Consider the following 922,746-nt stretch of genomic DNA (forward strand, 5'->3'; position numbering starts at 1 on the left):
TTAACCCGACGCACCAACGAAAGCACTGGCCCGAGCACGGAGTAAAACGCTTGATACAGCGGCGTCTTAGAGCGCACACCGTGCAGCGGCTGAATGATCCCCGGCCGAAACAGGTACACCGCCTTGAACGGCAATCGCAGCAACGCGTTCTCGGTCTTGCCTTTGACCCGCGCCCACATCGAATGGCCCGCCTCGGAGCTGTCGGTGCCAGCGCCGGACACGTAGATAAACGTCATCTGTGGATTGAGCCGCGCCAAGGTGCTGGCAGCTACGAGCGTCAGGTCATAGGTGAGGTGGGTGTACGTGGTTTCATTCATGCCGGCCGACGACACGCCGAGGCAGAAGAAGCAGGCATCAAAGCCTTGCAGCAGGTTTTCCAGGGGTTGGAAATCCAGCATGTCGCTGTGCAATACCTGATGCAGCTTGCCGTGTTCCTGGGTCAGGGGCGTGCGGCCAACGGCGACGATTTCCTGGACATCGGCAGCCAACAGGCATTCACGCAGAACGCCTTGGCCAACCATGCCGGTGGCTCCGAATAACAGAACTCTCATAAGGTGACCTCAGCGGCAAGCCGCAAGCTTCATGCTCAAGTTGAATGCATCCAACCTGTAGCTTAACGCTTGCAGCTTGAGGCTGCCCCACTCAAAACGCGCTGCGAAAGATCTCCTCGATCTGACGCTGATCCGCGCGCCGTGGGTTGGTCAGGCCGCACGCATCCTTCAACGCATTGGTCGCCAGCAGCGGAATATCCTGCAACTTGGCACCCAGCTCACGCAGGCCCGCCGGAATTTCAACGTCCTGGGCCAGGCTACGAATGGCGGCGATGGCAGCTTGGGCGCCCTCTTCATCGGTGATGCCCTTGATGTCTGCCCCCAGCGCTCGACCTACATCGCTCAAGCGTTTGGCGCTTACGCTGGCGTTGAAGCTTTGCACATGGGGCAGCAGCACCGCGTTGCACACGCCGTGGGGCAGGTCGTAGAACCCGCCCAGCTGGTGAGCCATGGCGTGCACAAAACCCAGGGACGCGTTGTTGAACGCCATGCCGGCGAGGAACTGCGCGTAAGCCATGTTTTCCCGCGCGACCTTGTCACTGCCATCACGGACGGCCAGGCGCAGGTTGGCGCTGATCAGTTCGATGGCCTTGATCGCGCAGGCGTCGGTGATCGGCGTGGCGGCGGTGGAGACATAGGCTTCGATGGCGTGAGTCAGGGCGTCCATGCCGGTGGCGGCGGTGAGCCCCTTAGGCATGCCAACCATCAGCGATGGGTCGTTGACCGACAGCAGTGGCGTGACGTTGCGGTCAACGATGGCCATTTTCACGTGACGGGTTTCGTCGGTGATGATGCAGAAGCGGGTCATCTCGCTGGCCGTGCCGGCAGTGGTGTTGATGGCTACCAGCGGCAGTTGCGGCTTGGCCGATTGGTCCACGCCTTCGTAGTCGCCGATATGCCCGCCGTTGGTGGCGCACAGGGCGATGCCCTTGGCGCAGTCATGGGGCGAGCCGCCGCCCAGCGACACCACAAAATCACACGCACTTTGCTGCAACAGCGCCAGGCCTTTCTCGACGTTTTCCACATTGGGGTTGGGTTTGGCACCGTCATAGATCACCGAGTCGATGTCTTGCATCGCCAGTTTCTCGGCAATCATGCTGGCGACGCCCGCCTTGGCCAGACCGGCGTCGGTGACAATCAGCGCCTTGCGAAAACCGTAGTTGCGGATGGCGTTCATGGCTTCGTCGAGGCAGTCGGTGCCCATGATGTTGACGGCTGGGATGAAGAAGGTGCTGCTCATGGCGAATCCTCGGATAACGTTTCTGCCTCTAGCATCGGCCTCAGTTGTCTGCGGCATCTTGATCAGGATCAACGTCAGCTCGTGATAAAGTCACCGCCCAGCCGATTTCGAGTAGCCCGCCGCAATGAAGGATTTCCAGGATATTGACGCCCACCTTGAAGACTGGAGTGCCCTGCGCAGCACCATCGACTTCACTGGGATTCTGATCGGCAACGGCGCGAGCCGTACGGTTTGGGAAGACTTTGCCTACGACTCGCTGTTCGAAAACGCCCGCACCGTCGAAGAAAAACCCCTCAGCCCATCCGAACTCAGTGTGTTCGACGCCCTGCAAACCCGCAGTTTCGAACAAGCCCTGGGCGCGCTGAAAACCACCAGCCGGGTCAACAAGGCCCTGGCGGTCAGCTCGGCGGCGCCGCGTAATCGCTACTACGCGATCAAGGAAGCATTGATCAACACCATCCACGCCGTGCATATCCCGTGGCGCTTGGTGAAGCCATCGACACTGGCGACGATCAACGCGGAACTGGCCGGTTACTCCACCGTATTCACCAGCAACTATGACCTGCTCAACTATTGGGCGATCCTTCACACGCCGGGCATCGACGATCTGTTCCGCAGCGCCGACGCCAGCTTCGACCTGCGCAACACCCGCACCGACGCCACACGCATCCTGTACCTGCACGGCGGCTTGCACCTGGTGCGGAACCTCGACGGCACCGCACGCAAATTACCCACGACTGACAGCACCTTGCTCAGCAGCTTTGCCATCAACAACACGATCAAGACCCTGGACGATGTGCCGCTGTTTGTCAGCGAAGGCACCGTGCAGGAGAAGCTCAAGACCATCCGCAGTTCGGACTACCTGTCGTTCTGCTATGAGCAGTTGCTGACCTATGAAGGCGCGCTGTGCATCTTTGGGCACGGCCTGGGGCCTCAGGATCAGCACTTGGTGGATGCCATTCGCCAAGCCAATTTGAGCACCCTGGCGATCTCGGTGTCGGGGCGCAGTGACGGGTTTATTTGCCAGCAGAAGCGGCGGTATTCGGAGTTATTTGACGGCAGCGGCGTGGAGCTGAAGTTTTTTGCGGCGCGCACGCATCCACTGGGTGATCCAGCACTCTCAGTACCTGTGGAACGCTGATCACGCCCGCCTTATCAAACTTAAATAAGCTACTGACTTTAAAGGCTTAAATACCAACCTTTAAGTCTAGAGTCCTGCATGAGTCATTTCAGTCGAGCGCCTTCTTGTCCCGCGTAGGGCTGCGCAGCAGCCCCAAAACCAGGCGCAGAGAAGCGGCGGATACACCGCATTCGTCTTCATCAGGGAGCGCTTCGCCCCTCAACGCGAGACAAGCCCGGCCCGTTGTCGGCCGATGCCTTTCGCGGGTTCTATGGCGGGGCTAGCGCGCCCGCCATGCAGACACCCCGGTGTGTCAGTGACCACGACATGATGCAATCGCAGGCAAGCCAGCGCCCACACAAGATCAACTGTACGGATAAATCCGTATCCAGCTGTAGGCCCGCGTTCGACGGGGGTTGTGGCTATATGGGCTTCCCTTGAAGCCCTCTAGATTTCGGTTGCCCCCATGAGCTCGCGCGAAAACACCGGCATGGCCCTCGGCCTGCTGGGCGTCATCATCTTCAGCCTGACCCTGCCCTTCACCCGTATCGTGGTGCAGGAAATCCACCCGTTGCTCAATGGCCTGGGCCGAGCGTTGTTCGCGGCGGTACCGGCGGCGGCGCTGTTGCTGTGGCGCCGTGAGCGCTGGCCGACCTGGCGCCAGGTGCGGGGTTTGTGCCTGGTGATCGCCGGGGTCATTCTCGGTTTCCCGGTGCTGTCGGCGTGGGCCATGCAAACCTTGCCGGCGTCCCATGGTGCGCTGGTCAACGGTCTGCAACCGCTTTGCGTGGCGCTGTATGCAGCATGGCTGTCCCATGAACGGCCGTCGAAAGCCTTCTGGGCCTGCGCCGCATTGGGCAGTGCGTTGGTATTGAGTTATGCGTTGATCACCGGCGCCGGAAGCATCCAGGCGGGGGATCTCTTGATGCTCGGCGCGATTGCCGTGGGCGGTTTGGGTTATGCCGAGGGCGGTCGATTGGCCAAGGAGATGGGCGGCTGGCAGGTGATCTGTTGGGCGCTGGTGCTGTCAACGCCGGTGCTGATCGGGCCGGTGTGGTACTTGGCGGCGCAGCATCAAGGTGCGATTTCCATGCGTACCTGGTGGGCGTTTGGGTATGTGTCGCTGTTCTCGCAGTTCCTGGGGTTCTTTGCCTGGTACGCCGGGTTGGCCATGGGCGGCATTGCGCGGGTCAGCCAGATCCAGCTGTTGCAGATCTTCTTCACCATCGCGTTTTCGGCGTTGTTCTTTGGGGAACATATCGAGCCAATTACATGGGTGTTTGCGTGCGGGGTGATTGTGACGGTAATGCTGGGGCGCAAGACGGCGGTGCAACCTGCGCCGGTTCCCAAGCCAAGTGCAGTCTAAATGTGGAAGGGGGCAAGCCCCCTTCCACATTTGAGCAGTGTTCAGGCCAGGTAGCCATCCGCGCGCAGCAGGGTTTCCAGGCAGTGTTCAGTGATGTGGTAGAACGCCTTGAGTTCCTGAATCTTCTCCAGCAACTGCGTATTGTCCACCGGCTCGTTACGCTTGACCGCGAGGATCATCTTGTTCTTGTTGGTGTGTTCCAACGAGATGAACTCGAACACTTTCGTCTCGTATCCACAGGCTTCGAGAAACAATGCTCGCAAACTGTCGGTAACCATTTCCGCTTGCTGGCCCAGGTGTAAACCGTATTGCAGCATCGGTTTGAGCAGCACCGGGCTCTGGATCTGCAAGCGGATCTGCTTATGGCAGCACGGCGAACACATGATGATCGACGCGCCGGAGCGGATACCGGTGTGGATCGCATAGTCGGTGGCGATATCGCAGGCATGCAGGGCGATCATCACGTCCAGCTCGCTCGGCGCTACGCTGCGTACGTCGCCGCATTTGAACACCAGACCCGGGTGTTCCAGGCGCGCAGCGGCGGTGTTGCACAGGGTCACCATGTCTTCGCGCAATTCAACGCCGGTAACTTCGCCTTCGGCCTTGAGGGTGTTGCGCAGGTAGTCGTGGATCGCAAACGTGAGGTAGCCCTTGCCCGAACCAAAGTCGGCGACACGCACCGGTTGATCCAGCTTCAGCGGTGACGAGGTCAGTGCATGGCTGAACACTTCGATGAACTTGTTGATCTGCTTCCACTTGCGCGACATCGACGGGATCAGCGCCTGCTTGGAATCGGTCACGCCCAGGTCGGCGAGGAACGGCCGGCTCAGATCGAGGAAGCGATTCTTCTCACGGTTATGCTCCGCCGAAGGTGCCTCGCGCAGTTGCTGTGGCTTGCTTTTAAACAGCGAGCTTTTGTTCTTCTTGCTGTATTCCAACTGGGCTTCGTCGGTCAGCGACAGCAAGTGCGCATTCTTGAACGACGCCGGCAGCAGCTCGGCAATCGCCGCCACGCCGTCGGCCAGCGGCAAGTTCTTGGTGATGTCACGGGTCTTGTAGCGGTAGACGAAGGACAGGCATGGCTGCTCCTTGACGGTCACCGCCTTGATGATCAGCCGCTGAAGCTCGGCTTCGTCACCGACGTACTTGGCAAGCACCAGCTTGATAAAGGCGTTCTGCGCAAGGCTTGTGCTCAACAGTTCGATGAACTGGGCGTGATGATCCGGCGCAGGGCGGACAGGTTGAGCGGTGACGGACATGAACAAAAACGCCTCGGGCTGGGAATGCCGGGCATTTTAGGGGGGATAGTCCACCAGGGCACGGAGTTATTTGACCAGTGGTCACCGCAGACTCAAATGTGGGAGGGGGCTTGCCCCCGATAGCCGTGGATCAGTTGGAACATCGTTGACTGACACTCTGCAATCGGGGGCAAGCCCCCTCCCACATTTTCAGCCAGTGGTGGCGGGACTATTCCAGTACGACCAGCCGGTTTGGCAGTTCATTGCGGGTCTGCGTTACCGGCACATGCACCTTCAGCAATTCACCGCATGCATCGATACACGCAATAAACCCAGCCAGCGTCTGCCCCTGTTTCACCTGCTGGGTAAACGCCCTGACGATCCCATCCCAATGACTGTCATCCAGGCGGCTGGAGATGCCATCGTCCACCAGGATTTCCACATAACGCTCCGCCTCGCTGACAAAAATCAGCACCCCGGTACTGCCCAGCGTGTGGTGCAGGTTCTGCTCCAGAAACTGCCGGCGCGCCAGGTTGGAAGCGCGCCAGTGCCGCACGGAGCGCGGGATCAAGCGGGTCGTGACCTTGGGCAAGCGGAACACCAGGCACAACACGATGAACGTCGCCCATTGCGCCAGCAGCAAGGTGTACATGGTCAGGTAGCCGGACAGGTAATGCACCACACCCGGCACCACCAAGGCGATCAAGCTGGCCCACAACAAGGGGATGTAGGCGTAATCGTCGGCACGCGCGGCCAGCACGGTAACCAACTCGGCGTCGGTCTGTTGCTCGACCCGGGCAATCGCCTCAGCGACTTGGCGTTGCTCGTGTTCAGTCAGTAATGCCATGGTTGTACATGCTCTTTTCTAGTTATTGTCATCACCAGCCACCTGAAGCACCGCCGCCGCCGAAGCCGCCACCGCCGCCGCGAAAACCACCGCCGCCACCGCCTCCCCCGCCGCCGCCGCGTCCACTGCTGCTGAGAATCGCCAGCAGGATCGCGCCCACCGGCAGGCCCATACGGTTGCAAAGCCACAACACGCCAATCAGCAGGATAACCAGGCCGATGGAAAACCCGGGATTATCCTTGGCAAAATTGGCATCGGCCACATGGGCCGGTACCGCCAATGGCTCACCGCCCACCACCTGGATCATCGCGGCCACCCCGTCGCTGATGCCCTGGCTGAAATTGCCGGTTTTGAATTTGGGGGTGATCACCTGGTTGATGATCACCCAGGACTGCGCATCGGTCAGCACGCCTTCCAGGCCGTAACCGACTTCGATGCGCAATTTGCGCTCATCGCGGGCGACGATCAACAGCGCGCCGTTGTCCTTGCCCTTCTGGCCAATGCCCCAGTGGCGCCCCAGTTGATAACCGAAGTCTTCAATAGGCACGCCTTGCAGGTCAGGCACGGTGACCACCACGATCTGGTCGCCGGCGGTTTGCTCCAGCGCCTGCAACTGCTGGGACAACTGCGCGCGCACCGCCGGGTCGATCATCTGGGCGTTGTCGACCACCCGTCCGGTCAACTCCGGGAAGGTCAGCGCTGCCTGGGCCACGCCCACGCAGGCCAGCAGCCACAGTGCCAGCCCTATCCGTAATAAGCGCATCGGCTTACTTGAACTTCACTTGCGGTGCTTTATCGGCATCGGCACTGGTGGCTTCAAACGTTTGGCGGATCGGCAAGTCGCTGTACATCACGCTGTGCCACAGACGACCTGGGAAGGTGCGGATCTCTGTGTTGTAGGCCTGCACGGCCTGGATGAAATCACGACGGGCCACGGCGATACGGTTTTCGGTGCCTTCAAGCTGGGATTGCAGGGCCAGGAAGTTCTGGTTGGCCTTAAGGTCCGGGTAGCGCTCGGACACCACCATCAAGCGGCTAAGCGCGCCGCTCAAACCGTCCTGGGCTTGCTGGAACTGTTTGAGTTTCTCGGGATTGTCGAGGGTGCTGGCGTCGACCTGGATCGAGGTGGCCTTGGCCCGCGCTTCGATCACGGCGGTGAGGGTGTCTTGTTCATGGGCAGCGTAGCCTTTGACCACTTCCACCAGGTTAGGGATCAGGTCGGCGCGGCGTTGGTATTGGTTCTGCACCTGGCCCCAGGCGGCTTTGGCCTGTTCGTCCAGGGTGGGGATAGTGTTGATGCCGCAACCGCTCAGCACCGTGCTGATCAATAGCAAAGCTGCGGCTTTGAAGCCCAAGCGGTAACTTTGTGCTGCTTGCATGGTGTCTCTCCTGAGCAATCTTGATGGAATTTGACGACTGACCCTATAAACCGCGCGCTTGGGGCATAATCCGCTCCCACTACTGGATTGCATCGAATCATTCAGCTAAAAAGATGCCCAGCGCAAATAAGAGTTCAGAAGTGTGGTGCATTTTCTGCAATAACACTCGAACAACAACATATGTTCCCCACATTTTGGCAGAACAGCGCATGTTTGCTGTGCAGTGAGCCGAAAAAGGATATTCATGAAGAAGCTGTGTTTGCTCGGCCTTGTTGCCACGCTGGCCACCCACCCCGTCTGGGCAGAAACAAAGCCTGCTGCGCTTAAAGACAAGGACGCCTTCGTCAGCGACCTGCTCAAGCAGATGACCCTCGATGAGAAGATCGGCCAATTGCGCCTGATCAGCATCGGCCCCGAAATGCCCCGCGAGCTGATCCGCAAGGAAATCGCCGCCGGCCGCATCGGTGGCACGTTCAACTCCATCACCCGCCCGGAAAACCGTCCGATGCAGGACGCGGCCATGCGCAGCCGCTTGAAGATCCCGATGTTCTTCGCCTATGACGTGATCCACGGTCACCGCACCATCTTCCCGATCAGCCTGGCCCTGGCCTCCAGCTGGGACATGGACGCCATCGGCCGCTCCGGGCGCATCGCTGCACAGGAAGCCGCCGCTGACAGCCTCGACATCACCTTCGCGCCGATGGTCGACATCTCCCGCGACCCACGCTGGGGCCGTACCTCCGAAGGTTTCGGCGAAGATACCTACCTGGTGTCGCGAATCGCCGAAGTCATGGTCCGGGCCTTCCAGGGCGCCAGCCCCGCAAATGCCGACAGCATCATGGCCAGCGTCAAGCACTTCGCCCTGTACGGCGCGGTGGAAGGCGGCCGCGACTACAACGTGGTCGATATGAGCCCGGTCAAGATGTACCAGGACTACCTCCCGCCGTACCACGCGGCGATCAAGGCCGGCTCCGGCGGCGTGATGGTGGCGCTCAACTCGATCAACGGCGTGCCTGCCACTGCCAACACCTGGCTGATGAACGACCTGCTGCGCAAGGACTGGGGCTTCAAAGGCTTGGCCGTCAGCGACCATGGCGCGATCTTCGAACTGATCAAGCACGGCGTGGCCAAGGACGGGCGTGAAGCCGCGAAGCTCGCGATCAAGGCCGGCATCGACATGAGCATGAACGACTCGCTGTACGGCAAGGAATTGCCTGGGCTGCTCAAGTCCGGTGAGATCGAACAGAGCGACATCGACAACGCCGTGCGCGAAGTGCTCGGCGCCAAGTACGACATGGGCCTGTTTAAGGACCCGTACCTGCGCATCGGCAAGGCCGAGGATGACCCGGCAGACACCTATGCCGACAGCCGCCTGCACCGCGCCGAGGCCCGCGATATCGCGCGCCGCAGCCTGGTATTGCTGAAAAACCAGAACAACACCCTGCCACTGAAAAAATCCGCGACCATCGCGCTCGTGGGCCCACTGGCCAAGGCGCCGATCGACATGATGGGCAGTTGGGCTGCAGCCGGTAAGCCGGAGCAATCGGTGACCCTGCTCGACGGTTTGAATGCGGTCATCGGCGAGAAAGGCAAGATCATCTACGCCCGTGGCGCCAACATCACCAACGACAAGGCCGTGGTGGACTACCTCAACTTCCTCAACTTCGATGCCCCGGAAGTGGTGGATGACAAGCGCGCACCGCAGGTGCTGATCGATGAGGCCGTCAAAGCGGCCAAGGATGCCGACGTGATCGTCGCGGCCGTGGGTGAGTCCCGTGGCATGTCCCACGAATCGTCGAGCCGCACCGACCTGAACATCCCGCAAAGCCAGCGCGACCTGATCAAGGCGCTTAAGGCCACCGGCAAGCCGCTGGTGCTGGTGCTGATGAACGGCCGCCCGCTGTCGATCCTGGAAGAGAACCAACAGGCCGACGCGATCCTGGAAACCTGGTTCGCCGGCACCGAAGGCGGCAACGCCATCGCCGACGTGCTGTTCGGTGACTACAACCCGTCGGGCAAGCTGCCGATTACGTTCCCCCGCTCCGTGGGCCAGATTCCGACCTACTACAACCACCTGACCATCGGCCGGCCGTTTACCCCAGGCAAACCGGGCAACTACACCTCGCAGTACTTCGATGACACCACCGGGCCGCTGTTCCCGTTTGGTTATGGCCTGAGCTACACCACGTTCAGCCTGTCGGATATGGCGCTGTCGTCCACCACCCTGAACAAGACTGGCAAGCTCGACGCCAGCGTCACGGTGCGGAACACCGGCAAGGTCGACGGCGAAACCGTGGTGCAGATGTATATCCAGGACGTCGCGGGTTCGATGATCCGTCCGATCAAAGAACTGAAGAACTTCCAGAAAATCATGCTCAAGGCTGGTGAAGAGCGCACCTTGCACTTCACCATCACCGAGGAAGACTTGAAGTTCTACAACACCCAGCTCAAGTACGCGGCGGAACCCGGCGAGTTCAATGTGCAGATCGGCCTGGACTCCCGGGATGTGCAGCAGCAGACGTTCGAACTGCTCTAACGCCTGACACGGTCAAACAATATGGGAGGGGGCTTGCCCCCGATTGCGGTGTACCAGCCAGCATATCTGGAGCTGAGTCATCGCTATCGGGGCAAGCCCCCTCCCACATTTGATCTCAGTGTTCTTGCTAGCCGCGTCGGTCCAGCACGTTCACCACCAACCGATCAATCCACCCCCACACCCGCTGCTTCACCCGCCGCCACAACGGTCGCGCCTTCCAAGCATCCAGGCTCACCGCCTGACTCTGGGCAAAATCCCGTTCGAAACTGCCTTCGACCGCCAGCGTCAATTCCGGGTCCAACGCTTCAAGGTTGGCTTCCAGATTGAAGCGCAGATTCCAGTGGTCGAAGTTGCACGAGCCGATGCTGACCCAATCGTCCACCAGCACCATTTTCAGGTGCAAAAAGCACGGCTGGTATTCAAAAATCTGCACGCCCGAGCGTAATAAGCGTGGGTAATAGCGATGCCCGGCGTAACGCACCGACGGGTGATCGGTACGCGGGCCGGTGAGCAGCAAACGCACATCCACCCCACGCACTGCCGCCCGGCGCAAGGCACGGCGCACGCCCCATGTGGGCAAGAAATACGGCGTGGCCAGCCAGATTCGTGTCTTGCTGCTGTTGAGCGCGCGGATCAGCGATTGCAGGATGTCGCGGTGCTGACGGGCGTCCGCATACGCGACACGGCCCAGTCCCGGGCCGGTCGCTGGTACTTTGGGCAGGCGCGGCAAGCCGAAATGGGTGGCCGGTTTCCACTCACGGCGCGCCACGTTGGCGTGCCATTGGCGATCGAACAGCGCCTGCCAATCCAGCACCAGCGGGCCGCTGATCTGCACCATCACTTCGTGCCATTCGGCGGTGTCTTCGCCCGGCGTCCAGAATTCATCGGTGACGCCTGTGCCGCCGACCACGGCGATATTCTGGTCGATAAGCAGCAGCTTGCGGTGGTCGCGGTACAGGTTGCGCATCCAACGGCGCCAGCTCAGGCGATTGTAGAAACGCAGCACCACACCGGCATCGGTCAAACGCTTACGCAGTCCCAGGGTGAACGCGAGACTGCCGTAGTCATCGAACAGGCAACGCACCAGCACGCCACGTTCGGCGGCGAGCACCAAAGCCTGCACCAGCGCTTCGGCGCACGCGCCCGCCTCCACCAAGTACAACTCAAGATCCACCTGGCGCTCAGCGCGGGCAATGCCCACGAGCATTTGTGGAAAGAAATTCGGTCCGTCGATCAACAACTCGAAACGGTTGGCGCTGCGCCACGGGAACACCGCGCCGCTCACGTCAGCGCGCCGTAAAAATCAGCACCGCACCCACCGGCACCGACAAGCTGATCGACTTGAGCCCCGCCGCTTCACGCAATGCCGCCACACCCGGTGCCAGGTCGAAGTCCTCGGCGTGCAACACCACAGGTTCCAGGGTCACCACCTGGAAACGCCGGTCATCCAGGCGCGTGGCCAGGAGTTCTGCGCTGTAGGTCTGGGTTTTGCCGTGCAAGGTGACGTTCAGTGGCAGGCGCAATTCCAGTTGCGCGCCGGGGGCCAGGTCATTGATCGGTTGCAGGTTGATCTGTGCACTGATCAGCGCATCAGGAAAAGTCTTGATCTCGAAAAGCTGATTGCGCATACGCTCGTCACGCAGCGGGATGCTGCTGTTGACCGACTCCAGCTCCACTTCCAATTGCGCCGCGCCCTTGCTGTCGACCCTACCGTGCAGCACCAGGAAGCGATGGACTTCAGCGATCTCGGTGTTTTTGGTGGTGACGAACGACAGGCGCGAGGACTCGTTGTCCAGGTACCAATCGGCGTGGGCGGGTACGGCGGCAGCGACCAGCAGGGCAAAGGCCAGGGGTTTGATAACAGACGCGTTGAACATTAAGGACTCGTGGGGAAAAAACCTGCACGAACCTTAAGCGCAATGTCACAAGCGGCGCAAATCCAATGTGGAAGCGAGACGGGTCAAGGACTCAGGCGACAGCCCTGGCGGTCGCCGAACCAGCGTGCACGGTGCGTACGCCCCAACCCGCTCGCCGTCACTTCACTGCGCTCCGGGTTATCACTGAACGCACTGGTGGGCACGTACTGCTTCACATATCCCCGGCAATAATCGGCTGGATTGTTCGCCACATACCGGCACGAGCAATACTCCTTGGCGGTATACGCCGCAATGATGTCGGGGAAGGCTTGCAGGTTAACGCGCTCGTGCCAGATCCAACCCAGCAGGCCCAGGACCAACAGTAAAAAGACACTGGTAAACGGCCGACGACGGATCATGGTTGCACCGCCGCGAGCACGCGTTTGAGCAGTTCGTTGTGGCGGTAGCTGCCGTCGCGATCGTCGCCGTAACGCACGATCACCAGGTGTTCGGTGGGCATCACGTACAGCGCCTGGCCCCAATGGCCGAGGGCGGCAAAGGTGTCGGCGGGGGCGTCGGGCCAGGGTCGCGGGGTGCCCTGGTTCAGCCACCAATGACCGCCAGGGACGGCTTCGTCCTGACCGGCCTTGTAGTTGGCGAAGGGCTGGCGGTTGAAAGCCACCCAGTCTTCAGGCAGCAATTGTTGCTCGCCCCAGCGACCGTCCCGCGCCATCAGCAAACCGACGCGGGCCAAATCGCGCGCGGTCAGGTAGGCATAGGACGAGGCGACGAAGGTTTCATCGGCATCGGTTTCCCACGTGGCGTTGCGAATGCCCAGCGGCTTGAACAGCGCATCCCACGGGTAACTCATATAAGCCTTGTGACCCAGCATGCCTTTGAGCGCGGCGGACAAAATATTGCTGTCGCCGCTGGAATAGCGGAAGACCTGGCCCGGTGCACTGAAGGATTCGGTATTGGCGGCGAACTCAGCCATATCGGCACGGCCACGGGTATAGAGCATCGCCACCACCGAGGATTTCAGCGGGGCGTATTCGTAGTCTTCCTGCCAGTCCAGGCCCGAGGCCCAGTGCAGCAGGTCGGCCATGGTCACCGTGGGATGTTGCTTCATCGGCGGGTAGAAGCGCGCCACCGGGTCAGTCAGTTTGAAGCGATTATTGCCATAGGCGACGCCCAGAACAGTGGCCATCAGGCTCTTGCTGATAGACCAGGTCAGGTGCGGCGTGTCGGCGGTGGTGGGCGCGGCGTAGCGTTCATAGATGATCTGGCCGTCGCGGATCACCAGCAGCGCATCGGTTCGAACGCCTTGGCGAGTGGCATCGTCACGCGGCGGGAACGCGTAGGCATCCAGTGCTTGGGTGGCGGGCCCGGCGAGCGGCGTGCCCTTGGCCCAGTCCTTGTCGGGCCAGGTGTCGGCGCGGGCGGTAACGGTGGCAAACAGCAGGGCAACGCACAGCAGGCCTCTGACCATGGACACAGACTCAAGGGGGCATTCAAGCCCGCGAGCCTAGCCGAGGGTGATGACAGATTTGCGACAAAGGGGCTGTCATCCAAGCGTCACCATAACTTCATGGAGATGACACCGAGCCTACATAGCCTGAGTTTGGACAAACAAGTCGACCGGCCGGAACGTGGCTGGCACTCGGAGATTCGCCATGACTCAGATCGCCCGCATCAGCGACACCGGCAATGAACGCCGTCTGCAAGCCGAACGCCTGGTTGGCGCACAAGCGTTGCAGGAAGCCCAGGCCCTGCGGTTCAACGTATTCAGCGGCGAGTTCAACGCCAAGCTGAAAGGCGCGGAACTGGGTCTGGACATGGATGACTATGATGTTCACTGCAGCCACATCGGCGTGCGGGATTTGAACAGCGGACGACTCGTCGCCACCACCCGTTTGCTCGACCACCAGGCTGCCAGCACCTTGGGCCGGTTCTACAGCGAAGAAGAATTCAGCCTGCACGGCTTGCTGCACCTGCAAGGCCCAATCCTGGAAATCGGCCGCACCTGCGTCGACCCGGCCTACCGTAACGGAGGCACCATCGCTGTGCTGTGGGGCGAGTTGGCTGAAGTCCTCAACCAAGGCGGCTATAGCTATTTGATGGGCTGCGCGAGCATCCCGATGCACGACGGCGGCATCCAGGCCCACGCAATCATGCAGCGCCTGCGCGAACGCTACCTGTGCAACGAACACCTGCGCGCCGAACCGAAAAAACCGCTGCCGGCGCTGGACCTACCGACCAACGTAATCGCGGAGATGCCTCCGCTGCTCAAGGCCTACATGCGGCTGGGCGCAAAGATCTGCGGCGAGCCGTGCTGGGATGAAGATTTCCAGGTGGCCGACGTGTTCATCCTGCTCAAGCGCGATGAGTTGTGCCCGCGTTATGCGCGCCACTTCAAGGCGGCCATGTGATGAGCCGCCTGCGCGTGTACGGGCGCATTGCCCGCGTGCTGGTGGTCGTGGCGCTGGGTTTAAGCATGGCCAGTGTGTTTGGTGTGTTCGAGCGCTTGGGCATCGCCAACTCCATGGTGCGGCGCCAGCGTTGGTCGCGATTCTTTATGGCGCGGCTGACCAACGCCCTGCCCTTTCGCGTGACCGTGCACGGTGAGTTGCCGACGCAGCCGATGCTGTGGGTGAGCAATCACGTGTCCTGGACCGATATTCCTTTACTGGGCGCGGTGGCGCCGATGTCGTTCCTGTCCAAGGCGGAAGTGCGCACTTGGCCAGTGGCGGGATGGTTGGCAGCCAAGGCCGGTAGCCTGTTTATCCGTCGTGGTTCGGGCGACAGCCAGTTGATCCGCAAGCAGATGACCCGTCACCTGGAACAACGGCATCCGTTGCTGATGTTCCCCGAAGGCACCACCACCGACGGGCGCAGCCTGCGTACCTTCCACGGACGCTTGCTGGCCAGTGCGATTGATGCGGACGTGGCGCTTCAACCGGTGGCGATTCGTTATCTGCGCGATGGGCAAGTGGACCCATTGGCACCGTTTATTGGCGATGATGATTTGCTGTCGCACCTAATGCGCTTGTTCGGCAATGATCAGGGCGATGTGGAGATCCATGTGCTCAAGCCGATTGCCTGCGCCGGGCAGGAACGCGCGGCGCTGGCGCATCAGGCGCAGCAGGCGGTGCAGAGGGCGTTGTTTGGGCCGGTGCCGGAGACTGAACAAGTAGCGACGCGACCAGCCTTTGCCGCGTGATATGAGCCAGACACTGTTCCAAATGTGGGAGGGGGCTTGCTCCCGATAGCAGTGGATCAGCCAGCATCAGTGGTGGCTGGCACACCGTAATCGGGAGCAAGCCTCTTCCCACATTTAGCTTTGTGTTGTCAGGTGGTTATGCGCGAAGGCTTGCAGTTCGGGGTAGAAGATCCGGAAGTCTTCACTCAACGGCTCATACAACTCACGCAATTCCTGCATCGCAAACCCTAATTCCTGGGGTTGTGTCAGCCGTCGCGAAATCCCCCGCAGCACCTGCTCCATCACCGCAAACTCGCGGTACGAACCCAACCAATCATCCGCCGCCATATACGGCGCAATCTGCGCCAAGCGCCCCGGCAACTGCGGTTCGGCCGCCAGCACGCGGTACACCTGCGAAGTGAAGTGCTCCAACGGTTGGTCGGCATACAGCGCCCAGTCCCGCGCCAGGCAGTGATCGAAAAACACGTCGAGGACGATTCCCGCATAACGCCTGCGGGTGAGGCTGAAACGCGACAACGCCTCTCCCACCCGCGGGTGACTGTCGGTGAAGCGGTCGATGGAGCGATGCAGCTGGATCGCCGTTTCGATGGGCGGGCTGAACTGGCCCTGCAGGCGACCTTTGACGAAATCGCCATAGAGGCTGCCCAGCAGTTGTGCAGGAAGTTGGCCGCCCAGGTGCAGATGTGCGAGATAATTCATGGCGCGCAGTCTAGCACTGCCGTCAACGTATCGTTATAACCCGATATACCGATTTGGGCTGAGTTAAGACCAAAATCATATTGGTATATCGAGATATAACGATTTAAGGTTCGCCTCATCGCGATATAACGCTTTACGACACTGAGCACCTGCCATGTCCATCGACCTCGACGAAATAATAAAAGCCCTGGCGCACCCAGTACGACGAGACATCCTCACCTGGCTCAAAGACCCGAAAGTGCAATTCCCCGAGCAACTGCATAACCACGAATACGGCATCTGTGCCGGTCAGATCGACCAACGCTGCGGCTTGTCCCAGTCGACCGTGTCGGCCCACCTGGCCACCTTGCAACGGGCGGGTTTGATCAGCAGCCAGAAGGCCGGGCAGTGGCACTTCTTCAAACGCAACGAGGAAACCATCCAGGCCTTCCTTGCGGCGCTCACCACAGAACTCAGCGCTGACGACAACGCAGCGCTGTAACAAGGAAACCCAAATGCCCCTCTCGCTACTCATACTGGCCCTGAGCGCCTTCGCCATCGGCACCACCGAGTTCGTCATCATGGGCCTGTTGCCCGATGTGGCGGCAGACCTCGGCGTGTCGATCCCCGGCGCCGGCTGGCTGGTCACCGGTTATGCCTTGGGCGTGGCCATTGGCGCGCCCTTCATGGCACTGGCCACCGCCAAGCTGCCGCGCAAGGCCGCACTGGTAGCGTTGATGGGCATCTTTATTGTCGGCAACCTGCTCTGCGCCCTGGCCAGCGACTACAACGTGCTGATGTTTGCCCGCGTGGTTACCGCGCTATGCCATGGCGCGTTCTTCGGGATCGGCTCGGTGGTGGCGGCCAACCTGGTGCCCGCCAACAAACGCGCTTCGGCCGTGGCATTGATGTTCACTGGTTTGACCCTCGCCAACGTACTCGGCGTGCCGCTGGGCACCGCGCTGGGCCAGGAAGCCGGCTGGCGCTCGACCTTCTGGGCGGTGACGGTGATTGGTGTGGTGGCGTTGATCGGCCTGATCCGCTTCCTGCCAGCCAAGCGTGACGAAGAAAAACTCGACATGCGCGCCGAACTGGCCGCCCTCAAAGGTGCCGGCATCTGGTTGTCGCTGAGCATGACTGCGCTGTTCGCAGCATCGATGTTCACCCTCTTCACCTATGTTGCGCCGCTGCTCGGCGATGTCACCGGCGTGACACCAAAAGGCGTGACCTGGACCCTGCTGTTGATCGGCCTGGGCCTCACCGTGGGCAACATCATCGGCGGCAAACTGGCCGACAAACGCCTGGCCGCAACCTTGATCGGCGTGTTTATCAGCATGGCGGTGGTATCCACCGCACTGACCTGGACCAGCGTCGCGGTGATCCCGACTGAAATCACGCTGTTCCTCTGGGCTACCGCGTCGTTTGCCGCTGTCCCTGCGTTGCAGATCAACGTGGTGACCTTCGGCAAGGCCGCACCGAACCTGGTGTCCACCCTGAACATCGGCGCCTTCAACATCGGCAACGCCCTCGGCGCCTGGGTCGGCGGCAGCGTGATCGCCCACGGCTTCGGCCTGACCAGCGTGCCTCTGGCGGCAGCGGCCCTGGCGATCCTGGCGCTGCTGGTGACCCTGATTACTTTCCGTCAGGGCGGCGATGCCGACCTGGCCCCTGCGACCAACTGATCAACTTCAAAGAGAAGGGTGTTTTCCCATGACGACTATTTTCGATCCGATCACACTGGGCGACCTGGAACTGTCGAACCGCATCATCATGGCGCCGCTGACCCGCTGCCGCGCTGATGAAGGCCGCGTACCCAACGCACTGATGGCTGAGTACTACGTGCAACGTGCGTCCGCCGGGCTGATCCTCAGTGAAGCCACCTCCGTGACCCCGCTGGGCGTGGGCTACCCGGACACCCCAGGCATCTGGTCCAACGACCAAGTGCGCGGCTGGGCCAACGTGACCAAGGCGATTCACGGCGCGGGCGGCAAGATCTTCCTGCAACTGTGGCATGTGGGTCGTATCTCCCATGAGTCGTACCTGAACGGCGAAACTCCGGTGGCGCCGAGTGCGATCCAGCCAAAAGGCCACGTCAGCCTGGTTCGCCCACTGGCCGACTACCCTACCCCGCGCGCCCTGGAAACAGCTGAAATCGCCGACATCATCGACGCCTACCGCACCGGTGCCGAAAACGCCAAGGCCGCTGGTTTTGACGGCGTGGAAATCCACGGCGCCAACGGCTACCTGCTCGACCAGTTCCTGCAAAGCAGCACCAACCAGCGCACCGATAACTACGGCGGCTCCCTGGAAAACCGTGCACGCCTGCTGCTGGAAGTGACCGACGCAGCCATCGAAGTCTGGGGCGCCGGGCGTGTGGGTGTGCATTTGGCACCGCGTGCCGACTCCCACGACATGGGCGACGATAACCTCGCGGAAACCTTCACCTACGTCGCCAGCGAACTGGGCAAACGTGGCATCGCCTTCATCTGCTCCCGTGAAAAAGAAGGCGCGGACAGCCTCGGCCCACAACTGAAAAAAGCGTTCGGCGGCGTATACATCGCCAACGAACGCTTTACCAAAGACAGCGCCAATGCCTGGCTGGCCGAGGGCAAAGCGGATGCGGTGGCTTGGGGCGTACCATTCATTGCCAACCCGGATCTGCCAGCACGTCTGAAGGCCGATGCGCCGCTCAACGAAGCACACCCGGAAACCTTCTACGGCAAGGGGCCGGTGGGTTACATCGACTACCCGACCCTGCCGCTTTAATCGGCCGAAACTAAAACCAAATGAGAAAGGGGGCTTGCCCCCGATGGCGGTGCGTCAGTCACTGTATGTGTTGACTGAACCACTGCCATCGGGGGCAAGCCCCCTTTCACGTTGTTGGCGACCTACAGGTTCTGGCTACATTGCTTCACAGAACCGCAACAAAATCCCTACAAAATACTTAGGCGGCTACCTATCAACCGCCCACCAGCCCGTATATAAAGTCATCCCACCAATCAGGCAGAAGGACGATTGACCGTCCTTAAGCTTTACTGTTGACACAACCTGATGCAATTACGCATTTTGTTTCAATTGCGCAGGCTCGGGCTCAGACGCAGCATGTCTAGCCCTGCATCTACCCAGCGCTCGGCTTCCTGATGCAATTGGAAGCTGTCGGGGACCAACAGCCACTGGCCAATCAGCCCGTTGATGTAGGCATGCATGCAAACGGCACCGCGGGTGGTATCGAGGTTTTCCGGAAGTTGCCCGCGATGGACCGCATTACGCAGAGTCAGGCCGATGCGCAGATTGCATTCCAGACTGTGGGTCTGGCGCTGGCGGCGCATGTCGCACATTTCATCGGTGAATTCGCACTTATGAAACAGAATCTCATTGATGCGGCGGGTTTTCGGGTCCAGGGCCACTTGATGAAACAGATGAATCAGCAGCTTGCGCATGCACCCCAGTGGATCGAGTTCGTCCTCGCTCTCACTGGCCCTGGCCAATTCGTCCAGCGGCTCATGCAAAGTGTCGAGCAGCGCCTGCAACAGGTCGGACTTATTGCTGAAGTGCCAGTAAATCGCGCCCCGCGTCACGCCGGCCAACGCGGCGATGTCCGCCAGCGTCGTACGCGCGACGCCGCGATCGTAAAAGGCTTGCTCGGCGGCTTGAAGAATTTGGCTGCGCGTTTCCTGAGCTTCCTCTTTAGTGCGACGAACCATGGCAGTAGAACCTCAATCAGGACACTTGAGACTATCGTTAACGCAACGTTAATAGACGCGAACGATCATCTGAATATTTGTGGGACGACACCGTCATGGGTGCCGAACGTAATGGAATCGAGGCTTCGGGTGTTGCTTTGTCAACATTGCGCGAAGCCTGTCAAGAGTTTACAAACAACCATGAACGTAAGTATATTGCGTAGCAAGCTACTTATCTACTCACAGCCTGTTTTTTACCCTTCCACCCTTCTTGTGCGCACCCTGCGCGCCTGACCCGAGGATCTTCATGCAACTTAAGCCAGCTGTTACCGCTCTGGTCACTGCCGTCGCCCTGGCATCGCTGCTCAGCGGATGTAAAAAGGAAGAAGCGGCTCCGCCCGCTCAAATCCCTCAGGTCGGCGTGGTCACCCTTCAACCGCAAGCCTTTACTCTGACATCCGAGCTACCAGGCCGCACCACCGCCTACCGCATCGCGGAAGTTCGCCCTCAGGTCAACGGCATTATCCTCAAGCGTCTGTACAAAGAAGGCGCCGACGTGAAGGAAGGCCAGCAGCTGTATCAGATCGATCCGTCGGTCTATGAGGCCACCCTGAAAAGCGCACAAGCCACGCTGACCCAGACCAAGTCCATCACCGATCGCTACAAGCAGTTGGTTGATGAACAAGCCGTCAGCCGTCAGGAATACGACACCGCCGTCGCGAACCGCATGACTGCCGAAGCAAACGTTCAAACCGCCCAGATCAATGTGCGCTACACCAAGGTGTACGCGCCGATTTCCGGGCGTATCGGCCGTTCTGCCGTCACCGAAGGCGCGCTGGTCAGCAATGGCCAGGCCGATGCGATGGCCGTGATTCAGCAACTGGACCCGATCTACGTCGACGTCACACAGTCGTCGGCTGAAATGCTGAAACTGCGCCGCGACTTGGAAAGCGGCCAGCTGGAAAAAGCCGGTGCGAATGCCGCCAAGGTCAAGTTGACCCTGGAAGACGGCAGCGATTACGGCCAGGACGGCAAGCTGGAGTTCTCCGAAGTCTCGGTCGACCAGACCACCGGCTCGGTCACCCTGCGCGCAGTGTTCCCTAACCCTGACCACACCCTGCTGCCGGGCATGTTCGTACACGCCCAATTGCAAGCCGGTGTGAACAGCAAGGCCATCCTGGCACCGCAGCAAGGCGTGACCCGTGATCTCAGGGGTATTCCAACAGCGCTGATCGTCAACGCCGACAACAAGGTCGAGCAGCGTGAACTGGTGGCCAACCGCACCGCCGGCGCCTACTGGCTGGTGGAAAAAGGCCTGAACGCCGGGGACCGCCTGATCACCGAAGGGCTGCAGTACGTCAAGCCGGGCGCTGAGGTCAAGGTCAAGGACGCTGACAACGCCAAGCCCGCAGGTTCCGCTGCTGCTCCTGCTGCCGCTGCTGGCAAAGGGGAGTAATCCATGTCGAAATTTTTTATCGACCGTCCCATTTTCGCCTGGGTAATTGCCCTGGTGATCATGCTGGTCGGGGCACTTTCGATCATGAAGTTGCCCATCAACCAGTATCCAGCCATTGCGCCGACCGCCATTGATATTCAGGTGACCTACCCAGGCGCGTCCGCACAAACCGTGCAGGACACCGTGGTACAGGTCATCGAGCAACAGCTCAACGGTATCGACAACCTGCGTTATGTTTCCTCGGACAGTAACTCCGACGGCAGCATGACGATTACCGTGACGTTCAACCAGGGCACTAACCCGGACATCGCCCAGGTTCAGGTGCAGAACAAGCTGAACCTGGCGACCCCACTGCTGCCGCAAGAAGTGCAGCAGCAGGGTATCCGCGTGACCAAGTCGGTGAAGAACTTCCTGATGGTAATCGGTCTGGTGTCGGAAGACGGCAGCATGACCAAGGACGACCTCTCCAACTACATCGTCTCGAACATCCAGGACCCGATTTCACGGACCGCTGGTGTGGGTGACTTCCAGGTGTTCGGTTCGCAGTACGCCATGCGTATATGGCTTGACCCGGCAAAGCTGAACAATTACCAGCTTACGCCGGTGGATGTCAGCACGGCGATTTCCGCACAGAACGTACAGGTGGCCACCGGCCAACTGGGCGGCCTGCCTGCCCTGCCCGGCACCCAGTTGAACGCCACGATCATCGGCAAGACCCGCCTGCAGACGGCCGAGCAGTTCGGCAATATCCTGATGAAGGTCAATACCGATGGTTCACAGGTACGCCTGAAGGATGTCGCCCGTATTGAGCTGGGTGGCCAGAACTACAGCATTGCTGCGCAGTTCAACGGCAAGCCCGCTTCGGGTATGGCGATCAAGCTGGCCTCGGGCGCCAACGCGCTGGACACCGGCAAAGCCATCCGCGCCACCGTGGCGTCGCTCGAACCGTTCTTCCCGCCTGGCATGAAGGCCGTGGTGCCCTATGACACCACGCCTGTAGTGACCGAATCGATCTCCGGTGTCGTCGACACCCTGGTCGAAGCGATCGTGCTGGTGTTCCTGGTGATGTTCCTGTTCCTGCAGAACTTCCGCGCCACCATCATCACCACCATGACGGTGCCGGTGGTATTGCTGGGTACCTTCGGGATCCTGGCCGCGTTTGGCTTCACCATCAACACCCTGACCATGTTCGGCATGATCCTGGCCATCGGCTTGCTGGTGGACGATGCCATCGTGGTGGTCGAAAACGTTGAGCGGGTAATGGCCGAGGAGCACTTATCGCCGAAAGACGCGACGATCAAATCCATGGGCCAGATCCAAGGCGCCCTGGTGGGTATTGCCCTCGTACTGTCGGCGGTACTGTTGCCGATGGCGTTCTTCGGTGGCTCCACCGGTGTGATCTACAAACAGTTCTCCATCACCATTGTCTCGGCGATGGCGCTGTCGGTACTGGTAGCCCTGATCTTCACCCCGGCCTTGTGCGCCACCATGCTCAAGCCGATCGACCCCGAGAAGCACGGCCAACCCAAGCGTGGTTTCTTCGGCTGGTTCAACCGCACCTTCGACCGTGGCGTACTGAGCTACGAGCGCGGCGTGGGCAACATGATCAAGCACAAGATCCCGGCGTTCCTGGTGTACGCGCTGATCATCGCCGGCATGATCTGGCTGTTCATGCGCATCCCTGCTGCGTTCCTGCCCGATGAAGACCAGGGCGTGATCTTTGCCCAGGTGCAGACGCCAGTCGGCTCTTCGGCTGAACGGACGCAAAAAGTCATCGACGATATGCGCGCGTTCCTTCTCAACGACAAGGAAGGCGAGCCGGGCGAAGGCAAAGGCGTGAAATCGGTGTTTACCGTGAACGGCTTCAACTTCGCCGGTCGTGGCCAGAGTTCGGGCCTGGCCTTCGTGATGCTCAAACCGTGGGGCGAGCGTGATGCTTCCACCTCGGTATTCGAGATCGCCAAGCGCGCCCAGGGCTACTTCATGCAGACCTTCAAGGACGCCATGGTATTCGCCATCGTTCCGCCGTCTGTACTGGAACTGGGTAACGCCACCGGCTTCGACGTGTTCCTGCAAGACCAAGGCGGTGTCGGCCATGACAAACTGATGGCGGCACGTAACCAGTTCCTGGGTATGGCAGCACAAAGCAAGATCCTGGCAGGTGTGCGCCCTAACGGCGTGAACGATGAGCCGCAGTACGAACTCACCGTTGACGACGAAAGGGCCAGTGCCCAAGGCATCACCCTGTCGAGCATCAACCAGACCCTGGCGATTGCCTTGGGTGGTAGCTACGTCAACGACTTCATCGACCGCGGTCGGGTGAAGAAGGTGTACGTGCAAGGTGAAGCCGCCAGCCGGATGTCCCCGGAAGACCTGAACAAATGGTTCGTGCGCAGCGACTCCGGGAAGATGGTGCCGTTGTCGTCCATCGCCTCGGGCAAGTGGATCTTCGGTTCGCCAAAACTCTCGCGTTACAACGGTGTGGCGGCGATGGAAATCCTCGGTACGCCGGCACCGGGTTACAGTACCGGTGACGCCATGGCCGAAGTCGAACGCATCGCTAAGCAATTGCCAGCGGGCGTGGGCTACGCCTGGACGGGCCTGTCGTATGAAGAACGCCTCTCCGGCTCCCAGGCGCCGGCGTTGTATGCGCTGTCGCTGCTGGTGGTGTTCCTGTGCCTCGCGGCACTGTACGAAAGCTGGTCGATCCCGATCGCAGTGATCCTGGTGGTTCCGCTCGGCGTGGTGGGTGCGTTGATCGCCACCAGCATGCGCGGCTTGTCCAACGACGTGTTCTTCCAGGTGGGCTTGCTAGTGACGGTGGGTCTGGCGGCGAAGAACGCCATCCTGATCGTGGAGTTCGCCAAAGAGCTCCACGAACAAGGCAAAGGCATTGTCGAGTCCGCCATCGAAGCATCGCGTATGCGCTTGCGTCCGATCATCATGACCTCCATGGCGTTCGTCCTCGGCGTACTGCCGCTGGCGATCTCCTCGGGCGCCGGTTCAGGCAGCCAGCACGCGATCGGTACCGGCGTAATTGGCGGTATGATCACGGCCACTGTCCTGGCGATCTTCTGGGTGCCACTGTTCTTTGCAACCGTGTCCGCCGCGGGCGAGCGTAAAAAGACTGAACCTAAGCAAACTCCTAAAGAGGCTGGCCAATGAGCAAGTCGCTACTTTCCCTAGCCGTCACCGCCTTCGTGCTCAGTGGCTGCTCGCTGATACCTGACTACCAGCGCCCCGAAGCGCCGGTGGCGGCACAGTTCCCGCAGGGGCCCGCGTATTCGCCGGCCCAGGCGCCGAACCAAGCCGCTGCCGAGCAGGGCTGGAGGCAGTTTTTCCATGACCCTGCCCTGCAACAGCTGATCAAGACTGCGCTGGAAAACAACCGTGACTTGCGCGTTGCTGCCCTGAACATCGATGCCTATGCCGCGCAGTACCAGATCCAGCGCGCCGATCTGTTCCCGGCCGTATCGGCCACGGGCAGCGGCAGCCGTTCGCGTACGCCGGCCAAGCTGTCGCAGACCGGTGAAGCGACCATTGCCAGCCAGTACTCGGCTGGCTTGGGGATCAGTTCCTACGAGCTGGACCTGTTCGGCCGTGTCCGCAGCCTGAGTGAAGAAGCGCTGCAGAAGTACTTCGCCACCGAAGAAGCGCGGCGCAGCACCCAGATCAGCCTGGTGGCCAGTGTGGCCAATGCCTACCTGACCTGGCAGGCCGACAAGGAACTGCTCAAGCTCACCCAGGACACCCTGGGCGCGTTCGAGCAGAGCTTCAAACTGACCTCGCGCAGCAACGAAGTCGGCGTGGCCTCGGCCCTCGATCTCAGCCAGGCCCGCACGTCGGTGGAAAACGCCCGCGTGCAACTGGCGCGTTATACCCGCCAGGTGGCCCAGGACGAAAACAACCTGACCCTGCTGCTGGGCACCGGCCTGCCGGCGAATATCGCCAGCAAGCCACTGTCGGATGACCTGCTCAGCGACGTGCCGGCCGGGTTGCCATCGGACCTGCTGCAACGTCGTCCCGATATCGTGCAGGCCGAGTACAACCTCAAGGCGGCCAACGCCAACATCGGCGCGGCCCGTGCAGCGTTCTTCCCGAGCATCACCCTGACGGCCAGTGCGGGCACCGCAAGCCCGACCCTGGGCGGTCTGTTCAAAGGCGGTTCGGGCACCTGGTCGTTTGCACCGCAGATCAACATCCCGATCTTCAACGCTGGTAGCCTGCGCGCAAGCCTGGACTACTCGAAGATCCAGAAAGAGATCAACGTGGCGAACTACGAGAAAGCCATCCAGACCGGCTTCCAGGAAGTCTCCGACGGCCTCGCCGCCCGTGAGACCTACAAGCAGCAACTGGATGCCCAGCGTGGCTTCGTCGGGGCCAACCAGGATTACTACCGCCTGGCTGAGCGTCGCTACCGCATTGGTGTCGACAGCAACCTGACCTTCCTCGACGCACAACGCCAACTGTTCAGTGCCCAGCAATCGCTGATCACCGACCGCCTGGCGCAGCTGACCAGCGAGGTCAACCTGTACAAGGCTCTCGGCGGCGGCTGGAACGAGCAGACGGCGAAGAATGAGCCGTTGAAAGAAGAAGCACCGGCGTTGAAGTTGTTCTGACAATGGCGCTGTGAAAAACCGCTTCCCTCATCGGAAGCGGTTTTTTTATGCCCGCCGTTATTGTGAACGGGCTCACCCCCCTCACCACAGAACATCCTCTCGCCTTGCTTTCCCGACAACCTTTCAGGCTAAAATTGGTCACAGATTCTTACAGACCACAGAGGGAGCTTGTCGTAATGATCGTAGGAATCGACCTGGGAACCACCAACAGCCTCGCGGCCGTCTGGCGTGGGGATGCCGCTGAACTGGTGCCCAATGCCCTTGGCCAGTTGTTGACCCCAAGCGTGGTCGGGCTGGATGATCAAGGCCGTGTCCTGGTAGGCCAGGCCGCCAAAGAGCGCCTGCACACCCACCCGCACCTGACGACTTCGCTGTTCAAGCGCTACATGGGCAGCGCCACTGAAGTGCGTCTGGGTGATCGCTCGTTCCGCCCCGAAGAACTCTCGGCGCTGGTACTCAAGAGCCTCAAGGAAGATATCGAACGTACCTACGGCCACCCCGTCACCGAAGCCGTCATCAGCGTGCCCGCCTACTTCAGCGATGGTCAGCGCAAAGCCACGCGCATCGCCGGTGAATTGGCGGGGCTCAATGTTGAAAAACTGATCAACGAACCCACCGCCGCCGCCCTCGCCTACGGCCTGCACCAGCGCGACAAAGAGACGTCATTCCTGGTCTTCGACCTAGGCGGCGGCACCTTTGACGTGTCGATCATCGAACTGTTCGACGGCGTAATGGAAGTACGTGCCAGTGCCGGCGACAACTTCCTCGGTGGCGAAGACTTCGACACCCTGCTGCTGGAACACTTCGTCGACAGCCAGCGGAATGCCGACGGTTTCCCGCCCACCAACAGCGTACTGCAGGCCCTGCGCCGCGAAGCCGAACGTGTGCGCAAAGCCCTGGGCCAGGACGACAGCGCCGAGTTCGCTCTGCGGGTCGATGGCCAACAGTGGGTGCAGACCATCACTCAACAGGAAATGGCCAAGCTCTACACACCGCTGCTGGAACGCCTGCGCGCACCGATTGAACGCGCCCTGCGCGATGCACGGATTCGCGTCAGCGACCTCGATGAAATCCTGCTGGTGGGCGGTACCACGCGCATGCCGCTGGTGCGCAAACTCGCCGCCGGATTGTTCGGGCGCTTCCCGTCGATCAGCCTCGACCCCGACCAAGTGGTCGCCCACGGCGCCGCGATCCAGGCCGCGCTCAAAGCCCGTTCCGCTGCGCTTGAAGAAGTCGTTCTGACCGACGTGTGCCCCTACACCCTGGGCATCGAAACCTCGAACCAGTACGGCGGCCATATCGAAAGCGGCCATTACCTGCCGTTGATCGAACGCAACAGCAGCGTACCGGTGAGCCGGGTCAAAAGCGTGGTGACGCTGCACGACAACCAGAGCCAGGTGCTGCTGAAGATCTACCAGGGCGAAAGCCGTCTGGTGAAAGACAACATCGAACTGGGCCAACTGGACATCGCGGTACCCAAGCGCAAGGCCGGTGAAGTCTCGCTGGACGTACGCTTCACCTACGACAACAACGGCCTGCTGGAAGCCCAGGTGAGCATCCCCCTGACCGGCGAGCAGCACTCGCTGGTGATCGAAAACAACCCCGGCGTACTCAGCCCACAGGAAATCCAGCAACGCCTGCAAGCCCTGGCGCAGCTGAAAGTTCACCCGCGCGACCAGCAGGTCAACACCGTGCTCACCGCGCGCCTCGAACGGCTCTACCAGGAAAACCTCGGCGAGCTGCGTGAGCAACTCGGCCACTGGGCCGCACAGTTCCAGCAGATACTCGACACCCAGGACGAACGCCGCATCCGCGAGGCCCGCAGCGAACTGACCCGGCAACTTGAGCAGCTCGACAACGGGTTCTGGCGCTGAGGGCACACTCATGGATTGCTGGAGCGTGCTGCAACTGCCGGAAGACGCCGACGAACGTGCCATCAAGCGCAGCTATGCGCGGATGCTGAAAAACTGTCGCCCGGATGACGATGCCAAAGGCTTCCAGCGCCTGCGCGAAGCCTATGAACAAGCGCTGAGTGAAGTACGCTGGCGGGCTGATAACGAAGAGGAAGAACACGTCCAGGCGCCCGTGGCCGAAGCGGTCTACGGAAACCTGAATGACCTGACCGAACTGATGGACCTCAGCCCCGTCAGCCCTGCGCCCTTCGAGCCACTCACAACAGCCCCAGCCCAGGCACTGCTCAATGGCCTCAACGCGCGTAACCTTGATGAACGCTGGGCCCAGGCTCAGCGACAGGGCTGCACCGATGCGTTCCAGGCCGGCCTGTTGCGCCATTGCTTCGAAGCACCGGGCGAACGCAGCGCCATCGCCGGTTGGGCCGCGCAACACCTGGAATGGCTGACCCCCTGGCAGCAGGTGGCAATGACGTCCTGGCAATACGAAGCGCTGACCGGCGAGCTGCTGCAAGACTACCGCCGCACCCTGCAGGAACTGCTGGAGCAAAAGGCCGAGCGCGAATTCATCACCCAGCTCACGCAGTACAACGACCAACCCTGGCTGCAGGTGTTCGACCTGCAACAGCAGTGGCAGCGCATCGTCCTGCACCTGTTGCATGACACCCAATGGAGCGTGCCGCTGTTCGAGCGCGTGTGCCAGGCATTCGGTTGGGACGACCAGAAAGGCGTCTACCCGGAACCGGCGTGGATGTGGCGCGAATTGGTGTCGCGTTGCGAACAGGAAAGCTTCTACGCCAACCTGCAAGACAAGGCCCGGGACACGACATGGAAATCCGCCGACGCCATGGCGGCGCGCCTGTTGCTCACGCCAATGTCGGCGACGCAACAAAAACAGATGACGCAGAGCTTCGACAGTAATGCCTGGAACGCCTGCCAGCATCTGGCCGAAGTTCTGGCCTGGCGCTACCCGCAGTTGGTTGAGCGGCTTCCCCAGGCCAATGTATTTTTTTGGCGAGAATTCCTCCCCAGGCCGGTCTCCCATCAAAGTTGGATACGGGTATGGGGTGGCCTGGCGCTGGCAGCCGCCTTGGCCGTTTCCCCACATACAAAAATGGATAGGCTCAGCGACGCCGTCATTGTGGTGATACTGACCTTTGCTCCGGCCATTATCGGCATCCGTGGCACTCAGTTGTGGGCTGTCTTGACATCACACCTGATCGTCCAGGACCTGTGGCTCAGCAAGCGCCTGCTGCCGTCACGGTTCAACCCTCATCAACACTGGCTGGTGCTGCGCCACGGCATTCCTCAAGTGGGCATGCTGCTGATGTTCGGCTTACTGCTGGGCGTGATGGGCATGCTGACGTACGTGGGAATGATCGGCATACATCTGTTTCACCGCAGGCGTATCGGCAAAGTGAATGAGTATGTCGAGCACTTTTACCCTTGGGTAAGCGGCTTGCATTGGGCGCACTGGAGTCCGCTGCAGGTGGCTTTCCTGGCCGTGATGGCAGCGATCACCCTACTCTGCCAGAGGTACTTGCCAGAGATCCCGTGGACGAGCCTGCTCTACTTCCTCTGAGCCATTGAACCGACGCCTCCCTGGCAAAGGGAGGCCCGGTAACTTGCGTTCGATCATCGCCCACAACCCGCCCGCCCCCGATTGAACCCCTCCCGCACCGCCCCGCACCATGGCCGCCACCTGCACAACCCCAATAACAACAGGTCCAACGCCATGAGCACGTTCCGTCCTCGCCAGCTTTTGCTGGCCACCGCTGTCGCCAGCCTTGCCCTTCCCGTCGTCGCCGAAGAACACGGTTTCCTGGAAGACGCCAGCGCCAACCTCAACCTGCGTAATTTCTTTATCAACCGCAATTTCACCAACCCAACCAAAACCCAGGGCGGCGCGCAGGAGTGGACGCAGAGTTTCATCCTCGACGCCAAGTCCGGCTTCACCCAAGGCACGGTGGGGTTCGGTGTGGATGTGCTGGGGCTGTACTCGTTGAAGCTTGATGGCGGGCGCGGTACTGGCGGTACGCAGTTGCTGCCGCTGGATCATGACGGCCGGCCGGCGGATGAATTCGGGCGTCTCGGCGTTGCGTTCAAAGCGCGTATTTCGAAGACAGAAGTAAAGGTCGGCGAATGGATGCCTGTGCTACCGATCCTGCGTTCGGATGACGGCCGCTCCCTACCGCAAACCCTGCGCGGCGGGCAGATAACGTCCAAGGAAATCGACGGCCTGACACTGTACGGCGGCCAGTTCCGCGCCAACAGCCCGCGCGACGACAGCAGCATGTCGGACATGTCGATGGTCGGCAAAACCGCTTTCACTTCGGACCGCTTCAACTTCCAGGGCGGCGAATACGCGTTCAACGACAAACGCACCCAGGTCGGCCTCTGGAATGCCCAGCTCAAGGACATCTATAGCCAACAATACGTCAACCTGACCCACAGCCAGCCACTCGGTGACTGGACCCTGGGCGCCAACCTTGGGTTCTTCTACGGCAAGGATGACGGCAGCGCCCGCGCAGGCGACTTGGACAACAAGACCTGGTCCGGCCTGTTCTCCGCCAAGTACGGCGGCAACACGTTCTATGTCGGCCTGCAAAAACTCACCGGCAACAACGCCTGGATGCGCGTCAACGGCACCAGCGGCGGCACCTTGGCCAACGATAGCTACAACTCCAGCTACGACAACGCTCAGGAAAAATCCTGGCAACTGCGCCACGACTACAACTTCGCCGCCGTCGGTGTGCCGGGGCTGACGCTGATGAACCGCTATATCAGCGGCAGCAACGTACACACAGGCACCATCACTGACGGTAAGGAATGGGGTCGCGAAAGTGAATTGGGCTACACCGTGCAAAGTGGCAGCCTGAAAAACCTGACGATGCGCTGGCGCAATTCGAGCATGCGCCGCGACTACAGCAACAACGAGTTTGACGAAAACCGGTTGATCGTCAGTTACCCGATAAGTCTGCTGTAATCCGGCGCGGCACTTACTGTATCGTGCGCGCCTGCCGCTGCTGATCCGCCCAGCAGCGGCCTCTTTTTCGAGCCCGCGCACACCATGAAATCCTTCGCCATCGCATCCGCCGTGCTGGCCCTGGCCGTGAGCCTCAGTGGCTGCATCGGCGCGCCTATCGCCCTGACGCCCCAGACCGAACAGCGCCTGCAAGCACAGGCGCCGATCCGTTTTCTGCTGACCTTCGATGACGGCCCCAGCGCCTCGGGTTACAACAACCCGAGCCGTTCGGTGGTGGCCGACCTGGCGCACAACCCGGTGTTGCCGGGAATCAAGGCCGTGTTTTTTTTACAGACCGAAGCGGCCCGTTCGGGCGGCAGTTCACGGGGTCGCAAGACCATGGAGCGTGAGTACGCGGGCGGTCATATTCTGGCGTTTCACACGGCCACGGCGTTCCATACCAACCACCGCTGGCTGAACAACGCCGAACTGGATAGCACCCTGGCCCAGGGTTCTGCCGATATCGCCTCGATCACCGGCGCACCACCGGTATTGGTCCGTCCGCCGTTCTGGAACTACGACCGCCGCACCTTCGCCGCTTACCAGCGCCATGGCATGCACGTTCTGCTGACCGACTTGAGCGCAAATGACGGCAAGATCTGGGGTTTCAACGGCAGCCCACGCCGCCGCGCCAACCTGTATCGACAACTGTCGGTCGTGCGCGAACGCATCGCGCTGGGGGAGTTACCGACAGTGGACGGCGTGATACCGGTGGTGGTGACCTTCCACGACATCAACCGCTACACCGCGCGGCATATGCAGGAATACCTGCAGATCCTGCTGGACAGTGCCCAGGTCACCGGCATGAAGACCGCCGCCGAGCCGTTCTACACCGACCGTGGCGCACTCGAACGGGCAGCGCTGTCACGCACCGTGAAGGCTGTCAGTGAGGAAGTGCATTTACCGGGCGTGTGGAATTGGGTGTGGGACGCCGACTCCCACTGACCTTAAGCCGTGTGAAAAGCAAAAATGTGGGAGGGGGCTTGCTCCCGATGGCGGTGGATCAGTCAGAGTTATTGAGACTGCACCACCGCTATCGGGAGCAAGCCCCCTCCCACATTTCGACCGCGTTTCAAATCTACTCTGGTTGCCGGGACTCAACACCCAATTCATCCCACACCGACTCTGCCAGGTGAAAGGTGGCATTCGCCGCCGGGATACCGCAGTAGATCGCGCTCTGCATCAGCACTTCCTTGATCTCGGCACGGGTCACGCCATTGCTGGCAGCCGCGCGCAGATGCAACTTGAGCTCTTCGGCGCGGTTCATGCCGATCAGCATCGCAATCGTGATCAGGCTACGAGTGTGCCGAGGCAGGCCAGGACGGGTCCAGATATCACCCCAGGCGTGGCGGGTGATCATTTCCTGAAACTCGCTGTTGAACTCGGTCAGGGCATTTAGGCTGCGGTCGACATGGGCATCGCCCAGCACTTCGCGGCGTACTTGCAGGCCCTCGGCATAACGTTGTTTCTCTTCCACAAACAGCTCCTCAACGGGCCAGCAAAAATTCAATCACGCGGTCGCTGAATGCAGCGCCGGCCTGAACGTTGGACAGGTGCGCCGCGTAGAACTCAGCGTACTCGGCCCCCTGCACATGATTCTGGATAAAGTGGCTACCGGCCGGCGGTGTGACGGCATCTTCGGTGCCCGCAATCACCAGCGTCGGCACTTTGATCGAGCGCAGTTGCTCACGGAAATCCGCATCACGCACGGCGCCGCAGCTGGCCGCGTAACCTTGGGGTGACGTGGACGCGAGCATGTCAGTGATCTGCTGGGCCTGATGGGGGTTCGCCGCTGCAAAGTCGGCGGTAAACCAGCGTGCAATGGAGGCATCGCGCAAGGCGACCATCGCCGCCGCGCCATCGCGCAACACCATCTCGATGCGTGGGTTCCAGATCTCCAGCGTGCCGATCTTGGCGGCGGTGTTGCACAGCACAAGGCGGTTCAGGCGGCCACCGGCGTGGATGCCGAGCCATTGGCCGATCAAGCCACCCATGGACAGCCCGCAAAAATGCGCACGTTGAATATCCAGTGCGTCCAACAGCGCCAGCACATCACGGCCGAGTTGCTCGATGCTGTAGGGCCCTTCGGTAACCAGGGATTTGCCGTGGCCACGGGTATCGAAACGCAACACGCGAAAATGCTCGGTGAAGGCCTGGATCTGGATGTCCCACATATGCAGGTCGGTGCCCAACGAGTTGGACAGCACCAGTACCGGCGCGTCCACCGGCCCATCCAGTTGGTAATGCAGGTCGCCCTCGGCGAGTTGTACAAATGGCATGGGGGCCTCCTCAGGCAGTCAGTTCAAAATGTTCGGTGACAGCACGCGTGACCCAGGTATGGGCCTGGCCCAGATAGTGGGCAGGGTCGAGCAGTCGATCCAGTTCGGCCGCAGATAACTCAGCAGTGATCTGCGGTTCGTCCGCCAATACCGCGCGCAGATGGCGCCCCTCGGCGACCGCACGCTTGCAGCACTGCTCCAGCAGATGGTGCGCGGTTTCGCGGCCAAGGCGTTGGGCAAGCACAATGCTGACGGCTTCGGCCAGTACCAGGCCTTGGGTCAGGTCGAGGTTCTGCTTCATGCGCTCGGGGTCGACTTCCAACCCTTCGCTCACCAGTAGCGCCTGTTGCAAGGCACCGGACACCAACCGGCAAATCTCCGGCAAGGTTTCCCATTCCGCATGCCATAGTCCCAGGCTGCGCTCGTGCTCCTGGGGCATGGCGCTGAACATCGTCGAGACCAACCCAGGCACGCGCGTAGCCGCACTGATCAGCACCGCAGCGCCTACCGGGTTGCGTTTATGGGGCATGGTGGACGAGCCGCCCTTGCCCGGCGCCGACGGTTCGAACACTTCCGCCGCTTCAGTCTGCATCAACAGGCTGATGTCCCGGCCCAGCTTGCCGAGACTGCCCGCGATCAAACCCAGCACGCTGGCGAACTCCACCAGACGATCTCGCTGAGTGTGCCAGGGCTGTTCGGGCAGGCTCAGTTGTAACTGGGCCGCCAAGGCCTCGGCCACGGGCATCGCCTGTTCACCCAACGCCGCGAGGGTTCCGGAGGCGCCGCCAAATTGCAGCACCAGCAAGCGCGGTTTCAACTCCGCCAAGCGCTGGCGGCTGCGCGTCACAGCGCCCAGCCAACCGGCGATTTTCATCCCCAGCGTGACCGGCGTGGCGTGCTGCAACCAAGTGCGCCCGGCCAACGGCGTCACCGCGTAACGCTGGGCTTGGGCGGCAAGCACATCGCCCAAGCGGGCCAGGTCGGTTTCGATCAACAGCAGTGCACGCCGCAGTTGCAGCACCAGGCCGGTGTCCATCACGTCCTGGCTCGTCGCCCCCAGATGCACGTAGCGCTCGGCACCGGCATCTTCACTGGCTATCAACTTGCCCAAGGCCTTCACCAATGGAATCGCCGAGTTCCCGGCCGAGGCAATCGCCACGCCGAGGGCGTCCATGTCATACAGCGACGCCAGGCACGCCTGGGCAATTGGTGCGATGGCCGACGGCGGGATCAACCCGACCTGAGCTTGCGCCCGGGCCAGGCCGGCTTCGAAATCCAGCATGCCCTGCAAGCGCCCCTCGTCGCAGAACACCTCGGCCATGCTGTCAGCGGTGAAGTAGGCGTCGAACAGTTGGTTGCTCGTGCGCAGTGTCATAACACGTCCCTTACAAATCGTGGTGCAAGTACTCCGCCTGTTTCGGCAGACGCAAGCTGAACAGGAAGGCCACGGCCATCATGCCGGTGACGTACCAATAAAAAGTGTTTTCCATGCCCATGGATTTGAGTCCCAAGGCCACGTATTCCGCCGAGCCACCGAAGATCGCGTTAGCCACTGCGTAAGCCAGGCCCACACCCAGGGCACGTACGTGCGGCGGGAACATTTCCGCTTTCACCAGGCCGCTGATCGAGGTGTAGAAACTCACGATAGCCAACGCCAGGGAAATCAGTACAAAGGCCAGGAACGGGCTTGTCACGGTTTTCAGGGTCAGCAGGATCGGCACCGTGCAGAGGGTACCGAGGGCGCCGAACCAGAGCATCGAGTTACGTCGGCCGATCTTGTCCGAGAGCATGCCGAACAGCGGCTGCATGCACATGTACACAAACAGCGCGCCGGTCATGATGTAGCTGGCGGTCTTGGCGTGCATCCCGGCGGTGTTCACCAGGTACTTCTGCATGTAGGTGGTGAAGGTGTAGAAAATCAGCGAGCCGCCCGCGGTGTAGCCGAGCACGGTGATGAAGGCCGCTTTGTGATTGCGAAACAGCGCGGCGACGCTGCCGGCGTCCTTGTCCTGGCGGGTTTCCTTGCTGGTGGTTTCCTTGAGGGTGCGCCGCAGCAACAGGGAGATCACCGCCGCAATCGCACCGATCACGAACGGAATCCGCCAGCCCCAGGCGCGCAGTTCTTCTTCAGTGAGGATCTGTTGCAGGATCACCACCACCAACACCGCCAGCAGTTGCCCGCCGATCAGGGTGACGTACTGGAACGAGGCGAAGAAGCCGCGCTGGCCTTTGAGTGCGACTTCACTCATGTAGGTCGCGGTGGTGCCGTACTCGCCACCCACCGACAAGCCCTGGAACAACCGCGCCACCAGCAGCAATGCCGGGGCCCAGGCGCCGATGTCTTTGTAAGTGGGCAGGAAGGCGATGACCAACGAACCGGCGCACATCATCAGCACCGAAATCATCATCGAATTTTTGCGCCCGTGCTTGTCAGCGACCCGGCCGAACAGCCAGCCGCCGATGGGGCGCATCAGGAACCCGGCGGCGAATACACCGGCGGTGTTGAGCAGTTGCACCGTGGGATCGTCCGACGGGAAAAATGCGGGGGCGAAGTAGATAGCGCAGAAGGCGTAGACGTAGAAGTCGAACCATTCGACCAGGTTGCCGGAGGAGGCACCGACAATCGCAAAGATCCGTTTGCTGCGCTCTTCTCCGGTGTAGTGACTGGTGGCTGTTGTCATGATTTTTTCACTCAGTGGGAACGGTTATAGCCTAGACATACTTTGCAATAACCATGTTCCGCAAGCAGACATTTGGATAGGGATCTCCTGAACTGGCCTCATCGGGGGCAAGCCCCCTCCCACATTTTGAGCGCGCCGCCTAACAAATGTGGGAAGGGGCTCGCCCCCCTATGGATCCCTGACAAGGGACTCAGTAGTCGAAGAACACCGTCTCCTTATCTGTCCCCTGCAAAATCACATTCCACTGATACACACCGTCAGCATCCTGCTTGGCAATCAAGGTGCCACGACGTTCGGCAGGCACGCACGCCAGCAACGCGTCATCCCCATTCAACGCCTCACCGTCAAAATAAATCCGCGTGAGCAAGTGCTTCACCAAGCCACGGGCAAACACCAGCACCACCAAATGCGGCGCCTGGGTCGTGCCCTTCAGGCCCGGCACGCTGCCCGGCTTGATGGTGGTAAAGCGAAAACGTCCTTCGGCGTCCACCGGCACCCGACCGAAACCCTCGAAGTTGGGATCGACGGCCTTGTCCTGGTCATCTTCCGGGTGGTCGTATTTGCCGGCGGCGTTGGCCTGCCAGACTTCGAGCATGGCGTCGTTGACCACATCACCGTTGCCATCCACCACTTGCCCGCTGATCGCCACGCGCTCACCAAGGGTGGCGGCGACGGTCAGGTCTTCGCGGTTCAGCCAGGTCAGGCCAATGTGGTAGTACGGCCCGACGGTGTGGGACGTGGTTGCGTAAAGGCTCATCTCATTTCTCCATCGGCGTGGCGTCGCGGCCGCGCAGGACGATGTCCCAGCGGTAGCCGAGGGCATAGGAAGGAATGGTTTTTTCCAGGTCGAAACTGGCGATCAGGCGCTGCTTGGCCGAAGTGTCCGGCACACAGTTGTATATCGGGTCGTATTCCAGCAGCGGGTCGCCAGGGAAATACATCTGCGTGACCAAGCGCGTCAGCACGCTGGGGCCGAACAGCGAAAAGTGGATATGCGCCGGGCGCCACGCGTTGTGGTGATTGCCCCATGGGTAAGCGCCGGGCTTGATGGTCTGGAACTGATACCAGCCATCCGCGTCGGTGACGGTACGGCCGGTGCCGGTGAAGTTCGGGTCCAGCGGCGCGTCGTGCAGGTCACGCTTGTGGTTGTAGCGGCCGGCGGCGTTGGCCTGCCAGATCTCCACCAGAATGCCTGGCACCGGCAAACCGTTTTCGTCCAGTACACGCCCATGGATGATGATGCGTTCGCCCTGGGGCTCGCCTTCATGCTGGGCCGTGAGGTCGTTGTCTTTCTCGTTGATCCGCTCGGCGCCGATGGTCGGGCCGGTGATTTCCGACAAGGAATGGGGCAGGAACACCAACGGCTGTGACGGCGAGCGCAAGTTCGTCGACTGGTAGGCCGGGTGCAGGTAATCAGGTTGGGTGCCCGCTTGCGGGCGCCGGTAACCGGGCTTGTCACTCATGGAGCAATCCTCTCTTATTAGATGCGTTCAATCGCCAGGGCCAACCCTTGGCCGACGCCGACACACATGGTCGCCAGGCCTTTACGGCCACCGGTTTTTTCCAACTGATGCAGGGCTGTCAGTACCAACCGCGCACCGCTCATGCCCAACGGATGACCGAGGGCGATGGCGCCGCCGTTCGGATTGACCTGGGGCGCGTCGTCGGCAATACCCAATTCGCGCAGTACCGCCAGGCCTTGGCTGGCGAAAGCTTCGTTGAGTTCGATCACGTCAAAGTCGGTGACCGCCAACCCCAGGCGTTCCACCAGCTTGCGCACCGCTGGCACCGGACCGATGCCCATCACACGCGGGGCGACACCGGCGCTGGCCATGCCCAACACGCGGGCACGCGCCGTCAGGCCGTGTTTCTTGACCGCTTCGGCGGACGCCAGAATCAGCGCCGCCGCACCATCGTTCACACCTGAAGCATTACCGGCGGTGACGGTCTTGTCAGGGCCGTTGACCGGCTTGAGTTTGGTCAGGGCTTCCAGGGTGGTGTCTCGTGGATGCTCATCGTGCTCAACCACGGTTTCGCCTTTTTTATGGGCAACCCTTACCGGCACGATTTCTTCGGCAAAAAAGCCCGCAGCCTGAGCGGCCGCCGTGCGTTGCTGACTGCGCAGGGCGAAGGCGTCCTGATCAGCACGTGAAACCTGATAATCATCGGCGACGTTATCGGCGGTCTGCGGCATCGCGTCCACGCCGTACTGGGCTTTCATCAATGGGTTGATAAAGCGCCAGCCGATGGTGGTGTCTTCCAGCTTCATGTTGCGCGAAAACGCCGCGTCAGCCTTGCCCATCACGAACGGCGCACGGGACATCGACTCAACGCCCCCGGCAATCGTCAGCTCCATTTCGCCGCTGGCGATGGCGCGAAAGGCGGTGCCAATGGCGTCCATGCCCGAGGCGCACAAACGGTTAAGGGTCACGCCCGGAATGCTTTCCGGCAGACCCGCCAGCAACAGCGCCATGCGGGCGACGTTGCGGTTGTCTTCACCGGCCTGGTTGGCGCAGCCGAGGAACACCTCATCCACCGCGCTCCAGTCCACCGACGGATTGCGCTCCATCAACGCCTTGATCGGCAATGCCGCTAGGTCATCGGCGCGTACGGTGGACAGGCCACCGCCAAAGCGGCCGATGGGGGTGCGAATGGCGTCACAGATAAATACGTCGCGCATCAGGCTTCTCCCGGTGCTTGGCCGTGGGCGGCAGCGGTGCGGGCTTCGAGGTCACGCAGGGCGGTCAACTCGACCTCGGTCGGCTCGGCGGTGGTGCTGACTTGGTCGGCAAAGCGAATCGCCCAACCGGTAGCGGCCACCACTTGCTCGCGCGTCACGCCAGGGTGCAGCGCGGTGACCACGAATTCATGGGTGCCCTCTTCCGGCTCCATGATGCACAGGTCGGTAATGATTCCGACAGGACCGGCACCCGGCAGGCCCAGGCGTTTACGTGAATCGCCGCCCTCGCCGTGGCCGACTGAGGTAATGAAGTCCAGCTTGTCCACAAACGAACGGGACGACTGCTTGAGGATAATCAGTACGCTCTTGGCGGAGCCAGCGATCTCCGGCGCGCCACCGGCACCCGGCAGGCGTACTTTGGGCTGGTGATAGTCACCGACCACGGTGGTGTTGATGTTGCCGAAACGGTCGACTTGAGCTGCACCGAGAAAGCCCACGTCGATACGTCCGCCTTGCAGCCAGTAGCGAAAAATCTCACCGGTTGGCACCACGGTGTCAGCGGTTTCCGCCAGTTCGCCATCACCAATGGACAGCGGCAGTACCGAGGGCTTGGCGCCAATCGGGCCGGACTCGTAGATCAACACCACATCGGGCGATGAGGTCAGGCGCGCCAGGTTGGCCGCTTTGGATGGCAGGCCGATGCCGACAAAGCACACCGAGCCGTTCTTGAGGCGGCGCGCGGCGGCGACGGTCATCATTTCATTGGTCGAGTAAGCCATTACTTGGCCTCCTGCGCGGTGGCCAACTTGGCCTGGTATTCACTGAAATCGGCAGTGCCGTGGATGTATTCGTCGATCCAGGCGGTAAACGTCCCACGGTCGCGGGCAATCGGATCCCACGCCTGGTAGAAGCGGTTGTCGCGCTCGTTGTAACCGTGGGCGTAGGACGGATGCGCGCCGCCGGGTACGTGGCACACAGCAGTCAGGGCCCAGGTGGGCAACACGCAGCTGTTCATCGGTGCATTCAGGTCGTCGACAATTTCTTCCACGGTGACGATGCAACGCTTGGACGCCAACGCCGCTTCTTTCTGCACACCGAGAATCCCCCAGAGCAGCACATTGCCCTTGCGGTCGGCCTTTTGCGCGTGGATCACCGTGATGTCCGGACGCACCGACGGCACCGCCGCCAGCACTTCGCCGGTGAACGGGCATGTCACGCTTTTGATCAATGGGTTGACTTTGGGCAGGTCGGAACCGGCGTAGGCACGCAGTACCGCGAACGGCAGGCCAGAGGCGCCGGCGACGTAGGCATTGGCCAGGTCGGCGTGGCTGTGTTCTTCGATTTCCAACGGTTGCGGCCATTGCTTCTCGACCGCGTCACGCAGGCGATGCAGGGAGCCCACGCCCGGGTTGCCGCCCCAGGAGAAAATCAGCTTGCGTGCGCAGCCGGCACCGATCAACTGGTCGTAGATCAGGTCAGGCGTCATACGCACCAGCGTCAGGTCTTTCTTGCCCTGACGAATGATTTCATGGCCTGCGGCGGTAGGGATCAGGTGGGTGAAGCCTTCGAGAGCGACGGTATCGCCGTCGTTCACGAAACGCTTGACCGCATCACGCAGGGTGAGAATTTCAGCCATGGGGTTGGGCTCCCGGTGTTGATCGAAAAAGGCGCTGAGGTGGCGCCGAAGTGCTTGAAGATTAAGCCGGGGAAATGGGCCAAACAATCCGATAATCGACTCAGCGTTCGATTATCGAACATATTGTTGTCTAGCTAATCTTCTGGTGTGAGAGGGGGCTTGCCCTCTCACAGCTTAGAAACCTGCCAAGCTCAGGTGGCATCCGCATGGCTGACCATGCCCTTGATCACCACCGCCGTCGTGGCCACAGCGGCCGGGATCACCAGGGCGGTGAGCACCTGCTCAAAGTTCCAGCCCAGGCCCAGCAAGGTGGCGCCCATCCAGGCGCCGAGGATCGCGCCGAAGCGGCCGATGCCGAGCATCCACGACACGCCGGTGGCGCGGCCTTGGGTCGGATAAAAGCGCGCCGCCAGGGACGGCATCGCCGATTGCGCGCCGTTGACGCACATTCCGGCGATCAGCACCAACGTCGCCAGCACGGTGATATTGCCCAGGCTCTGACCTACCGCGTAGGCAAACACCCCGGCCAGCAGGTAAAAGATGCCGATGACTTTGTGGGGATTGAACCTGTCCATCGCCCAGCCCACGCCGACGGCGCTTAACACCCCACCGAACTGGAACAACGCGCCAATAAACGCGGCCTGCTCCATGCTCGCGCCACTGTCACGCATCAGCGTCGGCAACCAACTGGTGAGCAAGTACACGATCACCAGGCCCATGAAGTAGGTGAGCCACAGCAGCAAGGTCCCGGCGCTATAAGTGCCGGAGAAGATCACCGCGAACACGTTGCGGGCCTTGACGGTTTTTTGTTCGGGCACACTGAAGGCGGTGGCCTGGGCGACGATGTTGGGCTCGATGGGTGACAAGGTTTTGCGCACCTTATCGGTGCCGCGGTTGCGCACCACCAAGTAACGCGCCGACTCCGGCAGCCAGAGCAGCAGCACCACCACCAGGATCAGCGGCAGGATGCCGCCGATCATCAACAACGCGTGCCAGCCGAACGCCGGGATCAGCTTGGCCGAGATAAACCCGCCACCGGCCATACCCAGATTGAAACCACAGAACATGCTGGTCACCAGCAGCGACTTGTGGCGCTCGGGGGTGTACTCGGACAGCAGCGTGGTGGCATTAGGCATGCCTGCTCCAAGGCCCAGCCCTGTGAGGAAACGCAGCACCAGCAACTGGTCGACGTTGCTGCTGTAGGCCGAAGCCAGGCTGAACGCGCCAAACACCAAAACCGCGCCGACCAGCACGACTTTACGACCGAAACGGTCGGCCAGCGGGCCCGAACCTAACGCGCCGAACACCATGCCGATCAACGCGGCGCTCATCACCGGACCAAGGCTGGCGCGGTCGATGCCCCAGTCCTGGGACAGCGCAGGCGCAATAAAGCCCATGGCGGCGGTGTCGAGGCCATCAAGGAAGACAATCAGGAAACACAGGATAACCACGCGCCACTGATAGCGTGACAGTGGCTGGGTATTGATGAAGGACTGCACGTCCAGCGTGGTACCGACAGAAGGCTGATTCATTATTTTTATTCCACACCGAGGGCGGGCCAACGACCTGGGGTCGTCATTATTATTGGGGCGCCCTTAAGAGCGCTGCCGCACAGTAATAAGCCGGAGGAAATAGCGTCAATTGATCAAGCCGGGATCTGTGCGGTCACCGAACACCTTAGGCAAACAACTGCGCACTCAGCTCACGGCTGGCGCTGAGCATGCTCGGCAGGAAGCGCTGTTCCAGCTCGCTGCGGCTGACGCGTCCGGCATGGGTACTGACGTTGAGCGCCGCCAATACTTGGCCAGACGCGTCATACACCGGCACGGCGATGGAGCGCAGGCCTTGCTCCAGTTCCTGGTCGACGATGCACCAACCCTGCTGACGCACTTGTTGCAGGCATTCGAACAAGGCTTCGGGGGTGGTGAGGGTGCGGCTGGTCTTGATTTGCAGGTCCGCGTGGTCGAGGTAATCCTGCAGCGAGGCGTCGTCCAGCGCCGCGAGCAGGATGCGGCCCATGGACGTGCAATAGGCCGGCAAACGCCCGCCCACCGACAGGTCCACGGAAATCAGGCGTTGGGTGGTGGCCGAACGGGCGATATAGAGGATGTCGTCGCCTTCGAGGGTCGCCATGTTGCAGGCTTCGTGCAGTTGTTCACTCATGCGGTCCAGATAAGGCTGGGCCGACACCGCCAATGGCGTGGACGACAGGTAGGCATGGCCGAGGGTCAGTACTTTGGGCAACAAGGAATAGGTACGCCCATCGGTGGTGGCGTAGCCAAGTTTGATCAGGGTATGCAGGCAACGACGCACAGCGGCGCGGGGAATTTCGGTGCGATGGCTGATTTGGGCAATCGTCAGATGACGTTTGCGCTCCTGGAATGCCTGCACCACGGCCAAGCCACGGGCCAGGGAGGTCATGAAATCCGGGTCACCGGTAAACGCCTGGATACGCTTGGCCGGCGAGGCAACGATCGGCGGCGCCACTGAGGCGAAAGAGTTGCGCAATTGATCGTTCATCTCAGGTTCCTTTCTCTTATTGTCAACCGCAGGGATTGGGCAGGTATTACAAGCCGCACCGACCGATCTGCACAAGACAGGGCCGGCAACATTGGGCGATTATCGGACGATCATGCGATTATCGCAATTTGGGGCGTACCTGAGCGACCGGTCTCGCGATGGCGCCTTGGCAAAGTAAAGTTACGGTGAAAGGCTTGAACCTTTAGTTGCTTGTTGAATTTATGGCGCCAGAATCTCAGCAACTACTCACGTGTGCGTGTAACAAAACGCTCACACAAAGTTGACGCTTTTCAACTTTATGCCGATAGTGTTATTCAAATGCGCCGCTATAATGCACCCTGTGCGGAGGTCAGCCCGGTTTCACTTTCGGGGCCAGAGCTCGCCAGGCCAGGCACATGCAGTGCATGGACAGTCGCAACTACCTGCTTTGAATGACAGCCATAACCAACGGTTTCCAGTATCCGTTGTTCAAACTTGAACGCATCAACTGCTCAACTTTGAACAATCCGAGGGCGACATTCAGGCATAACGCTGCAGCGTAATTACACTCAACTCAATTAGGTAACAATGTGACGAAAGATGAACTGCGCGCGGAACTTGAGCGCCAGGAGCAACGTTACAAGGATGTTTACGGCGGGGAAGTCACCACCTACGCCGCCCAGCCTGAACCTGAACGCAAACCATGGCGCAAGCGAGCCAGCCTGCTCGACCAGGCATTTGCCCAGGAAATCCAAAAGATTGAACAGGAACTCAAAGCCGAAGAGCCATAAGCGCTTCGGATTGAGCCTAGGGTTCGGCCCTGACTGATGGCAGCTAGCCATCGGTCGGGCACCCTGAGTCCCACTCCCACCAGTAAAATTTCATACAAATGTTTCAAGGATGACGATTCGGTGACAAAACCGTGTCTTTTCAGCCCTGCACTTTATAAATCAAAGACTTGCTAAAGCCCCGAAAACCCTGGGATCGTCCGGTTTCGCCCCAGGCGTTTCAATGAAGATTGTTACCGATGAGCAGCTAATGCATCGATTACTGAGGTTTTCTGGCATAATCGCGCCCCCTTACGACCGGGTCAGAAAACCTTCATGATCGATTTATTCAGCGGACTGGATGCTTGGGTTCTAGTGAGCCTGTTGCTCGCCCTCGCCTTTGTCCTCGCCTTCGAGTTCATCAATGGCTTTCATGACACCGCTAACGCGGTGGCCACAGTCATCTATACCAAAGCCATGCCGCCGCATCTGGCCGTGTTCTTCTCCGGGGTGTTCAACTTCCTCGGCGTGTTGCTCGGTGGTGTCGGTGTCGCCTACGCCATCGTGCATCTGCTGCCGGTGGAGTTGCTGATCAATGTGAACACCGGCCATGGTTTGGCGATGGTCTTCTCGTTGTTAGCCGCGGCGATCACCTGGAACCTGGGCACCTGGTACTTCGGTATCCCTGCTTCCAGCTCCCACACCTTGATCGGTTCGATCCTCGGTGTTGGCCTGGCCAATGCCCTGATCAACGATATCCCTCTGGCTGACGGTGTGAACTGGCAGAAAGCTGTTGATATCGGCGCATCCCTGGTGTTCTCGCCAATGGCTGGTTTCCTGGTCGCAGCCCTGGTGCTGATCGGTCTGAAATGGTGGCGTCCGCTGTCGAAGATGCACAAGACTCCGGACCAGCGCCGCAAGCTCGACGACAAGAAGCACCCGCCGTTCTGGAACCGCCTGGTCCTGGTGATCTCCGCCATGGCCGTGAGTTTCGTGCACGGCTCCAACGATGGCCAGAAAGGCATCGGCCTGATCATGCTGGTGCTGATCGGTATCGTGCCGGCGCAGTTCGTACTCGATCTGGGCAGTACCACCTATCAGATCGAACGCACTCGCGACGCCACCGTGCATTTGAGCCAGTTCTACCAGCGCAATAACGCCACCCTGGGCGAATTCCTGGCCCTGGGCAAAAGCGTGAAAGACGATCTGCCGGGCAAGTTCCAGTGCAACCCGCAGCAGACCGAACCTACTATCAATGCGCTCGTCAGTACGTTGAAAGGTGTCTCCGACTACCATTCGCTGACTTCGGATCAGCGTATCGAAGTGCGTCGCTACCTGCTCTGCCTGGACGACACTGCGAAGAAAGTCGGCAAGCTGCCGGGCCTGGATGCGCGTGAGAAGTCCGACCTCGACAAACTGCGCAAAGACCTGACCGCCACCACCGAGTACGCGCCGTTCTGGGTGATCCTCGCCGTCGCACTGGCCTTGGGCCTGGGCACCATGGTGGGTTGGAAGCGTGTGGTACTGACCATCGGTGAGAAGATCGGCAAACAGGGCATGACGTATGCCCAGGGCATGTCGGCACAGATCACCACCGCTACCATGATTGGTTTTGCCAATATCTTCGCCCTGCCGGTGTCCACGACCCACGTGCTGTCTTCGGGCGTGGCCGGCACCATGGTCGCGAACAAAAGCGGCCTGCAAGGTGGAACGGTCAAGACCATCCTGATGGCTTGGGTGTTGACGTTGCCTGCGACTGTTGGACTGTCGGCCGGGTTGTTCTGGTTGGCTTCCAAGGCGTTGGGTAGCTGATAGATTTGGGTTGGAAAAGAAGGCGTGATCCTGATGGGGGTTGCGCCTTTTTTTTGGTTTTTTTGGCGGGGGACCTATCCGTTGCTGCAGCGACGGATATACACACAAAAACAACTCAAAAAAAAAGGCGACCGAAGTCGCCCAAAATGCCTTGCGTGCTCATGTAACCCGGAAAGACCTAAGGTTTTTTACGCTTGTTTGCGTCTTTCCAGATGAAGAATCCAAACCCTACAAAAAACAACACCATGAGGCTTACAGTCAGCACTCCGGCGAATACCACATTATCGATAAACATGACCGGCCTCCTGCACTTGCCCTGTTGCGATAGGGCTAAGTTACTGGAGAAGGCGGATTGAAAAATTGACGGGGATCAATGTCGCCCGCAACGGGGCGTAAAGAAGGGGACTAACTGACCTGCATCAACAGATGCAGGCCGTGTTAACGCTTTTTCGGTTTGTTCTTTGATTTTTTCTTGCCTTTGCCTAAAGGCATCGCGTGTTCAAACGCCTGGCGCACTTCATTCAGGCGTTTGTCATTGAGGTCATGTACGCGCTTGGCGCGTTCGGCATTCAGGTCGATCAGCTTGTCGTCATCACTCATGGCTTGTCTTACGTCGTGGCGAGTAGGGTCCAATAATGCGGGCTGCTGCGCCCGACGGCAAATCAGCGCGCGACAAATGGCAGGCCGTCGCCCAAAATCGGCACTTTCCGCACGACCCAGGAGGCGCACTCAGGTGGCTCTGCACAAGGATCTTCCACCGTTGCTGGCACTACGAGCCTTTGAAGCCGTGGCCCGCCACTTGAGTTTTATCAAGGCGGCGAGTGAGTTATCGGTTACCCAAAGCGCCCTAAGCCATCAGGTGCAAAAGCTCGAACAGCATCTGGGTAAACCGCTGTTTATCCGACGCACCCGCGCGATCGATCTGACCGCCGACGGGCAGCGTTACTACGATGAAATCCGCCCCGCCCTTGACGCCATCGCTGCCGCCACCCGCGCCCAACGGCAGCTACCCAGCGCCACTGTGTTGCGCATCGGCCTGCTGGCGTCTTTCGCCACCTTGTGGCTGGCCCCGCGCCTGGCGGGGTTTCTCAACCGCTATCCGCACATCCAGGTGGAGTTGTTGCCAGCGATTCAACTGGCCAACGTCGCCGCCGCCGAGGTCGACCTGGCCATCCGTTACGGCAAAGGCGATTGGCCGGACGTGCGGGCCACGCGGCTGATGGCTGAAGTGATTTCACCGGTGTGCAGCCCGGCATTCAAGGCCAGTCAACTGCACAACGGCCCCTTGCTGATGGCAACCTCGCACCGGCCGTTCGAATGGACGGATTGGTCCCAGCATTATCAAATCGACCTCGAAGACCACCCGCGCGTCATGCTGCATGACTACAACATCGTGGTCGAAGCCGCCGTCGCCGGCCAGGGCATTGCCATGGGCCGTCACCGCCTGATCCAACGCCGGCTTCAGGACGGCAGCCTGGTGGAAGCCTTCGACCGGCCGCCCTACCACAGTGACATCGGCTATTGGCTGATCGCCCCCCAAGGTTCCACCGGTGAAGCGGCCGAGTGTTTCAGCCAATGGTTAAAGGAGGTCTGCGCTGACGCGTGAGTTATTTCGATACGTCGCGTGAGATCTATCCGTTTGTCGCAGCCTCCCCCGGACCAACATGCTCAAACCTCTTGAAATCAGAGGATTCAGCATGAGCAACTCCATCCGCCAACGCGTGCACGCCCTTGGCTTGACGCTGCCAGCCCCCAGCCAGCCGATTGCGAACTACATCAACCATGTCATCAGCCAGAACCAGCTGTTTATTTCCGGGCAGATCCCCCTGCTCGACGGCAAGCCTGCTTACCTCGGCAGACTGGGGGAATCCCTCAGCGAGGAAGACGGCACCCAGGCGGCAGAACTGGCTGCACTGAGCTTGCTCGCGCAATTGAGCGATGCCTTGGGCGATGACCTGTCGCGCTTGGTACGCACCCTGCGCCTGGGGGTGTTTATCGCCAGCAGCGCTGACTTCCAGCACCAGGGCGCGGTGGCGAACGGTGCGTCGAACCTGCTGGTGAATGCACTCGGCGAACAGGGCCGGCATGTGCGAACAGCGGTGGGTGTTGCCAGCCTGCCGGCCGGCGTGGCGGTGGAGGTTGACGCAATTTTCGAGTTGCAGCCGTGAGCCCGCTGGATATTCAACGATTAAGGGAGGCCACTCCCGGCTGCCAATCGGGCCTCGTGCACTTCAACCATGCCGGCGCGTCCCTGCCAAGCCAGGCGACACTGGACGCCATCATCGACCAACTACAGCGCGAAGCCCGCGACGGTCCAATGGAGGCCGGTGAGCATGGCGCCATGCTGATGGAAAAAGCCCGCCACGCCGCCGCGCAACTGCTCAATGCGCCCACCGCGTCCATAGCGTTTGCCAGCAGCGGCTCAACTGCCTGGAACATGGCGTTCCAAGCCTTGGGCGCGTGGCAACCCGGTGATCGCATTCTGGTGGGGCGCCACGAATGGGGCGGCAATCTGGCGAGCATGCAGCTGGCCGTGCAGGCGGGTGCACGGGTGGAAGTCATTCCCTGCGATGCAACTGGCGCGGTTTGCCCCGTGGCGCTGGAGTCAATGATCGATGCCCATGTAAAGCTGATCGACCTCACCTGGCTCCCGGCCAACGGCGGCCTGATCAACCCCGCCCAGGCCATCGGCGCAGTGGCCAAGCGTCATGGCATCCCCTACTTTGTCGACGCAGGCCAAGCCGTCGGCCAAGTGCCGGTGGATGTACAAGCGTTGCAGTGTGACGTACTCAAGTCGGCCGGTCGCAAACACCTGCGCGGGCCGCGAGGCACGGCGCTGCTGTATGTACGGCCGGACTTTCTCCAGCACCTGGACCCGGCCCAGCGTGACGTGCTTTCTGCCCCCTTGGCCACAAGCGGTTTCGACCTGCGCGACGACGCCAGGCGCTTTGAAACCAGCGAAGTGTCCTTCGCGCTGTTAGCGGGTTTGGGAAATGCGCTGCGCGAGATGAATCACCTGGGGATTGAGCGCGTATGGGAACGCGTCGCACGGACCAGCGCGCAAATTCGTGAAGCTCTACGTGAGATTCCGGGGATTTCCCTGCATGAACTGGGCACGCTTCAATCAGGGCTGATCGCTTTCAACCTCGCCGGCTGGGACGCCTTCGAACTCAAACGGCAATTGGGATTGAAGCGCATAAATATCGGCGCCAACGGCATGGGCTACACCCCGCTGGATATGCAGGCGCGTGGCCTGGCAAGCGTTGCAAGAATCTCCGTCAGCCCCCTGAACAACGATCACGACATCAAGTCGCTGATGGCAGCCCTGCGGCAACTGAGCGCTTAAACTTCGACGTCAACCCACAAGCCCTGGCGCGGCGCGTCTTCGATCAACGGCACGACCGGTACGGTGTTGTCGGCATTGAGCAGGTCGCCCGGGATCGCCAGGTGCTGATCCGGGTTTTCATCGGCTTCGCGCCGACGCTTCTGTTGTTCCTGCTGGCGGCGTTGTTCCTCGCGCAGCAAAAAGGTCGACTGCTCGGCATCGCCCTTTTTCAGGTCGATCGTGCTTTCGTTGGAGCCCGCTTGCACAGGGACCACGGGCGGAATATCCGGTTTCTGGCGGACCGGGTCGAGTTGCGACGTAACCGGTACAACGCTGACGGGCAGCATGGGTGGCAGCATGATAGTTGTTCTCCTGTCAGCAGGCTGTCGGCGGACCGGGCGACGACTTGAGCACGGACTCGCCAACCTGTGACCCAGTCGACACTCGCAAGTGCCCGCCACCCGTCGATTCAGCGCTCGCCCCTGCACTCAAACGGAGTAGTTTTCGTCAGAGTCCTTTGGCTGAGGGCCTTGTTCCGTTAAGATAGTCGGCTTTTTCACGGCGGGAGTCAGGCAGCATGGCGCAGCAGTATCAACCGGGGCAACGCTGGATTAGTGACAGCGAAGCAGAGCTGGGGTTAGGCACCGTTCTGGCACAGGACGGCCGCTTGTTGACCGTGCTCTATCCGGCCACTGGCGACACTCGCCAGTATGCGCTACGGAATGCGCCCCTCACCCGCGTGAGGTTCTCGCCGGGTGACTCCATCACCCATTTCGAAGGCTGGAAAATGACCGTTCAGGAAGTCGACGACGTCGACGGTCTGTTGGTTTACCACGGCCTCAATGGGCAGAACGAGCAGGTCACCCTGCCGGAAACCCAACTCTCCAACTTCATCCAGTTCCGACTGGCCAGCGACCGTCTGTTCGCCGGCCAAATCGACCCGTTGGCGTGGTTCTCGCTGCGCTACCACACCCTGGAACACACCAGCCGCCAATTGCAGTCCTCGCTGTGGGGCCTGGGTGGCGTGCGTGCGCAACCCATTGCTCACCAACTGCATATCGCCCGTGAAGTCGCTGACCGTATCGCGCCGCGGGTATTGCTGGCGGACGAAGTAGGCCTGGGCAAGACCATCGAAGCCGGCCTGGTGATCCATCGCCAATTGCTGTCGGGCCGCGCCAACCGTGTGCTGATCCTGGTCCCGGAAAACCTGCAGCACCAGTGGCTGGTGGAAATGCGCCGCCGCTTCAACCTGCAAGTTGCGCTGTTCGACGAAGAACGCTTCATCGAAAGCGATGCCGCGAACCCGTTCGAAGACACCCAGTTGGCCCTGGTTGCACTGGAATGGCTGGTGGACGACGAGAAGGCCCAGGACGCGCTGTTCGCCGCCGGCTGGGACTTGCTGGTAGTCGACGAAGCCCACCACCTGGTCTGGCATGAAGAAAAAGCCAGCCCGGAATACACGCTGGTGGAGCAACTCGCCGAAGTGATCCCCGGCGTACTGCTGCTCACCGCTACCCCGGAGCAACTGGGCCAGGACAGCCACTTCGCTCGCCTGCGCCTGTTGGACCCGAACCGATTCCACGACCTGCACGCCTTCCGCGCCGAGAGCGAGAACTATCGCCCGGTGGCCGAAGCCGTGCAGGAGCTGCTCGATAAGGGCCGCTTGTCACCGACCGCACACAAGACCATCCAAGGCTTCCTCGGCAACGAAGGCGAAGCGCTGCTCACCGCCGTCAACGATGGCGACGCCGAAGCCAGCGCGCGCTTGGTGCGTGAGCTGCTCGACCGCCACGGCACCGGCCGCGTGCTGTTCCGTAACACCCGTGCCGCCGTGCAGGGTTTCCCGGAGCGCAAGCTGCACGCCTACCCAATGCCGAACCCGGACGAATACCTGGAGTTGCCGCTGGGCGAACACGCCGAGCTGTACCCGGAAGTCAGCTTCCAGTCGCAACCGGACATCGATGAAGAAAACCGCTGGTGGCGCTTCGACCCGCGCGTCGAGTGGCTGATCGACCAGCTCAAAATGCTCAAGCGCACCAAAGTGCTGGTGATCTGCGCCCACGCCGAAACCGCCATGGACCTGGAAGACGCCCTGCGCGTGCGCTCCGGCATCCCGGCCACGGTGTTCCACGAGGGCATGAACATCCTCGAACGTGACCGCGCCGCCGCCTACTTTGCCGATGAAGAGTTTGGCGCACAGGTGCTGATCTGCTCGGAAATCGGCAGTGAAGGCCGCAACTTCCAGTTCTCCCACCACTTGGTGCTGTTCGACCTGCCGTCCCACCCCGACCTGCTGGAACAGCGGATCGGTCGTCTGGACCGGATCGGCCAGAAGCATGTAATCGAACTGCACGTGCCGTACCTGGAAACCAGCCCGCAAGAGCGCCTGTTCCAGTGGTACCACGAAGCGCTGAACGCGTTCCTCAACACCTGCCCGACCGGCAACGCCTTGCAGCATCAGTTCGGCCCGCGCCTACTGCCGCTACTGGAAAACGCCGACGACGGCGAGTGGCAAGCCCTGATCGACGAAGCCCGTGCCGAGCGCGAGCGCCTGGAGCAAGAGCTGCATACCGGTCGTGACCGTCTGCTGGAGCTCAACTCCGGCGGCGCTGGCGAAGGCGATGCGCTGGTTGAAGACATTCTTGAACAAGACGACCAGTTCGCCCTGCCGATCTATATGGAAACCCTGTTCGACGCATTCGGCATCGACAGCGAAGACCATTCGGAAAACGCACTGATCCTCAAGCCCAGCGAAAAAATGCTCGACGCCAGCTTCCCCCTGGGCGACGACGAAGGTGTAACCATCACCTACGACCGTAACCAGGCACTGTCGCGCGAAGACATGCAGTTCATCACCTGGGAACACCCGATGGTGCAGGGCGGCATGGACCTGGTGCTGTCCGGTTCCATGGGCAATACCGCCGTGGCGCTGATCAAGAACAAGGCGCTCAAGCCGGGCACCGTGCTGCTGGAGCTGCTCTACGTCAGCGAAGTCGTCGCACCACGCGCACTGCAACTGGGTCGCTACCTGCCGCCGGCGGCACTGCGCTGCTTGCTGGATACCAACGGCAACGACCTGTCCGGCCGCGTCTCGTTCGAAACCCTGAACGACCAGCTGGAAAGCGTGCCACGGGCCAGCGCCAACAAGTTCGTGCAAGCCCAGCGCGATCAACTCACCCCGCGCATCAACGCCGGTGAAGAGAAGATCACTCCGCGACACGCCGAACGTGTGGCCGAGGCCAAGCGTCGCCTGGCGGCAGACACCGACGAAGAACTGGCACGCCTGACCGCGTTGCAAGCGGTCAACCCGACCGTGCGTGACAGTGAGTTGGTTGCCCTGCGCAATCAACGCGAACAAGGCCTGGCCATGCTCGACAAAGCGGCGCTGCGACTGGAAGCGATTCGGGTGTTGGTGGCGGGTTGATTACCGCCCTGCCCTGCTGAACAAGAAGGCCCGCGCAATGCGGGCCTTTTTTATTCGCTGGAGAACAGCGTTGGCTTTGCGGGCTTCATCGGGGGCAAGCCCCCTCCCACATTGATCAGTGGTCGACATGACAACTCGGTCAACTGTGGGAGGAAGCTTTCCCCCGGTGGAATCACCGCGGTTTCAAGCAGTCGCTGCCGCAGCCGGCACCTCAACCGCCATCAAGCCTTCCTTCATACGCTTGGCATCACGCACAAAACTGCGTGACGCCTGGAACAGAAACAACATCGTCAAAAACAGCGCCACCGGAATCAGGTACATGGCGTCGTGCAAGCCCACGGCTTTATAAGCCTCGGTCATCTGCGCAGCCCCATCGGCATACATCGCCGAATGGGCAAAGTGGTCGGACAGCCCGCCCACCACAATCGGCCCCATCCCGCCGCCGAGCAAGTACAACCCGGCAAAGAACAACGCCATCGCCGTGGCCCGCAGGCGCGGCTCGACCACGTCCTGGATCGCGGTGTACACGCAGGTGTAGAAGTTATACGCAAACAACCAGCCCACACTGAACAGGGCCACAAACACGCCGATCTCGATGCGCCCGGCGTGCAATGCCCAGGCGGTGGTCACAGTGGAGATGATCAGGCTGAACGCCGCAAACAGCAGCCGGCCATTGGCAACACGTTGATGGATCTTGTCCGCAATCCAGCCCCCCAAGGTCAAGCCCACCAGGCCGGTCAACCCGACAATGACGCCAGTGGCGACCGCCGCGTCCTGCAGTGGCATAAGGAAATAGCGCTGCAGCATCGGCACCAGGAACGAGTTGCACGCGTAGGTGGCAAAGTTGAAGCACAGGCCAGCCAGCACCAGCCACAGGAAAGTCGGCACAGCCAGTACGCGGCGAATCGGGCGGTCGACGCGTTCCTGGGAGACTTGTACGGTTTCGGCGGCGCCGCGCTTGGGCTCCTTGATATAGAACATGAACACCGCAAGGATCATCCCCGGCACGGCGGCGATAAAGAACGGCGCGCGCCAGCTGTCGAAGGCCTTGACCATCCAGCCAATGGTAAAGAATGCCAGCAATAGGCCAAGCGGCAGGCCCAGCATGAAAATCCCCATGGCTCGAGCACGGCGGTGCGCCGGGAACAGATCGCCGATCAGCGAGTTGGCGGCAGGCGCATAACTGGCTTCACCGATACCGATACCCATGCGCACCAGCAAGAATGTCCAGAAACTGCCGACCAAGCCGTTGACCGCCGTCAGGCCGCTCCACGCGAACAGGCCCCAGCCCATGAGTTTGCTGCGCGAGCCGGTATCGGCCATGCGCCCCAGCGGCAGGCCGGCAATGGCGTAGACGATAGTGAAAGCGGTGCCGATGATGCCGAGCTGGAAGTCGCTCAGGTGCCATTCCATGCGGATTGGCTCGATGATGATCGCCGGAATCGTGCGGTCGAAGAAGTTGAACAGGTTGGCCAGAAACAGCAGGAACAGAATGCGCCAGGCATTCGCCGCTTGGGTCGAGTTCTGCATGGGTCCGTCTCTTTTATTGTTATGAGAGCTGCGATGCCCGATGCATCCTGCCCGGTACCTGCAACATAGTCAGGCGAGCTCTGGTTGTCTGTAATGATTCGTAAAGCTGATAGGGCATGATTTCACCCGGTGCTGCGGGACTTCACCTACAAAAATATAAGTGCGCCACCCTCTTCCCAACGGCCATGGCGCGGATAGAATGGCGAGCCTTCCCGCAGCACCCCCTTCTTACTTTTCTTATCGATGACGCCCATGTCCGAAGCCAGTCCGTGTCTGAGTTGCGGTGCCTGCTGTTCACACTTCCGTGTGTCTTTCTTCTGGGGTGAGTGTGCCTCATCGGGGGGCACGGTGCCGGATGACCTGGTGGTGCAGATCAACCCGACCCGCGTGGCGATGATCGGGACTGATCAAAAGCCCGCACGCTGCTGCAGCCTTGAAGGTGAAGTCGGCAAAGGCACCAGTTGCTCAATATATGAGCAGCGTTCAAGCCCCTGCCGAGAGTTCGATGCGTCGTGGAGTCAGGGCGAACAGAACGTCGACTGCGATGCAGCCCGCGCCGCATTTGGCTTGCCGCCGTTGCAAGCGCCGTTCGAATTGGAACTGCCCATCAGCGCTTAGCATTAATCGCTATGGGTGGCATGCCAAAATCATTCAGAGCAAAGTGCCATTATCCCTGGCAAATCCTTCGAGGCTTCTATACTCGACCCCATAGGTCATTGCCGCAGGCTGTGACGTGACGCTATGACGGGACATGCTATGGAATGGCTGGGTCTGCACTTCTTTACCGATCTTCCAGCGAACGGGCACTTATTACTCAATTGCAGTCATAACCCTTTCCTGGTGTTGCTGGCCTATCTGGTGGCCTGTGCGGCGGGGTTCGGCACCCTGGACATGGCTGAACGCGTTGGCCATGTCGAAGATCCCACCGCACGCCGCCACTGGCGCTGGCTGGGTGCCGGCTGCCTGGCGGGTGGCATCTGGTCTACCCACTTCATCAGCATGCTGGCCTTCCAGGCCCCCATTGCGATTCACTACGAACTGATTACAACGTTCGCCTCGCTGCTGATCGCCCTGATCGCCTCGTTGTTCGCCATGAAAACCCTCAGTCATGCCAACCTGCGGTTCCACCAATACGTGCTGGCGTCGGTCTGGATGGGGTTTGGCATCGCGTTGATGCACTACGTCGGCATGTCAGCCATGCGCTCCCAGGCTCAGATGTATTTCGAGTCGGGGCTGTTCCTCGCCTCTGTGGGCATCGCCATGGGCGCCAGCCTGGCCGCGTTATTGCTGTCGAGTTACCTGCGCACCGGCACCGGGGTATTTCATCAACTGCTCAAATACGCCGCTAGCCTGGTGCTGGGCGCGGGCATTCTCAGCATGCACTTTACCGGCATGGCCGCGACGCAATTGATCGTGCCCACGGGTGCCGACCTTTCATTGCCGCTGGACAACAACCCGATCCAATTGGGACTGTCGGTCGCCGTGATCACCCTGCTGGTAATCGGCAGCAGCATCAGCGCTGCTCTGGCGGACAAGAAACTGCAGCACAAGGAACGCGACCTGCGTCGGGTCAACGCACTGCTTAGCGAACTGGACCAGGCGCGCGCCTCTCTACAACAGGTAGCCCATTACGATGCCCTGACCAGCCTGCTCAATCGCCGGGGTTTCAATCAGATCTTTGCGGAGAAAATCGCCGAAAAAACCGCTTCAAACGGCATGATGGCCGTGATTTTCCTGGACATCGACCACTTCAAGCGCATCAACGACAGCCTCGGTCATGACGCCGGCGATCAATTGCTCACCGTACTCGCCAGCCATATCAAAGGCTCGGTGCGCAGCCATGCAGACGTGGTCGCCCGGTTTGGCGGCGATGAGTTCTGCATCCTGATCAGCGTCCACCACCGCGACGAAGCGCGGCACCTAGCCCAGCGCATCATGCAGAAAATGAAAGAGCCCATCGAACTGGCCGGCCGCCGCATGGTAATGACCACCAGCATCGGCATCAGCCTGTTTCCCGACGATGGCCTGACCTGCGAAGAGCTGCTCAAGACCGCCGACCTGGCGCTTTACCAGTCCAAGGATACGGGGCGTAACAGCCTGAACTTCTTCAGTTCCAACCTGAAGACCCGGGCCTTCCTCGAACTGCAATTGGAAGAAGAACTGCGCAGCGCCTTGCGCGCCCAGAACCAACTGGTGCTGTTCTACCAACCGATCTTTGACATGAAATTGGGCAAGGTCACGCGCCTGGAGGCCCTCGTGCGCTGGCAGCATCCGCAACATGGGCTGCTGGCCCCGGACCGATTTATCGGCATTGCCGAAAGCAACGGACTGATCGCCGACCTCGACCACTGGGTACTGCGCCAGGCCTGCCATGACTTGAGCCTGCTAACCGACCGAGGCTATACCGACCTGACCATGGCGGTGAACTGCTCGGCCCTGAACCTGGCCCGCGATGAGCTGGCAGATGAGATAGAAGACGCCCTGCGCTTCAGCGGGATCGGCGCTAATCGCCTGGAGCTGGAAGTGACTGAAAATGCGCTGATGGGCAACATCAGCAGCACCCTGGCGCTGTTGCGGCAAATACGTTCGCTGGGCGTGTCGCTGGCCATCGACGATTTCGGCACCGGCTACTCCTCCCTCGCTTACCTCAAGCGCCTACCGCTCAACACGTTGAAGATTGATCGTTCGTTCATCCAGGACATTCCCAAATCGACCGCCGATATCGAGATCGTCCAGGCGATTATCGGCATGGCCCATACCCTGCACCTGCAGGTGGTAACCGAAGGCGTGGAAACCCATGCCCAGTTCGAACTGCTGCTCCAACACGGCTGTGATTACGTCCAGGGTTACCTGCTGAGCCCAGCAGTGGCCGCCAGTGACATCATCAGCGTTATGCAGGGCATCGACATACGCAACCCGCTTTATTCGTTGAGCATGGCAGCCACCAAAGACACCATCGCGCCGAGAGAACCTGCCCCGGGCCGACCTGGGCCCACCTCTATCGTGAGGCCAATTCGCTGACGCCGATTCCTTGGCATTTCGCCATCATTCATCTAAAGATTCCCGACGAACGGCCGATTCATCAGAGTCCGGCCAGGTTTTCCCTGAGAACACGGGGTCAGCCCGATCGTCCCGGACAAGGACGCACTGCAAAGTCGCGAACTCCCATTCCGTGATGGCCCTTTGATTCTTTCCAGCCATCCGCCCAGGCACATGGCGCACAATGACTTCTAAAAATAACTCTGCCACCGTGGTATCCGACGTGTTGCTCGCAGCGCCTGCGCAGAAGCCCTCAGGTTCAACGTCATTGACCACTGCCCGCCCGCTGTCCACCCAGCAATACCTGTACTTCACCGAAACCAATACCGACCGTATCCTCGATAACCTCGATGGCCTGCGCGACATGGTGTTTCCACGCCCGCCTCATCTGGAAGTGGACGGCGAGCAGCGCAGCGAGCAAGAGTTTCCGTCGGTATGCCTGATCGGCCTGGGCCGCTGCGGTTCGAACATTGCGCTGGACGTGGCGGAGTTGGTGTACAACGCGCGCAAGTTCTACCTGAACGAGTTCAGCAACGAAGATAAGTCGTTGGACAAGGGTTACAGTCCGGCCCAGTGGATCCGCAATAACCTGCGCCTGGGCGGCGGCAAGGCCAGCAAGCCGGTGTTCCTGGTGGAGCCGTTGGTGATGCTCGGCGACCTGGACAAGGACATCGCCGGGCGTATTCGCTTCTCACGCAAGGGCGAAAAAAGCGGCTTCCTGCGCGACTACAGCAAGATGAAAATCATGGACCTCTCCGAAGTCCATGCCGGTGGCGCCGGTAACGCGCCGATCCTCGGCCAATACCTGGCGAAGATCATCCTCAACAAAGACACCCAGCGCTTTTCCAGCCCCGACTGGAAGATGATCCATTCGTACCTGATCGATTCCTGCGGCATCAAGGCCAATCAGTCGCGCCTGTACTTCTCGATCTTCAGCGCCGGTGGCGGTACCGGCTCAGGCATGGCCTCGGAATTCGGCCTGGCCCAGCAGCACTCGTACATGAACAAGACCTTCGACACCAAGCCCGCCGACGAGCACGACAGCAAAAGCGGCCATGCTTTCGTCTTCGAGCCGATCTTCACCAGCGGTATTTGTGTGCTGCCGAACATTTCCGATCACCGCAGTGAAATGTCCGAGGCGCTGCACATCAACGCCGGCCGGCTGCTGTGCAAATACCTTTCGGAAGAGTGGGACTTCTCGTACAACTTTGACAACGAAGACAGCAGCGAAGCCAGCGTGAAGGGGCGTATCCGCCCATGGAACGCGATGATGCTGATCTCCAACGACATCATGCGCTATGCCGAAGAAAGCGATGACGGCAACATCCAGAACATTGACGTCAATGCCATGGAAAAACACGCCAACCAGTACATCTCCCAGCAGATCTTCAACATCCTCACCGCCCAGGCCGTGACCACCGACTACGACCAGAACTACTTCCGTCGCGCCGGTATCGACATCGGCGAAACCATTCGCCTGGACGCCAATGACCTATTCATGAGCCTGGCCGGCCCGGTGGCGATTGCCTACGCTGAGTCCGTGGTTCCGGAAACACCGGTTCCTTCAAATGACAAGTTCAAAGTCTTCGAGAAGGAGCCCCAGCGCCTGAATATCGACGATCTGTTCTTCCGCTCCATCGACCTGCCGCACTTCAATAAGGTCACCCAGGCCATCGAAGGCATCAGCCTGTTGCCAATCGAGTCCAAGCGCTACAAAGCGTCCCTGGAGCAGTACAAGAATTCCGGCTATGACGCAGCGGCGCTGCACGACCTGCACTTCTTCAAGAACTGCTCGTCGGTGGTGTCCATCGTCTCGCTGCCCAAGGACTACAAACTGTCCTACATGGACCTGAACAGGCTCAAGACTCACCTCAACAGCCTGTTCCCCAATACCACGCTCAAGCGCTACGCCTTGGTCATCGGCGCGTCGGCCAACCTGTCGCTGACCACCCTGATTGCCAAGAGCCCCTGCCTGTCGGATGACTTCCTGACGCTGATCGTGGCGTTTATCAAGCGTTGCTTCGCGCGCAATCCGTACCGCTTCGATGACACGCTGGACAACTCGATCCTGGATTTCATCATCCACGAGGACTTCGACGAAGACCGTATCGACGAGCTGCTCAACGAGTTTGAAAACCCGGCCAAGATCCTCGACACCAACTGGTACGCGATCAAACCGATGTATGAGAAGAAGTACCGGGAGCTGATCAACGACAAAGACAAGTTCGTATCGATCAATGACATTCGCCTGTCACGGGACTGCGTGAAGAAAGCGATCAAGTACCTGCGTGAGATCTATCGTCACCGTATCGGCAAGACCAAGGTTATTTCGTTGAATAACCATACCGGCAAGACGGCCTGATACTGTGCGACGGCGCCGCGTGGCGCCGTCGCAACGTCATTGCGTCATGCGCTGGCGCAGGAACGCGAGGATGGTTTGTTCGTCAGCGCGCTTGGTAGGCCGGGGAATATGCTTCGGCCAGCCGGCGTCTTTCGCGCCGAAAAACCGCTGCTGCTCCGCCTCATCCCAGCCGCGAATCTCCCGGGAAGCCGATTCCCACCAGCCATGTCGGCACACGTCGTAGTACGGATGCTCGGGCGCCGAACTGCCGTAGAGCAGATCGCGGCCGACCTTTTTGACACGCTTGCACTGATTGCGCAGCTTCCATTTGATGCGCAGTCGCTGCCAGGGCGAGGGCACCGGCTTGACCCGCGGCACATCAAGGCAACGCGCTACCAGCTCAGGGCCGAATACCTCACCGTGCTGGGCGAAGAAGTGCGCCTGCATGGCATGGAAGAAGCGCTTGTCGGCATAGTAGTGATGCACGAACTTGCACGCCTCGCGCACCTTCTGTTCGCGCATCGCAAAGGAAATCGCGATTTGCTCGATGGTGTGGATATCGAACGAGTGCTGGGTCCACTCGTCGATCAGGCAGATGGACGCTTCGAGCAGCGGCGCATCACTGGCGCGGACACCGCACAGGCCACTGTTGTAGAGCTTGAAGCTGTTATCGGCAGAGATGCCATGGGCCTGTAGGTGCTCGCCCAACTTGAGGTAGTCAGGACGCTTGCACACGTAGCTCCAGTCGTATTCGAAGCCATCCATCACGTACTGGCCCGGCTCGATCAGCTCAAGCACGCGATGGGGGGATTTGAGAAACAGGGTGTCGGTGTCAACGAACAGGGTCTTGTCCGCAAGCGCAAGCCCGTGGGCAATCGCGCACGCCTTGCGGCGGTGGGCATAGCCGTTTTCACCCTGCCATTGGGTCAGGGTCTGCTCGTCCAAGGTGATGGTCTCAACCGGCCAGCCGAAGTAATTCTGGGGGCGATCGGTCATGACACGGATGCACAACGACTCGCCCGCTTTGAGCTGGGACAAGGCAGTGAGGATACTGAACTTGGCTTCGCGCCGATAAACGTCCTGATTACCGTAAATAAGGTAAAGCAGCTGGTGCGAGGACTTGGCTAAAGGGGGCAGCGCTGACGGCATGACGAGCTCCGGGTGACAAGCGGCGAACTTTACCGGAATTCACCCTTTCCCATGTCATGATCTGACGGCCGCTACGCTTTATTCACACTGAGAAACAATTCTCCCGCCTATTCGCTCGCAAGATAACTGTTCCCATGACGCGCACGTCACCCTGAGCTGTGACCTTTCTCCACGGCAAGATGCCATCACCGTATCTGCGGTTACTCGGCTACACACTTTTGCCACGGAAAAACACGCACCGTTTTAGTGCTCACCTCTATTGCACCGCCCTTTCCTGGATCAATATCCACGGCGAAACCACCACCGCCCACAAACTCGGGTCACGCTCCACCAGGTCCAATGCCCGCGTCGCAGACACTTCGCCCAGGCTACCCGAGGCCAGCCAGGCAGCGACTTTGTCACGGTTGTCCTCGGCCATTCCCTCGGCGGCTTCGATCAAATCCAAGCCGGTGTCGACCCACAATAGGGCACCCTTGGCAAAGAACGGTTCAAGCTCCTTCCAGGAAATTTCGGCGGTTTCACCGAGCAGCTTGGCATAGAGGGTGCTAGGTTCTTGCGTCATGGGAATTCACCTTGGGAAAAAATCGGCGCAATCATAACGTCGCGACCGAGGTAGAAAAACCCAGTTGCAAATGAGTCATCGATAGAAAGTGTCAGGAAAGCCAAGGATTGCCCGAAACTCTGGCATCACCCCGCCGCAATTCTGTCTTTTTCTTTCATTTAAGCGACACGCCAAGGTTTTGCCCCCAGCAGCCAGCTTTTCAAGCGATGAACCGGCGCTCTACACTGTACCGGTACAGTTGCCAGGGCACTGCCGGGGGATATCCGAGATATCTGATCCGGTTCTGCAGCTCACAAGGCCGCTAGAACTATAAAAAATACAACAGTAAGAGTGGAGCACTATGAATAAGGCTACTAAGCAGATTTCCAAACTGTTTGCCGCTATGGTCCTGGCTGGGGTTGCCGGCCATTCGTTCGCAGCTGACACCATCAAGATCGGCATCGCCGGTCCAAAGACTGGTCCTGTAACGCAATACGGCGACATGCAATTCATGGGTGCCAAGCAAGCTATCGCCGACATCAACGCCAAAGGCGGCGTCGACGGCAAAATGCTTGAAGCCAAGGAATACGACGACGCTTGCGACCCTAAACAAGCCGTGGCTGTCGCCAACAAAGTGGTTAACGACGGCGTTAAGTTCGTGGTCGGTCACCTCTGCTCCAGCTCCACTCAGCCAGCGTCCGACATCTATGAAGACGAAGGCGTGATCATGATTACCCCGGCGGCCACCAGCCCGGAAATCACCGCCCGTGGTTACAAGCTGATCTTCCGTACCATCGGCCTCGACAGCGCCCAAGGCCCAGCGGCCGGCAACTACATCGCCGACCACGTGAAGCCTAAAATCGTTGCCGTCCTGCACGACAAACAGCAATACGGCGAGGGCATCGCCACCGCCGTCAAAAAGACCCTGGAAGAAAAAGGCACCAAAGTTGCCGTCTTCGAAGGCCTGAACGCTGGTGACAAAGACTTCTCCTCGATCATCCAGAAACTCAAACAAGCCAACGTCGACTTCGTTTACTACGGCGGCTACCACCCTGAGCTGGGCCTGATCCTGCGCCAAGCCAAGGAAAAAGGCCTGAACGCCAAGTTCATGGGCCCTGAAGGCGTCGGCAACGACTCCATCTCGCAAATCGCCCAAGGCGCTTCCGAAGGCCTGCTGGTGACCCTGCCGAAATCCTTCGACACCGACCCGGCCAACAAAGCCATCGTTGAAGAGTTCACCAAGAACAAGCAGGACCCAACCGGTCCGTTCGTGTTCCCGGCCTACTCGGCCATTGAAGTCATCGCCGGCGGTATTACCGCTGCCAAGAGCGAAGACACCGCCAAAGTGGCTGCCGCCATCCACGCGGGCACCTTCAAGACCCCTACCGGCGAGCTGAGCTTCGACGCCAAGGGCGACCTGAAGGACTTCAAGTTCGTGGTCTACGAATGGCACTTCGGCAAACCAAAAACCGAAGTTTCCCCTCAGTAAGCCAGGCGTTACTGGTCCAACAAGCCCACTGTGAGAGCAGTGGGCTTTGTTTTACGAGGTTTATGGGCCTGTCACCCGCGATCCGGGCGCTGGCTCACCTGAAAATCTTAAAACCGTCACCAGCGGTTCGCTGGCAAACGCTTTGTGCAAATGTGCTCACAGAACACAGCACAGGGCCGGAACATGACTCCACCAGTGAAATGCGTATCGGGTTTTTAGGAGCGCTGTAATGCCTGAGATCTATCATTTTTTCCAACAGCTGGTTAATGGCCTGACCATTGGCAGCACCTATGCCTTGATAGCCATTGGCTACACAATGGTTTACGGCATCATTGGAATGATCAACTTCGCCCATGGCGAGGTGTACATGATTGGTTCCTACGTGGCCTTCATCGCCCTTGCCGGGCTGGCCATGATGGGTATCCACTCCCTGCCGCTGTTGATGACCGCCGCGTTCCTTGCGTCGATCGTCGTAACCAGTGCCTATGGCTACAGTATCGAGCGCGTTGCCTACCGTCCCTTGCGTGGCAGCAACCGTTTGATCCCGCTGATTTCCGCCATCGGCATGTCGATTTTCCTACAGAACACCGTATTGCTGTCTCAGGACTCCAAGGATAAATCCATCCCGAACCTGATTCCGGGGAGCTTCTCCTTTGGCCCAGGTGGTGCGGAAGAAGTGCTGATTTCCTACATGCAAATCCTGGTCTTCGTCGTCACGCTGGTGGCCATGCTGGGCCTGACCCTGTTCATCTCCCGCTCCCGTCTGGGGCGCGCCTGCCGGGCCTGTGCCGAAGACATCAAGATGGCCAACCTGTTGGGCATCAACACCAACAACATCATCGCCCTGACCTTCGTGATCGGTGCTGCGCTGGCAGCCGTCGCGGCGGTACTGCTGAGCATGCAGTACGGCGTAATCAACCCCAACGCCGGTTTCCTGGTAGGCCTCAAGGCTTTTACCGCAGCGGTATTGGGCGGCATCGGCAGTATCCCGGGCGCGATGCTCGGCGGGCTGGTGCTGGGTGTGGCCGAGGCGTTTGGTGCCGATATCTTCGGCGACCAGTACAAGGACGTCGTGGCGTTCGGCCTGTTGGTTCTGGTGCTGTTGTTCCGTCCGACCGGCATCCTGGGCCGTCCGGAGGTTGAGAAAGTATGAGCAGATATCTTAAATCGGCGTTTTTCAGCGCCTTGCTGGTGTGGGCCGTGGCCTTCCCGGTACTCGGCCTCAAGCTGAGCATTGTCGGCATCAACCTGGAAGTGCATGGCACCGGTCCCGTGACCCTGACCATCATCGCCCTGTGTTCGGTGCTGATGTTCCTGCGTGTGCTGTTCACCCAGCAGGTCGGCGCTCTGTTCAAGAGCAACCGTGGTCCGTTGGTATCGCCTAAGGTCAGCCAATTCCTGACCCTGCCGCGCACCCAGCGCTACATCATCATCGGCCTGATCGTGGCCGCGCTGATCTGGCCGTTCTTTGGCTCGCGCGGTGCCGTAGACATCGCCACCCTGATCCTGATCTACGTGTTGCTGGGCCTGGGCCTGAACATCGTGGTGGGCCTCGCCGGCCTGCTCGACCTGGGTTATGTGGGTTTCTACGCCGTGGGTGCCTACACCTACGCGCTGCTCTCGCACTATCTGGGCTGGAGCTTCTGGATCTGCCTGCCGCTGGCCGGCATGGCGGCGGCCACGTTCGGCTTTCTGCTGGGCTTCCCGGTACTGCGACTGCGCGGTGACTACCTCGCCATCGTGACCCTGGGTTTCGGCGAGATCATTCGTCTGTTCCTGCGTAACCTCACGGACATCACCGGCGGCCCCAACGGCATTAGCAGCATCCCCAAGCCAACGTTCTTCGGGCTGTCGTTCGACCGCACCGCTGCCGAAGGCATGCAGACCTTCCACGAGTACTTCGGGATTGCCTACAACCCGGTAAGCAAAGTGGTGTTCCTGTACCTGGTGGCGCTGTTGCTGGCGCTGGCGGCATTGTTCGTGATCAACCGCCTGCTGCGCATGCCAATCGGCCGTGCTTGGGAAGCGTTGCGCGAAGATGAAATCGCCTGCCGCGCCCTGGGTCTGAACCCGACCATCATCAAGCTCTCCGCCTTCACCCTGGGTGCTGCGTTCGCCGGTTTTGCCGGCAGCTTCTTCGCCGCGCGCCAAGGCCTGGTGACACCGGAGTCGTTCACCTTTATCGAGTCGGCGATCATCCTTGCCATCGTGGTATTGGGCGGCATGGGCTCGCAACTGGGCGTGATCCTGGCCGCGATCGTGATGATCCTGCTGCCAGAAATGATGCGTGAGTTCAGCGAATACCGCATGTTGATGTTCGGCGCCATGATGGTGCTGATGATGATCTGGCGTCCTCAAGGTCTGCTGCCCATGCAACGTCCACACATGGAGCTGCGCAAATGAGCCGCGAGATCCTGAAAGTCGAAAATCTGAGCATGCGCTTTGGCGGTTTGCTGGCGGTCAACGGCGTGGCCCTGACCGTGAAAGAGAAACAGGTGGTTGCATTGATAGGCCCCAACGGCGCCGGCAAGACCACGGTGTTCAACTGCCTCACCGGCTTCTACAAGCCAAGCGGTGGCAGCATCCTGCTGGACGGCCAGCCGATCCAGGGTTTGGCCGGTCACGAGATCGCCCGCAAGGGCGTGGTGCGTACCTTCCAGAACGTGCGGTTGTTCAAAGACATGACGGCGGTCGAAAACCTGTTGATCGCCCAACACCGTCACCTGAACACCAACTTCTTTGCAGGCCTGTTCAAGACCCCGGCGTTTCGCAAAAGCGAGCGCGAGGCCATGGAATACGCGGAGTACTGGCTGGACAAGGTCAACCTCACCGAGTTTGCCAACCGTCCCGCCGGCACCCTGGCCTACGGTCAGCAACGTCGCCTGGAAATCGCCCGCTGCATGATGACCCGCCCGCGGATCCTCATGCTCGACGAACCAGCCGCCGGCCTGAACCCAAAGGAAACTGAAGATCTCAAGGCGCTGATCGGTGTGCTGCGTGAAGAAAACAACGCCACGGTGCTGTTGATCGAACACGACATGAAACTGGTCATGAGCATTTCCGACCACATCGTGGTGATCAACCAGGGCACGCCCCTGGCCGACGGGACGCCGGAGCAGATCCGCGACAATCCTGAAGTGATCAAAGCCTATTTGGGGGAAGCGTAAAATGCTGCAATTCGAAAACGTTTCCACTTTCTACGGCAAGATCCAGGCCCTGCACAGCGTCAATGTGGAAGTACGCCAGGGTGAAATCGTGACCCTGATCGGCGCCAACGGCGCCGGCAAGTCCACCTTGTTGATGACCTTGTGCGGTTCGCCACAGGCCCACAGCGGGAGCATCCGCTACATGGGTGAAGAACTGGTGGGCCAGCAGTCTTCGCAGATCATGCGCAAGAGCATTGCGGTGGTGCCGGAAGGCCGCCGCGTGTTCTCGCGACTGACCGTCGAAGAAAACCTGGCCATGGGCGGGTTCTTCACCGACAAGGGCGACTACCAGGAGCAAATGGACAAGGTGCTGCACCTGTTCCCCCGGCTCAAGGAGCGCTTCAGTCAGCGCGGCGGCACCATGTCCGGCGGCGAGCAGCAAATGCTCGCCATCGGCCGGGCGCTGATGAGCAAGCCCAAGCTGTTGCTCCTGGACGAACCGTCCCTGGGCCTGGCACCGATCATCATCCAGCAGATTTTCGACATCATCGAACAGCTGCGCAAAGACGGTGTGACCGTGTTTCTGGTGGAACAGAACGCCAACCAGGCGCTGAAAATCGCCGACCGCGCCTATGTACTGGAAAACGGTCGTGTGGTGATGCAGGGCACTGGCGAGCAGTTGCTGACGGATCCGAAGGTGCGCGAGGCGTACTTGGGCGGCTAAGAGACGGTTGCTGAATACACCGTATCTAAATGTGGGAGGGAACTTGCTCCCGATGGCGGCATATCAGGCACAGAGCATGTGACTGATAGTCCGCGATCGGGAGCAAGCTCCCTCCCACATTTGTTTTGCACCGTTTGAAAGTTTTTCAACTGCCTTTGTAACGAACTCAATCCTCCCTTCTCTAGTGGTGCATGCAGGCAATCAAGCCTGCCCACTCAGCCACTGCTGGAGAAACACCATGACGACCAAACTGTCCGCCGCGTCCCTCGTCCTCGCCCTGAGTTCTGCCTTGAGCCTCTCCGCTCTGACCAGCACCGTCCACGCCGCCGACGACATGCAAAAATGCTTCGGCGTCGCTGAAGCCGGTAAGAACGATTGCGCCGCAGGCGCAGGCACCTCCTGTGCCGGCAGCTCGAAAACCAAGGATCAGGCCAACGCCTGGAAACTGGTCCCCGCCGGCACCTGCACCCAAACCCCCAGCTCCACCTCGCCGACCGGTTTCGGCCAGGAAGCTGCCTTCACCGCCAAGTCGTGAAACCCTGCACAGCCTGAGTACGGATCATGACGCTTTCACGCCAGCACACGGTCTCAAACGCTCAGGCGCCCGGCCTCCCCTGTCGGGCCGGGCTGGGGCTGAAGAGCGAGCACTTCACCGAAGTGCTCCAGACCCTTCCCGATGTCGGTTTTTTTGAAATACACGCCGAAAACTACATGGTGGCCGGCGGCCCGTTTCATCACTACCTAGGGTTGATTCGCCAACAGTACTCGCTGTCGCTGCACGGCGTGGGCCTGTCCATCGGCGGCGAAGGCCCGCTCAACCGTGAGCACCTGGCGCGCCTGGCAACGCTGATCGAACGCTACCACCCCCACTCCTTTTCCGAACACTTGGCCTGGTCCAGCCACGGCCCGGTGTTTCTCAATGACTTACTGCCCCTGGCCTACGACGCAGACACGCTGAACCGGGTATGCGAACACATCGACCAAGTGCAGAGCACACTCAAGCGGCCCATGCTGCTAGAGAATCCATCGACCTATTTGCAGTTCCAGCGCTCTACCCTGGACGAGACCGACTTCATCAGCGAGACCATCCGCCGCACTGGCTGTGGCTTGCTGCTGGATGTGAACAATGCCTACGTGTCGTGTATCAACCACCAGCGCGACCCGCTCACTTACATCGACGCCCTGCCGTTGCACGCGGTGGGCGAGATTCACCTGGCCGGCTTTGGCGAGGACACCGACAACCTGGGTGATCGCCTGCTGATCGATGACCATGGTGCCCCCATCAACAACGCCGTATGGCAACTGTACGAACAGGTGCTCACACGAACTGGCCCGGTCGCCACGCTCATTGAACGTGACAACCACGTGCCGGCCTTTAACGTTTTGCACGCTGAAGCCCAACAGGCCGAGCACTATTTATCGCAGGTCCGCCCATGAGCCGTCACGACGCCTTCACCAGCGCCTTGCTGGCACCCGACCTGCCCTGCCCGGACGGCCTGTTCAGCAGTAACGGTGCCGACCCGGCCAGTCGCTTTGCGGTATATCGCAACAATGTTCACAGCTCATTGATCAATGCACTGGCATCGGCCTATCCCGTGACAGTGCAATTGGTAGGCGATGAGTTTTTCCGCGCCATGGTCGGCGTTTACGTCCAGGCGCACCCGCCTACCAGCCCACTGATCAGTGACTACGGCAGCACATTCGCCGACTTCATCCAGGGTTTCGATCCGGCCTCCAGTGTGCCTTATCTGGCCGACGTGGCCCGCTTGGAACGCTTGCGGGTTCGTGCCTATCACGCGGCAGATACGCCGGCGGTGAGTCAGCAAGACGCCCTGCAACAGCTGCAGGCCCAAACGGAGCTGGGGGCATTGCGCCTACGGCTGCACCCATCCCTTGCCGCTTTGAACTCAGCCTACGCCGTGGTTGCGGTATGGGCGGCGCACCAGACCGAGGGCGCCTTGGCCACTCTTGATCCTTACAAAGCCCAAAGTGCATTGGTGCTGCGCCAGGGGTTGATCGTCAAGGTCTTCGCCGTCGACGGCGGCGCTGTCGCTTTTATCAATAGCCTGAACCACGGCGCCGCATTGGAAATGGCCGTGGCGGATGCGCTTAAAGCCTGCGCCGAGTTCGACCTGCACCAGTGTCTGTCACTGCTGATCAACCACGACGCCATCACTCACTTGCTCCCAGAACAAAAGGTATCGCCATGAACACTAGCCCTTCGTGCCGGATCAAACAGGCCATCGTTCTTTTCGAGAAAATCCCCTACAGCCTGATCGCGTTTATTGCGCGCTTTTCCATCGCGGCAGTGTTCTGGAAATCCGGGCAAACCAAAGTAGAAGGCTTCGCCATCGATCTGGTCAGCGGCACGTTCCAACTCGGTGAACCCTCACTCGCCGCCTCGACACTGCCGCTGTTTCGCAGTGAGTACCACGTGCCGTTGATATCGCCGGAAGTGGCCGCGCACATGGCGGCGTTTGCAGAGCACTTTTTCCCGGTGCTGATATTGGTGGGGTTCGCCACGCGCTTCTCAGCCCTGGCCTTGATTGGCATGACGTTGGTCATTCAATTGTTCGTGTACCCGGACGCCTACCCCACCCACGGCACTTGGCTTGCGCTGCTGTTGCTATTGGTTGCCAAGGGCCCTGGTTGCTTGTCCATCGACCACTTGATCGCCCGCCGCTACCGTTAGAGACGATCCAACGCCTCGCCGCTGCGCTTGAACCACTCCACCAAGTAGTCGGCCAGAACCTGGGTGCGCCTGGGCAGGCCACCTTGATAAGGGTGAACCAGGTACATCGGCAGGCTTCGAGTCTGATAGTCACGCAGCAACCAGCGCAATCGACCGTCGGCCAGTTCCGTCGGCAGCACGTAGGACGGCAACCGGGCAATACCAGCGCCTACCAGCGCTGCCTTCTTCAGCAAGTTGTAATGGTTGGAGGCAAAGGTGCCGCTTACCCTGACCCGCAACAACTCGTGCTGCTGGTGATACAGCCACTCCTCGCGGCCGCTGTAGTGGCTGTTGAGCAAGCAGGTGTGCGCCGCAAGATCCGCCGGGGTCAGCGGTTCGCCGTGCTGCTCCAGATAGGCGGGGCTGGCGCAAGTCATCTCATGCCAGGCCAGCAGAGGCTTGGCCACCAGGCGCTCGTTTTCAATCGCACCCGAACGCACCCCCAAGTCGAATCCATCACGCGCGAGGTCTCGATAGCTGTTGTTGAGTTCAATCTCGATCTGCACCTGAGGGTACTGCTTGGAAAATTCCAGCAACAAGCCATCGAAGAAAGTTTCGCCTAATGAAACGGGAACCGTCATACGCACCGGCCCGGCCAGATCGTCCTTGAGCCTCGCCAGTGCCTGACGCGCACGTTCCACCTGCACCACCAATGCCTGGGCCTGTGGCAACAACGCCGCGCCGGCAGCGGTCAGGCTGAGCTTGCGGGTGGTGCGGTGCAACAACACCACACAAAACTGCGCTTCCAGCTGGGAGATACGCTTGGATAACTGGCCCTTACTGCAGCCCAGTTGCTCGGCGGCCACCGTAAAACTGCCGGCTTCGATCAGTACGGCAAAGGCCGCCAGGTCATCCATCTCGCTCATGGATTGTTTCCATTTGAAAACCAAAGGTTGCCTATTACCACGTTTATCCAGCGAAAAAGCCACCCTAGACTGAGCCCTCACTTATCACTGGAGGAACAGCACCATGAAAATCCTATTGATTGGCGCGAGTGGCACCGTCGGCTCGGCAGTCAAGGCCGAACTGGCTCAGCGTCATGAAGTGATCAGCATCGGCCGCACCAGCGGCGACTTCCAAGTGGATATCAGCGACAGCGCGTCAATCCGCAGGTTGTTTGAGCAAACCGGTAAATTCGACGCCCTCATCTGCGCGGCCGGTAGCGTGAATTTCGTGGCGCTGGGTGATATGAGCGAAAACGACTTTGAACTTGGCCTGCGTGACAAGCTGATGGGCCAGGTAAACCTGCTGCTGATCGGCCGCGAGTACGCTAACGACGGCGCCTCGTTCACCTTCACCAGTGGCATTCTCAACCGTGATCCGATTCGGACTGGCGCTTCTGCGGCACTGGTCAATGGCGCACTCGATGCGTTTGTCAAAGCGGCAGCGATCGAATTGCCACGAGGCCTGCGCATCAACTCCGTGAGCCCCACAGTGCTGGAAGAGGCCATGGGCAGCTACGCACCTTACTTCCGAGGCTATAAGCCGGCTCCGGGCGCTGACGTGGCCTTGGCCTACGCTAAAAGCGTAGAAGGCCTACAGACCGGCCAGACATTTATGGTTGGCTGAATGTAAGGGTTGTAAGAATTACCTGAAGCGGGACAGCGGGGTTGTGATGCACCGCCAGCCTGCGTAACGTGGCGGCACTTGCCTGGAGACCCCGATAATGCGTGCCGCCCGTACCTTTGCTTTGTGTGCTTTGCTTCCCTTTCTAACCGCGTGTCAGGTCTTCGAGAGCGAGCCGGCCAAGCCGTCTACGGTTGGGCTGACCCGCATGCAGGGCCAACTCACAGCCGTAGGCGACAAACTGTTGTTCCAAGCGTGCCACGACCAACGTAACTACGTGGTCAAGGACACCGGCGGCACCAGCATCCTGCAGGAAGCCGCCTCCCTGGCCGGCCAGCAAGGTGCGCTGTTTGCCGACCTGCGCGGTAAGTTTTCGGGCGTCGCCACCGGCACTCAGGGCGAAGTGGAGTTGCAACAGCTCTACCGTGTCGAACGGTCGACCTCGGCCTGCGACGACCCCGATTTCAAACGCATGATCCTGCGCGCCAACGGCCACAAGCCGGCCTGGGCGATGAACGTCACCGCCAAGGGCATGGTGCTGGAACGTGAAGGCCAGCCTCCTTTGGCCGTACCTTATGTAGAAGAGCAGATCGGCGACGGCCGCTTTAACTTGATGACCGAAGCCAACAACCAGCACATCGAGCTGTGGGTGGCTCCGCAACGTTGTGTGGACAGCGTCAGCGGCAGCCTGCAACACATGACCGCCGAATTGCGGATCAACGGTCAAGTCCAGCGTGGCTGCGCGGCTTTCGGTGGTTCGCGGGACGATTGATAGTGTCCTGCGCTTTTTAGCATGACGGGACACCACCGTTGGGGCTTATAATCGCCGGTTTGCAAAACCGCCGGCCTTACCGAATGCCGCACACCGGATCCCGTCATGTTACGAATCACCGAACTCAAGCTGCCCATCGACCATCCCGAAGAAGACCTGCGGCCTGCCATCCTGGCGCGCCTGGGCATCGCCAGTGATGACCTGCTCGATTTCACCCTCTTCAAACGCAGCTACGACGCCCGTAAAAAATCGTCGGAGCTGTGCTTCATCTACACCATCGACTTGGATGTGAAGGGTGAAGCCGCCCTGCTGCTCAAGTTTGCCGATGACCGCAACGTCAACCCGGCGCCGGATGTCAGCTACAAAGTAGTCGGCCAAGCGCCCGAAGGCCTGGCTGAACGACCGATCGTAGTCGGTTTTGGCCCCTGCGGGATCTTCGCCGGGCTGCTGCTGGCACAGATGGGTTTCAAGCCGATCATCCTCGAACGCGGCAAGGAAGTGCGCCAGCGCACCAAGGACACCTGGGGCCTGTGGCGCAAAAGCGTACTGAACCCCGAGTCCAACGTGCAGTTTGGTGAAGGCGGCGCCGGCACCTTCTCCGACGGCAAGCTTTACAGCCAGATCAAAGACCCCAAATTCCACGGCCGTAAAGTACTCCACGAGTTCGTCAAAGCCGGCGCGCCGGAAGAAATCCTCTACGTCAGTAAGCCGCACATCGGTACCTTCCGCCTGACCGGCGTGGTGGAACACATGCGCGAGCAGATCATCGCCCTGGGCGGTGAGGTGCGTTTCGAGCAACGCGTGACTGACGTGCTGATTGAAGACGGCCAACTGAACGGCGTGGTGGTGGATGGCGGCGAGCAGATCCTGTCCAGGCACGTGATCCTGGCACTGGGCCACAGCGCCCGAGATACCTTCCGCATGCTTCACGGTCGTGGCGTATACATGGAGGCCAAGCCGTTTTCGGTGGGCTTCCGCATTGAACACCCTCAATCGCTGATCGATGCCGCGCGCCTGGGTAAATACGCCGGGCATCCGAAGCTGGGCGCCGCCGACTACAAACTGGTGCACCACGCGAAGAATGGTCGCTCGGTCTACAGCTTCTGCATGTGCCCTGGCGGCACCGTGGTGGCGGCCACCTCCGAGCCGAACCGCGTTGTGACCAACGGCATGAGCCAGTACTCACGTAACGAGCGCAATGCCAACTCCGGCATCGTGGTCGGCATCACGCCGGAAGTGGACTACCCCGGTGGCCCGCTGGCGGGTATCGAGTTGCAGGAACGCCTGGAGTCCCACGCCTACATTCTCGGTGGCAGCAACTACGAAGCCCCGGCACAACTGGTGGGTGATTTCATCGCCGGCAAGCCGTCCACTGCCCTCGGCAGTGTGGAACCGTCCTACAAGCCTGGCGTGGCTCTGGGCGACCTGGCGTTGGCGCTGCCGGACTTCGCCATCGAAGCCATCCGCGAAGCGCTGCCGGCGTTCGAGAAGCAAATCAAAGGCTACTCGCTGCACGATGCGGTACTGACCGGTATCGAAACGCGCACTTCGTCGCCGCTGCGGATAACCCGTGACGAATCGATGCAGAGCCTGAACGTGAAAGGGCTGTTTCCGGCCGGTGAAGGCGCGGGTTATGCCGGTGGGATTTTGTCGGCGGGTGTTGATGGGATTCGAATTGCCGAGGCGTTGGCGCGGGATATGTTGGGCATCGAGGCCTGAGCACATCCGTGTTCACAAGTGGGAGGGGGCTTGCTCCCGATAGCAGTGGATCAGTCAGGACACATGTGACTGGTCCACCTTCATTGGGAGCAAGCTCCCTCCCACACGGTTTTTGCGTGATTTCAGATGTTAGCGCGCAGGATGCAATCCGGTAGCGGCTCGCCCCGCTCCACACTGGCCGCAACGGCCGCGATCAGCCCTTGCAACTCGTACCCCTGCCCCGCCAACCACACCGGGTTGTAATAGGTTGTGGCGTATCGCTCGCCACCATCGCACAAGATCGCCACGATAGAACCCGACTCCCCCGCAGCCTTCATCTGCTGCGCTGCCACCAACGCGCCAACCAGGTTGGTCCCGCTGGAACCGCCCACTCGCCGCCCCAATCGCTCTGCCAAGTAATGCATGGCTGCCAGTGACAGCGCATCCGGGACCTTGACCATTGCGTCGATCACCTTCGGCAAAAACGACGCCTCGACCCGTGGCCGGCCAATGCCTTCGATACGCGAACCGCAGTCCAGGCGCAGGCTGGCGTCACCCGTCTGGTAATAGTCAAAAAACACTGATCGCTCAGCATCGGCACATAGCACGCGGGTGGCGTGCTGGCGATACCGCACGTAGCGACCCAATGTCGCCGTGGTGCCGCCAGTGCCGGGGCTGGAAATCAGCCAGCTCGGCTCGGGATGCTGCTCGAAACGCATCTGTTGGAAGATCGACTCGGCGATGTTGTTGTTCGCGCGCCAGTCGGTAGCGCGCTCGGCGTAGGTGAACTGGTCCATGAAGTGACCGCCACTTTCCCGCGCCAAGCGCTCGGATTCTGCATAGATCTGTGTGGGATCTTTTACCAGATGGCTCTTACCGCCATAGAAGGCAATCTGCGCGATTTTTTCCTGGGAGGTGGTGGCCGGCATCACCGCGATAAACGGCAGGCCGAACAGCCGAGCAAAGTAGGCTTCGGAGATCGCCGTGGAGCCGCTGGAGGCTTCAATCACCGGTGCTCCGGGCTTGAGCCAACCATTGCACAGCGCATACAGAAACAGCGAGCGGGCCAGCCGGTGTTTGAGGCTGCCGGTGGGATGGCTCGACTCGTCCTTGAAGTACAACTCGATACCCGGCAAACCTGGCAGCGGCAAGGGGATCAGGTGGGTGTCAGCGCTGCGCTGGAAGTCTGCTTCGATGATACGAATGGCTTCGCGAGCCCAGGGACGATGGTCACTCATGGTCGGTTTCTCTAAGAATTTCCAGGTCAATATTAGGATCTTTCCTACACTCGACACAGATACAGTAACGTCTCAATTGGACACACAATTTCAAGCCCCTGACGCAACGCTGAACCTGCCCATTGCTTATAACAAATAAGAATATAACTTTTGTTTTAACAACTAACGGTACGGGTTAGGGTACCCGCCTATTGAATCCGGATTGGAGAGCACCCCTTGGCTCTGCGTAGCACTTTCACTCGTTTCTTCCAGCTGGAAGCCGCCAGCGGTCTGTTGTTGATCGCCGCTGCGGCCCTGGCATTGATCATCAATAACTCACCGTTGTCCCACCTGTACGGCGCGTTTCTCGACGTGCCGGTGGTGGCGCAGATTGGCGCGTTGAAAATCGACAAGCCAGCCTTGTTGTGGATCAACGATGGCCTGATGGCTCTGTTCTTCCTGTTGATCGGCCTGGAGGTCAAGCGCGAGTTGCTTGACGGCCATCTGTCCAAACCGTCGCAAGTGGTCCTGCCCGGTGCAGCCGCCATCGGCGGTATGGTGGTGCCGGCGCTGATCTACTGGGCGATCAACAAGGACTACCCCGCCGCCCTCTCCGGTTGGGCAATCCCCATGGCCACCGACATTGCCTTCGCCCTGGGCGTGTTGGCGCTGCTGGGCAAGCGCGTCCCGACGTCCTTGAAACTGTTCCTGATGACCCTGGCGATCATCGATGACCTGGGCGCGATCATCGTGATCGCAGTGTTTTATTCCGCCGATTTGTCCGGTGCAGCCTTGGCTGGCGCGGGCGCCTGTCTGGTGGCCTTGATCGCGATGAACCGCCTCGGAGTGATCAAGCTCTGGGCCTATCTGATCATCGGCCTGATCTTGTGGGTATGCGTGCTCAAGAGTGGCGTGCACGCCACACTGGCCGGCGTGACGCTGGCGTTCTGCATCCCGATGCGCACTAAGAACGCCGAGCCCTCGCCGCTGCTGACCCTCGAACACGCTCTGCACCCGTGGGTGGCGTACGGCATCCTGCCGCTGTTCGCCTTCGCTAACGCTGGCGTTTCCCTCACCGGCGTCAGCCTGGAGAGCTTCACCCACCACGTGCCCATGGGCATTGCCGCCGGCCTGCTGATCGGCAAGACCATCGGTGTGTTCGGCCTCACTTGGCTGGCCATCAAGACGGGTCTCGCCACACTGCCTAACGGCGCCAACTGGGGCCAAGTCTTCGGCGTGGCGATCCTGTGCGGTATCGGCTTCACCATGAGCCTGTTCGTCGGCTCCCTGGCATTCGTGCCGGGCGCCAGCGAATTTGCCGGCGAGGATCGAATGGGGATTCTGACCGGGTCGATATTGGCAGCATGTATTGGATATCTGGTGACGGCGATGGCGAGTCGTAAAAAAGCCTGATCCCCCAGAAACAGCGCCCACAAAAAAACCCCAACCGGTCACCCGGTTGGGGTTTTTCTTTACCTGCTGCTTACCGATTAACGGGTAACGCGACTGGTACCATCGACCGTCATGATGCGCACGCGGTCGCCAATGCGGAAGATTTCGTTCTCCTGCACAGCCTGGACGTAAGCGCGCATGCTGCCATCGTCTTCGCGAACGGTGATTTCCACGCCTTGAGTGCGGGTCAGGCCTTCTTCAGTGGCCGAGCCCAGCAGGCCGCCAGCGACTGCGCCGATCACAGCAGTGACGATGCTGCCACGGCCGCCGCCGATGGCGCTGCCGCCAACGCCGCCGATGACTGCGCCGGCAGCGCCGCCGATTGGGGTCTTGGTGCCTTCGATTTTCACCGGACGCAGGGATTCGATGGTACCCATGCGCACGGTCTGTACACGACGCGCTTCATCACGGGAATACGAATCGCCGGTCAAACTTGAGGCGCAGCCACCCAGCAGCAGCGACAGGGTGGTAAAGCAGGCAACCAGTAAAACGGACTTACGCATAGCATCAACTCCAAAGGACAGGTGTTCATTAGACGCTGCGGCTTGGCGCCTGTCACGGCAAGCACCGCAGAAAACTGCTTTCATTCAGCCTGAGTACAGACTGCGTACACCGGAAAACTCGACAAACGGTAGCTCAGTTCGTGTACCAAGAGATGTCACAACGGTTTCATCATTGTAGCCGCGCAGCCGCATGCGACCGAAGTCTCTCCCATAGAGACGTCGGTGCTGCGAACAACATTCAGATGAAGTGACGAAAGGTGACGCTCAGGGCGCCAGGCGCTCGCGGGTCCACTCGCCCCCTTGCAGGCGGTAATTCAAGCGGTCATGCAGGCGGCTGGCGCGACCTTGCCAGAACTCAATACGCTCCGGCAGCAGACGATAGCCACCCCAATGCTCGGGGCAGTCGGGCTGGGTATCGCTGAAGCGCTGCTCAGTGGCCGTGAGCAGGTCTTGCAGTTCTTCACGGTCACGAATGACCTGGCTTTGCGGGGAAGCCCAAGCGCCGAGACGGCTGCCCAGAGGACGGACCTGGTAATAAGCATCCGACTCCTGAGGCGTGACCTTGACCACCCGCCCTTCGATGCGCACCTGGCGCTCCAGGGTCGGCCAGAAAAACGTCATGGCTGCAAACGGCCGCGCCGCGAGTTGTTCACCCTTCGCGCTCTGATAGTTGGTGAAGAAGGTAAAGCCCTGCGTATCCAAGCCCTTGAGCAGCAGGATGCGGCAGTGCGGGCGACCTTCCTGGTCGACCGTAGCCAGGGTCATGGCATTGGCTTCCACCGGGGGCTGCTCGGTTTTCACCGCATCGGCAAACCACTGGTGGAACAACGCAAACGGCTCGCCCGGGGCCTGGGCCTCGCTCAAACCGTCCCGTGTGTAGTCACGGCGCATATCGGCCAGTGCCTGGGTCATGCGGCTTTATCCTTCTGGTTCAGCAGATCAGTTTTTTGCCTGGTCGTTCGCCGGTGCAGCAGCCTTGGCTTTGGCCGGGGCAGTTTTCTTGGCAGCTGGCTTGGCCGGCGCCTTTTTAGCGGCTGGCTTGGCGGCAGCTTTCTTCGCGGCCGGAGCTTTTTTCGCCGCAGCTTTGGCTGCCGGAGCCGGTGCTGGTACGTTCTGCACGGCAACCATTTCAGCCACAGGCGGCGTCTTGCCCGAGTTGTACTTGCTCAGCAGCGCCAACATAGTTGTACGCTGAGTGAACATAATTTCCATGCGACGGTTCAGCGCACGGCCCTGGGTGCTGTCGTTGGCGGCACGTGGCATCAGGTCACCCATGCCACGCAGCATCAGGCGATCCTGCTTCAAACCGCTGAGGCTGAAAATCGAAGCGATAGACTGTGCGCGCTCCCTGCTCAGCGCCTGGCTCGCCGGGGCGGTGCCGGTGGCGTCAACGTGACCCAAGACCAGTACGGCGGTCTTGGGATCTGCTTCAACAGCCTTGGCAACACGCGTGAACGGGCCAAGGGTAACCGGCAACAGCATGGCTGGACGTTTTGGGTTGTAGGAGCCATCGACCGGCGCAATCACGACGAGCACGTTGTCGCGACGTTCCAGTTGCAGGTTGCTGTCCTTGATGGCGGCGCGCAGGCGCGGCTCATAGTCGTCCAACCAGGCCTGGGTGATTTTCGGGTCCGGCATCGGCACGTTGGTCACGTCGACCTTGGACAATGGCTTGGGTTTGCTTTCGAACGGCCACCACCAGTGAGTTTCGCTGTCGGTCTTGGCGACGACTGGTGCAGCGGCAGCGGCCGGAGTAGCGGCCTTGAGGTCGGCTTTCAGGTCTGCGGCCTTGGCATCGGCAGCCTTTTCGTCGGTGCTTTTGGAGGAGAACGGCCACCAGCTGGAGCCGGTGTCAGCCTTGGCTGCCGGAGCAGGCGCAGCGGCTACAGGTGCGGCAGGCTTGGCGCCAGCTGCGGGTTTGGCATCCGGCTTGGCCTCGGTCTGGGTCACGACGTCCTTGGTAGCGGCCTTATCAGATCCAAATGACCACCAATGCCCACCCTCGGCATCATTCTGTGGAGTTTGTGCGCAGCCGGTAATGGTGAGGCAAAGCGCCAGTGCCAAGGACTTGTTCGATAACATGAGATATCCACAAAATGAGAAAAGAAACGGGGGTCTGGATGACCCGTTAAACAGACGCTTACAGAACATTAAAGTTACATCATTTCGTTCAGCGTCTTCTTATAGTTGCCTTTGTAACAAAAAAATGTGAAACAGCAAGGGGTTTACAGACAACCGGCCAATATTCCGACCAACTTCTGTGCACGAGGGTCCATAAGTACATAAGGCCCCAATGTATTAGTCACGAAACCAAACGCTACATCGTGTTCGGGGTCGGCAAACCCTACCGATCCGCCTGCACCAGGATGCCCAAAAGCACGCGGGCCAAGGCCGAATGTGGCATTAGGCAACTGCGGTTGATCCAACATGCAGCCCAAGCCAAAGCGAGTTTGTGTCAATAATGTTTTATCCAGCCCGATACTGTGTTCACGGGTCAACTCTTCGAGCATGTCGGCTTCCAACAAACTACCGTCCAACAAACCACTATAAAAACCCGCCAGGCTACGCGCATTACCGTGACCATTAGCCGCGGGCTGCTGCATGCGTCGCCATTCAGGTTTATTAGTACTGGTCAAAATAGACGGTGGATTGGCAAATGCCCGTGTGGTCATGGCGGTGGGTTCACGCATCATTACTTGCAGTAAACGTTGCGCAGCCTCATCGCCCATATTGCCTTTGCTGCGCGCTATATGGGCAACACGATAAAACTCTTCATCCGCCAGGCCCACATGAAAGTCCAGGTCCAACGGCCGTGCAACGCGCGCCACAATGGATTCACCAGGCCCACGCCCATCGGCGCGGCGCAGCAGTTCGCCGACCAGCCAGCCGTAGGTGATCGCCTCGTAGCCATGGCCTTGGCCCGGCGTCCACCAGGGTGCTTCGGCCGCGAGGGTGTCGACCATCAGTTGCCAGTCATACAGGGCCTCGGTGGGCAGCATCTCGCGGATCGCCGGCAAACCCGCCTGATGGCAGAGCAACTGGCGCAGCGTGATGCTTTCCTTACCGGCAGCGGCAAATTCCGGCCAGTACTTGGCAACTGGAGCGTCCAACTGCAACTTACCCTCAGCCACCAATTGCAGGGCCGTGACGGCAGTAAATGTCTTGGTGCAGGAGAAAAGATTGACGATGGTGTCGCTGTGCCAGGCCTCGGCACCGTCCTTGTCAGCGGTGCCGGCCCACAGATCGACCACGGTTTCGCCGCCGATCTGAATGCAAAGCCCGGCGCCACGCTCCTGTGGGTCATCGAACAGCGCGGCAAACGCTTCACGTACCGCTTCGAACTGGAGTTCGTAATGACCCTGAATCTGCACGTAAGCCGCCTCGAAAAACACCATGGAAAGTGGCCGACATTGTTCCAGCCCTTGTAGGTTTTGTGAACCCGTCAGCGATCAATCAATGACCGTTGGCGGAGTGCCCACCGGCATGCCCGGCGCCCTGCCCTGCGCCTTTGCCGTCATGCCCAGACTTACCGCCTTCACCTTCACGGACAGCGCTTGCCGCTTTGGCCTTTTCCGCCTCCTTGCCCAGTTGGTCCACCGCCGCCAGGTTGCTTTTACGCACGCTGTCGACAAAGCCCTGATAAGGCACGTCGGTGATGCCCACCAAGCCGAAGTGGCCGTTTTCACCGTCCAGCAAACGGCCGGTCACGGGTTGGTCCAGGTACTGGAACCAGTGCACACCCACAATCGAAGGTTCGGCCATGGCTTGCTTGAGGAAGTTGGCGTACGCCGCGCCACGGTCCTCTTCCCTGGCCAACTGGGTCACGCCGCCCCAGAACGGGCCACGGTCGGCAGAGCCAAAGTTGAATTCAGTGATCAGCACGGGTTTATCCAACGCGCGCAGCGCAGCGAAGTCGTAACCGTCCTGAGGCTTGAGGGTGTACATGTTGAAGCTCAGCACATCGCAATACTGTGCGCACGAAGCCACAGCCTCGGGCGTGCTCACCGCATAGCGACCACCCAGCAACAACTGGTTCGGCGCGTGCCATTTCAGTGAATCGGAGATGGTCTTGAAATAAGCATCGGCAAAGGTTTTCTGGAAGTATTTAAAGTCGGCCTCGATTTCCGGGTGCTCAGGGTTGGGAATCGGTGGTTCAAAGCCTGGATCTTCCATCAGCTCCCAACCCGCCAATTCGATGCCCCAGGCTTTCGACAAGCCTTCTTCATTGCGGTACTTGTCCCGCAATTGCTTGAGGAAAGCGCGTTTGGCTGGAACGTCGGTGGTCATACGCAACGTGCCGTAGGCCAAGGCGTAGCGGGATTTCGGATCATCACCCGGCCCTGCCCAGGCCAGTTCGTTATCGGCAAAGAAGCCGATCAGCCACGGGTCGTCGCGATGGTCGCGGGCAGCAATCGCAACGGCACGCTCGGTCGCCATGGCGAAGCGTGGGTCAAACGGATCGGGCATGCCGCCCCACCAGTCGGTGCCGGTGCTGATGCTGGCGTAATCGCCGACGATCGACAGCGGCAAGGTATAGGGGACGCGGTCGGCACGGGCCAAAGCCTCGTCGCTCCAGTTGCCCACGGTGTTGAAACCCCAGGCCTGCAGGCGGTCCAGGGTGTGAGTCACCCAGCGTTTCTGGTCGAAGCCTTCGCCACCATAGGCGCGCTGCAGGTTGGCGCCATAGAAATCGTACCAACGCCCGGCGCCAAAACTGCGCCCCTCACCCGCACCGTTACCGGTGCGGTTATCGCCACTGCCGTAATACTTATCCAAGGGCTCACCAGCCTTGGGCAACGCCGCAAACATCCATTCACGACCGGCCACGTAGGTCTGGCTGTTATCCGGGGCCACGGTATTGACGCCCAGGGAGTAGAACGGATGGCCCTCAGGCGTTACCAGATACCAGCGGCCGTCACGCTTCTCCGTGTGGAAAAAGCCGCTGGCCTTGAATGCAGGGCCTTTGTTCCAGCCACCAAACCTGTCCAATGCGGACTTATCCCGCGCAGCCAACCAGCCTTGAAGCTGGGTTTGCTCTTTGGCCGCGGCGGCCTTGAGCTGCTCGTCGCTGCTGACCTTCTCTGGCCAACGCGCACGGGTGGATTGGCCATACGTATCCACTAACTCGCTGTAGGCGGCCTTCAATACCGGCTCACTGTCCTGCACACCAAAGCGCTCCAGCAGGATGCTTTGGGCCGCGTTGGGCTTGATCATCGACAACGTCACCGAGACCACCTGGCTGCGGTCGATTTCCCCAGCGCTGCCAGCCAGCAACACACGCTGGCCATCAACAGTAATCGGCATCGGTGGGCCGGCCTTCATGCCCTGACTCAGCGGCGAGTTGGCTTGCAGCGGGATCAGCAGGGTCTGTGCCGGGCCGGCCGGCAGGTCGATTCGACTGACCAACGTCTTGCCGTCACTGCTCTGCACCTTGACGTAAAGGGTCAGCGCCCAGTCCATGGCACTCTGAATACGCAGGCTCATGGCGCTGGACTGCGACCAGTCCCACACCCCCGTCTGCGGGCTAAGCACCAAGCTGGGTTCGGCGGCCGGGTTGAAGGTGATACGGCGCAACACCTCACCTTCGGGGGTTTGCTCGGCGTTGTATTGCGGCAGGCTGGCGTCCTGGGTCGCCACCTTGACCACATCGGCAGGCCGGACGAAGTTGAACAGGGTTTGTTGCCCGGCGGGCGCCGCCATCAAGGGCGCAGCGAACAGCAGGGCAAAAAGGGCGGGCAGCGTGCGAATCATACGAGCAAGGTTCTCCCAAACGGCCGGTGAATGGCCTGATGACATTGATGAGATAGACCACGAAGTGGGCGAATCCGCCCACAGTGGCTTAAGAAATTTCGCGCCGGAACGGCGGTAAAGCATTCAGGATAGCTTTGCCGTAGCGCTGGGTGACCAAACGACGGTCGAGCAAGGTGATGGTGCCGCGGTCTTCTTCCGTACGCAGCAACCGCCCGCAGGCCTGCACCAGCTTCAACGAAGCATCCGGCACCGAGATTTCCATGAACGGGTTACCGCCCCGCGCTTCGATCCATTCGGCCAACGCGGCCTCTACCGGATCATCCGGCACTGAGAACGGGATCTTGGCGATCACCACGTGCTCGCAGTACGCGCCCGGCAAGTCGACACCTTCGGCAAAGCTCGCCAGGCCGAACAATACGCTGGAGTCCCCGCCGTCGACGCGCGCCTTGTGCTTATTCAGGGTTTCCTGCTTGGACAGGTTGCCCTGGATAAACACCTGCTTGCGCCAGTCGCGGTCGAGGCCGTCGAACACGTCCTGCATCTGCTTGCGCGACGAGAACAGCACCAGCGTGCCCCGGGAGCCTTCGACCAAGCCCGGCAAGTCACGAATGATCGCCGCAGTGTGGGCCGGCGCGTCCCGAGGATCGGCCTTGAGGTCCGGCACCCGTAACACACCGGCGTCGGCGTGATGGAACGGGCTCGGCACCACGGCGGTGACGGCTTTTTTCGGCAGCCCGGCGCGCATGCGGAACCGGTCGAAAGTGCCCAGGGCCGTCAGCGTGGCGGAGGTGACCAGGCAGCCGTAGGCCACGTTCCACAGATTGCGCCGAAGCATTTCGGCGGCGAGGATCGGGCTGGCATTGACCTCAATATCAAACAGCGCGCCGCTTTCCGACAAGGTCAGCCAACGGGCCATGGGCGGGTTGTCTTCCGGGTCTTCGACGGTAAACGCGGTCCACAGCTCCCAGTTACCTTGGGAACGGGACAACAGGCTGCCGAACAGTGGGTACCACTCCTCGGCCTGGTTACTGGCGATGCCGATATTGACCTCGCCATCCATGCCTTCCTTGAGCAAATCCGTGAGACGGGTAAACAGGTCAGTCAGGCGTGAAAAGCCTTTCTTCAGTTCAATGCCCATTTCGCGCATATGCTCGGGGATCATCCCGCCGACAAAGCGGTGACGTGGGCGCTCACGGCCCTCCACATCTTCGCCGGGCTTGAAGTCGGCGACCTGCTCGCAGGCGCTGAACATGAACTGCTGCTGGGTCTTGATCTCCCGCGCCAGCTCCGGCACCTGCTCAATCAGCTTGCCCAAGTCGCCGGGCAGCGGGTGCTGGGCGAGCAATTTGGTGAGGTTCTTCGCGGTGGTTTCCAGCCAGTCGGCGGTGGAACGCAGGCGCGTGTAGTGGGCGAAGTGGCCGATGGCCTTGTCGGGCAGGTGATGGCCTTCGTCAAACACATAGAGCGTGTCGCGAGGGTCCGGCAGGACGGCGCCGCCGCCCAGGGCCAGGTCGGCCAGGACCATGTCGTGGTTGGTGACGATTACGTCGACTTTGCCCATGCCCTCGCGCGCTTTGTAGAAAGCGCACTGACCGAAGTTCGGGCAATGGCGGTTAGTGCATTGGCTATGGTCGGTGGTCAGGCGTGCCCAGTCGGCGTCTTCAAGGGCGGTGGGCCAGCTGTCGCGGTCGCCGTCCCATTTATTGCCGGCCAGTTTCTCGATCATGCTGGTAAACAGCTTCTGGCTGACTTCATCAACCTCAATCTTGAAGCCTTCTTCTTCGAACAGCGACGCCGTGGCGGTCTGCGCGTGGCCTTCCTGCAGCAGCACGTCGAGCTTGGACAGGCACATGTAGCGGCCACGGCCCTTAGCCAGGGCAAACGTGAAGTTCAGGCCACTGTTGCGCATCAGGTCGGGCAGGTCTTTGTAGACGATCTGCTCTTGCAGGGCGACGGTAGCGGTGGCGATCACCAGGCGTTTGCCTGCGGCCTTGGCGGTCGGGATCGCAGCGAGGCTGTAGGCAACGGTCTTGCCGGTACCGGTGCCGGCTTCGACGGCCACGACCGCTGGGTCACCTTCGCGGCGACCTTCGTCGTCGGTGTCGATATCCCCGAGGACCTTGGCCACTTCGGCGATCATCAGGCGTTGGCCGTAGCGCGGTTTCAAGCTCTTGGCTTCGAGAAAACGCGAGTAGGCGCCCTGGATCGTGGTTTTGAGTTCAGTGCTGATCATGGATAGTCGGGCGCAAAAAACGCTGGATAAATTTTCAGTGGTTCGGATCGGCCGCTATCATACCCCGCTAATTAATCCCGCGCAGAACGGAGTACCACAATGACCGCGTTTAGCCTCGCTTACACCCTGCATGTATTGGCCGCCCTGGTATGGGTGGGCGGTATGTTTTTCGCCTGGATGATCCTGCGACCCGCCGCCATGGCGGCACTTGAGGGCCCTGCCCGACTCAAGTTGTGGGCAAATGTGTTTCAACGTTTTTTCGTGTGGGTATGGGTGGCGGTGCTGGTTTTGCCGATCAGCGGTGTGGGCCTGCTGCAACTGCGTTTCAGCGGGTTTGAGACTGCACCGCGTTACGTGCAGGTGATGATGGGCTTGTATCTGGTGATGACCGCGTTGTTTATCCGCATCCAGGCGTTGAAATTTCCGGAGTTGAAGGCGGCGGTGGCGACTGAGGATTGGCCGGCGGGCGCGGCTGCGCTGGGGCAGATTCGCAAGTTGGTGGGGGTTAATCTGATTGTTGGGTTGGTGGTGGTCGCGATTGCTTCGGCTCGGCCGATGTTCTGAGACGACCTTTAGCCCGCTATCGGCAGCAAGCCCCCCCACACCCGGAATGCATTCCAAGGTGGGAGGGGCTTGAAGTATCAGAGACGCTGAATAGTCACAGTCCCCGCAGGCCCAACCGGCCCCGGTTGTCCTTCCAAACCAGGACGGCCCTTTTCGCCGCCATCGGCGCGATACACCAGGCAGCCTTTGGATTCCCCGCCTTTGCCCGGTTTGCCCGCTGTACCCGCCAGCCCGCCAGCGCCGCCGTCCACCCAGACCTTGATATGTTCAGCCGGGAAGTCCTTAGGCAACTCCACGCGTACCTGCGCACCCGCGCCCCCCGGCAGGCCATCACCGCCATTATCACCATTGAAACCGCGCCCGGCTGAGCCCCATGTGCAACCAGGGTCCACACCATTGGCACCATCAAGCCCGGCATAACCCTGAGCACCGGCGCCGCCACGGGCATCCACCGACAGCTCTTCAGCCGCCAGCGAATTGATGCGCAAGGTCAGGTCTCGACCGGCTTTCGCAGGTTTTTCATGGGTGCCTGGCGCGCCGCGCGAGGTGATCTGGCTGCCATGTTCCAGTTGCGCATGACCCACCTGCAATTGCAGTCCGACAGCGCCGGGGACAATGGCGATACGTGCATCGCGCCCCAAATGCAGCTCATCGACGGTGACCTGGCTGATGGTCGAGGGGATCAGCAAGGTGCCGTAGTCCGCCACTTCCAAGCGTTCCAGCTGCAACACACTGGTGCTGCTAGGCAGGCGCATCAACGAGTTGGTTTCGACACTGACGCTCTGGGCCAGGGCAACGGGGCTGGCCAACAGAGCCAACAGAAAAACCTTACGCATCATGGGGCTCCTGAGTGTTTTCAAATTTTTCTTTGATCGCACAGTAACGACTTCTACAGGCGATTTGCCAGTGAAGGTTCAAAAAACTTGAAAGGGCGGCGATTAAAGAGAGGATCTGCGCCGCGGTACCCCATCCCCGCATTCATTGAGGATGAACATCAAAGTAGGATTTTTCGCCATCACCTGCTCTAGGCCCACACGCTCAGCCGCGCTAGTCTCTACGGCCCTGATGTGAGGATCTCTGATGACCGCTGGTATTTCTGCCCGTACCCCCCAGCAAGCCCTGGCCGCATTGCTCGATCTGCACCAGCCCAAACGCCTGTTGCTGTTGGGTGCCAGCCAGTTCCCGGCGCTGGATGCCTTTAAGGCAGCGCATCCCGACACCCAAGTGTTTGTGGCAACGCCTGGGCCGTTGCCTGCAGAGCTGGCCGCGCTGCGCTTTGACCTGGCATTGGTGGTCGATTGCCTGGAGCACCTGTCAAAACCTCAAGGCCTGACCCTGCTCGGCGGGATTCGCAACCTCAACGCCAGCCGCATTGCGGTGCTGGTGGACCTGGGCGCCTGCGACTGGAAGGACACCGATTTCTTCTCTCTGGCCCTGCAGGCCGGCGAACGCTTCCAGCGCGATGAGCAGGTGCTGACGCTGTTTACCTACGATCTGCTTGACTATAAACAGGTGCCGGACTGGCTCAATGCCCGCTTCTGGGCCAACCCGGAAAATTTCGGTAAGTATTGGTGGTAACCCAATGAGTACATCCATTTGTCCCTGCGGCAGTGGCAACCTGCTGGATGCCTGCTGCGGCCATTATCACGCCGGTCACCCGGCGCCCTGCGCCAGCGCGTTGATGCGCTCGCGCTACAGCGCCTATGTGCTGGGCCTGGTGGACTATTTGGTGGCGACCACATTGCCCGCGCAACAGGCGGGTTTGGATCGCGAATCCATCAGCGCCTGGAGTGCACAGAGCACCTGGCTCGGCCTTGAGGTGGAAAGCTCGGAGGTGTTCGGCGGCCAGCCGGAACATGCCTTCGTGACCTTTACAGCGCGCTGGCACGACAGCACCGGCGAACATAGCCACCGCGAACAGTCTTCTTTCGTACAGAATGACGGGCGCTGGTACTTCATCGATCCGACGGTGGAGGTGAAGGCTGGGCGCAATGACGCGTGCCTGTGCGGCAGCGGGCAAAAATTCAAGAAGTGCTGCTCCAGCTACTTCTAACCACAATAGGACCAACGCCATGCTCCGGATCTACAGCTTGATGCTGGCGTTAATCTTCGGTCTAAGCGGCTGTGCGTCGTGGTTCGAGGACGACGCGCCGCCGCCCCACGTCTCTCTGGTTAAGGTCGAAGTGGTGCGGGCCAAGTTGCTGGAACAGAAATTCAAACTGTACTTTCGCGTAGACAACCGCGACGACGCCGACCTGACCGTGCGCGGCCTGATCTACAAGGTCACCCTGGATGATTTTGTGCTGACCGAAGGCGAGTCCAACGAATGGCTCACCGTGCCGCCCCGAAGCCATGCGTTTTTCAAAGTTTCCGTACGCACCAACCTCTGGCCGCAGATACGCAGTGTCGTGCAGTTGTTGAAAAAACCCGACCAACCCGTGCCCTATCGCTTGGAAGGCGAGCTCAAAACCGGATTATTCATCGGTTATGACGTGCAGGTGGCCCACAATGGCGTGATAATCCCCGGCGATTTTATTCCGGAGCGACATCAATGACTCAGCAACCCCATGTCCATGGTCCTGACTGCAACCACGATCACGATCACCATGATCACGGCCACGATCACGGCCATGTCCACGGCCCGAACTGCGGCCACGCTCATCAAGAGCCAGTGCGCAACGCGTTGAAGGACGTTGGCCGCAACGATCCTTGCCCATGCGGCAGCGAGAAAAAATTCAAGAAGTGCCACGGGGCGTAAGCCCGATACTGTAATAGGCGCCCGGCGACGGTTCGGGCATATGAATGGGCACGGAGAGCCAATCCGCCCAAGTCCTCTTGGGCCGTTCATGAAAATAAGGCTGAGCTCCTGCTTGCGTCGGTTCGCCGCGCTCACTAACGTAGCGCCTTTACTGACGCTACCCCCCGCAGGAGCTTTGCCATGGCCTCGCCAGCCCTCTCACATTTTCTCCCCCGGTTCGGCGTTGCCGCGGCAGTGGCCAGTGCATTAAGCCTGGCCGGTTGCCAGCTCCAGAGCACCCAGGACACCTTGCCGCCCGTTGCGGGCGTACAGCCGATCAAAGGCCTGGCACAAAACGTGTCGGTGCGCCGCAATGCCCAAGGCATGCCGCTGATCGAAAGCAACACATTCCACGACGCACTGTTCAGCCTTGGCTATGTGCACGCCAGTGACCGCATCACCCAGATGGTCACCCTGCGCCTGCTGGCCCAAGGCCGTCTGGCAGAAATGTCCGGCCCAGAGGTGTTGGATGTCGACCGCTTCATGCGTGCGGTCAACCTGAAAAAAAGCGCCGGCGAGCTGTACAACGCCTCATCGCCGCGCCTCAAGCGCTTCTTCGAAGTGTATGCCCGTGGCGTCAACGCCTACCTGTTCCGCTACCGCGACAAGCTGCCGCCGGACCTGGCCCAGACCGGCTACAAGCCCGAATACTGGAAGCCGGAAGATTCGGCGCTGTTGTTCTGCCTGCTGAATTTCAGCGAGTCGGCCAACCTGCAAGAAGAGCTCGCCTCTCTGGTGCTCGCGCAAAAAGTTGGCGTCGACAAACTCGCCTGGCTTACCCCAAGCGCACCGGATGAGCCAATCCCACTGGCCGAAGCCGAGAAGCTCAAGGGCGTGAACTTCAGCCAGATCACCGGCCTGGCGGGGCTGGACACCGTCAGCCAGCAACTGGGCAGCCTCAATGCCCTGGCCGTGACCACGTCGAGCAACTGGGCCATCGGCCCGCAGCGCAGCCGCAGTGGCAAGAGCCTGCTGGCCAACGACCTCGCCGCCCAACCGCAAGCACCGTCGCCATGGAGCTACGTGCAGATTCGCGCCCCGAAATACCAGGCCGTAGGCGCCTCGATTGCCGGCTTGCCAACGCTGCTGTCCGGGTTCAACGGCAAAGTCGCGTGGAGCATGAGCACGGTCAAGGGCGATACCCAGGACCTGTTCCTGGAAAAGGTCAAACGCCAAGGCAACGCGCTGTACTACGAGAACAACGGCAAATGGCTGCCGGCCGGCGTGCGGAATGAAACCTTCTTCGTCAAAGGCCAGCGCTCGACTCGCGAAGTTGTCTACGAAACCCGTCACGGCGCCCTGCTCAACAGCAGCCAGGCGCTCACCAGCGGTCTGGGCCTGGCGTTGCAAACAGCCGACTTTAAAGACGACAAGAGCCTGGATGCGTTCTTCGACCTGTCCCGCGCGCAAAACGTCGCCAAAGCCTCGGATGCGACCCGCGAGATTCGCGCCATTGCCTTAAACATGGTGTTCGCCGACGCCACCAATATCGGCTGGCAGGTCACCGGCCGTTTCCCCAACCGCCGCGAAGGCGAGGGTCTGCTGCCGTCGCCAGGCTGGGATACGCGTTTTGACTGGGACGGCTACGCCGACGCGATGCTGCATCCTTATGACCAGGACCCGGCCCAAGGCTGGATCGGCACCGCCAACCAGCGCACCGCGCCGCGTGGCTATGGCATGCAGTTGTCCAACTCCTGGGACGCCCCGGAGCGCAGCGAGCGCCTGGCGCAATTGGCCAATGCCGGCAAGCACGACAGTCGTAGCGTGATCGCCATGCAATACGACCAGACCACCACGTTCGCCGCCAAGCTCAAGACCATGTTCCAGGCTCCGGGCATGGCCCAGCCGCTGAAACAGGCGATTGATGGGTTGCCTGCGGCCGAACAGACCAAAGCGCGTGAAGCGCTGAATCGCCTGATGGCCTTCGACGGTCGCCTCGTCGCGACATCCGCCGACGCGGCTCTCTATGAGTTATTCCTGCAGGAAAGCACCAAGCAGATCTTCCTCGACGAACTCGGCCCGGAAAACAGCGCCAGTTGGAAGGCGTTTGTCAGCAACGCCAACCTCTCCTACGCCGCCCAGGCCGACCACTTGCTGAGCCGCGAAGACAGCCCGTTCTGGGACGACGTGCGCACACCGCAGAAAGAAGACAAACCGGCGATCCTGGCCCGCAGCCTCGCGGCCGCGATCACCGCGGGCGACAACCAGCTGGGCGCCGATCACAAGGCCTGGCAGTGGGGCAAGCTGCACAGCACCACCTGGAAGAACACTACTGGCCAAGTCATTCGCGGCCCGTTGGCGTCCGGCGGTGACCACAACACCTTGAACCCGGCGCCGTATAGCTGGGGCCAGGATTTCAACACCACCCAAGTCCCGGCACTGCGCATGATCGTCGACTTCGGCCAGGTGGAACCGATGATGGGCCAGGGCGGCATCGGCCAATCCGGCAATCCCGCCAGCCCGAGCTACGCCAATGGCATCGACCCGTCGCTCAAGGCGCAATACCTGAGCTTCCCGATGCAGCCGCAGAACTTTGAGAAGGTCTATGGGAAAGCTCGGTTGACCCTGACTCCAGGCAAATAAACCAGCTTTCTCCTGAAGAAACCGGGTCAAAATGTGGGAGGGTGCTTGCTCCCGATAGCAGTGGGTCAGCCAATACAAATTTGACTGATCCACCGCCATCGGGAGCAAGCACCCTCCCACATTTGGCTCTCTGCATTTAGATAGAACTTCTCCAGGTTCATTCTCCTCCTACTGATAAGCCCATCGCCCACGGCACACCCCATGGACCTTGTCATCGCCCGCCCTGAAGGTCTCTACTGCCCCGCCGGTGATTTCTACATCGACCCTTGGCGCCCGGTAGAACGCTCCGTCATCACCCACGCCCACGGCGACCACGCCCGCACCGGCAACCAGCATTACCTGGCCGCCGCGCCCGGCGAAGGCATCCTGCGCTCGCGCCTGGGGCAGGACATCAACCTGCAAACCCTGGCCTACGGCGAGAAACTGCAGCATCACGGCGTGACGTTGAGTTTCCATCCGGCCGGGCATGTGCTCGGCTCAGCCCAGGTGCGCCTGGAATACCAAGGTGAAGTCTGGGTGGCGTCTGGCGATTACAAAGTCGAGCCTGATGGCACCTGCGCGCCCTTCGAACCGGTGCGTTGCCACACCTTTATCACCGAATCCACCTTTGGCCTGCCGATCTACCGGTGGCAGCCCCAGGCGCAGATTTTTGCCGGGATCAACGACTGGTGGCAGGCCAATATCGCCGCCGGAAAGGCCAGCGTGTTGTACTGCTACTCCTTCGGCAAAGCCCAGCGCATCCTGCATGGCATCGACGCCAGCATCGGCCCGATCCTCAGCCACGGCGCAGTCGAACCGCTCAACCGGGTGTACCGCGAGGCCGGCGTCTACATTCCCGAGACGCTCTACGCCGGTGACTTCACCAAGACCGACCCGCTGCTGCGCCAAGCCCTGATCATTGCCCCGCCCTCCGCCGGCGGCAGCAGTTGGATCAAGCGTTTCGGCGACTACAGCGACGCGTTCGCCAGCGGCTGGATGCGCCTGCGCGGCACACGGCGGCGGCGCGGTGTGGACCGAGGTTTTGTGCTCTCGGACCACGCCGACTGGCCCGGTTTGTTGTGGGCCATCGAACAAACCGGCGCGGAACGGGTGATGGTGACCCACGGCTCAGTCGGCGTATTGGTGCGCCACTTGCGGGAAAAAGGCCTGGACGCCCAGGGTTTCACCACCGAGTACGGTGACGACGAAGAAGAGGTCAGCGCATGAAGGCCTTCGCTGAGCTGTACGCCAACCTCGACGCCACCACTTCCAGTAACGCCAAGCTCGCGGCCCTGCAAGCCTACTTCCTGAAGGCGCCGCCTGAGGATGCGGCATGGGCAGTGTATTTCCTGTCCGGCGGACGCCCTCGACAACTGGTGCCGACGCGCCTGCTGCGGGACATGGCCACCGAAGCGTCCGGCATCGAGCCTTGGCTGTTCGAAGAGAGCTATCAGTCGGTGGGAGACCTGGCCGAAACGATTTCCCTGCTGCTGCCGGAATCAACCTACACCTCAGAAGACGGCCTCGCCGTGTGGCTGGAAGAAAAACTCCTGCCCTTGCGCGGCCTCTCACCTCAGGACCTGGCAGAGCGCCTGCCAGCGTTATGGGCACAGCTGGATCAACCGAGCCTGATGGTGTGCATCAAATTGATCACCGGCAGCTTTCGTGTGGGCGTCTCCAAATTGCTGGTCACCCGCGCCCTTGCCGTCATGGCCGGGCTGGACAGCAAACGCGTGGCCCAGCGGCTGGTGGGCTACACCGATCTGTCCAACCGCCCGACACCCCAGGGCTACCTAAAACTGATCGCCGCAGAATCGTCCGACGAACATGCGCAACGCGGCGGTCAGCCGTATCCGTTTTTTCTTGCTCACGGGTTGTCGCAGCCGGTAGAGCAATTCGATGCATTGCTTGGCTCCCCAGCCGACTGGCAGGTGGAGTGGAAGTGGGACGGCATTCGAGCGCAACTGGTCAAGCGCGAGGGGCGCCTGTGGGTCTGGTCCAGGGGTGAAGAATTGGTGACTGATCGTTTTCCCGAACTTCACAGCCTGGTAAGTGGCCTGCCCGATGGCACGGTGATCGACGGCGAAATCGTGGTGTGGAAAGAATCAGTGCAACCCTTCGCTCTGTTGCAGCAGCGTATCGGTCGCAAGACCCTGAGCAAAAAAGTCCTTGAGGATGCGCCGGTAGCGGTGCTGGCCTACGACCTGCTGGAACATGCGGGCGACGACTGGCGCAACCACACCCAGGCCGAGCGCCGCGCACAGTTGGAACAGGTGATTGCTGTGTGCAACCAACCGGTATTGCAGCCCTCACCGCTGCTGACGGGTGCAACTTGGCAGGACCTTGCGCAGCAACGCGAAGCCTCCCGCAGCCTCGGCGTCGAAGGCATGATGCTCAAGAATCGCGAAGGTCTGTACGGCGTCGGTCGCACCAAGGACATGGGCCTGTGGTGGAAGTGGAAAGTCGACCCGTTCAGCGTCGACGCCGTGTTGATCTACGCCCAGCGCGGCCATGGCCGGCGCGCCAGCCTCTACAGCGACTACACCTTTGCCGTGTGGGACGGCCCGCCCGGCAGCGAGCGCAGCCTGGTGCCGTTTGCCAAGGCCTATTCCGGACTGACCGACGAGGAGATGCGCAAGGTCGACGCGATTGTGCGCAAGACTACGGTGGAGAAGTTCGGCCCGGTCAGCAGCGTCACGCCAAGTATGGTGTTCGAGCTGGGGTTTGAGGGGATCGCCCTGTCCAAGCGGCATAAAAGCGGGATTGCGGTGCGCTTTCCGCGGATGTTGCGGTGGCGCCAGGACAAGGCGGTAGAGGAAGCCGACAGCCTCGCCACTCTGCAAGATCTCCTGGCCTGACGTAACGCCCGCTCCCAGGTTTTAATTTCCGTATGACTCGTAATGGTGCACTCATTTTCCGATGCCCACTTTCGGGCATCTCCTACACTCAAGATTCCCTCTTCCCACCTTTTAAAACGATCATTCGGAACTATGGTGCAGAAATTGCTACTTGTGTTCCGTCTGACACCGTTCAGTAACAGTCCTAAACGCGCCACAAGCGCTTATCTTGGTTTCCAGGGATTACATAATGAAAAAAGCATTGCTGACCCTTTCTGCACTGGCTCTGTGCATGGCCGCCGGTACCGCGCTGGCCAAGGAATACAAGGAATTGCGTTTTGGTGTCGATCCGTCCTACGCGCCCTTCGAATCCAAAGCTGCTGACGGCAGCCTTGTGGGCTTCGATATCGATCTGGGCAATGCCATCTGTGCCGAGCTGAAGGTCAAGTGCAAGTGGGTCGAAAGCGACTTCGACGGCATGATCCCAGGCCTGAAGGCCAACAAGTTCGACGGCGTGATCTCGTCCATGACCGTGACCCCGGTGCGTGAAAAGGCCATCGACTTCTCCAACGAGCTGTTCTCCGGCCCAACCTCGCTGGTGTTCAAGAAAGGCGCTGGCTTCTCGACACCTGAGTCGCTCAAAGGCAAGTCCGTGGGCTACGAGCAAGGCACCATCCAGGAAGCCTATGCCAAGGCTGTGCTGGACAAGGCCGGTGTGACCACCAAGGCCTACGCCAACCAGGACCAGGTTTATGCTGACCTGACTTCCGGCCGTCTCGACGCTTCCGTACAGGACATGCTGCAAGCCGAACTCGGTTTCCTGAAGTCGCCAGCCGGTGCCGGCTACGAAGTCAGCGCAGCTATTGACGACCCATTGCTGCCGTCGAAAACCGCGATCGGTATCAAAAAAGGTAACACTGAACTCAAGGCGCTTTTGGATAAAGGTATCAAAGCGTTACACGATGATGGCACCTACGCCACTATCCAGAAGAAACACTTTGGCGATCTGAACCTGTACAGCGGCAAATAATGCCCGGGGCGCCCCTCCAGTGGAGGGGCGCTTTTTTATCGCCATAGGTCCTGATTTATGTTCGAAGATCTGTTGCAAACCCTCGGGCTGAGCGCGTTCAGCTTGAAGGGTTTCGGCCCGCTGTTGCTGCAAGGCACCTGGATGACCCTCAAGTTGTCGGTGTTGTCCCTGGCCGTCAGCGTGTTGCTGGGCCTGCTCGGCGCCAGCGCCAAACTCTCCAGCCTGCCCTTCCTGCGCATTCCCGCCCAGCTCTACACCACGTTGATCCGTGGCGTACCCGACTTGGTGCTGATGCTGCTGATTTTTTACAGCCTGCAAACCTGGCTGACCGGCCTGACCGACTTTATGGAATGGGAATACATCGAGATCGACCCATTCAGCGCCGGGGTGATCACCCTGGGCTTTATCTACGGTGCCTACTTCACCGAGACCTTTCGCGGCGCGATCCTCGCCGTGCCCCGTGGCCAGTTGGAAGCCGCCACTGCCTATGGGCTCAAGCGCGGGCAACGCTTTCGCTACGTGACCTTCCCGCAGATGATGCGCTTCGCCCTGCCGGGCATCGGCAATAACTGGATGGTGATGCTCAAGGCCACCGCACTGGTATCGATCATCGGCTTGGCGGACTTGGTCAAGGCGGCCCAGGACGCGGGTAAAAGCACTTATCAGTTGTTTTATTTCCTGGTGCTGGCCGCGCTGATCTACCTGGTGATCACCAGCGTCTCCAACTTTGTCTTGCGCCGTCTTGAACGTCGCTACTCCGCAGGCTCCCGGGAGGCGGTGCGATGATCGAACTCTTGCAGGAATACTGGCGCCCGTTCCTTTACAGCGACGGCCAACACATTACTGGCCTGGCCATGACCATGTGGTTGCTCAGCGCCGCACTGGTGATCGGCTTTCTGGTGTCGATCCCGCTGTCCATCGCCCGCGTGTCGCGCAACCCGCTGGTACGCTGGCCGGTGCAGTTCTACACCTACCTGTTTCGTGGCACACCGCTCTATATCCAGTTGCTGATCTGCTACACCGGCATCTACAGCATCGCCGCCGTGCGCGAACAACCGGTACTGGATGCGTTCTTTCGCGATGCAATGAACTGCACGATCTTGGCCTTCGCCCTTAACACCTGCGCCTACACCACGGAGATTTTCGCCGGGTCCATCCGCAGCATGGCCCACGGCGAAGTCGAGGCGGCCAAGGCCTACGGGCTCAGCGGCTGGAAGCTGTACGCCTATATGATCATGCCGTCCGCACTGCGCCGTTCGCTGCCGTACTACAGCAACGAAGTGATCCTGATGCTGCATTCGACCACCGTGGCGTTTACCGCGACGATTCCGGACATCCTCAAAGTGGCGCGAGATGCCAACTCGGCGACCTTCATGACCTTTCAATCGTTCGGCATTGCCGCGCTGATCTACCTCGCCGTGACCTTTGCCCTGGTCGGCCTGTTTCGGCTGGCGGAACGTCGCTGGCTGGCCTTTCTCGGGCCGAGCCATTAAGGAGCCTTCATGCGTCATCAGCTACATGAACTGATTGCGCCGGTGCCAGGCACGGCGCGGCAAATCCACAGTTTCCACTTCGGCCCGCAGCAGGCCGCAGGCAAGGTTTACATCCAGTCGTCGCTGCATGCCGATGAGCTGCCCGGCATGCTGGTGGCCTGGCACTTGAAGATGCGCCTCGCCGAATTGGCGGCGGCTGGGCGGCTGTTGAGCGAGATCGTATTGGTGCCCATCGCCAACCCGGTGGGCCTGGAACAGGTGTTGATGGACATCCCCCTGGGCCGCTACGAGTTGGAGAGCGGGCAGAACTTCAATCGCCTGTTTGTCGACCTCAGTGATGAGGTGGGCAACCAGGTCGAGGCGCTGCTCGGAGATGATCCGCAACACAATGTCGAACTGATTCGCGCCGCATTGAGCACCGCCTTGGCCGGGCAAACCGCCGCAACCCAGTTGCAGTCTCAACGACTGGTACTGCAGCGCCTGGCCTGCGACGCCGACATGGTGCTGGATCTGCATTGCGACTTCGAAGCCGTTGCGCACCTGTACACCACACCAGAGGCCTGGCCGCGGGTGGAGCCGTTGGCGCGCTATATAGGCTCGGAAGCCAACTTGCTGGCCACCGACTCCGGCGGGCAGTCTTTCGATGAGTGCTTCACCCTGGTCTGGTGGCAGTTGCAGCAACGTTTTGCCGGGCGCTTTCCGATTCCCATGGGCAGCTTTTCGGTGACCGTCGAACTGCGCGGGCAGGGCGACGTCAACCACGGCCTGGCCAGCCTCGATTGCCAGGCGATCATCGATTACCTGATTCACTTCGGCGCAATTGCCGGCGACCCGGCACCGCTGCCCGACCTGCCCTACCCCGCCACGCCCCTGGCAGGCGTCGAACCCGTGGCGACGCCGGTCGGCGGCCTGTTGGTGTTCAGCGCCCTGCCCGGTGAATACCTGGAAGCCGGGCAACTGATCGCTGAAATCATCGACCCCATTACCGACCGCGTAACGCCCGTGCACTGCCACAACGCAGGCCTGCTTTACGCCCGTTCGCTACGCCGCATGGCCACTGCGGGGATGGTCATCGGCCATGTCGCAGGCTCAGAGGCCTACCGCAGCGGCTATCTACTTTCGCCTTGAGGATGCACGCCCCATGTACAAATTGACCGTTGAAGGCCTGCATAAAAGCTATGGCGACAATGAGGTGCTCAGAGGTGTCTCGCTCAAGGCCAAGACCGGAGATGTGATCAGCCTGATCGGCGCCAGCGGCTCGGGCAAAAGCACCTTTTTGCGCTGCATCAATTTCCTGGAAACCCCCAACGACGGCGCCATGACCCTCGACGGCAAACAGATCCGCATGGTCAACGACCGCCACGGCATGCGCGTAGCCGACGACGCCGAATTGCAGCGCCTGCGAACGCGGCTGGCGATGGTCTTCCAGCACTTCAACCTGTGGAGCCATATGAGCGTGCTGGAAAACATCACCATGGCCCCGCGCCGGGTATTGGGTTGCAGCAAGAAAGACGCCGAAGACCGTGCTCGCCGCTATCTGGACAAGGTTGGCCTGCCGGCACGGGTGGCCGACCAGTACCCGGCGTTTCTCTCCGGTGGTCAGCAGCAACGCGTGGCGATCGCCCGCGCGTTGGCCATGGAGCCGGAAGTGATGCTGTTCGACGAACCCACCTCAGCCCTGGACCCGGAACTGGTGGGTGAAGTGTTGAAGGTGATCCAGGGGCTGGCTGAGGAAGGCCGCACCATGATCATGGTCACCCATGAGATGAGCTTTGCGCGCAAGGTGTCGAACCAAGTGCTGTTCCTGCACAAGGGCATGGTCGAAGAGCAAGGCGCGCCTGAGGATGTGTTGGGCAACCCGAAGAGCGAGCGCTTGCAGCAGTTCCTGAGTGGCAATCTGAAGTAAACCTTTGCGGTGCCGGGAGGGTCTGTGGGAATAGACCCTCCAGAGCGTCAGGCACCGCATGGCAAAACCCCACGACTTCGCCAAGACATGGTTCGCCGCCAAGGGCTGGAAGCCGTTCGACTTCCAGAAAGCAGTTTGGACGGCGGTCAAAGATGGCCAGTCCGGGCTGATGCACGCCAGCACCGGCGCCGGTAAAACCTATGCGCTGTGGTTTGCCGCCCTCAATCGCTTCGCCAACATCCGCCCGCCTGCTACGGGCAAACGCAAACCGCCTGCCGAGCCCCTCACCGTCCTGTGGATCACGCCGATGCGTGCGCTGGCCGCCGACACGGCTCGCGCCCTTGAAGCGCCGCTGGCGACCTTGCAGATTCCCTGGAGCGTCGGCCTGCGCACGGGCGATACCAGCAGCAGCGAGCGCGCCCGGCAAACCCGCCGCCAACCCACCGCACTGATCACCACGCCGGAAAGCCTGACGCTGATGCTCGCCCGCGCCGACAGCGAGTCGAGCCTGGCGCACCTGCGCATGGTGGTGGTGGATGAATGGCATGAGCTGATCGGTAATAAGCGCGGCGTGCAGTTGCAATTGGCGTTGGCGAGGCTGCGGCGCTGGCATCCGGATCTGATGGTGTGGGGCATTTCGGCGACCCTGGGTAATCAGGCCCACGCGCTTGAGGTTTTGGTCCCACAAGGCGGTGCAATCAATGTGCAGGGGCAAACGGCCAAATCCCTAAAAGTCGACACCTTGTTGCCGCTGGTTACCGAGCGTTTTCCCTGGGCCGGGCATATCGGTTTGAAGATGTTGCCGCAGGTGGTCGCCGAGGTGGAGGCCAGCAGCAGTTGCCTGGTGTTTACCAATACGCGGGCGCAGTCGGAAATCTGGTACCAGGCCTTACTGGAGGCGCGGCCCGATTGGGCTGGATTGATTGCCCTGCACCACGGCTCGCTGTCCCGGGAAACCCGCGATTGGGTAGAACGCGCTTTGAAAGACGGCCGGCTTAAAGCGGTGGTGTGCACTTCCAGCCTGGACCTTGGGGTGGATTTTTTACCGGTGGAGCGGGTACTGCAGATCGGTTCGGCCAAAGGTATCGCCCGCTTGATGCAACGCGCCGGGCGCTCCGGCCACGCGCCGGGGCGACCGTCGAGGGTGACGCTGGTGCCGACCCACAGCCTGGAGCTGGTTGAGGCTGCGGCAGCCCAGGATGCAATTGCAGCGCGGCGCATCGAAGCCCGCGAATCGCCCTACAAACCGTTGGATGTACTCGTACAACATTTGGTGAGCATGGCCCTGGGCGGTGGCTTTACACCGGATGCCTTGCTGGCGGAAGTGCGCGGCGCCTGGGCGTATCGCGACCTTACGGATGCGGACTGGGCCTGGGCGCTGGGATTTGTGCGCCATGGCGGCTTGTCGCTCACCGCTTATCCGGATTACCGCCGTGTGGAGCCCGACGAGCATGGCATCTGGCGCGTCCCCGACGCTCGGTTGGCGCGGCGCCATCGCATGAGCGTAGGCACCATTGTCAGCGACGCGAGTATCCAGCTGAAGTTCTGGAGCAAAGGCGGCGGCGGCAAGAATCTGGGCAGTGTGGAGGAAGGTTTTATCGCACGGCTCAAGCCCGGCGATGGTTTTCTGTTCGCCGGACGTCTGCTGGAGCTGGTGCGGGTAGAAAACATGACCGCTTACGTACGCCGCAGTACCGCAAAAAAGGCAGCCGTACCGCGCTGGAATGGCGGGCGCATGCCGCTTTCCAATGAACTGGCCCAGGCCGTGGTGGAGCGCTTTGACGCTGCGGCCCATGGGCGTTTCGAAGGCCCCGAGATGCGGGCGGTGCAACCGTTGTTGCAGACGCAGTTGCGCTGGTCCGGCCTGCCGACACGGGAACACTTGTTGGCCGAAGTGCTGAAGTCCCGGGAGGGGTGGCATCTGTTTTTATACCCGTTTGCCGGGCGTCAGGTGCATTTGGGGTTGGCGAGTTTGCTCGCCTGGCGGGTCAGCCAAGGGCAGGCGGTGACCTTCTCGATTGCCGTCAATGACTATGGTCTGGAGCTACTGAGCGCCACGCCGTTGGATTGGACAGTGTTGCTGAACGAGACCCTGCTTAGTCCGGTGAATTTGCTGACAGATGTAGCCGCCAGCCTGAATGCCGGGGAACTGGCGCTGCGGCGCTTTCGTGAAATCGCCCGTATCGCCGGGCTGGTGTTTGCCGGTTACCCCGGAGCGCCGAAAAGTACGCGGCAGGTGCAGGCGTCCAGTGGATTGTTCTTTGAAGTGTTCAAGCAATATGACCCGCAAAACCTGTTGCTGGCCCAGGCAGGGGAAGAAGTCCTGCGTGACGAGTTGGATATTCGCCGACTCGAAGAGACCTTGCTTCGGTTATCGGCGCTGAAAATGGATGTGTATGTGATCGAACGTCCAACGCCCCTGGCGTTCCCGCTGCTGGTGGAGCGGATGCGCGAAAGCATGAGTTCGGAAAAACTTTCAGAGCGCATTGCGCGGATGGTCAAGGACTTGGAAAAAGTTGCGGAGAAACGATGACGCATTGCTCGGTGACGCTTGGGGGCGAAGAGCTGTGGTTGCTGGCGGAGAAAGCGGTTTACTGGCCTGCGCGCCAGTGCCTTTTGATTGCCGATGCGCACTTTGGCAAGGCATCGGCCTATCGAAGCCTGGGGCAACCGGTGCCACAAGGCACGACCTCCGACAATCTGCAACGATTGGACCGCGTGTTAAACGCCCTGCCGTGCGCGCAGGTGATCTTTCTCGGCGACTTCCTGCATGGTCCAGGCTCCCACGCCAGCGGCACGCTGAGCGCACTGAGGAGCTGGCGAGCGCGCCACAGCGACCTGGCGATGACCTTAATCCGCGGCAATCACGATAAACGCGCGGGTGACCCGCCTGCCGACTTGAGGATCGAAGTGGTTCCTGAACCCCTGCTGATGGGCCCTTTCGCCCTGCAACACGAACCGGACGCCCATGCCACCCACCTTGTGTTGGCGGGGCATGTGCACCCGGTGTATCGCTTGCGCGGCAAGGGCCGGCAAAGCCTACGCCTACCGTGCTTCCTGCTGAGCTCGAGCGTCAGCCTGTTGCCGGCGTTTGGCGCGTTTACGGGCGGATATACCGTGGAGCAAGACAATGATCACCAAATCTTTGTGATTGGCGACCATCAGGTCTGGCCAGTTGGCTGAAACACCGACTGGCCTGGCTGGTATCAAGCGACAGGTGCGGGTGGCGGCTCGTCCGGAAGAGTCGGCTCGCCGGGTTCGGTGGGCTGCGGGTAATCCGGCTCGGGTTGGCCCGGGATGCCGCCCGCATAAGCGGGATCGGCCATCAGGGACCAGGCCAGAACACCAATCTGGTTGGGTTCAAGCCGGGCAAGTTCTGCGCTGATTCGCGGGTCGATCTTCATAAGGTACTCCTCAAGCGTGGCCCGACGCGTTTTGCACGCGCCGAGGCAGTACACCCAATAGAGTCACTTTCTTCGGACTAATTCCCTTTACGCGTAGGACCTTTCGATCAAGCGCGTGGCAAGGTGACGCCGCGCTGGCCTTGGTACTTGCCTGCGCGGTCTTTGTAGGACACTTCACAGGCCTCATCAGACTGAAGGAACAGCATCTGCGCTACGCCTTCGTTGGCGTAGATCTTGGCCGGCAGCGTGGTGGTGTTGGAGAACTCCAGGGTCACGTGACCTTCCCACTCAGGCTCAAGCGGCGTCACGTTGACGATAATGCCGCAACGCGCGTAGGTGCTTTTACCCAGGCAGATGGTCAGTACGTCACGCGGAATACGGAAGAACTCCACAGTGCGCGCCAGGGCGAAGGAGTTTGGCGGAATGATGCACACGTCGCTCTTGACGTCGACGAAACTCTTTTCGTCGAAGTTCTTCGGATCGACGATTGCCGAGTTGATGTTGGTGAACACCTTGAACTCATCGGCGCAACGTACATCGTAGCCGTAGCTGGAAACGCCGTACGAAATCACTCGGTCATCGCCTTCACCACGAATCTGGCGCTCGACGAACGGTTCGATCATGCCGTGCTCTTGCGCCATGCGGCGAATCCACTTGTCCGATTTGATGCTCATGGCGGGTGTCCTGAATAGCGAGGTGGAAAAATTCTGTGTGGCATCTTACCGGGGCCGGCGTTGGGGTTCAAAGGCCGTGGGGCTTTTCTTGATCAATACCCCGCCGCTTATAAGGCGCAACCAACGGGGCCGGGGCCGAACTGCCGGATCAGGGGTCTGTAAATACCACCGCCAGTCACGAAAATAGAGAAACCTTCGGAAATACCATTGGCACGTTCCGGAAAAAGGGTTAAGGTGGCGCCACTGTGCTGCTTGTGTCACTGAGAATCTCTACACGATATGTTGAATTTCGATCCAACCATCTCCAAGAATTTTTCCTGCTCTTTGCACTCAGTCTCGGCCAGGGCTTTTCCTGAGTCGCAGTTAACTTTGTCCAAGGAGATACACCATGTCTAATCGCCAAACTGGTACCGTTAAGTGGTTCAACGATGAAAAAGGCTTCGGCTTCATCACTCCACAATCCGGTGACGACCTGTTCGTTCACTTCAAAGCTATCCAATCCGACGGCTTCAAAAGCCTGAAAGAAGGCCAACAGGTTTCTTTCATCGCTACCCGCGGTCAGAAAGGCATGCAAGCTGAAGAAGTTCAAGTTATCTAACTTGTACTGACTTAGTCGAAAAGACCCCGCCCTTAAAAGCGGGGTTTTTTTATGCCTGGGATTTGGTATTCGCACCAACTTTATGCCCGGCACAAAAAATGTGGGAGGGGACTTGCCCCCGATGGCGGCGTAGCAGTCGATACTTGCATTGACTGACACACCGCTATCGGGGGCAAGCCCCCTCCCACATTCAAGCATTCAAGCCGTGTCGTTATTGAAACAACGACTCACTCGACAAGCCATTCTTCTCCAGGATCTCGCGCAAGCGCTTAAGCCCTTCCACCTGGATCTGCCGCACCCGCTCACGAGTCAGGCCGATCTCCAGGCCTACGTCCTCCAGGGTGCTGCTCTCATGGCCGCGCAGGCCGAAGCGGCGAATCACCACCTCACGCTGCTTGTCCGTGAGCTCCGACAACCACTGGTCAATACTTTGGGACAGATCATCGTCCTGCAACAGCTCGCAGGGATCTGTAGGCCGATCATCCGTCAGGGTGTCCAACAGGGTTTTATCCGAATCCGGACCCAGCGAGACATCGACCGAAGACACACGCTCGTTAAGGCCCAGCATGCGCTTGACCTCCCCTACCGGTTTTTCCAGCAGGTTGGCGATTTCTTCGGGCGAGGGTTCATGATCGAGTTTTTGAGTGAGCTCACGCGCTGCCCGCAGGTAGACGTTGAGCTCCTTAACCACATGGATCGGCAACCGGATCGTGCGGGTTTGATTCATGATCGCCCGTTCGATGGTCTGGCGGATCCACCAGGTAGCATAGGTTGAAAAGCGGAAGCCCCGCTCTGGGTCAAACTTCTCCACCGCGCGGATCAAGCCCAGATTGCCCTCCTCGATGAGGTCCAACAAGGACAACCCACGATTGACGTAGCGTCGGGCGATTTTCACCACCAGGCGCAGGTTGCTTTCAATCATGCGCTTGCGCCCAGCCGGATCCCCCTTTTGCGACAACCGCGCAAAATGGACTTCTTCTTCGGGGGTAAGCAGGGGGGAAAAGCCGATTTCATTGAGATACAGCTGGGTCGCGTCGAGCGCCCGTGTGTAATCAATGTATTTATGCTGCTTTAAAGCGGTAGAGTTCTTGGATTTGGTACGAACTGAAGGTGTTGCAGGTCCCTCATTCGACATCGATTCCATAGCGATACCGGTCTCCATAAGGAGAACCTCATCGTCGATGTCAAACTCCGGCGCTTCTTTACTGAGAGCCATTGTTATAGTCCTTTGGTGAGTTCGACCTCAAGCTCAAGCGACGCCTTTATCCTTGGCAACGCTGGAGCCTGTTCCTTCTACGTGAGGGAACAGGCTGGCAACACATCAACGACGGGGTAAGAATTGCAGCGGATCTACAGGCTTCCCTTGACGGCGAATCTCAAAGTGCAGTTTCACCCGGTCTGTACCCGTTGAACCCATTTCGGCAATTGTCTGTCCGACTTTGACCTGCTGCCCCTCCCGAACCAACAGCCTGCGGTTATGACCGTAAGCACTGACGTAGGTATCGCTGTGTTTGATGATGACCAGCTCGCCGTAGCCCCGTAAACCACTCCCGGCGTACACCACCGTCCCATCAGACGCAGCTAAAACAGGCTGTCCCAAATCACCGGCGATATCAATGCCTTTATTCAAACTACCGTTTGAAGAGAATTTTCCAATTAATACTCCGTTTGAGGGCCATCCCCAGCCCGTCGGAGCAGGCCCGGCAGGCGGCAACGGCGCAGCTGTTGGCTTGCCTGAGGCCGCCGGGACAGCAGTGCCGGCAGGGCGTGTAATGATGGTGGTTTTGCTAGAAGACGACGGCGAAGATCCTGTGTTTGTCACAACCGTCGTAGGCGTGGAACCGGTGCGACCGTCAAAGCGAATCGTCTGACCCGGATGTATGGTGTAAGGCACAGGAATATTGTTACGAGCTGCTAGTGCCTTGTAATCCCACCCGTAACGGAAGGCGATTGAGAACATCGTGTCGCCTTTGCGCACCACATATTGCCCGGTGGTTACCGTGGGCTTTTGCGGTGCCGCACTATTACGGTCAACGACCCGTGCGCCGCTGCTTGGCGAGCTGGAACAGCCGACCAACAAGGAACCGAAGACAAGGCCAAGCACCAGTCGTTGAAAACTTGTTTTACCCATACGCTGCGCAAGACCTGTGAGACTCACCCGCCGCTCCCTTTGTGGTGGCTGAACATGAATGCCTGTATCAGGCTTGAAATATGTCGCAAGTATAACTGGGCACTGAAGTTTTACCGGCACGCGACTGAAACGAATCATTCAGCGTGTTGAATCACCGCACCTATCATGTTGACTTGATAGACCCCGCCGTAAGACAAATCCCCGTCCGCAGAATTCAGTAGCGTCGAAAATTCGTCAGGCCAGCGGTCCGTTGAGCAACGGAACAAAACGCACGGCGCCCAATACATGCCGGGAAAAACCGTCGTCCTCACGGACAATAAGCATCAATTGTTGCACTTCGCCGGAACCGACCGGGATGACCAGGCGCCCGCCTGGCGCCAATTGGTCGAGCAACGCTTGCGGAACATCGGTGGCCACGGCGGTGACGATAATGCCGTTGTACGGCGCCAGCGCCGGCCAGCCTTCCCAGCCATCGCCCCAGCGAAATACCACGTTGCGCAAGTTCAGCTCCACCAAGCGCTCCTTGGCACGGTCTTGCAGCACCTTGATGCGCTCCACCGAGAACACGCGCTCCACCAACTGCGACAGCACGGCGGTCTGGTAGCCGGAACCGGTGCCGATCTCCAGCACCTTGTCCAGCGGGCCCGCCGCCAGCAGCAGCTCGCTCATGCGCGCCACCATGTAGGGCTGGGAGATGGTCTGGTTATGGCCAATCGGCAACGCCGTATCTTCATAAGCGCGATGGGCCAGGGCTTCATCGACAAACAAATGACGAGGGGTGCGGCGGATCACTTCCAACACCTGAGCGTTGGACAACCCCTCTTCATAAAGGCGCTGGATCAAACGCTCACGGGTGCGCTGGGAGGTCATACCGATGCCACGACGCAGCAGGTCGTCTTGTTCACGAGCCATCAGCGCAATCCCTCCAGCCAGACTTCAAGACCACTGAAGGCATCGCTGAAGGTGCGGTCGAATTGCAACGGAGTAATCGACACATAACCCTGCATCACCGCGTGAAAGTCCGTGCCCTCGCCACCGTCTTCGGCATCGCCAGCTGCCGCTATCCAATAGCCTTCCTTGCCACGCGGGTCGACCACCTTCAACGGGGCCGCCGCACGGGCACGGTGGCCAAGACGTGTCAGCTTGATGCCGCGAATGTGATCAAGGGGCAAATTGGGAATATTGACGTTGAGCACCGTGCGCGGCGGCAGGTCCAGGGAGGCATGAGCCTCCACCAACTTGCGTGCGAAATAGGCGGCGGTGGGCAAATTGTCCAGTTGCCGCGAGGCAAACGAAAAAGCGAACGAGGTACGACCCAGAAAGCGCCCTTCAAGCGCTGCCGCCACGGTGCCGGAATACAGCACATCATCGCCCAGGTTGGCGCCGAGGTTGATGCCTGAAACCACCAGGTCCGGCTCTTGATCCAACAGGCTGTTGATCGCCAGGTGCACGCAGTCGGTGGGCGTGCCGTTGACACTGATAAAGCCATTGGCCAGAACCTGCGGGTGCAGGGGACGGTCGAGCGTCAGCGAACTGCTGGCGCCGCTCTTGTCCTGGTCGGGGGCAACCACCACGCACTCGGCGTAATCTTCCAGCGCAGCATAGAGCGCAGCAAGACCGGGTGCGGTGGCACCGTCATCATTTGATATCAGAATACGCATGGGCTGTCCGTCTGCCCCACCGGCACCAGATCAACGAGCTCGCGCACCAAGACAGTGGCGAAGCATCCGGCCGGTAGGACGAATTCCAATTGCAGAATGTCAGGCCCGGGATAATGCCACGTCAACCCGCCAATGGGCAGTCGCAGAATGCGACGTTCCTGGCTCATGCCGGCATTCACCAGCCAATCACGTAGGTCGGCTTCACCGGCGGCAACCGCCTGCTCCAACTCAAACGTGGCGCCCGTCGCCGGAGAATCACCCTCGCCCCACTGCGGGCCGGTGGGGTGCAGATCCAGGATCGCCAGGCGCGGGTCGCTGCACTCAGCCTCTCCCGCCGGAAAAAAACTGCGGCTGTCAGTAAACGCCAGCAGATCACCCACTTGCGCACGCTGCCAGGAACCGTCGGCGACGCGCGCCGCCAGTACTTTGTTGAAGAGGAAACTACGCGCCGTAGACAACAACCGCGAACGCACATTGCGCTGCTCCGGCAGGGCCTTGCGCGCAGCCCATCCACGGGCGTCGACAACGTTGCCACCGTCGTGGCCGAAACGCTGGGTGCCGAAATAGTTGGGAATGCCGTGCTGGGCAATCAGTTGCAGGCGCGCGTCGATGGCGGCGGTATCACCCACCAGTTGGGTCAGGCGCAAGGTGAATCCATTGGCCGCGTGCGCGCCGCGCTGCAGCTTGCGCTTGTGACGGGCAGTCTTGAGGATCTTGAGCGTGTCGTTTTCAGCAGTGCTCATGTCCGGGTCGGCCTTGCCCGGCAGTTGCACGCTGAACCACTGGCGGGTCAGCGCCTGACGGTCCTTGAGCCCGGCATAGCTGACGGTGCGCAACGGCACGCCGGCGGCCTTGGCGATACGGCGCGCAGCTTCCTCGGTGTTGAGGCCACGTTTTTCCACCCACAGCCAAAGGTGCTCGCCCTCGCCGGTCAGCGGGATATCCAGCACTTCGTCCACCTGAAAATCTTCGGCAGTGGCCTTCAGGACGGCGCTGCCTAAGGCTTCGCCGTAGGCACGCGGGCCCAGCAGTTCCAGATCATTCATGCGCGCAGCAACAAGGCGACGGAGTGCACCGCAATGCCCTCTTCACGACCGGTAAACCCGAGCTTTTCGGTGGTGGTGGCTTTCACGTTCACTTGATCCAATTCAATTTGCAGGTCTGCGGCAATCAGTGCGCGCATTGATTCGATATGGGGCGCCATCTTCGGCGCCTGGGCCACGATAGTGTTGTCGACGTTACCGACCTTCCAGCCCTTGGCGTGGATCAGGCTGACCACGTGGCGAAGCAATACACGGCTGTCAGCGCCCTTGAAGGTGGGGTCGGTGTCCGGAAAATGCTTGCCGATATCACCCAACGCCGCCGCGCCGAGCAAGGCATCGCTCAAGGCATGCAAGACAACGTCGCCGTCGGAATGAGCCAGCAACCCATGGTGGTGTGCAATGCGCACGCCGCCCAGGGTGATGAAATCGCCTTCAGCGAAACGGTGCACATCGTAGCCGTGGCCAATACGCATAAAAAAACGCCCCGATTTAATTCAGGGCGTGATTCTACCTACTTTTGCCTCACATTAACCGAGCAAAGCGCGGCCATGGTGTCGCAAATGGTCTTCGATGAAGCTGGCGATGAAGAAGTAGCTGTGGTCATAGCCGGGTTGCAGGCGCAGTTCCAGCGGATGCTTGGCCGCCTTGGCCGCTTGCTGCAAGGCCTCAGGCTTGAGCTGCACCGCGAGGAAATCATCGCGATCGCCCTGATCAACCAGCAAGGGCAGCTTTTCCAAGGCTTCGCTGATCAATACGCAGGCATCCCATTCACGCCACTTAGAGCGCTCTTCACCCAAGTAACGGGAGAAGGCTTTCTGGCCCCACGGGCAATCCATCGGGTTATTGATAGGCGAAAACGCCGACACCGACAGATAACGCCCGGGGTTGCGCAACGCACACACCAGTGCGCCGTGTCCGCCCATGGAGTGGCCGCTGATACCACGCTTGTCCGAAGCGGGGAAATGCGCTTCAACCAAAGCCGGCAATTCCTGCACCACATAGTCATGCATCCGATAATGCTTGGCCCATGGTTCCTGGGTGGCATTCAGGTAAAAGCCAGCGCCCAGTCCAAAGTCCCAGGCGTTATCCGGATCACCCGGGACACCGGGACCGCGAGGGCTGGTATCCGGCGCCACGATGATCAGCCCCAGCTCGGCGGCCATGCGTTGCGCGCCAGCCTTCTGCATGAAGTTCTCATCGGTGCAGGTCAACCCGGAGAGCCAATACAACACCGGCAGCTTGCCGCCCTGCTCCGCTTGCGGCGGCAGGTAAACGGCGAAGGTCATGTCGCAATCGAGCACATCGGAATGATGCTTGTAGCGTTTATGCCAGCCGCCGAAGCTCTTCTGGCAGGACAGGTTTTCCAGACTCATAGGCGACCTCAGAAGTGGATGACGGTACGAATGCTCTTGCCTTCATGCATCAGGTCAAACGCTTTGTTGATGTCTTCCAGGCCCATGGTATGGGTAATGAACGTGTCCAGCGGGATTTCGCCGGTCTGGGCCATTTCCACGTAGCTTGGCAACTCGCTACGACCGCGTACGCCGCCGAATGCCGAACCGCGCCAGACGCGACCGGTCACCAACTGGAATGGGCGCGTAGCGATTTCCTGGCCCGCACCGGCCACACCGATGATCACCGACTCGCCCCAACCTTTGTGGCAGCACTCAAGGGCAGCACGCATCAGTTGCACGTTGCCGATGCACTCGAAGGAAAAATCCACACCGCCGTCAGTCAAATCTACAATCACGTCCTGGATCGGGCGATCGTATTCTTTCGGGTTGATGCAGTCGGTGGCGCCCAATTGCTTGGCGATTTCGAACTTGGCCGGGTTGATGTCGATGGCAATGATGCGACCGGCCTTGGCTTTCACCGCGCCAATAATGGCCGACAGACCAATTCCACCGAGACCGAAAATGGCCACGGTGTCGCCCGGCTTGACCTTGGCAGTGTTGATCACCGCGCCAATACCGGTGGTAACGCCACAGCCCAGCAAGCAGACTTTTTCCAGCGGCGCCTCTTTAGGAATCTTGGCCACGGAAATTTCCGGCAGCACGGTGTACTCGGAGAAGGTCGAGGTGCCCATGTAGTGGAAAATCGGCTGACCCTTGTAGGAAAAACGCGTGGTGCCATCTGGCATCAGGCCTTTGCCTTGGGTGGCTCGAATGGCTTGGCACAGGTTGGTCTTGCCCGACAGGCAGAATTTGCACTTGCCACATTCCGGGGTGTACAGCGGGATGACATGGTCGCCGACGGCAACTGAAGTCACACCCTCGCCAATCGCTTCAACCACCGCACCGCCCTCGTGGCCGAGAATCGATGGAAAGATGCCTTCCGGGTCAGCACCCGACAGGGTGTAAGCGTCGGTGTGGCATACGCCGGAGGCCACAACGCGCAGCAGGACTTCGCCAGCCTTGGGCATGGCGACATCCACTTCAACAATCTCAAGGGGTTTCTTGGCTTCGAAGGCGACGGCGGCGCGGGACTTAATCATCCGGTATTTCTCCAGGGCGTTAAAAATTGAGAGGGAGAGTGTAAAACATGGCTTACTGATTAATAATCCAGCCAAAAGCAAAACATTATTGCTGTACAGGGACAATCATGATGTCGGAGAACCGCTGGGAAGGCATCGACGAGTTCGTCGCCGTGGCTGAATGCAGTCAATTTACAGCTGCCGCCGAGCGCCTGGGGGTGTCGTCGTCCCATATCAGTCGCCAGGTCGCACGCTTGGAGGAACGGCTGCAGACACGGTTGCTTTATCGCAGTACACGCAAAGTGACCCTGACCGAAGCCGGACAAACCTTCCTCCAACATTGCCAACGCTTGCAGGACGGCCGCGAAGAAGCATTGCGAGCGGTGGGCGACTTGACCAGCGAGCCAAAAGGCATGTTGCGCATGACGTGCGCCGTGGCTTATGGCGAGCGATTTATCGTGCCTTTGGTGACGCGGTTCATGGGGCTTTACCCGCAGTTGCGGGTGGATATCGAACTGAGCAACCGCCAGCTCGATCTGGTACACGAAGGCCTGGACCTGGCAATTCGCTTGGGGCGCCTCTCAGACTCAAGAATGGTTGCCAGCCGTCTCGCGCCGCGGCGCATGTATTTGTGTGCATCGCCGTCCTATCTCGAACGCTATGGGCGCCCCCATAGCTTGTCGGAATTGAGTCGGCATAACTGCCTGATTGGCAGCTCGGATATCTGGCAACTGGCTCAGGACGGCCGGGAGTTTTCCCAGCGGGTGCAGGGAAACTGGCGTTGCAACAGTGGACAAGCGGTGCTGGATGCTGCATTGCAGGGCGTGGGATTGTGCCAACTGCCGGATTATTACGTGCTGGAACATTTGCGCAATGGTGCACTGGTGTCGCTGCTGGAAGCGCATCAGCCGCCGAATACAGCGGTGTGGGCGCTGTATCCGCAGCAACGGCATTTGTCGCCAAAGGTGCGCAGTTTGGTGGATTACCTAAAAGAAGGCCTATCAAACAGGACAGAATACAAAGCCTCTGACGTCCTGTTCTCCCACGACCTCATATGATGACCAGCGCTACTGTCAACTCTGACAGTAGTGAGCAAAGATGAATGGTGGTTCCCTACGGTTTCACTGCTGGCGCTGCATCATCAATTTTACGGCGCTGCCCAATGAGGCCTATCAAGATGACGCAGGGAAACTGCCATGAAAAATGTAAACACCGCAGATATCGAAAAGCAGCTTGAACAGAACATAGCTGCATATAAAAAGCACAACGTCGATTCAGAGGGTTCAGCCGACTTAAGGATCGAAAGTACTGAACGCTATGCGACCAAAGACGCACATTTTTATCAATTCGACAATCATGAAGTGATTCAGATAGGAGTGCCCGCAACAGACCCTGAAGCCCCCGGTCATCCGGTAATCATAGATATTTTTTCTTTTAGCCCACCCTTTGAATCGGGAAGTTTCGATCTCATCACCGGATTCCCCATCCGGCTAAACGTTCACCATCCTTTGCTACGCGACGCCAAAATGAAGCATGGCAACTTGGAACTGACAGTAGAAGATAGACAACTAAATGGCCGACTCAGCTGCGAGTTCACCCATGAACACCTTGAACTTAGAATGAACACGGCATTCGCGATCACAAAATCATAGGAAGACGACGTATCAATAATCGGTGCTACGCGCGACCGGTGCCCATGACAGCGGTATGGGCACTTTCAGGTCAAACATACCGAAGATGAAGACGCCGCCGAGAGCAGCGTTTGCCTGGCACAGCCTCTCAGCCAACAATCACTGCCGATTTGCCCAGCGTAACCGTAACCACTCCAGATCCTCGGGCCGGGTCACCTTGATATTGTCCGAACGCCCCTCAATTAACCGCGGCGCCTGACCGGACCATTCCATTGCCGAGGCCTCATCGGTGATGACCGCATCCGCTACCAGGCTATCAGCCAAGGCACGATGCAACGCACCGAGTCGGAACATCTGCGGCGTGTACGCTTGCCAGATCAGGCTGCGGTCGACAGTCTCATCGACACGACCGTGCTTGTCGGCGCGCTTAAGGGTATCGCGGGCCGGGACGGCCAGTAGGCCACCGACAGCATCATCGGCCAGTTCGCTTAACAGTTTGTCGAGATCATCGCGGCTTAAATTGGGCCTGGCGGCGTCGTGCACCAGCACCCAGTCGTCATCGCTCGCGCCCAGGGCATTGAGGTGCAACAGAGCGTTTAGCACCGAACCCGAGCGCTCCGAACCGCCGTCCGCACGCTGTATACGTGGATCAATGGCGCATGCCAGGTTGGGCCAATAAGGGTCATCCATGGCAAGGCTGACCACCAACCCCTTGAGATTGGGGTGGTCGAGAAAACAGTAGAGGCTGTGTTCAAGAATAGTGCGCCCGCCCAGTTGCAAATATTGCTTGGGACGGTCCGCAGCCATACGGGCACCGACGCCCGCGGCGGGAATTACGGCCCAGAAGGCCGGCAAACTGTTGCTCATTGGGCCAACTGGTAGAGGGTTTCGCCCTCCTTGACCATGCCCAGTTCGTGACGAGCCCGCTCTTCAACGGTCTCCGTGCCTTTTTTCAACTCAAGCACTTCAGCGTCCAGGACGCGGTTGCGCTCCAGCAGGATCTCATTTTCGGCGTGCTGTGCAGCAATTTGCTCAGTCAGGTCTTTTACCTGCGCGAAGCTGCCATTACCCACCCACAGGCGGTACTGCAGGCCAGCCAGCAACAAGAGCAAGACGAGGAACAACCAATTGGGACTGCGCATCGAATATCGGGTATCCAGTGAAAAAAGACAGCCATGCATAACTTTTGAAGCAACTGATAGCACGAAGCCTGGAAGAACCAGGCTTGTGCTTGATAGCCATCAGATTAGCGCCGAAATGTTCACTATCGTGAACTTTCCGACGCAATCCGCCGACTTTTTACCATTTACAGATTAGCCGCGAAACTCGCCGCGACCGTTGTACTTGGCTTTGCCAGCCAGTTGCTCTTCGATACGCAGCAATTGGTTGTACTTGGAAACGCGATCGGAACGGCACAGCGAACCGGTCTTGATCTGGCCCGCCGAAGTGCCCACAGCCAGGTCGGCGATGGTCGAATCTTCGGTTTCGCCGGAGCGGTGGGAGATCACGGCGGTGTAGCCCGCAGCCTTGGCCATCTGAATGGCTTCAAGGGTTTCGGTCAAGGTACCGATCTGGTTGAACTTGATCAGGATCGAGTTGGCGATCTTTTTATCGATGCCTTCTTTCAGGATCTTGGTGTTGGTCACGAACAGATCGTCGCCCACCAATTGGACTTTCTCGCCGATCTTGTCGGTGAGGATTTTCCAGCCGTCCCAATCGGACTCATCCAGGCCGTCTTCGATCGAGATGATCGGATAGCGCTGGGTCAGGCCCTTCAGGTACTCAGCAAAACCTTCGGAGTTGAACACTTGGCCTTCGCCGGACAAATTGTATTTGCCGTCTTCGTAGAACTCGCTGGCCGCGCAGTCCAGGGCCAGGGTCACGTCAGTGCCCAGCTTGTAGCCAGCGTTGGCCACGGCTTCGGAGATCACTTTCAGCGCATCTTCGTTGGATGCCAGGTTTGGAGCGAAGCCACCTTCGTCGCCTACAGCAGTGCTCAGGCCACGGGCCTTCAGAACAGCTTTCAGGTGATGGAAAATCTCGGTACCCATGCGCAAGCCTTCGGAGAAGGTCTTGGCGCCAACCGGCTGCACCATGAATTCCTGGATGTCGACGTTGTTATCAGCGTGCTCGCCACCGTTGATGATGTTCATCATCGGCACCGGCATTGAGTAAACACCCGGAGTGCCGTTCAGGTTGGCGATGTGAGCATACAGCGGCAAGTCCTGGTCCTGGGCAGCAGCCTTGGCAGCGGCCAGGGAGACGGCGAGGATAGCGTTAGCGCCCAGGCTACCTTTGTTTTCGGTGCCGTCGAGCTTGATCATCGCGTGGTCCAGAGCTTTCTGGTCCAGCGGGTCCTTACCCAGCAACAGGTCACGGATCGGGCCGTTAATGTTGGCTACAGCCTTGAGTACACCCTTGCCCAGGTAACGGCTCTTGTCGCCATCACGCAGTTCCAGCGCTTCGCGCGAACCGGTAGAAGCACCGGACGGCGCGCAGGCGCTGCCGATGATGCCGTTATCGAGAAGCACGTCGGCTTCGACGGTGGGGTTGCCACGGGAGTCGAGAACTTCACGACCTTTGATGTCGACGATTTTTGCCATTGTTGTAAACACTCCAAAGTTGACGAAAACGACGCAGCTGAAGGGAAACTTTTGACCGACCGCAAGGGTGGAACAACGGGGCAGGCTTGCAGGCGACAAGGCTCAGGCCCGAGGGCCTGAACAGAAAACGTGGGAAAGTCTACCGGAGAAACGACGCTTACGCGGTCTCTACTGTCGGAAAACTCTTGACCTGTTCGTCCAACTGCTTGAGCTGGGCCAGGAATGGCTCCAGCTTGTCCAGGCGCAGGGCGCATGGACCGTCGCATTTGGCATTATCCGGGTCCGGGTGGGCCTCCAGGAAAAGGCCAGCCAGGGACTGGCTGATGCCGGCCTTGGCCAGGTCCAGCACCTGGGCACGGCGCCCGCCTGCGGAATCGGCGCGACCACCGGGCATTTGCAGCGCGTGGGTCACGTCGAAGAACACGGGGTATTCGAACTGCTTCATGATGCCGAAACCGAGCATGTCCACCACGAGATTGTTGTAGCCGAAGCTCGAACCACGCTCGCAGAGGATCAACTGGTCGTTACCCGCTTCCACACACTTGTTCAGGATGTGCTTCATCTCCTGAGGTGCGAGGAACTGGGCTTTCTTGATATTGATCACTGCGCCGGTCTTAGCCATCGCGACGACCAGATCGGTCTGGCGCGACAGGAAGGCCGGCAACTGGATGATGTCGCACACCTCGGCGACCACGGCAGCCTGTTCAGGCTCGTGGACGTCGGTGATGATCGGCACGCCGAAGGCTTGTTTGATGTCCTGGAAGATCCGCATGCCTTCTTCAAGGCCTGGGCCGCGGTAGGACGTTACGGACGAGCGATTGGCCTTGTCGAAGCTGGCCTTGAACACGTAAGGGATACCCAATTTCTGGGTAACCTTGACGTACTCTTCACAGACCTGCATCGCCATGTCGCGGCTTTCCAGCACGTTCATGCCGCCGAACAGCACCATGGGCTTGTCGTTGGCAATCTCGATGTCGCCTACGCGAATGATCTTCTGGGCCATCAGGTTTACGCCTTCTTCTGATGTTGCGTCAGTGCAGCTTTGACAAAACCGCTGAACAGCGGGTGACCGTCGCGTGGAGTCGAGGTGAACTCTGGGTGGAACTGGCAAGCGACGAACCATGGATGATCCGGTGCTTCGACCACCTCAACCAGCGCGCCATCACCGGAGCGACCGGAGATTTTCAGGCCGGCTTCTTTGATTTGCGGCAGCAGGTTGTTGTTCACTTCGTAACGGTGACGGTGACGCTCGACGATCACGTCCTTGCCGTAGCAATCGTGAACCAGCGAGCCCGGCTCCAGCAGGCAATCCTGCGCGCCAAGGCGCATGGTGCCGCCCAGGTCGGAGCTTTCGGTACGGGTTTCAACAGCGCCGGTGGCGTCCTCCCACTCGGTAATCAGGCCCACGACCGGGTGACCGCTCTTGCTGTCAAACTCGGTGGAGTTGGCGTCTTTCCAGCCAAGCACGTTGCGGGCGAACTCGATAACCGCCACTTGCATGCCCAGGCAGATACCCAGGTACGGCACCTTGTTCTCACGAGCGTACTGTACGGCGGTGATCTTGCCTTCCACGCCACGCAGGCCGAAACCGCCTGGAACGAGGATTGCGTCAACACCTTCGAGCAGCGCGGTGCCCTGGTTCTCGATGTCTTCGGAGTCGATGTAGCGCAGATTGACCTTGGTACGGTTGCTGATACCCGCGTGGCTCATCGCTTCGATCAGCGACTTGTACGCGTCCAGCAGCTCCATGTACTTGCCGACCATGGCGATGGTGACTTCGTGCTCAGGGTTGAGCTTGGCGTCAACCACAGCTTCCCACTCGGACAGGTCCGCACCGTTGCATTGCAGGCCGAAACGCTCGACCACAAAATCGTCCAGGCCTTGCGAGTGCAGGATGCCCGGGATCTTGTAGATGGTGTCGGCGTCTTCCAGGGCGATCACCGCACGTTCTTCAACGTTGGTGAACTGCGCGATCTTGCGACGCGAGGAAATGTCGATCGGGTGATCGGAGCGGCACACCAGCACGTCCGGCTGCAGGCCGATGGAACGCAGTTCCTTGACCGAGTGCTGCGTAGGCTTGGTTTTGGTTTCGCCAGCGGTGGCGATGTACGGCACCAACGTGAGGTGCATCAGCATCGCGCGCTTGGCGCCGACTTCGAAACGCAACTGGCGGATAGCTTCGAGGAATGGCTGGGATTCGATGTCACCCACGGTGCCACCGATCTCGACCATCGCCACGTCGGCATCGCCTGCACCCTTGATGATGCGGCGCTTGATTTCATCGGTAATGTGCGGAATCACCTGGATGGTTGCACCCAGGTAGTCACCACGGCGCTCTTTGCGCAGAACGTGCTCGTAGACACGGCCGGTGGTGAAATTGTTGTTCTGGGTCATGGTCGTGCGGATGAACCGCTCGTAGTGGCCCAAGTCCAGGTCGGTCTCGGCGCCGTCGTGTGTGACGAACACTTCACCATGCTGGAACGGGCTCATGGTGCCCGGGTCGACGTTGATGTACGGGTCCAGCTTGAGCATGGTGACTTTAAGCCCCCGCGCCTCCAGGATGGCCGCCAATGAAGCGGAGGCAATGCCTTTCCCCAATGAAGAAACAACACCGCCCGTGACGAATATGTAGCGCGTCATGAAAAACCCTAGAAGTCTGCGTTAAAGCGGTCCGAGCCGCCGGGGAAAGCGAAGAGAGGCCGAAGCCCCCGATCACCAGCATTAATCACAGTGCACCTTTCAAAAAAACCGCCGCGTTGTGACAGACCAGCAGTGAAACACCGGTGCGTTGATCGCTACACATTTTTTGGAATCGCCCAGCAAAGACGGCTTGGTAATCGGCAACTGCTGCGATTCAGGCGAATCCACAGAAGTTGTATCAAGAAGGGAGCGTAGTCTACCGGAAAGGCTCTATCAGCTCAAACCTTGATCGCAGCTCTGTGGCATCCAATGTAATTTCCAGCCATCACTCGGTGAGGCCCAGAGTCCAGTGAGGTTGGGCACGCCGAGCAATTGCTCGCCCTGATACAGCAGCGGCAATCTGCCACGGATGAAGCCCGGCACTCCATGCTCATTGAGCAGGCGCTTCAGGTCACGCCGGCCTCGGCCTGGCACTTCAAGCATTTCACCGCCCTGGCGATAACGGACCTCCAGCGGGACTTCGGGCACCTTGCCGATAATTTCCAGCAGGCCATTGCCGGGTAACTCTAGTGGGTTTTGCGGGCGAGGCCAGCTCACCGACGCGCGGGAAAATTCCGACCAGGCGCGAGACAACCACCAGATGCGTTCGCCACAACGGTGCAATTCTCCATCGGCCAGGCGCCACAAGGGCTGTGCGTCGCCCTTGGCATCGCGTAGGGAATACCAGCCAGCCCAGTGGTCGGTGTCGGGCAACCGGGTCAGCGGCGCCAGCCAATGGCGTAGGACGTTGCGCTGACGGGCATCGGAAAGATCGCGCAGTGGGCCGAGGGCCAATGACGGCAAAGGCAGCCAAGGAAACCGTGAAGGTTGATCCGCGGCTTGTAGGTCCATGCTGGCTAACTCACCCAGCAATGCCTGGGCTTCACCGAAGTGTTCGGCAGTGCGGGCCAGGCTGGAGACGGCTTGGGGCCAACGCTCCGTCAGCGTCGGGATCACGCGGTGACGCAGGTAATTACGGGAGAACTGCATGTCGGCGTTGGAAGGGTCTTCGATCCACTTGAGTTGATGTTCATCGGCGTAGGCCACCAGCTCGGTGCGCGAGACATCCAACAACGGCCGCACCAAATGGCCGCCCGCCAATGGACGGTGCACAGGCATTGCCGCCGCCCCCCGCACGCCGGCCCCGCGCAACAGGCGAAACAGCAGGGTTTCAGCCTGATCGTCGCGATGCTGGCCCGTGAGCAACACCTCCCCTGCCCCGATCACCTCGGTAAACGCCCTGTAACGTGCATCACGCGCTGCACGCTCAAGGCTGGCGCCGGGCTGTACCTGCACACGCATTACGCGCAGGGGCACGCCCAGCCTGTCGCAAATGGACTGGCAATGGCTCGGCCAGGTGTCGGCGGCGGATTGCAGGCCATGGTGGACATGGACAGCGCTTAGAGGCGGAAGGGCTTCGGCGCTGGCCAGGAGATGCAGCAGGACAGTGGAATCAAGACCACCAGAGAAGGCGATATGCCAAGCCGGGGCTTTGCGCCAAGGGGCTAGGGCGTGCAGGAGTTTGGCGGATAAAGTCGGTTTCATCACAGGTTACCGCCGCAAATCTGGAATACCCAAGCCAAGCATACACAAAGCAAATGTGGAAGGGGGCTTGCCCCCGATAGCGGAGCATCAGCCAGTGAATACAGTGACTGACACTCAGCAATCGGGGGCAAGCCCCCTCCCACATTAGTACCGCTGCGGCCTTAGAGGCCGTAGCTCATCAGGCGTTCGTAACGACGGGCCAGCAGCGCTTCGTTGTCCAGTTTTTTGAGCATCGCAAGCTGCGAACCCAACTCGGCACGGATAGTCGCGGCGGCAGCAGCCGGGTCGCGGTGGGCGCCGCCCAATGGCTCGGCGATCACTTTGTCCACGATACCAAGGCCCTTGAGGCGATCAGCAGTGATGCCCATGGCTTCGGCAGCGTCCGGTGCCTTTTCTGCAGTCTTCCACAGGATCGAGGCGCAACCTTCTGGCGAGATCACCGCGTAGGTCGAATATTGCAGCATGTTCAGTTGGTCGCAGACGCCAATGGCCAATGCACCGCCGGAACCGCCTTCACCAATCACCGTGGCGATGATCGGGGTTTTCAGGCGAGACATGACGCGCAGGTTCCAGGCAATCGCTTCGCTCTGGTTGCGTTCTTCAGCGTCGATACCTGGGTATGCACCCGGCGTGTCGATGAAGGTCAGGATCGGCATCTTGAAGCGCTCAGCCATTTCCATCAAACGGCAAGCCTTACGATAGCCTTCCGGACGCGGCATGCCGAAGTTGCGGCGGACTTTCTCGCGCACTTCACGGCCTTTCTGGTGACCAATCACCATTACCGGCTGGTCGTCCAGGCGAGCGATACCGCCCACGATAGCCGCGTCGTCGGAGAAGTGGCGATCGCCATGCAACTCGTCGAACTCGGTGAAAATGTGCTGAATGTAGTCCAGGGTGTACGGGCGGCGCGGGTGGCGGGCCAGGCGCGCGATCTGCCAGCTGGTCAGCTTGCCGAAGATGTCTTCGGTGAGCGTGCTGCTCTTGTCTTGCAGGCGAGCGATCTCATCGCCGATATTCAGCGAATTGTCATTGCCGACCAGGCGCAGTTCTTCGATCTTGGCTTGCAGGTCAGCGATCGGCTGTTCGAAATCAAGAAAATTCGGGTTCATAAGCGTCCGTCTTGGGTCGACGGCCAGGGAGTGCTTGGCCAGCCGGTTGTCTGTTCGCGCCCTACCTTAAGGGAGAGGCGCGTTCAGGTCGAGATTAAATGTTCAGCCGAGGTCAGACGTTCTGACCGTCAGCGGTATTGGAGGAAGACGTTGTCTCGACCGAACTGGTCACGCAAAGCTTGAATCAAGCCATCAGCCGGATCAATTCGCCAGGTCTCGCCGAACTGCAACATCGCCTTGGCGTCGTCGCCGGTGTACTCCATGGTCACCGGGCATGCGCCACGGTGACGCTTGAGCAAGTCACCCAGCCAGCGTAGCTGATCGCCCTTGAGCGCCTCGGTCTTGACCTTCAAGCGCAGGCTTTCAGCCAGGTTGGTGCGCGCATCTTCCATGCTCATCACCCGCTTGATACGCAGGCGCAGGCCACCGGAGAAGTCATCGTTGCTGACCTCCCCTTCCACAACCACCATGGCATCGGTCTGCAGCAGCGACTGCGCCGAATGGAAGGCATCGGCAAACAGCGAAGCTTCGATACGGCCCGAGCGGTCATCGAGAGTGATGAAACCCATCTTGTCGCCCTTCTTATTTTTCATCACCCGCAGGGCGATAATCATGCCGGCGACGGTTTGGGTGTCCCGCGCCGGTTTCAGGTCGATGATGCGCTGACGGGCGAAACGGCGGATCTCGCCTTCGTATTCGTCAATCGGGTGACCGGTGAGGTACAGGCCCAAGGTGTCTTTTTCACCCTTGAGGCGCTCCTTGAGAGTCAACTCTTTGGCCTTGCGGTGATTGCCGTACACGTCCGCGTCTTCTTCGACGAACAACCCCCCAAACAGGTCGGCGTGGCCGCTGTCATGGGTACGGGCGGTCTGCTCGGCAGCTTTGATCGCTTCTTCCATGGCAGTGAGCAGCACCGCGCGGTTGCGGTCGATATTTGCCTGGTAGGCCTTCGGCTCATCGTGAAAGTAAGGGCCGAGACGGTCCAGCGCACCGCTGCGGATCAAGCCATCAAGGGTTCGCTTGTTGATGCGCTTGAGGTCAACCCGCGCGCAGAAGTCGAACAGATCCTTGAACGGCCCGTCCTGACGCGCTTCGGTAATCGCCTCCACCGGGCCTTCGCCCACGCCTTTGATCGCGCCCAGGCCATAGATGATGCGGCCTTCGTCATTCACCGTGAACTTGAACTCCGAGGCGTTCACGTCAGGCGCGTCGAGGCGCAGCTTCATGGTGCGCACTTCCTCGATCAAGGTCACAACCTTGTCGGTGTTGTGCATGTCCGCAGAAAGTACCGCAGCCATGAACGGCGCCGGGTAGTGGGCTTTCAGCCAGGCGGTCTGGTAAGACACCAGGCCGTAGGCGGCGGAGTGAGATTTGTTGAAACCATAACCGGCGAATTTTTCCACCAGGTCAAAAATGTTACCGGCCAGATCGGCGTCGATATTGTTGGTGGCGCAACCCTCAATGAAACCGCCGCGCTGCTTGGCCATTTCCTCGGGTTTCTTTTTACCCATGGCTCGACGCAGCATGTCCGCACCGCCGAGGGTGTAGCCCGCCATTACCTGAGCGATCTGCATCACCTGTTCCTGGTACAGGATGATGCCGTAGGTTGGCGCCAGCACAGGCTTGAGGCCTTCGTACTGGTAGTCGGAGTGCGGGTAGGCCAGTTCGGCGCGGCCGTGCTTACGGTTGATGAAGTCGTCAACCATGCCCGACTGCAGCGGACCAGGACGGAACAGGGCCACCAGTGCGATCAAGTCTTCCAGGCAGTCGGGTTTGAGCTTTTTGATCAGCTCTTTCATGCCCCGCGACTCAAGCTGGAACACAGCTGTTGTTTCAGCTTTTTGCAGCAATTGGTAAGTCGGCTTGTCATCCAACGGGATGAACGCAATATCCAGCGGCTCTTCGTCGACCTTGGCGCGCTCGCGGTTGATGGTCTTCAGCGCCCAGTCGATGATCGTCAGGGTCCGCAGGCCGAGGAAGTCGAACTTCACCAGGCCGGCCGCCTCAACGTCGTCCTTGTCGAACTGGGTAACCAGGCCGCCGCCTTCTTCATCGCAATAGATCGGCGAAAAGTCAGTGAGTTTGGTCGGCGCGATCACTACGCCACCGGCGTGTTTACCGACGTTACGCACGATACCTTCGAGCTTGCGCGCCATGTCCCAGATCTCGGCGGCTTCCTCATCGATCTTGATGAAGTCACGCAGGATTTCTTCCTGCTCGTAGGCCTTTTCCAGGGTCATGCCGACTTCGAACGGGATCATCTTCGACAGCCGGTCGGCCAGGCCGTAGGACTTGCCCTGCACCCGGGCCACGTCGCGGATTACCGCCTTGGCCGCCATGGAACCGAAAGTGATGATCTGGCTTACCGCGTTGCGGCCGTATTTCTCGGCCACGTATTCGATCACGCGGTCGCGACCGTCCATGCAGAAGTCGACGTCGAAGTCGGGCATGGAAACCCGTTCCGGGTTCAGGAACCGTTCGAACAGCAGGTCATATTCAAGAGGGTCGAGGTCGGTGATCTTCTGCACATAAGCCACTAGCGAGCCGGCACCCGACCCACGGCCAGGGCCTACGGGCACGCCGTTGCTTTTCGCCCACTGGATGAAGTCCATTACGATCAGGAAGTAACCGGGGAACCCCATCTGGATGATGATATCCAGCTCGAAATTCAGCCGGTCGACATACACCTGGCGCTTGGCTTCGTAATCTTCAGTGGTGTCCTTGGGCAACAGCACGGAAAGCCGTTCTTCCAGGCCATCGAACGACACCTTGCGGAAATATTCATCGATGGTCATGCCATCGGGAATCGGGAAGTTGGGCAGGAAGTGCGTACCCAGCTTCACTTCAATGTTGCAGCGCTTGGCGATCTCGACAGAGTTTTCCAGGGCCTCAGGCAAGTCGCTGAACAACTCGGCCATCTCTTCGGCGCTTTTGAGGTATTGCTCTTCGCTGTAATTTTTCGAGCGGCGCGGGTCATCCAGGGCCCGGCCTTCACCGATGCACACACGGGTTTCGTGGGCTTCGAAATCTTCTTTCTTGATAAAGCGCACGTCGTTGGTGGCGACCAGTGGCGCGCCCAGCTTTTCGGCCAGAGCAACGGCGGCGTGCAGATGTTCTTCATCATTGGGGCGATTGGTGCGCTGCACTTCAAGGTAGAAACGGTCGGGGAAGACCTGCATCCACTCCTTCGCCAGCACTTCGGCTTCCTGGGGATTACCCCCCAGCAGTGCGAGACCAATCTCCCCCTCTTTAGCGGCCGACAGCATGATCAGGCCTTCGCTGGCCTCGGCAACCCATTCACGCTCGATAATGATCGAACCGTTGCGTTGACCATCGATGAAGCCACGGGAGATCAGTTCAGTGAGGTTGCGATAACCCACGCCGTTCATCGCCAAAAGGCTGATGCGGCTCAGCGCGTTATCCGGATCTTTGTTGGACAGCCATAGGTCGGCACCGCAGATAGGCTTGATGCCGGCCCCCATGGCGTTCTTGTAGAACTTGACCAGGGAACACATGTTGTTCTGATCGGTAACCGCCACCGCGGGCATGTTCATGCCCACCAGGGTTTTGACCAGAGGCTTGATCCGTACCAGGCCGTCGACCAGGGAGTACTCAGTGTGCAGGCGTAGGTGAACGAATGAAGCCGGCATAGTGATCCTGTCTTATACGTGGAAACAACAAGGCCCGGATTGTACCGGGCCTTGGCAAAAACATCAGCCTCGCGACTACACCTCGCTGAGACTCTCCCGCGCTTCGTAAGCCAGGCGCACCGGGGCAAACGAGCGGCGGTGGATAGGCGTGGGGCCGAGGCGGGCCAAGGCTTCCAGATGAACGGGCGTCGGATAGCCTTTGTGACCACCGATGCCGTAGCCGGGATAGATCAACTCGAACGCGGCCATTTCCCGGTCACGACTGACCTTGGCCAGGATCGATGCCGCTGCGATGGCCGGAACCTTGCTGTCACCTTTGACCACTGCCTCGGCCGGCATCGCCAATTTAGGGCAACGGTTACCGTCGATCATCGCCAGTTTGGGTGTGATGTGCAGGCCTTCAACAGCACGCTGCATGGCAAGCATGGTGGCGTGGAGAATGTTCAGCTCGTCGATTTCTTCGACTTCGGCCCGGGCGATATGCCAGCTCAGAGCTTTTTCACAAATCTCGTCGTAGAGCTTTTCGCGACGAGCTTCGGTGAGCTTCTTCGAATCGTTGAGGCCAAGGATCGGACGGTTCGGATCAAGAATCACAGCTGCGGTGACCACCGCACCGCAGAGGGGACCGCGCCCTACTTCATCAACACCGGCCACCAGTTCATGGGCTTGTGCAACCAGGCTGAAATCCAGGCCCATCTGCGTACTCATAACGTTTCCTGTTTGTGGCCGATCAAACTCAACACGGCGTCTGCTGCCTGGTTCGACGCATCACGGCGCAGAGTGCGATGAATCTCATCAAACCCTCGGGTCTGCTCTTCGCCGCCATCGATCAGGGGCAGCAGTGTCTGCGCCAAGGCCTCCGGTGTCGCATTGTCCTGCAGCAACTCCGGCACCAACAAGCGCTGGGCCAGCAAATTGGGCAAAGAGATATAGGGGCTTTTGACCATGCGTTTCAGAATCCAGAACGTCAGCGGTGCCAGGCGATACGCCACAACCATCGGACGCTTGTACAACAAGGCTTCCAGGGTTGCCGTGCCTGAAGCAATCAGCACCGCATCGCAGGCCGCCAATGCCAGGTGCGATTGGCCATCAAGCAATGTCAACGGCAGGTTACGACCTTCCAGCAGCGTTTCGATCTGTGCGCGACGCTGTGGGCTTGCACAGGGCAGTACGAAACGCACACCTGGCTTCAAGGCTTGCAGGCGCTCGGCGGCATCGAAAAACACGCTGGCCAGCCGACCGACTTCTCCCCCCCTGCTGCCCGGCATCAACGCGACGAGCGGGCCATCGGGCAAGCCCAACTGCCCACGGGCCGCCACGCGATCGGCCTGCAAAGGGATGTCGTCGGCGAGCGTATGCCCAACGAACCGTACCGGCACGCCCTTTTCTTCGTAGAACCTGGCCTCGAACGGCAACAGGGTGAGCATCAGGTCACAGCCTTCACGGATCTTCAGCACACGCTTTTGTCGCCACGCCCACACAGAGGGGCTAACGTAGTGCACGGTTTTGATCCCGGCCTGACGCAGCTTGAGTTCGATATTGAGGGTGAAGTCCGGTGCATCGATTCCGATAAAGACGTCGGGTTTTTCTTCGATCAGGGTCTGAATCAGCAGCTTGCGGCGCGCCAACAGCTCACGCAGGCGACCCAGCACTTCCACCAACCCCATAACCGACAGGCGCTCCATGGGGAAATAGGAAGTGAGGCCTTCAGCCTGCATCAATGGGCCACCAACACCGATGAATTCAACCGCCGGATGCTGGGCCTTGAGGGCCCGCATAAGACCTGCGCCCAGGATATCGCCGGAAGCTTCTCCGGCCACCAGCGCAATTCGCAGATTAGCCATGATCAGCGAGTGATGCCGCGAGTCGACGCCTGGATCGAATCACGGAACACCGCGACTTCCGGGAACAACGCTGCCGGCTCGGTCAGTTGGGTCAACGCCTGATCTACTGTCAGCCCCTGGCGATAAACGACCTTATAGGCACGACGCAGTGCGTGAATGGCCTCTTCGCTGAAACCACGACGGCGCATGCCTTCGAAGTTCATGCTGCGAGCTTCAGCGGGGTTGCCGAACACCGTGACGAACGCCGGGACGTCCTTGCCGATCGCGGTGCCCATGCCGGAGAAGCTGTGGGCCCCAATGTGGCAGTACTGATGGACGAGCGTGAAGCCTGACAGGATTGCCCAATCGTCGACGTGCACGTGGCCAGCCAACGCCGTGTTGTTGACCAGGATGCAGTGGTTGCCGATCACGCTGTCATGCCCGATATGGGCATAGGCCATAACCAGATTGTGATCACCCAGTGTGGTCTCGGCACGATCCTGCACGGTGCCACGGTGAATGGTCACGCCTTCACGGATGATGTTGTGATCACCGATTACCAAGCGTGTTTCTTCACCCTTGTACTTCATGTCCGGGGTGTCTTCGCCTACCGAGGAAAACTGGTAGATGCGGTTGTGTTTGCCAATGCGGGTCGGACCTTTGAGGATCACGTGCGGCCCGATGACAGTCCCCTCGCCGATTTCCACACCTGCGCCGATGATCGACCAGGGGCCGACCTCAACGTCGGCGGCCAGTACGGCCGACGGATCGATGATTGCGCGAGGGTCAATCAAACTCATAGTTTGCGTTCCGCGCAGATGATCTCGGCAGAGCACACTGGCTTGCCGTCTACCGAGGCCTGGCATTCGAACTTCCAGATCTGGCGCTTGCAGCTGATGAATTTGGCTTCCAGGATCAACTGGTCACCCGGAGTAACCGGGTTGCGAAAGCGCAGCTTGTCGGAGCCCACGAAATAGTAAAGCGTGCCGTCGGCAGGCTTAAGGTCAAGCATTTTGAAACCAAGGATACCGGCAGCCTGGGCCATCGCTTCGATGATCAACACGCCCGGCATGATGGGATGCGCGGGAAAGTGACCGTTGAAGAACGGTTCGTTGATGCTGACATTCTTGTAGGCACGAATGCGCTTTTCCTCAACATTGAGGTCCACTACGCGGTCCACCAGCAGGAACGGGTAACGGTGAGGCAGGTATTCGCGAATCTCGTTGATGTCCATCATTTCGGGGGGAAGCCTGTAATAAAGATTGGGGGCGGGCGACTAAACGCACGCCCCGCTAGCAAATCAAGGAGGCAGTCTAGCGGCTGTGCACACTTGATATGGAAATGGTATCAGCCTTCAGATGAAGCATTACCGCCAGGGGTCACGTCCCCAACACGCTTTTCCAGCTGTTTGAGACGTCGAGCCATGTCGTCGAGCTGCCTCAAACGTGCTGCACTCTTGCGCCATTCAGCCGCTGGCTGCATGGCGGTACCGGATGAATAGGCCCCAGGCTCGGTAATCGAGTGAGTGACCATGGTCATTCCGGTGATAAAAACGTTGTCGCAAATATCAATATGCCCCACCAGACCGACGCCACCGGCGAGCATGCAATGCTTGCCGATTTTGGTGCTGCCGGAAATCCCCACGCATGCGGCCATGGCGGTGTGATCACCAATCTGTACGTTGTGAGCAATCTGGATCTGGTTGTCGAGCTTCACACCGTTGCCGATCACGGTATCGGCCAAGGCCCCGCGATCGACAGCTGTATTAACACCAATTTCCACGTCGTCGCCGATCAAAACGCCGCCGACCTGGGCAATCTTGTTCCAGATACCTTTGGAGTTGGCAAAGCCAAAGCCTTCCCCTCCGATCACCGCACCTGACTGGATAACCACCCGCTCACCGATACGCACATCGTGGTAAAGGGTCACGCGAGGCGCCAGCCAACCATTGGCACCGATTTCACAACGCGCACCAATAAAGCAATGCGCACCAACAGTTACACCGGCCGCAATGCGCGCACCACTCTCGATCACCGCAAAAGCGCCAATGCTCGCCGCAGGATCAACGCGGGCATCATCGGCGATCACCGCCGACGGGTGAATGCCGCTGGCTGCTTTGGGTTTTGGATCAAATAGGTGCGAAACCTGCGCATAGGCCAGATACGGGTCAGCTACCACCAGCGCATCCCCGGCAAACCCTTCGGCGTCAGCTGCCTTGAGCAATACGGCTGCGGCTTGGCTATCGACGAGGTATTTACGGTATTGAGGGTTTGCGAGGAAGCTCAACTGAGATGGGCCAGCCTCCTGCAAGGTGGCTAGCCCAGTAATTTCCTTCTCCTGGGAGCCACGCAAGGTGGCCCCCAGGAACTCGGCCAACTCGCCGAGCTTGATAGTCGCGGTCATGGCTTACTTCAGCTGGTTCATGCGCTCGATCACCTGGCGGGTGATGTCGTATTGAGGTTTGACGTCAATTACTGCGCCACGCTCGAACACCAAGTCAAAGGCACCTTTCTTGATGACTTCTTCCACAGCGCTGTCGAGTTTCGGCTTGAGCTGCTTGAGCATTTCACGGTCGGCAACAGCCTTGGCTTCGTTCAGCTCCTTGGATTGGAACTGATAGTCACGGGCCTTTTGCTTGAACTCAAGCTCCAGACGCTCGCGCTCGCCTTGCTGCATTTTGTCCCCACCCGCTACCAGACGATCCTGGATGCCCTTGGCGCTGCTTTCCAGCGTCTTAAGCTTGGTCAGTTGCGGACCGAATTTCTTCTCGGCATCCACGGCGTATTTTTTGGCCGCATCGGATTCCAGCAATGCCATCTGATAGTTCAGAACGGCGATTTTCATTTCGGCGAAGGCCGGGGTGGTCACCAGCACGGTGGCCAGCAGAACCAATTGAGTCAACTTACGCACGATGTACTCCTACAGAATCCGTTGTCGTTATCTTGGGTCAGACGCTTAGAACGTCTGGCCGAGGGAGAATTGGAAAATCTGGGTTTCAGCGTTATCCGGTTTCTTGATCGGCATGGCCAGAGCAAAGCTCAACGGACCAAGCGCAGTCACCCAGGTAACACCTACACCCACGGAGCTCGCCAGGTTGGTCAGGCTCACGTCGTTGCACTGAGTGTTGGATTTAACACCGCTCGGGTTTCTAATCTGCTCGCACTTGGAGTCGAACACGTTACCCACGTCCCAGAACACGGACGTACGCAGCGAACGCTGATCCTTGACGAATGGCAGCGGGAACAGAATCTCCGCGCCGCCCTGGATCAACACGTTACCACCGAACGGCAGTGGGTCGTTGTCGGAGTCAGCCACAGTGCCTTGGTTACCGGTTACGCCAGCACCTCGGCTCGGAGTACCACGAGGACCCAAGGTGCTGTCTTTGAAGCCACGTACGGAGTTGAAGCCACCCGCATAGTAGTTCTCATAGAACGGCAAACCATTGGTCGAACCATAACCGTCGCCATACCCCAGCTCAGTGTGCAGGCGCATGGTGTAGTTGTCGCTCAGCGGCTGGAACAACTGACCACGGTAGTCGAGCTTGAAGAACGACAGGTCGCTGCCCGGCGTAGTGGTTTCCAGAGTCAGGCTCTGGGAATGGCCCCGGGTTGCCAGTACACCTTTGTTCAGGGTCGACTCGGACCAGCCAGCAGACGCCTTGAAGTTCAGGAACTTGTCACCTTCACGACGAGTGAAGTCGAAGATTTCGTCCACGGTGTAGACACCGGTCTTGATCTCATCCTGCTGCGCGGTCAGGCCGAAGGTCAAACGCGAGGTTTCGCTGATCGGATAACCGACGTTGACACCCGCGCCAAGGCTGTCGATTGCATAGCTTGCAACGTCAACATCGAGGTCTTTGTAGTCGGTGGTGCGGTAGAAGGCGTTGTAGCCCAAGCTCACACCGTCAGCAGTCCAGTAGGGGTCGGTATAACCAAAGTTGTATCGGCTCTGGTATTCGCTTCGAGTCAGGCCGATAGACACACGGTTACCGGTACCGAGGAAGTTGTTCTGGGTGATGGAACCACCGAGGATCAGACCTGCGCTTTGTGCAAAGCCGACGCTGGCAGTGATAGAACCCGATGCTTGCTCTTCTACTGCGTAGTTAACGTCAACCTGGTCATCCACGCCCGGTACAGCCGGGGTTTCAACGTTGACTTCCTTGAAGAAACCCAGGCGCTCAAGACGGGTCTTGGATTGGTCGATCAAGTACGTCGACGCCCAGCCACCTTCCATCTGACGCATTTCACGGCGCAGCACTTCATCCGCAGACTTGGTGTTGCCACGGAAATTGATACGGTTCACGTAGGCACGCTTACCTGGGTCGACCACAAAGGTAATGTCCACTGTGTGATCATCATCGTGCGGGGTCGGTACGCCGTTGACGTTGGCGAAGGTATAGCCTTCGTTACCCAGACGACGGGTGATCAGTTCGGACGTGGTGGTCATCAGCTTACGCGAGAACACCTGGTCTTTCTGCACCAGCAGCAGGGACTTGACCTGGTCTTCAGGCACTTTCAAGTCGCCGCTCAGCTTGACGTCACGAACCTTGTACTTCTCGCCTTCGTTGACGTTAACGGTGATATAGACGTGCTTCTTGTCCGGGGTGATGGACACCTGGGTCGACGCGATATCCATATTGATATAGCCACGGTCCAGGTAGTACGAACGCAGACGCTCCAGGTCACCGGAGAGTTTTTCACGGGCGTACTTGTCGTCGTTCTTGAAGAACGACAGCCAGTTGGTGGTCTTGAGCTCGAAGAGGTCGATCAGGTCGTCATCAGCAAACTTGGTGTTACCCACCACGTTGATGTGCTGAATGGCCGCCACGGTGCCTTCGTTGATGTTGACCTTGAGGCCGACACGGTTACGAGGCTGCGGGACCACTTCCGTCTCCACGGTCGCCGAGTAGCGGCCCTGGGCAACGTACTGACGCTGCAGTTCGTTACGCACACCTTCAAGAGTGGCGCGCTGGAAGATCTCGCCCTCGGCCAGGCCGGACTGCTTGAGGCCCTTCATCAGGTCTTCAGTAGAGATCGCCTTGTTACCTTCGATCTCGATACTGGCGACAGAAGGTCGCTCGACGACGGTAATGACCAAGACGTTACCTTCGCGCCCCAGTTGGATGTCTTGAAAGAAACCGGTTTTGAACAGCGCACGAGTGGATTCCACCAGGCGACGATCATCAGCCTGTTCACCGACGTTCAACGGTAATGCACCAAAGACGCTACCCGCGGAAACCCGCTGGAGGCCGTTGACGCGAATATCGGAGATGGTGAAGGACTCGGCGTGAACTTCGGCGATCATCAATACGGTGAGAACCGCAGTTAGCAGCAGACGTTTCATGAAGTCCTTTCTTATTCCAACTGGCAATAAACAAACTGCCGCAAAATGCGGCAGATTCGCAATTCAGCGAAGCGTTACAGTCGACCCAGATCGTTGACCAAGGCTAATAACATCACCCCGACAACCAAACTGATACCGATCTGTATCCCCCAACCCTGCACTCGATCCGACAAGGGGCGACCACGCACCCACTCGACCAGATAAAACAACAGATGCCCCCCATCCAGTACAGGAATGGGCAGCAAATTCAGAACACCCAGGCTAATACTCAGATAAGCCAGGAAATTCAGGAAATCCGCGACACCCGACTGGGCAGAAGCGCCCGCCACTTTAGCAATGGTTATCGGTCCACTCAAGTTTTTTACCGAGAGCTCGCCGAACAACATTTTCTTGAGGGATTCCAGGGTCAGTACGCTCATGGTCCAGGTGCGTTTTGCACCCTCGCCAATCGCCGCCAACGGCCCGAAGCTGACCTCACGCACCATTGATGGCGGCCACTCCGGACTCTTGACGCCAGCACCCAGGTACCCCCCGGCAGCCTTGGCTTCGCCACGCACCGCCAGAGTAACGGGGACGTCGATTTGAGCACCGTCGCGCTCAATTTTCAGCACAATTTTGGTATCAGGGCGTACACGAACCAGATCGACCACTTGCTGCCATTCACCCAGCGCCTGACCATCGAGGGCCAACAGACGATCGCCGGTTTTCAGACCTGCAGCCTGGGCTGGCCCCTTCGGATCCAGCTCGGCAAGGACCGGCGGCAGTGCCGGACGCCACGGACGAATACCCAAGGACTTGATCGGGTCAGGCTCATCAGCGCCTTTGAGCCAATGATCCAAGGCCAACGACCGCGGGATTTCGGCGCTGGAGTCCTGCTCACGCACCACAACATTAACAGTGCCGCTTTCACCCAAGCGACGCACCAACTGCAAATTGACCGCCCCCCAACCCGTGGTCGGTTCGCCATCAATAGACACAATTTCCTGGCCAGCGACCAGGCCAGCCTTGGCAGCGATACTGTCCGCCTCAACGGCGCCGATAACTGGACGCACCTGCTGGCTGCCCAGCATGGCCAACACCCAGAAGAACAGCATCGCCAGCAGGAAGTTGGCGATCGGACCAGCGGCAACGATAGCGATACGCTGACGAACGGTCTTGCGATTAAAGGATTGGTCCAACTGATCAGCCGGCACTTCGCCTTCGCGCTCATCGAGCATCTTGACGTAGCCACCCAACGGGATGGCCGCAATCACAAACTCGGTGCCACGACGGTCGTGCCAGCGAACCAGCGGCATGCCGAAACCGACGGAAAAACGCAGTACCTTGACGCCACAACGACGCGCCACCCAGAAGTGGCCGAATTCGTGGAAGGTGACCAGCACACCCAGAGCAACCAGGGTGCCGACAATCATGTAAAGCGCACTCATCTAATTTCTCCGCAATCCAATCCAGTACCCGAAGGCTCAAGCGCGCCCACAGACTAACGCGTGTTGCGGCTCAACCATTGCTCGGCCAAGGTCCGCGCCTTGGTATCTGCCTCAAATACCGCCCCGAGGTCATTTACAGCCACCACAGGCTCAAGACTCAAAACGTCCTCGATAATACTCGCGATCTGCGGAAAGCGGATGCGCCGTTCGAGAAACGCCGCCACGGCCACCTCATTGGCCGCATTGAGCATCGCTGGCGCACTGTTACCCGCCTCCGCCGCCTGCCGCGCCAAGCGCAGACAAGGAAAGCGCTGTTCGTCCGGCGCTTCAAAATCCAGGCGAGCAACTGCAAACAGGTCGAGTGGCGCCACGCCGGAATCAATCCGCTCCGGCCACGCCAGGGCATTAGCGATCGGCGTACGCATATCGGGATTGCCCAATTGGGCCAAGACTGAACCATCCACGTAGTCGACCAAGGAATGAATCACGCTTTGCGGGTGAATAACCACCTCGACCTGATCCGGCCGCGCATCGAACAACCAGCAGGCCTCGATCAATTCCAGGCCCTTGTTCATCATGCTTGCCGAATCCACGGAGATTTTGCGGCCCATGGACCAGTTCGGATGGGCGCATGCTTGATCCGGAGACACATGCTCCAGCTCTACCAACGGAGTTTGCCGGAAAGGCCCACCGGAAGCGGTCAGCAGAATCCGACGAACGCCTACCTGACTCAAGCCACGAGCATAGTCTCCGGGCATGCACTGAAAGATTGCGTTGTGCTCACTGTCTAACGGCAACAGCACCGCACCGCTTTTACGCACCGCCTGCATAAAGAGCGCGCCAGACATCACCAGCGCTTCTTTATTGGCCAGCAGGATTTTTTTGCCCGCGTCGACGGCAGCCAAGGTTGGGCGTAAGCCGGCGGCACCGACAATAGCGGCGACTACAGTGTCCACCCCGGCATCGGCCGAGACCTGACACAATCCCGACTCGCCTACCAGCACCTGCGTGGCAAGTCCGGCAGCCCGCAGGTCATCCTGCAGGCCCTGCGCTGCCGCTGCTTCAGGCACCACAGCAAAGCGAGGCGCATGACGCACACACAGCGCCAGCAGCTCGCTCAGACGGGTGAATCCCGTCAGGGCAAACACTTGATAGCGATCAGGGTGACGAGCGATCACATCGAGGGTGCTCAACCCTACCGAGCCGGTTGCGCCCAACACGGTTACTTGCTGCAGACGGCTCACGAAGCAGTCATCCACAACAGCACGGCAAAGATCGGAATAGCAGCGGTAAGGCTATCAATACGGTCCAGCACCCCACCGTGCCCTGGCAGCAGATTACTGCTGTCCTTGACCCCGGCCTGGCGCTTAAACATGCTTTCAGTGAGGTCGCCCACGACCGAGATGAACACGACGATAGCCGTACCCAGAAGAGCCAGGAAGATGTCCGTTACTGACCAATCCCGCACCACACCGACCACCAAAGTGATCAGCAGGGTCAATGCCAGGCCGCCGTAAACCCCTTCCCAACTCTTGCCCGGACTGACTGCCGGTGCCAGCTTGCGCTTACCGAATGCCCGTCCCGAGAAGTAGGCGCCGATATCTGCGCCCCACACCAGCACCATCACCGCCATGATCAGCCAATTGCCCATCGGCGAGTTCTTGATCTCCACTAACCCTTGCCACGCTGGCAACAGAATCAATAAGCCAATCACCAACTTGCTGGCAACACTGGACCAATGACCACTGCTGCGCGGAAACGTCAACACCAGATAGGTCGCAAGCGCCCACCACAGCACCGCAGCACCCAGCACCCAAGGCACGATGATGCTCGACAGGGTGTGCATCAGAAACAGTAACACCGCTACGACAGCGGCATACACCAAGCGCGGCAATTGCGCGTTGAAACCTGCCAATCGTGCCCATTCCCAGGCGCCCAAGGTTACGACCAGCCCGATAAATAGGGCAAAACCGGACCCATCGAGCAGGAAAAACCCACATAAGGCGATCGGCAACAGGATGAGCGCTGTGATGATTCGTTGTTTAAGCATTTAAACCCGGGCTCCAGCTTCGACCTGCTCACTCGTTTTACCGAAGCGACGCTGGCGGGAAGCGAAATCGGCCAGCGCAGTACGCATGGCATCGTGTTTGAAGTCCGGCCAGAACAGGTCGGAGAAGTACAGCTCGGTGTAGGCCAACTGCCACAGCAGGAAATTGCTGATGCGATGTTCACCGCCGGTACGGATGCACAAGTCAGGCAATGGCAGATCACCGGTCACCAGGCAGGTTTGCAACAGTTCAGGCGTGATGTCGTCCGGTCGAAGATGACCGGCTTGCACTTCGCGAGCCAGCCGCTGTGCAGCCTGGGCGATATCCCACTGGCCGCCGTAATTGGCTGCGATCTGTAGCACAAAACGGTTGGCGCCAGCCGTGATGGCCTCCGCCTCGCGCATGGCCGCCTGCAGCTCCGGGTGGAATCGCGAGCGATCACCGATGATGCGCAGACTGATATTGTTGTCATTAAGGCGCTTCGCCTCACGACGCAACGCCTTGAAGAACAGATCCATCAAGGCGCTGACTTCTTCGGCGGGCCGCTGCCAGTTCTCACTGGAGAAGGCGAACAAGGTCAACACCTCGACCTTGGCCTCGGCACACACCTCAATCACAGCCCGCACCGCATCGACACCCGCTTTATGCCCGGCGACACCCGGCATAAAGCGTTTCTTCGCCCAGCGATTATTCCCATCCATGATGATCGCGACATGGCGCGGCACCAAAGAGGGTACAGTCTGCTTGGTCTTTTCCATGAAGGCGTCCTGACCCTTATACGGCCATCAGGTCCTTTTCTTTTTCTTCCGTGGCCTTGGTGATCTGGGCCTCGGCATCTTTGGTCAGCTTGTCGATATCAGCGACGGCACGACGCTCTTCGTCTTCGCTGATCTCCTTGTCCTTAACCAGTTTCTTCAGGTCACCCAGGGCATCACGACGGATGTTGCGCACAGCAACGCGTGCATCTTCAGCCGCGCTACGTGCCTGCTTGGTGAAGCCCTTGCGGGTTTCTTCGGTCAAGGCAGGCATGGAGATCAGCAGCAGTTCGCCCAGGTTGGTCGGATTGAGGTTCAAGCCGGCGCTCTGAATCGCCTTGTCGACCGCAGCGAGCATGTTGCGCTCGAAAGCCACGACTTGCAGGGTGCGCGAATCTTTAACGGTAACGTTTGCCACGCCGCTCAGCGGAGTGTCAGCGCCGTAGTAAGGCACCATCACGCTGCCCAGAATACTCGGGTGCGCCTTGCCAGTACGAATCTGGCCGAATGCATGGCTCAAAGATTCCAGGGATTTCTGCATACGCGCTTGGGCGTCTTTCTTGATTTCATTGATCATTGTTGGCCTTCCTCGATCAGAGTCCCTTCCGCGCCGCCGTGTACGATATTCAGCAGGGCGCCGGGCTTGTTCATATTAAATACGCGCAGCGGCATCTTGTGGTCGCGGCACAGGCAAATAGCCGTCAGGTCCATGACACCCAGCTTGCGATCCAGCACTTCATCGTAGGTCAGATGATCGAACTTCTCGGCATGCGGGTCTTTGAATGGGTCTGCGGTGTACACACCGTCTACCTTGGTTGCCTTCAAAACCACGTCAGCGTCGATTTCGATGGCACGCAGGCACGCCGCCGAATCAGTGGTAAAGAATGGGTTACCGGTACCAGCGGCGAAGATCACCACTTCTTTTGAGTTCAAATGGCGCATGGCTTTGCGACGATCATAGTGATCGGTCACACCCACCATGGAAATAGCCGACATCACGATAGCCGAGATATTGGCACGCTCCAGGGCATCACGCATCGCCAGGGCGTTCATCACAGTGGCCAGCATGCCCATGTGGTCGCCAGTGACCCGATCCATACCGGCCGCACTCAGCGCCGCGCCACGGAACAGGTTACCGCCGCCGATCACCAAGCCGACTTGCACGCCGATGCCAACCAGTTGGCCGACTTCCAGCGCCATGCGGTCGAGCACCTTGGGATCGATCCCGAACTCTTCCGAGCCCATCAGGGCCTCGCCGCTGAGCTTGAGTAGAATGCGTTTATAGCGAGCCTGATAACCACTGCCCTGCTGAGCCATTGCGAATCTCTCCTGCGGCGTATTTTTTAAAAATTCTTGGCGAGCCGTTTACGGCTTGCGTTCACTCTAGCTGGACGCTCTCACAGCGCCATCGGAACACGGCTTTGTAAGCCAGTTCCGAGGGTAAGCCAAATTAATTCGGCCTGCCCATTTGAAAAGAGGCTGCGCGCGTGAGCGGGCAGCCTCTTTCGGGCGACAGTTGAAAACTGTCTTATTGCTTGGCGGCAGCCAGCTGGGCAGCAACTTCTTCAGCGAAGTTGTCGACCGGCTTCTCGATACCGTCGCCTACTTTGAAGTAAGTGAAGGAAACGATTTCAGCACCGGCTTTCTTAGCCAGTTCGCCAACCTTGATTTCAGGGTTCTTAACGAACGCCTGCTCAACCAGGCTTGCTTCGGCCAGGAACTTGCTGATACGGCCTTTGACCATATTTTCAACAATGTTTTCTGGCTTGCCTTTGATTTTTTCTTCGTTCAGCTGCAGGAACACAGCTTTTTCGCGCTCGATTGCTTCGGCAGAAACTTCCGAAGGCAGCAGGAACTCTGGGTTGCTGGCCGCTACGTGCATAGCGATGTCTTTAGCCAGCTCAACGTTGCCGCCCTTCAGGACGACTGCAACACCGATCTTGTTGCCGTGCAGGTAACCACCAACAACGTCACCTTCAACGCGTACCAGGCGACGGATGTTGACGTTTTCGCCAACTTTGCCGACCAGTACCAGGCGTGCAGCTTCTTGCGCCTCGATCAGCGGAGCGACGTCAGTCAGTTTGTCGTCGAACGCTTTATCAACGCTGGCAGCAACAAATGCCTTGAAGTCGTCTTGCAGAGCCAGGAAGTCGGTCTGCGAGTTCACTTCCAGCAGAACAGCAGATTTGCCGTCTTCTTTCAGAGCGATAGCGCCTTCAGCAGCCACGTTGCCTGCTTTCTTGGCAGCCTTGATTGCGCCGGAAGCACGCATGTCATCAATTGCTTTTTCGATGTCGCCGTCAGCCTTTTCCAGGGCTTTCTTGCAATCCATCATGCCTTCGCCGGTACGCTCACGCAGTTCTTTAACCAACGCTGCAGTAATTGCTGCCATTTTCAAATTCCTCTTGGATAGGTTTTCAACCATTCCACCCGATCGAACGGGGGATCAATTCTTCCCGAACCACCCTTGTAGGCCGCTGCACGTTACAGATGATGTAGCTGCGCTGCGCACAAATGGTTTTCGAGGGGGCAAAAAGGGGGCCAAGCCCCCTTTTTGCTTACTGAGTCAACGCCAGGGCGTCAATTACTCAGCTGCGGCTACCGGAGCTTCTTCAACGAACTGCTCGGTACCACCAGCAACGTGGTTGCGACCACGGATTACAGCGTCAGCCATCGAACCCATGTACAGCTGGATAGCGCGGATTGCGTCATCGTTGCCTGGGATGATGTAGTCAACGCCTTCCGGGCTGCTGTTGGTATCGACTACGCCGATAACAGGGATGCCCAGCTTGTTGGCTTCGGTGATCGCGATGCGCTCGTGATCAACGTCGATAACGAACAGTGCGTCAGGCAGACCGCCCATGTCCTTGATACCACCCAGGGAACGATCGAGCTTTTCCAGGTCACGGGAGCGCATCAGCGCTTCTTTCTTGGTCAGCTTGGCGAAAGTACCGTCTTCGGCTTGCACTTCAAGGTCACGCAGACGCTTGATGGAAGCACGGATGGTTTTGAAGTTGGTCAGCATGCCGCCCAACCAGCGGTGATCGACGTACGGCGAACCGCAACGTGCTGCTTCTTCAGCAACGATCTTGCCAGCGGAACGCTTGGTGCCGACGAACAGAATCTTGTTTTTGCCCTGGGCCAGACGCTCTACGAAAGTCAGAGCTTCGTTGAACATTGGCAGGGTTTTTTCAAGGTTGATGATGTGGATCTTGTTACGCGCGCCGAAAATGTATTTACCCATTTTCGGGTTCCAGTAACGGGTCTGGTGACCGAAGTGCACACCGGCCTTCAGCATATCGCGCATATTGACTTGGGACATGATAGTTCCTTAATAAGTCGGGTTTGGCCTCCACGTATCCCAATGACCAACCAGCGGCATCAAGGCCTCCGGCACCCAGGTCATCGTGTCGACACGTGTGTGGATTTAAGCTCTTCGGGGCATCCCCGGAAAGCGGCGCATTTTATACCACACGAAGGGCGAAAACGAAACCCGCAATCACATTTGGCGTGCGCGGCTTATGCGCAACCCTTTGAATAGAGCGGATATAGCCCCACCTTATAGAGAGAAGCGATCGTCAGGGGCTCATGATTTGCCGCCCGCGTCTGTTAGAATCGCGTTTTTTGGGGCTTTTGCGAATTCTGTAACCTTTTGTCGCGCGCCCGTAAACCGTATTGATTTCAGCGCTTCGCGCTAGAGAGAGCCTGTATGACCGTTAGTTTGAAAACCGCCGAAGACATTGCCGGCATGCGCATTGCCGGCAAACTGGCTGCCGACGTGCTGGAAATGATTGCCGAGCACGTCAAGCCGGGCGTCACCACGGACACCCTCAACCAGATCTGCCATGACTATATCGTCAATGTGCAGGGTGCCATTCCTGCGCCGTTGAATTACAAAGGCTTCCCCAAGTCAATCTGCACGTCGATCAACCATGTGGTCTGCCACGGTATTCCGTGCGACAAACCCCTGAAGGACGGCGACACCCTGAACATCGACGTCACCGTGATCAAGGATCGCTACTTCGGCGATACCAGCCGCATGTTCCACGTCGGCACCGTGCCGGTCTGGGCCGAACGCCTGTCCCAAGTCACCCAGGAATGCATGTACAAGGCGATCGAAATCGTCAAACCCGGCTGCCGCCTAGGCGATATCGGTGAAGTGATCCAGAAGCACGCTGAAAAGAACGGCTTCTCGGTGGTACGTGATTTCTGCGGCCACGGCATCGGCACCGTGTTCCATGAAGAGCCACAGATCCTGCACTACGGCCGCGCCGGCACCGGCATGGAGCTCAAGGCAGGCATGACCTTTACCATCGAGCCGATGATCAACCAGGGCAAAGCCGACACCAAGGTGCTGGGCGACGGCTGGACCGCCATTACCAAGGACCGCAAGCTTTCGGCGCAGTGGGAACACACCCTACTGGTCACCGAAACCGGCTACGAGATCTTCACACTGCGCGCCGACGATACGATCCCACGCGTTTCAGCCTGAAGGTTGTCCAGGTTTTCCCAAAGCGTGTTGTGACTGACTGATAGATAGAAAGGAAAGCCGATCGATGCCCCAGGTGGATCCCGAACTCTTCGACCGTGGCCAGTTCCAGGCCGAACTGGCCCTGAAGGCAAGCCCCATCGCCGCCTTCAAGAAGGCGATCCGCCAGGCCCGCGAAGTGCTCGACGAGCGCTTTCGTAGCGGCCGCGACATCCGCCGGCTGATCGAGGACCGTGCCTGGTTCGTCGACAACATCCTTCAAAAGGCCTGGGAACAGTTCAACTGGAGCGAAGACGCCGACATCGCCCTAGTGGCCGTTGGCGGCTATGGCCGTGGCGAACTCCACCCCTACTCCGATATTGATCTGCTGATCCTGCTGGACAGTGCCGATCACGAGATCTTTCGCGATTCCATCGAGCGTTTTCTGACACTGCTGTGGGACATTGGCCTGGAAGTCGGCCAGAGCGTGCGCTCGGTGGACGAGTGCGCCCAAGAGGCCCGCGCCGACCTCACCGTCATTACCAACCTGATGGAAAGCCGAACCATCGCCGGCCCAGAGCGCTTGCGCCAGCGGATGCTGGAAGTCACCAGCACCGCGCATATGTGGCCGAGCAAGGACTTCTTCCTGGCCAAACGCGCCGAGCAGAAAGCCCGGCACCACAAGTACAACGACACCGAATACAACCTGGAGCCCAACGTCAAAGGCTCGCCCGGCGGGTTGCGCGACATTCAGACGATTTTGTGGGTCGCCCGTCGCCAGTACGGCACGCTTAACCTGCGCGCCCTGGCCGGCGAAGGTTTTTTGGTAGAGAGCGAAAACGCCCTGCTGGCCTCGTCCCAGGAATTCATCTGGAAAGTGCGCTACGCCCTGCACATGCTCGCCGGGCGCTCCGAAGACCGCCTGCTGTTCGATCACCAGCGCTCCATCGCCACGCTGCTGGGCTTTGAAGGCGAGGACGCGAAGACCAGCATCGAAAGCTTCATGCAGCAGTACTATCGGGTGGTGATGAGCATCGCCCAGCTCAGCGACCTGATCATCCAGCACTTCGAAGAAGTAATCCTGGCCCCCGAGGATGAGGCGCCGCCGCAGCCGATCAATGCGCGTTTCCAACTGCACGACGGCTATATTGAGGCGCGCAACGACAACGTGTTCCGCCGCACCCCATTCGCCATGCTGGAAATCTTCGTATTGATGGCCCAGCAGCCGGAAATCAAAGGCGTGCGCGCGGATACTATCCGCCTGCTGCGGGAAAACCGTCACTTGATCGACGATGATTTTCGCAACGACATCCGCAACACCAGCCTGTTTATCGAGCTGTTCAAGTGCAAGATTGGTATCCACCGCAACCTGCGCCGCATGAACCGCTACGGCATCCTGGGGCGCTACCTTCCGGAGTTCGGCTTTATCGTCGGGCAGATGCAGCACGACCTGTTCCATATTTATACGGTGGATGCGCACACCCTTAATCTGATCAAGCACCTGCGTAAGTTGCAGTACACCCAGGTGTCAGAGAAATTCCCGCTGGCCAGTAAGCTTATGGCCAAGCTGCCCAAGCCGGAGCTGATCTACCTGGCCGGCCTGTACCACGACATCGGCAAGGGCCGGCATGGCGACCATTCGGAAGTCGGCGCGGTCGACGCCGCAGCCTTCTGTCAGCGCCACCAGTTGCCGCAATGGGATAGCCGCCTGATCGTCTGGCTGGTACAGAACCACCTCGTGATGTCGACCACCGCACAGCGCAAGGACTTGTCCGACCCGCAGGTGATCCACGATTTCGCGCAAACTATCGGCGATGAAACCCGCCTCGACTACCTCTACGTGTTGACCGTTTCCGACATCAACGCCACCAACCCGACACTGTGGAACTCGTGGCGCGCCAGTCTGTTGCGCCAACTGTACACAGAGACCAAGCGCGCCCTGCGCCGTGGTCTGGAAAACCCGGTGGACCGCGAAGAGCAGATCCGCCGCACCCAAAGCGCGGCCCTGGATATCCTGGTGCGCGGCGGCAACGATCCGGATGACGTCGAGCAACTGTGGTCGCAACTGGGTGACGATTACTTCTTGCGACACACCGCCGGCGATGTGGCCTGGCACACTGACGCGATCCTGCAGCAGCCCGCCGATGGCGGCCCGCTGGTGCTGATCAAGGAAACCACCCAGCGCGAATTCGAAGGCGGCACGCAGATCTTCATCTACGCGCCCGACCAGCACGACTTCTTTGCCGTGACGGTAGCGGCCATGGACCAGCTCAATCTGAACATCCACGATGCCCGGGTGATCACTTCCAGCAGCCAGTTCACCCTCGACACCTACATCGTGCTCGATACCGAAGGCGAGTCCATCGGCGACAACCCGACGCGGGTGAAAAAGATCCGCGAAGGCCTCACCGAAGCCCTGCGTAACCCGGACGACTATCCAACGATCATCCAGCGCCGGGTGCCGCGCCAACTGAAGCACTTTGCCTTTGCGCCCCAGGTGACCATCTCCAACGATGCGCAGCGCCCAGTGACGGTGCTGGAACTCAGCGCACCGGATCGCCCAGGCCTGCTGGCGCGGATCGGCGGGATTTTCCTGGAGTTCGACCTGTCATTACAAAATGCCAAGATTGCGACCCTGGGCGAGCGCGTGGAAGACGTGTTCTTTATTACCGACGCCGACAACCAGCCGCTGTCCGACCCGGAACTGTGCCGCCGTTTGCAGGAGGCTATCGTCCAGCAGTTGAGCGTGACCCAAGAGCCCGGTGTCGAGCTGACGCGCCTGACGTTTTGAACGGGGCTTATATGGGAGAGGGCTTACCCCCAAAAGCAGCGGATCAGAAACCTATTAGCTGACTGACACACCTTAATCGGGAGCAAGCCCCCTCCCACAGTTGGACCTGCAGCGCCCGACAGACCGCATTACCAATGAATTGAACGAGAGTCTCATGAACAACGCCCTGAACCAGTTGCAGCCCTACCCGTTCGAGAAATTGCGCGCCCTGCTGGGCAGCGTCACACCCAACCCGGACAAGCGCCCGATTGCCCTGTCCATCGGTGAACCCAAGCACAAATCGCCCACGTTCGTGGCCGAGGCACTGAGCAGCAACCTTGATCAGATGGCGGTGTACCCCACCACTCTGGGCATCCCGGCACTGCGCGAGGCCATTGGCGCCTGGTGTGAACGTCGCTTCAACGTGCCCAAGGGATGGCTTGACCCAGCGCGCAATATCCTGCCGGTCAACGGCACCCGCGAAGCACTGTTCGCCTTCACTCAGACCGTAGTCAACCGTGGCGACGATGCACTGGTGGTCAGCCCGAACCCCTTCTACCAGATCTACGAAGGCGCCGCGTTCCTTGCCGGTGCCAAGCCGCACTACCTGCCATGCCTGGATGAGAACGGCTTCAACCCGGACTTCGACGCCGTGACACCAGACATCTGGAAACGCTGCCAGATCCTGTTCCTGTGCTCCCCCGGCAACCCGACCGGCGCACTGATCCCGGTTGAGACCCTGAAAAAACTGATCGCCCTGGCCGACGAACATGACTTCGTCATCGCCGCCGACGAGTGCTACAGCGAGCTGTACTTTGACGAACAAACCCCGCCGCCGGGCTTGTTGAGCGCCTGTGTTGAACTGGGTCGTCAGGATTTCAAGCGCTGCGTGGTATTCCACAGCTTGTCCAAACGCTCCAACTTGCCGGGCCTGCGCTCTGGTTTTGTGGCCGGTGATGCCGAGATCCTCAAGGCCTTCCTGCTGTACCGCACCTACCACGGCTGCGCGATGCCGGTGCAAACCCAACTGGCGAGCATTGCCGCCTGGCAGGACGAAGCGCACGTACTGGCCAACCGTGACCTGTATCGCGAGAAATTCGAAGCCGTGCTGACCATCCTCAAGCCGGTGCTGGATGTACAAAGTCCCGACGGTGGCTTCTACCTGTGGCCAAATGTGAATGGCGACGATGCCGCGTTCTGCCGCGACCTGTTCGTTGAAGAACACGTCACCGTGGTCCCAGGTTCGTACCTGTCGCGGGAAGTGGATGGCGTCAACCCTGGGGCTGGCCGCGTACGCCTGGCGCTGGTCGCACCGCTGGCCGAGTGCGTGGAAGCGGCTGAACGGATTCGGGATTTCATTCAGCGTCGTCGGTAAGCAATCGGGTCATTTCACCTGGCCCAGATTCGCCTCACTCATATCCAGCTCTCCCAACACCTCCCTCAAGACGTCATCACCAATCTGGTGATGACGGCTCAAGCTGTACAACTCCAAACGTTGCGCGCGCAGGGCCTTGAGCCGCAGTTTTCGCTCAAGCAGGTCCATGTGCCTCGCCAGCGCCTGGGCCTCGGCGGAGTCGTTGAACACCTCCAACTGATGACGATATTCCGACATCAGCCGCGCCTTGAGCTCCGTAGCCAGCGCCGCCTGTGCGGCGTCGGAGGTTTCCGACTCTACGGGTTCTTCCGCCTCCAGTGCATGAATCGCTGCCACGGCCGTCTTTTTCCACGCCTCCCGCACTTCCTTATGACGCTTCTCATCGGGGCTCTTTTCGATACCGCGCAGCAACAGTGGCAAGGCAATGCAGGCGGCGACCAGTGATAGCAGGATCACTCCGGCCGCGATAAAGATCAGCAAATCACGCTCAGGAAAATCTTTGCCTGGCGCCAACAGCAAAGGCACCGACATCACACCCGCCAGGGTCACCGCACCGCGCACACCGCCGACCGTCAAGAGCCAACAGGATCGGGCGGTTGGCACCAACGTCAGATCACTTTTCCCTCGCAGGCGCCGCAATAACCCCGACAGCCTCCAGATGCTCTGCACCCAGATAAAACGCAGCACCACCAGCACCAGGAAAATCGCAATCACATCCAGGCAGCGGTAAAACAGGGTCGGCCATAGCGTAGCTTCATGGCTCACCACGGCTTTGATGATGTCCGGCAGTTGCAATCCCAGCAGCAGGAAGATCAAGCCATTGAAGGCAAACTCCAGCAACGACCAGACGCTGCGGTTAAGCAGCCTTGTGCTGGTCTGGCGTGGCAGCAGGTCCAGCCAGCTTTGCATCATGCCCGCCGCCACTGCCGACAAAATCCCTGAGGCGCCCAACCGTTCAGCCAATACATAAGCGGCAAACGGCAACAGCAACATAAACACCACATGAGTCGCCGGATCGTCCCAGCCCCGCGCAATCATCCATGCACGCAGGCGGCCGACCAGCCAACTCAACGCCACACCGATCGCCAGGCCACCGACGGCCACCAACACGAAGGTCAAGCTCGCATCGGCCAGGGAGAACACGCCGGTCAGTGCCGCTGCCAAGGCAAACTTGAAGGTCACAAGGCCCGACGCATCATTCATCAAGGCTTCGCCCTGGAGCATATGCATCAATGGCGTGGGCAAACGATTCTGGGAAATGGCCGACACTGCCACCGCATCCGTCGGCGACAATACGGCCGCCAGGGCGAAGGCCACCGGTAACGGGATCGTAGGCAAAATCCAGTGAATGAAGTATCCGGCGCCGACTACCGTGAACAGCACAAGGCCCACGGCCAGCGTCAGAATCGGGCCCCGCAGACGCCACAATTCGCGTTTGGGCATGCGCCAACCGTCGGAAAACAACAAAGGTGGCAAGAACAGGAACAGGAACAGTTCAGGGTCCAGCGCCACATGCAGGCCCAGCGTTGGCCAAGCCAACAAGGCTCCGGCGGCGATCTGCACCAGCGGTAACGGCAGAGGAATGACACGTCCGACCAGACGCGAAACGCTGACCAGCATCAGCAGGATAAGAACGGTGTAGGCGGTTTGCATAACGCGGGTTTCCCGGACGATCGACTTGCAACGACACACATCAGGCAACAACTGGCAGTTGAAGTGCCATATTACCCAGCTATGTTACGCGGCTATGCCACGCACTGGCTTTTGCACATAAGTCGCACAAAGCCGTGGGTCCTGCTGACGAGCGGCACCCAAACCCGCTGGTCGTGGCATAATCCCGGACCTTTCGTTTTGAGCATCCTAAAAGGGGGCAATTCCTTGACCGCTTCAAGCAAAACGTTGCACCTTTTCGGCATCAAAGCCTGCGACACCATGAAAAAAGCGCGCACCTGGCTCGATGAGCATGCTGTGAGCTATGAGTTCCACGACTACAAAACGGTCGGTATCGACCGCGAACACTTGACCCAATGGTGCAACGAGCACGGTTGGCAGGTGGTTTTGAACCGTGCGGGCACCACCTTTCGCAAACTCGAAGACGAACGCAAAGCCGATCTCGATCAGTCGAAAGCCATTGAATTGATGCTCGCGCAACCTTCGATGATCAAGCGCCCGGTGCTTGATCTCGGTGACAGAACCCTGATTGGCTTCAAGCCAGAAAGTTATTCGGCGGCCCTCAAGTAGGCCAGCCCTTCCATTTTTGTAGAGGTAATAGCATGTCCCATTCCCTGTTCAGCCTGGGCTTCGGCGTCGGCACTCAGAACCGCCAAGGTGCTTGGCTGGAAGTTTTTTACGCACAACCGCTGCTCAACCCATCGGCTGAAATCGTCGCGGCCATCGCGCCGATCCTCGGTTACTCCGAGGGTAACCAGGCGATCACCTTCACCGTGACCCAGGCCCTGCAACTGGCCGACGCGCTCAAAGGCGTCGACGCCACACAAGCCGCCCTGCTGAGCCGCCTAGCAGAAAGCCACACGCCTCTGGTCGCCACCCTGCTGGCCGAAGACGCCGCGCTGACCTCCACGCCTGAGGCCTACCTCAAGCTGCACCTGCTGTCCCACCGCCTGGTCAAGCCTCACGGCCTGAGCCTGGCTGGCGTGTTCCCGCAACTGCCGAACGTGGCCTGGACCAGCCAGGGCGCGATCGACATCAGCGAACTGGCCGAACGCCAGCTGGAAGCACGCCTGCGTGGCGAGTTACTGGAAGTGTTCTCGGTAGACAAGTTCCCGAAAATGACCGACTACGTCGTCCCGGCCGGCGTGCGTATTGCTGACGCGGCACGTATCCGCCTGGGCGCCTACGTAGGCGAAGGCACAACGGTGATGCACGAAGGTTTCGTCAACTTCAACGCTGGCACTGAAGGCCCGGGCATGATCGAAGGTCGTGTATCGGCGGGCGTATTCGTTGGCAAGGGCTCGGACCTGGGCGGCGGCTGCTCCACCATGGGCACCCTGTCGGGCGGCGGCAACATCGTGATCAAGGTCGGCGAAGGCTGCCTGATCGGCGCCAATGCCGGTATCGGTATCCCGCTGGGCGACCGCAACACCGTGGAATCGGGTCTGTACGTCACCGCCGGGACCAAGGTTGCGCTGCTGGATGAGCAGAACCAACTGGTCAAAGTGGTCAAGGCGCGCGAGCTGGCCGGCCAACCGGACCTGCTGTTCCGCCGTAACTCCGAGACCGGTGCAGTGGAGTGCAAAACCCACAAATCGGCCATCGAACTGAACGAAGCGCTGCACGCTCACAACTAAGCAGCCACTCGATGCCACTAGCGGGCCCCGACCCTGGGGCTCGCTTATACGAGTTTTGAACACCATGCTAGTGCCCTCCCCCTGGCGCGCCGACTTTCCGGCCATCGCCGCCCTGCAACGGCAAGGCCAGACCTATCTGGACAACGCCGCCACTACACAAAAACCCCAAGCTCTGTTGGATGCCATCAGCCATTACTACGCCAATGGCGCAGCCAATGTGCACCGGGCCCAGCATTTGCCGGGGGCCCATGCGACACAGGCCTTCGAGGACAGTCGCAGCAAGGTGGCGCAGTGGTTGAATGCAGGTGACACCGGGCACATCGTGTTTACCCACGGCGCGACCTCTGCGCTGAACCTCCTGGCCTACGGCCTCGAACACTTATTCAATGCGGGCGATGAGCTTGTCATCAGCGCCCTGGAACACCACGCCAACCTGCTGCCCTGGCAGCAACTGGCCAAACGTCGCGCGCTCACACTGGTGGTATTGCCACTCGGTGATGACGGCGTGATCGACCTGCAAGCCGCCGCCGAGTTGATCGGTCCGCGCACGCGCCTGCTGGCGGTGAGCCAGCTGTCCAACGTGCTTGGTGCCTGGCAACCGCTGCAAGCCTTGCTGGATTTGGCCAAGCCACACGGTGCCCTGACCGTGGTCGACGGCGCCCAGGGCATCGTCCACGGTCGTCACGACGTGCAAGCGCTGGGATGCGACTTCTACGTTTTCTCCAGCCACAAGCTCTACGGCCCAGACGGTGTCGGCGTGCTCTTTGGCCGCAACGAGGCTCTGCATCACCTGCGCCACTGGCAGTTTGGCGGTGAGATGGTGCAACAGGCGGATTACCACAGCGCCAGCTTCCGTCCAGCACCGCTGGGGTTCGAGGCAGGTACTCCGCCGATAGCCAGCGTGATTGGCTTGGGGGCAAGCCTGGATTATCTGAGCTCGCTGGATCAGCAAGCGGTAACCGCCCACGAGGCGGCCCTGCATGACTACCTGTTACGCGGCCTGAAGGCGCGCAATGGCGTGCGTGTGCTGGGTTCGCCGCAGGTGGCGCTGGTCAGCTTTGTGGTCGAGGGCGTGCATAACGCCGACCTTGCGCACCTGCTGACCGAGCAGGGCATTGCTGTACGCGCAGGCCATCATTGCGCGATGCCGCTGCTCAAGGCGATGCAGCTGTCGGGGGCGATCCGCGTTTCCCTGGCGCTGTATAACGACTCCGACGATCTCGAGCGCTTTTTTGAAGCGCTGGACCAGGCGCTGGATATGTTGCGATGAGCTTGCCGATGGATGCGGTGGCTGCGCTGGAAGCCTTCCAAGCCGTAGGAAGTTGGGAGCAACGTGCTCGCTTGCTGATGCAGTGGGGTGAGCGTCTGCCGCCTTTAGCGGATGATGAAAAGGTCGACGCCAACCTGGTACAGGGCTGCGAAAGCCTGGTGTGGTTGGTGGGGCACTTAGACCAAGGTCATTGGCAATTTGCCGCGAGCAGCGATGCGCGGATGATCCGTGGTTTGGTGGCATTGCTGCTGGCGCGGGTCAATGGGTTGTCGGCGGACGAGTTGCAGGCAGTCGACTTGCCTGACTGGTTCAATCAACTCGGGCTTTCCCGCCAACTGTCGCCGTCGCGCAGCAATGGCTTGAATGCAGTCCTGCAGCGTATGCGAACGCTAAGCCATACACAGGACTAAATGTGGGAGGGGGCTTGCCCCCGATAGCGGTGGATCAGTCAGCTTATTCAGTGGCTGACACTCTGCAACCGGGGGGCAAGCCCTCTCCCACCTTTGAACTGTGTAAAGTTCTGAGATTCAGGCGGGTTTGACACGCTCGGAAGGCCTACGCACCCCAGCCACAATCTTGTCCACCGCCTTGGTCGCCGCCACCATGCCAAAGGTCGCCGTCACCATCATCACCGCGCCAAACCCGCCCGCGCAGTCCAGCTTCACTCCATCCCCCACAAAACTTTTTTGCAGACAAATGCTGCCGTCCGGCTTGGGATAACGCAGTTGCTCGGTGGAAAACACGCACGGCACGCTGTAATGACGGGTCACGGTGCGAGAGAAGCCGTAGTCACGACGCAAGGTGGAGCGCACCTTTGAGGCCAAGGGATCGTTGAAGGTGCGGTTCAGGTCGCACACCTGGATCAGCGTCGGATCAATCTGCCCACCGGCGCCGCCGGTGGTAATGATTTGGATCTTGCGGCGTTTGCACCACGCAATCAGCGCGGCCTTGGCGTTGACGGCGTCGATACAGTCGATCACGCAATCGATGTTCGGCGTTATGTATTCGGCCATGGTGTCGCGGGTCACGAAATCCGCCACCGCGTGCACAGTGCAATCCGGGTTGATACCGCGCAGGCGCTCGGCCATCACCTCGACCTTGGGCTTGCCCACAGTGCTGTCCAGGGCGTGCAACTGCCGGTTGCTGTTGCTGACGCAGACATCGTCCAGGTCAAACAGCGAAATCTCGCCGACCCCACAACGGGCCATGGCTTCCGCCGCCCAAGAGCCCACACCGCCGACGCCGACGATCGCCACATGGGCCGCCTTCAAGCGTTCCAGGCCTTCAATGCCATACAAGCGGGCGACGCCTGCAAACCGCGGATCTTCTGTACTCATGACCATTACCCCAAAAACCGGCGCGCATTATGGACTACCGAGCGACAAGTACGAAGCAACAAGCTACAAGTAAAGAACTTAGATGGCCTTTCGCTGACTAACGTCCGGCTTTTCTCTGTCTGCTGTACGCTCGGGGAAAGGCCGGTGTAGGATGCGCGCCGTTCGGTGCAGGCCGACACCTCTTTTCGTTCCACACCCTTTGGAACCCGACATAACCATGGCATCGCGTAAATTTGGACTCAACCTGGTGATCGTGCTGGCAATTGCAGCGCTATTCACCGGCTTCTGGGCGCTGGTCAACCGCCCGGTCACTGCTCCCAACTGGCCTGAGCAAATCTCCGGTTTCTCCTACTCGCCGTTCCAGCAAGGCCAGTTCCCGCAGAAAGACCAGTACCCCACTGACGAACAGATGCGTCAGGACCTTGCGATCATGAGCAAGCTGACAGACAACATCCGCACCTACTCGGTCGACGGCACACTGGGGGATATCCCCAAGCTGGCGGAAGAGTTCGGCTTGCGCGTCACCCTGGGGATCTGGATCAGCCCAGACCTGGAGCGCAACGAACGCGAGATCCAGCGCGCTATTGAGATCGCCAACAGCTCGCGCAGTGTCGTGCGCGTGGTGGTCGGCAACGAAGCCTTGTTCCGCGAAGAAATCACCCCCGAGGCACTGATCGTGCTGCTGGACCGGGTGCGCGCCGCGGTGAAAGTACCGGTGACCACCTCCGAGCAATGGCACATCTGGGAAAAGAACCCGCAACTGGCCAAGCACGTCGACCTGATCGCCGCGCACATTTTGCCGTTCTGGGAATACATTCCGATGGACAAGGCCGGCCAATACGTACTAGATCGCGCCAGGGACCTGAAGAAATTGTTCCCGAAAAAGCCACTGCTGCTATCGGAAGTTGGCTGGCCGAGCAACGGCCGCATGCGCGGTGGCAACGAAACGTCCCCGGCAGACCAGGCGGTGTACTTGCGCACCCTGGTGAACAAGCTCAATCGCCAGGGCTACAACTACTTTGTGATTGAGGCCTTCGACCAGCCGTGGAAAGTCAGCGATGAAGGCTCGGCCGGCGCCTACTGGGGCGTTTACAACGCCGCGCGCCAGCAAAAATTCAACTTTGAAGGTCCTATTGTCGCCATCCCGCAATGGCGCGTACTGGCCATCGGCTCGGTGGTGCTTGCCCTGCTGTCCCTGACCCTGCTGATGATCGACGGCTCGGCCCTGCGCCAGCGTGGCCGGACGTTCCTGACCTTTATCGCATTCCTTTGCGGCTCGGTACTGGTGTGGATCGGCTACGACTACAGCCAGCAATACAGCACTTGGTTCAGTGTCACCGTGGGTATCCTCCTGGCACTCGGCGCCCTCGGCGTATTTATTGTGTTGCTGACCGAGGCCCACGAACTGGCGGAAGCCGTCTGGACTCACAAGCGTCGCCGTGAATTCCTGCCGGTTGAAGGGGATTCGGACTACCGCCCGAAAGTGTCGATCCACGTGCCGTGCTACAACGAGCCGCCGGAGATGGTCAAACAGACCCTCGACGCCCTGGCCGCGCTCGATTACCCGGACTACGAAGTCCTGATTATCGACAACAACACCAAAGACCCGGCTGTTTGGGAACCGGTGCGCGACTACTGCGAAACCCTCGGCCCGCGCTTCAAGTTCTTCCACGTCGCGCCCCTGGCCGGTTTCAAGGGCGGCGCGCTGAACTACTTAATCCCGCACACCGCCAAGGATGCTGAAGTGATTGCGGTGATCGACTCGGACTACTGCGTGTCGCCGAACTGGCTCAAGCACATGGTGCCGCACTTCGCCGACCCGAAAATCGCCGTGGTGCAGTCGCCGCAGGACTACCGCGACCAGAACGAAAGTACCTTCAAGAAGCTCTGCTACGCAGAATACAAAGGCTTCTTCCACATCGGCATGGTTACCCGTAACGACCGCGACGCGATCATCCAGCACGGCACCATGACCATGACCCGTCGCTCGGTGCTCGAAGAACTCGGCTGGGCCGACTGGTGCATCTGCGAAGACGCTGAACTGGGCTTGCGGGTGTTCGAGAAAGGCCTGTCGGCGGCTTATTACCACGACAGCTACGGCAAGGGCCTGATGCCCGATACCTTTATCGACTTCAAGAAACAGCGTTTCCGCTGGGCCTATGGCGCGATCCAGATCATCAAGCGTCACACCGCCAGCCTGCTGCGCGGCAAGGACACGGAGCTGACCCGTGGCCAGCGCTACCACTTCCTCGCGGGCTGGTTGCCGTGGGTGGCGGACGGTATGAACATCTTCTTCACCGTCGGCGCGTTGTTGTGGTCGGCGGCGATGATCATCGTGCCGACGCGGGTCGATCCGCCGCTGCTGATTTTCGCGATCCCGCCGTTGGCGTTGTTCGTGTTCAAGGTGGGCAAGATCGTCTTCCTGTACCGCCGTGCCGTGGGCGTGAACCTCAAGGATGCGTTCTGCGCCGCGCTGGCTGGCCTGGCGCTGTCCCACACCATCGCCAAGGCGGTGCTGTATGGCTTCTTCACCACCAGTATTCCGTTCTTTCGTACGCCGAAAAACGCGGATAACCACGGCTTCTGGGTCGCGATTTCCGAAGCCCGCGAAGAAATGTTCATCATGCTGCTGCTGTGGGGCGCTGCGCTGGGGATCTACCTGGTGCAAGGCCTGCCAAGCAATGACATACGTTTCTGGGTGGTGATGCTGCTGGTGCAATCGCTGCCGTATGTGGCGGCGTTGATTATGGCGTTCCTGTCGTCGCTGCCCAAACCGGCAGCCGCACCTGAGCCAGAGCCGTCCGCGTAAAAACTTGCGCAATGCACTAAACGGCGGCCTCTGGTCGCCGTTTTGCTATAAGATAACGGCCGTTTTGTCCGCCCGCCCTGCTCTTCCAAACATGCTTTCCGGAGTTTTCCCATGACGGCCCATGCCGACCTTTCGCCGACCCTTCAACTTGCCATCGACCTGATCCGTCGCCCCTCGGTCACACCGATCGACGCCGATTGCCAGAAGCTGATGATGCAGCGCCTGGGCGACGCTGGTTTTGCGCTGGAGCCGATGCGCATCGAAGACGTGGACAACTTTTGGGCTACCCACGGTAAGCACGAAGGTCCGGTGCTGTGCTTCGCCGGTCACACTGACGTAGTGCCGACCGGCCCGGTACAGGCCTGGCAGAACGACCCGTTTGACGCGCTGATCGACGAAAACGGCATGCTCTGCGGGCGTGGCGCAGCCGACATGAAAGGCAGCCTCGCCGCGATGCTGGTGGCTTCGGAACGTTTTGTAGCCGACTACCCGGACCATAAGGGCTCGGTTGCCTTCCTGATTACCAGCGATGAAGAAGGCCCGGCGCACCACGGCACAAAAGCCGTGATCGAACGCCTGGCCGCGCGCAAAGAGCGCCTTGACTGGTGCATCGTCGGCGAACCGTCGAGCACCACCCTGGTAGGTGATGTGGTCAAGAACGGCCGTCGCGGCTCCCTCGGCGCTACGCTGACCGTACGCGGCGTGCAGGGCCATGTGGCCTACCCGCACCTGGCGAAGAACCCGATCCACCTGGCCGCACCGGCCTTGGCGGAATTGGCCGCCGAGCATTGGGACAACGGCAACACCTTTTTCCCGCCGACCAGCTTCCAGATCTCCAACCTCAATTCCGGCACTGGCGCCACCAACGTGATCCCCGGTGACCTGACGGCGGTGTTCAACTTCCGTTTCTCCACCGAATCCACCGTCGAAGGCCTGCAGCAACGCGTTGCAGCCATCCTCGACAAACATGGCCTGGACTGGCATGTGGAATGGGCGCTGTCGGGCCTGCCGTTCCTCACCGAACCGGGCGCTTTGCTCGACGCCGTGTCTGCCAGCATCAAGGCGATCACCGGTCGCGAGACCCAGGCGTCCACCAGCGGCGGTACGTCGGATGGCCGCTTCATCGCCACCCTCGGCACCCAAGTGGTCGAGCTGGGCCCGGTCAACGCGACGATCCATCAGGTCAACGAGCGCATCCTCGCCAGCGACCTCGATGTACTGACCGAAATTTATTACCAGACCCTGATCAAGTTGCTCGCCTGATGCTCGCTTGTCCCATTTGCAGCGCCCCGCTCAACGCGGTCGAAAACGGCGTAGCCTGCCCGGCGGGGCACCGGTTCGACCGGGCTCGCCAGGGTTACCTGAACCTGTTGCCGGTGCAGCACAAGAACAGCCGCGATCCGGGCGACAACCTGGCCATGGTCGAAGCACGCCGTGACTTCCTCAACGCCGGGCATTACGCCCCGGTGGCCAAGCGCCTCGCCGAACTGGCGGCTGAACGCGCACCGCAGCGCTGGGTCGACATCGGCTGTGGTGAGGGTTACTACACCGCGCAGATCGCCGATGCCTTGCCCCACGCCGACGGCTATGCCCTGGATATTTCCAAGGAAGCGGTCAAGCGTGCGTGCAAGCGCAACCCGAAGCTGACCTGGTTGATCGCCAGCATGGCACGCGTGCCGTTGGCCGATGCCAGCTGCCAGTTCCTCGCCAGCGTGTTCAGCCCGTTGGACTGGCTGGAAGCCAAACGCCTGCTCAGCCCCGGCGGCGGCCTGATGAAAGTCGGTCCTACGAGTGGCCACCTGATGGAGCTGCGCGAGCGTCTGTACGATGAAGTGCGCGAGTACACCGACGACAAACACCTGGCTCTGGTGCCAGACGGCATGAGCCTGGCGCACAGTGAAACCCTGGAGTTCACCCTGAGCCTGGCCGACCCCAAAGACCGCGCCAACCTGCTGGCCATGACACCCCACGGCTGGCGCGCCAGCGCCGAGCGCCGTGCCGAAGTGATCGAGGCTGCCGAGCCGTTGCTGGTCACCGTGTCGATGCGTTACGACTATTTCGTGCTTCAATAACCGACTTTAAGTATCCGCGAATGGATTTTCGAATCCCGCAACGAGGAATATCCATGCGCCAACCCGATATCGAGATTTACCTGAAGGACGCAGACGTCGACTACAAGGCCATCGCCGCCTGGCTGGGCGCCGCCCTGGGCCCGTGCACCGACTGGGTCCAGCGTGGCCAGACCTACAAGTGCAAGGCCGGTGACGTGCCGGTCACCTGGCTGCCCAAGGCTGTAGGCAAATGGAACAGCCTGTATCTGGAAAGTGACCAAACCCCGTGGGACGACGACATCGCCTGCGCCCGCGCCGCGTTTGCTGCACTGAACGTTGAAGTGCGCTGCGCGCCGGGGACGTGGGTCGAGGAAGAAGGTGAGGAAAGCGCCGATACCTGGATTCGCATCAGCGCAGACGGTGAAGAGCAGATCACCTGGAAAACTGCCTGAGCCTGAGCGGTAAACCACAATCAACATGTGGGAGGGGGCTTGCCCCCGATAGCGGTGTATCAGCCAATGTGTTCAGTGACTGACACTCTGCAATCGGGGGCAAGCCCCCTCCCACATGGGTTCTGCGGTGTAACAAAAACCCGTATTACAAACCGACCACATCCTCCGCCTGCAAGCCCTTCTCGCCGGTCACCACGGCGTATTCCACCTGCTGGCCCTCGGCCAGGGAACGGTGGCCATCACCGCGAATAGCGCGGTAGTGCACGAACACATCCTTGCCATCTTCACGCTGAATAAAGCCATAGCCCTTTGCATCGTTGAACCACTTCACATTGCCGGTTTCGCGCGTTGCCATCTGTCTTACTCCCACGTACGTTTTTTTATTGTTGAGTCAGTCGCGTTGAACTGCCGAGTATAAGACAGGCTCAAAAACGATCAACTCAAGTTTACATCGCTGCTTTTTTGCCGATTTTCGGCGAATACGGCACACTACGCGCCCGAGCGCCTGCTCGGTTTTTTCCACTTGAAGCAGCTCGCCTATGACCCGCTCCCCGTTCCGCCGTCTGGTGTTTGGCACCTTGCGCCGACTGTTGTACCTTTGGGTTCGCTCGGAAACGATCAACCAGTCGTCCCTTACCCTCAACCTGGACCGCAGCCGGCCGGTGTTCTACGTCCTGCAATCGCCCTCCCTCACCGAATTGGCGGTGGTCGATGCCGAGTGCACCAAGGCCGGCCTGCCGCGCCCGGTGCTGCCAGTATCGGTTGGCCCATTGATGGAGCCGGCGGCGTTCTTCTACCTCACGCCTGAACCGGACTGGCTCGGCCGTCAGGACAAGCGCGGCGCGCCGCCCACCCTGACTCGCCTGGTCAACACCCTGAGCGAACACGCCGAAGAGAATGCACAAATCATTCCGGTCAGTGTGTTCTGGGGCCAAACCCCGGCGAGCGAGTCCAGCCCGTGGAAACTGCTGTTTGCCGACAGTTGGGCCGTCACCGGCCGTCTACGCCGTCTGTTGAGCATCCTGATTCTTGGTCGCAAGACCCGTGTGCAATTCTCCGCGCCCATCAACCTGCGTGAATTGATCGAGCACAATAAAGGGCACGAACGCACTGTGCGCATGGCCCAGCGCATCCTGCGTGTGCACTTTCGTAACCTGAAGACAGCCGTAATCGGCCCCGACCTGTCTCACCGCCGCAACCTGGTCAAAGGCCTGGTGAATATGCCGCTGGTGCGTCAGGCGATCCTGGATGAAGCCGAACGGGAAAAAATCAGCCCCGAAAAAGCCAAGGCCCAGGCCCTGCGCTATGGCAACGAAATCGCCTCGGACTACACCTACACCGCGATCCGCTTCCTCGAAGTGGTGCTGAGTTGGTTCTGGAACAAAATCTACGACGGCATCAAGGTCAATAACATCGAGGGCGTGCAAAAGGTTGCTCAAGGCTACGAGGTGATTTACGTGCCTTGCCACCGCAGCCATATCGACTACCTGCTGCTGTCCTACCTGCTGTTCAAGAATGGCCTGACCCCGCCGCATATCGCCGCGGGTATCAACCTGAACATGCCGGTGATCGGCAGTTTGCTGCGCCGTGGCGGGGCGTTTTTCATGCGCCGCACCTTCAAGGGCAACCCGCTGTACACCTCGGTGTTCAACGAATACCTGCACACCCTGTTCACCAAGGGTTTCCCGGTTGAGTACTTCGTCGAAGGCGGACGCTCGCGTACCGGGCGCATGCTGCAACCGAAGACCGGGATGCTAGCCATTACGCTGCGCAGTTTCCTGCGCTCCTCGCGTATGCCGATTGTGTTTGTGCCGGTGTATATCGGCTATGAACGCGTGCTGGAAGGCAGGACCTACCTCGGAGAACTACGCGGCGCGAGCAAGAAGAAGGAGTCGATTTTCGACATTTTCAAAGTAGTCGGCGCGCTTAAGCAGCGCTTTGGCCAGGTCGCGGTCAACTTCGGCGAGCCGATCAAGCTGGCGGAATTCCTCGACAGCGAACAACCCGACTGGCGCACCCAGGAACTGGCTCCGAACTACAAGCCGGCGTGGCTCAACGAAACCACCAACCGCCTCGGCGAACGGGTGGCCCGCCACTTGAACGAAGCGGCGGCGGTGAACCCGGTGAACCTAGTGGCCCTGGCGCTGCTGTCCACCACACGCCTGGCCTTGGACGAACAGGCCATGGCCCGCCAGCTGGACCTGTACCTCGCGCTGCTGCGCCGCGTGCCTTACTCACCCCACACCACTCTGCCCGAGGGGGATGGCCTGGCGCTGATCAAGCACGTCAAGGACATGGACCTGCTGTCAGAACAGAGCGACGCCCTCGGCAAGATTGTCTACCTGGACGAGCAGCACGCCGTCCTGATGACCTACTACCGCAACAACGTGCTGCACATCTTTGCCCTGCCGGCGCTGCTGGCGAGTTTTTTCCAGAGCAGTTCGCGGATGAGCCGCGAACAAATTCTGCGCTACACCCACGCGCTGTACCCATACCTGCAATCGGAGCTGTTTATCCGCTGGTCGCTGGAGGAGTTGGACACTGTCGTCGACCAGTGGCTGGAAGCCTTTGTCGAACAAGGTCTGCTGCGCTTCGAAAACAACGTGTACTTGCGCCCGGCGCCAAGCTCGCGGCAATTCGTACTGCTGACGCTGCTGTCCAAAAGCATCGCCCAGACCCTGCAACGCTTCTACATGGCAATCTCGCTGCTGCTCAACAGCGGCCAGAACACCATCAGCGCCGAAGAGCTGGAGGACCTGTGCACGATCATGGCCCAGCGCCTGTCGATCCTGCATGGCCTCAATGCCCCGGAGTTCTTCGACAAGAGCCTTTTCCGACACTTCATCCAGACGCTGCTGGAACAAGATGTGCTGCGTCGCGATGAGGCCGGCAAACTGAGTTATCACGATCTGCTCGGCGAACTGGCAGAAGGCGCGGCCAAACGGGTGTTGCCGGCTGAGATTCGCCTGTCGATTCGCCAGGTGGCCCTGCATCGTGTTGATGGCGCAGCCGAACAACCGGATGAGCCTGAAGAAACCCGCTAGATTGAATAAGGCGCCAGCGGGATGCTGGCGTCGCTGACAAGGAGCCGCACCATGAAAAAGATCATCCTCCTGAGCCTGACCGCCCTGCTGGGAGCTTGCCAATCCATGACCCCTTCCCCCAAGGCCAGCCTCGATGGCGAAGTGTTTTACCTGCAACGCATCGCCCTGCCGCCAACAGCAACCTTGAGTGTCAGCCTGCAGGACGTGTCCCTTATGGACGCCCCGGCCGTGATCCTTGCGGAACAGAAAGGCCCGATCAAAGGCCAGGTACCGCTGCCGTTTCACCTGAATTACGACCCGGCACAGATTAAACCGGGCCACAGTTATTCGGTGAGTGCTCGCATCGAACAGGATGGCAAGCTACTGTTTATCACTACCGAACGTCACGCCGTGCAGCTCAACGGCCAGGATCCGCAGCCGCTGCGCCTGCGGGTTGATGCGGTCGCACACTGATATTTTCCAGATCATAAGGAAGCGCAAATGCTCCGTAATTCCCTTCGCCTCACTGCTCTGTGTGCCGGCCTGCTGCTCGGCGCCAACGCCATGGCCCTGGACCTGAGTAGCCTGTCCCAAGGCGACGCCAGCGGCGGCCTTAAGGATGCCCTGACCCAAGGCGCACAGATCGCAGTGAAACAACTGGGCAAACCCGGCGGTTTCAGCGACAACCCTGAAGTGAAGATCGGCCTGCCGGGCAAACTGGGCAAAGTCGCTGAGAAGTTGAAAATGTTCGGCATGGGCGACCAGGTTACGCAACTGGAAACCAGCATGAACAAAGCGGCTGAAACCGCTGTGACCCAGGCCCAGCCGATCCTGGTCAACGCCGTGAAAAACATGAGCGTGACCGACGCTAAAGGCATTCTCAGCGGCGGCCAGGATTCGGCCACCCAATACCTGAACAAAAGCTCGCGCGATGCAATCCGCGCCAAGTTCCTGCCGATCGTCAAGGCCGCTACGGATAAGGTCGGCGTGGCCCAGCAGTACAATGCCCTGGCGGGCAAAGCGGCAGCCTTTGGTGCGGTGGATGCCAAGAGCGCCAACGTCGAAAACTACGTGACCGAACAGGCGCTGGATGGTTTGTTCAAGATGATTGCGCAGCAGGAAGAGACGATTCGCAAGAACCCGGCCGCTGCAGCGACGAGTTTGGCGAAGAAGGTGTTTGGAGCACTATAAGCAGCGCGAGGATCGCTCCCTGCAACGGGGAGCGATTCTAGTGAAAAACTGAATCGGCCAGTCGGCCCATCATCAAGGTTGCGAAGCAGCCAATGGCAATCGACGTGATTCGATTGATCTTCAAGGGCGTGAGCCAACTCTTCTGCATCCCTTCGAAGCGACTCCCCAACAACACCCAAGCGGCGCCTACCGGCACAACCACCAACGCCAATAACCCCATGAACTCGGCATAACCTTGCGCGGCGGTGAACGTATTGGACGGAGCGATAAAGGAAACGATCAGCAAGCCCTTGGGATTCATGACCGTCAACAAAAAGAAGTACAACCCGGTGAAGCGATCTTTGCCAGGGCTGATCTCGCTGTTCTTGCGCTGCCACAATTTGCACGACACATACAGCAGGTAGCACGCCGCCACCAGTTGCGTCGCCTTCAACGCCCACGGTGAAAACGCCGCGAGATAGAGAAGCGCCACACCCCATGCCGACACTTGCAGCAAGTACGCCAGGCACTCGATTAGCACGAGCTTGCAGGATGCCCGAAACCCGAACAACACACCTGCGCGAAACAGCAGGGTGTTGGTAGGGCCAGGGGCAAGCAGTAGCAATATCAGGGCTGAAACAGTGGCCAACATGGTTACGCGACGTCCTTCCTCACTTTGAACCACGCAGCATACAGTGCCGGCAGGAACAATAGCGTCAACGCCGTCGCCACAATCAGCCCGCCCATGATCGCCACCGCCATCGGTCCGAAGAACACACTGCGAGACAGCGGGATCATCGCCAATACCGCCGCGAGTGCCGTCAGCACAATCGGGCGGAAGCGTCGGACGGTGGCTTCGATAATCGCCTGCCACGGCGCCAGGCCAGCCTTGATGTCTTGCTCGATCTGGTCCACCAAGATCACCGAGTTGCGCATGATCATGCCCGACAAGGCGATGGTCCCTAACATGGCTACGAAGCCAAAGGGCTGACGAAACACCAGCAGGAACAGCGTGACGCCGATCAAGCCCAGCGGCGCCGTGAGAAACACCATTGCCGTGCGTGAGAAGCTGCGCAGTTGCAGCATCAGCAAGGTCAGCACCACCACAATAAACAGCGGCACGCCGGCCTTCACCGAGTTCTGCCCGCGGGCGGAGTCCTCGACGGTACCGCCGACGTCCAGCAGGTAGCCATCCGGCAGTTCGGCCCGCACGCCTTCGAGGGTCGGCAGGATCTGCTGCACCAGCGTCGCCGGTTGTTCCTTGCCATAGATGTCGGCGCGCACGGTGACCGTCGGCAGGCGATTACGGTGCCAGATGATGCCTTCCTCGAATCCGTATTCGAGGGTGGCGATCTGCGACAGGGCCACGCTTTTACCGTTGTCGGTCGGCACCGCCAGGCTAGGCAGCAGCGACAGTTCGGTGCGTTCGTGGACCGTGCCGCGCAGGAGGATCTCGATCAATTCGTTGTCCTCCCGGTATTGGCTGACGCTTGAGCCGGTGAGTGAACTCTGCAGGAATTTCGACAGGTTGGCAGTGCTCACACCAAGGGCGCGGGCGCGGTCCTGGTCGATGTTCAGGTAGACAATTTTGCTCGGTTCTTCCCAGTCCAAGTGAACGTTGACCACGTGGGTATTTTCGCGAACCTTGGCGGCAACTTTCCGTGCAAGGGCGCGAACTTCCTCGATGTGTTCGCCGGTCACACGAAACTGCACGGGATAACCCACGGGCGGGCCGTTTTCCAGGCGGGTGACGCGCGAACGCAGGTCGGGAAATTGTTCGTTGAGGGTTGCGATCAGCCAGGTGCGCAGGCTTTCGCGCTCTTCGATGGTTTTGGCCAGCACCACAAATTGCGCAAAGCTCGCGGCGGGCAGTTGCTGGTCCAACGGCAAGTAGAAACGCGGCGAACCGGTGCCGACGTAAGCCACGTAGTTCTCGATGCCGGCATGGTCCTTGAGCAAGGCTTCCAGGCGTTTGACCTGATCGGCAGTGTTGCTCAGGGACGCGCCTTCGGCCAGTTTCAGGTCGACCATCAGTTCCTGGCGCCCCGAGGCCGGAAAGAACTGCTGCGGCACAAAGCGAAATAGCGCCACTGAGCCGATAAACAGCAGCAGTGTCAGTACGATCACGGTTTTACGTCGAGTGACACACCACTCCACCAAACGCCTTACGCGCTGGTAGAACGGCGTTCCGTAGGGATCCGGGCCCTCAGCGCCATGTTTGGCTGCGTGAATCTTCGCCAGGTCCGGCAGGAGCTTTTCCCCCAGGTATGGCACGAACACCACCGCGGCGACCCACGAGGCCAGCAACGCGATGGTCACCACCTGGAAAATCGAACGGGTGTATTCGCCGGTGCTCGATTGCGCAGTGGCAATCGGCAGAAAACCTGCCGCCGTAATCAGCGTGCCGGTGAGCATCGGGAAGGCGGTGCTGGTCCAGGCGAAACTGGCGGCCTTGAGCCGGTCGTAGCCCTGCTCCATTTTGATTGCCATCATTTCCACGGCGATGATCGCGTCATCCACCAGCAAACCGAGGGCGAGTACCAGTGCGCCGAGGGAAATCTTGTGCAGGCCAATGCCGAGGTAATACATGGTGGCGAAGGTCATCGCCAGCACCAACGGAATCGCCAGGGCCACCACCATGCCGGTGCGTACGCCGAGAGAGAAGAAGCTCACCAGCAATACGATCGCCAATGCCTCGGCCAATACCTGCACGAATTCCCCGACACTGGTTTTCACCGCTGCCGGTTGATCCGACACCTTGCGCAACTCCATGCCTGCCGGAAGGTTCTTCTGCAAACGTGCGAATTCGCCTTCTAGCGCCTTGCCCAATATCAGGATATCGCCGCCGTCGCGCATGGCCACGGCCAGGCCGATTGCATCGGCGCCCATGTAACGCATGCGCGGTGCCGGCGGATCGTTGAAGCCACGGTGAATGTCAGCTACATCGCTGATACGAAAGGTCCGGTCGCCCACTCGAATCGGAAAGTCGCGGATCTCCTCCACCGTCTTGAAGTTTCCCGACACACGCAGTTGCACGCGCTCGCTCGGGGTTTCAAAGAAGCCGGCCGTGGACACCGCGTTCTGTTCCTGCAACGCCTGCTGCACCGCTGCCAATGGCAGGCCGAGGGTGGCGAGCTTGAGGTTGGACAGCTCGATCCAGATTTTCTCATCCTGTAGGCCGAGCAACTCCACCTTGCCCACATCCGCTACCCGTTGCAGCTGAATCTGGATGCGGTCGGCGTAATCCTTGAGCACGGCATAGTCGAAACCGTTGCCGGTCAGCGCATAGATATTGCCGAAGGTGGTGCCGAATTCATCATTGAAAAACGGACCCTGGATATCCGGCGGCAAGGTCTGGCGGATGTCGCTGATCTTCTTGCGCACCTGGTACCACAGCTCAGGAATCTGCGCCGAGTGCATGGAGTCGCGGGCAATGAAGGTAACCGTGGACTCGCCAGGGCGCGAGAACGAGACAATGCGCTCGTACTCGCCGGTTTCCATCAGTTTTTTCTCGATGCGCTCGGTGACTTGACGCGAGACTTCCTGGGCCGTAGCACCGGGCCAGTTGGTCTTGATCACCATGGCTTTGAAGGTGAATGGCGGGTCTTCACTTTGTCCCAGCTTGGTGTAGGACAAGGTGCCAACCACGGCCAGCAGGATCATCAGGAACAGTACGATCTGGCGATTACGCAACGCCCATTCGGAAAGATTGAAACCCATCGGGGACTACTCCTTGGCCGCCAGATTCACGACACGGTTGGAGCGATCCACCGGGCGCACTTGCTGGCCCTCGTGGAGCACATGCACGCCCGCGGCGACCACCCAATCGGTGGGTTTCAAGCCCTCCAGCACCGGAACGGTTTTTTCGCCGAAGGCGCCAATGCGCACCGGTACGCGCTTGAGGGTATTGTCCGTTTCCACACGCCAGACGTAAGACGCGCCATTCTCCGCGCTGAGGGCAGACAGCGGCACCGACAGCGGAACGACACCCTCGGTCTGTATGAATACGCGAGCGCTTTGGCCCAATTCCGCCGGGACTTTACCGCCGGTAAACGCCACTCGGGCGGCAAAGGTGCGCGATTTTGGATCGGCTGCGGGAGACAGTTCACGGATGCGTCCGGTAAAACGCTGGTCCGGCTGGCTCCACAACTCCACGGCTACCGGCTGACCGATCTTGAAGCGACCAAAGCCTTGTTCGGGCAGGCTAATGAGCACTTCGCGCTCGCCATCGGTGGCCAGGGTGAACACGGTTTGGCCAGCCGACACCACTTGGCCGACCTCCACGGCGCGCTTAGCGACGACTCCATCCTGCGGGGCACGGAGCACGGCGTAACCGGCTTGGTTGCTGGCCACGTCGAATTCGGCCTTGATCTGCTTGAGGCGCGCTTCGCCGGATCGGTAGAGGTTTTCGGAATTGTCGTACTGAGAACGGCTGACCATCTGACGGTCCATCAGGGTCTTATAGCGATCGCGCTCGGCGCGGACCAGGCTCAGGTTAGCTTGGGCAGCGGCGACTTGGGCGCGGGTAGCCTCCAGTTGCAGGCGCACGTCCTGGGGGTCGAGTTCCGCCAACGGTTGGTTGGCCTTGACGCGCTCACCCTCTTCAACCAGGCGTTTGCTGACTTTGCCACCGATGCGAAAGGCCAGGTCCGGCTCATAGCGAGCCCGCACTTCTCCGGGGTAGCTGTCCATCGACTGTGCCGACGGTTGCGGTTGCACCACCATGGCAGGGCGGACGGTAATCTGGGCCGGTTCTTCATGGCCGCAGGCGGCCAACATTAAGACCAGGCTGACAGGCAACGCAAAGGGCAGGAAAGTGCTGCGCATGCTGAAGGACCTTTCGCAAATGAAGCTAGGAATAATTATACTGGCCAGTATGTTATTAATACCAAACTCACCAGTCCAGTATTAAAGGTGAAAATGTCCGACAATCGCGTTAACACCAATAGCCCCGGGCGTCCCAAGGACATGGCAAAACGCCAGGCAATTCTTCAGGCAGCGAAAACTCTGTTTTTGGGGAATGGTTATGCCAGCACCAGCATGGATGCCGTAGCCCTTGAGGCAGGCGTGTCGAAACTGACCGTCTACAGCCACTTCACCGACAAAGAGACCTTGTTCACCGCCGCCGTGGTGGCGACATGCGAAGAGCAGCTACCGGTGATGTACTTCGAGCTGCCGGAGGGCATGCCAGTCGAGACGGTGTTGCTGAATATCGCGCGCGGTTTTCATCGGCTGATCAACAGCGAGGAGTCGGTGAACCTGCATCGTTTGATGATGACCACCGGCAATCAGGACGTGAAACTCTCACAGATCTTTTTCGAAGCCGGGCCCATGCGCATGCTCCAGGGCATGGAGCGCCTGCTCAGCAAGATCGACCAGAGCGGTGCCCTGAGCATCGACAAACCTTTCACGGCGGCCGAGCACTTCTTCTGCCTGCTCAAGGGCACGGCAAATTTCTGCCTGCTGTATGGCTGCGGCGGGCATCTGAGTGAACACGCCGCCGAAGCCCATGTGCAGGAGGTAGTAGGGTTGTTTATGCGGGCGTACAGGCCTTGAACATCAGGCTTTGAGCGCTTTTTTGGGATAGATGTCATACCGGCTGGACTTGCCGTCCAGCGCATGGCTCGGCTTTGGTCCCTCGATGCACGGCGCCTTGCGGGGGCGCTTGACCACCACGCGATGGCTGGCCAGGGCCAGGGCGGCGGCCAACAAGGCTGGCGCATCCGGATCATCACCCACCAGCGGCCGAAACAGGCGCATTTCCTTCTTCACCAAGGCGGTTTTCTCACGGTGAGGGAACATTGGGTCGAGGTAGATCACCTGGGGCGGCTCGCCTTCCCAGTTCAGCATCACGTCGATGGAGTTGCCCTTGAGCAGCTTCATGCGCGCCACGATTGGCGCCACTTCAAAGTCATCTGCACCACGCGCCAGGCCGTCTTCGAGCAAAGCGCCGATCAAAGGCTGGCGCTCGATCAGGCTCATCTCACAGCCCAGGCTGGCCAGCACAAACGCGTCCTTGCCCAGGCCTGCCGTGGCATCCAGCACCCGAGGACGCACGCCTTGGGCGATGCCTACGGCTTTAGCGATCATCTGCCCGCTGCCGCCACCATAGAGTCGACGATGAGCTGCACCTCCCTCAACAAAGTCCACCCGCACCGGGCCCGGCGCGTCAGGACCTAGCTGTTGCAGCTGTAGGCCATGCTCGCCAACTTGCAGGGAAAAGTCCGCGTCCGCGAGCTGTAAAGGCAAGCCAAGCAGAGATGCCCACTGCTCGGCGCGGTCCTTAAAACCTTCGCCCAAAGCCTCGACCTGGATGCGGCTGGCCGCTGGTTGTTCGCTCATGAATCACTACGCTCAAAAATATTAAGGATCGGCAAACAGCGGCCGATAAAAATAACAGTCAGGTATTTTGCCAGAGCTGAGCGTCGACCGAGAAAAATGTCAGACATTCTCCCCCTAACCATCGGTGTACTGCCGACCCATAACCATTACGGCCTGCGCAATACTCAAGCGCTGGCCGGGGTGAGTCATGTGTGGCAAGACTTCTTCGCCCGAGCGCTGGCCGAGCAGCTCGGCGATACGTCGGGCGCGCTGGCCGCCCAGGCACCGGCGCCGGTGGACCCTGCGGTAGAACCCCACGAAGGCGCCGACCTGCTGTCGCAGATCCTCACGCAGCGTGAGTGCGACGTGAAGGACACTGAAATCGCTCCGCCTGAGCCACTTTTCCTGCCGATCGCCGAATTCGAAACCGAATTGCTGCCTCCGGCTGCAACTCCGTTCCCGGACGAAGAAATCGTCGCCCAGCAGCGCCAACAGAACTTCGAAAGCAGTTGGGTACGCCCTATCGTCCTCACCGCAGGCCAACCGCTGCCTGAGCCTAGCCCGGCGCCGCAACCTCGCCCTCTGCACCTGCCGATCGCGGAGTTCGAACTGGACTTGCTGCCGCCGCCCGCCACGCCGTACCCGATCGAAGAGCTGGTGGCCCAACAAAAGGCCTTGGACTTCGACTACCACTGGGCACGCCCACTGATCGCCAACAACCTGCGCCTGGCGGCCTGAGCCTTAGCGACACACCCACCAACGCCCCATGTCCAGATGGAAATGGTTGCGGTGCGCGGCGTTGTAATCCGGGCTCAACACCACGTTGAAATCATCACAGGCACCATCGCGCACCTGACGTAAAAACCGTGCGCTGGCGCCCTCCCCCGGCCAATCCTTGAGCACGCTGATACTGCGCCCATCCGCCAGCCGAAACCCGGCGATATCCAGGGCATTGGCCGAAGCATGCTGGCTGAGCCGCCCCTCGGCCCGACCATAGATATTGCGGCAGGCAAAGCTGCCCAGGTGATCGACCCGCGTGACCGCCTGGCCGAACACCGCCTGCGCCGCCGGTTGCAGGCTGTGGCGCTCAAACAGTGCGAACGCCACCGCCAACGGGCAACTGGCGAGAAAGCTGCTGCTTAATGCCACTTCTGCGCCCTGCACGCGCAAGGTATTGCGCAAAGGGCAGGCGGCGTCTGCGGGCGTGTCCGCCTGATGACTGACACGCAGACCGGACGTTTTCAGCACCTCGTCGCACAACGCCGGATCCTCCTGCAGGCGGCCCAGTTTGTAGCGGGTCAACAGGTTCGGACTGGCACGCACGTCCAGCGGCGCCCACGGGTTCCACTCAGCGGGCAGCGGCACCCAGCATCGCCATACGCCCACGGCAACTGCACCGCCGAGCAGCAGCAACACGCCCAATATTTTGAAAAAACGCACCGCTTAGCCCTTGAAGAACTGATTGGCCGTGCTGAAGGGCATCGAGCGTTCAGTAAAGCTGAACGTGCCCAGTTCATAGACTTCCTGGGCCGCCCGGTAGAACTCACCATAAGCCGCCAGCGCCATGGCCGATCCTACGCTGATGCGCTTGACTCCCATCGCGCTCAATTGCGCCACGCTGAGTTTCAGCCCACCAGACATCAACACATTCACAGGCTTTGGCGCCACGGCCTTGACCACCGCCAACACCTCATCGGCGCTGCGCAAGGCCGGCGCATACAGCACGTCGGCACCCGCTTCGGCGTAGGCCTGCAGACGGCGAATGGTGTCAGGTAAATCCAGGCGACCATGCAGGAGGTTTTCCGCACGGGCCGTCAGGGTGAAGGGGAATGGCAGACTGCGAGCGGCGGCGACGGCGGCTTCCACACGTTCCACTGAGAGGTCAAAGGGATAGATCGGGTCGGCGCTGATACCTGTGGCATCTTCGATGGAGCCGCCGACAATGCCGCTGGCAGCAGCGCGCAGGATGGTTTGGGCACAGCCTTCGGGGTTATCACTGAAGCCGTTTTCCAGGTCGGCTGCCACCGGCAGTGCGGTGGCCTTGGCGATCATGGCGGCATTGAGCAAGGTGTCTTCCAGGGACAACGCCCCTTCCGCATCCGGGCGCCCCAGGCTGAACGCGTAACCCGCACTGGTCGTGGCGAGAGCTTCAAAGCCGAGGCTGGCGAGCATTACTGCCGAGCCTGCGTCCCAAGGATTGGGCATCACGAAGGCGCGGTCGCGCTCATGCAAGGCCTTGAAGGTTTCGGCGCGTCGGGTTTGGGCATCCATGACTGAATCCTGGCGAAAAAAAGAGCCTTAGAGTAACCCCAGTTGCTCGACTTCGGGTTGCCGATCCAATGTCGGCAACGCGGGCAAGCCAGGCAGACGCGCCATCAGCTGGGCGTGGAAGCGCAGTGCCAGCTGCGCGGCGAGCCGGTTATCCGAGGTGTGCAGGAACACATAGGGCGTGCGGCCCTCTTCGATCCAGCCGGCAATTTTCTCCACCCATGGGATCAGGAACGGGTCGTTAGCCTCAAGCTCGGGATGGCCGATAAATCGCACTTGGGGAAACTGGGTCAGCGCGGCCGGGCGTGTGGGCACCTTGGGCTTTTTTGATTGGGCATGCAGCACCGCTGCCGATGTGGACGTGCAACTGAACAATGCGCGCGGGTCGAGGCAGATACGTTCGACGCCACGGTCGCGCAGCAGACGGTTGAGCATGCGCTCGGCATCGCCCTTGGCGAAGAACTCCGGGTGGCGCACTTCCACTGCCAGCGGGCGCTCCAGGCAATCAATAAAACCGGCCAGTTCCGCCAGGCGCTGCGGCGAGAAACTCGCCGACAGTTGCAGCCACAACGGCGAAACCCGCTCACCGAGCGGGCTCATCAAACTGACAAAGCTTTCTGCCGCTGGCAATTGCTCACGCAAGTCGCCGCCATGGCTGATATCACCTGGAAACTTGGCTGTGAAACGAAAATCGTCGGGCATGATGTCGGCCCAGCGCTGCACGGTGGCGGCCGAAGGGCGTGCGTAGAACGTGGTATTGCCTTCAACCGCATTAAAGACTTGGGAATAGAGGGCAAGGTAGTCGCTGGAGCGTGCATCGGCGGGATACAGGTACTCGCGCCAGGCGTTTTCGCTCCAGGACGGGCAACCGAGGTAGTAAGGCAGGCGCATCAGATGTGGATGTCGAGGCCCAACACTTCCATATCCCATTCGACAAAGCCGGCGGTGGTCAGGTAGCTGGCCAGGGCAGTGGCAACGCTTTTGCTCATCGAGCGCGGGAAAACCATGTCTTGTTGACGGGCGGGAAGACCGCTGATTCGTGCTTGGGCGTTGGACTGTGCATCGGGCTGGACTTCGATGAAGTCCGGTGAGTCTTCGACGGACTCGTCTACCGTGACGTTCGCCTTACGTGGCTTACGTTTGATTGGGTAGGACTGTGAGGAAAAGCCGTCTATACGCATCGATGCGAACTCGGTATCGGTGATGGCATTTTAGTGGCGCAATCCGTAGCGCGCAAATGCTCTGGTGATAACTAGAACACATAATTTGAAAAAGGTTTAAAACCCGTGGCAAATTCTGACGATTGGCGACTTTTGCCTCACATTGCCATCATTTTTGGCGTCAAATAATCCCGCGTTCGGCTTTGGTTTGAGCCACTTTATCGCGCAGATAAACCGGAGCAGCCTGATCCGCAGGAATCGCCTCGCCACGCTCAAACGCGAAGCGCGCCAGGGTCAGCAGATCTTCCGCGTGAGGCAACATGGCGGCGTCCTGGCCAACCCGTTGAACGCCGATACGCTCGCCGTAGCCCCAGCCAGTGCCAGCACCAAACCAGTCGCCGCTAGCATCGTCCGGCAATACGGACGATTCCGGTGACTGCACAGCTTCCACACCCACCAGACGCATCTCGCCAGCGGTTTCGCGGTAGCAACCCCAATAGACCTCATCCATCCGCGCATCAATGGCAGCTGCGACTTGCGAAGCGCCATGCTCACGCAATGCGCGCTGGGCCAGCACCGCAAGGTTGGAGACCGGTAATACCGGGCGCTCCAGGGCAAATGCCAGGCCCTGGACTACGCCAATGGCGATCCGCACACCGGTAAACGCCCCCGGACCACGGCCAAAAGCGATGGCATCGACAGCAGCCAGGGTGGTGCCCGCCTCTTCCAGCAGTTGCTTGATCATCGGCAACAGCTTCTGCGCGTGCAGGCGCGGGATCACCTCGTAGTGGCTCGTAACGATGCCATCGTGCAGCAAGGCAACGGAGCAAGCTTCAGTCGCGGTGTCCAGGGCCAGCAGGGTGCTCATCGGTGTGGGTGTCCAAGTCGAAAAAAAGTGCGCCAGTATAAACAACAACGGCCCGCAAGCGGGCCGTTGTTGAGCGAGCCGATCGTAGGATCAGCTCAGTGCTTGCAGCACCTTGGCAGTGATGGCTTCTACCGAGCCAACGCCAGGGATGTGGCTGTACTTCGGCTTGCCCTGGGCAGCGGACAGCTTCTGGTAGAAATCTACCAATGGCTTGGTCTGCGAGTGGTAGACCGACAGGCGATGACGCACGGTTTCTTCAGTGTCGTCTTTACGCTGCACCAGGTCTTCACCGGTGACATCGTCCTTGCCTTCAACCTTCGGCGGGTTGTAGACGACGTGGTACACGCGGCCCGAGCCCTCGTGAACGCGACGACCGGCAATACGCTGGACGATTTCTTCGTCTTCAACGGCGATTTCGACCACAGCATCCAGCTCAACGCCGGCCTTCACCAGGGCTTCAGCCTGGGGAATGGTGCGTGGGAAGCCGTCGAACAGGAAACCGTTCTTGCAGTCTTCCTGGCTGATGCGTTCCTTGACCAGGTTGATGATCAGGTCATCGGAGACCAGGCCGCCGCTGTCCATCACGCTCTTGGCGATCAGGCCCAGCTCGGTGCCAGCCTTGACGGCCGCACGCAGCATGTCGCCGGTGGAGATTTGTGGAATGCCGAATTTTTCAGTGATGAACTTTGCCTGAGTACCTTTACCGGCCCCGGGAGCTCCCAGCAGAATGACGCGCATCGATGTGCTCCTCAATTTTTTATATAGAGATGACGCTCGGATTCACCGCGTGGGGGCAAATCTCGTAGAAGTATGGCTCGTAAAAATAGGATTCCGGCCGCCCAAACGGCCAAAGGCTGATCAAGATACACAGCAGGCCTTAACCACACAAGCCGCCAAAAGTCGCAGGAACCGCGCCCGGCATGCGCCATAGGTAGGGTGTGCCTGAGTGCAACCCGACGCTCTAAACGCCGACCGCCCTTTTCCGGACGGTCGTCGTGGTTTATCTGCAAGCCCTTGAGAACACGCAAAAAACCTCAGCCGGTGTTGCGCAACCCGGCGGCAATACCGGCCACGGACACCAGCAGCGCCTGTTCCAGAGGGCTGTCCTGCGCCGCTTCCTGCTGGCGCGAACGTGCCAGCAACTCAGCCTGCAACAGGTGCAAGGGATCAAGGTAGGTGTTGCGCAGGCGAATGAACTCCAGGGTGTCAGGGCTGTGGGCCAGCAGTTGCGACTGGCCAGTCAGGCCAAGCACCACGTCACACGCCTGCGACAATAGGTCGCGTAAGTGCACACCCAATGGCAACAGATCCGGCTGCACCAGGCGCTCGTCATAGAGACGCGCGATATCGGCATCCGCCTTGGCCAGGACCATTTCCAGCATATCGATACGGGTACGGAAGAACGGCCACTGCTCACGCATCTGCCCCAGCAGTTCACCTTCGCCGCGCTCTAACGCCTTGCTCAACGCCGCTTCCCAGCCCAGCCAGGCAGGCAGCATCAGCCGAGTCTGTGTCCAGCCGAAGATCCACGGGATGGCGCGCAGACTTTCTATACCACCAGCACGGCGCTTGGCTGGACGACTGCCCAACGGCAAACGGCCGAGCTCCTGCTCGGGGGTGGACTGGCGAAAATATTCAACGAACTGCGGATTTTCCCGCACCACCGCACGGTAGGCGCTGACACCATCGGCGGCCAATTCGTCCATCAAGTGGCGCCAGGCTGGCTCGGGTGGGGGCGGTGGCAGCAGCGTCGCTTCCAAAACGGCGGCCAGGTAAAGATTGAGGTTCTGCTCGGCGATATCCGGCAGGCCGAACTTGAAGCGGATCATCTCGCCCTGCTCAGTGGTACGGAAACGCCCTGCCACCGAGTCCGGCGGCTGCGACAGGATCGCGGCGTGTGCCGGGCCGCCGCCTCGGCCGACGGTGCCACCGCGACCATGGAACAACAGCAGTTCCACCTGTTGCTCGCGGCAGATATCCACCAACCGTTCCTGCGCGCGGTATTGCGCCCACGCAGCAGCGGTGGTGCCGGCGTCCTTGGCTGAGTCGGAGTAGCCGATCATCACTTCCTGCGGGCCCTGCAAACGCGCACGGTAGCCCGGCAGCAGCAACAGCTGTTCGATCACGGGACCGGCGTTATCCAGGTCGGCCAGGGTTTCGAACAGCGGCACCACGCGCATCGGCCGTTGTACGCCCGACTCTTTAAGCAGCAATTGCACGGCGAGCACATCCGACGCGGCGCCGGCCATGGAGATGACATAAGAACCCAACGAGGCAGCCGGCGCGGCAGCCACTTCCTTACAGGTGTTGAGTACTTCGGCTGTGTCCGCCGACGGTTTGAAATAGCCCGGCAGCAGCGGTCGCCGGTTGGCCAATTCCTTCATCAGGAAGCTGATGCGTGCGTCTTCGTCCCACTCGTCGTAACGACCGAGGCCCAGGTAATCGGTGATTTCGGTCATGGCCGCCGAATGGCGACTGGAATCCTGGCGCACATCCAGCCGCACCAGAAACAGGCCAAAGGTCACAGCACGGCGCAAGCAATCAAGCAACGGACCGTCGGCGATCACACCCATACCGCACTCATGCAGCGACTGGTAGCACAGCTCCAGCGGTTCCAGCAGGTCGCGGTTGTTCTGCAACACCTCGGCCGGTGCCGGCGTGCTGCTGCTCAATGCGGTGTGCGCCCATTGGCGTGTGGCTCGCAGACGTTCGCGCAGTTGCTTGAGCACGGCGCGGTAGGGCTCGACGCTGTCGCCAACCTTGGCCTGCAACGCCGGGCTGGCCTTTTGCATCGACAGTTCGGACGCCAAGTGGTCGATATCGCGCAGGTATAAGTCAGCGGCCATCCACCGTGCGAGCAGCAACACTTCACGGGTGACCGGCGCGGTCACATTCGGGTTGCCGTCGCGATCGCCGCCCATCCACGACGCAAAACGAATCGGCGCGGCTTCCAAAGGCAGACGCAGGCCAGTGGCGGCATGCAGGGCCTGGTCAGCCTTGCGCAAATAATTGGGGATGGCGTGCCACAGCGAATGCTCAATCACCGCAAAGCCCCATTTGGCTTCGTCCACCGGAGTGGGTCGGGTGCGGCGGATTTCTTCGGTGTGCCAGGCTTCGGCGATCAACCGTTGCAGGCGTTGGCGGATCTGTTCACGCTCAGCCGTGGTGAGGTCGCGGTGATCTTGCAGCGCCAGTTGCGCGGCGATGGCATCGTATTTCTGGATCAGGGTGCGGCGCGCCACTTCGGTGGGGTGGGCGGTGAGGACCAACTCGATCTCCAGGCGCCCCAACTGGCGGGCCAGGGATTCATTGCTATGGCCTTCGCTTTGCAAACGCGCCAGCAATTCAGGCAACACACGGGATTCGAACGGTGCCGGCTGCGACTCGTCACGCCGGTGAATCAACTGGTACTGCTCGGCGATATTGGCGAGGTTCAGGAACTGGTTGAACGCCCGGGCCACGGGCAGCAGTTCGTCCTCCTGCAACTGGTTGAGGCTGGTGCTCAGCTCATCACCGGCACCCCGGCGGTCAGCCTTGGCGCCTTTGCGGATCTGCTCGATCTTGTCGAGAAAATCATCGCCATACTGCTCTCGAATGGTGTTGCCCAGCAGTTCACCCAGCAGGTGAACATCCTCACGCAAGCGTGCATCGATATCACTCATCAGCCAATCTCCAGCCAGAAATCCGGGACGCGCAGGCCTGCCAGAGTGCCGTCAGCATCGTTTTATGACAAGACTTTAAACCTTGCGGCTTGCAGCTAGTCTCAACTGTGAGCCGCCGCATTATCCACGCGAGCGACTGGTCACTCATCACCGCCTGCCATCGCGGGCTTTATTGAGGTTGCCATGAAAATTCGAGAACTGGCCCAGCATTGGGAAGAGAACGCTAAGGGTCGTTTGACCAAGACCGAGTACGCCATCCATCTTGATGTAGAGGCCGCCGCACGGTTGGCGGCCATCGCCGAGATGTACCCCAAGCGCAGTACCGAAGAGCTGCTCGGTGAGCTGATCGGCGCGGCCCTTGAAGAGCTGGAAGCCAGCTTCCCCTACATCAAAGGGCAACACGTCATCGCCACCGATGAAGAGGGCGATCCGCTTTATGAAGACGTCGGCCCTACGCCACGTTTTCTCACGTTGTCGCGGCGCTATCTGCATGACTTGTCGACCAGCGTCGACGAATCCAAGCACTAACCCCCGTCTATCTACCCCTTGTATTCCGGGCCTCCAAGAGGCCCGGCGTACTTCTGCGCGCAGCAAAAGTTCCATTTTTTTACGCTGACCGTTCAGTCAGTTATTTTTTTAGGCAAATCGCCATCTTCTCTGAACTATTCAAAAAAGCCTCCGGTCACAGCCAGTAAGCCATCACTTGGAACAGCCGTTTGAATAGGTGCCCCGCGCTTAACCGCCAGGCCCACAACCGCTGACCACCTGCGATGGATTTTGAAGTTTTTCAGGAGTTATCCAATGGAGTTGAAGACGATGAAGACCAGCACTGCCAAATCCTCGTTTAACCACCTGCGCGGGCTTAAATTGGCCGCGCTGGCAATCGGCACCAGCTTCGTTCTGGCGGGCTGCGCCGGCAACCCTCCGACTGAGCAATACGCAGTAACCCAGTCCGCGGTGAACAGCGCTGTCAGCGCCGGCGGCACCGAGTACGCGGCCGTAGAAATGAAGTCGGCCCAGGACAAGCTCAAGCAAGCCGAAATCGCCATGCATGACAAGAACTACGACGAAGCCCGTCGCCTGTCCGAGCAAGCCGAGTGGGACGCTCGCGTTGCAGAGCGTAAAGCCCAGGCCGCCAAAGCCGACCAGGCAGTGAAGGACTCCCAGAAAGCTGTTCAGGAGCTGCGTCAGGAAGGCATGCGCCCGGCTGCTATCCAGCAGAAATAAGCCGCTGCCCCTGATTGCATTGCACCCGATATCGAATTGAAAGGACGACATGACTATGCGTAAACAATTGATGATCCCTGCCCTGCTGGCGATGAGCGTTGCACTGGCGGCTTGCTCCACCCCGCCAAACGCGAACCTGGAAAATGCACGGACCAACTTCTCGGCCCTGCAGGCCAACCCGAACGCCACCAAAGTAGCGGCTCTGGAAACCAAGGACGCTCAGGACTGGCTGGACAAGGCTGACAAAGCCTATCGCGACAAGGAAGACCAGAAGAAAGTCGACCAACTGGCCTACCTGACCAATCAGCGCGTTGAAGTGGCTAAAGACACCATCGCGCTGCGCGAGTCCGAGGCCAAGCTGAAAAATGCTGGTGACGAACGCGCCCGCGCCCTGCTCGACGCTCGTGACGCTCAGATCAAGCAACTGCAAGACAGCCTGAACGCTAAGCAAACCGATCGCGGCACCCTGGTGACCTTTGGTGACGTGCTGTTTGCTACCAACAAGGCCGATCTGAAATCCAGCGGCCTGGTAAACATCAACAAGCTGGCGCAGTTCCTCCAGGAAAACCCGGATCGCCAAGTGATCATTGAGGGTTACACCGACAGCACCGGCGCTGACGCCTACAACCAGAGCCTCTCGGAGCGCCGTGCCGCTTCGGTTCAGGTTGCGCTGATCAAGATGGGCGTTGACCCACGCCGCATCGTGACCACCGGCTACGGCAAGGAATACCCGGTTGCCGATAATGGCAGCGTGTCGGGCCGTGCCATGAACCGTCGTGTTGAAGTGACCATCTCTAACGATAACCAACCAGTGAAGCCACGCTCTTCCGTCGCTAACTGATTGATTAACGCTGGATAAGAAAACCCACCTTACGGTGGGTTTTTTTTGGGCTCATCGAACTGGACCGTTCGATGCGTATCCTCAGCGGGCAGCTCTATCTTCGCGCCATAAGTATTGTGTGACAGCTTGTCCATCATTTGCTGGAGTTCATGGTCCTGAGCATCTAGCCGTTGCAACGACTCATGCCCCCTCGCCATGTCCAGCATGTTGCGTATTGCAGCAATAGTGATCGCCACGTTTTCGGCCCCGATCTGTGTAAGTCATACCGCATTCAGTGGTTGCTGGCGCGATACGGTTCCAGATATTTCAGTTCCGTACGGGGGCTGCAGCTGCACGACCTACGGGGGCGAGTCGTAAATCGTGAGGTTTTAAGAGGGCTTACTGCTGCAGTTGTGGCGTTTCCTGCCCCATACAACGTACTGCCTGTTTCTTGTTGTTTACCAGCACGCCACTGAGGCCTTTCTGCTCGGTGTCGAACATCACCAGCACGCCATCGACGCACTGCGCCACCTGGGCCGCCGGGGTTAGTGAAATTTTGTAGTCCTCGCCAGGCACGGTTTTGAGCATGGTGAAGTCACTGAGCAACAACGCATCTTCCGGCTTGGCGAAGTGCAGGTAGCCGTAGTACCACAGGCAGCCGACGGTGCCGATGATGGTGCCGATGCCGGTGAGAATCAGCGGGATCATGTTGCGTTCTTCGCTCATTGCGGGCTCTCTGATCAGTCAACTTTAGGAATGGGGTAGTTCGGAATTTCGCCCAGGCGGCGTAGGCCGTTGAAGTGCTGCGGGTCATCCAGGTAGCGCAGCATCACGGTTTGCCAGGTCTTGTCGGCAAAGGTCTGCACATGACCGCCTCGGGTCAATTGCAACACCCTGGGCGGTGGCGCCGCCTGGTACAGACGGATGCCATTGGAAAGCGGCACGATCGGGTCATCCAGGCTGTGGAACAGCAGTTTCGGCACGCCGGTCAGCCGAGGCATGGCGTTGATCGCACTGTCGGCGTCGGGGACCAGCCAGGACAAGGGCACTTGAAACGGCCATGTTAGCCAGGAGGTACTGAGGGCGAATTGTCCTACGTCACGATAACTGGCTGGCACACCATCCAGTACCAGCGCCTTAAGCCTGGCCTGACGCTCCGGATGCTCTGCCAGGTAATGCACGGCCAGCGCACCGCCCAGGCTCTGGCCGAGAACAATCAGCGGCGGGCCCTGGGTTTCGGGGGCTTTGTCGATCCAACTGAACGCTGCATCCACATCCTGATAGATCGCAGGCAAGGACGGTTTGCCTTCTGACAACCCGTATCCGCGATAGTCCACCAGCAGCACCTGATAGCCCTGCTCCGGCAACCACCAACTGCCCCCCAGGTGCCAGGCCAGATTGCCGCCGTTGCCGTGCAAGTGCAGCACCGTGCCTTTGACGGGCACGCCAGCCTTGGCCGGCAGCCACCACGCGTGCAGCTTCACGCCGTCGGCGGTGGTGAGGGTGACGTCGCGGTATTGCAAGTGCGCTTTTTCGGGCGTGAACGGCAGGCCGGGTTCGGGGTAGAACAGCAGGGAGCTGCAACCGTTCAATGTGAGTAGCAGGCATAGAATGCCGAGGATTCTCATCCGTTGAAGCCTCGTGATTAAGATGAAATTGACCGTCTGTTGAAGATTCAATGTGGGAGGTGGTTTGCGCCCTCCCACATTTAGACCCGGTTTCTTCAGAGGATATTGGAGTAATCCGCCTCGATCCGATCCAGGCTCAAGTGGTTGAGGAAGTTGGAGAAGCACATCCACGCCGCCAATGCGTTCATGTCGCGGAACTGTTCAGGCAGGTACTTGGGCGGCACCACCAGGCCTTCGTCCACCAGTTGGCGCAGGGTACGCATGTCTTCCAGAGTGGTCTTGCCGCAGAACAGCAACGGCACCTGTTCCAGCTTGCCTTTGCGCACGGCCAACTGGATGTAGTTGTAGACCATGATGAAGCCCTTGAGGTAGGACAAATCCTTGGTAAACGGCAGTCCATTGGGCACCGAGCCACGGAATACGCGACTGGCGTTGCCATAGCTTTCAGCGATTTCAAAGCCTTGCTCGCGGAAGAATTCGAACACCTGCAGGAAATCGGCGCCCTCCTCCACCATGTGGATAGCGCGCGTGCGGTTGGTGAGTTTGCGCAGGCGACTCGGGTAGGAGGCGAAGGTGATGATCTCCATCAGAATCGCCAAGCCTTCCTGGGTCACCGTGGAAGACGGCGGGCCTTTGGACAGGAAAGTGCAGATCGGCTGGTTCTGGCCGTTGAGGGTAGTGCCGACGTGCACCAGGCCTTCATGGACTTCCAGGGCGCGCACGTCGCGATTGTTGAACATCGCATCGGCGCGGATCTTGATGTAGTCGGCCCCCGCCGCTGCATCCGCAACGATGCCGTCGGACTCGAACACGCGAATGGTTTCTTCAGCCTCGCCGAACACCTTGTTCAGGCGGGTTTGCAGCAGGGCGACGGCGTCCTTGGCGGTGAGGGTCTTGGCTTCGTCCTTGAGGTCGCCACGGCCGTCGATGTTATTCAGGTAGTCGGAGAGCATCAGGCCCAGGTCGGCCAGGGTTGGGTCGCCGGCGTGGAACGCATCGGAGGCGGCGCCGTACAGCTCTTGGGAGATCAGGCCGAAGTCCTCGGTGCCGCGCGCTTCGAGCATCCGCACCACCATGCGGTACTCGCGGCACATGCGACGCATGATCTGCCCCACCGGGCTGAACTGGCCGAGGCGACGGGTGATGTCACGCTCGATATTCTGGAATTCCAGCTTCACCGCACTGGAATCAAACGACAGCGGCCGGTTCAGGTAATAGTCGCGGTCTACGGCAGGCATTGCCTTGCCCTTGGCCTTGAGGAATCCCTGGCGAATAGTGTCGTCCCATTTGACGGCGTCGAGGACGCGAATCGGTGTCTGTGCCAGCACAATGCGATCGGACAAGGTGCGTATCGTCTGCTGGTAATCGTCCACCGGGTGCTTCCTTCTTTAAACGTTATTTGCCCGCACGCTGATAGCGCGCGGCTTCAACGAACACATCGGCATTGGCCGGGTCATCCAGGTAGGTGAATACCCGGTCCATGGGGCTGTCCACCAACACCCCGTCGCCTTCGACGGTTTCTACGGTGCCTCCATCCAATGCCTGTTGGCCGATGGCTTGGCGGATCTGCTCCAGATCCAGGTTGTAGACCACCAATTCGTGCTTTTCGTCGAATTCGAAGCCGGCCAGGATAAAATTCCCACCGAACTTTGTAGGCAACGGCGCCGACAGGTACCACCGATTGCCATGGCGCGACACAGTAAACAGGTACTCATCGCGCTGGCCCGGCGCCGCTTTAGGGTAGCTCACGGCTTTGTAGCGGTGCTCACCGGCGCGAGTGATGTGTAAGCTGAGCGGCTCACCCCAGGCATTCTTGCTGGACCAGTGGCCCAGCAACTCATTCGGCGCCGCTTCACGGCTTGCCAGCGGCTCCTTGAAGGTCACCAAACAACCGCTGAGCAGCAGGAACGACAAGGCGATTAGCGCGATACGCCAGGTTTTCATCAGACACCCTCCGGTGTCAGACCGAGGCCAACACCAAATGCATGTAACGCTTGAGGATCTCAAGCATCTCTTCACCGGTCAGAGGCTCTGCGCCGCCCAACAGGCCCTGATATTCCATCCGACTGATAATCGCCGTCAACACCTTGGCGTCCTGCTGCGGCTCGCGGGAGCCCAACACTTGGAAAAACTGCCCGGTGCCCTGCAATAAAATCTGCTGATGGGAACGCACCAGTTCGGCCAGACGCGGGTTCAATAGCGCTTCCTGACGAAACGCCTGTTCGGCCATGAGGTGTTCGCGACGGTTGGTCAGTTGGCGCAGCACATAGTCGGCGGTCAGGCGCGCGATGTCATCGGCCAATTGCGAACGTGACTCCGGACTGCCATCGCCGTAGGCAACCATCTCGCGCAACAGGCCTTCGTTACGTACCCACAGCTTGCCCATGAAGGCAGCGCTGCGTTCGACGTACTGGGCGAAGGTGTCGGTCAGCAGGTCATCGATGTCTTTGAAGTAGTAGGTGGTCGCCGACAACGGCACGCCCGCTTCCGCCGCCACCGCCCGATGGCGCACGGCTCGTACGCCCTCACGCACCACAATACGCATGGCCGCATCGAGAATGTCTTGCCGCCGTTGCTCGCTGCCCCGACGACTGGCCTTACGGCCCTGGTACTGGACGCTTTCAGCCACGGCAGCGGCAATGCCGGCGGCGCCTTCTTGTGCGATTACGCGGTTCACGACACACATCCTTGAATAGATCAAAACCTGGCGCTGTTTGCTTGACGCTTAAAAACGCCCCATAAAAAAGCCGCCTTATAAAAGGCGGCTTCGGATTTCGTTAGGGTTACGCTTGCGGCCGCATGTGCGGGAACAAGATCACATCGCGGATCGACGGCGAGTTGGTCAACAACATCACCAGTCGGTCGATGCCGATACCTTCACCGGCGGTTGGCGGCATGCCGTATTCCAGGGCGCGTACGAAGTCAGCGTCGTAGTGCATGGCTTCGTCGTCACCGGCGTCCTTATCGGCCACCTGAGCCATGAAGCGCTCGGCCTGGTCTTCCGCGTCATTCAACTCGGAGTAGGCGTTGGCGATTTCGCGGCCACCAATGAACAGCTCGAAACGGTCAGTGACGTTCGGGTTGTCGTCGTTGCGACGGGCCAGCGGCGACACTTCGAACGGGTACTGGGTAATGAAGTGCGGCTGTTCCAGCTTGTGCTCGACCAGCTCTTCGAAAATCATCACCTGCAATTTGCCCAGGCCTTCGAAGCCCAGCACCTTGGCGCCGGCTTTCTTGGCGATGGCGCGGGCTTTGTCGATGTCGTTGAGGTCGTCAGCGGTCAGCTCGGGGTTGTACTTGAGGATCGAGTCGAACACCGACAGGCGCACGAACGGCTCGCCGAAGTGGAACACCTTGTCGCCGTACGGCACGTCGGTGCTGCCCAGGACCAGCTGTGCCAGTTCGCGGAACAGTTCTTCGGTCAGGTCCATGTTGTCTTCGTAGTCGGCGTAGGCCTGGTAGAACTCCAACATGGTGAATTCTGGGTTGTGACGGGTCGAGACACCTTCGTTACGGAAGTTGCGGTTGATCTCGAAGACCTTTTCAAAACCACCCACCACCAGACGCTTCAGGTACAGCTCCGGCGCGATACGCAGGAACATTTCCAGGTCCAGGGCGTTGTGGTGGGTTTCGAATGGCTTGGCTGCGGCACCACCGGGGATGGTTTGCAGCATCGGGGTTTCGACTTCGAGGAAGTCGCGCGCCATCAGGAAGCTGCGGATGTGGGCGATGACTTGCGAACGCACGCGGAAGGTCTGGCGCACGTCTTCGTTGACGATCAGGTCAACGTAGCGCTGGCGGTAGCGCTGCTCGGTGTCGGTCAGGCCGTGGTGCTTGTCCGGTAGCGGGCGCAGGGACTTGGTCAGCAGGCGCACGCTGGTCATCTCGACGTACAGGTCGCCCTTGCCGGAACGGGCCAGGGTGCCTTCGGCGGCAATGATGTCGCCCATGTCCCAGGTTTTCACCGAGGCCAGGGTTTCTTCAGGCAAGGTCTTGCGGTTGACGTAGACCTGGATGCGACCGGTCATGTCCTGGATCACCATGAACGAGCCACGGTTGAGCATGATGCGACCTGCCACTTTGACCGGGATCGCAGCCTCTGCCAGCTCTTCCTTGGTCTTGTCCGCGTACTGTTTCTGCAAGGCATCGCAGTAGTTTTCGCGGCGGAAGTCATTGGGGAAGGCATTGCCCTTCGCGCGCTCGGCAGCAAGCTTTTCCTTGCGCAGGGCGATCAGGGAGTTTTCTTCCTGTTGCAGGGCTTGCGGGTCGAGTTGTTGGTCGCTCATGTCTTTAAAATTTCCATCAGGTTCGTTGTCCCCGGCCTGCGGCCGGGGATCGCCGGCAAGCCGGCTCCTACAATCTTTATTACAAGCCGGACTTCAGGCTGGCTTCCAGGTATTCGTCGATATCGCCGTCGAGCACCTTGTCGCAGTCGCTGCGTTCGATGTTAGTGCGCAGATCCTTGATCCGCGACGCATCGAGCACATACGAACGGATCTGGTGACCCCAGCCGATATCCGACTTGGTGTCTTCCAGCGCCTGGGAAGCGGCGTTGCGCTTCTGCATTTCCTGCTCGTACAACTTGGCCCGCAGCATTTTCATGGCGGTGTCCTTGTTGGCGTGCTGGGAACGTTCATTCTGGCAGCTGACCACGGTGTTGGTCGGTACGTGAGTAATACGAACGGCCGAGTCGGTGGTGTTTACGTGCTGACCACCGGCACCGGAGGAACGGTAGGTGTCGATACGCAGGTCGGCCGGGTTGATCTCGATTTCCACCTTGTCGTCGATCTCTGGCGAGACGAACACCGCGGAGAACGAAGTGTGGCGACGGTTGCCGGAGTCGAACGGGCTCTTGCGCACCAGGCGGTGCACGCCGATTTCGGTACGCAGCCAGCCAAAGGCGTATTCACCCTTGATGTGCACGGTCGCGCCCTTGATGCCAGCCACTTCACCGGCCGACAGCTCCATGATGGTGGCGTCGAAGCCGCGTTTGTCGGCCCAGCGCAGGTACATGCGCAGCAGGATGTTGGCCCAGTCCTGGGCTTCGGTGCCGCCGGAACCGGCCTGGATGTCCAGGTAGGCGTTGTTCGGGTCCATTTCATGGCTGAACATGCGGCGGAATTCGAGCTTGGCGAGGTTTTCCTCTAGACGGGCCAGCTCGGCGATGACATCGCCCACTGCGCCTTCGTCGTTTTCTTCGACGGCCATGTCCAGCAGGTCACGGCAATCGGCCAGACCGGTGTTCAGTTCGTCGAGGGTGTCGACGATCTGCGCCAGCGCAGCGCGCTCGCGGCCCAACTCTTGGGCGTATTCAGGTTTGTTCCAGACACTCGGATCTTCAAGCTCACGATTGACTTCGGTCAGACGCTCATGCTTTTGATCGTAGTCAAAGATACCCCCGAATAGTTTCGGAGCGCTCGGACAGGTCCTTGATGGTGTTCAGGATCGGGTTGATTTCCATGGCGGGCAGCACTCGTTGGCGAACTTTTGAAAGCCGGCGAGTATAACGGCAAACGGGGGGGAGCGGCAGCCCGCCTGGCGAAAAGGCAGACTACGCTGGGTTAAATGTGAGAGGGGGCCTGCTCCCGATGGCGGTGCATCAGGTGACTGACCCTCCGCTATCGGGGGCAAGCCCCCTCCCACATGTTGATCGGTTGCGGCCTCGATTCACTCGATGCCGACCTGATTACGCCCATTGTGTTTGGCCGTATACAAGCCCTTGTCCGCCGCCAATATCAGCTGCCGACAATCCGTACCCTGCTGCGGCGTGGTGGTCGACAGGCCGATGCTGATCGTCAGGCTGGAGCCTTCTGCCGGGGCGATATGCGGGATTTTCAACGCCGCGACGGCCATGCGCAGCTTTTCGGCCACCAGTCGCGCGCCTCCCGGTGAGGTGTTCGGCAGCACCAACGCAAACTCTTCACCACCGTAGCGTGCCGGCAGGTCCGAAGGGCGACTGCTGGCATCGCGGATGGTGGCGGCAACTTTGCGCAGGGCTTCGTCGCCTTCGACGTGACCGAAGCTGTCGTTATAGGTCTTGAAGAAGTCCACGTCGATCATCAGCAGCGACAGTTGGGTCTGGTCGCGCATGGCGCGGCGCCACTCCAGTTCCAGGTATTCGTCGAAGTGACGGCGGTTGGACAGCCCGGTAAGGCCATCGGAGTTCATCAGGCGTTGCAGCACCAGGTTGGTGTCCAGCAACTGTTGCTGGCTGACCCGCAGCGCGCGGTAAGCAGCATCGCGCTGCAGCAGCGTCATGTAGGAACGCGAGTGATAGCGGATGCGTGCCACCAGTTCGATGTTGTCCGGCAGCTTGACCAGGTAGTCGTTGGCCCCCGCCGAGAACGCCGCGCTCTTGATCAGCGGGTCTTCCTTGGTGGATAGCACGATGATCGGGATGTTCTGCGTGGCCGGGTGATTGCGGTAATCGCGCACCAGAGTCAGGCCATCGAGGCCGGGCATCACCAAGTCCTGCAGGATCACCGTCGGCTTGATGCGGATAGCCTGGGCAATCGCCTGGTGCGGATCGGCGCAGAAGTGGAAATCGATGTTTTCTTCATGGGCCAGGCCGCGTCGGACCGCTTCGCCGATCATGGCCTGGTCGTCGACCAGCAACACCATGGCGGCATTTTCGTCGGTCTTGATGTCGTCGATCTGTAAATCATTCATCTGCAGTCACCTGAATTACTACCTGCAAGCCAGCATCGCGCAAGGTCATGTTCATTGTGCAAAGACCTCCAGTAATCGGGGCGCAATTCTGTCCAGAGGGCGAATTTCAACAGCGGCATCAATCGCCGCCGCCGCTTTGGGCATGCCATACACCGCCGAGCTCTGCTGATCCTGGGCGATGGTCAAATAACCTTGTTCACGCAATAACTTAAGGCCCTGGGCCCCGTCACGACCCATGCCGGTCAGCAGTACGCCGACGGCGTCACCATTCCAGTGGCTGGCCACGCTTTCGAAGAACACGTCGATCGAAGGCCGGTAAATCTCGTTCACCGGCTCTGCGGTATAGGCTAGCGTGCCGTTCTTCAATAGACGAATGTGGTGATTGGTACCGGCCAGCAAGACCACACCGCTTTGCGGCGGTTCGCCTTCGCGGGCCAGGCGCACCGGCAGCCCGGAAGCACTGCTGAGCCATTCGGCCATGCCGGCGGCAAAGACCTGGTCCACATGCTGCACCAGCACAATGGCAGCGGGAAAGTCACGGGGTAAACCCTTGAGCAGGATTTCCAGGGCAGCCGGGCCACCCGCTGAAGAGCCGATAGCCACCAAACTCTGGCGTTTGCCGGAGGTGCGCGCTGACGTGGTTTCGGTGCGCACGCGGCTGCCGCGCTGGCCGATCAGCCAGCCGATGTTGAGGATTTTGCGCAGCAGCGGTGCCGCCGCATCCTTTGGATTGCCTACGCCGAGTGCAGGCGTGTCCACCACATCCAGGGCGCCGTGGCCCATGGCTTCGAACACCCGGCTCATATTGGCCTGGCGGTCGACGGTCACCAACAGGATCGCGCACGGGGTCTCGGCCATGATCTGCCGCGTGGCCTCCACGCCGTCCATCACCGGCATGATCAGATCCATCAGGATCAGGTCAGGCGTCAACTCAGCGCAGCGCTGCACTGCCTCCAGACCATTGCCGGCCACCCACACCACCTCGTGCGAGGGCTCGAAATTCAAGGCGCGGCGCAAGGCCTCCACGGCCAGGGGCATGTCGTTGACGATCGCAACCCTCATGACCGCGCGCCCCCAATCAGCTCCACGACGGCGTCCAGCAACGCGTCGTCGTGGAAGCTGGCCTTGGCCAAGTAATAATCGGCGCCGGCATCCAACCCACGGCGACGGTCCTCTTCACGGTCTTTGTACGACACCACCATCACCGGCAACGATTGCAGGCGAGTATCACGGCGCAAGAGTGTGACCAATTCAATACCGTCCATGCGAGGCATATCAATGTCAGTGATCAGCAGGTCGAAGTCTTCGGAACGTAAGGCGTTCCAGCCGTCCATACCGTCGACCGCAACGGCCACTTCGTACCCGCGATTAAGCAGCAATTTACGTTGCAACTCACGCACGGTGAGCGAGTCATCCACCACCAGTACGCGTTTGCGCGGCGCCTCGGTGACCTGCTGGCTGCGCCGGGCAATGCGTTCCAGGCGCCCGGTGTTGAGTAGCTTGTCCACCGAACGCAGCATGTCTTCAACATCGACGATCAACACCACCGAGCCGTCATCCAGCAAGGCGCCGGCGGAAATATCCTGGACCTTGCCCAGGCGGTCATCCAGCGGCAACACCACCAGGGTACGCTCGCCGATGAAACGTTCCACGGCGATACCGTACACCGCATCGCGCTCGCGGATCACCACCACCTTCAAGGTCTCGTCATTGGTCTGCCCCGGCGGGCGCTGTAACAGCTGGCTGGCGGCGACCAGGCCAACATGCCGGCCCTCGTGCCAGAAATGCTGGCGGCCTTCGAGTTGCACAATGTCGTCGGGGGCCAGGTCGCACATACGTTCGATATGCGCCAGCGGGAACGCATAGGCTTCTTCGCCAACTTCCACCACCAGGCTGCGCACCACCGAAAGGGTCAGCGGCACCTCCAAGTGAAAACGACTGCCCTGCCCCGCCGTCTGCTCCAGCACCACCGCGCCGCGCAACTGGCGGACCATATGCTGCACCGCATCCAGTCCGACGCCGCGCCCGGACACCTCGGTAACCTTGTCGCGCAGGCTGAAACCCGGCAGGAACAGGAACGTCAGCAGTTCCTCTTCGCTCAGGTTCAACACAGTCTCCAGGGTCGACAGATGACGGTCGACAATGGTCCCGCGCAGGCGCTCCAGGTCAACGCCGTTGCCGTCGTCGCTCAGTTCCAGCACCAGTAGACCGGCCTGATGGGAGGCACGCAGGCGGATCAAGCCTTCGGCGGGTTTGCCGGCCAGCAGGCGCTGGTCGGGCATTTCGATGCCGTGGTCGACGGCATTGCGCAATAGATGGGTGAGTGGCGCTTCGAGCTTTTCCAGCACATCACGGTCGACCTGGGTCTTTTCGCCCTCGATCTCCAGGCGCACCTGCTTGCCGAGGCTGCGGCCGAGGTCGCGCACCATACGCACCTGCCCGGCCAGCACATCGGCAAACGGACGCATGCGACAGGCCAGCGCAGTGTCGTAGAGCACCTGAGCGCGCTGCCCGGCCTGCCAGCCGAACTCATCCAGCTCGGCAGTTTTTTCCGCCAGTAAGGCCTGCGCCTCGCTCAGCAGGCGACGGGTATCAGCCAGGGCTTCCTGGGCTTCGAGGTTCAGATCCAGAGTCTTGAGATGACCGTCCAGTGTGTCCAGGGCGCGCACGCTATTGCTTTGAATACGTTTGAGGCGCTGCATGCTGGCCAGATAGGGCTTGAGCCGCTGGGTTTCCACCAGGGATTTGCTCGACAGATCCAGCAGACTGTTCAAGCGCTCGGCGGTCACGCGCAACACGCGCTCGCCGCCTTCGGTCATGCGCTTGCCCTGACGCGGCGGATCGCTGGCAACAGGGGGAGCGGGCTCGGGCTCCGGCGGCAATTCTTCGATGACCGGCGCGGGTGCAGGCTGGGACACGACAGGCGGTGGCGCAGCTTTAGCGGTGGGCTGCGACGGATCCAACAGGCGCTCCATCAACGCCACATAAGCGTCGATGTCCGCTGGCCCCACGGTGTTTCCCGGGGTGGCGATGCGCATCAGCAGGTCGGTGCCTTGCAGCAAGGCGTCAATGTGTTCAGGTTGCAGGTACAGGCGACTTTCCTGGGCGCTGACCAGGCAATCCTCCATGACGTGGGACACGCTGACACCCGCATCCACCCCCACGATCCGCGCCGCGCCCTTGAGCGAATGGGCCGCGCGCATGCAGGCTTCAAGCTGGTCGGCCTGGGTCGGGTTACGCTCCAGGGCCAGCAGGCCCGCGCTCAGTACCTGGGTCTGTGCATCGGCTTCCAGGCTGAACAGTTCCAGCAGCGAGGCGTCGCGCATCTGGTCGGGGGTCATGTGAGGCTCCGGGTCACGGCGGACAACAATTGCGCCTCATCCAGCCAACGCAGGCTGCGGCCCCTCCATTGCAACACGCCCTGAGTGAAGCGTGCGCTGGCCTGGGAGCCAGGCGCCGACGCAGCGTTCAAGGTGCGCTCATCGATGGCATGGATGCCGTCCACTTCGTCCACCGGTACCACCACTGGGCCATCCTGCGCGGCGATGATCAACATACGCGGCATGATCCGCCCGCCACTGGCGCCGTGACCGGTGTTGTCCAGGCCGAGCAGCTCCACCAGAGACAGGCACGCCACCAGCGCCCCCCGCACGTTCGCCACGCCGAGCAAGGCGCGGGAACGCTGGTGCGGCAGCGAGTGAATCGGTTGCAACGGAGCCACCTCCACCAGGCAGCGGGTGGCGATGCCCAACCACTCTTCACCGAGACGGAACATCAGCAACGAGCGGGTGACGATTTCTTCGTCGACTTCAACTGCAGCGGCCGGACGATGGTCGTCCTGCTGCAGGGCGTAGCGATCCAGCAGGCGCGTGGCGGCCGCTGAGTACACCGCACAGTTGCGGCAGTGGATATGGTCCACCAGCAGCGGGCAGGACTTGTCGCCGTGGATACCGATCCGGTTCCAGCAGTCGTCGATGGCCTGGGTGTCGGCCATAGTCAGGTCCAGGCCGGCGGTGTCGAGCGCGTCGGGGCTACTCATCGTTTGGACTCACTGTCTGCTCGCTCGCTACGGGCGGCCCGCGCTTGCAAACGGCGCGCCCCCGCGCTGTCGCCCTGGGATTCGAGCAACGCGGCCAGGTGAATCAAGGCCTGCGGGTGCTGAGGTTCCAGGTACAAGGCTTTCCGATAAAACCCCTGAGCCTCCAGGGCGCTGCCGGCCACATCGCTGAGCAGCCCCAGCCAGTAGAACACCTGGGCGGCTGGCGGGTGGCTGTTCAAATACTGTTCGCAGGCGACACGGGCCTCGGCACTCTTGCCTTCGTTGGCCAAGGTGGCGATGCGGCTGAGCAAGGTACCCGCGTCGGAAGGCGGCGGTGGCTTGATCGGCACCACCTGGGCGCTCGCGGTACTGAACGGCCTTGGCTTGACAGGGATGGGCGCCGCGCTGCGCTGAGGGCTCGGTATCGGCACGAATACCGGCGCCGGCAGGTTAGGTTCGGCGTGCCGACTGAAGGCGAAAGACTGCGGCACCCCGATCGAACGCATGCCATGCCGGCCCAGCAGGCTGCCCTCGGCCGGGCCGATAAACAGTACGCCGTCTACGTGGGTCAGGCCCTTGAGCACATCGAACACTTGCTTCTGCGTCGGCTGGTCGAAATAGATCAAAAGGTTGCGGCAAAACACGAAATCGTAGCTCGCCTCGTTCGCCAGCAGCGTCGGGTCCAGTAAGTTGCCGACTTGCAGGCGCACTTGTTCGCGCACGCGGTCGGCGATGTGGAACCCGTCGCTGTGTTCAGTGAAGTGGCGATCGCGAAAGGCAATATCGCTACCGCGGAACGAGTTCTTGCCATACACCCCGCGCCGCGCACGCTCCACCGACAGCGGGCTGACGTCCAGGCCCAGCACCTTGAACTGATGCGGCGCCAGGCCGGCATCGAGCAGGGCCATGGCAATCGAATAGGGTTCTTCGCCGGTGGAGCACGGCAGGCTGAGGATGCGCAGTGCGCGCATCTGCTTGATCTCGGCCAGGCGTGCAATCGCCAACCGAGCCAGGGTCGCAAAGGATTCGGGGTAACGGAAAAACCACGTCTCGGGAACGATCACCGCTTCGATCAGTGCTTGCTGCTCGTCGTGGGAGCTTTGCAGGCGCTGCCAGTATTCGCCTGGCGTCTGCGCCTGCACGGCCTGGCTGCGCTGGCGCACGGCGCGCTCGATAATGGCCTCGCCGACCGACGCGACGTCCAGGCCGATACGTTCCTTGAGGAAGGCAAAGAAGCGCGGGTCGTTGCTCATACGCTCAGCTCGGCAGAAAACAACAGGGCGCGCACGTCATCGGTGAGCACGTCATTCACGCCGATCCATTGCATCAGGCCCAACGCATCCTCACGCACCGGCCCCAAATAGCGCGCCTGGGGGTTCTCCAGGCCATAGGGCTGAAATTCCGCGGGATCGCAACGCAGGGTATCGGTGGCCTGCTCGAGGATCAGCCCCAACCGGCGAGACTCGACCCAGGGTTGCGGCTGGTAATTGACCAACACCAACCGCGTGCTGGTACGCGCCTGGGCCGCCGTACCGAAGGTCAGCGCACTCAGGTCGATGACCGGCACCAACGCTCCGCGATGAGCAAAGATACCCGCCACCCAAGAGGGCGCATGGGCGATGGGTTTGAGCGGCAGGCGCGGCAGCACCTCGGCCACTTCGGTGGCCTTGAGGGCATAACGTTCACTGCCGATGTGAAACACCAGGAACAACGCCTTTTTCGCTGCCGGGACGGCGCCGCGTTTAGCCGCGAGGTCGCTCATCAGACTTTGAAACGCGACACGCCGCTGCGCAGACCCACCGCAACCTGGCTCAGTTCATCAATGGCAAAGCTGGCTTGGCGCAGGGATTCGACGGTCTGGCTGCTGGCATCACCCAGCTGCACCAGCGCGTGGTTGATCTGCTCGGCGCCGGTGGCCTGGGCCTGCATGCCCTCGTTGACCATCAACACCCGCGGCGCCAAGGCCTGTACCTGATGGATGATCTGCGACAGTTGCTCGCCCACTTGCTGCACTTCGAACATGCCGCGGCGCACTTCTTCGGAGAACTTGTCCATGCCCATCACACCAGCGGAAACCGCCGACTGAATCTCACGCACCATCTGCTCGATGTCGTAAGTGGCCACGGCGGTCTGATCGGCGAGACGACGCACTTCGGTGGCGACCACGGCAAACCCGCGGCCGTATTCACCGGCTTTTTCCGCTTCGATGGCGGCGTTCAGGGACAACAGGTTGGTCTGGTCGGCGACTTTGACGATGGTCACCACCACCTGGTTGATGTTGCCGGCCTTCTCATTGAGGATCGCCAGTTTGGCGTTCACCAGGTCGGCGGCCCCCATCACCGAATGCATGGTCTCTTCCATACGCGCCAGGCCCTGCTGGCCAGAACCGGCGGCCACCGAAGCCTGGTCGGCAGCGGTGGAGACTTCGGTCATGGTACGCACCAGATCCTTGGAAGTGGCGGCGATTTCCCGCGAAGTGGCGCCGATCTCGGTGGTGGTCGCGGCAGTTTCGGTAGCGGTGGCCTGCTGCTGCTTGGAGGTCGCCGCAATCTCCGTCACTGAGGTGGTGACCTGAACCGAAGAGCGTTGCGCCTGGGAAACCAGAGCGGTGAGCTCGGTCATCATGTCGTTAAAGCCGGTTTCTACCGCGTTGAATTCGTCCTTGCGCTCCAGGTTCAGGCGCTTGCTCAGGTCGCCAGTGCGCATGGTGTCAAGGATTTCGACGATGCGCTGCATCGGCGCCATGATCGCGCGCATCAGCAGCAGGCCGCACAGGCCGGCGGCGAGGATGGCGATGATCAGCGAAACACCCATGCTGATCTTGGCCGACAGAACGGCGTCGTCAATCGCCGCGGTGGCGCGATCAGAGACGTTTTTGTTCTCCGTAATAATGTCATTGAGCTTCATGCGACCTTCGATCCAGATCGGCGTCAGTTGCTCTTCAAGCAACTCGCGTGCAGCGGGCAGGTCGTTGTTCTGGACGCGGTCCAGCAACTGCTCAAGGACCTTGTTGTAATTGATGTGTGCGGCTTTGAAGTTATCGAACTCCATGCGATCAGCCTGGCTGCGCACGGTTTTTTCGTAATTAGCCATCTGTTGCTCAATACGCGCTTCGAAGGCCTTGTAGTCGGCCTTGTCGGTATTGGTGAAGGTTTTATCCTCACGCAGACCAATGATGTCGATGGTCTGAAGGTAACTGTCGACCCACGCGCTGCGGATCATAGAACTGAGATAAACCCCCGGTACCGCATCGTCCCGGACGGCTTCCTGACTGGTTTCGATCTTCAGCAACCGTGAGTAGGAGACCACAACCATTAACAGCATGATGGCGATAATGACCGCAAAACTTGCCAGGATGCGTTGGCGCAAGGTCCAGTTCTTCACAGTAATTCCTCGAAGGGCCATTCAAATGGAGGGGAGTATAGCTGAGCAGAAGGCCTCATTAATCAATGGGTTTTGATGCAGCGCTCATGGAATGCAAAAACACCCTGGGGCATTCAGCCAGCCAGGGTGCTTTATCTATACAGAGATGCTCAGAGGGTAGCTTGACGCACCTGCTTTTCCAGCTCCTGCTTCAAGCCAGGCTCCAGTTTCAGTTGGCGGGCCAATTCGTCCAGATAGGCCTTTTCCATGAAGTTTTCTTCGTCGACCAGCATCACGCTGGCGATATACATTTCGGCAGCCATTTCCGGGGTGCTTGCCGCGCGGGCGACATCGGCCGGGTCCAGAGGTTTGTTCAGCTCGGCGTGCAGCCAGCTTTGCAGCTCGCGGTCGTTATCCAGCTTGGTGAACTCGCCCTCGATCAGCTCTCGCTCGCGCTCATCCACATGGCCGTCGGCCTTGGCTGCGGCAACCAGCGCCTTGAGAATGCCTTGGCTGTGCTGCTCGACTTGGGCCGGTGGCAGGCGGTCGATGGTCTGCGGCTCGCCCTTGGGCGTATTGGCTTGATTGGCCTGCCAGTTGCCGTAGGCCTTGTAGGCAATGACGCCCAATGCGGCCAGCCCGCCGTAGGTCAGGGCTTTGCCGCCGAATTTGCGCGCCTTCTTGTTGCCCATCAACAAGCCCATGGCACCGGCTGCCAGGGCGCCGCCACCGGCACCGCCAAGCAGGCTGCCCAACCCTCCGCCGCCAAGCAGTCCGCCCAAGGCGCCTTTGTCGTCCTGCTTGCGTTGGCCGCCAGCCTTGTTTTGCAGCATGTCCTGGCCGGACTTGAGCAACTGATCGAGCAATCCACGGGTATTCATTCGTAGCCTCCAGACACTTGGGTTCATAGGACCAATAGGCCCTCAGCGTAAAACTAAGTGCCAAAAAGCCCCGATCTAGAGTGCTTCCAGATGTAACGCCACTGCCGTTCGCTAAAACCGATATACACTCGGACAAATCTATAAAAACACCCCACTGGTAATTCCAGCATGATGACCTTGCGTCAAATCCGGCACTTTATCGCCGTGGCCGAGACCGGCTCGATCTCCGCCGCCGCGCAGACCGCATTTATTTCCCAGTCGACCCTGACCCTGGCGATCCAGCAATTGGAGCAGGAAATCGGGGTAAACCTGTTCAACCGCCACGCCAAAGGCATGACCCTCACCCACCAGGGCCACCAGTTCCTGCGCCAGGCGCACTTGATCCTCGCCACCGTCGACAACGCCAAGCGCAGCCTGCAACAAAGCACCGACCAAGTGGCCGGGCAATTGATCATCGGCGTGACCAGCCTGGTGGCCGGCTACTACCTCGCCGACCTGCTCACCCGCTTCCAGCGCGCCTACCCCAATGTGGAAATCCGCGTGATGGAGGACGAACGCCCCTATATCGAGCATTTGCTGGTGAGCGGCGAAATCGACGTCGGCGTGCTGATCCTCTCCAACCTCGAAGACCGCCACGCCCTTCAGACAGAAGTCCTGACCCACTCGCCCCATCGCCTGTGGCTGCCGGCGCAGCACCCGCTGCTGGAGCACGACAGCATCAACCTGGCCGATGTCGCGCGCGAGCCGTTGATTCAACTGAATGTCGATGAAATGGGCCAAAACGCCCAGCGCCTTTGGACCAGCGCAGGCCTGCAACCCCGCGTCACGCTGCGTACAGCATCGACGGAGGCAGTGCGTAGCCTGGTGGCGGCAGGACTGGGCGTGTCGATTCAGCCAGACATGACCTACCGCCCATGGTCCCTGGAGGGCGACATCATCGAGGCACGGCCGATCGCCGACCTCAGCCAGACCCTCGATGTGGGCCTGGCGTGGCGCCGAGGCACCGCGCGTCCCGCGCTGGTAGACCCGTTCCTCACCGTGGCCCGGGAACAGCCGCACCCACGCAAGCCATCTATTTAATCGAATGCTGCATTCAGTATTTAGTATTTGTTGACCTCGCGCCTGACCTCTACTCTCAGTTCATCCATAAGAGAAGGTCCGGCGCCTTGTAAGAGAACGCCCATGACCACACAAGAAAAGAGATCGCGAAAAATGTCCGGCGCGCCCACCCCGCTGCTTACTGCGTTGCTGATCGACGGCGAACTGGTCCAGGGCCAGGGATTCGCCGAGCCGATCCTCAACCCGGCCACCGGTGAAGTGCTTACCCAAATTGCTGAAGCCAGCACCGAGCAGGTCGAATCAGCCATCCTCGCGGCCCACCGCGCATTTGCCAGCTGGTCGCGGACCACGCCGCAACAGCGTTCAAACATTCTTCTGGGCATCGCTGATGCCATCGAAAAACAAGCCGATTACCTGGCCCGCCTGGAATCCCTGAACTGCGGCAAGCCGTTGCACCTGGCACGTCAGGATGACTTGAGCGCCACCGTCGACGTGTTCCGCTTCTTCGCCGGGGCCGTGCGCTGCCAGACCGGGCAACTGAGCGGCGAATACCTGCCGGGCTACACCAGCATGGTGCGGCGCGATCCAATTGGCGTCGTCGCCTCCATCGCACCGTGGAACTACCCGTTGATGATGGCCGCCTGGAAGATCGCCCCGGCGCTGGCTGCCGGTAATACCTTGGTGTTCAAGCCGTCGGAACATACGCCGCTGTCGATCCTCGCACTCGCCCCTGTGCTGAAGGACTTGTTACCACGCGGGGTCATCAACATTCTCTGTGGCGGCGGTGAAGGTGTGGGCAGTCATCTGGTCAGCCACCCGAAAGTGCGCATGGTTTCCCTGACCGGCGATATCGTCACCGGGCAGAAAATCCTGCAAGCCGCGTCCAAGACGCTCAAACGCACGCACCTGGAACTGGGCGGCAAAGCGCCGGTAATCGTGTGTAACGATGCCGACCTGCAAGCCGTGGTTGAGGGTGTGCGCGCCTACGGTTACTACAACGCCGGCCAGGACTGCACCGCCGCATGCCGCATCTACGCCCAGTCGGGGATTCACGACAAACTGGTCGCCGACCTCGGTGCGGCGGTCAGCAGCCTGCGCTTTGCCGGCAAACGTGATGCCGACAACGAACTCGGCCCGCTGATCAGTACGCGCCAGCGCGACCGCGTGGCCAGTTTTGTCGAGCGTGCCCTCGGCCAGCCGCATATCGAGCGGGTCACGGGCGCCGCCGTGCATTCCGGCGCGGGCTTCTATTACCAGCCAACCTTGCTCGCCGGCTGTAAACAGAGCGATGAAATTGTGCAGCGCGAAGTGTTTGGTCCAGTGGTCACCGTGACCCGCTTCGATGAGCTGGAACAGGCGGTGGACTGGGCCAATGACTCCGAATACGGCCTGGCCTCCTCTGTGTGGACCCAGAATCTGGACAAGGCCATGCAGGTAGCCGCACGCCTGCAATACGGCTGCACTTGGATCAACAGCCATTTCATGCTGGTCAGCGAAATGCCCCACGGCGGCTTGAAGCGCTCGGGGTATGGGAAAGATCTGTCCAGTGATTCGCTACAGGACTACAGCGTGGTGCGCCACATCATGGCCCGCCACGGCCAACATCTTTAAAACAACAACTAAGCTTTTGCGTCACCGGTTGCACACAACTGCCCCGACCATAATTAAAGAAGAGGGAACCCCCATGTCCGCGCACAAGACCGCACTGCTCAGTGCCTTGACCACCGCGCTGCTGGCCAGCGTCAGCATTCAGGCCGCCGAACCGCTCAAGGCGATTGGCGCTGGCGAAGGCCAGCTGGATATCGTCGCCTGGCCCGGCTATATCGAACGTGGCGAAAGCGACAAGGCCTACGACTGGGTCACTGGTTTCGAGAAGGAAACCGGCTGCAAGGTCAATGTGAAAACCGCCGCCACCTCTGACGAAATGGTCAGCCTGATGGCCAAGGGCGGGTATGACCTGGTCACCGCGTCGGGCGATGCGTCGCTGCGGTTGATCGTCGGCAAGCGTGTGCAGCCGATCAACACCTCGCTGATCCCAAACTGGAAAAACATCGACCCACGCCTTAAAGACGCGCCGTGGTACGTGGTCGGCCAGCAGACCTACGGCACCCCGTACCAATGGGGCCCGAACGTGCTGATGTACAACACCAACGTGTTCAAGACCGCGCCCACCAGCTGGGATGTGCTGTTCAACGCCCAGAACCTGCCGGACGGCAAGCCGAACAAAGGCCGCGTGCAGGCCTATGACGGCCCGATCTACATCGCCGATGCAGCGCTGTACCTCAAATCGACCCAGCCGGAACTGGGCATCCAGAGCCCATACGAACTGACCGAAACCCAGTACAAAGCCGTGCTCGACCTGTTGCGCGCCCAGCAACCGTTGATCCACCGCTACTGGCACGACACCACCGTGCAAATGAGTGACTTCAAGAACGAAGGCGTGGTGGCCTCCAGCGCCTGGCCGTATCAGGTCAACGGGCTGGTCAATGAAAAGCAGCCAATTGCCTCGACCATTCCGAAAGAAGGCGCCACCGGCTGGGCCGACACCACCATGTTGCACAGCGAGGCCAAGCACCCGAACTGCGCCTACAAGTGGATGGACTGGTCGCTGCAGCCGAAGGTCCAGGGCGATGTCGCCGCCTGGTTCGGTTCGCTGCCGGCGGTGCCTGCGGCCTGTAAGGAAAGCGAACTGCTCGGCGCCGAGGGTTGCAAGACCAACGGGTTCGACCAGTTCGACAAGATCGCCTTCTGGAAAACCCCACAGGCTGAGGGCGGCAAGTTCGTACCGTACAGCCGCTGGACCCAGGATTACATCGCGATCATGGGCGGCAGGTAAGGCCTTCCAAACGACCTAGGTCCCCTGTGGGAGGGGGCTTGCTCACGATAGCGGTACATCAGACAAACCTGTGTTGCCTGACACACCCTCATCGGGAGCAAGCCTCCTCCCACATTGACCGCACTCATAGATGTTTTGTTTTTTCAGAAGTCCAGGCCGGGCCGCTGCGACGACCCGCGCCTTTTTGGAGCACCGCACCATGACGCTTGCAGTCCAATTCACCCACGTTTCCCGTCAGTTCGGCGAAGTGAAAGCCGTCGACCGGGTTTCCATCGATATCCAGGACGGCGAGTTCTTTTCCATGCTCGGCCCTTCCGGCTCGGGCAAGACCACTTGCCTGCGCCTGATCGCCGGGTTCGAGCAACCGAGCGCTGGCTCGATCCGCATTCATGGCGAGGAAGCCGCCGGCTTGCCGCCGTATCAGCGTGACGTAAACACTGTGTTCCAGGATTACGCACTGTTCCCCCATATGAATGTGCGCGACAACGTGGCCTACGGCCTCAAGGTCAAAGGCGTGGGCAAGGCCGAACGCCTGAGCCGCGCCGAAGAAGCCTTGGGCATGGTCGCCCTCGGTGGTTACGGCGACCGTAAGCCGGTGCAACTTTCAGGTGGTCAGCGCCAGCGTGTGGCACTGGCACGCGCACTGGTCAATCGCCCCCGCGTGTTGCTGCTCGATGAACCCTTGGGCGCCCTTGACCTCAAGCTGCGCGAACAGATGCAAAGCGAGCTGAAGAAGCTGCAACGCCAGTTGGGCATCACCTTTATTTTCGTGACCCACGATCAAACCGAAGCGTTGTCGATGTCCGACCGCGTGGCAGTGTTCAACAAAGGCCGCATCGAACAAGTCGACACCCCGCGCAACCTGTACATGAAACCGGCTACCTCATTCGTCGCCGAATTCGTCGGCACCTCCAACGTGATTCGCGGCGAACTGGCCCAGCGCCTCAGCGGCAGCGCGCAGCCATTTTCGATCCGCCCGGAACACGTGCGGTTTGCCGACGGCCCACTGGGTGCTGGCGAAGTGGAAGTCAGCGGTCTGCTGCATGACATCCAGTACCAGGGCAGCGCCACCCGCTATGAGCTGAAACTGGAAAACGGCCAGGCGTTGAACATCAGCCAAGCCAACAACCAGTGGCTGGATATCAGCAGCGGCCATCAGGTCGGCCAGTCCATTACCGCGCGCTGGGCGCGGGAAGCCATGACACCGCTGACCGACATTGCAGGCGAGGTGTGACATGAGCCTGGCCCTCTCCCAACCACCGATGCGCAGGTTTTCCAACCTGCTGTACCGCAAGCCCAACCTGTATCTGGCGATGCTGTTGATACCGCCGCTGATCTGGTTCGGCGCGATCTACCTCGGCTCGTTGCTGACCTTGCTGTGGCAAGGCTTCTACACCTTCGACGACTTCACCATGGCGGTCACGCCGGACCTGACCCTGGCCAACTTCGCCGCACTGTTCCAGCCGTCGAACTTCGACATCATCCTTCGCACCTTGAGCATGGCGATTGTGGTGTCGATTGCCAGCGCCATCGTGGCCTTCCCGATTGCCTACTACATGGCGCGCTACACCACGGGCAAGACCAAGGCATTCTTTTACATCGCAGTGATGATGCCGATGTGGGCCAGCTACATCGTCAAGGCCTACGCCTGGACCCTGCTGCTGGCCAAGGGCGGCGTGGCGCAGTGGTTCGTACAGCACCTGGGCCTGGAGCCGGTGTTGCAGTTCGTGCTGGGTATTCCCGGTGTGGGCGGCAGCACCTTGAGCACCTCACACCTGGGGCGGTTCATGGTGTTCGTCTATATCTGGCTGCCGTTCATGATCCTGCCGATCCAGGCATCGCTGGAGCGTTTGCCGCCGTCGTTGCTGCAAGCCTCGGCGGATCTGGGCGCCAAGCCGCGCCAGACTTTTATGCAAGTGATTCTGCCACTGTCGATTCCGGGGATTGCCGCCGGGTCGATCTTCACCTTCTCGCTGACCCTGGGCGATTTCATCGTGCCGCAACTGGTGGGCCCGCCGGGCTACTTCGTCGGTGGCATGGTCTACGCGCAGCAAGGCGCCATCGGCAACATGCCCATGGCAGCGGCGTTCACCCTGGTGCCCATCGTGCTGATTGCGGTTTACCTGTCCATCGTCAAACGCCTGGGGGCCTTCGATGCACTCTGAGAAATCTTCGCTGGGACTAAAGATCGCAGCCTGGGGCGGCCTGGTGTTTTTACACTTCCCGATCCTGATCATCTTTCTCTACGCCTTCAATACCGAAGAGGCAGCGTTCAGCTTTCCGCCACAGGGCTTCACGTTGAAGTGGTTCAGCGTGGCGTTCGCCCGGCCGGACGTGCTGGAGTCGATCAAGTTGTCGCTGCAGATCGCAGCCATCGCCACCCTGATCGCCATGGTGCTCGGCACATTGACCTCGGCGGCGCTGTATCGCCGTGAGTTCTTTGGCAAGCAAGGCGTGTCGCTGATGCTGATCCTGCCGATTGCGCTGCCGGGGATCATCACCGGTATCGCGTTGCTCGCGACGTTCAAGACGTTGGGCATCGAGCCTGGGATGTTCACCATCATCGTCGGCCACGCGACCTTCTGCGTGGTGATCGTCTACAACAACGTCATCGCCCGTTTGCGGCGCACGTCCCACAGCCTGATTGAAGCCTCAATGGACCTGGGCGCCGACGGCTGGCAGACCTTCCGCTACATCATCATGCCCAACCTGGGCTCGGCGCTGCTGGCCGGCGGCATGCTCGCCTTTGCGCTGTCGTTCGACGAAATCATCGTCACCACCTTCACCGCCGGCCACGAGCGCACCTTGCCGCTGTGGTTGCTCAACCAATTGAGTCGCCCGCGGGATGTGCCGGTGACCAACGTGGTGGCGATGCTGGTGATGCTGGTGACGATGTTCCCGATTCTCGGTGCCTATTACCTGACCCGCGGTGGTGAAAGCGTGGCCGGGAGTGGCGGTAAATAACTTTTTTATTGAAGGCACCGAGCTCAAATGTGGGAGGGGGCTTGCTCCCGATAGCGGTGGGTCAGTTGTAGATGATGTGACTGAAAGACTGTCATCGGGGGCAAGCCCCCTCCCACATTTAGAGTCGGTTGCTTCAAGGAAATAACAATAGTTTGTGGAGAGCTGAACCATGCAAACCAAATTACTGATCAACGGCCAACTGATCGAAGGCGAAGGCCCTGCCCAAGCCGTATTCAACCCAGCCCTCGGCCGCGTACTGGTAGAAATCAAGGAAGCCAGCGAAGCCCAGGTCGACGCCGCTGTGCGCGCAGCCGATGCGGCGTTCGAAAGTTGGTCGCAAACCGCACCGAAGGACCGCTCGCTGCTGCTGCTGAAACTGGCCGACGCGATCGAAGCCCACGGCGAAGAGCTGGCCAAGCTGGAATCGGACAACTGCGGCAAGCCCTACAGCGCCGCGCTGAACGACGAGATCCCGGCGATTGCCGATGTGTTCCGCTTCTTCGCCGGCGCCAGCCGTTGCATGAGCGGCTCGGCCGGCGGTGAATACCTGCCGGGCCACACCTCGATGATCCGCCGCGACCCGGTGGGCGTGATCGCCTCCATCGCGCCGTGGAACTACCCGCTGATGATGGTCGCCTGGAAAATCGCCCCGGCCCTGGCCGCCGGTAATACCGTGGTGCTCAAGCCGTCGGAGCAAACCCCGCTGACCGCGTTGCGCATGGTTGAACTGGCGTCGGAGGTTTTCCCGGCCGGCGTACTCAACCTGGTGTTCGGTCGTGGGCCGACCGTGGGCAGCCCACTGGTGAACCACCCGAAAGTGCGCATGGTGTCGCTGACCGGCTCCATCGCCACCGGCGCGAATATCATTTCCAGCACCGCTGACAGCGTGAAGCGCATGCACATGGAGTTGGGCGGCAAAGCGCCGGTGATCATCTTCAACGACGCGGACATCGATGCCGCCGTGGAAGGCATTCGCACCTTTGGCTTCTATAACGCCGGCCAGGACTGCACGGCCGCGTGCCGCATTTACGCCCAAGCGGATATCTACGACGCATTTGTCGAGAAGCTCGGCGCGGCGGTCGCCAGCATCAAATACGGCTTGCAGGATGACCCGGCCACCGAACTGGGCCCGCTGATCACCGCACAGCACCGCGACCGCGTCGCGGGGTTTGTCGAGCGTGCGGTGGCGCAGCCGCATATCCGCCTGGTCACCGGTGGCAAGGCGGTGGACGGCAATGGGTTCTTCTTTGAGCCGACGGTATTGGCCGATGCACAGCAGGACGATGAAATCGTGCGCCGCGAGGTGTTCGGGCCAGTGGTGTCGGTGACGAAGTTCACCGACGAAGCACAGGTTTTGGGCTGGGCCAATGATTCGGACTACGGCTTGGCGTCGTCCGTATGGACCGCCGATGTAGGCCGCGCCCACCGTTTGGCCGCGCGGTTGCAGTATGGCTGCACGTGGGTGAATACCCACTTCATGCTGGTCAGCGAAATGCCCCATGGCGGTCAGAAACTATCGGGTTATGGCAAGGACATGTCCATGTATGGGCTGGAGGACTACACCACCGTTCGCCATGTGATGTTCAAGCACTGATTAAGCGCCTCCCCGGCACCTGCCTTGGGTGCCGGGTCCTACAACAATAAAATCTCAGGTTCCCACCAATGGACATCACCCGCCGCGACTTCCTCAACGGCGTCGCCATTACCGTTGCCGCAGGCATGACCCCACTGCAACTGCTCCAGGCCGCACCCGATGGCCGCTACTACCCCCCTGCCCTTACCGGCCTGCGCGGCAGCCATGTCGGCTCGTTCGAAGTGGCTCACCAGATGGGCTGGGAAAAGAAAGTGTTCGACACCGAGAAATTGCCGATCACCGAGGATTACGACCTGGTGGTGGTCGGGGGTGGCTTGAGCGGTTTGTCGGCGGCATGGTTCTACCGGGAAAAGCACCCCAAGGCGAAGATCCTGATCCTGGAAAACCACGACGACTTCGGCGGCCACGCCAAGCGCAATGAATTCCAGGCCGGTGGCCGCATGATCATCGGTTACGGCGGCAGCGAGGCGTTGCAGTCGCCGAACCATCTGTACAGCCAGGAAGTGAACGGGCTGTTGAAGAAGCTCGGGGTTGATATCAAGCGCTTCGAAACCGCCTTCGACCGTCAGTTCTACCCCAACCTGGGCCTGTCGCGCGGTGTGTTTTTCGACAAGGAAAACTTCGGCGAAGACAAACTGGTGACCGGCGACCCGACGCCCATGGTGGCCGACGATATTGCGCCGGACCAACTGCATGCGCGGTCCATCAGCGACTTCATCAATGACTTCCCCCTGCCTGCAGAGGATCGCCAGGCGCTGATAGACCTGCACATGACGCCAAAGGACTACTTGCCAGGTAAGACTGCCGAAGAAAAGGCCGACCATCTGGCGGCGACCAGCTACCGCAATTTCCTGCTCAAGGACGTAGGGTTATCGGAAGGCGCGGTGAAGTACTTCCAAAGCCGTACCAATGACTTCATGGCGCTGAGCATTGATGCCGTGGCAGCGGCCGATGCCTATAGCGTAGGTTTCCCGGGGTTTGCGGGCATGAACCTGGCACCGATCAGCGAAGAAGCCGCAGCGGAAATGGAAGAGCCCTACATCTACCATTTCCCGGATGGCAACGCCTCGGTGGCGCGATTGCTGGTACGTAGTCTTATCCCAGGCGTAGCACCGGGGCACACCATGGACGACATCGTGCTGGCTACCTTTGACTACGCCAGGCTCGACCAACCCAAGGCGGCGGTACGGCTGCGCTTGAACAGCACCGCCGTCAGCGTGCGTAACGTAGATGGCGGTGTGCATATCGGCTACAGCCGCGGCGGCCAACTCGCACAGGTGCGCGGCAAGCGCTGCATCCTGGCGTGCTACAACATGATGATTCCGTACCTGCTCAAAGACCTGCCAGCGCCCCAGGCCCATGCCTTGAGCCAGAACGTGAAATACCCGCTGGTGTACACCAAGGTGGTAATCCGCAATTGGCAGTCCTTCCAAAAACTGGGGGTGCATGAGATTTACGCGGCGACCCAACCGTACAGTCGCATCAAGCTGGACTACCCGGTGAGCATGGGCGGCTACGATCACCCAAGGGACCCGACGCAGCCGATTGGCCTGCACATGGTCTACGTGCCCACCAGTCCCAACAGCGGTATGAACGCCCGCGACCAGGCACGCGCCGGGCGGGGCAAGCTGTATGGGCAGACGTTCGAGCAACTGGAGGCGCAACTGCGTGACCAACTGCAACGCATGCTCGGGCCGGGTGGGTTCAAGCACGAGACGGATATTCTGGCGATCACGGTCAATCGCTGGTCACACGGGTATGCGAGCTTCTCCAACAGCTTGTTTGATGACGCAGATGAGAGCGAAGCGTTGATGAATCTGGCGCGCAAACCTGTAGGGCATGTGAGCATCGCCAACTCGGATGCGGCATGGAGTGCGTACGCCCATGCGGCGATTGATGAGGCTTTTCGGGCGGTGAGAGAGGTGGGCTAAGTCGAAATAGTCTGGCTAAACGAAGTCTTGTGGTGAGCGGGCTTGCCCCGCGCTGGGCTGCAAAGCGGCCCTGAAGCCAAATGCCGCACGTTTTCAAACAGCCTGCGTGGTTTTCATGGGGGCCGCTTCGCGCCCCGGCGCGGGGCAAGCCCGCTCACTACAACAGCATGCAACTCACTGACGACACAACTTGCTTCATATGAAGCGTTGATGAATCTGGCGCGCAAATCTGTAGGGTCTGTGAGCATCGCGAACTCGGATGTGGCATGGAGTGCGTACGCCCATGCGGCGATTGATGAGGCTTTTCGGGCAGTGAGAGAGGTGGGCTAAGTCGAAATAGTGTGGCTAAAAGACATCTTGTGGTGAGCGGGCTTGCCCCGCGCTGGGCTGCAAAGCGGCCCTGAAGCCAAATGCCGCACGTTTTCAGACGGCCTGTGTGGTTTTCATGGGGGCCGCTTCGCGCCCCAGCGCGGGGCAAGCCCGCTCACTACAACAGCATGCAACTCACTTGACGACACAACTTGCTTCATATGAAGCGTTGATGAATCTGGCGTGCAAACCTGTAGGCCATGTGAGCATCGCCAACTCGGATGCGGCATGGAGTGCGTACGCCCATGCGGCGATTGATGAGGCTTTTCGGGCAGTGAGAGAGGTGGGCTAAGTCGAAATAGTGTGGCTAAACGAAGTCTTGTGGTGAGCGGGCTTGCCCCGCGCTGGGCTGCAAAGCGGCCCTGAAGCCAAATGCCGCACGTTTTCAAACAGCCTGCGTGGTTTTCATGGGGGCCGCTTCGCGCCCCGGCGCGGGGCAAGCCCGCTCACTACAACAGCGTGCAACTCACTGACGACACAACTTGCTTCATATGAAGCGTTGATGACTCTGGCGCGCAAATCTGTAGGGCCTGTGAGCATCGCCAACTCGGATGCGGCATGGAGTGCGTACGCCCATGCGGCGATTGATGAGGCTTTTCGAGCAGTGAGAGAGGTGGGCTAAGTCGAAATAGTGTGGCTAAAAGAAGTCTTATGGTGAGCGGGCTTGCCCCGCGCTGGGCTGCGAAGCGGCCCTGAAGCCAAATGCCGCACGTTTTCAGACCGCCTGCGTGGTTTTCATGGGGGCCGCTTCGCGCCCCAGCGCGGGGCAAGCCCGCTCACTACAACAGCGTGCAACTCACTGACGACGCAACTTGCTTCATATGAAGCGTTGATGAATCTGGCGCGCAAATCTGTAGGGCCTGTGAGCATCGCCAACTCGGATGCGGCGTGGAGTGCGTACGCCCATGCGGCGATTGATGAGGCTTTTCGGGCGGTGAGAGAGGTGGGATTAGTCGAAATAGTGTGGCTAAACGAAATCTTGTGGTGAGCGGGCTTGCCCCGCGCTGGGCTGCGAAGCGGCCCTGAAGCCAAATGCCGCACGTTTTCAGACGGCCTGTGTGTTTTTTATGGGGGCCGCTTCGCGCCCCAGCGCGGGGCAAGCCCGCTCACTACAACAGTACGCAACTCACCTGACGACACAACTTGTTTCATATGCAACGCCATCACACAGCCATCAATCATTTTTCCTACACCATCGAACCGCTTAAGCTATCCGGCGTCTGTTTAATGTCCGTTGCGTTTGGCCGAAGGCATGTCCGAACCGTTATTTCTGATCCAGCACGTGCCAGGAACGGCGCGGGATTTGCTCACGACAGGTTGTCTCTATGCACCGCAGGAATTTGCTCAAAGCGTCCATGGCCATTGCGGCTTACACCGGTTTGTCGGCCAGCGGCCTACTGGCCGCGCAGGCCTGGGCCGGGAACCGTGCCGCCGACGGCAAGGCCGTGGCGTTCGATTTCGACGCACTGAAAGCCCAGGCCAAGCAACTCGCCGGAACCGCGTATAAAGACACCAAACAGGTGCTGCCGCCGACCCTGGCGACCATGACCCCACAGAATTTCAACGCCATTGGCTACGACGGCAAGCATTCGCTGTGGAAAGAGTTGAACGGCCAGTTGGACGTGCAGTTTTTCCACGTCGGCATGGGTTTCAAGACACCGGTGCGCATGCACAGCGTTGATCCGAAAACCCGTGAAGCGCGTGAAGTGCACTTCCGCCCTTCGCTGTTCAACTATGAAAAAACCACCGTCGACACCAAACAGCTGACCGGCGACCTGGGTTTCTCCGGCTTCAAGCTGTTCAAGGCACCGGAGCTGGACCGCCATGACGTGCTGTCGTTTCTCGGCGCCAGCTACTTCCGCGCGGTGGATTCCACCGGCCAATACGGCCTGTCGGCCCGAGGCCTGGCCATCGACACCTACGCCAAAAAACGCGAAGAATTCCCTGATTTCACCCAGTTCTGGTTCGAAACTCCAGACAAGGACGCCACGCGTTTTGTGGTCTACGCCCTGCTTGACTCGCCAAGCGCCACCGGCGCCTACCGCTTCGATATCGACTGCCAGGCCAACCAGGTGGTGATGGCGATCGACGCCCATATCAATGCGCGTACTGCCATCGAACAACTGGGCATTGCCCCTATGACCAGCATGTTCAGCTGCGGCACCCACGAGCGCCGGATGTGCGACACCATCCACCCGCAAATCCACGACTCGGACCGCCTGGCGATGTGGCGCGGCAACGGCGAGTGGATCTGCCGCCCGCTGAACAACCCCGCCAAGTTGCAATTCAATGCATTCGCCGACAAAGACCCGAAAGGCTTTGGCCTGGTGCAGACCGACCATGAGTTCGCCAGCTATCAGGACACTGTGGACTGGTACAGCAAGCGCCCAAGCCTGTGGGTCGAACCGACCACCGCCTGGGGCGAAGGCTCCATCGACCTGTTGGAGATCCCCACCACCGGCGAGACCCTGGACAACATCGTGGCCTTCTGGACCCCGAAGAAGCCGGTGGCGGCGGGTGAATCGCTGAACTATGGCTACAAACTGTACTGGAGCGCCTTGCCACCGGTGAGCACACCATTGGCCCAGGTCGACGCGACCCGTTCCGGCATGGGCGGTTTTACCGAAGGTTGGGCGCCGGGTGAACATTACCCGGACGTGTGGGCGCGCCGTTTTGCCGTGGACTTCAAGGGCGGTGGCTTGGACCGTTTACCGCCAGGCACAGGGATTGAGCCCGTGGTGACTTGCTCCCATGGTGAAGTGAAAGACTTCAGCGTGCTGGTGCTCGATAACATCAAGGGCTACCGCATCCTGTTCGACTGGTACCCGACCAGCGACAGCGTGGAACCGGTGGAGCTGCGCCTGTTTATCCGAACCCAGGACCGCACCTTGAGTGAAACCTGGCTGTATCAGTACTTCCCGCCGGCACCGGACCAGCGCAAGTACACCTGATTCAACTGTGGGAGGGGGCTTGCTCCCTCCCACATGCGTTCCACGTCGACTCTAAAACCGCGACACGCTCTTCATCGCCCCAATCAGATAACGCATCGCCACCTGATCGCTCTCGTTCAGAGCGCGATACTGCGCCAGCAACTCGACCTCATCCAAACTCAACCGGCGGCTACGCAAGGACACCCTGCGGGTCAAAAAAGACGCCACCAAACCTGCTACTCCATAGGACTTGGCCATGGACTGTTTCTCCTGATATCAATCAAATACTCCCGGCGCCCATCAACCATCTCCCGTGAAGCGCAATGCCTCCGTGGACAAACAGACTGACTCCCTGGGCCAGAAATCGGTCTTACCCTAAGCGTAGAAACAATCTCGTTACGTGTGGGATTTTTTTAGAGTATTCACTTAAAAAATTACTTCGGTAACAAATACCTACAGCGCCATCCCACAGCAACAGGCAAAAAAAACCCACCGGCTCAGGGTGGGTTTAGATGGAGCCAACGAAGGATCAATCCCTCAAGTCAGACTCATGAATCGGTTGATCCCGATGGGTCGCGCGTTGGTACTGAGCCGGCCAGATTGCTTTGCGCCCGCCCAAGTCATCGTCGGCGTGCAACGGCCAGTACGGATCGCGCAGCAGTTCACGAGCCAGGAAGATGATATCGGCCTGGCAAGTGCGCAGGATGTGCTCGGCCTGAGCCGGTTCGGTGATCATGCCCACGGTCCCCGTGGCGATGCCCGACTCCTTGCGCACGCGCTCGGCGAAGCGCGTCTGGTAGCCCGGCCCGGTAGGGATCTCGGCATTGGCGGCGGTGCCACCGGAGGATACGTCGATCAGGTCCACACCCAGGTCTTTGAGGCGGCGTGCCAGTTCCACGGTTTCATCGGGGTTCCAACCGTCCTCCACCCAGTCGGTGGCCGACACCCTTACGAACAGCGGCAACTCCTGGGGCCAGACTTCACGCACGGCCTTGGTCACCTGAAGCACCAGCCGGATACGGTTTTCAAAGGAACCGCCGTATTGGTCCTGCCGCTGATTGCTGATGGGTGAGAGGAATTGGTGCAACAGATAACCGTGAGCCGCGTGAATTTCCACCACCTCGAAACCCGCGGTGAGCGCACGTTTGGCAGCGGCGACGAAGTCAGCGATCACTTGCTGGATCTGCGCTTCGTCCAGTTGCCGCGGTTGGGTGTGTTGAGGGTCAAAGGCAATCGGCGATGGGCCTACCGGTACCCAACCACCGTCCTCCGGCTTGACGCTGCCATGCTTGCCGATCCACGGCCGATGGGTGCTGGCCTTGCGCCCGGCGTGGGCCAGTTGGATGCCAGCCACCGCGCCCTGGGCGGCGATAAAACGGGTGATGCGTTGCAGCGGTTCGATCTGTTGGTCGTTCCACAAGCCCAAGTCCTGTGCCGTGATGCGGCCATCGGCAGTCACGGCGGTGGCCTCGGTGAAAATCAGCCCGGCGCCGCCGACGGCACGACTGCCGAGGTGCACCAGATGCCAGTCATTGGCCAGTCCATCGTCACTGGAGTATTGGCACATCGGCGAGACGGCAATGCGGTTCAGGAGGGTCAATTGGCGCAGGGTATAGGGTTCGAGCAGCTGACTCATGGCGCACCTCTTCTGGGTTCTATGGGCACTGTTCAACAGTGCTTAGAGCCTAGTCGACAACGATCGATTGCACAGGGTTCAGACGGAAAGCGGGAGCCGATTGCCGGCTCCCGTGCTGCAGATACTTACATCTCGACCTGGGTGCCCAGCTCGATCACCCGGTTTACCGGAAGTTTGAAGAAGCGCAGGTTGCCGTTGGCATTCTTCAACATGAATGCAAACAAGGCTTCGCGCCAGCGCGCCATGCCTTCGATTTTCGAGGCAATCACCGTCTCGCGGCTGAGGAAGTAGGTGGTGCGCATTGGGCTGAAATCCAGATCATCCAAGTGGCACAACTTCAGCGCTTCGGGCACATCCGGCTCGTCGGTGAAGCCGAAGTGCAGGATCACGCGGAAGAACCCTTCCCCGTAGGAATCCACCTCGAAACGCCGCGATGCCGGGACGCGCGGGATGTCTTCATAGACCACCGTCAGCAGCACCACTTGCTCGTGCAATACCTGGTTATGCAGCAGGTTGTGCAACAGCGCATGGGGCACGGCATCGGGCCGCGCGGTCAGGAACACCGCCGTGCCCTGAACCCGATGGGGCGGCTGCACGCGAATACTGCTGATAAAGATCGGCAGCGGCAGGCCGCCTTCGTCGAGACGTTCCACCAGTAATTGCTTGCCGCGCTTCCAGGTGGTCATCAACACGAACAGCACGATCCCCGCGATCACCGGGAAGGCGCCGCCCTGGATGATTTTCGGTACGTTGGCCGCAAAATACAGCCCATCCACCAACAGGCAGCAGAGCAGTACCGGCACGGCCAGCACTGGGGGCCATTTCCACAGCAGCAACATCACCGCCGAGACGAGGATGGTGGTCATCAACATGGTGCCCGTCACCGCCACACCGTAGGCCGAGGCCAGTGCGTTTGAGGACTCGAAGCCCAGCACCAGCAGAATCACGCCGACCATCAGCGACCAGTTCACCGCGCCGATATAGATCTGGCCCTGTTCGGCACTGGAGGTGTGTTGAATGTGCATGCGCGGGATGTAACCCAGTTGGATCGCCTGGCGAGTCAAGGAGAACGCGCCGGAAATCACCGCCTGGGAAGCAATCACCGTCGCCAGGGTCGACAGAACCACCAGCGGGATCAGCGCCCAGCTCGGCGCCAGCAGATAGAACGGGTTGCGCGCGGCTTCAGGATCGCCCAGCAGCATGGCGCCCTGGCCGAAATAGTTGAGCACCAGTGCCGGCAACACCAGGATGAACCAGGCGCGGGCAATGGGCTTGCGGCCGAAATGGCCCATGTCGGCGTACAGCGCTTCGGCGCCAGTCAATGCCAGCACCACGGCACCCAGGATGGCCACGCCAATGCCTGGATGAGCCTCGAAGAAACGCACGGCCCACATCGGGTTCAATGCCTTGAGCACTTCGGGATGCTGACTGATGCCATAGATACCCAGCCCGCCCAGCACCAGGAACCAGGTCACCATCACCGGCCCGAACAGCTTGCCGATGCGATCGGTACCGTGTTTCTGGATCAGAAACAGCGCCACCAGCACCACCAACGCAATCGGCACAACCCATTTTTCCAGGCCGTCGAACGCCAGCTCCAGGCCTTCTACTGCTGACAACACCGAAATCGCCGGGGTGATCATGCTGTCACCGTAGAACAGCGCCGCCCCGCACAGGCCACACACGACCAGGAAACTGCGCAGCTTTTTACGTTCCCCCGCTGCCCGACGTGCCAGTGCGGTCAGGGCCATGATGCCGCCTTCGCCCTGGTTGTCGGCGCGCAGCACGAACAGCATGTATTTGATCGAAACGACCCAGATCAGCGACCAGAAGATCAGCGCCAGGATCCCCAAGACACCGTCATGGTTGACCTGAACCCCATACCCCCCGGTGAACACCTCTTTGAGGGTGTAGAGCGGACTGGTCCCGATATCGCCGTAAACCACCCCGACCGCCGCCACCAGCATGCCGATCGGCTTGGTGTTTGAATGCTCGGCACTTGCTGCCTGACTACTCGCGTGACCCATCAACCACTCCTGCCCTTTGACCTGAGGTCTCTTATAAACAACGCGCCTAAGCTGACCCTAGCATGCGCTGTTTTACTTCTCGTAACAGACGTTTTATTGACCCAAGGTTTTTACCCGTGCGCAACGGCGCGAAGCATAGCGCAGCACTCGTCACATTTCCCTGCATAAAGCTGGTCAAGTGAATTGCCCGTGGCTAGCATCGCGCTCTTTTCGATCACAGAGGCATACAGCACTGGTTCGCTGCCTGGCCGTGCGCGACCGGCCACATACAGAGGTCGGACGTGCCCTGCCCGTCACCAACGCCAGGCCCTGAACTTGCCATCGATTCAGATCCAGCTGATACAACAAGGACGTCTATGAGAAGAGTATTTATTGCTTCGCTGGCAGTGTTATCGCTAGCTCAAACATCACTGTCCTTCGCGGATAACCTCAACGGAAAAAATATCTACCTACAGCGATGCGCCATGTGCCACGGAGCGGACATCAAAGGCACGGGACCCTTGGCCAGTAAGAGCAACCCTCCGACACCAAACCTCACCACACCCGCGTTCAAGAAACGACTTAAGGATTATCCGGGCGTAATTGTGTCGTCGATAATACTTCGACCCAATGGAGATCTGATTCCAAAAACCTTGCGAGAGAACGGTGTGAAGCTGCCCCCGTTCGCTTGGCGGATTAATGATCTGCGCGATTTGAATCAGTACATGACGGGTGTGATTTCAATGAGTCGGTGAGCTTGAGGTAAGCGTTGGGCACTTATAGAACACGCCGGCCAGCAAAAGAGCACTCGTCGCATTTCCCCGCATAAAGCTGGTCAAGTGCGCTGCCCATCGCTAGAATTGCGCACTTTTTGATCAGAGGCACACCAAGTGCCCGTCCACCGCCTTGTCGTGCCCGACTGGCGGCGTCATTCAATACCGAGGTTAGACATGTCCACCACCATCGCAAAAGCCAACCCTAAGGTTGGCTTTGTTTCCCTGGGTTGCCCGAAGGCTCTGGTCGACTCCGAGCGCATCCTCACGCAACTGCGTATGGAAGGCTATGACGTTGTGTCCACTTACCAGGACGCCGACGTGGTGGTGGTCAACACCTGCGGCTTTATCGACTCGGCCAAGGCAGAGTCCCTGGAAGTGATCGGCGAAGCCATCAAGGAAAACGGCAAGGTCATCGTGACCGGCTGCATGGGTGTGGAAGAAGGCAATATCCGCAACGTGCACCCGAGCGTGCTGGCCGTGACCGGTCCGCAGCAGTACGAGCAGGTGGTCAATGCCGTGCACCAAGTAGTGCCGCCGCGCCAGGATCACAACCCGCTGATCGACCTGGTGCCGCCGCAAGGCATCAAGTTGACCCCGCGCCACTATGCGTACCTGAAGATTTCCGAAGGCTGCAACCACAGCTGCAGCTTCTGCATCATCCCGTCGATGCGGGGCAAGCTGGTCAGCCGCCCGGTCGGTGACGTGCTCGACGAAGCCCAACGCCTGGTCAAATCCGGCGTGAAAGAGCTGTTGGTGATCTCTCAGGACACCAGCGCCTACGGCGTCGACGTGAAATACCGTACCGGTTTCTGGAACGGCGCGCCGGTGAAAACCCGTATGACCGAACTCTGCGAAGCCCTCAGCAGCCTGGGCGTGTGGGTGCGCCTGCATTACGTTTACCCCTACCCGCACGTAGACGAACTGATCCCGTTGATGGCTGCCGGCAAGATCCTGCCGTACCTGGACATCCCGTTCCAGCACGCCAGCCCGAAAGTCCTGAAGGCGATGAAACGCCCAGCCTTCGAAGACAAGACCCTGGCGCGCATCAAGAACTGGCGCGAGATCTGCCCGGAGCTGATCATCCGTTCCACCTTCATCGTCGGCTTCCCCGGCGAAACCGAAGAAGACTTCCAGTACCTGTTGGACTGGCTGACCGAAGCCCAACTGGATCGCGTCGGCTGCTTCCAGTACTCCCCGGTGGAAGGTGCTCCAGCCAACCTGCTGGACCTGGCCGTGGTGCCGGACGACGTCAAGCAAGACCGTTGGGAGCGTTTCATGGCGCACCAACAGGCGATCAGCTCGGCGCGCCTGCAATTGCGTATCGGCAAGGAAATCGAAGTGCTGATCGACGAAGTCGACGAGCAAGGCGCGGTTGGCCGCTGCTTCTTCGACGCGCCGGAAATCGACGGTAACGTGTTTATCGACGATGCCAGCGGTTTAAAGCCGGGCGACAAGGTCTGGTGCACCGTGACCGACGCCGACGAATACGACCTGTGGGCCGAAAAGCGCGACTAACGCTGTAAAAATTTAAAAAAGCCCTGCTTCTGGACAAGATGCGGGGCTTTTTTACGTCTATCGTTTTGCCCATCAGCACCGATCACAGCAAGGGGCAGCGGGCATGCGTCAGCATTCGATTATCCATACACCTAAAATCAGCGACTACGCGGAGTTGGCGCGGATCTGGGAGGATTCGGTGCGGGCCACTCATGACTTTTTACCCGAGAGTTACATCGTACTGCTCAAGGGGCTGGTGCTGACCCGCTACCTGGACTCGGTGATGCTGATCTGCACCAAAGACTCACGCCAGCGCATCACCGGGTTTGCCGGGGTTGCGGCGGGCAAGGTGGAGATGCTGTTTATCGACCCGCAGCACCGTGGTCAGGGTCTTGGCCGACAGCTGCTGTGGTATGCGATCGAGCACATGAATGCCCAAGCGCTGGACGTCAACGAACAGAACCCACAGGCCCTGGGGTTTTACTTGAAACTTGGGTTCGAGGTGATCGGACGCACGGAGCATGATGGCTTGGGCCAACCTTATCCGTTGCTCCATATGCGTTTGCACCAGCTACAACAGCAGGAGCGTCAGGGCTAAATGAAATGGGGCCGGGATTAACCGCGCCCACACAGGTACAATAGCCGCCCCCTTTTGTTACGGCCCTTGTCATGACTGACCCCATACGCCTCTCCAAACGCCTTATCGAACTGGTCGGTTGCTCCCGTCGGGAGGCTGAGCTGTTTATCGAAGGCGGCTGGGTCTCGGTGGACGGTGAAGTGATCGACGAGCCGCAGTTCAAGGTCACGACCCAGAAAGTCGAACTCGACCCGGACGCCAAGGCGACAGTGCCTGAACCGGTGACCATTCTGCTGCACGCCCCTGCTGGCGTGGATGCCGAGACAGCCATGGCCTCGATCAGCGCCGAAACGCTCTCCGAAGAACACCGTTTCAGCAAGCGCCCGCTCAAAGGTCACTTCCTGCGCCTGACCGCCAGCGCCGACCTGCAAGCCAAGGCCAGCGGCCTGTTGGTGTTTACCCAGGACTGGAAGATTCTGCGCAAGTTGACCGCCGATGCCACCAAGATCGAGCAGGAATACGTGGTAGAGGTCGAGGGCGACATGGTTGCTCACGGCCTCAACCGCCTCAATCACGGTCTTACCTACAAGGGCAAGGAGCTGCCAGCAGTTAAAGCCAGCTGGCAGAACGAAAACCGCCTGCGTTTCGCGATGAAAAACCCGCAGCCAGGCGTGATCGCGCTGTTCTGTGAAGCCGTTGGCCTGAAGGTCGTGGCGATCCGCCGCATCCGTATCGGCGGCGTGTCCATCGGCAAGGTGCCGGTCGGTCAATGGCGTTACTTGTCCGGCAAAGAGAAGTTCTAAGCCGCTCCCCTTTTCTCGACACCGCCTGATGGGCGGTGTCCTCAGTTGAATACCAGGACTGCCCACCATGATTCACAACGACGTACTGCGCAGCGTGCGCTACATGCTCGACATCAGCGACAACAAGATGGTCGAGATCATCAAGCTCGGCGGCATGGAAGTAACCAAGGAAGACCTGCTGACCTACCTCAAGAAAGATGAGGAAGAAGGCTTCGTGTTCTGCCCGGATGAGGTCATGGCGTACTTCCTCGATGGCCTGGTGATCTTCAAGCGTGGCAAGGACGAAAGCCGTCCGCCGCAGCCGATCGAAACCCCGGTGACCAACAACATCATCCTGAAAAAGCTGCGTGTAGCCTTCGAACTGAAGGAAGACGATATGCACGCCATCCTCAAGGCTGCCGAGTTTCCGGTGTCCAAGCCGGAGCTGAGCGCACTGTTCCGCAAGTTCGGCCACACCAACTACCGTACCTGTGGCGACCAGTTGCTGCGCAACTTCCTCAAAGGCCTGACCCTGCGGGTTCGTGCGTAAGTCATGAGCTATCAGGTCTCACCCGTCGGCTTCGTACGCTCCTGCTTTAAGGAGAAGTTCGCCATTCCGCGCCAACCACAACTGGCGCCAGCGGCCCGAGGCGTGCTGGAACTGGTGGCGCCGTTTGACCAGGGTGAGGCAGTGCAGGGCCTGGAGCAGGTCAGCCACGTGTGGCTGTTGTTCCTGTTTCACCAGGCCCTGGAAGACAAACCACGCCTCAAAGTGCGCCCGCCACGCCTGGGCGGCAACACGTCCATGGGCGTGTTTGCCACCCGTGCGACCCATCGGCCCAACGGCATCGGCCAGTCGGTGGTGAAGCTGGACAAAGTGGAACCGGGCCGACTGTGGATTTCCGGGATTGATTTGCTCGATGGCACGCCGGTGTTGGATATCAAGCCGTATGTGCCATATGCCGATAGTGTCGCGGACGCCACCAATGGCATCGCCAGTGATGCGCCGAACCTGATTGGCGTGCAATGGCTGAAGACCGCCCTGCTGCAAGCACAAGACCACGCTCAACGCCTGGGAGAGCCTCTGGTGGAGTTGATTGATCAGTGCTTGGCGCAGGATCCCCGGCCGGCGTACCAAAAGCCTGGGCCTGAGCGCGAATATGGCGCGCAGTTCTGGGACGTGGATGTGCGCTGGCACTATCCCGAGGCGGGGATGATTTGTGTGCTGGAAGTACTCCCAGCCAACTGAATAAACCGGAAGCAAAATGTGAGAGGGGGCTTGCCCCCGATAGCGGTGTGTCAGTCAGAGATGTATCAACTGACACTCGCTCATCGGGGGCAAGCCCCCTCCCACATTTGGATCTTCTTTGTTGCTTGGTCAGCACATGGGCTGACGGGATTACTTCTCGACGAACGCACGCTCGATCAAGTAATCACCCGGCTCACGCATGCGCGGCGAAACTTTCAGGCCGAAGCTGTTCAACACTTCGCTGGTTTCATCCAACATGCTCGGGCTGCCGCACAGCATGGCGCGGTCGTCCTCGGGGTTGATCGGCGGCAGACCGATGTCGCTGAACAGCTTGCCGCTGCGCATCAGATCGGTCAGGCGGCCTTCGTTTTCGAATGGCTCGCGGGTCACGGTAGGGTAGTAGATCAACTTGTCACGCAGGGCCTCGCCGAAGAATTCATTCTGCGGCAGGTGCTCGGTGATGAACTCGCGGTAGGCGACTTCGTTGACGTAACGCACGCCGTGGCACAGGATCACTTTTTCGAAACGCTCGTAGGTTTCCGGGTCCTGGATCACGCTCATGAACGGAGCAAGGCCAGTACCGGTGCTGAGCAGGTACAGGTGTTTGCCTGGCTTCAAATCGTCAAGCACCAAGGTACCTGTCGGTTTTTTGCTGATGATGATCTCGTCGCCTTCCTTCAAGTGCTGCAATTGGGAAGTCAGCGGGCCATCCGGCACCTTGATGCTGAAGAACTCCAGATGCTCTTCCCAGTTCGGGCTGGCGATGGAGTAAGCGCGCATGAGCGGGCGGCCGTTGGGCTGTTGCAGGCCGATCATCACGAACTGACCGTTCTCGAAGCGCAGGCCCGGATCGCGGGTGCACTTGAAGCTGAACAGAGTGTCGTTCCAGTGATGAACACTGAGGACACGCTCGTGGTTCATGTTGCTCATGTACGGGTAACTCCTGGAAATGGGTCTGCGCCAAATGTAGCTGCGCAATTGCACAGCATTCTAATGGCGGCGACAATATCTGTTAACTGGATTATTAAGATAAGGGTTATCGGTTATATAGATATGCGATTTACTCTCCGTCAACTGCAAGTCTTCGTCGCCGTCGCCCAGCAGGAAAGCGTCTCGCGCGCTGCTGGCCTTCTGGCCTTATCTCAATCGGCAGCCAGCACCTCGATTACGGAGCTGGAGCGTCAATCCAGCTGCCAATTATTCGACCGCGCCGGTAAACGCCTGAGCCTCAACGCCCTGGGTCATCAGCTTCTGCCCCAGGCAGTAGCGCTGCTGGACCAAGCCAAGGAGATCGAAGACCTGCTCAACGGCAAGTCCGGCTTCGGCTCTCTAGCCGTCGGCGCGACCCTGACCATCGGTAACTACCTGGCCACCCTGCTCATCGGCAGCTTCATGCAGCAGCACCCCGAGAGCCAGGTAAAGCTGCATGTGCAGAACACTGCCAATATCGTGCATCAGGTTGCGCACTACGAAATTGACCTGGGTCTAATCGAAGGCGACTGCAGCCACCCCGATATCGAGGTGCAAACCTGGGTGGAGGATGAGCTGGTGGTGTTTTGCGCGCCTCAGCATCACCTAGCCAAGCGCGGAGTGGCCACCATGGAGGAGCTGACCCACGAGGCGTGGATTCTGCGCGAACAGGGCTCAGGCACACGCCTGACCTTCGACCAGGCCATGCGTCATCACCGCAGCGCGCTGAACATCCGCTTGGAGCTTGAGCACACCGAGGCAATCAAGCGCGCCGTGGAGTCGGGATTGGGAATTGGCTGCATCTCGCGCTTGGCACTGCGCGACGCGTTCCGCCGTGGCAGCCTGGTGCCGGTTGAAACCCCTGACCTGGACCTTGCGCGGCAGTTTTACTTCATCTGGCATAAACAAAAATACCAGACCTCGGCGATGCGCGAGTTTCTGGAGCTGTGCCGCGCATTCACCGCTGGGGTTCAGCGCAGCGACGAGATCGTGCTGCCGAACATCGCTTGATCGTTAGATCAGGATCACGGCCCACACCAGGGTAATCATGGTCAGTGCCACAAATTGCGCGGCGCTGCCCATGTCCTTGGCGTTTTTCGACAGTGGATGGCGGTCCAGGGAAATGCGGTCGATGGCTGCTTCTACGGCCGAGTTGAGCAATTCGACGATCAAGGCCAGCAGGCACACTGCAATCAGCAGCGCCCGTTCGACACGACTGACGTTCAGGAAAAAGCTTAGCGGGACAAGGATGACATTCAGCAACACCAACTGCCGGAACGCGGCCTCGCCAGTGAACGCTGCGCGCAGGCCATCCAGGGAATATCCCCCAGCATTGAAGATACGTTTGATACCGGTTTGACCCTTGAAAGGCGACATAGACGTAGGCAACTGAACCAAAGAAGTGGGGAAACTAGATCACGCAAAGTCAAAAAAGCGTGAATCGATAACAGCTCAATGCTGCGAAATTGACTCAAGTTGTTGCAAGAGCAGCGCCGCCTGGGTCCGCGTGCGCACCCCTAGCTTCCGGAAGATCGCGGTCACATGGGCCTTGATGGTCGCTTCCGACACGCTCAGCTCATAGGCAATCTGCTTGTTCAACAGGCCTTCACAGACCATGGTCAACACCCGGAACTGCTGGGGCGTAAGACTCGCCAAGCCATCACGGGCGGCCTTAGCTTCGTCAGACACGTTAATTTCTTCAAACGCTTGCGGCGGCCAGGACACATCACCGTCCAGCACCTTACGTACGGCGCTCTGGATATCTTCCATGGCGCTGGACTTGGGGATAAAGCCACTGGCGCCAAACTCCTTGGAGCGAACCACCACGTCAGCGTCTTCCTGCGCCGAGACCATCACCACGGGAATTTGCGGGTATTGCCCACGCAGCAGCACCAGCCCCGAGAAACCGTAGGCGCCAGGCATGTTCAGGTCGAGCAGCACCAAGTCCCAGTCGGATTTTTCGGTGAGGCGGACTTCCAGTTCGGCAATGCTGGCCACTTCAACCAGACGCACATCCGGGCCAAGGCCCAGCGTTACGGCCTGATGCAGCGCACTGCGAAACAGCGGGTGGTCATCGGCTATCAGGATTTCGTATGTGGCCATTGATTAAATGATCCTGTTTTTTATGGCTGCCTTGATGGGTTCAAGGTTCGCCAGTACACAAGGCAACGGCCAGGCAGCCATCGCCACAGGGCACGTTCAACGTCAAAAGCACGTGATACGACGTCGAAAATTCACGGTTGCGCCCCAATCGGCGCCCAGCATGCCCAGCGTAGCCTAGGGGGTCAAGCACTACGCCCGAGGGCATTTTAGCGGGGTGCAGGCTTACAGTGCCATCATGCCAACGTCGCCTGGCTATACCGCGGGTATATAGGGCGCAAGACGGGCATGGACGGCATCGGTCGCATCCAGAGGCATCTGGAACTTGGCGGCCAGGTAATGGGTGCTGAACACATCGAGGTAGGCATCCAGCACTTCGCTGGCAACCCCATCGCCAGCCAACTCCAGGCAGAGCGCTGCGACTTCGGCGGTACAGAAATGATCATCACGTTTGGAGCGGCGCAGTTTGTAGCGTGAGAGCTGCTCGGGCGCCAGGCTCAGGACCGGTAAGTGCTCCAGATACGGGCTTTTGCGGAACATCTTGCGCGCCTCACTCCAGGTGCCATCGAGCAGGATGAACAATGGACGCTTGCCCTGCGTCACGATGACTTCGTTGACCACCCGTTCCGGCGCCACAAATTCACCGGGAAATACGATATACGGCTGCCATTGCGGGTCAGCGAGCAGGGTGAGCAAATCCGGCTCGACTTCGGTGCGAGCCCAAGCGAAGGCAGTGGTGTCGTCAATGACGTCGGCGATCAGCCAGCCGGTGTTGCTGGGTTTCATCGGTTCAACATCGTGCATCAGCAGGCACATCGCGGACCGGGCCTCGACTTTCGGGCGCCAGGCACAGAGACAGTACTCGGGAATCACCCGGCAGCCGGGGCAGCGTTCGGCACGGGAGCCTCGGTTGACGAAGGGCTTAATGGCGCGCGCCAGACGCTGGGTACGCAGACGGGAAACGGCATGGCTCATCGGATGCGCCGCAGGAACGGGTAAATCGACACGGATAGAACTCGTGAAAGGCTGAGATGGCCGCAGTTTACCAGCGATACGCCTGGCTGTAGTGGCAAGGGGTCACCTATAATTGCGCGCCACTGAACGCACAGCGCAGTGGCTGGTCTATGCACCAGTAACCGAATCAGGAGAGTTTCATGCTGCGTTCCATGCTGCGCCTTGTCGTCCCATCCATCGCACTTGCGCTGGTATTGCCTGTGGGCGCACATGCGGCCTCGCTGCTGGAGGCCCAGATGAACAGGAAACTGCAAAGCGTCGCGGCAGAAAGCAACAAGGATCTGCCCCGGGAAATCGATGAAAAAACCCTGGAAGTGGCCTACACCGTTGAAGGCATGCAGTTGATCGATCACCTGAGCGTCATGTCCGACCGTGCCGAGCAAATGCGCGCCAACCCCAAGGCTGTGTATTTCCAACTGGGGCAAAGCGTGTGCCTGAACAAAGGCTACCGCGAGCTGATGGCCAAAGGCGCCGTGATGCGCTATGAAATCACCGAGAACAAAACCAACCGCCCTGTGGCTTCGGTAAAGTTCGTGGAAACGGATTGCCCGGCTCCGGCGAAGAAGAAGAAGTAATTCAACCTGACCTTCGCGCGCTGCTATTCAGTGGCGCGCACTCCCCCGCTGCAACGCCCCTCAGACGGCTAGACTCACTCTTGAGCAACCAATAAGCGGTTGCCAGCCAAGGGTTTTTCGGCCCATGATCAAGCCATCCCGACCGCTCGCTCACAGCATTTCTGATGCTGTTCTGTAACATTTTCAGGGCAAAAGAAGGTTGCCCCCTGCGGCAAGCAGCGACACATGCAGTGTCGTAGCCTCCGGCGAACATCTCGTCGGTTACCCGGCCCTGCAAGAAGGAGAAGTTGAATGCCTTACGAACCGAATGACAGCCTGCTCCAGCATTTTGAAAAAAATGGGGCCGACCTCACGCAGCAGGTCGAAGCCCAACTCCAACTGATCGCCCCCGACAGCCCGAATATCCCTCTGTATCGCGACATGATCCTCACCGTGCTGCGCATGGCACAGGATGACCGCAATCGCTGGAATGCCAAGATCACCTTGCAAGCCATACGTGAACTGGACAACGCCTTCCGTGTGCTCGAACAGTTCAAGGGCCGACGCAAGGTCACCGTATTCGGCTCGGCACGTACCCCTGTGGAAAGCCCCCTGTATGCATTAGCCCGGGAAGTAGGCGCAGCACTGGCGCGCTCGGACTTGATGGTGATTACCGGTGGAGGTGGCGGCATCATGGCCGCGGCACACGAAGGCGCCGGCCTGGAGCACAGCCTGGGGTTCAATATCACCTTACCGTTCGAACAGCACGCCAACCCGACCATTGATGGGACCGAGAACCTGCTGTCCTTTCACTTCTTTTTTACCCGCAAACTGTTCTTCGTCAAGGAAGCCGATGGACTGGTGCTATGCCCAGGCGGCTTCGGCACCCTCGATGAAGCACTGGAAGTGCTGACACTGATCCAGACCGGCAAGAGCCCACTGGTACCGGTGGTGTTACTGGATGCACCCGGTGGAGGATTTTGGCAAGGCGCCCTGGATTTTATCCGCAGCCAGTTGGAAGCCAATCGCTATATCTTGCCTACCGATCTCAAGCTGGTGCGGCTGGTGTACAGCGCTGAAGAGGCAGTGGAGGAGATCAATCAGTTTTATGCCAATTTCCATTCCTCGCGCTGGTTAAAGCGCGAGTTTGTGGTGCGTATGAATCACCCGCTCAGTGATCGGGCGCTGGCCCACTTGCAAAGTGAGTTTGCCAGCCTGCGGTTAAGCGGCGAGTTTCAGCAACTCGCGTATACGGGTGAGGAGCATGATGAAGCGAGGTTCAGCCATTTGACGCGACTGGTGTTCAACTTTAATGGACGAGACCAAGGCAGACTGCGGGAGTTGGTGGATTACATCAATTTGCCGGAGAACTGGGCGCAGGCTCAGGGGAAGGCGCAGCAGCGAGTGGCGCCAGAGCCGGCTTGATTTTTTAGTGCAAAAAAAGGCCCACTATTTTCATAGTGAGCCTTTTTTGGTGGTGTTTCAGTGGAAATGGGAGGCGAGCGATTGCGGTGATTGGGGCTGATGCGCAGCCCAGCGCAGGGCAAGCCCGCTCACCACAACATGCTTGCTCTACACAAAAAACCTGCTCACCAATACAAACCCGCAAAAATGACAAGCACGCTCAACACAGTTTCAGTCGTCCATATCTCGGCCGCTGAACAAACGGTTGATCATTTCCATCGAAAACCCGCGGTAACTCAAGAAGCGGCCTTGCTTCGCACGCTCCCGGGCATCAATAGGCAGATGGCCGGAGAACTTGCGACGCCAAGTATCTTCCAACTGCGACTGCCAACTAATCCCGCACTCACGCAACGCAAGGTCGATATCGGCACGCTGCAGGCCACGCTGGCTCAGCTCTTCGCGAATACGCGCAGGGCCATAGCCGGAACGGGCTCGGTAGGAGACAAAACTTTCGAGGTAACGGGATTCCGACAGCAGCCCTTCTTCCGTCAAACGGTCAAGGGCCGTGTCGATCATCTCAGGGTTTGCGCCGCGCTGACGCAGTTTGCGCGTCAGCTCGACTCGACCATGCTCGCGTCGAGCGAGCAGGTCCATAGCAGTGCGCCGAACGGCGACGAGTGTATCCAGTACAACAGTCATCGTTTGCTTCAGACGTCAGTGTCGGCTTCTTCCACTTCTGCAACCGGCTCGCGGTTGGCAGCAGCTTTCACGTCGGGAGCTGCAGTCAGCAACTTGTCGCGGATCTGCTTCTCAAGTGTGGCGGCGATATCCGGGTTATCTGCCAGGAACTTGGCCGAGTTAGCCTTGCCTTGACCAATCTTGCTGCCGTTGTAGGCATACCATGCACCGGACTTCTCGACGAAACCGTGCAGCACGCCCAGGTCGATCATTTCGCCGTTCAGGTAAATACCCTTACCGTACAAAATCTGGAATTCAGCCTGACGGAAAGGCGGGGCCACTTTGTTCTTAACGACTTTAACGCGGGTTTCGCTACCGACAACCTCGTCGCCTTCCTTCACCGCACCAGTACGGCGGATGTCCAGACGGACCGAAGCGTAGAACTTCAACGCGTTACCACCGGTGGTGGTTTCCGGGCTACCGAACATCACGCCGATCTTCATACGGATCTGGTTGATGAAGATCACCAGGCAGTTGGCGTTCTTGATGTTACCGGTGATTTTACGCAGCGCCTGAGACATCAGACGGGCTTGCAGGCCCACGTGCATATCACCCATTTCGCCTTCGATTTCAGCCTTGGGTACCAAGGCAGCCACGGAGTCGACCACGATCACGTCGATGGCGTTGGAGCGCACCAGCATGTCGGTGATTTCCAGGGCTTGCTCACCGGTGTCCGGCTGGGATACCAGCAGGTCATCAACATTGACACCCAACTTGCCGGCGTATTCAGGGTCCAGGGCGTGCTCGGCGTCGACGAACGCGCAGGTGGCGCCCATTTTTTGCGCTTGAGCAATCACCGACAGGGTCAGGGTAGTTTTACCGGAAGATTCAGGACCGTAGATTTCTACGATACGGCCTTTTGGCAGGCCGCCAATGCCGAGTGCGATGTCCAAACCCAGAGAGCCAGTGGAGATAGCCGGGATCGCCTGACGGTCGTGATCGCCCATACGCATCACGGCACCCTTGCCGAATTGACGTTCGATCTGACCCAGGGCCGCAGCCAAGGCTTTCTTCTTGTTGTCGTCCATTAAAGTCCTCACGTAATCAATAAGGCCGGGGCGGCCAACACCTGTATAAGTAGACAGTATTGTTCCACAAAGATTGGAGATCGCCTACCCCTGATTTTCTATTTCTGCTGCAGCTCGTCGCAACAAGCCCTCAAGCGCGGCCTTTACCGTTTGTCGGCGGACCTCATCGCGGTTGCCCGGGAAGTGCGCGAGCTCGGCCGTGACCTCATCACCCACACCAAAGGCCAGCCAGACAGTGCCTACCGGTTTGTCCGGCGAACCGCCGTCAGGCCCCGCCACGCCGCTTACTGCAACAGCGAATCGCGACAGGCTTTTTTCCTGCGCACCGCGCACCATGGCCTCCACCACTTCCTGGCTGACGGCGCCCACTTTCGGAAACAATGTTTCCGGCACATTCAACTGCCGGGTCTTCTGACGATTAGAGTAAGTGACGTATCCGGCCTCGAACCAGGCCGAACTCCCCGGGATCCGCGTAATGGCCTCGGCGATACCGCCACCGGTACAGGATTCGGCCGTGGTGACGTGGGCATTGAGCACCTGCAGGCGGCGACCCAGTTCAGCAGCAAGTTGAGTGATTTCCTTCACGACGGTCTCCAGAAGTGGGCGGGGGTTTGCCTACCCTACAGGAGCAAATCGCTCATGCAAGCGACAGACTGGAACAAGAGATTAGCGGGTGACAGCGCGCACATAAGCCTGGCAAGCGCGCAAGGCGATCAGTCCTTGGTCGCCGGCATCGGTGATGCCGATAATTCGTTGAGCATGCGCCGGGTCAAGGCGGGCTCGCGCGGCTGCATGAACCACGCGGACGGCGGTGGCGGCGGTTGGCATTGCACAGCCACTGGCGGGCTCGGCTGCGTCGAGAAGGACTGACAACCGCACATCAGCAGTGGCGAGGCGGTCGCGCAGAGCAGCCTGGTTATGTTGCGCATCGCTTAACTCCCGAGCATGGTGTTGGTCGCTGGCACTGAGCTGTTGCTCCAGGGCCAGCCGTTTGTCCTGCTGTACCTGTTGCTGGCGCAGGGCCGCCTGGGTTTGTTGACTGAGCGCCTGGGCATGGACAGCCGCTTGCCGCTCCAACTGCGCCCCCAATCGCCAAGCCTGTACTTGCCAGGTCACCGCCACTAACAGGCAAACACCGATCAATCGCCAAGCCCCTAGGAAGCGCATAACACCGCTTTCGCCCGCGCCCACAATCGCAAGCGATCCTCGAGCCCATTCAAGCCGCCGTTGATCCGCCGTGTGATGGCGGTGAACTGGTCCTTGTCTGCCAGCTCATTCAGGCCATTGCTCTGCCAGAACCAGGCGGCCGACTCAGCCGCCCATTGTGGTTGCTCCAACAACGTGGGATCTCTCAACAGACGATCATCACCAAACAACGCCTGGCTGCAGACCAGGTAATTGTGACGACCGGTGATCTGGATCAGCCCCCTGCCCCGGTACAACTGACCATCGCCATCCGCTTCAGAGGTGTTGCCCAGGCGCGCGGCCAAGCCGCCGGTGTCGTATTTGCTCAGGTAGTGATCGCTGCCCAGTTCACGGACGTAACGCAGCTCGCCGGATTCGTGGCCGATCTGGGCGAGGAAGGCGGCGATGCGCTTCGCACGGTCAATCTCGAAGCGAACGAAAGCCGCATTTAAGGGCGTTAAAAAAAGGCCCGCTCTAAGGCGGGCATCCGGCATAACGCCGAGCAGTTGGGGAAGTGTTATCACCATTGGTTTTACTCTCGAAAAGTATCTATATCGACAACCCACCCGCCGTGATCGAACTGCGGTATCCCGTCGCCGGATCGCCGACATGAACCACCTGCCTTATCGACCATCGTCCCTGCATATAGGACGGCCAGCTCTCATCCAGCACTAACAGCCCTTCCGCGGCCAACAATGGATTGCCCGGGCAATCGATCAGCAACTTTAAATTTTCACGCCCCACACGGCGTAGTTCGCCTTCGGCAACGGCGCGGGCTTCGGCTTCGTTCTGGTAGCGTTGGCGCAACGTCTTGAACGGCGCATTCCCCACCTGGACTACGCGCTGCTTGCCGGCAGAGGCATCCCACCAACTGGCGCGGCAGCCTTCGTATTTCGAGCGGGTTTTTTCGTCGAGTTTGGCGGTGATGAAGCTCTGTTCACCGGGGCGGTTATCATCCGTCACGGACAGCTTCACTTCCGGCAGTAGCTGGCCGGAGAGCGACTTGACTCGGCCGGCTTCGGCCAACACATAGAGTTCGTTAAACGGTTTGGTCACCGCATTATAGAGTCGGGCAAGGCGCGAAATGAACGCCATGTCGCTTTCGTTGGACTGGTCGATGTGCGCGATCGCAATCCCCTCCAGCGCTGGCGCCACTCGCGGTGAATAGCCGTGACGACTGACCAGTCGGCGAAACAGCGCGCCCAGGGTGGTCCGACCGTAACTTGCGGATCGACGCTGGCGGTAACCCGTTGCATCGACCACGCTGAAGGGCGCTGCGGTGGCTACGATCATCAAGCGCATGGGAAACAGCACCGGGGTCCGTTGGGTGACGACAAACTCGCCCTTCTCCACCAACCCCGTTTCCAGGTAACCGACACGCAAGCCGATCTTGCCGTTCAGAGTGGGCAGGCCGTCAAGCCCCTCGATATTGAGGGTCAGCTCCAGCCGGTCAGTCTCAATGCCGGCAGCGTCAGTGTGGCTCCAGCGCATCAGGCGTTGATTGAGCAGCGCCGCGTTGGCGCCATAAAACTCCACGATAGGCGTAAATCCCTGTGCCATGCGGCCTCCTTAATCCCAGGCCAAAACGGGACGCACAGCACCTGACCGGGCTTGCATTTCAGGCACGATCACCCACACGCCGGCCGGTAGCACCGGGCCATATTCGGCAAGTTCGGGGTTCAAACGCCAGAGGGTTTCTTCCGCTGCGTCATCGCAACGGCCCAACTCCCGATAAAGCAACAGATTGACCGAATCACCGGCGATACTTCGCACTCTACGCATTGACGAATTCCTCCAACTCCAGCGTCCAGGCCATGACCATAGCGGTTCCGTCATCGATCACATTGCTCTGGGTTTCCACCACCGAATTAATCCGCCACAAGCCCCAGTTACGGCCGATGCCGTCAACCAAAGGCAACGGCGCACGCGTGTTTTGCAGCGCGCGCAACTCGTCCAAGCGCTGCATGCCGGTGGCGTACATCGCCGTACCGATGAACGTGAGCTTTTCCAGCTTCTGCCCGCTCTGTCGCGACTGGGGCTTACTGGCAATAATCACCAAGTCACTCCAGCCGCCGTCGTTGGTACGTACCAACGACGAATAGGCAAACCCTCGGGACAAGCCAAAGATAAAGTCGCCGAGCACCATTTGTTGTCGCATCAGTCACCTCCTGGAGAATCGGCCAGTGCCGCATTGCGTCGGATGCCCAGGGTGTCGGTGACCATCGGCATGCATTGGAACTGCAAGGCTTGGATTACCTGGTTGACGACCTGCTGGGCGTCGGCGGGGTTTACACCGGTGATCTGGATACTCGGGGCGAGAGTGACTTGCACGTTATCCGTGCGCGCCGCGTTGAGTTCCTTGCTCACCGCATTGGGTGCAGGCAGGCGATCACTTGAACTGAACAATTTGTCGCCCAGCCAGGCGCCCGCCTCACTGCCCAGCAAACCGCCAATTGCGCCACCGACAGCGGTGCCAACGCCGGGGAAAACCAGAGTGCCGATAGCGGCGCCTGCGGAGGCACCGGCCCAGGCACCGCCGGCGGTGCTGAGGCCTGAGCCGACGGCGTTTACGTCACCATTGCGTACGCCTTGAACCACATTGACTGCAGCGTCGACGTACCGCAGCGGACCGAGACGGCGGGCGCCGACCGACTCCAGCCGGTTCATCGTGTCAGCCAGGCGGGAGGTTGCCGGCATTGATACGCGGACAACATCCCCAATGGAATGACTCAAAGGGCTGGGCGATATAGGTTGGGGAGTATTCGCACCCACTTGGCCGGGCATCGGAACCAAGCCTCGTTCCAACGCGTCAATTAACCCAACGCCCTTGCCTGGCGCCAGATTGCGCACGGCACTGCTCCCCAGCCGAGTGTCCGGCGAACTTGGGGAGACACGCTGAGTTGTTGCGCCGCCATGAAAGCCTAATCGTGGGGCTTCCAATACCTTGCTCACCTTCTCGAACAGGTTGCGCACCGTCGCGTTAAACCCACTGGTCGCTTTACTGGAGGTAGAGGTGTTCCTCAACCTCGCCAACCTTGGTCTACCCGAATTTTTGCGCCCGCTCGTGTACTTTGGTCCGAAGCGCTCGCGCCCACGTAGCGCCTCGCTGACGCCTGGGCAGCAACCGTCGCTCCCCTTGCTGGCGCCCTTGAACAACGCGCCAACGCCGGGAATTTTACCAAGCGTCACCTCAAGTGTTTTGTCTGAAACCTTGGTCCTGGCCGACTCCGCCAGGCCTTCACCCGACCACTTGAGCAACTGTGTGATCGAGGATTCGTCGGCAGACGCTTTTTCTTTCGGCGTGTTTTTCGCTTCACTGCCGGTGGAGCCGCCAGCCGTGCCCGCCAGTGCTGCGCTCGTAATAAACAATGTGCTGTTGAGTGTTTCCAGTGTTTCACGCAGCCGCACTTGCTCCAGGGTCAAGGCGTTGATATCCACACTGACGGTGATCAGCGCCGAGCTGAGTTCCGACTGCGGCTGCAGCGCCGCCTCCAGACTCAGAGGAGTGGCAAGGCTTGCGGAAAACGGCGCGAGCACACTACCAAGCTCCACATCGCCGATCATCCAGCGCTTGTCTTCCTGGGCGAGCCTGGTCCGATATTGAGTCTCTTGCATCCCGCTTACTCCTGTTTAACGCCAAGGCGAGTGATCGCGATGTCGTAGCGGCGCAATGCTTTGCCGGCGTCCCAGTCAAGGATCTCAGCCTCATTGACCGAATAAATCAGCGGCACCACATCGAGGATTACTTCGATGTCGCGCTCCGAAAGAAGTCCGCCGGTTGATTTAAAAAATCGTCGATGCGCCCCTGCAGTTCGGTCCAGTCGGGCACGGTCAGGTTGGCGAGGTCGGGGATCATCAAGCCGGTGCAATGGGCGGTAATGAACTCGGCGCGCTCTTTGTTGGTGACGAGTTTTTTCATCACCTTGGTGGCACGCAGAGCGGGTATTTCCAAGGGCAGTTCAGTGAGCGTCCGACCGGCCGCGTCGAGAGGCAGCAACAATTGGACGGGCTGGTCGTGGGTTGCCGTCGCTTGCTCATCCAGAAAAAACGACGCAGGACGCGTCGACATCTCGTGTACGTATTGGGCGATGCTGACGTAGTCCGGGCGCTTGAGTTGGTCGAGCTCTTTTTCCGACAGGCCGGTGGCGAGTTTTGCCAGTTCGAAGAACTGGTCGTCCTCGTCGTCACCGGCCCGGGCCAGCGCGGCTTTTTGCGCGGCGTAGTACAGCGGCTTGAGTTGCACCTGCTGGATCGTCGCGCCGGTGTCGGCGGTGATCGGAGACAGCAGGAGGTGCAGCGGTGGCATCCAGGCCATGGGGCAATTCCTTGATGAAGTAAGGGGCGAGCACGCCCGCCCCCGGAGAGTTACGGCATCAGCACCGCACGGCGGGCATCGCCGAGGATGTCTACACCATTGAGCACGAACTTCTGGGTGCGCACGTCGATGTCGATGACCGGGATGCCGTTTTCCAGGCGGTTGTAAGTGCGGCAGGAAAGCTCAAGCGTGGTGAGAGCCTTGTCGCCCATCTTCAACTTGGCTTCGGCGAGGGATTTCAGTTTGCCGCCGACCGTGTGATAGGTGAAGTAGGTCTTGCCGTCCTGATCCTGGCCGGCTTCCCGCACGTTCAGCAGGATGTCATCACCCAGGCGCACGCCCAGGGCCAGCATGACTTCCGGGCCCGCACCCTGCAGCACCAGGGTGGCATTGAGCACCTTGCCGCTCTTGGCCATTTCCTCGGCGATAAAGCGCCCGCCGGACATGGATTCCATGTCGAATTCGATCTTCGGCGGAGTGAATTCCTCAACCGTCGCGGACAACGGCAGGCCTTGAAGGGTGGCCGCAATGGCCTGTCTGACTCGGTTGGTAAACATTAGAGAACGTCCTCCAGGAACTGCTCGATGATTTCATCACGGGCGTTGAGTTGATAAATCATGTGTTCGTTCGGCGCATAGCGGCCGTAGTCGATAACGATGAACCAGGTGCCGTTCTTGTACTTCTCGACACTGTTGAGTTCCGGGTGCAGGTACACGCTGCCGCCGGGGATGGTTTCGTCGGCGACCAGGGTTTGCAGCCAGTCGTTGATGCGCTTGACCTCCTGGTCCATGAAGGACTTGGTGAGGTTCTTGGCCATGGCCTTTTGACCCGCCTTGACCAGCTTGCGGCTGATGGCGTCTTCCAGGCCGACGTAGCTGATGAACTTGCCGGTGATGGAGCGGTTACCCAGCAGCGAAAAACCGCCGAGGATGGTGCGGGCGTAGTAGCTCACGCCGTAACGGTTGAGCAGGTCGCCTTCGGTGGAGGTGTCGAGGATGTTGTACTCGACCACGCGGGAAACGTCCTCGGCGAACGTCACCTGGTTGCCTGGGCTTTCCCACTGCTTGACCTTAGCCAGCGCAGCGATCGCCAGGGACGATGGCGCGAGGAACACGTTTTTCTTCGCCGCCTTGGAGTACACCGACGGCATGTTGTGCACCAGCAGGCAACGGTCGAAACCGAGGTCGGCACCGCCCAGTTCACCGCTGTAGGTCACCTGATCGGCCACCGCAGCGTCCTTGCCATCCAGCACCACACGGGCCTTGATACGCTTGCCAAAGGCAGCGAACTCACCGGCCACCGCCTTGGTACCGGTGAAGCCTGGGGCGCCGATGATGGTCAGGTCTTCCGGCACGCTGGCCAGTGCCGCCAGGCCCAGCTTGCGACCGGTGACCGGCTCGTTGCCGCCGATTACATTGTTGATAGTGTCTGCCGGGGTGGCGCCCTCCTCCACGATCACCACGTAGACAGGAACCTTGACCACTTTGAGGATCTGGTAGACCGCGTGGAACAGCGTGCCAGACTCCGCACCAGTAGGGTCCAGCAGCGCCTGGGTGGTGAAACTGTTGATTCGGAACGGCGCGTTTTTCGGGATCGACGCATGGGCATTCGGCGCGGTGCCGACCAGGCCGATCACGTTGTCGCCGAGGCCACCCATGGCCTCGGGGGATTCGGTGGCATTCACAGTGATGCCGTTGTGCTCGAAGTTCAGAACCTCAGCCATGGTTAGTCAGCCTTCTTGGTGGCGGCCTTTTTGGCCGGGGTGGCGTTGAGGACGCTGGTCAGTTCCAGGCGACCAGCGGTGCGCAGGGCGGATGCTTCGACGTCCAGCAGTTGCAGTTCCTCGCCGACGGTGGACCAGTGGCCACCTCCGGTGGGGAATGGGATGAGGACGGTGTAGGTTTGGCGGTGGGTCATAGGTGGGATCTCCAGGCACAAAAAAACCGCTCACGGCGGCGGGTCATTCAACTCGGGAAAGAAAACGCCCCGTCAGTGCAGGGCGTTACTTGGTTAGTTCGGCAATCCAGGGCGCAGCCATGGGGCGGTGTTCGCTATCCGGGAAGGCGGATGATTGCGGCCAGTCGCGCAGAGATTGCACGTACAGCAACAATTCAGAAAACTGCTCATCCTTCAGCGTTGTTTCAGCGCGGATTTCAAGCTGATCGAGATGACGCTCACGCAGCCATTTAACGCTTTCAATTTCAGCGTCTCGCCAGATGCGCTCAGCACCTTCGAGGTCGATCTCAATGACCGGAGCACTGATCAAGTAGGGCTGCCCTTTATTATCGTGTGTTCGGACTTTGCCTCGTTCTGGGTTTGCAATAACCCTTAGAAAAACTTCATCCGAGATTTCCACTGCATCGCCCGGAATACTCTCGCCATGCATCGCTGGCAAGTACGTGCAGCCTGTTGATGGACTGTAAAAACGCATAGATTCTCCTTATCTACCGAATGCAAACCAGCGCGCGACAACGGTTGCCACAGATGAAACTTGCTTATCGCACGTCAAGTACATGCCTTTTTTCGTCACCTGATGCACATAAGACCCGATCACGGAACTCAGAATGCCGCTCTCTACAGTCCAGTCGGCATAGAGCACAGAAATTGGGAACTCAACGGGAAATGAAACGGCCAGTAAGCTATCGCCATCTGTCTGATATTCAACGGCGCCCCATTGAATAACCAAGCCGCCTAACCAGCTTGGGAAAACGAAATAACCCGTTGGGGTAAAACTTGCGGCAAAACCCAGGCGCAGCTTTTTTGGTGTAATCATTACCAAATCATTTGCGCTATCAAGCATTTGCACGGCAGTGGCGACCTTTGCGGTGCCTTGGTTGAGTTCGGTCGCTTGGGCAGCCAATGCCGCGAGGGCTGCGATATCGATGGTTCCCTGGTTGATCGGCGCGTTCCAGGCCTTGATGCACCACATCACCGCTAAATTGCGGCCCCGAGTCTCAATCGAAGTCCGAACCGAACGCGAAGCATCGAAGCTCAGACTTGCTCCCATCTGAACATTCGTGGCGTCACCAATACCGGGAGCAGTTCTCAAAGTGACACCAAATGCGCCGGTTGCAGTCAAATTACCTTCACCGAGAAACTGGTAAGGCGCTGCGGGGTCCGCTGCAAGGTTGCCGACAATATTCTGTATTGTATCGATCTGATAGCTGCCGATTGAACGACCAGTATCGACTGCGCGCCCATGATCCCACCCGCGCAAAAACTCCCCACGTGACTCCGGCAATCGAAAGGTACCAGCCGCCTCGTCCCCTTTATTGAACGCACCAGCGAGTAACTTCGCCAAGTCGGGATAAGCCGCGACACTCTTAACGCTACCGTCAATCTCCAGAAAACCCGGCGGGATCTTGTCGACAGGGAACGCCACCATAGAACCCACTGGCAACGCCGAAGCCTTGGCAATCATCGCCTCAATCTCAGCCTTGGAATACGTCCCCTTCGCCAGGTAATCCATCACCCAAGCCCGAGTCGCCTTCACCACCGTGTCATCAATCAACAACGTCACGATCGACGCATTACTGGTCTCAAAGATCGAGCGAATATAAAACTCTTTCCCCGATCCGGACGTCGCCAGAATCGGCTTATACGACTCCGGATATTTAACGACGGCATACAAGATCCCGGTATCCGTCCACAGTCCGGCTTCCCGCACATACCACCCGCCAACATCCGACGGAATGGTGACTTCGGCCATCAGCCAGTTGGCGTTTTTATCATCTTGAAACAGTGCATTCAGGGGCCCACGCCAGACTTCACGCTTGAGCGCCTTGGCGTTGGCATCGGGGTTGTAGACGGCACCGTTACCGTCACCGACGGAAATCTGCGCCAGTTTGATCGGTACGCCGGCGGCCTTGCAGGCGGTTTCGTAGGCGATCCCCGCGTTGGTGAGCAGGGTGTAATAGTCAGCCATTTAGTGCTCCTGTGGATAAAGGGTGGTGGTTTCGACGGTGTAGAGACCGGCCGCCATAAAGGCGCGGCCCGAGGCCTCGACGCCAGCCAGCACGTTTGGGTAGATCGTGGTCATTTCGCCGCACAGCGTGGCAGCGCCAATACTGCGGCGGCCAAAGGCGCTCAAACCCACGGAGATCGACAGGATGTCGCGTTCGCTTTTGGCATCGGCCAGGCGGCGGTCGAGTCGGGCATCGACGGCTTCGCTGTAGGGCAATTCGGTCCAGGCCCGTACGGCAAAGCTGTAGGGCACGCCCGGCGGTTTCTGCTCGTACCACGCACGCACTTCTGGACTGAGTTGCAGACCCTTGGCGGCGTTTTCCAAGGCCTGACGGGTGCCGGCCTGGCGTGCGGTGGGCCAGGCGAGTTTGACGGTCAGGCGCTTCTCGGACTCAGGGGCTGTGGCGCTCCACTCGTTGACCGCACGGTCTGCCGCCAGGTAGGGCAAGAACGCCGCGGGTGTACGATCCGGGTCCATCAGTTCGGGAAACGGAGGGGTGACCCGCTCCAACAACATCCCAAACCCCAGATCCAACGCCTTTTCCAGCGGTGAGCTGTTGGCGGGCAATAAACTCGCTTTGGGTTCACTCATAGCGTGCGCACCTCCACCTCGACGCCCGTGCAATACGGGGCCTGGAATGCCGTGCTGATGATCGGCGCCAGCGGCTCGAGGATCTGCAGTTGCGCGGCGCCAGCGCTGTGGATCGCATAGTCGATCCAACTTGGGTCCACGCGGCCTTCCAGGCGATGGCAGGACTCTGCGTAGTTTTGCAGCAGTTTCTGCGCAGCGACTTGAGTGAGTCCGGAATCCGGACCGGCGTTGATTTTTGCGACCACGCGAATGTTGTAAGGCAGGATCTGCGCACCTTGGACGGTAACCAGATCGGTCTCAGGTCGTACATCGGGCCGTGCGAAATGTCGCCGTACGCCGTCAAGCAAATCGGCGGAAGCAGTACCATCCCCCTCCCTGGACAGTACGGTGACCCTCACTTCGCCAGGCGCCGTGCGCCGTCCGTTGCCATCCTTGACCTGGGCCGCGTAGCCGTCAGGATCGAAGGTGTAGCTGACGGTCACCACGCCCGGTGTGGCGCTCTGCACGTTGACCGACGGCCGCTCGCCGAGGGTAAAGACTTCGCGGCGATACTGCATACGCGAACCCGCGGCCGGTGCGTGGGGCGCCAAGTAATAGCGCAGGCGCGCATCGTCATCGCTTTCCAGGGTTGCGGGTACCGGTGGGAAAGCCGCCGGATCACCGGGGTCGAGCACTTGGCGCTCCAGGCCCATATCGGCCAGGCGTGCATCCAGGTTACTGCCGGTGGCCCACCACGCCAGCATCTGCTTGATGCGGGCGTTGTACTTGCGTTCGTGGGTTTGCAGGCGCACGCAAAAAGCTTCCAGGGCTAGTGTCAGCAGCTCGCTTTCGTTGTCGAGGCTGACCTTGAGTTTGGCCGCGCTTTGCGGCGCGCGGGTGGCGACGTAATCGACGACAAACGCCTTGAATTCCGCCAGCAGCGGTTCGAATTCATCGACCGCGATAATCGCCGGCTCCGCCAGTTGGTTCTGGCCTGGGATCAGCATGCTCATGTCACGACCTCGAAGGATTGTTGGCGGTTTTTCCAGGTGCCGGCAAAACGCAGCAATAAACCGGCGCCCTGGCGGGTGGCGACGATGACCTGGGGTTGAAAGTCGGCAATGCCGTTCTGGGTGTTATAGAAGGCTTGTGCGGCATGGCTTTGAGCAAGGATCAGCAGGTCGTCGCCGAGGTTCTGGCCGAGCAGTTGCGGGATCATCGAGCCGTACATCGGGCGCTTCTGACGAGTGCCTAAGGGGGTGGTTAGCGCTCGGGTGGCACGCTGTACGAATTGCAGCCAGTCATCGACGGCTGCCCCCGTGTTCCTATCGATTCCGATCATGGCAACTCCTTATGCGCGGCTGATCACGCGCCCCTGGTGATCCACCACCGGGCCGCTCAAATGCACGCCGGCGGCATCCAGCGAGAGGCCGGTGGCGCCGAGTTGCAGGGTGATGCTCTGGGCACTCATGGTCAGGCTGGCAGCGCCGACCTTGATGTCGAGCTGTTCGCGAGAACCGCTGAACGTGGTTGGGCCGTTAATCCAGTTGAAGGTGTGGCTGGCGTCGTCGTAGTCGCTTTGGGTGCCATCCTGATGGCGCCGCCGGGTCAGCGAGGCCACGCTGGACACCGGTGGAAACAGACTACTGTTCAGTCCGAACAGTGCCACAGACTGCGTGCCCCCTTCCCCACCGCCGTAGTTGAGCAGCAGGCATTGTTCGCCCACCGATGGAATACGGGTTTCGGTCTGCGCACCGGCACTGGGGTTGAAGAATCGAATCGCCGGGGTAAGCAACTCACCGTGGCTGACCTTGCAGGTATTGCTGGCAGCGTCGACCTCCTGGCACACGCCAATGCGGCAGAAACTTTCCGCGCGTCGATACAAGTCTTCGAGCTGGGCTTCCATTTCCGCCAGGCGCTCGACAATCGGCCCCAGTTGCATGCGTAACAATGCGTCGAACATGGACTACTCCTGCAGGGGCCGATATTGATCCGGATCGTCGATGTCCGAGACTTCCCAGGTGCGGGCAAACAGCGGCGTACCTGTGGGATCTTGGAGCAACGACGGGCCGAGATAGAGGGTTTGGGTGAAGGAAACGACCCAGGTGTCGTAGTCCGTTTCGGCACTGGAAAATCCGGAAGGCGCCGCAACGATCGACGTGGGCAAATCGCACTGACCCGACGGCAGGCCCCAGCGGTTATCCAGGGCCAGGTCCATCAGTTGGCTGGCCAGGTCGCACGCGTCAAAAGGTGCCGCACCGCTGGCGACCGTAGCCCTGAGTGAAACCGACAAAACATGTGCCTTGCGCCCTTCAGGGGAACGAACCCCGGGGCCGTTGCGTTCCACACTGATCAGCACACCGGTGTGATCCCCGGCGTCGGTAAAGTCCTGGTGGTTGCCTACCTGTAATTGTGGGAAGGCACGCTTCAGCGCGTCCCCAATTGCTACAGGTAGTTGGGAGGGGTTTTCGATAAGTGTCATCAGTTGCGTCCTTGCAGCAGTTACTGCTGATCCGGGCGGGACGTCGGCGCTTCGTTGACCCCGATGCGCTTGGCCGCCCAACGTTCATAAAGGCCGATGGCGACGTCTGCGCCGGCCATGGCCGTCAGGCAACCAATGGCGCCGGCGGTCCAGATCGACATGCCGGCGGCGTAGCACAGCATCAATGCCGAGACTCCGCAGACCATGCATGCCCCGGACCGCAGGGCCAGGCGCCGGACCAGCGACCAACCACGGGCGCCCTCCTTGTCGGCGCGCCACATTTCGCCGGATACGCCGCCGATCAGAGCCAGTGCGATCACCAGCCAGATAGGCATTTCCGCTAACACTTGCTGCTCGTTTGTCATGTCACGCCTCCTGGCTGCGCATTGCCGGCAAAGACCCGGCTTTTGGGTAAATCCATGTATAGGTAGGCATTCCAAAAAGCCCGGTTGCCCGGGCTTTTCAGTAATGCGGTCCAGCTTCGATCTTTCGGCGCTACTGGCGCGGTACGGATCTTTCCTCAATGTTTTTCCGACCACGATCCCTGTCTGCCGGATAACTGCTTCTGGTGCTTTACGCTGCACACCCGGGTCAGTTGCCAACCCTCTGAACCGTTAAGGCCGGTTCATCGCTGCCTGTTCTTGCAAAGCTGTGAAACTAAAGAGCGTCGGCATCCTTGCCGGTCTTGCCTGGCATCCCTGCCATCGCTCTGATGGCGTCCTTGCCGATGTTGCGTGCCTTCCTTGTCTTCCTTGGCAGCATCCTTGCCGCCTCCACCAGGCCTTGTTGGCTGGCTTGAGACGAAGAATATGCATGTATGCATATACAGTCAATGCATAAATGCATTTATTTTCAGCGCGATCATGCATGAATGCATTTACGACCTTATGGGTAAAGGGTTCGACGATTTTCTACAGACGAAAAAAAACCCGCTCGACGGCGGGCTTTCTCTTACACAAGAAGGTTAACGGGCGTACATCCCCCACCAGAACACATGGCCAAGGATGCTGATCTGCTCATCCTGAATATCCTGGAAGCTGTAGTCCTCATCCGGGTGTTCATCGCGATTGAAACTACGCAGGCGAATACCGGTAGGCAGGCGATACAGCTGTTTCACCCGCAACTGGCCATTGTGATTGATGGCATACAAGTCGCCATCGACGATGTCGCCGATGCCACTTTTACCAGCATTCACGCCGACCGTCGCACCGTCACGCAGCACCGGCAACATACTGTTGCCACGCACCGTTACGCATTTGGCCTGGTCGAACTGCACGCCGTTATGCCGCAAGCTGCGCTTTCCAAAACGCAGGCTGGCTTTCTCGCTTTCCTCGATGACGAATCTTCCTGATCCAGCAGCCAATTCAACCTCGCGCAGAAAGGGGATCGACACCTCGTCCTCATTAACGGGGGTGTCGTCGTCCCAAAGGCTAATGTCCTTGAGTTCCGAATGCATTGGATCTCGCTCGTCATCTCGCGAAACGCCCACCGCCACGCGCCCGCGCAACTGGTCGGTGCTGATGCGGAAGTATTCGGCAATACGGGAAATGTGCTTGTCCGACGGGTCAGCGATCTTCCCGCTGAGGATCCGGGACAACGTGGATTGAGGCACACCGGTGCGCCGGTGAAGCTCCGTGGGAGAGATCCGGTCGCGGTCCAGCAGCTCTCTTAAAACGATAGAAACATTGCGTTTTTGCATGACGCGGATAGTGACGGGAGACTTGGAGAATGGCAAATGCTTAATCGCATAAATGATGCATTTTTATGCATTTGACACCCTTTTTACCGCCTAAACGGACTCATCCCAGTGGCGAGACTCCCGTCATCATCGTTCCGCCCTCGAAAGCGGATTCCCTTAGGCTATTTCTAAACGTAAGATCCTTGATACCAAGTCGTGCATAACAGATACAAAAGGAAGAATCTGTCAATGGATACCTAATATGCACGCTAGGAAAATAAAAACTACTCAAGGAAATTTAACGTTGATCTCAAAATTAACATCAAGAATCATCAGAAAACTTCGAAAATACTCAAAGCTACCTATCAGCTATAAATACAGAAGCTTTTCAATAAACTTGCCGGCACACCACCTATTACCTGAATTTCAAAAACAACACCCAAAATATGATAGGTTCTTGCCACACCTAACACGCTACATCAATGACTCAGAAACCATCATAGATATAGGTGCCAATATCGGAGATTCATTAGCGGGCATGGCTGAACAGAATACCACTGCTAATTATATCTGCATTGAAGCTGATGATTCTTTTTACAGGCACTTAGAAGATAATGTCAAAAAAATAAAAACCTCAATAAACCACTTAAAAGTCACTACAATAAAAGCCCTGGTAGGAAAAAACATCTCCAACGTCTCACTTGACGGACAAAACGGGACAAAACACGCGATATTACAAAATGAGGGCGGCCTAAAATCGTCGCCACTCGATGAGCTGATCCCCAATGAATCCAGCATACGCATCTTGAAAAGTGACGTTGACGGGTTCGATTACGATGTACTTGATTCTTCCATGGTAGTTATAAAAAAACACAAACCAATTCTTTTCTTTGAATGCCAATACGATCACGAATACCAAAAAGCAGGCTATTTAAAAACGCTCAGCGCGCTTCAGCAGGCAGGCTATTGTGATTGGGTGATTTTTGACAACTTTGGCGAAATCGTCATTCGCACAGGCGAGATGAGCATTATCGTCCAGCTCATAAACTACATCTGGCAGCAAAACACTGGACGCTCTACACGAACAATTTACTACTACGACATTTTGGCAGTCCACAAAGAGGACTCTTCGCTCATAAACAAGGTTCTTGAAGAATACACTTCCCCTTTAACCTGACCATTTGTAGATATCCCCAAGCATGAGCGCCTACAATCCAACTCCGGCTGTCTGCGACCATAGATGCCAACCTTATAAATCTGCGATCACCTGCTTGGCGAACAGGCCTGCAGCCTTCAGCTCAGCGCGCAGTAGTAAAGCGAAGATTGGCTAGGCAATGTGCGAAATGGAATAACACGGATGACTTCATGGCGAGATCAGAGCTTCTGGAGCAAGGTGCAGACATGCACCCTACTGGCGCTCATTGGGATGTTCACAAGCTACACCGACGCGCACTGGATAGAAGGAGCCTCATCCAATAGTAAGCGGGTCTTCAGCCGAGGCTTCGTTGTGCTCTGCGCAATAGTGGCTGGGATTGAGCTGGCATTGCTCAACCACTTCTATGCTTCGCCCGGATGAGGTGACCGCGGGGAATGGCCGGCCCTGATATCGTCTCGCCCTTAAATCAAAATGGAAACATCGACGAATGGACTCATGGAAAACGCTGACAATCGCTGTCATGGTGCTGATGGGCAATCAGGCAGTGGCGGCAGAAAATGCCAACCCCTTCGATAAAGCGCTGATGTACTCCACGTTCGTGCCAACCATCTTGGTTGCAGGCACTACTTCTCTCACGACCGAAGCGCCAAAGCTTTTTACATCATCGAAAACCGACGCCCTTGCGTTTATCGGTTCGGACGGCGAAATCCGCGGGGCCGAGTTTGAACGGGCATCTCGGTACTATCATTCGACCTACCCCGCGCCGCTTATGTCCGACATGCAATTGGCCAAGGCTATCGCCGTTTCGTACTGAGAGAGGCGTCCATATTCAGCACAGGCCGAAAGGCAAAAGGGGCGGTGCATTTAAATAAATGCGCCGCCCCTTTTTTACGTTTTACCTGACCGTTTGCGACCTGCGAAGGGCCGACCTCGCGTGTTAACCTTGCGGCCATTGCAAAATCAGCAGGGCCGAGCGCCCCACCTTTGCCCCACTCCTTTCAACGAATTTGCTAACTATCTGATGAGTAAACACACTTCCGATCTGTCCTCCCATACGCCAATGATGCAGCAATACTGGCGCCTGAAAAACCAGCACCCTGATCAGTTGATGTTCTATCGCATGGGCGACTTCTACGAGATCTTCTATGAAGACGCGAAGAAGGCCGCCAAGTTGCTGGACATTACCTTGACCGCACGCGGGCAGTCGGCGGGACAGTCAATTCCAATGTGTGGGATTCCTTACCATTCGTTGGAAGGCTATCTGGTCAAGCTAGTGAAGCTGGGCGAGTCGGTGGTGATCTGTGAGCAGATCGGCGACCCGGCGACCAGCAAGGGGCCGGTAGAGCGTCAGGTGGTGCGCATCATTACACCGGGCACGGTGAGTGATGAGGCGCTGCTGGATGAGCGTCGCGATAACCTGATCGCTGCGGTGTTGGGCGATGAACGGCTGTTCGGCCTTTCCGTGCTGGACATCACCAGCGGCAATTTCAGCGTGCTGGAGATCAAGGGCTGGGAGAACTTGCTGGCGGAGTTGGAGCGCATCAATCCTGTTGAACTGCTGATCCCGGACGATTGGCCGAAGGACCTGCCGGCGGAAAAACGCCGTGGGACCAAGCGCCGTGCGCCGTGGGATTTCGAGCGTGATTCGGCGCTCAAAAGCCTGTGCCAGCAGTTCTCGGTACAAGACCTGAAAGGCTTCGGCTGCGAAACCCTGACCCTGGCCATCGGCGCCGCCGGTTGCCTGCTCAGCTACGCCAAGGAAACCCAGCGCACTGCCCTGCCGCATTTGCGCAGCCTGCGCCATGAGCGCCTGGACGATACCGTGGTGCTCGATGGTGCCAGCCGTCGCAATCTGGAACTGGACACCAACCTGTCCGGCGGGCGTGACAACACGCTGCAATCGGTGGTCGACCGCTGCCAGACTGCCATGGGCAGCCGCCTTCTGACACGCTGGCTGAATCGTCCGCTGCGGGATCTGAGCGTACTGCAAGCGCGTCAAACCTCTATTACCTGCCTGCTGGATGGCTATCGCTTTGAAAAGCTCCAGCCACAGCTGAAAGAAATCGGTGACATTGAGCGGATCCTGGCACGGATTGGACTGCGAAATGCGCGCCCTCGTGACTTGGCACGCCTGCGCGACGCCCTTGGCGCCCTGCCGCAGTTGCAAGTGGCGATGACCGAGTTGGACACGCCGCACCTGCAACAGCTCGCAATCACGGCGGGCACCTACCCGGAACTGGCCGCGTTGCTGGAAAAAGCCATCATCGATAACCCGCCGGCGATCATCCGTGACGGTGGTGTATTGAAGACCGGTTACGACACTGAGCTGGATGAACTACAAGCCCTGAGCGAAAACGCCGGGCAGTTCCTGATTGACCTGGAAGCCCGCGAAAAAGCCCGCACCGGCCTCGCCAACCTGAAGGTCGGCTACAACCGCGTGCACGGCTACTTTATTGAGTTACCAAGCAAGCAGGCCGAGTCGGCACCGATCGATTATCAACGTCGCCAGACCCTCAAAGGCGCCGAGCGCTTTATCACACCGGAACTCAAAGAGTTCGAAGACAAGGCGCTGTCAGCCAAGAGCCGTGCCCTGGCCCGCGAGAAAATGCTCTATGAGACCTTGCTCGAAGACTTGATCAGCCAACTGGCGCCGCTGCAGGACACTGCCGCCGCCCTGGCGGAGCTGGATGTATTGAGCAACCTTGCCGAACGTGCGTTGAACCTTGATCTCAACTGCCCACGCTTTGTCAGCGAACCGTGCATGCGCATCGTGCAGGGCCGCCATCCGGTGGTGGAACAGGTCTTGACCACGCCGTTCGTCGCCAACGACCTGTCCCTGGACGACGATACACGCATGCTGGTGATCACCGGTCCTAACATGGGTGGTAAATCGACCTACATGCGCCAGACCGCTTTAATCGTGTTGCTGGCGCATATCGGCAGCTTTGTGCCGGCGGCCAGTTGCGAACTGTCCCTGGTGGACCGGATTTTCACCCGGATCGGCTCCAGCGATGACCTGGCCGGTGGCCGCTCGACCTTTATGGTGGAAATGAGCGAAACCGCCAACATCCTGCACAACGCCACCGAGCGCAGCCTGGTGCTGATGGACGAAGTGGGTCGCGGCACCAGCACCTTCGACGGTTTGTCCCTGGCATGGGCAGCCGCCGAGCGATTGGCGCATCTGCGGGCTTACACACTGTTTGCCACCCACTACTTCGAACTGACGGTGCTGCCGGAAAGCGAGCCACTGGTGGCCAACGTGCACCTCAATGCCACTGAGCACAACGAACGCATCGTGTTCCTTCATCATGTGTTGCCTGGGCCCGCGAGCCAAAGTTACGGACTGGCGGTGGCGCAATTGGCCGGTGTGCCGAACGACGTGATCGTGCGTGCCCGTGAACACCTCAGTCGCCTGGAAACCACGGCTCTGCCCCATGAAACCGTGGTTACCAGCCCAGCCAAGACCGCCAACAAACCTGCCGCGCCTCACCAGAGCGATATGTTCGCCAGCCTGCCACACCCCGTGCTGGATGAGCTGGCCAAGCTTGACCTGGACGGCTTAACACCGCGTAAAGCGCTCGAAATGTTATATGCACTGCAAGTTCGGATATAACGCAGACGCTTGCAAGCTGGTAGACTCTCGCGCGGTTTGGGATGCTGCGGGCTCTTAGCCTGGCCTGCAGACTATCGCTCCCGAACCTCGCGAGCCCTGCCACACAGGGTTTCGCTGCCGCCGCCTGAGGAGAAAATTAGAAATGACCTTCGTCGTTACCGACAACTGCATCAAGTGCAAGTACACCGACTGCGTCGAAGTGTGTCCGGTGGACTGCTTCTACGAAGGCCCGAATTTCCTGGTCATCCACCCGGATGAGTGCATTGATTGCGCCCTGTGTGAACCAGAATGCCCGGCCGTCGCTATCTTCTCCGAGGATGAAGTCCCGGCGGATATGCAGGAATTTATTCAGTTGAACGTCGAGCTGGCGGAGATCTGGCCGAACATCACTGAGAAGAAAGACTCGCTGCCTGACGCAGAAGATTGGGATGGTAAAAAAGGTAAGATCAAACACCTGGAGCGCTAATAGCGCCGCCGCCCAACTGAAAAAGCCCCTTTCCGGGGCTTTTTTGCATTCTGGAGCAGGCATTTACTTTTTTGCAGGCAAAAAAAAGGGGCGGTATGACCCGCCCACATTTTTTCCCTAGTCCCTTTATTCCTTTTCATCATCCTGATGAATCGCATCCTGCGATGTTCCCTGAGCCATCGTTCCTTAATGGCTGTGTCAATCCGTGGACACAGGACTGATGTTAGAGAGTTCCAAGGGAAGTTCAATGGGATCCAAATCGCCGACCGACACGTGATCGCTCTCTGGCGAAGATAAATAATCTTTATATTTCATATAGATAGAAAATGCCTTCATCGATTTTAGCCGCACACGCCAGGTAAAAAACCCAAACACTTACGCAAAAGTAGGCGATTGCTTACACGCCTGATTGCGTAAATGCGCAACTAATATTCGTGGGCGGTTTTGCGAGCAAGAAAAAGCCCCGACAACGCGAGGCTTTTTTCGCTGCAACCTTTTCAGTCTTCGCTCACCGTAATCGTCGGCATTGCCGGTGCTGATGCTTCCTGCAGTACGATCCGCGCCCCCACGTGACGGGCCAGCTCCTGATAAACCATGGCGATCTGACCATCAGGCTCGGCAGCAACAGTAGGTTTACCGCCGTCGGCCTGTTCTCGAATCGCCATCGACAACGGCAACGAAGCCAGCAACTCAACCCCGTACTGGGTCGCCAGCTTTTCACCGCCGCCTTCACCAAACAGATGCTCAGCGTGGCCGCAGTTGGAGCAAATGTGCACGGCCATGTTCTCCACGACACCCAGCACCGGGATGTTGACCTTACGGAACATCTCCACACCTTTTTTGGCATCGAGCAGCGCCAAATCCTGGGGCGTGGTCACGATCACCGAGCCGGCCACAGGGACTTTCTGCGCGAGGGTCAGTTGGATATCGCCAGTGCCTGGCGGCATGTCGATGACCAGGTAATCCAAATCGCCCCAGGCGGTCTGCGTAACCAATTGCAGTAAGGCGCCGGAGACCATCGGGCCACGCCATACCATCGGCGTGTTGTCATCGGTCAGGAACGCCATGGACATGACTTCCACGCCAAGAGATTCGATAGGCACGAACCACTTCTGATCCTTGACCTTAGGCCGCGTGCCTTCTGCAATTCCGAACATCACGCCTTGGCTTGGGCCATAGATATCAGCGTCTAGAATGCCCACACGCGCGCCTTCACGGGCCAAGGCCAGGGCAAGGTTGGCAGCCGTGGTGGATTTCCCCACGCCGCCCTTGCCTGACGCCACGGCAATTACATTCTTGACGTTAGCCAGGCCCGGGATCTGCGCCTGAGCCTTGTGCGGCGCGATTACGCACTGGATGTCGACCTTGGCAGATGCCACACCATCCAGACCTTCAATGGCGATTTGCAGCATCTGCGCCCAGCCACTCTTGAACAGACCGGCGGCATAGCCCAGCTCCAGGTGGACCGACACCTGATCGCCCTGGACCTCAATGGCGCGCACACAACCGGCACTGACCGGGTCCTGATTCAAATAGGGGTCGGTGTACTGGCGAAGAACGGCTTCCACCGCTGCGCGATTCACGGCGCTCATGGGCTACTCCCGAAAAAAGACTGACTGAAACAGGCGGCTATCCTAACCGTTCCGGCCGCTTAACGGCATGCTTTCGAAGATGGGGAAGATGCTGAAACAGCGCCACGGGGTGAAATAAATTTCCTGGCGCTTTATAGTGGCCGACCTCCGTTTCATCAAGTAGCCGAGCCCCATGTCCGAGCCACGCAAGATCCTCGTCACCAGCGCCCTGCCCTATGCCAATGGTTCTATCCATCTTGGCCATATGCTTGAGTACATCCAGACCGATATGTGGGTGCGCTTCCAGAAGCATCGCGGCAACCAATGCATTTATGTCTGCGCGGACGACGCCCACGGTTCGGCCATCATGCTGCGCGCCGAAAAGGAAGGCATCACCCCGGAACAACTGATCGCCAATGTGCAGGCTGAACACAGCGCCGACTTTGCCGAGTTCCTGGTGGATTTCGATAACTTCCACTCGACTCACGCTGAAGAAAACCGCGAACTGTCGAACCAGATCTACCTGCGGCTGCGCGACGCCGGGCACATTGCCCAGCGTTCGATCACACAGTATTTCGACCCGGAAAAGAAAATGTTCCTGGCCGATCGCTTCATCAAGGGCACCTGCCCGAAATGCGGCACCGAAGACCAGTACGGCGACAACTGCGAAAAATGCGGTGCGACCTATGCGCCCACCGATCTGAAGGATCCGAAGTCGGCCATCTCCGGCGCCACACCGGTGCTCAAGGATTCCCAACACTTCTTCTTCAAGCTCCCGGATTTTCAGCAGATGCTGCAAACCTGGACCCGCAGCGGCACCCTTCAGGATGCCGTGGCCAACAAGATCGCCGAATGGCTGGATGCGGGCCTGCAACAGTGGGACATCTCGCGCGACGCGCCGTACTTCGGCTTCGAGATCCCAGACGAGCCAGGCAAGTACTTCTATGTCTGGCTGGACGCACCGATCGGCTACATGGCCAGTTTCAAGAACCTCTGCGACCGTACGCCGGAGCTGGACTTCGACGCGTTCTGGGGCAAGGACTCCACCGCCGAGCTGTACCACTTCATCGGCAAGGACATCGTCAATTTCCACGCACTGTTCTGGCCAGCGATGCTCGAAGGTTCGGGCTACCGCAAGCCTACTGGCATTGCAGTGCACGGCTACCTGACGGTCAACGGGCAGAAGATGTCCAAGTCCCGTGGCACATTCATCAAGGCGCGCACCTACCTGGACCACCTGTCCCCGGAATACCTGCGCTACTACTACGCATCCAAATTGGGCCGTGGCGTCGACGACCTCGACCTGAACCTGGAAGACTTCGTACAGAAGGTCAACTCGGACCTTGTGGGCAAAGTCGTGAACATCGCCAGCCGTTGCGCCGGATTTATCCACAAGGGCAACGCCGGCTTACTGGTGGCAGAAAATGCCGCACCGGAACTGACCGATGCGTTCCGGGCCGCCGCGCCAAGCATCGCCGACGCCTATGAAGCCCGCGACTTTGCCCGCGCGATGCGCGAGATCATGGGCCTGGCCGACCGCGCCAACGCCTGGATCGCCGATAAGGCCCCGTGGTCGTTGAACAAGCAGGAAGGCAAGCAGGCGGAAGTGCAGGCGATCTGCGCCACAGGTGTCAATCTGTTCCGCCAGTTGGTGATCTTCCTCAAACCGGTTCTGCCGTTGCTGGCAGCCGACGCGGAGGCGTTCCTCAATGTTGCGCCACTGACCTGGAACGACCACACCACCTTGCTCAGCAACCACCAGTTGAACGAGTTCAAGCCGCTGATGACCCGCATCGATCCCGTGAAAGTCCAAGCCATGACCGACGCTTCGAAAGAAGACCTCGTTGCTAGCCAGACCGATACCGGTTCGACTGCACCAACAGGAAATGGTGAATTGGCCAAAGACCCACTTTCTCCGGAAATCGAGTTTGACGCGTTTGCCGCCGTTGACCTCCGTGTTGCGCTGATCATCAAGGCGGAAGCCGTAGAAGGTGCCGACAAACTGCTGCGCCTGACGCTGGATATCGGTGACGAGCAACGCAATGTGTTTTCCGGGATCAAAAGCGCTTATCCGGATCCGTCCAAGCTCGATGGTCGCCTGACCATGATGATCGCCAACCTCAAGCCTCGAAAAATGAAGTTCGGTATCTCCGAAGGCATGGTGATGGCGGCCGGCCCTGGGGGTGAAGAGATCTACCTGCTGAGCCCTGATAGCGGCGCCAAGCCGGGTCAGCGCATCAAGTAACGCTGCAATACAGCCCTGTCGTCTCGGCGACAGGGCTATAGATAGCTTATGGCTGGATAACGCGGGCGTGTTGGGCCTGGTATTGCTGTGGACTCACACGCAAAGGTCCTACCTCACATGTTCGCGATGAGCCTGGACACCGGTCTCGGTTTTTGGCCGTTGCTGAGACTGTTCAGCGACTTACGCCAGCAGATCGCGGGCAATGACATTTTCCTACCTTTTCGCGGCCTACCGGTCGAGCTGATGGCGCTAGCATTCCGGGGCTTCAATGCAATGATCAAAACATGAGCCTGATTCAACGTATCGACGCACTGCTGCCGCAGACCCAATGCGGCAAGTGCGGACACCCAGGGTGCAAGCCTTACGCCGAGGGCATCGCCCAGGGCGAGGCCATCAATAAGTGCCCGCCGGGTGGGTATGAAACGATTGCGGGCCTGGCGCAGTTGCTGAGCCTGCCGCTGCTGGAACTGGACACCACCCGTGGCGAGGCGCCTGCGCAGGTTGCGTATATCCGCGAGGCCGAGTGCATAGGGTGCACCAAGTGCATCCAGGCCTGCCCGGTGGATGCCATCGTCGGCGCAGCCAAGTTTATGCACACAGTGATTATCGACGAGTGCACGGGCTGTGACCTCTGCGTCGCGCCCTGCCCGGTAGACTGCATCGAGATGCGTCCTCCGATCACCGTACTGCCTATCGTAGGTGGCTTGGCGGCCAACGACGAAGAGCGGCATGAACGTGATATCAAGCGCAATCGCGCACGTTGGCGCTTCGAGCAACGTAACGCGCGCCTGCAACGGGAAGAGGACCACAAGCTCGCAGAACGTCTGGCGCGGGCCAAACGTCCAGCGCAGGTGACGCCTGTGCCGCTGGATGGAGCACAGGCCGCACAGGACGCGGCGGTGAAAAAAGCCAAAGTCAATGTCGCGATGAGCCGCGCTCAGTTGCATAAATCATTGAAGGCCTTCGGGCATCCGCCGACGTTTGACCAGCAATCCCAGTTGATCGTCCTACAACAACAGTTTGAGGCAGCTGAGCAGGCACTGGCCAAACTTGAACCCGCCAACATTCCCGCAGCGCCTGTGAGCAACACCGCTGGCCTCAAGCGCGCCAAAATCCAACTGGCGATGCGCCGCGCCGAATTGAAGAAAGCCCAGGATCAACAGGCCGATGCACAACAATTGGCCGATGCGCAAAACAAGCTCGATGAAGCCCAGCGTCAGGTAGATGCCCATGGTGCTTGACGTGTGGCTGGGCACGCCGCCAAGTATGGTTGTACTCACGCTATCGATGGGCGCTCGGAATTCAGACTTCGCGGTGACTGGTAGCAGGGTTCCAAGCTTGGGCCCACTATTCGAAACCACGTTGCTCGCCAACAAGGAATCTTCTGCCTCATGAACGCCGCAAAACGCCTGGAAATTTTCCGCAGACTTCACGAAGACAATCCGGAACCCAAGACCGAACTGGCATACTCCTCGCCGTTCGAGTTGCTGATTGCGGTGATCCTGTCGGCCCAATCCACGGACGTTGGCGTCAACAAGGCCACGGCCAAGCTGTATCCCGTGGCAAACACGCCAGAGGCGATTTATGCGTTAGGCGTGGATGGGTTGTCGGAATACATCAAGACCATTGGCCTCTACAACAGTAAGGCCAAAAACGTCATTGAAACCTGCCGCCTGCTGGTAGAGCTGCATGGAAGCGAAGTGCCGCAAACCCGTGAAGCATTGGAAGCCTTGCCGGGTGTGGGCCGCAAAACCGCCAACGTTGTGCTCAACACTGCATTCCGGCAACTGACCATGGCCGTGGACACTCATATCTTCCGGGTCAGCAACCGAACGGGCATTGCACGTGGCAAGAACGTGGTTGAGGTAGAAAAGCAGTTGATGAAGTTCGTGCCAAAGCCCTACTTGCTCGACTCCCACCATTGGCTGATCCTGCACGGGCGCTACGTTTGCCAGGCACGCAAGCCACGCTGCGGCAGCTGCCGTATCGAAGACCTGTGCGAATACAAGGACAAAACGTCGGACGATTGAGGGGGCATTAGTTTTCTCGATCAGTCGATTGAAAAAATCTTTTTTACCCGTTCATGGATTATCGTTATAAGGAGCGCCAACGGCAGTCTTACTCCGGAGTTAACGTTATGAGCACTGACAAAGAACAGTTGGATGTGGAAGACGACCTCGTTGAGTCGGATGATGATGGTGCAGAGGCTCCCGTGATAGAGGTCGCCAAGACCAATCTGAGCAAACGCCGTACTATCGACAATCTTCTGGAAGAACGACGCTTGCAAAAACAACTGGCCGACTACGACTTCGATCTCTAAGCCAGCGGTCGAGGGCCGGAAGCCTCCCTTACGGAGGCTTTTTTCTGCGGACTATGCTGGGCTAGGTGCAGCCTGCAAGCCTTCTATACCAAGCCGTTGCGCTGGGCCAGTTCGATCAAATCCACCAGGGAACGAGCATTGAGCTTAAGCAACAAGCGAGTCTTGTAGGTGCTGACAGTCTTGTTGCTGAGGAACATACCGTCGGCGATTTCCTTGTTCGTACGGCCCCGAGCCAGTTGCTGCAACACCATCATTTCCCTGCCTGACAACCGCTCGACCATATCAGCCTCACTGGCGTTGCCCATGGTGGAGCGTACCGAGTTGAGTGCCTGGTTTGGAAAGTAGCTGTAACCCGACAAAACCGCTTTGATCGCACTCAGCAATTCAGTCAAGTCCTGCTGTTTGCACACATAACCCGCAGCGCCCGCCTGCATACAACGCATGGAAAAGTGACCTGGGGCCTGGGATGTGAGCACCAGCACCTTAAAGGGTATAGGTTGTTTGGCAGACGAGAACCTGCAAATAACTTCCAGGCCATCGAGTTTGGGAATCCCAATATCCAATATGACAATGTCCGGCATATGCTCCCGCGCAAGTTGCAACGCATCGACACCGTTATTGGTCTCGGCAACGACCTCATAACCATGACGCTCCATTAGCATACGCACAGCAAGACGAATGACGGGATGATCATCCACGATCAGCACTTTATTCATGAGAAAGTCCAATTTCGCTGTTCGAATTATTTAGAGCAAGCACAATAGCCTAGTCGTTTCATAGTTGGCATAGCGTCCCCCCCCGAGCAACAGCAAGCAGAGACCCAACCCACAGCGATAAAGGAAACGCCCTACAAAAAAACACCGATTCGAATGTTTCCGGTTTTATGGAGCCTTTCAGACCTTTCCGTCCCATCACACATTTTGAGTAAAATTTCCAGGTTACCAAGGGCAGAACGTGAACGAGCCCCACACAACTATCAGGAAATGCCCCTTGTCTTTCGACTACGGATACTGGAGCTGGTGGAGAAAAGTCGGTAGTTTCAGTTCCATTTAACATATTTTTTTACATCCCTATTTACTACAGAGTCTTAGGTCTCTCACATATTCTCCCGCACCAACATGAGTGAATTATCTGTAAGACTAGTTCCTATGCAGATGTAAAAAATTCATTCCTCCCTACAAAAAAATCGCAGACAGCACACAGCAATCGAGAAAAAAACACACTATCCGGATAAGTTTGAACACTGATTAAACAACGTTAAACAATACCGATCTATTTAGAATACTCAGGCAAAAAAAATGGCCCCTTGAACAAGGGGCCATTCTTCAAAACAAGCTAAACACTCAGAATAACGAGCGGCCTTTATTAGCGGCAATGCGCATGCGCAGTGCGTTCAACTTGATAAAGCCTGCTGCGTCAGCCTGGTTGTAAGCGCCGCCATCTTCTTCGAAGGTGGCGATGTTGGCGTCGAACAACGAATCATCAGACTTGCGACCGGTAACGATCACATTACCCTTGTACAGTTTCAGGCGCACAACGCCGTTCACGTGAGCCTGGGAGGCGTCGATCATCTGTTGCAGCATCAGACGCTCTGGGCTCCACCAGTAGCCGGTGTAGATCAGGCTGGCGTACTTGGGCATCAGCTCGTCTTTGAGGTGAGCCACTTCGCGGTCCAGGGTAATGGACTCGATGGCGCGGTGAGCGCGCAGCATGATGGTGCCGCCTGGGGTTTCGTAGCAGCCACGGGACTTCATGCCCACATAGCGGTTCTCTACGATGTCGAGACGGCCGATACCGTGTTCGCCACCGATACGGTTCAGGGTCGCCAGCACAGTGGCCGGGGTCATTTCGACACCGTCCAGTGCGACGATGTCGCCGTTGCGGTAGGTGAGCTCCAGGTACTGCGGCTTGTCTGGAGCGTTCTCCGGGGAGACGGTCCATTTCCACATGTCTTCTTCGTGCTCGGTCCAGGTGTCTTCCAGCACGCCGCCTTCATAGGAGATGTGCAGCAGGTTGGCGTCCATCGAGTACGGGGATTTCTTCTTGCCATGACGCTCGATCGGGATTGCATGCTTTTCAGCGTAATCCATCAGCTTTTCACGGGACAGCAGGTCCCATTCGCGCCAAGGGGCAATCACTTTCACGCCGGGCTTGAGCGCGTAGGCACCCAGCTCGAAACGTACCTGGTCGTTGCCCTTGCCGGTAGCGCCATGGGAAATGGCGTCAGCGCCGGTTTCGTTGGCGATTTCGATCAGGCGCTTGGCGATCAGCGGACGTGCGATGGAGGTACCCAGCAGGTACTCGCCTTCATAGACGGTGTTGGCGCGAAACATCGGGAAGACGAAATCGCGGACGAATTCTTCGCGCAGGTCGTCAATGTAGATCTCTTTCACGCCCATGGCTTGCGCCTTGGCACGTGCAGGTTCGACCTCTTCGCCCTGACCCAGGTCAGCGGTGAAGGTCACCACTTCACAGTTATAAGTATCCTGCAGCCACCTGAGGATCACCGAAGTGTCCAGGCCGCCGGAATACGCGAGAACGACCTTGTTTACGTCGGCCATGCCATCACTCCACGGGGTTGTACGGAAAGGCGTCGATTCTACCGATCAAAACCGTGGATTTACAGGGGCGCGACAGCAAATGAAGATAAAGCGACAGATTATGTCGAGCGAGCGACCGATGGTCGCACGTCAGGAGGTGTGTGCTGGGTTGCTCGGCCCCGCCGCCTGGGGCGCCGGTTTCTCGGGGACAGCCACACGTTCGAGCTGAATATTCACACGGCGGTTGCGGGCCCGGTTGGCGGCATTGGTATTGGGCGCCAAGGGGTAACTTTCGCCATGGAAACGCAGGGTAATCTGGGACTCCTGGATACCATTGGCCTTGAAGTAGTCCATCACCGCCAGCGCGCGGCGGCGTGAAACATCGCGATTGCTCAGGCGATTGCCACTGTTGTCCGAATGGCCATTCAATTCGACATGGTTGACGGTAGGATCCGCTTTCATGAATTCGAGAATCACTGCCAGCTTCTGCTTGGCCGCGGCGTCGAGCTCGATGCCCCCCCCAGGGAAGCCGACTTCAGTCTGCTTGACCTGATCGTAATTCATCGGCAACAACTTGGCCGTGCACAGCTGATAGTCGCTGTAGGCCTTGTTGAATTTCACCGGCAGCAGGCGAATTTCTGAATAGCCGCCCTCACGCCCATAGTGCCGCACGGTGGGCGAGCGGCCATCGAGCAAACCGTTGAACAGACGCCCAGCCTGGGCTTGAGAGCTGTTGAACAGCACATCACCGCTGCCAGCACGTACGGCACCGAGGTTGATGTCACCCCGACCGGGCTGCCAAGGGGCAGCGGCAGCCAACAAGGTGGCCGATCCTGCGCCCAGCGATCCGTTATAGGCTTTCAGACGGAACGTCGCCTGCTCACCCGCCCGGCGCACGAACTCACCCGAACCGAAATCAGTGATCGGTTGGGTCAGGCGGCACTCGAACTTGTCGCCCTCTACTTTCCACTCAATATTCTCCAGACGTGTCTGGAACGTGAGGGCCATCGCAGGCAGGCTGGCGAACACACTGAGCAGGGCTAGATAATGCTGGCGCACGGGAGGCTCCACTGGTTTCTACAACACTTCAAAGCGTCATACATCGATAAGGCATACGAAAGGCTATCGGATGCATCCTGCAAAACTTGATAGCGAGTGCCTGCAAGAGTCTTTTCCGGTAGCATTCCCACCAGATTGACCCGCCTGGAATCCCCAATGTCCGACCGCCTGACCCTGCTGCGTCCCGACGACTGGCATATTCATCTTCGCGATGGTGCTGCGTTGCCCCAAACCGTGGCCGATGTAGCGCGTACGTTTGGCCGCGCCATCATCATGCCTAACCTGGTACCACCGGTGCGTAACGCCGCTGAAGCCGATGCCTATCGCCAGCGTATCCTCGCTGCACGACCGGCCGGCAGCCGCTTCGAACCGTTGATGGTGCTCTACCTCACCGACCGCACCCAGCCCGAAGAAATTCGCGAGGCCAAAGCCAGCGGTTATGTGCACGCCGCCAAGCTGTACCCTGCTGGCGCGACCACCAACTCCGACTCCGGCGTGACCAGTATCGACAAGATCCTGCCCGCCATCCAAGCCATGGCCGAAGTGGGCATGCCGCTGCTGATCCACGGTGAAGTTACCCGTGGCGACGTGGACGTGTTCGATCGCGAGAAGATCTTCATCGACGAGCACATGCGCCGCGTGGTCGAGCTATTCCCGACCCTCAAGGTGGTGTTCGAGCACATCACCACGGCCGATGCCGTGCAGTTCGTCACCGAGGCCTCGGCCAACGTAGGCGCAACCATCACCGCCCATCACCTGCTGTACAACCGCAACCACATGCTGGTGGGCGGGATTCGGCCGCACTTCTATTGCCTGCCAATCCTCAAGCGCAATACCCACCAGGTGGCCTTGCTGGATGCCGCGACCAGCGGTAATCCGAAGTTTTTCCTCGGCACCGACTCCGCGCCTCACGCCCAGCACGCCAAGGAAGCCGCGTGCGGCTGTGCCGGTTGCTACACCGCTTATGCCGCCATCGAGCTGTACGCAGAAGCGTTCGAACAACGCAACGCCTTGGACAAACTCGAGGGTTTCGCCAGCCTCAACGGCCCACGTTTCTATGGCCTGCCGGCGAATACCGACCGCATTACCCTGGTCCGTGAAGACTGGACCGCCCCTGCCAGCCTGCCATTTGGCGAGCTGACCGTTATCCCGCTGCGCGCCGGTGAAACACTGCGCTGGCGCCTGCTGGAGGAAAGCAAGTGAGTGAAGACCATTACGATGACGACCAGGAACACGGCGGTGGTGGTTCGCGCCACCCAATGGCCGAACGTTTCCGTGGCTATCTGCCTGTCGTTATCGACGTAGAAACCGGCGGTTTCAATTGCGCCACCGACGCGCTGCTGGAAATTGCCGCGACGACCATCGGCATGGACGAACAGGGCTTTGTGTATCCAGAACACACCCACTTCTTCCGCGTCGAGCCGTTTGAAGGTGCCAACATTGAAGCGGCAGCCCTGGAGTTCACAGGGATCAAGCTTGATCACCCACTGCGCATGGCGGTGAGTGAAGAAGCAGCGCTGACCGATATCTTCCGTGGAGTGCGCAAGGCGTTGAAGGCCAATGGCTGCAAACGCGCGATCCTGGTCGGGCATAACAGCAGCTTCGACCTGGGTTTCCTGAACGCAGCCGTGGCGCGGTTGGACATGAAGCGCAACCCGTTTCACCCGTTCTCCAGCTTCGACACCGCAACCCTTGCCGGCCTCGCCTACGGTCAGACCGTATTGGCCAAAGCCTGCCAGGCCGCCGGTATCGATTTCGACGGTCGCGAAGCCCACTCGGCCCGATACGACACAGAAAAGACCGCTGATCTGTTCTGCGGCATCGTCAACCGCTGGAAGCAGATGGGCGGCTGGGAAGACTTCGGCGACTGAGTTCAAATCCCGCCTATAAAAAAACCGGCCTGTTACAGGCCGGTTTCTTTGTACCTCGATTCTGGCTTACAGCTTGCCAGCGTTCTCGGTCAGGTAAGCCGCAACGCCTTCTGGCGAAGCGTTCATGCCTTTGTCGCCCTTCTTCCAGTTGGCAGGGCACACTTCGCCGTGCTCTTCGTGGAATTGCAGAGCGTCGACCAGGCGAATCAGCTCTTCCATGTTACGGCCCAGCGGCAGGTCGTTGATGATCTGCGAGCGGACAACGCCTTTGTCATCGATCAGGAACGCGCCACGGAAAGCCACGCCGCCTTCGGACTCAACGTCGTAAGCCTTGGCAATGTCGTGCTTCATGTCGGCAGCCATGGTGTATTTGACTTTGCCGATGCCGCCATCGTTGATGGCAGTGTTGCGCCAGGCGTTGTGGGTGAAATGGGAGTCGATGGAAACGGCGACCACTTCAACGTTACGCGCCTTGAAATCGTCCATGCGGTGGTCCAGAGCGATCAGCTCCGAAGGGCAGACGAAAGTGAAGTCCAGCGGGTAGAAGAACACCAGGCCGTATTTGCCTTTAATGGCTTCAGACAGTTTGAAGCTGTCAACGATTTCGCCATTGCCGAGCACGGCAGGTACGTCGAAATCCGGGGCTTGTTTGCCGACGAGTACGCTCATTAGGTATCTCCTGATGTAAGGGTGACGATTGAAGTAAAAGGACCGGCCTTGAGTCTGCCGCATTCAAGCGACAGCCCTGAGACGCAGTCACGCTTCGTGAAGACCGACCATCATACACTGAAAAAACCGTTCGTCAGCGTGAGGGCGGTGCGGGCAAATACCCTACGAATCTACTTTGACAATCATTCTCGTTAACATTAAGATCCATCGCACTTAAGCCTTAACCCCGCGACGGTTCTCCCTATGTATGTGTGCCTCTGTACTGGCGTCACCGACGGACAAATCCGCGAAGCAATCTATGAAGGTTGCTGCAGCTATAAGGAAGTACGTGAAACCACTGGCGTTGCCAGCCAATGTGGCAAATGTGCCTGCCTCGCCAAGCAAGTGGTACGGGAAACCCTGACGCAGCTGCAGACAGCCCAGGCAGCACTCCCCTACTCAGCAGAATTTACACACGCTTAAATAGGCGTGTTTTAAAGAGCCGGACTTAGTGTCCGGTTTTTTTATGCCTGTAATTCAATTAGTTAGCCCCAAGACGCGGAACACAAACATTCTTATTCCGATTAATTTTCATTTATTATTCAATAACTTAGGTTTGACACTGAGGTTTTCGCCGCTCAAACTCCGCCCTATACACAGCTATTACAGGGCAGGACCCCAGTCATGAAAGGCGACATCTCAGTCATCCAGCAACTCAACAAAATCCTTGCCAATGAACTGGTCGCGATCAATCAGTACTTTCTGCATGCACGCATGTACGACGATTGGGGCCTGGAAAAGCTTGGCAAGCGCGAATACAAAGAATCCATCAAAGCCATGAAGGATGCAGACGCGCTGATCAAGCGCATTCTGTTCCTGGAAGGCCTACCGAACGTCCAGGACCTGGGCAAGCTGAACATCGGCGAGCACACCCAGGAAATGATCGGCAGCGACCTGGGCTTTGAACGCAAGAGCCACAGCGACCTCAAGGCGGCCATCGCTCACTGCGAAGCCCAAGGCGATTTCGGCAGCCGTGAATTGCTGGAAGATATCCTGGAAGATCAGGAAGAACACATCGACTGGCTGGAAACCCAATTGGGCCTGATCGACAAGGTCACCCTGGAAAATTACCTGCAATCGCAGATGGGCGAATAAGCCTTATCGGCTTGCCGGTAAAACCCCACAAAAAAGCCCCGCTCTCTCACGAGAAGCGGGGCTTTTTATTGCAGGCGAATCAAGCGTCAGTCTTGGCCGCCGCATTTGCCGCTGCGTCTTTGATCAGCGTCTGCAACGAACCATCAGCTGCCATTTCAGTGATGATATCGCTACCGCCAACCAGCTCACCGGCTACCCACAGCTGTGGGAAAGTCGGCCAGTTGGCGTACTTCGGCAGGTTGGCGCGGATTTCCGGGTTTTGCAGGATATCCACGTAAGCGAACTTCTCGCCACACTGCATAACAGCCTGGGAAGCCTTCGCGGAGAAACCGCACTGAGGAGCGTTAGGGGCGCCCTTCATGTAAAGCAGAATGGTGTTATTGGCAATCTGCTCTTTGATCGTTTCGATGATATCCATGGAACACCTCGGCTGGAACTTTGCGACTCACAGGTCGGCACGGTGGCGCATTGTAACGCAAAATTCCAGCCGGGTGCTCAGGCCGCTGCTACCTGGACCGGAACGCCATTGAGCGCAGCGTTCCCCGATAGCTCATCCAACTGCCGCTCGTCGGTCAAGTCATTCGCGCTCGCCCCCGGTTGCCCGCTGGCGATGGTCATCTGGACGCCCGGGCGAGCGTGACCCCAGCCATGGGGCAGGCTGACGACCCCGGGCATCATCTCCAGACTGGCCAGCACCTCTACCTCGATCATGCCAATGCGCGAACTCACGCGAACCCGCTGACCATCACTCAGTTGCCGACTGACAAGGTCATCGGGATGCATCAGCAATTGATGTCGGGGCTTGCCCTTCACCAAGCGATGATAATTATGCATCCAGGAATTATTGCTGCGCACATGCCGACGGCCGATCAGCAGCAGTTCGTCAGCCATGGGCAGCGGCTGCGCGGCGAAGCGCGCCAGGTCGGCAAGAATCACAGCGGGCGCGGCCTGAACCTTACCGTCAGCCGTTTTCAAACGCGCAGAAAGATTGGGCTGCAACGGCCCCAAATCCACGCCATGGGGGTGATCGGCCAGCATCGCAACCGACAGCTTATGACTCGACGCATCACCATACGCCCCGGCACGCAGTCCGAAGTCGATCATCTTGGCCGGCGGCATCGTCGGTTTAAGCACAACACCGGTCTGCGCCGCAAAGGCGGTGGCCAGACCGACGAAAATTTCCCAGTCATGCAAGGCCCCTTCGGGCTTGGGCAAGATCGCGCGGTTGAAACGGGTGACGTTACGCACCGCAAACATGTTGAAGGTGGTGTCGTAGTGATCGTTTTCCAGGGCCAGGGTGGACGGCAAAATCAGATCGGCGTACCGAGTGGTCTCGTTGATGTAAAGATCGATACTGACCATGAACTCCAACCCATCCAGCGCCTGCTCCAACTGGCGACCGTTAGGGGTCGACAGCACAGGATTGCCCGCTACCGTGACCAATGCGCGAATCTGCCCTTCGCCGTCAGTAAGCATTTCTTCAGCCAGGGCCGACACCGGCAACTCGCCGCCGTACTCCGGACGCCCGGAAACCCGGCTTTGCCAGCGGTTGAAATGCCCGCCACCGGTCGACGCTACCAGGTCCACCGCGGGGGTGGTGCACAAGGCGCCGCCAACCCGGTCCAGGTTGCCGGTGACCAGGTTGATCAACTGCACCAACCAATGGCAGAGCGTGCCAAACGCCTGGGTCGACACACCCATACGCCCATAACACACGGCCTTGTCCGCTGCGGCAAAGTCCCGCGCTAATTGGCGGATCTGTTCGGCAGGCACCGCACACTGGCGGCTCATGGCCTCGGCAGTAAAGCCTGCGATAGCACGGCGAACGTCCTCAAGACCGTCTACCGGTAAATGACTGGCGCGTGTCAGGTTTTCGGTAAACAAGGTGTTGAGCACACCGAACAACAGCGCCGCATCCCCACCGGGCCGCACGAATAGGTGTTGATCAGCAATCGCCGCCGTTTCACTGCGCCGAGGGTCTACCACCACCACTTTGCCGCCCCGGGACTGAATGGCTTTAAGGCGCTTCTCCACATCTGGTACGGTCATAATGCTGCCGTTGGAAGCCAGCGGGTTGCCCCCCAGGATCAGCATAAAGTCGGTGTGATCGATGTCCGGGATCGGCAGCAGCAGGCCATGGCCGTACATCAAGTGGCTGGTGAGGTGATGAGGCAACTGATCCACAGAGGTCGCGGAATACCGATTGCGCGTCTTGAGCAGGCCGAGGAAGTAGTTGCTGTGAGTCATCAGCCCATAGTTGTGCACGCTGGGGTTGCCCTGATACACCGCCACCGCATTCTGCCCGTGCCGGGCCTGGATACTCGACAGCCGCTCGGCGACCAAGGAAAACGCTTCGTCCCAAGGGATCGCTCGCCATTCGCTGCCCGTTCGCAACATCGGCTGGTGGAGGCGGTCCGGGTCATTCTGGATATCCTGCAACGCCACCGCCTTTGGGCAGATATGACCACGGCTGAAGGTGTCCAACGCGTCGCCCTTGATAGAGGTAATCGCCAGGCTGCCGTCTTCGGCTTGGGTAGTTTCCAGGGTCAAGCCACAGATGGCTTCACATAGATGGCACGCACGGTGATGGAGAGTCTTGGTCATGGCCAGTCTCTTTATAGGGGCTTTGGTCTGACTATGGGCCGCGACCATGACAGACGCCAGTATCGTTCGTCCTGTGAATCGGCAAGCATTAGGCCAGGCCATGACCAAGCATGAGCAAATGTTACAAAACGCTATATACAGCCCCGGAAACCGACGCGGCCTGATCCGAGCCCGCCCCCGCGCATTGCAAAAGGTTGCGACGCCAGTGTACAAATGGCCCGCTGCCGTCAGGAAATCGTCTTCAAAAGCGCTCTCGCGCCCTTCTTGAACACCCCTAAAAACGTAGCCCTATTGGTAAGACGCGACATTTAATGTCAATATCGCGCCTTCCCCTATTTCGTCGCCCCGTGCGGCTTTCGCCGCAGGTCTCGCCCGTTGTCACAATAAACAAGGCTTTGAGTATCTGCGGTCTGTTGCAAAAAGGTAGTTAATGATGAGCGCAAGGCACTTTCTCTCCCTGATGGATTGCACGCCCGAAGAGCTGGTCAGCGTGATCCGTCGAGGCATTGAGCTTAAAGACCTGCGTAACCGCGGCGTACTGTTCGAGCCTTTGAAAAACCGCGTCCTCGGCATGATTTTCGAGAAGTCGTCGACCCGCACCCGTGTGTCTTTTGAAGCCGGCATGATCCAACTAGGTGGCCAAGCCATCTTCCTGTCTTCGCGCGACACTCAACTGGGTCGTGGCGAGCCTGTCGCCGACAGCGCCCGCGTCATGTCGCGCATGCTGGATGCGGTGATGATCCGTACCTTTGCCCACAGCACCGTCACCGAATTTTCCGCCAACTCACGAGTTCCGGTGATCAACGGCCTGTCCGATGACCTGCACCCGTGCCAGTTGCTGGCTGACATGCAAACCTTCCTTGAGCACCGTGGCTCCATCCAAGGCAAGACCGTGGCCTGGATCGGTGACGGCAACAACATGTGCAACAGCTATATAGAAGCGGCGATCCAATTCGACTTCCAACTGCGCATTGCTTGCCCGCAAGGCTACGAGCCTGACGCGCGCTTCCTGGCACAGGCCGGCGATCGCGTCACCCTGGTGCGTGACCCACGTGACGCCGTGCTGGGCGCGCACCTCGTCAGCACCGACGTCTGGACCTCCATGGGCCAGGAAGACGAAACCGCCCAGCGCCTGGCCCTGTTCGCGCCGTACCAGGTAAATCGGGCCTTGCTCGACCTGGCTGCGCCGGATGTGCTGTTCATGCACTGCCTGCCCGCTCACCGCGGCGAAGAAATTAGCCTCGACCTGCTTGACGATGAGCGCTCGGTCGCCTGGGACCAGGCCGAAAACCGCCTGCACGCTCAGAAGGCTCTGCTCGAATTCCTCGTCCCGCCTTCGTACCACCACGCATGAGCCAGCCACTTCTGCTGAACCTGCGCAATCTGGCATGCGGCTATCAAGATCAACGGGTGGTACAGAACCTCAATCTGCACCTGAACGCGGGTGATATCGGTTGCCTGCTCGGCTCATCAGGCTGCGGTAAAACCACCACTCTGCGCGCGATTGCCGGTTTTGAGCCGGTGCATGAAGGCGAAATCAGCCTGGCAGGAGAAGTGATCTCCAGTGCCGGTTTCACCCTGGCACCGGAGAAGCGTCGCATCGGCATGGTGTTCCAGGACTATGCGCTGTTTCCCCACCTCAGCGTGGCCGACAACATCGCGTTCGGCATCCGCAAGCATCCACAAAAGGATCGCGTGGTTACCGAGTTGCTGGAACTGGTCAACCTGAAGAATCTGGGCAAGCGCTTCCCTCACGAACTGTCCGGCGGCCAGCAGCAACGTGTCGCCCTCGCCCGCGCCCTGGCGCCGGAGCCGCAACTGTTGCTGCTGGACGAACCCTTCTCCAACCTTGATGGCGAACTGCGGCGCAAGCTCAGCCATGAGGTGCGCGACATTCTCAAGGCGCGCGGCACCAGTGCGATCCTGGTCACCCATGACCAGGAAGAAGCGTTTGCCGTGAGTGATCAGGTCGGCGTCTTCAAGGAGGGCCGTCTGGAGCAGTGGGACACGCCCTACAACCTCTATCACGAACCTCAGACACCCTACGTCGCCAGCTTTATCGGCCAGGGTTATTTCATTCGTGGTCAATTGAGCTCGCCCGAGTCCGTCAGCACCGAACTGGGTGACCTGCGCGGCAATCGCGCCTACACCTGGCCGACCGGTGGTGCGGTGGATGTGTTGCTACGCCCGGATGACATCGTCTACGCGCCGGACAGTGCATTGAAAGCCCGGATCGTCGGTAAGACGTTCCTCGGTGCATCCACCTTGTACCGTCTGCAGTTGCCGACCGGCGCGCAATTGGAATCGATTTTCCCCAGTCATGCCGACCATCAGGTGGGGGCGGATGTGGGGATTCGTGTAGCCGCTGAGCATCTGGTGCTGTTTCAGGCTTCGGGCAGCACCGCGGCGCAGATCCCTCGATCCGAATCGGGCGTACGGCGCTACAACCCGGCACACTGAGTATTTGAAGAATACTGGTCATCATGTGGGAGGGAGCTTGCTCCCGATGGCAGTGGGTCAGCTGTAGATACACCGGCTGACCTACAGCGATAGTGAGCAAGCGCCCTCCCACATGGGTTCTCCAGGAGCCTGGGATTACGCCCGACCAATTTCTGCGAATATGGCCTGGGTGTGCTCCGCCAGCACCGCTGCCGACAACTCCACTTCCAAACCCCGTCTCCCCGCACTGACAAAAATCGTCGTGAACGGCTGCGCCGTCACATCGATAAACGTGCGCAAACGCTTCTTCTGCCCCAACGGACTGATGCCACCTAACAGATAACCGGTAGAACGCTGCGCCGCGGCGGGGTCGGCCATTTCTACTTTTTTCACCCCCGCCGCGTGCGCCAGGGCTTTCAAGTCCAGACTTCCGACGACCGGCACCACAGCCACCAACAATTCGCCTTTTTCGCTGCTGGCCAACAAGGTCTTGAACACCTGCGCCGGGTCGAGGCTCAACTTTTCTGCGGCCTCCAGGCCATATGAGGCGGCCTTGGGATCGTGTTCATAACTGTGGATGCGATGTTCGGCGCGAACTTTTTTCAACAAATCCAATGCGGGGGTCATGGCGTCTCCGGCGGTGGCAAACAGGTGGTCAATTCTAGGCCAAGCCCGCGTAAAACGCTCTAATGCGCACCTCTCTTCAAACGATACTCCGTAGGGCAACCATGATCATTCATCAAACCCATAGTTCGAAAGTGACTGACCGTTCACTTTCGACCTTTGACAGCGGTCATTCTTGTCTATATTTTTTCGCTTACGAACACTGTAGTAATACACCTACAGTATTCCAGCAGTAAGCCGTGCCTTGGATGGGGATCCTCGTCACGGTGAAAATCGCGCCACCGCCCGTTGAGGCAGTGCGCCAGACAAGAACAACAATTGAGGTTTTCCATGACAACTGCTCTTCAACAGCCTTCACTTTCGAGCCAATGCATGGCCGAGTTCCTAGGGACTGCGCTTCTGATCTTCTTCGGTACAGGATGTGTCGCTGCCCTCAAGGTCGCGGGTGCAAGCTTTGGGTTATGGGAAATCAGCATCATCTGGGGTATCGGCGTCAGCATGGCGATCTACCTGAGCGCCGGTATTTCCGGGGCTCACCTCAACCCAGCCGTCAGCATCGCCCTGTGCCTTTTCGCCGACTTCGAAAAGCGCAAACTGCCCTTCTACATCCTCGCCCAAGTGGCCGGCGCATTCTGCTCAGCGGCGCTGGTGTACACGCTCTATAGCAATCTGTTTTTCGATTACGAACAAACCCATCATCTGGTACGCGGCACTCAAGCCAGCCTGGAATTGGCGTCGGTGTTCTCCACCTACCCTCATGCCCTGCTGAGCACTGCACAGGCTTTCCTGGTGGAAATGGTCATTACCGCGATTCTGATGGGCGTGATCATGGCCCTGACCGATGACAATAACGGACTGCCACGCGGCCCGTTGGCGCCACTGCTGATCGGCCTGCTGATTGCGGTAATTGGCAGCGCCATGGGCCCGTTGACCGGCTTTGCGATGAACCCGGCGCGGGATTTCGGGCCCAAGCTGATGACCTTTTTCGCTGGTTGGGGTGAAATGGCCTTCACTGGCGGCCGCGATATTCCTTACTTCCTGGTGCCGATTTTCGCGCCGATTGTCGGCGCATGCCTGGGTGCTGCGGCCTATCGCGGGCTGATTGCCCGTCATCTGCCGAGCGCCGCACCTGCTGTCGCCGAAACCCAAGACACCGCCGTCACTGGCGAAACCCGTATCTCCTGATAATGCCGCCTGGTCCCTACTGCCCTTTTAGTGGCCCAGGCTGTTGATCCACTCCCTTATTTCTCGTCCAAGGCAATCGACATGACCGACATTCAGAATAAGAACTACATCATTGCCCTTGATCAGGGCACCACCAGTTCCCGGGCAATCATCTTCGATCGTGACGCCAACGTGGTCTGCACCGCCCAGCGTGAGTTCACTCAGCACTACCCACAGCCAGGGTGGGTTGAACATGACCCGATGGAAATCTTCGCTACCCAGAGCGCGGTGATGGTCGAAGCCCTGGCACAAGCCGGCCTGCACCACGACCAGGTCGCCGCCATCGGTATCACCAACCAGCGTGAAACCACCGTAGTGTGGGACAAAATCACCGGCCGCCCGATCTACAACGCCATCGTATGGCAGTGCCGCCGCAGCACCGAGATCTGCCAGCAGCTCAAGCGTGATGGCCACGAGCAATACATCAACGACACCACCGGCCTGGTCACCGACCCGTACTTTTCCGGTACCAAGCTCAAGTGGATCCTCGATAACGTCGAAGGCAGCCGTGAGCGCGCGCGCAACGGCGAACTGCTGTTCGGCACTGTGGACAGCTGGCTGATCTGGAAATTTACCGGCGGCAAAACCCACGTCACCGATTACACCAACGCCTCGCGCACCATGCTCTTCAACATCCACACCTTGGAGTGGGATGCGAAGATGCTGGAGATCCTCGACGTTCCTCGCGAAATGCTGCCGGAAGTGAAGTCCTCTTCGGAGATCTACGGCCGCACCAAGAGCGGCATCGCCATCGGCGGTATCGCCGGTGACCAGCAAGCGGCGCTGTTCGGCCAGATGTGCGTGGAAGCCGGCCAGGCCAAGAACACCTACGGCACCGGCTGCTTCCTGCTGATGAACACCGGCGACAAAGCGGTGAAATCCAAGCACGGCATGCTCACCACCATCGCCTGCGGCCCGCGTGGCGAAGTGGCCTACGCACTCGAAGGCGCGGTGTTCAACGGCGGCTCCACTGTGCAGTGGCTGCGTGACGAGTTGAAGATCATTGCCGACGCCACCGACACCGAATACTTCGCCGGCAAGGTCAAGGACAGCAATGGCGTGTACCTGGTCCCGGCCTTCACAGGCCTGGGTGCTCCGTACTGGGACCCCTACGCCCGTGGCGCACTGTTCGGCCTGACCCGTGGCGTACGCGTGGATCACATTATTCGTGCAGCACTGGAGTCGATTGCCTACCAAACCCGTGACGTTCTCGATGCCATGCAGCAGGACTCCGGCGAACGCCTCAAGGCCCTGCGTGTGGACGGCGGCGCGGTAGCCAACAACTTCCTGATGCAGTTCCAGGCCGATATCCTCGGCACCCAGGTCGAGCGCCCGCAAATGCGCGAGACCACGGCATTGGGCGCCGCCTATCTGGCCGGCCTGGCCTGTGGCTTCTGGGGCAGCCTGGACGAGTTGCGAGGCAAGGCAGTGATCGAGCGCGAATTCGAACCACAGCTCGATGAAGCAGCCAAAGAAAAACTCTACGCTGGATGGCAAAAAGCTGTCAGCCGCACCCGCGACTGGGAACCGCACGAAGGCGCCGAATAAGCCAAGCTCCGGTTGTAACTGGCCGGGAGCGGATTCCTGCGTCATCATGGGCCACTTTTGTATGGCAGCCCAAAGGACGCCCCATGAATCTGCCTCCCCGCCAACAACAAATCCTCGAACTGGTCCGCGAGCGCGGCTACGTCAGTATCGAGGAAATGGCGCAGCTATTTGTTGTCACCCCGCAGACCATCCGCCGCGATATCAATCAGCTGGCGGACGCCAATTTGCTGCGCCGCTACCACGGCGGCGCGGCCTATGACTCCAGTGTCGAAAACACCGCGTACGCCATGCGTGCCGACCAGATGCGCGACGAGAAACAGCGCATCGGCGAGGCCATTGCCGCGCAAATCCCCGACCACGCCTCGCTGTTCATCAATATAGGCACCACCACCGAGTCCATCGCCCGTGCGCTGCTGAATCACAACCACCTGAAAATCATCACCAACAACCTCAACGTCGCCACCATGCTCAGTGCCAAGGATGACTTTGACGTGCTGCTGACTGGCGGCAACGTGCGGCGTGACGGCGGTGTGGTGGGCCAGGCCAGCGTGGACTTCATCAACCAGTTCAAGGTCGACTTTGCCTTGGTGGGTATCAGCGGCATTGATGAAGACGGCAGCTTGTTGGATTTCGATTACCAGGAAGTCAGGGTTTCCCAGGCGATCATCGCCAATGCCCGCAAAGTGATCCTGGCGGCGGACTCGAGCAAATTTGGGCGCAATGCCATGATTCGTTTAGGGCCGATCAGCCTGGTGGACTGCCTGGTGACGGATCAGCAGCCGGTGCCGGCGCTGGTGCAGTTGCTGAATGACCATAAGGTTCGCCTGGAAGTCGTATAGCGTCTGCACTGACGTCATCGGGGGCAAGCCCCCTCCCACCCTTCGAGCTGTGAATACGCTCGAATGTGGGAAGGGGCTTACTCCCACAATGGCGCGCCATCACACACCCTTTTCCTCAAGCCTTTCCAAGGCTCATGTTCACAATTCTTCCTTTTCCCGCCCTTTGATGAGTTTTTTCAATCAAAGTCGAGTGGCTGTGCGCGCGTTTATCAGCTACCATTTTCGCAAATGAACATTAATGTTCGAATTCCAAGACGAAAAAATCGCGAGGCCAGCCGATGAACCCTTCCACCTTGCCTGCATCACCGCTTGCCGAAGTCTATGACGTTGCCGTAATCGGTGGCGGGATCAACGGCGTCGGCATTGCAGCAGACGCAGCCGGTCGCGGTTTTTCAGTATTCCTTTGCGAAAAGGACGACCTGGCCAGCCACACCTCCTCCGCCAGCAGCAAGCTGATCCACGGCGGCCTGCGCTACCTCGAACATTACGAGTTCCGCTTGGTGCGTGAAGCATTGGCCGAACGCGAAGTGCTGCTGGCCAAGGCCCCGCACATCGTCAAGCAGATGCGCTTTGTATTGCCGCACCGCCCGCACCTGCGCCCAGCGTGGATGATCCGCGCAGGTCTGTTCCTGTATGACCACTTGGGCAAACGCGAAAAGCTCGCCGGCTCCAAAAGCCTCAAGTTTGGCGCTGACAGCCCGCTGAAAAGCGAAATCACCAAGGGTTTCGAATACTCCGACTGCTGGGTCGATGACGCCCGCCTGGTGGTGCTCAACGCCATGGCCGCTCGCGAAAAAGGCGCGCACATTCACACCCAGACCCGCTGCATCAGCGCGCACCGCAGCAACGGTATGTGGGATATGAATATGGAACGCGCCGACGGCAGCCTGTTCTCGATCCGCGCCCGCGCTTTGGTGAATGCCGCCGGCCCGTGGGTCGCCAAGTTCATCAAGGAAGACCTGAAGCTGGATTCGCCCTACGGCATCCGCTTAATCCAGGGCAGCCACCTGATCGTGCCGAAACTGTACGAAGGCGCCCACGCGCACATCCTGCAGAATGAAGACCAGCGCATCGTCTTCACTATTCCGTACCTGAACCACCTGACCATCATCGGCACCACCGACCGCGAATACACCGGCGATCCGGCGAAAGTGGCGATCACCGAAGGTGAAACCGACTACATGCTCAACGTGGTAAACGCGCACTTCAAGAAACAACTGAGCCGCGATGACATCGTCCACACCTACTCCGGCGTACGACCGCTGTGCAACGACGAGTCGGATAACCCATCGGCGATCACCCGCGATTACACCCTGTCGGTGTCGGGCGGCGCAGGCGAGGCACCGATTCTGTCGGTGTTCGGCGGCAAGCTGACCACCTATCGCAAGCTCGCCGAGTCGGCGATGGCGCAATTGGCCCCGTATTTCACCCAAATGCGCCCAAGCTGGACCGCCAAGGCCAGCCTGCCGGGTGGCGAAGACATGACCTCACCAGAAGCCCTGGCCGAAGCCATTCGCCACAAATTCGACTGGGTGCCGAGCGAGATCGCACGCCGTTGGTCCACCACCTATGGCAGCCGCACATGGCGCCTGCTGGAAGGCGTGCAATCGCTGGCCGACCTGGGCGACCACTTGGGTGGTGGCCTGTATACCCGAGAAGTCGACTACCTGTGCGCCGAAGAATGGGTGACCCAACCTCAGGACGTGCTGTGGCGCCGTACCAAGCTTGGCCTGTTCACCACACCGGAAGAACAGGACAACCTGCAACGTTACCTGTCCCAAGTTGAGCAGAACCGCAGCAAGACTCAGGCGGCCTGACAGACTCTTCATACAAATGCCCCTGCGCCGCGAGGCCCAGGGGCTTTTTTATGCGCGCCAAGTCATTCGGTTTTCCGAACGCAACACTGCAAGCTATTCGGTTTGCCGGACCGTACAGTTACATATTTACCGTCACACAAAGTTAATCATCATATAAATCATACGGTTAGCCATTTAACCCTGGCCTGGCACGACTCATGCTCTACACTCTTGGACGATTGCCTGGGACGCCTCAGGAGCCGTCACGGGCATTCGCTGTACAAGAGAGCCGTCTAACTGGCTTCATAAAAAAAACAAATGTCGAGGAAGTATTGATGCGCATCGTTCCCCATATCCTGGGCGCAGCTATCGCTGCTGCTCTGATCAGCACTCCAGTTTTTGCCGCCGAACTCACCGGCACACTGAAGAAAATCAACGACTCCGGCACCATCACCCTCGCGCACCGCGACAGCTCCATTCCGTTTTCCTACATCGCGGATGGTTCGGGCAAACCGGTTGGCTACTCCCACGACATCCAAGTAGCTGTCGTCGAGCAACTGAAAAAAGACCTGAACAAGCCCGACCTGAAGACCAAGTACAACCTGGTCACCTCGCAAACTCGTATTCCGCTGATCCAGAACGGCACTGCGGACCTTGAGTGCGGCTCCACCACCAACAATGCCGAGCGCGCTCAGCAAGTCGACTTCACCGTCAACATCTTCGAAATCGGCACCCGCCTACTGGTCAAGAAAGACAAGGACGGCAAGCCGTCTTACGCCGACTTTGCCGACCTGAAAGGCAAGAACGTCGTGACCACCGCTGGCACCACGTCCGAGCGCATCATCAAAGCGATGAACGCTGACAAGCAGATGGGCATGAACGTCATCTCCGCCAAAGACCACGGCGAATCCTTCCAAATGCTCGAAAGCGGCCGCGCCGTTGCGTTCATGATGGATGACGCCCTGCTGGCCGGCGAAGAAGCCAAGGCGAAGAAGCCGGATGATTGGGTAATCACCGGTACTCCACAGTCCTTCGAAGCCTACGCCTGCATGGTTCGCAAAGGCGATCCAGACTTCAAGAAAGCCGTAGATGGCGCCATCACCGCCCTGTACAAATCCGGTGAAATCAACAAGATCTACAGCAAATGGTTCGAGAGCCCGATTCCACCTAAAGGCCTGAACCTGAACTTCCCAATGAGTGACAAGGTTAAAGAGCTGATCGCCAACCCAAGCGACAAGCCAGCGCCTGACGTAAAAATCTGACACTGATCTAACCTTATCTCCTGAGGGAGCAACCCTCCCTCAGGCGTCTGTAATTACCTGCTGGATTTAACTTGGAACACTCGACCTGGCGGTTTTCGAGCCGATCGTGTGTGCCTGGCGTTCATCGCCAGGAGGGAATGGATTTTCCCCAAGCGGGTGCTTGTACATCGATCGATCTCGAGGGGAGACCCTAATGAATTACAACTGGGACTGGGGCGTGTTCTTCAAGTCCACCGGCGTGGGCAGCGAGACTTATCTCGACTGGTACATCGCCGGCTTGGGCTGGACCATTGCCATCGCTGTCGTGGCATGGATTATCGCCTTGCTGCTGGGCTCCATTCTGGGGGTCATGCGCACTGTGCCAAACCGCCTCGTATCGGGCATCGCGACCTGCTACGTGGAACTGTTTCGTAACGTGCCGCTGCTGGTTCAGCTGTTCATCTGGTATTTCCTGATACCCGACCTGCTGCCGCAAAACCTGCAGGACTGGTACAAACAAGACCTGAACCCGACCACCTCGGCCTACCTGAGCGTCGTCGTGTGCCTTGGCCTGTTCACTGCCGCCCGCGTGTGTGAGCAAGTGCGCACCGGCATCCAGGCGTTACCACGTGGCCAGGAATCCGCTGCGCGCGCCATGGGCTTCAAGCTGCCGCAGATCTACTGGAACGTGCTGCTGCCGCAGGCCTACCGCATCATCATTCCGCCGCTTACCTCGGAATTCCTCAACGTATTCAAGAACTCCTCCGTGGCGTCCTTGATCGGCTTGATGGAACTGCTGGCACAAACCAAGCAGACCGCCGAGTTCTCGGCCAACCTGTTTGAAGCCTTCACCCTGGCCACGCTGATCTACTTCACCCTGAACATGAGCCTGATGCTGCTGATGCGCGTGGTCGAGAAGAAAGTCGCAGTGCCCGGCCTGATCTCCGTGGGGGGTAAATAATGGAACTCGATTTCAGCGGCATCATCCCCGCGATCCCAGGCCTGTGGAACGGCATGGTCATGACCTTGCAGTTGATGGTCATGGGCGTGATCGGCGGTATCGCCCTGGGCACGATCCTGGCGCTGATGCGCCTGTCGTCCAGCAAACTGCTGTCGCGCCTGGCCGGCGCCTATGTGAACTATTTCCGTTCGATCCCGTTGCTGTTGGTGATCACCTGGTTCTACTTGGCCGTACCGTTCGTACTGCGCTGGATCACCGGCGAAGACACACCCATCGGAGCGTTCACCTCCTGCGTCGTGGCCTTCATGATGTTCGAAGCCGCGTATTTCTGTGAGATCGTGCGGGCCGGCGTGCAGTCGATTCCCAAGGGCCAGATGGGCGCAGCGCAAGCGATGGGCATGACCTATGGCCAGACCATGCGTCTGATTATCCTGCCCCAGGCGTTCCGCAAGATGACCCCGTTGCTGCTGCAACAGAGCATCATCCTGTTCCAGGACACCTCGCTGGTCTACACCGTGGGCCTGGTGGACTTCCTCAACTCCGCCCGCTCCAACGGCGACATCATCGGCCGCTCCAATGAGTTCCTGATCTTTGCCGGTGTCGTCTACTTCATCATCAGCTTTTCCGCCTCGCTGCTGGTCAAGCGTCTGCAAAAAAGGTTTGCCGTATGATCTCTATCAAGAACATCAACAAGTGGTATGGCGACTTCCAGGTGCTGACCGATTGCAGCACCGAGGTCAAAAAAGGCGAAGTGATCGTGGTGTGCGGGCCTTCGGGCTCGGGTAAATCCACCCTGATCAAATGCGTCAACGCGCTGGAACCGTTCCAGAAAGGCGACATCGAGGTCGACGGCACCTCCATCGCCGACCCGAAGACCAACCTGCCGAAACTGCGCTCGCGCGTGGGCATGGTGTTCCAGCACTTCGAACTGTTCCCGCACCTGACCATCACCGAAAACCTGACCATCGCACAGATCAAAGTGCTCGGCCGCAGCAAGGAAGAGGCGACCAAGAAAGGCCTGCAACTGCTGGAGCGCGTCGGCCTGTCGGCGCACGCCCACAAGCACCCAGGCCAACTCTCTGGCGGCCAACAACAACGTGTGGCGATTGCCCGCGCCCTGGCCATGGACCCGATCGTCATGCTGTTCGACGAACCGACCTCGGCCCTGGACCCGGAAATGGTCAACGAAGTGCTGGACGTGATGGTGCAATTGGCCCAGGAAGGCATGACCATGATGTGCGTAACCCACGAAATGGGCTTTGCCCGTAAAGTGGCCGACCGCGTGATCTTCATGGACGCCGGCAAGATCATCGAAGACTGCCCGAAAGAAGAATTCTTCGGCGACATCAGCGCCCGCTCCGAGCGTGCGCAGCACTTCCTTGAGAAAATCCTGCAGCACTAAGCACTACATAGCTCCTGCTGTAGAAACCGGGCCAATGTGGGAGGGGGCTTGCCCCCGATAGTGGTGGATCAGCGATAGATATACCGACTGACACACTGCAATCGGGGGCAAGCCCCCTCCCATGCTGGACCGCACAGGCTGGCAGCTCTGGTTGACCCAAGGCATCTGTGATGAAATGCGACCCCAACCAATTTCGCGCCGCACCGCCATCACTTGCCGTGAAGCCTCGTCTGATTCGCCAACTGTTCCTGCCGCCGTTGATCGTCGCCCTGATGATCGGCTTGGGTTATATCGGCTTTTGGATCAGCGAGTACTACGGCATCCGCACCCTCAGCGACACAGGCGAACGCCAGTTGGAGCTGCATGCCCGCACCGTCGAAAGTGAACTCAGCAAATACACTTACCTGCCCAGCCTGCTGGAGCTGGAGACCAGCGTCTCGCAGCTGCTCGCCGACCCGAGCCAGGAAACCCGCAAAAACGTCAACGACTACCTCGAAGGCCTGAACCGACGCAGTCGCAGTCGGGCCATCTACGTGATGGACACCACCGGTCGGGTGCTGGCCACCAGCAACTGGCGCGATGCCGACAGTTACCAGGGTGAAGACCTCTCCTTCCGCGCGTATTTCCAGAACGCCGTGCGCGGCCAGCCCGGGCGTTTCTACGGCATCGGCAGCACCAATGGCGAACCCGGTTATTACCTGGCCCACGGGTTGGAAGAGCACGGCAAGATCATCGGCGTCGCAGTGGTCAAGGTACGCCTTGAAGCGCTGGAAGAACGTTGGCAACGTGCGCGCCTGGAAGCCTTCGTCAGCGACGAGAACGGCATCATCATCCTCTCCAGCGACCCGGCCCGCCGCCTCAAGGCCGTGCGTCCGTTGAGCAATGAAACCAAGGATCGCCTGGCCCACAGCCTGCAATATTACTGGGCCACGCTGAACGAGCTGGAACCGCTGGCCCGTGAGCGCTTGAACGAAGGCACCGAAAAACTGACCTTTCCGGCCAACAGCGAAGTGGTCAACGACGAGCACGAAGTTAGCTACCTGGCGCAAACCCGACCGCTCAACGACACACCGTGGAATTTCACCCTCCTCACTCCCCTCAATGACCTGCGCCGCGCAGCGATCAACCAAGGCATTCTGGTGGCTGTCGCATTTGGTCTGGTGGCATTCCTGCTGATTGCCTGGAATGAGCGACGCAAAGTCATCGCCACCCGCCTCGCCGCACGGGAAGCCTTGCAGGAAGCCAACAGCCAGTTGGAGCGTCGGATTGCCGAACGCACCGCGGACCTGCGCGCCAGCAACGAACGGCTCAAAGGCCAGATCCGCGAACGACGCCAGGCCGAAGAAACCCTGCGCCGTGCCCAGGATGAGCTGGTGCAGGCCGGGAAACTGGCGGCCATCGGCCAGATGTCCACCAGCATTGCCCACGAATTGAACCAGCCGTTGGCCGCGCTGCGCACCTTGTCCGGCAACACCGTGCGCTTCCTGGAGCGCGGCGCCCTGGACACCGCCAGCGCCAACCTCAAGACCATCAACGAACTGATCGACCGCATGGGCCGCATCACTGCCAGCCTGCGCTCCTTTGCCCGGCGCGGTGACGACCAGGGCGAAGCCAACCTCGCCAAGGCGGTGGACGCCGCGTTCCAGGTACTGGGCGCGCGCCTGGACAGCCTGCCGCTGACCGTGCATCGCGACTTCGTTGCGGCCCATTTGCAGATCGACCAGACACGCCTGGAGCAGATCCTGGTCAACCTGATCGGCAACGCCCTTGACGCCATGCAGGCACAACCCGCTCCCGAGTTGTGGCTGGAAGGCAGTGTCGCCGAAGGCAAATACCGCCTGCATGTACGCGACAACGGCCACGGCATCGACGCCGAGGCGCGCAAGCATTTGTTCGAACCGTTCTTCACCACCAAGCCCGGCGAGCAAGGTCTGGGCTTGGGCCTGACCCTGTCCGCCAGCCTCGCGGCGGCCACCGGCGGCACGCTCGCCGTTGAGCATCCGGCCAGTGGTGGTACCGCTTTTGTCCTGAGCCTGCCGCTGGTAGGCGCTCAACAAGCTGAGTCGACATGAATATTGATCCTCAAGACCTCACCGTGCTGATCGTCGAAGACGACCCCCATGTGCTGCTCGGCTGCCAGCAGGCCCTCGCGCTGGAAGATATTCCCAGCGAAGGCGTGGGCAGTGCCGAAGAGGCGTTGAAGCGCATCGGCGAGAACTTCGCGGGCATCGTGATCAGCGACATTCGCCTGCCGGGCATCGACGGCCTGGAGCTGCTCACCCGCCTCAAGGCCCTGGATAAAAGCCTGCCGGTGGTGCTGATCACCGGGCACGGCGATATCTCCATGGCCGTCGGCGCCATGCGCAATGGCGCTTACGATTTCATGGAGAAGCCCTTCTCTCCCGAACGCCTGGTGGATGTCGCTCGTCGTGCCCTTGAGCAACGCGCACTCGCGCGGGAAGTCTGGTCACTGCGCCGTCAGTTGGCCGAGCGTGACTCCCTGGAAGGCCGCATCATCGGCCGCTCCCCTGCCATGCAGAACCTGCGCGAGCTGATCGCCAACGTCGCCGATACCTCAGCCAACGTGCTGATCGAAGGCGAGACCGGCACGGGTAAAGAACTGGTCGCCCGCTGCCTGCATGATTTCAGCCGGCGCCACTCGCACCAGTTCGTCGCCCTCAACTGCGGCGGCCTGCCGGAGAACCTGTTCGAAAGCGAGATTTTCGGCCACGAAGCCAACGCATTTACCGGCGCCGGCAAGCGGCGCATCGGCAAGATCGAGCACGCCCACGAAGGCACGCTGTTTCTCGATGAAGTAGAAAGCATGCCGATCAACCTGCAGATCAAATTGCTGCGGGTGTTGCAGGAACGCACTCTGGAACGCCTGGGTTCGAACCAGAGCGTGGCCGTGGATTGCCGCGTGATCGCCGCCACCAAGTCCGACCTCGACGAACTGAGCCGCGCCAGCCAGTTCCGCAGTGACCTGTACTACCGCCTCAACGTGGTCACGTTGGAACTGCCCCCGTTGCGCGAGCGCCGCGAAGACATCCTGCAACTGTTCGAACACTTCCTGCAGCAGTCATCCCTACGCTTCGACCGCACCGCGCCGGAGTTGGACAACCAGACCCTGTCCAGCCTGATGAGCCATGACTGGCCCGGCAACGTGCGTGAGCTGCGCAACGTCGCCGAACGTTTCGCCCTCGGCCTGCCCGCCTTCAAAAAAAGCGGCGCCAGCAGTGGCAGCCACGGCCTGGCGTTTACCGAAGCGGTGGAAGCCTTTGAGCGCAACCTGCTCAGCGACGCCCTGCAACGCAGCGGCGGCAACCTGACCCAGGCCAGCCAGGAACTGGGGATGGCCAAGACCACCCTCTTCGACAAGGTCAAGAAATACGGGTTGAGTCACTGATGGATCTATTCTTGAAAGCCGCCCTCGGCGCGGCGGTGGTACTGATATTGGCCGCATTGGCCAAGACCAAAAACTATTACATCGCGGGGCTGGTACCGCTGTTTCCGACCTTTGCGCTGATCGCCCATTACATCGTCGGCAAGGGCCGTTCGGTAGACGATTTGAAGACCACGATCCTGTTTGGGATGTGGTCGATCATTCCGTACTTTGTGTATCTGGCGACGTTGTATGTGATGGTTGACCGCATGCGGCTGGAGGCCTCTTTAGCCGTAGCCGCGGTAGCGTGGCTGATCGCCGCGACGATCCTGGTGAGTATCTGGGTACGCCTCCATACCTGACCCGACTCGGTCAAAAAATGTGGGAGGGGGCTTGCCCCCGATAGCGGTGTGTCAGTCAGTTCATCTTTAACTGATCCACTGCAATCGGGGGCAAGCCCCCTCCCACATTTTTAATCGAGGTGTATCAGCGGACTATCTTGTCGACCTGGATGCCCAGCTTCTTAAGGCGATACCAGAAACTGCGCTCAGAGATCCCGATCTTCGCCGCCGCCGCAGCCTGCACGCCATTACTCTCCTGCAACGCCGCCAGTATGTAGGCCTTCTCCACCTCCGCCAGCGCCGCATCCAAGTCCTGAGGAATCCCTGGCCCGTCGCTGAGAATCGTCGTCACGCCCAGCTCGCTCGGCTTCGACGCAAACAGGTAACCCGGCAGGTCGATATCTTCGATGACCGGCGAGGCCGCTACAATCGTTGCGCGTTCCACACAATTTTGCAGCTCGCGGATATTGCCGGGCCAGTGATACGCGGCCATCGCCTGCAATGCTTCGGGGCTGAAGCCGGTGACGCGTTTGCCCGCAGTGGCGCTGAGGGTCTGGGCGAAGTGGCGGGCCAGGGGCGCGATGTCTTCGACGCGCTCGCGAAGGGCCGGCAAAGGGATCGGGAACACGTTGAGGCGGTAATACAGGTCTTCGCGAAACTCCTTCTTGGCCACCGCTTCCAACAGGTTCTTGTTGGTGGCCGCGATCACTCGCACATCCACCTTGCGCTCGCGGGGATCGCCCACCGGCTCGATGACCCGCTCCTGCAATGCACGTAGGATCTTGGCCTGCAACGCCAGAGGCATATCGCCGACTTCATCAAGGAAGAGCGTGCCTTTGTCGGCCTGCATAAAACGCCCTACCCGGTCCGCTACCGCGCCAGTGAATGCGCCTTTGCGGTGGCCGAACATCTCGCTTTCCAGCAGCCCTTCCGGGATTGCGGCGCAGTTGACCGCCACGAAGGGTTTGTCGGCACGGCTGCCGTGTTTGTGGATGGCACGGGCGACCATTTCCTTGCCGGTCCCGCTTTCGCCGGTCAGCAGGACAGTGGCGCTGCTGTCACGCACCGATTCCACCGCTTGCAACACCGTGCGAAACGCCGGGCTGTCACCCACCAGGCTGTCGAACTGGGCATGCTCATCCAGCTCGGCGCGCAGGCGTGCGTTGTCGCGCATGATGTCGCGAAACTGCAAGGCTTTGCTGACGGTGATGTCCAGTTCGTCGATATCGAACGGCTTGGCGATGTAGTCATAGGCGCCGTTGCGCATCGACTGCACGGCGTTTTTCACCGTGCTGTAGGCGGTCATCACGATCACCGGCACATGGGGGTAGCGCACCTTGATCTCCGCCAGCAGCGCCGGCCCGTCCATACCTGGCATGCGCCAGTCACTGATCACCAGGTCGATGTCTTCCTGCTCCAGCACCTTGAGCGCGTGCAGCCCGTTACCGGCGATAAATACCTGGATGCCGTTCTGACTCAGGGCCGACGCCAGCAGATCACAGAGCTTGGGTTCGTCGTCGACCACTAGAATGTTATGCGTCATGACTGTCCTCGTCGTCTTCGCCCATCGCCGGAATGTACAGGCTGAAGGTGGCGCCGGCATCTTTCTCGCTGGCGCATTCGATGCTGCCATCGTGACTTTCCATGATCGAATAGACCTTGGCCAGACCCAAGCCAGTACCCGAGGCCTTGGTGGTGACGAAGGGCGTAAAGATGCGCTCGACCATCTCTGCCGGAATGCCCTGGCCGGTGTCGGCAATGCTGATAACGGTGTTGTCGCCCACCGTGCGAATCCCCACGGTCAGGCGCCCGCCTTCGGGCATCGCGTCGATGGCGTTGAGAATCAGATTGAGGCACGCCTGTTTGAGCTGCTTGGCATCCGCGTAAATAGTCGCGCCCGGTGCCTGGTCGTCGATCTGCGCATCGATGTTGTGAGTAGCCAGTTCCGGGGCGCAGAAACCGAAGATTTCCTCCACCAGCGGACGTGCCGGCTGCACCACACGTAGCGGCGGATTGGGCTTGGCGAAATCGAGGAACTCGGTGATCAGGTCGTTGATGCGGCTGACTTCACTGATCACGTACTCCAGGTGGCGCTTATCGGTGTCCGCCAGGTCGGCGCGGCGGTGCAGCAACTGGGTAGCGGTCTTGATGATGCCCAGGGGGTTGCGGATCTCGTGGGCCAGGCCCATGGCGACTTCGCCCAGTGCATGCAGGCGATCGCGGCGGCGCAACTGGGCTTCGAGGTGATGCAACTCGCCCAGACGCTCGGTCATATGGTTGAAGGTGCTGCTCAATTGCGCCAGCTCATCGCCGCCGCTGACCGCTACGCGATGGGTGTAATTGCCGGAAATCACCGCACTCACGCCTTGGGACAAGTCTCGCAGCGGCCGGGTCAGGCGCCGTGACACCAACACCCCCGCCGCCAATGACAGCGCCGAGCTGACCAGGAATATCAAGACGAACAGATTGCTCTGGTTGACCAGCCCCACCAGGCTGCTATGGCGCAGCAGGCCGCTGAAAATCACGCCCTGCAAATCGCCTGCGTCGTTGAAGATCGGCCAGTACAAACCGCTGTAGTTATTGGTGAATTGCTCGCTGGGCTGTTTGGTGCTGCGCATAGCCGCTTCGACATTTTTGGGGATGCGCGACGGGTGATCCTCGAAGCGCTGGGTCGAGAAAATTTCCGAGAAACCCTCGGGGTTGGCCAGGTACAGGCGCAGGTCAAGGGAGTGCACATCGGCCACGCTGGTGAGGAAACTGCTGTCCAGGTAAGTGGCCACCAGCAACTGGTAGTCGACGCCGTCCCGGGAAGTGTCGAACGTAGAGACCACAATGCCCGTGCTCACGCCCGCCACCTGCACCGTCTGCAACACCGCGTTGCTGGTCAGGCTGATCTGCTTGACGATGTCGTCGGAGGCGGTGCTGAACACCGTTTTGTGGTCACTGACGCGAATCAACGCGACCACGTCAATGTCCGTGGCATCGGCGATGTCGGCCGTCAGGCGGTCGTGCCGGGCAGCTTGCCGGTTCTCCGGCGGGCTGGTGTAGCGCAGGAACAATTTGGCCATGCGCGCGTTGTCATGAAGGATGTCGCCGATCTCGTCCTTGACGATCTTGGTCGACTCCTGCAGCCAGATCCGCACGTTGCTGTCGAAAATCTGCGACAGCGTGGTGGCGGCCAACTCCGCCGCGATCATGGTGGGAATCACGCTGACCAACCAGAATGCCAGCACCAGCTTGCGCTGGACACTCCAGCGCGAAATGGCAAAGGGACGGGCTTTCTGGCGGGTCTTGGTGATCATCGGGTTTCGCTTATCGCAGCAGCCATGGCAGGGTCGGAACGGTCCGGTCGAATAAACAGTTTTACAAGCTTGAGCAGGCCATTGACCAGCCGGTTGCGGTGGCGGAAAAACACACTGTTGCCATGGAACTCACAGCCCAGGCGCAGCTTACTGGCATACCCGGCCTGCCCGCACTCGTACATCGCAATATTGTGCTCAATACAATAGTCGACGTTGGTCAGCCAGCTACGGAAATACAGGTTGTAGTCGCGGGTGAAGTTCACGTCATGCCCGAAGAACTTGTCCACCAGCCGATGCTCATCCACCAGCATCAGGTTGAACGCCACCAACTGCTCGTCCACCCAGTAAAGCGCACACACCGCGCGTGACTCAAGGCGTTCAAGCACACCGGTGAAGTAGCCCGCAGGCAGGCGTTCGAATTGCAGCTCGGCGCGGGTGAGTGTGGCTTCGTACAGGCGCATGACCTCAGGCAGTACATCGTCGATGTTGCGCCGCCACTCCACCCGTGGCCCCGGTGCGCGCAGTTTGCGACGCAGATCCTTGCGCGTGGATTTGCCCAGAGAGCCCAGGTAGGCGTCCACAGAACCGTAGGGCAACGGCAACACACCGGTGGGCAGGCTCGGCATGGTCTGGAAACCGGCGGCGCGACAACTGTCGGCCCAGTGCGGATCGTTGCTCGGCGCGTCCTTGACCGCCACCAGGCCGATACCGAAGTCATCGGCGTCGTGGCGTGCGGCGTCCAGCACATGCTTGAGCAACAACGGGCGGCGCGACTCGGGGACGTGGCGGGCAAATCCGGCATCACAGCGCTCGGCCACCGGCGAGCCGATGGCATAGAGGCCCAATGTCAAAACCCCCGGCCACCGTCGCTCAAGGCGTTCGGTGAAACGCTTGCCGACGCCTGAAACCGTGGTGTCGAGGCGGTAATGGGTGATGAACGCGGGTGCGACTGCCACCAGGGTTCCGTCTTCGTAGACCGCAAGGTAGCGCCACTGGAAATCATCGAGGGCCGCGTTTTCCACGGCGACGTAATAGTCCCAGTCTTCCAGGGCACCGGGGAAGCAATCGTTCCACGCACTGCGCTGGAGGGCCCGGATGGTGGGGAAGGCTTGGGTGGTAATCACATCGTTTCCATATTCAGGGCCTGGGGCCGGCGATTTTTTGAGGTGAATGGGGCTATCTGTGATGAAAGATTTTTTGTAGTGAATGGTACTTTTTGTGGTGAATGGCACCTTTTGTAGTGGGCGGTACTTTTTGTGGTGAATGGCACCTTTTGTGGTGAGCGGTACTTTTTGTGGTGAGCGGGCTTGCCCCGCGCTGGGCTGCGAAGCAGCCCCACTCCAGGCAACGAGTTTCTCCAGCTAGACCGCAATGGCAGGTTTTGGGGCGGCTTCGCCACCCAGCGCAGGGCAAGCCTGCTCACCACTAGAGCCCTGCACACCACAACACTCTGGAGGGTCCGGAGGGTGGGTAAGGCTTGGGTGGTGATCACATCGTTTCCATATTCAGGGCCTGGGGCCGGCGATTTTTTGAGGTGAATGGGCCTATCTGTGATGAACGGTTTTTTTGTAGTGAATGGTACTTTTTGTGGTGAATGGCACCTTTTGTAGTGGGCGGTACTTTTTGTGGTGAGCGGGCTTGCCCCGCGCTGGGCTGCGAAGCAGCCCCACTCCAGGCAACGAGTTTCTCCAGCTAGACCGCAATGGCAGGTTTTGGGGCGGCTTCGCCACCCAGCGCAGGGCAAGCCTGCTCACCACTGGAACCCTGCACATCACAACCCCTCTGCTCACCACTACAGCCCTGCACACCAAACCCCCTCTGCTCACCACTACAGCCCTGCACACCAAAACATCCCTGCTCATCACTACAGCCCTGCACACCAAAACCCCTCTGCTCACCACCACAGCCCTGCACACCAAACCCCCTCTGCTCACCACTACAGCCCTGCCCACCACAAAACCCCTGCTCAGCAAACACTGAGCCGCAGCCCGCTGCAGATGTATGCCGCTCGATGAACGCAGCACTCAACTCAATCACCCGCCGGTATTGCAGGTCGACGGTGATCATGTGGTAGCAGTTATCCAGCAGAATCTTGGTCACTGGGCCGCCAAGGTGGCGCTCTACATAGTCGGCGTTCCAGCGGCTGGTGATGTCGTCCTCGATGGAGTGCAGCACCAGCGCCGGCACGTTGATCCGGGGCATGCGTTTTTTGACCACTGCGTTCATCCAGTGCAACTCGCGCACGGTGACGCCTTCCATGGTCAACAACCCCGCTTCGCTGCTCTCGCCCTCTTTCATCTGGCGTTCAACAATCGCCCGCAGGCGCTCATTCTTGATGCCGTAGGGCGGTTTCTCAGTGAAGCGAAACAGACGCACACCAAAGGGAATCCGGATCAGCAACGGCGTGATGAACGCCATTTTGTTGATGCTCCAACCGTCGTACTTCAAGGTGGTCGAGTACATCAGCAGCCCGGCGACCTGCCCCGGGTGTTCCGAGGCCACGTACATCGACATCACCGCGCCCATGGACAAACCGCCAACGAACACCTGTGCGTGGCGCCGCTTAATCTGTACGAAGGTCTTGCGCACGCCTTCATACCAGTCGCGCCAGCCGGTGGCCTGCAGGTCGCTGTTATCGCCGCAGTGCCCCGCCAGCGTCGGCACGTACACCGTGCAATTGCCGGCCTTGGCCAGGCCTTTAGCGACCTGGCGCAATTCAGTCGGAGTGCCGGTCAGGCCGTGGATCAACAGGATCCCGACCGGACCATCACCGAGAACGAATCCGGCATCACCTTCACCGAGGTCGATCTCTGCACTGTTCACCGATTGGTCGCTCGCACCAGCAACTGCTCAAGCAGCTTCAGGCCCAGTTCGATTTCCGGGTAGCTGATTTCCAGGGACGGTGCCAGGGTGATCACGTTCTTGTAGTAACCGCCCACGTCGAGGATCAGGCCGAGTTTCTGGCCATCCACCACCATGTCGCCCTTCATGCCTTCTTCGACCATGTAGTCCAGGGTCGCCTTGTCCGGTGTGAAGCCATCCGGTCCGCAGATTTCGCAGCGCAGCGCCAGGCCCAGACCGTCGACGTCGCCGATGATCGGGAAACGTTTCTGCAGGTCCTGCAGGCCTTCGAGGAAGAACTTGCCCTTGGCCATGACCATCGCGCCGTAGTCGACTTCGTTGGTCATCTTGAACATCTCCAGGCCCACCGCCGTGCCCAACGGGTTGGAGGCGAAAGTGGAGTGGGTGGAACCCGGCGGGAAGATCTTCGGGTTGATCAACTCTTCACGGGCCCAGATGCCGCCCAGAGGGTTAAGGCCGTTGGTCAGCGCCTTGCCGAACACGATCACATCCGGCTGCACGTCGAAGTGTTCGATCGACCACAACTTGCCGGTGCGGTAGAAGCCCATCTGGATTTCGTCGGACACCATCAAGATGCCGTGCTGGTCCAGCACGTGTTTGAGTTCGCGGTAGAAGTTCATCGGCGGGATCACGTAGCCGCCGGTGCCCTGGATCGGCTCGACGTAAAACGCGGCGTATTCACTCTGGCCGACTTTCGGGTCCCACACGCCGTTGTATTCGGTCTCGAACAGGCGGGCAAATTGCTGCACGCAGTGGCTGCCGTACTCTTCCTTGGTCATCCCTTTGGGGCCCCGGAAGTGGTACGGGAACGGGATGAACTGCGCGCGTTCACCGAAGTGGCCGTAGCGGCGGCGGTAGCGATAGCTGGAGGTGATCGACGAGGCGCCGAGGGTACGCCCGTGGTAGCCGCCTTCGAAGGCGAACATCAAGCTTTTGCCGTTGGTGGCGTTACGCACCACTTTCAGGGAGTCTTCAATCGACTGCGAGCCGCCGACGTTGAAGTGCACGCGACCGTCGAGGCCGAATTTCTTCTTGGCGTCCACCGCGATCATTTCCGACAGCTCGATCTTGCCTTTGTGCAGGTACTGGCTGGCGATTTGCGGCAGGGTGTCGATCTGCTGTTTCAGCGCATTGTTCAAGCGCGGGTTGGCGTAACCGAAGTTGACCGCGGAGTACCACATTTGCAGGTCGAGGTAGGCCTGGTCTTCGGTGTCCCACACATAGGAGCCTTCGCAGCGGCTGAAAATACGCGGCGGTTCGATGTAGTGAACGGTGTCGCCGTAGGAGCAGTACTTGGCTTCTTTATCCAGGAGGACCTGGTCTTCGGCGGTAGCGATGCGGATATCAGACATGGTGGAAAATTTCCTGAGTGTCGGCAGTGAAGGAGGTAGCGTTGGCGGCGATGCCCTGAGGCAGTCGGGCCAGCAACGCAGGCACTTCGGCGAAGGTGTCGAAGCGCGCGTGAGGGATGTTGTTGGCCTCGCAGTACTGGGCGAGGCTGCCTTTGGCGAACACGAAGTCGGCGGTTGACGCCACGCACATGTCGGACTTGCCGTCGCCGATCACCAGCACGCGCTTGTTGCGCGGCGTGGATTTGCACTTGCAGTTGCCGGACGCGGCGCGGCAGGCATCGCTGGAATAGGGGAAATCGATGCGCCAACTGTTCTGGTCGACCTGGCGCAGGCGGTTAGCGAGGATCGGCAGCAAGGTCACGTAGTTGCGCGACAGGATCCGCGCAATGCCTTGCTCGATGCCGTCGCTGACCACTTCAATGGACGCGCCCAAGCCGATCACGTGATCGACGAAATCCGGGAAATCCGGGTCGATCTCAACGCTGTCGAAGTACGCCAGCAATTCGCTGGGGGTGGCCTTGATTAACGCCAGTTGGCGGCTCAGGCATTCGCGTGAACCGATATGCCCATCCAGCCATTGCTGCTCGATGGTTTCCCATTCGGGGCCGGCGAAGCGTTGGAGGACGTTGTCGATGACATCGGTGGGGGTGATGGTCCCGTCGAAGTCGCACACGATATGCCAATCAATCATTGTGGTTACCTTGATGGAGTGCGCTGTCTGCGCTTTCATCAGGGCTAGAGCAGGGAGTGTGCCAATTGGTTAAAACCCCGCAGGGCTGGGGGTTTAACGGGTGTAAGCGGGGAATTTGTGTCGTGAGAGCTACAATTTTTGTAGCTTGCTACAAACAAGATGAGTGCTTGCATGGGGGCGATGGTTTGCGCGTTCATGCGCGTGTATTCACTTAGGAACTGTGACCATGTTGAGGATCACATGCGCGGCGTTCGCCGGTTTACTGAGCCTCGCCGCCCAGGCCGAAGGCATCAGCGGTGACGTCGGCGCAGGCGTCAGCTACCAACCCCACGACCCGACCGGCAGCCGCTACGAAACCCGGCCCGTGCCCTATCTCGACCTCGACTGGGGCAACGTGAGCCTGAGCACCGACGACGGGCTGAGATGGAGCGCGCTGAACACACAGGGTTTAAGTGCCGGTCCGTATATCAATTACTTGCAGGGGCGCACCTCCAACGGTTCGCTGCAGGGGATGCGCAATGTGTCGGACATGGCCGAGGTCGGGGGTTTTATCCAGTATGCGCCGGCTGACTTCTGGCGGGTTTACGCCCAGTTGGGCCAGGCCGTCGGTGGCGGCCATTCCCAGAGCGGCGCGCTGGGCAAGGTCGGCGGTGAGCTCGGTTACCCGCTGGGCGGTGGAATCATCGGCAGCAGCGGCCTGGTGGCGCATTTCGCCGATGCACGCCAGACCCAGACGTTTTTCGGGGTGGATGATAACGAAGCGGCGGCCACAGGCTTCAAGGCCTACAACGCCAGTGGCGGCTTCCAGAACGTAACCCTGAGCCAGAGTTTCCAATTCCCCCTGGCGCCCAATTGGTCACTGCTGACCAGCGCAAGTTGGGTGCACCTGGTGGGCTCGGCGGCCAACAGCAGCATCGTCAAGCAGACCGGCGACGTGAACCAGGGCCAGGTACAGACTGCGATCAGCTACACGTTCGATTGATCACTTCGGCCCCATGTGAGAGGGACTTGCCCCTCCCACATGGGGCCGCATTTCAGTTTTCTTCGCCTTCGGCCAGCAGCGCTATCCCACCGATAATCACCGCCACGCCTACCCAGTGCAGCGGGCTGATATGTTCCCCCAGCCCCAGCCACGACCCCAGCAGCACCACCACAAACACCAGTGAACTGAGCGGAAACGCCAAGGACAAACTGCTGCGCCGCAGGATCAGCATCCACACGAAAAACGCGCCGATGTAACAGGCAATCGCTGCGAGGATCCCAGGGTTACGCGCCACGTCGGCTAGCCACTGCCAGTTGAAATCCATTTGCCCCAACTGGTCACCGGCGACTTTGGTAAATAACTGCCCGGCGCTCTCGGTGCAGATCAGTAAGGCCCATAGCACCACGGTGCCAAAACGCCCATGCAACCACGCGTGCGAATTCATGCCTGACTCCCTGCAATCGCCACCAACATCACCCCCAAGGTAATCACCAGCGTGCCCAGCCAACGGCGGCGGCTGACGGTTTCGCCCAGCACCACTTTGCCCGCCAGCACCACCCCGCAATACGCCAGCGCAGCGGCTGGAAACAACAGGCTCAACGGCGCGCGGGACAAGGCTTCCAGCCAGATAAAAAACTCAATGACGTAGGCCCCGATCCCCGCCCACAGCAACGGCGCATTAAACACCTGGCCCCAGAACGCGTTCAGGCGAAAGCCACCTTCCAGCTCCGGCAAACGGTCCAGGCCGAGCTTGAAACACAACTGGCCGATCACATCGAGCAGGATGGAAAACGCCACCAGCAACACCACGGTCAACGTCACGGGAACAGCTCCTCAAACAGGTCGATCAGGGCCTCATTGGTGGCGGCGTTGCGCTGCAAATCCTCGGGGCTCCAACGCTCCGCTGGAGGCTGGTCAGACTTGGCTTCCCAGCGCTTGAAAGCATTGCTGAAGGCCGGTGTAGCGAACTCGCCGCACACGTCGATACCGATGATGCGCTTGCGTGCCGCCAGCGCGCGCAAGGCTTGCAGCAAGTGGGTCAGGCGCATGCCGCCCTGGTCCCAGTTAGTCGCCGCGTCTTCGCTGGCGAGCACGTCTTTGTCGACGGTAATCCAGATCGCGTCAGTGGGCAGGCTGCTGATCATCTGCTCCAGGAATGCAGCCCAATCCAGCTCAGCAAGGTTGCGCCAGTGCAGGTGGTTTTCCTGCTGTTGGTGACCGGCGCCATCGCCGACCCTGCCCCACACTTTCGACGGCGGGTGTTGCCACGGGAACAGCTGCAAATGCCCGCGCTTGAGCGCACCAAGGTTGCCGCCGCGCAGCTGCGGGTTGTGCAAATCATCGCTGCACGGGCCGAGGGTGACGATGCGTTTGATCGCCGGCATCTTCAGCGCGCGATTGACCCACGAACCGCAGTGGCGCTTGGGCGCAAAGCGCACCCAATCGGGATGGTTGTCGAAGTGGATCAGGCTGATGGGTTCTTTGAGATCGGCAAGGAATGCTGGCGTGAGGTGGTGATAATCGCCGGAGCCGACAAACAGGATTTCCGGTCGCGCATCCGTGGGCCGTGGCCGCTGGGCCAGGCGTTCGGCAAAGCGCTTCCAGGTTTTTTCGGTGGACCACAGGCGCAACTTCGGGCCCAGGTCGAGCAGGTCGATGCGCGTGGCACGGCCACTGGCCAAACGCCGGGCAATCGGTGCCTGACCGGTGAGGCTGTGGTCGAGGTCAAGAATGTTCAAGGTAATGTTTCCCCTATGGCTTTAGGGGGTCAATGCAAGGGGCGGGCCAGCGAGATATTCAGATTCACACAGAACTCATGTGGGAGGGGGCTTGCTCCCGATAGCAGTGGTTCAGTCAATACAGGTGTTGACTGACACTCAGCTATCGGGAGCAAGCCTCCTCCCACATGGGAACACGGTCAGGCTCGGGCTTCGTTGATGATCTGGCGAATCGCGCCCACAAAGGCTTCCGCCGGCTGGCCACCGCTGACGGCGTACTGGTCGTTGAACACGATGGTCGGCACCGACGTCACGCCACGGGAGGTCCACAACTGCTCTTGTTCACGGACTTCGGCGGCGTACTCGTCGGAGGCGAGAATCTCGGCGGCGCGCTTGATATCCAGGCCGACGCTCTCAGCAATAATCGCCAGGGTGGCGTGGTCGGACGGGTCTTGGCCATCGGTGAAATAGGCCTTGAACAACGCTTCCTTGAGGTTGTACTGCAAACCTTCAAGGCCAGCCCAATGCAACAGGCGGTGGGCATCGAAGGTGTTGTAGATACGGCTCTGGCCATCTGTGCGGAAGGCAAAGCCCAACTCGGCGCCCATGTCGCGGATACGCGCACGGTTGGCCTGGGACTCTTCGGCGGTCGAGCCATATTTTTCAGTGATGTGCTCGACGATGTTCTGACCCATGGCGGGCATGTTCGGGTTCAGTTCGAACGGTTGGAAATGAATCTCGGCCTGCACCTCGGTGCCCAGTTGGTCGAGGGCCTCAGTCAGGCCGCGCAGGCCGATGATGCACCAGGGGCAGGACACGTCGCTGACGAAATCGATTTTCAGGGGAGTACTCATGGTAGGCAACCTCGTTGGCAGTCATACGCCGCAAAGGTTGCACGATACACCACCTCACAGCAGCTTCGCAGGCGCCGCCTGATCAATCTGCGCCCAATGGGCAGCGTCTTCACGATGAGCTTGCAGGTACGGCAACACGGCCGTCAGCAGCGGCGCCTTGAAGGCTTCCTGAAAACGATGGGCCATGCCGGGAATCAGCTTCAATTGGCTGCCCTGGATATGCGCCGCCAGGTGCACGCCGTGCATCACCGGCAATAACGGATCGGCGGTGCCGTGGACCACCAGGGTCGGCACGCGCAACTGGTTGAGCAACGGCACGCGACTCGGCTCAGCGAGAATCGCCATGATCTGGCGTTTCACGCCCTCCGGGTTGAAGGCGCGGTCGTAGGACAGCGCCGCCTGGTGCAGCAACGCTTGGCGATCATCCTTGATAGTCGGACTGCCCAGCGCGGCCAGCAAGTCAGCCTGTTGCTCCAACGCGACTTCACGATTGGGCGCGCCGCGCCGTGACAACAGTTGCACCAGCGCCGCACTCGGTGCCGGCAAGCCTTCAGCGCCAGAGCTGGTCATGATCAAGGTCAGGCTCTCCACCCGCTGCGGCGCCATGGCCGCCAAGTGCTGGGCGATCATGCCGCCCATGCTCGCGCCGAGGACGTGGAACTGTTGAATCTGCAACGCGCTCATCAGCCCGAGCGCATCATCGGCCATATCGGTCAGGGTGTAAGGCGCCGCCACCGGCAAGCCGAGCTTGTAGCGCAGCACTTCAAACGTGAGATTGGCGTTGGCCGGCGCCTCGCGCCAAGTGGACAGGCCGACATCCCGGTTGTCATAGCGGATCACCCGAAAGCCTTGTTGGCAGAGGGCAACCACCACTTCGTCCGGCCAGTGGATCAACTGCCCGCCCAGGCCCATCACCAGCAGCAAGGCCGGGTCGGACGCACGGCCGATACTCTGGTAGGCGATGCTCACCTTTTCCAGGTCGACCGTTTGGGTCGGGACATTGACATCACATCGAGACGCCGCAAAAGACGGCAGGCCGAACAATAAGGCGGCCAGTAAAAGCAACACGCGCATGAAAAACACCGAAACGCAGAACCCCAGTAGAGCGCGAGTCTGATGAAGTTTGTTCAAGCGCGCTGCCACACTTCCATGACAGTTTGATGAAGAGTGCCCAGTGGTCGTGGTCGACATGCCTTGCAACATGAGACAAACTCACGCTATTCAACTTCGTCACAAATTGTCTTCATGGAGAGCTCGTGCTCGAAATCCGTCACCTCAAGACCCTGCACGCCCTGCGCGAAGCCGACAGCCTGGTGGAAGCCGCTGAGCGCCTGCACCTGACGCAATCGGCGCTGTCCCACCAGTTCAAGGAGTTGGAGGAACGCCTGGGCATGCAACTGTTCGTGCGCAAGACCAAACCGCTGCGCTTCACCAGCGCCGGTCTGCGCCTGCTGCAACTGGCCGACGCCACCCTGCCCTTGCTGCGCGGCGCCGAGCGCGACATCGCACGTTTGGCCGGCGGCACCGCCGGGCGTCTGCACATGGCGATCGAGTGTCACAGTTGCTTCCAGTGGCTGATGCCAACCATCGACCAGTTCCGCGATGCCTGGCCCGAAGTCGAACTGGACCTGGCTTCAGGCTTCGCCTTCGCGCCGCTGCCGGCCCTCGCCCGTGGCGACCTCGACCTGGTGGTGACCTCCGACCCGCTGGAACTGCCGGGCATCACCTATGTGCCGCTGTTCACTTACGAAGCCATGCTCGCGGTGGCCAACCAGCACGCGCTGGCGAGCAAGTCGTTCATCGTGCCCGAAGACTTGCTTCCCGAAACCTTGATCACCTACCCGGTGGAGCGCGATCGTCTGGACATCTTCACCCGCTTCCTGGAGCCCGCCGACATCGAGCCGGCCCAGGTGCGAACCTCGGAACTGACGGTGATGATGATGCAACTGGTCGCCAGCGGCCGTGGCGTGTGCGGCATGCCCCATTGGGCGCTGCATGAATACAGCTCGCGTGGCTACGTAAAGGCCAAGCGTCTGGGTGAGAAAGGTTTGTTTGCGACGCTGTATGCGGGGATTCGTGCGGACATGCTGGATGCGCCGTATATGCGCGACTTTTTGCTGACAGCCAAGGACACGTCGTTTTCCACTTTGGACGGAGTCAGCGCGGTGCGTTGAAACCACACAGTTCCAACTGTGGGAGGGCTTGCCCCCGATGGCGATTGCACGTTCAACATCTCTGTTGGCTGACACTCTGCTATCGGGGGCGCAAGCCACCCTCATTGGCTCTCAGTCAACCTTGAGTTCGCGCCACATGTGGATTTTATCGAAGTAATCCACGCCCACCCGCACCGCCAGCGGCTCCAGGCCGTACTGGATAAACCCGCAACGTCGGTACAGCGCAAACGCTGCATCGTTGCCGGCGGTGACGGTCAGTTGGATGACTTTGAGGCGCGGATGTTGGCGCGCTTCATCCAGCGCCGCTTCCACCAACCGTCGGCCCAAGCCCTTCTGCTGATAAGCCTCGGTCACGTACATCCCAAACAAGGTCACTTTGTGCCGCGCCTTCTCCCGAAGCTCGAACGCCAGGCCGACGATGCCAGCCAGTTCATCCCCTGAATACGCGCCGAGCAAACGATCCTGGCGCCCGTCCAGACGCTTTTCCCACCAGCTCAACGGCATCGCTGCGCGCTCGGCCACACTGGAGGTGAATGCCTGGGGATAAGCGCCATACGCCTCCAGCATCAACGCTCGATAAGCCTCGGCGTCGTTGCCGCCCAGCGTACGGATGATCACGTTTGAGTCCTTTGCGCCTGAGCGTCAGGCAGTAATGGCCAGCGATGAGCGATAGAACGGCAGGATCTGGTCACGGGTCAAGGGCGCCAGCACCAGGCCGCCATCACCGGCAGGGTCGATCCAGCGAACCTCTTCGATTTCAGCAGCCGGACTGACCTGCGCATCGATCTGCACTTGGAACAATTGAGCTTGCACGGTAAATCCGGGCTCATTGACCGCAGGGGCCGAGAAGTTACCCAGGTAGACCGCGTCGCTGGGTTTGATGTGCAGGTTCAGCTCTTCGTACAACTCACGGGCCAGGGCCTCGGCAGGTTGTTCACCGGCGTCGATCTTGCCACCGGGTTGCATAAAGGCCTGGGTGCCGCGCTTGCGCACCAGCAGGGTTCGGCCGTCAGCGCCGATCAGGAGGGCGGCGGCGATACGGATAGTGGTAGGCATGAATTGAACACCTTGAATTCAAAAATAAACATTATTGGAGCACTGCTTCGGTGTCGTCCGGCTTCTTGATAAACACGCTGTACTTGGCGCCTTCCATCGCTTCGAACGCAATCAGCTTGTCCACCAACGGCAGGTTCAGCACCTTGCCGGCGTTGAGCAGCAACATCCCGTTGTCGGCATTGAGGTTACGCGCCAGGACCATGCCATCGGCCAGTTCCCGGGTGCTCAACACTTTGACGGTCGGGTCGCCCAGGGTCACATCACTGAGAAATGCCGCGCAGGCCTGGACGAAGTCCTCGATCAGCTCTGGATCGTAGAGGCGCCCGGCGTATTTGCGGATATATAACAGCGCTTCATCGCTGTTCAGATGCCGCTCAAGGATCAGGCCCTTCTGCAGTTCGATAAAGTCCACCGCCAGCTTCAGCAGGCGCGAACCGAACGGAATCGCATCGCCCTTGAGGTGGTCGGGAAAACCACTGCCGTCCCAGCGCTCCTGATGGTGACGAATCATCCGCGCCGCATCCTTCATCGGCTCCAGGGTCATCAACAGCGATTCGCTCTGGGTCGGATAACCGCGGTACCGTTCGCGATCGGTGCTGTGCAGCTTGTCGGCCGGTTCGATCAACATGCTGTCGCTCCAGCTCAGCTTGCCGATGTTGTACAACGCAGCTGCCATGGCCAAGTCACGGGCGCTGGCGTCGTCAATGGACTGGGCGGTGCAGTACACGCGCACCAGTTCGATCAGCGCGCGGTTGGTCTGTTTGTCCTTGGGTAGACGCAGGTTGGCCAACAACGAAAACACTTCGGTGCCGGTCACGTAGCTGCGCTTGAGCTCGTCATAGGCCAGATCGAGCATATCGGCGGTTTGCTGCAACTCGGACGTGCGCGCTGCCACCCGTTTTTCCAGCGTGTTGTTGAGCGCCTTGAGCTGCTCGTTCTGCTCCTGGGTCAAGCGCTCCAGGCGCTGATGCTCCAGAGCCTGCTGCAAGATCAGCTTTAGTTCGTCGTCGTTCCAGGGTTTGCCGATATAGCGGTGGATCTGGCCTTCGTTGATCGCCTTGATGATGGTCGGCAGGTCGGCGTAGCCGCTGAGCAGAATGCGACTGGTAGCGGGATAAAGGCGATGAACCTCGGCCAGCAATTGTGCGCCGTCCATGCCCGGCATGCGCGCATCGCTCATCACCAGGTCAATGGGTTGGGCGGCCATGATCTCCAGGGCCTGGGCGCCGCTGCCCGCGAGCACTACATCGAAGGGTTGGCCGCGCAACAGGCGGCGCAAGCTGTTGAGGATCGACTCTTCATCGTCGACCAGCAAAATAGTGGGTTTCGTCGCAAGTTGTTCATCCATGCCTACTGCGCCTTCACATTGAACTGAATGGAGCTGAATTGAACCCTGGTACTAAGCCGTGTTCCCTCGCCCAAGGCGCGGGCTTGATTTGACGCCAACTGGCCGCCGAATTCAAGGGAGCTCGACTAAGCTGTGACATCAGGTCGGTGCCCCGACGCGCCAAGTTGCCCAACAGCACGTTGCCGGGCAACCGGCCCTCCTCAAAACCCGGGAGAGCGAAGAGAGCCAGGGTTTTCTATTCAGCAAGGCCGCGTCGACAAAGGATTTTGCCCAACGGCTGCAGTTGGGCTGCGCCATGCCGATAACCTATCAATAGTCCACACGATGCAAGGAGTGCTCGCTTGAGCGACGTCTCAACTCACGGTTTCGGCCTGGTCCTTATGATGGGACTCAGTGTGTCACTGATGGCCGCGCCGCTGGATGAGGCACTCAAACCTTTGCCGACGGTTCCAGTACTGGACTCAGCCAAAGTCGAGCTGGGTCGGCAACTGTTCAATGAGCCGCGCCTGTCGGTGAATAACACCCTGTCTTGTGCCAGCTGTCACCGGCTGGCCTCCGGCGGCGCTGACGACAAGCCGTTCTCAATAGGTTTCGACGGCAAACCGGTGCAAATCAATACCCCCTCGGTCTTGAACGCCAGCCTGAACTTCAAGCAGTTCTGGAATGGCCGCGTAGACACGTTGCAAGCGCAGGTCGAACAAGTGGTTATCAGCCCCGTGGAGATGGGCAGCGACTGGAAAACCGTGGTGCAGAAACTGTCAGACGTGCCCGCCTACCAGAGCGCCTTCAAGCAGGCGTACCCCGACGGCGTCACCGTCGACAATGTGCAAAACGCCCTGGCCACCTATGAACGCACGCTGCTCACCCCTAACTCGCGGTTCGATCAGTACCTGCTGGGCAACACGGAGATTCTCACGATCGAGGAAAAATACGGCTACCAGCGTTTCAAGGATTACGGCTGCATCGCTTGTCACCAGGGCGTGAATATCGGCGGCAATATGTTCCAGAAGTTCGGCGTGATGGGTGATTACTTCAAGGCGCGCGGCAACCCGGTGGAGTCCGACCTGGGGCGCTACCTGCTGACCCTGGACGAAGAAGATCGCCACGTGTTCAAGGTGCCCAGCCTGCGCAACGTGGCCGTCACCGCGCCGTACTTCCACGATGCCTCGGCCAAGACCCTGGAAGCGGCGGTGGATGTGATGTTCAAGTACCAGTTGGGGCGCAACCCTTCCCAGGAAGACAAAGACCTGATTATCCAGTTTCTCAAGACCCTGACCGGCGAATGGGCAGGCAAGCCCCTATGAGCATACCGTCATGACCCCCTCCCGCCGTCGCACCAGCCAAGTGTTGCTTGGCCTGATCACCCTGTTGCTGGCCTCTACGCTGGTGTTTTTGTACCTCAAATCCTCACGCGACCAGACCGCCGGCTACACCCAATCGCGGGATCTGATCCGCCAGTTGCAGCAGCTCAACGCCCAATGGGACAGCGAAGTGCTTAAGGCGCGGATCGCGATCACTCACAACTACGATCCGCTGGTCACTCCACTCACGGAAATGACCCGGCTCTGGGCCGAACTCAATACCCGCGATACCTACCACGACCCGCAAGACCTGAGTCGCTGGCAAACCAGCCAGGAGGCTTATCAGGCGGCGATCCAGGAAAAAGCCAGGCTGGTCGACCAGTTCAAGTCCCACAACGCGGTGCTGCGCAATTCCCTGGCGTTTTTGCCAACAGCCGAGGACGACATCCAGGCCCAGTTCAATCGCATTGACAATGAAGGCCGCCTGCAACTGCAGGATGTGGCCACCGACATTTACGACCTGTTGCTCAGTAGCCTCGAATTCGCCCAGGTCACCAGCGACGATCGCGCCGCAGATATTCTGGTGGGGTTGGGCAAGCTGGCAATCAACAAGGAGAGCCTGCCCGCTGAGTTCCAGGGCCCGATAGACATCCTCAGCAACCACATTTCGCTGATTCTGCGTGAGCAGCCGGTGGTCAACAGCCTGCTCGAACACATTGCCTCCATACCCGTGGCCGAGCGCCTGGACGACTTGACCACCCACCTCGATCAGGACCAGCAAGCATCTGACCTGATCGACCATCAATATCACCGCTACCTGTTGGTTTTCTCGACGTTACTGGTGGTGCTGCTGCTCTACCTGGCCGTGCGCCTGTTGCGTAGTTTTGCCGAGATCAATCGAGTCAACCGAGCGTTGCAGGCCGCCAACGAAACCCTGGAACAACGGGTGGAACGCCGCACCCAGCAGCTCAAGGATGCGCAGAGCGAACTGCTGGACAGCGCCCGCCAGGCTGGCATGGCGGAGATCGCCACCAACGTGCTGCATAACGTTGGCAACGTGCTCAACAGCGTGAATATCTCCGCCGAGCTGGTCACCCGCAAACTGCGCAGCAGCAAGGCGTTGGGCCTGGGCAAGGCCATGCAACTGATCAACGAGCACCAGGCAGACCTCGGCGCCTTCCTGACCTTGGATGAAAAAGGCAAGCTGCTGCCGGGCTACCTGAACCAACTGGTGGACGCCATTGCCGTCGAACAACAGGCTATGACCGATGAGCTGGCGCAACTGAGCAAAAGCGTCGACCACATCAAGGACATCGTCTCCACCCAGCAATCCTATGCCGGCGTGTCCACGCTGATGGAACCGGTGCACATCAGCGATTTGATGGAGGACGCCTTGCGCATGAACGCCGGTTCGCTTAGCCGCCACAACGTCACGGTGGTCAAGGAATATGGGCGGGTACCGGAGATCATGGCGGACAAACACCGGTTGCTGTTGATCATGGTCAACCTGATCAGCAACGCCAAGCACGCCATGTCCAACCTCACCGACCGGCCACGACAGATGACCCTGGCGGTGCAACAACTGGAGGACAGCACCTTGCAGATAAGCGTGAAGGACGAGGGCGAAGGCATCCCCGCCGAAAACATGACCCGGATCTTCACCCACGGTTTCACCACCCGCAAGGAAGGCCACGGCTTCGGTCTGCACAGCTGCGCCCTGGCCGCAGTGGAAATGAACGGCCAGCTCAGCGCCCACAGCGACGGGCCGGGCCTGGGCGCGGTGTTCACCTTGAAAATCCCTCTCACCCTTGCCGGAAGCCCGCCATGAACCAGCCCCCTAACCGGCGTATTTTGCTGATCGACGATACCCCCTCGATTCACGACGACTTTCGCAAGATCCTGATGCCCGCTGTCGAGTCGAACGAGGCGCTGGATGAGATGGAGTCGGCGCTGTTTGGCGACACCAGCAAACCCACGGTGCAAACCTTCGAGCTGCACTCGGCCTACGGCGGCGAAGAAGGCCTGCAACTGCTCATCACCGCGATGACAGAGCAACGACCCTACGCGCTGGCCTTTGTGGACATGCGCATGCCCCAGGGGTGGGACGGGGCCAAAACCATCGAGGAATTGTGGAAAATCGACCCCGGCCTGCAGGTGGTGGTGTGCACCGCGTATTCGGATTATTCCTGGGATGACCTGCTGTATCGCCTGAACGGCCACGATCGTTTGCTGATCCTGAAAAAGCCTTTCGACAATATCGAAGTCCAGCAGATGGCCAACACCCTGGCTAACAAATGGGACATGGCCCGGCGCGCCTCGGTGAAAACCGTCCACTTGGAGCAATTGGTGGAGCAACGCACCCAGGCGCTGCAACTGGAAATCGACGAGCGCAAGCAGCTGGAAAGCCAACTGGTGCAGTCGGAAAAACTCGCGTCCCTGGGGCAACTGGCGGCGGGTGTGGCCCATGAGATCAACAACCCGGTGGGGTTTATCTCGTCCAACCTCAGCAGCCTCGACACCTACTTCAACCAGCTGCAACAGATGCTGGACGCTTACCGCCAGGCCGAGGAAAGCCTCGCACCGGGTGAACAACGCGATCAACTGAAGGCCTTGCGCAACGAGTTGGAGCTGGATTTTCTCAAGGAAGACATTCCACTCCTGATCCGCGAGTCCAAGGAGGGCATAGGTCGTGTGGCCCAGATCGTCAAAGACCTGAAGAACTTCTCGCGGGTGGACAACGATCAGACTTGGCAATTTGCCAATCTGCAACAAGGCATCGACTCGACGCTGAACATCGTCGCCAGTGAACTCAAGTACAAGGCCGATGTGGTGAAGCATTACGCGCCGCTGCCGGACATCGAATGCCTGGCTTCGCAGCTCAATCAGGTGGTGATGAACCTGGTGATCAACGCCGCACAAGCCATGGGGCCGGAGCGCGGCACCATAACCATCAGCAACGGCGTGGAGGGCGAAAACATCTGGCTGGAAGTGGCTGACAACGGCTGCGGAATTCCACCGCACGTGCTGCAAAAGATCTTCGATCCGTTCTTCACCACCAAGCCGGTGGGCGAAGGGACGGGCTTGGGATTGTCGCTCTCCTACGGCATCGTCAAGAAACACCGTGGTGATATTTCCGTCAGCAGCGAGCTGGGTAAGGGCACGACGTTTCGCGTGGTGTTGCCGATTCGGCAGACGGTGGCGCGGGACACGCCATCGTAATCAGCCTCACGTCTCGTTTTTTCCGGACTCGCCCCAAACGAGGAACTATTGAATAAGCGCTGATGACAAGCGCAGCGCGCCTGCCCCGCTCCTCAGCTGCCTCTGGGACCTGTTATTTCTGACAGTAGACAGCCACCTTCCCCCCCTCGAAACTCCTGGCAAGCAACACGGTTGCAGGCCGGCGGCGTGTTGATCGTGAAGACGGCTCCTCTTCGTCCAAGGAATGGTCACCATGTCCACACGTCGCGAGTTCCTGGCGTACGCTTCGCTGACCGCCCTGCTCACGCATCTGGGCAAGGGCGCCCTGGCTGCCGACAGTGCCGATCAGGCTGGCCCCTTTTCCTTCGACGGCTTGATCGAACAGGCACAAGTCGATGCCTTGAAACCCTACCGTTATCCCAACACGGACTCGGACGCGCTGTTGACTAAACTCGACTACGCCGCCCACGGCCAGATCCGCTTCAAACCCGAGTTAGCTCTGTTTGCCAAGGGGCCGGGGCAGTTTCCCGTGACCTTCTTCCATCTGGGATCATTTTTTCGCACACCAGTGAGGGTGTATGCGCTGGACAACGGCGTCGCCCGCGAGATCGTTTACGACCCGGCGAACTTCGACATGCCCGGCGACAGCCCGGCCCACGCCTTGCCCCGTAACAGTGGATTCGCCGGTTTTCGCATCCAGGAAAGCCGTCTGGGCAACCAGACCAAACTCCCGTGGCAACAGAACGACTGGGTGGCCTTTCTTGGCGCATCGTACTTCCGGGCTATCGGCGAGTTGTACCAGTACGGTCTGTCGGCACGGGCGATTGCCCTGGACGTGGCTGAGGCCGGCAAGGCCGAAGAATTTCCCGCCTTCACCCACATCTGGTTCGAACCGCCGAAGGACCTGCACGCCACGTCCATGACCCTCTATGCGCGGCTCGACGGGCCCAGTATCTGCGGCGCCTACCGTTTCGTGATCGACCGCACGCAGGGCGTGATCATGGACGTCGACTGTACGTTCTTCCTGCGCAAGAGCGTCCGCCGGCTGGGCATTGCACCGCTGACGTCGATGTTCTGGTTCAGTGAAACCGCCAAGCGAACCGCCGCCGATTGGCGCCCCGAAGTCCACGACAGCGACGGACTGGCGCTCTGGACCGGCAACGGCGAGCGCATCTGGCGCCCCCTGAACAACCCGCCGCGCACTGTGGTTTCGGCGTTCAGCGACCATCAACCGAAGGGTTTCGGCCTCTTACAACGTGACCGCAATTTTGACCACTACCTCGATGGCGTGAATTATCAGCGCCGCCCCAGCCTATGGGTCGAGCCGTTGGGCGACTGGGGCGAAGGCAGCGTACAACTGATGGAAAATGGCACTGACGATGAGATCCACGACAACATCGTCGCCATGTGGGTGCCCTCGGCCCCCGCCGAAGCGGGCAATCGCTATACGCTACGTTATCGCCTCCACTGGCTGGCCCAGGAGCCTTACGCTTCGCCATTGGCGGTGTGCTTGGCCACGCGTCTGGGCAAAGGCGGCCAACCCGGGCAGCCACGTCCCGCGGGAGTGCGTAAATTTGTCGTCGAATTTCAAAGCGCTCCGTTGGAAAAACTTGCACCGGGCGTCAAGCCAGAGGCCGTGATCAGTTGCTCCCGAGGCGAGCTTGGACTTGTCTTCACCGAGGCCGTGCCGGACGGCGTCGTCGGTCATTGGCGAGCACAGTTCGATTTAACCGTCGACGGCAAGGAACCGGTGGAGCTGCGCCTGTTCCTGCGCCTGGACGGTCAGCCGCTGTCAGAGACCTGGCTGTATCAGTACCACCCCTTCAACTCGGATTCGACGGCAATCGGTGTCGCTTCAATGGCTGACACCGGCAACCGGCAATGACGCGCTTTCGTCAACTGACGCTGCTCTACCTGACGCTCAGTGTCAGCACCGCGGCCCTGCCGGCCAATGAGCAGGAATGGGTGGAAGGCTTGCTGCAACAGATGACGCTCGAAGAAAAAATCGGCCAACTCAGCCAGCTCGGCATTCAGGACACACCGACCGGCCCTGTCATCGACCAAGGCACACAGTCGCATCTGCCCGAGAGCATGGTCGGCTCGATCCTTGGCGCGTACGGTTTCGAGCAGACTCTCGCGCTGCAGAAACACGTCGTCACCCACTCGCGCCTGCACATACCGCTGCTGTTTGCATTCGATGTGATTCACGGCTTTCGAACGGTATTTCCCGTGCCGTTGGCGGAAGCCTCGGCCTGGGACCCCGACCTGGCGCAGCGCACCGCTCGCGCGGCTGCCATTGAAGCGACGGCCAGCGGCGTGCACTGGACGTTCGCGCCCATGGTCGACATCGCCCGCGACCCGCGCTGGGGCCGTGTGGTGGAAAGTACCGGCGAAGATCCGTTTTTGGGCGCAGCGCTGGCCAGTGCCAAGGTAAAGGGGTTCCACGGTGCGGGGCCGCACGACAGCTCGTTCATGCTGACGACCGCGAAACACTTCGTCACCTACGGCGCGGCCGAGGGTGGGCGGGACTATAACGTCGCCGACGTGTCGGAACGCACCTTGCAGGAAGTGCACTTACCGCCTTTCCGGGCGGCCGTCGCGGCGGGCGTTGATGCAATCATGCCCTCGTTCAACGAAATAGCCGGGACACCCCTGCACAGCAACACCGCGTTATTGACCGGGGTGCTGCGCAATCAATGGCGATTCACCGGCCTGATTGTCAGTGACTTCAACGCGATCTGGGAGTTGAGTCAGCACGGCGTAGCGGATATTCCGGCCGACACGGCGCGGCTGGCACTCACCGCCGGCGTGGAAGTCGACATGGCCAGCCAGATGTACCGCCGATACCTGCCGACACTGGTGCGCACTGGCCAGATCCCCATGGCCGCCGTGGATGCTGCGGTGCGCCGCGTCCTCCAGACTAAACAACGCTTGGGCCTGTTCGATGACCCTTACCGCTACAGCAATGAGGCGCGGCAGCGAGCCAATACCCTGACACCGCAGCACCGTGCCCTGGCCCGGGAGGCTGCGCAGAAATCCATTGTGCTGCTGAAAAACAACGACGCACTGCTGCCCCTGTCCAAGCACCTGCGCAACGTACTGGTGGTCGGCAGCCTGGCCACGGATGCCGAAGCCACGATCGGCCCCTGGGCCTTGGCGGCTCATCCTGAAGATTCGATCACGGTCTTGCAGGGCATACGCCATGCCGTCGCCCCCGACACCGAGGTGGTTTACCTGGGCGGTGCATCGCCCATCAGCAACGCGGTTGATGACCTGGCAGAAGTCCTGCAGGCCGCCCGCGATGCCGAGGTGGTGATCGCGGTGCTCGGTGAGCGGGCCGATCAGAGCGGTGAAGCTCGCAGTCGCACGGACTTGGGCCTGCCGGGTGCCCAGGACACGTTGTTGCGTGCCCTGTTGGACACCGGCAAGCCCGTGGTCATCGTGCTGATGAATGGCCGCCCGCTCGTGTTCTCGAAGACCGTGCGCGAGGCGCCGGCGCTTTTGGAAACCTGGTTCCTGGGCAGTGAAATGGGCAACGCGGTGGCCGATGTTCTGTTCGGTGACATCAACCCCAGCGGCAAACTGCCGATCACCGTCCCCCGTAACGTGGGGCAGATCCCCCTCTACTACGCGCACAAAAACACCGGCCGCCCGCCCACCGGTGCCGGCGGTTATGAGTCCGGCTACATCGATGAACTCTGGACGCCGCTGTATCCCTTCGGTTTCGGCCTCAGCTATACCTCGTTCAGCTATGACACGCCTCGGATCAGCGCCGAGCGGCTAGCGTCCACCGAGTCCCTGACGGTGCACGTGAACGTCACCAATACCGGCCAGCGCGCCGGTGATGAAATCGTCCAGCTGTACCTGCGCGACGACGTCGCCAGCGTCACTCGCCCGGTCCGCCAACTGCGCGGCTTTCGCAAAATCCACCTGGCGCCCGGTGAGACGCGCAGCGTGAACTTCAATCTTGGCCCACAGGACTTCGCACTGCTCAATCAATATTTTTCGCCGGTAATAGAGGCCGGCACTTTTACCGTCTTCGTCGGCGGCGACTCGACCACCACCCATCAGGCTCGGTTCGAGGTCACGGACAGCCGTGAACTCTCTGCATCAGGCCCATCCGAGCCCCCTACACGCGCTCGCTGAATACCACTGTGGGTTGTCCGGGCTTTCCTTACTGGCGCAGAATGCCGGATCGACCTGAGAGTCCGAACCCAAGGAAACCGTATGAGCCTGTCCTTGCTAAGCCGTTACGCCTTCTTTGCCGTGTGCGTCATTTTCACCCTCGCCAGCCTTCCCTTTATCCAACACGAATGGCTGTGGCCCATCACCCTGGTCACCGGCGTGTTGAGCCTGATCGGTATCTTCGACCTGTTGCAAAGTCCCCACGCGGTGCGCCGCAACTACCCGATCCTGGGCAATATCCGTTACCTGGTAGAAGCCATCCGCCCGGAAATCCGCCAGTACCTGCTGGAGTCCGACAGCGACGCCCTGCCCTTCTCGCGTTCGCAACGCTCACTGGTTTACTCGCGGGCCAAGAACGAAACCGCCGACAAGCCCTTCGGCACCCTGATTGACGTGTATCAGGCGGGCTTCGAATTTATCGGCCACTCCATGCGCCCCGCGCCGTTGAGTGACCCCAGCGCCTTTCGCGTGATGGTCGGCGGTCCGCAGTGCACACAGCCGTACTCGGCGTCAGTGTTCAACATATCGGCGATGAGCTTTGGCTCATTGAGTGCCAACGCCATCCGCGCGCTCAACCAGGGCGCCAAGCTGGGCAACTTCGCCCATGACACTGGCGAAGGCAGCATCAGCCCCTATCACCGCGAAAACGGCGGTGACCTGACCTGGGAACTGGGCAGCGGTTACTTCGGCTGCCGCACCAGCGACGGCCGCTTCGACCCGGAGCGCTTTGCCGTGCAGGCGCAGAACCCACAGGTGCGCATGATCGAAATCAAGATGAGCCAGGGCGCAAAACCCGGCCATGGCGGGATCCTGCCCAAGCACAAGGTGACTAAAGAAATCGCCGAGACCCGTGGCATCCTGATGGGCGAAGACTGCATCTCGCCATCGCGCCACAGTGCGTTCTCCACGCCCATCGAACTGATGCAATTCATCGCCCAACTGCGCGAGCTGTCCGGCGGCAAGCCGGTAGGTTTCAAGTTCTGCCTGGGCCACCCGTGGGAATTCATGGGCATCGCCAAGGCCATGCTCGAAACCGGCATCCTCCCGGACTTTATCGTGGTAGACGGCAAGGAAGGCGGCACCGGCGCGGCGCCCGTGGAGTTCACCGACCATATCGGCGTGCCGCTGCGTGAAGGCCTGTTGTTTGTGCACAACACCCTGGTGGGACTGAACCTGCGCGACAAGATCAAGCTCGGCGCCAGCGGCAAGATCGTCAGCGCCTTCGACATCGCCAGCGTCCTGGCCATCGGCGCCGACTGGGCCAACTCGGCGCGCGGCTTCATGTTCGCCATCGGCTGCATCCAATCGCAAAGCTGTCACACCAACAAATGCCCCACCGGCGTCGCCACCCAAGACCCGCTGCGCCAGCGCGCCCTGGTGGTGCCGGACAAGGCCCAGCGCGTATTCAACTTCCACCGCAACACCCTCAAGGCCCTGGCCGAGATGCTCGCGGCGGCAGGCCTGGATCATCCGTCGCAACTGTCGGCCAAGCACCTGGTGCGGCGCATGTCGGCGACCGAGATCAAGTTGTTCTCGCAGTTGCATGTGTTCCTCAAGCCCGGCGAGTTGCTCACCGGCGAGGTGAACGGCGAATTCTATTCGCGGATGTGGCAGATGGCGCGTGCGGACAGTTTTGAGCCCCACGACGTAGCCGCGGCTTAAGGACGCTAACCATGCTGAAGGTCATCGCTGAAGATTTCATCAAGCCCGAACACCTCGACACGGTACGTCCCTGGTACGCCGAACTGGTGGAAAAAACCCGCCAGGAACCGCTGTGCATCGCCTACGACCTGTTTGTCGATCAGGACGACCCCGGGCACTTCATTTTCATTGAGCAATGGCCCGACCAGGCCGCGCTCGACAGGCATTGCCAGACCGAACACTTTACCCGGCTGGTGCCGCAGATAAACGAGCACCAGGCCAAGCCATGCAAAGTGCTGTTGATGGATGCGTTCTGACCCAGCCTTTCCGGACTGAACCGGACCACCGAGGGCATCGTTGTTAACAAAATCCCCGGAGAGACGGTTCAGTTGTACGTTGTTAAAGCAGCCTCCTCTCATGCCGTACTCCCCGATACCCAGGGCACGTCAGAGATCATTGACGTCTAGAGACATTCAGTAATATCCAGCCTTTGCAATTGCTTGGAAATACCGCCAACCTGCGCCCGCCCGACCTGCGGCGTACGACAATTCGCGCCTGCGCCTGTCATTACTAAACCTTTCGTCAAAGAGCCCGCTGCCATGCTGAACGGACGCGACCCGCGCATCGATTTTTTTCGGGGCCTGGCGTTGATCTTCATTTTTTGGGATCACGTTCCCCACAATCCCCTCGGCCAGATCACCCTACGCAATTTCGGTTTCAGCGATGCGGCCGAAGTCTTCGTGTTCCTCGCCGGCTACGCCGCAGTGCTGGCCTACGGCAAGATCCTGCAGCGTGACGGCTATTGGTTCGCCACGCTGAAGATCCTGCGCCGTACCTGGGTGTTGTACGTGGTGCACATCTTCTTGCTGGCGATGCTGATGGGCATCGTGTTCTTCGCCAACAGCCATGTGGAAACCCGCGACCTCGTCGAGGAGATGGGCCTGACGCACTTCGTCACCCACCCGCAGCAGGCGCTGACCGATGAACTTCTGCTGCGCTTCAAGCCCAACCTGATGGACCCGCTGCCGTTGTATATCGTGCTGCTCGGTGGTTTGCCGCTGGTGTTGCCGCTGTTGCTGCGCAAGACCTGGCTGGTGGTGGGCGCGTCGATGACGGTGTACCTGCTGGCGCCGTGGATGGGCTGGAACCTGCGGGCGATTGCCGACGGCGTGTGGTACTTCAACCCGGTGACCTGGCAGTTTCTGTTCATCCTCGGTGGCGCGGCGGCGATTCATGCCAGCCGCGAGCGCCCGGCCGAACTGCGGCCACTGCGCCGACAGCCGTTGTTCATGGCGGCGGCGATCTACACCCTGGCTGCAGCGGTGCTGACACTGTCGTGGCGCTGGCCCGAAGTGCACGATACGTGGATGCCATCGGCGGTCAGCGATCTGATCTACCCAATCAGCAAGACCGACCTGTCGCCGCTGCGCCTGCTGCACTTCCTCGCACTGGCGTATGTCACCGCCAAGCTGTTGCCCGGACGCGGCTGGACCGACAACTGGCTGGCGCAGCACACCTGCCGCATGGGCCGTTATTCACTGGAAGTGTTTTGCCTGGGCGTCGTGCTGGCGCCGTTGGCCGACATGGTCAATGCGATGGCTGGCGATGCGCTGCTGATGCAACTGCTGACAGCGCTGGTCGGCGCTTCATTGATGGTGATGCTGGGGTTGTGGCTGGAATTCAACAAGCGCCTGGATCAGTCGCACAAGCTGGTCACGCAGGCCAGCTGAAGGGTAAGGCCCGCCGCACGCAGCGGGCCTTGCCAGGCGTCAGGCGGAGTGCACTGGCGCCGCGTTGGCGGTGTTCGGTTGCAGCTTGAACACGTAGAACAACACGGTCAGCAGCACCAGGAACACCGGACCGACGTACAGCGCGATGCGGGTGTCCGGGAAGTACGCCATCAGGCCCACCACCAGCACCAGAAATGCCAGCGCCAGGTACGAACTGACCGGGTACAGCCACATGCGGTACTTCAGGGCTTTCTGCTCGGCCGGGCTCAGGCTCTTGCGAAACTTGAGCTGGGCCAACAGGATCATCACCCAGGTCCAGATTGCGCCGAAGGTGGCGATGGACGTGACCCAGACGAAAACTTTCTCCGGCACCAGGTAGTTGAGCAGCACGCCGAGCAGCAAGGCGAAGATCGACAGCAGCAAGGCTTTGCGCGGCACGCCGTTGCTCGACGTGGTGGCGAACGCGGCCGGCGCCTGGCCGTTCTGCGCCAGGCTGTAGAGCATGCGCCCGGTGCTGAAGATGCCGCCGTTGCACGACGACAGCGCCGCCGTGATCACCACGAAGTTGATGATGCCCGCTGCGGTCTTGATGCCCAGACGCTCGAAGGTCATCACGAACGGGCTGCCCTGGGTGCCGATTTCATTCCACGGGTAGATCGACAGGATCACGAACAACGCGCCCACGTAGAACAACAGGATGCGCCAGAACACCGACCCGATTGCGCTCGGAATAGTCTTCTGCGGGTTGCGCGCTTCACCGGCGGTGAGGCCGATCATCTCCACGCCGAGGTAGGCGAACATCACCATCTGCAGCGACATCAGCACACCCTGCACGCCATTGGGCATGAAGCCGCCGTGGGCCCACAGGTTCGAAATCCCCAGCGCCACGCCGTCGTTGCCAAAGCCGAAGGCGATGATGCCGACGCCGCCGATCACCATGGCAATGATGGTGACGATCTTGATCAGCGCGAACCAGAACTCGAACTCACCAAAGGCTTTTACCGCGATCAGGTTGATGGTGCCCATGCTGATCAGCGCCGCCAGGGCCCAGATCCAGCGCGGTGTGTCGGGGAACCACACGCCCATGTACACCGCCACGGCGGTGATCTCGGCCACACAGGTCACCAGCCACAGGAACCAATAATTCCAGCCGGTCAGAAAGCCCGCCAACGGGCCGAGATAATCCTGGGCATAACGACTGAACGAGCCGGCCACCGGGTTATGCACGGCCATTTCGCCGAGGGCGCGCATGATCACCAGGATGGCCAGGCCACCGATGATGTAGGAGAGCATGATGGCCGGGCCGGCCATTTCGATGGCCTTGGCCGAGCCGAGGAACAGGCCGACACCGATACAGGCGCCGAGCGCCATCAGGCGGATATGCCGCTCACCCAGTTCGCGTTTGAGCGGGCCGCCCGAAGCGGTCTCGCCATGGGGCAGGTGGTTGCCGACTGGCATAGGGATACAACCTCGTCTTGTTATTGGATATGAGCCTCCGAGTCCAGCACGTCGCGGCGGGTCTGCCGTGACATGCCATCGCCGGTTCACCTTGTGGGCAAACCGGTCCGGCGGGGCCAGATCGGGGGGATGCAGTATAAAAAGCTCAACCCAGTGATTTTCACTCTATAAAAGGCAATATTCAGCGGGAATTGCCGCCTTAATACGATTTAGCGGTGGGAGTATCGCACACCATTGGTGCGACCCTTCAAGCCACCTACGCTATCATCGGGCTTTGCCCATGCCCGGCCCGGTCGACAAATTCCTCACGCAAGCCAATCAGCGTCTACGCTTGAGACAAGTCCGATCAATCTGCCGGGATGGGATCAATCGACTATGGGCGCTTTATGGCAAACCGATTCAACCAAAGCTGCGGCGCCTGCCGACAGCGAGGATGAACAGCCATTGCCACGACGCCCCCGCAAGCGGTTGTACAGGTGGCGAATGGTGTGGCTGCTACTGGTGATCGCGCTGATCGCCGCAGCGTATGTCGCCCAGCGCGAAATGCGCAGCGCCGACTGGCAGTCCCGCGAACTGAGCCGTCTGGCCACGACCCTCAGCTACACAGTGGAGCCCGGCGCCAGCGACCGCATCGTTTACCCCGGTGAAGGGCCCTTCGACAAACGCCTGGGCTACAGCGCCATCGATGAATTCCTGCCACGCCTGCTCAAGCGCAATTTCCTGATCCAGAGCCAGGCGCAGTTTTCCGACGCCTTGATGGACTACACCGCCCACGGGCTGTTTGTGCCCTACGCCGAAAAAATCCAGGCCGGCCTGTCGATCAACGACTGCCGCGCCACGCCGCTGTACCAGTTCAGCTACCCCCAGCAGTTTTACCCGGACTTCACCGCGATCCCGCAGGTGGTGGTCAGCAGCCTGCTGTTCATCGAAAACCGTGACCTGCTGGACCCCGCACAGCCCCAGGCCAACCCGGCGGTGGATTGGCCGCGCTTCGCCAAGGCCGCGTGGTCGCAAGTCGCCCGCGTGCTGCACCTGCCCGGGCAAAGCGCCGGCGGCAGCACCCTCGCCACCCAACTGGAAAAATACCGCCACTCCCCCGACGGCCTGACCCTGTCCGGTAGCGAGAAGCTGCGCCAGATGTTTTCTGCCAGCGTGCGCGCCTACCAGGACGGCCCGCAGACCTTGCTCGCGCGCCAGAACATCGTGCGCGATTACCTCAACAGCGTGCCGCTGTCCGCCGTGCCTGGCCATGGTGAAGTGCACGGCATGGCCGAAGGTCTGCGGGTGTGGTACGGCGCCGACTTCAAGCGCACCAATGCGCTGCTGGCCGACGCCGGCACTGGCAGCCTCGAGCAAAAAGGTGTGGCCCTGCGCGAAGTATTGTCGCTGATGATTGCCCAGCGCCGGCCGTCCCATTACTTGTCCAAAGGCCGCCCGGAACTTGCGGACCTGACCGACAGCCACCTGCGTCTGCTCAAACAGAACGGCGTCATCGAACCGGCCCTGGCCGATGCCGCGCTGGCGAGTCAGGTGACGTACCGCGACTGGCAGCAGCAACCGACCTTGCAACCGATCGAGACCAACAAGGGCATCAGCGTTGCGCGCAGTCGCCTGGCCGCGCTGCTCAACCGATCGCTGTACGACCTCGACCGCCTCGATCTGGCCGCCACCAGCACCTTGCAGAACGACCTGCAAACCCAAGCCACCGCCTACCTCAAGCAGCTCGCTGACCCTGCCTTCGCCGCGCAACTGGGCCTGCTCGGGCCACGGCTGCTGACGCCGGCCAGCACCGCGCAAGTGCGCTACAGCTTCACCCTCTACGAGATGACCGCCGACGGCGCACGGGTGCGTGTGCAGACCGACAACACCGACCAACCCTTCGACATCAACGAGAGCAGCAAGCTGGAATTGGGCTCCACCGCCAAGCTACGGGTACTGACCACCTACTTGCAGATCATCAGCGAACTGCATGATCGCTATGGCGCACAGCCCGCCGCTGCACTGAAAAAAGTCAGCGTCGACGAGCAGGATCGCCTGTCGCGCTGGGCCGTGGACTACTTGGCGCAAAGCACCGACCGCAGCCTCGCGAAGATGCTCGACGCAGCCCTCGACCGGCAGTATTCCGCCAGCCCTGGCGAGAGCTTTTTCACCGGTGGCGGCCTGCACCGCTTCCACAATTTTCGCAACGAAGACAATGGTCGCAGCCCGAGCCTGCGCGATGCCCTGCGCGAGTCGATCAACCTGCCGTTCATTCGCCTGATGCGCGACCTAGTGCGTTACAGCACCTACCACGGCCCCAACAACAGCGCCGAGTTGCTCAAGGACGACAGCGACCCGCGCCGCCAGGAATACCTGGCCCAGTTCGCCGACCGTGAGGGCACCACCTTTCTGCTGCGTTTCTGGAAACGCTACCGCAACAAGGACACCCAGGCGCGGCTCGACACCTTCCTCGACAGCATGCACCCCACCGCCATACGCCTGGCCGCCGTGCACCGCTACCTGCTGCCCCAGGCCAGCCAGCAGAGTTTCAACGGGTTCGTGCGCGCTCACCTCAAGAGCAAGGAACCGGAAAAACTCAGCGACGAGCGCCTGACCAAGCTCTATCAGGCCTACGGCCCCGGCGCCTACGACCTGCCGGACCAAGGCTACATCGCCAAGGTCCATCCGCTGGAATTGTGGCTGCTCGGCTACTTGCTGGAACACCCCGACGCCACCTTCACCCAGGCCGTCGCCGCCAGTGAGCATGAGCGCCAGGAAGTCTATGGCTGGCTGTTCAAGAGCCGCCACAAGAGCGCCCGTGACAGTCGCATCCGCACCATGCTGGAAATCGAAGCGTTTCTGGATATTCACCAGCGCTGGCAGGCAGTCGGCTACCCCTTCGACCATCTGGTGCCATCGCTGGCCACGGCCATCGGCAGCTCCGGCGACCGCCCCGCTGCGCTGGCGGAATTGGTGGGGATCATCCTCAACGACGGCGTGCGCGAACCGACCCTGCGCATCGACAGCCTGCATTTTGCCGCCGACACCCCCTATGAAACCCGCCTGGTCAACAACCCCGATCGCGGCAAACGCGTGATGCCCAGCGAAGTCGCCACCGCCCTGCGTGGCGCGTTGTCGCAAGTGGTGGACGCCGGCACCGCCAAACGCGTGGCCGGCAGTTTCAAGCTGACTGACGGCACACCCTTGATCATGGGCGGCAAGACCGGTACCGGCGACAACCGCATCGAAGCCATCGGCGCCGGTGGGCGTGTGCTCAGTTCCAAGTCCATCAACCGCACCGCGACGTTCGTGTTCTATATCGGCGAGCACCACTTCGGCACCCTCACCGCATTCGTTCCGGGCAGTTCGGCGCAGCAATTCACGTTCACGTCGGCGCTGCCGGTGCAGGTGCTCAAGGGTATGGCACCGATCCTCACGCCTTACCTGCAACCTGACGCGCAGACCCTGTGCCAACCGCCGAAACAGGGTGTTAGTTATGCGCATCTTTCATTCGAATAACGGGTGCTCAACGCACCGAACCGCCCAGGATTTTGAGCTTTTGTTCTAGTCTTCAGTGGATACGCTAATGGCTTCGAATCCCTTAGCGAGCGCCATTGCATGCCCGAATCCCCCCCTCCTGCCAGTCCTCTGGCAACGCCCTACAAGGGGCCTCATTACGCGCTGATCCAGCAGAGAATTCCCGACTGGCTCACCACCGCCGTCCCCGCCCGAATCAGCCTGTTCAACAGCACCACGCTGTCCCGACCGGACTGGTACGCCAGCGCCTCACCCGATCAACACACCACGCTGCAGCTGGCGAATGCCGAGGGCTGGCGCGCACAAAACGCCGTGGACCAACACCTTCGCGACGTGCAGGACCTGTATGGTTTTTCCGAGCCGCTGTTGCAGGAGGCCATCCGCGAAAAACACGGCCTGGACCTGAACGTCAAAACCACCTATCTCAACCTGTATATCCCCACGCAACTGCCCTGGTATGCGTTGGATATTTCCAAGGGGGTGACCACCCGCAGGGTGTCGTTGCTGGATGCCGCGTTGCATAACTTCGCCGCCGGTGAAAGCTTTGAAAAAGACTCCTGCTACATCACCCAACCGGACGCCCGAGGCCACTTCGACATCCTGCCACTGGCCGAGCGAATGCCCCTTCTGCAGTTCAAGACGCTGTGCCGCGAACTGAACCTCGGCGCCCGCTATCAACAGCATCTGAACCAGCATCTGTTGCCGACCGACCTGGCCCTGCGTGCCACGCTCAAGACCCGCATCATTGCCAGCCAAAAGGCCGCGCTCAAGGCTGCCGCGCAATTGGCCGTGCTGAAAAAGGACCTGGGGCCCGCGGCGTGCGCAGTGCTGCTGCAAGCGCTGCGCGGTGAGCGTGGGGTGCTGCAGTTCTACCGTTTGAACATCCTGGATGCGCCACTGGCCGGCATACTGCTGATTGCGGCGGATCTGGACCGCGTGTCCAGCGTGTCGAAACTGATCGCCTACATCCCTCATGACCCCGAAAGTCCCGTCAAGGAATACGACTCCAGCGTGGCGTTCATGACGGATCTGACACGCAAGCTGCACGCCAACGCAGCGATCCCATCACGCGGCCAGCAAACCTATCAGCAGTTCTTCAGCGAGTTTGTCGGGCATAACCAACGCGGGCACTTCTTTGCCGGGCTGGGCCAACGGCTGCCATTTTCAGCCATCAGGATCGACGCAGACCTGTGGGAACACCGCTACCAGCAGGCGCTGAATAAAATCCTCAATGACGGGCGCAGCATGGCGGTGTCCACCTCCGATGCCGACAGCGCCGAGCGCTGGGCCTGGTGGGACAACGCCACGAAAATGATCACGGATATCTTCAACGCCGCCCTGATGGTGATCACGCCGTTCGTGCCGTTTCTCGGTGAGTTGATGCTGGCCTACACCGTTTATCAATTGAGCAGCGAGATCATTGAAGGGGTCGTCGACCTGGCCGAGGGCCAATATCGCGAAGCCGCCGAACATGTGGTGAGCGTGACCAGCGAGGTGGTGCAACTGGGCACGTTTGCCGCCGGCGCCGCCGTGGGCGGTGCGTTGCGGCGCTCACTGTTCGTCGATGATCTGCGGGTGGTCGAGGTCAGCGGGCAACCACGCCTGTGGAACCCGGATCTGGCGCCCTATGCCCGGCATGATCTGCAATTGCCGGCCGATGCACAGCCTGATGCGCTGGGTCTTCACGAGCATCAGGACCAACGCATCCTGCGCCTGAAGGACCGCCATTACGTGGTCGCGCACGAGGCCGCCAGTGACACCTACCGCATCCAGCACCCGACCCGCCCCGAGGCCTATTCCCCGCGACTCGAACACAATGACAACGGCGCCTGGCTGCATGAAGGAGAAGACCCGCGCACCTGGGACAGCGCGGCGCTGCACGAGCGCCTTGGTCCTCTTCTGGTGGAAGGCCTCACTCCCGCGCAACGGGCACAAGCCTGCGCCACCAGCGGAACTCACGACGGCGCCCTGCGCATGATGTATGCCGACCGCTCCCCTCCTCCGCCACTGCTGGCCGACAGCCTCAAGCGCCTGCAACTGCGTCGGCACGTCGAACAGACACCCCAGCGCATCCGCACCGGCGCCCCGGCCGAGCTGCCGACCAACTGGTCGGTGCAAACCACCACTGAGTTACCTGGCTGGCCGTCGCACAAAGCCATCGACGTGTTCATCGAACCGGACCTGAGCGGCTACGCCATGCGTTATGGCGCCGCCGATGCGTTGCCCGCCGACACCCTGAACATCAGCCATGCGCAGGTGCAGGCCGGCTCGTTGCCAGAGCAAGTCCTCGCGTTTCTCAGCGAAAAGGAACTCGACGCCCTGCTGCCCTCGCCCCTGCCCGAGACCCAAACCGCGCGGGTCGCGGCGCTGCGCAACCAATTGGCCGATCGGCTCACGCCACACACCGTTGCGATGTTCAATCACCTCTACAGCGCACGCGAAGTGCTCGACACCCCTCACGGTCAACTGATTCAACAGCAGTTCCCGCAGTTGCCCGCAGAGCTGGTGACGACGCTGCTACTGCGCACATCGCCCCAGGAACTGGACGTGATGAGCCGTGAACAGCGCATCCCTCTGCGCCTGAAAAACCTCGCCCGGCAACTGGCCAACGAAGTCCGCGCCAGTCACGCCAGTGAGGGTTTGCATGACGATGCCCTGCTGACGTCGGACACCGAGCGCATGGTCCTCAATCTCCTGCGTCTGAACACCGATGCTCTGGGGGACCTGAGTATCGCCATCCATGAGCAATCGCCGGAGGGCGCCTTGCGGTGTCGGGTAGGCCCGGCGGCGGCCGTCACACAGAAAGTCCTGATCTACCAGGGTCAGGGCCGCTACCGGATCCACGGGGTACCGGCGTCGACGCCGCCCGCGCACTACCGTTTTTTCGAAGCGCTATTGCGTGTGCTTCCTGACGGGGCTGTTGATTTGCGCCCTGGCCAGGGTGAAAACCTCAAGGCCTGGCTCAGGGCGCAACTTGAACCATTGGCCGTGCGCCGCACCCTGCTGGAACCGCCGACCGGGCGCCTGGCCGACGACCGCAGCACCCAACGCCTGCTGCAAAAACCTGGCTTCGAGGCCTTCCGCCGCCTGTTTCGCAGGCAAACCGCCCCGGCACCGACGCCCGCAGAGACCCTGACCAAGCTGTGCCCACGACTGAACGCAGAAGAGATCGCCAGCGTCTCGCCGTTCCTCGACACTGCGCAAGGTAAGGCGCTGCTGGGCACGCTGGAGGCCGACCACCGGTTGCTGGGCGAAGACCTGCGCAGCCTCCGCAAACAGCGTCCTCTCGGCGCGGTCGGCAGCGTGCTCGCGCAAAACGAGCTGCTCATGCGCGGGCTGATCATCAAAGAGCTGCAAAGCTGCTGGGAAGACGGCGCCTACCTGCGCATGTTGCCGCCACAACCACAGCCGCGCGGCACGCTCCTGGACTTGAGCAATCTGGTGCTGGGGCGCTACGTGCAACACATGGAGCCGCTGCGGGCGGACTTCAGCCATGTCACCCGCCTGAACCTGAGCGGCACGCGTCTGAAGGACGAGGAAATGGGCTTTCTCGACAATTTCCCCGCCACGCGCATCGTCGACCTGTCCGAGAATGAACTGACCGGCGTGCCGTCCCAACTGACCGACATGAAAGCACTGACCGCGCTGAACCTGCGCGACAACCCGATCCGATGGGGCCGCTACGACTACGAGGCACTCAAGCACCTGCCCTTGCTCCGCTCGCTGAACCTGGAGGGCAACGCATTGATGAGCGTGCCGCCGGACATCGGCCCGCTGCCCGAACTGCGGCGACTGACCTTGCGCAGGACCGGCATCAGCCAATGGCCGGCGGGCCTCGACAGTCCAAGGCTGGCCATCCCTGAGTTGGACCTGACCCACACCCGAATCACCAGCGTTCCACCGTTCGCCGAAGATTCGGTGGGCGCGCGCATCGTCGCCAGCAGTTGGCTCGACCGCAGCCGCCTGGAACCGGCAGACGAAGATCGCGTGGTCGCGTATCGGCGTGCCTTCGGTTTCGATCCCTACCGCACCACGCCGCGCAGCAAGCCGTCCGACCGTGAATACTGGCTGATTGGCTTGAGCGGCGACGCGCGCGACGAGGCCATCAAAGTCTGGGAGGACGTGGAACAGGAGCATGGCTCCCAGGGCTTGTTTGACCTGTTCAAACTGCTGCGTCCACCCGTGGAGTTCCAGACCGAGATCGACGCGCAACTGTTCCAGCAGGGGCGGGAAGATTTGGCCATCCGGGTGTGGCAGTTGCTGTTCACGGTGGACCAGAACCCGAGCTTTCGTGAACGCATCTTCAGCCTGGCCGCGACGCCGCCCAATTGCGCAGATGCCGGCGCGCATATCTTCAATCGCATGGGCGTCGAAACCCTGCTTGAGCAGATCCTCAAGGACGACGCCCCACTGGCTTTGCTCCAGCGCGAAAGCCGCCTGGTAAAACTGGCGCGGCAAGCCTGGCGCCTGGACCAAGTCAACCGTCTGGCCCGCGAAGAAGTGCGGCGCCGTACCCTGCCGATCAACGAAGGCGGCCTGGGACAAACACTGGGCATCGGTCAAGGCCAGGTGGATGACGTGCAGGTGTACCTCGCCTATCAAACTGGGCTGAAGGCACGCCTGGACCTGCCATGGCTGTCTGAACACATGGTTTATCGCAACACGGCCCAGGTCACTCAGGCCCATCTCGACCGAGCGGCGCACGCCATTCGCCAGTTGCAACAGGGCGATGGTCTGATCAATGGCCTGCTGGAGCAGCCGTTCTGGAGCGATTATCTGCACGAGGCCTATCTGGGCGCCTTCAACGCCCAGCGCAGGCTACGCACGGAGGCCGGCAGCCACCTGCAGGACCTGCTCGAACTGCACGAGCAATGGGTCGCTGCGCCGACGGACAGTGTGCGCGAGCAGTTGACCCGCCTGGCCGACGATCTGGTGATCCCGTACAGCGTGGTGCTTACTGAAGAGGCGTTTTCAGACAGCACGGTGCTGGGTTTCTACGACCATATCCAGCATGACTATAACGAGCTGGCGCGGCGTTTGACCCGTGAAGCCTTGCTCAAGGCCAGCACTGAGTAGGCAATCACGGCGCCAGGAAATCGAACACCAGGTGCACCGTGCCGTAGTACTCGCCGCCGCGATAGCCGCCTTCGGGCTCTACGGCGGCGATGTCCAGCTCGGCCCGGCGTCCCACTCGTGCTTCAGCGGCGCCGACCACTTCCACCGGGTCGAGGGTCAGCGCTACCTGGTTGAACTGCACCTGCAGGTCGATACGGTTACGCCCGTTAAACAAGTACGGCTCGGCCCCAAGGCGGGCCGCGACGCCGCCGTTGAGGTGCTTGACGTCGAAGTTCTTGCGCAGGCGGCTCAGTTGCGAGGTCACCAGGTTCCACGCCAGCAGTTGGTCCTGGCCCATCCAGTCAGGTTCGGACGGCAGCACATAGGCCTCGTTTACCGGGATGGTCACCGAGACATCGAACGAGTGACGTTCCTGGATCGCCGAGGTGGGTGCGCCCGCCAGCATGCAGGCCGCCAGTACACCGAATCTTGTCAGCTGCTTGAACATCATGATCACCCGTTAGTCTTCTCGACCTTCAGCGGTTTTTTATCCAGCCCTTCCACCAGCACGAAGCTGTAGCGCCGGCCCGGTTTTTTCTCGAACGTCAGTTGTCGCTCGGGCAGGATGTGGTGCTTGGTGGTCGGCACGCAGTCAGTGGGGTTGGTCACCGAACAGTCGTGGAACTCGTCGAGCACCACGGTGCTGTTGCCCGCGTTACGCAGTTGGTATTGGTCAGGCCTCTCGTTGATGCGGGTGTCGAACCGCGCATCCTTGGGCCGTACGAAAAACACCGTGCCGTAGCCGGCCATCACGTTGATTCCGGCCGCCAGGTGATCCTTGTAGTCGGCGCGCTCCTCGTCGCTGATACCGAAGTTGTCGTCTTTTTCCGGGACTACGGGGATAAAGCGCAGGCGGAAATAGCGTTCCTTGTCGCGCGGGCCCATGTACAACAGGCGCGTGCCCTGTCGGCCGTTTACCGGCACGATCAGTCGCGACGGACTGGCCATCAGGCCGTCGCGACTGGTCGTGACGCCCTTGTCATCGATGATCGAGGGCACCGGAATTTCGCGGGTGGTGCCATCTGCGTTGTAGACAATTTCCAACACGTTGACCTTGATGAACGCGGTGCTGGTGCCGCCATTGAACACGCGCTTGAGGTAGGAACTGCGATCACTTTCGAGGTAGTCGTAAACCACCCCGACGTTGATCAGCGGCCCGGCCTGGACGGTGAGCGACATCAGGCACAACCCGATCCATAACACTGCTTGTTTCATCGTTTACTTCGCCTCGTTGATTGACTGCGACGGGCCTGGCCCGCCGTTGGAGTGGGGCCGATCTAAATTTCCGAGTCCCAGATCACGGTCGCCACGCCCGAATAGGTACTGCCCGGCTGGTTGAGCATGTCGGCCATGTCGTCGCGCAACACCTCGAAGTGCAAGGTGCCCGGGCGGTCGTTCACGTAGAACAGCGGCTGGAACAGTTCGGTGCCTTCACCGTCCAGGCGCAACGGACGCTTGAGCACGGCCTGGTTACCGCGCCCATCGATGCCGCTGGGCAGCGTCACGGCGACCTGCAACGGCACCTCATCGCCATTGGCATTGCGCAGGCCGCAGGTGTTGCCCATGACGATCGAGCATTCCAGCTGCATCTTGAAACGCGAACTGGCGGCGATGCGGAAGGTCTGGTCGCGGTACAGCCGCGTGGGCGAGCGTCCACGGTTGAGCCAGGCTTGCCAGCCGCCGTCGGGGATCAGTTCGATGCGGTTGCCGCCGGGTGGGAGGTCGACTTTGAGGTCGTGCTCCACGCTAAGGGTGAAGTTGAACGTGATGGCGTTTTTATTCAGGACCAGGACGTCACCAAAATCGTAATCGCCACCCGGTCCCATGGTGTAGGTGATGCTGCCGTAGTATTGGCCACCGGACATGGTCAGGGGGTTGGGGGTCCTGAGTTCGTAGGCGTATTCCATCGTGGCCACGTTCATATAGCTCAGATCGTGGGAAGGCTTAAGACCGCAAGGGCCAGCCCCTTCAGGCGTCAGCCAAAAATAGGAGGCGTCCCTGACACCCGCGGCAAGGTGGCCGGTACGCCGACAGGGACTTGGTGGATTCAACCACTGACTTTGCCAACTGAATCCGGGTTTGGCCCAGGTCGATACGCCTGGCGGTCTGGGTATACGCCAATTTGCACCGATGCCGGCGATACGCAACTGGACAATTTCAGTTTCCCCTGTTGCGGCATGGGTCACTGACAGGTCACGCCAGTCCGACGGCACCTTGACCATGAAACCTTGGCGCTCATCCTCGTGTTCGGCCAGGATCGGCTGATTGGATTGCGCCCTGAGCTCGTTGTCCCTGAGGCTGAAAATCCCCAAAGCCTTGCATTGGGTCGGAATATGCGCCGCGCAGATCGAACTGATCGGCGTGGTGTTTTCAAAGTCATTCTTCATCGGATTGGCCGGGTCAGGCCGGAACCGCGCGGTGATGTTCTCGTCCGCCAGTGAGGCGCTGGCGCTGAACAACAGCGACGCGCCCATGGCCATGATCAAGGTGTTGAAGGGTTTCATCGTGAGTGTTCTCGTCATGGCACTCAACCTGCGGTCTGGGTGCTGGATATGTGTTCGGCGAGGGTGTCCGGCGTGCAGCGCAGGTCACCGATCATCAACACGTCCTGTTCATTGGCGGAGGTGGCCGGGTCCAGGCGGAACTGGCACAGCAATTGGTTGCGGTAGCGCACTTCGAGGGTTGGCGAGCTGGCGCTCATTTCCATGGAGAAGAACCCGTCGGCCTCGCTGACCCCACGGCTGGCGTGGTTGATCACGTGATGCCCCCTGAGCGGCTGGCCCTGGGCATCGAGCAGGCGCCCGAGTACCGACACGGTTTTCATGACGGTGATTTTCCGGTAGTCCACCCCACCCTTGTTCAGGTGGTAGGTGGTCCGCGCCGGCTGGATATTGGCCGCCGGTGGGTGGTTGCCGTCGAAGTCGAAGTTCACCGTGCTGCTCTTGTAGGCCGCCACCGGTACGAAGTTGCGCCCAGGACGCAGGATCGCGCCGCCGCCGCTGAAGTCGTCGGCACGCAGGGTGATCTCATCCAGATCGGTTTCGACGTCGACGATCATGCCCGCGCCATTGCTCTGGTACTGGCTGGTCATCAGCATCTGGTCGCCACCGGCAACGAAGGTGCTGTGCAGGTTCAGGCCGCCGCTGAGGTCGCCGTTGAACGAGCTGCGTTGGATGAAGCCGTCGCCGCTGACCACATCACTGTCGAAACTGGCCATGCCCGAGAACCCGACGCCATAGGTGTCGGTGATGGCGGTGGCCGAGACGCTTTGCAGCAGGTGGTCGGTGAGGTCCTGGCGAACGGTGACCGACGCATTGTTATCGCGACCGCCGTCCCGCGCGGTGCGGGTGCCGATGCTGCCGGAAATCTGCCGGCCATCTCCGCCCAGGGCCAGGCTCACAGAGAGGTCCACGCCGCGGTTGCGCTTGTCGTTGGTGCCGGACGTGCCCGGTCGGTCGAACACCGAGAAACGCCAGTTGGCGTCGCTGCCCCACAAGGTGTCGCGGCGGCTCCAGCCCAGGTCGAGCCCGGCACCTTCGGCATTGCCCTCGCTGTGGGACAGGCGCAGGTTCCAGGAATTGCGCGCGTCGACCCGGTGGTTCACCGAGAGTGCCGAGTTACTGGTCTGGCCAACAAAGGTGTTGCGCCGCAGGCGGGTGCCGTCGGGCAGGGTCTCGAAGGTGTCGCGGGTGTCGAGCCAACTGCGGTTATGGCTGAGCACCAGATTGGTGGCGCCAAACGTGTAGAGGCCCTGAACGTCCAGGCCGGTGCCGTGTTCGCGGGTCTGGTAGAGGTTGGTGTAGAGGCTGGTGTTGTTAGCCACCGTCCAGTCCACCGAACCGCCGTATTGCAGTTGCTCACGCACTTCCCGCGCCGACAGGCCGAGAATCACCCGTGGATGCACCAGGTAATTGACCGAGGCACCCGCGGTGATCGAGCCGGAAGACTGTTCATCCCAGTTGCTGAACAGCTTGGTTTCGCGTCCGGCAAACACGTTGTAGCGCCAGCGGTCATCGACGTTGCGCCAGTTGCTGGGTTTGTACACCAGCTCTTGGGAGGTGCTGACGGTGAGGCCGTCTTCCACCAGGCGCACTTCGACTTCGTAGATGCCGCCGGGCAACGGCCGCGTGTCCAGGGTCTGCAAACCGGCCGCGACCGCCTGGGTGTTGATCAGCAGACCGTTGCGGTAAATCTCCACGGCGGCCTGGCGATTGGCGGTGACGTAGATGGGGTAAACGCTGGCCTTGGCATTGTTGATCGCCAGGCTGTCGGAGCTGCCGTACATGACGCCTAACGCGGTATCCGGGCTGGCGCCAAAGCTGCGCAACTGCCGGGTCAGGCCGTCGGAATTGGGGGTGAAATGGCCCAGGCGCAAAAACTGGCCATCCAGTTCTCGCTGGGTATACAGCTCATGGATTGCATGGCGCAGTTGTTCTTCGTCGCCACTCTGGCGCGCCAGCTGCAAGTTGAACACCTGGGTCCAATTGCCCAGGCTGGCACTGGCTTGCAGACCATAACGTCCGCCCAGGTTTTCTTCCTGGCCGCCGTTGAGGTTGAGCTGGTTGTTGATGATCAAGCCACGGCTACCGCCCTCGGGCTGCGCGTGAAAACGCGGTGCGTCGCTGGTGTGTTCGACGTTCTGGGTAATGATCGACAGCAGCGAGCTTTCCAGGTTGTAGTGCACTGACACCAGTTGCTGCGGGCACGCCTGGGTGCATGCGCCAAGGCCGACGCCGCTCTCCAGCAAGGCTTGCCAGGTGTCGCGGGTGGTGGCGGGGACTTTGCTGTCGCCGGTATCGGTGAACTCCAGCAGCGTCACCCGTTCGTCCTGGGACAGCACAATCAAGGCTTCCCCCAGGGGTTGCTGATCCAGTTCGACCTGTACCGCCAGCGGTACGTCGAAAAAATGGTCGCCGAACCCGGCAGGCAAACCCTGAGCCTGGGTCAACAAACTGCCAGGCGTGACGGTGCCTGACGTGGGCGCGGCCAAGGCACTCGTACAAATCACTAGCGCAAGCGCAACCGCGATGGGCGTCATCGGGAACATGAAAGGAACTCTCTGAGGGCCAGGAGACTTGATAAAAAACAGGCCGACCAATGGGGGAAAATCGGCCGGCCCGAACGCAAATGCCCGCGGGCAAGAAAGCCCGGCGGGCACCTACACCATCAAGGTGCTGGCGTTGGCGGCACCGCATCGAACACCAGCGCCACAGCGGAGGTGTAGGCACCACGCTGGGTGGCCGTAGGCTTAGCTGCCACGATGCGCAGTTCAGCCCCCACGCCCGGGGTGGAGTCGGCTTCGTTCACCACTTCTTTTGGCGTGCCGGTCAGTTCAACGCCGTGCAGGGTGGTGGTCAGCGGGATGTTCTGCGCGACGTTGCCGTTGAACAGAACAGCCGGGCCGCCTTCGATGTAGGCGTGGACCGAACCACTGGTGTTCTTCAGGTCGTAGATAGCGCTCAACGGCGCCAGCTCACCGCTGACGATGTTGTAGGTCAGGGTTTCGTCGCGGCCGAAGTTCGGATCACGTGGCTGCGCGTGGAACACCGTGGTAGGGATATTCGCCTTGATGTTGACGGTGTGGTTGGCTTCGCCGGCAGCAAAGGCCGTCGAGGCGTTCAATGCCAGAAAGGCCAATGGAGCAGCAATTGCAAACTTTTTGAACATGATGAGTTCCTGTTTTGAGGACAAGTTAGTGCCCCATTGAAAGTTGAACAGTGAATTCAACACACAATGAGGTCCGCTGCAGCGAGACGTAAGTGAGTGCAACGCGAGAGGAATGATCCACTAACTTTAAAAACAGGTATGCAGGCTGCTTCCCATGCCTTCGTAGCCAATGTATACGGGCAAATACAGAAAAATATGGCACTTTGCCAAAACTTTAATTTTCTCCGTAAGACATGGACTACATGAGTTATTCAACAACGTTCGTTGTGAATATTCCGTAGGAAAAACACCACACATAAAAAAAACAGAAGTTATAAAAGCTTCTTTGAAAGTACGAGTTCCAACTCTAATCTTAGTTGGATCGCCGCACCACTAATAAGTCAATCCAAATGCTTGCAATGTGCGATAGGCCAGACTTGACCGTTGGTCGTCTGTGGCTATGCATCTCTTAAGATATATCTTACGTTATGTCTTATCCACACAAGGAGAGCATGACAATGAGAGACCATCATTCCCACCGTGAACCCGGTGACGGCTTCGAGAAACGTCCAGGCCGCGAACGTGCCGGCCGCGGCCCACGGGTATTCGCCCCGGGTGATTTGAAGTTGCTGCTGCCGGCATTGATTGCCGAACAGCCCTGCCACGGCTACGACCTGATCCGCAAGATCGAAGCCCTGTTCGACGGCGCCTACAGCCCGAGCCCCGGGGTGATCTACCCCACATTGACCTTCCTCGAAGAGAGCGAATTGATCAGCGGTGACGCCGACGCTGGAAAAAAACGCTACACAATCACCGACGCCGGTCGTCTCTTCTTAAGCGAACAGGCGGTGGCGCTCGACGGCATTCGCCAGCGCATGGAGGTGAGCAAGCGCTCGCTGCGCGGCCAGGATCGCCCGCCGGAAATCCACGAGGCGGTGCACAACCTGCGTCACGCCTTGCATTCGCACCACGGGCATTGGAGCCCGGAAGAAATCGTTCGTGTCGCGGCGCTGCTCAACGGCACCGCCCAAGCCATTGCCGATGGGAAAGCCTAATGAATACACAAGCCATCCACCGCGTGACCCACGAAATCAAACGCCGCCGCCTCGACGTACTGCGCGTGGTCGACATCACCCCGCGCATGCGCCGCATCACCCTGGGTGGGCCGGAACTGGCGGGCTTTGTCAGCCTGGGAAGCGACGATCACATCAAGCTGCTGTTCCCGCAGAATGCCGCCGAGCAAGCGGCGCTGGAAAGCCCGACGTTCAGCATCAAGGGAGATGGCCCGCAGCCGGCCATGCGCGACTACACGCCTCGGCGTTTTGACCTGGACATTGGCGAATTGGACATCGACTTCGTGCTGCACGGAGACGGCCGCGCCTCCACCTGGGCCGAGCAGGCCAAGGTGGGTCAGCACCTGTACATCGGCGGGCCACGGGGCTCGATGATCGTGCCGGATATGTTCGACAGCTACCTGCTGATCGGCGACGAAACCGCGCTGCCGGCCATCGGTCGTCGCCTGGAAGAACTGCCGGCCGGGCGAAAGGTGCTGGCGGTGATCGAGATCGCGAATACCGCAGAGAAACAGGTCCTGCACAGCCGGGCCGATGTCGAGGTGATCTGGGTCATTCGCGGCCAGGATGATCTGCTGGAAACCGTGCAGAACCTGACGCTGCCGAGCGGCTCGCTGTACAGCTTCGTCGCGACCGAAACCAAAGTGTCGCGCCAGGTACGCCGGGTGCTGCTGGATACGCACAAGGTCGATGAAACGTTCCTCAAGGCCGTCGGCTACTGGCGCGCCGAGGGCAGTGAAGAAGCGTGAATCAAGGTCGGGGCTTGATAACTTTATCCAGCCCCACCACTGCCAACGCGATCAGCACAAACCCCGCCAAAATCCCCCCGGCATTCACGAACACTTGTGGATAACCAAGGGTGGCCACGTCGATGAACGGGTACTGATACTGCCCGAGTAAATCTCCGCGCAGCAGCGCATAAGCGAAGTACACCAGCGGGTAAATCATCCACGCGCCGATGTGCTTGAGGCGAAGGCTGCCCTTGGGCACGCACCGCCACCAGTAAATCAAAAACAGCACCGGCATCACGTCATGCAGCAGTTCATCGGCGATCAACTGAAAGCCTTCGGGCTGCCATAAATGCCGCAGCAACAGGCTGTAGGCCAAGCCCACTACCAAGATGCTCACCGTGATACCGCTGCTGATCGCCGGCCTGAGAAAAAATCGCTTCGCCGCCGAGTCCCGTTGGACCAAGGCATAGCTCAACACCACCACCGCCAGGGTGTTGGTGAGCACAGTGAAGAAACTGAAAAAGTTGATCAGCCCGCCCAGCAAGCTTGCGCCGCTGGACCAGCGCGAATAGAAAATCAGGTATTGCTGAATCGCCAACCCCACCCAACCGGCCAGTGCTGTCGCCGCTATAAACCGCTTCATGGATTCAATCCAGCGGACGTTTGGTGCGCATCAGCTTTACGTACAACCCTTCGACTTTCTCCCGCGCCCACGGAGTCTTGCGCAGGAACGTCAGGCTCGACTTGATACTCGGGTCGCTCTTGAAACACCGCACATCAATGCGCTCGGCCAGGCCTTCCCATTCGTAGTGCTCCACCAAGGTGGTGAGGACGTGCTGCAGGGTTACACCGTGAAGGGGGTCGTTGCTTGTCGCGGTCATGCCAGGCCTATGAAAAAAGTAATCACGAAGGCGTACACCTTATCACCCCTCCGCTCAGGGATAAAAAGTTCCCGTGGCTCGCGAAAAAGAGATGTTATATTGTAACTATAACTTTCAAATCTTTTCGTCGTTTTGCCAAGGAATGTCCGATGTCCCTCTCTTCTCTGTGGCGCTTGACCCCGCTTGCCGCCGCCCTGCTGATCAGCTCCGAAGCCCACGCCCTGGAGTTGCAACCCCAAGTCATCACCGGCAACCCGCTGGGCAGCGAGCAACTCGCTTCACCGACCACCGTGCTGGAAGGCGATGACCTGACCCTGCAACAAAAAGGCAGCCTTGGCGAAACACTGAACAAGCAGCCGGGTGTGTCGTCTTCGTACTTTGGTCCAGGCGCCAGCCGGCCAATCATCCGTGGCCAGGACGGCGATCGTATTCGTATCTTGCGCAACGGCGTGGGCGCGCTGGACGCGTCGTCGCTGTCTTATGACCATGCGGTGCCGCTGGACCCGGTCAACGTCGAACGCATCGAGATCGTGCGCGGCCCCGCTGCATTGCTGTACGGCGGCAGCGCCATCGGTGGCGTGGTCAACACCTTCGACAACCGCATCCCCACCGAAGCCCTTGAAGGCATCCACGGCGCCGGTGAACTGCGTTATGGCGGCGCCGACACTACACGCAGCAGCGCGGGCAAACTCGAAGCCGGCAACGGCACGTTCGCCCTGCACCTGGACGCCAACGCACGGGAATTCAACGACCTGAAAATCCCCGGCCAGGCCCGCAGCCGCCATGCACCGGAAAGCGAAGACGGCCCCGGCAAAAACGGTCGCCTGGGCAACAGCGACGGACGTCAGGACGGTGGCGCGGTGGGCGGTTCCTACACGTGGGACGACGGTTACGCCGGGCTGTCCTACAGCAGCTACGACGCCAACTACGGCTCGCCAGCCGAACAGGACGTGCGCATCCGCATGAAGCAGGATCACTACGCCTTTGCGTCCGAGATCCGCAACCTGCAAGGCCCTTTTACCTCGGTGAAACTCGACGCGGGCTACACCGACTACGAGCACCGCGAAATCGAAGGCGGCGAAACCGGTACGATCTTCAAGAACAAAGGCTATGAAGCCCGCGTCGAAGCGCGTCACCAGCCCATCGGCCCGTTCGATGGCGTGGTCGGCGCCCAAGTGACCCGCAACGAGTTCTCGGCCCTGGGCGAAGAAGCCTTCGTACCGCAGACCGACACCAACGCCGGCGCGCTGTTTATCCTCGAAGAAATGCAGGCCACCGAGCGCCTCGCACTCAGCCTTGGCGGACGCCTGGAACACACCAGCGTCGAGCCGGATGCCAAGGGCAACGCGCGCTTTGCCGGCGCCGACAAAACCAACGATTTCACCGCCGGCAGCCTGTCCTCGGGTGCGGTGTATACGCTGACGCCGATCTGGTCCCTGGCGGCGACTCTGGGCTACACCGAACGTGCGCCGACCTTCTACGAGCTGTACGCCAATGGCGCCCACGTCGCCACCGGCACCTACGAACTGGGCGATGCCAACCTGAAGAAAGAAAAAGCCGTGTCCAGCGACCTGGCCCTGCGCTTTGACAATGGCACTCATAAGGGCAGCTTCGGTGTGTTCTACAGCCGCTTCTCCAACTACATCGGCTTGCTCGGCACGGGTCGTACGCTGAACGACGAAGGTGAAGAAGACGCGAATGGCATTCCTGAGTACGAATATTCCGGCGTGCGTGCACGTTTCGCCGGCTTTGAAGCTCAAGATCACATCAAGCTCGGCGAAGGCGCCTACGGCAAATTCGCCTTGGAGCTGTCGGGCGACTATACCCGCGCCACCAACCTCGACACCGGCGACGCCTTGCCGCGCATTGCGCCGCTGCGTTTGAACAGCGGATTACTGTGGGAACTCGACCGCTGGCAGGCACGCATCGACGTGGAACACGCTGCAGGCCAAGGCCGTGTGCCGGATAACGAAAGCGGCACCGACGGTTACACCACATTGGGCGCGAGCGCGGGGTATCACTTCAATGTCGGTGGCAGCCAGTGGTTGGCGTTTGTGAACGGTGACAACCTGACCAACCAGACTGTGCGTTATGCCAGCTCGATCCTGCGGGATATCGCACCGGCACCCGGTCGCAGTGTGCAGTTCGGCATCCGCACCACCTTCTGACGCACACCGCTAACCCCTTGTGAGAGGGGGCTTGCTCCCGATGGCAATCGGTCAGATAACCAACGGTGTCTGATCCACCGCCATCGGGAGCAAGCCTTCTCCCACACTTATTGTGCAGCGACGTTCTGTCACTGTTACCAAATCGGAAATGATGCATCTTGCGATTTGCGCTTTCTCTCGACGCGTCCGCGCTTTATCCTTGTCGGCAATAACCTGAAACGTTTCACTCCCCGGTCGACCCCATCTTGCTGAATATTCCCACACACCAAGACAGCGCTGTCTTACACCGACCTGCGCCTGGGTATAAATCGCGCGCCTGTGGATAACCCTCGCAATCCTCAGAAAAACCGAATTAACGCTGAACCAAGCCTGTGCCGAATCGTCATCTACAGTGAGTGAAGCACGGGGTTACACAATTATTCCAACGTCACGGAGAAACACACTATGAGCACTGATGGTGCTTCAAGCCCAAGCCGCCTGCTGCCCAGGTTGCTAGGCGTCTTGCTGCTGATCATGGGCCTGGCCCTGCTGGCCGGCGGTATTAAGCTGACGATGCTCGGCGGGTCGCTGTATTACCTGCTGGCCGGTATCGGCATCGCCCTCACCGGCGTCCTGCTGCTGGCTACCCGCCGCGCAGCGCTTGGCCTGTACGCGCTGGTGCTGTTCGCCAGTACCGTGTGGGCATTGTGGGAAGTCGGCCTGGACTGGTGGCAGTTGGTGCCACGTCTGGCACTGCTGTTCGCCCTCGGCATCGTCATGCTGCTCCCGTGGTTTCGCCGTCCGTTGCTGCGTGGCCAACCTGCCCCGCTGGGCACTGGCGCGCTGAGCGTGGCCGTGGTGTTGGCCGGTGCTGCCGCCCTTGCCAGCCAATTCACCAACCCCGGTGAGATCAAAGGCCAACTGGACCGCGACGCGGTGCCGGGCATGGCCAATGCTGCGCCGTCCCAGGCTGATGGCGATTGGAATTCCTACGGTCGTTCGGCCTTTGGTGATCGTTACTCGCCACTGGCGCAGATCACCCCGGAAAACGCCCACAAGCTGGTTCCGGCGTGGACGTACCGCACCGGCGACATCCCTGGCCCGAACGATCCAGGCGAGACCACCGCGGAAAACACCCCGCTGAAAGTCAACGGCATGCTCTACGTGTGCACGCCGCACAGCCAAGTGATTGCCCTAGACCCGGACACCGGCAAGGAAATCTGGCGCTTTGATCCGAAGATCAGCAGCCAAGGCGCTGAGAACTTCAAAGGTTGGGCGCACATGACCTGCCGTGGCGTGTCGTATCACGATGACGCCGTCTACGCTTCCGAGCAGAGCCCAACCGGCAGCGCCAGCCCGGCTGCTGCGCCGAATGCCTGCCCGAAACGCATCTTCGTGCCGACCGCCGACACCCGCCTGATCGCCCTGAACGCCGACACCGGCAAGATGTGCGAAGACTTCGGCGACAAAGGCCAGGTCGACCTGCGTGCCAACATCGGCAGCTTCGCCCCAGGTGGTTACTACTCCACTTCGCCACCGGCCGTGACCAAGAACCTGGTCGTGATCGGCGGTCACGTCACCGACAACGTTTCGGTCGACGAGCCAAGCGGCGTAATCCGCGCGTTCGACGTGCACACCGGCAAGCTGGTGTGGAACTGGGACAGCGGCAACCCGGACGACACCACCCCGTTGGCCGAGGGTAAGACTTACACCCGTAACTCGCCGAACATGTGGTCCATGTTCGCCGTGGATGAAAAACTCGGCATGCTTTACCTGCCGATGGGCAACCAGATGCCCGACCAATACGGCGGCGACCGTACCGACGATTCCGAAAAATACGCCGCTGGCCTGACCGCCCTGGACATCGACAGCGGCCATGTGAAGTGGACCTTCCAGTTCACTCACCATGACCTGTGGGACATGGACGTAGGCGGCCAGCCGTCGCTGATCGACATCAAGACCGAAGCCGGCGTGAAGCAGGCGGTCATGGCGTCGACCAAGCAAGGCAGCATCTACGTGCTGGATCGCGCAACCGGTCAGCCGGTCGTGCCGATCCATGAAGTGGCTGTTCCGCAGGGCGCAGTGGCGGGCGACCGTACCTCCCCTACCCAACCGAAGTCCGAACTGAACTTCATGCCGCCGCCGCTCAAAGAGCGCGACATGTGGGGCGTGACGCCGTTCGACCAACTGCTGTGCCGCATCGATTTCAAATCCATGCGCTACGACGGCCCGTTCACCCCGCCATCGCTGCAAGGCTCAATCGTTTACCCAGGTAACTTCGGTGTGTTCGACTGGGGTGGCATTTCCGTCGACCCAGTGCGCCAGATCGCCTTCGTGAACCCAAGCTACATGGCGTTCAAGTCCAAGCTGATCCCAGCTGCCGACATCGCCAAGCAAGGTCCACGCGTCAGCGAAACCGAAGGCGTGCAGCCGAACAAAGGCGCGCCGTACGGCGTGATCCTGGAAGCGATGCTGTCGCCAATGGGCCTGCCGTGCCAGGCACCGGCGTGGGGTTATGTGGCAGCGGTCGACCTGACCACCCACAAAACCATCTGGATGCACAAGAACGGCACCGTGCGCGACAGCTCGCCGGTTCCGATCCCACTGAGCATGGGCGTACCTAGCCTGGGCGGCACCTTCACCACCGCCGGTGGCGTGTCCTTCCTCAGCGGTACCCTCGACCAGTACCTGCGTGCGTATGACGTGAAAAACGGCAAGCAACTGTGGGAAGGCCGCTTGCCAGCGGGTGCGCAAACCACACCGATGACCTACACCGGCAAGGACGGCAAGCAATACGTGCTGGTCGTGGCGGGTGGTCATGGTTCCCTGGGTACCAAACAGGGTGACTACGTAATGGCGTTCAAACTGCCGGATTAAGCGTTACCGGCGGCAAAACAAAGGCGGCTACCCTCACAGGTAGCCGCCTTTTTCATAAACAACACAGATCAAAATGTGGGAGGGGGCTTGCCCCCGATGGCAGTGGATCAGCCAATGCTCATGTCACTAGCGCACTGCTATCGGGAGCAATCCCCCTCCCACGCTTGCCGCCGGCACTCATGAAACTAGTGCTCGATCACTTCACCGCGCATCACCGCCAACCGTGCAATCAACCGATTCTGCACCGGCACCGAGATCCCTTCGCTGTCCATCGCCTTGATCAAATCCTCCACCAACGCATTGAAGTCACTGCGGCTCACGTTCTGGCCCTTATGACTCTCGGCCATGCTGTCACCGGTGTAGGTGCACGGCCCGCCTGCTTCAACACAGAACTGTTCGATCAATTTGTTGCGCAGGCGCTGGATATCGACGCGCCGAAAGCGTTCGACGATGCGCTGATCCCGGGCAATGTTGAGCAGCATGCCTTCGACAATCCGCGTGATGCCGGGCATGGCGCCAAGGTCGCGGTACAGGCTGTCGTCCTTGGGCGGTTGCTGGGCGCAGGCGCTGAGCAGCAGCACCAGCGCAATCGGTAAAAGGCGCATTAGAAACTCCCCTGTACGGACAGGTAGGTGCCGTTCTGGTTATCCAACGTAGCGATTTCGCCGAGGCGCGCGTAGGCCAGCACAAACGACACATGCTTGTTGGGAAAGTAGCCGACAAACACGTCCGCCCAGTCGCTTTCACCAGCGAACGACAAGTTATCGGGCTTCTCGCGGTACTCCACGCCCACCGCCCAGCGCGGGTTGAACAGCAGGGCCACCGACCCTTCCTTGAGCAGGCTGCGACGGTCGCGGCGGTCGCCGCCGAAGCCAAGCAGGCCAGTTTCATTGGCGCGGCTGTAACGCAGGCTACCGTTGACCAGCACGTTGTAGCCAAACGCCGCGCCCATGAACAAACGGCTGGCGGCGAGGTAGCCCTCCACGTCGCTGTCACGCTTGGCGCCAACCAGGCTGGGGATGTCGAAGTTGGTCTGGTGTTTGTATTCCAGGCCCAGCGAAACCTGCGGCAAGCGGTCGTAAATCACGTCACCGAACAGGCGAAGCTTCACACCGAGCACATCCTGGCCAAGGTTGTCTTCCGGCAGATTCAGCTTGTGCACCAGGCTGCCGAGGTCAAAGCGCTGGCGGGCGAAAGAGACTTCGACGCGGTTGTCATAGGCCAACGCCAGCCCCGCCACATCCAGCCGATAGTCCGGCAGGTTGACGGTGGTGGCGAACGCCGTGGCGCCCCACTCGTGCTGTTCGCCATAGCCGGCCAGCACCGCCCACGGCGTGATGCCGCCGCCCGCCGTGCCCTCGATGCTGCTGGCACCGCCGGTGGCGATCAGGCGGCCGTTGTCGGCCAGGGTGGTTTGCACAGTCAGGGCGGCCAGGCAGCCGATCAGTAGAGAAAGACGCACGTCAGCCACTCAATGAACCAGGGAAGTTTGCGCACTAAGTGGCAACGCCACCCAGGCTTCGAAAGCGTCGGCGCTCAAAGGCCGACTGATCAGATAACCCTGGGCCGTGTCGCACTGCCAGCGCTCCAGCAGGCGCAGGCTATGGGCATATTCAACGCCCTCGGCAACCACTTTGAGGCCCAGGTTGTGGCTCATTTCGATGGTGGAACGCACGATCACCGCGTCCTCACTGGTTTCATCGAGGTTGCGCACAAAGGATTGGTCGATCTTCAACTCTTGCACCGGAAGACGCTTGAGGTGCGCGAGGGACGAATAGCCGGTGCCGAAGTCATCCACCGACAGACTGATGCCGCAATCACGCAGCAGGTGCAGGACTTTGAGGGCTTTTTCCGGCTCGCGCATCACTGCGCTTTCGGTGATTTCGAACACCAGTTGCTCAGCCGGCAAACCGTAGCGACGCAGCAACGCCGAGACGCGGTGGGCCAGTTCATCGCCGAGCAAATCGTCCGCCGAGATGTTCAACGACAACTGCAGGTACAGGCCACGGCGGTTCCACTCACACAGCTGACGAATGCCCTCTTCGATCACCCAGTGGGTCAGCAACTGAATACTGCCGGAGCGCTCGGCCAAGGGAATGAACTCCGCCGGCGAGACCATGCCGAACTGCGGATGCTGCCAGCGCAGCAAGGCTTCGGCCTGACGTACGTGGCCCTCACGAATGTCCAGCTTGGGCTGGTAATGCAGCAGCAATTGGCCTTGGTTGGGCGCGTGGCGCAGGTCGCGGATCAGCGTGATCTGGCGGCGGTGCGCGAGGTCACGGCCATGTTCATAGACCTGCAGGCGACCGGGCATTTGCGCGGCGTCTTTCATGGCGATGGCCGCGCGTTCAAGCAAGGTGTGCGGGCTTTCGCCATCGGCTGGGAATGCGGCGATGCCCAAACGGCAGTCCAGCGCCAGGTCATGGCCGTTGATGCGCTGGGGCCGCAGCAACAGTTGTTGGAGTTTGTCGGCCATGCCCACCGCCTCGTCGCTGCCTGCGCCTTCGAGCAATAGCAGGAACTCGTCGGCGATCAGATGCGCCAGGGTATCGCCGGGGCGCAGCACGGCTTCCAGGCGACGGCTGACGGCAAGCAGCAATTGGTCCACCGCATCCGTCCCGGCGGTTTCGCTGGCGACGCGCAAGTTGTCGATGCCCAGGTAGATCAACGCGACCGGCCGATTCAACGCAATGGCGCTGCCCAGACGCTCCATGGCCAGTGCCCGGTTCGGCAGGCCGGTGAGGCGATCATGCAAAGCATTGTGGGCCAGCTGCTGTTCGCGCTCGGCGATGCCGCTTTGCATGGAATTGACCGCATGGGCCAGTAACCCCAGTTCGTCACTGCGGGCCAGGGTCACGGGTGTTTGATAGTCGCCCTGGCCAATGCGCTCGGCCGCCAGGGCCAGCGCCTGCACTGGGCGCGACACGGTGCGCGCCAGCAGCAAGGCACCGATCAACGAAGCCAGCAACGCGACCAGTGCGATGGCGAGGATCTTCTCATCCAACGGCACAAAGGCTTGCATCGCCGCATCCAGCGGGCTTTGCAGCAACGCCAGGACTTTGCCGTTTTCATCGCTGGCCAATACCAACGACTGATTGAGGAAACGCTGCTCCAGGTGATCGGTGGTGGACACGCCACGGCGCGTGGAGTCGCCCTGCATCAATGCAAGGATGCTCCTGCGCAGCTCTTGGGGTTGGGTGGTGACTAACTCGCCAGGCTGGTCTTTTTCAATCGCCAGGAACGACACTTCCAGGTTGCTCAACGAGCGCAACTCATCGGCGAACGCACCGTCCATGCTGAAGCCCATCACCACCCGCGCAATCGGCAGCGGCGCCAGCACCGAGGCTTCCACCAACAGGTGCGGCTTGCCTTGCAGCGGCACAATCAACATGACCTGGCGATTGCGCCGGGCCTCGCGCAGTGACTGGTCATACTTGAAGGTCGAGCCTTCGGGCACTTCGCTGAGGGTACTGGCCAGGACTTTGCCGTCCATGCCCAGCAGGATCATGTCACTGGCGTTGATGCGCTTGCCGTGGTTGAGCAGCACCGAACGCATCGTCGCCGAGTCGCCACTGGCCACCGCATCACGAAAACCGAAGTCGGCCGCCAACAGTTGCACGCCGTCAGCGAGGCGCCGCCCGCGTACGTCCAGCAAGCGCTCGAAAACCCGCGCGCCCACATCCAACTGGGCCAGCGCCTGGCTGCGCACCGCTGAATTGGTGGCAGCCTTGACGCTGAAATACAGTGCGCCGATCACCACCAGCAACAGCAGGATCAGGACGCTGGCGACCCGCGCCTGGAAACTACTGCGCAGTTTCACGGGCGGCTCGATTGAAGGCATCGCCAAAGGCACTTGGCGTCGGCGGAAGATCCTCGGACGCCGGCTCCAGGGCCAGCACTACGTTGTGTCTCAGGCCAGCGGCAGGCACATGCAGGGTGCCGCCGTCCAAGGGCTGCATATCCGCCAACTGCGGGTGCCATAGGGTGGCGTGGTAATCACCGGGCGCCAGCTGCTCCAGGTGCACTTGGCCCTGGGCATCGCTGACAGCGAAGAGCGGGTCATCGGTGACGTAGATGTAACCGAGCATCCAATCATGGATATTGCAGCCCAGCACCACCACGCCGGGTTTGTCGAACAGCAGCGGCTCGGCGGGCGTGCCTTCGTACAGGCGCAGTTCGAAACGTTTGGCGGCGCTGAACGAATAGACCTGATGCCGGATGTTGTCGCTGTTGGGGAAGCGCACCTGAGTGCCGGTGTGTACCGCCAGCACATGGGGCGCAAAGCGCTGGCCGCGTTGGTCCATATTCGCCTTGAGCACGGCCGACGATGCGCCGGGCGGGCCTTGCAGGGTCACGACCGCATCCGCCACCGGGCTGCCATCGGCCCGCTTGAACACCAGGTCCAGCGTGGCCGCCGACGCAGAGCCGGCCAACATCAGCATCAGCGTCAGGGAGAGCAAGGGAGGAGTTCGGGCCATGGTCGATCCGCAAAAAATGGAAAATGAGCGGCCAGCCCTGGCACAGTGGGTTACGGTCATGATGCCGCAAACAAGGCACAATGCCATCATGCAATAGCGCTGGATACTTGACCGTTGGTCGGTAAATAACTGTGCAAACGGTCAAGCCTTGTAGAGCGTATCGGCCTGGGGCCTAAAAACTATAGACGCGGGCTTCAGACCGGCGCGCGCTCGCGGCGCATCCACATCTCGAACGCCATGGCATTGAGCGGCCGACTGATGAGGTAGCCCTGGGCCGTATCGCAGTTCCACTGTTTGAGGAGTTTGAGACTGGGCTCGAACTCCACCCCTTCGGCCACTACCTTGAGCCCCAGGTTGTGGCTCATTTCGATGGTGGAACGCACGATCACGCCGTCGCCCGTGGCGCTGTCGAGGTTGCGCACAAACGACTGGTCAATCTTCAATTCCTGCACCGGTAAGCGCTGCAATTGCGCCAGCGACGAATAGCCCGTGCCGAAGTCATCCACCGACAGGCTGATGCCACACCCACGCAATTGTTCCAGCACGCTGAGGGCCTGCTTCGGGTTGTGCATGATCGCGCTTTCGGTGATCTCAAAAATCAGTTGCTGGGCCTGCACGTCGTAGTGTTCCAGCAAGGTGGTCACACGAATCGCCAGGTCATCATCGGCCAGGTCGTCCACAGAAATATTCACCGACAACTGGATATGCAATCCGTGCTGCGCCCACTCGCCGATCTGACGAATAGCCTCTTCGATCACCCACTGGGTCAGGCCACCCATGCTGCCAGTGCGTTCAGCCAGGGGAATGAACTCGGCGGGCGATACCAGCCCCAGCGTCGGATGCTGCCAGCGCAGTAAGGCCTCGGCCTGGCGAACATGGCCATGCAGGAGGTCGAGCTTGGGCTGATAACACAGGTGCAACTCACCTTCGACGACCGCACGTCGCAGGTCGCGGATCAGGCTGATCTGGCGCTGGTGCGCAAGATCGCGGTCCTGCTGGTAGATCTGTAGATAACCGGGCAGCGTCGTTGCATCGTGACGCGCGATGGCCGCACGGCTGATCAACTCTTCCACATACTGGCCGTCGGCGGGGTACGCCGCGATGCCGATACTCACCTCGTGGCGCACTTCGTCATTGCCGAGGCGCTGGGGTTCGGTAAGCAGCGCGTAGAGGCGGTCGGCGCGGGCTACGGCGCGGTCAACCTCGGTATTTTCCAGCAACAACAGGAATTCGCTGCTGGTGATGCGCGCGGCGGTATCGCTGGCCAATAGGCTCATGGACAGACACCGGCTGGCCTCGCGCATCATTTCTTCGACGCCCTCGGGACCGAAGCCCTCGTTGATGACCCGGTAGTTTTCGATACCCAGGTACAGCAACACCACCGGCCGACGCGCACTGATCGCGCTGCCCAGGCGCTCCATCGCCAGCGCGCGGTTGGGCAACCCGGTGAGAGCGTCATGCAGGGCGTTATGGGCCAGTTGCCGTTCGCGCACGGCGATGCGGCTTTGCATGGCATTGAACGCACGGGCCAACAGGCCGAATTCATCGTGGCTGCGCACCCGCACCGGCGTGCGGTAATCCCCCGCGCCAATGCGCCCGGCCGCCTCCACCAACGCATTGAGCGGGCGCGACACCCGCCGCGCCAGGAACAACGCACCGGCCAACGAGACCACCAGCACGGCCAGGGCAATCCCGAGGAACTGCCGGTCCAGCGGCGCAAAAGATTCCAGCGCGTGATCCAACGGGCTTTGCAGCAATACGCGCACCTCGTTGCCGTCACCGGTGTTGGCCAGCGGCAACACTTGGCTGAGCACACGCTCACCGTAAAACGGATGGATCTGCGCCTCTGGGTTCAAAGGCGCATCGTGGAGCAGGCCGAGGGTGCCGGCCTGATAATCGACAGGCTGGGTACTGAACAACGGACCGGGCCTGCCGTCCTGCACGCTGAGAAACGACACCTCCAGGTTGCTCATGGAACGCAGTTCGTTGGCGAAGAGTTGGTCCATGGCAAAGCCCATGACGACGCGGGCGATAGGCAGGGGGTCGAGGACTTCATCCTGCACCAGCAAGTAAGGCCGCCCGTCCAAGGCGACAATCACCATTTGCAAGCCGTCACGCCGCGCATGGCGCAAGGCAGTGTCATAGGGAAAAAGCTGCCCGCGCGTGAGGATGGGCAACGTGCTGACCACGACCTTGCCATCCAGCCCCAGCACAAACACCTCGCTGGAACGGACGCCGGAGCCATGCCGACGCAGTGCAGCCAGAATCGACACCGTGTTGCCTTCGGCCACGGCTTGCTTGAACGGGCCGTCGACGGTGAGCCAATCGAGGCCGTATTGCAGGCGACGCCCGCGCAGGTCCAGCAGACGCTCGAACACCTGGGTTCCGGTTTTCAACTGGACTTGCGCCTGGTTCTCCACCGCGCGGGTGGTGGCGGCCTTGACGGCAAAATAGGTGGCGGCGACTACCACAAGCAGCAGCAGTGCCAGCACCCCGGCGATGCGAGTTTGGAACGTATGGCGCCACGTCATGGCGGTGCCCTCTGGCAGTGTTCGCCTCTCTCTGCCACTACGTCCTTTTGTCATGTGCATTCCTTGCGACAGCTGACCTGGCGTCAAAAAAATATCCATTTTCGTTGGATATTGGGTGTGAGGAGATTAGCTGGGAGTTGGGGGGTGTGCATTCAATAAACGTGGGGATTTAGGTGGCGGTTTATTGGCGACAGAGGGTTGGCTTGGGGGGCATATCCGTTATTTGGGTAACGGCGGGTATTGGTTCCGCCCTTACGGCGGGTCACTTTGGAAAAGCCCCAAAGTAACCAAAGGGCTCTTGCCCCAACACTCGGCACCTCGCCTAGGCTCGGTGTGCCCGCACTCCGGCTTGAATCCGTGGGCCGCCGCAATGGGCCATCCATGGCCCAGTGCGGCTAACCCGGCGTCCTGCCGGGTTACCCACGGATTCAAGCCTGCGTTCGGCCAGCGTGTTTGACGGGGCGCCTAAGATCACGATCAAAAGCGCAGATCAAAAGACCGCTGACTTCGTCAGCGAAAAGGATGTAAGAGCAAAGGCAAAAGCAAAAGCAAAAGCAGATCTAAAGCAGATCTAAAGCAGATCTAAAGCAGATCTAAAGCAGATCTAAAGCAGATCTAAAGCAGATCTAAAGCAGATCTAAAGCAGATCTAAAGCAGGCTGGGACTTATCTGATATGTGGAGATCAAAATGTGGGAGGGGGCTTGCTCCCGATGAGGGTGTGTCAGTTGATGCAGCTGTGACTGACCCACTGCCATCGGGAGCAAGCCCCCTCCCACAATTGGACGGAGTTCGGCTTAAGAACCCGGTCGGCTCTAAGGGCGCCGCGCTCTTGCTTTTGATCTGAAATCGCCCCGTCAACCACGCTGGGCCAGCATTCCGGCCTTTCCCAAAAGTGACCCGTTGTAAGAGCGAAACCATAGGCGGCCGTTACCGCAGCAACAGATATGCCCCCCCAACCCACGCACTCAATCAAACACCACGCGCCCGCATGAAATCCCCCCACCTGCGCACCAGGTAGTTGTGCTCATCCATCACCGAGTTCCACACCGCAATATGCCCCATCCGCTGCTCATACGAACCACCATCACGCACTTCGCCAATATCAATCAGCGGTAGCCCATCACTCCCCAACAATTCCTCCCGCGCAGGCTTGCCAGCGTACCAGTAATCCCACTCGGCGCTGCTCAGGTGATCGCGGCTGCGCGCCGGGTTGCCGATGTAGTAACCCTGGCGGGCCATGACCGCGCCGGGCCAGCCGGACAACCACCAATTGAGGTAGGCATAGGCCGCATCCAGCACCGGGCCTTGGGCATGGCGCGACAGTGACAAACCGCCAAACCAGGCGCGATAGCCTTCGCGGGGCACGGCCAGGCGGTATTTCACTCCGGCGCGGTGCAGGCGCATCAGCGTCGGCGACCACAGGCTCTGGATATCGATGCTGGGGCTGAGCATCAGTTGCGCAGCCTCTTCATCGTCGGACCAGAACGCAGCGAAATGCCCTTCTTTCTGTTTGCGCACCAGAATGTCAGCAAGCACGTCGATCTCTTCGATGCTCATATTGCCGATGTCGTTAAAGCGGGCCAGCCCCGCGCCCTGCACCGCCAGTGCGGCGTCCAGGGCGCCGATGGCGGCGTCACTTTGCAGCGCTGTGCGCGCGCGCCAGGCCGGGTCCAGCAGCCAGCCCCAGCTTTCGTTGCCGTGGCAAAAACCTTCGGGCAGGCGCTCGGGGCGGTAGGCGAAACTGTCGGCGTTGTGGGTCAGGGGCAGCATGCTGATGCGGTCGGTGACGGTGCTGCCGAGGCTGCCGTCGTGCTGCACAAATAAACGCTCACTGGGCACGCTGCCGCTGCCCAGGCGGTCGCTGGGCGACAATCGCCCGCGTTTGGGCAGGTCGTTGATCTCATGCCACAGCGCGATGCGCCGTGTGTCGATGGGCTGGATCGCCCGGGCCGGCCACACGAAGTCGACGTTATGAAACCACTGGTCGTACAGGTCGTAGCTGTCGGGCTGCATCACCGCAATGCGTTGGGCCTGTTCAACGTCGTGCACCTGGTACACCAGGCGAATGCCCAGCTCCTGTTCGGCACGTACGCGCAGGGTTTCAAGCAAGGTCACGGAGGTGCCGAGGACGCGTAAAGTGATCATCCGGCGAACCGCCGCGAGAACACATCAAAAGAACGCCGCAACAGCGCAGGGTCAAGGCCGCGCAGGATAAACACCAGGCGCGATTGCCGGTCTGTGCCCGGCCACGCAGGCAGATGGACCGGGGCATGCAGGCAGTGCTGCACGCCATGAATGACGATGGGGGCGTTGCTGGCGTTCACGTTGAGCAGTCCTTTGACGCGAAGGATTCGTTCGCCGTGGCATCTTAACAGCATCGACAACCACACCCCGAAGCCGACCCAGTCCAGCGGCTGGTCGAAGGTCAGGCTGCACACTTGCGCCGCACCGTGGGTGGCGGTGGTGGTTTGATGCAGTTGCCAACGGCTGACTTCCATCGCCGGCTCGGCGCTGCGCAAGCCTTCGCCCAGCAGCAATTGATCGCCGCTGTGAATGTCATGGGTATTGAGGATCGGCGTGCCGGTATTGAGTGCCCGCAGATGCGCGCGCAGGGGTTCGCACTCGCCCGCCAAGTCGGTCTTGCTCAGCAGCAAACGGTCCGCAGCCGCCACCTGGGCCAGCCATTCCGGGTGCAGGCGCTCTTGCAGGGCGGCGTGACTGGCATCGACCAGCGTGATCACCAGACCGATATGAAAACGTCCACGCAATTGCACATCGTTGTTCAGGGTGGCGAGGATCGGTGCCGGGTCGGCCAGGCCGGTGGTTTCCAGGATCACGCGTTTGAACGCGGGTATTTCGCCACGCTCGCGGCGCTGCAACAGGCCGAGCAACGCGTCCTTGAGTTCGCCACGGATCGAGCAGCAGATGCAGCCGCTGGGCAGCAGCACGGTGTCTGGCGCGACTTCTTCCACCAACAGATGATCAATGCCGACGTCGCCGAATTCGTTGATCAGCAACGCGGTATCGCCGAGGCTTTCGCCTTGCAGCAGGCGTTTGAGCAAGGTGGTCTTGCCGCTGCCGAGGAAGCCGGTAATGACATTCAGCGCGATGCTCATGGGGTTGACTCCAAGTGATCCAACAGCCGTGGATCGAGAGGATCCAGCGGGCGGCCGAGCATGGTTTCGGCCGCCTGCCAGAGTTGATCCAGGCCGCTCGCCAGTTCCTGTTTACCGGTGGCGCCCAACAGCAGATAGGAGGCGCCCTGGAAATCTTCGACCTTGAGCCGGAACACCGCCAACACCTGGTTGATCGCAGCGATACGGCGCAGGCGCTCGCGGCGCCGGGGCAATTCGTCACCCAGGGGATCACTCCAGTGCAGGTCTTCGCCGAGCAATCCGCAGAGTCCGCACATGGCTACACCTCACTCATGGCATGACATCGCCGGAGTTCGGGCCCAGGGTCTGGCCGACGAACAGATTGCCGCCCGGCTCGCTGGCGAGCAGCACGGCGGTAGGCGCGACTTCGTCCGCCAGGCCAAAGCGGCCCAAGGGCAGTTCGGCGGCCTTGGCGCGTTTCCAGTCGTCGCTGATGCCACCGACCAAAGGGGTTTCGATCGGGCCAGGGGCGATGGCGTTGACCAGCACGTTGTCCTTGGCCACTTCCAGCGCCAGGGACTTGGTAAACCCAATCACACCCGCTTTGGCCGCCGCGTAGTGAGTCAGTTCGGCGCCGCCCTTGATGCCCAGTTGCGAGGCCACATTAATGATCCGCCCCCAGCGCTGCGCGACCATGTGGGGCAAAGCGCGCTGGCTGGCGACGAACACGCTGGTGAGGTCGACGCGCAGCATGTCGTTCCACATCTCGATGGACAGGTCGACGCACCGCGCCTGGGTAAGCATGCCAGCGTTGTTGACCAGAATATCGATGCCGCCGAAGTGCTCGACGCAGCGGTCAACACTGGCTTGGGCGCCTTCGACGGTGCCCACATCGGCCACGCACTCGACCACTTCGGCGCCGAGGTTGCGGCAGGTGATTGCGGTTTCGGCGAGGCTGGCGGCGTGGCGGTCGGCCAATAGCAGACGCGCGCCTTCAACGGCGTAGGCGCGGGCGATGGCGGCACCGATGCCGCTGCCGGCGCCGGTGATCACGGCGCGGCGGTTGGTCAGTTGGTTCATGCAAAAACTCCTGAAAAATTCCACTTCCAATGTGGGAGGGGGCTTGCCCCCGATGGCAGTGGGTCAGTCACAGATGGGCTAACTGAAACACCGCCATCGGGGGCAAGTCGAATCGTCGCACCGCCCCTCCCACATTTGGATCAAGTACATCAGTCAGTCAGGCCAGCGCACGGTCAGGCCGCCGTCAATGACGATGCTCTGCCCGGTTAAATAACTCGACGCATCACTGGTCAAGAACTGCACCAGCGACGCCACTTCATCCGCGCGCCCTACCCGCCCCAGCGGAATCGCCCGCGCGGCTTTCGCCAAACCTTCCGGCCCCAGCGAATTCTTCGCATCCAAGGACTGCGGCGTCTCGATCAAGCCCGGGATCACCGCATTGCAGCGAATTCCCAAACCGGCCAATTCCACCGCCAGCGACCGGCACAAGCCCGGCACACCGGCCTTGGCGGCGGCATAGTGCGAGTGCTCCTGCCAGCCATACACGCCGCCGGCAATCGAGGAAATCGCCACCAGCGCGCCGCCTTCCTTCATGTGCCGCGTCGCCGCACGGAAGGTGCGCATCACCCCCGTCAGGTCGACGTTGAGCATCTCGTCCCAGAGTGCATCGGTCATTTCCAGCAGTGGCGCGCGACGCAGCAAGCCGGCGTTGGCTACCGCGTAATCCAATCGGCCGAAGTGCTGCACGGCCTGTGCGGCCAGGGCGTCGACCGAGGCGGTATCACCGACATCCAGCGGCAACATCAGGCATTCGCCACCGGCCTCTTCCACCAGGGAAACGGTGGTCTGTGGATCATGGGGATCGGCCGGGTAGTACCCGCCCACCACCGCCACGCCGTTGCGCGCATACGCCACGGCGAGGGCTTGGCCGATGCCACTGGCGGCACCGGTAATCAAGGCAACTTTACGACTCATCAATCACTCCTTACTGAACGGTTTCCGGACGCACATGGCGCGCGGCAAACATCAGGACACCGGACAAAAAGCACGGCAAGGCGCCGAACCACAGCGCGGCGGTCTGCCAGTCGCTGCCGGCGGACAACACCTGGGTTGCACCGAAACCGGCGACTACTGCGCCAATCGGCCCCATGGCGTGGATGATCGCGCCACCGGTGGCGCGGATGCTGGTGGGGAAACTTTCGCTGATGAAGAACAAAGCCGCCGAGTACGGCCCGATCAGGAAGAACAGGCCCAGGCTGTAAAGCCCGACCACCATGGCCATGTTGCTTGGGCCAAACAGCATACCGGCGAACGACAGGCCGCCCAGCATCCAGCCCAGGCCGATCACGTTGCGACGGCCGATCTTGTCACCCATCCAGCCGTGGCTGAGGTAACCGCAGTAACCCACCAGGTTCGACAGCACCAGGATGATCAGCGAGTTCTCGAACGAGATGTGGTGCACGCTGACGATCACGGAAGTGCCCAACACGCTGAACACCTGGATCGCCGCCCAGTTGAGCAACAACGCAGCGCCGATCACCAGGGTGGCGCGGCGGGCCGGGCCACGGAACGCAGCTTTCAGGCCGGCCTTGCTGTGTTCGTCGTAATCCACGCCGTAGGTTGCCGCCACGTTCTGTGCTTCTGTCACCGCGCCGTTTTTGCGCAGTTGGCTGATGCGTTCATGGATCTGGAACTGCGGGCTCTCCTTGAGCTTGCGCGCCATGATCGCAATCACCACCGCCGGGATCGCGGCGAAGATAAAGCAGCCTTGCCAGCCGATGATCGGCAGCAACAGTGCAGTCAAGCCAGCGGCGATCAATGCACCGACCGGCCAGCCGCCCTGCACCAGGCTGTAGATGAAACCGCGACGTTTGGTCAGTCGCGGGTCTTCCGAGGCGCCGTACAGCTCACTCAGGTACGTGGCGTTGACGGTTTCCTCGGCATAGCCCAGGCCGCCCAACGAACGGATCAGAATCAGCGGTGACTTACCCCACGCCCCACCAATCGCGGTCAGCGCCGAGCACAGCGCGGAACCGGCCACGGTGAAGATAATGCCCTTGCGACGGCCCAACTTATCGACCACAGGGCCGATGGCAAAGGCGACTACTGCCGTGCCCACCGCCACCCACGTCGCGATTTCAGCTTGCTCCACTTCACCCCAGCCAAAGTGCCGGCCGATCTCCGGCAGCAAGGTGCCGAACAGGATGAAGTCATACACCGCAAACACCCAGGCGAAAAACGCAATCCAGGTCGCAAACCGCACTTCCTTGGAGGTGAGTTGCCGGGGTTTCCAGCCAGTCAGGTCAAGCTTGTTGTAGATGGACATGAGTCGCGCCTCGGAGGTGGGGGGCTGTTTTTCTAAGGGTCAGGTACGGGGTTGGCGGCGGATAAAGTCATCGGCGATTTCGTCGAAGGTGACGAAGCGCACGCCGGCATGGCTCTGGATGTGTTCGATCAGGCGCTCAAGCATCAACAGCACTTGCGGGCGGCCGGACACGTCGGGGTGGATGGTCATGGTGAACACCGCGTGTTCGTGTTCGCGATAGACCCAGTCGAACTGGTCGCGCCACATTTCTTCGAGGTGACGCGGGTTGACGAAACCGTGGCTGTTGGGGGCTTTCTTGATGAACATCATCGGCGGCAGGTCGTCCAGGTACCAGTTGGCCGGGATCTCCACCAAGTCGGTTTCTTCGCCGCGCACCAAGGGTTTCATCCAGGTGTCGGGGTGCTGGCTGTAGTCGATCTTGGTCCAGGTGTCGCCCTTGCGGACGTAGTACGGATGGAAGTCGTTGTGCATCAGACTGTGGTCGTACTTGATGCCCTTTTTCAGCAGCAGTTCGTTGGTGACCTTGCTGAATTCCCACCAAGGCGCGACGTAGCCGGTGGGACGTTTGCCAGTCACCTGGGTGATCAACTCGATGGATTTATCGAGGACGATTTCTTCCTGCTCGGCGGTCATCGCAATCGGGTTTTCGTGGCTGTAGCCATGCACGCCGATTTCGTGACCGGCGTCGGCCACGGCCTTCATCTGCTCAGGGAAGGTTTCCATCGAGTGGCCAGGGATAAACCAGGTGGTGCGCAGGCCGTAACGTTCAAACAATTTGAGCAGGCGCGGCGCGCCGATTTCACCGGCGAACAGGCCACGGGAAATATCGTCGGGCGAGTCTTCGCCGCCGTAGGAACCGAGCCAGCCGGCGACGGCGTCCACGTCGACGCCAAATGCACAGAGGATGTCTTTAGCCATGGTGTGTCTCCTTAAACGTTAAGTACGGTTTCGACGGACAACGCTGCGCGCAGCAGGCGTGCGTCTTCGCCTGTCGGGGCGCTGAGCAGCAACCCGGTGGGCAGGCCCTGGGCATCGCGGCCGCTGGGCAAGGTCACGCCTGGCATGTCCAGCAAACTGCCGGGCATGGTCAGGCCCAGGGTGGCGAGGTTGGTGTTCACGAAGAGGTCGTCGTCGTTTTCCAGGGGCGCCAAAGCGGGCGCGACGTGGGCGACGGTGGGGGTGATCAGGATCGCGCCGTCAAGGTCGTCGAGCAGTTGCTGTTGCAGACGACGGCGCGCATCGGTCAGGTGGATAAGTTGGCTGGCCGGCAGCGCGCGGGCGGCTTCGAGGCGGCGGCGCACGCGGGGGTCGAGTTGCTCAGCATCGGCGCTGTCAAGCAGGGTTTGGTGCAGGGCGAACGCTTCGAAGGCACCGAGCCAGCCGTGGTGTTTGATCAGGTCCAGAGTGGCCTGGAAGGTCGGGCATTCACGTTCTTCGATCAGCGCGCCTTGGGCCTTGAGTTGCGCCACGGCGCTCAGCAGATTGTTGCGCACAGCGGGCTCGACGTCCTGCTGCGCCAGTACAAAGCGCTGGCCTTTGAGGCTGCGGGCGCTGTGGGTCTGTGTGCGGCCATGGAGCAGGTCATCGATGGCCAGCGCATCACGCACGCTGCGGGTCAGCGGGCCGAGGCTGTCGAGGGAACGAGCCAGGGGAAATACGCCGTCACGGCTGTAACGTCGGCTGCTGCTGCGGTAACCCACCACACCATTGAGCGCCGCCGGGATGCGAATGGAGCCAGCGGTGTCGGTGCCCATGGCAATCGGCACAATGCCGGCGGCCACGGCCACGGCCGAACCCGAGGACGAGCCGCCGGGAATGCGCGGTTGGTCAGTGCCATGGGGGTTGTGCGGCGTGCCGAAATGCGGGTTGAGGCCCAACCCGGAATAAGCGAGTTCGCTGAGGTTGGTTTTGCCGATGCTGACCATCCCGGCGCGGCAAAGCAGGCCCACGCTCGGTGCGTCGAGCAAGGCCGCAGGCGCGTTGCGCCGGTAAGCTGCGCCGGCTGTGGTGACGCTGCCAGCCACGTCGAACAGGTCTTTCCAGGCCACGGGCACACCATCGAACCCACTCAAGGGCTGGCCAGCTCGCCAACGGGCCGCGGACGCTTCGGCTTCACGGCGGGCGCGCTCGGCGGTCAGGGAAATGAAAACGCTGGCCGAGCGGCTCGCTTGATCGAGTGCCTGTTCGAGGGCTTTCACCGGGTCGCTGCGACCGCTGGCGAAATCCTCGGCCATTGATGTGGCGTCTGACATCAGGAGAACCTCATAAAACGTACATATTCATAAAATGTACATTTTACAAAGGCAGCTTTCGTGCCAGTCTCTACGTAGCGCTGTTTACGCGGTTACGGTTTTTCGCCCATAGCAGCGGGATAGATGGTTTTGATCGATGGAAAAATGTCTTGCATCACACCTGGGATCCACCTCCAATGAAATAATGTATCTTTTATTAATAAGTACATTTTGGTGCAGAAAAGTAACAGTCACACCTTTCAGGCCCCAAAAAAGTGCCACCGACGTAGCACAGAGTGACAGGCGCAACTTATGAGAGAATCCCCGGCCACCGTCCTACAAGCCCCAGAGAAAGTGATGAAAGCAGTGTCCGCCTCGGCCTCCCGTTACGCGATGATTCACCAGGTGTTGCGCGACGCGATCGTCAATGGCACCGCCCGTCATGGCTTGGTTTTACTGGAAGCGCCCTTGGCCGAACTGTTCGGCACCAGCCGCGTGCCGGTGCGCAAAGCACTGGACCTGCTGCATGCCGAAGGCTTGATCTGCCGCTTCAACGGCCGGGGTTATCTGATCAACCCCGAAGGCTTGGTCATGGAGCCGCTGCGCCTGCCCCTGAGCCATGCGCACCTGGGTCTCAACGGCGAGGCTGAGCTGGTGGACACCCGGCCGCTGGGCGAGCGGATCGTCGAGGAGATCGGCGCGGCACTGTCCACCTGCATTGCCTTCGGCCATTACCGCTTGGATGAACAAGCCGCCGCCGACCACTACGACGTCAGCCGAGCGGTGGTGCGTGAAGCGCTGATGCGCCTGCGTGACCGTGGCCTAGTGGAAAAAGAGCCCTACTCCCAATGGTTGGCCGGGCCGTTGACCGCGCGGGAAGTCACCGAGGATTACGAACTACGTGCCTGCCTGGAGCCCGAGGCGCTGCGCCAGAGCGCACCGAACCTGGACCGCGAGGTCCTTGAAGCCATGCTGCAGCGGGTACTGGATGCCCAGAACAGCGCCGAGTGCAGCCTGGAAGCCATCGAGCAGATCGAAGAAGACTTGCACCAGCGCTGCCTGGCCGGGATGCAGAACCGCAAGATTGCCGCGCTGATTCGCCAGGGCCAAAGCCCGATGATCATCAGCCGGATTTTTTACCGATTGCTGGGGATCGGCGCGGATCCAGCCATGCTCGCCGAACATCGCTTGATTCTGGAGTTGCTGCTGCATGGCGCGTTTGACGCGGCGGCGTTGAATCTGCGCGAGCATTTGCAACGGGCACGGCAGCGGATGTTGCAGCGTTTGAAAGTGCTATCGGTGCTGCCAGAACAGCCACTCCCCGCCTACCTCCACAAAATCAGCTGACGCAACACGGAGCCGATGTAGGCAGGGCGGTGCGACGATTGACTTGCCCTCTCCCACATTGACCAAGTCGCCGCAGGAATTTCATGCAATATGTTGCTATCTCACGCCCCCCATTGAAACCACTGCTGCCTCGCCCCATCTAACCTCCATACTTCCTTATGCAGGTGCCCCATGAGCGACCAGCAAGAATTCCCTGATTACGACCTCAACGACTACGCAGACCCCGAAAACGCTAAAACCTCCTCGTCCAATACCGGCCTGGCTCTTCCAGGGCAAAACCTGCCGGACAAGGTCTACATCATCCCGATCCACAACCGGCCTTTCTTCCCGGCGCAAGTGCTGCCGGTGATTGTCAACGAAGAACCGTGGGCTGAGACCCTTGAGCTGGTGAGCAAATCCGACCACCACTCACTCGCTCTGTTCTTCATGGACACGCCGCCGGAAGATCCACGCCACTTCGACACCTCCGCCCTGCCGCTGTACGGCACACTGGTGAAGGTGCATCACGCCAGCCGCGAGAACGGCAAGCTGCAATTCGTGGCCCAGGGCCTGACCCGCGTGCGCATCAAGACCTGGCTCAAGCACCATCGCCCACCGTATCTGGTGGAAGTCGAATACCCACACCAGCCCACCGAGCCGACCGACGAGGTCAAGGCGTACGGCATGGCGCTGATCAATGCGATCAAAGAACTGCTGCCGCTTAACCCGCTGTACAGCGAAGAGCTGAAGAACTACCTCAACCGCTTCAGCCCCAACGACCCGTCACCCCTCACCGACTTCGCCGCCGCGCTGACCTCGGCCACCGGTAACGAGCTGCAGGAAGTGCTGGACTGCGTCCCCATGCTCAAACGCATGGAAAAAGTCCTGCCGATGCTGCGCAAGGAAGTCGAAGTCGCGCGCCTGCAAAAGGAGCTCTCCGCCGAGGTGAACCGCAAGATCGGCGAACACCAGCGCGAGTTCTTCCTTAAAGAACAGCTCAAGGTGATCCAGCAGGAGCTGGGCCTGACCAAGGACGATCGCAGCGCGGACGTGGAGCAATTCGAGCAACGCCTGGAAGACAAAGTGCTGCCAGCCCAGGCGAAAAAACGCATCGATGAAGAACTGAACAAACTGTCAATCCTGGAAACCGGCTCGCCGGAATATGCGGTCACCCGCAACTATCTGGATTGGGCAACCTCGGTGCCGTGGGGCGTGTACGGCGAGGACAAGCTCGACCTGAAACACGCGCGCAAGGTGCTGGATAAGCACCATGCCGGACTGGACGACATCAAGAGCCGTATCCTCGAATTCCTGGCGGTGGGCGCTTACAAAGGCGAAGTCGCCGGCTCCATCGTGCTGCTCGTCGGCCCGCCGGGCGTGGGCAAGACCAGCGTGGGTAAATCCATCGCCGAGTCCCTGGGCCGGCCGTTCTACCGATTCAGCGTCGGCGGCATGCGCGACGAGGCCGAGATCAAGGGCCATCGCCGTACCTACATCGGCGCTATGCCGGGCAAGCTGGTGCAGGCGCTCAAAGATGTTGAAGTGATGAACCCGGTGATCATGCTCGACGAGATCGACAAGATGGGCCAAAGCTTCCAGGGCGACCCGGCCTCGGCCCTGCTCGAAACCCTCGACCCGGAACAGAACGTCGAATTCCTCGACCACTATCTCGACCTGCGCCTGGACCTGTCCAAAGTGCTGTTCGTGTGCACCGCCAACACCCTTGACTCAATTCCCGGCCCGCTGTTAGACCGGATGGAAGTGATTCGCCTGTCGGGCTATATCACCGAAGAAAAAGTCGCCATCGCCAAGCGCCACCTGTGGCCAAAACAGTTGGAAAAAGCCGGCGTATCGAAAAACACCCTGACCATCAGCGACGGCGCCCTGCGCGCATTGATCGACGGTTATGCCCGTGAGGCAGGGGTGCGCCAGTTGGAGAAACAACTGGGCAAACTGGTACGCAAAGCCGTGGTCAAGTTGCTGGATGCGCCGAACTCGGTGATCAAAATCGGCAACAAGGACCTGGAAAGCTCCCTGGGCATGCCGGTGTTCCGCAATGAGCAAGTGCTGTCCGGTACCGGTGTGATCACCGGACTGGCCTGGACCAGCATGGGCGGCGCGACCCTGCCAATCGAGGCGACGCGCATCCACACACTGAACCGCGGCTTCAAGCTCACCGGGCAATTAGGCGAGGTGATGAAAGAGTCTGCCGAAATTGCCTACAGCTACATCAGCTCCAACCTGAAGTCGTTTGGTGGCGATCCGAAGTTCTTCGACGAAGCCTTCGTGCACTTGCACGTGCCGGAAGGTGCCACGCCGAAGGACGGCCCGAGCGCTGGCGTGACCATGGCCAGTGCGTTGTTGTCCCTGGCCCGTAACCAAGCGCCGAAAAAAGGCGTTGCCATGACCGGCGAACTGACGCTGACCGGGCATGTATTGCCGATCGGCGGCGTGCGCGAGAAGGTGATTGCTGCGCGACGTCAGAAGATTCACGAGCTGATATTGCCGGAGCCCAATCGCGGCAGTTTTGAAGAGTTGCCGGAGTATCTTAAAGAGGGCATGACGGTGCACTTTGCCAAGCGGTTTGCGGATGTGGCTAAAGTGCTTTTCTAAGCGATAGAGAGCAACCGTGTACTCATAATGACCAGGTTCAAGCCTGGTCATTTTCATTTCAGATTTGCGGTAATCAATCCCTTCCTGAGTTATCGCCAACCCGTCTAAAAAACTGTCATTTCTCACAGGTCCCAGTTGTTCCGGCGCCCTCTACATTGAAGCGACTGCGCGTCCAATCATGCGCAGGTCCAATCAAGGAGAAACCAATGACAGCAACTCGCGAAGCACCCGCCGAGATCGAAAACATTACGGGTGAGTTCAAAGGATCCGTGTCCAAACGTGGGAATTTCCAAACCCAACAGCTGGAATATACAGCCGATGACAAATGGCTTGGCATAACCGCCATTGCTGAGCGATACAGCCGCCAAAGCGAGCGAAGAATCGAGCTGGTACTCCATCGTGATATTAAGCCCGGCACGTACCATTTTGAAGGCACCCCCTCACCACCCGTGGAGAGAGTGCGCTACTTTGAAATGTACCGCGTCCGCTTCGACCACTATCTGGGTGAGGCCACGACCCTAAAAGGAACGCTGGTTTTAGATATCTCGACAGACAATAAACACCATACGGCAAAGCTAGACTTGACCGTCAAGATCCGGAACGGAAACGAACTCAAGCTAAGCATCAAATATAACGTATGGCTGGCTACAACCTATATTTGAAACTTAGGCGGCACAGACGGTGCCGCCGTCACACCTTGTCTCATCTTCGGTTATGCTCGCCCTTCGTCGTGTATAAACGGAGTCTCCATGACTGCTGCCCGCCTGCTTCTCCCCCTGAGCCTTTGCCTGCTGACCGCGTGCGCCAGTGCGCCGAAGCAAAACGTCACCGTGGAAAACCAGAGCGCCTGCCCGCTCCAGCTTAAAACCGGGCAAAACCTGATCCTCACCCTGCCGAGCAACCCCACCACCGGCTACCGCTGGGCCATCCAGGATTCCGCCGGCGGCGTGCTGCGTGCGCTGAGCCCTGAGGTCTACAGCAGCACTGAGTCCGGCGTGATCGGGGGCGGTGGTCAATCCACCTGGCGCTTCCAGGCGTTTGCCGCCGGTCAGGGTCGTTTACGCCTGACGTCCCAGCAGCCGTGGGAGCCGGAAGCCGAACCCGTGGAGACCTTCGACTGCACCCTTACGGTGAACTGATATGCCATGGCTGATACTCGCGTTGATGGGCGCCGCCACTTTTATCTACGGTTTGAGCACTCACGCGATGTTGCTCTGCCTGCTGGTCAAACCGCTGCCGGTACTGGCGTTGTTGGGCTGGCTGCATGACGCACCGCCCACCGACTATCGACGCTGGATCAGCCTCGGGCTGATTTTCTCACTGGTGGGCGACGTGTTGCTCGCTTGGCCTGGCGACTTGTTTATCTTCGGCCTCGGCGCGTTTCTGATTGCGCACCTGGCATACCTCAAGGCCTATTTCAGCGATTGCCGACGTTTGGCGGTATTACCGTTGGTATTGGCCCTTGGCGTAGGCATCATCCTGCTGAGCATCCTGATTTCCCATGGCCTTGGCGACTTATTGATTCCCGTCGTGGTTTACGCCTTGGTGATCAGCGCAATGCTCTGGCGCGCGCTCGCGCGGCTGGGCAGTGACGTGCCAAAACGCTCGGCCTTATTGGCTGCGGCGGGCGCGGTGTCGTTTGTGTTTTCAGACGCCCTGATCGGCATCAATCGGTTCGTGGTGGCGTTCGACGCCGCGCCGTATTTGCTGATCACCACGTATTGGCTTGGCCAGTGGGGCATCACCGCCTCTGCTTTCCATCAGACAACCCGCGCACGCGAGGGCCAACTTGGCTAAAATGCCGGCCTTTCCCCCCCTCGTCGCCGGAACAACCGTGAGCAAAGAACCCGATCGCCTTTTCGCCCAGCCCCTGCCCCAGGTGCCGGACTTCGCCTTTAACGAGGACGTGGTGCGGGTATTCCCGGACATGATCAAGCGCTCGGTGCCAGGCTACCCGACTATCGTCGAAAACCTCGGTGTGCTCGCGGCGCAGTTTGCCCAACCCAACAGCGTGCTCTACGACCTGGGTTCATCCCTTGGCGCTGTCACTCAAGCCCTGCGCCGACACGTGCGTACCGACGGCTGCCGAGTGATCGCGGTGGATAACTCCGCCGCCATGGTCGAGCGCTGCCGCGAATACCTCAACGGCCAGGACTCGATGTTCCAGGAGTTGCTGCCGGTCGAGGTGATCGAGGGCGATATCCTCGCGCTGCAATTCCAGCCGGCCTCGGTGGTGGCGTTGAATTTCACCCTGCAATTCATCGCGCCCGACGAGCGCCTGAGCTTGCTGTCGCGTATTCGTCAAGCGCTGTTACCGGGCGGTGCGCTGATCCTTTCGGAAAAGCTGCGCTTCAATGACCTTGAAGAACACGCGCTGCTCACCGACCTGCATATCGCGTTCAAACGCGCCAACGGCTACAGCGAACTGGAAATTGCCCAGAAGCGCAGCGCCATCGAAAACGTCATGAAGCCCGACAGCCTCGAAGAACACCGCGAACGCCTGCTGGCGGCCGGGTTCTCGAAGGTAGTGCCGTGGTTCCAGTGTCTTAACTTTGCCTCGTTGATTGCCTTGCCATGATTGATTTGTCTCCCCTCGCCCGCCATCTGGTCGGCACTCCTCTGGCCGTATGGGCCCAAGGCCTGCAAGCGCAGCTCGACAGCAAAATGGAAAAAGGACATGGCGACCTGGGGCGCTGGCAGAGTGCATTGGATGCACTGCCGAAGATCATGCCCAGCGACGTCGACTTACTGAATGACCTGGTGCTGGACACCGACTGCGACGACGAAACCCGCGCACAGATGCGCACCGCATTGATGGGCCTGAGCCCATGGCGCAAGGGGCCGCTCCACCTGTTCGGCGTGCACGTCGACACCGAATGGCGCTCGGACTGGAAGTGGTCACGCGTCGCACCGCACCTGGACTTGAAAGGCAAGCGCATCCTCGATGTCGGCTGCGGCAACGGTTACTACATGTGGCGCATGCTCGGCGCCGGCGCCGACAGCGTGATAGGTGTCGACCCGAACTGGCTGTTCTTCTGTCAGTTCCAGGCGGTGCAGCGGTATCTGTCCGAACCGAAAGCCTGGCACCTGCCATTTCCGTTTGAAGACTTGCCGGCCAACCTCGAAGGCTTCGACACGGTGTTTTCCATGGGCGTGTTCTACCACCGTCGCTCGCCCATCGAGCATTTGCTGGCGCTGAAGGACACCTTGGTCAAGGGCGGCGAGCTGGTCCTAGAAACTCTAGTGGTGGAAGGCGACCAGCAACAGGTGCTGGTGCCGGAAGACCGTTATGCGCAGATGCGTAACGTGTGGTTCCTGCCGTCGGTACCGGCGCTGATGCTGTGGCTGCGCCGCGCAGGTTTCAGCGATGTGCGTTGCGTGGATGTGAGCGTGACCACGGTGGAGGAACAGCGCGGGACGGAATGGATGAAGTATCAGTCCCTGAGTGACTTCCTCGATCCCGAGGATCACAGCAAGACGATTGAAGGGCTGCCGGCACCGATGCGGGCGGTCATCATCGCTAAAAAGTAAGCGCCAATCTCCCTGGAAAAATGAAGATCAAAAATGTGGGAGGGGCAAGTCGAATCGTCGCACCGCCCCTCCCGCATTTGATATTCGGTGTTGGTTAGATCTGAGGCTTGGCCCGGCGAGCCTTGAAGAATTCGCTCAATACCGTGCCGCACTCCTCGGCCAGCACACCGCCTTCAAACATCACCCGATGATTCAGAAAGCCCTGGGTAAAAAACTGCCCCTGGCTTTGCACAATCCCCGCCTTCGGCTCCAACGCGCCATAAACCACCCGCGCGACTCGCGAATGCACGATCAACCCCGCGCACATGCTGCACGGCTCCAACGTCACATACAGCGTGCTGCCCACCAGCCGGTAGTTGCTGATGGCCTGGGCGGCGTCGCGTATGGCGACCATCTCGGCATGGGCGCTGGGATCGTTGCCGCTGATGGGACGGTTGAAACCGCGACCGATGATTTCACCGTCCTGCACCAACACCGCACCCACGGGCACTTCGCCCAGTGCGGCGCCTTGGGCGGCAAGTGCCAGGGCTTCACGCATGAAGTCTTGGTCGCGGCTGCGGTCGATGATTGCCGCGGGGCGAATCTGGCGCATCACGCCACCTCGATGGCGGCCATCAGGCCGGTTTCCATATGGTCGATGACGTGGCAGTGGAACATCCACACTCCAGGGTTATCCGCCACCAAGGCCACGCGGGCGCGCTCGTTCTTGCCCAACAAATAGGTGTCGGTAAAGTACGGGATCACCTTGTGGCGGTTCGAGGCGATCACCTTGAAGCTCATGCCGTGCAGGTGGATCGGATGCTGGTACTGGGTCATGTTCTTTAATTCGAAAATGTAGCTCTTGCCCTTTTCCAGCTTGGCAATCGGTCGGTCGGCGCAGGTCTTGTCGGTGATGTCCCAGGCCTGGCCGTTGATCTGCCACAGGCTCGGCGGCTTGCCATTGTCGACGTTGACCGAGACCGAGCCGACCCACTCGAAATTGAAGTTGAGTTTCTCGGCATTGGCTAGGTCCGGTTCGGCAATCGGGTTGGCGGGCAGCGCCGGGGGCCATTCGGTCGGTGCATCGGTGTTGGCGACTGAGCGGAAAGTGCCTAGGCGCACCGGGCCGTTGCGGATCGACAGTTCTTCACCGGCCGGCGGTGCCTTGATCGCCAGGCAGATGCGCATACCCGGCCCCAACCAGTACTCCTTGCCCAATGGACGCGGTTCGATGGGATTGCCGTCCAGCGCATAGATCTGCGCTTCGACGTCGGGGATGTTGATGCGATAGGTCAGGGTGTTATCGAGGTTGAGCAGGCGCACGCGGGTGATCTGCCCAGCGGGTAAGTCGATCACCGCCTGGGATACGCCATTGATCGTCGACAGCCGTCCGGCCGTACCGCCACGCGCCGCTTCACGGGGAACGCTGAAGGCAACGAACGCACCCTCTTCGTCCACATGCCAGCTCTTCAAGCTGAGGGTGCGTTCGTGTTTGAAACCGGTGGGTTCACGCTCTTCGATGATCAGCGGGCCGACCAGGCCTCGGCCGAGTTCTTCGCTACTGTTCACATGCGGGTGATACCAGTAGCTGCCGGCGTCGGGCACGCGGAATTTGTAGTCGAAGTATTCGCCCGGCAGCACCGGCAGTTGCGAGACATAGGGCACGCCGTCCATTTCCAGCGGCAGGCGGATGCCGTGCCAGTGGATGGTGGTCGCGACCGGCAGGTGGTTGATAAAGCGCACCCGCAACCATTCGCCCTGACGCACACGCAACTCGGTGCCGGGTGCCGAGGGGCCGAACGCCCAGGCTTGGGTCTTGTGCCCCGGCACCAGCTCCACGTCCAACGGTGCAGCGATCAGCTCGTAGTCGTGACCCGCTTCGGATTCGGCGACTTTCCCCAGCCAGTAACGGTAGGCGCCACCGGCACCGACGCCCACTACGGCCAGGCCTGCAAGACCACCCAGGATTTGTCGACGGGAAAAGGATCGGGACACAACAACCTCACGTATCTGCCGCAGGCCCAAGGCCTGCAAAGGGCAGATACGATACACCTGCATCGGCTAAACAGTAAGGCTTCTCATGTGGGAGGGTGCTTGCTCCCGATAGCAGTGTGTCAGCCACCACATTTATGGCTGATACACCGCTATCGGGAGCAAGCCCCCTCCCACCTTGGTTCTTCATTGTTTTTTAGGGCTTGGAGGCCGCCAGGATCAGGGCTTTCATCTCGGCCACAGCGCCTTTGAAACCGACGAACAGCGCGTGGGCTACCAACGCGTGGCCGATGTTCAGCTCGTTGATGCCTTTGATCGCAGCCACGGCTTCGACGTTGTGGTAATGCAGGCCATGGCCGGCGTTGACGATCAGGCCTTCATTGAGGCCGCAGTTCACACCGTCAATGATGCGCTGCAGTTCATCCGCCACTTCGGTCGGCGTGGTGGCATCGGCGTAACGACCAGTGTGCAGTTCGATGGCCGGCGCGCCGACACGACGCGACGCTTCGATCTGGCGCTCGTCGGCGTCGATGAACAGCGACACTTCGCTGCCGATTTTCGACAGGCGCTCCACCGCGGCCTTGATCCGCGCTTCCTGGCCGGCCACGTCAAGGCCGCCTTCGGTGGTCAGTTCCTGGCGGGTTTCCGGTACCAGGCAGATGTGCGCTGGGCGAATGCGCTCGGCGAAGAGCATCATTTCTTCGGTGACGCCCATTTCGAAATTCATGCGGGTTTGCAGCACGTCCTTGAGCAGCAACACATCGCGTTCCTGGATGTGGCGGCGGTCTTCTCGCAGGTGCACGGTGATGCCGTCGGCGCCTGCTTCTTCGGCGTCCAGCGCGGCCTTGACCGGGTCAGGGTAACGGGTGCCCCGGGCCTGGCGCAGGGTGGCGACGTGGTCGATGTTGACGCCAAGAAGAATGCGATTGCTGGTGGTCACGGAAGCGCTCCTGAAAAGGGAAAGAAACGGTGCACAGCATACACGGGGAGGTCAGGGCTTTCGAAACAACTCGCGGCTGACCAACGGCCGTCCGCCCAGATGCACGGCCAAGGCCTGACGCATCAAGCGCTTGGCGGCGGATAACGCACCGGGTGCGCTCCAGTCGGCCTCGCTCATGGCCAGCAGTTCGGTGCCCTGGAACAGGCCGGGTTGCAGCAGGTAGACGCGCTCAAGACCCGCGTCGACTTGCAGGCGGTACATGCCGTCGGCGGCGACGGGGTCGCCGTGCAGGTCGTTGCTCAGCTCGAAGCCGTAGCCCAGGTCATCGAGCAGACGCCATTCGAAGGCACGCAGCAGCGGCTCCAGAGGGCGACCTTCGGCCAGGGCCAGCAAAGTGGCAGCATAGTGATCGAAGACAGCCGGGTGCGGGTCTTCGGCGGGCAACAGACGGATCAGCAGCTCATTGAGGTAGAGCCCACTGAACAACGCATCGCCATTGAGCCAGGCGGAAGTGCCGACGCTTTCCAGGCGGCCGACGTTTTTCAGCTCGCCCTTGCCGCGAAACTCCACGTCCAACGCCACGAAGGGCCGCGCCAATGTCCCCGCCTTGCCCCGCGCGCTACGCAACACCGCGCGCAGGCGGCCTTGGGGCGTGAGGAAATCCACTAGCGCGCTGGTCTCGCGGTAGGCGCGGCTGTGCAGGACGTAGGCGAGTTGGCTGGGGGGTTGGGACATGGGTGCTCACTGCTGGAATGCATTTTTTGAAAACTACACAAACCTAATGTGGGAGGGGGCTTGCCCCCGATGGCAGTGTGTCAGTCACTTATTTATTAACTGACTCACCGCCATCGGGAGCAAGCCCCCTCCCACATTTTTTGCCCTGCGGTGTTCTTACAGGTCGCCGTAACCGAGGGAACGTAGAGCGCGCTCATCATCGGACCAGCCGCCTTTCACCTTCACCCACAGGTTGAGCATGATCTTGGAATCGAAGAGCAATTCCATGTCCTTGCGCGCCTCGGTGCCGATGCGCTTGATGCGCTCGCCCTTGTCGCCAATGATGATTTTCTTCTGGCCGTCACGCTCGACGAGGATCAGCGCATGGATATGCAGGGTCTTGCCCTGTTGCTTGAACTCTTCGATTTCGACGGTGATCTGGTACGGCAGCTCAGCACCCATCTGGCGCATGATTTTCTCGCGGACCAGTTCAGCGGCGAGGAAGCGGCTGCTGCGGTCGGTGATCTGGTCTTCCGGGAAGAAGTGCTCGTTCTCCGGCAGGTAGCCAGCGATCACGCGCTCCAGGGCTTCGAGGTTATGACCGTGCTGGGCCGAGATCGGCATGATCTGGGCGTTCGGCAGTTGCTCCTGCAACCAGGTCAGGTGCGGCATCAGTTCGGCTTTGTCTTCGATGCGGTCGGTCTTGTTCAGCGCGACGATCAATGGGCCTGTGACGTACTGCACACGCTCAAGGACCATCTGGTCTTCGTCAGTCCACTTGGTGCGGTCGACCACGAAGATCACCACGTCGACGTCTTTCAACGCCGCCGAAGCGGTCTTGTTCATGTAGCGGTTCAGGGCTTTCTCGCCACCTTTGTGCATACCCGGGGTGTCGACGTAGACCGCTTGCACGGTGCCTTCGGTCTTGATGCCCAGCATGTTGTGGCGAGTGGTCTGAGGCTTGCGCGAGGTGATCGCGAGCTTCTGACCGAGGATGTGGTTCAGCAGCGTGGACTTGCCCACGTTCGGGCGGCCAACGATGGCAACATAGCCACAGCGTGTTGCGGTTGAATCAGTCATGGCCATTCTCCACGCCCAGGGCAATCAGTGCTGCAGCGGCCGCTACCTGTTCGGCAATACGACGGCTCACACCCTGACCTCGGCTTTTTTCATTCAGTAAGGTGATTTCACATTCCACGAAGAACACGCGGCAATGGGGCTCACCCTGGATATCCACCACTTCGTAGCGTGGCAGTTCGCAACCACGGGACTGCAGGTATTCCTGCAGGCGGGTCTTGGGATCTTTGTTGGTGTCGACCAGCGTAAGGCTTTCAATCTCCGAAGCCAGCCAGGCGACCACGCGCTCCTTGGCCGTTTCCATACCTGCATCGAGGTAAATCGCGCCGATCAAGGCTTCGAGGGCATCGGCCAGGATCGACTCGCGACGGAAGCCACCGCTTTTCAATTCGCCCGACCCCAGGCGCAGGTACTCACCCAGGCCGAAACCACGGGCCAGTACGGCCAGGGTCTCACCCTTTACCAGACGTGCACGCAATCGCGACAGCTGGCCTTCGCGCGCTTGCGGGAAGCGTTCGAACAGCGCCTCACCGGCGGCGAAATTGAGAATGGCGTCACCGAGGAATTCCAGGCGCTCGTTATTACGCCCTGCAAAGCTGCGGTGTGTGAGGGCAAGGATCATCAATTCCTGATCCTTGAAGGTGTAGCCGAGCTGGCGCTCTAAACGACTTAGCGAAACGGTCACGGTTTATCCATACCTAGTTGCTGCATATCTAGTGGGTGGCACCGGCGGCCATCGACGATTGACGCAGTGTTCAAATTCAAATCCTGATGGTTACAGCCTGGAGCCGGAATTGTCCAAGCCCCAGAAAAGCAGTCGGCGCTGTGTTCACAGCGCCGCTTGTATTACTTGATCAGCCCGACCCGCGAGAAGTTCGGCAGGTGGCTGAGCTTGGGTTCCGGCCAGCTCATCCAGACCGCGAAGGCCTTGCCGACGATATTCTGGTCGGGAACCATGCCAAGCAGCTCCTTGGGAATGCTCGGGTCATCCCAGTAGCGGCTGTCGTTGGAGTTGTCACGGTTGTCGCCCATCATGAAATAGTGCCCGGCTGGCACTTTCCACTCTCCATCAGGCATGGCGCGGTAGCGGCTCATTTCCTTGCGGATTTCGTGCTCTACCGCACCGAGTTTTTCCTGGTACAGCTCGGCGCTGCCCAGGCTGTTCGGTTCGGAACCGAGCAGTTTCTCGGCCACCGACTCGCCATTGATCAACAGGCGCTTGTCGCTGGTGTAGCGAATCACGTCGCCCGGCAGCCCCACCACACGCTTGATGTAATTGACGTTCGGGTCGCTTGGATAGCGGAACACCATCACATCACCGCGCTGCGGATCACCGACTTCGATGACCTTCTTGTCGATCACCGGCAGGCGAATCCCGTAGGAAAACTTGTTCACCAGGATGAAGTCGCCCACGTCCAGGGTAGGTTTCATCGAACCCGAAGGGATCTGAAACGGCTCCACCAGAAACGAACGCAGCACCAGCACGATGAACAACACCGGGAAGAACGACTTGCCGTACTCAACCAGCAAAGGCTCTTTGTTCAGCTTCTCGATCACCACGACATCGGGCTGGCTGACGCTGCCCTGATAGGACGCGATAGCCGCCCGCCGACGCGGGGCGAAGAACACCAGATCGAGCAACGCCAGGAGACCACAAACGGCAACGGCGATGACCAGCAACAGCGGGAAATTTAGCGACATAGGACCTAACTATCCAACCTGAGCACCGCAAGGAAGGCTTCTTGTGGAATTTCCACGTTGCCCACTTGCTTCATGCGTTTTTTACCGGCCTTTTGCTTCTCAAGCAGCTTGCGCTTACGGCTTACGTCACCGCCGTAGCATTTGGCCAGTACGTTCTTTCTGAGAGCCTTGACGGAGGTCCGTGCAATGATCTGCCCGCCAATAGCGGCCTGGATCGCGACGTCGAACATCTGGCGCGGAATCAGTTCTTTCATCTTCTCGGTCAACTGGCGACCTTTGTAGTGCGCGTTGTCCTTGTGCACGATCAGTGCAAGGGCATCAACCTTGTCGCCGTTGATCAACACATCCAGTTTCACCAGATTAGCCGATTGGTAACGATCGAAATGGTAATCCAGCGAAGCATAGCCGCGACTGGTGGATTTGAGACGGTCAAAGAAGTCCAGGACCACTTCGTTCATCGGCAAATCGTAGGTCACTTGCACCTGGGTACCGAGGAACAGCATGTCGTGCTGCACGCCACGTTTTTCGATACACAGGGTAATGACGTTGCCCAGGTGTTCCTGCGGCACCAGGATATTGGCGCGCACGATCGGCTCACGCATGTCTTCGATAGAAGACAGGTCTGGGAGCTTGGACGGGTTATCTACATAAATCGTTTCACCGGTTTTCAGCGCCAGCTCAAAAATAACCGTTGGCGCGGTGGTGATCAGGTCCAGGTCGTATTCGCGCTCAAGGCGCTCCTGAATGATCTCCATGTGCAGCATGCCGAGGAAGCCGCAACGGAAACCGAAGCCCAGGGCGTCGGAGCTTTCCGGGGTGTACTGCAACGACGAGTCGTTGAGGGTCAGCTTCTGCAGCGCTTCGCGGAAGTCTTCGAAGTCATCGGAGCTGACCGGGAACAGACCGGCGTAAACCTGCGGCTGGATGCGTTTGAAGCCAGGCAGCACGTCGACGTCAGGGGTGGAGCTCAAGGTCAGGGTGTCACCCACCGGCGCACCGTGGATGTCCTTGATACCGGCGATGATGAAACCTACTTCACCGGCTTTCAGATCAGTGGTTGCAGTGTGTTTCGGGTTGAATACACCGACGCTGTCCACCAGGTGGATCTTGCCGGTGGACTTGACCAGGATCTTGTCGCCCTTCTTCACACGGCCGTGGCGTACACGTACCAGGGAGACAACCCCCAGGTAGTTGTCGAACCAGGAGTCGATGATCAACGCTTGCAGCGGATCTTCGTAGTTGCCGGTGGGGGCAGGAATGGTCTTGACCAGGCGTTCGAGCACTTCGTCAACGCCCAGGCCGGTCTTGGCGCTGCACTCGACGGCGTCGGTGGCGTCAATGCCGATGATTTTTTCGATTTCTTCTTTGACGCGGTCCGGATCGGCCTGTGGCAGGTCGATCTTGTTCAGCACCGGCATCACTTCCAGGCCTTGCTCGATGGCGGTGTAGCAGTTGGCCACGGACTGGGCTTCAACGCCCTGACCCGCGTCCACCACCAGCAGCGCACCTTCGCAGGCCGCCAGGGAACGGCTGACTTCATAGGTGAAGTCGACGTGGCCCGGGGTGTCAATGAAGTTCAGCTGGTACTTGATACCGTCTTTGGCGGTGTAGTACAGAGTAACGCTGTGGGCCTTGATGGTGATCCCGCGCTCGCGTTCGAGGTCCATGGAATCCAGTACCTGGGCTTCCATTTCACGCTCGGCAAGGCCGCCGCACATCTGGATGAATCGATCGGCCAGCGTCGACTTACCATGGTCAATGTGGGCGATGATGGAGAAATTGCGGATATGACTCAAATCACTCACGGATCAACACTCAAAAAGGCTGCAGGCAGATTGCCCGCTGAAAAATAGCCGGGAATTGTACCTGAAGCTTCGGCCAGACGTCATCTTTGCTGACCAGAACAAAAATGCCCCACTCATTCGAGCGGGGCATTTTTTGTGCATAAGCGCGGTATCAGCCAGCTCGGCGCAGCAGCCAGAACCCGGCCAGGGCGCAGATGGCGGTCGGCACCAGCACCGCAAACAGCGGGGAGAAACCGAATACCAGGCTCGACGGGCCTAGCAGGTCCTGGGCGATGCGGAATGTGAAGCCCACCAACACGCCAGTAAACACACGCTGACCCAGGGTCACGGAACGCAATGGGCCGAAGATGAACGAGATCGCCATCAACACCAGCGCGGCGGTTACCACTGGCTGCAACACCTTGACCCAAAACGCCAGCCAGTAACGACCGTTGTTCAGCCCTTGCTCCTTGAGGTAGTGGATGTAACTCCACAACCCGGAGATAGGCAGGCTTTCCGGGATCATCACCACGGTGTTGAGCAATTCCGGCTTGAGAGCGATGTTCCACTCTTCGCTTGGCTCATTGATCACTTCGGTGCTGGCCTTGGTGCCTTGGCCGACATTGCGGAAGTGAGTGGTAGTGATGTCCGTCAGTTGCCATTTTTCGCCACTGTACTGCGCACGTTTGGCGAAGCTGGACGACAGCATGTGACGTTCTTTATCAAAGGTGTAACGCGTCACACCGATCAACAGGCCGCCCGGTTGCACGGCGTTGATGTGGATGAACTCATCACCCTGGCGATGCCACAGGCCATGCTTGGCGCTTTGCGCATCGCCCGAACCCTGCGCCAGGGCGCGGTTGGCTTGGGCGGTGGTTTCTGCCGGCGGCGCGACGTATTCACCGATCAGCACACTGCACAGCATCAGCAGCAACATGGGCTTCATCACCGCCCAGACGATACGGCCGATGGACACCCCGGCGGCACGCATGATGGTCAGTTCGCTGTTGCTGGCCAGGCTGCCCAGGCCGATCAAGCAGCCGATCAGCGCAGCCATCGGCATCATGTCGTAGAGCCGACGCGGCGCGGTGAGTGCCACGTAGCTCAGTACATCCCACACGGTGTAGGTGTCGCTCACGTTGCCCACTTCATCGATAAAGGCGAACAACGAGGCAAGGCCCAGGATGATGCCCAGAACCGCCAGAATGGCGATCAGGACGCTGCTACCAATGTAGCGATCGAGCTTAGCCACGAGCCAACTCCTTCTGGCCGCGACGGCTCAACATTTTCAAACGGATAGGTTCCCAGTAGAGCAGGCCCAGGCCGATCACCAGGAAGATCCCGTGCACCCACCACAACCCCAGGGTCGGCGAAAGCTTGCCCTTCTCCAGGGAGCCGCGAGCGGAAATCAGAATGGTGAGGTAAGCCATGTACAGCAGGATCGCTGGCAACAGCTTGAGGAAGCGGCCCTGACGCGGGTTGACGCGCGACAACGGCACGGCCATCAAGGTCACGATAAACACCAGCAGTGGCAGGGAAATACGCCATTGCAGCTCGGCAATGGAGCGCAGTTCCTTGCTGCCGAACAAATCCTTCGTGGGAATGGCGTCGCGGTCAGTCACCTCGTCGCTGACATCCGGACGGGCGAGCAACACGCCGTAAGTGTCGTACTTGATGGCGCGGTAGTCGGCCTGGCCGGGACTGCCGTCATAGCGATAGCCGTTCTCCAGGATCAGGTAGCGACTGCCATCGGGACGCACGTCCTGGCGACCGGACTCGGCCACCAGCACGGAGATGCCACGGTCTTTCTTGTCCTGGCCCAGGCGCTTCTCGGAGATGAACACCCCGCCCAGGTTGGCACGATCTTCGGTCAGGGTTTCGGTATAGGTGACCCGCGTGCCGTCATTGAGTGCCTGGAAGCGGCCCGGTTCAAGGGTGTCGAACTCGGTCATCGCGTCCTGCTTGTTCAGCACCAGCTGGAACTGCATGGCGCCCTGGGGGGCCAGGCTCAGGCTCAGCCAGGCAACGATAAGCGCGATGCCGGCTGCCGGGATCATGGTCATGCCGAGCAGACGCTGCTGGCTCATGCCGGTGGCCGAGAGCACAGTCATTTCGCTTTCGAGGTACAAACGACCGTAGGCCAACAGGATCCCGAGGAACAGGCCCAGCGGCAGGATCAGTTGCAGAAACCCCGGCAGGCGAAAGCCCATGATCAGGAACAACGAGCCTGGATCCAGGGCGCCGGAAGCGGCTTGGGCCAGGTATTTGACGAAACGACCACTCATGATGATGACCAACAGGACCGCACTCACGGCACTCAGGGTCAACAGGACTTCGCGGGATAGATAACGGAAGACAATCAAACCAGACACTCCAGGGTTGTCAGGCTAAGGCGGCCAAACAAGCAAGCATACCGAGTCAGCCCCTTTACGCAGGGCCGATTAAAAAGATGGCGCATTATCCTGTGATTGACCGCGCCTGTCACTGCGCAACCTCATACGCGGGTACAAAGCGCGTACGAAGGGTTGTCAGGCTCCGCCGGCGAGGTTCAAACTGCGGCCTTTGTCGCTGGCGGTTTACACAGCTGCCACGCTTTAAAGCCTGGATACAAATACCAGGCTCTCAGACCTTTATAAGGGACCCGAAAATGGAATTGGTTGTAAAAAGCGTTAGCCCCGAAACGTTGAAAACCGCCACCCTCGTGGTCGCCATCGGCGAAGGCCGCAAGCTCGGCGTGGCCGCCAAGCAACTCGACGAACTCAGCGGCGGCGCCATCAGCGCCGTGCTCAAGCGCGGCGACCTGGCCGGCAAAGTCGGTCAGAGCCTTCTTTTGCAGAGCCTGCCTAACCTCAAGGCCGACCGCATTTTGCTGGTCGGCGTGGGCAAAGACGCTGAGCTGGGCGACCGCCCGTTCCGCAAGATCATCAGCGGCATCCTCAGCACCCTGAAGGGCCTGGGCGGTGGCGATGCGACACTGGCTCTCGACGAAATCGTGGTCAAAGGCCGCGACAGCTACGGCAAGACGCGCCTGCTGGCAGAGACCCTGGTGGACGGCGGCTATATCTTCGACCAGTTCAAGAGCCAGAAAGCCGAACCCCGCGCCCTGAAGAAAATCACCCTGCTGACCATCAAGGCCGCGCAGGCTGAAGTTCAGCGCGCCGTAACCCACGCTACCGCGATTGCCAACGGCATGTCGTTTACCCGCGACTTGGGTAACCTGCCGCCGAACATCTGCCACCCGACCTACCTGGGCGAGCAAGCCAAGGCGCTGGGCAAAGAGTTCAAAGGCCTGAAAGTTGAAGTGCTGGACGAGAAAAAGATCAAGGAACTGGGCATGGGCTCGTTCTACGCCGTGGGCCAGGGCAGCGACCAGCCACCACGCCTGATCGTGATGCAATACAACGGCGGCAAGAAGTCCGAGAAGCCTTACGCACTGGTCGGCAAAGGGATCACCTTCGACACCGGCGGCATCAGCCTCAAGCCGGGCGCGGGCATGGATGAGATGAAGTACGACATGGGCGGCGCCGCCAGCGTGTTCGGCACCCTGCGTGCCGTACTGGAGCTCAAGCTGCCGATCAACCTGGTGTGCATCCTGGCCTGCGCCGAGAATATGCCGAGCGGCGGCGCTGCCCGCCCAGGGGATATCGTCACCACCATGAGCGGCCAGACCGTCGAAATCCTCAACACCGACGCCGAAGGCCGCCTGGTGCTGTGCGATGCCCTGACCTACGCCGAGCGCTTCAAGCCGCAAGCCGTAATCGACATCGCCACCCTGACCGGTGCGTGCATCGTTGCCCTGGGCTCCCACACGTCGGGCTTGCTGGGTAACAACGACGAGCTGATCGAGCAACTGCTCAGCGCGGGCAAGGCTGCCGACGATCGCGCCTGGCAACTGCCGCTGTTCGATGAATACCAAGAACAGCTGGACAGCCCGTTCGCCGACATCGCCAACATCGGCGGCCCGAAAGCCGGCACCATCACCGCTGCCTGCTTCCTGTCGCGCTTCGCCAAGAACTTCAACTGGGCGCACCTGGACATCGCCGGCACGGCCTGGACCAGCGGCGGCAAGGACAAGGGCGCCACTGGCCGTCCGGTTCCGCTGCTGACCCAGTACCTGCTGGATCGCGCAAAGGCCTGAAACTGAAGATGCCGGGGCGGCCATCACGCCGCTCCGGTCTCAGGAACCGCAATGACCCAAGTCGACTTCTATATATTGCCCAGCGCCGACCCGCTCGCGCGCCTGGACTTTGCCTGCAAACTCACCGAAAAAGCCTGGCGCATGGGCCATCGCATCTACCTGCACTGCAGCGATGCTGCTCAACGCGACGAGCTCGACGCCCGCCTGTGGCGCTTCAAGGGTGAAAGCTTCGTGCCCCACGGCCCAGCCGAATCACAACCTGAAGGTCTGATAGTGCTGGGGCTGGGTGACAGCTGCGGCGATCACCATGACCTGCTGGTCAACCTGGACCTGAAAGTACCGCCGTTCGCCAAGGCCTTCGCCCGTGTGGCGGAAGTGGTGGTGGAAGATCCGGCTATTCGTCAGGCCGCGCGGGAGAGTTTCCGTTTCTACCGCGAACAGGGCTATCCTTTGCAAGATCACCGGCTACAACGACTTTGAGCACACGATGGACACTTCCAACCCTGTAAAAAAAGATGACCACCTGCTGGACGACCTGGAGTCGATCCGTCAGTTGCTGGGTGATGATGGCTTGCAACCGCCGCTGCTGACCGAACCGGTCGACGGCGAGGTACAGATTCCGTTGCTGTTTGACATGGTGGGCGGCAAACCTGCGCCGGCACCGGTCGAACTGCCCGTCGTAGAACCAGCCCCCGTTGCCGCCGCTGCCGAGAAAACCCCCGACGCCCTGCTGCTGCATCTAGACAACGAACTGCGCGCCGCCGCGCAATTGATCATGCAAGACGTGATCGACGACTTTGCCCCGCATATCGAAACCGAGATCAAGCGCCGAATGGATGCGCGAATGGAACGGTTGCTCAGCCAGTACCAGTCTTAAACCGTGCATAGATCCCCTGTGGGAGGGGGCTTGCCCCCGATCGCGGTGTATCAGTCAGCCCATTTATGGTTGACACATTGCCATCGGGGGCAAGCCCCCTCCCACATTGACCGGCGCACGTCTTTAGCCCGTCTTCGCCTCGCCCTGCGCCCTATCCCCCGTTATACTTGCCGGCTTTCCTGAATATATGCCAACTAGGGTCCCGCCGCGCATGGATAAGACCTACCAGCCGCACGCTATTGAAACTTCCTGGTACAACACCTGGGAGTCCGAGAACTATTTCGCTCCGCAAGGTGCGGGCGAGTCCTACACCATCATGATTCCGCCACCGAACGTCACTGGCAGCCTGCACATGGGCCATGGCTTCAACAATGCGATCATGGATGCGTTGATCCGTTTCCGCCGCATGCAGGGTCGTAACACCCTGTGGCAACCGGGCACCGACCACGCCGGTATCGCCACCCAGATGCTGGTGGAGCGCCAACTCGAAGCCACCGGCCAGAGCCGTCACGACCTGGGCCGTGAGAAATTCCTGGAAAAGATCTGGGAATGGAAAGACCAATCCGGCGGCAACATCAGCCGTCAGATCCGTCGCCTGGGCTCGTCCGTCGACTGGAGCCGCGAGCGTTTCACCATGGACGACGGCCTGTCCGAATCCGTGAAAGAAGCCTTCGTGCGCTTGCATGAAGACGGCCTGATCTACCGCGGCAAGCGCCTGGTCAACTGGGACACCAAGTTGCACACGGCGATTTCCGACCTCGAAGTGGAAAACCACGACGAGAAAGGCTTCCTGTGGAACCTCAAGTACCCGCTGGCCGACGGCGCCAAGACCGCTGAAGGCAACGACTACCTGATCGTCGCCACCACCCGTCCGGAAACCATGCTCGGCGATGCCGCCGTCGCGGTTAACCCGAACGACGAACGCTACCAGGCACTGATCGGCAAGTTCGTCGACCTGCCATTGGTAGGCCGTCGCATCCCGATCATCGCGGACGACTACTGCGATCCCGAATTCGGCACCGGCTGCGTGAAGATCACCCCGGCCCACGACTTCAACGACTACGAAGTCGGCAAGCGCCACAACCTGCCGCTGCTGAACATCTTCGATAAAAATGCCGCCGTACTGCCGGCCTGCCAGGTGTTCAACCTGGACGGCACGCTGAACGAAAGCATCGACGGCAAGATCCCGACCGAATACGCCGGCCTCGACCGTTTCGAAGCACGCAAACAGATCGTGGCCGCTTTCGATGCCGCCGGCCTGCTGGTCAGCGTTGACGACCACGGCCTGAAAGTGCCGAAGGGCGACCGCTCCGGCACCGTGATCGAGCCGTGGCTGACCGACCAGTGGTACGTGTCCACCAAGCCGCTGGCTGAGCCTGCGATTGCTGCCGTAGAAGATGGCCGTATCCAGTTCGTGCCTAAACAGTACGAAAACATGTACTTCTCGTGGATGCGCGACATCCAGGATTGGTGCATCAGCCGTCAACTGTGGTGGGGCCACCGCATTCCGGCCTGGTACGACGAGTCGGGCAAGGTCTATGTAGGCCGCGACGAAGCCGAAGTGCGTGCCAAGCACAACCTCGGCCCGGACGTGGCGCTGCAACAGGACAACGACGTACTGGATACCTGGTTCAGCTCTGGCCTGTGGACGTTCTCCACCCTGGGCTGGCCGCAGCAGACCGAATTCCTCAAGAAATTCCACTCCACCGACGTGCTGGTGACCGGCTTCGACATCATTTTCTTCTGGGTTGCCCGGATGATCATGCTGACCATGCACTTGGTGAAGAACGAGGACGGCACGCCGCAGGTTCCGTTCAAGACCGTGTATGTGCACGGCCTCGTGCGCGATGGCCAGGGCCAGAAAATGTCCAAGTCCAAGGGCAACGTTCTAGACCCGCTGGACATCATCGACGGCATCGACCTGGAAACCCTTGTGCAGAAGCGCACTTCGGGCTTGATGCAGCCGAAACTGGCAAAGAAGATCGAAAAGCAGACACGCGACGAGTTCGCTGACGGCATCGCCAGCTACGGCACCGACGCCCTGCGTTTCACCTTCTGCTCGTTGGCGTCTACCGGTCGCGACATCAAGTTCGACATGGGCCGCGTCGAAGGCTATCGCAACTTCTGCAACAAGATCTGGAACGCCGCGCGCTACGTGCTGGATAAAGGTGAAGACTGCGGCCAGAACGGCGAAGCCTATGAGCTGAGCCTGGCCGACCGCTGGATCATCTCGCAGCTGCAACGCACCGAAGCCGAAGTGACCCGCCAACTCGACCAGTTCCGTTTCGACCTGGCCGCGCAAGCCTTGTACGAGTTCATTTGGAACCAGTATTGCGACTGGTACCTGGAGCTGTCCAAGCCCGTGCTGTGGGACGAAAACGCACCGGTCGAACGCCAGCGCGGCACCCGTCGTACCCTGGTACGCGTGCTGGAAGTGGCGTTGCGCCTGGCGCATCCGTTCATGCCGTTCATCACCGAAGAAATCTGGCAGCGCCTCGCGCCGCTGGCCGGTATCGAAGGCAAGACCATCATGCTGCAGCCTTGGCCGGTGGCCAATGAAGCACGCATCGATGAAGCCGCTGAAAGCGATATCGAATGGCTCAAGACCCTGATGCTCGGCACGCGCAACATCCGCGCCGAGATGAACATCGGGCCGGGCAAGCCGTTGGCGGTGTTCGTGAAGAACGCCAGTGCCGAGGACCAGCGTCGCCTTACCGAAAACGATGCACTGCTCAAGAAACTGGCGAAGCTGGAGTCGATCACCGTCTTGGCTGACGGCGCCGAAGCACCGTTGTCCGCTACCGCGCTGGTTGGCGACATGGAAGTGCTGGTGCCAATGGCCGGTTTGATCGACAAGGGCGCAGAGCTGGCCCGTCTCGACAAAGAAATTGCGCGCCTGCAGGGCGAAGTGCAGCGGGTGGGCGGCAAGCTGTCCAACGCGGCATTCGTCGACAAGGCGCCAGCTGAAGTGATCGAGAAAGAGCGCGCCAAGCTCGCCGAGGCCGAACAGGCTCTGGGCAAGCTGGCGGAGCAACATGCGCGGATTTCCAGCCTGTAAGGTGGAATCAGCGTGAAAAAAGAGACCTTCGGGTCTCTTTTTTTATTTGCGAACCCGGTCAATGTGGGAGGGGGCTTGCCCCCGATAGCAGTGCATCAGCCTGAATATCTTTGACTGTCACACCGCCATCGGGGGCAAGCCCCCTCCCACATTTGCCCGGGTCAGGCTCAAGATGTGTGACAATGCCCACCACTTTGAGCCAACACCAGAATCAACATGACCGCCCCCACTACGCCCAAACCTCCGCGCAAGAAGCCTAAAACCGCTGCCACGGCCAAACCCGTCGCGCCGCGCAAAGAGGCCACCCTGCACCCGCGCAACCGCCACACAGGCCGTTACGACTTCCCGGCGCTGATCAAGACCACGCCGGAACTGGCGAAATTCGTGATCCTCAACCCCTACGGTAAGGAAAGCATCGACTTCGCCAGCCCTGACGCCGTGCGGGTATTCAACCGGGCGTTGCTCAAGTCGTTCTATGGCATCCAGCATTGGGATATCCCGCAGGATTACCTATGCCCGCCGGTGCCGGGGCGTGCGGACTATGTGCACTTCCTCGCCGATCTGCTGGCCAGCGTCAACGACGGCAAGATTCCCCGTGGTTCCATCGTCAAGGTGTTGGACATCGGCATGGGCGCCAACTGCGTCTATCCGCTGATTGGCTACATGGAGTACCGCTGGAACTTCCTTGGCTCGGAAGTCGACCCTATCGCCGTAGCCGCTGCCAAGGCCATCGTGCAGTCCAACGACCTGAGCAAGGTCATCCAACTGCGCCAGCAAAATAACCCCAAGCACATCCTGTTGGGCCTGCTGGAACCTGGCGAGCGCTTTGACCTGACCATGTGCAACCCGCCCTTCCATGCGTCCATGGACGAAGCCACCAAGGGCAGCGAACGCAAGTGGCGCGCGCTGGGCAAGGCTGATCCCAAGCGCAAATTGCCGGTGCTGAACTTCGGTGGCCAGTCGGCCGAGTTGTGGTGTGAAGGCGGTGAAGCGCGGTTCGTGACGCAGTTGATCGCTGAAAGCGCGAATTTTGCCCATAAGGTGCTGTGGTTTAGCACCCTGGTATCAAAAGCATCGAACTTGCCCGCCATTGAAACAGCCCTGAAAAAAGCCGGCGTGCTGGAAAGCCAGGTGGTGGAGATGTCCCAGGGTCAGAAGCAAAGCCGTTTCGTGGCATGGACTTTCCAGACCAAGAACGAGCAGCAGATCTGGCGCCAACGCTGGGTTCGCGATTAATAAATCGCAGGCAACAAAAAACCGTGCCCGGATTGCTCCGGAGCACGGTTTTTTTTTGCTGCGTCTTACTTGTTAACAGCGTCGGTCAGGCCTTTGGCCACAACCAGCTTGATAACTTTCTTGGCAGCGATTTCGATGGCAGCGCCAGTCGAAGGGTTACGGCCAGTACGGGCTGGACGCTCGGTCACTTTCAGTTTGCCAACGCCTGGCAGAGTGATTTCGCCGCCGTTTTCCAGCTGATCAGCAACAACTTGGCTCAGTTGGTCCAGCAGAGCGCGCACGGTAGTTTTCGGTGCGTCTACTGCTTCAGCCAGGTCAGCGATCAGTTGGTCTTTAGTAATAGCCATTGTGGTGTTCCTTCCCTATCAAATTCATATGGATTGCAGAGTGCAGTGTCAGCCGTCGAGCCCGACCGTCTAGGCCTGGCACCCCAGGCTTATAACCTCGGAGAACGGGGTTATAGATGCTTGAAACGGGGATTGGTTCGACCTGACAGATGCTGAATGCACGCTTAACGCCGAGACTTGGCGTAAGACGGGGCAAAACTAGCACAGAGACGGGGAAATATCCGCCTCTACCTACCCATTTGGTCAGCTTTATCGCTCTAAACCGTCAAAAAAAGGAATATACCCGGTCGGACCTCACCCAAAACGCCCTTCGAAGCGCGTCTTGACCAATGGGTGCGGTACACTGGGCGACTTTTCGGGGAGGCCAATCGCTCCCCTTCAACCAGCCGAGAAGCCTATGCCGATCCGTCATTGCATCGTCCACCTGATCGACAAAAAACCCGACGGCACGCCCGCAGTTCTCCACGCACGCGACTCGGAGCTCTCCGAATCCGCCGCCATCGAGAATATGCTTGCCGACCTCAACGAGAGCTACAACGCCAAACAAGGCAAGGCCTGGGGTTTCTTCCATGCCGAGTCCGGCGCGCACCCGTTCAGTGGCTGGTTGAAGGAATATTTCGAGGGTGGCCAGGATTTCACCACCTTCAGCCGCACCGCCGTTGAGCATCTGCAGAAGCTGATGGAGGAATCCAACCTCTCCACCGGCGGCCACGTACTGTTCGCCCACTACCAGCAAGGCATGACCGATTACCTGGCCATCGCCCTGCTGCACCACAGCGAAGGCGTAGCGGTAACCGACGAGCTGGACGTGACTCCGTCGCGCCACCTGGACTTGGGCCAACTGCACCTGGCCGCACGGATCAACGTGTCGGAGTGGCAGAACAACAAGCAGTCCAAGCAGTACATCTCGTTTATCAAAGGCAAGAATGGCAAGAAAGTCTCGGAGTACTTCCGCGACTTTATCGGCTGCCAGGAAGGCGTCGACGGTCCGGGCGAGACCCGCACCCTGCTCAAGGCCTTCAGCGACTTCGTGGAAAGCGAAGACCTGCCGGACGAGTCCGCCCGCGAGAAAACCAAAACATTGGTGGACTACGCCAGCAGCCAGGCCAAGCTAGGCGAGCCCATGGGCCTGGAAGAACTGTCGGGCTTGATCGATGAAGATCGACCAAAGGCGTTCTACGACCATATCCGCAACAAGGACTACGGCCTGTCGCCGGAAATCCCCGCCGATAAGCGCACCCTTAACCAGTTCCGCCGCTTCACCGGGCGCGCCGAAGGTCTGTCGATCAGTTTTGAAGCGCACCTGCTGGGCGACAAGATTGAGTACGACGAAGCCGCTGGCACCCTAATCATCAAGGGCCTGCCGACCCAACTGACTGACCAGCTCAAGCGCCGTAACTGATGCTCGGCGGGGTTCTCAAGAAAGTCCTGTTGGTGTTGCTGGTGGTGGTGGTTATCCAGAACTGGGGCAAGATCGAGCGGCTATTCAACCCCTCGCAGGTGGTTTCAGAGCAGGTCCGCACTTCGGCGCGGGTGGTGCTCTATGCCACCGAGTGGTGTGGCTACTGCAAGCAGATCCGGCGCTTCCTGGATCAGAAAGGTATTCCGTACCAGGCCTTCGACATCGAGAAGGACGCCCCTGCGCGCAAGGCGTATGAGGCGTTGGGCGGTGGCGGGATTCCGTTTGTGGATGTGAATGGGACGCTGATTCGCGATTACAACCCTGAGGCGATCATGGCGGCGTTGAAATAATCAGCGCACCACGATCACCCGTCCCAGCAGGCTGTGCTGTTCAAACCCCAGCACTGCCTGCAACGCGTTCAGCACGGCCTGCGGGTCTTTGCTCGGGAAGCTGCCACTGACCCGCTTGGCGCCCATATCTTCGTTGAGCAGCAGGATGCGGCCAGGGTAGTAACGCCCCAAATCCTTCACCACATCGGCGAGCGGTGCCTTGTAGTAGTTGAGCCAGCCGTCGCGCCAGGCCAGGCGCGATTCGCTGTCGACAGCGTGCAGGGGATCGGCAATGCCATCGGCGTAAACCACTTGCTGGCCCGCCGTCAGAATTTGCTGCTGGCCCTGCTTCGACGGCGTCACGCCGACCCGCCCCGACAACACCGTCACTTGAGCGCCCGCTGGTTGCAGGCGCACTTCGAATTGTGTGCCGAGCACCCGCGCTTCACCGCTGCCCGCCCCCACCACAAAGGACTCGCCGGTGTGGGTCACGCTGAAAAAACCGGCGCCGCGACGCAGCTGGATATGCCGCTCGCCGTGGCTGAAATCCACGGCAATCGCGCTGTCGGCATCCAGGGTGACTTGAGATTGATCCGCCAGGGTGACGGTTTTTATTTCTCCTGGCGCCGTCACGTAATCGGCGCCGAAATCATCGACCCAACGCGACGGCTGCCAACCTGCGCCCATGGACACCATCAACAGCAGGCAGGCAGCCATGGCCAGGGCGCCGGACCAGCGCACGACACGTGAACGCTTCGCGGTGTTCATCGTATTGAGGTAGCCCTGCAATGCCAGGGCTTCTTCTTCCGCCAGGGCGCGTGCAGGTACTTCGCTCAGCTCCCAGAGCACCTGAGCCTGGGCGTAAGCCTCGACGTGTGCCGGGTTGGCGCGCAGCCAGTGGCTGAACGTCGCCTGGTCGCCGCTGCTGGGTTGGTCGTGCAACAGACTCAGCCAGGCCAGTGCGGCGTGTTCCTGCTCGGGCGTGGGGGTGACGTTCACGGTGCTTTCCCTGGCGTGCGTGGAGGCGATGGGTCGCGAAGGCTGGCCTTGCAAGCTTCGAGGGCACGCATCATATGTTTTTCCACGGCACTTTGGGACAGGCCCATGGCCTTGGCGATTTCCGCGTATTTGCGGCCATGGATGCGGTTGAGCAGGAAAATCTGCCGAGTGCGCTCGGGCAGGCTGCGCAAGGCGGCTTCGACATGGCGCAGGTCGTTACCCGCTTCCAGTGCGGCCTGGGGTTCAGAGCCCTGGTTGTCCTGCTGCTCGGGCAACCAACCTTCGCTGCTGCGCACCCGCGCGCCTTCGCTGCGCAGGTGGTCGATGGCGATATTGCCGGCGCAGCGCAGCAGGTAGGTGCTGAGCTCTTCGACCTGCACCAGCGGCCGGCGCCAGAAGCGTAGAAACAGATCCTGCACCAGGTCGGCCGCCGTGGCGCGGCAGCCTACACGTCGACTCACCAAGGCTTCCATCTGCGAACGCTGGGACAGAAACACCTGCAGAAAATGCGCACGCCCACCCGCCGCATCAGCTTGCGAGCTGTCCTGGGATTCGGGTGGGGTGCTGATCATCATGGCTTGGGCTCAGAGGGTGGCGAAGGCCGCAACGGGGCTGGCCATCAGGCCGACGCCCGCGAGGATCAAGGCCAGCCTTGGCCGATACGGCAACAGCAACACCAGCAGCAGCGCGCTGAGCATCAATACAGCGCACCACTCCACCAATCCCAGGCCCCAGCCAGCTACGCTCACGGCGGGCCAGATCGCGACGGCAAGCAGCAAACCGCCAGCCACACGCAAACCCAGGCGTCGACGAGGCGATGGCTTGCTGTGCAGCAGTTCGCCGTGATGGCGATCGGTGGACAAGCACAGAGCGGTAAACCCGGCATAGCACATCAGCAGCGCGAGGAGCATTCAATTGGCCTCTTGCTTGAGGTTGAGCGGACGCGCCCGTTCAGCCTTGGGCTGCGGTGCCGTGCGGTGGTGCATCTTCCACGCCGCCCAGGCGAGAAACACGCCGCTGCCCAGACAGGTCAGATCAAAGCCGGCCATCGCCCAGTCACCACGGGCCAGGGACACGCCCAAAGCGTGGTCGGTGGTGATTGCGTTGAGCAGTGGCACCGCGGCAAACAACAACGCACCGACGCTCAATTGCTCGACCCAACCCTGGCGCCCACGACGCACAATGGCGTGCAACAGGCTCAGGCCCCAGGCGATAAAGAAGGTCTGCACTTCCCAATCGGAGCGTTCGGCGAGGCTCACCGGCAGCAGGCGGTTGGCCCAGAAGAACGCTGCAATGGCGATCAGCAAACCGGACATGCTGGCGATATTCAGCACTTCCACCAGTCGCAGCTCAAACGGCATCACACCGGTTTTGGCATGTTTGAGTTGGCGCTTGCCAAGCCAGATCACCAGCCCGGTGCCGATCATCGCAGTGCCTGCCAGGCCGCAGATGAAGTACAACCAGCGCAGCACCGGCCCAGCGAAATGGCCCATGTGCAGGCCGTAGAAACTGCCGCCGACCATGGCGGTCAACGATTGCCCGTCGCTGGCCCGCAACAGTTCGCCGGTGTGCCCGTTAAACGACACAATGCTGTCGAATTCATGCACCACGCTGTCGGAACTTGCGCGGAACACATTGACCGACGCGTTGACATCACCGGGGTTATTCACCCCGATCCGCCCTACGTGGCCACCCTCCCATTGCGCCCGCGCTTGCTCGTACATCGGCAGCAGCGGCGCCAATTCGCCCGGCTGCCCCGACGCCGGCGCGTTGTTGGTCGCGGGGAATATCTCGTTGAAAAATGCGCGGGTGTCGTTGCCATAGGAGGCCATGATCGGCGCCGGCATCACCATGCTCATAAAGATCACCAGGCTGCTGTACGTGATCATCAGGTGAAACGGCAGCACGAGCACACCCACCGCGTTATGCCCGTCGAGCCAGGAGCGCTGGCCTTTACGGGGGCGGAAGGTGAAGAAGTCCTTGAATATTTTCTTGTGGGTGATGATGCCGGTGATCAGCGCCACGAACATCACCATCGCAGCGAGGGTGGACAGCCAGCGGCCCCAGGGGTGCGGCATTTGCAGTTGGAAGTGGAAACGGTAGAAGAAATCCCCGCCCATGCTTTCGCGGGCCTCTACGGCTTGGCCGCTGACGGGGTCGAGGGTTTTGCGCATGAAATTGCCGCGGCGGCCGGGGTCGAGCTTGTCTTGCCACATGACCGACAGGCCGGGGTCGCGGCTATCCGGCAGGGCGATAAACCAGCGTGCCGCTGTGGGTGCCACCTGTTGCAGGTAGGTTTGCGCGACGCTGAGGCTGCGCGCATTGTCCAACGGATGAGCCTGGACCTCGGGCTGCATCCAGTGGCTGATCTCATCCTTGAAGTAAGACAGCGTGCCCGTCAGGAAAATCGCAAACAGCAGCCAGCCGAAGATCAAGCCCGCCCAGGTATGCAGCCAGGCCATGGCCTGGCGAAATCCCTCTTTCATGTGCGCACCATCCACAAGCCCACACCCGCCAAAGCGGCAAAGACTGCGCTCGGCAGCATCACGCCAAACCAGGCGCGCCAAGCCGTACGGCAGGCGAAGCACCAGAGTACGGCCAGCAAATAGAACACAAATGAACTCATCATCCCGGTGATCACGGCGTCGGCGCGAGATGTTGGCATCCACAATGCCAGGCAGATGGCGGCGAGGGAGGCCATGAGGTAGCCACCGACCACGGCCGCCAGCACGCGGGAGGTGACAGCCAAGCGGTAGAGCGCGGGAAGCGAAGTTTTGCTTTTCATGCGAGAGGCGCCAGGTTCATCAGCGCGCAATATTAATGATAAATATTCTCATAAGCAAAAGAGAACGGATGAAACACCTGCTCTGCCGGATTGCCGAACCGGGTCTCGGGCCATACAATGCGAACAATTCTTGTTCTCTAAAGCATGCCGATATTTGCGGAGTGTTTGCGTTGAGCCCGTCCAACCCCGTCGAAGTGCTGTACAACGACCATCACCACTGGCTCACCGGCTGGTTGCGACGCAAGCTCGGCTGCCCGGAAAGTGCTGCCGACCTGGCGCAGGACACCTTCGTCCGCGTACTCACTGCAAGGGAAACGCCCACGCTGGTCGAGCCGCGCGCGTTTCTCACCACCGTGGCCAAGCGCGTGCTCTTCAACTTCTATCGCCGCCAGGACCTCGAACGCGCCTATCTTGACGCCCTTGCACAAATGCCCGAACACGTGGCGCCGTCGGAAGAAGAACGCGCAATCATCCTGCAAACCCTGGTCGAGCTGGATCAACTGCTCGCCGGCTTGCCCACACAGGTCAAGCGCGCGTTCCTGCTGGCCCAACTCGATGGCCTGACCTACGCGCAGATCAGCGCTGAACTGGGCATTTCCATTGCCACCGTCAAACGCCACCTGAATAAAGCCGCCATGCGCTGCTACTTTGCCCTATGAACGTCTCGACCCAAGTCGCCGAACAGGCCGTGCGCTGGCTGATGGAAATGCAGCAAGGCGCGCTCAACCCACGCCAACAGGCCGCCTGGCAACACTGGCTGAATGCCCACAGCGAGCACCAGCGCGCCTGGGACCATATCCAGCGCGTTAACCAGCGCCTGCGCGGCATGCCCTCGCCCCTGGCTCACGCCGCGTTGAATGCGCCGACGTCTACCAGCCGGCGGCAGGCGCTGAAGTTGCTGTTGATCCTCGGCGCTGGCTCGGCAGCCGCCTGGAGCCTGCGCCAGCAGCATATTCTGCCGCCCCTGACCGCCGACTACCGCAGCCCGGTGGGCCAACGCCGCAAGGTGCAATTGGCCGACGGCAGCCAGTTGCAGCTCAATACCGGCAGTGCCGTAGATGTACATTTTGATGGCCAGCAACGGCTGATCCGACTGCTCGAAGGCGAGATCATGCTGAACGGCATCGCCGGCAACACGCCATTGCGCGTCCTTACCGGCCAGGGCCTGCTCAGCAGCCAAGCGGCGCGCCTGAACGTACGTCAGTTCAACGACCACACCCAGCTGGCGGTGCTCGACGGCCAAGTCGAGGTGATGCCCAACACCTACAGCGGCCTGCCGCTGACAGTCGAAGCGGCGCGCCAAGTCAATTTCACCCGCAAAGGCTGGGACACCCCGCGCCCCACCGACGCCAACAGCGGCGCCTGGGCCGACGGCATGCTGGTGGCTGCACACATGCGCCTGGAAGATTTCCTCGGCGAACTGGGCCGCTATCGTCGCGGCCAGGTCAATTGCGATCCGCAGGTTGCCAATTTATTGATCTCTGGCAGCTACCCGCTGGACGACAGCGAACGCATTCTCAACCTGCTGGAAGTCAGCCTGCCGGTGAAAGTGCGGCGCTTTACCCGCTATTGGGTGACAGTGCAGGCGCGCGCCTGAAATTATTTTCTGTACCTGTGAGCCGTTTTCCACACCTCGCGTGACAGAGAAGGAAAGCCACCTTGATCCTTCCTTCTCAGGACCGCTCTTCATGCCCCAGCAGCCGACCCTAATCGCCCGCACCTTGCGCCAACTGTTACTGGGCGCCAGCCTCAGTTTCGCGGTATTGCCCCCCGTGATGGCCGCGGACGCCAAGCCTTATCACATTGCCCCGACGTCGCTGGAAGCGGCCCTCAATCAGTTTGGTCGCGAAGCCGGCGTATTGATTTCCTTCGGTTCCGAAATCACGGCGGGCATGCAGAGCCGTGGTTTGTCCGGCAGCTACAGCACCACCGAAGGCCTGCAAAAACTGCTGGAAGGCACAGGCCTGGAAGCCCGCCCTGAAGGTGACAACGCCTTCAGCCTGCAACCGGTAAACGCACCCGCTGCGGTAGAGCTGGCGACTTCCAGCGTGGTCGGCGACTGGCTCGGCGATGCGGCACAAACCAATGTGTTCGAACACCCCGGCGCCCGCGATGTGATCCGCCGCGAAGAGTTCGAACGCCAAGGCGCCACCCAAGCCAAGGACGTGCTCAACCGCATCCCCGGCGTCAACGCTCCGGACAACAACGGCACCGGCAGCCACGACATGGCGCTAAACTTTGGCATTCGCGGACTCAACCCGCGCCTGGCGTCGCGCTCCACCGTATTGATGGACGGCATCCCGGTGCCCTTCGCGCCGTATGGCCAGCCGCAACTGTCCTTCGCACCGATCAGCATGGGCAACATGGACGCGGTGGACGTGGTACGTGGCGGCGGCGCCGTGCGTTACGGCCCGCAGAACGTCGGCGGCGTGGTCAACTTTGTGACCCGCGCGATCCCGGATGCGCCCACGGTCAAGGGCGGCTTGCAGACTGAAACCAGCCCGTCATCCAGCCATGACGGTTTCAAGACTACCGGCAACCTGCTGGCCGGCGGCACGGCCGACAATGGCCTTGGCGGCGCGATTCTGTATTCCGGCACCCGGGGTGGCGACTGGCGCGAAAACAGCAACACGCGCATCGACGATTTGATCCTCAAGGGCAAATACCAGCTCGACGACGCCAATAGCTTCAACGCCATGGCGCAGTACTACGAAGGCCAGGCCGATATGCCCGGCGGCTTGAACGTGGCGAACTACAAGGCCGATCCGTACCAGTCCACCCGCCCCTACGACAAATTCTGGGGCCGCCGCACGATGTTCAACGTCGGCTACCGCTACGAACAGGATCGTCGAGAATTCACCGTCAACAGTTTCTTCACCAAGACCCTGCGCAGCGGTTATCTGGACCAGGGCACGTTCCTGTCGCTGTCACCGCGTGAGTATTGGGTGCGCGGCGTGGAAACCCGCTTCGCCCAGGGCTTTGACCTCGGCCCGACCAGCCATGAAGTGGGCGTCGGCTACCGCTACATCAACGAAGCGGGTCACGAGTTGCGCTACCGCACGCCGATCTCGGCCAACAACCAGCAAATCCCCACGACTGACAGCCGCAACGACCGCGACACCCGTGGCGGCACAGAAGCCAATGCGTTCTTCGTCGATGACCGGATTGATATCGGCAAGTGGACCATCACCCCGGGCATTCGCTACGAGATGATCGAGTCCCAGCAGAGCAATAATCTGACCGACGTCAAATACAAAGGCGACTACAACACCGCGCTACCGGCGTTGAACGTGCTCTATCACCTGACCGACGACTGGAACCTGTATGCCAACACCGAAGGTTCATTCGGCAGCGTGCAGTACAGCCAGATGCCCAACCGTGTCACCAGCGGTGAAGTCAAACCGGAAAAAGCCCGCACCTGGGAACTGGGTACCCGCTATGACAACGGCACCTTGCGCGCGGAGATCGGTGCGTTCCTGATCAACTTCGATAACCAGTATGAAAGCAACCAGACCAACGACTCGGTAATCGCCCGGGGTGAGACACGCCATCAGGGTATCGAAACCAGCGTCAACTACGCCCTCGATGGTTTGAGCCCGGCGTTGGCCGGTTTCGATGTGTACGCCACCTACGCCTACGTCGACGCCACCATCCGCGAAGACGGCCCGAACAAAGGCAACCGCGTGCCCTTCTCGTCCAAGCATAAAGGCACCCTCGGCGTGGGTTACACCGAAGGGCGCTGGAAACTCAATGTGGACAGCAGCTACCAGAGCAGCCAGTTCGCCGATAACGCCAACACCGAGGCCGAGAGCGCCGACGGTGCCAACGGACGCATCCCCGGCTACATGCTGTTCAGCAGCCGCGCGGCCTATGATTTCGGCCCGCAACTGTCGGATTTGAACGTGGCGGTCGGCGTGAAGAACATCTTCAACAAGCAATACTTCACGCGCTCGTTTGACGATAACAACAAGGGCAAATACGTCGGTGAGCCACGCACGGTGTACGTGCAGACCTCCATCGCGTTCTAACTGCCCAAGCAACACACGACCTGTGGCGAGCGGGCTTGCCCCGCGTTGGACTGCGTAGCAGGCCCGGCCTTTTCAAACAAAGAGCTGGGGTCGCTTCGCAACCTAACGCGGGGCAAGCCCACTCGCCACAACAAACCCGTTTGCCTTAATAGCATGCTCGCCCTGACCCGCCGGTTCTAACTGCCCGCCAGGCAACTGGGGGTGGCTTCGACCAATGCATCGATTGCACACCGTGTCTTGGCCGGCATATGCGTGGCAGTGGGCCAGATCACATGGATGGGCGCAGGTTGCTCGCGATAGCCGGGCAATACCGCGACCAACTTCCCACGCAGCACATAGTGCGCAATCAACCAACTCGGCAACCAGGCCAGGCCGACGCCCGCGATGGCGGCATCGGCAACAGCCTGGAGGTCGTCCATCATTAACGGCGAGGCCACGCGATTGCGGTGCGGGGTGCTGCTGCGGTAGGCGATGCCGCGATGGCCGGCAAGGTCTTCGATGCATTCAATCGGCCCAACGCGCTGCAAGTACGCCGGTGACGCCGCCAGTCCCACGGCCTGCTCGCCCAGCCGACGCGCACTGAGGCGGTCGGTGTCGGGGAGCGGGCCGATCCGCACGGCGACGTCGAAGCCTTCCTGTGCCAGGTCCACCAGCCGATCGGCGAAGCTGATCTCGATTTCCAGTTCCGGATAACGCGCCATCAATCCCCACAATGCCGGGGCCGCGTAGTGGTGCCCGAAGGCCAGCGGCAAGCTGGCCCGCAAGCGGCCGCGTGGCTGTTGCCGGCCGCTTTCCAGCACCGATTCGGCAGCCTCGAGCTCCGCCAATGCCCGCAGGCAATGTTCGTAGTACGCCTGGCCGTCCTCGGTCAAACGCTGGCGGCGGGTGGAGCGCTGCAGCAGGCACGTGCCCAAGCGTGCCTCCAATCGCGCCAGGCCCTTGCCAACCGCCGAGCGTGTGAGATTCAGGCGTTCGGCGGCCTCGGTCAGGTTGCCGCTTTCGACGATTTGCAGAAACAGCTCAACGCCATCAAAACGCGGTGTGGCCATGGCTCTATTGTCGCCCTTGATTCCCCTATTAGCAGAAAACTTATCACGAATAACGAACCCTATTCCCCCGAAAATATCCCGATACCCATCCACAGGAGAATCCCATGCCACCCGTCGCCACGTTAAACGCCACCAGCCGCCCGCGCACCGCCAGGAATGGGCTGGCCCTCACTGCCGTGTGCCTCGTCGCGCTGATGTTCGGCCTGGAGATTTCCAGCGTCCCGGTGATCCTGCCGACGCTCGAGCGAGAGTTGGGCACGGGCTTCCAGGACGCCCAATGGATCATGAACGCCTACACCTTGGCCTGTACCAGCGTGCTGATGGCGGCGGGCACATTGGCGGATCGCTTTGGCCGTCGCCGCATGCTGGTGTTGTGCCTGTGGGTGTTTGGCCTGGCCTCGCTGGCCTGTGGGCTGGCCGAGGAGGCTTCGCTGCTGATCACGGCGCGGTTTGTTCAGGGCATCGGTGCCGGAGCGATGATGATTTGCCAGTTCGCCATCCTGTCGCACCTGTTCAGCGAACCGGTAGCACGGGCACGGGCCTTTGCAATATGGGGCGTGATTGCTGGCGTGGGCCTGGGCTTCGGACCGATGATCGGCGCATTGATCCTGGCGGTGGCGGATTGGCGTTGGGTGTTCCTCGTGCACGTGCCGCTCACCCTGTTCACCCTGGTGCTGCTGCACATCAGCGTGCAGGAGTCCCGCGACCCGGCCGCCCGTCGCCTGGACATCGCCGGTATGGTCACCTTGACCGTGTCGGTGTTTGCCCTGGTGTACTTCATCACCCAAGGCACCGAGCACGGCTTCGGCGCACCGGCCATGCTCGGTTGGGCGGCGTTGTCGGTGCTCGGCTTGCTGCTGTTCATCGCGGTCGAGCTTCGCAGTGCACACCCAATGTTCGACTTCTCGGTGTTCCGCATCCAGCGTTTCAACGGCGCGTTGATGGGCTCTATCGGCATGAACTTCAGCTTCTGGCCGTTCATGATCTACCTGCCGTTGTACTTCCAGGCGGGCCTGGGTTACGACACCTTGACCACCGGCGCCGCGTTGCTCGCCTACACCCTGCCGACCTTGCTGGTGCCGCCGCTGGCCGAGCGCCTGGCCCTGCGCTATGGCGCCGAACGCATCATCCCCCTGGGCCTGGGCCTGATGGGCGCGGGCTTTCTGGCCATGGCCGCCGTCAACGGCGCCGAGCACCCAGGTATCGAGCTGGTGCTGTTCAGTTGCGTGATCGCCGGCGTAGGCCTGGCGCTGACCAACTCGCCCACCACCAACACCACCACCGGCTCGGTGTCGGCGGATCGCGCAGGCATGGCCTCAGGCATCGACCTCAGTGCGCGGCTGATCACCCTGGCGCTCAACATTGCCCTCATGGGGTTGGTGCTGTTGCTGGGGATCAGCGATCACTTGGCCGAGGTGCTGCCCGCTGCCACGGCAATGGATTGGCCGGTTATCAGTCAAAACATTGCCGCAGGAAAACTCGAGTCGATGGGGCTGACAGTCAACGACGCTCAGGCAGCACTGCGCCACGGCGCCGGTTGGGCGATGCTGTTTGCCGGGTTGGGTGCGGGCGGGCTGGCGATGCTGAGCCGGTATTTTTTCCGACGCAGGCGCTAAACGAAAACGGGCCTGCAGATGCAGGCCCGTTTGAGGGGGTCAAAAGAAAGTTAGCCGTTGATGACAGCGTTTTCGTTTTCCAGGAATTCCTGTTCCAGCGCGTCTTCATTCACTTTGTTGATTGGCTGGTTTTTCGCGGCAGCGCGGGGCTTGCCTTGCAGTCTGCCAAACAGATGCTCCAACGCGTGGTCCAGCTTGGTGGCCGCACTGTCGATCGCTTGTTCCAGGGTATCGCCCTTGGCGGATACCGACAGTGGTTGATGGCCTTTTGGCCGCGCTTCCAGGCGGCAACTTAAATCGTGGGGACCGGGCTTGTCGCCGTTCTCATCCCGCAGATAGACCTCCACTCGGGTCAGGTCTTCTTCATAACGTTCGAGCGTGCTCTCAATGGTAGTACGTACCCACTCCTCCAGTCGGATGCTGCTTTCAATATGGTTATCGCTATTGACTTGGATTTGCATAGTTCTTCCCTTATTTCAGCTAGCTCGCGAGAGGTCACAAACTGCAACACCGGGGTGGTGAAACCATGACCTCTTGATTACACAATTGAGCAGCCAGACGAACAATTCAACCCCTTTGCAAAGATAAATCCTACATTACAAATTAAGCCTGACTACGGGCAAAAACGCTGTTAGGGTGGGGAGTTAGTTACATCTTCTTACGCTCTGTAAACGTCATAATTGCCCCTCTCCCAACGGGTGCAATCCGCGAAAAATCCCCGCTTCCTCTACCAGCCAGTCATGCACCGCGCGCACGCCCGGATGGCTCAGTGCGCCTGGCGCATACAGCAGCACATAGCGCTTGTGGTTGGGCACCGCGAGGCCGAACGGCACGATCAAGGTGCCGCGCTCCAGCTCATCATTGAGCAAGGTACGCCGCGCAATCGCCACGCCCATACCGGCGATGGCGGCTTCTATGGTCAAGTGGTTGCGGTTGAAGGTGTGGCCGCGGCGAACATCGGCGTCGTGGTAGCCAATTGCATTCAGGTAAAACTCCCACTCGGCATACTCATAACTCCCACGCCAGGCGGTGATGTCGTGCAGCAGCGGGAAATGCACAAGGTCGGCCGGGCCATGCAAGGGCGGACGACCGCGCAATAGGCTTGGCGCACACACCGGAAATATCTGCTCATCCAGCAAGGCTGTGGATAACAGCCCAGGGTAGCTGCCGTCGTTCAAGTCGATAGCCAGGTCAAAGTCCCCCTCATGCAGCGCAATGCTGCTGTCCTCGGCAACCATGCGCAGTTGGATGTCCGGAAAGCGTTGCTGCAAGCGTGGCAAACGTGGGGTGAGCCACTTGCCGAGAAACGACGGGATCGAGCGTAGGCGCAAGGTGCCGCTGATCATCCCCGCATCGAGCCGCTGCAATTCGGCATCAATGCTGCCGTAAGCCTCCCCCACCGTAGCCGCCAACCGCTGCCCCTCCGCACTCAACTCCACACCCCGCGCCCGTCGATGGAACAGCCGAAACCCAAGACGCTCCTCCAACTGGCGGATTTGTTGGCTCACCGCCCCCGGTGTGATGTGCAGTTCTTCGGCGCAGCGGGTGAACGACAGATGCCGCGCAGCGCAGGAAAACACGTGTAACCAGACATAAGTCTGGCCATGGAGAGGGCGAGCCATAGGGTTTAGTCCTGCTAAAGGGTGTCTTAGGATAATTCGTTGGTCAGTGCCGATCCAGAGGCTCAGTATCGCGCCAATTGCGCTCGTCCTACAAAACATGGCAGCGATTCCTACTCCATTGCTTGTAAGGGTTTAGCATGGCTATCAGTGTTTTTGATCTATTCAAGGTGGGCATAGGCCCGTCCAGCTCCCACACCGTTGGCCCCATGCGGGCAGCGGCGACCTTCGCCCAAGCCCTGATCGACCAGCGATTGCTTACCGAAACCCGACGGATTGAAGTGCGTTTGTACGGCTCGCTGTCCGCCACCGGCGTCGGCCATGCCACCGACCGCGCCTGCGTAATGGGCCTGATGGGTGAATGGCCGGACCGTATTGACCCCACCTCGATCAACAGCCGTATCCAGCAACTGCGCGAGACCGGCCGCTTACTGCTGGCAGGCACCCAGGACATTGCCTTCAACTGGCACACCGATCTCCTGCTGCTGGAAGAAAGCCTGCCCTACCACCCCAACGCCATGTCCCTACACGCCTATGGCGACAGCGGACTGCTTAGCGAGCAGACGTATTACTCGGTGGGCGGTGGTTTCATCATCGAAGCTGCCGAAGCAGCGTCAGGCATTGCGCCGACCAGCGATGTTGAATTGCCCTACGACTTTTCCAGCGCCGTCGAACTGCTGGCCTTGTGCAACAAGCACGGGCTGCGCGTTTCAGAGTTAATGATGGCCAACGAGCGCGCGTGGCGCAGTGACGAACAGATCCGCAGCGGCCTGCTGCATATCTGGTCGGTGATGCGCGAATGCGTGGAGCAAGGCCTGCGCGATGAAGGCATCTTGCCCGGCGGTCTAGATGTGCCACGGCGCGCGGCGAAATTGCACCGCAGTTTGTTGGAAATCGGCAAACCCAATGTCATCACCTCGACCTTGTCGGCCATGGAATGGGTCAACCTGTTCGCCCTTGCCGTCAACGAAGAAAACGCCGCCGGCGGACGCATGGTCACCGCACCCACCAACGGCGCGGCGGGGATCATCCCGGCGGTGCTGCATTACTACATGAAGTTCAACGCCGACGCGTCCGACGACGACGTGGTCAATTTCTTCCTGGCCGCCGCCGCCGTCGGCATCCTGTGTAAGAAAAATGCGTCGATCTCCGGTGCCGAAGTCGGCTGCCAGGGCGAAGTCGGCTCGGCCTGCGCCATGGCCGCCGCCGGCCTTGCCGACATCCTCGGCGCCACCCCCGAACAACTGGAAAACGCCGCCGAAATCGGCCTGGAACATAACCTCGGCCTGACCTGCGACCCGGTCGGCGGCCTGGTGCAAGTGCCGTGCATCGAGCGCAACGCCATCGCGGCGGTCAAGGCCATCAACGCCACGCAAATGGCCCTGCGCGGCGACGGCAAACACTTCATCTCCCTGGACCGGGTGATCCGCACCATGCGCGATACTGGCGCCGACATGCATGACAAATACAAAGAAACTTCACGGGGCGGCCTGGCCGTGAGCTGGGTGGAGTGCTGAGGAGCATTCCCTGACTGCCCCAACGTGAGCCCGCGCAAAAATAATAACGAGGCAATAACGATGACCGATGTACGTACACCTGCTGCCGAAAATCCTGTTGAGGTAGAAAACACCGTAACAACCGGCTGGACCAAGCACGACACCACTTGGATGCTCGGCCTCTATGGCACCGCCATCGGCGCAGGCACTTTGTTCCTGCCGATCAACGCCGGCGTCGGCGGCTTCTGGCCACTGATCGTGCTGGCGTTGCTGGCCTTCCCGATGACCTTCTTCGCCCACCGTGGGCTGACGCGCTTTGTACTGTCAGGCACATCCGGCGACATCACCGAAGTGGTCGAAGAACATTTCGGCGTCGGTGCAGGCAAGCTGATCACTTTGCTGTACTTCTTTGCGATCTTCCCGATTTTGCTGGTGTACAGCGTCGCGTTGACCAACACCCTGGGCAGCTTTATGGAACACCAACTGCACATGACACCGCCGCCCCGGGCGATCCTGTCGCTGGTGCTGATCCTGGGTTTGATGGCGATTGTGCGCTGTGGCCAGGGCGTGATCGTCAAGGCCATGAGCGTGCTGGTGTACCCGTTCGTCGCCGCCTTGCTGTTGCTTGCGCTCAGTCTGATTCCCAACTGGAACGGCGCGTTTTTCGCTTCTGCCAGTGAGGGCATGCCGCTGCCCGTGTTCTTCAAGACCCTGTGGCTGGCGATCCCCGTGATGGTGTTCTCGTTCAACCATTCGCCGATCATCTCCGCGTTCGCCGTCGACCAGAAACGCGTGTACGGCCCGCTGGCCGAGCGCAAAAGCAGCGGCATCCTCGCCACAGCCCACGGCATGATGGTGCTGACGGTGATGTTCTTCTGCTTCAGCTGCGTGCTGGCTCTGTCCCCGGCGGACCTGGCAGCAGCAAAGGCGCAGAACATTTCGATCCTGTCGTACCTGGCCAACCACTTCCAAACCCCTGTGATCGCTTACGCCGCGCCGTTGATCGCGCTGGTGGCCATTACCAAATCCTTCCTTGGCCACTACATCGGCGCCAGCGAAGGCTTCCAGGGCTTGATCGTCAAATCTCTGCGCGGGCGTAACCGCTCCCTGTCGTCCAAGTGGCTGGAACGCAGCACCGCCCTATTCATGGTGCTGACCTGCTGGGCCGTGGCCACCTTCAACCCAAGCATCCTGGGCATGATCGAAACCCTGGGCGGGCCGATTATCGCGTGCCTGTTGTTCCTGATGCCGATGTACGCGATCCAGCGCGTGCCAGCCTTGCGCCAGTATTCGGGCCAGGTGTCGAATGTATTTGTGGTGGTGATCGGCTTGATTGCGCTGTCTGCGATCGTTTTCTCTGTACTGCCCTGAAACAGGTCACCGATTTCAATAACAACCCAAAACAATTGTGGGAGGGGGCTTGCTCCCGATAGCGGTCCTTCAGCCAATAAATACTCGACTGAAGGACCGCTATCGGGAGCAAGCCCCCTCCCACATTGGGATCCCGGTGCCTGGAAAGCCGCTGTACGGCACGCCCCTTGCTGTACAGCTGATGAGGTAAACGGAATTTGTACAACCTCAGCGACGGAGTGGCCGGTGGTCAGGAGACGCGAACTAATCACGACACCGGTCGTCAATGACTGCATGTTCTTATCAGGCGGTAACGCACCATGGACAATCCTTTTCAGATCATCACCGACACCTTCACCCCAAAATACCGCGTCAACCTGAGTATTCAACGGCTCGACGGCAGCATCATGCTCACCCTCTCGAATGAGGATGGCGTGGTGGCCAAGCGCATGATCAGCGCCGCACAACGCAACGACCCGCAACGGCTCAAACGCCTGGTGCAGAGCATCCAGTTCGGCATTGCCATCGAGCAAGGCCACAGCGCCATGGAGATCCTGGCGGTGATGACGGATGGCGATCACAAATTATTGCAGCGACCGCCCACCCGCCCCCTGCCCTTCAGCGTCGGGCTTTAAAGCTCGCCCTTCTCGGTTTCCAGGCTCGCCTCGCCCTTGCGACGCGGGCCTTCGACCTTCACCGACGGGAATGCCGACGAGGCGTAACGCACCACCAGAATCGCGAATGCCAACAGCAAAATCCCACCGCACAGGTAGATGATGCCCACGTCTGGCGGATTGTGGTGGGACACGTTGGAGATCAGCAGACGCGTCAGCGCAGTGATTGCCACGTAGATCAGGAAGCGCACTGGCATGTGGTTGGTCTTGAAATAAATCCCGACCATGGCGCCCAATTCCAGATAGATGAACAGCAGCAAGATGTCATCGATCTTGATGTGTCCGTTCTCCAGCATCCCCAGAAATTCCATCACCGCCGCCCAGGCGGTCACCGCACCAATGGCGAACAGCGCCAGGTAGTGGAACGACTCCACAAACAGATTGCCCAGCGATTCAGCCAGCCCATGGACTTGCTGACGCAGCTTTTCGGCCCAGTTGATTTTCACGAGGGTACTTCCTTAGGTCGATTCGACCGGATAATGCGGGTTGGACGTGACGGTTGTTCTGCATGCAGAAAAAAGGCCAGAGGCAGGGATAAGATGATGGCGGGGTGACATGAGACACGCCAAACCTGTATTTACGGGCTACATTAAAAAACTGCTACCCAAACCACACGGTTTGGCTTACCCTTTTAGCTGTATATAAATACAGTAGTCGCAAAAGACAACTATCGTGAAGGCATGTGAGGTGGTGAATGGCCGTCGAAGTGGTATACCGCAGCAGCCGAGATCTGGAGCGTTTGTTCATGGATAAAGCCGAAGCTGACCGTCATGACAAAATGCTTGAACTCGCTGAGTTGCTGGCAGAAGTGTTGCAAAAAGCCGTGCCGTCCCTGAGCGAGCAGCAGGTGGAAGAAGCCGGGATCTACATGGCGAAGAATCGCGATGTATTTGCCAAGGCGTTCAAGAGCCAGCCGGACGCGTTGTCCGAGTTGCTCAACGCAGCGGCGGAATAAAGTCCGAATTGAACAGGCCCTGAATCAATGATTCAGGGCCTTTTTAATGCCTGATCATCCGTAGAGCAGGCGCTCGGCGAGTTCATCAGCCACACGTGCTGGGGAGCGTTTTTCCGCCTGGGCGTGGGCGTAGATTTCGGTCAGGCGTTTGCCGATGTTGGACAGGTGCGCGGTGATGGTCGGCAGTTCGGCGCCGCTGTGCTTGAGGGCCACATATATCAAGCCACCGGAGTTGATCACATAGTCCGGGGCGTAGAGGATGCCGCGCCCTTCCAGTTGGTCGGCCACTTGCAGGTTGGTCAATTGCGCGCTGGCGGACCCGGCCACGGCGGCGCAGCGCAGTTGCCCGACGCTCGTGCGGTTGAACACTGCCCCAAGGCCACAGGGCGCGAGGATGTCACAGGGCGTGCTGAGCAAGGCGTCGTTGGCGATGGGATGCGCGCCCAGTTGTTCCATGGCCAGTTGCACTTTGCCGTGGTCGATGTCGCTGACCAGCAATTCAGCGCCGGCGGCGTGAAGTTGTTCAGCCAGTGCGTAACCGACGTTGCCCAGGCCCTGGATCGCCACGCGCAGCCCTTCAAGGTTGTCGCTGCCCAGGCGGGCCATGGCAGTGGTGCGAATACCGGCGAACACGCCCATGGCCGCATGGGGCGATGGATCGCCTGCGGCGGTGGTGCTGGTAACGAAGCGAGTGTGCTGGGCGATGCAATCCATATCGGCCACCGAGGTGCCACTGTCGACAGCGGTGATGTAGCGGCCGTCGAGTTGTTCCACGCAACGCCCAAAGGCTTCAAACAGCGCCGCACGGTTTTCCACATGGGCGGGGCGCAGGATGACCGCGGTGCCGCCACCCACCGGCAACCCGGCCAGGGCGGCCTTGTAGCTCATGCCCTGGGCCAGCCGCGCAGCATCGGCCACGGCGCTTTCGTCGTCGGGGTAGGCGATATAACGACAGCCGCCCAAGGCAGGCCCCAGGCGGCTGTTGTGAATGGCGATGACCGCCTTGAGCCCCGTGACCGGGTCGACGCTCAGGTGCAGCGATTCAAGGCGGGTGCTGTGCATGAGAGCAAACATCGTCAAGCTCCCGAATCACTTCTGGTGTCGCCAAGTATAGGCTTGCGGTAGAAAACTGCCGAAGTGCACTGGAATAAGCCGCCCGGTTTTGCAGGGCTTGCGACATAAGCGCGCGGGAAATTTCTTAAGGCACTGGACGAATATTCCCAGCAAGGCTAAAACGAGGGCATCCGCCGGAGAAAGCAATGAAGCCCCGCCAAGCCTTTTTCGCCTGCCTGCAACGTTCGCCGCCGGCGCTGTTCGAAGCGGCGTTATGGATCGCCGCCGAGCACGATCCTTTGGTGAAGCCGCTGGAGATCCTGCAGAACCTGACCTCACTGCAACAACAGATCAGCCTGAGCATGCCCATGTTGCCAGCGGATGAACTGGGTCAACCGCTGCTGCGGTGCATGAATGACCTGGGGTTCGCCCAGGATGACTTCACACCGCTGCGCCCCGCCGCCGCCCTGCTGGACAAGGTGCTACAGCGCAAACGCGGGCAGCCCTTGGCCATGGGGTTGATTGCCATGGAGTTGGCACGACGCCTGGATATTCCGATGGTTGGCGTCAATTTCCCTGGGCACTTCCTGTTGCGGGTGCCCGGTGCCGATCACCTGCTGGACCCGTGCGGCGGCCGACGCCTGTACCCCAACGATTGCCGAGAGCTGCTGCAACGCCAATATGGCCCCAACCTCACGTTGCAGGCCGACCACCTGCACACCGCCGATCCGCGTTCGATCCTGCAAAGGCTTTCGCGCAACCTGCGCCAATTGCATCTCTCCAACGACAACCCGCTGGCCGCCCTGGTAGACGCCGAGCGCGTGCTGGAACTGGGCAGCGCCAACGCCGCCGACTATCTCGCGCGGGCCAGTCTGTATCAACGCCTGGACTGCCCCAACGCCGAGCGCTTTGACTTGGAACACGCCCTGATGCTCAGCGAAGACCCGATCCAACGCCTGCGCCTGACCGAGCGCCTGGGGCACCTGCCGCCCAACTCAGTGGTGCATTGAATAGCGTGACCATCGGGAGAATCCTCAGTGATTCGCCGGCGCTTTCAGAATATCGCCAGGCAGGGGGCTTACAGGCGCATCGCGCCCTGGCGAACGCACCTGAATAATCAACAATGCCGCCATCACAGCCGGAATCGCGCAAAAGAAGAAAATCTGCTGCACCGGAATATGCATCGCCAGCAACATGCTGCCAAACAGCGGCCCCAGGATCGAGCCGAAACGCCCCACGCCCAACGCCCAGCCCGTACCGGTGGCGCGCACGTGTGCGGGGTAGAAATTGCTGGCGAAGGCATTGAGGGTCAGTTGCCCACCGATGATGCAGAACCCGGCCGCAAACACCCAGGCCACCAGGTAGCGCGGGTTGTCGTGGTTCAGCCCCAGCAGAATGGTGCACACCGCCGCTGCCGCCAATACGCCAGACAGCAGGCGCACCTTGCTTTTGAGCCGGTCGGCAAACCAGGCCATACCGATAGCGCCCAAGGTGCCGGCGAACAGAAACATCGACGTCACCAGGTTGGCTTCCTTCAACGCCAGGCCGCTCTCCAACAGCAGCGACGGTAACCAACTGATCATGAAATACAGCAGGATCAGGCTGACAAAAAAGGTCGACCAAATCAGCACGGTCGGACGCGCATAGCCGTTGCGAAACAGCTCCACCACCGTCAGTTTGCTGCCCTGTTCTTGCAGGTTTTCTGCCGCGCTCGCCAGCGGCGGCTGCCAGTCGGGCAGCATACGCCCGGTCACTTTGCGCAATCGCACGTACGGTGGAGCATCCCGCAGCAAGCGCGGCAAGGACTCAGGCAACAGCCACACCAGAAACGGAAACAGCAGCAACGGCGTGACGCCACCGGCCAGGAACACCGCCTGCCAGCCGAAGTTGTCGATAAACCCCGCCGCCACGAACCCACCGGCCGCACCGCCGAACGAGAAACCACACGCCGCCAAGGTCACCATCAAGGTGCGCAGGCGCGGTGGGGAATACTCCGACATCAACGCCATGGCGCTGGGCATCGCACCGCCCATGCCGATACCGCAGATAAACCGCGCAGCCATGAGGGAGGTCAGTGAGTTGGCGAACACCATCAGCAGGGTCAGGCAGGCATAGATCAACACGCAGCCCAGCAGGATGCGCCGCACGCCAAATCGGTCAGCCAGAGGCGTTACCAGCAGCGAGCCCAATGTGAGCCCCAACAGGTTGGCGCTGAACACGGGGCCGAACGCGGCTTTTTCCAATCCCCAATCCGACGCCAGGGCCGGCACCACGTAACCTAGCACCTGGGCATCGTAGCCATCGGTGACCAGTAGCAGCGCCAGCAACAGGAGGATCAACCACTGATAGCGCGACACCGGACGGGCGTCGAGTGCCGCGCGAAAGCTGGCAATCTGATTGTGCATCGCAAGGTACCTGTTTATTTTTATTTGAAGTGACACAAATCCAATGTGGAAGGGGGCTTGCTCCCTCTCACATTGGGTTCTGTGCAAACCTGAACATCACGGGGTATCAGGTTGATTCGCGGGATGGGCCTGAATAAACGCCGGATGCTGCGCCGCCAAGCCGGCCACCCGCCCAATGCGCGGATAAGCCGCCAACGGCACCTTGAAGCGCTCAGCCGCATAGAGCTGGGGAATCAGAAACGCATCCGCCATCCCAGGCTGTTCGCCAAAGCAAAACCCGGTATCGCCAATCAACTGTTCCACCGCGCCCAGCCCCTGGCTGATCCAGTGGCCGATCCACTCCAACACCTTGGCCTCATCGTGCCCCCATTGGCGCAGCAGGTTCTGGGTGCTGGAGTTGTGCAGCGGGTGGATATCACAGCCGATGATCGACGCCACCGCGCGCTCGTGGGCGCGGGTGGCCAGGTCTTTGGAGAGCAGCGGCGCCTGTGGATAACGTTCGTCCAGGTACTCGATGATCGCCGGCGACTGAATCAACAGCTCGCCGTCATCGGTGCGCAAAGCCGGCACACGGCCTTGCGGGTTGATAGCCAGGTACTCCGGCTGACGATTGGCACCGCCTGCCGGGGCCAACAGGTTCACCGGTATCGCCGTGAAATCCAGGCCCTTGAGGGCCAAAGCGATACGCACCCGGTACGACGAAGTGGAACGATAGTAGGTATAGAGTTCCATCACCCTGCCCTCTTAACGTGCGGCGACCACAGTGCCACGGCATTCGCCGAAGCCGATGGAGGCGAACCCTTCGCGGGTGCAACGGGCACGCAGGATGACTTCATCACCATCCTCTAGGAACCTGCGCACTTCGCCCGACGGCAATTCGATGACCTTCTTGCCGCCTTCGGTCATCTCCAGGAGGCTGCCGAACTGCCCGGCCTCAGGGCCGGACAAAGTGCCGGAACCGAACAGATCACCCGCCTGCAACTGACAGCCGTTGACGCTGTGGTGTGCCACCAACTGCGCGACGGTCCAGTACATATGCAGGCTGTTGCTCAGGGCCAGGCGATGGGCCGGCAATTTCTGTTCGCGCATGGCAGCGGTGGTCAGCAGCACTTCCAGTTCGATATCCAGCGCACCGGCTGCCTGATCACGTTTATCCAGCAAGTACGGCAGTGGTTGCGGGTCGCCCTCGGGACGAGCGGGTTGCGCCTTGCGGAACGGCTCCAGCGCTTCGGCCGTGACGACCCAGGGCGAAATCGTGGTGATGAAGCTTTTCGACAGGAACGGCCCCAGCGGCTGGTATTCCCAGGCCTGAATGTCCCGCGCGGACCAGTCGTTGAGCAGGCAGAAGCCGGCGATGTGCTCGGCGGCATCGCCGATGGCAATCGAGTCGCCCATGGCGTTGCCCTGGCCGATCCAGATGCCCAGCTCCAGCTCGTAGTCCAACCGTGCACAGGGGCCGAAGGTCGGCTCGGTCTGGCCAGCGGGCAGGGTCTGGCCCTTGGGACGGCGCACATCGGCGCCGGAAGCGCGAATGGTCGAAGCGCGGCCGTGATAACCGATCGGCACGTACTTGTAGTTGGGCAGCAAAGGGTTGTCGGGGCGGAACAGCTTGCCGACGTTCTGCGCGTGCTCGATGCCTACATAAAAGTCGGTGTAGTCGTTGATCCGGGCCGGCACATGCATCTGGCAATCGGCGGCAAGGTGCAGCACCTGCGCCTCACGCGCTTGCAGCGGGCTGCCTTCACCGAGCAACTCCAACAGGCGTTCCCGCAGGGCAACACGCGGGCCACGGCCCAGTTCGAAAAACGCGTTCAACTGCCCGCCCGCTGTCGCTTCAACCGCTCGGCGTGCCTCACCTTCAAATGCATCCAAAGCGGCCTGCAGGTCGAAAATATAGTCGCCAATCGCCACGCCACTGCGGGGGGCCGAACCGTTGATGCTGAACACGCCCAATGGCAGGTTCTGCAGTGGAAAGTCGCGGTGACCGTTGGCGCAGGCCACCCAGCTGCGGGTAGAAGTGGGCTGAGTCATGGGTTATCTCCGGTTCGGGTTGAAGGTGTTGGGCAGCGAGGCCCAGCACGCGTCGTAAGCAGGTTGTAGTTGCGGGCAGTCCAGGGCGAACTGAGTGGGACGCAGCACTTGGCTGGTCTCGAACATGAAGGCCATGGTGTTATCGATCTTGTGCGGCGCCAACTCGACGTTGATGGCCTTGGTGCAGGTCTCGCCGTCCGGACCGTGAGCGCTCATGCAACTGTGCAGTGACGCCCCGCCCGGCAGGAAGCCTTCGGCCTTGGCGTCGTAGGCGCCCTGGATCAGGCCCATGTATTCGTTCATCAGGTTGCGGTGGAACCACGGCGGACGGAAGGTGTTTTCGGCCACCATCCAGCGTGGCGGGAAGATCACGAAGTCGAGGTTGGCCAGGCCGTGCACGCTAGTAGGCGAGGTCAACACGGTAAAGATCGACGGGTCCGGGTGATCGAAACTCACGGTGCCGATGGTATTAAAGCGGCGCAGGTCGTATTTGTACGGCACGTTGTTACCGTGCCAGGCGACCACGTTCAGCGGTGAATGGTCGAGTTCACAGGCCCACAGTTCACCGAGGAATTTCTGAACCAGGGTTGTAGGCTGCTTCAGGTCTTCGTAGTGGGCAACCGGAGTGAGGAAGTCGCGTGGGTTGGCCAGACCGTTGCTGCCAATTGGGCCAAGGTCCGGCAGACGCAGCGGCGCGCCGTGGTTTTCCGCCACATAACCGCGTGCGTGCGCATCCAGCAGTTCAACGCGGAATTTAAGACCGCGCGGCAACACCACGATTTCCAGCGGCTCAACATCCAGCACACCGAGTTCGGTGGCGACACGCAAGCGGCCCTGCTCGGGGACGATCAACAGTTCGCCATCAGCATTGAAGAACACGCGTTCCATCGACCGGTTGGCACGGTAGGTGTAGATGCTGATGCCTGAAGGCTTTTCTGACCCGGAGTTAGCCACCATCCCAACAAGGCCGTCGATGAAGTCCGTCGACTCACTCGGAATATCCAGCGGGTTCCAGCGCAGACGATTGGGCGTCACCGCGCCCAACGAGCCACCGGCCAGTTGCCGTTCCAATTTGACGAACGCCGGGTGATTGGCCGACGGCTGGATGCGGTACAGCCAAGTGCGGCGGGCTTCGCTGCGCACCATGGTGAAGGCAGTGCCGGAGAACAGTTCGGTATACAGCCCGTAGGGCGCTTTTTGCGGGGCGTTCTGGCCGACCGGCAAGGCGCCGGGAAGTGCTTCGCTGGCGAATTCATTGCCGAAGCCCGAAAGGTATTCGAGGTTCATGGAGCATCCTCTGTACGGAAGTTGTTTTTATCGTAATCGAGTTACGCATAACGTAATTTGATCACTATCGACCGTCAAGCTATAAAGACGCCCATTCATCTCTCGGATCCTCGCCCTTCCATGGAAAAGCCTCGCGACACAGGTAAACAAAAAGTCCGCTCGGCCGAAGTGGGCACCGATATCCTCAAGGCCCTGGCCGAGTTGTCGCCCGCCACGTCGCTGTCGCGCCTGGCCGAACATGTGCAAATGCCGGCAAGCAAAGTTCACCGCTACCTGCAGGCGTTGATCGCGTCGGGTTTTGCCGAACAGAACACCGCCACTAACCACTATGGCCTGGGCCGCGAAGCGCTGCGGGTGGGCTTGGCGGCGCTGGGCAGCATGGACGTGCTGAAAGTCGGCGCGATGCCCCTGGCCGAGTTGCGCGACGACTTGAATGAAACCTGCTTTTTAGCGGTGTGGGGCAACCAGGGCGCGACCGTGGTGCACATCGAACCGGCGGTGCGTGCGGTTACGGTGGTGACGCAGTTGGGCTCGGTATTGCCGCTGCTCAGTTCGTCCACCGGACTGGTGTTCAGCGCGTTCCTGCCAACGCGGGAAACCGTGGAATTGCGCGAGCGTGAGATCCAGGCCGGTATCGCCCATGCCCTGGCGGACGACCAAACCTACGCAACCACCTGCGAGCAGATCCGCAGCCGTGGCCTGCACTTTGTGCATGGCCTGCTGATGCCGGGGGTGGACGCGCTGTCAGCGCCGGTGTTCAACGCGGTCGGGAACGTGGCGGCGGTGATGACCGTGGTCGGCCCCACCTCGCTGTTCCACGCCGACGAAGATGGCCCGGCGGCGCAGCGTCTGCTGGCGGCGACCCAAGCCGTGAGTTGGCGGATGGGCTATCAACCCTGAGCTAGTCGTGCCATTGGGTCAGGGCCTGCACGACACGGTTCTCCAACGCGCGAATGGGCGCGGCGTCACTCACGTAGTTATTGCTGATCATCGAGAACACCAGGCGCCGTCCCTCGGCATCGGTGATATAGCCGCTCAACGATGACACGCCGGCCATGGAGCCGGTCTTGGCGTGCAGGTTGTTTTCAGCTGCGGTGCCGCGCAAGCGATAGCGCAGGCTGCCGCCGGTCATACGGTCGGCGTTGCCGGCAATCGGCAAGGCGTTGTACCAAGCCTCGAACCACGGTTGTTTCGCGGTCCCGATCAGCAGGTCCGTGAGGTTCTGCGACGACACCAGGTTACGCCGCGACAAGCCCGAGCCGTCCACCTGGACCAGCGTCGACGGGTGCATGCCCTGGCGTTTCATAAACGCCGCTACCGCTGCCACACCCGCCTGCGCTGTGCCCGCGTTGGCGGTCTTGCGCCCCATGGCTTTGAGCAACGCCTCGGACATGTTGTTGTTCGAGAGTTTGAGTAGTGGCGTGATCAGTGCCTGCAACGGTGCCGACTGATGCTCCGCCAGCACCCTGGCCGTCGCCGGGCTTGCACCGCCAATCACCCTGCGCCCCATCACCTGGATGCCCTGCTGCGCCAATGCCTGCTCGAACAGATTGGCCACCAGTTGCGTCGGCTCCCACACACTGACCCACTGCCGGCTTTGTTTGCCCGGCGCCAGCGCTCCAGTGAGTTGCAGCACGTTGGTGCCGTGCTGACGAGTGATGCCATAGCTGTTGCCGGGGCCGCTGATGGCGCGGTTACTGAGTTGTACGTAATCAGTAGGAGGGCTTATAGAAACAGTCACCGGCTGGCCGGAAATGACCGACGCCTTGGCCGTGACGATCAAGGTGCCCGCGTCAAAATCCGTATTGGGCGATACCGTCAGCGCGGAAATCTGCGCACCGTAGTAGGTGCTTTCGTCATCTTGGGCCCAATCAACGCCCAAGCGCTCGGCGTCGAACCAGGTGTCGTCGAACACCAGGTCGCCCTGCACCTGGCGCACGCCCTGGCTCGCAAGTTGGGCGGCCAATGCCTGGTAGTCGGAAAACTGTGTGGTCGGGTCGCCAAGGCCACGCAGGTACAGGTTACCGGTCAGGCGCTCGCCTTGCTGCGAGCCGTCGCTCAACAGTTGCGTGGAGAACCGATACTGGGGCCCCAGCACATCCATTGCCGCCGCCGTGGTCAGCAATTTGAGGTTGGACGCAGGAACCAAGCGTGTGCGCGGGTTGTGCTGATACAGGGTGCTGCCACTGCGGGCGTCGCGCACCATCAGGGAGACGGTGGCGCCGTTGAGGACAGGATCGGCCAGCAGGTGATCCAGTGTTGAAGGCGTGGACGGCGGCGAAACACTCGCACAACCGCCCAGTAAAACGCTCAGACACAGCAGGTGTAGCCATCTTCCAAAGTGCATCAGTACTGTGTTCCGCAAAGCCATTAATGGCCGCAACGCTAACAGCTCCGTACCTTTGTGGCGAGCGGGCTTGCCCCGCGCTGGGTGGCAAAGCCGCCCTTACTAATGCCGCCGCGTTCTTTCAGGAACACCGCAGAGTCTGTTTTGGGACTGCTTCGCAGCCCAACGCGGGGCAAGCCCGCTCACCACAGGAAGCCTGCCCACCACAAGGAGCACACTTGCCATAGGGAGCCCGTCAGGTTTTAGAACTCCAGGGTACTGGACACCGACACCTGCCGCGCATCACCAATGGACACAAACAACCGGCTGGCCGCGGAGGTGTAGTAGGTGCGGTCGAACATGTTCTTCACGTTGAGCTGGAACTTGACCTTCTGCCCTTCGATCTTGGTGTCGTAGGTGGCAAACGCGTCGGCCACGGTGTAACCCGGCAGATCGAAATCGTTGGCGGCGTCGCCGGCGCGTTCGCCGACGTAGCGTGCACCCGTGCCCACGCGCAGTTGATCGCCACCAAAAATGCTGCCGAAGTCATAGGCCACCGACAGCGAGCCGGTGTGCTTGGCCACGTTTTGCAGGCGGTTGCCTTGCAGGGTCGGGTCTTTGTCCTTGATGTCTTCGGCGTCGGTGTAGGCGTAGCTGCCGATCACGCTCCACTTGTCGGTCAACTGGCCGCTGGCATCCAGTTCCAGACCACGGGACCGCACCTGGCCAGCGATGCTGTAGATGGTGTTCGCGAGGGATCCCACCGACACCAGTACGTTGCGCTTGTCGATGTTGAACAGTGCCGCGCTGGCGGTGATGCGTCCTGGAATATCGAGCTTGGCGCCCAACTCCCACGACTTGGATTCTTCTGGCGTAAGGTCACCGGTCAGCGTGCTGCCATCGGCCAGGGCGGCGATGGTGGAGTTGGGTTTGAACGACTCGGTGTAGCTGCCGTAGAACGACAACTCATCGGTGTAGCGATACACCAGCCCCGCACGCGGCACCCAGGCCTGGCCGTTGCCATTGGTGTTGGCCTTGAACGGCACGCCTTTGCCGGCGTATTGGTCGTACATCTGGTAGCGCGCGCCCGCGACAAAAATCCACTGGTCGGTGAGATGAATCGCGTCCTGGAAGAACAGCGAGTCGCTGCGCAACAGGTCGGTCTGGGCGCTGTCGGCGGCGCTGACCGTGGTGCCCGCGACTTCGTTGCCGTACACCGGGTTGTTGTAGTTGAACGTCGTGCGCGAGGCCTGGCGAATCAGGTCGGCGCGGTAAACCTTGCGGTACTCATCGTCCATGCCGAATACCAGATCATTCTGCAGGCCGAACACATTGACCTTGCCTTCCAGGCTGACGGTGGTGAAGCGATCGGTGGTGATCGCGCCCTGAGTGCCGTCCATCTTGCGGGTCAGGGTTCCATCCGTGTTCACCGCGCTGACGCGCACTTGGCTGGCGTCGTAGGTTTCGCGATTCCAGCTGTAGCCGAAGTGGGCTTTCCAGTCGTCGTTCAGGTCGTGGTCGGCTTCGAAGCGGTAAAGGTCGGAGCGGCCTTCCATATTGTTGAACGGTTCATCCAGGCGCCGGGTGGATGGAATGTCCAGCGGATGATTGGACTTGTCGATGGCGGTGCCACGGTCGAACGGCGAGAGAAACTCGCGGTGTTCGTAGGCGAACAAGAGCTGGGTGCTGTCGCCGTACCAGGCCAGGGACGGCGCGACCAAGGTCTCGCGGTGGGTGCCGAAATTGCGCCAGTAGTCTTCGTCTTCATGATCGACGATCAGCCGATAGGCCAGGCCCGAGTCACCGATGGGGCCGGTGGTGTCGAGGCCGCCACCGCTGCCGTTTTTGCCGTTGCCGAAGGTCGAGCCGCGCACGGTCAGGGCAGTGGATTGGGTCAGTTCGGGCTTTTTGCTGACGATGTTCACCACGCCCCCCGGATCCTGGATGCCATACAGCAGCGACGACGGGCCCTTGAGCACTTCGACACGCTCCGCCGTGGCATTCAAGGCGCGGCCCTGCACCACCGGCATGCCGTCACGCATGATCGAGCCGTTACGGTTGTCGCCAAAGCCGCGCAGCATCACGGCGTCCTGGGTGCTGGCCAAGGTGTTGGCCTGGGTGATGCCGCTGATGTTGCCCAGGGCGTCATCCAGGTTGCGTGGGGTCTGGTCGCGCAGCACTTGGGCCGGCACCACGTTGACGGTTTGCGGGGTTTCCAGCAGCAGGGCACGGGAGCGCATCACCGAACTCGTGGGTGGCGGCTGGTAGCTGGTGCTGTCCTGGGTTTGGCCGACGCCACTGATGGTGGTAGCGCCAAGGTTGACTGCGCCATCGGTCGGCACAGGCTCAAGCGCCAACGTGCGGGCGTCTATCTGGCGGAAGGTGAAGCCGGAGTTGCCCAACAAGCGTTGCAGGGCCTGGGTCGCGCTCATCTGTCCGCTCACGGCCGGGGCGCTTAGGCCGTAGGGCGCTTCATCGGTGTAGATCACGCTGATTCCGGTGACCCGGCTGAAATCACTCAGAGCCTGGGGCAGCGGTTTGGCAGCCAGGGCAAACGTGAACTGAGCGCTTTGCTGCTCCTGCGCCTGAGCCACGCAAAGGGGCAGCAAGGCCAACCCCGATACCGCCAATACCGAGGCTCCCAGCCACTGTTTAACCAAACCGCCCGCCGTCGACTTCATGCTGTGAGAACCCGTGTAGAAAACGCTGTTAATGCGAATAGATCGCAGTTTCAAGCACTACACGGATGGGCCACCGGTTTACCTCACGTTTATTTGCAAATATTTTTCTTATTGCGCCTGAATGCGAAAACCAAAGCGCGGGAAGTGCACGTGCACGGTGCCGCCACGCGGGTCGGTGCGGCGCAGGATCAGCTCTTCTCGCCCGGCAAAGAGCAATTCGCCGGCGACCGGGTCGACGCCGTAGTCGATGGCGCCGATGGTCACCTGCTGGCCGGCCTTGAAGCCATTCAAGTCCTCGAACACCTCGTCCGGCAGCGGCGCCGGTGTGGCGTCGCGCGCAATCTCCAACGCCTGCTCGGCAGTCATTTGGCTGGACGTGCCGTGACCAAAACCAAGCACACGCCCCAGCCACGCAGATACGGCCGGATACGCGTCCACCAACGGCGCGGTTACCGGCGTGGCCTTGAGGAACCACAACGGATGGGCCATAGCAAAGTCGGCAATCGACGGCTCGCCAAACAGGAAGTCCCCCGACTCACGCTGCAGTTGCTGCTCCAGCCGCGCCATGATCGCCGGCCATTGGTGCTTGGCCAGCTCAGTCGGCAGCTTGCTCGCGGTGCCGCCACTGAACAGCGCGGCGCGGTCGGCAAGAAACGCCTTGATCGCTTCCGGTGGCAGCTTGCCAAAACGCACCGCCACCGATTCTGGCTGGAACACCAGGCTCACCGCGTGGGCAAACACCACGCTGTCGGCCCAGGTGGCGAAGGTTTGGGTGATCATTTCCTGGCCCAGTGGGAACAGCGCCGGCGCAGCTTTTTCCTGCTCAAGGCGACGGGCAATCAAGGCGGTGTCGCAATAGATATCGGCGCCCACTTGCAGCACTGGGGTTTTGCGATAGCCACCGGTGAGGGCCGTCAGGTCCGGCTTGGGCATCACCGGCGAGATATGCACCGAATGCCAGGACAAACCTTTGAAACCCAGCAGCAGCCGAGCTTTTTCCGCGAATGGGGAGGTTGGGTAGTGGTGCAGGATGAGTTCAGACATGCCGGGGTCCACTTGGAAAAATGAACCCGCAGCTTAGCGCGCAACGGGCTATGGCGGCGTGATGGGAACCCATCAGTCAGATCAATGAGCCCTGCGCCGCCAAACACTCCTTGGCACTCTTCTTCAGCTTCTTGATCAACCGCTCCTGGCGCAGCGCCTCGCCCTTGCTTGCGCATTGCTCGGTGTATACCAGCGCCACGGCCGGGCTGGACAGGAAGAACCGCGCGCCCTTGCCGCTCTGGTGCGTGGCGAAGCGGCGCAGCGGATCATTGCTGATGCCGCAATACAGCGAGCCATTGGCGGCGCGCACCAGGTAGACGAACCAGGGCTTGGGTGAAGGAAGATCAGTCACAGGTCATGTCGGCAAGCGAGAGGAGCGCCAATCTTATCAACGCCCGGCCTGAAATGCCTTGAGGCCTTTGCGTGCTTGGGCGCGGACGGCATTTTTCAAGGCCGGCGACCAGCCCAGCAACAGGCCCTTGATGCCCAACGCCTGGCGCGACCAGCGCCACAGGTCGAAGTGGTCGTGGTGCTCACAGATCTTGCCGTCGCGGAACACGAACCGCGCGCCGATATCGTTGACCACGGTGTTGCCGGTGGCACTGAACAGGTAAGTCGCCACCCAATGCGCACTGCCGGTGGCGTCATCGCTGCGTACATGGTCGAACGTCAGGGAGAAATCCTTGGCCCGCGTGGTCAGCATGCGCCACATGTCGCCCGCATCACGGCCGCGCAATTCGCCGAAGGCCGGGTCGCTGAACACAACGTCGTCGGTGTAGCAGGCGGCCATGGCCTCGGCGTCCAGGCGCTGGAAGGCGCTGTAAAACTCAGTAATCAAGGCGTTGTGGGCATCACTCATGGGCAGCTTCCAAACCTGGGGTTGTAGGCCGCTCAAGATAGTCTGCGCACCGGCAAAACTCTATCGGCATTTGCACAGGTGATGACGGCCCAAATCCTAGGGCACCATGCCGCAGCTGCGGGCGTAGGCGAACAGATCGACGTCGGTGGAAATGCACAGCCGGCTCATGGCCGTGCTTTTCTGTTTACTGATCGTGGAAATACTGCGATTGACCCGCGCCGCGATCTGGCTGACGGTCATGCCGCTGGCGAGCATGCGCACCACTTCGCGTTCCTTGCTCGACAATTGCGGCTGTTGCGACTGATCCCCCGTGCCAGCCTCCTCCATCTGCGCGCGCAGGCATTCACTGGCGAAGGTCTGGCCCTTGATCACGGTGCTGATCGCAACCGGCAGCTCCCGGGCCGACGCGCTCTTGGCGACGATCGCCCGCGCGCCATGGACGAACGACGCACGCAGCGTCGCGACATTGGCAAACATCGTGACCAGGATCACCGGCAAATCCGGATACTGGCGGCGTAACAGGCCCAGCAGTCCGTAACCGTCCGCCTGCTGACCGCCCGGCATGGCGAAGTCGGTCACCAGCACATCACAGGCGACGGTCTCCAATAACCGGAGCAATTCATCGGGCCCATCGGCCTCGCCAACCACTTTGCATTTACCGCCCGCCTCAATCACCACCCGTTGGCCGATACGCACAATGGGATGATCGTCGGCAACAATTACACGAAGCATAAATACCCACGAATGATGGCAAAATGAATTCGCGCAAAAATACCCCTGTCCAAGCGGCTCAACAACTACCTGACGCGACACGTTTCGGACCGCGCCCAGCAATTGATAGCCAATAACTTCATGCCTACAACATAAAAAGAAATTACCTACATCCAAAACCTAGTACACATCCGAACAGCATCTTGCGAACTTCCAGGCAGCACTATTCATAACCGACTCAGATAACGGATGTAGACATGCAAGTTGCGCTGAAACGCTTGCAAATGCGGGGTACTGGCCAAGACGCCTCGGGCTTTGACATGCGCGATCAGTTGCTCGCCACTCAATTCCAGGTCCGCGCCCCCCACGAACGCCAGACTCCCCACCAAACGGTGCAGGCGCTCTACCACCAATGGCGCATCGGCGCTGGCCCGGGCCTGGTCAAGCAAAGCGTCATCTTCCCGTGCTTCATTGATCAGGCTCACCAGCACGCGGTTCACCACCTCATCACTGCCGAAAATCTCGATCAGGCTGCTGCGTGTCGGCCAGGCGGTATGGCGCGCACCATCAGCGGGGCCCTCCATCAACGGTGGCGAGAGTAAAGGTGTCAACTTCAGGACAGGTACTGGATTAAAAAATACCCTTGTCACCAGACTCACCTCAATGCGCTTACATTAATTTTCAAGCCCATGGGTTCTCGGCACACATCGTGAGTGGGTGAAAGGCTTTAACAGCCAACCGAGAACAACGTGCGACACTTGCGTGACACTCACATGACCATTAATAAGCAGCGACAAATAACGGTTTACCTATGAACCTGGCGATACAACAACTACGAAAAACACCAACTTTCCTACAAATTTGATCATTAATTCCCACGCACTTAGGTAGGAATAACGCCGGCCAGGATTGTCGTAAAAGTTGTATTTCCCCGCCCCCGCCCGGCAGCTAAATTGCCGTCACCCCGCAAAGAGGGAATGGACTTGCTGCCACCGGCGAGCCCAATCAAACACAACCAGCCGCCCTGATCATCGTCCTCCTTGAAAGATCGGACGATGCCGTGTGCGCGCCTTTATCAGCCAGCCCTGTAGTGGAATGTATTGAAATGAACAAATCCCTGACCCTGTTGAGCTCTGTCCTGCTGCTCGCCAATGCGCTGCCGACGTTTGCCGCCAGCAGCGTGGACATGACAGTAACGGGCGTAATCACGCCCAGCGCCTGTACGCCCAGCCTGCCGGGAGCTGTCGATTTCGGAAAGATCTCAGCCAAAGACCTGAATGCCGACGCCCAAACCCGGCTTCCTGACCAAACCATAAAACTGTCGGTCAGTTGTGAGGGTTCGACACTGTTTGCCATCACGCCCTTCGACAACCGCACCGGTTCCTCTACCCAAAACAGTGCTTTTGGCCTGGGCCTGATCAACGACACCGAGAAACTGGGCAGGTATTACCTGAGCATGCGCAACCCTGTGGCCGACGTCGCCTCAACCTTGCTGAGTTCGCGCGGCGAAGGTCGCTGGGGAGAGCTGTATGACGACGATGCGGTTGTGCCTAACGCCTTGATCGCACTGGGTAGCTTCGACGCTACCAACGGCTGGCTGCCGCACCCACTGCAAGACATGAGTGTGGAAGTGGTGCTCAACACCGCCATCGCGCCGGCCAAATCTCTAACACTCACCAACGAGGTGCAGTTGGATGGTTCGGCGACCTTTGAAGTGAAGTACCTGTAACGCCCACCCACCGTCCTTCCACCCCGCTCAATGGTGATTGCCCTATGAACCTATGTGCCACTCGCACTGCGCTGCTATTGCTGTTCACTCCCGTCGTGTTTGCCTCCAGCAATACCGACCTCAGCGTGAGCGGCACGATTACGCCCAGCGCCTGCGCGCCGCTGATTTCCGATGGCGGCATGGTCGACTTCGGAAAAATGTCGGCAAAGTCGCTCAATGCCGACCAGCACACCTCCCTGCCCAACCAAAGCATGCATGTGAGTGTGCGCTGTGAAGGCCCCACTTTTTTCACCCTCAACACCATCGATAACCGCGCCGGCACGTCGGCCAACCATGATCGGTGGCATGGCTTGGGGATGACGCCCAATGACGAAAAAATCGGTGGGGCAAGCTTTCACCTTTACACCCCCGTTGCGGATGGCGTCGCGGTACGCATGATTAATTCAGAGGATGGCGGCGTCACCTGGAGACCCGCCAATGAGTTGAATCACCTGTGGCTGACCACGATTGCGAAAAGCGGTGAAGAGACGCCCATCGCCGCCCAGGAGTTTGACGCCGAGATCCGTCTGTATACCCACGTTGCCCCTTCGGAACGCTTGACCCTGTTGGACGAAGTCCCCATCGACGGTCACGCCACCATCCAACTCAAGTACCTGTAATTACCCATTATCGAAAGGAATCAGTTCGCCATGAAAACCCTGCTCAGTACCGTCGCAGCCAGCGTGATGCTGGTGACCGGCGCGACCGCCTTCGCAGCCTCCACCGTCGACCTGGCGGTCAAGGGCCTGATCGTTCCCAGTGCCTGCACGCCCAGCCTATCCGGCGGCGGCATCATCGATCACGGCAAAATCTCCGCCAAGGACCTGCGCCCGAACAACCCCACGCTCATCGGCACGCACACCCTGATTATTGAAGTGAATTGTGATGGTCCGACCACGTTTGCCCTGAACTCAATCGATAACCGGGCAGAATCGGCAATGATGAACACCATGTTCGGCCTGGGCCTGATCAACGGCACGCAAAAACTGGGATGGTTCAAGCTGACTTTGGAGAACGCCATCGCCGACGGCGCCCCAGTGAAAACCATCGCCTCCGAGGATGGCGGCAAGACGTGGTACGAAGAAGGGTTCTGGGACCCTGGCCTCTACATGTCGGTAGCAGCCACAAGTGACACCTCGACGCCAGTACCCGCCACGGAATTGGTGGCTGACCTGCAGGTGAACACCTCGATCGCCCGCACCGACGGCCTGGACCTGACCAACGAGGTCACCCTGGATGGTTCGGCCACCCTGGAAGTGAAGTACCTGTAACGCCAGGGCGACCATGCTCAGGCATGGTCGCCTTTACGTACGGCCACCGTCCTCCAGCCAGTGATCCCCATGAACCTGCAGCCCAACCTTTTTGCCGTTCTGCTCACACTGACCTTCGCCGCACCGACAAGCGCAGCATCGATAGTCGACGTCACGGTGACCGGCAGGCTCACCCCGGACGCCTGCCACGTCGAGCTGTCGGAAGAAGGCATTGTCGACCACGGCAAGATTCCCACGCATACCCTCAACAGCGATGAATTCACCGTGCTGCCAAGCCAGCTACTGGAACTCTCCGTGCAATGCGCGCGGCCCATGCTGTTTGCGCTGGCGGGCATCGACAATCGCGCGGAATCAGCACTGACGCCGGATGCTTTCGGCCTGGGTCGAAATATCCATGCCCCCGATGAGCGCATGGGCAGTGTGGCGCTTTCCTATCGCAACCCGGTGGGCGATGGGCAGCCCATGCAGGTGCTGGTGTCCACCGATGGCGGTGAAACCTGGGCCGCGCGGCCCGACGCCGAGCCAAAGGCCTATGCCGGTTTCGCGCTACCGGGTGACCGTCAGCCGGACTTCATCCGCCAACTGGACGCCCAATTGCACGTAGAAACGTCCATCAACTTTTCAAACTACCTGACCCTGGATCAAGAGGTGCCCTTGGACGGGTCGATCGTCCTGGATCTGCGCTACTTCTGATTCTTCTTTTGCCCAATGGAACCCCGTCATGACGACGTTACTTTTGAACATCGCGGCCCTGACACTTCTGTTCAGCCTGAATGCCAGGGCCGACGGAATGGTCCCCGACACCTCCGTGGTGATCGTGCATGAAAGCGAGGGCGAGGCCAGTGTTTCGGTGACTAACACCGACAGCCAACTGACCCTGCTGCACGTCACCCTCGAAAACATTCCGGAAGACACAGAGCCGTTGTTGGTGGTCACTCCCCCGCTGGCGCGCGTGGACCCCGGTAAATCGCAACTGGTGCGTTTCATTTTGCAGGCGCAGCAGCCGCTGATGACGCAGCGGCTCAAACGGGTGATTTTCGAAGGCATGCCCACCGGCCGAGCCGCCACCAAAGCAGGGCATGCCCGCGTCGGCGTGACCGTGCGTCAGAACCTGCCGGTGATCATTCATCCCGAAGGGCTGGCGCCCAATCGCACGCCCTGGACCGGTTTGACCTGGGCCCTTGAGAACAACCAATTGCAGGTCAGTAATGACACGCCGTATGTGGTGCGGCTGGCCCAGGAACTGAGCCTGCTTCCGGGTAACGGCAAGGCGATGCTGCCGCGCACCTACGTGTTGCCGGGCGAGCGATTGCGTGTACCGGTAACCGGCACCGGCGCCCAAACTGTCCGGCTGCAACCGGCCACCCTCTATGGCTTCGCGGTGGCCGCCTACGAAGCCCCTATCACCGTGCTCTAACGAAAAAAACAGACGCTCGCGCCTGTAAATACGAAGTGACGGCGCAATGACCGTCACCGCGACGCACAGACGTCCAACACTTAATGCCTTTGGTGAAAACAGTCGTGAATTATCGTGACGGCAAAGCCGTGCCCGCCGCACCCACCCACCTTGCCCTGCCGGCGTGGCTGTTAACCTGCGCCCTGCTCCCTGAAGTGACCTGGGCCGATGCCGATTCCGGTTTCGATTCCAAGACCCTGAGCCAGCGCGGCATTGATCCGCAACTGGCCAGCCTGCTGCTGGAAGCTCCGCGCTTTACCGCTGGCAAACACGCGGTGACGCTGCGGGTCAACGGCCAAAACCGTGGTCGTCTGCAAGCCCGTTTCGATCAACAGGGTGCCCTGTGTTTCGACCGCACGTTACTGGATGCCGCCAACCTGGTGATCCCGGACGACAGCGGCAAATGCCACGACTTTCTCGCCCAATTTCCCCAGAGCCTGATCGAACCCGACCCGGCCACCCTGACGGTGTCGCTGGTGGTGCCGACCGAGGCCCTGCGACCGCTGAAACAGGATGTCTCGGGGTATCAAGCCGGCGGCGTCGCGGCCTTGCTCAACTATGACCTGAGCGGTTTCTACAATCAGTTGGGCGATGACACCAACCGCTTCGGCTCGGCCAATACCGAAGTTGGCTTCAACGCCGGCGACTGGATCGTGCGCAGCCGCCAGGTGCAGACCTGGCAGGACGGCCTGTCGCGCAGTACCCACCTGGAAGCCTACGCCCAGCGCACCTTCGCCCAGCATCAGGCGGTGCTGCAAGCCGGGCAGATCAGCCTCTACAACCCGGTGCTGTCCGGGGCGCAGATCAATGGCGTGCAGGTGTTCACCGAGCAGGCACTGCTGGACCAGGAGCAAGGTGCGACCATCGAGGGCATCGCCAACAGCCCGGCGCAGGTCGAAGTGCGGCAGAACGGCGCGTTAATCCACTCAACGGTAGTCCCCGCCGGTCCGTTCGCCTTGCGCGATGTGCGGCGCTTGAACACCCGCTCGGACGTCGAAGTGACTGTTCGGGAAAGCACCGGCGAGGAGCGCCGTTTTACCGTGCCGGCAGCGATGCTTGGCCTGGGCCTGCCGGCAGCCGGTTATTCGGTGGGCGCAGGTCGCGTACGCAATATAGGTGACGCCAAAGGCGATGCCCCCTGGGTTGTCAGCGCCGGCTGGAACGGCGCCGTGCACCCGCAAGTCTCGGTGGGCGGAGGCCTGCTCGCAGCCAGCGAATATCGCGGCGTGGGCGCAAGCCTGGCCTGGCTGCCAGGGCTCGACAGCCAAGTGCAACTGGCCAGCCAGTTCTCCGATGCGCAGTCCCACGACAAGGCCCAAGGCATGCAGACCGACCTCGCATGGTCCCAGCGCCTGGGTGAGCAATGGTCATTCAGCGCGGCCAATTCCTGGCGCACGCCGGGCTATCGCGATCTGGAAGAAACCACTTACGACACCCAACCCGACCACCATCGCCGCTCACGTTACCGCGACCAGCAAAGCGTCACACTCGGCTGGTCGCACCCATCGCTAGGGGCGTTCAGCGCCGGGGTGTCGCGTTCCAGCAATTTTGACGACGAGACCAGCAGCCGTGCCCTGGCCTCGTGGGGCACCAGTGTCGGCGGCGTATCGCTGTCCGCCAGCGCCGAATGGCAGATGGGCGGTCGCCAACAGCAGGACAACGCGGTGTACCTGAACCTCAGCCTGCCCCTCGGCGAGCGTCGCCGGGGCCGCGCGTGGGTGCGCAATTCGGGAGGCGAGCATCGCTCGGGAGTCGGGCTCAACGAGCAGATCGACGATCAACTCAGCTACCGCGTCAGCGCCGAATACGACACCCGCGACCGCCAGGTCGAGACCACCGTCGGCGTGTCCACCCTGCCCCGCTACAGCCAGTTGGACCTGAGCTACAGCCGCAGCGACAGTGAACGTTCGAGCTACCAGGGCGGCGCGCGCGGCGCCGTGGTGGCCCACGGCAGCGGTCTGACCTTCTCGCCGTATCCCGTGCGCGACACGTTCGCACTGGTGTCTGTGGGCGACATGAGCGGCATCAAACTCAGCACCCCCAGCGGCCCGGTCTGGACCGACTGGCAGGGGCAAGCGGTGGTGTCCCAGGTCAACGCCTATGGCCGCAGTCCGGTCGAAGTGCAGACCCGTTCGCTACCGCGCAATGCCGACATCAACAACGGCCTGGCGATGATTTCGGCCGGGCGCGGTGCGGTGGATCGCGTCGAGTTCGGCGTGGCGCTCACCCGTCGTTTGCTGCTTACCGCACGCACTGATCAGGGCCAACCGCTGCCGCGCGGCGCGGTGGTAAGCACGGCCGAGGGCGAGTTCATCACCCTGGTCCAGGATGGAAGCCAGGTGTTCCTGCCCAACGTGCTGGAGCACACCACGCTGTGGGTCAGCAACGCCGACATCGGGCGCTGTGAACTGCGCTTCGACCTGCCGACCAAGCCCGACCCCACGGTGTATTTCGAAACCGCCGACGCCCGCTGCCATACCCCTGGAGAATGACCGATGCCCATCCTGAGAGTTGCCTGCCTGCTGCTGATAGTGTCCAACTGCGCCCTGGCCGCGGATGAATGCCAGTTAAACCTCAGCGAGGCGCGCCTGGATTTCGGCTCGATGAACCGCGCCGCGCAGCACGACAACGCCCCCCAGCGTCTACTCGGCGAGCGCCGTCTGAGCCTGACACTCAACTGCGCGCAACCCGGCGACATGAGCCTGTTCTATCGCGCTGTCGCCGCAAGTGCCGAGCGCCTGCAATTCACCGAGCACGGCAGCTACGCCATACAGGTCAGCGACGGAATGCTGGATGGCCAGGCGGTCAACCTAGGGTTGCTGCCCGCCAACGGTCAGCCGCCCGTGGCCACCGGCGCCGCACTCGGCTGGCGGCCGGGACACGGGATCGCCCCGATGCTCAACGGCACACCGCTGACCGGCAAGCATTTCACGCTGCAACTGAGCGTGAGCGCCTGGGCCGATGCTGCCGCCACACGCGTGCGGGACGCGACCACTTGGGAAGTGACCGGCCGCGTCTCCCACCCGCAAAGCGAGCGAGAGCTGACCCTGCAAGCGCACTTCGCCCCTGTGGCGTGCGTGCCGCTATTGTCCAATGGCGGGCTGGTGAATTACGGCAGGCTGCTGGCCAAGGACTTGAGCGCCACCAGTGAAACGCCGCTGCCCACGCGGACCTTGCAGTTTTCCGTGAGCTGCGACGCCGCCACGCCCTTCGCCCTGAAGATGCATGACAACCGCAACGGTTCCGCCACCGGCGGCACCGATGAAACCGCCTACGGCCTGGACGTGGACTACAGCCACAACAAGATCGGGCGCTACTACGTGAACATCGACCCGGCCGAGTTCAGCGCTGATGCCCTCGGCCCGCTGTATCGCACCGACTCCACCAGTGGCGGGGCGGCGTGGAGCAGCTCCAGCCCGCGCCAAATCCCCATCGCCGCCAACAGCCTAATGGGATTTACCGACCGCACCGCCAGCACGTTGGGGCCGGTGCCGATCCAGAACCTCTCCGGCACGCTGCGCATCAAGGCCTACCTGGCGCCGATGGAGTCGCTGGACTTGCGCAACATGGTGCACATCAACGGCGCCGGCACCCTCGAAATCATTTACCTGTAACCCAAGGGATCAGCCTCATGAAAACGCACAACATCGCCCTTCTTTCCCTGCTGCTGGCCGCAGGCACCGCCGTTCAGGCGGCCTCGCAGGTGGATCTGGCGATCACAGGCCGTCTCACGCCCACCGCCTGTACGCCGCTGCTGTCCAACGGTGCAGTCATCGACTACGGCAAGATCTCCCGTCAGGACCTCAACGTGGACAAGGGCACGCGTCTGCCCATCAAGCCGTTGCAAGTCAGGATTGCCTGCAACGGCGCGAACCGCTTCGCCTTGCGCATGCGGGACAATCGTGACGGTTCGGCGATGGTCAACAGCGAGATTTACTACGGCCTGGGCTTGGACCATAGCGGTAACCGCATCGGTCTGTACTCGATGGCCTTCGACCCGCGCCAGACCATCGTCGACGGCAGCACGCTGGTGTATGGCACCGAGTCCACCACCGGTGGCCTGGCCTGGCGCACTGCCAACCTCAACCCGATCAACATCGGCGCCAAGAGTTACCTTGGGTTCACGGACATCGCCGGCAGCACGGCCGGCCCTTCGGCGATTCAAGAATTGACCAGCACGGTGCAGGTCGAGACCGTGATCAACGCCACGCAAAACCTCGACCTGAGCCGCGACATCGCGCTCGACGGCCTCGCCACGCTGGAGGTGGTGTACCTCTAGATTTTCTCGCTGGTCACCTGCACATACCGCGCCCGCCCGGCGCCAAGGCCCGCGGCGATCGCACCAACACCAAGCACCGCGAAGATCCAGCCAATGGCCGACCAGCCGCCGGTCCAGTCATGCACCAGGCCCACGGCCAATGGGCCGAGCGAGGCCAGGGTGTAACCGAAGCCCTGGGCCATGCTCGACAGGTTGGCCGCCACGTGGGCATCAGGGGAACGCAGCACGATCAGGGTCAACGCCAGGCTGAACGTGCCGCCCTGCCCCAGCCCAAGCAAAATCGCCCAGCCCCACAAGCCATCGAGCGGTGCATAGAGGCAACCGAAAAGCCCGCCGAGGGTCAGCAGCATCACCACCACAATCGCCAGGCGCTGGTCCTTGCGCCGGGTGGCCAGCCACGGCGCGGCCAGCGAACTGACCAATTGCACAATGATCGAGCCGGACAGCGCCAACCCGGCCTCGGTGGCGCTCAGGCCACGACCGATCAGGATCGACGGCAGCCAGCCAAACACGATGTACGCCAGGGACGATTGCAGGCCCATGTACAAGGTCACCTGCCAGGCCAGTGGGTCACGCAGCAAGCCCTTGACCCGGTACGCCACCTGATGCGCGCCCTGTTTATGCCCGACCTGGGGCAACCAGAACACGGCCGCCATCAGCGCCGGCAAGATCCAGAAGCCCAGGCCTATCGGCCAACTGTCGCCGAAGTAATGACTCAACGGCACCGTTGCGCCTGCCGCCAGCGCCGCGCCCAGGCACAGCGCCATGGTGTACACGCCGGTCATGGCGCCGGCCTGTCGGGCGAAATCACGCTTGACGATGCCTGGCAACAACACGCCGATAATCCCAATGCTTGCGCCGGCAATCAGGCTGCCGGCGAACAGGCCCACTTCACCGAACGAACTGCGTAGCAGGATGCCCGCCGCCAGGGTCAACAGAATTCCCAGCACCACGCGCTCGGCGCCAAAACGCCGCGCCAGGATCGGCGCCAGGGGCGCGAAGAGCCCCAGGCACAACACTGGCAAGGTGGTCAGCAGACCGGCCCTGGCGGCCGACAAGCCCAGGCTGCTGGACACTTCACCGAGCACCGGCGCCATGCTCGACAGCGCTGGACGCAGGTTCAACGCCACCAGGACCAGGCCTAGCAGCAACAACCAAGGGCGGTTCAGCGGCGCGGGCGCCTGCTGCACGATGTCGTCGTCTGCTTCGGCGTCGATCAACAGTTCTTCAAGTTCAGTCGTGCGTTTGGCTTCAAGGTTCATGGATCAACTGGGCGCCGAGGATGGCGTAGAAGGAGTGGTACAACTCGCTCAAGGCGGGGTTGCGCGCTTCGTCCAATCATTGGATGAATTTGCCCACAGGCTATTCGGAGTTTCCTACGAGGGCAAGGCAACGGTTTTTTTGAACAGGCAAAAATAAACCCGGCGCCAGGCCGGGTTTATGGTTAAGCGTCACCTGTCGATCAATGCAGAATCTGGCTCAAGAACAACTTGGTCCGATCGTTCTGCGGGTTGTCGAAGAAGTCATTCGGCGCCGCTTGCTCAACGATTTCGCCTTTGTCCATGAAGATCACGCGATTGGCCACGGTGCGGGCGAAGCCCATTTCGTGGGTTACGCACAACATGGTCATGCCGTCTTCAGCCAGGCCGATCATGGTGTCGAGTACTTCCTTCACCATTTCAGGGTCGAGGGCCGAGGTCGGTTCGTCGAACAGCATGATTTTCGGCTTCATGCACAGCGCACGGGCAATCGCCACACGCTGTTGCTGGCCGCCGGACAGTTGCCCCGGAAACTTGTGGGCCTGCTCCGGAATGCGCACGCGCTCCAAGTAGTGCATGGCGATTTCTTCGGCCTTGCGCTTAGGCATCTTGCGCACCCACATCGGCGCCAGCGTGCAGTTCTGCAGGATGGTCAGGTGCGGGAACAGGTTGAAGTGCTGGAACACCATGCCGACTTCACGGCGGATCGCTTCGATCTGCTTGAGGTCGTTGGTCAGTTCCACGCCATCGACCACGATGCGGCCTTGCTGGTGCTCTTCCAGACGGTTGAGGCAGCGGATGGTGGTGGACTTGCCCGAACCCGACGGGCCGCACAGCACGATACGCTCGCCCTGCTTTACGTTGAGGTTGATGTCTTTCAACACGTGGAACTGGCCGTACCACTTGTTGACGCCCTGCATCTGGATAATGCCTTCAGGGCTCACAGGCTGTTTGATTGCTTCGCTCATAACAACAACTCCTAACGCTTGTGGCCTGTGTCGAGCTTGTGTTCCAAATGAATGGAATAGCGCGACATACCAAAACAGAAAATCCAGAACACCAGGGCAGCGAACACGTAGCCTTCAGTGGCCATGCCCAACCATTTCGGGTCGGCGGCGGCTTGCTTGACGCTGTTGAGCAGGTCGAACAGGCCGATGATGATCACAAGGCTGGTGTCCTTGAACAACGCGATAAACGTGTTGACGATACCGGGGATCACCAGCTTCAAGGCTTGCGGCAGAATCACCAGGCCCATGCTGCGCCAGTAACCCAAGCCCATCGCTGCAGCCGCTTCGTACTGACCTTTAGGGATCGCCTGCAAACCACCACGCACCACTTCGGCCACATAGGCCGACTGGAACAGGATCACGCCGATCAACGCCCGCAGCAGCTTGTCGATGCCCATGCCTTCAGGCAGGAACAGCGGCAGCATCACCGAGGACATGAACAGCACGGTGATCAACGGCACGCCGCGCCAGAACTCGATGAACGTCACGCAGATCACACGAATTGCCGGCATGTTCGAACGCCGTCCCAGCGCCAGCACGATGCCCAGAGGCAAGGCGCCGGCGATACCGACGGTGGCGATCACCAGGGTCAGCATCAGGCCGCCCCATTGGCTGGTCGCCACGTTGGTCAGGCCGAAGATTCCGCCGTGCAACAGGAAGAACGCAATGATCGGGTACAGCACCAGGAAGCTCAGGCCGTAGATCGCCTTGCGTTGGAAACGCGAGATGAACAACGGTGCCACGCCAACGATGGCCAGCCACACCGTCAGGTCTACACGCCAGCGCAGGTCGCCGGGGTAGTAGCCGTACATGAACTGCCCAAAGCGCTGTTGGATGAACACCCAGCAGGCGCCTTCTTTCGTGCAATCGGCGCGGGTCGTCCCAACCCAGTTGGCATCGAGGATGGCCCAGTGCAGGATCGGCGGCACCACCAGGTAGATCAGGTAGAACGCCAACAGCGTCAGCAGGGTGTTGAGCCAACTGGAAAACAAGTTGGCGCGCATCCATGCCACCGGGCCGAAGACTTTGCTCGGCGGCGGCATATCAGGTTTGAAAGTATGCGTACTCATGGGCGTTTCCTCACCGCTCGATCAGCGCAATGCGCTTGTTGTACCAGTTCATCAGCAGGGAAATGCTGATGCTGATCGCCAGGTACACGCTCATGGTGATGGCAATGACTTCGATGGCCTGGCCGGTCTGGTTGAGCACCGTGCCGGCAAACAGCGAAACCATTTCCGGGTAACCGATACCGGCGGCCAACGACGAGTTTTTCGCCAGGTTCAGGTATTGGCTGGTCAGCGGCGGAATGATCACCCGCAGGGCTTGCGGGATGATGACCTTGCGCAGCGTCGGCCCAGGGCGCAGGCCCAGGGAGCGCGCAGCTTCGGTCTGGCCGTGGCTGACGGACTTGATGCCCGAACGCACGATCTCGGCGATAAACGCTGCCGTGTACACGGTAAGCGCCAGGGTCAGCGCCAGCAGCTCAGGGATCAGCACCCAGCCGCCGACAAAGTTGAAACCTTGCAGCGTGGGCATTTCCCAGTGCAGCGGTGCACCGAAGATCAGGGCGCACAACGCCGGGATCACGAAGAACAGCGCCAGGCCCGCCCAGAATTTGTGGAACGGAACGCCGGTGGCTTCAAAGCGTTTGTTGGCCCAACGCGCCATCGCCACGATTGCCACGATCGCCACCACCACACTGGCCACAAACGGCCAGAACCCATCAGCGGCCAGCGCTGCCGGCATATTCAGGCCACGGCTGCTGACAAAGAAGGTGTCGCCGAAGTTATGGCTGTTACGCGGCCCCGGCATGGTCAGGAACACCGCGAAGTACCAGAACAGGATTTGCAGCAGCGGCGGAATGTTGCGGAACACTTCCACATACACGGTCGCCAGCTTGTTGATCATCCAGTTCGGCGACAGACGCGCCACGCCAATGATGAAACCGAGCAAGGTCGCCAGGACCACGCCGATCACGGTCACCAGCAGAGTATTGAGCAAGCCGATTACAAAGACGCGGGCATAGCTGTCCGATTCGGTGTAGTCGATCAAATGCTGCGCGATGCCGAACCCGGCACTGCGCTCAAGAAAGTCGAAACCCGAGGTAATGCCTCGGTGCTGAAGGTTAGTCTGGGTATTGTCGAAGAGGTACCAGCCCAGCGAGATCACCGCCACAATCGTGATGATCTGGAAGAGCCACGCACGCACTTTGGGATCGCTGAAGCTGAGCTTCTGCTTTGGTGCGCCGATTTGATTTTGCATGAAGTGCCCCGGAAAGAATGGAACAGAACATCACCCGGCGGTTGGCCCACCGGGTGACAGAACCATCAGCGATCAGCGCACAGGGGGTGCGTATTGAATGCCGCCGTTGTTCCACAGTGCGTTCAGGCCACGGTCGATTTCCAGCGGGGTGCTCTTGCCGAGGTTGCGCTCGAACACTTCGCCGTAGTTACCGACTTGCTTGACGATCTGTACGACCCAGTCTTTCTTCACTTTCAGGTCTTTGCCGTATTCGCCGTCAGCACCGAGCAGACGTGCAACGTCCGGGTTCTTGGTGGATTTGGCTTCAGCTTCAACGTTTTTGGAAGTGATGCCGGCTTCTTCAGCGTTGAGCATGGCGTAGCCAACCCAGCGCACGATGGCCAGCCACTCGTCGTCGCCGTTACGCACGACTGGGCCCAGCGGTTCTTTGGAGATGGTTTCCGGCAGAACCACGTAGTCCTTCGGCGCGGCCAGCTTGCTGCGCTGGGCGAACAGTTGGGACTTGTCGGAGGTCAGTACGTCGCAACGACCGGATTCCAGCGACTTGGCGCTTTCGTCGGAGGTGTCGAAGGTGATCGGGGTGTATTTGAGGTTGTTGCCACGGAAGTAGTCGGAAACGTTCAGCTCGGTGGTGGTACCGGCCTGGATGCAGATGGTTGCACCGTCCAGTTCCTTGGCGCTTTTTACGCCCAGCTTGTTGTTAACCAGGAAGCCGATGCCGTCGTAGTAGGTGATGAAGCCTGGGAATTTCAGGCCCATGCCGGCGTCGCGAGAGCTGGTCATGGTGGTGTTACGGGACAGAATGTCGACTTCGCCAGACTGAAGCGCGGTGAAACGCTCCTTGGCGTTCAACTGGCTGAACTTGACCTTGGTCGCGTCGCCGAACACAGCAGCAGCGACAGCGCGGCAAACGTCAGCGTCGATCCCGAGGATCTTGCCGCTGGCATCCGGTACCGAGAAACCCGGCAAGCCGTCACTCACGCCGCATTGCACGAAGCCTTTCTTCTGCACGGCGTCCAGAGTGGCGCCAGCTTGGGCGAAACCACTGACACCCAGTACAGCGGCCGCGGAAACGATGGCCAGGGTGGATTTCAATACCTTCATTCAAACCTCCAAATACGCTCTTGTTGTGTCGGAGCTCGAACCTCAGCGCACCCTTATGAGGCGATATTGACCCGTGTTGGTTTTTTTTAGGGTCAAGCGGCATGAGGCTGTCGCAGTAATTCCAGCGGCTATCCCATAAACGGCAGTCACTGATAGTGTTACCGTCCCGGGATAGTTCTGACATCGACCTACACATAGCAAGCGCCGTACCAGAGTGGTGGCTGAGTCGTTTCAGCCCATGGTCAATAGGAAAAGATTCAACCTTGCGACATTCTCTTAACAGATCAACCTATGACGCACCGTTCCGTCGCACTTAATCGGAGCGCACGCACATTTATGGAGCAGACATGACCGAACCCTTGATTCTTCAGCCCGCCAAGCCCGCAGACGCCTGCGTAATCTGGTTGCATGGCCTGGGTGCCGATCGCTACGACTTTTTGCCGGTGGCCGAAGCGCTGCAGGAAAGCTTGCTGACGACGCGCTTTGTATTACCCCAAGCGCCGACCCGCGCGGTGACTATTAATGGCGGCTACGAAATGCCGAGTTGGTACGACATCAAGGCCATGAGCCCGGCCCGTTCGATCAGCCTGGAAGAACTGGATGAGTCGTCCAGAATGGTCACCGATTTGATCAAAACTGAAAAAAGCAGCGGAATAGACGCCTCGCGAATTTTCCTCGCCGGTTTTTCCCAAGGTGGCGCGGTGGTTTTCCACACAGCGTTTACCAAATGGCAGGGTGCCTTGGGTGGCGTCATCGCCCTCTCTACCTACGCGCCCACCTTCAGCGATGAGCTGGAATTGTCCGCCAGCCAGCAGCGTATTCCCGCTCTGTGCCTGCACGGCCATCACGACGAGGTGGTGCAGAACGCGATGGGCCGTACGGCTTACGAACACCTGAAGAGCCGTGGTGTCACCGTGACATGGCAGGAATACCCAATGGGCCACGAAGTGTTACCTCAGGAGATACACGATATCGGCGCCTGGTTGAGCGCTCGCCTGGGCTGATACTCCGCATTTATGTAGCCGTATGACAGACACACTACGCCGCGCCCGATTCTTGCATTACACTGCCCGGCGTACATTCCTTAACCAATTAATGAGATCACCGTGCTCAAAGCACTTAAGAAGATGTTCGGCAAAAGCGAGGCTGAGCCGCTCGCGCCTGTCCCCAGTGCTCCTGTCCCCGCCTCCGGCAGCCGCAATGACGGCCAACAGCCCGACCGGACCGCACCTATCGCGCAGCCGAAGACGCCGCCGGTGACATCGCCCGAACAGGCAACCCCTCAGGCTGAAGCCGCGCCCGCCCCCAAGCCTCGCCGGGAACGCGCCCCTAAACCGCCGGTGATCCCATGGAAACTCGAAGACTTTGTCGTCGAGCCCCAGGAAGGTAAAACCCGTTTCCACGACTTCAAACTGGCCCCGGAACTGATGCATGCCATCCAGGACCTGGGCTTCCCGTACTGCACGCCGATCCAGGCGCAGGTATTGGGCTTTACCCTTGCCGGCAAAGACGCCATCGGCCGTGCCCAGACCGGCACTGGCAAGACCGCCGCGTTCCTGATCTCGATCATCACCCAGCTGCTGCAAACGCCGCCGCCGAAAGAGCGCTACATGGGTGAACCGCGCGCGCTGATCATCGCCCCGACCCGGGAGCTGGTGGTGCAGATCGCCAAGGACGCCGCCGACCTGACCAAATACACCGGCCTTAACGTGATGACCTTCGTCGGTGGCATGGACTTCGACAAGCAGCTCAAACACCTCGAAGCCCGCCACTGCGACATTCTGGTAGCGACCCCTGGCCGCCTGCTGGACTTCAACCAGCGCGGCGACGTGCACCTGGACATGGTCGAAGTGATGGTGCTGGACGAAGCGGACCGCATGCTCGACATGGGTTTCATCCCGCAAGTGCGCCAGATCATTCGTCAGACCCCACCGAAAAACGAGCGTCAGACCCTGCTGTTCTCCGCGACCTTCACCGAAGACGTGATGAACCTCGCCAAGCAGTGGACTACCGACCCGTCCATCGTCGAGATTGAAGCGCTGAACGTCGCCAGCGAAAACGTCGAACAGCACATCTACGCGGTGGCCGGTGCCGACAAGTACAAACTGCTCTACAACCTGATCAACGACAACGGTTGGGAGCGCGTGATGGTGTTCGCCAACCGCAAAGACGAAGTACGCCGCATCGAAGAGCGCCTGGTACGTGATGGCGTCAACGCCGCGCAACTGTCCGGCGATGTGCCGCAACACAAGCGCATCAAGACACTGGAAGGCTTCCGCGAAGGCAAGATCCGCGTGCTGGTGGCCACTGACGTGGCGGGCCGTGGGATTCACATCGATGGCATCAGCCACGTGATCAACTTCACCCTGCCGGAAGTGCCGGACGACTATGTGCACCGGATTGGCCGTACTGGCCGTGCGGGCGCAGCGGGTGTGTCGATCAGCTTTGCCGGGGAAGATGACTCGTATCAGTTGCCGTCGATCGAGACGTTGCTGGGGCGCAAGATCAGTTGCGAGACACCGCCGACGCACTTGCTGCGAGCTGTAGAACGCAAACGCCCGTAAGCTGAAACCCGGTCAAAAATGTGGGAGGGGGCCTGCCCCCCGATAGCAGTGGATCAGTCGATACATAAATTGACTGACACGCCGCTATCGGGGGGCAAGCCCCCTCCCACATTTGGTTCTGTGTTCGGCTGGCTACTTCCAGCGATCCGCTGCAGCGTGGTCGCTGTCCCGCCCTTCCACCCAACGCGAACCTTCTGGGGTGTTCTCTTTCTTCCAGAACGGCGCTCGCGTCTTCAAGTAATCCATCACAAACGCACAGGCATCAAACGCAGCCTGGCGATGGGCACTGGCTGCCGCGACAAACACAATCGGCTCACCCGGCTCCAACGCGCCGACGCGGTGCAGTACGTCCAGCTTGAGCAACGGCCAACGCTGCTCTGCTTCCACGGCGATCTTGGCCAGGGCCTTTTCGGTCATGCCGGGGTAATGCTCCAAGAACATCCCCGATACGTCGTGACCATCATTGAAGTCGCGTACATAACCGACAAAACTCACCACCGCGCCCACGCCCACGTTGGCCGCGTGCATTGCGTTAACTTCAGCACCGGGATCAAACGCCTCAACCTGCACACGGATGGCCATGTTCAGCCTCCGGTCACGGGCGGGAAGAAGGCAACTTCGTCTCCGGCGTGTACCGGTTCGTCGAGACTGCACAACTCCTCATTGCGGGCGCACATCAGACTTGGCTCGTTGAGGACTGCAAACTCCGGGTCACTGGCCAGCGCCAGGCGCACGGCATCCACGGTGGCAAACTCACCTTCCATCTCCAGCGAATCGAAGCCCACCGATTCGGCGTAGCGCGCAAAAAACAGGACGTTAATACTCATACTTGATCCGCCTTGAAATGCCCGCTCTTGCCGCCCAGCTTTTCCAGCAGGCGAATACTTTCGATGGTCATGCCGCGATCCACGGCCTTGCACATGTCGTAGAGGGTCAGCGCAGCGACGCTGGCTGCCGTCAATGCTTCCATCTCCACGCCGGTTTGCCCGGACAGCTTGCAGCGCGCCACGATATGCACCGCGTCCTCGCCATCGGCACTCAGTTCGACCTTGACGCCGGTGAGCATCAGCGGATGGCACAGGGGGATCAGATCACTGGTTTTTTTTGCTGCCTGGATCCCGGCGATGCGGGCCACGGCAAACACGTCGCCCTTGGGATGGGCGCCGTCGACAATCATTTGCAGGGTGCTTGGCAACATGCGCACCCGCGCTTCAGCCACCGCCTCACGGAACGTCACGGACTTGTCGGTGACGTCGACCATATGGGCGCGACCTTGGGAATCGAGATGAGTCAGCACAGCGATACTCCTGATCAGGAGCCGCGATTGTAAACCCAACACACAACAAAATGTGGGAGGGAGCAAGCCCCCTCCCACACTGACCGCATTTACAAATGAGACTCTGCGTATTCAGCCAGGATCGAACGTGGAACACCCTGCAGCGCAATGTGCACGCCGTTCGGGAAGTCTTTGAAGCGTTCAGTCAGGTAGGTCAGCCCGGAGCTGGTCGCGGACAGGTAAGGGGTGTCGATCTGTGCCAGGTTGCCCAGGCACACCACTTTGGAACCGGCGCCGGCACGGGTGATGATGGTTTTCATCTGGTGCGGCGTGAGGTTCTGGCATTCATCGATCAAAATCAGGCTCTGCTGGAAGCTGCGACCTCGGATGTAGTTGAGGGATTTGAACTGCAACGGCACTTTGCTGAGGATGTAGTCGACGCTGCCATGGGTGTTTTCGTCATCCATGTGCAAGGCTTCGAGGTTGTCGGTGATCGCCCCCAGCCACGGCTCCATTTTTTCCGCTTCGGTGCCGGGCAGGAAGCCAATTTCCTGGTCCAGCCCCTGCACGGAGCGGGTGGCGATGATGCGGCGATAGCGCTTGGTCACCATGGTCTGCTCGATGGCGGCAGCCAGGGCGAGGATGGTTTTACCGGAACCCGCAGCGCCGGTCAGGTTGACGAGGTGGATGTCCGGATCGAGCAGCGCATACAGCGCCAGGCTCTGGTAGATGTCGCGCGGTTTCAGGCCCCAGGCTTCCTGGTGCAACAGGGGTTCCTGATGCAGGTCGAGGATCAGCAGCTTGTCGACCTGGATCTCTTTGATCCAGCCCACGAAGCCCTGTTCGTCGATGATGAATTCATTGATGTGCACGGCCGGCAGGTTGTCGATCAGTTGTACCTGGTGCCAGGTGCGGCCATGGTCCTGACGGGTTTCGACCTTGCTGACGAGGTCCCAGAAGGAACCGGTCACCGTGTGATAACCACGGGACAGCATTGAAACGTCATCGACCAGTTGGTCGGTGCTGTAGTCCTCGGCCGCGATCCCACACGCTCGTGCCTTGAGGCGCATATTGATGTCTTTGGTCACCAACACCAGGCGCAAGTCCTTGTCACGCGCGTGCAGGTCGATCAATTGGTTAATGATTTTGTTGTCGTTGAGGTTTTCCGGCAGCAGGCTGTTGGGCTCGCTGCGCTTGCTCATCAGAATCGACAGCAAGCCCTTGGGCCCGCTCTTGCCACGCTGGATCGGCACGCCGACTTCAACGTCCTCGGGTGACGCTTCGCCCAGGGTCTTGTCGATCAGACGGATGGCCTGGCGGCATTCGGCGGCGACGCTGTGGTGCCCACTTTTGAGTTTGTCGAGTTCCTCAAGCACGATCATCGGGATGGCGACGTGGTGCTCTTCGAAATTGAGCAGTGCGTTTGGATCGTGGATCAATACGTTGGTATCAAGCACATAAAGGATTGGCTGGTCGGAAGAAGGGGTGCGTCCATGATCATCCATACTCGGTCACCTTTGTGGGAGCCAGTCGACGCAATACCACGACAGTGCTGCGCCTTGATTCGACCACCGACTGCACCTGAGTGACGTCAAGCGCAGTGCCCACATGAGGAGTCTTGGAAGACGCCACCTGTGTTGCAGGTTTCGGCGATCTGACTTCGTAATACCGCAAAACCCATGACAGGAAAAAGCACTTTGACGCTTTTTTGAAGTTTATTTTTCAGGATGACGAATAGCACTAGCCGAGTGCCATGCACCCCGTTAAAGTCGGAAGTCCGCCTGCATCGAAATGTCGCACAAAATCACCCCGAAAACGCCTCATACCCAACAGGGCCGGGCACTTCATCTTTTTAACGAAATGCTTCCCGGCAGTCCTGCCAACCCAAGCCACTCTGCGCCGTTGCCTGTAGCAACAGCGGCAATGCCACCCGCGCCTTGTCTTGAGTGTCGTGAAACACAATCACCCCTTTGCGCCATAGCAACATCAGTGTGAGCACGCGCTGCATCGACTCATCGGCCTTGAGCTTGCCTGGATCATCCTGGGAATCGATGTCCCACAACGCCACCTGCAAACCCTGGGATTGAAAGAAGCCCTGACTGTCCGCGCGGCGCTGGCCGTACGGTGGGCGGAACAGCGGCACGTAGTTTTCCGGCATCAGGTTCTGTACCAACGACGCACTGCGGGTGACGGAGCTCTGCCAGTCCACCCAATGGCTGTGGGAGCGGTACTGCCAACCCTGGGTGCCGACGCATTGGCCTTGGTACAACGCCTCCACTTGCGCGGCGGAACTGCGCTCCACACGGGTTTGCAAGCTGCTGCCGAGGGCAAAGAACGTTGCGTTCATCTTCTGCTTGCGCAGGTAGTCGGCGAGCCAGTCGGTATTGCCGCTGACCGGTGCAGGGCCGCCGTCGAACGTCAGCAGGAACAGGCGGTCGTTGAATTCGTCGCCATTGCGCTCATGGTCGCCAAACCGAGCAACTTCGCTGCTGATCTGCGGGAAAAGCGCGGCCTTTCTCAGCAGTTCGTCCAGGTAACGTTCATGGAAGGTATGGCTGGGGGCGGCCCAACCTATATAGAAGGAGTCTTGGCTGACTTCGAACTTGCCGGCCTGTTCGCGCAGGTCGTCCATGTTTTCCACCAGGTAGCAGAACGAGGCATCCACCTCGCAGCTCTGCTGGGCGACGGTGTAGTTTTCCAGCAGGCGTTGCCAGAGCTGGCGGCGCAGGTCGTCGATGGCGGCCTGGTTGATGATCCTCAGGCCCAGGCGCTGCTTGAGCGCCGCGTCATCCAGGGACTCGCTGGCCAGCAGGCTGCGGGCGAACATCAGGATTTCCGCGCGCGAGGCTACGTCGAACAGCGCAGGGCTGCTGAGTTTTTCAGGCCAGGTGCCACGGTCCAGGCTGGCTACATCCACCGGTGCCGCCTGGGCATTCAGGCACAGCAGGCAAGCCGACAACAAAAGCGCTATTCGCACGCAGGGTCTCCCTCTCCAGAGTCACCGGCCATCATAGCGGATCGCGCCTATCGCCATCATAGGTGGAGTCAAAACGCCCGAGCCCCTAGAATCCCCCCACGATTACAGGAGACGACTTCATGCTGACGGTGATTTCCCCCGCCAAAACCCTCGATTTCGAATCAAAACCGGCGACCCCACGCTTCACCCAGCCGCAGTTCCTGGACCATTCCCAGGAATTGATCGAGCAACTGCGTGAGTTCAGCCCAGCGCAAATCAGCGAACTCATGCACGTCTCCGACAAAATCGGCGGCCTCAACGCCGCACGTTTCGGCAGCTGGACCCCGGCTTTCACCCCCGAAAACGCCAAACAAGCCTTGCTGGCATTCAAGGGCGACGTGTACACCGGCCTCAACGCCGACACCTTCACCGATGCCGACTTCAGCTACGCCCAGGACCACCTGCGCATGCTCTCGGGCCTTTACGGCCTGCTGCGCCCTCTGGACCTGATGATGCCGTATCGCCTGGAGATGGGCACCAAACTGGCCAACGCACGTGGCAAGGACCTGTACGCCTTCTGGGGCACGCGCATCAGCGAATGGCTGAACGAAGCCCTGGCCGAGCAAGGCGATGACGTGCTGCTCAACCTGGCGTCCAACGAGTACTTCTCGGCGGTCAAGCGCACAGCCCTGAACGCGCGGATCATCAACACCGAGTTCAAAGACCTGAAGAATGGCCAATACAAGATCATCAGCTTCTACGCCAAAAAGGCCCGGGGCATGATGAGCCGCTTTGTGATTGAAGAACGCATCAACGATCCCGCCAAGCTCAAGCAGTTCGATGTGCAGGGTTATCGCTTCAATGCGGAGCAGTCCAAACCGGACAACCTGGTGTTTTTGCGCGATCACGCACCGGAATAAAGCTCTCAACAGCACCGATGTTCAAATGTGGGAGGGGGCTTGCTCCCGATAGCAGAGTGTCAGTCACTGATTGGGTGACTGATACACCGCTATCGGGAGCAAGCCCCCTCCCACATTTTTATCTGCGTTGAATCCGACAAACGCCAACGTTTTGACGTCAAAAAATATCCTGTCGCATTCCTAACGTTTCTTTCACTCGACATTTCTAAATTTTTTTCGTAGTGGCACCACTTTTTTAAAACACTAGTGGCACAAAACTATCTCTCCAAGCCAACTCCCTATAACTACTGGCCCAAATAGCAAGTGCTATCAATATAGTACTAGTGCCATCCCTCCTAATATTTCAAGAAATTTCAGCGCTCTAGATAGGCGGTCTGGAACTTCGTCCCAAAGCACGGCTCATACCACCGGTAACGAAATTCTCTGTTTCTGTAGGAGATGACTTACATGGCGACCAACGGAAGTAGCGAAGTTGTCATATTAAACTTTGACTCATTGGTCATATTGCCAACCGATTAATTAAGAGCGGCGACAAGGATGATTTGCTTCTCCCTATAAGGCCAGGGCTAAGCCTCCCCTAATGGTCAGTGACACAACCCAAGGCATTGATATTTAAAGGCTTGCCGCCTCTATCAAAGCCCTGCGGCACTGGCGCCAGGCCCTTCTCCCAGGAAGGCCGGCTGCATTTGAGGGCAGGTCCCAACAATAAGGCCAAGTTGCGCACAACTTGAGTGCAATCGTTAGTCACTCATTATTCAACATGCCTGTACGCGGTAAGTCGGCGTCTATTCGCCTAACTTTCGTGGCATTTGTGACGCTTGCAAACATGAACTCCGGCCATTAATTGGCATGATTAACACAGAGGTAAATGCGATGCGCATCAGCATATTTGGTCTAGGTTACGTTGGCGCAGTGTGTGCCGGTTGCTTGTCTGCCCGTGGCCACGAAGTGGTAGGCGTAGACATCTCCAAGGATAAGATCGACCTGATCAACGCTGGCAAATCGCCAATCGTTGAACCGGGTCTGGGCGAGCTGTTGAGCCAGGGTATCGAAACCGGTCGACTGCGCGGCACCACCAACTTCGCCGACGCCATCCGTGATACCGACCTGTCGATGATTTGCGTCGGTACGCCGAGCAAGAAAAACGGCGATCTGGAACTCGACTACATCGAAGCCGTGTGCCGCGAGATCGGTTTTGTCCTGCGTGACAAAGCCACCCGCCACACCGTCGTCGTACGTAGCACCGTACTGCCAGGCACCGTGGCCAACGTGGTAATCCCGATCCTCGAAGACTGCTCCGGCAAGAAAGCCGGCGTCGACTTCGGTGTCGCGGTCAACCCGGAATTCCTGCGTGAATCCACCGCCATCGCCGACTACGACTTGCCACCGATGACCGTCATCGGCGAGTTCGACAAAGCTTCCGGCGATGTCCTGCAATCCCTGTACGAAGAACTCGACGCACCGATCATCCGCAAGGACATCGCCGTTGCCGAGATGATCAAGTACACCTGCAACGTGTGGCACGCCACCAAGGTGACCTTCGCCAACGAGATCGGCAACATCGCCAAGGCCGTCGGCGTCGATGGTCGTGAAGTGATGGAAGTGGTCTGCCAGGACAAGACCCTCAACCTGTCCCAGTACTACATGCGCCCAGGCTTTGCGTTCGGCGGCTCGTGCCTGCCAAAAGACGTGCGCGCCCTGACCTACCGCGCCAGCACCCTGGACGTGGAAGCGCCGCTGCTCAACTCGCTGATGCGCAGCAACGAGTCCCAGGTGCAGAACGCCTTCGACATCGTTGCCGGCCACGACAAACGCAAAGTCGCCCTGCTGGGCCTGAGCTTCAAGGCCGGTACCGACGACCTGCGTGAAAGCCCGCTGGTAGAGCTGGCAGAAATGCTGATCGGCAAAGGTTTCGACCTGAGCATCTACGACAGCAACGTCGAGTACGCCCGTGTCCACGGTGCGAACAAAGATTACATCGAAGGCAAGATCCCGCACGTGTCGTCCCTGCTCAACTCGGACTTCGACGACGTGATCAATAACTCCGACGTGATCATCCTCGGTAACCGTGACGAGAAATTCCGCGCCCTGGCGCAGAACGCACCGCACGGCAAGCAAGTGATCGACCTGGTGGGCTTCATGTCCAAAGCCACCTGCGCGACCGGTCGCACCGAAGGCATCTGCTGGTAACAGCAACGGCAAGTTTCAGGCGGCGCGCGTTTCCATCCCCAGCGCTCGCCGCCTGAAACCTCCTTCACCTTCGGAAGATGCTTATGTCCAAGTTAAAACACGTACTACTGCAATCCGCCGGCTGGCTGTTCTTCCTCAGCCTGCTGATGGGTCTCGCCCTGCTGTTGCCGGCGAGTACGTTCGACTCCGAGTCGAAGAATTTTATTTTCCTGATTGGCGCCGTCGGTATCTGGCGCTATTCGATGGGTGCTACGCATTTCTTTCGCGGCATGCTGTTCTTGTACGTGGTCTACCCGCACCTGCGTCGTAAAGTGCGCAAGCTGGGCAAGTCTGCCGACCCGTCCCACGTGTTCCTGATGGTTACAAGCTTCAGGATCGATGCGCTGACCACCGCGCAGGTCTACAGCTCCGTGATCCGCGAGGCCATCGAATGCGGCTTCCCCACCACCGTGGTCTGCTCGCTGGTGGAAATGTCCGATGAGCTGCTGGTCAAGAGCCTCTGGGAGAAGATGAACCCTCCAGAGCACGTGAAGCTCGACTTCGTGCGCATCGCCGGCACCGGCAAGCGCGACGGCCTGGCCTTCGGTTTCCGCGCCATCTCCCGCCACTTGCCGGACGACCGCGCCGTGGTGGCGGTGATCGATGGCGACACCGTGCTTGCCGAAGGCGTAGTGCGCAAAACCGTGCCGTGGTTCCAGCTGTTCGGCAATGTCGGCGGCCTGACCACCAACGAGTTCTGCGAAGTACGCGGCGGCTACATCATGAGCGAGTGGCACAAACTGCGCTTCGCCCAGCGCCACATCAACATGTGCTCCATGGCCCTGTCCAAGCGCGTGCTGACCATGACCGGTCGCATGTCGGTGTTCCGTGCCAGCGTGGTCACCGACCCGGGCTTTATCGCCGACGTGGAAAGCGACTCGCTGCAACACTGGCGCCTGGGCCGCTTCAAGTTCCTCACCGGCGACGATAAGTCCAGCTGGTTCAGCCTGATGCGCTTGGGCTACGACACCTTCTACGTGCCGGACGCCGCGATCAACACCGTGGAACACCCGCCGGAAAAGAGCTTTATCAAGGCCAGCCGCAAGCTGATGTTCCGCTGGTACGGCAACAACCTGCGCCAGAACTCCCGCGCCCTCGGCCTGGGCGTACGCCGCCTCGGTCTGTTCACCAGCGTGGTGCTGTTCGACCAGCGCGTGTCGATGTGGACCTCCCTGCTCGGCCTGACCGTGGCGATTATCGCCACCTTCAAATACGGCGGCGCGTTCATCCTCGCGTACCTGCTGTGGATCGGTATTACCCGCCTGATCCTCACGCTGTTGCTGTCGTGTTCCGGCCACAAGATCGGCCCGGCTTACCCGGCGATTCTCTATTACAACCAGATCATGGGCGCGCTGGTGAAGATCTACGTGTTCTTCCGCCTTGATCAACAGTCCTGGACTCGCCAGGACACCAAACTGACCCGCGATTTGGCCAGCTTTCAACGTTGGTTCAACACCTGGTCGTCTCGGACCATGACCTTCTCCGCCGGCAGCATTTTCGTCGCCGTGTTGCTGATGATGGTCTGACCCTGCCAAGCCTGAATTAACTAGGAAATCGAAAATTATGAACAGCCAAGCAAACGTCAATGTTGTCCACGAATCCGAAGCCCAACGCCAACACGCACGGGTAAAAATCCCGGCCAAATTGCGCTTCTTCGGCAATGACGGCAAACCCACCGAAGCGCGGGTTCTGGACCTGTCCGCCGGTGGCCTGGCATTCACTGCAACCCAACCGCTCAACGTCGGTGAAGTGCACAAGGGCCGCCTGCAGTTCGTGATCGATAACCTCGGTCTGGCGATGGACGTCGAATTGCAGATCCGCTCTTACGACCGCCAGAGCGGCCGTACCGGTTGCCAGTTCCAAAACCTGGAACAGCAGGATATTTCCACCCTGCGCCACCTGATCACCTCGCACTTGTCCGGCGACATCGTGTCCATGGGTGACGTGCTGGCGACCCTGCAACGCGACAACTTCACCAAGGCGCGCAAGGTCAAGGACAGCGGCAGCGGCATGACCGCACTCGGTCGCCTGCGTGCAGTGACGTTCAGCGCGGGGATCTTCATCGTGGGCCTGGCGGCGTTCGGGTTTGTCTTCAAGTCGGTGTACGGCATGTACTTCGTCAGCCACGCCCAGGCCGGTCTGGTCAGCGTGCCGGGTATGAACGTGACGATGCCGCGCGACGGCACCGTGCAAAGCCTGCTCAAAGGTGACGCGATCGCCGCCAAAGGCGCGCCGCTGGCGACCTTCAGCACCAGCATGCTGGATGTGCTCAAGGGCCATTTGGACGAAGACCAGCTGCAACCGGCCAAGGTTGAAGAACTGTTCGGCAAGCAAATGACCGGCACCCTGACCTCGCCGTGTGATTGCGTGGTTGCCCAACAAATGGTCGCGGACGGTCAGTACGCCAGCAAAGGCGATGTGATCTTCCAACTGGTGCCACGCGGCGCTCCGGCCAATGTGGAAGCGCGTTTCACCTATCGCCAGTTCGGCGACGTGCGCCCAGGTACGCCAGTGAGCTTCCAGGTTGCCGACGAAGACCAAGTGCGTACCGGCACCATCGTCAGCAGCACCAGCCTGAACAGCGCCGATCTGTCCTCCGACATCCGCGTACAGATCAAGCCTGATGCACCGCTGGACAGCGCATTCGCCGGCCGCCCGGTGGAAGTCACCAGCGACCGCGGCCCATCGCTGAACTGGCTGATCGATAAAGCCATGGCTGCCGGACTGTAAGCGAGGAGATGCCTGTGATGACGCGCCTAAAAACACCGCAATCCCTGTGGGAGCGGGCTTGCTCGCGATGGGATCAGCGCGGTTTGCCTGACGGACCGGGTCGCCTGTATCGGGAGCAAGCCCCCTCCCACATGGGTTCGGTGGCGTTGCTGGCTATTGCGGTGAGCCTCGCCGGTTGCGCCGGCCTGCCCGACCAACGCCTGGCCAATGAAGCGCTTAAGCGTGGCGACACCGTCACCGCGCAGCAGAATTACCAGCAACTGGCAGACCTGGGTTACAGCGAGGCCCAAGTGGGCCTGGCCGATATCCAGGTAGGCACCCGCGATCCGGCGCAAATCAAACAGGCCGAAGCCACTTACCGTGCAGCGGCAGACACTTCGCCGCGCGCCCAGGCTCGCCTGGGGCGCCTGCTGGTGGCCAAGCCTGGCTCCACCGAAGCCGAGCACCATGAAGCTGAAGGCCTGCTGAAAAAAGCCTTTGCCAATGGTGAAGGCAACACCCTGATTCCACTGGCGATGCTGTACCTGCAATACCCGCACAGCTTCCCGAATGTGAACGCCCAGCAGCAAATCAGCAAATGGCAGGCCGACGGTTACCCGGAAGCCGGCCTTGCGCAAGTGCTGCTGTATCGCACCCAAGGCACCTACGACCAGCACCTGGATGATGTGGAGCGCATCTGCAAAGCCGCGCTGAACACCACCGATATCTGCTACGTCGAGCTGGCCACGGTCTATCAGAAACAAGCCGCGCCGGAAAAACAGGCCGAATTGCTCAAGCAGATGGAAGCCGGTTACAGCCGTGGCACCGTCACCGCCCAGCGCGTCGACAGCGTCGCCCGTGTGCTCGGCGATGCCACCCTTGGCACGCCGGACGAAAAAACCGCCCAGGCCCTGCTGGAAAAAATCGCCCCTGGCTACCCAGCGTCCTGGGTCAGCCTCGCGCAACTGCTCTACGACTTCCCGGAACTGGGCGACGTCGACCAAATGATGAAGTACCTCGACAACGGCCGCGCCGCCGACCAGCCTCGCGCCGAACTGCTCCTGGGCAAGCTCTACTACGAAGGCAAGTGGGTACCGGCCGATGCCAAGGCAGCCGAAGCGCACTTCGAAAAAGCCGTGGGCAAGGAAGTCGCTGCCGATTACTACCTCGGCCAGATCTACCGCCGTGGCTACCTCGGTAAGGTCTACCCGCAAAAGGCCCTGGACCACTTGCTGACCGCGGCGCGAAACGGCCAGAACAGCGCCGACTTCGCCATCGCCCAACTGTTTTCCCAAGGCAAGGGCACCAAGCCCGACCCATTGAACGCCTATGTCTTCAGCCAATTGGCCAAAGCCCAGGACACCCCGCAAGCCGTTGAGCTGGCCACCCAGCTCGAAGCACCGCTGACGCCGGAACAACGCGCCCAGGGCCAACGCCTGGTGCAACAGGAACTGGCCGCCCGCGGCACCCTGGCCCAGAGCACGTTGCAACTGCACGCCCTGGATGAAGAAGACGACGGCGAGGAATCCCTATGAAGCTCAATCCATTCGTCAAGGCCGGTATTGGCCTGACCTTCGCCCTGCTGTGGTCGTGCCCGACCCTGGCCGCGCTGACTGAAGCCAAGAACTTCGGCCTGGAAGTGAAAATCACCGGCCAGTCCGAAGATGACCGCGACCTGGGCACGCAAAAAGGCGGCGACGTCAACGGCGTCGGTATCGACCTGCGCCCTTGGATCTACGGTGAAAGCGGCAACTGGAGCGCCTACGCCATGGGCCAGGCGGTTGCATCGAGCGACATCATCGAGACCGACACCCTGCAACAGTCGGCCGACGACGAAAACCAGCAAACCACCAACAACGACCGCAAGACCAAGAAGAACTACTTGGCGATGCGCGAATTCTGGGTCGGCTACAGCGGCTTCACGCCCTACCCTGGCGAGATCCTCAAGCTCGGTCGCCAACGCCTGCGCAATGACGACGGCCAATGGCGCGACACCAACATCGAAGCGCTGAACTGGACCTTCGACACCACCTTGCTCAAAGCCAACGTGGGCGTCGCCGAACGCTTCAGCGAATACCGCACGGACCTCAAGGAACTGTCGCCTGTCGACAAGGACCGCCAGCACCTCTACGCCGACGCCGCTTACCAGTGGACGCCAGGCCATTGGATCGGCCTGCGCGGTCATCACACCCATGACAACGGCAAGCTCGACTACCCGGAACCGGGTCAACCCACCGACTCGTTGGACAAGCGCGAAAACGGCGACCTGACCTGGCTCGGCATCGAAGCCAACAGCGACGCCTACAACTGGCGCAACACCAACACCGTCAACTACTGGGCAAGCGTGACGGGCATGCGTGGCGACCGCGACAAGGTCAACGCGTTGAAGTCCGACGGTTCGAGCCCTGATCAGGCCAAGCGCAGTGACAATCTCAGTGGCTGGGCCACCGATATCGGCGTGCGCCTGCGCCTCGACCCGCAGTGGCAAGTGGGTGCGGCTTACTCCCGCGCCAGCGCCGATTACGAGCAGAACGGCCTGCAAAGCAACCGTTCGAACTGGACCGGTACTCAGTCCCGCGTGCACCGCTTCGGCGAAGCGTTTCGCGGCGAGATGAACAACATGCAGTCCATGAGCCTGTTCGGGTCCTGGCAGTTGCGCGAGGACTACGACGCCAGCCTGGTGTACCACAAGTTCTGGCGCGTGGATGGCAACAAGCCGGTGAGCAGCAACGGCATTGCCGCGCTGGATAACACCACCGACGCCGCCGGTGACATCGTCGCCAGCACCTCCTTGCCACTGGCCGACGGCAAAAAAGACCTCGGTCAGGAGATGGACCTGGTCGTCACCAAGTACTTCAAGAAAGGCCTTCTGCCCGCCGCGCTCAGCCAGTCGGTTGACGAACCCTCGGCCCTGGTGCGTTTCCGTGCCGGTGTGTTCAAACCGGGCGACGCTTACGGCAGCAAAGTCGACTCCTACATGCACCGCGCCTTTGTCGACGTGGTCTGGAAATTCTGATGGGAGCCTGCGCAATGAATGCTCAAAGCCTACTCGTCGCGGCAATGCTGATGGCCAGCGCCACAGCGTTCGCCGATACGGCGGCCAAGGCGCCGACCATCGCCAAGGAACTGCAACAGGCCAAGACCTACACCATTTCCAGCCCGCCTACGGCGCCGCTGGAAATGGCCAAGCCGACCCTGCCGGACCTGTCGGGTTACACCGCCGCCGCGATGGAAAAGAAGATCGTGCGCAGCAAGCCCGGCAAAATCAGCATCCGCCGCATGATGCAGGAAGACGCCCTCAAGGACTTTATCGGCGGCGACAACAAGATGGCCGAATGGGTGGTGCGCCAACACGGCATTCCACAGGCGATCTTTGTCGACGACGGCTACATGAACCTCAAGGACTTGCTGGGTAAAGTGCCCAAGCAGTACTTCAGCGAAACCTCGCCGGGTGTGTTCCTGGCCAAGTTGCCGATCGTGGTCGGGCGCAAAGGCATCCTGGACATCGATAACAAGACCCAGGAGCTGCGCCTGTCCCAACAGGCCGGTTCGTTCCTGATCAACGACGGCCAGTTGTTTGTGCGTGACACCAAAATCACCGGTTGGGACGAAAAGGCCAACGGCCCGGCGCTGTTCAAGTCGCCGAAGGAATTCCGCCCGTTCCTGCTGGCCTGGGGCGGCACCGAGACGTACATCTCCAAGACCAAGATGGCCAGTTTCGGCTACGCCAACAGTAAGTCGTACGGGGTGAGTATTTCCCAGTACACGCCGAACATGGCCAAGGTGCTCAAGCGCCCTGAACCGACCGGCTGGATCATCGACTCCGAGTTCTCGGACATGTGGTACGGCTTCTACTGCTATGAGACCACGGGCTTCGTGATCAAGGGCAATACCTACAAAGACAACATCGTCTACGGCATTGACCCCCACGACCGTTCCCACGGCCTGATCATCGCGGACAACACCGTCTACGGCACGAAGAAGAAGCACGGCATCATCATTTCCCGTGAAGTGAACGACAGCTTCATCTTCAACAACCGCAGCTACGACAACAAGCTTTCGGGCCTGGTGATCGACCGTAATAGCGTTAACAACCTGATCGCCGACAACGAGATCTACCGCAACCACACTGACGGCATCACCCTCTATGAGAGCGGCGACAACCTGTTGTGGGGCAACAAGGTGATCAGCAACCGTCGCCACGGCATTCGGGTGCGTAACAGCGTGAACATCAAGCTGTACGAAAACACCTCGATGGCCAACGGCCTGACCGGCGTGTACGGCCACATCAAGGATTTGACCGACACCGACCGCGACATCGCCCTCGACCCATTCGACGCCAAGGTCTCGCTGATCGTGGTCGGCGGTGAGCTGGCAGGGAACGGCAGCGGGCCGCTGTCCATCGACTCGCCGCTGAGCATTGAGCTGTATCGCGTGTCGATGCTGGCGCCGACCAAATCCAGTGGCATCAGCTTCTCCGGCGTCCTAGGCGAACGCCAGGAAGAAATTCTCGACCTGCTGGTACGCCAGCAGAAAGCCGTGCTGATCGACCCTGTCGAACGCCAGACCGAAATGCAGGACTGAGGATGACCCTTATGCACCCACACATGATCAAACTGCTGAGCCTCTCGGGTCTGACCCTCGGCCTGCTCGCGGCCAGCCAGGGCGTACGCGCCGACGAACTGAAGGCACCGACCTTCACCGCCGAACCGTGCTGCAGCCTGTGCCCGGCCGCCCATGACGCGAAGAACTACACCACGCGCTACCAGCAGAACTTCACCACCCTGGTAGAAGCCCAGGGCGACTGGCTGTTCCGTACCCAGGAAGACTTGCGCACCGAATTCGACACCAGCCCCGCCGGCTACAAACGCATGCAACAACTGCACGATGCGTTCAAGGCCAAGGGCGTGGAACTGGTGGTGGTCTACCAGCCGACCCGTGGCCTGGTGAACCGCAACAAACTCAACCCTGAAGAGAAAGCCAAGTTCGACTTCGACAAGGCCCTGGGCAACTACAAAACCATGCTCGGCCGTTTCGCCAAGATGGGCTATGTGGTGCCGGACCTGTCGCCGCTCACCAATGAGCAACTGCCGGATGAACTGCCGGCCCACGATTTCTACTTCCGTGGCGACCAGCACTGGTCCCCATACGGCGCCCAGCGCACTGCAAAAATCGTCGGCGCCAAAGTGCGTGCGATGCCTGAGTTTGCCGATATTCCGAAGCGTGAATTTGAGACCAAGCGCTCCGGGCGCATGGGCAAGACCGGCACCCTGCACAACATGGCCGGGCAATTGTGCGGCACCAGCTACGCGATCCAGTACATGGACCAGTTCACCACCGAGCCCAAGGGCGAAGCCGGTGACGGCGACCTGTTCGGCGACTCGGGCAACCCGCAGATCACCCTCGTGGGCACCAGCCACAGCGGCAAGAACTACAACTTCGCCGGCTTCCTGGAGCAGGAAATCGGTGCCGACATTCTCAACGTGGCCTTCCCCGGCGGTGGCCTGGAAGGTTCGATGATCCAGTACCTGGGCAGCGAAGAATTCCAGAAGACCCCGCCGAAAATCCTTATCTGGGAGTTCTCGCCGCTGTATCGCCTGGACCAGGAGACCATCTACCGCCAGATGATGTCGCTGCTCGACAACGGCTGCGAAGGCAAGACCGCGCAGATGACCGCGAGCACTACATTGAAACCCGGCAAGAACGAATTGATGGTTAACAGTTCGAACAAAGACCTGCGCAACGCCAACCATCAGGTTGATATCCGCTTCGCCGATCCATCGGTGAAAACCTTGCAAGCCACCCTCTGGTACATGAACGGGCGCCACGAGGACATCAAGATCGAGAAACCCGAAACATCCGATACAGACGGGCGTTTCGCCTTTGAACTGCGCACCGATGAAGACTGGGCCTCGCAGAACTTGCTGGCCGTGGAAGTGCAGGGCCCCGAAGCGGGCGCTGCCGCGCAGAAGGTCGAAGCGAAAATTTGCACACGCAACGTATTCCCAAGCGGCGGTCAGAAGACTGCCTCACTCGGGCAATGAGGTTACTTATGCAGAAGTTATGGATTCCATCGTTGCTGGGCCTGGCGATCTTCGCCGGCTCGGTCAACGCCGCCGCCCCACTGCGTCCGCCCCAGGGCTACTTCGCACCAATCGAAGCGTTCAAGACGGGCGACTTCAAGGAAAACTGCGACACCATGCCGACGCCCTACACCGGGCCTCTGCAGTTTCGCAGCAAGTACGAAGGCTCCGACAAGGCCCGCTCCACGCTGAACGTGCAGTCGGAAAAAGCCTTCCGTGACAGCACGGCCGACATCACCAAGCTGGAAAAAGACACCAGCAAACGCGTGATGCAGTTCATGCGTGACGGTCGCCCAGAGCAGCTTGAATGCACCTTGAACTGGCTGGTGTCGTGGGCCAAGGCCGATGCGTTGATGTCCAAGGACTTCAACCACACCGGCAAGTCCATGCGCAAATGGGCACTGGGCAGCATGGCTTCGGCCTATGTGCGTTTGAAGTTCTCCGACTCGCACCCGCTGGCCAATCACCAGCAGGAATCGCAGCTGATCGAAGCCTGGTTCAACAAACTGGCCGACCAAGTGGTAAGCGATTGGGACAATCTGCCCCTGGAAAAAACCAACAACCACTCTTACTGGGCCGCCTGGTCGGTGATGGCTACGTCCATCGCCACCAACCGTCGCGACCTGTTTGATTGGGCGGTCAAGGAATACAAGGTCGGCGTGAATCAGGTCGACGACCAAGGCTTCTTGCCCAACGAATTGAAGCGTCAGCAACGCGCCCTGTCGTACCACAACTACGCCCTGCCGCCGCTGTCGATGATCGCCAGTTTTGCCTTGGTCAACGGTGTTGATCTGCGCCAGGAAAACAACAGCGCGCTCAAGCGCCTGGGCGACAAAGTGCTTGCCGGGGTCAAGGATCCGGAGATCTTCGAACAGAAGAACGGTAAAGAGCAGGACATGAAGGACTTGAAGCAGGACATGAAATTCGCCTGGCTCGAACCCTTCTGCACCCTCTACACCTGCGCGCCGGATGTGGTGGAGCGCAAGCACGGGATGCAGCCGTTCAAGACCTTCCGCCTCGGGGGTGACCTGACCAAGGTCTACGACCCGTCGCACGAAAAAGGCAACAAAGGCAGCTGACGGAACACGGTTAGAAATGTGGGAGGGGGCTTGCTCCCGATGGCGGTGTAACAGTCGCCCTCTGTGTTGAATGACACACCGCTATCGGGGGCAAGCCCCCTCCCACACTTGAACCGCGCTTGCCAGTGAAATTGTTGTACCGCCCCCCGTCTTTTCGTGGGGGGGTTTGGGGGGGCTGCGGCCCTTGACTGTTGGTTAAACATGGAGAGATCGGGATGGTTTTCTCGTCCAATGTGTTCCTGTTTCTGTTCTTGCCGATCTTTCTCGGCTTGTACTACTTGAGCGGGCAACGCTATCGCAACCTGCTGCTGCTGATTGCCAGCTACGTGTTCTACGCCTGGTGGCGAGTGGACTTCCTGGCGCTGTTCGCGGCGGTGACGCTGTGGAACTACTGGATCGGCCTCAAGGTCGGTGCAGCCGGCGTGCGCACCAAGCCGGCCCAACGCTGGCTGCTGCTGGGCGTGGTGGTCGACCTGTGCATCCTCGGCTACTTCAAGTACGCCAACTTCGGCGTCGACAGCATCAACGTGATGATGAAGTCAGCCGGCCTGGAGCCGTTCATCCTGACCCACGTGCTGTTGCCGATCGGGATCTCGTTCTACATCTTCGAGTCCATCAGCTACATCATCGACGTGTACCGTGGCGACACTCCGGCGACGCGCAACCTGATCGACTTTGCGGCATTCGTGGCGATCTTCCCGCACTTGATCGCCGGCCCGGTATTGCGTTTTCGCGACCTGGCTGACCAGTTCAACAACCGCACCCACACCCTCGACAAGTTCTCCGAGGGCTGCACGCGGTTCATGCAGGGTTTCATCAAGAAGGTCTTCATCGCCGACACCCTCGCGGTGGTGGCCGACCATTGCTTCGCCCTGCAAAACCCGACCACAGGCGATGCCTGGCTCGGCGCGCTGGCCTACACCGCGCAGCTGTACTTCGACTTCTCCGGCTACAGCGACATGGCCATCGGCCTGGGCTTGATGATGGGTTTCCGCTTCATGGAAAACTTCAAGCAGCCGTACATCAGCCAGTCGATCACCGAGTTCTGGCGCCGCTGGCACATCAGCCTCTCTACCTGGCTGCGTGACTACCTGTACATCACTCTGGGCGGCAACCGTATAGGCACGCTGACCACCTACCGCAACCTGTTCCTGACCATGCTGCTCGGTGGCCTGTGGCACGGTGCGAACATCACTTACATCGTGTGGGGTGCCTGGCACGGCATGTGGCTGGCGATTGAAAAAGCCATTGGCCTCAATACCGCGCCGCGCAGTTTCAACGTCCTCCGCTGGGCCTTCACTTTCCTGCTGGTGGTAATGGGCTGGGTGATCTTCCGCTCCGAAAACCTGCACGTTGCCGGCCGTATGTACGGTGCGATGTTCAGCTTTGGTGAGTGGTCGCTGTCGGAACTAAACCGCGCCAACCTCACCGGCCTGCAAGTGGCGACCCTGGTGGTGGCGTACGCAACCTTGGCGTTCTTCGGCCTGCGCGATTTCTACACCAATCGTCCTGCTGAAAAAACCAAGCCTGTCGACCCAAGCCTGATCAAGGCGGTACCCGGCGACAACCCCGGCAGCATCCACCAGCCAGGTTTCACCGTTGGCCAGGACGCCGCCGTGCAACCGGCCTACTGGACCGCTGACTGGCCACGCTACGCCATGCGCGCTGCGGTGCTGCTGCTGTTCGTGGCGTCGATTCTCAAACTGTCGGCGCAGAGTTTCTCGCCGTTCCTTTACTTCCAATTCTGAGGGAGCCGACCATGACCCGTTCATTACGCGTCCTCTATATCAGCCTGTTCATGGTGCTGCTGTTGGCCCTGGGCGCCTGGTCGCTGCGTAGCTTCTTTGGCTTCAGCACCAACGCCGAGGCCACGGTGCTCAACGGCCGCTGGACCAAGGCCGTCGAGACTCACTACGACGACGAGTTCCCGATCAAGCGCCTCGGCACCAACCTCTGGGCGGCGCTGGATTACAAGCTGTTCAATGAAGGCCGCCCTGGCGTGGTGCTGGGCCGCGATCACTGGTTGTACAGCGACGAGGAGTTCAACCCCGCCGTCAACGAAGACCAGAACCTGCAAGGCAACTACGCGCTGGTCGAAGGCGTACGCCAGAAGCTTAAAGCCCAAGGCATCCAACTGGTGATGGCCATCGTGCCGGCCAAGGTGCGCCTGTACCCGGAACACCTGGGTGAAGTAAAACCGGCGAGCATCCACGCCAATCTGTACCAGGACTTCCATGCTCGTGTTGCCGCAGACAACATCCCTGCTCCCGACCTGCTCGGCCCGTTGCAACAGGCCAAGCTGAGCGGTAAGCAAGTGTTCCTGCGCACCGACACCCACTGGACACCGGACGGTGCCGAAGTCGCCGCCAAGCAATTGGCCAAGGCGATTGCCGACAAGACCCCGCTCCACGGCGAGCCACAGCGCTTTGTCACCGAGGCTGAAAAGACCGAGCCGCACAAAGGCGACCTGCGTCTGTTCCTGCCCCTGGACCCGCTGTTCGAAAACCTGATGCCGCCCAAAGAACCGCTGGAAAAACGCGTCACGCACCTGGCCGAAACCAAAGGCGACGACGCGCTGTTTGCCGACAGCGAAACCCCCGTGGCACTCGTGGGCACCAGCTACAGCGCCAACCCGAACTGGAACTTTGTCGGTGCGCTCAAGCAAGCCTTGGGCAGCGACGTCATCAACTACTCCGAAGACGGCCACGGCCCGATCCTGCCGATGCTCAGCTACCTGAAAAGTGATGACTTCAAGAACAGCCCGCCACAGGTGCTGATCTGGGAGTTTCCTGAACGTTATCTGCCCGTAAACAACGAAATCGGTGATGCCGACCCCGCGTGGGTTGCGCAACTTAAACAAGCCGGTTCGCGCCAACAGAACATGGCACTGAACACCCCAGCTATTAAAAATCAGAAATCCGAGACGCCCGACCGGGCGCAAAACTGAAAGAGAGGTAACTCACATGACTTTCACTACAACTCCTCGTCGTCTCGCTAAAACCCTGGCTATTGCTGCCGGTCTGAGCTTCGTATCCCTGTCCGCCTTCGCCGGTGGTGATGCCGCGCTCTACGGCCCTACCGCGCCAAAAGGTTCGAGCTTCGTACGTATCTATAACGCCAGCAACCAGGAAGTCAGCGCCACCGTCGGCAACACCAATCTCAACGAGGTTGCGCCACTGGCCAGCAGCGACTTCAGCTTCATGCCGGGCGGTGACTACAGCGCCAAGGTTGGTAGCCAGAGCCTGCCGGTCAAACTCGCCGCCGATCACTATTACACCTTGGTCAACAGCGGCAGCGGCCAACCTCAACTGATCGAGGAACCGCCGTTCAAGAACAAGCAAAAGTCTCTGGTGCGCGTGCAGAATCTCAGCGACAAGGCCCTGACCCTGAAGACCGCCGATGGCAAGACTGATGTGGTCAAGTCGGTGGCTGCCAAAGGCCGTGGCGAGCGCGAAATCAACCCGGTGAAAGTAAGCCTGGCGTTGTATGACGGTGACAAGAAAGTCGGCGATGTGAAGCCGGTTGCGTTGGAACGTGGTGAAGCGGCGGTGCTGTATGTCACCGGCTCGGGTTCGAGCTTGTCGCCAGTTTGGGTCAAGCGCCCGGTGTCGACCCGCTGATTAGCTTTTGAAATTGACGCTCCCCCTTGTGGGAGCGGGCTTACTCGCGAATACGGTGGTTCGGTAACAGATGTGCTGACTGAATCACCGCCATCGGGAGCAAGCCCCCTCCCACAGGCTCTGACCCAATTGATTCAAGGAGAAACACATGATCCCAGTAATCCTTTCCGGTGGTAGCGGCTCACGTCTTTGGCCGCTTTCCCGCAAACAGTTCCCAAAACAATTCCTGGCCCTGACCGGTGAGCACACGCTGTTCCAGCAAACCCTGGAACGCCTGGTGTTCGAAGGCATGGACTCCCCGATCGTGGTCTGCAACAAGGACCATCGCTTCATCGTCAACGAGCAACTGGCCAACCGTAAACTGGAATGCCAACGCATCCTGATGGAACCGTTCGGTCGCAACACCGCGCCGGCCGTGGCCCTGACCGCGATGATGCTGGTCAACGAAGGCCGTGACGAGCTGATGCTGGTGTTGCCTGCCGACCACGTGATCGACGACCAGAAAGCCCTGCAACGCGCCCTGGCCCTGGCCACCGTGGCTGCCGAACGTGGCGAGATGGTGCTCTTCGGCGTACCGGCGACCCGTCCGGAAACCGGCTACGGCTACATCAAGTCCACCAACGATTCGCTGCTGCCCGAAGGCGTTAGCCGCGTGCAGCAGTTCGTGGAAAAACCCGATGAAAAACGCGCCGTCGAGTTCGTCAAAAGCGGCGGTTATTTCTGGAACAGCGGCATGTTCCTGTTCCGCGCCAGCCGCTTCCTGGAAGAGCTGAAAAAGCACGATCCGGACATCTACGACACCTGCGTGCTGACCCTGGAACGCAGCCAGCAAGATGCCGACACCGTGTCCTTCGACGAAGCCACCTTCGCCTGCTGCCCGGACAACTCCATCGACTACGCCGTGATGGAAAAAACCCAACGCGCCTGCGTCGTACCGCTGAGCGCCGGTTGGAGCGACGTGGGTTGCTGGGCTTCGCTGTGGGCGGTCAACGATAAAGACGCCAACGGCAACGTCACCAAGGGCGACGTGGTGATCCAGGACAGCAAGAACTGCATGATCCACGGCAACGGCAAACTGGTGTCGGTGATCGGCCTGGAAAACATCGTCGTGGTGGAAACCAAGGACGCGATGATGATTGCCCACAAGGATAAGGTCCAGGGCGTCAAGCAGATGGTCAACACCCTCAACGAACAGGGCCGCAGCGAAACCCAGAACCACTGCGAAGTCTATCGTCCGTGGGGCTCCTACGACTCGGTGGACATGGGCGGTCGCTTCCAGGTCAAGCACATCTCGGTCAAGCCGGGCGCGTGCCTGTCGCTGCAGATGCACCACCACCGCGCCGAACACTGGATCGTGGTGAGCGGCACTGCCGAAGTCACCTGTGACGAGAACGTGTTCCTGCTCTGCGAGAACCAGTCCACCTACATCCCGATCGCCTCGGTGCACCGCCTGCGCAACCCGGGCAAGATCCCGTTGGAGATCATCGAAGTGCAATCGGGCAGCTACCTGGGCGAAGACGATATCGAGCGTTTTGAAGATATCTACGGTCGCTCGACGCCGGTTGAACGCGGCGTGTCGGTGAAAACTATCGCGCAGTAAAACAGTCGTACAAGAAGCCCTCACCCAGCCCATTGCGTCCCCTATCCGCAGTGGGTTGGGTGGGGGCTTTTTGTTTGGGATTTGCGCTGGCTGTGAGGGCCTCATCGGGGGCAAGCCCCCTCCCACCTTCGACCGTATTCCAAAGGCTGTACGCGGATAAATGCTGGCGGGGGCTTGCCCCTCCCACCTTCGACCGCATTCCAAAGTGCTGTACGCGGATAAATGTGGGAGGGGGCTTGCCCCTCCTACATTCGACCGCACTCCAAAGGCTGTACGCGGATAAATGTGGCCGGGGGCTTGCCCCTCCTACATTCGACCGCACTCCAAAGTGCTGTACGCGGATAAATGTGGGAGGGGGCTTGCCCCCGATGAGGCCGGCACGCCCACCACAGCACTCAAGGTAGCCAATCCCACCTACGCTTAAGTTAGGATGCTCGTTCCCTATTCGAGGTGGTCTCCATGTTCTTCGGCGTTCTCCTGATCATCACCTGGCTGATCCTCCTGCTACGCTACCCGGCCAAGGCCCTTCCGGTTTCTCTTGCTGCCTTGGCAGGCCTGGGTCTCGTGGCCGTTTGGGTGGTGTGGCTGGACAACCGCGAAGCTTCGCAACTGGCCCGCCTTGAACTGCGCATCACCTACGCCCCGCAGGACTGCCCCGCCGACCGCCCGCTGAAACTGACGCTGAACAACGGCAACGACGTGCCGCTGACCGAACTGCGCTGGCGCGTCGCCGCCTATGCGCCGGGCGACACGGTCAACCTGGCCGATAACGTCTATGCTGCCCCGCGCTATCGAGGCCCCGGCGAATTGCAGGCCGGCGCGACTTGGGACGATTGTCTTCCCACCCCACCGCTGCGCCCCGGTTACCGCCCGCAAACCCTGGAATTTCGTGCCGAGCACCTGCAAGGCAGCTTCTCGGACTGACAAAGGACTGATCCATGCCCAACGTACTCATCACCGGATGTTCCAGCGGCATCGGTCGCGCCCTGGCCGATACCTTCAAGGCTGCTGGCTTCGACGTATGGGCCAGCGCCCGCCGCCAGGACGACGTCGACGCTCTTAGCGCCGCCGGTTTCAACGCCCTGCAACTGGACGTTAACGACAGCGCCGCCTTGCAACACCTGGCCGAGCAATGGGGGGAGTTGGACGTGTTGATCAACAATGCCGGCTACGGCGCCATGGGCCCGCTGCTCGATGGCGGCACAGAAGCGATGCAGCGGCAATTCGAGACCAATGTGTTTTCCATCGTCGGCGTGACCCAGGCGTTCTTTCCCGCACTGCGTCGCAGCAAAGGCATGGTGGTAAATATCGGCAGCGTTTCCGGCGTATTGGTCACCCCGTTTGCCGGCGTCTACTGCGCCTCCAAGGCAGCAGTGCATGCCTTGAGCGATGCTTTGCGCATGGAGCTGGCACCCTTTGGCATCCGAGTGATGGAAGTGCAACCCGGCGCCATCGATACAAGCTTTGCAAAAAACGCCGGCGCACAGGCCGAGCTGTTGATCAACGAAAAATCGCCGTGGTGGCCGTTGCGCGAAGGTATCCGTGCACGCAGCCAGGCCTCTCAGGACAAGCCCACCCCGGCCAGCATGTTTGCGGCGGATGTGCTCAAGGCGGTGCAACAACCACAGCCGCCGCGCCTGTTGCGCTCGGGCAACGGCAGCCGGGCGTTGCCGTTGATGGCGGCGTTGTTGCCCAAGGGGTTGCTTGAGACCGTATTGAAAAAGCGCTTCGGCTTGGCCGGAAAGCTTTAACCCTTCATAAAATCAATAAACGCCCGCACTTTCAGGGGCAGGTGCCGCGTGTCCGGATACACCCCATAAACCCCCTGTGGGGCGAAACGATGGTCTGCCAGCAAGCGGATCAATCGCCCAGCCTCCAGGTCATCCTGTACCAGCCATTGCGGCAGGACTGCCACTCCATGGCCGCGCACGGCAAAAGCCTGGAGCACTGCTGCGCTGTCGGCCACCAGTGCAGCGGGCCCGGTGCGGAACTGATGCTCGCCACCCGAAGGGTCGGTCACGCTCAGTTCCGTCAAACGGCCATGGCCCAGCTTGGGCATGTGTTCCAGCTCATCCAGCGTTTGCGCCCCGGCAAGCGCTGGCGCCGCTACCGCAAACACCTCGAACGTCGACAACTGCACCGCGCGATGATTGGAATCCAGCAGCCGCCCCAATCTTATTGCCACATCAAAGCGCTCGGAGATCAAATCCGCGTGAGTGGAGGATGTGGATAAGTGAATGTTCAAGTCCGGGTGCTGGCTGCGGAAAGCTTCCACCGCCGGGGCAACCACGGCCAGCGCATATTCCACTGTGGTGGTGATGCGCAGGGTGCCCTTGAGCTGGGCATGCTCCGAGCGGGCTTCTTCCACGGCCAATTGCGCTTCTTCGAGCACGCGTGTGCAACGCAGGTAGAAGCGTTCGCCGGCATCGGTCAGCGCCAGCTGACGGGTGTTGCGGGTCAGCAAGGTGACGCCGAGTTCAGCTTCCAGGCGCTTGAGGTTGAAACTGACCACGGCGCGGGTCTGGCCCAGTAGATCGGCCGCTGCCGTGAGCGAACCGGCCTCGACCACGGCCTTGAACGTATCGAATCGGTCCAGGCTTACCATCAGCCGGGCTCTCCTTTGTCAAAATATTTTTGACAAAGTAGCAGCCAAAGCGGCGTATCCCAAACCCGCCGTGACGCCTACCCTGCCGGCCTCTCTTGCAGGATCGCGCCCATGACCTACCCCTCGAAAGTCACCTGGATCTTTTTACTGGGCTTTGCCCTCGACCTGGTGAACATGTTCGTCGCCACGGTCGCCTACCCGGATATCGCCCGCGAATTGCACGCCTCGGTCACACAATTGGCGTGGGTGGGCAACGCCTACATGCTTGGCCTCACCGTGATTATTCCGTTCAGCGTATGGCTGGCAGCCATGATGGGTGAGCGCGGCTTGATGGTCGTCAGCTTGCTGCTGTTTGCCGGGGCTTCGGTAATGGTGGGGCAGGCGAGTTCGATTGAAGCGCTGATCGGTTGGCGTTTATTGCAAGGGTTGGGCGGCGGCCTGTTGATTCCCGTGGGACAGGCGATGGCTTATCGGCATTTTCCTCCCGCAGAGCGCAGCCAACTCACGGCCAGGGTGATGTCGGTGGCGCTGTTGGTTCCCGCACTGTCACCGGCGTTGGGTGGGTTGATTGTCGACAGCCTCTCCTGGCGCTGGATCTTCTATGCCAACCTGCCGCTGGCATTGATCACCTTGCTGCTCGCACAGCTGTGGATAAAACCCGACACCCCCACGCGTGTACGTCCCAAGCTGGAGGTGAGCCGTATTTTCAAACAGGTCAGCAGCCCTATGCTGCGAATCGCCATGCTGGTCTATTTGTTCATTCCCGGCGTGTTCATCGGCACCAGCCTGATCGCCATCCTCTACCTTCACGACCTTGGATACGACGCCACCCAAACCGGCGCGCTGATGCTGCCTTGGGCAATGGCCTCGGCACTGGCGATTTTCCTCGGCAAAAAACTGTTCAATCGCTGTGGGCCAAAACTGTTGCTGATGGCGGGCATGGCGCTGCAATGCAGCGGCATTCTGGTGTTGAACGAACCGGCCCTGATTATTCCGGCCTACGCCTTGATGGGCCTGGGCGGCAGCTTGTGCAGCAGCACGGCACAGACGCTGGCGTTTCTCGACATCCCCGCCGAACGCATGGGCCACGCCAGCGCTTTGTGGAATATCAATCGGCAAATCAGCTTTTGCCTGGGCGCAGCCGCACTCAGTGCGCTGTTGTCGGCCTTGGATTCTTACGCCTTAACCTTCACGATTGCAGCAGCCTTGACCCTGCTGCCTCTTTTTGCAGTGCTGCGCCTGGATGCGTCCAGGGTCCGCACATTGCTCCACCCTGCCAGTGAGTCTCCCTGATGATCGATTACAGCGATTTTTTTGAAGAAGTGATCCAGACCCACGTCGAGATCGAGCAATGGTTTGCCGGGGTTGCGCCAGAAGGCACCCTGCAAAACCTGCTTGCGCGCTTCTCGCCCGAGTTCAGCATGATCGCCCCCGCCACCGGCACACGCGTCAATGCCGCCGGGGTCAACGCGCTGTTCACTCGCCTGGGCGGAATGCGCGCGGGATTGAAAATCACCTTGAGTGAAATGACCGGGATTGACCGACATGCGCGCGGGGCCACGGTGACTTATCGGGAGCTTCAGGTGGATGACAGCGGTACTAGGACCGATCGCCGCGCGACCGTGGTGTTTGAGAAGCAGGCGAGTGGCGCGCTGTTGTGGCGGCATTTGCATGAAACTTATGTAGCGCCATGAAATAACTCACAGGCCTGCTCCTACAAAAAATAGCGAACGGCCCGACATCATTACCAGGAAACTATCCCCAGGATCTTTCACCTCTGTCTACTCACAGGTGAAAGGATGCCAAGCGATTTCCTGCGAAGCGGGGTGCCGGATGCGCACACCACAACTCGCCAGCGACTGACCAGCCTGCTGGACCTGCCCAAACTGTATCGAACCATTGATGCCGACCCGACCATCGTCGGGGCAGGTGTGGTGCATATCGGCAGCGGCTATCAGGTGACGGTGCTGCGCGAGTTTGTGCCGCTGTGCAGCATCAGGCCTAAGAGGGTGATTCTGCGGGAAGTGGCGCGGCCGGTGATGACTGCCGATGAGTATGCGCAGTGGTTGGCAAACTCACCGCGCGAGTCGCAGCTATGGCGCGAGGCAGCGGGGATGGCCTTGGCATGCAGTGGGGCTGTGATTGGGATTATCGTTGCCAAGGTAGGCATCGCGTCAGCGCCTATCAGTGCAGGTTCCAGCCTTGCAATTACTTACATTGCTTATACCGCTGCAGCCGCCAGTGCTTTGCAATGTGGCAACGGCATATGGAGAACCTACAAAGAACTAACCAACCCATCTGAAAACGACTATTACGACAGCCTTAGTTGGTATCAGGCAATGACCGTAGCCTTGGATGGCATTTCTTTGGTGGGTGCGGGCAGCACGACATTTGTCACGGTAAAGACTGTCATGACTATCAAAAATACGACAGGCCGCAACCTGACCGACATTTTGAGGCGTATGAGCCGACAGGAACGCGCAAAGCTGACATACGAAGTTCTGCGCCTGCAGAACCCTCGTCACTCTGGCGAAATAATTCGGTTAAAGCAGTTGGCCGGAACACTCCCCAAGCGCTTCAACAACGGCCAGTTACGCCAAGACCTTCTCATTCAACTCTCCGATCAGGTGGGTGCCGCTCTGGCAGTTACCGGCAGCGGCCTGTCCGGAAATATCAACCCTATTGTTATCGGCATTTATGAAGAGTTCAGCAGCCATGAACAATGACATCAACACCCTGCAAGATCCCCGAACGTTAACTCGATACACCCGACGTTTTGCATTCACTGTGGGTATGGGGGTCTCAATGAACTTAGTCAGCATTTCAGGCAACCTGTCACATAGCCTGTCGTATTACGCCCGAATAAATTATCTCCCTGTCGAATATGCGGTCGTGGCAAGCATGGCACTGCTACTGGCCATGTGCATTGGCCTGACCTTGGTGGCGGTGGGGTTTCGCTCTGGGCCGCCACTGCTTGCAGGCGTCGCGGCACTGAACGCCTTGCTTTCAGCAGGCTACTTGGGAAACAACCCGGTTACTTTGTTTGCATTATTTCCATTACTTCAATCGCTGTTCTGCCTGCTGATTTTAAATACAAGAAACCACCGCCGATTCGTCAGCATGCTGCGGGTCAAACGTCGAAGAAAGTTCAGAGCGAACGCAAAAACCTGAAGCGGTGCCCAATCTGCCTATCAACAAAAATCGAATGTGGGAGCCCCCTCCCACATTTCAGTTCGGCGTTTGGTTAACGATCACGGTGCAGGTGATGCCCGCCGCCAACAAAACGCCTTCCGGCACTTCATCAATGTGAATTCGCACCGGCACGCGCTGGGCCAGGCGCACCCAGTTGAAGGTCGGGTTCACATCGGCGATCAGCTCGCGGCTCTCGGGGTTGTCACGGTCGTAGATGCCTCGGGAGATGCTTTCTACGTGGCCCTTCAACGTCTCGCCGCTCATCAACTGCATATCGGCTTTGTCACCGACGTTCACATGGGGCAGCTTGGTTTCTTCGAAGAAGCCATAGACCCAGAACGAGTTCATATCCACCACGGCCAGCTTGGCTTCACCGATGCGCGCGTAGTCGCCACGATGCACGTTGAGATTAGTGACGTAGCCATCCACCGCCGCCACGACCTGGGTGCGTTTCAAGTTGAGTTCGGCCGCTTCGAGTTGTGCCAGCGCGTGCTGGTAATCCGCCAGGGCCGAGTCGGCGATGTTGCTGGCGTCGTCGCGGTTTTCCTTGGAAATCACCAAGGCGTCGAGGTCGGCACGGCGGTGGGCGTTGACCTTGCGCATCTCCCAGGTGGCTTTGCGCGAGGCCACCAACGATTGCGCTTGCTTGACCGCAATGCGGTAGTGCTCGGGGTCGATCTGCATCAGCAGGTCGCCCTTTTTGACCAATTGGTTATCGCGCACGGGCACGTCGACCACTTCGCCGGTAACGTCCGCCGCGACGTTGATGATGTCGGCGCGTACCCGGCCGTCGCGGGTCCATGGGGTTTCCATGTAGTGCACCCACAACGTGCGGCCAATCCAGATCGCCAAAGCCAATACCAGCAGGGTCGCAAGCAGGCTGAAAAACTTTTTCATCGGGGCATTCTCAACGGTAGACGGTCAGCGCCAGGGCGCCGAACAGGCAAACGAACAGGCTCAGGCGCAGCAACGCCGGGTGCCAGAAAAAACGGTACAGGTCGAAGCCGGCCAAGAAGCGGTCCAGCGCCCACGCCAGGCCTGCGGCGATCAGGAACATCAAGGTCATCGTCGGCATGTAGAGGCCGTGGAACGCGATTTCACGGGGCATGGGGGGATCCTTTAAGGGCCGCCAGCGGCGATTGCGGGTCGAGCAACGAGGTGCGGATAAAGTGCAGGTAGCTCTTCACCCGGCGCAGCGCCGAGGTGTCGAAGTGTGGGGCGAAGGGTTCGTCGGTGGCCTGCACGCGGCTGATCGCGTGGTCGACGGCGATCAGGCCGCGCTCCAGATTGCTCGCGCTGGGTTGCAAGAACAGCCGCACCAGCGAGCGGCCCATCACGCGGATCGCCTGGCGCCACGGCTGGGACTCGGCATACGCCGGGTGCACTGGCAGGATCGCTTGTTCCTTGCGCAACTCGATGATCGCGTGACCGACTTCCAGCACAACAAACATCCAGCGCAGCAAATCACGTTGTACCTGCGGCTGACCGACGGCGAGACCATAGGCTTGGTGCAACAGGTCACGGGTGCGGCTTTCAAAACTCGACGCCAACCCCTTGAGCTTGCCGCTGATCGCGTACACCACCTGCTCGCGCAAATCCTGCTCCAGGCGGCGCCACAGCCAGCGGCTGTTGGGCGGCAGGATGATCGCGCCGGCGGCCGCACACACCAGCATGCCGATGATCATGGCGATGTAGTCGTTGATGAAGGTATAGGGGTTGTAAACCGTGAGGTTGTCCGGCACCGAGCCCGTGCTGAAGAAAATCAGCAGGCCCACGCCAACGCCTGCGTACTGCGGGCGTGAGGCGAGGAAAGCACCGAGGATGATCACCGGCGCGAGCATCACGCACAGCAGCGGGAAGCCGTCGATCCACGGGAACACGAAGAACATTTCGACAAAGCCCACCAACGCGCCGATCAAGGTGCCGCAGGCCATCTGGAACGCCATGCGTTTCGGGTTGGGCGTGGCGGCTGACAGGCCGACGGTGGCGGCGGCAATCAGGGTCATGGTGGCGCCGCTGGGCCAGGCGGTCGCCACCCAATAACTGCCGAGTACGATCAGGATAAACGACGCACGAATCCCCGAAGCGGCGCAGGCCAGCCAGTTGGTTTTCGGCGTGTAGGCTTCGTCCCAGTCTTCCCGCGCATGGCTGTGGTCGGCCAGTGAGGCATGGGTTTGCGCGTAGTTGTGCAGGTCGTCGACGAAGCGGTAAAGCAACTCGTAGGCGGTATGGAAATCCAGTTGCTCGGCCTCAGTGGGCTCACCTTCCTGGAAGGCCGTGCGCAGGCTGCGTACCTTGGCCGGCAGGCCGTCTTTGTAGGCCGACAGTTGGTTGACGAGGCGTGCCGCATCGGGGCTGGTTAATGCGCGACCGGAGAACCCATCGAGCACTTCGGCAAGGTCCTGCAGGCCGGGCTTGATCGCCGCCGCCACGTGATCCGCAGCATCCGTGCGCAGCCGTTCGAGCAACTGGTGCAAGGCATTGAAGCGCGTGGTGATGCTCATGAATTCGCTGTTGAGGCGACTGAGCCGGCCATTGCGCCGGCGCATATGCGGGTCTTCGAACACGGTAACGCTGCGCAGCCCTTCCAGGCCCACGGCTTCGGCGATGAAGCGCACGTTGCTGGCCTCGAAGCCTTCACGCTGGCTGCGCCCGCGCAAGCCATCGGTGACGAACTGCGCGAACACCCCGAAGCGCTGATACAAGGCATTGCGCATGGCGGCGCTGGAGGTCTGCGGCAGAATCGCAGCGCTCACCAGCGTGGAGCAGATAATTCCCAGGGAGATTTCCAGTACTCGCCAAACGGCCGCCATAAAGGCGCCATCCGGATGGGCCAGCGCCGGTAGGCCAACCATCGCCGCCGTATAACCGGCCAGCACAAACCCATAGGCGCGGAAGTTACGGTTGCGCGTCGCACCGGCGGTGCAGATGCCGACCCAGATCGCCAAGGCGCCCAGAAACAGTTCGGTGTTTTGCGCAAACAAGGCGATCAACAACACCATCACCGCCGAGCCCGTCAGGGTGCCGAGGAAGCGGTAAAAGCTCTTGGCGAACACCTGGCCGCTCTGCGGCTGCATCACGATAAACACGGTGATCATCGCGGTGCGCGGTTGCGGCAACTCCAGGCGCATGGCCAGCCACAGAGTGAGGAACGCGGCGATCAACACCTTGAAGATGTACACCCAGGTCACGCCGTCGCTGCGTGCCCAGTCGAAAAAACCACGGCGCCACTCAAGGGAATGCAGCCAGCGCAGCGGTGCAGGCAAGGGAGTCATTACAACCTACTCAGTGATCGAATACGGCGAGGGCCGCCGGGGTTTTGCTCGGGAGGGTCTTGGCGTCCTGCGGTGCGTCCTTGCCTGCTTCGAGGCCACCGCCCAGGGCGGTCACCAGCTCGGCGTGTGCGCTCAAACGCGCGGCCTGGACCTGCTGCTCGATCTGTTGCTGGCGAAACAACAGGGTCTGGGCGTTGAGCACATTGAGGTAATCGGTGAGGCCGCGCTGGTAGGCGATCATCGCGATGTCATAGGTTTTCTGCGCCGAGGCCACCGATTGCGCGGCGAAGCCTTGTTGCTTGTCCATGGATTCTCGGCGGATCAACTGGTCGCTGATGCCCTTGAGCGCATTGATCAGGGTCTGGTTGTAACGAGCAACGGCGATGTCGTAACCGGCGCTGGCTTCACCCAACTCGGCACGCAAGCGGCCGCCGTCGAAGATCGGCAAGGTGATCGCCGGACCGACGTTGTAGTTGAATTTCTTGCCCGCCAGAAACTCCAGCATGCCGCCGCCGGTGGCCATGTAGCCGAGGCTGCCGACCAGATCCACGTTGGGATAAAAACCCGCGTGAGCCACATCGATGCCACGGGCCTGGGCCGCCACTTGCCAACGGCTGGCGACCACATCCGGGCGCTGGCCGAGCAACTGCGCAGGCAGGGTGGACGGCAGTTTCAGTGGCGCGGCAAGGGACAGGCTCGGCCGTTGCAACTGCGCGCCCTCCCCCGGGCCTTTACCCGCCAAGGCCGCCAGTTGGTTACGGCTCAGGGCGATTTCTTCGTCGAGGGCGTCCAGTTGGCGGTGGGTTTCCGGCAGCGGGGTTTCGGCCTGGCTTACATCGAAGTGGGTGCCGATCCCGGCATCAAGGCGTTTGTTGGCCAGGTCGAGGATCTGCTGTTGCTGGGCCAACGTAGCGGCGACGATATCGCGGTTGGCGTAGTGCAACGACAGCTGGATATAGGCGCGCACCACGTTGTTCTGCAATTCCAACTGGGCCTGGCGCGCCTCGGCAGCGCTCATGTGCGCCAGGTCGACGGCACGCTCGGTGGCGTTGCTTTCGCGGCCCCACAGATCGAGGGCGTAGCTCAGGCCCAAGGATGAGTTGTTATCCCAGGTGTTGGCGCCGCTCAGTTCGCCGGGGCCGTAGAACTGATCCTTGGGCCAGTTGTGGCGCTTGAGGGTGGTGTCGCTGTTGATCTGCAACGACTCGGCCGACTCGGCAACCCCGGCCATCGCCCGCGCTTCTCGCACCCGCGCGGCGGCGATGGCCATGCTCGGGCTGCTGTGCGTGGCGAGTTCGACCCAATGGTTGAGTTGCGGGTCGCCGTAGGCTTGCCACCATTGTGCGGTGGGCCAATGGGCGTCCTGGGCGGCGCTCTGGATCGCTTCGCCGGTGGCCAGGGTATTGGCGTTCAACGCGTGGCCTTGGGGGGCGATTCCTCCGGTTCCGATGCAGCCGCTGATTGCTAACGATAAGGCCCAAACACTGAGAGTCTTCAGCTCTCTGCTGATGCGACGCGGCACGGCAAGCGAATTCCTGAGGTGGTGATGCGGGGAAGGTGGCGCAATTCTAGGGGGCGGGAGGAATGGCGATAAGCTGGCATTCCTGTGAATCTTTGTTACCGTTCAAGCGATAATCCGTTGGTAGGGATCACTGGACGGCGTAACTTTCTGTCACAATTTGTTATCTCCCCTGAGAACACTCCATGGACACTTTGCAAAACATGCGCGCCTTCAGTTGCGTGGCCGAAGCCGGCAGCTTCACCGCCGCTGCCGCCCAACTGGACACCACCACGGCCAACGTCTCGCGCGCGGTCTCCAATCTGGAGGCCCATCTGCAAACCCGCTTGCTCAACCGCACTACCCGGCGCATTGCCCTTACCGAAGCAGGTAAACGCTACCTGCTGCGCTGCGAACAGATCCTGGCCTACGTTGAAGAAGCCGAGGCCGAAGCCAGCGACGCCCATGCGCGCCCCGCCGGACAGTTGAAAGTGCACACCATGACCGGTATCGGCCAGCACTTCGTAATCGACGCCATTGCCCGCTACCGCCGCACCCACCCGGACGTGACCTTCGACCTGACCCTGGCCAACCGCGTGCCGGACCTGTTGGACGAGGGCTATGACGTGTCAATCGTGCTGGCCAGCGAACTGCCGGATTCAGGCTTCGTCTCCCAACGCCTGGGCATCACCTACAGCATCGCCTGCGCCTCGCCCGACTACGTCAAGGCCAAGGGCTGTGCACAGCGCCCCCAGGACTTGCTCAACCATGCCTGCCTGCGCCTGGTCAGCCCAGTGATTCAGTTGGACAAGTGGACCTTCAACGGCCCCGAAGGCCAGGAAAGCGTGGCGATCAACACCTCGCCGTTTCTGGTGAACTCGGCGGACGCGATGAAAACCGCGATCACCAGCGGCATGGGCGTCGGCCTGTTGCCGGTGTATGCGGCCATTGAAGGCCTGCGTAATGGCACCTTGGTGCGGGTCATGCCCACCTACCGTTCCCAGGAGCTGAACCTGTACGCCATCTACCCCTCGCGCCAATACCTGGATGCGAAGATCAAGACCTGGGTGGAATACCTGCGCGGTTCGTTGCCGGAGATCCTGGCGGCGCATCAGGCGGAGCTGGTGGCGTACGAGTTGAGTGGCAGCCTGAGCGGTGCGCGGCTGGCGAACTGATTGCTACCAGGCGATACAGGTCAAATGTGGGAGGGGGCTTGCTCCCGATGGCAGTGGATCGGTCAATACATCTGGCGACTGACGCACCGCTATCGGGAGCAAGCCCCCTCCTACATGTTTCCCTGCCCACTTTAGGTCTGCCGTGTCCTGACAACAGTGGCAAGGAATGTTAGCTTGCTTGGCATTCTTCCGTAGTCGATGAGCCCGCCTGCCATGAAAAAGACTGTTCTCGCCTTCAGCCGCGTCACCCCAGCCATGATCGAACGCCTGCAACAGGATTTCGAGGTGATCGCGCCTAACCCCAAGCTGGGCGACATCAATGCGCAGTTCAATGAAGCCCTGCCCCACGCCCACGGTTTGATCGGCGTGGGTCGCAAGTTGGGCCGTGCGCAGCTCGAAGGCGCGAGCAAACTGGAGGTGGTGTCCAGCGTGTCAGTGGGCTACGACAACTACGACGTGCCGTACTTCAACGAGCGCGGGATCATGCTCACCAACACCCCTGACGTACTCACCGAAAGCACCGCCGACCTGGCGTTCGCCCTGCTGATGAGCAGCGCGCGCCGAGTGGCAGAGCTGGACGCCTGGACCAAGGCCGGTCAGTGGAAAGCCAGCGTCGGCGCGCCGTTGTTTGGCTGTGATGTACACGGCAAGACCCTGGGCATCGTCGGCATGGGCAATATCGGCGCGGCCGTGGCCCGTCGCGGGCGCCTGGGCTTCAACATGCCGATTCTGTACAGCGGTAACAGCCGCAAGCTGGAGCTGGAACAGGAGTTGGGCGCGCAATTCCGTAGCCTGGACCAGTTGCTGGCCGAGGCGGATTTTGTCTGCCTGGTGGTGCCGTTGAGCGACAAGACCCGTCACCTGATCAGCACGCGCGAGCTGGGGCTGATGAAATCCAGCGCGATTCTGATCAACATCTCCCGTGGCCCGGTGGTCGACGAACCGGCGCTGATCCAGGCCCTGCAGGACCAGACCATTCGCGGCGCCGGGCTGGATGTGTATGAGCAGGAGCCACTGGCGCAGTCGCCGTTGTTCCAATTGAGCAACGCGGTGACCCTGCCGCATATCGGCTCGGCAACCAATGAAACCCGTGAGGCCATGGCCAACCGCGCGTTGGACAACCTGCGCAGTGCTCTGCTGGGCGAGCGTCCGCAGGATTTGGTGAACCCGCAGGTCTGGAAGGGCTGATGTTAAGGGCCCTGATCGCGCCTACAGTTTCCAGCGGCTGGGTCGATAACCTTTCATAGATCGTCATCCCTGATCCACAGAAGGTTTTTATGTCCACCACCAAAGCCCGCGCAGACTCACTCTCACTTCTGCTCTTTACCTTGCGCAGCGGCAAGCTGATGGCCATCAACCTGCTGAAAGTCAGCGAAATCATTCCCTGCCCGCCGCTGACCAAACTGCCGGAGTCTCATCCGAACGTTAAAGGCATCGCCACCCTGCGCGGTGCCTCGCTGTCGGTGATCGACCTGAGCCGCGCCCTGGGCGAACGGCCCTTGGAAGACCCGAACGGCGGCTGCCTGATTGTCACTGACGTGAGCCGTTCCAAACAGGGTCTGCATGTGCAGGCGGTGAGCAAAATCGTGCACTGCCTGACGACCGACATCCGCCCGCCACCCTACGGCTCCGGCGGCAACCGTGCGTTTATCACTGGGGTAACTCAGGTGGAAGGCGGCCTGGTGCAGGTGCTGGACATCGAAAAAGTCATCCACGGCATCGCGCCGGCACCGATTGAAGCGGCGCCCACCGACTTGACCATGGAAGAAGCCGAAGTGCTCGGCAATGCGCGGATTCTGGTGGTGGATGACAGCCAGGTCGCCCTGCAGCAGTCGGTTCATACCCTGCGCAACCTCGGCCTGACCTGCCACACCGCGCGCAGCGCCAAGGAAGCCATTGATGTGCTGCTGGAACTGCAAGGCACCGCCGCGCAGATCAATGTCGTGGTGTCGGACATTGAGATGTCCGAGATGGATGGTTACGCCCTGACCCGCACCCTGCGTGAAACGCCAGACTTCCAGCATCTGTACGTTTTGCTGCACACCTCCCTGGACAGCGCGATGAACAGCGAAAAAGCGCGCCTGGCCGGCGCCAACGCGGTACTGACCAAGTTCTCATCCCCCGAACTGACCAAATGCCTGGTGGTGGCTGCGCAAACCGTGGCGCAACAGGGTCTGTAATCGGTGACGGCGTATTACCAACTGCTGCGCCGCGACCTCACTGCCGGCCTGCCCGCGCCACAATGGCCGGCCGGGACCGTACTGGACCATTACCGTGACGCGTTGGCGCCAGCGATTCACGCCGTACTGCGCATGACCCAGGATCAGGGCGGTGGTCGTGTCGCCAACCTCGATGAATGGCGGCAACAGTTCGTCACCGATGCAGAATTCGAGCCCACGCTGTGCCTGGTCGCCAGCAACGCCGACGGTATCCTCGGCGTAGCCCAGTGCTGGACCAGCGCCTTCATCAAGAACCTCTCCATACATCCTTGCGCTCAAGGCCAGGGGCTAGGCCGCGCGTTATTGCTGCACACCTTCCAGGTGTTCAAGCAACGTGGTGAACCCTATGTGGACCTCAAGGTACTGGAAAGCAACCTACGCGCCCGGCAGCTGTACGAGAGCGCGGGTATGGTGTTTGTACTGCGCGATGTGGTCGAAGAGGACTGACAGGCGCTGGCGCATAACTTGCTTCCAGAGAATCGTACCGGTGGAAAGAGGTAAAAACCCGTCACCGTAACTGCGTGCCCTCTGACCTAGCCTGGTGACAGATCCGCCATGAACACCCATTTTTCCTGCGTCGGTTGCGGTAAATGCTGCACCGACCACCACGTCCCCCTGACCCTCGCCGAAGCCCGTATGTGGGCGGCGGACGGCGGTAACGTCATTGTTCTGGTGGAGGGATTCCTCGGTAGCGGACTGGGCCTGCCCCAACAGCAACGCGAGCACGCCGAACGCCGTTCGGTGGTGGTGCCCAGCGGCAACACCGAAGCATTTGTGGCAATCACGTTTGCCGCCTACAACGCCGGGCGCTGCCGGAATCTTGACGAAGACAACCTGTGTCGCATCTATGAGCGTCGACCGTTGGTCTGCCGCATCTACCCGATGGAGATCAACCCGCATATCCCGCTCAACCCTGCCGCCAAGGATTGCCCGCCAGAATCCTGGGAACAGGGCCCGGCGTTGATCATCGGCGGCGAACTGATGGACCAGGAGCTCGCAGTGCTGATCCAGCGTTCGCGCCAGGCAGACCGCGATGACGTGCAGACCAAGGAAGCGGTGTGCGCCTTGCTGGGCATTCGCACCACAGCGCTCAAGGGGGATGGATTTACCGCGTACTTGCCGGACATGGGCGCATTTGCCCAGGCGATTGAGTTGGCAATTGATCAGCCGTCCGTGGCCAATGAGTGGGTGTTTCATGTGTCCGGGCTGGACATCGCCGAACAGGTGCTGGACGCCGGGGCGCAGATTGCTACCGAGGTGCCGGCCAACTACGCGTTTATTTCGTTGCGGGCTGCATAGTCTCTTTATCGACCTAACCCAAAAGCGCTCATGGCGCAGCGTCTAACCGGTAATGCTGGATTATCCGCTGATACTCACCATTCTGTTTCAGCTGTTCGAGGGCGCAGTTGAGTTCCTTGCGCAGTGCGGTGTCGGGCTTACGCACCGCAATCGCCACGCCATCCCCCAGCAGTGCAGCCGAAATGGGCGGGCCCAGGAAGTCGAAATCCCGACCTTCGTCGGTGTCGAGCAAGGCTTCGCGAATTTCTACGGTGCCTTGCAGGGTCGCGTCGATTTCGCCGGCTATCAGACTGCGGACCAAATCATTATTGAGCCAGAAGCTCTTGACGATGACGCCCCTGTGCGCCCACTTCGTACGGGCAAACGCTTCACGATTGCTCCCCAGCAATACGCCAACCCGCTTGCCCTTGAGCGACTTAACATGGGGCAGCAGGCCTGATGTGCTACGGCCCACCAGCCGGGTGGTAAAGGGATAGAGGTTATCGGTGAAGCTTACCCAACGCCGCCGTTCCGACGTAGGCGCCATCCCCATGATCGCGTCGAATTTTCTGGCTTCAAGGGAGAGGAAGTCTTCGACAACCACTTGGTCGACCCAAACGCAGCGCGCATTCAACTGCACGCACAGGGCATTGCCCAACTCGATATTGAGGCCAACCAACTGCCCTTGCGGGTCGCGGCTCTGGAAGGGGGGGAATTGCGCAGCAACGGCGAAGCGGATTTCGCGACGCGTTTGATCATCGGCCGCAAGGGCATCAGCCGAAAACAACAGGGCAAGCACTACACAGATGTGTATCAGGGCCAAGGGAAACGTCCTTTTCCGGAAAGACCAGCGTCGCCTCGCTCCCCCCATGAACATCGGGGGCAGAGCAAAGGCTGTGCAAGCTTTCAAGAAACGGCAGTGGACCTACAATCAGAAAGATCAGCAGAAGCTGTAGGCAACAATCGACACAATGTGCCGCTTGTTAACCTCAGCGTTTACCCATCGAACGACGGGTGCCCGGCGGCGCCATGCCGGGTGACTTGGTGTGGCCGTTTTTGGCACCGTTCTTGTACCAAGGCTGGGCGGCATTCTTGGCCCCAGCCAGCTCACCCGGCTTGAACGGAAACTTAAACGCCGGGATCTCGGCTTTTTCAACGCCTTCAGCGCTGGCCGGATCGACGATGTCGGTCGCGTCAACAGGGGGTTGTGTCGGGGAAGTCATGGAAGCTCCGGAGCGTGCAGAAAATGATGCGGGGCCGGCTTGCGGGCCACACTGGCGCGCAGTATACCTGCGCGCCTGAGATCTTTAACCACCGCCTGTACGAATGGTCGGAGTTTGCTGACAGCGCTGTCAGTTAGCAGTCACCCTGCTGACCGGGTTGAAGGGCTATAAAGATCACTCACTCTCCCCATCCTTTGCCCCGGCGCCTCACCCATGCAGATTCAACGAAAAACCGCCCTGATTGTGGGTGTCCTCGTGGTCGTAGCGATTGCAGCCTGGGCGCTGACCCGGCCGGCCAAGACCAAGCTGGCAGTACCGACCGCGATCCCGGTCCGGGTGGTGAGCGTGGTGCAACAGGATATCCCGCGTTTTGTCAGCGGCATTGGCACGGTGTTATCGCTGCACAGCGTGGTGATTCGCCCGCAAGTCGACGGCATCCTGACCCAATTGCTGGTCAAGGAAGGCCAACGGGTCAAGGTCGGCGACCTGCTGGCGACCATTGATGACCGCTCGATTCGCGCCAGTCTCGACCAGGCCAAGGCGCAGTTGGGCGAGAGCCAGGCGCAACTGCAGGTAGCGCTGGTCAACCTCAAGCGCTACAAGGAGTTGAGCATCGACGACGGCGTGTCCAAGCAGACCTATGACCAGCAACAAGCTCTGGTCAACCAGCTCAAGGCCACCGTCCAAGGCAACCAGGCCGCAATCGATTCGGCCCAGGTCCAGCTTTCCTACACCCAGATCCGCTCCCCCGTCAGCGGCCGCGTCGGTATTCGTAACGTGGACGCGGGCAATTTCCTGCGCACCAGTGATACCCAGGGCCTGTTCTCAGTGACCCAGATCGACCCGATTGCCGTTGAGTTCTCGCTGCCTCAGCAGATGCTGCCGACCCTGCAAGGCCTGATCGCCGCGCCTGCCCCGGCGAGTGTCGACGCCTACCTGGGCGCTGACACCGACGGCCAGACCGGCGACTTGCTCGGTGAAGGCCATTTGAGCCTGATCGACAACCAGATCAGCTCCACCACCGGCACACTGCGCGCCAAGGCTGAGTTCAGCAACGCCTCCCAGCGCCTGTGGCCGGGGCAACTGGTGACCATCAAAATCCAGACCGCGCTCGACAAAAATGCCCTGGTGGTGCCGCCGACCGTGGTGCAACGCGGCCTGGATTCGCACTTCGTGTACCGGGTCAAGGGGGACAAGGTTGAGGTGGTGCCGGTGCAGGTCACCTATCAAAACAGCGACGTGAACATCATCACGGGTGTGCAAGCCGGTGACGTGCTGGTCAGTGATGGCCAGTCGCGACTCAAGGCCGGTGCTCAGGTGGAGGTGCTCAAAGAACCACCGCAAGTGATCCAGACCGTCGATGCCAAGGTGCAGCCATGAGCCGCTCGCCTTCAGCCTGGTGCGTCGACCACCCGGTCGCCACCCTGCTGCTGACCTTCGCCCTGGTACTGCTCGGGATGATTGCCTTCCCTCGCCTGGCCATCGCCCCACTGCCGGAAGCGGAATTTCCGACGATCCAGGTCACCGCACAATTGCCCGGCGCCAGCCCGGACACCATGGCCTCATCGGTGGCCACGCCGTTGGAAGTGCAATTCAGTGCCATCCCCGGCATGACCCAGATGACCTCCAGCAGTGCCCTGGGCTCAAGCCTGCTGACCCTGCAATTCACACTCGACAAGAGCATCGACACCGCCGCCCAGGAAGTGCAGGCGGCGATCAACACCGCGTCGGGCAAGCTGCCCAGCGACATGCCGAGCCTGCCGACCTGGAAAAAGGTCAACCCGGCGGACAGCCCGGTACTGATCCTCAGCGTCAGCTCCGACAGCATGCCGAGCACCGAGCTGAGTGACTACGTGGAAACCCTGCTGGCGCGGCAGATCAGCCAGATTGACGGTGTGGGCCAGATCAACATCACCGGCCAGCAACGCCCGGCGATACGCGTGCAGGCCTCGCCTGACAAACTCGCCGCCATCGGCCTCACCCTGGCCGATGTGCGCCTGGCAATCCAGCAATCGAGCCTCAACCTGGCCAAGGGCGCGATCTATGGGGAAAACAGCGTGTCGACCTTATCGACCAACGACCAGCTGTTTCACCCGGAGGACTACGCCCAACTGATCGTTTCCTACAAGGACGGTGCACCGGTTCAACTGCGCGATATCGCCAAAGTCATCAACGGTTCGGAAAACGCCTACGTGCAAGCCTGGTCCGGTGATACACCCGGCGTAAACCTGGTGATCTCGCGCCAGCCCGGCGCAAACATCGTCGAAACCGTGGACCGCATCCAGGCTGAACTGCCGCGCCTGCAAGGCATGTTGCCGGCTTCGGTGCAGGTCAGCGTACTGACCGACCGCACCAAGACCATCCGCGCCTCGCTGCATGAGGTGGAAGTGACGCTGCTGATCGCCATCCTGCTGGTGGTGGCGGTGATGGCGTTGTTCCTGCGCCAGTTGTCGGCGACGCTGATTGTGTCCAGCGTGCTCGGCGTGTCGCTGGTCGCCAGTTTCGCGGTGATGTACCTGATGGGGTTCAGCCTGAACAACCTGACCCTGGTGGCGATTGTCATCAGCGTTGGCTTCGTGGTGGATGACGCCATCGTGGTGGTGGAAAACATCCACCGCCATCTGGAAGCGGGCCTCGACAAACGCGAAGCGGCCATCAAGGGCGCGGGGGAGATCGGCTTTACGGTGGTGTCCATCAGCTTCTCGCTGGTGGCGGCGTTTATTCCGCTGCTGTTCATGGGTGGCGTGGTCGGGCGCTTGTTCAAGGAGTTCGCGCTGACGGCGACGTCGACCATCCTGATTTCGGTGGTGGTCTCGTTGACCCTGGCACCAACCTTGGCCGCGCTGTTCATGCGCGCCCCGACCCACCCCGCCCACGACAAACCCGGCTTCAGCGAACGCCTGCTGGCCGGATACTCGCGCAACCTGCGCCGCGCACTGGCCCATCAACGCACCATGGCCGCCATTTTCGTGGTGACCCTGGCCCTGGCAGTGGTCGGCTACGTGTTTATCCCCAAGGGCTTCTTTCCGGTACAGGACACCGGTTTTGTGCTCGGCACCAGCGAAGCGGCGGCCGATGTGTCGTACCCGGACATGGTCGCCAAGCACAAAGCCTTGGCTGAGATCGTCAAGGATGACCCGGCGGTGCAGGCGTTTTCCCATTCGGTGGGGGTGACGGGCAGCAACCAGACTATCGCCAACGGGCGCTTCTGGATCGCCCTGAAAGACCGGGGTGATCGAGATGTTTCGGCCAGCCAGTTCATCGACCGCATCCGCCCGAAACTGGCCAAAGTGCCGGGCATCGTGCTGTACCTCCGTGCCGGCCAGGACATCAACCTCAGCTCCGGCCCCAGCCGTGCCCAGTACCAATACGTGCTCAAGAGCAACGACGGCCCGACGCTCAACACCTGGACCCAGCGCCTCACCGAAAAACTGCGTGCCAACCCGGCGTTTCGCGACCTGTCCAACGACCTGCAACTGGGCGGCAGCATCACCCACATCAGCATCGATCGTCAGGCGGCCGCACGCTTTGGCCTGAACGCGACCGATGTCGACCAGGCGCTGTATGACGCCTTCGGCCAGCGCCAGATCAACGAGTTCCAGACCGAGATCAACCAGTACCAGGTGGTGCTGGAACTGGACACCCAACAACGGGGCAAGGCCGAGAGCCTGAACTACTTCTACCTGCGCTCGCCGCTGACCAACGAAATGGTGCCGCTGTCGGCACTGGCCAAGGTCGACCCGCCCACCGTGGGGCCGTTGTCCATCAGCCATGACGGCATGTTCCCGGCTGCCAACCTGTCGTTCAACCTGGCGCCTGGCGTGGCGTTGGGTGATGCGGTCGTCATGCTCAACCAGGCCAAGAATGAAATCGGCATGCCGACGACCATCATCGGCAACTTCCAGGGCGCGGCACAGGCGTTCCAAAGCTCGCTGGCCAGCCAGCCGTGGCTGATCCTTGCGGCGCTGGTGGCGGTCTACATCATCCTTGGGGTGCTGTATGAGAGCTTCGTGCACCCGCTGACGATTATTTCCACCTTGCCCTCGGCCGGTTTGGGCGCGTTGATCATGTTGTGGTTAATGGGGCAGGACTTTTCGATCATGGCGTTGATCGGCCTGGTGCTGTTGATCGGCATCGTGAAGAAGAACGGCATCCTGATGATCGACTTCGCCCTGGAGGCCCAGCGCGTGCGCGGGCTACCGCCGGAAGAAGCGATCTACGAAGCCTGCGTGACGCGGTTCCGCCCGATCATCATGACGACACTCGCCGCCCTGCTCGGCGCGGTGCCGCTGATGGTCGGCAGCGGACCAGGTGCAGAAATGCGCCAGCCGCTGGGGATAGCCGTGGTCGGCGGCCTGCTGGTGAGCCAGGCGCTGACGCTGTTCACCACGCCGGTCATATACTTGTACCTTGAGCGTTTTTTCCACCGGCCCAAACCAGCTGCCGAGCTGGCGACCACACACTGAGGCGGGTCATGCGCGTACTGATTGTTGAAGATGAAGAAAAAACCGCCGACTACCTGCACCGCGGCCTGACGGAACAGGGCTACACCGTCGACGTGGCCCGCGAAGGCGTCGAAGGTCTCCACTTGGCGCTGGAGAACGATTACGCGGTGATCGTGCTCGACGTGATGCTGCCCGGCCTCGACGGCTTTGGCGTACTGCGTGCCTTGCGTGCGCGCAAGCAGACGCCAGTGATCATGCTCACCGCCCGCGAGCGCGTGGAAGACCGCATACGCGGGCTGCGTGAGGGCGCCGACGATTATCTGGGCAAGCCGTTCTCGTTTCTCGAACTGGTGGCGCGCCTGCAAGCCCTGACCCGGCGCAGCGGTGGTCATGAGCCGGTGCAAGTCACCGTCGCCGACCTGTGGATTGACCTGATCAGCCGCAAAGCCAGCCGCAACGGTGTGCGCCTGGACCTGACGGCCAAGGAGTTCTCGCTGCTCAGCGTGTTGGCGCGGCGCCAGGGTGAAATTCTGTCCAAGACAGCGATTGCAGAGATGGTTTGGGACATCAATTTCGACAGCGACGCCAATGTGGTCGAAGTCGCGATCAAGCGCCTGCGCGCCAAGCTGGATGGGCCCTTCGAACACAAACTGCTGCACACCATTCGTGGCATGGGTTATGTGCTGGAGAACCGCAGTGCCGTCTAATTCCATCGCCCTGCGCCTGAGTGGCATGTTCACGTTGGTGGCGCTGCTGATTTTTGTGTTGATCGGTGGCGCGCTGTACCAGCAGGTCGACCGCAGCCTCGGATCGTTGCCGGGCGCGGAACTGGATGCGCGCTACAGCGTGCTGGAGTCCTCGGTGAACCGCTTCGGTACGCCGGACCATTGGGTGAAGATCAAGGCCAAGCTCAAACTATTGAGTGAGGAAGACAAGCGCATCCGCTTCTGGGTAGTCAGCACTGATCCGAACTTCGAGTATGGCGAGCCGGATGCGCAGATCCGCGCCTTCGCCGAGGGCCCCAGCGGCAAGCGCGATTTGCATCTGCCGGGCTACACCCATCCGTTCAAAGTGCTGGTGAGCCAGTTTCCAGCCAAGGACCAGCGCCCGCCGTTGCGCTTCATGATTGCCATCGACACCGAGAACTTCCGCGCCACTCAGCATCACTTGCTGGTGGCATTGGTCAGCCTGGCGCTGGTTGGCGTGGTGCTGGCTGCGCTGTTGGGGTTCTGGGTGTCGCGCATTGGCCTCAAGCCCCTGGGTAGACTCTCGGATGAAGCGCGCAAACTCGCGCCGCCAAAACTCTCCGGACGCCTGCAACTGTCGCCACTCCCCCCGGAGCTCAAGCAGTTCGTCAACTCGTTCAACTCCACCCTCGACCGCGTTGAGCAGGCCTACTCGCGCCTGGAATCCTTTAATGCCGATGTGGCCCATGAACTGCGTTCACCGCTGACCAATCTGATCGGCCAGACCCAAGTGGCGCTGACCCGTGGGCGTTCGGCCGAGCATTATCTGGAAGTGCTGGAGTCGAACCTGGAAGAGCTGGAACGCCTGCGTTCGATCATCAACGACATGCTATTCCTCGCCAGCGCCGACCAGGGCAGCAAGGCCACCAAGCTGATCGAAAGCTCCCTGGCCGATGAGGTGGCGACCACGCTCGACTACCTGGACTTCATTCTCGAAGACGCTCAGGTGCGGGTGCAGGTCCACGGCGACGCCCAGGTACAGATCGAAAAAGCCCACCTGCGCCGTGCGCTGATCAACCTGTTGAGCAATGCGGTTCAGCATACGGCGCCGGGGCAGGTGATCGACGTGAACATTGACGTGCTGGAGCATCAGGTGGCCATCGCCGTGACCAACCCCGGCGAGGCAATTGCCGGCGAGCACCTGCCGCGGTTGTTCGAGCGGTTCTATCGGGTGGACGCCTCGCGTAGCAACAGCGGGGCGAATCATGGATTGGGGCTGGCGATCGTCAAGGCGATTGCGTTGATGCACGGTGGCGACGTGTTTGTGCGCAGCGAACAGGGGGGCAATACCTTCGGCATTACTCTGCCGGTGTAGGCCGCCCACATGGAATTCCATCCAATCACTGTTGCGATTTGGGCAACAGTCATTCTCTTGTTACACTCTATATCGTACCGCTCACCTGCGTTAATTTGACGCATCGATGAGCGCGGCGGCAAAGGCAGCTACCCGCTTACCCGAATTTCCCTCGACTTATTTCCAGGGCTCTACACTGGGAATCTGTCTTAAAGCCGCTGATATCAGCGGCTTTTTTTTGCCGTAAAAAAGGCCAGGCACACCCCCACGACATTGGCCGTTTTCGATAGACCAAAGGAGCCTTACCGGTGAAGAACTCGCTGACGTTCACCCCGTTATTCCTCGCGATTGCAGCAACGATCGTCCCCCTTGCCCACGCGGCAGACACTACCCCCACTGAAGGTTTTATCGAGGGCTCGCACCTCAACATCAACACCCGCAACTACTACATGAACCGCGACCGTCGTGACATTCATACCGATGACAGCAAGGAGTGGGGCCAAGGCTTTCTCGGCACTTTCGAATCCGGCTACACCCAAGGCACCGTCGGCTTCGGCCTGGATGCCCACGCCATGCTCGGCCTCAAACTCGACGGCGGTGGCGGCACTGACGGCTCCAGCATTCTTCCCTACGGCAGTACTGACGGCAGCGGCAAAGCCCCCGGATCGTTCTCCACCGCTGGCGCTACTTTGAAGATGCGTGCCTTTGATACCGAGTTGAAGGCCGGTGATCTGTTCCTCAACAACCCGGTCATCGCGGGCGGCCAGACGCGCATGCTGCCGCAGACTTTCCGCGGCGTGAGCCTAAGCAATCACAGCTTCGACGGTTGGATGTTCGAAGGCGGCCAGGCCAGCTTCACCAAGCTCTACAACCAGAGCGGCCACCGTCGCATTGGCACCAGCTACGGCGCCCTGCCGACTAACACCGACAGCCAGCACATGAACTGGGCCGGCGTTTCGTTCAGCGGCATTCCCGGCCTGACCAGCAACCTGTACGCCTCCGAACTCAAGGACGTGTGGCACCAGTACTACTACGACCTGGACTACACCTACGCACTCAATGACCTGGTCAGCCTCAACCCGGGTCTGCACTACTACCACACCCAAGACACCGGCCAGTCGTTGCTCGGCGGCATCGACAACAACACCTACAGCCTGCATTTCACCGTGGGCGTGGGTAATCACAGCGTCACCGCCGCTTACCAGCGCGTCAACGGAAACACGCCGTTCGACTACATCGCTCAGGGCGACAGCGTGTACCTGGATAACTCCCAACAATACTCGGACTTCAACGGCCCCAACGAGCGCTCGTGGAAGCTCAAGTACGCCTATGACTTCGCCGGCCTCGGCATGCCCGGGCTGACCTCGGCGGTGTCCTACATCAGTGGCAAGACCGACCTGACCAAGGTCGACCCGCAAAGCCGAGGCTACAGCGCCTGGTACAGCGCCGATGGCAAAGACGCCAAGCACTGGGAACGGGATATCGACGTGAAATACGTGGTGCAAGGCGGCAAGGCCAAGGATTTGGCAATGCGTTTTCAATGGGCAACCAACCGCGGCAGCAATGGTTATTCGGCGGTTGACCGGGACGTGGATGAATATCGGGTGATTATCGACTACCCGATCAACGTATTCTGACCCCTGGAATCTTTCTTTTTAGCCAATGATTTAATTTTCATCGGGTAGAACTAAACTGCCAGCATTCACACCGCTGAAGTCTGCCCGATGAGTCAACGCCCTGTTCGTACCTCGCCTGCACATCCTGAGCTTTTTCTGATTCTGGGCAGCGGCCTCACGGTCGCCCTGATTGTGATTATCGTTGCGGCGTTGTTGGTCCGCGAACACGCCAGCACCCTTCAGGAAGCCAAACGTTCAACCACCAACATTGCCCAACTGATCAATGCCGACGTGCTGCGCAACGTTGAATTGTATGACCTGGCACTCAAAGGGCTGATTGCGGCCAAACAACGTGAAGACCTGTCCCAGGTGGCCGCGAGTATCCAGCATCTGGTGCAGTTCGACCTCGCCACCGCAGCGCCTTTCAAGGGCGAAGTGCTGTTATTGGACCCCACCGGCGCCGTTATCGCAGACTCATCAACGCTGCAGCCGACGCCGCGTAATTTTTCTAACCGCGATTATTTCCAGGTGCACGTAAAGGACAGCCAGGCCGGTTTGTTCATCAGCCGACCGTTCAAGATCCATTGCGACTGTGACCAGGTCTGGCGCATGGCATTCAGCCGGCGAGTATCGGGACCCAACGGTGAGTTTGCCGGCGTTGCGGTCGCGACCATGCGTCTGGCGTATTTCGACCAGCTGTTCAACACCCTGACCATCGGCAACGGCAGCAGCGTCAACCTGCTCAACAACAAAGGCATTTTGTTGGCCCAACAGCCGCTGCTCGAACGTGACATGATCGATAAGGACTTGAGCGAGCGACCGAACTTCAAGCGCATGCTGAGTGAAGGCAGTGGCAGCTTCCAAGCCATCTCGGCTCTCAGCGGCAAGGAGCGCCTGTACACGTTCACCAACGTCGGGGAATTACCGCTGATCGTGGTAGTGGCACTGTCCAGTGAAGATGTATTCGCCCCTTGGAAACGCGCCGCGCTGCTGACCAGTGGCGCCACCGGAATCCTGTGTATAGGTCTGTTGTGGCTGACCTGGATGCTGCGTCGTGAACTGCGACGACGCTACCGCGCAGAACGGGTGCTGTCAGAACTGGCAGCCACCGACGCCCTCACCGGCCTGCCCAACCGCCGCATTCTGGATGAACGCCTGCGCCTGGAATGGGACCGCGCCCAACGCTCAACGGAGCCGATGACGCTTCTGATGATTGACGTGGACCACTTCAAGGCTTTTAACGATCGCCATGGCCATAAGGGGGGCGATGAAGCCTTGCGCTCCGTGGCCCAAGTGATCGGCGGCAACATTCGTCGCCCTGCTGATCTGGCGGCGCGCTATGGCGGTGAGGAATTTGCAGTGGTGCTTCCGATTACCGATGCCAAGGGCGCACAGGTAATCGCCGAGCACATCCGCAGCAGCGTCGAACACTTGCCGCGGATAGCCGGGGATGAGCGGCCGATTACTGTGAGTATTGGTATGAGCACCTGGGATAAGCACAGTCGTATGTCGTTGGAAGCATTGCTGCTGAGTGCGGACCAGGCGTTGTATGAGGCCAAGCATACGGGGCGTAATCGGATCGTGGATGCAGCAACGCTGTCATGAGGCATCAGACTAATGTCCACAGAAGACTTGCTGTCACAGCCTAACTCACCACAACAGGCTCGCTTGCCACAGCAAGTCTGTTCACCAGAAAAACAGCCATAAAAAAAGGCCACCCGAAGGCAGCCTTTAAAAACTAAAGAAAGAGAGTTGTTACTTACACCGCCGCAACGGGACGCATGTAAGAGATCGGTGCGGTGCTGGCATCTTCGAAGGTCACGACTTCCCAAGCGTCTGTCTGCTCAATCAACTTGCGCAGCAGCTGGTTGTTAAGCGCGTGGCCCGACTTGAAGCCTTTGAACTCGCCTATCAGGCTATTGCCCAGCAGGTAGAGGTCACCGATTGCATCGAGGATCTTGTGCTTCACGAATTCGTCTTCGTAGCGAAGGCCGTCTTCGTTCAGTACACCATCCGCGTCGACCACAATGGCGTTTTCAACGCTGCCGCCGAGTGCGAGGTTGTGCTTGCGCAGGTACTCGATGTCACTCATGAAACCAAAGGTACGGGCGCGGCTGACTTCTTTTACGAACGAAGTGCTGGAAAAATCCACGCTTGCACTTTGGGTGCGGTCACGGAATACCGGGTGATCGAAATCGATCTCAAAGCTCACTTTAAAGCCTTCGAACGGGACGAAGGTGGCGCGCTTGTCGCCGTCTTCTACTGTCACTTCCCGCAGAATGCGTATGAACTTCTTGGCTGCGTCCTGTTCTTCCAGGCCGGCAGATTGAATCAAGAATACGAAGGGTCCAGCGCTGCCATCCATGATAGGGACTTCGGACGCGGAGAGCTCGACGTAGGCGTTATCGATGCCCAGGCCAGCCATGGCCGAGAGCAAGTGCTCCACCGTGTCCACTTTGACGTCACCGTTGACCAATGTGGTCGACATAGTGGTTTCGCCAACGTTTTCCGCGCGAGCAGGAATCTGCACCACAGGGTCCAGGTCGGCACGAACAAACACGATGCCGGTGTCGACAGGTGCAGGTTTGAGGGTCAGGTATACCTTCTCCCCGGAGTGCAGACCTACACCTGTGGCACGGATAATATTCTTCAGGGTGCGTTGTTTAATCATGGCTTGGACCGCTTGAGCGCAAATTGCGAACTGGTATCAACAAAGGCTGGCGATAATAGCAGACCAGACCTTTGCTGAACACCAATCACCTTCATAGCCCTGATACATTCCATCAATCGGCCTGACGACGCAGGAATGCCGGGATGTCCAGGTAGTCCAGGTCATCTTGCGGATTCGGGCTACGGGACGCCGCAGCACCGGCCTGAGCCTGGTTGCGCATCACGGTCGGACGATCCAGGTCACGGTAGTTCACCGACGGCATTTCCGGGCGCACAGGCGCTGGAGCTGCAGCCGATTGGCTGGCGTGGCTGGCATGGTTTGTATGAACGGTGTTGTCGATAACCTTTACAGGCTTCTCGATTTTCGCGCCCAGGCCGGTAGCAACCACAGTCACGTGCAGTTCGTCGCGCATGTCTGGATCGATAACGGTACCGACTTTGACCATCGCGTGCTCGGAAGCGAAGGCTTCGATGATGCTACCCACGTCGGAGTACTCACCCAGGGACAGGTCAGGACCGGCAGTGATGTTCACCAGGATGCCGCGTGCGCCTTGCAGGTTCACGTCTTCCAGCAGCGGGTTGCGGATGGCCGCTTCGGTGGCTTCACGTGCACGGTTAGGACCGCTGGCGCAGCCAGTGCCCATCATCGCCATGCCCATTTCGCTCATGACAGTACGTACGTCGGCAAAGTCGACGTTGATCATGCCTGGGCGTTTGATGATGTCGGAAATACCGCGAACGGCACCGGCCAGTACATCGTCAGCCTTAGCGAACGCGGACAGCAGGCTTGCGTCCTTGCCCAGGATGGTCAGCAATTTCTCGTTAGGAATGGTGATCAACGAGTCGACGCTTTCAGACAGCAGACGGATACCTTCGTCGGCGATCTGCATGCGCTTGCGACCTTCGAACGGGAACGGACGGGTTACGACTGCAACCGTCAGAATGCCCATTTCCTTGGCCACTTCGGCAATGATCGGGGCCGCACCGGTACCGGTACCGCCGCCCATGCCAGTGGTGATGAACACCATATTGGTGCCTTGCAGCACTTCGGCAATACGCTCACGGTCTTCCAAAGCGGCTTGACGGCCGACTTCCGGATTGGCGCCAGCGCCGAGGCCCTTGGTCACAGCAGTGCCCAATTGCAGGATGGTCCGCGCGCCGATGCTTTTCAGCGCTTGCGCATCAGTGTTGGCGCAGATGAATTCAACGCCTTCAATGTTGCTCTTGACCATATGGTTGACAGCGTTGCCGCCGCCACCGCCGACACCGATCACTTTGATGACCGGGCTGGCGGGGATGTTGTCTACGAGTTCGAACATGTTCCCTCTCCTTTCGTTATCTCTAGTTTTTTCGCCTACTGCTTACATCGGTGTTGCGGTAAAGCTTTAGAAATTGCCTTTTACCCAAGCCTGCAACCGTTCGAACAACGGCGCTTTGGCCTCGTCGTCGCTGCGGTAGCTGTCACGGATGCTCGGGCCCGACAGGGAAATGCCGTCGGTCTGCTTTTGCAGTCCGTACAACAGCAAGCCCACACCGGTGGAATAAATCGGGTTGCGCACCACGTCTCCCAGGCCTTTGACGCCATGGGGCACGCCCAGACGGACCGGCATGTGGAAGATTTCCTCGGCCAGTTCGACCGCGCCTTCCATCTTCGAGGTGCCACCCGTCAGCACGATGCCGGCCGGGATCAAATCTTCGTAGCCACTGCGACGCAGTTCAGCCTGGATCAGGGTGAACAGCTCGTCGTAACGCGGCTCGACCACTTCGGCCAAAGCCTGGCGCGACAGTTCGCGCGGTGGACGGTCGCCCACGCTCGGAACCTTGATGGTTTCGCCGGCACCGGCCAGCTTGGCCAGGGCGCAGGCGTAGCGGATCTTGATTTCTTCGGCGTACTGGGTCGGTGTACGCAACGCCATGGCGATGTCGTTGGTAACCTGGTCGCCTGCAATCGGGATTACGGCGGTGTGACGGATCGCGCCCTCGGTGAAGATCGCGATGTCGGTGGTGCCGCCGCCGATGTCCACCAGGCACACGCCCAGCTCTTTCTCGTCGTCGGTCAGTACCGAGTACGCAGACGCCAGTTGCTCAAGAATGATGTCGTCGATTTCCAGGCCGCAGCGGCGCACGCATTTTTCAATGTTCTGTGCAGCGTTGACAGCGCAGGTCACCACGTGGACCTTGGCTTCCAGACGTACGCCCGACATGCCCAGAGGCTCGCGAACGCCTTCCTGGTTATCGATCACGTAATCCTGCGGCAGGGTGTGCAGCACGCGCTGATCGGCCGGGATCGCCACGGCCTGGGCGGCGTCGAGGACGCGCTCTAGGTCGGCGGCGCTGACTTCACGGTCACGGATCGCCACGATGCCGTGGGAGTTCAGGCTACGGATATGGTTGCCCGCGACGCCGACAAACGCCGAGTGAATCCGGCAACCGGCCATCAGCTGCGCTTCTTCGATAGCGCGCTGGATCGATTGCACAGTGGACTCGATGTTCACCACCACGCCCTTCTTCAGGCCCCGGGACGGATGCGTGCCAATACCGACGATTTCGATCGCGCCGTCTTCCCCGACCTCGCCCACCAGCGCCACCACTTTGGAGGTGCCGATATCGAGACCGACGATCATTTTGCCGCTTTGCACGTTTGCCATGGGTCCTGCCTCTTCTTAATTCTTCGCGACAGCGGGTTGCGCTGCCGTGGGCGCAGCCGGTTCACGCCAGCCGACGGCAAGGCCGTTGGCGTAACGCAGGTCGACGCTCGCAATGTTCGTAATCTGTTCTTTCAAGGTCTTGTCGTAGATGGCAATGAAACGGCGCATCTTTTCCACCAAGCGGTCGCGCCCCAGCAACAACTGGATGCCCGGGCCGGAACTGCCTGCCCCGGTCGTCAAAAACCAGCTACCCCGTTCACGCAGTTCCAGGCGTGCAATGGAGAAGCCCATTGGCCGCAGCATCTGGCTCAAGGCCTGGTACTGCTGCATTACTTGCTGCTGCGCCCGCTGCGGCCCGAACAGCTGCGGCAGGTGCTCATAGTTGGCCAGCTCACGCGGGGTGAACGCCTGGCCCTGGTTGTTCAACAGCGCTTCATCACCCCAACGGGCCACGGGCAGTTGTTCCTCCAGGCGGATCGTCACCTGGTCCGGCCACACACGTCGGACTTCGGCGTGGGCGATCCACGGCATCTGTTCCAGCTCACCGCGCATACCGGCCAGGTCGATGGTGAAGAAGCTCGCGGCCAGGTACGGGCCAATGCGCTGCTGCACCGCTTGCTGGCTGATGTAGCTCAAGTCACCCTGCACGCTGATCTTGGTGATCGGACGGTCGGCGTACGGCAATAGACGCTGCGCACCTTCGTAAGTGCCGAAACCCAATGCCACCAGAAGCACCGGCCAGAACAGCGCCTTGAGGAAACCAAAGTTGGCTTTCGGCAGGCGCGCCGACATCGGCTCTTTAGCCACCATTCGGCTGGCACCCCGTGGCACCGGCTTGCGGCTCGGTGCTTGTGGGGGCTGATGACGAAGCGATGCGCCTTTCATGTCCTTAGCCTCTTGGCTCAATGCTGGCGGCAAGAATTGCCAGCACCAACTGCTGGAAATCCAAGCCGGCTGCGCGAGCGGCCATAGGTACCAGGCTGTGGTCGGTCATGCCCGGCGCAGTGTTGACTTCCAGGAACCAGAACTCCCCTTGGTCATCCTGCATCACGTCTGCCCGCGCCCAGCCGGCGATACCCAGCGCCTCACAGGCCTTCGCCGTGAGGTCCATCAATTCCTGTTCCTTGGCTGCGTCAAGGCCGCATGGGACCCGATACTGGGTATCGGATGCCAGGTACTTGGCGTCGTAGTCGTAAAAGGTGTGGGGCGTGCCCAATGCGATAGGCGGCAATACTTGGCCACGCAGGGTGGCGATGGTGTACTCGGGACCCTGGATCCACTGTTCCACCAACACTTGCGAATCGTAGGTACTTGCCGCTTTCCATGCGTCGATCAATTCGGCGGCCGAGTTCACTTTGGCCATGCCGATACTGGAGCCTTCATGGGCTGGTTTGACGATCAAAGGCAGGCCCAGTTCCTTGGCTGCAGAAATACAATCGTCTTCGCTGCACAGAACAGCGTGACGCGGGGTTGGAATACCCAGGCTGTGCCACACCTGTTTGGTGCGCAGCTTGTCCATGGCCAGTGCCGAGGCGAGGATGCCACTGCCAGTGTAAGGAATACCGGCGCATTCCAGCAGGCCCTGCATGCTGCCGTCTTCACCGCCACGGCCGTGAAGAATAATGAAGGCGCGGTCGATCTTTTCGGCCTGCAGGCGGGCGAGGAAGTCATCGCCCACGTCGATACCAAACGCATTCACTCCGGCGCTTTGCAGGGCTTCGAGCACGGCGTTGCCGGACTTGAGCGACACTTCGCGCTCGGCACTCTTGCCGCCGAACAGCACCGCCACACGGCCGAAGTCGGCTGGCGCGATTGTCGAAAACAGGGAGCCGTAGTCAGTGGTCATTTCGACTTCCCCTTCTCGGCGGCAAACAGCGGGCTCGCCAATAGTTTAGGGGCAAGGCCGCCGATATCACCTGCGCCTTGGCACAGCAGAATGTCACCAGCGCGCAGCAGCGGTTTGACGATCGGTGCCAGGTCCACACCGCGCTCGATGTAGATCGGGTCAAGCTGTCCACGCTGACGAATGCTGTTGCACAGCTTGCGGCTATCGGCGCCCGGGATCGGTTCTTCACCGGCCGGGTAAACCTCCATCAACAGCAGCACGTTGGCATCGGCCAATACATTGACGAAGTCGTCATACAGATCGCGGGTCCGGCTGTAGCGGTGCGGTTGGTAGACCATCACCAGGCGGCGTTCCGGCCAACCACCGCGCACGGCCTTGATCACTGCGGCAACTTCAGTCGGGTGGTGACCGTAGTCGTCCACCAGCATCACGTCGCCACCCTCTACCGGCAGTTGGCCGTAGACTTGGAAGCGACGGCCGACACCCGCAAAACGCGACAGGCCTTCCACGATGGCTTCATCGCTGACGCCTTCATCGGAAGCGATGCAGATGGTCGCCAGGGAATTCAATACGTTGTGGTTGCCCGGCATGTTCACCGACACATCCAGCGGCTCACGGTCAGGACGCAGTACGGTGAAGAAGGTTTGCATGCCTTCCTGGCGCACATTGATCGCACGCACGTCGGCGTCTTCGCTGAAGCCGTAGGTCACGGTCGGACGCTTGACCAGCGGCAGGATTTCACGCACTACCGGATCGTCCAGGCATACCACGGCCAAACCGTAGAACGGCAGGTTATGCAGGAACTCAACGAAGGTTTTCTTCAACTTGTTGAAGTCACCGTCGTAGGTCGCCATGTGGTCTTCGTCAATGTTGGTCACGACGGCCACAAGCGGTTGCAGGTGCAGGAAGCTCGCGTCGCTTTCATCGGCTTCGGCGATCAGGTAGCGGCTGGTGCCGAGCTGGGCATTGGTGCCGGCTGCATTCAGGCGGCCACCGATAACGAAGGTCGGGTCCAGGCCACCAGCGGCGAACACCGAAGCGATCAGGCTGGTCGTGGTGGTCTTGCCGTGGGTACCGGCGACGGCGATGCCGTGGCGATAACGCATCAACTCGGCCAGCATCTCGGCACGTGGCACCACGGGAATGCGGCGCTCAAGGGCGGTGGCCACTTCCGGGTTGGAAGTGTTCACGGCGCTGGACACCACCAGCACGTCGGCCTCAGCCGCGTTCTCAGCGCGGTGGCCGATGAAAATCTGTGCACCAAACGACTTCAGGCGCTCGGTGACCGGCGACTCTTTCAAGTCCGAGCCGGACACTTGGTAGCCCAAGTTCAGTAACACTTCGGCAATGCCGCACATGCCCACGCCGCCGATACCGACGAAGTGGATGCGACGGATGCGGCGCATCTCGGGTTGTGGCATGGCTTTCTGATTCTCAACCATGGGCCACCTCCAGGCAGATATCCACCACGGTGCGGGTTGCGTCAGGTTTGGCCAGGCGGCTTGCGGTGCTCGCCATGTTGTTGAGTCGTTCCGGTTGCATCAAAACCTCGGTCAGGCGTGCGGCCAAATCGGCGGCGCCAGTCGTTCTTTGCGGCAGCAGGAAGGCAGCGCCCTCCCCGGCCAAATATTCGGCGTTGCGGGTCTGGTGATCGTCGATGGCGTGGGGCAAAGGCACCAGCAAGGACGGCAGACCGGCGGCGGCCAGTTCACTGACGGTCAGCGCACCAGCGCGACAGACCACCAGGTCGGCCCAGCCATAGGCATGGGCCATGTCTTTGATGAAAGGCTGTACGTTCGCCTCAACACCGGCTTCGCGATAACGCGTGGCGGTGATTTCATCGTGGTTCTTGCCGGCCTGATGGAAGATCTCCGGGCGCAATTCCACAGGGAGTTGCGCCACCGCTTCCGGTAGCAATTTGTTCAATGGCTCAGCGCCCAGGCTTCCGCCCAGGATCAGCAGGTGCGCCTTGCGACCCGCGAGCGCTTCGCGGGCGATGTCCATAAACAGCTCGGTGCGCACCGGGTTGCCGGTGGTACGGCGCTTATCCGACACACTGAAAGTGTTGGGAAACGCTTCACACACCCGCGCAGCCAACGGCACCAGCAAGCGGTTGGCGGTGCCGGCCACAGCGTTCTGCTCGTGCACGATCACCGGCACACCGGCGAGCTTGGCCGCGACGCCGCCAGGGCCAGTTACATAACCGCCAAAACCAAGCACACACACCGGCTGCAATTCACGGATGACCTTGCGCGCCTGCCACACCGCCTTGAGCAAGACGAAAGGTGCCTTGAGCAAGGACAACTTGCCCTTGCCGCGCAGGCCTGTGACGTTGATCAGATGCAACGGCAAGCCGGCACTCGGTACCAATTCGTTTTCGATACCGCGCGGCGTGCCCAACCAGTGCACGGTGTAGCCACGGTTCTGGAACTCGCGCGCACACGCCAGGGCTGGGAATACGTGGCCCCCAGTGCCGCCAGCCATGATCAGCACATTAGCGCCCATGGGTCGGCTCCTCGGCGAAGTCGCTTTCGCTGAACTCCATCTCTTCGCTGCCCAAGTGGGTTCGACTCTCCCACTCAATGCGCAGCAACAAGCCCAGACAGGCGCAGCAAATCACTAGCGAACTGCCGCCGTAACTGAGGAACGGCAAGGTCAGCCCCTTGGTCGGCAGCAGGCCGACGTTCACACCGATATTGATCAAGAACTGGCCGATCCACAGGAACGACAAGCCGTACGCCACATAGGCGGCGAAATACTGTTTGGCCTTCTCGGCCCACAAGCCGATGTACATGCCGCGTACACACACGAACACAAACAGCGCGACGGTGCACAGCGAACCAACCACGCCCAACTCTTCGGCGAGTACCGAGAACACGAAGTCGGTGTGGGCTTCCGGAAGGTAGAACTGCTTTTGCACGCTATTGCCCAGGCCAACGCCCAGCCACTCACCACGACCAAAGGCGATCAACGCCTGGGTCAATTGATAGCCGGAGCCAAACTGGTCGGACCACGGGTCGGTAAAGGTAATCAGACGCGCCATCCGGTAGGGTTGCGCCTGCACCAGGATGGTCACGGCCGCCACTGCCAGCACCACCATCAAACTGAAGCGGAACAGGCCCACGCCGCCGAGGAAAAGCATCGCCGCGGCAGCGCCCATCATCACGACGGTGGCGCCGAAGTCGGGCTCCATCAGCAAGAGGCCGGCCATGGGCAAAAGCACGATGAATGGCTTGAAGAAGCCCATCCAGCTTTCGCGCACTTCCTTCTGACGACGCACCAGGTAACCGGCGAGATAGATCACCACGAACACCTTGGCGATTTCCGACGGTTGCACGTTGAACGCGCCGAAACCAATCCAGCGCATCGAGCCGTTCACCTCGCGGCCGATACCCGGCACGATCACCATGACCAGCAAGCCAAACGCGCCGATCAGCATCAGCCAACCGAGACGCTGCCAGGTGGCGATGGGGATCATCATGGTGACGATGCACGCACCCAGACCGATGATCAGGTACACCAAGTGACGGATCATCATGTAAAGGGTGTTGCCCGACTGCACGGCAGCCACTTCGGAAGACGCCGAGGTGATCATCACCAGGCCCAGGCCCAGTAGCGCGAGGCAACCGGCGAGCATTGGGAAATCAAGGTCGATGCCACGCCCGGTGATAATCGGCGACGGGTACGGCTTGATGATGTTTCTGAAATCAATGCTCATGCCAAGCCCTCCACGGCGCGGGCGAACAACTGGCCACGCTCTTCGTAGTTCTTGAACATGTCGAAACTGGCGCACGCCGGCGACAGCAGTACCGCATCGCCTGGTTGAGCCAAGGCTTTGCATTGAGCAATGGCGTCATCAAGGGAGGAGGCACGCACCTGTGGCACGGCATCACCAAGCGCGGCGGCGATCAAGTCGGAGTCGCGGCCCATCAAGACCACGGCGCGGCAATGCGCAGCCACCGGTGCCTTGAGATCTTTGAAATCGGCGCCCTTGCCATCGCCACCGGCGATCAGCACCAGCTTGCCGTCGATATCGGCGCCAAGCCCTTCGATCGCAGCCAGTGCGGCGCCGACGTTGGTGGCTTTGGAGTCGTTGTAATAGCTGACGCCATCGAGATCACGCACCCACTGGCAGCGGTGTTCAAGACCGGCGAAGGTGCGCAGGCTGGAGAGCATCGCGTCGAATGGCAGACCGACGGCATGGCCAAGCGCCAATGCCGCCAGGGCGTTGGACTGATTATGGGCACCACGAATTTTCAGCTCGCGCACTGGCATCAGGTTCTGAAATTCGAAGGCCAGGTATTTCTCGCCGTTCTCTTCGCGGATACCGAAGGCCTTGAAGTCGGGCTTGCCCAAACCGAAGGTCCAGCAGGGCATGCCCTCGCCCATCAGCGGACGGCTAAGGGCATCCTGGCGGTTGACCACAAATTGCTTGGCGCCGCGGAAGATCCGGTGCTTGGCCAGATGATATGCCGGCAGGCCGCTGTAGCGGTCCATGTGGTCTTCGCTGACGTTCAGAACAGTGGCGACTTCGGCGCCGAGGTCATGGGTGGTTTCCAGCTGGAAACTAGACAGTTCCATCACGTACAGCTCGATGTCGTCGCTGAGCAGGTCCAGCGCCGGGGTGCCGAGGTTACCGCCCACGGCCACGCGCTTGCCGGCCGCCATCGCCATCTCACCGACCAGGGTGGTCACGGTGCTTTTCGCGTTGGAACCGCTGATGGCTACGATCGGCGCTTTCGCGTTACGCGCGAACAGGTCGATATCGCCGGACAGCTTCACGCCACGGGCCGCTGCGGCTTGCAGGGCCGGTGTCGCCAGGGCTAGGCCGGGGCTCACGTAGAGCTCATCGGCGCGGCACAGAAACTCGACATCCAACTCGCCACAACGCACTTCCACGTGCGGGTAGTCACGGCGCAGCGTGACCAGCTCCGGTGGATTTTCCCGCGTATCGGCAACGGCAAACGACGTGCCCCGGTTCGCCAGGAAGCGAACCAGGGACATGCCGCTCTTGCCGAGGCCGACAACGATGCGGAAGTGGTCTGAAGCGATCAGGGACACTCGTTTCTACCTCAGTTTCAGGGTGGCAAGGCCAACCAGTACGAGAATCACAGTGATGATCCAAAAACGGACGATCACGCGTGGCTCGGGCCAGCCCTTGAGTTCAAAGTGGTGGTGAATCGGCGCCATGCGGAACACGCGGCGCCCGGTCAACTTGAAGGACGCCACCTGGATGACCACCGACAGGGTTTCCATCACGAACACACCGCCCATGATGAACAGCACGATTTCCTGGCGAACAATCACCGCGATGGTGCCCAGGGCTGCACCGAGCGCCAGCGCGCCGACGTCGCCCATGAAGACTTGTGCCGGGTAGGTGTTGAACCACAGGAAGCCCAGGCCGGCACCGATCAGTGCGCCGCAGAACACAATCAGTTCACCCGCGCCCGGTACATAAGGGATCAGCAGGTACTCAGCGAATTTCACGTTACCTGACAGGTAGCAGAAGATGCCAAGCGCGCCGCCCACCATCACCGTCGGCATGATCGCCAGACCGTCGAGGCCGTCGGTCAGGTTCACCGCGTTGCTGGAGCCGACGATCACGAAGTAGGTCAGCACCACGAAGCCGATACCCAATGGAATGCTGGCGTCCTTGAGCATCGGGATGATCAGGGTGGTTTCCACTGCGCTTGGCGCCGTGGTGTACAAGAAGATCGCTGCGCCCAGGCCGAACACCGACTGCCAGAAATACTTCCAGCGGCTTGGCAGCCCCTTGGAGTTTTTCTCGATCACTTTGCGGTAGTCATCGACCCAGCCGATGGCGCCGAACAGCAAGGTCACCAGCAGCACCACCCAGACGTAGCGGTTGTGCAGGTCGGCCCACAGCAAGGTGCTGATGCCGATGGACGACAGGATCAACGCGCCGCCCATTGTCGGGGTGCCGGACTTGGACAGGTGCGACTGCGGGCCGTCATTACGAACCGATTGACCAATTTGCAGGTTCTGCAGGGTGCGGATCATCCACGGCCCCAAAAACAGCGACAAAGACAGCGCGGTCAGCACACCCAGGATCCCGCGCAGGGTCAGGTACTGAAAGACCGCGAAGCCTTTGTGGAACTGTTGCAGATACTCAGCCAGCAGCAGCAGCATTAATGTTTCTCCGTACTTGAGCCACACAAGGCCGCGACGACGTTTTCCATCACCGCGCTGCGCGATCCCTTGATCAAAATGGTTGTGTGTTTGTCTTGTTCTGCTGTGCCCAGCGCCTGAATCAACTCGGCCTGGGTTGCGAAATGTCGCGCACCTTGGCCGAAGGCAGCCACGGCATGGGCCATGTTCGTACCAACGGCGTAGAGGGCGTCGACTTTGCCTGCGGCATACGCGCCGACTTCGCGGTGGCCTTGTTCAGCCCAGTCGCCCAATTCGCCGATGTCACCCAGTACCAGCACCTTGCGACCGTCAAAACCCTTTAGCAGGTCTACAGCGGCATTAATGGACGATGGGTTGGCGTTGTAGGTGTCATCAATCACACGCATGCCGTTGGTTGCCAACTGCGCCACGGTACGACCCTTGACCGGTTGCACCGCGCCCAGGCCCGTGGCAATACCGAACAGCGAAACGCCCAAGGCATGGGCCGCAGCGGCGGCGGCCAGGGCATTGGCGACGTTATGGTTGCCCAACAAATTCAGTTGCACGTGTTCGTCACCTTGCGGGGTGTGCAAGGTGAAGGACGGGCAGCCACGGGCATCGACGGTGATGTTGGATGCATGGAAATCAGCCGCTGCGTTAAGCACGGCAAACGTCAGGACCTTGCGACCGGCGGCGCGTACACGCCAGGTCTCGAAGGCCTTGTCGTCTAAATTCAAAACCGCGGTGCCAGATGCATCCAGGCCCTCAAGAATCTCGCCCTTGGCTTCGACGATTTTTTCCGGTCCACCGAACTCGCCAACGTGGGCAGTACCGGCGTTGTTGATAATTGCTACGTGGGGCTTGGTCAGCGCCACGGTGTAGGCGATTTCGCCGATACGCGAAGCCCCCAGTTCGATCACTGCCGCCGTGTGTTCCGGGTCGAGTTCAAGCAGGGTCAGCGGAGCGCCAAAGTCATTATTAAGGTTGCCACGGGTCGCAAGCACCGGGCCGCGCGTACGCAGTACACCAGCAAGCAGTTCCTTGACCGTTGTCTTGCCGCTGGAGCCGGTAACGGCTGCGACAGGCTTATCAAAAGCGGCACGGTTCAGCGCACCCAATTGACCGAGAGCCAAGCGGGAATCCGCGACCAGCAGTTGCGGCAAGGTGGAGTCGGCGACTTCGCGCTGAACCAAGGCACCCACGGCACCTTTTGCGGCAACTTCGTTCAGGTAATCGTGGCCGTCAAAACGCGGGCCGGCCAAGGCGACAAACAGTTGCCCTGGCTTGATCGCGCGACTGTCGATACTCACGCCATCGAAGCAGCAATCGCTCGACAGCATACGAGCGGACAGAGCCTGGCTCAGCTCGCTGAACTTCATCGCTTTAAGCATGGGCAATCTCCCAGGCGGTCAAGGCGTGATCGGCCTCGACCAGATCGGAGAAGGCATGACGCTCGCCATTGATTTCCTGGTAGTCCTCGTGCCCCTTGCCGGCCAGTACTACCACGTCATCAGCGCTGGCACTGGCGATCAACTGGGCGATGGCGGCGCCACGACCGGCAACGAAAGTAGCCTTGGACGCGTCTTTAAAGCCTGCGCGGATATCGTCGAAGATCTGCCTCGGGTTTTCGCTGCGCGGGTTGTCATCGGTGACGAGTACGCCGTCGGCCAGGCGCTCGACAATCTCGGCCATCAGCGGACGCTTGCCGCGATCGCGATCACCGCCGCAACCGAACAGGCACAGCAACTTCCCTTTGGCGTGAGGACGCAAGGCTTCGAGGACTTTTTCAAGGGCATCCGGGGTGTGGGCGTAATCAACCACCACCAGCGGCTGGGTGCCGCCACCCAGGCGTTGCATGCGACCGGCCGGACCTTCCAGCTTCGGCAGCACTTTGAGGATTTCGTCCAGGGCGTAATCCAGGCCAAGCAGCGCGCCGATAGCGGCGAGGACGTTGCTGAGGTTGAACCGCCCGAGCAAGGTGCTGCGCAGGTGATGTTCGCCTTGGGGCGTTACCAACGTGGCGCGAACGCCTTCGTCATTAAATTGGGCTTCGCGACAATACAGGTACGCGCTGGAGTCCAGCAGGCTGTAGCTGATCAAACGCGATTCGCTGTCCTGCGCAGCCAACTGGCGACCGAACTCGTCGTCCAGGTTCACAACCCGGCACTTCAGGTCATTCCAGGCGAACAGCTTGGCCTTGGCGGACGCATACGCCTCCATCGTCCCGTGGTAGTCCAGGTGGTCGCGGGACAGGTTGGTCATCACCGCCACATCAAAGGCCAGGGCGGTTACGCGGCCCTGGTCCAGACCGTGGGACGAGACTTCCATGGCAACCGCCTTGGCACCGGCCTTTTTCAGGTCGGCCAGGGTCGCTTGCACAGCAATAGGATTGGGCGTGGTGTGCAGGCCGCTTTGAAGCGCGCCATAAAAACCGGTGCCAAGGGTGCCAACGATGCCGCAGTGCTGGCCCAGCAGGTCAAGCGCTTGGGCAACCAGTTGGGTCACACTGGTCTTGCCGTTGGTACCGGTCACACCCACCAGATTGAGATGGCGGCTCGGGTCGCCATAGAAGCGCCCGGCGATGTCCGACAATTGCTTGGCCAAGCCTTTGACAGGGATCAGCGGCACGTCGGTAATCGGCAGCACCGTGGCGCCTTCCACTTCATAAGCCACGGCCGCGGCGCCGCGCTGCAAGGCGTCGGCAATATGCGCACGACCATCGACCTTGCCGCCTGGCACCGCCAGGAACAGATCACCGGCGCGCACGTTACGGCTGTCGAGGGTCAACTCGCGAATCAGCAGATCGCGACCAGCGTGGGCAAAAATCTTATTCAGGCTAAGAGACATCAGCCGCGCCCTCCATTGGCTTTGACTGCAGCAACCGGTGGTCCGGCATTCGCTTGTTGAGTCGGCGGCAAGTTGTCCGGCGTGATGTTCATCAAGCGCAGGGTGCCGGACATCACTTTGCTGAACACTGGCGCCGAGACCAGACCACCGAAGTAACCGGCTTTGCTCGGCTCGTCGATCACTACAACAATGGCGTAACGTGGATCGCTCATCGGGCCAAAGCCGGCGAACAGCGAACGGTAGGAGTTTTCGGCATAGCCCTTGGTACCCACCGACGTTTTACGCGCGGTACCGGACTTGCCTGCCACGTGATACGCCGGCACCTGGGCACGGAATACGCCGCGCGGCGCTTCGATCACTTGTTGCAGCATGCCTTGCATAGTCTTGGCGACGTTTTCCGGGATCACCTGAGTGGCTTTCGGCGCTTCGTCGACGTGAATCAGGCTCAGCGGCACCATGCGACCGTTGTTGGCCAGCACGGAGAACGCGTGCGCCAGTTGGATTGCGGTTACCGACAGGCCGTAACCGTAGGAAAGCGTGGCGGTCTCGGCCTTTTTCCAGTCGCGGTAGTTCGGCAGGTTGCCGACACGCTCACCGGGAAAATCCAGACCGGTGGGTTGGCCCAAGCCGATTTTCTGCGCCAGGTGGTAGATGGTTTCACCGCCGATATCGAAGGCGACCTTACTCATGCCGACGTTACTGGAGTTGATCAGGATGCCTGTCAAATCCAATACCGGACCTTCGGTGCGCGATACGTCACGAATAGTGTATTTGCCCAGCTGCAAAGTGCCTGGGTACACCTCGACCTTGTCGCTGGGTTTCCAGCGCCCGGTTTCCAGGGCGGCACTCATGGAGATGGCTTTCATGGTCGAACCCGGTTCGAACACGTCGATCATGGCGCGGTTGCGCATCATCGCCGGCTGCAGGTTGCGACGGTTATTCGGGTTGTAGGTCGGCTGGTTGACCATAGCCAGGATCTCGCCGGTCTTCACGTCCATGATCACCAGGCTGCCGGCCTTGGCGCCGTTCTCGATGATCGCGTTACGCAGCTCGCGGTTGGCCAGGTATTGCAGACGCAGGTCAATCGACAACGCCAAGGGCTTACCGGCCTTGGCGTTTTTGGTGACTTGGACATCCTTGATCAGTCTGCCGCGCCGATCCTTGATGACTTGTCGTTTACCGGGAACACCAGCCAGCCATTCGTCGTAGGCCAACTCCACGCCTTCGCGGCCGTGGTCATCGATGTCGGTAAAGCCGACCATGTGGGCGGTGGTTTCACCGGCCGGATAGAAACGACGGAATTCCTCGATGCCGTAGACACCGGGGACTTTAAGGTCGAGCACTTGCTGGCCCTGCTCGGGGGTGAGGCCACGAACAAGGTAGATGAATTCTTTATTGGCTTGAGCCTCAAGGCGCTCGGCCAAGGCTTTTGGATCCTGGCCCAGTGCGGCAGCCAGTTGTGGCCACCTGTCCTTGGCAACCTGCAACTCCTTGGCGTTGGCCCACAGGGTAGTTACCGGCGTACTGACGGCCAGAGGCTCGCCGTTACGGTCGGTAATCAGGCCGCGGTGCGCAGGAATCGGGATATGACGAAGGCTACGGGCGTCGCCCTGGCCGATCAGGAAGTCACGGTCGACTACCTGCAAGTCGATGATCCGCCAGGCAATCGCCCCCACCATCAATGCCAGCAACCCGAGCATCAGTCGGAAGCGCCATGGATAAAGTGCGCCCTCGAGCTTCATCATGGCGCCACCATGCGGACTTCGGCCGCGCCCGGAATGTGCATTTTCAGTTGTTCGGTGGCCAGAACTTCGATACGGCTATGGGCCGTCCAGGTACTTTGCTCAAGAATCAACCGACCCCATTCCGCCTGCGCTTTGTCGCGCACACTCAATTCCCCGTACAGGGTGTTAAGCAGTTGACGGTTGTAGTGGGCGCTGTAGGACACCGCAATCGCGGACACCAGCACGCCGACAAACAGCAGCAACATAAAGAAGCTGCCGCCCGGCAGGGGCTTGGCAAAAAGCTTGCTCACCGCAGCTTCTCCGCGACGCGCATGACGGCGCTACGGGAGCGTGGGTTGGCCTTGAGTTCGGCCTCGGAAGCAAACTGCGCTTTGCCATGGATTTTGATTTTCGGCACAAAGGCTTCGAAACGCACCGGCAGGTTGCGCGGCAGGTTGTCGGACTCACCCTTGACCAACCGACGCATGAACAATTTGACGATGCGGTCTTCAAGGGAGTGGAAACTGATCACCACTAGACGACCGCCCACTTCCAAAGCGTCCAGCGCGGCTTCAAGACCAGCTTCCAGATCGCCCAGTTCGTTGTTGACGTGAATGCGCAGGCCTTGGAACGCACGGGTCGCAGGATTCTTGCCCTTTTCCCATGCAGGGTTGGCGACTTTGAGTACTTCGGCCAGGTCGGCTGTGCGTTCGAACGGCTGAATTTCACGGCGCTCCACCACGGCACGTGCCATGCGACCAGCGAAACGCTCTTCACCGTATTCCTTGAATACGCGGGTAATTTCTTCATGGGGAGCGGTGGCGATGAACTGTGCCGCACTGATGCCACGGGTAGGATCCATGCGCATATCGAGAGGGCCATCGTTCATGAAGCTGAAGCCGCGCTCCGGATCATCGAGCTGCGGCGAAGACACGCCTAAGTCGAGCAAAACCCCGGCCACCTTGCCCGCCATACCACGCTCGGCGACTTCAGCACCCAGCTCGGCAAAGCTGCGCTGCACAACGACAAAGCGGCCGTCTTCGGCCGCTAGCGCTTGCCCGGTGGCAATCGCTTGGGGGTCTTTGTCGAACCCGAGGAGCTTGCCGTCGGGACCGAGCTGGCTGAGTATCAACCGGCTGTGCCCGCCCCTGCCAAAGGTGCCATCCAAATAGCAGCCATCCGCGCGTACGGCGAGAGCCTCAACGGCTTCGTCAAGCAGTACGGTGATGTGGTTAAAGCCGCTATCAATAGTCACAGGATCAAATCACGCAGTTCATCAGGCATAGCGCCCGGTTGTTGAATAGCAGCCAGGTCAGCTGCAGAAACAGCATCCCAGGCATCTTCGTCCCACAATTGGAACTTGTTCAGTTGGCCAACCAGCATTGCGCGCTTGTCCAGCTTGGCGTACTCGCGAAGACGCGGGGGCACCAGGAAACGACCACTGCCATCGAGCTCAAGGTCGACGGCATTACCGATCAGCAAACGCTGCAGGCGGCGGTTTTCTTCACGCAATGAAGGCAGGGCGCGCAATTTGGTTTCAATCAACTCCCACTCATCGAGCGGGTAAACACATAAACAAGGATCAACAGCATCGATAGTGATGATTAATTGCCCGGAACTTCGCGAAATCAGCTCGTCACGATACCGGCTCGGCATGGCGAGACGGCCTTTTGCATCGAGACTGATAGCGTTAGCTCCGCGAAACACAGATGCGTTTCTCCAAATTTTAGCGTTTTACGTTCAAAAAACCCACTTTGTGCCACTTTCCGCCACTTGCGCACACTATAGGAATGCGCCCACCACACCGTCAAGGCGCGGATTCAAGGAAAAGCCTTACAGAACGGAGATTTAGGAGCGTAAAAGCAGGAGAAACCAGAGTTCGGCGGTATTTTTGACCCAATAAGGGCAAATAGCTCAAAGAGCTACGACTTAAAGTTAAAGTAATTTATTAAGAGTAAGATTTTTTTGGTATTACGAAGATGCATCTGCCAATGATTTGGCAGGGAAGGATTCTTGCGTTATTACCGGTTTTCTGCCCGAGACTCGGGCAGAAGGAAAAAGGTGGAGAGTCGATCTGTAAGCCGGGTTCTGTCTTGAACAGTCATTCGTCTACGATGGCCATCACTGGACATCTTTAGCAACCTACCCGGTCCCAGCGCGGGCCACGCCTTGGGACCCTATTTGGTCTTGCTCCAAGTGGGGTTTACCTAGCCACGAACTGTTGCCAGTCGTGCGGTGCGCTCTTACCGCACCTTTTCACCCTTACCGGTACCGAAGTACTTAGGCGGTTATTTTCTGTGGCACTTTCCGTAGGCTCACGCCTCCCAGGCATTACCTGGCACTTCGCCCTATGGAGCCCGGACTTTCCTCCCCCCCCTAATTTTCATAGAAGGCAGCGACTGTCCAATCGACTCTCCGCCGCGCAGGTTAACGGCATGGCGGCCTCAGGACAAGTAATAATAGTCACCAAGGCCATCACGTTCAGACGGAATACCGGTTTAACCCCGGAACTATTCAGCTTTCTGTTTATCCAGCGCAACTTGATACAACACATTCTTGCGCAGACCGGTAATTTCTGCAGCCAGGGCCGCGGCGCGCTTGAGGGGCATCTCCTTGAGGAGCAGGTCAAGAATACGCATGGCCTCGCTGCCGACCGCATCTTCGGCCTCCGGCGCCGTCCAGCCCGCCACCAGCACCACACACTCGCCACGCTGTTGATTGCTGTCGCCCTCGACAAATGCACGCAACTCCTCCAGCGGCAGCCCCTTGAGGGTTTCGAATGTTTTAGTCAGTTCTCGCGCCAACAATGCCAGGCGCTCGCCGCCAAACACCAATTCCATATCTTGCAGACATTCAAGGATGCGGTGCGGCGCTTCGTAGAAGATCAAAGTACGCGGCTCTTCCTTTACCGCCTCAAGACGCGCACGACGCCCCACTGCTTTGGCCGGCAGGAAACCTTCGAAAATAAACCGATCTGAAGGCAGCCCCGCGGCAGACAATGCAGCAATCAGTGCGCACGCACCCGGAACAGGCACTACATTGATACCAGCGGCCCGCGCCTGGCGAACCAAGTGGTAACCCGGATCAGAAATCAGCGGCGTTCCCGCGTCGGAGATCAGCGCCACATCGTCACCGGCCAGCAGGCGCACAATAAAGCGGCTGCCTTCTTCGCGCTCGTTGTGCTCGTGACAGGCGGCTAATGGCGTGCTGATACCAAAATGTTGCATCAACCGCTGGGAGTGCCGAGTGTCTTCCGCCGCGATCAATTTAACCTCGCGCAACACTTTCAGCGCCCGGGCACTGATGTCGTCCAGGTTGCCAATGGGCGTCGCCACGACAAAAAGCGAGCCTGCAGTGGAATTCAAAGGACCTGGAGCAGTCAAAACGCACACCTCGATGGTTGGCAAAAGCCGCATTGTAGCGCGTAGATGCTTTGAAAATATGCCATCACGGTCGATGCCGTTTCCGCCGCCGATTGCCTACAACAGCCCAATACCAACATTTGCACGACCTAAATCGACGGTTTCACACCAGTAACATCGCGCCTGGGCCAGTGCTTGGGTACAATTCCACGCTAATTTGATCGGTATCAGGAACACTTACATGATCGCTTGCCTGCGGCTGCTCTCTGCCCTCTGCCTCGCTGCCTTACTGGCGGCTTGCGCCAGCTCGCCCTCGTCCAGCCTTGGCGAACTTCCACGGACCCCGGATGCCAGTATCGAGCAACTGCTCGAACAGGCAACCACCGCCAAGACGCCAGAAAAGGCCGCATTGCTGCGCCTGAGTGCGGCAGACATGGCTTATAAACAAAACAACCCTGGCCGCTCGTCGCAAATTCTTGCCCAAGTGCCCCTGGACGCCCTCAAGCCGGCAGCACAAGTGTTCGCCAGCACCCTGGCCGCCGAGCTGGCCATGGCACGCAACCAGCCGAAGGCTGCGCTGACTGCCTTGAACCACGCGAGCCTGCAAAGTCTGAAGGACCTGCCGACTGAACAGCAGATCCGCACAGGTACCGTGCATGCTCGTGCTTATGAGGCTGATGGCCAAACCCTCAACGCTGCCCGCGAGCGTGTCGCCATGGCGCCACTGCTCACTGGCGATGCAGCCCAAAGCAATCACGAAGCCATCTGGACTTTGATTGCCGCACTACCTGCCGAACAACTGCAAGCCAGTGGCAACCCGACCCTGGACGGCTGGATCACCTTGGCCCAAGCGGTCAAGGGTGCCGGCACGCTGGAGCAACAACAAGCCGCTATCGACACCTGGCGCGCGCAGAACCCCGGCCACCCGGCTGCCGTGCAGTTGCCAACACCGCTGACCAAGCTCAAGGAACTCGCAAGCCAGCCCTTGAGCAAGATTGCCCTGCTACTGCCCCAAGAGGGCCCCCTGGCTTCCGTGGGCAAGGCACTGCGCGAAGGCTTCATGGCCGCTCACTACCAGGCTGAACAAGCCGGGCAGAAGCCTCCGGTGATCGAGTTCTATGACAGCTCGCGCCTGACTTCCATCGACGACTTCTACGCCAAGGCCCAGGCTGCCGGCGTGCAATTAGTAGTCGGCCCACTGGAGAAGCCGCTGGTCAAGCAGCTCAGTGCGCGCCCGCAACTGCCGATCACCACCCTGGCACTGAACTACAGCGAAACCGATCAAGGTCCAGCGCAATTGTTCCAGTTCGGCCTGGCCGCTGAAGACGAAGCTCGCGAAGTCTCGCGCCGCGCCCGTGCCGACGGCCTGCATCGCGCTGCCGCGATGGTGCCCCGTGGCGAATGGGGTGAGCGCGTCTACAAAGCGTTCCGCCAGGATTGGGAAGCCAACGGCGGCACCGTCATGGGGGTCGAGTATGTCGACCAGCCGGTCGCCCTGGCCCAGCAGATTGCCGATCTGTTCCAACTGCGTAAAAGCGAAGGCCGCGCCAAGAGCCTGCAAAGCACCGTTGGTACTGACGTAGCGGCACAACCGTCGCGTCGCCAGGACATCGAATTCATCTTCCTGGCCGTCACTCCGCAACTGGCCCAGCAGATCAAGCCGACCCTGAACTTCCAGTACGCCGGTGATGTACCGGTCTACGCAACGTCCCACGTTTTCAGCGCCAGCGGTGACCGCAACCAGTACCTGGACATGACCAATGTGATGTTCTGCGAAACGCCTTGGCTGCTCAACACCACTGACCCGCTGCGCAACCAGGTTGCGGCGCAATGGCCACAAGCCAACGGCAGCCTGGGCCGCCTGTATGCAATGGGTGTCGACGCCTACCGCCTCGCGCCACGCCTTGGCCAGCTCAAGGCCCTGCCGGACACACGGGTTGACGGCCTTTCGGGCAACCTGGGTATCAGCGCCAACCAGCGCGTTGATCGCCAGATGCCATGGGCGAAGTTCGTCGGTGGCGAGATCCAACGCCTGCCGGACACCCCGCGCTGATGCCCGAGAGGTCCAGTGCGCAAAGCGGCAAGGATGCCGAACTTCAAGCTCTGCAACACTTGCAGAAACAAGGCCTGCGCCTGCTGGCGCAGAACTGGTTGTGTAAACGCGGCGAGCTTGATCTGGTCATGCTTGACGGCGATACAGTAGTATTCGTCGAAGTCCGCTACAGAAAACACGCACAATGGGGTGGCGCGCTCGCCAGTATCGACGGGCGCAAGCGTCAGAAGCTGATACTCGCCGCGCAGTTTTTCCTGCAAAAAGAGCATCGCTGGGCCAACTCCCCCTGCCGTTTCGACGTGGTTGCCATAGAAAGCACACCGTCAGGCAAGGCTGATCTGAACTGGCTCAAAGATGCCTTCGACAGCTGATTCGCCGGACATCTTCACCACACACTTTTGCTCTTTGCTTTGCGGGCTGCACATTCCTGTGCCAAATAGCCGCGCTAATTAAGGTCACACAGATGGACATGCAATCCCGAATTCGCCAGCTTTTCCAGGCCAGCATCGACACCAAGCAACAGGCGATGGACGTACTTGCACCGCACATCGAGCAAGCCAGTCAGGTCATGGTTAATGCCTTGCTCACCGAACGCAAAATGCTTTCGTGCGGCAACGGCGGTTCGGCCGGCGATGCCCAGCATTTCTCGTCCGAATTGCTCAACCGCTTCGAGCGGGAGCGTCCGAGCCTGCCGGCTATCGCCTTGACCACCGATTCGTCGACGATCACCTCGATAGCCAATGACTACAGCTACAACGAAATCTTCTCCAAGCAGATCCGCGCCTTGGGCCAACCAGGCGATGTACTGCTGGCGATTTCCACCAGCGGCAACTCGGCGAATATTATTCAAGCGATCCAGGCCGCACATGATCGCGAAATGATTGTCGTAGCATTGACCGGACGCGATGGCGGCGGCATGGCCTCGCTGTTGCTGCCCGAAGATGTTGAAATTCGCGTCCCGGCCAATGTCACCGCACGTATTCAGGAAGTCCACCTGCTGGCGATCCACTGCCTGTGCGATCTGATCGACAGCCAACTGTTTGGGAGTGAAGAATGACCGTTAACCGCCTCGGCCTCTTGGCCATTACGCTGTGCCTCGGCATCAGCGGCTGCAGCACGGCGATCACTGCGACACGTGACACCCCTATTCAGGATGACAAGGGCACCCGCACCTTCGGCAGCAAGATTGACGACTCGTTGATCGAAACAAAGGTCGAAGTAAACGTCGCCAAAGCCGCAACGGACTTGGGCAACGGTGCGTCGCGTATCGTCGTAACCAGCTTCAACGGCGTGGTGCTGCTCGCAGGCCAAACGCCGCGCGCCGACCTCAAGGCCCAGGCCGAGCAGGCCGCTGCGTCGGTTCAGCGGGTCAAGAAGGTCCACAACGAATTGCAGGTCATGGATCCGATCACCCTGCTTGCCATCAGTAATGACGCGCTGCTGACCACCAAGATCAAAGCGCAGATGCTCACCGACAATGCGATCCCCGGCTCGCGTATCAAGGTCGTGACGGACAACGGCATCGTTTACCTGATGGGCCTGCTGACCCAGGCAGAAGCCACCCGTGCGTCCAATCTGGTACAGGGCGTATCCGGCGTGCAGAAAATCGTGAAGGTGTTCGAATACATCGACTGATGTAATCGACAGCCACAAAAAAGGGCGCCGTGCATTGACTGCACGGCGCCCTTTTTATTAGCCGTTGTTTACTGGTACTGCGAGTACGGGTTGCCTTGGAACTGGTTGTTCTGTTGTGGCGCCTGTTGCTGGGTGCCCGGCTGGCCGTACTGCTGGCCAGGGATTGGGCCCAGGTTAACTTCCACGCGACGGTTCTGAGCGCGACCGTTGACGTCGGCGTTGCTGGCAATCGGGTTATCCGGACCGGCACCACGGGCACTCAGGTTTGCACCGTTGACGCCTTGGGAGGTCAAGTAGTTGGCCACGCTCTGCGCACGACGCTGGGACAGGTCCATGTTCAGTTGGCGGCTACCGGTACTGTCGGTGTAGCCAACAATCTGGATGGTGTTTTGGTTGAACTGTTTGAGGGAGTTGGCCAGATTGTTCAGCGGCTGATAGAAGCTGCTGGAGATCGCATCCGAGTTGGTCGCGAAGGTGATGTTGCCCGGCATGATCAGCTTGATCTGATCACCCTGGCGCTGAACTTCAACTCCAGTGTTGGCCATGCTCTCGCGCAGTTTCTTTTCCTGTTGGTCGGCGTAGTAGCCATAACCCGCGGCACCAGCACCCGCCACCACCGCACCGATCAGCGCACCCTTGCCACGGTTGTTATGGTCAATGGCAGCACCGGCCAACGCACCGGCAAGAGCACCGAGACCACCGTACTTGGCGGTTTTGCTCATACCGCTGGATTCATTATTCGCCTGTCCCTGGCTGCTGCCGTCATAAGGATTAGGTGAAGCGCAGCCGGACAAAAGGGCTACGGCGGTGGCGACTACAAGCAGACGACGCGGAGTGAACATGAAGAGAGCTCCTACTTTTTGCATTCTGTGGTGCAGAGGACATTGGCAATGGACCTTTGCCGAGTTTGGAACACGACAAATGGCAAAAATTCCGTGAACACTCGCGCAGCTGTAACGAAACGTTAGCCCGCATTACCGCTGTAGAAAACGTAGCAGACCCAGCCTGAACGCGACCTGCGTTTTTACTACAACAGATTACCCCTCATGAAACATGCATCAGCCCGCTTTCACCGCCTCAAGCCCGCACGAATGGATTCTCGCGCATCTCATCGCCCAGACGCGTGTCCGGTCCGTGGCCGGTGACCACCGTGGCACTCTCGTCCAGCGTATAAAGCCGCTGCTTGATCGAGCGCACAATCGTGGCCTGGTCCCCACCCCACAGATCTGTACGCCCCACGCCACGACGGAAAAGCGTATCGCCGGCGATCAGCAGCTTGGCGTCGGCAAACCAGAAACTCATCGAGCCCGGCGTGTGACCCGGAGTATGCAAGGCAACGCCACAGCCGCAGGCTAACTCTTCATCATCTTCCAGCCAACGGTCTGGCGACGGCACGGGGGTATAAGGCACGCGAAACATCTGGCACTGCATTTCCAGGTTGTCCCACAGAAACTGGTCTTCCTTATGCAGGTGCAAGGTGGCGCCAGTTTTCTCTTTCAACTGACCCGATGCCAGGAAGTGATCGAGGTGGGCGTGGGTATGGATGATGCTCACCACCTTGAGGCCCAGCGCGTCCAGGCGGGCCAGGATCAATTCATGGTTGCCGCCCGGGTCGACCACAATGGCTTTTTTAGTAATGGGATCGCCGATGATGGTGCAGTTGCACTGCAGGGGACCGACAGGGAAGGTTTCGCGTATGAGGGGTGGCTGTGCGGTTTCCATGAACGGGCCTCTGGTGCAAATTAACTGGGGGGTTGGGCAGTATCGCCAGGATAATTGCACTATTAAAACAGACTGGGACCGCTTCGCGGCCCAACGCAAGCAAGCTCGCTCGCCACAAGAAGCTTACTCACACAAAAATCTCTCACCGCAAATGGTCAAGCGCTAACCAATCAACCTCAACTCCTGCGCCCGCGCCACCGCCTGGGTGCGTCGCTCCACGCCGAGCTTGCTGTTGATATGGCTGGCGTGAGTCTTGACAGTGTGCAGGGAGATAAACAGTCGGTTGCTGATCTCCTGATTGGAGCAGCCCTGGGCGATGAGTTGCAGCACTGCCAGTTCCCGGGCGCTCAGACTTTCATGACTAGGTGACGCGTGCACTGCAGCAACGGTAGGCAGAAGTGCCAGAAGGCTCTGATTCAGCAAGCCATGGGGATCCTTGCCGAGTTGCTCGCGCATCCAGTCCGGGTGATTTTCCAGCAGCCTCTGGAAAGGTTGCAACGCCCCTCCGGCGCCAGCCTCAAGCGCTCGGGACAGTACCGGCCGCGCCTTGGCTTCCTGACCGCATTCCAGCAGCAACTGCGTCTGCTGGGCGAATGCCATCAGTGCAATCATCTGCCGCCCACAGCTATGAGCGTGTTGTGCCAGTTCGCCGAGCCGTTGCAAAGCAGCGTCGGGTTGATGACGAATGGCATCAAGCGCGGCTTGTTGCAGCCCGATATGTTGCGGCAAATGCGGGTGGAATTCCGGCGCAGCGGCAGCATGCTCGCCGTTGTAAGTCTGCCCCAGCCGCGTCAACCAGGCATCGGCCAGGTCGGTGCGGCCTTGGGCCAGCCACAGCTCGCATTTGATCAGGGTGATCATCGCCAGATAGTAGATCGGCGGCACGTCCCAGATATGCATCAAGCGTTCGGCTTCGGCGAGTTCGGCGAAGGCTTTGGAAAAGTCATTGCGCCGCCCTTCGAAGCTGGCGATCACGCAATGGCCGATCAGTACGCTGATGTCGCGACAGGCGCGCGCCTCGGCCAGACCCGCCCGCAGGTGAGCGATACCGGCGTCAGGCTGATTACGCATTAACAGCAAATAGCCTTCGTACAACGACAGTCGCGCACGTACCGCATACAGCCTCTGCGGCGCCAGACCGTGCAAACGTTGCAGGCCCTGACGCACTTCATCAAGGGCACGCAGGATTTCACCGCGGGCCTGCAATACCCGCGCGCGGTCGTAATGGGCCAGGGCTTCGAACAAAGGGTTGCCGACGCGCTGCGCCAGTTCCAGGGATTCACGGTTCAGGCCACGTGCGCGCCACAAATCGCCATCGGCGATGGCCAGGTTGGACAGCGTCGACAGGCACACCAGGCGCTGGCCGTAACGCCGTTGCGGCAGGCTTTCCAACGCCTCACTGCAATAGCGCTGAGTCAATTCACGATCACCCCGGCCCCGAGCGATAATCCCGCTCAGCGCCAGCCATTGGGCCAGCATTGAGCGCTGTGCAGTGGCCGAGGGTGCCGGCAGGAAGCGACTGAGGTACGCGGACAATTCCTCCGCCGCATCCAACTGGCAGGCCAGCCCCAATGCCCAGCTGTACAACACGATCAAGCGCGGTGTGCTGATCAGCAGGCTGTCGGGCAAGTCCATTTTCCAGCGCAGCAACATGCCGACATTCTGCTCGGCCAGCAGTTGCTCTTCGGACAGGTTCTGCACCAGGTTGGCCGCCACGTCGAGGTGCCCGGCGCGTAAAGCCTGCTCCACCGCCTCATCGATCAAACCCTGGGCGTTGAACCAACGACACGCGCGCAGGTGCAGGCTGGCGGCTGGCAATACATTGCTGCTCGCACGGCGGGTGCGCAGCAGGTCGGAGAATAAATGATGATAACGGTACCAGTGGCCCTGCTCGTCCAAGGGCACCAAGAACACTTGGTGCGCTTGCAGATAACGCAGGATTTCGGCGCTGTCATGAGCTTCGCGCACGGCGTCACACAGTTCGCTGCAGAAACGGTCCTGGGGCGCAGTGTCGAACAGGAACGCCTGCACTTCGGGTGGCAAGCAATCGATCACCTCCTCCAGCAGGTAGTCGCGGATCAGCCCTTCTCCACCGTGCAGGCTTTGCGGCAATGCGTCTTCGTTGCCGGCTTCGGAAGCCGCCAGCAGCCAGAAACGCAAACCGGCTACCCAGCCTTCGCTGCGGCGGATCAGGTTGTCGAGGGCCTCACCACTCAGGGAACTGCTGTGGCGATCCAATAGCGCCTGAGATTCGGCATGGGTCAGGCGCAGGTCTTGCTCGTGCAACTCCAGCAAGTGCCGTGACAGACGCAAGCGTGCCAGATGCCAGTCGGGGCGCTGGCGACTGGTGACCAATACCAGCAGGCCATCCGGCAAATGGTTGAGGAAAAACTGAAGACAACGGTCCAGCACCGGACCCTGGGCCAGATGATAGTCATCCAGTACCAGTAACAATGGCGCGCGCGTGGACAGGTGAACCGCGAGCTCATCAAGCAGGCCATCGAGCCATTCTTCAAAGGCAAAGGGCTGGTGACGCTGGCGCATTTTCAGCAAGCCCAGGGATTGAGCGCCGAGTGCGGGGAAGTAGTGTTGCAACCCCTCGAGCAGACGCTCAAGGAAGCGCCCCGGGTCGTTGTCCCGAGGGCTCAGCCCAAGCCATAGACTTTGCCAGTGAGCCGGCAGGCTCTGGCAGAACTCCACCGCCAGCGAACTCTTACCGAACCCCGCCGGGGCGCTGACCAGCAGCAACCGTCCTTCGAGACCAGCGCTCAGCCGTTCACACAGGCGGGGGCGCAGCACATAGCCGTCAGGCAGCGGAGGCCTGTAGAAGCGACCTTCCAGAGTCGGGATTACCGCACTGGCAGGCCCTTGGATTCGGGACAGATCAGTCATCGCCGGGCTCTTGTAGAAGGCTGTTGTCGGCATTGCAGATATCCGCAGACTAGCGGTAAAAGCAGCAGCTTTGTAGATCTTTGCAACATTTGCCTGAAAAAGAACTGAGACAAAAAATATCGCCACAAACAAAAAGTGGGAGGGGGCTTGCTCCCGATAGTGGCGGATCAGTCAATACACGTGCTGACTGTCACACCGCTATCGGGGGCAAGCCCCCTCCCACATTGAGTTACTCGTGCCGCTTAGCGAACACCGTCCTGGCGCAGGGCCGCTGGGGTGAAGTCGCTGGTCGTGGCGGTGAAGCCGAAATCATAGGCCTGCTTCTCTTCGTTCTTCATGCCCAAAGCCAGGTAGCGGCCGGACTGCAGGTCGTAGAGGGTTTCCAGGGCATACCACGGCACCTGTTTGTCGTAGTAGTTCTCGGCATGGGCCTCGGCGACGCGCCACAGTTGGCCGCGACCGTCGTAGTGATCGATCACTGCCGCTTGCCAGGTGTCTTCGTCGATGAAGAAGTCACGCTTGGCATAGATGTGGCGCTGGCCTTCTTTCAAAGTGGCGACCACATGCCAGACACGGCGCAGCTCGTAGCGCGTCAGGTCCTGGTTGATGTGGCCGGCCTTGATGATGTCGGCGTACTTGAGTTTCGGATCGTCGATCTTGTAGCTGTTGGAGGCGATGTAGATTTCCTTCTTACCTTCCAGTTTCCAGTCGTAGCGATCCGGCGCACCGTTGTACATGTCGAGGTTATCGGAGGTACGCAGGCCGTCGGCGGCGGTACCCGGCCCGTCATAGGACACTTGCGGCGCCCGGCGCACACGGCGCTGGCCGGCGTTGTAGACCCACGCCGAACGCGGCTCCTTCACTTGGTCCAGGGTTTCGTGCACCAGCAGCACACCACCGGCCAGACGTGCCGGCGCGGTCACTTGCTGCTTGAAGTAGAACAGCACGTTGCCCGGGTTTTTCGGATCGAAGTCCTTCATCTTGTCGCGGAACACGAACTGGTCGCGAAAGTACACCAGGCTGTAGGAACCGTTGGTTTGCGGCGTGGCCTGGGTCACCAGGCGGGTCACGCTGCCACCGCGATAACGGGTGATGTGGTTCCAGATAACTTCCACGCCGCTTTTCGGGATCGGGAACGGTACGGCGGTTTCAAAGTTTTCCAGGCCGTTGCCGCCCGACACCAGGTTGGTGGTGGTGGCGTTCTTCTTGATGGCGGCGAACACATCCGCCGGCACGGTAGCGCCGCGATGGGTCGGGTAGACCGGCATCTTGAAGGTTTCCGGGTAACGCTTGAACATCGCGTACTGCCCCGGCGCCAGCTTGTCTTTGTACTGCTCGACGTTCTGCGCGGTGATGGTGAATTGCGGTTGTTCGCTGGCGTACGGGTTGGCCAGGAACCCACGGGCGTCGACGGCGCCGGCGTTGGTAGGCATTGGCGACCATTTAGGGATGGTGCCCGCTGCGTTACCGGCCATTTCCGCCCCCATCGGCGTCAGGGTCGTGCCCAGCTTGGCGGCTTCATCCGCCGACACCGCCGCCATGACGTTACTCGCCAGGATCGACAGCCCAAGCACACCGACGTGCAACAGACTTTTGGTTATTTTCATGTTCTGGTCTTCCTAGAAATACGTTCGCTTAGAAGTTGGCGCCGACACTGAGTGCGATGAAATCGCGGTCATCCACGGTGGAATACTTACCGCCGAAGAAGTTGGTGTAGGCCAAGCTCGCGGTGTAGGTATTCTGGTATTCGGCATCCAGCCCAAGGCTTACGGCTTTACGGCCTTCTTCAAAGTTGCCGCCAGGGCCTGGGGAGTAACCACTGACGTCGTGGGACCAAGCCACGTTAGGCTTGAGGTTCACACCCGCAAACACATCCGGATATTCCCAGATGGCACGGCCACGGTAGCCCCAGGAGTTAGCGGTGGTGAAGCCGTCGTTGTTGCAGTTAGTGGTCAGGTTGCTGCGGTCGGTGCCAGGACCTGCACCGTTGAACGTACCGGTATTAAGGGCGGTACACATAGGGCCTCGACCTGGACCGAATACCGGGTCACGTCCGTAACGGGCTTTGTCACTGCTTTCCAGGCCGCCGACGTGGGTCAGGCCCACCTCGCCCACCAATGTCAGACGGCTGGCGCCCATGACCTGATCAAAGAAGTGCGTGAAGGTCGTCTGGATCTGAGTGATTTCCTTACGGTTATACCCATGTAGGTCCTGGCCCTCGACACCTTTGAGCGGCGAGGCATTGGCGTAAGCCGCAAGAGGCGTTACGCCGGCATAGAGGATGTCGGTGGTATTCAACTGCACCGGCGCATTGGGGCGATAGCTGATTTCACCGCTCCAAGCGGTACCGGTAGGAAGCGTCGTGGAGAAACTCAACCCGTAAAGGCGAATATCTTCCGGGTACTCGATGAAGTACTTGGAATTACCCGCGACTGCGAGCGGCTGTAAAGTCGCTGGCAAGCCCGCTCGAGCAGCAGCGTAAACGGAGGGCGGAGCGCCAGTCGCACTGAAGATCGGAGCACGGCTGTGGTAATTCATGAAGTAGGCGCCGAACTCTGTGTCCAGCGGCTCGTAGTTGTAGTGGAACGCTGCACCGAACTGGCCGCCATCACGCGCTTCGCGATCCTTGCTGCGCTGGACAAGCACACCCTCTTCGTTGATGTTGACCCCGAACCGGTTCAACACGGGCAAAGCACCCGCGCCCGCCATCACTGAGCGCTTGCTGAGCAACCGGAGGTTGTCATCGCAACCTTTGGAGATCACATCAGCCTGCGAAAAAAACGTTCCGCAGTTATCGGTGACAGTCTGCTGCCAATCCAACTGATAGAAGGCTTCAGCCGACAAGTTATCCGTCAGCGTCTGCGACACATAGAACATGTTGACTGGAATCAAGCCTTCCTTGATTTCAGCCCCGGGACGACGGAAAGCAGCCACATCGACCGGGTTGATCGAGTTGATACCGCCACCAATGAAGGTACTTTCACCCCAGCTCACGACCTGCTTACCAAAACGCACGGAACCCGGCTCATCGGCAATGGAGTAGTTGTGGTAGATGAATGCGTCGAGAATTTGCCCACCAGACGACCTTGCGCCCTCTTGGCGACCTTTATCGCTGATGTCCTTGAACTCACGGTTTTCATCCTTGAGTTCAAAGTCATACCAGTACTTGCCACGCACAAACACGCCGGTGTCACCGTACTTCAGTTCCAGGTCATGGATACCCTTGAAGATCTTCGAGAATGTCTCCCCACGCTTGAAGTTCAAATGGCCGTCATCCGAGGTCTGGGACAAGCCCTTGCCACCGTTGTTAACACCAATCAGGTCGCGGTTGGCCTTAGCTGTCGACCAACTCGCCCCCACCGAAAGCGACGAGTCAAAACTCCCTTCGATTTCACCTATATTGAAACTGACGCCGAATGCGGGCCCGGCGAGCGTAGAGGCGAGACTGACGGCCAGGGGCAGTCTTGCCCGGCGCCAGAACTGGTTTACTGAGGTCATCGACGCTACTCCATGTGCATTATTGTTATGGCAGTGAGTTCTTTCTGTGATGCTTGTAACGGCCGGAATACAACGATTCCAATGCCGCCTGGCAACTGAACCTCCATGGCCCGAAGCGACGCATCCTTGAAAAACTCTGGGTGGGACTATAGCCAGCAGGGGGTACCGCTTGATCCCTCTAAAGTGTGATTTGCATCACCAACCCGTCTGCCACAGCCCTTTCGCCATGTCGGCGAAGGCCGACGCGGCAAGGATGGCTGAAAATTGGCAAATCACAAGTGAGGGCGCGAGATAGAGCATCGCCGTGCCACGAGGGCACGGCAAATCAGCTCAGAGGGTGGACAGGAAGGTACTGTTGTTGGCCTGCCACTCGACGATGTCAATACGGATACGTTTTTTGTCGAGCTTACCGACACTGGTCTTGGGAATTTCGGTAACAACGGCGATCTGGCTCGGAATCGCCCACTTGCTCAAATGGCCCAGTTCGACAAAAGGCTTGAGGTGCTCCTTGAGCTCGCGGGCCCCTATCACATGGCCATCATGCACCACCAGCAGCGCAAACGGACGCTCGCCCCACTGCGGATCGGCGATGCCCACCACCGCTACTTCGCGTACCGCCGGGTGACGGCTGACCAGGTCTTCAAGGGCCAGGGAGGAGATCCACTCGCCGCCGGTCTTGATCACATCCTTGATGCGGTCGCGGATATCGATCACGCCAAATGCATCCAGCGTGGCCACATCGCCGGTGTGCATCCAGCCGCCGGCCCATAGCTCCGCGCCCTTCTGCGGCTCGTTGAAATAGCCCTCGCTGAGCCACGGCGCACGCAGCACCAGCTCGCCCTGGGACTCGCCGTCGGCGGGCAGGAAGTTGCCCTCGCTGTCGATGATTGCCGCGTCGACCAACGGCCCTGGCACGCCGGCCTTGATGCGGTAGGTGATGCGCTCGTCTTCGCTGCCGGCCAGTAGTTCTTCGTTGAGGTGGGCGCAGGACACCAGCGGCCCTGTCTCGGACATGCCGTACGCAGCGGTCAGCTGAATCCCACGCGCCTTCGCCGCCTCATACAACGTGCGATTGAGGGCGCTGCCACCGATGACGATTTTCCAACCGCCAAAATCGACGCCTTGGGCGGCCTTGGCGTTGAGCACCATTTGCAGGATGGTCGGCACGCAGTGGGAGAAGGTGACCTTCTCCTTGCGCCACAGCTCCACCAGGTATTCGGGGTCGTAGCGGCCGGGGTAGACCTGTTTCAGGCCGAGCATGGTCGCCACATACGGCAGGCCCCAGGCGTGAACGTGAAACATCGGCGTGATCGGCATGTACACGTCGTTGGTGCCTAGCAGGCGCACGCTGTCGATGCTGCCCATGATGGTCGACACCCCGATGGTGTGCAGTACCAATTGGCGGTGGGTGAAGTACACGCCTTTGGGGTTACCGGTGGTGCCGGTGGTGTAGAACGTGGTCGCGACGGAATGCTCGTCGAAATCCTGAAAGTCGTACTTGGTGCTGGCCGCAGCCAGCAGGGTTTCGTACTCGCCTACCAGGTTAGGCAGCTCGGCCGTTTTTGATTCACCGTCAGTGAGCAGCAGCGTCTTGTCGACGGTGGTAAGTTGCCCGGCGATGGCTTGGTACAAGCCCACGAACTCACTGTTGACCAGCACAAAGCGGTCTTCGGCGTGGTTCATGGTGTAGAGAATCTGTTCCGGCGACAGGCGCACGTTGATGGTGTGGATCACCGCGCCGATCATCGGGATAGCAAACATGCATTCCAGGTAACGATGGCTGTCCCAGTCCATCACTGCCACGGTATCACCGGCCTTTACCCCGGCTTCGGTCAGCACGTTGGCCAAGCGCGCGACCCGCTCGATCAGGGTCGGGTAGGTGTAACGCAGCTTGTCGCGGTAGACGATTTCCCGGGTCTTTTCGTAGCGGGCGCCGGACATCAACAGGCGCTTGATCAACAGCGGATATTGGTACGCACCTTCGGCGGGGGGAATAACACGGGTCTGCAACATACGAATCCCTTTTATGACTGCACGGTCTTGGCTGAACGATCTGCACTGTAGAGCGCTTATGTTTCAGCTAAATCAGCCAAAGGAATGATTTGCAGCCTCCAGCGAATGCTAGCTTTGCGCCATTATCCAGGGACACTAGAGGTCAAATGTGGGAGGGGGCTTGCTCCCGATAGCGGTGTTTCAGTCGACACACGTATTGACTGATCCACCGCCATCGGGAGCAAGCCCCCACATTCGATTGTGCTCACTTGAGACCCGCGCTTACTTCATGCTCGTGAACGCCAGTTTCACGCCGATTGCAATCAACACCGCCCCCATGGTCCGATCAAACCAGTGCCCCATCCGCGCAAAGCCTGCGCGCACGCGCTGCTGGCTGAACAACATCGCCACCAGGCAAAACCACAGCGCCGTCGCCACCGCCAGATACACACCGTAACCGGCCTGGATCGCCAGCGGCGTGTGCGGGTTGATCACTACGGTGAACAGCGACAGGAAGAACAGCGTGGCCTTGGGATTCAAGCCATTGGTCACGAAACCGGCGGTAAACGCGCCGCGCGGGGTGCGCTCGCCCGCTTCACGGTGCAACTCGCCCTCGGCGACAGGCTTGGCCGGTTGCGCGCGCAGGGCCTTGAAGCCGATGTACAGCAGGTAGGCCGCCGCCGCCCACTTCAGGGCGTTGAACAACACGATCGACTGGGAAACGATCAGGCCGATACCGAGCAACGAATAGCCCACGTGCAGAAAAATCGCCGAGCCCACACCCAGCGCGGTCCAGGTCCCGGCACGACGGCCGTGAGTAACACTTTCGCGAACCACCACCGCGAAATCCGGGCCGGGGCTGGCCACCGCCAACAGGTGAATCAGGGCTACGGTCAAAAACTCGGCGGCGTACATATTCACTCCATTAAGTAACGGATTATTTCATCTGATAGGCTCGGCAGATTACGCCTTCGAACCCTGTCGCAAAAGGTACAGTTGATGACGAACAATCGCCGCGCCGTCTTCCTTGATCACCCGTCCCTGGACCTTGGGGACCTCGACCTCAGCGGTCTGAGAGACTGCTTCAGCGACCTGCAGCTGTACTCTGATACCACGCCGCTGAATGTGATTGCGCGCCTGCAAGGCGTCCAAGTAGTTATCAGCAACAAGATTGCCCTGAACACCGAAACCCTGGCGGCCTGCCCGGACCTCAAGCTGATCCTGGTATCGGCCACCGGCACCAACAACGTTGACCTCGACGCCGCCCGCGCCCACGGCATCACGGTGAGCAATTGCCAGGGCTACGGCACGCCTTCAGTGGCGCAGCATACGATCATGCTGCTGCTCAACCTGGTGACGCGTGTAAAGGACTATCAGCGCGATGTGAGCGCAGGCAAATGGCAAGAAGCCAAGCAGTTCTGCCTGCTGGACTACCCCATCGTCGAGCTTGAAGGCAAAACCCTCGGTTTGCTCGGCCATGGTGAATTGGGCAGCGCCGTGGCGCGGCTGGCCGAGGCTTTTGGCATGCGCGTAATTCTTGGGGCCATTCCCGGGCGCCCTGCACGTGCCGACCGCGCGCCCCTGGATGAACTGCTGGCCCAAGTGGACGCACTCACCCTCCACTGCCCACTCAACGAGCACACTCGCGACTTTATCGGCGCCCGCGAACTCGCACTGCTCAAGCCAGGCGCGTTTGTGGTCAACACCGCGCGCGGTGGCTTGATCAACGAACAGGCCCTGGCGGATGCCTTGCGCAGCGGTCACTTGGGCGGCGCGGCCACCGATGTGCTGAGCGTGGAGCCACCGGTCAACGGCAACCCGTTGCTGGCCGATGACATTCCCCGGCTGATCGTCACACCGCACAATGCCTGGGGCAGTCGCGAAGCGCGGCAGCGGATCGTCGGCCAACTGACGGAAAACGCCCTGGGCTTTTTCAGCGGCGCCCCGCTGCGCGTCGTCAGTTGATAAACTGCGCCCCTTTTCAAGGAGCAGACCATGGATCCGCGCAGTGAAGTACTGCTTCGTCAGGCCGAACTTTTTCAAGGCAACCTGCTGTTGGTGGGCTTGCCCGCCGACGACCTGCTGGGTCGCCTGCCCAACGCCCATGGGTGGTGCTGGCATGCAGGTGACCAAGCGGCGCTCGACGCACGCTTCCCGGACCGCAGCCAATTTGGCGTGAATGTGCCAGAGCGTGAGTTCGACGCCGCGGTGATTTTCCTGCCCAAGTCCAAGGACCTCACTGACTACCTGCTCAACGCCGTGGCCGCACGCCTGCCCGGCGCCGAGCTGTTTTTGGTCGGCGAGAAAAAAAGCGGTATCGAAAGTGCCGCCAAGCAGATAATCCCCTTCGGCAAGCCGCGCAAGCTCGACAACGCCCGGCATTGCCAGCTGTGGCAAATCACCGTTGCCAACGCGCCGCAAGCAGTGGAACTGGAGAGCCTGGCGCAAGTCTTCGAAGTGCCACTGGCCGAAGGTCCGCTCAAAGTAGTGAGTCTGCCAGGCGTGTTCAGCCATGGCCGCCTGGATCGTGGCACCGAGTTGTTGCTGGCGCATTTGGACAAATTGCCGAGTGGCCATCTGTTGGACTTTGGTTGCGGAGCCGGCGTGCTGGGGGCTGCGGTGAAACGTCGCTACCCGCACAACAGCGTGACGATGCTGGACGTGGACGCCTTCGCCGCTGCCAGCAGCCGCTTGACCCTCGCTGCCAATGGGCTGGAAGCCGAGGTGCTCACCGGTGATGGCATCGATGCTGCACCGATGGGTCTGAATGCGATCTTGAGCAACCCGCCGTTCCATGTCGGTGTGCACACCGATTATTTCGCCACCGAGAACCTGCTGCGAAAAGCAGCGAAACATTTGGCAAAAGGCGGCGAACTTCGCCTGGTAGCTAACAGTTTCCTGAAATACCAACCGCTGATTGAAGAGCATTTGGGCGTGTGTGCGATCAAGGCCGAGGGCAATGGTTTTCGCATCTACCGTGCCAAACGCGGCTGATGGCTATTTGAAAAAGAAGGCTTGCCGAATGGATTTTGCCTAGGCAGAATCCGCTCCGTCCTAGGGGAGTAGTCTCCCACGAGCGCCACGCTCGTCCGGCATACGTCAACATACTTGGTCAACAGACCATGGCGTATGCGACCCAGGAGTCCGCACAGACGGACCGGGGTTTGACAAGACCTATGACACGCACACCTTACCCGGGGCGGGAAGGCTGTACGTGTCATAGCCGTGTCGACCCGCCCCTGGAAACTTACCTGATGCTGGATTCATTACTCGTTCCTACCGCAATCGTTGCCTTGGCCGAAATCGGCGACAAGACGCAACTGCTCGCGCTCATTCTCGCTGCTCGCTTCCGCAAGCCTTGGCCAATCATCGCCGGCATCGTCGCCGCGACCCTGGCCAACCATGCGGCTGCCGGCGCAGTGGGGGCCTGGTTTGGCAGTTTCTTCTCGGATGCGGTGTTGCACTGGATCCTCGCAGCGAGCTTCTGCGCCACTGCGCTGTGGACACTGGTGCCAGACAAACTCGACGATGACGAAGCCAGTACCACGCGCAAGTTCGGGCCGTTCCTGACCACGCTGATTGCATTCTTCCTGGCGGAAATCGGTGACAAGACCCAGATCGCCACGGTGATGCTGGCCGCGCAATATCCGGAGCTGTGGCTGGTGATTATCGGCACCACTCTGGGCATGTTGATTGCCAACGTACCGGTGGTTCTGGCGGGGAATTTCGCGGCGGAGAAACTGCCGCTGACGTTGATTCGTCGACTGGCGGCTACGGCGTTTTTTGTCCTGGCGATCGTGGCGGTGTACAAGGCCATGCAGAGCAGCGGCTGGATCTAAGGATCTAAGCCTGCAAACCCAATCCAATGTGGGAGGGGGCTTGCCCCCGATAGCAGTAGATCAGTCAATGCATCTGCTAACTGACCCAACACCATCGGGGGCAAGCCCCCTCCCACATTTGGATCTTCATCAGCCTTAGGACTTCTTGGCCTGTTGATACAACGGCATCACCTTAGGAATCGCCGCCTGCAAGGACGCGATTCGGCTGTCCGACGCCGGGTGAGTACTCATGAACTCGGGTGGCGAGCCTTCCGACGCCTTGGCCATCTTGTTCCACAGCGTGATGGCCGCGTTCGGGTTGTAGCCGGCGCGAGCCGACAGTTCCAGGCCGATCAGGTCCGCTTCGTTTTCATTGCTCCGGCTATTGGGCAAGGTCATGCCGTAGTTGGCGACCGTGTCCGCCAATGCCAGGCTATCTTGACCCAAGCCGAACAACGCACCAGCACCCTGCTTGGCGATCTCGATACCGTACGCTTTGGACATTGCCTCACGACCGTGCTCGCGCAAGGCGTGGGCGATTTCATGGCCCATCACTGCTGCCAACTCGTCATCGGTAAGCTTGAGATTGTCGATCAGTGCGCTGTACACAAAGATCTTGCCGCCAGGCCCACAGTTGGCGTTCATCTCATCGCTTTTGATCAAATTCACTTCCCACTTCCACTGCGCTGCATCAGGACGGAAGGTGGGCGCCTGGGCGATCAAACGCTTGGCAATTGCCTGCACGCGCTTGGCGTTGGTGCTGGTCTTGTCCAACTGGCCTTTGGTACTGGCCTCACCCAGCGTCTGCTGGTAGGACTGGGCATACATCTGGTCGACTTCCTGACTCGACAGCATGCTGAACATGTATTGCTTGCGCTCAACCCCAACGGCGCCGCCGCTGGTGGTATTGACCGACTGACACCCAGCCAGCAGCATCGCCGCAGCCAATACACTTACCGCCAATGTTCTTTTCATCAACACTCTCTCCCTGAAAAAGACGCCCTGAAAAACGCCCTCAAAACATGGCGCGTATCGTAGGCGCTCATTTGTATCAGCGCCAGATACAACAGACGCGTAACCGCGGAATTTCGGATACATCCCACGGCGCCTTCAGGTTTAGGCCGGAGTCAGGCACTCCGGCCCATTGAGCTTGGGATCGTTGACCATATTAGCCAGGACCCGCTCGCGCAGTGGGATGGGCTCACTGGCCAATAGACCTTGCAGCACATGCAACGGCGTCTCGGGATCGAGCCACGCGGCCTGCCCTGCGGCATCAAGAATCAGCGGCCGGCGCTGGCTCTGGGCCGCCTGGGTCACCACCGCCGTGCTCAACCACACTTGTTCCTGCACAGGGTAGGCCTCCCAGATCGCCGCAAAAAACAACGTGGAGCCTTCCCCCGGCGTCAGCCAGTACGGGCGTTTGCGCTGGGTGCCGCGCCATTCATAAAAACCATTGGCGGGCAGCAGGCAGCGGCGCTGGCGAAAGGCCTCGCGGAACATCGGCTGCTCGGCCAGGGTTTCGGCGCGAGCATGGGCCGGGGTGCGGGAAAGGTCGGTCAGCCAGGGCGGCGTCAGGCCCCAACGGGCGCGGGCCAGGGTGTGATGGCCGTCGCTCAGGCGCTGGATCAGCACCGAATCATTCGGGGAGATGTTCCACTGGGCCTGCTGGTCAGCCGGAAAGCCTGGCAAGGCAGCAAAGGAGGGATTCCAGCGAAACAGGGCATAACGTCCACACATGGGGCAACACGACTCTTGGGTAAACCGGCCGACAGCCTAACAGACCAGCACGTCGGGGAAGCTGTCGGGTTCATCACCCGGCAGCGGTTGCGCCCCGATATAGGCAGTAATCAGCTCCCGGGCATCAGCCGCCCGGTCATTGTCTACTTCCAAACCCAAAAGTCCGAAGATCGGTAGCTCGCCGGTGCCGCCGAGCAAATGGCGCCCCACCAAATGTGCTTCGATGCCTTCGCTGGCGAGCATCTGTTGCAGCAGCTCGCCTTCCATCAGGTTTTCCGGTTCGTAGATTCGCTGCATGAGCTTGCCTGTTATTCGTTTTCACTGCGGGTTTCAAGCATCCACTCTTCACCATGGACCTGCAGGTCGAAAATAATCGGTCGGCAACACACCTGACAATCTTCTATGTAGGTCTGATCACCGCCGGATAAATCCACCGCTGTCTCTACCGTTTCACCACAATAAGGACAATCGTACGTCGTAGTTTCCAGCATCGCAGCCTCCAAGGTGACTTGTGCGTATAATCGCCGGTCTATTTACAGGGCTATTTCCAGCCGAGCCCATTACTCGGGCCGCACCCTGATATTTCCTCTACTTACCCTAGCCGTTTCTAACAAGAGAGCATGATGGGCGAATTCGATACCATCCGACCTTACAACGACAGCGAAGTCCCGGCAGTGCTGGACCGACTGTTCAGTGACAAGGCCTTTCTGGACATCCTGACCCACTTCCGCTTCCCGCGCTTTGCCGGCGCCCTGGGCTGGCTGCTCAAGCCGATGATTGCCCGCAAGCTGCGCCGTGAATTTGCCGGCGTCACCACCGTGGCTACGCTGCAGGACAAAGTCGAGTACTACGTCGACCATACCATTGACCGGGCGACCGATGGCGTTACCTACACAGGCGTCGAACAGCTCAAATCCGGTACCGCTTACCTGTTTCTGGCCAACCACCGCGACATCGTGATGGACCCGGCCTTCGTCAACTATGCCGTGTACCACGCCGGCCTGCCGACGCCACGCATCGCCATCGGCGACAACTTGCTGCAAAAGCCGTTTGTCAGCGACCTGATGCGCCTGAACAAGAGCTTTATCGTGCACCGCTCGATCACCGGGCGAAAGGAGAAGATGGCGGCGTTCAACCTGCTATCGGCCTACATCAATCATTCGATACGCAACGACTGCCAGTCGATCTGGATCGCCCAGGCCGAAGGCCGCGCCAAGGATGGGGATGACCGCACCGAGTCAGCCATCCTCAAGATGTTCCATGTCAGCCGCAAGGACGAGCCGTTTGCCGAGGTGATCCAGTCACTGAACCTGACGCCGGTATCCATCAGCTACGAGTACGACCCGTGCGATGCAGCCAAGGCCCGCGAGTTGTATATCCGCGCCACCACCGGGACCTACGTCAAGGCACAGGGTGAAGATGACGTGAGCATTGCCCTGGGCATCACCGGCTACAAAGGCCGCGTGCACATCAACTTCGCGCCGCCCATTAGCGAGCGCTTCGAAGACACCAAAGTGCTGGCCGTGGAAATGGACCGACAGATTCTCGGCGGCTACCGGCTGTTCCCGGTGCACTACCTTGCGTACGCCCAGTGGAGCGATGCCGACCCGCAGTTGCAGGTGCCGAAGGCGGCCGACGTGTTCCCGGCCGATGAACTGGCCAAGGCGAAGGCGGAGTGGGAGCGGCGCTTGAACGAATGCCCGGCGGAACACCGACCATTTCTGGTGGTGCAATATGCGACGCCGGTGCGTAATCAATATCGGGTCAAGGCCGGAATCCCGCTGTAAACACTGATCAGAAAATGTGGAAGGGGGCTTGCTCCCGATAGCGGTGAGTCAGCTAATGAATACTTGGCTGACACACCGCTATCGGGGGCAAGCCCCCTCTTACATTGGTTCTGCCGTGTTTTAGATTCGGGTGCTGAGCCAGGAAATAGCCAGCGCCAGCACCAGGCAGGCGAACCCGATGCGGTAAGCCACACGATTTGCCCGCTCGGTACGCGCATCCAGGAACAGCATGGGCTGATCGATCGCGCGCGCTTCACTTTGCGCAGCCAGGTCAGCCATGGCGCGCTGCTCGCGCAGGCGAGTGATGGAGAGCAGCGCTGCACCGGAGCAGGCCACCAATAAAGCCACAACATTGATCAACAGTGCGGGCAGCGCCATCGCAAACCTCGGGTGAAACGGTGTCTGGGTATCGGTTCCGATATCAACCTGAACGGTAGTGGCGGCCAGCGCCAAACCGCTCCATCTTCCATGGACGGCTAATGTATCCAGTAATTTACGGCGTCACCTGAACGTCACCTTAACAAGCCACTCTGTTGCCCTGCGAACACTCAGGAGCTTGTCATGCTGCACGCGCACAACCAGGATCGGCTGTATCTAATTGCCCAAAGCGATGAGCAGGAGGCGCTGGTCGGCAGCCTGGCGTTCAACGTGCAGGACCGCCATTGGCTGGTCTATTGCGCCCTTGGCGGGCACCAGCATGCAGACTCGCCAGAGGCCGACCTGTTGACGGGTGTGAGCCTGCTGGACTTCTGTATCGACACCGCCGCGTGAAACTGCAGACGAAAAAAAACCGGGCACATGACTGAGCCCGGTCTTTATTTGGACGGTTACTGCGAGCTGAGCAATGAACCGATGCTTGGATCCTTGAACAGGCGAGTCAAGGCGTCGCTCAGGACGTCGCTGACCAGCTTGGTATTGGTTTCCTGGTTCGGCGACATACCGAAACGCTGGTTCAACGATGCGCCGTAACGACCGCTATAGCGACGGGTGCCAGCGGTGACATCGGACTTGAAGGTTGCGCCGATGGCGGCTTCTGTCACATAGAGACCTTCTTTAGGCGACTGATACTTCAGCTCAGCCAAGGTGATGGTCAACTGAGGAGCGCCCGGCGCGTTGGCGCTCGGGGTAAAGCCCAGCAGGCGCACGGCGGCTTCGGCCTGAGCTTGCAACTTGGGAAGCACGTCCTGACCAGTCACCGAGATAAGCGCGGTCTCCGGGTACAAGCCCCCGCGAGAGCCCAACGTTGGCGAAGGACGACCATCCACTACACGCACCGACACTGGCTGACCATGACCCACTGGCGCCAACTGCGTGGTGAGCTTCGGTTGCGGGCTCAGTTGTTGCGGGCTGTTGGCGCAGCCAACCAAGGTCAAACTGGTCACAGTGATCAAACCGAACAACAGGCGTTGCAACATGCGCTTCTCTCCAGAAATCAGGTACCGACAGGCCGGCAGTATAACGGGGCGCCCCCGCAGGGAACTAGCGTCAGTTACAACCTATGACTCGTCGGCTCGACAGCGGTTCGCTGTCACCGATATGTAATAGCCGTTACATGGGCTCGTCATCCTCGCAAGGCATGCTTGGCCTCAATCTCAGGAGGTCTATCGCCATGCATTTTCTCTGGACGCTGTTTACGCGCAAACCTGCCCTTCGCCAGTTCGCCCGGCTTGATGCGCAAGGCCGCTGCCAGGCCTTTAAAGAGTGCAGCCAGCCGCCTTTGGGCGACGGCTGGGTAGAAATTGATGAAATCCGCCTGAGCTGGATGCACCACCCGCTGCCCGCCGGCGCCTGTGTCAGCCCACGCCCGGCGCGGTCGCCGCGGCACCAGCCGTTGGCCGCCTGACCGAAGACCTAATAAAAGTCATAAAACACGCCCATTTCCCTGACGTTCTTCGCTACAATCTCCCCCCGATTATAAGGACGTCTCCTGATCGGGCCTCGCAGCATCGTTAATGCCTCGGTATTAACTCCAAGAATCGCCCACAGAGAGCCGCCCACACAGATCGAGTGAAGCTGGCGCGCTTGCTGTTTCCTTTGCAAACCACCCGCCTTTACCGAATCTGCCAGAGCTGCCATTGCGCTCGGCCACTTGAGTTGTTTGCCCGTATTGCCGCGTGTCGGCAGATGTCTTGCGGGCCAAGTGCCAGGCTGAGGCAGCCCTTTTTTGAGGTTCACGTCTTCAAAAGAGCGTGAAAAAACGGGTTTTCACAACTTCACAAGAGTGTGGCGAGCAAATGAATAGTTTGGCGTTTGTAAAAGCACCATCAGCGTCTGGAACAGCCCAACCACACAGGACTGAGTACTCCTCAACAACCGGAGCTTGAGCCTGTCCGCTACGGATTGATTGCACGAATCGCACGCTTTGACCATAAGTCGAATTGCCACAGGCGCCCATGAATGCGTTCATAGGCAGATTAGGCCGGGCAGGAAGCGTGCGCCGAAGTTGCAAAGAATTGCGAAACGGACATGGCGATCCTGGCCATGGGTAACCTGGGGCAACACGTGAACCGCCCCGTCACTCCTGGCAGCCATGCCGTCAATTTGGTGCTGCAGATTTTGGAGACGCGTTAAATGGCGCATAACGAAGCAGTCGACGTAGTACTGGTAGGGGCCGGCATCATGAGTGCCACCCTGGCCGTATTGCTCAAAGAGCTCGACCCCGGCCTCAAGCTGGAAGTCGTTGAGCTGATGGATTCGGGTGCAGCGGAGAGTTCCAACCCATGGAACAACGCCGGTACCGGTCATGCCGGTCTGTGCGAGCTGAACTACACGCCGCAGGCCGCCGATGGTTCCATCGACATCAAGAAAGCCGTGCACATCAACACTCAGTTCGAGGTGTCGAAGCAGTTCTGGGCGTACCTGACCAAAAAGGGCACCTTTGGCTCGTCCAAGTCCTTTATCAGTCCGGTGCCGCACCTGAGCTTCGTACAGGGCGACAAAGGCGTGGACTTCCTCAAGAAGCGCTTTGAAACCCTCAGCCAGCACCACGCGTTTTCGGACATGCACTACACCGAAGACCGCAGCGAAATGGCCGAATGGATGCCGCTGATGATGCCGGGCCGCCCGCTCGACGAAAAAATCGCTGCCACCCGCGTAATGAATGGCACCGACGTCAACTTCGGCGCCCTGACCAATCAACTGCTTGGCCATCTGACCAGCTCCCCGGATGCCCAGGTCAAGTACAGCAAGCGCGTGACCGGCCTCAAGCGCAACGGCGCCGGCTGGACCGTGAGCATCAAGGACGTCAACAGCGGTACCAGCCGTGAGGTGGACGCCAAGTTTGTATTCCTCGGCGCCGGTGGCGCGGCGCTGCCGCTGCTGCAAGCTTCGGGCATCGAAGAAAGTAAAGGCTTCGGCGGCTTCCCGGTCAGCGGCCAATGGCTGCGTTGCGACAACCCGGAAGTGGTCAAGCACCACCAGGCCAAGGTCTACAGCCAGGCCGCCGTCGGCTCGCCACCGATGTCGGTGCCGCACCTCGACACCCGTGTAGTGGATGGCAAGAAATCCCTGCTGTTCGGGCCATACGCCGGTTTCACCACCAAGTTCCTCAAGCACGGCTCGTTCCTAGACCTGCCGATGTCGATTCGTGCCAGCAACATCGGCCCGATGCTGGCCGTGGCCCGCGACAACATGGACCTGACCAAGTACCTGGTCAGCGAAGTGCGTCAGTCCATGGAACAACGCCTGGAATCCCTGCGTCGCTTCTACCCTGAGGCTAAAGCCGAAGACTGGCGTCTTGAAGTGGCCGGCCAACGGGTGCAGATCATCAAGAAAGACCCGAAAAAAGGCGGCGTGCTGCAATTCGGCACCGAGCTGGTAGCGGCCAAAGACGGCTCGCTGGCGGCGCTGCTGGGCGCGTCCCCAGGCGCCTCGGTGACGGTGTCGATCATGCTGGAACTGATTGAGCGCTGCTTCCCGGCCAAAGCCGCCGGTGAGTGGGCAGCCAAGCTGCACGAGATCTTCCCTGCCCGGGAAAAAGTGCTTGAGACTGATGCCGAGCTGTATCGCAAGATCAACACGCAGAACAACATCAGCCTGGAACTGGTTGAGCAAAGCAACGAGGCCGAAAGCTACGCTTGAGGCCTGGCTGCAATAAAAAAACGCCCCTCGGGGCGTTTTTTTGTGGCCGGGATAATCAGCCGCGAGCGTTTTTGATCAGCTCGATGTAATCGTCCGCGTTGCGCTGATCCTTGATCAGATCAACGAAGGTCTGCCCATGCTCATCCTTGCCATCCAGGTCCAGGCCGGCTTCCTTGAAAAAGCCCAGGAAGCGCTCAAAGTCGTCGATACGCAGGCCACGATAAGCCTTGATCAGTTTGTGCAGGGACGGTGAAGTCGCGTCGACCGGCTCGAAGTCCAGGAACAACTTGATCTGATCGTCGCCGATCTCATCGCCAATCACCTGTTTCTTATCTTTACGCATTACCGACTCCAGCCTGCAGACATTTACACGGGGTTTGAAGTCTACCTGCGAGCCGCGGGCTTCGAAAGCGCTGAAGAACCAATATGGGAGCAATCCCCCACCACATTTATTCTTCAATGTTAGCGCTACTTGGTACGTACAACGCCGGTATGCAGGTCCGCCCAGATATGGCCGTTGGCGTAACTGAGGAACTGAACATACACCGTGTCATTGCGCAGCAAATCGACGATCACCCGGTACTGGGCCACCGGATAAGACAGCGTCAGGGTCTTGCTCTTGTCGTCAAACACCGGCTTTTTCAGGCTTTTACTTTCGGCATCGAAGTTGAGCACCACTTGGCTGATGCTCGCACCTTTGTTCAGGGGCTTGCCCTTAAGCCGGAGCATCAGTGGCGAAGTCACCGGGATAGGTTGCTGGTTGGATTGGCGCTGGTTGCCCACCACCACCGCGTACTCCGTGACTTGCAGCAACTGCTGCTGGTCAGGGCTTTCAGTCCGCAGGGTGAGGTCATCGGGAGGCAGAAATTGACCATGCATAGGCGCCGGTGCGGCGGCCAGGGGCAAACTCAGGGTCAGCGCCAGGGCGGCGCAAGTGCGAATCAACAGGCTCATGGACAGCTCCAGACGCAGGGGCCAAGCACGATAGCATGACAACCCTGCGCCAGGCCTGGATCACATACCTTTGACGGCGTAGATCCCATTGGCGTTGCGCCAGTAGCCTTTGTAGTCCATGCCATAGCCGAAGATGTAGCGGTCGATGCACGGCAGGCCAACGTAATCAGCCTTAAGGTCCGGGCGAGCCTTGCGGTCGTGGTCTTTGTCGATCAGTACGGCGGTGTGCACTTTGCGCGCGCCGGCATGTTTGCAGAAATCGATGATCGCGCCGAGGGTGTGACCTTCGTCGAGGATGTCGTCGATGATCAGCACGTCGCGGTCAATGAACGAGACTTCCGGCTTGGCCTTCCAGAACAGATCGCCGCCAGTGGTTTCGTTGCGATAGCGAGTCGCGTGCAGGTAAGACGCTTCCAGCGGAAATTGCAGGTGAGTCAGCAATTTTCCGGCGAAGATCAGGCCGCCGTTCATCACGCAAAAGACCACCGGGTTGGTGTCGGCCATTTCGCGAGTGATGTGGGCGCCAACCTTGGCGATCGCAGCTTCGACTTGCGCTTCGGTGTACAGGCAATCAGCCTCACGCATGATTTGACGGATATGCTCAAGATCAGCGGACATGGCGCTCTCCAAGGGGGTGCTGTGGCAAGAAAAGCGGGCGAAGGTACGCTTCTCATGCGCTCCGAGCAAGCCTTAATGGACTAACGTACTAGATGCCTATAGGACAACACCCTCGGATAGATTAATCTAGGCCGGTTTTTTTGCCCGCCGCCGGAGCCTTTCCCATGCCCACTCGCGAGATCCGCCACCCGCTGATCCAGCACAAGCTCGGCCTTATGCGCCGCGCCGACATTAGCACGAAGAACTTCCGTGAGCTTGCTCAGGAAGTCGGAGCGTTGCTCACTTACGAAGCCACCAAGGATTTGCCCCTGGAAACCTACGAGATCCCCGGTTGGGCCGGTCCCGTCCAGGTGGAAAAAATCGCTGGTAAGAAAATAACCGTGGTGCCGATCCTGCGCGCAGGTATCGGCATGCTCGAAGGTGTACTCAGCCTGATTCCGGGTGCCAAAGTCAGCGCCGTGGGCGTGGCCCGCAACGAAGAAACCTTGCAGGCTCACACCTACCTGGAAAAACTCGTACCGGAAATCGACGAGCGCCTGGCCATGATCATTGACCCGATGCTCGCTACCGGCAGTTCCATGGTCGCCACCATCGACCTGCTGAAGAAAGCCGGCTGCAAGGACATCCGCGCCATGGTGCTGGTCGCCGCTCCCGAAGGCATCGCCGCCGTCGAGAAAGCCCACCCGGACGTGCAGATCTACACTGCTTCCATCGATGAGCGCCTGAATGAACACGGTTACATCATCCCTGGCCTGGGCGACGCGGGTGACAAGATCTTCGGCACCAAGCAGAAGGACGCGTGAGCATGCAGGATGAATTCAACGACCCGCTTTGGCGCCAGATCCTGTCTGGCGCACAAATGCTCTTCGTAGCATTTGGCGCGCTGGTGTTGATGCCGCTGATCACAGGTCTTGATCCAAACGTCGCACTGTTCACCGCCGGCCTGGGCACGTTGTTGTTCCAGGTGGTGACAGGGCGGCAGGTGCCGGTATTCCTGGCATCGAGCTTTGCCTTCATTACCCCGATCATTCTCGCCAAGCAGCAGTTCGGCCTGGCGGCGACCATGGGCGGGGTAATGGCGGCCGGTTTTGTTTACACCTTCCTAGGGGCAGCGGTAAAGATCAAAGGCACTGGTTTCATCGACCGACTACTACCGCCTGTGGTAATCGGGCCCGTGATTATTTCCATCGGCCTGGCCATGGCGCCGATCGCGGCCAACATGGCGATGGGTAAAGGCGACAACGGTGCCGAACTGATCCCGTACAAGACCGCCATGCTGATCTCGATGCCAGCGCTGCTTACCACGTTGATCGTGGCGGTGTTCGGCAAAGGTATCTTCCGCCTGGTGCCGATCATCTCCGGTGTGCTGGTGGGTTTTGCCATGTCGTTCTACTTTGGCGTTGTCGACACGGCCAAGATCGCCGCTGCGCCTTGGTTAGCCCTGCCCCACTTCACCGCGCCGGAATTCAACTGGCAGGCGATCCTGTTTATCGTCCCAGTGGCCCTGGCCCCTGCGATTGAACACATCGGCGGGGTGATTGCGGTGGGCAGCGTGACCGGTCGCGACTACCTGAAGAAGCCTGGCCTGCACCGCACCCTGCTGGGTGACGGGATCGCCACCACGGCAGCAGGCATGTTTGGCGGCCCGCCGAACACTACCTACGCCGAAGTAACCGGCGCGGTAATGCTGACCAAGAACTACAACCCGAAAATCATGACCTGGGCGGCGGTATTCGCCATCAGCCTGGCGTTTATCGGCAAGTTCGGCGCGCTACTGCAGAGCATTCCGGTGCCGGTAATGGGGGGGATCCTGTGCCTGCTGTTCGGCTCGATTGCCGCAGTGGGGATGAACACATTGATTCGCCACAAGATCGACCTGGGCGAGGCGCGCAATCTGGTGATTGTGTCGGTGACCCTGGTGTTCGGTATTGGCGGTGTGCTGGTGGGGACCGGAACTGGTCCAGATGACTTCGGCCTGAAGGGCATTGCTCTGTGCGCGGTGGTAGCGATTGGTTTGAACCTGCTGCTGCCGGGCAATGATGGCTGGAAGAACAAGAAGCCAGATGAGCCGTTGATCTAACTGCCAATACAAACCAATGTGGGAGAGGGCTTGCCTCCGATAGCAGTGTGTCAGTCAATACATTAACTGACTGATACGCCGCCATCGGGGTCAAGCCCCCTCCCACATTTGATTTCAGCGCCCGTTAAAGCTCGCCGAGGCCATCAATCAGCGCCTGGTTCTGCTCCGGCGTACCGATGCTGATCCGCAGGAACTGGGCAATCCGCTCCTGCTTAAAGTGCCGCACGATAATCCCTTGCTCACGCAGCTTGGCCGCTAGGCCGGCAGCGTCATGCCGTGGGTGGCGCGCAAAGATGAAGTTGGCCGCTGATGGCAGCACCTCAAAACCTTTGCCTTCCAATTGCGCGACTACTTTGTTACGGCTGTCGATCACCAACTGGCACGTCTTCTCGAAGTACTCACGGTCCTCAAACGCCGCTGCCGCGCCGACAATCGCCAAACGATCCAGCGGGTAGGAGTTGAAGCTGTTCTTGACCCGCTCCAGCGCCTCGATCAGGTCCGGGTGACCCACGGCCAAGCCCACGCGCAAACCGGCCAGTGAGCGCGATTTGGAAAGGGTCTGGGTCACCAGCAGATTAGGGTAGCGATCCACCAGGCTGATGGCGGTTTCGCCGCCGAAGTCGATATAGGCTTCATCGACCACCACCACCGAATCCGGGCTGGCCTTGAGGATCTGCTCTACTGCGTCCAGCGCCAGCACGCAGCCGGTCGGCGCATTCGGGTTGGGGAAGATGATCCCGCCGTTGGGCCTGGCGTAATCCGCAACACGGATCTGAAATTTCTCATCCAACGGCACCGGGTCGGACTGGATGCCGTAAAGACCGCAGTACACCGGATAGAAGCTGTAGCTGATATCCGGGAACAGCAGCGGCAGGTCGTGCTGGAACAGGCCGTGGAAGATGTGCGCGAGCACTTCATCAGAGCCGTTACCGAGAAACACTTTGCCGGCGTCGACCCCGTAATACTTGGCCACCGCCTGCTTGAGCAGGTCGCTGTTGGGGTCCGGGTACAAACGCAGGTTGTCGTTCAACTCGGCCTGCATCGCGGCCAGTGCTTTGGGCGACGGACCGTAGGGGTTCTCATTGGTGTTGAGCTTGACCAGCTTGGTCAGCTTTGGCTGTTCGCCGGGTACGTAAGGCACGAGGTCCCTGACGAAGGGGCTCCAGAATTTGCTCATGTGTTATTTCCCTTCTTCCAGGATTCGATACTCAGCACTACGGGCGTGTGCGCTCAACGACTCACCACGGGCCAGCACCGAAGCGGTCTTGCCCAACTCGGAAGCACCTTGTGGCGAGCAAAAGATGATCGACGAGCGCTTCTGGAAGTCGTACACCCCCAGCGGTGATGAGAACCGCGCGGTGCCGGAGGTCGGCAACACATGGTTCGGGCCGGCGCAGTAGTCGCCCAGCGCTTCACTGGTGTGGCGCCCCATGAAGATCGCACCCGCATGGCGAATCGACGGCAGCCAGGCCTGTGGGTCAGCCACGGACAGCTCCAGGTGCTCCGGGGCGATACGGTTAGCCACTTCGATGGCCTGTTCCATGTCACGCACCAGGATCAGCGCGCCACGGCCGTTGATGGATTTCTCGATGATCTCTGCACGGTCCATGGTAGGCAGCAGCTTATCGATGCTGGCGGCAACCTTGTCGAGGAACTCGGCATCGGGGCTGACCAGAATCGCCTGGGCGTCTTCGTCGTGCTCGGCCTGGGAGAACAGGTCCATGGCGATCCAATCCGGATCGGTCTGGCCGTCGCACACTACGAGGATTTCCGAGGGACCGGCGATCATGTCGATGCCAACCTGGCCAAAAACGTGGCGCTTGGCGGTGGCGACGTAGATGTTGCCAGGCCCCACCACTTTGTCGACCTTCGGCACGCTTTCGGTGCCGTAGGCCAGGGCCGCGACGGCTTGAGCACCGCCAATGGTGAACACACGGTCAACACCAGCGATGCAGGCCGCAGCCAGCACCAGTTCGTTGATTTCGCCGCGCGGGGTCGGTACCACCATAACCACTTCGGTCACGCCCGCCACCTTGGCCGGAATTGCGTTCATCAACACCGACGATGGATACGACGCTTTGCCACCCGGCACGTAGAGACCGGCACGATCCAGCGGCGTGACCTTTTGGCCCAGCACAGTGCCGTCGGCTTCGGTATAGCTCCAGGAGTCCTGTTTCTGCTTTTCGTGGTAGCTGCGCACACGCGCCGCCGCGACTTCCAGGGCTTCACGCTGAGGCGCAGTGATGCGCGTCAGTGCGAGCTCCAGGCGTTCGCGGGGAAGAATCAGATCGGACATGGACTTGACGTCCAGACCGTCGAACTGACGAGTGAAATCCACCAGCGCCGCATCACCACGCTCGCGCACGGCCTTGATGATGTCGAGCACCCGCTGGTTGACCGAGTCGTCGGACACGCTTTCCCAGCTCAGCAGATGATCCAGATGATGGGCGAAATCCGGGTCGGCAGCGTTGAGTCGGGCAATTGCAGTGGACGTGGTCATAGCGAGGGCCTCAATAGAATTGGCAAAAACTCAGGCGCCCTAAACTAGCAGTCGTTTCCGCTTGGGCACCTGAGAATTCTGGCTATGAGGCGGATAGACGGGCGCAGCCTTTCAGCTACGCGGGTAGGTCAACCGCGGTGTCGAGACTCCACTGCGGTGCGCAGGGTGTCGATCAACGCTTGGATACGGGCGTGCTGCATCTTCATCGACGCTTTGTTGACGATCAAGCGGGAGCTGATATCGGCGATGAAGTCCTGTGGTTCGAGACCGTTGGCACGCAGGGTGTTGCCGGTGTCGACCACATCGATGATCTTGTCGGCCAGGCCGATCAGCGGCGCCAGCTCCATCGAGCCGTAGAGCTTGATGATGTCGACCTGGCGGCCTTGCTCGGCGTAGTAGCGCTTGGCAACGTTGACGAACTTGGTTGCCACGCGCAGGCGGCCTTTAGGCTCGACGTCACCGACACGGCCGGCGGTCATCAGCTTGCACAGGGCAATACGCAGGTCCAGCGGCTCATACAGGCCCTGGCCACCGTATTCCATCAGCACGTCTTTACCGGCGACGCCGAGGTCGGCCGCGCCATGCTCAACGTAGGTCGGCACGTCGGTAGCCCGCACGATCAGCAGGCGAACGTCGTCCTGGGTCGTAGGGATGATCAGCTTGCGGCTCTTGTCCGGATTCTCGGTCGGCACGATGCCCGCTTCAGCCAGAAGCGGCAAAGTGTCGTCAAGGATGCGGCCCTTGGACAGTGCGATGGTCAACATGGGAAACGTCAGTCCTTCATCAGGCTATTGCTGTCCGGTCGCAAACGGCGCCAGACGCAGATCGAGGCCATGACAGCCTCGATTTGAAACAAATTCAGCATACTGCGAGCTGACACCGTCTGTAGTGAGTGGGCTTGCCCCACGCTGAATTGCGTAGCGACCCAAAAAACGGGACTGCTACGCAGTCCGGCGCGGGGCAAGCCCGCTCACCACAGTGACGGTGTTTTCAGCTCCGGGAACTAGCCCGGTACGCGGCGGATTTTAGCGCCGAGCATCTGCAGTTTCTCTTCGATGCACTCGTAACCACGGTCGATGTGGTAGATGCGGTCGATCAGAGTGTCGCCTTCGGCGATCAGCGCCGAGATCACCAGACTGGCCGAAGCACGCAGGTCGGTAGCCATGACTGGCGCGCCCTTGAGCTTCTCGGTGCCGGTAACGATGGCGGTGTTGCCTTCAACCTGAATCTTCGCGCCCATGCGGTGCAGTTCATACACGTGCATGAAGCGGTTTTCGAAGATGGTCTCGATCACGGCACCAGTGCCTTCGGCAATCGCGTTCAGAGAGATGAACTGCGCTTGCATGTCAGTCGGGAACGCCGGGTACGGAGCGGTCCGCACGTTGACGGCTTTCGGCCGCTTGCCGTGCATGTTCAGCTCGATCCAGTCTTCGCCGGTGGTGATTTCGGCGCCAGCTTCGCGCAGTTTTTCCAGGACCGCTTCCAGAATGGTCGGATCGGTGTCCTTTACCTTGACGCGACCACCGGTAACGGCGGCAGCAACCAGGTAGGTACCGGTCTCGATGCGGTCAGGCATCACTTTATAGGTTGCAGTGTGCAGGCGCTCTACACCATCAATGGTAATGGTGTCGGTGCCGGCACCGGAAACCTTCGCGCCCATGGCGTTCAGGAAGTTGGCCAGGTCGACCACTTCCGGCTCGCGCGCGGCGTTTTGCAGGACGCTGCGGCCTTTGGCCAGGGCAGCGGCCATCATGATGTTCTCGGTACCGGTCACGCTGACGGTATCAAAGAAGAAGTTCGCTCCACGCAGGCCGCCTTCCGGCGCCTTGGCTTTGATGTAGCCGCCTTCAACGTCAATGACTGCGCCCATGGCTTCCAGGCCACGGATGTGCAGATCCACTGGACGCGAGCCGATAGCGCAGCCGCCAGGCAGGGCGACTTCGGCTTCACCGAAACGGGCAACCATCGGGCCCAGCACCAAGATCGACGCACGCATGGTTTTCACCAGTTCGTACGGGGCGATCAGGGTCTTGATGGTGCGTGGGTCAATTTCGACGGCCAGCTTCTCATCAATCACAGGCTCGATGCCCATGCGACCGAACAGCTCGATCATGGTAGTGATGTCGTGCAGGTGCGGCAGGTTGGCCACGGTCACCGGGCCATCGCACAGCAGGGTCGCTGCCAGGATCGGCAAGGCGGAGTTTTTTGCACCGGAAATGCGAATCTCGCCATCAAGGCGAGCACCGCCGGTAATAATCAATTTATCCATAAGAATCTCGACGCCTAGGGGGCTCAGGTGCGCTCGGCCCAGGCCGCGCGGCTGAAAAATTTCATAGTGACCGCATGGATGCTGCCATCGGTGATCCACGGGTTCAAATGGGCATAGATCTGCTGCTGACGCTTGACTGGGCTCAATGCCGCCAGTTCATCGCTAATCACGTTCAGCTGGAAGTTGCAGCCTTCGCCTTCAACTTCTACGGTCGTATCCGGCAGCTTTCCTTCAAGAAAGCTCTTAACTTCTAGGGCCTGCATGCTCAACCTCTATCGGCGCCCAGTGCGCACGGGTCGCACATCATACAAAAAAGCCCCGCGCCTGCGAACCCCGCATAGCAGGACTCTGACGGGGGGCTTCTCTAATAATGTGTATTAAGGATGCGCCAACAGCTCGGTCAGACCGGAAACTTCGGCAATTTCGCGCATGTCTTCGGGCAACGCACGGATGCTAACCGGCTTCTTGGCCGCTTCGGCATCACGCATGAAGCACAGCAGCAACGACAACCCGACACTGCTGGACTTGGTTACCGCTGAGCAATCCAGGACCAGCTCCGGCGCAGCGCTCGACTTGATCAGCGCTTGGCCATGCTTGCGCAGAGCCGGGCCGGTTCGGTAATCCAGCACCCCGCTGATGAACAGCTGGCCAGAGTCGCCGAGACGAACAGCCGACTCGGTCATTGCGCCGGCTTCCCAGCAGCTTTATCGGTTTCTTCCTTGGCCTTGGCGACTTCACCGGCCCAACCATTGATGGTTTTGTCCAGGTCGTTGCCATTGCGCTGCATGGCGTCGGCAAACTGGTCACGGAACAGCTTGCCGATATTGATGCCGTTGATGATCACGTTGCGCAGTTTCCACTCGCCGTTGATCTTCTCCAAGGTGTACTGCACCGGGTACACGGCACCGTTATTACCTTTGACGCTCATGTTGACGCTGGTGCGATCGCCCGACTCATCACCGGCTGGAGCAACGGTAATACCTTGGTTGTTGTACTCAAGCAAAGCGTTGCCATAGAACTGGAACAGGCCGCGCTTAAAGTTTTCCTGGAACGTCTGCATCTGCGCAGGCGTGGCCTTGCGCGAATATTTGACCGTCATGATGCTGCGTGAGATGCCTTCAGCATCGACGACCGGACCGACGATGCTGTTGAGCGCTTCATAGAACTTGGTTGGATCTTGCTTGTACTGTTCTTTATTGGCCGTCAGGTCAGCCAGCATCTTGCTGGTGGTGTCCTGCACCAGTTCGTGCGCAGAACCTGCCGCGTTGGCCATCAATGGCAGTGCTGCAAGCAGTACCAGCAGGCCACGTCGCAAGGTAGAGATCATGAACAGATTCCTCATTTGGCGTCTTTATTGACCGTATTGAGCAAAAATTTTCCGATCAGGTCCTCAAGTACCAGCGACGACTGAGTGTCGTGGATGGTCGAACCATCCTTGAGCAGGGCTGTTTCCCCGCCCACGCTGACACCGATGTACTTCTCGCCCAGCAGCCCCGCAGTGAGGATAGATGCAGTAGAGTCGGTAGGCAGATTATCCACCTTCTTGTCCAGTTGCATCGTCACTCGCCCGGTGAAGCTGTCGCGATCCAGATCGATTGCCGTGACCTTGCCAATGGTTACACCGGCCATGGTCACTTTAGCTCTGACAGTCAAACCGGCGATATTGTCGAAGTACGCGTAAAGTTTATAAGTATCGGCGGTTGGGCTGGCCGAAAGACCGCTGACTCGCAGAGCCAGCAACAGTAAAGCCAGGATGCCAGCCAGCAAGAAAAGGCCGACACCGATTTCCACAGTGCGGTTTTGCATCAGAAGTCTCCAAACATCAAGGCGGTCAAAATGAAGTCAAGGCCAAGTACTGCCAGTGAGGCGTACACAACGGTCTTGGTGGTGGCACGACTGATCCCTTCTGAGGTGGGCTCACAGTCATAGCCTTGGAATACGGCGATCCAGGTCACTACAAAGGCGAAGACGATGCTCTTTATAATGCCATTGAGCACGTCACCACTGAAGGTCACGCTGTTTTGCATGTTGGCCCAGTATGAGCCGTCGTAGACGCCAAGCCAGTCCACCGCTACCCACGAACCGCCCCAGATACCGACCACGCTGAAGATCATCGCCAGCAATGGCAGGGAAATGAATCCGGCCCACAGGCGCGGGGCAACAATGTATTTGAGCGGGTCCACACCGATCATTTCGAGGCTGGACAGCTGCTCGGTAGACTTCATGTTGCCAATTTCGGCAGTCAACGCGGAACCTGCGCGCCCGGCGAACAGCAACGCGGTCACCACCGGTCCCAGTTCACGTAGCAGCGTCAGGGCAACCATCTGCCCCACTGCCTGCTCCGAACCGTAGCTGGACAGGATATTGAAGCCCTGCAACGCCAGCACCATGCCGATGAACACCCCGGAGACCACAATGATCACCAGGGACATCACACCCACCGAATGCAGCTGCTTGATCAACAGGCCAAAGCCACCGCCAATACCGCCGCGGCCGAGCAAGGCGTGGAACAGGAAAATCGTCGAGCGGCCGAGCACTTCGACGATGTCGAGGCCGGAGCGACCGAAAAGGCGAACTTTCTCGATAAGAGATGTTTTGCGCATTAACGCTTCCCCAGAAGATCTGAGCGGTAATCCGCTGCCGGAAAGTGGAAAGGCACAGGGCCATCGGGGTCGCCGGTCATGAATTGGCGAATGCGCGGGTTGTCGGCGTTCATCAGCTCTTCAGGCGTACCCTGCCCCAGCACCTGGCCATCACCGACCACATAGAGGTAATCGGCAATGCTCGCGGTTTCTGCAAGGTCGTGGGAGACCACGATACTGGTGATACCCAGGGCATCGTTGAGCAGACGGATCAGTCGTACCAGCACCCCCATGGCGATCGGATCCTGACCGACGAAGGGCTCGTCGTACATGAGAATCTGTGGATCGAGGGCAATGGCTCGCGCCAGGGCCACACGGCGCTTCATGCCGCCGGACAGTTCGTCGGGCATCAGATCAATTGCGCCACGGAGGCCGACGGCCTGCAATTTCAGCAACACAATGTCGCGAATCATTTCGTCGGACAGCTGGGTATGCACCCGCAGCGGAAACGCTACGTTCTCGAACACATCGAGGTCGGTGAACAGCGCACCGCTCTGGAACAGCACGCCCATATGCTTGCGCGCATCGAACAGATCACTGCGCGACAGCGTAGGCAGGTTTTGGCCATTGACCCACACTTCGCCGGCGCTGGGACGCAATTGCATGCCCATCAACCGCAACAGCGTGGTCTTGCCGCAACCGGACGGCCCCATGATGCCCGTGACCTTGCCACGGGGAATGCGAATATCGACGTTATTGAAGATGCTGCGCGTCCCGCGCTTGAAGGTCAGTCCCTTCAGCTCGACCGCGTAGGCGTTATCGGCACTCATCTAAACTCCTTGGGATGCAGCCTCTCACTCAGACACCACGCATGCGACAAACGTTTGCAACGGCGACGCATATAGATAGCCACATGGGCTGGGCGGACCGAACTGGCGGCGAACTATATCACTGCTGGTACAAGGCGCCCAAGGCCGGAACAGCGCTAGTTCAGTTTGGGGACAGGGAAAAAACGTTGCCGACTGTGTGACTGAGGATCGATCTCGGTCCCCTGCTGAATAAAGCCTGACGAACTTGCGTGAGGGAATTGATCATTACCGCTATAATCGCCGACTTTTCGTCAGGCTATACGATTTCAGACATGAGCCAATCCAGCGACCTTATCCAATCCGCACAACGCACCATCCGCCTCGAAGTCGAAGCCGTAGAAGGCTTACTGGCCCATATCGACGCAGATTTCGTACGCGCCTGCGAGATGATTCTGGCCAGTAAGGGCCGCGTTGTCGTGGTCGGCATGGGCAAATCGGGCCACGTCGGCAACAAGATCGCCGCCACCCTGGCGAGCACCGGGACCACGGCGTTTTTCGTGCATCCGGCGGAGGCGAGCCACGGCGACATGGGCATGATCACCAAAGATGACATCATCCTGGCGCTGTCCAACTCCGGCACCACCAACGAAATCGTGACCCTGCTGCCGCTGATCAAGCGCCTTGGCATCCAGATGATCAGCGTCACCGGCAACCCGGAGTCGACCCTAGCCAAGGCTGCCGATGTTAACCTGAACGTTCACGTCGCCCACGAAGCCTGCCCGCTGAATCTGGCACCAACCTCCTCCACTACCGCTGCCTTGGTTATGGGCGACGCCCTGGCCGTTGCGCTGCTTGAAGCTCGCGGGTTCACGGCTGAAGACTTCGCGTTCTCCCACCCGGGTGGCGCACTGGGCCGCCGCCTGCTGCTGAAAGTGGAAAACGTTATGCATTCAGGCGATGAATTACCCCACGTCCAGCGCGGCACCTTACTGAAGGACGCGCTGATGGAAATGACTCGCAAGGGCCTGGGCATGACCGTGATCCTTGAAGCTGACGGCCGCCTGGCTGGGGTATTCACCGACGGCGACCTGCGCCGCACCCTGGACCGCACCATCGATATCCACACTGCGACCATCGATGCAGTGATGACGCCACACGGCAAGACCGCACGCCCTGAGATGCTGGCAGCCGAAGCATTGAAGATCATGGAAGACCACAAGATCGGCGCCCTGGTGGTTGTCGATAGCGACGACCACCCGGTTGGCGCCCTGAACATGCACGACTTGCTGCGTGCGGGAGTGATGTAAATGACCAGCGACCTGTTGCAACGCGGCAAAAACATCAGACTGGCGATTTTCGACGTTGACGGCGTGCTGACCGATGGCCGCCTGTACTTCCTCGAAGACGGCAGCGAATTCAAGACGTTCAACACCCTCGACGGCCAAGGCATCAAGATGCTGATGGCTGCAGGCGTGCAAACCGCGATTATCAGCGGCCGAAAAACTCCCGTTGTGGAACGCCGCGCACAAAACCTGGGGATTCCTCACCTGTATCAGGGCCGCGAGGATAAACTGGTAGTTCTGGACGAGCTTCTTGGCCAACTCAACCTAAGCTATGAGCAGGTCGCCTACTTAGGCGATGATCTGCCCGACCTGCCGGTCATTCGTCGAGTAGGGCTTGGCATGGCCGTCGCCAATGCGGCGGCGTTTGTTCGCGAGCACGCCCATGGCATCACCTGCGCACGTGGTGGCGAAGGTGCAGCCCGCGAGTTCTGCGAACTGATCCTGCGAGCCCAAGGCAGCCTTGAAGCGGCCCACGCCGCCTACCTATAGAGCGTTTTATGCTGAGTAAAAAGATTCGCAACTTCCTGTTATTCGGGGTCATTGCCGCGCTGTTCCTCGCGGTGGGCTACTGGAATATCAGTCCGGGGCGCTTCCTCGACCAGCCTGTTGCGCAGGTCGACGAGGGGGCCATCGACTATTACGCCACCAATGCCTATAGCGTGCAGTTCCTGCCCGACGGCAAGCTGCAGTACGAAATGACGTCGGACAAAGTCGAGCACTTGAAGGCCACCGAAGTCACTCTGCTGACTAATCCGGACCTGAACCTGTACCGCGGCACCGAATTTCCGTGGCATGTCACCAGCAAGCGTGGTGAGGTGAACCCCGACGGCACCGAGGTAGAACTGATTGACTCGGTACGTGTTGCGCGCACGGACGCCAAAGCCCGTGACACGGTGATTACCAGCAGTCGCATGACCGTATTCCCGCAGAAGCAATATGCGCAGACCGAGCAAGACGTTAGAATCGACGGCGCTGGCGGTGTATCGACTGGCAAGGGAATGAAAGCGTATTTGAAAGAAAGCAGGATACACCTGCTATCGAACGTAAGAGGACAGTATGAGGCTCGTTAAAACTCTCCCTATTTTGCTCGGTTTGGGCGCAGCACTGGGAAGCGTGAGCGCCTGGGCTCTGCCGAACGATAGCCAGCAACCGATCCACATCTCGGCTGACGATGCGCAACTGGATGACAAGCAAGGTGTTGCCACCTATACCGGCGGCGTAATCATCACCCAAGGGTCGATGAAGATCACCGGTAATACCGTGACACTGACGCGCACCCAAGCCGGTGACATTGACGTCGTGACCTCAGTGGGTAACCTGGCTTACTTCGAACAGAAGCAGTCCGCTGCCGACACTGGCCCGATGAAGGGCTACGGCAAGACCATTCAGTATCACGCCCAGCAGAATCGCATTGTGCTGATCGACCAGGCCAAGGTGCTCAGCCCCGATGGCAACTCCACGGAAGGTGAAAAGATCACCTATGACACCGTGAAACAGATCGCTAACGCCGGTCGTGCCAATGGCAGCAAGGTCACCGCACCGCGCCCACGCATCGACATGGTTATCCAGCCGAAGAAGAAGGCCGAGTAATGGCAACCCTGAAAGCCCAGCATCTGGCCAAGGCCTATAAAAGCCGTCAGGTCGTGCGCGACGTCAGCCTGTCGATCGACAGCGGCCAGATCGTCGGCTTGCTCGGCCCCAACGGCGCAGGCAAGACCACATGCTTCTACATGATTGTTGGCCTGGTCCAGGCGGATCAGGGTCGCGTACTGATCGACGACCTGGATGTCAGCCACCAGCCAATGCACGGTCGTGCACGCGCGGGTATCGGCTATCTTCCTCAAGAAGCATCGATCTTCCGCAAACTGTCAGTTGCCGACAACATTATGGCCATCCTTGAAACTCGCAAGGAACTGGACCGTGACGGCCGCCGACAGGAGCTGGAAAGCCTGCTGCAGGAATTCCATATCAACCACATTCGCGACAACCTTGGCATGAGCCTGTCCGGTGGTGAGCGGCGTCGCGTGGAAATCGCCCGCGCCCTGGCCACTGCCCCCAAGTTCATTCTGCTGGACGAACCGTTTGCCGGCGTCGACCCTATCTCGGTTGGCGACATCAAGCAGATCATCCATCACCTCAAGGCCAAGGGCATCGGTGTACTGATCACCGATCACAACGTGCGTGAGACCCTCGATATCTGCGAAACCGCGTATATCGTCAACGATGGTCAACTGATCGCAGAAGGCGACTCCGCCACCATCCTGGCCAACGAACTGGTCAAGGAAGTGTATCTGGGTCACGAGTTTCGCCTGTAAAGCCGCCTGCACAAACAAGGCGGTGGCAGGTCGTTTGCCTGATGCGCGGGAGTCAATGAAAACCTCCGGTTTTTTATTGTTACCGCGCTCTAGGCAAAGCCCTCGATATCAGGCATATAATTTGCTTATGTTTGGCGCTCACGCGCCCTGTCGTGGATGGCGCGTTGCGCCGGCGAATAAGGTGTTAAGCCCCTGCCATGAAACCATCGCTAGTCCTAAGAATGGGCCAGCAGCTGACGATGACACCGCAGCTGCAACAGGCCATCCGCCTGCTCCAATTGTCGACCCTGGACCTGCAACAGGAAATCCAGGAGGCCCTGGAGTCTAATCCGATGCTCGAACGCCAGGAAGAAGGCGACGACTTCGATAATGCAGACCCGTTGGCCGACAACATCGAGCAAAAGCCCAACGCAGACGTGCAGGAACCGTCCTACCAGGAAACCGCCCCTACGGTGGATAACCTTGAGGAAGGCGATTGGAACGAACGCATTCCCAACGAGCTTCCCGTAGACACTGCTTGGGAAGACGTCTACCAGACCAGCGCCAGCAGCCTGCCCAGCAACGACGATGATGAGTGGGACTTCACTACCCGCACGTCCGCCGGCGAAAGTCTGCAGAGCCATTTGTTGTGGCAGCTGAACCTCGCGCCGATGTCGGACACCGATCGCCTGATCGCCGTCACCCTGATCGATTGCATCAATAACCAAGGCTATCTGGACGAGACACTCGAAGAGATTCTTGAGGCCTTCGACCCCGAACTAGATATCGAACTGGACGAAATCGAAGCCGTCCTGCACCGCATCCAGCAATTTGAGCCCGCGGGTATTGGTGCGCGCACCCTTAGCGAATGCCTGCAGCTGCAACTGCGCCAGCTGCCCGCCAAGACCCCATGGCTCGCCGAGGCCCAGCGCCTGGTCACCGACTACATCGACCTGCTCGGCAGCCGCGATTACAGCCAACTGATGCGTCGCATGAAGCTCAAGGAAGACGATCTGCGCCAGGTCATCGAGCTGGTGCAAAGCCTCAACCCGCGTCCCGGCTCGCAGATCGAGTCCAGCGAGGCCGAATACGTAGTTCCTGACGTGATCGTGCGCAAGGACAACGAGCGCTGGCTGGTGGAACTTAACCAGGAGTCAGTGCCACGCCTGCGAGTCAACCCGCAATATGCAGGTTTCGTGCGACGCGCCGACACCAGTGCCGACAACACCTTCATGCGCAACCAGTTGCAGGAGGCGCGCTGGTTCATCAAGAGCCTGCAAAGCCGTAACGAAACCCTGATGAAAGTCGCCACACAGATCGTCGAGCATCAGCGCGGCTTCCTGGAATACGGCGATGAAGCGATGAAGCCTTTGGTTCTGCACGATATCGCCGAAGCGGTAGGCATGCACGAGTCGACGATTTCCCGCGTTACCACGCAAAAATTCATGCATACCCCACGGGGTATTTATGAGTTGAAATACTTTTTCTCCAGCCATGTCAGCACCTCAGAAGGCGGCGAATGCTCGTCCACGGCAATCCGCGCAATCATCAAAAAACTGGTTGCCGCGGAAAATCAGAAAAAGCCGTTGAGTGACAGCAAGATCGCTGGTTTACTGGAGGCACAAGGCATTCAGGTCGCCCGTCGAACCGTCGCCAAGTACCGCGAATCCCTTGGGATCGCGCCTTCCAGCGAGCGTAAGCGTTTGATGTGACGGGCGGGCCACAGCGTTCCAGTGGCGGGTATTCCTACCCGCCGCTTTATGCACTGGCAACGAAGGAGAAGCTGTATGCAAGTCAACATCAGTGGACACCATGTAGAAGTCACCCCTCCCCTGCGCGAATATGTCGAGCAGAAGCTGAAAAGGCTTGAGGGTCATTTTGACAAGATCACCAATGTGCAAGTGATCATGAAGGTCGACAAGCTTCAGCAGAAAATCGAAGCGACCCTACAGATTCCCGGTGGCGAAGTAGTCGCCAACGCCGAGCATGAAGACATGTATGCATCAATCGATGCCTTGACTGACAAGCTCGACCGCCAACTTAAAAAGCATAAGGAAAAGCAGCAGAGCCTTCTTCAGGGCACAGGCCGCTAACACTCCCCACCCATGATTCGACTTGAAACCATCCTGACCCCCGGCCGTTCCCTCGTGAACGTGCCGGGCGGCAGCAAGAAGAAAGCCCTCGAACAAATTGCCAACCTGATCAGCAGCCAAGTGCCTGAACTGGAGATGCAAGATGTCTTCGAGGCTCTGATTGCCCGTGAAAAACTGGGTTCCACCGGTTTTGGTAACGGCATCGCCATTCCTCACTGTCGCCTCAAAGGCTGTGAGACACCTGTCAGCGCGCTGCTGCACTTGGACGCGCCTATCGATTTCGATGCCATTGATGGCGCCCCGGTCGACCTGCTGTTTGTTCTGTTGGTCCCACAGGCCGCCACCGATGCGCACTTGGAACTGCTTCGGCAGATCGCCAGCATGCTCGACCGCAAAGAAGTACGCGACAAACTGCGCAGTGCCGGCAGCAATGAGGCGCTGTACCAAGTTGTCCTGGATGAGCAAAACGGGCAGTAATCATGCGTTTGATCATCGTCAGCGGCCGCTCCGGCTCGGGTAAAAGTACCGCCCTCAACGTTCTTGAGGACAACGGCTTCTATTGCATCGATAACCTGCCGGCCGGCCTACTGCCGGAGTTGGCGGAACGCGCTCTTATCCACACCGAGCTGGCGCAACCTCTGGTTGCCGTTTCGATCGACGCCCGCAACCTACCCAGCCACCTCTCTCGGTTCCCGGAACTGTTGGAAGAAGTGCGCGCCAAGCATATTCATTGTGATGTGCTGTACCTGGACGCCGATGAAGAGACGCTGCTCAAACGCTTCTCCGAAACCCGTCGACGCCACCCCCTCAGCAGCCCTCACCGTTCTCTGGCTGAAGCCATCGAGGACGAAACCAAGTTGCTGGGGCCGATCATTGACCTCGCCGACCTTAAGATCAACACCACCGGCCTTAACCTTTACCAGCTGCGCGATGCCATCAAACTGCGCCTGCTGAACCAGCCGGAGCCTGGCACGGCGTTTCTCGTCGAGTCTTTTGGCTTCAAACGTGGCATGCCGGTGGATGCCGATCTGGTGTTCGACGTGCGCTGCCTGCCCAACCCCTACTGGAAGCCAGAGTTACGCGACCAATCAGGGATGGACCTACCTGTGGCTGAGTACCTAGCCGCGCAGCCGGATGTGGAGGAGATGTTCCAGGACATTTCCAGCTATCTGCTCAAGTGGCTGCCGCGCTTTGCCGCGAGCAACCGGGCCTATGTCACTATTGCCATTGGATGCACCGGCGGTCATCACCGTTCGGTATACCTGACCGAGCGCTTGGGCCAAGCACTGCAACAAACCCTCAAGAACGTCCAGGTTCGCCACCGCGACCTTAGCTGAAAGGAACACCTGCGCGATGCCCGCTCTGGAAATTGAAATCATCAACAAGTTGGGCTTGCACGCCCGCGCCTCGGCCAAGTTTGTCGGAGTAGCCGGGCAGTTCCCCTGCCAGATCAGGGCTGGACGCACACCTGAAAGCATGGTCGACGGCAAAAGCATCATGGCGATGATGATGCTGGCGGCCGGCAAAGGCACCAAAATTCATTTGAAGACCGAAGGCGAGCAAGACCAGGAAGCGATGGAAGCTCTGGTGGCGTTGATCAACAACTACTTTGATGAGGGTGAGTAACCTCACCCTTTGACACAAACGTGAAGCCGCAACGGCTTCACCCCAATGCGGTATCCATCGCCATCATCAAGCAAAATCCAATGCAGAGCCCCAAGCTGGCGAGCTTTTCGTGGCCATTGCGCCGCGACTCCGGGATCACCTCATGGGTCACTACCAACAGCATCGCCCCGGCAGCCAGCGCCAGCCCCAAAGGCAACAACACCTCGGCCAGGCTCACCAGCCAAGCGCAGAGCACGGCAAACACCGGTTCCACCAAGCCTGAAGCAGCACCAATCAGGAATGCCTTGGCCCGCGACATCCCTGCCCCGGCCAACACCAACGCAATCACAAGACCTTCGGGCACATCCTGCAAGGCGATGCCCATGGCCAAGCTGTCGGCATCCGGCATGCCGCCGCCGGCAGAGACGCCAACCGCCATGCCTTCCGGAATGTTGTGAGCAATGATAGCGAACACGAATAGCCAGATGCGCGGCGGTATCACCGGTTTGTCCGGTGTGCCCACCAGCATTTCCGGACTCGCGCCGGAGACCCTGCGGTCAACCAGATACAGCCCGAACGCTCCCAACATAATGCCGAAACTGATCAGCCCGCTCGCGCCCCAGGACGTAAGCCCCAGGCTTTCTGCAGCAGCGATACCCGGTACCACCAGTGAAAAGGCGGTTGCAGCCAGCATCACGCCAGCCCCAAAGCCCAGCAAGGTATCGCTCACGGCCACCGGCATCCGCCGAATCACCAATACCGGAACCGCGCCCAGCGCAGTACCGAGCGCGCAGATCGCCCCGCCCTGCAAAGCACGCAGGATGCGCGGTTCAAGGTCCAGCCAGGCCAGCCCGTGGGCCACCAGCAATGCAGTACCTGCCAGTAGCAGTAGCGAGCCAAGCGCATAGCGAAACAGTCGCACGCTGCCGATCGCCAGTGTTTCAGTGCCCATAGTCGGCCTTAGATCTTGTTATAGAGGTAAATGTCAGGCCATAGCAGCCTGATAGCGTGCGGCAACTTCTGGCCAGTTAATAACACTGTAGAAGGCATTGATGTATTCCGGGCGGCGGTTCTGGTAGCGCAAATAGTAAGCATGCTCCCATACGTCCAGGCCGAGGATCGGCGTGTTGCCGCTCATCAGCGGGCTGTCTTGGTTACCGCTGCTTTCCACCACCAAGGTCTTTTGCGGCGTAACGCTCAGCCAAGCCCAGCCACTGCCGAAGCGGGTCAATGCGGCTTTGGTGAAGGCCTCCTTGAAACTATCAAAACCTCCAACTTGCTCGTCAATTGCCTTGCCCAATGCGCCCTCTGGCTTACCGCCCCCTTGAGGTGACATCACCGCCCAGAACAGCGAGTGGTTAGCGTGGCCGCCACCTTGGTTGATCACGGCTGCGCGAAGCTTTTCCGGTATTTGGTGCACGCTGGACACCAGTTTTTCCACCGGCCAGCCGGCGAACTCGGTGCCCTCGACGGCGGCATTAAGGTTGTTGATGTAGGTCTGATGATGCTTGGTGTAGTGAATTTCCATGGTTTGCGCATCAATATGCGGCTCCAGGGCATCGTAGGCGTAAGGCAAGGCAGGCAAGGTATAGGTCATATCAATGTGCTCCGTATTGAGGCGTAGTCGGTTGCGCCGCAGTACCGCCCAGCAAGCGATGGGTGCGCGGGTACTCGCCGTGATCGCTGATGAAATTCAACAGTTCGACGTAAGTCTTGCTGCTCTGGCGCAGGGCCGCCTCCCGCAGCTGCGGGCTCAGGCGCGCGTCCTGCATGGTCTGCAGCAAGCGCTGGTGAATGGCGCAAAGGTATTCGGCGCTTTCCTCAGGCTGATTCAAGTGCAGATGCAGGTCCGCCAGGTTGTGATGGGAAATGACGCAAGCCGCCACTGCTTCGTCGGCATTCGCCCAGCGTTCGAACAACACCTGGGCCAAGGCCAGGGCTTGCAAATAGGCCTCGCGAGCGTCAACCAACTCGCCTTGCATAAAGCAGCGATTGGCCCGTTCGATCGTGCGCTTCCAGTGCTCCATGGTGAGCCTCCAAAGCAGAGTCGGTGATTAAACGCCGCCAGCCGTGAGCTTTTCCGGATCCAGCAGGATTTCCAGTTGGCTGCGCGGCAAGTCGGTGTGTTCAAGGGCGACATCAATCACTGGACGGCCTTGCTGATAGGCCTTCTTGGCGATTTCAGCAGCCTTTTGGTATCCAATGATCGGGTTGAGTGCAGTAACCAGTATCGGGTTGCGCGACAGTGCTTCCTTGAGCTTGGCTTCATTGACCTTGAAGCTGGCGATGGCTTTGTCCGCCAGCAGGCGGCTGGAGTTGGCCAGCAGTTCGAGGCTGCTGAGCAGGTTCTGGGCGATGATAGGCAGCATCACGTTCAGCTCGAAGTTGCCGGATTGGCCAGCGACGGTAATCACCGTGTCATTGCCAATGACTTGTGCAGCCACCATGGCAGTCGCTTCAGGGATTACAGGGTTGACCTTGCCGGGCATGATCGAAGACCCCGGCTGCAGGCCTTCCAGCTCGATCTCACCCAGGCCGGCAAGTGGACCGGAGTTCATCCAGCGCAGGTCATTGGCGATTTTCATCAGCGATACGGCGGTGGCTTTCAGTTGGCCGGACACCGCCACGGCTGTGTCCTGGGAACCAATCAGCGCAAACAGGTTTTTACCCGGAGTGAATTTCACATCCGTCAGGCTGCTTAGTTGCTGACTGAAACGCGCCGCGAATTCCGGATGGGCGTTGATCCCAGTGCCCACCGCCGTTCCGCCTTGCGCGAGGGCCTGCAGGCTTGGCAGCAAGTCCTGCAGATGACCGATATTGGCTTTGAGTTGCTGCGCCCAACCATCGAGTACCTGACTCATACGGACCGGCATGGCGTCCATCAGGTGCGTGCGGCCTGTCTTGATGAACGGGTGAACTTCTTTGGCTTTCTGCTCGATCACCTGCACCAGGTGAAGAAGCGCCGGAAGCGTTTGCTCGTGCAATACCAGCGCCGCGCTGACGTGAATAGTGGTCGGGATAATGTCGTTGCTGCTTTGGCCGCAGTTGACGTGATCGTTCGGGTTCACCGCTTCGCCCAGCAAACGGCTGGCGAGGGTCGCGATCACTTCGTTGGCGTTCATGTTGGAGCTGGTACCAGAGCCGGTCTGGAAGATATCCACCGGGAAGTGCTGCATGAAGTCGCCTTCCAGCAACCCTTGGGCAGCATCAACGATGGCCTTGCCCTGCCCTTCGCTGATTTGCTTGAGGTCGACGTTGACCTTGGCGGCAGCAGCCTTGGCAAGGATCAAGGCGCGAATAAACTCTGCCGGCATACGTTGGTGGCTGATAGGGAAGTTGTTCACTGCGCGCTGGGTCTGTGCGCCATACAAGGCCTCGGCAGGCACTTGCAGTTCGCCCATGCTGTCGCGTTCGATACGGGTGTTACTCATCGTTAGATCCTTGCACCAAGTCGGAGTGGGAGATTGATGGCAGCAATTCGCACGTCGCCAATTGCCAGGCAAAGGTCTGCCAGCGCTTGAGGCGGCAGGCACAGTGGGAGAGTTTTTCCAAGTCGCGCAGCGGGCGCCAAGCCTGATCCAGACAAGTGGAACGCCAATGCCAAGGCAAGGCGATATCACTGGCGGTATCGATTAACAGGCGGAATGACGTTTCAGCGATCGTCCACGGATGAGTCGCAGTGCAGCACGCCAGGTATCGACCCTCATTTAGGTAATGTTCGATCAGGCGAGGTTCATTAGGATCAAGGCCGCAGCGAATCTGACGACTCATCCAGCGCCAGCTTTCCAGGTACGGATCCTCATGCAGGACAGAACTCATGATCCACGCTCATTCGATAATGATATTTATTATTAAATGATATTGAGAATCAACGCAATGGCGGCATCGTGATCGCCCTGAATTCCAAGCACAAAAAAAGCGCGCTATCCGTGGGATAGCGCGCTTCTCAGAGAGGATCGATCAGCTGCCGGCGACAGTCATCCGCTCGATCAACACCGAACCGGTGCGAATATTGCTGCGCAGTTCCAGATCGTTACCCACGGCAACGATCTGCTTGAACATGTCACGCATATTGCCGGCAATCGTCACTTCCTGAACCGCGAACTGAATCTCGCCATTTTCCACCCAGAAACCCGCCGCGCCGCGGGAGTAATCGCCGGTGACCATGTTCAGGCCGTGCCCCATCAATTCGGTTACCAGCAGGCCACGTCCCATACGCCGCAACAGCGCTGCCTGATCTTCATCGCCATGGGTCACGAACAGGTTATGTACGCCGCCGGAGTTGGCAGTGCTGGGCAGGCCGAGTTTGCGACCTGAGTAAGTACCCAGTACGTAAGACACCAACTCACCGTTCTCGACGAACGGCTTGGCGTACGTGGCCAAGCCATCGCCATCGAACGCCGAGCTGCCCATGGCGCGCATCAAGTGCGGACGCTCATCAATGGTCAACCAATCGGGAAAGAGCTTCTGGCCAATGGCGCCTTCAAGGAACGACGACTTACGATACAGATTGCCGCCCGAAATCGCGCCAAGGAAACTGCCAAACAAACCGCCCGCCAGCTCCGCTGAAAACAGCACCGGCACTTCGCAGGTTGGCACCGGACGGGCGCCCAGGCGGCTAGCGGCACGTTGTGCGGCACGCTGACCAATGCTGACCGGGTCGGCCAGCAGTTCACCTTGACGGCTCACGTCATACCAGTAATCACGCTGCATCTGGCCATTGGCCTCGGCGATCATCACGCAGCTCAAGCTATGACGGGTGGATGCATATCCCCCGATAAACCCGTGGCTGTTGCCATAAACACGACAGCCTTGGTGAGTATTCAACGTGGTGCCATCGGCGTTCTTGATGCGGGCATCAGCATCAAACGCAGCGGCTTCACAGGTCAGCGCCAGCTCAATGGCCTGCTCGGGCGTAATGTCCCAGGCATGGAAAAGATCGAAATCCTTCAAGTCCTTGGCCATCAGCGCTTTGTCTGCCAGACCTGAGCTTTCATCTTCGGAAGTGTGCTTGGCAATCGCCAACGCGGCGGCCACAGTCTCGCGAATGGCTTCCGGGCCACTGGCGGAGGTACTGGCCGACCCTTTGCGCTGCCCCGAATACAAGGTGATGCCAAAGCCTTGGTCGCGGTTGAATTCAACAGTTTCCACTTCCCGCTGACGTACCGACGTCGACAGACCCTGCTCCAGCGAGACCGCAACTTCACAGGCACTGGCCCCCTGGCGCTTAGCCTCGGCAAGGATCTGCTCGACTTGTTCCTGCAGGGCCGGTAACGCTTGCGGACCGACGCTTTGGGCTGCACTCATGGTTTTCTCCACTCAAATTCTGCTTTCGGTTAAGGCCATCGAGCGACCGGGCCGGACAAGCGGCCCCCGACTGGTTATCATGGCGGCGTTTCTTTGCGGACTGCCACCATGGTTGATTCTTACGACGACTCCCTCGATGGGGAGAAAAGCAAAACCCAGGTCAAACGTGAGCTGCATGCTCTGGTTGACCTTGGCGAGCGCCTTACAACGCTCAAGAAAGACTTGATTGCAAAACTGCCACTGACCGACGAGATGCGCCGGGCGCTTGCTGACGCACCCAAGCACACTGCGAATATCGCGCGTAAACGGCACATCATGTTTATCGGCAAGCTGATGCGCGATCAGGACACTGACGCCATTCTGGCCTTGCTTGATCAAACCGATGCCTCCACTCGCCAGTACAACGAACGTTTCCATAATCTGGAACGTTGGCGTGACCGCCTGATCTCGGGCGATGACGCAGTGCTGGAGAAATTCGTGCTGGACTACCCGGATGCGGACCGCCAACAACTGCGCTCCCTGATCCGTCAGGCCCAGCACGAGCAGGCGCATAACAAGGCGCCCGCCACCAGCCGTAAAATCTTCAAATACATCCGTGAGCTGGACGAGACTCAACGCGGACTGCGTTGATGCCCTTCCCCGGGTGGCGATCTTCGCCACCCGAAGCTCCATCCCTTACGACCCCGTGCCACCCACGGTGATCGCATCAATTTTCAGGGTTGGCTGGCCGACACCGACCGGTACTGACTGCCCATCTTTCCCGCACACGCCGACGCCGCTGTCCAGCGCCAAGTCGTTGCCGACCATCGACACCTTGCTCATGGCTTCCGGGCCATTGCCAATCAACGTTGCCCCTTTGACCGGCGCGGTAATCTTGCCGTCTTCGATCAGGTACGCCTCGCTGGTGGAGAACACGAATTTGCCACTGGTGATATCCACCTGGCCGCCGCCGAGGTTGGCGCAGTAGATACCGCGTTTAACCGAGGCGATGATTTCCGCCGGATCGCTTTCGCCACCGAGCATGTAGGTGTTGGTCATGCGGGGCATCGGCAGGTGCGCGTAGGACTCACGGCGGCCATTACCGGTGCGCGCCACGCCCATCAGGCGGGCATTGAGTTTGTCTTGCATGTAGCCCTTGAGCACACCGTTTTCAATCAGGGTGGTGCATTCAGTAGGCGTGCCTTCGTCATCGACGCTCAGCGAACCACGGCGACCAGCCAAGGTTCCGTCATCGACAATGGTGCAGAGCTTGGACGCAACCATCTCGCCCATACGCCCGCTGTAGGCAGAGCTGCCCTTGCGGTTGAAGTCACCTTCCAGGCCGTGGCCCACGGCTTCGTGGAGCAATACCCCTGACCAGCCAGAACCCAGCACCACCGGCAGCGTACCCGCCGGGGCCGGAATAGCTTCCAGGTTCACCAACGCCTGGCGCAGCGCTTCACGGGCATAGCCCATCGCGCGGTCTTCAGTAAGGAAATAACGGTAGTCAGTACGCCCGCCGCCGCCATGCCCACCGCGCTCGCGGCGACCGTTCTGTTCGACGATCACACTGACATTGAAGCGCACCAAAGGCCGTACATCCGCCGCCAGGCCGCCGTCGGTGGATGCCACCAGGATGCGCTCCCACACACCGGCCATGCTCACGGTGACCTGCTGGATACGTGGATCCAGGGCGCGGGTAGCCGCGTCGATGCGCTTGAGCAAATCGACCTTTTCCGCCCGGCTGATCACTTCCAAAGGATTGTCCGGCGCGTATAGCTGGGCCACGTCCTGAGTGCTGAACGCTTGCACCGTGCCATTTTGGCCGGCGCGGGAGATCGAACGCGCTGCACGTGCGGCAAGACCCAAGGCCTCCAAAGTGATTGCGTTGCTGTAGGCAAAACCGGTCTTTTCACCGGATTGCGCGCGCACGCCGACACCTTGGTCGAGGTTGAAACTGCCTTCCTTGACGATGCCATCTTCCAGCGCCCAGGACTCGGAAATCTGGCCCTGGAAATACAGGTCAGCGGCGTCGATTCCTGGCCCGGCAAGATCGCCCAACACGGTTTGCAAGCTTTCGATGGTCACGCCACCGGGTGCCAGGAGGTGTTCACTGACTGAGGACAACAACTCGCTCATAGGTTTGGCCTTAAATTCATCGTTCTGAAGCAGGTCGCTGCGCGCCCTGCGAGAAAAAGCGCCGATGGTTGACCACCGGCATGCGCGCCCGTATCGACGCCTGTTCACTGCTATCGCGCTCGGCCAGCAACACCGCTTCGCCTTGATCCTGTTGTTTCAGCACACGCCCCCACGGGTCGACAATCGCTGCATGACCATGGGTTTCCCGTGGTCCCGGATGCACGCCGCCCTGGGCCGCCGCCAGCACATAGCACTGGGTTTCGATGGCCCGTGCGCGTATCAGCACGTCCCAGTGCGCGGCACCGGTTACAGCGGTAAAGGCCGAGGGCGCGGTGATCAATTCAGCCCCCGCCGCCCGCAGCTCGCTGTACAGCTCAGGAAAGCGAAGGTCGTAACACACCGTCAGGCCCAAACGGCCGACCGGTGTATCCGCCACCACCACGTTACTCCCGAAAGCATAGTCGTCGGACTCCCGATAGCGACCCCGGGCATCGGCCACATCCACGTCAAACAAATGCAGCTTGTCGTACCGAGCAACGATTTCGCCATGATCATCGATCAACAGCGAGCAGGCATTGGATTTGGAGTTCGGTTGGTCCTTGGGCGGCAACGGCAATGTGCCGGCCACTATCCATAAAGTGAGGTCGCGGGCGGTCTGTTTCAACCACGGCAGGATGGGACCTTCGCCCAGAGCCTCAGCCCGACCGATGTCCGCCACGTCGCGGCGGCCCATTGCGGCGAAGTTTTCCGGCAGCACCGCCAGCTTCGCGCCGCCCGCCGCCGCTTTTTCCAACAAACGCCGAGCCTGTGCCAGATTGGCCAACACATCGCTCTGGCTGACCATTTGAATTACCGCAAAGGACATGAGCCGACACTCCGTAATGGGCATGCACCAAAAAAAGAGAGCCCCATGCTACTCCGCAGGCCCTCAGTTTGGTTTTTCAAATGGCTTGTCGAAGGTGATTTTTGGATCCTTCCACGGTCCTTCCACCTTGTATTGGACGCTGGCAAAACGCGAAACCCGATCACCAATCAGCTTGTCGATCAGGAACAAAGCCCCACCAATGGCAGGTGCACCGACGATCAGTGCAGCGATCGGCAGGTTGTTGGTCACAGGCAACGTCACCAACAACTTGGCATCGACGCGGTCAGCTACCAAGTCCAAGGTACCGTTCAGTTCCAAGTTGCTCGACGGCCCGGTCATAGTGATCGGCTCCCGCGTGACGAACACACCGTTGCTCGCCGCCAACAGGCCTTTGACTCGGTCATAGCTCAAGCCTTTGCCGAGCAGGTCGGAGAAATCCAGCCGCAGGCGTCGCCCGATGGAGTTGAAGTTGAGCAGACCGAACACCCGCAGCGCCTGGGCGCCACCTTCAACTTCAACAAACTGACCTTTTCGGAACGCTGCATCCAGGCTACCGGAGAAGCGCTTTGGCCCGACCCACGCCGGCGAACCAGGCCAACGCCCATCCACATCCAGATGGAAGTCTTCGCTGGTTACAGTGGGTGCATAGCCCCAGCCCTTGAGTACATCGGCGATATTTTTACCGTCCAGGCGGCCTTTGTACCAACTGCTGCTGCCCCCTGGAGCGCCTTCCCATCCGCCAGCGCCTTTGAGCTGCATGCCCTTCAGACCTAGGTCCAGATCGCTGAAAGCCAAGCCTTTAGTAGTTGGACGGATTTTTAGCGACCACGCGCCCAGCAGCTCGGGCCCCTGGAACAGTTGCGCAATGGCGATATCCAGAGCCGGAATATCCTTTGGGTCGATGCTGCCCAACGGGTCGGGGGCGTTTTCATCGGCCTGCACCGTAGGGTCCACCGCCGGTAGTTTTACGTATTGCAGGTTGACCCCAATCGGCGCGACCTTACTATCAGGCAAGGTCACACTGCCCTTGGCCTGCTGACTGTCGAACTGCAAGCCCCAGGCAACGGGTTTTCGGTCCAACTGCAGATTGACCTGATCGAACTGAGTACCTAAACCGGTGAGTTTGCCTATCTTGAAGTCGGCACCGCTTAGCAGTTGCTTGGCACTGCCACCCGGATCGTTGCCGGCATACTGGCTCACCAGTTTTTTCCACGGATCGATGTCGAGCTCCGAAAGCACTCCACGAATGCGCAAGCCCTTGGCAGCGGGCAGCAATGCATCGCCATCGCCGAGGAACAACTCGCCACGGCCATCATTGAATTTGTCCGGCGGCGCAGCAAAGGTAAAGTTGGCCAGCTCACCGTAATCAAACCAGTAGCGTCGTTCGGCGCCCTGCAAGGTCATGCGGAATACGCTGTCACGCCCCTGGCTCGCTGGCATGCCGAACGGTGCAGGCAAGTCCACCGCAACACCCTTGAGATTGGAGCTGACCATCAACTGGCTGTCGGCACCGTCCAGGTTGAGCTGCAACTGATACGGAATATCACCGGAAACCGGCAACGGCTGGCTGATTTTCAACCACTCTGTCAGCCGCTTGACCGTCACCTGGCCCCTGGCGGTTACACGGGTGCTGATATTGCCCGGTTTGCCATCGGCAAAGATTTGCGCGGAGATCGGCCGGTCAAACGCCTGGGCCGTGATGTTCTCGCCACTAAGGCCCTTGGCGCTGTCGAAGCGGAAATTGCCCTTGAGTTGAGTCAGGTCCAGGGGTGGTTCAGCCAGTTGCAGGCGTGCCTTGTCGGTCTGGAAATCCACTACGATCTTGGGCTCGATGCCTTTAACAAGCGGAACATCCAGGTCCAACTTGCCTTGCAGGTCGCCTTCGCCTTTCCAGCCGGTAAAGGTGGAAGCGGTACCAATTGGCGCTTCTTGAAGGATCTTCAGCCCATCCCCCAGGCCGCCGGCAAAACCACCTGTCAGCAGCAGGTGACTTTCCTTGCCGGACGGTGCGTGGGGAATATTGACGTACACGTCCTTGACCTTGGTATCCAACAACTGGCCCTTGCTGGCCAGGATACGCACACCAGTCTCTTCGACAAACACCTCACCCTTGACCTTGCTCACATGAGGCCAGCCCGGCTGGAACGCTAACTCGGCGTCATGCACCTTGAAGAACAGGCTGATATTGCGCGAAGCCGGCAACGCGTCGTGATTCAACGAACCCTGATACTGGAAAAAACCTTGATCCACCGCCCCCTTGAGAATCGCCGTGCGCAGCCATTCATCAAGGGCCGGGCTCAGCACCGCAGGCAGGTACTTTGGAGTGAAACGCCCATCGCCGTCGACCATACCGACCCGCAGGTCCATGTAGTCTTCCTGGCTATGGTCGAAATGCAGGCGGATCAGGAAGTCCGCAGCGATCTTGCCTTCTTCTCCCAGCACCTTGATATACGGGGCGATGAGGGTGAAGCCTTCTTTATCCAGCTTCCAGGTCAGGCGCGCATTGGCCTGTAGATATTGCCAGGGCTTGGCGAAGATCGGATCGAGGTGCAGGGAAAAATCCTTGCTGTCCATGCGCAACTCGCCACCGCCCAAGTCGCCGCTGATACTGCCAGACACGTTTCGCGCGGCCGGTGCTCCGAAATAGGCGTCAAACCCGACCCGCTCAAGGTTGGCAGCAAAACTGACTTTTTGATCGGTCGTATCCTGAGGACGGAAATCCACCAGCACGTTGCGCAACAGGCCGATGGCCTTCAGATGCTCGACGGTCTTGGCGAAGCCTTCCGGCAGAGGCGCCAGAGCGTTCAGCAATGGCGTGATAGGGGTCAGGTCGAGGCGGTCAGCCTGCAGCTTCCAGACTTCCTGGTCCTTATCGGTAGCCAGAGTCTGTTGCAATTGCAGGCGCGACTCCCAGCGAGTTTCACCCAGGTTCATCGCCAGGGAATCAAACAGCACCTTAAGTCCCGTATCACTGCGTTGCAGATAAGCCGTGAGGGCCAGGTTTTCGATGAGCACTGGCTTGCGTTCTGCGTAGCGGCCTTTCACTTGTGGAGAGTTGAGGCGCACCACCGCGCTCTGCACAGTACCTTTGCCCCAGTTCAGCCAGAATTCACCGCCGGCTTTGAACTGCGTGAGTGTCCACTGCTGAGTCAGCTTGGCCGGAATCCACTTGGCCCAGTCGCTTTGCGGCAGGCTGAGGTAGGCCTGAACCTCGGCATCCTTCCATTGGCTGGCGCGAATGCGGCTGCGCAGGCTGAGCGCCATAGGCTGCCCGTCTGGCAGGGTCAGGCGTGCGTCCAGACGTTGACGGGTGATGCCGGTGTGCAGACTCAGACCCACGTAGGTCAAGGTGACCGGTGCCTGATCGAACGGTTGCAAAGTGAGCTGACTGTCGAGCAAGGACACGCGCTTTACCATCTGCATGCGCTTGAGCAATTGCTCCGGATCCAGCGGCTGCTCGTCCTGAACCGGCATGCCCTGAAGCGCCCAATGACCGTCCTTGCCTTCCTTGGCGCTCAGTTGCAGACCGCTGACCTGCAAGTGCGCCAGGCGCACCTCACGTGCCATCAGGCTGTCCCAGATAGCCGGCACCACTTCGACCTGGTCAAGACGCAAGGCATTGCTGCCCTCGCCGACCATCACGTCATGGGCCAGCAACACCGGGGCAAAACCGCTCCAGCGCCCTTCCAGGCTGCCGATGTGCAGCGGCACGCCCAACGCCGCCTGGGCCTTGGCTTCAACTTCGGCACGGTATTCGGCTACCAGGGGGGTCAATTCACGACCTAAGCTCACATACACCGCCGCCAAAACCAGCAGCAAGGCGCACAGACCCAGGCCCCAGCGGGTCAAAGCGGCAAAAAAGCGTATCAGACGCTCCATGTCAGGCGACCCTCAAGGCAGTAGGCGGACGGCAGCTCAAGGTCTGCCGGTCTCGAAGAAAGAACGCGAATGGGGATCAGAGCAGCACCACGTCGTATTGTTCCTGGGAATACATGGTTTCAACCTGGAAACGAATCGTGCGCCCAATAAATCCTTCCAGCTCGGCAACGTTGCCGGACTCTTCGTCCAGCAGCCGGTCGACCACTTTCTGATTGGCAAGCACTCTATAACCTTCGGCCTGATAGGCCCGCGCCTCTCGTAAGATTTCCCGGAAAATCTCGTAGCAAACCGTTTCGGGGGTCTTTAACTTACCCCGTCCCTGGCAACTGCTGCACGGTTCGCATAGCACCTGCTCAAGGCTTTCACGGGTGCGCTTGCGCGTCATCTGCACGAGGCCCAGCTCGGTAATACCGATGATATTGGTCTTGGCGTGATCGCGTTCGAGCTGCTTCTCCAGGGTGCGCAGCACCTGACGCTGGTGGTCTTCATCTTCCATGTCGATAAAGTCGATGATGATGATGCCGCCCAGGTTGCGCAGGCGCAGTTGGCGCGCAATCGCAGTAGCGGCCTCAAGGTTGGTCTTGAAGATGGTCTCTTCGAGATTGCGATGGCCAACGAAAGCGCCAGTGTTGACGTCAATGGTGGTCATAGCTTCCGCCGGGTCCACCACAAGATAGCCCCCGGACTTGAGCGGGACCTTGCGCTCCAGGGCCTTCTGGATTTCGTCTTCGACGCCATACAGGTCGAAGATCGGCCGCTCGCCAGGGTAGTGTTCCAAGCGGTCAGCAATTTCCGGCATCAACTCGGCAACAAATTGCGTGGTTCGCTGGAAGGTTTCCCGCGAGTCGATACGAATTTTCTCGATCTTGGGGCTGACCAGGTCGCGCAACGTGCGCAGCGCCAGGCCCAGGTCTTCATAGATGACGCTTGGCGCACCGATGGTTTTGATCTGTGCGCCGATCTGATCCCACAGACGCCGGAGGTAGCGGATGTCCATAAGGATTTCATCGGCACCCGCGCCTTCAGCGGCAGTACGCAGAATAAAACCACCCGCCTCTTTGATGCCTTCGGCGGCCACGCAGTCGCTGACCACCTTTTTCAGGCGCTCGCGCTCGGCCTCATCTTCGATTTTCAGCGAAATGCCGACGTGGGCAGTACGCGGCATGTACACCAAGTAACGCGATGGAATCGACAGCTGGGTGGTCAGGCGTGCGCCCTTGGAACCGATGGGGTCCTTGGTGACTTGCACCACCAGGCTCTGCCCTTCATGTACCAGGGCGCTGATGCTTTCTACCGCTGGCCCTTCGCGCAGGGAAATTTCCGACGCGTGGATAAACGCAGCGCGGTCCAGGCCTATGTCGACAAAAGCCGCCTGCATGCCCGGCAACACCCGCACTACTTTGCCTTTATAGATATTGCCCACGATCCCGCGTTTCTGGGTGCGCTCAACGTGCACTTCTTGCAGAACACCGTTCTCTACCACCGCCACGCGCGATTCCATCGGCGTGATATTGATCAGAATCTCTTCACTCATGGCTGGGTCTCGTTCAGGCGTTTTCACAATAGTGACCGATCGCTTAAGGCTGGGCGCTGATGCAAGGCGTTTAGCGCACGGTAAGGTTTTGCCAACAGGGTATGCCGAATTGGTCGAGCAGTTGCGCGGTTTCGCACACCGGCAGCCCTACTACGGCGGAATAACTGCCATTGAGGCCCGCGACAAACACCGAGCCAAGCCCTTGAATAGCATAGCCGCCCGCCTTGTCCTGGGGTTCGCCACTGTGCCAGTAGGCTGTCGCTTGTTCGACAGTGATCCCACAAAAACGTACACGACTGCTTACACATTGGGTTTCGCAGCGCTGGCCGTCGGTGAGCGCGATGGCGGTGAGCACTTCATGCTCACGTCCAGACAAGGCCATCAACATCGCCAGGGCATCGGCCTGGTCTACCGGCTTACCGAGGATCTGACCGTCCACGATCACTGCCGTGTCGGCACCCAGCACACAAGCACCCAATGGACGATCAAGCGCAGCAAATCCGGCCAACGCCTTGCCGCGCGCAAGACGCTCGACGTAGGCAACAGCCGATTCATTGGTAAGAGGAGTTTCATCGATAGCGGCGCTGACCACGGTGAAAGGCACGCCGATCTGGCTCAGCAATTCACGCCGTCTTGGGGAGCCCGAGGCCAGATAAAGCGAATTCATTGCAGACTCTCCCTGTGGGGTTCGATAACCAGGCAGAGCCTCGCAATCCATTCAATTGATTTTATAGCGTCGGCGTAACCCACGCAGACCGAAACTGATCCAGGGCCACAACAGCGCACTGACCAAAGCTGGCAAAACCAGCGCCAGGGTCGGCTGACGGTTACCGGTCAAGGCACTGAGCCACAGTTGTACCAACTGCGCCAGACCGAAGATCACCAGAATCACCAGGCACTGCTGCCACATCGGGAACATGCGCAAACGCTGCTGCAACGACAGCACCAGAAAGGTGATGAGGGTCAGGATCAACGCGTTCTGGCCCAGCAAGGTGCCATATAGCACATCTTCCGCCAAGCCCAGGAACATGGCTGTGACCATGCCCACTTTATGCGGCAGGTTCAGTGACCAGAAGGCCAGCAGCAATGCCAGCCAGAGGGGTCGCAAGATTTCCATGAATTGCGGCAGCGGTGAAACGCTGAGCAGCAGTCCAATGGCGAACGTCAACCAAACGATCCAGCCATTGCTCGAATGAGTACTGGCCATTATTCCTCCCTCTGCCGCGTGGTAGCCGCAGCTGCGGCTGGAGGCTTCGTAGCGGGCGTCGTGGTGGCAGGCGTGCTGACCGGCGGTTTCGCTGCGGCCGGTTTCACCGGATGCGCGTTATGGGCCGCGGGCTTGACCGGCGTGGCCACGGGCGCTGCAACTGCTGGAGTTGCCGCCGGAACAACGGGAGTCGCCGCTGCGGGCTTGGGTACGGTCGCGGGAATCACCGGCGCCGTGCCGTTTTTCTTGTCTTCCGCTTCCTGGGCCTGGGCGGCGTCGTTGGCGCGCTCTTCCGGGGTGCGGTTATCGCTGAACACCAGCAGCAGGTAGCGGCTGCGGTTCAAGGCGGCAGTGGGCACGGCGCGTACAATGGCGAAGGGCTGACCGGAATCGTGGATCACTTCCTTAACTGTCGCTACCGGGTAACCCGCGGGGAACCGCTGACCCAGACCGGAGCTGACCAACAGGTCGCCTTCCTTGATGTCGGCGGTGTCGGCGACGTGACGCAGCTCCAGGCGCTCGGGGTTGCCGGTGCCACTGGCAATCGCGCGCAAGCCGTTACGGTTCACTTGCACCGGAATGCTGTGGGTCGTGTCCGTCAGCAGCAGAACCCGCGATGTGTAGGGCATCAGCTCTACTACTTGCCCCATGAGGCCACGGGCATCCAGTACCGGCTGCCCGAGGACCACACCGTCGCGCTCACCCTTGTTGATGATGATGCGGTGAGTAAAGGGATTCGGGTCCATGCCGATCAACTCGGCCACTTCGACCTTCTCGTTGACCAGTGCTGAAGAATTGAGCAGCTCGCGCAGCCGAACGTTCTGCTCCGTGAGGGCCGCGAGCTTTTGCATGCGCCCCTGCAAAAGCAGGTTTTCAGTCTTGAGTTTTTCGTTTTCGGCGACGAGCTCGGTGCGGCTGCCAAATTGGCTGGACACGCCCTGGAATAGACGTTGCGGCAGGTCGGTGATCCAGTAAGTCTGCATCAACACCAGCGACATCTGGCTACGCACCGGCTTGAGCAGTGAGAAGCGGGCATCGACCACCATCAGCGCGACCGAAAGCACGACCAGCACCAATAAGCGCACGCCCAATGAGGGGCCTTTGGCGAAAAGCGGTTTAATAAGCCGCTCCTCCCAGGCAAATGTTCTCTTTATTCATACGGCATCTAACCGGCCTGGATGCAGATTGAAGAAGATAAACGCCGACAGGCAGCACTGAGAAGTGCTGCCTGCGGGCGAAACATGGCGCAACCAACGAGCTTATTCGCTGGAAAGCAGGTCCATGGTGTGTTTATCCATCATTTCCAGTGCACGACCACCGCCACGCGCAACGCAGGTCAGCGGGTCTTCGGCGACGATCACCGGCAGGCCGGTTTCCTGGGCCAGCAACTTGTCGAGGTCACGCAACAGGGCGCCACCACCGGTCAGCACCAGGCCTCGCTCGGCGATATCGGAAGCCAGCTCCGGCGGCGATTGCTCCAGGGCGCTCTTCACAGCCTGAACGATGGTGGCCAGGGACTCTTGCAGAGCTTCCAGCACTTCATTGGAGTTCAGGGTGAAAGCACGTGGAACGCCTTCGGCCAGGTTGCGACCGCGAACATCGACTTCGCGAACTTCGCCGCCCGGGTAAGCGGTACCGATTTCCTGCTTGATGCGCTCGGCGGTGGATTCGCCGATCAGGCTGCCGTAGTTACGACGAACGTAAGTGATGATCGCTTCGTCGAAACGGTCGCCGCCTACGCGTACGGATTCGGCATACACCACACCGTTCAGGGAAATCAGGGCGATCTCGGTAGTACCACCACCGATATCCACCACCATCGAACCGCGAGCTTCTTCAACCGGCAGGCCGGCACCGATCGCAGCAGCCATTGGCTCTTCGATCAGGAATACTTCGCGGGCACCGGCGCCAAGGGCCGATTCACGGATGGCACGACGCTCAACCTGGGTGGACTTGCATGGAACGCAGATCAGCACACGAGGGCTGGGCTGCAGGAAACTGTTTTCGTGAACCTTGTTGATGAAGTACTGCAGCATCTTCTCGCAGACACTGAAGTCGGCGATCACGCCGTCTTTCATCGGACGAATGGCAGCAATATTGCCTGGTGTACGGCCGAGCATGCGCTTGGCCTCGGTGCCAACGGCAACGACACTTTTCTGATTACCATGGGTCCGAATGGCCACAACCGATGGCTCATTCAGAACGATACCGCGCTCGCGCACGTAAATAAGGGTGTTGGCAGTGCCCAGGTCAATGGAAAGATCGCTGGAAAACATGCCACGCAGTTTCTTGAACATGGGGAAAGGACCCTAGGCAACGCGTGGGTAAAAAAGTGCGGCAAACTCTAACAACGACAGGGATTTTGGGCAAGGCGCCAATGTGCTAAATTGGCCGACTTTCTGTGCACCAACCCCCACAATCGCGGCCTTATGACCGTAGAAATGCGGTAGTGTTCCGACAATCTAACACACGGACAGCCTCCGTTCTGTTTTCCACAGGAGATTCCCATGGCGCTTGAACGCTCCGACGTGGAAAAAATCGCGCATCTGGCCTCGCTTGGCCTCAATGACGCCGATCTTCCACAGACCACCGCAGCCCTGAACAGCATTCTCGGGCTGGTTGACCAAATGCAGGCCGTAAACACCGACGGCATCGAGCCCCTGGCTCACCCGCTGGAAGCGAGCCAGCGCCTGCGCGCAGACGTCGTGACCGAGCGCAGTAATCGCGAGGCCTACCAGTCCATCGCGCCAGCGGTCGAAAACGGCCTGTACCTGGTTCCGAAAGTCATCGACTAAAGGGAAAGAGCCTGCAATGCATCACATGACTCTGGCCGAGATCGCCCGCGGTCTCGCCGACAAAACGTTTTCTTCCGAAGAGCTGACCAAGACCTTGCTGGCGCGTATCGCCGAGCTCGATCCCAAGGTCAACAGCTTCATCAGCATCACCGAAGAGCTGGCCCTGAGCCAGGCCAAGGCCGCCGACGTACGTCGCGCCAACGGTGAAAATGGCGCGCTGCTGGGCGCACCTATCGCCCACAAAGACCTGTTCTGCACCCAGGGTATTCGCACCAGTTGCGGCTCGAAGATGCTCGACAACTTTAAAGCGCCCTACGACGCCACCGTGGTATCCAAGCTGGCCGCTGCTGGGGCCGTGACCCTGGGCAAAACCAACATGGACGAATTCGCCATGGGTTCGGCCAACGAGTCGAGCTACTACGGCGCGGTGAAAAACCCGTGGAACCTGGAACACGTGCCGGGCGGTTCGTCCGGTGGTTCCGCCGCCGCCGTTGCCGCGCGCCTCCTCCCGGCCGCCACGGCCACTGACACCGGCGGCTCCATTCGCCAACCAGCCGCCTTCACCAACCTCACCGGTTTGAAGCCGACTTACGGTCGCGTTTCCCGTTGGGGCATGATCGCCTACGCATCCAGCCTCGATCAGGGCGGCCCCCTGGCCCGCACCGCCGAAGACTGCGCGATTTTGTTACAAGGCATGGCTGGCTTTGATCCGCAGGACTCCACAAGCATCGATGAGCCAGTCCCGGACTACAGCAGCAGCCTGAATACCTCGCTTAAAGGCCTGCGCATCGGCGTGCCGAAGGAATACTTCAGCGCCGGTCTCGACCCGCGTATCGCCGAATTGGTGCACAACAGCGTCAAGACGCTGGAAGGCCTGGGCGCCGTGATCAAGGAAATCAGCCTGCCGAACAACCAGCACGCCATTCCAGCGTACTACGTGATCGCGCCGGCGGAAGCTTCGTCCAACCTGTCGCGTTTCGACGGCGTGCGCTTTGGCTACCGCTGCGAAAACCCGAAGGACCTGACCGATCTGTACAAACGCTCCCGTGGCGAAGGTTTCGGCGCCGAAGTTCAACGCCGCATTATGGTCGGTGCCTACGCCCTGTCGGCCGGCTACTACGACGCGTACTACCTCAAGGCGCAAAAAATCCGTCGCCTGATCAAGAACGACTTCATGGCTGCCTTTGAAGAAGTCGACGTGATCCTCGGCCCAACCACGCCGAACCCGGCCTGGAAGATCGGCGCCAAGACCGGCGACCCGATTGCCGAGTACCTGGAAGACCTCTACACCATCACCGCCAACCTCGCGGGCTTGCCGGGCTTGTCCATGCCCGCCGGCTTCGTCGATGGCCTGCCGGTGGGCGTGCAACTGCTCGCGCCGTACTTCCAAGAAGGCCGCCTGCTCAATGTGGCGCACCAGTACCAGTTGAACACCGACTGGCACACTCGCACCCCTACCGGCTTCTGAGGAGAACACTATGCAATGGGAAGTTGTGATCGGGCTGGAGATTCATACCCAGCTCGCCACCCAATCGAAGATTTTCTCCGGTAGCGCTACCACGTTCGGCTCCGAGCCCAACACCCAGGCGAGCCTGGTAGACCTGGGCATGCCCGGCGTATTGCCGGTGCTGAACCAGGAAGCGGTACGCATGGCGGTGATGTTCGGCCTGGCGATTGACGCCGAGATCGGTCAGCACAACGTGTTCGCGCGCAAAAACTACTTCTACCCGGACCTGCCCAAGGGCTACCAGATCAGCCAGATGGAACTGCCAATTGTCGGCAAGGGCTACCTGGACATCCCGTTGGAAGACGGCACCATCAAGCGTGTCGGCGTGACCCGTGCGCACCTTGAAGAAGACGCTGGCAAGAGCCTGCATGAAGAATTCAACGGCGCCACCGGGATCGACCTGAACCGCGCCGGCACTCCGCTACTGGAGATCGTGTCCGAGCCGGACATGCGCAGCGCCAAGGAAGCCGTGGCCTACGTCAAGACCATCCACGCGCTGGTCCGTTACCTGGGCATCTGCGACGGCAACATGGCAGAAGGCTCACTGCGCTGTGACTGCAACGTGTCGGTGCGGCCAAAAGGCCAGGCCGAGTACGGCACCCGCTGCGAGATCAAGAACGTCAACTCGTTCCGCTTTATCGAGAAGGCGATCAACACCGAAGTACGTCGCCAGATCGAACTGATCGAAGACGGCGGCAAGGTGATCCAGCAGACCCGCCTGTACGACCCGAACAAAGACGAAACCCGCGCCATGCGCAGCAAAGAGGAAGCCAACGACTACCGTTACTTCCCCGATCCGGACCTGTTGCCGGTGGTGCTTGAGGATTCGTTCCTCAATGACATCCGCGCAACCCTGCCGGAGTTGCCTCCGCAAAAACGCGAGCGCTTCCAGGAGCAGTTCGGCCTGTCGGTCTACGACGCCAGCGTATTGGCGTCCAGCCGCGAGCAAGCCGACTACTTCGAAAAAGTCGTGAGCATTGCCGGTGACGCCAAGCTGGCGGCCAACTGGGTGATGGTTGAGCTGGGCAGCCTGCTGAACAAGCAGGGCCTGGAAATCGACGAAGCCCCGGTGACCGCCGAGCAGTTGGGCGGCATGCTGCTGCGCATCAAGGACAACACCATCTCCGGCAAAATCGCCAAGACCGTGTTTGAAGCCATGGCGAGCGGTGAAGGCAGCGCCGACGAGATCATCGAGAAGCGCGGTCTGAAGCAAGTCACCGACAGCGGCGCAATCTCGGCGGTGCTGGATGAGATGCTGGCGGCCAACGCCGAACAGGTCGAGCAATACCGAGCGGCAGACGAAGCCAAGCGCGGCAAGATGTTCGGCTTCTTTGTCGGCCAGGCCATGAAAGCCTCCAAAGGCAAGGCCAACCCGCAACAGGTGAACGAACTGCTGAAAAGCAAGCTCGAAGGCTGAATGCGATGAATGGTCCGGGTGAGAATTCACGCTTAACTCGGACCCGCTGTGGGAGGGGGCTTGTCCCCGATGGCGGAGTTTCAGTCATTACTGTTTTGACTGAATCACCGCTATCGGCGACGAGCCCCCTCCCATATTTGTGATGGGGGCACCTTGATAATGAAGCGTCTATTAGGCCTATGCGCCCTGTTTTCACTACTGGCCGGCTGCGCCAGCGGCCTCATCAACCCCAACGGCTACGACGAAACCGGCACCGCCTCCTATTACGGCGCCCGGCACCATGGCAAGAAAACAGCCAGCGGTGAACCTTTCAACCAGAACGCCCTGACCGCCGCCCACCGGCAATTGCCCTTCGGCACCCAGGTCAAGGTTACTAATCTCGACAACGACAAATCCGTCGTTGTGCGCATCAATGATCGCGGCCCGCATACCCGCGGGCGCTTGATTGATCTTTCACGCAAGGCTGCCGAGCAACTGGGTATGCTGAGCAGCGGCACTGCACGGGTTCGCGTGCAAGCCCTGAGCAACTGAAGACGGAGCCCTGGCCATTTTCGGATTAACCGCCCTCTCGCCCTGGAGCCTGCTCGAACTGATCAGCGGGCTTGTGCTGCTGATCATCGGCGCCGAAATCCTGGTGCGCGCCGCGGTGCGCCTGGCGGCCAGCCTCAAAGTGCGACCGTTAATCATCGGCCTGACGATCGTGGCCTTCGGCAGCAGCGCGCCACAGATGACCGTCAGCCTGCAGGCCACCCTGGCCGGCAATACCGACATCGCCGTGGGCAGCGTAATCGGCAGCAGCATCTTCAACATCCTGGTGACCCTTGGCCTGTCGGCGCTGATCATCCCCTTGCGAGTCTCGCGTCAGTTGGTACGCCTGGATATACCGGTAATGATCCTCGCCGGCCTGCTGGTGTTTACCCTTGCAGCCAATGAAGAACTGACGCCGCTCGATGGTCTTCTGCTGCTGATTGCTTTGATGGCCTACCTTGGCGTGCTGCACTACCAGACCCGCCACTCGCGGCGTCCACGCACGCTGGACACCGTGACCCAGGCGCCCTGGCTGAGCAGTGTATTGCTGATGCTCGGCGGTTTTCTGATCCTGGTGCTAGCCGGCCACCTGCTGCTCGGTGCGGCGGTGGACGTGGCCAGCGACCTGGGTTTGTCGGAACGCATCATCGGCCTGACGCTTATCGGCGTCGGTACCTCGCTGCCGTGCCTCGCGACCTCACTGATTGCCGCCCTGCGCGGCCAGCGAGAAATTGCCGTGGGCAACGTGATCGGCAGCAACCTGTTCAACCTGCTGGGCGTGTTGGGTCTAACCGCGCTGCTGGCGCCATCGCCACTGTCGGTGTCGCCCAACGCCCTGGATTTCGACCTGCCGGTGATGCTCGGCGTGGTGGTGCTGTGCCTGCCGGTGTTTTATACCGGCTACCGCGTCACCCGCGCCGAAGGTCTGGTATTGCTGGGCCTGTACCTGGCGTATGGGCTGCACGTGATGTCGTTTACCACCGGCATGCCCCTGGCCAACAAGCTTGAACAATTGATGCTGTATTACGTCCTGCCAGCGCTGGTGGTGATCCTGATATTCACCTCGCTGCGCGCCTGGCGCCGCCAACACAAGAGGGAATCGAAATGACCGATCAGAAAAAGCCCGGGGTTGAGATGCGTCGCCAGGTCATGGGCGATGTATTCGTCGACCGCGCCCTGGGCAACGCCACCGACTTCACCCAGCCGCTGCAGGATTTCGTCAATGAACATGCGTGGGGCAGTGTGTGGAACCGCGAAGGTTTGCCGCTGAAGACGCGCAGCCTGATCACCCTCGCCGCCCTCACCGCGCTCAAGTGCCCGCAGGAGCTCAAAGGCCATGTGCGTGGCGCGTTGAACAACGGCTGTACTGTGGAGGAAATTCGCGAAGCGCTGCTGCATTGCGCGGTGTATGCCGGTGTACCGGCTGCGATTGATGCGTTCCGCGCGGCCCAGGAAGTGATCGACAGCTACCAGAAGGAAGGCTAGATCCAGCCACCCGCCTGCAATACGAAAATCCCAATATTCGTGGTCACTGCCGCCATCAGCGTAGTGATCACGATAATCGCCGCCGCCAGCTCATGATTCCCCTCGGCCGCCCTGGCCATCACGAAACTTGCAGCGGCCGTCGGCGCGCCGAAGTACAGGAACAGAATCCCCAACTCCGGACCGCGAAAGCCCAGCAGCCACGCGCCCAAGGTCGCGACAACCGGCAACCAGACCATCTTCATCAAGCTCGCGCTCAGCGCCATATTGCCGCTCTTGCGCAACGCCGCCAGTGACAAAGTGCCGCCAATGCAAATCAAGGCCAGCGGCAAGGTGGTATCCGCCAGGTACTGCATGGATTTTTCCAGCCAGCCCGGCAGGCCAATCTGAAAAAACGCGAACGGCGCCGCCACGATGACGCTGATGATCAGCGGGTTGGCCACCACACTTTTACAGATACTCCACGGGTCGGACTTGATCACCGGGCTGTACACCGCCAGCACGATGGTCGACAGGGTGTTGTAGAACAGGATGACCAGCGCCGCGAGAATCGCGCCGAGGGAAATGCCGTAGTCGCCGTACATGCTGGCGGCCAGGGCCAGGCCGATCACCCCGTTATTGCCGCGAAACGCGCCCTGGGTGTAGATGCCCCGGTCTTCACGCTTGCAGCGAAAAATCGCCCAGCCCCAAGCCAGGGCAAAGCTCGCCAGCGTGGCGACGGCAAAATAGATCAGCAAACCCGGTTTGAGCGCCGAATGCAGGTCGGCATGCAGGATGCCCAAGAACAGCAGCGCCGGCATGGTGACGTTGAACACCAGGGACGAAGCCGTGTGGATAAAGTTGTCGTTGATCCAGTTGATGCGCTTGAGCAGCACACCCAGGAACAGCATGGCAAATACCGGCGCGGTAATGGTGAGGGTGGTGAGAAAGATAGCCAGCATGCCGGGGAGAACCTTGGTGAGCGTCGTTAGGTGGCTAATGATAAGCCATACAGCCCAACGGCGCCCGGTAGACCGCTATCGGAGGCAAGTCGAATCGTCGCACCGCCCCTCCTACACTCGACCGCATTCCTACAGGATAAATGCGGTCAAACTGTGGGAGGGGCCTCGCCCCCGATGCAGGCGACTCGGTCTCAGGTAATCGGCGCCGGGTTAAACAACGTGATGTCGTTATGCAGCTTATGATGCTCCGCCCAGGTCCTTTTCTTACCGCTGGCCACATCCAGATAGAAGTGGAACAACTCCCAACCCAGCTCCTCGATGCTCGCACGCCCGGTAGCGATGCGCCCGGCGTCGATATCGATGAGGTCCGGCCAGCGCTGCGCCAGCTCCGTACGGGTCGACACCTTCACCACCGGCGCCATTGCCAGCCCGTACGGCGTGCCACGCCCGGTGGTAAACACATGCAGGTTCATCCCCGCCGCCAATTGCAGCGTACCGCAGACAAAGTCGCTGGCCGGCGTCGCACAAAAAATCAGGCCCTTGCTCTTGAAGCGCTCACCCGGACCCAGCACGCCGTTGATAGCGCTGCTGCCGGACTTGACGATGGAACCCAAGGACTTCTCGACAATATTCGACAACCCACCCTTCTTGTTGCCCGGCGTGGTATTGGCGCTGCGATCTGCTTCGCCTTTGGCCAGGTAACGGTCGTACCAGTCCATTTCCCTGACCAACTCCTCGGCAACTTCCTTTGTTTGCGCACGAGAAGTCAGCAGGTAGATGGCATCGCGGACTTCGGTCACTTCGGAAAACATAACCGTCGCCCCAGCCCGCAACAACAAGTCAGAGGCGTAACCCAGCGCGGGGTTGGCGGTGATGCCGGAAAACGCATCACTGCCGCCGCACTGCATACCCAGGATCAGTTCGGATGCCGGCACGGTTTCCCGGCGGCGCTGGTCGAGTTTCTTCAGGCGGACTTCGGCCAAGTCCATGATCTGCTCGATCATCTCGGTAAAGCCGTGGCTGGAATCCTGCAACCGATACAGCCACGGCTCGCTCAGGTCGACCGAGCTGTCGTTGTCGTGCATCACCTGCCCGGCCTGCAATTTCTCGCACCCCAGGCTGATCACCAGGGCTTCGCCGCCCAAGTTCGGGTTGCGCGCCAGGTTGCGTACGGTACGGATCGGGATGTACGCATCTGTCGCAGTGATCGCCACCCCGCAGCCGTAGCTGTGGGTCAGCGCCACTACGTCATCGACGTGTGGGTACTTGGGCAGCAATTCGTCCTTGATGCGCTTTACCGCATGGTCCAGCACCCCGGTCACACACTGCACCGTGGTGGTGATGCCAAGGATGTTACGCGTGCCCACAGTACCGTCGGCGTTGCGATAGCCCTCGAAGGTAAACCCCTCCAGCGGTGCCTGGGTTTCGGGCACCTCGGTGGACAGCGGCAAGCTGTCCAACGGTGGCGCGGTCGGCATGCGCAATTGATCTTCCTGGACCCAACTGCCGCGCGGAATCGGCGCCAGAGCGTAACCGATGGTCTGGCCGTAGCGAATAATCTGACCGCCTTCGGGGATGTCTTCCAGGGTCACTTTGTGGCTCTGGGGGATGAAATCCACGGTCACCAGGCCGTCCGGAAACTCGGTACCGGCCGGTACGCCCTGGTCATTGACCACGATCACTACGTTGTCGCGCTCATGCAAACGAATGGAACGCGGCGAGTCGGCATGTTCAATCAACTGCATCACGGGGCCCCTCAGGAATGCGCTTCGGTTAGGTTGGTCAACTCTGGCCCCTTGGTTGGCGGCTCTTTGAGTACTACACGTTTGATCGGACCGACGATGACCAGATAGCTGAACACCGCCACCAGCGCGTTGGCGCCGACGAACACCAGGGCCCATTTAAAGGAACCGGTGGTGCTGATGATGTAGCCGATCACGATAGGCGTGGTGATAGAAGCCAGGTTACCGAAGGTGTTGAACAAGCCACCACTGAGACCGGCGATTTGTTTCGGCGAGGTGTCGGACACCACCGCCCAACCCAGTGCGCCAACGCCTTTGCCAAAGAAGGCCAACGCCATGAAGCCCACCACCATCCATTCAACGTCGACGTAGTTACACGCGATGATGCTGCTGGACACCAACAGGCCAGCGATGATCGGTGCCTTGCGGGCGAAGGTCAGGGAATGGCCTTTGCGCAGCAGGTAGTCGGAAATGACCCCACCCAACACGCCACCGATAAACCCGCAGATCGCCGGTAACGAGGCGATGAAACCGGCCTTGAGGATGGTCATGCCACGGTCCTGCACCAGGTACACCGGGAACCAGGTCAGGAAGAAGTAAGTGATGCCATTGATACAGTACTGGCCCAGGTACACGCCTAACATCATGCGGTTGGTCAGCAACTGGCGGATGTAATCCCACTTCGGCCCGTCGGTTTTCTTACCCTTGCCTTTGTCCTGATCCATATCGACCATCGCGCCATTGGCAGCGATGTGGTTGAGCTCAGCTTCGTTGATCATCGGGTGCTGGCGCGGGCTGTGGATCACTTTCAGCCAGATCAGCGAGAACACGATGCCGATCACGCCCATCACGATAAACACGTGCTGCCAGCCAAAGCGGTAGACGATCCAGCCCATCAGCGGCGCGAACAACACCGTGGCGAAGTACTGCGCCGAGTTGAAGATCGCCGAGGCCGTACCGCGCTCGGCGGTGGGGAACCAGGCCGCCACAATCCGAGCGTTACCCGGGAAGGAAGGCGCTTCGGCCAGGCCCACCATAAAGCGCAGCATGAACAGCGCAACAACCGCGGTGGATACACCGAACTCACCGACATAGCCTTGCAGCACGGTGAACAGTGACCAGGTGAAGATGCTCAGGGCGTAGACTTTTTTCGAGCCGAATCGGTCCAGCAGCCAGCCACCGGGAATTTGCCCGGCCACGTAGGCCCAACCGAATGCAGAGAAGATATAACCGAGGGTGACCGCGTCGATGCCGAGGTCTTTCTGCAGGCTGGAGCCTGCGATGGCGATGGTGGCCCGGTCGGCGTAGTTGATCGTGGTCACCAGGAACAGCATGAGCAGGATCAAATAGCGGACGTGAGTCGGCTTGGTCGCTTGCATGTAGAAGTACTCCCACTAATTATTTTTTTTGCGGGTAATAGTTTTGTGTTTTTAGCGTGGGAGCCGGCAGGCGTCCGGCCCCCACTGGGTGCAGCGTCTTACGAGCCGATGTAGCTGGTTTTCACCACTGTGTAGAACTCTTGTGCATAGCGACCTTGCTCCCGCGAGCCATAGGACGAGCCTTTACGGCCACCGAACGGAACGTGGTAATCCACGCCTGCCGTGGGCAGGTTGACCATCACCATCCCAGCCTGGGAGTGGCGCTTGAAGTGGTTGGCGTATTTCAACGATGTGGTCGCAATGCCCGCCGACAAACCGAATTCGGTGTCGTTGGCCATGGCCAGTGCAGCCTCGTAGTCCGCAACGCGCACAACGTTTGCCACTGGACCGAAAATTTCTTCACGGCTGATGCGCATGGCGGCTTCGCTGTCGGCAAACAGCGTCGGCGCCAAGTAGTAACCTTCGGTGTCACACGTCACCAGGCCGCCACCGCTGACCAGCCGCGCGCCTTCGCTTTGGCCAATGTCGATGTATTTCAAGTCCTGATCCAACTGAGCCTGGGAAACCACCGGACCGATGTCGGTACCGCTTTTCAACGCGTGGCCAACCTTGATCGACTTCATGCGCTCGGCCATGGCCGCGACGAACTGGTCGTGAATACCAGCGGTGACGATCAAACGGCTGGACGCGGTGCAACGCTGGCCAGTGGAGTAGAACGCGCTCTGTACCGACAGCTCGACAGCTTGCTTGAGGTCGGCGTCGTCGAGAATGATCTGCGGATTCTTGCCGCCCATTTCCAACTGCACTTTGGCCTGGCGCGAAACGCAGCTGACGGCGATCTGACGGCCCACACCGACGGAGCCGGTGAAGCTGATGCCGTCGACTTTCGGGCTGTTGACCAGCACGTCGCCTACCACGCGGCCGCTGCCCATCACCAGATTGAACACACCGGCAGGGAAACCGGCGCGGGAGATAATTTCTGCGAGGGCCCAGGCGCAGCCCGGTACCAGTTCGGCCGGCTTGATGACTACGCAGTTGCCGTAAGCAAGCGCCGGGGCGATCTTCCATGCAGGAATGGCGATCGGGAAGTTCCACGGCGTGATCAGGCCGACCACACCGAGCGCTTCACGGGTGACTTCAACGTTGACACCCGGGCGTACCGACGGCACGTAGTCGCCGGACAAACGCAGGCACTCACCGGCGAAGAACTTGAAAATGTTACCGGCGCGGGTCACTTCGCCGATGGCTTCAGGCAAGGTCTTGCCCTCTTCCCGGGCCAGCAGGGTGCCGAGCTCTTCACGGCGCGCGAGGATTTCGCTGCCAACTTTATCCAACGCATCATGACGCGCCTGGATACCGGACGTGGACCACGCCGGAAATGCTGCGCGGGCGGCGTCGATGGCAGCGTTGACTTGAGTGACGTCAGCCTTGGCGTATTCGCCAATGACATCAGACAACTCCGAGGGATTGAGGTTGGTGCAGTAGTCGGCGCCGGTTACCCATTGGCCGTTGATGTAGTTTTCGTAACGTTGGACTTGGGACACGAATCTTCTCCTGACGCAAAAGGCCGCTGATTACTCAGCGGCCTTGTGAATGGGTTATTGCGGACCTTGCTTGTCGATCAGCGCGGCCAGGGCTTCGTATTCTTCCGGCAGCAAGTCGGTCAGCGGCGTACGCACTGGGCCTGCGTCATAGCCAGCGATTTTTGCGCCTGCCTTGACGATACTCACGGCATAGCCGGACTTGCGGTTACGGATGTCCAGGTAAGGCAGGAAGAAGTCGTCGATGATCTTGGCGACGGTGGCGTGATCATCCTTGGCAATAGCGTGATAGAAGTCCATCGCGGTTTTCGGGATGAAGTTGAACACCGCCGAGGAGTACACCGGCACGCCCAGAGCCTTGTAGGCAGCGGCGTAAACCTCTGCAGTCGGCAGGCCGCCGAGGTAGCTGAAACGATCGCCCAAACGGCGGCGGATCGACACCATCAACTCGATATCGCCCAGGCCATCCTTGTAGCCGATCAGGTTCGGGCAGCGCTCGGCCAAACGCTCCAGCAACGGAGCGGTCAGGCGGCACACGTTACGGTTGTAGACCACCACACCGATTTTCACCGATTTGCACACCGCTTCAACGTGGGCTGCAACGCCGTCCTGACTGGCTTCGGTGAGGTAGTGCGGCAGCAACAACAGACCTTTAGCGCCCAGGCGTTCAGCCTCTTGGGCATATTCGATGGCTTGGCGTGTCGAACCGCCAACACCGGCGAGGATCGGCACGCTGGTGGCGCAAGTATCAACAGCGGTCTTTACCACTTGGGAATATTCGCTGGCCGCCAGGGAGAAAAACTCACCCGTGCCGCCTGCGGCGAACAATGCGGTGGCGCCGTAAGGGGCCAGCCATTCAAGACGCTTGATATAGCCCGCTTGGTGGAAGTCACCCTGGGCGTTGAAATCGGTCACCGGGAAAGACAGCAGACCGTGGGAGAGGATGGACTTCAGCTCTTGTGGATTCATTATTCGAACACCCTGGGTAAAGACTTTCTGTCGAAAGATTGTTGTTGGTTTTGGTGATGTCGTACGTCATCGTACAACTATAAAAAGATTCGTCAACTGCAATTCATCGGCCTTCGGTTTAAACGGTGTTGATACAAGCGTTCTTGACGTAGGAAATTTATCCTCTATGCTCGTCAATACTGTATATACATACAGTAATTAAGGAAGATTCCTACGACATAGCAAGGAGCTAACATGTCAGGTCTTGATCTCGTAGCACCCGAAAAAACTCAACCGATCCTGCGATTCGAAGGTGGCGAACACACCGCCATCGGCGACGACACACTGTTGCGCTTCAATACGAACGCCCCGGCGATTCCCGCCCGGCAAGTCGAACTGCACCTACCCAATGGGCTGGCACTGACTTACGGCCAAGTGATTGCCCTGGGCGGTGACTTCTATGGCATTCCTGGCAAGCCGATCAGCGATGGCGCCTCCCCTGCCGAGCGCGTGCAACGCTTCACCGCCGCCTTTAACTCGCTGGCAGTGTTGCCGGCCTCACGGGATGAAGCAGGAAAGATTCTCGCGGTGATGCAAAAGGAAATCAGCGCGGTCAATCAAGCCATCAAAGATGGCAAACAACCCCATGAAGCCTATGACGCGCTGGGTGATACGTTGTCCGAGGAATGGAACCGAATCACCGGGGGCGGCAGTACGGTATCGGCGCTGGTTCCGCTGGGCCGTTACCTGAAACTGGCGGCGGACAACGCCGATCACTTCGGCGAATGGGCGCTATCGGCCTACCTGGCGGGGCATACGGCAGCGTTGCAACAGGCCGTGATAGCGCATCAAACCGGTACCGATCAGGCACTGGAACTGGCGTATGCCATGAACAGTTTTGCTGATCACTTCTTGACCGATCTGTTTTCCGCCGGCCACTTGCGGGTGCCACGCAAGCAACTCGCGGCGGTGGTCACGCCGGGAGAGTTGGGCTCGCTGATCAGTCGCTTCATGCACGATGAAGACAGCAAATTCGGGCTGAAGGTGCGCAATGCCATGGGTGATGAGTGGCACGCCTATGGAGATAAGCGCTATTTCGATACCGTTGACGCAAACAATCGAGCACAGGTCAAACGCGCCGTTCAGGCATCCGCAGACGAGATCTTTGAGACCTTCATCAGTGGTATCGCGCCCTCCCCGGCCAACTTCAAGGCTCCACTGTATGTGCCGGATTTGAACGCAGCACAGAACCCGGCAAATAACTTTTCGCCATTGTTCAAGATGGAGGGTGACAAAGTGCTGCGCCGCAAGGACGTGAATGACCTGAACGACAAGCATTGGACCAATGATTGGTGGGGGTGGAGTACGTATTTGTTGCTTAAGGACTACAAGCCGAGTCCTCAGACCTAGACAGTACCGTTTGTCGATACTGTGATTTCTAACAGTTATGCACAGTTCATACACGAGGGATAACAAACCTCAGGGGCTAAGGCATTAGCTCCTGAGGCGATTCGCTGTAGCTCTCCTGATACCTGAAGTCGCCGCATCAGGACGTCGCCATGCCCCATTCCGAATATGCCGACAACGGAACTGACACCACGAACATCAAGAGGTCGTAACGTGGCGCAGGTTCCAGTCCGTGCTTGATTCTGCTTCTAGAACTCACACTGAGAAGAGAGGTGCTTCATGAAAACCACTGATGAAATTTTCGGCCTACTGGCATCCGGTTTCGAAGCCAGTCGGGATGAAAAAGATCAAGACTTTGATCCCGATAGGCCTTTGGCTGAGCTGATCGCTGACAAGAAAGAAAGGCTTCGGGTGATCAACTCGTCAATGACGGAGCTTTATTTACAACTGCCTGACGACGTGGCCGAGAAACCAACACTGGACGAATTGGCTGCCTATATCCAATCAAGGCAACAGTCATAGAAAAACGCTGAATGGCACATCGTCACGCTAGACACCCTGATCACCAAGCCGCCCAGTGATACCAACCAGCGGCGGCTTGATCAGCCTGCCCTTTCAGCCTCTTCATGGGCATGGCGCAGCCGTTCACGGCTGTTAGTCAGGTGCAAACGCATCGCCGCCCGCGCCGCATCTGAGTCCTGGCGGGCAATCGCCTCGTAAATCTCTTCGTGCTCACGGCTCAGGCGCCCCATGTAATGCTGTTGATCATCATGGGCCAGGCGCGCCGAATTCAGGCGGGTACGTGGAATGATGCTGGTGCCCAGGTGCGTCATGATGTCGGTGAAGTAACGGTTGCCGGTGGAGAGTGCGATTTCCAGGTGAAATGCGAAGTCTGAGGCGACGGCATCGCCGGCGTGCGCGGCGCTTTCATTCAACGCATCGAGTGCTGCACGCATCGCAGCCAACTGCTCTTCGCTACGACGCAGGGCCGCCAGGCCGGCAGACTCCACTTCCAGGCTGATACGCAACTCCAGAATCGCCAACACATCGCGCAGGGTCACGACCGTGGCGGGATCAATCCGGAAACCGCTGGGGCTCGGCGTGTCCAGCACGAAAGTGCCGATACCATGACGGGTTTCCACCTGCCCCGCCGCCTGCAAACGTGAGATGGCTTCGCGCACTACGGTGCGACTGACGCCATGGGCTTCCATGATCGCGGACTCCGTGGGCAGCTTGTCGCCCCGTTTGAGTTCGCCGTCACGGATCTGCTCAGACAGCACCGTGACCAATTCCTGGGCAAGGCTGCGGCGCTTGCGGGGAAGACGAGGGGCGGTGCTGGCGTTTTCCATGTGGAATCATCTATCTCGGTTGAGTAAAGAGGCATCATAGCCCATGGCGGTTGTACGATCACCGTTCAGTCGCGACTTTCACTTATATCCTTCACGCAAAAAAATGCCCCGACACAAATCGAGGCATTTTTCAGGCACACCCGAAGGCAATCGCCGATTACTTCACCACTTTCAGGCTAGGCCGACCGCTAGGACGCGGTGGCTCGGCATCTGGTGGTGGCAGATCATCACCTTCTTCGCTTTCGATCGATTCGTCGTCCTCGAAGGGTGACTCCAGATCAAACACCATGCCCTGACCATTTTCCCGAGCATAAATCCCAAGAATGGCGCCAATCGGCACGTAGAGCGTGTGCGGTACACCGCCAAAACGCCCTTCGAAACTGACCGCCTCATTGTCCATGTGCAGGTGGCGCACGGCACTCGGCGATACATTGAGCACAATCTGCCCGTCACTGGCAAAACCCTGCGGTACCTGAACCGCAGGAAATTCGGAATTGACCAGCATGTGCGGGGTGCAATCGTTATCCACAATCCACTCGTAGAGCGCGCGGACCAGGTAAGGTCGACTGGAGTTCATCAACGGCTCCTTAAGCCTTAGCGCATATCGCGTTCGACACCAGACAGACTTGCCTGGAAAGCCTCACGCGCAAACTGGCGCTCCATGTAATCAAGCAGCGGCTTGGCCGGCCGCGGCAGTTCAATACCGAGAATCGGCAAACGCCAGAGTATCGGTAATAGGCAGCAATCCACCAAACTTTGTTCCTCGCTGAGGAAAAAAGGTTTATCGGCGAACAACGGCGAAACGCCGGTCAGGCTCTCGCGCAATTCCTTACGCGCCACGACACGGGCCGCCTCTTTGCTGCGCGAATCCAGAATCACATCCACCAGCCCACACCAGTCGCGCTGGATCCGATGGATCAGCAGGCGACTGTTGGCGCGCGCCACCGGATATACCGGCAGCAAAGGCGGATGAGGGTAACGCTCATCCAGGTATTCCATCACCACGGTCGACTCCCACAACGCCAGGTCACGATCGACCAGGGTGGGCAAGCTGCCGTAAGGGTTCACTTCGATCAGTTTTGGCGGATGACGGCCCGCCTCCACACTGATGATCTCGGCGCTGACACCCTTCTCTGCGAGCACGATACGTACTCGGTGGGAATAGTGGTCGGCGGGGTCGGAGTAACAGGCCAACCGATTGGTCACGCCCATGGCGGTCCTCCTCGCTTGTTGAAATTATCGGAAGCTCAAAAACGAGCGCGCCCAGAGAGCATCTCTGTAACGGCGGGTTAACCCGTTCGCTACGTATTCAGAGATGCCGCTGGGCGCGCAAGATTAACAGCAATTGCTTACGGTTGGATCAATGCACATCCTTCCAGTATTCGCGTTTGAGCAGATAGGCGAATACGAAGAAGAAAGCCAGGTACAGCAAGACGTATGTACCGATGCGCTGGTGCTGCAGTTTGACCGGGTTGGCCGAGTAGGCCAGGAAGGTCACGAGGTTCTTGACCTTCTCGTCGAACTGCTCGTCAGTCAGCGAACCGGGGGTTTCGATCTTCAGTTGATCGCACGCTTCATGAGTCAAAGGCGTACCGGTCAACGGATCATATTGCTTCTTACCGTCTTCAACGACCTGGATCTGCTTGCATCCTACCACTTGCTTGCCCTGAAGGCCGACCAGAACGTTAGGCATGCCGACGTTCGGGAATACTCGGTTGTTCACGCGATAAGGCCGGGCCGGATCTTCGTAGAACGACTTCAGGTAGCCGTACAGCCAGTCGGTGCCGCGCACACGGGCTACCAGGGTCAGATCAGGCGGTGCGGCGCCGAACCAGGCCTTGGCGTCCGCCGGTTGCATACCGATATTCATGTGGTCGCCAATCTTGGCACCGGTGAACACCAGCTTATCCAACATCAGTTCGTGGGGAATGCCCAAATCATCGGCAACCCGCTCGTACCGCTGGAACTTGGCACTGTGACAGCCCATGCAATAGTTGGCGAACGTACGCGCGCCGTCTTGCATGGCAGCCTTGTCAGACACGTCGATATCGACTTTTTCCAGCTCCGGACCACCGTGCTCGGCAGCGAAGGACAGTAGCGGCAGCGCCGCAAGCATCAATGCAACGAATAATTTTTTCATCAGCCAGTCACCCTTTCCGGAACCGGTTTGGTCTTCTCAAGCCGGGTATAGAACGGCATCAGAATGAAGTAGGCGAAGTACAGGAAGGTGCAGACCTGCGACAGCAACGTACGTTCAGGAGTTGGCGCCAATACGCCCAAGACACCCAGGATCACGAACGAAATGCAGAACACCCACAACCAGATCTTGCTCAGCCAGCCTTTGTAGCGCATGGATTTGACCGGACTTCGATCGAGCCAAGGCAACACGAACAGCACGGCAATGGCTGCACCCATGGCGATCACGCCCATGAGCTTGTCGGGGATGGCCCGCAAGATTGCGTAGAACGGCGTGAAATACCAAACCGGGGCAATGTGCTCAGGTGTCTTGAAAGCGTTGGCCTGTTCGAAGTTCGGCTTCTCCAGGAAATAACCGCCCATCTCCGGGAAAAAGAACACGATCGAGCAGAACACGAACAAGAACACGACCACGCCGACGATGTCTTTCACGGTGTAGTACGGGTGGAATGGGATTCCATCCAGCGGGATGCCGTTCTCGTCCTTGTGCTTCTTGATGTCCACGCCGTCCGGGTTGTTAGAGCCAACTTCGTGCAACGCCAAGATGTGCAGAACCACCAAGCCTAGGATCACGATAGGCAAGGCCACCACGTGCAAGGCAAAGAAGCGGTTCAGGGTGATACCGGAGATCAGGTAGTCACCACGAATCCACTGGGTCAGATCGTTGCCGATAACCGGGATCGCGCCGAACAGCGAGATGATCACCTGGGCGCCCCAGTACGACATCTGCCCCCAAGGTAACAGGTAACCCATGAAGGCTTCGGCCATCAGCGCCAGGTAGATCAGCATGCCGAAGACCCACACTAACTCGCGGGGTTTCTGGTACGAACCGTAGAGCAGGCCGCGGAACATATGCAGGTACACGACGATGAAGAACATCGACGCGCCCACGGCATGTAGCAATCGAAGGATCGCGCCATGATTGACGTCACGCATGATGCCTTCAACGGAAGCAAATGCCTCCTCCGCTGACGGGGTGTAACTCATCGTCAGCCAAACACCGGTCACGATTTGGTTGACCAGCACCAGAAGGGCCAGGGAGCCGAAGAAGTAGAAGAAGTTGAAGTTTTTTGGCGCGTAGTACTTGCTGAGATGGTCTTCCCACATCTTAGTGGCGGGGAAGCGCGCATCTACCCAATCCATGAACTTGCTCATCACGCGTTCTCCTTATCGAGGCCAATGACAATAAGGTCGTCAGTTTCGTAGGTATGCGGAGGCACGGGCAGGTTCAAAGGAGCAGGCTGCGACTTGTAGACACGACCGGCGAGGTCGTAGTGAGAACCGTGGCACGGGCAGAAATAGCCGCCGACCCAGTCCTTCCCCAGATCTGCCGGCGCTACTTCCGGGCGGAAGGTGGGCGAGCACCCCAGATGGGTACATAGACCAACCAGTAGCAGAATCTCTGGTTTGATCGAGCGCACTTCGTTTTTGGCGTAGGCGGGTTGGTCGGAATTCTCAGATTTTGGGTCAGACAACTGGCCTTCGATCTTTTTCAGATTCCCCAGGATTTCCTCAGTACGACGAACGATGAAGACTGGCTGGCCGCGCCACTCAGCAATCATCTGCTGGCCTGGCTCGATCTTGCTGACATTCACCTTCACCGGTGCACCTGCGGCTTTCGCCTTGGCACTGGGAAACCATGACCCCACGAACGGGACCGCAGCCCCCACCGCTCCTGCAGCACCCACCACGGATGTGGCTGCTACTAAGAAGCGACGCCGGCCTGCATTCACGCCGTCATTGCTCATTCAGTCCTCTCCCATCAGCTTTTTGGCCTGTTAAATCAGGCGTCTACTAAGTATTGAATCTTTACTTATAAAAATTTTGTCGGATGGTAATGAAAAGCCCCACGTATGACAAGGGAATTGCCCGAGGCTCTGCCTCCAGGCCTTGTAGTATAGGGGGTCTACGGATGTGGCAAGTTGTCACGGCGAAAAATCTAGATAAATCGCAGGCAATAAAAAACGCCCAGCTCCGTGAGGAGGCTGGGCGTTTTTGTGGAACGTAAAGCGAATTAACGCTTCGAGTACTGCGGACGCTTACGCGCTTTACGCAGACCGACTTTCTTACGTTCAACTTCACGAGCATCGCGAGTAACGAAGCCAGCTTTGCGCAGAGCGCCACGCAGGGTTTCGTCGTACTGCATCAGAGCGCGAGTGATACCGTGGCGAATTGCGCCAGCTTGACCACTTACACCGCCACCGATAACGGTGACATAGATGTCGAACTTCTCAACAGTCTCGGTCAGTTCCAGCGGCTGACGAACTACCATGCGGGCAGTTTCGCGACCGAAGAAATTTTCCAGAGTGCGGTTGTTGATCGAGATGTTGCCAGTGCCCGGACGCAGGAAAACGCGTGCGGTTGCGGTTTTGCGACGGCCAGTGCCGTAATTTTGAGTCGCCGACATAATGAACTATTCCGTTAAAACTTCAGTTCTTGGGGCTGCTGAGCAGCATGAGGGTGTACAGCGCCCGCATAGACTTTCAGCTTGCGAAACATATCGCGACCCAGTGGGCCCTTAGGCAGCATACCTTTGACCGCGATTTCGATCGGGGCTTCAGGCTTCTTGGAGATCAGGCCTTCGAAGTTCGAAGACTTGATACCGCCTGGGAAACCGGAGTGACGGTAGTACATTTTGTCTTGCGCTTTGTTGCCGGTAACACGTACCTGCTCAGCGTTGATGATCACGATGTAGTCACCGGTATCAACGTGAGGGGTGTACTCAGGCTTGTGCTTGCCACGCAGACGGCTGGCGACTTCAGTGGCCAGACGACCCAGGGTCTGACCAGCGGCGTCGACGACAAACCAGTCGCGCTGAACTGTTTCCGGTTTTGCAGTAAAAGTTGTCATTCTTTAATAGCCTCAGGGGCCGCCCTGTAAATTAGACGGCGGATCTTACTGAATAGTGCGTACTTTGACAAGTCAAAGGCAGCCGGATACAGACGCTATCGGGGGCTCGGGTCGGCGCGTCCGTTCAACGGCAAGATTCTTCGGCAGGCGGCGCATCACTTCCACTGCAGAAAGAGGTGGGCAATTATGCAGATTGCGAAAAAAAATTCAACCTGCTTTTATGATTGTTTTCCCCGAAGGAGTACCCGATGGATTATCGACAGCTGGGCCGTACGGATCTGAACGTGAGCGCGATAGCCTTGGGCACCATGACCTGGGGCGAGCAAAACAGCGAGGCAGAGGCCTTCGCGCAGATCGAGCGAGCCAAGGCCGCGGGGATCAACTTCCTCGACACGGCCGAAATGTATCCGGTGCCGCCCAAGGCCGACACCTATGCCACCACCGAGCGTTATATCGGTAATTACTTCAAAAGCCGTGGCGACCGTGCCGACTGGATCCTCGCCAGCAAGATCGCCGGCCCCGGCAACACCATCGACTACATCCGCGATGGCCACCTGCGCCACAACCGCAAGCACATCGTCGACGCCTTGGACGCCAGCCTCAAGCGCCTGCAAACAGACTGGATCGACCTCTATCAATTGCACTGGCCGGAGCGCAGCACCAATTTCTTCGGCCAACTGAGCTACAAGCACAAGGACGAAGACGACCTCACCCCACTGGAAGAAACCCTCGAAGCGCTGGACGAACAGGTAAAAGCCGGCAAGATTCGCCACATCGGCCTGTCCAATGAAACCCCATGGGGCACCATGAAATTCCTCGCTTTGGCCGAAGCCCGTGGCTGGCCCCGTGCAGTGTCGATCCAGAATCCCTACAACCTGCTCAACCGCAGCTTTGAAGTGGGCCTGGCGGAAGTCGCCATTCGTGAACAGTGCGGCCTGCTGGCCTACTCGCCCCTGGCATTCGGCATGCTCAGCGGGAAATACGAAGGTGGTGCACGCCCGGCGAAAGCGCGTCTGACGGAATACAGCCGTTTCAGCCGTTACTTCAACCCGCAGTCGGAAGCGGCTTGCAGCCGATATGTTGCACTGGCTCGGGAGCATGGCCTGGACCCGGCGCAGATGGCGTTGGCGTTCGTGACCCAGCAACCGTTCGTGACCAGCAACATTATTGGCGCAACGTCGCTGGAGCAACTGGACAGCAACATCGCCAGTGCTGATCTGACGCTGTCGAAGGAAGTGCTGGAAGGGATTGAGGCGATTCAGAAGGATCATCCGAATCCTGCGCCTTGATTGATCTGTAGACCGCTATCGGGGGCAAGCCCCCTCCCACATTGGCATGAACTCCACGTGTGGGAGGGGGCTCGCCCCCGATGACGCTCCAAGACCAGCAAAAAATCAAAGCGCCCGCGCAATGATCTCCTTCATGATCTCATTGGTTCCCGCATAAATCCGCTGCACCCGAGCATCCGCCCAGGCTCGTGCAATCGGGTACTCCCACATGAAGCCGTAACCGCCGTGCAACTGCACGCATTCGTCGAGCACCTTGCATTGCAGGTCAGTGGCCCAGTACTTAGCCATCGCAGCTGTAGGCACATCCAGCTTGCCCTCCAGGTGCAGCGCCATGCATTTATCGACAAACACTCTGCCGATCTGAATCTCAGTCGCCATCTCCGCTAACTTGAACCGCGTGTTCTGGAAATCGGCAATCGCTTTGCCGAAAGCTTTGCGTTCACGGGTGTACTCCAGCGTCCATTGCAACGCCGCTTCGGCTGAGGTGATCGCGCCGATGGCCACGGTCAATCGCTCCTGGGGCAGTTCCTGCATCAAGTAGGCGAAGCCCATGCCCGCCTGGCCCAACAAGTTTTCCTTGGGCACCCGCACGTCCTGGAAGAAAAGCTCCGAGGTGTCCTGGGCCTTCATGCCGACCTTCTCCAGCCGCTTGCCCTTGGCGAAGCCGTGCGTGTCAGCCTCCACCAGAAACAGGCTGGTACCCTTCGCGCCGGCCTTGGGATCGGTCTTGGCCACGACGATTACCAGCTCGGCCAGATAGCCGTTGGTGATAAAGGTCTTGGAGCCGTTGATCACATACTCGTCGCCATCCAGCACGGCGGTGGTCTTGACCCCTTGCAGGTCGGAACCGGCACCCGGCTCGGTCATCGCGATGGCGGTGACCATCTCGCCGGAGATCAATTTGGGCAGGTATTTGTGCTTCAGCGCCTCACTGCCGTAATGCAGGATATAAGGCGCGACGATGTCCGAATGCAGAGAGAAACCAATACCGGTCAGGCCCAGCCGACTGATCTCCTCAATCACCACCGCACTGTAGAGAAAGTCCGCACCCAACCCGCCATACGCCTCTGGAAGATGGGAGCACAGCATCCCCGCCTCCCCTGCCTTGCTCCATAGAGTGCGGTCGATATACCCCTGTTTTTCCCATTGCCCATGGAACGGCGCGGCGTCTTTTTCGAGGAAGGTGCGCACGCTCTCGCGAAAGAGTTCGTGCTCCGGGCTGAACAAAGTTCTGGGAATCATGGGTCACCTGCGTGGATTGTCGGACAAAAACAAGCCCACAGAGCCTATGCCGCGAAAGCATGACAGGACACTGGACACATGCGACAAAAAATAAGACGATCCAGCCGTCTGGTGACCACTTTCCCCTATAAGAATAAATGAAATTATGTCTAACCAAATCTCCACGCCCCTGAGGCGCGTCAGCATTTTGGCCATTGATCGGGTATTCGCTTCGACCCTCATGCAAGCCAAGGATTTCTTCCACCTCGCAAGCCTGCGTTATGGCAAACAGCAAGGCCTGGGCCTGACGCCGGCGTTTGAAACACGCCTGGTGAGCCCGGATGGGCAATCGGTGCGCAGCTTCAGCGATGTGATCATGCCCGTGGACGGCGGCCTCGAAGACGCCGACATCATCGTATTACCGGCCTTCTGGGATGACTTCGACGCCCTGTGCACCCGCTACCCCCAAGTGCTGCCGTGGCTGCGTGACCAACACGCTCGCGGCGCCGTGCTCTGTGGCGAAGCCACCGGGGTGTTCTGGCTGGCCGAAGCTGGACTGCTCGATGGCAAGGAGGCGACCACCTACTGGCGCTTCTTCAATGCATTCAGCGAGCGCTTTCCCAAGGTCCAACTCAACCAGGACAAGCACCTCACCGACGCCGACAACCTGTATTGCGCCGGTGGCACTACCTCGGCGTGCGACCTGTATATCTACCTGATCGAACGCTTCTGCGGCGCCAACATCGCCCAGGCCGTGGCCCGTGACATTCTCTACGAAGTGCAGCGCAGCTACTCGCCGGGGCGTATCGGCTTTGGTGGGCAGAAGCTGCACCAGGATGTGATCATCCTGCAGATCCAGCATTGGCTCGAAGAGCATTTTGCCGACAAATTCCGCTTCGAAGACGTCGCCCGGGAGCACGGCATGAGCATCCGCAACTTCATGCGGCGCTTCCAGACCGCCACCGGCGATAAGCCGCTGCATTACCTGCAACGACTGCGTATCGAGACGGCCAAGGGCCTACTCTCGGGCAGTCGCAAGAGCATCAAGACCATCAGTTATGAGGTGGGTTACGACGATGCGAGTTTCTTTGCGCGGTTGTTCAGGCAACACACGGAGTTGTCGCCAAACCAATATCGCCAGCAGTTCCAGCAGGCCGCGTAAGCAAATACGGGAGGGGGCTTGCCCCCGATAGCGGCGGATCAGTCAGTGCATCTGTTACTGAAAGACCGCTATCGAGGGCAAGCCCCCTCCCGCATTTTTTACTGTGTCGGTCTTAGGGTTTGTGCCCGCGCGACAGGAACTCGTGGGACTGCATCTCAAGCAAGCGGCTCAGTGTGCGCTGGAACTCAAAGTTCAAGCGGCCGCCGGTATACAGGTCCTTGAGCTCGACTTCTGCCGAAATGATCAGCTTCACGTTACGGTCGTAGAACTCATCGACCATGTTGATAAACCGGCGCGCGATGTCGTCGGTGGTGACGCTCATCTGCTCCACGCCGCTCAAGATCACCGCGTGGAAAATCTTGCCCAGTTCGATGTAGTCGTTCTGGCTACGCGGACCGTCGCACAACTGGCGGAATTCGAACCAGGCCACGTCATCGCAAGTACGCAGCGCGATGATTTCGCGGTTCTCGATCATCAGCTTGTCGTTTTCCACCGCCTGGGTGCATTCCGGCGTCAGCGCGCGAAAGCTTTTGCGCAGGCTTTCGTGGGCGGCTTCATTCAGCGGGAAGTGGAACAGCTCCGCTTGCTCCAGATGGCGCAGGCGGTAGTCAACACCGCTGTCCACGTTGACGATCTCGGTATTCTGCTTGATCAACGCGATGGCTGGCAGGAAGCGCGCACGTTGCAGGCCGTCTTTGTACAAGCCGTCCGGCACGATGTTCGAGGTGGCGACCAGGGTCACGCCGTTCTTGAACAGCTCTTCCATCAGGGTGCCAAGGATCATGGCGTCGGTGATATCGGAGACGAAGAATTCATCGAAGCAGATCACCCGCGCTTCATCGGAGAAGCGCTTGGCGATGATGGTCAGCGGGTTTTTCTCACCCGGCAGGGTCTTCATCTCTTCGTGCACACGCTTCATGAAGCGGTGGAAGTGGGTGCGGACCTTTTCCTTGAACGGCAGCGCTTCGAAGAAGGTGTCGACCAGATAGGTCTTGCCACGGCCCACGCCGCCCCAGAAATACAGGCCTTTGACCGGCGCATGGTCTTTCTTGCCAAACAGCTTGCTGAGCATCCCTGGCTTGCTTTGCGAGGCCGCAACCAGGTCGTCGTACAGACGTTGCAAATGACGCACCGCCGTTTCCTGGGCCGCGTCATGGAAGAACTCAGGGCGTTTCAGATCAGCTTGATATCGTTCTAGGGGCGTCATAATTTCGTTAGCAAGGCAACAAAAACGGGCCGTCACTGTAACGACGGCCCTGGATAATGGCAATCAACCCTTGGTCGGGTTAATCCTCGATTGGGGTCAACGCGATGCGCAACGCTTGGATGGCGGCATCGCGGGTCGCGCTGTCGGCGAACTGAGCGCTGTCGGCCACGGCCGCGCCGTCCAGCCAAACGCTGAAGCCCAAGGCTTCAGGACGCACGTCCAGCATCACGCCACTTTGCAGCTGCCTGGTCACTGCGCCAGCGGCTTTACCGTCGGCAAAGTTGCGCGACAGCAGCAGTTGCTCGCCATCGGCAGCCAACAGGCGGAAGCGGAAGCTGCCGTCGTCTTCGCGAAAGCTCACAAAGCGCGCTGCTTTTGCGGCTTTCTTCTTGGTGCTGACGGGAGCAGCAGCCTGCTCGACGAATGAACGCAAGCCAACCGCCTCACGCAACTCGGCCAGGAAAGGTGCGGCCACGGCACGGGCCTTCTTGGCGCCGACCAGCAGCAGGTCTTCCATGTCCGACGGGCGCGACATCAGTTGATGGTAGCGTTCGCGGGCTTCGCCCAGTTGGCCGTCCAACAGCTGGAACAGACGACTCTTGGCCTCGCCCCAGCCCAGGCCTTGCAGCAACTCGCCGCGGAACTCTTCTTCCTGGGCCTTGCTGGCAAACGCCTGATAGAGGGTGAACAGGTGCGAGTTGTCCGGGTCCTTGGCTTCGCCGGGTGCGCGCGAATCGGTGACGATCCGCGAGATGGCGTCTTTCATGTCCTTGGCGCTGGTGAACAACGGGATGGTGTTGTCGTAGCTCTTGGACATCTTGCGGCCGTCCAGGCCCGGCAAGGTGGCGACGCTTTCTTCGATCAACGCCTCGGGCATGGTGAAGAATTCTTTGCCGTTACCGAACAGGTGGTTGAACCGCTGGCCGATGTCGCGGGCCATTTCCACGTGCTGGATCTGGTCACGGCCGACCGGCACTTTGTGCGCGTTGAACATCAGGATGTCGGCCGCCATCAGCACCGGATAGCTGTACAAGCCCATGGTGATGCCCGCGTCCGGGTCTTCGCCGGTTTCCACGTTCTTGTCCACCGAGGCCTTGTAGGCGTGGGCGCGGTTGAGCAGGCCCTTGGCGGCGACGCAGGTCAGCAGCCAGGTGAGCTCGGGGATCTCTGGAATGTCGGACTGCCGGTAGAAGGTCACTCGATCCACATCCAGGCCACCGGCCAGCCAGGTCGCAGCGATTTCCATACGCGAGCGCTGGATGCGCTGCGGGTCATCGCATTTGATCAGGGCGTGGTAGTCGGCCAGGAAGTAGAAGGAATCGGCGTTGGCGTCCTGGCTGGCCAGGATCGCCGGGCGGATCGCACCGGCGTAGTTGCCCAGGTGCGGCGTGCCAGTGGTGGTGATGCCGGTGAGGATACGGGTACGAGTCGTCATGGGTAATCGCTTATCAGACTGCTATCAATTCGAGAGGCGCGGCAGTACCAGATCCTTGAGATCGGTCAGCTTGCCATGAAAAAAGTGTCCGCATTCTGCCACTTTCAGCAGCTCATGGGGGCGATTCAGAGCCGCGGACCAGTCGTAGACGAGTTGCGGCTCGACCACTTCGTCGGTTTCCGGCTGGATCAGGGTCAACGGGCAGCCTTGGGGCAGTACATCCGTGTCGCGCAGGCGCATCACAGCGGCAGCGACCATAAACAGGTGTGCGAGTTTTTCGCCCTTGGCTTCCAGGCGACCACCGAGGCTGGCTGCCACATAACCACCGAAGGAAAAACCAAGTAAGGTCATCGGCAGTCCGGGATGTTTTTCCCGCAGCCAGGTAGCGGCCGCTTCAGCATCGTCGACTTCGCCAGTGGCCATGTCGTGGGTACCGGCACTCGCACCGACGCCACGGTAATTAAAACGCAGCGTAATCAAACCGGCGTCGCGGGCGGTACGTTGCAGGGTCGAAACGACTTTATTGAGCATGGTCCCGCCCTGCACCGGATTAGGGTGGCAGATCAGCGCCAGGCCACGTGGCTCGGGGTGATCCAGGTACAGGGCTTCCAATTGGCCTACCGGGCCATCGATCAAAACGGGGGTTTCACGCATGAGCAAGGAATGAACTCCGTGACCTCTCAAAGGGTCGACTCGTCTAGCTAAAAGTCTGTGCATGGCATCATTGCGAGCTTAATCGCGGTATACAGCGCAGGTTTGAGCCGTTAACGTAAAGCAAAGCCGTTTATAGAGGAAGGACTCGTGGAACACTCGCTCTTAGTTTGGTTGTTGCCGACTCTTGCCCTGGTTGCCGGTGTCGCCATTGGATTCCTGGTTGCTCGCCTGCTGCCGAATGCCGCGCCTAACCGCACGCAGCGTCAGTTGGATGACATTCAGGAACGTTTTGACAGTTATCAGAACGAGGTTGTTACCCACTTCAACAGCACCGCAAACCTGGTCAAGAAGCTCACTCAGAGCTATCAGGAAGTACAAGATCATCTCGCCGATGGCGCCAATCGCCTCGCCCTCGACGACATCACTCGTCAGCGTCTGCTGGCTGCGCTGCATTCCGATGCACCGCAAACTCCGCGGGAACGCCTGACCCCACCTCGGGAAAACCAGGAGCCACCACGGGACTACGCGCCAAAAACGCCAAACGCCCCAGGGATGTTGGATGAGCATTACGGCTTGAAGAAGTAAGTATTTTCAAGCAATAAAAAAGCCCGGTTGATCGATGATCAACCGGGCTTTTTGTTGGGCCTCGCTCTTGTGGGAGGAGGCCTGCCCCCGATAGCGGTAGATCAGTTGATACATGTGCAGACTGACACACAGCTATCGGGGGCAAGCCCCCTCCCACATTGGTTTTCAGGCCACGGGCTGTTCTTGAAGCCACCCTGCCTCGATGCGCACATGCCGCCCATGGAAGCGCTTGAGGCTGCTGCGGTGGCCGACACTGACAATGCTCAGCCCCGGCAACTCATCAATCAGCGCCTTATACAGCGTCGCCTCATCCTCTTCATCCATCGCCGAAGTCGCTTCGTCCATGTACAGCCATTGCGGCGCGAACAGCAAGGCACGGGCAAAGGCCAGCCGTTGTTGCTCGCCCGGTGAAAGCATGCGTTGCCAGTGGTTGGCCTCGTCCAAACGCGTGACCAGGTGCGGCAGGCGGCAGGTTTGCAGGACCTGTGCATAACGTTCTGCCGGGTAGGTGCTGTCGTCCTGTGGATAACTCAACACGGATTTCAACGTACCAATCGGCAGGTAGGGCTTCTGCGGAAGGAACAGATAACGCGCCGCCGGCATGCGAATGCTGCCGTAACCCTCCAGCCACAGATGGCCCATCGAGCGCAGCAAGGTGCTTTTGCCGCTGCCGGAACGGCCGCTGAGCATCAGGCGCTGGCCTGGTTCAACAATCATGTTGGCATCGGTCAGCAAGTGGCGACCATCGCTCAGGTTCATGCCCAAGCCCTGCACTACCAGACGCTCGCCCTCCGCGCTGACCTCTATGGCTGCCGGGCGTTGCTCGTTTTCACTCATGGCTTGCTGGAAGCTCAGCAGACGGTCACTGGTAGCACGCCAGGCGGCCAGGTCGGTGTAAGCGCTGATAAACCAGCTGAAGTTACTTTGCACGTTGCCGAACGCCGAGTTGATTTGCATGAGCTCACCCAGTTCGATCTTGCCGGCAAAGTAGCGAGGCGCGGCCACGACAAATGCAAAGACAATCGCAATCTGCTCATAGCCGGCGGTGAAGAATGTCAGGCGCTTGGACACCTTCATGATGTCCCAGAAGTTGTGCCAGACCTTGCCGAAACGCGCGCTCAAGCGCTGGTTCTCGTTAGGCTCGCCGTTGTACAGGGCAATGCTCTCGGCATTCTCGCGCACCCGCACCATGGAGAAACGCAAGTCAGCTTCGAAACGTTGTTGTTGGTTGCTCAAGCCAATCAAGCGGCGACCGATCAGATGGGTCAACCAACTGCCGACACCGGCGTAAACCAACGCACACCAGAACATGTAGCCGGGGATGGTGATGCCGAACACTTCAATGCTACCCGACACGCCCCACAGGATGATGGAGAACGACACGAGGCTGACGACATTGCGCAGCAGCCCGAGGCCAAGACTTAACGTGTTCGAGGTGAAGCTATTGAGGTCTTCCGAAATACGCTGGTCCGGGTTGTCGGTGTAACCGCCCTGCTCCAGCTGGTAGTAGTTTTTTTGGCTTAGCCAACGCGCAAAATGCTTTTCAGTGAGCCACGCCCGCCAGCGAATGGTCAGCATCTGCGTCAGGTAAAGACGGTACACCGCGGCGAGAATGGCCACCGCTGCGATGCCGCAGAAATAGCCGATCTGCTGCCAGAAAGCGGCGGTGTCTTTGTTCTCAAGGGCGTTGTAGAAGTCCTTGTACCAGTGGTTGAGCCACACGGAAATCGCCACGCTGAACAGCGACAGGGCGATCACCGCTGCCAGCAACAACCAGGCCTTGCCCTTCTCTTCACTGTGCCAATAGGGCGTGATCATCGCCCAGGTTCGCCGAAAAAATTGCCCACGCACAGCGTCGTTGACCGCAGAGTACTCAGCGTTCTGATTCATCGTTCAGGCTCGTAGGAAAGAAGGCAGGCGTTTGAACCGATCATAGTTGATCGGTTCAGGGCTCCGTGCGGCCTGAAGCGGGTTGTTCAGCCTAGGTTCAGCGTCGTACCGGACGTTTCTGCAGCTTGCGTTGCAGGGTGCGGCGGTGCATGCCTAGGGCGCGGGCGGTAGCGGAGATGTTGCCTTCGTGCTCGGTCAGGACACGCTGAATGTGCTCCCACTGCAGGCGGTCCACCGACATCGGGTTTTCCGGCACCAGGGTATCGAGGTCGGCATGCTCGGAGAGTAAGGCGGCCAGAACATCGTCGGCGTCTGCCGGTTTGCACAGGTAATTGCAGGCGCCGCGCTTGATGGCCTCGACGGCGGTGGCGATGCTGGAGTAACCGGTGAGAATCACCACGCGCATTTCCGGGTCGAGTTCCAGCAGCTTGGGCAGCAGCACCAGACCGGAGTCGCCGTCCATCTTCAGGTCGAGCGCGGCGTAGTCCGGCAAATCGGCCTGTGCGATGGTCAGGCCTTCTTCAGCCGAACCTGCGGTGCTCACACGAAAGCCGCGACGGCTCATGGCGCGCGCCATCACGCGGGTAAAGGTAGCGTCGTCATCTACCAGCAGCAGGTGCGGCAGTTCTTCGCCTTCGACTTGGATCTCGTCACTCATCGATATCTCCTCGTGCAACACGGGGCAGGCGCAGCTCGGTGAGCGTACCGCCTTCCTCATGACTATAGAGCTTCACTGAGCCACCCGCGCGGGTCACGCTGGCCTTGCTCAAAAACAGGCCCAAGCCGAAGCCTTTGCCCTTGGTGGTAAAGAAAGGTTTGCCGATCTGCTCGGCAATGGCCAGCGGCACACCGGCGCCGTGGTCACGAATGCTGATGGTCACGTTTTCTGCGTCCCAATCCAACTGTACGCCAAGGCCTTCCGGGCAGGCGTCGGCGGCATTGTTCAGCAGATTGAGCAGCGCCTGAGTCAGGTCCGGCGGCGGCGCCATGCGCGGTACGGTGCCCTGCCCCAGCAGACTGAAACGATAACTGGCTTCGGGACGCATCAGGTGCCAGCGGTTGAGCGCTTCGTCGAGCCACTGTGTCACGTCCTGCATCTCCACCGCCAGGCGGCGATTGGCTTCGGCGGCGCGCACCAATTGCTGCAAAGTCTGCTTGCACTGCTTGACCTGCTCTCGCAATACGCCGAGGTCTTCTTGCAGCGCAGGATCGGGGTGGTCCTGAACCATTTCGTTAAGCAGCACGCTCATGGTGGCCAGCGGCGTACCCAACTCGTGGGCGGCTCCGGCGGCCTGGGTGGCAACGGCCAGCAGTTGCTGGTCGCGCAGGCCTTCTTCACGGCGAATGGCGCGCAGTTCTTCCTGGCGGCGCAGTTCTTCGGCCATGCGCGCGGCGAAGAAGGTAATGACGGCGGCAGACAGGGCAAAACTCAGCCACATCCCATAGATCTGCAGGTTTTCCCGGGCAATTGGGAACGTTTGCAGCGGGTAGAACTGTGCCAGCAGCAAGGTGTAGAGGGTCAGGGCGATACCCGACAGCACCACCGAGTAGCGCCACGGCAACGTCACGGCGGCGATGGTCAACGGCACCAGGTAATAAGACACAAACGGGTTGGTGGAGCCACCGGAGAAATACAGCAACACACTGTGGATAAACAGATCGCAGGCCAGTTGCAGCGCGTATTCAAGTTCGGTCACCGGCCATGTAGTGCGCAAGCGGATGGCAGTGAACACGCACAGCACGATAGAGAAACCAAGGGTCACGCCCAGTTGTAGCCAAGGCAGCGGCAGCAGGTCGAACCAATAGGCAAGCCCGACCGAACCGGCCTGTGCGGCCAGTACCAGGGTACGAATGAACGTCAGGCGCCAGAGATTCTGGCGGGTGGCGGAAGTCAGTTTTACGGCGGCGAGCATGAGCTCTCCCGGTGAGTGCAGCGGGTAGATCGCATCGAGTATAACCAAGACACGACGATGGCAGGGTGCGTGCGGCAAACCGCCACAGCACCTTCGCACACATATTCTGCGGCATTCATTCAGGAACCGCTGTGAACGACGGACCACCCAAGGCGCATTTCCCACGCGTCACTCAGGCGGTGCCCATGACTGTAATTGATCACAACAGGACCGAGGGCTGGTTACGGAAGCTCTGAAATGGAACTTCAGCTACAAGCCCACCGCTTCCACCCGACAGGGCGCAGTCGCTGAGCCTGGCAAACGGCCCTTCTACAATTTGTTTGTATTGTGTAAACCCGAAGAACCCCACGTCGCCGTCTACAGTCATACCGAACACGAATATCCCAAGGAGCTTCCATGTCTCGTTTCAATCGCAGTGCAGCCGTTCTCACCCTCAGCGCGCTGGCCAGCCTTCCGGCGCTGGCCGCCGATGAGCTGCATTACAACCAGATCTCTCTGCGTGCCGAAGTCAGCCAGGAAGTGGCCCGCGACAAGATGATCGTTACGCTCTACACCGAGTCCCAGAACAGTGACCCGGCCAAACTCGCCGCCACTATCACCACCGCCATGAACACAGCGCTGGGCCAGGCTCGTGAAGTCAAGGCTGTGACTCTGCGCCAGGGCAGCCGCAACAGCTACCCGATCTACGACAACAAGACCCAGAAAATTACCGGCTGGCGTGAACGTGCCGAACTGCGTCTGGAAAGCGCGGACTTCCCGGCACTGTCCAAACTCACAGGCGAGCTGCTGAGCACCCTGAAAATGGACAGCATGGATTTCGCCATCGCCGACAGCACCCGCAAGGCCAGCGAAGACGCCCTGCTCAAGGACGCGGTGGCTGCCTTCAAAGCGCGCGCGCAACTGGCCACCGACGCCCTGGGCGGCAAGGGTTACAAAATCGTCAACCTGAACTTCAACACCAATGGTTATCCACAACCCTACGCACGCGGCGCGATGATGATGAAAGCTGCCGAGATGGATTCTGCACCGACGCCGGAAGTCGAGGCCGGTACCAGCCAGGTCAACATGAGCGCCGATGGGGTGATCGAAGTCTTGCAGTAACCGTTTCAATTCATAAAAACGGCGCAGCCTGATGGCTGCGCTTTTTTTTGCCTGTCATTCCATCAATGCAATAACGCCCAGCGGCGCCCGCCAAACAAACCACACTTTAATAGGGTCACCGCTATCAAAGAGGGCGATGCCGATACAGCTGCCCCCGAACGAAGCAGACCTATACTTAAAAATAAATTGCACATAAAACTCCAACATAAAAATTGAACCGTTACCTTGTGGGCTGCCACTTAGTTAAGCCAACCACTTCTAACCCACTGCTTAACTAATCGAACACACCAACAGGAACCAATCACACAACTTTTATGCTTCGGCGCAAAACACGAAAACCGTAAATTTCAATTACAACACAACTCCATTCAGGCACAGGGCAACCAGGCACCGACAAGAAGTCGGAACAAAAACTTATGCCTGATAGATCGACATAGAAAACACTATTCGAGCGCTCATAAGGATGATGGGATTGCGAGAGTTAACCCAATGGAAACGACGCGAAACATGATCTAACCAGCATCAAAATACCGGCAGTTGAAAACAATAGTCACACCGAAGCTATTGCTTGGCGACGGACGATTAACACTATGACATCCACGAGTAAAATGAGCCTTTAATGAACATACATTCAGCGTCCCCACTTCCACCTGCACATCGCCATCATGCTCATTCAATCAGCGCTCCCCCCTCTTCACAGAATATAACTGAGAGCGGAAGGGGCACCTCGCGCCATACGACGAGTCCGGCCACGCCCAGCAATCCTGAAGCAGCTGTCCAAACAAGAGTGATTTATGGGTCAGACACTTTATCTGCGCCTTCGGCTGGCTACACCCTGCAAGAACGCAAGCAGCGCATCAATGATTACGCTTTTCGAGTCATGATGCTGACTGAAAAAATACCCAGCATCAATCAGGGTGAAAGAAGCGTTAACTTCCAGAATGCCCGACTGTTCATGGAGCCCGCCGGCTACTTCAGCGGTGGTTTATTGGCCGCGGGGTACGACCCTCATGAAAAATTCACAGTGACGTTCTCTTCCTACACGGGAATGGGAAAGCCGGAAAACCTGAGCAGCAGGTCGGAGCGCACCTACTTTGCATGGGAAATTGCAGCTGGTGCTTTAGCGCACGATAAAGTGCAACGGGGCGGCCCGGTCAACTTCAACGAAATGGATATAGCGGCGAAGGATAAAAGAAAGATCGACCAACTGGAGTCGGTAGGTAAAACCCTTCAAAATCATTGGGAAAATGAAGTATCCAAACCCATGCGCGATCCTTCGGGCCCACTGGCGGCCATCTCTGGAGAAGCGGACGCGTATGTTGTAAAGTGAACATTGCAAAGCCTGCGCAGTGATATAGGGAGCTTTAACAAGTTAAGCCCTCAAGGGCAACAAGCGGTCGCGCGCACCCTGGACAACAACTCGCAAGTCATCATTCCAAACGTATACGGCTATCCAATGTCAGGATATGCCTTTATTGCGTACACCCCTTATGATGGAAATTATGAACACCGGCCCAACCAAGGGTTAATGATTGACATCAAGAATGGTTCTGTCCATGAGTCACATGGTGATGCAGATTTTGCAAGCTGGGCTAAAGACAACCACTCTAACTTACTGAGAAGTTTTAATACCCGAGACATACAAGGAGGCAAGGATTCGCACTGGCCAAGTGCGGCCTATGTGCTTGATACGTTAATCTCAGGAGCCAATGCCCACTTCCCTGGTTATCACAACTTCCTTTCAGATGAGGAGATACCGGCGGCGCAACTATTTAACTACACCCGAGCCCGAGGCGGTGATTATCGGTTGAAGTTTGGCACCTTGAACAATGGCGTGGCCTCTCACTATCAAGCGGTGAATGCCAAGAATGCGTTATGGTCCGACCAGACTGAAGTCTTTGGTTCCTCGCAGCAGGACTGGAAGTCTGCGAAAGACTTCTGGGGTAATACATTCGGGTACGTCCCTATCATTGGTAACACGGGCAACATCGTATTCGGCGTCCATGATGGCCTCTACGGTATGACGGCAGAAGATCGTGTGGGAGGCAATGCAGCAGCGGTCATATCAAGCCTGCAATTGGCCCATGAACTTGCTCCAGGCGCTGTAGAGTCCGGACTGAGTGACACCCTAAAGGGTACTGGCCTTCCGAGTGCCGAAAATTACACCTGGAAGCGAAACTCGCAGACACACGACTTTGAGTTCGTGAACGCTCCCAAGCCCCCAAAAAATACCGATGACATCAGCGTTCCAACTAAAGGACTGCCTGGCAACCGGCTGCGCCCCAGCCAAGCGGGGAACATCAGCCAGCACGCGGTGCCGGACGGCGAGCAACTGATCAAAAACACTGCACCCAACGCCAAGGGTATTTATCAGATCAAGGATGCGAGCACAGGCGCCGACCGGTGGCTCATCCGCTACGCCGACGCAACCGGCACCAGCAAGGTGTACGAGATCCGGGAGGATTTCAAACTGAGCAACAACTATGTGCAGATCATTGACCGCGAAACCAGACTGCCAGTGACGACTGTCCACTCTTCGGGCAATGGCGAATGGGTGTCGGCCAAAGGAAACGGCGGTATCAGGTTGCCCTGGGGGCGCAGCATCTCACCCCCACAAATCGAGGAAATAAAGCCCACACCGTCCTTTGCCAATCATTTCCTCAATACCGACGGCAAACAGATGGAAGGTTCCGCGAGAGTCGATGAATTCTTGAAAATCAAAGCGGGAACCAACTACGACTTCGCCACTACCAATTTCGAGGTCAGCGGAAGCCGCCCCAGAGCGAATTTCAAGGTGTTTTGGAACATCGACGAGACTGGATTTTCCGTTGAATCGGGTGAAAAGGCACAGCTCACGAAACACAGCTCCAGCGAATACTCACCCAACTTTGTTTTGGATATAAACCGCAATCCCTACAGCGTCACCTCGACCGAAAATGGGCTAACCGAGACCCTGCAACTGGACGCCACGGCGGGTTCGGCCGAAAGCATCAGGCAAGCGAGGCTCAGGCAGTTTGAGAGCGCAATTGCTGATGCGGACCTACGTGCGCGCATTTCCGAAGTAGCCCATCAAGGCTCAATAGCCCCGGCCACCATTGAATTGAACGGCAGTTCGGTACTGCAGGATGGCTACTACTTTGGCGCTGACGACACCCAGTTCCACATCAATCACGATGTGTCTAATGGCGGGTCCGATAGCGTGACAACGGTCCGGATCACCTCCAAAGGGCACCTCTCCAACCCGGAAAAAGATATCAACCGTGTTCCGGGTGTGGAGGTGATCATCAAGAGAACGTTCACGATCCGGGAAGGCAATGATCTGGATAGTTTATTCACGATCGACAAAGACGCCCCCACTCACATCGAAGTAGTGGTCGCCCCATAGCCGAAGCCTGGCTACAACGCCCCCTTACATGACGCCCCTGAACGGCGGTAACCTCGGTCACCGCCGTTTTCATTTGGCTACGGTTACATGCCTGCCACTTCAGGGGTCTCCATGGAAAGAATCGCCTTAAAACCGCTCCTCCTCGCCGCCGGCCTGCTGGCGTTCATGCCAATGGCCCAGGCCGCCAGCACCCTGGTCTATTGCTCCGAAGCGAGCCCCGCCGGATTCGATCCCAGCCAGTACACCAGCGGCACTGATTTTGATGCTTCCGCCGAAACCGTGTTCAACCGTCTGACCCAATTCAAGCGCGGTGGCACCGAAGTCGAACCCGGTCTGGCAACAAGCTGGGATGTGTCCAGCGATGGCCTGACGTATACCTTCCACCTGCGCGATGGCGTCAAGTTCCACACCACCGATTTCTTCACGCCCACCCGTGACTTCAATGCCGAAGACGTGCTGTTCACCTTCAACCGTCTGCTCGATGCCGACAGTCCGTTTCGCAAGGCCTACCCTTCCGAATCGCCGTACTTCACTGACATGGGCCTGAACACCACGATCAAAAGCGTCGAAAAACTCGACGAACATACCGTGCGTTTCAACCTGAACAACGTCGATGCGTCCTTCGTGCAAAACCTGGCCATGAGCTTTGCCTCGGTGCAGTCCGCCGAGTACGCCGCGCAATTGCTCAAGCAAGGCGCAGCCTCGGACATCAATCAGAAGCCGGTGGGCACTGGACCATTTGTGTTCAAGCGCTACCAAAAAGACTCGCAGATTCGCTACGTGGCCAATAAACAGTATTGGAAACCCGAGGACGTAAAGCTCGATAACCTGGTGTTCGCCATCACCCCGGATGCGGCGTCGCGCCTGCAAAAACTCAAGGCCGGCGAATGCCAGGTCAGCGGCTACCCGCGCCCCGCCGATATCGAAGTGATGAAACAAGACCCGAATTTGCGCGTGCTGCAGCAAGCCGGGTTCAACCTGGGCTTCCTGGCGTACAACGTGACCCACCCGCCACTGGACCAGCTCAAGGTGCGCCAAGCCCTGGACATGGCGATCGACAAGCCGGCGATCATCAAGGCCGTGTACCAGAGCGCCGGGCAATTGGCGCAGAACGCACTGCCACCGGCGCAGTGGTCTTATGACCCCACCATCAAGGACGCCCCTTACGATCCCACCAAAGCCAAGGCGCTACTTAAAGAAGCAGGGGTTGCACCCGGTACCACCATCAACCTGTGGGCGATGACCGTACAACGCGCGTCCAACCCGAATGCGCGCATGTCGGCACAGATGATCCAGCAGGATTGGGAAAAAGTGGGCATCAAGGCCAATATCGTCAGTTATGAATGGGGCGAGTACATCAAGCGCGCCAAAAATGGCGAGCACGACGCGATGATTTACGGCTGGACCGGTGACAACGGCGACCCGGACAACTGGCTCGGCGTGCTCTACAGTTGTGCCGCGGTGAAGGGCAGCAACTACGCCAAATGGTGTAACCCGACCTACGACAAGCTGGTGCAGCAAGCAAAGGTCAGCAGTGACCGTGAGCAGCGCATCAAGTGGTATCAACAGGCGCAAAAAATTCTTAAAGAACAAGTACCTATAACGCCTATTGCAAACTCGACGGTTTTCCAACCCCTGCGCAAAGAAGTCAAAGACTTCAAGATCAGCCCGTTTGGCCTGACGCCCTTCTACGGCGTGAGTCTAGATAAGTAACAGCGACGCCCCAACCAAGTGCGCTAGACGCCTTGGTTGGGCTTTTTTGGTGCACCCTGCGCACCGAAAAAACCCTCAAAACAGATACAAATATGTCAAAACTTTCATAATTGCGACATTCCTGTACGTTCGTACCACTCTTTCCCGCCTGCAACGGTTCAGCATCTTGCAATGGGTATGGCGCCTGCATAAGTATCCGCAGGCCGACTCACGAGGTCGCCCTCACCACCAAAAATGACAACAAATCATGAGGCCAACATGCTTAAACACGCAGTCATTCCGTTAATTGTTAGCGCTGGCCTTATGGCCGCAGCCCCTTTCGCCCAAGCGGCGACTAACCTGGTGTTCTGCTCCGAAGGGAGCCCGGCCGGTTTCGATCCAGGCCAGTACACCACCGGAACAGACTTCGATGCTTCGGCCGAAACCATGTTCAACCGTCTGAGCCAGTTCGAACGTGGCGGCACCGCTGTTGTTCCTGGTCTCGCCACCAGCTGGGACGTATCCCCGGATGGCCTGACGTACACCTTCCACCTGCGCGAAGGCGTCAAGTTCCACACCACCCCGTACTTCAAGCCCACTCGTGAATTCTCGGCTGACGACGTACTGTTCACCTTCAACCGAATGATCAACAAAGACGATCCATTCCGTAAGGCCTACCCCACTGAGTTCCCGTACTTCACGGACATGGGTATGGACACCAACATCAAGAACATCGAGAAAGTCGATGCCCACACCGTCAAGTTCACCCTTGGCACCGTGGACGCCGCTTTTATCCAAAACCTGGCGATGAGCTTCGCGTCGATCCAGTCGGCCGAATATGCCGCCCAGTTGCTGAAGAACGGTACGCCTCAGGACATCAACCAGAAGCCAATCGGCACTGGCCCGTTCGTGTTCAAGAGCTACCAGAAAGACTCGAACATTCGTTACACCGGCAACAAGGACTACTGGAAACCTGAAGACGTGAAGATCGACAACCTGATCTTCGCTATCACCACCGACCCGTCGGTGCGTATCCAGAAGCTCAAGAAAAACGAATGCCAGATCACCCTCTTCCCGCGTCCGGCCGACCTCAAGGCGCTGGGCGAAGACAAGGACTTGAAACTGCCGAACCAGGCCGGTTTCAACCTGGGGTATGTCGCCTACAACGTCATGGACAAGGTCAAGGGCAGCGACCAGCCCAACCCACTGGCTGACCTGCGCGTACGCCAGGCGCTGGACATGTCGGTCAACAAGCAGCAGATCATCGACTCCGTTTACCAGGGCGCCGGCCAATTGGCTGTCAACGCCATGCCGCCGACTCAATGGTCCTACGACACCACCATCAAGGACGCCGCCTACAACCCCGAGAAAGCCAAGGCGCTGCTCAAGGAAGCGGGCGTCAAGGAAGGTACCGAAATCGTGCTGTGGGCCATGCCGGTTCAGCGGCCGTACAACCCGAACGCCAAACTGATGGCTGAAATGCTGCAGAACGACTGGTCCAAGATCGGCCTGAAGGTCAAGATCACCAGCTACGAGTGGGGCGAGTACATCAAGCGTTCCAAAGGCGGCGAGAACCAGGCCATGATCATTGGCTGGAGCGGCGACAATGGTGACCCGGACAACTGGCTGAACGTGCTGTTTGGCTGCGATTCCCTGTCCGGCAACAACTTCTCCAAGTGGTGCGACAAGAAATTCGACGGCGTCGTGAAAGAAGCCAAGGCCACATCGGATGTCGCCAAACGCACCGAGCTGTATAAGCAGGCGCAACATATCCTCAAAGATGCAGTCCCGATGACACCTATCGCGCACTCGACGGTGTATCAACCCATGCGCAACACCGTGCAGGACTTCAAGATCAGCCCGTTTGGCTTGAACTCCTTCTACGGCGTGAGCGTCAGCGGCAAGTAAGGATCATTGACGGCGACGTTTCGTAACGTCGCCGTTATTACATCCGCCTGGCCCTTAGGAAATTGACCACGTTCGCAGCCGATGCTTCCTACAGCAACGAACTGCGAAACGGGACTCCGTTGCCTACAGGGTCAATCCAATTTGGCGCATTTACTGTGAAGTCCGCGACCCATAACGTCGTAGGACAGCAGAGGCTCCGACTTGGGAAAGGCACTTGCTGTGTGTGGGATCAGTGATGTCTCCCAGGCTTTGCGCCTGGGTGATTGCTCGCTGATGACAACTACAAACAAGGATCGGGATCGTCATGCGCCATACCACCGTTCTATCCGCCATTTTTGGCACCAGCCTGCTGGCCATGGCCACCATGGGCCACGCCGCCGACAAGAAGAGCCTGGTGTTCTGCTCGGAAGGCAGCCCGGCAGGTTTTGACACCGCGCAATACACCACCGCCACCGACAACGACGCGGCCGAGCCGCTGTACAACCGGCTGGTCGAGTTTGAAAAAGGTGCAACCAACGTACAGCCTGGGCTGGCGACCAAATGGGATATTTCCGAAGACGGTCTGACCTACACCTTCCATTTGCGTGAAGGGGTGAAATTCCACAGCAACAAGGAGTTCAAGCCGACGCGCGACTTCAACGCCGACGACGTGCTGTTCACCTTCAACCGCATGCTGGACCCCGACCACCCGTTCCGTAAGGCCTACCCCACCGAGTTTCCGTACTTCAACGGGATGAGCCTGAACAAGAACATTGCCAAGGTCGAAAAAACCGACGCAAACACCGTGGTGATGACCCTGAACACGGTGGACGCCGCGTTCATACAAAACATCGCCATGAGCTTCGCTTCGATCCTCTCAGCCGAATACGCCGAGCAGTTGCTCAAGAGCGGCAAGCCCAGCGACATCAACCAAAAACCGATCGGCACTGGCCCGTTCGTGTTCCAGCGCTATCAGAAAGACTCGCAGATCCGTTACACGGGCAACAAACAGTACTGGGACCCGAGTCGAGTTCAGCTCGATCAACTGATTTTCGCCATCAACACCGACGCCTCGGTGCGGGTGCAGAAGCTCAAGGCCGGGGAATGCCAGGTGACCCTGCATCCGCGTCCGGCTGACGTCGATGCGCTCAAGGCCGACCCGAAGCTTCAACTGCTGACCAAACCGGGCTTCAACCTCGGCTACATCGCCTACAACGTGCGCCACAAGCCATTCGACCAGCTCGAAGTGCGCCAGGCGCTGGACATGGCGGTGAATAAGCAGAGCATCCTGAATGCCGTGTACCAAGGCGCGGGGCAACTGGCGGTCAACGCCATGCCGCCGACGCAATGGTCTTACGACGACACCATCAAAGACGCCGCCTACAACCCGGAAAAAGCCAAGGAACTGCTCAAGGCTGCCGGAGTGAAGGAAGGTACCGAGATCACCCTGTGGGCGATGCCGGTGCAACGGCCGTACAACCCCAACGCCAAGCTGATGGCCGAAATGCTGCAAAGCGATTGGGCCAAGATCGGCCTGAAAGTGAAGATCGTCAGCTACGAATGGGGCGAGTACATCAAGCGCACCAAGAACGGTGAGCACGATATCAGCCTGATCGGCTGGACCGGCGACAACGGTGACCCGGACAACTGGCTGGGCACCCTCTACAGCTGCGACGCTATCGGCGGGAACAACTACTCCATGTGGTGTGACCCGGCGTACGACAAGCTGATCAAGCAAGCCAAGGTCGTCACCGACCGCGAACAAAGGACTGTTCTCTACAAGCAGGCTCAGCAATTGCTCAAGCAGCAAGTGCCGATCACGCCTGTCGCCCACTCGACGGTCAACCAGCCGTTAAGCACCAAAGTCGAAGGGTTCAAAGTGAGCCCCTTCGGCCGCAACGTGTTCTCGGGCGTCAGTATTACCCCATAAAAAAATAACCGGATTGCAGGAGAGCGAAGTCAGCTCTCCGGCAAACGTGCAGCCTTTTATTGGGATTTTTCCTACGGCAAACGTTTGCAAGTGCCTGAACGAGTTACACACCAATAGTCGGTTCACCTAAAAAGACCGGCATAAAAAAAGAGAACCAAAGGAGCTTCACCCATGAAACTGAGCAGCAAAGCGCTTCTGGCCCTGGCCATCAGCACCATCACGGCAACCGCCTACGCTGAAACCCAAAGCCAGGACTTCGTTCCTACCACGTTGGCCGGCACCAGCGCCCAAAGCGAGGCCAAAGGCTTTATTGACGGTCAAAGCCTGGGCGGCACCACGCGTAACTGGTACTCGAACGAAAAATTCAACCGCAACACCCGCATCACCTATTTCAAGGATAAAGGCGACCTGACCAAGACCAGCATTTCCCGTCGTTACAACTGGGACCAAGGCACCATCCTCAATTACACCTCGGGGTTTACCCAAGGCACCGTTGGGGTCAGCACCGAAGTTGCGGCCTACAACGTGATCGCTCTGATCCGTGATCAAAAAGACATCGGCGGCGGCTCCAACCGCACCCTGGCCCACGACCGCGGTGACGCGGTGGACCAGTGGAGCAAACTGGGCCTGGCCAACGTCAAGTTCCGCGTATCCAACACCACGCTGACCGCCGGTCGCCAGAACTTCAGCAGCGGCATCGTCGACACCATCGGCAACCGTGCCCTGCCGTCGAGCTTTGAAGGTGTGAGCTTCAACAGCGAAGAATTCAGCAACCTGTCGTTCCAGGGCGGCGTGTTCGATCGCGTTTCGCCACGTACCGAACAGAGCCTGTCGAAGTTCCGCAGTGAGTACAACAGCAAGGGCGCAGCGGGCGTCGAGACTGACAAGGTTTACACCCTGGGCGCTAACTACCAGCCGCTCAAGAGCCTGAAAACCAGCTTCTTCGCAGCCAACGTGAAGGACTTCTGGAACCAGTACTACTTCGGCGCTACCCACGAGCTGGGTGACAGCTCGGTACTGGGCCTGACCACCGGTTTCAACTACTACAAAACCGTCGATGAAGGCAAAAAGCTGATGGGGGATATCGACAACGATACCTACTCCCTGTCCCTGGGACTGACCCACCAGGCCCACAGCCTGACGTTCTCGTACCAGCAAGTGAACGGTAACGAGTACTTCGACTACCTGCACGAAACCAACGGTATCTACCTGGCCAACTCCCTGACGTCGGACTTCAACGGCCCGAACGAGAAGTCCTTCCAGGTTGCCTACGGTATCAACATGGCCGAATACGGCGTGCCTGGCCTGAAGTTCAACATCTACACCGCTCGCGGCTGGGGCATCGACGGTACGCACTACACCGGCAACCGCGGTGTAGAGAACAAAGGCTACGACGGTGTCCAGGCTCAGGATGGCGAACACCACTATGAATACGGTGTTGGCGCGTCTTACGCCCTGCAAAGTGGCCCGCTCAAAGCCACCACCATTCGCGCCACCTACGTAGCGCACCGTGCCAGTGAACAACAGTCTGACGGCAACCTGAACGAATTCCGTCTGGTTACCACCATCCCGTTCAACATTCTTTAATTAGCGCCAGGTAAACGGCGGGCTCAGGACGAGCCCGCCGTCTACGCTTGTCTGGTCCCATCGATTGCAGAGGGCTCTGAATGAAAATGCTCCCGCTACAAGCTGCCGTTGCCGCAGCGCTGTTAAGCGTCGCTATCGGCGTATCGGCCAAACCCCTGGTGGTCTGCACCGAAGCCAGCCCGGAAGGTTTTGACCCGGTCCTTTACACCACCGCCGTCACCGCCGATGCCGCCGCTGAAACCATGTTCAACCGTCTGGTCGACTTCAAGCCAGGCACCACCGAAGTGGTGCCTGCACTGGCCAAAGACCTGCCAGAGATCAGCGCCGATGGCCTGACCTACACGTTCCACCTGCGTGACGACATCAAGTTCCACACTACCGACTACTTCAAACCCACGCGCAACCTGAATGCCGATGACGTGCTGTGGAGCTTCCAGCGCCAGCTGGACCCGAATCACCCTTGGCACAACAAGTCCGTCGTGGGCTATCCCTACTTTGAAAGCATGGGCTTCAAAGAACTGCTCAAGAGCGTAGAGAAGACTGACGATCACACCGTCGTCTTTACCCTGACTCGTCCTGAAGCACCGTTTTTGGCCGACCTGGGTATGGCGTTCTCTTCGATCCACTCCGCCGAATACGCCGATCAACTGCTCAAGTCCGGTAAGACCGACGACCTGAACGCCAAGCCGATCGGTACTGGTCCGTTCATCTTCACGCGCTACGCCAAGGACGCCCAGGTACGCTTCAAGGCCAACCCGGAGTATTTCCGTGGCAAGCCGGCAGCAGATCCGCTGATCCTCGCGGTCACTACCGACAACAACGTACGCCTGCAGAAGCTCAAAGCGAACGAATGTCAGATCGCGCTGTTCCCCAAGCCCGATGACATTCCAAGCATCAGGAAAGACCCGAACCTCAAGGTCGATGAACTGGCGGCGATGACCACCAGTTACACCGCAATGAACACCACTCACAAGTACATGAGCGATGCACGGGTTCGCCACGCGATCAATATCGCGTTCGACAAAGCAGGCTATACCGAAGCCCTCTTCGGCAAAGGCAATGCGGTCGTGGGCACCGGCCCGTATCCACCGACTTTGCTGGGTTTCAATACGAACCTGAAAAACCCGCCCCGTGACCTCGACAAAGCCCGCGCCCTGCTCAAGGAAGCCGGTGTACCGGAAGGCACCGAGTTCACCCTGTTTACCCGTAACGGCGGCGGCCCAACCAACCCCAACCCGATGCTCGGCGCCCAGCGCATGCAGGCGGATCTGGCGCAGGTTGGCTTGAAGGTGAATATCAAAGTCATGGAATGGGGCGAGATGCTCAAGCGCGCTAAAAACGGCGAGCACGACATGGTCTCCGCTGGCTGGGTAGGCGATAACGGCGACCCGGACAACTTCCTCACGCCCAACCTGAGTTGCGATGCCGCTAAAAACGGCGAAAACTACGCCCGCTGGTGTAACAAAGAGTTTCAAGCCCTGATCGACAAAGCCCGCGCAATTGATGAACCCGCGGCTCGGGCTGCGCTCTATGAACAAGCACAGGACGTTTTCGAAAAGGACCAACCATGGCTTCCCATGGCTTACCCGAAACTGTTCACCGCCATGCGTAAAAACGTAGAAGGCTTTACCCAAAGCCCTCTAGGTACAAATAACTTCGCCACCACCCAGGTGAAGTAAATAAGAGAAACGCTCGGCGCCGTCCACCAGGACGGTGCCGAACCTGCCTAACCGGCTGATTGAGGTACACACCAAGATGTTTAGTTTTATTGCCCGCCGACTGGGGTTATTGATCCCCACGTTTTTCGGCATCACGTTGCTGACGTTTGCGTTGATTCGCATGATCCCCGGCGACCCCGTCGAAGTCATGATGGGCGAACGACGAGTCGACCCCGAGATGCACGCACAGGCAATGGAGCGCCTTGGCCTTAACAAGCCGCTGTATGCGCAATATTTGGACTATGTCGGCAAACTCGCCCAAGGCGACCTTGGCGAATCGCTGCGTACCCGTACCAGCGTGTGGACCGAATTCACCGCCCTTTTCCCGGCGACCCTGGAACTGTCCATGGCCGCCCTGTTGTTCGCCGGTATCCTGGGCCTGTTGGCCGGGGTGATCGCGGCACTCAAGCGAGGATCCCTGTTCGACCACGGGGTGATGGGCATCTCCCTCGCGGGCTATTCGATGCCGATCTTCTGGTGGGGCCTGATCCTGATCATGTTCTTCTCGGTGAGCCTGGGCTGGACCCCGGTTTCCGGGCGTATCGACCTGCTCTACGACATCGAGCCGCGTACCGGCTTCATGCTGATCGACACCCTGCTGGCTGACGAGCCGGACGCGTTCTGGGATGCGCTGCACCACCTCATCCTGCCGGCCATCGTGCTCGGCACCATTCCGTTGGCAGTGATTGCACGGATGACCCGTTCATCCATGCTCGAAGTGCTGCGTGAAGACTACATCCGTACCGCCAAGGCCAAAGGCCTGTCGCCGGCACGCGTGGTATTTGTCCACGGCCTTCGTAACGCGCTGATCCCGGTACTGACCGTGGTCGGCCTGCAAGTCGGCACCCTGCTGGCCGGTGCGGTACTGACCGAAACCATCTTCTCGTGGCCCGGCATCGGCAAATGGCTGATCGAAGCCATCGGCGCGCGGGACTACCCGGTGGTGCAAAACGGCATCCTGCTGATCGCCTGTCTGGTGATCCTGGTGAACTTCGTGGTGGATATCCTCTACGGCTTCGCCAACCCACGCATCCGTCACCAGCGCTGAGATCATGACCATGACCACACCTACTCCCGTGTCAGCAGTCGATCAAAGCCTGCTGTACCCGTCCCCGTACAAAGAATTCTGGCAAGCTTTTTCCAAGAACAAAGGCGCTGTTGCCGGCCTGTTCTTCATGTTGTTGATCGTGTTTTGCGCGATCTTCGCGCCGTGGGTTGCACCCCACAACCCGAGTGAGCAATACCGTGACTTCCTGCTTACCCCGCCATCGTGGCTGGAAGGTGGGCAGATCCAGTTCCTGCTCGGCACCGACGAGCTGGGCCGTGACTTGCTCTCGCGCCTGATCCAAGGTTCGCGCCTGTCGTTGCTGATCGGTTTGTCGTCGGTGGTGATGTCGCTGATTCCGGGCATCCTGCTGGGGCTGTTCGCCGGCTTTTTCCCGCGCCTGCTAGGCCCGACCATCATGCGTTTGATGGACATCATGCTGGCCCTGCCGTCGCTGCTGCTGGCGGTTGCCATTGTCGCAATCCTCGGCCCTGGCCTGATCAACACCGTGATCGCCATCGCTATCGTCTCGCTGCCGTCCTATGTGCGTCTGACCCGCGCGGCGGTGATGGGCGAGTTGAACCGTGACTACGTGACTGCCGCGCGCCTCGCCGGTGCCGGCCTGCCACGCCTGATGTTCATCACCGTGCTGCCTAACTGCATGGCACCGCTGATCGTGCAGGCGACCCTGAGTTTCTCTTCGGCGATTCTCGATGCTGCCGCGTTGGGCTTCCTCGGTTTGGGCGTTCAACCGCCAACCCCTGAGTGGGGCACCATGCTGGCTTCGGCCCGTGACTACATCGAACGCGCCTGGTGGGTGGTGAGCTTGCCTGGTTTGACCATTTTGCTCAGCGTGCTGGCAATCAACTTGATGGGTGACGGACTGCGCGATGCGCTGGACCCGAAACTCAAGAACGCCGCCTGAGGAGATTCCCATGTCACTGTTAGAAATCAAGAATCTCAACGTACGATTCGGCGACAAGACCGCCGTGCCAGTGGTCGATGGCCTCGACATTTCGGTCGACAAAGGCGAAGTTCTGGCGATCGTTGGCGAATCGGGCTCGGGTAAATCCGTGACCATGATGGCGCTGATGGGACTGATCGAGCATCCCGGCATCGTTACCGCCGACGCCCTGAACTTTGACGGCAAGGACATGCTCAAGCTGAGCAACCGCCAGCGCCGCCAGATCGTCGGCAAAGACCTGGCGATGGTGTTCCAGGACCCGATGACTGCGCTGAACCCGAGCTACACCGTGGGTTTCCAGATTGAGGAAGTGCTGCGCCTGCACCTGAAAATGTCCGGCAAGCAAGCGCGCAAGCGTGCCATCGAGCTGTTGGAAAAGGTCGAAATCCCAGGCGCCGCCAGCCGTATGGACGCCTACCCGCACCAACTGTCCGGCGGCATGAGCCAACGTGTGGCAATCGCCATGGCCATTGCCGGTGAGCCGAAACTGTTGATTGCGGATGAGCCGACCACCGCGTTGGACGTGACCATTCAAGCGCAGATCATGGACCTGCTGCTGGCCCTGCAGAAAGAGCAGAACATGGGCCTGGTGCTGATCACCCACGACCTCGCCGTCGTGGCGGAAACCGCCCAGCGCGTGTGCGTGATGTACGCCGGCCAAGCCGTGGAAGTCGGCCAAGTGCCGCAACTGTTCGACATTCCGGCACACCCGTACAGCGAAGCGCTGCTCAAGGCGATCCCTGAACACAGCCTCGGAGCTACGCGCCTGGCCACGCTGCCGGGTATCGTGCCCGGCCGCTATGACCGCCCGCAGGGTTGCCTGCTGTCGCCGCGTTGCCCGTATGTACAGGACAGCTGCCGTCAGACACGCCCGGGCCTCGACCCTAAATCCAACAGCCTTGCACGCTGCTTCTACCCCTTGAACCAGGAGGTGGCGTAATGGCCGTCGTTCTTACCGCCCGCGACCTGACCCGTCACTACGAAGTGTCCCGTGGCCTGTTCAAGGGCCACGCCACCGTGCGCGCCCTCAATGGTGTGTCGTTCGAACTGGAAGCCGGCAAGACCCTCGCGGTTGTAGGCGAGTCGGGTTGCGGCAAATCTACCCTGGCCCGTGCACTGACGTTGATTGAAGAACCGTCCTCCGGCTCCTTGAAAATCGCCGGTCAGGAAGTGGCCGGCGCCGACAAGGCCCAGCGCAAGCAATTGCGCAAAGACGTGCAGATGGTGTTCCAGAGCCCGTACGCCTCGTTGAACCCGCGCCAGAAGGTCGGCGATCAACTCGGCGAGCCGCTGTTGATCAACACCAATCTGTCCGCCGCCGAACGCCGCGAAAAAGTGCAGGCGATGATGAAGCAAGTGGGCCTGCGCCCTGAGCATTATCAGCGCTACCCGCACATGTTCTCCGGTGGTCAGCGCCAGCGCATCGCCCTGGCCCGCGCCATGATGCTGCAACCGAAAGTGCTGGTGGCGGATGAACCGACCTCGGCACTGGACGTGTCGATCCAGGCGCAGGTACTCAACCTGTTCATGGATTTGCAGCAGGAATTCAACACGGCCTACGTGTTCATTTCCCACAACCTGGCGGTGGTGCAGCACGTCGCGGATGACGTGATGGTGATGTACCTCGGCCGTCCAGTGGAGGTGGGCCCTAAAGAAGACATCTACGCGCGCCCTTTGCACCCGTACACCCAGGCGCTGTTGTCGGCCACCCCTACCATTCATCCGGATCCGAACAAACCGAAGATCAAAATCGTCGGCGAGTTGCCCAATCCACTGAACCCGCCGTCAGGATGCGCTTTCCACAAGCGCTGCCCGTACGCGACGGCGCGGTGCAGCAGCGAGGAGCCGCAATTGCGCGCCTTGGATAACCGGCAGGTGGCTTGCCACTATGCCGAGCAGTTCGTGGCCTGATCCCCACAAAAAAGGCCCTGGGGTTTCACTCCAGAGCCTTGCTTGAGTTCTACAGCCCTTCCCGCCAGGTTGCGCATCAGCCTGGCAGGAGGGGTTTTTTATGTCTGGCTGTCGCCTTCATCGTCCGGGTCATCGCTGTCCGGATCGTCGGTGGTGGAGTCTTCATCATCCTTGCTGCCGCCTTGGTCTTGATCACCCGGTTCAGCCTCGGACTTGGCCAGTTGCAGATCCTGCGCACTGTGCACCGCCGACAGCGCAACACCGCCCTGCGCCGGGTTATGCGCCCAGGCCGTCGACATCCCCAACGACAACAGCACCAGCACCTTTATCAACAACACTACGCGTTGAAAAATACTCATGGTTGATTCCGTCCAGTCAGTAGGTGAATCCCGCGCGGCAGCTGTTCAGCCCCGCCAGCGTTGACGCTAGCCCCGATGCGGTGTTTGCGCCAGGGCTCAGGTGTCGCCGTCGTCGTAGGTTTCGCTGTCTTCGCCTTCGTTGTAAGGGTTTTCCGCATCCTCCTTGGGCGCAGGCTGGGCTTGCGGCTGCCAACTGCCGGAGTTGACCTCGTTTTGCTTCTTCTTGGTGACAGGGCCGGTGTCCTTCCACTGCGGCGCTCCTGCGCCCGCCAGTGCCGGAAGGGCCGTCAGCCCCAGAGCGGCCAGCAACACCAGGGGGATAGCGCGTTGAACATTTCGCACGGTGGTCTCCTTTACAGTCGGTGGGTAAACGCTAGACCCGATGCAGGCTTCTCGCCAATCCCATGCCTGTTGAAAGCAAAAATGTGGGAGGGGGCTTGCCCCCGATAGCGTAGTGTCAGCCCCGAATGTACTGGCTGACACACTGCTATCGGGGGCAAGCCCCCTCCCACATTTTGTTTTGCAACGCCCAAGAAAAAGGGCGAAGCCATCACAGCTTCGCCCTTCTCCTTACCGCTCAGACCTTAATGGTGCTCGCGAGTAGCCCGGAATTTCACATCCGGCCAACGCGCCTCCATAAATGCCAGGAATCTATAAGGGTTCGGGTTCGAAACGAGTAGCTTGATAGATAAAGGGCATTGAACACATTGCCAATGTAGCTGTTACCACCCAAATGCTATGCCCACCGAACAAACCGTAAATTTGTCCGCCCAATGCCGGACCAAAAACGGCACTGGCACTCCAGCAAACAGAAAAAAGCCCGAAGTAATGCCCGCTTTTACCAGATTGCGCAAACTGCATAACAAGTACGCTGAGGGTCGGCAAAAATAGAATTTCGCCAAGCGTCCAAAGTGCAGTTGATATAAAAACATAAAATGGGTCAGAGCCAAAAGGCAACATACTTAGCCCAACAGCAAGCAGCAGACTGCCGGTTAAAATCTGGCGACGAGCCCCCCAGCGCTCAGTCCAGTGAGAAATTGGAATTTGCAGTACCACAATCAACCCAGCATTCAATGCAAATTGCCATCCTATAAAGTCCGCACCGAGGTGATAGTAGTCGATCAAGTAATTCCCAAGCATGCTGTAGATCGGTTCAAAGGCAAGTCCAAGTAAAACGCTGGCCGCCAATAGCCAGAGAAAAGATCGGTCTCTGTAGGGCTTTTGGGAAGTCTTATTGAAGTCATCTGGAACACACGACACCTCTACAGTTCTATGTAAAATCGAATAGGCAAACCACAGAAGCCCAGAAAACATCACCGCAGCACTGACAAAAAACAACCATCGAAAGTCGATTTGTGCCAATGCACCGCCCATCACCCCTGCAACCGCCATTCCTAAATTCGCTGCGACGCGATTCAATGCCTGGGCCCGAGGCCTTTCCATCACATCACAATATTCCATGATTAAACGTTGGTGCAGTGTTCGAACGGCCCCATCAAATACACCGCCTAATACCAGAAGCCCAGCAAGCACATACATATTCGTACTAAGCCCCAAGAGAACCAGTACGATGCCACATCCGAATAAAAGTATTAGAGTAAGTTTTGCGCAAGGGACATGATCACTTAATAAGCCCCCACCCAACGAACCTACTAAAAGGCCGACACCATAACCCGACAACAACCAGCCGACCCATTCAATAGGCAAACCCAGAATTTGACGGAGATACAGCGCCATAAACAGCTTGACCATGGCGCTCACTCGATTAATAAAAATCAGTGATGCAAGCACCCAAGCTACTTGACTGAAATAATGATTAAGTCGAGAGGCAAAGAAATTAAACCTAACCATATAGCGAATCCAAATCCCGAAACACCGCCCCATCTATTCCGCTTGACTCGAACGGAATATCTAAGCGCGCAACATTATTTGCATCGTAAAAATATAGCGCCTTTAACGACTTACACCCAGCCTCTATTAACAGAGGGTTATTTATTAAAAAATACCTGACTGAGGGGCTAAGTGCTGCCATCCGAATAAGCAAACGCCAATCACCGAAATTATTTTCCGGAATAACAGCTCTCGTACCAAACCGTTTTTTATATTGAAACGTCCCCTTAGTCAGAAATGGCTCGCACCCCTGAAAATCAACATAGTCAATAGCTGAATTATTCGCCGCCCACTCTATAATTGAGTGATAAACAAAGTTTTGAGAGCCGTTAACCCGATAAGTACCGCTCCCATTTTTAACTCCGATTAGCCGAGCATTTAGTATCCGACCAGACTTATCAATTTGCGAAACGCTTCCCGCGACCCACTCCTTGGCATCGTATATCCGAAACAACACGCCTTGTTTGAACAAGCGAGCGTATGCTTCTTTTTCCTCGACGCTACGCGCCAGATCTCCATAGCGACTCTTCATCGTTGGCAAATGCATCGAGTGATAAAACTCAAAAAAATCATGATCTTCAAACGAAACATTGTAATGAAATCCCTGAGCGACACATTGCTCTCGCCGCTTACCCTCTCTCTTAGACAGGTGGCTCTTTATGTCATCCCAGGGTCCAGACACATCAACCGCCTGATGGATACGACTTACACCCACAACATCACTGTCCAGCGCAAAGTGGCTAATGATCGTCTTAGGGGCCATTAGACATAACATCTCGCTTTTGACTATTTGCAGAAAGCATTCAAGCTCTCTCCATTCAAAAGCGCCTTGACGGACTACAGATGAGCGTTCGAAAAAACGCTCTTCTATAAACGGCGCAATATAGACCAACCCCTCTCTGACACCCACATATGTAATTTCAGCCTCTTCACCTAATACAGAGTACCCCTTGACAACGCGAAAATGGCATAACTTATCTACCGACATACTCACAACCCAACTTTATGCTTAACGCTAGCGAAAAAAAGCCAGCATTTCTTCAGCAGTGTTTATATAAGTCAAACCATTTGCAGGGATGCGTTTATAATCCTGACATGAGTAGGAGCCAGAAGCATGTATGGTACATCCGTTACTCGGCGTTAATAATCCACGATCAATTGCATTCAAACACCCGCAGAGCGCCATGACTAATGACCACTCCTTGAGATCCCGAGGGTCTGAGGGTAGCTTCACCGGCGTATTCGCTAATAATTGCACGCACTCGCTATAACGCTGCAAGCATTCATGAAGAGATACAACAATACCTGAACCGCCGCCTTCTCTTATTGCTGCAGTCATCTCATCAGCAGTAGTAGGCTGATGTGTATAAAAAGTTGGTTCAAGGACCTCACTTGGACTCCAAGTCGTAGCAGGGAAATGTGGGGATGCTGATTGCCCCCATAGTCCGCCGACCAAACGTGAATAGCGAGGCGTAGACGTTCCGGAAAAATCACCATCCAGCATGTGGAGTACCATGTCACTTGTAGCCAAATGCTGGACCAATAGAAATGATGGCGATGCTACAGCGTGTTTGTTCTCCCTTAAAAATTTTACCCCTGACAAATAGCCTAAGAGTCCATATGCGCTTGAGACTGCATGCACATGTACTGTTTTTCTGCCCACATCCCAGGCGTCTCCGTATTCGAAGTCAAAAAAAGCTCGGGTTTGGTCAGAAAAGCGGTAGTTTTCAAGGCGTAGCGAATGCCATAACTTTAGGTCGCTGATCCCTGCCTTAGAAAACGCCTCCTTAAAATCGTGACCGATCACCTTCACTCGTTCTGGCGAGTCCGTATCTAGCACGAAAATTGGATTTAGAGCACGAAGCCTCGGGTTGTCATATAGTTCTGTAGATCTAAGTTTTTCGACAGTTTGGGTTGGGGTCAGTGTAATAATCCTCAGTTGTGTTTCATCAACCAATTTTGCTTGCAGGGCACGCAGTACAGCGTCGCGCAATGCTATTGCCTTATTTCCCGAGGAAGGTGAAAACAGTAAAATCCTCTCCCCTGTTTTCTGGATATGACAGATAGCGCGAGCAACTATCAGGGTCGATGCAAGTGTTTTCGTTGTTTGTGTATTTGGATTTCCTCTCAGATCAAGTAAGCGTAGTGGTACGTCCCTATACGCTCCAAGCTCAAAAAACTGCGCTGTCGCTACTGAAAGAAATTGGCGCATAGGCTCATTTAATAACGGCAGTTCCATTGAAGGTTCGAACCCGCCATTAGAGCTAGGCGATTCAAAACCGGCAGAACTTTGTGAAAGTAAATCGTAGTAGCGTTCTAGAATAGCGACCCTTTCATTGACTCTTCCTTCCACGCTTCTTAACGCCGCTGCCGGGTTAGCATTATCCATCTGTAGTTACTCCATAAAATAGGGTAGCGCGACATGGAAGCTAGACGTAGGAAAAACCCTTGTCATCATGAAAATCAAGACGAACAAAGAAATAGAATAGAGCTACTTATATGAAGGATTTGGACTACTGCTTTATAAGAAAAAAACCACAGATAAATATTTAGAAAACCACTATGGCACTCATCGGGAGGTCCCACAAAAAAGGGCGAAGCCATCACAGCTTCGCCCTTCTTCTTACCGCTCAGACCTTAATGGTGCTCGCGAGTAGCCCGGAATTTCACATCCGGCCAACGCTCTTCCATCAGCGCCAGGTTGACCCGTGTCGGCGCCAGGTAGGTCAGGTGACCGCCGCCGTCGACCGCAAGGTTTTCCACAGCCTTGTTGGAGAACTCTTCCAACTTCTTCTTATCGCTGCAATCGATCCAGCGCGCGGAGTACACGGTGATTGGCTCGTAGGAGCATTCGACCTTGTATTCCTCTTTCAAGCGGCTGGCGACCACATCGAACTGCAGCACACCGACGGCCCCGAGGATGATGTCGTTGCTGCGCTCGGGGAAGAACACCTGGGTGGCGCCCTCTTCCGCCAGTTGCTGCAGGCCTTGGCGCAGTTGCTTGGATTTCAGCGGGTCACGCAGGCGTACGCGGCGGAACAGTTCCGGGGCGAAGTGCGGGATGCCGGTGAAGCCCAGCGCTTCGCCTTCGGTGAAGGTGTCGCCAATCTGGATGGTGCCGTGGTTGTGCAGGCCGATGATGTCGCCGGCGTAAGCCTCTTCGAGTTGTTCACGCTCGGAGGAGAAGAACGTCAGGGCGTCGCCGATGCGTACGTCCTTGCCGGTGCGCACGTGGCGCATCTTCATGCCTTTTTCGTATTTGCCGGAGCAGATACGCATGAAGGCGATACGGTCGCGGTGTTTCGGGTCCATGTTCGCCTGGATCTTGAACACGAAACCGGTGAATTTCTCTTCGACCGGCTCAACCGTGCGCTCGTTGGCCACACGGGCCAAAGGCTTCGGCGCCCAGTCCACGACGGCGTCGAGTACATGGTCGACACCGAAGTTGCCCAACGCGGTACCGAAGAACACCGGAGTCAGTTGGCCGTCGAGGAATTCCTGCTGATTGAACTCATGGCAGGCGCCCTGCACCAGTTCCAACTGGTCGACAAAACGGTCGTACTCGTCACCCAGATGGGCGCGGGCTTCGTCCGAGTCGAGTTTCTCGATGATCTTGGTTTCGGTGCGTTCGTGACCGTGGCCGGCGGTGTAGACAATGATGTAGTCATCCGCCAGGTGGTACACGCCCTTGAAGTCGCGGTAGCAACCAATCGGCCAGGTGATCGGCGCGGCCTTGATCTTCAGGACTGCTTCGATTTCATCCAACAGCTCGATCGGGTCGCGGATATCGCGGTCGAGTTTGTTGATGAAGCTGACGATAGGTGTATCGCGCAGGCGGCATACGTCCATCAACGCGATGGTCCGTGGCTCAACGCCCTTACCGCCGTCGAGGACCATCAAGGCCGAGTCCACCGCAGTCAGGGTGCGGTAAGTGTCTTCGGAGAAGTCTTCGTGGCCCGGGGTGTCGAGCAGGTTGACCATGTGGTCGCGATACGGGAATTGCATGACCGACGTGGTAATGGAAATACCCCGTTGTTTCTCCATCTCCATCCAGTCGGATGTCGCATGGCGGTCGGATTTGCGGGATTTCACCGTGCCGGCCACAGCGATCGCCTTGCCCATCAGCAGGAGCTTCTCGGTGATGGTGGTTTTACCGGCATCGGGGTGGGAAATAATAGCGAAAGTGCGGCGTTTCGCGACTTCGGCGGCCTGGTGGGTCATGGGAAATCGCCTGGCAGGTGAGTCAAAAAAGGGCGGCGAGTATAGCGCAAACCCCGGGGGCCGGACCACCGTTCACCCGATTAGGGGTGGCTAAATGCTGCCAAGTATGGAACCTTTTAAAAGGTAGAGACGTCCACTCCCCTGCTACCGCACTCGGAACAGGGGCTGATAAATCAGCAAGTTAGCCTGACGAGGCTGCGCTCATGGCTCGGATTGATACCGCGTTGCCGGTATGGACGAGCTGCTTTTCGCGACCACATTCGCCGACAGCCAGGAATGGCATTGCCGCTCGGAAATGTGTTCGCCGACAAAAGAAAAAAGGAGTCCGCCTGTGGCTATTCGCTATGGCAAAGGGCTGATAGGAGGAGTGGTTGTCGTCGCTCTCCTGGCCCTGCTGGTCCACTGGATCGGCATCAACACGATCGAACTGTACCGCGACGATTTGTTGTTTTACCTGCAAGCTCATTTAATCCTTGTTCTAGTCTCCATGCTGGCAGCCCTGATTGTGGGCATCCCCGCCGGTATCCTGCTCAGCCGACCGAACATGGTCGGGCGCGCAGAACGCTTCATGCAGATCTTCAACATCGGTAACACCGTCCCTCCCCTGGCCGTACTGGCCATCGCCCTCGGCGTCCTCGGCATCGGCAGTGGTCCGGCCATCTTCGCGTTGTTTCTCGCGTCCCTCCTGCCCATCGTGCGCAACACCTACGAAGGCCTGAAAAACGTTCAAGGCTCACTGAAAGAAGCGGCCACCGGCATCGGCATGACGCCTCGCCAGGTGCTGTTTCGTGTGGAATTGCCCAACGCCGTGCCGATCATCATCGGCGGCGTGCGCGTGGCGCTGGCGATCAATGTGGGTACTGCGCCGCTCGCGTTCCTGATTGGTGCAAACAGCCTCGGCAGTCTGATCTTCCCCGGCATCGCCCTGAACAATCAGCCGCAATTGCTGCTCGGCGCCGCGTGCACCGCGTTGCTGGCCTTGCTGCTTGACGGTCTGGTGACCATGGCCAGCCGCCTCTGGCTGGAGCGCGGGTTGCGTCCGTCTTAAGGCTTTGCAAAGGAATTCACATGAAAAAACTGACCTTGATATTGAGCTGCGCCCTGCTGTTGGCAGGTATTGCGCAAGCCGCTGAAAAACCGGTGATCCGCATCGGCGCACGGGTGTTCACCGAACAGACCCTGCTGGCCGAAATCACTTCCCAGTACCTGCGCACCAAGGGTTACGACACCCGCGTGACCGGCGGCCTGGGCAGCAACCTGGCGCGCAGTGCCCAGGAAAGCGGGCAACTGGATCTGATCTGGGAATACACCGGCGTGTCGCTGGTGGCCTACAACCACATCGACGAGAAGCTCAACAGCGAACAGTCCTACGCTCGGGTCAAAGAACTCGACGCGAAAAAAGGCCTGGTCTGGCTCTCGCCATCGCGCTTCAGCAACACCTACGCCCTGGCACTGCCAGAGAAAGTGGCTGAAGAGCATCCTGAGATCAACAGCATCAGCGACCTCACCAAAGCCATGGCGCAAGACACCAAGGAACACCGCCTGGTGGCCCTGGACACCGAGTTCGCCAACCGCTCCGACGGCTTGGCCGGCATGGTCAAGCTGTATGACATGAACCTGACCCGCAAGAACACGCGGCAGATGGACGCCGGCCTGGTCTACACCGCCTTGCGTAATGGCCAGGTGTTTGCCGGTTTGGTCTACACCACCGACGGTCGCCTGAACGCCTTCAAGCTCAAGCTGCTGGCGGATGACATGCACTACTTCCCGGACTACACCGCAGCGCCGGTGGTGCGTCAGGAATACCTCGACAAGCACCCGCAACTGGCTGCCGAGCTCAAGCCGCTGGCCACTCTGTTCGACGACGAAACCATGCGCCAGCTGAATGCGCGGGTCGACGTCGACCATGAAAGCCCATCCGCTGTTGCCGCCGATTTCCTGCGCCAACATCCCATCAACTAAGAAGGAGAAGACATGGAATTCCTGAACGCCTTTTCCCATCTTGATTGGGCCCAAGTCCTGCACCTGACCTGGCAGCACATCACCCTGGTCGGCATCGCGGTAATTCTGGCAATTGTCGTGGGTGTGCCCCTGGGCGTGCTGATGACGCGCTTCCCGACCTTGGCTGGCCCGCTGCAAGCCAGCGCCACGGTGCTGCTGACCGTACCGTCCATCGCGCTGTTCGGCCTGCTGCTGCCGTTCTACTCCAAGTTTGGCCAGGGCCTGGGGCCGATGCCGGCGATCACCGCCGTGTTCCTCTACTCCCTGTTGCCGATCATGCGTAACACCTACTTGGCGCTGACCGGCGTCGAACCGGGCATTCGCGAGGCCGCCAAAGGCATCGGCATGACCTTCGGCCAGCGCCTGCGCATGGTCGAACTGCCCATCGCCGTGCCGGTGATCCTCGCCGGTGTGCGCACCGCCGTGGTGATGAACATTGGCGTCATGACCATCGCCGCCACCATCGGCGCCGGTGGCCTGGGTGTACTTATTCTGGCTTCCATCAGCCGCAGCGACATGTCGATGCTGATCGTTGGCGCCGTGCTGGTCAGTCTCCTGGCCATCTTCGCCGACCTGCTTCTGCAATGGCTGCAACGCTCGCTGACTCCAAAAGGACTGCTCAAATGATCGAACTTCAAAACCTGACCAAGACTTTTCAAAGCAACGGCAAAACTGTTTCGGCCGTGAACGACGTAAGCCTGACCGTCAACGAAGGCGAGATTTGCGTATTCCTCGGCCCTTCGGGCTGCGGCAAGAGCACCACGCTGAAAATGATCAACCGCCTGATCAAGCCGACCTCGGGCAAGATCCTGATCAACGGCGAAGACACCACCGACCTCGACGAAGTGACCCTGCGTCGCAACATCGGCTATGTGATCCAGCAGATCGGCCTGTTCCCGAACATGACCATCGAGGAAAACATTGTGGTCGTGCCCAAGCTGCTCGGCTGGGACAAGCAAAAATGCCACGACCGCGCGCGCGAGTTGATGAGCATGATCAAGCTGGAGCCTAAGCAGTATCTGCACCGCTACCCGCGTGAACTGTCGGGCGGCCAGCAACAGCGGATCGGCGTGATTCGCGCACTGGCGGCCGATGCGCCGTTGTTGCTGATGGATGAGCCGTTCGGCGCGGTCGACCCGATCAACCGCGAGATGATCCAGAACGAGTTCTTTGAGATGCAACGCGCGCTGAACAAGACCGTAATCATGGTCAGCCACGACATCGACGAAGCCATCAAGCTGGGTGACAAGATCGCGATCTTCCGGGCCGGCAAGCTGCTGCAGATCGACCATCCGGATACGCTGCTGGCGCACCCGGCCGATGAGTTCGTCAGCAACTTCGTGGGCCAGGACAGCACCCTCAAGCGCCTGCTGCTGGTGAAGGCCGAAGACGCGGCGGACAACGCCCCGTCGGTGAGCCCGGAAACCCCGGTGGCCGATGCCCTGGAGCTGATGGACGAAACCGACCGCCGCTATGTGGTCGTCACCTGCGCCGAGAACAAAGCGCTGGGTTATGTACGACGTCGCGACCTGCACCGTCAGACCGGCACTTGTGGCCAGTACCTGCGCGAATTCAACGCCACGGCGGCGTATGACGAGCACTTGCGCATCCTGTTGTCGCGTATGTACGAGTTCAACCGTTCGTGGCTGCCGGTGATGGATGCCGAGCGGGTGTTCCTGGGTGAAGTGACCCAGGAGTCGATTGCCGAGTACCTGAGCTCCGGTAAGTCCCGTGGGGGCAAGACCAGTATCGTTTCGCCGGCTGAGACAGCCTTGAGCTGATGCACAGTTAGACCCATTCACGCTGAAACGGCCCATCACTGTTCGAGTTTTCCACAAACCCGGCAGTGCATGAGCCGAGTCAGGACGCGATAAGCCGCGCAAATCTCATTCTAACTAAGCCTTAAAGACTGTCAGAACTCACAGGTTCCAAGGATTCAGGAATAGGTTCCAATGCGCCTCGACACATCGAAACGCTCTTGCACCTAACGTCTTGAACCTACGAGGCTCCCTATGAGTACGAAAGAATCGGCCACTCCAATCTCCGGGAAAAAACCCGGGCCCCAGCGGAAATGATCATCGGTGGAATCGCTGAACCACAGCGTGTCAAACGAGGCGAAGACTTCAAATTGACGATCGCTGCCCAGCTCGTGGACGAACGCGGCACCGCGATTCCAAACGTCACCACAACCTGGAGTACAAGCACATCAGGGGCCAGCTTCGCATCAGGCCCGGGGCCACTGAACGGTACGCTGACGGTAAGGAATGTACAGAGCACTACAAACGTTTCATTTATCGTTTCCACGGCTCAATACCCGGACATTAAGAAGACCCATAGCTTCACCCTGATTCCGTTCTGACGTTTTGTTGGCTGATTGCCCCACGCTGATAGCCTTCGTGGCGAAGGCACTTACTCCTTCGCCACGAAAGCGCTGAATCCCCTTCAATTTTCCCCTTTTGGGGAACATCAATCCGTCACACCTGTCGGTTACATAAGTAGCTGCACGCCATCGCGCGACGAACGCGTGCAAAAACGCGACATTTTTAGTTGATCTCAAGCCCCTCACGCCCTAAAGTTCGCGCCGAACGTCCATGCTGGAAACGATCCATCCGGCTCAAGTACTGACGACGAGACAGCAAGGCCAAGGGACGCAGTTGATCCCATGGCCTTTTTGCTTTCGGCGACATGCCTTGGGAAGTAGGCGAACCAAAGTGGGGATACGGAGGACGTTCATTTGCACCCATTGCTAATTTTAGTTTGCCCTTAGGAGTTCCCAGCATGTCGATCAACGTCGAAGATTATTTCGCGCGCGCCACTTTTGACAAAATGAAGGCGTTCGCCGACAAGCAAGAAACCCCGTTCGTGGTAATCGACACCGCGATGATCAGCCAGGCCTACGATGACCTGCGCGCCGGTTTCGAATTCGCCAAGGTGTATTACGCGGTCAAGGCCAACCCTGCCGTCGAGATCATCGACCTGTTGAAAGACAAGGGTTCGAGCTTCGACATCGCCTCGATCTATGAGCTGGACAAGGTCATGGACCGTGGCGTCAGCGCCGACCGTATCAGCTACGGCAACACCATCAAGAAATCCAAGGACATCCGCTACTTCTACGAGAAGGGCGTGCGCCTGTTCTCCACCGACTCCGAAGCCGACCTGCGCAATATCGCCAAGGCCGCGCCGGGTTCGAAAGTGTATGTGCGCATCCTCACCGAAGGCTCGACCACCGCTGACTGGCCTCTGTCGCGCAAGTTCGGCTGCCAGACCGACATGGCCATGGACCTGCTGATCCTTGCCCGTGACCTGGGCCTGGTGCCGTACGGTATCTCGTTCCACGTAGGCTCCCAGCAGCGCGACATCAGCGTGTGGGACGCGGCAATCGCCAAGGTCAAAGTGATCTTCGAGCGCCTGAAGGAAGAAGACAACATCCACCTCAAGCTGATCAACATGGGCGGCGGCTTCCCGGCCAACTACATCACCCGCACCAACAGCCTGGAAACCTACGCTGAAGAAATCATCCGCTTCCTCAAGGAAGACTTCGGCGACGACCTGCCGGAAATCATCCTGGAGCCAGGCCGTTCGTTGATCGCCAACGCCGGTATCCTGGTCAGCGAAGTGGTGTTGGTTGCACGTAAGTCCCGTACCGCCGTCGAGCGTTGGGTGTACACGGATGTGGGCAAGTTCTCCGGCCTGATCGAAACCATGGACGAAGCCATCAAGTTCCCGATCTGGACCGAGAAGAAAGGCGAGATGGAAGAAGTGGTCATCGCCGGCCCAACCTGTGACAGCGCCGACATCATGTACGAAAACTACAAGTACGGCCTGCCGCTGAACCTGGCCATCGGTGATCGTTTGTACTGGTTGTCGACCGGTGCCTACACCACCAGCTACAGCGCAGTTGAGTTCAATGGCTTTCCGCCGCTGAAGTCGTTCTACGTGTAAGTAGCCGGCCAATAAAAAACCCATGACGTGTCATGGGTTTTTTTATGCCTGTGATTTGTCATCACCCGTTGCGTCACGCAGATAACTCACGCAACGCCGCCGTCGCCAGAAACCCTGACCGCGACGCATAGCGGTGATCCTTTTGCACTCGCTCATCAATGCGCTGCAACAACTGTTCCGGCAAAGAAGCATTGAACCGCACCGATCTCCCCAGATAAGGGGTGAGATCAAAGTCGACTATCGCCCATACGCCACCGGCAAAATCCGGGTTATCCCAATGGGCATCAACCTCCTGCGCATGGGGAAGTGTTTCCTGGTCTGCAACCAGCCCTTCCAGATGCAGTGCGAGTGCCTCACGGACATTATCCAGCGCTTCGGAAAACGACCCACCAGCCGAAAAACACCCTGGTACGTCGGGGACCGTCACGCTGTAGTCCGAGTCAGCATCTTTATGTACTACCACGGGAAACTTCATTGTTCCTCCTTTGAACGAGCCTCACAGAACTCATTCAACTCATCAATCGGGGCCATCACTTGAGACCTGCTGACTTGAAAATACTGTGCAAAGTGCCCTTTGCAATTTCCGACTTGGGATGAGGAACGGTCACTCGCCCTCGCTTCACCGGGTGTTTGAACTGGTGATGACTGCCCTTTACTGCCACCTCAAACCAACCATCCGCAACCAGCAGCTCAATCACCTCTCGACTTCTCATCGCCTCACCCTTCAGTGTGTATATTACACACCGCCATTAGGCAATGCGCTTTTTTATACACACGAGACACACCAATGAAAAAGCCCGCTTAACGTATAAGCAGGCTCGCGTGAGGCAATGATGACGATGTGTAAATCCTTTTCGCCAGCGAAGTAATGTCAGTTTCTATGCCACGGACTGTTAAAAGCTTTTGTGCACTATGAAAGTATCGCAGCCCGCTGTTGATAGGCCTGCGCCATCGCACGAATACGCGGATCATTCGCCGCTGCCAGCGCCTTGTGCGCCGTGCGCAGGAACTTCAGATTACCGCCCGCCAACGCCTTGCGCAGCCACTCCAGCGCCGCCTCGATCTGGCCTCTGTCGGCCAACACCGCCGCATAACTGAACTGCCCGCGAAAATCCCCGCCTTCGGCTGAGCGGCGGTACCACTCAACGGCTGCATCCAGGTCCTTCGGGCAAAACTGGCCTTCTTCCAGGTAGCGCCCCAGCAGGTTCATCGACTTGGCGTGCCCCTGCTCCGCCGCCTGGCGATAACACATCAGTGCTTGCTGCTGATCTTCAGCAACACCACGGCCGGTCGCCAGTAAGTTGGCGTAGTTGTACTGCCCCCAATCCAATCCGGCCTGCGCCGCCAAGCGGTACTCCCGCACCGCCGCCGCTTCATCGACGGCACAGCCCCAGCCATGCTCAAGGCAACGCCCGGCCATATTACGGGCCATCAAATGCCCGCTCTGAGCCGCGATGCGGAACCAGCGCAATGCCAGCGCTTCATCGCGTGCAATGCCGCGTCCCTCCAGCAGGATTTGCCCGAGCAAGGCCTGGGCATCCACCACACCTTCCTTCGCTGCGATCAGAATCGCCTGGGCGGCGCGTACCGGTGAGTCGTCGAGCATGCCTTGCAGTTGTTCGACGTTGAGCACCTCTTCGCGGCGCAATAGGAAGCCCATGCTCAGACCTCTACCCAGCGACGCAGCAGGTTGTGATAGGTGCCGGTGAGCTGAATCAGCGCGGGATGATCGGGCACGTCGCGGGTCAGTTGCTGGATCGCGCCGTCCATCTCGAACAGCAACGTGCGCTGGCTGTCTTCGCGCACCAGGCTTTGGGTCCAGAAGAACGAGGCATAGCGCGCGCCACGGGTTACGGCGTTGACTTTGTGAAGGCTGGAGCCGGGGTACAGCACCATGTCGCCGGCGGGCAACTTGACCCGTTGCAGACCGAAAGTGTCCTGGATCTCCAGTTCGCCGCCGTCGTATTCATCCGGGTCGCTGAAAAACAGCGTGGATGAAAGGTCGGTGCGCACCCGCTCGTGACTGCCTTTAGGCTGACGCACGGCGTTGTCGATATGGAAGTCGAAACTGCCACCGGCGGTGTAGCAGTTCAGCAACGGAGGGAACACTTTGTGTGGTAACGCCGCTGACATGAACAGAGGGTTTTGCCACAAACGTTCGAGCATCGCCGCGCCGATTTCCTTGGCCAGCGGGTGGCCTTCGGGCAATTGCAGATTGTGTTTGGCTTTGGCGGACTGATGCCCAGCGGTAATTTTTCCGTCGGCCCAATCGGCACTTTCCAGGGCTTGGCGGATGCGCTGCACTTCCTCGCGAGAGAACAGGCCGGGAATGTGCAGCAGCATGGGGCAATACCTGTAGGCAGAGAGGCGCCAATGGTATTGATTCTTATCCTCCCTGTAAAACGCCATGACGGACGAGTCCGTAAAAACCGTAAGCCAAAAGTGTAAAGAATGTAAATTCAGCGCAATTAGCAATGTATCGCAATTGATATGAATACTTGTTCACCCTATATTCCGCGGCCTCACATCCTTGGGGAAAGGACACGTCATGTCGCGCACTACGCTAAAAACAACTGCCAGTTCACCGCGTTTGCTGGCCTCGGCCATCGGCGTCGCCCTCGGTGCCAGTTCTGTCGCCCATATGGCGCAAGCGGCCGAAGACACAGAACAAAAAGGCCAGCGCAACAGCATCTCCCTGGGCGCCACCAGCATCACCGGGGAAGAACAGGACGCTACCTCCTACCAGGTCGAGAAAGCCTCTTCGCAGAAATACACTGCGCCTCTGGTGGACACGCCACGTTCCGTCACCGTCGTGCCGCAACAAGTACTCAAGGACACCGCCGCTACCTCGTTGCAGGATGCCTTGCGCACCGTACCGGGCATTACCTTCGGCGCCGGCGAAGGCGGCAACCCTCAAGGTGACCGTCCATTCATCCGCGGCTTCGATGCCCAGGGTGACACCTACCTGGACGGTGTTCGCGACACCGGCGGCCAGAGCCGTGAGATTTTCGACATCGAGTCCATTGAAGTCAGCAAAGGCCCGAACTCCTCTTTCGGCGGTCGTGGCTCGGCCGGTGGCAGCCTCAATCTGGTGAGCAAAACCCCGCAAGCCCGGGACTTCACCAACGGCGGTTTCACCTACGGTTCCGACCAGACCCGTCGCTACGTGCTCGATGTAAACCGCCAGTTCCTCGACGACAGCGCCGCGTTCCGCCTGAACCTGATGACCCATGAGCAGAACGTGGCCGGCCGTGACGCCGTGAATTACGACCGTTGGGGCGTGGCCCCGTCGCTGACCTTTGGCCTGGGCACCCCGACCCGCGTCAACCTCAGCTACTACCACATGGAAAGCAACGACCTGCCGGATTCGGGCATTCCCTACGGCTATAGCTCGTCGACCGCCACCACCCGCGGCCATGACAAGCCCACCGACGGCGGCGACAGCAATAACTTCTACGGTCTCAAGGATCGTGACTTCCGAAAGACCCGCGCCGACATCAGCACAATCTCCATTGAGCACGACCTGAACGACGACATGACGCTGAAAAACACCCTGCGCCATGGCAGCACCGGCCAGGACTACGTCCTTACCCAGCCCGACGACAGCCAGCGCAACGTCAACCGTTTCGGTACCGTTTGGCGCCGCGCCAACACCCGCGTGTCGACCACCACGACCACCACCAACCAGACCGACCTGTTCGGCAACTTCCAGGCCCTGGGCTTCAAGCACAGTTACTCCACCGGTCTGGAATTCACTGGCGAAGAAACCCGCGTCAGCGGTTACACCGTCAGCCCGAACACCAACCCGACCTGTACCGTGGCCGCCGGCAGCCTGGGCGGTCAGTGCACCTCGCTGAGCAACCCGAACCCGGATGACGCCTGGACCGGCAGCATCGCGCGCAACTACAACGGCACCAACACCAAGGCCACCAGCCGCGCCGCCTACGTGTTCGACACCATTGAGCTGGACCCGAAATGGTTGCTGAACGTCGGCCTGCGCTACGACACCTTCGACACCGAAGCCAACACCAATGCCGTCCCCTCCTCGACGGTCAAGGCACGCAGCAAGGTCAAGGACGACAGCCAGTTCTTCAACTGGCAGGCCGGCCTGGTCTGGAAGCCGTTGGACAACGGCAGCATCTACACCTCCTACGCCACTTCGGCATCGCCGGCCGGCGGCCTGGTGGGTGAAGGCGTCGACAACAACGCGATCCCGACCGGTATCAACACCAGCGACCTGAAACCCGAAGAAACCGTCAACTACGAGCTGGGCACCAAGTGGGACCTGTTCCACAACCGCCTGTCCCTGGCTGCAGCGGTGTTCCGCACCGAGAAGAAAAACACCCGCATTCTGGTGGATTCCAACACCTACGAAACGGCGGGCGAGTCGCGAGTCGATGGCCTGGAACTGTCGGCCAGCGGCAAGATCACCGATCAATGGCAAGTGTTCGCCGGCTACAGCTACCTGAAAGCCGAACTGGTTGACCCAGGCAAAAACGGTAACCGCCAGGGCGTGGTCCAGGCCGGTTCCAACAAAGGCAACCAAATGCCCAACACCCCGAAGAACGCCTTCAGCCTGTGGACCACGTACGACGTAACGCCGAAGCTGACCGTCGGCGGTGGCGCGTTCTACGTCGACCAGGTTTATGGCGATGCGGCCAACACCGTGTACGTGCCGTCCTACACTCGCTACGACGCCATGGCCAGCTACAAGCTGACCAAAAACGTCGACCTGCAGTTGAACGTGCAAAACCTCACGGACAAGACTTATTACGACAAGGCCTACGCCTCGCACTTCGCCAACCAGGCGGCTGGGCGCACGGCGCTGGTGTCCACCAGCTTCCACTTCTAACCACCGCTCCACATAGCAAAAAGCCCCACGCATCGGATGCGTGGGGCTTTTGCGTGTTAAACAGAATGTTTCTCGACAGGCCACGGCATAATGCGCGCCGTGCCCTACATACCCAGATAGACGAGGCGGTCAGACGTGTTGAAGAAAACCCTGTTCCAGTTGCACTGGTTCTTCGGCATTACTGCCGGACTGGTGCTGGCCTTGATGGGGATCACCGGGGCTGCGGTTTCGTTCCAGGATGAACTACTGCGGGCTCTCAACCCGCACGTACTGAGCGTAGAAAAACGCGAAGCCGGCGTACTGCCGCCTGCCGAACTGGTGCGCAAACTGGAAGCCACCGAAGGCAAGACCGTGTCCATGCTGTTCGTGGAAAGCGAAAGTGGCAACGCCGCGCGCGTGTTCTTTACCCCACCGCCGGGTGAGCGACGTGGCCAACTGCGCTACTTCGATCCCTACACCGGCGACTACATGGGCGACGCGGTTGGCCAGGACTTCTTCGGTTTTATCCTGCAACTGCACCGCTTCCTCGCCATGGGTGAAACCGGGCGAAATATCACGGGCGCCTGCACGCTGATCCTGGTGTTTTTCTGCCTGTCCGGCCTGTACCTGCGCTGGCCGCGCCAGGTGGCAAACTGGCGCGTGTGGCTGACCTTGGACTGGCGCAAAAAAGGCCGCAGTTTCAACTGGGACCTGCACTCGGTATTCGGCACCTGGTGCCTGCTGGCTTACTTGCTCGCGGCGCTCACCGGGTTGTCCTGGTCCTACGACTGGTACAGCCAGGGCCTGAACAAACTGCTGTCCGATGCGCCGCAAACCGAGCGGATGCGCAAGCGCGGCCCGCCGCCGGAAGGCCCGGCACCGGTCGCCAACTATGACGCGATGTGGAGCAGCATCTACAGCCAGGCCGGCCCGGGTTTGAATGCCTATAACATCCGCATGCCCGCCATTGCAGGGCAACCGGCGACCGTCTACTACCTGTTGAAAGACTCGCCCCATGACCGCGCCCTCAACCAGATCAACCTGGACCCGGCCACCGGCGAGGTCAAATCCCATGACCAGTACGCCAGCAAAAGCTTCAAGGCGCAGTTGTTGACCAGCATCTATGCGCTGCACACCGGCAGTTACTTCGGCCTGGCCGGGCGAATCATCCTTACCGTCAGCTCATTGCTGATGCCGCTGTTCTTCATCACTGGCTGGTTGCTGTACCTGGACCGTCGCCGCAAAAAACGCCAGGTGCGCGACGCCCGCAACGGCCTCAGCGCCAACCACAGCGACGCTCCGGCCTGGCTGATCGGCTTTGCCAGCCAGAGCGGGTTTGCCGAGCAACTGGCCTGGCAGACCGCCGGACAATTGCAGGCAGCTGGCCTGCCAGTGAAAGTGCAGTCCTTGGGCAGTGTGAGCCAGGACGATCTGCGCCAATCAGAAAATGCGCTGTTCGTGGTCAGCACCTTCGGCGACGGCGAAGCCCCGGACAACGCCCGTGGTTTTGAACGCTCAGTGCTCGGCCAGGACCTTTCCCTCAAGGGCCTGAATTACTCGGTGCTGGCCCTGGGTGATCGTCAGTACGAACACTTCTGCGGCTTTGCCCGGCGCCTGCATTTCTGGCTGACCAACCAGGGCGGCAACCCGCTGTTCGCCCCGGTGGAAGTGGACAGCGGCGACACGGCCGCGCTGCTGCATTGGCAACAAGAGCTCGGACAGTTAACCGGTCAGGCACCGGCCGCTGCATGGCCGACGGCCCAGTACGAACACTGGACACTCACCCAACGCAGCCTGCTCAACCGCAACAGCACGGGCTCGGACGTTTACCTGCTCGGCCTCACCCCGCCTTCGCCACAAAGCTGGCAAGCCGGCGATTTGGTAGAAGTGCTGCCCCGCAACTGTCCATGGGCCATTGAGCACTTCCTGAGTGGGCTTGGCCTGACCGGCACCGATGGCGTGTTGATCGACGGTTTGGCCACTCCACTCGCTCAAGCCCTGGCCACGCGCCAACTGCCGGGAAACCGTGCGCATCTGGTGGGCATGCATGCCCAGGCGCTGGTGAACGCATTGGCGCCCTTGGGCATGCGCGAATACTCCATCGCCTCGATTGCCAGCGACGGCGTGCTGGAGTTGATCGTGCGCCAGGAACGCCACCCCGACGGCAGCCTGGGCCTGGGTTCCGGCTGGCTCACCGAACACGCAGCCCTCGGCACGGGCATCAGCCTGCGCCTGCGGCGTAACAGTGGCTTCCACCTGCCGGACGTCCCAGTGCCGCTGATCCTGCTGGGCAATGGCACCGGTCTGGCGGGCTTGCGCAGCTTGCTCAAGGCGCGGATTGCCGATGGCCAGCAGCGCAACTGGCTGCTGTTCGGCGAACGCAATATCGCCCACGACTACCTGTGCCAGGACGAACTGCAAGGCTGGCTGGCCAGCGGTGATTTGGCGTTGCTGGACCTGGCATTCTCCCGCGATCAGGAAGAGAAGATTTACGTGCAGGACCGCCTGCGCGAATCGGCCGATGTGCTGCGCAAATGGCTGGCCGATGGCGCAGCGATTTACGTGTGCGGAAGTTTGCAGGGGATGGCGGCCGGGGTGGATCAGGCGCTGGTCGACATACTGGGAAGTGAAGCGGTGGAGCGCTTGATCGAACAAGGTCGCTACCGCCGGGATGTCTACTGATGTGATCCAATGAGGGAGGGGGCAAGCCTCCTCCCTCATTTAGAGTGCATTTCAAGTCAGACCGGTTGCAGTTTTTGCTGGAATACCGAGACCCCATCCAAGTCGCGCAAAGTCACAGTCAACTCCGCTGTCTGCCCATCAATCTGCACTTCGCCAAAAAACTGAAACCCGGCAAACGGCGAGGTGTTCTGCGCGGGTGGGGCCTTCTCGAACACCACCTCAGGGCCAAAGGTTTTATCCAAGGGGTTCGGGCCGAAGCTGCCCGCATTCAAAGGCCCGGCAACAAACTCCCAGAACGGCTCAAAATCCTGAAACGCCGCCCGATCCGGGTGATAGTGATGCGCCGCGCAGTAGTGCACATCCGCCGTCAGCCACACGTGATTACGTACTTTCTGCGCGCGCAGAAATGCCAACAGTTCGGCGATTTCCAGCTCGCGCCCTTGCGCCGGGCCGGGATCACCATTGGCAATCGCCTCCCAGCGCGGCACGCCGGGGCTGACTTCACCGTCGGGCACACCCAGGCCAATGGGCATGTCGGCGGCGATCACTTTCCATTGCGCCGTCGAAGCCTTGAGTTCGCGCTTGAGCCAGTCCAGCTGTTCGCGGCCAAGGAAGGGTTTTTCACCGCCCAGATTGTCATCGTTGCCGCCGCGATAGCTGCGCATATCCAGCACAAACACATCCAGCAGCGGCCCGTAGCTTAGCTTGCGATAAATCCGCCCGCCGCCATCGGCGCCCTGCAAACGCATCGGCGCATATTCCAACCAGGCCTGGCGCGCACGACCGACCAGGGTGTTGATGTCCTTGGTCTGGTAACGCTCATCGAGTTGCTTGCTGGGCGACCAGTTGTTCACAACCTCGTGGTCGTCCCACTGCCAGATCTGCGGCACTTCAGCATTGAAGCGGCGTACGTTTTCATCCAGCAGGTTATAGCGGTAGTTGCCGCGGTATTCGTCGAGGGTTTCAGCAACTTTGCTCTTGGCCTCGGTGGTGATATTGCGCCAGATGCGTCCGCCTTCGGTGGGCAGTTGCGCCGGCACCGGGCCGTCGGCGTAGATGGTGTCGCCGCTGTGGATAAAGAAGTCCGGCAGGCGCAGGCGCATGGCTTCGTAGATGCGCATGCCGCCGATGTCCGGGTTGATGCCGAAGCCTTGGCCGACGGTGTCGCCACTCCACACAAACCGGATGTCGCGACGCTGTTGCGGCACGCTGCGCAGGTGGCCGAACCACGGCTCGCTGGCGATACCGGTTTGGGCATCTTCGAAGTGCACACGGTAGAAGATCGCCTGGTCGGCGGGCAGCCCGGTGAGTTCGACGCGGGCGGTGAAGTCGCTGCGGTTGTCGGCCAAAGGCGAGATGAATCGGCGTGGGTTGCTGAACACGCTGCGGGTGTCCCACTCCACCACCATCCTCGCCGGGCGGTCGCTGCGGCTCCAGATAAGGGCGCGGTCGCCCAGTAGGTCGCCGGACTGTACGCCGTCGGTGAGTTGCGGCCGGTCCTTCACCGAAGCAATCACCGCCGGCGCCAGACCCGGCAGCAAAAGGCCGGCGCCGACGACTTGCATCACACGGCGCCGGCCCAGATCGAAATGGCTCATGCAGGTGCCCTCTTGAGTATCAAAAGGGCCACTTAAGCACGCGCTTATGACACCGGTGCGACAGCCAGTTCCACCGTTTCAGGACGTTTGATCACGGCATAGACCAAACCGGTCAACAGGCTACCCGCGACAATCGCCAACAGGTAAAAGAGCGCGTGGTTGATTGCACCCGGGATCACCAGCACAAACAGCCCACCATGGGGCGCGGCGAGTTTGCAGCCGAAATACATCGACAAAGCGCCAGTCAACGCGCCACCGGCGATGCTGGCAGGGATCACCCGCAGCGGGTCTTTAGCCGCAAACGGGATCGCGCCTTCAGAGATAAAGCACAGGCCAAGGATCATCGCGGCCTTGCCGGCTTCGCGCTCGGTCTGGGCAAATTTACGACGCGCCAGGAACGTTGCGATGCCCATGCCAATCGGCGGCACCATGCCGGCCGCCATGGTCGCGGCCATCGGCGCCCCACTGGACGCTGCCAGCAAACCCACCGAAAACGCATAGGCTGCCTTGTTGATCGGCCCGCCCAGATCCACGCACATCATGCCGCCCAGCAGGATGCCCAACAGCACCGCATTGGTGGTGCCCATGGTGCTAAGGAAATCCGTGAGACTGGTCAGCATGCGCGCCACAGGCGGGCCCACCAGATAGATCATCGCCAGGCCGGTAATCAGGCTCGCCAGCAACGGGATGATCAGGATCGGCTTGAGCGCCTCCATGCTTTGCGGTAATTGCACAGCACGGGTGATCAACTTGACGCAGTAACCCGCCAGGAAACCGGCAAGGATGCCGCCGATAAACCCCGCCCCCAACGTGCCGGCCAACAGGCCGCCGATCATACCCGGTGCGATACCCGGACGGTCGGCAATCGAGTACGCGATATAACCCGCCAACAGCGGCACCATCAGCGTAAAGGCACTGTTGCCGACGGTTTTCAACGCGGCCGCCAAAGTACCTTCCTGCTCGAACGCGTGAATGCCAAAGGCAAACGACAAAGCGATCAACAAGCCGCCCGCCACCACCATCGGCAACATGAACGACACCCCGGTGAGCAGGTGTTTGTACACGCCGGTTTTTTCTTTCTTGGCCACGGCAGCGTTGCCCGCGTTTTCCACGGCGCCTTCGGCCAAGGCCTTGTTAAGGGTCGCTTCGGATTGCTTGAGGGCAATGCCGGTGCCGCAGCGGTAGATCTTCTTGCCGGCGAAGCGCTCGGTGGCGACTTCAATGTCCGCCGCGAGCAAGACCACGTCCGCGTTGGCGATAGCCTCCGGGCTCAGCGGCGTGCGTGCGCCGACCGAGCCTTGGGTCTCGACCTGCAAGTCATAGCCCAGGCGCTTGGCCGTCTGCTGCAAGGCTTCGGCGGCCATGAAGGTATGGGCCACGCCAGTGGGGCAAGCGGTAACCGCGACGATACGCGGTGCCTGCTTCGACGCCGCTGGCGCTTGGCTGGCGACATGCACCAGTGCTTCTTCAGCGCCCCGGCGCAATACCGCTTCAACATCCGCCAGCGCTTGGGCCGGCGTGCTCTGGAACACGCGCTTGCCAACAAAGCGCTGCATATCCACCGGCGTGCTGCTGACCAGCAACACCCACTCAGCAGCGTCGATGGTCGCCTGGGACAGCGCGCGTTCCGGGTGCTGCACATCCACCACTTCAACGCTGGTGCTCCAACCCTGGCGTTGCGCGGCAGCGTCCAACAAGCGGGCACACAGCACACTGGTGACCATGCCGTTCGGGCAGGCAGTAACAATGGCTAACTTCATCACAAACCCTCTTATTGTTCTGTCAGCGGGCGTACGAGGACGCCGCTTTCGAGGTGCGCCAACTGCGCGTCATCGCTGATGCCAAAACCGATCTGCGTCACCGCCATCGCAGCAATCGCAGTGGCGCGGCGCAGGGTGTGCTCGGGGGCTTCGCCGCTGAGCAGACCGTGGAGCATACCGGCCAGCAGCGAGTCGCCGGCGCCTACGGTGCTGGCCACCGCGACCTTGGGCGGCGTCGCATGCAGTGTGGCGCCCGAGCTGTACCAGCTCACGCCTGCGGCACCGTCGGAGACAACCACATGTTCCACACCTTGTTGATGCAGTTGGCTGATGGCATCCGCAGCGTTATCCAGAGCGTCGGCGAGTTCCTCAGTATTGGGTTTGACCAACCATGGGCCCGCCTGCAAACCGGCGCGCAACGCTTCGCCGCTGGTGTCCAGCGCGACTTTCAAACCGAGGTGTTTCAACTGCACCAACACCCCATGCAACCACTGCGGGGTGACGCCGCGAGGCAAGCTGCCGGCGACCACCACCGCGTCATGCCCGGGGGCAATTCGCGTGAGCTGATCGAGCAACGCCTGTTGCGCCTGCTCACTGACCAGCGGCCCTGGCGCGTTGATGTCGGTGACCCGGCCGTCCTGCTCGGCAATCTTGATATTGCTGCGGGTTTCGCCGGGGACGCGGATAAACGCGTCGGCAAAACCACGGCGTGCGATCAGGGCCTCAAAAGCTTGAGGATTGTCCTCCCCCAGAAAGCCGCCCACGGTCACCTGATGCCCAAGATCTGCCAACACTTGCGCCACATTCACACCCTTGCCGGCGGCATGGGTGAGCACGGTGTCGCTGCGGTTGACTTCACCGGGTTCCAGGCGCGGCAGGCGCACCGTAAGGTCCAACGCCGGGTTCAGCGTCAGGCTTAGAATCCTTGCCATTTACACGGCCTCCACAAGGGCACGCACTTCAGCAGGAGAACCCACCGCCAGTGCTTTTTGCGCCAGGCCCTGGGCCTCGCTCAGACTGAATTCACGCACCCGCGCTTTCACTTCAGGAATGCTGCGGGCGGACACACTCAACTCATCCACACCCAAGCCGACCAGCACCGGCACCGCCAGCGGGTCTGCCGCCAGCTCGCCGCATACGCCGACCCATTTGCCATGGGCATGGGCCGCACGCACGGTGATATCGATCAGTTGCAGTACCGCGGGGTGCAGGCCATCGGCCTGGGCCGACAAGGTCGGGTGGCCACGGTCGATGGCCAGGGTGTACTGGGTCAGGTCGTTGGTGCCAACGCTGAAGAAGTCGACCTCTTTGGCCAGCACCGGCGCCAACAACGCAGCGGATGGCACTTCGATCATGATGCCCAGTTGCAGGTCGGCCACCGGGATTTCCAGGCGCAGGCGCTCGGTCATGTCCCGGGCTGCGCGCCATTCATCAACGCTGCCGACCATGGGAAACATGATGCGAAGGGGACGGTTATCCGCCGAGCGCAACAGCGCGCGCAATTGCGCCTCCATGATCTGCGGGCGTTGCAGCGTTAGGCGAATGCCACGCACACCAAGGAAGGGGTTTTCTTCCTCGGCAATCGGCCAGTAAGGCAACGGTTTATCGCCGCCCACATCAAGGGTGCGCACCACCAGCGGGCGCCCGTCGAGGCCGTCGAGAACGCGGCGGTATTCGGCTTCCTGGGTGGCTTCGTCCGGGGCTTGCGGGTGGGCCATGAAGATCAGTTCGGTGCGCAACAGGCCAATGCCTTCGGCGCCCTGCTCGACCGCTTTGGCAACACCTGCGCTCTCGCCAATATTGGCAAACACTTCCACGGCGTGGCCGTCACGGGTGACAGCTGGCTCGTGACGCTGGGCCGAGGCGGCTTGCAAGCGTTGTTCGCGGGTGTCGCGCTCGACGGTAGCGCGTTGCAGGGTGGCGGCGTCGGCGTCCACGTGCAGGCGACCGCGCTGGCCATCCAGCAACAGCGGCGTGCCGGAGGCCAGCAGCAACACGGCCGGACCGGCGCCGACCAGCGCGGGGATACCAAGGGCACGGGCGACGATAGCGCTGTGGGCCGTAGCGCCACCACGGGCAGTGAGGATGCCGGCAACGCGAGCCGGGTCCAGACGGGCAACGTCTGAAGGGCCGACTTCGTCCATCACCAGGATGTAGGGCTCGGTAGGCTCTTGGGCGGTTTCGACACCGCACAGTTGGGCCAGCACCCGCCGACCAATGTCACGCAGATCGGCGGCGCGTTCAGCGAGAAGAGCATCCTGCAACGACTCCTGCTGCTTGGCGGCGGCTTCTATCACGCTCATCCAGGCGGCTTCGGCGCTTTCGCCTTGCTTGAGACGGGTGTCGACTTCATCGGTGAGTTCCGGGTCGTCGAGCATTTCCTGGTGGGTGATAAAAATCTCGCGAATGGCCTTGGATTGGCTGCGCTCGATCAGGCCATGGATATCGCGGCGTACCTCAGCGAGTGCATCTTGCAGGCGCTGGCGCTCAATGGCCGAGGACTCACCGCGCAGCGGGTAATCGAACACTTGCTGGATCTGCACATGCGCAGGGCCGATGGCAATGCCGGGCGCAGCGGCGATGGCCTGGACCTGGCTGCCGGCCAGCGGTGCGCTGAGCGTGGGTTCGGCCTCAACGATGGCAGGCTGGGCGCTCGCGGTCGGCAATGGCTCGACCTCTTCACCCAGGCCCTCTTCTACTGCCGCCAACAGCGCGGGCAGCGCATCACCAGCAATGGTCGGCTCGGCGACAAACTCCAGCACCTGGCCGCGACGGGCGCCCAGGCTGAGCAACTTGCTCAGGCTCTTCACCGACACGGCGCCCACGGGGCCATCGACGATGCGCACACGGATGTCGCCTTCAAAACTTTTTGCCAATTGCGCGAGGATCTTCGCCGGCCGCGCGTGCAGGCCATGGGCGTTGGCCAGGGTGATGCGGGCACTCGGCCAGTCCGGCGGCAGTTCACCGCCCAGCACTTCGAGTACCACACGGCTGCTGGTGGCGCGACCCAATTCCTGGCCTCGGCCTTCGATCAACAGCGCGCACAGGCGTTCAAGCAACGCCTGATGGGCTTCGCCCAGGCTGGCCAGGCAGAACAGGCCATTGAGCGGCTGACCGAGATAGCGCATGGGTTTGTCGGGCGTGACGAACGCCAGACCAGGGCGCTTGACCGTCTGCTCGCTGTGCAACCACCACAAGCCATCGCCCAGGGGCAACGCATCGACCTGCTGCAACACAGCGGCGAAACCATTGCTCACACAATCGGCCTGGCGCAACAGGCGTGCGCCTCTCCAGACAAGCTCTTCGAAGTCATCGGCGGACACGCCCAGGCTGATCATCTGCGCGTCCAGCGCCAGCTCCTGCGGGGCGCCTTGCAGCAGTTTCAGCAACGCTTCAGCGCTGCCAGCACGGCGCAAGGCCTGGCCCAGATCGGTTTCACCGAGGGCGCGGGTGAGCAGTTGCAGCAGGCGTAGGTGTTCGTCGGACTTGGCGGCAATGCCGATGGCCAGGTAGACAATCTGACCGTCGCCCCAGTCCACCCCTTCGGGGAACTGCAACAGGCGCACGCCGGTGGAAAACACTTGGTCGCGGGTTTCGGGAGTGCCGTGGGGGATGGCAATACCCTGGCCGAGAAAGGTCGAGCCTTGGGCTTCACGGGCTTGCAAGCCGCTGAGGTATCCCTCGGCGACCAGGCCATCAGCCACCAGTTTGTCAGCGAGCAGGTGCAAGGCAGCAGATTTATCCGCAGCCACTTGGCCCATGGATATCTGCTCTACAGTGAGCTCAAGCATGCCGTTCTCCTAGTTAGTGCAATGGGTGCACTAGGTATTGTTTTGAATAAAACAGTGTAGAGGCGTTCGGTAATAACTGACTGAGTAGTCAATTGGCAGTAGGCACTCAGTAGCGAACGTCGTAAAAATACGCTGGCTGAAACGTTTAATCTAGAATTTAAGGCAGATTACGCGTTAATTGTGCATCCTTGAAGGACCACTCGGCACTTGAGCTGGAACATGGGTCGTAGGCTGGAATCGGTTACGATTGGAAAAAATGTCGGGGCAAGCTCCAAAAAACAAGGAAATCCCGGTTTGAAACTCAGTGATATCGCGCGTCTAGCCGGTGTGTCCGTGACCACCGCCAGCTACGTCATCAATGGCAAGGCCGAACAGCAACGCATCAGCAACGCCACCGTTGAGCGAGTGCGTGCCGTGGTCGAAGCCCATGGCTTTACGCCCAACCCCCAAGCCGCCGGGCTGCGCAGTCGGCACACGCGCACCTTGGGCTTTATTCTGCCCGACCTGGAAAACCCCAGTTACGCACGAATCGCCAAGCTATTGGAACAAGGCGCCCGCGCGCGCGGCTATCAGTTGCTGATCGCCAGTTCCGACGATGAGGCGGACAGCGAGCGCCAACTGCTGCAACTGTTCCGCGCGCGGCGTTGCGATGCGTTGTTCGTGGCCAGTTGCCTGCCCGCCAGCGATAACAGCTACCGCGAGCTACAAGCCAAAGGCTTACCGGTGATCGCTATCGACCGGGTGATGGAACCAGACCAGTTCTGCTCAGTGGTCAGCGACGACCGCCAGGCGTGCCAGCAACTGACCAGCAGCCTGCTGCAACCACTGCCCAAACAGATCGTGCTGATCGGCGCACGGCCTGAGCTGAACATCAGCCAGGAGCGCGCTGATGGTTTTCGTGAAGCGCTGCAAGGCTTCACAGGCGAGGTGATCGTCGAACACGGCGAATCCTTCAGCCGTGATTGCGGCAGACAGTTGATGGAGCAACTTCTGCAACGACTGGGGCATTTGCCTGACGCACTGGTGACCACGTCCTACGTGCTCTTGCAGGGTGTGTTTGACGCGCTGCATGACTTCCCACTCAAGTCGCGCCCGCTGCGCTTGGGCACCTTTGGTGACACTCAGCTGCTGGATTTTCTGCCGCTGCCGGTCAACGCCATGGCCCAGCAACATCAACTGATTGCCGACGCTGCCTTGCGCCTGGCCTTGGCCGCGATTGAAGAAGAACAGTACCAACCGGGCGTGCATGCCATCGGCCGGACCTTCAAACAGCGGATCCACGAGGCCTGAGCGTGGAGCTGATCGACACCCATACCCACTTGGACTTCCCGGACTTCGACAACGATCGCCCGCAAGTCCTCGCCCGCAGCCGTACACTTGGGGTGCAACGCATGGTGGTGTTGGGGGTGTATCAGCAAAATTGGCAGCGACTGTGGGATCTGGTGCAGGCGGATGAAGGATTGTTCGCGGCTTTCGGCTTGCACCCGGTGTACCTGGACGACCACCGTCCCGCCGACCTCACGGCATTGGGCGACTGGCTGAGCCGCCTGCACGGCCACCGGCAACTGTGTGCGGTGGGCGAAATTGGCCTGGATTACTTCCTTGAACACCTGGACCGCGAACGCCAGCAGAGCCTGTTCGAAGCCCAGCTCAAACTGGCCGTGGACTTCCAACTGCCGGCGCTGCTGCACGTACGCCGCAGCCACGCAGCCGTGATCGCCACCCTCAAGCGCATCCGCCTGCCACGAGGTGGCATCATCCACGCGTTCGCCGGAAGCCGGGAGGAAGCCCACGAGTACATCAAGCTGGGCTTCAAGCTCGGCCTCGGCGGTGCCGCCACGTGGCCCCAGGCTTTGCGCATGCACAAGGTGCTGGCGCAATTGCCGCTGGACGCGGTGGTACTGGAAACCGACGCCCCCGACATGGCACCGGCCATGTACCCAGGCCAGCGCAATAGCCCTGAGCACCTGCCCGAGATCTGCACCGCCCTGGCCGAACGCATGGGCACCAGCCCGCTATTGCTGGCCGAGGCGAGCACACGCAATGCGTGGGAGCTGTTCAAGTGGTAAGGCCGGGATCACCGCTTGCAGGTTAAGGGTCATTCGCTGCCGATGGCGGGCGTAGCGCAGCACCAGGAAATGCACCAACAGCACCAACAGTGACACGTTGAGCTGGCCGATCACGCTGATCAGCCCCACCCATTCAGTCACCAGTGCCACGATCAGCACCACGCTGGTCAATATCGCCATGCTCGGGCGTACCAGCGCCCAGTGGTCCAGCGCTTTGAAGTGGCGCAATTGCCGTGGGCAGTTCAGTTCCAACACATGCTGACAGTAGGGGCAGTCGAAGGGTTCTTCGATGGCGATGGCATTCAGTTGCCAGGGCTTGAGTTAAAACGTGATGTCGCAATGGGCACAGTGCCCCTTGATGCCAGCGGCGGTGGTCATCGTCGTGCCTCCCCTTAAGCGGGATTGAGTGAAATAAATTCTCACTCATTCCCGCGAACAAAAAAGGCATCCAGGGAAATCCAGACGAGAACTACATCACCAGAAGACCAATCCTACTCCGCCCCCTTACACGCGAAAGGCCCCGATCAATTGCTTCAACTCGATCACCTGCAATGAGAGCTGCCGGCTTGCCGCCTCGGTCTGATGTGCGCCTTGGGCCGCATGTTCGCCGGCCCGATTGATTTCGACGATGTTCTGGTCGATATCGTGGGCGACGGCAGTCTGTTGTTCCACGGCGGCAGCGATTTGCTGGTTCTGGTCGACGATCATGCCGACGGCGCCGAGGATATTTTCCAGCGCCTGCTGGACCTTTTCCGATTGGCCGACGGTACCGCTGGCCATTTCATGGCTGGTGCCCATGGCCTTCACTGCCGCGCCGACACCGCTGTGCAGGCGGCTGATCATCTGTTCGATTTCTTCGGTGGAATGCTGAGTGCGCCGAGCCAGCGTGCGCACTTCATCGGCCACCACCGCAAAACCGCGTCCCTGCTCACCAGCCCGCGCGGCCTCAATCGCCGCGTTGAGCGCCAGCAGGTTAGTTTGCTCGGCGATGCTTTTAATGACTTCCAACACGCTGCTGATCGACTGGCTGTCAGTGGCCAGTTGGTTGATCACCCCCACTGACAAATCTATCTCCGAGGCCAGCCGCGCAATGCTGCTCTGCTGGGATTGCACCAGTCCACGGCCACTTACGGTTTCATCGTTAACGCTGTGAGCACTGCTGACCGCCGCGGCCGCACTGCGCGCCACTTCCTGGGCGGTGGCCGACATCTGGTTCATGGCCGTCGCCACTTGTTCGATTTGCGTGCGCTGGCCAGAGACCGCTTGATTGCTGCGGGCCGAAACTTTTTCCACTTGTCCGGCCTGCAGTTCGACCTGGCTGACGGTGTGACCGACGCGTTCGATCAAGTCATGGATTTTCGCCACGGTGCCGTTGAACACCTGGCCGAGATCGCCCAACTCGTCGCGGCTTTGGGCGACAAACGTGACGGTCATATCGCCGGCCGCCACCTTGTCCATCATCGCCCCCAGGCGTCGCAGGGTGGTGCGCGTCGAGGCGTAGAAGCCTGCGTACAGATAGAAGATCAGCAGAAATACCGCTGTCAGTGCCGAGACCAGTACCACCATGTGTGTACGGTTCTGCGCCAGGCGCTGATCCAGTTGCTGCCCGAGAAAACTCAGGGTGGCGTCATCGAGCTGATAGGTCTTGGCCATCAATTGGCTGACGCTGTCGTAGAAAGCCTGCCAAGGAGCTTCGAGGGTTTCAGCCATGACCACCTGCTCTTCAAACAACTCGCTGCCTTGCTTGAGGCTGGCGTTGCTGGCCTTCGCCAAGCCATCAAGCGCAGCGTGAGCGGCTTTGCTGGAGCCCAGGGCGTCCTGCAATTTTAAGCCGTATTCGGCTTGGAGTTTTTCCAGCTGTTGCAGCAGTTCGTCAAAACGGGTGCTTGAGGAGGAATTGAGGAAGCCCTGTCCCAGGGAGTAAGCGCCCATCGCCCGCCCCTCTCCCAGGGTTTGAGTGACTTGGGGGGTGACACTGGTGATCAGTTCGCTGAGTTGGCGTAAATCGCTCTGCGGGTCACGGCTCAAGCCGGATTGGCTGGCAATGATCTGGCTGAGCATCTGCGCTTTATTCAGCAACTTGCCGATCAGCGCACTTTTGCTCAGCAACGAAGTTTCCTGTTGCTGGGCCTTGAAGGCGGCGATCAGTTCGTCGCGCTTGCCTTCAAACACGGTGATTTGCTCGGGCTCGGTGGCCATCGGGTTGAGGCCTTGCAAACGGGTGAGCACGCTCTGCTCCAAGGCGCCGATCTTGGCCTCAAGGTCACCGGCTTTACCGGACTGGCCGAGGGTTGCGTTGATCTGCACCTGGTTATTCAGGGTCTCCAGATCTCGGCGCAGGGCCAGGCTGCTGCCGAGCAGATCAAGGCTTTGCAGTTCGACACGGGTGCCCTGGAATTCGCGCCAGGAATCACGCACCAGGTAATAGTTGGTCGCGAGCATCGGCAGCAGGAACAGCACGCTGATCAGGCTGAACTTCATGCCGAAGCTCAGGCGATTCATCAGCGCGATGGCGGGATAGAGCAAGCTCTTCACAGGTGAACTCCCTTTTCTTTTATTTTTATTGAGGCGCAGGGCGGCGGCAGAAAGCCACTATTTGGCGCTCTGTCTATATAGCTCAATTTCAAAGGGAGTTTTGTAACTTAAGGTTAACGACAGGAGCGAAGGACTCGCTCCTGTCGGAGGGTCAAGGCAGCACAGTCCAAATGGCGAAACCGGCATACCACAGCACTGCCGCGCGCAGCAGCAGCTCCCAAAGCCGATCCAGGCTATTGATGCCGTCTGCACCTACCACCGGCGGCGGGATTTCAGCAGCGACCAGGCCGACTTTTTCCACCAGTTGCGCGGCGCTGATGTCCCAGTTCAGCAGCTCGTGAAGCATGACACGACTGACCGCGACGAAATTGCCCACCAAGGCAAAGCTGGCCGCCAGCAGGCGCACCGGCAACCAGTCAAACGCATGACGCAATTGCCCGGCGCGTTCGGCTACCAGTGGGTTCTGGCTGTGCTCACTGGCCAGGGCCAAAAGCCGATAGGCCAGCGCGGCGACCGGCCCCAACAGGAAGTACCAGAAAATCACTGCGAAAAAGCTCTGGTAAGCCTGCCACAACAAATGGCCCTGAACGCGTTCCAGCAGTTGCTCACCGCTGTCGGCACCCAGCTTCAGGTCGCGCTCGGCCACGTGCTCGGAAGCTTGCAGATCACCCCGGCGCCAGGCGTCGCGAAACGGCCCAAGCCCGGCCAACAGATCACCACGGCCCAAGCTGTAGATCACCACCAGCAGGTGCACCGGCAGCGCCAACAAGCCATAGGCCACCGGTTCCAGCACCAGCAGCAACAACGCCAGCAACGCCACCGGCAGCAACACCAACAGGACCAGAATCAGCCAAGGTTGCTTGCCCAGGCGCGGGCTCGACTCCAACTTGGCCAATTCACGCAACCAGCCGCCGTCACGCTGCAATCGCTGGCGCATGGCCGAGAACTTCTCGATCCACACCGCCAGCACCAATACCAGAAAACTCATCGTGCGTGTCCTCCATCCTGCAGAGCGCTGCGAAAGCGCGTCCAATCAAAAGCGGGGCCGGGATCGGTCTTGCGCCCCGGGGCGATATCGCTGTGACCGCATATGCGCTGCGGCGTAATACCGGGATAGGCTGCCAGCAACTGAAGGGTAAGGTCGATCAGCGACCTATATTGGGCGTCGGTGAAGGGCAGGTCATCCGTGCCTTCCAGCTCTATACCCAAGGAAAAGTCATTACAGGTTTCACGCCCTTCGTAGCATGAAACCCCTGCATGCCAGGCGCGGTCGATGCAGGACACAAACTGCGTCACCGCGCCGTCGCGCTCAATCAGAAAATGCGCAGACACCCGTAGCTCTGCAATCCCTTCAAAGTAGGGATGTTCCGTGACATCCAGGCGATTCTGGAAAAACTCCTGCACCTTGCCAGTGGCGAACTGCGCCGGTGGCAGGCTGATGTTATGCACCACCAACAGTGAGATTTCGCCTGTGGGGCGCTCGTTGAAGTTGGGCGAAGGGCAATGGCGAATGCCCTGGCACCAACCGCTGGCGGGGTCCAACTGCATACAGGATCCTTGAACGTGACTAAGTGTGACCAGTATGCCGCGTTCGACCCCGTGGTTGCGATCACTTGCCGCGATTGAGTTGACGCAGTTGCCCCACCACTGCCGCCAGTGCTCGCTCGAACAGCGGCCCATCATCCAGGATGTACAGCGCCCCACGCTTGAACGCCAGCGCCAGTTGGCCTGCACTTTTATCCAGGACTTTGAGCCCGGTGCGGCCAACAAAAACGTAGGTATTGGCCGGTGCCATGATCGCCATCAGCTTGCACCGCAGAGCGCTGGGCTGCCCTGGCTGGAACACGACCCAGTCACCGATCCGCAATTTGTAAACCTTGAGCAGGTCCGGATCATCCGCCGGGAGATCTTCAACTGAACCAGGCGGCGTTGTGCTGAGCACTAAAGGTTCGCGCACTTCGATCAACCCATCGACACCCTCGGTCGGCTGGACATGCAGGGCCTGCAAACGAACAAAAAAATCACGGGTGCTGAAGGGGTCGAAGGCTGCACTGGTCAACCCGTCGCGTAGGGCCTTGAGCAAGCCCGGCAACTGCTCTACTAAATGGCCCCCGGCTTCGGTGTCTTGCGGCAGGCTCACACTCCAGATCAGCTCATCCATGGTCCGCAGCGCTGCTTGCCATTGCACCGACTGCTCGCCGTACTTGAGGCTGGCCAGCAACAGCACCTGACTCCAGGCCTGTTGCAGAAACAGCACCACAGCTCGCGGTAAAACCTTGCCCAATAGCCGTCGATTGAGCACCTCGGCCACCCGCGCTCGCGCCGCGTCAGTGCGCACGCGCCCTTCTTCGGCGTCGCGAGTGTGCTGCTCAAGCAACTCGCAGCGCCGACGCTCATCAGCGGTAAACGCATTGAACTCAGTCAGCAACAGGGAAAAAATCGCCGGGTCTTCGATAAACTCATTGAGCAAACGCTGAACCACCTGCTCGATGCGCAGATACAGGCTGTCGCGCTGGTAGTCAGCGACCGGGCTCCAGCCCATGGCGGTCGTGGCAATTTCATTCAACAGGCGCCGCGCTGGGTGGCTGGCACGGCTGAAAAAACTCTTGTCCAGCACTGCCACTTTCAGCAGTGGGATCTGCAGTCGGCCGATCAAAGCCTTGAAGGCGTCCGGCACGGTGCGGTCGTTGAGGATAAATTCGAACAGCAAGGCGATCAGGTTGATTACATCTTCGTCCGCATCCTCCACGACCCGCGACTTGCCACTTTTGACGCTGACACGGGTGAGCAATTGCTCAAGCTGGTTACGCAGGTCGAAATCATCTTCGACTTCCGGTTCCGGCACGTACTGCTGCAAATGGGACAACAGCCGCAACAGGTCGCGGGTGGCGATGGGCTGGGGTTCTGCGCTGGCCTCAAGCGTAGGCGACACGCTACCGCGCACGGGGGCCAACAGCGCCTGCAAAGCGGCGAAGGCTTGCTGGCCATTCTCGTCGACGGGTTGCTCCGCGCTGGGCAATGCTGCTTCACGCTGGTAATCACGAGTGGCGCGCTCGCCAGGGCGACGGGAGGGTACAGCCTTGAGTTCCGGCAATACGCCGGTGGCGCCCAGCAACTGGTTGGCTTCCCCGTAGAGTTGGTCGGCGTCACTGAGCACGTATTTTTCAAACAGTTTGAGCATGATCAGTTTGACGCGGATCTCCACACCCAAACTGCGCCCCGCACGCAGGAAAAACTCGCACAGTAGCGCCGGGCCCAAAGGGTTTTCACGATCACCCAGGTTATTGCCCAGCAAGGCACTCAAGCGCGCGGTCAACTGCCCAAGCGCCAGGCCGTCTCGGTTGCGCACCCGGCCGACCATGGCCTCAAGTGCCACGGCTTTTTCCAATTCATCCTTGGATGAACTTGGCGCCGTGTCATAGGACATCACCGGCACCATCTGAAGCTCGCCCCTCCCCGCCTGGCCCAGGCCGCCAAAGGCTTGGAATAACCGCTCCATGAACACGCGCTCGAAATTCTTGCGCTTGAGGCGCAGGTCGCGCATGGCTTCAAAAAAAATATGGTGATCCACGTTGCTGCGGGCCTTGTCGGCCATCTCGAACAACGTGTCGTCGGCGTTATCGAACAATTCCTGCAGCCCCTGCTGCAACTGTTGCGCGGCTCTGTCGCGAACCTGCAGCAGTACCACCGGCAGGCGCGCGAGCGGCGATGGCGTGGCGTGTGCCCTGTTGATTGGCACCACCTTTCCGTCATTGTGCATCCTGGCCTCCTGAAACGGCGGTATTGAGTTGGGGAAAGATCGGGTACAGGCCCGTTGGGCGCTGTGGAAACCGCTCATCACCAGGACGTCAAAGCTATGACGCCAATTGCAAGGCGCAGGATTATCTTGCAAATGAGGGCCGTTGCGCCAGCACCCTCTGACATTGCGTGGTAAATCAGCGGTGACTCTGGGTTCGAATGCACGCTACCCCTATAATCGGGACACTTTGTTTGTGGAGCCTGTTATGCCGAACCTCCGTCTTGCCGACCTCACCGCCGAAATCGAAGCCAACGTGCGCCGTGCACTGCTGGAAGACATCGGCAGCGGCGACATCACCGCGCAGTTGATCCCGACCGAACGGCTGGCCACCGCCACCATCATTACCCGCGATATCGCTGTGATTGCCGGTACGGCCTGGGTAGACGCAGTCTTCCGCCAACTGGACCCAAGGGTCGCCGTGCACTGGCAAGTGGCCGACGGCGAGCGCGTCAGCCCCAACCAAGCCCTGTTCCACCTCGAAGGCCCGGCGCGCTCGTTGCTCACCGGCGAACGCTCTGCCCTGAACTTCCTGCAGTTGCTGTCCGGGGTCGCCACACGCGCCCGGTTCCTCGCAGATTTTGTCGCCAGCACCCAGGTCAAGCTGCTGGATACCCGAAAAACCCTGCCCGGCCTGCGCCTGGCGCAGAAATACGCCGTGACCTGTGGTGGCTGCCACAACCACCGGATTGGCTTGTATGACGCGTTCCTGATCAAGGAAAACCACATCGCGGCCTGCGGTGGTATCGCCCAAGCCATTACCGCCGCGCACAAAATCGCGCCCGGCAAGCCGGTGGAAATCGAAGTGGAAAGCCTGGACGAACTACGCGAAGCACTGGCGGCGGGCGCCGACATCATCATGCTGGATGAATTGAGCCTGGAAGATATGCGTGAAGCCGTGCGCCTGAACGGCGGCAAGGCGAAGCTGGAAGCCAGTGGCGGGATCAATGAAAGCACCCTGCTGCCCATCGCTGAAACCGGAGTGGACTACATCTCCATCGGCGCGATGACCAAGGATGTTAAGGCGGTGGACTTGTCTATGCGACTGAGCATCTGAGGTCAATATTTGATGCTTGATTGTGGTGAGCGGGCTGCCCCGCACACCACACAAGTACGTCGGCGTCAGACGACCAGGTTATTCATCTCGCAATACTCTTCCCAATCCACACCCAGCACCTCGGCCGCCTCTTTGTGCAAGGCCAGCCGTGCGGCTTCGAACTCTTCCGGTGTCGAGGTGTACTTGAGGGTCAACTCCCAAGGCTGGAGGCCCTGGCTCTCGGCCTCGTCCTCGAATGCCCACTGGATCTGGTCGCGCTGATCATCGGCGCTCAGGTCCTTGATCTCTTCTTTGAGCTGCGGCGATTCCCCGATGTATTTTTCGAGGGCTGCTTGATGTCGAACTTCCTGGGTCATTTCAGTCGTGGTCATGTTGTTCTCTTAGATCGAGGAATGGGGATGCATCTGGGTCATCAAGGTTGCGCAGATACAAAAGAGCGGGCATGAATGCCGACTCGTCTGGCCTTCAGAACCATTCTGGGATCATCTGAAAACGTTGCCGTTTAAACACGGCATCTAAAACAGTAGCGCCTTTATGCCCGAGACAGGAATCGAACCTGCGACCTTCGCGTTACGAGTGCGCTGCTCTACCAACTGAGCTACACGGGCGGTGGGCTAAAGCTAGCACCGCATCGGGCGTCCGGCAACTTACACCCCTCAGCGAGCAATGACCCCCTGGGCCCAGAAACGTGGTTGCAGGTGATTTCCATGGTCACTCAGGTATTGCTGCTGGGCTTGCGCGATGTGAGGGACATCGCGCAGTGCAATCGCAATCAACAGACCAACGGCCAGCACACTCAGTACTTTCCAAGCCCACCCAACCAGCGGTAGCGCAACCGTTGCCGAGGCACCCCACACATGCAGCGCCATTAGCCAGCCGATTGTCAGTGCCAGCCAGACTTGGGAAATGGGCATCACGATCACGCCGTCGACCATGGACTGCACCAAGGCGCCGACCAACGCTGCAAACAGACATAAGCGCAACAGATCAACGCGCTCGGCAGACAGCGCCCTCTCACGCAGCACACCAAGCGTGGCCCATCCGGAACGCCACGCCAACACCGCCACGCAGAGTGCCGACGGCACACCCCATTCGCTGGCCCATTGCAAAACGGACTGATGCGGATGGGCGGCGATCTCGTTGGCAATATCAGCAAAATGCATCGGCCCGAACCCGAGCCATGGCCGCTCGACAAGCATATGCCATGCCTGCCACCAGATTGGACCACGCCCAGACAGCGAGGTGGTCAGGCGATCACCAGCGCCACTGGAAAGCACAATCCCCAAGTGGTCGGCCAGCACCGTAAATACCAGCCAGTACAACAACAGGCCGCCTGCGACAGCGGCCAACTGCCACCCCATCCAGCGTCGCCCCCAGGGCCCCAGCAGCGCCAGCAGTAAACCCGCCGCGCCCATCCCTAGCCATGTACCGCGCGTACCACCGCTTATCGCAATCAGCCACCAGACGCACAATAAAGCAAACGCCGCACCTCGCAGGGCGCGGGAGATATTGGGTATCAGCAGGGGAAGCGCCAGTAACGGCAGGGTAAATGTCTGGAACTGACCGTAGAAGCGCTTGTTGGAAAAGCCTGACAGCAACAGGTCTGGATCCAGCGTGCGTGCACCACTGGTGAATGCGAGCGCACCGGCATACAGATATTGGATGGTTTTGATCAGGCACAGCAGCACCACAACCAGTATCAGCACACGATCCATCGGCTCACCGCCGTGGCGCCGGAGTAAGGCAAACGCTACGGCAATCGCAGCGCAACTGAAAAACAATGCCAACTCGGTGAAGGCCCAGAGCGGCTGATGGGCCAGTACCGAAGACACCATGCCCATCACCAGAACCAGCGCCAGGCCCCAGCCCGTAAACCTATCCACCAAGGGTTCAAGCCTGGTAACCGACAGCCCATACAGCACCGCACAGACCCCGATGGCAATCTGCACTACGCGCTGCAGATCGTGCCCACTGAACGGTGCGCAGATCCCAATCGTCAGCAAGCACACCACTACTACCAGGAACACACCGCCTCGCTGCTGTACGGATAACGCCATCGGCCACCTCTACTTCCCTGTGGATGGTTTAGCAGTTATGCGCCGCAACCCTTGCCGGCATATTTCTCTTCAGCAGTTGTAGTGCATTTCCAGCCGGTGGCGCTGCGCGTCAGGCTGATGGTCTTGCCCAGCACAGGCGCTGGCGCATCAAGTATTTCGCAACTGATGGAGCCCACGCCCGTCGTGACGTCGCCTGCTACATCGATCTTGCAGTTGGCGGTCGGGGTCGTGCCGCCAATCAAGGCCAAGGTGGGTACGGTGCCCTGATTGAAGGTGTCTTCGTAGCCGGCCTTCAAGGCGGTAATTTCAGCCAGGCCGGCAGTGAACTTGGCCTTGGCCTGGTGTGTGGTGTACATCGGGAGGCCGATGGTGGCCAAAATGCCGATGATTGCCACGACGATCAACAACTCGATCAAGGTAAAGCCTTTTTGACTCATCACATTCACTCTCCAGAATAGAACTCATGACAAGGCGCGTCCTGCACCCCGTTTTTTTCAGCGGCGCCAGTGTACTCACCCGTAAGCGGGCAATCGCGCACAAGACGCACATTCTGACATTTTATCCTGCGCCCTCGACACGCCCGAATCCGTCACCTGACTAAGCTATAAATCTTCGAAGGTTTATATGCGGAACCGCGACATGAACAACGCTTCAACGATTTATGCTTGGGAAGGCATCAACCGAAAAGGGCGCAGGGTGTCCGGGCAAACCAAGGGGCACAACCCTGCCCTGGTCAAGGCACAACTACGCCAGCAAGGCATCAGCCCTGGCCGTGTGCGCAAGCACTCCCCGATGCTGCCAAGCCTTACTCATTCGGTTAAAGCCACTGACATCACGCTGCTCACTCGCCAACTGGCCACTCTGCTCAAAGCCGGAATACCCCTTCTGCAAGCCTTCGACATCATCAACGAAGGCTTCGACAACCGCGCGGTGCGTGAGCTGGTACAAGACCTGAAACAGCACATCGCAGCCGGCACCAGTCTGGCCGAGGCGTTGCGTAAACAACCGCGCTACTTCGATGAGCTGTACTGCAACCTTGTGGCCGCGGGCGAACAAGCGGGTGCGCTGGATACCCTGCTGGACCGGGTAGCGATCCACCGCGAAAAGAGCGAGCAACTCAATGCCAGGATTAAAAAGGCCATGACCTACCCCGTTGCGGTCCTGGTGGTTGCCAGCCTGGTCACCGGCATACTGCTGGTTCACGTAGTTCCGCAGTTCCAGACCCTGTTCGCCGGGGTTGACGGTAAGCTGCCAACGCTTACCTTGCAGGTGATCGCCTTGTCGGCACTCGTGCAGCAAGCCTGGTGGATGCTGGTGTTGGGCATTGCCGCCGGAATCATGGGGTTGCGTAAGGCTTATCGGAGCTCGCCGCGTTTTCGCTACTGGCTCGACGCCGGTTTGTTGAATGCGCCCTTGGCAGGCAAACTGCTGACAAAATCCGCAGTGGCCCGCCACGCCCGTACGTTGTCCACCACCTTTGCAGCCGGTGTTCCACTGGTACAGGCTTTGGACTCAGTCGCCGGCGCCGTGGGCAATGCCCCGTTCAAACAGGCAATCGAACATATGCGTCACGATGTATCCACTGGCATGCAGTTGAATCACTCCATGGCCAACAGCGGCCTGTTTCCCAGCATGGCGATTCAGATGACAGCAATCGGCGAAGAATCGGGCATGCTGGAACAGATGCTGGAAAAAGTCGCCAACCACTATGAGAACGACGTGGACAACCAAGTCGACAGCCTCACCAGCCTGATGGAACCGCTGATCATGGTGGTTCTGGGGGGGATTGTCGCGACGCTGGTCATCGCCATGTACCTGCCGGTCTTCCAACTGGGGAGCGCATTTTGAATTTGCTGTTGAGTGAGCACCCATGGGCCTTTGTGGCGATAGCGTCGGTACTGGGGCTGATCGTCGGCAGTTTTCTCAATGTGCTCGTGTGGCGCCTGCCAAAAATGCTCGAACGGGAATGGCGTGCTCAGGCCCACGAAGTGCTCGGTTTACCTGCTGAGCCTGCCGGGCCGACCTACAACCTGATGCACCCCAACTCGTGCTGCCCGCACTGTGATCATCCGATCCGGCCGTGGGAAAACATCCCGGTGCTCAGTTACCTGATACTCCGAGGCCGCTGCGCCCGCTGCCAGGCAACCATCAGCACACGCTACCCCTTCACCGAGCTTGCGTGCGGGCTGATCTCGGCCTGGGTCGCCCTACATTTCGGCTTTGGCTGGCAAGCCGCAGCAGTGCTGATATTGAGTTGGGGGTTGCTGGCAATGAGCCTGATCGACGCGGACCACCAATTACTGCCGGATGTGCTGGTGCTGCCATTGCTGTGGCTGGGGTTGATCGTCAACAGCTTTGAATTACTGACGACTTTACCCGACGCCCTTTGGGGCACAGTGATCGGCTACATGAGCTTATGGAGCGTGTTCTGGCTGTTCAAATTGGTCACCGGTAAGGACGGCATGGGCCACGGCGACTTCAAGTTACTGGCTCTGCTCGGCGCCTGGGGTGGTTGGCAGATTTTGCCGATGACACTGTTGATGTCGTCGCTGGTGGGAGTGGTTATCGGGCTGATCCTGATGCGCGTGCGCAAGACTCAGGCTTCGGCCCCGATGCCGTTTGGTCCGTATCTGGCAATTGCCGGCTGGATTGCATTGCTCTGGGGTGGTCAAATAACCGACTTCTATTTGCAGTCTGTCGGTTTCAGATGACCACTTCTGTTGCAACACCCTGGATTCTTGGCCTCACCGGCGGCATCGGCAGCGGTAAAAGCGCGGCGGCCCAGCACTTTATCGACCTGGGCGTGGACCTGGTCGACGCCGACCACGCCGCGCGCTGGGTGGTCGAGCCTGGCCGGCCGGCACTGGCACGCATCGCCGAGCACTTTGGTGCACACGTGCTGCAGCCCGACGGTCAACTGGACCGCGCCGCGTTGCGCAAGCTGATCTTTGAAGTACCTGAAGAGCGCCTATGGCTGGAAGGCTTGCTACACCCGCTGATCGGCGAGGAGATTCGCAGCCACCTGGCGCGCGCGCGCTCGCCTTACGCGATTCTGGTGTCGCCGCTGCTGATCGAGTCCGGCCAGTACAGCATGACCCAGCGCATCCTGGTGATCGACGTGCCGCAATCGGTGCAGATTCAGCGTACCCTGCAGCGCGACGGCATCAGCGAACAGCAAGTACAGGCGATTCTAAAGGCTCAGTCCAGCCGTGAAGACCGCCTGAACCATGCCGATGACGTACTGGTCAATGACCAGGACCTCGCCTGGCTGCACAGCGAGGTCGAGCGACTGCACCACTTTTACCTTACTTTGCGTGGAGGCCGATCATGAGCCAACCCTTGACCGTCGACTGCCCAACCTGCGGCGCCCCCGTGGAATGGAAAACCGACAATCTCAACCGGCCGTTTTGCTCGGACCGTTGCAAACTCATCGATCTGGGCGCCTGGGCCGCTGAAGAACACAAGATCCCCGTAGCCCCGGACGCAGAAGACGAGCTGTTTTCCGAAGATCTGCCGCCTCGCCATTAAGGCCGCATAAAGGCGTATTCCTGCTGGTCGTCGAGGTTCTCTGCAAGGTATTGCAGCTCGTCGGCCAGGTCTTCAAAACTGCGCACGCCCTTGCTCTGCTGCACAACCGCACTGAGCATGGCCCGCAGGGTCAGGCCTGGGTCGAAACCGATTTCCTGCGCCGCATCCTGGCTTTTTCGCAACTCCTGCCGTGCCCACTCATACACACCCATGATCCGTGCTCCCCGCCTGCTTATCTAAAATTTGGCAGAGCATGGGCCTGCTCGCTCGCCCTGGGTTTGATCTGGATCAACGCTGCGAATCGTCATCCTTCCAAGGCGCAGAGAGGTAGCGGGTGCGGTTGAAGGTCTCCAGCCATTCGGGGCAAAACACCACCAGAGCGCTGATGACCATGCCGTTGATAAAGGCCTCTGGGAAGATGATCAGCCACAGGTAGCCGACGAAATCTTCCAGCCATTCTGGCATGGCAAAACGGCCGTCAAACCATAGCAAACCCAACCCCAGTAACAGGCAGAGCAAGGCCGACAGCGCGGCAGCAAAAAAACCGGAGCAAAAGATATACACGAAAGGATTGCGCGGCTGAGCCCGCTCGACCACAAGCGCACAGCCTTCGGTGATCAGCACCGGCAGCACGACCAGCAGCAGGCCGTTGACGCCAAGTGCCGCCAGGTCCTGGCGCCCAAGCAGCAGTAACCCGAACTGGGCGGCAAAACCACCGACGATGGCCAGGGGCCAATCCAGCAGCAAGGTTACGGCGGTCATACCAATAAAGTGGTAGGACACACCAGTGTCGAAATCCCGCCGCACCAGCCACAACATGAACAGTGCGAACACCGTACCGAACAGCAAATGCTGGCGCCGCCGGTCGGCAAACAACTCGACCCAGGGCGAGCGCAGGATCGCCCATAGCAGCACCGGCGCGTACAACAGCCAGCCGATGCCCAGGGTTGTGGGCGCCAGCACTGCGGCGCTGATCACGGCCTCACCTGCTCCAGGGCCTGGCGCAATTCGGCAGCAGTGCCGTATTCGTGCTGAGAAACCAACGCACCGTTTTCCAGCTGCAGCCACAGCACTTTATCCGCCGCTGCGGGATAACGCGGCGCGATACGCGCGTCACGGTCCAGCATGACCCGGTAGTTGTAGGATTGCATGGCGGGTACCGCGAACAGTTTGGCGATCAGTCGAGGCATGCGCTGGATATCGGCGACGAACACTGCGTGCCGTGCTTCTAAGTAGCCTTTAGGTTGGCCTAGCAGCGCAGCATCTACCAGCTTCGCTGCGTCCATGCTGCGCGCCACCAGCAGAATCTGCGCATGGTTATCGAGGGTATAGGCTTGGTCGAATTGATCGAGCAAGGTCCAGGGAGTGAGGCGCTCGCCCACTTCAACAGCCTGCGCCCATACCGGTAAAAGACTTAGCAACAACACCACCAGAAACTTCACTGCACGCTCCTCATTTGGGGGAATTACGCTTGAAAGGCCAGTCTACACCCTGGCTTTTGCGGCAGGACTTCCTGCGGTCATCATTTGGACGCTAAGCTGCATGCATGGATGACTCAGATTATTTGCGCCTGCTCACCGTAGCAGCCGAACAAGCCAACGCGTTCCTGTCCAATGCCCGCAAATGGGAGCGTGAGCGTTGGGTCTGCCAGCGCCTGCTGCAAGGTTTGAACGTGCCTTACCGCGCCGAAGAGTTTCATGCCGCAGGTCAAGAACCACCGGATGTGCTGTTTCGCGATGCCAGTTTCGAGGTGTTTTTCGTACTTGATGAAGGGCGGCGACTGAACGACGAATGGCGAGACGAACTGCTGCGCCGGCGTAGCGCATTCTCCCTCAGCCAACTGGTGCGGCGCGAAGCCAAGCCTCGGCGAATCCCCGCTCATGAATTCCTGCTGCGCCTGGCGCCCACGTTGCGCAAGAAGGCCCACAACTACAAAGAGCGCGGGATGGACCTGGGCGAACTGGATCTTGTCGCGTTCACCAGCCTCAAGCGCGAAGTGCTCGACCTCAACAGCCACTTCCCACCCCCCACCGAATACTTGCGCCAAGGCTGGCGCTCGCTGTCTCTGGTGGGGCCAACGTTCGCGCGAGTGCTGTTCGCTCACCCGGACGCCCCGGATTTCTTGCGCAACAACCTGGGGCGCAGCATAGTGTTCGACGTGGGGATCAGCCTCTGATCCCACCCCGACTGTAACGTGGCGCCCTTTTGCAACGTCTACCTGACGAGGCCTTATATGACCAGTCGCCTGAACCCCGACGACCAAAAGCATGTCGAAGAGTATCTGCAACTCTCCCAAAACCGAGTCGAGCGCAAGCCTTTCCGGCCGTGGCTGCTCCTTGGTGTGGTGCTGGTGGTGGTGATCGGGCTCGGTCTGCTGAGCCGCCTTTTGAGTTACCTAACGCTATGAGCTGCCTGGCGCTCGCGAGGGTAACTGCTCCGATTTCTTTTAGCCTTGCGAGATATCCCTATGACCCATCGTATTATTATCGTCGGCGGCGGCGCCGGCGGTCTGGAGTTGGCTACCCGCCTGGGTAAGACTCTGGGCAAGCGTGGCACTGCCAGCATCACGCTGGTGGACACCAACCTGACCCATATCTGGAAGCCGCTGCTGCACGAAGTGGCCGCCGGGTCGCTGAACTCTTCGGAAGACGAACTCAACTACGTCGCCCAGGCCAAATGGAACCACTTCGAGTTCCAACTGGGGCGCATGAGCGGGCTTGACCGAGAGCAGAAGAAGATTCAGTTGGCCGCCACCCTCGACGAAGAGGGCCGCGAACTGGTGCCTGCGCGCGTTCTGAGCTACGACAGCCTAGTGATTGCGGTAGGCAGCACCACTAACGACTTCGGCACCGAGGGCGCGGCGCAACACTGCCTGTTTCTCGACACCCGCAAACAGGCCGAACGTTTTCACCAGCAACTGCTCAACCACTACCTGCGCGCACATGCCGGACAGACCGATGTCGTCGAGCAGATCAGTGTCGCCATCGTCGGCGCCGGCGCCACCGGCGTCGAACTCGCCGCCGAGCTGCATAACGCTGCCCATGAGCTGGCTGCCTACGGCCTGGACCGAATCAAGCCGGAAAACATGCACATCACCCTGATCGAAGCCGGCCCACGCGTACTGCCCGCCCTACCGGAGCGTATTGGCGGGCCGGTGCATAAAACCCTGGAGAAGCTCGGCGTGACAGTGCTGACCAACTCGGCCGTCAGCGAAGTCACTGCCGATGCACTGATTACCAGCAGCGGCCAGGTGATTCCGGCCAGTCTTAAAGTGTGGGCTGCAGGGATTCGCGCGCCAGGGTTCCTCAAGGATATTGATGGCCTGGAAACCAACCGCATCAATCAGCTGCAAGTGCTGCCGACGCTGCAAACCACCCGCGACGAAAATATCTTTGCGTTCGGCGACTGCGCCGCGTGTCCGCAACCGGGCACCGACCGCAACGTACCGCCACGGGCCCAGGCTGCCCACCAGCAAGCATCGTTGTTGGCTAAGTCGCTGAAGCTACGCATCGAGGGCAAGGAGCTGCCGTCGTACAAGTACACCGACTATGGATCGCTGATCTCGCTGTCACGCTTTTCAGCGGTGGGTAACTTGATGGGCAATCTGACAGGCAGTGTGATGCTGGAAGGCTGGCTGGCGCGGATGTTCTACGTGTCGCTGTACCGGATGCACCAGATGGCGCTCTATGGCTTCTTCCGCACGGCGATGCTGATGCTGGGCAGCAGGATTGGGCGTGGTACTGAGCCGCGACTCAAACTTCACTAACAACATAAAATAATGTTGGAGGGGGCCTGCTCCCGATCGCGGTGGGTCAGCTATGTCTTCATTGGCTGACAGACTGCTGTCGAGACCAGGCCCCCTCTCACGTTTGATGCGCAGTGTTTTGAGGTTTTGCGTGCGCAAAAAAAATCCCCGTATCTTTCGATACGAGGATTTTTAATATGGTCGGGGTAGGGGGATTCGAACTCCCGACATCCTGCTCCCAAAGCAGGCGCGCTACCGGACTGCGCTATACCCCGGTAAAAAAAAGGCGACCTCTCAGTCGCCTTCTTCGATCAGCGCTTTTGGCCTCTGATCTTAAGATTCGATCCCAGCGCTAACTGGTCTCAAAAATGGTGGGTCGTGTGGGATTCGAACCTACGACCAATTGGTTAAAAGCCAACTGCTCTACCAACTGAGCTAACGACCCAAAAATGGTCGGGGTAGGGGGATTCGAACTCCCGACATCCTGCTCCCAAAGCAGGCGCGCTACCGGACTGCGCTATACCCCGGTTTGAAATTGGCTCCGTGACCAGGACTCGAACCTGGGACCCAATGATTAACAGTCATTTGCTCTACCGACTGAGCTATCACGGAACTACATATTTCAAAGTACAACTTTTACTGCTTCAAACTCTCCTCTTCGACCCTGTCCGTATCGCTACGTTAGCGTCTCTGAGGCGCGCTATTCTACAATCTTAAAAACCCCTGTCAACCCTTTAAATTGCTTTTAAGACAATGATTTGCGCTTCTTTCTGATTTCTTCTTGGGGAGAAGAAACCCGTGGGCTGACGTTGCTGCGGGGCGCACTTTACAAGCCTTTTCCTTACAGTTCAACGCCCTAACGAAAAAAAAGGTCCCGCGATGCGGGACCTTCTCTCATAACGCTGCAATCCAGGCTTAATGGAAGACGATTTCGTCGTTCTCCACAGTCGCCTCTACGCTGGAGCCTGGCATAAAGCTGCCTGACAGGATCAACTGCGCCAGCGGGTTTTCGATCCAGCGCTGGATCGCACGTTTCAAAGGCCGTGCACCATACACCGGGTCGTAACCGACTGCGATCAGCTTGTCTAACGCCTCGCGGCTCAGCTCCAGCGACAGCTCGCGCTCTGCCAGACGACCGCGCAAGCGGCCCAACTGGATCTCGGTGATGCCCGCGATCTGATCACGCGCCAATGGCTCGAAGATCACTACTTCGTCGACCCGGTTGATGAATTCCGGGCGGAAGTGCGTGGTCAGCGCATCCATTACCGCAGCGCGCTGGGCCTCACGATCACCTACCAACTCCTGGATCTGGGAGGAGCCCAGGTTGGAGGTCATCACGATCACCGTGTTGCGGAAGTCAACGGTACGCCCGTGACTGTCCGTCAACCGACCATCTTCCAGCACTTGCAGCAGGATGTTGAATACATCCGGGTGCGCCTTCTCGACCTCATCCAGCAGGATCACCGAGTAAGGCTTACGCCGCACGGCTTCGGTCAGGTAACCGCCCTCCTCGTAGCCCACATAGCCTGGTGGAGCACCGATCAGGCGAGCCACCGAGTGTTTTTCCATGAACTCGGACATATCGATCCGCACCATGGCCTCTTCAGTATCAAAGAGAAACTCAGCCAGCGCCTTGCATAGCTCGGTCTTACCCACGCCAGTCGGGCCGAGAAACATGAACGAGCCGCTCGGGCGGTTCGGGTCGGACAAGCCGGCCCGCGAACGCCGTACCGCGTTGGACACCGCCACGACCGCCTCTTCCTGGCCGATCACGCGCTGGTGCAATAGATGCTCCATCTTCAGCAGCTTGTCGCGCTCGCCTTCGAGCATTTTCGACACAGGAATGCCGGTCCACTTCGAGACGACTTCGGCGATTTCTTCCTCGGTCACCTTGCTGCGCAGCAACTGATTCTCGCTCTTGCCGTGCTGGTCGACCATTTGCAAGCTGCGCTCCAGGTCCGGGATGACACCGTACTGCAATTCGGCCATGCGGTTCAGGTCGCCCTTACGGCGTGCAGCCTCCAGTTCCTGACGGGACTGTTCGATCTTTTGCTGGATCTGCGCAGAGCCCTGCACTTCGGCTTTTTCCGAGGTCCAGATCTCTTCCAAGTCCGAATACTCGCGCTCAAGCCGCAAAATTTCTTCCTGGAGTTTTTCCAGGCGTTTCTTCGCAGCGTCGTCTTCTTCTTTCTTTAAAGCCTGAGATTCGACTTTCAGTTGAATCAGGCGCCGATCCAGGCGGTCGAGCACTTCCGGCTTGGAGTCGATTTCCATACGAATGCGGCTGGCCGCTTCGTCGATCAAATCGATGGCCTTGTCCGGCAACTGACGATCGGTGATATAGCGATGGCTCAATTTGGCCGCTGCAATGATCGCACCGTCAGTGATCGCCACCTTGTGGTGGACCTCATAGCGTTCTTTCAAACCGCGCAGGATGGCGATGGTGTCCTCTTCGCTCGGTTCTTCCACCAGCACTTTCTGGAAGCGACGCTCAAGGGCTGCATCCTTCTCTATATATTGACGGTACTCGTTGAGCGTCGTTGCACCTACGCAGTGCAACTCGCCGCGCGCCAAAGCTGGCTTGAGCATGTTGCCAGCATCCATCGAGCCCTCGCCTTTTCCGGCGCCGACCATGGTGTGCAGTTCGTCGATAAACAGAATGATCTGCCCTTCCTGCTTCGACAGTTCATTAAGCAGAGATTTCAGGCGCTCTTCAAACTCGCCGCGGAACTTAGCACCGGCGATCAACGACCCCATGTCCAAGGACAGCAGGCGTTTGCCTTTAAGGCCGTCCGGCACTTCACCATTGATGATGCGCTGAGCCAAACCCTCGGCAATCGCGGTTTTACCCACACCAGGCTCACCGATCAGCACAGGGTTATTCTTGGTGCGACGCTGCAGGACTTGGATGGTGCGACGAATCTCGTCGTCGCGGCCGATGACAGGATCAAGCTTGCCTTCTTCGGCGCGCTTGGTCAGATCGACGGTGTACTTGTCCAGGGCCTGGCGCGACTCCTCGTGGTTAGGATCATTCACCGCGTCGCCACCACGCAGGTTGTTGATGGCATTTTCCAGGGCTTTCTTGCTCACGCCCTGGCCCAGCAACAACTTGCCGAGCTTGCTGTTCTCGTCCATGGCGGCGAGCAGCACCAGTTCGCTGGAGATGAACTGGTCGCCCTTTTGCTGGGCCAGGCGGTCGGCCTGGTTAAGCAGGCGCGCCAGATCCTGCGACATGTTCACGTCGCCGGTTGGATTTTGGATTTTTGGCAGCTGGTCGAGCTCTTTGCTCAACTCCTTACGCAGGCTGCTGACATCAAAGCCCACCTGCATCAGCAAGGGCTTGATAGAACCACCTTGCTGTTCCAGAAGAGCCTGCATCAAGTGTGCAGGCTCAATGGCCGGGTGGTCGAGACCCACCGCCAACGACTGGGAGTCCGATAACGCCAACTGTAATTTGCTGGTTAAACGATCAATACGCATTAGTCACCTTCCTTTTGAGCAGGCCGGAGCTATAAAACATTCCTGAATGAAGAAACCTGCCAGATACCCTTATAGATGGGGTGGATTCTGGAAGATTCAAGCTACGGACAGTTGACGTAAGTCAGGAGAGTCTAGCGTTCGAGCCAGATAAGGGAGGCAAATCGACCGGTGCGCGGACTGCGCCGGTAAGAAAAGAAGCGCGGATCGGTCACGGTGCACAAACCACCACCGTAAACAGCCGTGACACCCCGTGCGGCAAGGCGCAGGCGAGCCAGTTGATAGATGTCGGCCATGAACTTGCCAGGATTACGGCTCGGCACAAAGGCTTGGGCAGTGGTCGGCAGTTGCTGCATGAAGGCTTCACGCACCTCAGGACCGACTTCAAAGGATTGAGGACCGATTGCCGGGCCCAACCAGACCAATACGTCGGCAGGAGCGGCATCCAGACTTTCGAAAGCCGCTTCCAACACGCCAGCCGCCAACCCGCGCCAACCGGCATGGGCCGCTGCTACACGAGTCCCTGCGCGGTTGCAGAATAACGCGGGCAGGCAATCGGCAGTCATAGAGGTACAAGCGACGCCTGGGTTGCTGGTCCAACAGCCATCGGCTTCAGCCGTGCGGCCAGGATCAGCCTCAACCACGGTCACCCCGTGAACTTGGCGCAGCCAGGCCGGCTGAATATCAAATGCGTCGCTAAGACGACGGCGATTTTCAAGAACGGCCTCCAGGCTGTCCTCTACATGATCGCCCAAGTTGAGGCTGTCGAACGGCGCCAGGCTGACGCCGCCCGCACGGGTGGTAACGCAGGCCTTTACCCGAGCCGGCGCGGGCCAGTCAGGTATCAGCCAGTCACTCATCCAACAAACGCCTCACGGTCCTGCTTGAGCAGTGACAGCAACCAGACAAAATCGTCCGGCAGTGGCGATTCCCAGCTCATGCGCTTACCACTCGTCGGATGATCCAGTTCCAGGAAGCGTGCATGCAGTGCCTGGCGCGGGAACGTCTTGAGCGATTCAACCATTGTCTGACTGGCCGCAGGCGGAATGCGGAAGCGACCACCGTAGGCAGGATCGCCGACCAACGGGAAGTTGATGTGTGCCATGTGCACGCGAATCTGGTGAGTACGACCGGTTTCCAGCTTGACCCGAACGTGGGTGTGGGAACGGAAACGCTCCAATACACGGTAGTGGCTTACGGCCTGCTTGCCGCCCTCCATTACCGCCATGCGCTGGCGCTGCTGGCCGTGGCGACCGATAGGGGCGTTGATCTTGCCACCCGCAACGACCACGCCAATCACGATGCACTCATAGATCCGGCTGACGCTACGGCTCTGCAACTGCGTAACCAGTTGCGTCTGCGCCTGAATGGTCTTGGCAACCACCATCAGGCCGGTAGTGTCCTTGTCCAGACGGTGCACGATACCGCAACGCGGCACGTTGATGATGTCCGGGATATGGTGCAACAGGGCATTGAGCAAGGTGCCATCAGCGTGCCCGGCCGCCGGGTGAACCACCAGGCCTGCGGGTTTGTTGATGACGAGGATGTCGTCGTCTTCATAGACGATATCCAGCTCAATGTCTTGGGCGACCCATTCTCCCTGGGCTTCCTGCTCGGCAGTCAGCTCAAGAATCGCACCGCCATGGACTATGTCTCGCGGGCGGATAACCGCTCCATCCACAGTCAGGCGGCCGTCTTTGATCCAGGCGGAAAGGCGCGAGCGCGAGTGCTCAGCGAATAATTGTGCGGCGACTTGATCGAGGCGTTGGCCGCCCAATTCGGACGGCACCTCTGCGCGAAGTTCAATTTTATCGGACATGCTCAGACTAGGCGTGGCACAGCCTTTGGTTTCGGCTGCGCGCTTGTGGTTAAATACGGCGTCTTTTGCCCCGAGGCTTTCAACGGGGCGCTCATCATAACAGGACGGCCCCGCCCAAGACAGCGGCCGTCATAGGGACGCAAGCCGCCATGCAAGTGAAACACCTGCTGCTGATCGCCATCCTCGCCATGACTGCTGCTTGCTCGTCAACAAAGGAAGTCGTCGACGAAAACCTGAGCGAAGTCGAGCTGTACCAACTGGCACAGAAAGACTTGGACAATAATAGCTACACCAGCGCCACAGCGAAGCTGAAGGCACTGGAGTCGCGTTATCCGTTCGGGCGCTATGCCGACCAGGCTCAGCTTGAGCTGATCTATGCCAACTACAAGAACGCCGAACCGGAAGCCGCCAAGTCCGCCGCCGAGCGTTTCATCCGTTTGCACCCGCAACACCCGAACGTGGACTACGCCTACTACCTCAAGGGCCTGACCTCGTTCGACCAGGATGTTGGCCTGCTGGCGCGCTTCCTGCCGCTGGACATGACCAAGCGTGACCCAGGTGCTGCCCGCGACTCCTACAATGAGTTCGCCCAGCTGACCAGCCGCTACCCGAACAGCCGCTACGCCCCGGACGCCAAGCAGCGCATGATCTACCTGCGCAACCTGCTGGCGTCTTACGAGATCCACGTAGCTCACTACTACCTGACCCGTCAGGCGTATGTCGCTGCTGCTAACCGTGGCCGCTACGTAGTAGAAAACTTCCAGGAGACCCCTTCCGTGGGTGACGGCCTGGCAGTGATGACCGAGGCCTACCAACGTCTGCACTTGGACGAACTGGCCAACACCAGCCTGGAAACCCTGAAGCTCAACTACCCGGATCACCCGAGCCTGAAAGACGGCCAGTTCGTGCCTCAGGTTGCAGAAGCGGACAACCGTTCGTGGCTGAGCAAATACACCCTGGGCCTGATCGAGTCGCGCCCACCGTTGCCGCCGGGCGAAACCCGCGCCAATCAGGACGTGATCAAGCAGTACCAGGACGCCAAGGAAGCCATTCCTTCGGAGCTCAAGCCGCACGACGAGAACGGCGACGTGATCGAAGAAGAAGAGCCAGAGGCCCTGGGCAACAATCAGGACCGCTCCTGGTTCAGCTACATGACCTTCGGTGTGTTCGACTGATCTGTCGACGCAACGCAAAAAGGAGCCCCTCGGGGCTCCTTTTTTATTGGGCAGTATTATTGCGCTGTGCGCTTGCCACGTCCTTGGCTAAACTGGCGCATTCCTTATCGAGAAACCGCCCATCATGCTTCGTCTTCTGTTCTGGATTGCCGTTATTGCTGCCGCGGTATGGTTCTGGCGCAAATTCAAAAGCCCGGCCACCAAGCAGCGACGCACAAGCGAGCCAAGCGCTGCGTTGATGGTGCGCTGCGCCCACTGCGGCGTGCACCTGCCACAGGATCGCGCTCTAAGCTCGCGCCAGGAGTGGTATTGCACCCAGGCGCATCTGGAGCAGGGACCGAAGTCTATCCAGCGCTGACCCGACCTTCAGGCGCGTAAGGTGCGGGGTCGATAATCGGCGTATGCCCTAGCAGCAAGTCTGCAAACAACTGACAGGACGCCGGCGCCAGAACCAGGCCGTTGCGGTAGTGCCCGCAGTTGAGCCACAGCCCTTTGAAGCCGGGCACCTGGCCAATATAGGGAATGCCTTCCGGTGAACCGGGGCGCAAACCGGCCCAATGCCCAACCACCTCGGCATCCGCCAGAGCGGGAATCAGTTCCACAGCCGAGGCCTTGAGACTTTCCAGCGCAGTTTCGGTGGGTGTCTTGTCGAAGCCCTCATGTTCCAGGGTACTTCCGATGAGAATGTGTCCGTCGCGCCGGGGGATGGCGTAACGCCCCTTGGCCAGGACCATGCTCGACAGGAAGTCCGAGGCGCACTTGTACAAAATCATCTGCCCCTTGACCGGCTCCACCGGAAGCGCCAAGCCCAGCGTGCCAAGCAACTCACCGCTCCACGCTCCTGCCGCCAACACTACATGCGCCCCCACAATCGGCCCCTCTGCCGTATTTACGCCCACCACATTGTCGCCTTCCAGAACAAATCCGGTGACTTCGCACTGTTCGTGAACGATTACGCCAGGCATCGCCAATAACGCGGCTTTAAGGGATTTAACCAAGCGAGGGTTTCGCACATTGGCCACATTCGCCATATAGATTGCCTGGCAATACCCGCCGCCCAGCACCGGCACCGCATCATGGGCGGCCGAAACATCCACTCTGGTCAGGGGCCGACCTTCACGGATCGCCCACGCCAGCGCTTCAGCCTCGTCGTCCAAGTCCAACCAGTACAAGCCGGTGACATGAACCTCCGGATCCACGCCGGTGGCGGCAAACAGGCGCTCACCCAGTTGTGGATAAAAATCCTGGGACCAATGGGCCAAAGCAGTGACCGCCGGGCTGTAGCGCCACGGATACAGCGGCGAAACAATGCCACCGCCCGCCCATGAAGACTCCTGCCCAACGCCGGCGCGCTCCAACAGGACGACCGCCTGCCCCTGGCTCGCCAGGTTGTACGCCGTCAGCAGGCCAATGACTCCGCCCCCGACAATCACCACTTGCTGTTGCTTAGCCATCATTTGATCCAGCCGATAAAATAGGAACAGGCGCGCCCGGCGCCCAATCATCCAGCCACCTCATCATTGCCCCCAGCATGTCTGGCGCGACATTTCAGGAGCAGCACCCGGATTGGCCCGTAGACCGGTGCTGCTGAGGCTGAAGCCACCGCAAGGGTCACCAGCCATCAACGAATCGGCGCCCGGCGTAGCGACCAGGTAGAAATCCTGAGGGTTCAACGCAGCGGTGATTCTATAGCGATCATTGCCCGTGCTGATGCCGCTTGCGTCAATAAATGTGCCGTTCCTCGTATAAAAGCGCTCCAGTAGCTGAGCTTGCTCAGTCAGCAGCGCGACAATTTCCGCGCGATAGACTTTTTTCACATGGCCGGTGTACCCGGGGTAAGCGATCCCGGCCAGAAACGCGATAATCGCCACAGCGATCAGTAACTCGATCAGGGTAAATCCCTGGCTGTCCACGCCCATTCCATTGCTCCTTATTGAAGTTGTCGCCAAGACACTCGCCTAAAACGAGAGCCACTGGCTTCTTCCACTCGCGCGTACACGGTCTCCAATACCGTGCGTGACTGACCACTGATCCCAATCGCCGTCACCCGGTACAACGTTGCTGGGGTTTGCGGTGGCAAATTCGCCAGCCCTACGCTCGGACCAAGGGATTGAATACCGTAGAGCCCCCCTTTGATGGCAACCCAGTTAACTGATGAAACAGGACTGGTACCGGCCGCGACCACCGACAACGCCTCATCCGGAGGCCCACAGGCAACAATCGAATGGCACTGCGGCAAATCCGCACCCTTTCGCCTCACAACTTCCTCCCCCAGCCTTAAGCCACTTTCTGCTGCTTGAAACGATTGGTTGCGATGCCACAGGCTGCCGGCAATTTTTTGCTGGGTGACTGCCCCCTGCATGGACGACAACCCGATCAACGCCAACAACAGCAGAAACACCAGGCTTATCAGCAGGACTATCCCTCTTTGTCGCAAAGAAATACCTCCAGCACTCTTCATGGCTGCCCTACCCCACACGGTTTCGCAGAGCCACCACCACGCTGTAGGTTTGATCTCTCACCTTCCCAGTGGGGTCCTGCAGCGTCATGCGGATGCGCACGCTGCGGATCAATGCCTCATCGGATGGCATGGCGTCGTAGCCCACAACTCGCGGTGATGACGCCCTGGCAGCCACGCCGAAACTGATATCGAAATCCCGTACGTTATCCACCAGCACCGCCTTGGCCGGCGCTGCGAGCGTGCTGACCCTTAACTGGCTGGTCTCGAACGTGTAAGTCAGCTGTCGAATCGCAAAACGAATCTGTCCAGGATCAGGGGCAGGTGGATTCCCTGCATAGGCTTGAGCGTTAGTCGTGCAGTCGGACAGCACCGTCCAGTCTGGCCTGCCAACCCCTCGGCCGACATCAGTGGTGACCAGCGTCAGCGACTTTGAGCTACCCCCGGCAGTCCAGCGCACGGGCTGTTCAAAGGCTGGCGGCGCGTTATCAATAACTTCCGTGGCCAAACAGCCAAACATCCCAGCCTGACGAATGTCCTGAATCATCTTGCCCAGCGCAAACCGCGCGTCATCCTGCAACAACATGGAAGCCTGCTGGCTGGCGTAGGTAACTCGGGAGCTGATCACCACTTGGCTCCCTCCAATCACCAGTACCAAACCGACGGCCAGTGCCAGCAACAATTCCACCAGGCTGAAACCGCTAACCAGAGGCCTCATTGCATTACCCCTGGTTCATTGTCGATGCGACTGGTCAGGGACAAGGTTTCCCGCGCGCCAGGCGTGTTCTCACTTCGGCTGCCATCCCAACTGATACTGACAGTCACTTCATTTGTGCTGACCGCCACTGAACCTTTGGCACCCTCCCCGGCAAAGGCGCGAATATTGGATTCGAAATCATGGAGGTCCAAATCACGCACGCTGACGTTCCCAGTACTGGGGGCCTGCACTCCGTGGCGCAATGAGTAGTCCGCGCCGGAATTGGCGCGGACTCGGTCGAGCATATCGTAGGCAATAAAACTGGCCTGACTGGTCATCCTCGAACTTTCGGTGTACTTGAGGGCATTGAGTTGAAGCACCACTGCGCCTAACAGGCCCACGGTGAGAATCAGCATCGCCACCAGTACCTCGATCAACGTCATGCCGGTCTGGCATCGCGCAAAAGCGTGGGGAAAACAGGTGTTAAGGCAGGAAAGCATTACCGTCGTCATCCGTGTCGAAGGTCGAAGAAAGCAGGAAATCCCGCTGAGCGATCCAAGACTAGCGTCGGTTTTTCGCCCGTGCTGCCCACGGCACAAAGGGAAATACTTTGGACATATAGGCCATCATTCGCCTCCCAGAAACGGACGCTATACCTATGCCTAGACCTGTTTCCTAAACACGCCCACGGAGAGAAAGCCGATGGAACAGCGAGGTTTTACCCTGATCGAACTGCTGCTTGGACTCCTTGTGAGCGGCACTCTGCTGCATCTGGCAGCACCTAATTTCATGGGCCTGCTGGAGTCACAGCTGCGACAAAGCGCGGCACAATCACTTACCAGCGGGCTTCGCTTCGCACGCACTGAAGCCATCGCGCGTAACCGTGCGGTGGTCATCCACGCACTGGACGAGGACTGGAGCAAGGGTTGGCGGGTGATATTGGATGTGAGCGGACACGGCCATCAGGACGACGACAACCCCGTGCTCTTGGAGCGCCAAGACAGCGGGCGCGTGCCGATAGTCGGGAATGGGCCGGTCAAAAGCCAGGTGCGCTTCAGCAGTTCAGGCGAGCCGGTGTTTTCAGGGGGAGGTTTTCGTGCTGGCACTGTGCACGTATGCGCCAGGGACTCGGCGCAAAGCCTGCACCAGTTGGTGCTGGCGCCTAGTGGGCGTATCAGCCTGCGTAGCGATAAAGCCGAACAGGCGTTGTGCCGAAGTTAATCCGGCACCCTGACGTTCAAAGCAATGAGCGAACGCGCAGCTCCTTGGGCATGGAGAAAGTGATGTTCTCTTCACGTCCTGCCAGCTCATCAGCGCCGGTAGCGCCCCAGGCGTGCAGTTGCTGGATAACACCGCGCACCAGCACTTCAGGGGCAGAAGCACCCGCAGTGATGCCAATACGCTCGACGCCATCGAACCAACTGCGTTGCATGTCTTCGGCACCGTCGATCAGGTACGCCGGTGTCGCCATCCGCTCAGCCAGCTCACGCAGGCGGTTGGAATTGGAGCTGTTAGGACTGCCGACCACCAGAACCACATCGCACTCGTCAGCCAATTGTTTGACCGCGTCCTGGCGGTTTTGGGTGGCGTAGCAGATGTCATCCTTGCGCGGGCCGCCAATGGCCGGGAAGCGGCTGCGTAGCGCGTCGATCACACGGCTGGTGTCGTCCATGGATAAGGTTGTCTGAGTCACGAAGGCCAAACGATCAGGGCTTTGTACCTGAAGGCTGGCGACGTCATTCTCGTCCTCCACCAAGTAGATGGCGCCGCCGTTGCTGGCGTCGTATTGGCCCATGGTGCCTTCGACTTCCGGGTGACCGGCATGACCGATCAGAATGCATTCCCGACCATCACGGCTGTAGCGCGCGACTTCGATGTGCACCTTGGTAACCAGCGGGCAAGTCGCGTCGAACACTTTCAGGCCCCGGCCCGCCGCTTCGGTACGCACGGCCTGGGAAACACCATGAGCACTGAAGATGACGATCACGTCGTCCGGCACCTGCTCCAGTTCTTCGACAAAGATGGCGCCACGTGCGCGCAGGTCTTCGACCACAAACTTGTTATGGACGACTTCATGACGCACGTAGATCGGCGGACCGAAAACTTCCAGGGCACGATTGACGATTTCGATCGCACGGTCCACGCCGGCGCAGAAGCCACGGGGGTTGGCGAGTTTGATTTGCATGCTGTGCCTCGTGTCTTGCAGCTACTATGGGTCAGTATTGAAGCTACTCAACTGACAATGAAGATCAAAGGTGTGAGGGGGCTTGCCCCCGATAGTGATGGGTCAGTAAAAAACTTTGACTGATACCCCGCTATCGGGGGCAAGCCCCCTCACACAAGTCCGATCCACACATTTAGTGTGTTTCGTCAGTTAGAGCGCTTTAACGTCGATGATTTCAACGTCAAACGTCAAGGTTTTACCGGCCAACGGGTGGTTGAAGTCGATGGTCACTTGCGCGTCATCGAACGCTTTCACCACGCCAGGCAGCTCAGTATTCGCGGCGTCGTTAAAGATCACCAGCAGGCCTTCCGACAGGTCCATGTCCTGGAACTGCGAACGCGGGATGATCTGCACGTTTTGCGGGTTAGGCTGACCAAAAGCGTTTTCCGGCAGGATCTGCAGGGTGCGCTTGTCGCCAGCCTTGAAACCGAATAGAGCCGCTTCGAAACCCGGCAGCAGATTGCCGTCGCCGACCTTGAAGGTCGCCGGGGCCTTGTCGAACGTGCTGTCGACCGTGTCGCCATTCTCCAGGCGCAATGCGAAATGCAAAGTGACTTCCGTGTTCTGGCTGATGCGTTGCTCAGCCAATACCTGATCAGTCATTGACGGTCTCTCCGGTTTTCTTACTTTTGAACATATCCAGCGCCAGCATGATTGCACCAACGGTGATGGCGCTGTCGGCAAAGTTGAACGCAGGGAAATAATGACGGTTCTGCCAATGCACCAGGATAAAGTCGATCACATGGCCCAGGGCAATGCGGTCGTACAGGTTACCCAGCGCGCCGCCCAGAACCAAGGCCAAGGCGACGGCCAGCCAGGTGTCATCGCGGCCCAGGCGCTTGAGCCAGACCACGAGCACCGCACTGACCACCAAGGCGATCAGCGCGAACAACCAGCGCTGCCAGCCGCCACCGTCAGCCAGGAAGCTGAAAGCGGCGCCGGTGTTGTAGGCGAGGGTCCAGCTGAAGTAATCCGGGATCACCACGATTTGCTGGAACATTTCCAGGGAGCCTTCGAAATGAGCCTTGCTGACCTGGTCGATGACCAAGACCAGCAAACTCAGTACGAGCCAGCCCAGACGTCCGAAACGACTGGTATTAGGCATAATGGCGAACCTCGCCTTCACCCGAGATGTTGTCGACGCAACGACCACAGATTTCTGGATGCTCAGGGTTCACGCCGACGTCTTCACGGCAATGCCAGCAACGAGCGCACTTGGCAAAGGCCGACTTGACCACTTTGAGCTTGAGGCCCGGCACTTCGGTGGCCACGGCGTCCGCTGGGGCCTGGGCGAATGGCGCCAAGCTTGCAGTCGAGGTGATCAGTACAAACCGCAGTTCGTTGCTCAGCTTGGTCAAGTCGGCGGTCAGGCCTTCCTCGGCAAACAGGGTGACTTCGGCCTGCAGGTTGCCGCCGACGGCCTTGGCCGCACGCTGCACTTCCAGCTCCTTGTTCACTGCAACTTTGACGGCCATCACGCCTTCCCAGTACTCGCGACCCAGTTCGAAATCGGCCGGCAGTTCGGTCAGGCCTTCGTACCAGGTGTTGAGCATCACGGACTCGTTACGCTCACCCGGCAGGTATTCCCACAGCTCGTCGGCGGTGAAGGCCAGGATCGGTGCGATCCAGCGCACCAGCGCTTCGGAGATGTGATACAGCGCGGTCTGCGCCGAGCGGCGTGCCTTGCTGTTGGCGCCGGTGGTGTACTGGCGGTCCTTGATGATGTCGAGGTAGAAACCACCCAACTCCTGCACGCAGAAGTTGTGGATCTTCGAATACACGTTCCAGAAGCGGTATTCGCCGTAGTGCTCCTGCAACTCGCGCTGCAGCAACAGGGTACGGTCCACAGCCCAACGGTCCAGGGCGAGCATGTCCTCGGCCGGCAGGATATCGGTGGCCGGGTTGAAGCCGGTCAGGTTCGACAGGAGGAAACGCGCGGTATTACGGATACGACGGTAGGCATCGGCGCTGCGGGCCAGGATCTGGTCCGATACGGCGATCTCGCCCGAGTAGTCAGTAGACGCAACCCACAGACGCATGATGTCGGCGCCCAGGGTGTCGTTGATCTTTTTCGGTTCGATCACGTTTTTCAGCGACTTGGACATCTTGCGGCCCGTCTCGTCGACGGTGAAACCGTGTGTCAGCAGCTCGCGATACGGGGCGTGATCGTCGATGGCGCAACCGGTCAGCAATGACGAGTGGAACCAGCCACGGTGTTGGTCCGAGCCTTCCAGGTACAGGTCGGCACGCGGACCGGTCTCGTGGCCCATTGGGTGCGAACCGCGTAGCACGTGCCAGTGGGTGGTGCCCGAGTCGAACCATACGTCGAGGGTGTCGCTGATTTTGTCGTACTGCGGCGCTTCTTCGCCCAGCAGTTCGGCGGCGTCCAGCTTGAACCAGGCTTCGATGCCTTCCTGTTCAACACGCTGGGCCACCACTTCCATCAGTTCGACGGTACGCGGATGCAACTCACCGCTTTCCTTGTTCAAGAAGAACGGGATCGGCACACCCCAGTTGCGTTGACGGGAGATGCACCAGTCCGGACGGTTGGCGATCATTGAATGCAGGCGCGCCTGGCCCCACGCCGGGACGAACGTGGTGTCTTCGATGGCCTTGAGCGAGCGCACACGCAAGGTGTCGCCGCTGGTCGGCTCTTTGTCCATGCCGATAAACCATTGCGCGGTGGCGCGGTAGATCAGCGGGGTCTTGTGACGCCAGCAGTGCATGTAGCTGTGCTTGATGGTGTCGGTTTGCATCAGCGCACCGACTTCACGCAGCTTATCGATGATCGGCTGATCGGCCTTGAAGATGAACTGGCCGCCGAAGAACTCCAGCGAAGGCACGTAAACACCGTTGCTTTGCACCGGGTTGATGATCTCATCGTTGACCATGCCGTACTTCTTGCAGATCACGAAGTCGTCCACGCCATACGCGGGCGAGCAGTGAACCACACCGGTACCCGAACCCAATTCGACGTAGTCAGCCAGGTACACCGGCGACAGACGGTCATAGAACGGGTGACGGAAGTTGATCAGCTCCAGCGCGGAACCGGTGGTGGTGGCGATCACCGAACCTTGCAGTTCGTAGCGAGCCAGGCACGCTTCGACCATTTCCTCGGCGAGTACCAGCAGGCGATCACCGACGTCCACCAGGGCATAGGTGAATTCCGGGTGCACGTTCAGCGCCTGGTTGGCGGGAATGGTCCACGGGGTGGTGGTCCAGATCACGATGGCAGCCGGTTTGCTCAGGCTAGCCAGGCCAAACGCCTGGGCCAGCTTGGCGTCGTCAGCAATCGGGAAGGCTACGTCGATGGTCGAGGACTTCTTGTCTTCGTATTCGACTTCCGCTTCAGCCAGGGCCGAACCGCAATCGAAGCACCAGTTCACGGGTTTGAGGCCCTTGAACACGAAACCGCCCTTGACGATTTCGGCCAAGGCACGGATTTCACCGGCCTCGTTCTTGAAGTTCATGGTTTTGTACGGGTTGTCCCACTCGCCCAGCACACCCAGGCGAATGAACTCGGATTTCTGCCCTTCGATCTGCTCGGCGGCGTAGGCACGGCACAGTTCGCGGGTTTTATCGGCACCCAGGTTCTTACCGTAGGTCACTTCGACCTTGTGTTCGATCGGCAGGCCGTGGCAGTCCCAACCCGGCACATACGGCGCGTCGAAGCCCGACAGGGTTTTCGAGCGCAGGATCATGTCCTTGAGAATTTTGTTCAGCGCATGACCGATATGAATCGTGCCGTTGGCGTAAGGAGGGCCATCGTGCAGGACGAATTTCGGACGATCCTTGCCAATCTCGCGCAACTTTCCGTACAGGCCAATACTGTCCCAGCGCTGCAGGATCTGCGGTTCGCGCTGTGGCAGGCCGGCCTTCATTGGGAAGGCGGTGTCCGGAAGGTTTAGCGTGGCTTTATAGTCGGTCATTTAAGGCTCTTCGGTTAGCGATGGGCGCTAGGTGCGGCTAGTGCACGGGCGGCGGCGACATCCGCATTGATCGCCGTTTTCAACGCCTCAAGGGAGGCGAAACGCTGCTCTTCACGCAGCTTCTGGTGGAAAACCACCGTCAAACGCCGGTCGTATAAATCACCGGCAAAATCCAAAAGGTGAACCTCCAGGTGGGCCTTGCCATCACCTGCAACCGTGGGCCTGACGCCTATGTTGGCGACTCCCGGCCACGACTGGCCGTCAATATCGACGCTAACCAGGTAAACCCCTGTCAGCGGCACACGACGGCGCTTGAGTTGCACGTTGGCGGTTGGCGTGCCCAATTGGCGCGCCAGCTTCTGGCCGTGCAGCACCCGCCCGGCAATGCGGAACGGGCGACCGAGCAAACGCTCAGCCAAGGCGAAGTCGGCAGCCGCCAGCGCATTACGCACTTGGGTACTGCTCACGCGCAGGCCATCTAATTCGACGGTTTGCGCGGCTTCGACGGTAAAGCCCTGGATGACGCCGGCGTGCTGCAGGAATTCAAAATCCCCAACCCGGTCGCAACCAAAACGGAAGTCGTCGCCGACCTCCAGATGTTGTACGCCCAGGCCATCCACGAGGATGCGGTCAACGAACTCGGCAGCGCTGAGGCTTTGCAAGCGCTGATTGAAAGCCAGGCAGAGGACGCGGTCCACACCTTCTTCAGCTAGCAGTTGCAGCTTGTCCCGCAAGCGAGCCAAGCGGGCTGGCGCCGTTTCCGGAGTGAAATATTCCCGCGGCTGTGGCTCAAAAATCACCACGCAGCTGGGCACGCCCAACTCGACCGCACGCTCGCGCAGCCGGGCCAGAATAGCCTGATGACCACGGTGAACACCGTCAAAGTTGCCAATAGTGGCGACGCAGCCCCGATGCTGGGGGCGCAGGTTGTGGAGACCTCGAACCAGCTGCATAACGCGCTTCTTGCTCATAAAGTGGTCGATTATAACCACACCCAGCCCCGGACGACAGGCAACAGCGCAGGGCAAGGTGGATGGAATCGATAAAACACCTGTTTTATCGCAGCAAACTCTCTAGCTCAGCGACTTGCGATTGAAATCGCGCAGGCGGAACCCCTGCAGCAGCAACATCCCGAAGTACACCACCACACCGGCGACCACCAGCGCACCCAGGCGCATGAAGCGATCTAACATATGGCCTTGGTCCCACGCTGGCATAAAGTGCATCAGCCCAAGCAGAACCGCCGACATCATTGCCACCGCCACCAGCAACTTCAGTGCAAACATGCCCCAGCCCGGCTGCGGCTGGAACATCTGCTGTTTGCGCAGCTGATAAAACAGCAGTCCAGCGTTGATGCAGGCGCCCGCACTGATGGCCAGGGCCAGGCCGGCGTGAGCCAACGGGCCGATAAACACAAGGTTGAGCAGTTGCGTGACGATCAGCGTGAAAATCGCGATTTTGACCGGGGTGCGGATGTTCTGCTGGGCGTAGAAGCCAGGCGCCAGCACTTTGATCACGATGATGCCGAGCAGGCCAACGGAGTAAGCAACCAGCGCGTGCTGCGTCATCAAGGCGTCATGGGCGTCGAACTGTCCGTATTGGAACAGTGAGACCGTTAGCGGCTCGGCCAGAATTCCCAGCGCAAGGGCGCACGGCAACACCAGGACGAAACACAGGCGCAGGCCCCAATCGAGGATGCGCGAGTACTCCTGGCGGTCCTTGCTTGCGTAAGTACGCGCCAGGGTCGGTAGCAGAATTGTACCCAAGGCCACGCCGAGCACGCCGGAAGGCAACTCCATCAGACGGTCGGCGTAATACATCCACGACACCGAGCCCGATACCAGCAGCGAGGCAAAGGCCGTGTTGATAATCAGGGAAATCTGACTGACCGACACGCCAAGAATCGCCGGCAGCATATTGCGCATCACGCGCCAGACGCCGGTGTCTTTCAGATTCAGGCGAGGCAGCACGAGCATGCCGATCTTTTTCAGGTGCGGCAGTTGGTAGAGCAATTGCGCCAGACCACCGGCCAGCACCGCCCAACCCAAGGCCATGACCGGCGGATCGAAGTACGGCGTGAGAAACAGCGCGAAAATAATCATGCTGACGTTTAGCAACGTTGGCACGAACGCCGGCACCGAAAACCGGTTCCAGGTATTGAGGATCGCCCCGGCCAGGGATGACAGGGAAATCAGCAATATATAAGGAAAGGTCACTCTCAGCAGATCAGTGGTCAGCGCGAACTTTTCCGGCGTATTGGCAAAACCAGGGGCCGTCGCCCAGATCACCCAGGGAGCGGCGAGCATTCCGAGGAGGGTCACCAGCATTAAAACCAGGGTCAGCAGGCCCGAAACGTAGGCAATAAAGGTACGAGTAGCTTCCTCGCCCTGCTGAGTCTTGTATTCAGCCAGAATCGGCACGAACGCTTGGGAAAATGCGCCTTCAGCGAAGATCCTGCGCAGCAGATTGGGCAACTTAAAGGCAATAAAGAAGGCATCCGTGGCCATGCTGGCGCCAAAAATGCGCGCCAGCAGGGTGTCACGCACGAACCCCAAAACCCTGGAGATCATTGTGATAGAGCTGACGGCAGCCAACGATTTGAGCAGATTCATTGAAAGAGTTTGCGCCTATAGATAAAGAGCAGGCGAACAAAGCGCCCACTTATGCGATACTGCGCGCCTGCAACAGCACAGAGCCAAAGCTCGCGAGTTTACAGGTCAAGCGCCGGAAATAAATCACCCGCCTCTTCAGATCGACCACTCAGCAGTTCGCATCAGCCGCCCTTGACAACACATCAAGTCATCGGCATGATTCGCGGCCTATTTTGTTTGCTATTTCCTAAAAAGTCTTTCGAGGAGCTCGACGGTGGCCAACACACCTTCCGCCAAAAAACGTGCAAAACAGGCTGAGAAGCGTCGCAGCCACAACGCCAGCCTGCGTTCCATGGTTCGTACCTACATCAAGAATGTAGTTAAAGCCATCGACACCAAAGACGCTGAAAAAGCTCAAGCAGCTTACGTTCTGGCTGTGCCAGTTATCGACCGTATGGCCGATAAAGGCATCATCCACAAGAACAAGGCCGCTCGCCATAAGAGCCGCCTGAATGGCCACATCAAGGCTCTGAGCGTTGCTGCTGCAGCCTAAGTGGTAACAACTGCTACGTAACCTTGGTTGCGAAACAGTTAGGAAATGCCCCGTACCGAAAGGTCCGGGGCATTTTTGTTTGTGCGTGAAAACACATGCGAGAGCGAGCTTGCCCCTTGCCACAGATGGAGCTGTGATGATTTCAGGCACAAAAAAACGCCCCGAACCAGTCGGGGCGTTTTTGCTATCAGCTGATTAACGCATCAATCAGTGCTGATGACCGCCTTCACCGTGAACGTGGCCGTGAGCAACTTCTTCCTGGGAAGCGTCGCGGATGGCAACGATCTTCACTTGGAAGTTCAGGCGCTGACCAGCCAGAGGGTGGTTGCCGTCGACGGTTACGTCGTCGCCGTCCAGATCACGGATGGTCACGATCTGCATTTGGCCGTCCGGCGCGGAAGCGTGGAACTGCATGCCCACTTCCAGCTCGTCAACGCCTTCGAACATGCTGCGGCTCAAAGTGCTGACCAGTTCAGCAGAGTATTCGCCGTAGGCATCTTCAGGTTCTACGGCTACGGTCAGTTCATCACCAACTGCCTTGCCTTCCAGGGCCTTTTCCAGGCCTGGGATGATATTACCTGCGCCTTGCAGGTAGACCAGCGGCGCGCCGCCGGCGGAGCTGTCGATGACCTCACCAGCGTCGTTGGTCAGGGTATAGTCGATGGAGACAGCCTTGTTAGCGGCGATCGTCATGGGGCGAGACCTTTTGCATAAGAATGAAGAACGGACAAGTCTAAACAAGGATTTGCCCGAAAGCGAACGGAACCCGGACGGACGGGACCAATCAACGGTCATGATCATCGGTTTTCATTCGGACGAAGAAGGGCATTGGGTGGCCGAGCTGTCATGCGGCCATACCCAGCACCTGCGCCACCAGCCGCCGTGGCAATCCCGAACCTGGGTGCTAGACCCCGCACAGCGCCTGGAAAAAATAGGCCAGCCCTTTGCGTGCGGCTGGTGTGCGCAAGCGCCGAATAACGATAACCTTGACGCCTGATTCCCGGTAGGCACTCAGCCATAGAGCGCCACCGAAGCCATGCACCTCCAGAGAATTCGCATGCAGACTTTTTTTATCGCGCCCACCGATTTTGGTGTGGGTCTGACCTCCATCAGCCTAGGGCTGGTGCGCACCCTTGAACGGGCCGGGCTGAAAGTCGGCTTCTTCAAGCCGATTGCCCAACCGCATCCTGGCGACACCGGCCCAGAACGCTCCACCGAACTGGTGGCACGCACCCACGGCCTGAAGCCTCCACAACCCCTGGGCCTCGCCCATGTAGAGCGGATGCTCGGCGACGGCCAGCTGGATGAACTGCTCGAAGAAATTATCACGCTGTATCAGCAGGCCGCGGTGGGCAAGGATGTACTGATCGTCGAAGGCATGGTGCCGACCCGCAACGCCAGCTACGCGGCGCGGGTCAACCTGCACTTGGCCAAGAGCCTGGATGCTGAAGTGATTCTTGTCTCCGCTCCGGAAAACGAAGTGCTTACCGAACTCTCAGGCCGCGTGGAATTGCAGGCCCAGTTGTTCGGCGGCCCGAAAGACCCGAAGGTACTCGGCGTAATCCTCAACAAAGTACGCACCGACGAAAGCATGGAAGCTTTCTCGGCGCGCCTGAAAGAACATTCGCCGCTGTTGCGCAGCGGTGACTTCCGCCTGCTGGGCTGCATCCCTTACCAGCCGGAACTCAACGCGCCGCGCACCCGCGACGTAGCCGACCTGATGGGCGCGCAGATCCTCAACGCCGGCGACTACGAAACTCGGCGCATGACCAAGATCATCATTTGCGCCCGCACTATGCGCAACACCGTAGAGCTGCTCAAGCCCGGCGTGCTGGTGGTGACCCCCGGCGACCGTGACGACATCATCCTCGCCGTCAGCCTGGCCGCGATCAACGGCGTACCCCTGGCCGGCCTGCTGCTGACCAGCGATACCCTGCCCGACCCGCGCATCATGGATCTGTGCCGCGGCGCCTTCCAGGCTGGGCTGCCGGTTTTGTCGGTGAGTACCGGTTCCTACGAGACCGCTAACCTGCTCAACAACCTCAACAAGGAAATCCCCATTGATGACCGTGAGCGTGCGGAGATCATCACCGATTTCGTCGCCAGCCACCTCGACGCGCGCTGGCTGCACCAGCGCTGCGGCACGCCGCGGGAGATGCGTCTATCGCCGGCGGTGTTCCGCTACCAGTTGATCCAACGCGCCCAGGCTGCCAACAAACGCATTGTGCTGCCCGAAGGCAGCGAGCCGCTGACCGTGCAAGCCGCCGCTATCTGCCAGGCAAGGGGCATCGCGCGCTGCGTGCTTCTGGCCAAGCCGGCAGACGTGGAAGCCGTCGCCCGCGCCCAAGGCATCGAATTGCCTGAAGGCCTTGAGATTCTCGACCCGGACCTGATCCGCCAACGCTACGTCGAACCGATGGTCGCGCTGCGCAAAAGTAAGAGCCTCAACGCGCCAATGGCCGAGCAACAATTGGAAGACACCGTGGTGATCGCCACGATGATGCTCGCGCTGGACGAAGTGGACGGCCTGGTCTCTGGCGTTATCCACTCCACCGCGAACACCATCCGCCCTGCCCTGCAGCTGATCAAAACGGCGCCGGGCTGCACCCTGGTGTCGTCCGTGTTCTTCATGCTGTTCCCCGAGCAGGTGCTGGTCTACGGCGACTGCGTGATGAACCCGCACCCAAGCGCTGCGGAACTGGCGGAAATCGCCCTGCAAAGCGCCGATTCGGCGGCGGCATTCGGCATTACCCCACGTGTGGCGATGATCAGTTATTCCAGCGGTGATTCAGCCAGTGGAGAAGAAGTGGAAAAAGTCCGCGAGGCCACCCTGCTCGCCCACGAACAGCAAAGCTCGCTGCTGATCGACGGCCCGCTGCAATACGACGCCGCCGCCAACGAAAACGTAGCGCGGCAATTGGCGCCCAATAGCCAGGTCGCCGGCAAAGCCACGGTGTTCGTCTTCCCCGATCTGAACACCGGTAACACCACCCACAAAGCCGTGCAACGCAGCGCCGACTGCGTAAGCCTTGGCCCAATGCTGCAGGGCCTGCGCAAACCGGTCAACGACCTGCCCCGTGGCGCCCAGGTCGACGACATCGTGTACACCATCGCACTGACTGCGATCCAAGCCGCCAACCGACCAATGGATATCTAAATGCTGGATTTTCTACCTGCCGCCGTGCGCGGGGTCATCGCTTCGCTGTTGCTGGCACTGAACACGATACTGCTGTGTTCGTTCCTATTCATCGTCGCGCTGTTCAAGGCGCTACCGTTTGCCAAACGCTTCAGCGAATGGCTGATGAACCACACCCACGAAGCCTGGGTAACCAACAACAAGGGCTGGATGAACCTGGTACAGCGAACGCGTTGGCATCTCAAAGGCCTTGAAGGGCTGGACTATCAGCACTCGTACCTAGTGACCAGCAACCACCAGAGCTGGGTCGACATCATGGTGTTGCAATACGTGCTCAATCGACGGATTCGCCCGCTGAAGTTCTTCCTCAAGCAGGAATTGATCTGGGTGCCGGTGATTGGTCTGGCGTGGTGGGCGTTGGGCTTTCCGTTCATGAAGCGCTACACCAAGGCTTATCTGGAGAAACACCCGGAGAAGAAAGGCAAAGACCTGGAAACCACCCGCAAGACCTGTGCGAAGTTTCGCGCAAACCCGGTAGGGATTTTCAACTTTGCCGAAGGCACTCGGTTTACGCCGGGCAAACATGCCCAGCAGAAGTCGCCGTTTCGCTACTTGCTCAAACCCAAGGCGGGCGGAATCGCGTTTGTGTTGGATGCCATGGGGGAACAGCTGAAATCACTGGTCAACGTGACCATTCACTACCCTGGCGGACGCCCTGGGTATTGGGACTTGCTCTGCGGGAAGGTGCAGGACGTGGTGGTGCAGTTTGAAGAGGTGCAGATTCCAGCCGAGTTCGTCGGCAGGAATTATGAGCAGGATGCGGAGTATCGGCTGGCGTTCCAGGGGTGGATTAACCAGCTGTGGGAAACCAAGGATGCGTTGCTGGAGCAGCTTCACACCGAATTCCCAAGCAAGCGATGATCAACCTGCGGGAGGGGGCTTGCCCCCGATGAGGGAGTATCAGTTGATGCAGCCGTAGCTGACCCACCGCTATCGGGGGCAAGCGCCCTCCCACATTTGACCGCGCCCGATCTTGAAGATGTGAAAAAGCCCGCCACCGATCACTCGGTGGCGGGCTTTTTTGTGGCCGCGAAGTTTAGATCGCGCCGCGCTGACGCAACAGCTCCAGCACTTGCTTGACGCTCTCTTCCAACGACAGAGCCTGGGTGTCGAGTACCAGATCGGCATTCAACGGCACGTCGTACGGGAAGGACTCGCCAGGGATGTTATCCCCACCGGCAGCGTACAAACCTTGCGGATCACGCTCGGCGCACACCAACGGCGACGCTTGCACGTAGACGGTCAGCAGGCGGTCGCTGCCAATCAGCGCCTTGGCCTGTTCACGGCCTTCGGCATCCGGGGCAACGAACGCCGCCAGGGTCAGCAGGCCGGCCTCGTTGAACTGACGTGCCACGTGAGCAGCACGACGCCAGTTCTCGGTGCGCCCGGCACGATCCTGAGGCAAGCCTTTGTTCAGGTCGTGGCGTAGGTTCTGACCATCCAGTACGAACACTGCACGGCCCATGTCGAACAGCTTGCGCTCAACCGCGTAGGCCAAGGTGCTTTTGCCAGCGCCCGAGAGGCCGCTGAACAGAACGGTGGCCGGTTGCTGACCAAAGCGCAGGGCACGTTCTTCAGTGGCCACATGAGCCAACTTGCCGTGCTGCGCCGCGCTGCCGTGGGTAACAGGCGGTGCGATGATCATGCCCGCGGCGACGGTGCCGTTGGTCAAACGGTCGATGACAATAAACGCGCCCGTGGTGCGATTGCTGTCGTAACCGTCCAACGCGATGGCGGCGTCGAGGCTGACCTTGACCCGGCCAATCTCATTCAGTTGCAACGAACTCGCCGGGCCTTCGGCCAGGGTGTTCACGTCCACGCGGTGCACGATGCTGGTGATGGAACCCGGCACATAGCTGGTGGCGCGCTTGATGTCGTATTTCTTGCCCGGCAGCATCGGTTCTTCGGCCATCCACACCAGCATGGCATCGAAGGCGTCAGTCACTTGCGGCACGTTGTCGGCATGCACCAACAGGTCGCCACGGGAGATGTCGATCTCGTCTTCCATGGTCAGGGTCACGGCCTGACCTGGGCCGGCGTGCTCCAGTTCACCGTCGAAGGTGACAATGGATTTGACGCGGCTGCTCTTGCCCGATGGCAGAACAACGATTTCGTCGCCCTTATGCACGATGCCGCTGGCCAGGGTGCCGGCGAAACCGCGGAAGTTAAGGTTTGGACGGTTAACGTACTGCACCGGGAAACGCAGGTCGGTGTAGTTGCGGTCGTTGGCGATCTCGACGGTTTCGAGGATTTCCATCAGCGACTGGCCGGTGTACCAAGGCGAACGCTCGCTCTTGTTCACCACGTTGTCACCCTTGAGCGCCGACATCGGCACGAATGCCAGGGTGCTCGGCTTGAACGCGATACCGTCGGCGAACTTCAGGTAATCAGCCTTGATCGACTCGAATACGCTTTGGTCAAAGCCATTGATGTCCATCTTGTTGATGGCAACGACGATGTGCTTGATGCCCAGCAACGACGCGATGAAGCTGTGGCGACGGGTCTGGGTCTGCACACCGTAGCGGGCATCGATCAGGATGATCGCCAGGTCACAGGTGGAGGCACCGGTAGCCATGTTGCGGGTGTACTGCTCATGGCCAGGAGTGTCGGCGATGATGAATTTGCGCTTTGCGGTGGAGAAGTAGCGGTAGGCAACATCGATGGTGATGCCCTGCTCACGCTCGGCCTGCAGGCCGTCGACCAGCAACGCCAGGTCGATGTCATCGCCGGTGGTGCCGGACTTCTTCGAATCGCGGGTAATGGCTTCCAGGTGATCTTCGTAGATCATCTTGGAGTCGTGCAGCAGGCGCCCGATCAGGGTGCTTTTGCCGTCGTCGACGTTGCCGCAGGTCAGGAAGCGCAACATCTCTTTGCGCTCGTGCTGGCCCAGGTAGGCGAGGATGTCCTCGCTGATCAAATCAGATTGATGCGACATGACAGCCCCTTAGAAATAGCCTTGACGTTTTTTATCTTCCATCGAGCCTGCACCATCGTGGTCGATGACACGGCCCTGGCGCTCGGAAGTTCGCGTCAGGAGCATTTCCTGAATGATGTCCGTCAGCGTCTCGGCTTCGGACTCCACCGCGCCCGTCAACGGGTAGCAGCCAAGGGTACGGAAACGTACTTTCTTTTTGACGATACGGGCTTTGTCTTCGTCGGACAGGTGCTCGAGGATGCGGTCGTCGTCGATCATGATCAACGTGCCGTTCTTCTCGATGACATCGCGTTCGGCGGCAAAGTACAGCGGCACGATCGGGATGCCTTCAAGGTAGATGTACTGCCAGATGTCCAGCTCGGTCCAGTTGGACAGCGGGAACACACGGATCGACTCACCCTTGTTGACGTTGCCGTTGTAGACATTCCACAGCTCGGGGCGCTGGTTCTTCGGGTCCCAGCGGTGCTTGCTGTCGCGGAACGAGTACACGCGCTCTTTGGCACGGGATTTCTCTTCATCGCGACGGGCACCGCCGAAGGCAGCGTCGAAACCATGCTTGTCCAATGCCTGCTTAAGGCCTTCGGTCTTCATGATGTCGGTGTGTTTGGCGCTGCCGTGGGTGAATGGGTTGATGCCCTGCGCAACACCATCGGGGTTGACGTGGGTGATCAGGTCCAGGCCCAGTTCTTCGACCATCTTGTCGCGGAACGCGTACATCTCCTGGAATTTCCAGCGGGTATCGACGTGCATCACCGGGAACGGCAGTTTGCCCGGGAAGAAGGCCTTGCGTGCCAGATGCAACATCACGGCGGAGTCTTTACCGATCGAGTAGAGCATCACCGGGTTGTCGAACTCGGCGGCGACCTCGCGGATGATGTGGATGCTTTCCGCCTCCAGCTGTTTCAGATGCGTCAGTTTGTCGACCATGGCTACTCACGGAAAAACGATCTTATGGACGGCCAGCGGGCCGTGTTCGAGCGAGGCATGCTAGCACAGCACCTTCTTCTATTCAGGGAGCCAGCTAGATCGAAACGATATAAGAATATGCCCCCAGGTTTGGCGCTCAAATCGGGTTGGGACAATCGATAAACAGATGCTCCAGGGCGAAACGTCGCGCTAAATAATCTCCCAAAGCCTGCACACCGTAGCGCTCGGTTGCGTGGTGCCCGGCGGCAATGAAGCTGATGTCGTTTTCCCGCGCACTGTGGAAGGTTTGCTCGGAAGCTTCACCGCTGAGGAACAGATCAACGCCGGCGGCAATCCCATGGTCGATGTAGCCTTGGCCACCGCCGGTGCACCAGCCGACGCGGCGGATCATCTCGCTGCCTTCGATCAGCAGCGGTTCGCGGCCCATGACGTCCTGTACGCGGCGGGCGAAGTCACGGGGCGACAAAGGTTCGGCGAGGGAGCCGACGAGGCCGACGATCTTGGGGTTGCTTGGGTCCAGCGGGCCCTCGACGGTGATGTCCAACTGCTTGGCAAGCTGCACGTTGTTGCCGACGTCGGGGTGCAGGTCCAACGGCAGGTGGTAGGCCAGGAGACTGATGTCGTGCTTGAGCAGGGTTTTCAGTCGCCGTTGCTTCATGCCGGTGATGCAGGGGTTTTCGCCTTTCCAGAAATAACCGTGGTGCACCAGGATCAAATCGGCCTGGGCTTCGACGGCTGCGTCCAGCAGGGCTTGGCTGGCGGTCACGCCGCTGACGATGCGCATCACCTGCGGGCGACCTTCGACTTGCAGCCCGTTGGGGCAGTAGTCGGGGATTTTTGCACTGCCGAGGTAGCGGTCTGCTTCCTCAACGAGGGTGGTAAGGGGGACGGCCATAAAAGACTCCTAAATATCCCGTTCCGAGGCGCTCGCAGCCTCGTATAATGCGCGACATTATGGGCGCTCTCCCGCCCCCTGCAACCTGTCAGGACTTACTTGATGCTCAAGGCACTGCGTTTTTTTGGATGGCCATTGTTGGCTGGCGTGCTGATCGCGATGCTGATTATTCAGCGTTTCCCCCAATGGGTGGGCTTACCGAGCCTTGATGTGAACCTGCAACAGGCACCGCAAACCAGCGCGGTGGTACAAGGCCCGGTGACATACGCGGACGCAGTGGTCATTGCCGCGCCGGCAGTGGTCAACCTGTACACCACCAAGGTCATCAACAAACCAGCGCATCCGCTGTTTGAAGACCCACAGTTCCGCCGCTATTTCGGCGACAACGGGCCCAAGCAACGGCGCATGGAGTCCAGCTTGGGTTCCGGGGTGATCATGAGCCCCGAGGGCTACATCCTCACCAACAACCACGTTACCACCGGCGCCGACCAGATTGTGGTGGCCCTGCGTGATGGTCGCGAGACCCTGGCTCGTGTGGTGGGCAGCGACCCGGAAACGGATCTGGCGGTATTGAAGATCGATTTGAAAAGCCTGCCGTCCATCACTCTCGGCCGCTCCGATGGACTGCGGGTGGGTGATGTGGCACTGGCCATCGGCAACCCGTTCGGGGTGGGACAGACGGTGACCATGGGCATCATCAGCGCCACCGGACGCAACCAGCTGGGGCTTAACAGCTACGAAGATTTCATCCAGACCGACGCGGCGATCAACCCTGGCAACTCCGGCGGCGCGCTGGTGGATGCCAATGGCAACTTGACCGGTATCAACACGGCGATTTTCTCCAAGTCGGGCGGTTCCCAGGGCATCGGTTTTGCGATCCCGGTGAAGCTGGCGATGGAAGTGATGAAGTCGATCATCGAGCACGGCCAGGTGATTCGCGGCTGGCTGGGGATCGAAGTGCAGCCGCTGACCAAGGAACTGGCCGAGTCGTTTGGCCTGACCGGGCGCCCAGGCATTGTGGTCGCCGGGATCTTCCGCGACGGTCCGGCACAAAAAGCCGGGCTGCAATTGGGTGACGTGATCCTGAGCATCAACGGCGAACCGGCGGGTGATGGTCGCAAATCGATGAACCAGGTGGCACGGATCAAGCCGACCGATAAGGTGACGATCCTGGTGATGCGCAACGGCAAAGAGATCAAGTTGTCGGCGGAAATCGGACTGCGCCCGCCGCCTGCTCCGGTTAAAGAAGAGGAATAAGCCGCTTCGCTGAGGTGCCCGTTCGCGGGCACCTACAAGCCAACATTTCATAGCGATTCATTCTCATTGGTCATGTTATATTGTTTCAATATCGTTATTGGAACGCTCTATCATGCCGTCTCGAAGAACTGCCCCCTTGGCTGGCCTGGCCTTGGGCTTGCTGCTTGATCCCGCTTTTGCCGAAGAAACCACCGTCGAACTCGATACCATCAGCGTCACCACCGACGCCTATGAATCCGCAACCGGCCCAGTGAAGGGCTACCGCGCCACGCGTTCAGCCAGTGCGACTAAAACCGACACGGCCCTGCGCGATATCCCACAATCCATCAGCGTTATTCCGGCCACGGTGCTCAAGGACCTGGGCAGCACCAACGTGGAACGCGCCCTGGAATTCGCGGGCGGCGTATCCAAGCAAAATAACTTTGGCGGCCTGACACTCTACGAATACAGCGTGCGCGGCTTCACCACCTCAGAGTTCTATCAAGACGGTTTCAGCGCCAACCGTGGTTACCCGAGCACACCGGACGCGGCCACTATCGAACGCATCGAAGTGCTCAAAGGCCCCGCGGCCAGTTTGTACGGGCGTGGCGACCCAGGGGGCACCGTGAATATCGTGACCAAAAAACCTCAGCCAGAAGCCTTCACTACCCTGCAAACCAGTGCCGGCAGTTGGGACCGTTATCGCACCGCTCTCGACGTCAACACGCCGCTGGACAGCGAAGGCCACGTGCTGTCGCGGGTCAACCTGGCAGTCGAAGACAACCACAGCTTCCGCGATCACGTGCAGAGCAAGCGCGTGTTCGTCGCGCCCTCGTTCAGTTGGCAATTGGACCCAGACACCAGCCTGCTCGTCGAAAGTGAATTCGTGCGCCACAGCTCAACCTTCGACCGTGGCATCGTCGACGCCCCCGGCCTGTCACGCGAAACCTTCCTCGGCGAACCCAACGACGGAGACATCGACAACCACAACAATCGCATCCAGGCGACCCTCGAACATCACCTAAACGACGCCTGGAAACTGCGCCTGGCCAGCCACTACAAACAAGGCAGCCTGTGGGGCGACGCCTCGGAAAACCGCGCTCTCAATGCAGATGGCCATACCCTAAACCGCCGCTACCGCGAACGCTCCATGGGCTGGCACGACAGCATCACCCAGTTGGAACTGCGCGGCCTTTTCGACGTCGGCAGCTGGCAGCATGAACTGTTGATCGGCACTGAATACGAGGACTACCGCAAGAAGGAACGCGTGACGGCCATCGCCGGCAGCCCCGGTAGCTCGTACGCCATCGACATCTACAACCCGGTCTACGGCCAAACCAAACCCAATGGCATACGCTCCGGCACCGACTTTTTCGAGCACACCAAAAGCCACGCGCTTAACCTGCAAGACCAGATCGTCTTTACCGATCGCCTGCGCGGCATGGTCGGCGCACGCTTCGAGCATTTCCAGCAAAACGTCGACGACTTCACTCGAAACGTCCCACCGAGCCGGCAAACTCACGACGCTCTTACTCAGCGCGCCGGCCTGCTTTATCAACTCACCCCCGAAGTCGGCGTGTTCGCCAACGCCTCCACTTCGTTCAAACCCAACAGCGGCCTGGACGCGACAGGTAACACCTTCAAGCCCGAAGAAGGCGTGGGTTATGAAGTTGGGATCAAGAGCGAGCTGTTCGACGACCGCCTCAGCGCTACCCTCGCGGCGTTCCATATCGAAAAGGAAAACGTATTGGCCCTGGACCCGGCCACCAACACCAACCGTGCAATGGGCAAGGCGCGCAGCCAGGGCTTTGATCTGCAACTGACCGGGCAACTGACCGACGCGGTGCGAGTGATCGGCGCCTTCGCCTACATTGACGCCGAGGTGACCAAGGGCGACAAGGCCATTCCGGCGGGCAGCCGCATTCTCGGCGTGGCCAAGCGCAGCGGCAGTCTGTTGGGGGTGTATGAATTCCAGGACGGCGCCTTGCGCGGCTCAGACGTGGGCGCGGCGTTCACCTATGTGGGTGACCGCTCGGGTGAAGCCGGCAGCAGTTTTGAACTGCCGGCCTACCACACCGTGGATTTGCTGGCGCACTACAAAGCCACCGAGAACGTGACTGTGGGCCTGAATCTGAACAACCTGTTTGACGAGAAGTACTACGAGCGGTCCTACAGCAACTACTGGATCAGCCCCGGCGAACCGCGCAATCTCACCGTCAGCTTGAGCCTAAGCCTATAGGGACAACGGCGCTCTTTCGCACAAAGTATTGAGCGCCGCCGCCCACTGCGGATCATCATTCAAGCACGGCACCAACACCAACTCCTCGCCCCCCGCCTCGCGGAACTGCTCCAACCCGCGATCGCCAATTTCTTCCAGGGTCTCGATGCAATCGGCCACAAACGCCGGGCACATCACTAGCAGCTTTTTCACGCCTTGCTGGGCCAGCGCCTCCAGGCGAGCTTCAGTGTAGGGCTCGATCCACTTCGCACGGCCCAGACGCGATTGAAACGCCACCGACCATTTGCCATCCGGCAAACCCAGACGGGCGGCTACATCGCGGGCAACACTGAAACATTGTGCGCGATAGCATTTGGCAAGCACTTCAGGCGAGGCTTTCTTGCAGCAGTCGGCATCCTTGAAACAATGCTGGCCAGTCGGGTCGAGCTTAGTCAGATGGCGCTCGGGCAAACCATGGAAGCTCAGCAGCAAGTGATCGTAATCCTGCTCGACATAACGCCGTGCGCTCGCCGCCAGGGCATCAAGGTATTCCGGCTGGTCGTAGAACGGCTGCAGAATCGAGAGTCGCACATTCAGTTTCTTGCTTCGCACCACGCGCCGGGCTTCTTCGATCACCGTGGTCACGGTGCTGTCGGCGAACTGCGGGTACAACGGCGCCAGGGTGATCTTCTGAATACCCTGGGTGGCGAGGCGCGTCAGTGTCGTTTCCAGGGACGGCTCGCCATAACGCATGGCCAGTTCCACCGGGCCTTGTGTCCACTGCGCCGTCATCTGCTGTTGCAGGCGACGACTGAGCACAACCAGCGGCGAACCTTCATCCCACCAGATCGACGCATAGGCATGGGCCGACTGCTCGGGGCGCTTGATCAGGATCAGCGACACCAGCAATCGACGTACCGGCCACGGCAAGTCAATCACATAAGGGTCCATCAAAAACTGGTTAAGGTAGCTGCGCACATCCGCCACCGAAGTGGACGCCGGTGAACCCAGGTTGACCAGTAACAACGCGTGATCCGTCATGCAACATCCTATTTCTAGAGGCGGCTGGACAAGTCATCCAAAGCCGTATGCAACTCAGTGAACTGGAAAGTGAAACCGGCGGCCATCAAGCGTTCGGGAATCGCCTTCTGCCCGCCCAGCAACAGCCCCGACAACTCACCCAAGCCTACCTTCAGCGCAAAGGCTGGCATCGGCATGAACGCCGGGCGGTGCAGTACCTGGCCCAGGGTCTTGGCGAACTCGCGGTTACGCACTGGGTGTGGGGCGCAGGCATTATAAGGACCGCTGGCGTCATCCTTGTGCAGAAGAAAATCAATCAGGGCGATTTGATCCTTGATATGCACCCATGGCATCCACTGCCGACCATTACCGATAGGCCCGCCCAGCGCCAGTTTGAACGGCAGCAGCAGCCGCGACAAAAAGCCGCCCTCGGCCGCCAATACCAAACCGGTGCGCACCAGAACCACGCGCATGCCCAAAGCTTCGGCACGCTGGGCGGTTTCCTCCCAGGCGATACAGAGCTGGCTGGGAAAATCGTCCTGTACCGGACCACTGGCCTCGGTCAGTTCGCGCTCACCACCGTCGCCGTACCAGCCCACCGCCGAGCCGGAAATCAACACCGCCGGCTTTTGCGCAAGACCTTCCAGCCACGCCAACAGGGTTTCGGTAAGACCGATGCGACTGCTCCACAACAGCGCCTTGCGTTTGTGGGTCCAGGGACGATCGGCGATGGCGGCGCCGGCGAGGTTGACCACAGCGTCCACGACGCCGATCACCTCTTCCAGGCGCGCAACGCCCAGCACCTCGGCGCCACACAAGGCGGCAACCTCTTCGGGATGACGGCTCCACACGGTCAGGCGATGGCCTTGACCGAGCCAGTGTTGGCAGAGTTGGCGGCCGATCAAGCCGGTACCGCCGGTCAGCAAAATGTGCATGGGATCTTCCTCATGTAACGTTCGCCGCCGATCACTGGTCTATTTTATAAGCAGGGATCAATTTGTAATCGTGCGTGACTGTTGTTTAAGCCTCAGCTTTAACCATAGGCCACGCCACACGTTCAGGTACGCCAAAACTTATACCAAAAAACAATATTGTACAGCTATTGGTGTCGGCGTAGTCTGTACCCAACGGTAGAACGAGGCCCTCCATGACTGTCCCCATCGCGATCATCGGTACCGGCATCGCCGGTCTCTCCGCCGCCCGAGCGTTACGAGACGCCGGGCACGCTGTGCAACTCTTCGATAAAAGCCGCGGCAGTGGCGGCCGCATGTCCAGCAAGCGCAGTGATGCCGGTGCGCTGGACATGGGCGCCCAATACTTCACAGCCCGCGACCGACGCTTCGTCAATGAAGTGCAACGCTGGCAAAGCAACGGCTGGGCCGAGCAGTGGAAACCGCAGTTGTACAACTTCAAATCCGGCCAGCTCACCCCTTCCCCCGACGAGCAGATCCGCTGGGTAGGCTCACCGCGCATGAGCGCCATCACCCGTGCCCTGCTCGATGACTTGCCGGTGGAGTTCGGTTGCCGCATTACCGAGGTGTTCCAAGGGACTCAACACTGGAACCTGCTCGACGCTGACGGTGGCAATCATGGACCATTCAGCCACGTGATCATCGCCACGCCAGCGCCACAAGCCACCGCCCTGCTCGCTGCTGCGCCAAAGCTGGCCAGCGCCGCCGCAGGGGTAAAAATGGACCCCACCTGGGCCATCGCCCTGGCCTTCGACACCCCCCTTGATACGCCAATGGAAGGCTGCTTCGTGCAGGACAGCCCCCTCGACTGGCTGGCGCGTAACCGTAGCAAACCTGGACGCGACACCACCCTCGACACCTGGGTGCTGCACGCCACCAGCGCCTGGAGCAAAGCCCACTTGGACCTGTCCAAGGAAGCCGTGATCGAACACCTGCACGGCGCCTTCGCCGAGTTACTGCACAGCGCCATGCCTGCGCCGTCGTTCAGCCTAGCGCACCGCTGGCTCTATGCGCGGCCGTCCAGCAGCCATGAATTCGGTGTGCTGGCCGATGCCGACCTGGGTCTGTACGTTTGTGGCGACTGGTGCCTGTCCGGTCGAGTGGAAGGCGCCTGGCTCAGTGGCCAGGAAGCCGCGCGACGCCTGATCGAGCACCTGCAATGAACCGCATCAACCCCGCCAAGCTGCTGCTGTCAAAGTGGACAGCAGCACATCCCCGTAATAAGGAAAAACACTTTTTGGTCACCGAGCTGTTTCGGGATGAAGAAGGCACGGTGCTGGAAATCGAGCTGCAAGCCATCATGACCAAACGCGGCGAACGCCTTCCGTGGCAGACCTTGCAGAATGCCGAGGCATGGAAAATGGGCTGGAAATAGTCTCCCCCGCAAAAAACCTGTACAAATAATTTGACTTGTACAGCTTCAGACCTATGATGAGATTAGTTGTACAGAAATCAACGCTTGTACAAGAATCTTGCAGAGGTTTGGCCATGTCCAGCAGCGCAAAACCGAAGATCGCTATCAGCGCCTGCCTAATAGGCGAGAACGTGCGCTTCAATGGCGGCCATAAACAGTCCCTGCTCTGCAGCCAAACCCTCGCCGACTACTTCGACTTTGTGCCCCTGTGCCCCGAAGTTGCGATCGGCCTGGGCATCCCCCGCGAACCGATCCGCCTGGTTGGCGACCCTGCCCATCCGCAGGCCGTGGGCACTGTGCGCCGCGAACTCAACGTGACCCAGCCCCTGAACGAATACGGCCAGCAGATGGCTGAAGAACATACCGATCTGTGCGGCTACATCTTCATGCAGAAGTCGCCGTCCTGTGGACTGGAGCGAGTCAAGGTGTACCGCGAAAACGGCACACCGGTCGACGGTGGCGGACGCGGCATCTATGCCCAGGCGTTTTGCGCGCGCCACCCCAACCTACCGGTCGAAGAAGACGGCCGACTGAACGACCCGGTGCTGCGGGAAAACTTCCTGACCCGCGTTTTCGTCTACGCCAGCTGGCAAAAGCTGCTGGCCGAAGGGCTGACCCGTCACCGCCTGCTGGCCTTTCACTCGCGCTACAAATACCTGCTGATGGCCCACAGTCCCGCCCATTACAAAAGCCTGGGTCACCTGCTGGGCAGCATGGGCAAAGGCACCGACCTCAATGAACTCGCCGAGTCTTACTTCAGCGATTTGATGACCGGCCTGACCAAATGCGCCACTCGCGGCACCCACACCAATGTGCTGCAACACATCAGCGGCTACCTCAAGCAAGTGATCAGCGCCGATGACAAGCAGGAAATGCAAACCGTCATCGGCCAATACCGCCACGGCATCGTGCCGCTGGTGGTGCCGCTGACGCTGCTCAAGCATCACTTTCGCCAACACCCGGACCGCTACATCGCGCAGCAGGCGTACCTGCAACCGCACCCGGAAAATCTCAGCCTGCGTAATGCGATCTAGACCATGAAAGCTGCCCTGCAAGACGAACCCGGCGAAGACATCGCTCAAGCCCTGGAAGACGGCTGGCTGCCGATCCGCGAAGTGGCGCGCCAGACCGGCGTCAACGCTGTGACCCTGCGCGCCTGGGAGCGTCGCTATGGCCTGATCGTGCCCCAGCGCACACCCAAGGGCCATCGGCTGTTCAGCGCCGACCATGTACAACGCATCCACGCCATCCTCACCTGGCTCAATCGCGGCGTGCCGGTCAGCCAGGTGAAGCACCTGATCGACTCTGCCCAGGCCAACACCGATACGTCGCAGAATGAATGGCACACCCTGCGCCAGACCTTGGTACAGGCCATCAGCGAACTGACCGAACGCCGGGTCGACGATGCCTTCAACCAGGCCATGGCGCTGTACCCGCCGCGCACCCTGTGTGAGCAACTGCTACTGCCGCTGATCAAGGAGCTGGAGCAGCGTTGGCAGGGCCAGTTCGGCGCGCAGATGGAGCGGGTATTTTTCCTGTCCTGGCTGCGCAGCAAGTTCGGTGCGCGCATCTACCACAACAATCGCCAGTTGCACGGTGCGCCGCTGCTGCTGATTAACCAGTCCGACCTGCCCCTGGAGCCGCATTTGTGGCTCAGCGCCTGGCTGGCCAGCAGCGCCGACTGCCCCGTGGAAGTGTTTGACTGGCCGCTGCCCGCCGGCGAGCTGGCCCTTGCAGTCGAGCACCTGCAACCGCGCGCGGTCCTGCTGTATTCAAGCAAAGCCCTGCACCTGCCGGGCCTGACCAAGCTGCTCACGGGCGTCAGTCGCCCGACGCTGCTCGTCGGACCAACGGTCTGCATCCATCAGGCGGAGTTAGCCGTATTAACCCATGACACTCCTGAATTATTCGTGGCCGAAGATGTGTTGTCGGCCCACCAGCTACTGATACAGCGTGGACTTATTTAAATGCACTTGATCTGGCTGCGCACCGACCTGCGCCTACACGACAACACCGCCTTGGCCGCCGCGACCCAGCGAGGCCCGGTTGCCGCCGTGTACCTGATCACGCCTGAGCAATGGCTGGCCCACGATGATGCTCCGTGCAAGGTCGACTTCTGGCTGCGCAACCTGCAGCACTTGAGCAAAGACTTAGGCGAGCTGAACATTCCCCTGCTGATCCGCACAGCTGCCACCTGGGACCAGGCGCCCAGCGTGCTCAGCGAACTGTGCCGGGACCTGTCGGCGCAATCGCTGCACGTCAACGAGGAGTACGGCATTCATGAAAGCCGTCGTGACGCCGCCGTGGCCCAGGCGCTGGAAGCCGAGGGCGTGACCTTCCACAGTTACCTTGATCAATTGTTCTTCCAACCGGGCAGTGTGCTGACCAAGACCGGCACCTACTTCCAGGTCTTCAGTCAGTTCCGCAAGGTCTGCTACACACGGCTGCACAGCGCGCTTCCACAGTTAGTGCCCACGCCAAAGGCCCAGGCCAAACTCGACCTTAAAAGCGATCCGGTGCCGACCACCGTAGCAGGCTTCGAGCCGCCCAGCGACACCCTGCGTGCCCTATGGCCAGCCGGTGAGGACGAAGCCCGGCGGCGCCTGGATGCATTCGCCGACCAGCAGATCAGCTACTACAAAGACGAGCGCGACTTCCCCGCCAAGCCCGGTACCAGCCAGCTGTCGGCCTACCTCGCTGCCGGCGTGGTTTCGCCGCGCCAGTGCCTGCATGCAGCGTTGCAGAGCAACCAAGGCGAATTCGAAAGTGGCGACATCGGCGCCATCACCTGGATCAACGAACTGCTCTGGCGTGAGTTCTATAAACACATTCTGGTGGGCTACCCACGGGTGTCCCGTCACCGTGCGTTCCGCCCCGAGACCGAGGACGTGGCCTGGCGTGATGCGCCCAAGGATCTGGCAGCCTGGCAAGAAGCTCGCACTGGCCTGCCGATCATCGACGCCGCCATGCGTCAATTGCTGGAAACCGGCTGGATGCACAACCGCCTGCGCATGGTAGTGGCAATGTTCCTGACCAAAAACCTGCTGATCGACTGGCGTGAAGGCGAGCGCTTCTTCATGCGTCACCTGATCGACGGCGACTTGGCCGCCAATAACGGTGGCTGGCAGTGGAGCTCGTCCACCGGTACCGACTCGGCGCCCTACTTCCGGATTTTCAGCCCGCTGAGCCAGTCAGAAAAATTCGACAGCGAAGGCGTGTTCATCAAGCACTGGCTGCCGGAATTGGCCGCACTGAATAAAAAGGAAGTGCATAACCCCGAAGCCGCCGGTGGTCTGTTTGGCGTGGCAGATTATCCGCGCTCGATTGTCGACTTGAAGAAGTCCCGCGAGCGCGCCCTGGCCGCCTTCCGTAGCCTGCCTTCACGTCAATCGGTCGTCGAACATGAGTGACTTCCTGCAACGCTTCGCCCAAACCTTCGCCACGCTGGACAAGCACAACCTGCACCTGCTCGACAGCCTGTACAGCAAGGACATTGCCTTTACCGACCCGCTGCACGAGGTCCATGGGCTGACCGCGTTGCACAGTTATTTCGCCGAGTTGTACAGCAACGTCAGCCAACTGCGCTTCGACTTCCACGGTTTCGACCAAGTGGCCGAAGGCGAAGGCTACCTGCGCTGGAAAATGAGTTTTTGCCACCCGCGCCTGGCCAACGGCCAAGTCATCCGGGTGGAAGGATGCTCGCACCTGATGTGGCGTGACAAGGTGTACCGCCACCGCGATTACTTCGATGCCGGCGCAATGCTCTACGAGCACCTGCCCGTGCTGGGCAGAGTCGTCAGTTGGCTCAAAAGGAGAGTGGGATGAACGCAGTGTCGCCACGTCGTTATTGGCTGACCGGTGCCAGCAGTGGGATAGGCGCCGCCTTGGCCGTGGAGCTGCTTAACAGCGGCGCCCATGTCGCCTTGAGTTCTCGCACCCAGGCACCGCTGGATGCGCTGGCTCTACGCTACCCCGGCCAAGTGTTGGTGGTGGCCGGTGACCTGACCAACAGCCAGACCGTGCGCGAAATTGGCGAGCACATCGGTGACGTCTGGGGCTCGCTCGACACCGTGATCCTTAACGCCGGCACCTGTGAATATGTCGACGCCAAGCAGTTTGATTCATCGATCATCGAGCATGTGGTGCGCACCAACCTGCTGGCCAGCAGTTATTGCATCGAAGCGGCCCTGCCGTTGTTGCGTGTCGGGCGTGCACCGCATCTGGTGGGCGTTGCCAGCGCCGTGACCTACCTGCCGATGCCCCGCGCAGAAGCCTATGGCGCGTCCAAGGCCGGCCTGCGTTATCTGTTCGAGTCCCTGCGCATCAGCCTGTCGCCGGAAAATATCGATGTCACCGTGATCAGCCCGGGCTTCGTCGATACACCACTGACCGAGCGCAATGACTTCCCGATGCCCCTGAGCTGGCCGGCCGACAAGGCTGCTCGGCATATATTCTCCAAGCTGGACAAACGCCCACTGGAAATCGCCTTCCCGGCCTTGTTTATCGCCACCCTGTGGCCGCTGTCGAAACTGCCTAATCGCGCGCAATTGATCATCGGCAAACGCATGCTGCGCAGCCCGCCACCGAAAAAGGACGACCTGTGAAGATCGCCATTATCGGCAGCGGCATTGCTGGCCTGACCAGCGCCTACCTGCTTAGCCGCAGTCACGAAGTCACCGTGTTCGAAGCGGGCGACCGTATCGGCGGGCATACCCATACGGTCAACGTCAGCGTCGACGGCAAAAGCTACGCAGTGGATACCGGCTTCATCGTGTTCAACGACTGGACCTACCCCAACTTCATCCGCTTGCTGGGGCAGATCGGTGTCTCGTTCAAACCCACCGAAATGAGCTTTTCGGTGTGTGACGAAAAAACCCGGTTCGAATACAACGGCAATAACCTCAACAGCCTGTTCGCCCAGCGCCGCAATATCCTGTCGCCGGGCTTCTGGGGCATGTTGCGCGACATCCTGCGGTTCAACCGCCAGGCACCGCTGGACCTGCAGGAGCAACGCATCAGTGCCGAGATGACCTTGGGCGATTACCTCACGGCCGGCGGCTACGGCGAGCGCTTTGTGCGGCACTACATCGTGCCGATGGGTGCGGCGATCTGGTCGATGTCCCTGGCGGACATGCTGAGTTTTCCGCTGCAATTCTTTGTGCGCTTCTTCAAGAACCACGGCTTGCTGTCGGTGAACAACCGGCCGCAGTGGTGTGTGATCGAAGGTGGATCCAGCAGCTATATCGAACCGCTGACCCGCGGCTTTCGCGAGCAGATCCGCCTCAACAGCCCTGTGCATAACGTCGAGCGCACCGAGCAAGGCGTAGTTATCCACAGTCCTGCCGGCAGCGAGGCATTTGATCGGGTGGTATTCGCCTGTCATAGCGACCAGGCGCTGGCATTGCTCGCCGACCCAAGCCAGGCCGAACAAGAGATTCTCGGTGCCCTGCCCTACGCCGACAACGACGTGGTTTTGCACACCGACACGCGCCTGCTGCCCGACCGCAAACTGGCCTGGGCCAGTTGGAATTACCGGCTGAGCGGTAACATCCAGACTCAGGCCGCCGTCACCTATGACATGAACATCCTGCAAGGCATCGACAGCGCCACCACCTTTTGCGTCAGCCTCAACCAGACGCCGATGATCAACCCGCTGAAGATCCTCGCGCGCTTCACCTACGCGCATCCGCAATACAGCCTGGCGGCAGTGGCCGCGCAAAACCGCTGGGAAGAACTGGCCGGCGTTCGCAACACGTTTTATTGCGGCGCCTATTGGGCCAATGGTTTCCACGAAGACGGCGTGGTCAGTGCGCTGCGCGTGGCCCAGGCCTTTGGGGAAACCCTGTGAACAGCGCCCTGTACAGCGGCTGGATTGCCCATCGACGGTTTGCGCCCAAGGCCCATGCCTTTCGCTACCGCATCGGCCTGCTGTACCTGGATTTGAGCGAACAAGACCACGTCCTCGGGCTGTCACCGTTGGCCGGACCAAGTCGCCTGGCGCCCTTCGGCTTTCGTCAGCAGGACTATCTGCGTGAATTCACGCGTCACGGCATGAGCTTGAGCGATGCCGTGCGCCAGGAAGTCGGCAAGGCTCTGGGGCATACGCCTCAGGGCGTTATCTGCCTACTGACCCAGGCCCGCAGTTGGGGCCTGGCTTTTAATCCCGTGAGTTTCTTCTACTGTTTCGAGGCCGATGGGCAACTGGCCGCGATCTTGTGTGAAGTGACCAACACCCCGTGGCGCGAGCGCTACCACTACGTACTGCCGGCCCAAGCCCTGGGCGCTGATGAGCACCAGCATTTCGCGGTGGCCAAGGCCTTCCATGTGTCGCCGTTCCTGCCTCGCGACCTGGAATACCGCATGAGCTTCAGCCCGCCCGCAGACAGGCTCGGCGTGCACATGGCCGACTGGCAGGGCGAGCTGAAAGTCTTCGACGCCACCTTGAGCCTGCAAAAGGAAGCGCTGACCCGCGCCAGCCTGCATCGCTACTTGTGGCGATTTCCGTGGATGACCGCCAAGACTTGCCTGGCCATTTACTGGCAGGCGATACGCCTGTTTCTTAAACGCACACCGATTTTTCCCCACCGGGCCGCCGATGGCGCCTCTCGTACAGCAGTCGGGTATACCAAGGATCGCCGCCATGAAATCCCCTAGCTTATCGGTCAAGACCAGCCGCCTGAACGTCAACGGCGTGACCAGTGCGCTGCTGCGCAAGGGCGTACTGCGCCAACTCAGCCAATTGCGCCATGGCCAATTGGTGGTGATCGAGGACGGCGAACGGCAAGTGTTCGGCGCACGGGAAGCGCACTTGCTGGGGGAAATCCAGATCCTCGACCCTGCGGTGTGGGGCCTGGTGGCGGCCAACGGTTCCATCGGCGCCGGCGAGGCGTTTATTCACGGTTATTGGAGCAGTCCGGACCTGACCGCGGTGGTACGTGTGATGGTCAGCAACCTGGACGTGCTCGACGCCATGGAAGGTGGCCTGGCGCGGCTGGCACGCCCGTTCACTCAAGGTCTGCACTGGCTCAACCGCAATACGCGCAAGGGCTCGCAGAAAAACATCGCCGCGCACTACGACCTTGGCAATGACCTGTTCGAAGAATTCCTCGACCCGACCATGATGTATTCGGCGGCGCAATTTCTGAGCGACGACGACACCCTGGAACAGGCGCAACTGAATAAGCTTGAACGCATCTGCCAGAAACTCGCGCTCAAACCCACCGACCACCTGCTGGAAATCGGCACCGGTTGGGGCAGCATGGCGCTATACGCGGCGCAACACTATGGCTGCAAGGTCACCACCACGACCTTGTCCAAGGAGCAATTCGCCTACACCGAAAAACGCATCGAAACCCTCGGTTTGCAAGGCCAGGTCACGCTGCTGCTGAGCGACTATCGCGACCTCAACGGCCAATACGACAAGCTGGTGTCCATCGAGATGATCGAAGCCGTGGGCCATCGCTTTCTGCCCACCTACTTCAAACAGTGCGCGCATTTGCTCAAGAGCGATGGGCTGATGCTGCTGCAGGCCATCACGATCCGTGAGCAACGGTTTGAGCAGGCCAAGAACAGCGTGGACTTTATCCAGCGCTACATTTTCCCCGGCGGCGCCCTGCCCAGTGTGCAGAACATGCTGCAGATCGTCAGCCGCGACACCGATATGAACCTGCTGCACATGGAAGACTTTGGTCTGCACTACGCGCGAACCTTGCGCCTGTGGCATGAGAACTTTCGCCGCGCCCACGGCCGTCTGACGGAGCTGGGCTATGACGAATACTTTTTGCGGTTGTGGGAGTTTTACCTCTGCTACTGCGAAGGTGGCTTTATGGAGCGCACCATCGGCACCGCGCAATTGCTGCTGGCCAAACCGGCAGCCATCAACCCGCCGTTGCTCGGGCGCTTCAATGCTTAAAACCCTGGCCAATGCCGCGCTGTTCCAGTGCGGCTGGTTTGCCTGTGTGCTGGGCGGCGACAGCCTGTGGCTGCTGGTTGGCCTGGCGGTGCTGGCCGTTCACCTGCTGTGGATAAGTGAGTGGGCCAAGGACGGTGTACTGATCATCAGCGTGATGCTGGTGGGCACCGCAGTGGACACGCTGTTGCGCGCCGTAGGGGTTTTCCAGTTCAGCGAGCCGGGGCCATTGATTCCGTTCTGGTTGATGCTGCTATGGGCATTGCTGGCGACCACCCTGCGCCATTGCCTGGCCTGGAGTGCGCGGCCGTGGTGGCGTGCCGCACTGCTGGGCGGGATGGGCGGGCCGTTGTCCTACTACGCGGGGAGCCAATTGACCGATGTTCAATTTGGCTATGGCCTGGGCCCTACAATGGCCGGCCTGGCCGTGCTTTGGGCAGTGCTTTTTGTCGGGCTGCACCGGCTGGCACGCTGACGTCCGTCAGAGCATTCATACGTAAATGACCGGCTTGCCTTACACTGCTCGCCTATGACCAACATCCCCCACACCCAAATCACTGAGCCCACCGTCACCTGCTCGACGTGCGCGGCCTGCTGCTGCCAGCTGGAAGTCATGTTGATCACCGATACCGGCGTGCCGGAGCGCTATATAGACACCGACGACTGGGGCGGCGAAGTGATGCTGCGCCTGGACGACGGCTGGTGCGCGGCGCTGGATCGGGACACGATGATGTGCACGATTTATGAGCGTCGGCCGCTGATTTGTCGGGAATTCGAGATGGGCGCACCGGAGTGCCTGACCGAACGCGAAGGAATCGCCACGGCGTACCGCTGATCTAAGGCCAGTGACGACCTCAATGTGGAAGGGGGCTTGACCCCGATAGTGGTGGATCAGTTGGAAAATTCCGCGACTGACACTCCGCCATCGGGGCAAGCCCCCTCCCACAAGGTTTTGAATTACAGCGGCATCGTGTAGTGCAGTGAGTAGCTTTCTACACCGTCGTTATTGCTGCTGATCCCGGCATTGGAGTAGTGCGTGGCGCGAATGCCCACTTCATGCCCACCGGTGAAGCGCAGGCCGAAACCCAAGCGGTCTTCGAACTGGAAAGCCTGGCCGATGTTGTTGTCCTCCAGTTTGGTACGGGAGAACACCGCCACGCCGATCCCGGCTTCGATGTAGGGCTTGACCGACTGACCGGCAAATTCATACACAAAGACAGGCGAGAACGACAGGCTGCTGGCGCCTGCACGGTCATCACCTTCCCAATAGGTATAGGCGCCGCTCCAATAGCCGGTCAGGCGACCGACATCACTTTGCATCCAACTCTTGTCCCAATCCGACGTCAGCCCCAATCGATAGGTGAGCGTCGAATCACTGGTGGCCCCCAGGCCAAACTCAAGCCCGGCGGCCTGCGCCGAAAAAGAGTGTCCCACCACAGCGGCCGCAATCGCAGCCAAACAGAACAAGCGCTTCATAAGAAACATCCTTTCCGAACGAAGTTATATGGTTTTGTACAAGCAATCTGGCTATAGAAGCCTACGCAGTGCCAGAAGTTCAGCGTCTAATGGCGATATTTCACGAAATTTTCACGCGCCAAAGCTTCGCACAACTCCGGAATATTTCCACAGTGTCGGTAGGATATTTCTTAGGTGATACACATCACCGCTGGTCCAGAACTGCGCAGGCTCAGGATCACCGTGGGCAAGCAGGTCGCGCTCGCCCAATAAACGCTTGAGCTGGCGAGCCACGGCGGCGCCGGTGTCGATGAGGATGATGCTGGGGGGCAGCATCTGCGCCAGTAGCGGCTTGAGGAAGGGATAGTGGGTGCAACCGAGGATGAGGGTGTCGCAACCGGCGCTTAGCAGCGGCTCGATGTAGCCCTGCAACAACTGACGCAGGGCCGGGCTGTGCAGATCACCCGTTTCAATCAGCTCCACCAGGCCCGGGCACGGCTGGGTGATCACCTGCACATCGGTGGCGAAACGGTCGAGCAACGCGGCGAACTTGGCACTTTGCAAAGTACCGGTGGTGGCCAGCACACCGACCACGCCACTGCGCGTGGCGGCAGCCGCAGGTTTGACGGCGGGTTCCATGCCCACCAGCGGCCAATCGGGATAGTCCTGGCGCAAGTCGGCTACGGCGGCGACGGTCGCGGTATTGCAAGCGATCACGAACGCCTTGGCGCCCCGTTCGCGGAAAAACTCAGCGACCCGCCGTGAACGCTCACGAATAAATTCGGGGGTTTTCTCGCCATAGGGGATATGTCCGCAATCGGCCACGTACAGCAGCGATTCGTGGGGCAACAGTTGCTGGATTTCATCCAGCACCGACAAGCCGCCGACCCCGGAATCGAACACACCGATCGGCGCGTCCTTAACCATGTTGCGTCCCACAGACACTGCAACCGGGATCACGCTTGACCCGCAATTCACGAAAGCGCGTGGTCAAGGCATCAATCAATAACAAGCGGCCCACCAGCGGTTCACCAAAACCGGCCAGCAGCTTCAAGGCTTCCAAGGCTTGCAGGCTACCGACCAGCCCTACCAACGGCCCGACCACCCCCGCTTCGCTGCACGTAAGCTCGGTGTCGCTGCCATGCCCGTATAAACAGTGGTAACACGGGCTTTCGGCGAGACGCGGGTCGAATACAGACAATTGGCCTTCAAGCCGAATTGCCGCGCCGCTGATCAATGGCTTGGCTGCGACGACGCAGGCGGCGTTGACCGCTTCGCGTGTGGAGAAGTTGTCGCTGCAATCGAGCACCACGTCTACCGCCGCCACTGCGGCCGCCAGGGAGTCGGCGTCCAGCGCGGTGCGATGGGCAACCAACGTGATTTCAGGGTTGATGGCGGTCAGGCGGCGCAGCGCCGAGTCGACCTTGGTCTGCCCAACGCTGTCGGTGTCATGGATGATCTGGCGTTGCAGGTTGGTCAGGTCGACGGTGTCGAAGTCGGCCAAATGCAGCTCGCCCACGCCCGCAGCGGCCAGATACAGCGCCACCGGCGCGCCCAGGCCACCGAGCCCGACGATCAGAGCACGGCTGTTTTTCAGGCGTAATTGGCCCTCGATGTCGACATGTTGCAACAGAATCTGTCGGCTATAGCGCAACAGCTCCTGATCAGTCAGCACGGGCGACGTCCCAGGGTGATGCGTTCGTGACCACCGAGGTCGAGACGGCTATGCACTTCGTCAAAACCCTGGCTCAGCAACAGATCACGTACGGCCAAGGCCTGATCGTAACCGTGTTCGAGCAGCAGCCAGCCACCCGCATTCAGGTGGGCCGGCGCCTCGTTGATGATCAACCGCAAGTCGTCCAAACCATCATGGCCCGCCACCAGCGCACTGGCCGGTTCGAAACGTACATCGCCTGCGACCAGATGCGGGTCGTTGTCGGCGATATAAGGCGGATTACTGATGATCAGATCGTAGCTGCGACCTTGCAGTGAGCTGAACCAATGACTGCTCAGCACTGTGGCGTTATTCAGGTGAAGACGCTGGCGGTTGCGTTCGGCCAGGGCCACGGCCTCAAGCACACGGTCGACGGCCGTGACTTGCCAGGCCGGGCGCTCACTGGCCAGGGCCAGGGCGATGGCGCCGCTGCCGGTGCCGAGGTCGAGAACCTTGGCTGGCGTGGCCGGCAGTAATTCCAGGGCCGCCTCCACCAGCAGTTCGGTTTCCGGACGCGGGATCAGCGTGTGAGGCGCGACCTCCAGGTCCAGCTTCCAGAAGCCTTGCTGGCCGAGAATATAAGCGACCGGCTCACCCCCGCGGCGGCGCTGGAGATAGTCGGCAAAGGTCAGAGCGTCTTCGCTGCTGACGATTTTTTCCGGCCAGGTGTGCAGGTAGCTGCGGGATTTGCCCAGGGCAGCCGCCAGCAACAATTCCACATCCAGGCGCGCAGTGGGCGAGTCTGGCAAATCAGCGGCACGCAGCAGGCTGGCGATGATGGTCATTTATTCACCTATCGCGGCCAGTTGATCGGCCTGGTATTCGGCGAGCAAGGGCTCGATCACCGCATCGACGCCACCGGCGAGAATCTCGTCGAGGGAGTACAGGGTGAGGTTGACCCGGTGGTCGGTGACCCGGCCCTGGGCAAAGTTGTAGGTGCGAATGCGCTCTGAACGGTCGCCCGAACCCACCAGCAACTTGCGCTCACTGGCAATCGCATTGGCGGCGGCACTGGTTTGCTGGTCGTTGAGTTTGGCCGACAACCAGGACATGGCCCGTGCACGGTTCTTGTGCTGGGAACGCTCTTCCTGGCATTCCACCACGATGCCCGACGGCAAGTGGGTGATGCGGATCGCCGAGTCGGTCTTGTTGACGTGCTGCCCCCCGGCACCCGACGAGCGGTAAGTGTCCACGCGCAAGTCCGCGGGGTTGATCTCGATGGCTTCCTGCTCGTCAGGCTCAGGCAGTACGGCCACGGTGCACGCGGAGGTGTGGATACGGCCTTGGGATTCGGTCGCTGGTACACGTTGTACGCGGTGCGCGCCGGATTCGAACTTCAGCTTGCCGTAGACATTCTCGCCTTCAACCCGCGCGATGACTTCTTTATAGCCGCCGTGCTCGCCCTCGTTCTCGGACAGGATCTCCACACGCCAGCCACGTCGCTCGGCATAGCGCGAATACATGCGGAAGAGGTCGCCAGAGAAAATCGCCGCCTCGTCACCACCGGTGCCGGCGCGGATTTCGAGGAACACGTTGCGTCCGTCGTTGGGATCCTTGGGCAGCAGCATGCGTTGCAGGTCGCCTTCCAGCGCGATCAGCTTGTCCTTGGCTTCGCGGACTTCTTCGACGGCCATTTCGCGCATGTCCGGGTCGCTGTCCTTGAGCAGCGCCTGGGCGCCTTCAAGGTCGGCTTGGGTCTTCAGCCATTGCCCGTAGGTGCTTACGATCGGCTCAACTTCCGCGTATTCCTTGGAATAGGTACGGAATTTGGTCTGATCGGAGATGACTTCGCCATCGCCGAGCAAGGCGGTCAGTTCTTCGAAACGGTCCTGGAGCACGTCCAGTTTATTGAGCAGTGACGCTTTCATTGCGATTTTTTATCCGAAGAGCTATCTGACGCGCCCTCACCGAGGGCAAAGAGTTCCTGGGCCATGGCCAGCGCATCGAGGCGGCCTTCGGCAGTCAATTTTTTAAGCTGCACGCTGGGGGCGTGGAGTAACTTGTTGGTCAACCCACGGGCCAGTTGCATCAGCACCTCTTCAGCGCTACCGCCGTTGGCCAGCAAACGCTGGGCCTTGAGCAGCTCCTCGTCGCGCAGGCGTTCGCCCTGCTGACGATACGCCTTGAGCACATCCACCGCCGCCAGTTCACGCAGGCGCACCATAAAATCTTCGGCACCGGTGCTGACCATCTCCTCGGCAGCCTGAGCAGCCCCTTGGCGACTCTTGAGATTTTCGGCGACCACTTCGTGCAGATCGTCGACGCTATAGAGGTAAACGTCGTCCAACTCGCCGACTTCGGGCTCGATATCCCGGGGAACGGCGATATCCACCATGAAAATCGGTTTATGCTTGCGCAGCTTCAGCGCACTTTCCACCGCGCCTTTGCCCAGAATCGGCAATTGGCTGGCAGTGGAGCTGATGACGATATCGCTGCGCACCAATTCAGCCGGAATATCCGCCAGCAGCACGGCGTGGGCACCGAATTGTTCGGCGAGGATGCTGGCCCGCTCCAGGGTGCGGTTGGCGACCACGATGCGCTTTACGCCCAGGTCATGCAGATGACGGGCGACCAGGGTGATGGTCTCGCCGGCGCCAATCAGCAAGGCCTGGCTGCGCTGCAAGTCGCTGAAAATCTGTTTGGCCAGGCTGACGGCGGCAAATGCCACGGACACCGGGTTTTCGCCGATGGCTGTATCAGTGCGCACTTGCTTGGCGGAATTGAACGTGGCCTGAAACAGCCGACCCAGCAACGGACCAACGGTACCGGCCTCACGCGCCACGGCGTAGGCGGACTTCATCTGGCCCAGAATCTGCGGCTCGCCCAACACCAGCGAATCGAGACCCGCGGCCACACGCATCATGTGACGAACTGCCGCATCCTCTTCGTGCACATAAGCGCATGCGCGCAGGTCGTCGAGGCTCAAATGGTGGTAATCGGCCAGCCAGCGCAGGACGACATCCGCTGAAAGATGTTCCTGCTCTATATAAAGCTCGCTGCGATTGCAGGTCGAAAGGATCGCAGCTTCGCGGCTGTCGGTGAGCCGGCAGAGCTGCTGCAAGGCCTCAACCAACTGCTCTGGCGTAAACGCCACGCGCTCGCGCACGTCTACGGAGGCAGTCTTGTGGTTAATACCGAGTGCGAGGAAGGCCATTCAATATCGCTGATGATGTCGGGAAGCCGACAATTGTCCTACTTCGAAAGATTCAGAACAACCACCGTCGTCTATTGTCCTAATGCCTTGTGTCTATAAAGGCATCAACTGAGACTCGGTTATGTTTGGCCGAAGGCTTGTGTCATGATGATCCGACCGCAGGTTAGTCGTCCTCTTCCTATATGAATAGATCCTCCGCGTTGCTCCTTGCTTTTGTCTTCCTCAGCGGCTGCCAGGCCTTGGCCCCCGTGTCGTCGGACGGTACGCCGCCGGTAGAAGACAGCACCCCCGCCCCTGAAAAGCCCAAGGTTTATTCCTCGTTCAGTGAAGAAACGGTGTTCAGCCTGCTGAGTGCGGAACTGGCTGGCCAGCGCAATCGCTTCGATATTGCGCTGGATAACTATGTGACCCAGGCCATCAACACCCAGGATCCAGGCATCTCCGAACGCGCATTTCGCATCGCCGAGTATCTGGGAGCCGATCAGGCTGCGCTGGATACCTCGCTGATCTGGGCAAAAAACGCACCGGACGATCTGGAGGCGCAACGTGCCGCAGCCATTCAACTGGCGCGGGCCGGGCGCTATGACGACTCCATGGTCTATATGGAGAAAGTCCTGCAAGGCAAGGGTGATACCCATTTCGACTTCCTCGCGCTGTCGGCTGCCGACACCGACCAGGACACGCGCAATGGCCTGATGAAGAGTTTCGACCGCCTGCTTCAAAAGCATCCCAAGAACAGCCAACTGATTTTCGGCAAGGCCCTGTTGCTGCAACAAGACGACGAGCCTGACGCCGCGCTAAAGCTGCTGGAACAGAACCCGCCGGACGATGGCGAGATTGCGCCGATCCTGCTGCGTGCACGCCTGCTGCAAAATCTCAATCGCGGCAAGGAAGCCATTCCGATGCTGGAAAAAAGCATCAAGAAGTACCCGGACGACAAACGCCTGCGATTGACCTATGCGCGCATGCTGGTTGAGCAGGACCGTATGGAGGACGCCAAAGTGCAGTTCGCCAATCTGGTCCAGCAATACCCGGACGACGATGAGCTGCGTTACTCACTGGCGTTGGTATGCCTGGAGGCCAAGGCCTGGGATGAGGCCAAGGGCTATCTGGAAGAACTGATCGAGCGTGAAAGCCATGTGGACTCCGCACACTTGAACCTGGGCCGTATCGCGGAAGAACGCAACGACCCACAAGCTGCCCTGCTCGAATACGCTCAGGTTGGCCCCGGCAACGACTACCTGCCCGCCCAGTTGCGCCAGGCCGACATCCTGATGAGTAACGGGCGCACTGATGAGGCGGAAAAACGCCTGACCGCGGCCCGCGATGCCGAGCCGGACTACGCGATCCAGCTGTACCTGATCCAGGCCGAGACCTTGTCGGCCAACAATCAGGGCGAGCGCGCCTGGAAACTGCTGCAACAAGCCTTGTTGCAATTCCCCGACGATTTGAACCTGCTGTACACCCGTGCCATGCAGGCGGAAAAACGCAATGACCTGGCGCAGATGGAAAAAGACCTTCGCCTGATCATCAAGCGCGACCCCGACAACGCCATGGCTCTCAACGCCCTGGGCTACACCTTGTCTGACCGCACCACGCGCTACGACGAAGCCAAGGTGCTAATCGAACAAGCGCACCAACTCAACCCGGAAGACCCGGCCGTACTCGACAGCCTAGGCTGGGTGAATTACCGCCTGGGCAACCTGGATGAGGCCGAACGCTTGCTGCGCCAAGCGCTGGAGCGCTTCCCCGATCAGGAAGTCGCGGCGCACCTGGGTGAAGTGCTGTGGGCCAACGGCAAGCAGCGCGAAGCACGTCAAATCTGGGAAAAATTCCTCAAGGAACAACCCGAAAGCCCCATCCTGCGCGGCACCATCAAGCGCCTGACCGGATCCGAGACCCTTTAAGCTTATGTTCTTGCGCCACGTTGTAGTGTTCAGTCTTATTGCCCTGCTCGCCGGTTGCGCGGGTGTAGGCACCCGTGAATCCGTTGAAGGCCAGGGCAACCCGGCGCAATGGAAACAGCATAAGGATCAGCTCAGCAGCATCGATGGCTGGCAGATCGAAGGCAAAGTCGGGGTTCGCGCACCCAAGGACTCGGGCAGCGGCACGTTGTTCTGGCTGCAACGCCAGGACTACTACGACATTCGTTTGTCGGGCCCGCTGGGCCGTGGTGCCGCTCGCCTGACGGGTCGCCCGGGTCAGGTCAGCCTCGAAGTGGCCAACCAAGGTCGCTATGAAGCGACTTCGCCGGAAGCGCTGCTTGAAGAACAGATTGGCTGGAAGCTGCCCGTATCGCACCTGGTGTGGTGGGTGCGTGGCTTGCCCGCGCCAGATAGCAAGAGTCGACTGAGCCTTAATGGCGACAGCCGCCTCGCCTCGCTGGAGCAGGATGGCTGGCAGGTCGAATACCTCAGCTATACCGAACAGGGCGGTTACTGGCTGCCGGAGCGTATCAAGCTGCATGGCACTGACCTTGACGTCACGCTGGTGATCAAGGACTGGCAACCGCGCAAGCTGGGGCAATAACGTGACTGTAGAAAAACTGACCCTGCCCTCCCCCGCAAAACTCAATCTGATGCTGCACATTCTCGGTCGTCGTGAAGACGGCTATCACGAGCTGCAGACGCTTTTCCAATTTCTCGACTACGGCGATGAACTCACCTTCGCCGTACGCGACGACGGCGTGATTCAACTGCACACCGAATTCGAAGGCGTGCCCCACGACAGCAACCTCATCGTGAGGGCAGCAAAAAAACTTCAGGAACAATCCGGTTGTTCGTTGGGCATCGATATCTGGATCGATAAAATTTTGCCCATGGGCGGCGGAATCGGTGGTGGCAGCTCAAATGCCGCGACGACATTGCTGGGCTTGAATCACTTATGGCAACTCGGTTGGGACCATGATCGCTTAGCAGCGCTGGGCCTTACGCTGGGGGCCGACGTCCCGGTTTTCGTGCACGGACACGCCGCTTTTGCTGAGGGTGTAGGGGAGAAACTCACCCCGGAATACCCGGAAGAGCCGTGGTATGTCGTGCTTGTGCCGCAAGTATCTGTAAGTACAGCAGAAATTTTTTCAGATCCGTTGTTGACACGTAACTCTTCTCCCATTAAAGTGCGCCCCGTTCCCAAGGGAAACAGTCGAAATGACTGCTTACCGGTTGTAGCAAGGCGTTATCCAGAGGTACGTAACGCTTTGAATTTGTTAGGTAAATTTACCGAAGCAAAATTAACCGGAACTGGAAGTTGTGTGTTTGGGGGCTTCCCAAACAAAGCTGAAGCTGATAAAGTCTCGGCCCTTCTTACAGAGACCCTTACAGGGTTTGTAGCAAAGGGAAGCAACGTTTCGATGTTGCATCGCAAGCTGCAAAGTCTGCTCTAAAAGGAACCGAGTACTGGGTACTCGTTGCAACAGATACAGGGGCGTCGCCAAGCGGTAAGGCAGCAGGTTTTGATCCTGCCATGCGTTGGTTCGAATCCAGCCGCCCCTGCCATTTTCTAATACTCATCCAGGTTACCCTCAGCCTCTAGGTACTGCGCGTGTCCAAGATGATGGTCTTTACGGGGAACGCCAACCCCGATCTGGCTCGACGTGTCGTACGTCAGCTGCATATCCCTCTCGGTGACATCTCTGTCGGTAAATTTTCCGACGGCGAAATTACAGCCGAGATCAATGAAAACGTCCGCGGTAAAGACGTATTCATTATTCAGCCGACCTGCGCTCCGACCAACGATAACCTGATGGAACTCGTCGTGATGGCTGATGCCTTCCGCCGCTCCTCAGCGACTCGAATCACAGCTGTAATCCCTTATTTTGGTTATGCCCGTCAGGATCGCCGTCCGCGTTCCGCACGTGTGGCTATCAGTGCGAAAGTCGTTGCTGACATGCTCACCGTGGTAGGTATCGATCGTGTTCTTACGGTTGACCTGCACGCTGACCAAATCCAGGGGTTCTTCGATATTCCAGTAGATAACATCTACGGCTCGCCAGTATTGGTGGACGATATCGAAGACCAGCGCTTTGAAAACCTGATGATCGTGTCCCCGGACATTGGTGGCGTCGTGCGTGCACGGGCTGTTGCCAAATCCCTGGGCGTTGATCTCGGGATCATCGACAAACGCCGCGAGAAAGCCAATCACTCTGAAGTGATGCATATCATCGGTGATGTCGAAGGGCGTACCTGTATTCTGGTTGATGACATGGTCGACACCGCCGGCACCCTGTGCCACGCGGCGAAAGCCTTGAAAGAGCACGGTGCTGCAAAAGTGTTCGCCTACTGCACACACCCTGTGCTGTCGGGCCGCGCGATCGAGAACATCGAGAACTCTGTGCTGGACGAACTGGTGGTGACTAACACCATCCCGTTGTCCGCTGCTGCACAAGCCTGTGCGCGTATCCGTCAACTGGATATCGCACCGGTAGTTGCCGAAGCGGTTCGCCGCATCAGCAATGAAGAATCGATCAGCGCGATGTTCCGCTAAGGGTCAAACCTTCGGATCACCTCACTGACGAAAAGCGCCCCGCCCCAGCATTCTGCTGGGGCGGGGCTTTTTTGCCCATATCGCCTTTAGCGCTGGTCGCAAACGCTGGGGCGAATGTGGTTATTTTGGAGATACAACATGAACGATTTTACTCTGAATGCTGAAGTGCGTTCCGACCTGGGGAAAGGTGCGAGCCGCCGCCTGCGTCGTCTCGCAAGCCTGGTTCCAGCTGTAGTTTACGGTGGCGAAAAAGCCCCTGAATCCATCAGCATGCTGGCTAAAGAAGTTGCCAAACTGCTCGAGAACGATGCTGCCTACAGCCACGTTATCGAACTGAACGTTGGCGGCAAAAAGCAAAACGTCATCATCAAAGCTCTGCAACGTCACCCATCCAAGGGTCACGTCCTGCACGCTGACTTCGTACGTGTCGTAGCCGGCCAGAAACTGACCGCTATCGTGCCTGTGCACTTTGTTGGTGAAGAAGCTCCGGTCAAGAAAGGTGGCGTTGTTTCCCACACCACTACCGAGCTGGAAGTAAGCTGCCTGCCGAAAGATCTGCCTGAGTTCATCGAAGTCGACCTGTCGGCTGCTGAAATCGGCACCATCATTCACCTGTCCGACCTCAAGGCCCCTAAAGGAGTTGAGTTCGTTGCACTGGCTCACAACGACGACAAGGCTGTTGCCAACGTCCACGCGCCACGTGTTGTAGCAGAAGATGAAGCAGGCGAAACCGCTGCAGAGTAATGCTCTCTGCGGCATCGGAGCTTGAGGAAACATCGCGGACCGAAACGTAGCGAGAAAGCGGGCGATAACGCGAAGTTTATCTCTGGATAAGTGAGCTCCTGTCGTCCACTTTCGCCGCACTCCGGTCAGGCGATGTTATCCACAACTCCAAAGGAAGGGCCCCTGTCGTGACTGCCATTAAACTGATCGTTGGCCTGGGAAATCCAGGCGCCGAATACGAACAGACCCGGCATAACGCGGGGGCCCTTTTTGTTGAGCGTATCGCCCATGCCCAAGGTGTAAACCTGGCGGCCGATCGCAAATATTTTGGCATGACCGGGCGCTTTTCGCACCAGGGTCAGGATGTTCGTCTGCTGATTCCCACCACCTACATGAACCGCAGCGGCCAAGCTGTTGCGGCGCTTGCGGGCTTCTTTCGAATCAAACCCGAAGAAATCCTGGTGGCCCATGACGAACTGGATCTGCCACCCGGCGTAGCCAAGCTCAAGCTTGGCGGCGGGCACGGCGGGCACAACGGCCTGCGCGACATCATCGCGCAGTTGGGTAATCAGAATAATTTTTACCGTCTGCGGCTCGGCATTGGCCACCCAGGCGTTGCGAGTATGGTTTCAAATTTCGTCCTGGGTCGTGCGCCACGCGCCGAACAGGAAAAACTCGATGCCAGCATCGACTTTGCCCTCGGCGTGCTGCCGGATATCTTCGCCGGTGAATGGAACCGCGCGATGAAAAACCTGCACAGCCAGAAGGCCTGACTTTTTTCCGAGGGGAAACACCATGGGATTCAATTGCGGCATCGTCGGCCTGCCCAACGTCGGCAAATCCACCTTGTTCAACGCTTTGACCAAGTCCGGTATTGCGGCGGAGAACTTCCCCTTCTGCACCATCGAGCCTAACAGCGGTATCGTGCCGATGCCGGATACACGCCTGGACGCTCTGGCAGCGATCGTCAATCCGAAGCGTGTACTGCCGACCACCATGGAGTTCGTCGACATCGCAGGCCTGGTAGCCGGCGCATCGAAAGGTGAAGGCCTGGGCAACAAGTTCCTGGCCAACATCCGCGAAACCGATGCCATCGCCCACGTGGTCCGCTGCTTTGAAGACGAGAACGTGATTCACGTCTCCAATAGCGTCGACCCGAAACGCGACATCGAGATCATTGACTTGGAATTGATCTTCGCTGACCTCGACAGCTGCGAGAAGCAACTGCAGAAAGTCGCGCGCAACGCCAAGGGAGGCGACAAAGACGCCGTGGTCCAGAAAGGCCTGTTGGAACAGTTGATCGCGCACTTCACCGAGGGCAAGCCGGCACGCAGCCTGATGAAAAGCATGGGCGCTGACGAGAAGGCCGTGATCAAGGGCTTCCACCTGCTGACCACCAAGCCAGTGATGTACATCGCCAACGTGGCTGAAGACGGTTTCGAGAACAACCCGTTGCTCGACGTGGTCAAGGCCATCGCCGACGAAGAAGGCGCCATCGTGGTGCCGGTTTGCAACAAGATCGAAGCGGAAATCGCCGAGCTTGATGACGGCGAAGAAAAAGACATGTTCCTCGAGGCCCTGGGCCTGGAAGAACCAGGTCTGAACCGCGTGATCCGCGCCGGCTACGAAATGCTCAACCTGCAGACTTACTTCACCGCTGGTGTCGAAGAAGTCCGCGCTTGGACCGTCAAGGTCGGCGCCACCGCGCCACAAGCTGCTGGCGTGATCCACACCGACTTTGAAAAAGGCTTTATCCGCGCAGAAGTGATCGCCTACAACGACTTCATCCAATTCAAAGGTGAAGCCGGTGCCAAGGAAGCCGGTAAGTGGCGCCTGGAAGGTAAGGAATATATCGTCAAGGATGGCGACGTGATGCACTTCCGCTTTAACGTGTAAGCAGCCGCCGCAAATAAAAAAGCCGATGCAATGCATCGGCTTTTTTGTGGGCGACGATTAAAACTCATACAAAGAAAACACCCACGCTCAATTATCAGATTCCCCCTACTCACTTCCCAGGCTTATAGATACAACAACACTCAAACAACTAAATAGCTATAACCAACGATGTTTTCCTACACCATTGCAGTACATACCCGCTTTAAGCGCACATCATAATCCTTATACGCTTCACTTTAGCGATCGGCGTCTGGATAACGCCGTTAAACAGTGAAACACTCGCAACAATGGAGCGCCCAGTTAATGCCGGCCCACTCTAATGGGGAAAATGAATCGACCATCTTACTCAATGATGGCCCGGATATTGAAAACACACTTAACAGTACGGCATCCCTCAACATTGACATTTTACTACTGGGGGAAACCGGTACTGGCAAAGATACATTGGCACAACGGGTTCATCGCTTATCGGGACGACGGGGTAATTTTGTTGCCGTGAACTGCGCAGCTATTCCTGAAAGCCTCGCAGAAAGCCAATTGTTCGGAGTCAACAGCGGTGCTTATACCGGGGCAATGCAATCACGGGCCGGATTTGTCGAAGCCGCCCATCTAGGTACCCTGTACCTCGACGAAATCGACAGCATGCCATTGTGCTTGCAAGCCAAACTGCTACGAGTGCTGGAGTCGCGTGGGGTGGAGCGCTTGGGCTCAACCCGTTTTATCCCGGTGGACATGCGTGTCATTGCGTCCGCACAGCATTCGCTTTATCAGATGGTCGAGCACGGCACTTTCAGGCGTGACCTGTACTTTCGCCTGAATGTCGTCAACATCCAGCTCCCGCCGCTGCGCGATAGGCGAGAACGCATCATCCCGCTGTTTCTGGAAATGATCCAACAAGAAGCTGCCCAGTTCAAATGCGATGCCCCGCCACCGCCTGGTGGGCTGTTGCAACAGCTGCTGTGCCACCCCTGGCTAGGCAATGTTCGTGAACTACGCTCGACGGCCAAAAGATTCGTGCTGGGCCTGCCACCGCTTTCGACGTCGTCGAGCCAGTTGCAGGATAACCAAATGAACCTTAAGGCACGCCTGCAGCACATTGAAAGGGCATTGATTGAAGAGTCCTTGTGCCGCCATCTCTACTGCGTGGATACCGTGGCGATTGAGTTGGGTATTGCGAAGCGCACGCTGTACTACAGGATGAAACAATTGAACATCTCATTGGCTTGAGGACACAGAGCTCATTAAAGACTCAGTAAGGGTGCCATGCTTCTACCCTCAGCACTCCAATCATCCAGAAATATCTAGCCATAGACATATCAGGAACGCTTTAGCGTTGCGAGCCACATATTCAAAGCCTGGTTCAAGTTACAAAAAGTTCCAGACATCAGGGCTTGGCTCACGACACGTGAATCAACGTTCAAAATATCCAAATCGGAGTCTTATTATGAATGGTATATCCGGTAGCAGTTCATACGGTGGATACGCATACGGCAACAGCATGATGTCCAGTGAACTCGATGGAGTACAGAGTGGCAGTGGTTCCCGTTCCGCTTCTGAACGCGCAGAGGAAGTCGCCGAGCTTACGTTCCAAGAAAGTTTGAAATCAAAGATGATTTCGGGCTTGTACGCCGCGGCTAAAGAAATTCGCTCGTAACATGATTACCTCCCTGGCTCATTAGCCGGGGAGGTTGTCATATGAGTCGATGTAATAAATGCGGCATCAGCCATTATCAAGAACCTGCTTCAGACACCTCACCGCAGGCCCTATATGCAGATAGAAGCATTTGACTTTTCAACGCCAAACAAACTTCACAGCAACACGGGCGTCACACGGGAACCTTCAGCTTCTAGTACGGATGTTGGTTTCTTCACCTCAATGCTCGAAGGTTCGATATCAAAAACGCCTGCCTCCGCCAACCATACTGTATTGGCCATGCTGACAGAGCCATCAAAACACATCGTAGATGCCAAAGATCGCCTTGCACGCGCGTTGAAATCATCAAGTAAAGGAATGGACGCTGACAAGTTCAGAGAGTATCCGCAGGAACTTTCTAATGTAGCGCTAACGACCCAACTTTTAGTAAAGAGCCTTGGCAAGACAAGCCAATGCATCGACAAAATCTGTAACCTGCAATAGTGAACATGACTAAATACCTGCCTGCCGCCCTACTTCTGACTTTTGCATTCATGCTAAACGGTTGCAGCGACCGCGTTGAACTTCATCGACAGCTTTCTGAGCAAGAAGCCAATGAAGTGGTAGCGGAATTGGCAGACAAACATATTCGCGCCCAAAAAATCCCGTCCAAAGACGGTGTCGTCGTGGCGGTTAACACCGCCGATATCGGGCGTGCCGTACGTACATTGGAAGCCGCAGGATTACCTAGAGTGGCACGAACCACGCTGGGCGATACCTTTCGCAAGGAAGGGGTTATTTCCACTCCACTGGAAGAACGAGCACGCTATATCTACGCCTTATCCCAGGAGCTTGAAGCCACCTTATCCAACATTGACGGGGTAATTATTGCCCGGGTGCACGTGGTATTGCCCGAACGCATCGCACCGGGAGAACCAGTCCAGCCCGCTTCAGCGTCAGTATTCATTAAGCATGACCCACGACTGGATCCCGATAATATTCGCGCGCGCGTTCGCAGGATGGTGGCGAGCAGCATTCCAGGCATGACCACTGCAGTGGATAACCTGCAAAAACTCAGCGTGATCTTTGTACCTGCCACCACCTACCAGGAGCAGCAGCGGCTGGTGTATTTCGGCCCTTTCCTGGTGCCAAGCGATGATCTTGGGTTTTGGCGAGGCAGTGTTATCGCGGTACTGCTTGGCGTGGCGTCCTCCTTGGTTGCCGGGCTATTCCTGTTCAGCCGCCGCCAACATCCTCCGCAAGAGCCGCGCATAGCCCACGAACAGGATGGCACCTCTCATGACACCTGAGCTGGATCACTCCATGAGTGAACATCTGGCCTGGGCTCAATGGTGGGCGTTCCCCTGGAGGCACGCCCACGAGGACTGGAGGGGCGACAAGTACCCCGCAATTAAAGTGCTTTATCGCAACAGGCGGTCCGCGCCGGACGACCTCACTGGCATTGTTGCGTGCTTGCCTCCTGCCCCTCACCCGACGGTACTTCGCTTGGCCCTTGCTTCAACTGAACAACTCAACCTGGCGCTGACACTGGTTCACGACACGTTCAATCCTGAAGCGGCGACGCCGTTGAGCGAGAGTCAGCACCTGTGGTGCATGCGTTTATCCAAGGCGCTGCCCCCTACCATGCTGTCGCGCGATGCTGATCCATTGCAATTGCTCTCCAGCTGGGTAGAGCCCGATACCTGGCGGCGCCTTCGACTGAGATTCCCCCGTAACCGCGTACAGGCGGTTGAGAAAAGTACCGTCTCACTCGAAAACGCAAGCAGTCGACTGAACACGCTATGGCAAGCCGTAGTCTGGCGCGTGACGACATTGGCAAACGCCCCCCTGTCACCTGACCCGAACGCGTAAGGAAAACAGCGATGTTATGCCGACACACCATTGAGTTGCTCAAGGATGCTTCGGAATTGCCACGTTGCCTGATCCCCCGGGAAGAGCTTGCAAACTGGGCACACGCCAACCAACTCATCAGTCGCGCCAAGGCACAGGCCGATGAACTGGTAATCCAGGCAGAGAAGCGATGCGAAATGCTGCTGGAAAAGGCGTCCCTGGATGTCTGGCAACGCGCAGACGCCCAACTCAAGCGCTGGGAGCGTGACCGTCAAGCGATGTGTGACAACCTGGAGGTGTATGCAACATCAATCACCAACCAGGCGATTCGCCGCCTGCTTGACGACACGGTGCCCCCCGAGCGGCTGGCCGCCCTTCTGAGGCAACTACTGGCAAACCAGATTCATGAGATCAACGCCTCGCTGCTCTGTCACCCACAGGACATTGAGGAGATAAAACAGTGTCTCGCCAATCAACAGGCAACACTCTGGAAGCTTCAGCCCGACGAAACAATCCCTGCGCAGACCCTTGTATTGAAAACCGATGAGGGTGATTTCCGTATTAGCTGGCACTCGATGCTCGATGCTTTTTTCAATCACGCAAAGGAATACCGGATAGACATTTAATTGCATCCGCCTGGCGTCCTGCACAACGCTACTTAACAACAATTGATCCACCCATGCACGTCCACCCAAGACAAAGGAACGCCCATGAGTCTTTCCAACAATCTTTCACAAGAACTTTCAAGAAGCAGCAGTATTGCCCACAAGCTGTATAAGCAGAGTTCAAGCAACGGCTCTAAAGATGGGGCTGACGCTGAATTATTCTATGAACTTGCCGTCAAGAATACCCTTTCCCAAATGGCGTATCTGGAACATAACCGCGTTTCGCATATGTTGCTCAAAAGTACTTTTGAGAGTTTCCAATAACATGCAATCGCTAGTTCGTGATTGGTTAAGTGGCTGTAGAGAACAACTCAGTTTGTTTGAGGGTGATGACCAAATCATGCTGAAACGTCAGGGAGACGCTTTGTTACTTAGCGCTCAACTGACCTCAATCCGCGCAGACACCACCACCTTGCAGCACTGGATGCGCCTGGGCGCGGCCAGCCTGAATCATTTCCATGGCGCACTGGCTCAAAAAGCTGACAGCGGCGCGTTATGGCTGATTCAGAAACTGCCTGGTGGGCAGGGAGAGGCTTACGTGCTCGGTTGCCTTGAGGCCCTGCTGAACCAACGCGACACCTGGCGCGCCACAGTCGCGCGCTTTGCTCGCCCGACTCAAAACCTCAAACCCACCTCGCTACGCTCACTGTCGTACTAACCCGAGAACCGACAATGCATAACAAGAACCATGAGCACAGTCGCTTACGCCGTGCTTCGCCCAAAGAATTCCCCTGGCGTAACGCTATTCTGCTTTCCTGGCTGCTGATCCCGGCACACACCGCATTGGCCGCCATCCCTTCCGATTGGAAGAACACCGCTTACGCATATGAGGCAGAACATAAGCCCTTGCGTGACGTGCTCGTCGATTTCGCTCAAGCCTTTGGTACTCAACTGCAAGTCGAGGGGCTGCTGGAGGGCAACGTCAATGGCAAGATCCGCGCTAATACCCCGCAATCGATGCTCGACAGGTTGGGGGTGGAACACCGCTTCCAGTGGTACATGTACAACAACACCCTCTATATCAGCACGCTGGACCAGCAAGAGTCTGCGCGCCTGGAAGTCTCTTCCGAGACCATTGCCGATCTCAAGCAAGCGCTCACGGATATCGGCTTGCTCGATAGCCGCTTCGGTTGGGGTGAGTTACCAGAAGACGGCGTAGTACTCGTATCTGGCCCTCGTCGCTATATCGAGCAAATCAAACAGTTCAGCAGTCAGCGTCGTTCGCCGGATGAAAAACAGAGTGTGTTGAGCTTCCCGCTCAAGTTTGCCAATGCAACGGACCGGCAAGTGGATTATCGCGGCGAGAAACTCAACATTCCGGGTGTGGCGAGCATTTTGCGAGGGTTACTGGAACCGCGCGCCAGCTCGACCCTCAATCGACTGAATCAGAGCTCCACGTCACAGCCTGCGCCCCTCGTGCCGAACATCCCAAGATTGGGCAATCCGTTGCTGGGGCAAATGCTGGGTGCAAACGGCCATACCGCGCCGTTGGACGCTCCCCCCGCACTCACACCGCGCGCTGCGGCGCCTGGCAGCCGAATTCGCGTTGAAGCCGATGTGCGCAACAACGCCGTGCTGATTTACGACCTGCCTGAACGCCTGGCCATGTACCGCGAGCTGATCACCCAACTCGATGTCGCGCGCAAGCTGGTGGAAATCGACGCGATTATTCTCGATATCGAACGCACGCAATTGCGAGAGTTCGGGGTGAACTGGGGCTTTCAGAACAGTCGGTTCCGCGGCGGCGTCAATATGGCTCCGGGCACTTCGTCGCAGCTGTCGATTGAAAACCGCGAGCGCTTCTACGCGGATATACGCGCGCTGGAAGCCAAAGGGTTGGCAAGCATGGTGTCCAACCCCTCCGTTCTCACGCTGGAAAACCAACCGGCGGTAATTGACTTCAATCGCACCCAATACCTGACACCGGGTCGAGAGAATGCCACCATTTTACCGGTCACTGTGGGCACCAGTTTCCAGGTTGTTCCCCGTGTCATCACCAGCCGTGGCGGTCACCAGATCCACCTGGCGGTGGATATTGAAGACGGTAATTTCGACGAAACCAACCCGTCCCCCGGCAATCTGGATGTGCGCCGAGGCAAGGTCAGCACCCAGGCGGTCATGGAGGAAAAACGCTCGCTGGTGGTCGGAGGCTTCCACGTCACCGAAAGCAGCGACCAGCGCAACAAGGTGCCCTTGCTGGGCGATATTCCATTCATAGGCAAGGCGCTGTTTTCGTCGATCGAACGGCAGAACAACCGGCGTGAACGCTTGTTCATCCTCACTCCGCGCGTCATTGGCGATCAAGCAGACCCTTCACGCTACCTGCCCCAGGCGGACCAGGTCGAATTGCAAGCGGCCCTTGCACCTCTGGCCAGGCGCGATGCCCCTCACCCGCCCGTGATAAAGCGCAGCGATATCATCAGCACACTGGCGCATATGGTCAGTGGTGAAATCCCCAAGGGCTTCAAGTCTGCGCCAATGCCACTGGGGCTGAACACCTTGTGCAGCACCCGCGACATCCTGGCACTGAACACCGAACGCAGCCAGTGGTACACCGGTCCGGATTACAACGTGGCGGTGGTAGTGCTGAGCAACCAGTCCAAGCGCTATGCCCGTATTGACGAAAATGAATGCAGCACCCCGCAGACCCTGGCTGTGAGCGTGTGGCCGCGCGCCTGGCTGAAGCCGGGTGAAGAAGCCGAGGTATTTATCGCCATGCGCCCAGTGGTAAAGGATGAACACCTCAGCGTGCCCCGCCCCTCCTTGATCACTCCTGCTCCGAAGGCCACACCATGAAACATCGCCTATTGTGCGTCACCCTGATCGGCACGGCACTGCTCGTCGCCGGCTGCACGCCCACCTGCAGGGGCGACTCCTGCTCACGCCCTCAATCGAGCAAGGACAAGATGGTGATCTGGTGGCCACCTCAGATGCGCGCCGAACCTGGCCCCGCCGGGGAACGGGCGGACTACCAGACCATCTCGCTGGAACGGTGAGTCTCCAAGAAATGCCCGACACTCAACGCCAGGTATTTCTGGACAACCTGGTGAGCGGCGCTGCCGCTCACCTGGCACTCGCTCCCGGTATCACGGCCTGTGCACTGCACGCAGGCAAGCGTTCGGGGCTGGCGTTGCAGGTGGCGCGTGAAGCGTTGCAAGCCGGGCAATTGCAGCGGATGCTGGAGCGGCGCTTTGAGCAGGCCGTCGTATTTGATGGCTGTTTTATCTACCTCGACGCCCAACACACCTTGGTAATCTGGCACGCACTGTCCGCACCGCGTAGCGCGCTCGACAGGATCCTCAGCCGGATGCTATCGCTGGCCAATCTCGAAGCCTTGGACACAAGCTCCGGTCGCTGATCAGCGCCGCTCCAACTCTGGCAACTCCAAGGTTTCGCGTTTGGCTTCATCATCGAGTTCACGCAAGGTGCGGTAGATCAGCGCCACAGCCTGCAAGGTTTCACGGGGAATGCTTGCGCCCAACTCCTTTGTGTAGAGCAACCGGGCCAGCCATACACATTGGATGACCGGCACCTCGGCGGCCTTCGCCTGCGCAATTAATTGGCGGGCCACGGCATCCGTACCTTTGCTCACCAACAACGGCAGCGGTGTCTTGCCGGGGCGGTAATACAAGGCGACTGCAAAGTGGGTCGGGTTGACCACCAACATATCGGCCTCTTCCAGCTTGGGCAGCTTGACCTTCGGTTCTTCCTGGGCCAATTGCTGCGCCAATGCACGACGCTGGCCCTTCACATGGGGGTCGCCTTCCATGTCCTTGTACTCTTTGACAACCTCGACTTGCGTCATGCGCATGCGCTTGGCGAAGAAGTGCTTCTGCAATGTAAAGTCGAGAATTGCCAGTATCAGCAATAGCCCAAGACAGGCATGCAGCAGGTAGCGGAACAATGCGATCAGTGCCAGGAGGTAACTTTGCAGATCGCTGTTGGCAAGGTTGATCAACGCCCCAAGAGAAGGCCAGACCACTACATACACGATCACACCCAAAAGCACGGCTTTGACGATGCTCATCAACAGCGTCATTAGCGACTGGGCAGAAAAAAATTGCTTGAATTGACTGATCGGGTTGAGGCGATTGAAATCGAGCTTCAATGTTTCCGGGGCAAACAGCAGACCGAATTGCATCCAACTGCTGATCAGCTTGGTGGCAATCGCTACGCCGGCCATCAACAGGCCGAATGAGAAAAACACCACCAGGCCTTCAAACAGCACCTCTTCCAGCGCCCGCACAAAGGGCTGGTCAAGACGTTAGATCGGCAACACCATCAATTGCTGGAAACGCTGCAAGCTGCTCTCGGCGGTGAATAAGGCAATTTCACTGATGGCGGCCAGCACCAGCAACTTGGCCACATCCTGACTTTGAGCAACCTGGCCTTTTTTACGCTGATCGCGCAATTTCTTGGCTGAAGCCGGGTGCTTTTTTTCCCCCGAGTCACTCATGGCATTGAGGCCTTAAATAAAAGGCCCAGCGAGTGTTTCAGATCACCCAACTGGCTCATACGTCCAACGATCAGGTCCTGCAGCAGCGCAAAGTACAACAGCAGAATACCGATACCCGCCAGACACTTCACGGGAGGTGCCAGCGTACTCACCTGTAACTGCTGGCTGTAGACCCCCAGCAGCGCAATGCCGAACTCCAGCAACAGCAGCACCGCAATAAAGGGTGCTGCGTAGAGCATCATATGCATGAAGGTGTCCCCAAGCAGGCCGAGGAATACGCTCATGCCATTCGGTGCAGGGAGTGGAAACCACACGGTGGGTGGCCAGATCAGGTAACTGTCCCAGATCACCTGGGTCAATGCGCCTAAGCCCAACGTCACCATCAATAGAAAAATCGCCAATTGCTTGAACAGATGTCCAATCGGTGTGGCGTCCGGACCCAGTGAAGGATTGAGCTGACCACCCGCCAAGGCCCCGCGCTGGTTATCCAATAGCGCGCCCACCGCTTCGAACATCCAGAACGGCATCGCCAGCAGCACCCCCAGCAACAAACCCAGCGCTACCTCCTTGATTATCAGCGCCGCGAGTATCATCGCCGAGTAGTCCTGGCCCTCCAACATTGCGTGAATGCCCGGCGCCGGCATCAGCGCCATGACCATCACAAGGACGTGCCTGAGCATGCCGCGTATATGCTGGAAACAGAACGCAGCCACCAGGATGCAACAGGGGTACCCCAAGGCGCTCCACGCTGGCACCTACCCGTACGCCTTCCAAATTTCCCAGGGCACTGAGCACCGCGTCCTGCTGATCGAAACCAATGATTTCGGCGAGCATGGAGTCGCCTGGATTTTTTTCCACCTGGCACAAGTCACCGATGCGCGCGTGGGGCAGCCGACACTGCAGCAGCATGCCGTTGACGCGTTGGATTCGGCCACGCATCGTCACCGGAGCAAAGCTGATCAGTGATTGGGCCTGGCGCTGCTGCCAGGCGTGGAGACGTGCCTGCATATCTTCACTCACCAACGCACCTCGTAACGCTGCTCGCCATCGAAAACCACCTTGCCGTTATCGATCTGCACCAGTCGCAACCCTTCCACTTCGTCCCCAAGAAACAGTCGAATGCCCTCTTCCAAGAGAACGTGACCGTTCGGCCCTCCGACGATCTGAACAATCCTGAATGGAAGTGCGTTATCACGCACACGCACACGGCTGATCACCGGCACCGAGCTGTCGAACTGCTCACCAAAACGGCTGAGCATGCGCGTCACCAGTTCCACTTCGTCCTGGGAGACATCGCCATTGAGCGCGACCTGGCCATTGATCACTTGCAAGCTGACGCGCTGACCCAACTCCCGCTCGCTGAGCATCTTCAGCAACTGCTGGCGCACCTCGAAGGGCGATGCCAATTCGTGCTTTTGAACCACAGGAGCCTTCAAGGACGCCTGTGCCTCGCGCTCCCCAGTTGAAACCATGCCAACCACAATGATGATGACCGCCAGCACTAACACCAGGCTGATCAAACGCTTTTGCTGCGAGTGGGAGATCGACGATAACTTCAGCTCCCACTCCGGCGCATTTTCGGTCGGTATCAGTGCCGGTTCAGGTGCTGCCACTGGTGCTGCTACCGGGGGCCAGGGCTGCTCGGCCAAGGTGACACACAGGCGCACGCCCCCCATTGAAAACGGTGAGTTCAGCTCCAGGTTCGCGATCTGGGCCAGTAGCTGCCCTTCAGGCCCCTGCAGCAACCCCGCTTCGGCCTGCACCAACCACTCGGCGTCCATAAACCGCAAGCGCGCATGCTGATCGACTACGCCCGGATCGTTTAAAACCAGGTCAGCGTCCGCATGGGAACCAATGCTCCACTGCTCCCCAAACAACGGCAACGCAGCGCCCTGGCGCAGCCCGTCAAGCACACGTAGCTCAAACATCTTCAAAACCTCCACGCTGGCCATGGCCAAGTACTCATGCCACCGCACCACGCATCAGTTCGTCCTGGCCCAGGTCGATGCGACCCAGCACTTTGACCTTTGAGGTACTCCCTAACTCGGCAAACGACAGCACCGGGACATGGTTGAACTCTTCCAACAGCAAGGTCCGCAAGGGGCTGCGCAGGTCCTGCGCCACCAACATCACGCTCTTGCTCTTGGCCCTCAAACTAAAAGCTTGATTGAGCAGGTTGATCAACGCGGCGCTGTTGTCGTCGTCAAGCGCGAAAAACACACCCGTCTGAGTCTGTCGCAATGCTTCACGCAGGATGTTTTCAGTGTGTGGTGACAGCAGCCAGGCATGCAGACCGTCGGCCTCGCTGTACTGGTGGAAGATCTGCGCCTTGAGTGCAATTCGCGCATAGTCAGCCAATGCTTCCGGCTCACGCTCATGCTGGCCGTACTCGATCAGCGATTCGACGATCAGTCGCACAGCCCGCAGCGGTACCCCTTCGCTGGCGAGGCGTTGCAACACTGCCGAGAACCGTGACAGTGGCATGATTCGCTGCAGTTCCTGCACCAGTTCCGGCTGGTTGTGCTCCAGCCAACTGAGGATCGACTTGCTCTCCTGGATCCCCAGGAACTGAGGCCCACTGAGCATCATGGCCTGCTTCATGCGTTCAAGGATCAGGCTTGTCGCCGTGAAACGCTCCAATTGCGGATCATCAAGCAATGGATCATCCGGCTCCAGCCAGATCCATTCCTGCTCATCACGCTCAGCCAGCCCCCGTACTCCGTGCTCATGCTCACCCTTCAACGCGTTACGATCAACGGCAAGCAGGCTGACAACCGACGCCTTGACCATCGGCACTTCATGCACACAAAAACGCATCTCGTCGATGGCCAGCGAGTCATCGAGTTCGACTTCGAAGGGAGGCAGTGTCAGGCCGATATTGGCAACCAGAGCATTTCGAGACTGGCGGATCCCGTGAATCAGCTCCATCACCTCCGGCGTTCCACGCAAAACTGGCGGAAACTGCAACAGGTAGGGGCGAGACGGGTCGAACCCGCGCAAGTCCTCTTTTCCGTTCTCCTCAGGACGCACGGCTTCGCTGGTTTCGGACGCGGGTTGCGCTTCTCGTTGACGCTGGCGCATCAGGTAATACCCAAGGCTGCCGGTTATGAGCGAAATAAAGACAAATACCCCGGTAGGCATGCCGGGCACTATCGCAAACGCGAGCATCCCCACCGAAGCGATCATCCAGCTCTTGGGCTCGCTGGTCATTTGCCGGGCGATTTCAGCGCCCATGTTGCTGACGCCCTTGCGCCCCTCCGGTGCAACACGGGTGATGATCATGCCGGCAGTCAGGGAGATCAGCAGCGCCGGAATCTGCGCAATCAGGCCATCGCCGATGGTCAGGACCGAATACAACGCCATCGAATCAGCCGCACTCAAACCGTGCTGAAACATGCCCGTAGAGAAGCCGCCCAAGAGGTTGACCACAACGATGATTAACCCCGCGATGGCATCACCCTTGACGAACTTCATGGCCCCATCCATGGCGCCGAACAATTGGCTCTCACGGGACAACTGCTCCCGCTTGTCTCGTGCTTGCGCGCCGTCAATCAGACCGGCACGCAAGTCGCTGTCGATGGACATCTGCTTGCCCGGCATGGCATCCAGACTGAACCGCGCCGCAACCTCGGCAACCCGCTCCGAGCCCTTGGTGATCACCAGGAAGTTGACCAGGGTAAGGATCAGGAAAATCACCATCCCCACCGCCAAGTTGCCTCCCACCACGAAATTGCCGAAGGCCTCGACGATGTCGCCGGCGTCTTGCTCCAGCAGGATCAAACGCGTGGTTGCAATCGACAGTGCCAATCGAAACATGGTGGTCAACAACAGGATCGACGGGAAGGACGAAAATGCCAGGGGGCCCGGCAGGTAGAGCGCAAGAACGATCAACAGGCACGATATGCAGATATTGAGGGCAATCAGAATGTCCACCAGCCAGGTGGGCAGCGGCACAATAAAGATAAATACGATGGCCATGACCACCACAGCGCCCAACACCTCGGCGCGCTGTGCCACTTTGAGCAATATACGGTTGACGGCTGACACAGCCGTCACGTCATGGGCCTCGGCTCACCGGCAAACCGTAAGGGGCCACGCACGGCTCGGTCCAACTCACCGATCAGCGTCAAAAGAATCTGCAGGGACTCCTGACGGACCCGCTTGTCGGGCCACAAGGCCAAAGGCAACTGCTGAAACAGCGGGTAGAGCGCATTGAGGGATGCCATTTGTCGGTCAACCGGACCGCCACCCAAATCGTTTCCCAACCGCAGCATTTCATCGACAGAGATACCGCCGCCGGCGTACCCCAGTATGCGTTGCAGCAAGCTCACGGCGTCATGCTCAATACTCAAACGCTGGATCAACGTGTGACAACCGGATAACACCGCGCTCAACTGCCCGCAGCTTTGCAGACCCAGCAGCAAAGTGCGCAACAAAGGTGTGGGCATTGACGACACCAGGGCCGCCAGGTCATCCGCCAAGGCCTTACGCATCGCGTTGAGCACGTCGCGAAACCGCTCGCCACCGTAATCACCCAGCAAAGCCTGCATCATGGTTGCCAAGGACTGGCGCGTGACCACACTGGCGTAGTAAAGCTGGCGCAGTTTCTGGCGCTCATGCGGGTCGGCCACAGCTGCCTGCAACGCCGTAGCAATGTTCAGGCCTGCCTGAATTTCCCCTTTGAACCGGAGTTGCAGCTGGGCAATGGCATCGCGTGCCAATGCAGCCTCGGACGGACGCACTTCGCTGTCTGCCTGGGCCGTCACGTAGTTGAGCACTACGAACGCACGTGCTGGGTCACCTCCCGCGAGGCTGACCAATTCCTCAGTACTGACGCTCTTGCGCAACTGCTCAATGATGCTTCGTGAAATGGAAGCCATGCTCTTCTGGGCCGGATGGCCCAACTGATTATAAAGCTGCACAAGCTGCTCAACCGGGGACACACGCAACCCCATCTTCCGCCCGCTCAGCGCCCGGCTGTTGAGCTCCACCTCCTGATTGAAAATATGTCCCATCTCATCAACGCCCTTCGCGGGCACAGGCACTGAGGAGGGGCTGGTAACCGCTTGATCCAAGGGGCGGATTGTTTGCACATCGTTGTTGGATTCAACTTTCATGGGCACGCCAGTACAGGGAGAGAGTGTGTCCCTCTGTGGCAGTGCCTATGCATACGGTTCCATCGAAATCTGATCGCACACAGCGTGTGAAAAAATTTGCACGAGCCTTCCGTGCTCCATGCAAAGTACTGCGTGAAATCGTCACGATTCAAAATATTTATATATATAAATCAACAACATACGATTTTTTTCTTTTGGCACAGGGAGTGCAAAAGGGTGCTGTCGACTCCCGCTCGACTGCGTCTACCCTAAGGAAAAAAATCATGAATATCCCTATCGGAGCTTTAGCTCAGCTCGTTGGCAGCTCACCTCAATTCATGCTTCACCTGACAGACGACCAGCAAAAAAAACTCAAACGTTTCATTCACAAGCGCGTACTCAATCCGGAAGATGCGGATGATCTTCTGCAACTCACGTACCTGGAAGCCTGGCGCAACCGCGAGCGATTCTGCGGGAATGCTTCGCTTAGCACCTGGATGTGCGGCATCGCACAGAACCTGATCCGCAATCACTTCAGGCGCATGTACGCCAAACCCGTACATTGCGAATTTGATGAGTCGTTGTGGCATGGCCACGAGGAAACCAACAACCTGGATTGGGAATTTGAGATCAACCGCCGCCTGGAGAACACGTTGAGCGCCATCGACCACTTGCCGACGGAAATGCGAAAGACGATGTACGCCTCGCTGGAAACCGACGGCAGTTACCAGGATACGGCCAACGTATTGGACATCCCTATCGGCACCGTTCGCTCCCGTCTGTCGCGTGCACGCGAACAGCTCAAGCGCGCCACCCACAACCCTTTTCAACCTTAAATCTGGCTGACTAGCCAAACGTTGGGCGACAGGGATATTTGCCCAACCGAATCAGGCCTCTTGCATGCGCGCAAGAAAGAGCGCCAATCTCCCAAACAGCGCAAAGACCGAGCCCAGTGTGTAAACCCACTTGATGTCATGAGCATCCGCCCGGTGTCCCAGCAGCGCCGCCATCCCGGTAAAACCAAACATCCGCCCGAGCAATCCCCCGGCAATCATCCGCACGTTGCCCAGCCCCATACCTGTGTAGACGCCGCCTACGGCCAGCCAACACGGCCATTTTCGATAAACAATTGAAAGCGTAGAAAAATTCTTAATAAAAATGCTTGACGCATTCCCGTTCTGCGCGAATAATGCGCGCCACTTGGCTACATAGCTCAGTTGGTTAGAGCATAGCATTCATAATGCTGGGGTCCGGGGTTCAAGTCCCTGTGTAGCCACCAAGTACCGGTTTACAGATGTCTACATCAGTCTCTAAACCACCTCAAGAAGCCCGCCTCGTGCGGGCTTTCTTGTTTCTGGCTATCTCTCCTTGTATCCCCCTATACCTTCCCTCCGTGTATCCCCCTGTGTATCCTCGACAAATAATTGAACCGAGGGGATACAAGCCCAAATGAAGCGATCCGAGATAAAACGCCGCCCCCTTTCCGATACCGCATTGGCCGGCCTGGAGCCTGATGCCAACGAGTATCGCGAACTGGACGGGAGCGGCCTTTATTTCCGCGTGAAGCCTGATGGCCAAAAGTCCTGGCAGCTTCGCTACAAGAAGCCCGACGGCAAATGGTCATGGCTTGGGCTTGGCGGTTACCCCGAGGTGAGCGGATCAGTCGCCAGGCAGAAAGCTGCCGAATTGCGCACCGACGCCGCCAACGGCAAAAACCCGATCGTTACCAAGCAAGCCCGCAAGAAAGCAGAGAGGGATATCGCCGGCGAGACATTCGAGCCACTGGCGAGAGAGTGGTACGCCTCACGTCTCACCAACTGGGATGCTGGTACCGCCAAGCGAATCATCGGCGCCCTGGAGCGTCACGTCTTCCCGGTGTTCGGTAAACGCCCCTATGCCGACATCACACCGCTTGAGTGGATGGAGTTTCTGCGCGGCATGGAACAACAGGGAATTCTTGAGCAAATGAGCCGGGTGCGCTCGTACTGCCGAGACGCCTACGACTTGGCCAGGGTAACTGGCCGGGCGACCCATAACCCGCTTGAAGGGCTGCAAAAATATCTCCAGTCCGGCAAGGCCGAGAACTACGCCCACGTCTCACCCGATGAACTTCCCGGCCTGATCCGCGCCATTGCTGCCTATCCGCACGCCCACGATGTGCGCCTAGGTCTGCGCCTGCTGAGCCTGTTCGCGGTGCGCCCTAGCGAGCTGCGCGAGGCCCGTTGGTCGGAGTTCGATTTCACCAAAAAGCTCTGGACGATCCCAGTCGAGCGCAAAGGCCGCAAAAAGGGACTTGAGCACCTGGTGCCGCTTTCGTCTCAGGCGATCGAGGCGCTGGAGGAGCTGCGCCAGTACACCGGCAGCTATCCCCTTCTGTTCCCCGGCCGTAGCGACCACACCAAACCACGCAGTGACACCGTGTTTCTGATGGCGTTACGCCGTATGGGATATGAAGGCCGACAAACCGGTCACGGCTTCCGGCATATCGCGTCGACAGTCCTCAACGAGAATGGGTTCGACGAGAACCACGTTGAGGCCCAACTTTCACATAAAAAGCCTGGCGTTGCCGGCGTCTACAACAAGGCCCAGTACCTGCCTCAGCGCACGGTGATGATGCAATGGTATTCGAACTACCTCGACGGTCTCGCCGGCGGCGTTGTTGTTCAAGGTGACTTCGGCAAGAGGGCCTGATGCGGACCTTCCTTTGCCCGCATATACAGTTATAGACTGAGCGCCACTACTGTTTGTATAGCCAGCATTCAACCAGATAGCCTGGTCAACCAAACGCACGAAGCGCGGGCTATTCGCCCGTATTGAAGGTCAATTTATTCCGGGAAGTCCGCCCAAGGAGGTCAACATGGCCAAAGCAGAAATTCCAGAGTGGTTTGATCTCAGAACTTATCAGATACCCCTATCACATGATCAGTGGGGCGTGAGCATAGAAATGCGCACGTTGTTTACCAAGACAAAGCCATTTTTAGGCAAGGACGAGCAGGAAAGTTATTTTAGAACCTTTGCCGGCCGCATCCCTGGCGATTTTGGATTAATCGAGCGCCACACTGATCCATTCCCCGTGAGGTCGATGATTGCAGCGGATATAGCAGTGATCTCTGCATCCTGGTCAGTGGACGAGTCATGGCAGGAGCTCTACAAAAAAGTGTGCTCCGTGGTAGGTAAGGACGCCCCGCCAGAGCTGTTAGAAGAGGTAGTCAGCATTTACGAGAATGGAAGTTCACTCAAAAAAGAAGCATTGGAAAAGGTTGGCTGGCTTGCGCCAGAATTCTGCCACGGCGTCCCAATTACGGTGGACCTGGATAGCGACGACGAAACACTCAAGCTTGCTTTCAGCGTGTGGCTTGCCGGGGTCAGGAGCGATATGAATGAGCGATTCAAAAAGCCCATCAGCGACGACGATTTTCATAAATGGCACAGATACAGAATACTCGCAGCCTTCGACCTTTATCAGTGGGCAGAAATCAAAGGAATACGGTTTACAAATAACCAGATAGCCAATGCACTATTCCCCCCTGGCGCTACATCTTTTGAGGATAGAGATGTTGATATGGGGGAGCGGATTCGGAAGGTAGTCAAACCGCTAATGGAGCAAAGCATTACCGCAGAGACAGTTCGTCTTATTGGTGCCACTACAAGGCTAGAAAGGTACCTGGGCCAAGTAGTGGAAAAAGACAAGGCGGAAAGGAGAGCTGCCGAAGCGGAATCAAAACGAGAAAACATCATTCCGGAGTCACCTGGAGCCTCCTGAGTTCCGGATTAAAATACCGGCACTACGGTGCCGGAAGAGCTTTCGCCAAGAGAGCATCCGGAACGAAAACCGAGCTTTTCCATGACTTCAGTTGCTGGGCGCAACCCCTTTAAATCTGTTCCCGAGGACACATCAGTCTCTATCACTCGGGATAAAGAATCATGCAATCGACACCGCCTAGTATCGCCCTCCAGTTTGATCCAGCTACGGTCATTATTCGTATCAGTGAGCTATCGACAATCACTGGTTACGCCCGACCGACAATCTACAAGCGCCTCAAAGACGATCCGACCTTTCCCCGCCCCGTCCCGCTGAGCGATAGCAAATCGCGTGGAGCACCTGTCGGCTGGATTCTGGCTGAGGCGCAAGCCTGGGTGCGCCAGCGCATCGCCTTGCGAGGGGAGGCGTCATAAATGACCGACCAAAAAAAAGGCCAACCCGATAAGGCCAGCCCAGAAAAAACTCAACTCTACAATACCAGTAACCACGCCCAACTAGTACGGCTTGTTCCGCGTCTTCGTAAGGGGCCTGCTGACACGTTCACCATCATGCGCGAGCTGAACATCTGCCGTCCTGGTGCCCGCATCTGCGACTTGCGCAATGCCGGCTACAAGATCATCACCAACCGAATCACGATGACGGACGAATGGGGCCGCATCCACCGTGGTGTTGCCGTCTACACATTGATCGCAGAACCAGGCGCGAAGGTGGCGGCATGAGCGCCCGTGTTGTCCCCCTCTCATACGAGGGCCAGGTCATCAACTTCAATGCTGACGGTTGGATCAACGCGACCGTTGCAGCCGCCCGCTTCGATAAGGTTCCCAACGAGTGGCTGCGTCTCGGCTCCACCGAGGAGTACATAGAGAAACTGGCGAGCAGGATGATTCAGAGTAATACGGGAAAATCCCGCATTACTCTTGTTACGACCCGTCGAGGCAATACTGCCAACAGCGGTACCTGGCTCCATCCGAAGCTGGCTGTGAAATTTGCCCGCTGGCTCTCTGTGGACTTTGAGATCTGGTGCGACGAGCAGATCGACGCTCTGGTACGTGGTGACCAGGCCAAATGGCAACAGGCCCGCCAGCAATCAGCCGTCGGCTATCGCGGCCTGTGTGATGCGCTGGCAATCGCTTACGAAGAGAGCGGTAAAACTCCCCAGCGCCACCACTTCATCAATGAAGCCAAGCTAATCAACCAGGTAATCACCGGACAATTCGCCGGCCGCAATCGCGATGAGCTCAGCGCTCATGAGCTGGTGCTGGTCACCCTAATCGAGATACGCGACGTGCTGCTGATAGGCCAAGGCAAAGACTTCGCTGCCCGTAAAGCATCCCTGTTGCGCTACGTCCAAAGCCTGACAGCCAAGCACCTTCGGAGTGATGCCGCATGACAGCTATGCTCATGATCAGTGACAAACGGTCGATATCTTTTGTTGCAAGCAATCGCGCTCGTCGGTATGGTTTGCCCGTCGCTGCAAATTCAGTGACCGGGCTTGGTAACCCGCTGAACGTTAGGCGCAACAGCGCCCCCATTACGATTGCAGGCGCTTTTTTTGTGCCCGCAGTTAAGTGTTATGGCGGCTGTGCGTGGGAGGCATTCGTGCCTGCCGGGTTCCTAACGTCCCGGTTTACCAACCTGCGCACAGCTGCCACCCATTCGCTTGGTAACGAACGTGGCAGCTCCCTCTTTACGTTAGGAGCTCCACGTATGCCTGCCCTAAATCCGTCTGCGATTCGCGCATTTGCTCACCGCCGCATGGCCCTGAGCGCCCTCCGCGCAAACTCCTCACTTTCAGTTCGCCTTGCCCGCTACAACGCCCACATGACCATCGTTCGCAAGCTGGAGCATTCCGGAGGTGCGGAATGATCAACGCCAGCGAGGCCCGCAACACGAGCAGCCCGTCATCAGCCTCTCATCTGCCGTTACCCCACTACCTGCTGGACGAACAAAGCGCCTCGCTGGCCGAGTTCATCGCCGCGGAGCGACGTCACGCAACTCGCTGGTGGACGCACCTCAACGAAATGCGTCGGCGCAAGGAGCTTCCTGAATGGGTGGCGGCGGAGATCGGTACGCATGAGGAACACGACCGCATGCTTGATAGCCGGAAAGCCGTCAATCAAGCCCTATTCGGATCGGACGATCTGGGCGGCGATCAGCCGTACCGCGGGGTAGCCCTATGAACCAGCCAGAGCGCTCACCCTCGATCCTATTTATCAGCCTCACTTTTTTCTTTCAGCAGCCGTGTACTGACGCGCAGCGCCGACGCCCTGACCTAAGAGGTTAAGCATGAAAATTCAAAACGGCGCATCTGCGCCGACGGGATCGGCTTGCCCGAAAAAAGCCACAGAGCTTTGGTTCGTCACCCACCCGAAGGTGCCCAAGGCTTTGCTAGGGCCGTTCTTGAGCGAGGCCGACGCAGAGTGCGGGCGCGTAGTTATGCGTAGTGCTGGCGCTCAGGTGACGGCCTGCCTGGTTGATTCAATCGACGACATTACCCGCTGGCACGGTGTGAACAACGGTCAAGTTTGCCGGGCCTTTGCTGGCGCTGATCGCCGGGAGGTCAGTCATGGGTAACGTGACCCCAATCAAGCGCAAGGGGAGCAGCGTGCCGCCCGCCACGGGCGCCCACATCGACACCACCAGCTATGCCCTGCTGGTGGAAACGCTGGTCGGCTTCCTGGAGCTGCGTATCTCGGAAGGCGATCAAGGCCACCACTGCAATGAGCTGGAGCGCCTGACTCAGAAACTGGAGCACTTGGCCAAGCGGTTTACCCCGCCGAAGGGGGCCGCATGACAGACGCAACGATCCAATTCCGTGATGCGCTCCAGGCCGTCTATGGCCCTCTCGACTGGCTACCAGAGCCCGACGGTGCAATCCACCGATTCCGTGTGCCGGAGGATAAGCCTGGCTCGCTCAACGGCTGGTATGTGCTGTACCTGGACGGCATCGCATCCGGCGCGTTCGGCAGTTGGAAAGCCGGCGCCGCCAGCACCTGGTGTAGTCGCGAACCGGTGGACGCCCGCGAGGCGGCCCAGATCCGCGAGCGAGTTGACCAAGCCCGGCGCCAGCGCGAAGCCGAGCAACACCAGCGCCAGCAGCAGGCCGCCGAGAAGGCCAACCACTGGTGGCGCAATGCGCGCCGCGCCTCACCCGACCACCCGTATCTGGTAGCCAAGGCAGTTCGCTCCTACGGCCTGCGCCAGCGTGGCGCTGACCTGCTGATCCCGCTGTACCTGGATGGGCGCTTGGTCAACCTGCAAAGGATCGGGCCGGACGGCGACAAGCGCTTCCTATTCGGCGGCCGGATCAAGGGCACCTATTCGCCGCTGGGCATCATCGAGCCAGGTTCTGTGCTTTGCATCTGCGAAGGGTGGGCGACGGCCGCCAGCCTCCACCAGCACGGCGGCTACGTCGTTGCCGCTGCCATGAACGCGGGCAACTTGATCCCGGCGGCGATAGCACTTCGCGCTCGATACCCGGGCCAACCAATCGTCATCGCCGGCGACGACGACCGGCTCACCGATGGCAACCCGGGGCGCGCAGCGGCAAACGCAGCAGCGGCGGCCGTGGGTGGTCAAGTGGCTTTCCCAGAGTGGCCGGAAGACGCCCCCAATGACCTCACCGACTTCAACGACCTTGCTAACTGGAAGCTCGCCCATGTCCAAGCCTGACAACAACGTGATCAACCTACGGCCGGACGCCGCGACCATTGCGCCAGATCGCCCCTGCTGGGCGGTGTATGAGCATTGGGTGATCAATGAGAAGGGCCGCAAGCTGCGCCCGGGCGTTTACTGGCATAGCTTCAAGCGCGCCGCCGCTGACCAGGACGACGCCGAGGGCGATACCGGCGACCGGCCTATCACCGATGAGTGGATCTCCAGCCCTGTCACAGTCGTGGCCCGAACCACCAACAGCGACGACGGCAGCGAGGGGCGGTTGCTGCGCCTGGTAACTGAGGGCGGCATCAAGGAGTGGATCATCGCCATGGAAGTGTTCGGCGGCAGCGGCGAGGACGCCCGGCGCGCATTGTTCGGGATGGGCGTCATTATCGCCCTCAAGAAACGCGGCACGTTCATGGAGTACCTGCTCGACCAGCATCCTGCAGAAGTGTTTGCCACCACCAGCCGGCCTGGCTGGCATGAGTCGGGCGCGTTCGTGCTGCCTGGGCGAACCATTGGCAGCGCCAATGTCCGGTACCAGGCCAGCAACAAGGCCCAGGTACTTTTCAGCCGGCGCGGAGAACTGGCGCTGTGGCAATCGGAGGTGGCCGCCAAGTGCGCGGGCAATCCGGTACTGACACTGGCGATCGGCTGCTCGCTGGCTGGCCCACTGCTGAGTTTGGTGGGCGTGCTGGGCGGCGGTGTTCACCTGGTGGGCGACAGCTCCAGCGGCAAGTCGTTGGCGCAACTGATCGGCTCGTCGGTATGGGGCGACCCGGGCGTGTTCGCCGCCAGTTGGGACATGACCAAGGGCGGCCTGGAGATCGAAGCGTCTAGCCGCAATGACACCATCCTCCCACTGGATGAGATCAAGCGTGCTGATCCCAAGCGCGTACAGGAAATGGCGTACTCCCTCGCCAACGGCCAGGGTAAAGGCACCATGACCCGTGAGCGCGAAGGCCGCGCCAAATTGAGCTGGCGCCTGCTGACGCTCTCCAGCGGCGAGCGCTCGCTTTCCGAACACGCGGCCATATCCGGCAATGCCGCACACGCTGGCGCCGAGTTGCGCATGGTCGACGTGAACGCCGGTACACGGACACACCGAGCCTTCGATGAATTGCACGGGCTTGAGGGCGCTGACTTCCACCGGCAGCTCACCGTGGCGGTCGGCGCCCACCATGGCCACCTTGGGCCAGCGTTCGTGGAGCGCCTGGTTGCCGACGACGATAAGCCCGGGCTGCTCAGTGACTTTGACGGCATCCGCGCTCAGTTCGTCGAGGACAATGCCCAGGCCGGCCGCGTGGCTGACCGGTTCGCCGTGATCGCGCTGGCGGGCGAGATGGCCATCGCCTACGGCATGTTGCCATGGGAGCCGGGCACCGCCCTCTCCGACTGCCGCTTGCTCTACGGGGAATGGCTCTCCCGTGTCGGCGGGGGCAACGCAGAAGACCGCCAGATCCTGGCCGGCATCATCGATTTTATCGACAAGCACGGCAGCAGCCGATTCTCCGATGTCGACGCAGCGGAGGTGGACGCCAAGGTATTCAATCGCGCCGGGTACTGGGAGCTAGTGGCCGGCAAACGGCTGTATCTGTTCAACAAGTCCGCGCTGATCGAGGCCGCCCATGGGTTCGGCCTCACCCGCGTGGTCAAGGCACTTGAGATTGGCGGGGCCCTAGCCAAACGCGACACCGACCGCGATAGCCGCAAAACCAAAAAATACCGCATCCCCGCTGGCGGATCGGCGCGCCTATACGTCATCGACCCAGAGGCTATGGACAGTGAGGGGGGCGGTGCATGACCTCCACATCCACCAAGTACGAATGCCCGAGTTCACAGGAACCTATAAACGTGGGGAACAGGGGGAACGGGGGAACAGCCAGTAAAACCGCGGGCTGTGGCCGTTCCCCCTTATTGAATGTATGGGGAACAGGGGGAGCACAAACATGTTTTTGAATATAAGCGTGCCTGCGTTTTCCAGAACTTGGTTATCAGCGTTCCCCACAAAAAAACGTGGGGAACAGACCTCCCCCCTGAAAGCCCCGGAAACATTGGCTGTTCCCACTGTTCCCCCGTTCCCCCGATTTTTTTCTAGAGACACATATGGGCAATGGAGCAATCAGGCCGAGGTGACGCCATGAGTCTCCTTTCCGGCTTGCTCGATCACTTGCCGCCAGTCATTGCCAGTACCGACACGCCAAAAATGGATAGCCGACCTCGCCCACGTCTGGTGCTGGCCAACCCTGTCGAGCGCACTCTCCAGCTCATCACAAGCCCGCACGCAAGCGCCGCCACTGCCACGCCTGAGTGGCGACAGGCCCGTGACCACTACCTCAACCACATCATGGTTTGTCGGAGCTGCTACGCGCCCACCGGCCGCTATTGCACGGCTGGCGCCCACCTGCGCGCCAGCTACGACGCCACACCTATGGAGGCGCACCAATGCCGCCCAGCCTTATCACCCTCTTGTGCAACATCGGTATGAAACCCGGCATCAGCGCCGCCACGCAGCTCATCACCACCCGGCGAATATGCCGTGCCATTACTGACCAGCTCGACGTTATCCGCGGTGAACGGCGAGCCCTACGCCGGCAAGCGGGAAAGCTGAAAGCGTTTCTCCCATTCACCCGGCAGACCATTGCGGAACTGGAGGAGCAGGCCAACGAACACCAGGAGGCTACTCGCAGCGGAGCGTGGAGCGCACTTGCTGGGTTTGGCCAATCACTGATGTTCGACCGTGAGGGGCTGGCGCAGGCGTTGGGCTTCGACCAGATGTGCGATCTGCTCAGCGTCAACCCAGTACATCGTCATCGGGCTATCGCAGACGGTGACACCAGCCTTCGCGGAGTGGCCTATCTATCCCAACTGGAGGACAGCACCGACCGCAAAAGCGACGAATGGGGTGCCGGTGGACCGCTGTATCGCGCCTGCCACGCCGCCATGATCCGGTTCATCAAGGAATGCCCAGAGGATCAACTACCCGACCCATTCGCCCCTGGTGCGCCGTTCGGCCCAAAGCTGCCGCCAGTCCTGAGCATCGTCGGCAACTGACCATTTTCCGCGCCACGTTTTGCGAATCACGAAAACGTGGCGCGACACCGAGCAGCACCATCGGGCACCTGCCCACGACCAGCGCCAGCGGCGCACAGAGGAAACATGACTGACCAAGACAGCAACATAACGGGCCAGGCGCCCGCACATCGGGAGCGCTTCGCCGAGGCGTGCAAGATCACAGATTTTGCCGTCGCCCCAAACATGAATGGCGGCTACCTCGTCTGGGAAGTGCAACACGTTCGTGACGGGCAGAAGGTGACCGTCGACGGGCCATTCTTCACAGAGGACGAGGGAAGGATCTCTGCCGACCTACTACGCGGAACATTCCGTGGGGCTCGCGCTTACCAAGCGATTCATTGCTGGGCATGGAACCCAGACCCACGCCGCGAAAAGGCTATCCGTGACGACGCCATGGCATCCCGAATGATGCTCGCCATGCAGATCGGCGCCGAAGTACCAACCCACACCACCAATTCAAAGTAGGAGAGAAACCATGGCCGCATCAGTGATCGAATACACCCCTGTCATCAACTTCAAGCTTCGCGGTGCCCTTCGCCAGTTCGGTAAGTCCTATCCATTGGCCGTACGTACCCCAGCGGAAGCCGTCAAAGCCTTGTGCGTTCAGATCCCCGGATTTGAGCGCTATATATCGAACGCCAAATCCCGAGGCTTAGAGTTCGCCGTGTTCCGCGAAAAACGGAATATTGGCGAGAAGGAGTTGAACTACAACGGAACCGGCGACATCACCATTGCACCAGTAATTACAGGTAGTAAACGCGCGGGTTCGCTTCAGACAATCGTCGGAGGGATATTGATTGCAGCAGCATACGTGCTGTCTTTCACGCCGTTCGCTGCTGCGTCACCTTTTCTGTATTCGGCAGGCGCTGCAATGTCCATCGGCGGCATTATCCAGATGCTCAGCCCCCAGGCCGGCGGCCTCAAAACCAGCGCCGCGCCAGAGAACACACCCGGCTACGCCTTCGGTAGCGCCAAGAACACTACGGCGTCGGGCAACCCGGTACCGCTTTGCTACGGCAAACGGCGGGTAGGTGGCGCGATCATCAGCGCCGCGATTTATGCCGAGGACAAAGTCTAACGTTAGACGGTGCTATTGTTGCTTCTCATGAAAAGGAGCTCTCATGCTTAAAATCGCTGCGACAACAGCCCTATTTGCCGCTCTGGTGGCTGGATGCGCCACTTCCCCAGTGCCCATGACAAATGCTGTTGCGGCGCCGCCTGAAAGGGTTCTTGCGTATCAGAAAGACACACCAGGTAAAGGCACTTTATCGGTGACCAGAGACTCGGGTCATACGGGAAGCCTTTGCTCGATTGGCCTTTTCGTAGACGGCAAAGTGGCGGCATTACTCAAGCCTGGAGAGAGAGTTGCCCTCCATGTCCCGACGGGGTCTGTCGTTGTCGGTGCGGCCTACCAAGGAAGCGGCATCTGCGGGATGGGTGCAGAGAGGCAAGAACGAGAAATAATGGTCACCGGCGGAAAGGTTAAAAGCTACCGTATATCAACCAGCGGTGACGGTGTATTAGACATTCTCCCCACCACGCTTTAGCGAAAAGACAGGGCCGCCTTCGGGCGGCTTTATCACACGTTGAGACAGACGATATGGTCTCACTCAGACCAAATCGTCTGTCTCGCCGCTTCGCTGGTAACCACCCAAAGTAACCACCCTGCATAGTTACCAATCGTCAAAGGTTTCTCGGTCACTGGAACCCCCAGAGCCGCGGCATTGCATATTTTGGTAAAAAACTAGCACCTGGGAGTTAACGCAGACGATCTGACACACAGCTAAGCGGTCGTATACCGCCATTGATCATTTGCAAACTCGTACAAAGAGCTATTGAGCATTAGCTCAGGAAAAAATGATTAATTTTCAGCCAGTTTGCTAAAGCCAGAACAGTGGCAATGCCTCCAATCAGGAGCGGCCATATGTTGTCGGTGAACCACGAATGAACAATCGCGCCTTTTACAAAGACATAAAGAACAGTCGCTCGGTATAGAGTTTTCGAAGGATTGGATTCGTATCCAGCACCGCCATAAGAAAACCCAGATTGCCCCTCCGAAGTGATAGTCCTCGTGAGCGTGAACTCCACTCGAGCGCGGTTAGGAAATCGATAGTCCCAAGGCCCAGTAGGCGCATATTCACCACGATCCTTCTCTTCCTCAAGCTGGGTTCTGTATGGCAGATAGCCTGTCATTTTTAATTTGACGAGCTTATCGCCATCCGACTCGGCGTCCAGGGCAGCAGCCTTAAAGGCTTTACCCTTGTCGCGAAGACGGCATACCGTAATCAGGCACTCGTCCAGCAGGGTATGCATTTGCTCATCGAAACGAAGCCCGCGCTTAGGGATACGTTGGAAAAATCGAAGCCATAAATAAAAATTAGAGAGGCCGATAACTCCCCATACGTGGAGCACGTTTTCGCGCAGATACACTTCGTTGCCTAGTAGCTTGAATCTGGTCATGTCAGCTCCAAAGAACCAGAGCATTAGCACCACGACAGAAAATCCGATAAGAAAACCGCGTGCTTTATTGAAGTCTGGCGTGTCCGTATCGCCCATCTTTCGAGTCTCCGAGTAATAAGTGCCACGATGGTAGCAGGCGGCCACCCTCACCGCGTAAACGCTGCAGAGACATCGGGCCAAGAATCCGCTATCCGATACAGACGCTTTGCGGGTTACTACTCACTGTCGATCGCCCAACCAACGCAGCAACAAATAAGGTCGATTTGAGCTATGACCTCCCGCTGTACCGGAACATCACCGCCGTGCAGAGTGGATGCGCAAAACGCCTTAAGTCGTTAAGCTTTTCAAAATGCCGCTCCGACTTAACTAGCGCAGCGCTCCCTAAAGAGAACGGATGAGTTGCCTGCGGCGTAATTACCAAGAACGAGGATTTCATGCATAGTCTGCTGCTAGGGAATGGCGTCAATCGGGCCGCACTACAGAAGGATTGGACGCAGATCCTGCGGGAGCTTGCGGGCCAGTTTGACGCTGACGAGCTAGTCCTCCATCTAGGTTCAAAGCCTCTTTCAATGTTCATCGAAGAGCTCTGCGCTCGCTCAGAGGGTGTATTCCGACATACTGAGCACGACGTCAAAGTGGCATTCGCAAAGCTGCTGGAGCAGATCACCCCTATCGAGGCGCATCATCGGATCTGCAAACCGTTCAAAACCATCCTCACCACCAATTACGACTTTACGATTGAGGAGGCCTTCGTAGGGCCACTCTATAACCCGGCTTTTCTTTACCCCGAAACCCGTTACAGCCTGTTCCGCCGCTATCAGGCAGGCGCCAAGGATATCTGGCATGTTCACGGTGACTCAGCTAGACCCAGTTCGATGGTGTTGGGATATGACCAGTACGCCGGCAGCCTGCAGAAAATCCGTAATTACGTCACTGAAGGAGTGAAGATCAAGACGCTCGGATACCGACTTTCATCCCCGGTCAAGAACGGCATGATCGAATTCGAAAGTAATCGACGGATTTACTCATGGGTAGACCATTTTCTAAGAGACCATCTGCACATCGTTGGGTTAGGTATGGACTTCACGGAAATAGATCTCTGGTGGTTGCTGCTCCACAAACGCCGACGGACCAACCAGACAGGGAAGATATTCTACTACCAGGCGGGGCTGTCCTTAACCGACGATACAGCTGTTACCTCTCTAATGAAGTCGCTCAATGTGGAAGTAATTCATGTGGTTGCAGACAGCTACAATGAGTGCTATCTCCGTATCGCTGAAGAGATTGAGAGCCGGATAAAGGCATACCCCGAACTGTTATCCTCGCCTGAGCGGTGCATTCAGCAGTCGAGCTACCAAGCTATAAGCCTACCGAAGGTCAAGGAAATGCAGCGAAGCTTCAGGTTCCCGTCACCTTCGAAGACTTGAAGCGCATCAATAATCGTCGACCTTCGTTCGTTTCGATTTGAAGCCAAAGTACAATCGAACTAGCAGCTACCAGTAACAAGCTTTCCTCTCGGCTCTGCCAGTGGGAGCTTTGGATCGATACCTGCCGGTATCCAAACAGATATCCACGGATTGACGCTGATACAAGATGGATACCCGGGCGGTGACCAGGCGCGGTGACCGCCATCAGTGACCACTACTGGCTGGTAAAGGGCTCGTCCAATCCCTCTCGGAGAAACGCGCCATGGAGGGAGCCAAATGCTGGCCGAGCCACGCGGGATAGCACTCCGGCCTGCTATATTGCCGACCACCTGACCAGCCTAGCCCAATACAAGGAATGTGAACGTGAAGCTCGCCCCTGTCTTATTACTCGCCCTTATGACGTCTGGCTGTGCTACCGGCCCCGCCGTCGAATGGGTGACTGTCCGCAACACTGACAAATTCACTGATAAATCCAGTTGCGCGGTCACGGTGGGCACCTATTACACAAGGGGCGGGATATACACCGTCAGCAATCAATACTACCCATACATTGAGGTGGTAAATGGCGACCTACGAGTGGGCGTGAAAAGCGGCGGCCGCTTCCTGATCCCGGTCGGCGACGTCCAGCTCAGAGTCGATCAGAACAAGGCATGGACGATCAGTACCAGCGAAACCCCGCTGGACTATGTGCCTGAGGGCCAGCTCAAAGCGATGCAAGCCTACGCACCGAAAGATCCCCAGCAGCAACAAATAGTGGAAAACGCCTACAAGACGGCGATGGATGCCACAGCACGGTCCATGTCGCCGTTTACCGCGTCAACAGGCGAGAAGGCTCAGTCAATTCTCAAAGAGATGCGATCCGGCAAGACGCTTATCTATCGTACTGTTGGCCTAAATCAAGCGGCGTCTACGACCGGGGAATATGTACTGGATCAGTCGCTGGAGGTCGCATTGCGTCAGTGCGGCATCCAATAAGCGCAGGCATCCGGAGTTCTCGCGCATCGTTTCGCGCACGCCCGTCGCGCATCTGGTCAATGCGCGAAGCCTTCCGCAGCCAAGGTTTCACGCGCCCTTCACGCAGCATATTCACGCACTGGGCCGCGTGATGGCCAGGCGGCCTACAGACCCTGTCTAACGACAACGAAAGCTCATCGATGATGCCCGCTACAACTCGCTAGTGTTAATCAGACCGGGCGGTATCCCCCTGGTATCCACCGCTTGCCAATCATCCGACTGATGCGGTAACCGCCCGAGTAACCACCAAAAGTAACCACCTCGCATGGTTACCATGCATCAAAGGGTTTTCTATCACAGAGGCGCCCGCCAACCTTGGCAATTGTTAACAGGGTGAGAGGCTGTCCAACCCCTCTCACGGAGCTAACTTTTGCTAACAGAACGCGAGCGTTGTCATCGGCTCCATGCCGATCCGATGTCAACATTTGTCAACATCGAGCCTAGCCCTCGCACTCGATCCGATGTCAGGTTTTGTCAGGTTCCGGTGCGCGCTTGATGTCAAGTTTTGACAAGTTCTCGACCTGAAAAAAGGTTAAGTTTTATTAAGTCGCTGGCGCTGACTAAACGGCAGAAATCGGCAAAGACCGGACGTTTGGGGAGCGGGATCATGACAAACAGCAACGAGCCGGAATACTGCACGATCCGCAAATGCTTACTCGACAACCCAGCTGATCCGCTATCAGCTAATTGCAGCAGAGATTGCTGGGGATGCGTAGGCGCCATCGAGGCGGAAATGGGATGCGCAGAGTCGCTCACCTACGTACGCAAAGAATACGAGGCAGGACTTAGACCTGGCTGGATCGATCCATTGAAACCCTGATTTGGACGCTGCATTAGAACCGATTCGGGTCGAAAACGGTAAATCGCGAACAACTGCTAAGCCCCATGGGCCGGGATGCTAATTCGTTAGAGGCGATAATCTACACGCAGGCTGGCGCTGCGAGGCGCCCCGGGGTAGTTGGAGTTATCACTACCAGCCTTGGCAGAAACTAAATACTCACGGTTAAATAGGTTATTGACATTAAGCGTCACGTCGTAGTGCTCGTTTCGATATACGCCAGCCAAGTGAGCCGTCGTATACGAATCAAGCGACACCTTGTTGTTCGGTGAGGTAAATCGCTCACCCTCATACCGTCATCCACCTGCGACATTGAAGCCTCCGCCCAGCTCCTTCTTTAACCAGACACTTGCGCTTATCTTGGGGGTCAGGGGGCTCGTATTTCCTACAATTGATTCGAACGGCGAATCAGTCATTTCGCCATTGATACGGTTCAGCCTTCAAGTGGTTACACGTCAATTACCGCGGCGATGTCCTCGCGGGGAATGGTTTGTCCGGTGCCCTTGAAGGTGTGAGTGAGGTGACATTCTCCGTCATCCGAAAGCAGGTAGGCCCAAAGTGACGCACAGTAGTCCTCGATGTCAGTCGTTTTCCCTTTGAACTTGACTACGACAGGCTTCAGTCGCTCTTCGATAACACTGCGCAGGTCGACAAATCCGCCACTTCCGCAAAAGCTGCTTGACCATAGATCTTGGACTGCCTCTGGTACGCGGTATCGGATGCCGCGTTCACTGGTGCTTGCAGCAGTGAAGGTGTTCCACGCGTAAGGGCCCGTGCCCTCAGCTGTAGACCCTTCATACTCGCTGCGAAGCTTCACAATACCCTCAGCCCCCTGTTTTGCAGTTGGTCGTTTTTCGGGGGGTACCCACTCCATGATCTTATCCAAGAAGCGCCCCACGCCTTGGGAAGAACCCAACAATCCCTCGGCAAACCACGAGTCGCACCCCGCATAACTCGTCGAGTGGTAGTAATACGCGTGGGTGATGTCATCACGCGGGTAGGCTTTTAGCAGGTGCCAAACAACCCCATGGAACTCCGGTCGCTTAATTTCAGAGTAAACCTGTGCGATTTCCAGCACTGCCGGAGCTAGAAGCACTCGTTCGATCTCATCGGTAGAAACCGCGTAGATCTCAGCAAGAGACCTAATGGCGTCGTGTCTGTTGTCACAACTCGGGATAAAACTCATCTCAGGCTCCCAGCCTTACCTTTGCGATAATGCCGGGAGGATATCAGGTTGGATATCTCCGGATAAGTCCAGCAAACCGACCTTCAAGCGTCGAGCCCTGGTTCAGTCGGCGCGCTGCCAGCCAGATACCGAAGCCGTCATGCACCAACACTTTCATCCGCGTTGCGCGGCGGTTGGCGAACAGACTGGCACAGTGCGGCTGCGCCGCACCGAACACTTCGACCACTCGCGCCATGGCGGTGTCGGTGCCGGCGCGCATGCCCATCGGCGCCGTAGCGAGCCAGATGGAATCGATGCGGATCACAAAGCAAGCCCTCGGACAAAATGGGCACATCCGTCAGGGTCTGAGGTTGGCCATGTCACCGTGATCGTTTGCCCGCCCAATGGCAACTCGATGATCGCTGAAGCTTGAGGCTTTGGTTTGGGGGCCGAGAGCGCAACCTTCACAGGAACAAACGCTGGCAGCGCGACCGTCTGCTGATCGCGGAACAGCGGTATCCACCGTCGAACGACGTTGGCGTTGATCCCGTGACTCATCGCGATAGCGGCCACGGAAATGCAGGGCCGCTCGCATTCCTGGACGACTTGGGCTTTGAAGGATTTCGGGTAAGACTTCCGTTGGCGCATGGCGATCCTGGGGTTAAGGGTAATTGCGTCCGCTTAAAAAACGCAGATACAACCGACCTTATCGGACAGGCTCGGAAGCTGTGTTCACCGGCCCCTTACGCTGCACTCACCGAATTATCCGGTGCAATGCGGCGTTATGTGGTACTGGTCATCATCACCTTCTTTGTCTTTATAAATCTTAGCTCACTTAGCATTTTCTCAACTTCCTCTATTTCCTTAAGCCTCTTAATACCATCACAACTTTCACGATCGAAAAGCGTGAGAAAAATCTTAGCAACAAGCAATGTACTAAAGATAGATATTAAATAGGCATTTATGACACTAATCACTCTCTTGATCATTGAACCTTCATCACCATCATTGACATGGGAGTACTCGAACAAAGAGAGACTTGACCAGTGATGATATTCAGCCATAGGTCTATAGTAATTATCGTACATAGACTTACATACGTCATCCAAACAAAGGGCGATATCGTGAATATTCGTGCTTATCCATTTGCTTGAGTATACCACTTGCCCTTTAGTTTCCTTCCTGAAAAATCTATCTATATTATTTCTATTACTTTCAATCTGACGCCTCATCTCTGGAGGAAAATCCTTATCGTTGGCGCTTTCAATCCACTGAACATAAAAGTGAAGCTTCCACCTATCTGCAATTTCATCCCCTTTCCTTTTGATTGCAAATGCTAAGAATAAAGCGCCTTCAAACATAGTCCTAGAAATAAGTAGCTTATCTGGTTGATCCTTTAACAAACCAAAGCTTTCAGCATGACGAATTTGCCTCTCGGTAAAAAGATAAGCCATTAACATCTCTGAGCTTAAATTGCCGAGCTCCTCTTTCTGAAGTTTGTATGCACAGAAAATAGATCTCATTAGCTCGGCAGCTTTCGCCTCAACGCACACCAACTTCCTTAAGTCATGCTCATTTGGAAGATTCTCCAAGTTCAACTCCATTAACTCCCCCTTTCTTCTGGATACAAATATAATTACACATCAGGCGACATAGCTGTCGTACAACACCCTCAATAATGCCGAACAACCTGTAGCTAGCTGGACCGAGTCTTTGATTTACAATGCAAAAAAATTGATAAGAAACGGTATCTCTAGGTTAAAAATGCCACACCGAGAGACTGATGGCCAGAAGCGATCCATAGTAGCTAGACATGTCTAGCCACTGTGTCGAAAAAGCGTCGAAATCACTGCAAGGGATGGCGCGAAAATGTTGCACTATCCGGGCCGCAAGGCCCTGATCAATGCAGGGCTTTTTCGTTTCTGGCGTTTGTAAAGTTTGATGGCAATGGTTTGAGCCGGGGAAAGATGGGGCTTTGGTGTATCGCTGGTGAGCGAAGGGTGGCCAGAGGCCGAGGAGCGCCGACGCGCTGTGTTAGCATCAAACAGCCCATGCCGCTGTAGCGCTTCGCGTAGCGTCTTCAGGCCGTCGGCCCCGACAACCCAGGCATGTCCCCGCTCAAGCCGCCGATAGCCTCGTGGGTGCGCAATTGCACCCACGTGACCACACCCACACGTTTGCGTTCGACGTCACTAGTCACTTGCATTCGGTCTGACCAGTCGCAAGTATAGGTGACGGGCGAAAGCAGCCATCCACTATTGGCTCTAACGACCCATAGCAGTTGGGAGTGCCGACGCGATCATTCAGTCCTGGTGCAAGCCCTTCTTGCAGTACTCCCTAGCGATTTCTTCCCTCGCATCTCTATCGTGTTTCAGCTCAGGGTATGCTTGAAGTGCGATATCCACAGTCGGTGCCAGAACGCTCGCCATGGCATGGCCGAACGATTTCTTAAGCCCGGCATAGTCATCTTCTGATGGATGCAGCAAGACGCCCTTCAAGGCACTGCTGAGCGCCGAAGTGGCGTCGATGCCACCGGCAAGAAACGCTTTTGCTGCGTCCAGGGACAAATTCATTAGCATCTCATCCATTTTTTCGAATGTTCTGAGAACACTAGACGGTGGAGCGGCGCTGATCTCCAACATCGTCTGCACATTGAACAGCAGATGTAGCCTTAAGCGCCCAGACGAAAAGCATGAAGGGCCGAGTGACAGTCCGCTCTGGGTCGAAACCTGCCAGTATCCACCCAGGTATCCACGGATTGACGCAGTTCCAAGTTGGATACCCGGGCGGTGACCACCATCAGTGACCAATTTGCAGAACAACCGCACGGAAGGCTAGCGCCCAGTTCCGGCGGCGTGTTTCGCGCAGTGCTTCGCGCACGCCCGTCGCGGCCTAGTCAATGCGCGAAGCCCTCCCCGGCAAGGTTTCACGCACCCTTCACGCAGCATATTCACGCACTGGGCCGCGTGATGGCCAGGCGGGATGTAACCGGTTCGGCCTCAGCGACCGCTCACCATCGGAATGCGCAGTAACTGCGCAAATTGCGCACAGGAAGTACGCAGTTCAGTACGCACGGTTGGTGCGCATTCGGGGCGTAGCGGCAGTAGGTTCGCACTGAGGTTCGCAACAGCCAATGCGAACCATGGTAGATCTGCTGGAGACAGAAAACATTAATAAAAATGAACATCAAAAATCAGGATTAGCGCAAAAGCTTTATCATAGTGTCGGGATAATTTGTTACTGCTTCGTACTGGTGCTGTTGGATATTAGAGGCTTGAAATGACTCATCGTATGGAACACATACGGCAAGAACGCTGTCATCTCCGCCGAGATATATCGCAGACATAGACTCGTGGAGTTCAAATGACATATCGAAAAAAATATTTGCTACAAGGCCGTCAAAATAAAATCGATAACTTTGCAAAAACAGCTCTTCCTTTTCGACCTCTAACTTAAACGGGAGCTTCATTTTCAACGGCCCAAGGTTGTGTCTGGGGCCTAGAGAAGTAAGCTGCGTCAGCTGAACAGGCAGGAAGCTGAGTGGGTAGGGATTTTTGTGCAACACCATAAGTCGCAACTGCTCTAGCTCATTAGCCGGAAGTTGAACATGGGCGTTTTGAGGAAGATTTGAAGCTGCTGCCCGCCACAAGATACTCAGGAAAAAAACCCTTAGGTTCAGAACATCCAAGCCTGAAACGGTGCGAAGCCCAAATTTCTCACCTGGATTTGGAGCTACCTCTTCCTGAACATCGCTATCGCCAGACCAACCGCTCCAAACCAACTTCCCCTTTCGTAGTTCAATAGCAGCCGAGCTATCTAGCTCAGAAAGAACATCTTCACCCTTGCGAACTACAAGAGCTCGATCGTACCAACTAGTTGGTCTTCTGGTCGGACGACCTCCTGGTGTGCCATCAATGAAATACTGCCCCTCACTAGGGCCGGAAAAGCACAGCGGAATGAGGTGTGATTTGACGAATGTTCCAGTCTTTAATGTCAGCTTGCAGGTACCTATCGCCACGATCCATCTCCTTGGGGTCTGACTAATCAAGGATGCCTTAAAAACACAGCCAAATAAATGTACGGATCGGCAATTCAGGTGCATCTATCGTTGATAGGCTGGGTATCAAAAGTGGGGTATCAACACCTGGTTTCCACTTTGGTTTCCACCAAAAGCAGGAGTTTTGACTGGCAAACTGCGCGCTCGCCGGAATATTGTCTGGCTGGCCGGTGTAAGGCGTTTACCCTCAGTGGGGAAAAACTCATGATTGAACATCGGAACCTTCAGAGAGAACAAAATGCCGAGTATCGTTTGGGGCCGACATCCCCAAGAGGCCTATGACAACCCGTATGAGCATGAAGCCCAACGGCAATTCCTCCGGGAGTGCGATGCACTGCTTCGCGAAATCATCAAACGCCTCAGGCCGCACACACTGAAATACCATCGCGACGAGCAGTCGCTGCAGAAGGCGACTTGGCTGATCACCATGGACTTGCTGGCATCACTCCTAGACTGCGTGGCCTTACTGAAGGAGACGCGGCACCGGCCAGTTGCGCGAGTCTTCCGTGACGCAGTTGAAGCGATCGACGTGATGCGCTATTTGCACGCGGAATCCCCAAAGGCCGAATTGGCTTTGAAGAAGTGGTATGCGAACGAAACGATTTCTCATGGCGAAATCCGGAAGCTGATCGAAGCATTAGACGGAGTAGAAGCGGCTACTGAACGCAGAGTCTTCTATCAGGAACTGTCCAAATTCACCCATCGCACTTATCGGGCACTTCTCCATAGTGTTTCACTCGGCCGGGACGAACTCATGGTTCACGACAGCCATGGTTCCGGTTTTCTAGTTCTGCCACAAACCATTGCCGCCTACATGGCCGTGCTGGGGGACATAACGATCCAAGCGACTGGAAGCGTCAGCTTAACCGGACTGCTCTCCTCTGATGAGGTGGTGGAAGCATGGGGTGTGGCCTTGGAGATTCATACGGTCCCCCGGCGCTTCGCAATGCGTGTAAAACCTGGCTCTCCACTTTGACTACGCTTTGACGGAATGCGAGACAGGCATCAGACAAAACCACGCGGGCGGGCGTCTGAGGCTTATCGTGTGGCCAGCCCGTCAAACAAGCACACGGTGGCGACTGATACCCCTGACAGACCCCAGACGAATACGGCACTTTCGACCCACCTACTTTTACCTGGCCTTTACCGAATCGCCGACGAATGTGAGACAGGCATGAGACGGATTCGGCGGGCGTGGCCGCCTGAGAACGCCCATCGGCCAACGCGGGCGGGGTTAACGTGTTAGACGCGGGGAAATCCCGTATCACATCGCCAGGGCACTTTGCCGCCGGCAGACGCACACCACGTAAAGGTGATTCCAGACATTCACGGCGCCGGCTACGCTCTCTCGAAACACGGAGAGCCACCATGACGACGGACACCAAATTGATCGCCAGCCTGTTCGACTGCCTCAATCAAAACCAACTCGCCCTGTCCGCCGCGGTGAAGGAGCTTTCCAACTGGGTCGAACAGCGCGGATCGGCAGACATTGCCAACAACATTCGCGGCGCGCTGGAAACGCTCGATGAGAACCTGGTGTTCATTCGCCAGGGCATTGCTGAGCTGACCGTCGCCGGCAGCCTGGGGCAGTCGTGATGAAGGCTAGGATTCTGGACAGGCTCTGGACGGCTGTAGACGCCCAAGCTCATCCAACTCGGCCCGCAGGCCAAAGCCAGTAAAGGTTGGCGGCAGATCGGACATGAGGCCGGATAGCTACCTCGTCCAAAAACAGGGACTAGCCGCGACAGGCACTTGCGGGACAGTGGGCCACGGTCGAACCAAACAAACGTGGCCAAAATCCTTGACCAGACTTGACGGAACCTTGACGAAATTTTAGACAGGTCTTGACGAATTGACCCGCTTACGCTTGAGCATGGTCGGCTGTATGCCTTGCTGTACAAGGGCTGGTGCTAGATCCGACTGAGCTGTGGGAGCGAAGGCCGTCAAGAATTTTCGCGCATGCTCGTCAAGGGAAAACCGGCAGTCGCGGACCTGACAAAACCTGACATGCGGGGCTGCGAAGGGGGCGAACAAAGTGACCAAGCCTCGGCCGGTGGACACACTGTGGGAGCGGAACACCAGGGCCACCACCACAGATAAGGTATGGTGGAGATCACCACGCCCTGATGGCAAAAGTGTCTCCGAGGCGAAGATGCCGTCAGAACTAAAGGCATTGCCTGGGGCTGGCCAGCCTTGGCGAAACTACCAATATCGAGCGAGTCGACTAATTCCGGTGATCTCGCCTAGGCTGAGGGAGCGCATTTGGCGTGGCTAACCTAAAGGCCTGAATCCATATGTGATGTGGGAGACGTCATCTCGGGCTGGGCGCCGGCGTCTATCCAACTCTTGAAGTCTGGTTCGCAGCAATACCGAACAATTGTCGGGGCAGCACCATTGCTGAACATGTTGATGGCCAGCGTCGTTACGCTGATCCGATCGATTGGGCGGTCCTTCATAGCCTCATATCCTTTGCTGCCAAAGTAGCTTTCGACCAATGGCAGGAGGTCGTCTTCCTTGCCCAGATCAGCTATCTGGAAATACCAGTGGCTCTTATTGAATAGCTGACTCAAATTCTCCCCCAGTGACATCACATATGATGGCGCGACCAGCAGCCCGTTGCATGCACGGGTAAGTATCTGCAATGTGAGAGGGGATTTCCCCGCCTCTATGCTTGCCCACTCCTTGGGCGTTTTCCCAGTGAAGTGAGCGAGCTGACCAGGGTGGATGCCCTTCTCAAACCGGATTTCTCTTAGGGCGAGGAGTAACAGAGTGGACATGCTTGAGTTACGTTGCATTAGCGGTCGTCGTCCTGGCTGGATAATGTTTTCCTATAGACGAATGTAATTTGCTTAGTCTCTGGGTCAAGACAAATTTGCGGAGTCACTCGATGGCCATATCAACCATGGAGCGACCATGAGGCGTAGAGAAGTCGAAGTGGATGCCTCGGTTGTCTTGGCCAGGCTCGCCGGGTTCTGGCCGGTTATCAGATAATCAAAAGCTCAGTCACTACTCTGAGCACAACCACATCGAGGGCCGCACCATGTCCGTTATCGATTGCGACTACCTACCCAAGCCGGAACCGGTCCAGTTCCCGCCGGAGCTGGCGCTGCTGATTGTCAGGAAGGCCAGCGCAATGGCAGCGGCATTCGAGGAGCAAGCGCTCGACCAGCTCACCAAGGATGCCCGACGCGCCCTTTCACGGGGAGCTGAGCCAAGACGGGTCATCAGGGAGATGCGCTTGTAGGCGACTCGCAGCAACTGTTGCAGTCTTGATGGATTTCCAGCACCTGCCCTAACAAAATGGGAGATAAGGTCTGACCGGGTGCGTTTTTTAGTGAGGAAGGCGGCTAAGGAGTTGGCAACAGGCAAGCCTGGATGGCAATTTCTTGAAGGGAAGTGATATCTAAGCTCTGCAAGGCGCAATCTTGCATTTGGCGGGTAATAGCATCTTCAATCGTACAAACCGGCTTGACCACGCCTTGAAATCTTTTCTGTAGCATTTGCACTGCGTTCAGCTCATAGAACTCGTTAAGGCAAACCCAGGTGTTTGTCCGCAAATAGCAGCATCCCGGCGGCAAATAGAAATTGTGGAAGCGATCAGTTGGCTGACACCCGAATGTCAGGCCTCGGCCATGCTGCCTTGATGTCGTTTTAGCTACGATGGTAATCGACTCATTACTTCCCAGAACAACGAAAAGCTTTTCTCCTGTCTCACCATCATGAAAATGAAAGTCCTCATCGAAAAAAACTGACCCTGGCGTCATCCAAGGTGCTCCAACAGTTCTTTTCGCTCTGCAGCTATTCTCATAACCTCTGCAGCCTCCTGGGAACGTACAGCCAACTCATACGGAATCGGCTTTTGGTGCCCCCCCGGCTGACTGTAAACCTTATCCCACGGGAGATTCTCTAGGTGAGTGGCCTCAACCATGTCGTCAGAAAGCGAGGCTTTGTAGCGATCTGCAAGCCGCTTCATATGCGCCAACTCACGCTTCGTGAAATGCCTATCAGAGAATTCAATCTGTGGGGTGACCGTAAGCATCGTTTGCCGGCCGCCGCGGATAGGCGTTTCTTTGAAATGAAGAGCTTCAGCCAAATCCGGTTGAGGCGTCTCAATCTCAGCAAACAAATCCACAGGTACCGGGCCCATCGGCCACGCGGAATAAGTTAGACCGGTGACGCTTCGCCCGGTATCACGAAAATGCTCAAAATCTAAAAAATAGAGCAGCTTGAAAAGCTTCACCTTTCCGCAATTTTTAGTGTTTTGGACGAAAAAAATGATCGACTGGATCAATTTTTCGCGATCGTGCGTGATGAGCATTTATAGCCTCCATTTCACTCGAGCTTATCATATGGGGTCAAAACTCAACTGACCAAGCTACCAACGGCGCTCTGAAGCATTGTAGACAACGCAAGCAACAGACCTCCTGCCCGAATACTGGAGCAATTGCGCAAAAAGCGTGCTCTCCCCTCATAGGGGAAACACCCCATGAATGACCATGACCACTACCCTGATCCGGGGTGATGGTGGCGCGGGGGAATGGCAAGAACGCCTCAGCGTGGTGTAAATGCCACACGGCGCCAGCACCATCGCCGCAAAAGTGTGGCGATGGCTCCTCAAAAGTGAGGAGCGAGATAATCGGGTCACTTATGGACTGATCCATCAAAGGAGTGGTGGTGGTGACCACACCTTTGCACTTGGGCGGGTTTGTCACGATGACGTTACCGTTCGTCGGGGATGGAGCGAAGAACCTAGAAGGTTTTTTCAGCCGGCGTGAAAGGGGCCAAAAACACCCCAGCAGACAGCGCCGTGTATCCCAAGGTGTATCCCTCAAAAATACGAATACACAAATAACCAATTAAAGCAGTAACTTACGCAACCAGTTCAAATGTCTGTGTACCACCAAGTACTAAAAACGGCTTACCGAAAGGTAGGCCGTTTTTTTATGCCTGTAGAAAAGTGCTGAGGCATACTCGCAACGGTCTACCTCCACGACGCGGCGCTGAACCCCACAGGACATCCCTTCATGAGCCTTGATGTGTTCGTAATCATCATGCTGGGCGCTGCGCTGCATGCCACGTGGAATGCAGTGGTCAAGGGGGGTGACGACAAGTTGCTGACCACGTGCATGATCGCGTCCTTCGCTTCACTGATCGCGCTGGCGGTCATTCCGTTCCTGGCAGTGCCTGCGACGCAAAGCTGGCCCTTCATCGGCGCGTCGGTGATATTCCAGGTGCTGTATTTCGTACTGGTCGCCTCGACCTACCGCGTTGCCGACATGAGCCAGACCTACCCGATCATGCGGGGCACCGCGCCGTTGCTGGTGGCGACGGCGAGCTTAGGGCTGCTGTCCGAATCCTTGTCCGCGTTTGCCTGGCTCGGCATTGCCGTGATCTGCATCGGTATTTTGAGCATGGCAGCAGCCCCTTCAGCCGGTCAGCGTAAAGGGATACTCCTTGCGCTGCTTAACGCGGCTGTCATCGCGGGCTACACCCTCATCGACGGAATAGGTGTGCGCAAATCCGGCGCCCCAGCGGCCTACACGTTGTGGATATTCCTGTTGACCGGCATCCCACTCGGCGCATGGGCATTGGCCCGCCGTCGACGCGAATTCAGCCGCTATCTGGCGCGTCACTGGCGCCCCGGCGTGATAGGTGGCTTCGGTACCGTCGCGTCCTATGGCCTGGCGCTGTGGGCTATGACCGCGGCCCCCATTGCCACGGTTGCGGCGCTCAGGGAGACCTCGATTCTGTTTGGCGTGGTGATCTCGGCGCTGGTGCTCAAAGAGCAGTTGACCCGCGCCCGCATCGTGGCCGCGTGCATCATTGCCGCCGGGGCGATGGTGTTGCGACTGGGCTGACGCGTCGACAAACAAATCTTCCATCACCCTATCAAATGAGACAGCTTCTCATTAGTATGCCCGCTATCCGCGCAATGCAGCATCAAGGTATCAGGGGCCATGGAGACAGGGACGCCAGGGGATCAGGAAAAACTCAGCGCCGTTTTCATCGGGCAGCGCAGTGCGTTAATCCGTATGCTGTCGCGCGTCGTCGGCTGTTCGAGCCAGGCGGAGGACTTGGCCCAGGAAACCTATCTGAAGGTAGCTAAGGCGCTGTACACCCGCCCGATCGAACACTTGAAGCCGTTTCTTTATCAAACTGCGCAGTATCTGGCCTTTGATCATTTGCGCAGTGTGCGCAGTAAAAGGCGCTACGAGTGCCACTTGGCCGAAAGCCTGGTTGTCGAGGTGCCCACAATGGCACCCGGACCGGAGAGCCAGGCTCAGGGCCAGCAGCAACTGCAGCGGTTTCAACAGGTGCTCGCTACCTTGCCCAAACGCCAGCAACAAATCCTGGTATTGCATCGACTGCACGACCTGTCCCAAGGCGAGATCGCCCAGCGCCTGCAGGTGTCGTTGAGTACGGTGGAAAAAGACCTGCGCCAAGCCCTCACTGCCTGCGTCAAGCAAACGACCTACCATGATTGACCGTCCCGTCATTCCCGAAGCAGTACGTGAGCAGGCGGCTGATTGGTTCGCCCTGCGCGATGAAAGTGCGCGCAACCTCATCACCCGTCAGCGCTTTGAGCAGTGGCGCGCGGCCGATCCCCTGCACGCCACCGCCTATGCCGAAGTGGAGACGCTGTGGGAAAACCGCGCCTTCGAACAAGCCTTGAAAGACCTCGCCGTCGACCTTGAATTGCCCCCTTCCCCGGTAACCACCAAGCCTCCCAAGACACGTTTTGTGGCTGCCGCCGCTACCCTGTTGCTCGCACTGGGCATCGGTTGGATGGCCGACGTGCCGATGCGCCTGCAAGCCGATCACATGACCGACGTCGCGCAGCTGGAACGCTTTGACCTGGAAGATGGCTCTCACATCGTGCTGGGCAGCCACAGCGCAATCAGCACTGCGTTCGACGGCGCCCAGCGGCGCATCAAGCTATTGCGTGGCGAGCTCTACGTCGAGGCCGCCCACGACTCTAAACGCCCACTGAGCATCGAGACCAACGAGGCCAGCGTGACCGTGGTCGGCACGCAATTCAGCGTCAGCCAGCGAGACTCGGAGGTCACTGTCGCCGTGCGCCAAGGCCAGGTGCGCTTCGCCAACCGCAAGGGCGAGCAGAGCCTGCTGCAGGCGGGTAACTGGCAACAGCTACGAGATGGTCAACTGCAACCGCTGTCCCTGGAAGGCAGTGAACGGCAGATGGCCTGGATCAACGGGCGACTGTCATTCCAGAACGCGCCATTGGTGCAGGTGCTGAAAGAGATCCAGCGTTACTACCCGGCGCCGATCCTGTTATTCAACGATGCCGCCGCCGGTGAGCGGGTCAGCGGGAATTACCAGTTGGACGATCCCCTGGCGATCCTACAGGCGTTGAGTAAAGTCACGTCCACCCACGCCCAGCGACTGCCCGGTGGCATCCTGGTGATTCGCTGACACAGAGCCCCCGATACCTTCGAAAAGTTTTACGGCTTTCGAAGGTTCAACCCGTCAAGAACTTTGCCTTTGCAAATCATTCCTATTTCTAACGGGGCTCACATGCACTTTCCAACACTCAATCCGACCCATGCCCGCAGCATGCTCGCGCTCGCCATCTGCCTGGCGTGCAGCCCGGCGGTTGCGGTGGAGCCAGCAGGCCAGCCAGCCACTCGCGAAGCGGCGGACACCCGCAGCTTCGCGATAGCGCGTCAGTCACTGGTCAATGCCCTGGATCAATTGAGTGTGCAGAGCGGGCTGCAAATTGCCTACGCGGCGGACCTCGCTCAGGGCGTCGAATCGCCCGGCGTCAGCGGCCGCATGACCGCCCTGGAAGCGCTGGCTCAACTGCTCAAAGGCACGCCCCTGAGCTTCGAGCCCAACGGCCCCAACGCGGTGATACTGAACCGCACCGAACAACCCGGCGCGGCCTTGCAACTGGGCACCACCACGGTGATCAGCAACCAACTGGGCACCGTCACCGAAGGCACTGGCTCCTACACCCCGGGGACCATCGCCACGGCTACGCGCCTGGTACTGACGCCCCGGGAAACACCACAGTCCATCAGCGTCGTCACGCGCCAGCACATGGATGACTTCGCCCTCGACAGCGTTGACGACGTGATGCGCCACACGCCCGGTATCACCGTTTCGGCCTACGACACCGACCGCAGCAACTACTATTCGCGCGGTTTCTCGATCAACAATTTCCAGTACGACGGCATCCCCTCGGCCGTGCGCAACGTGGCCTATTCGGCTGGCAACACCCTGAGCGACATGGCGATCTATGACCGTGTCGAAGTACTCAAAGGCGCCTCTGGCCTGCTCAGCGGCGCCGGTTCCCTGGGCGGCACCATCAACCTGGTACGCAAGAAACCCACGTCGGAATTCCTCGGCCATATCACCACCGCGGCGGGCACCTGGGATCACTACCGCACGGAAGTGGACGTCAGCGGCCCACTGACCGAAACCGGCAATGTGCGCGGGCGGGCGGTAGCGGCATATCAGGACAACAAGTCCTGGATCGACCGCTACTCCAACAAAAGCTCAGTGTTCTACGGCATCCTCGAATTCGATCTATCGCCCGACACCCTGCTCACCGTGGGCGCCGATTATCAGGACAGCAAACCCAAAGGTTCGACCTGGTCCGGCAGTTTCCCGCTGTTCAACTATTCGGGTGCGCTCAACGACGCCAAGCGGTCTTTCAGTAATGCCACCGATTGGAGCAGTTGGCAGCAATACACCCGCACGGTGTTCGCGAACCTGGAGCACGACCTCGGCGACGGCTGGGTCACCAAGCTGCAACTGGACCACAAGCTCAATGGCTACGATGCCCAGATGGGTGCGATCCAGTTCTACCAGCCGGCAGCGGATGGCACTGCCGACATTAACGCCCAGCGCTACAAAGGCGAGACCACCAGCGATTCCGCCGACCTGTACCTCAGCGGTCCGTTCAACTTCCTCGGTCGCGAACACGACCTGGTGGTCGGCGGCTCCATCAGCACCGCCCACTGGAAGGGCAAGGGCTATTGGGACGAAACCTTCCCCACCGCCAACCTGGTCGACTACTTCAACTGGCACGGCAACCTGGCCAAGCCGGATTGGGGCGTGGCCTCACAAGTCATCGACGACACCATTCGCCAGACCGGCATGTACGTCACCACCCGCTGGAACCTCACCGACGATCTGAAACTGTTGCTCGGCGGGCGCGTGGTGGACTACACCCTGACCGGCACCACTGACACCTACCGAGAGACCGGGCGCTTCATTCCCTATGCCGGGGCCATCTATGACCTCACGGACAACCTGTCGGCCTATGTCAGCTACACCGATGTGTTCATGCCCCAGGAAAGCTACAACCTCGACCGTAACCGCAAGCTGATCGACCCGGACGAAGGCGAGAACTACGAAGTGGGGCTCAAGGGCGAATTCCTCGACGGTCGCCTGAACGCCAGCCTGGCATACTTCGAAGTCAAGGAAAGCAACCGCTCCCTGCCCGACGATGCATACAACAACCAGACCCCAACCCCGCCCAACTTTGCCTTCAAGGGCACCGACGCGACGACCAAGGGCTATGAGCTGGAGCTGTCCGGCGAAATCGCCCCCGGCTGGCAGTTGCAGGGCGGCTACACCCACAAAGTGGTGCGCGACGATGCCGGCAAAAAAATCTCGACTTTCGAGCCCGAGGACCAGGTGAGCATGTTCACCATCTACAAGCTCAAGGGCGATCTGGACAAAGTCAGCGTCGGCGGTGGCCTGCGCTGGCAGAACACGGTGTGGCAGGACATCTACAACGGTCCCAAAGGAACGACGGACGCGTTTTCCCAGGAGTCCTATTGGGTGGTGGACTTGATGACGCGCTACCAATTCACCAAAAACCTGTCGACGACGCTGAACCTGAATAACGTATTCGATAAGTACTACTACACCAACGTGGGTTTCTATAACTCCGCCATCTACGGCGCGCCGCGTCACTTCATGCTGACCACCCGCTGGGACTTCTGATCACTTGAGCCACACGGCCTATCCCAGGGTAGGCCGCTTTTGACGCCCTCCTTTGCCACTGTTAGTGTCCAGCCTCCCCACACACGGAGTGCTCACTGCGACGCACCTGTAAACCGCTGCCCCCAAGGACAACAGATCATTCTCAAAATGAACGGAGTTCAGCAAGTGCTTTCGATTTCTCGCCGTCAGTTGTCGGTTATTGCCGCAGCCCTGGCCCTTGCGGCCTGTCACACCCCGGTCAACGAACAGCCGCCGGCACCGGAGCTGGGCTCGGGCTATCGCACCGATCTGATCACTCAACACGCCGAACGCCATATGGCCGCCGCCGCCAACCCGCTGGCCGCCGAAGCCGGGCGCGAGATGTTGCGCAAAGGCGGTTCGGCGATTGATGCAGCGATCGCCATGCAGGCGGTGTTGACCTTGGTGGAGCCGCAATCCTCCGGCATTGGCGGCGGCGCGTTCATCATGCTGTGGGACGGGAAAAAGGTGCACGCCTATGACGGTCGGGAAACGGCGCCGGCAGGCGCGACGGAGCGGTTGTTCCTGAACGCCGACGGCACACCGATGACCTTCACCGACGCGCAGATTGGCGGGCGCTCGGTGGGTACGCCCGGTGTGCTGCGTGCCCTGGAGATGGCCCATAAGAAGACCGGTCAACTGCGATGGGCCGAGCTGTTTGAGCCAGCGATTCGTTTGTCGGAACAGGGCTTCGCCATTTCACCACGCTTGCACAGCCTGATCGCGGCTGACCGATTTATTGCGCAATCGCCGGAGATGGCCGCCTACGTTCTGAATGCCGATGGCACACCCAAAGCCACCGGCACGCTGCTGAAAAACCCGGCGCTGGCCGCCGTGTTCAAGCGCATCGCCAACGAGGGCCCTGACGCGCTGTACCACGGGCCAATTGCCGATGAAATTGCGCGCAAAGTGCAGGGCAATCGCAATGCGGGCAGCCTCTCCCAGGCCGACCTGAAGGGTTACGCCGCCAAGGAGCGCGAACCGCTGTGCACCGACTACAAACGCTGGAAAATCTGTGGCATGCCGCCGCCGTCGTCAGGCGCGGTTGCGGTCGCGCAGATCCTTGGTACGTTGCAGGCCCTGGAAGCCCGCGACCCGCGCCTGGCTATCGCACCGATGACACCGATAAAAAGCGCGTTGCCTGCCGGGTTTGAGCCGACGCCCGAGGCCGTGCACCTGATCGCCGAAGCCGGTCGCCTGGCCTTCGCCGACCGCGCGCTGTACCTGGCTGATTCAGACTTTACGCCGGTGCCGACCGCCGGCCTTGTCGCGCCCAACTACCTGGCCCAACGCGCCGCGCTGATCGGTGAGCGCAGCATGGGCATCGCCAAGCCAGGCCAGCCTGCGGGCATACAAGTGGCCTACGCGCCGGACCGTTCGCCACTGCGCATTTCCACCTCCCAAGTGGTGGCCGTGGACGACATGGGCGGCGCCGTGTCGATGACCACCACGGTGGAAGCCGCGTTTGGCTCCCATGTGATGGTCCAGGGCTTTTTGCTCAACAACCAGATGACCGACTTCTCATTCATCCCCGAAGAAAACGGTCAGCCGGTAGCCAACCGCGTACAACCCGGCAAACGCCCGCGCTCGGCCATGGCGCCGACCCTGGTGTTCGACCGCGAGAGCGGTGAGTTGCTGGCCACGGTCGGTTCGCCGGGCGGCTCCCAAATCATCGAGTACGTGAGCAAATCCCTGGTGGCCATGCTCGACTGGAACCTCGACCCGCAAGCCGCCATCAGCCTGCCCAACTTCGGCAGTCGCAATGGCGCTACCGAGTTGGAGGCCGGTTTGTTCAGCCCAGGGCTGAAGCAGGCGTTGAAGGACAAGGGCCATGCACTGAGCGAGATCGACATGACCAGCGGCATACAGGCCATCGTGCTCAAGCGGGACGCCCAGGGCAAGGTATCGCTTAGCGGTGGCGCCGACCCTCGTCGCGAAGGCGAAGCGCTCGGCGACTGACTTTATTGAACGGAGGTGATCCCTTGCATCAGGCTGAAAATCTCGCTGCCATCCCTGGCATCGACCACGGTTTCTGTTCGATAGATGACCCACTGCGCCCGGATGACGTGTTCATCTGCAAGCAAGTGCACAGCGCCTCAGTGATTGAATGGCAGGCGGGCCAGGTACCCAACACGATCGAGGCCGATGGTGTGTTGACGCACCACACTCACCCGATCGCGGTTATCACCGCAGATTGCCTGCCCATTCTGTTCGCATCGAAAACGGGCGAACGGGTCGCCGCAATACATGGCGGTTGGAAAGGGCTGCAACGCGGGATTATCGCCAACGTCATGCAGCGCTTTGCTGCCGAGGGGATACCAGCCAACCAGTTGCAAGTGGCTATCGGCCCTTCGATCAAGCCGTGCTGTTATGAGGTGAGCGAAGGGTTTATCGCCGAGTTCCAGATTGACCAGGGGCACCTTTGGCAACACGGCCTGGCACCGTGGAGCTTGGAGCAACCGGCACCGCTGCGGTCACCGGAAATTAGCCCGCCCCATGCAAGGCAAGCAGGTAGCGCATGGTTTGACTTGAGCGGCTATGGGTTGTTGTTGCTGCAAGCGGCGGGTATCAAGCGAGAGCAGATCGACGTGAGCGAGGTATGCACTTACTGCACCTCGCCGACGTTTGCCAGCTATCGCAGGAGAACCCATCACCCGGCGGAAGCGAAGACGTTGATTTATTCGTGGATTGCTCGTAAACCCTGACGAACCTACGCCCCCTTGTGGCGAGCGGGCTTGTCCCGCGTTGGGCTGCGAAGCAGCCCCAAAACATAGCCCCGGACCTTCCTGGCACACTGCAGCGCCCTTATTGGGGCTGCTGCGCAGCCCAACGCGGGACAAGCCCGCTCGCCACAGGTATTTATCCCATCCGTTAACGGCTAATTTTCAACCCCTTACGCCCCGCATGCCGCTCCAGCGCCAGCTCAATCAACCGGCTCACCAACTCGCTGTAGCTCATTCCCGCCGCCTGCCATAACTTGGGGTACATGCTGATGCGGGTGAAGCCGGGCAGTGAGTTAATTTCGTTGATCAGCACTTCGCCGTCGTCGGTCAAGAACACATCGACCCGCGCCAAGCCTGCGCAGCCGAGCACGTCAAACGCTTCAAGGGCCAAGCGGCGAATACGCTCACTGGCTTCATGGCTGATATCAGCCGGCACCACCACCTGGGCCGCCTGGCCGTCGATGTATTTGCTGTCGTAGGAGTAGAAACCGCTGCTCACCACGATCTCGCCGCAGCCGCTTGCGACGGGGTTTTCGTTACCCAGCACCGCGCATTCTATTTCGCGGCCGCGCACGGCGGATTCCACCAGCACCTTTTGATCAAACCCCAGGGCCAGTTCAACGGCGGTGTGGTACTCGGCCTCGTTGCCAACCTTGCTCACACCCACCGAAGAGCCCTGGTTGGCCGGTTTGACGAACATCGGCAGGCCGAGTTTATTCACCGCAGTTTCAAAGGAAGTACGCGCGGCGTTGCTGCGGGTCAGGGTAATGAACGGCGTCACGGCAATGCCGGCGTCGCGCAGCAAGCGCTTGCTGATGTCCTTGTCCATGCACACTGCCGAGCCGAGCACGTCGGAGCCGACGAAAGGCAGGTCAGCCATGCGCAGCAGGCCTTGCAGGCAGCCGTCTTCGCCGAGGGTGCCGTGGACGATGGGGAAGATCACGTCGATGTGTGCCAGCAGGCCGTTGCCGGAGGTTTCCACCACCTGCTGGCTGGCTTTGCCGGGCACCACCGCCAGTTCGCGGTTGGATTGGTTAAGGGCGATGAGTGCCGGGTTTTCCTGGTTGATCAGGAAGTTCGAGGTGTCGTTGAGGTGCCAGTGGCCGGCCTTGTCGATGCCGATCAGGACCGGCTCAAAGCGTGCACGGTCGAGTGCATCGACAATATTGCGCGCCGACTGCAACGAGACCTCGTGCTCAGCCGAACGACCACCAAAAATAATCCCCACCCGCACCTTGCTCATGACTCGCCTCACTGTTGAAAGTAAGGCTTCTTACCACGGGCGGTCAGCGATTCGCTACCAGATGTGCGCCGAACAACACGTAGCAACCACCGGCAAAACGATCGAGCCATTTGCGTGAGCGACTGTAGAGGTTGGCCATGCGCGCACTGGAAAACACCAACGCCACGCAGGAATACCAACTGAACGACAAGCTGGCCATGGTGATCACCGCCAGGGTCAGAAGCATCGGCGACGGAGACGGCGGCATGGTGGAGGCGAAGATGGTGGCGACGAACAACGCGGCCTTGGGATTAGACAGGTTGCCCAACAACCCCAGGCGCCAGGCGGAAAACAGCGAACGTCGCGTGTCATCCGGCAATAGGCTCTGGCCCATCGCCGGTGCCGAGCGCTTGAACAGTTTCAGCCCCAGGTAAATCAGGTAGCAGCCGCCGATGATCTTGAACGCCAGGTACAACATGGGTGCAGCGGTAAACAGCGATTTGATGCCCAGGCCACCCGCCAGCCCCCACATGATCGTGCCGGTGGACACGCCCGCCGAAGCCACCACGCCATGGCGGCGCGAACAACTGGCAGCCAACTGTGCCGTGTTGAAGAAGTTGGGCCCAGGCGTGACCACCGCCACCGTCCACAGCAGGGCCAGCGAGACCAGGGGAGCCACGTAGGCGGGGTTGATAACTTCCATTGGGCAGCTCCATCAGCGCAGGGACGAGCAAGGAGCATAGACCTCGCCAATCGCCTGCACAATCGTACAAGACCCCGGCAGACAAGGGTTGCAGACTGGGTTAACGTATTTCCATCTCTTCTTGTGACACGCCACCATGGGCAACCCCACCCACACTCTCGACTGGCTGCACCGCGCCCCGCATGCCAGCGGCCTGGATCGTATCGAGGCGTACTTTGCGGGCTTTGCGTTCGATCCACATCGCCATGACACCTACGCCATCGGGCGTACCTTGTCTGGCGTGCAGAGTTTTCACTACCGCGGCGACATGATCCACAGCCTGCCCGGCACGACCATGGTGCTTCATCCCGACGAGACCCACGACGGCCACGCCGGCAGCGACGAAGGCTTCAAGTACCGGATGATCTACGTGGAGCCGTCACTGATTCAGCAGATACTCGGCGGCAAGCCGCTGCCGTTTATCCCCAGTGGTTTATCCACTGACCCAAGGCTGTTCCGCGCCAGCGAAGTGCTGCTGCAGAACCTCGATCATCCGATTGACCCGTTGCAGGAACAGGACGCGATGTTCGACCTGGCCCATGCGCTCAACAATGCGTCGGGGGCGATCGTCAGCCGTAAGACCTTCGATTACGTAGCCGCCGAGCGCGCCCGGGAGTTTATCCACAGCACCCTGGGCCGCAGCATCACCCTGGACGAAATCGCTGATCACGCTGGCCGCGACCGCTGGGCATTGTCGCGGGATTTTCGCGTGCTGTTCGGCACCAGCCCCTACCGCTACCTGACGATGCGCCGCCTGGACCTGGTGCGCAGTCTGCTGGCGCAGGGACAGTCGCTGGTGGACGCCGCGCTGATCGCCGGCTTCACCGACCAGAGCCACATGACCCGGCAGTTTCGCAGCACCTACGGCATGCCGCCGTCCCGGTGGGTGAAGATGCTCGGGCGCTGAGTCAGCGTTTTAAACATGCACTCTAAATGGGGGCTTGCTGTGATGAGTTCGACATGGGATGGCGCTCTTTCAGCGCCAGCACCAACACCGCCCCCACCAGCGCAATCGCCGCACTCCACCACAACGCCAACTCGATCCCACCCGCATTGGCCACCGACACCAACACCGCCAACCCCAACGCGCCACCAATCTGCTGGCTGGTAGACGCCATCCCCGCCGCCACGCCCTGCTCCCCAGGACGGATGCCTAGCCCGGCTGCCACCCACATCGCCGTCCACGTCATGCCCTGGCCAATGCTCAGGATGAAAATCCCCGGCAGCAGCGACCAGAATCCCACCCCGGTGGGCAATGCCCAACACACCAGCGCAATCCCCACCGCGCCGGCCAATTGCCCGCTGACCAAGGTGTTGCGCAGCCCCAGCCGCGCCATCGAGCGTTCCGCTAGCCAGATGCCAAATGTGCACACCAAGGTTGCCGGCAAAAACGCCAAGCCCGCTTGCAACACGCTATAGCCGTAGACCTGCTGGTAATACAGCGCCAGGAAGTAGTACTGCACGCCAAAGCTGCTCATGAACACTGCCGTCAGTACCATGGCCATGCGCAATTCTCGATAAGCCAGCAAGCGCAGCGGCATCAGCGGATCGCGGCCGCGATGTTCAATCCAGGCGAACAGCCCCAGCAATGCCACAGCCAAGGCGATACAACCGAGGGTCGACGGTGCCGCCCAGCCCCACTCGGGGCCTTGCACCAGGGAAAACACCAGCAACGTACCGCCGACGGTCACGGTCAGCGCGCCGCTGATATCGAAATTACGGCCGTGGGCCCGCGCGCCATCGGCAGGAATCCAATAACGCGCCGCCCATGCACAACCGCCAGCCAACGGCACGTTGACCAGAAACACCGCCTCCCAACCCCACACCTGGGTCAGCACACCGCCGAGCAAGGCGCCGAGCGCCAACCCCGCGGCTGACGCTGCGCTCCATACCGCGAACGCACGGTTGCGTGCCGGACCTTCGGCGTAGTGGGTGTTGATCAACGCCAGGGTCGCCGGGAACAACAGCGCGCCGCCCACGCCCTGCACTGCTCGCGCCAACACCAGTAACACCGCGCTGCCGCCGACCACTGCCGCCAGCGACGACAGCGCATACAGCGACTGGCCCACGCGATACAGGCGGCGCTTGCCCAACAAGTCAGTGGCGCGGCCACCCAGCAACAAGAAACCGCCAAACGCTACGCTGTAGGCACTGACCACCCACTGCAATTGCTGGGCAGAGAAATCCAAGTGAGTGCCGATCTGCGGCAGCGCCACAAATACGATGGTGGCATCAAGGGCGATGATCAACTGAGCGGTGGCCAGTAACGCCAGCATCCAGCCTGAAGGTCGAGAGGGAGACATCACAGCGTCCTGTCCGAAAATGAAGTGCCGCCAGTGTCTTTTATGCGGACCAAGTGATAAATAGCCCTACCACTCTTTCAGTAATGACTTTAATCATGGATCTGAATGCTGTTCGCCTGCTGGTCCGCGTGGCCGAAGCCCGCAGTTTTACCCGTGCGGCGGGTGATCTGGGGCTCACTCAGTCGGGCCTGTCCCGCGCCATCTCACGCCTGGAAAACGAATTGGGCGTGCGCCTGCTGCAACGTAATACGCGCAGCGTCAGCCTGACCCCCGATGGCCAGATGCTCTACGAGCGCAGCGCGCCGCTGCTGGCGGAACTGGCCGAAACCGAAAAGCTGATGCTCGACCGTCGCTGCAGCCCATCGGGCCTGTTGAAAATCAGTACACCTTCATTGTTCGGCCGCAAGGTGGTGATGCCGGTCATCGGCGAGTTGACCTTGCGTTACCCCGAGTTGCGCATCGAAGCCGTGATGACCGACCGCCTGGTGGATATCGTCGATGAAGGCTTCGACGCGTTGTTGCGCACCGGAGAAATCCAGGACCAACGCCTGATCGCCCGCAACCTGGCACCCCTGCGATGGATCACCGTTGCCGCACCCGCCTATCTGGCGCGCTTTGGTACTCCGCAGACAATTGATGAACTCAAGGACCACCACTGCCTCACCGTGCGCAACTTACGTACCGGCCGTATGGTGGATTGGCAATTCATGATCGACGGCAAAGTGCAGGACGTCAGTGTCGAGGGGCGGCTGATCTTTGATATCGGTGATGCGATGGTCGACGGCGCCGTGGGAGGCTTTGGCATTGCCCAGGTAATGGATTTCGCCGTGCGGGATGACCTGGCCACAGGACGCCTGGTGCCAGTATTGGAGACAGTCGCCGGGCGCAGCCGGGGCATCTCGTTGGTCTACCCGCCATCCCGGCAGTACTCGCCAAAATTGATGGCGTTTGCCGAGGCGCTGGCAAACGCACGCTGGTGAGGCTTAGAGCTGCCGCCCCACAATCGGCTGGCCGATGCTCAGGAAATTGCCGCCGGCTACATGGTGCAAAGTGCGCAACTCATCATGACCCTCAAAGTGCCAGTGGCCTTCACTGAACACCCGCTCGTCGGCATAGGCCGCGACCACTTCGCCGAGGAACAGGTCATAGGTCTGCTGGTTGTGGGGTTCGGGAAGCAGGCGACATTCCAGCCAGGCTACGCAGCCTTCCAGCAAGGGCGCATCGGTGTGTTCACCGCTGAAGGTTTGCAAGCCATACGTGGCGAACTTGTCGCGCTCGGTGCCGGTGGTATTGCCGACTGTCTGAACCAGGTCGGCCTGGGCCGCGCAGGGCACCTGCAGCACGAACGTGCCGGCGCCTTCCAACAGCTGACGGGTCCAGGTGGCCTTGTCCAGCACCACAGCGACTTTCGGCGGTTCGAAGTCCAGCGGCATGGCCCAGGCCGCCGCCATGATATTGCGCTGGCCGTTTTGGGCCGCACTGACCAGCACGGTCGGGCCGTGGTTGAGCAAGCGATAGGCCTTGGACAGCGGAACGGGGCGGCAGTGGGCAGGGCTCATGGAGGATCGGCTCTTCTAAACGGAAAAACCTACGATACCTCAAGCATGAGCCCTACGGGTCAGGTCGACAGTTGGTTCGCGAATTGCCCCACAGCGCTGACCACCTTCTGTGCGCCGTCCTGGATCTCCACAATCACCGTGCCCGCTTCCGCCGCCAGGGCCAGACCTTGCTCGGCTTGCAGACGGCCGTCGGTCATCAGGGCTACCGCATCGCGGGCCATGTCCTGGTTCTGACGCACCACACCGACGATTTCCTCGGTGGCTTTGCTGGTACGCGACGCCAACTGGCGGACCTCATCGGCCACTACCGCAAAACCGCGGCCCTGCTCGCCGGCGCGCGCCGCCTCGATGGCCGCGTTGAGCGCCAGCAAGTTGGTCTGCTCGGCGATGCCGCTGATGGTCTTGACGATGGTGCCTATCACCTGGGATTGCGCGTTCAGCGCCTCAATGCCTTCACCGGCCTGCTGCATGTGCGTAGCCAGATCGCGCATCACTTCCACCGCCTGAGTCACCACCGTGGTGCCGCGTTGGGCGCTGTTGTCGGTTTGCAGGGAGGTGGTGTACGCAATGTTCGCGGCGTCGGCCACCGTTTGTTCACGGTTGACCTGATCGGTGATCACCGTAGCGAACTTGACCACTTTGTACAGACGTTCATTGGCGTCCATCACCGGGTTGTAGGTAGCTTCCAACCACACCACATGCCCACGGCTGTCCACACGTTTGAAGCGCGCGGCGACGAACTCACCGTTGTTCAGACGATTCCAGAAGTTCTGGTACTCGGCGCTGTTGTACTCCTGCGGCTCACAGAACATACGGTGATGTTTGCCCTGGATCTGCGCCAGGCTGTAACCCATGCCGCCGAGGAACCGATCATTCGCGGTGAGCACATGGCCGCCCAGGTCGAACTCGATCACAGCGGTGGAACGCACCAGTGCAGTAATCAGGTTTTCATGCTCGCGCGATGCTTCGATGGTGCGGGTCAGGTCGCTGGCGTAAATCGAAAAATGCTTGATGCGCCCATCGGAACTGCGCACCGGCTGCACGATCGAGCGCAGCCACACTTCCAGGCCATTGCCACGCATCAACCGCACAGTGCCAGCGAAGTGCTCGCCACGTCGCAGTGCGTTGTTGAAGCGCTGCTGGAACTCATCCCTGCGTACATGAACTGGTACCAAATCTTCGATGGGGCGCCCCACAATATTGCTCGACTGGTAAGCCAGCTCCTGCAGGAAATTGGCATTCGCCCATTCCACCCGACCTTCGGCGTCCAGCGTCAGGCACAACATTTCGCTTTCCAGGCTCTCCTTAACCTGCTGCAAGCTGGACAATTCTTCGCGAAGAGCCGACAGCTCCTGCTTCAAACGGGTGTTGAACATTGGTCACCGATGGTCAAATGGAGAAAGAAAGATCTGACATGCATCGGCCCTGCGGAGCCTTTCTGAAGCGTACTTTAGTGCCATTCCCGACTCTTTTTTTTGACGCCATTAACTGCCGTTATTTCGACACACGCCCATGACTTGATATTCCAAGGTAGTGAGTGTTCCGCTGGAGTCCTCATAGGTCATGCGCGAGGGCACAGGGTTACAGGCGCGGATCGGCGGTGTGACGTTGACCACCTTGGCAATGTCCAGGTCCATGCCATAGCGATACACCTGCACCTGGGGCGCGGGTTTGCCGTTTTTCTCCGCGTAGGCGGCCATGGCTTTTTCATTGCGCTCCATCATTCGGTCAAAGGTGCGGTCACCGCCGCCTTCGGCCAGTGCCCCGAATGACAACGTAGCGATCAATACACCCAAGCCAATGCGATAAAAGTTCATGGTTAATTCCTCGACTGAAAGTTCAGTGCCGAGACTAACCAACCCACCCTGTCACGATGTTCACCAGAACATTACTTATTTGTTAGGCGGCAGGGAGTTTCCAGAATTGTAATGTTCAAGCCATCCAATCGTTATCCACGGTTTGCAACTATCAGCCCGGGCCAAATCAATAAGAACGCCCACCTCCATAAGAAGCTGATAACTGCCAATACCGAGGAGCGAAACATGCAGATCCGTTATTACACCCTTCCCCTATCACTGTGCGCCGCCTTACCCCTGGCGGCGGTAGCGGTTGAAGACACGCCCGAAGGTTTTATCGAAGGCAGCAGCCTGAACGTGCTGGCGCGCAATTTTTACTTCAATCGCGATGATCGCAAGGGCCAATCCAGCCCGACCGGCAATGGTTATTCGGAAGCCTGGGCCCAGGGTTTGATCGGTAAATTCGAGTCTGGCTTTACCCAGGGCACCGTGGGGTTTGGCCTGGACGCCTTCGCCATGGTCGGCGTGAAGCTCGACTCGGGCACCGGCCGCAGCGGCGGCAAGGGCTCGTTCGGCGTGATGCCGGTGGACAGCAACAACCATCCCGAAGACAGCTACAGCAAAGTGGGCGGCGCGGCGAAATTGCGCGTATTGGACACGGTGATCAAGGCCGGCGACGTGTTCCCGCTTACGCCGGTGGTGGCCTACGGCGATTCACGGGTGCTGCCGGAAACCTTCCGTGGCGTGACCGCGCAGAACACCAGCCTGGAAGGCCTGACCTTGCAGGGCGGGCGCCTGAGCGGCATGAGCCAACCGGCTGAAAGCGGCATGAACAAAGGCTTTGCAACGTTTTACGCAGGCCCCGTGGACTCGCCATGGATCGCCTATGGCGGCGGCGATTACCAGTTCAACAAACACCTCAGCCTAAGCCTCTATAGCAGCCGACTCAAAGACGCGTGGAACCAGTATTACGCGGGCAGCGCGGCCAGTTACCCGCTGAGCGACGACGTCTCGTTGTTCGGCGACGTGAACGTCTATAAGGCTGTGGACGAAGGTAAAAAACTGCTCGGTGAATTCGATAACACCATCTGGAGCGCCCGACTCGGGGTGAAGGTCGGCGCCCACAGCCTGGCCGTGTCCCATCAACGCAACAACGGCGATGACGACTTCGACTACCTGCGCAACTCGGACTCGATCTTCCTCAACAACTCGATCCAGTACAGCGACTTCAACTCGCCCAAGGAACGCTCGTGGATGGTTCGCTATGACCTGGACATGCAGGCCTTCGGCATCCCCGGCCTGTCGTTCATGACCCGCTACGCCAAAGGCACCGGCGCCGATTACAGCAACGCCAACGCGGTGTACATGCGCCGCGATTCAGCCGGCGATCCGCTCACCGATCAACGCCGATGGGAGCGGGATATCGAAGCCAAGTACGTGGTGCAAAGTGGCAACTTGAAAGATCTGTCGCTCAGGCTGCGCCAGGCCACCGTGCGTTCAAGTGCGTTCGAGTCGGACCTGGAAGAAGTTCGCGTGATTATCGAGTATCCGTTGGCCGTGCTCTAGGTGTTCCACTTACATTCAGTTGCCGATGTCGTACATCTGTTCACAAGTTGAAGTCTGTCAGAACTGTAATATCGGCCCCACCTTCTCGTTAAGTTGCACTTTTTATACTGCACATCGAACACACTTCATCTCTGCAGCTTTTGTGTAGCTCCTTTGGAACAGAGATGAATTTTTACGCCCCGTCTGGGGCGTTTTTTTTGTGCGTGTGTTCAGCGACGAATCGTCGCAGCGGCCTGGGCTGCCTTGACCCTAAAGCTACTTCAGGCTTCAGAGTTTTCCTATAGATCCCTCAGAGCCTCTATGAGGCCATCTCCTTTCGTTTCCTTGAAGGTAAATCCCCATGCGTATCCTTGTGGTTGAGGACGAGCAGAAAACCGCCGATTACTTGCAGCAAGGCCTGACCGAAAGCGGTTACGTCGTCGACTGCGCCGCCAGCGGCATCGACGGTCTGCACCTGGCCAGGCAAAACACCTATGAACTGGTGATCCTCGACGTCAACCTGCCCAACACCGACGGTTGGGAAGTGCTGGAGCAACTGCGCCGTGAGGGCAATCAGCGCGTGATGATGCTCACAGCGCGCGGGCGCCTGGCCGATAAAATCAAGGGCCTGGACATGGGCGCCGACGATTACCTGGTCAAACCCTTCGAATTTCCCGAGTTGCTCGCGCGCGTGCGCACCCTGCTGCGGCGCAGTGAACATATCCCGCTGCCGGAGGTGCTGCGCGTCTCGGACCTGGAGTTGGACCCACGCCGGCATCGTGCCTATCGCGGCAACCGGCGCATCGACCTGACCACCAAGGAGTTCGCCCTGCTGCATGTGCTGATGCGCCAGACGGGCGAGGTGATGACCCGCACGCAGATTATTTCCCTGGTGTGGGACATGAACTTCGATTGCGACACCAACGTGGTGGAAGTCTCCATCAGCCGCCTGCGCGGCAAGGTCGATGACCAGAGCGAGGTCAAGCTGATCCACACCATTCGCGGCGTGGGTTATGTGCTGGAAGCGCGCCAATGAAGACCAGCAGCCTATCGATGCGCCTGGGCCTGACGGTCAGCCTGATGGGCGCGGGGCTGGTCGTACTGCTCGCCACCCTCGCCTACCTGGCCCTGACCCACGAATTGGAAAACCTCGCGCGCAAAGGCCTGGAAAACAAGATGGAGCAGTTGGAACACAGCCTGCGCCAGGATTTAAAACCCCACGACATCGCCGCCCGCCCTCACTCGTTGCTGGACTTGGTGATGGGCCACGACAACATCTACCTCACCATCACCGGCACCCAGCCTGACGCGCCGGTGCTGCTCAGCGTTGGCGCCAAACCTCAGCAGCCGCTGTTGCTCGACGCCCCCGCCGGCAAAAACCTGGCCTACGTGAATTGGGTGGACGGTCGCGACAATCGCATCCTCACCGCCACCCACGTGATGCCCTTGCGCGGCGGCGAGTATGTGCGGGTATTGCTGTCGCTGGACCGCTCCGACGATGAAGCGTTACTCAGCGCCTACCTGCGCTCCACGGTGATCGCCTTGCCGTTGTTGTTGATCCTGATCGGCATGGGCGCCTGGTGGCTGGTGCAACGCGGCTTGGCGCCATTGAAGCAGTTCAGCCATGTGGCGGCCCAAGTCACCACCCAGGACCTGACCCATCGGTTGTCTGTGGATAACCTGCCCAAGGAACTGGGCGAGTTGGCCCAAGGTTTCAACGTGATGCTCAATCGCCTCGATGCCGGGGTGCAGCAGCTGTCGCAATTCTCCGACGACCTGGCCCACGAACTGCGCGCGCCGTTGACCAACCTGATGGGCAAGGCCCAAGTGACCCTGTCCCGCGAGCGCCCTTCGGACGAGTACAAAGCCGGGCTGGAATCCTGCACCGAGGAAATGGAACGCCTGTCGCGCATCGTCTCCGACATGCTGTTTCTTGCCCAGGTCAGCCACCCGGCGGCACGGGCCGGGTTTGGCGCGGTGTCACTGGGGGACGAAGCGCAGCGGGTGATCGAACTGTTCTCCCTGAGTGCCGAGGACAAGCAGGTCACCCTGAGCCTGCGCGGCGACGCGTGGGTGAACGGGGATCGCCTGATGATCCAGCGCGCCATCTCTAACCTGCTGTCCAACGCGATCCGCCACACGCCCAGCGGCGCCAGCGTGTTGCTGCTGGTGGAAGCCTACGACCAGAGCGTGGCGCTGTCGGTGGGCAACCCCGGCCGAGGCATAGAAACGCAGCACCTGCCGCACCTGTTCGAACGTTTCTACCGCGCCGACAGCAGTCGCACCCGCGCCGAAGGCGGCACCGGGTTGGGACTGGCCATCGTGCAATCGATCATGCACCTGCACCAAGGGCACGCCGACGTCAGCAGCCAACCAGGGTGCTTTACGCGGTTCAGACTGGTGTTTCCCCTTCCTTGAACACGCCGTTTTTTAGTGATCAGGCTTGTTGTGGTGACCGGGCTTATTGTGGTCACCGCACTTGTTGTGCCGATCGAGCTTATTGCGGTCACCGCACTTGTTGTGCCGATCGAGCTTATTGTGATCACCGCACTTGTTGTGCCGATCGAGCTTATTGTGATCACCGCACTTATTGTGCCGAACGGGATTATTGTGGTCACCGCACTTATTGTGCCGAGCGGGATTATTGTGGTGAGCGGGCTTGCCCCGCGCTGGGCTGCGAAGCAGCCCTGAAAACAGACGCTGCAGTTTGTCTTGAAAACCTCGGTAGCCGGATTAGGGCCGCTTCGCAGCCCAGAGCGGGGCAAGCCCGCTCACCACAGACACCACAGAAGCCCCACTTCAACCACCTCAACCATTGCTCTCTTCCTTGCGATGCGCCCACTGGTACAACGCCGGCAACACCAGCAAGGTCAGCAACGTCGAAGAAATAATCCCCCCGATCACCACTGTCGCCAGCGGCCGTTGCACCTCGGCCCCGGTGCCGGTGGCCAGGGCCATGGGGATAAATCCGAGGGACGCCACCAGTGCGGTCATCAACACTGGGCGCAGTCGGGTCAGAGCGCCTTCGTTGATCGCCACCGACAATGAGCGCCCTTCCTCGCGCAGGTTGCGGATAAACGCAATCATCACCAGGCCATTGAGCACCGCCACACCGGACAACGCGATAAAGCCCACCCCTGCCGAGATCGACAGAGGAATATCCCGCAGCCACAAGGCCATGATCCCACCCGTTAACGCGAACGGAATGCCGGTAAACACCAGCAGCCCGTCCTTGAGGTTGTTGAACATCATAAACAGCAAGCCGAACACCAGCAGCAATGCCACCGGCACCACGATGCGCAAGCGCTCGGAGGCTTCCTTGAGCTGTTCGAACTGGCCGCCCCAGGTGGTCCAGTAGCCCGCCGGTACTTTCACCTGATCGGTGATGGCCGCTTCGGCCTCTGCCACAAACGAACCAATATCGCGCCCACGCACGTTGGCGCTGACGATCACCAGGCGCTTGCCGTTCTCGCGGCTGATCTGATTCGGACCGAGCACCAGGTCCAGGCTGGCAACTTGGGACAAGGCAATAAAACCCAGTTGCCCGGAAGCCAGCGCCGGCACCGGGATCAGCAGCCGCGACAGGCCGTCGATATCGGTGCGCAGGGCGTCGGACAAACGCACAACCATGTCAAAACGGCGGTCGCCTTCATACAACGTACCGGCCTGGCGCCCACCGACGGCCACCGCAATAGTGTCCTGCACATCACCGACATTCAGGCCAAAACGCGCAGCCTTGTCGCGGTCGATATTGATGGTCAGCACCGGCAAACCGGAGGTCTGTTCCACCTTCACTTCCGAGGCGCCATCAAGCTTCTGCAAGGTCTCGGCGATTTCCCCGGCGGTCTTATTCAACACCGCCATGTCATCGCCAAACACCTTGACCGCCACATCACTGCGTACCCCGGAGATCAGCTCGTTGAAGCGCAGTTGGATCGGTTGCGACAGTTCATACGCGCTGCCTGGCACGATCGCACTGGCGCGCTGAATGTCCGCAATCAGCGTTTCGCGGGTTTTGTCCGGATCGGGCCATTGGTCCTTGGGTTTAAGCATCACGTAGCTGTCGGAAATATTCGGCGGCATCGGGTCAGAGGCGATTTCTGCGGTACCGGTGCGCGCAAACACCCGCTCGATTTCCGGCACCTGGGCCATCAATACTTTCTCAAGCTGCTGCTGCATCTGCACCGATTGCGTGAGGCTGGTGCCGGGCACACGCAGGGCCTGTTGGGCGAAATCGCCCTCGCTGAGGCTGGGGATAAATTCACTGCCCATGCGGCTGGCCACCGCGCCCGAACCAACGATGGTCAGCAGCGCCAGACCGAACACCAGCGGACGGCGCGTCATCACCCAATCCAGCACCGGCGCGTAGACCCGGCGTGCGCTGCGCATCACCAGATTTTCCTCTTCCTTGACCTTGCCAGTGACAAACAGCGCAATCGCCGCCGGTACGAATGTCACCGACAGAATCATCGCGCCCAGCAGGGCGATCACGACAGTGAAGGCCATGGGGTGGAACATCTTCCCGGCCACACCGGTGAGGGCGAAGATCGGCAGGTAGACGACCATGATGATCAACTGCCCAAAGATCAACGCACGCCTTGCCTCCTTGGCGGCGGCGAACACTTCGTGCAGGCGCTCGCTGCGGGTCAACAGACGACCGTGGCGCTGTTGCGCGTGGGCCAGGCGGCGGATGGCGTTCTCGACGATCACCACCGCGCCGTCGACGATAATGCCGAAGTCCAGCGCGCCGAGGCTCATCAGGTTGGCGCTGACTTTGTTGGTGAACATGCCGGTGAAGGTGAACAGCATCGCCAGGGGAATCACCATCGCGGTGATCAACGCCGCCCGGATATTGCCCAGGAACAGAAACAGCACCGCGACCACCAACAGCGCCCCTTCAAAGAGGTTCTTCTTTACCGTGGCAATGGCTTTTTCGACGAGGTTGGTGCGGTCGTAGACCGTCACCGCCACCACACCTTCGGGCAGCGAGCGGTTGATGTCTTCGAGTTTTTTCGCCACGGCCTGGGACACGCTGCGGCTGTTTTCGCCGATCAACATAAACACCGTGCCCAGCACCACTTCACGGCCGTTTTCCGTGGCGGCGCCAGTGCGCAGTTCACGGCCGATCTCGACCTGGGCCACATTACGCACGCGAATCGGCGTGCCGTCCGCAGACGTGATGACGATATTGGCGATGTCATCAATGGACGCCAATTGCCCCGGTGCGCGGATCAGCAGTTGCTCGCCACTGCGCTCGATATAACCGGCGCCGACGTTGGCGTTGTTGCGCTCCAGCGCGGTGACGAGATCGTTCAAAGTCAGGTTGTAGGCCGCCAAACGCTTTGGATCTGGGGCGATCTGGTATTCCTTGGCAAAGCCGCCGATGGTGTTGATCTCGGCCACGCCGGGCACGTTGCGCAGTTGCGGCTTGATAATCCAGTCCTGGATCACCCGCAGGTCCGTCGGCGTGTAAGGCGTGCCGTCGTCCTTGAGCGCGCCGTCCTTGGCTTCCACGGTCCACAGGAAGATTTCCCCAAGCCCGGTGGAGATCGGTCCCATCCCCGTTTCGATGCCGCTGGGCAATTGCTCGCGCGCGACTTGCAAGCGTTCGTTGACCAATTGACGGGCGAAGAACAGATCGGTGCCGTCCTTGAAAATCACCGTGACCTGGGACAAGCCGGAGCGCGACAGCGAACGCGTCTGCTGCAAACCCGGCAGACCGGCCATCGCAGTTTCGATGGGAAAAGTAATGCGCTGCTCGGTTTCCAATGGCGAGAAACCAGCCGCCGCCGAGTTGATCTGTACCTGCACGTTGGTGATGTCAGGCACCGCGTCTATGGGCAATTTCTGATAGCTGGCGATGCCGACACCGGCCATCAACAGCACCGCCAGCAGCACGATGATGCGCTGCTCAATGGCGAATTGGATAAGGCGCTCAAACATGGGGAATCACTCGCAGGATCAATGGGCGTGCTCGGCCGAGCCTTTGCCCAGTTCGGACTTGAGGATGAAGCTGCCGACCGTGGCCACCTGCTCGCCGGCGTCCAGCCCTTGGCGCACTTCGACGTAGCCGTTTTCACTGACGCCCAGTTCAAGATGGCGAGTGATAAAACCGTCCGGGGTGCGCACGAACACCGAGGGTTTGTCCTCGACGGTCTGGATCGCTTCCTGCGGTACGGTGACCTTGGCCTGGGCGGTGTCCGTGGCCAGTTGCACCGTGACAAACAGCCCAGGGCGCCAGGCATCGTCAGGGTTGGGCACGCTCACGCGCACGGTGGCGGTGCGCGTTTGCTCGCCGAGTAGATTGCCGACGTAGGCCACGGTGCCGCGCACGTGGGTACCCATTTCCGTGGAACTGACGGTCACCGGTTTGCCGATGCGAACCTTGTTCAAGTCCTTGGGAAACACGCCGAAGGTGACCCACACCTGGGACAAGTCCGAGAGGGTAAAGGCGTTACTGGTTTCGCTCACGACCTCGCCAACACCGAGGTGTTTTTCAACCACCACACCGGCGAACGGCGCACGCAGCTCATACCGATTGCCGCCGACCAACACCGCACTGCCGCTGAGGGCAGTCATCTTCTGGCGGGCATTGTTCAGCGCGATTTCGGCCTCTTGCAGGGCCTGGCGCGCCAGCAGGTAATCCTGCTCGGCGGAGATCTTGTCCTGCCATAACTGGCGCTCACGCTGGAAGGTCGTACGCGCCAGTTCCACCCGGCGCTCGCTGGCAGCCAGCTCGCTGCGCTGGTCAGAAATCTGTTGGCTGGCGATCACCGCCAGCAACTCGCCCGCCTTCACTGATTGACCGAGATTGACCTTCACCGACTCCACAACCCCGGCAGCACGCGGGACGATGTGCGAGGTGCGGTCTTCGTCAAACCGCACCTCTCCCGGCAGCGTCAGCAAAGTACTGATCGGGTTGGGTTGGGCCTGGGCAAGTTGAATGCCGGCGGCCTCGATTTGCTGCGCGGTGAGTTCGAGTGCGCCTTCTTCTTCCTCGGCATTTGCCAGGCTGGACAGCATCAGGCCCAAGGCGACGGCAAGCGCCACGCCGTGTTTTCTATTCATAGGGGACTCCAGAAAAAATCAGAACCGGGCGAGGTCGCCGTAAATCCGCTCGATGCGCAGCCAGGCGTCGGTGGCCTGGGAGGTGGCCGTCAGGTATTGGGTGCGTGCCGCAATCAGGGTGCGCTGGGCGTCGAGCACGTCGAGGAAGTTGAACTTGCCCATCTCGAAGCCACGGGTCGCGGCGTCTACCGCGCTTTGGGCGGCGGGGAGGATCTGCTGGTTGAACGCGCGCACCTCGTTATTGGCGGCTTGCCACAGGTCGAGGGCCTGGCGGGTTTCGGTGCGCAGGCGAAGTTCGGCGGCATTGCGCAGATCGCTGGCCTGATCAGCGCGGCGGGTGGCGGCAAGCACGTTGCCCTGGTTGCGGTTGAACAGCGGGATCGGCATCGACACCCCCACCAGGTTCACGCGCTCGCGCACGCTCGCGTCGTATTGGCTGCCGATGGACACATCGAGGTCGGGAATCCGCTGGGCTTTCTCCAGGCCCACATTGGCCTCGTTCTGCAGGATCTGCAGTTCGGCCAGGCGCAGCTCGGTGGTTTGCTCAAGGCGCGCCAGCAATTGCGCAGCGGGCGGCAACGCGGGTGTGGATTGACTTGGCGGGGCGACGGACGCGAAGTCGGCGCTGGCGCTGCCCGTGCTGGCGGCCAGGCGGCGATAGGCATCGGTAAGGCCGATCTGTGCGCGGTTGAATTCCAGGCGGATTTCCGACAACTGCACTTGCGCGCGCGTGGCTTCCACCGGAGACGACTTGCCTGCGGTGACGCGACCATTGGCGATCACCAGACCACGCTCGGCCAAGGCCAGGGAGCGTTGCGCCAGATCGAGCCGCTCCTGGGCGCGAAGGGCGGCGTAATAGCTGTCGATCACGTCAGTGCGCAGGCTGTTGCGGCGCTGTTCCAGGGTCAGCGCGGCGGCGTCCTGAGTGCGGGAAGCGACATCGATGCGTGCACCGCGCTTGCCGCCCAGTTCCAGAGTCTGGCTGAGCTTGATGGTGGTGGTGCGTGAGTCGCGGCGGGTATCTTCGGCGTCCCAGGAAGCGACCGGATTGGGGATCAGCCCAGCCTGTTGGCGACCGCCCGCAGCGATGTCAATTTCCCACTGCGCAGCGGCCAGGTCCGGGTTGTTGGCGAAAGCGTTTTGCAGGGCGCTATCGAGGGTCAGGGGTTGCGCCAGGGCCGCGTTTGCAGCCAACCACAACACTGTCGCCCCCATCAGTTTTTTAACGGAAATTGCCATAACGAGAGTTCCACGGCCATGAAGTCCAAGCGCTGGCAATGTAGCGCTCGCGACTTATCAGGTCGGTGGAGCAAAGATTACAAAATCGACAGCAAGGGCTCTGGGGCGGGCTTTTTCGTTGACGCTGCAAACGACCGTTTCAGTGACCAGGTTGATCAGTGCTCGGGCAAATTCCTAGCTGATCTTCACGCGGCTAACGTGTGACGCTTGCCAAACAGCGCCACACTCGCCACCCCCACCGCCCCCATCACCACGCAATACCCCACGCAAATCCATGGGCTCGTAGGCATTAACGCGATCAGCATCAGCGGTGTGGTGCTCGCCCACAGCGCATAGGCAATGTTGTAGGTAAAGGAAATCCCCGACACCCGCACCTGCGCCGGAAACAGCCCGACCATCACCGACGGCACCGCGCCCACCACGCCGCAGCTCAAGCCCGCCAAGGCGTACGCCGCACCCAGCCACACGCCGCCATTGATCAGGCTGGCGTACAACACCGCGATGCCCATTGGCAGCAACAGGCTGTAAACCAGCACCGCGCGCCAGGCGCCGATGCGGTCCACCAGCAGGCCGGCGAGGACGCAGCCGATGTTCAGGAACACGATGCCCAAGGCGCTCAGGGCGAAGGTGTGGCTGGGGCTCATGCCGAAGGTTTTTTGCATCATGGTCGGGGTGATGACGACAAGGACCACCACCGCAGAGGTGAGCACACAAGTGAGGATCATCGCCGGCAACAATACGGCGCGGTGGTCGCGCAGTACGGTGCGCAGGGGCAGTTCGGCAGCGGCTTGGCGGCGGGCCTGCATTTCGAGGAACACCGGGGTTTCGCTGAGCCAGCGGCGCAGCCATACGCCGATCACGCCGAACACACCGCCGAGCAGGAACGGGAAACGCCAGGCGTAATCGAGGATCTCGGCCGGGGTGAAGACTTGCGCCAGCAGCGTGGCCGTCAAGGCACCGAGCAGGTAACCGAAGGTCAGGCCAGCTTGCAGGAAGCCCAACGCATACCCACGGTGATTGCGCGGCGCGTGCTCGGCGACGAAGGTCCATGCACTGGGCACTTCACCGCCCACCGCCGCGCCTTGCAGCACGCGCAGCGCCAGCAGGATCAGCGGGGCGAAATAACCGATTTGCGCGTAGGTCGGCATAATCCCGATCAGCAGGCACGGCAGCGCCATCATCAGGATGCTTAGGCTGAACACGCGCTTACGCCCCAGGTGGTCAGCAAAATGCGCCATCAGGATCCCGCCCAACGGGCGCGCCAGGTAGCCGGTGACGAAGATGCCGAAGCTTTGCAGCAGGCGCAGCCACTCGGGCATTTCCGGGGGGAAAAACAGTTGGCTGAGGGTCAGCGCAAAAAACACGAAAATAATGAAATCGTAGATTTCCAAGGCACCGCCCAAGGCGGCCAGGCCCAGGGTTTTGTAGTCGGAGCGGGAAAAACGCTGCGCCTGTGAGGAAAAGGTGGCAGTCATGTAGAGGCTCGGCAGACAAACAAAATGGCGTGCAGGTTATGAGGTGAGCCGAAGGATGGCAATCGCCGCAGATATATTTGTTTTCCTCATGGATCGATGAAGATAACTGCATTCCCATATCAATGGCCGTGGAGGAACATGCGCGAAAACTGCCGCCCTCATAATAAATACAAGAGGTATGACCCGTGGCCGATGCTATCGAAGAAAGCCGCTATGCCCGATTTGCCCTGCGCTGTTCCAACTTCGCCGAACGCTGGTTCCCTGACTCCTGGGTATTTGCAGCCCTCGCGGTGATCATCGTCGCTGTGGCGACCCTGGGCATGGGCGCTGCGCCCACCGAGGCCGCCAAGGCGTTTGGCGATGGGTTCTGGAGCCTGATCCCGTTCACCATGCAGATGGCCTTCGTGGTGATCGGCGGTTACGTGGTCGCCAGTTCGCCGCCGGCAGTGAAACTGATTGACCGCCTGGCGCGCATCCCCAAGAACGGCCGTTCGGCCGTGGCCTGGGTGGCGTTGATTTCCATGGTCGCGTCGTTGCTCAACTGGGGCCTGTCCCTTGTGTTCGGCGGCTTGCTGGTAAGGGCACTGGCGCGGCGTACGGATCTGCGCATGGATTACCGCGCCGCGGGTGCTGCGGCCTATCTGGGCCTGGGCGCGGTGTGGGCACTGGGCTTGTCGTCGTCGGCCGCTCAATTGCAGGCCAACCCGGCCAGCTTGCCGCCGTCGATCCTGTCGATCACCGGGATGATCCCGTTTACCGAGACCATCTTCCTGTGGCAATCCGGCGTGCTGTTATTGGCGCTGATCGTGGTGTCGCTGATCATCGCCTACGCCACCGCGCCCGGCCCGAACAGTGCCCGTGACGCCAAGGCCTGCGGCGTCGACCCAGCCTTCAACCTGCCCAAGCCGCAAGCACCGACCCGGCCTGGCGAATGGCTGGAACACAGCCCGCTGCTGACCATCTTGCTGGCGCTGCTGGCGGCCGGTTGGCTGTTCCATGAGTTTTCGACCAAACCGGCGATCAGCGCCATCTCGGGACTCAACACCTACAACTTCCTGTTCATCATGGCCGGCGCCCTGCTGCACTGGCGCCCGCGAAGCTTCCTGGATGCCGTGGCGCGCGCAGTGCCGACCACCACTGGGGTGCTGATTCAATTTCCGCTGTACGGCTCGATTGCGGCCCTGATGACGGTGGTTAAAGGCGGCGACGGCCAGACCCTGGCGCACCATATCTCGACCTTCTTCACCTCCATCGCGTCCCACGACACCTACGCGCTGCTGATGGGCGTGTACTCGGCGGTGTTGGGCTTCTTTATCCCGTCGGGCGGCGGCAAGTGGATCATCGAAGCACCGTACGTGATGCAGGTGGCCAATGACCTGCAATACCACCTGGGCTGGGCGGTGCAGATCTACAACGCAGCCGAGGCGCTGCCGAATTTGATCAACCCGTTCTATATGTTGCCGCTGCTGGGTGTATTGGGGCTGAAGGCACGGGATCTGATCGGTTTTTCGTTTGTGCAGTTGCTGGTGCACACACCGTTAGTGTTGTTTTTGCTGTGGGCATTGGGGACAACGTTGAAGTATTTGCCGCCAGTGATGCCGTAGGTCACGACGTTTCTGATGAAACGCATAGGGGTTGTCCCACGCCATGCGGCGACAACCCCTGACTCCTCCTGCCCGCGCCCTTGATTAACCTGACCCGGATAAATCCTCACACTAGACCAAGGAATATCCGATGCCCCCTCTATCCAAGACCCTGGAAACGCTGCTCAACGAAATTTACCAGGACGACAACGTATCGTTCGTCGAGTACAAGACCCTGCGCGATGAGGCAGATCGGCGCATGGACGCTGTTATCAGGGAGTTCGGCCTGCACAACAACGTGACGGCCTTCCAGAAAGCCATCGATGTGGCCATGCAGTTGCTGCAGACCAGCGTCATCGACGCCAAGAAAGACAAACTGACCGACACGGGCGAGGCCATCGTAAAAGATGCGATAACAGCCCAAGTAGAGTACTTGCGTGCCGGCAGCCAGTTGGCGCTGCGGCTGCTTTAAGCGCCTGTCTTCGTTCCGTCATATTGCGTTGCTACCGTCCTGCGAAATATCTTGCAACAACTCGCCAGCAAGGACTCCCGCAATGAGTGACGAGCACGAAGACCGCCCTTCCCCTGATTCCATCCCCCAACCATCTGTAGACAGCAGCCGCCGGCGTTTCCTGGGTGGTGCGGCGGTGTTGGGGGTGGGTGCGACCTTGAGTGCCTGCGGCAACACCAGCGAAGCGCCCGGAAAACCGGTAGCGCGACCGCTCACACCTCAAGAGCTGGACAAGGCCTTGCACGACCAGGTGAAAACCGTGGTAGTGATCTATGCCGAGAACCGCAGTTTCAACAATCTGTTTGCGGATTTCCCAGGTGTCGAGAAACCGCTCTCCGCGCTTTCCGCGACCGATACTCAGCAACGCGACCGCGACGGCAGCCTGTTGACCACCCTGCCACCGGCCTGGGGCGGTGTGCTGCAAGTCGGCCCGCAAACCGTGGACGGGGTGACCTACCCCAGCGAAGTGCAATTCCAGGAAAACCTGCCCAACGCCCCTTTCGACCTCAAGGGCCCGAGTGGCGAGGACCTGCCCTTGAGCCTTGTCACCCGCGACTTGTGGCATGTGTTTTACCAGAACCAGATGCAGATTAACGGCGGCAAGAGCGATGGCTTCGTTGCCTGGGCGGACTCCGGCGGGCTGGTGATGGGCCGTTACGCCCAAAGCCGCTATTCCCTGCGCCTGTGGGACGTGGCCAAGGAGTTTGTGCTCTGCGATAACTTCTTCCAGGGCGCATTCGGCGGTTCATTCCTTAACCATCAATACCTGATCAGCGCTACGGCGCCGGTGTATCCGAACGCAGCAGCGTCGGTGGCCAAGGCGCAGATCGCCACGCTGCAAAGCGATGACCCCACCGACACGCGCCTCAAACCGCTGGAAAAATCTCCAGCAAGCGCCATGACCGGTCCACCGCAATTCGGCCCCAGCGCGCTGACGCCGGACGGTTACGCAGTCAATACCTTGGCCCCGCCCTACTGGCCGACCTGGATTCGCGACCCGCAGAATCCGGACTATTCCAAGCCCGACCTGCCCAACGTGCTGGTGCCACAGACCCACGAGCACATCGGCGACAAGCTGTCGAAAAAAAACGTCGACTGGGCTTGGTACGCCGGAGCCTGGCAAGCGACGCTGGATCAGTTCAAGGATTCGGGAGGTATTCCGAAAATCCCGAATTTCCAATACCACCACCAGCCGTTCAACTACTTCAAAAAACAGGGCCCCGAGAACCGTGCCGAGCGCGACAAGCGCCTGCGCGATGGGGGATTGGGCGATGAGTCCAGCACCAACAAGTTTTTCGCCGATGCCCAGGCCGGCAAGCTGCCGGCGGTGACGTTCTATAAACCCCAGGGCAACCTGAACATGCACGCTGGTTACGCCGACGTGGCCTCGGGCGATCGCCATATTGCCCGCGCCTTGAAGGTACTGCAGGAAAGTCCACAGTGGAAAAACATGGTGGTGGTCGTCACCGTCGATGAAAACGGCGGCTGGTGGGACCACGTCGCACCACCTAAGGGTGATCGCTGGGGCCCTGGCACGCGGGTTCCGGCGCTGGTGGTATCGCCGTTCGCACGTAAAGGCACGGTGGACCATACGGTATACGACACCGCATCAATCCTGCGATTGATCACCCGAGTCTTCCAATTGGAGACGCTGGACGGTCTCAAACAGCGCGATGATGCAATGATCGCCCGTGGTCAGAAGCCCATGGGCGATTTGAGCAACGCGTTGCAGTTCAACGTGTAGGACGCTTATCCAATAGCGACACGCCCGGCGATTTAGCACGCGGTTTTCCTGGTCAGCCGCTACTGTGAGGAGGTGGGCTTTCATCCCGCGCAGACGGGCTTTCGCTGACAAGGAACCAACTATGCTTACATCGACCAGGCTGTATTTGACCCTGGCCGCACTGATGGCCAGTGCGGTCGTTCAAGCCGATATCGAAGTACCGCTGGGCAGCACGCAGCGTGTCACCCAGTTGTTCGCTTACCCCAACAACTGCAACGTCATCTGCTTTCGGCCTTGGACGCTGGAGCAGACCGTCGAGCACTACCTGAACCAGAGCGTGCAGCGCGACGGCTACAGCCGGGCCAAGGTCAGCGTCAAAGTCCATGATGGCCAGGTGGCCGCGACCTTCAGCGGCGTACCTGACAGTTATGGCCAGCCCCTGACGGCACTGCTCAATACCGCCGACCTCGCCTACCAAGGCGCCAGCAAGCTCAACAGCGACGGTAAATGGGCATTTAACTGGTACCTTTTCCTGCCGTTGGGCATGGCGTTGGAAAACCGCAAAAGCATCGAGTTGATGCACTTCCCGCCGGACTACTCACTCACTCAGGCACAGGATTACCTGGAATCGAAAACCACGGATCGCTGGGCCGACTTGCTCACCGACAACGGGGTGCCGGCCGCCGAAACCCCGGCCTACCAGACCATGATCGACATCGCCCCCATCGCCGCACCGTCCACGGCGGGCAAAGAGCTGGAGGGCGTCTACAGCTACTTCACCGATTATCAGACCCGTATGGTCAAGGAACTGAGCCTCCAGCCCGATGGCTCGTTGCCGATGGTGGCGTTCGGGGCACCGGTGCGTAGCTGGATCAAGCAGCAATACGGGCAAACCGTGAATGTGCTCGGGCTGGCGCAGATAAGCCCGGCCGAGGGCAAAAGCGTTTCAGTACTGGGTTCCAACCATCCCAGCTACATCTGGTATGCAGCCGACCCCGAGTCTTATGACGGCGATGAGCAAAAGGCCGACGAGGCGGGCTTGAAGGTGATGGGCCAGGATCTTAGCGCCGCCTGCTGGCAGGCCGGGATGGGCCAGAAACCGGCGAGCGATCCGAATGTGCTGCTTAAGGCCTGCATGAATACCTGGCAGGTCACGCGCAAAGAACAGACCTGTGAATTGTTCTACACCTCGGTGCGCAAACTGAGCCAGGAGCAAGCCAATGCCAAGTGTGCAACGCCAGCAATAAAAACTCAGTTGAAACAATTGAGGAACGCCGCCCCAGCTCCCTTCAATACGGAACCTGCGTTGTAAATCCCACGAAAAAAAGATCCGATTTCTACTGTTAGATTTGACAGTAGAAATCGGATCCAACTTAAGCGAATGTTTAGCCGCGCCCATCCGCTGCAAGACTGGTAGTCAGACACCACCCGCAGGTCGATGCAGCCTAACCAAGGAGAGTTATGAAAACTCAGGCCATGGACAAGGCTAGAACTGCTGTGACTGAATGCTTATATCCGTTCAAGACGCTGCGAATTGAGCAAGGCTACCCCTCGTCCGAGCATTTCAAAGTCGTAAGCACCGCAAATGACATGGAAGGCGGGGTCAAGGCGCGCACAGCCTTTGACAGCCGCATACGCATTGCTCATGTCTCCGGCTATGCCGTGGGCGAGAGACGCCCGCATACGCTGCAGCTATCACCGCGCATCCACTTGTACGATTGCTGGTTCTGCGGCCTGTTGCGGCACTCCTGCAATCCGAATGTATTCTTCGACACCACGTACCTGGAGCTCTGGACCGTGCAACCTATCGCCGCCGGCGCCTGGCTGACCCTGGACTACGCCAGCACTGAGGACGTGCTGTTCCGGCAGTTCGCTTGCCAATGCGGCGAACTGAACTGCCGGGGCTGGATCACTGGCAGCCAGGAGCCATTGAACGCCGAAGGCCAAGCGTTCATGGCGCAGTGGCGAATGCGCAAACGACCTTAGGCTTCGCCCAACGGCCGCAAGCGATATTGCGGCGGTAGTTGCTCGAAGCCACTGATGGTGGTGTTCAAACTCTTCCAGCGGCCATCCTTGATGCCGTAGATGCAACCATGAATCGACAGGCTTTGCCCCCGGTGCCAGGCGTTTTGCACAATGCTGGTGTGGCCTACGTTGGCCACCTGCTGAATCACGTTCAGCTCGCACATGCGATCGACGCGTTCCTCTTCGGTCGGCAATTGGGCCAGCACGTCGCGGTTTTCGTAATACAAGTCGCGAATGGTGCGCAGCCAGCCGTCGATCAGGCCGAACTGGCGATCTTGCATCGAAGCCCGCACACCGCCACAGCCATAGTGGCCGGTAACAAGGATGTGTTTGACCTTGAGCACGTCGACCGCGTACTGGATCACCGACAGGCAGTTGAGGTCGGTGTGCAACACCACGTTGGCCACGTTGCGGTGCACGAACAGATCACCCGGCAGCATGCCGACGATCTCGTTGGCCGGTACGCGGGCGTCGGAGCAGCCGATCCACAGGTATTCCGGGGTTTGCTGGCGGGCGAGCTTGGCGAAGAATTCGGGATCTTCCTGTTTGATCGCGTCCGCCCAGCGTTCATTGTTATCAAGCAGGTCTTGTAGTTCGTTCATCAGGGAAAGCCTCAGGAATGATGCGCAGTTTTGTGACTGACGACCTTTCGTCCAGGTCACGCGATGCGCAAATTAGCTTGAATCTTTGGCGAGCCGTGCCTGTCCACACACTATAAGCCCCACAGTATGAGGATTGGCCATGACTGAATCACGACGTCCCTACGGCGCTACACAGCCCGAACCGATTGACGACAACGAAGATCGCATGGGCTCGATGCGCGAGCTGGATTTTGACGAGGAGGCGCCGACGGCGGAAATCGGCGATGAAATCCCGCCCCGCGAACGCGAACACCTGATGCCCGACGAACGGGTACGTGAAGCCGGTCTGACTGGCGCTTCGACGGATGATCACGAGCCGACCGATGACGATATGAGCCCGGAAACCCTGATCCATGAAGATGGCGCACGGGATGCCCGGGAGGCGGGTGAAGACAACCCGGCAGATTTTGACCTGAGCATTGTGGATGAAGATGAAATTGGCGGCGGCAATGGCCTGGATGAAGCGGAGCTGGCTGATCTGGACCCGGTAGACGGAAACCGCTGACACTGCGCAAATCCAAATGTGGGAGGGGCGGTAAGACGATTCGACCGGCCCCCTCCCACATTGGATCGCGTGTTTAATCGACCAAGGTGCAGGCCATGACGACCGCATCTTCGCGCCCACCGACAGCCGGGTAGTAGTCCCGGCGACGCCCAATCTCGTTGAACCCATAACGCTCATACAGACGGAACGCGCCGGTATTGCTGTCGCGCACTTCCAGGAAGCATTCGCGTGCCTTGGCAGCATAAGCGCGGGACATCAGGTGCTCCAGCAACGCCAACCCCAGGCCACGGCCCTGGTTTTCCGGCTTGACAGTGATGTTCAGCAAATGCGCCTCATCAAGGATGATCTGCACTACGCCGTGGCCCACTTGCTGCTCGCCTTCGAACATCAGCCAGATCTGGTACTTGCCCAGCCCATCGAGAAAGATCCCGCGAGTCCAGGGGTGGCTGAACGCCGCGTATTCGATTTTCAGCACGGCATCGAGGTCAGCCTCGGTCATCGGGCGGAAGGATAAAGCCTCACTCATCGGTTGTTTTCCAGCGCGCCATCAGCCGGCGCATGGCTTGCCAGACATCAGCCTTACGCTGTGGCTCTTCCATTAATAATTCCAGGCCCGGCAGGGCCCATACAGAACCCAGGCCCTCGACCTGCAGTTCGCGGTACCAGGACTCGGCATTCGCCTCGCCGGCAAACCGCACGGCGGGGAGGCCGATCAGCCACAGGCAGACACAGGGTTCGTCTTCCAGGCGCGCCGAGACAAAGCCTTGCACAAAGTCCCGCGCCGCTTCAGGGCCTTGGTCCATGGTGCCGCGCACCAACAGCGGCCAGCGTACCGGGTCCCCGACGATTTGCGGGCTGTCAGGCAGACCCGCAGCGCGCAGCATGTCTTTGAGCAGCATGTAGGCGGGGTCGCGCGTCTGGAAGCGTTCACCGGTGGGCAATTCCACCAACAGCAGACAGCGCCCGGCCCGCAGCAATTGCAGGGCAAAGCGCGGCGGCGGCACTACCGGGGCCTTGACCACCGGGGCTTCTGCTTCGGCGACCACGGGCTTGGCCACCGGCGACGGACGTGGCACTTCGATCTTGGTGCGTTCGACCGCCGGGCGCGCCTGCGGCTCTGGCTTGACGACTGCCACCGGTGCAGCGGCCTCCTCGCCAGAGGTCTCGAACGCGTCATAAGGCTCAAGCGCCTGCAGCAACTCGGGCCGCGACGGCGCGGCAAACGGCAGTTCGGTGCGGGGCAGCCAGTTGACCACCTGCATGGCGGTCAAGTAAGCGCGACGTCGGGACTCGATAAGCACAGCTCGGCCACTTGTGGATAAGTAAAGAGCGGGGATTCTACCGCTGTTCGGTAACAATCGCCCACTGCGCACTGACCGGCTGTGGATAAATCCCACGCCTGATGCAGTACAATCGCGACTTTTAATCGCCAACCAGCCGGCCATTCCCATGATCGAACCCAAGCGCGTCCTGCGCGCCCTCGCCGAACACTGGGCCTTACTTGAGCCACTGTGCGAACACTTCGACCAAGGCACCCTGAGCCTGAGCGAGCTGCGCGCACAACTGGCCGCCCAACAACTGGACAGCACGCCCCAGGACATCACTAGCCTGCTGGACGTGTGGATTCGCTTGGATATCCTGGTGCCTGTCGCCAAGAGCCCGAACCGTTTCGAGCTCAACGCGCAGATCCACGACTTCCTGGCGTATCTTCGCAAGGAGCACCGGCTTGGCCTGTGCCTGGAAATCGAAGCTTACCTGCGCCATCTTGAGCGCCTGGCCGGTTATATCCAGGACGCCTTCGACATCCGCGATGGTCACGACCTGGCCCGCCAACTGCGCTTGCTGGATATGCGCGTGCGGGATGTGCTGAAAAAACTCGCCAACGACGAACAAGCCCTCGCGGCCGTGGCCGACCGTGCCAAGACCAGCGACCGGCAGATCCCGTTGCGCCAGCGTTACGCCGAAGTCCTGGCGACCTGGGACGAATACGTCGAACCGATGATCCAGTTGGTGAATGCCGACGGCGCCTTCGAGCAAGGCGTGCGCAAGGTCGAGAATGTGCTGCTGCGCATGCTCACCGAGCAGCAGCGCCTTGGCCACCTGGTGGACGACGACATGCTGCTGCGCACCCACGCGCGCATCCTCGAAATGCAGACCAGTGCCCAACTGACCTTGCGTCATGCGCGGGAGCTGCTGTTGCCGCTACGAGAGGAAGCACGCCGGCACAACGCCGTGACCCGTGGCGCCGCGCTGGCATTATCGGCCATCCGCCGTAAAGGCCTGGACGCTGTGCCGCAGGCGGCGATGCCCATGTTCACCCGGCCGCAAAGCACCTTCCTGGGCAGTGCCAGCCAGGTCGAGGCCTATGTGTACGCCCTGGCGAATTTCGAGCCGAAACCGGCGCGATTCCCCAAGGCGCACAAATCCCACAAGGGCGAAGCCCAACGCGCGCCGCGTACGGTCAAGGAAATGCTGGAGCGTTGCGAAGATGCTCTGCCAATGCCGGACCTGATGAACTGGCTGCTGGAGCAGGAACCGGACGGCGCAACCGACGAATTGCTGTACTGGTTCTCGCGGCTCTCGCGGGAAAAACGCTTCAAGCGCGAACGCCTGGAACGCCGCGATTACCACACACACGAGCACCAGGTCAGCCTGCGCTCCTTCGCCCTGCTCCCGGCCAGCACCGACTCCGCCGAGAATTCTGCGAGCACCCCTTATGCATCTTGATCTATCCGAACTGTCCCAGCTGGCGCCGATCTTTCGCGAGCTGTTCAAGGGTTACCACGTCAGCCGCCGCGACCCGGAGCTGTACGCGCAACTGTCAAACTTCCAGGACCAGTACCGCACGCTGTTCCGGGCGCTGGGTTTTGAGCTGGTCTGCGATACACGAGGCTTCTACTACTTCGTGCCGGACTCCGCGATCGCCAGCGCGCAAGTCAACAAGACAGCGCAGCGCCTGGCGCTGTTCACCTTCATCATCGTCGAGCACTTGGCCGACCAGGGCCGCGATCCGATCGCCGTGCTCGACGGCGGCAGCCTTGGACGGGATGAGCTGCCGTCGCTGCTGGAAAAATACCGCGATCTGTTTATCCAGGCCGAAGTGCAGACCCAGGAAGAACTCGAAGAAAAAATCATGCGCCGCATGACGCAGTTGGGTTTTGCCAGCGAAGACAACGGCATCTATCGCTTCCTGCCGCCGATGCACCGCTTCCTCGACGTGTGCCTGTCGGTGCAACAAGACCGTGACCTCGCCGCCAGCGTGCACAGCGTATTGCCATTGCCAGCGCCAGTGATCATCGACGAAGACAGCGATGAAAAACTGCTGAAAACCGATGATCCGCTGGACCTAAGCGACTTCGCAGAAGAAAGCGAAGAAGACGCACTGGCGCGTGCCATTGCCGAAGAACAGGAGACCGACGCATGAGCAAGGAACGCTACGGCATCCGCCGCTTCGCCCTATTGAACACCGCCGGTTACAGCCTCGGTTTGTTCCCGCTGGAAGAGCCGCTATCGGTGTATGGCGCGAACAACCTGGGTAAATCCGCATCGATCAACGCCTTGCAGTTCCCGATCCTGGCGCGCATGTCGGACATGAGTTTCGGCAAGTACACGTTGGAGCAATCGCGCCGTTTCTACTTTGCAACCGACACCAGCTACATCCTGGTGGAAGTGTCCCTGCCCCACGGTCCGCACGTGATCGGTGTGGTAGGACGCGGCCCGGGTGGCGGTTTCGGTCACCAGTTCTTCGCTTACGCGGGCAAGCTGGACCTGGCTCACTACCAAAAGAACGACACGTGCCTGCGTCAGAAAGAACTGTTTACCAACCTTGAGCGCGAGGGTCTGAAAGCCTACGAACTCAAGCCGGATGAACTGCGCCGTTTGCTGGTGGGCGGCCACACGTCGATCCCCCTGGACCTGACGCTGATCCCGCTGCGTTCCACCAGCGAACAGAGTCTGAAGACCTTCCGCGCGCTGTTTATCAACTTGCTGCATATGCGCGAAATCACGGCGGCCAAGCTCAAGCAATTGTTCCTCGATGCCTTCGAACACAGCCTGCGTTCCGGCAGTGTGGACTACATCGCCGCGTGCGAAGAAGCCTTCCGCGATGTGCGACGTATGGAACAGGATTACAACTCCCTGGTCGCAGCCGGCCCATTGGTCGAGGCACTGGCCAATGGCGTTCGGCAGCGCGACACATTGCGCGGCAAACTGCATCGCCTGTCGCCCTTGCTCGATTCGTTGCTGGGCACCTGGTCGGACTACGCCAGTGCACGTAAGGAAGAGCTGACGATCCAGGCCGAACACTATCGCAACGAGCAGGACGCGCTGCAGAACGACCAGCGTGGCGGCACCCAAGAGCTGATGCGCCTGGAGCGTGAGATCAGCGGCATCCAGCGTTGGTTGGGCGAGCTGTCGGTGCTCAAGCATCGCTTTGCCCTGGTGGATGACGTGAAGGTCCTGGAGCAACAACTGCTGGCGGCCAAGGATGCTCACGATGAACTGGCCGGCGCTTTGGCGCAGTCACGCCAGTTCAGCGCCGAGGATTTGGACGAGCGTCTGCGGGATCTGGAAAAGCGTTTGAAGTCGGTCAAGCAGCAGCTTGATCACGCAGACAACAACAGCTACGCCAAGCTGCGGGAAGAATTCTCACAGCAGGATGTCGAGCGTCTGATGCGTCTGTTCAACAGTTCGTTGTTCAGCCTCCCGTTGGGTGAACACGGCATCACGCTGGATGAGGACGGCCAGTGGGTCAAATCCCTGGAGCAGATCCTCGATGGCTTCAAGGGCGAGCGTTTCGAAGTGCCGGGGCTGTCCATCGACATCTCGCACATCGAACCACCGGCGTTGCAGGCCCTGGCAGATCGCGCCGCATTGCGCGACCAGAAAGAGCGCCTGGAAAAAGAACTCAAGCAGCTCAAGACGCAGCAGGCTGTAACTTCCGACCGCGCGGCGAGCAAGACCCAAACCGAGGCGCTGTACCAGCAAGTGCTGGACGCGCAAAAGGCCTTGGAAGATTTCCGCCGTGCGCAAACCCTGAGCGCCGAAGAAGGCGAGAAGCTGGAAAACCTGGCGCAGATGGAAGCCGCTCAGGACGAATTGAAGCGGTCCAGTGATGCATTTACCGAGCGCGTTCAGCAACTGTCGGCCAAGCTCCAACTGGTCGGTCGGCAGATCGGTGATATGGAAGCCAAACAGCGTACGCTTGATGACGCCTTACGCCGTCGTCAGTTGCTGCCCGCGGACTTGCCGTTCGGTACGCCGTTCATGGACCCGGTCGACGACTCCATGGACAACCTGTTGCCATTGCTCAACGACTATCAGGACAGCTGGCAAGGTCTGCTGCGCGCTGATGGCCAAATCGAGGCGCTGTATGCGCAGGTGCGCCTCAAGGGCGTCGCCAAGTTCGACAGCGAGGATGATGTCGAGCGTCGCCTGCAACTGTTGATCAATGCCTATGCGCACCGCACCGATGAGGCGCTGACCCTCGGCAAGGCACGCCGTGCGGCGGTCACTGATATCGCGCGGACCTTGCGTAACATCCGTAGCGACTACGACAGCCTTGAGCACCAACTGGCGCTGTTCAACCGCGAGATCAACAAGCGCCAGGTGTCCAACCTGCAAAGCTTCCGTATCGTGCTGGCGCCGAATAAGGAAGCCCTCAAGCATATCGACCAGATCATCCACAGCGCGGGTCAGTACGAGGAAGGTGAAACCTTGTCGGTCTTCGACCTCAGCCAGAGCGCCGAGCAAGACAACAAGAACGAAGAGGCTAAGGAATACCTCGCACGCCTGGTGGCGGCTAACCATAACCAACTGGGCCTCAAGGATCTGTTCGAGCTGGCTTTCGAGATCACCAAGGTGCATGGCCAGCCGGTGATTCACACCGACATCGACGGTGCAGCATCCAACGGCACCACCATGACCATCAAGGCGCTGACCAACATGTATTTGTTGCTGCACTTGATGGACCGCGACCAGGCCGGGCGTGTGCGCTTGCCGTATTACCTTGATGAAGCAGCGGACATCGATGAAAAGAACCAGGCCGCATTGCTGGAAACCAGCTTGCAGCTGGGCTTCGTGCCGATCCTGGCCAGTGTGAAGCCGCAGGTGTCTGCCCAGGTGGCAATCGACCTGGAAGGCGGCAGCGGGCCGAACGGGATCTACATCGATGAGGCGGACTGGAAGTACATCCGTCGCCATGACGCAGTGAAGGCGACGGTGAATGCACAGGCGGATGAGCCGGAGTTGGATGAGGTCTGACGTGTTGCGCTGAAATGCAAAAAGGCCGCGATCTTATGGATCGCGGCCTTTTTTAGTGCAGGTTTTTGCAGTGCTTTTGAGGGCGCTATCGGACCTACTTGCCGAGCGGAATTTTAGGCGCCCAGGTCAGCCATTCATCCTCAACCTTGTCGAACAGCGGAAAGGTTTGCTGCGGCCGTGCAGCGTTGCCCATGCGCTCGCCGTCTGGCGTGGCGAAGGCGATACCGCCGGAAACCAGCGTCTCAAGGGATTCGGTGCGCACGGTGGCGCCTTTGAACAGGCCGAAGTCGAGACCGAAGCCACTGGTATTCCAGAAACGACTGCCACCGCGCACCAGCGATGCGTACTTGGGCTCGATCAGGATATGGATCAGCACACGGTCAGCGGTTTGGCCCAATTCGTAGCCAGTGACTTTGCCCACGGTAACTTCGCGGTAGGTAACGGGGACACCTTCCTTCAACGAGCCACGACGTGCGGCGCTGAGCGTGAGGCTCAAACCGTCTTCTCGTCGGACAGCTTCAGGCGGCTGGTCCAAGGCGACAAAGCTCTTTTGCGGACCGGAGCTTTTTACCGCTGGTTGCACTTCGATGTATTGGCCAGTGACCAGGGTTTCCAGGTTGGAGGTTTTCATCAGGCCCAGTTCCGGCTTGACCACCCAGAACTGGCTACCTGCACGCGCGATGCGGTCTGCCACCTGAGTGATGCGGGCGCTGAGGAGCACCGACTGCATATCGGCACTCAGGTCGACACTCTCGATCTTGCCGACATCAAGGCCTTTGAAACGTACGGCAGTGCCTGGACGCAGGCCGTCGGCGCGGTCGACCTTGATGGTCACCAGCGTGCCATGCTGATTGGCGGCTTCACGGTCAGCGAACAAACGGAAACGCGGAATACGTTTTTTCAGCGGCACGTTTGGCTGGGGGGTTTCGAAGGCGATGCCACCGGCCATCAGGCTGGCCAGAGATTCACTCTTGACCTGGATGCCGCCGGTGAGGCCGCCGGTCAGGGTGACACCGCTGGCATTCCAAAAGCGCGTGGAGCCATTGACCAGGTTTTCGTATTCCTTCTCGATGTGAACGCCAATCACCAGTTGCTTGTTCTTGCGCGAGAACTGGTAGCTCTGCACCGAACCGACCTTGACCTGCTTGTAGAGGATCGGGCTGCCAACATCCAGGGAGCCGAGGTTATCGGTGAACAGCACCATGTGCAGGCCCGGTGAACGCAGGTCCAGTGGTGGCGCTTTGGCGCGGGCAACATATTCGCGCTGCGGGGCGCTGCCCTTATCGCCAGGGCGGATGGCGATGTAGTTACCTTTTACCAACGCTTCCAGACCGGTGATGCCTGCCAGGGAGATGGACGGTTTCACAACCCAGAATTGGGTGTCCTGCACCAGGTAATCTTCGGCCAACGGATCGAGAGTCAACTCGGCGTTGGCGCTGGACAGGTCCGGGTCGATCTTCAGGGTTTTCAGACTACCCACCTGGATGCCTTTGTACATCACCGGCGTACGCCCAGCCTGCAGGCCTTCGAAGTCGGTGAGCTTGACCTTCACCCTGATACCAGCAGCGGCGGCGTCGAAGTCTTCATACAGACGGAAAGGCAGGCTTGGGTCGGTCGGGGGGCTGTCTTTGCGGTTTTCCGGCGTTGCGAAGGCGATACCGCCTGCGACGATGCTGGAAAGAGACTCGCTGCGCACTTTTACACCGGAAAGGTTAGCGTCGATGCTGATGCCGCTGGCGTTCCAGAAACGCGTGTGTTTGCGCACCAGGTTGGCGTAAGTCGGCTCGATGTAGACCTTGATTTCAACGGTACTTTGATCTTCGGACAACAGGTAGCTTTTGACCTGGCCGACTTGGATTTGCTTGTAGAAGACTGGGCTGCCACGGTTCAGCGAGCCGAGACGATCAGCCTTGATGGTCAAGTGCAGACCGGGCTTGGCGTCGGATAACGGGGGCTCTTCAGAGAGCGCTTTGAATTTACGTGTGGGCTCACCATCGCCAGGGCTGGCGGCGATGTAGTTACCCGAGACCAGGGTTTCCAAGCCGGTGATGCCGGCGAGGCTGACGCTGGGTTTGACCAGCCAGAAGCGCGTGTTGGTCTTGAGGTATTGATCGACGTCCTTATTCATCTCGATGGTGGCGATCACCCCGCGATTGTTGCCCTCGTCATCCAAAGCCAAGGCTTTGACCTTGCCCACGGGCATGCCCTTGTAGACCACTTCAGTCTTGTTGACCTGAATGCCTTCGCCACTTTCGAAGCGCACTTGGATCTCGATGCCCTGCTGGGAATAGGCACGCCATCCCAGCCAGCCGCCGATGATCAGAGCAATCAGGGGCAACACCCAAATGGCCGACCAGTTGGAGGCTGGGCGGGTTTTAGCTTTAGGCAATTCACTCATGGTCGTCGTCCGACTCCGTGTTATCCCAAATCAGTCGGGGATCAAAAGTTACAGCGGCAAGCATCGTCAAGATCACCACACTGGCGAACGCCGCTGCGCCGAGGTTGGCCTCGACGCTGGCAAGCCGTCCAAAGTTTACGACCGCCACCAGGATGGCGATCACGAAGATATCCAACATGGACCAGCGCCCAATGAATTCGATAAAGCGGTACATCACAATGCGTTGTTGTGCAGAGAGCGGCTGGTGACGCTGCACCGAGAACAGTAGCAGGCCAATGCCAACTAGCTTGAATGTCGGCACCAGAATACTGGCGATAAATACCACGGCGGCGATGGGAAACATACCGTGCTGCACCAGTTGGATCACGCCAGCCATAATGGTGCTGGGGTCTCCCTGGCCCAATGAGTTGATGGTCATGATTGGCAGCAGGTTGGCGGGGATATATAGAATCGCGGCAGTGATCAGCAATGCCCAGGTGCGTGTGAGGCTGTTGGGACGGCGAGCATGGATCAGCGCACCGCAACGCGTGCAAATTTGCTCATCGGTATCTGCTTGCTGCTTGTTTAACTCGTGGCATTCGGTACAGATCAGAATGCCCGCATCAATCGCCCGCATGATCATCTTCCCCTGACAGTGCTTGCCAGATCTGATGCGGCGACATCACCACCTCAAGCAGAACCTGAACCATTAATAGACTGACGAAGCAGACCAAACCCAGGCCAATCGTGATGGAGGCCATGTCGGCAAGTTTTACGATAGCTACCAGTACGCCCATCAGGTAGACCTCCAACATTCCCCAATCTTTCATGTGGTGGTAGATGCGGTACAGCAGCAGGCCGTAACTACGCCCGATTTTCCAACGAATACTGAGCAGCACCGCCAATTGGCAAAGCAACTTGAGCAAGGGAATGCCCATGCTGCATAGAAACACTACAGCTGCGACGCCCTGCATGCCGGTGTCGAACAAGCCAACTACGCCACTCCAGACGGTATCCTCTGAGGACTGCCCGAGTAGATTGAGCTTCATGATGGGAAGAAAGTTCGCGGGGATGTACAGCAACAGCGCCGCGAGAACCAGCGCGAGGCTACGTTCGACGACATTGTGGCGATGAGCGTACAGCTCGTAGCCGCAGCGCGGACATTGCGCTTTTTCGCCGAGGGCGAGCACGGGTTTGCGCATCAGCAAGTCACACTCATGGCATGCCACTAGATCGTCCAGTGGTAAATCCGACACCTCAAGGGCATCAACCGGATCGGGCATAGTAGGGCTCTGGCTCTAAAAAAGGTTAGGTGCCTATTCTAGTGGTCTGGTTCAGAAATAACTGTGCAAATTTGTCGTGGACCTCTTCGCACTTTCCGCCCGCCCAAAACAAAACCCCATCTGCTTTCGCAAATGGGGTTTCGGAATTTAATCTTGACGATGACCTACTCTCACATGGGGAAACCCCACACTACCATCGGCGATGCATCGTTTCACTACTGAGTTCGGGATGGGATCAGGTGGTTCCAATGCTCTATGGTCGTCAAGAAATTCGGGTACTGAGTCGTGACCAGCTGGCCTCGCTTCAGCAAATTGGGTATGTGATAGCTTTCGGTGTTTGCAAGAGTCGAACTTTCGGTTCATTTCGTCTTCACACACCGCAATCTGGTGCTCTTTCGCTTTTCAGCTCGAAGCAAGCAAATTGCTTGGGTGTTATATGGTCAAGCCTCACGGGCAATTAGTATTGGTTAGCTCAACGCCTCACAGCGCTTACACACCCAACCTATCAACGTCGTAGTCTTCGACGGCCCTTTAGGGAACTCAAGGTTCCAGTGAGATCTCATCTTGAGGCTAGTTTCCCGCTTAGATGCTTTCAGCGGTTATCTATTCCGAACATAGCTACCCGGCAATGCCACTGGCGTGACAACCGGAACACCAGAGGTTCGTCCACTCCGGTCCTCTCGTACTAGGAGCAGCCCCTCTCAAATCTCAAACGTCCACGGCAGATAGGGACCGAACTGTCTCACGACGTTCTAAACCCAGCTCGCGTACCACTTTAAATGGCGAACAGCCATACCCTTGGGACCGGCTTCAGCCCCAGGATGTGATGAGCCGACATCGAGGTGCCAAACACCGCCGTCGATATGAACTCTTGGGCGGTATCAGCCTGTTATCCCCGGAGTACCTTTTATCCGTTGAGCGATGGCCCTTCCATACAGAACCACCGGATCACTAAGACCTACTTTCGTACCTGCTCGACGTGTCTGTCTCGCAGTCAAGCGCGCTTTTGCCTTTATACTCTACGACCGATTTCCGACCGGTCTGAGCGCACCTTCGTACTCCTCCGTTACTCTTTAGGAGGAGACCGCCCCAGTCAAACTACCCACCATACACTGTCCTCGATCCGGATAACGGACCTGAGTTAGAACCTCAAAGTTGCCAGGGTGGTATTTCAAGGTTGGCTCCACGCAGACTGGCGTCCACGCTTCAAAGCCTCCCACCTATCCTACACAAGCAAATTCAAAGTCCAGTGCAAAGCTATAGTAAAGGTTCACGGGGTCTTTCCGTCTAGCCGCGGATACACTGCATCTTCACAGCGATTTCAATTTCACTGAGTCTCGGGTGGAGACAGCGCCGCCATCGTTACGCCATTCGTGCAGGTCGGAACTTACCCGACAAGGAATTTCGCTACCTTAGGACCGTTATAGTTACGGCCGCCGTTTACCGGGGCTTCGATCAAGAGCTTCGCGTTAGCTAACCCCATCAATTAACCTTCCGGCACCGGGCAGGCGTCACACCCTATACGTCCACTTTCGTGTTTGCAGAGTGCTGTGTTTTTAATAAACAGTCGCAGCGGCCTGGTATCTTCGACCGGCATGAGCTTACGGAGCAAGTCCTTCACCCTCACCGGCGCACCTTCTCCCGAAGTTACGGTGCCATTTTGCCTAGTTCCTTCACCCGAGTTCTCTCAAGCGCCTTGGTATTCTCTACCCAACCACCTGTGTCGGTTTGGGGTACGGTTCCTGGTTACCTGAAGCTTAGAAGCTTTTCTTGGAAGCATGGCATCAACCACTTCGTTAACTAAAAGTTAACTCGTCATCAGCTCTCGGCCTTAAGATCCCGGATTTACCTAAGATCTCAGCCTACCACCTTAAACTTGGACAACCAACGCCAAGCTGGCCTAGCCTTCTCCGTCCCTCCATCGCAATAACCAGAAGTACAGGAATATTAACCTGTTTTCCATCGACTACGCTTTTCAGCCTCGCCTTAGGGACCGACTAACCCTGCGTCGATTAACGTTGCGCAGGAAACCTTGGTCTTTCGGCGTGGGTGTTTTTCACACCCATTGTCGTTACTCATGTCAGCATTCGCACTTCTGATACCTCCAGCAAGCTTCTCAACTCACCTTCACAGGCTTACAGAACGCTCCTCTACCGCATCACTTACGTGATACCCGTAGCTTCGGTGTATGGTTTGAGCCCCGTTACATCTTCCGCGCAGGCCGACTCGACTAGTGAGCTATTACGCTTTCTTTAAAGGGTGGCTGCTTCTAAGCCAACCTCCTAGCTGTCTAAGCCTTCCCACATCGTTTCCCACTTAACCATAACTTTGGGACCTTAGCTGACGGTCTGGGTTGTTTCCCTTTTCACGACGGACGTTAGCACCCGCCGTGTGTCTCCCATGCTCGGCACTTGTAGGTATTCGGAGTTTGCATCGGTTTGGTAAGTCGGGATGACCCCCTAGCCGAAACAGTGCTCTACCCCCTACAGTGATACATGAGGCGCTACCTAAATAGCTTTCGAGGAGAACCAGCTATCTCCGAGCTTGATTAGCCTTTCACTCCGATCCACAGGTCATCCGCTAACTTTTCAACGGTAGTCGGTTCGGTCCTCCAGTTAGTGTTACCCAACCTTCAACCTGCCCATGGATAGATCGCCCGGTTTCGGGTCTATTCCCAGCGACTAGACGCCCTATTAAGACTCGCTTTCGCTACGCCTCCCCTATTCGGTTAAGCTCGCCACTGAAAATAAGTCGCTGACCCATTATACAAAAGGTACGCAGTCACCCAACAAAGTGGGCTCCCACTGCTTGTACGCATACGGTTTCAGGATCTATTTCACTCCCCTCTCCGGGGTTCTTTTCGCCTTTCCCTCACGGTACTAGTTCACTATCGGTCAGTCAGTAGTATTTAGCCTTGGAGGATGGTCCCCCCATATTCAGACAAAGTTTCTCGTGCTCCGTCCTACTCGATTTCATGACTAAGAGATTTTCGCGTACAGGGCTATCACCCACTATGGCCGCACTTTCCAGAGCGTTCCGCTAATCTCAAAGCCACTTAAGGGCTAGTCCCCGTTCGCTCGCCACTACTAAGGGAATCTCGGTTGATTTCTTTTCCTCAGGGTACTTAGATGTTTCAGTTCCCCTGGTTCGCCTCTTACGCCTATGTATTCAGCGTAAGATAACCATCTTATGATGGCTGGGTTCCCCCATTCAGACATCTCCGGATCAAAGTCTGTTTGCCGACTCCCCGAAGCTTTTCGCAGGCTACCACGTCTTTCATCGCCTCTGACTGCCAAGGCATCCACCGTATGCGCTTCTTCACTTGACCATATAACCCCAAGCAATCTGGTTATACTGTGAAGACAACATTCGCCGAAAATTCGATTTGGCTCTTTCGAGCCACTCACAAATTTTACCTTAGCCTGATCCGTTACCAGTGAAAGTAACGTTCAGTCTATCTTTCTATCACATACCCAAATTTTTAAAGAACGATCTAATCAAAGACTAGAAATCAACATTCACCATCATAACAATGGAATGCTCATTTCTAAGCTTTCAACAAACAGAAGCAGTAGTGGTGGAGCCAAACGGGATCGAACCGTTGACCTCCTGCGTGCAAGGCAGGCGCTCTCCCAGCTGAGCTATGGCCCCGTATTTCTACAGGCGTTTCCCACACAAAATTGGTGGGTCTGGGCAGATTCGAACTGCCGACCTCACCCTTATCAGGGGTGCGCTCTAACCAACTGAGCTACAGACCCAATTTCGGGCTGCTTCTTTATCGTCTTCTTCAATGAATCAAGCAATTCGTGTGGGAACTTATGGAGCAGCTGATGTCGTCGATTAAGGAGGTGATCCAGCCGCAGGTTCCCCTACGGCTACCTTGTTACGACTTCACCCCAGTCATGAATCACACCGTGGTAACCGTCCTCCCGAAGGTTAGACTAGCTACTTCTGGTGCAACCCACTCCCATGGTGTGACGGGCGGTGTGTACAAGGCCCGGGAACGTATTCACCGCGACATTCTGATTCGCGATTACTAGCGATTCCGACTTCACGCAGTCGAGTTGCAGACTGCGATCCGGACTACGATCGGTTTTATGGGATTAGCTCCACCTCGCGGCTTGGCAACCCTCTGTACCGACCATTGTAGCACGTGTGTAGCCCAGGCCGTAAGGGCCATGATGACTTGACGTCATCCCCACCTTCCTCCGGTTTGTCACCGGCAGTCTCCTTAGAGTGCCCACCATTACGTGCTGGTAACTAAGGACAAGGGTTGCGCTCGTTACGGGACTTAACCCAACATCTCACGACACGAGCTGACGACAGCCATGCAGCACCTGTCTCAATGTTCCCGAAGGCACCAATCTATCTCTAGAAAGTTCATTGGATGTCAAGGCCTGGTAAGGTTCTTCGCGTTGCTTCGAATTAAACCACATGCTCCACCGCTTGTGCGGGCCCCCGTCAATTCATTTGAGTTTTAACCTTGCGGCCGTACTCCCCAGGCGGTCAACTTAATGCGTTAGCTGCGCCACTAAGAGCTCAAGGCTCCCAACGGCTAGTTGACATCGTTTACGGCGTGGACTACCAGGGTATCTAATCCTGTTTGCTCCCCACGCTTTCGCACCTCAGTGTCAGTATCAGTCCAGGTGGTCGCCTTCGCCACTGGTGTTCCTTCCTATATCTACGCATTTCACCGCTACACAGGAAATTCCACCACCCTCTACCATACTCTAGTCAGTCAGTTTTGAATGCAGTTCCCAGGTTGAGCCCGGGGATTTCACATCCAACTTAACAAACCACCTACGCGCGCTTTACGCCCAGTAATTCCGATTAACGCTTGCACCCTCTGTATTACCGCGGCTGCTGGCACAGAGTTAGCCGGTGCTTATTCTGTCGGTAACGTCAAAACAATCACGTATTAGGTAACTGCCCTTCCTCCCAACTTAAAGTGCTTTACAATCCGAAGACCTTCTTCACACACGCGGCATGGCTGGATCAGGCTTTCGCCCATTGTCCAATATTCCCCACTGCTGCCTCCCGTAGGAGTCTGGACCGTGTCTCAGTTCCAGTGTGACTGATCATCCTCTCAGACCAGTTACGGATCGTCGCCTTGGTGAGCCATTACCTCACCAACTAGCTAATCCGACCTAGGCTCATCTGATAGCGCAAGGCCCGAAGGTCCCCTGCTTTCTCCCGTAGGACGTATGCGGTATTAGCGTCCGTTTCCGAACGTTATCCCCCACTACCAGGCAGATTCCTAGGCATTACTCACCCGTCCGCCGCTCTCAAGAGAAGCAAGCTTCTCTCTACCGCTCGACTTGCATGTGTTAGGCCTGCCGCCAGCGTTCAATCTGAGCCATGATCAAACTCTTCAGTTCAAACATCTTTGGGTTTTTAAGAAACCCTAAACTTGGCTCAGCAATCGTTGGTTACATCTTTGATTTCTCGCGGAGTAACTTGTGATGCTGATAATCTTGTTGACTATCAGTCTGACTCCACAAGCACCCACACGAATTGCTTGATTCAGTTGTTAAAGAGCGGTTGGTTAAGATCTTTCGTCTCAACCGAGGCGCGCATTCTACAGCAGCCTCATTTGCTGTCAAGTGATTATTTTCAGAAGCTTTCGAAGATTTCTTCAACAACTTCAACCACTTGCGCTTCTGATCTCTCATCAGCGGGAGGCGAATTCTACAGCGTTACACGCTGCTGTCAACACCTCTTTTTCAACTTCCTTTTGGCTTCGATGAACTGAAGCAACCTACTGCCGAAAACTGCGTAACTCATTGTTTACCAAGGAGTTTTCCGTTTCGACTGCACCGGAAGTGGGGCGAATTATAGGCTCCTAGAATCTGTGGTCAACCTTCTTTTTCATATTTTTGCCATATAACTCAAAAAAGCCCTAGAAACGAAAAAGCCGGCCCAAAAGGGCCGGCTTTCTGCTCATAGAGCCTTACAGACTAGGGAAAGCAAACTGCGACGCCTCATGACTGGCCCGCTGAGGCCAACGCTGGGTAATCGCCTTGCGCCGGGTGTAAAAACGCACGCCATCCGGACCGTACGCATGTAAGTCACCAAACAGCGATCGTTTCCAGCCACCAAAGCTGTGATAAGCCACCGGAACTGGCAGTGGAACGTTCACCCCAACCATACCCACTTCAATCTCATCACAGAACAGACGGGCCGCCTCACCATCACGGGTGAAGATGCACGTACCGTTCCCATACTCATGGTCGTTGATCAATTGCATCGCCGCCTCCAGGCTGCTCACCCGGACCACGCACAACACCGGACCGAAGATCTCCTCCTTATAGATGCGCATCTCAGGCGTCACACGGTCAAACAGGCTGCCACCGAGGAAGAAGCCATCTTCATTCCCGGTAATACTTAGCCCACGGCCATCGACCACCAACTCTGCACCCGAAGCAACACCGTCTTCTATGTAGCCGCTGACCTTATCCCGCGCCTGACCGGTTACCAGCGGCCCCATATCCAGCCCACACGTCGTGCCCGCACCTATCTTCAGCGCCTTAATCTGCGGCACCAGCTTGGCGATCAACGCATCAGCTACTTGGTCACCTACGCAGACGGCCACAGAGATGGCCATGCAGCGCTCCCCGCAGGAGCCATACGCCGCGCCCATCAGCGCACTGACCGCATTATCCAAGTCCGCATCTGGCATCAGTACGGCGTGGTTCTTCGCCCCGCCCAGCGCCTGCACGCGCTTGCCGCGCTTGGTCGCTTCGGAATAGATGTACTCAGCAATCGGCGTCGACCCCACAAAACTCAGCGCTTTGACTTCCGGCGCCTCAATCAATGCGTCAACCGCGCCCTTATCACCGTGCACCACACTCAGCACGCCTTTAGGCAGACCGGCTTCCTGCAACAGTTGCGCAATCAGGAGCGTCGAACTCGGATCACGCTCCGAAGGCTTCAGGATGAAGCAGTTACCGCACACGATTGCCAGCGGATACATCCACAGCGGCACCATCGCCGGGAAGTTGAACGGCGTAATACCCGCTACCACGCCCAACGGCTGGAAGTCCGACCAAGCATCAATGTTCGGCCCAACGTTGCGGCTGTACTCGCCCTTCAGAATCTCCGGCGCCGAGCATGCGTACTCAACGTTCTCGATGCCACGCTTCAACTCACCCGCCGCGTCTTCCAGGGTCTTGCCATGCTCCTCGCTGATCAACTGCGAGATTCGCGCTTCATTCTGTTCCAGCAACTGCTTGAAACGAAACATCACCTGGGCACGCTTGGCCGGCGGGGTATTACGCCACGCCGGGAATGCTGCCTTGGCCGAGTCGATCGCTTGTTGAATGGTTTCACGGCTGGCCAGCGGTACTTGGTGAATCACCTGGCCGGTGGACGGGTTATACACGTCGGCACTGCGACCACTGTCGTTGACCAACTCACCGTTGATCAAATGCTGGATAAGGCTCATGCAGGGCTCCTGAAAAGTTGTTCTATATAGAAAGAGAAATCAGTCGATCTTGTTCAGCACTTCGCCGACCGCATCAAACAGGCGATCCAGATCCTGCGGCTTGCTGTTGAAGGTTGGCCCGAACTGCAGGGTGTCGCCGCCAAAGCGCACGTAGAAACCTGCCTTCCACAAAGCCATGCCTGCCTCGAATGGACGCACGATGGCATCACCGTCACGCGGGGCAATCTGGATCGCACCGGCCAAGCCGTAGTTGCGAATGTCGATCACGTTCTTGCTGCCCTTCAAGCCGTGCAGCGCATTCTCAAAGTGCGGAGCGACTTCGGCTACGCTCTGCACCAGGTTTTCCTTCTGCAACAGGTCGAGTGCCGCCAGGCCAGCCGCGCAAGCAACGGGGTGCGCCGAGTAGGTGTAGCCGTGTGGAAATTCCACCGCGTACTCAGGCGTCGCCTGGTTCATAAAGGTCTGATAGATCTCGCTGCTGGCAATCACCGCGCCCATGGGGATCGCGCCATTGGTGACTTGTTTGGCGATGCACATCAGATCCGGAGTCACGCCGAAGCTGTCGGCGCCGAACATCGAGCCGGTACGGCCAAAACCGGTAATCACTTCGTCAAACACCAGCAGGATGTTGTGCTGGTCACAAATCTCTCGCAGGCGCTTGAGATAACCCTGCGGCGGCACCAACACGCCAGCGGAACCAGCCATCGGTTCGACAAACACTGCCGCGATATTGGAAGCGTCATGCAGCTCGATCAGCTTGAGCAACTCATCGGCCAATGCGATGCCGCCCAGCTCAGGCATGCCGCGGGAGAAGGCATTGCTTGCCAGCAAGGTGTGCGGCAAATGGTCAACGTCCATCATCGCCTGGCCAAACATCTTACGGTTGCCGTTCACGCCGCCCAGGCTGGTGCCCGCGATGTTCACACCGTGATAGCCACGGGCGCGTCCGATCATCTTGGTCTTGGTGGCTTGGCCCTTCAGGCGCCAGTAGGCACGCACCATCTTCACCGCAGTATCGGCACACTCGGAGCCGGAGTCGGTGAAGAACACATGATTAAGGTTGCCTGGGGTCAGGTCGGTAATCTTTTCCGCCAGCTGGAAGGACAACGGATGACCGTACTGGAAGCCAGGGGAGTAATCCAACGTACCCAATTGCTTGGCCACCGCTTCCTGGATTTCCTTGCGTGTGTGCCCGGCGCCGCACGTCCACAGGCCAGACAACGAGTCGTACACCTTGCGGCCCTTGTCATCGGTCAACCAGCTACCTTCGGCGGCCACGATCAGGCGCGGGTCACGCTGGAAGTTGCGGTTGGCCGTGTAGGGCATCCAGTGCGCGTCCAACTTCAGTTGGCTGGCCAGGGACGATGGGGCGTTTTCAGGCATGTTCATCAGCAAAACCTCGCAGGGCAAAAGGCCGCGTCGGGATTGAAACGCGTTGTTGCAGCTAAATTGCCACGGCGATAAAGTCGGTGAAATTCAACTCTTCTAACCTTCAGTCAGGCCTTCACTAAACTATGAGCAGCCGTCGACCCGATCCTCTCGCCCAAGTGAGCGACTTTGATATTCGCCTGCTGCGCATCTTCCGGAGTGTGGTGGAATGCGGCGGCTTCTCGGCAGCGGAAACCGTGCTCGGCATCGGGCGCTCGGCCATCAGTCAGCAAATGAGCGACCTTGAACAGCGTCTCGGATTGCGCCTCTGCCAACGTGGCCGCGCAGGGTTCTCACTGACCGAAGAAGGCCGCGAGGTCTATCAGTCAGCCCTGCAACTATTAAGTGCACTGGAAAGTTTTCGCACCGAGGTCAACGGTCTGCACCAGCATTTGCGCGGCGAGTTGATCATTGGCCTCACCGACAACCTCGTCACCCTGCCCCACATGCGCATCACTCACGCCTTGGCCCAATTAAAGGAGCGCGGCCCAGACGTGCAGATCCAAATCCGCATGATCGCCCCCAATGAAGTCGAACAAGGCGTACTCGATGGTCGTTTGCATGTGGGCGTAGTGCCCCAGGCCAGCGCCCTTTCGGGATTGGAGTACCAACCGCTGTACAGCGAACGCTCGCTGCTCTATTGCGCAGTCGGCCATCCGTTGTTTTACGCCGAAGACAAGCAGTTGGGCGACGAGCGCATCGACAGCCAGGACGCCATCGCTCCAACATTCCGTTTGCCTGCCGAAATCCAGGCCCATTACCAAGCGCTCAACTGCACCGCCAGCGCCTCGGACCGCGAAGGCATGGCGTTCCTGATCCTGACCGGCCGCTACATCGGCTACCTGCCCGACCACTACGCCAGCCTCTGGGTACAACAAGGCCGACTGCGTGCGCTGAAATCGGCTACGCGTTTTTACGATTTAAGCCTCGCATCGGTCACACGCAAGGGCCGTCGCCCTCATTTGGTGCTTGAAAGCTTCCTCGACAGCCTGGCCACAACGCGCTAGCTCAGGCTTTACGCTAAAAGCTGAGCAACTGGACAGCTTTTTGCAAGAACAGATGGAACTTGACCATCCGCCTTGAGTTAACCCGCCATGCCACCAGAATCCTCCACCCCCAGCGACCTGATCTACGGCCTCAACGACCGCCCCAAACCCGCCCCGGCATTTCTGGCCGCACTGCAGCACGTGCTGGCCGCTTTTGTCGGCATCATCACTCCGCCACTGATCATCGGCTCCACTCTGGGCCTGACCGCCCATTTGCCCTATCTGATCAGCATGGCGTTGATGGTGTCCGGTGTCGGCACATTCATCCAGGCGCGTAGGCCATTTGGGATAGGCGCCGGGATGATTTGCCTGCAAGGCACCAGCTTTGCCTTTCTCGGCGCGGTACTGTCGGCAGGCTTCGTGGTGAAACAACGCGGCGGCAGCCCGGAAGACATCATGGCGATGATCTTCGGCGTGTGCTTTTTCGGCGCGGCGGTGCAGATCGTGCTGAGCCGTTTTATCGGCCAACTGCGCCGAGTCATCACGCCTTTGGTGACAGGGATTGTCATCACGCTAATCGGCATCAGCCTGATCAAAGTCGGCATTACCGACCTCGGCGGTGGCTTCAACGCCCCTGACTTCGGCGCGCCCACCAATCTTGCATTGGGCCTGTTCGTGGTGCTGACGATCATTCTGCTCAACCGTTCCAACACGCCCTGGGTGCGGCTCTCGGCGATCATTATCGGCCTGGCCCTTGGCAGCCTGGCGGCGTGGTTCAGCGGCAAACTCGTGCCCCAAGCCCTGCCGGACTTACCTCTGGTGAGCCTGCCGATTCCGTTTCGCTTTGGGTTCAACTTCGACTGGAGCGCTTTCCTACCGATCGCGCTGATTTACCTGATCAGCAGCATCGAGACCGTCGGCGACCTCACCGCCAACTGCATGATCGCCCGCCAGCCCATCAGCGGCCCTTCTTATATAAGCCGACTCAAGGGAGGCGTACTGGGTGATGGCGTGAGTTGCATGATCGCGGCCACTTTCAGTGCCTTCCCCAACACCACCTTTGCTCAGAACAATGGCGTGATCCAACTCACTGGCGTGGCCAGCCGTTACGTTGGCTTATATATAGGCGTGGTGCTGTTTTGCCTCGGTTTGTTTCCGTTGATTGGTGCGGTGCTGCAGCAAATCCCCAAACCCGTATTGGGCGGCGCGACCCTGGTGATGTTCGGCAGTGTGGCCGCCGCTGGCGTGCGCATCCTCGCCCAGGCGCCGCTGGACCGACGCAGCATGCTGATCATCGCCACGTCGTTTGGTGTCGGCCTGGGCATCGCCGCCCAACCCAATCTGCTTCACCTGATGCCAACCCTGGTGCAGAACTTGTTCGACTCCGCCATCACCAGCGGCGGGCTGACCGCCATCGTACTGTGTCTGCTACTGCCGGAATCCAGGGCGATCGAAACTGCCGCAAACCAAGCGCCGGAAAGCGACACCTTGGAACCGCTTTAAGGGTTTTATTGCATCGGGACTTGTCTGAGGCTTGAGGGTGGGTTATCTGTGCACACGTCGTCTCTATCGATCAGCACGGTAATCTCCATGAGCCTCGAAGTTCCTGCCCACAGCAACCACGCCGGTAAGCCCGCCAGCCGCATTCGGCAAAAGAACGAACAAGCGATTCTCCAGGCTGCTGAAGATGAATTCGCGCGCCATGGCTACAAGGGCACCAGCATGAACACTATTGCTGCCAGCGCCGGATTGCCGAAGGCCAACTTGCACTACTACTTCACGAACAAGCTGGGCCTGTATATCGCCGTGCTCAGCAATATCCTCGAACTGTGGGACAGCACCTTCAACACGCTGACCGCCGAGGACGACCCTGCCGTGGCCCTCTCCCGCTACATCCGCACCAAGATGGAGTTTTCGCGACGCCAACCCCAGGCCTCGCGGATCTTCGCCATGGAGATCATCAGCGGCGGCGAATGCCTCACCGAATATTTCAGCCAGGATTACCGCACGTGGTTCAGTGGCCGGGCGGCAGTGTTCCAAGCCTGGATCGACGCCGGCAAGATGGACCCCATCGACCCCGTGCACCTGATCTTCCTGCTGTGGGGCAGCACCCAGCACTACGCAGACTTCGCCACCCAGATCTGCCGCGTCACCGGTCGCACCAAGCTGACCAAGCAAGATATGGAAGATGCCGGCACCAACCTGATCCACATCATTCTCAAAGGCTGCGGCATCAAGCCGAGCCTCTAGACGAAGTCACTTATGCCTTTCACGCTCACCGGCCTTTGCGAGTTTCGTGAAGAAATACGCAAAAGCCGCTTCATCACCCTCGCCGCCCCGATCACCAGCCCGCAGGACGCTCAGGCTTTTTTCGAGCAACACAGCGACCTGAACGCCACGCATAACTGCTGGGCCTGGAAGCTGGCCGACCAATACCGCAGCAGTGACGACGGCGAACCCGGTGGCACTGCCGGGCGGCCGATTCTCGCCGCCATCGAAGCCCAGGGTTTTGATCAAGTCGCGGTATTGGTGATTCGCTGGTACGGCGGCATCCAATTGGGCACCGGCGGCCTCGCCCGTGCCTATGGCGGCGGAGCGAACAAATGCCTGCAGAATGCCGAGCGTCTCGAACTGATCAGCCGCGTACCACTGAGTTGCGCCTGTGGATTCTCCGAGCTGAACTTGGTGAAGCTGCGCGTTGCTGAACTTGGCGGCCTAGTGGTGGAAGAAAACTTCACCGCCAACGGTGTGGAGTTGCAACTGGCACTGGGTGAGGCGCACATCGACACGCTCCAAGCCCAACTCGCCGACCTGAGCCGTGGGCGTATCCTGCTGCAACGCTGAAACTGTTACTGTTATTTGCTGAATCCCCCTGAACCGCGACTCTAAAGGAAGCTTTTCATGTCTACGCCAAAAACCGCACTGATCATCGGCGCCTCGCGCGGGCTGGGCCTTGGCCTGGTCAAGCAATTGCTCCAGGACGGCTGGGACGTGACCGCCACCGTGCGTGATCCGAGCAAGGCTGATGCCCTTAAAGCGGTGGGTCCGGTGCAGATCGAAAAACTGGACATGGACGATCAGCAAGCCGTGATCGCCCTGGCCCAGCGCCTCAAAGAGCGCACCTTCGACCTGCTGTTCGTCAACGCCGGCGTCAAGGGTCCGGCCAACCAGGAGCCCGGTCACGCCACTCTCGCGGAAGTCGGCCAGTTGTTTTTCACTAATGCCGTGGCGCCGATCAACCTGGCGCAGCGCTTTGTCGGGCAGATCCGCAAAGACAGCGGCGTGCTCGCATTCATGAGTTCGGTATTGGGCAGCGTAACGATCCCCGACGGCTCAGACCTGGCGCTGTACAAGGCCAGCAAGGCCGCGCTGAACTCCATGACCAACAGCTTCATCACTCAACTGGGCGACCACACACTCACTGTTCTGTCACTGCATCCGGGCTGGGTGAAGACCGACATGGGCGGCGAAAACGCGCACATCGATGTCGACACCAGCGTGCGCGGCCTGGTGGATCAGGTAAATGCCTACACCGGCAAAGGTGGTCACCACTTCGTGGACTACAAAGGCGACACCATCGCCTGGTAAGCGACGAGCAGCGTTATCGACTGATTGCCGTCGATAACGCTGCGCGCGTAGACTGCGCCCTCGCCCCAACCGGCGACCCTGGATCAGCAGACAGGGCAACACTGAGCTGGCAAACCTGAACCCATCATTCAGAGGAGCCGGCCAATGCCTGCGACCCGTATCTGGTTAAAAAACCCCCTCGCGATTTTCACTGCCAATGGCCTTGATGCCCGTGGCGGCCTGGTGCAGCAGGACGGTGTGATCACCGAAGTGCTGGGCTGGGGAAAAGAGCCCGCTGTGCCTTGTGGACAGGTGTTCGACGCACGCGAACACGTGATCCTGCCCGGCCTGATCAACACCCACCATCATTTTTACCAAACCCTCACCCGTGCCTGGGCGCCGGTGGTCAATCAGCCGTTGTTCCCCTGGCTGAAAACGCTGTACCCGGTGTGGGCGCGTCTGACGCCCGAGAAACTTGCTCTGGCCACCAAAGTCGCCTTGGCTGAATTGCTGCTCTCGGGCTGCACCACCGCCGCCGACCACCACTACCTGTTCCCCGACGGCCTGGAAAATGCCATCGACGTGCAAGTTGATACGGTGCGCGAATTAGGCATGCGCGCCATGCTTACCCGGGGCTCCATGAGCCTGGGCGAAGCCGACGGTGGCCTCCCGCCGCAACAGACCGTGCAACAAGGGCAGGTCATCCTCGACGACAGCCAGCGCCTGATCCGCGAATACCACCAACGCGGCGACGGCGCACAGATCCAGATTGCCCTGGCGCCTTGCTCACCGTTCTCCGTCACACCGGAAATCATGCGTGCCAGCGCCGAACTGGCCAACAGCCTAGACGTGCGCCTGCACACCCATCTGGCGGAAACCCTCGACGAAGAAGATTTCTGCCTGCAACGCTTCGGCCTGCGCACCGTGGATTACCTCGACAGCGTGGGCTGGCTCGGCCCACGCACTTGGCTGGCACATGGCATTCACTTCAACCCTGATGAGATCGCCCGCCTTGGCGCCGCCGGTACCGGTATCTGCCACTGCCCAAGCTCAAATATGCGCCTGGCGTCCGGCATCTGCCCTACCCTCGACTTGCTAGCCGCGGGCGCGCCCATCGGCCTGGGCGTGGACGGTTCCGCCTCCAATGATGCATCGAACATGATTCTCGAAGCACGACAGGCCCTGTACATCCAGCGTCTACGTTATGGCGCAGAAAAGATCACCCCCGAAGGCGTGCTCGGCTGGGCCACCAAAGGTTCGGCGCAGTTGCTGGGGCGTACGGATATCGGTGAATTGGCCGTGGGTAAACAGGCGGATCTGGCGCTGTTCAAACTTGATGAGCTGCGGTTCTCCGGTAGCCATGATCCGATTTCGGCGCTGCTGTTGTGTGGTGCGGATCGTGCGGATCGGGTGATGGTCGCGGGCAAATGGCGAGTGATCGACGGGCAGGTCGAGGGCCTGGATCTGAAACGTTTGATCGCCGATCACAGCCAGGCGGCGCGACGATTGATCGCAGGGACCTAAGTAAACACCGTTCAACATGCGGGAGGGGAACGTCGATTCGTCGCACCACCCCTCCCGCTTTTTATCTGCGGTGTTCTTACAATCCCAGCAGCGACAACATGATGAATGTCGCAAACAGCACAAAATGGGTCATCCCTTCGATAGCGTTGGTTTCGCCATCGTTGAGGTTGATCGCACTGACAATCAGCGTGATAAACACCATCACCGTTTGCACCGGCGTCATCGCCATCTGGAAAGGCTGGCCAGTGTAGAGCGCCATGGCCTCCATCACCGGCACCGTCAAAATCACCGTCGACAACGACGCTCCCAGTGCAATATTCACCACCGACTGCATGCGGTTGGCCAATGCGGCGCGCAAGGCCGTGAGAATTTCCGGCGCCGCCGAAATGGCTGCAACCACAATCGCCGTAATCACCGGGGGTGCGCCCGTGCCTTCCAGACCCAGGTCGAGGGTCTTGGACATCACCTCGGCCAACGCGCCAATCACAATCACGCCAAACACCAACGTGCCGATGGAGAACACCAGGTTCACCGGCGGCGTTTGCTCCTCTTCCGGCAGTTTTTTGCGGCGTTTTTCCGGATAGCTGTAACTGAAGAAATAACTGTGCGGTCCCACCTGCATGCGCAGGAACAAGGTGTAGAGCACCACCATCGCGCCAATGGTGAAGGCTGAGTAAATTTTCCAGTCAGCTTCGGGGATGAATTCCGGCACCACCATCGACACGCCCATGGCGGTGAGGATCATCACGCTGTAGGTGCGCGCCGAGTCGTCGTTATAGGACTGCTCGCCGTGCTTGATGCCGCCCATCAAGGCGGCCAGACCGAGGATGCCGTTGATATCCAGCATCACTGCCGAATAAATAGTGTCACGCACCAGGGTGGGCGATGGCTCATTACTCATCATGATCGCCAGGATCACCACTTCCACCAGCACGGCGGCCAGGGTAAGGATCATGGTGCCGTAGGGGTCGCCAACTTTCTCCGCCAGTTGCTCGGCGTGGTGGGCCACGCGCATCGACGCCACTACGATAAAACCAATCAGCGCCACGCCTGCCAACAGCGCGACTATTTGCCCGCTGTGCAGCATCCAGTGCTCCAGCGGGTAGGCGGCGATGGCGGCAATCAGCGCCAGTAGCATGAATTTTTCTTGCTTGAGGGAGGTGAGCATTCGGGGCCTTTTTCGTACAGCAAATCAGTCATTGATGGGGTACAGACTGCGCCACGCTGCTAACGTTTCGTTACACCTTAGTTCACAACCCTCTTGCGCGAATAAAACGAATACTCTCCTGCCGGTCAGGTTTTACCGATTATTTCGGCTATGCCCTGTAGAATGCCGCCATTGCACCTGATGAGAATTTAGACATGTACGATTGGCTCAACGCCCTGCCCAAGGCTGAACTGCACCTGCACCTGGAGGGCTCGCTGGAGCCTGAGCTGCTGTTCGCCCTGGCCGAGCGCAACAAGATTGCGCTGCCGTGGAACGACGTCGAAACCTTGCGCAAGGCCTACGCGTTCAACAACCTGCAAGAGTTTCTGGACCTGTATTACAAGGGCGCCGATGTGCTGCGCACGTCTCAGGACTTCTACGACCTGACCTGGGCCTACCTGCTGCGCTGCAAAGAGCAGAACGTGATCCACACCGAACCCTTCTTCGACCCGCAAACCCACACCGACCGTGGCGTGCCGTTCGAAGTCGTACTCAACGGTATCGCCGCAGCACTCAAAGATGGCGAGCAGCAACTGGGCATCACCAGCGGGCTGATCCTCAGCTTCCTGCGTCACCTGAGCGAAGACGAAGCACAAAAAACCCTCGACCAGGCGCTGCCGTTCCGTGATGCGTTCGTGGCCGTGGGCCTGGACAGCTCCGAAATGGGTCACCCGCCGAGCAAGTTCCAGCGCGTGTTCGACCGTGCCCGCCATGAAGGCTTCCTCACCGTTGCCCACGCCGGCGAAGAAGGCCCACCGGAGTACATCTGGGAAGCCATCGACCTGCTGAAAATCCAGCGAATCGACCATGGCGTGCGCGCCATCGAAGACGAACGCCTGATGCAGCGCATCATCGACGAGCAGATCCCACTCACCGTGTGCCCGCTGTCCAACACCAAGCTCTGCGTGTTCGACGACATGGCCCAGCACAACATCCTCGACATGCTTGAGCGTGGCGTGAAAGTGACCGTGAACTCCGATGACCCGGCCTACTTCGGCGGTTATGTCACCGAGAACTTCCACGCGCTGTACACCTCCTTGGGCATGACCCAGGACCAGGCCAAACGCCTGGCACAGAACAGCCTGGATGCGCGACTCGTAAAGCCCTGACGTGAGCGAATGTTGGAGTGAGCGCCTGTGACCACGGCGCCTGCTCCTACAGCGCGGCCAATCGGGCGATCTCTTCCAGCCCGACGTCGTTGACCACCACAGCCTGGGACTCGTTGACCAGGCTGATCCAGTTCGATTGCAGGAACAACTGAAACAACCCAGCACCCAGCGCGCCCCCGAGGTGTGGTTGCTGCTGGCTCCAGTCAAAACAATCGCACAGCAGCGGCATTGCCAATGCTTGGGTAAAAATGCCCAGGCCCGCCATTTGCTGCGCGCCCTTGAATGTGACGGCGAGCCGTTGCTCATGGCGCTCGATCCACCTCGCCGCCATCATTCGTTCATACAACTGCGCCGCCAGCTCGCCACCAAGATGACCATGACACAGCCGAGCACGGCGTAATGAGGGCGGCGCAACCAAGACCTGCGTTGAAACACCCGGCGCACTGCGTGTGGCACTGGCCAGGGTAGTACTGGCCAAGGCATGGATGGCGGCGCTGACATCGCCGTCTGCCAAGCGAAACAGTCGCTTGCCATACCGCGCTTCGGTTCGCAGCAAGCCGCTACTGGTCAGCCGCGCCAGATGTGCATTGGCCGAGGCCGACGGTAGACCGGTAAGTGCCGCCAGTTCCTTCGACGACTTCGCCGAGCCGTCCATCAAGGACCACAGCATGGCTGTGCGTTTTGGCTCAGCAAGCAAGCTGGCAATCTGACTAATGCATGGTGCTTCTTCCATCGATTCACTCCCTGTCGAATTACTTTTCTGATGCGGTAGGCGCCAGAGTATAAGTGCGCCAAGGGCGGGTTCCGTGGCGTCTGACAGCCAGAGTAGGGACGGGTTTTGAGTGAAATTTCCTTGCGTTACGGAGGCTATTACACGAGGTCCAATCGCTCCGACAATTGAGCCGTCAATGTCGCACAGCGAGCTACAAGCATTTCCCGCAGCAGGTTGATGGGTTTGCTCAACTGCGCGCGATGGGCACACAGCAGATTGAGCGGCGTGCGCTCGCCGCGCAGTTCCGGCAGGATCAGGCGCAGTCGTCCAGCCAGCACGTCGGTGCTCACATCCAGCCAGGATTTATAGGCAATGCCCATACCCGCCACGGCCCAGCGGCGCACCACATCGGCATCGTCGCTGAAGCGGTCGCCGCTGACCGTCAGGCTGACTTCGCGCTTGCCGTCGTGAAACGTCCAGTGGTCATGCACTCGGGTGCCGAGCATATACAGCAAGCAATTGTGCTGGGCCAATTGCTCCAAGTGTCGCGGCTCACCGTGGCGTGCGAGGTAACTGGGGGCTGCGCACAGCACACGAACGTTGCGCGGCGCGACGGGCAGTGCAATCAGGCTGGAGTCCTCGGGCTCACCATAACGCAGGGCAATGTCCACCGGCTGGCGGAACAGGTCGGCAATCCGGTCACCCAACAGCAGGCGTACGGCGAGCTGCGGATACTCACGCTGGAACTCGTCCAGCCACGGCAGCAGTTGGTTGCGGCCGAAATCCGAGGGCGCCGACAGTTGCAGCACACCGCTGACATGGTCCTGACCGCTGGCCAAAAGACGTCGCCCTTCATCAAGGGAGCTCAACGAGGCGCGGGCGTATTCCAGAAAGCCCTCGCCTTCGGCAGTCAGGCGCAGGCTGCGGGTGGAACGGGCCAGCAAGCGCGCGCCCAATTGTTGCTCGATACGCTTGAGCGCCGCGCTGGCCACGGCAGGCGACAGGTCCATCACCCGCGCCGCCGCCGACAAACTCCCCAAGTCCGCAGCGCGCACAAACAACTGCAAATCATCAAAACGCAGCATCCACCCACCCATTATCAAAATATTATTGAAACAGAGTGCTGTTTTAGCCGCTTTTATCTTCAGGGGAAATGACCAATCATCTATCCATCCCGTTCATTACGTGTCTGGAATTGAATATGCCCACAGCTTTTAACGTCATCGCCACGCTGATCGCCAAACCTGGCCAACAGGCCACCCTAGAAACCCTGCTGCGCGGCCTGCTGGAACCTACCCGCCTTGAAGCCGGTTGCGAGCAATACGACCTGCACCAAGACCTGCAACACCCCGAGACTTTCTACATGCTCGAACGCTGGAGCGATGACGCCGCACTGGCCGACCATGACCAAAGCGCACATATCCAAAGTTTTCGCGCCAAGGCCGCTGATGTACTCGAACACTTCGAACTCAAGCGCCTGAAGTTTCTCGCCTGATCACCGCCTTTTTCCGGAGCCCTCATGAAAGCCATTGCCTACTACGCATCACTGCCGATCACCGATGAAAAATCCCTGCAAGACATCGAATTGCCGGCGCCCGTCGCCGGCCCACGCGACCTGCTGGTGGAAGTCAAAGCCATCTCGGTGAACCCGGTGGACACCAAGGTGCGCCAGAACGTCGCCCCGGAAAACGGCGCCGCCAAAGTGCTGGGCTGGGACGTCGCCGGTGTGGTCAAGGCGGTCGGCAGTGACGTGAGCCTGTTCAAGGTCGGCGACAAGGTGTTCTACGCCGGCTCCTTGGTACGCCCAGGTGGCAACAGTGAACTGCACACTGTGGACGAGCGTATCGTCGGCCATATGCCCAAGAGCCTGAGCTTTGCCGAAGCCGCCGCGCTGCCGCTGACCGCCATCACCGCCTGGGAACTGCTATTCGAGCGCCTGCAGGTGCATGAAGGTAAAGAAGACGAAGGCCAGAGCCTGCTTATCGTTGGTGCCGCAGGTGGCGTGGGTTCGATCCTGACCCAACTGGCCAGCCAGCTCACCGGATTGAAAGTAATCGGCACCGCCTCGCGCCCGGAAACCCAGGAATGGACCAAGGCCCTCGGCGCCGACCTGGTGATCGACCACAGCCAACCGCTGAGTGAAGCGTTGAAACAAGCCGGCCACCCGCAGGTCACCCACGTCGCCAGCCTGACCCAAACCGAGCATCACCTGGACCAGTTGGTCGAAGCGCTGCAACCCCAAGGCAAGCTGGCACTGATCGACGACCCCAAGGCGTTGGACGTGAGCAAACTCAAGCGCAAGAGCCTGTCGCTGCATTGGGAGTTTATGTACACGCGCTCGATGTTCGAGACGCCGGACATGATTGAACAGCACAACCTACTCAATCGCGTGGCCGAGCTGATCGACGCCGGCACCTTGAAAACCACGGTGGGCGAGCACTTCGGCGTGATCAATGCGGCGAATCTGCGCCGGGCCCATGCACTGCTGGAAAGCGGCAAGGCCAAGGGCAAGATCGTGCTGGAAGGGTTCTAAAACAACGGCTGTCAGTGTTGTCCGTTATTCGTGTGAGTAATGGACGACACCGCTAGTCAGAGAGTTGATCTTTGTCATATTTGTGAGCGTATCCGGGGTTTATATTGGCCGCCTTTGCCACGATTCTTTTACGTGAGGAAGTCAGCAATGAAGATCCTGATAAAAGCGTTAGCAAAATCCCAGTGGGAGGTCCGTCTGGACCATAAAGCCATTACTTTCCACACTGAAGCCGAGGCGCGCGCCTTTGCCGATACCCTGCAAGCGCGTATCAAGGCGCCCCACCGTTTTCCAATCAGCCAGCAACACTCCGCCGCTGGCTGACCCGCCTCTCAGCCCTGCGCCTGCAAGGCTCTGGCCCGTTGCAGGCGTTGGGTCGACACGGCCACCGTCACCGCCAATACACCGCACAGGCTGATGACCATCGCCATTGGCATGGCCGTGCCATCGTGCAACACCCCCACCAGCGACGCCGCCCCCGCCGCCACACCGAACTGGATGCAGCCGAGCAATGCCGACGCACTGCCTGCCCGAGCGCCCTGCCCGCTCATGGCACACGCCGAGGTGTTGGGCAAAATGCAGCCCAGACTGGCGATGCAGATAAACAGCGGCACCAGCAATGGCCACAGCGCATCGGTGCGCAACGCCGTGATGCCCAGCAGCGTCAGACCCGCCAGCAGATACACCCACACCGAACGCGACAGCAAAAACGCCGGGCCACGCTTGGCCAGCAAGCGAGCGTTGAGCTGCGCCACCAGGATGAAGCCAGCGGCGTTGGAGCCGAATACCCAGCCGTAATGCTCAGCGGGCACGCCATACAGTTTGATAAACACGAACGGTGAACCCGCGATGTAGGCAAACATCCCGGCAATCGACAGCGCGCCGGTAAGGGCGTAACCGAGGTAAACCCGGTCGGACAACAGCCCAAAATAGCGGCGCAACGAGCCCGACAACGGCTGGCGTGGCTGATGGGCTGGAAAGGTTTCAGGCAAGCCGAATGCCACGGCGATAGCGGCCATCACACTGAAGATCGTCAATGCCAGGAAAATCGACTGCCAGCCCCACAACCCGACCATCACCCCGCCGGCCAGCGGCGCAAGAATCGGCGCCAGGCCGGTCACCAGCATCAATTGGGAAAACACCTTGGCCGAGCCCACGGCATCGCATTTGTCGCTGACCACCGCGCGGGAAATCACCATGCCCGCGCAGCCGCCAAGGGCCTGCACGAAGCGTGCGCCAATCAGCCAATCGAGGGAGGGCGCGTAGGCGCAGGCGAAGGACGCCAGGGTAAACAGGGTCACGCCGCTGAGCAGCGGCCCGCGCCGACCAAAACGGTCCGCCAGCGGGCCATAGATCAATTGGCCAATGGCCAGACCGGCGAAGTACACCGCCAGGGTCAGCTGGATGTGTTTTTCATCGGTGGCAAACGCTGTGGCCATCGCCGGGAAGCCCGGCAGGTAGAAATCGATCGCCAGCGGCGCAAAGGCGCTCAAGGCACCCAGAATCAGGATTATGCGAAGGTTCATCAGGCACCCAAGAGAGTCGGCAGCCCGACAGTCTAGCCGGGCCTGGATGCCTTGAACATAACGATAGCTCGCTAACTATTAAAATCAGGCGAGCTTGGCGCTGTAGCCTTCCTCGGTGATCAAGCTGATCACCTCTTCGGCAGACAAGCGGCTTTCCACGCCCACTTCCTTGGCGGCCAGGTCGACCTTCACACTGGCGCTTGAATCCTTACTCAGTACCGCCTGGGTCACCGCCCGGACGCAATGGCCGCAGGTCATTCCTTCAACGCTGAATACTTGCATGACATAACTCCTTTGATGAGGTTGAACCCAGTCTCGACCTTGCCACAATGGCAAGGTCAAGTTCTGAAAAAATCGGCCGGGCTGGTATTCGGCGGCACTGTCGGCCAAGCTTGAACCATCTTTGATTCACACCACGGAGCATTCGCCATGCGCTGGTCGTATTTTGCCCTTGCCGGCTTGATGAGTTTGTCTGCCGCTGCGCCCATGGCCAGTGCCGATCAAGACTATGCGGTGTTGATCATTTCCCGGGAACGCCTGGAAGTGCTGACCAATTGCGAGATCGGCCTGTACATCCAAGACCAGTTGGCCGGGCGCCTGTACCAGGAGCAGGCCACCTCGTTCAACCTGCCCGCCGGCAATGTGTCACTGCGCCTGAAGCTGCTGCCGGGCCAAGCTGCGGGCTGCCTGCCTGGCCTGCTCGCCCCGCCCGCGCAAAACATCACGCTCAAGGCCGGTGACGTACGCAAGTTACGGATCGCCCAGGGCCCGGATGGCATGTACCTCAAAGCGGCTGCATTGGATTACTGAAGGCGCTTGACCTTACCCACAGGTCAAGGTTGATGCTAGGGGCAACTTCTTCTGGAGGAATGCCCCATGAATGGATCCACCACCTTTGATCTGCCCATCAGCGGCATGACCTGCGCCAGCTGTGCCGGGCGTGTCGAGCGTGCGCTGAGCAAGGTGCCGGGGGTGCAAAGCGTCAGTGTCAACCTTGCCAACGAGCGCGCCCACGTCGAAGTGCAGGGCCAAATGGACCCCGCCGTGCTGATTGCGGCGGTCGACAAGGCCGGTTACAGCGCCAGCCTGCCTCAAAGCGAAATCGCCACCGATACCGATCATGCCCAGCGCCTGCACCGCGAGCGTTGGTCGCTGCTGCTGGCCATTGCGCTGGCATTGCCGTTGGTGCTGCCGATGCTGGTGGAGCCCTTTGGCCTGCACTGGATGCTCCCGCCCTGGGCGCAGTTCGCCCTCGCCACGCCCGTGCAATTCATTTTCGGTGCGCGCTTCTACATAGCCGCCTGGAAAGCCGTACGCGCCGGCGCCGGTAATATGGACCTGCTGGTCGCCATCGGCACCAGCGCCGGTTACGGCCTGAGCATTTATGAATGGCTCACCGCACATGCGGGTATGGCGCCGCACCTGTACTTCGAAGCTTCAGCGGTGGTAATTGCCTTGGTATTGCTGGGCAAATACCTGGAAAGCCGTGCTAAACGCCAGACTGCCAGCGCCATCCGTGCGCTGGAAGCCCTGCGCCCTGAACGTGCACTGCGTGTCCAGGATGGCCGTGAAGAAGACGTCGCCATCAGCGCGTTGAAGCTCGATGACCTGGTGTTGGTCAAACCCGGCGAGCGTTTCCCGGTGGACGGTGAAGTGACCGAAGGCCAAAGCCATGCCGACGAGGCGTTGATCAGCGGTGAAAGCCTGCCGGTGCCGAAACAACCCGGCGATAAAGTTACCGGCGGTGCCATCAACGGCGAAGGTCGTCTACTGGTACGCACCACCGCCCTTGGTGCCGAAAGTGTCCTGGCACGCATCATCCGCCTGGTGGAAGACGCCCAGGCCGCCAAGGCGCCGATTCAGAAACTGGTGGATAAAGTCAGCCAGGTCTTCGTCCCGACCGTGCTGGTACTGGCGGTGCTCACGCTGGTGGGATGGTGGCTGTACGGCGCGTCGCTGGAGACCGCGATTATCAACGCCGTGGCGGTGCTGGTGATCGCCTGCCCTTGCGCCCTTGGCCTGGCCACGCCGACTGCAATCATGGCCGGCACCGGTGTCGCCGCCCGCTACGGCATCCTGATCAAGGACGCCGAAGCGCTGGAGCGCGCCCACGCAGTGAGCGCCGTGGTCTTCGACAAGACGGGCACCCTCACCTCCGGCACGCCAAAAATCGCCCACTTGGTCGCGGTGGATGGCAATCAAGCCCTGCTGCTGCAACAGGCCGGCGCGCTGCAACGCGGCAGCGAACATCCCCTGGCAAAAGCCGTGTTGGATGCCTGCAGCGAACAAGGGCTGAAGGTGCCTGATGTAAGCGTCAGCCAATCCCTGACCGGGCGCGGCATTGCCGGCACCCTCGACGGTCGGCCACTGGCACTGGGCAATCGCCGTCTGCTGGAAGAAATCGGCTTGAGCGCGGGTGACTTGGCAGGTGTCGCCAGCGATTGGGAGTCCGAAGGCCGCACCCTGTCCTGGCTGATCGAACAGGGTCCACAACCGCGCGTACTCGGGTTGTTCGCCTTTGGCGACACCCTCAAACCCGGTGCGCTGGAAGCCGTTGAGCAACTCAAGGCCCAGCACATCAGCAGCCACTTGCTCACCGGCGACAACCGCGGCAGCGCCCGCGTGGTGGCGCACGCACTGGGCATAGAAGATGTTCACGCTGAAGTGCTGCCCGCCGATAAAGCCGCCACCGTCGCCGAGCTGAAAAAAACCGACGTGGTGGCGATGGTCGGCGACGGCATCAACGACGCCCCGGCCCTGGCGGCGGCCGATATCGGCATCGCCATGGGCGGCGGCACCGACGTGGCCATGCATGCTGCCGGTATCACCCTGATGCGCGGCGACCCACGCCTGGTGCCGGCCGCTCTGGAGATCAGCCGCAAGACCTACGCAAAAATCCGCCAGAACCTGTTCTGGGCGTTTGTGTATAACTTGATCGGTATTCCCCTGGCCGCATTCGGCCTGCTCAACCCGGTGCTGGCGGGCGCGGCTATGGCCTTGTCCAGCGTCAGCGTGGTGAGCAATGCACTGTTGTTGAAAACCTGGAAACCCACTGACCTGAAGGATCAACGCCCATGAACATCGGCCAAGCCGCACGCCAAAGCGGGCTGAGCGCCAAGATGATTCGCTACTACGAATCCATCGGCCTGCTCAAAGCCGCCCACCGCACCGACAGTGGCTACCGTGTGTACGGCCCGGACGACTTGCACACATTGGCGTTTATCAAACGCTCGCGGGATCTGGGGTTTTCATTGGAAGAGGTCGGCAAGCTGCTGACCCTGTGGCAGGACCGGCAACGGGCCAGCGCCGACGTGAAAGCCCTGGCGCGCCAGCATATCGAGGCGTTGAACCAGAAGATTCTGGAACTGGGGCAGTTGCGGGATACGTTGCAAGATCTGGTGGAGCACTGCCAGGGCGATCATCGGCCGGATTGTCCGATTCTCAAGGAGTTGGCGTCGGGAAGCTGCTGCGCGTGAGGCTCTAACTGACTAACTACAAAACCAATGTGGGAGGGGGCTTGCTCCCGATGGCGGTGTGTCAGTCTCAATATCTGTAACTGACACACCGCTATCGGGAGCAAGCCCCCTCCCACATTTTGATCTTCATTTACCCGAAGATCATTGCATCCAAGGCGGCGGTGGCGGTTCTTCGGACGCTTTGCTCGGCGGAGCATCATCTGCCGCCCGAATCGCTTGCTTGCGCTCTTCATCCAGCCGCGCCGCTTCGATCTCGCGAATCACACCGCCCACATCCGCCAACTCTTCCGGCTCGTCGAACTCGCCGGTCAAGACGCTGGCCGGGTGCAAGGTACCGGCTTCGTACAGCGCCCACATTTCCTTGGCGTACTTGGTCTTCTTCAACTCCGGGGCAAAACGCCCGAAGTAGGAGGCCATGTTGCCCACATCCCGTTCCAGCATGTTGAACGCGTGGTTGTTGCCCGCCGCATCCACCGCCTGGGGCAGGTCAATAATCACCGGGCCCGTGGGGGTAAGCAGTACGTTGAACTCGGACAAGTCACCGTGCACCAGGCCGGTACACAGCATCAGCACGATCTGGGAAATCAGGAAGGCGTGGTATTCGCGCGCCTGGTCCGGCTCCAGTGTCACGTCATTCAGACGTGGCGCCGCATCGCCGTACTCGTCGGCCACCAGCTCCATCAACAGCACGCCTTCGAGGAAGTCGTAGGGCTTGGGCACGCGAACGCCCGCGCCGGCCAGGCGGAACAATGCCGCCACTTCGGCGTTCTGCCAGGCATCTTCGGTTTCTTTCTTACCGAACTTGGAGCCCTTAGCCATGGCCCGGGCCTGACGGCTGTTTCGGACCTTACGGCCTTCCTGGTATTCGGATGCCTGACGAAAACTTCGTTTGTTCGCCTCCTTGTAAACCTTGGCGCAACGCAATTCGTTGCCGCAGCGCACCACATAAACAGCTGCTTCTTTACCACTCATGAGAGGGCGCAGCACTTCGTCGACCAGACCGTCTTCGATCAGGGGTTCAATGCGTTTAGGAGTCTTCATCAGCTTTTATTGTGGGTCCTTTATTACCAAATACGCGTATGGCACTCGTTATACGGCAATCGGCTCGCCGGTGGGAGGGGCTACCGATCTTTGACCACTCAAGAATGCATCCTATATGCCAGTTTCGGCTGCAATCAACGCTCAATGATCGCCGTCACCCCTTGACCGCCCGCCGCGCAGATCGAAATCAGTCCTCGGCCCTTGCCCGCCGCATCCAGCAACTTAGCCAGGTTGGCGACGATACGCCCGCCGGTGGCGGCAAATGGGTGCCCGGCGGCCAGGGAGCTGCCCTTCACATTCAACCGGCTGCGGTCGATGGCGCCCAACGGCGCGTCCAGCCCCAGGCGGGTCTTGCAGTAATCCGCATCTTCCCAGGCTTTTAGCGTGCACAACACCTGGGCCGCGAATGCTTCATGGATCTCGTAATAATCGAAGTCCTGCAGCGTCAGGCCATTCCTCGCCAACAGACGCGGCACCGCATACACCGGAGCCATCAACAGGCCTTCGGCGCCGTTGACGAAATCCACCGCCGCCGCTTCGCCATCGCGCAGATACGCCAGGATCGGCAGCCCCCGCTCCTTCGCCCAAGCCTCACTGCCCAGCAGCACAAGAGATGCACCATCGGTGAGCGGTGTGGAGTTGCCGGCGGTGAGCGTGCCCTTTTCGCTGCGCTCAAAGGCGGGCTTGAGGGCGGCGAGTTTTTCCAGAGTAAGGTCGGGACGCAGGTTGTTGTCGCGGGTCAGGCCCAGAAACGGGGTGAGCAGATCGTTGTGCCAGCCTTCGGCATAGGCGGCCGCCATTTTCTGGTGGCTCTCCAGCGCAAGCTGGTCTTGCTCGGCCCGGGGGATCTGCCAGGTCTGCGCCATCAACTCACAGTGCTGGCCCATGGACAAACCGGTACGCGGCTCGCCATTGCGCGGCAGTTCTGGTTTGAGGTGATGGGGACGAAGTTGTAACAGGACTTTTAATTTATCCGCCATGGATTTGCTGCGGTTGGCTTGCAGCAGGATCTTGCGCAGCCCTTCATTCACCCCAATCGGTGCGTCTGACGTGGTGTCCACCCCGCCGGCGATGCCGCATTCGATCTGGCCCAAGGCAATCTTGTTGGCCACCAGCAATGCCGCCTCCAGCCCGGTGCCGCAGGCCTGCTGGATGTCATAGGCCGGGGTCTGCGGTGACAGGCGCGAGCCCAGCACGCATTCGCGGGTCAGGTTGAAGTCGCGCGAATGCTTGAGCACCGCGCCGGCGGCCACCTCGCCCATGCGCAGGCCGTGCAGGTTGTAGCGTTCGATCAAGCCTTCCAAGGCGGCGGTCAGCATCGCCTGGTTGCTCGCCGTGGCGTAGGGGCCATTGGAACGGGCGAAAGGAATGCGGTTACCGCCAATGATCGCTACACGGCGCAATTGAGTCATGGAAAGCTCCCTCTGTCTGTTATGGGCTTGATCACTGAGCCTAGTCGAACGACTGCTACCCTGGGATGGTCAACCCTTTGAACCCCAGCCTTCGGAGAGCGTTCCATGTCTGACCGTTATATCGACTTCGCCAACTCAAGCCTCGGCCATCGCCTGGTCGCCGCCCTTGGCCTGCCGTCACCGGTACGCCTGGAACGCTGGCAAGCCGGACGCCTACGCCCGGTAGACGGTGCACTGCTGCTGGGCGGTGGAGCCCTGACACGCAAGGTGCAGGCATTTGCCAACAAACTCACCGACGCGATTTATACCTACGGCGCCGAGTCATCGACGTGGATTCCCGGGCACGGCCCCAAGCTCAAGGCAGTGGTGTTCGATGCCAGCGAGCTGCAACACACCGACCAGCTCAAGCAACTGCGCGAGTTCTTCCAGCCCCTGCTGAAAAACCTCGATAACAGCGCCCACCTGGTGATCCTCGGCCGCGCCCCGGAAAGTCTCAGCGACCCGTTTGCCGCCAGCGCCCAGCGGGCCTTGGAAGGGTTCAGCCGCTCCTTGGCCAAGGAACTGCGCAACGGCGGTGTGTTGCAATTGCTCTACGTCGGCGAAGGTGCCGAAGACCAGCTGGAAGGCGCGCTGCGTTTCTTCCTCTCACCGAAAAGCGCCTACATTTCCGGCCAGGTGATTCGCCTGGAGGCTTGCGCCACGCCCGTTGAGGACTGGACCCGCCCACTGGCCGGGCGCAAGGCGCTGGTCACGGGTGCGGCGCGTGGCATCGGCGCGTCTATCGCTGAAACCCTGACCCGCGATGGCGCTGAGGTCATTCTCCTTGACGTCCCCCAGGCCAAGGCCGACCTCGAAGCCCTGGCGGCGCGCTTGGGTGCTCGCACGGTGGTGCTGGATATCTGCGCCGAAGACGCCGCCAGCCAGTTGATCGAACACCTGCCCGATGGCCTCGATATTCTGGTGCATAACGCCGGTATCACCCGTGACAAAACCCTTGCCAACATGACCCCGGAATACTGGGATGCGGTGCTCGCGGTCAATCTCAATGCACCGCAGGTACTGACCAAAGCGCTGCTCGACAGCGGCAGCCTGCACGACAACGCCCGCGTGGTGGTGCTGGCGTCCATCAGCGGCATCGCCGGTAACCGTGGGCAAACCAACTATGCCGCGAGTAAGGCGGGTTTGATCGGCCTGGTGCAGGCGTGGGCACCGTTGCTCAAGGAGCGCGGGATCAGCATCAATGCCGTGGCGCCAGGCTTTATCGAAACCCAGATGACCGCACACATCCCGTTCGCCCTGCGTGAAGCCGGGCGCCGCATGAGCTCCCTGGGCCAAGGCGGTTTGCCGCAGGACGTCGCCGAAGCTGTGGCCTGGCTGGGCCAGCCCGGTTCCGGCGCGGTCAGCGGGCAAGCATTGCGGGTGTGCGGGCAAAGTCTATTGGGAGCGTGAGCATGGAATGGCAGACCTTAGGCAATACCCCGTTTCTGCCGCCGTTGTATTGGCGAGCGGCGCTCAAGCGCAAGATTACCGGCAGCACACTGCCTGAACAGGGGCTGCGCTGCCGGGTCAGCGTCAACCCCAAGGACGTCGCGGCGTATCGCAAGGTCTGCGGTTTTGCCGACAGCCCGATCCTACCGGCGACCTACCCACACATCCTGGCGTTTGGATTACAAATGCAGCTGCTCACGGCCAAGGCATTTCCCTTCCCGTTGCTGGGGTTGATCCACCTGAGCAATTGCATTCGAATCCATCGCCCATTGGGCGGGGTAAACGAACTCTTCATAAGCGTGCACGCGCAAAACCTCCAACCTCACGCCAAGGGCGCAACCTTTGAGGTGGTAACCACCGTCGAAGATTCTCTCGGAGTGCTGTGGGAAGCCGAGAGCCGAATGCTCTGCCGAGGCGTAAAACTCGAAGGCGAAGCTGCCGATGACACCCAGCCCACACCTGCACACATCAGCGAACTGACCCGCTGGAAGGCCCCTTCGGATATCGGCCGTCGCTATGCGAGGGTCTCCGGCGACTACAACCCGATTCACCTGAGTGCCCCGACTGCCAAGTTGTTTGGCTTCCCCCAGGCCATCGCCCACGGACTGTGGAACAAGGCCCGCACACTGGCCGCACTCGGTGAGCACCTGCCCGCTGCCAATGTAGAAATCGAAGTGGTATTCAAAAAACCGGTGCGCCTGCCCAGCGAAGTGACTTTGCACAGCAGCACCGCCGGTTCCAGTGGCGAATTACTGTTGAAGGGCGCGGGAGATATTGAACATATGGTGGGGAAATGGCGGCCAATCGCATAACAAAACCTGCTTAATTGTATATATACGCCATAAGTAATAGCGGACTTGAAAAAGTCCGCTATTTGTTTATCTAAGCGACTGATTCAATAGACATATACATCTTGATACGCCCTCCCCTTATACCCTTACGACTAGTCATTAAGCACACACTTCACGCCCTCTATATAAATCGTTAATACCAAGTTGAGCCTTGAGGGAACACGCACCCGGGTCTGTTATAGACCTACGGACAAACGCATCGCTATCCCAAGAAATAACGAGCGTTTGAAGACAACTAAGGTTGTACGGGTGCAAGGAATTCAATCATGAAAACTCAAGTAGTGTTTTGGAAAGCAAGTACCGCGTTGGCCCTGGCAATAGCAATGACACTCGGTGGCTGCAGCAGCGGTGGTGGCGGGCATCACAGTAGCGGCTCCTCCTCTTCGGATACTGCCGGAACCGGTGGAGGTACTGGCGGAGGTACCGGTGGCGGCACTGGTGGCGGTACCGGTGGAGGTACTGGTGGCGGCACCGGTGGCGGCACTGGTGGCGGCACTGGTGGAGGCACTGGTGGAGGCACTGGTGGAGGCACTGGTGGAGGCACCGGTGGAGGCACTGGTGGCGGCACCACCACGCCACTGGTCACCGCGACCGTCGTCGACACGCTGGGCAACACCGTGACCGGCGTGGGCGGCACCGTCAGCAGTCTCGGCACCACCCTCGGCAGCTTGCCGATTGTTGGCGCGACCACCCAAGGTCTGGTGGTGGCCACCGGCACTGCGGTCGGCAGCATCGGCAACGGCCTGTCGGATGGGCTCGGCTCGTTGGGCACTGACAGCAATGCACTGGGCAACACCCTCGACGGCGTAGGCCAAGGTGTTTCCGATCTGGGCGATGGCGTCAGCACCACCGGCGCTAACGTGCGCACGCTGCTGGGTAAAGTGCCCGTGGTCAGCGCAACTGCGCCAGTGGTGGGCGGCGCGGTCGACAAAGTCGGCAACGTGGTGACCATGCTCGGCGATACCCTGAGCACCGCCAGCACCACCGGCCCGCTGGGCAATGTGACCAATGCCGTGGGCGCCCGAGTGCTGGTGCCGGTCGTCTCGCTGGTGGAAAAAACCACCGGCAAAGTTGGCAACGCAACGGGCCTGGACAGCCCGGTCGGCGGCCTGCTGGATAAAGTCGGCAGCACCGTCGATGGCCTCGGCGATAAAGTCGCCGGCGCTGGCGGCACCGGTAACCCTGTGACCGGCGCCGTGGGTAACCTGCTCAATGGCGTCGGCACCGTGGTCGGCACCGCAAGCGGCTATGTCGACCCAGCCACCGGCACAGGCAACGGCGGCGGTAGCGGCAGTGGCAGTGGCATCAAACTCGGTCTGCCGGAACTGATCGGTGGTGTCATCGCCGGCGCCGGCAACGGCCTCAACGCCGGCAATACCAATGGCGTGGTGAGCGCTGCTGGCGTCACCGGCGCCAGCGCCGGCGGCACGGTGGCATCTCTGGGCACCTTGCTGGGCGGCAGCGGCACTCCAAACACCGCCGCGGGCGCTCCGATCATGGCGGTGACCACCAACCTCGGCAGCGCACTTAACCCTGCCACCAGTGGCATCGCCAGCCTGACCCAAAACGTCGGCAACGCCACCGGCCTGGGCGCCCCAGTCAATGGACTGGTGACTAACGTCGGCGGCGCCGTCAACAGCCTGGGCGGCAAAATCAGCGGCGCCAATGCCAACCCGGTCACCAACGCCCTGGGCGGTACCGTGAGCGCTGTCGGCGGCACCGTGGCGTCGGTGGGTGGCCTGGTCACCGGCGGTACCAGCGGCGGTGGGTTGCTCGGCGGCGGCTTGAACCTGGGCGGCAGCGCATCTGCCGGCGCCAGTGCCGGGGCCAGCACCAGCGGTGGCCTGGGGGGGTTGCTCGGTGGCATCACCGGCAAAAAATAGAATTGCACCTGGCCGATTAGACGGCCTCACCTACAGCGCCTACGCTTGGTTGAGACGAGAGATCTAATAAATCTCTCGTCTTTTTTTAGGGCCACTGAACGGCCCCTGAAAAACACCCGAACCGCGCCTTCAGAGCCCGGCGGGCACCTGCGAAACGCTGCTGCTTTGACCATGGAGTGTCCTATGCGCGCTTTGACACCGTTGTTATTGCTCACCCTCAGTGCTTACGCCCACGCCGATACCCTGCCCAGCTTCCTCAATAGCAACGACACCATCCGCAACCTGCCGGTGCCCAATCTGCCCGCCGATGCCTACCGCCCGAACACCCCGCAAACGCAGCTGCCCACCCCTGCGGCGAGTGAGGCGCAACCGTTACTGATGGACACCAAGGTGACCATTCGCAAACTGCAGATCGACGGCGGCACGGTCTACCCGCTCAACGACGTTGCCCTGGCGTTCGAGCCCTTGATCGGCCACGAAACCAACCTGGCCCAATTGATCGAGGCGACACGCAGCATCACCCGGCGCTACCAGGCAGACGGCTACCTGCTGTCCTATGCGTTCCTGCCGGAGCAACGCTTCGATGACGGCCTGGTGCACGTCATTCTGGTGGAGGGTTATATCCGCGATTACCAAGTACAAGGCGATATTGGCTCAGTGTCGTCCTACGTCGAAAAGCTCGCCGACAAACTCAAGGCCGAGCGCCCACTGACCCGTAAAACCTTCGAGCGCTACACCACACTCATGGGCGCGATCCCCGGCGTCACCTTGCAAGCGCAAGTGCCGCCACCTGGCACCACCGACGGCGGCACCCACATGCAGATCACTGCCAGCCGCAAGCCTTTCACCACCAGCATGAGCCTCAACCAAGCCAGTCGTGGCGGCACGCAAGCCTTGTTAACCGCCACCAGCAATTCCCAGACCGCCATGGGTGAACAACTGAGCGTGAGCGGCCTGTTCCCACCGGGCGACGACAAAGAACACTACTACCGCGCCGCCTACAGCCAATTCGTCAATGCCGAGGGCACCCAACTGGTGCTATCCGGTGAACGCTATCGCGCCGACCCCGGCACCAACTTGCAACTGGGCGGCGGCTTCGAACTCAAGCCCCATCAGGCAATCGACCGATTCTCCATTGGCCTGAGCCACCCGCTGATCGCCTCGCCCACCGAGTCGTTGACCCTGGGCACGCGGTTCTATGGGGTCGACCAGAAAACCCGCTATCAACTGGTGGGATTCCCCCAGCGCTTTGACATCGAAACCAACCTGCGCGCCGTGGCGTTCGAAGGCGACTGGCGCAAGGCCGACACCGACCAACTGCGCATCCTCAGCGCGGGGCTGTACCAAGGCATCGACGGCATGGGCGCCAAGACACGCAGCGACCTCGAAGGCCTCAAACCTGACTTGGACTTCTTCCGCCTGCGCCTGTCGGGCGTGCAAAGCAACAAGCTGTTCGGCAACGTTCAGGGCGTGCTGTCAGGAGCGCTTTATTGGAGTGACGACACCTTGCCCGACAGCGAGCGCGCCACCTTCGGCGGGCAGAACTTCGGTCGTGGCTACCCCGATGATCAAGGCTCGGGCGACAAGGGCTGGGGCATGGCCTATGAGGTCAACTACAGCTACAACCGTGCCGGCGAGTGGGTGAGAATCCTGCAACCCTACATCGTGTTCGACCGTGCCAAGACCTGGTTCAACGACCAGCCCATCAAAGGCAACAACCTGTCTTCAGCCGCCGTGGGCCTGCGCTTTGGCGACGCGAAGTATTACAACATCGCGCTCGAAGCGGCCAAGCCGATGTCGGACGAGGCCCTCGACAGCCTCAACCGCCAGCCGCGGTATACGTTGAGTTTCAGCTATCAACTCTGACAAGGCCTACAGCGCTCAGTTTAGGCTGAGCGGGGTTCTGCGGCAGACGAGCTTGCTGTGGTAAGAGGGCTTGTTGTGGCGAGCGGGCTTGCTCGTGTTCGACTGCAGCAGTCCCCAAAAGCCCTACCGCTTGCTGAGAGGAAACAAGCTGTCCAACGTATCAATCAACCGCACCAGGTAAATCGGCTTGCGAAACAGATCCAGAACCTGCAGGCGCAGCATGTCGCTGACGTCATCCATTTCGGCATGACCGGACATCACAATCACCGGCAGGTGCGAGCGTGAGGTGTGTTCGCGCAGGCGCTTGATCAAGGAGATACCGCTTTCCTCGGGCATGCGCAGGTCGGTGATGACCAAGGCGATATCGGGGTGAAGTGTCAACTCTTGCAGGGCGAAGGTGACGGATGTTGCCGTAAAGCACACGAACCCCTCGTTTCCGAGGGATTCGGCGAGCTCGATCAGCGCGTCCTCTTCGTCGTCCACTAACAGGATTTGTTGCCGGGGGGACGACATGGGGCTCATGTAAGGATCCTGATACTAAACGTGCACTCAGGGTAGTCGTATCGCGCCATTGATCAAGTGGACAAGATACTGGCTTCGACCAACTTGAACAGCGCAGTGACTCTGTCGCTGATGGGCGTCATGAAGATACCGATCACAGCTGCACACATGGCAGCCACAATGGCGTACTCAATACCGGAAGCGCCATCCCTGGCGCAGACCATCAGTTGAAGCTTTAAGAACACCTTGCCAATTGCTGACATGCGACTCTCCAACAAGGGTTAAAAGCTCAAGTGCCGATACCGGTCTGAATCGATGTAAAAATGGCTTTCACTTTAGTGCTGATGGGCGTCATGAACAGCCCGATCACCGCTGCACACATCGCCGCGACAATTGCATATTCGATACCGGAGGCCCCCTCTCTTCCGTAAGACAAAATCTGGATTTTGATAAACACCTTGCGAATGACGTCAAGGAACATTTGACTTCTCCTTTGCGCTCCGGGCGCTGATGTAGCTGGGCTACAGCATGATCTCGCTGTGCCATTAGAGCATTGTCGGCAAATCCACTCCCAACAACTGTAATAAGCGACTAATCACAAAGTAGTAGCCAAATCGATGACGCCTGAAGAACCTTATTTCCCACTAATGAAGAGAAATTTTCCAAGGAGTAATGGCATTTCGTCCTAGCTGAACTACCTTCAAATAGCGAAATAGTTAGACCTTGATAGTGAACTGATTGCGCAGTGCTGGATGGACCAGACAGCAGGTTCTGCAGTGGGAAAGGGAGAGCCTTTATGAGCAGTCGCATCAGTATGATTCTGGCCGGGTTGCTCTTGTTGGGAGCGCTGATTGCCGGTTATTGGGGCCTCGTGTTGAGCCGTCCGGAACCGGCGGCCGCCGTGGTTGCTCAGCCCGTTGCCACCCCCTCTTCAACGGCCCCCGTCGAAGACCCGACACGTCAACCCGTGGTGGTACTGGCCCACGACGTGCCGCCCTTCGTCGCCCTCACCGCCGCCGACCTGACCCTGGAAAAACTGCGCACTGCACCGGCTGGCAGCCTCACCACGCTGGAGCAAGCCATCGGACGCACGCCTTGGCGCAGCCTGGAAGCCGGAACCTGGCTGACCGAACAAAGCTTCGAGGCTGGTGGAAGCCTCGCCCGGATGATCCGCTCTGACGAACGCGCGCTGGCCGTTGCCGTGGATGAAGTAACCGGCGCCGCTGGGCAATTGAGCCCGGGTGATTATGTTGACGTGATGCTGTACCTGCGCCAGGAAAACGGTAACCCGCAACCCTCGGCGCAAACCGTAGTCCCCGCACTTCGCCTGCTTGGAGTGGGTGACCAACTCGGGCTGACCAATGACGGTAAACCCGGCTCCCCTGTAGCAACAACGGCCGAAGACAAAGCCAAGCAACAACAGAGCCGTGCCAGTGCGCGCACCGTGTTGCTGGCCGTTCCAGAACAACTGATGAGTCGGTTGGTGCTTGCCACACAAGCCGGTGCAATGCGCCTGGCCCTGCGCAGCGCTGACGAACAACGCTTGAGCCAGTACTGGTCGGGCACCAATGAATCAGCGGCAAACCTCGACAACGCCAAGCGCGACCTCTACCAGTTCAATCAGTTGGCCTTTACTGCACCACCCACCAGCAACTTCAGCCCATCGGCCACCACCAGCGCTCCACGTCGCTCGGGTGTCGAGGTGATACGCGGCAACCAGGTTACTCAACAAACGCCCAGATAGCGCTAAGGATGCCTTGAATGAGCAGTCGTTCCCTGAGGTTTTTTTCACGAGCGTTCTGGGCCCTCGTCACCCTGACGCTGCCCATCGCACTCGCACAGGCAGCACCGGGCAACTGCGCGAGCCTGGGCAAGCTTCCTGCGACGCTCGAAGTCGGTGAAGGCATGCAACAAGCCATGCAATCCCCGGTTGCCATTACCCGCCTGGCGGTCGGCGACCCCAAAATCGCCGACGTTCAAGTCAACGGCAACCAGGCGTTCCTGCTGACTGGCATCTCCCAAGGCGCCACCAGCCTTATGATCTGGACCGCGTGCTCTAACACCCCACGCCAGAGCATGGTGTTCGTCAAAGGCAAAGCCACTTCAGCGTTGACCAGCTTGTCGCTGTCCCCCTCGGACGACCCCTTGCTGCCGAGCCAGGTACAGACCGATATCCGCTTCGTCGAAGTCAGTCGCACCAAGCTCAAGGAGGCAAGCACCTCGATCCTGGGGATTGGCAAAAACTTCCTGATCGGCAGCCCCAACCTCGCGGTGCCCAGCGCTAACACCTTGGCTCTGCCGGTGAGCGCCTCCAACTTCAATATCGGCTTCGGCGGCGGGCGCGTGTCGGCGATGATCAATGCCTTGGAAAGCAGCGGTTTTGCCTACACCTTGGCGCGACCCAGCCTGGTCGCCCTGAGCGGGCAAAGCGCAACGTTCCTGGCCGGGGGCGAAGTGCCTGTGCCGGTGCCCAGTGCCGGCAGCGACACCATCTCCATCGAGTACAAAGAGTTTGGTATTCGGTTGACCCTGACCCCCACCGTGGTCGACCGAAACCGCATCACCCTCAAAGTGGCACCGGAAGTCAGCGAACTGGACTACAGCAACGCCGTGCAGATCCAGGGCATTCAGGTACCCGCACTCACTGTGCGTCGCACCGACACCAGCGTGTCCCTGGCCGATGGCGAAAGCTTCGTCATCAGTGGCCTGATCAGTACCAATAACCGTTCCACCATCAACAAATTTCCCGGCCTGGGCGACATCCCGATCCTGGGTGCGTTCTTCCGCGATTCCAACATCAGCCGCGAGGAAAAAGAGTTGCTGATGATCGTCACCCCCCACCTCGTACAACCCCTGGCGGCCGATGCGCAGTTGCCGTCCCTGCCCGGCGAAAAGCTGCGCAGCTACGACCCAAATTGGTACCGCCTGTTTTTCCTTGAAAATGGCAACTTCGACCGTCGCACGGGGCTGTCCCAATGAGCGAAAGCCTGAGCCAAACGTTTCTGGCAATAACGCGTAACAGCACCGATCTGGAGTGGCTTCAGGGCGCGCTTGCACCGTTGGGCCAAGTGGTCAGTGCCGGCGGCGGCAGTCTGGACGAACTGCTGGCACTGGTCGACGTGACCTTCGCCAACCTGGTCTTCATCGGCCTGGACCGTGAAAACGTCACCACGCAATGTGCCCTGATTGAAGGGGCACTGGAGGCCAAACCCATGTTGGCCATCGTCGCGCTGGGCGACGGCATGGACAATCAACTCGTACTCAATGCCATGCGGGCCGGCGCCCGCGACTTCGTCGCTTATGGCTCGCGTTCCAGTGAAGTGGCCGGCCTGGTTCGACGCCTGAGCAAGCGCCTGCCGACGGTCAGCCACACCACTCACCTGGGTGGCCTGACGGTGCTCTATGGCACACAGTGCGGTACCGACGGCGCGTTACTGGCCACCCACCTGGCGCAAGTGGTGCAAAAAAGCGGGCAGCAAACCCTGGTACTGGATTTGGGACTGCCTCGGGGCGACAGCCTGGCGCTGTTGGGCCTGGAAAGCTCGTTTCACTTCGGTGATGCCCTGCGCCACTTACGACGCCTGGATGCCACCTTGATCAACAGCGCCTTTACCTCGGCCGAGGCTGGTCTGCGCATTCTGGCCTACACCGACGGCGACGAATCGCTGGAGCAAACCAGCGCTGCCGAGCTGTACATGCTGCTCAGCGCCCTGCGCCAACACTTCCAGCACATTGTCGTCAACCTAACCGGCCAGCCGGACAGCGAGGCGCTGCGCACCTTCGTCAGCCATTGCGACAAGTTGCTGTGGTGCACCGATCAAAGCGTGCTCGATTGCCGACGCAACCTGGCGGTGCTCAATCGATGGCGTGAAAAAGGCATGAAACTGGAGCACGGCCGTCTGCTGGTCGACCGCTATATCAAAGGCGCCGCACCGGAGGCCGAAGCGCTGGGCAAGACCTTCGGCCTGGAAGTGATTGCCGTGCTGCCCCTGAGCGCGGAAATCCGCCTGAATGCCAAAAATCAGGGCCAGACCTTATTTGCCTTATCGCCCCGCGAGCCGCTCACCCAAGGCCTGCGCACCCTTGGCGAGCGCCTGGCCAAACGCTCCGAAGGCCTTGAGAAACCACCGGCCAACTGGCTTACCCGTCTCTGGAGTACGAAATGAGCAGCGATAAACTGTTCGGTTCGCCCTTACGCGGCACCGTCGACAACACCGATCACGACGGCCTCAAACTGGTCCTGCACCGCTACATCATCGATGCCATAGAGGAGTCGGGGAAAAACCTGTTGGAAGGCACGCGCCAATCTTTGGCGCAATTTGTGATGGATAAAGTCGCCGAGTACATCACCCGCATGCACCTGGCGATCTCCCGCTATGAAATGGAGCGCCTGGCAGAAGAAATCGTTGACGAACTCACCGGTTTCGGGCCGCTTGAGGTGCTGCTGCGCGATACATCCGTCACTGAAATCCTGGTCAACGGCCCCCACCGAGTGTTCGTCGAACGCGATGGCCTGCTGCACCAAAGCGACCTGCGTTTTATCGACGACCACCATGTGGAGCGGGTCATGCAACGCATCCTCGCACCCTTGGGGCGACGACTGGATGAGTCGTCACCCATGGTCGATGCGCGGTTGCCGGACGGGAGTCGGGTCAATGCGATCATTCCTCCGATTGCCCTGGACGGCCCCTGCCTGTCGATCCGAAAGTTTCGCAAGGACATGCTCAAAAGCAGCGACCTGATGGCCATGCAGACCATCGATCAACTGATTTTCGAGTTCTTCCAAGAGGCCGTGGGCAAGCGCTGCAACATCTTGATCAGCGGCGGTACCGGCACCGGTAAAACCACGCTGCTGAACATTCTGAGCCAACTGATCAACCCCCATGAGCGGCTCGTCACCATCGAAGATGTGGCCGAACTGCAACTGGGCCACCCCCACGTAGTACGCCTGGAAACCCGCCCGCCGAATGCCGAAGGGCACGGCGAAGTGAAGGCCAGCGACCTGATTCGCAACGCCCTGCGGATGCGCCCGGACCGCATCATTCTGGGGGAGATTCGTGGCGTGGAAGTGCTCGATGTACTCACGGCGATGAACACCGGCCACGACGGGTCGATGAGCACCGTGCACGCCAACAACGCACAGGATGCGCTGCTGCGCCTGGAGACGCTGGTGGGACTCACCGGCCGTGTGGTCGCGGAAAAAACCCTGCGCCAGATGATCTGCGCGGCACTGGATGTGGTGATCCAACTGACGCGTTTGCCCGACGGTCGCCGTTGCGTCAGTGAAGTGGTGGAAGTCGTGGGCGTGCGTGATGACGTGTACGTCACCAACACGCTGTTCCGGCATGACAAACGCACCGGCTTCGGTTTCCTGCGCGAAGCCATCAACCCCGCCGGCGACAAACTGCGCCGCGAAATCCCGCTGCCGTTGTAGGAGCCGCCTGATGATCGGTCCGATCCTGCTCGCATTGATCTCTCTGGGCATGCTGTTGCTGGCGACGCACATGATGCGCAGTGGCTTGCGCCAGGCACAGGCCGAGCGTGTGATGGAGCGACTGGGCCAGGGCCAACCTAAGGCAGTGAATGACAAGGCCGTCGTGACCAGCCTTGAACGTATGTTCATCCGTGCCGGCCTGGGCAAGCCCACCGAACGCCTGGGGCTATGGCTCATGCTTTGGGGCTTTGGCGTGGCGCTCGGTTTCCTGGCTGCCGAATGGCTGGGCTTGCTGACGATGGTCGTACTGCCGCCCCTGATCCTGCGGTTCTACCTGGCCCTGCGCTATCAACGCCGTTTGCGTCGGATGATTGAGCAGTTGCCTCAGTTGCTCGATCACGCCGTACGCAGCCTCAAATCCGGCCGCACGCTGGCGGACGCCGTGCTGGGTGGCATTGAAGCCAGTGATGACCCGCTGAAGAAGTCCATGGGACGCATCAAGCGCAATGTCATCCTCGGGGTCAGCCTGCCGGATGCGGTGCACGACTTTGCCGAGTTTTACGAAAAGGATGAGCTGCGCCTCTTTGCCCTGGGGTTGAAGGTCAATCATCGCTATGGCGGCAACGCCAGCGAGTTGCTGGAAAATCTGATCAAAATGATCCGCGAACGGGACCAGGGCGCTCGCCAACTCCGGGCGATGACGGGGGAGACTCGCGTGACCGCCGTGGTGCTGGCGTTGCTGCCGATCAGCGTGGCCGGTTACTTCCTGGTGACCAACCCAACGTATCTGGTGGGTATGTGGGCCGATGACAGCGGCAGGTGGATGTTGATTGGTGCCTTCGCCATGCAGGTCTTCGGTTGCATCGCCCTGTGGCGCATGCTGAGGAGCGTCTGACATGGCCATGTTGATCAGCGCAGTATTGTTTTTCGCGGCGACGTTACTGCTGGTCGGTAACGTCCTCGCTCACCGTCGTCAACAGCGCGTGGTCACCTCGCGGCTGCAGGGCGAGACCGAGCGTGAAGACAAGATAGGCCGATGGTTGCGCACGCTGGGCAACACCCGGATTGGCCAACGCACCATCAGCCTCGACAACGAAACCCAAACCCTGCTCAACCGTATTGGCTGGCGCAAGGCCGGGCAGCGCTCGATGTTCGCCGCCTGCCAAGTGGGCGCGCCACTGGTACTGCTGGGCCTGACGCTGCTGATACAAAGCGTGTTTTTCCCTGATGCGGACCCCGTTTGGCTAGCGCCCTTCCTCGGGCTGGCCACCGGCTACCTGCTGCCCAAGCGCGTGCTCGCGTCGCTGGCCAAACGGCGCCAGGAGCAGATCACCCAGGAAATCTCGACCTTCATTCCGCTGCTGCGCATCCTGTTTGAATCCGGCATGGCCGTTGAGCAAACCTTGCGCGTGATGTCCCAAGAAGCGCAAAAGCTGCTGCCGGTACTCACTTCGGAATTGCGCATTGTGCTGGCCAGGGTGGACTCGGGCCTGGAGCTTGGCGAAGAGTTGAACAAAACCAGCCTGATGCTGAGCGTCGATGAGTTCAGCGACACCTGCACGATTCTGCAACAGCTGCTGCATCAGGGCGGCGGCGCCATGAAGTCGCTGCAGGCACTCAAGCAACTGCTGGACGACCGGCGCCTGACGCGCATGCAGGAATACATTTCCAAGATGTCGGCCAAGATGTCCGTGGTCATGATGGTCTTTCTGTTTCCGGCGTTACTGATCGTACTGGCCGGTCCCGGCTTTATCGCCATCTCGAAGGCCATGGGGCCTTGAAAGGACAACCGATGAAAACACTGATTGCCGCTTGCAGTTTGTTGCTCATGAGCGGCTGCGCGAACCTGGGCCAGACGCCTTGGTCCGGGTTCGCCGCTAACGGCAGTTGCTCCAAGCCCAGCGCCGACCAGGAGCTTTCGCTGAACCTCGCCGACGACATGGCCAACGACGGCAAGCTGCACGCCAGCCTGGCCAATCTGCAAAATCTGCCGGACTCCTTGCCTCAAGTACGCTTGCGCAAAGCAAAGGTCTACCGGCTGTTAGGGCGCAACGACGCAGAGCCGTTGTACAAAACTCTGCTGGGTACATGCTTGTCGGCTGAAGGCGAACATGGACTCGGGCAACTCGCCGTCGCCAAGGGCGACAACGGTAAAGCCCTGGCCCATTTGCAACGGGCCGCCCAGCTCTCGCCTACCGATGAAAAAATCCGCAATGACTTAGGAGTGGTCTACCTCAACCAACTGCGTATGGACGATGCACGTTTCGAGTTCCTCACCGCCATGGAGCTCAACCAGAGCAATCAGTTGGCCGCCATTAACCTGGTGACCCTGCTGATCTACCAGGACAACTGGGGGCAGGCCGCGCAAGTGGTCAGTCGCATGGGGTTGAGCCCCGTTCAAGTCAGCCAGGCCCAAGCCCGGGCGCAGCAACTCAAGCGTTCGCCTGCGTCGCCCGCCAAGGATCAAATAGCGGCGGTCAGAGATGCCTTGCAGGCGCCTATCAAGTCAGTCAATCAGGGAGAATCCAGATGAAACTCGCATTGCTCGCCAACCTGCTGCTGGCAACGCTGCCCCTGACCGCCATGGCCATTGAGCCCGGCCCGTCTTCGCCTCAACAGAAACAGACTGAAGGCTGGCTACAGCTGCAGGTCAGCGGCCAACTGGCGTCGTCCAAGCCGCAGAAGGCGACCCCCGCTGAACGCGAGGGCGCCATGCTGCGCCTGATAGAGAGCTACAAGCACCCTATTCCTGAGTACTACGATCAGAAACAAGGCGGTACCTCGCCGAGCGGTAGCAACTAGTGGGCGGTCACCCGCTGGCGTATCGCCGAATTGCTCGGTGACAGCGCCAGCGCCAACTGCGTGCGGTTATGCATATGGGTGAGGCGCAACACCTGGGAGACGTAGAGCTTCACCGTGTTTTCAGTGATGCCCAGCTCACAGGCAATCTGGTAGTTGGTCTGCCCCTTGCCCACCAGCCGTGCAACGTCCAATTGACGTGGTGACAACTGTTTGAAAATAACCGGCATCTCCACATCAAGTGCTTCACCCTCCCCCTGCGCCTCGGTGGCGCTGATGGAGGATTGAGGGTTGCTACGCACCTTGTCGAGATCGTGATAAAGGTCATCGATGGACGCCGACAGGTATTGCAGCTTCTGGTTCAGGTGCCCCAGCTCAAGGCTTTTATGCCGTTCCTGCAGCACCGCCTCCTGACGTTGCAACCCTTCCAGCAACTCGGGGAGATTGATCGGTTTTTGATAATAGTCCGCGATTCCTGCGCGCAGGGCCTTGATGACATCTTGTTTGTCGGCGCGCCCCGTCAGCATGATGGATTCAAAGGCACGCTGTTTACCGGCCAAACGCTGCAACGCCTGCACCAACTCGATACCGTCCATTTCCGGCATATGCAGGTCGCACAGCACCAGGCCGATGTCAGCGTCTTCGCTGAAACGTTTTACAGCCTGGAGGCTGGAATGGCATGGGATGCAGCGATAGCCGCTGCTTTCGAGGTATTCGCACAGCTCTTCCACGATCAAAGGTTGATCATCGACAACGAGCACTTTCACTAGAGAGGTAAGCTTGTTCACGCGCGACTCCATGCCTGGGCAAGCCAAAGACCAACCGTTCCATTCCAACCGCTTATTTTCCGTACAACTCACCCTTAAACGTAGACGTACTTTCTTACTATGTACATAGCACTAGGCTACGTCACGACTAATGGGATCCAAGCCCAAGCGAGTACAAATCCGACGAATAAAAAGGGCGCAAATGGCTGTTTGTTTGACGCCTGCGGCTCAAGGTGACAAAGAGCGTTTCTAACTCCTTGATTCATCAGCGGCCACATCCTTGGCGCCACCAACAACCATGCAACGCTCGCCAGCCCTGCGCCGACAAACGTGCCGAGCAAGTACTGGCTGTTGGTTGCCAACGCCAACGCCGCCAATAACTTCACATCCGCCGCGCCCAGCCGACCTAAGGCATAACCGGGCAAGGTAAACAGCAGCGCAAGGGTAAACGCCCACCCGCCCTCGGCAGCGGATGCCCCTAGCCAGGTGGACCCGCTCCAGAGCAAATAAACCAACGCCAGCAGCAGCCCACCCCACGTCAGGCGGTTGGCGATCTGGCGTTGACGGATATCTTGCACGGCGCATAACGCCAGCCAAACAAACAGCAACAGGCTATGAATCACGTAAAAAAAATCCCTTTTCGCTGAATGATTCTATGCTGATATCAGGTAGTGGTTGTCAGGGTAGACGCAGTCATGAAAAAGGGCCTCCCTAGAAAACAGAAAGGTGCCGCCGCGCTTGAGTTCGCGATGGTATTCATGATTTTTTTTGCCGTGTTTTATGGTTTGGTCAGTTACAGCCTGCCGTTACTGCTGCTGCAATCGTTCAACCAGGCAACGGCAGAAGGTGTGAGACGCGGCGTGGCGCTTGACCCTACGACGCCTGGCTACACCGATGCGCTGAAAACCCGCGCGATCAGTGCCGCCCAGGCGCAATTGCAGTGGCTGCCGCCGGCCTTCAAATTCGTACCGGCCTATGTCACAGCAGACTATTCGGGCACCGGGATGCTGACCGTACGAATCAATTACCCCTCCGACAACCTCAAGAGCGTTCTGCCCTTCCTGGTCCTGCCGGGCTTCGGCACTGTGCCCAACTTGCCTACGACGCTCTCGGCCCAAGCGAGCCTGCAGTTTTGAACTCGGGGGAAAGGTTTTTCGATCGACTCCTGGGCCGCCCTCCGGGTATCTCTGCTTCGCCAGCACACGCCCCCGCGAACGCCGGCCTGCACATTTATCTGGATAATCAGGGTCGCGTGCTGCAAACCGACGGCGCGCTGCGCCATCGCTTGGCGAAAACAACCGACTCGCAACAACCGATGCCACTGCTGGACTATGTAGATGCCCACAGCGCCGTGGTGATCGAGGGCTGCCCCGGCGACTGGCAAGGACAAACCCTGGACCTGGATTTCAAGGCGCATGCGGGGCGCGTCCTGCAAACCCGAGGCTGGATTCAACCTCAAGGTGATGGCTGGGTATTACAACTGCTCGACATCGGCGACTTGATTGCCCACCGCAATCAAGCTGAAACCCGCGAACAGAATCAGTACCTGAGTGCCCAGATCAGTGAGCGACTGTGGGTTTGCAGCCTGGCGCGCCTGCCCGAGGAACTCCAAGACAACCTGCAAAGCATTGCGCAATGCTTGCAGATTCCCTGTGTCGCCATTGCCCTGCTCGATAGCCAGGAGCAGGGTTGGTTGATCCACAGCCACTATCGCGCACACGATGCACCGGCCCTGTGGCACGACGGACAGCCCCTGGGAACCGCGCTGGACAGCCTCGACGGCAAGACCCCCTTGAACCTGACCCTGAACCATGGCCACAGCGAGTACCCGCGTTTGCAGGGCATTTTCAACAATGCCGCAGGCTTCCTGGTGCCCTACCGTGACGACCATGGCGTTGCCGCCTGGCTGCTTTGCGGGTTTTATCGCGGCGAAGAAAAGGCCAGTGACCGTGACTGGCTACAACTGACCGCCGCCATCGCCGCCCCATTACTCAGCCGCCTTCGCGAGCAGCGTCATCAGCAGCAACTTGACCGGCTGGAAGCGTTGCAGGGGTTACTGGGCACCGGTTGGTGGGAACTCCAACCAGACACTGAAGAGATCCAGCTGGCACCGCAGTTGTTACAGCACCTGAGCCCCAACCACAGCACCCCGCGCATGGCCCTGACAGACTGGCTGATGCTGATCCATCCCGCTGACCGCCAGGAGCTCGCCAGTCGCCTGCAAGACTTGCAGACAGCGAGCAAACCGGTGTCCACCAGCGTACGTCTGCATCGTATGGACGCCGCACAAAACCCCCTTTGGTACCGCGTTCAAGGCCAAGCGTTAGGGGTGGGAAGCACACGGCGGCTGATCGGCTTCATGCTGGATATCAGCGATATAAAAAACCAGCAGCATCAAGCCGCCGCCGCTCACGCAAGGCTGGACAACCTGATCGCCAGCTCACCGGCAATCATCTACGTACAACGGTATGTCGAAGGCACCCTGCAGCCGCTGTTTTTCAGCGACAGCCTGCTACCTCTACTCGGCCGCACCCTCGAAGAATGCACGCCGGCCAGTCTTATCGAATGGATTCATCCCGATGACCGTGACCTCTACTTCGAGCGCACTCGCCAACTGCTTCGCGAAGGCAACGTACGCAGCCGCTACCGCGTTCGCGATAAACACGGCGTAGACCATTGGTTGCTCGACGAAGCCAAGCTGCTGCGCGATGAACTGGGTCTACCGGTAGAGGCCGTCGGGCTATGGCTGGACGTCACCGAAGCGACCCTGGCCGCCGAACAGATCAAAAAGAGCGAAGAGCGCTATCGCATCCTGGTGGAAGACTCCCCGGCCATGATCTGCCGCTACCGACCAGACCTGACCCTGACCTTCGGCAACACACCGCTGGCCAACTATCTGGAATGTTTGCCCACGCAGCTGCCGGGGATGAACCTGGGGCATTGGTTGTCGGTAGAGCAGCGCCAAGCCTTTGAGCAGCGCATCAACCAACTGACTCCGGAGTTCCCGGTCAGCACCGCCGAAATCAGCCTGGAACTGCCTGGCCGCGAGCATGCCTGGTGGGTCTGGTCGGACCGCGGGGTGTTTGATGAGCGCGGCGCGCTGGTGGAAGTGCAAGCCGTAGGCCGGGATAACACGGAAGTGCGCCGCTCCCAGCAACAGCTGACCCAAAGCGCCAAGATGGCCACCCTCGGCGAAATGGCCACGGGCCTGGCGCATGAAATCAACCAACCGCTGAACGTGATGCGCATGGCCATCGTCAACGTGCTCAAGCGCCTGAGTAGCGGCAACGCAGACGTCGATTACCTCACCGAAAAACTTCAGCGCATCGACGCCCAAGTGCTGCGCGCGGCGCGGGTGGTGGACCATATGCGGGTGTTTGGGCGCCGCTCGGAAATCGAGCAGCAGCCCTTCGACCCGGCACAGGCGGTGGAGGGCACGCTGTCGATGCTCAGCGAAGGCTTGAAGGGCAAAGGCATGGACCTGCGCGTCACCCCGGTGGACTTCACCGTGCAGGTCAAAGGCTACGTCGACCAATTGGAACAAGTACTGATCAACCTGATGGTCAACGCCCGTGATGCACTGCTGAGCAATCGCGAACAGAACCCGGCACTGCGTCCTTGGATCGCACTGCATTGCGAGCACGACAGCCGCCACGTGCGGATCTGGGTCGAGGACAACGGCGGCGGTATTGACCCTCGCCTGCTGGAACGGATTTTCGAGCCGTTCTTCACCACCAAGCCGATTGGCGTGGGCACGGGGCTGGGGTTGTCGGTGAGCTACGGAATTGTGGAAAACATGGGCGGCCGACTGAGCGTCGTCAATGGCGCAGAAGGCGCCAGGTTTTGTGTGGAGTTACCGATCGTGGAGGCTTAAAGCACCAATGCCGCTTGTCCGTGAGGTCTGCAACTGAGGTTGGCGCCGACTTCAACTTTGTTGAGGTTGATGCCCAAGGTGGACAGCAAGCCGTTTACCAGCGGGTCGACAATTGGGCTAAGGACAGTGCCGATGACGTTGCCCAGCGTGCTATTCAAATCGTTAAGCAGCGTTGCGCTGGTCGCCAATAACCCGCCCAGCAGATTGAACCCCGTGGGCTTGTAAACCTGGAATTTCAGCCCTGTTTGCAAAGCCTGTCCGAGGGACGTCACCAGGCTAGCAGTCGATAGCGAATGATAGAGCGGTGGCTGCTTGATCTCCGGTGGCTGGTTGTAGGTGTAAGCGCCACCCGCCGAAGTCACTGAGCCCACGCTGGGGTCGATAAGCATCCCAATCCCCCCGCCATAAAACGCTTTGCGATTAGGGTAATCGCAGACGGTGGGCCCGAGCCCGAGCAGCGGCTTGAGGCACGTCACCGCGCCGATATCGATCACCGGCAGCGGTGGCACGGCCGCCAGCGGCGGGCTGGCTCCCAGTGAATCGATCAGGGTAGGGCTCTGGCCGACTTTGATGCTCACCACCGACGCATTGGTTTGGGTGGTCAGCGTTTTGGTCGCGTCACTCGCGCAGGTAAACCCTGTGACATAGCTTTCAGCAATGCCCAGCTCAAGAATCACATCCACACTGGGAACCGGCGGGTTAGTGGCGGAAGACAGCAGCCTCAAGTCTGTGGTCTGACAAGGAACGCCTCCCACGGCACACAGCAGCGAACTGACAGTCCCGGCCAGGTTCAGGCTGAGCAAATTGTTCAGCACGTCCGTAAGCGGAGCGACCAAGCCGTTCACAACCAAATTCACCGCAGGGATGTTGAGTACCGGCAGCGTCACTGTCAGCCCCAGGCTTACCTGCGCCGTGCGCACATAAATCCGCGTACTCGCATCGGTTCTATTCTTGGCATAGGTGGGGTCACCGATCGCGGACAGTATGGGCGGCTCAATGACCTTGAGCTTGAGATTCGCCGTCACACCGGGAATGGTCACAGGCACCGCAGCCACCACCCCGTTCTTCTTGTTGGCCAATTGCACAAATGCCTCAGCCAGCTGGAACGCGTTCAACGTGGTGTTAAGCCCGGCGGACACTGCCCCTGTCTGCAATTGCAACAGGCTGCCCAGCGTCACGTCGAGATTGCCCACCAATGCATTGATCTTCGTAAGCCCTGAGGCGGCCACCGTCGCGGTACCCGACCCGGCTTGAAGCACGGTTACCGCCGCATCGATCAGTTGACCGAGCTTGAGGTTCTTGGCCAGCAACTCGTCGTAATTGCCCGCCTGGACGCCCACGTTCAGTGCCAACTGGTTCAGGTAACTCAACAGGTTGAGATTGGTGTCCACCAACCCCTGCCAACCGGCCACATCGAGCGACAGGTTACCGCCCAACAACTTGCCGAACAGCAGGTTCAGCGCGGCGGAATCGGTGGAGTTGACCGTCACCAACGTGGACTTGATCGTCAATTGTGCCTGGGGCGGCAAAATCTTCGGCGCGGCCACGGCCTTGGCCGTCAACAGGGTGGTCAGGCTGTAGGCGCCGCCATTGAACATCGACCAGATACCACCGGCGACACTGGTCAGTACCGGGCGCGAGGCGATCACTTGAATCGCATCGCGCTTGGTGGCATCTGCGGAAAACACCCTTAGATTCGAGGCCGCCGTGGTCAACGAACCACAGCGAACGTCCAGTGCATTGGCGGGGGGAATGATGTAGCCGTTGCGCACCGCACTGGCGCCGGCATAGGTGGTGGCGGTGTTGTTGTTCGCGGCCAGGCAATCGCCATTGCGCTGGACCGCTTCCAGCGCGGCCATGTCGGCAATGCCTTGCAACTTGCGCTTTTCGAGATAGAGCCGCCCGCTGTCGACCACCAGCAGTAAGAAGACCAACGCCAAACCGAGCGTCAAGGCCGCCATCAAGCCGATCGCACCACGCTGCCTGCAACGAAGTCCGGGAGACATCGAGCACTCCTTAGCGCTTACTCTCCGTAGGTGCTGTGGAGTGTAGACAAGGCTTGGAATGTGCGCTGGCCAAGCGCCACAAATCGCGGCGGCTGAAGTCAGTGCGGCGGATAGCTGGAGAGGATGTGCGTCACCGTCGTGCGGATCGCGTTGTTGCGGTCCTGTGGGTTGGGCGTGCTGCCCATCATCTGCTCATCACTGCCGCGCCATACCAGTTTGCCGTCCTTGCCATCGAGCAGGTCGATCTGGATGGTCGCCACTTTGTAGGTGATGTTGCGCGTTTCGTTGTACATCGGCCCACCCCAGTAGCCGTTCCACGGGCCGCCCCAGCCGCCGCCGTAATTGGTGGTGACTTGTTGCTGGCGGTCTTCGACGATCAGGTAGGCCTGAACGATCAGGTCAGCCTTGGTGCCCGCTGCGGCTGGGCGCAGGCCCCGTTGGTCGAGTTGCTCGCCTACCGCCTGGCGGATGCGTTGTTCGGTGAGGTCACTCTTGATCCGTGGATCATCTGGGCGGTATTGCAGGGCCGGATCTTTCCAGGCCCAGTTGCGGTAGGCGCCGAAGTCTCGGCTGGCGTCAAAATCGTGGTTGACCTGGTTGGTCTGGCAACCGCCCAGCAGCACGACAAAAGCGAGCATAGCGATGCGACGAAACATGGTTTTCTCCAAAGAGCGAACTGCGCTTGAAATGAGAATAGCGGTTAACTGGGCGGGTAAGCGGTCATGGCCTTTTGCACGGCCTGGCGCAAAGCGTCAGCACGTTCGCTGAGGCTGCCCTGGCTGGCAGTTTCGGCACTGGTGCTCCACACGGGCTGACCGCTGCGGGCATCAAACAGGTTGACCCGCACCACCGCAACCGTCACCTCGTAGGTGCGCACGATCGGCGCAGAGTTGTACATGCCATAGCCATTGCCGTAGCGGTTATAGCCGCCGTAACCGTAGCCATAATCGTCCTGGACTTGCTTGAGACGCTTCTCAAGGCGCACATCCGCGCTGACCAGCAGGTCGGGCGCCCGGTTGTCGTGCAAAGGGCGCAGGCCACGCTGGTCGAGGGCGCCGCTGACGGCTTCGGCAATCTGCGCCGAATCAGCCCATGCCGAGCCCGCCGGCAGTTGGCCGTCGCGCCAGGCCCAATTACGGTAGGCCCCGTAGTCGCGTACCGGCGCAGGGTACGCACTGGCATCGAACGTAGTGGCTGCCTGGGCCGGCGCCGGTGGCATGGGCGCAGAAGCCGCCACATAAGGGTTAGGGCTGGAGCACGCGCCCAGCCCAAGGGATAACAAAATCAAACAGAGACGACGCATTTCGACCTCCGCAGGCTGGGCCGCTTAAACCGGACGGCAGATCCAGTGCAAATAACGCCCAAGTCCGGCAAAGCTTGGGTGACGACGGTGAGCGAGTTCCATCTCTACAAGGTCCTGTAAATCCGCGCGGGCCTGGAATTCCACCGGCATATAGTCGTGAAAAACCCGCACGCCACTTTGGCTTTCGACCTGCCAAAGCCCGTCGAGTTGCGCCGCTAATTCGCGGGGGTCGAGGGGCTGTTGCGGGGTCAGGCTCTGCTTTTCGCCGGCCATGTCGTTCTTGCGCATTTTGCGGAAGTGGCCTTTGAGCAGGTTGCGATAAATCAGCGCATCACGGTTGTAAAACGCCAGGGACAGCCAGCCACCGGGCACGGTCAGCTGGTGCAGCACCGGCAGGATCGCATGGGGTTCGGCCAGCCATTCCAGCACCGCGTGACACAGCACCAGATCGTAAGGTTCGGTGAGCTGGCCAAGCAGGTCTTGCCAGGGCGCCTGGATAAAGGTCGCCGTTTGCCCGGCCTCGGCGAAGCGCTGGCGCGCCCCCTCAAGCATCGGCTCGGCGGGTTCGGCCAGGGTCACCAGGTGGCCGCGCTCGGCCAACCACAGCGACATATGCCCCAGGCCTGCGCCGATATCCAGAACGCGCAACGGGCGTTCCGGCAGGGCTTCGGCCAGGTCGGCCTGAAGCACCGCCAGGCGGATTGCGCCTTTGGCACCGCCGTAGATTTTCTCGGCAAAGCGTGTAGCCAACTGGTCGAAATGACGATCACTCATGGGCAAACCGCCGTTCGCTGTCAGCCAGTTTGGCGCGCACCACCTCATTCATGTCCAGGCCCAGCTCACTGCACAACAGCAGCAGGTACAGCACGATATCGCCGACTTCCTGGCCGGCGTGGGCGAGTTTGTCAGCGGGTAACTGGCGAGATTGGTCTTCGGTCAGCCATTGGAAGATTTCCACCAGCTCGGCCATTTCCACGCTGGCAGCCATGGCCAGGTTTTTAGGGCTGTGGAACTGCTTCCAGTCGTTGGTATCGCGGATGCGGTGCAGACGTTCGGTGAGGTGTTCGAGGTTCATGGGAGGGGCTCCTGAAGGTGTGTAGCTTCCGGCGGAAATTCAGAGAAGGCAAGTTAATCCACCACGCTGAACTCAATCCTGGCCGTCTGCCCCGCCTCATCGAGCACGCTTAATTGATAGCGGCCCAGTCGCTCGAAACTGGCATTGATAAAGTCCTGATTGGCGCTGTCGCCCAACGGCGCGCCATTAAGGAACCACCACCGTCGACCACTGCCGCCCAGGGCGGAGATTTTAAGACGCAGGGCTTGTTGGCTGGCCGCGGGCAGGCGCAGTTGGTCGCCTTCACGCACGCCGACGATGGACAACGGTGAAGACGTGGCCAGCGCCGGCGGCGGGCAATCCGCGTCGGCGGCTGGGATGCGTGCTTCACGGCGTTCGGCCCTTGGCAGCCAAGGTTCCAGCGGTGCTGGCCAAAGGGCGATAGGCTTGGCGACTGCGCCGGGGCAATGAGCATCGACCCGCAAGCCCTTGGCATTGACCCAGACGCTTTCCATCAACCCCACACTCAGCGGTTGATCCAACGCCTGCAAGGTCGGCGGCGTGGTGTTGTCCAGGGTCCAGGCGAAGCGTTGGCGGCGGCAATTGGGATCGCTGCGGCTCATGGGCTGGCCCAGCGGCCAACAGATCGCCGCCACGCCGACGTTGGCCGGCACCGGTTTGACTGGCGCGCTGATGCCGCGCTGGCTGTCGCGGTTGGTCAACACGTCGTGCACCTGCAACATCAGTGGCGCCGCTGACGCCAAGCCGAACTGGCCCGGCACGGGCGTGCCGTCCGGTCGGCCGATCCACACGCCAATCAGGTAACGCGGCCCCACGCCAATCGCCCAGGCATCGCGAAAGCCGTAGCTGGTGCCGGTTTTCCAGGCGAGCACCGGGCGCTGCACCAACTCGGCACGCGGGTCGCGATCCGGCCGCGCTTGCCCACTGAGGATGCGCCGCACAATCCAAGCAGAGCCCGGCGACAGCATTGGCCGCTCTCTCAGCGCGTCGTCCGGCTGCAGTCGGATAGAGGCGCTCTTGCCGTCCCGGGCGAAGGCGCTGTAACCGCCCACCAGATCTTCCAGACGGCTGCCCGCGCCGCCCAGGATCAGCGCCAGGTTCGGCTCGGCCAGCGCGGGCAATGCCAAGGGCACACCGCCGATGCGCATCTCGGCGGCAAACCGCTTGGGCCCGTAGGCTTCCAGCAACTGCACCGCTGGTAGGTTAAGGGAGCTGGACAACGCAGTACTCGCCGGCACCGCGCCGGTAAACCCCATGGAGAAGTTGCCCGGTCGATAATCGCCATACCGTCGGGGCACGTCCTGCAACAGCGATTCGGAGTGAATCAACCCATCATCCAGGGCCATGCCATACAGAAAGGGTTTCAAGGTCGAGCCCGGCGAGCGCAGCGCGCTGATCATGTCCACATGGCCAAAGCGCTTGGCGTCGTTGATATCCACCGAGCCCAGGTACGCCCGCACCGCCATGGTTTCCTCTTCCACCACCAGGATCGCCGCCGAAGTGTGCTCCGGCAGCCGCGCGCGCCAGCCCAGCAACAGATCTTCGAGGCGGCGTTGCAGGGTGGCGTCAACGGTCGTGCGGATCAGCGGCGGGCTGTCGGGGCGGTTCAGGCGGCGAGCGAGCAAGGGCGCCAGGCTCGGTTCCAGACGCGGGGCAAGTAGCAGCGGTTCTTCAAGGGCTTCGTCGACCGCCGATTGCGGCCATACCTGGAACTCGGCGAGGCGGCGCAAGACCTTGTCCCGAGCCTCCTGGGCGCGCTGCGGATGCCGATCTGGACGCAGGCGGCTCGGCGCCTGTGGCAGTACCGCGAGCAAGGCCGCTTCGGCATGGGTCAATTGCGCAGGGGATTTGCCCAGGTACGCCCAACTGGCCGCCGCCACGCCCTGCAACGTGCCGCCAAACGGCGCGCGGTTCAGGTAGAGGTTGAGGATCTCTTCCTTGGACAGGTGCCACTCCAACTGCGCCGTGCGCCACAGCTGACGCAACTTGCCATGGAACGTGCGCGAATGCGGGTCGAGCAAACGGGCGACCTGCATCGACAAGGTGCTGCCGCCCGACACTACCCGCGCGCCGGTCAGGTTCTGCCACGTCGCGCGCACCAACGCCAACGGGTTTACGCCAGGGTGTTGGTAGAACCAGCGGTCTTCGTAGGTGAGCAAGGCATCCAGGTAATACGGCGAGACTTCACCGGTTTGCACGGGGTAGCGCCACACCCCATTGGCATCGGCAAACCGCCACAAGGGTGTCCCATCCTCGGCCAGCACCACCCGCGCCAAGTCGTCCTTGGGCAGGGGCAGCGGCCAGATGCGGTCGGCCAGCCACAGCAGGGCAATCACCAACAGAAGGGTCGCCAGGGTCCAGCGGGCAACTAAACGCAAATTCAAACGGGCAAACCTCTATGCTGGTAGGGAACTAGCCTGTTGCATTAACAACCAAAGGCACAGACACGCCCACCTCTTATCAGGACATGCACATGCAGGTAGAAAGCTTTTTCGAATGGTTGGGCCAGGCGCTCGGTTCCATCATCCGTTTTATCGTCGACGGCCTAAGCGGATTATTCGGGGCCCTGACTCATGCCGGGGGCAACTTTGTCGAAGGCCTGTCCCGAACCTTGGGCATGGATACGTCGATTATCAGCATCATCACGCTGATCGTCGGCCTGATGCTGCTGTACTCGGCAGTACGCGCGTTTATGCGGGCGTCGATCATCATGGGGATTATCTGGCTGCTGCTGGGCCTTTGGCTGCTTAGTTGGGTCGTGCACTAAGCCAGGACGGTCAGCAATCGCCTGTGGGAGGGGGCTTGCTCCCGATAGCAGTGTTTCAGTCAATGCATCTGGCAACTGACCCACCGCTCTCGGGAGCAAGCCCCCTCCCACATTGTTTCTTCAACGACCCTTAATGACCAAGTCCACCGGGGTCTCTCCCACCGCCTGCCAGTTCGGTCGATACATGGACTCCACTTGCGGAGGCGGCACGCGATAGGTGCCCGGAGTCACCGCACGCGCCAGGTACAGCAGGTGCGTGGTGCCATCGCCGTCCAGGTTGATCGCCGCCACGTAGCGATCATCGCGGAACTCCTGATGCTTAAGCGCCGCATTCTGCATCGACTCGCGCCATTCCTTCACTTGGCTGCTGGCGTTTTCCAAGCTGGCGGCACTCTGGGCCAGGTTCTGGTTTTCCAGCTCCAGGCCCGCGGGCAGCAGGTCGACCACCAAGGCATCCGGTACACGCTGCTTGGCGCTGACCGCCAAGTGCACCAGCACCAGGTCGCCGCTATTGAGGTTGCGCAGGTTCAGCGGCTGGCCGTTCATGCCCAGGTATTCGCGGCGGATGCTCAGGTTGTCGCCACCCGGTGCCGGGGGCACTTGCGGGTAACCCGAGATCGTCAGTTGCTGGTACACCGGGGTTTCGCCCTGATTGCTCAGGCTCAGGTCGCTGGACAGCAGGTTGCCTTCCAGCGCCAACGTCGACTGCTGGTTGTTCAACTCGTGCACACCGCCGCTGCCGGTCAGGGACACTTGCCAGTTCGCCTCAGGCTTGGCAAACCCAAGCCGCCCCGCCAGAAACAGTGAATTGCGCTCCTGGGTCGACAGGTACGGGCTGGCAGCCAGTTGATCCGACAACGTGAACAGACGCTCCTCACGCTTGCCCTTGGCCAAGTCATTTTCTTCCAGCAACGCCAGGATCATCGCTTGGTCCCGCAGCGGGCTGCCGTAGTCGGCCAGCCATTCCTTGGCGCTACGTTGGGCTGCCAAGCCAGCCTGCAAGGCCTGGTCCGCGCGTGGCTGGTCGCCCATCTTCTGCAAGGCAATGGCCAACTGCACCAGCGGCAACCCGGAACGCGCATCGCTGCGCCGTTCGAAAATGCTGCGCAGCGCCCCCAGTGGCGCCTGCTGACTGCGCGCCAGCACCATGCCGGCGTAAGCCTGCACGGCGAAGCGTGTGTGTTCGGCGTTGTCGCTGTAGTCGACTTCGATCAGGTTGCGCTCCTGCACGTACCGCAGCAGGCGCTCGCTGGCCTTTTTCAAGGCTTCAGGCGGCACGGCAAAACCCTGGTCGCGGGCGCGCAGCAGGAAGTCGGTGACGTAGGCCGTCAACCAATATTCCTCTTCACCGTCAGCGCCCCACAAACCAAAACTGCCGTTGTAGCGCTGCATGCCCAGCAGGCGTTCAATGCCCAGCTCGATCTTGCGCTTGCGCTCGGCATCCGGCTCGCCCTTGATACTCAGTCGCTTGAGCAAGGCATCGTCAGCGTACAGCGACGGGTACAGGCCGCTGGCGGTTTGCTCCAGGCAACCATAGGGGTAAGCCTTGAGCGCCGAGATCTGTGCGCCGAGGTTCAGCGGCGGCCGGCTCGACAGGCTCAAGAGCGCCTCGCGCCCGGAGGTGTCGAACTGATCCAGGGTGCCGGCTGGCAAACTCCAGGGTTCGCTTTTAAGCACTGCGCGGTAATGCTTGAGCAACGCGGGATAGGCCGGACGCACGCCCAAGGTCCACTCACGGCTGAACGGCGGCAGGTTTTCACCCGGCAGATCCAGCCCGTTGACTGTCACTTTCACCTTGCCTTTGCCCAACCCGCCCCAGGCTTTCACCGGGATGCGCAGGGTGGTGCGCTGGCCTTGCTTGAGCTCAACGGTCTGCGCGGCAGTGTTGACCAATTCCAACTGCCCCTCGGCACTCAATTGCACATCGAGTTTCTGCGCCTTGCCCGACAGGTTCGACAGGTCCAGGGCCAAGGTGGTCTGGTCACCGCCGGCCAGAAAGCGCGGCGCTGACAGTTCAGCAATCAGCGGTGCGGCAATCACGGTCTTGGCTTCGGCCATGCCGTAACGGTCATCGCTCCAGGCTTGGGCCATCAGGCGCAACTCGCCGTTGAAGTCGGGGATATTGACGCTGACTTCACCCTCGCCTTTGTCGTTCAACGTCACCGGCGCGCTTTGCAGGGCGACGATGGTCACGCTGGTATCCGGGCGCTTGCCGCCCTTGGCCAGCGCGGCGTCACCACCGAACGCCAGGCTGGCCAAACGGCCCTGCCCGGCTTCGATCAACTGGCCGTAGATGTCGAATTGGTCCACGCCATAGGCCTTGCGGCCGAAGAGGCTGGAGTACGGATCGGGCGTCGGATACTCGGTGATATTGAGGATGCCGACGTCCACGGCTGCCACCAGCACATGCACCTGTTTCGGCACGCTGCCGTCGGCATTTTTGGCGGCGATCTTCACCGTCAGCGGTTGTTTGGGGCGCATTTTTTCCGGCGCGCTGAGGGTCACGCCAAGCTTGCGCTGGGTGCGATCGAGCGGCAGATGCAGCAGGCCCACTGCGCGTTTGGGGGTGATGTTGGCTTTGCGCTCGCCGGGGCGAATCACCAGGGCGCTCACGTACAGGTCGTGGCGCGACCATTTCGGGTCAAGCTTCACGGCGAAGCTTTTGCCCTCGGCCGGTACGTCGATTTCCTGCCACCACAGCGGTCCTTCGGCGGACTCCACCAGCAAGTGGCCTTTACCGGCAGCGGGCGGCGTCACGGTGACGTTGGCGGTGTCGCCGTCGCCATAGGCCGGTTTATCCAGCGCCAGCTTGACCTGATCGGGCCGTACGGCGCCGCCTTCGGTGTTGTCCTGGGCCTGATAACCGGCCCAGAAACGCAGGCTGCTGATCAGCCCGGTCTGCGGGTCTTCGACTTCGACGCGGTACGGCCCCCACTCCACTTGGAAGCTGACCTTGGCGGTGTCGCCGGCCTTGATATTCAGGGTCTGTTCGTCGAGGTTGAGGAATTTCTCGTTGTAGTGGTAACTCCAGCCGTCATTGTCGGAGTAGTTCCAGTAATAGTCGCGGCGCTCGCGCACCAGGCGCACCTTGAGGTTTTGCGCAGCGAGTTTCTGCCCGTCCTGATTGGCCAGCAGCACTTCGAATTCCGCCGGGCCATCACCATTGGTTTCGGTGCCGTCAAACAGCCCGCGCAGGCCCGGCAGTTGCTCGGCCGGCCAGATCGGTTGCACCAGGCGACGGGTGATCGGCCGACCGCCCGACTCTTGCAGGCTGGCCTGCACGATCAGTTGCAAGGGGGATTTAGCTTCGGCCCATTTGCTTTCGAGGGTCAGTTTTTCCTGGCCCTGGGCGTCGAGGACGCTTTCGTCCAGTTCGAAATCCTGGCTCAGTTCTTCTTCGGTGACCGAGCCGAACTGATAACCAGGGAGCGACTTGACCGCTTCGCGCAGCGGCCGCACATACACTTGCCCGCTGACCCGATTACCCGACGCAGGCGCGCCGTACAGGTAACGACAGTTAACCTGGATGACCGGGTTATCCGCCGGGCTCAGCGCCGTGTCGCTGCCCTTGAGTTCCAACGCCAGGCGCTCGGGCAGGAAGTCTTCGACGAGGAATTCATACAGCTGCGGTTTACCGTCACCCAGGTCGAACACCAACTGCCAGCGCCCGGTCGGTGCTTCGCCGGCCAGTTGCAGTTGATATTGATACAGGCCGGATGCGTCAGCATCCCACACGAATTTGCGGCTGACCTGTTCATCCGGGCGACGTACCTCGACGCTCACCGGTTGCGGCTTGACGGCGTTGCCGTCCTTGTCGCGCAGCAGGGCGTTGAGCAGCACGGTTTCGCCGGGGCGATACAGGTCGCGTGGGCCGAACACAAAAAACTGCAACGGGTGCGAGGGTTGGCCGCCGATGTCGAACTCGGCAAGGTCCAGCGCAGCGCTGTCGAGGCGCAACAGGCTGGTCTGTTCGCCCTGCTTGGCGAGCAAGACCTGGGCCTTTTTCGGCAACGGCAACTCAGCGTGGCCGCCCTTCTCGGTCTTGCCCTGGCCCAACACACGGCCATCGGCATCGAGCACTTCCAGGTCCACACCATCAAGCGCCTTGCCGCCTTCCAGCGCCTGGGTAAACACATCCAGGCGATTGGCATAGCGGTGCACCGACAGCCCGATATCACTCAGGGTAAACAGCGTCGCCGGTTGCGAATAGTTGTAGGTGCCCGACGCGCGCATTACCGCCAGGTACACGCCCGGTTGTTGCAATTGCTTGAGGCCGGCGATCGGCAGCAACAGGGTTTCGCGGGTGTTGCGCGCCGGATTGAGGTCGAAACGGCCGCCGTAGACCAGATCCGCCAGCGGCAGCAGTTCGCGGGATTCATAACTTTGCAGGCTGGTGTTGCGCCCCCACTGCGCCAGGAATGACGGTAGGGATTCAGGCTTGATGCGGAAGAATTCAACGTCGATTTTGTCGACGTTCAGCGCGATCACCGGCAGGCCCTCAGCGAGGCGCGTCGGCAGCAAGGTGCCACGGCTGGCAAAGCCGACAGTGGCTTGCAGGTCACGGGTTTCCAGGCGGGCGATGTACTCGGCGGCGAGCGTGTTGTCGTTGACCGCCTTTACACCGGCGTCGACCGTCAGCACCAGTTTGCGTTGCGGCTCAAGGTGGCGCAGGCGCAGCTCCATCAGGTTATCCGAGAGCTCCCAGGCGCCATCGACCTTGCCCGACTTGCTGTCTACGAGATGGAGCTTGTCGGCGAATTTCTGATCGGGGTCCAAGGGAATGGAAAAACTCACCGACAAGGTGCTGGCCCCGTCCAATTGAACCTCGGACACGTCCACCACGTTCAACTCACGCCCGGCGTAGCGCTGCTTGAGCGCTGGCACATCCACCGCCGCCTTGGCCGGTTTCGGCGCTGCCGCCTCTGAAGGCGCGGGCGGCGTAGCCGGTTTATCGGAGGAATCGCAGGCGCTCAGCAGGGCCAGCGCGCAGGCCAGGAACAATCCTTTGTTAAGCATGGGGCACTCGTAGTCAGAGGGAACCGAGGGGTGAACTATATATCAGTGCCGGCGAAGCCGATGTGGCGCTGGTCACATTGACCGACGGAGGGTGGTTTGGTTCTCGATCGGCTCAAGCCAAGCCAGTTCCCACACCCACTGGAGATCAAACTGTGGGAGGGGGCTTGCTCCCGACAGCAGTGGGTCAGCTACAGATAGGCTGGCTGATCTATTGCTATCGGGGGCAAGCCCCCTCCCACATTGGTTCTGCTGCGTAGCTACTGGACGGTTACAATGCCGCTCCCCCAAGGAGCCTGCATGTCCACCTTACTCACCGACTGGCGCCACCGCCCTACCCATCGACGCGTCTGGGCCCTTGCCGCGCCAATGATTCTGTCGAACATCTCGGTGCCGCTGGTAGCCCTGGTCGACAGCATGGTCATCGGCCACCTGCCCCATGCCCATCAACTGGGCGCCGTGGCCGTCGGGGCCAGCCTGTATACCTTTCTCGCGTGGGCCATGGGTTTTCTGCGCATGGGCTCCACCGGTTTTGCCGCGCAGGCTGCAGGGCGTAATGACGGGGCGGCACTTCGGCAAATCCTGCTGCAAGGTCTGTTGCTGGCACTGGGGCTGGCGATGCTGCTGGGCACCGTGGGCATCCCCCTGAGCCACCTCGCCCTGGAATGGATGCAGCCCTCCCCCGAGCTGAATCAGCTCACCCGCGACTTCTTCCACACGCGCCTGTTCGGCCTGCCCGCAGCCCTGGCCACTTATGCGCTGGTCGGCTGGTTCCTCGGCACACAGAACGCCCGTGCGCCGCTGGCAATTCTGCTGACCACTAATCTGGTGAATATCGCTCTCAACCTGTGGTTCGTACTCGGTTTGGATTGGGGGGTCGTCGGGTCGGCGAGAGCGTCGGTCATCGCCGAATGGACCGGCGCCCTGCTCGGCCTGGCGCTCACACAAAAGGCCCTGCGCGCCTATCCAGGCCATATCGCTTGGGCCGCGCTGAAAGTGTGGCAAAGCTGGCGCCCGTTGCTGGCGGTCAACCGCGACATCTTTATCCGCAGCCTGGCGCTGCAATCGGTGTTTTTCATGATCACGGTGCAAGGCGCGCGGCTGGGGGATGCCACCGTTGCTGCCAATGCCTTGCTGCTTAACGGCCTGCTGCTGACGGCGCATGCGCTGGACGGTCTGGCCCACGCGGTCGAAGCCCTCTGCGGCCACGCCATCGGCGCCCGCGACCGCCAGTCGCTGCACCGCTCATTGGTGGTCGCCGGTGGCTGGTCGCTGATCGCCAGCGTCGGGTTTGCGCTGCTGTTCAGCTTTGCCGGGCACCTGTTTATCGCCATGCAGACCGATATCCCCAGCGTGCGCGACACCGCTGACACCTACCTGCCTTACCTGGCGCTGCTGCCACTGATTGCGGTGTGGAGTTACCTGCTGGACGGCCTGTTTATCGGCGCCACCCGCGCGCGAGAAATGCGCAATGGGATGCTACTGACGGTATTGCTGACACTGCCGTTTGCCTGGGCGTTGCAGGGCCTGGGCAATCATGGGTTGTGGATAACCTTTCTGCTGTTCATGGCCCTGCGCAGCCTCACTTTGTGGGCGATAGCCTGGCGCTTGAACCAGCGGGATCAGTGGCTTGGATAAACGCTGTCACTTGGTTCAACACTGGCGCCAGCCAGCGCAACGGCTTGGCGAAAGACGCCACTAACGTCGCGTGGTTGGTCCTGGTGAAGTAGAACGCCTCGACCGGCACACCCGCCTCGCGCAATTTTCTCGCCAGCCCTGCGGTATTGCGCGTCGGGTTGACCAAGTTGTCGTCGGTCGAGGCCATCAGCAGCGTCGGCGGCGCGTCACGGCTGACGTGGTTGATTGGCTGCGACTCCGGCGGTGAGTCGGGGAAGAAGAACACCGGGCGCACGTCCTGGTTTTCAATCGGCAGGAAGTCATAAGGCCCGGCCAGGCCGATCCATCCCTTGAAGATCGACGGCGCCAAGCCCACTTCTTTTAGCCAACGCCCATCCAGCGCCAGCATCGAGGCGTTGTAGGCGCCGGAACTGTGGCCCATCACATAAAGCTGCTGGGGATCGGCGCCATATTCAGCGGCGTGGTTATATGTCCAGGCCACCGCTTTGGCGCCGTCCTGAAGAAAGGCGGGGTAACGCACTTGCGGGTACAGCCGGTAATCGGCGATCACCACCACGATGCCCCTTGAAGCCAGGGCTTCGCCGACGAAGCTGTAGTCGTCCTTGGATCCGCTGTTCCAGCTGCCGCCGTAAAAGAACACCACTACGGGAGCGTTGGGCACGGCAGGAACGGCTCGGTATATATCGAGTTTCTGGCGGGGATCATCGCCGTAGGCAATGGCTGAAGTCTTGGTAAAGGTACTGTTGGGGGTGAGTGCGTTGAGCACTTTTATTGGGGAGCAGGCTGCCAGGAAGGCGGCGAAGGCCAGGGTAAACGCTTGCAGGTATTTGCTCGACATCATTGACCCCCACGAAGAAGGTACTGCCAAACGAGGCCCAGCTATGGGAGGGGGCAAGCCCCTTCCCACACTGGATCTGTGTCGCCTGTGCTTACGAGGAAAGGTACGAAGAGCGCGTCAGGCCCAAACGCAACGCGTCCAGGAACTGAGTACGCTCCGACGCACTGATCTTCGCGCTCGCACACTTGTCACGGTAGTGAGTCATCAACTCCTCCGGCGACAAGTGCACATAGCGCAGCATGTCTTCGATGGTGTCGTGTGTCTCGATCCCGGCGCTGTACACCGAACCGTCTTCACGCTGGTAGATGTTCACCGAATCGGTGTCACCGAACAGGTTGTGCATGTCGCCCAGGATTTCCTGATAGGCGCCGACCAGGAAGATACCCAACAGGTAGTCTTCACCTTCGTTCAGGGCGTGTACCGGCAGGCTGGTCTCGATGCTCTGCTCGTCGACGTACTGCTTGATCTTGCCGTCGGAGTCGCAGGTCAGGTCTTGCAGCACGGCGCGGCGCAGCGGCTCTTCGTCGAGACGGTGCAGCGGCAGGATCGGCAGTACCTGGCCGATGGCCCAGGTGTCCGGCAGGCTCTGGAATACCGAGAAGTTGCAGATGTACTTGTCGGCCAGCTTGTCGTTGAGTTCGTCCAGCACTTGGCGGTGCGAACGCTGGCGGGCTTTGAGCGAGTTGTGCAGACGGCGGCACACCGCGAAGTAGCACTGTTCGGCCAGGGCTTTTTCGGCCAGGGTCAGTTTGCCGTCAGCGTACTGGGTGGCCACGTCGCTCATGTAGTGAGTGGCGCGCCAGTAGGTTTCGGTGACCATCTCGATATCGGTCGGACCCAGCAGGTCCACCAGCCATTGCACGGTTTCCGGCAGGCTTTCCTTGTTTTCGATGACCGGGATTTCGTCGTTGTGTTTCTCGACGTCAGTCACCTGCACCACCAGCATGGCGTGGTGAGCAGTCAGGGAACGACCGCTTTCGGAGAAGATATTCGGGTGCGGCAGGCTCTGCGCGTCGCAGAATTCCTTGAGCATGCCCACGACCACGCCGGCGTAGTCGTCCATGTCGTAGTTGATCGAGCTGGCGTTACGCGAGTGGGTACCGTCGTAGTCGACGCCCAGGCCGCCACCCACGTCGATGTGGTCCACCGGCAGGCCGAGGTTGCGCAGTTCGCCGTAGTAACGAATGGCTTCCTTGAACCCGTGCTGGTAATCGGCCAGGTTGGCGATCTGCGAGCCCATGTGGAAGTGCAGCAAGCGAATGCCTTGGTCCAGCCCGGCCGCGCGGAAGCGCTCAACCACGGACAACAGCTGCGCCGCCGACAAACCGAACTTGGACTTCTCGCCACCGGTGTCTGCCCATTTGCTCGACGCCAGGGACGACAACCGCACACGCAGGCCAACCTGTGGCTTGACCTTGAGGTTGGCAGCCTCTTCGATCACCAGGCCGACTTCGGATTCTTTCTCGATCACGATAAACACGTTGTGACCGAGCTTCTGGCCCATCAGCGCAAGGCGGATGAACTCACGGTCTTTGTAACCGTTGCAGACGATGGTGCCGCCCTTCGGCGCCAGGGCCAGTACGGCCAGCAGCTCAGGCTTGGAGCCGGCTTCAAGGCCGATAGACACGTCCTGAGTGGCGATGATGTTCTCGATCACCGCTTCCTGCTGGTTCACTTTGATCGGGTACAGCGCGGTGTACTTGCTCTGGTATTCCAGGCGCTCGATGTTGGCGTCGAAGGCGCCGGTCAACTGGCGTACACGGTCTTGCAGGATGTCAGGGAAGCGCACCAGCAACGGTAACGACAGGCCGCTTTTGCGCAACTGGTCGACTTGCTCGAAGAGATCGACAGGCGTGCTGTTCGGGCCGTTCGGACGGACTTCAACGCGACCGGCGTCATTGATCGCGAAATACCCGGCCCCCCAATGGCGGATCCCGTAAACACTGCGGCTGTCCGCAACTGTCCATTGGCTGCCATCGTCTTTGCGTGTGCGTCGTACGGACATCGAAGTCCCCTATAAATGAAGGCGAAGGCGCCACCTCTCAGGGAGGCTGGCGCAGTCTAAAGAATGAAAATGACGATTTGCCTGTAAGGAAGGTAGACCCCACTCGCAGGACAGAGTTTAGACACAGGTTGGGAAGAGGCTGTCAGCCGCCGGACTTCTTGGCCTTGTAACCGAGCTTGATCAGCTCGGCCAACAGCAGTTCGACGTGATCGCCCTGGATCTCGATGACGCCGTCTTTCAACGCGCCACCGGTGCCACAACGCTTTTTCAGCGTGGTAGCCAGTTCCTTGAGCGCATCTTCAGCCAGGGGCACGCCGGTGATAGTCGTCACCGTCTTGCCGCCACGGCCCTTGCTCTCGCGTCTCACGCGGGCAATACCGTCGCCTTCAGGGATCAGGGTCTGTTTGCAGGTACACGAATCCACGGGCTGACGACAGTCCGGGCAGTGTCTACCTGCATCGGTGGAAAATACCAGGCCACCAAGGGCGGCGAAGGATGCGGCTTTTTTGGCCACCGGCAATCCTCTTGGGAGGATGAAGACTGATCGGCGCGCTCAAGCACGACCGACCGCGAAGCCCCACTCAGGCAGGGGCAGCGCTACCGAACCGCCAAGGTGGCTCGGGTGAAAAGTCGCGCAGTGTAACGGCAAAAGGCCGACTTGCTAAGGGCCAAATGGCGCCAATTTATGCAACTTTAGCGACGCGAGGCCAGATAGCGGCGCAAGCCCTCTTGTGCGTCCGGGCAGTAGGGCTTTTGTTCGGCCTCCTGCAGGACAATTTCGATGGGCAAAAAGCGCGCTTCCATGACTTCTTCGGGCTGCAACCGCAGGGGGCCATCCCACACGGCGGAATAGGATCTGCACCAGAGCCGGTTGTTACCGTCCTCAAAGTAGAAATGATCATGCTCGACCAATTCCACCCCGCCCACACCCAGTTCTTCCTCCAGCTCACGCGCTGCAGAGTCGGCGTACTCTTCCCCGGCCGCCACCATGCCGCCCGCCGCCGTATCCCAAAATCCTGGGTACATGGCTTTGCTCAGAGTACGCCGGTGCACACACAGCTCGCCGGCAGAGTTGAACAGGAAGATAAACGTGCAGCGGCCAATCAGGCCGCGCTGGCGAAGGTCTGACCTGACGAGGGTGCCGAGCAGATTGTCCTGCTCGTCGACCCAGCAAATCAGTTCAGCATCGGAAGCCGCACGGTGCGCGGCCTCCTGTTGAGAAGCGTCCATCATCAACCCTGGTTAAGCAGCTGACGCAGATCAATCACCGCAGCGTTGGCCCGCGAGATGTAGTTGGCCATCACCAGCGAGTGGTTCGCCAGTACGCCGAAGCCGCTGCCGTTGAGGATCATCGGGCTCCAGACAGGTTCTTGGGAGGCTTCCAGCTCACGGATGATCTGGCGCACGCTGACCGTGGCGTTTTTCTTGGCCAGTACGTCGGCGAAGTCAACTTCGATAGCGCGCAGCAGATGGGACAGTGCCCATGCCTGGCCACGGGCTTCGTAGAACACGTTGTCGATCTGCATCCATGGGGTTTCCACCACTTCTTCGTCGACCTGCGGCACTTCACCCGGTGCCAGGGCTTCGGTTTTCAGTGCGGTGTTCAATTTGACCCGGCCCACGCTGGCCGACAGGCGTTGGGACAACGAACCCAGACGGGTAGCAACATCACCCAGCCAGTTGTTCAGGTTGTCGGCACGCGAATAGAACAGTGCGCCGCGTTGGTTGGGGTCGGACAGGCGCGCTTCATAGCGGTTCAGGGAGTTGATGCCTTCCTGATACTCCGACTCGCTCGATGGCAGCACCCAGCTCTTGTTGTCGAAGTTGAAGCGCGGCTCGGCCTTCGCCAAGTCGGCGTCTTCAGCCGACTGCGACTGGGAACGGGCGAAATCTTTACGCAAGGCACGGGTCAGGTCGCGCACTTGCACCAGCACGCCGTATTCCCAGCTCGGCATGTTGTCCATCCACAGGCCCGGCGGGAAACGGTCGTTGGAAATATAGCCACCTGGCTTGTTCAGCAAGGTGCCGACCACGGTCTTGAGGGTTTCGACGGTGGTATAGCCCACCACCATCTGCTTGCCTTCTTTCTCGGCAGCAATTTGCGCATTCTGCTGGACCGGGAACAGCGCCGGCTCTTCGCTCCAGTACCAACCCAGGGCACCTGTGACCAACAGGTACAGGCCAAGCACGCTAAGCAGCGCCCGACTCATCAGCAGGGTACGAAAATAGCTGCGGTTGGCCGACTTTGGCTCAGGGGCGGGGCCTTTGGCACTGCCTGCGCGGTTTTTCCAGTCCAGCATGGCGATATCCTTTCAATCACTTGAGTTCATGCACTTGAATTGACGGCGTGCGTTCAAACACTCCGACCACAACCCTACCCCATCGTGCCCGCCCATGCGGGGCTTTTCACCAAACTGGCGCGCGGGAAGCATTCGACTATAAAGGATGCACGCGTTTTACGCTGTGCGACTGTCAGGTCATTAACTGAATATCGCCGACATGCAGTTAATTGACATATGACACTCATCCCGTTGACAAGAGGTGCTAGCATAGAGCCATCAGTTCGACCTCAGCATGCACCCTTACTAGTAGTCAGGATATGACCGAGCCAGAAGACCCCAGCCGTGAGCGTCTCAAGCAGCATTTTGCCCAGCGGGTAATTCATCAGGCACGTCAAATTCTTGAGATCTGGCAGCGCCTGCAACGCAGCGAATGGTCAGGCGCCGACCTCTCAGAACTCAGTGAGGCCAACCTGCGCCTGCTGCGCTTCGCTGAGCGTTTTGAGCAGCCTGAACACGGCCAGTTGGCACGCAACATCGGTGAATCACTCAAAGCTGTTGATGAAAATCGTGGCCGCCTGAGCAGCCAACTGATCACCGAACTCAACCGCTTGATGCAGCGCCTGTCCCGCACCGGCCTGCGCCAGGGCGACCAGCTGGAACAAACCTTCCTGCCGCCGATGCGCAAGCCGATCTACGTGATGCTGGCCGATCACGACCGCGCTGAGCGCCTGGCCAAGCAGCTGGAATTTTTTGGTATGAGCGCCCAATCTCTGGACAGCGTGGCAGCGTTTCGCGCGTCCATGGCCGAGCGCCTGCCGTCGGCAATCGTGATGGACGTGGATTTCTGCGGCCCAGGCCTGGGCCTCAAGCTCGCTGCCGAAGCCCAGGAAGGCCTGGAGCAAAAGCTGCCGCTGTTATTTTTCAGCCTGCACGAAACCGATACCCCGACCCGCCTGGCCGCCGTGCGCGCCGGTGGCCAGGAGTTTTTGACCGGCACACTGGAAGCCTCCAGCCTGCTGGAAAAAATCGAAGTGCTGACCTGCGTCGCCCAGTACGAGCCCTATAAAGTGCTGATCATCGACGACTCGCGCGCCCAGGCGCTGCACACCGAGCGCTTACTCAACAGCGCCGGGATCGTCACCCGCACCTTGATTGAGCCGATCCAGGCCATGGCGGAACTGGCGGACTTCCAGCCCGACCTGATCATCCTCGACATGTACATGCCCGCCTGCACCGGCACCGAACTGGCCAAGGTGATCCGCCATAACGACCGCTATGTGAGCGTGCCGATCATTTACTTGTCGGCCGAAGACGACCTCGACAAGCAATTGGATGCGATGAGCGAAGGCGGTGACGACTTCCTCACCAAGCCGATCAAACCGCGCCACCTGATCACCACCGTGCGCAACCGCGCCGCCCGCGCCCGCCACCTCAAGGCGCGAATGGTGCGCGACAGCCTGACCGGGCTGTACAACCACACCCATATCCTGCAATTGCTCGAAGACTGCAGCTTCCGCGCGCGCCGCGAGAACAAGCCGCTGAGCTTTGCCATGCTCGACATCGACCACTTCAAGCGCGTGAATGACAGTCACGGCCACCCGATGGGCGACCGCGTAATCAAGAGCCTGGCGCTGTTTCTCAAGCAGCGTTTGCGCAAGACCGACTACATCGGGCGCTACGGCGGTGAAGAATTCGCCATCGTGATGCCCGACACCGACCTGGAGTCGGCCTGCAAGGTGCTGGATGAAATCCGCGGGCGCTTTGCCGAAATCCACTATCCGGCACAACCCCAGGACTTGTGGTGCACTTTCAGCGCCGGGCTGGTTGAGTTGTGCGACGGCTCCGACAGCCTGATGATGGCCGCCCAGGCCGACGAGGCGCTGTATCGCGCCAAGCATGCCGGACGCAACCGTGTGCAAGCCGCGCGCGCATCAAAGCAAAGTGCCACCTTTTCACCGGAATCCACTGATTCCGTCATAACGCTGTAATGAAAACGCAATAACTTCAGGCACTTACCTTTTGCTGTCGGTTGAAACCACGCATGCGCCTGAAGCTGCTGACCAATCTCAATACCCTTCTTCTGGTGGCCGTGTGCCTGGCACTTGGGGCGACGCTGTGGTGGTCGCAGCGGGCGCTTGAACGGCCGTATTTGCTGATGGAGCGCTACCTGGGGTTGTCCCAGACGTTCCAAAACCTAGCTGCGCGCAATATCGACGAGTACCTTGCGAGCGGCGACGCCCTGCGCCTGAGCAGCGCCAGCCAAAGCCTGGAAAACCTGCTGCAACATCTGGATGATTTGCCCGCTGATCTGGCGCAGAACCTGCGCCCCAGCCTGGTAGCCCTGGATGCGTTCAGCAAGACCGACTTGCTGGCCGCCGGCAAGCTGGCCGGCGACCCACAAGCGTTGCTGCTGCAAGCAGAACGCGAATTGGGCGCCAATCTGGACCAGTTGAGCCAGTACGCCATCAGCGTCAATTCCCCTGAAGCCGCACGCTACTTGTCGCCACTGCTGACCGCGTCCCAGCACCTGGGCAGGTTGTCCCTGGCCCGCGACAAGCTGGTGAGCAGCGGGCGCGCGGAGTTGGCCGATGATGTTGAGCGCGAAGTCGCCACTATTCGCGCCCAAGCCGACGTACTGGGGCAACTGCCATTGCTTGGCGTCAAAGCCAGCAGCGAATCCAACACCGATGATTTTTCCGCCTTGATGGGCCTGGAAAATACTGAAAAAACCGAAGCCCAAGACACCGGCGTCGACCTCAAGCGCGAGCTCAACAGCCTGCTGACCCGCTACCCCGCCGAACTCAAGCGCACCCGCGAACAGATCCAGCAACGCGCCGACCTGGCCGCCAGCACCCACCAGAAGATCAACGCCGTGCAACAGGCCATCGCCGGACTTGAACCTGTCGTGCGCGCACAACATGGGCTCATCCAAGGCGAAGTACGCCTGATGCAAGGGGTGATGATCGGCCTGATCCTGCTGATCGCGCTGTTGATCGACACCCTGCAACGCCGCTTGGCACGGGTGCTGACCAATTTGGCACCCGCTCTATCCACCTGGGCCGAAGGCAACTTCAGCCAGCCGATCGCACTGGGCAAGACCAACCGCGAACTGCGCGACATCGAAGCCTCTCTGAACCGTTTGCGCGCTTACTTGGTGGACTTGGTGGGCACCATTCGCGGCAATGCCGAAGAAGTGGCCGGCAGCAGCCGCGCCCTCGCCGAACTGAGCAGCGGCCTGCATGACGGCGCTGAACGCCAGGCGGGCGACACGGCGCAAATCCGCGACTCCCTGGGCGAACTCGAAGCGACCATCCAACAGGTCGCCGGCGATGCCAGCCAAGCCGCCAGCGCCAGCCGCAGTGCGGGCCAGGCGGTGGAACAAGGCCAGCGGGTGATCGGCCTGAGCCTGACCGGTTTGCATGCGTTGGTCGGCGAAGTGCAGCAAAACGCGCAGATGATCGAGAAACTTGCTGAAGAGTCCGCCACCATCGGCGGCGTGCTCACCGTTATTCGCTCGATTGCCGACCAGACCAACTTGCTGGCACTCAACGCCGCCATCGAAGCCGCCCGCGCCGGGGAGGCCGGACGTGGATTTGCTGTGGTCGCGGACGAAGTACGTACCCTCGCCCAGCGCACCGCCGGCGCCACCGCCGAAATCCAGGGTTTGATCACCGGCCTGCAAAACGCCGCCCACCAGTCAGTGGAGGGCATGCGCGCCCAGGTCGAACACGCCGAATCCACCGCCCAGCAAGCTCAAGCGGCTGACGGCGCACTGGATGAAATCGTCGGGGCAATCCAGACCATTTCCGACACCGCTGTGCGGATTGCCGATGTGACGGCGCAGCAGAGTGGTGCGGTGAGCGAGATTCGCGATAACAGTGAGCGGATTCATCAGCTGGGTGAGGATAATTTGCTGCGCATCGGCCAAGGCCGAAGCCAGGGCGAGCACCTGTTGGTACTGGGTGGGCAGCTAAATACGGCTGTGCAGGCGTTCCGCGTCTGACCTGCCCCATGCAGATCCAAAATCAAATGAAGATCAACATGTGGGAGGGGGCTTGCTCCCGATTGCGGTGTGTCAGTCTCAGCACCTGTAACTGATCCACCGCTATCGGGAGCAAGCCCCCTCCCACATTTGATCTCCACGGGATTCAAGGGCGTATTACCAATGACCAGATCTCGACCACCAGTCACAAATTTTGCGCAATCCTCGCTAATCGTGCTGCCTACTGCATAGAACTGGACAGTCACAAAGGCTTTGCGGCATAGTCGCCGGGTTCTGCCGTACTCCCATCAATAACAAGGAACAGCCGATGGCGACCCTACTGGTTCTTCACGGACCCAACCTGAACCTGCTCGGCACCCGCGAACCGGGCGTCTACGGGGCTGTGACCCTGGATCAGATCAACCTTGATCTGGAGCGACGGGCTCGTGAAGCTGGCCACCATCTGCTCTACCTGCAAAGCAATGCCGAGTACGAATTGATTGATCGCATCCACGCCGCGCGCGGCGAAGGTGTGGACTTCATCCTGATCAATCCCGCCGCTTTTACGCACACAAGTGTTGCATTACGTGACGCGCTGCTGGCGGTGAGCATCCCATTCATCGAAGTGCATTTATCGAACGTGCATAAACGCGAAGCTTTCCGCCATCACTCGTACTTCTCCGACGTAGCGGTAGGAGTGATCTGCGGCCTTGGCGCCAGCGGTTACCGACTGGCCCTGGAGGCCGCCCTGGAACAACTTGAACAACCGGCCAAGCGCCCCTGACCGACCCTTGGGAGTTGATGATTCATGGATATCCGTAAAGTTAAGAAACTGATCGAACTGCTGGAAGAATCCGGTATCGACGAGCTGGAAATCAAGGAAGGCGAAGAGTCCGTCCGGATCAGCCGCCACAGCAAGACCCCGGCCCAACAGTTCTACGCGCCACAGATGCAAGCACCGGCTCCGGCCGCTGCACCTGCTGCCGCGCCAGCCGCTGCCGCCGCACCTGCTGCCCCGGCCGCGCCTGCACTGAACGGCTTCGTGGTCAAATCGCCAATGGTCGGTACGTTCTACCGTACCCCGGCACCGACCTCGCCAGCCTTCGTTGAAGTCGGCAAGACTGTGAAAGTGGGCGACACCATCTGCATCGTTGAAGCGATGAAAATGATGAACCACATCACCGCTGAAAAAGCCGGCGTCATCGAATCCATCCTGGTAGAAAACGGTCAGCCGGTTGAGTACGACCAGCCGCTGTTCACCATCGTTTGAACCGCGGAGCGCCTTCGATGTTGAAACCTGCGAAGAAACTGCAAAAAGTCCTGATCGCCAACCGCGGCGAGATCGCGCTGCGGATCCTGCGCGCCTGTAAGGAAGAGGGCATCAAGACCGTCGCTGTTTACTCGACGGCCGATACCGAATTGATGCACGTGAAACTGGCGGACGAAAGCATCTGCATCGGCCCGCCACTGGCCACGAACTCGTACCTGAAAGTCTCGAACATCATCGCCGCGGCTGAAGTGACCGGCGCTGATGGCATCCACCCGGGCTACGGCTTCCTCGCGGAAAACGCCGATTTCGCCGAACAGGTGGAAAAATCCGGGTTTGCCTTCATTGGCCCGAAAGCCGAAACCATTCGCCTGATGGGCGACAAGGTATCGGCCAAGGACGCCATGATCGCAGCCGGCGTACCAACCGTTCCTGGTTCCGACGGCCCACTGCCTGAAGACGAGGAAACCGCTCTGCGCATTGGTCGCGAAGTCGGTTACCCAGTGATCATCAAGGCCGCCGGTGGCGGTGGTGGTCGCGGCATGCGCGTGGTGCACAAGGAAGAAGACCTGATCGAAGCAGCCAAGCAGACCCGTTCCGAAGCGGGTGCCTGGTTCGGCAACCCGATGGTCTACCTGGAAAAGTACCTGACCAACCCACGTCACGTGGAAGTGCAGGTTCTGTCCGACGGCCAAGGCCACGCCATCCACCTGGGCGACCGCGATTGCTCGCTGCAACGTCGTCACCAGAAGGTGTTGGAAGAAGCGCCGGCACCAGGCCTGGATGAAAAGGCTCGCCAGGAAGTTCTGGCCCGCTGCGTCAAGGCGTGCATCGACATCAACTACCGTGGCGCCGGTACCTTCGAGTTCCTCTACGAGAACGGCCGCTTCTACTTCATCGAGATGAACACTCGTGTGCAGGTAGAGCACCCGGTTTCGGAGATGGTTACCGGTATCGACATCGTCAAGGAGATGCTGAGCATCGCCGCTGGCAACGTGCTGTCCTTCACCCAGGACGACGTGAAGATGCATGGCCACTCCCTGGAGTGCCGCATCAACGCCGAAGACCCGAAAACCTTTATCCCAAGCCCTGGCCTGGTCAAGCATTTCCACGCGCCCGGCGGCAACGGCGTACGTGTGGATTCGCACCTGTACAGCGGCTACAAGGTTCCGTCCAACTACGACTCGCTGATCGGCAAGCTGATCACCTGGGGCGCCACCCGCGACGAGGCCATGGCCCGTATGCGTAACGCCCTGGACGAAATCGTGGTTGACGGCATCAAGACCAACATCCCGCTGCATCGGGACCTGGTTCGTGATGAAGGCTTCTGCGAAGGTGGTGTGAACATTCACTACCTGGAACACAAACTGGCCAACCAGTAAGTGCTCCACCCAACAAAACCGCCTTCGGGCGGTTTTGTTGTTTCTGCACACCTGTTTTCCAGGATGCACACAGTCCAAATGTGGGAGGGGCTTGCTCCCGATAGCGGTGGATCAGTTACAGATACTGAGGCTGGCAGACTGCAATCGGGAGCAAGCCCCCTCCCACATTTGGTCCGCATTCACTCAGTAATGTCGTCTTATGCTGTTCGCTCGCGTAAACTTGCGCGCTTTCGCGACCTCGCTCGTCGCACACTCATTTTTTCAAAGGTGCCCGCCATGCCTTGGCTGCAAGTCCGTCTCGCCATCAGCCCAGAACAAGCCGAAACCTACGAAGACGCTTTCCTCGAAGTGGGCGCCGTCTCGGTGACCTTCATGGACGCCGAAGACCAACCGATCTTCGAACCGGAACTCAACACCACCCCGCTGTGGTCCCACACTCACCTGCTGGCCCTGTTCGAAGACGGCACCGATGCCGCCGCCGTGCTGGCCCATATGGAACTGCTCACCGGCGGCCCGCTGCCTGAGCATCACAGCGAAGTGATCGAAGACCAGGACTGGGAGCGCAGCTGGATGGATAACTTCCAGCCGATGCGTTTCGGTCAGCGTCTGTGGATCGTGCCGAGCTGGCATGCCGCCCCAGAGCCTGACGCGGTCAACCTGCTGCTCGACCCCGGCCTAGCGTTCGGCACCGGCACCCACCCCACCACCGCACTGTGCCTGGAATGGCTCGACGGCCAGGACCTGACCGACAGCAACGTGCTGGACTTCGGCTGCGGCTCGGGGATCCTGGCGATTGCCGCCCTGCTGCTGGGCGCAAAGGAAGCCGTGGGCACCGACATCGACGTGCAGGCCCTGGAAGCCTCCCGCGATAACGCCGGGCGCAACAACATTCCTGAAGGCAAATTCCCGCTCTACCTGCCTGAAGACCTGCCCCAGGTGCAGGCCGATGTGCTGGTGGCGAATATCCTCGCCGGGCCGCTGGTTTCCCTGGCACCGCAACTGTCGAGCCTGGTTAAGCCGGGTGGGCGTCTGGCGCTGTCGGGCATCCTTGCCGAGCAAGGCGAAGATGTCGCTGCCGCCTATGCCCAGGATTTCGAGCTGGATCCGATCGCTAACCGCGATGGCTGGGTACGCATCAGCGGGCGTCGGCGCTAGAATGAGCGCTTGCCTGAATCGGATGGCCGCATGACCGACAGTTTCGTCACCCAGTGCCCGCATTGCCAAACACGCTTTCGCGTCAACCACGCTCAATTGAGCGTGGCCCGTGGCGTTGTGCGCTGCGGCTCGTGCCTGCAAGTGTTCAACGCGGCTCGCCAGTTGCTGGAGCAGCGCGCCCATGCGCCGGAGCTTGAACAACCGGTGATCGCGCTGCCCCCTGAGGCACCGCGCGCCATCAGCCAAAAGCAATGGACCGCCGAAGAGCTGGACCTCGACAATCTGGACCTGGACGAAGAACTGGCCAAGCTGGAGCGCCGCGAGATTCAGCACACGCTGCCCGTGGGCGCGGAGCGTCGCCAACCGGGTGCCGAGCGCAGGCAGAAAGAAGACGCCCTTAGCGCCAGCCGCGAGACCGTCAAGGCCGAAGAAGAAAAATGGGCCGCCAGCCTGTTCAGCGAGCCGCCTGAAGAGCGCACCAACGTCTCGGAAGACGAGCCGGAATCGACCAAAGTCCCAGCAACCAAGCAGCGCACCGAACCGTCCATGTCGCATCACATCGACACTATCGACGACGAAACGCCGTTGCGCGCTTCGCCCGATGATGACGACATCGACCCACCGTTCACCCCGCTCACCCAGTCAGCGGACGAACCGGAACCCGAAGAGCGCCCCCAGTTTCGCCGCAAACGCCCACGCCCCGAGGCCGGCGTTCACGACGACCTGCTTCAGGACCTCGAAGACGATCCGCTGCACCTGTACGCGCAAAAACGCCCGCAGGGCTTGGGCCGCCGCCTGATCTGGATGCTGCTGGTGCTGATCGCCGCGGCCGGTCTGGCAGGCCAGTACATTGCCTACCAATTCGACGACCTGGCCCGCCAGGACGCTTACCGCCCATGGTTCCAGCAACTGTGCCCCACACTGGGCTGCACGGTGCCGTCCCGGGTCGATATCGCCCACATTAAGAGCAGCAACCTGGTGGTGCGCAGCCACCCGGAATTCGCGGGAGCGCTGGTGGTGGATGCGATCATCTATAACCGCGCGACGTTCTCCCAGCCCTTTCCGCTGCTGGAGCTGCGTTTTGCCGACCTCAATGGCAGCCTGATTGCCAGTCGTCGCTTCAAACCCGCCGAATACCTCAGCGGCGAGTTGGCCGGTGTTAGCGAAATGCCATCTCAGACCCCGATCCATATCTCCTTGGACATCCTTGATCCGGGCAACAAAGCCGTGAATTACAGCCTGAGCTTCCACTCGCCCGAGTGAGGCGACCCATGCGCCGAAGCTTGACGGTGGATTATTGACTCGGCGCCGCGCATCCAAACCGGTGGCGATAAAGAAATAACTGTTCAGATTTTATCCAATCCAGCCTTTATCCAGTCATCGAGAGCGGGTATCATGCCAACCCTTTTTCGAACTCTAATGATCCGGCCCCACAACAGGGAAGTCCTATGTCGGCGGTACGCATCGGCCCATATACATTGCAGAACGGCTTGATCCTCGCCCCAATGGCGGGCGTCACCGACCAGCCCTTTCGTCAGCTGTGCAAGCGTTTGGGCGCGGGTCTTGTAGTCTCGGAAATGGTCACCAGCGACATGAGCTTGTGGAACACCCGCAAATCGCGGATGCGCATGATCCACGAAGGTGATCCCGAGCCCCGCTCGGTACAGATCGCCGGCGGTGATGCGCAAATGCTGGCGGATGCGGCCCGAGCCAATGTGGAGTTGGGCGCACAGATTATCGACATCAACATGGGCTGCCCGGCCAAGAAGGTCTGCAACAAGGCCGCCGGTTCCGCACTATTGAAAGATGAGCAGTTGGTTGCCGAGATCCTGCAGGCCGTTGTCGCCGCAGTGGATGTGCCGGTAACCCTGAAGATTCGTACCGGCTGGGACCGGGACAACAAAAACGGCCTGACGGTGGCGAAGATCGCCGAACAGGCAGGCATTACAGCGCTGGCAGTGCATGGCCGCACACGCGCCGATCTATACACCGGTGAAGCCGAGTACGACACCATTGCCGCAATCAAGCAGGCAGTGTCGATGCCCGTGTTTGCCAATGGCGACATCGACTCAGCCGAAAAAGCCCGGCGCGTGCTGCACGCCACCGGTGCCGATGGTTTGTTGATTGGCCGGGCCGCCCAGGGGCGTCCATGGATTTTTCGTGAGATCGAACATTTTCTGCGTACCGGTGAAGTCTTGCCTGCGCCGGAGTTGGTCGAGGTGGAACGTATTCTGCTTGAGCATCTGGCTGCACTTCACACCTTCTATGGAGACGTGATGGGCGTGCGCATTGCTCGCAAGCATGTGGGTTGGTATCTCGCAACCCTGCCGGGCGCCAGGGAGTTTCGCGCCGGGTTCAATCGTTTGGATGAAACGCAAGCACAGGTCACCGCCGTTCGTGAGTTTTTTGCCGAGCGAGACAAGAGCCTGAGAGCAGGGGACGGAGAAGGGGTGGCCGCATGACGATGATGACCGAGACTTTAGTGAGTGGAACAACACCCGTGAGCGACAACGTCAATTTGAAACAGCACCTCAACACGCCGAGCGAAGAAGGCCAGACCCTTCGCGGGAGTGTCGAGAAGGCGCTGCATAATTATTTCGCCCACCTTGAGGGCGCTTCCGTCACGGACGTGTACAACCTGGTGCTCTCCGAAGTCGAGGCGCCATTGCTCGAATGCGTGATGAACTACGTCAAGGGCAACCAGACCAAAGCCAGTGAGCTGCTGGGCCTCAACCGTGGCACCCTGCGTAAAAAGCTCAAACAATACGATTTGCTGTAAGCATTCAATCCAACCAGAAAGGCGCCCGCGTAAAACCGGTCGCCTTTTTTGCTGACTCCTTTGCTTTTGATGGAAATTGAAATGACCGACCAGACTACCCGCCTGCCGATCCGCCGCGCCTTGATCAGTGTCTCCGACAAGACCGGGATCCTCGAATTTGCCCGGGAGCTGGAAGCCCTGGGCGTGGAAATCCTCTCCACAGGCGGGACCTTCAAACTGCTGCAGGACAACGGCGTGGCCGCAGTAGAAGTCGCGGACTACACCGGTTTCGCAGAAATGATGGACGGTCGGGTCAAGACCCTGCATCCGAAAATCCACGGCGGCATCCTCGGCCGTCGCGGCATCGACGACGCCATCATGACCGAGCACGGCATCAAGCCGATTGACCTGGTAGCGGTTAACCTCTACCCGTTCGAAGCCACCATCAACAAGCCAGGCTGCGACCTGCCGACCGCCATCGAGAACATCGATATCGGCGGCCCGACCATGGTTCGTTCGGCAGCCAAGAACCACAAAGACGTGGCCATCGTGGTGAACGCCGGTGACTACGCCCAAGTACTGGAAAGCCTGAAAGCCGGCGGCCTGACCTACGCCCAGCGCTTCGACCTGATGCTCAAGGCGTTCGAACACACCGCCGCCTACGACGGCATGATCGCCAACTACATGGGCACCGTTAACCAGGCCGCCGAGACCTTGAGCACAGAAGGCCGCAGCCAGTTCCCGCGCACCTTCAACAGCCAGTTCATCAAGGCCCAGGAAATGCGCTACGGCGAGAACCCGCACCAGAGCGCGGCGTTCTACGTGGAAGCCAAACCTGCCGAAGTGGGTATCGCCACTGCGACCCAACTGCAAGGCAAAGAACTGTCCTACAACAACGTGGCCGACACCGACGCCGCGCTGGAATGCGTGAAGAGCTTCGTCAAGCCGGCCTGCGTGATCGTCAAGCACGCCAACCCATGTGGCGTGGCCGTGAGCCCGGACGCGGAAGGCGGCATCCGCCAGGCGTACGAACTGGCCTACGCCACCGACACCGAGTCGGCGTTCGGCGGCATCATTGCCTTCAACCGTGAGCTGGACGCCGAGACCGCCAAGGCCATCGTCGAGCGTCAGTTCGTTGAAGTCATCATCGCCCCTTCCGTCAGCGAAGAAGCCCGCGCCATTGTGGCTGCCAAAGCTAACGTGCGTCTGTTGGCCTGCGGTGAGTGGTCGGCTGACCGCGCCGCAGCCTGGGACTACAAGCGCGTCAATGGCGGCTTGCTGGTACAGAGCCGCGACATCGGCATGATCGGCAGCGAAGACCTGAAAGTGGTGACCAAGCGCGCCCCTACCGAGCAAGAGATCAACGACCTGATCTTCGCCTGGAAAGTCGCCAAATACGTTAAATCCAACGCCATCGTCTACGCCAAGAACCGTCAGACCATCGGTGTCGGCGCTGGCCAGATGAGCCGCGTGAACTCGGCGCGTATCGCCGCGATCAAGGCTGAGCACGCTGGTTTGCAGGTTGTAGGTTCGGTGATGGCATCCGATGCGTTCTTCCCGTTCCGTGACGGCTTGGACAATGCAGCCAAGGCCGGCGTAACCGCCGTTATCCAACCGGGCGGCTCGATGCGCGACGCAGAGGTTATCGCCGCTGCTGATGAAGCTGGCATCGCCATGGTCTTCACCGGCATGCGCCACTTCCGTCACTAAACACCACTGCTTTCCTACTGTAGGAGCGAGCGGGACGCCTAGTTCTTGCTCGCGAAAAGCCCGAGAACGCCACGGGGAGTCAGATGCCCCCCGTTATCGTTGACGATCTTCGCGAGCAAGAACTAAGCGTCACCCTCGCTCCTACAGAAAGCACAGCGTTTCACAGAGGTTTTTGAAATGAATGTTTTGATCATTGGCAGCGGTGGCCGTGAACACGCCCTGGCCTGGAAAGTTGCCCAGGACCCACGTGTCCAGAAAGTTTTCGTAGCACCCGGCAACGCCGGTACCGCCATTGAAGCCAAGTGCGAAAACGTCGCCATCGACGTGCTGGCCCTTGAGCAACTGGCCGACTTCGCCGAGAAAAACGTCTCCCTGACCATCGTCGGTCCGGAAGTCCCTCTGGTCGCCGGTGTTGTGGACCTGTTCCGCAGCCGTGGCCTGGACTGCTTCGGCCCTACCGCTGGCGCTGCCCAGTTGGAAGGTTCCAAGGCTTTCACCAAGGATTTCCTGGCACGCCACAAAATCCCGACCGCCGACTACCAGAACTTCACCGAGATCGAGCCGGCCCTGGCTTACCTGCGTGAAAAAGGTGCGCCAATCGTGATCAAGGCCGATGGCCTGGCCGCCGGTAAAGGCGTGATTGTCGCCATGACCCTGCAGGAAGCCGAAGACGCCGTGCGCGACATGCTCGCCGGCAATGCCTTTGGTGACGCCGGTTCGCGCGTTGTCATCGAGGAATTCCTCGACGGCGAAGAAGCCAGCTTTATCGTGATGGTCGATGGCAAGAACGTACTGCCGATGGCCACCAGCCAGGATCACAAGCGCGTCGGCGACGGCGACAGCGGTCCGAACACCGGCGGCATGGGCGCCTACTCCCCTGCCCCGGTGGTCACCAGCGAAGTGCATCAACGCGTTATGGACCTGGTGATCTGGCCGACCGTGCGTGGCATGGCCGATGAAGGCAATGTCTACACCGGTTTCCTCTACGCCGGTCTGATGATCGACAAGGCCGGTAACCCGAAAGTCATCGAGTTCAACTGCCGCTTCGGCGATCCGGAAACCCAACCGGTGATGCTGCGCCTGCAATCGAGCCTGGTGCTGCTGGTGGAAGCCGCCCTGGCTCAAGCCCTGGACAAGGTTGAAGCACAATGGGATCCACGCCCGAGCGTTGGCATTGTGCTGGCGGCCGGCGGTTACCCTGCCGACTACGCCAAGGGCGATGTGATTGAAGGCCTCGACGCTGCCGCTGTGCTGGAAGGCAAGGTGTTCCATGCGGGCACCGCGCTCAAGGATGGCAAGGTAGTGACCGCCGGTGGCCGTGTACTGTGCGCCACGGCAATGGGTGCCAGTGTCGACGCTGCGCAGCAACAGGCTTATGCACTGGCCAAGAAGATCGACTGGAAAGGTTGCTTCTATCGCACGGACATCGGCTACCGCGCCATTGCCCGCGAGCGTGGCGAAACCCAGTAACACTAGCTATCCGTTCGGTTAGGCAAGGGCCCAAGGCCCTTGCCGTATAAGGCTGCCCCGCGCATAGTTAACCGTGCATCAACCTACGAAGGGATTTCGCCGTGCGCTGGCTCAGGATCGCCATAGGTTTCACTGTCAGTCTGCTGACGCTGCTCTGCTTGCTCCCGGCCCAGGCCGCCGCGCAAGGCAGTGGCTGGGCAGTATTGCTTGATGAACAGGCCGACCTGCAACTGAGCGACATCCGTTCGCCCCGCTACACCAATCAATTCAGCCCCATCGAACTGGACCGCGTTACTGCTGCGCAGCCGGACGGTGCGTTGTGGGTGCGGTTCAAGCTGCAACCCGGCAAGCACGAACAAGTACTGCGGATATTCGCTCCGGACCTGTCGCACCTGAGCCTCTACGTGCTGGACGGCGACACACTGGTCGAGCAACAAAGCACCGGCACCCGCCAGCCCCAGTCGGAACGCCCGTTACCCAGCAGCGACTTCATGCTACCGATGCCCCAGAGCCAGAAACCTCTTGAGGTCTACCTGCGCCTGGTGTCGGAACACGAACTTCGCCCCTATATCACCCTGGAACCGGCCGTGCTGGTCGCCGCCGACCAGACCCAGACGCTGATCTACGGCCTGCTGTTCGGCTGTCTGTTGATGCTGATCCTGCACAACCTCACACGCTTCGCTTACCACCGCTCGCGCAGCAGTCTATGGCTGGCAGCGTCCGAACTGTTGTTGATGCTCAGCCTGGCGCTGCTGCTCAACCTGGTGGGCCCATGGCTGCCGAATTGGCACGGGATTCAGACCCCTGGCGCCTACCTGGCCCTGCTGCTGACCGCACCGTGCGGGCTGATGTTCGCCTATCGTTTCTTCATGCCCCTGGGTCCACACCCGCTGAACAAATTGTTGATGGCCGATATCCTGTTTATCGTGCTGTGTGGCCTGCTGTTGTTGTTCGTCAACACCCTGCCGCTGAACATCATGACCTACGCTCTGGTGGCGCTGGCGGGCCTGAGCATGCTGTTTGTCTCGTCATATCACTGGCAGAAAGGCTACCGCCCGGCACGCTTGTTCGTAGCCGGCATGGTGGTGTTCAACATCGGCACGCTGATCATCCTCCCCGCGTTGCTGGGCCTGACGATGGTGTCGCCTCAGGGGTTGATCATCACGCTGCTGGCGTTCATCTGCCTCAGCGGTCTGTTGATGAGCCTGGCCATGGGCGAGCGCCAGCGCGCGATTGTTGAGGCTCGCTTCAGCCTCAGTCGCGACCTGGCCGCCAGCAACGCCGAGATTGCCGCCAAGGCCGAGTTCCTGGCCAAGATCAGCCACGAAATCCGTACCCCCATGAACGGCGTGCTGGGCATGACCGAGTTGCTGCTGGGCACGCCGTTGTCGGTGAAGCAGCGCGACTACGTGCAGACCATCCACAGCGCCGGCAACGAGTTGCTCACACTGATCAACGAAATCCTCGATATCTCCAAGCTCGAATCCGGCCAGATCGAGTTGGATGACGTGCAGTTCGATCTCAATGCCCTGATTGATGACTGCCTGAGCATCTTCCGCGCCAAGGCCGAGCAGCAGAATGTCGAGTTGATCAGCTTTATCCAGCCCCAAGTGCCGCGCGTCATCAGCGGTGACCCCACACGCCTGCGCCAGGCGCTGCTGAGCCTGCTGGAAAACGCCCTGCACAAGACCGATGAAGGCGAAGTGCTGATCGTCGTTGCCCTGGACGACCGCAGCACCAAGCCACGCCTGCGCATTGCCGTGCAGGACAGCGGCCTGCCGATGGAGGCCGCCGAGCGCGACGCGCTGCTGCACAGCGAACTGCACAGCAAGAACTTCCTCTCGGCCACTCGCCTGAGCGGCCACTTGGGCCTGGTGATCGCACGCCAACTGATCATGCTGATGAACGGCGAGTTCGGCATCAAGAGTGGCAGCCATCAAGGCAGCACGTTGTGGCTGACCCTGCCGCTGGACCCGGAACGCCTGGAACACCCTACCTCCGACCTCGATGGCCCGCTCAAGGGCGCACGCGTGTTGGTGGTGGACGACAACGACACCTGCCGCAAAGTGCTGGTGCAGCAGTGCACGGCCTGGGGCCTGAACGTCAGCGCGGTGCCATCGGGCAAGGAAGCCCTGGCATTGCTGCGCACCAAGGCGCACCTGCGTGATTACTTCGACGTGGTACTGCTGGACCAGAACATGCCCGGCATGACCGGCATGCAACTGGCGGCGAAGATCAAGGAAGACCCGAGCCTGAATCACGACATTCTGCTGATTATGCTCACCGGCATCAGCAACGCGCCAAGCAAGGTCATCGCGCGCAACTGTGGGATCAAACGCATCCTCGCCAAGCCGGTCGCCGGCTACACGCTCAAGACCACCCTGGCCGATGAACTGACTCAACGCAGCAAAGGCGGCGTGCAGCCTCGCCCAGTGTTGAACGCCCCGGCTGCGGTGATCGTACCGAGCGATTTCAAGATCCTGGTGGCCGAAGACAACAGCATCTCAACCAAAGTGATTCGCGGCATGCTCGGCAAACTCAACCTCAACCCGGACACCGCCAGCAACGGCGAAGAAGCGTTGGAGGCGATGAAGGCCCAGCGCTACGACCTGGTGTTGATGGACTGTGAAATGCCGGTCCTCGATGGCTTCTCGGCCACCCAGCAGCTGCGTGCGTGGGAAGTCAGCCACCAGCGCATTCGCACACCGGTAGTGGCGCTCACGGCGCATATCCTCTCGGAACACAAAGAACGCGCACGCCAGGCAGGGATGGATGGGCATATGGCCAAGCCGGTGGAATTGTCGCAGCTGCGTGAGCTGGTGGAGTTTTGGGTGGCACAGCGTCAGCAGCGGGCGGAACACAGCACGGTTTCATGATCTGGAATGCAATGCCAATGTAGGTGGGGGCTTGCCCCCGATGGCGGTGGTTCAGTGACAGGTAATCTGACTGTTACTCCGCCATCGGGAGCAAGCCCCCTCCCACATTTGAAGCCTATCGCCTGATAGACTCTCCCCCACTTTTCCTGCCGCGAGCCACTCCCCATGCTCCACGTGTTATTCAGCGTCTACCTGAAAATGCTGGTGCTCTACAGCCCGTTCTTCGTGCTGTCCTGCTTTATCAGCCTGACCCGTGGCTACTCCAGCAAAGAACGCCGACGCCTGGCCTGGAAAGTGGCGCTGGCGACCCTGGTGTCGAGCGTATTGCTCTATCTGTTCGGCCGGGTGATTTTCAGTGTGTTCGGCATCACCGTGGATGCGTTTCGCATCGGTGCCGGCAGTGTGTTGTTTATTTCGGCCCTGGGCATGGCCCAAGGCAAGTCAGCGGTGCAGACCGACAACGTGCAGCAGGACGTGACCATCGTGCCGCTGACCATTCCCCTCACCGTCGGCCCCGGCACTATCGGTGCGTTGCTGGTGATGGGCGTCAGCCAGCCCCATTGGGATGACAAGATCACTGCCATCCTCAGCATCGCCCTGGCCAGCTTCACCGTTGGCGTGGTGCTGTACCTGTCCAACCGTATTGAACGCATTCTCGGTGACCAGGGCTTGCAGATTGTCAGCCGGTTGATGGGGTTGTTCGTGTGCGCCCTCGCCGCGCAAATTATCTTTACCGGCGTGCGTGGTTATCTGGTGCCCTAAATCCGGTACTTGGCAATTGCCAACTGCACTTTGTCGCCCGCACTCTCGCGCATTAATTGGATGGTTTTTTCGTTGACCACCGAGGTATTCAGCACCAGGCAGGTTTGCCCGCTGAAGGCCTCGACCGAGGAGCTGTCCCATTCAAGGAACGGCAACCCCACCTGCTTACTCACGCTCTGAGTGCTGTAAGTCACCAGCACCATTGTCAATTCGCCGTCCGCTTCTACGCAGGACGCCAGGCCGAAATCACCGCCCTGGTGCACCGTACTGTTGCGTTTGAACAGCTCAAAGGACGCCGGTTGTTGCTTCATGGCCTCCAACGCATCGGCCGCCAGTTTAGGCAGCGCCGTGATCATTGGCCCCGAAACCGACATCGATGCCAGCATCGTGGCGATGATATTCAGGGCCGCCAACTGCACCGACAAGCCCTTGCCCGAATGTGAGACCCGCTCGAAACGGCTGCGCACCGGCAGCCAACCCAGGCTGATCATCACCTTGATAAATTCGTCGTACCAGGCCTCGGTACCTCGGTGAATCTTCAATACATCGCTGACGTAGCTGCTGGCCAACAAATAGCTTTTGCGGATGTATTCCCGGCTCAGGCCGGACAGCCCCTCGGCAAACGACATGACGCTGTTGTTCACCACGGCAGCGTTGCAATCATCCTCGGCATTGATCGCCAGCGACGGCTGCTTGCCCGGCGCACCCGGCAGTTTGTAGGCGGCGATCAACTTGCGCCTTTTCGTACTGTTGATCCTTTTGTGTTGTCGCTCCATTTCAGTTCTCCACAAGCACCCCACATGGGGCTTGCTTGAACACTAGTCCAGGGGGCGATGAGCTTTCCAGACGACAAACATCCCTTGGCCAGACACGCCAACCAACCCACCCCAGCAATCACGCGGGGGCCCCGTGAGCGCTCGGTTTTTCCTCGTGTAAAAAAGAAAAAGCCCCGAACAACAGCAGAACAATCACTGCGTCATTCGGAGCTTTCCAGCAGCCAACAGGCCGTTTCAGGAGACGGGTTTTTCGCCGTACCAGCGAGGCGTATATACCCACTCACCACCACCGGCACGGGGGAATGTGCAGGTGGTGGACGAGCCGATCAGCACCATGGTGCGCATGTCCACTTGGTCAGGCGTGAGTTGCCCAAGGGTGGTGACACGCAATGTCTGGCCCGGCCGGCCGATATCGCGGCCCAGCACCACCGGTGTTTGCGGCGTACGGTGCAGCGCGACGATTTCCAGGGCGCGGCCCAACTGCCACGGGCGTGACCGCGAGATCGGGTTATAGAACGCCAGGGCCAGGTCGGCCTGGGAAGCCAGATCCAGGCGTTTCTCGATGATCGACCACGGCTTGAGGTTGTCCGACAGCGACATGACGCAGAAATCATGGCCCAACGGCGCACCCGCCTGAGCTGCGGTGGCCAGAGAGGCCGAGACGCCGGGCAGGATCTCCAGGTAGACCTGATGCCAGGCCGGATCGCTGGACTCGTGCAACGCCTCGATCACCGCCGCCGCCATGGCGAACACGCCAGGGTCACCGGACGACACCACCACCACCGAACGCCCTTGAGCGGCCAGCTCGAAGGCATGGCGCGCACGCTGCATTTCTTCGCGATTGTCGGTGCAGTGCTGAACCTGGTCGTCGCGAAATGGCCCGGCCATGCGCACGTAGGTTTCATAGCCCAGCACATCGGTGCAACGTGCCAGTTCGGCTTTCACCGCCGGCACCATCAATTCGGCGGCGCCGGGGCCCAGGCCGATCACGGCAAGGCGGCCACGCGGGCGACCAACGCGCGACAGGTCCAACGGCTGCTCGGCAACGTCAATCACGATGTCGGCATCCTGGATAACGCTGCTGAAACGCAACGGCACTCCCAATGCCGATGCGGCTTCATGCAGCGACGCCTCGGCCATCTGCGTGTCGCTGGCCAGCAGGCACGCCAGGGATTGCACGGCGATGCCGGCATCATGCAAAGCCCCTCGCACTCGCGCAGCCAAATCAGCACCCGGCTTGCAGGTGACAGATACCGTCTTCGGATAGATCAGCAATTCATTGGCCGCCGGCACGCGCTCGGCAGTGCCCACGTGAATCGCCAAACGCGCTTGCTGGTCTTGCGGCAAATTCGCTTGATCCAGCCACGGCGCCGCGCCTTCGATACGCACGCGTTCGCCGGCCAGCAGGTCGGACACGAAGCGCTTGCCCAGCTCCAGATCCGCCAGTTCATAACCCGCAGGCGGGTTGAGCAAACAAGTGCCGAAACGCAGCTCACCACTGGTGGTGATTGCAGCCGCCACGTTGAGTGCGGCCGCGATGTCCCGCGCCATTACGTTCACACCGCCCAGGCCACCGAGCAACGGCACCACAGCGCTGCCATCTTCCGCCACGGCCAGCACGGCAGGTTCTTCGCCTTTTTCCAGCAGCAGCGGCGCCAGGGTGCGGATCACGATACCTGCGGCGCACAGGGCAATCAGCGGCGTGCCTTGCTGATACAACTGACGCAAGGTGGCGCCGAATTCGCTGTAAGCCTGGTCCGCACCTTCAACCCGTCCGGCCAAGCCGTGGATCACTGCGCCGGGGTACACCTGCTGGATCTTGCGCGCGGTCGCCAGGCTGCCCTGGCCGAGGATAACAATTGCCGGATTTATCACCCTTGCCACCGTTCACCGGGCACGATGATCAGCGAGAAGTACGGTGAAGACGACGGGTCAACCTGATCCAGTGGCACGATCTTCTGGTTGGCCATGGTGGCGCGCTCCACATACAACGCGCGCTCGGCCAGGCCGAGTTCTTCCAACACTTGGCGCACCTTGGGGAAGTTGCGGCCCAGTTTCATGATCACCGCCGCGTCGGCATCCGCCAGGCGGCGCTTGAGGTCTTCATGGGGCAGCACACCCGAGAGCACCGACAGGCTCTGGTTGCGGTACACCAACGGCGCGCCCAGCACGGACGCGCCACCGAGCATCGAGCACACCCCCGGAATGACCTGCGCTTCGTAGCGCTCGGCCAAACGGTCGTGCAGGTACATGTAGGAACCGTAGAAGAACGGATCGCCTTCGCAGATCACCGCCACATCGCGGCCGGCGTCCAGGTGCGCGGCCACGTCGATGCTGGCGGTGTCGTAGAAATCGCTGATCACTTGCTCGTAGGACAGCGGCGCCGGCAGTGCCTCGGTGGTCACCGGGTACACCAGCGGCATCAGGGTCTGTTGCGGCACCAAGTGGTCCTCGATGATGCCGAACGCGTTGCCCTTCTTGCCCTTGGCGACGAAGTACGCCACCACTGGCGATTCACGCAGCAGGCGCAGGGCCTTGAGGGTGATCAGCTCCGGGTCGCCGGGGCCGACGCCCAGGCCGATCAAACGTCCGCGTGCCTGCATTATTCGACCTCCGTGGCGAGTGCATTGACCGCCGCAGCGGCCATGGCGCTGCCGCCCAGGCGGCCTTGCATGATCACGAACGGCACACCACGGCTGTCAGCGGCCAGCATCGCCTTGGATTCGGCAGCACCGACAAAACCCACGGGGAAACCGAGGATCAACGCCGGTTTCGGTGCGCCGGCGTCGAGCATTTCCAGCAGGTAGAACAACGCGGTCGGCGCGTTGCCGATCACCACCACGCTGCCTTCCAGGTGCGGGCGCCACAGCTCCAGGGCAGCGGCGGAACGGGTGTTGCCCAGCTCGCGCGCCAGTTGCGGCACGCTGTCATCGCGTAGGGTGCAGATCACCTCGTTGTTGGCCGGCAGGCGCGCGCGGGTCACGCCTTCGGAGACCATCCGCGCATCACACAGAATCGGCGCGCCAGCGGCCAGCGCATCGCGCCCGGCCTTGCCGGCGCCTTCGGAGAATTGCAGGCCGTCGATGGCGTCGACCATGCCGCAGGCATGAATCACCCGCACCGCGAGTTTTTCCAAATCAGCCGGGATACGGTCCAACTTGGCTTCCGCGCGAATAATGGCGAAGGAGTTGCGATAGATCTCCTGACCGTCGCGGATGTAATCAATCATCGATGTTGCTCCGTGGACGAGCGCGCAACAGGGCGCTCGCCGCTTCAATGGAAAGAGTGCGCGCGTGCAGCCGGCCGAAACCTGGGTAGGCTGCATCGCGAAAATAGAGGTCGTAGTGGCCGGGGCTCACCGCCAGCAAGGTGACCGGCGCAGTGTGCGCGGCGGCGCAGGAGCGCGGGCAGCCGGTCAGGTGCACGTCATGGTCGAGTTGCTGCGCAGCCAGTTGCAGGGCATCGGCCTTGGTATCGGCCAGGGCCTTGGCGCAGCCGCTGGAACCGGTGCAGGCGGTCAGGCGCGCCAGCGGTTGGTCGATGGTGCAAAGAAAGCCCAACTGCGCCAAGCGCTCGGTCACGGCGTGAGGTTTTTCGACGTTAGGCAACAGCACGCCTTGCCAGGGGGTGAAGCGCAAGGTGCCGTCGCCATAGTCGCGGGCGAGTTGTGCGGCGCCCTTGAGCATCGTCGAATCCAGGCGACCCAAGGGCGCGATAGCAGCGACATAGAACTGATTTTTTTGAGGCTGTGGATAAGTACCAAGGTGCAGTAAAGCGCCACTGGGCGGGCGTTTGAAGCCATCGGTCGGCAGCAGCGGCAGGCGCAGATGGCTCAGTAAGTTATCCACAGGCAAATGGCGCATGCGTGTTTGTTCTGGGGTGGCCAGGTCGAGAAAGGCTTCCAGCACGGCCACCACCAGCGCGTGGCCCTGATCCAATGGCACAGCTGCCAATGGCGCATCCAGGCCCGGACAGCCGGCCAGACCGAACGCGAGCAGCGTCTCGCCATCGCGTAGGAACGCCGACAGCCACAGATCGTGATGATGTTCGAGCATCGCCAGATCCTCACCGCCATCCAACTGCACGGCGAACTTGGCCGACAACTCATGGAAACGCGGGTGGTTTTGCAGGGTGGCGAGGATCTGCTCGGCCAGCGGGCGGGTGTCGAACAGCATCTGCGGGTCGATGCCGGCGCTGGGGCTGAGCATCAGATTGCGCACATCGTCACCGGCGGCGTTGCTCGGGCCGAGGCCTGCGGCCAGCAGCATGGCAATCAGCGCATCCTGCTCGGCGCCGATCCCGCGTATTTGCAGATTGGCGCGGTTAGTAGCCTCGATCACCCCGCCGGCATAGGCCTGGGCGGCATCGGCCACAGCGTCGGCTTGGGCTGAGGTGATCGAACCACCGGCCAATTTGATCCGGCAGATACCGCCATCCAAGGCCTGGACGATACGCAGCAACCCCGGACAAGCCGAGGGGCGCAAGGTATTCAGAGCGGGCGTTGGGTTCACGGGGCTACCGGTTCACAGGTAAAGGCGCGGTATTATGCCTGCTTTGTCCGGCGGCATGAAAAGCCTGCCCGTCGGATGTCGCTCAAGGAATGGATATGTCGCCCTGGCTGACGGTTGTAGGCATCGGTGAAGACGGCTTCAAGGGCCTGGGCAGAAATGCCCGGCATGCCCTGCTGCGCGCCACGCGGATTATAGGTGCTCAGCGCCAGTTGGACCTGTTGCCGGTGTGTATTCGCGGCGAGCGCCAAGTGTGGCCGAGCCCGTTTTCCCTTGAGCCGGTGCTGACGCAGCGCGGTACGCCTGTGTGTGTGCTGGCCAGCGGCGATCCGATGTTCTATGGCGTGGGGGCCAGTCTGGCGCGGCAGGTCGCGGCTGAAGAACTGCTGATTTTACCGGCGCCGTCGTCGGTGTCGTTGGCGGCAGCGCGGCTGGGCTGGCCGTTGCAGGAAGTGGTGACGTTATCCGTGGTGGCCCGACCGTTGGCGGCGATCAATGCGCATCTGGCCACAGGGGTGCGGTTGCTGGTGTTGAGCAATGACGGCAGCAGTCCTGCGTTGATTGCTTCGTTGCTGGCTGAGTCCGGGTTTGGGCCCAGCCGGTTGAGCGTGTTTGAACACCTGGGCGGTGTCGACGAGCGGCGCATCGATGGCTTGGCTGATGATTGGCAACACGCGCGCGTCGCTGATTTGAACCTGATCGCCATCGACTGCCTGGCCTGCAGCGACACACCGCGTCTGTCGCGCCTCGCTGGCCTGCCCGATTCCGCCTTCCACCACGACGGCCAACTGACCAAACGCGATGTGCGCGCCATGACCCTCGCCCGCCTCGCCCCGATGCCCGGCGAACTGCTGTGGGACGTGGGCGCGGGCAGCGGCTCCATCGGTATCGAATGGATGCGCGCTCACCCGAGCTGCCGCGCATTGGCGATTGAAGCCGATGCAGGCCGCCAGGGCCTTATAGAACACAACCGCGACGCCCTCGGCGTGCCCGGTCTGCAACTGATTCGCGGCAAAGCGCCGGACGCCTTGCATGGTCTGGAGGCACCGGACGCCATCTTCATCGGCGGCGGTGTCACCCGCGACGGCGTGCTCGACACCTGCTGGCAACACCTGCGCCCCGGCGGTCGGCTCGTCGCCAACGCCGTGACCCTGCAAAGTGAAATGACCCTGATGAACTGGCGCGCTCAACATGGCGGCGAACTGACGCGCATCCACGTCGCTCAGGCCCAGCCGCTGGGTGAATTCGATACGTGGCGGCAGGCGCTTCCGATCACCCTGCTGGAAGTGGTCAAGCCGCGATGAAACGGATTCTGCTGTTGGGTGGTGTGACCGAAGCGCTCGCCATCGCTCGCACGTTGGGCGCGGAGCATATCTACAGCCTGGCGGGCGTGGGCCGTGTGCCAACGGATCTCGCCTGCCAAGTGCGTGTCGGCGGTTATGGCGGCGCCGAAGGATTGGCGCAATTTGTTCGCGACGAACAGATCAGCCTGATCCTCGACGCGACCCATCCGTATGCGGCGCAGATCAGCCGCAATGCCGCCGAGGCGGCAAAGGTGTGCGGTGTGCCGTGCTGGGCATTACGTCGCCCGGCGTGGCAACCGCAGGCCGGTGACGATTGGCGTGAGGTGAGTGACTGGGCCGAGTTGATTACGGCGTTGAAACCCTTCAAGCGCCCGCTGTTCACTTTGGGCCGCGAGCCGTTGCAGCATCTTGATGAAATCCCCGCCGACCAGTTCTGGACGCTGCGCGCGCTGGATGTGTATCCGGGCAATGAGCGGTGTGAAGTGATCGGTGCCCGTGGACCGTTTTTGATTGACGACGAGCGGGTGTTGTTTGAACGGCGTGGGATTGATGTGCTGATCAGCAAAAACAGTGGCAGCACGGCCACCGAGCCGAAGTTGGAAGTGGCGCGCGAGCGTGGAGTGCCGGTGTTGGTGTTGAAGCGGCCGGTGTTGGCGGCGGTGGACCGGGAGTTCCCAACGGTGGCGGCGGCACTGCAGGCAATCCACTCGCCTTGAACACCGAAGTTCAAATGTGGGAGGGGGCTTGCTCCCGATTGCAGTAGATCAGCCAATAAATCAGTGACTGACACACCGCAATCGGGAGCAAGCCCCCTCCCACATTTTGAACTGCATTGTTAGCTGCTTGCGGCGGACACCTGCCCAACGCCGCTGTGTACACGATCAGCCAACAACTGCGCCAGCTCAATCAACTGCGCAACGCCCAGCAACTCCTCTCGTTTTCGACCTTCCAGATCAAACGCCAAGTCACAACTCAGCGCGTTAGCCGAGGCGAGTGTTTCGCTGAGGTTGACCAACAGGTCTTCTGTGCTGATGCCATCGGCCACGGTGAAGAGCCGGACGGGGGGATTTGGGGTGGGCTTGATCATTTGTGAAGCTCCGGAGAAGTAAAAGGAGCTGCCATTGATCGCCGCGACGCGATGGGGGTGGCAGCTGTACGCAGGTTCGCGGACCGATTCTCCAGAACACCGGCATACCCGAAGGTATCCCACGCACAGCCGCCATAGCGCCGCACAGTAGACGATAAAAAAGCGCCAACTGAAAGGAGACAATGACGCTTTTGCGTCTGAAGAAATCCGGGCCGCGACGCCCGTCCGCTGCGTTTGCAGCGGTGCGCGAAGACTAGAGACCGAGTGTCCTAGGGACAACCTCAAATCCCTGTCGGAAATTTCTGCTTGTACGAATAACCAGCCAAACGACTAGCTATTTGGCCTCCCTCCAAAAAGTCGATTCCCCCTACAAACACTTCCGAACCAGCTGGCTGGCTCAGCCAAAAGCCCCCGCCCTAACCTCCACCCTCGCGGTTTTGGGTTAACTCCCCGCGAGGGGGCACGCCGTTTCGACAACGTGTCACAGCTTGCCATTTTGTATCCTGAGGAATACGATCCGTGACAATTGAGTTCAATGAAACCACTGAGTTTGTCAAATGGTTGGAAGCAGTTCGGGACCCGTTCGTAAAAGTTCGCGTGATCAAGAGAGTGCGAATGGCTGAAGCCGGAAATTTTGGTGACTGCGAGTCAGTGGGGGATAGCGTGTTTGAAATGCGGATCCATTACGGCCCAGGGTATCGCGTTTACTTCACCCGCCGAGACGAGGTGGTTTATCTGTTACTAATCGGCGGTGACAAATCAACACAGAGCAGAGACATCAAACGTGCAAAGCAAATCGCAATAAATTTTGGTAGCGAGGAATAAATTATGAGCGAGTCCTTTACCCGCTTCGATGCGGCAAAATATCTGAAAACCCCTCTGGAGATGGCTGCATATTTAGAGACCTGCTTTGAGGATGATGCTGGTGATGGTCTATTGATTCGTACCGCTCTCAACGATATCGCCCGCGCCCAAGGCATGACTCAGGTAGCCCGCGACGCCGGCCTCGGAAGAGAAAGTTTGTACAAAGCCCTCTCCAGCAATGGCAATCCCGAGTTCGCGACTATCATGAAAGTCATGAAGGCTTTGGGCCTCAAGCTTCACGCCACAGCGATCTGATAGCACTGCGACACCAAACCACACCACCGCTTTTTACTTATCCCCACCGATCAGGCTAAATACCCGCCTGATCGTTTAACCCTACGGATTGTCCGCCATGGCCCGTCAACGCTTTGCAATTGCCTGGATCGCCTGCCTTGCAGTGCTGTTCAATGCGTTTGCCATGCCGATGGCCAGTGCGATGCAGCAGGCGGATGACCCGGTCAAGCAATTGCTCTGGGGCAGTTTCTGTTCTTCCAATGGTGCAAGTCTCAAGACCATCGCCCTGGGCAAGCTGGAGATTCCGGCGCCGCAGCAGGATGATCATTCCACCATGCAGCATTGCTGGTGTTGCTCAGGTTCGGCGCCGTTGGTGGCCTTGCCAGGGCATGTGCCCCAGTTGTATGTCACGCGGTTCGATGCGTTCCAGAATCTGCCGTCGTCTTCGCCCCAGCAACCCACCCCGCGCCAGCAATGGCCGAGCCTCAACCCCCGCGCGTCTCCAACGGTCTGATTGTCTTCGCAAGTGAACTGCGTTTAGAACCGTTCTGGAGAACTGCCATGCTCAAATCTTCCCTGCTCCTGGCCGCGTTGTTGCTGCCGGTGTTCAGTGCCGCCAATGCCGAGGACTACAAAGCCGGCGACTTGCTGGTCAGCGATCCCTGGTCCCAGGAATTGCCACCCAATGCACCCACCGTCGCTGCGTATTTCGTGATTCACAACACCGGTGCTGAGCCGGATCGCCTGGTCGGCGTCGCCACGCCGGTGGCCGAGAAGGCCGAGTTGCATGAGCATGTGATGCAGGGTGACTTGATGAAGATGCAACAAGTACCGAGCGTCACCGTGCCAGCCAAAGGTGACCTGACCTTCGCGCCCATGGCCTATCACGTGATGCTGCTGGGTCTCAAAGACCGCAGCCTGTTGGCCGATGGCAAGCAATTCCCCCTGATCCTGACCTTTGAAAAAGCCGGCAAGGTCGAGGTGGAAGTGTCCGTACAGAAAGTACCGCCGATGGCCGGCCACGAGCATAAGCACGCTCAATAGGCCAACACTCGATGGGCGCCCCTCGCGCCAGGCTCTCTCCACACCACCGCGTGAAGCGCGGCAGTTGGATCAGCCTGTTTGCCATGCTGATGATCTTTATCGGTCCGCTGATTTCCCAAGCGATGCCGATGGATCATCACGCCGGTATGTCGATGTCGATGCCAATGAGCATGTCCATGGACATGCCGGGCGAGCATGGCGAATCCCATCACCCTAAAGCCCCCGACGAACATCACGCGCTCTGGGCCAAGTGCGGTTACTGCGACCTGCTGTTCAGTTGCCCCGCCCTGCCCGGCAGCGTCTCCTACGTCACCCTCAACACCCCGCCGCCGGCCAATGCGCTCACCCCCGCTACGCGCCTGGGTCATGCCCGGCAGAGCATCTTCCCCGGCGCCCGCAGCCGTGCGCCGCCCATCGCCTCGTAAACCCTAAGCACCGTTACTTCACCCCGGCCGACTTTAGACAGACAGCCGCAGGCTGCTGGCCGTGTTGTTTACGATTGATTGATGGAATTTGTCATGTCCAGGTTTTCTGCTGACACCCGTTTGGGATGTACCCCTGTGCTCGCCGTTTTATGCGGCGCCCTGCTGACGACTCAGGCCCATGCCGAAGAGCATGAACATGAACTGAGCCCCACTGTGATCACCGCGATTGCGCCCAGCTCCCCCCTGACCGTAGTCACGAACCCGAAAGACCCGCGCCAACCGGTGCCCGCCAGCGATGGTGGCGACTACCTCAAGACCATCCCCGGCTTCGCCCTGGTGCGCAATGGCGGCACCAATGGCGACCCGGTGCTGCGTGGCATGTTCGGCTCGCGCCTGAATATCCTCACCAACGGCAGCATGATGCTCGGCGCCTGCCCAGGCCGCATGGACGCACCCACTTCGTATATTTCCCCGGAAACCTACGACACCCTCACGGTGATCAAAGGCCCGCAAACCGTACTCTGGGGGCCAGGCGCCTCGGCCGGTACGATCTTGTTCGACCGCGAGCCCGAGCACTTCGGCGAACTGGGCACACGGCTCAACGCGAGTGTGCTGGCAGGCTCCAATGGGCGTTTCGACAAGGTCATCGATGCCGCTGCCGGTGGGCCGCTGGGCTATGTGCGGGTGATCGGCAACCAGGCCCATGCCGACGATTACAAAGACGGCAACCACGACACCGTTGCTTCGCGCTACGACAAGTGGAACGGCGACGTGGCCGTGGGTTTCACCCCCGACGCGGACACCCTGCTGGAACTCACCGCCGGCCGTGGCGACGGCGAGGCGCGCTACGCCGGACGCGGCATGGACGGTTCACAGTTCCTGCGCGAAAGCCTCGGGCTGCGTTTCGAGAAGTCCAATATCGGTGAGGTGCTGGATAAGGTCGAGGCACAGGTCTACTACAACTACGCCGACCATGTGATGGACAACTACAGCCTGCGCACGCCGTCGGGCACCGGGATGATGGCCGGGCCGATGGCCTCCAACGTTGACCGTCGAACCCTCGGTGCGCGGATCAAGGCCACTTGGCGCTGGGCCGATCTGCAGTTGATCGGCGGCCTGGATGCGCAGACCAATGAACACCGCCAACGCAGCAGCATGGGCATCGACACCTACAAAGAGTTGCCCAAGGTCAAGGACGCCAACTTCCACAACTACGGCGTGTTCGGCGAACTGACCTGGTACGCCGCCGACCGCGATCGACTGATCACCGGCGCACGTCTGGACCGCGCCTCGGCCAAGGACTTCCGGCAAACCACCGGCTCCGGGATGAGTGCACGCGCCAACCCGACCGCCGACGACACCCGCGCCGATACCCTGCCCTCGGGCTTTATGCGCTACGAGCACGACCTGGCCGACAGCCCCACCACCCTCTACGCCGGCCTGGGCCACTCGCAACGCTTCCCGGATTACTGGGAGTTGTTCTCTCCCAACACTGGTGCGGTCGGTTCGGTGAATGCCTTCGACGGCGTGAAACCGGAGAAGACCACCCAACTCGACTTCGGCGCGCAATACAAAGCAGACGACCTCGAAGCCTGGGCTTCTGGCTACATCGGGCAAGTGCGTGACTTCATCCTGTTCGACTACCGGCCGGGCATGATGGGCACCACCTCCCAGGCCCGCAACGTCGATGCTCGCATCATGGGCGGTGAAGTGGGCGCGGCGTACAAGCTGACCCGTCATTGGAAAGCCGACGCGACCCTCGCCTACGCCTGGGGCAAGAACAGCAGCGACGGCAAGGCCCTGCCACAAATGCCGCCCCTGGATGCACGCGTGGGCCTGACCTACAGCGAAGACGACTGGAGTGCGGGCGCGCTGTGGCGAGTGGTCGCCGCGCAGAACCGTATCGATCAGAACAAGGGCAACGTGGTCGGCAAGGACTACGACAAGAGCAGCGGCTTTGGCGTGTTCTCGCTGAACGGCGCCTATCGCATCACAAAAAACGTCAAGGTCAGCACCGGCGTCGACAACCTGTTCGGCAAGTCCTACGCCGAGCATTTGAACCTCGCGGGCAATGCCGGCTTCGGCTACCCGGCCAACGACCCGCAAGCCATCAAGGAGCCGGGGCGAACCCTCTGGACTAAAGTCGACATGAGTTTCTAAAGCACCGCAGTAGGAGTCGGCCTTACCGACAGCGGGGTTGCCTGGCAGCCCCACACCTAAGATCTATAGCCTTGCGGAGCACTACCTGATGAAGACTCAAAAAATCTCTTTCTACAACCTGGCCTGGCGCTGGCATTTCTACGCTGGCCTCTTTGTCACCCCCTTCATGGTGCTGCTGGCCGTGACCGGCATCATCTACCTGTTCAAACCCCAACTCGACCCGCTGATGTACGGCAACCTGCTGACCGTACCCGCAGCCGAACACGCCTTGAGCGCCGACGAACAATTGATGCGCGCCCAACGCGCTTACCCCAAAGGCACGATCAGCAAATACCTGCCGCCGGCCGACGCCACCAGCAGCGCGCAGTTTGTGATGCACAACGAGGGTCGCGAAGTGACGGTGTTCGTCGACCCTTATCGCGGCACCGTACTCGGTGAGCAGGACGCAACCTACAACCTGCAAGCCATCGCTCGTGCACTGCACGGTGAACTGATGATCGGTACCACCGGCGACCGCCTCATAGAACTCGCCGCCGGGTGGGGCGTGATGTTGGTCGTGTCCGGTGTGTATTTGTGGTGGCCGCGTGGCAAGTCTTCAGCGGGGGTGCTGTGGCCACGCCTGGGCAGTCGCGGCCGGGTGTTCTGGCGCGACCTGCACGCGGTCGCCGGGTTCTGGGGCGCGGCTTTTTTGCTGGTGATGCTGCTCAGCGGCATGACGTGGACAGGCTTCTGGGGCAAGCAGTACGCGGGGCTGTGGAATACCTTCCCAGCGGCGATGTGGAACAACGTGCCGCAGTCCGACCAGCAGGCGCGAGTGCTCAACACTGCGGCCCAACAGACCGTGCCCTGGGCCATGGAAAATACGCCGATGCCCATGTCCGGCGACCACGCCGAACACATGAACCACGGCGCCATGCACGCAGGCCCGGCCGCGCCGACCATCCGCCTGCAACAGGTGGTGGATTTGGCCTCCGCACGCAAGGTCGAGCCAGGCTACAGCATCACCTTCCCCACCACCGCCACCGGCGTGTTCACCGTCGCGGTGTTCGCCAACGACCCGCGCAACGACGCCACTCTGCATGTGGACCAATACACCGGCAAAGTCCTCGCCGATGTGCGCTGGGAGCACTACAACTGGGTAGCGCGGACCACCGAGACCGGCGTGATGCTGCACGAAGGCAAGATGTTCGGCTGGGTCAACCAACTGATCGTGCTGGTGATCTGCCTGATGATTTTGCTGAGCGCCGTCAGTGGCGTGGTGATCTGGTGGAAGCGCAGGCCCCAGGGCGGCCTGGGGGTGCCGCCGTTGCGCCACGACCTGCCGAAGTGGAAAACCGCGATGGTGATCATGCTGGGCCTGGCGATCATTTTCCCGCTGGTGGGCGCTTCGCTGATCGTCGTATGGGCCTTGGATCGTCTGGTGCTGTCGCGTTTTTTTGGCCCGCGTGAGTCCGCCCCAGGTTCTGCATGAACCCGGCGAGGACCCAAGACAGAGGCCTTCTTTAGCCTTGCGCGACTCTCGTCCCGCAGCGGATAAGCGCTAGCTCATCACACGTTCTGCATCATCGTTGCTCGCCGCTCATCGCGGCGAGCAACCCTCCAAGCGGATCAAACGACCGATCACCCAGTACCTTGCCAGCGGCCTGATGCACACGCGCTGAGCACGGGGTTACAGCTCATCACGGTCACGCAGTTGAAGCGGTTCGTCGACCAAGGGTTCGTCGTTTCCCACCTCTTTGCGACGGTCCTTTAGCACCTCGGAAATCAGCCCCTCGTTATGCCAGTAGCCATCCCGATCGAGTACCGACAGTTGACCGACTCCAGCCAATCGCCTGAAAAACTCAACAGACGTGAGACTGGCCGCAGACGTCATCAGCTCATTTTCCGGGGATGAAAGCCCCAACACGTATTTCAACAGCGCGCCCCCCCGAGTCATCAGGTAAAAGTTCGTCGTAGAGCGTGACTGAGCCTTGAGAATGCGGATGCAATAAGCCAGGAATGTCGGTTCGATAAAGTTGCTGTTCAGCGAATCATCCTCGGACCCCGCACTCTCGACGGGCGCCGTGTCCCGGTAGGCCAACTGCGCACCCACCACCCGGTACAAGTCCGGAAAATCCGGGTAAGGTACCGGCCCGCTCGCTGGCGGCGACATTGGCTGCACAGGCCCCGAAGGCCCGGTGTAAAACAGGCGGAACAGGCGCGTCGCATCCAGCCCCGGCCACAGCGGCAAGGTGGTGATGAACGATGAGTCGTTCGGGTTGGCCAGGACCGCGGCGACATAGTTATGGCCCTGGATTGCCGACAGCCGACGTTGAACGTAGCGGGCGGCATCGTCTGGGTGGGAAAACAACGGACCGCAACCCATCGGGTAATCGAAGAATCCTTCTCCCGTTCCCGGCTGCCAGCCGGACGTGATTCGTCGCGTACCCGCCCAGACCGATCCCTCGACCAGGACATCAAGGTTGCCGAGTCCAGCCAGCTCATGCACATAGTCAAGCAGCGTGATCTTGCCCTCGTGCAGTTGCTGGCGAAGCCTCGGGAAATGGCTGCGATCGTCCAGCGCCTCGTCCGTTTGCAGGTATTGATACCTGAGCAACGCCCCCTCCGGGCAGGACAGGTACAGCGATAGCTGCTTGCCCTTCACACCATGGCGGGCGAAGCGAATGCCATTGTCGATGACCATGGGCGAATGAATCATTTGCCCATGGGGGTCGTGCCCCGGTGTCAGTGTTTCAAGGGCCGCACATAGATAGATACCTTCCAGGACATAACCCTGGGGCAGCAGGCCGCTTGGAAACACCTGCTCGAACTTCCAATAACTGCTACGCACCAGCGGCATCGTCACCATGTACTGCTCTTTGCGCGCGTCCTTGAACACGTAGCCGAACTGCAACGCGGGCCCGTACTGACAGCGTTCATGGGCATAACGCACAGCCGCCCGCTCTTGGGCAAATACCGGACTGAAGGCAGGATCCGCCAGGGCGTTTTCGATCTGAGCCCCAGGCAAGCGAAACGCTTTGGGAACAAACCCCTGAAGTAAACGCGGCGGCCCCCAGACCTCGCTGCCTTCCACAACGCGCAAGCGCCCCGCCTTGCTCAAGCGCTGGACAAACGCTTCTGGCGTGAGCTCTCCTGCGCGGATCTGTTGCTCAAGCGTGTTCTCCAGGCGGTCCTCCCGCACCAGATTCAGGGGCGCCAAATCGTCTTTCAACGCCGCTTCCAGCAACGAGTTGCTGCGGCTGTAACTGATGATGCTGCCGTCGGCGCCGAACAGGTACTCACGGCTCAGGGTGGCATGGGCAGTGGTCAGCACAGCACTGATCACCCGGGTCGAGAGCATATTGCGGTAGATGTCACGTTGCGTGGCATCCAGGGTAAACGGCAGTTCGCGCCCAGGGCTTGAACGGTAGCGCGCCACCAGGGTATGGGCCGCGGGAAAGCCGCCAACCGCTACCATCTCATCAGGGAAAATCCAGGTGTGCTCGAAGTCTTCGCGGGGCACGCTGACCGGTTCAGTGGCAACGAACAGACCGTCAGGACGCTTGAGAATCAGGCCGCCGAACAGCCGCCTTCCATTGACAGCCTGAATGCGAGAATGGGCATACCGCGCCGCGTCATCCTGCTCGTTGAACACTGGCCCCAGACGGCGGCGAATAAAGTGGGCGTAGGGTCGCCAGCGCGAAGATTCCTTGCTCACCGCGCCCCGGCGGTCCCAGCATTGACTGGAGTACAGCACCGTCAAATCACCGGTTTGCGCCATCAACGTCACATAGCGGCGAATATCCAGAGTGCCGCTGCGCAGGCTCATCCCCTGCACGCTGACTTCGCCGCCATTCTCGCCGCCACTGAACAGCGAGGTCTTGGCCGGCTGATAGCGCAATAGCGCGCCCTCAAGCGTCGACAGATAAACCGGTAACACGTCGCCGGTATCCGCGCCCAGCAAATGACGGGCATCTTTCTCGGCCCGTTGCAGCAATTGCGGAGTCGCGAAAAAGCGGGTCAACCAGGCTTCAGAAGAACTCACGCCGCTGGGCAACCATTGCTGGGAATAGAGCATCCCGGCCACCACGAAACCATGAGCGAAATCCCCTCCTTCAAGATAAGGCGCGCCGAGCGATGCGTTACTTAACCGCCCCTCAGACGCCTGCGGAGCCAGCTCGCTGACCACGTATTCATTTTTTTGCGGGTGCTTGAGCAAGTAAGCCGTATACCCCTGAGCCTCCAGGCTGCGCCCATGGCCACGCTTATGGGCATTGATCGCCGCAGCGTCCAGGGTGGTGAAAATGGCGCTCAACGACGGCGTTTGCGGGGCTACCTGAGCGTATTCGAAATTTGGCGTCCAGTCGTCATAGACTCGCAGGCGCGGCCCCCACAACCGTGTATGGCTGAGCACCCGCAGTTCGCCTGCGTCCGCCAGGCGGATCACGATATCTTGCGGTTTGAGCGCACCGCGTTCCAGGCGAAGACGGTAGCTATCAACCCCCGGCGTTTGACGGGTATTGGCCAGTACCAACGCTTCCTTTTGTGAGCCGCTGGGGATGTAACAGATCAGGTTGTTGGGCGTTCCGCTCAAGTACGCCGGAAGCCCGGACTGGATCACCGAACGGATTTCCTGATCGGCGAACATCGTGACGGTGATCTCAAGATCGGTCAGTGTCCAACCCAGACGGCGCCAACGTTCCAAGTCAGCTTGGGACAGCGGTGGATGGGAACTGTAGCGCCCACAAATGACATGCTCGGCGGGCGGTACGACTAACCCATTGTCGGACGATGACAGCAGCAAGTCTGCGGCAAAGCCATTGCCCTGGAAACGTACCGGTTCGGTGAACGTGAAGCGCTGGTCAGGACGCCGCAGGATGTAGCCGCCATACCCCGCATCACGCCGTATGCCGATGCGCTCGTGGGCGTGCCGCGCGGCATCGTCGGCACTCAGGAAGGTTGCATCGACGCTATCACGCTTGGCCGTACCCAATGGCAGGACTTCACTGTCATACACCACCCCTCGCTCGGTCCAAAGCTGGCCTGTCTGGCGTACCGTCAGCTCGCCCGCACGAATAACGCGACGCACAAACGCCCGGGGAGACAACGAACCGTCCATCAACGCTGCCTGGTTACCGTTATCCGTCACCGTGCCGTCAATGGCCACATTGAACAGTTCAGTGGCCGCCTTGGCTTCGGGCGCTTGCCATTGCAACAGCGCCCCGTCGTCGGTGTGCAAAAACAGCTTCAAGCCCATCTCGGCAATCTGCAGGCTCTGGGTGGCGGCCGCCTGATTCATCGCCGTGACCAGCAGTTGAGGGCTGACGAAACGCTTGTACAGCCAAGGTTCCGTGGCGGGTAACGGCGTGTCGGCCAAAGGCGCCGGGGAATAATAGAAGCCCACCACGCGATGATTGGAGGGCAGCCGGGGCTGGCCGTTGTTGCGTACCGGGAACAGCCCGGTCAACGCAGCGCCCAGGGCCGTGGGTTCGGTGGCGACATAGGTCGAAGCCGTCAGGTGCTTGAGGACAACCCCCTGATAGCCGGTCCGGGGCAAACCCGCCGAAAAGCTCAAGGCCACCAACACCGCCGCTTGCGCGGTACTGACGATCGGGGTGAAGAACGGTTGTGCCTGCGCAACCCCGTCGCTGCTGACTGGACTGCGCAAGGTCCAGTCCTGAGGCACCTTGCCGCGTACACCGCCCCACACGGGCGAGGGTACCAGCACGTGTAACTCGCCGGCTTTCGCCAACCGCCACACAGCGCCTTCGAACGCGGAGAATGGCACGACCGGCTCAGTGCCTGTCAGTTGAGCCTTGAGGCTTGTCTCCTCGGCCGAGCCGCTGCTCACATATTTGAGCAGCGAGTTGACCGTCCCAGACAGGTAATGCACGCGCGCAAAGTTACGATGGGTGATGACAAACACCTGGTCGGCGTTGGAATAAAAACTGTTGAACAGCTCAACCTGATCCGCGGTGAAACCGGGGTTGAATTGTCTTATCGAGCCTTCGTCGGCGGGATGGGAATGGTAGAGCGCATGGCACTCGTAAGGATGGGGCGCGATAAAGTTGCCCTCATCGTCCACTGCCAGGATCGTGCTGAAATCGAACAGCACCTGCTCACCGCTGGCCGGATGCGTGGCGAAGTAGCGGTTGCCGCGTTTGAGAATGAGCCCGCCATACTCTTTGTCACGCCGTGTGCCGATCTGGTTGTGTGCCCAGCGCGCAGCGTCATCGGGCTGAATGAAGGCCGGCCCCACCTTCACCTCCGGGACACCGGCAAACGGTCGCCACGCTGCGGTGACCACACCCGCGCGGTCCCACATGCTGTTGGTGGCGAGCACGGTCAGCTCACCGACGGCCGCGACCTGCCGGACATAGTCCTGGGGTGTGAGGCTGCCTGTGAGCAGCGCGTTATCGGCCTCAGGGCTGCTGCCGAAGCGTTCGACTTCTGCAGGCGAGAAGTTAAATCGGTAGCGCAACAGCGCACCATCTGCGGTTTGCTGATAGAGCCCAAGCGGCTGATCCGGCACCTGCAGGTTAGCGATAAGACCAGCCTGCTGTGCCGCGCTCCCCAAGCCCAACGGCGGAAAAAAGCTGCGGTACAACCAGGGTTGGTTCACCGCCACGCGGCCGTGTTCGGCAGGAGGGTCGCAGTAAAAACCAACAATGTGATGCTCGTCCGGCAGCAGGTAATTGCCGTCCGCATCCGTCGATAACAGGTGGCTCACATAAAAGCGTGGCTCGTCGAGGAGGTGGGCCTGGGTCGCGACGAATTCATCCTTGCCATCGCGCTTGAGGACCAGCCCAAGGCGCCAGGACGTCCTGGAGCCGGTGCCGAGCGCCACGCCCGCTTGAATGGCATCGCTGACCGTGGCGCAGACGTGGGACAACAGCGGCAACAACCCCGGCGCTGGCGCAGCGAACGCCTGATAGGGCTGCCAGTTCTGCGGAACCCCCCCCCGAGAGCCGCCCCACAACGGGTTGCTGGTGACAAAGCTCAACTCACCCACCGCGAGCATTTTTTTAACGTGACCCTCTATCGAGCCATCCGTCCCCCACGCTGCCTCGCTGACCTTGCCCAAAATCCAATTGGCGTATTGCGCCTCAGCGAACGACCCACTGGGGCGATAGCGCACCAGAGAATCATCGGGACCCGACAAGTAAGACAATGCAAAGTTGTGCTGATAGGTGATATCCCCAGCGGCATCCCATGGAGAAAAGAAATTCAGATAGACCTTCACCTGATGCTCGGACATCTTCGGGTTGGCACTGGCAACCTGTTCGTAATCCGCCGGATGGGAATGATAAAGCCCGGCGCGGCGGTAACCGGCAATCGGCAAGAAACTGCCATCCTCGCGGGTGCCGAGGACGTCGCGGATGTCAAACTCAAGCCCCTGACCACTGACCGGCTCTGTGGCAAAAAAATACCCTTGCAGGTTGCGCAGAATCACACCGCCGTACTCACGATCACGCCGTGCACCAATACGCCGGTGCGCCCACAACGCTGCGTCATCGGCATGAATAAAGGCCGGGCTCAACGCGGGCAGCGTCACCGATGTGCCGCCGGAGCCCGGCGTGGTGGTAGATGTGGGCTGTGTAACGGTCTTATCCGGCACCCAGTTCTCATCGACGACACCGGCCACACTCCACAATGCGCTGGTCTGCTCCACGCTCAGTTGCCCGGTGCTCGCCACCCGCCGTACAAAGTCGCGCGGGCTCATCTGGCCGCTCAACAGCGCGACGTCCAAACCGTCATCCACGACAGAGCCATCCGCCTCAACCTTGAAAAGTGCCGCTTCGGCACTGTTCAGGGAGCAGCGGTATTTGAGCAACGCTCGCCCCTGGGTACGGTAATAAATCGACACACCCAAGGCCTGATCCACCGTCTCCAGCGTGTGCGCCTGGTAGATGCCGAGCGCCAGCGCCCGTGGCGCGAAGAATGCCTGGTAGAGCTCTGGCTCCTGGACGGGGAGCACGGTCGCCGGTGGCGTTGGCCCCAGGTAGAAACCCGCAACCCCATAATCGGCGGGCAATGCGAACTTGCCCTCGCGATTGGGGAACAGTTGCCGCAAGAAAGGCTGGTGAGGGTCGAGGGTCCTGCCGACAGTGGCGATATAGGCCTCCTTGTCGCGAGCCTTGAGCAACACGCCGCCAGCACCACCGCCGGCGAGGGCCGAGCGAATGGCCTTGGTAGCTTGATCGAAGACGGCGGTAAACAAGGGCAACTCGGTCAACGTGGAGGAACTGAAGGGTTCGAACACCACCCAGTTCGCCGGCACCTTACCGAAAGAACCGCCCCACAGTGCAGTAGGCACAATCAGGCTCAGCTCGCCCAGCGTGGAGACCTTTTTCACAAACTCATTGAAGGGCCCATACACCCCCACCCGACTGCCGGCCGGTTTTCCCGCCCGCAGCCACAGTGCGAAGCTGCGCTCCGGGGACGAACCGCTGGGCGCGTAGCGAATCAGTGAGCCGTCCGGCCCCGATAGATACGCCGCCGGAAAGAATTCGCGATCATCCACATCGTGGCTGAAGTCCGAACCTGAAAAAAAACCGAGAAACGCCTTGGCCATTCGCTCGTCAAACGACGGATTGCGCTCGCGGATCAACGCGTGCTGGGCCGGGTGCGAATGGTAACTGGCGACGCAGGTGTAGCCCCTGGGTTGCTGGTAATAACCTTGGGCGCTGATGCCCAGAACGTTGAGCAGATCGAACTGCATGCCATCCCCTGGCACCGGATCGGTGGCGAAGTATTTACCGGCGGGGTTTTTCAGGATGACGCCGCCGTACTCGCGGTCGCGGCGGTCGCCGATTTTCCGATGGGCCCAGTAGGCGGCGTCGGCCTCATGCACAAACGCCGGGCTTAACGGCGGCAAGCGCGACGCTCCCCTCCCGGCACCGGCAGCGCGTTCCTGGCGTGATAATCGAATAGCCATACACATTCCTTTTGACTGAGTGTTGGCGGCCATTCTTGTATCTCTGTGAAGGCGTCGAGCGGTAAGTAGTTAGCCCGCACCGTTAGCGTGCGCCAGCGCGCACATCATCCGGCTCAAAGCCCCGATCTGGTGCGCGAAATCCTGGGCAAAACGTCAAGCACGCGTGAATGCATCGCGACAGCACTGATAGGCACAGCCCTTGCAATTGCTCCCACATAACAACATTGACCTATGGAGACCGCACCATGAAGCGTCGCAGCTTGATCAAGGCTTTCACCCTGTCGGCATCCATTGCCGCCATGGGCATGACCTGGACTATCCAGGCCGCCGAGACCATTAAGGTCGGCATCCTGCATTCGCTGTCCGGGACCATGGCCATCTCGGAAACGTCCCTCAAGGACATGGCGCTGATGACCATCGACGAGATCAACGCAAAGGGTGGGGTGAACGGCAAGATGCTTGAACCGGTGGTCGTGGACCCAGCCTCGAACTGGCCGCTGTTCGCCGAAAAAGGCCGCCAGTTGCTGACCCAGGACAAGGTCGCGGTGGTGTTCGGTTGCTGGACGTCGGTGTCGCGTAAATCGGTGTTGCCAGTGTTCGAAGAACTCAATGGCCTGCTGTTCTACCCGGTGCAATACGAAGGTGAAGAGATGTCGCCCAACGTGTTCTACACCGGTGCGGCGCCGAACCAGCAAGCGATCCCGGCGGTGGAATACCTGATGAGCGAAGAAGGCGGCAGCGCCAAGCGCTTCTTCCTGCTGGGCACCGACTACGTGTACCCGCGCACCACCAACAAGATCCTGCGCTCGTTCCTGCATTCCAAAGGCGTAGCGGATAAAGACATCGAAGAGGTCTACACCCCGTTCGGCCACGCCGACTACCAGACCATCGTTGCCAACATCAAAAAATTCTCCGGCGGCGGCAAGACCGCTGTGATCTCCACCGTGAATGGCGACTCCAACGTGCCGTTCTACAAGGAACTGGCCAACCAGGGCCTGAAAGCCACCGACGTACCGGTCGTGGCGTTCTCCGTGGGCGAAGAAGAACTGCGCGGCATCGACACCAAGCCGTTGGTGGGCAACCTCGCCGCGTGGAACTACTTCCAGTCGGTGGAGAACCCGGTCAACCAGAAATTCGTCGCAGACTGGAAAGCCTACGCCAAGAAACACAACCTGCCGGGCGCGGACAAAGCCGTGACCAACGACCCGATGGAAGCCACCTATGTGGGCATCCATATGTGGGCCCAGGCAGCAGAGAAAGCCAAGTCCACCGACGTCGACAAAGTACGTGAAGCCCTGGCCGGCCAGACCTTCGCCGCGCCGTCCGGCTTTACCCTGACCATGGACAAGACCAACCACCACCTGCACAAGCCGGTGATGATCGGTGAGATCCAGGCGGACGGGCAGTTCTCGGTGGTGTGGCAGACCCAGGAGCCGATCCGCGCCCAGCCGTGGAGCCCGTACATTCCTGGCAATGACAAAAAACCGGATCACGCTGTGAAGAGCAACTAAAGCCCTACTACAAGTCAAATGTGGGAGGGGGCTTGCCCCCGACGGCGGTGAGTCAGTGACGGAAGTATCACCTGACACTCTGCTATCGGGGGCAAGCCCCCTCACACACTGTCCACGCATGATCAGGACATTTGTTTATGCCCACTGCCCTCACACGCTACCTCCTGACGCTGCTGCTGTTGCTGCCCCTGGCCGCACACGCCAGCGACGCCGAAGACTTCCAGGCCGCCAACCCGACGCAACAAGCCAAGCTCCTCCAGGACTGGGCTGCAAAGCCTGACCCGGCGCGCATCGAGTTGGTGGACGCCCTGCAACAAGGTCAGCTTACGGTCAATGGCGAAACCAAAACCGTGCGCCTGAACAACCGCCTGCGCGGCTTGATCGATAACGTGCAAGCCAGCCAGCAACTGCTCGCCGCCGACCCCAAGGTGCGCTTGGCGGCTGCGCAAACGCTGCAAAAAACCGCGCAACCTGCGCAGCTCAAATTCCTCGACCAGCAAGTCGCCGCCGAAACCGACGAAGGCGTGCACACCGCCCTGAGCCTGGCCCTGGCCAACCTGCAACTGGTCGACACCGACCCGGCCGTGCGCCTGGCTGCCGTGCGCTTGCTCGGCAGCACCGGCGACCCGCTGGCCCGCACGCGCCTTGAAGCCCTGCTCGCACCTGGCGTCGAAACCAATGCCGCCGTGCACACCGCCGCCGAAACCAGCCTGGCCCAGGTCAAACGCAAATTGATGTTTGGCGAAATCCTCGGCCAGGCCTTCAGCGGCATGTCCCTGGGCTCGATCCTGCTGCTCGCGGCCCTGGGGCTGGCGATCACCTTCGGCCTCCTCGGCGTGATCAACATGGCCCACGGCGAGATGCTGATGCTCGGCGCCTATTCCACCTATGTGGTGCAACTGCTGATGCAGCGCTACGTGCCTGCGGCCATCGAGTTCTACCCGCTGATCGCGCTGCCGGTGGCGTTTTTCGTCACCGCCGCGATCGGCATGGCCCTCGAGCGCACGGTGATTCGTCACTTGTATGGTCGCCCTCTGGAAACCCTGCTCGCCACCTGGGGCATCAGCCTGATGCTGATCCAGGCCGTGCGCCTGGTGTTCGGCGCGCAGAACGTCGAAGTGGCCAACCCTGAATGGTTGTCCGGCGGTATCCAAGTGCTGCCCAACCTAGTGCTGCCGTACAACCGCATCGTGATCATCGCCTTCGCACTGTTTGTCGTCGTCCTCACTTGGCTGCTGCTCAACAAGACGCGCCTGGGCCTCAACGTGCGCGCCGTCACCCAGAACCGCAACATGGCCGCCTGCTGCGGCGTGCCCACCGGGCGCGTGGACATGCTCGCCTTTGGCCTGGGCTCGGGCATCGCCGGGTTAGGCGGCGTCGCGCTGAGCCAGATCGGCAACGTTGGCCCGGACTTGGGCCAGAGCTACATCATCGACTCGTTCCTGGTGGTGGTATTGGGCGGTGTCGGCCAGTTGGCCGGTAGCGTCACGGCGGCCTTCGGCCTGGGTATCGCCAACAAGATTCTGGAACCGCAGATCGGCGCCGTGCTCGGCAAGATCCTGATCCTCGCGCTGATCATTCTGTTTATCCAGAAACGCCCGCAAGGACTCTTCGCACTGAAAGGACGGGTGATCGACTGATGAACCAGCCATTGATGCTTACGGCCGCGCAAAAGGCCGGCCCCAAGGCGACGATTGCCACCGGTGTGATCATCCTGATCCTGCTGCTGGCCTTGCCGCTGTGCTCGCTGCTCTCGCCGGAAAACCCGCTGCATGTCTCGGCGTACACCCTGACGCTGGTGGGCAAGATCCTCTGCTACGCCATCGTCGCCCTGGCCCTGGATCTGGTGTGGGGTTACGCCGGGATGCTGTCCCTCGGTCACGGTTTGTTCTTCGCCCTCGGCGGTTATGCAATGGGCATGTACCTGATGCGCCAGGCGTCCGGCGATGAACTGCCGGCGTTCATGACCTTCCTGTCGTGGACCGAATTGCCCTGGTATTGGGCTGGCACCGATCACTTCCTCTGGGCGCTGTGCCTGGTGGTATTGGCGCCAGGTGTGCTCGCTTTGGTGTTCGGTTTCTTCGCCTTCCGTTCGCGGATCAAGGGCGTGTATTTCTCGATCATGACCCAGGCCCTGACCTTCGCCGGGATGCTGTTGTTCTTTCGCAACGAAACCGGGTTCGGCGGCAATAACGGCTTTACCAACTTTCGCAGCATCTTGGGTTTTGGCATTACCGAGCCGGGCACACGGGCAGCGTTGTTCCTGGCCACGGTGCTGCTGTTGGTCGCCAGCCTGTACATCGGCTGGCGCCTGGCCCAGAGCAAGTTCGGCCGGGTGCTGACCGCCCTGCGCGACGCGGAGAACCGCCTGATGTTCTGTGGCTACGACCCGCGTGGTTTCAAGCTGTTTGTGTGGGTGTTGAGTGCGGTGCTGTGCGGTTTGGCCGGCGCCTTGTACGTGCCACAAGTGGGCATCATCAACCCGAGTGAAATGTCGCCGACCAACTCCATCGAAGCCGCCGTGTGGGTGGCCTTGGGCGGGCGCGGCACCTTGATCGGCCCGCTGCTCGGCGCCGGTGTGGTCAATGGCATGAAGAGCTGGTTCACCGTGGCCTTTCCGGAATACTGGCTGTTCTTCCTCGGGGCGCTGTTCATCATCGTCACCCTGTACCTGCCCAAGGGCGTTATCGGCTTGCTGAAGAAATGAGGAACGTCATGCTCGAACCTATTTTTGACGCGGGCAGCGGCCGCGATGCCATCGGCATCGGCCAGGCCGCGGGCAAGGGCCTCAACACCCGCCACGGCACCATCCTGACCCTGGAAGACATCAGCGTCAGCTTCGACGGTTTCAAGGCACTCAACGACTTGAATCTCTACATCGGCGTAGGTGAACTGCGCTGCATCATCGGCCCCAACGGCGCGGGCAAGACCACGATGATGGACGTGATTACCGGCAAGACCCGGCCCAGCCACGGCAATGCCTGGTTCGGCGAAACCCTGGACCTGACCAGCATGAGCGAAGTGCAAATCGCCCAGGCCGGTATCGGCCGCAAGTTCCAGAAGCCAACGGTGTTCGAAGCCTTGAGCGTGTTCGAAAACCTGGAGCTGGCGCAGAAGACCGACAAGTCGGTGTGGGCCAGCTTGCGTGCACGCTTGAGTGGCGAGCAGAAAGACCGGATTGATGAAGTGCTCGATACCATCCGCCTCACTGCCTCGGTGCATCGCCCCGCCGGGTTGCTGTCCCACGGCCAGAAGCAGTTCCTGGAAATCGGCATGCTGCTGATGCAAGACCCGCAACTGTTGCTGCTGGACGAACCGGTGGCGGGCATGACCGACGCCGAAACCGAATTCACTGCCGAACTGTTCAAGCGCCTGGCGGGCAAGCATTCGTTGATGGTGGTGGAGCACGACATGGGCTTTGTCGGCTCGATTGCCGACCATGTGACGGTGTTGCACCAAGGCAGCGTGCTGGCCGAAGGGTCGCTGGAACAGGTGCAGGAAAATGAGCGGGTGATCGAGGTTTATCTCGGTCGCTGAACAGCTTCAGGCGGATGCGAAAATGTGTGTTGCGCAGGACTTTGTGGTGAGCAGGACTGACTATGTGCTGAGTAGGACTTTGTGGTTAGCAGGACTATGTGCTGAGCAGGACTATGTGGTGAGCAGGACTATGTGGTGAGCGGGCTTGCCCCGCGCTGGGTCGCGAAGCGGCCCCAGAACCAGGCAATGAGTTTTACCTGATAGAACGCGGTGAATGGGAAAGGGGCCGCTTCGCGGCCCAGCGCGGGGCAAGCCCGCTCACCACAAAAGCCCGCTCACCACAAAAGTCGGTTCACCACAAAAGTCGATTCACCATAAAAGCCAGCCACCGGCACGATTTGAGGAGGGTTTGAACATGCTGCAAGTCGACAAGCTGCACCAGTATTACGGCGGTAGCCACATCCTGCGCGGGCTCTCGTTTGACGTGAAGATCGGCGAAGTCACCTGCCTGCTCGGCCGTAATGGCGTGGGCAAGACCACCCTACTCAAGTGTTTGATGGGGTTGCTGCCCGCCAAAGAGGGTGCGGTGAACTGGGAAGGCAAGGCCATCACCGGTCTCAAACCGCACCAGCGCGTGCACGCCGGTATCGCCTACGTGCCTCAAGGCCGGGAGATTTTCGGTCGGCTGACGGTGGAAGAAAACTTGTTGATGGGCCTGTCGCGCTTCCCGGGTTCCGAGGCCAAGGAAGTGCCGGCGTTTATCTACGAACTGTTCCCGGTATTACTGCAAATGAAGCATCGGCGCGGCGGTGACTTATCCGGCGGCCAGCAGCAACAGCTTGCTATCGGGAGAGCCCTCGCCAGCCGCCCGCGCCTGTTGATTCTCGATGAGCCCACCGAAGGCATCCAACCGTCGGTGATCAAAGAGATCGGCGCCGTGATCAAAAAGCTCGCAGCGCAGGGCGATATGGCGATTCTGTTGGTGGAACAGTTCTACGACTTCGCCGCTGAACTGGCCGACCAGTACCTAGTGATGTCACGGGGCGAAATCGTGCAGCAGGGCCGTGGAGAAAATATGGAAAGCGAGGGTGTACGCGGTCTCGTAACCATCTAATCTGTAGCGTCCTAACGATAAGCATAAAGACATGAACCTGCCCGTTACCCCTGCCCTGTTCACCCCCAGCTGGCACGCCGAGCTCGAACTCGGCTATGCGCGTTTCGGCGACACCACGCGCCCGGTGATGCGCCGCCACCTCGGCCCGCTGCGGGTGCAAAAGCACCTGTATGCCGAAGGCCCGGAGGTGTGCCAGCACATCATCGTGCACCCGCCCGGCGGGATTGCCGGTGGGGATCGCCTGGACATCAGCGCCCACGTCGCCGAGGGCGCCTGGGCCCAATTGACCAGCCCTGGCGCGGCCAAGTGGTACCGCGCCAGTGGCCCGGCCTTCCAGCAACTCGAACTGACTGTCGAAGCCGGCGCCACCCTGGAATGGCTGCCCCAGGAAACCATCGTATTCAGCGCCGCCCAGGCCGAACTCACCACGCGCATCGACCTACAAGGCGATGCCCGATTGTTCTACTGGGACGTGATCGCCCTGGGCCGTCCGGCCAGTGGCGAGCGCTTCGACTTGGGGCACTTTCAATCGCACCTGGATATCCGCCGCGACGGCCAGTTGCTCTGGCATGAACGCCAGCGCATTGTCGGCGCCGATGGGTTGCTCGACTCGCCCATCGGCCTGGACGGGCAGCCGGTATTTGCCACCCTGTTGGTGACTGGCGAAATCACCCCTGAATTGCTTGAGCAATGTCGCGCGCTGCCGAATGCAGTACGCGGCGACCTGACCCAATTACCCGGCTTGCTGGTCGCCCGCTGCCTGGCCAGTGAAGCGCTGCTGGCGCGGGGATGGTTGATTGATTTATGGAAACTGTTACGTCCCGCTCTGTTTGGGCGAGAGGCGGTCGCACCACGAATCTGGAGCACATGAAGATCAGCATGTGGGAGGGGGCTTGCTCCCGATAGCGGTGGGTCAGTGACAGATGTATTGCCTGACATTCCCCATCGGGGCAAGCCCCCTCCCACAGGGGATCTACGGTGTTTTTATGAATGATGTTTGAAGGACCTTGAACCATGGACCTGACCCCACGGGAAAAAGACAAACTGCTGATCTTCACCGCAGGCTTAGTGGCCGAGCGCCGCCTGGCGCGCGGGGTGAAGCTCAACTACCCGGAAACCATCGCCTATATCTCCGCCGCCTTGATGGAAGGCGCCCGCGATGGCCGCACCGTTGCCGACTTGATGCACTACGGCACCACCCTGCTCAGCCGTGAACAGGTGATGGAAGGCATCCCGGAAATGATCCCGGATATCCAGGTGGAAGCGACCTTCCCGGACGGCACCAAACTGGTCACCGTCCACCAACCCATCGCCTGAGGCCCGGTCATGATTCGTGATGCAAGTGAAAGCGACCTGCCAGCCATCCGCGACATCTACAACGATGCGGTACGCAACACCACGGCGATCTGGAACGAACAACCGGTAGACCTGGCCAACCGCTTGGCATGGTTTAACACGCGTCAGGCCCAGGCGTATCCGATCCTGGTATCGGTCGAGCACGATGAAGTCACCGGCTACGCCTCGTTTGGCGACTGGCGCCCTTTCGAAGGCTTTCGCTACAGCGTCGAGCACTCGGTGTATGTGCGTAACGACCAGCGTGGCAAAGGCCTTGGCCCGCAGTTGATGGCCGCCTTGATCGAACGCGCGCGCATAGGCGGCAAGTACGTGATGGTCGCCGCCATCGAAAGCGGCAACCAGGCTTCGATCCGCCTGCATGAGCGCCTGGGGTTTATCACCACCGGGCAAATGCCGCAGGTGGGTATCAAATTTGGTCGCTGGCTCGACCTGACCTTTATGCAACTGGCCTTGAACCCGGGCGCCGAACCGCCCAAGGAGTGATCGATGAGCGCTGCGCAACTGCGTCGAGTCAATGCAGAGAGTTTTGCCCATTACCGCGAGGGCCTGATTGAGCTGTTGCTGGACGCGGTCAAGCACGGTGCATCGGTGGGTTTTATGGCCGACTTCGATGAAGCCCAGGCCCGCGAGTATCTGCGCGGCGTTCAGTCGAGCATCGAAGACGCCAGCCTGCTGCTGTGGGTGGTGGTGCGCGACGAACAGGTGCAGGCCAGCGTGCAATTGGCGCTGTGCCAGAAAGCCAATGGCCTGAACCGCGCCGAGGTGCAAAAGCTGCTGGTGCACAGCAGTGCGCGCCGCCACGGCCTCGGCCAACAACTGATGCACACCCTGGAACTTGCCGCGCGCCAGCACAAGCGCGGCCTGCTGTACCTGGACACCGAAGCCGGCTCCGGGGCCGAAGCGTTCTACCAGGCGCTGCGCTACACCAAGATAGGCGAACTGCCCGATTACTGCCAAAGCCCGGACGGGCGCTACAGCCCGACCGCCATCTACTTCAAGACCCTGGGGCAACCTGCATGATTCCTGGCGAATATCAGATCCAGCCCGGCGAGATCGAACTCAACGTCGGCCGTCGCACCATCACGCTCAGCGTGGCCAACAGCGGCGACCGGCCGATCCAGGTGGGCTCGCACTATCACTTTTTCGAAACCAATGACGCGCTGACGTTTGACCGTGCGGCAAGCCGCGGCATGCGCCTGAATATTCCGGCGGGCACGGCGGTACGGTTTGAGCCGGGGCAAAGCCGTGAGATCGAGTTGGTCGATTTGAGCGGCGGACGGCGGGTATTCGGGTTTGCCGGGCGGGTCATGGGCGATCTTTAGGGCCTCATCGGGGGCAAGTCGAATCGTCGCACCGCCCCTCCCACATTTGAATGTGTTCACACATCAAAGGTGGGAGGGGGCTTGCCCCCGATAGCGATTTCACATTCAACACAAATATTTCAGGGCACACACATGAAAATCAGCCGCCAAGCCTACGCCGACATGTACGGCCCCACCGTCGGTGACAAGGTCCGCCTGGCCGACACCGAGCTGTTCGTCGAAGTCGAAAAGGACTTCACCGTCTACGGCGAAGAAGTCAAATTCGGCGGCGGCAAAGTGATCCGCGACGGCCAGGGCCAGAGTCAGTTGCTCGCCCATGAAGTGGTGGACACCCTGATCACCAACGCGCTGATCATTGATCACTGGGGCATCGTCAAAGCCGATGTCGGCCTGAAGAACGGTCGTATCCACGCCATCGGCAAGGCCGGCAACCCGGACATCCAGCCGGGCGTGACCATGACCATCGGCGCCAGCACCGAAGTGATCGCCGGTGAAGGCATGATCCTCACCGCCGGCGGCATCGATTCCCACGTGCATTTCATTTGCCCGCAACAGATCGAGGAGGCGCTGACCAGCGGCGTCACCACCATGATCGGCGGCGGCACCGGCCCGGCCACCGGCACCAACGCCACCACCTGCACGTCGGGCCCGTGGCACCTGGCACGCATGCTTCAGGCCAGTGATTCATTCCCGATGAACATCGGTTTTACCGGCAAGGGCAACGCCAGCCTGCCGGAGCCGTTGATCGAACAGGTCAAGGCCGGCGCCATCGGTTTGAAGCTGCACGAAGACTGGGGCACCACGCCCGCCAGCATCGACAACTGCCTGAGCGTCGCCGACCAGTACGACGTGCAGGTGGCGATCCACAGCGACACCCTCAACGAGTCCGGCTTCGTCGAAACCACCCTCGCCGCGCTCAAGGGTCGCACCATCCACACCTACCACACCGAAGGTGCCGGTGGCGGCCATGCGCCGGACATCATCAAGGCCTGCGGCTTCCCCAACGTACTGCCAAGTTCGACCAACCCGACGCGGCCGTTCACGCGCAATACCATCGATGAGCACTTGGACATGTTGATGGTCTGCCATCACCTGGACCCGAGCATTGCCGAAGACGTGGCCTTCGCTGAAAGCCGCATCCGCCGCGAGACCATCGCCGCCGAAGACATCCTGCACGACCTCGGCGCGTTCTCGATGATCAGCTCCGACAGCCAGGCCATGGGCCGCGTGGGCGAAGTGATCACGCGCACCTGGCAAACCGCCGACAAGATGAAAAAACAGCGCGGCCCGCTGCCAGGCGATGGCGCCGGTAACGACAATTTCCGCGCCAAACGGTACATCGCCAAGTACACCATCAACCCGGCGATCACCCATGGCATCAGCCATATCGTCGGTTCCATCGAGGTGGGCAAATGGGCTGATCTGGTGCTGTGGCGGCCGGCGTTCTTTGGCATCAAGCCGACCCTGATTCTCAAGGGCGGCGCAATTGCCTCCAGCCTGATGGGCGACGCCAACGCGTCAATCCCCACCCCGCAACCCGTGCACTACCGCCCGATGTTCGCCAGCTTTGGCAGCTCGTTGCACGCCACCAGCCTGACCTTTATCAGCCAGGCCGCGCTGGACGCCGGATTGCCCGACGCCCTGGGGTTGAAGAAGCAGATCGCGGTGGTTAAGGGCTGTCGCGATGTGCAAAAAACCGACCTGATCCACAACGATTACCTACCGGAAATCGAAGTGGATCCGCAGACCTATCAGGTCAAGGCCGATGGTGTGCTGCTGTGGTGCGAACCGGCGGACGTGCTGCCGATGGCACAGCGTTACTTCCTGTTCTGAATCGTCACCCGCTCATGGGCTCAAGCTTCGCTGCCCTGAGCGGGTTGCGGGCTGCGGCCCATGATTTGATCGGTCATGGTGTAGAGCAGTTGCAAGCGCGCCTTTTGCACGGCGCTGATGTCGGAGAAATACTCCTCGTCACTCATCACGTACCCCGGCACGGAGTTCACCGACGATTTGCCCAGCGCCAGCACCGTGGTATCGATCGTCTCGCGCAGCGCTTGCTTTTGCTGCGGCGAAAGATCGCCGTCATTCGCCCATTCCTGTTGAGCGACCTGCAAACTGATCAAGTCATCGCCCCTGACCTGCAGCACCTTGAAGGGTTCGGGGTTCAACGACTCGACGAAGTTGGCCCAAAAGGATTCCTCCACGATCTGGTTGCGTAACTGGTCGCCTTCCTCCAGCGCCCGCACACGCAGGTAAGCCTCGTCCACCATCGCGCTTGTGACATCAGGCTCGTTGAACATCATGCTCTTGGACTGCCAGGGTAAATCCAGACGCCCGGCCAGCTGTGTGGCATAGGCCAGGTATATCTCGACTTCGTCGATGCTGCGCAGCGCATTTCCCTGGGCGTCGTACTGCCGCACCAACTCACCCTGCGCGTCGTATTGAGGAAAATTGCGACCCTGCGCGAGCAGTTCGTTGACTCTCGCTTGAGCGATCCGGCCCAACTCATGGAGCCTTGCGCGCCCCCTGGCCAGGTCCAGCAGTTCGATCTTTTTCAGCTCGACATTGGGAATTGCGTTGGCTTGGGACACCAGCACCTCCCCGCCCATAGCATTGAACAACTGGGCCCCGGCGTCGACACACGTGGTGGGTGCAGCGGCCATTTTGAACAAGGTGTCACACAGCACACTGTCTTCATGCATGGCCTCGATCATGCGCCACACCTTGGCTGTCAAATCGTTCCTGTATTCAGGCGTTCCCGCATCGGAAGATTCGTTCAGTTTGCGCAGTTCATTGAAAAACGGCTCGCTGCCTTCAAGCTCCTCGACCGCGTCCCAGTAGCGGGCTTTCACCACCCACTCCTGTTGCGTCAGGCCGGCCATCCAATGGGCGCTGTCCTGCACGCCCCTGGGGGGAAAACGTCGCCCGGCATCCATCCCGATGGACTCTATATAGAGCTTGAGCCGATCGAGTGCCTCAGGCGCCAACAACTCACGGGTCACCACGATTCTGGCGATGGTCTCTGCCCTGTCCGAGCCCGGCGCCACATCAGGCATTTCAGTGATCGGATTACCCGTCAGGTCCAGCACAAAACCTCGCGGCCTGGGGTGGGCGAAAAGGCCCGCCGGCAGTGCCTTCAAACCGCAGCCCGCCAGTTCCAGCCATTGCAGAAAACGCAGGCGCTTGAGGTTCAACCACTCACCGATGGGGTTACCGGCCAGCGTCAGCGAAATCAGTCGGGTCATATTGTTGATGTGCTGCGCGGTCTCTGCCGTCAGAACCAAGGCGTTATCGGCCAGGTCCAGCCCCTCCATGAACGGCATGTTCGCAAGGGCGGGCGGCAGGACAGTCAAGCGATTTTCGCTCAGATCCAACAGCCGAACCCTGCGGAACGCCGACAGAAAACGCGCGCCCTGGTCGGTCAGGTCGCACCGGGTCACCTGCAGGTTGGTGACATGATCGAAGTTGCCTGGCAGCTCTGGCAGGGTTGCCAACTGCGCCCCGAGCATCCGCTGCTGGTCGCGAGCGCCGCCTCGCAGTTTGATCCGCTGCCCTAGCACGTTACCGAGGGGATCGATGTCCAGCTCGCCGGTCATTCTCCAGGCGTTCATGATGGCATCCACAATCCGATACCGTGCGCGCAAAATCGACGGCGTTTTCGGCCCCTCCAAAAGCCAGTTGTAAAACGTCGCTTCAAGGTCTGCGAAATCACGCTCCAACGCACGCAGCCAGGCGTCGTCGGTGAGGCTGCGGTCCTGCAGAAAGGCCTCAACCTGCTCCTCCGTCAAACTGGGGTAAAGCGTTCGCAGCCGACGACGGAAAGTGCCCTCAACTCCGCCCACCCCGCGTCCGCTCAACGGATAGCCCGGCTGGCCGCTCGGTGCGCGCTGCGGGAACCTGAAGAACGGCTTGTTCCGCGGCGCCATGCGCAAGGCGTTGCTTAAGGCATCCCGTGGCAGCGCCCGCTGAATGACCAACGCATGCAACTGATCACCTTGGCCGACATGGGGCAGGCTAATCGCATTGCGATGGGCATCGGGCAAGGCGTGCTGCAACGCTCTATACAAGCTGTCGGTACCGTGTAGTTCATTGCCCTCTTCATCGAAGGGTTGATAAAGCCCATCAGCCACACGCGCCAGCACTTTGCGCTGGCCTGCATCCTCGGCGCCAAACACCGCGCGCAAGCTGCCATCGAACGAGCCCTCGCGCACTTCAAGCCGGATGTTGTCATGCCAGCCGGGCAGGTTTTCCAGGGAGTGCAGCACCAGGGTTTCGGTATCCGGGTTGTCCAACCGCTCCAGATACAACCCTTCATAAGCGTGCAACAGACGCATCTGCGCCTGCAGCTTGCGCGCCTCTTCGGCCAGCCGTAAGGGGAGTCGCCCCTTGGCATTGATGAATTCCAGCTCTTTGGGGGAAGCCGAGTCCAGCAGTTCCTGGGCGATCAGGCTCGGCAAGCGCTTGAAGTCGCGCTGCAAAACCTGCACGGCGGGGCTTTTAGGCGCAAGGCGCTCGCTGTACAGGCTTTTGAACAGCCGGGTGTGCTGGGTGGCCGCATACTCCGCCAGGCGGCGAGTCAATTCCGCCGCACGCGACGGGGTGTCGAGCCCTGTACGCTCACCCAACAGTGGCGTTAACTGTTCGTGGCTGAGGTGCTCGACAATGCGCCTGGACAGCTGGCCCTGCATCAGCTCGGCACGGCTGATCCGGATCAGGTCCCGCCCCGTCGCCAGCCGGTTGCCATAGCGCACCGCCGAATTGTCGAGCCCGTCCTCTCCCAACACTTCAATACCCGTGCTGGCCGGCCAATGGGCAAGCTCTGTGACCAGGCTGGCAGCATAACCGGTCAACTCGGCAGACAGACGTCCAGCCGTGATCTGCCGGTTGAGTTCCTTCGCCTGCCCGTAGGCGCGAAATTGCTGCGCGGTGTCCAGCAACACCGCCGGCACCGGCTCACTCTGCGCGTGGATTCGGCGCAACTGATCCTCATGGACATCGCTGACCTGACGGATCTGCTCAAGCTCCTCGTCGCTGAAGCCCTCCATCGCAGGGCCGATACGCCGCATCAGCGTCGCCCCTGTCCACTCCTGGGGCCGGTCGGCCTCATGCAGCCACCCGCCCTGGTTGTTGTGGCGCAGCAACGGCTGGTAGGCCTCTGCTCGCGTCGGGTGCTGGATACGGTAATGCCCGGTGGTGGCGTCCTCGACAATACGGTAATGCTTGCCCTCAATAGCGAGCACCGGTTGTCCATTCTGGCGATACACGCCGTGCTCGTCTGCTTGCCCCTGCGGCTCGTAATCCGGTAGTTCATAACCGTCGAGTCGTGGACGCCAAAGGGTCTTCCCGCCTGTGGGCAGGCGTACGTTTCTCAGGCTTTCGACCTGGCCCGACCATTGAACATGCGGCAATACCGCAGCGCCCGCGGCAAAAAATGCGGCATTGAGCGCTACCGAGGAAAAGCAGCGCCACATCTCTTTGATTTCACCCTGTTCATACGCCTCGATGCCATGGAACACGTCAGTCATCATCTGCCCAGCGCCCACCGCCAGCATGATCGGTCCAAGCCCCGGCACCACAAACGCCGCCAGGTTGAATACATTGAGCACCGCGTCCAGGAAACCTGCCATGCGCCTGGCCCGCGCCTGCGCGTCCTCGTCGCCGGTGGGCACGGCCACCGCCCTGGCATCGCTGAGCAGCTTGCGCATATGGGCCTGACGCTGTTCGATCCACACGTCGCCGGTGATCTCGAACGCTTCGATCGGCAATCTGGCGGGCTCGGCTTGCAGTACGAAATCCGTCTGCGTGTCGTCGCTTTCCTTTGGTTGATAGAGCTTGTTGAGTTGCTGAAAGAACTCACCTTGATGCTGCACGGGGATGAACTGGCTGAAGAAACGGCGGTAGGCGATGTTGTGCAGGCGCGCTCTCAAATCGGCCATGAACGCGTCGCCGGAGGCATATTCGCGCATCGGCTGCTGCGGATCGTTGGGGATATACACCACCACCCGCTCGGCATCGACACTGCTCAGGCGCTCTGGCCCGATCAGCAATGGCCCGACGAGCACAATGCCGAAGATTTTCAACGCCGCAAACGTGACCGGGCTGCCATCGAGGTAAGCGTTGCGCGAGCCGCTGAGCACCTGATCGAGCATCCGCCGTGCGCTGGCACTCACACCCGCTCTCCCGTTGGCGTCAGCCAACCGTTGCCGGCTGGCAATATCGAGACTCAGGGTAAATTGCTGGCGTTGGTGCGCATGCAATTGGTTCTCCAATGCGGTGCGCTGGGTTTGATCCTGCGGCTCAAGCACCGCCTTGAGATGCTCCTGATACAACTTACCCACGTTCAACGAGCGACACAGCTGGGCAAACTCGTGGGGCAGGATGGCCACGGCTTGATCCTGCAGAACGTCGAACCCCGGGATCACCTCCCCTTCGAACGCGCTGAATCGAGTGATGATCGAGCAATCGCGGCAACTCAAGGGTTGTTCTTCAGAAGGCTCGAAGTTGGCCAGGGCGGCTTCAAGCAGCGTTACGCCGCGATAACGGTAATTGGCATCCGGACTGCTGGTTTGATCGACGGTAAAAAATCCACCAAAGGCAGCTTGCTCTTTTCCGGGGGTGTACTTGCGGGCGAAGTACACCTGCCTGACATCCAGGTCCATGTTGAAACGTTGCTGAATCTGCGCTTTAAGCAGCGGTTCGGCGAAATCGAGCACGTCGTCAATGCGGGCAAGGTTGTCTTCGAGGTCGCGCTGAGCGGCGCGAAAGCGGGTGTGAGCGACCGCGAGGCTGGCTCGACCTGCCGAGTCGGCTTTCAGGTACCAATCCGGCAGTTGCAGCGAGTGGTCGGCCAACTCTTGCTGGCGCTGCTTGGGCGCCTGCAGAAACCAGGAAGGGACGCGGCTTTTCAGGAAGTCGTAATGCACTCCGCTATAGCCGGGCGAGGAAGTAGCGGGCGAAGGTATGTTTGGCATTTGGGCTCATCCGTGGCCAGGAATTAAGCCCTCAGCCTATCGAACGCCCTTGCGCCAAAAGGCACATATAGTTGTGCCGTTTGGCGCTTTTGCGTCAGTTCAGAACTGTTCGCGCGGGTTGAACGCGGCTTTCTCCGCCAGCGCCTGCCACAAGGCCTTGACCTCGTCGTCGGCAGCTTTGGGCATCACAGCCTTGAGCTGCACGAACAGGTAACCGCGCTGGCCCGCCTTGTTCAGCAAACCGTGGCCCTTGGCGCGCATGCGCTGGCCGTTCTGGCTGCCCGCCGGCACCTTGAGGTTGATCTTGCCGGTCAGCGTCGGTACGGCCACTTCAGTGCCCAGCGCCAGTTCCCACGGCGCCAGCGGCAGGTTGATGATCAGGTTTTCGCCATCCACTTCAAACTTGCTGTGGGGCGCAAACTTGATGATCAGGTACAGATCGCCGTTGGCCCCACCGCCGATGCCCGGCGCGCCCTGAGCCTTGAGGCGGATGCGCTCGCCGTCGGTCACACCGGCCGGGATCTTCACGTTCAGGCTCTTGGTGGTATTGCTCACATGCCGGCCCGAGGCGTCGTATTGCGGCACCTGGAAGCTGATCTGCTTGGACTCGGTGGACAGCGTTTCTTCAAGCGACACCGTCAGTTGCATCTCGACATCCTGGCCTTTGCGCCCGGCCGGACGGCGCTGGCCGCCGAAAGCATCGCCACGGTTACCGAAGATCGAACTGAAGAAGTCCGAAAAGTCCTCGCCCTGCCCGCCGCCGCCAAAGCCGCCACGGCTCTGCCAGCCCGGTGGCCCCTGGAACGGCTGGCCGTGCTGGCCGTATTTGCGCAGTTCATCGTATTCGGCGCGCTTATCGGCGCTCTTGAGCGCTTCATAGGCTTCGGACGCGTCCTTGAACTTGGCTTCGGCGTCTTTTTCCTTGCTCACATCGGGGTGATATTTACGCGCGAGTTTGCGATAGGCGGCCTTGATTTCCTTGTCATCGGCGCTCGGCTCGACACCCAATATCTTGTAGTAGTCTTTGAAATCCATCGGCGGTTCACCATCCTTCATCGAGATCGCACAGCCCTGGGCACAACGTGCGCTGCTTTGCACCTGTTGAGTCTTGTGGCCTGGGGGTACGTCAGAGTTTTATCGGCACTTGCCGTATGCACCAGATGTGGGGGCAAATCCCACACTTTCAAGCACGATTTAACGGATGGTCGGCCTACGCATCCGCCTTCGACTGGCATACACTGCGCGGCCGTTTTTCGACCGGAACCCGATAGACATGAAAAACCCATCCCCAGCCCGTGCTTGTGGTATCGACTTTGGCACGTCCAACTCCACCGTCGGCTGGATCCGCCCCGGCGAGGAGACGCTTATCGCGCTGGAGGACGACAAGATCACCCTGCCGTCGGTGGTGTTCTTCAACTTCGAGGAGCGCCGCCCGGTATACGGTCGCCTGGCGCTGCACGAGTACCTGGAAAACTACGAAGGCCGCCTGATGCGCTCGCTCAAGAGCCTGCTGGGTTCCAAGCTGATCAAGCACGACACCAGCGTGCTGGGCACGGCAATGCCGTTCACCGACCTGCTGGCACTGTTTATCGGCCAGCTCAAGAGCCGCGCCGAAGCCAACGCCGGCCGCGAGTTCGAAGAAGTGGTACTGGGCCGCCCGGTGTTCTTCGTCGATGACGATCCGATGGCCGACCAGGAAGCGGAAAACACTCTGGTGGATGTGGCGCGCAAGATCGGCTTCAAGGACATCTCGTTCCAGTACGAACCAATTGCCGCCGCGTTCGACTACGAGTCCACCATCGAGAAAGAAGAGTTGGTGCTGATCGTCGACATCGGCGGGGGTACGTCCGACTTCTCCCTGGTGCGCCTGTCGCCCGACCGCCGTCACAACGACAACCGCCACGACGACATCCTCGCCACCGGCGGCGTGCATATCGGCGGTACCGACTTCGATAAGCAACTGAGCCTGCAAGGCATGATGCCGCTGTTCGGCTACGGCAGCCGTATGAAAAGTGGCGCCTACATGCCCACCAGTCACCACATGAACCTGGCGACCTGGCACACCATCAACTCGGTGTACTCGCAAAAATCCCAGCTGGCCCTGGGCAGCATGCGCTATGACATCGAAGACACCGGCGGCATCGACCGCCTGTTCAAGTTGATCGAACAGCGCGCCGGGCACTGGCTGGCGATGGAAGTGGAAGAAACCAAGATCCAGCTGACCCACGCAGACAGCCGCCATGTGGCGCTGGACCGTATCGAAGCGGGCCTGAGCGTCGACTTGAGCCGGGCGCTGTTCGAATCGTCCATCGACGCCCTGCTGGAGCGTGTGCGCGGCAGCGTGACGCAACTGCTCAACGACGCTTCCGTGACCGTGGCTCAAGTGGACACGGTGTTCTTTACGGGCGGTTCCAGCGGCATTCCGGCGCTGCGCCACAGCATCTCGGCGATGCTGCCGAATGCGCGGCATGTGGAAGGCAATATCTTTGGCAGCATCGGCAGCGGTCTGGCGATTGAGGCGAGCAAGCGGTACGGCTGCTGAGTTTCACCTGAAATACGGTGGTGACTTCATCGGGGGCAAGCCCCCTCCCACACTGACTGTATTCACAAATCTATATGTGTAAACACAGTAAATAGGAGGGGGCTTGCCCCCGATGGCGCCCACCCAGGCACAACACGCCTTAAACCATCCCACCGAGTTTCAGCTCACTCTTCAGATACGCATAGTAGATCGGCCCTGCCACCACGCCCGGCAGACCGAATGCGGCTTCAAACACCAACATCGCGAGCAGCAATTCCCACGACTTGGCACTGATCTGCCCGCCAACAATGCGCGCATTGAGGAAGTACTCGACCTTGTGGATCACGATTAAATAGCCCAACGCCGCCACTGCCACCCAGATCGACAGCGACAGCGCGACGATGGTGATCAGGGTGTTGGACATCAGGTTGCCGATCACCGGCAGCAGGCCGAGCAGGAAGGTCAGCACGATCAGGGTTTTGGTCAGTGGCAGGTGAATGCCACACAGCGGCAGCACCACGGCGAGGAATATGGCGGTGAAGGCGGTGTTGAGCGCGGCGATCTTGATCTGAGCGAAGACGATGTTGCGAAAGGCCTGGACCAGCAGGTGCAGGCGGTCAAACAGCGCCGCCGCCAGGGGCTTGCGCCTGGTCAGGTCAGGCACGCGCTGCAGGGCGATGATCGCGCCGAGCACCATGCCGATCAGCAGGGTGACGAACATGTGCGCGGCGTCTTTGCCCACCAGTTGCAGCTCGCTCAGGTGTTTGCTCAGCCACTCACCGATGGCCACACGGAATTCGGCGGCGCTGGCCGGCAAGTAGGCGTCGAGGAATGGCGGAAGTTGGCCCCGCGCACGGTCGACCACGCCCATGAATTTGTCGAGGGAAGCCCCGGGATTTTCCGCTTCGTGGAGCAGGAAGCTAATGGCGCCGGCGAAGATCAGCGCAAGCACGCTGACAATCAGGGTCCCGAGCAACGCCACTGCCAGCCAGCGCGCGCGGCGGCCTTCGATCAGCCGTTGCAGTTGGGGGGTGAGCATGTTGACCAGTTCATAGACCAACAAACCGGCCAGCAGGCTGGGCAGCAATTTCAGCGGCAGCACCAGCAGCAGTCCGCCGAAAATGATGATGTAGCTGGCCAGCAACAACACATGACGCTGAGAAAACGTTGGCATACAGCCTCAAAAACGAACGGCGTTAAAGGATGGGCAGTCTGCCAGCCTTCAGAGAATCAAGCGAGTGGATAGGTTGTGAATGCGATCAAGTGTGAGAGGGGCACCTCCCCTCCCACATTTAATCTTCAGCACCGACGAAATCGTGATCAACCTTTAAGGCAGGTGCTCATGAACGTCTTGCGCGCATCGCCGGTCAGCGCTTTGGTTTTCGCCGACGCATTGCAATCCTTCATCTTCTGCTGCTGCGGCGTCAGGGTCTTGGCGTCATTGGCAGCCGGGGCCGACAGGCAGGTTTTCATGAACGCCTTGCGCTCGTCGCCCTTGAGCGTCTTGGTGGTGGCCTCAGCATTGCAGGTGGTCATTTTGTTTTGCTGGGCAGTGGCGGCAAAGCCTTGGGAACACAGCAGCAAGCCCATCATCAATAACGGAATACGCAGCATCTTCATGGAGTTTTCTCCCTGTTACCACGCCGATGGGCATGGCCTATCCGCAGTGTAGTCAAAGCCTGTTACATCTTCATCCACAGCGAATATTCGTCCGGCGGTACTGCTCCGGCGTGCAGCCAGCATGGCGCTGGAACATCGCGATAAACGCCGAGGCGGTGCTGTAGCCGAGGTCGAACGCCACCTGCTGCACGCTGCGTTCGCTGTCGAGGGCTTCGATGGCCGCCAGGTATCGCAGACGCTGGCGCCATTCACCGAAGCTCATGCCCAACTCGCGCACAAACTGGCGCGCCAGCGTGCGTTCGCTCACATGCACCTGTTCAGCCCATTGCGCCAGCGGGCGGTTATCGCCGGGGTCGGCCTGCATACCTTCCAGGACGCCAAGCAGCCCTGGGCGGCGGGCGTAGGGCAGGAAACCGTCGTGGATCGGTGCCTGCCGCAGTTGATCCACCAATACTTGGGCCAGGCGGATATCGGCTTCGGAATGCGGAATATTCACGTCACGCCGGGCGAAGTCGCGCAGGATCGCCTTGAGAATGTCGCTGATCGCCAGTGTGCAAGGCTGTTGTGGCAGTTGCTCGCAGAGCTCGGGGGCCAGGCCGACCGAGTGATAGACAATCGCCTGGGCGTTGTAGGAGCTGTGCTCAGTATTGGGCGGGATCCAGACCGCGTACTGCGGCGGCGACATAAAGCGGTTACCGGCCACTTCCATGCGCATCACACCGCTGGCGGAGTAATCCAGCGAGCCCCAGAAGTGCTGGTGCGGCGTGCACTCGGTGTCAGGGGCAAAGTCGGAATAACGGAAGTAGACCGGGCTGGGCAAGCTACGGAAATCGGCGAGGCGTACGGTGTGTCGGGCCATATTGTCTGGATGCAAAGGTGAGTTGTCTGGATCGCAGTATAGGCTTCGATCCAGACAGGGGATAATCCCGCTTCATCAACACACTTGGTTTCTTTCGATGCAGTACGCGTATCCCCTGCTGGCCATTTTTATCTGGGCCGGCAACACCGTGGTCAACAAACTGGCCGTGGGCTCGATTTTCCCGTCGGAGATCGGTTTTTACCGCTGGCTGCTGGCGGCGCTACTGTTCACGCCGTTCATGCTCAAGCCGGTGATCGCTCACCGGGCGCAGATCCGCCCGAATCTGGGCAAGATCGTCATCCTCGGCGTGCTGGGCATGGCCGTGTACCAAAGCCTGGCGTATTACGCCGCCTCCCTGACCACCGCCACCAACATGGGCATCATCCTGTCGCTGATGCCGTTGATGGCCCTGACGGCAGCCATCATCAGCCTCGGCCAACGCCTGACCTTCGGCGCACTCACCGGGGCTGTGCTGTCGTTTGCCGGCGTGGTCGTGGTGGTGTCGTCCGGCAGCCTGGGCGCGCTGTTGCAACACGGGGTCAACCTGGGCGACGCCATGATGCTGGTCGCCACCCTGGCCTACGCGGTCTACAGCACCTTGCTGAAAAAATGGCAGCTGCGCCTGCCGCCGTTGGTGTTGCTGTATTTGCAGATACTGGTGGCGGTGGTGGTGTTGTTTCCGCTGTTCCTGTTCTCGGCCAAAACCGGCCTGGGCTGGGCAAATATCCCACTGGTGCTGTACGCGTGTTTACTGGCGTCGATGCTCGCGCCGTTGGCGTGGATGCACTCGGTGAAGACCTTGGGACCAAGCCGTACCACGCTGTTTTTCAACCTGCTGCCGTTGATTACCGCGTTGATTGCGGCGGTGGTATTGAAGGAGGAGCTGGCGTGGTATCACCTGGTGGGCGGTTTGCTGACCTTGGGCGGGGTAGTCTTGTCGGAGCGCTGGACCACACCGGTGCGCCGCCTGGCTTAAACACCCGCCGCTTTCAAGCGCCGGGCATGCTCCACAAACAATCGGATCGGCTCGGCGCCCTTGCCCACCAGCCCCATGGACTGATTGACGATATCAAAATGGTCCAGGGCAAAATCATCACCAATCACCGTGCCCAGGTGTGAGCTGTAGCGCCCGACCATGCCATCACACTGGCCCTTTTCCCGCACAAAGCTGCGGGCGAACAAGCGGCAACTGCGGTGGGTACCATCAAACAAATTACGGCCCCGATCCGTGATGCCCGGCTGCAACGTGCCGGACCACGAGTAATAGCGCACGCCGTTGACCACCTCCGCCCCCTGCCCGCCCCATGTCTCGGGTAAGCCTTGGGGATAACGGCGATTGAACAAAGCCACACCTTCACTGGTGAGGGAATGGTGAGACGCCTGCAGATCCGCTTTAAAGCGCGGCCCGCGATAACCGGTTTCCAGCACACCCATCACCCAGGCGACCAGGTGAAACAGCGCGCTCATGATCCGGCCCTTGGCGCCGTCGATGGGGTAATGGAGGTGGATATGGTCCGCCAGCTCAGAACCGTGGTTCGGCCCCGCCACCGAAGTCACCGACGCCACCCAATCCGGGCGCAGGGCTGCTGCATAGCGCGCAGTCAGTGAGCCTTGGCTATGGCCGATCAAGTTGACCTTTTTGGCCCCAGTCTCGCGGCGTATGCGCTCGATCTGCACCAGCAGTTGCTCGCCACGCACCTCGCTGGAGTCCAGCGGTGCCACCTGTATCGGGAATACCTGAGCCCCACCAGCCCGCAAAGCCGGGACGATGCCATACCAGTAGGGGAAAAACCCGATGCGCACAAATCCGAGCATGCCGGGCACCAATACCAGGGGATAGCGTGTGGCCAACGACTGTGACATGAAGCGAATATCCTCGCAGCGCGTTTGATGCAATGCAGCCTAGCCCAGTTGCAAGTCGGGCTCGTGACGCGCGAGGTAAATCCGATAAAACTTTTTGCGCTGCCCGGCACTCACAACTTGGAGCGATCACGCCGACAGAGCGTGGCGTAACCCGGATTAGCCCCAGGAGATTGAGATGACTGAAGCAAACTTGACCGACGTTGCGACCCTGCGCAGCCGAGCCCGCCAGAACGTCGAAAACGGTGCCGTGACCGAAGGCTACGACGCCGACCGCGAAGAAATTATCCGCCTGCTCAACGCGTCGCTGGCCACCGAGCTGGTGTGCGTGCTGCGCTACAAGCGCCACTACTTCATGGCCAGCGGCGTTAAAGCAGCCGTCGCCGCAGAGGAATTTCTGGAGCACGCCACCCAGGAAGCCGAACATGCCGACAAACTGGCCGAGCGCATCGTGCAGCTGGGCGGCGAGCCGGAGTTCAACCCCGATCTGTTGTCGAAGAACTCCCACGCGCAGTACGTGGCCGGTAACAGCTTGAAGGAAATGGTCTACGAAGACCTGGTCGCCGAGCGCATCGCGGTGGACAGCTACCGCGAGATCATCCAGTACATCGGCGACAAAGACCCGACCACTCGCCGCCTGTTTGAGGAGATCCTCGCTCAGGAAGAAGAGCATGCGGACGATATGGCCGACATCCTCGAAAGTCTTTAAATAGCGTAAATCCCATGTGGGAGGGGGCTTGCTCCCGATAGCGGTGATTCAGTCTCAGAGGTACTGACTGACATACCGTTATCGGGGGCAAGCCCCCTCCCACATTTGGTTAGCCTTTAACGGTCTTCGGCGCCTTGCCTTCTTTCATCTGCTGCAGCAGCGGCGCGCACTCATTGGGCTCGCCACCACTTGGGGCGACCAACGCAAGCAAGCCGGCAGCAGGCCCCGCGATCACGCCCAGCGCCACCATGCCCGCGCCGCGCAGGGCTAATGGAATGGCCTTGACCCCGGCATTCGGCTTGATAAACGGCCCGTTCACATACAGCGGCGAGCGCAGGGAGAAGAGACGGAAGCCTTTGGATTCCGGGGTGACCGTCAGGTCCAACTGCTCAGTCGCCATGTTCGCGGTGCCATCGATGTAGATGATGGCGTTCTCGGTATCGAACACAAACAGCCGCGTAGTCGCCAAGCCGGTCTTGATGCCGAAATCCGCGGCGGCACAGTTGATCTTCACTTCCCTATCGCCGAACAAGCGGCCCACCACGTAGTTGCCCACGTTGAGCCCGGCGATTTCCATCAGGCCACGGCTGATGGCGCCGTCGTTGATCAGCATCTTCAGGTCACCATTGGAACTGCCCAGCAGCGCCGCGACGGAGTTACCTCGCCCGGCAATATCGGCGTCACCGTTGAGTTCACCGAAGCTGGTTTTCATCGGCTCGAAGCTCGGAAACAGTTGCTTGAGCTTGAAATTGCGCGCGGTCAATTTGGCGCGACCTTCCATCGGTGTGATGCGGCCATTCAGGCGAATCTGCGCATCGAGCTTGCCACCAGCGACGCCGAAACGCAGTGGTTCCAGGCTCAGCTCGCCGTCGTTGAGCACCAGATGGGTATAAAGATCGGTAAAGGGTAATTCGGCACTGTGCACGATACGTTTACCGGTGAATTCCACATCGGCATCCATGTCGCGCCAGCGTTCGGTGCGGAACTCTTCCACCGGCAGCACTTTGGTCGCCGGCTGTTTGCTTTCGCCGCCACGGGCCTTTTGCTTGGCGTTGGAGTCGGCGCCGATCAAGGGTGCGAGGTCAGTCATCAGCAACTGGTTGGACACCAGCGCGCCGCTGAGCTTGGGCCGTGGCTGGCTGGCGACGTAGGCGAGGTTGCCGTGAATGTCGCTGTTGCCGATCTTGCCGTTGAAGTTGTCGTAGCGGAAAGATGCGCCGCTGGAATCGTGCAGCTTGGCGATCAAGTGGCCGTCGGTGGCGTAGGCCGGCGAGTCCGGCAGCGTGACGCCGGTCAGTGGATACAGGTTGCCCAGGCTGCTGCCGGACAGCTTAAGGCGCAGGTCAAGAGCGCCGAGGTTGAGCGGGTCGGTCAGGGTGCCAGCCAGGGCGATGTTGGTGTCAGCGATCTTGACTTGGGCCTGTAGCGGGAACGGCTTGGCCGCATCCTGCAGGGCCAGCAGGCCGCCTATCTTGCCGGTGCCGTCGAGCTTCTGGCCGTGATACTGGCCTTTGACCTTGAGGGCGAACGCATAGTCCTGGGGCGCCGAGCCTTTCTCCAGAGCCTTCTTGGCATCGGCATCGCCGACGATTTCACCGAAGGGAATCGGTTTGCCCAAGGGGTCAATGATCACGTCGAGCTGGGTCTTGAGGGTCTGGTCATCCAGCGTCACGTGGCCTTTGTCAAAGCCGATGGCACCGATGTCCACCACCCAGTTGGAGGGTTCGGCATTGGGGTCTTTAGGGTCGAACGTGAAGGTCCAGTTGGCGCGACCATCAGCCAGGCGCTGTAACTCTGCAGTCGGTTCGGTGAGATCGATACGCGGGATAACCACACGCTGTGCCAGCAGAGCCAGGGGCGAAATACGCAGCTCGGCTTTCTTCAACGAAACCATCTGCGGTTTTTTCGACCAGTCCGGGTTACCCAGGGTCAAGTCTTCGGCAATCACATGAGGCCACGGTACCCAGGCACGCCAGCCGCCTTCATCGGGCTCTCGCTGCCACACCACGGCGAGGTTGCCGTTGATGGCAAACGGGCGATGCAGTTCTTCGGAGACTTTGGCATTGAGGGGCGGTTTGATGCGATTCCAGTCAAAAAACACCAGGACCAGGACTGCAACGGCGATTAACAGAACGAAGCTGGCGCAGCTCCAAGCGACGATTTTACGAGTGCGCGTCATTGCACAGGACTCCTCAACACGAATAGCTGAACTACAGCTCATAAGAGTACGACTGGCAAACCGTCCGGGGGTTTAACCCAGTGGTCAATTTAGTCGCAAAAAGCCATTTTCCTGATCGATCAGACAAATCCAATCATCAACGGCGCACCATTGTTACCCAGGTTCGTGTCGAAAATACCCACCACGGTGCAAAACCGCGTGCTTGAGAGGTCCGGTCTAGAGCCTCTGCGAGGAACAATCAATTCTGTTGATTATTACCATTGTGTTTATGAACTTTTATATCGACATATCGAGAGTAGCATTAGCCCTGTACCCACTTTATCGCCCTCCCAAGGAGCAACCATCATGAAACGCCAAGTACTCGCTACCGTCCTGTTGTCCATCATGGCTTCCAGCGCCTTTGCCCTGCCAGCCGCCGAACAAGTGACCCCACAAGTCAAAGCCGACGCCGTGCACGCCAGCCAAACCCTGGCCCGCAGCGGTTCGCAAGAAGAAGATAGCCGTGACTACGCCAAAGGCGCTGTTGCAGAAAACGGTTCGGATCAGATCAGCAAACGCGCTCACGCCGAAGGCCTGACCGAAAACGGTCGCGATCGCCTGCAAGAGAAAGGTCTGGTTGAAGACGGTGCCGATCAAATCAGCAAGCGCGCTTACACTGAAGGTGTTGCCGAAGACGGTTCTGATCGCCTGAAAGAACAAAACCAAGCACAGAGCTAACCCTGTGGTAGCCCAGAAAAAAGCCCGATCACCCGACCGGGCTTTTTGACTTTTTGTAGAACCTGTCACGCAACGCGCCCCCGCCAAGTTCGACGCCAACAGAGCTGTTTTGCTAGAGTGCGTCGCTGTACTTGCCGACAAAGCCCCCCGCCCATGCTGCCCCGCGCCGAACAGAAGCAACAGACCCGCCTTGCCTTGATGGACGCTGCCCGCCATCTGATGGAGTGTGGCCGTGGGTTTGGCAGCCTGAGCCTGCGTGAAGTAGCCAAGACGGCCGGCATCGTTCCCACTGGTTTCTATCGCCATTTTGCCGATATGGACCAACTTGGACTTGTCTTGGTGAGTGAGGTTGGCCAGACCTTTCGCGCTACCATCCGCCTGGTGCGCCACAACGAATTCGTGATGGGCGGCATTATCGACGCCTCGGTGCGGATCTTTCTCGATGTGGTCTCAGCCAACCGTTCGCAATTCTTGTTCCTGGCCCGCGAGCAATACGGTGGCTGCCTGGCCGTGCGCCAAGCCATCAGCGCCCTGCGCGAAGACATCACCCGCGACCTGGCGGCGGACCTGACGCAGATGCCCAAGTTGCAGCACCTGGACCCCGATGGCCTGCATGTGATGGCCGACCTTATCGTCAAAAGCGTGTTTGCCACCCTGCCCGATATCATCGACCCGCCGGCTCATGCTTTGCCGGCTCACCTCACGCCCCAGGCGAAAATCACCCAGCAACTGCGCTTTATCTTCATCGGCCTCAAGCACTGGCAGGGCCTGGGCAGTACCGAGTAAACCGGTCACCCGGCCGAATGGAAACGCTTGGCGGTGGTGTAGTTTTTGCTCCAATAGCGATTGCTCAGTGAATCGATACGCACCGTCTTACCGGTTCGGGGTGAGTGAATGAATTTGCCCTCGCCTATATAGAGGCCGACATGGCTGACCTGACCGCGCCCATTACCTTTGAAAAACACGGCATCCCCAGGTTTCAGCGCATGACGCTTGATCGTCATCGCATTTGAACGGTGCATTGCCGCCGTGGTGCGGGGAATACGGATATTGGCCTGGGTCTTGAACAGATAAACCAGAAAGCTACTGCAATCGAACCCCTGCTCTACCGTGCTCCCTCCCCACTTATAGGGTGTGCCCAGCAACTCATGGGCACGGTCGATCACATCGTTGATGGACGGTTTGGACGGCAAGGCCTGTAGGGCTTGCAGGGGAGTGCTGGCCGCGATCGGAGCCACCGCACGCTTTTGGACATTGGCCGAAGATGAGGGCGTAACCAGATAAAGACTGAACACGAATAAACACAAAATTGATCGAAACATGATGGAACCCGTCGTGAATGTTTAGCACGCGGCGAATCCTAAAGATCCTGCGCGTAAGCCGACGAACTCCAAATCCTCAACTCTCGTAGGACTAGTCCGAAAACACCCATAAACGAAAAGGACGAAAGGAACTTCATACACGCCGCATCGCCCTCGACGCCAAAACGCCCCTCTTTGGCGCTATAAACGCGGCAACGCACCAATTTGAAACACTCCCACCAAGCACTAACGCCCTATTCGGTAGCACTCCCCCGCGTACCGACAGAGATTTCCTACATCAACCCGTGATTGGCAAGCCACTTGCTCTAGCTGTTTCATCGCTCATAGCTGGAAGCTTCCTGATGCTGGTGATCCACCGCCGAATCGCCCCCCAAGCCCTCTGGGCCGCTGAGTTGCTGCTGACTTTCGAAGCGCGCAGCAAGAGCCGCCTGCGCTGTTTCAGTGCTGACGGCGAAGACGTTGGCCTGTTCCTGGAGCGCGGCCAGCCGCCGTTGCACGATGGCGAATGCCTACAGGCTGAAGACGGACGTGTCGTACGTGTATGCGCACGGCCTGAACAACTGCTGCACGTCACGTGCGCCAATGCCTTTGAACTGACACGTGCTGCCTATCACCTCGGCAACCGCCATGTGGCGTTGCAGGTTGGGGATGGCTGGCTACGCCTGCTCGACGACTACGTGCTCAAGGCCATGCTTGAACAGCTGGGCGCCACCACGCAGACCCTCGAAGCGCCATTCCAGCCGGAGCACGGCGCCTATGGCGGCGGCCATCATCATTCGCGCCATGGCGATGAAGATTTCAACTATCCGCCCAAGCTGCACCAGTTCGGCGTGCGTTTATGAACCCAGCCTGGGCGTTGCTGCGTCTGGCCAGTCCGCAATTGCCGATTGGCGGCTACAGCTATTCCCAAGGGCTGGAAATGGCCGTGGAGAACGGCCGCGTGAAGGATGCGGCCAGCGCCCGCCGTTGGATCAGCGACCAGTTGCTGCTGAACTTGGCACGTTTCGAAGCACCGTTGCTGCTCGCCCATTGCCGCGCCGCTGCCGCCGAGGATTGGCCGACACTCTCGCAACTGTGCGAAGAGCACCAAGCCAGCCGCGAGACCCGCGAGCTGTATCAAGAGAGCCGCCAGATGGGCTACTCCCTGCAACAACTGCTCAACGGTCTGCCGGAACTGGACAGCCAGGCCCGCACCTTTCTTGAGCAACGCAGCGAACCTCATCTGGCTCTGGGCTGGGCCCTGGCCGCACGCGCCTGGACCATCAACCCCGACGACGCCCTCGCCGCCTGGCTGTGGAGCTGGTTGGAAAACCAATTGGCGGTGCTGATGAAAACCCTGCCCTTGGGCCAACAAGCCGCCCAGCGCCTGACCAGTGAACTGCTGCCGCTGCTGCAACAAGCCCAGCAGGACGCGGGCCGCGTCGACCCCCACCATTTCGGCAGCGCAGCGTTCGGCCTGTCACTGGCGTGCATGGCCCACGAGCGCCAATACAGCCGCCTGTTCCGTTCCTAGGAGCTCTTTATTTTGGAGAAGCAAATGAACACACAACCCCTGCGCGTCGGCATCGGCGGCCCGGTCGGCTCCGGCAAAACCGCCCTGACCCTTGCCCTGTGCCTCGCGCTGCGCGACCGCTACAACCTGGCAGTGGTCACCAACGACATCTACACCCGCGAAGACGCCGACTTCTTGGTACGTAACGAGGCCCTGGCGCCCGAACGCATCATCGGCGTGGAAACCGGCGGCTGCCCGCACACGGCCATCCGAGAAGACGCCTCGATCAACCTGGAAGCGGTGGACCAACTCAACCGTCGCTTCCCGGGCCTGGACCTGATCCTGGTGGAGTCCGGCGGCGATAACCTGTCGGCCACGTTCAGCCCGGAGTTGTCAGACCTGACCATCTACGTGATCGATGTCTCCGCTGGCGACAAACTGCCGCGCAAAGGCGGCCCAGGTATCTGCAAGTCAGACCTGCTGGTGATCAACAAGATCGACCTGGCGCCCCTGGTCGGCGCCTCGCTGGAGCTGATGAACAGCGACACCCAGCGCATGCGCAACGGCAAACCCTTTGTGTTCAGTAACCAGAAAACCGGCGTCGGCCTGGACGAGATCGTCGCTTTTATCGAGCGCCAGGGCCTGCTGACCACTGCCGCCTGATCAACCCATAAGGAACCTGTTTATGAGCCTCAACAAACTCTTCGCCGCCGCCGCTCTGCTGCTCGCCCCAGCTTTGGCTTTCGCTCACCCCGGCCACGGCGACAATGGCCTGATGGCCGGTATCAGCCACCCGCTGGGCGGCCTTGATCACCTGCTGGCCATGGTTGCAGTCGGCCTGTGGGCAGCCCAGCAAAAAGGCGCCGCCCGTTGGGCCCTGCCGTGCACCTTCGTCGGCACCATGTTGATCGGCGGCGTGCTGGGTTTTGAAGGGCTGGCATTACCCGCGCTGGAAAGCGGGATTGCCGCGTCGGTGCTGGCGCTGGGCCTGGCAGTAGCGCTGGCGGTGCGTCCACCACTGTTCATGGCTGTGGGCGCTACGGCGTTGTTTGCGCTGTTCCACGGGGTGGCGCATGGCCTGGAGCTGCCGGACATGTCCAGCCCTTGGACGTATGCGGCCGGTTTTGTCGGGGCAACTGCTGCGTTGCACGCTGCCGGCTATGCCGTGGTGCGGTTTCTGCCTGCGGCGGCGGCCCCGTTGGTGCGGGTTGCCGGTGCTGCTTCAGCGGCGACCGGGGTTTGGTTGCTCGCGGGCTGAGTTGCGGGGCTATTGAGGGCCTCATCGGCCCCCTCCACATTTTGATGCGTGAACACCTTCAAAGGTGGGAGGGGGCTTGCCCCCGATAGCGCTGGCACAGACACCACAGAACGCAAGCCTGCTACCATGCGCGCCTACACCCCTGCCGTGACGACGCCAGCCAATGCCCATCGCTTCCCAGCCCACGTTGAATTCTGTGCTCACCCACTTCCATACCTTGATCGTGCCGCTCTGGCAGGGCCCGGGCTGGAATGCCGAGTTGGCGTTGCCCTATGAGGCGCTGGATGCCGATCATCGGCCTTTGCCGCCGCAACGCTACCGCGCCATGGCCTGTGCTCGACAGCTGTACCTGTTCGCCAGTCTGATCGGCGAGCCCGGTGCTGCCTTTGCCGAAGAACGTGCCGCCGCGTTGTTCCGTTCCCTGCAACGGCACTTCCACGACGCCGAATACGGCGGCTGGTTCTACAGCGTCGACCCCGCCGGGCAACCGCTGGACAAGCGCAAAGACCTCTACACCCACGCCTTCATCATCTTCGCCTGCGCCCATTACTGGGCCAAAGTGCGCGAGCCGCTGGTGGAATCGGTACTCAATGCCGCCCTTGAAGTGGTCGCCGAGCGTTTCGCCACGGGCGATGGCCTGTATGAAGCGGTACTTGAACGTAACTGGTCTTCCCTCAAATCCGGCCCCCTGCAAAATCCCTTGATGCACCTGGCCGAGGGCTTCCTCGCCACCCTCGCCGTGCGTGAAGACGCCGACGTACAAGCGGCCCTGCTGGGCTTGGCGACGGCCATGCAGCAGCGCTTCATCGACCGCCAGCATGGGGTGATGATGGAAAAACCGCTGGGTGCTGTGGATAACTGGTTTGAGCCAGGGCATCAATTCGAGTGGTTCTTTTTACTGGAGTCGTCGCCCGCCTTACGCGGCACGCCGTTGCATGCCTCACTGACCCGGGCGTTTACCTACGCCGAGCAAAAGGGTGTGGATCCGTTAAGCGGCGCGGTCAGCGGCATGCTTGCCCTCGATGGCAGCGTGCGTGATGCCACCCAGCGTATCTGGGCCCAGGCCGAATACCTGCGGGCACTGACATTGCGGCCCGACAGCGAAGCGGTGCTGCAACGCCAATTGCTGGCGCTGCAACAGCATTTCCTGCATGAGAAAGGCTGGCATGAATGCCTGGATGCCAACGGCGCGGTGAGCCGACGGGATATGCCGTCGACCACGCCTTATCATCTGGCGACCTGCTATCAGGGCCTCACGCAATCCATTTACGGTCGCCCGTAAAACTGATCGTTAACCAGCGCGCCGCATCCGGCGTGCCGAGCCCTGTGGATATCTCTTCGCGCAACCTATCCAGGGTGGCGACGTTATCCACCGGGTAATCCGCCGGCAGCACCACGTGAATCTCGATAAACCGCGCCCGCCCGTGCTTTTGCACGTAGGACACGTAGTCGTCGAAACCATGCCTGGCGCGGACCGCATCCATGACTTCGCGAACCTTGTCGTCCAAATGGTCGGGGGCAATCCCCAGCACCTCGCGTAACGCTGGGCGCAGGATCTTGAAGGCCGGCGCCAGCATGCTCAGGGCCAGCAGGATCAGGATCAAGGGGTCCACATACACCGCCCACTCGCCATAGCCCTGGGACTTGAGCAACAGCGCGGCCAGAAAGCTGATCAGCAAGCCCACCGACAACATCGCGTCCACCAGCCAACTGATGTTATCGAACTGGATCAACGACGATTTGAGCGCGCGATTGCGATAGCGCACATAGAAGAAGTAGGCGAACTCAACGACGGTGAACACCGCCGCGTAGATGATCACCAGGCCCAACTCGATCTCGCGCCCGCCATTGATCATGCCGAACACACCGTTGAGGAATGCGTAGATGGCGATCAACAGCAGAAAGCTGCCTTCGATCAGCAGCACCAACGGCTCCAGGTGCCAGTAGCCGAACTGGAAGCGCGCGTTGCTTTTCTTGGCGATCAACTTGGCCGTGATCAGCATCAACACCTTGATGGCGGTGGCGATCAGCGAGAAAAAGCCGTCGAACAGAATAGATTGGGCGCCGGATATCACACCCGTGACAATGCCGGCGATCGCTACCGCGAACATCAGAATCGTCGATTGTTTGAGCAGTGCCTGCTCACCTCGGTTACTCACATTTCCTCCCGTCAAAACCTTTGAACCGCACGATGCGGTGGGGTTTTCAGGAGTGGAGTGTACCTTATGGCCTGTTTTGGCCGATTTGACGCCATCGGGAGCGAACCCCCTCCCACATGGGATTGGGTTCCCACGTTCCGACTTGTGAACACAGTCAAGTGTGAGAGGGGCTTGCTCCCGATGGCAGCGACGCGGTTTAAAGCCTTACTTACCGCCCCGCTCAATCGCAAACCCGGCCCAGGTCTGGCTCACCGGCATCAGCTCCAGGCGGTTGATGTTGACGTGCGCCGGCGTGTTCATCACCCAGAAGATGGTGTCGGCAATGTCCTGCGGCTGGATCGGCTCAGCGCCGGCATAGGTCGCGTCATAACGCGCCTGATCACCGCCGAAGCGCACCAGCGAGAATTCACTCTCACACAGGCCTGGCTCGATGTTCGTCACGCGCACGCCGGTGCCTTGCAGATCGCAACGCAAGTTCAGGGAGAACTGCTTCACAAACGCCTTGGAGCCGCCGTACACGTGGCTGCCAGGGTACGGGTAGTTACCGGCGATGGAGCCGAGGTTGATGATGCCGGCGCCACGGCCGTGGGCGATCAAGCGCGGCAGCAGCAGGTTGGTGGTGGTCAGCAGGCCCTTGATGTTGGTGTCGACCATGGTCTCCCAATCGTCGAGGCTGCACTTGGGCGCAGGATCAGTGCCCACGGCCAGGCCCGCGTTGTTGATCAGGCCACGCAGTTTGGCGAACGACGGCGGCAGACTGGCGATGGCGTCTTCCATGCCCTTGCGGTCACGCACGTCCACGACCAGGCCGTGCACTTCGGTCTGCTTGGAAAGCTCTTCAACCAAGGCATTCAAACGCTCGGCGCGGCGGCCAGTGAGCACCAGTTTCCAACCGGCTTCAGCAAAACGACGGGCGCAGGCTTCGCCAAAACCTGAAGTTGCGCCAGTAATAAACAGCGTGTCGGACATGGTGTTCTCCTTGCGGGCATCGGGAAAAAAACAGCCAGCAGAATGCCCTTACACCGCCGTCGCGGCAACCGCTAAGCACACCCTTTCATGCAAAGCTGATCACTTTTTGATCACATCAAGCAAAGCCTTATGAACCGTGGCCTGCAGCCATATGCGCGCAGGTTATCCACAGCTGCGCCCACAGTCTTTGGGGGCAAGTACAAAATACCGAAAGCCTCTGTGTACAAGGCCTGCAGCCGATTTTAGAAAGTTTTTTGCTTGACCTTGGCGAGGTCGTATGTAGGTCCATCGACAGAGTGGAAATCCGGACGATGGCTCCAGGCCAGTCATTCCGGCCTCTGCGGAGGTCTTTCCAGAGTTTAATCACAGACTTATCCACAGGCTGAAGGGTCATATTTCGGTCATATACCTGTGTCTTTAAACAGGTTGACAAACCCCTTGGCCGGTCGCCAAAAAGCCGCTGATCAAAAAACAACCACAACGCTGTAAGCCACGGTTTTAAAGGCGTTCAGGCAGGTACTCCCACGTTACCCACAGCCGGTTCCACAGTGGATGGGGACAAGTCAAAAGCGTGACAAAACAGGTATTTGCGGCGGCTATATGTCGCGCTTTGGAGGGGGGCTGGATTTGTTTTCCACAATTTGGGATCGGCCTTATGAACACCGTAAAACAAATGTGGGAGCGGGCCTGCTCGCGAAAGCGGTGGGTCAGTTCCAGTCTACTGACTGATACACCGCATTCGCGAGCAAGCCCGCTCCCACAGGGGGTTTGCGTCAGGCTTTAGATCAGTGCCCGCCGAGGTAGGCGTTGCGCACTTCCTCGTTCACCAGCAGCTCCTTGCCGGTGCCTGTGAGGCGAATCTCGCCGTTGACCATCACATACGCCCGGTCCGACAAGCGCAGTGCGTGGTTAGCGTTCTGCTCCACCAGGAAGATGGTCATCCCGGTGGCTGCCAGCTCGCGCAGGGTGGAAAAGATCTGCTTCACCACAATCGGCGCCAACCCCAGGCTCGGCTCATCCAACAGCAACAGCTTGGGCCGGCTCATCAGCGCGCGTGCGATGGCAAGCATTTGCTGCTCACCACCGGACATGGTCATGGCGCGCTGGTTGCGCCGTTCCTTGAGGCGGGGGAACAGCTCGAACATGCGCTGCATGTCTTCCTGAGCGTATTTGTCGCCAATGGGGATAGTGCCCATCAGCAGGTTTTCCTCGACAGTCATGTCGGGGAACACCCGCCGCCCTTCAGGCGACTGCGCGATGCCGTTGGAGGCGATGTAGTGGGACGACTTGTGGGTAATGTCGACACCGTTGTAGATGATCTGCCCCGACTCAGCCCGTGGCTGGCCGAAGATCGACATCAGCAGCGTGGACTTACCCGCGCCGTTGGAGCCGATCAGGCTGACGGTTTCGCCTTCGTTGATGTGCAGCGAGACTTTCTTCAGGGCCTGGATCGGACCGTAGAACACGTCCAGGTCCTTCATTTCGAGGATAGGTGCACTCATACCAGCTCCTCTTCGTCTGCGCCCAGGTAGGCGGCAATCACTTTAGGGTCGTTGCGGATCGCTTCCGGCCCGCCCTCGGCGATGACGTTGCCGTGGTCCAGCACCACGATGTGGTCGGAAATACTCATCACCATGCCCATGTCGTGTTCGATCAGCACCACCGTAAGGTCGTGTTCGTCGCGCAGCAGGCGAATCATCGCGCTGAGGGCTTCGGTTTCCTGGGGGTTCAGGCCCGCTGCCGGTTCGTCCAGGCAGATGATCTGCGGCCGGGTGCACATGGCGCGGGCGATTTCCAGGCGGCGCTGTTGGCCATAGGAAAGCTCACCGGCCAGGCGGTTGGCGCAGTCCACCAGGTCGACAACTTCCAGCCAGTAGAACGCGTGGTCGAGCGCATCGCTTTCGGCCTTGCGGTAGCCCTTGGTGTTAAGGATGCCTGCGAGCATGTTGCGGTTGACCCACATATGCTGGGCCACCAGCAGGTTTTCCAGCACCGACATTTCCTTGAACAGGCGAATGTTCTGGAAGGTCCGCGCCAAACCGGCACGGTTGACCAGGTGGGTGCCGCCGAACATTTTGTAGTACACGCGGCTGAGGAAGCTTTTCGGCGACACAAAATCGACGGCCTTGAAGCGCTCGCCCAGCAGTTGGATCACGTTGGTCTGTTTGCCACGAATGTTCAGTTCGATCTTGCCGCCACTGGCTTTGTAAAAACCGGTGAGGCAGTTGAATACAGTGGTTTTGCCGGCGCCGTTAGGGCCGATCAGGGCGAAGATCGAGTTGCGTTCGACCTTGAGGCTCACATCGCTCAAAGCCTTGATGCCACCGAAGTGCATCATCAGGTGTTCCACGGAGAGGACGACTTCCTTGCTCATGGCGCCACTCCTTTACGTGGGGTCACACCGGTACGGCTGATGCGGATCAAACCGCGTGGTCGCCAGATCATCATCACCACCATCAACACACCAAACAGCAGCACGCGGTATTCGCTGAAGCTGCGTAGCAATTCAGGCGCCACGGTCAACACGAAGGCCGCGATGACCACGCCGACCGTCGAGCCCATGCCGCCCAAGACCACGATGGCCAGGATCAGCGCCGACTCGAAGAAGGTGAACGACGACGGGTTGACGAAGCCCTGGTAGCTGGCAAAGAACACCCCGGCCAAACCCGCAGTAGATGCGCCGATGGTGAATGCCGAAAGCTTGACCAGCACGTGGTTCAGGCCCATGGAACGGCAAGCGATCTCATCTTCACGCAAGGCTTCCCAGGCGCGGCCAACCGGCATGCGGGTCAGGCGGTGCTTGATGTACAGCACGGCCAGCACCACCAGGAACAGCACGATGTAGATGAACATGAACTTGATGTTGGGGTTGTAATCGAGGCCGAAGAATTCGTGGAACGGAATCCCACCCTCCTTCGCCTTGCGCCCGAACTCCAGGCCGAGGAAGGTCGGTGAAGGCACCGGCATACCGTTCGGGCCACCGGTGAACGACAGCCAGTTATTGAGCACCAGGCGGATGATTTCACCGAAGCCCAGGGTCACGATGGCCAGGTAGTCCCCGTGCATTCGCAATACCGGAAACCCGAGTATGCACCCCGCCAGTGCCGCCGCGATGGCGGCCAGGGGCAGCACGCTCCAGAAGCCCAGGCCGAGGTACTGATAACCCAATGCCAGACCGTAGGCACCGATGGCGTAGAACGCCACGTAACCCAGGTCGAGCAAGCCGGCCAGGCCAACCACGATGTTCAGGCCGAGGCCGAGCAACACGTAGATCAGCCCGAGGATCACCACGGTCAGCAGGTACTTGTTGGCGAAGATCGGGAACACGATGGCGATCACGATCAGTGCCGGAATGATCCAGCGCAGCCGCGACTTGTAGTCCGGTGGCAGTACATGCACGCCGGAGCCACTGCTCTCGAAGCCCTGCAGAATCTTCACGCCCTTGGGGGTTTGCAGGAACAGGCTGAGGGCAAAGCGCCCGGCCATCACGATGGCGACCAGGATGGCCACGCGCGCAGGTTCCAGGTTGAAGCTGTAGCCGTCGAGGACCACGCCGACGATCGGACCGAACACGATCAGCGAAATCAGTCCGGCAAGGATCGTATCGACGACACTTTTCTTGATATCGATAGGTTTGGCAGCAGACATGTTTACACCTTCGCCACAAGTGGGCGACCAAGCAGGCCCTGGGGACGGAAAATCAGAATCACCACCAGCAGGGAGAAACTGAACACGTCTTTGTAGTCAGAGTTGATCAACCCTGAGAACAACGACTCGGAGATACCGAGGATGATCCCGCCCAACATCGCCCCAGGCAGGGAGCCGATGCCGCCGAGTACCGCTGCGGTAAATGCCTTGATGCCGATGATGAAGCCGGCATAGAAGTCGAAGGTGCCGTAATTGAGGGTGATGAGCACACCGGCCAGTGCGGCCATGGCAGCACCGATGACAAACACGTAGGAGATCACGCGGTCGGTGTTGATGCCCAGGATCGAGGCCATCTTGCGGTCTTGCTGGGTCGCGCGGCACATGCGGCCGAGCTTGGTGTACTTGATGATGTAGGTCAGCAATGCCATGCCGGCGAATGCCGCGACCAGGATGAACACTTTGGTGTACGTAAGCTGCACGAAGCCTGTGCCGATATCGACACGCCAGGCCCCGGCCAGCAGGGTTGGGATACCTTGTTGCTTGGCGCCCTGGGCGATCTGCGCGTAGTTCTGCAGGATCAGGGAGATACCGATGGCGCTGATCAGCGGAGCCAGTCGGGTGGAGTTGCGCAGCGGTTTGTAAGCGACACGCTCAATGACCCAGCCGTAAACGCCGGTGACGACCACGGTGAAGATCAGAGTGCCGAGAATGAGCAGCGGGAAGGATTCGATGCCGAAGTAAGCCAGCAGTGCCAGACTGATCGCCGCGAGGTAAGCGGAAATCATATAAACCTCGCCGTGGGCGAAGTTGATCATGCCAATGATGCCATAGACCATTGTGTAGCCGATGGCGATCAGGCCATAGACCGACCCGAGGGTCAGGCCGTTGACCAGTTGCTGCAGGAAAATACCATCCATAACGCAATCTCACGCGGTGAGCACCTGCACACCGGCGGGTGTGCGGCGCTTCTGGAGGAAAAAACAGATCTCGATAACAACACGGGTCCCAATGTGGGAGGGGGTTTGCCCCCGATGCGGTGGGTCAGCTGAACACCTGTTGACTGACACTCCGCGATCGGGAGCAAGCCCCCTCCCACATGGATTACTTCTGCTTTTCCAACTGATGGTATTTGCCGTCTTTATCCCACTGGTAAACCACGTAGTCGGAGATTTTTAGGTCGCCCTTCGAGTCCCAGGTTTTCTCGCCCATCACGGTTTTGACCGGGTGCGCTTTCAGCCATTTGGCCGCGTCTTCGCCCTTGTTGGACTTGGCGCCGTTGAAGCCGGCGGCCAGGGCCTGCAGCGAGGCGTAGGCGTACAGGGTGTAGCCTTCTGGCTCGTAGCCGGCCTTGCGGAACTCTTCCACGACAGCCTTGCTGTCAGGCAGCAGGCGCGGGTCGGCACCAAAGGTCATGTAGACGCCATCGACGTATTGCGCGCCGCCAGCGGTGGCCACCAGTTCATCAGTCACCACGCCGTCATCGGACATGAACTTGACGTCTTTCAGGCCAGCTTCACGAATCTGGCGAACCAATGGACCGGCTTCCGGGTGCAGGCCACCGAAGTACACGACGTCGGCGCCCAGGGAGCGGATCTTGGTGACAAGCGCACTGAAGTCCTTCTCGCCACGGGTCAGGCCTTCTTCCAGCACCGGCTTGACGCCGCGCTTGGTCAACTGGGCAGCGGTGGCGTCGGCCAGGCCTTTGCCGTAAGTGTCCTTGTCGTTGATGACCGCGACTTTCTTGCCCTTGAGCACATCGACGATGTAGTCGCCGGCGACGATACCTTGCTGGTCGTCACGGCCGCACATGCGGAACATGGCGCCAAGGCCACGTTCGGTCACTTGTGGGTTGGTAGAGCCTGGGGTGATCGCGATGATGCCCGCTTCGTCGTAAACCTCGGAGGCCGGGATAGTGTTCGACGAGCAGAAGTGCCCGACTACGCCAATCACTTTGTCCTGGTCAGCCAGGCGGTTGGCCACGGCAACGGCCTGTTTCGGCTCACAGGCATCGTCGCCTGCCACCAGCACAACTTTCTCGCCGTTGATGCCACCGGCCTTGTTGATCACCTCGGCTGCCGCCTGGGCACCCTTCATGTACTGCTCACCGAACGAGGCGTTGGCGCCGGTCATCGGCCCCGCTACACCAATCTTCACATCAGCTTGAACAAACGTAGAAACACCCAGCGCCGCTGCAACGGCGAGGGCCAGAAAACCTTTCTTGTAAAACGTCTGGGACATGAGTGGTGCTCCGATATTTTTGATTTTTGGCACTACAACTTGCGTTCAAACTTTTCACTGAAAGCTCAGAGCAAGCCCCGTGCCATTACGTTTTTATTCTTCAAAAAGACACGGTGTCATTGTTATTACAGGCGTTTCGACGCCGCTTGCCAGGACGTGCAACCCTCTAGCCTCGACAGGTGCAACCAGCCACTTAAAAAAGTACAACCGTGACGGGTCGCACCTGCAACCGAATGGATAAACACCCCGCTCCACACCTGTAACAGCGTGCGTAACGGAACTGCACATTTACAGTGCGTGATTGCTACGACCTGCACCAATACAGATTAGTAGCGTGCTAAGAAAATGCAGGCTTCTGAGCGGTATTTCGCTGATCAGATCACGATCCTCAAGCATTGCCCGGCGTGATACAGCGAGAATCCCGCCTCGTACAGGCAACTGCGCAGACCCACTCCGGCCAACGGTTGCATGGGCGCGAAGGGAATCGGAAGCGCTTGGGGATCCTGGTGACACAAGTAGTCGGCGAACGCCTTGCCGACCACACTGCCGGTGGTCACGCCGCGTCCGTTATAGCCCGTGACAGCGACCAGTCCAGGGGCCGGTTCGAACAGGCGCATCAAGTGATCGGGGGTGAACGCGATGCAGCCGGTCCAGGTGAATTCCCACTGCACCGATTTGAGGTACGGGAAGTAGTGTTGCTGCACCCGATCGGCCCACGCCTTGAGGAACCACGCCGGTTTCTGGTTGCCATTGCCCAGGCTGCCGAGCAATAAACGACCATCGGCATCGCGGCGGATACTGCTCAATACCTGACGCGTGTCCCACGATCCCTGGCCGCCAGGGAGAATCTGCTGGGCGGCTTCGTCGGTGAGCGGGGCCGACGCGACCTGGTAGTAATAACCGGGGAAAAAGTTACGCCGCAGCTCGGTCCATTCGCCTTCGGTGTAAGCATTGGAGGCAATGACCACTTGTGCAGCCTGCACTGCCCCGTGCTGGGTCTGAACCGACCAAAGTGCACCTTGGCGCTCCAATTGGGTGACCGGTGAATGGTCAAACAACTGCCCGCCGAGCCCGACCGCAGCATTGGCCAGCCCAGAGGTGTAGGCCATGGGATTCAAGGTGCCCGCACGCCGATCCAGCAAGGCGGCGGCAATTTTTTTAGTGCCGGTGGCTTGCTCGCAGGCCTGACCGGTGAGCAACTCAACCGGCGCGCCACGGCGCTTCCATTGTTCTTCACGACTGCGCAAATCCGCCTCGCCACGGGCGTTGTGCGCCATGTGCAAGGTGCCCTCGCGGCGCAGTTGGCAATCGATGTTGTATTTGTCGATGAGGCTGAACACCAGAGACGGTGCCGCGCCCAACATGCGGT

The 922,746-nt window shown here is 59.7% G+C and carries 841 protein-coding genes, 9 tRNA genes, 3 rRNA genes, 1 other RNA gene, 10 pseudogenes and 1 riboswitch (2 of these 865 cut by a window edge); of the genes and pseudogenes, 420 read left to right on the forward strand and 444 right to left on the reverse strand.

What is annotated here, in order from left to right; all coding sequences use genetic code 11:
* Together ACKZ62_RS21510 and yiaY are read right to left on the reverse strand one after the other, a co-directional pair.
* Positions 1-551, reverse strand: the 5' portion of a protein-coding gene (locus tag ACKZ62_RS21510; protein ID WP_122764900.1) for an NAD(P)H-binding protein. Its footprint begins 124 nt before the window's first position; only the first 551 of its 675 coding nucleotides appear in the window; the start codon lies at positions 549-551; its stop codon lies off the left edge, out of view.
* A gap of 91 nt (positions 552-642) precedes the next feature.
* Positions 643-1,791 (reverse strand): L-threonine dehydrogenase, encoded by a 1,149-nt coding sequence (gene yiaY / locus ACKZ62_RS21515; protein ID WP_095184053.1) that lies wholly within the window; start codon positions 1,789-1,791, stop codon positions 643-645.
* A 124-nt stretch (positions 1,792-1,915) separates the two neighbouring features.
* Here yiaY and ACKZ62_RS21520 point away from each other — a divergent pair, with 124 nt between their 5' ends.
* Positions 1,916-2,932 (forward strand): DUF4917 family protein, encoded by a 1,017-nt coding sequence (locus tag ACKZ62_RS21520; protein WP_447095806.1) that lies wholly within the window; start codon positions 1,916-1,918, stop codon positions 2,930-2,932.
* Positions 2,933-3,377: 445 nt separating this feature from the next.
* Positions 3,378-4,277 (forward strand): DMT family transporter, encoded by a 900-nt coding sequence (locus ACKZ62_RS21525; protein WP_032888485.1) that lies wholly within the window; start codon positions 3,378-3,380, stop codon positions 4,275-4,277.
* Positions 4,278-4,318: 41 nt separating this feature from the next.
* On the opposite strand, the gene ACKZ62_RS21530 is transcribed toward ACKZ62_RS21525, so the two are convergent.
* From ACKZ62_RS21530 to ACKZ62_RS21545, 4 genes are all read right to left on the reverse strand, one after another.
* A complete protein-coding gene (locus tag ACKZ62_RS21530; protein WP_122755715.1) occupies positions 4,319-5,536 on the reverse strand; it encodes a class I SAM-dependent methyltransferase in 1,218 nt (405 codons plus the stop codon).
* Positions 5,537-5,744: 208 nt separating this feature from the next.
* Positions 5,745-6,362, reverse strand: coding sequence for a TPM domain-containing protein (locus ACKZ62_RS21535; protein WP_032888481.1), 618 nt, complete (start codon positions 6,360-6,362; stop codon positions 5,745-5,747).
* A gap of 31 nt (positions 6,363-6,393) precedes the next feature.
* The gene (locus ACKZ62_RS21540) at positions 6,394-7,125 is read right to left on the reverse strand and encodes a TPM domain-containing protein (protein ID WP_095184050.1); all 732 of its coding nucleotides are present in this window, start codon (positions 7,123-7,125) and stop codon (positions 6,394-6,396) included.
* Positions 7,126-7,129: 4 nt separating this feature from the next.
* Complete coding sequence (locus ACKZ62_RS21545; RefSeq protein ID WP_447095807.1) at positions 7,130-7,741, reverse strand: LemA family protein; 612 nt, start codon at positions 7,739-7,741, stop codon at positions 7,130-7,132.
* A gap of 244 nt (positions 7,742-7,985) precedes the next feature.
* Between ACKZ62_RS21545 and bglX (ACKZ62_RS21550) the strand changes: the two genes are divergently transcribed.
* The gene (bglX, locus tag ACKZ62_RS21550; RefSeq protein WP_179179422.1) at positions 7,986-10,277 is read left to right on the forward strand and encodes a beta-glucosidase BglX; all 2,292 of its coding nucleotides are present in this window, start codon (positions 7,986-7,988) and stop codon (positions 10,275-10,277) included.
* A gap of 127 nt (positions 10,278-10,404) precedes the next feature.
* On the opposite strand, the gene ACKZ62_RS21555 is transcribed toward bglX (ACKZ62_RS21550), so the two are convergent.
* From ACKZ62_RS21555 to ACKZ62_RS21570, 4 genes are all read right to left on the reverse strand, one after another.
* Positions 10,405-11,562 carry a phospholipase D-like domain-containing protein gene (locus ACKZ62_RS21555; RefSeq protein ID WP_447095808.1) on the reverse strand — a complete coding sequence of 386 codons (1,158 nt, stop codon included), beginning with the start codon at positions 11,560-11,562 and terminating at the stop codon, positions 10,405-10,407.
* Between the two features lies 1 nt (position 11,563).
* Entirely contained in the window at positions 11,564-12,154 is a 591-nt protein-coding gene (locus ACKZ62_RS21560) for a YceI family protein (protein WP_447095809.1), read from the reverse strand.
* Between the two features lie 83 nt (positions 12,155-12,237).
* Positions 12,238-12,552: an amidase gene (locus ACKZ62_RS21565; RefSeq protein WP_095184047.1), complete on the reverse strand. Its 315-nt coding sequence runs from the start codon at positions 12,550-12,552 to the stop codon at positions 12,238-12,240.
* Positions 12,549-13,622 (reverse strand): serine hydrolase domain-containing protein, encoded by a 1,074-nt coding sequence (locus ACKZ62_RS21570; RefSeq protein ID WP_447095810.1) that lies wholly within the window; start codon positions 13,620-13,622, stop codon positions 12,549-12,551. Before ACKZ62_RS21570 ends, ACKZ62_RS21565 begins: the two co-directional genes overlap by 4 nt.
* A 184-nt stretch (positions 13,623-13,806) precedes the next feature.
* On the opposite strand from ACKZ62_RS21570, the gene olsB reads away from it, so the two are divergent.
* Together olsB and ACKZ62_RS21580 are read left to right on the forward strand one after the other, a co-directional pair.
* The gene (gene olsB, locus ACKZ62_RS21575; RefSeq protein ID WP_032888332.1) at positions 13,807-14,562 is read left to right on the forward strand and encodes an L-ornithine N(alpha)-acyltransferase; all 756 of its coding nucleotides are present in this window, start codon (positions 13,807-13,809) and stop codon (positions 14,560-14,562) included.
* Positions 14,562-15,353 carry a lysophospholipid acyltransferase family protein gene (locus tag ACKZ62_RS21580; protein ID WP_181644501.1) on the forward strand — a complete coding sequence of 264 codons (792 nt, stop codon included), beginning with the start codon at positions 14,562-14,564 and terminating at the stop codon, positions 15,351-15,353. Before olsB ends, ACKZ62_RS21580 begins: the two co-directional genes overlap by 1 nt.
* A gap of 114 nt (positions 15,354-15,467) precedes the next feature.
* On the opposite strand, the gene ACKZ62_RS21585 is transcribed toward ACKZ62_RS21580, so the two are convergent.
* Positions 15,468-16,052 carry an acyl carrier protein phosphodiesterase gene (locus tag ACKZ62_RS21585; RefSeq protein ID WP_032888337.1) on the reverse strand — a complete coding sequence of 195 codons (585 nt, stop codon included), beginning with the start codon at positions 16,050-16,052 and terminating at the stop codon, positions 15,468-15,470.
* 154 nt (positions 16,053-16,206) lie between these two features.
* Here ACKZ62_RS21585 and ACKZ62_RS21590 point away from each other — a divergent pair, with 154 nt between their 5' ends.
* Genes ACKZ62_RS21590 through ACKZ62_RS21600 form a run of 3 tightly spaced genes read left to right on the forward strand, consistent with a single transcriptional unit; the run spans position 16,207 to position 18,797 of the window.
* Positions 16,207-16,533, forward strand: coding sequence for an ArsR/SmtB family transcription factor (locus tag ACKZ62_RS21590; RefSeq protein WP_012722694.1), 327 nt, complete (start codon positions 16,207-16,209; stop codon positions 16,531-16,533).
* A gap of 13 nt (positions 16,534-16,546) precedes the next feature.
* On the forward strand, positions 16,547-17,713 hold the full coding sequence (locus ACKZ62_RS21595) for an MFS transporter (protein ID WP_095184044.1): 1,167 nt from the start codon (positions 16,547-16,549) through the stop codon (positions 17,711-17,713).
* Between the two features lie 28 nt (positions 17,714-17,741).
* Positions 17,742-18,797: an alkene reductase gene (locus ACKZ62_RS21600; protein ID WP_032888343.1), complete on the forward strand. Its 1,056-nt coding sequence runs from the start codon at positions 17,742-17,744 to the stop codon at positions 18,795-18,797.
* 305 nt (positions 18,798-19,102) lie between these two features.
* On the opposite strand, the gene ACKZ62_RS21605 is transcribed toward ACKZ62_RS21600, so the two are convergent.
* Complete coding sequence (locus ACKZ62_RS21605; protein ID WP_032888346.1) at positions 19,103-19,735, reverse strand: TetR family transcriptional regulator; 633 nt, start codon at positions 19,733-19,735, stop codon at positions 19,103-19,105.
* Positions 19,736-20,021: 286 nt separating this feature from the next.
* On the opposite strand from ACKZ62_RS21605, the gene ACKZ62_RS21610 reads away from it, so the two are divergent.
* The 7 genes from ACKZ62_RS21610 to ACKZ62_RS21640 all read left to right on the forward strand — a co-directional run bounded on the left by ACKZ62_RS21610 (position 20,022) and on the right by ACKZ62_RS21640 (position 31,669).
* On the forward strand, positions 20,022-21,170 hold the full coding sequence (locus tag ACKZ62_RS21610) for an efflux RND transporter periplasmic adaptor subunit (protein ID WP_032888349.1): 1,149 nt from the start codon (positions 20,022-20,024) through the stop codon (positions 21,168-21,170).
* A 3-nt stretch (positions 21,171-21,173) separates the two neighbouring features.
* Positions 21,174-24,335: an efflux RND transporter permease subunit gene (locus ACKZ62_RS21615; protein ID WP_032888352.1), complete on the forward strand. Its 3,162-nt coding sequence runs from the start codon at positions 21,174-21,176 to the stop codon at positions 24,333-24,335.
* Positions 24,332-25,789, forward strand: coding sequence for an AdeC/AdeK/OprM family multidrug efflux complex outer membrane factor (gene adeC / locus ACKZ62_RS21620; protein ID WP_447095811.1), 1,458 nt, complete (start codon positions 24,332-24,334; stop codon positions 25,787-25,789). Before ACKZ62_RS21615 ends, adeC begins: the two co-directional genes overlap by 4 nt.
* Positions 25,790-25,965: 176 nt before the next feature.
* Positions 25,966-27,663, forward strand: a complete 1,698-nt coding sequence (locus ACKZ62_RS21625; protein WP_099601347.1) for a molecular chaperone HscC — start codon at positions 25,966-25,968, stop codon at positions 27,661-27,663.
* Between the two features lie 10 nt (positions 27,664-27,673).
* Entirely contained in the window at positions 27,674-29,281 is a 1,608-nt protein-coding gene (locus ACKZ62_RS21630) for a J domain-containing protein (protein WP_447095812.1), read from the forward strand.
* 153 nt (positions 29,282-29,434) lie between these two features.
* On the forward strand, positions 29,435-30,685 hold the full coding sequence (locus tag ACKZ62_RS21635) for an OprD family porin (RefSeq protein WP_032891878.1): 1,251 nt from the start codon (positions 29,435-29,437) through the stop codon (positions 30,683-30,685).
* Positions 30,686-30,769: 84 nt separating this feature from the next.
* Positions 30,770-31,669 (forward strand): polysaccharide deacetylase family protein, encoded by a 900-nt coding sequence (locus ACKZ62_RS21640; RefSeq protein ID WP_095184041.1) that lies wholly within the window; start codon positions 30,770-30,772, stop codon positions 31,667-31,669.
* 133 nt (positions 31,670-31,802) lie between these two features.
* Here the strand turns inward: ACKZ62_RS21640 and pcaC are convergent, their stop codons facing one another.
* The 11 genes from pcaC to pcaR form a co-directional block, all read right to left on the reverse strand.
* Positions 31,803-32,201, reverse strand: a complete 399-nt coding sequence (pcaC, locus tag ACKZ62_RS21645) for a 4-carboxymuconolactone decarboxylase (RefSeq protein ID WP_032891541.1) — start codon at positions 32,199-32,201, stop codon at positions 31,803-31,805.
* A gap of 10 nt (positions 32,202-32,211) precedes the next feature.
* On the reverse strand, positions 32,212-33,003 hold the full coding sequence (gene pcaD, locus ACKZ62_RS21650; protein ID WP_122764891.1) for a 3-oxoadipate enol-lactonase: 792 nt from the start codon (positions 33,001-33,003) through the stop codon (positions 32,212-32,214).
* Positions 33,004-33,013: 10 nt separating this feature from the next.
* Complete coding sequence (locus tag ACKZ62_RS21655; protein ID WP_032891543.1) at positions 33,014-34,378, reverse strand: 3-carboxy-cis,cis-muconate cycloisomerase; 1,365 nt, start codon at positions 34,376-34,378, stop codon at positions 33,014-33,016.
* A 10-nt stretch (positions 34,379-34,388) separates the two neighbouring features.
* Entirely contained in the window at positions 34,389-35,684 is a 1,296-nt protein-coding gene (locus ACKZ62_RS21660; RefSeq protein WP_032891544.1) for an MFS family transporter, read from the reverse strand.
* 190 nt (positions 35,685-35,874) lie between these two features.
* Entirely contained in the window at positions 35,875-36,441 is a 567-nt protein-coding gene (gene pcaG / locus ACKZ62_RS21665; protein ID WP_095184039.1) for a protocatechuate 3,4-dioxygenase subunit alpha, read from the reverse strand.
* 1 nt (position 36,442) lies between these two features.
* On the reverse strand, positions 36,443-37,147 hold the full coding sequence (gene pcaH / locus ACKZ62_RS21670) for a protocatechuate 3,4-dioxygenase subunit beta (RefSeq protein ID WP_019817832.1): 705 nt from the start codon (positions 37,145-37,147) through the stop codon (positions 36,443-36,445).
* Between the two features lie 17 nt (positions 37,148-37,164).
* Positions 37,165-38,367, reverse strand: a complete 1,203-nt coding sequence (pcaF, locus tag ACKZ62_RS21675) for a 3-oxoadipyl-CoA thiolase (protein WP_177326468.1) — start codon at positions 38,365-38,367, stop codon at positions 37,165-37,167.
* A complete protein-coding gene (locus tag ACKZ62_RS21680) occupies positions 38,364-39,143 on the reverse strand; it encodes a CoA-transferase subunit beta (RefSeq protein WP_032891547.1) in 780 nt (259 codons plus the stop codon). The genes pcaF and ACKZ62_RS21680 overlap by 4 nt, the downstream gene beginning before the upstream one ends.
* Positions 39,143-40,000, reverse strand: coding sequence for a CoA transferase subunit A (locus ACKZ62_RS21685; protein ID WP_339480219.1), 858 nt, complete (start codon positions 39,998-40,000; stop codon positions 39,143-39,145). Before ACKZ62_RS21685 ends, ACKZ62_RS21680 begins: the two co-directional genes overlap by 1 nt.
* Positions 40,001-40,191: 191 nt before the next feature.
* Positions 40,192-41,532 (reverse strand): 4-hydroxybenzoate transporter PcaK, encoded by a 1,341-nt coding sequence (locus ACKZ62_RS21690; RefSeq protein WP_032891552.1) that lies wholly within the window; start codon positions 41,530-41,532, stop codon positions 40,192-40,194.
* A 145-nt stretch (positions 41,533-41,677) separates the two neighbouring features.
* Positions 41,678-42,520 carry a pca regulon transcriptional regulator PcaR gene (gene pcaR / locus ACKZ62_RS21695; protein WP_032891554.1) on the reverse strand — a complete coding sequence of 281 codons (843 nt, stop codon included), beginning with the start codon at positions 42,518-42,520 and terminating at the stop codon, positions 41,678-41,680.
* A 569-nt stretch (positions 42,521-43,089) separates the two neighbouring features.
* Here pcaR and ACKZ62_RS21700 point away from each other — a divergent pair.
* Both ACKZ62_RS21700 and ACKZ62_RS21705 read left to right on the forward strand, forming a co-directional pair.
* Positions 43,090-43,290, forward strand: a complete 201-nt coding sequence (locus tag ACKZ62_RS21700) for a hypothetical protein (RefSeq protein ID WP_003172389.1) — start codon at positions 43,090-43,092, stop codon at positions 43,288-43,290.
* 312 nt (positions 43,291-43,602) lie between these two features.
* Positions 43,603-45,078, forward strand: coding sequence for an inorganic phosphate transporter (locus tag ACKZ62_RS21705; RefSeq protein ID WP_099601300.1), 1,476 nt, complete (start codon positions 43,603-43,605; stop codon positions 45,076-45,078).
* A gap of 178 nt (positions 45,079-45,256) precedes the next feature.
* Here ACKZ62_RS21705 and ccoM read toward each other — a convergent pair whose 3' ends face one another.
* Positions 45,257-45,373 carry a cytochrome c oxidase subunit CcoM gene (gene ccoM / locus ACKZ62_RS21710; protein WP_017530457.1) on the reverse strand — a complete coding sequence of 39 codons (117 nt, stop codon included), beginning with the start codon at positions 45,371-45,373 and terminating at the stop codon, positions 45,257-45,259.
* Between the two features lie 143 nt (positions 45,374-45,516).
* Entirely contained in the window at positions 45,517-45,678 is a 162-nt protein-coding gene (locus ACKZ62_RS21715) for a hypothetical protein (protein ID WP_095184037.1), read from the reverse strand.
* Positions 45,679-45,811: 133 nt separating this feature from the next.
* Between ACKZ62_RS21715 and ACKZ62_RS21720 the strand changes: the two genes are divergently transcribed.
* From ACKZ62_RS21720 to ACKZ62_RS21730, 3 genes are all read left to right on the forward strand, one after another.
* Complete coding sequence (locus ACKZ62_RS21720; RefSeq protein WP_447095813.1) at positions 45,812-46,684, forward strand: LysR substrate-binding domain-containing protein; 873 nt, start codon at positions 45,812-45,814, stop codon at positions 46,682-46,684.
* A 91-nt stretch (positions 46,685-46,775) separates the two neighbouring features.
* A complete protein-coding gene (locus tag ACKZ62_RS21725) occupies positions 46,776-47,246 on the forward strand; it encodes a RidA family protein (RefSeq protein ID WP_099601298.1) in 471 nt (156 codons plus the stop codon).
* Positions 47,243-48,424: an aminotransferase class V-fold PLP-dependent enzyme gene (locus ACKZ62_RS21730; protein WP_447095814.1), complete on the forward strand. Its 1,182-nt coding sequence runs from the start codon at positions 47,243-47,245 to the stop codon at positions 48,422-48,424. The genes ACKZ62_RS21725 and ACKZ62_RS21730 overlap by 4 nt, the downstream gene beginning before the upstream one ends.
* Here ACKZ62_RS21730 and ACKZ62_RS21735 read toward each other — a convergent pair.
* A complete protein-coding gene (locus ACKZ62_RS21735) occupies positions 48,421-48,762 on the reverse strand; it encodes a hypothetical protein (protein WP_032891563.1) in 342 nt (113 codons plus the stop codon). The two genes, ACKZ62_RS21730 and ACKZ62_RS21735, sit on opposite strands and share 4 nt — an antisense overlap.
* 218 nt (positions 48,763-48,980) lie before the next feature.
* Here ACKZ62_RS21735 and rapA point away from each other — a divergent pair, with 218 nt between their 5' ends.
* A complete protein-coding gene (gene rapA, locus ACKZ62_RS21740; protein ID WP_032891564.1) occupies positions 48,981-51,827 on the forward strand; it encodes an RNA polymerase-associated protein RapA in 2,847 nt (948 codons plus the stop codon).
* A gap of 183 nt (positions 51,828-52,010) precedes the next feature.
* On the opposite strand, the gene ACKZ62_RS21745 is transcribed toward rapA, so the two are convergent.
* Positions 52,011-53,357 carry a spinster family MFS transporter gene (locus tag ACKZ62_RS21745; protein WP_032891565.1) on the reverse strand — a complete coding sequence of 449 codons (1,347 nt, stop codon included), beginning with the start codon at positions 53,355-53,357 and terminating at the stop codon, positions 52,011-52,013.
* Positions 53,358-53,609: 252 nt separating this feature from the next.
* Here ACKZ62_RS21745 and ACKZ62_RS21750 point away from each other — a divergent pair, with 252 nt between their 5' ends.
* The 3 genes from ACKZ62_RS21750 (at position 53,610) to ACKZ62_RS21760 (ending at position 58,758) form a co-directional block, all read left to right on the forward strand.
* Positions 53,610-53,975: a YkgJ family cysteine cluster protein gene (locus tag ACKZ62_RS21750; RefSeq protein WP_032891567.1), complete on the forward strand. Its 366-nt coding sequence runs from the start codon at positions 53,610-53,612 to the stop codon at positions 53,973-53,975.
* A 138-nt stretch (positions 53,976-54,113) separates the two neighbouring features.
* Positions 54,114-56,378, forward strand: coding sequence for a putative bifunctional diguanylate cyclase/phosphodiesterase (locus tag ACKZ62_RS21755; protein ID WP_179179431.1), 2,265 nt, complete (start codon positions 54,114-54,116; stop codon positions 56,376-56,378).
* Positions 56,379-56,580: 202 nt separating this feature from the next.
* Positions 56,581-58,758, forward strand: a complete 2,178-nt coding sequence (locus ACKZ62_RS21760) for a hypothetical protein (RefSeq protein ID WP_032891571.1) — start codon at positions 56,581-56,583, stop codon at positions 58,756-58,758.
* Positions 58,759-58,794: 36 nt separating this feature from the next.
* Here ACKZ62_RS21760 and ACKZ62_RS21765 read toward each other — a convergent pair whose 3' ends face one another.
* Both ACKZ62_RS21765 and ACKZ62_RS21770 read right to left on the reverse strand, forming a co-directional pair.
* A complete protein-coding gene (locus ACKZ62_RS21765; RefSeq protein WP_447095815.1) occupies positions 58,795-59,886 on the reverse strand; it encodes a hypothetical protein in 1,092 nt (363 codons plus the stop codon).
* A gap of 256 nt (positions 59,887-60,142) precedes the next feature.
* Positions 60,143-60,448 carry a DUF2288 domain-containing protein gene (locus ACKZ62_RS21770; RefSeq protein ID WP_032891575.1) on the reverse strand — a complete coding sequence of 102 codons (306 nt, stop codon included), beginning with the start codon at positions 60,446-60,448 and terminating at the stop codon, positions 60,143-60,145.
* 340 nt (positions 60,449-60,788) lie between these two features.
* On the opposite strand from ACKZ62_RS21770, the gene ACKZ62_RS21775 reads away from it, so the two are divergent.
* The 9 genes from ACKZ62_RS21775 (at position 60,789) to ACKZ62_RS21815 (ending at position 68,478) form a co-directional block, all read left to right on the forward strand.
* Positions 60,789-61,916 (forward strand): branched-chain amino acid ABC transporter substrate-binding protein, encoded by a 1,128-nt coding sequence (locus tag ACKZ62_RS21775; RefSeq protein ID WP_032891577.1) that lies wholly within the window; start codon positions 60,789-60,791, stop codon positions 61,914-61,916.
* A 229-nt stretch (positions 61,917-62,145) separates the two neighbouring features.
* Positions 62,146-63,069 carry a high-affinity branched-chain amino acid ABC transporter permease LivH gene (livH, locus tag ACKZ62_RS21780; RefSeq protein ID WP_003172375.1) on the forward strand — a complete coding sequence of 308 codons (924 nt, stop codon included), beginning with the start codon at positions 62,146-62,148 and terminating at the stop codon, positions 63,067-63,069.
* Positions 63,066-64,319 (forward strand): high-affinity branched-chain amino acid ABC transporter permease LivM, encoded by a 1,254-nt coding sequence (locus tag ACKZ62_RS21785; RefSeq protein ID WP_095184031.1) that lies wholly within the window; start codon positions 63,066-63,068, stop codon positions 64,317-64,319. Before livH ends, ACKZ62_RS21785 begins: the two co-directional genes overlap by 4 nt.
* Complete coding sequence (gene livG / locus ACKZ62_RS21790) at positions 64,316-65,083, forward strand: high-affinity branched-chain amino acid ABC transporter ATP-binding protein LivG (RefSeq protein ID WP_012722652.1); 768 nt, start codon at positions 64,316-64,318, stop codon at positions 65,081-65,083. Before ACKZ62_RS21785 ends, livG begins: the two co-directional genes overlap by 4 nt.
* Before the next feature lies 1 nt (position 65,084).
* A complete protein-coding gene (locus tag ACKZ62_RS21795; protein ID WP_010212366.1) occupies positions 65,085-65,786 on the forward strand; it encodes an ABC transporter ATP-binding protein in 702 nt (233 codons plus the stop codon).
* A gap of 238 nt (positions 65,787-66,024) precedes the next feature.
* Positions 66,025-66,321: a BufA1 family periplasmic bufferin-type metallophore gene (bufA1, locus tag ACKZ62_RS21800; RefSeq protein WP_032891579.1), complete on the forward strand. Its 297-nt coding sequence runs from the start codon at positions 66,025-66,027 to the stop codon at positions 66,319-66,321.
* A 26-nt stretch (positions 66,322-66,347) separates the two neighbouring features.
* Positions 66,348-67,223 carry an MNIO family bufferin maturase gene (gene bufB, locus ACKZ62_RS21805; protein ID WP_421560277.1) on the forward strand — a complete coding sequence of 292 codons (876 nt, stop codon included), beginning with the start codon at positions 66,348-66,350 and terminating at the stop codon, positions 67,221-67,223.
* The gene (locus ACKZ62_RS21810) at positions 67,220-67,996 is read left to right on the forward strand and encodes an HvfC/BufC family peptide modification chaperone (RefSeq protein WP_447095816.1); all 777 of its coding nucleotides are present in this window, start codon (positions 67,220-67,222) and stop codon (positions 67,994-67,996) included. The genes bufB and ACKZ62_RS21810 overlap by 4 nt, the downstream gene beginning before the upstream one ends.
* Positions 67,993-68,478: a DoxX family protein gene (locus ACKZ62_RS21815; RefSeq protein ID WP_032891582.1), complete on the forward strand. Its 486-nt coding sequence runs from the start codon at positions 67,993-67,995 to the stop codon at positions 68,476-68,478. The genes ACKZ62_RS21810 and ACKZ62_RS21815 overlap by 4 nt, the downstream gene beginning before the upstream one ends.
* Here the strand turns inward: ACKZ62_RS21815 and ACKZ62_RS21820 are convergent.
* Positions 68,475-69,383, reverse strand: coding sequence for a LysR family transcriptional regulator (locus ACKZ62_RS21820; protein ID WP_095184028.1), 909 nt, complete (start codon positions 69,381-69,383; stop codon positions 68,475-68,477). The genes ACKZ62_RS21815 and ACKZ62_RS21820 overlap by 4 nt on opposite strands.
* 103 nt (positions 69,384-69,486) lie before the next feature.
* On the opposite strand from ACKZ62_RS21820, the gene ACKZ62_RS21825 reads away from it, so the two are divergent.
* The 3 genes from ACKZ62_RS21825 (at position 69,487) to ACKZ62_RS21835 (ending at position 72,574) form a co-directional block, all read left to right on the forward strand.
* Positions 69,487-70,086, forward strand: a complete 600-nt coding sequence (locus ACKZ62_RS21825; RefSeq protein WP_032891585.1) for a short chain dehydrogenase — start codon at positions 69,487-69,489, stop codon at positions 70,084-70,086.
* Positions 70,087-70,183: 97 nt separating this feature from the next.
* Positions 70,184-70,855 carry a COG3650 family protein gene (locus ACKZ62_RS21830; protein WP_032891587.1) on the forward strand — a complete coding sequence of 224 codons (672 nt, stop codon included), beginning with the start codon at positions 70,184-70,186 and terminating at the stop codon, positions 70,853-70,855.
* Positions 70,856-70,960: 105 nt separating this feature from the next.
* On the forward strand, positions 70,961-72,574 hold the full coding sequence (locus ACKZ62_RS21835) for an NAD(P)/FAD-dependent oxidoreductase (RefSeq protein WP_099601288.1): 1,614 nt from the start codon (positions 70,961-70,963) through the stop codon (positions 72,572-72,574).
* 122 nt (positions 72,575-72,696) lie between these two features.
* On the opposite strand, the gene ACKZ62_RS21840 is transcribed toward ACKZ62_RS21835, so the two are convergent.
* On the reverse strand, positions 72,697-73,791 hold the full coding sequence (locus tag ACKZ62_RS21840; protein ID WP_032891592.1) for a PLP-dependent cysteine synthase family protein: 1,095 nt from the start codon (positions 73,789-73,791) through the stop codon (positions 72,697-72,699).
* A 216-nt stretch (positions 73,792-74,007) separates the two neighbouring features.
* Between ACKZ62_RS21840 and nhaA the strand changes: the two genes are divergently transcribed.
* Positions 74,008-75,183, forward strand: a complete 1,176-nt coding sequence (gene nhaA, locus ACKZ62_RS21845; protein WP_447095817.1) for a Na+/H+ antiporter NhaA — start codon at positions 74,008-74,010, stop codon at positions 75,181-75,183.
* Positions 75,184-75,260: 77 nt separating this feature from the next.
* Here nhaA and ACKZ62_RS21850 read toward each other — a convergent pair whose 3' ends face one another.
* From ACKZ62_RS21850 to dinG, 6 genes are all read right to left on the reverse strand, one after another.
* Positions 75,261-75,725: an outer membrane lipoprotein gene (locus tag ACKZ62_RS21850; protein WP_003189251.1), complete on the reverse strand. Its 465-nt coding sequence runs from the start codon at positions 75,723-75,725 to the stop codon at positions 75,261-75,263.
* Between the two features lie 264 nt (positions 75,726-75,989).
* Positions 75,990-76,637, reverse strand: coding sequence for a pyridoxamine 5'-phosphate oxidase (gene pdxH, locus ACKZ62_RS21855; RefSeq protein ID WP_032891594.1), 648 nt, complete (start codon positions 76,635-76,637; stop codon positions 75,990-75,992).
* Between the two features lie 27 nt (positions 76,638-76,664).
* Positions 76,665-77,807, reverse strand: a complete 1,143-nt coding sequence (locus tag ACKZ62_RS21860; RefSeq protein WP_447095818.1) for an OmpA family protein — start codon at positions 77,805-77,807, stop codon at positions 76,665-76,667.
* A 143-nt stretch (positions 77,808-77,950) separates the two neighbouring features.
* Positions 77,951-79,096, reverse strand: coding sequence for a serine hydrolase domain-containing protein (locus ACKZ62_RS21865; RefSeq protein ID WP_447096976.1), 1,146 nt, complete (start codon positions 79,094-79,096; stop codon positions 77,951-77,953).
* An 82-nt stretch (positions 79,097-79,178) separates the two neighbouring features.
* On the reverse strand, positions 79,179-81,476 hold the full coding sequence (locus ACKZ62_RS21870) for a beta-galactosidase (protein ID WP_181642719.1): 2,298 nt from the start codon (positions 81,474-81,476) through the stop codon (positions 79,179-79,181).
* Positions 81,477-81,564: 88 nt separating this feature from the next.
* The gene (gene dinG, locus ACKZ62_RS21875; RefSeq protein WP_032891598.1) at positions 81,565-83,709 is read right to left on the reverse strand and encodes an ATP-dependent DNA helicase DinG; all 2,145 of its coding nucleotides are present in this window, start codon (positions 83,707-83,709) and stop codon (positions 81,565-81,567) included.
* Positions 83,710-83,808: 99 nt separating this feature from the next.
* Here dinG and ACKZ62_RS21880 point away from each other — a divergent pair, with 99 nt between their 5' ends.
* Positions 83,809-84,273 (forward strand): CopD family protein, encoded by a 465-nt coding sequence (locus tag ACKZ62_RS21880; protein WP_447095819.1) that lies wholly within the window; start codon positions 83,809-83,811, stop codon positions 84,271-84,273.
* A gap of 77 nt (positions 84,274-84,350) precedes the next feature.
* Here ACKZ62_RS21880 and ACKZ62_RS21885 read toward each other — a convergent pair whose 3' ends face one another.
* Positions 84,351-85,109: a hypothetical protein gene (locus tag ACKZ62_RS21885; protein WP_032891600.1), complete on the reverse strand. Its 759-nt coding sequence runs from the start codon at positions 85,107-85,109 to the stop codon at positions 84,351-84,353.
* 244 nt (positions 85,110-85,353) lie between these two features.
* Here ACKZ62_RS21885 and ACKZ62_RS21890 point away from each other — a divergent pair, with 244 nt between their 5' ends.
* The 14 genes from ACKZ62_RS21890 (at position 85,354) to pdeM (ending at position 100,081) form a co-directional block, all read left to right on the forward strand.
* Complete coding sequence (locus ACKZ62_RS21890) at positions 85,354-85,851, forward strand: DUF6231 family protein (RefSeq protein WP_447095820.1); 498 nt, start codon at positions 85,354-85,356, stop codon at positions 85,849-85,851.
* Positions 85,852-85,855: 4 nt separating this feature from the next.
* The gene (locus tag ACKZ62_RS21895) at positions 85,856-86,326 is read left to right on the forward strand and encodes a YchJ family protein (protein ID WP_032891604.1); all 471 of its coding nucleotides are present in this window, start codon (positions 85,856-85,858) and stop codon (positions 86,324-86,326) included.
* 19 nt (positions 86,327-86,345) lie between these two features.
* On the forward strand, positions 86,346-86,828 hold the full coding sequence (locus ACKZ62_RS21900) for an LEA/WHy family protein (protein WP_032891606.1): 483 nt from the start codon (positions 86,346-86,348) through the stop codon (positions 86,826-86,828).
* Positions 86,825-87,031, forward strand: a complete 207-nt coding sequence (locus ACKZ62_RS21905; protein ID WP_447095821.1) for an SEC-C metal-binding domain-containing protein — start codon at positions 86,825-86,827, stop codon at positions 87,029-87,031. The genes ACKZ62_RS21900 and ACKZ62_RS21905 overlap by 4 nt, the downstream gene beginning before the upstream one ends.
* Before the next feature lie 180 nt (positions 87,032-87,211).
* Positions 87,212-89,653 (forward strand): penicillin acylase family protein, encoded by a 2,442-nt coding sequence (locus tag ACKZ62_RS21910; protein ID WP_447095822.1) that lies wholly within the window; start codon positions 87,212-87,214, stop codon positions 89,651-89,653.
* A 201-nt stretch (positions 89,654-89,854) separates the two neighbouring features.
* Positions 89,855-90,859 carry a ligase-associated DNA damage response exonuclease gene (locus tag ACKZ62_RS21915; protein WP_032891612.1) on the forward strand — a complete coding sequence of 335 codons (1,005 nt, stop codon included), beginning with the start codon at positions 89,855-89,857 and terminating at the stop codon, positions 90,857-90,859.
* The gene (locus ACKZ62_RS21920) at positions 90,856-92,490 is read left to right on the forward strand and encodes an ATP-dependent DNA ligase (RefSeq protein ID WP_447095823.1); all 1,635 of its coding nucleotides are present in this window, start codon (positions 90,856-90,858) and stop codon (positions 92,488-92,490) included. The genes ACKZ62_RS21915 and ACKZ62_RS21920 overlap by 4 nt, the downstream gene beginning before the upstream one ends.
* Before the next feature lie 229 nt (positions 92,491-92,719).
* The gene (locus ACKZ62_RS21925) at positions 92,720-93,499 is read left to right on the forward strand and encodes a transporter substrate-binding domain-containing protein (protein ID WP_032891615.1); all 780 of its coding nucleotides are present in this window, start codon (positions 92,720-92,722) and stop codon (positions 93,497-93,499) included.
* A 57-nt stretch (positions 93,500-93,556) separates the two neighbouring features.
* On the forward strand, positions 93,557-94,285 hold the full coding sequence (locus ACKZ62_RS21930) for an ABC transporter permease (RefSeq protein ID WP_032891617.1): 729 nt from the start codon (positions 93,557-93,559) through the stop codon (positions 94,283-94,285).
* Positions 94,282-94,992, forward strand: a complete 711-nt coding sequence (locus ACKZ62_RS21935; RefSeq protein WP_447095824.1) for an ABC transporter permease — start codon at positions 94,282-94,284, stop codon at positions 94,990-94,992. Before ACKZ62_RS21930 ends, ACKZ62_RS21935 begins: the two co-directional genes overlap by 4 nt.
* A 9-nt stretch (positions 94,993-95,001) precedes the next feature.
* On the forward strand, positions 95,002-96,120 hold the full coding sequence (locus tag ACKZ62_RS21940) for a succinylglutamate desuccinylase/aspartoacylase family protein (protein ID WP_032891623.1): 1,119 nt from the start codon (positions 95,002-95,004) through the stop codon (positions 96,118-96,120).
* 13 nt (positions 96,121-96,133) lie between these two features.
* On the forward strand, positions 96,134-96,898 hold the full coding sequence (locus ACKZ62_RS21945) for an ABC transporter ATP-binding protein (RefSeq protein WP_032891624.1): 765 nt from the start codon (positions 96,134-96,136) through the stop codon (positions 96,896-96,898).
* Positions 96,899-96,956: 58 nt separating this feature from the next.
* Positions 96,957-99,431: a ligase-associated DNA damage response DEXH box helicase gene (locus ACKZ62_RS21950; protein WP_447095825.1), complete on the forward strand. Its 2,475-nt coding sequence runs from the start codon at positions 96,957-96,959 to the stop codon at positions 99,429-99,431.
* Entirely contained in the window at positions 99,428-100,081 is a 654-nt protein-coding gene (gene pdeM, locus ACKZ62_RS21955; protein ID WP_122764877.1) for a ligase-associated DNA damage response endonuclease PdeM, read from the forward strand. Before ACKZ62_RS21950 ends, pdeM begins: the two co-directional genes overlap by 4 nt.
* A gap of 23 nt (positions 100,082-100,104) precedes the next feature.
* Here the strand turns inward: pdeM and ACKZ62_RS21960 are convergent, their stop codons facing one another.
* A complete protein-coding gene (locus tag ACKZ62_RS21960; protein WP_010212420.1) occupies positions 100,105-100,302 on the reverse strand; it encodes a hypothetical protein in 198 nt (65 codons plus the stop codon).
* Between the two features lie 107 nt (positions 100,303-100,409).
* Positions 100,410-100,976, reverse strand: a complete 567-nt coding sequence (dcd, locus tag ACKZ62_RS21965; protein ID WP_003172320.1) for a dCTP deaminase — start codon at positions 100,974-100,976, stop codon at positions 100,410-100,412.
* Positions 100,977-101,364: 388 nt separating this feature from the next.
* Here dcd and ACKZ62_RS21970 point away from each other — a divergent pair, with 388 nt between their 5' ends.
* Positions 101,365-101,574 carry a cold-shock protein gene (locus tag ACKZ62_RS21970; protein WP_002554837.1) on the forward strand — a complete coding sequence of 70 codons (210 nt, stop codon included), beginning with the start codon at positions 101,365-101,367 and terminating at the stop codon, positions 101,572-101,574.
* A 211-nt stretch (positions 101,575-101,785) separates the two neighbouring features.
* Here ACKZ62_RS21970 and rpoS read toward each other — a convergent pair whose 3' ends face one another.
* The 8 genes from rpoS to ACKZ62_RS22010 all read right to left on the reverse strand — a co-directional run bounded on the left by rpoS (position 101,786) and on the right by ACKZ62_RS22010 (position 108,903).
* Positions 101,786-102,790, reverse strand: coding sequence for an RNA polymerase sigma factor RpoS (gene rpoS / locus ACKZ62_RS21975; protein ID WP_032891629.1), 1,005 nt, complete (start codon positions 102,788-102,790; stop codon positions 101,786-101,788).
* 105 nt (positions 102,791-102,895) lie between these two features.
* Positions 102,896-103,732, reverse strand: a complete 837-nt coding sequence (locus ACKZ62_RS21980) for a peptidoglycan DD-metalloendopeptidase family protein (RefSeq protein ID WP_032891630.1) — start codon at positions 103,730-103,732, stop codon at positions 102,896-102,898.
* A 207-nt stretch (positions 103,733-103,939) separates the two neighbouring features.
* Entirely contained in the window at positions 103,940-104,575 is a 636-nt protein-coding gene (locus ACKZ62_RS21985) for a protein-L-isoaspartate(D-aspartate) O-methyltransferase (protein ID WP_169899534.1), read from the reverse strand.
* 41 nt (positions 104,576-104,616) lie between these two features.
* A complete protein-coding gene (gene surE / locus ACKZ62_RS21990) occupies positions 104,617-105,366 on the reverse strand; it encodes a 5'/3'-nucleotidase SurE (RefSeq protein ID WP_032891631.1) in 750 nt (249 codons plus the stop codon).
* Entirely contained in the window at positions 105,354-106,412 is a 1,059-nt protein-coding gene (truD, locus tag ACKZ62_RS21995) for a tRNA pseudouridine(13) synthase TruD (protein WP_032891632.1), read from the reverse strand. The genes surE and truD overlap by 13 nt, the downstream gene beginning before the upstream one ends.
* A complete protein-coding gene (gene ispF, locus ACKZ62_RS22000) occupies positions 106,409-106,882 on the reverse strand; it encodes a 2-C-methyl-D-erythritol 2,4-cyclodiphosphate synthase (RefSeq protein WP_032891633.1) in 474 nt (157 codons plus the stop codon). Before ispF ends, truD begins: the two co-directional genes overlap by 4 nt.
* Before the next feature lie 54 nt (positions 106,883-106,936).
* Complete coding sequence (fghA, locus tag ACKZ62_RS22005; RefSeq protein ID WP_447095826.1) at positions 106,937-107,782, reverse strand: S-formylglutathione hydrolase; 846 nt, start codon at positions 107,780-107,782, stop codon at positions 106,937-106,939.
* An 8-nt stretch (positions 107,783-107,790) separates the two neighbouring features.
* On the reverse strand, positions 107,791-108,903 hold the full coding sequence (locus tag ACKZ62_RS22010; protein ID WP_032891635.1) for an S-(hydroxymethyl)glutathione dehydrogenase/class III alcohol dehydrogenase: 1,113 nt from the start codon (positions 108,901-108,903) through the stop codon (positions 107,791-107,793).
* A 110-nt stretch (positions 108,904-109,013) separates the two neighbouring features.
* Between ACKZ62_RS22010 and ACKZ62_RS22015 the strand changes: the two genes are divergently transcribed.
* Positions 109,014-109,940, forward strand: coding sequence for a LysR substrate-binding domain-containing protein (locus ACKZ62_RS22015; protein WP_122755695.1), 927 nt, complete (start codon positions 109,014-109,016; stop codon positions 109,938-109,940).
* A 138-nt stretch (positions 109,941-110,078) separates the two neighbouring features.
* A complete protein-coding gene (locus ACKZ62_RS22020) occupies positions 110,079-110,534 on the forward strand; it encodes a hypothetical protein (protein WP_122755694.1) in 456 nt (151 codons plus the stop codon).
* A 138-nt stretch (positions 110,535-110,672) separates the two neighbouring features.
* On the opposite strand, the gene ispD is transcribed toward ACKZ62_RS22020, so the two are convergent.
* The 23 genes from ispD to rpsB all read right to left on the reverse strand — a co-directional run bounded on the left by ispD (position 110,673) and on the right by rpsB (position 136,817).
* Entirely contained in the window at positions 110,673-111,380 is a 708-nt protein-coding gene (ispD, locus tag ACKZ62_RS22025) for a 2-C-methyl-D-erythritol 4-phosphate cytidylyltransferase (RefSeq protein WP_032891639.1), read from the reverse strand.
* Entirely contained in the window at positions 111,377-111,655 is a 279-nt protein-coding gene (gene ftsB / locus ACKZ62_RS22030) for a cell division protein FtsB (RefSeq protein WP_003231201.1), read from the reverse strand. The genes ispD and ftsB overlap by 4 nt, the downstream gene beginning before the upstream one ends.
* 171 nt (positions 111,656-111,826) lie before the next feature.
* Positions 111,827-113,116 (reverse strand): phosphopyruvate hydratase, encoded by a 1,290-nt coding sequence (eno, locus tag ACKZ62_RS22035; RefSeq protein WP_032891640.1) that lies wholly within the window; start codon positions 113,114-113,116, stop codon positions 111,827-111,829.
* A gap of 157 nt (positions 113,117-113,273) precedes the next feature.
* Positions 113,274-114,119, reverse strand: a complete 846-nt coding sequence (kdsA, locus tag ACKZ62_RS22040) for a 3-deoxy-8-phosphooctulonate synthase (protein WP_447095827.1) — start codon at positions 114,117-114,119, stop codon at positions 113,274-113,276.
* Positions 114,120-114,124: 5 nt separating this feature from the next.
* Positions 114,125-115,756 (reverse strand): CTP synthase, encoded by a 1,632-nt coding sequence (locus ACKZ62_RS22045; protein ID WP_032891641.1) that lies wholly within the window; start codon positions 115,754-115,756, stop codon positions 114,125-114,127.
* A gap of 273 nt (positions 115,757-116,029) precedes the next feature.
* Positions 116,030-117,340, reverse strand: a complete 1,311-nt coding sequence (tilS, locus tag ACKZ62_RS22050; RefSeq protein ID WP_447095828.1) for a tRNA lysidine(34) synthetase TilS — start codon at positions 117,338-117,340, stop codon at positions 116,030-116,032.
* Between the two features lie 161 nt (positions 117,341-117,501).
* Positions 117,502-118,449, reverse strand: a complete 948-nt coding sequence (locus tag ACKZ62_RS22055; RefSeq protein WP_003172288.1) for an acetyl-CoA carboxylase carboxyltransferase subunit alpha — start codon at positions 118,447-118,449, stop codon at positions 117,502-117,504.
* Between the two features lie 128 nt (positions 118,450-118,577).
* Positions 118,578-122,099 (reverse strand): DNA polymerase III subunit alpha, encoded by a 3,522-nt coding sequence (dnaE, locus tag ACKZ62_RS22060; protein WP_032891643.1) that lies wholly within the window; start codon positions 122,097-122,099, stop codon positions 118,578-118,580.
* Between the two features lie 75 nt (positions 122,100-122,174).
* Positions 122,175-122,807 carry a ribonuclease HII gene (rnhB, locus tag ACKZ62_RS22065; RefSeq protein ID WP_032891644.1) on the reverse strand — a complete coding sequence of 211 codons (633 nt, stop codon included), beginning with the start codon at positions 122,805-122,807 and terminating at the stop codon, positions 122,175-122,177.
* The gene (lpxB, locus tag ACKZ62_RS22070) at positions 122,804-123,943 is read right to left on the reverse strand and encodes a lipid-A-disaccharide synthase (protein ID WP_447095829.1); all 1,140 of its coding nucleotides are present in this window, start codon (positions 123,941-123,943) and stop codon (positions 122,804-122,806) included. The genes rnhB and lpxB overlap by 4 nt, the downstream gene beginning before the upstream one ends.
* Positions 123,944-123,945: 2 nt before the next feature.
* The gene (gene lpxA / locus ACKZ62_RS22075; protein ID WP_032891646.1) at positions 123,946-124,722 is read right to left on the reverse strand and encodes an acyl-ACP--UDP-N-acetylglucosamine O-acyltransferase; all 777 of its coding nucleotides are present in this window, start codon (positions 124,720-124,722) and stop codon (positions 123,946-123,948) included.
* Positions 124,719-125,159, reverse strand: coding sequence for a 3-hydroxyacyl-ACP dehydratase FabZ (gene fabZ, locus ACKZ62_RS22080; RefSeq protein ID WP_003172281.1), 441 nt, complete (start codon positions 125,157-125,159; stop codon positions 124,719-124,721). The genes lpxA and fabZ overlap by 4 nt, the downstream gene beginning before the upstream one ends.
* Positions 125,160-125,269: 110 nt before the next feature.
* Complete coding sequence (lpxD, locus tag ACKZ62_RS22085; RefSeq protein ID WP_032891647.1) at positions 125,270-126,325, reverse strand: UDP-3-O-(3-hydroxymyristoyl)glucosamine N-acyltransferase; 1,056 nt, start codon at positions 126,323-126,325, stop codon at positions 125,270-125,272.
* Positions 126,326-126,328: 3 nt separating this feature from the next.
* On the reverse strand, positions 126,329-126,832 hold the full coding sequence (locus tag ACKZ62_RS22090) for an OmpH/Skp family outer membrane protein (RefSeq protein WP_003172279.1): 504 nt from the start codon (positions 126,830-126,832) through the stop codon (positions 126,329-126,331).
* A 45-nt stretch (positions 126,833-126,877) separates the two neighbouring features.
* Positions 126,878-129,265 (reverse strand): outer membrane protein assembly factor BamA, encoded by a 2,388-nt coding sequence (gene bamA / locus ACKZ62_RS22095; RefSeq protein ID WP_095184009.1) that lies wholly within the window; start codon positions 129,263-129,265, stop codon positions 126,878-126,880.
* A 74-nt stretch (positions 129,266-129,339) separates the two neighbouring features.
* Positions 129,340-130,692 (reverse strand): sigma E protease regulator RseP, encoded by a 1,353-nt coding sequence (gene rseP, locus ACKZ62_RS22100; protein WP_095184008.1) that lies wholly within the window; start codon positions 130,690-130,692, stop codon positions 129,340-129,342.
* A 53-nt stretch (positions 130,693-130,745) separates the two neighbouring features.
* A complete protein-coding gene (gene ispC / locus ACKZ62_RS22105; protein ID WP_447095830.1) occupies positions 130,746-131,936 on the reverse strand; it encodes a 1-deoxy-D-xylulose-5-phosphate reductoisomerase in 1,191 nt (396 codons plus the stop codon).
* On the reverse strand, positions 131,933-132,742 hold the full coding sequence (locus tag ACKZ62_RS22110) for a phosphatidate cytidylyltransferase (protein ID WP_032891652.1): 810 nt from the start codon (positions 132,740-132,742) through the stop codon (positions 131,933-131,935). The genes ispC and ACKZ62_RS22110 overlap by 4 nt, the downstream gene beginning before the upstream one ends.
* Positions 132,743-133,498, reverse strand: coding sequence for a polyprenyl diphosphate synthase (gene uppS / locus ACKZ62_RS22115; RefSeq protein ID WP_032891653.1), 756 nt, complete (start codon positions 133,496-133,498; stop codon positions 132,743-132,745). It lies immediately after the preceding gene.
* 16 nt (positions 133,499-133,514) lie between these two features.
* Complete coding sequence (gene frr / locus ACKZ62_RS22120; RefSeq protein WP_016974404.1) at positions 133,515-134,072, reverse strand: ribosome recycling factor; 558 nt, start codon at positions 134,070-134,072, stop codon at positions 133,515-133,517.
* The gene (gene pyrH / locus ACKZ62_RS22125) at positions 134,069-134,812 is read right to left on the reverse strand and encodes a UMP kinase (protein ID WP_003189161.1); all 744 of its coding nucleotides are present in this window, start codon (positions 134,810-134,812) and stop codon (positions 134,069-134,071) included. Before pyrH ends, frr begins: the two co-directional genes overlap by 4 nt.
* Before the next feature lie 211 nt (positions 134,813-135,023).
* Entirely contained in the window at positions 135,024-135,887 is an 864-nt protein-coding gene (gene tsf, locus ACKZ62_RS22130; RefSeq protein ID WP_032891654.1) for a translation elongation factor Ts, read from the reverse strand.
* A 192-nt stretch (positions 135,888-136,079) separates the two neighbouring features.
* A complete protein-coding gene (gene rpsB, locus ACKZ62_RS22135) occupies positions 136,080-136,817 on the reverse strand; it encodes a 30S ribosomal protein S2 (protein WP_003189158.1) in 738 nt (245 codons plus the stop codon).
* Between the two features lie 387 nt (positions 136,818-137,204).
* Here rpsB and map point away from each other — a divergent pair, with 387 nt between their 5' ends.
* The 3 genes from map to dapC all read left to right on the forward strand — a co-directional run bounded on the left by map (position 137,205) and on the right by dapC (position 142,108).
* On the forward strand, positions 137,205-137,987 hold the full coding sequence (gene map, locus ACKZ62_RS22140; RefSeq protein ID WP_032891656.1) for a type I methionyl aminopeptidase: 783 nt from the start codon (positions 137,205-137,207) through the stop codon (positions 137,985-137,987).
* 64 nt (positions 137,988-138,051) lie between these two features.
* Positions 138,052-140,754 carry a [protein-PII] uridylyltransferase gene (locus ACKZ62_RS22145; protein WP_447095831.1) on the forward strand — a complete coding sequence of 901 codons (2,703 nt, stop codon included), beginning with the start codon at positions 138,052-138,054 and terminating at the stop codon, positions 140,752-140,754.
* Positions 140,755-140,908: 154 nt separating this feature from the next.
* Positions 140,909-142,108 carry a succinyldiaminopimelate transaminase gene (gene dapC / locus ACKZ62_RS22150; protein WP_099601271.1) on the forward strand — a complete coding sequence of 400 codons (1,200 nt, stop codon included), beginning with the start codon at positions 140,909-140,911 and terminating at the stop codon, positions 142,106-142,108.
* A gap of 9 nt (positions 142,109-142,117) precedes the next feature.
* Here dapC and ACKZ62_RS22155 read toward each other — a convergent pair whose 3' ends face one another.
* The gene (locus tag ACKZ62_RS22155) at positions 142,118-143,761 is read right to left on the reverse strand and encodes a Na+/H+ antiporter (protein WP_032891662.1); all 1,644 of its coding nucleotides are present in this window, start codon (positions 143,759-143,761) and stop codon (positions 142,118-142,120) included.
* Between the two features lie 225 nt (positions 143,762-143,986).
* On the opposite strand from ACKZ62_RS22155, the gene ACKZ62_RS22160 reads away from it, so the two are divergent.
* The 4 genes from ACKZ62_RS22160 (at position 143,987) to ACKZ62_RS22175 (ending at position 147,096) form a co-directional block, all read left to right on the forward strand.
* Positions 143,987-144,349, forward strand: a complete 363-nt coding sequence (locus ACKZ62_RS22160) for an ArsC family reductase (protein WP_032891665.1) — start codon at positions 143,987-143,989, stop codon at positions 144,347-144,349.
* A 32-nt stretch (positions 144,350-144,381) separates the two neighbouring features.
* Positions 144,382-145,416, forward strand: a complete 1,035-nt coding sequence (dapD, locus tag ACKZ62_RS22165; protein WP_032891666.1) for a 2,3,4,5-tetrahydropyridine-2,6-dicarboxylate N-succinyltransferase — start codon at positions 144,382-144,384, stop codon at positions 145,414-145,416.
* Positions 145,417-145,480: 64 nt separating this feature from the next.
* Positions 145,481-146,686, forward strand: a complete 1,206-nt coding sequence (locus ACKZ62_RS22170; RefSeq protein WP_122680266.1) for an aminotransferase class V-fold PLP-dependent enzyme — start codon at positions 145,481-145,483, stop codon at positions 146,684-146,686.
* Positions 146,683-147,096 (forward strand): SufE family protein, encoded by a 414-nt coding sequence (locus ACKZ62_RS22175; RefSeq protein ID WP_442116866.1) that lies wholly within the window; start codon positions 146,683-146,685, stop codon positions 147,094-147,096. The genes ACKZ62_RS22170 and ACKZ62_RS22175 overlap by 4 nt, the downstream gene beginning before the upstream one ends.
* 117 nt (positions 147,097-147,213) lie before the next feature.
* Here the strand turns inward: ACKZ62_RS22175 and tcdA are convergent, their stop codons facing one another.
* Positions 147,214-148,023 (reverse strand): tRNA cyclic N6-threonylcarbamoyladenosine(37) synthase TcdA, encoded by an 810-nt coding sequence (gene tcdA, locus ACKZ62_RS22180; RefSeq protein WP_065877359.1) that lies wholly within the window; start codon positions 148,021-148,023, stop codon positions 147,214-147,216.
* A 217-nt stretch (positions 148,024-148,240) separates the two neighbouring features.
* On the opposite strand from tcdA, the gene ACKZ62_RS22185 reads away from it, so the two are divergent.
* The 4 genes from ACKZ62_RS22185 to ACKZ62_RS22200 all read left to right on the forward strand — a co-directional run bounded on the left by ACKZ62_RS22185 (position 148,241) and on the right by ACKZ62_RS22200 (position 153,335).
* Positions 148,241-150,832 (forward strand): glycosyltransferase, encoded by a 2,592-nt coding sequence (locus ACKZ62_RS22185; RefSeq protein WP_447095832.1) that lies wholly within the window; start codon positions 148,241-148,243, stop codon positions 150,830-150,832.
* Positions 150,833-150,943: 111 nt separating this feature from the next.
* The gene (gene dapE, locus ACKZ62_RS22190) at positions 150,944-152,095 is read left to right on the forward strand and encodes a succinyl-diaminopimelate desuccinylase (protein WP_099601269.1); all 1,152 of its coding nucleotides are present in this window, start codon (positions 150,944-150,946) and stop codon (positions 152,093-152,095) included.
* Entirely contained in the window at positions 152,095-152,904 is an 810-nt protein-coding gene (locus tag ACKZ62_RS22195) for a putative RNA methyltransferase (RefSeq protein ID WP_447095833.1), read from the forward strand. Before dapE ends, ACKZ62_RS22195 begins: the two co-directional genes overlap by 1 nt.
* A gap of 53 nt (positions 152,905-152,957) precedes the next feature.
* Positions 152,958-153,335, forward strand: coding sequence for a hypothetical protein (locus ACKZ62_RS22200; RefSeq protein ID WP_032891679.1), 378 nt, complete (start codon positions 152,958-152,960; stop codon positions 153,333-153,335).
* A gap of 145 nt (positions 153,336-153,480) precedes the next feature.
* On the opposite strand, the gene ACKZ62_RS22205 is transcribed toward ACKZ62_RS22200, so the two are convergent.
* Positions 153,481-153,690, reverse strand: coding sequence for a cold-shock protein (locus ACKZ62_RS22205; RefSeq protein ID WP_032891681.1), 210 nt, complete (start codon positions 153,688-153,690; stop codon positions 153,481-153,483).
* 184 nt (positions 153,691-153,874) lie between these two features.
* On the opposite strand from ACKZ62_RS22205, the gene plsB reads away from it, so the two are divergent.
* The 3 genes from plsB to ACKZ62_RS22220 are packed head-to-tail and all read left to right on the forward strand — an operon-like array spanning position 153,875 to position 157,549.
* Positions 153,875-156,379, forward strand: coding sequence for a glycerol-3-phosphate 1-O-acyltransferase PlsB (gene plsB / locus ACKZ62_RS22210; protein ID WP_122680269.1), 2,505 nt, complete (start codon positions 153,875-153,877; stop codon positions 156,377-156,379).
* Positions 156,380-156,430: 51 nt separating this feature from the next.
* Entirely contained in the window at positions 156,431-156,832 is a 402-nt protein-coding gene (locus ACKZ62_RS22215) for a YbaY family lipoprotein (protein ID WP_447095834.1), read from the forward strand.
* A 27-nt stretch (positions 156,833-156,859) separates the two neighbouring features.
* Entirely contained in the window at positions 156,860-157,549 is a 690-nt protein-coding gene (locus tag ACKZ62_RS22220; protein ID WP_032891686.1) for a DUF4197 domain-containing protein, read from the forward strand.
* A 37-nt stretch (positions 157,550-157,586) separates the two neighbouring features.
* Here ACKZ62_RS22220 and ACKZ62_RS22225 read toward each other — a convergent pair whose 3' ends face one another.
* From ACKZ62_RS22225 to ACKZ62_RS22235, 3 genes are read right to left on the reverse strand one after another with little or no spacing between them, the layout of a single operon-like run.
* A complete protein-coding gene (locus ACKZ62_RS22225; RefSeq protein WP_447095835.1) occupies positions 157,587-158,180 on the reverse strand; it encodes a LysE family translocator in 594 nt (197 codons plus the stop codon).
* Positions 158,181-158,182: 2 nt separating this feature from the next.
* Positions 158,183-161,248, reverse strand: a complete 3,066-nt coding sequence (locus ACKZ62_RS22230) for an efflux RND transporter permease subunit (protein WP_447095836.1) — start codon at positions 161,246-161,248, stop codon at positions 158,183-158,185.
* A 6-nt stretch (positions 161,249-161,254) separates the two neighbouring features.
* Positions 161,255-162,355 (reverse strand): efflux RND transporter periplasmic adaptor subunit, encoded by a 1,101-nt coding sequence (locus ACKZ62_RS22235; RefSeq protein WP_095183996.1) that lies wholly within the window; start codon positions 162,353-162,355, stop codon positions 161,255-161,257.
* A gap of 93 nt (positions 162,356-162,448) precedes the next feature.
* Here ACKZ62_RS22235 and ACKZ62_RS22240 point away from each other — a divergent pair, with 93 nt between their 5' ends.
* Positions 162,449-163,084, forward strand: coding sequence for a TetR/AcrR family transcriptional regulator (locus ACKZ62_RS22240; protein WP_032891696.1), 636 nt, complete (start codon positions 162,449-162,451; stop codon positions 163,082-163,084).
* Between the two features lie 3 nt (positions 163,085-163,087).
* Here ACKZ62_RS22240 and ACKZ62_RS22245 read toward each other — a convergent pair whose 3' ends face one another.
* The gene (locus ACKZ62_RS22245; protein ID WP_095183995.1) at positions 163,088-163,870 is read right to left on the reverse strand and encodes a class I SAM-dependent methyltransferase; all 783 of its coding nucleotides are present in this window, start codon (positions 163,868-163,870) and stop codon (positions 163,088-163,090) included.
* Positions 163,871-163,966: 96 nt separating this feature from the next.
* Between ACKZ62_RS22245 and ACKZ62_RS22250 the strand changes: the two genes are divergently transcribed.
* Complete coding sequence (locus ACKZ62_RS22250) at positions 163,967-164,587, forward strand: energy transducer TonB (RefSeq protein WP_447095837.1); 621 nt, start codon at positions 163,967-163,969, stop codon at positions 164,585-164,587.
* 3 nt (positions 164,588-164,590) lie between these two features.
* On the opposite strand, the gene ACKZ62_RS22255 is transcribed toward ACKZ62_RS22250, so the two are convergent.
* From ACKZ62_RS22255 to ppc, 7 genes are all read right to left on the reverse strand, one after another.
* Positions 164,591-165,289, reverse strand: a complete 699-nt coding sequence (locus ACKZ62_RS22255; RefSeq protein WP_447095838.1) for an extensin-like domain-containing protein — start codon at positions 165,287-165,289, stop codon at positions 164,591-164,593.
* A gap of 3 nt (positions 165,290-165,292) precedes the next feature.
* The gene (locus ACKZ62_RS22260; RefSeq protein ID WP_447095839.1) at positions 165,293-166,120 is read right to left on the reverse strand and encodes an isocitrate lyase/PEP mutase family protein; all 828 of its coding nucleotides are present in this window, start codon (positions 166,118-166,120) and stop codon (positions 165,293-165,295) included.
* Between the two features lie 27 nt (positions 166,121-166,147).
* Positions 166,148-167,008, reverse strand: coding sequence for a DUF72 domain-containing protein (locus tag ACKZ62_RS22265; RefSeq protein ID WP_447095840.1), 861 nt, complete (start codon positions 167,006-167,008; stop codon positions 166,148-166,150).
* On the reverse strand, positions 167,008-167,298 hold the full coding sequence (locus ACKZ62_RS22270) for a hypothetical protein (RefSeq protein WP_095183991.1): 291 nt from the start codon (positions 167,296-167,298) through the stop codon (positions 167,008-167,010). Before ACKZ62_RS22270 ends, ACKZ62_RS22265 begins: the two co-directional genes overlap by 1 nt.
* A gap of 160 nt (positions 167,299-167,458) precedes the next feature.
* Positions 167,459-168,145 (reverse strand): tRNA (adenosine(37)-N6)-threonylcarbamoyltransferase complex dimerization subunit type 1 TsaB, encoded by a 687-nt coding sequence (gene tsaB, locus ACKZ62_RS22275; RefSeq protein WP_032891708.1) that lies wholly within the window; start codon positions 168,143-168,145, stop codon positions 167,459-167,461.
* A 90-nt stretch (positions 168,146-168,235) separates the two neighbouring features.
* The gene (gene adk / locus ACKZ62_RS22280; protein ID WP_003172225.1) at positions 168,236-168,883 is read right to left on the reverse strand and encodes an adenylate kinase; all 648 of its coding nucleotides are present in this window, start codon (positions 168,881-168,883) and stop codon (positions 168,236-168,238) included.
* 296 nt (positions 168,884-169,179) lie between these two features.
* Positions 169,180-171,807, reverse strand: coding sequence for a phosphoenolpyruvate carboxylase (gene ppc / locus ACKZ62_RS22285; RefSeq protein ID WP_447095841.1), 2,628 nt, complete (start codon positions 171,805-171,807; stop codon positions 169,180-169,182).
* 183 nt (positions 171,808-171,990) lie between these two features.
* Here ppc and ACKZ62_RS22290 point away from each other — a divergent pair, with 183 nt between their 5' ends.
* The 3 genes from ACKZ62_RS22290 (at position 171,991) to ACKZ62_RS22300 (ending at position 173,875) form a co-directional block, all read left to right on the forward strand.
* Positions 171,991-172,335, forward strand: a complete 345-nt coding sequence (locus tag ACKZ62_RS22290; protein WP_032891710.1) for a hypothetical protein — start codon at positions 171,991-171,993, stop codon at positions 172,333-172,335.
* A gap of 273 nt (positions 172,336-172,608) precedes the next feature.
* Positions 172,609-173,034 (forward strand): DUF4398 domain-containing protein, encoded by a 426-nt coding sequence (locus ACKZ62_RS22295; protein WP_032891711.1) that lies wholly within the window; start codon positions 172,609-172,611, stop codon positions 173,032-173,034.
* Between the two features lie 55 nt (positions 173,035-173,089).
* Positions 173,090-173,875, forward strand: coding sequence for a lipotoxin F family OmpA-related lipoprotein LptF (locus ACKZ62_RS22300; protein WP_032891712.1), 786 nt, complete (start codon positions 173,090-173,092; stop codon positions 173,873-173,875).
* Positions 173,876-174,253: 378 nt separating this feature from the next.
* On the opposite strand, the gene ACKZ62_RS22305 is transcribed toward ACKZ62_RS22300, so the two are convergent.
* The 15 genes from ACKZ62_RS22305 to ACKZ62_RS22375 all read right to left on the reverse strand — a co-directional run bounded on the left by ACKZ62_RS22305 (position 174,254) and on the right by ACKZ62_RS22375 (position 190,434).
* The gene (locus ACKZ62_RS22305; protein ID WP_003172217.1) at positions 174,254-174,580 is read right to left on the reverse strand and encodes a PA3694 family proteiin; all 327 of its coding nucleotides are present in this window, start codon (positions 174,578-174,580) and stop codon (positions 174,254-174,256) included.
* A gap of 14 nt (positions 174,581-174,594) precedes the next feature.
* Positions 174,595-175,482 (reverse strand): alpha/beta hydrolase, encoded by an 888-nt coding sequence (locus tag ACKZ62_RS22310; RefSeq protein WP_032891714.1) that lies wholly within the window; start codon positions 175,480-175,482, stop codon positions 174,595-174,597.
* 95 nt (positions 175,483-175,577) lie between these two features.
* Positions 175,578-176,855, reverse strand: coding sequence for a flavohemoglobin expression-modulating QEGLA motif protein (locus tag ACKZ62_RS22315; RefSeq protein WP_032891715.1), 1,278 nt, complete (start codon positions 176,853-176,855; stop codon positions 175,578-175,580).
* A gap of 22 nt (positions 176,856-176,877) precedes the next feature.
* On the reverse strand, positions 176,878-177,426 hold the full coding sequence (locus ACKZ62_RS22320; protein WP_447095842.1) for a hypothetical protein: 549 nt from the start codon (positions 177,424-177,426) through the stop codon (positions 176,878-176,880).
* Between the two features lie 16 nt (positions 177,427-177,442).
* Complete coding sequence (locus tag ACKZ62_RS22325) at positions 177,443-178,159, reverse strand: TetR/AcrR family transcriptional regulator (protein WP_032891717.1); 717 nt, start codon at positions 178,157-178,159, stop codon at positions 177,443-177,445.
* A 106-nt stretch (positions 178,160-178,265) separates the two neighbouring features.
* Complete coding sequence (gene lysS, locus ACKZ62_RS22330) at positions 178,266-179,768, reverse strand: lysine--tRNA ligase (protein ID WP_032891718.1); 1,503 nt, start codon at positions 179,766-179,768, stop codon at positions 178,266-178,268.
* 79 nt (positions 179,769-179,847) lie between these two features.
* Positions 179,848-180,943 (reverse strand): peptide chain release factor 2 gene (gene prfB / locus ACKZ62_RS22335; protein WP_099601257.1). Its coding sequence is split into 2 segments (ribosomal slippage): positions 179,848-180,870 and positions 180,872-180,943, totalling 1,095 coding nucleotides; the frame shifts between segments, so codons are not numbered across the junction.
* Between the two features lie 206 nt (positions 180,944-181,149).
* A complete protein-coding gene (locus ACKZ62_RS22340) occupies positions 181,150-182,151 on the reverse strand; it encodes a diguanylate cyclase (RefSeq protein ID WP_032891719.1) in 1,002 nt (333 codons plus the stop codon).
* A gap of 51 nt (positions 182,152-182,202) precedes the next feature.
* A complete protein-coding gene (gene cheB, locus ACKZ62_RS22345; RefSeq protein WP_032891720.1) occupies positions 182,203-183,213 on the reverse strand; it encodes a chemotaxis response regulator protein-glutamate methylesterase in 1,011 nt (336 codons plus the stop codon).
* Entirely contained in the window at positions 183,210-185,492 is a 2,283-nt protein-coding gene (locus tag ACKZ62_RS22350; RefSeq protein ID WP_122680275.1) for a hybrid sensor histidine kinase/response regulator, read from the reverse strand. The genes cheB and ACKZ62_RS22350 overlap by 4 nt, the downstream gene beginning before the upstream one ends.
* Positions 185,489-186,190: a chemotaxis protein CheW gene (locus tag ACKZ62_RS22355; protein WP_447095843.1), complete on the reverse strand. Its 702-nt coding sequence runs from the start codon at positions 186,188-186,190 to the stop codon at positions 185,489-185,491. Before ACKZ62_RS22355 ends, ACKZ62_RS22350 begins: the two co-directional genes overlap by 4 nt.
* Positions 186,187-187,443 carry a CheR family methyltransferase gene (locus ACKZ62_RS22360; protein WP_032891723.1) on the reverse strand — a complete coding sequence of 419 codons (1,257 nt, stop codon included), beginning with the start codon at positions 187,441-187,443 and terminating at the stop codon, positions 186,187-186,189. Before ACKZ62_RS22360 ends, ACKZ62_RS22355 begins: the two co-directional genes overlap by 4 nt.
* Positions 187,440-187,952, reverse strand: a complete 513-nt coding sequence (locus ACKZ62_RS22365) for a chemotaxis protein CheW (RefSeq protein ID WP_032891724.1) — start codon at positions 187,950-187,952, stop codon at positions 187,440-187,442. Before ACKZ62_RS22365 ends, ACKZ62_RS22360 begins: the two co-directional genes overlap by 4 nt.
* Positions 187,952-189,595: a methyl-accepting chemotaxis protein gene (locus ACKZ62_RS22370; protein WP_185159945.1), complete on the reverse strand. Its 1,644-nt coding sequence runs from the start codon at positions 189,593-189,595 to the stop codon at positions 187,952-187,954. Before ACKZ62_RS22370 ends, ACKZ62_RS22365 begins: the two co-directional genes overlap by 1 nt.
* Positions 189,596-189,723: 128 nt before the next feature.
* The gene (locus ACKZ62_RS22375; RefSeq protein ID WP_447095844.1) at positions 189,724-190,434 is read right to left on the reverse strand and encodes a tellurite resistance TerB family protein; all 711 of its coding nucleotides are present in this window, start codon (positions 190,432-190,434) and stop codon (positions 189,724-189,726) included.
* A gap of 168 nt (positions 190,435-190,602) precedes the next feature.
* Between ACKZ62_RS22375 and ACKZ62_RS22380 the strand changes: the two genes are divergently transcribed.
* The 13 genes and pseudogenes from ACKZ62_RS22380 (at position 190,603) to ACKZ62_RS22440 (ending at position 204,138) form a co-directional block, all read left to right on the forward strand.
* Positions 190,603-191,514, forward strand: coding sequence for a LysR family transcriptional regulator (locus ACKZ62_RS22380; protein WP_032891728.1), 912 nt, complete (start codon positions 190,603-190,605; stop codon positions 191,512-191,514).
* 132 nt (positions 191,515-191,646) lie between these two features.
* Positions 191,647-193,104: a gamma-aminobutyraldehyde dehydrogenase gene (locus tag ACKZ62_RS22385; protein WP_177434247.1), complete on the forward strand. Its 1,458-nt coding sequence runs from the start codon at positions 191,647-191,649 to the stop codon at positions 193,102-193,104.
* Between the two features lie 73 nt (positions 193,105-193,177).
* On the forward strand, positions 193,178-194,329 hold the full coding sequence (gene ydcS / locus ACKZ62_RS22390; RefSeq protein WP_095183982.1) for a putative ABC transporter substrate-binding protein YdcS: 1,152 nt from the start codon (positions 193,178-193,180) through the stop codon (positions 194,327-194,329).
* Between the two features lie 199 nt (positions 194,330-194,528).
* Positions 194,529-195,563, forward strand: a complete 1,035-nt coding sequence (locus ACKZ62_RS22395) for an ABC transporter ATP-binding protein (RefSeq protein ID WP_447095845.1) — start codon at positions 194,529-194,531, stop codon at positions 195,561-195,563.
* A 1-nt stretch (position 195,564) separates the two neighbouring features.
* A complete protein-coding gene (locus ACKZ62_RS22400) occupies positions 195,565-196,494 on the forward strand; it encodes an ABC transporter permease (protein WP_032891733.1) in 930 nt (309 codons plus the stop codon).
* Complete coding sequence (locus ACKZ62_RS22405; RefSeq protein ID WP_447095846.1) at positions 196,484-197,293, forward strand: ABC transporter permease; 810 nt, start codon at positions 196,484-196,486, stop codon at positions 197,291-197,293. The genes ACKZ62_RS22400 and ACKZ62_RS22405 overlap by 11 nt, the downstream gene beginning before the upstream one ends.
* A 169-nt stretch (positions 197,294-197,462) precedes the next feature.
* Complete coding sequence (locus tag ACKZ62_RS22410; protein WP_447095847.1) at positions 197,463-198,887, forward strand: gamma-aminobutyraldehyde dehydrogenase; 1,425 nt, start codon at positions 197,463-197,465, stop codon at positions 198,885-198,887.
* Between the two features lie 68 nt (positions 198,888-198,955).
* A complete protein-coding gene (locus ACKZ62_RS22415) occupies positions 198,956-200,818 on the forward strand; it encodes a flavin monoamine oxidase family protein (protein ID WP_447095848.1) in 1,863 nt (620 codons plus the stop codon).
* Positions 200,819-201,019: 201 nt separating this feature from the next.
* Positions 201,020-201,148, forward strand: a pseudogene (locus ACKZ62_RS22420) (hypothetical protein); the annotation flags it as partial.
* 202 nt (positions 201,149-201,350) lie between these two features.
* Positions 201,351-201,479, forward strand: a pseudogene (locus ACKZ62_RS22425) (hypothetical protein); the annotation flags it as partial.
* A 192-nt stretch (positions 201,480-201,671) separates the two neighbouring features.
* Positions 201,672-201,809, forward strand: a pseudogene (locus ACKZ62_RS22430) (hypothetical protein); the annotation flags it as partial.
* 192 nt (positions 201,810-202,001) lie between these two features.
* Positions 202,002-202,175 (forward strand): annotated as a pseudogene (locus ACKZ62_RS22435) (hypothetical protein); the annotation flags it as partial.
* Between the two features lie 337 nt (positions 202,176-202,512).
* Positions 202,513-204,138: a glucan biosynthesis protein D gene (locus tag ACKZ62_RS22440; protein WP_032891741.1), complete on the forward strand. Its 1,626-nt coding sequence runs from the start codon at positions 202,513-202,515 to the stop codon at positions 204,136-204,138.
* A gap of 51 nt (positions 204,139-204,189) precedes the next feature.
* On the opposite strand, the gene ACKZ62_RS22445 is transcribed toward ACKZ62_RS22440, so the two are convergent.
* From ACKZ62_RS22445 to ACKZ62_RS22455, 3 genes are all read right to left on the reverse strand, one after another.
* Positions 204,190-204,375 carry a hypothetical protein gene (locus ACKZ62_RS22445; RefSeq protein WP_032891743.1) on the reverse strand — a complete coding sequence of 62 codons (186 nt, stop codon included), beginning with the start codon at positions 204,373-204,375 and terminating at the stop codon, positions 204,190-204,192.
* 271 nt (positions 204,376-204,646) lie between these two features.
* Entirely contained in the window at positions 204,647-205,753 is a 1,107-nt protein-coding gene (locus tag ACKZ62_RS22450; protein WP_032891746.1) for an NADH:flavin oxidoreductase/NADH oxidase, read from the reverse strand.
* A gap of 125 nt (positions 205,754-205,878) precedes the next feature.
* Positions 205,879-207,780, reverse strand: a complete 1,902-nt coding sequence (locus tag ACKZ62_RS22455) for a potassium transporter Kup (protein ID WP_032891749.1) — start codon at positions 207,778-207,780, stop codon at positions 205,879-205,881.
* 356 nt (positions 207,781-208,136) lie between these two features.
* Here ACKZ62_RS22455 and ACKZ62_RS22460 point away from each other — a divergent pair, with 356 nt between their 5' ends.
* The 6 genes from ACKZ62_RS22460 (at position 208,137) to tsaA (ending at position 212,637) form a co-directional block, all read left to right on the forward strand.
* Positions 208,137-208,514 (forward strand): c-type cytochrome, encoded by a 378-nt coding sequence (locus tag ACKZ62_RS22460; protein WP_095183977.1) that lies wholly within the window; start codon positions 208,137-208,139, stop codon positions 208,512-208,514.
* A gap of 195 nt (positions 208,515-208,709) precedes the next feature.
* Positions 208,710-210,050 carry a 30S ribosomal protein S12 methylthiotransferase RimO gene (gene rimO / locus ACKZ62_RS22465; protein WP_046384502.1) on the forward strand — a complete coding sequence of 447 codons (1,341 nt, stop codon included), beginning with the start codon at positions 208,710-208,712 and terminating at the stop codon, positions 210,048-210,050.
* A gap of 103 nt (positions 210,051-210,153) precedes the next feature.
* Entirely contained in the window at positions 210,154-210,627 is a 474-nt protein-coding gene (locus tag ACKZ62_RS22470) for a GNAT family N-acetyltransferase (protein WP_032891753.1), read from the forward strand.
* Between the two features lie 71 nt (positions 210,628-210,698).
* On the forward strand, positions 210,699-211,409 hold the full coding sequence (locus ACKZ62_RS22475) for an rRNA pseudouridine synthase (protein WP_032891755.1): 711 nt from the start codon (positions 210,699-210,701) through the stop codon (positions 211,407-211,409).
* Between the two features lie 67 nt (positions 211,410-211,476).
* Positions 211,477-211,938 carry a YehS family protein gene (locus ACKZ62_RS22480; RefSeq protein ID WP_122755676.1) on the forward strand — a complete coding sequence of 154 codons (462 nt, stop codon included), beginning with the start codon at positions 211,477-211,479 and terminating at the stop codon, positions 211,936-211,938.
* 3 nt (positions 211,939-211,941) lie between these two features.
* Positions 211,942-212,637 carry a tRNA (N6-threonylcarbamoyladenosine(37)-N6)-methyltransferase TrmO gene (gene tsaA / locus ACKZ62_RS22485; RefSeq protein ID WP_032891757.1) on the forward strand — a complete coding sequence of 232 codons (696 nt, stop codon included), beginning with the start codon at positions 211,942-211,944 and terminating at the stop codon, positions 212,635-212,637.
* 150 nt (positions 212,638-212,787) lie between these two features.
* Here the strand turns inward: tsaA and fpr are convergent, their stop codons facing one another.
* Positions 212,788-213,567, reverse strand: a complete 780-nt coding sequence (gene fpr, locus ACKZ62_RS22490; RefSeq protein WP_003189055.1) for a ferredoxin-NADP reductase — start codon at positions 213,565-213,567, stop codon at positions 212,788-212,790.
* Between the two features lie 123 nt (positions 213,568-213,690).
* Between fpr and ACKZ62_RS22495 the strand changes: the two genes are divergently transcribed.
* Positions 213,691-214,617, forward strand: coding sequence for a LysR family transcriptional regulator (locus ACKZ62_RS22495; RefSeq protein ID WP_026013711.1), 927 nt, complete (start codon positions 213,691-213,693; stop codon positions 214,615-214,617).
* A 3-nt stretch (positions 214,618-214,620) separates the two neighbouring features.
* On the opposite strand, the gene ACKZ62_RS22500 is transcribed toward ACKZ62_RS22495, so the two are convergent.
* From ACKZ62_RS22500 to ACKZ62_RS22510, 3 genes are all read right to left on the reverse strand, one after another.
* Complete coding sequence (locus ACKZ62_RS22500; protein ID WP_032891758.1) at positions 214,621-214,983, reverse strand: diacylglycerol kinase; 363 nt, start codon at positions 214,981-214,983, stop codon at positions 214,621-214,623.
* A 75-nt stretch (positions 214,984-215,058) separates the two neighbouring features.
* Entirely contained in the window at positions 215,059-215,709 is a 651-nt protein-coding gene (gene erdR / locus ACKZ62_RS22505; RefSeq protein WP_032891760.1) for a response regulator transcription factor ErdR, read from the reverse strand.
* 252 nt (positions 215,710-215,961) lie between these two features.
* Entirely contained in the window at positions 215,962-216,681 is a 720-nt protein-coding gene (locus tag ACKZ62_RS22510; protein WP_447095849.1) for a tRNA-uridine aminocarboxypropyltransferase, read from the reverse strand.
* A gap of 179 nt (positions 216,682-216,860) precedes the next feature.
* Between ACKZ62_RS22510 and ACKZ62_RS22515 the strand changes: the two genes are divergently transcribed.
* Both ACKZ62_RS22515 and ACKZ62_RS22520 read left to right on the forward strand, forming a co-directional pair.
* On the forward strand, positions 216,861-217,295 hold the full coding sequence (locus tag ACKZ62_RS22515; RefSeq protein ID WP_032891764.1) for a PA3611 family quorum-sensing-regulated virulence factor: 435 nt from the start codon (positions 216,861-216,863) through the stop codon (positions 217,293-217,295).
* A 291-nt stretch (positions 217,296-217,586) separates the two neighbouring features.
* Positions 217,587-218,699, forward strand: a complete 1,113-nt coding sequence (locus tag ACKZ62_RS22520; protein ID WP_339480044.1) for an LOG family protein — start codon at positions 217,587-217,589, stop codon at positions 218,697-218,699.
* Positions 218,700-218,909: 210 nt separating this feature from the next.
* Here ACKZ62_RS22520 and recX read toward each other — a convergent pair whose 3' ends face one another.
* The 22 genes from recX to ACKZ62_RS22630 all read right to left on the reverse strand — a co-directional run bounded on the left by recX (position 218,910) and on the right by ACKZ62_RS22630 (position 234,659).
* Complete coding sequence (gene recX, locus ACKZ62_RS22525) at positions 218,910-219,377, reverse strand: recombination regulator RecX (RefSeq protein ID WP_099601243.1); 468 nt, start codon at positions 219,375-219,377, stop codon at positions 218,910-218,912.
* Between the two features lie 8 nt (positions 219,378-219,385).
* A complete protein-coding gene (recA, locus tag ACKZ62_RS22530; RefSeq protein ID WP_032891767.1) occupies positions 219,386-220,444 on the reverse strand; it encodes a recombinase RecA in 1,059 nt (352 codons plus the stop codon).
* Positions 220,445-220,528: 84 nt separating this feature from the next.
* Positions 220,529-221,029: a CinA family protein gene (locus ACKZ62_RS22535; protein ID WP_032891768.1), complete on the reverse strand. Its 501-nt coding sequence runs from the start codon at positions 221,027-221,029 to the stop codon at positions 220,529-220,531.
* 81 nt (positions 221,030-221,110) lie between these two features.
* Complete coding sequence (locus tag ACKZ62_RS22540; protein WP_099601242.1) at positions 221,111-221,611, reverse strand: lysis system i-spanin subunit Rz; 501 nt, start codon at positions 221,609-221,611, stop codon at positions 221,111-221,113.
* On the reverse strand, positions 221,599-222,156 hold the full coding sequence (locus ACKZ62_RS22545; protein WP_099601241.1) for a glycoside hydrolase family 19 protein: 558 nt from the start codon (positions 222,154-222,156) through the stop codon (positions 221,599-221,601). Before ACKZ62_RS22545 ends, ACKZ62_RS22540 begins: the two co-directional genes overlap by 13 nt.
* Before the next feature lie 22 nt (positions 222,157-222,178).
* Entirely contained in the window at positions 222,179-223,189 is a 1,011-nt protein-coding gene (locus ACKZ62_RS22550; protein ID WP_447095850.1) for a phage late control D family protein, read from the reverse strand.
* 9 nt (positions 223,190-223,198) lie between these two features.
* Positions 223,199-223,411 carry a tail protein X gene (locus tag ACKZ62_RS22555; RefSeq protein WP_122752554.1) on the reverse strand — a complete coding sequence of 71 codons (213 nt, stop codon included), beginning with the start codon at positions 223,409-223,411 and terminating at the stop codon, positions 223,199-223,201.
* The gene (locus ACKZ62_RS22560; protein ID WP_099601238.1) at positions 223,404-223,787 is read right to left on the reverse strand and encodes a phage tail protein; all 384 of its coding nucleotides are present in this window, start codon (positions 223,785-223,787) and stop codon (positions 223,404-223,406) included. The genes ACKZ62_RS22555 and ACKZ62_RS22560 overlap by 8 nt, the downstream gene beginning before the upstream one ends.
* Positions 223,787-225,244, reverse strand: coding sequence for a glycine zipper domain-containing protein (locus ACKZ62_RS22565; RefSeq protein ID WP_447095851.1), 1,458 nt, complete (start codon positions 225,242-225,244; stop codon positions 223,787-223,789). The genes ACKZ62_RS22560 and ACKZ62_RS22565 overlap by 1 nt, the downstream gene beginning before the upstream one ends.
* Before the next feature lie 127 nt (positions 225,245-225,371).
* On the reverse strand, positions 225,372-225,944 hold the full coding sequence (locus ACKZ62_RS22570) for a phage tail assembly protein (RefSeq protein ID WP_099601236.1): 573 nt from the start codon (positions 225,942-225,944) through the stop codon (positions 225,372-225,374).
* Positions 225,945-225,994: 50 nt separating this feature from the next.
* Positions 225,995-226,501, reverse strand: coding sequence for a phage major tail tube protein (locus ACKZ62_RS22575; protein ID WP_099601235.1), 507 nt, complete (start codon positions 226,499-226,501; stop codon positions 225,995-225,997).
* A complete protein-coding gene (locus tag ACKZ62_RS22580) occupies positions 226,501-227,667 on the reverse strand; it encodes a phage tail sheath protein (RefSeq protein ID WP_099601234.1) in 1,167 nt (388 codons plus the stop codon). Before ACKZ62_RS22580 ends, ACKZ62_RS22575 begins: the two co-directional genes overlap by 1 nt.
* 2 nt (positions 227,668-227,669) lie before the next feature.
* Complete coding sequence (locus ACKZ62_RS22585) at positions 227,670-227,861, reverse strand: hypothetical protein (RefSeq protein ID WP_099601233.1); 192 nt, start codon at positions 227,859-227,861, stop codon at positions 227,670-227,672.
* Between the two features lie 85 nt (positions 227,862-227,946).
* Positions 227,947-228,375, reverse strand: a complete 429-nt coding sequence (locus ACKZ62_RS22590) for a tail fiber assembly protein (RefSeq protein WP_164444759.1) — start codon at positions 228,373-228,375, stop codon at positions 227,947-227,949.
* Positions 228,376-228,384: 9 nt separating this feature from the next.
* Positions 228,385-229,869 (reverse strand): phage tail-collar fiber domain-containing protein, encoded by a 1,485-nt coding sequence (locus tag ACKZ62_RS22595; RefSeq protein ID WP_099601232.1) that lies wholly within the window; start codon positions 229,867-229,869, stop codon positions 228,385-228,387.
* Positions 229,870-230,499 (reverse strand): phage tail protein I, encoded by a 630-nt coding sequence (locus ACKZ62_RS22600; protein ID WP_447095852.1) that lies wholly within the window; start codon positions 230,497-230,499, stop codon positions 229,870-229,872.
* Positions 230,496-231,491, reverse strand: coding sequence for a baseplate J/gp47 family protein (locus tag ACKZ62_RS22605; protein WP_099601230.1), 996 nt, complete (start codon positions 231,489-231,491; stop codon positions 230,496-230,498). Before ACKZ62_RS22605 ends, ACKZ62_RS22600 begins: the two co-directional genes overlap by 4 nt.
* Complete coding sequence (locus ACKZ62_RS22610; protein ID WP_099601229.1) at positions 231,488-231,820, reverse strand: phage baseplate protein; 333 nt, start codon at positions 231,818-231,820, stop codon at positions 231,488-231,490. Before ACKZ62_RS22610 ends, ACKZ62_RS22605 begins: the two co-directional genes overlap by 4 nt.
* Before the next feature lie 9 nt (positions 231,821-231,829).
* Positions 231,830-232,441, reverse strand: a complete 612-nt coding sequence (locus ACKZ62_RS22615; RefSeq protein ID WP_099601228.1) for a phage baseplate assembly protein V — start codon at positions 232,439-232,441, stop codon at positions 231,830-231,832.
* A 3-nt stretch (positions 232,442-232,444) separates the two neighbouring features.
* Positions 232,445-232,960 (reverse strand): hypothetical protein, encoded by a 516-nt coding sequence (locus tag ACKZ62_RS22620; protein ID WP_447095853.1) that lies wholly within the window; start codon positions 232,958-232,960, stop codon positions 232,445-232,447.
* 20 nt (positions 232,961-232,980) lie between these two features.
* On the reverse strand, positions 232,981-233,325 hold the full coding sequence (locus ACKZ62_RS22625; RefSeq protein WP_099601226.1) for a phage holin family protein: 345 nt from the start codon (positions 233,323-233,325) through the stop codon (positions 232,981-232,983).
* Positions 233,326-233,924: 599 nt separating this feature from the next.
* The gene (locus ACKZ62_RS22630; RefSeq protein WP_099601225.1) at positions 233,925-234,659 is read right to left on the reverse strand and encodes a LexA family transcriptional regulator; all 735 of its coding nucleotides are present in this window, start codon (positions 234,657-234,659) and stop codon (positions 233,925-233,927) included.
* Between the two features lie 241 nt (positions 234,660-234,900).
* Between ACKZ62_RS22630 and ACKZ62_RS22635 the strand changes: the two genes are divergently transcribed.
* From ACKZ62_RS22635 to fdxA, 4 genes are all read left to right on the forward strand, one after another.
* Positions 234,901-235,815, forward strand: a complete 915-nt coding sequence (locus tag ACKZ62_RS22635; protein WP_447095854.1) for an FkbM family methyltransferase — start codon at positions 234,901-234,903, stop codon at positions 235,813-235,815.
* Between the two features lie 466 nt (positions 235,816-236,281).
* Complete coding sequence (locus tag ACKZ62_RS22640; RefSeq protein ID WP_032891774.1) at positions 236,282-236,608, forward strand: DUF2388 domain-containing protein; 327 nt, start codon at positions 236,282-236,284, stop codon at positions 236,606-236,608.
* Between the two features lie 207 nt (positions 236,609-236,815).
* A complete protein-coding gene (gene mutS / locus ACKZ62_RS22645) occupies positions 236,816-239,407 on the forward strand; it encodes a DNA mismatch repair protein MutS (protein ID WP_122680285.1) in 2,592 nt (863 codons plus the stop codon).
* A gap of 142 nt (positions 239,408-239,549) precedes the next feature.
* Entirely contained in the window at positions 239,550-239,873 is a 324-nt protein-coding gene (fdxA, locus tag ACKZ62_RS22650) for a ferredoxin FdxA (RefSeq protein ID WP_095183956.1), read from the forward strand.
* 497 nt (positions 239,874-240,370) lie between these two features.
* Here the strand turns inward: fdxA and apbC are convergent, their stop codons facing one another.
* Positions 240,371-241,465 (reverse strand): iron-sulfur cluster carrier protein ApbC, encoded by a 1,095-nt coding sequence (gene apbC, locus ACKZ62_RS22655; RefSeq protein ID WP_099601221.1) that lies wholly within the window; start codon positions 241,463-241,465, stop codon positions 240,371-240,373.
* A gap of 172 nt (positions 241,466-241,637) precedes the next feature.
* Between apbC and metG the strand changes: the two genes are divergently transcribed.
* The 5 genes and pseudogenes from metG (at position 241,638) to ACKZ62_RS22680 (ending at position 246,009) form a co-directional block, all read left to right on the forward strand.
* A complete protein-coding gene (gene metG, locus ACKZ62_RS22660) occupies positions 241,638-243,689 on the forward strand; it encodes a methionine--tRNA ligase (RefSeq protein WP_122680286.1) in 2,052 nt (683 codons plus the stop codon).
* A 117-nt stretch (positions 243,690-243,806) separates the two neighbouring features.
* Entirely contained in the window at positions 243,807-243,977 is a 171-nt protein-coding gene (locus tag ACKZ62_RS22665; protein ID WP_177434246.1) for a hypothetical protein, read from the forward strand.
* Positions 243,978-243,994: 17 nt separating this feature from the next.
* Positions 243,995-244,360: pseudogene (locus ACKZ62_RS22670) on the forward strand (RnfABCDGE type electron transport complex subunit B); the annotation flags it as partial.
* A gap of 720 nt (positions 244,361-245,080) precedes the next feature.
* Positions 245,081-245,719, forward strand: coding sequence for an endonuclease III (gene nth / locus ACKZ62_RS22675; RefSeq protein WP_032891781.1), 639 nt, complete (start codon positions 245,081-245,083; stop codon positions 245,717-245,719).
* Between the two features lie 107 nt (positions 245,720-245,826).
* The gene (locus ACKZ62_RS22680; protein WP_032891782.1) at positions 245,827-246,009 is read left to right on the forward strand and encodes a PA3496 family putative envelope integrity protein; all 183 of its coding nucleotides are present in this window, start codon (positions 245,827-245,829) and stop codon (positions 246,007-246,009) included.
* Between the two features lie 83 nt (positions 246,010-246,092).
* On the opposite strand, the gene ACKZ62_RS22685 is transcribed toward ACKZ62_RS22680, so the two are convergent.
* The 3 genes from ACKZ62_RS22685 to ACKZ62_RS22695 form a co-directional block, all read right to left on the reverse strand.
* The gene (locus ACKZ62_RS22685; RefSeq protein ID WP_447095855.1) at positions 246,093-246,725 is read right to left on the reverse strand and encodes a response regulator; all 633 of its coding nucleotides are present in this window, start codon (positions 246,723-246,725) and stop codon (positions 246,093-246,095) included.
* A 627-nt stretch (positions 246,726-247,352) separates the two neighbouring features.
* A complete protein-coding gene (locus tag ACKZ62_RS22690; RefSeq protein ID WP_447095856.1) occupies positions 247,353-248,570 on the reverse strand; it encodes an argininosuccinate synthase in 1,218 nt (405 codons plus the stop codon).
* A 129-nt stretch (positions 248,571-248,699) separates the two neighbouring features.
* Positions 248,700-249,608, reverse strand: a complete 909-nt coding sequence (locus ACKZ62_RS22695; protein ID WP_032891785.1) for a flagellar protein MotY — start codon at positions 249,606-249,608, stop codon at positions 248,700-248,702.
* Positions 249,609-249,764: 156 nt separating this feature from the next.
* Here ACKZ62_RS22695 and pyrC point away from each other — a divergent pair, with 156 nt between their 5' ends.
* Positions 249,765-250,811 carry a dihydroorotase gene (gene pyrC / locus ACKZ62_RS22700; RefSeq protein WP_447095857.1) on the forward strand — a complete coding sequence of 349 codons (1,047 nt, stop codon included), beginning with the start codon at positions 249,765-249,767 and terminating at the stop codon, positions 250,809-250,811.
* Positions 250,808-251,479, forward strand: coding sequence for a ribonuclease T (rnt, locus tag ACKZ62_RS22705; RefSeq protein WP_032891788.1), 672 nt, complete (start codon positions 250,808-250,810; stop codon positions 251,477-251,479). Before pyrC ends, rnt begins: the two co-directional genes overlap by 4 nt.
* A 66-nt stretch (positions 251,480-251,545) precedes the next feature.
* Here rnt and ACKZ62_RS22710 read toward each other — a convergent pair whose 3' ends face one another.
* Entirely contained in the window at positions 251,546-252,148 is a 603-nt protein-coding gene (locus ACKZ62_RS22710; protein WP_003172097.1) for a peroxiredoxin, read from the reverse strand.
* A gap of 243 nt (positions 252,149-252,391) precedes the next feature.
* Between ACKZ62_RS22710 and ACKZ62_RS22715 the strand changes: the two genes are divergently transcribed.
* Together ACKZ62_RS22715 and bfr are read left to right on the forward strand one after the other, a co-directional pair.
* Positions 252,392-252,610 (forward strand): bacterioferritin-associated ferredoxin, encoded by a 219-nt coding sequence (locus tag ACKZ62_RS22715; protein ID WP_010564137.1) that lies wholly within the window; start codon positions 252,392-252,394, stop codon positions 252,608-252,610.
* Positions 252,611-252,811: 201 nt separating this feature from the next.
* A complete protein-coding gene (gene bfr / locus ACKZ62_RS22720) occupies positions 252,812-253,282 on the forward strand; it encodes a bacterioferritin (RefSeq protein WP_017526353.1) in 471 nt (156 codons plus the stop codon).
* Between the two features lie 79 nt (positions 253,283-253,361).
* Here bfr and grxD read toward each other — a convergent pair whose 3' ends face one another.
* Together grxD and ACKZ62_RS22730 are read right to left on the reverse strand one after the other, a co-directional pair.
* Positions 253,362-253,700, reverse strand: coding sequence for a Grx4 family monothiol glutaredoxin (gene grxD / locus ACKZ62_RS22725; RefSeq protein WP_032891789.1), 339 nt, complete (start codon positions 253,698-253,700; stop codon positions 253,362-253,364).
* Positions 253,701-253,777: 77 nt separating this feature from the next.
* Positions 253,778-255,886, reverse strand: coding sequence for a molybdopterin oxidoreductase family protein (locus tag ACKZ62_RS22730; protein ID WP_447095858.1), 2,109 nt, complete (start codon positions 255,884-255,886; stop codon positions 253,778-253,780).
* Positions 255,887-256,319: 433 nt separating this feature from the next.
* Between ACKZ62_RS22730 and argF the strand changes: the two genes are divergently transcribed.
* Together argF and ACKZ62_RS22740 are read left to right on the forward strand one after the other, a co-directional pair.
* Positions 256,320-257,240 carry an ornithine carbamoyltransferase gene (argF, locus tag ACKZ62_RS22735; protein ID WP_032891794.1) on the forward strand — a complete coding sequence of 307 codons (921 nt, stop codon included), beginning with the start codon at positions 256,320-256,322 and terminating at the stop codon, positions 257,238-257,240.
* Complete coding sequence (locus tag ACKZ62_RS22740) at positions 257,237-258,346, forward strand: ABC transporter ATP-binding protein (protein ID WP_095183949.1); 1,110 nt, start codon at positions 257,237-257,239, stop codon at positions 258,344-258,346. Before argF ends, ACKZ62_RS22740 begins: the two co-directional genes overlap by 4 nt.
* Positions 258,347-258,481: 135 nt before the next feature.
* On the opposite strand, the gene ybaK is transcribed toward ACKZ62_RS22740, so the two are convergent.
* Positions 258,482-258,952, reverse strand: coding sequence for a Cys-tRNA(Pro) deacylase (gene ybaK / locus ACKZ62_RS22745; protein ID WP_032891799.1), 471 nt, complete (start codon positions 258,950-258,952; stop codon positions 258,482-258,484).
* A gap of 327 nt (positions 258,953-259,279) precedes the next feature.
* Here ybaK and ACKZ62_RS22750 point away from each other — a divergent pair, with 327 nt between their 5' ends.
* The 11 genes from ACKZ62_RS22750 to ACKZ62_RS22800 all read left to right on the forward strand — a co-directional run bounded on the left by ACKZ62_RS22750 (position 259,280) and on the right by ACKZ62_RS22800 (position 271,704).
* Positions 259,280-260,134, forward strand: coding sequence for an MIP/aquaporin family protein (locus ACKZ62_RS22750; RefSeq protein WP_032891800.1), 855 nt, complete (start codon positions 259,280-259,282; stop codon positions 260,132-260,134).
* Between the two features lie 81 nt (positions 260,135-260,215).
* Entirely contained in the window at positions 260,216-261,721 is a 1,506-nt protein-coding gene (gene glpK / locus ACKZ62_RS22755) for a glycerol kinase GlpK (RefSeq protein WP_032891801.1), read from the forward strand.
* A gap of 83 nt (positions 261,722-261,804) precedes the next feature.
* Positions 261,805-262,560, forward strand: coding sequence for a DeoR/GlpR family transcriptional regulator (locus ACKZ62_RS22760; RefSeq protein WP_032891803.1), 756 nt, complete (start codon positions 261,805-261,807; stop codon positions 262,558-262,560).
* 278 nt (positions 262,561-262,838) lie between these two features.
* Positions 262,839-264,377 carry a glycerol-3-phosphate dehydrogenase gene (gene glpD, locus ACKZ62_RS22765; protein ID WP_447095859.1) on the forward strand — a complete coding sequence of 513 codons (1,539 nt, stop codon included), beginning with the start codon at positions 262,839-262,841 and terminating at the stop codon, positions 264,375-264,377.
* Between the two features lie 314 nt (positions 264,378-264,691).
* Positions 264,692-265,618 carry a glutamate/aspartate ABC transporter substrate-binding protein gene (locus ACKZ62_RS22770; RefSeq protein ID WP_032891807.1) on the forward strand — a complete coding sequence of 309 codons (927 nt, stop codon included), beginning with the start codon at positions 264,692-264,694 and terminating at the stop codon, positions 265,616-265,618.
* 193 nt (positions 265,619-265,811) lie between these two features.
* Complete coding sequence (locus ACKZ62_RS22775; protein WP_032891809.1) at positions 265,812-266,558, forward strand: amino acid ABC transporter permease; 747 nt, start codon at positions 265,812-265,814, stop codon at positions 266,556-266,558.
* Positions 266,558-267,229 (forward strand): amino acid ABC transporter permease, encoded by a 672-nt coding sequence (locus ACKZ62_RS22780; RefSeq protein ID WP_032891811.1) that lies wholly within the window; start codon positions 266,558-266,560, stop codon positions 267,227-267,229. Before ACKZ62_RS22775 ends, ACKZ62_RS22780 begins: the two co-directional genes overlap by 1 nt.
* On the forward strand, positions 267,226-267,960 hold the full coding sequence (locus ACKZ62_RS22785; protein WP_032891813.1) for an amino acid ABC transporter ATP-binding protein: 735 nt from the start codon (positions 267,226-267,228) through the stop codon (positions 267,958-267,960). Before ACKZ62_RS22780 ends, ACKZ62_RS22785 begins: the two co-directional genes overlap by 4 nt.
* Before the next feature lie 170 nt (positions 267,961-268,130).
* On the forward strand, positions 268,131-270,032 hold the full coding sequence (locus ACKZ62_RS22790; RefSeq protein ID WP_032891816.1) for a two-component sensor histidine kinase AauS: 1,902 nt from the start codon (positions 268,131-268,133) through the stop codon (positions 270,030-270,032).
* Positions 270,029-271,366, forward strand: a complete 1,338-nt coding sequence (locus tag ACKZ62_RS22795) for a two-component response regulator AauR (protein WP_032891818.1) — start codon at positions 270,029-270,031, stop codon at positions 271,364-271,366. Before ACKZ62_RS22790 ends, ACKZ62_RS22795 begins: the two co-directional genes overlap by 4 nt.
* Positions 271,366-271,704: a GlpM family protein gene (locus ACKZ62_RS22800; protein ID WP_095183946.1), complete on the forward strand. Its 339-nt coding sequence runs from the start codon at positions 271,366-271,368 to the stop codon at positions 271,702-271,704. The genes ACKZ62_RS22795 and ACKZ62_RS22800 overlap by 1 nt, the downstream gene beginning before the upstream one ends.
* A gap of 124 nt (positions 271,705-271,828) precedes the next feature.
* Here ACKZ62_RS22800 and ACKZ62_RS22805 read toward each other — a convergent pair whose 3' ends face one another.
* The 6 genes and pseudogenes from ACKZ62_RS22805 to ACKZ62_RS22830 all read right to left on the reverse strand — a co-directional run bounded on the left by ACKZ62_RS22805 (position 271,829) and on the right by ACKZ62_RS22830 (position 279,890).
* On the reverse strand, positions 271,829-273,226 hold the full coding sequence (locus ACKZ62_RS22805) for a sigma-54-dependent transcriptional regulator (protein WP_447095860.1): 1,398 nt from the start codon (positions 273,224-273,226) through the stop codon (positions 271,829-271,831).
* Positions 273,216-274,985, reverse strand: a complete 1,770-nt coding sequence (locus ACKZ62_RS22810) for a sensor histidine kinase (RefSeq protein WP_095183944.1) — start codon at positions 274,983-274,985, stop codon at positions 273,216-273,218. The genes ACKZ62_RS22805 and ACKZ62_RS22810 overlap by 11 nt, the downstream gene beginning before the upstream one ends.
* Entirely contained in the window at positions 274,982-276,109 is a 1,128-nt protein-coding gene (locus ACKZ62_RS22815; protein ID WP_447095861.1) for a GNAT family N-acetyltransferase, read from the reverse strand. Before ACKZ62_RS22815 ends, ACKZ62_RS22810 begins: the two co-directional genes overlap by 4 nt.
* An 868-nt stretch (positions 276,110-276,977) precedes the next feature.
* Positions 276,978-277,808, reverse strand: a pseudogene (locus ACKZ62_RS22820) (alpha/beta hydrolase); the annotation flags it as partial.
* On the reverse strand, positions 277,805-279,199 hold the full coding sequence (locus tag ACKZ62_RS22825) for an aspartate aminotransferase family protein (RefSeq protein WP_032891824.1): 1,395 nt from the start codon (positions 279,197-279,199) through the stop codon (positions 277,805-277,807). The gene ACKZ62_RS22825 and the pseudogene ACKZ62_RS22820, both read right to left, overlap by 4 nt.
* Positions 279,192-279,890, reverse strand: coding sequence for an MtnX-like HAD-IB family phosphatase (locus ACKZ62_RS22830; protein WP_032891825.1), 699 nt, complete (start codon positions 279,888-279,890; stop codon positions 279,192-279,194). Before ACKZ62_RS22830 ends, ACKZ62_RS22825 begins: the two co-directional genes overlap by 8 nt.
* 226 nt (positions 279,891-280,116) lie before the next feature.
* On the opposite strand from ACKZ62_RS22830, the gene ACKZ62_RS22835 reads away from it, so the two are divergent.
* On the forward strand, positions 280,117-280,872 hold the full coding sequence (locus ACKZ62_RS22835) for a MipA/OmpV family protein (RefSeq protein WP_032891826.1): 756 nt from the start codon (positions 280,117-280,119) through the stop codon (positions 280,870-280,872).
* A gap of 52 nt (positions 280,873-280,924) precedes the next feature.
* Here ACKZ62_RS22835 and ACKZ62_RS22840 read toward each other — a convergent pair whose 3' ends face one another.
* The 5 genes from ACKZ62_RS22840 to ACKZ62_RS22860 form a co-directional block, all read right to left on the reverse strand.
* Positions 280,925-281,317 carry a DMT family transporter gene (locus tag ACKZ62_RS22840; protein WP_032891827.1) on the reverse strand — a complete coding sequence of 131 codons (393 nt, stop codon included), beginning with the start codon at positions 281,315-281,317 and terminating at the stop codon, positions 280,925-280,927.
* A complete protein-coding gene (locus ACKZ62_RS22845) occupies positions 281,314-281,694 on the reverse strand; it encodes a DMT family transporter (RefSeq protein ID WP_122752540.1) in 381 nt (126 codons plus the stop codon). Before ACKZ62_RS22845 ends, ACKZ62_RS22840 begins: the two co-directional genes overlap by 4 nt.
* Positions 281,691-282,611: an arginase family protein gene (locus ACKZ62_RS22850; RefSeq protein ID WP_095183941.1), complete on the reverse strand. Its 921-nt coding sequence runs from the start codon at positions 282,609-282,611 to the stop codon at positions 281,691-281,693. The genes ACKZ62_RS22845 and ACKZ62_RS22850 overlap by 4 nt, the downstream gene beginning before the upstream one ends.
* A gap of 179 nt (positions 282,612-282,790) precedes the next feature.
* Positions 282,791-283,444 carry a DsbA family oxidoreductase gene (locus tag ACKZ62_RS22855; RefSeq protein WP_032891830.1) on the reverse strand — a complete coding sequence of 218 codons (654 nt, stop codon included), beginning with the start codon at positions 283,442-283,444 and terminating at the stop codon, positions 282,791-282,793.
* Between the two features lie 54 nt (positions 283,445-283,498).
* A complete protein-coding gene (locus ACKZ62_RS22860) occupies positions 283,499-284,518 on the reverse strand; it encodes an alpha/beta fold hydrolase (RefSeq protein WP_032891831.1) in 1,020 nt (339 codons plus the stop codon).
* 182 nt (positions 284,519-284,700) lie between these two features.
* Between ACKZ62_RS22860 and metR the strand changes: the two genes are divergently transcribed.
* A complete protein-coding gene (gene metR, locus ACKZ62_RS22865; RefSeq protein WP_032891832.1) occupies positions 284,701-285,618 on the forward strand; it encodes a transcriptional regulator MetR in 918 nt (305 codons plus the stop codon).
* Positions 285,619-285,729: 111 nt separating this feature from the next.
* On the opposite strand, the gene ACKZ62_RS22870 is transcribed toward metR, so the two are convergent.
* Genes ACKZ62_RS22870 through ACKZ62_RS22880 form a run of 3 tightly spaced genes read right to left on the reverse strand, consistent with a single transcriptional unit; the run spans position 285,730 to position 288,022 of the window.
* Positions 285,730-286,236 (reverse strand): GNAT family N-acetyltransferase, encoded by a 507-nt coding sequence (locus ACKZ62_RS22870; protein ID WP_447095862.1) that lies wholly within the window; start codon positions 286,234-286,236, stop codon positions 285,730-285,732.
* 24 nt (positions 286,237-286,260) lie between these two features.
* Positions 286,261-286,674: an NUDIX hydrolase gene (locus ACKZ62_RS22875; RefSeq protein ID WP_122680296.1), complete on the reverse strand. Its 414-nt coding sequence runs from the start codon at positions 286,672-286,674 to the stop codon at positions 286,261-286,263.
* Between the two features lie 31 nt (positions 286,675-286,705).
* Entirely contained in the window at positions 286,706-288,022 is a 1,317-nt protein-coding gene (locus tag ACKZ62_RS22880) for a response regulator c-di-GMP phosphodiesterase, NosR family (protein ID WP_032891839.1), read from the reverse strand.
* Between the two features lie 380 nt (positions 288,023-288,402).
* Here ACKZ62_RS22880 and ACKZ62_RS22885 point away from each other — a divergent pair, with 380 nt between their 5' ends.
* The 8 genes from ACKZ62_RS22885 (at position 288,403) to ACKZ62_RS22920 (ending at position 300,077) form a co-directional block, all read left to right on the forward strand.
* The gene (locus tag ACKZ62_RS22885; RefSeq protein WP_371260767.1) at positions 288,403-289,326 is read left to right on the forward strand and encodes a cytochrome-c peroxidase; all 924 of its coding nucleotides are present in this window, start codon (positions 288,403-288,405) and stop codon (positions 289,324-289,326) included.
* 10 nt (positions 289,327-289,336) lie between these two features.
* A complete protein-coding gene (locus ACKZ62_RS22890; RefSeq protein WP_099601209.1) occupies positions 289,337-291,151 on the forward strand; it encodes a DAHL domain-containing sensor histidine kinase in 1,815 nt (604 codons plus the stop codon).
* Entirely contained in the window at positions 291,148-292,542 is a 1,395-nt protein-coding gene (locus ACKZ62_RS22895; RefSeq protein ID WP_447095863.1) for an ATP-binding protein, read from the forward strand. The genes ACKZ62_RS22890 and ACKZ62_RS22895 overlap by 4 nt, the downstream gene beginning before the upstream one ends.
* Before the next feature lie 232 nt (positions 292,543-292,774).
* Positions 292,775-294,406: an OpgD/OpgG family glucan biosynthesis protein gene (locus ACKZ62_RS22900; RefSeq protein ID WP_447095864.1), complete on the forward strand. Its 1,632-nt coding sequence runs from the start codon at positions 292,775-292,777 to the stop codon at positions 294,404-294,406.
* Positions 294,403-296,667, forward strand: a complete 2,265-nt coding sequence (gene bglX, locus ACKZ62_RS22905; RefSeq protein ID WP_447095865.1) for a beta-glucosidase BglX — start codon at positions 294,403-294,405, stop codon at positions 296,665-296,667. The genes ACKZ62_RS22900 and bglX (ACKZ62_RS22905) overlap by 4 nt, the downstream gene beginning before the upstream one ends.
* 81 nt (positions 296,668-296,748) lie before the next feature.
* Positions 296,749-298,368, forward strand: a complete 1,620-nt coding sequence (locus tag ACKZ62_RS22910) for an FMN-binding glutamate synthase family protein (protein ID WP_095183934.1) — start codon at positions 296,749-296,751, stop codon at positions 298,366-298,368.
* A gap of 11 nt (positions 298,369-298,379) precedes the next feature.
* Positions 298,380-298,664 (forward strand): putative quinol monooxygenase, encoded by a 285-nt coding sequence (locus ACKZ62_RS22915; protein WP_447095866.1) that lies wholly within the window; start codon positions 298,380-298,382, stop codon positions 298,662-298,664.
* A gap of 282 nt (positions 298,665-298,946) precedes the next feature.
* Positions 298,947-300,077, forward strand: a complete 1,131-nt coding sequence (locus tag ACKZ62_RS22920; RefSeq protein ID WP_032891857.1) for an OpgC family protein — start codon at positions 298,947-298,949, stop codon at positions 300,075-300,077.
* A 39-nt stretch (positions 300,078-300,116) separates the two neighbouring features.
* On the opposite strand, the gene ACKZ62_RS22925 is transcribed toward ACKZ62_RS22920, so the two are convergent.
* Positions 300,117-301,535, reverse strand: a complete 1,419-nt coding sequence (locus ACKZ62_RS22925; RefSeq protein ID WP_032891858.1) for an amino acid permease — start codon at positions 301,533-301,535, stop codon at positions 300,117-300,119.
* A gap of 375 nt (positions 301,536-301,910) precedes the next feature.
* On the opposite strand from ACKZ62_RS22925, the gene ACKZ62_RS22930 reads away from it, so the two are divergent.
* Positions 301,911-305,033, forward strand: coding sequence for a transglycosylase domain-containing protein (locus tag ACKZ62_RS22930; RefSeq protein ID WP_447095867.1), 3,123 nt, complete (start codon positions 301,911-301,913; stop codon positions 305,031-305,033).
* 99 nt (positions 305,034-305,132) lie between these two features.
* Positions 305,133-310,127, forward strand: a complete 4,995-nt coding sequence (locus ACKZ62_RS22935; protein ID WP_447095868.1) for an NEL-type E3 ubiquitin ligase domain-containing protein — start codon at positions 305,133-305,135, stop codon at positions 310,125-310,127.
* Between the two features lie 4 nt (positions 310,128-310,131).
* On the opposite strand, the gene ACKZ62_RS22940 is transcribed toward ACKZ62_RS22935, so the two are convergent.
* The 5 genes from ACKZ62_RS22940 to ACKZ62_RS22960 all read right to left on the reverse strand — a co-directional run bounded on the left by ACKZ62_RS22940 (position 310,132) and on the right by ACKZ62_RS22960 (position 315,833).
* Entirely contained in the window at positions 310,132-310,614 is a 483-nt protein-coding gene (locus ACKZ62_RS22940; RefSeq protein WP_032891885.1) for a CS1 type fimbrial major subunit, read from the reverse strand.
* A gap of 5 nt (positions 310,615-310,619) precedes the next feature.
* Positions 310,620-311,381 carry a pilus assembly protein gene (locus ACKZ62_RS22945; RefSeq protein WP_032891860.1) on the reverse strand — a complete coding sequence of 254 codons (762 nt, stop codon included), beginning with the start codon at positions 311,379-311,381 and terminating at the stop codon, positions 310,620-310,622.
* A 62-nt stretch (positions 311,382-311,443) separates the two neighbouring features.
* Positions 311,444-312,688 (reverse strand): hypothetical protein, encoded by a 1,245-nt coding sequence (locus ACKZ62_RS22950; protein ID WP_256585207.1) that lies wholly within the window; start codon positions 312,686-312,688, stop codon positions 311,444-311,446.
* Positions 312,689-312,693: 5 nt separating this feature from the next.
* On the reverse strand, positions 312,694-315,213 hold the full coding sequence (locus ACKZ62_RS22955; RefSeq protein ID WP_447095869.1) for a CS1-pili formation C-terminal domain-containing protein: 2,520 nt from the start codon (positions 315,211-315,213) through the stop codon (positions 312,694-312,696).
* 119 nt (positions 315,214-315,332) lie between these two features.
* Positions 315,333-315,833 carry a CS1 type fimbrial major subunit gene (locus ACKZ62_RS22960; RefSeq protein WP_032891862.1) on the reverse strand — a complete coding sequence of 167 codons (501 nt, stop codon included), beginning with the start codon at positions 315,831-315,833 and terminating at the stop codon, positions 315,333-315,335.
* A gap of 497 nt (positions 315,834-316,330) precedes the next feature.
* Between ACKZ62_RS22960 and ACKZ62_RS22965 the strand changes: the two genes are divergently transcribed.
* On the forward strand, positions 316,331-316,867 hold the full coding sequence (locus ACKZ62_RS22965) for a PadR family transcriptional regulator (RefSeq protein WP_095183927.1): 537 nt from the start codon (positions 316,331-316,333) through the stop codon (positions 316,865-316,867).
* Positions 316,867-317,634 (forward strand): siderophore-interacting protein, encoded by a 768-nt coding sequence (locus ACKZ62_RS22970; protein ID WP_447095870.1) that lies wholly within the window; start codon positions 316,867-316,869, stop codon positions 317,632-317,634. Before ACKZ62_RS22965 ends, ACKZ62_RS22970 begins: the two co-directional genes overlap by 1 nt.
* 1 nt (position 317,635) lies before the next feature.
* On the opposite strand, the gene ACKZ62_RS22975 is transcribed toward ACKZ62_RS22970, so the two are convergent.
* Together ACKZ62_RS22975 and ACKZ62_RS22980 are read right to left on the reverse strand one after the other, a co-directional pair.
* Entirely contained in the window at positions 317,636-318,259 is a 624-nt protein-coding gene (locus tag ACKZ62_RS22975) for a Pr6Pr family membrane protein (protein WP_032891866.1), read from the reverse strand.
* A 4-nt stretch (positions 318,260-318,263) separates the two neighbouring features.
* On the reverse strand, positions 318,264-318,497 hold the full coding sequence (locus tag ACKZ62_RS22980) for a VF530 family protein (protein ID WP_016977534.1): 234 nt from the start codon (positions 318,495-318,497) through the stop codon (positions 318,264-318,266).
* A gap of 149 nt (positions 318,498-318,646) precedes the next feature.
* Between ACKZ62_RS22980 and ACKZ62_RS22985 the strand changes: the two genes are divergently transcribed.
* Both ACKZ62_RS22985 and ACKZ62_RS22990 read left to right on the forward strand, forming a co-directional pair.
* Positions 318,647-320,665: a TonB-dependent receptor gene (locus tag ACKZ62_RS22985; RefSeq protein ID WP_447095871.1), complete on the forward strand. Its 2,019-nt coding sequence runs from the start codon at positions 318,647-318,649 to the stop codon at positions 320,663-320,665.
* Positions 320,666-321,109: 444 nt separating this feature from the next.
* Positions 321,110-323,521 (forward strand): glucose/quinate/shikimate family membrane-bound PQQ-dependent dehydrogenase, encoded by a 2,412-nt coding sequence (locus ACKZ62_RS22990; protein ID WP_032891870.1) that lies wholly within the window; start codon positions 321,110-321,112, stop codon positions 323,519-323,521.
* Positions 323,522-323,706: 185 nt separating this feature from the next.
* On the opposite strand, the gene ACKZ62_RS22995 is transcribed toward ACKZ62_RS22990, so the two are convergent.
* The 13 genes from ACKZ62_RS22995 to ACKZ62_RS23055 form a co-directional block, all read right to left on the reverse strand.
* Complete coding sequence (locus tag ACKZ62_RS22995; protein WP_032891871.1) at positions 323,707-324,126, reverse strand: group I truncated hemoglobin; 420 nt, start codon at positions 324,124-324,126, stop codon at positions 323,707-323,709.
* On the reverse strand, positions 324,126-324,983 hold the full coding sequence (locus tag ACKZ62_RS23000; protein WP_181642768.1) for a DUF3034 family protein: 858 nt from the start codon (positions 324,981-324,983) through the stop codon (positions 324,126-324,128). The genes ACKZ62_RS22995 and ACKZ62_RS23000 overlap by 1 nt, the downstream gene beginning before the upstream one ends.
* Positions 324,984-324,992: 9 nt before the next feature.
* On the reverse strand, positions 324,993-327,341 hold the full coding sequence (locus ACKZ62_RS23005; protein ID WP_032891872.1) for a bifunctional diguanylate cyclase/phosphodiesterase: 2,349 nt from the start codon (positions 327,339-327,341) through the stop codon (positions 324,993-324,995).
* Positions 327,325-327,999 (reverse strand): methylamine utilization protein, encoded by a 675-nt coding sequence (locus ACKZ62_RS23010; RefSeq protein WP_032891873.1) that lies wholly within the window; start codon positions 327,997-327,999, stop codon positions 327,325-327,327. Before ACKZ62_RS23010 ends, ACKZ62_RS23005 begins: the two co-directional genes overlap by 17 nt.
* 194 nt (positions 328,000-328,193) lie before the next feature.
* Positions 328,194-330,530 (reverse strand): putative bifunctional diguanylate cyclase/phosphodiesterase, encoded by a 2,337-nt coding sequence (locus ACKZ62_RS23015; protein WP_447095872.1) that lies wholly within the window; start codon positions 330,528-330,530, stop codon positions 328,194-328,196.
* Positions 330,531-331,500: 970 nt separating this feature from the next.
* Positions 331,501-332,676: an ABC transporter substrate-binding protein gene (locus ACKZ62_RS23020; protein WP_032886475.1), complete on the reverse strand. Its 1,176-nt coding sequence runs from the start codon at positions 332,674-332,676 to the stop codon at positions 331,501-331,503.
* Positions 332,673-333,647 (reverse strand): CobW family GTP-binding protein, encoded by a 975-nt coding sequence (locus tag ACKZ62_RS23025; RefSeq protein ID WP_032886474.1) that lies wholly within the window; start codon positions 333,645-333,647, stop codon positions 332,673-332,675. The genes ACKZ62_RS23020 and ACKZ62_RS23025 overlap by 4 nt, the downstream gene beginning before the upstream one ends.
* Entirely contained in the window at positions 333,644-333,943 is a 300-nt protein-coding gene (locus tag ACKZ62_RS23030) for a hypothetical protein (RefSeq protein WP_032886473.1), read from the reverse strand. The genes ACKZ62_RS23025 and ACKZ62_RS23030 overlap by 4 nt, the downstream gene beginning before the upstream one ends.
* A gap of 13 nt (positions 333,944-333,956) precedes the next feature.
* The gene (locus ACKZ62_RS23035; protein WP_032886471.1) at positions 333,957-334,706 is read right to left on the reverse strand and encodes an SDR family NAD(P)-dependent oxidoreductase; all 750 of its coding nucleotides are present in this window, start codon (positions 334,704-334,706) and stop codon (positions 333,957-333,959) included.
* A gap of 153 nt (positions 334,707-334,859) precedes the next feature.
* A complete protein-coding gene (locus ACKZ62_RS23040; RefSeq protein ID WP_095183921.1) occupies positions 334,860-335,621 on the reverse strand; it encodes an SDR family NAD(P)-dependent oxidoreductase in 762 nt (253 codons plus the stop codon).
* Between the two features lie 10 nt (positions 335,622-335,631).
* Positions 335,632-336,972: an MFS transporter gene (locus ACKZ62_RS23045; RefSeq protein WP_032886468.1), complete on the reverse strand. Its 1,341-nt coding sequence runs from the start codon at positions 336,970-336,972 to the stop codon at positions 335,632-335,634.
* Between the two features lie 39 nt (positions 336,973-337,011).
* Positions 337,012-337,890 (reverse strand): polysaccharide deacetylase family protein, encoded by an 879-nt coding sequence (locus tag ACKZ62_RS23050; RefSeq protein ID WP_003210406.1) that lies wholly within the window; start codon positions 337,888-337,890, stop codon positions 337,012-337,014.
* Positions 337,891-337,901: 11 nt separating this feature from the next.
* A complete protein-coding gene (locus ACKZ62_RS23055; protein ID WP_447095873.1) occupies positions 337,902-339,224 on the reverse strand; it encodes an amidase in 1,323 nt (440 codons plus the stop codon).
* A 336-nt stretch (positions 339,225-339,560) separates the two neighbouring features.
* Here ACKZ62_RS23055 and ACKZ62_RS23060 point away from each other — a divergent pair, with 336 nt between their 5' ends.
* The 7 genes from ACKZ62_RS23060 (at position 339,561) to cmoB (ending at position 346,673) form a co-directional block, all read left to right on the forward strand.
* The gene (locus tag ACKZ62_RS23060; RefSeq protein WP_447095874.1) at positions 339,561-340,550 is read left to right on the forward strand and encodes a GntR family transcriptional regulator; all 990 of its coding nucleotides are present in this window, start codon (positions 339,561-339,563) and stop codon (positions 340,548-340,550) included.
* A gap of 171 nt (positions 340,551-340,721) precedes the next feature.
* On the forward strand, positions 340,722-343,142 hold the full coding sequence (lon, locus tag ACKZ62_RS23065; RefSeq protein WP_032886465.1) for an endopeptidase La: 2,421 nt from the start codon (positions 340,722-340,724) through the stop codon (positions 343,140-343,142).
* Between the two features lie 206 nt (positions 343,143-343,348).
* A complete protein-coding gene (locus tag ACKZ62_RS23070) occupies positions 343,349-343,804 on the forward strand; it encodes a hypothetical protein (RefSeq protein ID WP_122752523.1) in 456 nt (151 codons plus the stop codon).
* Positions 343,805-343,891: 87 nt separating this feature from the next.
* Positions 343,892-344,281 carry a protease inhibitor I42 family protein gene (locus ACKZ62_RS23075; RefSeq protein ID WP_032886463.1) on the forward strand — a complete coding sequence of 130 codons (390 nt, stop codon included), beginning with the start codon at positions 343,892-343,894 and terminating at the stop codon, positions 344,279-344,281.
* Position 344,282: 1 nt separating this feature from the next.
* Positions 344,283-344,939 (forward strand): lysoplasmalogenase, encoded by a 657-nt coding sequence (locus ACKZ62_RS23080; protein ID WP_447095875.1) that lies wholly within the window; start codon positions 344,283-344,285, stop codon positions 344,937-344,939.
* A gap of 1 nt (position 344,940) precedes the next feature.
* The gene (gene cmoA / locus ACKZ62_RS23085; RefSeq protein WP_447096977.1) at positions 344,941-345,720 is read left to right on the forward strand and encodes a carboxy-S-adenosyl-L-methionine synthase CmoA; all 780 of its coding nucleotides are present in this window, start codon (positions 344,941-344,943) and stop codon (positions 345,718-345,720) included.
* Positions 345,717-346,673: a tRNA 5-methoxyuridine(34)/uridine 5-oxyacetic acid(34) synthase CmoB gene (gene cmoB / locus ACKZ62_RS23090; protein WP_447095876.1), complete on the forward strand. Its 957-nt coding sequence runs from the start codon at positions 345,717-345,719 to the stop codon at positions 346,671-346,673. Before cmoA ends, cmoB begins: the two co-directional genes overlap by 4 nt.
* A gap of 94 nt (positions 346,674-346,767) precedes the next feature.
* On the opposite strand, the gene tadA is transcribed toward cmoB, so the two are convergent.
* The 10 genes from tadA to lptF form a co-directional block, all read right to left on the reverse strand.
* A complete protein-coding gene (gene tadA, locus ACKZ62_RS23095) occupies positions 346,768-347,265 on the reverse strand; it encodes a tRNA adenosine(34) deaminase TadA (protein ID WP_095183916.1) in 498 nt (165 codons plus the stop codon).
* Positions 347,265-348,647 carry a multicopper oxidase family protein gene (locus ACKZ62_RS23100; protein WP_095184314.1) on the reverse strand — a complete coding sequence of 461 codons (1,383 nt, stop codon included), beginning with the start codon at positions 348,645-348,647 and terminating at the stop codon, positions 347,265-347,267. Before ACKZ62_RS23100 ends, tadA begins: the two co-directional genes overlap by 1 nt.
* A gap of 193 nt (positions 348,648-348,840) precedes the next feature.
* Complete coding sequence (gene pdxJ, locus ACKZ62_RS23105; protein ID WP_122752519.1) at positions 348,841-349,584, reverse strand: pyridoxine 5'-phosphate synthase; 744 nt, start codon at positions 349,582-349,584, stop codon at positions 348,841-348,843.
* Positions 349,585-349,635: 51 nt separating this feature from the next.
* Positions 349,636-350,319: a DNA repair protein RecO gene (gene recO, locus ACKZ62_RS23110; RefSeq protein WP_095183914.1), complete on the reverse strand. Its 684-nt coding sequence runs from the start codon at positions 350,317-350,319 to the stop codon at positions 349,636-349,638.
* A 156-nt stretch (positions 350,320-350,475) separates the two neighbouring features.
* A complete protein-coding gene (gene era, locus ACKZ62_RS23115) occupies positions 350,476-351,378 on the reverse strand; it encodes a GTPase Era (protein ID WP_043204836.1) in 903 nt (300 codons plus the stop codon).
* On the reverse strand, positions 351,371-352,060 hold the full coding sequence (rnc, locus tag ACKZ62_RS23120; RefSeq protein ID WP_032886446.1) for a ribonuclease III: 690 nt from the start codon (positions 352,058-352,060) through the stop codon (positions 351,371-351,373). Before rnc ends, era begins: the two co-directional genes overlap by 8 nt.
* A gap of 161 nt (positions 352,061-352,221) precedes the next feature.
* Positions 352,222-353,076: a signal peptidase I gene (gene lepB / locus ACKZ62_RS23125; RefSeq protein WP_032886444.1), complete on the reverse strand. Its 855-nt coding sequence runs from the start codon at positions 353,074-353,076 to the stop codon at positions 352,222-352,224.
* A 5-nt stretch (positions 353,077-353,081) separates the two neighbouring features.
* Positions 353,082-354,881 (reverse strand): translation elongation factor 4, encoded by a 1,800-nt coding sequence (gene lepA / locus ACKZ62_RS23130; RefSeq protein ID WP_003210439.1) that lies wholly within the window; start codon positions 354,879-354,881, stop codon positions 353,082-353,084.
* Between the two features lie 151 nt (positions 354,882-355,032).
* Positions 355,033-356,112: an LPS export ABC transporter permease LptG gene (lptG, locus tag ACKZ62_RS23135; RefSeq protein ID WP_447095877.1), complete on the reverse strand. Its 1,080-nt coding sequence runs from the start codon at positions 356,110-356,112 to the stop codon at positions 355,033-355,035.
* The gene (gene lptF / locus ACKZ62_RS23140) at positions 356,105-357,223 is read right to left on the reverse strand and encodes an LPS export ABC transporter permease LptF (protein WP_032886439.1); all 1,119 of its coding nucleotides are present in this window, start codon (positions 357,221-357,223) and stop codon (positions 356,105-356,107) included. Before lptF ends, lptG begins: the two co-directional genes overlap by 8 nt.
* Before the next feature lie 284 nt (positions 357,224-357,507).
* Here lptF and ACKZ62_RS23145 point away from each other — a divergent pair, with 284 nt between their 5' ends.
* From ACKZ62_RS23145 to rlmF, 5 genes are all read left to right on the forward strand, one after another.
* On the forward strand, positions 357,508-358,998 hold the full coding sequence (locus ACKZ62_RS23145; protein ID WP_032886438.1) for a leucyl aminopeptidase: 1,491 nt from the start codon (positions 357,508-357,510) through the stop codon (positions 358,996-358,998).
* Positions 358,999-359,049: 51 nt separating this feature from the next.
* A complete protein-coding gene (locus tag ACKZ62_RS23150; protein WP_447095878.1) occupies positions 359,050-359,478 on the forward strand; it encodes a DNA polymerase III subunit chi in 429 nt (142 codons plus the stop codon).
* A gap of 7 nt (positions 359,479-359,485) precedes the next feature.
* Positions 359,486-359,875: a hypothetical protein gene (locus tag ACKZ62_RS23155; protein ID WP_032886434.1), complete on the forward strand. Its 390-nt coding sequence runs from the start codon at positions 359,486-359,488 to the stop codon at positions 359,873-359,875.
* Positions 359,876-360,086: 211 nt separating this feature from the next.
* The gene (locus ACKZ62_RS23160) at positions 360,087-362,933 is read left to right on the forward strand and encodes a valine--tRNA ligase (protein WP_442117892.1); all 2,847 of its coding nucleotides are present in this window, start codon (positions 360,087-360,089) and stop codon (positions 362,931-362,933) included.
* 216 nt (positions 362,934-363,149) lie between these two features.
* Complete coding sequence (rlmF, locus tag ACKZ62_RS23165; RefSeq protein ID WP_095183912.1) at positions 363,150-364,169, forward strand: 23S rRNA (adenine(1618)-N(6))-methyltransferase RlmF; 1,020 nt, start codon at positions 363,150-363,152, stop codon at positions 364,167-364,169.
* Positions 364,170-364,234: 65 nt separating this feature from the next.
* On the opposite strand, the gene ACKZ62_RS23170 is transcribed toward rlmF, so the two are convergent.
* Positions 364,235-364,516, reverse strand: a complete 282-nt coding sequence (locus ACKZ62_RS23170; protein ID WP_003188840.1) for an HU family DNA-binding protein — start codon at positions 364,514-364,516, stop codon at positions 364,235-364,237.
* A 397-nt stretch (positions 364,517-364,913) separates the two neighbouring features.
* On the opposite strand from ACKZ62_RS23170, the gene yejK reads away from it, so the two are divergent.
* Positions 364,914-365,918, forward strand: a complete 1,005-nt coding sequence (gene yejK, locus ACKZ62_RS23175; RefSeq protein ID WP_032886429.1) for a nucleoid-associated protein YejK — start codon at positions 364,914-364,916, stop codon at positions 365,916-365,918.
* The gene (locus tag ACKZ62_RS23180) at positions 365,918-366,268 is read left to right on the forward strand and encodes a glutaredoxin family protein (RefSeq protein WP_032886428.1); all 351 of its coding nucleotides are present in this window, start codon (positions 365,918-365,920) and stop codon (positions 366,266-366,268) included. Before yejK ends, ACKZ62_RS23180 begins: the two co-directional genes overlap by 1 nt.
* Here ACKZ62_RS23180 and ACKZ62_RS23185 read toward each other — a convergent pair whose 3' ends face one another.
* The 5 genes from ACKZ62_RS23185 to ACKZ62_RS23205 are packed head-to-tail and all read right to left on the reverse strand — an operon-like array spanning position 366,269 to position 370,031.
* Positions 366,269-367,246, reverse strand: a complete 978-nt coding sequence (locus ACKZ62_RS23185) for a FecR family protein (RefSeq protein ID WP_122764778.1) — start codon at positions 367,244-367,246, stop codon at positions 366,269-366,271.
* Entirely contained in the window at positions 367,243-367,821 is a 579-nt protein-coding gene (locus ACKZ62_RS23190; protein ID WP_032886425.1) for an RNA polymerase sigma factor, read from the reverse strand. Before ACKZ62_RS23190 ends, ACKZ62_RS23185 begins: the two co-directional genes overlap by 4 nt.
* 9 nt (positions 367,822-367,830) lie before the next feature.
* Positions 367,831-368,157, reverse strand: a complete 327-nt coding sequence (locus ACKZ62_RS23195; RefSeq protein WP_032886424.1) for a DUF3325 domain-containing protein — start codon at positions 368,155-368,157, stop codon at positions 367,831-367,833.
* Positions 368,158-369,732: a PepSY-associated TM helix domain-containing protein gene (locus ACKZ62_RS23200; protein WP_181642777.1), complete on the reverse strand. Its 1,575-nt coding sequence runs from the start codon at positions 369,730-369,732 to the stop codon at positions 368,158-368,160.
* Positions 369,729-370,031 carry a DUF3649 domain-containing protein gene (locus tag ACKZ62_RS23205; protein WP_032886421.1) on the reverse strand — a complete coding sequence of 101 codons (303 nt, stop codon included), beginning with the start codon at positions 370,029-370,031 and terminating at the stop codon, positions 369,729-369,731. The genes ACKZ62_RS23200 and ACKZ62_RS23205 overlap by 4 nt, the downstream gene beginning before the upstream one ends.
* Before the next feature lie 170 nt (positions 370,032-370,201).
* On the opposite strand from ACKZ62_RS23205, the gene ACKZ62_RS23210 reads away from it, so the two are divergent.
* The 3 genes from ACKZ62_RS23210 to fecA all read left to right on the forward strand — a co-directional run bounded on the left by ACKZ62_RS23210 (position 370,202) and on the right by fecA (position 374,059).
* Positions 370,202-370,690: a sigma-70 family RNA polymerase sigma factor gene (locus ACKZ62_RS23210; protein ID WP_032886418.1), complete on the forward strand. Its 489-nt coding sequence runs from the start codon at positions 370,202-370,204 to the stop codon at positions 370,688-370,690.
* Entirely contained in the window at positions 370,687-371,628 is a 942-nt protein-coding gene (locus tag ACKZ62_RS23215) for a FecR domain-containing protein (protein WP_032886417.1), read from the forward strand. Before ACKZ62_RS23210 ends, ACKZ62_RS23215 begins: the two co-directional genes overlap by 4 nt.
* A 91-nt stretch (positions 371,629-371,719) precedes the next feature.
* Positions 371,720-374,059, forward strand: a complete 2,340-nt coding sequence (fecA, locus tag ACKZ62_RS23220) for a TonB-dependent Fe(3+) dicitrate receptor FecA (RefSeq protein ID WP_447095879.1) — start codon at positions 371,720-371,722, stop codon at positions 374,057-374,059.
* Between the two features lie 176 nt (positions 374,060-374,235).
* On the opposite strand, the gene ACKZ62_RS23225 is transcribed toward fecA, so the two are convergent.
* Positions 374,236-375,108 (reverse strand): LysR family transcriptional regulator, encoded by an 873-nt coding sequence (locus tag ACKZ62_RS23225; RefSeq protein ID WP_122752515.1) that lies wholly within the window; start codon positions 375,106-375,108, stop codon positions 374,236-374,238.
* 104 nt (positions 375,109-375,212) lie between these two features.
* Between ACKZ62_RS23225 and ACKZ62_RS23230 the strand changes: the two genes are divergently transcribed.
* Complete coding sequence (locus ACKZ62_RS23230) at positions 375,213-376,724, forward strand: MFS transporter (protein ID WP_447095880.1); 1,512 nt, start codon at positions 375,213-375,215, stop codon at positions 376,722-376,724.
* Between the two features lie 50 nt (positions 376,725-376,774).
* On the opposite strand, the gene ACKZ62_RS23235 is transcribed toward ACKZ62_RS23230, so the two are convergent.
* Together ACKZ62_RS23235 and ACKZ62_RS23240 are read right to left on the reverse strand one after the other, a co-directional pair.
* Positions 376,775-377,185 carry an HPF/RaiA family ribosome-associated protein gene (locus ACKZ62_RS23235; RefSeq protein ID WP_027604683.1) on the reverse strand — a complete coding sequence of 137 codons (411 nt, stop codon included), beginning with the start codon at positions 377,183-377,185 and terminating at the stop codon, positions 376,775-376,777.
* A 213-nt stretch (positions 377,186-377,398) separates the two neighbouring features.
* Entirely contained in the window at positions 377,399-378,346 is a 948-nt protein-coding gene (locus ACKZ62_RS23240; RefSeq protein WP_095183904.1) for a LysR substrate-binding domain-containing protein, read from the reverse strand.
* 137 nt (positions 378,347-378,483) lie between these two features.
* Here ACKZ62_RS23240 and ACKZ62_RS23245 point away from each other — a divergent pair, with 137 nt between their 5' ends.
* The 3 genes from ACKZ62_RS23245 (at position 378,484) to ACKZ62_RS23255 (ending at position 381,824) form a co-directional block, all read left to right on the forward strand.
* Positions 378,484-379,860 carry an L-serine ammonia-lyase gene (locus ACKZ62_RS23245; RefSeq protein ID WP_181642780.1) on the forward strand — a complete coding sequence of 459 codons (1,377 nt, stop codon included), beginning with the start codon at positions 378,484-378,486 and terminating at the stop codon, positions 379,858-379,860.
* A 60-nt stretch (positions 379,861-379,920) separates the two neighbouring features.
* On the forward strand, positions 379,921-381,210 hold the full coding sequence (locus ACKZ62_RS23250; RefSeq protein WP_095183902.1) for a serine/threonine transporter: 1,290 nt from the start codon (positions 379,921-379,923) through the stop codon (positions 381,208-381,210).
* Between the two features lie 299 nt (positions 381,211-381,509).
* A complete protein-coding gene (locus ACKZ62_RS23255; protein WP_032886408.1) occupies positions 381,510-381,824 on the forward strand; it encodes a DUF3509 domain-containing protein in 315 nt (104 codons plus the stop codon).
* Here the strand turns inward: ACKZ62_RS23255 and ACKZ62_RS23260 are convergent.
* The gene (locus ACKZ62_RS23260; protein ID WP_057724703.1) at positions 381,821-382,309 is read right to left on the reverse strand and encodes a phosphate-starvation-inducible protein PsiE; all 489 of its coding nucleotides are present in this window, start codon (positions 382,307-382,309) and stop codon (positions 381,821-381,823) included. The two genes, ACKZ62_RS23255 and ACKZ62_RS23260, sit on opposite strands and share 4 nt — an antisense overlap.
* A 248-nt stretch (positions 382,310-382,557) precedes the next feature.
* Here ACKZ62_RS23260 and ACKZ62_RS23265 point away from each other — a divergent pair, with 248 nt between their 5' ends.
* Positions 382,558-382,818: a YebG family protein gene (locus ACKZ62_RS23265; RefSeq protein WP_003171979.1), complete on the forward strand. Its 261-nt coding sequence runs from the start codon at positions 382,558-382,560 to the stop codon at positions 382,816-382,818.
* Positions 382,819-382,872: 54 nt separating this feature from the next.
* On the opposite strand, the gene ACKZ62_RS23270 is transcribed toward ACKZ62_RS23265, so the two are convergent.
* On the reverse strand, positions 382,873-383,892 hold the full coding sequence (locus ACKZ62_RS23270) for a Glu/Leu/Phe/Val dehydrogenase family protein (protein ID WP_032886406.1): 1,020 nt from the start codon (positions 383,890-383,892) through the stop codon (positions 382,873-382,875).
* A 185-nt stretch (positions 383,893-384,077) separates the two neighbouring features.
* Between ACKZ62_RS23270 and ACKZ62_RS23275 the strand changes: the two genes are divergently transcribed.
* Positions 384,078-384,881: a SirB1 family protein gene (locus tag ACKZ62_RS23275; RefSeq protein ID WP_032886404.1), complete on the forward strand. Its 804-nt coding sequence runs from the start codon at positions 384,078-384,080 to the stop codon at positions 384,879-384,881.
* Between the two features lie 24 nt (positions 384,882-384,905).
* Here ACKZ62_RS23275 and ACKZ62_RS23280 read toward each other — a convergent pair whose 3' ends face one another.
* From ACKZ62_RS23280 to hmgA, 4 genes are all read right to left on the reverse strand, one after another.
* Positions 384,906-386,276 carry an MFS transporter gene (locus ACKZ62_RS23280; protein ID WP_447095881.1) on the reverse strand — a complete coding sequence of 457 codons (1,371 nt, stop codon included), beginning with the start codon at positions 386,274-386,276 and terminating at the stop codon, positions 384,906-384,908.
* 96 nt (positions 386,277-386,372) lie between these two features.
* Positions 386,373-387,008: a maleylacetoacetate isomerase gene (gene maiA, locus ACKZ62_RS23285; protein WP_095183901.1), complete on the reverse strand. Its 636-nt coding sequence runs from the start codon at positions 387,006-387,008 to the stop codon at positions 386,373-386,375.
* A gap of 12 nt (positions 387,009-387,020) precedes the next feature.
* A complete protein-coding gene (gene fahA / locus ACKZ62_RS23290; protein WP_099601174.1) occupies positions 387,021-388,307 on the reverse strand; it encodes a fumarylacetoacetase in 1,287 nt (428 codons plus the stop codon).
* 3 nt (positions 388,308-388,310) lie between these two features.
* A complete protein-coding gene (gene hmgA / locus ACKZ62_RS23295; RefSeq protein WP_095183900.1) occupies positions 388,311-389,594 on the reverse strand; it encodes a homogentisate 1,2-dioxygenase in 1,284 nt (427 codons plus the stop codon).
* Positions 389,595-389,714: 120 nt separating this feature from the next.
* On the opposite strand from hmgA, the gene ACKZ62_RS23300 reads away from it, so the two are divergent.
* Positions 389,715-390,494 carry an IclR family transcriptional regulator gene (locus ACKZ62_RS23300; RefSeq protein ID WP_032886396.1) on the forward strand — a complete coding sequence of 260 codons (780 nt, stop codon included), beginning with the start codon at positions 389,715-389,717 and terminating at the stop codon, positions 390,492-390,494.
* 1 nt (position 390,495) lies between these two features.
* On the opposite strand, the gene dacB is transcribed toward ACKZ62_RS23300, so the two are convergent.
* The 7 genes from dacB to ACKZ62_RS23335 all read right to left on the reverse strand — a co-directional run bounded on the left by dacB (position 390,496) and on the right by ACKZ62_RS23335 (position 397,799).
* Entirely contained in the window at positions 390,496-391,941 is a 1,446-nt protein-coding gene (dacB, locus tag ACKZ62_RS23305; RefSeq protein ID WP_447095882.1) for a D-alanyl-D-alanine carboxypeptidase/D-alanyl-D-alanine endopeptidase, read from the reverse strand.
* 242 nt (positions 391,942-392,183) lie between these two features.
* Entirely contained in the window at positions 392,184-394,601 is a 2,418-nt protein-coding gene (locus ACKZ62_RS23310; RefSeq protein WP_447095883.1) for a TonB-dependent siderophore receptor, read from the reverse strand.
* A 108-nt stretch (positions 394,602-394,709) separates the two neighbouring features.
* Entirely contained in the window at positions 394,710-395,645 is a 936-nt protein-coding gene (locus ACKZ62_RS23315; protein WP_032886394.1) for a glutathione S-transferase family protein, read from the reverse strand.
* Positions 395,646-395,721: 76 nt separating this feature from the next.
* Positions 395,722-395,997, reverse strand: a complete 276-nt coding sequence (locus ACKZ62_RS23320) for a GIY-YIG nuclease family protein (RefSeq protein ID WP_447095884.1) — start codon at positions 395,995-395,997, stop codon at positions 395,722-395,724.
* 36 nt (positions 395,998-396,033) lie between these two features.
* The gene (locus ACKZ62_RS23325) at positions 396,034-396,504 is read right to left on the reverse strand and encodes a nuclear transport factor 2 family protein (protein WP_447095885.1); all 471 of its coding nucleotides are present in this window, start codon (positions 396,502-396,504) and stop codon (positions 396,034-396,036) included.
* 96 nt (positions 396,505-396,600) lie between these two features.
* Positions 396,601-397,236, reverse strand: coding sequence for a response regulator (locus ACKZ62_RS23330; RefSeq protein WP_447095886.1), 636 nt, complete (start codon positions 397,234-397,236; stop codon positions 396,601-396,603).
* Positions 397,237-397,442: 206 nt separating this feature from the next.
* Positions 397,443-397,799: a hypothetical protein gene (locus ACKZ62_RS23335; protein WP_050442825.1), complete on the reverse strand. Its 357-nt coding sequence runs from the start codon at positions 397,797-397,799 to the stop codon at positions 397,443-397,445.
* A 521-nt stretch (positions 397,800-398,320) separates the two neighbouring features.
* Between ACKZ62_RS23335 and ACKZ62_RS23340 the strand changes: the two genes are divergently transcribed.
* The 8 genes from ACKZ62_RS23340 (at position 398,321) to ACKZ62_RS23375 (ending at position 405,989) form a co-directional block, all read left to right on the forward strand.
* Positions 398,321-398,944, forward strand: a complete 624-nt coding sequence (locus ACKZ62_RS23340) for a DUF1120 domain-containing protein (protein ID WP_122680330.1) — start codon at positions 398,321-398,323, stop codon at positions 398,942-398,944.
* Positions 398,945-398,988: 44 nt separating this feature from the next.
* Positions 398,989-399,603: a DUF1120 domain-containing protein gene (locus tag ACKZ62_RS23345; RefSeq protein WP_095183894.1), complete on the forward strand. Its 615-nt coding sequence runs from the start codon at positions 398,989-398,991 to the stop codon at positions 399,601-399,603.
* A 30-nt stretch (positions 399,604-399,633) separates the two neighbouring features.
* On the forward strand, positions 399,634-400,254 hold the full coding sequence (locus tag ACKZ62_RS23350) for a DUF1120 domain-containing protein (RefSeq protein WP_447095887.1): 621 nt from the start codon (positions 399,634-399,636) through the stop codon (positions 400,252-400,254).
* 69 nt (positions 400,255-400,323) lie between these two features.
* Positions 400,324-400,947 carry a DUF1120 domain-containing protein gene (locus ACKZ62_RS23355; protein ID WP_122680331.1) on the forward strand — a complete coding sequence of 208 codons (624 nt, stop codon included), beginning with the start codon at positions 400,324-400,326 and terminating at the stop codon, positions 400,945-400,947.
* A gap of 28 nt (positions 400,948-400,975) precedes the next feature.
* Entirely contained in the window at positions 400,976-401,671 is a 696-nt protein-coding gene (locus tag ACKZ62_RS23360; RefSeq protein ID WP_447095888.1) for a fimbria/pilus chaperone family protein, read from the forward strand.
* A gap of 104 nt (positions 401,672-401,775) precedes the next feature.
* The gene (locus ACKZ62_RS23365; RefSeq protein WP_447095889.1) at positions 401,776-404,202 is read left to right on the forward strand and encodes a fimbria/pilus outer membrane usher protein; all 2,427 of its coding nucleotides are present in this window, start codon (positions 401,776-401,778) and stop codon (positions 404,200-404,202) included.
* Positions 404,203-404,205: 3 nt separating this feature from the next.
* The gene (locus ACKZ62_RS23370; protein ID WP_447095890.1) at positions 404,206-405,324 is read left to right on the forward strand and encodes a DUF1120 domain-containing protein; all 1,119 of its coding nucleotides are present in this window, start codon (positions 404,206-404,208) and stop codon (positions 405,322-405,324) included.
* Between the two features lie 17 nt (positions 405,325-405,341).
* Positions 405,342-405,989, forward strand: a complete 648-nt coding sequence (locus tag ACKZ62_RS23375) for a DUF1120 domain-containing protein (protein ID WP_181639181.1) — start codon at positions 405,342-405,344, stop codon at positions 405,987-405,989.
* Here ACKZ62_RS23375 and ACKZ62_RS23380 read toward each other — a convergent pair.
* The 5 genes from ACKZ62_RS23380 to ACKZ62_RS23400 all read right to left on the reverse strand — a co-directional run bounded on the left by ACKZ62_RS23380 (position 405,986) and on the right by ACKZ62_RS23400 (position 411,621).
* Positions 405,986-407,251 carry a CynX/NimT family MFS transporter gene (locus tag ACKZ62_RS23380; RefSeq protein ID WP_447095891.1) on the reverse strand — a complete coding sequence of 422 codons (1,266 nt, stop codon included), beginning with the start codon at positions 407,249-407,251 and terminating at the stop codon, positions 405,986-405,988. The genes ACKZ62_RS23375 and ACKZ62_RS23380 overlap by 4 nt on opposite strands.
* A 200-nt stretch (positions 407,252-407,451) precedes the next feature.
* Positions 407,452-408,216, reverse strand: coding sequence for an amino acid ABC transporter ATP-binding protein (locus ACKZ62_RS23385; RefSeq protein ID WP_003171943.1), 765 nt, complete (start codon positions 408,214-408,216; stop codon positions 407,452-407,454).
* A gap of 11 nt (positions 408,217-408,227) precedes the next feature.
* Positions 408,228-409,325: an amino acid ABC transporter permease gene (locus ACKZ62_RS23390; protein ID WP_032886381.1), complete on the reverse strand. Its 1,098-nt coding sequence runs from the start codon at positions 409,323-409,325 to the stop codon at positions 408,228-408,230.
* A gap of 10 nt (positions 409,326-409,335) precedes the next feature.
* The gene (locus tag ACKZ62_RS23395; protein ID WP_032886379.1) at positions 409,336-410,517 is read right to left on the reverse strand and encodes an amino acid ABC transporter permease; all 1,182 of its coding nucleotides are present in this window, start codon (positions 410,515-410,517) and stop codon (positions 409,336-409,338) included.
* Between the two features lie 72 nt (positions 410,518-410,589).
* Positions 410,590-411,621 (reverse strand): amino acid ABC transporter substrate-binding protein, encoded by a 1,032-nt coding sequence (locus tag ACKZ62_RS23400; protein WP_010212954.1) that lies wholly within the window; start codon positions 411,619-411,621, stop codon positions 410,590-410,592.
* Positions 411,622-411,968: 347 nt separating this feature from the next.
* Between ACKZ62_RS23400 and ACKZ62_RS23405 the strand changes: the two genes are divergently transcribed.
* Positions 411,969-412,625, forward strand: coding sequence for an alpha/beta hydrolase (locus tag ACKZ62_RS23405; protein ID WP_181639182.1), 657 nt, complete (start codon positions 411,969-411,971; stop codon positions 412,623-412,625).
* Positions 412,626-412,721: 96 nt separating this feature from the next.
* Positions 412,722-414,185 carry an ATP-dependent RNA helicase RhlB gene (gene rhlB / locus ACKZ62_RS23410; RefSeq protein WP_177326431.1) on the forward strand — a complete coding sequence of 488 codons (1,464 nt, stop codon included), beginning with the start codon at positions 412,722-412,724 and terminating at the stop codon, positions 414,183-414,185.
* Positions 414,186-414,317: 132 nt separating this feature from the next.
* On the opposite strand, the gene moaE is transcribed toward rhlB, so the two are convergent.
* The 5 genes from moaE to ACKZ62_RS23435 form a co-directional block, all read right to left on the reverse strand.
* Positions 414,318-414,767, reverse strand: coding sequence for a molybdopterin synthase catalytic subunit MoaE (gene moaE, locus ACKZ62_RS23415; RefSeq protein ID WP_122755620.1), 450 nt, complete (start codon positions 414,765-414,767; stop codon positions 414,318-414,320).
* Positions 414,768-414,769: 2 nt separating this feature from the next.
* The gene (moaD, locus tag ACKZ62_RS23420) at positions 414,770-415,012 is read right to left on the reverse strand and encodes a molybdopterin converting factor subunit 1 (protein ID WP_032886374.1); all 243 of its coding nucleotides are present in this window, start codon (positions 415,010-415,012) and stop codon (positions 414,770-414,772) included.
* Positions 415,009-415,482: a cyclic pyranopterin monophosphate synthase MoaC gene (gene moaC / locus ACKZ62_RS23425; RefSeq protein WP_032886373.1), complete on the reverse strand. Its 474-nt coding sequence runs from the start codon at positions 415,480-415,482 to the stop codon at positions 415,009-415,011. The genes moaD and moaC overlap by 4 nt, the downstream gene beginning before the upstream one ends.
* Positions 415,483-415,571: 89 nt before the next feature.
* Positions 415,572-416,966, reverse strand: a complete 1,395-nt coding sequence (locus ACKZ62_RS23430) for a PhoH family protein (protein ID WP_032886372.1) — start codon at positions 416,964-416,966, stop codon at positions 415,572-415,574.
* A gap of 347 nt (positions 416,967-417,313) precedes the next feature.
* Positions 417,314-418,438, reverse strand: coding sequence for a polysaccharide deacetylase family protein (locus ACKZ62_RS23435; protein ID WP_032886371.1), 1,125 nt, complete (start codon positions 418,436-418,438; stop codon positions 417,314-417,316).
* Between the two features lie 119 nt (positions 418,439-418,557).
* Here ACKZ62_RS23435 and yaaA point away from each other — a divergent pair, with 119 nt between their 5' ends.
* The 15 genes from yaaA (at position 418,558) to ACKZ62_RS23510 (ending at position 438,408) form a co-directional block, all read left to right on the forward strand.
* On the forward strand, positions 418,558-419,337 hold the full coding sequence (gene yaaA / locus ACKZ62_RS23440) for a peroxide stress protein YaaA (RefSeq protein ID WP_095183885.1): 780 nt from the start codon (positions 418,558-418,560) through the stop codon (positions 419,335-419,337).
* Positions 419,338-420,210: 873 nt separating this feature from the next.
* Positions 420,211-421,527, forward strand: a complete 1,317-nt coding sequence (locus ACKZ62_RS23445) for a nucleotide sugar dehydrogenase (protein ID WP_095183884.1) — start codon at positions 420,211-420,213, stop codon at positions 421,525-421,527.
* Positions 421,528-421,610: 83 nt separating this feature from the next.
* Positions 421,611-423,092 (forward strand): mannuronan synthase, encoded by a 1,482-nt coding sequence (gene alg8 / locus ACKZ62_RS23450; RefSeq protein WP_032886367.1) that lies wholly within the window; start codon positions 421,611-421,613, stop codon positions 423,090-423,092.
* Positions 423,093-423,129: 37 nt separating this feature from the next.
* The gene (locus ACKZ62_RS23455) at positions 423,130-424,296 is read left to right on the forward strand and encodes an alginate biosynthesis protein Alg44 (RefSeq protein WP_032886365.1); all 1,167 of its coding nucleotides are present in this window, start codon (positions 423,130-423,132) and stop codon (positions 424,294-424,296) included.
* A gap of 131 nt (positions 424,297-424,427) precedes the next feature.
* A complete protein-coding gene (algK, locus tag ACKZ62_RS23460; RefSeq protein WP_032886363.1) occupies positions 424,428-425,810 on the forward strand; it encodes an alginate biosynthesis TPR repeat lipoprotein AlgK in 1,383 nt (460 codons plus the stop codon).
* Complete coding sequence (locus ACKZ62_RS23465) at positions 425,807-427,291, forward strand: alginate export family protein (protein ID WP_447095892.1); 1,485 nt, start codon at positions 425,807-425,809, stop codon at positions 427,289-427,291. The genes algK and ACKZ62_RS23465 overlap by 4 nt, the downstream gene beginning before the upstream one ends.
* Entirely contained in the window at positions 427,291-428,859 is a 1,569-nt protein-coding gene (gene algG, locus ACKZ62_RS23470; RefSeq protein WP_032886358.1) for a mannuronan 5-epimerase AlgG, read from the forward strand. Before ACKZ62_RS23465 ends, algG begins: the two co-directional genes overlap by 1 nt.
* 11 nt (positions 428,860-428,870) lie before the next feature.
* Positions 428,871-430,319, forward strand: coding sequence for an alginate O-acetyltransferase (locus ACKZ62_RS23475; protein WP_447096978.1), 1,449 nt, complete (start codon positions 428,871-428,873; stop codon positions 430,317-430,319).
* Positions 430,320-430,327: 8 nt separating this feature from the next.
* The gene (locus ACKZ62_RS23480; protein ID WP_081797682.1) at positions 430,328-431,437 is read left to right on the forward strand and encodes a mannuronate-specific alginate lyase; all 1,110 of its coding nucleotides are present in this window, start codon (positions 430,328-430,330) and stop codon (positions 431,435-431,437) included.
* A gap of 215 nt (positions 431,438-431,652) precedes the next feature.
* A complete protein-coding gene (locus ACKZ62_RS23485; protein ID WP_447095893.1) occupies positions 431,653-433,185 on the forward strand; it encodes an MBOAT family O-acyltransferase in 1,533 nt (510 codons plus the stop codon).
* 11 nt (positions 433,186-433,196) lie between these two features.
* Positions 433,197-434,384 carry an alginate O-acetyltransferase gene (locus ACKZ62_RS23490; protein WP_032886354.1) on the forward strand — a complete coding sequence of 396 codons (1,188 nt, stop codon included), beginning with the start codon at positions 433,197-433,199 and terminating at the stop codon, positions 434,382-434,384.
* 16 nt (positions 434,385-434,400) lie between these two features.
* Positions 434,401-435,057, forward strand: a complete 657-nt coding sequence (locus tag ACKZ62_RS23495) for an alginate O-acetyltransferase AlgF (protein WP_032886353.1) — start codon at positions 434,401-434,403, stop codon at positions 435,055-435,057.
* Between the two features lie 148 nt (positions 435,058-435,205).
* Positions 435,206-436,657, forward strand: coding sequence for a mannose-1-phosphate guanylyltransferase/mannose-6-phosphate isomerase (locus ACKZ62_RS23500; RefSeq protein ID WP_032886351.1), 1,452 nt, complete (start codon positions 435,206-435,208; stop codon positions 436,655-436,657).
* Between the two features lie 459 nt (positions 436,658-437,116).
* Positions 437,117-437,581, forward strand: a complete 465-nt coding sequence (locus tag ACKZ62_RS23505; RefSeq protein WP_447095894.1) for a multidrug transporter — start codon at positions 437,117-437,119, stop codon at positions 437,579-437,581.
* 14 nt (positions 437,582-437,595) lie between these two features.
* The gene (locus ACKZ62_RS23510) at positions 437,596-438,408 is read left to right on the forward strand and encodes an SDR family oxidoreductase (RefSeq protein ID WP_447095895.1); all 813 of its coding nucleotides are present in this window, start codon (positions 437,596-437,598) and stop codon (positions 438,406-438,408) included.
* On the opposite strand, the gene ACKZ62_RS23515 is transcribed toward ACKZ62_RS23510, so the two are convergent.
* On the reverse strand, positions 438,405-439,262 hold the full coding sequence (locus ACKZ62_RS23515) for a LysR family transcriptional regulator (RefSeq protein ID WP_032886347.1): 858 nt from the start codon (positions 439,260-439,262) through the stop codon (positions 438,405-438,407). The two genes, ACKZ62_RS23510 and ACKZ62_RS23515, sit on opposite strands and share 4 nt — an antisense overlap.
* Positions 439,263-439,373: 111 nt before the next feature.
* Here ACKZ62_RS23515 and ACKZ62_RS23520 point away from each other — a divergent pair, with 111 nt between their 5' ends.
* The 4 genes from ACKZ62_RS23520 (at position 439,374) to ACKZ62_RS23535 (ending at position 442,433) form a co-directional block, all read left to right on the forward strand.
* On the forward strand, positions 439,374-440,555 hold the full coding sequence (locus ACKZ62_RS23520; RefSeq protein WP_447095896.1) for an MFS transporter: 1,182 nt from the start codon (positions 439,374-439,376) through the stop codon (positions 440,553-440,555).
* Positions 440,555-440,956 (forward strand): DUF4440 domain-containing protein, encoded by a 402-nt coding sequence (locus ACKZ62_RS23525; RefSeq protein ID WP_447095897.1) that lies wholly within the window; start codon positions 440,555-440,557, stop codon positions 440,954-440,956. Before ACKZ62_RS23520 ends, ACKZ62_RS23525 begins: the two co-directional genes overlap by 1 nt.
* Positions 440,957-441,061: 105 nt before the next feature.
* Entirely contained in the window at positions 441,062-441,988 is a 927-nt protein-coding gene (locus ACKZ62_RS23530; protein WP_050442824.1) for an Ssp4 family T6SS effector, read from the forward strand.
* Positions 441,978-442,433 carry a hypothetical protein gene (locus ACKZ62_RS23535; RefSeq protein WP_233896964.1) on the forward strand — a complete coding sequence of 152 codons (456 nt, stop codon included), beginning with the start codon at positions 441,978-441,980 and terminating at the stop codon, positions 442,431-442,433. The genes ACKZ62_RS23530 and ACKZ62_RS23535 overlap by 11 nt, the downstream gene beginning before the upstream one ends.
* A gap of 57 nt (positions 442,434-442,490) precedes the next feature.
* On the opposite strand, the gene ACKZ62_RS23540 is transcribed toward ACKZ62_RS23535, so the two are convergent.
* From ACKZ62_RS23540 to ACKZ62_RS23555, 4 genes are read right to left on the reverse strand one after another with little or no spacing between them, the layout of a single operon-like run.
* On the reverse strand, positions 442,491-443,351 hold the full coding sequence (locus ACKZ62_RS23540) for an efflux RND transporter periplasmic adaptor subunit (protein WP_122680340.1): 861 nt from the start codon (positions 443,349-443,351) through the stop codon (positions 442,491-442,493).
* A 10-nt stretch (positions 443,352-443,361) separates the two neighbouring features.
* Positions 443,362-443,562: a DUF1656 domain-containing protein gene (locus ACKZ62_RS23545; RefSeq protein ID WP_032886341.1), complete on the reverse strand. Its 201-nt coding sequence runs from the start codon at positions 443,560-443,562 to the stop codon at positions 443,362-443,364.
* Positions 443,552-445,729 carry an FUSC family protein gene (locus tag ACKZ62_RS23550; RefSeq protein ID WP_032886340.1) on the reverse strand — a complete coding sequence of 726 codons (2,178 nt, stop codon included), beginning with the start codon at positions 445,727-445,729 and terminating at the stop codon, positions 443,552-443,554. Before ACKZ62_RS23550 ends, ACKZ62_RS23545 begins: the two co-directional genes overlap by 11 nt.
* 10 nt (positions 445,730-445,739) lie before the next feature.
* Positions 445,740-447,251 (reverse strand): efflux transporter outer membrane subunit, encoded by a 1,512-nt coding sequence (locus tag ACKZ62_RS23555; RefSeq protein WP_447095898.1) that lies wholly within the window; start codon positions 447,249-447,251, stop codon positions 445,740-445,742.
* 182 nt (positions 447,252-447,433) lie between these two features.
* Here ACKZ62_RS23555 and ACKZ62_RS23560 point away from each other — a divergent pair, with 182 nt between their 5' ends.
* The 5 genes from ACKZ62_RS23560 to ACKZ62_RS23580 all read left to right on the forward strand — a co-directional run bounded on the left by ACKZ62_RS23560 (position 447,434) and on the right by ACKZ62_RS23580 (position 451,920).
* On the forward strand, positions 447,434-448,402 hold the full coding sequence (locus ACKZ62_RS23560) for a LysR family transcriptional regulator (RefSeq protein WP_027604744.1): 969 nt from the start codon (positions 447,434-447,436) through the stop codon (positions 448,400-448,402).
* A gap of 213 nt (positions 448,403-448,615) precedes the next feature.
* Positions 448,616-449,590, forward strand: a complete 975-nt coding sequence (locus ACKZ62_RS23565; RefSeq protein ID WP_032886485.1) for a 2-hydroxyacid dehydrogenase — start codon at positions 448,616-448,618, stop codon at positions 449,588-449,590.
* Between the two features lie 89 nt (positions 449,591-449,679).
* Positions 449,680-450,582, forward strand: coding sequence for a chemotaxis protein CheV (locus tag ACKZ62_RS23570; protein WP_032886338.1), 903 nt, complete (start codon positions 449,680-449,682; stop codon positions 450,580-450,582).
* A 3-nt stretch (positions 450,583-450,585) separates the two neighbouring features.
* On the forward strand, positions 450,586-451,068 hold the full coding sequence (locus tag ACKZ62_RS23575) for a GNAT family N-acetyltransferase (RefSeq protein WP_447095899.1): 483 nt from the start codon (positions 450,586-450,588) through the stop codon (positions 451,066-451,068).
* A 108-nt stretch (positions 451,069-451,176) separates the two neighbouring features.
* Positions 451,177-451,920: a YkgJ family cysteine cluster protein gene (locus tag ACKZ62_RS23580; RefSeq protein ID WP_260367770.1), complete on the forward strand. Its 744-nt coding sequence runs from the start codon at positions 451,177-451,179 to the stop codon at positions 451,918-451,920.
* Between the two features lie 28 nt (positions 451,921-451,948).
* Here the strand turns inward: ACKZ62_RS23580 and ACKZ62_RS23585 are convergent, their stop codons facing one another.
* Positions 451,949-452,722 (reverse strand): transporter substrate-binding domain-containing protein, encoded by a 774-nt coding sequence (locus tag ACKZ62_RS23585; protein ID WP_447095900.1) that lies wholly within the window; start codon positions 452,720-452,722, stop codon positions 451,949-451,951.
* Positions 452,723-452,888: 166 nt separating this feature from the next.
* Positions 452,889-453,122, reverse strand: a complete 234-nt coding sequence (locus ACKZ62_RS23590; protein ID WP_032886334.1) for a hypothetical protein — start codon at positions 453,120-453,122, stop codon at positions 452,889-452,891.
* A 213-nt stretch (positions 453,123-453,335) separates the two neighbouring features.
* On the opposite strand from ACKZ62_RS23590, the gene ACKZ62_RS23595 reads away from it, so the two are divergent.
* The 6 genes from ACKZ62_RS23595 (at position 453,336) to ACKZ62_RS23620 (ending at position 462,828) form a co-directional block, all read left to right on the forward strand.
* Positions 453,336-454,502, forward strand: coding sequence for an efflux RND transporter periplasmic adaptor subunit (locus ACKZ62_RS23595; protein ID WP_447095901.1), 1,167 nt, complete (start codon positions 453,336-453,338; stop codon positions 454,500-454,502).
* Positions 454,499-457,588 (forward strand): multidrug efflux RND transporter permease subunit, encoded by a 3,090-nt coding sequence (locus tag ACKZ62_RS23600; protein ID WP_032886332.1) that lies wholly within the window; start codon positions 454,499-454,501, stop codon positions 457,586-457,588. Before ACKZ62_RS23595 ends, ACKZ62_RS23600 begins: the two co-directional genes overlap by 4 nt.
* Before the next feature lie 8 nt (positions 457,589-457,596).
* Complete coding sequence (locus ACKZ62_RS23605; protein ID WP_032886331.1) at positions 457,597-458,274, forward strand: heavy metal response regulator transcription factor; 678 nt, start codon at positions 457,597-457,599, stop codon at positions 458,272-458,274.
* Complete coding sequence (locus ACKZ62_RS23610) at positions 458,264-459,628, forward strand: heavy metal sensor histidine kinase (protein WP_447095902.1); 1,365 nt, start codon at positions 458,264-458,266, stop codon at positions 459,626-459,628. Before ACKZ62_RS23605 ends, ACKZ62_RS23610 begins: the two co-directional genes overlap by 11 nt.
* Before the next feature lie 287 nt (positions 459,629-459,915).
* A complete protein-coding gene (locus ACKZ62_RS23615) occupies positions 459,916-461,244 on the forward strand; it encodes an OprD family porin (protein ID WP_099601153.1) in 1,329 nt (442 codons plus the stop codon).
* An 87-nt stretch (positions 461,245-461,331) separates the two neighbouring features.
* Positions 461,332-462,828, forward strand: a complete 1,497-nt coding sequence (locus ACKZ62_RS23620; RefSeq protein ID WP_099601152.1) for a sensor domain-containing diguanylate cyclase — start codon at positions 461,332-461,334, stop codon at positions 462,826-462,828.
* Between the two features lie 154 nt (positions 462,829-462,982).
* On the opposite strand, the gene lpxC is transcribed toward ACKZ62_RS23620, so the two are convergent.
* From lpxC to rsmI, 18 genes are all read right to left on the reverse strand, one after another.
* Positions 462,983-463,894 (reverse strand): UDP-3-O-acyl-N-acetylglucosamine deacetylase, encoded by a 912-nt coding sequence (gene lpxC / locus ACKZ62_RS23625; RefSeq protein WP_003171886.1) that lies wholly within the window; start codon positions 463,892-463,894, stop codon positions 462,983-462,985.
* Positions 463,895-464,006: 112 nt separating this feature from the next.
* Positions 464,007-465,212: a cell division protein FtsZ gene (gene ftsZ / locus ACKZ62_RS23630; protein ID WP_095183868.1), complete on the reverse strand. Its 1,206-nt coding sequence runs from the start codon at positions 465,210-465,212 to the stop codon at positions 464,007-464,009.
* 66 nt (positions 465,213-465,278) lie between these two features.
* Complete coding sequence (ftsA, locus tag ACKZ62_RS23635) at positions 465,279-466,541, reverse strand: cell division protein FtsA (protein WP_032886326.1); 1,263 nt, start codon at positions 466,539-466,541, stop codon at positions 465,279-465,281.
* 15 nt (positions 466,542-466,556) lie between these two features.
* Positions 466,557-467,426 carry a cell division protein FtsQ/DivIB gene (locus tag ACKZ62_RS23640; protein WP_032886325.1) on the reverse strand — a complete coding sequence of 290 codons (870 nt, stop codon included), beginning with the start codon at positions 467,424-467,426 and terminating at the stop codon, positions 466,557-466,559.
* Positions 467,427-467,430: 4 nt separating this feature from the next.
* A complete protein-coding gene (locus tag ACKZ62_RS23645) occupies positions 467,431-468,387 on the reverse strand; it encodes a D-alanine--D-alanine ligase (protein ID WP_099601151.1) in 957 nt (318 codons plus the stop codon).
* Positions 468,384-469,829, reverse strand: coding sequence for a UDP-N-acetylmuramate--L-alanine ligase (gene murC / locus ACKZ62_RS23650; protein WP_032886323.1), 1,446 nt, complete (start codon positions 469,827-469,829; stop codon positions 468,384-468,386). The genes ACKZ62_RS23645 and murC overlap by 4 nt, the downstream gene beginning before the upstream one ends.
* On the reverse strand, positions 469,822-470,892 hold the full coding sequence (gene murG / locus ACKZ62_RS23655) for an undecaprenyldiphospho-muramoylpentapeptide beta-N-acetylglucosaminyltransferase (protein ID WP_032886322.1): 1,071 nt from the start codon (positions 470,890-470,892) through the stop codon (positions 469,822-469,824). Before murG ends, murC begins: the two co-directional genes overlap by 8 nt.
* The gene (gene ftsW / locus ACKZ62_RS23660) at positions 470,882-472,105 is read right to left on the reverse strand and encodes a putative lipid II flippase FtsW (protein WP_032886321.1); all 1,224 of its coding nucleotides are present in this window, start codon (positions 472,103-472,105) and stop codon (positions 470,882-470,884) included. The genes murG and ftsW overlap by 11 nt, the downstream gene beginning before the upstream one ends.
* Positions 472,102-473,448 (reverse strand): UDP-N-acetylmuramoyl-L-alanine--D-glutamate ligase, encoded by a 1,347-nt coding sequence (gene murD, locus ACKZ62_RS23665; protein WP_122680345.1) that lies wholly within the window; start codon positions 473,446-473,448, stop codon positions 472,102-472,104. The genes ftsW and murD overlap by 4 nt, the downstream gene beginning before the upstream one ends.
* 6 nt (positions 473,449-473,454) lie before the next feature.
* Positions 473,455-474,537: a phospho-N-acetylmuramoyl-pentapeptide-transferase gene (gene mraY, locus ACKZ62_RS23670; protein WP_032886319.1), complete on the reverse strand. Its 1,083-nt coding sequence runs from the start codon at positions 474,535-474,537 to the stop codon at positions 473,455-473,457.
* Complete coding sequence (locus ACKZ62_RS23675; protein ID WP_447095903.1) at positions 474,537-475,907, reverse strand: UDP-N-acetylmuramoyl-tripeptide--D-alanyl-D-alanine ligase; 1,371 nt, start codon at positions 475,905-475,907, stop codon at positions 474,537-474,539. Before ACKZ62_RS23675 ends, mraY begins: the two co-directional genes overlap by 1 nt.
* Positions 475,900-477,363 (reverse strand): UDP-N-acetylmuramoyl-L-alanyl-D-glutamate--2,6-diaminopimelate ligase, encoded by a 1,464-nt coding sequence (gene murE, locus ACKZ62_RS23680; protein WP_447095904.1) that lies wholly within the window; start codon positions 477,361-477,363, stop codon positions 475,900-475,902. The genes ACKZ62_RS23675 and murE overlap by 8 nt, the downstream gene beginning before the upstream one ends.
* Positions 477,363-479,105 carry a peptidoglycan D,D-transpeptidase FtsI family protein gene (locus ACKZ62_RS23685; protein ID WP_163033163.1) on the reverse strand — a complete coding sequence of 581 codons (1,743 nt, stop codon included), beginning with the start codon at positions 479,103-479,105 and terminating at the stop codon, positions 477,363-477,365. Before ACKZ62_RS23685 ends, murE begins: the two co-directional genes overlap by 1 nt.
* A complete protein-coding gene (gene ftsL / locus ACKZ62_RS23690; protein ID WP_003216203.1) occupies positions 479,105-479,398 on the reverse strand; it encodes a cell division protein FtsL in 294 nt (97 codons plus the stop codon). The genes ACKZ62_RS23685 and ftsL overlap by 1 nt, the downstream gene beginning before the upstream one ends.
* A complete protein-coding gene (gene rsmH / locus ACKZ62_RS23695) occupies positions 479,395-480,342 on the reverse strand; it encodes a 16S rRNA (cytosine(1402)-N(4))-methyltransferase RsmH (RefSeq protein ID WP_032886315.1) in 948 nt (315 codons plus the stop codon). The genes ftsL and rsmH overlap by 4 nt, the downstream gene beginning before the upstream one ends.
* A complete protein-coding gene (gene mraZ, locus ACKZ62_RS23700) occupies positions 480,339-480,794 on the reverse strand; it encodes a division/cell wall cluster transcriptional repressor MraZ (RefSeq protein ID WP_003171868.1) in 456 nt (151 codons plus the stop codon). The genes rsmH and mraZ overlap by 4 nt, the downstream gene beginning before the upstream one ends.
* Before the next feature lie 354 nt (positions 480,795-481,148).
* Positions 481,149-481,502: RNase P RNA component class A (gene rnpB, locus ACKZ62_RS23705), an RNA gene on the reverse strand.
* Positions 481,503-481,597: 95 nt separating this feature from the next.
* On the reverse strand, positions 481,598-482,503 hold the full coding sequence (gene rsmI, locus ACKZ62_RS23710; protein ID WP_163033157.1) for a 16S rRNA (cytidine(1402)-2'-O)-methyltransferase: 906 nt from the start codon (positions 482,501-482,503) through the stop codon (positions 481,598-481,600).
* A gap of 187 nt (positions 482,504-482,690) precedes the next feature.
* Between rsmI and ACKZ62_RS23715 the strand changes: the two genes are divergently transcribed.
* From ACKZ62_RS23715 to ACKZ62_RS23730, 4 genes are all read left to right on the forward strand, one after another.
* A complete protein-coding gene (locus tag ACKZ62_RS23715; protein ID WP_095183864.1) occupies positions 482,691-484,502 on the forward strand; it encodes a penicillin-binding protein activator in 1,812 nt (603 codons plus the stop codon).
* Positions 484,502-484,873 carry a YraN family protein gene (locus ACKZ62_RS23720; RefSeq protein ID WP_032886313.1) on the forward strand — a complete coding sequence of 124 codons (372 nt, stop codon included), beginning with the start codon at positions 484,502-484,504 and terminating at the stop codon, positions 484,871-484,873. The genes ACKZ62_RS23715 and ACKZ62_RS23720 overlap by 1 nt, the downstream gene beginning before the upstream one ends.
* Before the next feature lie 92 nt (positions 484,874-484,965).
* Positions 484,966-485,559 (forward strand): phosphoheptose isomerase, encoded by a 594-nt coding sequence (locus ACKZ62_RS23725; RefSeq protein WP_032886312.1) that lies wholly within the window; start codon positions 484,966-484,968, stop codon positions 485,557-485,559.
* Positions 485,556-486,137: a BON domain-containing protein gene (locus tag ACKZ62_RS23730; protein ID WP_032886311.1), complete on the forward strand. Its 582-nt coding sequence runs from the start codon at positions 485,556-485,558 to the stop codon at positions 486,135-486,137. Before ACKZ62_RS23725 ends, ACKZ62_RS23730 begins: the two co-directional genes overlap by 4 nt.
* A gap of 68 nt (positions 486,138-486,205) precedes the next feature.
* Here ACKZ62_RS23730 and ACKZ62_RS23735 read toward each other — a convergent pair whose 3' ends face one another.
* The 7 genes from ACKZ62_RS23735 to ACKZ62_RS23765 all read right to left on the reverse strand — a co-directional run bounded on the left by ACKZ62_RS23735 (position 486,206) and on the right by ACKZ62_RS23765 (position 497,156).
* Complete coding sequence (locus ACKZ62_RS23735; RefSeq protein ID WP_032886310.1) at positions 486,206-486,979, reverse strand: YiaD family glycine zipper/OmpA-like lipoprotein; 774 nt, start codon at positions 486,977-486,979, stop codon at positions 486,206-486,208.
* 235 nt (positions 486,980-487,214) lie between these two features.
* Positions 487,215-487,859: an MBL fold metallo-hydrolase gene (locus ACKZ62_RS23740; RefSeq protein ID WP_095183863.1), complete on the reverse strand. Its 645-nt coding sequence runs from the start codon at positions 487,857-487,859 to the stop codon at positions 487,215-487,217.
* A 162-nt stretch (positions 487,860-488,021) separates the two neighbouring features.
* Positions 488,022-490,751: a winged helix-turn-helix domain-containing protein gene (locus tag ACKZ62_RS23745; protein WP_122680349.1), complete on the reverse strand. Its 2,730-nt coding sequence runs from the start codon at positions 490,749-490,751 to the stop codon at positions 488,022-488,024.
* Between the two features lie 242 nt (positions 490,752-490,993).
* A complete protein-coding gene (locus ACKZ62_RS23750) occupies positions 490,994-492,358 on the reverse strand; it encodes a DUF1329 domain-containing protein (RefSeq protein ID WP_095183861.1) in 1,365 nt (454 codons plus the stop codon).
* Between the two features lie 28 nt (positions 492,359-492,386).
* Positions 492,387-494,249 carry a DUF1302 domain-containing protein gene (locus ACKZ62_RS23755; RefSeq protein ID WP_095183860.1) on the reverse strand — a complete coding sequence of 621 codons (1,863 nt, stop codon included), beginning with the start codon at positions 494,247-494,249 and terminating at the stop codon, positions 492,387-492,389.
* Between the two features lie 330 nt (positions 494,250-494,579).
* Positions 494,580-496,262, reverse strand: a complete 1,683-nt coding sequence (locus ACKZ62_RS23760; protein WP_095183859.1) for a fatty acid--CoA ligase — start codon at positions 496,260-496,262, stop codon at positions 494,580-494,582.
* Positions 496,263-496,523: 261 nt separating this feature from the next.
* Positions 496,524-497,156 carry a LysE family translocator gene (locus tag ACKZ62_RS23765; RefSeq protein WP_016978297.1) on the reverse strand — a complete coding sequence of 211 codons (633 nt, stop codon included), beginning with the start codon at positions 497,154-497,156 and terminating at the stop codon, positions 496,524-496,526.
* An 84-nt stretch (positions 497,157-497,240) separates the two neighbouring features.
* On the opposite strand from ACKZ62_RS23765, the gene ACKZ62_RS23770 reads away from it, so the two are divergent.
* The 3 genes from ACKZ62_RS23770 to ACKZ62_RS23780 all read left to right on the forward strand — a co-directional run bounded on the left by ACKZ62_RS23770 (position 497,241) and on the right by ACKZ62_RS23780 (position 500,080).
* On the forward strand, positions 497,241-498,206 hold the full coding sequence (locus ACKZ62_RS23770; protein WP_447095905.1) for a 2-hydroxyacid dehydrogenase: 966 nt from the start codon (positions 497,241-497,243) through the stop codon (positions 498,204-498,206).
* 30 nt (positions 498,207-498,236) lie between these two features.
* Positions 498,237-499,235, forward strand: a complete 999-nt coding sequence (locus ACKZ62_RS23775; protein ID WP_447095906.1) for a methyltransferase — start codon at positions 498,237-498,239, stop codon at positions 499,233-499,235.
* A gap of 50 nt (positions 499,236-499,285) precedes the next feature.
* Positions 499,286-499,407, forward strand: a riboswitch (yybP-ykoY riboswitch).
* 88 nt (positions 499,408-499,495) lie between these two features.
* Positions 499,496-500,080, forward strand: a complete 585-nt coding sequence (locus tag ACKZ62_RS23780; RefSeq protein ID WP_005784895.1) for a TMEM165/GDT1 family protein — start codon at positions 499,496-499,498, stop codon at positions 500,078-500,080.
* 135 nt (positions 500,081-500,215) lie between these two features.
* On the opposite strand, the gene ACKZ62_RS23785 is transcribed toward ACKZ62_RS23780, so the two are convergent.
* The 4 genes from ACKZ62_RS23785 to ACKZ62_RS23800 form a co-directional block, all read right to left on the reverse strand.
* Positions 500,216-501,034: a M48 family metallopeptidase gene (locus ACKZ62_RS23785; protein WP_122764744.1), complete on the reverse strand. Its 819-nt coding sequence runs from the start codon at positions 501,032-501,034 to the stop codon at positions 500,216-500,218.
* Between the two features lie 141 nt (positions 501,035-501,175).
* Positions 501,176-501,796, reverse strand: a complete 621-nt coding sequence (locus ACKZ62_RS23790; protein WP_032886301.1) for an SOS response-associated peptidase — start codon at positions 501,794-501,796, stop codon at positions 501,176-501,178.
* Positions 501,797-501,832: 36 nt separating this feature from the next.
* Positions 501,833-502,093, reverse strand: a complete 261-nt coding sequence (locus tag ACKZ62_RS23795) for a putative signal transducing protein (RefSeq protein WP_095183856.1) — start codon at positions 502,091-502,093, stop codon at positions 501,833-501,835.
* 11 nt (positions 502,094-502,104) lie between these two features.
* Entirely contained in the window at positions 502,105-502,287 is a 183-nt protein-coding gene (locus tag ACKZ62_RS23800) for a CPXCG motif-containing cysteine-rich protein (protein WP_081797681.1), read from the reverse strand.
* A 132-nt stretch (positions 502,288-502,419) separates the two neighbouring features.
* Between ACKZ62_RS23800 and ACKZ62_RS23805 the strand changes: the two genes are divergently transcribed.
* Positions 502,420-503,583 carry a 1-acyl-sn-glycerol-3-phosphate acyltransferase gene (locus tag ACKZ62_RS23805; RefSeq protein ID WP_181642832.1) on the forward strand — a complete coding sequence of 388 codons (1,164 nt, stop codon included), beginning with the start codon at positions 502,420-502,422 and terminating at the stop codon, positions 503,581-503,583.
* 120 nt (positions 503,584-503,703) lie between these two features.
* On the opposite strand, the gene ACKZ62_RS23810 is transcribed toward ACKZ62_RS23805, so the two are convergent.
* Positions 503,704-503,961 (reverse strand): hypothetical protein, encoded by a 258-nt coding sequence (locus tag ACKZ62_RS23810; protein WP_095184310.1) that lies wholly within the window; start codon positions 503,959-503,961, stop codon positions 503,704-503,706.
* Between the two features lie 183 nt (positions 503,962-504,144).
* Here ACKZ62_RS23810 and ACKZ62_RS23815 point away from each other — a divergent pair, with 183 nt between their 5' ends.
* Positions 504,145-504,354 carry a hypothetical protein gene (locus tag ACKZ62_RS23815; RefSeq protein WP_032886298.1) on the forward strand — a complete coding sequence of 70 codons (210 nt, stop codon included), beginning with the start codon at positions 504,145-504,147 and terminating at the stop codon, positions 504,352-504,354.
* A gap of 56 nt (positions 504,355-504,410) precedes the next feature.
* Here the strand turns inward: ACKZ62_RS23815 and ACKZ62_RS23820 are convergent, their stop codons facing one another.
* Complete coding sequence (locus ACKZ62_RS23820) at positions 504,411-504,998, reverse strand: YajG family lipoprotein (protein ID WP_032886297.1); 588 nt, start codon at positions 504,996-504,998, stop codon at positions 504,411-504,413.
* Positions 504,999-505,192: 194 nt separating this feature from the next.
* Here ACKZ62_RS23820 and ACKZ62_RS23825 point away from each other — a divergent pair, with 194 nt between their 5' ends.
* Both ACKZ62_RS23825 and mqo read left to right on the forward strand, forming a co-directional pair.
* Positions 505,193-505,426, forward strand: a complete 234-nt coding sequence (locus tag ACKZ62_RS23825) for a hypothetical protein (RefSeq protein WP_447095907.1) — start codon at positions 505,193-505,195, stop codon at positions 505,424-505,426.
* A 728-nt stretch (positions 505,427-506,154) separates the two neighbouring features.
* Positions 506,155-507,663, forward strand: coding sequence for a malate dehydrogenase (quinone) (gene mqo / locus ACKZ62_RS23830; protein ID WP_095183855.1), 1,509 nt, complete (start codon positions 506,155-506,157; stop codon positions 507,661-507,663).
* 55 nt (positions 507,664-507,718) lie between these two features.
* On the opposite strand, the gene ACKZ62_RS23835 is transcribed toward mqo, so the two are convergent.
* The 3 genes from ACKZ62_RS23835 to ACKZ62_RS23845 form a co-directional block, all read right to left on the reverse strand.
* Positions 507,719-508,006, reverse strand: a complete 288-nt coding sequence (locus ACKZ62_RS23835; RefSeq protein WP_095183854.1) for a PA4642 family protein — start codon at positions 508,004-508,006, stop codon at positions 507,719-507,721.
* A 125-nt stretch (positions 508,007-508,131) separates the two neighbouring features.
* On the reverse strand, positions 508,132-508,617 hold the full coding sequence (locus ACKZ62_RS23840; protein ID WP_032886293.1) for a hypothetical protein: 486 nt from the start codon (positions 508,615-508,617) through the stop codon (positions 508,132-508,134).
* A gap of 60 nt (positions 508,618-508,677) precedes the next feature.
* Entirely contained in the window at positions 508,678-509,235 is a 558-nt protein-coding gene (locus tag ACKZ62_RS23845) for a hypoxanthine-guanine phosphoribosyltransferase (RefSeq protein ID WP_032886291.1), read from the reverse strand.
* Positions 509,236-509,399: 164 nt separating this feature from the next.
* Between ACKZ62_RS23845 and upp the strand changes: the two genes are divergently transcribed.
* Both upp and ACKZ62_RS23855 read left to right on the forward strand, forming a co-directional pair.
* Complete coding sequence (gene upp / locus ACKZ62_RS23850) at positions 509,400-510,038, forward strand: uracil phosphoribosyltransferase (RefSeq protein ID WP_004372055.1); 639 nt, start codon at positions 509,400-509,402, stop codon at positions 510,036-510,038.
* Positions 510,039-510,040: 2 nt separating this feature from the next.
* Positions 510,041-511,315: a uracil-xanthine permease family protein gene (locus ACKZ62_RS23855; protein WP_447095908.1), complete on the forward strand. Its 1,275-nt coding sequence runs from the start codon at positions 510,041-510,043 to the stop codon at positions 511,313-511,315.
* 124 nt (positions 511,316-511,439) lie between these two features.
* Here ACKZ62_RS23855 and hisC read toward each other — a convergent pair whose 3' ends face one another.
* The 10 genes from hisC to ACKZ62_RS23905 all read right to left on the reverse strand — a co-directional run bounded on the left by hisC (position 511,440) and on the right by ACKZ62_RS23905 (position 519,496).
* Positions 511,440-512,492, reverse strand: coding sequence for a histidinol-phosphate transaminase (gene hisC / locus ACKZ62_RS23860; RefSeq protein ID WP_032886289.1), 1,053 nt, complete (start codon positions 512,490-512,492; stop codon positions 511,440-511,442).
* A 3-nt stretch (positions 512,493-512,495) separates the two neighbouring features.
* Positions 512,496-513,815: a histidinol dehydrogenase gene (hisD, locus tag ACKZ62_RS23865; protein WP_032886288.1), complete on the reverse strand. Its 1,320-nt coding sequence runs from the start codon at positions 513,813-513,815 to the stop codon at positions 512,496-512,498.
* Between the two features lie 128 nt (positions 513,816-513,943).
* Positions 513,944-514,579, reverse strand: coding sequence for an ATP phosphoribosyltransferase (gene hisG / locus ACKZ62_RS23870; protein ID WP_003171824.1), 636 nt, complete (start codon positions 514,577-514,579; stop codon positions 513,944-513,946).
* Between the two features lie 239 nt (positions 514,580-514,818).
* Entirely contained in the window at positions 514,819-516,084 is a 1,266-nt protein-coding gene (gene murA / locus ACKZ62_RS23875; RefSeq protein ID WP_010213103.1) for a UDP-N-acetylglucosamine 1-carboxyvinyltransferase, read from the reverse strand.
* A gap of 23 nt (positions 516,085-516,107) precedes the next feature.
* Entirely contained in the window at positions 516,108-516,347 is a 240-nt protein-coding gene (locus ACKZ62_RS23880) for a BolA family protein (RefSeq protein WP_032886286.1), read from the reverse strand.
* Between the two features lie 114 nt (positions 516,348-516,461).
* Positions 516,462-516,767: an STAS domain-containing protein gene (locus ACKZ62_RS23885; RefSeq protein WP_032886285.1), complete on the reverse strand. Its 306-nt coding sequence runs from the start codon at positions 516,765-516,767 to the stop codon at positions 516,462-516,464.
* A complete protein-coding gene (locus tag ACKZ62_RS23890; RefSeq protein WP_032886283.1) occupies positions 516,764-517,411 on the reverse strand; it encodes an MlaC/ttg2D family ABC transporter substrate-binding protein in 648 nt (215 codons plus the stop codon). Before ACKZ62_RS23890 ends, ACKZ62_RS23885 begins: the two co-directional genes overlap by 4 nt.
* A gap of 11 nt (positions 517,412-517,422) precedes the next feature.
* Positions 517,423-517,890 carry an outer membrane lipid asymmetry maintenance protein MlaD gene (gene mlaD / locus ACKZ62_RS23895; protein WP_003171814.1) on the reverse strand — a complete coding sequence of 156 codons (468 nt, stop codon included), beginning with the start codon at positions 517,888-517,890 and terminating at the stop codon, positions 517,423-517,425.
* Positions 517,890-518,687 carry a lipid asymmetry maintenance ABC transporter permease subunit MlaE gene (gene mlaE / locus ACKZ62_RS23900; RefSeq protein ID WP_447095909.1) on the reverse strand — a complete coding sequence of 266 codons (798 nt, stop codon included), beginning with the start codon at positions 518,685-518,687 and terminating at the stop codon, positions 517,890-517,892. The genes mlaD and mlaE overlap by 1 nt, the downstream gene beginning before the upstream one ends.
* On the reverse strand, positions 518,687-519,496 hold the full coding sequence (locus tag ACKZ62_RS23905; RefSeq protein ID WP_003171811.1) for an ATP-binding cassette domain-containing protein: 810 nt from the start codon (positions 519,494-519,496) through the stop codon (positions 518,687-518,689). Before ACKZ62_RS23905 ends, mlaE begins: the two co-directional genes overlap by 1 nt.
* A 311-nt stretch (positions 519,497-519,807) precedes the next feature.
* Between ACKZ62_RS23905 and ACKZ62_RS23910 the strand changes: the two genes are divergently transcribed.
* From ACKZ62_RS23910 to ACKZ62_RS23955, 10 genes are all read left to right on the forward strand, one after another.
* Entirely contained in the window at positions 519,808-520,782 is a 975-nt protein-coding gene (locus tag ACKZ62_RS23910) for a KpsF/GutQ family sugar-phosphate isomerase (RefSeq protein ID WP_032886281.1), read from the forward strand.
* Positions 520,783-521,307, forward strand: a complete 525-nt coding sequence (locus ACKZ62_RS23915; RefSeq protein ID WP_032886280.1) for a KdsC family phosphatase — start codon at positions 520,783-520,785, stop codon at positions 521,305-521,307.
* Between the two features lie 8 nt (positions 521,308-521,315).
* Positions 521,316-521,888 (forward strand): LPS export ABC transporter periplasmic protein LptC, encoded by a 573-nt coding sequence (lptC, locus tag ACKZ62_RS23920; RefSeq protein WP_032886279.1) that lies wholly within the window; start codon positions 521,316-521,318, stop codon positions 521,886-521,888.
* Positions 521,875-522,408 (forward strand): lipopolysaccharide transport periplasmic protein LptA, encoded by a 534-nt coding sequence (gene lptA / locus ACKZ62_RS23925; protein WP_095183848.1) that lies wholly within the window; start codon positions 521,875-521,877, stop codon positions 522,406-522,408. Before lptC ends, lptA begins: the two co-directional genes overlap by 14 nt.
* On the forward strand, positions 522,408-523,133 hold the full coding sequence (gene lptB, locus ACKZ62_RS23930; protein WP_004372092.1) for an LPS export ABC transporter ATP-binding protein: 726 nt from the start codon (positions 522,408-522,410) through the stop codon (positions 523,131-523,133). Before lptA ends, lptB begins: the two co-directional genes overlap by 1 nt.
* A gap of 197 nt (positions 523,134-523,330) precedes the next feature.
* Positions 523,331-524,824 (forward strand): RNA polymerase factor sigma-54, encoded by a 1,494-nt coding sequence (locus ACKZ62_RS23935; protein ID WP_032886277.1) that lies wholly within the window; start codon positions 523,331-523,333, stop codon positions 524,822-524,824.
* 75 nt (positions 524,825-524,899) lie between these two features.
* Positions 524,900-525,205 carry a ribosome hibernation-promoting factor, HPF/YfiA family gene (gene hpf / locus ACKZ62_RS23940; protein ID WP_017138237.1) on the forward strand — a complete coding sequence of 102 codons (306 nt, stop codon included), beginning with the start codon at positions 524,900-524,902 and terminating at the stop codon, positions 525,203-525,205.
* A 12-nt stretch (positions 525,206-525,217) separates the two neighbouring features.
* Positions 525,218-525,682, forward strand: a complete 465-nt coding sequence (gene ptsN, locus ACKZ62_RS23945) for a PTS IIA-like nitrogen regulatory protein PtsN (RefSeq protein WP_032886276.1) — start codon at positions 525,218-525,220, stop codon at positions 525,680-525,682.
* Positions 525,683-525,684: 2 nt separating this feature from the next.
* Positions 525,685-526,542 (forward strand): RNase adapter RapZ, encoded by an 858-nt coding sequence (gene rapZ / locus ACKZ62_RS23950; RefSeq protein WP_447095910.1) that lies wholly within the window; start codon positions 525,685-525,687, stop codon positions 526,540-526,542.
* Between the two features lie 16 nt (positions 526,543-526,558).
* Positions 526,559-526,831: an HPr family phosphocarrier protein gene (locus ACKZ62_RS23955; protein ID WP_032886274.1), complete on the forward strand. Its 273-nt coding sequence runs from the start codon at positions 526,559-526,561 to the stop codon at positions 526,829-526,831.
* A gap of 37 nt (positions 526,832-526,868) precedes the next feature.
* On the opposite strand, the gene ACKZ62_RS23960 is transcribed toward ACKZ62_RS23955, so the two are convergent.
* The 6 genes from ACKZ62_RS23960 to pmbA form a co-directional block, all read right to left on the reverse strand.
* Positions 526,869-527,762: a ZIP family metal transporter gene (locus ACKZ62_RS23960; RefSeq protein WP_099601139.1), complete on the reverse strand. Its 894-nt coding sequence runs from the start codon at positions 527,760-527,762 to the stop codon at positions 526,869-526,871.
* 33 nt (positions 527,763-527,795) lie between these two features.
* Positions 527,796-528,407: a superoxide dismutase gene (locus ACKZ62_RS23965; RefSeq protein ID WP_447095911.1), complete on the reverse strand. Its 612-nt coding sequence runs from the start codon at positions 528,405-528,407 to the stop codon at positions 527,796-527,798.
* A 1-nt stretch (position 528,408) separates the two neighbouring features.
* A complete protein-coding gene (locus tag ACKZ62_RS23970; protein WP_032886271.1) occupies positions 528,409-528,837 on the reverse strand; it encodes a DUF2753 family protein in 429 nt (142 codons plus the stop codon).
* Positions 528,838-528,864: 27 nt separating this feature from the next.
* Positions 528,865-530,241, reverse strand: a complete 1,377-nt coding sequence (locus ACKZ62_RS23975) for a class II fumarate hydratase (protein ID WP_447095912.1) — start codon at positions 530,239-530,241, stop codon at positions 528,865-528,867.
* Entirely contained in the window at positions 530,234-530,629 is a 396-nt protein-coding gene (locus ACKZ62_RS23980; protein ID WP_032886269.1) for a hypothetical protein, read from the reverse strand. Before ACKZ62_RS23980 ends, ACKZ62_RS23975 begins: the two co-directional genes overlap by 8 nt.
* Before the next feature lie 141 nt (positions 530,630-530,770).
* Entirely contained in the window at positions 530,771-532,117 is a 1,347-nt protein-coding gene (gene pmbA, locus ACKZ62_RS23985; protein WP_032886268.1) for a metalloprotease PmbA, read from the reverse strand.
* A 108-nt stretch (positions 532,118-532,225) separates the two neighbouring features.
* On the opposite strand from pmbA, the gene yjgA reads away from it, so the two are divergent.
* On the forward strand, positions 532,226-532,747 hold the full coding sequence (yjgA, locus tag ACKZ62_RS23990; protein ID WP_017138246.1) for a ribosome biogenesis factor YjgA: 522 nt from the start codon (positions 532,226-532,228) through the stop codon (positions 532,745-532,747).
* 45 nt (positions 532,748-532,792) lie between these two features.
* On the opposite strand, the gene tldD is transcribed toward yjgA, so the two are convergent.
* The 8 genes from tldD to mreB form a co-directional block, all read right to left on the reverse strand.
* Positions 532,793-534,235, reverse strand: a complete 1,443-nt coding sequence (tldD, locus tag ACKZ62_RS23995; RefSeq protein ID WP_032886267.1) for a metalloprotease TldD — start codon at positions 534,233-534,235, stop codon at positions 532,793-532,795.
* Between the two features lie 16 nt (positions 534,236-534,251).
* Positions 534,252-535,100 carry a carbon-nitrogen hydrolase family protein gene (locus ACKZ62_RS24000; RefSeq protein WP_122764739.1) on the reverse strand — a complete coding sequence of 283 codons (849 nt, stop codon included), beginning with the start codon at positions 535,098-535,100 and terminating at the stop codon, positions 534,252-534,254.
* Between the two features lie 63 nt (positions 535,101-535,163).
* A complete protein-coding gene (locus ACKZ62_RS24005; RefSeq protein ID WP_447095913.1) occupies positions 535,164-538,979 on the reverse strand; it encodes a YhdP family protein in 3,816 nt (1,271 codons plus the stop codon).
* Between the two features lie 76 nt (positions 538,980-539,055).
* Positions 539,056-540,513, reverse strand: coding sequence for a ribonuclease G (gene rng / locus ACKZ62_RS24010; RefSeq protein ID WP_032886264.1), 1,458 nt, complete (start codon positions 540,511-540,513; stop codon positions 539,056-539,058).
* A gap of 70 nt (positions 540,514-540,583) precedes the next feature.
* Positions 540,584-541,180 (reverse strand): Maf family protein, encoded by a 597-nt coding sequence (locus tag ACKZ62_RS24015; protein WP_447095914.1) that lies wholly within the window; start codon positions 541,178-541,180, stop codon positions 540,584-540,586.
* A 51-nt stretch (positions 541,181-541,231) separates the two neighbouring features.
* On the reverse strand, positions 541,232-541,720 hold the full coding sequence (gene mreD, locus ACKZ62_RS24020) for a rod shape-determining protein MreD (RefSeq protein WP_032886262.1): 489 nt from the start codon (positions 541,718-541,720) through the stop codon (positions 541,232-541,234).
* On the reverse strand, positions 541,720-542,841 hold the full coding sequence (gene mreC / locus ACKZ62_RS24025; protein WP_081797680.1) for a rod shape-determining protein MreC: 1,122 nt from the start codon (positions 542,839-542,841) through the stop codon (positions 541,720-541,722). Before mreC ends, mreD begins: the two co-directional genes overlap by 1 nt.
* 138 nt (positions 542,842-542,979) lie before the next feature.
* Complete coding sequence (gene mreB, locus ACKZ62_RS24030) at positions 542,980-544,017, reverse strand: rod shape-determining protein MreB (protein ID WP_002555108.1); 1,038 nt, start codon at positions 544,015-544,017, stop codon at positions 542,980-542,982.
* 210 nt (positions 544,018-544,227) lie between these two features.
* Here mreB and gatC point away from each other — a divergent pair, with 210 nt between their 5' ends.
* From gatC to ACKZ62_RS24060, 6 genes are all read left to right on the forward strand, one after another.
* Positions 544,228-544,515: an Asp-tRNA(Asn)/Glu-tRNA(Gln) amidotransferase subunit GatC gene (gene gatC / locus ACKZ62_RS24035; RefSeq protein WP_447095915.1), complete on the forward strand. Its 288-nt coding sequence runs from the start codon at positions 544,228-544,230 to the stop codon at positions 544,513-544,515.
* Between the two features lie 16 nt (positions 544,516-544,531).
* Positions 544,532-545,983 (forward strand): Asp-tRNA(Asn)/Glu-tRNA(Gln) amidotransferase subunit GatA, encoded by a 1,452-nt coding sequence (gatA, locus tag ACKZ62_RS24040; protein WP_122752411.1) that lies wholly within the window; start codon positions 544,532-544,534, stop codon positions 545,981-545,983.
* 10 nt (positions 545,984-545,993) lie between these two features.
* Complete coding sequence (gene gatB, locus ACKZ62_RS24045) at positions 545,994-547,439, forward strand: Asp-tRNA(Asn)/Glu-tRNA(Gln) amidotransferase subunit GatB (RefSeq protein ID WP_032886259.1); 1,446 nt, start codon at positions 545,994-545,996, stop codon at positions 547,437-547,439.
* A 159-nt stretch (positions 547,440-547,598) separates the two neighbouring features.
* Entirely contained in the window at positions 547,599-547,970 is a 372-nt protein-coding gene (locus ACKZ62_RS24050) for a septal ring lytic transglycosylase RlpA family protein (protein ID WP_032886258.1), read from the forward strand.
* A gap of 58 nt (positions 547,971-548,028) precedes the next feature.
* On the forward strand, positions 548,029-549,075 hold the full coding sequence (locus ACKZ62_RS24055; RefSeq protein WP_032886257.1) for a calcium/sodium antiporter: 1,047 nt from the start codon (positions 548,029-548,031) through the stop codon (positions 549,073-549,075).
* On the forward strand, positions 549,072-549,452 hold the full coding sequence (locus tag ACKZ62_RS24060; RefSeq protein WP_032886256.1) for a carboxymuconolactone decarboxylase family protein: 381 nt from the start codon (positions 549,072-549,074) through the stop codon (positions 549,450-549,452). Before ACKZ62_RS24055 ends, ACKZ62_RS24060 begins: the two co-directional genes overlap by 4 nt.
* Here the strand turns inward: ACKZ62_RS24060 and ACKZ62_RS24065 are convergent.
* The 5 genes from ACKZ62_RS24065 to kdgD form a co-directional block, all read right to left on the reverse strand.
* Positions 549,449-550,390: an AEC family transporter gene (locus ACKZ62_RS24065; RefSeq protein WP_032886255.1), complete on the reverse strand. Its 942-nt coding sequence runs from the start codon at positions 550,388-550,390 to the stop codon at positions 549,449-549,451. The genes ACKZ62_RS24060 and ACKZ62_RS24065 overlap by 4 nt on opposite strands.
* 191 nt (positions 550,391-550,581) lie before the next feature.
* Positions 550,582-552,135 (reverse strand): galactarate dehydratase, encoded by a 1,554-nt coding sequence (gene garD / locus ACKZ62_RS24070; protein ID WP_447095916.1) that lies wholly within the window; start codon positions 552,133-552,135, stop codon positions 550,582-550,584.
* Between the two features lie 11 nt (positions 552,136-552,146).
* Positions 552,147-553,511 (reverse strand): MFS transporter, encoded by a 1,365-nt coding sequence (locus tag ACKZ62_RS24075; protein WP_032886253.1) that lies wholly within the window; start codon positions 553,509-553,511, stop codon positions 552,147-552,149.
* Between the two features lie 98 nt (positions 553,512-553,609).
* Complete coding sequence (locus tag ACKZ62_RS24080) at positions 553,610-555,055, reverse strand: aldehyde dehydrogenase family protein (protein WP_032886252.1); 1,446 nt, start codon at positions 555,053-555,055, stop codon at positions 553,610-553,612.
* Positions 555,056-555,109: 54 nt separating this feature from the next.
* Complete coding sequence (kdgD, locus tag ACKZ62_RS24085) at positions 555,110-556,021, reverse strand: 5-dehydro-4-deoxyglucarate dehydratase (RefSeq protein WP_032886251.1); 912 nt, start codon at positions 556,019-556,021, stop codon at positions 555,110-555,112.
* Positions 556,022-556,255: 234 nt separating this feature from the next.
* Between kdgD and ACKZ62_RS24090 the strand changes: the two genes are divergently transcribed.
* Positions 556,256-557,410: a phospholipase gene (locus ACKZ62_RS24090; protein WP_095183833.1), complete on the forward strand. Its 1,155-nt coding sequence runs from the start codon at positions 556,256-556,258 to the stop codon at positions 557,408-557,410.
* A gap of 276 nt (positions 557,411-557,686) precedes the next feature.
* A complete protein-coding gene (locus tag ACKZ62_RS24095; protein ID WP_447095917.1) occupies positions 557,687-557,929 on the forward strand; it encodes a hypothetical protein in 243 nt (80 codons plus the stop codon).
* Positions 557,930-558,009: 80 nt separating this feature from the next.
* Here the strand turns inward: ACKZ62_RS24095 and ACKZ62_RS24100 are convergent, their stop codons facing one another.
* The 8 genes from ACKZ62_RS24100 to rplM all read right to left on the reverse strand — a co-directional run bounded on the left by ACKZ62_RS24100 (position 558,010) and on the right by rplM (position 563,802).
* Complete coding sequence (locus tag ACKZ62_RS24100) at positions 558,010-558,756, reverse strand: FadR/GntR family transcriptional regulator (protein ID WP_032886248.1); 747 nt, start codon at positions 558,754-558,756, stop codon at positions 558,010-558,012.
* A 157-nt stretch (positions 558,757-558,913) separates the two neighbouring features.
* Positions 558,914-559,333: a ClpXP protease specificity-enhancing factor gene (locus ACKZ62_RS24105; RefSeq protein ID WP_032886247.1), complete on the reverse strand. Its 420-nt coding sequence runs from the start codon at positions 559,331-559,333 to the stop codon at positions 558,914-558,916.
* Between the two features lie 17 nt (positions 559,334-559,350).
* Positions 559,351-559,968 carry a glutathione S-transferase N-terminal domain-containing protein gene (locus ACKZ62_RS24110; RefSeq protein WP_032886246.1) on the reverse strand — a complete coding sequence of 206 codons (618 nt, stop codon included), beginning with the start codon at positions 559,966-559,968 and terminating at the stop codon, positions 559,351-559,353.
* Positions 559,969-560,116: 148 nt separating this feature from the next.
* Positions 560,117-560,896: a cytochrome c1 gene (locus tag ACKZ62_RS24115; RefSeq protein ID WP_095183832.1), complete on the reverse strand. Its 780-nt coding sequence runs from the start codon at positions 560,894-560,896 to the stop codon at positions 560,117-560,119.
* Positions 560,896-562,107, reverse strand: a complete 1,212-nt coding sequence (locus ACKZ62_RS24120; RefSeq protein ID WP_032886244.1) for a cytochrome b — start codon at positions 562,105-562,107, stop codon at positions 560,896-560,898. The genes ACKZ62_RS24115 and ACKZ62_RS24120 overlap by 1 nt, the downstream gene beginning before the upstream one ends.
* The gene (gene petA, locus ACKZ62_RS24125) at positions 562,107-562,700 is read right to left on the reverse strand and encodes a ubiquinol-cytochrome c reductase iron-sulfur subunit (protein ID WP_032886243.1); all 594 of its coding nucleotides are present in this window, start codon (positions 562,698-562,700) and stop codon (positions 562,107-562,109) included. Before petA ends, ACKZ62_RS24120 begins: the two co-directional genes overlap by 1 nt.
* 266 nt (positions 562,701-562,966) lie before the next feature.
* A complete protein-coding gene (rpsI, locus tag ACKZ62_RS24130) occupies positions 562,967-563,359 on the reverse strand; it encodes a 30S ribosomal protein S9 (RefSeq protein WP_003216038.1) in 393 nt (130 codons plus the stop codon).
* A gap of 14 nt (positions 563,360-563,373) precedes the next feature.
* Positions 563,374-563,802, reverse strand: coding sequence for a 50S ribosomal protein L13 (rplM, locus tag ACKZ62_RS24135; protein WP_003171742.1), 429 nt, complete (start codon positions 563,800-563,802; stop codon positions 563,374-563,376).
* 248 nt (positions 563,803-564,050) lie between these two features.
* On the opposite strand from rplM, the gene ACKZ62_RS24140 reads away from it, so the two are divergent.
* The gene (locus ACKZ62_RS24140; RefSeq protein ID WP_032886242.1) at positions 564,051-565,091 is read left to right on the forward strand and encodes an NADP(H)-dependent aldo-keto reductase; all 1,041 of its coding nucleotides are present in this window, start codon (positions 564,051-564,053) and stop codon (positions 565,089-565,091) included.
* Between the two features lie 105 nt (positions 565,092-565,196).
* Here the strand turns inward: ACKZ62_RS24140 and ACKZ62_RS24145 are convergent, their stop codons facing one another.
* Complete coding sequence (locus ACKZ62_RS24145; protein WP_099601127.1) at positions 565,197-566,333, reverse strand: acyl-CoA dehydrogenase family protein; 1,137 nt, start codon at positions 566,331-566,333, stop codon at positions 565,197-565,199.
* Between the two features lie 220 nt (positions 566,334-566,553).
* On the opposite strand from ACKZ62_RS24145, the gene ACKZ62_RS24150 reads away from it, so the two are divergent.
* Positions 566,554-567,474 carry a GlxA family transcriptional regulator gene (locus ACKZ62_RS24150; protein ID WP_177326430.1) on the forward strand — a complete coding sequence of 307 codons (921 nt, stop codon included), beginning with the start codon at positions 566,554-566,556 and terminating at the stop codon, positions 567,472-567,474.
* A gap of 112 nt (positions 567,475-567,586) precedes the next feature.
* Here ACKZ62_RS24150 and zapE read toward each other — a convergent pair whose 3' ends face one another.
* The 3 genes from zapE to ACKZ62_RS24165 all read right to left on the reverse strand — a co-directional run bounded on the left by zapE (position 567,587) and on the right by ACKZ62_RS24165 (position 570,770).
* On the reverse strand, positions 567,587-568,681 hold the full coding sequence (gene zapE, locus ACKZ62_RS24155) for a cell division protein ZapE (RefSeq protein WP_032886239.1): 1,095 nt from the start codon (positions 568,679-568,681) through the stop codon (positions 567,587-567,589).
* A 79-nt stretch (positions 568,682-568,760) separates the two neighbouring features.
* The gene (locus ACKZ62_RS24160; protein WP_447095918.1) at positions 568,761-570,116 is read right to left on the reverse strand and encodes a tryptophan--tRNA ligase; all 1,356 of its coding nucleotides are present in this window, start codon (positions 570,114-570,116) and stop codon (positions 568,761-568,763) included.
* 24 nt (positions 570,117-570,140) lie between these two features.
* The gene (locus tag ACKZ62_RS24165; RefSeq protein WP_095183828.1) at positions 570,141-570,770 is read right to left on the reverse strand and encodes an alpha/beta hydrolase; all 630 of its coding nucleotides are present in this window, start codon (positions 570,768-570,770) and stop codon (positions 570,141-570,143) included.
* Between the two features lie 147 nt (positions 570,771-570,917).
* Between ACKZ62_RS24165 and ACKZ62_RS24170 the strand changes: the two genes are divergently transcribed.
* Positions 570,918-571,355, forward strand: coding sequence for a Z-ring associated ZapG family protein (locus ACKZ62_RS24170; RefSeq protein WP_032886236.1), 438 nt, complete (start codon positions 570,918-570,920; stop codon positions 571,353-571,355).
* A 165-nt stretch (positions 571,356-571,520) separates the two neighbouring features.
* Here the strand turns inward: ACKZ62_RS24170 and ACKZ62_RS24175 are convergent, their stop codons facing one another.
* From ACKZ62_RS24175 to ACKZ62_RS24185, 3 genes are all read right to left on the reverse strand, one after another.
* A complete protein-coding gene (locus ACKZ62_RS24175; protein ID WP_447095919.1) occupies positions 571,521-573,245 on the reverse strand; it encodes an ABC transporter ATP-binding protein/permease in 1,725 nt (574 codons plus the stop codon).
* A 97-nt stretch (positions 573,246-573,342) separates the two neighbouring features.
* Positions 573,343-573,903 (reverse strand): response regulator transcription factor, encoded by a 561-nt coding sequence (locus tag ACKZ62_RS24180; RefSeq protein ID WP_003171731.1) that lies wholly within the window; start codon positions 573,901-573,903, stop codon positions 573,343-573,345.
* A complete protein-coding gene (locus ACKZ62_RS24185) occupies positions 573,896-575,158 on the reverse strand; it encodes an ATP-binding protein (protein ID WP_032886234.1) in 1,263 nt (420 codons plus the stop codon). The genes ACKZ62_RS24180 and ACKZ62_RS24185 overlap by 8 nt, the downstream gene beginning before the upstream one ends.
* A gap of 396 nt (positions 575,159-575,554) precedes the next feature.
* On the opposite strand from ACKZ62_RS24185, the gene ACKZ62_RS24190 reads away from it, so the two are divergent.
* The 12 genes from ACKZ62_RS24190 to ACKZ62_RS24245 all read left to right on the forward strand — a co-directional run bounded on the left by ACKZ62_RS24190 (position 575,555) and on the right by ACKZ62_RS24245 (position 592,378).
* Positions 575,555-576,259 (forward strand): SIMPL domain-containing protein, encoded by a 705-nt coding sequence (locus tag ACKZ62_RS24190; protein WP_095183826.1) that lies wholly within the window; start codon positions 575,555-575,557, stop codon positions 576,257-576,259.
* A gap of 883 nt (positions 576,260-577,142) precedes the next feature.
* Entirely contained in the window at positions 577,143-577,589 is a 447-nt protein-coding gene (locus tag ACKZ62_RS24195) for a hypothetical protein (protein WP_447095920.1), read from the forward strand.
* A 3-nt stretch (positions 577,590-577,592) separates the two neighbouring features.
* A complete protein-coding gene (locus ACKZ62_RS24200; RefSeq protein WP_447095921.1) occupies positions 577,593-579,644 on the forward strand; it encodes a hypothetical protein in 2,052 nt (683 codons plus the stop codon).
* 111 nt (positions 579,645-579,755) lie between these two features.
* Positions 579,756-581,357 carry an ABC transporter substrate-binding protein gene (locus tag ACKZ62_RS24205; RefSeq protein WP_447095922.1) on the forward strand — a complete coding sequence of 534 codons (1,602 nt, stop codon included), beginning with the start codon at positions 579,756-579,758 and terminating at the stop codon, positions 581,355-581,357.
* 258 nt (positions 581,358-581,615) lie between these two features.
* Positions 581,616-583,244: an ABC transporter substrate-binding protein gene (locus tag ACKZ62_RS24210; RefSeq protein WP_032886231.1), complete on the forward strand. Its 1,629-nt coding sequence runs from the start codon at positions 581,616-581,618 to the stop codon at positions 583,242-583,244.
* Positions 583,245-583,599: 355 nt separating this feature from the next.
* Positions 583,600-585,153, forward strand: a complete 1,554-nt coding sequence (locus tag ACKZ62_RS24215; RefSeq protein WP_371260713.1) for an ABC transporter substrate-binding protein — start codon at positions 583,600-583,602, stop codon at positions 585,151-585,153.
* 171 nt (positions 585,154-585,324) lie between these two features.
* Positions 585,325-586,740, forward strand: a complete 1,416-nt coding sequence (locus ACKZ62_RS24220) for an OprD family outer membrane porin (RefSeq protein ID WP_032886229.1) — start codon at positions 585,325-585,327, stop codon at positions 586,738-586,740.
* An 80-nt stretch (positions 586,741-586,820) separates the two neighbouring features.
* Positions 586,821-588,419, forward strand: coding sequence for an ABC transporter substrate-binding protein (locus ACKZ62_RS24225; RefSeq protein ID WP_095183824.1), 1,599 nt, complete (start codon positions 586,821-586,823; stop codon positions 588,417-588,419).
* 76 nt (positions 588,420-588,495) lie between these two features.
* Positions 588,496-589,506 (forward strand): ABC transporter permease subunit, encoded by a 1,011-nt coding sequence (locus ACKZ62_RS24230; RefSeq protein ID WP_003171721.1) that lies wholly within the window; start codon positions 588,496-588,498, stop codon positions 589,504-589,506.
* Positions 589,507-589,516: 10 nt separating this feature from the next.
* A complete protein-coding gene (locus ACKZ62_RS24235) occupies positions 589,517-590,428 on the forward strand; it encodes an ABC transporter permease subunit (protein WP_032886481.1) in 912 nt (303 codons plus the stop codon).
* Positions 590,429-590,438: 10 nt separating this feature from the next.
* Positions 590,439-591,407, forward strand: a complete 969-nt coding sequence (locus tag ACKZ62_RS24240; RefSeq protein WP_095183823.1) for an ABC transporter ATP-binding protein — start codon at positions 590,439-590,441, stop codon at positions 591,405-591,407.
* A complete protein-coding gene (locus ACKZ62_RS24245) occupies positions 591,407-592,378 on the forward strand; it encodes a peptide ABC transporter ATP-binding protein (RefSeq protein ID WP_095183822.1) in 972 nt (323 codons plus the stop codon). The genes ACKZ62_RS24240 and ACKZ62_RS24245 overlap by 1 nt, the downstream gene beginning before the upstream one ends.
* Positions 592,379-592,476: 98 nt before the next feature.
* Here the strand turns inward: ACKZ62_RS24245 and ACKZ62_RS24250 are convergent, their stop codons facing one another.
* The 6 genes from ACKZ62_RS24250 to ACKZ62_RS24275 all read right to left on the reverse strand — a co-directional run bounded on the left by ACKZ62_RS24250 (position 592,477) and on the right by ACKZ62_RS24275 (position 598,848).
* Positions 592,477-592,737, reverse strand: coding sequence for a hypothetical protein (locus ACKZ62_RS24250; RefSeq protein ID WP_122764732.1), 261 nt, complete (start codon positions 592,735-592,737; stop codon positions 592,477-592,479).
* Positions 592,738-592,833: 96 nt separating this feature from the next.
* Positions 592,834-593,079 carry a hypothetical protein gene (locus tag ACKZ62_RS24255; RefSeq protein ID WP_032886224.1) on the reverse strand — a complete coding sequence of 82 codons (246 nt, stop codon included), beginning with the start codon at positions 593,077-593,079 and terminating at the stop codon, positions 592,834-592,836.
* A gap of 309 nt (positions 593,080-593,388) precedes the next feature.
* Complete coding sequence (locus ACKZ62_RS24260; RefSeq protein ID WP_122752407.1) at positions 593,389-594,588, reverse strand: MFS transporter; 1,200 nt, start codon at positions 594,586-594,588, stop codon at positions 593,389-593,391.
* On the reverse strand, positions 594,581-595,615 hold the full coding sequence (locus ACKZ62_RS24265; RefSeq protein WP_447095923.1) for a hypothetical protein: 1,035 nt from the start codon (positions 595,613-595,615) through the stop codon (positions 594,581-594,583). The genes ACKZ62_RS24260 and ACKZ62_RS24265 overlap by 8 nt, the downstream gene beginning before the upstream one ends.
* Positions 595,616-595,642: 27 nt before the next feature.
* Complete coding sequence (locus ACKZ62_RS24270) at positions 595,643-597,016, reverse strand: DUF6002 family protein (RefSeq protein WP_447095924.1); 1,374 nt, start codon at positions 597,014-597,016, stop codon at positions 595,643-595,645.
* A gap of 248 nt (positions 597,017-597,264) precedes the next feature.
* On the reverse strand, positions 597,265-598,848 hold the full coding sequence (locus tag ACKZ62_RS24275; RefSeq protein ID WP_032886221.1) for a peptide chain release factor 3: 1,584 nt from the start codon (positions 598,846-598,848) through the stop codon (positions 597,265-597,267).
* A 295-nt stretch (positions 598,849-599,143) separates the two neighbouring features.
* Between ACKZ62_RS24275 and ACKZ62_RS24280 the strand changes: the two genes are divergently transcribed.
* The 5 genes from ACKZ62_RS24280 to ACKZ62_RS24300 all read left to right on the forward strand — a co-directional run bounded on the left by ACKZ62_RS24280 (position 599,144) and on the right by ACKZ62_RS24300 (position 604,791).
* Positions 599,144-599,896 carry an ABC transporter permease gene (locus ACKZ62_RS24280; RefSeq protein WP_242460935.1) on the forward strand — a complete coding sequence of 251 codons (753 nt, stop codon included), beginning with the start codon at positions 599,144-599,146 and terminating at the stop codon, positions 599,894-599,896.
* Positions 599,897-599,916: 20 nt separating this feature from the next.
* Positions 599,917-600,810 (forward strand): glycine betaine ABC transporter substrate-binding protein, encoded by an 894-nt coding sequence (locus ACKZ62_RS24285; protein ID WP_032886219.1) that lies wholly within the window; start codon positions 599,917-599,919, stop codon positions 600,808-600,810.
* Between the two features lie 12 nt (positions 600,811-600,822).
* Positions 600,823-601,476: an ABC transporter permease gene (locus ACKZ62_RS24290; RefSeq protein WP_027604864.1), complete on the forward strand. Its 654-nt coding sequence runs from the start codon at positions 600,823-600,825 to the stop codon at positions 601,474-601,476.
* Complete coding sequence (locus tag ACKZ62_RS24295; RefSeq protein WP_032886218.1) at positions 601,473-602,630, forward strand: osmoprotectant ABC transporter ATP-binding protein OsmV; 1,158 nt, start codon at positions 601,473-601,475, stop codon at positions 602,628-602,630. The genes ACKZ62_RS24290 and ACKZ62_RS24295 overlap by 4 nt, the downstream gene beginning before the upstream one ends.
* Positions 602,631-603,627: 997 nt before the next feature.
* Entirely contained in the window at positions 603,628-604,791 is a 1,164-nt protein-coding gene (locus ACKZ62_RS24300; protein ID WP_032886216.1) for a type III PLP-dependent enzyme, read from the forward strand.
* Positions 604,792-604,864: 73 nt separating this feature from the next.
* On the opposite strand, the gene ACKZ62_RS24305 is transcribed toward ACKZ62_RS24300, so the two are convergent.
* The 4 genes from ACKZ62_RS24305 to ACKZ62_RS24320 form a co-directional block, all read right to left on the reverse strand.
* On the reverse strand, positions 604,865-605,266 hold the full coding sequence (locus ACKZ62_RS24305) for a type II toxin-antitoxin system HicB family antitoxin (protein ID WP_095183816.1): 402 nt from the start codon (positions 605,264-605,266) through the stop codon (positions 604,865-604,867).
* Positions 605,267-605,321: 55 nt separating this feature from the next.
* On the reverse strand, positions 605,322-605,504 hold the full coding sequence (locus tag ACKZ62_RS24310) for a type II toxin-antitoxin system HicA family toxin (protein WP_095183815.1): 183 nt from the start codon (positions 605,502-605,504) through the stop codon (positions 605,322-605,324).
* A gap of 197 nt (positions 605,505-605,701) precedes the next feature.
* On the reverse strand, positions 605,702-606,451 hold the full coding sequence (locus ACKZ62_RS24315) for a tetratricopeptide repeat protein (protein ID WP_122680378.1): 750 nt from the start codon (positions 606,449-606,451) through the stop codon (positions 605,702-605,704).
* A gap of 2 nt (positions 606,452-606,453) precedes the next feature.
* Positions 606,454-607,134, reverse strand: a complete 681-nt coding sequence (locus ACKZ62_RS24320) for a Fe2+-dependent dioxygenase (protein ID WP_032886214.1) — start codon at positions 607,132-607,134, stop codon at positions 606,454-606,456.
* A gap of 205 nt (positions 607,135-607,339) precedes the next feature.
* Between ACKZ62_RS24320 and ACKZ62_RS24325 the strand changes: the two genes are divergently transcribed.
* Positions 607,340-609,643, forward strand: coding sequence for a TonB-dependent receptor (locus ACKZ62_RS24325; RefSeq protein ID WP_447095925.1), 2,304 nt, complete (start codon positions 607,340-607,342; stop codon positions 609,641-609,643).
* A 135-nt stretch (positions 609,644-609,778) separates the two neighbouring features.
* Entirely contained in the window at positions 609,779-612,304 is a 2,526-nt protein-coding gene (locus ACKZ62_RS24330; RefSeq protein ID WP_447095926.1) for a PepSY domain-containing protein, read from the forward strand.
* Positions 612,305-612,360: 56 nt separating this feature from the next.
* On the opposite strand, the gene ACKZ62_RS24335 is transcribed toward ACKZ62_RS24330, so the two are convergent.
* The 4 genes from ACKZ62_RS24335 to ptsP are packed head-to-tail and all read right to left on the reverse strand — an operon-like array spanning position 612,361 to position 619,453.
* Positions 612,361-613,902, reverse strand: coding sequence for an alkaline phosphatase D family protein (locus tag ACKZ62_RS24335; protein WP_447095927.1), 1,542 nt, complete (start codon positions 613,900-613,902; stop codon positions 612,361-612,363).
* A 44-nt stretch (positions 613,903-613,946) separates the two neighbouring features.
* Positions 613,947-615,662, reverse strand: coding sequence for a PTS fructose-like transporter subunit IIB (locus ACKZ62_RS24340; protein ID WP_095183809.1), 1,716 nt, complete (start codon positions 615,660-615,662; stop codon positions 613,947-613,949).
* Positions 615,663-615,673: 11 nt separating this feature from the next.
* Positions 615,674-616,594, reverse strand: coding sequence for a 1-phosphofructokinase (pfkB, locus tag ACKZ62_RS24345; RefSeq protein WP_032886209.1), 921 nt, complete (start codon positions 616,592-616,594; stop codon positions 615,674-615,676).
* A complete protein-coding gene (gene ptsP, locus ACKZ62_RS24350; RefSeq protein WP_447095928.1) occupies positions 616,595-619,453 on the reverse strand; it encodes a phosphoenolpyruvate--protein phosphotransferase in 2,859 nt (952 codons plus the stop codon).
* Positions 619,454-619,747: 294 nt separating this feature from the next.
* Between ptsP and cra the strand changes: the two genes are divergently transcribed.
* Positions 619,748-620,743, forward strand: a complete 996-nt coding sequence (gene cra, locus ACKZ62_RS24355) for a catabolite repressor/activator (protein WP_095183806.1) — start codon at positions 619,748-619,750, stop codon at positions 620,741-620,743.
* A 2-nt stretch (positions 620,744-620,745) separates the two neighbouring features.
* The gene (locus ACKZ62_RS24360) at positions 620,746-621,522 is read left to right on the forward strand and encodes a TatD family hydrolase (protein WP_099601105.1); all 777 of its coding nucleotides are present in this window, start codon (positions 620,746-620,748) and stop codon (positions 621,520-621,522) included.
* Here the strand turns inward: ACKZ62_RS24360 and ACKZ62_RS24365 are convergent.
* From ACKZ62_RS24365 to ACKZ62_RS24385, 5 genes and pseudogenes are all read right to left on the reverse strand, one after another.
* Positions 621,469-621,900: pseudogene (locus ACKZ62_RS24365) on the reverse strand (hypothetical protein). The gene ACKZ62_RS24360 and the pseudogene ACKZ62_RS24365 sit on opposite strands and share 54 nt — an antisense overlap.
* 126 nt (positions 621,901-622,026) lie before the next feature.
* Positions 622,027-624,057, reverse strand: a complete 2,031-nt coding sequence (locus ACKZ62_RS24370; protein ID WP_447095929.1) for a methyl-accepting chemotaxis protein — start codon at positions 624,055-624,057, stop codon at positions 622,027-622,029.
* A 151-nt stretch (positions 624,058-624,208) separates the two neighbouring features.
* Complete coding sequence (gene ampE, locus ACKZ62_RS24375) at positions 624,209-625,045, reverse strand: regulatory signaling modulator protein AmpE (RefSeq protein ID WP_095183802.1); 837 nt, start codon at positions 625,043-625,045, stop codon at positions 624,209-624,211.
* On the reverse strand, positions 625,042-625,605 hold the full coding sequence (ampD, locus tag ACKZ62_RS24380; protein ID WP_099601103.1) for a 1,6-anhydro-N-acetylmuramyl-L-alanine amidase AmpD: 564 nt from the start codon (positions 625,603-625,605) through the stop codon (positions 625,042-625,044). Before ampD ends, ampE begins: the two co-directional genes overlap by 4 nt.
* Before the next feature lie 61 nt (positions 625,606-625,666).
* Positions 625,667-627,817 (reverse strand): DUF1631 domain-containing protein, encoded by a 2,151-nt coding sequence (locus ACKZ62_RS24385; protein ID WP_447095930.1) that lies wholly within the window; start codon positions 627,815-627,817, stop codon positions 625,667-625,669.
* 244 nt (positions 627,818-628,061) lie between these two features.
* Here ACKZ62_RS24385 and nadC point away from each other — a divergent pair, with 244 nt between their 5' ends.
* Complete coding sequence (nadC, locus tag ACKZ62_RS24390) at positions 628,062-628,910, forward strand: carboxylating nicotinate-nucleotide diphosphorylase (RefSeq protein ID WP_032886200.1); 849 nt, start codon at positions 628,062-628,064, stop codon at positions 628,908-628,910.
* Positions 628,911-628,975: 65 nt separating this feature from the next.
* Here the strand turns inward: nadC and ACKZ62_RS24395 are convergent, their stop codons facing one another.
* From ACKZ62_RS24395 to ACKZ62_RS24410, 4 genes are all read right to left on the reverse strand, one after another.
* Positions 628,976-629,281 carry a DUF6388 family protein gene (locus tag ACKZ62_RS24395; protein WP_032886199.1) on the reverse strand — a complete coding sequence of 102 codons (306 nt, stop codon included), beginning with the start codon at positions 629,279-629,281 and terminating at the stop codon, positions 628,976-628,978.
* A 164-nt stretch (positions 629,282-629,445) separates the two neighbouring features.
* Positions 629,446-629,518 (reverse strand) — tRNA-Thr (locus ACKZ62_RS24400).
* Between the two features lie 48 nt (positions 629,519-629,566).
* A complete protein-coding gene (locus tag ACKZ62_RS24405) occupies positions 629,567-630,967 on the reverse strand; it encodes an O-antigen ligase family protein (protein ID WP_447095931.1) in 1,401 nt (466 codons plus the stop codon).
* Between the two features lie 35 nt (positions 630,968-631,002).
* Positions 631,003-631,404, reverse strand: a complete 402-nt coding sequence (locus ACKZ62_RS24410) for a pilin (RefSeq protein ID WP_032886197.1) — start codon at positions 631,402-631,404, stop codon at positions 631,003-631,005.
* Between the two features lie 202 nt (positions 631,405-631,606).
* On the opposite strand from ACKZ62_RS24410, the gene ACKZ62_RS24415 reads away from it, so the two are divergent.
* From ACKZ62_RS24415 to yacG, 4 genes are read left to right on the forward strand one after another with little or no spacing between them, the layout of a single operon-like run.
* Complete coding sequence (locus ACKZ62_RS24415; protein ID WP_447095932.1) at positions 631,607-632,815, forward strand: type II secretion system F family protein; 1,209 nt, start codon at positions 631,607-631,609, stop codon at positions 632,813-632,815.
* Positions 632,812-633,678 (forward strand): prepilin peptidase, encoded by an 867-nt coding sequence (locus tag ACKZ62_RS24420; protein WP_447095933.1) that lies wholly within the window; start codon positions 632,812-632,814, stop codon positions 633,676-633,678. The genes ACKZ62_RS24415 and ACKZ62_RS24420 overlap by 4 nt, the downstream gene beginning before the upstream one ends.
* Complete coding sequence (coaE, locus tag ACKZ62_RS24425; protein WP_032886194.1) at positions 633,675-634,298, forward strand: dephospho-CoA kinase; 624 nt, start codon at positions 633,675-633,677, stop codon at positions 634,296-634,298. Before ACKZ62_RS24420 ends, coaE begins: the two co-directional genes overlap by 4 nt.
* Positions 634,295-634,495 (forward strand): DNA gyrase inhibitor YacG, encoded by a 201-nt coding sequence (yacG, locus tag ACKZ62_RS24430; protein ID WP_032886193.1) that lies wholly within the window; start codon positions 634,295-634,297, stop codon positions 634,493-634,495. Before coaE ends, yacG begins: the two co-directional genes overlap by 4 nt.
* Here the strand turns inward: yacG and ACKZ62_RS24435 are convergent.
* The 3 genes from ACKZ62_RS24435 to ACKZ62_RS24445 form a co-directional block, all read right to left on the reverse strand.
* The gene (locus tag ACKZ62_RS24435) at positions 634,492-634,707 is read right to left on the reverse strand and encodes a hypothetical protein (RefSeq protein ID WP_032886192.1); all 216 of its coding nucleotides are present in this window, start codon (positions 634,705-634,707) and stop codon (positions 634,492-634,494) included. The genes yacG and ACKZ62_RS24435 overlap by 4 nt on opposite strands.
* Before the next feature lie 76 nt (positions 634,708-634,783).
* Positions 634,784-635,473 (reverse strand): energy-coupling factor ABC transporter permease, encoded by a 690-nt coding sequence (locus tag ACKZ62_RS24440; RefSeq protein ID WP_447095934.1) that lies wholly within the window; start codon positions 635,471-635,473, stop codon positions 634,784-634,786.
* A complete protein-coding gene (locus ACKZ62_RS24445; protein ID WP_099601096.1) occupies positions 635,470-635,937 on the reverse strand; it encodes an FAD/FMN-containing dehydrogenase in 468 nt (155 codons plus the stop codon). The genes ACKZ62_RS24440 and ACKZ62_RS24445 overlap by 4 nt, the downstream gene beginning before the upstream one ends.
* Before the next feature lie 104 nt (positions 635,938-636,041).
* Between ACKZ62_RS24445 and ACKZ62_RS24450 the strand changes: the two genes are divergently transcribed.
* Genes ACKZ62_RS24450 through ACKZ62_RS24460 form a run of 3 tightly spaced genes read left to right on the forward strand, consistent with a single transcriptional unit; the run spans position 636,042 to position 638,261 of the window.
* On the forward strand, positions 636,042-636,671 hold the full coding sequence (locus tag ACKZ62_RS24450; protein ID WP_032886189.1) for a DUF1780 domain-containing protein: 630 nt from the start codon (positions 636,042-636,044) through the stop codon (positions 636,669-636,671).
* Between the two features lie 57 nt (positions 636,672-636,728).
* Entirely contained in the window at positions 636,729-636,902 is a 174-nt protein-coding gene (locus ACKZ62_RS24455) for a DUF3094 family protein (protein ID WP_032886188.1), read from the forward strand.
* A 60-nt stretch (positions 636,903-636,962) separates the two neighbouring features.
* The gene (locus tag ACKZ62_RS24460; protein WP_032886187.1) at positions 636,963-638,261 is read left to right on the forward strand and encodes an NAD(P)/FAD-dependent oxidoreductase; all 1,299 of its coding nucleotides are present in this window, start codon (positions 636,963-636,965) and stop codon (positions 638,259-638,261) included.
* Positions 638,262-638,438: 177 nt separating this feature from the next.
* Here ACKZ62_RS24460 and ACKZ62_RS24465 read toward each other — a convergent pair.
* The 7 genes from ACKZ62_RS24465 to rluD all read right to left on the reverse strand — a co-directional run bounded on the left by ACKZ62_RS24465 (position 638,439) and on the right by rluD (position 643,536).
* Positions 638,439-638,515: transfer RNA gene (locus ACKZ62_RS24465), tRNA-Pro, on the reverse strand.
* Between the two features lie 94 nt (positions 638,516-638,609).
* Positions 638,610-638,685, reverse strand: a tRNA-Lys gene (locus tag ACKZ62_RS24470).
* A 5-nt stretch (positions 638,686-638,690) separates the two neighbouring features.
* Positions 638,691-638,767, reverse strand: a tRNA-Pro gene (locus tag ACKZ62_RS24475).
* A 9-nt stretch (positions 638,768-638,776) separates the two neighbouring features.
* Positions 638,777-638,852, reverse strand: a tRNA-Asn gene (locus ACKZ62_RS24480).
* Between the two features lie 303 nt (positions 638,853-639,155).
* Positions 639,156-641,720: an ATP-dependent chaperone ClpB gene (gene clpB, locus ACKZ62_RS24485; protein ID WP_122764721.1), complete on the reverse strand. Its 2,565-nt coding sequence runs from the start codon at positions 641,718-641,720 to the stop codon at positions 639,156-639,158.
* Positions 641,721-641,851: 131 nt separating this feature from the next.
* The gene (gene pgeF, locus ACKZ62_RS24490; RefSeq protein WP_447095935.1) at positions 641,852-642,577 is read right to left on the reverse strand and encodes a peptidoglycan editing factor PgeF; all 726 of its coding nucleotides are present in this window, start codon (positions 642,575-642,577) and stop codon (positions 641,852-641,854) included.
* Complete coding sequence (rluD, locus tag ACKZ62_RS24495) at positions 642,574-643,536, reverse strand: 23S rRNA pseudouridine(1911/1915/1917) synthase RluD (RefSeq protein WP_032886184.1); 963 nt, start codon at positions 643,534-643,536, stop codon at positions 642,574-642,576. Before rluD ends, pgeF begins: the two co-directional genes overlap by 4 nt.
* 149 nt (positions 643,537-643,685) lie before the next feature.
* Here rluD and ACKZ62_RS24500 point away from each other — a divergent pair, with 149 nt between their 5' ends.
* Positions 643,686-644,711, forward strand: a complete 1,026-nt coding sequence (locus tag ACKZ62_RS24500; RefSeq protein ID WP_032886183.1) for an outer membrane protein assembly factor BamD — start codon at positions 643,686-643,688, stop codon at positions 644,709-644,711.
* Between the two features lie 124 nt (positions 644,712-644,835).
* A complete protein-coding gene (locus ACKZ62_RS24505) occupies positions 644,836-645,069 on the forward strand; it encodes a PP0621 family protein (protein ID WP_032886182.1) in 234 nt (77 codons plus the stop codon).
* On the opposite strand, the gene thiO is transcribed toward ACKZ62_RS24505, so the two are convergent.
* The 5 genes from thiO to pilV form a co-directional block, all read right to left on the reverse strand.
* On the reverse strand, positions 645,056-646,165 hold the full coding sequence (gene thiO / locus ACKZ62_RS24510; protein WP_032886480.1) for a glycine oxidase ThiO: 1,110 nt from the start codon (positions 646,163-646,165) through the stop codon (positions 645,056-645,058). The genes ACKZ62_RS24505 and thiO overlap by 14 nt on opposite strands.
* A gap of 63 nt (positions 646,166-646,228) precedes the next feature.
* Positions 646,229-646,630 carry a type IV pilin protein gene (locus ACKZ62_RS24515; RefSeq protein ID WP_032886181.1) on the reverse strand — a complete coding sequence of 134 codons (402 nt, stop codon included), beginning with the start codon at positions 646,628-646,630 and terminating at the stop codon, positions 646,229-646,231.
* An 11-nt stretch (positions 646,631-646,641) separates the two neighbouring features.
* A complete protein-coding gene (locus ACKZ62_RS24520) occupies positions 646,642-647,172 on the reverse strand; it encodes a pilus assembly PilX family protein (protein ID WP_179179534.1) in 531 nt (176 codons plus the stop codon).
* Between the two features lie 7 nt (positions 647,173-647,179).
* Positions 647,180-647,887 carry a prepilin-type N-terminal cleavage/methylation domain-containing protein gene (locus ACKZ62_RS24525; protein ID WP_447095936.1) on the reverse strand — a complete coding sequence of 236 codons (708 nt, stop codon included), beginning with the start codon at positions 647,885-647,887 and terminating at the stop codon, positions 647,180-647,182.
* The gene (gene pilV / locus ACKZ62_RS24530; RefSeq protein ID WP_181639227.1) at positions 647,884-648,366 is read right to left on the reverse strand and encodes a type IV pilus modification protein PilV; all 483 of its coding nucleotides are present in this window, start codon (positions 648,364-648,366) and stop codon (positions 647,884-647,886) included. The genes ACKZ62_RS24525 and pilV overlap by 4 nt, the downstream gene beginning before the upstream one ends.
* A 202-nt stretch (positions 648,367-648,568) precedes the next feature.
* On the opposite strand from pilV, the gene ACKZ62_RS24535 reads away from it, so the two are divergent.
* A complete protein-coding gene (locus ACKZ62_RS24535; RefSeq protein ID WP_050442823.1) occupies positions 648,569-649,087 on the forward strand; it encodes a GspH/FimT family pseudopilin in 519 nt (172 codons plus the stop codon).
* Between the two features lie 16 nt (positions 649,088-649,103).
* Here the strand turns inward: ACKZ62_RS24535 and ispH are convergent, their stop codons facing one another.
* The 6 genes from ispH to murJ all read right to left on the reverse strand — a co-directional run bounded on the left by ispH (position 649,104) and on the right by murJ (position 656,631).
* Positions 649,104-650,051 carry a 4-hydroxy-3-methylbut-2-enyl diphosphate reductase gene (gene ispH, locus ACKZ62_RS24540; protein WP_447095937.1) on the reverse strand — a complete coding sequence of 316 codons (948 nt, stop codon included), beginning with the start codon at positions 650,049-650,051 and terminating at the stop codon, positions 649,104-649,106.
* Positions 650,052-650,240: 189 nt separating this feature from the next.
* Positions 650,241-650,678, reverse strand: a complete 438-nt coding sequence (gene fkpB, locus ACKZ62_RS24545; protein ID WP_339482560.1) for an FKBP-type peptidyl-prolyl cis-trans isomerase — start codon at positions 650,676-650,678, stop codon at positions 650,241-650,243.
* Between the two features lie 7 nt (positions 650,679-650,685).
* The gene (gene lspA, locus ACKZ62_RS24550; RefSeq protein WP_032886176.1) at positions 650,686-651,195 is read right to left on the reverse strand and encodes a signal peptidase II; all 510 of its coding nucleotides are present in this window, start codon (positions 651,193-651,195) and stop codon (positions 650,686-650,688) included.
* The gene (ileS, locus tag ACKZ62_RS24555) at positions 651,188-654,019 is read right to left on the reverse strand and encodes an isoleucine--tRNA ligase (protein WP_181642867.1); all 2,832 of its coding nucleotides are present in this window, start codon (positions 654,017-654,019) and stop codon (positions 651,188-651,190) included. The genes lspA and ileS overlap by 8 nt, the downstream gene beginning before the upstream one ends.
* Before the next feature lie 14 nt (positions 654,020-654,033).
* Positions 654,034-654,972 carry a bifunctional riboflavin kinase/FAD synthetase gene (gene ribF / locus ACKZ62_RS24560; RefSeq protein WP_032886174.1) on the reverse strand — a complete coding sequence of 313 codons (939 nt, stop codon included), beginning with the start codon at positions 654,970-654,972 and terminating at the stop codon, positions 654,034-654,036.
* 120 nt (positions 654,973-655,092) lie between these two features.
* Positions 655,093-656,631, reverse strand: a complete 1,539-nt coding sequence (murJ, locus tag ACKZ62_RS24565) for a murein biosynthesis integral membrane protein MurJ (RefSeq protein WP_032886173.1) — start codon at positions 656,629-656,631, stop codon at positions 655,093-655,095.
* Positions 656,632-656,884: 253 nt separating this feature from the next.
* On the opposite strand from murJ, the gene rpsT reads away from it, so the two are divergent.
* Complete coding sequence (gene rpsT, locus ACKZ62_RS24570) at positions 656,885-657,163, forward strand: 30S ribosomal protein S20 (protein ID WP_016976313.1); 279 nt, start codon at positions 656,885-656,887, stop codon at positions 657,161-657,163.
* Between the two features lie 207 nt (positions 657,164-657,370).
* Here rpsT and ACKZ62_RS24575 read toward each other — a convergent pair whose 3' ends face one another.
* On the reverse strand, positions 657,371-657,856 hold the full coding sequence (locus ACKZ62_RS24575) for an FKBP-type peptidyl-prolyl cis-trans isomerase (RefSeq protein ID WP_032886172.1): 486 nt from the start codon (positions 657,854-657,856) through the stop codon (positions 657,371-657,373).
* Between ACKZ62_RS24575 and ACKZ62_RS24580 the strand changes: the two genes are divergently transcribed.
* The 3 genes from ACKZ62_RS24580 to ACKZ62_RS24590 are packed head-to-tail and all read left to right on the forward strand — an operon-like array spanning position 657,825 to position 661,220.
* A complete protein-coding gene (locus ACKZ62_RS24580) occupies positions 657,825-658,160 on the forward strand; it encodes a DUF3565 domain-containing protein (protein WP_095183787.1) in 336 nt (111 codons plus the stop codon). The two genes, ACKZ62_RS24575 and ACKZ62_RS24580, sit on opposite strands and share 32 nt — an antisense overlap.
* 60 nt (positions 658,161-658,220) lie before the next feature.
* Complete coding sequence (gene pta / locus ACKZ62_RS24585) at positions 658,221-660,320, forward strand: phosphate acetyltransferase (protein ID WP_099601957.1); 2,100 nt, start codon at positions 658,221-658,223, stop codon at positions 660,318-660,320.
* The gene (locus ACKZ62_RS24590; RefSeq protein WP_032886168.1) at positions 660,321-661,220 is read left to right on the forward strand and encodes a 1-acylglycerol-3-phosphate O-acyltransferase, YihG family; all 900 of its coding nucleotides are present in this window, start codon (positions 660,321-660,323) and stop codon (positions 661,218-661,220) included. It begins immediately after the preceding gene.
* Between the two features lie 175 nt (positions 661,221-661,395).
* Here the strand turns inward: ACKZ62_RS24590 and cysN are convergent, their stop codons facing one another.
* From cysN to ACKZ62_RS24605, 3 genes are all read right to left on the reverse strand, one after another.
* On the reverse strand, positions 661,396-663,294 hold the full coding sequence (gene cysN, locus ACKZ62_RS24595; protein ID WP_122680396.1) for a sulfate adenylyltransferase subunit CysN: 1,899 nt from the start codon (positions 663,292-663,294) through the stop codon (positions 661,396-661,398).
* Positions 663,295-663,303: 9 nt separating this feature from the next.
* On the reverse strand, positions 663,304-664,221 hold the full coding sequence (gene cysD, locus ACKZ62_RS24600; RefSeq protein WP_032886164.1) for a sulfate adenylyltransferase subunit CysD: 918 nt from the start codon (positions 664,219-664,221) through the stop codon (positions 663,304-663,306).
* Between the two features lie 136 nt (positions 664,222-664,357).
* Entirely contained in the window at positions 664,358-665,116 is a 759-nt protein-coding gene (locus ACKZ62_RS24605; RefSeq protein WP_032886163.1) for a Nif3-like dinuclear metal center hexameric protein, read from the reverse strand.
* Between the two features lie 102 nt (positions 665,117-665,218).
* On the opposite strand from ACKZ62_RS24605, the gene algW reads away from it, so the two are divergent.
* Positions 665,219-666,373 carry a Do family serine endopeptidase AlgW gene (gene algW, locus ACKZ62_RS24610; RefSeq protein ID WP_032886161.1) on the forward strand — a complete coding sequence of 385 codons (1,155 nt, stop codon included), beginning with the start codon at positions 665,219-665,221 and terminating at the stop codon, positions 666,371-666,373.
* A gap of 112 nt (positions 666,374-666,485) precedes the next feature.
* Positions 666,486-668,591 (forward strand): TonB-dependent siderophore receptor, encoded by a 2,106-nt coding sequence (locus ACKZ62_RS24615; protein ID WP_447095938.1) that lies wholly within the window; start codon positions 666,486-666,488, stop codon positions 668,589-668,591.
* Here ACKZ62_RS24615 and hemH read toward each other — a convergent pair.
* Positions 668,586-669,611, reverse strand: a complete 1,026-nt coding sequence (hemH, locus tag ACKZ62_RS24620; RefSeq protein ID WP_032886152.1) for a ferrochelatase — start codon at positions 669,609-669,611, stop codon at positions 668,586-668,588. The genes ACKZ62_RS24615 and hemH overlap by 6 nt on opposite strands.
* Positions 669,612-669,625: 14 nt before the next feature.
* Positions 669,626-670,525 carry a TIGR01777 family oxidoreductase gene (locus ACKZ62_RS24625; RefSeq protein WP_032886147.1) on the reverse strand — a complete coding sequence of 300 codons (900 nt, stop codon included), beginning with the start codon at positions 670,523-670,525 and terminating at the stop codon, positions 669,626-669,628.
* Between the two features lie 212 nt (positions 670,526-670,737).
* On the opposite strand from ACKZ62_RS24625, the gene ACKZ62_RS24630 reads away from it, so the two are divergent.
* The 12 genes from ACKZ62_RS24630 to ACKZ62_RS24685 all read left to right on the forward strand — a co-directional run bounded on the left by ACKZ62_RS24630 (position 670,738) and on the right by ACKZ62_RS24685 (position 680,719).
* Positions 670,738-671,724: an NAD(P)/FAD-dependent oxidoreductase gene (locus ACKZ62_RS24630; protein WP_095183781.1), complete on the forward strand. Its 987-nt coding sequence runs from the start codon at positions 670,738-670,740 to the stop codon at positions 671,722-671,724.
* Positions 671,721-671,936, forward strand: a complete 216-nt coding sequence (locus tag ACKZ62_RS24635) for a TIGR02450 family Trp-rich protein (RefSeq protein ID WP_032886144.1) — start codon at positions 671,721-671,723, stop codon at positions 671,934-671,936. Before ACKZ62_RS24630 ends, ACKZ62_RS24635 begins: the two co-directional genes overlap by 4 nt.
* 113 nt (positions 671,937-672,049) lie before the next feature.
* Positions 672,050-673,009, forward strand: coding sequence for a YbgA family protein (locus ACKZ62_RS24640; protein ID WP_447095939.1), 960 nt, complete (start codon positions 672,050-672,052; stop codon positions 673,007-673,009).
* Positions 673,010-673,012: 3 nt separating this feature from the next.
* The gene (locus ACKZ62_RS24645; RefSeq protein ID WP_095183779.1) at positions 673,013-673,942 is read left to right on the forward strand and encodes a MerR family transcriptional regulator; all 930 of its coding nucleotides are present in this window, start codon (positions 673,013-673,015) and stop codon (positions 673,940-673,942) included.
* On the forward strand, positions 673,943-675,385 hold the full coding sequence (gene phrB, locus ACKZ62_RS24650) for a deoxyribodipyrimidine photo-lyase (protein ID WP_122764711.1): 1,443 nt from the start codon (positions 673,943-673,945) through the stop codon (positions 675,383-675,385).
* Positions 675,378-675,800, forward strand: coding sequence for a nuclear transport factor 2 family protein (locus ACKZ62_RS24655; protein WP_032886136.1), 423 nt, complete (start codon positions 675,378-675,380; stop codon positions 675,798-675,800). Before phrB ends, ACKZ62_RS24655 begins: the two co-directional genes overlap by 8 nt.
* Entirely contained in the window at positions 675,797-676,579 is a 783-nt protein-coding gene (locus ACKZ62_RS24660) for an SDR family NAD(P)-dependent oxidoreductase (protein WP_032886135.1), read from the forward strand. The genes ACKZ62_RS24655 and ACKZ62_RS24660 overlap by 4 nt, the downstream gene beginning before the upstream one ends.
* Positions 676,576-677,823 (forward strand): NAD(P)/FAD-dependent oxidoreductase, encoded by a 1,248-nt coding sequence (locus tag ACKZ62_RS24665; RefSeq protein ID WP_181642873.1) that lies wholly within the window; start codon positions 676,576-676,578, stop codon positions 677,821-677,823. Before ACKZ62_RS24660 ends, ACKZ62_RS24665 begins: the two co-directional genes overlap by 4 nt.
* A complete protein-coding gene (locus tag ACKZ62_RS24670) occupies positions 677,820-678,629 on the forward strand; it encodes a DUF1365 domain-containing protein (RefSeq protein WP_447095940.1) in 810 nt (269 codons plus the stop codon). The genes ACKZ62_RS24665 and ACKZ62_RS24670 overlap by 4 nt, the downstream gene beginning before the upstream one ends.
* Entirely contained in the window at positions 678,616-679,887 is a 1,272-nt protein-coding gene (locus tag ACKZ62_RS24675) for a class I SAM-dependent methyltransferase (protein ID WP_447095941.1), read from the forward strand. Before ACKZ62_RS24670 ends, ACKZ62_RS24675 begins: the two co-directional genes overlap by 14 nt.
* Complete coding sequence (locus ACKZ62_RS24680) at positions 679,880-680,359, forward strand: DUF2878 domain-containing protein (protein ID WP_447095942.1); 480 nt, start codon at positions 679,880-679,882, stop codon at positions 680,357-680,359. The genes ACKZ62_RS24675 and ACKZ62_RS24680 overlap by 8 nt, the downstream gene beginning before the upstream one ends.
* 54 nt (positions 680,360-680,413) lie before the next feature.
* Entirely contained in the window at positions 680,414-680,719 is a 306-nt protein-coding gene (locus ACKZ62_RS24685; protein ID WP_032886126.1) for a YkgJ family cysteine cluster protein, read from the forward strand.
* Between the two features lie 122 nt (positions 680,720-680,841).
* Here the strand turns inward: ACKZ62_RS24685 and ACKZ62_RS24690 are convergent, their stop codons facing one another.
* The 6 genes from ACKZ62_RS24690 to hemA form a co-directional block, all read right to left on the reverse strand.
* Positions 680,842-681,360 (reverse strand): acyloxyacyl hydrolase, encoded by a 519-nt coding sequence (locus tag ACKZ62_RS24690; protein WP_032886125.1) that lies wholly within the window; start codon positions 681,358-681,360, stop codon positions 680,842-680,844.
* 111 nt (positions 681,361-681,471) lie between these two features.
* Positions 681,472-682,266, reverse strand: a complete 795-nt coding sequence (murI, locus tag ACKZ62_RS24695; protein ID WP_032886124.1) for a glutamate racemase — start codon at positions 682,264-682,266, stop codon at positions 681,472-681,474.
* Positions 682,259-683,014 (reverse strand): molybdopterin-synthase adenylyltransferase MoeB, encoded by a 756-nt coding sequence (locus ACKZ62_RS24700; protein WP_339482452.1) that lies wholly within the window; start codon positions 683,012-683,014, stop codon positions 682,259-682,261. The genes murI and ACKZ62_RS24700 overlap by 8 nt, the downstream gene beginning before the upstream one ends.
* Complete coding sequence (gene prmC / locus ACKZ62_RS24705; RefSeq protein ID WP_032886122.1) at positions 683,008-683,838, reverse strand: peptide chain release factor N(5)-glutamine methyltransferase; 831 nt, start codon at positions 683,836-683,838, stop codon at positions 683,008-683,010. The genes ACKZ62_RS24700 and prmC overlap by 7 nt, the downstream gene beginning before the upstream one ends.
* Positions 683,839-684,921 carry a peptide chain release factor 1 gene (prfA, locus tag ACKZ62_RS24710; RefSeq protein ID WP_032886121.1) on the reverse strand — a complete coding sequence of 361 codons (1,083 nt, stop codon included), beginning with the start codon at positions 684,919-684,921 and terminating at the stop codon, positions 683,839-683,841.
* Positions 684,918-686,207, reverse strand: a complete 1,290-nt coding sequence (gene hemA / locus ACKZ62_RS24715) for a glutamyl-tRNA reductase (RefSeq protein WP_032886119.1) — start codon at positions 686,205-686,207, stop codon at positions 684,918-684,920. Before hemA ends, prfA begins: the two co-directional genes overlap by 4 nt.
* A 182-nt stretch (positions 686,208-686,389) precedes the next feature.
* Here hemA and ACKZ62_RS24720 point away from each other — a divergent pair, with 182 nt between their 5' ends.
* From ACKZ62_RS24720 to ACKZ62_RS24805, 18 genes are all read left to right on the forward strand, one after another.
* Entirely contained in the window at positions 686,390-688,114 is a 1,725-nt protein-coding gene (locus tag ACKZ62_RS24720) for a tetratricopeptide repeat protein (protein ID WP_447095943.1), read from the forward strand.
* A gap of 4 nt (positions 688,115-688,118) precedes the next feature.
* Positions 688,119-688,736 (forward strand): lipoprotein insertase outer membrane protein LolB, encoded by a 618-nt coding sequence (lolB, locus tag ACKZ62_RS24725; protein ID WP_095183772.1) that lies wholly within the window; start codon positions 688,119-688,121, stop codon positions 688,734-688,736.
* Positions 688,737-688,785: 49 nt separating this feature from the next.
* Positions 688,786-689,589, forward strand: a complete 804-nt coding sequence (ispE, locus tag ACKZ62_RS24730; protein ID WP_185168227.1) for a 4-(cytidine 5'-diphospho)-2-C-methyl-D-erythritol kinase — start codon at positions 688,786-688,788, stop codon at positions 689,587-689,589.
* Positions 689,590-689,626: 37 nt separating this feature from the next.
* Positions 689,627-689,701 (forward strand) — tRNA-Gln (locus ACKZ62_RS24735).
* 46 nt (positions 689,702-689,747) lie between these two features.
* A complete protein-coding gene (locus ACKZ62_RS24740) occupies positions 689,748-690,689 on the forward strand; it encodes a ribose-phosphate pyrophosphokinase (protein WP_003171603.1) in 942 nt (313 codons plus the stop codon).
* A 138-nt stretch (positions 690,690-690,827) separates the two neighbouring features.
* A complete protein-coding gene (locus tag ACKZ62_RS24745; RefSeq protein WP_032886113.1) occupies positions 690,828-691,433 on the forward strand; it encodes a 50S ribosomal protein L25/general stress protein Ctc in 606 nt (201 codons plus the stop codon).
* Between the two features lie 167 nt (positions 691,434-691,600).
* A complete protein-coding gene (gene pth / locus ACKZ62_RS24750; protein ID WP_447095944.1) occupies positions 691,601-692,185 on the forward strand; it encodes an aminoacyl-tRNA hydrolase in 585 nt (194 codons plus the stop codon).
* Positions 692,186-692,207: 22 nt separating this feature from the next.
* Positions 692,208-693,308, forward strand: coding sequence for a redox-regulated ATPase YchF (gene ychF / locus ACKZ62_RS24755; RefSeq protein WP_095183770.1), 1,101 nt, complete (start codon positions 692,208-692,210; stop codon positions 693,306-693,308).
* A gap of 303 nt (positions 693,309-693,611) precedes the next feature.
* Positions 693,612-694,535, forward strand: coding sequence for a sigma 54-interacting transcriptional regulator (locus ACKZ62_RS24760; RefSeq protein ID WP_447095945.1), 924 nt, complete (start codon positions 693,612-693,614; stop codon positions 694,533-694,535).
* A 541-nt stretch (positions 694,536-695,076) separates the two neighbouring features.
* Complete coding sequence (locus ACKZ62_RS24765) at positions 695,077-695,445, forward strand: EscI/YscI/HrpB family type III secretion system inner rod protein (protein ID WP_122755557.1); 369 nt, start codon at positions 695,077-695,079, stop codon at positions 695,443-695,445.
* 5 nt (positions 695,446-695,450) lie between these two features.
* Positions 695,451-696,251: a type III secretion system inner membrane ring lipoprotein SctJ gene (sctJ, locus tag ACKZ62_RS24770; RefSeq protein ID WP_032886108.1), complete on the forward strand. Its 801-nt coding sequence runs from the start codon at positions 695,451-695,453 to the stop codon at positions 696,249-696,251.
* Positions 696,252-696,264: 13 nt separating this feature from the next.
* Positions 696,265-696,813, forward strand: a complete 549-nt coding sequence (locus ACKZ62_RS24775; protein ID WP_122680441.1) for a type III secretion protein — start codon at positions 696,265-696,267, stop codon at positions 696,811-696,813.
* An 11-nt stretch (positions 696,814-696,824) separates the two neighbouring features.
* On the forward strand, positions 696,825-697,418 hold the full coding sequence (gene sctL, locus ACKZ62_RS24780) for a type III secretion system stator protein SctL (protein WP_099601940.1): 594 nt from the start codon (positions 696,825-696,827) through the stop codon (positions 697,416-697,418).
* An 84-nt stretch (positions 697,419-697,502) separates the two neighbouring features.
* Positions 697,503-697,721, forward strand: coding sequence for a hypothetical protein (locus ACKZ62_RS24785; protein WP_032886104.1), 219 nt, complete (start codon positions 697,503-697,505; stop codon positions 697,719-697,721).
* 76 nt (positions 697,722-697,797) lie between these two features.
* On the forward strand, positions 697,798-698,115 hold the full coding sequence (locus ACKZ62_RS24790; RefSeq protein ID WP_326490173.1) for a type III secretion protein: 318 nt from the start codon (positions 697,798-697,800) through the stop codon (positions 698,113-698,115).
* 14 nt (positions 698,116-698,129) lie between these two features.
* Positions 698,130-700,253 (forward strand): type III secretion system outer membrane ring subunit SctC, encoded by a 2,124-nt coding sequence (sctC, locus tag ACKZ62_RS24795; RefSeq protein ID WP_447095946.1) that lies wholly within the window; start codon positions 698,130-698,132, stop codon positions 700,251-700,253.
* A complete protein-coding gene (gene hrpT, locus ACKZ62_RS24800) occupies positions 700,250-700,453 on the forward strand; it encodes an HrpT family type III secretion system protein (protein WP_032886100.1) in 204 nt (67 codons plus the stop codon). Before sctC ends, hrpT begins: the two co-directional genes overlap by 4 nt.
* An 11-nt stretch (positions 700,454-700,464) precedes the next feature.
* Positions 700,465-700,815 carry a hypothetical protein gene (locus ACKZ62_RS24805; protein ID WP_032886099.1) on the forward strand — a complete coding sequence of 117 codons (351 nt, stop codon included), beginning with the start codon at positions 700,465-700,467 and terminating at the stop codon, positions 700,813-700,815.
* Here ACKZ62_RS24805 and sctU read toward each other — a convergent pair.
* From sctU to ACKZ62_RS24835, 6 genes and pseudogenes are all read right to left on the reverse strand, one after another.
* Positions 700,816-701,913 (reverse strand): annotated as a pseudogene (gene sctU, locus ACKZ62_RS24810) (type III secretion system export apparatus subunit SctU).
* Positions 701,910-702,593 carry a type III secretion system export apparatus subunit SctT gene (gene sctT / locus ACKZ62_RS24815; RefSeq protein ID WP_447095947.1) on the reverse strand — a complete coding sequence of 228 codons (684 nt, stop codon included), beginning with the start codon at positions 702,591-702,593 and terminating at the stop codon, positions 701,910-701,912. Before sctT ends, sctU begins: the two are co-directional and overlap by 4 nt.
* Before the next feature lie 49 nt (positions 702,594-702,642).
* Positions 702,643-702,933: pseudogene (locus ACKZ62_RS24820) on the reverse strand (EscN/YscN/HrcN family type III secretion system ATPase); the annotation flags it as partial.
* Positions 702,930-703,841, reverse strand: a complete 912-nt coding sequence (locus ACKZ62_RS24825) for an FHA domain-containing protein (protein WP_032886478.1) — start codon at positions 703,839-703,841, stop codon at positions 702,930-702,932. The pseudogene ACKZ62_RS24820 and the gene ACKZ62_RS24825, both read right to left, overlap by 4 nt.
* Before the next feature lie 34 nt (positions 703,842-703,875).
* The gene (gene sctV, locus ACKZ62_RS24830; RefSeq protein ID WP_447095948.1) at positions 703,876-705,969 is read right to left on the reverse strand and encodes a type III secretion system export apparatus subunit SctV; all 2,094 of its coding nucleotides are present in this window, start codon (positions 705,967-705,969) and stop codon (positions 703,876-703,878) included.
* On the reverse strand, positions 705,966-707,030 hold the full coding sequence (locus ACKZ62_RS24835) for a TyeA family type III secretion system gatekeeper subunit (protein WP_122752367.1): 1,065 nt from the start codon (positions 707,028-707,030) through the stop codon (positions 705,966-705,968). Before ACKZ62_RS24835 ends, sctV begins: the two co-directional genes overlap by 4 nt.
* Positions 707,031-707,293: 263 nt before the next feature.
* Between ACKZ62_RS24835 and ACKZ62_RS24840 the strand changes: the two genes are divergently transcribed.
* The gene (locus ACKZ62_RS24840; protein ID WP_032886085.1) at positions 707,294-707,845 is read left to right on the forward strand and encodes an RNA polymerase sigma factor; all 552 of its coding nucleotides are present in this window, start codon (positions 707,294-707,296) and stop codon (positions 707,843-707,845) included.
* Between the two features lie 51 nt (positions 707,846-707,896).
* On the opposite strand, the gene ACKZ62_RS24845 is transcribed toward ACKZ62_RS24840, so the two are convergent.
* Positions 707,897-708,244 carry a hypothetical protein gene (locus ACKZ62_RS24845; RefSeq protein ID WP_155989958.1) on the reverse strand — a complete coding sequence of 116 codons (348 nt, stop codon included), beginning with the start codon at positions 708,242-708,244 and terminating at the stop codon, positions 707,897-707,899.
* Between ACKZ62_RS24845 and ACKZ62_RS24850 the strand changes: the two genes are divergently transcribed.
* The 16 genes from ACKZ62_RS24850 (at position 708,212) to ACKZ62_RS24925 (ending at position 719,051) form a co-directional block, all read left to right on the forward strand.
* Positions 708,212-708,288, forward strand: a tRNA-Met gene (locus ACKZ62_RS24850). The two genes, ACKZ62_RS24845 and ACKZ62_RS24850, sit on opposite strands and share 33 nt — an antisense overlap.
* A 170-nt stretch (positions 708,289-708,458) precedes the next feature.
* A complete protein-coding gene (locus tag ACKZ62_RS24855; RefSeq protein ID WP_447095949.1) occupies positions 708,459-709,700 on the forward strand; it encodes a tyrosine-type recombinase/integrase in 1,242 nt (413 codons plus the stop codon).
* 166 nt (positions 709,701-709,866) lie between these two features.
* On the forward strand, positions 709,867-710,772 hold the full coding sequence (locus ACKZ62_RS24860; RefSeq protein WP_367242531.1) for a DUF6387 family protein: 906 nt from the start codon (positions 709,867-709,869) through the stop codon (positions 710,770-710,772).
* 161 nt (positions 710,773-710,933) lie between these two features.
* Complete coding sequence (locus ACKZ62_RS24865) at positions 710,934-711,185, forward strand: helix-turn-helix transcriptional regulator (protein WP_367242532.1); 252 nt, start codon at positions 710,934-710,936, stop codon at positions 711,183-711,185.
* A complete protein-coding gene (locus tag ACKZ62_RS24870; RefSeq protein ID WP_447095950.1) occupies positions 711,186-711,491 on the forward strand; it encodes a helix-turn-helix domain-containing protein in 306 nt (101 codons plus the stop codon).
* Entirely contained in the window at positions 711,488-712,162 is a 675-nt protein-coding gene (locus ACKZ62_RS24875; protein ID WP_447095951.1) for a KilA-N domain-containing protein, read from the forward strand. The genes ACKZ62_RS24870 and ACKZ62_RS24875 overlap by 4 nt, the downstream gene beginning before the upstream one ends.
* 472 nt (positions 712,163-712,634) lie before the next feature.
* Positions 712,635-712,952, forward strand: a complete 318-nt coding sequence (locus ACKZ62_RS24880) for a hypothetical protein (protein ID WP_447095952.1) — start codon at positions 712,635-712,637, stop codon at positions 712,950-712,952.
* 106 nt (positions 712,953-713,058) lie between these two features.
* Positions 713,059-713,346: a hypothetical protein gene (locus ACKZ62_RS24885; RefSeq protein ID WP_447095953.1), complete on the forward strand. Its 288-nt coding sequence runs from the start codon at positions 713,059-713,061 to the stop codon at positions 713,344-713,346.
* Entirely contained in the window at positions 713,339-713,566 is a 228-nt protein-coding gene (locus tag ACKZ62_RS24890; RefSeq protein ID WP_061434836.1) for a hypothetical protein, read from the forward strand. The genes ACKZ62_RS24885 and ACKZ62_RS24890 overlap by 8 nt, the downstream gene beginning before the upstream one ends.
* Positions 713,563-714,444: a toprim domain-containing protein gene (locus ACKZ62_RS24895; protein ID WP_447095954.1), complete on the forward strand. Its 882-nt coding sequence runs from the start codon at positions 713,563-713,565 to the stop codon at positions 714,442-714,444. Before ACKZ62_RS24890 ends, ACKZ62_RS24895 begins: the two co-directional genes overlap by 4 nt.
* A complete protein-coding gene (locus ACKZ62_RS24900; protein WP_447095955.1) occupies positions 714,431-716,233 on the forward strand; it encodes a DUF927 domain-containing protein in 1,803 nt (600 codons plus the stop codon). The genes ACKZ62_RS24895 and ACKZ62_RS24900 overlap by 14 nt, the downstream gene beginning before the upstream one ends.
* 336 nt (positions 716,234-716,569) lie before the next feature.
* Positions 716,570-716,917 (forward strand): hypothetical protein, encoded by a 348-nt coding sequence (locus ACKZ62_RS24905; RefSeq protein ID WP_447095956.1) that lies wholly within the window; start codon positions 716,570-716,572, stop codon positions 716,915-716,917.
* On the forward strand, positions 716,875-717,483 hold the full coding sequence (locus ACKZ62_RS24910; RefSeq protein WP_447095957.1) for a hypothetical protein: 609 nt from the start codon (positions 716,875-716,877) through the stop codon (positions 717,481-717,483). The genes ACKZ62_RS24905 and ACKZ62_RS24910 overlap by 43 nt, the downstream gene beginning before the upstream one ends.
* Positions 717,484-717,588: 105 nt before the next feature.
* Positions 717,589-717,969 carry a hypothetical protein gene (locus ACKZ62_RS24915; protein WP_447095958.1) on the forward strand — a complete coding sequence of 127 codons (381 nt, stop codon included), beginning with the start codon at positions 717,589-717,591 and terminating at the stop codon, positions 717,967-717,969.
* A 10-nt stretch (positions 717,970-717,979) separates the two neighbouring features.
* Positions 717,980-718,582 carry a tail assembly protein gene (locus tag ACKZ62_RS24920; RefSeq protein WP_447095959.1) on the forward strand — a complete coding sequence of 201 codons (603 nt, stop codon included), beginning with the start codon at positions 717,980-717,982 and terminating at the stop codon, positions 718,580-718,582.
* A gap of 43 nt (positions 718,583-718,625) precedes the next feature.
* On the forward strand, positions 718,626-719,051 hold the full coding sequence (locus ACKZ62_RS24925) for a hypothetical protein (protein ID WP_447095960.1): 426 nt from the start codon (positions 718,626-718,628) through the stop codon (positions 719,049-719,051).
* Positions 719,052-719,346: 295 nt separating this feature from the next.
* Here ACKZ62_RS24925 and ACKZ62_RS24930 read toward each other — a convergent pair whose 3' ends face one another.
* The gene (locus tag ACKZ62_RS24930; protein WP_339427322.1) at positions 719,347-720,060 is read right to left on the reverse strand and encodes a hypothetical protein; all 714 of its coding nucleotides are present in this window, start codon (positions 720,058-720,060) and stop codon (positions 719,347-719,349) included.
* 338 nt (positions 720,061-720,398) lie between these two features.
* On the opposite strand from ACKZ62_RS24930, the gene ACKZ62_RS24935 reads away from it, so the two are divergent.
* Positions 720,399-721,391: an SIR2 family protein gene (locus tag ACKZ62_RS24935; RefSeq protein WP_447095961.1), complete on the forward strand. Its 993-nt coding sequence runs from the start codon at positions 720,399-720,401 to the stop codon at positions 721,389-721,391.
* A 363-nt stretch (positions 721,392-721,754) separates the two neighbouring features.
* Positions 721,755-722,366 (forward strand): hypothetical protein, encoded by a 612-nt coding sequence (locus tag ACKZ62_RS24940; protein WP_447095962.1) that lies wholly within the window; start codon positions 721,755-721,757, stop codon positions 722,364-722,366.
* Between the two features lie 1,325 nt (positions 722,367-723,691).
* Here ACKZ62_RS24940 and ACKZ62_RS24945 read toward each other — a convergent pair.
* The 7 genes from ACKZ62_RS24945 to ACKZ62_RS24975 all read right to left on the reverse strand — a co-directional run bounded on the left by ACKZ62_RS24945 (position 723,692) and on the right by ACKZ62_RS24975 (position 728,426).
* Entirely contained in the window at positions 723,692-724,429 is a 738-nt protein-coding gene (locus ACKZ62_RS24945; RefSeq protein ID WP_447095963.1) for a hypothetical protein, read from the reverse strand.
* A 43-nt stretch (positions 724,430-724,472) separates the two neighbouring features.
* Complete coding sequence (tnpB, locus tag ACKZ62_RS24950; protein ID WP_447095964.1) at positions 724,473-724,733, reverse strand: IS66 family insertion sequence element accessory protein TnpB; 261 nt, start codon at positions 724,731-724,733, stop codon at positions 724,473-724,475.
* Positions 724,730-725,056 carry an IS66-like element accessory protein TnpA gene (tnpA, locus tag ACKZ62_RS24955; RefSeq protein ID WP_447095965.1) on the reverse strand — a complete coding sequence of 109 codons (327 nt, stop codon included), beginning with the start codon at positions 725,054-725,056 and terminating at the stop codon, positions 724,730-724,732. Before tnpA ends, tnpB begins: the two co-directional genes overlap by 4 nt.
* A gap of 134 nt (positions 725,057-725,190) precedes the next feature.
* On the reverse strand, positions 725,191-726,012 hold the full coding sequence (locus tag ACKZ62_RS24960; RefSeq protein ID WP_447095966.1) for a DUF5677 domain-containing protein: 822 nt from the start codon (positions 726,010-726,012) through the stop codon (positions 725,191-725,193).
* A gap of 476 nt (positions 726,013-726,488) precedes the next feature.
* Entirely contained in the window at positions 726,489-726,614 is a 126-nt protein-coding gene (locus ACKZ62_RS24965) for a hypothetical protein (protein WP_447095967.1), read from the reverse strand.
* 97 nt (positions 726,615-726,711) lie between these two features.
* A complete protein-coding gene (locus ACKZ62_RS24970) occupies positions 726,712-727,050 on the reverse strand; it encodes a hypothetical protein (RefSeq protein ID WP_447095968.1) in 339 nt (112 codons plus the stop codon).
* Positions 727,051-727,607: 557 nt separating this feature from the next.
* Positions 727,608-728,426, reverse strand: coding sequence for a hypothetical protein (locus tag ACKZ62_RS24975; protein ID WP_447095969.1), 819 nt, complete (start codon positions 728,424-728,426; stop codon positions 727,608-727,610).
* A gap of 277 nt (positions 728,427-728,703) precedes the next feature.
* On the opposite strand from ACKZ62_RS24975, the gene ACKZ62_RS24980 reads away from it, so the two are divergent.
* Both ACKZ62_RS24980 and ACKZ62_RS24985 read left to right on the forward strand, forming a co-directional pair.
* Positions 728,704-729,441 (forward strand): hypothetical protein, encoded by a 738-nt coding sequence (locus ACKZ62_RS24980; protein ID WP_447095970.1) that lies wholly within the window; start codon positions 728,704-728,706, stop codon positions 729,439-729,441.
* A gap of 392 nt (positions 729,442-729,833) precedes the next feature.
* Entirely contained in the window at positions 729,834-730,061 is a 228-nt protein-coding gene (locus ACKZ62_RS24985) for a hypothetical protein (protein WP_447095971.1), read from the forward strand.
* A 680-nt stretch (positions 730,062-730,741) separates the two neighbouring features.
* Here the strand turns inward: ACKZ62_RS24985 and ACKZ62_RS24990 are convergent.
* A complete protein-coding gene (locus ACKZ62_RS24990) occupies positions 730,742-731,242 on the reverse strand; it encodes a helix-turn-helix domain-containing protein (RefSeq protein WP_447095972.1) in 501 nt (166 codons plus the stop codon).
* A 263-nt stretch (positions 731,243-731,505) separates the two neighbouring features.
* Here ACKZ62_RS24990 and ACKZ62_RS24995 point away from each other — a divergent pair, with 263 nt between their 5' ends.
* On the forward strand, positions 731,506-731,709 hold the full coding sequence (locus tag ACKZ62_RS24995) for a hypothetical protein (protein ID WP_447095973.1): 204 nt from the start codon (positions 731,506-731,508) through the stop codon (positions 731,707-731,709).
* 103 nt (positions 731,710-731,812) lie between these two features.
* Here ACKZ62_RS24995 and ACKZ62_RS25000 read toward each other — a convergent pair whose 3' ends face one another.
* Both ACKZ62_RS25000 and ACKZ62_RS25005 read right to left on the reverse strand, forming a co-directional pair.
* A complete protein-coding gene (locus tag ACKZ62_RS25000) occupies positions 731,813-732,229 on the reverse strand; it encodes a hypothetical protein (protein ID WP_447095974.1) in 417 nt (138 codons plus the stop codon).
* Positions 732,226-732,783, reverse strand: a complete 558-nt coding sequence (locus ACKZ62_RS25005; protein ID WP_024667783.1) for a Panacea domain-containing protein — start codon at positions 732,781-732,783, stop codon at positions 732,226-732,228. The genes ACKZ62_RS25000 and ACKZ62_RS25005 overlap by 4 nt, the downstream gene beginning before the upstream one ends.
* A gap of 706 nt (positions 732,784-733,489) precedes the next feature.
* On the opposite strand from ACKZ62_RS25005, the gene ACKZ62_RS25010 reads away from it, so the two are divergent.
* The 6 genes from ACKZ62_RS25010 to ACKZ62_RS25035 all read left to right on the forward strand — a co-directional run bounded on the left by ACKZ62_RS25010 (position 733,490) and on the right by ACKZ62_RS25035 (position 741,166).
* Positions 733,490-734,323: an EamA family transporter gene (locus ACKZ62_RS25010; RefSeq protein ID WP_032886081.1), complete on the forward strand. Its 834-nt coding sequence runs from the start codon at positions 733,490-733,492 to the stop codon at positions 734,321-734,323.
* Between the two features lie 99 nt (positions 734,324-734,422).
* Positions 734,423-734,950, forward strand: a complete 528-nt coding sequence (locus ACKZ62_RS25015; protein WP_099601919.1) for an RNA polymerase sigma factor — start codon at positions 734,423-734,425, stop codon at positions 734,948-734,950.
* Positions 734,943-735,899 carry a FecR family protein gene (locus tag ACKZ62_RS25020; protein WP_447095975.1) on the forward strand — a complete coding sequence of 319 codons (957 nt, stop codon included), beginning with the start codon at positions 734,943-734,945 and terminating at the stop codon, positions 735,897-735,899. The genes ACKZ62_RS25015 and ACKZ62_RS25020 overlap by 8 nt, the downstream gene beginning before the upstream one ends.
* 102 nt (positions 735,900-736,001) lie before the next feature.
* A complete protein-coding gene (locus tag ACKZ62_RS25025; RefSeq protein ID WP_081797674.1) occupies positions 736,002-738,443 on the forward strand; it encodes a TonB-dependent siderophore receptor in 2,442 nt (813 codons plus the stop codon).
* A 147-nt stretch (positions 738,444-738,590) separates the two neighbouring features.
* On the forward strand, positions 738,591-740,420 hold the full coding sequence (gene ggt, locus ACKZ62_RS25030) for a gamma-glutamyltransferase (RefSeq protein WP_447095976.1): 1,830 nt from the start codon (positions 738,591-738,593) through the stop codon (positions 740,418-740,420).
* A 23-nt stretch (positions 740,421-740,443) separates the two neighbouring features.
* Entirely contained in the window at positions 740,444-741,166 is a 723-nt protein-coding gene (locus ACKZ62_RS25035) for a purine nucleoside phosphorylase YfiH/LACC1 family protein (RefSeq protein WP_447095977.1), read from the forward strand.
* 166 nt (positions 741,167-741,332) lie between these two features.
* Here the strand turns inward: ACKZ62_RS25035 and ddlA are convergent, their stop codons facing one another.
* On the reverse strand, positions 741,333-742,427 hold the full coding sequence (gene ddlA, locus ACKZ62_RS25040; protein ID WP_095183755.1) for a D-alanine--D-alanine ligase: 1,095 nt from the start codon (positions 742,425-742,427) through the stop codon (positions 741,333-741,335).
* Positions 742,428-742,470: 43 nt separating this feature from the next.
* Positions 742,471-743,109 carry a LysE family transporter gene (locus ACKZ62_RS25045; RefSeq protein ID WP_095183754.1) on the reverse strand — a complete coding sequence of 213 codons (639 nt, stop codon included), beginning with the start codon at positions 743,107-743,109 and terminating at the stop codon, positions 742,471-742,473.
* A gap of 136 nt (positions 743,110-743,245) precedes the next feature.
* On the opposite strand from ACKZ62_RS25045, the gene ACKZ62_RS25050 reads away from it, so the two are divergent.
* The gene (locus ACKZ62_RS25050) at positions 743,246-744,055 is read left to right on the forward strand and encodes an AraC family transcriptional regulator (RefSeq protein ID WP_032886066.1); all 810 of its coding nucleotides are present in this window, start codon (positions 743,246-743,248) and stop codon (positions 744,053-744,055) included.
* Between the two features lie 22 nt (positions 744,056-744,077).
* Here ACKZ62_RS25050 and ACKZ62_RS25055 read toward each other — a convergent pair whose 3' ends face one another.
* A complete protein-coding gene (locus ACKZ62_RS25055; RefSeq protein ID WP_442116564.1) occupies positions 744,078-745,424 on the reverse strand; it encodes an MFS transporter in 1,347 nt (448 codons plus the stop codon).
* Positions 745,425-745,546: 122 nt separating this feature from the next.
* Between ACKZ62_RS25055 and ACKZ62_RS25060 the strand changes: the two genes are divergently transcribed.
* Positions 745,547-746,431, forward strand: a complete 885-nt coding sequence (locus ACKZ62_RS25060) for a LysR family transcriptional regulator (protein ID WP_032886062.1) — start codon at positions 745,547-745,549, stop codon at positions 746,429-746,431.
* Between the two features lie 3 nt (positions 746,432-746,434).
* Here ACKZ62_RS25060 and ACKZ62_RS25065 read toward each other — a convergent pair whose 3' ends face one another.
* The 4 genes and pseudogenes from ACKZ62_RS25065 to ACKZ62_RS25080 all read right to left on the reverse strand — a co-directional run bounded on the left by ACKZ62_RS25065 (position 746,435) and on the right by ACKZ62_RS25080 (position 748,827).
* The gene (locus tag ACKZ62_RS25065) at positions 746,435-747,010 is read right to left on the reverse strand and encodes a flavin reductase family protein (protein WP_447095978.1); all 576 of its coding nucleotides are present in this window, start codon (positions 747,008-747,010) and stop codon (positions 746,435-746,437) included.
* A 59-nt stretch (positions 747,011-747,069) separates the two neighbouring features.
* Entirely contained in the window at positions 747,070-747,501 is a 432-nt protein-coding gene (locus ACKZ62_RS25070) for a methyl-accepting chemotaxis protein (RefSeq protein WP_371926554.1), read from the reverse strand.
* 111 nt (positions 747,502-747,612) lie between these two features.
* Positions 747,613-748,386 (reverse strand): annotated as a pseudogene (locus ACKZ62_RS25075) (PAS domain-containing protein); the annotation flags it as partial.
* Positions 748,387-748,494: 108 nt separating this feature from the next.
* Positions 748,495-748,827 (reverse strand): DUF2790 domain-containing protein, encoded by a 333-nt coding sequence (locus ACKZ62_RS25080; RefSeq protein WP_032886058.1) that lies wholly within the window; start codon positions 748,825-748,827, stop codon positions 748,495-748,497.
* A 225-nt stretch (positions 748,828-749,052) separates the two neighbouring features.
* Between ACKZ62_RS25080 and ACKZ62_RS25085 the strand changes: the two genes are divergently transcribed.
* The 4 genes from ACKZ62_RS25085 (at position 749,053) to ACKZ62_RS25100 (ending at position 753,042) form a co-directional block, all read left to right on the forward strand.
* The gene (locus tag ACKZ62_RS25085) at positions 749,053-750,372 is read left to right on the forward strand and encodes an OprD family porin (RefSeq protein ID WP_447095979.1); all 1,320 of its coding nucleotides are present in this window, start codon (positions 749,053-749,055) and stop codon (positions 750,370-750,372) included.
* Between the two features lie 340 nt (positions 750,373-750,712).
* Positions 750,713-751,387, forward strand: a complete 675-nt coding sequence (locus ACKZ62_RS25090) for a heavy metal response regulator transcription factor (protein WP_032886055.1) — start codon at positions 750,713-750,715, stop codon at positions 751,385-751,387.
* Positions 751,384-752,769 carry a heavy metal sensor histidine kinase gene (locus tag ACKZ62_RS25095; RefSeq protein ID WP_447095980.1) on the forward strand — a complete coding sequence of 462 codons (1,386 nt, stop codon included), beginning with the start codon at positions 751,384-751,386 and terminating at the stop codon, positions 752,767-752,769. The genes ACKZ62_RS25090 and ACKZ62_RS25095 overlap by 4 nt, the downstream gene beginning before the upstream one ends.
* Positions 752,770-752,802: 33 nt before the next feature.
* Positions 752,803-753,042 (forward strand): hypothetical protein, encoded by a 240-nt coding sequence (locus tag ACKZ62_RS25100; protein ID WP_447095981.1) that lies wholly within the window; start codon positions 752,803-752,805, stop codon positions 753,040-753,042.
* Positions 753,043-753,159: 117 nt separating this feature from the next.
* On the opposite strand, the gene ACKZ62_RS25105 is transcribed toward ACKZ62_RS25100, so the two are convergent.
* The 4 genes from ACKZ62_RS25105 to ACKZ62_RS25120 form a co-directional block, all read right to left on the reverse strand.
* Entirely contained in the window at positions 753,160-756,294 is a 3,135-nt protein-coding gene (locus tag ACKZ62_RS25105; RefSeq protein ID WP_447095982.1) for a CusA/CzcA family heavy metal efflux RND transporter, read from the reverse strand.
* An 18-nt stretch (positions 756,295-756,312) separates the two neighbouring features.
* Positions 756,313-757,419: an efflux RND transporter periplasmic adaptor subunit gene (locus ACKZ62_RS25110; protein WP_447095983.1), complete on the reverse strand. Its 1,107-nt coding sequence runs from the start codon at positions 757,417-757,419 to the stop codon at positions 756,313-756,315.
* A gap of 18 nt (positions 757,420-757,437) precedes the next feature.
* A complete protein-coding gene (locus ACKZ62_RS25115; protein WP_447095984.1) occupies positions 757,438-758,658 on the reverse strand; it encodes a TolC family protein in 1,221 nt (406 codons plus the stop codon).
* 185 nt (positions 758,659-758,843) lie between these two features.
* Complete coding sequence (locus tag ACKZ62_RS25120; protein ID WP_032886045.1) at positions 758,844-760,133, reverse strand: MFS transporter; 1,290 nt, start codon at positions 760,131-760,133, stop codon at positions 758,844-758,846.
* A 185-nt stretch (positions 760,134-760,318) separates the two neighbouring features.
* Between ACKZ62_RS25120 and ACKZ62_RS25125 the strand changes: the two genes are divergently transcribed.
* From ACKZ62_RS25125 to ACKZ62_RS25145, 5 genes are all read left to right on the forward strand, one after another.
* Positions 760,319-761,737: a short-chain fatty acid transporter gene (locus tag ACKZ62_RS25125; RefSeq protein WP_032886043.1), complete on the forward strand. Its 1,419-nt coding sequence runs from the start codon at positions 760,319-760,321 to the stop codon at positions 761,735-761,737.
* 130 nt (positions 761,738-761,867) lie between these two features.
* Positions 761,868-762,188, forward strand: a complete 321-nt coding sequence (locus ACKZ62_RS25130) for a hypothetical protein (protein ID WP_339484612.1) — start codon at positions 761,868-761,870, stop codon at positions 762,186-762,188.
* Between the two features lie 82 nt (positions 762,189-762,270).
* Positions 762,271-763,971, forward strand: coding sequence for an acid phosphatase (gene acpA / locus ACKZ62_RS25135; protein ID WP_447095985.1), 1,701 nt, complete (start codon positions 762,271-762,273; stop codon positions 763,969-763,971).
* A 121-nt stretch (positions 763,972-764,092) separates the two neighbouring features.
* Complete coding sequence (locus tag ACKZ62_RS25140; protein ID WP_447095986.1) at positions 764,093-765,262, forward strand: hypothetical protein; 1,170 nt, start codon at positions 764,093-764,095, stop codon at positions 765,260-765,262.
* A 149-nt stretch (positions 765,263-765,411) separates the two neighbouring features.
* Positions 765,412-765,936: an SET domain-containing protein-lysine N-methyltransferase gene (locus ACKZ62_RS25145; RefSeq protein WP_095183741.1), complete on the forward strand. Its 525-nt coding sequence runs from the start codon at positions 765,412-765,414 to the stop codon at positions 765,934-765,936.
* Here ACKZ62_RS25145 and can read toward each other — a convergent pair.
* On the reverse strand, positions 765,933-766,577 hold the full coding sequence (gene can, locus ACKZ62_RS25150; RefSeq protein WP_003188288.1) for a carbonate dehydratase: 645 nt from the start codon (positions 766,575-766,577) through the stop codon (positions 765,933-765,935). The two genes, ACKZ62_RS25145 and can, sit on opposite strands and share 4 nt — an antisense overlap.
* 139 nt (positions 766,578-766,716) lie before the next feature.
* On the opposite strand from can, the gene ACKZ62_RS25155 reads away from it, so the two are divergent.
* Entirely contained in the window at positions 766,717-767,121 is a 405-nt protein-coding gene (locus tag ACKZ62_RS25155; RefSeq protein ID WP_032886036.1) for a hypothetical protein, read from the forward strand.
* Positions 767,122-767,194: 73 nt separating this feature from the next.
* Here ACKZ62_RS25155 and rimI read toward each other — a convergent pair whose 3' ends face one another.
* Both rimI and ACKZ62_RS25165 read right to left on the reverse strand, forming a co-directional pair.
* On the reverse strand, positions 767,195-767,647 hold the full coding sequence (gene rimI / locus ACKZ62_RS25160) for a ribosomal protein S18-alanine N-acetyltransferase (protein WP_032886035.1): 453 nt from the start codon (positions 767,645-767,647) through the stop codon (positions 767,195-767,197).
* On the reverse strand, positions 767,640-768,383 hold the full coding sequence (locus tag ACKZ62_RS25165) for a hypothetical protein (protein WP_050442822.1): 744 nt from the start codon (positions 768,381-768,383) through the stop codon (positions 767,640-767,642). Before ACKZ62_RS25165 ends, rimI begins: the two co-directional genes overlap by 8 nt.
* A 187-nt stretch (positions 768,384-768,570) precedes the next feature.
* Here ACKZ62_RS25165 and mksB point away from each other — a divergent pair, with 187 nt between their 5' ends.
* Genes mksB through mksF form a run of 3 tightly spaced genes read left to right on the forward strand, consistent with a single transcriptional unit; the run spans position 768,571 to position 773,382 of the window.
* On the forward strand, positions 768,571-769,848 hold the full coding sequence (gene mksB, locus ACKZ62_RS25170; protein ID WP_032886033.1) for an Mks condensin complex protein MksB: 1,278 nt from the start codon (positions 768,571-768,573) through the stop codon (positions 769,846-769,848).
* The gene (gene mksE / locus ACKZ62_RS25175; RefSeq protein ID WP_032886032.1) at positions 769,838-770,545 is read left to right on the forward strand and encodes an Mks condensin complex protein MksE; all 708 of its coding nucleotides are present in this window, start codon (positions 769,838-769,840) and stop codon (positions 770,543-770,545) included. The genes mksB and mksE overlap by 11 nt, the downstream gene beginning before the upstream one ends.
* On the forward strand, positions 770,542-773,382 hold the full coding sequence (mksF, locus tag ACKZ62_RS25180; protein WP_032886031.1) for an Mks condensin complex protein MksF: 2,841 nt from the start codon (positions 770,542-770,544) through the stop codon (positions 773,380-773,382). Before mksE ends, mksF begins: the two co-directional genes overlap by 4 nt.
* Positions 773,383-773,476: 94 nt before the next feature.
* Here the strand turns inward: mksF and ACKZ62_RS25185 are convergent, their stop codons facing one another.
* From ACKZ62_RS25185 to ACKZ62_RS25230, 10 genes are all read right to left on the reverse strand, one after another.
* Positions 773,477-775,780 carry a PqiB family protein gene (locus ACKZ62_RS25185; RefSeq protein ID WP_095183739.1) on the reverse strand — a complete coding sequence of 768 codons (2,304 nt, stop codon included), beginning with the start codon at positions 775,778-775,780 and terminating at the stop codon, positions 773,477-773,479.
* Positions 775,773-776,396, reverse strand: coding sequence for a paraquat-inducible protein A (locus ACKZ62_RS25190; protein ID WP_032886029.1), 624 nt, complete (start codon positions 776,394-776,396; stop codon positions 775,773-775,775). Before ACKZ62_RS25190 ends, ACKZ62_RS25185 begins: the two co-directional genes overlap by 8 nt.
* Positions 776,383-777,042: a paraquat-inducible protein A gene (locus ACKZ62_RS25195; protein WP_032886028.1), complete on the reverse strand. Its 660-nt coding sequence runs from the start codon at positions 777,040-777,042 to the stop codon at positions 776,383-776,385. The genes ACKZ62_RS25190 and ACKZ62_RS25195 overlap by 14 nt, the downstream gene beginning before the upstream one ends.
* A gap of 151 nt (positions 777,043-777,193) precedes the next feature.
* Positions 777,194-777,309 (reverse strand): 5S ribosomal RNA (gene rrf, locus ACKZ62_RS25200).
* A 169-nt stretch (positions 777,310-777,478) separates the two neighbouring features.
* Positions 777,479-780,370 (reverse strand): 23S ribosomal RNA (locus ACKZ62_RS25205).
* Positions 780,371-780,617: 247 nt separating this feature from the next.
* Positions 780,618-780,693 (reverse strand) — tRNA-Ala (locus ACKZ62_RS25210).
* A 30-nt stretch (positions 780,694-780,723) separates the two neighbouring features.
* Positions 780,724-780,800: transfer RNA gene (locus ACKZ62_RS25215), tRNA-Ile, on the reverse strand.
* 83 nt (positions 780,801-780,883) lie between these two features.
* A 16S ribosomal RNA gene (locus tag ACKZ62_RS25220) occupies positions 780,884-782,420 on the reverse strand.
* The 16S, 23S and 5S rRNA genes sit together here with 2 tRNA genes alongside, the layout of an rRNA operon.
* A 572-nt stretch (positions 782,421-782,992) precedes the next feature.
* Positions 782,993-784,486: a CoA-acylating methylmalonate-semialdehyde dehydrogenase gene (locus tag ACKZ62_RS25225; protein ID WP_032887095.1), complete on the reverse strand. Its 1,494-nt coding sequence runs from the start codon at positions 784,484-784,486 to the stop codon at positions 782,993-782,995.
* A gap of 39 nt (positions 784,487-784,525) precedes the next feature.
* Positions 784,526-785,875 (reverse strand): omega-aminotransferase AptA, encoded by a 1,350-nt coding sequence (locus ACKZ62_RS25230; protein ID WP_032887096.1) that lies wholly within the window; start codon positions 785,873-785,875, stop codon positions 784,526-784,528.
* Between the two features lie 125 nt (positions 785,876-786,000).
* On the opposite strand from ACKZ62_RS25230, the gene ACKZ62_RS25235 reads away from it, so the two are divergent.
* The 6 genes from ACKZ62_RS25235 (at position 786,001) to ACKZ62_RS25260 (ending at position 791,991) form a co-directional block, all read left to right on the forward strand.
* Entirely contained in the window at positions 786,001-786,921 is a 921-nt protein-coding gene (locus ACKZ62_RS25235; protein ID WP_032887097.1) for a LysR family transcriptional regulator, read from the forward strand.
* A gap of 87 nt (positions 786,922-787,008) precedes the next feature.
* A complete protein-coding gene (locus ACKZ62_RS25240; RefSeq protein WP_447095987.1) occupies positions 787,009-788,403 on the forward strand; it encodes a uracil-xanthine permease family protein in 1,395 nt (464 codons plus the stop codon).
* Positions 788,404-788,490: 87 nt separating this feature from the next.
* Positions 788,491-789,150: a TetR/AcrR family transcriptional regulator gene (locus tag ACKZ62_RS25245; protein ID WP_032887099.1), complete on the forward strand. Its 660-nt coding sequence runs from the start codon at positions 788,491-788,493 to the stop codon at positions 789,148-789,150.
* Between the two features lie 12 nt (positions 789,151-789,162).
* Complete coding sequence (locus ACKZ62_RS25250; protein ID WP_032887101.1) at positions 789,163-789,744, forward strand: IMPACT family protein; 582 nt, start codon at positions 789,163-789,165, stop codon at positions 789,742-789,744.
* Positions 789,745-789,801: 57 nt separating this feature from the next.
* Complete coding sequence (locus ACKZ62_RS25255; protein ID WP_032887102.1) at positions 789,802-790,488, forward strand: SDR family oxidoreductase; 687 nt, start codon at positions 789,802-789,804, stop codon at positions 790,486-790,488.
* 144 nt (positions 790,489-790,632) lie between these two features.
* Positions 790,633-791,991 carry an 8-oxoguanine deaminase gene (locus ACKZ62_RS25260; RefSeq protein ID WP_032887103.1) on the forward strand — a complete coding sequence of 453 codons (1,359 nt, stop codon included), beginning with the start codon at positions 790,633-790,635 and terminating at the stop codon, positions 791,989-791,991.
* 76 nt (positions 791,992-792,067) lie between these two features.
* On the opposite strand, the gene ACKZ62_RS25265 is transcribed toward ACKZ62_RS25260, so the two are convergent.
* On the reverse strand, positions 792,068-793,159 hold the full coding sequence (locus ACKZ62_RS25265) for a calcium:cation antiporter (protein ID WP_032887104.1): 1,092 nt from the start codon (positions 793,157-793,159) through the stop codon (positions 792,068-792,070).
* Positions 793,160-793,353: 194 nt separating this feature from the next.
* Between ACKZ62_RS25265 and ACKZ62_RS25270 the strand changes: the two genes are divergently transcribed.
* Complete coding sequence (locus ACKZ62_RS25270) at positions 793,354-794,307, forward strand: adenosine deaminase (protein ID WP_032887105.1); 954 nt, start codon at positions 793,354-793,356, stop codon at positions 794,305-794,307.
* Between the two features lie 46 nt (positions 794,308-794,353).
* Here ACKZ62_RS25270 and ACKZ62_RS25275 read toward each other — a convergent pair whose 3' ends face one another.
* Complete coding sequence (locus tag ACKZ62_RS25275; RefSeq protein ID WP_032887106.1) at positions 794,354-795,040, reverse strand: ArsR/SmtB family transcription factor; 687 nt, start codon at positions 795,038-795,040, stop codon at positions 794,354-794,356.
* Positions 795,041-795,177: 137 nt separating this feature from the next.
* A complete protein-coding gene (locus ACKZ62_RS25280) occupies positions 795,178-796,104 on the reverse strand; it encodes a transcription regulator VimR (protein WP_032887108.1) in 927 nt (308 codons plus the stop codon).
* A gap of 116 nt (positions 796,105-796,220) precedes the next feature.
* On the opposite strand from ACKZ62_RS25280, the gene ACKZ62_RS25285 reads away from it, so the two are divergent.
* The 3 genes from ACKZ62_RS25285 (at position 796,221) to ACKZ62_RS25295 (ending at position 797,873) form a co-directional block, all read left to right on the forward strand.
* Positions 796,221-796,514: a putative quinol monooxygenase gene (locus tag ACKZ62_RS25285; protein WP_032887109.1), complete on the forward strand. Its 294-nt coding sequence runs from the start codon at positions 796,221-796,223 to the stop codon at positions 796,512-796,514.
* A gap of 24 nt (positions 796,515-796,538) precedes the next feature.
* Entirely contained in the window at positions 796,539-797,552 is a 1,014-nt protein-coding gene (locus tag ACKZ62_RS25290; RefSeq protein WP_260367338.1) for a zinc-binding alcohol dehydrogenase family protein, read from the forward strand.
* Between the two features lie 147 nt (positions 797,553-797,699).
* On the forward strand, positions 797,700-797,873 hold the full coding sequence (locus ACKZ62_RS25295; protein WP_447095988.1) for a hypothetical protein: 174 nt from the start codon (positions 797,700-797,702) through the stop codon (positions 797,871-797,873).
* A gap of 8 nt (positions 797,874-797,881) precedes the next feature.
* Here ACKZ62_RS25295 and ACKZ62_RS25300 read toward each other — a convergent pair whose 3' ends face one another.
* Positions 797,882-799,075, reverse strand: coding sequence for a multidrug effflux MFS transporter (locus ACKZ62_RS25300; protein ID WP_032887112.1), 1,194 nt, complete (start codon positions 799,073-799,075; stop codon positions 797,882-797,884).
* A gap of 84 nt (positions 799,076-799,159) precedes the next feature.
* The gene (locus ACKZ62_RS25305) at positions 799,160-799,357 is read right to left on the reverse strand and encodes a heavy-metal-associated domain-containing protein (protein WP_447095989.1); all 198 of its coding nucleotides are present in this window, start codon (positions 799,355-799,357) and stop codon (positions 799,160-799,162) included.
* Between the two features lie 147 nt (positions 799,358-799,504).
* On the opposite strand from ACKZ62_RS25305, the gene ACKZ62_RS25310 reads away from it, so the two are divergent.
* The 3 genes from ACKZ62_RS25310 (at position 799,505) to cueR (ending at position 802,551) form a co-directional block, all read left to right on the forward strand.
* Entirely contained in the window at positions 799,505-799,885 is a 381-nt protein-coding gene (locus ACKZ62_RS25310; protein WP_032887115.1) for a hypothetical protein, read from the forward strand.
* Between the two features lie 66 nt (positions 799,886-799,951).
* Positions 799,952-802,153, forward strand: a complete 2,202-nt coding sequence (locus ACKZ62_RS25315; protein WP_447095990.1) for a heavy metal translocating P-type ATPase — start codon at positions 799,952-799,954, stop codon at positions 802,151-802,153.
* Positions 802,150-802,551 (forward strand): Cu(I)-responsive transcriptional regulator, encoded by a 402-nt coding sequence (gene cueR, locus ACKZ62_RS25320; protein WP_032887118.1) that lies wholly within the window; start codon positions 802,150-802,152, stop codon positions 802,549-802,551. The genes ACKZ62_RS25315 and cueR overlap by 4 nt, the downstream gene beginning before the upstream one ends.
* A 141-nt stretch (positions 802,552-802,692) precedes the next feature.
* Here cueR and ACKZ62_RS25325 read toward each other — a convergent pair whose 3' ends face one another.
* Both ACKZ62_RS25325 and ACKZ62_RS25330 read right to left on the reverse strand, forming a co-directional pair.
* Positions 802,693-803,592, reverse strand: coding sequence for a PA4780 family RIO1-like protein kinase (locus ACKZ62_RS25325; RefSeq protein WP_032887119.1), 900 nt, complete (start codon positions 803,590-803,592; stop codon positions 802,693-802,695).
* 134 nt (positions 803,593-803,726) lie between these two features.
* Positions 803,727-805,004, reverse strand: a complete 1,278-nt coding sequence (locus tag ACKZ62_RS25330) for an acetyl-CoA C-acetyltransferase (protein WP_032887120.1) — start codon at positions 805,002-805,004, stop codon at positions 803,727-803,729.
* Positions 805,005-805,109: 105 nt separating this feature from the next.
* Here ACKZ62_RS25330 and ACKZ62_RS25335 point away from each other — a divergent pair, with 105 nt between their 5' ends.
* From ACKZ62_RS25335 to ACKZ62_RS25350, 4 genes are all read left to right on the forward strand, one after another.
* The gene (locus ACKZ62_RS25335) at positions 805,110-806,453 is read left to right on the forward strand and encodes a 3-oxoacyl-ACP reductase (RefSeq protein WP_122764428.1); all 1,344 of its coding nucleotides are present in this window, start codon (positions 805,110-805,112) and stop codon (positions 806,451-806,453) included.
* Positions 806,454-806,455: 2 nt separating this feature from the next.
* Positions 806,456-807,304 (forward strand): MaoC family dehydratase, encoded by an 849-nt coding sequence (locus tag ACKZ62_RS25340; RefSeq protein WP_099602168.1) that lies wholly within the window; start codon positions 806,456-806,458, stop codon positions 807,302-807,304.
* Positions 807,305-807,609: 305 nt separating this feature from the next.
* Positions 807,610-809,226 carry a collagen-like triple helix repeat-containing protein gene (locus ACKZ62_RS25345; RefSeq protein ID WP_447095991.1) on the forward strand — a complete coding sequence of 539 codons (1,617 nt, stop codon included), beginning with the start codon at positions 807,610-807,612 and terminating at the stop codon, positions 809,224-809,226.
* 183 nt (positions 809,227-809,409) lie between these two features.
* On the forward strand, positions 809,410-811,092 hold the full coding sequence (locus ACKZ62_RS25350) for a ShlB/FhaC/HecB family hemolysin secretion/activation protein (protein ID WP_447095992.1): 1,683 nt from the start codon (positions 809,410-809,412) through the stop codon (positions 811,090-811,092).
* Between the two features lie 123 nt (positions 811,093-811,215).
* Here ACKZ62_RS25350 and ACKZ62_RS25355 read toward each other — a convergent pair whose 3' ends face one another.
* Genes ACKZ62_RS25355 through ACKZ62_RS25365 form a run of 3 tightly spaced genes read right to left on the reverse strand, consistent with a single transcriptional unit; the run spans position 811,216 to position 812,074 of the window.
* Complete coding sequence (locus ACKZ62_RS25355) at positions 811,216-811,614, reverse strand: response regulator (protein WP_032887125.1); 399 nt, start codon at positions 811,612-811,614, stop codon at positions 811,216-811,218.
* Between the two features lie 53 nt (positions 811,615-811,667).
* Positions 811,668-811,856, reverse strand: coding sequence for a hypothetical protein (locus ACKZ62_RS25360; protein ID WP_032887127.1), 189 nt, complete (start codon positions 811,854-811,856; stop codon positions 811,668-811,670).
* 26 nt (positions 811,857-811,882) lie between these two features.
* Positions 811,883-812,074, reverse strand: coding sequence for a Flp family type IVb pilin (locus ACKZ62_RS25365; RefSeq protein WP_032887128.1), 192 nt, complete (start codon positions 812,072-812,074; stop codon positions 811,883-811,885).
* A 315-nt stretch (positions 812,075-812,389) separates the two neighbouring features.
* Between ACKZ62_RS25365 and cpaB the strand changes: the two genes are divergently transcribed.
* Genes cpaB through ACKZ62_RS25405 form a run of 8 tightly spaced genes read left to right on the forward strand, consistent with a single transcriptional unit; the run spans position 812,390 to position 819,829 of the window.
* Positions 812,390-813,337 carry a Flp pilus assembly protein CpaB gene (gene cpaB, locus ACKZ62_RS25370; protein WP_447095993.1) on the forward strand — a complete coding sequence of 316 codons (948 nt, stop codon included), beginning with the start codon at positions 812,390-812,392 and terminating at the stop codon, positions 813,335-813,337.
* Positions 813,338-813,354: 17 nt separating this feature from the next.
* Positions 813,355-814,572, forward strand: coding sequence for a type II and III secretion system protein family protein (locus ACKZ62_RS25375; protein ID WP_095186493.1), 1,218 nt, complete (start codon positions 813,355-813,357; stop codon positions 814,570-814,572).
* On the forward strand, positions 814,569-815,759 hold the full coding sequence (locus ACKZ62_RS25380) for a CpaE/TadZ family protein (RefSeq protein WP_032887131.1): 1,191 nt from the start codon (positions 814,569-814,571) through the stop codon (positions 815,757-815,759). Before ACKZ62_RS25375 ends, ACKZ62_RS25380 begins: the two co-directional genes overlap by 4 nt.
* Positions 815,756-817,027, forward strand: coding sequence for a TadA family conjugal transfer-associated ATPase (locus ACKZ62_RS25385; protein WP_032887132.1), 1,272 nt, complete (start codon positions 815,756-815,758; stop codon positions 817,025-817,027). Before ACKZ62_RS25380 ends, ACKZ62_RS25385 begins: the two co-directional genes overlap by 4 nt.
* A gap of 10 nt (positions 817,028-817,037) precedes the next feature.
* Positions 817,038-817,922 (forward strand): type II secretion system F family protein, encoded by an 885-nt coding sequence (locus ACKZ62_RS25390; RefSeq protein WP_447095994.1) that lies wholly within the window; start codon positions 817,038-817,040, stop codon positions 817,920-817,922.
* 1 nt (position 817,923) lies between these two features.
* Positions 817,924-818,808 (forward strand): type II secretion system F family protein, encoded by an 885-nt coding sequence (locus tag ACKZ62_RS25395; RefSeq protein WP_032887134.1) that lies wholly within the window; start codon positions 817,924-817,926, stop codon positions 818,806-818,808.
* An 11-nt stretch (positions 818,809-818,819) separates the two neighbouring features.
* Positions 818,820-819,560 (forward strand): tetratricopeptide repeat protein, encoded by a 741-nt coding sequence (locus ACKZ62_RS25400; protein ID WP_032887135.1) that lies wholly within the window; start codon positions 818,820-818,822, stop codon positions 819,558-819,560.
* The gene (locus tag ACKZ62_RS25405) at positions 819,557-819,829 is read left to right on the forward strand and encodes a DUF3613 domain-containing protein (RefSeq protein ID WP_032887136.1); all 273 of its coding nucleotides are present in this window, start codon (positions 819,557-819,559) and stop codon (positions 819,827-819,829) included. The genes ACKZ62_RS25400 and ACKZ62_RS25405 overlap by 4 nt, the downstream gene beginning before the upstream one ends.
* Here ACKZ62_RS25405 and ACKZ62_RS25410 read toward each other — a convergent pair.
* The gene (locus ACKZ62_RS25410; protein WP_032887159.1) at positions 819,826-820,614 is read right to left on the reverse strand and encodes a response regulator transcription factor; all 789 of its coding nucleotides are present in this window, start codon (positions 820,612-820,614) and stop codon (positions 819,826-819,828) included. The genes ACKZ62_RS25405 and ACKZ62_RS25410 overlap by 4 nt on opposite strands.
* Positions 820,615-820,730: 116 nt before the next feature.
* Positions 820,731-821,216 carry a prepilin peptidase gene (locus ACKZ62_RS25415; protein WP_177326438.1) on the reverse strand — a complete coding sequence of 162 codons (486 nt, stop codon included), beginning with the start codon at positions 821,214-821,216 and terminating at the stop codon, positions 820,731-820,733.
* A 72-nt stretch (positions 821,217-821,288) separates the two neighbouring features.
* On the opposite strand from ACKZ62_RS25415, the gene ACKZ62_RS25420 reads away from it, so the two are divergent.
* Together ACKZ62_RS25420 and ACKZ62_RS25425 are read left to right on the forward strand one after the other, a co-directional pair.
* Positions 821,289-821,729, forward strand: a complete 441-nt coding sequence (locus tag ACKZ62_RS25420) for a TadE/TadG family type IV pilus assembly protein (RefSeq protein WP_032887137.1) — start codon at positions 821,289-821,291, stop codon at positions 821,727-821,729.
* On the forward strand, positions 821,726-824,467 hold the full coding sequence (locus tag ACKZ62_RS25425; protein WP_447095995.1) for a PAS domain-containing sensor histidine kinase: 2,742 nt from the start codon (positions 821,726-821,728) through the stop codon (positions 824,465-824,467). Before ACKZ62_RS25420 ends, ACKZ62_RS25425 begins: the two co-directional genes overlap by 4 nt.
* Here ACKZ62_RS25425 and ACKZ62_RS25430 read toward each other — a convergent pair.
* The 6 genes from ACKZ62_RS25430 to pbpC all read right to left on the reverse strand — a co-directional run bounded on the left by ACKZ62_RS25430 (position 824,464) and on the right by pbpC (position 831,235).
* A complete protein-coding gene (locus ACKZ62_RS25430) occupies positions 824,464-826,473 on the reverse strand; it encodes a pilus assembly protein TadG-related protein (RefSeq protein ID WP_447095996.1) in 2,010 nt (669 codons plus the stop codon). The two genes, ACKZ62_RS25425 and ACKZ62_RS25430, sit on opposite strands and share 4 nt — an antisense overlap.
* A gap of 98 nt (positions 826,474-826,571) precedes the next feature.
* Positions 826,572-827,129 (reverse strand): DUF4136 domain-containing protein, encoded by a 558-nt coding sequence (locus ACKZ62_RS25435; RefSeq protein ID WP_032887141.1) that lies wholly within the window; start codon positions 827,127-827,129, stop codon positions 826,572-826,574.
* 44 nt (positions 827,130-827,173) lie between these two features.
* Positions 827,174-827,776: a DUF4136 domain-containing protein gene (locus ACKZ62_RS25440; protein WP_447095997.1), complete on the reverse strand. Its 603-nt coding sequence runs from the start codon at positions 827,774-827,776 to the stop codon at positions 827,174-827,176.
* 24 nt (positions 827,777-827,800) lie between these two features.
* Complete coding sequence (locus tag ACKZ62_RS25445; RefSeq protein WP_032887143.1) at positions 827,801-828,550, reverse strand: methyltransferase domain-containing protein; 750 nt, start codon at positions 828,548-828,550, stop codon at positions 827,801-827,803.
* Positions 828,543-828,851 (reverse strand): MazG-like family protein, encoded by a 309-nt coding sequence (locus ACKZ62_RS25450; protein ID WP_003188211.1) that lies wholly within the window; start codon positions 828,849-828,851, stop codon positions 828,543-828,545. The genes ACKZ62_RS25445 and ACKZ62_RS25450 overlap by 8 nt, the downstream gene beginning before the upstream one ends.
* 53 nt (positions 828,852-828,904) lie before the next feature.
* Positions 828,905-831,235, reverse strand: a complete 2,331-nt coding sequence (gene pbpC / locus ACKZ62_RS25455; protein WP_339484445.1) for a peptidoglycan glycosyltransferase PbpC — start codon at positions 831,233-831,235, stop codon at positions 828,905-828,907.
* 89 nt (positions 831,236-831,324) lie between these two features.
* On the opposite strand from pbpC, the gene ACKZ62_RS25460 reads away from it, so the two are divergent.
* On the forward strand, positions 831,325-831,618 hold the full coding sequence (locus tag ACKZ62_RS25460; RefSeq protein WP_032887145.1) for a hypothetical protein: 294 nt from the start codon (positions 831,325-831,327) through the stop codon (positions 831,616-831,618).
* Positions 831,619-831,738: 120 nt separating this feature from the next.
* On the opposite strand, the gene ACKZ62_RS25465 is transcribed toward ACKZ62_RS25460, so the two are convergent.
* Positions 831,739-836,634, reverse strand: coding sequence for an alpha-2-macroglobulin (locus ACKZ62_RS25465; RefSeq protein WP_447095998.1), 4,896 nt, complete (start codon positions 836,632-836,634; stop codon positions 831,739-831,741).
* 297 nt (positions 836,635-836,931) lie between these two features.
* On the opposite strand from ACKZ62_RS25465, the gene ACKZ62_RS25470 reads away from it, so the two are divergent.
* Positions 836,932-838,269 (forward strand): MATE family efflux transporter, encoded by a 1,338-nt coding sequence (locus ACKZ62_RS25470; RefSeq protein ID WP_032887147.1) that lies wholly within the window; start codon positions 836,932-836,934, stop codon positions 838,267-838,269.
* On the opposite strand, the gene ACKZ62_RS25475 is transcribed toward ACKZ62_RS25470, so the two are convergent.
* From ACKZ62_RS25475 to ACKZ62_RS25495, 5 genes are all read right to left on the reverse strand, one after another.
* The gene (locus ACKZ62_RS25475; RefSeq protein ID WP_447095999.1) at positions 838,214-839,107 is read right to left on the reverse strand and encodes an alpha/beta hydrolase; all 894 of its coding nucleotides are present in this window, start codon (positions 839,105-839,107) and stop codon (positions 838,214-838,216) included. The two genes, ACKZ62_RS25470 and ACKZ62_RS25475, sit on opposite strands and share 56 nt — an antisense overlap.
* Before the next feature lie 91 nt (positions 839,108-839,198).
* Positions 839,199-841,112, reverse strand: a complete 1,914-nt coding sequence (gene speA / locus ACKZ62_RS25480) for an arginine decarboxylase (protein WP_032887150.1) — start codon at positions 841,110-841,112, stop codon at positions 839,199-839,201.
* A 142-nt stretch (positions 841,113-841,254) separates the two neighbouring features.
* Positions 841,255-841,626: a translation initiation factor Sui1 gene (locus ACKZ62_RS25485; RefSeq protein WP_005784408.1), complete on the reverse strand. Its 372-nt coding sequence runs from the start codon at positions 841,624-841,626 to the stop codon at positions 841,255-841,257.
* 179 nt (positions 841,627-841,805) lie between these two features.
* Entirely contained in the window at positions 841,806-842,342 is a 537-nt protein-coding gene (locus ACKZ62_RS25490; RefSeq protein WP_032887152.1) for an NUDIX hydrolase, read from the reverse strand.
* Between the two features lie 2 nt (positions 842,343-842,344).
* Positions 842,345-843,412 carry a DUF2333 family protein gene (locus ACKZ62_RS25495; protein ID WP_032887153.1) on the reverse strand — a complete coding sequence of 356 codons (1,068 nt, stop codon included), beginning with the start codon at positions 843,410-843,412 and terminating at the stop codon, positions 842,345-842,347.
* A 299-nt stretch (positions 843,413-843,711) separates the two neighbouring features.
* Here ACKZ62_RS25495 and ACKZ62_RS25500 point away from each other — a divergent pair, with 299 nt between their 5' ends.
* From ACKZ62_RS25500 to ACKZ62_RS25560, 13 genes are all read left to right on the forward strand, one after another.
* A complete protein-coding gene (locus ACKZ62_RS25500) occupies positions 843,712-845,382 on the forward strand; it encodes a response regulator (RefSeq protein WP_032887154.1) in 1,671 nt (556 codons plus the stop codon).
* Between the two features lie 53 nt (positions 845,383-845,435).
* On the forward strand, positions 845,436-847,397 hold the full coding sequence (locus ACKZ62_RS25505) for a methyl-accepting chemotaxis protein (RefSeq protein WP_447096000.1): 1,962 nt from the start codon (positions 845,436-845,438) through the stop codon (positions 847,395-847,397).
* A gap of 307 nt (positions 847,398-847,704) precedes the next feature.
* Complete coding sequence (gene aroQ / locus ACKZ62_RS25510; RefSeq protein ID WP_010213488.1) at positions 847,705-848,160, forward strand: type II 3-dehydroquinate dehydratase; 456 nt, start codon at positions 847,705-847,707, stop codon at positions 848,158-848,160.
* Between the two features lie 24 nt (positions 848,161-848,184).
* On the forward strand, positions 848,185-848,646 hold the full coding sequence (gene accB / locus ACKZ62_RS25515; RefSeq protein ID WP_027607997.1) for an acetyl-CoA carboxylase biotin carboxyl carrier protein: 462 nt from the start codon (positions 848,185-848,187) through the stop codon (positions 848,644-848,646).
* Between the two features lie 17 nt (positions 848,647-848,663).
* Positions 848,664-850,025, forward strand: coding sequence for an acetyl-CoA carboxylase biotin carboxylase subunit (gene accC, locus ACKZ62_RS25520; RefSeq protein WP_003188188.1), 1,362 nt, complete (start codon positions 848,664-848,666; stop codon positions 850,023-850,025).
* Positions 850,026-850,301: 276 nt separating this feature from the next.
* Positions 850,302-851,180 carry a 50S ribosomal protein L11 methyltransferase gene (prmA, locus tag ACKZ62_RS25525; RefSeq protein ID WP_032890627.1) on the forward strand — a complete coding sequence of 293 codons (879 nt, stop codon included), beginning with the start codon at positions 850,302-850,304 and terminating at the stop codon, positions 851,178-851,180.
* A gap of 30 nt (positions 851,181-851,210) precedes the next feature.
* Positions 851,211-852,443, forward strand: a complete 1,233-nt coding sequence (locus ACKZ62_RS25530; RefSeq protein WP_447096001.1) for a DUF3426 domain-containing protein — start codon at positions 851,211-851,213, stop codon at positions 852,441-852,443.
* A 185-nt stretch (positions 852,444-852,628) separates the two neighbouring features.
* Positions 852,629-853,642: a tRNA dihydrouridine synthase DusB gene (dusB, locus tag ACKZ62_RS25535; protein ID WP_017527884.1), complete on the forward strand. Its 1,014-nt coding sequence runs from the start codon at positions 852,629-852,631 to the stop codon at positions 853,640-853,642.
* A complete protein-coding gene (gene fis / locus ACKZ62_RS25540; protein WP_032890623.1) occupies positions 853,639-853,959 on the forward strand; it encodes a DNA-binding transcriptional regulator Fis in 321 nt (106 codons plus the stop codon). Before dusB ends, fis begins: the two co-directional genes overlap by 4 nt.
* A gap of 81 nt (positions 853,960-854,040) precedes the next feature.
* The gene (gene purH, locus ACKZ62_RS25545) at positions 854,041-855,648 is read left to right on the forward strand and encodes a bifunctional phosphoribosylaminoimidazolecarboxamide formyltransferase/IMP cyclohydrolase (protein WP_032890621.1); all 1,608 of its coding nucleotides are present in this window, start codon (positions 854,041-854,043) and stop codon (positions 855,646-855,648) included.
* A gap of 177 nt (positions 855,649-855,825) precedes the next feature.
* A complete protein-coding gene (purD, locus tag ACKZ62_RS25550; RefSeq protein ID WP_032890619.1) occupies positions 855,826-857,118 on the forward strand; it encodes a phosphoribosylamine--glycine ligase in 1,293 nt (430 codons plus the stop codon).
* A gap of 101 nt (positions 857,119-857,219) precedes the next feature.
* Positions 857,220-859,994, forward strand: coding sequence for a hybrid sensor histidine kinase/response regulator (locus ACKZ62_RS25555; protein WP_032890617.1), 2,775 nt, complete (start codon positions 857,220-857,222; stop codon positions 859,992-859,994).
* Positions 859,995-860,159: 165 nt separating this feature from the next.
* Positions 860,160-860,756, forward strand: a complete 597-nt coding sequence (locus tag ACKZ62_RS25560) for a type III secretion system genes modulator TspR (protein WP_032890615.1) — start codon at positions 860,160-860,162, stop codon at positions 860,754-860,756.
* Here the strand turns inward: ACKZ62_RS25560 and ACKZ62_RS25565 are convergent.
* From ACKZ62_RS25565 to cobG, 5 genes are all read right to left on the reverse strand, one after another.
* Positions 860,753-861,532 (reverse strand): hypothetical protein, encoded by a 780-nt coding sequence (locus ACKZ62_RS25565; protein ID WP_442116468.1) that lies wholly within the window; start codon positions 861,530-861,532, stop codon positions 860,753-860,755. The two genes, ACKZ62_RS25560 and ACKZ62_RS25565, sit on opposite strands and share 4 nt — an antisense overlap.
* 234 nt (positions 861,533-861,766) lie before the next feature.
* A complete protein-coding gene (gene cobJ, locus ACKZ62_RS25570; RefSeq protein ID WP_447096979.1) occupies positions 861,767-863,404 on the reverse strand; it encodes a precorrin-3B C(17)-methyltransferase in 1,638 nt (545 codons plus the stop codon).
* On the reverse strand, positions 863,404-864,135 hold the full coding sequence (locus tag ACKZ62_RS25575; protein WP_032890609.1) for a precorrin-2 C(20)-methyltransferase: 732 nt from the start codon (positions 864,133-864,135) through the stop codon (positions 863,404-863,406). Before ACKZ62_RS25575 ends, cobJ begins: the two co-directional genes overlap by 1 nt.
* Positions 864,135-864,761, reverse strand: a complete 627-nt coding sequence (locus tag ACKZ62_RS25580) for a precorrin-8X methylmutase (protein ID WP_032890608.1) — start codon at positions 864,759-864,761, stop codon at positions 864,135-864,137. The genes ACKZ62_RS25575 and ACKZ62_RS25580 overlap by 1 nt, the downstream gene beginning before the upstream one ends.
* A complete protein-coding gene (cobG, locus tag ACKZ62_RS25585) occupies positions 864,754-866,043 on the reverse strand; it encodes a precorrin-3B synthase (protein WP_081797847.1) in 1,290 nt (429 codons plus the stop codon). The genes ACKZ62_RS25580 and cobG overlap by 8 nt, the downstream gene beginning before the upstream one ends.
* A gap of 95 nt (positions 866,044-866,138) precedes the next feature.
* Here cobG and cbiE point away from each other — a divergent pair, with 95 nt between their 5' ends.
* Both cbiE and ACKZ62_RS25595 read left to right on the forward strand, forming a co-directional pair.
* Positions 866,139-867,344, forward strand: a complete 1,206-nt coding sequence (gene cbiE, locus ACKZ62_RS25590) for a precorrin-6y C5,15-methyltransferase (decarboxylating) subunit CbiE (protein WP_122756672.1) — start codon at positions 866,139-866,141, stop codon at positions 867,342-867,344.
* Positions 867,341-868,060 carry a cobalt-precorrin-6A reductase gene (locus ACKZ62_RS25595; RefSeq protein WP_447096002.1) on the forward strand — a complete coding sequence of 240 codons (720 nt, stop codon included), beginning with the start codon at positions 867,341-867,343 and terminating at the stop codon, positions 868,058-868,060. Before cbiE ends, ACKZ62_RS25595 begins: the two co-directional genes overlap by 4 nt.
* A 119-nt stretch (positions 868,061-868,179) precedes the next feature.
* Here ACKZ62_RS25595 and ACKZ62_RS25600 read toward each other — a convergent pair whose 3' ends face one another.
* Entirely contained in the window at positions 868,180-868,431 is a 252-nt protein-coding gene (locus ACKZ62_RS25600; protein WP_032890602.1) for a DUF6124 family protein, read from the reverse strand.
* Between the two features lie 525 nt (positions 868,432-868,956).
* Between ACKZ62_RS25600 and ACKZ62_RS25605 the strand changes: the two genes are divergently transcribed.
* From ACKZ62_RS25605 to ACKZ62_RS25635, 7 genes are all read left to right on the forward strand, one after another.
* On the forward strand, positions 868,957-869,256 hold the full coding sequence (locus ACKZ62_RS25605; protein WP_032890654.1) for a type II toxin-antitoxin system RelE/ParE family toxin: 300 nt from the start codon (positions 868,957-868,959) through the stop codon (positions 869,254-869,256).
* A gap of 3 nt (positions 869,257-869,259) precedes the next feature.
* Entirely contained in the window at positions 869,260-869,550 is a 291-nt protein-coding gene (locus tag ACKZ62_RS25610) for an addiction module antidote protein (RefSeq protein ID WP_032890601.1), read from the forward strand.
* A gap of 97 nt (positions 869,551-869,647) precedes the next feature.
* A complete protein-coding gene (locus ACKZ62_RS25615; protein WP_095186039.1) occupies positions 869,648-870,043 on the forward strand; it encodes a DUF2946 domain-containing protein in 396 nt (131 codons plus the stop codon).
* A gap of 47 nt (positions 870,044-870,090) precedes the next feature.
* Positions 870,091-870,573 carry a copper chaperone PCu(A)C gene (locus tag ACKZ62_RS25620; protein ID WP_032890598.1) on the forward strand — a complete coding sequence of 161 codons (483 nt, stop codon included), beginning with the start codon at positions 870,091-870,093 and terminating at the stop codon, positions 870,571-870,573.
* Between the two features lie 11 nt (positions 870,574-870,584).
* On the forward strand, positions 870,585-870,998 hold the full coding sequence (locus ACKZ62_RS25625; RefSeq protein ID WP_095186040.1) for a DUF2946 domain-containing protein: 414 nt from the start codon (positions 870,585-870,587) through the stop codon (positions 870,996-870,998).
* Between the two features lie 93 nt (positions 870,999-871,091).
* A complete protein-coding gene (locus ACKZ62_RS25630; RefSeq protein ID WP_447096003.1) occupies positions 871,092-873,158 on the forward strand; it encodes a TonB-dependent copper receptor in 2,067 nt (688 codons plus the stop codon).
* Positions 873,159-873,246: 88 nt separating this feature from the next.
* Positions 873,247-874,629 (forward strand): PepSY-associated TM helix domain-containing protein, encoded by a 1,383-nt coding sequence (locus ACKZ62_RS25635; RefSeq protein WP_447096004.1) that lies wholly within the window; start codon positions 873,247-873,249, stop codon positions 874,627-874,629.
* A gap of 198 nt (positions 874,630-874,827) precedes the next feature.
* Here ACKZ62_RS25635 and ACKZ62_RS25640 read toward each other — a convergent pair whose 3' ends face one another.
* Positions 874,828-882,075, reverse strand: coding sequence for a DUF4329 domain-containing protein (locus ACKZ62_RS25640; RefSeq protein ID WP_447096005.1), 7,248 nt, complete (start codon positions 882,073-882,075; stop codon positions 874,828-874,830).
* Between the two features lie 245 nt (positions 882,076-882,320).
* On the opposite strand from ACKZ62_RS25640, the gene urtA reads away from it, so the two are divergent.
* The 11 genes from urtA to ureC all read left to right on the forward strand — a co-directional run bounded on the left by urtA (position 882,321) and on the right by ureC (position 892,688).
* Positions 882,321-883,586 carry an urea ABC transporter substrate-binding protein gene (gene urtA / locus ACKZ62_RS25645; protein WP_447096006.1) on the forward strand — a complete coding sequence of 422 codons (1,266 nt, stop codon included), beginning with the start codon at positions 882,321-882,323 and terminating at the stop codon, positions 883,584-883,586.
* Between the two features lie 137 nt (positions 883,587-883,723).
* Complete coding sequence (gene urtB / locus ACKZ62_RS25650; protein ID WP_447096007.1) at positions 883,724-885,226, forward strand: urea ABC transporter permease subunit UrtB; 1,503 nt, start codon at positions 883,724-883,726, stop codon at positions 885,224-885,226.
* Complete coding sequence (gene urtC / locus ACKZ62_RS25655; RefSeq protein ID WP_032890586.1) at positions 885,226-886,293, forward strand: urea ABC transporter permease subunit UrtC; 1,068 nt, start codon at positions 885,226-885,228, stop codon at positions 886,291-886,293. Before urtB ends, urtC begins: the two co-directional genes overlap by 1 nt.
* Positions 886,290-887,123: an urea ABC transporter ATP-binding protein UrtD gene (gene urtD, locus ACKZ62_RS25660; RefSeq protein ID WP_095186045.1), complete on the forward strand. Its 834-nt coding sequence runs from the start codon at positions 886,290-886,292 to the stop codon at positions 887,121-887,123. The genes urtC and urtD overlap by 4 nt, the downstream gene beginning before the upstream one ends.
* Positions 887,124-887,478: 355 nt before the next feature.
* Positions 887,479-888,177 (forward strand): urea ABC transporter ATP-binding subunit UrtE, encoded by a 699-nt coding sequence (gene urtE, locus ACKZ62_RS25665; protein WP_447096008.1) that lies wholly within the window; start codon positions 887,479-887,481, stop codon positions 888,175-888,177.
* A gap of 31 nt (positions 888,178-888,208) precedes the next feature.
* A complete protein-coding gene (locus ACKZ62_RS25670; RefSeq protein ID WP_032890578.1) occupies positions 888,209-889,048 on the forward strand; it encodes an urease accessory protein UreD in 840 nt (279 codons plus the stop codon).
* 143 nt (positions 889,049-889,191) lie between these two features.
* Positions 889,192-889,494: an urease subunit gamma gene (gene ureA / locus ACKZ62_RS25675; RefSeq protein WP_003171437.1), complete on the forward strand. Its 303-nt coding sequence runs from the start codon at positions 889,192-889,194 to the stop codon at positions 889,492-889,494.
* 9 nt (positions 889,495-889,503) lie between these two features.
* Positions 889,504-890,016, forward strand: a complete 513-nt coding sequence (locus ACKZ62_RS25680; protein WP_447096009.1) for a GNAT family N-acetyltransferase — start codon at positions 889,504-889,506, stop codon at positions 890,014-890,016.
* Between the two features lie 3 nt (positions 890,017-890,019).
* Positions 890,020-890,553 carry a GNAT family N-acetyltransferase gene (locus ACKZ62_RS25685; RefSeq protein ID WP_032890574.1) on the forward strand — a complete coding sequence of 178 codons (534 nt, stop codon included), beginning with the start codon at positions 890,020-890,022 and terminating at the stop codon, positions 890,551-890,553.
* Entirely contained in the window at positions 890,550-890,855 is a 306-nt protein-coding gene (locus ACKZ62_RS25690) for an urease subunit beta (protein WP_032890572.1), read from the forward strand. The genes ACKZ62_RS25685 and ACKZ62_RS25690 overlap by 4 nt, the downstream gene beginning before the upstream one ends.
* A gap of 132 nt (positions 890,856-890,987) precedes the next feature.
* Complete coding sequence (gene ureC, locus ACKZ62_RS25695) at positions 890,988-892,688, forward strand: urease subunit alpha (protein WP_447096010.1); 1,701 nt, start codon at positions 890,988-890,990, stop codon at positions 892,686-892,688.
* Positions 892,689-892,708: 20 nt separating this feature from the next.
* Here ureC and ACKZ62_RS25700 read toward each other — a convergent pair whose 3' ends face one another.
* Together ACKZ62_RS25700 and ACKZ62_RS25705 are read right to left on the reverse strand one after the other, a co-directional pair.
* The gene (locus ACKZ62_RS25700) at positions 892,709-897,826 is read right to left on the reverse strand and encodes a dermonecrotic toxin domain-containing protein (protein ID WP_447096011.1); all 5,118 of its coding nucleotides are present in this window, start codon (positions 897,824-897,826) and stop codon (positions 892,709-892,711) included.
* A gap of 99 nt (positions 897,827-897,925) precedes the next feature.
* A complete protein-coding gene (locus tag ACKZ62_RS25705) occupies positions 897,926-898,861 on the reverse strand; it encodes a DnaJ C-terminal domain-containing protein (protein WP_447096012.1) in 936 nt (311 codons plus the stop codon).
* Between the two features lie 238 nt (positions 898,862-899,099).
* Here ACKZ62_RS25705 and ACKZ62_RS25710 point away from each other — a divergent pair, with 238 nt between their 5' ends.
* Positions 899,100-900,368, forward strand: coding sequence for an Hsp70 family protein (locus ACKZ62_RS25710; RefSeq protein ID WP_095186047.1), 1,269 nt, complete (start codon positions 899,100-899,102; stop codon positions 900,366-900,368).
* A 139-nt stretch (positions 900,369-900,507) separates the two neighbouring features.
* Here ACKZ62_RS25710 and ACKZ62_RS25715 read toward each other — a convergent pair whose 3' ends face one another.
* From ACKZ62_RS25715 to ACKZ62_RS25725, 3 genes are all read right to left on the reverse strand, one after another.
* Positions 900,508-901,521, reverse strand: a complete 1,014-nt coding sequence (locus tag ACKZ62_RS25715; protein WP_447096013.1) for an AI-2E family transporter — start codon at positions 901,519-901,521, stop codon at positions 900,508-900,510.
* A gap of 146 nt (positions 901,522-901,667) precedes the next feature.
* Positions 901,668-901,967: a PsiF family protein gene (locus tag ACKZ62_RS25720; protein ID WP_017849707.1), complete on the reverse strand. Its 300-nt coding sequence runs from the start codon at positions 901,965-901,967 to the stop codon at positions 901,668-901,670.
* A 70-nt stretch (positions 901,968-902,037) separates the two neighbouring features.
* Positions 902,038-902,826: an AraC family transcriptional regulator gene (locus tag ACKZ62_RS25725; RefSeq protein WP_032890562.1), complete on the reverse strand. Its 789-nt coding sequence runs from the start codon at positions 902,824-902,826 to the stop codon at positions 902,038-902,040.
* A gap of 97 nt (positions 902,827-902,923) precedes the next feature.
* Between ACKZ62_RS25725 and ACKZ62_RS25730 the strand changes: the two genes are divergently transcribed.
* Positions 902,924-903,802 carry a DMT family transporter gene (locus tag ACKZ62_RS25730; RefSeq protein ID WP_447096014.1) on the forward strand — a complete coding sequence of 293 codons (879 nt, stop codon included), beginning with the start codon at positions 902,924-902,926 and terminating at the stop codon, positions 903,800-903,802.
* Here ACKZ62_RS25730 and ACKZ62_RS25735 read toward each other — a convergent pair.
* On the reverse strand, positions 903,799-904,689 hold the full coding sequence (locus ACKZ62_RS25735; RefSeq protein ID WP_447096015.1) for an esterase/lipase family protein: 891 nt from the start codon (positions 904,687-904,689) through the stop codon (positions 903,799-903,801). The two genes, ACKZ62_RS25730 and ACKZ62_RS25735, sit on opposite strands and share 4 nt — an antisense overlap.
* A gap of 175 nt (positions 904,690-904,864) precedes the next feature.
* Between ACKZ62_RS25735 and ACKZ62_RS25740 the strand changes: the two genes are divergently transcribed.
* Positions 904,865-905,395, forward strand: coding sequence for a ferritin-like domain-containing protein (locus ACKZ62_RS25740; protein WP_032890557.1), 531 nt, complete (start codon positions 904,865-904,867; stop codon positions 905,393-905,395).
* Between the two features lie 109 nt (positions 905,396-905,504).
* Here ACKZ62_RS25740 and ACKZ62_RS25745 read toward each other — a convergent pair whose 3' ends face one another.
* Positions 905,505-907,574, reverse strand: coding sequence for an AsmA family protein (locus ACKZ62_RS25745; RefSeq protein ID WP_447096016.1), 2,070 nt, complete (start codon positions 907,572-907,574; stop codon positions 905,505-905,507).
* Positions 907,575-907,919: 345 nt separating this feature from the next.
* Between ACKZ62_RS25745 and ACKZ62_RS25750 the strand changes: the two genes are divergently transcribed.
* Together ACKZ62_RS25750 and ACKZ62_RS25755 are read left to right on the forward strand one after the other, a co-directional pair.
* Positions 907,920-908,291 carry a hypothetical protein gene (locus ACKZ62_RS25750; protein ID WP_032890553.1) on the forward strand — a complete coding sequence of 124 codons (372 nt, stop codon included), beginning with the start codon at positions 907,920-907,922 and terminating at the stop codon, positions 908,289-908,291.
* A 153-nt stretch (positions 908,292-908,444) separates the two neighbouring features.
* On the forward strand, positions 908,445-909,077 hold the full coding sequence (locus tag ACKZ62_RS25755) for a TetR family transcriptional regulator (protein ID WP_032890551.1): 633 nt from the start codon (positions 908,445-908,447) through the stop codon (positions 909,075-909,077).
* Between the two features lie 5 nt (positions 909,078-909,082).
* Here ACKZ62_RS25755 and ACKZ62_RS25760 read toward each other — a convergent pair whose 3' ends face one another.
* On the reverse strand, positions 909,083-909,613 hold the full coding sequence (locus ACKZ62_RS25760; RefSeq protein ID WP_447096017.1) for a C40 family peptidase: 531 nt from the start codon (positions 909,611-909,613) through the stop codon (positions 909,083-909,085).
* 341 nt (positions 909,614-909,954) lie between these two features.
* On the opposite strand from ACKZ62_RS25760, the gene ureE reads away from it, so the two are divergent.
* From ureE to ACKZ62_RS25785, 5 genes are all read left to right on the forward strand, one after another.
* Positions 909,955-910,455 (forward strand): urease accessory protein UreE, encoded by a 501-nt coding sequence (gene ureE, locus ACKZ62_RS25765; protein WP_447096018.1) that lies wholly within the window; start codon positions 909,955-909,957, stop codon positions 910,453-910,455.
* Entirely contained in the window at positions 910,452-911,126 is a 675-nt protein-coding gene (locus ACKZ62_RS25770; RefSeq protein WP_099602069.1) for an urease accessory protein UreF, read from the forward strand. The genes ureE and ACKZ62_RS25770 overlap by 4 nt, the downstream gene beginning before the upstream one ends.
* A gap of 24 nt (positions 911,127-911,150) precedes the next feature.
* Positions 911,151-911,768 (forward strand): urease accessory protein UreG, encoded by a 618-nt coding sequence (gene ureG, locus ACKZ62_RS25775; RefSeq protein WP_032890544.1) that lies wholly within the window; start codon positions 911,151-911,153, stop codon positions 911,766-911,768.
* A 22-nt stretch (positions 911,769-911,790) separates the two neighbouring features.
* On the forward strand, positions 911,791-912,363 hold the full coding sequence (locus ACKZ62_RS25780) for a HupE/UreJ family protein (RefSeq protein ID WP_095186053.1): 573 nt from the start codon (positions 911,791-911,793) through the stop codon (positions 912,361-912,363).
* A 163-nt stretch (positions 912,364-912,526) separates the two neighbouring features.
* Positions 912,527-913,645, forward strand: coding sequence for an AGE family epimerase/isomerase (locus tag ACKZ62_RS25785; protein ID WP_095186054.1), 1,119 nt, complete (start codon positions 912,527-912,529; stop codon positions 913,643-913,645).
* Here ACKZ62_RS25785 and ACKZ62_RS25790 read toward each other — a convergent pair.
* From ACKZ62_RS25790 to amaA, 8 genes are all read right to left on the reverse strand, one after another.
* Positions 913,617-914,522 (reverse strand): cation diffusion facilitator family transporter, encoded by a 906-nt coding sequence (locus tag ACKZ62_RS25790; protein WP_095186055.1) that lies wholly within the window; start codon positions 914,520-914,522, stop codon positions 913,617-913,619. The genes ACKZ62_RS25785 and ACKZ62_RS25790 overlap by 29 nt on opposite strands.
* Positions 914,523-914,726: 204 nt before the next feature.
* Complete coding sequence (locus ACKZ62_RS25795; RefSeq protein ID WP_032890536.1) at positions 914,727-915,491, reverse strand: SDR family oxidoreductase; 765 nt, start codon at positions 915,489-915,491, stop codon at positions 914,727-914,729.
* A gap of 785 nt (positions 915,492-916,276) precedes the next feature.
* Positions 916,277-916,993: an ABC transporter ATP-binding protein gene (locus tag ACKZ62_RS25800; RefSeq protein ID WP_032890534.1), complete on the reverse strand. Its 717-nt coding sequence runs from the start codon at positions 916,991-916,993 to the stop codon at positions 916,277-916,279.
* Positions 916,990-917,865, reverse strand: a complete 876-nt coding sequence (locus tag ACKZ62_RS25805; RefSeq protein ID WP_027607703.1) for an ABC transporter ATP-binding protein — start codon at positions 917,863-917,865, stop codon at positions 916,990-916,992. The genes ACKZ62_RS25800 and ACKZ62_RS25805 overlap by 4 nt, the downstream gene beginning before the upstream one ends.
* Positions 917,862-919,139 (reverse strand): high-affinity branched-chain amino acid ABC transporter permease LivM, encoded by a 1,278-nt coding sequence (gene livM, locus ACKZ62_RS25810; RefSeq protein WP_032890532.1) that lies wholly within the window; start codon positions 919,137-919,139, stop codon positions 917,862-917,864. Before livM ends, ACKZ62_RS25805 begins: the two co-directional genes overlap by 4 nt.
* Before the next feature lie 2 nt (positions 919,140-919,141).
* On the reverse strand, positions 919,142-920,056 hold the full coding sequence (locus tag ACKZ62_RS25815; RefSeq protein WP_003188099.1) for an ABC transporter permease subunit: 915 nt from the start codon (positions 920,054-920,056) through the stop codon (positions 919,142-919,144).
* A 184-nt stretch (positions 920,057-920,240) separates the two neighbouring features.
* A complete protein-coding gene (locus ACKZ62_RS25820; RefSeq protein ID WP_095186057.1) occupies positions 920,241-921,377 on the reverse strand; it encodes a branched-chain amino acid ABC transporter substrate-binding protein in 1,137 nt (378 codons plus the stop codon).
* A 374-nt stretch (positions 921,378-921,751) separates the two neighbouring features.
* Positions 921,752-922,746, reverse strand: partial view of an L-pipecolate oxidase gene (gene amaA, locus ACKZ62_RS25825; protein ID WP_095186058.1) — the 3' portion only. It continues 289 nt past the right edge of the window; 995 of the gene's 1,284 nt are visible here — the last part of the coding sequence; its start codon lies beyond the right edge, outside the window — the gene reads right to left on this strand; its stop codon occupies positions 921,752-921,754.

It is taken from the genome of Pseudomonas sivasensis (assembly GCF_052938085.1).

Coding starts and splice junctions, on each gene's coding strand:
- lon (WP_032886465.1), top strand. CDS start 340,722: ATGAGCGACCAGCAAGAATTCCCTGATTACGACCTCAACGACTACGCA.
- lspA (WP_032886176.1), bottom strand. CDS start 651,195: ATGCCTAATACCAGTCGTTTCGGACGTCTGGGCTGGCTCGTACTGAGT.
- ACKZ62_RS24520 (WP_179179534.1), bottom strand. CDS start 647,172: ATGAAGAGTGCTGGAGGTATTTCTTTGCGACAAAGAGGGATAGTCCTG.
- ACKZ62_RS25600 (WP_032890602.1), bottom strand. CDS start 868,431: ATGATCAAGCCCACCCCAAATCCCCCCGTCCGGCTCTTCACCGTGGCC.
- ACKZ62_RS25080 (WP_032886058.1), bottom strand. CDS start 748,827: ATGAACTTTTATCGCATTGGCTTGGGTGTATTGATCGCTACGTTGTCA.
- ACKZ62_RS22595 (WP_099601232.1), bottom strand. CDS start 229,869: ATGGCTGACTATTACACCCTGCTCACCAACGCGGGGATCGCCTACGAA.
- ACKZ62_RS25820 (WP_095186057.1), bottom strand. CDS start 921,377: ATGTCCCAGACGTTTTACAAGAAAGGTTTTCTGGCCCTCGCCGTTGCA.
- ACKZ62_RS25305 (WP_447095989.1), bottom strand. CDS start 799,357: ATGCAAGTATTCAGCGTTGAAGGAATGACCTGCGGCCATTGCGTCCGG.
- ACKZ62_RS22580 (WP_099601234.1), bottom strand. CDS start 227,667: ATGGCTGAGGTTCTGAACTTCGAGCACAACGGCATCACTGTGAATGCC.
- ACKZ62_RS24860 (WP_367242531.1), top strand. CDS start 709,867: ATGGCCAAAGCAGAAATTCCAGAGTGGTTTGATCTCAGAACTTATCAG.
- ACKZ62_RS23520 (WP_447095896.1), top strand. CDS start 439,374: ATGACCTACCCCTCGAAAGTCACCTGGATCTTTTTACTGGGCTTTGCC.
- yjgA (WP_017138246.1), top strand. CDS start 532,226: ATGGTTGATTCTTACGACGACTCCCTCGATGGGGAGAAAAGCAAAACC.
- ACKZ62_RS25070 (WP_371926554.1), bottom strand. CDS start 747,501: ATGCGCGATCTGGCTACGCACATGCAGCAGGCCGGTGAAGGCATTGAG.
- ACKZ62_RS24960 (WP_447095966.1), bottom strand. CDS start 726,012: ATGGAGTTGAACTTGGAGAATCTTCCAAATGAGCATGACTTAAGGAAG.
- ACKZ62_RS23455 (WP_032886365.1), top strand. CDS start 423,130: ATGAACAGCCAAGCAAACGTCAATGTTGTCCACGAATCCGAAGCCCAA.
- frr (WP_016974404.1), bottom strand. CDS start 134,072: ATGATCAATGAAATCAAGAAAGACGCCCAAGCGCGTATGCAGAAATCC.
- ACKZ62_RS22155 (WP_032891662.1), bottom strand. CDS start 143,761: ATGCAAACCGCCTACACCGTTCTTATCCTGCTGATGCTGGTCAGCGTT.
- ACKZ62_RS24680 (WP_447095942.1), top strand. CDS start 679,880: ATGCTTAAAACCCTGGCCAATGCCGCGCTGTTCCAGTGCGGCTGGTTT.
- ispE (WP_185168227.1), top strand. CDS start 688,786: ATGCTGCACATTCTCGGTCGTCGTGAAGACGGCTATCACGAGCTGCAG.
- yaaA (WP_095183885.1), top strand. CDS start 418,558: ATGCTGACGGTGATTTCCCCCGCCAAAACCCTCGATTTCGAATCAAAA.
- ACKZ62_RS21885 (WP_032891600.1), bottom strand. CDS start 85,109: ATGCGTAAGGTTTTTCTGTTGGCTCTGTTGGCCAGCCCCGTTGCCCTG.
- ACKZ62_RS21600 (WP_032888343.1), top strand. CDS start 17,742: ATGACGACTATTTTCGATCCGATCACACTGGGCGACCTGGAACTGTCG.
- ACKZ62_RS21880 (WP_447095819.1), top strand. CDS start 83,809: ATGACCGCGTTTAGCCTCGCTTACACCCTGCATGTATTGGCCGCCCTG.
- ACKZ62_RS24005 (WP_447095913.1), bottom strand. CDS start 538,979: ATGGAGCGTCTGATACGCTTTTTTGCCGCTTTGACCCGCTGGGGCCTG.
- rapZ (WP_447095910.1), top strand. CDS start 525,685: ATGCGTTTGATCATCGTCAGCGGCCGCTCCGGCTCGGGTAAAAGTACC.
- ACKZ62_RS25500 (WP_032887154.1), top strand. CDS start 843,712: ATGACCGAGCCAGAAGACCCCAGCCGTGAGCGTCTCAAGCAGCATTTT.
- tldD (WP_032886267.1), bottom strand. CDS start 534,235: ATGAGCGAGTTGTTGTCCTCAGTCAGTGAACACCTCCTGGCACCCGGT.
- kdgD (WP_032886251.1), bottom strand. CDS start 556,021: ATGAATCCACAAGAGCTGAAGTCCATCCTCTCCCACGGTCTGCTGTCT.
- ACKZ62_RS25375 (WP_095186493.1), top strand. CDS start 813,355: ATGAGCAGTCGTTCCCTGAGGTTTTTTTCACGAGCGTTCTGGGCCCTC.
- ACKZ62_RS23335 (WP_050442825.1), bottom strand. CDS start 397,799: ATGGAGGGCCCCGCTGATGGTGCGCGCCATACCGCCTGGCCGACACGC.
- pcaH (WP_019817832.1), bottom strand. CDS start 37,147: ATGAGTGACAAGCCCGGTTACCGGCGCCCGCAAGCGGGCACCCAACCT.
- ACKZ62_RS24685 (WP_032886126.1), top strand. CDS start 680,414: ATGACCAACATCCCCCACACCCAAATCACTGAGCCCACCGTCACCTGC.
- ACKZ62_RS23325 (WP_447095885.1), bottom strand. CDS start 396,504: ATGAGTGATGCCCACAACGCCTTGATTACTGAGTTTTACAGCGCCTTC.
- ileS (WP_181642867.1), bottom strand. CDS start 654,019: ATGACCGACTATAAAGCCACGCTAAACCTTCCGGACACCGCCTTCCCA.
- ACKZ62_RS22915 (WP_447095866.1), top strand. CDS start 298,380: ATGCTGAAGGTCATCGCTGAAGATTTCATCAAGCCCGAACACCTCGAC.
- ACKZ62_RS25065 (WP_447095978.1), bottom strand. CDS start 747,010: ATGAGCCCTGCCCACTGCCGCCCCGTTCCGCTGTCCAAGGCCTATCGC.
- ACKZ62_RS23760 (WP_095183859.1), bottom strand. CDS start 496,262: ATGTTGCAGACCCGTGTTATTCCCCCCGCCGAAGGTGCGTACCAATAT.
- ACKZ62_RS23640 (WP_032886325.1), bottom strand. CDS start 467,426: ATGAAAGGCGCATCGCTTCGTCATCAGCCCCCACAAGCACCGAGCCGC.
- fabZ (WP_003172281.1), bottom strand. CDS start 125,159: ATGATGGACATCAACGAGATTCGCGAATACCTGCCTCACCGTTACCCG.
- sctJ (WP_032886108.1), top strand. CDS start 695,451: ATGACTAAATACCTGCCTGCCGCCCTACTTCTGACTTTTGCATTCATG.
- ACKZ62_RS22270 (WP_095183991.1), bottom strand. CDS start 167,298: ATGCGTATAGACGGCTTTTCCTCACAGTCCTACCCAATCAAACGTAAG.
- ACKZ62_RS23380 (WP_447095891.1), bottom strand. CDS start 407,251: ATGAACCTTGAAGCCAAACGCACGACTGAACTTGAAGAACTGTTGATC.
- mksE (WP_032886032.1), top strand. CDS start 769,838: ATGCATCTTGATCTATCCGAACTGTCCCAGCTGGCGCCGATCTTTCGC.
- ACKZ62_RS24500 (WP_032886183.1), top strand. CDS start 643,686: ATGCAAGTGAAACACCTGCTGCTGATCGCCATCCTCGCCATGACTGCT.
- ACKZ62_RS24630 (WP_095183781.1), top strand. CDS start 670,738: ATGACTGTCCCCATCGCGATCATCGGTACCGGCATCGCCGGTCTCTCC.
- ACKZ62_RS24305 (WP_095183816.1), bottom strand. CDS start 605,266: ATGAAGTTTCCCGTGGTAGTACATAAAGATGCTGACTCGGACTACAGC.
- ACKZ62_RS23360 (WP_447095888.1), top strand. CDS start 400,976: ATGACGACGTTACTTTTGAACATCGCGGCCCTGACACTTCTGTTCAGC.
- ACKZ62_RS25185 (WP_095183739.1), bottom strand. CDS start 775,780: ATGAGTGAATTGCCTAAAGCTAAAACCCGCCCAGCCTCCAACTGGTCG.
- ACKZ62_RS23315 (WP_032886394.1), bottom strand. CDS start 395,645: ATGTCTGAACTCATCCTGCACCACTACCCAACCTCCCCATTCGCGGAA.
- ACKZ62_RS25105 (WP_447095982.1), bottom strand. CDS start 756,294: ATGTTTGAGCGCCTTATCCAATTCGCCATTGAGCAGCGCATCATCGTG.
- ACKZ62_RS25630 (WP_447096003.1), top strand. CDS start 871,092: ATGTCCAGGTTTTCTGCTGACACCCGTTTGGGATGTACCCCTGTGCTC.
- ACKZ62_RS22205 (WP_032891681.1), bottom strand. CDS start 153,690: ATGGCAACGCGCGAAACCGGCAATGTGAAGTGGTTCAACGATGCAAAG.
- fdxA (WP_095183956.1), top strand. CDS start 239,550: ATGACCTTCGTCGTTACCGACAACTGCATCAAGTGCAAGTACACCGAC.
- purH (WP_032890621.1), top strand. CDS start 854,041: ATGACCGACCAGACTACCCGCCTGCCGATCCGCCGCGCCTTGATCAGT.
- ACKZ62_RS22890 (WP_099601209.1), top strand. CDS start 289,337: ATGACCCCCTCCCGCCGTCGCACCAGCCAAGTGTTGCTTGGCCTGATC.
- ACKZ62_RS22410 (WP_447095847.1), top strand. CDS start 197,463: ATGCAAACCAAATTACTGATCAACGGCCAACTGATCGAAGGCGAAGGC.
- ACKZ62_RS25050 (WP_032886066.1), top strand. CDS start 743,246: ATGGGCAACCCCACCCACACTCTCGACTGGCTGCACCGCGCCCCGCAT.
- ACKZ62_RS22365 (WP_032891724.1), bottom strand. CDS start 187,952: ATGAGCGACCTCGCGGCTAAACGCGGCGCCGTCCCGGCAGCGAAAAAG.
- ampD (WP_099601103.1), bottom strand. CDS start 625,605: ATGCAGTTGGACCCCGCCAGCGGTTGGTGCCAGGGCATTCGCCATTGC.
- ACKZ62_RS22925 (WP_032891858.1), bottom strand. CDS start 301,535: ATGCCAGTCGGCAACCACCTGCCCCATGGCGAGACCGCTTCGGGCGGC.
- ACKZ62_RS21545 (WP_447095807.1), bottom strand. CDS start 7,741: ATGCAAGCAGCACAAAGTTACCGCTTGGGCTTCAAAGCCGCAGCTTTG.
- ACKZ62_RS24315 (WP_122680378.1), bottom strand. CDS start 606,451: ATGGGCTTCCTATTGCGCCGCGAAGAGGTGCTCAACGTCGAACAACTG.
- ACKZ62_RS23550 (WP_032886340.1), bottom strand. CDS start 445,729: ATGACTCCCTTGCCTGCACCGCTGCGCTGGCTGCATTCCCTTGAGTGG.
- ACKZ62_RS25785 (WP_095186054.1), top strand. CDS start 912,527: ATGCCCATCGCTTCCCAGCCCACGTTGAATTCTGTGCTCACCCACTTC.
- ACKZ62_RS22215 (WP_447095834.1), top strand. CDS start 156,431: ATGAAAAAGATCATCCTCCTGAGCCTGACCGCCCTGCTGGGAGCTTGC.
- ACKZ62_RS25565 (WP_442116468.1), bottom strand. CDS start 861,532: ATGGAGCGACAACACAAAAGGATCAACAGTACGAAAAGGCGCAAGTTG.
- ACKZ62_RS21570 (WP_447095810.1), bottom strand. CDS start 13,622: ATGGTCAGAGGCCTGCTGTGCGTTGCCCTGCTGTTTGCCACCGTTACC.
- ACKZ62_RS21840 (WP_032891592.1), bottom strand. CDS start 73,791: ATGAGTGACCATCGTCCCTGGGCTCGCGAAGCCATTCGTATCATCGAA.
- ACKZ62_RS24395 (WP_032886199.1), bottom strand. CDS start 629,281: ATGACCACGACTGAAATGACCCAGGAAGTTCGACATCAAGCAGCCCTC.
- ACKZ62_RS25060 (WP_032886062.1), top strand. CDS start 745,547: ATGGATCTGAATGCTGTTCGCCTGCTGGTCCGCGTGGCCGAAGCCCGC.
- ACKZ62_RS22730 (WP_447095858.1), bottom strand. CDS start 255,886: ATGACCAAGACTCTCCATCACCGTGCGTGCCATCTATGTGAAGCCATC.
- ACKZ62_RS23570 (WP_032886338.1), top strand. CDS start 449,680: ATGTCCACCACCAAAGCCCGCGCAGACTCACTCTCACTTCTGCTCTTT.
- ACKZ62_RS23250 (WP_095183902.1), top strand. CDS start 379,921: ATGACCGATGTACGTACACCTGCTGCCGAAAATCCTGTTGAGGTAGAA.
- lptA (WP_095183848.1), top strand. CDS start 521,875: ATGAGGCTCGTTAAAACTCTCCCTATTTTGCTCGGTTTGGGCGCAGCA.
- hisG (WP_003171824.1), bottom strand. CDS start 514,579: ATGTTGACCATCGCACTGTCCAAGGGCCGCATCCTTGACGACACTTTG.
- ACKZ62_RS23370 (WP_447095890.1), top strand. CDS start 404,206: ATGCCCATCCTGAGAGTTGCCTGCCTGCTGCTGATAGTGTCCAACTGC.
- ACKZ62_RS23790 (WP_032886301.1), bottom strand. CDS start 501,796: ATGTGTGGACGTTATGCCCTGTTTCGCTGGAATCCCTCCTTTGCTGCC.
- ACKZ62_RS22250 (WP_447095837.1), top strand. CDS start 163,967: ATGTCAGACATTCTCCCCCTAACCATCGGTGTACTGCCGACCCATAAC.
- ACKZ62_RS21925 (WP_032891615.1), top strand. CDS start 92,720: ATGAAAAAAGCATTGCTGACCCTTTCTGCACTGGCTCTGTGCATGGCC.
- ACKZ62_RS25345 (WP_447095991.1), top strand. CDS start 807,610: ATGAAAACTCAAGTAGTGTTTTGGAAAGCAAGTACCGCGTTGGCCCTG.
- ACKZ62_RS25475 (WP_447095999.1), bottom strand. CDS start 839,107: ATGTCGAGCAAATACCTGCAAGCGTTTACCCTGGCCTTCGCCGCCTTC.
- ACKZ62_RS23385 (WP_003171943.1), bottom strand. CDS start 408,216: ATGAGCGAAGCAATCAAACAGCCTGTGAGCCCTGAAGGCATTATCCAG.
- ACKZ62_RS22740 (WP_095183949.1), top strand. CDS start 257,237: ATGAGCCAGCCACTTCTGCTGAACCTGCGCAATCTGGCATGCGGCTAT.
- ACKZ62_RS22770 (WP_032891807.1), top strand. CDS start 264,692: ATGCGCATCGTTCCCCATATCCTGGGCGCAGCTATCGCTGCTGCTCTG.
- ACKZ62_RS22615 (WP_099601228.1), bottom strand. CDS start 232,441: ATGTTCGACGCATTGTTACGCATGCAACTGGGGCCGATTGTCGAGCGC.
- ACKZ62_RS25705 (WP_447096012.1), bottom strand. CDS start 898,861: ATGGATTTCAAAGACTACTACAAGATATTGGGTGTCGAGCCGAGCGCC.
- dcd (WP_003172320.1), bottom strand. CDS start 100,976: ATGAGCATCAAATCGGACAAGTGGATTCGCCGCATGGCGCAAGAGCAC.
- ACKZ62_RS22710 (WP_003172097.1), bottom strand. CDS start 252,148: ATGAGCGTACTCGTCGGCAAACAAGCCCCGGATTTCGACGTACCTGCC.
- rpsB (WP_003189158.1), bottom strand. CDS start 136,817: ATGTCCCAAGTCAATATGCGCGATATGCTGAAGGCCGGTGTGCACTTC.
- pcaD (WP_122764891.1), bottom strand. CDS start 33,003: ATGCCATTTGTACAACTCGCCGAGGGCGACCTGCATTACCAACTGGAT.
- ACKZ62_RS23785 (WP_122764744.1), bottom strand. CDS start 501,034: ATGAAAAGAACATTGGCGGTAAGTGTATTGGCTGCGGCGATGCTGCTG.
- ACKZ62_RS22885 (WP_371260767.1), top strand. CDS start 288,403: ATGATGGGACTCAGTGTGTCACTGATGGCCGCGCCGCTGGATGAGGCA.
- ACKZ62_RS23530 (WP_050442824.1), top strand. CDS start 441,062: ATGCCAAGCGATTTCCTGCGAAGCGGGGTGCCGGATGCGCACACCACA.
- ACKZ62_RS23915 (WP_032886280.1), top strand. CDS start 520,783: ATGACCAGCGACCTGTTGCAACGCGGCAAAAACATCAGACTGGCGATT.
- bglX (WP_447095865.1), top strand. CDS start 294,403: ATGACGCGCTTTCGTCAACTGACGCTGCTCTACCTGACGCTCAGTGTC.
- ACKZ62_RS22680 (WP_032891782.1), top strand. CDS start 245,827: ATGAGCACTGACAAAGAACAGTTGGATGTGGAAGACGACCTCGTTGAG.
- ACKZ62_RS21860 (WP_447095818.1), bottom strand. CDS start 77,807: ATGTTATCGAACAAGTCCTTGGCACTGGCGCTTTGCCTCACCATTACC.
- ACKZ62_RS25420 (WP_032887137.1), top strand. CDS start 821,289: ATGAAAAAGGGCCTCCCTAGAAAACAGAAAGGTGCCGCCGCGCTTGAG.
- sctL (WP_099601940.1), top strand. CDS start 696,825: ATGTTATGCCGACACACCATTGAGTTGCTCAAGGATGCTTCGGAATTG.
- murE (WP_447095904.1), bottom strand. CDS start 477,363: ATGTCTCTTAGCCTGAATAAGATTTTTGCCCACGCTGGTCGCGATCTG.
- ACKZ62_RS23280 (WP_447095881.1), bottom strand. CDS start 386,276: ATGCACAATCAGATTGCCAGCTTTCGCGCGGCACTCGACGCCCGTCCG.
- apbC (WP_099601221.1), bottom strand. CDS start 241,465: ATGAGCGCCGTGAATCGCGCAGCGGTGGAAGCCGTTCTTCGCCAGTAC.
- ACKZ62_RS25595 (WP_447096002.1), top strand. CDS start 867,341: ATGAAACGGATTCTGCTGTTGGGTGGTGTGACCGAAGCGCTCGCCATC.
- ACKZ62_RS21770 (WP_032891575.1), bottom strand. CDS start 60,448: ATGACGCAAGAACCTAGCACCCTCTATGCCAAGCTGCTCGGTGAAACC.
- ACKZ62_RS22305 (WP_003172217.1), bottom strand. CDS start 174,580: ATGAGCGAAGAACGCAACATGATCCCGCTGATTCTCACCGGCATCGGC.
- ftsZ (WP_095183868.1), bottom strand. CDS start 465,212: ATGTTCGAACTCGTAGACAACATCCCCGCCAGCCCGGTCATCAAAGTG.
- ACKZ62_RS24835 (WP_122752367.1), bottom strand. CDS start 707,030: ATGAAAGTTGAATCCAACAACGATGTGCAAACAATCCGCCCCTTGGAT.
- ispD (WP_032891639.1), bottom strand. CDS start 111,380: ATGAGCAACAGTTTGCCGGCCTTCTGGGCCGTAATTCCCGCCGCGGGC.
- ACKZ62_RS24605 (WP_032886163.1), bottom strand. CDS start 665,116: ATGGCCGTCCCCCTTACCACCCTCGTTGAGGAAGCAGACCGCTACCTC.
- algK (WP_032886363.1), top strand. CDS start 424,428: ATGGGTTCGGTGGCGTTGCTGGCTATTGCGGTGAGCCTCGCCGGTTGC.
- ACKZ62_RS24840 (WP_032886085.1), top strand. CDS start 707,294: ATGAATATCCCTATCGGAGCTTTAGCTCAGCTCGTTGGCAGCTCACCT.
- ACKZ62_RS24980 (WP_447095970.1), top strand. CDS start 728,704: ATGCCGAGTATCGTTTGGGGCCGACATCCCCAAGAGGCCTATGACAAC.
- ACKZ62_RS21565 (WP_095184047.1), bottom strand. CDS start 12,552: ATGATCCGTCGTCGGCCGTTTACCAGTGTCTTTTTACTGTTGGTCCTG.
- ACKZ62_RS22260 (WP_447095839.1), bottom strand. CDS start 166,120: ATGGATGCCCAAACCCGACGCGCCGAAACCTTCAAGGCCTTGCATGAG.
- ACKZ62_RS25580 (WP_032890608.1), bottom strand. CDS start 864,761: ATGATTGATTACATCCGCGACGGTCAGGAGATCTATCGCAACTCCTTC.
- ACKZ62_RS24995 (WP_447095973.1), top strand. CDS start 731,506: ATGTCCGTTATCGATTGCGACTACCTACCCAAGCCGGAACCGGTCCAG.
- cheB (WP_032891720.1), bottom strand. CDS start 183,213: ATGAGGGTTGCGATCGTCAACGACATGCCCCTGGCCGTGGAGGCCTTG.
- ACKZ62_RS22400 (WP_032891733.1), top strand. CDS start 195,565: ATGAGCCTGGCCCTCTCCCAACCACCGATGCGCAGGTTTTCCAACCTG.
- ACKZ62_RS22860 (WP_032891831.1), bottom strand. CDS start 284,518: ATGCGCGTGTTGCTTTTACTGGCCGCCTTATTGTTCGGCCTGCCGTCT.
- ACKZ62_RS22560 (WP_099601238.1), bottom strand. CDS start 223,787: ATGCGACAACAAATGGTGCTCGGCGACTTTATCTTTGGCTTGTCCCGA.
- ACKZ62_RS22110 (WP_032891652.1), bottom strand. CDS start 132,742: ATGCTTAAACAACGAATCATCACAGCGCTCATCCTGTTGCCGATCGCC.
- ACKZ62_RS25745 (WP_447096016.1), bottom strand. CDS start 907,574: ATGACGCGCACTCGTAAAATCGTCGCTTGGAGCTGCGCCAGCTTCGTT.
- ACKZ62_RS24260 (WP_122752407.1), bottom strand. CDS start 594,588: ATGGTTAGGTTTAATTTCTTTGCCTCTCGACTTAATCATTATTTCAGT.
- ACKZ62_RS22045 (WP_032891641.1), bottom strand. CDS start 115,756: ATGACGCGCTACATATTCGTCACGGGCGGTGTTGTTTCTTCATTGGGG.
- moaD (WP_032886374.1), bottom strand. CDS start 415,012: ATGAGTATTAACGTCCTGTTTTTTGCGCGCTACGCCGAATCGGTGGGC.
- pmbA (WP_032886268.1), bottom strand. CDS start 532,117: ATGAGTGCAGCCCAAAGCGTCGGTCCGCAAGCGTTACCGGCCCTGCAG.
- algG (WP_032886358.1), top strand. CDS start 427,291: ATGGGAGCCTGCGCAATGAATGCTCAAAGCCTACTCGTCGCGGCAATG.
- ACKZ62_RS24645 (WP_095183779.1), top strand. CDS start 673,013: ATGAAAGCTGCCCTGCAAGACGAACCCGGCGAAGACATCGCTCAAGCC.
- ACKZ62_RS25750 (WP_032890553.1), top strand. CDS start 907,920: ATGAAACGCCAAGTACTCGCTACCGTCCTGTTGTCCATCATGGCTTCC.
- dapD (WP_032891666.1), top strand. CDS start 144,382: ATGTCCCATTCCCTGTTCAGCCTGGGCTTCGGCGTCGGCACTCAGAAC.
- ACKZ62_RS23070 (WP_122752523.1), top strand. CDS start 343,349: ATGACAGCAACTCGCGAAGCACCCGCCGAGATCGAAAACATTACGGGT.
- mreB (WP_002555108.1), bottom strand. CDS start 544,017: ATGTTCAAGAAACTGCGTGGCATGTTTTCCAGCGATCTTTCCATTGAC.
- ACKZ62_RS22785 (WP_032891813.1), top strand. CDS start 267,226: ATGATCTCTATCAAGAACATCAACAAGTGGTATGGCGACTTCCAGGTG.
- ACKZ62_RS23075 (WP_032886463.1), top strand. CDS start 343,892: ATGACTGCTGCCCGCCTGCTTCTCCCCCTGAGCCTTTGCCTGCTGACC.
- ACKZ62_RS22570 (WP_099601236.1), bottom strand. CDS start 225,944: ATGGCCTGGATGCCACCGCTGCACCTCCTGCTGTCTCCGATCACCGCC.
- ACKZ62_RS22575 (WP_099601235.1), bottom strand. CDS start 226,501: ATGTTTACCAACCGAGTCAGACAGGCCATTGCGGCCACCCTTCAAGGC.
- ACKZ62_RS23730 (WP_032886311.1), top strand. CDS start 485,556: ATGACCGTTAACCGCCTCGGCCTCTTGGCCATTACGCTGTGCCTCGGC.
- livG (WP_012722652.1), top strand. CDS start 64,316: ATGAGCCGCGAGATCCTGAAAGTCGAAAATCTGAGCATGCGCTTTGGC.
- ACKZ62_RS21605 (WP_032888346.1), bottom strand. CDS start 19,735: ATGGTTCGTCGCACTAAAGAGGAAGCTCAGGAAACGCGCAGCCAAATT.
- metG (WP_122680286.1), top strand. CDS start 241,638: ATGTCCGAGCCACGCAAGATCCTCGTCACCAGCGCCCTGCCCTATGCC.
- ACKZ62_RS23815 (WP_032886298.1), top strand. CDS start 504,145: ATGCTGCACGCGCACAACCAGGATCGGCTGTATCTAATTGCCCAAAGC.
- ACKZ62_RS24215 (WP_371260713.1), top strand. CDS start 583,600: ATGGCCACCATGGGCCACGCCGCCGACAAGAAGAGCCTGGTGTTCTGC.
- cmoB (WP_447095876.1), top strand. CDS start 345,717: ATGATTGATTTGTCTCCCCTCGCCCGCCATCTGGTCGGCACTCCTCTG.
- ACKZ62_RS23545 (WP_032886341.1), bottom strand. CDS start 443,562: ATGCCCCGTGAAATCGCGTTCCACGGCCTCTACATGCCGACGATGACC.
- ACKZ62_RS24790 (WP_326490173.1), top strand. CDS start 697,798: ATGCTGAAACGTCAGGGAGACGCTTTGTTACTTAGCGCTCAACTGACC.
- ACKZ62_RS22715 (WP_010564137.1), top strand. CDS start 252,392: ATGTATGTGTGCCTCTGTACTGGCGTCACCGACGGACAAATCCGCGAA.
- ACKZ62_RS24450 (WP_032886189.1), top strand. CDS start 636,042: ATGGATGACTCAGATTATTTGCGCCTGCTCACCGTAGCAGCCGAACAA.
- ACKZ62_RS21970 (WP_002554837.1), top strand. CDS start 101,365: ATGTCTAATCGCCAAACTGGTACCGTTAAGTGGTTCAACGATGAAAAA.
- murJ (WP_032886173.1), bottom strand. CDS start 656,631: ATGAATCTGCTCAAATCGTTGGCTGCCGTCAGCTCTATCACAATGATC.
- rseP (WP_095184008.1), bottom strand. CDS start 130,692: ATGAGTGCGCTTTACATGATTGTCGGCACCCTGGTTGCTCTGGGTGTG.
- lptC (WP_032886279.1), top strand. CDS start 521,316: ATGCTGAGTAAAAAGATTCGCAACTTCCTGTTATTCGGGGTCATTGCC.
- ACKZ62_RS23795 (WP_095183856.1), bottom strand. CDS start 502,093: ATGCAGCGAATCTACGAACCGGAAAACCTGATGGAAGGCGAGCTGCTG.
- ACKZ62_RS25120 (WP_032886045.1), bottom strand. CDS start 760,133: ATGACTGCCACCTTTTCCTCACAGGCGCAGCGTTTTTCCCGCTCCGAC.
- ACKZ62_RS22545 (WP_099601241.1), bottom strand. CDS start 222,156: ATGGTGATAACACTTCCCCAACTGCTCGGCGTTATGCCGGATGCCCGC.
- ACKZ62_RS21595 (WP_095184044.1), top strand. CDS start 16,547: ATGCCCCTCTCGCTACTCATACTGGCCCTGAGCGCCTTCGCCATCGGC.
- ACKZ62_RS25730 (WP_447096014.1), top strand. CDS start 902,924: ATGCAGTACGCGTATCCCCTGCTGGCCATTTTTATCTGGGCCGGCAAC.
- bglX (WP_179179422.1), top strand. CDS start 7,986: ATGAAGAAGCTGTGTTTGCTCGGCCTTGTTGCCACGCTGGCCACCCAC.
- ACKZ62_RS22320 (WP_447095842.1), bottom strand. CDS start 177,426: ATGAAAACCTGGCGTATCGCGCTAATCGCCTTGTCGTTCCTGCTGCTC.
- ACKZ62_RS25235 (WP_032887097.1), top strand. CDS start 786,001: ATGAGCAGCCGTCGACCCGATCCTCTCGCCCAAGTGAGCGACTTTGAT.
- murC (WP_032886323.1), bottom strand. CDS start 469,829: ATGGTTGAGAATCAGAAAGCCATGCCACAACCCGAGATGCGCCGCATC.
- ACKZ62_RS22985 (WP_447095871.1), top strand. CDS start 318,647: ATGTCCCTCTCTTCTCTGTGGCGCTTGACCCCGCTTGCCGCCGCCCTG.
- ACKZ62_RS21715 (WP_095184037.1), bottom strand. CDS start 45,678: ATGAGTGATGACGACAAGCTGATCGACCTGAATGCCGAACGCGCCAAG.
- ACKZ62_RS25680 (WP_447096009.1), top strand. CDS start 889,504: ATGATTCGTGATGCAAGTGAAAGCGACCTGCCAGCCATCCGCGACATC.
- ACKZ62_RS24240 (WP_095183823.1), top strand. CDS start 590,439: ATGTCACTGTTAGAAATCAAGAATCTCAACGTACGATTCGGCGACAAG.
- ACKZ62_RS22895 (WP_447095863.1), top strand. CDS start 291,148: ATGAACCAGCCCCCTAACCGGCGTATTTTGCTGATCGACGATACCCCC.
- ACKZ62_RS23255 (WP_032886408.1), top strand. CDS start 381,510: ATGGACAATCCTTTTCAGATCATCACCGACACCTTCACCCCAAAATAC.
- ACKZ62_RS22480 (WP_122755676.1), top strand. CDS start 211,477: ATGATTCACAACGACGTACTGCGCAGCGTGCGCTACATGCTCGACATC.
- ACKZ62_RS25815 (WP_003188099.1), bottom strand. CDS start 920,056: ATGGATGGTATTTTCCTGCAGCAACTGGTCAACGGCCTGACCCTCGGG.
- ACKZ62_RS22225 (WP_447095835.1), bottom strand. CDS start 158,180: ATGTTGGCCACTGTTTCAGCCCTGATATTGCTACTGCTTGCCCCTGGC.
- ACKZ62_RS22585 (WP_099601233.1), bottom strand. CDS start 227,861: ATGACCCACCGCCAAACCTACACCGTCCTCATCCCATTCCCCACCGGA.
- ACKZ62_RS24165 (WP_095183828.1), bottom strand. CDS start 570,770: ATGCGTGAAACCCCCGTTTTGATCGATGGCCCGGTAGGCCAATTGGAA.
- ACKZ62_RS21590 (WP_012722694.1), top strand. CDS start 16,207: ATGTCCATCGACCTCGACGAAATAATAAAAGCCCTGGCGCACCCAGTA.
- ACKZ62_RS23310 (WP_447095883.1), bottom strand. CDS start 394,601: ATGAAGTCGACGGCGGGCGGTTTGGTTAAACAGTGGCTGGGAGCCTCG.
- moaE (WP_122755620.1), bottom strand. CDS start 414,767: ATGGCCATCCGTGTGCAGGTTGAGGCGTTTGATCCCGGTGCTGAAGTT.
- ACKZ62_RS21765 (WP_447095815.1), bottom strand. CDS start 59,886: ATGCCGTCAGCGCTGCCCCCTTTAGCCAAGTCCTCGCACCAGCTGCTT.
- ACKZ62_RS23060 (WP_447095874.1), top strand. CDS start 339,561: ATGAAAGCAGTGTCCGCCTCGGCCTCCCGTTACGCGATGATTCACCAG.
- ACKZ62_RS22360 (WP_032891723.1), bottom strand. CDS start 187,443: ATGAGCAACGACCCGCGCTTCTTTGCCTTCCTCAAGGAACGTATCGGC.
- ACKZ62_RS22900 (WP_447095864.1), top strand. CDS start 292,775: ATGTCCACACGTCGCGAGTTCCTGGCGTACGCTTCGCTGACCGCCCTG.
- ACKZ62_RS25715 (WP_447096013.1), bottom strand. CDS start 901,521: ATGCCAACGTTTTCTCAGCGTCATGTGTTGTTGCTGGCCAGCTACATC.
- ACKZ62_RS24920 (WP_447095959.1), top strand. CDS start 717,980: ATGGCCGCATCAGTGATCGAATACACCCCTGTCATCAACTTCAAGCTT.
- ACKZ62_RS23030 (WP_032886473.1), bottom strand. CDS start 333,943: ATGTGCGGACTCTGCGGATTGCTCGGCGAAGACCTGCACTGGAGTGAT.
- ACKZ62_RS24970 (WP_447095968.1), bottom strand. CDS start 727,050: ATGTTGGAGATCAGCGCCGCTCCACCGTCTAGTGTTCTCAGAACATTC.
- tnpA (WP_447095965.1), bottom strand. CDS start 725,056: ATGCGCCAACGGAAGTCTTACCCGAAATCCTTCAAAGCCCAAGTCGTC.
- ACKZ62_RS23685 (WP_163033163.1), bottom strand. CDS start 479,105: ATGAAGCTCGAGGGCGCACTTTATCCATGGCGCTTCCGACTGATGCTC.
- ACKZ62_RS25095 (WP_447095980.1), top strand. CDS start 751,384: ATGAAGACCAGCAGCCTATCGATGCGCCTGGGCCTGACGGTCAGCCTG.
- ACKZ62_RS25400 (WP_032887135.1), top strand. CDS start 818,820: ATGAAAACACTGATTGCCGCTTGCAGTTTGTTGCTCATGAGCGGCTGC.
- ACKZ62_RS21910 (WP_447095822.1), top strand. CDS start 87,212: ATGGCCTCGCCAGCCCTCTCACATTTTCTCCCCCGGTTCGGCGTTGCC.
- ACKZ62_RS22310 (WP_032891714.1), bottom strand. CDS start 175,482: ATGAGAATCCTCGGCATTCTATGCCTGCTACTCACATTGAACGGTTGC.
- tadA (WP_095183916.1), bottom strand. CDS start 347,265: ATGCGCCAGATTCGCCCCGCGGCAATCATCGACCGCAGCCGCGACCAA.
- ACKZ62_RS22350 (WP_122680275.1), bottom strand. CDS start 185,492: ATGACCCCCGACCAGATGCGCGACGCCTCGCTGCTGGAACTGTTCAGC.
- ptsP (WP_447095928.1), bottom strand. CDS start 619,453: ATGCTTGAGCTCACTGTAGAGCAGATATCCATGGGCCAAGTGGCTGCG.
- ACKZ62_RS22965 (WP_095183927.1), top strand. CDS start 316,331: ATGAGAGACCATCATTCCCACCGTGAACCCGGTGACGGCTTCGAGAAA.
- ACKZ62_RS25290 (WP_260367338.1), top strand. CDS start 796,539: ATGAAAGCCATTGCCTACTACGCATCACTGCCGATCACCGATGAAAAA.
- ACKZ62_RS22790 (WP_032891816.1), top strand. CDS start 268,131: ATGAAATGCGACCCCAACCAATTTCGCGCCGCACCGCCATCACTTGCC.
- ACKZ62_RS25255 (WP_032887102.1), top strand. CDS start 789,802: ATGTCTACGCCAAAAACCGCACTGATCATCGGCGCCTCGCGCGGGCTG.
- cysN (WP_122680396.1), bottom strand. CDS start 663,294: ATGTCGCATCAATCTGATTTGATCAGCGAGGACATCCTCGCCTACCTG.
- ACKZ62_RS25055 (WP_442116564.1), bottom strand. CDS start 745,424: ATGCTGGCGTTACTGGCCACCGCTCAGTTGATCATCGCCCTTGATGCC.
- ACKZ62_RS23375 (WP_181639181.1), top strand. CDS start 405,342: ATGAAAACGCACAACATCGCCCTTCTTTCCCTGCTGCTGGCCGCAGGC.
- prmA (WP_032890627.1), top strand. CDS start 850,302: ATGCCTTGGCTGCAAGTCCGTCTCGCCATCAGCCCAGAACAAGCCGAA.
- ACKZ62_RS22055 (WP_003172288.1), bottom strand. CDS start 118,449: ATGAACCCGAATTTTCTTGATTTCGAACAGCCGATCGCTGACCTGCAA.
- ACKZ62_RS25440 (WP_447095997.1), bottom strand. CDS start 827,776: ATGCGTCGTCTCTGTTTGATTTTGTTATCCCTTGGGCTGGGCGCGTGC.
- ACKZ62_RS24575 (WP_032886172.1), bottom strand. CDS start 657,856: ATGACGATCGCCGCTAACAAGGCTGTCTCCATCGACTATACCCTGACC.
- ACKZ62_RS23835 (WP_095183854.1), bottom strand. CDS start 508,006: ATGCGTAAAGATAAGAAACAGGTGATTGGCGATGAGATCGGCGACGAT.
- ACKZ62_RS23565 (WP_032886485.1), top strand. CDS start 448,616: ATGAAAAAGACTGTTCTCGCCTTCAGCCGCGTCACCCCAGCCATGATC.
- algW (WP_032886161.1), top strand. CDS start 665,219: ATGCTCAAGGCACTGCGTTTTTTTGGATGGCCATTGTTGGCTGGCGTG.
- dapC (WP_099601271.1), top strand. CDS start 140,909: ATGAACAACGCCCTGAACCAGTTGCAGCCCTACCCGTTCGAGAAATTG.
- ACKZ62_RS22445 (WP_032891743.1), bottom strand. CDS start 204,375: ATGGCCAAGTCCTATGGAGTAGCAGGTTTGGTGGCGTCTTTTTTGACC.
- ACKZ62_RS24870 (WP_447095950.1), top strand. CDS start 711,186: ATGACCGACCAAAAAAAAGGCCAACCCGATAAGGCCAGCCCAGAAAAA.
- ACKZ62_RS22955 (WP_447095869.1), bottom strand. CDS start 315,213: ATGTTCCCGATGACGCCCATCGCGGTTGCGCTTGCGCTAGTGATTTGT.
- ACKZ62_RS23580 (WP_260367770.1), top strand. CDS start 451,177: ATGAACACCCATTTTTCCTGCGTCGGTTGCGGTAAATGCTGCACCGAC.
- mksF (WP_032886031.1), top strand. CDS start 770,542: ATGAGCAAGGAACGCTACGGCATCCGCCGCTTCGCCCTATTGAACACC.
- ACKZ62_RS25330 (WP_032887120.1), bottom strand. CDS start 805,004: ATGACTCAATTGCGCCGTGTAGCGATCATTGGCGGTAACCGCATTCCT.
- ACKZ62_RS23405 (WP_181639182.1), top strand. CDS start 411,969: ATGACCGAACCCTTGATTCTTCAGCCCGCCAAGCCCGCAGACGCCTGC.
- ACKZ62_RS23855 (WP_447095908.1), top strand. CDS start 510,041: ATGCAGGATGAATTCAACGACCCGCTTTGGCGCCAGATCCTGTCTGGC.
- ACKZ62_RS22340 (WP_032891719.1), bottom strand. CDS start 182,151: ATGAATGATTTACAGATCGACGACATCAAGACCGACGAAAATGCCGCC.
- ACKZ62_RS22220 (WP_032891686.1), top strand. CDS start 156,860: ATGCTCCGTAATTCCCTTCGCCTCACTGCTCTGTGTGCCGGCCTGCTG.
- ACKZ62_RS23750 (WP_095183861.1), bottom strand. CDS start 492,358: ATGAAAATAACCAAAAGTCTGTTGCACGTCGGTGTGCTTGGGCTGTCG.
- coaE (WP_032886194.1), top strand. CDS start 633,675: ATGACCACTTCTGTTGCAACACCCTGGATTCTTGGCCTCACCGGCGGC.
- ACKZ62_RS23015 (WP_447095872.1), bottom strand. CDS start 330,530: ATGACGTGGCGCCATACGTTCCAAACTCGCATCGCCGGGGTGCTGGCA.
- rsmI (WP_163033157.1), bottom strand. CDS start 482,503: ATGCGGCTTTTGCCAACCATCGAGGTGTGCGTTTTGACTGCTCCAGGT.
- ACKZ62_RS22355 (WP_447095843.1), bottom strand. CDS start 186,190: ATGAGTAGCCCCGACGCGCTCGACACCGCCGGCCTGGACCTGACTATG.
- ACKZ62_RS24385 (WP_447095930.1), bottom strand. CDS start 627,817: ATGCACAATGACGGAAAGGTGGTGCCAATCAACAGGGCACACGCCACG.
- ACKZ62_RS23355 (WP_122680331.1), top strand. CDS start 400,324: ATGAACCTGCAGCCCAACCTTTTTGCCGTTCTGCTCACACTGACCTTC.
- ACKZ62_RS22880 (WP_032891839.1), bottom strand. CDS start 288,022: ATGGATGAACAACTTGCGACGAAACCCACTATTTTGCTGGTCGACGAT.
- recA (WP_032891767.1), bottom strand. CDS start 220,444: ATGGACGACAACAAGAAGAAAGCCTTGGCTGCGGCCCTGGGTCAGATC.
- ACKZ62_RS23035 (WP_032886471.1), bottom strand. CDS start 334,706: ATGAACCAACTGACCAACCGCCGCGCCGTGATCACCGGCGCCGGCAGC.
- murG (WP_032886322.1), bottom strand. CDS start 470,892: ATGGGCGCTAATGTGCTGATCATGGCTGGCGGCACTGGGGGCCACGTA.
- mlaE (WP_447095909.1), bottom strand. CDS start 518,687: ATGCGCAAAACATCTCTTATCGAGAAAGTTCGCCTTTTCGGTCGCTCC.
- ACKZ62_RS25230 (WP_032887096.1), bottom strand. CDS start 785,875: ATGAACATGCCTGAAAACGCCCCATCGTCCCTGGCCAGCCAACTGAAG.
- ACKZ62_RS24905 (WP_447095956.1), top strand. CDS start 716,570: ATGAGTCTCCTTTCCGGCTTGCTCGATCACTTGCCGCCAGTCATTGCC.
- kdsA (WP_447095827.1), bottom strand. CDS start 114,119: ATGGCCCAGAAGATCATTCGCGTAGGCGACATCGAGATTGCCAACGAC.
- ACKZ62_RS23235 (WP_027604683.1), bottom strand. CDS start 377,185: ATGCAAATCCAAGTCAATAGCGATAACCATATTGAAAGCAGCATCCGA.
- ACKZ62_RS23800 (WP_081797681.1), bottom strand. CDS start 502,287: ATGCTGGAAACTACGACGTACGATTGTCCTTATTGTGGTGAAACGGTA.
- ftsA (WP_032886326.1), bottom strand. CDS start 466,541: ATGGCAAACGTGCAAAGCGGCAAAATGATCGTCGGTCTCGATATCGGC.
- ACKZ62_RS24285 (WP_032886219.1), top strand. CDS start 599,917: ATGAAAAAACTGACCTTGATATTGAGCTGCGCCCTGCTGTTGGCAGGT.
- ACKZ62_RS25335 (WP_122764428.1), top strand. CDS start 805,110: ATGTCTGACCGTTATATCGACTTCGCCAACTCAAGCCTCGGCCATCGC.
- ACKZ62_RS21900 (WP_032891606.1), top strand. CDS start 86,346: ATGCTCCGGATCTACAGCTTGATGCTGGCGTTAATCTTCGGTCTAAGC.
- ACKZ62_RS23345 (WP_095183894.1), top strand. CDS start 398,989: ATGAACCTATGTGCCACTCGCACTGCGCTGCTATTGCTGTTCACTCCC.
- ACKZ62_RS22935 (WP_447095868.1), top strand. CDS start 305,133: ATGCCCGAATCCCCCCCTCCTGCCAGTCCTCTGGCAACGCCCTACAAG.
- ACKZ62_RS23400 (WP_010212954.1), bottom strand. CDS start 411,621: ATGAAGGTATTGAAATCCACCCTGGCCATCGTTTCCGCGGCCGCTGTA.
- ACKZ62_RS24945 (WP_447095963.1), bottom strand. CDS start 724,429: ATGAGTTTTATCCCGAGTTGTGACAACAGACACGACGCCATTAGGTCT.
- ACKZ62_RS23200 (WP_181642777.1), bottom strand. CDS start 369,732: ATGAAAGAGGGATTTCGCCAGGCCATGGCCTGGCTGCATACCTGGGCG.
- ACKZ62_RS24635 (WP_032886144.1), top strand. CDS start 671,721: ATGAACCGCATCAACCCCGCCAAGCTGCTGCTGTCAAAGTGGACAGCA.
- ACKZ62_RS23170 (WP_003188840.1), bottom strand. CDS start 364,516: ATGGCTATTACTAAAGACCAACTGATCGCTGACCTGGCTGAAGCAGTA.
- rpoS (WP_032891629.1), bottom strand. CDS start 102,790: ATGGCTCTCAGTAAAGAAGCGCCGGAGTTTGACATCGACGATGAGGTT.
- ACKZ62_RS23890 (WP_032886283.1), bottom strand. CDS start 517,411: ATGATCTCTACCTTGCGACGTGGCCTGCTGGTACTGCTTGCAGCACTG.
- ACKZ62_RS25145 (WP_095183741.1), top strand. CDS start 765,412: ATGAAAACTCAGGCCATGGACAAGGCTAGAACTGCTGTGACTGAATGC.
- ACKZ62_RS23805 (WP_181642832.1), top strand. CDS start 502,420: ATGGGCGAATTCGATACCATCCGACCTTACAACGACAGCGAAGTCCCG.
- ACKZ62_RS25025 (WP_081797674.1), top strand. CDS start 736,002: ATGCACTTTCCAACACTCAATCCGACCCATGCCCGCAGCATGCTCGCG.
- ACKZ62_RS21615 (WP_032888352.1), top strand. CDS start 21,174: ATGTCGAAATTTTTTATCGACCGTCCCATTTTCGCCTGGGTAATTGCC.
- pgeF (WP_447095935.1), bottom strand. CDS start 642,577: ATGAGTGACTGGCTGATACCTGACTGGCCCGCGCCGGCTCGGGTAAAG.
- ACKZ62_RS25445 (WP_032887143.1), bottom strand. CDS start 828,550: ATGAGTGATCGTCATTTCGACCAGTTGGCTACACGCTTTGCCGAGAAA.
- ACKZ62_RS21535 (WP_032888481.1), bottom strand. CDS start 6,362: ATGGCATTACTGACTGAACACGAGCAACGCCAAGTCGCTGAGGCGATT.
- ACKZ62_RS25505 (WP_447096000.1), top strand. CDS start 845,436: ATGCGCCTGAAGCTGCTGACCAATCTCAATACCCTTCTTCTGGTGGCC.
- ACKZ62_RS24880 (WP_447095952.1), top strand. CDS start 712,635: ATGATCAACGCCAGCGAGGCCCGCAACACGAGCAGCCCGTCATCAGCC.
- ACKZ62_RS24985 (WP_447095971.1), top strand. CDS start 729,834: ATGACGACGGACACCAAATTGATCGCCAGCCTGTTCGACTGCCTCAAT.
- pcaR (WP_032891554.1), bottom strand. CDS start 42,520: ATGAACGATCAATTGCGCAACTCTTTCGCCTCAGTGGCGCCGCCGATC.
- ACKZ62_RS23715 (WP_095183864.1), top strand. CDS start 482,691: ATGATCGCTTGCCTGCGGCTGCTCTCTGCCCTCTGCCTCGCTGCCTTA.
- ACKZ62_RS22230 (WP_447095836.1), bottom strand. CDS start 161,248: ATGGGTTTCAATCTTTCCGAATGGGCGTTGCGTAATCGCCAGATCGTA.
- ACKZ62_RS22295 (WP_032891711.1), top strand. CDS start 172,609: ATGGAGTTGAAGACGATGAAGACCAGCACTGCCAAATCCTCGTTTAAC.
- ACKZ62_RS21775 (WP_032891577.1), top strand. CDS start 60,789: ATGAATAAGGCTACTAAGCAGATTTCCAAACTGTTTGCCGCTATGGTC.
- urtE (WP_447096008.1), top strand. CDS start 887,479: ATGCTGCAAGTCGACAAGCTGCACCAGTATTACGGCGGTAGCCACATC.
- mraY (WP_032886319.1), bottom strand. CDS start 474,537: ATGCTGCTGCTGCTGGCTGAGTATCTGCAACAGTTCCACAAAGGCTTC.
- ACKZ62_RS25225 (WP_032887095.1), bottom strand. CDS start 784,486: ATGAGCCTTATCCAGCATTTGATCAACGGTGAGTTGGTCAACGACAGT.
- ACKZ62_RS23480 (WP_081797682.1), top strand. CDS start 430,328: ATGCAGAAGTTATGGATTCCATCGTTGCTGGGCCTGGCGATCTTCGCC.
- ACKZ62_RS25690 (WP_032890572.1), top strand. CDS start 890,550: ATGATTCCTGGCGAATATCAGATCCAGCCCGGCGAGATCGAACTCAAC.
- ACKZ62_RS23595 (WP_447095901.1), top strand. CDS start 453,336: ATGCAGATTCAACGAAAAACCGCCCTGATTGTGGGTGTCCTCGTGGTC.
- ACKZ62_RS23770 (WP_447095905.1), top strand. CDS start 497,241: ATGACGAACAATCGCCGCGCCGTCTTCCTTGATCACCCGTCCCTGGAC.
- ACKZ62_RS21580 (WP_181644501.1), top strand. CDS start 14,562: ATGAGCCGCCTGCGCGTGTACGGGCGCATTGCCCGCGTGCTGGTGGTC.
- ACKZ62_RS24235 (WP_032886481.1), top strand. CDS start 589,517: ATGACCACACCTACTCCCGTGTCAGCAGTCGATCAAAGCCTGCTGTAC.
- ACKZ62_RS24190 (WP_095183826.1), top strand. CDS start 575,555: ATGTCTCGTTTCAATCGCAGTGCAGCCGTTCTCACCCTCAGCGCGCTG.
- acpA (WP_447095985.1), top strand. CDS start 762,271: ATGAGTGACGAGCACGAAGACCGCCCTTCCCCTGATTCCATCCCCCAA.
- ACKZ62_RS22235 (WP_095183996.1), bottom strand. CDS start 162,355: ATGCGCAGCACTTTCCTGCCCTTTGCGTTGCCTGTCAGCCTGGTCTTA.
- ACKZ62_RS23975 (WP_447095912.1), bottom strand. CDS start 530,241: ATGAGTAACACCCGTATCGAACGCGACAGCATGGGCGAACTGCAAGTG.
- ACKZ62_RS24655 (WP_032886136.1), top strand. CDS start 675,378: ATGAGTGACTTCCTGCAACGCTTCGCCCAAACCTTCGCCACGCTGGAC.
- ureA (WP_003171437.1), top strand. CDS start 889,192: ATGGACCTGACCCCACGGGAAAAAGACAAACTGCTGATCTTCACCGCA.
- mutS (WP_122680285.1), top strand. CDS start 236,816: ATGAGTAAACACACTTCCGATCTGTCCTCCCATACGCCAATGATGCAG.
- ACKZ62_RS23445 (WP_095183884.1), top strand. CDS start 420,211: ATGCGCATCAGCATATTTGGTCTAGGTTACGTTGGCGCAGTGTGTGCC.
- livH (WP_003172375.1), top strand. CDS start 62,146: ATGCCTGAGATCTATCATTTTTTCCAACAGCTGGTTAATGGCCTGACC.
- ACKZ62_RS24280 (WP_242460935.1), top strand. CDS start 599,144: ATGTGTTCGCCGACAAAAGAAAAAAGGAGTCCGCCTGTGGCTATTCGC.
- ureG (WP_032890544.1), top strand. CDS start 911,151: ATGAACACACAACCCCTGCGCGTCGGCATCGGCGGCCCGGTCGGCTCC.
- ACKZ62_RS21660 (WP_032891544.1), bottom strand. CDS start 35,684: ATGACAACAGCCACCAGTCACTACACCGGAGAAGAGCGCAGCAAACGG.
- ACKZ62_RS22825 (WP_032891824.1), bottom strand. CDS start 279,199: ATGTCTGATATCCGCATCGCTACCGCCGAAGACCAGGTCCTCCTGGAT.
- ACKZ62_RS25085 (WP_447095979.1), top strand. CDS start 749,053: ATGCAGATCCGTTATTACACCCTTCCCCTATCACTGTGCGCCGCCTTA.
- ACKZ62_RS24095 (WP_447095917.1), top strand. CDS start 557,687: ATGAAAACCACTGATGAAATTTTCGGCCTACTGGCATCCGGTTTCGAA.
- plsB (WP_122680269.1), top strand. CDS start 153,875: ATGACCCGCTCCCCGTTCCGCCGTCTGGTGTTTGGCACCTTGCGCCGA.
- ACKZ62_RS23845 (WP_032886291.1), bottom strand. CDS start 509,235: ATGTCCGCTGATCTTGAGCATATCCGTCAAATCATGCGTGAGGCTGAT.
- hrpT (WP_032886100.1), top strand. CDS start 700,250: ATGAAACATCGCCTATTGTGCGTCACCCTGATCGGCACGGCACTGCTC.
- ACKZ62_RS23485 (WP_447095893.1), top strand. CDS start 431,653: ATGGTTTTCTCGTCCAATGTGTTCCTGTTTCTGTTCTTGCCGATCTTT.
- ACKZ62_RS24535 (WP_050442823.1), top strand. CDS start 648,569: ATGGAACAGCGAGGTTTTACCCTGATCGAACTGCTGCTTGGACTCCTT.
- ACKZ62_RS23230 (WP_447095880.1), top strand. CDS start 375,213: ATGCCACCCGTCGCCACGTTAAACGCCACCAGCCGCCCGCGCACCGCC.
- ACKZ62_RS23195 (WP_032886424.1), bottom strand. CDS start 368,157: ATGCTCCTCGCGCTGCTGATGTGCTATGCCGGGTTTACCGCTCTGTGC.
- upp (WP_004372055.1), top strand. CDS start 509,400: ATGCCCACTCGCGAGATCCGCCACCCGCTGATCCAGCACAAGCTCGGC.
- ACKZ62_RS21810 (WP_447095816.1), top strand. CDS start 67,220: ATGAGCCGTCACGACGCCTTCACCAGCGCCTTGCTGGCACCCGACCTG.
- ACKZ62_RS22515 (WP_032891764.1), top strand. CDS start 216,861: ATGCTGCGTTCCATGCTGCGCCTTGTCGTCCCATCCATCGCACTTGCG.
- ACKZ62_RS23180 (WP_032886428.1), top strand. CDS start 365,918: ATGCTCGGCGGGGTTCTCAAGAAAGTCCTGTTGGTGTTGCTGGTGGTG.
- ACKZ62_RS24120 (WP_032886244.1), bottom strand. CDS start 562,107: ATGAGCAAGTTCATGGATTGGGTAGATGCGCGCTTCCCCGCCACTAAG.
- ACKZ62_RS24205 (WP_447095922.1), top strand. CDS start 579,756: ATGGAAAGAATCGCCTTAAAACCGCTCCTCCTCGCCGCCGGCCTGCTG.
- ACKZ62_RS25755 (WP_032890551.1), top strand. CDS start 908,445: ATGCTGCCCCGCGCCGAACAGAAGCAACAGACCCGCCTTGCCTTGATG.
- tsaB (WP_032891708.1), bottom strand. CDS start 168,145: ATGAGCACCCTGCTGGCCCTGGACACCGCGACTGAAGCTTGCTCCGTT.
- ACKZ62_RS25685 (WP_032890574.1), top strand. CDS start 890,020: ATGAGCGCTGCGCAACTGCGTCGAGTCAATGCAGAGAGTTTTGCCCAT.
- ACKZ62_RS22630 (WP_099601225.1), bottom strand. CDS start 234,659: ATGCAAAAACGCAATGTTTCTATCGTTTTAAGAGAGCTGCTGGACCGC.
- ACKZ62_RS25670 (WP_032890578.1), top strand. CDS start 888,209: ATGAACCTGCCCGTTACCCCTGCCCTGTTCACCCCCAGCTGGCACGCC.
- ribF (WP_032886174.1), bottom strand. CDS start 654,972: ATGCAGCTGGTTCGAGGTCTCCACAACCTGCGCCCCCAGCATCGGGGC.
- ACKZ62_RS24075 (WP_032886253.1), bottom strand. CDS start 553,511: ATGCAAGCGACCAAGCCGACTCACGTCCGCTATTTGATCCTGCTCATG.
- ACKZ62_RS23590 (WP_032886334.1), bottom strand. CDS start 453,122: ATGACTTCCCCGACACAACCCCCTGTTGACGCGACCGACATCGTCGAT.
- ptsN (WP_032886276.1), top strand. CDS start 525,218: ATGATTCGACTTGAAACCATCCTGACCCCCGGCCGTTCCCTCGTGAAC.
- ACKZ62_RS23080 (WP_447095875.1), top strand. CDS start 344,283: ATGCCATGGCTGATACTCGCGTTGATGGGCGCCGCCACTTTTATCTAC.
- ACKZ62_RS25725 (WP_032890562.1), bottom strand. CDS start 902,826: ATGGCCCGACACACCGTACGCCTCGCCGATTTCCGTAGCTTGCCCAGC.
- ACKZ62_RS24290 (WP_027604864.1), top strand. CDS start 600,823: ATGGAATTCCTGAACGCCTTTTCCCATCTTGATTGGGCCCAAGTCCTG.
- ACKZ62_RS24505 (WP_032886182.1), top strand. CDS start 644,836: ATGCTTCGTCTTCTGTTCTGGATTGCCGTTATTGCTGCCGCGGTATGG.
- accB (WP_027607997.1), top strand. CDS start 848,185: ATGGATATCCGTAAAGTTAAGAAACTGATCGAACTGCTGGAAGAATCC.
- dacB (WP_447095882.1), bottom strand. CDS start 391,941: ATGCACTTTGGAAGATGGCTACACCTGCTGTGTCTGAGCGTTTTACTG.
- ACKZ62_RS24325 (WP_447095925.1), top strand. CDS start 607,340: ATGTCGCGCACTACGCTAAAAACAACTGCCAGTTCACCGCGTTTGCTG.
- glpD (WP_447095859.1), top strand. CDS start 262,839: ATGAACCCTTCCACCTTGCCTGCATCACCGCTTGCCGAAGTCTATGAC.
- ACKZ62_RS22805 (WP_447095860.1), bottom strand. CDS start 273,226: ATGACGCATAACATTCTAGTGGTCGACGACGAACCCAAGCTCTGTGAT.
- ACKZ62_RS24410 (WP_032886197.1), bottom strand. CDS start 631,404: ATGAGTCAAAAAGGCTTTACCTTGATCGAGTTGTTGATCGTCGTGGCA.
- yacG (WP_032886193.1), top strand. CDS start 634,295: ATGAGCCAACCCTTGACCGTCGACTGCCCAACCTGCGGCGCCCCCGTG.
- rimI (WP_032886035.1), bottom strand. CDS start 767,647: ATGAGTGAGGCTTTATCCTTCCGCCCGATGACCGAGGCTGACCTCGAT.
- ACKZ62_RS25295 (WP_447095988.1), top strand. CDS start 797,700: ATGAAGATCCTGATAAAAGCGTTAGCAAAATCCCAGTGGGAGGTCCGT.
- maiA (WP_095183901.1), bottom strand. CDS start 387,008: ATGGAACTCTATACCTACTATCGTTCCACTTCGTCGTACCGGGTGCGT.
- murA (WP_010213103.1), bottom strand. CDS start 516,084: ATGGATAAATTGATTATTACCGGCGGTGCTCGCCTTGATGGCGAGATT.
- ACKZ62_RS21755 (WP_179179431.1), top strand. CDS start 54,114: ATGGAATGGCTGGGTCTGCACTTCTTTACCGATCTTCCAGCGAACGGG.
- rng (WP_032886264.1), bottom strand. CDS start 540,513: ATGAGTGAAGAGATTCTGATCAATATCACGCCGATGGAATCGCGCGTG.
- ACKZ62_RS24220 (WP_032886229.1), top strand. CDS start 585,325: ATGAAACTGAGCAGCAAAGCGCTTCTGGCCCTGGCCATCAGCACCATC.
- adk (WP_003172225.1), bottom strand. CDS start 168,883: ATGCGCGTCATTCTGCTGGGAGCTCCCGGGGCCGGTAAAGGTACTCAG.
- ACKZ62_RS22855 (WP_032891830.1), bottom strand. CDS start 283,444: ATGAGTACTCCCCTGAAAATCGATTTCGTCAGCGACGTGTCCTGCCCC.
- ACKZ62_RS22830 (WP_032891825.1), bottom strand. CDS start 279,890: ATGATTGATTGGCATATCGTGTGCGACTTCGACGGGACCATCACCCCC.
- urtD (WP_095186045.1), top strand. CDS start 886,290: ATGAGGAACGTCATGCTCGAACCTATTTTTGACGCGGGCAGCGGCCGC.
- ACKZ62_RS25195 (WP_032886028.1), bottom strand. CDS start 777,042: ATGCCCGATCCGGTTGATGCCCTTGAGGTGTCGGATTTACCACTGGAC.
- ACKZ62_RS24965 (WP_447095967.1), bottom strand. CDS start 726,614: ATGCAAGTGACTAGTGACGTCGAACGCAAACGTGTGGGTGTGGTCACG.
- aroQ (WP_010213488.1), top strand. CDS start 847,705: ATGGCGACCCTACTGGTTCTTCACGGACCCAACCTGAACCTGCTCGGC.
- ACKZ62_RS22665 (WP_177434246.1), top strand. CDS start 243,807: ATGTTCGCGATGAGCCTGGACACCGGTCTCGGTTTTTGGCCGTTGCTG.
- erdR (WP_032891760.1), bottom strand. CDS start 215,709: ATGGCCACATACGAAATCCTGATAGCCGATGACCACCCGCTGTTTCGC.
- ACKZ62_RS21825 (WP_032891585.1), top strand. CDS start 69,487: ATGAAAATCCTATTGATTGGCGCGAGTGGCACCGTCGGCTCGGCAGTC.
- ACKZ62_RS23600 (WP_032886332.1), top strand. CDS start 454,499: ATGAGCCGCTCGCCTTCAGCCTGGTGCGTCGACCACCCGGTCGCCACC.
- ACKZ62_RS25140 (WP_447095986.1), top strand. CDS start 764,093: ATGCTTACATCGACCAGGCTGTATTTGACCCTGGCCGCACTGATGGCC.
- ACKZ62_RS21630 (WP_447095812.1), top strand. CDS start 27,674: ATGGATTGCTGGAGCGTGCTGCAACTGCCGGAAGACGCCGACGAACGT.
- hmgA (WP_095183900.1), bottom strand. CDS start 389,594: ATGAACCTCGAATACCTTTCGGGCTTCGGCAATGAATTCGCCAGCGAA.
- ACKZ62_RS25190 (WP_032886029.1), bottom strand. CDS start 776,396: ATGCGGGCGATTGATGCGGGCATTCTGATCTGTACCGAATGCCACGAG.
- ACKZ62_RS22960 (WP_032891862.1), bottom strand. CDS start 315,833: ATGTTCAAAAAGTTTGCAATTGCTGCTCCATTGGCCTTTCTGGCATTG.
- ACKZ62_RS22610 (WP_099601229.1), bottom strand. CDS start 231,820: ATGATCGGAATCGATAGGAACACGGGGGCAGCCGTCGATGACTGGCTG.
- prmC (WP_032886122.1), bottom strand. CDS start 683,838: ATGACCATCATCGCCAGCCTGCTGCGTGCCGCTGATTTGCCAGACTCG.
- ACKZ62_RS22940 (WP_032891885.1), bottom strand. CDS start 310,614: ATGTTCAAGCAGCTGACAAGATTCGGTGTACTGGCGGCCTGCATGCTG.
- ACKZ62_RS25280 (WP_032887108.1), bottom strand. CDS start 796,104: ATGCTGCGTTTTGATGATTTGCAGTTGTTTGTGCGCGCTGCGGACTTG.
- ACKZ62_RS21640 (WP_095184041.1), top strand. CDS start 30,770: ATGAAATCCTTCGCCATCGCATCCGCCGTGCTGGCCCTGGCCGTGAGC.
- ACKZ62_RS24895 (WP_447095954.1), top strand. CDS start 713,563: ATGACAGACGCAACGATCCAATTCCGTGATGCGCTCCAGGCCGTCTAT.
- ACKZ62_RS24745 (WP_032886113.1), top strand. CDS start 690,828: ATGAACGATTTTACTCTGAATGCTGAAGTGCGTTCCGACCTGGGGAAA.
- ACKZ62_RS23500 (WP_032886351.1), top strand. CDS start 435,206: ATGATCCCAGTAATCCTTTCCGGTGGTAGCGGCTCACGTCTTTGGCCG.
- ACKZ62_RS25395 (WP_032887134.1), top strand. CDS start 817,924: ATGGCCATGTTGATCAGCGCAGTATTGTTTTTCGCGGCGACGTTACTG.
- mlaD (WP_003171814.1), bottom strand. CDS start 517,890: ATGCAAAACCGCACTGTGGAAATCGGTGTCGGCCTTTTCTTGCTGGCT.
- ACKZ62_RS23905 (WP_003171811.1), bottom strand. CDS start 519,496: ATGAGTGCCGATAACGCCTACGCGGTCGAGCTGAAGGGACTGACCTTC.
- ACKZ62_RS22405 (WP_447095846.1), top strand. CDS start 196,484: ATGCACTCTGAGAAATCTTCGCTGGGACTAAAGATCGCAGCCTGGGGC.
- hisD (WP_032886288.1), bottom strand. CDS start 513,815: ATGACCACGTCCACTGCAATTGCCCGACTCAACGCTGCCGACCCGGAT.
- ACKZ62_RS24140 (WP_032886242.1), top strand. CDS start 564,051: ATGGATTATCGACAGCTGGGCCGTACGGATCTGAACGTGAGCGCGATA.
- ACKZ62_RS21540 (WP_095184050.1), bottom strand. CDS start 7,125: ATGCGCTTATTACGGATAGGGCTGGCACTGTGGCTGCTGGCCTGCGTG.
- ACKZ62_RS24145 (WP_099601127.1), bottom strand. CDS start 566,333: ATGATTCCCAGAACTTTGTTCAGCCCGGAGCACGAACTCTTTCGCGAG.
- ACKZ62_RS25770 (WP_099602069.1), top strand. CDS start 910,452: ATGAACCCAGCCTGGGCGTTGCTGCGTCTGGCCAGTCCGCAATTGCCG.
- ACKZ62_RS24890 (WP_061434836.1), top strand. CDS start 713,339: ATGGGTAACGTGACCCCAATCAAGCGCAAGGGGAGCAGCGTGCCGCCC.
- ACKZ62_RS24210 (WP_032886231.1), top strand. CDS start 581,616: ATGCTTAAACACGCAGTCATTCCGTTAATTGTTAGCGCTGGCCTTATG.
- ACKZ62_RS21895 (WP_032891604.1), top strand. CDS start 85,856: ATGAGTACATCCATTTGTCCCTGCGGCAGTGGCAACCTGCTGGATGCC.
- ACKZ62_RS21560 (WP_447095809.1), bottom strand. CDS start 12,154: ATGTTCAACGCGTCTGTTATCAAACCCCTGGCCTTTGCCCTGCTGGTC.
- ACKZ62_RS25355 (WP_032887125.1), bottom strand. CDS start 811,614: ATGAGCCCCATGTCGTCCCCCCGGCAACAAATCCTGTTAGTGGACGAC.
- ACKZ62_RS23510 (WP_447095895.1), top strand. CDS start 437,596: ATGCCCAACGTACTCATCACCGGATGTTCCAGCGGCATCGGTCGCGCC.
- ACKZ62_RS23535 (WP_233896964.1), top strand. CDS start 441,978: ATGAACAATGACATCAACACCCTGCAAGATCCCCGAACGTTAACTCGA.
- ACKZ62_RS24515 (WP_032886181.1), bottom strand. CDS start 646,630: ATGGGCGTGGACAGCCAGGGATTTACCCTGATCGAGTTACTGATCGCT.
- ACKZ62_RS22600 (WP_447095852.1), bottom strand. CDS start 230,499: ATGAGTGAACCCAAAGCGAGTTTATTGCCCGCCAACAGCTCACCGCTG.
- ACKZ62_RS23010 (WP_032891873.1), bottom strand. CDS start 327,999: ATGGCCCGAACTCCTCCCTTGCTCTCCCTGACGCTGATGCTGATGTTG.
- ACKZ62_RS23955 (WP_032886274.1), top strand. CDS start 526,559: ATGCCCGCTCTGGAAATTGAAATCATCAACAAGTTGGGCTTGCACGCC.
- ACKZ62_RS22455 (WP_032891749.1), bottom strand. CDS start 207,780: ATGGGTCACGCGAGTAGTCAGGCAGCAAGTGCCGAGCATTCAAACACC.
- ACKZ62_RS25620 (WP_032890598.1), top strand. CDS start 870,091: ATGCTCAAATCTTCCCTGCTCCTGGCCGCGTTGTTGCTGCCGGTGTTC.
- cpaB (WP_447095993.1), top strand. CDS start 812,390: ATGAGCAGTCGCATCAGTATGATTCTGGCCGGGTTGCTCTTGTTGGGA.
- rapA (WP_032891564.1), top strand. CDS start 48,981: ATGGCGCAGCAGTATCAACCGGGGCAACGCTGGATTAGTGACAGCGAA.
- ACKZ62_RS23350 (WP_447095887.1), top strand. CDS start 399,634: ATGAAAACCCTGCTCAGTACCGTCGCAGCCAGCGTGATGCTGGTGACC.
- lepB (WP_032886444.1), bottom strand. CDS start 353,076: ATGTCGCTAAATTTCCCGCTGTTGCTGGTCATCGCCGTTGCCGTTTGT.
- pyrC (WP_447095857.1), top strand. CDS start 249,765: ATGTCCGACCGCCTGACCCTGCTGCGTCCCGACGACTGGCATATTCAT.
- ACKZ62_RS25130 (WP_339484612.1), top strand. CDS start 761,868: ATGCCCCCTCTATCCAAGACCCTGGAAACGCTGCTCAACGAAATTTAC.
- urtC (WP_032890586.1), top strand. CDS start 885,226: ATGAACCAGCCATTGATGCTTACGGCCGCGCAAAAGGCCGGCCCCAAG.
- ACKZ62_RS23960 (WP_099601139.1), bottom strand. CDS start 527,762: ATGGGCACTGAAACACTGGCGATCGGCAGCGTGCGACTGTTTCGCTAT.
- ACKZ62_RS22605 (WP_099601230.1), bottom strand. CDS start 231,491: ATGAGCATGCTGATCCCAGGCCAGAACCAACTGGCGGAGCCGGCGATT.
- ACKZ62_RS24250 (WP_122764732.1), bottom strand. CDS start 592,737: ATGAGTATTTTTCAACGCGTAGTGTTGTTGATAAAGGTGCTGGTGCTG.
- lptB (WP_004372092.1), top strand. CDS start 522,408: ATGGCAACCCTGAAAGCCCAGCATCTGGCCAAGGCCTATAAAAGCCGT.
- ACKZ62_RS24100 (WP_032886248.1), bottom strand. CDS start 558,756: ATGGAAAACGCCAGCACCGCCCCTCGTCTTCCCCGCAAGCGCCGCAGC.
- ACKZ62_RS25805 (WP_027607703.1), bottom strand. CDS start 917,865: ATGAGCAAGGAAGTCGTCCTCTCCGTGGAACACCTGATGATGCACTTC.
- ACKZ62_RS22265 (WP_447095840.1), bottom strand. CDS start 167,008: ATGCGCCTGCCTTACTACCTCGGTTGCCCGTCCTGGAGCGAAAACGCC.
- ACKZ62_RS21850 (WP_003189251.1), bottom strand. CDS start 75,725: ATGCGTAAGTCCGTTTTACTGGTTGCCTGCTTTACCACCCTGTCGCTG.
- ACKZ62_RS23150 (WP_447095878.1), top strand. CDS start 359,050: ATGACCCAAGTCGACTTCTATATATTGCCCAGCGCCGACCCGCTCGCG.
- ACKZ62_RS25240 (WP_447095987.1), top strand. CDS start 787,009: ATGCCACCAGAATCCTCCACCCCCAGCGACCTGATCTACGGCCTCAAC.
- ACKZ62_RS22195 (WP_447095833.1), top strand. CDS start 152,095: ATGCTCGCTTGTCCCATTTGCAGCGCCCCGCTCAACGCGGTCGAAAAC.
- ACKZ62_RS23970 (WP_032886271.1), bottom strand. CDS start 528,837: ATGGAGCACTGGAAGCGCACGATCGAACGGGCCAATCGCTGCTTTATG.
- gatA (WP_122752411.1), top strand. CDS start 544,532: ATGCATCACATGACTCTGGCCGAGATCGCCCGCGGTCTCGCCGACAAA.
- ACKZ62_RS24660 (WP_032886135.1), top strand. CDS start 675,797: ATGAACGCAGTGTCGCCACGTCGTTATTGGCTGACCGGTGCCAGCAGT.
- ACKZ62_RS25260 (WP_032887103.1), top strand. CDS start 790,633: ATGCCTGCGACCCGTATCTGGTTAAAAAACCCCCTCGCGATTTTCACT.
- ACKZ62_RS25700 (WP_447096011.1), bottom strand. CDS start 897,826: ATGCCAAACATACCTTCGCCCGCTACTTCCTCGCCCGGCTATAGCGGA.
- ACKZ62_RS22810 (WP_095183944.1), bottom strand. CDS start 274,985: ATGATCACCAAGACCCGCCAGAAAGCCCGTCCCTTTGCCATTTCGCGC.
- ACKZ62_RS23330 (WP_447095886.1), bottom strand. CDS start 397,236: ATGCTTCGTGTAATTGTTGCCGACGATCATCCCATTGTGCGTATCGGC.
- ACKZ62_RS23880 (WP_032886286.1), bottom strand. CDS start 516,347: ATGCAGGCCCTAGAAGTTAAGAGCTTTCTTGAAGGAAAGCTGCCGGAT.
- ACKZ62_RS24300 (WP_032886216.1), top strand. CDS start 603,628: ATGTCGATCAACGTCGAAGATTATTTCGCGCGCGCCACTTTTGACAAA.
- sctT (WP_447095947.1), bottom strand. CDS start 702,593: ATGCTCAGGCACGTCCTTGTGATGGTCATGGCGCTGATGCCGGCGCCG.
- ACKZ62_RS24050 (WP_032886258.1), top strand. CDS start 547,599: ATGAAGCGTCTATTAGGCCTATGCGCCCTGTTTTCACTACTGGCCGGC.
- ACKZ62_RS21750 (WP_032891567.1), top strand. CDS start 53,610: ATGTCCGAAGCCAGTCCGTGTCTGAGTTGCGGTGCCTGCTGTTCACAC.
- pdxH (WP_032891594.1), bottom strand. CDS start 76,637: ATGACCCAGGCACTGGCCGATATGCGCCGTGACTACACACGGGACGGT.
- ACKZ62_RS25575 (WP_032890609.1), bottom strand. CDS start 864,135: ATGCAGGCACGCGGACGTTTGATCGGCCTGGGCGTCGGCCCCGGCGAC.
- hpf (WP_017138237.1), top strand. CDS start 524,900: ATGCAAGTCAACATCAGTGGACACCATGTAGAAGTCACCCCTCCCCTG.
- ACKZ62_RS21870 (WP_181642719.1), bottom strand. CDS start 81,476: ATGATTCGCACGCTGCCCGCCCTTTTTGCCCTGCTGTTCGCTGCGCCC.
- sctC (WP_447095946.1), top strand. CDS start 698,130: ATGCATAACAAGAACCATGAGCACAGTCGCTTACGCCGTGCTTCGCCC.
- dapE (WP_099601269.1), top strand. CDS start 150,944: ATGACGGCCCATGCCGACCTTTCGCCGACCCTTCAACTTGCCATCGAC.
- ACKZ62_RS25530 (WP_447096001.1), top strand. CDS start 851,211: ATGACCGACAGTTTCGTCACCCAGTGCCCGCATTGCCAAACACGCTTT.
- ACKZ62_RS23740 (WP_095183863.1), bottom strand. CDS start 487,859: ATGGAAACCGCACAGCCACCCCTCATACGCGAAACCTTCCCTGTCGGT.
- ACKZ62_RS24935 (WP_447095961.1), top strand. CDS start 720,399: ATGCATAGTCTGCTGCTAGGGAATGGCGTCAATCGGGCCGCACTACAG.
- ACKZ62_RS22775 (WP_032891809.1), top strand. CDS start 265,812: ATGAATTACAACTGGGACTGGGGCGTGTTCTTCAAGTCCACCGGCGTG.
- ACKZ62_RS21945 (WP_032891624.1), top strand. CDS start 96,134: ATGTACAAATTGACCGTTGAAGGCCTGCATAAAAGCTATGGCGACAAT.
- ACKZ62_RS23980 (WP_032886269.1), bottom strand. CDS start 530,629: ATGAGTTCTGTCCTGCATGAGGATCCGTACCTGGAAAGCTGGCGCTGG.
- ACKZ62_RS25640 (WP_447096005.1), bottom strand. CDS start 882,075: ATGGCTATTCGATTATCACGCCAGGAACGCGCTGCCGGTGCCGGGAGG.
- ACKZ62_RS25005 (WP_024667783.1), bottom strand. CDS start 732,783: ATGCTCATCACGCACGATCGCGAAAAATTGATCCAGTCGATCATTTTT.
- ACKZ62_RS21935 (WP_447095824.1), top strand. CDS start 94,282: ATGATCGAACTCTTGCAGGAATACTGGCGCCCGTTCCTTTACAGCGAC.
- pcaG (WP_095184039.1), bottom strand. CDS start 36,441: ATGAGCCTTTACGCAACCACGTCCCACACCGTCGGGCCGTACTACCAC.
- ACKZ62_RS21745 (WP_032891565.1), bottom strand. CDS start 53,357: ATGCAGAACTCGACCCAAGCGGCGAATGCCTGGCGCATTCTGTTCCTG.
- surE (WP_032891631.1), bottom strand. CDS start 105,366: ATGCGTATTCTGATATCAAATGATGACGGTGCCACCGCACCCGGTCTT.
- ACKZ62_RS25300 (WP_032887112.1), bottom strand. CDS start 799,075: ATGAACCTTCGCATAATCCTGATTCTGGGTGCCTTGAGCGCCTTTGCG.
- ACKZ62_RS23265 (WP_003171979.1), top strand. CDS start 382,558: ATGGCCGTCGAAGTGGTATACCGCAGCAGCCGAGATCTGGAGCGTTTG.
- ACKZ62_RS23525 (WP_447095897.1), top strand. CDS start 440,555: ATGATCGATTACAGCGATTTTTTTGAAGAAGTGATCCAGACCCACGTC.
- ACKZ62_RS24760 (WP_447095945.1), top strand. CDS start 693,612: ATGCCGGCCCACTCTAATGGGGAAAATGAATCGACCATCTTACTCAAT.
- ACKZ62_RS23620 (WP_099601152.1), top strand. CDS start 461,332: ATGAGTCAACGCCCTGTTCGTACCTCGCCTGCACATCCTGAGCTTTTT.
- ggt (WP_447095976.1), top strand. CDS start 738,591: ATGAACGGAGTTCAGCAAGTGCTTTCGATTTCTCGCCGTCAGTTGTCG.
- ACKZ62_RS24150 (WP_177326430.1), top strand. CDS start 566,554: ATGCAAGCCAAGGATTTCTTCCACCTCGCAAGCCTGCGTTATGGCAAA.
- yiaY (WP_095184053.1), bottom strand. CDS start 1,791: ATGAGCAGCACCTTCTTCATCCCAGCCGTCAACATCATGGGCACCGAC.
- clpB (WP_122764721.1), bottom strand. CDS start 641,720: ATGCGTATTGATCGTTTAACCAGCAAATTACAGTTGGCGTTATCGGAC.
- tsaA (WP_032891757.1), top strand. CDS start 211,942: ATGAGCTATCAGGTCTCACCCGTCGGCTTCGTACGCTCCTGCTTTAAG.
- ACKZ62_RS22625 (WP_099601226.1), bottom strand. CDS start 233,325: ATGACAAACGAGCAGCAAGTGTTAGCGGAAATGCCTATCTGGCTGGTG.
- ACKZ62_RS21785 (WP_095184031.1), top strand. CDS start 63,066: ATGAGCAGATATCTTAAATCGGCGTTTTTCAGCGCCTTGCTGGTGTGG.
- argF (WP_032891794.1), top strand. CDS start 256,320: ATGAGCGCAAGGCACTTTCTCTCCCTGATGGATTGCACGCCCGAAGAG.
- ACKZ62_RS22460 (WP_095183977.1), top strand. CDS start 208,137: ATGAGAAGAGTATTTATTGCTTCGCTGGCAGTGTTATCGCTAGCTCAA.
- ACKZ62_RS25465 (WP_447095998.1), bottom strand. CDS start 836,634: ATGCTTAACAAAGGATTGTTCCTGGCCTGCGCGCTGGCCCTGCTGAGC.
- ACKZ62_RS25265 (WP_032887104.1), bottom strand. CDS start 793,159: ATGCTCACCTCCCTCAAGCAAGAAAAATTCATGCTACTGGCGCTGATT.
- rpsI (WP_003216038.1), bottom strand. CDS start 563,359: ATGTCGGCGACTCAAAATTACGGCACTGGCCGTCGCAAAACCGCAACC.
- ACKZ62_RS23720 (WP_032886313.1), top strand. CDS start 484,502: ATGCCCGAGAGGTCCAGTGCGCAAAGCGGCAAGGATGCCGAACTTCAA.
- ACKZ62_RS23205 (WP_032886421.1), bottom strand. CDS start 370,031: ATGAAAAGCAAAACTTCGCTTCCCGCGCTCTACCGCTTGGCTGTCACC.
- pta (WP_099601957.1), top strand. CDS start 658,221: ATGCAGACTTTTTTTATCGCGCCCACCGATTTTGGTGTGGGTCTGACC.
- ACKZ62_RS24990 (WP_447095972.1), bottom strand. CDS start 731,242: ATGTCCACTCTGTTACTCCTCGCCCTAAGAGAAATCCGGTTTGAGAAG.
- ACKZ62_RS23505 (WP_447095894.1), top strand. CDS start 437,117: ATGTTCTTCGGCGTTCTCCTGATCATCACCTGGCTGATCCTCCTGCTA.
- ACKZ62_RS22780 (WP_032891811.1), top strand. CDS start 266,558: ATGGAACTCGATTTCAGCGGCATCATCCCCGCGATCCCAGGCCTGTGG.
- ACKZ62_RS22200 (WP_032891679.1), top strand. CDS start 152,958: ATGCGCCAACCCGATATCGAGATTTACCTGAAGGACGCAGACGTCGAC.
- ACKZ62_RS24690 (WP_032886125.1), bottom strand. CDS start 681,360: ATGAAGCGCTTGTTCTGTTTGGCTGCGATTGCGGCCGCTGTGGTGGGA.
- rimO (WP_046384502.1), top strand. CDS start 208,710: ATGTCCACCACCATCGCAAAAGCCAACCCTAAGGTTGGCTTTGTTTCC.
- ACKZ62_RS21635 (WP_032891878.1), top strand. CDS start 29,435: ATGAGCACGTTCCGTCCTCGCCAGCTTTTGCTGGCCACCGCTGTCGCC.
- ACKZ62_RS22500 (WP_032891758.1), bottom strand. CDS start 214,983: ATGTCGCCTTTCAAGGGTCAAACCGGTATCAAACGTATCTTCAATGCT.
- ACKZ62_RS23050 (WP_003210406.1), bottom strand. CDS start 337,890: ATGGCTAAAGACATCCTCTGTGCATTTGGCGTCGACGTGGACGCCGTC.
- ACKZ62_RS23810 (WP_095184310.1), bottom strand. CDS start 503,961: ATGGCGCTGCCCGCACTGTTGATCAATGTTGTGGCTTTATTGGTGGCC.
- fecA (WP_447095879.1), top strand. CDS start 371,720: ATGCCCCAGCAGCCGACCCTAATCGCCCGCACCTTGCGCCAACTGTTA.
- ACKZ62_RS24225 (WP_095183824.1), top strand. CDS start 586,821: ATGAAAATGCTCCCGCTACAAGCTGCCGTTGCCGCAGCGCTGTTAAGC.
- ACKZ62_RS22175 (WP_442116866.1), top strand. CDS start 146,683: ATGAGCTTGCCGATGGATGCGGTGGCTGCGCTGGAAGCCTTCCAAGCC.
- bfr (WP_017526353.1), top strand. CDS start 252,812: ATGAAAGGCGACATCTCAGTCATCCAGCAACTCAACAAAATCCTTGCC.
- mreD (WP_032886262.1), bottom strand. CDS start 541,720: ATGGCCAGTACTCATTCGAGCAATGGCTGGATCGTTTGGTTGACGTTC.
- ACKZ62_RS25740 (WP_032890557.1), top strand. CDS start 904,865: ATGACTGAAGCAAACTTGACCGACGTTGCGACCCTGCGCAGCCGAGCC.
- ureC (WP_447096010.1), top strand. CDS start 890,988: ATGAAAATCAGCCGCCAAGCCTACGCCGACATGTACGGCCCCACCGTC.
- ACKZ62_RS23495 (WP_032886353.1), top strand. CDS start 434,401: ATGACTTTCACTACAACTCCTCGTCGTCTCGCTAAAACCCTGGCTATT.
- olsB (WP_032888332.1), top strand. CDS start 13,807: ATGACTCAGATCGCCCGCATCAGCGACACCGGCAATGAACGCCGTCTG.
- ACKZ62_RS24885 (WP_447095953.1), top strand. CDS start 713,059: ATGAAAATTCAAAACGGCGCATCTGCGCCGACGGGATCGGCTTGCCCG.
- ACKZ62_RS24320 (WP_032886214.1), bottom strand. CDS start 607,134: ATGCTGCTGCACATTCCCGGCCTGTTCTCTCGCGAGGAAGTGCAGCGC.
- pilV (WP_181639227.1), bottom strand. CDS start 648,366: ATGCTTTCCTGCCTTAACACCTGTTTTCCCCACGCTTTTGCGCGATGC.
- zapE (WP_032886239.1), bottom strand. CDS start 568,681: ATGACGCCCCTAGAACGATATCAAGCTGATCTGAAACGCCCTGAGTTC.
- ispH (WP_447095937.1), bottom strand. CDS start 650,051: ATGCAAATCAAACTCGCCAACCCCCGTGGCTTCTGCGCCGGCGTGGAC.
- ispF (WP_032891633.1), bottom strand. CDS start 106,882: ATGCGTATTGGCCACGGCTACGATGTGCACCGTTTCGCTGAAGGCGAT.
- ACKZ62_RS21795 (WP_010212366.1), top strand. CDS start 65,085: ATGCTGCAATTCGAAAACGTTTCCACTTTCTACGGCAAGATCCAGGCC.
- cueR (WP_032887118.1), top strand. CDS start 802,150: ATGAACATCGGCCAAGCCGCACGCCAAAGCGGGCTGAGCGCCAAGATG.
- ACKZ62_RS22910 (WP_095183934.1), top strand. CDS start 296,749: ATGAGCCTGTCCTTGCTAAGCCGTTACGCCTTCTTTGCCGTGTGCGTC.
- ACKZ62_RS21760 (WP_032891571.1), top strand. CDS start 56,581: ATGACTTCTAAAAATAACTCTGCCACCGTGGTATCCGACGTGTTGCTC.
- ACKZ62_RS24775 (WP_122680441.1), top strand. CDS start 696,265: ATGAGTGAACATCTGGCCTGGGCTCAATGGTGGGCGTTCCCCTGGAGG.
- truD (WP_032891632.1), bottom strand. CDS start 106,412: ATGAATGATCTGGAACTGCTGGGCCCGCGTGCCTACGGCGAAGCCTTA.
- ACKZ62_RS24115 (WP_095183832.1), bottom strand. CDS start 560,896: ATGAAAAAATTATTCGTTGCATTGATGCTTGCGGCGCTGCCGCTACTG.
- ACKZ62_RS23475 (WP_447096978.1), top strand. CDS start 428,871: ATGCACCCACACATGATCAAACTGCTGAGCCTCTCGGGTCTGACCCTC.
- ACKZ62_RS22685 (WP_447095855.1), bottom strand. CDS start 246,725: ATGAATAAAGTGCTGATCGTGGATGATCATCCCGTCATTCGTCTTGCT.
- ACKZ62_RS25460 (WP_032887145.1), top strand. CDS start 831,325: ATGCAGGTAGAAAGCTTTTTCGAATGGTTGGGCCAGGCGCTCGGTTCC.
- ACKZ62_RS25110 (WP_447095983.1), bottom strand. CDS start 757,419: ATGAATAGAAAACACGGCGTGGCGCTTGCCGTCGCCTTGGGCCTGATG.
- ACKZ62_RS22385 (WP_177434247.1), top strand. CDS start 191,647: ATGTCCGGCGCGCCCACCCCGCTGCTTACTGCGTTGCTGATCGACGGC.
- ACKZ62_RS22980 (WP_016977534.1), bottom strand. CDS start 318,497: ATGACCGCGACAAGCAACGACCCCCTTCACGGTGTAACCCTGCAGCAC.
- ACKZ62_RS23725 (WP_032886312.1), top strand. CDS start 484,966: ATGGACATGCAATCCCGAATTCGCCAGCTTTTCCAGGCCAGCATCGAC.
- ACKZ62_RS25380 (WP_032887131.1), top strand. CDS start 814,569: ATGAGCGAAAGCCTGAGCCAAACGTTTCTGGCAATAACGCGTAACAGC.
- ACKZ62_RS24615 (WP_447095938.1), top strand. CDS start 666,486: ATGCCGTCTCGAAGAACTGCCCCCTTGGCTGGCCTGGCCTTGGGCTTG.
- ACKZ62_RS22015 (WP_122755695.1), top strand. CDS start 109,014: ATGTCGGAGAACCGCTGGGAAGGCATCGACGAGTTCGTCGCCGTGGCT.
- ACKZ62_RS21690 (WP_032891552.1), bottom strand. CDS start 41,532: ATGAATCAGCCTTCTGTCGGTACCACGCTGGACGTGCAGTCCTTCATC.
- ydcS (WP_095183982.1), top strand. CDS start 193,178: ATGTCCGCGCACAAGACCGCACTGCTCAGTGCCTTGACCACCGCGCTG.
- thiO (WP_032886480.1), bottom strand. CDS start 646,165: ATGGCTAAGCAACAGCAAGTGGTGATTGTCGGGGGCGGAGTCATTGGC.
- ACKZ62_RS24230 (WP_003171721.1), top strand. CDS start 588,496: ATGTTTAGTTTTATTGCCCGCCGACTGGGGTTATTGATCCCCACGTTT.
- ACKZ62_RS24110 (WP_032886246.1), bottom strand. CDS start 559,968: ATGGGCGTGACCAATCGGTTGGCCTGTTACTCCGACCCCGCCGACCAC.
- ampE (WP_095183802.1), bottom strand. CDS start 625,045: ATGAGTTTTCTGGTATTGGTGCTGGCGGTGTGGATCGAGAAGTTCTCG.
- ACKZ62_RS24310 (WP_095183815.1), bottom strand. CDS start 605,504: ATGAGAAGTCGAGAGGTGATTGAGCTGCTGGTTGCGGATGGTTGGTTT.
- ACKZ62_RS24105 (WP_032886247.1), bottom strand. CDS start 559,333: ATGAACTCCAGTCGACCTTACCTGGTCCGCGCGCTCTACGAGTGGATT.
- ACKZ62_RS25430 (WP_447095996.1), bottom strand. CDS start 826,473: ATGTCTCCCGGACTTCGTTGCAGGCAGCGTGGTGCGATCGGCTTGATG.
- ACKZ62_RS23215 (WP_032886417.1), top strand. CDS start 370,687: ATGAACGTCTCGACCCAAGTCGCCGAACAGGCCGTGCGCTGGCTGATG.
- ACKZ62_RS24015 (WP_447095914.1), bottom strand. CDS start 541,180: ATGAATTCGCTTTATCTGGCCTCGGGCTCCCCAAGACGGCGTGAATTG.
- ACKZ62_RS22800 (WP_095183946.1), top strand. CDS start 271,366: ATGGATCTATTCTTGAAAGCCGCCCTCGGCGCGGCGGTGGTACTGATA.
- pyrH (WP_003189161.1), bottom strand. CDS start 134,812: ATGGCTCAGCAGGGCAGTGGTTATCAGGCTCGCTATAAACGCATTCTA.
- rlmF (WP_095183912.1), top strand. CDS start 363,150: ATGACCGCCCCCACTACGCCCAAACCTCCGCGCAAGAAGCCTAAAACC.
- ACKZ62_RS24435 (WP_032886192.1), bottom strand. CDS start 634,707: ATGGGTGTGTATGAGTGGGCACGGCAGGAGTTGCGAAAAAGCCAGGAT.
- ACKZ62_RS25000 (WP_447095974.1), bottom strand. CDS start 732,229: ATGACGCCAGGGTCAGTTTTTTTCGATGAGGACTTTCATTTTCATGAT.
- ACKZ62_RS23820 (WP_032886297.1), bottom strand. CDS start 504,998: ATGTTGCAACGCCTGTTGTTCGGTTTGATCACTGTGACCAGTTTGACC.
- tcdA (WP_065877359.1), bottom strand. CDS start 148,023: ATGAGTACAGAAGATCCGCGGTTTGCAGGCGTCGCCCGCTTGTATGGC.
- ACKZ62_RS22920 (WP_032891857.1), top strand. CDS start 298,947: ATGCTGAACGGACGCGACCCGCGCATCGATTTTTTTCGGGGCCTGGCG.
- ACKZ62_RS24855 (WP_447095949.1), top strand. CDS start 708,459: ATGAAGCGATCCGAGATAAAACGCCGCCCCCTTTCCGATACCGCATTG.
- ACKZ62_RS23020 (WP_032886475.1), bottom strand. CDS start 332,676: ATGATCACTTTACGCGTCCTCGGCACCTCCGTGACCTTGCTTGAAACC.
- ACKZ62_RS25780 (WP_095186053.1), top strand. CDS start 911,791: ATGAGCCTCAACAAACTCTTCGCCGCCGCCGCTCTGCTGCTCGCCCCA.
- fghA (WP_447095826.1), bottom strand. CDS start 107,782: ATGAGTCTGGAAAACCTGTCCTGCCAGAAGAGCTTCGGCGGCTGGCAT.
- ACKZ62_RS24845 (WP_155989958.1), bottom strand. CDS start 708,244: ATGCTATGCTCTAACCAACTGAGCTATGTAGCCAAGTGGCGCGCATTA.
- ACKZ62_RS25250 (WP_032887101.1), top strand. CDS start 789,163: ATGCCTTTCACGCTCACCGGCCTTTGCGAGTTTCGTGAAGAAATACGC.
- ACKZ62_RS25735 (WP_447096015.1), bottom strand. CDS start 904,689: ATGTCACAGTCGTTGGCCACACGCTATCCCCTGGTATTGGTGCCCGGC.
- cmoA (WP_447096977.1), top strand. CDS start 344,941: ATGCCGGCCTTTCCCCCCCTCGTCGCCGGAACAACCGTGAGCAAAGAA.
- ACKZ62_RS23735 (WP_032886310.1), bottom strand. CDS start 486,979: ATGTTCACTCCGCGTCGTCTGCTTGTAGTCGCCACCGCCGTAGCCCTT.
- ACKZ62_RS25020 (WP_447095975.1), top strand. CDS start 734,943: ATGATTGACCGTCCCGTCATTCCCGAAGCAGTACGTGAGCAGGCGGCT.
- urtB (WP_447096007.1), top strand. CDS start 883,724: ATGCCCACTGCCCTCACACGCTACCTCCTGACGCTGCTGCTGTTGCTG.
- ACKZ62_RS23605 (WP_032886331.1), top strand. CDS start 457,597: ATGCGCGTACTGATTGTTGAAGATGAAGAAAAAACCGCCGACTACCTG.
- rplM (WP_003171742.1), bottom strand. CDS start 563,802: ATGACAACTTTTACTGCAAAACCGGAAACAGTTCAGCGCGACTGGTTT.
- ACKZ62_RS21950 (WP_447095825.1), top strand. CDS start 96,957: ATGGCAAAACCCCACGACTTCGCCAAGACATGGTTCGCCGCCAAGGGC.
- fis (WP_032890623.1), top strand. CDS start 853,639: ATGACGATGATGACCGAGACTTTAGTGAGTGGAACAACACCCGTGAGC.
- ACKZ62_RS22185 (WP_447095832.1), top strand. CDS start 148,241: ATGGCATCGCGTAAATTTGGACTCAACCTGGTGATCGTGCTGGCAATT.
- ACKZ62_RS22795 (WP_032891818.1), top strand. CDS start 270,029: ATGAATATTGATCCTCAAGACCTCACCGTGCTGATCGTCGAAGACGAC.
- ACKZ62_RS22970 (WP_447095870.1), top strand. CDS start 316,867: ATGAATACACAAGCCATCCACCGCGTGACCCACGAAATCAAACGCCGC.
- alg8 (WP_032886367.1), top strand. CDS start 421,611: ATGTCCAAGTTAAAACACGTACTACTGCAATCCGCCGGCTGGCTGTTC.
- ACKZ62_RS23515 (WP_032886347.1), bottom strand. CDS start 439,262: ATGGTAAGCCTGGACCGATTCGATACGTTCAAGGCCGTGGTCGAGGCC.
- ACKZ62_RS24335 (WP_447095927.1), bottom strand. CDS start 613,902: ATGAGCCATTTCGATCTGGGCCGGCGCCGTGTGATGCAAGTCGTCGGC.
- uppS (WP_032891653.1), bottom strand. CDS start 133,498: ATGGAAAAGACCAAGCAGACTGTACCCTCTTTGGTGCCGCGCCATGTC.
- ACKZ62_RS25315 (WP_447095990.1), top strand. CDS start 799,952: ATGAATGGATCCACCACCTTTGATCTGCCCATCAGCGGCATGACCTGC.
- rnhB (WP_032891644.1), bottom strand. CDS start 122,807: ATGAGTACGCAGATGGGCCTGGATTTCAGCCTGGTTGCACAAGCCCAT.
- ACKZ62_RS24720 (WP_447095943.1), top strand. CDS start 686,390: ATGAATAGATCCTCCGCGTTGCTCCTTGCTTTTGTCTTCCTCAGCGGC.
- ACKZ62_RS23145 (WP_032886438.1), top strand. CDS start 357,508: ATGGAATTGGTTGTAAAAAGCGTTAGCCCCGAAACGTTGAAAACCGCC.
- lolB (WP_095183772.1), top strand. CDS start 688,119: ATGTTCTTGCGCCACGTTGTAGTGTTCAGTCTTATTGCCCTGCTCGCC.
- ACKZ62_RS25795 (WP_032890536.1), bottom strand. CDS start 915,491: ATGTCCGACACGCTGTTTATTACTGGCGCAACTTCAGGTTTTGGCGAA.
- ACKZ62_RS25325 (WP_032887119.1), bottom strand. CDS start 803,592: ATGAAGACTCCTAAACGCATTGAACCCCTGATCGAAGACGGTCTGGTC.
- ACKZ62_RS25405 (WP_032887136.1), top strand. CDS start 819,557: ATGAAACTCGCATTGCTCGCCAACCTGCTGCTGGCAACGCTGCCCCTG.
- ppc (WP_447095841.1), bottom strand. CDS start 171,807: ATGAGTGATATCGATGCACGCTTGCGTGAGGATGTTCACCTGCTGGGT.
- ACKZ62_RS24765 (WP_122755557.1), top strand. CDS start 695,077: ATGCAGATAGAAGCATTTGACTTTTCAACGCCAAACAAACTTCACAGC.
- ACKZ62_RS22945 (WP_032891860.1), bottom strand. CDS start 311,381: ATGAAACAAGCAGTGTTATGGATCGGGTTGTGCCTGATGTCGCTCACC.
- ACKZ62_RS25610 (WP_032890601.1), top strand. CDS start 869,260: ATGAGCGAGTCCTTTACCCGCTTCGATGCGGCAAAATATCTGAAAACC.
- ACKZ62_RS22620 (WP_447095853.1), bottom strand. CDS start 232,960: ATGACACTTATCGAAAACCCCTCCCAACTACCTGTAGCAATTGGGGAC.
- ACKZ62_RS23775 (WP_447095906.1), top strand. CDS start 498,237: ATGGATCCGCGCAGTGAAGTACTGCTTCGTCAGGCCGAACTTTTTCAA.
- ACKZ62_RS25010 (WP_032886081.1), top strand. CDS start 733,490: ATGAGCCTTGATGTGTTCGTAATCATCATGCTGGGCGCTGCGCTGCAT.
- pfkB (WP_032886209.1), bottom strand. CDS start 616,594: ATGGCAAGGATTCTAAGCCTGACGCTGAACCCGGCGTTGGACCTTACG.
- ACKZ62_RS21685 (WP_339480219.1), bottom strand. CDS start 40,000: ATGGCTGAAATTCTCACCCTGCGTGATGCGGTCAAGCGTTTCGTGAAC.
- ftsB (WP_003231201.1), bottom strand. CDS start 111,655: ATGCGCAGTCCCAATTGGTTGTTCCTCGTCTTGCTCTTGTTGCTGGCT.
- ureE (WP_447096018.1), top strand. CDS start 909,955: ATGCTGGTGATCCACCGCCGAATCGCCCCCCAAGCCCTCTGGGCCGCT.
- ACKZ62_RS21680 (WP_032891547.1), bottom strand. CDS start 39,143: ATGGCTTACTCGACCAATGAAATGATGACCGTCGCCGCCGCGCGCCGC.
- adeC (WP_447095811.1), top strand. CDS start 24,332: ATGAGCAAGTCGCTACTTTCCCTAGCCGTCACCGCCTTCGTGCTCAGT.
- ACKZ62_RS23490 (WP_032886354.1), top strand. CDS start 433,197: ATGACCCGTTCATTACGCGTCCTCTATATCAGCCTGTTCATGGTGCTG.
- ACKZ62_RS25560 (WP_032890615.1), top strand. CDS start 860,160: ATGCTCCACGTGTTATTCAGCGTCTACCTGAAAATGCTGGTGCTCTAC.
- bufA1 (WP_032891579.1), top strand. CDS start 66,025: ATGACGACCAAACTGTCCGCCGCGTCCCTCGTCCTCGCCCTGAGTTCT.
- dinG (WP_032891598.1), bottom strand. CDS start 83,709: ATGATCAGCACTGAACTCAAAACCACGATCCAGGGCGCCTACTCGCGT.
- ACKZ62_RS21725 (WP_099601298.1), top strand. CDS start 46,776: ATGAGCAACTCCATCCGCCAACGCGTGCACGCCCTTGGCTTGACGCTG.
- ACKZ62_RS23840 (WP_032886293.1), bottom strand. CDS start 508,617: ATGAGCCTGTTGATTCGCACTTGCGCCGCCCTGGCGCTGACCCTGAGT.
- ACKZ62_RS21705 (WP_099601300.1), top strand. CDS start 43,603: ATGATCGATTTATTCAGCGGACTGGATGCTTGGGTTCTAGTGAGCCTG.
- ACKZ62_RS22450 (WP_032891746.1), bottom strand. CDS start 205,753: ATGAGTCAGCTGCTCGAACCCTATACCCTGCGCCAATTGACCCTCCTG.
- recX (WP_099601243.1), bottom strand. CDS start 219,377: ATGACTGTTGTACTGGATACACTCGTCGCCGTTCGGCGCACTGCTATG.
- ACKZ62_RS24900 (WP_447095955.1), top strand. CDS start 714,431: ATGTCCAAGCCTGACAACAACGTGATCAACCTACGGCCGGACGCCGCG.
- ACKZ62_RS23270 (WP_032886406.1), bottom strand. CDS start 383,892: ATGTTTGCTCTCATGCACAGCACCCGCCTTGAATCGCTGCACCTGAGC.
- ACKZ62_RS22010 (WP_032891635.1), bottom strand. CDS start 108,903: ATGATTAAGTCCCGCGCCGCCGTCGCCTTCGAAGCCAAGAAACCCCTT.
- ACKZ62_RS24930 (WP_339427322.1), bottom strand. CDS start 720,060: ATGGGCGATACGGACACGCCAGACTTCAATAAAGCACGCGGTTTTCTT.
- lpxB (WP_447095829.1), bottom strand. CDS start 123,943: ATGGCTAATCTGCGAATTGCGCTGGTGGCCGGAGAAGCTTCCGGCGAT.
- urtA (WP_447096006.1), top strand. CDS start 882,321: ATGAAGCGTCGCAGCTTGATCAAGGCTTTCACCCTGTCGGCATCCATT.
- ACKZ62_RS22835 (WP_032891826.1), top strand. CDS start 280,117: ATGTTGAGGATCACATGCGCGGCGTTCGCCGGTTTACTGAGCCTCGCC.
- ACKZ62_RS23745 (WP_122680349.1), bottom strand. CDS start 490,751: ATGACTGATCTGTCCCGAATCCAAGGGCCTGCCAGTGCGGTAATCCCG.
- ACKZ62_RS22495 (WP_026013711.1), top strand. CDS start 213,691: ATGCGATTTACTCTCCGTCAACTGCAAGTCTTCGTCGCCGTCGCCCAG.
- ACKZ62_RS25800 (WP_032890534.1), bottom strand. CDS start 916,993: ATGAGTGCACCTATCCTCGAAATGAAGGACCTGGACGTGTTCTACGGT.
- ACKZ62_RS21520 (WP_447095806.1), top strand. CDS start 1,916: ATGAAGGATTTCCAGGATATTGACGCCCACCTTGAAGACTGGAGTGCC.
- ACKZ62_RS22750 (WP_032891800.1), top strand. CDS start 259,280: ATGACAACTGCTCTTCAACAGCCTTCACTTTCGAGCCAATGCATGGCC.
- dusB (WP_017527884.1), top strand. CDS start 852,629: ATGTCGGCGGTACGCATCGGCCCATATACATTGCAGAACGGCTTGATC.
- ACKZ62_RS23155 (WP_032886434.1), top strand. CDS start 359,486: ATGGACACTTCCAACCCTGTAAAAAAAGATGACCACCTGCTGGACGAC.
- grxD (WP_032891789.1), bottom strand. CDS start 253,700: ATGGATATCATCGAAACGATCAAAGAGCAGATTGCCAATAACACCATT.
- mksB (WP_032886033.1), top strand. CDS start 768,571: ATGATCGAACCCAAGCGCGTCCTGCGCGCCCTCGCCGAACACTGGGCC.
- livM (WP_032890532.1), bottom strand. CDS start 919,139: ATGTCTGCTGCCAAACCTATCGATATCAAGAAAAGTGTCGTCGATACG.
- ACKZ62_RS22440 (WP_032891741.1), top strand. CDS start 202,513: ATGCACCGCAGGAATTTGCTCAAAGCGTCCATGGCCATTGCGGCTTAC.
- ACKZ62_RS22290 (WP_032891710.1), top strand. CDS start 171,991: ATGAAAATTCGAGAACTGGCCCAGCATTGGGAAGAGAACGCTAAGGGT.
- ACKZ62_RS24270 (WP_447095924.1), bottom strand. CDS start 597,016: ATGGATAATGCTAACCCGGCAGCGGCGTTAAGAAGCGTGGAAGGAAGA.
- hemA (WP_032886119.1), bottom strand. CDS start 686,207: ATGGCCTTCCTCGCACTCGGTATTAACCACAAGACTGCCTCCGTAGAC.
- fahA (WP_099601174.1), bottom strand. CDS start 388,307: ATGACTCAGCCCACTTCTACCCGCAGCTGGGTGGCCTGCGCCAACGGT.
- ACKZ62_RS23765 (WP_016978297.1), bottom strand. CDS start 497,156: ATGTACGCCGCCGAGTTTTTGACCGTAGCCCTGATTCACCTGTTGGCG.
- ACKZ62_RS24245 (WP_095183822.1), top strand. CDS start 591,407: ATGGCCGTCGTTCTTACCGCCCGCGACCTGACCCGTCACTACGAAGTG.
- ACKZ62_RS24460 (WP_032886187.1), top strand. CDS start 636,963: ATGACCCATCGTATTATTATCGTCGGCGGCGGCGCCGGCGGTCTGGAG.
- rluD (WP_032886184.1), bottom strand. CDS start 643,536: ATGTCCGATAAAATTGAACTTCGCGCAGAGGTGCCGTCCGAATTGGGC.
- ACKZ62_RS21915 (WP_032891612.1), top strand. CDS start 89,855: ATGGACCTTGTCATCGCCCGCCCTGAAGGTCTCTACTGCCCCGCCGGT.
- ACKZ62_RS21920 (WP_447095823.1), top strand. CDS start 90,856: ATGAAGGCCTTCGCTGAGCTGTACGCCAACCTCGACGCCACCACTTCC.
- ACKZ62_RS21890 (WP_447095820.1), top strand. CDS start 85,354: ATGACCGCTGGTATTTCTGCCCGTACCCCCCAGCAAGCCCTGGCCGCA.
- gatC (WP_447095915.1), top strand. CDS start 544,228: ATGGCGCTTGAACGCTCCGACGTGGAAAAAATCGCGCATCTGGCCTCG.
- ACKZ62_RS24340 (WP_095183809.1), bottom strand. CDS start 615,662: ATGAAGTTAGCCATTGTTACTGCCTGCCCGAACGGCATGGTCACCAGT.
- petA (WP_032886243.1), bottom strand. CDS start 562,700: ATGAGCAATGACGGCGTGAATGCAGGCCGGCGTCGCTTCTTAGTAGCA.
- cysD (WP_032886164.1), bottom strand. CDS start 664,221: ATGGTCGACAAACTGACGCATCTGAAACAGCTGGAGGCGGAAAGCATC.
- ACKZ62_RS22395 (WP_447095845.1), top strand. CDS start 194,529: ATGACGCTTGCAGTCCAATTCACCCACGTTTCCCGTCAGTTCGGCGAA.
- ACKZ62_RS24175 (WP_447095919.1), bottom strand. CDS start 573,245: ATGAATCAGAACGCTGAGTACTCTGCGGTCAACGACGCTGTGCGTGGG.
- ACKZ62_RS23225 (WP_122752515.1), bottom strand. CDS start 375,108: ATGGCCACACCGCGTTTTGATGGCGTTGAGCTGTTTCTGCAAATCGTC.
- phrB (WP_122764711.1), top strand. CDS start 673,943: ATGCACTTGATCTGGCTGCGCACCGACCTGCGCCTACACGACAACACC.
- nadC (WP_032886200.1), top strand. CDS start 628,062: ATGCCGAACCTCCGTCTTGCCGACCTCACCGCCGAAATCGAAGCCAAC.
- ACKZ62_RS24275 (WP_032886221.1), bottom strand. CDS start 598,848: ATGACCCACCAGGCCGCCGAAGTCGCGAAACGCCGCACTTTCGCTATT.
- lpxA (WP_032891646.1), bottom strand. CDS start 124,722: ATGAGTTTGATTGACCCTCGCGCAATCATCGATCCGTCGGCCGTACTG.
- murI (WP_032886124.1), bottom strand. CDS start 682,266: ATGGTTAAGGACGCGCCGATCGGTGTGTTCGATTCCGGGGTCGGCGGC.
- ACKZ62_RS23160 (WP_442117892.1), top strand. CDS start 360,087: ATGGATAAGACCTACCAGCCGCACGCTATTGAAACTTCCTGGTACAAC.
- ACKZ62_RS23935 (WP_032886277.1), top strand. CDS start 523,331: ATGAAACCATCGCTAGTCCTAAGAATGGGCCAGCAGCTGACGATGACA.
- ACKZ62_RS25340 (WP_099602168.1), top strand. CDS start 806,456: ATGGAATGGCAGACCTTAGGCAATACCCCGTTTCTGCCGCCGTTGTAT.
- ACKZ62_RS25495 (WP_032887153.1), bottom strand. CDS start 843,412: ATGCTGGACTGGAAAAACCGCGCAGGCAGTGCCAAAGGCCCCGCCCCT.
- ACKZ62_RS25760 (WP_447096017.1), bottom strand. CDS start 909,613: ATGTTTCGATCAATTTTGTGTTTATTCGTGTTCAGTCTTTATCTGGTT.
- ACKZ62_RS25285 (WP_032887109.1), top strand. CDS start 796,221: ATGCCCACAGCTTTTAACGTCATCGCCACGCTGATCGCCAAACCTGGC.
- ACKZ62_RS24000 (WP_122764739.1), bottom strand. CDS start 535,100: ATGTCCTTTGCGGTAATTCAAATGGTCAGCCAGAGCGATGTGTTGGCC.
- lysS (WP_032891718.1), bottom strand. CDS start 179,768: ATGAGCGACCAACAACTCGACCCGCAAGCCCTGCAACAGGAAGAAAAC.
- ACKZ62_RS24090 (WP_095183833.1), top strand. CDS start 556,256: ATGTCAGGTCTTGATCTCGTAGCACCCGAAAAAACTCAACCGATCCTG.
- ybaK (WP_032891799.1), bottom strand. CDS start 258,952: ATGACCCCCGCATTGGATTTGTTGAAAAAAGTTCGCGCCGAACATCGC.
- ACKZ62_RS22020 (WP_122755694.1), top strand. CDS start 110,079: ATGAAAAATGTAAACACCGCAGATATCGAAAAGCAGCTTGAACAGAAC.
- ACKZ62_RS21940 (WP_032891623.1), top strand. CDS start 95,002: ATGCGTCATCAGCTACATGAACTGATTGCGCCGGTGCCAGGCACGGCG.
- ACKZ62_RS21525 (WP_032888485.1), top strand. CDS start 3,378: ATGAGCTCGCGCGAAAACACCGGCATGGCCCTCGGCCTGCTGGGCGTC.
- can (WP_003188288.1), bottom strand. CDS start 766,577: ATGAACGAACTACAAGACCTGCTTGATAACAATGAACGCTGGGCGGAC.
- ftsW (WP_032886321.1), bottom strand. CDS start 472,105: ATGAGCATTGATTTCAGAAACATCATCAAGCCGTACCCGTCGCCGATT.
- ACKZ62_RS25275 (WP_032887106.1), bottom strand. CDS start 795,040: ATGGAAGAAGCACCATGCATTAGTCAGATTGCCAGCTTGCTTGCTGAG.
- ACKZ62_RS24185 (WP_032886234.1), bottom strand. CDS start 575,158: ATGCTCGCCGCCGTAAAACTGACTTCCGCCACCCGCCAGAATCTCTGG.
- ACKZ62_RS24060 (WP_032886256.1), top strand. CDS start 549,072: ATGACCGATCAGAAAAAGCCCGGGGTTGAGATGCGTCGCCAGGTCATG.
- ychF (WP_095183770.1), top strand. CDS start 692,208: ATGGGATTCAATTGCGGCATCGTCGGCCTGCCCAACGTCGGCAAATCC.
- ACKZ62_RS21735 (WP_032891563.1), bottom strand. CDS start 48,762: ATGCTGCCACCCATGCTGCCCGTCAGCGTTGTACCGGTTACGTCGCAA.
- ACKZ62_RS24865 (WP_367242532.1), top strand. CDS start 710,934: ATGCAATCGACACCGCCTAGTATCGCCCTCCAGTTTGATCCAGCTACG.
- ACKZ62_RS23540 (WP_122680340.1), bottom strand. CDS start 443,351: ATGAAAAAGTTTTTCAGCCTGCTTGCGACCCTGCTGGTATTGGCTTTG.
- tsf (WP_032891654.1), bottom strand. CDS start 135,887: ATGGCAGCAATTACTGCAGCGTTGGTTAAAGAACTGCGTGAGCGTACC.
- ACKZ62_RS23965 (WP_447095911.1), bottom strand. CDS start 528,407: ATGACCTATACCTTGCCTGCCTTGCCTTACGCCTACGATGCCCTGGAG.
- prfA (WP_032886121.1), bottom strand. CDS start 684,921: ATGAAAGCGTCACTGCTCAATAAACTGGACGTGCTCCAGGACCGTTTC.
- pdeM (WP_122764877.1), top strand. CDS start 99,428: ATGACGCATTGCTCGGTGACGCTTGGGGGCGAAGAGCTGTGGTTGCTG.
- ACKZ62_RS24180 (WP_003171731.1), bottom strand. CDS start 573,903: ATGAGTGACGAGATCCAAGTCGAAGGCGAAGAACTGCCGCACCTGCTG.
- ACKZ62_RS22380 (WP_032891728.1), top strand. CDS start 190,603: ATGATGACCTTGCGTCAAATCCGGCACTTTATCGCCGTGGCCGAGACC.
- ACKZ62_RS21905 (WP_447095821.1), top strand. CDS start 86,825: ATGACTCAGCAACCCCATGTCCATGGTCCTGACTGCAACCACGATCAC.
- ACKZ62_RS22840 (WP_032891827.1), bottom strand. CDS start 281,317: ATGAATTCGCACGCGTGGTTGCATGGGCGTTTTGGCACCGTGGTGCTA.
- ACKZ62_RS22875 (WP_122680296.1), bottom strand. CDS start 286,674: ATGCCTACCACTATCCGTATCGCCGCCGCCCTCCTGATCGGCGCTGAC.
- ACKZ62_RS22370 (WP_185159945.1), bottom strand. CDS start 189,595: ATGGCCCTTCGAGGAATTACTGTGAAGAACTGGACCTTGCGCCAACGC.
- ACKZ62_RS25435 (WP_032887141.1), bottom strand. CDS start 827,129: ATGTTTCGTCGCATCGCTATGCTCGCTTTTGTCGTGCTGCTGGGCGGT.
- ACKZ62_RS22470 (WP_032891753.1), top strand. CDS start 210,154: ATGCGTCAGCATTCGATTATCCATACACCTAAAATCAGCGACTACGCG.
- ACKZ62_RS22690 (WP_447095856.1), bottom strand. CDS start 248,570: ATGGCCGACGTAAACAAGGTCGTTCTCGCGTATTCCGGCGGCCTGGAC.
- bufB (WP_421560277.1), top strand. CDS start 66,348: ATGACGCTTTCACGCCAGCACACGGTCTCAAACGCTCAGGCGCCCGGC.
- garD (WP_447095916.1), bottom strand. CDS start 552,135: ATGCAGTTGATTGAACATGCCGACTCGCCGCGTTCCATTCGTTTGCAT.
- ACKZ62_RS24675 (WP_447095941.1), top strand. CDS start 678,616: ATGAAATCCCCTAGCTTATCGGTCAAGACCAGCCGCCTGAACGTCAAC.
- ACKZ62_RS21610 (WP_032888349.1), top strand. CDS start 20,022: ATGCAACTTAAGCCAGCTGTTACCGCTCTGGTCACTGCCGTCGCCCTG.
- ACKZ62_RS25710 (WP_095186047.1), top strand. CDS start 899,100: ATGAAAAACCCATCCCCAGCCCGTGCTTGTGGTATCGACTTTGGCACG.
- ACKZ62_RS25350 (WP_447095992.1), top strand. CDS start 809,410: ATGCGCGCTTTGACACCGTTGTTATTGCTCACCCTCAGTGCTTACGCC.
- lpxD (WP_032891647.1), bottom strand. CDS start 126,325: ATGACCGCGACTATCAAGCTCGGCGAGTTGGCCGAGTTCCTGGGGGCC.
- ACKZ62_RS23390 (WP_032886381.1), bottom strand. CDS start 409,325: ATGAGTACGCATACTTTCAAACCTGATATGCCGCCGCCGAGCAAAGTC.
- ACKZ62_RS21985 (WP_169899534.1), bottom strand. CDS start 104,575: ATGACCTCCCAGCGCACCCGTGAGCGTTTGATCCAGCGCCTTTATGAA.
- ACKZ62_RS23430 (WP_032886372.1), bottom strand. CDS start 416,966: ATGGATGATCATGGACGCACCCCTTCTTCCGACCAGCCAATCCTTTAT.
- ACKZ62_RS24825 (WP_032886478.1), bottom strand. CDS start 703,841: ATGTTTGAGCTACGTGTGCTTGACGGGCTGCGCCAGGGCGCTGCGTTG.
- ACKZ62_RS21655 (WP_032891543.1), bottom strand. CDS start 34,378: ATGACACTGCGCACGAGCAACCAACTGTTCGACGCCTACTTCACCGCT.
- ACKZ62_RS22170 (WP_122680266.1), top strand. CDS start 145,481: ATGCTAGTGCCCTCCCCCTGGCGCGCCGACTTTCCGGCCATCGCCGCC.
- ACKZ62_RS25155 (WP_032886036.1), top strand. CDS start 766,717: ATGACTGAATCACGACGTCCCTACGGCGCTACACAGCCCGAACCGATT.
- ACKZ62_RS22950 (WP_256585207.1), bottom strand. CDS start 312,688: ATGACGAGAACACTCACGATGAAACCCTTCAACACCTTGATCATGGCC.
- ACKZ62_RS22475 (WP_032891755.1), top strand. CDS start 210,699: ATGACTGACCCCATACGCCTCTCCAAACGCCTTATCGAACTGGTCGGT.
- ACKZ62_RS25635 (WP_447096004.1), top strand. CDS start 873,247: ATGAAGACTCAAAAAATCTCTTTCTACAACCTGGCCTGGCGCTGGCAT.
- hemH (WP_032886152.1), bottom strand. CDS start 669,611: ATGACGGATCACGCGTTGTTACTGGTCAACCTGGGTTCACCGGCGTCC.
- gatB (WP_032886259.1), top strand. CDS start 545,994: ATGCAATGGGAAGTTGTGATCGGGCTGGAGATTCATACCCAGCTCGCC.
- ACKZ62_RS23240 (WP_095183904.1), bottom strand. CDS start 378,346: ATGGCTCGCCCTCTCCATGGCCAGACTTATGTCTGGTTACACGTGTTT.
- ACKZ62_RS23275 (WP_032886404.1), top strand. CDS start 384,078: ATGAAGCCCCGCCAAGCCTTTTTCGCCTGCCTGCAACGTTCGCCGCCG.
- bamA (WP_095184009.1), bottom strand. CDS start 129,265: ATGAAACGTCTGCTGCTAACTGCGGTTCTCACCGTATTGATGATCGCC.
- ACKZ62_RS23910 (WP_032886281.1), top strand. CDS start 519,808: ATGAGCCAATCCAGCGACCTTATCCAATCCGCACAACGCACCATCCGC.
- ACKZ62_RS22975 (WP_032891866.1), bottom strand. CDS start 318,259: ATGAAGCGGTTTATAGCGGCGACAGCACTGGCCGGTTGGGTGGGGTTG.
- fpr (WP_003189055.1), bottom strand. CDS start 213,567: ATGAGCAACATGAACCACGAGCGTGTCCTCAGTGTTCATCACTGGAAC.
- ACKZ62_RS23465 (WP_447095892.1), top strand. CDS start 425,807: ATGAAGCTCAATCCATTCGTCAAGGCCGGTATTGGCCTGACCTTCGCC.
- ACKZ62_RS24455 (WP_032886188.1), top strand. CDS start 636,729: ATGACCAGTCGCCTGAACCCCGACGACCAAAAGCATGTCGAAGAGTAT.
- ACKZ62_RS24910 (WP_447095957.1), top strand. CDS start 716,875: ATGCCGCCCAGCCTTATCACCCTCTTGTGCAACATCGGTATGAAACCC.
- ddlA (WP_095183755.1), bottom strand. CDS start 742,427: ATGAGCAAGGTGCGGGTGGGGATTATTTTTGGTGGTCGTTCGGCTGAG.
- ACKZ62_RS22640 (WP_032891774.1), top strand. CDS start 236,282: ATGGACTCATGGAAAACGCTGACAATCGCTGTCATGGTGCTGATGGGC.
- ACKZ62_RS23780 (WP_005784895.1), top strand. CDS start 499,496: ATGCTGGATTCATTACTCGTTCCTACCGCAATCGTTGCCTTGGCCGAA.
- ACKZ62_RS24405 (WP_447095931.1), bottom strand. CDS start 630,967: ATGGCGTTATCCGTACAGCAGCGAGGCGGTGTGTTCCTGGTAGTAGTG.
- ACKZ62_RS22245 (WP_095183995.1), bottom strand. CDS start 163,870: ATGAGCGAACAACCAGCGGCCAGCCGCATCCAGGTCGAGGCTTTGGGC.
- ACKZ62_RS23645 (WP_099601151.1), bottom strand. CDS start 468,387: ATGACCACTGACTACGGCTCCCTGTTTTCGACAATCGCGCCAGCCGAC.
- era (WP_043204836.1), bottom strand. CDS start 351,378: ATGACTGATTCAACCGCAACACGCTGTGGCTATGTTGCCATCGTTGGC.
- ACKZ62_RS22555 (WP_122752554.1), bottom strand. CDS start 223,411: ATGCGTAGAGTGCGAAGTATCGCCGGTGATTCGGTCAATCTGTTGCTT.
- ACKZ62_RS21930 (WP_032891617.1), top strand. CDS start 93,557: ATGTTCGAAGATCTGTTGCAAACCCTCGGGCTGAGCGCGTTCAGCTTG.
- ACKZ62_RS25470 (WP_032887147.1), top strand. CDS start 836,932: ATGTCCACCTTACTCACCGACTGGCGCCACCGCCCTACCCATCGACGC.
- ACKZ62_RS25450 (WP_003188211.1), bottom strand. CDS start 828,851: ATGAACCTCGAACACCTCACCGAACGTCTGCACCGCATCCGCGATACC.
- ACKZ62_RS24785 (WP_032886104.1), top strand. CDS start 697,503: ATGAGTCTTTCCAACAATCTTTCACAAGAACTTTCAAGAAGCAGCAGT.
- ACKZ62_RS22415 (WP_447095848.1), top strand. CDS start 198,956: ATGGACATCACCCGCCGCGACTTCCTCAACGGCGTCGCCATTACCGTT.
- ACKZ62_RS23055 (WP_447095873.1), bottom strand. CDS start 339,224: ATGTCAGACGCCACATCAATGGCCGAGGATTTCGCCAGCGGTCGCAGC.
- ACKZ62_RS23025 (WP_032886474.1), bottom strand. CDS start 333,647: ATGAGCATCGCGCTGAATGTCATTACCGGCTTCCTCGGCAGCGGCAAG.
- ACKZ62_RS24525 (WP_447095936.1), bottom strand. CDS start 647,887: ATGAGGCCTCTGGTTAGCGGTTTCAGCCTGGTGGAATTGTTGCTGGCA.
- speA (WP_032887150.1), bottom strand. CDS start 841,112: ATGTCCGTACGACGCACACGCAAAGACGATGGCAGCCAATGGACAGTT.
- ACKZ62_RS23885 (WP_032886285.1), bottom strand. CDS start 516,767: ATGACCGAGTCGGCTGTTCGTCTCGGCGACTCTGGCCAGCTGTTCATC.
- ACKZ62_RS25310 (WP_032887115.1), top strand. CDS start 799,505: ATGCGCTGGTCGTATTTTGCCCTTGCCGGCTTGATGAGTTTGTCTGCC.
- ACKZ62_RS24590 (WP_032886168.1), top strand. CDS start 660,321: ATGCTGGATTTTCTACCTGCCGCCGTGCGCGGGGTCATCGCTTCGCTG.
- ACKZ62_RS25015 (WP_099601919.1), top strand. CDS start 734,423: ATGGAGACAGGGACGCCAGGGGATCAGGAAAAACTCAGCGCCGTTTTC.
- ACKZ62_RS24925 (WP_447095960.1), top strand. CDS start 718,626: ATGCTTAAAATCGCTGCGACAACAGCCCTATTTGCCGCTCTGGTGGCT.
- lpxC (WP_003171886.1), bottom strand. CDS start 463,894: ATGATTAAACAACGCACCCTGAAGAATATTATCCGTGCCACAGGTGTA.
- recO (WP_095183914.1), bottom strand. CDS start 350,319: ATGTCCCAACCCCCCAGCCAACTCGCCTACGTCCTGCACAGCCGCGCC.
- ACKZ62_RS25720 (WP_017849707.1), bottom strand. CDS start 901,967: ATGAAGATGCTGCGTATTCCGTTATTGATGATGGGCTTGCTGCTGTGT.
- ACKZ62_RS24160 (WP_447095918.1), bottom strand. CDS start 570,116: ATGACGACTCGTACCCGTATCCTCACCGGCATCACCACCACTGGCACG.
- ACKZ62_RS22565 (WP_447095851.1), bottom strand. CDS start 225,244: ATGCAAGAGACTCAATATCGGACCAGGCTCGCCCAGGAAGACAAGCGC.
- ACKZ62_RS22540 (WP_099601242.1), bottom strand. CDS start 221,611: ATGCGCTTCCTAGGGGCTTGGCGATTGATCGGTGTTTGCCTGTTAGTG.
- ACKZ62_RS21585 (WP_032888337.1), bottom strand. CDS start 16,052: ATGAATTATCTCGCACATCTGCACCTGGGCGGCCAACTTCCTGCACAA.
- ACKZ62_RS21530 (WP_122755715.1), bottom strand. CDS start 5,536: ATGTCCGTCACCGCTCAACCTGTCCGCCCTGCGCCGGATCATCACGCC.
- ACKZ62_RS24195 (WP_447095920.1), top strand. CDS start 577,143: ATGCTGACTGAAAAAATACCCAGCATCAATCAGGGTGAAAGAAGCGTT.
- ACKZ62_RS22375 (WP_447095844.1), bottom strand. CDS start 190,434: ATGAATACCCGTGGATTGCTCGATCAGTTGCTCAAGTCCGGCCAGGAC.
- accC (WP_003188188.1), top strand. CDS start 848,664: ATGTTGAAACCTGCGAAGAAACTGCAAAAAGTCCTGATCGCCAACCGC.
- tilS (WP_447095828.1), bottom strand. CDS start 117,340: ATGAAACCGACTTTATCCGCCAAACTCCTGCACGCCCTAGCCCCTTGG.
- ACKZ62_RS22145 (WP_447095831.1), top strand. CDS start 138,052: ATGCCCCAGGTGGATCCCGAACTCTTCGACCGTGGCCAGTTCCAGGCC.
- ACKZ62_RS24295 (WP_032886218.1), top strand. CDS start 601,473: ATGATCGAACTTCAAAACCTGACCAAGACTTTTCAAAGCAACGGCAAA.
- mqo (WP_095183855.1), top strand. CDS start 506,155: ATGGCGCATAACGAAGCAGTCGACGTAGTACTGGTAGGGGCCGGCATC.
- ccoM (WP_017530457.1), bottom strand. CDS start 45,373: ATGTTTATCGATAATGTGGTATTCGCCGGAGTGCTGACTGTAAGCCTC.
- ACKZ62_RS23395 (WP_032886379.1), bottom strand. CDS start 410,517: ATGCAAAATCAAATCGGCGCACCAAAGCAGAAGCTCAGCTTCAGCGAT.
- ACKZ62_RS24875 (WP_447095951.1), top strand. CDS start 711,488: ATGAGCGCCCGTGTTGTCCCCCTCTCATACGAGGGCCAGGTCATCAAC.
- ACKZ62_RS23300 (WP_032886396.1), top strand. CDS start 389,715: ATGGAAAAGCCTCGCGACACAGGTAAACAAAAAGTCCGCTCGGCCGAA.
- ACKZ62_RS22995 (WP_032891871.1), bottom strand. CDS start 324,126: ATGCGCCTTTTACCGATTGCGCTGGTGCTGCTGCTCAGCGCCTGCGCC.
- ACKZ62_RS24265 (WP_447095923.1), bottom strand. CDS start 595,615: ATGTCGGTAGATAAGTTATGCCATTTTCGCGTTGTCAAGGGGTACTCT.
- ACKZ62_RS21625 (WP_099601347.1), top strand. CDS start 25,966: ATGATCGTAGGAATCGACCTGGGAACCACCAACAGCCTCGCGGCCGTC.
- ACKZ62_RS22760 (WP_032891803.1), top strand. CDS start 261,805: ATGAATCTGCCTCCCCGCCAACAACAAATCCTCGAACTGGTCCGCGAG.
- ACKZ62_RS25115 (WP_447095984.1), bottom strand. CDS start 758,658: ATGGCAATTTCCGTTAAAAAACTGATGGGGGCGACAGTGTTGTGGTTG.
- ACKZ62_RS25360 (WP_032887127.1), bottom strand. CDS start 811,856: ATGTCAGCAATTGGCAAGGTGTTCTTAAAGCTTCAACTGATGGTCTGC.
- ACKZ62_RS22300 (WP_032891712.1), top strand. CDS start 173,090: ATGCGTAAACAATTGATGATCCCTGCCCTGCTGGCGATGAGCGTTGCA.
- ACKZ62_RS22550 (WP_447095850.1), bottom strand. CDS start 223,189: ATGGCACAGGGATTTACGCCTATCGTGGAGTTTTATGGCGCCAACGCG.
- eno (WP_032891640.1), bottom strand. CDS start 113,116: ATGGCAAAAATCGTCGACATCAAAGGTCGTGAAGTTCTCGACTCCCGT.
- glpK (WP_032891801.1), top strand. CDS start 260,216: ATGACCGACATTCAGAATAAGAACTACATCATTGCCCTTGATCAGGGC.
- ACKZ62_RS23190 (WP_032886425.1), bottom strand. CDS start 367,821: ATGATGATCAGCACCCCACCCGAATCCCAGGACAGCTCGCAAGCTGAT.
- ACKZ62_RS25045 (WP_095183754.1), bottom strand. CDS start 743,109: ATGGAAGTTATCAACCCCGCCTACGTGGCTCCCCTGGTCTCGCTGGCC.
- ACKZ62_RS22520 (WP_339480044.1), top strand. CDS start 217,587: ATGCCTTACGAACCGAATGACAGCCTGCTCCAGCATTTTGAAAAAAAT.
- ACKZ62_RS23560 (WP_027604744.1), top strand. CDS start 447,434: ATGGACACTTTGCAAAACATGCGCGCCTTCAGTTGCGTGGCCGAAGCC.
- purD (WP_032890619.1), top strand. CDS start 855,826: ATGAATGTTTTGATCATTGGCAGCGGTGGCCGTGAACACGCCCTGGCC.
- ACKZ62_RS22510 (WP_447095849.1), bottom strand. CDS start 216,681: ATGAGCCATGCCGTTTCCCGTCTGCGTACCCAGCGTCTGGCGCGCGCC.
- ACKZ62_RS25615 (WP_095186039.1), top strand. CDS start 869,648: ATGGCCCGTCAACGCTTTGCAATTGCCTGGATCGCCTGCCTTGCAGTG.
- cbiE (WP_122756672.1), top strand. CDS start 866,139: ATGTCGCCCTGGCTGACGGTTGTAGGCATCGGTGAAGACGGCTTCAAG.
- ACKZ62_RS24915 (WP_447095958.1), top strand. CDS start 717,589: ATGACTGACCAAGACAGCAACATAACGGGCCAGGCGCCCGCACATCGG.
- ACKZ62_RS24640 (WP_447095939.1), top strand. CDS start 672,050: ATGTCCAGCAGCGCAAAACCGAAGATCGCTATCAGCGCCTGCCTAATA.
- map (WP_032891656.1), top strand. CDS start 137,205: ATGACCGTTAGTTTGAAAACCGCCGAAGACATTGCCGGCATGCGCATT.
- ACKZ62_RS23675 (WP_447095903.1), bottom strand. CDS start 475,907: ATGCTTAAAGCGATGAAGTTCAGCGAGCTGAGCCAGGCTCTGTCCGCT.
- hisC (WP_032886289.1), bottom strand. CDS start 512,492: ATGAGCAAATTCTGGAGCCCCTTCGTCAGGGACCTCGTGCCTTACGTA.
- ACKZ62_RS25165 (WP_050442822.1), bottom strand. CDS start 768,383: ATGCAGGTGGTCAACTGGCTGCCCCGCACCGAACTGCCGTTTGCCGCG.
- ACKZ62_RS23045 (WP_032886468.1), bottom strand. CDS start 336,972: ATGTCCATCTACAACAAGCTTGACCTGACTGGCTGGAAACCCCGGCAA.
- ACKZ62_RS21835 (WP_099601288.1), top strand. CDS start 70,961: ATGTTACGAATCACCGAACTCAAGCTGCCCATCGACCATCCCGAAGAA.
- ACKZ62_RS22240 (WP_032891696.1), top strand. CDS start 162,449: ATGTCCGACAATCGCGTTAACACCAATAGCCCCGGGCGTCCCAAGGAC.
- ACKZ62_RS24580 (WP_095183787.1), top strand. CDS start 657,825: ATGGAGACAGCCTTGTTAGCGGCGATCGTCATGGGGCGAGACCTTTTG.
- dnaE (WP_032891643.1), bottom strand. CDS start 122,099: ATGCCGGCTTCATTCGTTCACCTACGCCTGCACACTGAGTACTCCCTG.
- ACKZ62_RS21830 (WP_032891587.1), top strand. CDS start 70,184: ATGCGTGCCGCCCGTACCTTTGCTTTGTGTGCTTTGCTTCCCTTTCTA.
- ACKZ62_RS22635 (WP_447095854.1), top strand. CDS start 234,901: ATGCACGCTAGGAAAATAAAAACTACTCAAGGAAATTTAACGTTGATC.
- ACKZ62_RS24415 (WP_447095932.1), top strand. CDS start 631,607: ATGAACAACGCTTCAACGATTTATGCTTGGGAAGGCATCAACCGAAAA.
- ACKZ62_RS23755 (WP_095183860.1), bottom strand. CDS start 494,249: ATGACCTCAGTAAACCAGTTCTGGCGCCGGGCAAGACTGCCCCTGGCC.
- ACKZ62_RS21820 (WP_095184028.1), bottom strand. CDS start 69,383: ATGAGCGAGATGGATGACCTGGCGGCCTTTGCCGTACTGATCGAAGCC.
- ACKZ62_RS22590 (WP_164444759.1), bottom strand. CDS start 228,375: ATGCGTTTTTACAGTCCATCAACAGGCTGCACGTACTTGCCAGCGATG.
- ACKZ62_RS25625 (WP_095186040.1), top strand. CDS start 870,585: ATGGGCGCCCCTCGCGCCAGGCTCTCTCCACACCACCGCGTGAAGCGC.
- ACKZ62_RS23245 (WP_181642780.1), top strand. CDS start 378,484: ATGGCTATCAGTGTTTTTGATCTATTCAAGGTGGGCATAGGCCCGTCC.
- ACKZ62_RS23825 (WP_447095907.1), top strand. CDS start 505,193: ATGCATTTTCTCTGGACGCTGTTTACGCGCAAACCTGCCCTTCGCCAG.
- ACKZ62_RS22990 (WP_032891870.1), top strand. CDS start 321,110: ATGAGCACTGATGGTGCTTCAAGCCCAAGCCGCCTGCTGCCCAGGTTG.
- ACKZ62_RS25365 (WP_032887128.1), bottom strand. CDS start 812,074: ATGTTCCTTGACGTCATTCGCAAGGTGTTTATCAAAATCCAGATTTTG.
- ACKZ62_RS25490 (WP_032887152.1), bottom strand. CDS start 842,342: ATGGACGCTTCTCAACAGGAGGCCGCGCACCGTGCGGCTTCCGATGCT.
- ACKZ62_RS21815 (WP_032891582.1), top strand. CDS start 67,993: ATGAACACTAGCCCTTCGTGCCGGATCAAACAGGCCATCGTTCTTTTC.
- ACKZ62_RS24625 (WP_032886147.1), bottom strand. CDS start 670,525: ATGCACATTTTGCTGACCGGCGGTACCGGCTTGATCGGCCGCCAACTC.
- ACKZ62_RS24805 (WP_032886099.1), top strand. CDS start 700,465: ATGCCCGACACTCAACGCCAGGTATTTCTGGACAACCTGGTGAGCGGC.
- ACKZ62_RS22930 (WP_447095867.1), top strand. CDS start 301,911: ATGGGCGCTTTATGGCAAACCGATTCAACCAAAGCTGCGGCGCCTGCC.
- nth (WP_032891781.1), top strand. CDS start 245,081: ATGAACGCCGCAAAACGCCTGGAAATTTTCCGCAGACTTCACGAAGAC.
- ACKZ62_RS21960 (WP_010212420.1), bottom strand. CDS start 100,302: ATGAAGATCGACCCGCGAATCAGCGCAGAACTTGCCCGGCTTGAACCC.
- ACKZ62_RS25385 (WP_032887132.1), top strand. CDS start 815,756: ATGAGCAGCGATAAACTGTTCGGTTCGCCCTTACGCGGCACCGTCGAC.
- ACKZ62_RS25390 (WP_447095994.1), top strand. CDS start 817,038: ATGATCGGTCCGATCCTGCTCGCATTGATCTCTCTGGGCATGCTGTTG.
- ACKZ62_RS24065 (WP_032886255.1), bottom strand. CDS start 550,390: ATGCTGGCTATCTTTCTCACCACCCTCACCATTACCGCGCCGGTATTT.
- ACKZ62_RS25245 (WP_032887099.1), top strand. CDS start 788,491: ATGAGCCTCGAAGTTCCTGCCCACAGCAACCACGCCGGTAAGCCCGCC.
- ACKZ62_RS23040 (WP_095183921.1), bottom strand. CDS start 335,621: ATGAGTCGTAAAGTTGCCTTGATTACCGGTGCCGCCAGTGGCATCGGC.
- ACKZ62_RS23340 (WP_122680330.1), top strand. CDS start 398,321: ATGAACAAATCCCTGACCCTGTTGAGCTCTGTCCTGCTGCTCGCCAAT.
- ACKZ62_RS25090 (WP_032886055.1), top strand. CDS start 750,713: ATGCGTATCCTTGTGGTTGAGGACGAGCAGAAAACCGCCGATTACTTG.
- ACKZ62_RS25270 (WP_032887105.1), top strand. CDS start 793,354: ATGTACGATTGGCTCAACGCCCTGCCCAAGGCTGAACTGCACCTGCAC.
- yejK (WP_032886429.1), top strand. CDS start 364,914: ATGCCGATCCGTCATTGCATCGTCCACCTGATCGACAAAAAACCCGAC.